The sequence below is a fragment of the Thiomicrorhabdus indica genome, from assembly GCF_004293625.1.
Classification (GTDB): Bacteria; Pseudomonadota; Gammaproteobacteria; order Thiomicrospirales; family Thiomicrospiraceae; genus Thiomicrorhabdus; species Thiomicrorhabdus indica.
Window position 1 is genome coordinate 1,384,118 of sequence record NZ_CP033040.1, and the last position, 795,883, is coordinate 2,180,000.

Below are 795,883 nucleotides of genomic sequence, written 5' to 3' on the forward strand. Positions count from 1 at the left end.
GACCGGCCGGTCTTTAAAGAGTATTTCCGAAAAAATCTCTGCATTGGATGACCTAGGGATCTTTTTGTGGGATGTGCTCCAAGCTTGTGAACGTAAAGGAAGTTTGGATAGCGCCATTCGAAATCCCGAAGCGAATGATTTTGAAGGGATTTTTACAGATTACCCCGAGATTCAGGCAGTTTGCTTTAATGGTCAAGCTGCAGAGAAATTGTTCCGGCAGCATGTTCTTAAACACCAATCCTTACCGGCCGGTCTCGTTTATCGATCACTTCCCTCAACCAGTCCTGCCAATGCAAAATTAAAAATCGAAGATAAATACTTGATTTGGGAAGAAAATTTGCGTCCTTTTTTGTAGAATACGCGTCCAAAGTGGCAATACACATGATTGCCCAAATATTTTACCCTTTCATATAGGAGATTTGCCTTGCAAGCAGAGACTCAAAACATGACTGATTCAGGTTCAGTCAAAGTGGTATCGGAACTTTTATCACCGGCCGGTACTTTAAAGAACATGGAATATGCGTTTGCTTATGGCGCGGATGCGGTTTATGCCGGTCAGCCTCGTTACAGTTTGCGAGTGCGTAATAATGAGTTTAATGAGGAAAACCTTGCTAAAGGGATTGCGCGGGCGCATGAGTTAGGCAAGAAGTTTTATGTGGTATCGAATATCGCCGCCCATAACTCCAAAGTAAACACCTATATGAAGGACATTAAGCCAATCATCGACATGAAGCCGGATGCATTGATTATGTCTGATCCAGGGTTGATTGCGATGGTTCACGAGCAATATCCTGAACAAGAAATTCATCTGTCGGTGCAATCCAATGCTGTGAACTGGGCAACGGTAAAGTTTTGGTATAACGCTGGAGTGCGTCGAGTGGTGCTTTCGCGTGAATTATCGATGGCAGAAATCCGAGAAATTCGTGAAAAAGTTCCCGAAATGGAGTTGGAAGTTTTTGTTCACGGTGCTTTGTGTATCGCCTATTCGGGGCGTTGTCTGCTTTCGGGTTATATCAACAAGCGTGATGCGAACCAAGGGACATGCACCAATGCGTGTCGTTGGAACTACAACACCTATGAAGCGAAAGAAGATGAAACCGGTGAATTAGTCGGCACGCCTAAAATTCAAGTGGAAAATATTACAGACTTGACTGGTACGACTGATCGTCCAGCCCCAGAAACCAGTGTTTATGAGCCGACATTGGGAGAAGGGGAAACAACCGATCAAGCGATGTTATTGGAAGAAGAAGGTCGTCCAGGTGAATTAATGCCGGCTTTTGAAGATGAGCATGGCACCTACATTATGAACTCCAAAGATTTGCGTGCTGTGGAACTGATTCCTGAATTGGTGGATATGGGCGTTCACTCTCTTAAAATTGAAGGCCGAACCAAGTCACATTACTATGTGGCAAGAACGGCGCAGGTTTACCGTAAAGCCATTGATGATGCACTTGAAGGTAAACCATTCGACCGTAGTTTGTTGGAAGATTTAGAATCCTTGGCAAGTCGCGGTTATACCGAAGGTTTTTTACGTCGTCATGTTCATTCGGAATACCAAAACTACGAATATGGCGTTTCAAAATCAGAGCGCCAACGTTTTGTGGGTGAAGTTGTCGATGTCGTGGAGCGCGATGGTCGTTCAATGTTGGAAATTGATGTTAAAAACAAATTCTGCGTTGGTGATTCGCTGGAAATCATGTCACCGGCCGGTAATGTTTCATTGGTGTTGGATCACATGCAAACCCACCATGACGAAGTGGTTGATTGTGCAAAAGGCTCTGGTTGGGTTGTCCGTATTGTCAATCCGTTCAAAGATTTGGACAAGGAAACATTGCTGTTCTGTTTGGTCATGCGCAATGAGTCGTGGGGTGGTGATGTCAAAAGAGATGCCGCTGCCAAAAAGGCGAAAGACGAACAAACGAAAATCGATGAAGCGAATCGCGCAGCGGCAGCCGCGAAAAAAGCATAATTTTCGGATAAACACCGTACAGTCAAGTAGCCATTTCAAAGTGCGCTGTGCACCCTCCATGGTTACTCATCGTAGCACTTCCATGTGCTACGGTGCTTTTCAATGACTTTTGGCTGCGGTTCAAATATAGGTTGTAAATTATGGCTTTAAAAATTTTAGAAGGCTGCATTAACTGCGATATGTGCGAGCCGGAATGTCCTAATAAAGCGATTTATATGGGAGAGAAAATCTACGAGATTAATCCGGATTTGTGCACAGAATGTGTTGGCTTTTATGATTCGCCAACCTGTATTAGTGTTTGTCCATTGGATGTGATTATCACTGATCCAGAACGAGTGGAAGACAAAGAAACACTCTATGAGAAATTTACTCAGCTTGTCAATGAAGACAAAATTTAGTCTAAATGCAGTTTGTTAATTAAATAATCAAGCCTCAAGTTATCTTGGGGCTTTTTTGTATGGAGATGGAATGAGGTCTTTTCTAATTTTAGCGCTATTTATCGGCAGTCTTAAAATCGCCAACGCAATGAATCTACCGGCCGGTGAATTAGTTCAAATAGGGCAGAAGATTTACCAAAATGAATGCGCTTCTAAGCCTGAAAACCTAATGCATTGGAATGCTAATGAGTCGTTCGCATCCATGGGAATCGGCCATTTTATTTGGTTTTCTGAAGTCACCAATCAAACAGACTTACGTTTTGAAGAGCAGTTTCCAGAGTTGGTTCGATTTATTTCTCAACATCAAACTTTACCGGCCGGTCTCAATTGGCTAACTGGTTCCGCGCCTTGGAACTCTAAACAAGCGTTTTTACAGTTTAAACACAATGCAGACTCCTCACAGCTAAAACAGTGGCTCATAAAAACTCAAAGCCTTCAGGCTCAGTTCATCTGGAGTCGTTTTCTAAAACGTCTAACACGCTTAAAGAGTCAAAATGCCTTAAAAAAACCTGAAGTGTCAGAAATTTTGCATCAAATGTTGCGAAATCCTAAAACGCGTTTTGCTTTAGTTGATTATGTCAATTTTAAAGGTTGGGGAGATAACCCAAAAGAGCGTTATCAAAATCAAGGATGGGGATTATTACAAGTTTTAGAAAAGGTGGCGTTGGTTCGAGGAAAACCTGACCGGCCGGTAAACTTTCAACAGCAGGTGTTGCTTGAGTTATTTGTTAACTCAGCCAAACAGGTTTTGGATAGTCGCATTAAAAATGCCCCTTCATCAAAAAATGAAGGGGCGTGGCGGAATGGTTGGTATGTACGATTGAATGGTTATCTTTAAGCAGGTTAAATTTAATCCTCTAAATAGGTTTGGTAATAATCGTCACAATACAGCTTTTTACGCGGTTATTTTCCAACATCTCAAGAGGTGAAACAGTGGCTCGAACTTCAAGTGAATCAGTATCGCTATTTTTTGGTTTCAATTTGAAACGTATGGTCATAGTTTGCGTAAGTTTCAACTTTTGAACTTTGGACAAATATGCGATAAAGCTATCACGACTCTCTTTAGAAATTTGATCAATGAATTCATCAGAGTTAAAACCTTGTTCAATTTGGCTCTCTGCGACATTAAATAACTGAATAAAACGATCATTCAAATGTGTAAATTTTTCACTGCTAAAGTCAAAAACCGATTGGGCAGCTGGAATATCAAAGACTTCTTCTATTAAGCTCTCTTTTTCCGAAAGTTGCTGTTGATGTGCCACGATTTGACTGACGTCTTTCAGGGTACCGATTAGCTTGTTTGCTTGTTTCAAATCATTGAAAGACACTACGGCATCAAACTCTATCCAAATAGTATTTTTTGATGAAGATTTCTGTACTCGATACACGAGTGGTTTCAGTGATTTTCCTTCAAGCAATTCGTGTATATATTTTTCTAATTTTGCGCGGTCTTCACTGTGAGCAAGTCCAATAAAGGCTTCATAGCTTGGAGAAAAATTTTCATCGTCTATTTCAAACAGATGAGACGCTCCGGTGGTCCAATTTAATTTTCGAGAATTAATGTCCCAATTAAAGGCACCGATTTTACCAAGGAATTCTGCTTCCCGAAGACGCTGATTAGATTGAGCTAAATCACAAGTGAGTTGTTCCAGTTTAGATTGCTGAGCTTCTTTGTCTTCATAGGCAACTCGAAGTTCTGCATAGGCTGTTTGTAATTCTTCGTTGGTTGACTGCAACTCCTCATTCGTAGTTTCGAGTTCTTCGTTTGAGCTTTGAAGTTCCTCGTTTGAGCTCTGCAATTCTTCGTTCATCGATTGCATTTCTTCGTTGGACGTTTCAAGCTCTTCAATGACGGATTGAAGTTGTTCTTTGGCTTTAATTAACTGGCGTTCTTGCTCTTTACTAAAACGCTCTTCTCCTGCATTGCTGTCCATTGATCGAGGGACATCCATCTCTTCATCAATTTGACAAAGCAGTAAAAAAAGAGCCCCTAAACGAGGGCGTTCTTCAATTCTTAGTAGGTTGATACGAGCATAAAAACTGTTATTACCAATTTCGAGACGTTGGTAGGGGGTTTTTATGGATTCAACATCTTGTAATTCCAATGAGTGCATTGCCGATCGAAGATCAATAGTCAATGTTGGGTGTAAATTTTTATATATGTTGTTGGAAGGTTGACCATCTGGACGAACCAACAATGGGTTTTGACCTTTATTGAAAATGATGTCGAGGTTTTCATTCAAAACGATGACATATTTAAAAAACTCTTGATTGAGTTTTTCAGTAATTAAGTCTTGAAGGGTGATTTCAAAAGACGGTTTGGTTGCACGCCCAACCTTCATGTCATCGTCTTTGGCCTGTACCGGATCAATATAATCTTCAATATCTTGGTATGAAACATTTCTTAGGGGTGCATGTTTTTTTCCTAAGAATACGGCTTCATAAACTTTTCCAGAACGCGATGCAGAACGGAACTGTTCGTGGAATACGCCAATGGATTCGGATTGTCCCAAGAAAAGTAAACCTTTAGGGTTTAAGGCATAATGGAAGATCGGAATAAGTTGACGTTGTAACTCTAAGTTGAAATAAATCAACAGGTTACGACAAGAAAGTAAATCAAGTCTTAAAAAAGGTGGATCATTGATTAAGTTGTGAACCGAGAAAATTAGATTTGCTTTAATCGGTTTGATGACCTCGTAGTGATCATTATGCAAGGTAAAGTATTTACGCTTATAAAGGTCTGGCATGTTTTGCAGAGCGCTTTCAGGGTAAACACCATTTCTGGCAAACTCGATAGCATTTTTGTCAATGTCGGTTGCAAAAATTTGAATTTTATATTCATCAATTGCAGGGCCAATGACCTCATTAAGAAGGATGGCTATTGAATAAGCTTCTTCCCCAGTGGAACAACCTGGAATCCATGCTCGAAATACTTTGCTCGATTTGTTAACAAAGTAATGCTGCAAATGAGTGTGCAGAGACTCAAACGCACGGTTGTCACGGAAAAAGGCGGTTACACCAATTAAGAAATCATTGAACAAGAGTTCGATTTCTTTGGCATTGTCCATTGAATAACTTAGGTAGTCTTCAATCTTGGGAATTTTTAATGTCGTCATTCGACGTTCAATACGACGAAGAATAGTTGTCTCTTTATAGAGAGTGAAATCAACATTAAAGTGCTTTTTAACCAAGCCCATAATGCGATTGTAATTGTCGCGCGAGATGGCTGTTTCTTCAAATGAGTAGTTGTGTGCTCTTGGAAATTTAAGAATATTTTTAAGTTCAAGACCTATCTCTTGAGCGTTTAGAATTAAATCAATATTTCCAGAATTAATGGCAGAATTTGGCATGCCGTTATATTTTGCAGCATTTGGATCCTGTGCTATACCAAAACCACCTTCGCCTTTAATTGCTCGAATTCCACGGGCTCCGTCTGAGCCAGTTCCTGACAAAACTATCCCTATTGCATTTTCTTTTTTTGCAACAGCAATAGATTCGAATAATAAATCCACAGATGGACGTGGACTTTGTCGTTCTTGTGACGCTGCAGTTAGGATAATTTGGTCATTGTGATTAATTTCAATATTGTAATTCGGAGGACAAACATAAATAGTATTAGGCTGTAATGATGCTTGGTGTTTGGCTGGCACGACAGGGATGGTCGAGTCTTTTTCCAGTAAGTCAACCATCATGCTTTTATAAGATGGAGAAAGGTGTTGCGCTATGACAAAACTCATACCGGTGTTGGTAGGCAGGTTCGCCACCATATGTTGTAAAGCTTCAAGACCACCTGCACTTGCACCAACACCAACGACGTAATGAATGTCTTCTGGGTTTAAGGTGTTTTTCTCAACACTCATTTTGTAATCTTCAGTCAAGTTTTCAAAATCGTTCGTTGCTATGGCCAAATCTTTATTTATGGCTTCGGTACTAACGTCTGTTTTCGATGAATTAGCGTTTTCAATTGGCTCGGCTGATTGAGGTTGATCTGTTTTCTTGGTCATAAGAATACAATTTCCCAGAGATTGATATGAGACTGTCATACATGGCTTAAATAAATACTTTATCAATAAGTAATAATTATTACTTAAACCGCGATATTAGAGAATGTTACCAAATTTAAAGCGCCTAAAGTAAGTGATTTTTTGCAAGTTAAGTTGTTTTATAAAAAATGTTTATCGAGTAAGATTCCTTAAGTTTTATTTCATTGTGGAGTTTGTCAAAACCAATGCAATCACAAGATATCTCGTCTTTATCCAAATGGGATAAATTTCGCAAACTATTGGTTGCGACACGTCCAAATTTTTTAGTGCTTCCAATTGCATTAGTCACTTTAGGTTTTTCAATCGCATTTGAAAATGGCTATTCATGGAATTGGCCAGCATTTGTTATGACTTTGGTAGGTGCTATTTTTGCTCATGCTTGGGTGAACTTGCACAATGAAATAACGGATTCAAAAAATAAATTAGATGCTCAAACCCCTAAAACCCCATTTAGCGGAGGAACTGGAACTTTTGTATTAATACCGAGCTTATTGCCCTTAGCAAATCAAGCCCTCTTAGTGTTGTTTGGAATATTAATGGTTATTTTGATGGCATTTACTTGGATTTATGGCATAGAGTTATTTTTCCTAGCATTTATTGGTGGTATTTTAATGTTGTCTTATAGTCGTTGGTTAGTACATAGACCTTGGCTATGTTGGGCTTCTGCTGGTTTAGCATTTGGCCCATTAATGGTTTTAAGTGCATTTTGGATTGCCAGTCAGACTTTCACCGTCGAGTCATTCGTTTTATCGTTCGTGGTTTTTTTCTGGGTGAATAATTTGTTGTTGTTGAATCAAGTTCCGGATTACTTTGCAGATCAAACGGTTGGTCGTAAAAATCTCGTGATTAAATATGGATTAAAAAACGCCTTATGGTTTTATTCTGCGGGTGCATTTCTCAGCCTGTGCTGCTTGTGGAGCATGGCGATTCAGGGCCAAACTTATGGATGGATTTTTATAAGTTTTATTTGGAGTGCGTTTATTATCTGGCAAATAAAACAGGTATTCAGTACTTATCATCAAATGTCTGATGAGTTTAAGATGGCATTTGAGAGAAAGGTTTCAGATTTAAACTCACTTCCAGAACATATTGCTACACATACATTTGAAGATTGGCACCGGGTACTTGGAATTAATGTCGCAATCAATATACTTATACCGTTAAGTCTCTCAGCTCTGCTAATATTGGGTTCATAAAACTATTTAGATAATACAATTTCTATTAAAACCCTGTCGATTAAGGAATGAATATGCACTACCAAACACTTAGTAACTGTGTTGGAAATACACCTTTAGTTCAATTGGTACGTTTGGTTAATACCGAGACAAATAGCATTGTTTTGGCAAAACTTGAAGGAAATAACCCGGCTGGCTCAGTAAAAGATAGGCCCGCATTGAATATGATTTTGCAAGCGGAGAAACGTGGAGAGATTAAACCCGGTGACACGCTGATCGAGGCTACTAGCGGCAACACAGGAATAGCTTTGGCTATGGCGGCTGCTATGCGTGGTTACCAAATGAAATTAATCATGCCTAATAACATGAGTATGGAGCGAAAGGCTTCGATGAGTGCGTATGGAGCACAGTTAATTGAAGTAACCAAAGAAGAAGGGATGGAAGGTGCAAGAGATTTAGCGCAACGTATGGTTAATGAAGGTCAAGGCATCATGTTAGATCAGTTTGCCAATCCGGATAATCCGTTAGCGCATTATCAAACCACAGGTCCTGAAATTTGGCATGCCACTCAAGGGCAAGTCACGCATTTTGTTTCAGCGATGGGAACCACTGGAACAATTATGGGGACATCTATGTATCTAAAAGAACAAAATGCTGATGTCGAGATTGTCGGTGTGCAACCTAAAGAAGGCGCAGCAATTCCTGGTATACGTCGTTGGCCAGAGGCGTATATGCCGAAAATTTATGAATCAACTAGAGTTGATCGTACGATTGATATGTCGCAAGATTTAGCAGAAGAAACTATGCGAAATTTGGCAAAACAAGAGGGGATTTTTGCTGGAGTTTCCTCGGGAGGAGCTGTCGCTGCCGCACTTCAAGTTGCGAATGAAACTGAAAATGCCGTTATCGTCTGTATTATTTGTGACCGAGGGGATCGCTATCTCTCGACCGGTGTTTATAATCCATAAAATAGATAAAAAAGAGACACGCTCGTATGGCTCGTGAAATAGAAAGAAAGTTTTTACTTAAAACTGACGATTGGAAATCTTTAGCTCATCAACACACTCCTTTTGCACAAGGTTATTTAACTCCTTTGAATTCAAAAGCGAAAAGCTCGGTTAGAATTCGCATTGAAGGAGATAAAGCCAACATCAATATCAAAAGTCTAGAAATTGGCTTAAGCCGAGATGAATACGAATATTCAATTGATTTTGATGATGCAAAGAAAATGTTGGCTACTTTAGCAGTAGGCCCTGTGATTGAAAAAGTTCGCTACTTAGTCAAGTTTGGTCAACATACCTGGGAGATTGATGAATTTAGCGGAGATAATGCCGGACTTGTCGTTGCCGAAGTTGAAATGGCTTCTGAAGATGAATTGATTGCTATGCCTGAATGGGTTGGCAGAGAAGTGACTCAAGAGAAACGCTTTTACAATATAAGTTTGTCTGACTATCCTTATTGTGCTTGGCGAGCAGATGAAAAATCTTAAATTCAAGAAGAATGTGCATATTTTGTCAAACAATTTGCACATTTAAAAGTGTAGTAGCTGTTACACTTTGCAAACTATTTAATAAATTTTACTCGTTTAAGTGTTTCTTCCCTTGGAAGGTTTTCAACCTTGTGGCGAGGGCAAAGCACCTAGTTTGTCACTTAAAAGGATTTAGTCATGTTGCCATTAAATAAAGTTTTGAAGAAAAAAATAACCAATTCGGTATTGGTGACCGCCATGAGCTTAGCATTACCGGCCGCTGCGTCTGCAAACGGATTGGTTGATATTTTTCAAATGGCGTTACAAAATGACCCTCTGTTGGCTCAGTCAAAGGCTCAACTTGAAGCCGATAAACAATCCATTCGTTCAATTAAAGGTGGACTTTACCCTCAAATTACTGCGAGTGGCCAATATAATGACATTGATTCACCAAGCGCTGATTACAATTCCTCTCAAATGGCCGTGACACTGAATCAATCGATTTATCAACATGAAGTGTGGTCTCGTTATGACCAAGCAAAAACTGCCATTCAAACGTCTGAACTATCAGTCGCAATTGCCGAACAAAATTTGATTTTATCGACAGCTCAGGCATATTTTGATGTGCTTTTAGCAAAGCAAAATCTACAACTCTTCAAAACTAAGGAAGCGTCAGATTTAACGCAACTTGAGAGTGCGCAAGCTTCAGCTGAAGTTGGTTTAGCCAGCAGAGTCGATGTATTACAAGCGCAATCAAGCTATGATTTATCGCGTTCAGAACGTATCAGTGCAGAAAACGCCTTGGATATTAGTCTTGAAGCTTTAGCAAAATTAACTGGCAAGCGTTTTGATGAAAACCAATTAAATGAATTGTTGATGTCGACATCTCTGCCTAGCATGCATTTTGACATTGACAAGCTACAAATGGATTCTAGCCAAAATAATTTGGCTGTTTTGCAGGCAAAAGCGCAATTAGAAGTAGCATTGCAAGAAATTGAAGTTCAAAAATCTGGATTTTGGCCAACGGTCAATTTTCAAGCTAGTTTAAGTGATACACAATATTCGAATGGGTCAGGGGCGCAAGCTGCAGACGGTACAACCTCCTCATTTGGAGTAAATGTCTCTATGCCTTTGTATTCAGGTGGTTCAACGACTGCAAATGTTAAGTCATCTGAAGCTTCAAAAGAAGCTAGTCAGCAGGGTTTAAGAGAAACCATAGATTCTGCAAAACTGGATGCACGTACCTTATCTAGAAATATTGAGCAGGGTGTAAATTTGATTCAAGCCTTGCGTGAAGCGGTAAAATCGAATGATGCATTTTTAGAAGCGGCCGAAGAGGGTTACAAAGTTGGTTTGAAGGATATGCTTGAAGTATTGAGTGCCCGAACCAATCAAGTGCAAGCTCGTAAAAACCTGATTGAAGCCTTACATAATCAGGTTTTGAATATGCTACAACTTGAAGCGGTTCTTGGGGATTTAACGGTTGAGGATTTGCAAAGATTTGATAAATTCCTGCAAATCCCAGTTACGTCATAATTTTTATTTTTGACACATCATCCGTTATGTTTTGATCCATTTTGGAGGTTTACACAAACAGATGATGTGGTTTATAAGTTTTACTTGAACATATCTCTTTTATGAAAACTCGCCGAGAAACCATCAAACAAAGCGTAAAAATTTTTTCCGGCCTAGGTGGGTTTTCTCTTCTTTCTGGATTGCAAGGCTGTTCAGATTCTCAGAAATCTCTGTCTGATAGAACGATTCGTATGGGAGTGTCTGGTGCACCTCAAATGCTAGATCCGCGAAAAGCAACGGATGCTCTCTCAACTCGAATTAATCGTTTAATCTATCGTCAGCTTATTGATTTTGATGCACAATTTTTGCCAAAACCCGACTTGGCGACTTGGCAACAATTGTCTCCAACACATTACCGTTTTACACTGGTTGAACAGACGCAGTTTCATCACAATCAAACAAGCTTAACTTCAAAGGATGTGATTGCGACTTATCAAAGTGTATTTGATAAAACACTGGGGTCAGCGCACAGGGGGTCGTTGTTAAACATTTCACAGATGGAAATCATTGACGATCAACAGTTTGATATCTATTTGCACAAGCCCGATGCTTTGTTTGTTGGTCGTTTGGTTATTGGTATCTTGCCCAAAGAACTGATTGATCAAAATCACCCTTTTCATAAACAGCCAATAGGGAGCGGCGCTTGTGTATTTGAGCAGCAAACCGCTCAAGCATTGAGAATTATTAGACGAACAGACCAAACACCGCTTGAATTTTTTACTGTGAAAGACGCTACGGTAAGAGTGTTAAAACTTCGTAAAGGTGAAATTGATTTACTTCAAAATGATTTGTCACCAGAGTTGGTGCAGTATTGCTCTCAACTTGATGGCTTTCAGGTTGATTGGCATAAAGGGACTAATTTCGGTTATTTAGGGTTTAACTTTGAAGATCCTCTTCTTGGTCAATTATCGCTTCGTCAAGCGATTGCCCAAGGAATTAACCGACAGCAAATCATTGATGCCATTTTCAATGGCCAAGGGCGACTTGCTCAAGGGTTATTAGTTCCCGAGCATTGGTGTGGTGTCGATCATTTGAATGCTTATGATTATGAACCTGAGATTGCGAGAAAAAAAGTTCAATCTATTATTCAAATATGTCTACAAGACAATAATTTAAAAGAATATATATCGGAACGAATGACACCGGCCGGTCAGAAACAGAGGTTTTTAAGTTTAAGTTTCAAAACATCAAATGATCCAACAAGGATTCGTTTGGCGACAATTTATCAATCCCAATTAAAAAAAATCGGGATTGATTTGAAAATTCAAAGTTATGACTGGGGAACCTTCTACAGTGATATTAAAAAAGGTCGTTTTCAGCTCTATAGTTTGGCGTGGGTCGGTGTAAAAAGTCCCGACATATTCCAATATGTGTTTGCTTCCACCGCTATTCCACCTAATGGTGCAAACCGAGGACGATTTATCGACCCTCAAACGGATACTTTGATCAAAGAAGGGGGAATGGCGCAAACTATTGAATCACAAGCGGCCATTTACCGGCAGTTACAAACACGATTGCACGACCAATTAGCTGCTATGCCTTTATGGTATGAGAATCAATACGTCGTTCGTTCCAAGAATCTACGAAACTATCCACTTTTTTCTGATGGACGCTATGACGGGCTGTTAAATGTCTATAAAAGTTAAACTCCGATGCCTCGAAACTCTGTCGATAGCTGTTAACCTAATGGAGCAAGGTGAGCTTTGTGAATGATGACCGGCCGGTAAACTTACCGTTGAACTTAGGTTGGCCTAATTATGTAACATGTCAGCAGCCTAATATTGCGGATCAAGAATTGTTTGTGGTGGTTTCGATTACCGAGCAAAAAGTTTATGTCTGTAAAAAGCAGGTGAACAATTCAATGGGGTTTAGTGTGCTATGGAAAGCATTGGTCAGTACTGGGAAAGCGGGCGTGGGGAATTTATCTGGGAGCGGCCAAACCCCATTAGGCTGGCATCGAATTAAAGCCAAAATTGGTGAAGGCTTGCCTGAAAATTCGGTTTTTGTTGGACGACGTGCAACGGGTGAAATTTTTACGGAAAAGTTGTCGCTTGAGAATCCTGATAGAGACTGGATTCTTACTCGAATTTTGTGGTTAACGGGTTGTCAAAAGGGCTTTAATCGCCGAATCGCTAGATTCGGGCAATGTGACACCTTGGCAAGGTATATCTATTTTCACGGTAGTGGGAATTGGAAGAATGAACCGGCCGGTAAACCTTATTCTCATGGATGTATTCGATTGCATAACAATGATTTACTTAAGCTTTTTAATATGACTTCTACGACAACTAATGTTTTGATTTTGGAGCCTGAATTGTCGCAGTTGAAAGCGCTGATTGAGCAGAATCAAATAAACGGGTGGAACCAATGCTAGGTTTTTCACTGCGTTTATTGGGATCGGTCGTCTTTGTCTCTTGGGTGGTTGGAACGCTTGTCTTTTTCTTACTTCACTTGGTTCCGGGTGACCCCGTAGCCGTCATGTTAGGGGAATGGGCAAGTCCAGCCGATGAAGAAACTCTCAGAGAACAGTTGGGGCTGCATCTGCCAATCTATCATCAATATTGGCTTTATCTAAGTGGTGTATTTCAAGGGGATTTAGGCACATCGCTATTTTCGCAAATGCCGGTGTCTGAATTAATTGCAGAGCGTTTTCCAATGACTGCGCAATTAGCGTTAATGTCGATGTTGATCGCCATTCTAATTGCATTTCCCCTTGGAATTTGGGCTTCGATTCGAGCAGGACAATGGCCAGATCATCTATCCATGAGTGTGTCTCTAGTCGGGGTCTCTATTCCGAATTTTTGGTTGGGACCAATGTTAATTTTGGTGTTTGCGCTATGGCTTGGTTGGTTTCCTGTCAGTGGAACTGAACAACCTTGGTCATGGGTTTTACCTGCCATTACTTTGGGAACCGCACTGGCTGCTATTTTAGCTCGAATGTTACGAGCTTCCATGTTGGAAGTATTGCATGAAGACTATATTCGTACAGCAAAGGCCAAAGGGTTAAATGGGTGGCAAGTAACAACCAATCATGCCATGAGAAATGCTTTGCTACCGGTTGTCACCCTATTGGGTTTACAGTTGGGGACACTTTTAGGAGGTGCTGTGATTACCGAAGTGGTCTTTGACTGGCCGGGACTTGGTCAATTATTGATTGAATCCATTCAAAAACGCGACTATCCAGTGGTTCAAGCCTGTATTTTAGTGATTAGTATTGCCTATATTGCAATCAATGGGCTCACTGAATTGGTTTATGCAACACTTGACCCTCGTATCCGAATTCAAAAGTAGCGAGCGTTGGTGATGTTACGATTTTTACAAATTTTCAGCTATGTCATTGTTTCGCTTTGGGTGTGTTTTGCCTTGCTTGGTTTTGTGATGGGAGAGCAGGCAAATCAAGTCAACCTGAATCTGATTTTACAGACACCAAATATGTCACAAACGGCAACACTCTTTGGCAGTGATGAGCTTGGACGTCCTATGTTAGAACGTTTGATTCTGGGTGCGCAAACTTCTTTTTTAGTGGCATTAGGTGTTGTGACTTTTTCAGCTATTATTGGTACGAGCATTGGCTTGTACAGCGGCTATATGGGCGGAATGACCGACCGAGTTGTGACCAAAATCATTGATGTGTTTCTCGCTTTTCCAGGGTTATTGTTAGCTATAGCATTAGCGGCGGTGTTGGGACCAGGGATTGAAAATGTGATTTTTGCATTGGTCGTTGTTGGCTGGGTTGGTTATGCACGCCTAGCCAGAGTCCAAACTTTAGCGCTTAAAAACCGTGAACACATTCATGCAGCGAAGGCCTTAGGTACTTCGCAGCCAGTAATCCTATGGCGCCACATGTTGCCATTGACTCTTGCTCCTCTAGGGGTTGAAGCGACCTTTGGAATCGCTGCAGCGGTGATTTCGGAAGCAGGCTTATCGTTCTTAGGGTTAGGCGTGCAACCCCCAGATGCCTCTTGGGGAAATATGATTAAGGAGGGGACTCGCTATTTGTTGGTTGCACCTCATATGGTATTAGTGCCTGGGATTGCATTAATGTTAGTGGTACTTGCGGTGAATCTAATTGGTGATCAATGGCGCGATCATTTAGACATCAAACAGCGGCATAATCATTAAGCAAGTGATTAACTTTAGAATTTAATCAAGCCAACGAACGGCATCTCCGACTTCAATCCATCCGCCTTGAAGCACTTCACATCGTGCTCCACCTCGCCAATTTGGTGTTAAGGCGTGTTTTAAGCCTTGATGGAGCTTATCCATCAGTTGGCAGGGATCGGTCTCTTGGTTGATTTGTAATATAACTTTGCCAATGGCAATTTTTCGACCAATATCCTCATCGGAGAATTCGATATCATCTATTAAGAGCTGAGCTCGTCTTTGTGTCCAATCAAGATTGGCTGCCGATTCTTTACATGCAATTTCCCAAGATTTCTTTGAAATTAATGTGATAGCTGTTTTTCGATTTTTGTTACCACGATAATCTCCCAACCCATTTTCAAGGGTAATAAGTGCGGTTTGATGAAGTGAAATGTCACCAAGGTGTGTTTGATGAGTGGCAATCGATAAAAGTTGGCTTTGTTTTGAATCAGTCATAGTAATCATCAATTTTTTGAGTTATAACAAACGGGTTTTTTACTAGCCGGTATTTAAAGTCTAAAAACGGCTATAAAAAACAGCGGCATTAGTGCGTTAAGATAGCACATTTTTATAGGTTTATAGATTTCGGTAGTTTCATGTCATTAAATGTTCATTTCAACCCTTTATCATCACGTAGATTATTAGGAAAAGCGATGTCGTTAGGTTCCGTGATGATTGACATTCAAGGAACACAATTAACCCCAGAGGATAAAGAACGTTTACTTGACCCACTGGTGGCTGGCGTAATTCTGTTTAGCCGTAATTATGAGTCTGTTGAACAATTAAAAATGCTCACCTCGCAGATTCATGCTTTACGCCATCCAAAGCTATTGATTGCGGTGGATCATGAAGGTGGCCGAGTGCAAAGATTTCGTGAAGGGTTTACGCGCATACCGCCTATGCGTGCGTTAGGAAAATATTTTGCCGAGCACCCTGAAAAAGCTCAGTCGGATGCGAAAAAAGTTGGGTGGCTATTAGCTTCGGAACTACTTGCCTGTGGGGTTGATTTTAGTTTTACACCTGTATTGGATATTGACTACGGTGAGTCAAGAGTTATTGGAGATCGTGCATTTTCATCGGATAAAGCAACGATTTCAAAATTGGCAGCGCATTTAATGAACGGAATGCATCAAGCAGGAATGGCCTGTGTGGGAAAACATTTTCCCGGTCATGGGTTTATTGAGGCGGATACCCATTCTGAGATTGCTGTGGACGATCGAAGTTTTTCTGAAATTCAACAGAAAGATTTACAACCATTTTTAGGTTTGATTGCAGAAGGTTTGGAAGCAGTTATGCCAGCACATGTCATTTATTCGCAAATTGATAACAAGCCGGCTGGTTTTTCAGCTTTTTGGTTGCAAGAAGTTTTGCGAAAAAAATGTCACTTTGAAGGTGCGATTATCTCCGATGATATGAGTATGCAAGCGGCAAAATCCTATGGAGATATTGTGACTGGTGTCGAAGCGGCGTTAAATGCGGGTTGCGACTTGGTTTTAGTCTGTAATGATCCCATTGCGGCAGATAAAGTTATTGCACAGGTAAACTGGCAAGGTTCACCTCTAAATCACGCGCGCTTGATTCGCCTTCAGGCGCATGGCAAATTTACAATGGAAAAACTTCATTTAGATCCGGTTTGGCAATCAGCGGTGCAAGCGGTGAATCGAGTGTTTAATTATCAAGAGATTCAAGAGGCATTACTTTAATGGAATGGTTAGTAGGGCTTTGGGCCGATTTAGTCACCTTATTCGGTGGGCAAGTATGGATTCTAATGATTTCTGCAATCCTGTTAGCGACATCCGTTATCGACCTAATTTCTAGACGCTTTTTAAAGACTTTACATTATCAACTTTTGAAGCGTCATAAAGTTTGGTTGGACAGTTTTGTTGATGCTTCTCGTGCACCCGTTTCTTTCTTTATTTGGGTGACAGGTACTGTTCTAGCATTAACAACCCTTATTTATAGACTCAATATCTATGTTGATTTAATTCCAATTATTCAATCGTTTAAATCCACAATCTTAACTTTGTCTGTCGGTTGGTTTGTGATTCGATTGGTGCAACGACTTGAATTGCATCTTAAAGCTTATGCTCGTGTGGATGATCGTTTTGATGAGGTGACCGTTGAGGCACTTGCAAAGATTATTAAATTGCTAGCGTTTGTTTTGACTGGGTTGTTCTTCCTTAATGCATTTGGTGTCAGTTTGACAGGGCTGTTAGCATTTGGTGGGATCGGTGGTATCGCGGTTGGTTTTGCGGCAAAAGACCTTCTTGGGAATATTCTTGGTGGTTTAATGATTTACTTGGACAAACCCTTTACAGTTGGTGAATGGATTCGTTCACCAGATAAACAGATTGAGGGAGTCGTTGAAAAGATTGGCTGGCGTATGACGACAGTTCGCACCTTCGATAAACGACCGCTGTACATCCCTAATGGAATTTTTGCAACCATCGCCATTGAAACCCCCACGAGAATGACAAATCGCCGAATTTATGAGCATATTGGCATTCGATACAGCGATATTCATGTAATGCCTCAAGTGGTGGCAGATGTTAAACAGATGCTACAAGAACATCCTGAAATTGATCAGGAGCAAACGTTGATTGTTAATTTTAATGCGTTTAATGCGTCTTCTATTGATTTTATGGTCTATACCTTTACCAAAACCACAAATTGGGTTGAGTATCATGAGATTAAGCAAGATGTATTTTTGAAAATTAGCGATGTAATCGCGAGTTATGGGGCAGAGATTGCCTTTCCGACACGCACGTTGCATATGTTTAATGAAAACTCTTCCACGAATTTAGAGGCATCGGACTCCATACCGAAATAGGAAAAAATAAACTTACCGGCCGGTAAGCTTTAACTGGCTGGTATTCAGTTTTACCAAATTAACACTTCAGGTTCTAGGTGAATCCCAAATTTATGGTTTACCTCTTCTTGGATGGCTTGCGAAAGGTTCTTTATATCACAACCGGTTGCACCGCCAAGATTCACCAATACTAAAGCGTGAATATCACAAACCCCAGCTTGTCGTATCGATTTCCCTTTCCAACCAGCCTCTTCAATAAGCCAAGCAGCTGGAATTTTGTAGCATCCGTTCACCATTCTATGATGAGGCATGTCAGGAAAATCTTCTGTGAGTTTTTCAAAGTATTCTTGATCGACAACAGGGTTTTTAAAGAAAGAACCGGCATTTCCATTTTTGTTTGGATCAGGCAGTCGATTCCGACGAATTCTCTCAACGGTGTCACAAATAATTTGCGGCGTAAGTTCTTCTTTTTCGTAACTAGCGACGGCATTTTTCAAAGGTTCATAGAATAGGTTTGCATGGCCTGCTGTAAGTTTTTTCAAACGGAAAGTAACACGGTGTACTAAGAGTCGATTACTAAATTCTTCTTTGAAAATACTGGTGCGATAATCGAAATTACATTCGCTGTTGCGAAATTCTCGGCGTTGACCATCGAATAAGTCTAATGTTTGTACTCGGGTAATCGTGTCTCGAGCTTCTGCACCATAAGCGCCAATGTTTTGAACCGGTGCAGCACCAACAGTTCCAGGGATGAGAGCGAGATTCTCAAGCCCCCACCAACCTTGAGCCACGGTGTAACGAACCAAGTCAATCCAAGCGACGCCTGCACCGACCGAAATCCATACATCATCGTTATCTTCCTGCATGATTTTGATTTTATTGAAGGTACAGCAAACGGTGACACCATTGAAGTTTTCAGTGAAGAGCAAGTTACTGCCGCCGCCAATTATCCTCCAAGGTAGTGATGCCAACTTAAGATCCGATCTCAATGTGAGAATGTCGCTTTGACGGCTGACTTCAGCATAATATTGAGTTTTCGACTGTATATGAAAAGTGTTATGTTTCAATAAAGAGTAGTTGGCCTGGATATGCATGGGCTTGTGTATAATAAATTTTTGATTGTTTCACCAATTATAAAGGAAACGCTTTGAGCCAGCTAAAACTTTCAAAAGAAACTTGGTCTTCCCAGTCAATTTTTATCCTTGCGGGGATTGGCTCCGCAGTAGGACTGGGAAATCTCTGGAAATTCCCTTATATCACTGGTGAATATGGGGGGTCAGCTTTTTTGTTGGTTTATCTTTTTTGTGTGCTGTTGGTTGGCTTGCCGCTTTTAATTGCTGAAATTACCTTAGGACGAGCAGGACAGGCGAATCCTGTACAAGGTATGGCGAATTTAGCTCGAGAAAATAAGGCTTCAAAGCTTTGGTCATTACTTGGGTTAAATGGGGTTTTAGCCGCTGGTTTTATCTTGTCTTTCTATTCCGTCATTGCAGGTTGGTCTGGTGCTTATTTTGTTTCAAGTCTTCAAGGAAATTTTATTTCTCAAGATGTGGCAACCATTCAGGGGGATTTTTCAGCCTTGCTGAGTTCACCATGGCAACTGTTATTTTGGCATACGGCTTTTAGTTTGCTGGCCGTTTGGATTGTCTCTAGAGGTGTTAAAAATGGTTTAGAGAAAGCCATCAATATTTTAATGCCAGCTTTATTTGCGATTTTGTTAATTTTATTGGGGTATGTGGTGGCTTCAAGAGGGTTTGAAGAAAGCGTTACCTTTTTGTTTCAGCCAGATTTTTCGAAATTAACCGCTGAAGCGGTTCTGGTTGCAATGGGACATGCGTTTTTTACTTTGAGTCTGGGATTGGGTGTCATGATGGTGTATGGCTCTTATTTAAACCAACAAAGCTCAATCGTTAAAGCATCAATTTGGATTGCTGTTGCTGATACAGCCATTGCCCTGTTAGCAGGGGTGATTATTTTCTCAATTGTCTTCGGTAATAATTTAGATGCAGCTTCGGGACCGGGCTTGTTATTCCAAACGTTACCAGTGGCCTTCAGTGAAATGTGGGGTGGTTGGTTTTTTGGCACACTTTTTTTTGGTTTGGTTGTTTTGGCGGCGCTGAGTTCAGCTATTTCTTTAATTGAACCTGCTGTCAGTTGGTTTGAACAAAACTGGGGAATTCAACGTAATAAAGCGGCCTGGGGATTTGGGTTTGTCACTTGGGTGTTAGGAATTGGGACCGTTTTGTCTTTTAATACTTGGTCTGATATTTATCTATTTTCAGACAAAACTTTCTTTGACAGTCTAGACTTTCTAACGGCAAATATAATGTTACCGGCCGGTGGATTCTTTATGGCAATTTTTGTTGGCTGGGTACTTTCGAAAGAGAAACTAAAAGGTGAGTTGGGTTTACAGGAACGTACTTTAAATCAGTATCGCGTCACCTTAAGATGGATCGTCCCTGTACTAGTAATGATTGTCTTTATTTACAATTTAATCTAATGGAATCGAAATCGTTGGAGAAGTGCTCAATGACTCTCTTTGTAGTCATTAGTCCAAGCTGGATCGAATTCAGTTTGATTTAGTTCTAACCCAAGTTCTGTCATTTGTTTTTCAAGTTGCTCTTTTTCCACTTTCATATCGATTAATGCAGAGCTGTTTTGCTCAAGTTTGTGCATCTGCGTCAACCCCAGATGATAAAAGCGTAAAATCTTCACTGCCTTTTGATCGCCAACCTTTGCTGCGGATTGAATATTCGCTAAACGATTTGTGACATACATTAAGTTTCGTTTGAGTTTCCAACCATACACAGCTTCTTGCATGAAAGGCTTATCTGCAAAGAACTTTTTCATAATCCACGCAGTAATCAACAGTCCGATAAATGCGCCTATAAAGTTCAAAACTAAATGATTATTTGAATAAGGCCCTAAATACTCAACCGTTAGAGTGGCTGTGATGAATCCTATAACAATAAAAATGGCCATCATTGAAAGCGTGACATTGCGAGTTTTTTTGCGATAGGTTGCAGGATCAATCTCTTGAATTTTAAACATTGTTCATCTCCATATAGGTAGTTTGGTGCAAGATTTTACTGAATTTTTAGTGGGCTTTTCGACAAACTACCTGATAAATAGACTTGCATCTGGTTAAATTCTTACTATACTTTCTATCATACTTAATTGTCGGAGTGCCAAACGGTTGAGATTTCTCACCGAGGCTGAGATCGCGAAAGCGGGATCCGTTGAACCTGATCTGGTTAAGGCCGGTGTAGGGAACAATAGCAACTCTGGCGTTTACTTGACTTAAGTACGCGTCGAAATTGTAGATTTCTATCTATCTTTTCCTTTTGTCTTATTTTCATGTAGCGCCTTGCTAATTCAACTATTTTTTCTCATGTCTCTTTGCTAATGTTTATTAGCATCTCGCGTTTGCCTTCCTTATCTATAACTAAGGATTTAGCAAAATGAGCCAAAACCACAAAGCGACAGATCGTCGTGAACGTCGAGCCGCAGCAGAAGCATTTATTAAAAATGTATCTGGGCAATCTTTCCCTAATTCTGAAAAGGTCTATGTTCCGGGAAAATTACACGACATAAAAGTCGGAATGCGTAAGATCACATTAAGTGATACCTATGTTTCAGGTCCAGAAGATAACCCTATTACGGAAAAAAACGAGCCTGTGCATGTTTACGATACCTCTGGGCCTTACACGGATCCAAATATTGAAGTAGATGTTTACAAAGGTCTTCCGAAATTACGTGAAGCGTGGATCGAATCGCGTGGAGATACAGAAGTATTAGACTCTGTGACTTCAAAATTTGCTCAAGAGCGTTTGGCTAATGAAGGTGTTGACGCTATACGGTTTGAAAAATTGCCAACGGTTCGTCGGGCTATCGCTGGTAAAAATGTTACGCAAATGCATTATGCTCGCCAAGGCATTATTACCCCTGAGATGGAATACATTGCGATTCGTGAGAACATGAAACGTGCTGAAATTCGTGATGAAATGATTACACAACAGCATGCTGGCGAGTCATTTGGAGCGTCTATTCCTCAAGATATTACTCCCGAATTTGTGCGTGAAGAAGTCGCGCGTGGCCGAGCAGTCATTCCATGCAATATCAATCATCCTGAATCCGAGCCTATGATAATTGGCCGTAATTTTTTAATCAAAGTAAATGCCAATATCGGTAATTCATCAGTTGGTTCTTCGATTCCTGAAGAAGTTGAAAAACTTGTTTGGGCGGCAAAATGGGGGGCAGATACGGTAATGGATTTGTCTACTGGCCGCAATATTCACGAAACTCGTGAGTGGATTATGCGTAATTCACCTGTACCAATTGGAACCGTTCCAATCTATCAAGCTCTTGAAAAAGTAAATGGAATCGCTGAAGACCTTACATGGGAAATTTTTCGTGACACATTGATTGAACAAGCTGAGCAGGGCGTGGATTACTTCACAATTCATGCGGGTGTCTTACTGCGTTATATTCCAATGACTGCAAAACGCGTCACGGGAATTGTATCGCGTGGTGGGTCAATTATGGCCAAATGGTGTTTGGCACACCACCAGGAAAGTTTTTTGTATACCCACTTTGAAGAAATTTGTGAAATTATGAAAACCTATGATGTTTCTTTTTCGCTAGGAGATGGTTTACGTCCAGGATCAATTGCCGATGCGAATGATGAAGCACAATTTGCTGAACTAGAAACTTTAGGTGAATTAACGCAAATTGCGTGGAAACATGATGTTCAGGTCATTATTGAGGGGCCGGGTCACGTTCCGCTTCACATGGTGAAAGAAAACATGGATAAACAGCTGCGTGAGTGTGGTGAGGCACCATTCTACACACTTGGACCCCTGACGACAGATATTGCCCCTGGTTATGACCATATTACTTCTGGGATCGGTGCTGCCAACATTGGTTGGTACGGTTGCGCAATGCTCTGTTATGTAACACCAAAAGAGCATTTGGGTTTACCAAACAAGGAAGATGTCAAAGAAGGTTTGATGACCTATAAAATTGCAGCACATGCAGGGGATTTGGCAAAAGGGCATCCTGGTGCGCAGATTCGTGATAATGCTTTATCAAAAGCCCGCTTTGAATTCCGTTGGGTTGATCAGTTTAATCTTGGTTTAGATCCTGAGCGTGCACGTGAATATCATGATGAAACAATTCCACAGGAATCTGGAAAAGTTGCGCATTTCTGTTCAATGTGCGGCCCTAAATTCTGTTCAATGAAAATTTCGCAAGAAGTCCGAGATTACGCAGCAGAACAAGAAGCAGCCGTTCAAAATGGTCAAATTACTGAAATCACTCTGGATGAAATTAAAGCTGGTATGAAAGAGAAATCTAAAGAGTTCATTGAGGCTGGTAGCGAAATTTATCAACCTGAAATGGTGAAAAAAGAAGCGTAAAGATGCACGCAATATCAGAAAACGTTGAGCCTAGAATAGCTATTCTAGGCGCAGGGCTTTTAGGTCGCTTGATGGCTTATCATCTAAAAGACCATGCAAAGGTGTTTTTATATGACAAAGATCAAGGTGATGCAAAACAAAGCGCGGCTTACCTAGCCGCAGCGATGTTGGCACCTTTGGCTGAATCGGCAGAAAGTAGCATTGGAGTCATGCGATTAGGTGAATATTGTCTGGAGCGTTGGAAAGAGATTTTGGCTGATTTACCTGAATCCGTCTTTTTTCAACAAAACGGCTCACTACTGCTTGCTTTTGAACAAGATCGATCCAGTTTGCAAAATCTGCAAAATAATCTCAAAGCTAGAAATTTTCAAAAGGTTGATTCTCAAGGCATTGCTAACTTAGAACCCGAGATAAACCAGAGATTTCAAGTTGGGTTGTTTTTGCCTGATGAAGGACAGCTGGATAATCGCCACTTACTTAAAGTCTTAGCAAAGGTTTTGCAAAATTCTAAATCAGTCAACTGGCAAACGGGTGTTGATGCACAAATTGATGGGAGTAACGTTTCTATCAACGGTTTAAAGAATTCATTTGATTGGATTTTAGATTGTCGCGGTCTTGGTTCCAAGCCTGATCAAGCTGATTTACGTGGTGTTCGAGGTGAAGTCATTCGCTTGAGAGCGCCAGATGTGAATTTACACCGGCCGGTAAGATTAATGCATCCACGTTATCCCATTTATATTGCACCTAAACCGAATCATGAATTTGTGGTTGGTGCGACGCAATTGGAAAGTGAGGATCAGCGCAAAGCAACCGTTCGTTCAACACTGGAGTTATTATCAGCGTGTTTTTCGGTTCACTCCGGTTTTGCTGAGGCAGAGATTTTATCTAATGAATCAGGACTCCGCCCAGCCTATTTGGATAATGAGCCTCAAATGCGCGTTTCCGGTAATGTCATCAGTTTAAATGGACTTTATCGCCACGGTTACTTACTGTCACCAGTTTTGGTGGACATGTGTGTGGCGCACATTTTGGATGAAATGATTAATCCATATTTTTGTGAACAGATGCCACATATTCTAAAAATTGATTCTGGGAATATGGAGGTGCCAGCGTGAAAGTCTTGGTGAATATGCAACAAATCGAGGTTTCAGAAGCAGGACTTTTGGCTCAAGCGTTGCATTTGTTTGGAGCAACACCTCCGTTTGCTGTCATGGTCAATGAGGAGTTCATCCCTAAATCTCAGCAAGAAGGTTTCGTGCTCAAAGAAGGTGATAAAGTCGAGGTGCTCGGTGCAATTCAAGGCGGTTAGAAATTCAATTCATAGAACTTTACCGGCCGGTAAACTTGAGATTTAAAAGGGCAATTATGCGTTCAAAACTTGATATTTATGGCACAAAACTCGATAGTCGAATGCTAATTGGTAGTGCGCTTTACCCATCACCAAAAGTGATGCAGGATAGCATAGTGGCATCTGGCGCTCAGGTTGTAACTCTATCCCTCAGTCGTCAAAATCCGACACAAGTAGGTGGTCAATCGGGTGGGGAAAACTTTTGGGAAATTATAAAATCACTCGGTTTGCATCTTTTGCCAAATACTGCCGGTTGTCACTCAGTCAAAGAAGCGGTAACAATGGCCAAAATGAGTCGAGAGATTTTTGGAACTGACTGGATCAAGTTAGAGTTGGTGGGTGATGATTTTAATTTGCAACCTGACCCTATTGACTTGGTTAAAGCAACTGAAATTTTGCTCAGTGATGGGTTTAAGGTTCTGCCTTATTGCACCGATGACTTAGTCATTGCACGTCATTTAGTCGAGTTGGGTTGCAAGGTCATTATGCCTTGGGGTTCACCAATTGGAACAGGCAAAGGGTTGCTGAATCCTTATGCTCTTCGGGCGATTCGTGAGCGTTTCCCTGAGGTGACTATGATTGTCGATTCAGGCATTGGCTTACCATCGCATGCTATGCAAGCGATGGAAATGGGGGTTGATGCCATATTGCTGAATACAGCTGTGGCGCATGCTCAGCACCCTGATATTATGGCTCAAGCTTTTAAAGGTTCGATTGAAGCTGGGCGTTTGGCCTATGAAGCCGGTGCTATGGTTGAAAGAGAGTCTGCAAGCGCCAGTACGCCAACTTTGGATTCTCCTTTTTGGCATCAAGCATAGTAAACAAGGTCTCTAAGATTACCCTGTTTGATTCATACTGTACTAAGTCGAAAGATTCATTATTGACCCGGTGTTAAATTCATCAATGTGTTGTTATAGGCAACCACTTGATTTCTTCCTTGATCCTTGGCTACATAAAGCGCCTTATCAGCTTGAGCCAGAATTTTTTCAAGATTAAAGTTTTGATCTGTTATTTCTGCAACACCGAAGCTGGCGGTAAACCGAATCGTTTGATTATTTTCGGTTAGCTGCGTGTTAGATACAGATTCTCGAATTTTTTCTGCGACATGGAAGCCGCCTTTAAGATCTGTTTGAGGCAGTAGTATCGCAAACTCTTCTCCTCCGAACCGCCCAATTAAATCAGAGGCCCGGCAGGAGTCTTTTAGAGTTTTAGCAAAACTTTGCAGTACTCGGTCGCCAGTTGCGTGACCATGAAGGTCATTAATTTTTTTGAAATGGTCAATATCGACCATGATAATGGTTGTTGTAAAGTGATGGCGACGTGCATTCTGGAGCTGTTGCTGACCTAATTCAAAAAATGCTCGTCTTGTTTTGACTTCGGTTAGCATATCGGTGTAAGCAAGTTTTTCAGCGGCTTCCTTTGCTTTAACTAACTCTTTTGTCCGCTCTTTTACCTTATTATCAAGTTCAGCATTTAAAACTTCCAGTGCTTTTTGGTGTTTTTGCAAGCTACAGATCATTTGGTTATAACTGTCTTTCAATAATAGAATTTCGTTATTCTCTGACCAAGAGATATCCAGACTAATTAGACTCGGCTGATTGATATCTTGTTGCTTTATCTTGCGTGTAAATTCATTAAGCGGTTTTCCGAGGTAGCGTTTGATGAAGTAGTAAATAATAAACCACAGCGCAAGTGTTTTGATGACCGAGTTGATAAGGATAAGAAAAAAGCCATATTTGACCCTTTCAAAGACCAATCGTTCATTGGAATAAATAGTTACTTCTCCAAGTGGTTGGGGGTCTTTAAATGCAGGGCCTTGATAGGTAATGGGAAATGTGTGACCGAATAATGCATCAGCGCCTATGCCTGTTTCTGGTGAAGAACTTGGATGGTTTTCTGTATCGTAATAATGCGTTTGGTTATTTTCATCCAAAATCGAACCAATCTTATAATCCATTTTATGATCAAATGATTCGACTTTAATTCCGACTACAATCGGACTGTTATAAACACCTTGTAGAATAGAATGTAGTAATTCTTGATTATAAGTCCAGACTGAGTCACTAATGCCTTGACCAAAAGTAGTGGGCAGCAGTTGGATTTCATGATAAAAACTTTTTTTTGTATTTTCGTACTCTTTATAGAGCTGAATTACTGTAACGATAATGGCCACTAAAAAATAAAAACTAAAAATAACCGTTAATAGGTGAAGGGCTATGGAGTGGCGAAATGACATATGCAAGAATATTTAAGGATTGGTTTTCCAATCCTGCATTCCATAAGTGGAAAGAATTTCTTTTAGCCTTCCTGATTTGCGCATATTTTCAATCTCCTCATCTAAAATTTGGGCATAGATTTTAGAGTTTTCGTTTGCTGGAGAAAAGCCAGTATAGACATCGATCACAACAGGTGTATTTCCAGAAATCTGAACAAATTCAGATTTACCCATTTGCTGGAGTTTATATTCAAAAACACTTTTATCTTCGATAATCGTTGTTAAACGACCAGCCAGTAACATTTCTAGCAGCCGCTCTAGTGGTTTCTCACCGGTGATTGCAAGAACATTATTTGGGTTTTGGTTGATATAGCCCATTACCTCGGGATCAACATAGTCATAACCTTTAATGACGCCAATCATTTTTGCCTGTTTCAGCGATTCGAGACCTTGATAACGCCATTCATTGGTTTTAAGACTAAAAAAAGTGCTGTTGCTAATACCTTGTGGGTTTGAGGGCATAATGAAATCAGGAGCTTCTTCTCTAAAACATGCTTGAGTTGCATCTAATTTGCCTTCTCTGACTAGAGTAAGGCCACGAGAGTAAGAGACCTCAACGAATTCAACGTCATGACCGTGTTTTTTTAGAGCTTCGACTAACATATCTCCTAGATAACCAACTTTTCCATTGTTTTGAGAGGCAATACAGTCGTAGGGACACCATTCATCCGTTGCAATTCTAAGCGTATCTGCAGAAGCATTCAGCGACACAAGAAGACTTAAAGTAATCGAGTAAAAAAAGCGAGAATGATGTTGCATATGTGTCTTCTTCCTAATTTTATGGCTACCGGTTTAAGACTTTATCTGCTTCAGTTAATCCAATTTACGAATTTGCAGTAAAACCCCAAATAGAGGATGGTCAATATAATGAAGTTCATCGGATTTCATTTTACGCTGGGCGCTTATATGAAATGGCCAATGAGTTGGTAGGTCATTCAGTGGTATTTTTTGCATTTGAGCAAATTCAGATCTTACTGCATTCGGTATCATCCGCTCATAGTTGAAATCAATTTCTATGTGGTTAAAACGAGATTGATACATTTTTACGGTTCCGTAAAAACTGGTTGAACCCTGGTTTGCTTCTAAAAAAAGTTTGGGAGACTCTTTTGCTCCTAATGCATTTTGAACCCAACTTTGATGCGTAATAATTCGGTAATTTTTTGCTACTCTTGAGGCTTCTGCATCTAACATTGGGTTTGCATTTTCGATAAACAAAGGAGACCGGCCGGTTGCTGTTAAATCCTGCACATTTTCAATCTGAGCTGAATCAACAATGCTTGGCCAATATTCTTCCGTCCAACCTTTTAATGCAAGATGTTCAAAGATAATCATATCAATATGATAACGTTGGATTTTTTCTTCTGCAGAAGCCTTTGTCGTGAATAATCCTGCTAAACAAGCGACAAGAACTAAAGCGACGGTTGTAGGAGAGGTTATTTTCGCTGTTGGTTTAGAGTGCGTCAAAATCACAAATTTATTCCTCTAAAGTAATTTGCTGTAGCAAGTGTTTAAACGCTTTCATGCGCTCGTCAATAGTTGGCATTGTATCGAAAAATTTCAACTCGGTTTGTCCTTTAAGATCAAATTGCTTTGGCTGGCTCTGAATAAGAGGGATAAGCTTTCCAGGATCAATCTTTGGTTGTGGTCCAAATTGAATGCGAATCATCTCGTCACTGATATCGACTTTTTTGAAGCCTAAATCGTTCACCCAAATTTTTACCTTGGATAGTTCCAACAGATTTTGAACATAGTCTGGGAAAAGGCCAAAGCGATCGATAATTTCAATACGTAGCTCTTGTAACTCAGCTTCAGATTCAGCGGCAGCAATACGTTTATAAAGTACTAAACGACTATGAACATCCGGCAAATAGGTTTCAGGTATGAGAGCAGGTTCTCCTATGTCTACTTCGCACCCAGTTTCGAGAGATAGTGATAATTCAGGCTGTTTACCAGATTTAAGTGCTTTTACAGCACGTTCTAAAATTTCACTGTATAGCGTAAAACCGATTTCAGTAATTTGCCCCGACTGTCCATCTCCTAAAAGTTCACCGGCCCCTCGAATTTCCAAATCGTGACTAGCCAGCATAAACCCAGCACCAAGCGTATCGTGTTTGGCAATCGCTGTTAAGCGCTTTTCCGCATCACTAGTCAGTTGAGATTTTCCTGCTGTAAATAAATAGGCATAAGCACGGTGATGAGAGCGTCCAACACGACCTCGTAGTTGGTGTAACTGCGCTAAACCAAATTTATCAGCCTGGTGGATTAAAATGGTGTTGGCTGTTGGAATATCAATCCCTGTTTCAATAATGGTGGTGCAAACTAAGATATTAAAACGTCGATGGTAGAAGTCTTCCATAACGCTTTCTAGTTGTCGTTCGTTCATCTGACCATGTGCATAACTTACCGCTGATTCAGGAATCAGTTCTTGAATGTCTTGAGCCATCTTTTCGATACGATCGACATGATTGTAGAGCAAATACACTTGTCCGCCACGTCGTATTTCACGCAAACAAGCCTCGCGTACGACTTCTGGGTTCCACTCTTGGACAAAGGTTTGCACCGCCAAACGTTTTGCCGGCGGTGTGGCAATAATGGAAAGATCACGCAAATCGTTCATTGCCATATTCAAGGTTCGTGGGATAGGGGTTGCTGTCATAGTTAAGACATCAACTTGGGCGCGCATCTTTTTGAGCTGTTCTTTTTGACGTACACCAAAGCGGTGTTCCTCATCAATAATGATCAAGCCGAGATTCTGGTAGTTGACGCCTTTTTGAATGAGCTTGTGTGTTCCAATGATAATATCGATTTTTCCAGCGGCTAAATCCTCTTGAATTTGCTTTTGTTCTTTGGCTGTTTGAAAACGAGATAAGACTTCAATTCTCATTGGCCAATCTGCAAAACGATTCCTGAAGTTTTCTAAATGCTGGTGCGCTAAAAGGGTTGTAGGGACAAGCATCGCAACTTGCTTTTCATCAAACGCAGCGATAAATGCAGCGCGCATGGCGACTTCTGTTTTACCAAAACCGACATCACCACAGACCAAGCGATCCATTGGTTTTTCGGAACGCATATCTTCAACCACTGAACGAATTGCAATGTATTGATCTGGGGTTTCTTCAAATGGGAAGCTTTTAGAAAATTGATTGTAGGCATCATCCGGTGTTTGGAAGGCCGTGCCTTTTTGAGCAGCTCGTTGTGCATAAATATCAAGAAGCTCTGCGGCAACATCACGGGCCTTTTCGGCGGCTTTTTGTTTAGCTTTATCCCACTTATCCGTACCGAGTTTGTGCAAAGGTGCTGTTTCAGGAGTTGCTCCCGTGTATCGACTAATAAGGTGCAGAGAGCTGACAGGCACATATAGGTTGGCTGAGTCGGCATATTCTATTTTCATGAACTCTTGAGGTTCACCGCTCAATTCCATGGTTTCAAGGCCCTTATATCGACCAACACCATGATCAAAATGAACAATTGGACTACCAATGTTTAGTTCTATCAAGTTCGCGACTGCACTGTCAAAGTCTGAATGCTTTTTGCGGCGTCGGCGTTTTTGCAAAACTGTTTGGCCAACAATATCGCTTTCACTAATGACCGCAAATGTTTGATTAACAAATGATTCTTGTAATGGAGTGATCGTTAAGATAATTTGAGTCGCAGGACTCTCTTTGATGAGAGTTAAAGTTGCAGACCAACTATCTGTGACTTCAAAGTTTCTTGCAGGCAGCTGTTCTTTTAAAAGTTGCGCCAAACTTTCTCTACGACCTTTGGTTTCGGTGGAAAGTATGATTTTATTAAGCTGCTTTGGATTATTCTCACTCAAAAATTGGTCAAAAAAACTGTTTAGTGCTGCGAGCGGATATTCACTTTTAGCATTCAATGCTAGGTTGGGAATGGGTACAGATTCAAATAAAGTCGTTACAGATTTTTGATGGGCTTCTGGGTGCAGACTAATTCGATGATAGTGCTTGAGACGGGTTAAGAAATCCGTTTTGTTTTGGATAAGGTTTTCAGGTGCCAGAATTGGATACTGTATGTTGTGGCGACCAATTTCAAAACGTTCTTCATAGTTTTGCCAGCCTAAATCAATTTGTTCATCTAGCTGATCAAAGTCAAAAAATAGCGTATCTTCGGGGAAGTAATCAAATAAAGTGGCAAGTTTTTCGTGAAATAAGGGTAAGTAGTATTCAATACCACCAATGGCTTGACCTTGGGTGATGGCTTGATAAACCTCGGATTGCAGACGGTCTTCACCAAACACTGTACGAAACTGATTTCGAAAAGTAGCTAAGCCATTTTCTGTCAGATCAATTTCTTTGGCCGGCAGCAGTTCAATTTGTTCGATTTTATCGATTGATCTTTGGCTTTCTGGGTCAAAGCTTCGAATGGATTCGACTTCATCATCAAATAAGTCAATTCTAAAAGGCAAAGTGCTACCCATTGGAAAGACATCAATGATCGAGCCTCGAATTGCAAATTCACCATGTTCCATGACTTGACTAACGCGACTGTAGCTATTTGCCTCTAATCGACTTGCAAACGAATTAGGTTCTAATATTTCACCCGCTTTTAACAAAAATGAATGTGCGATGACATAATCGGAGGGCACAACTTTTTGCATTAAGGTTGAAACGGGCAGAACTAAAATTCCCCGTTTCTGTTGCGGTAGTTTGTAAAGTGTTTTTAATCGTTCGGAAACTAGGTCTTGATGAGGTGAAAAACGGTCGTAAGGCAGTGTTTCCCATTCTGGAAAACTTAGCAGATCGTTTTTTTTCTCGCTACCCAAAAATGACTGAATGTAATCTTGCAGTTTATTCGCTATTTGTGAATTGCTTGTCATCACGACAAAAAAACCAGGTTTCTGCTGATAAAGCTGCGATATTAAAAGGGCGCTTTGAGGTGTCTGCATGGCACCAAAGTGACTGCGATGACCTTTGGGTTGCCAATGACTAAGCCAGGATTGGATTGCATTGAGTGGGTGTAATGATGCGTTAGATTCAGATTTTTTGGTAGCCATGTCGTTTTTATGGTGTTTTCATTGAGTTGTAGTAATTGTTTGTTTAAGTGAAATTACTGGATAAACGATTTAAACCATCTCATTTGTATGAAATTTAAACAGGTTTTATGTATCAGTTTCGAGTTCTAAGGGTTTGTTAAACTAGTGGCGATTTTAAATTTAGCGAGTTCAATCAAGCTTAGAATTTATCTCTAATTGTAAATAGTCGACTCTGAATAACTGGTTTAGATTTATGTGGGATGTTTAAGTAGATAGGCTCTAGGCGTGGATTGAAGATAATGGTTATTCCATTATTGAGATTCACAACAACGAGAATATCTGCTTAAACGCCCACCCAAACAAAGCACTCGGCTGCAGAGCAGAGAAAGGGGCTTTGCCATAAATTAAACGAGTTATTCAGAATCGACTAAATATGTAAACGTGTGATTGTATAAATTTTTAACACTAATGTGAGGTTTTTGGTTGCCATGAGCAATAATTGGATTTACCACTGGGTGCAAATAATGGCTCATCATAAAAAAATGCTCGGCCTGTTCTGGTTGATGCTGATTGTTGTCAGCAGTATAGGCGTGCTGACAACAGATAGCAGTCACCTATCAGTTCTCTGGACAGCCGAAGACACTTTTTTAAGACCTTTAGAGGTGTTATTTTTGAGCTCGGTTATTATCAGCCTATTTTTTGGCTGGCAGTCTGAGTCTGTAAAATCAGGATTGCTCAACCTTCTATTTTTGAATCTCGCTTATATCATAACGATTGGGTTGGCTAGTTGGTTTGATATTTATTGGGGCAGTCTGGAATTTTTAGCATTAATCATTGCGTCGACATTAGTTACCGCTAACTTTATTCATTTGTTAAGTACTTTACACAGGGAAATGGCGCGAGGGCTTTTTCAGTTTGACGCTGTTGCGGAGGCGGTAAAGCTCAATCATTCACCCATTTTTCTTTCTAATTTAACGACGGCACTGGGCGTTATTTGTATTGCTTGGTTTGAACCTGAGTTAGCCGAGATGGCTTGGGTCATTTCATTGGGGGTTTTGGTAAGTTATTTATTTAGTGTGACGCTGTTTCCTTGGTTACTACTTACTTTCTTTTTGGAGTTTCGTGTTGGTAATTCGCGTGATCGTCAAGGTTTTTACCAATGGATGAAAAAACTCGAAGCTCTGACACATTATCCAATTTTGCTACCTGCAATCAAAATTGCTTTAGCTTTGGGGTTTGCAGTCTTATTCATTTTATTTTTCAGCTGGATGGACAATCTTCATTTGTTACCGGCCGGTAGTTTAGCCGCATTAGGGACTTTTCTAGTCATAATGTGGGGAGGATTAGGAATGTGGTGGCAACAGTTTTCCTGGTCAACCGCCATTGTCTTAACAATCAGTTTGGTCGCTATTGTTACCAATATGATTATTGCAATAATGGTGATGAAATTCGATTTTCTACCGGCCGGTAATATTCCAGAATTTTTGCCAAATAAAGATTTATTTTGGTTATTAATGTGGATTGCGCCAATGGGCATCGTTGTAGATGATTTAATTCATTTTTTTTCCAGAATGAAGCGTGCAAAATCAACCGTTTTTGCTTCACCAAAAGAGTCTGTTCGCTTTGCGATGATTAGTGTTGGGCGGCCGATATTGGTTACCTCCATAACTTTAGTTATGGTTATGTTATTAATATTTTTTGTGAGTGAACCGATTTTAGGTTTTATTGCGCTAAATGTATTGGTTTCAGTTGTTTTAGTTTCTTTAATTGTGCTTTTTATCATGCCTTTTGTCATGATTGCTCAATACAAAAAATAGTAGTTGGGTTGCTAATCAATATGAATTTGGCTTAAATAAACAGTCACTTAAATGCCTTAAAAGCAGATTGTTTCATGGTATTCAAGTCAAAGAAAAGACAAACTATATAAAAAATTTAAATCATTATTGAGATTTAAGAGTTAAGTTATACCTGAAATGAAAATAGGAATACTTAGTCTCCAGAACATAATAGAGGTAGAAAATGGCAACAGTTGTTGTGGTAGGTTCTAGCACAGGTGGATTACCAATGTCTTATGACATTCGTAAGCATCTTGATAAAGGTCATACAGTTAAAGTCGTGAATGCGATTGATGAGTTTAACTTTGTTCCATCTAACCCTTGGGTTGCTGTCGGTTGGCGTAAACCGGAAGATATTTCCTTTAAACTGGAACCTCATTTAACCCGTAAAGGCATTGAATTCTATCATCAAACTTGTGTAGGTCTTGATCCTGAGCAAAACCAAATTACCTTAGATGATGGTCAAACAATGGATTATGACTATTTAATCTTGTCGACAGGCCCAGCTTTGGCATTTGATGAAGTTGAAGGTTTTGGCCCGAAAAGCCATGGTGGAAATACCGTTTCGGTTTGTACAACGCCTCACTCTGTAGAAGCTTATGAACAGTGGCAAGAGTTCTGTAATGAACCTGGTCCAATTATCGTTGGAGCAGTTCAGGGAGCCTCATGCTTTGGGCCTGCTTACGAATTTGCGATGATTATGGAAACTGATTTGCGCAAACGCAAAATCCGTAATCAAGTTCCGATGACTTTTGTGACTGCTGAGCCGTATATCGGGCATTTAGGTCTTGGTGGGGTAGGTGATTCCAAAGGTTTAATGGAATCTGAAATGCGTAATCGCCATATTAATTGGATTTGTAATGCCAAAACGACCAAAATTGAGGACGGTGTGATGTATGTTGATGAACATGACCTTCAAGGGAATGTTATTAAGCAGCATGAACTTCCATTTAAGTATTCAATGATGTTACCGGCTTTCCGTGGTTCAAAATTCCTAATGGAAATGGTCGATTCAAATCCTGAAGCTGCTGGGGGTCCTTTAGTCAACCCTCGCGGTTTTGTAAAGGTTGACCAATTTAGTCGTAACCCGACTTATAAAAACATTTATGCATTAGGTGTTGGGATTGCTATTCCTCCTGTCGATACCACTTGTCCTGTTCCTTGTGGCACCCCAAAAACAGGTTTGATGATTGAGTCAATGGTGACAGCAATTTGCCATAACATTGAGGCGAACATCAAAGGTGAAGATGCTCATGAGGAGCCAACGTGGAACACTGTATGTTTGGCTGACATGGGTGACTCGGGTGCTGCATTTGTTGCATTGCCACAGATTCCACCTCGGAATTTGACATGGGCAAAGAAAGGTAAATGGGTGCATTTAGCGAAAATTGCATTTGAAAAATATTTCATTCGAAATATGAAAGCTGGGAACTCTGAACCGATTTACCAGAAATATATTATGAAAATGTTAGGAATCAACCGTTTGAAGTCTCAAAAATAAGACATCAAGTGTTCAATGATCTTTAACAGATTACTTCAGAGAAAAACGCTCCAATTCAGGGGCGTTTTTTTTTAGTTTAAAGTTTTCGTCGTTTATAATTGCAGCCACTATGGCAATTTCAATTTTAATTCACTACCTAGATATTTTAGGAACCGTTGTTTTTACAATTACGGGGTTGCTTGCTGCGCGCTATAAACGCCTAGATTTATTTGGGGCGATCGTGATTGCAATGGTCACTGCAATTGGTGGTGGGACTGTTCGCGATTTGATTATTGATGAGCCTGTTTTCTGGACACAGAATGATTCTTATATTTATTTAGTTGTGATTACTGCACTCATCTTTTTTTTCCTTGCTCGCTTTAAACGACTTCCCATTAAAATGCTGGTGCTTCTTGATGCGTTAGGTCTCGCAGTGTTTACAGTAATCGGTACTCAAAAAGCCTTAGAGCTCGGCTTTTCTGATCCAATCGCTATTATGACCGGGGTGATGACAGGGGTTGTTGGAGGAATGATTCGTGACGTTCTAGTGGGTGAAATGCCACTGGTACTTAGAAAAGAGATCTATGCGACGGCCTCATTTTTTGGCGCCAGTGCATTATTACTGCTTGACCAGTGGGATGTTTCGTTGGATATTGCTATTTTGGTATCCATCGTAATTACGCTAAGTCTGCGGGTTTTAGCAATTATCTATACGATTGAGTTGCCTGTTTTTGTTTCCTATCAACCTAAAATCCCGAACTCTGAAGGTTCAAAGGAAGCAAAGAACGACGCTAATCAATCGGATTCAAAAAATGAATCTAATAACCTTTATTAATTTATTAACTACGGATAAGTCATTTATCCGACCAACCATACTGAGTGGATATGTTTAAACTCCCTTATGAATTTCTTTTGAGTTGGCGATACACTCGCGCAAAACGTCGTAATGGTTTTATCTCCTTTATTTCCCTTTCATCCATGATTGGTATCGCACTCGGTATCACCGCATTAATCACGGTGTTATCGATTATGAACGGGTTTCAACAAGAGTTACGTGAACGAATTCTTGGAATGACTGCGCACATGACCTTGACAGAAGCAGATAACAGACTAAGAGATTGGCAGAGTGTGTATTCTCAAGTGATTGATTATCCTAAGATATTAGGCGCTGCACCGAATATTTCAGAGCAGGCAATGTTAACCGGTTCAGGAGAAGTCAAAGGAACGATGATTCGAGGGGTATTACCTGAACAAGAAGGGCAAGTTTCAGATATTGAAAACCAGATGGTTTTAGGAAGTTTTGAACAATTGCAACCTAAAGCATACCAAATAATTTTAGGGTCGGAATTGGCTTCAACGCTTGGCGTTTCTTTAGGTGATAAGGTTACAGTTATTGCACCACAAGGCACGGTATCTCCTTTAGGTGTGGTGCCTAGAATCAAACGTTTTACTGTTATTGGAGTGTTTGAAGCGGGCATGCATGAATATGATAGCGGTATGGCATTTATTCATTTAAAAGATGCGCAAACGCTATTCAAATATGGCGAAGCGGTGGGCGGACTTCAACTAAAGATTGATGATTTGTTCAAAGTGTTCGAAGTTCGTGAAGATCTGGGAAAACATCTTACCGGCCGGTATTATGTGCGTGATTGGACACAACAACATGTAAACTTTTTTAAAGCGATTGAAATGGAAAAGCGCATGATGTTCATTGTTCTTGCATTAATAATTATGGTTGCCGCGTTTAATATCGTTTCTACCATGGTAATGGTTGTGACAGATAAGCAAAGTGATATTGCAGTTTTAAGAACGATTGGTGCCTCTCCTTTTAATATTCAAAGCATTTTTATTTTGCAAGGCTTGATTATCGGTTCCATAGGCGTGATTTTAGGATTAATTGGTGGAATAAGTCTGGCATCAAATATCGATGTAATCGTGCCACTTATTGAACAACTGCTTGGTTTCCAGTTCTTCCCTGCGGATGTGTATTACATCAGTAAGGTTCCTTCTTTAATTATTTGGAGCGATGTCTATTCTGTTGCGATTGTTGCTTTTGTTCTAACGTTAATTGCAACCCTTTATCCAGCATGGCGGGCGTCCAAAATTCAACCTGCTGAGGCGTTACGCTATGAATAAATCCATGCAGTCAAATATTGTCCTTCAGGCAAACTCCTTAGCGAAGTCTTACAAAGATGGAAGTTTAGAAACCAGTGTTTTCAATGAAATTAGTCTCAATCTAACAAGTGCTGAAAAAATGGCCATTGTTGGCGCGTCCGGTTCTGGAAAAAGTACACTGCTGCATTTGTTAGCGGGATTGGATACACCAACTTCAGGTGAAGTCTTATTAAAACAGAAAACGTTTTCAAAGTTGTCAGAAGCGAAACGTGGCAGGATGCGTAATGATTTAATGGGTTTTGTTTACCAATTTCATCATTTGTTACCCGAACTAAGTGCTATTGAAAATGCGATGTTACCACTATGGATTCGTCGTCAGAATCGTCGTGAAGCTGAAGAAAAAGCCAAAACGCTTTTGACTCGAGTCGGTCTTGGGCACCGTTTAAACCATAAGCCTGCTGAGCTGTCTGGTGGTGAGCGACAACGAGTTGCACTTGCTCGTGCTCTAATTACCGAACCTGCCTGTATACTCGCCGATGAGCCGACTGGGAATTTAGATGCAAGCTCCGCTTCACAAGTATTTGATTTGTTACTGGAGTTAAATGAGGAACATCAAACGGCTCTGCTTATAGTGACGCACGATTTGAGTCTGGCTTCAAAAATGGACACACAACTTTCATTGGTCGAAGGTAAGTTACAAAGAGTCTCTATCTAACATGATTTCAATTCAAAACCTGTCATTACGCGCTGGCACAAAACCTTTATTAGATTCAGCAAATCTAACGATTCATCCCGGACAAAAAATAGGCCTAGTTGGAAAAAATGGCGCCGGTAAAAGTACCTTTTTTAAAGCTGTTTTAGGTGAAACGACTATTGATTCAGGTGACATTAAAGTTCCAAATAACTGGCAAATCGGTTACGTGGAGCAAGAAACAAAAGACCTAAGTGTAGGAATGTTAGATTATGTATGCTTTGGGGATAGTCTATATTTTGAAGTCATGCAATCACTTGAGCAAGCAGAGAGTACTCAAAACAATCAAGCGTTGGTTAAGGTCTATGATCAAATTGAACACATTCAGGCTTATGAAGTGCCGTTAAAAGCTAAGCAAATGTTATTTGGGTTAGGGTTTAACCAACTGGATTTTGATAAGCAGTTGTCAGAATTTTCAGGTGGGTGGCAGGTGCGTTTGAAATTGGCGAGAGCCTTAATGCAGCGATCAGACTTACTTTTGCTTGATGAACCTACGAACCACTTGGATATTGAAGCGGTCACTTGGCTGGAACTTTGGCTCAAATCTTATCAAGGGGCGATTTTGGTCATTTCGCATGATCGAAACTTCTTGGATGAGGTCGTTCAAGGTATTGCAGAGATCGACCAGCAGAAGATTCAATACTATTCTGGAAATTTTGCGGCGTTTGAAAGACAACGTCACGAGCAGTTGATGCAACAACAAAGTCTGCATGACAAGCAAAAACAACAGATGCAGCACCTTAAAACATTCATTTCCCGTTTCAAAGCCAAGGCAAGTAAAGCCAAGCAAGCTCAGAGTCGTGTCAAAGCGTTGGAGCGCATGGAGCAGGTAGCTGCCGTCCAAGCCTGTACAGATTTTCATTTTGCATTTAGTGAGCCGAAACAGATGCCGGATCCAATGTTGGAGATTCAAGCGTTAGATTTTGCTTACAATGATAAAACCATTTTAGATAAGGTTAATCTTGTTGTGAGAAGTGGTGACAGGATTGGGCTTGTTGGAGTGAATGGATCAGGTAAAACCACTCTACTAAAATTATTAGTAGGTGATTTAAAACCTGTAGCAGGGAAAATACAGCTAAGCAAAGGTTTAAAAATTGGCTATTTTTCACAACACCAACTAGAAACGCTTCGCCCTGAATGGAGTCCTTTACAGCATCTTTTAGCAATGGAAGAGGCTCCGTCTGATCAAGAATCGCGAGACTTTTTAGGTCAATTTGGTTTTTCTAATCAGCAAGCACTGGAGACAATCGAAAATTTTTCAGGGGGAGAAAAAGCTCGTTTAGCACTGGCTTTGATCCGTTTCCAAGAACCCAATTTGATCATTCTCGATGAGCCTACCAACCATTTGGATATGGAAACTCGTGATGCCCTAGAAATGGCAATCAATGATTTTACCGGCGGCGTGATTATTGTTAGTCACGATAAGCAACTTTTAAATGCCTGTGTAGACCAGTTTTGGTGGGTACATCAAGGACAGGTTGAATTGTATTTTGGTTCATTGGATGAATACCTACAGGATCAAATGAAGCGTGTTCGTGATGAAAACCGTTTACTTTCCAACACGGGTAAAAACTCCGATAAAAATGAAGTCAATAAAAAAGCCATTCGACAGACAAATGCCCATATTCGTAAACAACTTGAACAGCAGCTTAAGCCGCTAAAGAAGCAGTTGAAAAAAATGGAAACTCAACTTGAGAAAAGCCAAAATAGATTAGAGGAAATCCATTTATTGATGGAAAACCCTGAATTGTACGATGCACAGAACAAAGAGAGGCTCGAACCCATCTTACTGGAAGAAGCACAATTGAAAAAAACAATTGAAGAGTGTGAAGAGCAGTGGTTAGAGCTTGAGGAAGAGATGGAAGAAATTCGTCAATCTCAATAAGAAAAAAGAGTAGTTTTAAATAAAAACTAGCAAAATATTAATCTTCTTAGGTGAAAAAAGACTTTACCGGCCGGTAAAGTCTTTAATAACGCATAATGATTCAATTACTTGAATGCACAGCCATGTTTTAAGCCAAACTTACGCAGTATTTTAACCATTGGACAAAAGCCAGTCATTCCTGCAAACAACAAGTTTGCGCCTACAAATCCAGTTAAATATAACCACAGAGGATCGTGGTAAACAGATAATAGGGTGCTAACAAGAACCATTGTTCCAGCCATAAGCATGACGATTTTTTCAATAACCATGATTTTTCCTTTAAATATAAGGGGTTAAAATAACGTTTCGCGCATTTTACCTGAAACCACTCAATTCAACAAAAAAACTAATACATTCTTAATGAATGTATAAAAATATCTAGTCAACTAAGAGATTTTTATCGTACTGGCGAAATAAAATTGGCTCAATTTAGTTTTTTTTGTGCGTAGAAGTCGGTAGGATTTGGCTGACTAATTTGAAAGCAAGGGTTTTTTCTTTAAATTCATGTGCTAAGCCAGTATAATTCTGCTCCAAAATTTTCTAAGGTTTCGTTTTGCCGAAGTGGATTCAATTAATTCATAAATGAGTAAACTGAAGCCTTTACTATATAACCCTTAAATTTCGAGATGAAACAATGCAAGTAACTGTTGAAAAGCCTGAACAAGGTCTAGCGCACAAAATGACCGTTTCTTTCCCAGCGGATGACTACAAAGTAAAAGTAGAAAAACGCTTAAACGAGCTTCGTCGTACTGCCAAAATGGATGGTTTCCGTCCCGGAAAAGTCCCTTTAAACATTGTGAAAAAACGTCACGGTGCACAAGTTCATCAAGAAATGATGGGTGAAGCTCTTCAGAACGCTTTCTATGAAGCTGTTGAAAAAGAGTCAATCCAAGTTGCTGGTTTCCCTCAGTTTGAAGACTTAAATGATCAGGATGGTGACAACATCACATTCACAGCTTCATTCGAAGTTTATCCAGAAATTACTGTTCCTGAGTTTTCTGGGATTGAAGTTGAAGTGATTGAGTCGGATGTGACTGATGAAGATGTTGAAGACATGATCAACCGTTTACGTGAACAGCGTATGGCTTGGAAGCCTGCAAACGGTAACAAGAAAGCTAAAGAAGGTGAGCAGGTCATTATTGATTTCCTAGGGAAAATCGATGGTGAGACGTTTGAAGGTGGTTCTGCTGAAAATGTGCCTTTAGAAATCGGTTCTGGTCGCATGATTCCAGGTTTCGAAGATGGCATTATTGGTATGAAAAAAGGTGAAGAGAAGCAAATTGAAGTCACTTTCCCTGAAGACTATCATGCAGATAGCCTAAAGGGTAAAACAGCAACTTTTGATATCACTGTTCATTCTGTATCGACTAAGCAATTACCTGAAATCGATGAAGAATTTGTAAAATCATTTGGCGTTGAAGAAGGTACTGAAGAAGCTCTTCGTAAAGAAATCAAAGACAATATGACGAAAGAGCTTGCGCGTGCAGTAGAAGCTCAAAACCGTAATGCGGTCATGCAATCTCTACAAGAAGTTGCAGATGTGGAAGTTCCAAAAGCATTGGTTCAACAAGAAGCGCAACAATTGATGCAACGTGCTCAACAACAACTTCAGCAGCAAGGTGTTGATTTGAAAGATGCACCAATTAATCCTGAAACGTTCAACGATGAAGCCGCTAACCGTGTAAAACTTGGTCTAATGTTAGGTGAAATCATTAAAGTAAATGATTTCCAAGCTGAAGACTCAGAAGTGGAAGCTTATATTGCTGAGCAAGCATCTTCTTACGAAGATCCGAGTGAAGTGATGGCTTGGTATGCTCAAAACCCTGGTGCTCGTAGCGAAATTCGTGCGGTACTTGTGGAAAACAAAGTTGCTGAGAAAATTTTAGCGGAAGCAAAAGTCTCTAAAGTAAGCAAAAACTTCAAAGAAGTGATTGCGCCAAATCAAGCAGCTTAAGCTCTAAGCTTTTATTTTTGTGGTGTCTTATTTTTTTTGTTAACCTCAAAGATAGCTAAAACTTAATTTCGATAATGAAACAAACGTTTTGTTGTTGGAGTTAAGTTTTTTTTTGCCTGTAAAAAAGCTAATATTAAGTATCTGAAAGATTTAAGGTCCGTGTTTACGTAAAATTAAAATCTTTTTTACCGAACAGCCTTGAATAAATAAACTTTATCTCTAAATACTTATAAAGCTGATTACTTTATGGATACAAGTAGTCAGTGATTATAAAAACTAGAAAACACAAGAATGGATAATATGATTGAAAACGCATTAGTGCCAATGGTAATTGAGCAAACCAGTCGTGGTGAGCGATCTTATGATATTTACTCACGTCTTCTAAAAGAACGCGTCATATTTTTGGTTGGGCAAGTCGAAGACCATATGGCGAATTTGATTGTGGCACAAATGCTTTTTTTAGAATCCGAAAACCCAGATAAAGATATCCATTTGTATATCAATTCCCCAGGAGGAAGTGTTACTGCAGGGATGGCCATCTACGACACTATGCGCTTTATCAAGCCGAATGTCAGCACGATGTGTATTGGTCAAGCAGCTAGTATGGGTGCTTTTTTATTATCAGCTGGTGAAAAAGGAAAACGTTTTGTCTTGCCTAACTCTCGTGTGATGATTCACCAGCCCTTAGGAGGTTTCCAAGGGCAAGCAAGTGATATTCAAATTCATGCTCAGGAAATTTTGCAAATTAAGCAGCGTTTAAACGAAGCATTGGCAGATCATACTGGGCAAGACTTGGAAACCATTGAGCGTGACACGGATCGCGATAATTTTTTAAGTGCTCAAGCCGCAGTCGACTACGGTCTAGTTGATAAAGTTGTTTCTAGCCGCTAAGGGGGAGTCTATGACTGAAAAACACCTATATTGTTCATTTTGTGGCAAGAGTCAGAATGAAGTTCGTAAATTAATCGCTGGGCCAGAAGTCTATATTTGTGATGAGTGTGTTGATCTCTGCAACGATATTCTTAAAGAGGAGTTTGGTAGTGATGAAGAGTTCAATAGCTTAGATTTAGAAAATCTACCGACACCAAAAGAGATTAGTCAAATTTTGGACGATTATGTCATTGGTCAAAATCAAGCAAAAAAAGTTCTATCAGTTGCGGTGTATAACCACTATAAGCGATTAAATTCAAAATCTCATACGGACGATGTTGAGCTAACCAAAAGCAATATTCTGTTGATTGGACCCACTGGTTCGGGGAAAACCTTGCTAGCACAAACGCTTGCCAGATTGTTGGATGTTCCGTTCGCTATCGCTGACGCAACAACCTTGACAGAAGCCGGTTATGTTGGTGAAGATGTTGAAAGCATTGTTCAAAAATTGCTTCAACGTTGTGAGAATGACTCTGATAAAGCGGAAATGGGAATAATTTATATTGATGAAATCGATAAGATTACCCGTAAATCTGAAAACCCGTCCATTACTCGAGATGTCTCCGGAGAAGGTGTTCAGCAAGCGTTACTAAAGTTGGTTGAAGGCACGATTGCGAACATTCCTCCACAAGGAGGTCGTAAACACCCAAATCAGCAAGATATGATTCAAGTTGATACGTCAAAAATTTTATTTATCGTGGGTGGGGCTTTTGAAGGTCTGGATAAAATCATTGAACAACGTACTTCTACAGATGTTGGAATTGGTTTTTCTGCGGAAATTCGTAGCAAAGACAACGAAGTGACAATCACTGAGAAATATAAACAAATTGAACCGGAAGATTTGGTGAAGTTTGGTTTGATTCCAGAATTTGTTGGGCGGTTGCCAATGGTTGCTTCACTTGAGGAATTGGATGAAGAGGCGCTAATTCGAATTTTAGTTGAACCTAAAAATGCTCTAGTGAAACAGTTCCAAAAAATGTTCGAAATGGAAAATGTGGAACTGCAATTTAGAAAAGATGCGCTGAATGAAATTGCAAAACTTGCGATAAAGAGAAAAACCGGTGCTCGTGGATTGCGCTCAATTATGGAAAATCTATTACTGGATACCATGTACGAACTGCCAGGCATTAAAAATGTTGAGAAAATTGTGATTAATAAATCGGTTGTACTAGGTGACAAGAACCCTATCTATGTTTATCAGGATGAACCTAAAGCAATGGCTTCAAGTGAATAGTTTATCTGTCTTATAAGCTTTCAATCAAAAGTCTTTCAATCAGATGCCCAGCGAAAGCTGGGTTTTTTGTAATAAAGCTCCAAAACTAATCTGTTTGGTAAAAACTTGAGACAAGACACAAAACTAGTGATACAACTAAAGCATTAATGAAGGGCTAGCGAAAGGCGATGAAATAAGATTTCGTCTTTCGAAAAAAAATAATAAAAAGGAAACAAAATGGATACTGATAGCATTGCAATGAAAATGAATGTTTTAGTGCTACCTCTACGAGATGTGGTACTTTTACCTGGAAATGTCATGCCATTGTTTGTTGGTCGTGAGAAGTCTATGAAAGCGCTTCAGATGGCAATGGATGGTGAAAAAGAAATCTTTTTGATAGCACAAAAGGAAGCAACACTGGACTCACCTTTGAAAGAAGATTTATATCCAGTCGGTACCATGGCCAATATTTTGCAACTTCTAAAGCTGCCAGACGGTACAGTCAAAGTTTTGGTAGAAGGTTCAAAGCGCTATCATTTGGATGCTCTGCATGAAGAAACAGATGTGTTACGCGGTGATATTTCTGAGTTTCAAAGTGTGGAAGATTCGCACGAAGAAGTAAAGTTACTGATTGCAACACTTAAGAGCCGTTTTGCCCATTTAGCAGGATTAAAAAAGAAAATTCCTAGTACGGTTCGTGAATCTATAAAAAATGAAGAACACGCAGATCGTATAGTTGACTTACTCACTTTGCATTTAGAAGTCTCTTTAGCGGATAAACAAAAAATTCTTGAAACGGCTTCACGAAGTGAACGATTAGAAAAAGTATTGGTTTTATTAGAGACTGAAGTTGATTTATTGCAGTCAGAGCAACGCATTGCAAAACGTGTTAAGCAACAAATGGATAAAACTCAGCGTGAGTATTATTTAAACGAAAAAATAAAAGCGATTAACACTGAACTTGCAGGAGGTGATGACACACCTAATGAAATGGATTTACTGGCTGAGAAAATTGAATCCATTGGAATGCCTGAACCTGCAGTCATAAAAGCAAAATCTGAATTAAAGAAATTAAAACAAATGCCTTCTCAGTCTTCAGAAGCAACAGTTATTCGAAACTACTTAGATTGGCTATTGGAAATGCCATGGAAAAAGCGTACTCGTGTTAATAAAGATTTAAAGAAGGCAGAAAAAATTCTTGACCAACAGCATTATGGTTTAGAAAAAGTTAAAGAAAGGATTGTTGAATACCTAGCGGTTCAAAAGCGCGTTCGAAAAAGTAAAGGCCCAATCCTGTGTTTAGTCGGACCACCAGGAGTAGGGAAAACCTCTTTAGCCAAGTCAATTGCCGAAGCAACCAATCGTAAATATGTCCGTATGGCGCTTGGTGGAGTTAGGGATGAAGCAGAAATCCGTGGACATAGAAAAACTTATGTCGGCGCATTACCGGGGAAAATAGCCCAAAAAATGCATTCTGCTGGGACAAAAAACCCTCTATTTTTGCTCGATGAAATTGACAAAATGACAAGTGACATGCGTGGCGATCCTGCTTCCGCGTTGTTAGAGGTTCTAGATCCTGAACAAAACCATAGCTTTAACGATCACTATCTTGAAGTGGATTATGATTTATCGGATGTTTTATTCATCGCAACGTCTAATTCCATGGATATTCCTGAGGCGCTTTTAGATCGAATGGAGGTCATTAACCTTGCTGGCTATACCGAGGATGAAAAAATGCACATTGCTAATGAGCATTTACTATCTCGTGCAAAAAAAGACCATGGTTTGAAAAAAGACGAATTAACTGTCACTGATGACGCGATTAAAACCATTATTCAAACCTATACTCGTGAAGCAGGTGTTCGTTTATTGGCTCGTGAATTGGCAAAAATTTGTCGCAAAGCTGTAAAAAGAATTGTTACAGATAATATTGATACGCCCTTAAGTGTTACCTCTGAACAGCTTGAAGACTATTTAGGAGTGGCAAGACATCGCATTGGATTAGCCGATAAAGAAAATCGAATTGGCCAAGTGGCAGGACTTGCATGGACTCGTGTTGGTGGTGATTTATTAAGAATTGAGGCAACAGCAATGCCGGGGAAAGGTAAGTTAGTTAGTACAGGACAATTAGGCTCCGTCATGCAAGAATCTGTTCAGGCAGCGATGAGCGTCATTCGTAGTCGTTCTGATTCATTAGGTCTCGAAAAAGATTTTTATGAAAAATTTGATTTACATATACATTTTCCAGAAGGTGCTATAAAAAAAGATGGTCCTAGTGCAGGGATTGCAATCTGTACAGCTATCAGTTCGGTATTTACGGGAATTCCCGTTCGTTCCGACGTTGCCATGACAGGAGAGATTACTTTACGAGGCGAAGTTTTACCTATCGGCGGACTTAAGGAAAAATTATTAGCAGCGATTCGAGGCGGTATTAAAAAAGTATTAATTCCTATTGATAATGTTCGTGACTTGAGTGAAATTTCAGATGAAGTTAAAAATTCATTAGAAATTTGCCCTGTACAGTGGGTTGATGAAGTCATCAAACACGCATTGGTTCTTGAACCAAAGCCTTTGGAACAAAATCGTGAAATTGTGAAAGATAAAACGGTCTTTAAGGAAAAAGACGCAGAAAATAGTGAGAAATTGGGTTCTGCTCATCATTAATAGTGATTTTAAGCGTTTTTCGCTTGAACTTCTCTAAAGCCCTTGCTATAAATGTTTCAGCCTCTGGCTTATTAAATATACAAACAATAAACCCATGGAGAATCACATGAATAAATCTGAACTAGTCGCTGCAATTGCTGAAGAAGCTGGATTAACAAAAGCGGATGCAGGCAAAGCATTAGATGCAACGGTTAAATCAATTACAAATGCAATGGCATCTGGTGACTCAATTGCTATTATCGGTTTTGGTACTTTTGCGGTAGGTGAGCGCGCTGCACGTACAGGACGTAACCCTCAAACAGGTAAAGAAATGCAAATTCCTGCGGCTAAAGTTCCTAAATTTAAGCCAGGTAAATCACTTAAAGATGCTGTTAACGGATAAACAGTAAAAAACACGAAAAAATGATTAAAAGTGTTTGACAACTTCTTTTAGCTCTCTATAATACGCCACATCAATTAAGCGCGGCTTTAAGAGAGCTGAAAGACAGAGCTAGAGCGGCTTTGAGAGCGTCTAGAATTTTTGTCTAACATGTTTAATTGGGTGATTAGCTCAGTTGGGAGAGCATCGCCCTTACAAGGCGAGGGTCACTGGTTCGAGCCCAGTATCACCCACCACGGAGCGGTAGTTCAGCTGGTTAGAATACCTGCCTGTCACGCAGGGGGTCGCGGGTTCGAATCCCGTCCGCTCCGCCATATTTTTGAAATGAGTCTTAGGACTCATTTTTTATGCAACAAAATAATTGCATGATTAGCGTGTGACTTAATAAAACACGGTTTATCTGGGTGATTAGCTCAGTTGGGAGAGCATCGCCCTTACAAGGCGAGGGTCACTGGTTCGAGCCCAGTATCACCCACCATACAATTTGGAGCGGTAGTTCAGCTGGTTAGAATACCTGCCTGTCACGCAGGGGGTCGCGGGTTCGAATCCCGTCCGCTCCGCCATTATTCAAGCAAGTTCAGGACTTGCCCAACAAACGCTGAGATTGAATTCTCATAAGACGTTAGTGTTGAAACCAATCCTGGGTGATTAGCTCAGTTGGGAGAGCATCGCCCTTACAAGGCGAGGGTCACTGGTTCGAGCCCAGTATCACCCACCATACAATTTGGAGCGGTAGTTCAGCTGGTTAGAATACCTGCCTGTCACGCAGGGGGTCGCGGGTTCGAATCCCGTCCGCTCCGCCATCATTCAAAGCCACTTAGGAATTTTCTTAAGTGGCTTTTTTATTGCCTAAAATCTTGCTATAAAATTACCGGCCGGTAGAGTTTAGGAACAAAAAAACCAGCACATGGCTGGTTTCATACAAACGTTAAAATGAAATACAGCCATAGGCTGATTTTATCTTAAAGCGAGGAGAAAGTTTTCTGTTCGAGGCGTAGAGAGCGTAGTTTAGTTTGTCCAAATGAGCGAGCTACAACAAAGAACAGGAGGCTTTTAACCGCTATTACTTAGTTGGAGGCTGTGATGTTGTATCCGCCATCCACATAAGTCACTTCACCAGTAATACCTGATGCTAAATCTGAGCACAAAAAGGCTGAAGTATTCCCAACTTCTTCAATCGTTACATTACGGCGTAGAGGCGTTGATTGGGCTGCTTTATCTAGCATTGAACGGAAGTCTTTAATACCAGCGGCAGCTAATGTGCGAATTGGACCAGCAGATACAGCGTTGACACGAATGTTATCTTGACCAAGATCTGCTGCTAAATAACGAACCGTAGCTTCTAATGACGCTTTTGCAATTCCCATGACATTATAGTTTGGAACAGCACGTTCAGCTCCTAAGTAAGAGACAGTTAAAACCGATCCATTGCTCTTTTTCAACAATTTATGGGCTGCTTTAGTGCAAGCGGTTAGAGAATAAGCAGAAATATCGTGGGCGATTTTAAAGCCTTCACGAGTTGATGCATCAATCATGCGACCTTCGAGTTCTTCACGTGGTGCAAATGCAACAGAATGAACAAGAATATCCAAACCATCCCATTTTTGTCCAATTTTAGCCATGACTTCATCAATTTGAGCATCATCAGCAACGTCAAGTGGTAATACTAACTCTGAACCGAGTTCTTCAGCGACCTTTTCAACGCGACCTTTTAATTTTTCAGTTTGATAAGTTAAGGCAATTTCAGCGCCTTGTTCGCGCATCTGCTTTGCAATACCATACGCAATCGATTTATTGTTAGCGACACCTATAATTAACGCTTTTTTACCACTTAGGAATCCCATTGTGTTTCTCCAGTGTTTTGTCTTTAGTTGGTTCTGATGTCTTGAAATTAACTGTAGCAAGATGTTAAACATCAGGTAGAATCGGAGCTCATTATAACGTTTATTTCAGTTAAAAAAGTTGGTTATAATGGCTGCTATTACAGATTGATGCGTCATCAGGCCCAAACAAATAGTCAAATGAATTGAAAGAAATTCGAGGAGATCAGGGATTTGAAAATTTCATCATTTCATGACGATAAGAAAATATTAGTTTTAATTTCTTTTTTGTTTTTGTGCGCTTTGTCTATGCTCATGCAATATACAAATGTGAACGCTAGTTGGAATTCACCCAACGTAACCTCAAGCGACTCTAATAAGAAAACACTTTATAGTAGTTTCAGTGCTTCACCAAAACACCTCGATCCAGTTCGATCCTATAGTTCAAATGAGTGGGCAATTATCAGTCAAATATATGAGCCACCACTTCAATATTATTATTTTAAACGACCTTATGAACTCCAGCCATTAACATTAAAATCCATGCCTAAGCTTGTATTTTTGGATAAAAACTTTCAGCGCGTTTCAGAATCTCAAAAAAACAATGGTCAATTTGACTATACAAGGTACGACTTTGAACTGAGGGAAGATGTGTTTTACCAACCTCATCCTGCGTTTGCTAAAAATAACAATGGTTATCTGTATCACCGTCTTGACAAGAAAATTGAAACGCTCAAAAAGCAAAATAATCCAGAGAAAGTATCCGAACTTGAAAGTATCAAAAAACTTTCCGAGTTTGCAAAAGTTGGTAGTCGCCAGCTTGTTGCAGATGACTATATTTATGCCATAAAACGTATGGCTGTCCGTCAGAATCATTCACCAATTTTAGATACAATGAAACAGTATATTGTTGGTTTAGATGCATTTAGTCAAAGCATATCTCAGCAGTTAAAGTCTGAATTGGAAACTTCTGGTAAGTCTTTGAAAGAGCACTATTTTGATCTTGGTCAACATGGCATAAAAGGCGTTAAAAAACACTCCGACTTTTCATTTTCGATCCTAATAAAAGGGCACTATCCTCAGTTTCTCTACTGGATGAGTATGAACTTTTTTGCTCCCATTCCTTGGGAAGCCATGAAGTTTTATCAACAACCTTTTATGAATGAAAGAAATCTTACATTGGATACTAGTCCGGTTGGAACGGGGCCTTTTTACTTGGCTGAAAACAACCCGAATCAACGGATGCGTTTGGTAAAGAACCCAAATTTTCATCCGGAGGCTTTTCCTGAGGTTCCTAATGATTTTCCCGAAAACCTAAAACAAAATTACCAAGAAGACACTGGTAAAACTTTACCTTTGATAGATGAGGTGATTTATTCTTTGGAGAAAGAATCAGTTCCGCTTTGGAATAAATTCTTGCAAGGTTACTATGATGCCTCTGGTGTCAGCTCTGACAGTTTTGATCAAGCCATTTCCGTTTCGAGTAATGGAAATTTAGGTCTGACATCAGCGATGAAAGAAAAGGGCATTCAGTTTCTCAATGCGATTCAGCCGACTATTTTCTATTTTGGGTTTAATATGGCCGACCCTACTGTTGGCGGTTACTCTGAAAAGCAGCAGAAATTGCGTCAAGCGATTAGCATCGCTATCAACTTTGAAGAGTATATTTCCATATTTTTAAACGGTCGAGGCGTAGCTGCACAAAGCCCGATTCCACCGGGTATTTTTGGACATCAGTCTTTACCGGCCGGTATAAATTCCCAGGTATATCATTTGGACGGTGAGCGAATTAAACGTAAATCCTTGCAAGAGGCTAAACAGCTTTTGGCTGATGCGGGTTATCCAAATGGTAAAAAATCTGATGGCACACCTTTACAGCTTTTTTATGACACTGCGGCTACTGGACCTGATAGTCAGTCGATGTTGAATTGGTACCGAAAGCAATTTGCAAAGTTAGGCATTGAGTTGGTTATTCGTGCGACAGATTACAACCGGTTCCAAGATAAAGTGCGAGGTGCAAAAGTCCAGATGTTTTCTTGGGGGTGGAATGCGGATTATCCAGACCCTGAAAACTTCTTATTTTTACTTTATGGCGGTAATGCGGCCATAAATACTAATGGTTCTGGCATTAATAGCGCCAACTATGATAATCCAGAATTTAATCGTCTTTTTAAACAGATAAAAACCATGGGAAATTCACCTGAACGTTTACGTCTAATCGAACAGATGATTCAAATAGCTCAAAAGGACGCGCCTTGGGCTTGGGGATTCTACCCAAAATCCTTAGCGCTTTATCACTCTTGGCTACGAAACCTTTGGCCAAATGCCATGGCGAACAATACGCTTAAATATCGTAATGTTGATGCCCAATTGCGCAGTCAACAACAAGAAAAATGGAATCAACCAATTGTATGGCCGCTATGGATTTTGTTTGCGATACTACTGATTAGTATTTGGCCTCTTTATAGCGCTTATCGTAAACGCCAAAATTACCGAGTGCAAAGTCACCAAGAAGAAAGCGTCATAACCCACTCCGATGAACTCAACCGAAAAATAAAGGAGTCATAACGAATGTTTGCTTATATTATTCGTCGACTTCTGTTTGCAATACCGATTCTAATAGGGGTCAATTTCATAACGTTTGCGCTCTTTTTTATGGTAAATACGCCGGACGATATGGCTCGTGCTCAATTGGGAGCAAAGCAGACATCGCCTGAAATGATTCAAGCTTGGAAAGAAGAAAGAGGGTACGATAAACCTTTATTTATCAATGACCAAGCACATGGTCTTTCTATTGTCTCTGAGACGTTATTTGTTCAAGAATCCTTAAAACTGTTCTCATTCGATTTTGGACAATCCGATGCCGGCCGGCAGATTTCTAGTGATATTCAAGAACGAATGATTCCCAGCTTGGCGATTGCTTTACCGACTTTCTTGATCGGTTTAATCACAACCATTGCGATTGCACTGTTAATTGTCCTGTTTCGAGGCACGGCTTTGGATACTGTGACCATGATGATTGCCGTCGCTATTATGTCCATATCTGGACTGTTTTACATCATTGCCGGTCAAGTATTATTTAGTAAAATGCTGCATTGGGTTCCGATTTCTGGCTATAGTGATGGGATAGATGCATGGCGTTTTTTGATTTTACCGGTTCTGATAGGTGTGTTTGCTGGGCTGGGTAGTGGTGTCCGATGGTATCGCAGTATATTTCTTGAAGAAATGAACAAAGATTACGTAAGAACAGCAAGAGCTAAAGGTGTAAGTGAAATAAAGGTTTTATTTACGCATGTGTTACGTAATGGATTTCTACCGATTTTGACGGGGGTGGTCGTTGTTATTCCGACATTGTTTATGGGGAGCTTGATTATGGAATCCTTTTTTGGCATTCCAGGACTGGGCAGTTACACCATTGATGCCATTAATGCTCAGGATTTTTCTATTGTGAAGGCTATGGTCTTTTTAGGTTCTGTGCTTTATATCATCGGCTTGATTCTCACCGACATTTCTTACACCTTGTTTGATCCTAGAGTAAAACTATCATGATCGGTTCTTTGATTGATTTTTTGGACTCCTCCTATTCACTTGAATGGGTCATGCTTTGGACCGATGTCATGGTTTGGGGGATTTTGATTGCTTTATTACTTGGGATTCGATCCATTCGCCGGTCGTTACAGTCTCGTCGTCAATGGCTACAGGTCTTTGAATCGCCGATTGCCATGGCATCCGGTCTCATTCTATGTGTCTATTTCGCAATCGCTTTGGTCGACTCGGTGCATTTCAAAATCGTGTCACCTCAAACAGAAACTCAAACCCTTGAGCAGTTCGAAGGCGACGACAGATTCAACTTATCGCCCGCTTTAGAAGGGCGGGTATTTAGTGTTCTAGATACGATTTTTGTCCATCTTTTGGAGCGCAATGAGCGAACCTATTCTGCCCCCTTTGCTTTGACAGAATATTCCTCGAGTGTTCAGTATTTGGCCAATGGTGACGTTGAACAAGTCTATCTGCCCCTAAAGTATGCAGGTCAGCATCTTTTGGATATCAATAGAAACCAACTAAACGTCAACACTGAATCTATCTCGATGGGTTGGGATATCACAGAAAAAACCAGTAGCGTTATGATTACCAGTGTTCTGGTTGTGGTTGTCATTCTCCTTTTTCAGCTCTATTGGCGCATGCATAGTCTAATCTTTCGTGCAAAGCCAGAAATGGTTGGGGAGCCGATTCATCTTCCTTGGAAAACCTTCTACATTACTTTATTCATCATTATATTTACGCTTATATGGCTTTATGAGATGAGTCAATACTATTATGTATTGGGAACAGATAAAGTTGGTCAAGATGTTTTGTATCAATCGATCAAGAGTATTCGAACAGGGGTGATGATTGGCCTATTAACGACATTGGTGATGTTACCTCTCGCGCTCTTTTTGGGAATAAGCGCAGGGTATTTCAAAGGGTGGATTGATGATGTCATCCAGTACCTTTATACCACCTTAAATTCCATTCCAGGCGTATTACTAATTGCTGCTGCGGTATTGGTGATGCAGTCCATCTTAGCGCAAAATCAGGATTGGTTCGGGTCGACAGAAGAACGAGCTGATTTAAGATTATTATTTTTGATTCTGATTTTAGGAATCACCTCATGGACAGGGTTGTGCCGTCTGCTTCGAGCTGAAACCTTGAAACTATCACAACTTGAATACGTGCAATCTGCAAGAGCCTTTGGCCTAAGCGGTTTTAAAATCATTACTAAACATATTATGCCTAACTTAATGCACCTCGTGTTAATCGCCCTAGTGCTTGATTTCAGTGGCTTAGTGCTAGCTGAAGCGGTTTTGTCCTACGTTGGAGTTGGGGTTGATCCCACGACACCAAGTTGGGGGAATATGATTAACCAAGCGCGTTTAGAGATGGCACGAGAGCCGATGGTTTGGTGGTCTTTACTATCGGCGTTCACCTTTATGTTTATTCTGGTGTTAGCCGCCAACCTTTTTTCAGACAGAGTTCAGCGCGTACTCGATCCGCGTGGAAAAAACTAATAGGAATCCGTTCAAATGCAGGAAGTTCTCCCAGAACCGGTATTAAAAGTTCAGAATCTATCTGTTCAAGTCGCCAATGATCTGCTGATTAATCGCATCAGTTTCTCCATTCAAAAAGGGGAAATCTTTGCATTGGTCGGCGAGTCTGGAAGCGGAAAATCCTTAACCTCTTTAGCGATTATGCGCTTACTACCTGAAGCGCTAGATATCGTCGATGGCGATATTTTTCTTCAAAAAGACTCTCTGTTTTCAATGACCGAGTCACAAATGCAAAAAGTCCGTGGCAGACGAATTGCCATGATTTTCCAAGAACCGATGACCTCGTTAAACCCTGTTATGAAAGTTGGCATTCAAGTGCAAGAAGTCATTAGCCGACATCTGAAGCTTTCAGGTAGAGCAGCTCGCCAAAAGGTGGTGGAACTTTTCGAGGAAGTCGGAATTCCGGATGCTGCCGAACGTTTTCATTGGTACCCTCATCAATTGTCAGGCGGGCAGAAACAGCGCGTTATGATCGCTATGGCACTGGCGTGTGAACCGGATGTTTTAATCGCCGATGAGCCGACTACCGCTCTGGATGTAACGATTCAGGCCCAAGTCTTAAAATTGTTAAGAAAAATTCGTGATGAGCGTCAGTTGTCCATTTTGTTTATTACACACGATATGGGCGTGGTCCATGAAATGGCCGATACAATTGCGGTCATGAAGAGCGGAAAGATTATTGAGCAAGCGTCTAAGGAAATGTTTTTTGCAAATCCACAGCAAGACTATACGCAACAATTACTGTCAGATGCGATTCCAAAACCTATTTCAATCGCACCCACGACTTCCAATCTGGAAAATAATGAAGAAGATTCCATCACTTTACACCGGCCGGTAACTTCTGAAAGTTCGGTTGTCACGCTATCCGATGACTTATTGCGTTTGGATGATATTAAAATTCATTTTCCCATTAAGAAAGGGGTTTTTCAGCGCACGGTCGGTCACGTCAAGGCGGTGGATGGCGTGAGTTTAAAAATTCCTAAAGGAAAAACCCTTGCTTTAGTCGGGGAGTCTGGAAGTGGAAAAAGTACACTTGGTATGGGAATTTTAAAACTGGTCAAAATGACCTCCGGAAAAGTCTTTTATCAAGCTCATAACAACTCTGAACAGGAGTTAACGCACCTAAGTGAAAGACAGATGCGGCCGCTACGCAGAAAAATCCAAGTTATCTTTCAAGACCCATTTTCCGCCTTAAATCCTAGAATGACGATTGGTGAAATCATCCGTGAGGGAATGGTCAGTTTAAAGGTCGGTTCTCAAGACAAAAACGAGCAACGCACTCGTGTTGAAGAGTTGCTTGTTCAAGTTGGGTTAGAAAAATCGCATATCCATCGTTATCCACATGAGTTTTCCGGTGGTCAACGTCAGCGGATCGGAATTGCGCGAGCTTTAGCAGTAGAGCCGGAGTTAATTATTTGTGATGAGCCGACCAGCGCCTTAGATGTATCGGTAAGAGCGCAAGTGCTTGGATTGTTGAAAGAGTTACAGGAAAAATATCACCTGTCCTATCTGTTTATTACGCACGATCTTTCCATTATTCCAAGCATCGCACATGAAGTGGCGGTTATGCAAAAAGGCAAGATTGTCGAGCAGGGTCCAGTTGAAGAGGTCATGCGTCACCCAGAGCACGCATACACTCAATCTTTGCTCGCCTCTGCACCAGAATTAGTTCGAAATGCGTTGAATATATCTGTCGCCTAAAACCAAGCCATTTCTAGGGGAGCCTAATTTCCCCAAATAATTTCGCCCTTGATTCATTATTAGCCTTATAGGGCGAATATTTATGGCGTGGAGATTATCTCAATGAAATCGGTTGAAGGCTTGTCCATGATTCCCATTTTTGTTAAAAGTTCCACCGCAATTTCTGAGGTTTGAGGTAGTTGCATTGGATTTTCACCCGGAAATAATCGTCCGCGAGCTTCGGTAGCAAAGGCTGGTGTGCGTGCGATGTAGCAGTGTAGGCACTTCTCACAATGTTCATTTGCAAGACTTTTTATCAGTTGTTCCAGTCCTGCTTTGGCAACACCGTAGGCTCCGTAAAAAGCGGGTTTATCAAAACAGTCTTTATCACTTATGGCGACTAAATCCCCCTTGGCTTTTAAGAGCAATGGCAAGGTTTGCTGGATCAGTTGAAAATTGGCATTCAGATTGGTGTGCATGACCTCATACCATTGCTTCGTATCAAAGTGCTCAATCGGTGTGAAGGCTGGCAAAATTGCGGCATTCAGAAACACCCCATCCAATTTGCCAAACTCTGTTTCAATGACTTGCCCAAACTCTTCCCAATTTTGTAAATCCGCTCCTAATAAGTCTAGAGGATACAAAGCTAACCGGCCGGTAAATTCTTGTTGTTGAAGCTGGTCAGACAAGGCATTTAAACGCTGTAAGTCTTTATCCAGCAGAATCATCTGATGGCCAAGTGCGTAGAGTTGTTCAGTAAGTGTGCGACCTAAACCTTGAGCGGCACCGGTAATAAGATAGGTTTTCATAAAGTGGTTCTTTTATTTTATCTTTGTATTAGGCTGTAAAAGTTTTGCAGGCTATCTCTGGATGAAATTAATTTAGCAAAGTATTTTTACATCCTCAATGCAAGTGAGTAGATACATTTTTAAAGTGTTTGAATAAATTCGCTGATTTCATAAGGAGTATGGAAGTCATAATCTGCATTCCAGTCACTGGCCGATGCGGTTTTGGGTAAATAGCCAAAAAATGCAGAACCCGTTTGCATATTTGCATTTTTGCCCGCTTCAATATCACGAGGGTGATCTCCCAGATACAGGCAATGTTCTGGATCGACACCACACTGTTTTGCAGCCAGCAACATAGGCTCAGGGTCTGGCTTTCGCACTTTTAAGGTGTCACCACAAATCACAGTATACGGCTCAGAAGGAAATACGAAAGACTCCAATAGTTTTTTCGTTAACCAAGTGGGTTTATTGGTCACAATACCCCATGGGATTTCATTTTCTGCCAAGTACTCAAGCCCGGAATGTAAGCCTGGGAATAAGTCAGTGTGAAGTGCAATATGATTAAAATATACCTCCAAAAAGAATTGTCGTTTTTCCTCCAGCGCATCGCCTGTTAAATCCGCAAATGCCAACTGAGTGACCGCCAAGCCACCTTGGGAAACTGTATTTCGGATGGTTGAATAATCGACCACTGGCCGGTTAAAAGCTTCACAGGTTTTTTTCAATGCATAGGCAAAATCATAGGACGTATCTAAAAGGGTTCCGTCTAAATCAAACAGAACACATTCAATCGGTTTTTGCATGATTAAGCCTCTGGTTTACGAAATGCCATAATGTAGTTAATCGATAAATCTTTATTTAAGGCGTAACGTTGTAATAATGGATTGAATTCAACCCCAACACTATCAATGAGTTCCAGTCCCGCTTGACGTGCCATCGCCGCCATCTCAGATGGTTTAATAAATTTATCCGGGTCATGAGTGCCTTTGGGAACCAAATTTAGAAGGTTCTCAGCGGCATAAACCGCTAGCAATTGAGATTTTAAATTTCGATTAAGTGTTGAGAAAAAAACTAAACCGCCTGGTTTGACAGCGTGGGCTGCGGCAGAAATAATCGCTTGCGGATTTGGAACATGTTCCAGCATTTCCATGCAGGTCACTATATCGTGTGTTTCTGGGTTTAGAGTTGCATACTCTTCAGCGGCGATAAGCTGATAATCGACCTTTATTTGTGCGTCTAGTGCATGCAATTTGGCGACTTGCAACACCTGTTCGGCCAAGTCGATTCCTGTTACATTTGCCTGTAGTTGCGCCATGGATTCTGACAAGATTCCACCGCCACAACCAATGTCCAAAATTGACCGGCCGGTTAAACATTGGTGTTGTTGCATATATTGCAAACGTAATGGATTGATTTTGTGTAAAGCACCAAATTCGCCATCTTCGTCCCACCATTTATGACTCAGGCGGTTGAAGTTATCTAACTCTTTGGTATCGGCATTATTGTGTTGTTGTGTACTCATTGATTAGGAGCCATAAGATTCATTTAAAAACGTGTCTGCGATTATACCCAAAACTGTTAAAAATTCCTTGCGTGAATCTCTACCGGCCGGTAGAAAACTAAAATAAAATTATCGTCTAGGTGGCGAGAAAAAAATAAAAGTGGCTAGAAGGGCTTTATTTTGGCTTTTAAGGCTATTTTTAGTCAATCGAAAGCATTTTGCGCATATAATATAACCCCTAAAAATAATATGAATCAGTAGTCAGGATACCCTATGTCTGAATTTGCCAAAGAAATTGTCCCCATTGCACTTGAAGATGAAATGGAGCAATCCTATCTGAGTTATGCGATGAGCGTTATTGTTGGACGCGCGCTACCAGATGTTCGTGATGGTCTCAAGCCGGTTCACCGTCGTGTGCTTTATGCCATGAACGAATTGCGTAATGATTTCAATAAGCCTTATAAAAAATCTGCCCGTATTGTCGGGGATGTCATCGGTAAATATCACCCGCATGGTGACATCGCTGTCTATGACACGATTGTTCGTATGGCCCAGCCGTTTTCATTGCGTTATATGCTCGTCGATGGTCAAGGAAACTTTGGTTCAGTTGATGGTGACTCTCCTGCAGCCATGCGTTATACCGAAATCCGCATGTCGAAAATTGCCCACCAACTGTTAGCAGATTTGGATAAAGAAACCGTCAATTTTCACGAAAACTACGATGGCTCTGAAACCGAGCCAACAGTATTACCAACACGTATCCCAAATTTATTGGTGAATGGATCCTCCGGGATTGCAGTCGGGATGGCGACCAATATCCCACCTCATAACTTGAATGAAACCATTAATGCGTGTTTGGCGTTTATTGATAATCCGCAAATTGATATTACAGGATTGATGGAACACCTTCATGGTCCAGATTTCCCGACGCACGGTATTATCAATGGAACTGCAGGGATTCGCCAAGCTTATGAAACCGGTCGTGGTCGAGTGCAAATGCGCGCTCGTACAGAAATCGAGACCGATAAGAACGGCAAAAACAAAATCGTTGTCAAAGAAATTCCTTATCAGGTTAATAAAGCCAAATTAATTGAGCGTATTGCCGAACTGGTGAAAGAGAAAAAGATTGAAGGTATTACTGCTCTGCGCGATGAGTCAGACAAGGATGGTATGCGCATTGTGATTGAACTTCGTAAAGAAGAAGTTCCTGAAGTCATTATTAATAATCTTTACAAGCAAACATCAATGCAGACGGTGTTTGGTGTCAATATGGTCGCGCTGATTGATGGCCAGCCAAAACTTCTCAACCTGAAGCAAGTCATCGAAGCCTTTGTGAAACACCGCAGAGAAGTGGTGACCCGCCGTACGATTTACGAGCTTCGTAAGGCTCGTGAAAAAGCTCACGTTTTGGAAGGTTTAGCAGTTGCCTTGACCAATATTGATGAGATGATCGAGTTGATTAAAGCGTCACCAAGCCCAGCAGTTGCGAAAGAGCGCATGCTGGAACGTGATTGGCCAATTGGTTCTGTTGTCGATTTATTAGATCGTGTCGAAATGGATGATGTTCGTCCAGAAGATTTACCGGCCGGTTTTGGTGCGGATGGCGCAATCTATAAACTGTCACCTGTTCAGGCGCAAGCCATTCTGGAAATGCGTTTACATCGTCTAACAGGGCTTGAGCAAGACAAAATCTTGGAAGAATATCGAGGTTTGATTGCAAGAATTGCTGAATTCCTTGAAATCCTACGTAACCCGGACCGTTTGACTGAAGTGGTGAAAGAGGAGTTACTAGAGGTTGTAGAGAACTTTGGTGACAAGCGTCGTACAGAAATCGATCACGCTTACCAAGATTTGGATGCCGAAGATTTAATCGCCGAAGAAGACCGAATTGTCACACTTTCGCGTGATGGTTATATCAAAACTCAGCCTTTAAGTGATTATCGTGCACAGCGCCGTGGTGGTCGAGGCAAATCCGCAACAGCGATGAAAGAAGAAGACGAGATTGGTCAACTATTTGTCGCCAGTACACATGATATGCTGTTGTGTTTCTCGAACCGTGGCAAGATGTACTGGCAAAAAACTTGGCAGCTTCCTTTAGCCAGTCGCGGTAGTCGTGGTAAACCAATTGTCAATATCTTACCTGTTGAAGAAGGGGAGTACATTACATCAGTGCTACCTGTGAATGAATTTGATGAGCGTGTTGTCTTTATGGCGACACGTAATTCTGTCGTGAAACGGGTCGCCCTTAAAGACTTCTCTCGTCCTCGTGCCAATGGCATTATTGCGGTGGATCTCTTGGAAGACGATGAATTGGTTGGTACGGCTTTAACCGATGGAGAGCAAGAAATTATGCTCTTTAGCGATATCGGAAAAGCGATACGTTTTAAAGAATCCGATGTCCGTGTGATGGGGCGCACTGCACGTGGTGTTCGCGGTATGAAGTTACCGGCCGGCGCTAAGGTAATCAGCATGCAGGTTGCCAAACCGGAGCAACTTATTTTGACGGCAACCGAAAACGGTTACGGGAAATGTACACCAGTAGACGATTACTCAACCATCAACCGTGGTGGTCAGGGTGTGATTTCCATCAAAACCACTGATCGTAATGGTTCAGTGGTCAGTGCAGTTTCAGTCAGTACTGATCAAGAGATGGTATTGATTACCAATAAAGGGACTTTGGTACGTACCCGTGTCTCGGAAGTCTCTGTAGTTGGCCGTAATACCCAAGGCGTTAAACTGATTAATGTCGGTAAAGGTGAGCAGGTCGTAGGTCTTGCGGTGGTTGATGTTGAGGTTGAGGTCGACGATGAGTTGGAAGAGGAGATTGTTGCAAATGATTCTTCAAATACTGACCAAGCAACAGAAGAATAATTATTTAGAAGGGCTAAGATGTTTTTGCTACAAACATCATTAACCCATTCTTGAATTAAATTTTTAAGGATTTATCCAAATGCGTTCATTTAATTTTAGTGCAGGTCCGGCGATGTTGCCGGAAGCGGTCATGAAAAGAGCACAAGACGAATTTCTTGATTGGAATAACACGACCATGTCAGTGATGGAAATGAGTCACCGTAGTGCAGAGTACCTATCGGTTGCACATCAAATGGAAGCTGACTTACGCGACGTTATGAATATTCCTGAGAACTACAAAGTTCTCTTCTTACATGGTGGTGCATCGCTTCAGTTTGCAGGGATTCCAATGAACCTTACACAAGCTGGCGATACGGTAGATTATTTTGATACCGGTGTATGGTCTGCGAAAGCAATCAAAGAAGCCAAGCGTTATGTCAATGTCAATATTGTCGCCGGTGGTGGTCAAAACCCTACCGAAATTCCCGACAGTTCTGAATGGAAGTTTTCAGAAGACGCCAAATATATACACATTTGTTCAAATGAAACCATTACGGGCGTTGAGTTTAAAGAAGCGCAACTAGAGCAAGTGTTTGCACAAGGCAAACCTGTGATTGCCGATATGTCATCAAACATATTATGTCGTGAAATTGATGTCTCGAAATACGGCATGATTTACGCTGGTGCTCAGAAAAATATCGGTCCAGCCGGTTTGGCGATTGTGATTGTCCGAGAAGATCTGATTGGCCACGCACGATCTGATTGTCCAAATTTAATGAACTGGAAGACTTATGCAGATAACGAATCAATGTTCAACACTCCAAATACTTGGGCATGGTATTTAGCGGGTCTTGTGTTTGATTGGATTAAAACTTCTGGCGGGGTTAAGGCCATTGCTGAAATCAATCAGCGTAAAGCGCAAAAATTGTATGACTACATAGACAATTCAGGCTATTACAGTAACTCAATAAAAGTTGAACAGCGCTCATGGATGAATGTTACCTTTAATTTGCCAAACGAAGATTTGAATGCGGATTTTCTGGCACAAACTAAAGCGGTAGGGCTTTTGAGTTTGAAAGGACACAAAGCCTTTGGTGGAATGCGTGCCAGCATCTATAATGCGATGCCTGAAGCGGGCGTGGACGCACTGATTGACTTTATGCAAAAATTTGCACAATCTAATCCTGTGTAACATACTTCGCAATCCTTAAAGGGCAACGATTTTTTTAGAATAATCGTTGCCCTTTAATAGTTTACCGGCCGGTATATTTGCGCCTTAAAAGACAAAACTAAGCAATTAACTAAGTATTAATTAAAAGATTATGAGCGAAACAGTTTCAGTACCTAATCCAGAAGAAGCGCAGCAGCTTTTAGAAATCCGTAATCAGATTGATAGCATTGATCGCCAAATTCAAGAACTTTTGGGTAAGCGAGCTCAGTGTGCGCAAAAGGTTGCGGATATTAAAACGCAAGGTGGTACGGTGGAGGCTGTGTTTTACCGTCCAGAACGCGAGGCGCAAGTTTTACGTGCGGTAAAAGAACGTAATCAAAGCTTACTGCCGGATGAAACAATGGCCAAGCTTTTTCGTGAGATTATGTCGGCATGTTTAGCACTTGAACAACCGGTTACAGTTGCGTATTTAGGTCCAGAAGGTAGTTATACCCATGCAAGTGTCATAAAACAATTTGGTTCCTATGCTCACCCTCATGCCGTTTCAACTATTGAAGAAGTGTTCGAATCAGTCGAAAGAGGTGAGACGCAATACGGAATAGTACCGCTAGAAAATTCGACTGAAGGTGCAGTTAAGCAAACACAAAACAAACTAATTGAAACCTCTCTCACCGTTTCTGGTGAAGTTGAGTTGGCGATAGATCACTGTCTGTTGTCAAAAGCGATCTCTACGGATCAAGTAAAAATAGTGCGAGCCCATCCTCAGGCGTTAGGGCAATGTGAAAACTGGTTAAGAAATAATTTGCCATGGGCACAATTGGAAGAAGTTGATTCTAATGCAGCAGCAGCGGTAATGGCACAAAATGATTCGACTGTTGCTGCAATCGCTTCAGAACAGGCTGCACGAATTTATGATTTGACGGTTTTGGAATCCCATATTTCAGATCAAAAAGGCAATAGCACTAAATTTTGGCTTTTAGGCAAAGAAAAGGTTGAGCCTAGCGGTGATGATAAGACAGCATTATTGGTATCAATTAAAAATGAATCGGGTGCTTTGTTGAATCTTTTGGAATCCTTTTATTCTAGAGCGATTAATATGACTCGGATCGTTTCACGTCCATCCAATAATAAACAGTGGGATTATATGTTTTTTATTGATGTTCAAGGACATCAGGACGAAGAGCCCTTAAAAACTGCTTTAGCTGAAGCAAAAAAACTATGTGACTTTTATAAAGTGCTCGGCTCTTTTCCCGTTTCTCCACTGTAATTTAAACGAGTTCTTTTCTATATGACCATCAATTTCAAATCTCTATGTAATGAGTATGTGCAAGGTGTCAATCCTTACATTCCAGGTAAACCTATTAGTGAGTTGCAGCGAGAACTTGGCTTAACACGTATTTCAAAACTAGCCTCAAACGAAAATCCTTTGGGTTGTTCGCCAATTGCGGTCGAGGCAATGCAAAAGGCAGCTTTAGATATTGCACGATATCCCGATGGTAACAGTTATCAATTGCGCGATGCATTGGCTGAGTTTTGGAAAGTTCGTTCAAATCAGATTTTGCTAGGGAATGGTTCCAACGAAGTCTTGGAGCTCATTGCGCGAACTTTTGCAGGATCGGGTGATGAAATTATCTTTTCGCAATATGCCTTTGCCGTGTATGAGATTTCCACACAACTGGTGGGTGCGACGCCGATTAAAGTCCCCGCCAAAGGCTTTGCTCACGACTTAGAGGCGATGGCATCCGCAATTACTGACAACACCAAGATTATCTATATTGCGAATCCAAATAACCCAACCGGAACAGTGTTTGATCAATCCGTCTGGAATGAGTTTATTGTCAAAGTGCCTAAAAATGTCTTGGTCGTGGTGGATGAAGCTTATATTGAATACGCCCAAGCGAAAATGGTCAATGACTATCCTGATGTCATGCAAGATTTGGAATCCTATCCGAATATATTGATAACTCGTACATTTTCTAAGGCATATGGCTTAGCCGGATTGAGAATTGGTGCGTTAATCGCTCAATCAGAAGTGATTGACCTGATTCAGCGTGTGCGAGAACCTTTTAATGTGAATGCAATGGCCCAAGCAGGGGCTCTGGCTGCTTTGCAAGATCAAGCATTTATTAAGCAATCCATTGTCTTGAACAATCAAGGAATGCAGCAAATTGAAGATTTCCTGAATGAAAAAGGCATTAACTTTATTGAATCCTATGGAAATTTCATTACCGCAAGGTTTAAAAATGCATCACAGTTAAACCAAGAGTTACTGAAAGAAGGGGTAATTGTCCGACCACAAGCCGGTTACGGCATGACGGACTATTTGCGTATCTCGATTGGTTCTGAAACGGAAAATCAGCACTTTATTGAAGCTTTAACTAAGCTTGCATAGACAAAAAAAATGATAAAAAAAACCTTACAAGATGTAGAGAAAATTGAGTGTCCTAAACTCAATAAAATTACCATTATTGGCGTTGGATTGATTGGTGGCTCTTTTGCGAAAGGCATCAAACAACTTGGACTTGCTAAAGAAGTCCATGGATTTGGTCATAATGAAATCAACTTGCAAACAGCCATAGAATTAAATGTACTTGACTCTTATAGCATAGATATTAAAACTGCCGTTCAAGATTGTGATTTACTCATGCTCGCTGTGCCTTTAGGAGCAATGTCATCGATTTTTAAGGAGGTGGCAAAATATCTACCGGCCGGTGCTATTATCACTGATGCAGGTTCTGCAAAACAGAGTGTAATTGATGCTGCTCAAACGGCCTTTGGTGAACTTCCTGAAGGTTTCGTTCCGGGACACCCCATTGCCGGAAAAGAAAAAAGCGGTGTAAGTGCATCGGATGAAAGTTTATATATAGACCATAGAGTAATCCTAACGCCGACAGATAGGAGTTCCTCGCAATCTATTGAAGTTGTTGAGAAAATTTGGAAATCATTAGGTGCAAATGTTGAAAAAATGTCGGCCAGTTTTCATGATGAAGTGTTTGCAGCAACTTCACATCTTCCTCATCTATTGGCGTTTGCGTTAGTTGAGATGTTGCATGAACATCCAGAACTTGGCAATGTGTTTAAATATACCGCTGGTGGTTTTCGTGACTTTACACGAATTGCTTCCAGTGATGCGACCATGTGGCGAGACATTTCAGTGACCAATCATAAAGCGATTGCCAAATGGTTGACTGAATACCGTGATTATTTAAGCGATATGATTCCGCTGGTCGAAAATCAAAATGCTGATGCCTTATATGAACTGTTCGAAACGGCAAAGCACGCTCGCGATCAACATATCGTGAATAGATAAGTGCATAAAAAAGAATTAAATTTTAAGAACTTAGAGAATAAACTTATGTCTAATATTCAATTCCATGTCCAGCCGGGTGGCAAAATTCAAGGCCGTGTGCGTGTTCCGGGTGATAAGTCAATTTCACACCGCAGTATTATGTTGGGTTCTATTGCTGAAGGTACCACTACGGTCACTGGTTTTCTTGAAGGAGCTGATGCCTTGGCAACTTTGAATGCATTCCGAGAGATGGGGGTTGAAATTGAAGGGCCGATCGATGGTAAAGTCATTGTTCATGGGGTGGGTCTTAAGGGGCTTAAAAAGCCTAGTAAACCACTGGATATGGGGAATTCAGGTACCTCAACACGTCTGCTAGCAGGGATTATTGCAGGGCAAGACTTTGATGTAACACTTGTCGGTGATGCTTCGCTCTCGAAACGACCAATGAAACGCGTAGTCAACCCATTAACTGAGATGGGGGCACAAATTGAAACGCAAGAGGGCGGAACTCTTCCGATGTTGATTAAAGGTAATGGTGAGCCTTTAAAAGCGATTGACTACACACTACCAATGGCGAGTGCTCAAGTTAAATCTTGCGTATTGTTGGCAGGACTTTACGCCGATGGAAAAACATGTGCGCTAGAACCTGCACCAACTCGAGACCATACTGAACGTATGTTGAATGGTTTTGGTTATGAAGTGAAATCCAAAAAAATCGATGCTCAGCAAACAAAAGCTTGCTTGCAAGGTGGCGGAAAATTAACCGGAATGCATATTGATGTACCATCCGATATTTCGTCAGCCGCTTTCTTTATGGTTGCAGCGGCGATTTCAGAAGGTTCAGATCTTGTTATTGAACATGTTGGCATGAACCCAACGCGTACCGGCATTATCGATATTCTAAAACTGATGGGAGCGGACTTAACGCTAGAGAACTTCCATGAAGTCGGTGGAGAGCCCGTTGCAGATGTGCATATAAAATATGCCCCATTAAAAGGAATTGAAATCCCTGAAGAATTAGTGGCACTTGCGATTGATGAATTCCCTGTATTATTTGTGGCAGCGTCTGTGGCAGATGGTAAGACGGTTCTTACCGGTGCGGAAGAATTACGTGTAAAAGAGTCTGATCGTATTCAAGTTATGGCAGATGCTTTACAAGCGGTAGGTATTGATGCCCAACCGACACCTGATGGCATGATTATTACCGGCGGTGTGCAATCTAAACAAACCGCTGAAATCCAGAGCCATCATGACCACCGAATCTCTATGGCGATGACTGTAGCAGGGCTTCGTGGCGCTGATACCATTGTGATTGATGATTGTGCCAATGTGAATACATCCTTCCCGATTTTTTTGGATTTAATTAATAAAGTCGGTATGAATGTCAAAGCGGTTAAGGCCTAAAGGATTCCAGTGATGACAGCACCAATTATTACCATTGATGGACCAAGTGGTGTCGGTAAAGGCACACTTGCACAGTGGCTTGCGTGTAAAACCGGTTTTCACTTTTTAGACAGTGGGGCGATTTATCGATCCCTTGCTTATGGTGTTATGCAGAAAAACCTATCAATAGATAATTTAGAGCCGATTATTGAGCTTGCCAAAATGCTCCCCGTCGAATTTAAAGCCACATCGATTTTGTATAATGGTCAAGACATTACCTCAAAAGTGCGTACAGAAGAGGTTGCTGCAATTGCTTCACAAGTCGCTCCGGTTCCCGAAGTTCGAGTGGCATTGTTGCAACGTCAAAAAGATTTTGCCCAGCTGCCAGGCTTAGTCGCGGATGGTCGCGATATGGGAACAGTGGTGTTTCCAGAAGCTCCGGTCAAACTCTATTTAACCGCTTCCGCAGAAATTCGAGCTGAACGACGTGTTAAACAGTTGAAAAACCAAGGAAATGATGCTAACATCGCGCAAATTATTCAGGACATCAAGGAACGTGACGAGCGAGACTCGAATCGTAAAACGGCTCCATTGAAGCCTGCCGACGATGCATTCCTGATTGATACTTCTAATCTCGATATTGATGAAGTTTGTCAAAAAGCGGAATCAATACTTTGGGATAAAGGTATTTTGAAATAGCAGTGAATATTAGCTTTATGAGCTAACTATTTGATCTGTAATGATTTTTAAAATCCCTAGGCTTTTCGGAGTCTGGGGTTTTGTTTTTTATTACCGGCCGGTTGGGAATGGCTGGTTACTTGAAACTGACCCGACTGATTTACCAATACTCCCATTGGCAGTAAAACAGACGGATAGGAAAATTTTGGTATATATATCCATGAGTGAATTATCTTTCGCTGAATTATTTGAAGAATCACTAAAGAGTGAAAAATTTAATGCAGGTTCTCTAATCATCGGTACCGTTGTTGGTATCGATAAGGAAGCTGTACTTGTCGACGCTGGTATGAAATCAGAGTCTGCAATTCCAAAAAACCAATTCATCGATGCTGAAGGCAATCTAGAAGTTGCTGTAGGTGACGAAGTAGAAGTTTATTTGGAAACTTTAGAAGATGGTATGGGTGAAACTCGTCTTTCTCGTGAGAAAGCAAAACGTGCGAAAACCTGGGATCGTCTTGAAACGGCTATGGAAGAAGAAGAAGTCGTTAAAGGTTTCGTTACTGGTAAGGTTAAAGGTGGTCTTACTGTTGACGTTGAAGGTGTACGTGGTTTCCTACCTGGTTCTCTTGTGGATATCCGTCCTATCCGTGACTTCGGCTTCTTGGAAGGTAAAGAAGTTGAGCTAAAGCTTGTTAAGTTAGATCGTAAGCGTAACAACGTGGTTGTTTCTCGTCGTGCAGTCATTGAACAAGAATCTTCTGCAGAGCGCGAAGCGATTCTTGCGAGCATGGAAGAAGGTTCAGTACTTAAAGGTATCGTTAAGAACCTTACTGACTATGGTGCGTTTATCGATCTTGGTGGTGTTGATGGTCTTCTTCACATCACTGATATGGCATGGCGTCGTGTTAACCACCCATCTGAAATCGTTCAAGTTGGTGATGATATCGAAGTTAAGGTTCTTAAGTTCGACAAAGAGCGTAACCGTGTATCTCTTGGTCTTAAGCAGCTTGAAGAAGATCCTTGGGCAGATATGGTGTCTCGTTACCCTATGGGTGCAGAAGTTGCTGGTAAAGTGGCTAACATCACTGATTACGGTGCTTTCATTGAAATCGAAGATGGCATTGAAGGTCTTGTTCACACTTCTGAATTGGATTGGACAAACCGTAACATCCACCCATCTAAAGTGGTTCACCTAGGTCAAGAAGTTCGCGTCAAGATTCTAGATGTTGATCAAGAACGTCGTCGTATTTCTCTATCGATTAAACAGTGTACTGTTAATCCTTGGGAAGGCTTCTCAGCGACTCACGCTAAGGGTGACAAAATCTCTGGTTCTATCAAGTCAATCACTGATTTCGGTATCTTTATCGGTCTAGATGGTGGTATCGATGGTCTTGTTCATTTGACAGATATCTCTTGGAACCAGCCAGGTGAAGAAGCCATTCGTGACTTCAAGAAAGGTGATGAGCTAGAAACGATCATCTTGTCTATCGACCCAGATCGTGAGCGTATCTCTCTAGGTCTTAAGCAGCTAGAACAAGATCCATTCGGTCAGTTCATGGCAGCGAACGGTAAAGGTTCTATCGTAACTGGTACTGTTAAGTCTGTTGACGAGCGTGGTGCAGTGATTGATTTAGCTCCTGAAGTTGAAGGTTACCTTCGCGTTCAAGAACTTGTAGAAGATACTCGTGATGCTTCTTCAGTTCTTAAAGAAGGTCAGGACGTTACGGCTAAGATCGTTAATGTAGATCGTAAAAACCGTTCAGTTTCTTTGTCTGTTAAAGCGAAAGAAGCTCATGACGAGCAAGAAGCGATCAAAGGTTACAATGAGCAACAACCTGTTACAGGTAACACTCTTGGTGATCTACTTAAAGACAAAATGTAATCTGACGGATTCATAGTCCAAACCGGCTGGTAACTTTACCGGCCGGTCAAATTTGGTCTTTTATTGTTTCCACAATAATCCAGAACACTCAGTTTAAACATTTTAAAGAGTAGACTCAGATGACCAAGTCAGAACTAATTGAACTCATTGCACGTCGTCAGACACAATTTTCACAAAAAGATGTGGAAATTGCAGTGAATCAAATTGTCGATTCTATGATAAATACCTTATCGCAAGGCGATCGAATTGAAATTCGTGGTTTTGGGAGTTTTAGTCTTCATCATAGAAAAGCGCGTGTTGGACGTAATCCAAAAACAGGTGAAACTGTTAAGTTGAATGATAAACGTGTTCCGCACTTTAAGCCTGGAAAGGCTTTACGCGAGGCAGTTGATCAATCTAAAGATTACACTGACATTATCGCTTAATCAAAAGGGAGCTTATTGCTCCCTTTTTTATTTTTTCCAAAAGTCATGTTCTCGTATTTTTTGTTAGTTAATTCTGAACTATCATTCAAATCTCTGTCTAACTCTTCTATAATTCAAGCATCATTCGCTTGGATTTAGAGTCAAATGTTAAAAATCATATCTTTAATTGCAACAGTTTTATTTTTAGCCGCCGGTATTCTTTTAGGCGTTTTAAATCCAACACCTATTAAGCTCGATTTATTCTGGTTAACACCAACATTACCGTTAAGCCTGATTATGGCATTTATGTTTATTTTTGGGTTGTTTCTTGGTTCATTGTTAATGGTTCCAAAGGTTCTACGTCTTCGTTGGCAGTTGAATAAGGAATCTAAGCGAAACCGTAAACAAGCAAATCAAATCATTGAACTGAAAGCAGAGCTTAGTAAAAAACAAGAGGCAGAACAGCCTTCAAATCTACCTGCATTAAACAATAAATAAAGAGAGTTTCATGTCTACAAACGATCCGAAAGTTGTCATAGCCTTAGACTTTGCAAACAGTGAATCGGCTAACCAATTTGTTTCCGAACTTAACCCTGAAGATTGCCGTTTAAAAGTTGGAAAAGAGTTATTTGCAGTGGCAGGGCCAGAATTTGTAAAAGGTTTGGTTGATAAGGGTTTTGATGTTTTTCTGGATTTGAAGTATCACGATATTCCAAATACTGTTGCTAAGGCGGTGCAAGCAGCGGCAAGAATGGGGGTTTGGATGGTGAATGTTCACGCATCGGGTGGATCGAAAATGATGAAGGCTGCAAAAGAGGCGCTAGCAGAATTTGAAAATCCTCCATTATTAATTGCCGTTACCGTTCTCACATCAATGCAACAAGAAGATTTAGCTGAACTTGGGCTTAATATTGAACCCAAAGAACAGGTAAAACGCTTAGCAAAATTAACGAAAGCGTCAGGATTAGATGGGGTTGTCTGTTCTGCGCAAGAAGTGGAAATGCTTCGTAAAGAAATTGGCAATGATTTTTGTTTGGTGACACCGGGTATTCGACCGGCCGGTAGCGATGTCAATGATCAAAAACGTATTATGACACCGAAAGATGCGTTAACTGCTGGTTCGAGCTATCTAGTGATTGGTCGTCCAATTACTCAAGCACAAAGTGCAGTTCAGGCTTTACAAGATATTAACCAATCAATTCAAAATTAATTAACAGCTAATAGGCCAGTTTATTGTATTGATTAGCGATTTTTCAAAATCGCAATAGGATCTTATGTTTGGCTTTACCAACAACAGAGTGTCTTGTGCAACTGTTTAAGGTCCTAATTGATACAATACTATAAAATTAAATTATTGTTATTTAAAGGCAAAGCCGTTATAATCCGCGACTTTCACGCATAAGTGTGATTTCCTTGTCTCACCACTATTTGGTTTTCATAAGTAATTACGATTTCTGAATTTTAGGGAGACTGACTTTTTATCCATAAGGAGATAGTTAAATGCGTCATTATGAAGTCGTATTTCTAGTGCACCCTGATCAGTCTGAACAGGTTCCTGCAATGGTTGAGCGTTACCGCGCAATGATCGAACAATCTGGTGGTGCTATTCACCGTCAAGAAGATTGGGGTCGTCGTCAATTAGCTTACCTAATCAATAAAGTCCACAAAGCACATTATATTCTAATGAACATCGAATGTGATTCAGATACGCTTGCTGAACTTGAAAACGCTTTCTACTATAACGATGCTGTTTTACGTAGCATGGTTGTTAAGCAAAAAGAAGCGATTACTGAACCTTCAGTAATGATGTCTAAGAAAGATGACAAAGGCGATAAGCGCCAAGCAAGAGGAGCGTAATCATGGCACGTGGATTTGGACGTAAAAAATTCTGTCGTTTTACTGCGGATGGCGTAAAACAAATTGATTACAAAGACATGGATACTTTGAAAGCCTACATTACGGAAACAGGTAAAATTGTTCCTAGCCGTATTACAGGAACAAGCGCTAAGTATCAGCGTCAATTAGCAACTGCGGTTAAACGTGCGCGTTACATCGCTTTGTTGCCATATACCGATCAACACAAGTAATTTTGTTTGACGGAAAAAATTAATAAACAAAATTTTAAATAGCAGAGTCAAAGGAACCTTATGCTGGGCATTGCTAACTACTCCATGAAAGGGCCAAAACAGGCAGCGATTGCAGTAGTGCTTTCTTCCGCATTAAGCGTAATACTTGCACCCATCGGTTTAATTACCGGCGGGTTAATCGCTTTGGTTACCTTGAGAATTTCAAGCATAGAAGGCTTTAAGTCTCTTGCTTTGGCGGTGGTGGCACAACTTGCTGTTACCATGATGATTACCGGTAATGCGTTGCCGGCTTTTATTGCCATAATGGAATTCCTTTTGCCGGTTTGGGTTCTCAGTGTTGTATTACGCGAGACTCAAAGTTTTGCAAAAACTCTGCAAGCTGCACTAATATTTATTGCCATAGGTTTGGCGCTATTCCATTTAAGTGTGTCGGATACCGCGGCTTACTGGTTAGCGCTCTACAATGAAACCATTGCACCAGTGCTTGCTGAAGCTAAGGTCGAATACGATTTAGAGCTCATTACACAGTTAGCTAATATGGTGACCATGCTAATCGCAGTTTTTGCTTTAGTCTTATGGTTTTCGATTGTTTTGATCGGCCGATGGTGGCAAAGCCAGTTATATGCGCCTGGACAGTTTCGCAAAGACTTTTATGAGTTACGTGTTTCTAGCCAGACGGCTTATGCAGGAATTGCAATTTCGATTGCATCACTTGCTCTAGGTCAAACAAATGGTTTGATTTATGATTTAACCGGGCTTTTTATTGCAGTATTTATGTTTCAGGGATTAGCGATTGCCCACGCAACCGTTGACCAAAAGCAAGCCAGTGTTGGTTGGCTTGTTGGAATATATATTTTGTTATTTATATTTCCACAAACGATGCTGATATTAGCAACCCTCGGCTTGATTGACACTTGGATGGATTTCCGACGCCGATGGGATTCTGAATAAATTGAGGTTTAAGCCATGAATGTTATTCTGCTTGAAAAAGTACAAAATCTAGGGACTTTGGGTGACCAAGTTTCTGTAAAATCAGGTTACGCACGTAACTTCTTGATTCCACAAGGTAAAGCAAAAGCTGCAACGAAAGAAAATATCGCTGAGTTTGAAGCACGTCGTGCGGAATTAGAAAAAGCTGCGGCAGCACAACTAGCTGTAGCACAAGGTGTTTACGAGAACCTAAACGGTCAAGTAATCACAATCGAATCTGTTGCTGGTGATGAAGGTAAACTATTCGGTTCTGTTGGTACTCAAGACATCGCAGATGCTCTTAAAGCTGCTGGCTTTGAAGTTGAGCGTCGTGACGTCCGTATGCCTGAAGGTTCTTTACGTTTTGTTGGGACTTTTGAAATCGATGTTCAGTTACACACTGACGTTGTTGCTTCAATTACGGTTGAAGTGAAAGCTGCTGAATAATTTTTAAAATTATTTTTTGCTTTAAAAACGGCCTTTCGAGTTTTCGGAAGGCCGTTTTTTATTTCTACAACCGCCTTTCTTACATAGTATTTAACCGGCCGGCTAAGTATAATGAGCAGTCATATTTACGCCCATAACTTAACGCTCTGCGACGTCTACTAACTATGTCTGAAAAACAACCTTCAAATTCTATTTTTCAAACGCATTCCAAAACGTCACAGCAAAGTGATAATCCTTTAAAAATTCCTCCACATTCGCTCGATGCTGAACAAGCTGTTCTAGCAGGTTTAATGTTAAGCGACGATGAAATTGATGATGTTGTCAGTATTGTCAATATTCATGATTTTTATACAAAACCTCATCAAATGATTTTTGACGCAGTTCTAGAACTAAATGCTGCTGGCAAGCCACTGGATTTATTATCAGTTATTGAACACTTAAACTCTAATGGACAGCTCGCTGCAGTTGGGGATAAAGCTTACTTAGCCGAAATGGTCAAAAGTATACCGAGTGCGTCAAATATTCTTTATTACGCTCAAATTGTTCGTGATAAAGCGATTCTCCGAAACCTAATTCAAGCAAGTAATGAGATTGCTGAGGCCTCTTATTTTCCTGAAGGAAAAGATATTCGAGAAATATTAGACATTGCAGAATCGCATATTATGCGGATCGCTGAACATGGCGAGGGGAAAGAGCGTAATTATAAAGATATGCCGCAACTGTTGAGCATGGCGGTAGATAAAATAACAGAATTGTTCAATACCGATGGCACCATTACCGGCGAAGCCACGCATCTGTCCGAATTTGATGATCTTACCGCAGGATTGCAAAAAGGGGATTTAATCATTGTTGCTGGCCGTCCTTCAATGGGAAAAACCACTTTCTCCATGAATATTGCTGAAAATATCGCAACAAAAAATAAAACACCCGTTGCGGTATTTTCAATGGAAATGCCTGGCGAGTCTCTAGCTATGCGTATGATTAGTTCCTTAGGAAGGGTTGATGCGGGGCGAATGCGAACCGGGAAACTTGAACAACAAGACTGGCCTAACTTTAACCGTGCCATAAGCATGCTCTCTGAAGCTAAAATATTTATTGACGACACGCCTGCTCTCATGATCAATGAGTTACGAGCAAGAGCTCGAAGAATCGATAAAGATATCCGCGCTCAACAGCTAAAAGAGGCAACAGAAGCTGGGCATCCTGATCCTGAATCACAAGTGACAGGCTTAGGTTTGGTACTCATCGATTATCTTCAGCTGATGCGTGGCTCGGCCAAAGCTGAAAACCGAGTGAATGAGATATCAGAAATTTCGCGAGGATTAAAGGCTCTGGCAAAAGAGCTTAATATTCCAGTGATTGCACTTTCGCAGTTGAATCGCAGTTTGGAACAACGCCCCAATAAACGCCCAGTCATGTCGGATTTGCGTGAATCAGGAGCGATTGAGCAGGATGCCGACTTAATCATCTTTATTTATCGGGATGAAGTCTATAACAAAGATTCCGAAGATAAAGGTACCGCAGAAATCATTCTCGGAAAACATCGTAATGGTGCTTTGGGTACTGTTCGCTTAACCTTCTTAGGACAATATACTCGCTTCGAAAACTTTGCGAGTTTTGATGACCACGGAGAGAGTTATTAAACTTTTGCTACTCACAGAATTGATGTATTCGAATGGAAACTTCCGACTCTGATGTTTTATCGACCTACTAAAGCTTATATAAACTTAAAAGCTTTGCGCCATAACCTACAACAAGTTAAAAAGCTTGCGACTGCCAGTAAAGTTTTAGCCGTCATCAAAGCTAATGGGTACGGTCATGGTATTGAACGTGTCGCCAAACAACTTACGTCTGCCGACGGCTTTGGTGTTGCTTCAATAGATGATGCGCTTCGTTTGCGGCAAAAAGGTTTTCTTCACCCAATTTTGCTGTTGGAGGGTGTCTTCTCAAAAGAAGAATTAAGTTTAGTGACACAAAATCGATTAGACATTGTCGTTCATTCTCAATATCAAGTGGAATGGCTTTTGAACCAGCGTTTTGAACAATCTCAAAATATCTGGATCAAAATCAATACGGGAATGCATCGGCTTGGCTTTGAGCCTGATTCTATTTCCTCAGTGATTGCACAGCTTCAAAGCAGTGAAAACCCGTTTAATTTTACCTTAATGAGCCATTTTTCTAGTGCCGATGTGGCTACTGAAGTCGGAGAGAAGACAACCTTAAAGCAGCTGTCTTGTTTTGAAAAATTTAAACCTGATCAATTCACGGCTAGCATTGCGAATAGTGCAGCGCTCGTCCGATATCCACAATCTCAATATGATTGGGTCCGTCCCGGTATTATGCTTTATGGTGCAGGGCTTGGAACGCAATTATTAAATCGTTACAACCTTCAACCTGTCATGCGTTTAGAATCAACCATTCAAGCTTTACATTGGGTGGCAAAAGGGGAATCCGTTGGCTATGGTCAAAAATGGACTGCATCTGAGGATTCATTGATTGCGGTAGTGGCAATTGGTTATGGTGATGGATATCCGAGACATGCGAAAAATGGAACACCTGTCGAAATACATAATCAGAAAGTGCCTTTAGCAGGAACGGTCTCTATGGATATGATTACCGTTGATGTGACTAAGATTGCTAATCAGGTTTCGATTCATGATAAAGTGATTTTATGGGGTAGCCAACAGTTATCTGTAGACGAAGTTGCCGAACACTCTGGAACGATTGGCTATGAGTTGCTATGTGGTGTGACTCAGAGGGTTCCACATATTGAAGAAAATGCGTAAGCCAGAGCTTGTAATGAAATCTTTAAAAATTTTTCAGATAAATAAACTTGTCACTCTTTATAGTGGGTTTTTCTCCTACCTAAAGTTGGATGTTAGTCATAGTCTGTATCATAAAGACCCAAGCAAGCCCCAAGAATTTTCAGAAGAACTCCACCGTGAAGTTATGAGTAGAGGCGATGCCATTGCAGTCTTACTATTTAATTTAGAGTGCAAAGAACTCCTATTGGTTGAACAGTTTAGAGCAGGTGCAATGGTGTCTATCCATCTTAATCAACAAACAACTTCGCAAAGTGATGCCTGGTTAGTTGAACCGGTTGCTGGGTGCATCGATCAAGGTGAATCTCCAATAGAGGCAGTAAAAAGAGAAGCATTGGAAGAAGCCGGAGTAAAAGTGACCAATATTCATAAACTCGCATGTTACTATCCGTCACCTGCAGCCTGTGATGAACGAATTTTTCTCTATGCTGCTGAGTATGATAGCTGTCATAATCAGCGTTATGGCGGGGTTGCAGCCGAGAATGAAGATATTGCAGTGGTAAAGTTATCGTTTAAAGAGGCAAAGATGATGCTTGAGCAACAAAGTTTCAATGTGAGTACGACAATTATGTCTTTACAGTGGTTTTTTAACCGTTATTCAAATTTTATTTAAGAGACCTGATTAATGCTCTGTTTATTTAGAAACTCCTTAATTCATCCCAGGCTTGACCCCGTCGCGGTTGCTCTCAGTTGGGCAGCCACGCTTTACTGGTTGTATTTCGCTTTTATTGAGAAAGCCTTGTGGTCAAAAATTCTTCAGGGTGAGGCCATTATCATCGATTTGGTTTTTGGATTGCCTTTAGTTCTGGCTTTTGCAATTATGACGTATGCCAGTGTTTATTGGAGCTTTAAGCTCATTTTGGTGCTTTTATACCCGGCCGGTTTAACTGATAAACCGAGTAATGAAATCGACGACTCATACGAAAATGAATCTAATCAGCTTATGGAAAAAAAATTAGGTGCGGATTATTGGCATCAGAAAGAAGACGTTCAACCAGTAAAACCTAACAATAATTCTCAAAAGAATGATTCAAATCACAGATAAATAAAGGATAACAGGGTAGTATTTTTTAAAACTTACTGCTCCCAATGAAAACCTGATTCAATGTTTAATTTTCACGAATACCGATGGCTTGATTTAAAGCTTGAAGCCAAAACACTCTTCAAATTGGCCTTACCCATTTTATTTGCTCAGTTAGCGCTAACAGGCCTCGGTGTTGTCGATACATTGATGTCAGGTGCCGTCGGAGTGGTTGACCTAGCCGCCATCGGTTTAGGTTCCAGTATTATGTTACCCATTTTTATCATGGGCACAGGTATACTTCTGGCAATTACACCAATTGTTGGAAAAGCAAGGGGCAAAGAGCAGAAGAATGCTTCGTTAATTCAACACCTTCTGCAAGGTCTCTGGATTTCATTGCCCATAGGTTTAATCAGTTTATTACTTATGAGTAACATGCAATGGCTTTTAAACTTGTTGGAATTGAGTCCTCAGCTTTACCAATTAACTGAAGATTATCTTTACTTTGTTGCCTTCGGAATGCCGGCCATTGCTCTTTATCAAGCCATGCGATTTTATTGGGAAGGTTTGGGCAAAACATTGCCCACTATGTGGATCAGCTTTTTTGCTTTAATTCTGAATATTCCTCTTAACGCAATATTCATCTATGGATTTGGTCCATTTGAGGCGATGGGGGCGGCTGGATGCGGAGTAGCAACCTCTCTTGTAATGTGGAGTATGCTGTTAATTGGATTCAGTTATATTTTAAAAACGCAAATCCTACCTGATGTCAAAAATACAAACCAGCAAAGACAGCACCACATTTGCTGGCGCCCAAAGTGGCAGGGTGGTTGCAGGGATATTTTGAAAATAGGGGTTCCAAATGCCTTCGCACTTCTATTTGAAGTCGGTTTATTCATGTTTATTGCTTTGTTTATTGCACCACTCGGTGCAACTGTCATCGCAGGGCATCAAATCGCTATCAGCGTCACTTCACTTTTGTTTATGATACCGCTAAGTTTAGGAATGGCAGTCACTGTTCGAGTGAGTCAAGCTCATGGTGAACACAGTCTTCAAAACCTAGTAACGGTACTTCGAACCGCACTTCTTTTTTCAATTCTTGCGGGGCTGATTTTAGCCATAGTCACGTTTGTGTTTAAAGATTACATCATTGGATTCTATACTGACAGCACTGAAGTTTACGCAGTAGCCATTAGCTTAATTATTTTGGCATCGGTTTATCAATTGTTCGACTCAATCCAAGTGACAGCAGCCGGGTGCTTACGAGGATTTCATGATACGCACTTTACAATGTGGGTCACTTTGGTGAGTTACTGGTTGGTCGGGTTAGGCGTCGGTTACCTGTTAACCTTTACAGACTGGATTGTCCCTGCAATGGGAGTTGATGGCTTTTGGATCGGTATTGTCCTTGGTCTGATCATTTCCGCTATTCTCTTAAGTTGGCGACTCCATCAAACTTTCCATCGGATTCAGCCAACGCTTTTGACATCGAATGGATGATGGTATTCATGAATCAACTCAATAATATCACTATAAAGCATTGTCCCTGCCATAGCGGTAAATCCTATGAACAATGTTGTCGACTGTTTCATTTGGATTTTTATCAGGCGCAAACCGCTGAAGATTTAATGCGATCAAGGTTTACGGCATTTGCAATAGGCTCCATGAACTCGGAAAACCAGAAATTCTTTGAACAATACTTACTACAGGACTTGGCATCCGAAAACGAGACCGGCAGAGATGCAACTGGATACTTCCATTGAATGGATTAATTTAAAAATCAAAGGCCGTAAAGATGGGAAAAAAAGACATCACAAAGGAATGGTTCATTTTTCAGCAGAATTTCAAGATAAGTTAAATCCAAAAAATACTGGAACTTTAGAAGAGATGAGTCAGTTCGAAAAAGACTCAAAGGGTGGCTGGTTATACGTTGAAGGAGAAGTGATCAACTAATAGTTCATACGCTTCAAAGTTTTGTAAACACAAGTCGCAAGCGATGATTACTGCTCATCCTTATTCTTAAAAACTCGATATAACCACCACATTAAAAATCCTACAATAAGGATTGAGACTCCCAAAAAGCTAAAAGTTATAAGAAGTGCGGAACCAACTTGCTCCATATCAGGCATAATAATCTTCCAATCTATTATTCATTTTCAGTCATAGCATTTGCTTGCAAAGCATTCTACAATAAATACCATTAATTTCTACCAAAACCAAAGAGAAGACTATGCCGACCATTTCTGAAATTGAAGCTGAAAGAGCAAAAATTCTTGCGGAAATTGAAGATCGTGCCAAGCAAAATGCAGCAAACCCAGAAGGGGCTAGTCTTAAGGATTGGCTGAATGCTGCTCAAGAGGTTGTCCCTCCAGGAGCACTTGGACAAGCAAATAACCTAGAAAATAATACTCAATCCAATATTTCTAATTATCAAGCAACAGCGGAACAGTCGACAGCCGACATCTACTCAGATGATGATGTCAAAACAAGTTTTTCTCAAGCGATGCAACAAAGTATGCAAACACCCTCTGCAACAGCTGAAGCATCGAGTTCTCAGACCACTACATCCTTGAATGCGAATAAAAACACAACTATGCAAAACCCTAAATCAAATGCAGCTGGCTTTTCAATTGCCGCGTTATTATTGCAAATTTCTATCCTGACCATTTTTTCATTGATTTTATATTTTGGTCATCGTGACCTTACCAAACAAATTAGTGACATTCGTAGCACCTCTTCGGAAGAACTTGCTGAAATCAAGCAAGCAATCGAGCAAGGTGGAATAAATGAAGAAGCTCAAAAACAAATGAGTGCAATGGATGAACGTATCCAATTTTTAGAATCACAGTTAAGTTTGTTGCAAGAGCAGATATCTGAAATGAGCAGTCAGTCGACACAACAGCTTGATCTGTCTAACTTGTCTGAACTCAGCCAAGAGCAGAAACAGACTATTGGAAAAACTTTGTCATTAAATACAGGACTGAGCGAGGAACTGCTCGACAAAAAGTTGAGTCAATATAATGAAAAATTAGCCAAACAACTTGATGCACGTTTAGATCAAAAATTAAGACCTATTTTGGCCAAATTAAATTTACAACCTCAAAAAACTCCGGTCACGGTTGCTGAACCAGAGGAAAACAATATAACCATTAAAGCTCCTGAATCTCCGGAACTTCCTGAAGTGAAAACACCTATTATGGAAACTCCTTTACTGACAATGGTCGCTCCAAAAGTAGATGAGAAAAAAAATGTGGGGTCTGTGAAATCTATCCAGCCTGTTAAACCGATAGAGTCTCCTAAAAAAGCTGCCGAGTCTAAAAAAATAGCAACTAATAATTCTCTTCCAAAATTTGTGGATATTAAGTCCGAAGATTTACAGTGGGTCAAGTCTCAAAAAGCCTCATCATTCACTTTACAATTAGCCAGCATGAAAACGGCCAAAGACTTACAGCGTTTAGTAGCAAACAAAGGCTTAAAGGATACAAAAATCCTACCGCAAGTACGCAATGGAAATGTGAACTATATTTTGTTGTATGAAACCATCGACAATCGAGAAATAGCCAAGAAACTAGCGGATGACATTAAAAAGCAAACAGGCATATCGCCTTGGATTCGTAAACTACAGGATATTCAAGGTAAAACAGGGCAGTAATAGCGTTTATTTACTCTGTCAACGACTCTTTACCGGCCGGTAAAGAGTTCTTTATATTCATTTTGATTATTTATTAGTAATCAAAGGTAATTCAATTTGGAATCGAACGCCTTTAATTGCTTGATTTTGCATACGATTAACGTTTTCTGCATTAATTGTTCCACCGTGGTAATCCGTAATCAACTTTGCAATATGCAAACCCAAACCTAAATGCGCTTGATCATCTTGATTCATTTTTCGAATCGAAGTCATACCATCAAAAATCTGTTCTTCATAACCTTCTGGCAACAAAGGCCCAGAGTTTTCAATGGTTATGAAAACACTGTTCTGACCATGAAAAGCGGCTGCACGAATCGGTAGTTGTTTATCCGAAAAGTCTTTCGCATTACTGATAATCTTATCCAGTAACTGCTCAATCATAAAACCATCGCCCATAACCATTTCAGACTCGCCAATTTGGCAATCAAACACTAGATCGTATTCTGGATGGAGCGCTTGTACATTTTCAAAATAATGGCTCAACATTAAACCTATAGGAAAAGCCTCAGGTTGTTGGATGTGGAGGCTATCTTCAATACTTGTCGCTTCAGAAAGGCTAGAAATAATTTGTTTAAGTTGTGCTAAAGCATGCTTTGCATAATCTAACTGTGAATGCTGACAGTTCTCTTCCAACAAACTTAAGCTCATTGACAAACGATTCAGAGGATTGTGAAGTTCATGTCGTAGGGTCTTCGGAAGTTGTTTTAAATAACGTTCATAACTTCCTAATTGTCTTAACATTTCATAAATATGATGTCGAAGATCTGATAGCTCATCACGATAATAGCGTTGACGACAATCAGGGAAATCTAGATTGGTTAAGCGTCCTTTTAGATGAAAGGTTTTCTTTACATCATCGTCCAATCGTAAAATTCGATTAGACAAACTGGCCGTATAAATCATCGCTCCCAATAAAACAAACAAGAAAATCAACGAACCAATTCCAATTAAACGATAAAAGTAATTTAAACTTTCACTGAATAAATTCTCCATTCGTTCTTCCAACACTAAGGTTCCAATAATTTGACCTTTCATTAAAAGTGGCGTGGCAGACATTAAGGAAATGGGTTGATAACTTGAATTCATCCGATATTGCTGAAAAGTTTGTCCAGTTAATGCTTTGGTAATTAAGAGCTTTTCAGGGTTTTCACTTTGAGGGTAGGGATAAGGTAAAGAATAGGGTAAAAAGGTGGCCAACGTTTTTATGAGTAATTTACCTGTTGCCGTAAAAACATCACCACTTTCCTGATCTGATTGTGACGGCAAAGCGCCTACGACATAGGTCGTTTGTCCAAATTCATTCACAACCCACAACACAGAATTTTTTAAATTCAGATGTGATAGGTGAGTCGGTTTTCCAGACTGGATTTGTAAAGCCCATAAATCTGTCCGATTAGCCAAAATCAAGGCAAGGTTTTCAACGGTCTGCTTTTGGACAATCGCTTGGTTGGTCAACATAATTCGATGCAGGTCGATTGCGAATCGGTAGGCCAAAAAAGGCAGAATGGTTAGTAACAGTGACAAAATAAAAAAACGAGACCGAATCGAAAGGCGAAGTCGAAGTTTATTGAGTGCCGATATCATTGAAAATTACCTTATAAATAACCGTTTTAAAGGTCTATTAGTATCAATTTGTCAAAATATTGATTTTAAAATGCAACCGGCCGGTAAAAATTAATTTCTACCGGCCGGTCGTAAATTATCAGTGGCTGAAAGGATTAATCTGCTTTACTTGAGAGAGGGAAGCATATTTGTTTAATCTTTTGATTGCCACGAATAGCCTCTTCCGTATTCGTTATGAATCAGATTAAAATCAGGGGTGACTTTTTTAAAGGCATTTCGGATTCGACAAATATGAGTATTAATCGTATTTCGTTCAACCACGCCTTGAGTGGAAGCTTGTAAAGAGTCGTAAGAAACAACCGTACCTTCGCCAGAGATTGCAAATTGTTTCAACATTTCAAATTCAGTCGCAGTAAGATCTAATTGTTTTTCATGCCAGTAAGCTTTAAATTTTTCCTGCGAAAGTTCTAAACCAGGAATTTTTGAAGCAAATTCACCTAATTGTTCTTTTTGACCTGTACTAGAAGTGATTCTCAGTAAGTTTTTAACCTTAACAATTAACACGTTTAAGCTTATTGGTTTAGGAAGATAATCAATTGCCCCTAATGCATGACCAGTGTAAATATCAAACTCCGATTGTCGTTCTGATAAGAAAATAATGGGTATCGGTTGATTATAGCTAAGAAGGTGTTTAGCTAAATCAAAACCTCCATCCATTTCTGACCCAAGAATAATGTCTGAAATCACCAAATCTGGGAGCTTTTCATTAAATGCATTCTGGGCATCTTCACGATTTGTATAAGATTCAACGGTGAAACCCTGTTGCTCTAAACCAGTGACTAGGCTTGCTAGTTGTAATTCATCATCTTCAATGACCGCAATGCGATGGCTTTGAATGGTGTTTGTCATAACTTTTCTCCTCGATTTGTCGAGTTTTTCAATAATTTTAAGTCATCTTAGTGCACAAAAACCACTCAAATGTGAATTAAAAGTGGTTTTTTATGAAGTGATGATTGTCTGAATGATTATTTCAAGTACTGGAAGTCAAGCACTTGCATATTCATAATCAGTCCAGCATCTTGAATCGGTAGAACAATCGCGTCTTGATCGGAATGGTTATGATGCGAGTGCCACCAGCCCGGCGGCGTAATAAATGCAGAGCCTGGGGTCCACATTGCTTTCACAGGGTCTTTGATAGAACCATCTTCATTCAGCTCTTTGCCAATCATGGTGTAAGTTTCAGGACCTGCTGCCACGCAATAATCTAAAGCAATTGAATTATGGCGATGTGGTTTTTGAACAACACCGGCCGGTAAAACATTGTATAGCGCCCAAAGTGTGTGTGTGAGCGTCATCGTCAGTGGAAAATTAGGGTTTGCTAACAAAATCCCTGTACGATTCCGGCCTTCCGCTTCTTTACGGACTTTTGTTAATTCAGCAGTCAAATGTTCCTTGGTGTAAAGCACCGGTTCAAAACGTTCTGAGTTTGGAATTACGCCTAAATAACTGAGCACCGGTGCATCCGTTACCCAATAAATTGCCGTATCTTCATCTGCACTATGTAATGCGTCAGGAACCGCCGGTAATGTAAACAAATCTCCCTCTTTCCACTCAATCGTACCATGACGCATTTGAGTACGACCTTTACCACGAATGACATAAAAAAGCTGCGAACTTGCATTAGCATCTGTTTTTAAGCAGTCATTGGTTTTAATTCGTAAAAAGGATGCCAATAAGTTTGGAGAAGTTGCAGGGTAAGTTGTTTCGAGTTGTTGAGACAAATCAAACGGAATAATTCGAGTATCGCCATCTTTATGAAGGGCGCTTTCGTAGGCAATGACATCAATTTTTGGCATCGGTGGGTTTACCGCAGACATGTATTCTTTGAATTCAGCCTGTTGTTGCCATTTCTGTTGCGCAGCTTCTTGAATTTGTTCGGTATTTTTCATTAAAGGTTTCCTGACACTAAAATTTATATTTGTTTAATTTTTTACGTTCACTGGAGGAAGGGATATTCAAGGCTTCACGATATTTTGCAATCGTTCGTCGAGCAACATTGATCTCTTTTTCCTCGAGTAATGCCATTAACTTATTGTCACTTAAAGGTTTTTTGGGGTCTTCATTATCAATAAGGTTCTTGATGTGTGCTTTAATTGCCGTTGATGATTGGTCTGCGCTTCCATATTGCCCAATACCGGTCGAGAAAAAATATTTCAACTCAAAAGTTCCACGCGGAGTTTGAATGTATTTTTGATTAGTTGCACGTGAAATCGTAGATTCATGCAAATCCAACTCATCAGCAACTTCTCGTAAAACCATCGGTTGCATAGCTTCTTCGCCTTTTTCAAAAAACTCTTTTTGGCGTTTGATAATAAATGCACCAACTCGTAATAAAGTCTCACCGCGTGAATGAACGCTTTTAATTAAGCCTTTTGCTTCCAACAGCTGCTCTTTCATTTTCTTTGAGTCTTCGCTTTTACTCATTTTATTGACTAAATCGACATAGGTTGAATTAACACTCAGCCTTGGAAATGCGTCCGCATTTAACTCAACCAACCAACCGTTTTTGACATCGCGTTTAAGGCGTAAATCGGGAATGACTACTTCAGCTTCTGTATCGGCGTATTCACGACCTGGTCGAGGATTTAAGGTTTGAATCAGTTTTAAAAGGGTGGTTAACTCCTGATCATTTAAACCGTAGAACTTTTTAATGCGTTTGTGATCGTGAAAACTTAACCATTCAAAATTTTCAGAAATAAGTTGTTTTGCAGTAACCACAAAGGGCGTTTGTTTCTGCGCATTCAACTGTAAAATCAGGGTTTCTTGCAAATTTCTTGCTGCAACGCCCGTTGGTTCAAACTGTTGAATAACAGTTAAAACAGCTTCAATATCTTCAAGAGTTAGTTCTGAAATCCCTGTTATTTCAGATTCATTATTTTGGATGTTTTCAAGAATCGAAGTTAAAGGTTCGATCAAAAACCCTTCGTCATTTATTTCATCGATAATGTATGAAGCAACCACACTTTCGTAGCCAGGATTAAAAGCAATTTCCGCTTGCCATTGTAAATGGTCATAAAGCGAAGTATGAGCTGCTGTGTAGTTTTCAGCACTGGTAAATTCATCACTAGATGCAGAGCCGGATGAAGAAGAGGTATGATCACTGAAAACCTCATTCCAACTCATATCTAACTCAATTTCTTCACTCAAGGATTGATCATTTTCAATATCAAGCTCATTGTTTAAATCAACGTTTTCATCAACATCATCTTTAAAATCCTCCTCAATTTCCTCATCAAATTCCATATCATCTGTTTCAAGCATATAGTTGCTTTCAAGCGTGGTTTTAATGACTTGCTGAACTTCCAATGCGGAATATTGCAGTATCTTGATGGATTGCTGTAACTGAGGCGTTAATTTTAGTTGTTGGCCAATGTTGAGCTGTAAGCCGGGCATGAGCGCCATAAACTTCTACCTTATCAATTCAATTTCTCTGAGTGTTGCGCTTTCAACGCAAAACCTAGGTGCAAAAACGTGATGAGTAGATATAATAATTCAAAATTTCGACAAATTGGAAGTAAAGATACCGTAGATTCAGGGCTAAAACCTGACAGCGACCAATGAATTGCACAATCAGAATGATTAAAATCGTTCTGCATGAATAAGGTTTGAAATTTAGAATTTCGTCAAAATCATAATAAAACAAAGAGTTAGAGGATTGATATGACTATTAAAGCTGAAACGCAAGCGATCTTAGACCAATTAGGTGACAATGCGACTTGGGATGATTTCATTAGAGAGCTGTATAAACAGAAAAAAATTACCCTTGGTTTGACCGATATTGAACTCGTTCAGGATCAATTAGATGATTCGGATGTAAGTACGATTTTGGCACGTTTAGAATCTTCTAGCTCGCAACCGTCTGATATGCGAAATACAAAATCATACAATCCGGGCAACGCGGTCACTTTGGGTATGATTTCCGGTGTCATCGCGATATTATTTGGTTTTGTATTTCCTCCGATAGCATGGGCGGCGGCGGTTGTCGCGCTGGTTGCAGGGGGATATGGAATTAGTCAAAAAGAGGAAAAAGCTTGGATTCCACTTTTATTGGCGGGCGTGTCGTTACTACCAATCTTAGCCATTATTTAGCCAAATAATCAAGCTATCCGAGGAGAGGAAATATAACTCTCCTCAAAGCCCAATCAAAATTTGGATTAATCATTTAAACCTTGTAAATGTGCAAAGCTATGACGATTCAGAAACTGGTCTTTCACATCTAACGGAATTTCTTGTTGCCACTCTAAACCGTCTGCCTCTGCAAGTTCTTGCCACTCTGTGGGCGTAATTTCATGAACACCGTTGTTTTCTGGATTGAAAATCGTTAGATACACTGGCTGATTATCTTCACCGTCAGAGATATCCATAATAAAAAGGGCCGCACCGGTAAAGTCTCCTCGAGTCGACTTGTAAATACCGGTTTTGAGATTAATTGATTCCATTACTTGCTCCACATACTTGATTAAACTTAGAGTGCACAAGATACCAAAATAATAGGATTAGTTAAGTTACTCTGTATCAAAATTAACAAAAAATAAATCTTTACCGGCCGGTAGCTTTTAAAACAGCGTAAAGATCTAGCTATAACCTAACTTCGTATAATGTATATTATGTTAAATTAAAATATATCTATTTTAAACTCATGGAGTTATTAGCCACTCCACTACCAACTAGATTTGTACTATTCAAATAAACCAGCTCTAGACCTTGGAAAGTTTCATTCTGTTTTGAATAACGCTTGTACGTTTTCTGGTGGCCGTCCTATTACAGCTTTGTTATTAAATTGAACAATCGGTCTTTCAATCAGTTTTGAATGTTTTTGTAGAACATTCAGCCAATGCTCTTCATCATAATGATTTAAGTCGGCTTTAGTATAGCCTAGCTCTTTAAACAGCTTTTCACCTGTACGGATAATTTCTTGCACGGGCACATTCAACAGCTGACATACTTCTTTCAGAATTTCACTACTGGGTGGATTTTCTAAATAACGAATTTCTTCAATTTGAATTTCTGGATGTTGTTCACAATATTCACTAACAATCTTTAAGGTTTCACGACTCTTTGAACATTTAGGATTGTGATAAATGGTAATGGTTTGCTGGCTCATAGTTTTTTAACTTTTTAGTACTTTAAAACGGAACTTGTGATGAATTATTGTCATCGCTATCTGGATTTATTACAGACTCGCCAGTTTCAGATTCTGTATCGTCTAGTCGCTCACTTAAAGCTTTTTCAACGGCTTCTAATCGTGATTTACAAATCTGATAAGCTTGACTGGCTTCATCAACCATTGGAATAAGTTCATCAATATCGACTTCTCCTGCAGAGGATAATTTCTGCGCAATCATTTGTAACTTTTGATAGTTCTCTGTAAATTTTTCTTCAGACATTTTGTTTACTCATCTGGATTTTAAAGGTAGTTGAATTATGACTGTTGCTTGAATTCTAATACTTGAACATTCAGATCGCCATCTTGATAAGAGATGGTCAATTGCTGTTCTTTTTGCCCTTGCTTTACTGATGTAATCAACTTTCCTTGACTATTTTTAGTAATCGCAAAACCACGTTGCATCTGTGTTTGGGGTCCGCTGTTTAAAATTATTTGCATAGAATATTTAATTGATTGTTGCTTATACTCAATGGCATTTTGACTATGTGCTACTACACCTTGAAAAGATTGATTAATGAGGTGTTTTTTTAATTGAACAGCTTGAGTTGCCAGGCTCGATATTTGCATTTGCTGTTTTTTTAGATAATGTTTTTGTGTCTCAATTGTCTGACGTGATTTACGTGCAATCTGATAAGACAACGGTGCCAATTTAGCTTGAGCCCCCTGCCAAACTTGCCATGAATTCTGTTTAACCTGATTAAGAAGTCGCTCAATTTCATGGATAGGTTTTTTAACTATAAATTGACTTCGTTGTTGAATTTGTAGCCAATTTTTTTGCGCTGTCTGGGCATTATTAATGATTTCTCCTCGAATAAAATGAACAACTTTACTTGGGGTATCACATCGCATTGCGGCCATTTCATCTAGAATACAATTATCCTTCTCGTGCCCAATTCCGGTAATTACGGGAAGTTGAAGCTCGCTTAAAGATTTTGCGATAGCATATTGGTTTAAATACTGTAAATCCAACTTCGCTCCACCACCACGGATAATAACAACCGCATCGTATTTGGAGGGATTGAGTAAAATTTGAGATTGAATAAGATTCAGTGCATTTGAAAGTTCTTTGAGGACTTTTTCACCTTGAAAACTCGCCGTGAAATAAACAAAAGTGCAAAGTCCAAGCGCTTCTAATCGGTCGGCATCTACTTTGAAATCACCAAGCCCAGCAGCTTTAGGTGGCGCTACGACTGCAATACGAAAGAAATCGTGAGGAATTCGATACACTTTATTGGATTCTAATCGTTTTTCTTGGCGAAGTTTCTCACGTAATTCTACCAGCGCTCGCTCCATTTCCCCCAAAGAAAAGCTGGCATCAATATCTTCAATTTGTAATGAAAATCCATATTGTTCATGAAAATTAACATTTACCAACATCAGGAGTTTCTGGCCTGTTTCAATTGATTTACCAGTATTTTTCTCAAATTCAGGCAATATAATCTGCGCAGTTCTCGACCAAATCATTGCACGTGTTTTAGCAAGTTGACGACCTTTTGAATCAGTTTGTGTCAGTTCCAGGTAATAATGACCGTTACGAAGTTGTACATTTGCAACTTCAGCGATTAGCCATTGAGCTTGTACAAAACTGGATTGCAGTGCACTTTTAACTTTATTGAGTAGTCCTGAGAGTGTTATAGCCTGATTTTCTCTTGCTGAGTTCTGGTGTTCAATATGACTTGTATAGTCTTGATTTGGTCGTTTTTTTTGTGGTTTATCAATGTCTTGTGAGTCATTTATAGGTAAATCTATGCCCACTTCAACTTGCTCATTAGGCTGACTCACTGGTTCTGATGATGGGCTGAGCTTATTTTGTGAGTCTGATAAGATAGATTCACTCTCTTCTAAAAACCATTTAGAGAACTTATCAGACTCGTTTAATAGTGCTTGAGGAATATACCAACGTCGAGCAATCGCATCCCAACGAGCACCTAATGCTTTGGCTTCATCTTTTTGAGAAAATGGAACGTTTAGATATCTCATTTAAGATTCATTACTTACTAATTTATCATTTTCAAATTGCCGTTTTTGTTCAGCCATGCGCTGAATTTCATTTTCTACCATGCATAAAGCATCTACAACCGTTTGAGTTGAAGCCTCAGGTTTAAAAGCATTTTGACTTAGATAACGACGCCACATTCTTCCGCCAGGCAATCCATGAAATAATCCAAGCATATGACGGGTAATTTGTATTAACTTACCACCGTTATCAAGGTGCTGCTCAATGTAAGGGAGCATTTCATTGACCACTTCCTTTCGAGTTTTGGTACTTTTATCGCAGCCGTAATAACGCTCATCAACCTCATTTAACAAAAAAGGTTGTTCATAGATGATACGACCAAGCATAACTCCATCTACCGGTGTATCAAAGTTACCGGCCGGTATGGATTCAAGGTGAGAAATGGCTTGCGTATGCGACTTGATACCTCCATTGATGGTAATCGGTAATGTTGCAAACTGGTGTTTAACCGCATGAACCAAATCATAGTTTAGAGGAGGTACGTCCCGATTATCTTTGGATGAAAGCCCCTGCAACCATGCTTTTCGTGCATGGATAACCAAACCGTCAACTCCAACTTGATTGAGTTTATCCACTAAAGTGAATAATTCTTCTTGCTCATTTTGATCATCCACCCCAATACGACATTTAACCGTGACAGGAATATCGACTGATTGCTTCATCGCATCGACCGCTTCCGCAAGAATTTGCGGGTGCTGCATTAAACATGCACCAATCATATTGTTTTGCACGCGATCACTTGGACAGCCAACATTCAAATTAATTTCTGAATAGCCCCACTCTTGTCCTAATTTGGCACAATGTGCAAGTTCTTGAGCATTGCTCCCACCTAGTTGCAATACAACAGGGTCTTCCGTCGGATTAAAGCCTAAAAAACGCGGTAAATTATCACCGTAAATAATCGCACCAGTGGTCACCATCTCTGAATAAAGCCACGAATTCTGCGTCATGGTTCGATAAAAGTAACGACAGTGTTTATCTGTCCAATCCAACATCGGCGCAACGCTGAAATGCATGGCGCTGTTTTCTAAACGGTCGGTAGAAATTTCGGCTAGAGGTTTAGAAGAGTTGCAAGATGTTAAAAGTGGCATATTTTTGTGGTTCTTAGCAGTGATTATATTGTCCACTATTGTAGCGAATCTAAACACCTTGTCTAAAATTTACAATGCAAATTGAGGCAAATAAATTCTAATATTAAAAGCGCAAAAAACATTTTAATCAAAAGAACTTTGATTGAGTAAACTTGATATTTATTACGTTATTCAGCATAAAATGGTAAGCTGAAATAATCAGGTATTTCTAGTTAACCCTTTTGAGAGTGAGTGTAATGCCTAGGTTGAAATGTCATAAAAAGTGTTTTTTGGGATCAAAAACGGATTTTTTTCAGTTTTTTGCATTTGCTGGAATAGCTACTTCTGCTTTGTTTCGTCCCCTATCTAATCCTCTCTCTCGAAACCTGTTTATCGCCTACATCTCTCTATTTCTATTGATATTTCTTGTACTTAACCCTCTCATAGTTTTTTCGAGTGTCAATATAGAACCGCCAAATAGTGCAACAGAGTCATCCAACGAAAAATCAGTTTTTCCCAGTCATTCACTTAAATCAAAGCAATTTAAAAACGATTTAAAACCTATTAAAGTAATGGTGAATTGGAATCATCAATTTCAATTTGCAGGGTTTTATGCGGCTATTGCAAAAGGATTCTATAAGCAAAAAGGTTTAGATGTTGAGGTGCTCGACTGGCGACCTGGTTATAAAGGTTTTCAGCATCTTTCATCTGGTGACATTGATTTTAGCGTAGCACAGAATGATAGCTTACTTGAATTGGCCAAGGGGGCGCCCTTTAAGTTAGTAATGGCTAACTTTCAATATTCTCCTTTAGTATTGTTATCACATAAACCTATAAGCAACTTATCTGAGCTTTCTGGAGCCAAAGTTATGCATAACGGGAGCTTACAGATTCGAACATTACTACAAAAAGCCTACTTAAAAACGGGAATTTTTTCTGATGTAGAACCTTCTTCAGGAAGTCTACAAGATTTCATTGAAAAAAAAGTCGACTTTTATGGTGCTTTTAACACAAACGAACCCTTTATTCTTCAGCGTAAAAAAATTCCCTATTCAGTGATTGATCCGAAAATTTATGGGGTACAAAGCTATGATGGTTTGGTAATAACTCGATCTGAATTAGTCGTTGAGCAACCACAACTTGTTTCGAATTTTAGAGATGCGACCATTCAAGGGTGGTCTTATGCCTTAGATCAACCAGAGGAAATTGTCGATTACATCATTGAACATTACAAAACCCATAAAACTAAAGAAGACATGCTAAATGAAGCGAGAGCGATTGCTCAGTATGTTCAACCATCGCCAGGAATGATTGGTCAAATTGACGTCAATAAACTAGAAACCATTTTATCGGATGCCAGAAAATATCTACAGTCGGATTACCAGCCTCTGTCAGAACAGGTTTTAAAAAATTTCATTTTTAGCAGCGAGACTGACTTTTTATCCATCAAAGAAAAAGCTTTTCTAAAAAATAATCCAGTGATTTATTTAGGGAACGCCAGTGACTGGCACCCTTTTGATTACATAGAAGATGGGAACTATAAAGGGCTTGCAGCTGACTACCTAAAGTTAATGGCATCAAAACTGGGTATTGAGTTTAAGCCCAGAAATAACCTTTGGTCTGAAGTTACCAATTTGATCCAACAAGACCAACCTATTGTTTTCCCTGCAATAGTAAAATCGACATTTAGAAGTCAACATCTCTATTTTACCGATCCTTATGTCCACCTCCCTTTTGTTTTAGCAAGTTATCATAAGGACGGATTTATTAAAAATTTTGGACGTCTAATGGGGCACACAGTATCCGTCATTAACAAATCATGGGCCCATGATTACTTCCGAGAGAACTATCCAAATATACAATTACTTTTAGTGGATACGGCAAAACAAGGATTACAAAGCGTTTTGGAACGCAAAAGTTTGGTGTATGCAGGTAATTTAGGTGCGATTAATTATGCTTTAAAACATGAAGGTCTCACCGATTTCAATATTGTTGGACGTGCAGAACAAAGCTATCAACTTTCAATGGCCGTGAGTAAAGAATATCCTGAACTTTTCTCGATTATTCAAAAAGCACTAAGTCAGATCACACCTCTGGAAAGAGAGCACCTTTATGAAAAATGGTTTCCTATTACCATGGTCAACAAATTTGACTCTCAGCAATTCTGGCAAGTAATTGCTCTCCTACTATCGGTTATCATCGGTATTTCTTTGTTTCTAGCCGTTGTGTTAAAAAGACAAAGTTATATCAACTCGATTTATGAACTTTCACTAGCGACAACCATTGACCTTAAAACATTGAAAATTTCGAGTGTGAGTGATTCTTTTTGTGAATTAAGTGGTTATAGTCGCAAGGAATTAATTAATAAAAATTATTTGGAGTTAAGTAAAAATAAAATTCCACAAGAACAGATTCAGCAGGTTAAAGAACTGCTAGCATCAGGTAAAACATGGAAAGGAGATTTTCCTGCGATTCGTAAAGATGGAGAAGAATACTGGGTCGCTTTAACCATGACACCACATAAAAACTTTTTTAATCAAGTAAATAAAGTCGTCATTACGCGATACGACATCACTGATCGAAAACGCGTTGAACAAGTTTCTATTACCGATGAACTGACAGGATTATTAAACCGTCGAAAATTCAATGAAACCCTTCCTATTGAGATCAATAGAGCACATCGAGAAAAAACCAATCTTGCTTTGATTATGCTAGATATCGATTTTTTCAAAAGTGTTAATGATGAATATGGGCATGATATTGGTGATGAAGTGTTAATTGAAATTGCAACATCACTTAATAGTTATTTCCATCGTGCCACAGATATGATTTTTAGAATTGGTGGTGAAGAATTTATGGTCATTACCCACTTTGACAACCTTCGATCTTTAGAAGTCCATATCAATAACCTTTTAATTTATGTCCGATCATTGGGGATTGAGAATCGTCAAGCCCCCCTCAAAGTGGTTACCCTTTCTGCTGGAGCTATTTTGTGTTATCCAGAACATAAGATGAGCGCAAAAGAATTAATGAAAAAAGCCGATCAACTTCTCTACAAATCAAAGAATGCTGGTCGAAATACTTTCCATTATTCAGTGATAAAACATAATGACTAATTTTATAAACTGAAAACTTGCTAGAATGATTTAAAATTCTACACGTACCTAACATACCTACGTAAAATAATAAAAATGATTAATGTCACTTTGACTAAAGAAGCCTATGTCAAGTTCATCACAAAATCAGTCTCAAAGTATTTCTGAAAGCGTAAAACAAGTTTTCTCTAAAACATTTCCAGAACGCTGCCTTACATCTGAAGACAGTTATCACCTACAAGCCTGTGTAAATGCTTGTGAAATGGCTCTTGAAGCACAATCACTTCCACAAAAAGGTATTGTTAGAAGTGTTGATGTCGCTGAAATACTTGCTCAATTAAAACTGGATGACGACACCATGATTGCAGCGCTCGTTAGTGATGCGAATCTTGATCCTGTCTACCCTCTTGAACTCATTCGAGAACGATTCGGAAAAACCGTTGCAAATTTAGTGGAAGGAATTCGTAAACTCAATCAGTTCCGTGAATTCCAGATTGCTGAAAATGATCAAATTCAACATGAACGCTTACGCCAAATGTTGCTGGCAATGACATCTGATATCCGAATCATGGTATTGAAACTTGGATACCGTGTTGCGCGTCTCCGAAATCTAAAATACGAAGATGAGCTTATTCAACGCGAAGTTGCCTATGAAACCCAACTGATCTTTGCTCCGCTTGCCAACCGTTTAGGGATCGCTCAGTTAAAGTGGGAGCTTGAGGATCTTTCATTCCGTTTTCTCAACCCTATTGAATACAAATCTATTGCAAAAGGCTTGCAATCAAAGCGTGCCGAGCGTGAAACCTATATTGAAAAAATGCTAGCAGATTTGGATACATTGCTTGCAACCGAAAACATTCATGCAAAGATTACCGGCCGGCCAAAACATATTTATAGTATTTGGAAAAAAATGACTAAGAAAAATGTGCCGATTGAAGAGTTGTATGATCTTCGTGCAGTGCGCATTTATGTTGATTCCATCCGTTTGTGTTATGAAGTTTTGGGGCTAATTCACAGTAAATGGAATTATATCAAGCAAGAATTTGATGATTATATCGCCACGCCTAAAGACAATGGCTATCAATCCATTCACACAGTAATTATTGGGCCGGAAGGACATACGGTTGAAATTCAAATTCGTACCTTTGACATGCATCACAATGCTGAATATGGTGTTGCAGCACATTGGCGCTACAAAGAAGGTGAAAACGGTGTTGATAAAAACCTAGAACGTTCGATTGCCAACGTTCGGCAAATGCTGGAAAACGCGGACAATCCGGATATTTTTCAAGAGATTAGTACTGAGCTACAAAGTCAGCACATTTATGTTATGACGCCAAATAATGAAATCATTACTTTACAGCAAGGCTCTACACCTCTTGACTTCGCTTATAACATCCATACTGAACTCGGACATCGTTGCCGTGGCGCTAAAATCAATGGCAGAATACGTCCCCTCAACACTCCCTTAGAAACAGGTGACAAAGTTGAAGTATTGACCATCAACCAAGGTCAACCTAGTCGTAATTGGTTAAATCCTAACCTTGGTTATTTAAAAAGCAATAGTGCCCGTCAAAAGGTCCGTACTTGGTTCAACAAACAAAATCGCTATGAAAACATTCAGGCTGGTGAATCTTTATTTCATAAAGAAATCAAACGATTGCATGCCGAGAATCTAAAGATTGATGACATTGTTGAACGTTTTCACCATACAGAACAAGAAAGCTTTTTTGAAGATCTGGGTAAAGGACGTATTAACGAGCGGCAACTTGCACATGCAATTCAAGCAGTACTTCATCCTAAAAAGAAAACAGTTCATGTTCATCAGCCAGCAGTTATTGCGACAGATGAAAATGCCCATGCCTATGTTATTGGTTCAACTAATATCCATACCTCGTTAGCCCCCTGTTGTGATCCAGCAGTTGGAGACTCCATTGTTGGTTATGTCACGCGTGGTCGCGGTGTAACAGTTCATAAATCAGATTGTAATAACATCCTAAATCTTAATGATGAGGAACGTCGTCGTTTAATTGATGTTACTTGGGATCGACAAATTGCTGAAAATCGTTGCTATGAAGCAGAGTTACATGTATTGGCGTTTGACCGTAAAGGCTTATTGAGAGATGTAATGGCAACATTATCTGAAATGAATATCAACTTGATTGAATCTGAAACTCAAACAGATAAAGAAGAAAGAACTGTGACAATGAAACTAACCTTAGAAGTTGAAACAGCCCTTTCGTTAGGACATCTTTTGGATAAAATTGAAATGATTCAAAATATTGAATCAGTATCGATTAAAACGCTTCCATAACAACAGCTAAATTTTCCTACCGGCCGGTTAAGTAGAAATAATCGGCTAGTCGTCCTCCATCTTTTTTTGGATCACTGAAAATAAAAAAGCCCGATAAGAAAGTTATTCTCATCGGGCTTTTGAATATGGCGTCCCGTAGGGGAGTCGAACCCCTGTTACAGCCGTGAAAGGGCCGTGTCCTAGGCCTCTAGACGAACGGGACTTTTTTAATCTTTCTGATATTATTTCCCCCCCCAATCTTTTTGTCGGTTTTTACTCGAGTACCCTTTTGTATACTCGAAAAAACCTCCTCAATCTTGGAAAAAATTCCTATCAGAAATCTTTAAAAAAGCATCTCAAAACAAACAAGTTTATTGAGACTACTTGTAAGACTTATTTCTAAGTCAAATTAGAAGATGTGAAATAATCTTTTCTTCTAATAAAATTTGGAGCGGGAAACGAGGTTCGAACTCGCGACCTCAACCTTGGCAAGGTTGCGCTCTACCAGCTGAGCTATTCCCGCAAATGGCGTCCCGTAGGGGAGTCGAACCCCTGTTACAGCCGTGAAAGGGCCGTGTCCTAGGCCTCTAGACGAACGGGACTTTTTTGATTTTTTAACTGTTATTTTTCTTATTTTCTTTGTCAGCCTGCTACCACCTACTCACTTGCAGGTACTTTCATGCTTTCTCGAAATAAAAAAGTCTCTAGCTAAAAATTCTAAAAAAGCTCTCAAATATGAGATCAATTTTTAAATGCTTATATTTCAATAAGCGCCCTACTGAAACTCTATTGGACTGAGTATCAATCTGACTAAATTTGGAGCGGGAAACGAGGTTCGAACTCGCGACCTCAACCTTGGCAAGGTTGCGCTCTACCAGCTGAGCTATTCCCGCAAATGGCGTCCCGTAGGGGAGTCGAACCCCTGTTACAGCCGTGAAAGGGCCGTGTCCTAGGCCTCTAGACGAACGGGACAAATTGTAATATCAGTAAATGGTGGAGCTAAGCGGGATCGAACCGCTGACCTCAACACTGCCAGTGTTGCGCTCTCCCAGCTGAGCTATAGCCCCGAACTGATGAGCGCGTATTATAATGACTTCTGTTTATCGGTCAAGCGCAAAACTTAAAAAAAATTAATTTAATTTTTGAGTTTTTTAAAACACCTAAATCAATCAATCTTAACTTATTGATTTTTCAAAATTGACTGGCATTTCGAATGAAATTTACTTAGTCCAAAGAACTTCAAGCGTTCTTCGCTCTCTCCTCAACAAAAGCAATCGCCATATCTAATCGAGTTAAACAACGCTCTTTTCCAATCAATTGAGCGGTTGCATCAATCGCAGGAGATTGACCACCTCCGGTGATGGCAACACGTAATGGCATACCAACTTTACCCATCCCTACTTCAAGCTCATCTGCAGTGCCTTGGATACAAGCATGTATAGGTTCAGCAGTCCAATCGTCCAATGCGGTTAATTTCGTTCTGAGTAATTGTAAAGCCTCCAAAGCAGCTGGTCGTAAATGCTTTTTCGCTGCGCCGGCTTCAAACTCTTCAAAATCGTTATAGAAATAAACTGCCCCATCAGCCATTTCAATTAAGGTTTTGGCTCGCTCACGTAAAAGATTAGCAACCTCCGAGAGTTTTGGACCTTGATCAAGGTCACATCCTTTGTCAGCCATAAATGGCGCAAGATGGGTTGCTAAATGATCAGCAGTTGCCACTTTGATATGTTGTTCGTTAATCCAAGTTAGCTTGACACTGTCGAATGTTGAAGGTGAACCATTAACATGCTCTAAATCGAACTTCTGAACCATTTCATCAATCGTAAAGACTTCTTGATCACCATGAGACCAACCCAAACGGACTAAATAGTTTAGTAAAGCCTCAGGCAGGAATCCTTGTTCTTTATATTGGAGGACACTGACAGCACCATGACGCTTCGACAAACGAGAGCCATCTTCACCCAATACCATTGGAATGTGCGCAAATTTAGGAAGCTCAGCGCCTAGCGCTTTGTAAAGGTTAATTTGTCGAGGCGTGTTATTTAAATGATCATCACCACGAATCACATGTGTGACACCCATATCCCAATCGTCAACCACCACAGTTAAATTGTAAGTTGGCGTACCATCTGAACGAGCAATAATCAAATCGTCTAACTCTCGGTTGTTGACGACAACCTTACCTTTCACCAAATCTTCGATTTCAACATCACCATCAATCGGATTTTTAAAGCGGATTACAGGATCGACACCGGCCGGTGGTTCTCCAGAAAAATCACGGTAACGCCCATCATAACGAGGTTTTTCACCGTTAGCTTTTTGCTTTTCTCGCATTTCATCCAATTCTTCAGGCGTTGCGTAGCAATAATAAGCCAACCCTTTATCAAACAACTGCTGAATGACCTCTTTGTATCGGTCAAAACGTTTAGTTTGGTAGAACGGACCTTCATTGTAGTCAAGACCTAACCAAGTCATGCCTTCCAAAATGGCATTGACTGACTCAACACTCGAACGTTCAAGATCTGTATCCTCAATACGAAGAATAAAATCACCGCCATGGCGTTTTGCATAAAGCCATGAATATAAAGCAGTTCTAACACCACCGATATGAAGGTAACCCGTCGGGCTTGGGGCAAATCGAGTACGAATCACAAAAGACTCCAAAGTTTTAGGAATAACAAGTAAATAAATAAGCGGCTAATTATAACGCAGTTCAACTTGTCTGTTCGTTTTCTCAACTGAAACAATACATAGAATTCATGGGCGTTGATGAATAACTTTTATAGTAAATTCATAAAAGTTTTCGCTAAGGTTTGCTATATTCAAATGCTATTTTTTGAGGAAAAATATAATGGCAGAACAATCAAATCAAAGGCTCGCACATTTCCCCATTAATTTATTCGGTGCTGTTATGGGGTTTAGTGGCTTAACACTTGGAACTAAAAAATTAGTGGAGTTGGGACACCTACCTTTCATACTATTCACCTCCCTAGCGTTATTGACAGTTATTATTTTCACTGTCATTACATTGACCTATTTACTCAAAGTCATCAAACACCCTGCTGAAGTCAAACACGATTTCCAACACCCTATTGCTGTGAATTTCTTTCCAGCATTTAGCATCAGCTTGATTTTGATAAGCTTATTTTTACAGAGTTTTTCAACCACAATCGCCAGCATAATGTGGCATTTGGGGGTTGTTTTACATTTCGTTTTAACGATTGTCATTTTAAATAGCTGGATGCATCATGAAAAATGGCAGATTACCCATATGAATCCTGCCTGGTTCATTCCAGTGGTTGGTAATATCTTAATTCCATTGGGTGCCGTACAGTTTGAAAACCTAGAATTAGGCTGGTTTTTCTTCAGCATCGGATTTATTTTCTGGCTATTGTTGTTCAGCATTGTAATGTACCGATTATTTTTCCACCCTCCTATGATGAAAATATTGGAGCCTACTCTTTTTATAATGATTGCGCCGCCCGCAGTTGGTTTTTTGGCTTACATGGCGCTTAACGGACACCAATTAGATGCTTTTGCCAAAGTGCTTTACTACTTCGCGCTGTTTTTAACCATTATGCTACTAAGCCGTCTTCCGCAGTTTATCAAAGTGCCCTTCGCATTATCATGGTGGGCTTACACTTTCCCATTAGCAGCAATGGCACTTGCAAGCTTTTCAATTTATGAACAAAGTCAGATAGGACTCCATTTAATCATTGGGATGGGTATTTTGATTGGGTTAGCACTTTTAGTTATACAGCTTTTCATTAAAACACTGGTAACCATTAAGAATAAACGATTGTGTAAGCCTCATCCTAAACCAAATCCTTAAATCGAAACTAAAACCTGTTTTTAGACAAACTGCATAGTCGATATTTTTAACGAACGCCGGTGTGACATCTGTTACCACCGGCGTTTTTATTGATAGAATGCAGGCAAGATTCATTCAATAAACGATCAACTATGTCTAATACCAATCACACCAGCCAATCCCCCGACACTCCAAACTCTTTTGACTTGCACTATCAAATAGAATGCTTTGACGCACATGCACATCTGTTTCGCGTCAAACTGGACATCCAACCAACTACTGGAGAAAAACAGACACTTTCTCTGCCGGCTTGGATTCCAGGCAGTTATTTGATTCGAGATTTTGCAAAGCATATTGTAGAAATAAACGCACGGGATTCGTCTGGCAACTTGATTGAGCTTATTCCAAATGGTTTATCTGCATGGGATTTTCAGTCCCAATTACCTATTAGTGTTGAATATATTGTCTATGCATGGGATTTATCAGTCCGTAAAGCGCACTTTGACCAAACTCATGCATTTTTCAACGGCACCTCGGTATTCCTAGCCTTGGAAGAACAGAGAGACACTCCAGTAAAAGTAACGATGATTACCAATGACTTTACCCATGATGCTCAATGGAAAGTGGCAACCGGCATGCCAGCTCTAAAGGTCAACGAGCAAGGGTTTGGAGACTACTGGGCATCCAATTATCGCGACTTAGTGGAATATCCATTTGAGCTGGGTAATTATCATGAAATACAATTTACAGCCTGCGGTATCCCTCACAAAATGGTATTTACCGGCCGGTTAAATGCCAATACAGATTTCGAAAGAATTCGCAGCGATGTTCAAAAAATATGTGAAACGGAAATCGAATTTTTTGGATTGGATGCACCTCAAAACCCTCCAATGTCAGAGTATTTATTTCAAGTGATGCTAACCACATCGGATTATGGTGGCTTAGAACATAGAAATTCTACAGCTTTAATCTGCGCCCGAGATGATTTGGCCTATATTGGTATGGAAAGTAACACCGATGGCTATATTCAATTTTTAGAGTTATGTTCCCATGAATATTTCCACACATGGAATGTGAAAAGAATTCAACCCAAAGCTTATCAAGATTCCAAACTTGACCGGCCGGTAATCTCCGAACAACTTTGGTGGTTTGAAGGTGTTACCTCTTATTATGACGCGCTATTTCTATTGAAAAGCCAGATAATTAGTGAGGTGGACTACTTGAATTTGCTTGGAAAACAGTTAACCCGGATTTATATGATGCCTGGGCGCCACAAGCAATCGGTAGCCGAGTCGAGTCATTACACTTGGAGTAAGTTCTATCAACAGGATGAAGACGCCCCTAACAGTATTATCAGTTATTACACCAAAGGCAGTCTCATTGCACTAGCACTTGACTTAACACTTCGTCAACAAACAGAAAACCGCTGTAGTTTAGACACTGTCGTGCGATATCTCTGGAATGAATTTGGTTCTAAAAACAATGGAGTAGGAATCGGATTAGAAGAAAAACAAATCGAAGAGATTTGTTCTAGTCTTTGTATTGAAAATGGCGGCCAATGCTTAAAAAGCTTCTTTGATCAAGTTCTGTATGGTAAAGACGATTTTGATTTGAAATCTTTATTCAAACCCTTTGGCTATGATTTCATTTTACGTCCAGCGAAAAACCCGAGTGATACAGGTGGAAATATTGAGGCAGGTGTATTGCAAAAACTGGTTGAGTCCACACCCAGCTCCATTGGAGCAAGACTCCAAGACTTACCGGCCGGTGGAATTGAGATCACTCATGTCTGGAATCAACAAGCTGCCTATTTATCTGGCCTGACAAAAGGCGATCAAATTATTGCCATTAACGGAATTAAAGTTCGTAATAAATCGTCATTTGAGCAACTTCTTGCAAGGCATCAGGAAGGACAAACCTGGGAATGCCATTATTTTCGTCGCGATGAGTTATACCAAACACAATTGACTCCACGCAAAGCACCACTTGATAGAGTAACCATTCAGCAAACAGAGTCTGATTCACGCCCTTCAAATAATTTGAAGTGGTTAAAGGAGTAAATAATTATGGAAGCAGATAAATTCGTTGAACAACTTCACAGTAAACTCCAAGAAATGGAAATTCAGCAAACCTATCAAGATGATGCTATTGAAACCATGGAACGCACGATTGCCGCTCAGCATCAGGAAATCCAGCTGTTAAATAAAAAATTAAGCTTATTGGCTGATTATATTAAAAGTCTTCCTAAAGACAGCAATATCAAAACGGTTGAAGAAGAAATTCCACCGCCCCACTATTAAGGCGGTTTTAACATTGTTCATTCAGCTTTATTTGCTTAAAAAACCTAAAATCGAAATAAAGTTGAATTAAGAAAAAACGGGAAAGCATGTTATTGCTCATCTCGTAAACCTATATCAAGGAGTTCTTATTCCCTTTATGTTCATGTAATATGAAAACAGATTTGACTTAAACCCAACGATAGGGTGCATTAAAGACAACCATGAAAAAATATATCTATCTTTTAATTTTAGTAGGACTATGGTTTCACTTTTACCATGTCGGTAAAATGAATCCAATTGGCGCTGGTGTCACCTCTGTTGGCGAACCCTATCAAGGTGAAAGCACAATGCAGCGAATTGACATTGATAGTTTTGAGATTATTCCAAGAAAAAGCTTTGACGTCGAAGCTAGAATCTTAGATGCTGAACGTTATTATTTTGATCGCAAAGCTTGGCTATCGCCGATGGATATTATTGTTGGCTGGAATAGTCTTTCAGATGAAAGCGTTTATCAATTAATCGATTTCAGTTTAAGTGACCGAACATACAGTTGGAAAAATAACTCTCCTACTGTTGATAATGACGAAATAAAACGTTCAACGGCAAATATCAGTATTATCCCAGCAGATAACACTATCGCTGATCAATTGGATATGCTTAAAATCGGCCAAGTAGTGAACCTTCAAGGCCATCTAGTAGACGTGGAACGTACCATGCACTGGAAATGGAAAACCTCCCTAAGCAGAGAGGATTCTGGGGCAAAAGCTGGAGAGATTCTGTTTCTGCAATCGCTAGAAATTGTCGAACCAACACTCAGTAATTAATCATCCATAAAGTGCTCAACTTATTGAACTAGAGGTAACAAGCCATTCTCAATCGAGAGTTTCTAGGATAGATCTCTATAAACTCTAAGGCTATGTAATCATTTATTTCGATTGCTTCTGTCCGCACTACCAATGCGTGTCTTTCTTTGTGGTTTGTTACGCCCGAACTTTCCTGCAAGTGTTCGATCAGATTTACTGGCATTACGTTTACTTAAACCCGTTTTATCAAAGCGTTTAGTTGGACGTTTATCTGGCTGGGATTCTTCCGGCAAATCAACGGAACGCAGTAATTGATTGACCTGCTTCCAAGTAAGCTCTTCAGTTTTGCCTGTACGTAAATTACGCGGCATACTCAATTCACCATAACGAATACGATGCAAGCGACTAACCTGAACCCCTTGCGATTCCCAAATCCGACGAACTTCACGTTTGCGCCCTTCTTTAATAATCACCTTAAACCAACGGTTCATCACGCCATCTTCAGTGGGTAATGGAATAATTCGATTAAACTTTGCCGGCCCATCTTCAAGTTGAACCCCTTTCTTCATAGCTTGCAGCATTTCGTCGGTCACTTCCCCAAATACACGCACCGTGTATTCTCGCTCCATTTCATAAGATGGATGCATCATACGGTTCGCCAAATCACCATTATTGGTTAAGACCAACAAACCACTGGTATTTAAATCCAAACGTCCAATACTGATCCAACGCCCTTGAAAAATTTTGGGTAACTGGGAATAAATGGTATCTCGGCCTTGTTCATCTTTGCGACTACACACAAGCCCTTCCGGTTTGTTGTACAAAATAACGCGGGTCGGTTGTTTCTGAACTCGACTGTCTTTTAATAATTGATCTTTATATTTAATTTTGTCCGCTTCAGTGACACGAACACCTAACTGAGCGATCTTTCCATTAACCTTAATCTGTCCATGTGCAATCAGTTCTTCACAGGCACGTCTTGAACCTAGACCTGCTCTTGATAGCACCTTTTGAAGTTTTTCACCGGCCGGTGAGGAATTTGAAGAGGAGTTCGATTGCATAATGGAGCACTCTAATTAGTTAAATGAAAATAAAAGAAAAATCGGAAATTCTAAATATGAAAAATACTGTAAATCCAGTGCTGGAAAAAACTAAATGGACCTAAAATAAAAGGGGTTAAAAAACCTAAGAACAACAAAGCAATTAGTACTATGAATCCATAGTTTTCGTAGCGAAGATAATAATACGCCCATTTTTTTGGCATTAACCAGCTTGCAACTCGACTTCCATCTAAAGGAGGAATAGGAAGCAGGTTCAGGACCATTAAAACTAAATTAATCGTTACACCAGCGACACCAGAATAAATAAGAAACTGTCCAATATCCGGCTGTGAAGTCTGTAAAACCAATCCTGTTTTCAGAATGGCTGCCCAAAACAACGCCATTAAAAAATTACTGGCCGGACCTGCAACTGCAACAATCGCCATACCCTGACGTGGTTTTTTAAAGTTATTTGGCGTGATAGGAACGGCTTTTGCCCAACCGAAAACAAAACCACCCAATGCCAAAAGTACTCCCGGAACAATAATTGTTCCAAGCGGATCAATATGTTTAATGGGATTTAATGTAATTCGGCCAAGCATTTTTGCAGTAGGGTCGCCTAATTTATTTGCAACCCACCCATGCGCAACCTCGTGCAAAGTAATCGCAAAAATAACCGGCAAAGCCCAAACCGCTAATTTCTGAATTAGGGTAAGCTCCTCCATCATTGCTCAAAAACTCCTTGACCTTGACGAATTAAAACAGGTTCATCATCGGAAAAATCAATAATGGTGGTTGGCTCAAAACCACAGTAACCACCATCTAAAATTGCATCCAATGCATGACCAATTGATTCCTGAACAGCCCAAGCATCCGTCAACGGAAAATCTTCTCCCGGTAAAATGCACGACGCAGTCAATAAAGGCTGATCAATTAAACTTAGTAATTCATTCGCAACTTTGTTAGGGGATACACGTAATCCGATATATTTCTTTTTTGGTGCTTGTAAACGTTTCGGAACTTCTCTACTCGCTGGCAGCAAAAACGTATATGCGCCTGGAAGATGATTCTTTAAAAAACGAAACTGAACATTACCAACTTTAGCATACTCGGAAAGTTTGCTTAAACTGTCACACATAATAGCCAGTGGATGCTGATCCGGTAATTGACGTATCGCCCGAATTCTTTCCGCCCCTTTTTTATTGTCAAATAAACATCCTAAAGCGTAGCCTGATTCTGTCGGATAGGCGATAACACCTTGGTTATTTAAAATTTCCACCACCTGATCCAATAATCGTTTTTGAGGATTTTCAGGGTGGACACCAATATATTGACAATTGTGGTTCAAAGTGACCTCGATTTAGCAAAAAATTAAAGGAATATTATAAACGCTATTACATTCAAAAGAGCTGTCAAAAAGATAAATCCTGAGATTTTATTGCGTTTAGTTTTCGGGGGGAATCAATGAATGTTTCATATAGTCAACGGCCTGTTGGCCGGCATCCTGCGTTTTTTCAAGAATTTTTGCATCTGGCATTAAAAATGCCGCAATTAACAGTATTGCCGCGACAATGAATAGTGCTTTCACAGCATTTAGAATAATTTTCAAAATAAAGAAAACGATAATAAACGCACTAATAACCATTAAAAGCGCAAAAACATCACCGGCAATTAAATTACTGTAAATTTGGTTTATAAATTCCAAATGAAAACTCCATTAGCATGAGTTCGAATGGCTAATCATTTCTGAAATGGACGGATGGAACAGCTCCCATACCGGCCGGCATTCCTTTGGCAAGGGAGCTAACCAACCAAGTCCACGCCAACGGTGTTCAGGCCGGTGAAAATCTGAACCAAGAGAAGCATACAACCCATGACGATGCGCTCTTTGCGCCATCCCAATGGAGTCAGCATTTGACCTAGACTGATTAACCACTTCAATTGCCTGGCCGCCGGCTCCCTTGAAGTCTTCAATGAGCAGGTTTAACTTGTTGGAACTAAGCTTGTAATTTTTTGGATGAGCAATTACAGCAATGCCTCCGGCTGCGGTAATCCATCTAACAACCTCTTCAAGTTCTGGCCATTCAGGTTTGACATAACCAATTCTGCCACGCTTTAAAAAGCGGTCAAATGCTTGTTGCGCCTTGTTCACTAAACCTAACTCAATCATTGCTTGTGCAAAATGCCCACGACCAATAATACCTTCACCCACTAATTCTAAGACTTTCTCTGGCAGTGCTTGTAGATGAGCATTAGGTTTTGAACTTAATTTTTGAAACATCTTCTCTGCCCGAGCTTTTCTGAGCTCACGAATTTGTTTCAGTCCATTTTGAAGTTGTGAATTGGCAACATCAAAATCTAATGCAACGATATGAATGGTAAGGCCTTGCCACAGACAAGAGATTTCAACACCGGAAATCAATTCAATTCCGTTTGCCTTCGCATACCCCAAAACTTTCTCATAACCTGCCGTCGTATCATGATCGGTAATCGCCAGACATTTCACTTCATGTTCCAAAGCGAGATCAATGATTTGCTCAGGAGATAAACTCCCATCGGAAGCATTCGTATGACAATGAAAATCAACTTTCATAAAGTTTTGGCTCGCAAGTTACAAGAAAACGGAATAAACATTTAAAAAATGTAAATCTAGTTGACACCAATCGTCTCCCAAATTTACTCATTTCGAATTTTGAACACATTCTAGCAGTAGTTTCTGACATAGTTTGCTTTTCAACAGACACAAAGGCCGCTAGAATCTCGTCTGACTTTAAAAATAAAATCTCCTCAGCGAGTGAATGCGAGCTATCTATGAAACTTCTTTTTGACCTTTTTCCCGTCATACTCTTTTTCATTGCTTACAAGATGTATGGCATTTATACCGCTACTGCGGTGATTATCGTTGCAACGATTCTGCAAGTCGGCTACATGTATGCGGTTCACAAACGCATTGAGAAGATCCATATTATTACGCTGGTTTTAGTAGTGCTACTGGGGGGCTTAACACTTATTCTCCAAGATGAAGCCTTCATCAAATGGAAACCAACCATTGTTAACTGGGGGTTTGCCATCGTTTTCTTGGGTAGCCATTACATTGGTAGTAAACCTATTGTTCAACGTATGATGGATCAGGCAATCAGTTTACCAAGTCAAATTTGGATTCGCGTCAGCTATCTCTGGATTGGCTTTTTTGTGGTGTCTGGCATTGCTAACCTTTATGTCGCCTATCAATACGACACGGACACTTGGGTCAACTTTAAATTGTTTGGCCTTATGGGAATGACCTTTGTATTTATTATTTTGCAAGGAATCTATATCAGCCGATATATGAATGAGTCAGACTCTGAAGCTGAAGAGCAAGCACGCTTGGATGGTCAAGATGTTCCTCATCAGGAGTTAGATGACGTAGAAAAAATTCACGATTCAAATACTACATCTGTTAACGAGGAAAAAAAACCGACCAAAAACGATAAATTTGAAGCGTAATTCATAAACCAGATAAAAGAGATAAATCATGCTTTACTCAATTTTTGCCTATGATGTTAAAAACAGCCTACCGCTTCGTATGAAAGCGCGTGAAGCTCATATTGCTCGCCTAAAAGGCTTGGAATCCGAAAATCGTCTAATCATCGCAGGCCCAAATCCTGCGATTGATAGTAATGAACCTGGTGATGCAGGTTTTACTGGTAGCTTGATTGTGGCTGAATTTGCTTCGCTTGAGGAAGCTCAAGCTTGGGCTTCTGCTGATCCATACATTGAAGCCGGTGTTTATCAGAAGGTCGATGTTAAACCCTTTAAAAAAGTGCTTCCAAGTACTTAAAGAGAACAAATAAAACACGCTAAACCTTTGACATAAAACACTTTCACGGTTAAATTAAATCTTGTTACAAAAATCATCTCACGGCAATAGACAGAACAATCGAGATGATTGATATAAAAAGATTTAAATGAGGAAGTTAAATGACCAACTCGAACGTCAGTTATCTCATTCCTAAAAGCCGTCTACATATCTCGGCGGCTGATCCCATTGAAGTACTTGACGAGGAACTTATCAATATTCCTCTGCTTGGCTGGACGGCTGCGGGGCAACCCATTGAGCTGCATAGTGATTATGATTCGGTTCAAGTGCCTGCCAATATGGTCAAAAAAGAAACCTTTGCTCTAAGAGTCAAAGGAAATTCAATGATTAATGAAAACATTGAAGATGGCGATATTGTCATTATTGAACGGAAAGCGTCTGCCGAAAATGGCGAATCGGTTGTGGTTCGAGTCAACGACAACCAAGTCACTATGAAACGCCTTTATATTGAAAAAGGCCAAATTCGTTTACAGCCCGCAAATGATGAAATGGAACCAATTATTATTACCGATGAACAGATCGAAATTATTGGTATCGTCAAAGGCGTTCTAAAAGTCCCAAAATAATGTCTAAACTTCTAGCTACACTTCAAACCCCAAGCCCTCTTTCAACATCCAAAACATTGGTACTCGTCACGGGCGGAACACTTGATAAAGACTACATTGAAACCTCAGGAGAATTGAGCTTTATTTCAACCCACTTACCTGAAATGCTCAAACAAGCAAACTTAACTTTAGACTTAGAAATACAAACGCTCATGTTGAAAGATAGCTTGGAAATGGATGAAGCGGATCGCAACCGAATTTCTAAAGCTGTGCTGCAAGCACCGTATTCCCAGATTCTAGTGACACACGGAACGGATACCATGGCGCAATCTGCGCAAACGATTATTGAACACTTAAAAGTGGAAAAACAGCCGCTAAAGAAAACCATTGTTTTCACAGGAGCGATGCGCCCTTTCAAACTTGGAAAATCGGACGCGTTATTTAACTTAGGCTCCGCATTAACGGCTGTGCAATTGCTACCGGCCGGTTGTTTTATTGCCATGAATGGGCGTATCCATTCAGCAGACAAGGTATACAAAAACCTTGAGAAGGGAATTTTTGAATCGATTTAAGAAATCAAATTCCTCACATCTGCTTAAAAATTAGTAGGCAACATTATTGATTTTGGGCAGGTTACGCTACCACTCCAAAGCCTTGAGATATTGAAAAATCTCACGTGCCGATTTTGGCGGTTTATTTTGTGACTGTTCTTTTTTCGCGTTTCGAATCCATTGACGCATTTGTTGGCGGTCAATTTGCGGATAAAGGTTCAACAGCTCACTTAAAGCGGCATCTCCCTCGTCTACCAAACGGTCACGCCATTTTTCCAATTGATGAAAATAGGCGTTTTGTTGCTTTTTCTTTGCTTCAACTTCAGCAAGTTTGGCTTTAATTTCAATAATTAAGGGTTCATTTTGACGAAGCAGTTTACCGACAAACATGCGTTGACGTTTGAGTGCTGGTCCTTTATCCATTGACTTTAACATCAACACCGCATCGACAAATTCTTGTGGTAATTGGAGTTTATGAATTTCAGTTTCAGTCATGTCGGCAATTTGCATACCTAAATCCGTTACAGCTTGTGCGGCTTTTTTAATATCGGTTCGACTCTCAAATTCTTCTTGCTCCCAATTAGGAATATCTTTTTCTTCCGTCACCCTACCAACATTACGTGGTCTAACCATCACTCTCTCCTAATGGGTTTATACTTTTTTATTACGATACCGGCCGGTATTAATTTAATGCTTCAATTTGTGATATGAACAACTGTTCACTTAACACCGTTACCCCTAGAGATTCAGCTTTAGATAATTTCGATCCAGCCTTCTCTCCGGCAAGTAGGTAATCGGTTTTTTTAGAAACACTGCCTGTTACTTTAGCGCCAAGCGCTTCAAAATGTGCTTTGGCATCACTTCTTCCCATGGTTTCTAAAGTACCAGTAATCACAACGGTTTTCCCGAAAAAGGGGTTCTCAGCCAAAGCAGCATTTGTCTCTGTTTTATCCGTAATCTCCGGCCAGTGAATCCCTGCATGAATTAAGCCTTGAATCACTTCCTGATTATGTGGTTGAGCAAAAAATGTCTCAATATGATGCGCAACAATGTCGCCCACATCATCCACTTCAATGAGAGCTTCAAGTGAAGCTTCCATCACTTTATCAAGCGACTTAAAGTGGTTCGCTAAATTCTTAGCCGTCACTTCACCGACTTCAGGAATTCCCAATGAAAATAAAAATCGCTGCAGTGTCGTCTCTTTTGAAGCTTCTATGGCTTGTATAACATTTGTTGCGGATTTCACTGCCATTCGATCCAGCTCTGCAAGTTGTTCAATCGTCAATGCATAGAAATCATTTGGATGCTTCAATAAACCACGATCGTTCAATTGGTTAATTAGCTTATTACCTAATCCCTGAATATCCATAGCTTTGCGAGATACGAAATGCTGCAAAGCCCTTTTCGCTTGAGCTGGACAAAACAGTCCGCCTGAGCAACGATATACCGCTTTATCCTCTTCTTTAATAACCTCAGAGTTGCAAACTGGACAAGCTTCTGGCATTTCAAATTGAGCGAGCTCCGATTTACGCTTCGCTAAAACAGGCCCCACTACTTCAGGAATAACATCTCCAGCACGACGAACAATTACCCAATCTCCAACTCGGGTATCCTTACGCTGTATTTCATCAAGGTTATGTAAAGTGGCATTGGAGACGACAACCCCTCCCACTTCAACTGGCTTAAGACGAGCAACTGGGGTTAAAGCACCCGTTCGTCCGACTTGGATATCTATACCCAGTAATTCAGTCCAAACCTCCTGAGCCGGGAATTTTCTAGCAATTGCCCATCTAGGTGCTTTTGAGGTAAACCCAAGGGTCTCTTGACCTTTAATTTTATTGAGCTTGTAAACAATACCATCAATTTCGTAAGGTAATGCATTACGCTGTGCTTGAAGACGGTCATAGTAATCCTCAATTGCATCCAGACCAATAAGCGTATCAGCAAGGGGGTGTGTCGGCAGCCCCCATTTTTTTAACTGTGTTAGGACTTCAGCATAAGTTTCCGGCCATTGATAATCATCAGAAATCTCACCCCAACCATATAAATACAAACTTAAATTTCGTTTTGCTGCAATCTTAGAATCTAGTTGACGAAGTGTTCCTGCTGCTGCATTTCTCGGGTTTGCAAAAGTCTTTTGGCCAAGTTCAGCTTGCTTCTTGTTAAGGTTTTCAAAAGACGTTTTCGACATAAAAATTTCACCACGAACTTCCAAAACCTGAGGAGGTTCAAGTTCACTTTCATGTCTAGAATTATTTTTGCTGGAATTTGCAGTAAATAACTTCAAAGGAATTGAACGAATGGTGCGAATATTATGAGTCACATCTTCACCTGTTACCCCATCACCTCGCGTTGCTGCTTGCACTAACACACCGTTTTCATAGCGAATAGAAATAGCTAAACCATCCATTTTAGGTTCAGCAACAAATTCTAAAGTATCACTGGAAACCTCTAATCGTTCTTGAATACGCTTTATGAACGCTTGCATATCTTCATTAGAAAACGCATTTTCTAATGAAAACATCTGCTTGGAATGAGTAACGCTTTCAAACTGCTCTAAAGGTTGACCGCCTATTCGCTGTGTTGGAGAATCGGCAGTTACCCATTCTGGAAACTGCTCCTCGATCGATTTTAATTTTTGATAAAGCTCATCATAATAGGCATCACTCTCAATGGGAGCATCGAGAACATAATAAGCGTAATTAAGTCGCGCTAATTCTGATTTAATAGAGTTAAGTTGTTCAAATTCGGCTGAGTTTTGATGGTTCATGAAGGTATTGAAAATCGCTCGATTACTGAAGGTTGGATCAAATATTTTAGATATCACAGGAGTATGAAATGTTTACAATTCATACTCACTGAAGAATTAGGTTTATTGTGCTTGAAAAGAAGAAAATACACATGTTTCTATGAAACTATTCGCTTTGAATCGTATTCCAAAGACTGTTCACGCATGGATTGTAAATCCGATTCTTTTATTTTTTCGAACTTATCATTAAGAATATGACCTTGAAAATGTCCGACTAATTTCCGAGCAAGCATAATCATGTCATGCATTGCAGAAGCGGCCGTCACAAAGGTTGGAAGTTCAAGAATAAGTACTACACCTGGTGTATTGATGTTTTCAATATTTTCAGTTGGAAAGATTCCAGGTTCAATTAGGTTTGCAATAGTCACATAACCATCTCCTTGAACCGCTTTCGTCGCATAGGTGTATAAGTTTTTGTCATTTAACTTAGCCCCTAGCGCACGCATAATCTGGTGAACACGCTCCATCGGATAAATATTTTGTGAGGATTTTATCACCAAGACAAACGCTTTGGGATCTGGCGCACTTTCAATAGGTTGTTTAATTTCTTCCTGATAGTTCGCCGAATTTTGTTTCGCAAATTCATCTGGACGACCGAATTTAGGCATTTCATACATCGGAGGAAATTTAGTCTCGTCCAACTCGCCTGTCATAGCTGGATCGTCTACTTCTAGTACAAAATGCTTGCCGCCATGTTCATTTGGGGCATCGCTAATTTTCAACTTAGCGCCTGTGTTTTCATCACTGGGAGTTTCTGATATTTCTGATGGGTGTTCCGGCGTTTTTTGTTTTGGCTCTGTTGAGCTTGCTTTCGATTTAATATCACTTTGCTGATTGAATTCAAATGCAAATGCTGTTTGATCAGGATGTTCATCTTCAACGGCATCCGTCGCAACCGACGTTTTAGGGCTTACAGCGAGAGAATTTTCTTGATTTAGTGATGAAGAAGCCTGAGGATTCTCTGATGAGCTGACGGGAGGACTAAAAAAACTTTTTAACCCACGGTTAAAAACGATAAAAATTAAGATCAGTGCAAAAAGAAGGACTAAAACAATGCCTAATTCGTTCATTGATGGATTCCTAAAGGTGTACCGAAACACACCAAAGTCAAAAGTTTGTCTATTCTTTCAAATCCAATAAATTGAAAGAATTAACGATAAGTCGTTGAAAAAACCGTTTACTATTCACAACCTAACAGAAAGTCGAAATTTAGAAATGATTGTACCCTTATATGGCAGTCTTTTTCCACTCAAATTGTACAATCTTACATCGGATTAGAAATTACTAATGAATACAAAAAAAGCTTTTAATGGAAAATCTCAACGCATCATTCTGGGAATTGACTTAGGTACGTCCGGAATAAGAGGATGTATTGTTAAAAGAAATATTCAGACTAATTCAGATAGAGCAACAGCATTTAGCAACCCTTCGCTCGACAAGCGTCTCTTTGAAATCCAAATACCATTTACAAGTTTGAAAGGCTCTCAACAATCAACGACTCGCTTTTCCCAAACTAGACCAACTCTACAGACATCCCAATCCCCTGAACTTTGGGAAAAAGCACTTCTGGAGCTATTAAATAAAATAAAAAATCTGCCTGTAACAAACCACATTGAACATATTGTCTGTGATGCCACTTCATCAACGCTACTCTTGACCGATGACGCAGGTAAAGCCATAACACCAGTATTAATGTATGATTCAAAAGTTGCCTCAGCGGAATCTGCTTGCATTGAAACTTACGCTAAAAACGACCCCGACACAGCAGCACGTGGGGTTAGCTCCAGTCTTGCAAAAGCACTTTTTCTTTATAAAAACTCAATTCCTGAGAATATTAAAAACATTCACATACAACATCAAATTGATTGGCTAAACCGTTATTTTTTAAATGAAATTTCAACTCATAAAACCATCTTTTGTGACGAAAACAATTTATTAAAGTTAGGTTATAACCCCGAGATCAAGGATTACCCTCACTGGGTAAAAAACGTGTTTTCTCAGGAGATGCCAATGGCACAGCTTCCAAAAGCTTTACCGGCCGGTAATATTCTTGGAAAAGTCAAAGATACAATAATCAGGGCAATTGGTTTTTCAAAAAACTGTGTGCTGCATGCTGGAACAACCGACAGCATTGCCGGTTTTTTGGCGACCGGTGCTAATCAGGTTGGGGATGCAACGTCATCTTTAGGTTCCACTCTTGCAATCAAACAACTGACAGAAAAGCCTTTTTTTTCTTTTGAGCATGGCATTTACAGCCATAAAATTCATTCCATCTGGTTATTGGGCGGAGCTTCCAATGGTGGCGGTCAAGTTTTACTCAACTACTACTCTTTGCAAGAAGTTCAATTTTTAGATCAGCTTTGTCAATTTATTGATAAGCATTTACAGGATGGTGAAGCTGATTTCATATTTAAGGAACGAGATCCCATTCTTCAACCAAGGATTCTTGAACTATTCGATGAATTCCAAACACTACATGACTATTACAGTTTGTTGCAAAACGGCGAACGCTTTCCCATTAATGACTCAACATTTACCGGCCGGTTAAAACCTTCGCCAATTACAGACTTAAAAACGATTTTTCCATCACGGCCAATTGACAAATTAACTCCTGTCGAGATGCATAAATGGTTAACTCAATTGAACGAAAGTCAATTTAATGTGTGTATTGATCATCTACTCTTTTTTAATTCAATGATCCAAGGCTTCGTGCAAATTGAAAAGAAAGCATATGAACTAATGGAAAAATCCGGCACAGAATTAGCCAACCTTTACAGCGTGGGGGGAGGCAATAAAAATGGTTATTGGCAAATTTTACGCAAACGCTATCTTACCGATTGTATAAAATCTCCATTCTCAGAAAATGCCGCTTATGGCGTGACACGTCTGGTTATTTAAAAATCTACTTTTAAAACGAATGAGGAAATCATGAACATTACCGACCTAATTCAAATGGCAAAAAACAAACCCGTTGCATTTCAATCAAGTATGCAAGTCATTGACGACAACTATGAATTTACAGAAACAGAATTCAAAAATGGTGAAACGTTAAATCAGTCTGGGACGAACAATGGTTCTTGTAAGCTATTTGCATTTGCACAGCTTCATGGTTTAGATGAACAATCTACGTTGAACTTATTTGGTGACTTTTATACAAAAGATGTATTGGAAAATCCGAACGGTGATGACCATCAGAATATTCGTAATTTCATGAAATTTGGTTGGGAAGGAATCGAGTTTTCAGGTGTAGCACTCGTGCAGAAATAATAAGTCTCTCGCTCAAAAAGGGAAAACGTCAAACGCTCTTCCCTTTTTTCATCAATGACTTACAAGTTAAGTACACATAAGAAAGAGATTCGTTTTATTGATGAAATCCTTTGTGGATTTTGGCTATCAACGCTAGGTCCAGATAATGGTGTCCGAATCCTTCTCCTTGTAAAACTTGAAACGCCTGTCCTGGTTCACCCATTTGATCCAAAACCAAATCTGCCTGACTAAAATCATCATCTTTGGTGTAACCGTTAATCGTGATAATGGTTTTTAAATTCGCAGCGATTGAAGATTGAATTCCGTTAGACGAATCTTCAAAAGCCATACATTCTTCTGGTTGCAGGTTCATCTGTTCCATTGCCCAAAAGTAAATATCAGGAGCTGGTTTTTTTGCAGGAACAATATCACCCGCGGCTACTACTTCAAACCAGCTTTCAGAGTCTGCACCCAAAGTGTTTGTTAACAATGCGGTCACGTTTGCCGGCGTGGTAGTGGTTACAATCGCCATTCGCATTTCTTTTTGACGTGCTTCATTGATTAATCGTTCAACACCCGGTCTAAGAGGAATTTTTCCTTCTGCCATAAGTTGTTTGTAAAATTCTGTTTTCGAAGCGTGCAGACCTTTAACAAACTCATCGAAATTATCTGGTTTTACGAATTGTGTATTAAACTTTTCCAAATAATATTTAATGCGTTCCTTTCCACCGGTCACAGCCAACAACTCGCCATACAGAGATTCATCCCAGTTCCAGTCAAGCCCAGCTGCTTCAAAGGCCATATTAAATGCCGGTCGATGACCGTCTTTTTCTGTATCAGCGAGCGTGCCATCTACATCAAATAGCAGAGCTTTTAGTTCCATTTGTATTCCTTAATCATTCAAAGTAGTTGTAAATTTGTTTCTTTAGACAATAGAAAGTGCCAGTTTTACCACGAAAGTTGCTAGTTATTCAGAGCCCACTAGGTAAAAAGTGACGCCATTTTGCGTTGTTGAGAACTTGATTTCAAGCAATAAATTTTAAATTCTCTACTAAGACCTATTCTAAAAAAAATTTATACAAAGCTTTGTAAGCAGTTTGTTTTAGTTAAGTTTTATAAAAACGTTCTCCTTGAAAACAGTTAATTTATTGTAAATACGTTAAAATAGAAAGGTTAAATAATGCTTGTCGAGTTTTAGCAAAGCTGATATAAAACTGCGTTATTGTAAACACGGCACAACAAATCAAAAAAAGTGCTTTAGGAGAGAAACCATGGAAAACAACAGCGATTTTATTGAAAACTATCCAGCTTACAGCCCTGAAAAAAATGAAGAGTATATGAGTGATCGCATGCTAGAACATTTTCGTCAAAAATTGGTAGCATGGAAAAGTCAGTTGATTGAAGAAGCGTCATCAACGATTTCTCATTTACAAAAAGATTCGAGTACTCCAGCTGATCCAAATGATCGCGCTTCAATGGAAGAAGATTTTGCACTAGAGTTACGTACTCGTGACCGTGAGCGTAAGTTAATTTCAAAAATTGATAAGTCTTTACGTGACATCGAAAATGGTGAATATGGTTATTGTAAAATGAGCGGTGAAGAAATTGGTTTAGCGCGAATGGAAGCTCGCCCTACAGCGACATTAACGGTTGCGATGAAACGCAAACAAGAACTTCGCGAAAAACAAGGTGTCGCATAAGTTTACAGAACATGTAAACTTTGACTCAATGAGCTCTCGCTCCAAATTTAGAACGTGTGGTTAAGTTCAAAGCAAGCTTTAAACCTAAACTTTCATTAATTTCCACGCGTTCTGGTTCACTTCTATCATTCTGATCCTTTTCAATAAGAGAGCTTTATGCCTAAAATCGAAAAGTCATCGCAATACTTTGATCAAATTGTTGATCAACTCTCAAACCCTGATTTCTACCCTCACCCTGTCAAACTTATCACCAAGATTGAAACTCATATTTCTATTGTTTTCTTGACAGGAGATTATGCTTACAAATTAAAAAAGCCCGTCAACTTTGGTTTTTTAGACTTTACCCAAATTCCCCAGCGGTTGAAATTCTGTGAGAAAGAGCTAAAACTCAACCAAAGAACCGCCAAAGAGTTGTATCTTGAGGTAATCCCTCTTTATCTGAATGAAGGACAAATTTCACTCAAACCGAACAGTAATAATTCTGTTATTGACTGCATACTAAAAATGCGCCAATTTGATCCTAATAATGTCTTAAGCCATTATCTTCAAAAGCATAATCTTCAGCGATCTCAAATCAGTGCCTTAGCGCATCAAATTGCAGACTTACATATGAATTCAACTGTGGTTGATATGACGAGTGAGTTTGGTGAGCCTGAAATTGCTCTAAAACCAATGATGGATAACTTTCCTTCTCTTAAACGTTTTATAAGCACCCTAACGAATTCAGAACAAGCTTTGCTTACTCTGGAAAAGCTCCATCACACGACATTAGAACAGTTTGATTCAGTCAAACCACTTCTGACAAATCGCAAGAAAAATGGATTTATCCGTAACTGCCATGGTGATTTGCACCTGGATAATATTACGTTGGTCAACGATTCTCCAGTTCTCTTTGATGCAATTGAATTTAACGACTATTTCAGTCATATCGATACTATCAGCGATATGGCATTTTTGCTGATTGATTTGGATTTTCGCCAGCGATCAGCGCTTTCTTACCTCATTCTTTCAGATTACTTACATTTCACTCAAGATTATTCATCACTCAAAGTTCTGAATTTTTATAAAGTTTACAGAGCGATGGTTCGTGCCAAAATTTCTGCTTTGCAAGCAGAACAAAATGAAATAGATTCCACAAAATACAATGAGCTGACAGTTAAAACATTACGCTATTTAGCTTTAGCAAACCAGCTGCAATCCAATCAAACACAGCCAAAAATAATCCTTATCCAAGGTATTTCTGGCGCTGGAAAAAGTGTATTAGCAGAAAAACTAATCCAATACATAGATGCGATTATCATTAGCTCAGATAGAACACGAAAAGCACTGTTTAAAATTGAGCCCACCACACGTGTAGATGAAGAACTTCGAAGTGAGTTATATTCTCAAAACATGAACCAGAAAACCTATAACGCCCTCTTGAACAATACTCATTTAGCGATTCAGTCTGGATTTAATGTAATTGTCGATGCGACTTTTTTGAGGAAGTCTCATCGTGAAAAATTCTATGAACTTGCGAAACAGATAAACGTAGAAAGTTATCTATTCTCAATTGAGGTAGATGAAAAACTTGCATCTGAATCAATTGAAAGTCGCCATAAAACAAATGACGACCCTTCTGATGCAGGCACAATGGTCATGCATCAACAAATGAAAGTTTTTGAAAAACCTATGCATACTGAAATACAGACTCAAAATGTTTTAGCTTTAGATGCAAAGAAGCTTCGGCACGAACTTCCTGTTTCGCGCATAAAGAAATTTTTGAAGTTGCCGATATAGTTAACATAACTTTTAATCGCTTACTTACGATAAATATCGGTGCCGAATCATGATTTTTACTAAATTTCACTACACCCAAAAATTACAACTCGTTTTATTATTTATCGCCGCAACCGTTCTGTTTTTCTCAAATCAAATCTTTGCTGTAGAAACTGAAAATTCAGCTGTAATCATCGCACCCAAAGATGTTGAGGTTTTTGACATACCTTTATTGAGTGCAACGCAAAAAACAATTAACAAACGCTTTGCCTCTATTGGCGGTTTTAAGCAATCTCGAGCCAGCTTTAAACAAAAGCATTTTGATAAGTTTTACAGCAACTCTCAACTCGCGGACAGCTATTATTTAGATTTTAGGTTTAACAATGCAGGACAAGTGACCAGCTTAACTCGCCTGTATCGCCCCTATAACTATTCTGTGACAGACTCCATTGATCAAAACAGTCAAGCATTGACAACCAAGCGTTTAGCACAGAAGTTTGTCAGTTTGCTGGGACAACCAACAGCAATGCAACGCAAAGGATGGGGAGGATTTCAATCTTATGTCGCTTATATTTGGGAAGATGATGCGATGCGCATCACAATTGATCGTCAGGGCAGTGAATCTTTAGGTAAAGTCTTTATGCGATATGAAATAAAAAATACTTCGCTTTACTTAGCAAAAAACTAGAGATTCTTTAAAATTCAGAGAATCTAGCACCTAAGCTCTTGAAATGTTAAACTTTCAATAACAAATTCATAAAGTCCTGAAAAGTCTTTTAATGGAGGTTTACATGGAAATTTCTGCCGGTTTAACCGCCTACAACGGTATTCAGAATAACTTTAACCGACTTGCTGAAAATACACAGCAAATCGCCAACCCTAATTCTGATAACCAAGACGTTGCCCAAAACTTAATAGACAACAAAATGACACAGACAGATATTGAGGCACTTGTAAAAGTTTTGAAAACAGAAGATACCTTAATTGGTCAGTTGCTTGATATTAAAGCTTAGGCATTTTGACAGCTATTTAACCAATCATTTATTAAGGAAAAAGACTCCTTCAAATGCTGGAAGTCGTGATTCCCACCTGAAAAAACTTTTACCTTTAAGCTCTCTGTTCTTTTTACCGGCCGGTAACATTGGATTGCATAATCCACATCAATGACTTCATCCTCCTGATCCATTAATAGAAGAATTGAAGAATTGTGTTTTAAATTTTCTGGCGTTAGTTTCAGTAACTCCTCGATATAAGAATCTGACACATTAATACTTTCACCAGTATGCGAATTCGTATAACTGCCGATATGTTCATAAAATAAATCAGGATTCAATGCTGGATTAATCATGCAGTATGGCAATTGGTACTGTTGACCAAAATATTGCGCATAAAATCCACCTAGAGAAGATCCTATTAAAACAACACTTCCTTTTTTTCTTGCATTACAAACCCAATTTTCAATAAACACCAAGGACTGATTTACCTCTCTTTGAGGGTAAGTATAAGCTGTGAAACAAACATCGTTACATTGCTGAAAATAATTAGCTAGCTCCATGGCTTTTACACTCTTTTCTGAACTTAAGAATCCATGGATATATAGAATTTGTGTAGGCTTGGTTATGCACTTTTCATGATTAATTTTCATAATTCTTTTTTCTCAAAAATAATGTTTCGTCCAGTTGAATGTATTAGAGTTTAGTAAAGGAAGGATCAAATAATAGAGGATTGCTGTTAAAATAATTGGATGAATAAAATACCAATGAAAACGCCTCCGCAGCCAAAAATCCTCCTTAGAAATACAAATTCATCCGTGTTTGAAAAAGCAAAAAGTTTAGGTTTAACCGATCTGCAAGCCAAGCTTGTCGCAAATCGAATAAACCAAACAGAAGATCTTGAATACATTGTTTTTCCAAAACTTAAAAACCTGCAAAACCCAAATCAACTTTACGGTGCAAAAAAAGCGGCCGGCATTATTGCAGACGCAATTCAATCAGATGGTTTAATCGTTTTAGCGACTGATTATGACACCGATGGCGTTACCTCTGCTTGGGTCGCTAGAACCGCTTTGATTGAACATTTTGATGTGCCTGAATCCAGGATTCAACAAATTATTGGCGAACGTAAATCTGGTTACGGAATTACCGAGGAAGTGGTAGAAAGAATTCTAGAACTTCAACAATCGGTCTCGCTTGTAATTTCAGCCGATCAAGGTTCAAGCGATGAAGCCAGAATTGCTCGTCTGAAATCTCATGGTATTCAGGTGTGTGTGACAGATCATCACCAAATTCCACTGGAAGGTGTTCCCGAAAGCGCAGTTTGTACAGTTAATCCTCAGCAACCTGAGTGTGATTATGACAAAACCGTTGCGGGCTGTTTTGTAATTTTTCTCGTCATGACTCAGGTTAGACAAGAATTAATTCAACGAAATGTGCTTTCTGCAAATTCTCCTACATTAAAAAACCTATTAATGAACGTTGCTTTGGGTACTGTCGCAGACAGCGTCAGTCTACAAAGTCCTAATAATCGAGCAGTTGTTTTAGCTGGGCTACAACAAATTAATCAACTTAACTCGCCAGCATGGCAAGCAATGCGACAGCTAAACAATAATAACCATCAAGATTTTGATGCTGAATTTCTAGGCTTTCAAGTCGCAACCCGTATTAATGCCGCTAGCCGAGTCAGTGATGTAACCACCGCTTATCGCTTTTTGACAGCAAAAAGCTTAGAAGAAGCGCAGTATTACCTGCAACAACTCGACACCGATAATTTAAACCGCCGTGAACAGCAAAACTCGATGCTTCTGCAAGCATCAGAAATTGCCGACAACCTATATCAACCCGGCCGGTATAGTTTGGCGATTAAAATGCAGGGCAACGCTGGTATTCAAGGGATTATTGCTTCACGTATAGGTGAAAAATATGGAATACCGACGGTGGCTATGACGGAATTAGAGGATGGGTATCTTGCAGGAAGTGGACGTGGAATTGTCCCAAATATCGATTTACGAGAAGCGTTTCAATCAATTGAAAATAACCGGCCGGGTATCTTTAAATCGATGGGCGGTCATGCTGGTGCAGCCGGTTGCATGATACAACAAATAGATTTTGAAATATTTCAAGAAGAGTTTGAAGCAGCCATTCAAAAGCAGATTGGTGAAGAACCGCCCTATCCTTTTGTTGAGACAGATGGGGAACTTCAACCTTGGCAATTAACCCCACAATTAATCGACGAGATTAATGCACTACAACCCTTTGGTCGTGCATGGCCTAGTCCCTGTTTTGCAGGTAAGTTTGCCATAGATGCTGTTAGAGTCATTGGCAAAACTAGAACCCATTTGTCATTTAAGCTGGTATCCGAACATCAACAACACATTAATGCTGTTTATTTCAATGCATTAAACGATGCATCTGAGGAAATACCCTTCGCCGTTGGCGATCAAATTAAAATTGCATTTCAACCCAGCTTGAATCATTTTATGAATCAAACAACATTACAACTGCGAATTTTGACTGCGCAGTTAATGTAAGATTCTTGAATAAAGCAAACTCCTGAAACGAAAAAAGCACGCCATTTATTTATTAATGACGTGCTTTTTACTTAAAAACTGAATGAGGCTTATTGGTTTAAAAACTCAAGAATAGCAGCTTCAATTTCTTGCTTATCAACCAAAGTTTTTTGTGAAATTGGCTTGTCGAATAATTCGGCAATCTGTTGTGGTACAACAACATTTGCTTGATCAGCAATCAGTTTGAGTGCGTCAATATCATGTTCAGGTTTTTCACCGGTGATTGCAAGTGCAATGTTTGGAGAAAATTTAGTCCATTCAGCCGTCGCATAAGCAATGGTTTTGATATTTTTGTCTTTTGCATGCGTCTCATAGGTTTTGAAACAGGTCGCGGTATGCGGACACATTAAATAATCCACTTCAAAGGCTTGTTTGATATATTCCAAACCTTCTTGATCATTACAATAGTCTGCTGCAAACACAGCTTGTACTTGTGTCAATTCCTCTTCTGTCAACGCGTAAAATTTCTCAGCATCTAATTGAAGCATTAATTCTTTGGTACGCTCTGCACCAAACATATCAAATAAGATACGTTCAACGTTCGAAGATTTCAAAATATCCATTGCAGGTGAAGTCGTTGGAATCACGGAAGCATCACGTAAGTCATATTCACCCGTCGTAATAAAACGTGTTAAAACATTGTTATTGTTCGATGAAATGTGTATTTGCTTAATCGGCAAGCCCATTTTCATTGCATAGTAACCACCTAATGCATTTCCAAAGTTTCCACTTGGAACATTTAGGAAGACCTCTTCACCCATCTTGATTGCACCTTGACGAACTAATTCAAGATAACTGTACACATGGTAAATTGTCTGGAAAATAATTCGTCCAAAGTTTACAGAGTTGGCTGCCGACAAAGAAGTATTGTGAACTTTTAGAGCTTCATTAAATTTTTCAGAGGTTAACAAAGTTTTTAATGCAGATTGTGCATCATCAAAATCGCCATGAATTCCTATGACTTTTAAGTTTTGCGCATCTTCTGTAACCATCTGTAGGCGTTGAACATCTGAAGTTCCACCATCTGGATACAAGCATGCGACTTGAATATTGTCGCGATTTTTAAAGGTCTCAAGAGCGGCAGGTCCAGTGTCACCCGAAGTCGCTGCTAATATCAGATATTTCTCACCTCGTGATTGCGCCACTGCAGACAATACCTTTCCAAAAGGTTGTAATGCCATATCTTTGAAGGCGCGGGTTGGACCATGAAATAATTCAGAAACATAAAGATCTTCATACACCTTTACAACAGGCACCGGATTTTTTGGATCATCAAACTTATCGTAAAGTGCAAGCGCCTCATCAATAACGCTGTCTTCAATGTCCACTTCAAATGCTTTCAATAAGTCTTTAGCCAGTACTTTGTATCCTGAATCTACATGATCATTCAAAAAGTCTTCACGTAATGTTGGTAAATACTCAGGTGAATAGATGCCACCAAATGAAGACATTGGACTTAGAATCGCTTGAGAAAAAGTAATCGAAGTTGGACGTTGACCATCATTGCCACGTGTTTCAATAAAGTTCATTTTATTAACCTAATGTAATTTTAATTTTGTTCGAAATTATACCGAAGTTGGCTTTCACTGGGGTCGAAGTTAATGATGTTTAGCTGATTAATTAGATATCGCTAACCAGGATTTTTTCCAACGCCAAAAACGCTTTAAAGTCTTGGAAGTAATTAGAAACTGTTTATTAGCACCTAGCTCTAATAACACTGAATCAAGCTCCTTGTTCTTTACGGACTCGAAAACCGGTTCAAACCAATTTTTCTCCAAAAAACACAGTAAATCAAGCCATTGCTCAAGTGTCATTTGTTCAAGAGATACGCCAGAAAAAGTCTGATCGTTAAATTCAATAAGAGTATGGTGTGATGATAAAATCTGGTTTCTACAAGCTTTGAAGGATTTTGGAGTCGCAGCAAACTCGGCACCAGAAAACTTAGCCAAGCCTTTTGAGTAGTCGGAATTAGACAATAAAACGGCATTATTTCTTTGGTTAATCTTATCTAGGTCAATTCCACCTTCCCCCCAAACCCAAACACTATTAATTTCGGGAAGATTCAAAAGACGACGCTGGTGATTCACTTCATGGTTATAAAACAACATTTGTGTTTCATTCATCAATTGTCGCCAATAATTACCGGCCGGTCCTTCTGGATAATGATTGTTCACACTCTGATAAGCAACTTGATAAAGCGGTGTTGTTTCAATCGCAACCGGTTGTTTTATCGATAAAAACCACTGGTGAGCATCCCCAAAAATTAATTTAAGTCCATCTTGTGAGAAGTGTTGATTAAAGTTTTCCAATAAAGCTTTGGACTCCTCTTCGGTAATGCCAATATCCGCGGAAGGAATTAAAATCAGCGTATCTCGATCAGGAATCATCTGAACAGGATCTATACTAATCCAATATTCGCTTAATTCATCGTCCGATAAATCACACAATCCATTTGCTCGAGTAATAGCACTAGATGGAGCTTTTTGTTGATGAAATAAATAGGCCGTTAAATCCTCGTGGCATCGTTTCTTAGGGAAGTGATAATCTGCTTTTGACAATAAGGTTTGCAGTTTCACAAGCTCAGTTTTTTTCAATTGAGCTAAGCCCTCCTGAACTCGCTGAGACGCTAAGAGTCCTGGAAAACATAATGTTAGATGATTTTCTGATTTCGCCATTAGATACTCAATAAGTTTAAAAGACAAAAAACCGGCATTAAGCCGGTTTAAACGGAATCAATTTTGAAATCAATCGAGTTCAGCAACACGAATACGCTGAATATCATTACCAATTTCAGGCATAGCCTGTAGTTCCGCTAAAGCTTGATTAAAACGGGATTCCTTTACCGCGTTAGTAACCATGACTAATGTTGCATCTTCAGGCTTCTCTTGCGAAGGTTCTTGATATAGTTGCTCAATATTAATTTCTAGTTCAGCAAATACCGCAGTAATTTTAGCCAACACACCTGAATGGTCTTGCGCAAAGCAACGAATATAAAAACTCGAAACACTGTTTTCAATTGGCTCTACCGGAGCGGATTCTAGCTGGTCTGCCTTAAAGCCCAGTCCAGGAACCCGATCTTCAACGTTTTGACTTTGAGCTCGAATCACATCAATAATGTCAGCAACCACAGCGCTGGCAGTTGGTCCCGCACCAGCACCCGGCCCGTAATACATGGTAGGCCCAACATGGTCACCTTTTGCCATAACCGCGTTCATCACGCCATTTACATTAGCAATTAAAACTTCATTGGCTACCAAAGTAGGATGTACACGGAGTGAATAGCCATTTTCAGTTCGGGTTGCCAATCCTAGATGTTTAATTTGATACCCTAATTGTTCTGCAAAATGAATATCTTCCGCAGTGATTTTGCTAATCCCTTCGGTATAGACCTTATTGAACTGTAATTCAATTCCAAAACCAATTGAAGCTAAGATAGTTAACTTATGAGCAGCATCAATCCCTTCAACATCAAAGGTTGGATCCGCTTCCGCGTAACCCAATTCTTGTGCAACCTTTAAAACTTCGGCAAAATCTGCGCCTGGTTTTTTCATTTCAGTCAAGATATAGTTGCCTGTCCCATTAATAATACCTGCGAGCCATTCAATTTTATTAGCCGCCAAGCCTTCTCGGACAGCCTTGATTATTGGAATGCCTCCAGCAACCGCTGCTTCATAATTCACCATGACATTGTTTTCATTGGCAAATGAAAACAACTCATTACCAAACTCGGCAATCAATGCTTTGTTCGCAGTGACAACATGCTTCTTATTTTGAATCGCATTTATCAGCAATTCTTTGGCAAGCCCTGTTCCCCCCATTAATTCAACAACAATATCAACCTCAGGATGATTCACTACATCATGTGGGTTATCCGTCATTTGTATTGATGACGTATCGATTGGACGACTACGATTCAAATCACGAACTGCAATAATTGAGACTTCAATATTGTGACCAATACGTCTCTGAATTTCAGAAAGAGTTTCTTGCAAAATGTTGACGGTACCGCCACCCACTGTGCCTAATCCTAGTAGGCCAATCTTAAAGGTTTTCATAATCGAGGAATAATCCTAAAGTTTAAGGGCTTTGTATATTTGATTAAGAGATTCGTTATCTCCGGCTTCCTCTAAAGGAACAAAGCGCTCGTTTTAATTAATCTAGTTTAATGAGTCCATCTTTGCGGAACATATCACGAATCCCACGAATTGCTTGACGCGTACGATGTTCATTCTCAATCAGTCCAAAACGGACATGATCATCACCGTAGTCGCCAAATCCAATTCCTGGGGCTACTGCAACTTTTGCATCTGTTAGCAACTTTTTAGAGAACTCCAATGACCCCATATCACGATAGGCCTCAGGAATTTGTGCCCAGACAAACATTGTTGCTTTTGGCGGTGTAACTTCCCAACCAATAGCATTTAAACCTTGGCACAATACATCTCGACGGGATTTATACATATCTGAAATTTCTTGAACGCAATTCTGCGGGCCTTCCAGTGCAGCAATCGCAGCAACCTGAATTGGTGTGAAAGTTCCATAATCCAAATACGACTTCATTCGCTTAAGTGCATGAACCAACTCTGGGTTACCAACCATAAAACCAACACGCCAACCCGGCATATTGTAGCTTTTTGACAGCGTATAAAATTCAACAGCAATATCCTTAGCCCCTTCAACCTGCATTATTGATGGAGCTTTATAACCATCGAATGCAATATCCGCGTAGGCTAAATCATGTATCACCCAAATCTTATGCTCTTTAGCAATCGCAACAACTTTCTCGAAAAATTCAAGATCAACACATTCAGTCGTTGGGTTACCTGGAAAATTAATCACCAGCATTTTCGGTTTCGGCCAAGATTCTTTAATCGCTCTTTCCAGTTCATCAAAGAAGCAAGTATCCGGCGTCATTTTGACATGGCGGATATCTGCACCTGCAATGACAAAACCGTAAGGATGTATAGGATAAGCAGGGTTTGGAACCAAAACCGTATCACCCTTATCAACTGTCGCCAAAGCTAGATGAGCCAAGCCTTCTTTAGAACCGATCGTGACAACCGCTTCTGTATCAGGATCCAGATCTACATCAAATTTATTTTTATACCAATTACAAATTGCTTTCCGAAGACGAGGAATCCCCTGCGATACCGAATAACGATGCGTTCCTTCACGTTGCACCACTTCGATTAATTTATCGACAATGTGTTTAGGCGTATCTTGGTCTGGGTTTCCCATACCGAAATCGATAATATCTTCGCCACGACGACGTGCCTCGGCCTTTAATTCACCGGTAATATTAAATACGTACGGAGGAAGTCTTTTAATTCTTTGAAAATCGTCTGCCACGATAGATGCCTTTTCACACAAGATTGAGTTTGATTGCAAAGTAGATAAATCATGGATTCAAAGCCTTAAAAGTCGACCTTGAAATCCAGTCTCATGTATAAACTACACGCTAAATTCTTGATTTCTACAAAAGTAGGTAATCATATACAACAGCCAGCCATCCAGTCAATTGAAAATGGACGTAATCTAGGGTTAAATAAGCCAAATTTTTATGAAACTCTACAAGCTTGAAGTCAAATTAATTTAAAGGTCAAACATATGAAGTTCACCGAACATAGAGACTCAAATATTAATACCGTTAAAAACTATGAAGCTGGTAAGGTTAGGATTAATGCCGATGAATACCATCAAAGCCTTTTTTTGACTCAAAAGGAGGTTTTTTCAGACTGGCATTGTTCGGATATCCGAAGTTTGACGACTAATTCTTTAGATGCTTTGCTAGATCAAAAACCGGAAGTCATTATTTTAGGAACCGGTGAATCTCAGATTTTTCCAGAACCGAAATTATTTGCCCATTGTACAAATCGAGGAGCCGCACTTGAAGTTATGGCTAATGATGCTGCATGCCGAACTTATAACATCCTAACAACAGAAGACAGAGAGGTTGTGCTTGCATTAATTTTCGATGAAAAATCGAAAACTCAGTAAAACTGATCATATTTCATCAATTCGACAGAAGAGGTTTAAGTTGAACTTTTTTGCCTAAAAAGCGTGCTTCCAAGTGTAATTTAGGCTTAACCGTCATTCCTGTTGCACCCATTTTCGCAATTTCTTGCCCTTGAGTAACCTTTTCATTTTGGGTTACCAAGAGTTCACTAGCATGAGCGTAGACTGAAAGTTTTCCAGAAGCATGACGAATCATAACCATTTTGCCAAATTCACGAATACCGTCATCTGCATAGACAACTACCCCTTCTGCCACTGCAAAAACACTATCGCCAATGTTTCCATCAATATCGAGCATGCTAATCCCATTAGCATCTTTCGACCAACGATACGGTAAGTTTGTTTTTGTTGGCCACTGCCAAGTGCTATCACTGGCTAATTCAACTTTTCTTGACGAAGATTCTTCTCGCGATTCCCTTCGTATTTGGTCAACTTGAGAAGCACTTTTAGAATATGGCTGACCTACCTTATTTGAAGGTACTTTTAGCCATTGACCAATATAAATTTTATCGGGTCGATCAATTCCGTTAAGTTGTGCCAGTAAAGTTTGTGACACTGCACATTTTTGTGCAATACCACTTAAGGTGTCTCCCGATTGAATTTGATACGCCGTTTTACAATCGGACTTTTTTACAAAGTCAGAAGTGTTTGTTTTTTCTGAAGCAATCGGCTTTTGAGCTCGTGGTTCATATTTCAGAGGAGAACTACAGCCTATTAATGTTACAAATGTAACAAACACACTAATCAGCTTAACTGGAGAATAAATAGATTTAACGTTTGTTAATTGTTTTATGTTCATTTGAAATCCAACGCAATTAACTTTGAGTTTTATAAATAATATAAAGAATAATCAAAGCAATGATTAGCCAGCCCAGCCAGTCCACCCATTTTCGAATAAAAGGTTCTAACTTGCTGCCTCCGTATTTCATTAATAGTGCGACCAGAAGGAATCTTGCCCCTCTGCCGAAAAACGATGCAATGATAAAAGGCAATAAAGCCATAGCACTGGCACCTGCAGTGATCGTAAATACCTTATAAGGAATAGGGCTAAAACCTGCAATAAACACAACCCATACACCATATTCATCAAAAAAATTTTGAGCCGATGTAAGTTTTGCTCCGTAGCCCATTTCAACCAACCAAGGGAAGATAAAATCCATTGCATAATAGCCGATGCCATAACCTAACAATCCACCTAACACTGAAAACACTGTTGCAATCCATGCAAAATAAATTGCTCTATCAGGACGAGCTAAAGACATAGGCATCAGCATTATGTCCGGTGGAATCGGAAAAAAAGATGATTCCGCAAAACTCATAGCACCAAGATATTTGGGAGCTTGCTTGTTTGCTGACCACAGCAGAGTTTTATCATAAAGGTTTGCAAATAATTTCATATAAGAACAGTTGTTGAGGAATTTTTTAGTTTAAATTTAAGAAAGGAATATGAAGAATTTAACCGGCCGGTTGGATTCCACTAAGCATCGGAACAAAGCTTGCAGTCCCCAAATCGACTTCTTCAATACGATCTTCATGTCGAATATAGCCAGTAAGACGCTGTGCTTGTTTACCAATGGGTAAAACTAAACGTCCACCAATTTTTAACTGCTGAATCAATTCTGTTGGTAACGTTTCAGGTGCCGCTGCAGAGATAATTGCATCATAGGGTGCATTTTCATTCCATCCCCAATGGCCATCCCCATTACCAAAAGTAATATTGCTTAATCCTAGGCTTATCAGCTTCTCTTGGGCTTCAACGGCTAGAGGTGCAATTCTTTCAAGTGTAAAAACTTGTTGAGTCAACATTGCCAAAATTGCGCTTTGATAACCGGATCCCGTTCCAATCTCTAAAACTTTTTTTACTGGGCTAATATCATTTTCCGCGAATAACCATTGCGTCATCTTAGCAACGGTCAACGGTTGAGAAAGTGTTTGGCGGTAACCAATCGGAAGCGCTTTACTTTCATCGTAAGCCAAGGGGAGAAACCCTTCATCAACAAAAAGATGCCTTGGAACCATTTGAAGCGCCTTGATTAAACGAGGATCAGACAAGCCCATAGCACATAAACGGTCAACCATTTTATGGCGAATTTTTGAAGAACTCATGCCTAGATTTTGGGATGAAACAAAATGGTTTTCAGTATATTGCAAAGATAAATCTGACATAACTGTTCTTTAAAAAATTTATTGCGTATTCCACTGATTTAAAGCATCAATTGCACCGTAGTCGGTTAAATCGATCATAAGTGGAGTAACCGAAACATATCCCGTTTCAACAGCTTCAAAATCTGTTCCTTCTGTAGCGTCCATTGCAGAACCTGCTGGGCCAATCCAATGTATAGGCAGCCCACGAGGATCAAGCTGCTGAACGACCGGCTCAGAAGCGTGTCTTTTCCCTAAACGGGTTACTTTTACACCTTTTAGCTCATTATAGGGAATATCTGGTACGTTGATATTAATAACGCAATTATTCGAAACTGGCAATGCATTGCGATTCTGACAAAGCTCCATTAATACCTTAGCTGCTGTTTCAAAATGTGTATCCCCACATAATGAAATAGCAATAGAAGGCTTACCTAAAAATCTCCCTTCCGTCGCCGCAGCAACTGTCCCAGAATAAATAACATCATCTCCCATATTTGCACCAGCGTTAATGCCTGAAATGACAATATCGGGTTGATAACCTAACACACCATTTACCCCTAAATGAACACAATCCGTTGGAGTACCATTTACACCAAAAATTTTCACTTTATCCAAATGAGCCGAAGCTTTTGCAAAATGCGAATGCTCTTGAAGCCTTAAAGGAGAGGAAAGTGTTAATGAATTACTCGCTGCGCTACGGTTTTGATCTGGAGCAATCACACAGATGCTTTCAATACTTTCACCTAGGAACTGGCCATTATGTTGTGAAATCTTATCCAGTAAAACTTGAATACCTGTGGCAAAATATCCGTCATCATTTGAAAGCAATACTTTCATGTCTTATCCAATCAGTGTCTACAAAAATTAGTCTGAATATAGCAGATTTAAACGCTTTACGTGTAACTTATGAATTCAATTAAAAAATCTTTAAAAAAAATACATTTGAAAACTAAGGCTTCGACAAACGCCTCTTCAGATAATCATAAAAGTGCAAGTGATAAAATCGATGATTCAGCACTCTTCCTTGAAGCCATGCAAGATGTCACTCCTATCAACAACCATAACCGAATCTCATTATTTGAGAACCGTTCAGAAAAACAGGCACAAAAACATTTAAAGAAAATTCGTAATAAACAACCACTAGCACCTAAAAACCTCGAATTCAAGGAGTTAGATAGCTCACACCCCATCAAGGCTTTTGACACAGTTACATATTATGAAAAAGGACTTCGTCTTCAAGATTTGAGTAGATTAAAACGAAGTGAATTTTATTTAGAGGCAAGTTTGGATTTACATGGCAAAACCTCTGAAGAGGCCGAAATAGCAATAGAAAACTTTATTTCGCAAGCAATCTCATGCGGGATGAAATACGTCAGAATTATTCATGGTAAAGGCTACAATTCAGACAATGATTTTCCTGTTCTTAAAAATCTTTGCTATCAAAAATTAAAGACATTAAAAAATATTGTCGGGTTTTGCAGTGCTCCTGAAAAAGACGGTGGAGTTGGAGCTGTTAATATACAGCTGAAAACCAAATAACCAATTTATTAGCTTAAACTTTGCCAAATTGAAAGTTAACCTTTTATTAAGGGAGCGTCTCATTGTTTGGAGTTTCATCTGCCATAGGTTGGTCTGATGTTTCAGGAGAAATATGACGATAATCAATCACTTCGACAAAAACTTCACCCGGCTTGACCAAACCAAGCTGACTTCGAGCAATAGTTTCAATCGCTTCTGGTTTATCTTGCAGAACAATAATGTTTTTTTCTAAAATCTGATTTTCGTGAATCTGCTGATTTAACACCTGTTTTTGTTTTTGAATCTCTTGTTCAAGATACATCAACTCGCTGACACCTCCATTTGAGGATAACAATGAAGAGATCAAGCCCAGCGCAACAACAGTAAATACTACGTAAATTTTTAGCATTAAATTTTCCAAAAAAAAAGACCTTTGACCACAAAGCTTAACCAAGTGATTCAAAGGCCTATTTAACTCAATTAACTTGTTTAAAACAAGACTATTTAAGTTTTATTATTTTAGGTTGTAAAACGCTGCTTTACCTGGATAAACGGCTGCATCTCCCAACTCTTCTTCAATACGAATCAACTGGTTATACTTAGCGATACGGTCAGTACGAGACATAGAACCTGTTTTAATTTGACCACAACCTGTTGCAACAGCAATATCAGCAATCGTTGTATCTTCGGTTTCTCCAGAACGGTGAGAAACTACTGCTGTGTAACCCGCTTTTTTCGCCATTGCAATCGCTTCAAACGTTTCAGTTAGCGTACCAATTTGGTTAATTTTAATTAAGATCGAGTTCGCGATACCTTTCTCAATCCCTTCAGCAAGGATTTTAGGGTTCGTTACAAACAAATCATCACCAACAATCTGTAAGCGCTTACCATCTTTTTCAGTTTGGTATTTGAAACCATCCCAATCAGATTCATCTAGACCATCTTCAATAGAGATGATTGGGTAGTTTGTTACCCACTCAGAAAGCAAATCAACCATGCCTTCAGAAGTCAGAGTACGACCTTCAGAAGCTAGAGTATAAACACCATCTTTATATAGCTCTGAAGAGGCAGCATCCATTGCAATCATAATGTCTTCACCAGCTTTGTAACCGGCCGCTTCAATTGCTTCTAGGATAACTTGCAACGCTTCTTCGTTAGATTTTAGGTCAGGAGCAAATCCACCTTCATCACCTACCGCGGTATTGTAACCTTTGTCACCAAGCACTTTTTTCAACGCATGGAAGACTTCTGCACCGTAACGAAGTGCTTCAGACATAGTTGGCGCACCAACAGGCATAATCATGAACTCTTGGAAATCAACGGAGTTATCCGCGTGCTCGCCACCATTGATGATGTTCATCATTGGTACCGGCATTTGATAGTTATCCGTTTTCAAGTAGGCATAAAGTGGTAAATTTTTAGATGCCGCTGCCGCTTGAGCCGTTGCGATTGATACAGCAAGGATTGCATTTGCACCCAAACGACCTTTGTTATCCGTTCCATCAAGCTCGATCATCGCAGTATCGATTGCTTTCTGGTCGTATGCATCCATGCCTACTAGCTTGGCTTTGATTTCTGTGTTGATGTTGCTAACTGCTGTTAACACACCTTTGCCACCAAATTTAGATTTGTCGCCGTCACGCAATTCGATTGCTTCGCGTGAACCAGTAGATGCACCAGATGGAGAAATACCACGGCCTTTTGAGCCGTCTTCCAAGATCACATCCGCTTCAACGGTTGGGTTACCGCGAGAGTCAATGACTTGGCGAGCTTTAATATCTTTAATTAATGACATTGCTTTTCCTATTTTATTAAATAAAAAACTAAAAATTCTTGATGCAAATTTAGCTTAGCTAAATGACAGCAAGATGAATTTACATAAAAAAGCCCCAGAACAAACGCTTGTTATGGAGCTTTTAAGGCTTTAGCCTAAATATTGGTTCTCAATAAAACCGTGCTGTTTTACCACTTGATCTAACTCTTTCATGGTTTCCAGTAATGGCTTTAAATTCCCCAGAGGCCACATATTCGGCCCATCACTCAGTGCATTTTCTGGTTCAGGATGGGTTTCCATAAACACCCCAGAAATACCGGCAGCAATCGCTGCTCTCGCCAAAACAGGCACCATTTCACGTTGTCCACCCGAAGTAGCTCCTTGCCCTCCAGGTTGTTGTACTGAGTGCGTTGCGTCAAACACCACTGGACACTCTGTTGAGCGCATTTGCGCTAAACCTCTCATATCGGAGACTAAGGTGTTATACCCAAATGATGTTCCACGATCACAAACCATGATATTGTCGTTACCCACTTCACGTGCTTTAGCAACCACCTGATTCATATCCCAAGGTGCTTGAAACTGACCTTTTTTGATGTTGACGGGTAAACCTTGTTTACATACATTTTGAATGAAATTAGTCTGACGCACTAAAAACGCCGGAGTTTGCATAACATCCACAACGGAGGCCACCTCATCTAAAGGAGTATCCTCATGAACATCCGTCAAAACTGGAACACCGATTTCCTCTTTAACCTTTTGCAAAATACGTAAACCTTCTTCAATTCCTAAGCCGCGAAAGCTCGAGGTAGAAGAACGATTCGCCTTATCATATGATGACTTGTAAATAAAAGGAATCTGTAGTTCATCGGTTAATTCTTTCAACGCAGCGGCAGTCGTCATAGCCATTTCTTCTGACTCAATAACACACGGCCCAGCAATTAAAAACAGTGGCTGATCAAGTCCAACTTCAAAGTTACAAAGTTTCATTTATTTCGATTCCTTGTAAGCGTTAGCCGCGTTCACAAAAGCGCTGAACAATTTATGGCCTTTACGCGGTGTGGATGTGAATTCTGGGTGAAATTGACACGCTACAAACCAAGGGTGATCAGCAATTTCAATGGTCTCAACCAACTCACCATCTTCAGACCGGCCGGCAAAAATCAAACCAGCCTCTTCAAGCCGAGAGATATAGCCATTATTGACTTCATATCGGTGGCGATGACGCTCACGAATATTGTTTGATTGATAAATTTCAGCAATTTTTGAGCCTTCAGCCAATTGACATTGCTGGCCGCCCAAACGCATAGTCCCACCTAAATCGGTTGCTTCATCACGCTCAACAACATTTCCTTCTTCATCGGTCCACTCAGTAATAAGTGCAACAACAGGATGTGGTGTTGCAGCATTCAGCTCAGTTGAATGTGCACCATCAAATCCAGCAACATGACGTGCATATTCAACAACTGCCATTTGCATCCCAAGACAAATTCCTAAATAAGGTACTTTGTTTTCGCGAGCGAACTGAATCGCTTTGATTTTTCCTTCAACACCGCGCTCACCAAATCCACCTGGAACCAGAATCGCATCCTTATCTTTAAGAGAAGATAAATCCGTTTTTTCCAATTCTTCAGAATCAATGTAATCAATATTAACTTTGGTACGACTATGAATTCCTGCATGAATTAACGACTCAATCAAGGATTTATAAGCCTCAGTTAAATCGGTGTATTTACCGACCATGGCAATTTCAACTGATTTTTCAGGATTTAACTGGTCATTAACCACTTCATCCCAATCTGATAAATCAATTTTACCGGCCGGTATATTTAAGCGTTCAACCACCAAGTCATCCAATCCCTGTTCATGCAGCATTCGTGGAACTTCATAAATTGTACGAGCGTCTAGAGAATTGATGACCGCACGCTCTTCAACATTCGTGAATAATGCAATTTTGCGTTTTTCACTCGCTTCTAATTCCATTTCCGAACGACAAACCAAAATATCCGGTTGAATTCCGATTGAGCGCAACTCTTTTACCGAATGCTGAGTCGGTTTTGTTTTTACTTCACCAGCTACAGCTATATATGGCAACAATGTCAGATGCATAAATAAGGAATTGGAGCGACCCACTTCAAGGCTCAACTGTCGAATCGCTTCTAAAAACGGTAAAGACTCAATATCACCAACCGTTCCACCGACTTCAACCAATGCAACATCGTAGCCTGCAGCTGCCGACTTAATGCGGTTTTTAATCTCATCTGTGACGTGCGGAATAACTTGAACCGTTCCACCCAAGTAATCACCACGGCGTTCATTACGAATCACTGTTTCATAGACCTGACCGGTAGAAAAGCTATTACGGCGAGTAAAGTGGCGTTGTACAAAACGCTCATAATGCCCCAAATCCAAATCGGTTTCGGCGCCATCATCCGTTACAAACACTTCACCATGTTGCAATGGGCTCATTGTTCCGGGGTCAACATTGATGTAGGGGTCCATTTTCAGCATTGAAACTTTTTGGCCGCGAGCTTCTAGCAAAGCACCAAGTGAAGCTGCCGCAATCCCTTTACCTAGAGAAGAAACAACACCACCTGTCACAAAAATATATTTCGTCATTGGGGTCACTTTTTAGAGAAAAAAAAAGAACGTATCGAGTGTGATAACGAGCTGTCAGAATGGAAGGGAATTATAGACCAACTCGCCCCATTCATCAATCTATCCACCTATCGATTAGCAACATTTTCATTTTTTAATGCAATTAAACATCACTTTGCAGAGATTTATTTAAGCTTCAGGAAAGCAGAATTGGGTCTGCCAATAATTTTCTAAAAACTTCGGAACTGAGCCATCAAGCCCCATGGCTTTAACTCCACTCTCAAATTTAATCAATTTTGGTGAACCAAATCCCCCCACCAGTTCATAGTCTTTCGGATTCTGACTGTTTGACGTTAGACTATTATTTTTCACCAAAAAAGGCCAGTGGCTTCTTTGCCAAACTGGAATCTTGTTGTCTTGGAAATAACGCTTCAAAGCTTTTCGGTTCAACAGAGTTTGCATATCTTCTGAAAGTTGTGACAGAGAAATCAACCAAATATTTTCCAACAGCTCAGCCCTTTTCATATCGACATAAATGTCTAGTTTTGTTTTGTGATTTTCTGCAGTTGAATCCATTTTTTGAGACAAAAAATCTTTTAAATTCAATGAAATTGAATTACCGGCCGGTAAATAAAATACAGATTTTTGATAAAGTTGCCAGCGCTCACCACTTGTTAACAGATAGTCACCTGCCAAAGGCGCTTTCAACTTAACAATTGAACCGTCCTCTTCAGTTTGATAAGCAGTATTAAATAGCCAGTAAAATATAGACTCGTTTAATCTTGGGAATTGCTGGCTTTTCACCCAAAAACGAAACATATTCTTATACTCCCCCCAACTAAAACAATGTCTCTCTTTAGAGTGTTCCTGAATTATTTCAGGCAGTGGAAATCCCCAGTGATTTATTTCATTTGGCGAGTTTTCGTAAAGCTGTTGACACTGAATAGATGCAAGTTTTTCTAATAGAATTTCTGACTCTTGCATCCAATGCGCTGTCTGATTAAGTGTTTTAACCATACTCGGATAAACCGTTTCCAAGTCTGGTAATACTTTGTTTCGAATCCAATTTCTTCGAAATTCACACTCTTTATTCGATGGATCCTCAACCCATTCGAGTTGGTGAAATTCAGCATAATTTTCAATTTGGTTTTTTTGAATTTCCAATAAAGGTCTAAAAACAAGCCCCTTGTTTGTTTCCAATACATTTTTCATACTTGCCAAACCGGATACTCCTGCACCTCTAAATAGATTGAGCAATAGGGTTTCCGCTTGATCGTTAGCATGATGAGCCGTTATTAGTACGCCATTTGTTCTTGGAAGCGCTTCAAATAAAGCTTTATATCTTGCTTTACGTGCTAACTGCTCAAAACCTTGACGAGCTTGACGAGCAATCGTGACCCTTTTTACTTGGAATGGAATCTTGTACGCATAACATCTTTGCTCGCAGAACTCTCCCCATTTGGAAGAATCAATCTGCAGTTGATGATCAATATAGATGGCGTTAACTTTTGAGGCGATGAAGTTTTGTTGAGTTGCTTTGGCAAACAAATCCAATAAAACAATAGAATCTACGCCACCACTCAAAGCAACTGTAAAACTATCGTTTTGAGGGAAACAATTTTGAAACTCTCTTAGAGCAAAAAGAAAAGCATCTAAAACAGCTTGTGCATTCGTTTGAAGAGAGTCGAGAGAAGCTGTCATAAAGGACTAGATTACAGAAAAAGCTTACCGGCCGGTAGAATTCGACCGCTAAACTTATAAGATTTATTCTTCAAAATTTCCATATTGCATGTAACGCTGATAACGATTGTCACGCATTTCTTCTACTGATAGCTGTTTTAATTCTTCCAAACGTTCAGTCAAAGCAGCTTTTAAAGCAGACGCTGCATCCGCTGGGTTGCGATGAGCTCCCCCTAATGGTTCTGGAATAATGTGATCAATAAGTCCGAGCTCTTTCAATCTTGGCGCCGTAATCCCTAGAGCTTCGGCTGCATCTGGCGCATTTGCCGCATTCTTCCAAAGAATAGAAGCGCAACCTTCGGGAGAAATCACTGAATAAGTCGTATATTGCATCATCATGGTGACATCACCCACACCAATCGCTAATGCACCACCAGAACCACCTTCGCCAATCACAGTACAAATCACCGGCACTTTCAATTCAGCCATTTCAATGAGGTTACGAGCAATGGCTTCACTTTGACCTCGCTCTTCAGCATCAATGCCCGGATAAGCCCCTGGGGTATCAATAAATGTCAAAATAGGTAACCCGAACCGTTCTGCCATCTTCATAAGCCGTAAAGCTTTACGGTAACCTTCTGGGCGAGGCATTCCAAAATTGCGTTTAATCTTCTCTTTGGTATCGCGCCCTTTTTCTTGAGCAATCACCATGACAGGCTGATTGTCTAAACGAGCCAGTCCAGCCACAATCGCTTTATCATCGGAAAAAGCACGATCCCCATGAAGCTCTTTGAAGTCTGTAAAGATTTTAGAAATATAATCTAACGCATAAGGTCTTTGCGGATGGCGAGACAGCTTAGAAATTTGAACATCAGACAATTTACTAAAAATTGTCTCCGTAAGATTTTTACTTTTTTCTTCTAACGCTGAAATTTCCTGAAGAAGGTTCATATCACCATTATCGAGATGGCGTAGCTCATCTATTTTGGCTTCGAGTTCAGCAATAGGTTGTTCAAAGTCTAAAAAATCCAGCTTCATATTAATTTCAGTCCTAATCTTGGCATCAATGCAGAGTCAAAATTTTTGTGCATTGAACCATAGTCAATAATTGTGATGCATTCTACCAAAATTCCAGGACACTGTAGAGTTTGAATTATGGTGATTTCCATTGCCTAAAATCAAATTCATAGAGTCTTAAATCTCGCCTTGCCGTCTCATGATTCAATGAACTCAAGCTAAGAAATACACTCGGTACTCTTTTAATCTTCAATGATAAGTACCTATAATAGGCGCCGTTAAATTTAACTACAGGATAGAAAAGTGAAAAAAATCTTTACATTAGCAGTTCTAGCCGCTGCAGCAACTAACGCTCAATCCGCTGAAAATAATGACTTAGGTTTTAAAGGAAATGGTGAATTTGGTTTTACTACAACCTCAGGAAATACAGAAAGTGAGTCATTGTTTACGGCACTCAATCTGAAATATGCCCGTGAAAAAGATGAAATTATCGGAAAAGTGGAAGCAAACTACCAGTCGGAAGATGATGTAACAACCCAAGAGCGCTATTTAATCGATACTCAATACAATCGCTTTTATTCTTCTTCGCGTGATTTCTACAGTTTCGCAAGTGCCCGTTTTGAACAAAATGAATTTGAAAATATCGATTTAGATAGCACCTATTCCATTGGTCTAGGTAAATTGCTTTTCAAATCTGACACTATGTCTTTAAAAGGTGAAGCAGGGGTTGGTTATCAAACCATCGATTTCACTGATGGTACAAATGATGATCAAGCCGTAGTCCGTGGAAAACTTGACTATGCATACAAAATTAATGAAAACGTCGACTTTGCTCAAGACCTAATGGTGACTAAAGGATCTGAGCAAATGAAAACGGAAGCAAATACAGCAATTAAAGTCAAGCTTGCTGAGCAAATGCGCTTAAAAGCTGGATTTAAATATCGCCACAATTCAGACCCCGCTGCAGGAGCAGAAAAAACAGACACGCAAACACTTCTAACACTGATTTACGACTTCTAAAGTAAAATTACTGTTGATCTTTTAAGTTGCAAATGCCCGACCAAAACATTGAAGCAAAATTGGTCGGGTTTGAAACCATCAATTTTTATTCTGAAAACTCTTCTATTTTTGCTTTACGTAGACTTTCGTAAATATCGACCAAACGATTATGCGGTTTAGAATTTAAAAACATCTTGCGCCCTAAATCCTGTCCAGCAAATAACGATTCACCTTTCACCACCGCCAGAACCGACTCATACGTTTTCGAGTCAAACATCGCTACAAAACTGGATAAATCACAGTCACCACCATTTTGTACGGTTTCAATTGAAGCCTGTTGAGTATCAAGCAATTCATAAAGATACATGTAAGCTTTCACCCACGTTGTCCATTCGCTTTCTTCACGCAAATAGAAAATCATATCTTGCGCTTGTTCAAAGGCTAGTGTCCAGGATTTTAAGCCGACATAACACCAAAACCTCAATTGTGCGACATTCATTTGTGCCCAAAAACTATTCGGTTCAGGCATTAAACCAATAAAATTCGCTACACCTTGATGGTCACTCGCACCAATTTGCTCAACAACATCCAGAATCTCTTCCAATTCGATTGAAAATTCACCGGCCGGTAAAGAATGATCGGGATACTGATCAAAGGCAAACAATGCCTCTCGAAGCGCTCGACCATTATTCTGATTATTCTCAACAATTTCGCTCAATGGATACACTTCAGACATTCCAGGAACAATTATTCTTATTGCTTGAAAACCAAACTGAGGATATTGGGCTAACCAAACATCCGTACCTTGTTCCCAGACCAACTTACAAAGTTGCTGCCACTGTTCCGCAATATCTTCAGCAAAAGACCATGGTTGAAATTCAAAATCCGATGATTGGCTCAAAAAGCGGCTATGAATTAATCCGCTGGAATCAATGAAGTGATTTTCTAAATTTTCAGCTTCCGACACCATTTCCTCATCATGAACAGGTGTCTGAAATCCATCTAAATTTTGCAGATGTCTACCCTGAAGCGACTCCGTAAGGGTTCGTTCAATTGCAACTTCAAAAATCGGGTGCGCACCAAAAGATGCAAAACAACGCCCTTTTTTGATATCAATCAAAGTGACATTGATAACCGGATATTTTCCCCCAAGAGAAGCATCACGAACCTGAACATCCAGCCCAGTCTGTTGAAGCGCCTTAATAGAAGCAGTAATCGATGGAAACTGTTCAAGCAGTGTCTGAGGAATATTGGGTAAACATAGGTTTTCTTGGAAGATTTTATTTTTTACCCAACGTTCAAATATTTCTGACAATCCTTGAATTTTCGCCTCTAGAGCGGTGTTTCCAGCAGATAATCCATTACTTGCATATAAGTTGCTCAACAAATTCATTGGAAAAAAGGCTTTATCACCGGTTTTTACCGAGTGCATTTCTAACGCTGTAACCCGATCAAAATGATCATTTAAGCTAAGAAAATCTGCGAATTCAAAACCGTCTTCATATTCCTCTAAAGCTTGCTCATAAAACTGCCAAAGCTCAGGGGTCAGTAATTGATCAAGTTTACCGGCCGGTATAGATTTCTCATTGGGGTAATACAGCCAATCTTCAGAATGCTGTTCATGCTTTGGAGTCAGGTAAAAATCCGAGAAAAAATAGTTTGTCGATAAACGCTCTAGAAACTCGCCCAAGGCACTCGCATAGCAGGCTTTATCACAAGCCCCCTTTCCATTGGTAAATAATCCACGGCATCGAGTATCATAAATGTGTTGAGAGTAAATGTTCTCAACAGGGTTCAATACATTTTGTGCGTTAATTTCAAACCCTAATTGACCTAAAAGCGTTTCCATTTTTGCAATTGAATCTTCGAGCGCAGCTTGCTTGCCTGGGATAAAGGTTTTCGTGGACACATTTCACCTGTTATTTATAAGTTTTTCTTAGTATTCAGAAAGTTTTTTAAATTATCTAACTAACTTTTGTTAGTAAAATCATTGAGCAATAGAGAATTTTCAATTGTCATTCAACCATCAACTAATGAGAGGGCTCATTATGAAAGTATTTACGCAACACTTAAAGCCAATTTCTTTTATAGCCTCACAAAGCTTAGCAGGAATGGCGTTACTTTTTAGCCAATCAGCCTATGCCGAACATCCTGGTAAAGTCTTACATACTGACGCTAACTGTATGAAATGCCACACAGCCCAACCTTATGACCCTGTTAAAACAGACTCTTGGGCGAAGTTAGTCAAAACTGTCCAATTCTGTAATGACAATTTAAATACGGGTATGTTCGAGGATGAAGTTGAACAACTTGCCGATTATTTAAATCAAACTTATTACAAACATTCAAAATAGATTAACCTAAGAAGCCATCAGCTGCTTTTTAAAACAGCTATAAAAAAAGCCATAGTGTCGTTTCAATTGAACTATGGCTTTTTAACGAAATCTTTTCATCTTAAATGATTGTTACGTCAAACCTCTTTAAGAAGTTCTCTTTAATTGTTTTACTAAATTTTTTAATTTTTCAACTTTATCCGTTCCAGCATTCTCAATTCCCTCTTCATAAAGCAGATCTTCAGCATCAAACAACACCTTGTCCACTGCCTCAATCATAAAATAATCGTAGCTACTTAGACTAATTTGCTTCCAATCCCTCTGCTTAGCTTTCCAGAGTTTGGTAAATTCCGGTTTTTCACGAAAGATAACCTGAACTTGCTCAAGCATCTCGATAGCCGGTTGAACACGTTCAAATGCATAAAGGGGGCGATTATTCGTATCGTAATATACTTTTCTATGATATTTCACTAGATCAAAAACAGGAATAAGCTCATCCAGATCAATCGCTTTAGATTCTCTTTGAGCTCGCGCAATTCGATCCAAAGTCATTACTGGTGCATCCGATTTCCAACGTCCAAACACAATGTATAAGTTATTTCTTTCTACAAAGTACTGTTTGCCATAACCAAGGGATAAAACATTTTCTTTTGGAACCACATAGTCTAAGTTTTGAGTATCAAGCTTTGTTGTATCTTGCCACATCTCCCAACCCTTCTCATACCCCAAAGCAGTGGCATTTGGATCTTCTTTTTTCACCATGGGAACACAGGAACTTCCGTAATCGTGACCTTCCACATAATCTAAGACCGAAAGAAGATAGTCGCCATTCTTAAGTTGTCGTTTAACTTTGCCGACAATAAACGCATCATTTTTGATGTTTCCAACAGGGAAAGCAGCAAATACAACTTCACCATTCTTGAAAGTTTTGGCTAACACATTTTGGGATGAAAAGACGCCAAACATTAAAAGCACTATCAAAAACTTGAATCTCATTAAATTTGGACTCACACATAACGTTATTTTATTTTTCATAAACTAAAAGTCCTTAGAGAACCTCTGATCGAATAAGAGGTTCATTAGTAAATGTCTGTTATTAAATCGGCATGGTGTTTGTATAAAGGTTGGATGCCTAAAGAACGAAGTTGAACTTAATTATTTGGTTCGTTCACCCATAACAAATCACACGAGCCTAAAATTTCTCTACCGGCCGGTAAACATAATTTTTCTAAAAACATTGTTTTTGGATTATGGTGCCCAAACCCATCGACACTTTTTTGATTAGAAATTATGACGAGGTCTGCACAATGTTGTTTTAAAAACCCACCTAATTCAGATTCAATTTCACCAGGCACGACTTGAACTAAAACCCGGTTCTGCTGTGTCTCACCAGCTGCTTTATGATCTGTTTCAGCTTCCAGCTTATTGTCTTCAAAAAAGTCAGAACGAGTATGACGATAAAAGTTAAGCCACTCATCCAACCAAACATCAAATATTTTTTTCTTCTTTTGAAACTCGTTGGTCGATTCGTCTGACCAAACTCCTGGCACATCCGAAACCAAGTTATCTTCAAGAATTGGAAATGACGGTAAGTGCATCCAATGCACAAATATTACCCTGAATGTCGAAGGCATCGCCTTCAACTCCTGAAGAAGTTTAAATTCGAGTGCCTGCTCAATCAATCGATTGGTCGCCGTGTTATGGACAGTATGTTGTAAATCATCAGAAAAACAAGCTACCACAATCGTTTTATAACGTAACATTTTGGCTCCTTGTTAAAAATTTGTAACGGAGAGATGACAGCTTATTCACAAATTTTGTGGATAACTTTGTGTGTAAACATTCTGGAGTGCCGATTATAGTTTTTAAATCATTAACTTAGTACAATCTGCCTGTTTTTTAAGCAATAATTGCTATTAAACCAAGTTTGTAATCAAAATCTTTCCCAGCCTATTGAAAGTTTAAGACAGATTCGATTTAGCCAGTTTTTTTGCCTCTCTTTCAGCAATTGTGTCTGCAACATGGTTACGAAGATAAAGAGGTGTAGGGAGTGCTTCACAAGTTGTTTGAACTTCTCCCTGTTTCAACCGAGCCAATTCAAGCATTGCTTGTGCACTCGGCAAGCTCGGAAACCAGGAAATATCTGAGTTTTGGCCAGTATAAGCCGCTAGCATTTCAATAGCTTGCGGGTACTCTTTTTCAATATCCCCACAGATCACTAAAGCTTTTTTATCGGTGGAAGTCGTCAGACTATTTTGATGAAACGCTTTAACCTTAGCTTCAAGACGTCTTAAAAATTCACCGGCCGGTAACATTTCAATCTCAGACTCCTGCCAGTCATTTTTTAAATGGATCCCTGCTTGCCAATAAACCTCTTTCATTCGTGCATCAACCAGTGAAATCCATTCCACTCTTTCATAGTTTTGAAACTTCTGGATGTTTAATTGAATAATTGATTTGGCAATCGAAGATAGGCTACTTAATCCGATGACAGGTTTATCCCAACCAAAGGCTAACCCTTGAATCACTCCAGCTGCAATACGAATACCAGTAAAAGCTCCCGGTCCCTGCCCATATGCAAGGATATCTAATTCGTTTGGCTTTACTTCAGCATCACTCATCAAAGTCTGAATCATATCTAGAATTTGGTTCGCATGACTTTGTGGCGTCATGACATCTTTATGAAATACTTTTCCTTGAGCATTATTAATAGCAACGGAGCACGCTTGAGTAGAGGTATCCAGCGCTAAGATAATTGGTTGGGGCATCGACCTGTCCTTTTCATCCATACTTTTTATTCTTTAGAAAAATTTGGGAGTTTAGTCAGCGCATGTTTTACATCATAAACCCAAGGGAAATTTGGCAAACTATTAATGATCTGTTTGCCATAATTTTTCGTTGAAAACCTTGGATCACACAGCATTAAAACGCCTTTATCATTGATATCTCGAATTAGCCGGCCGGCTCCTTGCTTCATCGCAATGGTTGCTTCTGGAAGTTGAAAGTGGACAAATGCATTCAAGCCTTTTTCTTTTAGGTAGGCTTCTCTTGCTTTCACGATTGGATCATCCGGTGGGATAAATGGAATGCGATCAATTACTACCAACTGAAGAGAATCCCCTTTCACATCGACCCCTTCCCAAAAACTACTGGTCCCTAACAAAATCGCTTGCTTAGAAGATTTAAACGCGTCCAGTAAGGCAGATTTTGGCTGCTCTCCCTGAACCAATAATTTTCCATGCCAGTGTTGCTCTAAAATCGTTTTCGCCTCTTGTAAAGCACGATGGCTCGTAAACAGCAAAAACGCCCTTCCATCTGCGGCTTTCAAAAGCGGCCAAGCAGCTCGTAAACAAATTTTTATATAATTTGGATCGTTTGGTTGCGGCAAACCAACTGGGTGATAAATCACCCCTTGGCTCACATAATCAAACGGGCTGCTCCAAACAGATTCTTTGGCATCCATTAACCCTAAACGCTTTGCAAAATAATCAAATTTTCCATTAATACTTAAGGTAGCCGAAGTGAATAACCAAGCACCGCCAATTTCATCTCTTTGACGGCTAAATGGATCCGCAACACTCAAAGGCGTTAGATTCAATTTAAAACGTCCTTGAGATGATTCCAACCATCGAATCTTATTCTCAGACTTTGAGGTCATCCAATCCTTTAATTGTCGCTCAAACTCTTTGCAACGCTTATGAACCGCGCCAAGTTGTTTTCCACGGTCAGACATCTCTTTTAGGTGATCCGCCAAATGCGTCAATGTTTGTAATAAGCGATCCATGGACTTTTGAAAAGCCGTTTCGATTTCAAGCTGTTCCCAAGTCCAGCGCTTCTCCCACTTACCAAGTGCATCACACACTGCTTTTAATTGCTCTTCAAGCTTGACTGATAAATCCGACAGATTACCAGACTCAGGCGCCTCTAATTTCTGTGCCTGCTTGATATCTCTTGCTAATTCATCTAACTGAGAACGGCTTACGGTGAAGCCTAAAAATTGTGCTGCAATATCAGGTAGTTGATGCGCTTCATCAAAAATATAAACATCAGCTTCAGGCAAAATTTCACCAAATCCTTGCTCCCTGAGGGCTAAGTCGGCACAAAACAGATGATGATTGACCACTAAGACCTGTGTGTCTTGGGCAATCTCTTTTTGTTGAGGATAAAAACAGCCACAATCGGTGCCGCATTCAGTCGATTGGCAGAATTCCATTCGAGCGGTCACTTTTCTCCAAATCATATCTTCTTCAGGAATTTGGCTGATCTCAGATCGATCACCCGAGCTAGTTTTTTCTTCTAGCCAATCACGAATAATCGCCAATTTTTTCCAATCTTCTCGACTATGCTGCTCAGCGGTTTCTGTTACATCCAATCGCTGAGTACAGACGTAATTATCACGCCCTTTTAAAATATGTGCTTGGCCTTTAATACCACATACCTTAAAAAGCAACGGCAGATCTTTTTGAACGAGCTGTTCCTGAAGCGTTTTCGTAGCAGTCGAAACAATAATCTTTTTGCCTGATAATAACGAAGGAATTAAATAGGCAAATGTCTTTCCTGTACCTGTGCCCGCTTCGGCTAAAAACGTTTCTCCTGATTGAATAACCTCAAATACTTCATGAGCCATATCTAACTGAGCTTGGCGCGGTGCATAACCGTCAACGGCTTTAGCAAGCATTCCATCTATGCCCATTACCTCATCAATTGTCAATTTAGATTGCTTGAAGCCCATTTGATTGCCTATCACTCATTTACCAAGCCGATATTATAGGCAATCGTTCGCACCCTTGGCAGGAAATCCATTGTTGTAAAATTCTAAAACATAAACAGTTGACATTAGCTATATGAAAGAAACACTTAATCGATTGAAATTATTCAATAATAAAAACTAGACATACCATTACGGCATCGTTATAATCCGCGGCTTCAAATATTTGAACTTAAGTCGAATTGGTTTAGAAATATTCGACACATAATTGGATATATCACAATGAAAATTCTATCTTCTCTAAAATCTGCTAAAAACCGCCACAAAGACTGTCAAGTCGTTAAGCGTCGCGGTAAAGTTTACGTGATCAACAAAACAAACCCTAAGTTTAAAGCTCGTCAGCGTTAATTCTGAACGAACGAAACTTAGCAGCGTAACGTTGCAGACAAAAAAGCGCCTCTGATCAAGGCGCTTTTTTTATGTCTGAAATTCATGAAATGACCTTACAAAGCATCAATAAATTGCCCATCTGTCATCTGTTTCTAGATGGGCAATTTTATTATTCAGAGTCGACTATTTAAGACGCTAAAAAGGTTTAACGACGACCAGAATCAAGATAACAATCGCAAGCAATAATGGGATTTCATTCGCCCAGCGATAATAAACACCACTATGATCTAGATGACCTTGCTGCATTTCTTTAGTACGTTTCTTTGTCCACATGTGATAAGCCAGCAGTAGACCGACAAATACGATTTTGGCATGTAACCATCCCATTCCTTCTGCTAAAGGAAAATACGCTAGCCACAACCAGATACCGGTACCAATGGCCAGCATCATCATAATGGTCATAAATTTATATAGTTTATCCGCCATAATGGCCAGACGCGCTACATCTTGCCCTGCTTCTTTTCCCTCTACATAATGCACAAAAATTCGAGGTAAATAGAATATCCCGGCCATCCAGGACATCATAAAAAGGATATGAAAGGTTTTTAACCAAAGCATTAATACACTCCAATCGATTTTTAAAGAAAAATTTTTCGGGAAACTTCCCTGCCCAAATACTGAATCTGTATGATAAAGCTTTCCACACCAAAATTGATAAATAAACTCAGGATGAATTATGGAAATTTCTGATAATAAAGTTGTTCTTTTTGAATATGTTCTCACCAATAAAGCCGGAGAAAAGTTAGATGCTTCTGACGGTCAACCTTTAGCCTATCTTCATGGGCATGCCAACATTATTTCAGGCTTAGAAAGTCAAATGGTAGGAAAAAAAGTTGGCGACAAATTTACGGCTGAAGTCGCAGCAAAAGACGGCTATGGTGAAGTTCAAGAAGAGTTGATTCAAACGGTCCCAAATTCAATGTTTCAAGGTGTTGAAACTTTAGAAGTAGGTATGCGTTTTGAAGCACAATCAGAATATGGAACACATTCTGTAGAAATTATTAAAATTGAAGGTGATGAAGTTACCGTTGACGGAAACCACCCTCTTGCCGGTGTCGATTTAAGTTTTGAAGTAGAAGTGACTGGCGTTCGTGAAGCGACGGATGAAGAAATTGAACATGGTCATGCACATGGTCCTGGTGGTCATCATCACTAGCTTTGGATTAACATGTATGTAGCTAGAGGTTAATTCAAAGGCCGATAAAAAACCGCACAAGATTAGAACAATCTATGCGGTTTTTTTATTTCTAGATGAACTATTTATCACTCCATGTATTCACATCATAGGTAATGTTTTTCATTGGAAAAATCCACATCTGATAGAGTGAAGAGAAAATCATAACAGTAGATGCAACTGAATAACCAAAACCACCAATAATCACAAAATATGCAAAATTCGGTTCAAGCTTAGTTAGCCACCACGAAGCGATATCAATAATTAAAAATGCAAATGGGGTAAAAATAAGCAGTGCTTTCACCCAAGGCTTAAACCCAACCGACATTGAAAAAATAAGGCCAATGAAGAAAAAGATAAACGCAATCCCAAACAAGTGAATGTGTGATACCCGAGTCAAAGCGCTAAAAGAAGCGCCCTCATCAACTTTTGCAATCTCATTCATCACTTCAAGCTTTGTGACATTTGGCAAGCCTGGAATATTCGCATGGCACATGGCACATTTATTCTGCACTATTGGTTGAATAGTATTTTGCCACTCATTCTCATCTGCCCCTTCTCGCGCCCACTTAATCAGTATTAAATTTTCTTCTGGTGTCGCTTTATCTTTCATTGACCCATTCAATTTTGATTCGAGTTTAGACCCCTCACGATTACCATAATAACTATAGACAATATCTTCGACAGATAACCCCAATTTTCCATCTGCCATACCGTGGGTCAGCATAATTTGCCCACCTGCCACCAAAAGCCCGAGCCCTACGACTAATAAATACCCCGTGAATAATGCTTTGACCGGTAAAGATAAAGAAGGCAAGTTTAACCACTTGGTTTGAATGTGAGATTGCATAAGATTTCCTTTACATCTTGTAATGACTCATGAAAAATTAGATGTGAATTTATAAGGATTCAATCAAATAATCTTCGTAATCCAATTTACCATTGTCAACGACTACAGGAATCGCTAAAAGACCTACCCCTGCCTCTGTAACACTTGATAACCTTCCCGTATTCAATGGATGCCAATCCGCGAGTGATTGACCACGATATAACATTCGATAAGCGCAAGTATCAGGAAGCCAATCAAACTCAGCGACTCTTTCGCGCGTCAATTGAACACAGGCTGGCACATTTGTGGAGCGGTTTTCATAATCCGTACAGCGAGCAGTCTTAGGGTCAGAATAAGGACAAACAACACGTGTATATACTAATTCATCGGTTTCATCATCAATCAATTTAGTCAGACAACACAAACCGCATCCGTCGCAAATCAATTCCCATTCTTGATTAGTCATTTGATCTAGTTTTTTCGTTTCCCAAAAACGAGAAGCGATTAGATCATTAACCTGCTCTCCGTTTTCAATCGAATTGAGTTGTTCAGAATTGTTAGAAATTTGATTAGAAGACATATTTGCTACCGGCCGGTAAAGGTTAATATTAAAGATATTCGTATCGACTGAAATATTCTACTCTATTTCTTCCACCATCTTTGGCCCGATAGAGTGCCCGATCGGCATGATCAATCACCATATTGGCATCTGTATCCAATGGATACTCTGAAACCCCAAAGCTACAACTTAATTGATCAACCGTTGAGAATTTCTGTTTAGAAATAACTTGTTTGTATTTTTCTGCCAAAACCACCGCGCCCCTTTCATTTGTATGTGGGCAAATAACCATAAACTCTTCACCACCCCAACGACCAAACACATCAATTTTGCGTGAATTAAGACTTATAATTTTTGTTAGTTCCGTTAACACTTGATCGCCAACTAAATGACCATAGCAATCGTTTACCTCTTTAAAGTTATCTATATCAAACATAATCACTGAAAATGTATCTCGAATTCGATTGGCACGGTCAATTTCCGATTGCAACGTTTGATTCAAAGTTAAGCGATTGGCAATTTTAGTTAAAGCATCTTTTTCCGCCAGAGACTTTAATTTGATGGTGTCATTGATATTTTGATAAAAGAGACTAAACCCCACCCAAATGTTAAAACCGTCATAACGCGGAACTAACGTTAAACGATACCAATTTTGATCACCTTCCGCATTTTGATCTCTGATAACCCAATGTTGTTCTTCCTTTGGAATTTCCATAAACTGCTCGTACCAAGATTTATCAAAAAACTCCTCAAAATCAACATTTGCAGAATGCCTTTGAGCGAATTGAATGAAGGATACACCTAAAATTGAATTTTTATTAACCGAGAGCGCTTGCGATAACGCATCACTAAAAAAGTTAATTTCACCCTTTAGATTAATAAACAGGAAAGGCAAATACCTATCCATAATGGACCAGTTATCTTGTCCAGTACGCTGTTGAACATTCAACATACTCTTCAGCCCATTCAACTGAAACTGACCATCAACTCTTCGCTTAATGTATTCATGCGTTGTTGGGAAAACAAGCACATCCTGAGCACCGAGTTCAAAAGCTTTTTGAATTAATAATGGAGAATGCTTTTCCAATATAAATAACACTGGAACTCGACCATTGCATTCGCTTTGAATCCAGTCTAAAGAATGATCATGCTTATATTGAGCTTGATAGAGATTCAACAGAATAAGACGTGGTTTATCCATCGCTTTATGAGCCAATTCAGATGAATCTTTGATATACACCAGAGAATAGTTCTCAGAAAGCGCTTCATGTATGAGTTTATGATGCAACTCATTTCTCTCAATGACCAAAATCATCGGATTATTCACTGTTTACCACTCCTTATTTATACCCTCCCTCAAAGGCATAATAAAAAATTCAGATCTAAAAACAATCTATTGATTTAAGAATTATTACTTATATCATACTTAATTATTCTTTATAAAAAAGATAAATCCCAATCACACCAATCATGCAAAAAGGAGTAAAAAGTTGATTACAATTTAATTTGTCTAACAATAAGTTCTCATAATTTATGAATTATTTGCTAACCTTTTAGAAATAAGTAAACGCATGATTGAAAGTTGCTTTTACTTGCCTTTGCATTGCCCCAAAAGGTATTCGGTTGATTAGGAGTGGCTCAAGTGTCGAAATTAACCCCAAAACAAAAAGCGATTAAATGTCTCGACTTTATCGATCAACGGCTTGAATACACAGCCAGCCAAACGATAGAAATCGCAGAGATGATGATTGATGACATTCAAAAACTCAATAAGGCACATATGCTGGCAGAGCAAGGTGAAAACTTGGAAGAATACCTTGACACTATGAATCATTTACAGATGAAATGGATGGGACACTTGAACGAAATCATCTTGGAACAAACCAACCGTGACTTAAATGGTCAAGTATTAATCTCATTGAATAAATTTGTCGGCATGCTCAGTGAAAATCAAACAAAGGGCATGGATTTCAGCTTACCAAGCATTGTTGCTCGACAAATTAATGACCATGAAGAGGAAGACAAATACCTCGATCAGGAAGAAATCGAGTTATTAATATCTCAACAAAACAAAAATGCCTAAATCAGAACCCTCTTTATGAGACAAGAATACAACCTATGAACCAATCAATTTTTCCTACAAAAGAATTCAGAGACCTCTCCGTTGATTTTGATAACAGTGATACCCTTTCATTAAAGATGGATGCTGCTGCAAATATTTTACACGTCAGCAAAAATTGGGAAATCCTTACAGGCTATCCTGAAAAAGACCTTATCAATTCTTCATTTAAAAACCTACTGCACACAAACTCCATACCGTTTTTCGATAGCTATTTGGAAACATTAAAATCCGAAAAATATATAGTAAATGCGACTCTTAAAATTCAGCAGAAGAATGGCTGTATTTTCGAAGTGCTAATGCTTGCGAGACAAATCGATGATGTTACCGATGAAAATAATACTCAAATATTTATTGCAGAGTTCCGCACACTTGAGTATTACATGCATTCTGTTAAAGCAATTGAAGAGCTCTTAACAAAAGAACGATTTTTATCCAAAAGTCATAAACTTAGAGCTGATATTGCAGAGCTGACTTTAAAAACTCCGAGTGCATCAGAGTTTTTGACTAGTATTAAAAAACTTCTCAGTAATCAACCTGAATTATCTGTTAATTTATCTGAATTAACTGTAAAAACATTAGATAACGATCTTAACCGGCCGGTAACTATTTCTCATCAACCTCCGACCGCAGTTTCATCTGATTCAAGCTATGATCAAGTGCAATTTTCAGATCCTTTACCTTTGGTTGAAACAAATATAAATATTCAGGTCCTCTGTCCAAATAACCACCAAAATTCTTATTATTTCAACCTAAAACTCCACTGCTTTGAAATTTTGGTAACACCTTGGCTTGAAATACTCGAAGAAAGCTTTGTCCAAATTTACACAAACCTAGAACACCTTCATAATCATTTCGTGTTGCAAAAGACACAACATCAGCTCCAAAGTCTTGTTGAAAATGTCCATGCGATTGGTTTTGAAGTTGATTTAGAAAAAAAAGTTTTTTGCTTCGTTTCGCCTAAAATCTTCGAAATCCTCGGCTACCAAATCAATGACTGGCACAATATAGAGCAATGGTTGGCACTGATTCACAATGAAGATCGCTTAATGGTCAGACGCTTATTCGATGCAAAAGATATTCATGCACAAGAAAATAAAAGTCAGAATTTATCATTTCGAATTCGTCATAAAAACGGACAGTTTATCTGGGTATTAGCGCATATAACTTATCAATTAACGGAAACTCATTCAGCCTGCATCTTAGGCGTACTTATTGACATTTCAGAACAAAAAAGCATTGAAGCCTCACTTGAACTTGCGGTTAAAGACGCAAACCAATTAACTCAAGAACAGCAAACTTTCTTATCGCTGTTTGATATGGGAGATATCGTTTTATTCAAATGGCGCAATAATAAAAACTGGAATGTTGATTATGTCTCATTAAGTGTCGAGTGTTTATTAGGCTATACCCCTGAAGACTTTACAGAAGCCGGAAAACTATACGCCAACTGTATTCACCCCCACGATCTAAGTCGTGTATTGAGCGAAGTTGAAAATGCGATTGCAACCAACCAAACCTTCTTTAGACATCAGCCTTACAGAATCGTTGATATTCACAATCAAGTAAAATGGGTCTCTGACATTACATACATTCTTCGAGATTCCAGCCATGAAATTATTAATTTCATCGGATATGTCTACGATGTCACTCTTGAGCACGACTCACATTCACAATTGCAAAGCATACTGGATATGCAAGAAAGCATCATCATTGTCACCAACGGAAGAAAAATTCAATTCGCGAACAAACGATTTTTGAATTTCTTTAATTCTCCGGACTTGAAGGCCTTCTTAACCCATTCTGATTGTATCTGTGACTATTTTGTCGCCTACAAAGACCACTATGTGAAACCATATGAACAGGCAGACTGGCTGCAAGACTTAATGAAGCTACCTGAAAGTAAACGCCTTGTTGCACTTGAACGAGGACGAGATACCATTGGCTCATTTAAAGTTCAAATTAGCCACTTAACGGATGTCTCTTCGGTTGTCAGCTTTACCGACATTACAGAAACACTTCGAGAAAAAGATTACTTTCAATATTTGTCACATCATGACCGTTTAACAGGTAGCTTCAATCGCGAGTATTTACACCACCGCTTTGAGAAGCTAATTGCTGCCACCAAGCGTAACAACCAACATTTAGGTTTAATTCTAATTGATATTGACCACTTTAAGAAAATCAATGATGAATACGGACACAACCTTGGAGATGATGTCCTTAAATCTTTAGCGGAACTCATCCAAGAAAATATCCGCATCCATGACAGATTAATCCGATGGGGAGGAGAAGAGTTCATTCTTGTCGCAGAAGTTGACGGTATTGAATCGACAGGTGTTCTTGCTGAACACTTGCGCTATCTAACCGAACAGAAACGTTTTCCTCGGAACCTGACAATCACAGCTAGTTTTGGAATTACCATTGTCGATGACAATGAAAGCCTTAAATCAGCCATTGAGCGTGCCGATATCGCGCTATACCGTGCAAAAAATGCAGGTAGAAATCAAGTAGAGGTTGAAGTTTAGTTATGGTTTACAAAAAAGCCTGTCTAACTGACAGGCTTTAAAGAATGTTCATGCTATAACGAGATGAACCAGTTTAAGCTAAATTTTTTCACGGTCACCATAAAGATCAACTTGAACTTTAGCAATCGTCTCTAAAATTAAATCCGTATCCACTTTACCAATAAAATAATTAGCGCCCATATCAATGACCTCTCTGCTGTTGTTATCACTGGTCATTGAGGTATGTACAATAATTGGCAAATTTTTCGTTTTTGAACTACTGCGCAATTCACGGATGACTGTATGACCAGAAGCAGCTGGCATTTCCAAATCCGTAAATACCATTGAAATATCATCCAGTGTTTCCAATGAACCGATATAGTCCAGCAATAATCTCCCATTATCGAAAGCCAAAAATTTTAACTTTAGTTGATCAAACACCATTGCCATGTATTTCTGAATTGATTTGGAGTCTTCAGCAAACAAAATGGTCTTTTCATAAATCTCAGGGTAAAGTTCTATACCTTTATCTCCGACACTTTCAGCTGAGGCAAAAATCTTCTGCGCCATCGTTGGCATGGCTTCAATCAACAACTTCTCAATATCTAAAATAAAGCAAAGTGTATCAGTATTGTTTAAATAGGTATGATTGACAATCTGATTGGTCTTAACATTCACATTGTAGTTGTCTGCAGGTCGGATATCAGACCACTCTTTTTCTTCGACCCCATAGATATGTGAAACACGAAGTCCGACAAAATTATGACTAAAATCAGCAACAATAATAATCGACTTTTCGCGTTCCTCTTCCGTCATTTCAAAGCCCATCCATTTCGGCAAATCGATAACAGGTAAATAAACGCCGCGGAGCTCAATCATGCCTTCAATTAAAGAATTACTGTCTGGCATCGAAGAAACTTCATAAGCTCTTCCTTCTAATACTTCTCGAACTTTAAAAACGTTAATTCCGTAATATGGAGGTTCATAGTTTTCCTTCTCAAACTGCACTTGGAAAATCATTAAACTCAACTGATTGTTCTGACTTAAACGAGCGGTTTTTTCGACTTGCTCTAGTGTTGTAGACATAAACCCTTCCTCTTGGAGACGGATGCATTCAATAATTTTGCAAACCTCATCCTACGAATATAAATTATTTTCTATGATTCTAACTAAGCTAAAAAAGATTGCGACTTTTTTCTTCCGGATATAATGGATAAAATCGATAAGAGTTGATTTCGCTTAGCGTTTTTAACGTTCATGATTACTGGAAGTATTTCCTTCAAGTAAAACTTTTATCGGCTTAAAAGACTTTCGGTAGCCATCAATCAGTCCAAACTTTTTAATCTTCTCAAGATGCTCTGCTGTGGGATATCCTTTGTGTTTTGCAAATCCATATTCAGGATACTTTTCATCTAACTCAATCATTTGTCGATCACGATACACTTTAGCAATAATGGAAGCCGCACTAATTTCTGCAACCTTAGCGTCACCTTTCACCACGGTTTCAGCCACATGGGACAGCTGCGGCGCGCGGTTACCATCGACATAGACCCGTTCAATTTCAATCTGTTTTTGCCGAGCAATTTCACCAACTTGATTCATAGCGCGCTGCATCGCAAGCATTGTTGCTTGCAAAATATTGATTTCATCAATCTCTGCTGGTGTTGCTACACCAATGGCAAACGCAAGTGCTTCCTCGCGAATTAGCTCGCTTAACACCTCTCGTTTGCCTTCAGTTAGTTTTTTTGAATCCTGCAGAGCCAAGCTACAACCGGCCGGTAAAATAACCGCAGCAGCAACGACTTCACCGATTAAAGGGCCTCGTCCAACCTCATCAATTCCAGCAATAGTTCCTGTTAAGCTTCGATAACCATATTCATTGAGATTGTTTTGAATTGAGGGAAATAGTTCAGATTGTTGCGCAATTTGTGACATATAAAATCAGCTGTATTCGTTTTATTGGTTTACTTTTAATGCCCATTGATCAATTGCATCTGCAGCCAATTTAGCCGAATCCACATTAAGCACTTGATACTGTTTTTTAAAGGCAGAAATTTGGGCGGCACGAACCGTTTGATTTTCAATGACTTCAGTCATGTGTTGGAATATTTCAATCGCATTCGCCCGATCTTGAATACACTCGGTAACCAAATTTTTTTGTTCGAGTACATTCGGTAATCCAACCCATTGCGTTGTTGCTAATCGTTTCATAATCCAGTAAGAGATTGGATGAACTTTTATTGCAATGACCATTGGAAGTTCGTAAAGCGCACACTCTAATGATGCTGTACCAGAGGTTACCAAAGCTTGATCCGCAAGCTGTAAACAATCCGACATATGACCAACAAAACAGTGGATTGACGAAGTGACATTATTTTTGTACGCCAATTCTTCAATTTTGATTTTTGCATGCTCATTAACGACAGGAAACACGAACTGCATTTCAGGATATTGATAATGCAATTTTTCTACAACTTCCAGATACACTGGCGCCATTTGCTCAATCTCACTGGAACGAGAACCAACTAGGACGGCAGTATAACTAAGACGATCATCTAGTTGTAGTTTTGCGCAGCTATCGACCTTAGATAAAGCCCCTATTCGCTTTGCCGCTAATGGATGCCCGACATATTGAACCGGGATTTGATAACGTTGATAAATCGGTGGTTCAAAAGGAAATAAGACCAAGACACCCGAAACCGATTCTCTGATCTTATTTAAACGCTTTTCTCGCCATGCCCAAACCGATGGCCCGACATAATGAACCGCTGGAATTCCAGCTTGCTTAAGATTTTTCTCTAAGGTGAAATTAAAATCCGGAGCATCAATTCCAATAAAAGCATCTGGTTCTAGAGAGATTAACCGGCCGGTTAATTCTTTTCGCAATTTCAAAAGTTTCCGTAAAGATTTCAGTACTTCAAAAAAGCCCATTATTGAAAGCCATTCCATCGGATACCAGCTTTCAAAACCCAAAGCCTGCATTTTAGGCCCGCCAATACCAACAAACTTTGCTTGAGGATAACGTTTTATTAGCTCTTGAATTAGGTTGGCACCTAAAGTATCACCAGAAGCCTCACCAGCAACCATTGCAAATACAACCGCTTTATTATGAGAGGAATTTGTATGAACAGATTGATTAATCGTATTAGAAACAATAAAAGCCTCTTTAGAGGCTTTTAGCAATGACTTTGAATTTTCAATAGACATAGGAATTATCGAATGATTCCTCTTTGAGATTTTCTTATAAAATTAATCATATCGGATAAAGTTTCGAGACTGTCATTCATCTCTTCTAGGGTTTCCAATGCAGACTGTAAACCTAAATTGGCTTTATAGAGTTTACGGTACGCTTTTCTAACCAATCGGATCTGATCATCAGAAAAATCTCGACGCTTAAGACCTTCGGTATTCACACCTCGTGCCGTTGCAATATTTCCTGAAACAATCACAAAATTAGGAACATCTTGATTGATAACCGACCCCATTCCACAAAATGAATGCTCACCAATAGCGCAAAACTGATGCACCAAAGTGTAACCTCCAAGAATTGCCCAGTCATTGACCGTAACATGACCAGCAAGTGCAACTGCATTAGCAAGAATGGTATGATTACCTACTCGGCAATCATGAGCAATATGCACATTTGCCATCACCCAATTATCATCCCCAATAATAGTTTTTCCAGTATCCTGAATCGTTCCACGATTTATCGTTATATTCTCTCGAAAAGTGTTCCCATTTCCGATAATTAACTCTGTTGGTTCGCCTGCATACTTTTTATCTTGTGGTTCAGCACCAATCGAAGAAAATGGAAAAAAACGATTATTTTCACCAATCGTTGTTGGACCACTCACATAAACATGTGAATCAAGCTTTGATCCTTTACTAATCTTGACCGGCCCCTCTATAACACAGTAGGGACCAATACTCACCTGCTCATCAATTTGAGCTTCAGAAGCTATAATCGCCGTTGGATGAATCACTACTTAAACCTTACGTTCTGCACACATTAAATCAGCAGAAGCGATGACTTTGCCATCCACCTTGGTAATACACTCAAATTTCCAAATACCACGCTTGTTTCCGAGTGCTTTTACTTCAAAATCCAAACGGTCACCAGGTACAGCTGGCTGTCGAAAACGTGCATTGTCAACAGCAGCAAGGTAGTACATGGAGCTGCCATCAGGCTTTTCATCTTGACTACGGAAGGCAAGGATTCCTGTGCATTGTGCCATTGCTTCAATAATCATGACACCAGGCATAATCGGATTATTCGGAAAATGTCCCGTAAACTGTGGTTCGTTAAAAGTAATGTTTTTATACCCTTTTAAACTTTCGTTGGGTGTGAACTCTGTCACTCGGTCAACCAATAAAAACGGATAACGATGCGGTAAATAGTCAAAAATTTCTTTTACTTCCATGCGACTTCTCTAATTATTTTATATTTTTATTTACAAAAAGCTTTTGAAAAAACTTTTAGATTTATGACGACTCTGCTTCGGACTCTCTTAACGCATCAATTGTTTGTTGCATCTGCTTAATTTGCTTTGCGAGCTCTTCGATTTTCTGAGATTTTACCGTATTTCGCTGCCACTTGCGCGCATCGTAGGCGGGAAAACCTGCATATACACCAGCATTTTTTATAGAGTGCGTCACCCCTGATTTGGCATGGAATTGACATTGATCGGCAGTTTCTATATGGCCTGCAAACCCTGCCTGGCCAGCTACCATGTTAAACTGTCCTAATTTAGTGGAACCCGCAAAACCAGCTTGCGCTGCAATAGCAGATCCTTTACCAATGACAACGTTATGCGCAACATGAACTAAATTATCGATGATGACATCTTCTTCAATAACCGTGTCATCAATCGCTCCACGATCAATACATACATTGTTACCGATAGACACTCTATCACCAATTCTAACTCGCCCAATTTGGGGGATTTTATGCCAGCGTTCATTTTCAAATGCCCAACCAAATCCATCACCACCGATTACCGCTCCGGTTTCAATGATAACCTCACTACCAACAATACAGTCTTTGTGAATGACCACTTGATTTCCAATAATACAATCATCTCCAATTTCAACACCTGAATGAAGAATGGTTCCAGATCGAATGATAGTATTTTTACCGACTTTAACACCAGAGTGAATCAACACATTATCCTCAACAATCGCACATTTAGAGATACTTGAATCATCAGAAATTCTTTCGATAGCAGAAATGCTTTGTTGCGAAGGCTCTTGCGTATAAAACAATTGCATAATTTTTGCAAAAACATAGTGGGGATTCTTCACCCAAAGAAGATTATCGATACGACTAGTGTTGCCATCACAAAATTTTTTATTCGATATAAGTAGACCCGCACGACTCTCTGCGAGTTGTTTGACAAGTTTTTTTTGAGCAAGATAGCAAAACTGTTCTTGTGTGGCTTTCTTGATACTTTGTACAGATAAGATTGAATGTGACTCATTACCTTCGAATGTATATTCAATAGATAAGGAGTCTAGGTAAGAAAGAATTTGAGAAATGTACACGTTGTTATTCTTTACTTATTGAAATTGTTTTTTTCTTTATCACCCACGGTGCCCAAGTACTTTAAAACATCTTGAGTAATATCAATACGGCTGTTTGTATAGGCAATACCTTCGTAAAGAATCAAATCAAAACCTTGTTTTTCACCAATTTCTTTAATTGCAGCATTGACTAGGTTTTGTAATTTGGCTAATTCTTCATTGCGTCGCAAATTAATAAGCTCTTGGACATCATTTCGACGTCGTTGAATTTCACGAGTCATCAGGGTCAATTGACGCTCTTTAGCTGTTTTTTGAGTATCACTCATGACCGATTTATTTTTTTCGTAGTTTTTTTGTTCAGACTCAAGTTCTTGTGCCAGACTTTGGAGCTCACCTTGTTCTTTAGCAAACTCTTTTTTAAGGGAAACCGTTGCGGCTTCCGCTTGTGGGGCTTTTTCAAGTAACAAAGCTACATTCACAACTCCAAGTTTAGTTTGAGCGTCATTAGCCTGAACAGAAGACATTTGCAAAGCAACCATTAGCCCTACAATAGTAAACAATGATTTCAACATAAGGTTTTAATTTCCTAGTTTTTCATGTTTTGTTATAAATTTTTAATAATCTTAACGTAATTTTTAACTGTTAATACCAATTTTATGCGCTTTTTAGAAAGCTGTTCCTAGCGTAAACTGGAAACTTTGTGTTTCATCCGTATCTTCAGACTTAACTGGAGTCGCAACACTAAAGGTTAAAGGACCGACAGGAGTAATCCAAGAAAAACCAACACCAGCAGCGCTTCGCAAGTCATTTAATTCAACATTATTAATACTGTCATATACATGCCCGGCATCAATAAAAAAACTAATACGCTGATTTGATGAATCTTCAATAAATGGAACTGGCATTACCAACGCAGCCGTTGATGTTATCCGAGCAGAACCACCTTTAGGGCGATCACTTCCATCTGTATATAAATCGTAACTTTCACCCAATGAATTAGGCTCAAAACCACGAACAGTCCCTATACCACCGGCATAAAATGCTTCATAAAATGGCAGCTGATCAGAGTCATGAGAACTACCAAAAGCTAGGCCGCCTTTTAACTGAAGGCTGATATTTTTAGTTACGGGTAAAAAGTAATTTTCATTCAAATAGACTTTGTAATATGGATCTTCAGATGTACCAGGAATAACAGTCTCAAGCGTCACAGAAGCTTTCTGTCCTTTTGAAGGAAAATAAAAACTATCTGTTGTGTTATAAGACCACCCAATCGACGCAATGACAGAATCGTTATTTGCACCATTTTCAGCAATATAGTCACTACAGAAATTAAAAGTATTACTACAAACCAATTCTTGAGAATCGAATTTCAAACCATAGTTGATTCGAGATTCTTCACTCAACGGATAACCAGCGTTCACACGTATACCAATATTGTTGGTAGTGTAGTCTGCCACCTCTAACTCTTCCGCATCAATTTCCGAATAGTAGAAACCTACGCCCAAGCTCACACCATCATCCGTAAAATATGGATTGGTAATACCAATATCAGCAGATTTCCGAGCTGAACTTGTATCAACTGAGAAGTCTAATTTGTTCCCGCTACCGATGAAATTACGTTCTGACAAACCAAGGTTAAAACTCACACCATCCAATTGAGAATAGCCAACACCAGCTGTAAATGAACCGGTTGGCTGCTCTTCAACCTTAATCACTAAATCAACTTGATCTGGTGAAACGCGCTTGGTTTCAATGTCTGATGCCTTGAAAAATCCTAGCCTTTGTAAACGTGATTTTGACTGTCTTACCTTTGATAATGAATAAGGTGCACTTTCATATTGGCGCATCTCACGACGAATGACGTGATCACGAGTCCGAGTATTTCCTTCAACCAGAATTCGTCGAATATAGACACGACTTTTGGGCTCAATCTGGATGTTTAAATCAATCGTATTATTGTCTCTATTTAAAAGAGTTTCTGGTTCAACCTCTGCAAAAGCATAACCTTCTTCACTTAGACGGTCGCGAATTGCATTGACAGTTTGCATCACTGCACTACGAGAGAAGGTATCACCTACTTCAAAAGGCGTTAAAGCTTTTAGCTCATCTTGAGAAATAATAGTTTCACCATTGAAATCAATGGTCGCAAAACTAAACTGCTCACCTTCTTCGACATTTATAGTTGAGTAAACTTTAGTTTTATCTTCAGATAAGGCAACTTGAGTTGAACGAATTTTGAAGTCCGCATAGCCAGTATCTAAATAATAAGTTCTAATTCTTTCAATATCTGCTTCTAATTCAGGTTTTGAGTAGTTGTCGCCTTCAAAATCAACTTTAGATGAACTTAATTCAATCTTTGAAAGTAAAATATCGTCGGAATAGACTTCATTTCCGATAAATGAAATTTGTCCTAATGTCGCAGGTGCGCCTTCCATAATCTCAATTAAGACATCCACACGGTTACGAGCGAGTTCTTCAGTCTTAATATCTACTTTTGCCGCATAATATCCTTGGTTTTGATAGCGTCGTTTCAAATCCACTGTAATACGATCAAGATCTAATCGATTGAATATACGACCTTGTTTAATACCCAAAGACTCTAAAGCGTTATTTAAAACTTCAGTTTCAATTAACTGGTTTCCTTTAATATCAACTTTAGCAATAGAAGGCCTTTCAGAGACTTTAATAACTAATACACCATCTTCTTTTTCATAAAGTGCAACATCATTAAAAAAACCAGTTTGGTAAAGGCGTTTAATTGCTTCTTGAGACGATTCTCTAGTCAGTTGATCACCAATAGCAAACGGTAAGTAGCTATTAATGGTTGCTAAGCCAATACGATTTGACCCTTCTAATTCAATTTCCTTTAACTCAAAAGCTTGCACTAGCGAGGGGACCACCATGGCCATTGAAATTGCAGTGCACAACACTGTCTTACGAAAAGTTTTTGAATTCATCTTAACCATTGGATAATCTTATAACATCGTTAAATAAAGCGAGCAACGTCAAACTCAATATCAGAAATAATCCAATATTTTGCCCCACCACTTGCACTTGATCACTCACAGGCGATCCCTTGATCATTTCGACAAGGTAATATAGCAAATGACCGCCATCTAAAACAGGGATTGGCAATAAATTTAAAAAACCAATACTTAAACTTAACAGAGCGAGAAGCCCTAAAAATGAAATTAAGCCGTTCTGCACGGCTTGCCCTGAAAACTGTGCAATCGAAATCGGTCCCGACAAATGAGAAACACTTACCTCCCCTAATATCATGCGCTTAACCATTTGTATACTCATGATAATTAGATCTACACTGCGATTAAAGCCATAATCTAGTGCCTCAGTAACCCCCATCTGGATTTTGTTCATATAGGGTTCCATTTGCGCTTCAGAAGCATCAACACCAAGACCTATCCGCCCGACTAACTCTCCAGTTTCAGGCTCTGATACACTTGAAAGTCTTACTGTTTTTCTCAGCTGAACATCATTTCTTTTAATTTCTAGTGATACGTTTTGATTAGGGTGTTGTTGAACCAAGTTGACAAAATCCTGCCAAGAATCAATTTCAATTTGATTAAAGCGAATAAGTTTATCTCCAGGTTGAATCCCAGCTAAATCTGCTGGCCCATCAGTAATTACCTGTCCCGCAATGGCATCAATTTTTAGGGCTGCTGGCTTAAGTCCCAGTTCAGACAACCAATGTTGATTGGTATTGTTAATATCAAGCTGAGATAATGAAACCTTAGTGGTAACAAAGTGTTCACTATGCATACGGTTTAATACAAGTTCAATTTCAGCCTTGTTAGCAATTAAAGCCAACAACACTTGCTGATGAGTATTTTGCCAACTAGCTACGGAATGGCCATTGACCTCAACCAACTCCCAAAATGCACGCTCCTCGTTCTGTTGAGTACGAATTTGACTTGGCTGATTAGAATTATCAGAAATTATTTCATTTAAGGTACTTTCATTGATCAGAGGTTTAACAGTATTCATACCAATCACTTGCATGCTTGCAAAAACCAACCATGCAAGAATCAGGTTAATCAATGGACCAGCAGCTACCACTGCAAAACGCTTGTAAACCGATTGACGATTAAACGCTCTAGTCAAATCTTCAGTTTCTACCGGCCCCTCTCTCTCATCAACAAACTTTACATAACCACCTAATGGAATCGCCCCGATTTTAAAGGCAACTTCACCAAACTGCTTTTGATATAGCGCTTTACCAAAACCTACTGAAAAGTCAGTCACTTTAATATTGAACCATCGAGCAACTTGAAAATGGCCATATTCATGAATTGTTACAATCAATCCCATTACCAAGATAAAGCCTACCAATGACCAGAAAAAATCCATTTTTATCTCTCTTATTGATATTGGCTAATGATTAATCACTGGAGCAAGACTAGGCCACGTTAACCAAACAAGCAGCATTAACGGTAACGCTAATATTAAGCTATCCACCCGATCTAGCACACCGCCATGGCCAGGCAACAAATTACCACTATCTTTTAAACCTGCCTGTCGCTTTAATACGCTTTCAAACAAATCTCCAAAAACCGAGATCATAGCAACAAAGGACAAAATAAAAGCCGTTTGAAGAATTAAGACTTGATCATTACCGTTAAAGAACGACATATAAATCAATAAGAACAAGAAAGTAAAAGCAGCTCCACCAAAGACGCCTTCCCATGTTTTACCAGGACTAACATGAACCGCTAGCTTATGTTTACCAAATCTTTTTCCCGAGAAATACGCACCTGAATCAATTGCCCAAATCGAAAGTAAAACAAGCAACAAGACAGACGGACCATAAAGATAACGAAGCGAAACCAACGCATAAGCAAATAAAACAATCGAAAGTGCGCCAATACTTAAATTAATCCATTTAGGCAAATCACGCAATTCACCAGACTTCAGTTGATAACTGACCACATAACCTATAAATACAAGCAGTTGCGCAATAGCGAGTATTTGAAACACTTCTAAAGTAAAGGTTTGAATACTAAATCCTGTTAAAGCAGTGACAAAGGCTGCATACAAAACACTTTTGGATTGCTCTTCTACTTTAGCCAAAGCAGACCATTCCCAAGCTGCGAGAACACTCAACATTAAAATCGTCATTTCCCAAACAATCGCTGATGCAAAGAAAATATCGACTAAAGCCAATACAACCAAAACCAAAGCTGTCATCAAGCGTTCTTTTAACATCTATTTTGTACCTGTTCACTGGTTTTTCCAAAACGTCTTTCCCGGTTCTGGAATGATTCAATCGCTTTTTGTAAGCTTGCTTTATCAAAATCAGGCCACAACTCATCGGTAAAATAAAATTCAGCATAAGCCATTTGCCATAGCAGGAAATTACTGATACGTTGTTCGCCACCTGTACGGATTAGCAAATCGGGTAAAGGCAAGTCTTCTAAGGCTACATTTTGAGAAATTGCGTCCTCGTTTAGGTCATCAATAGCAAGTTCAGGATTGGATTTTGCCCACGTTTTAACTGCATTCACTATGTCATGTCGACCACCATAGTTTGCAGCAATATTCAGAGCTAGGCCGGTATTTTCTTGCGTTAACTCTTCTGCTGACCGAATTTTTTGCTGAATTTCATAGCTGAAAGCACTCGTATCACCAACAATTCTCAAACGTACATTATTTTCATGCAGTTTTTTTACTTCCCTTTGCAAGGCAAGCATGAAAAGTGACATTAATTTATTCACTTCTTCTTGAGGTCGCTTCCAATTTTCAGTGCTAAAAGCAAATAAGGTCAAAGCATCAACCCCTAATTCCATAGCACCTTTAACAGTTTTTTTAACTGCATTTAATCCTCTTTCATGGCCGACAAAACGGGGCATGAGCCGATTCTTAGCCCATCGACCATTGCCATCCATAATGATGGCAATGTGTTTAGGAATACACCTTGCATTTTCTTCAGAAGAACTGTGATGAGAAACCAAAAAATGACCTTTATATTTTTCAATACCAAGACTTGATAAATGAAGAGGAAATTTAAAACTAATTAGTCAAAACCATATAAATACAAAAACGGCCTGATGAGTTTCGAAGCAGTAATTATCAAACGTAAAAACTATTTCTCAGTCAATCAGACCGTTTTGGCTTTGACTCAAGTACAAATTATCACCTATTACGTAATAAATTGCACCAGAGTTTAGAGAAAACTTGATTAAACTTCCATCAAACTTTCTTCTTTACCACTCAACAAATCATCCACTTGTTTCACAAATCCATCAGTCAACTTCTGAATTTGATCTTCAGCACCATGAGCTTCATCTTCCGTGATTTCTTTATCTTTCAACAAAGATTTAATGTCTCCATTTGCATCACGACGAACATTGCGAATCGCAACACGGGCTTGTTCAGCCTCTGCACGAGCAACTTTAGTCAAATCACGACGTCGCTCTTCGGTCAAAGGCGGCATTGGTATACGAATCAAATTCCCAGTCGTATTTGGATTAATCCCTAGATCCGATGTCATAATCGCCTTTTCTACCTTTGCAACCATTGGTTGCTCCCATGGCTGCACAGCAAGTGTACGTGAATCTTCAACATTCACATTAGCGACTTGACTTATTGGCACTTCAGAACCGTAGTATTCAACCATCACGGAATCAAGAATGGATGGATGAGCACGCCCTGTACGGATTTTTGCAAAATTTGATTCTAAATTTTCAAACGATTTTTGCATACGCTGTTTAGCGTCTTGTTGAATTTCATTTAACATCACTATTCTCCTGAGCTGACCAAGGTGCCTTCATCCTCACCTTTAACAATTCGAATCACTGCTTGGTCTTTAAACATATCAAATACTCGTATTGGCATATCATGGTCACGACACAATACAAACGCTGTCATATCCATAACTTGCAGATTCTTTTGAATCACTTCATCGTAACTTAGCTCACTGTAACGTTCCGCAGAAGGGTCTTTGTGTGGATCCGCCGTATAAATCCCATCAACCTTCGTTGCCTTAAGAACAATATCAGCACCAATTTCAACACCGCGAAGCGCGGCAGCCGTATCCGTCGTAAAAAATGGAGAACCTGTCCCTGCAGCAAAAATCACAACTTCACCTGCTGCAAGCTGCTTGCGCACCAAATTAGCATTGAAACCTGTTGAAATCCCTTCAATCGACATCGCAGATAAAACCTGAGCCTTCATTTCCAAACTTTCTACAACATCTCTTAACGCTAAAGCGTTGATGACCGTTGCCATCATCCCCATATGATCGCCCGTTGTTCGCTGAATCCCCGAACCTTGAATCTGCGCACCGCGAAAAATATTTCCGCCGCCGACAACTATTCCAACTTCGACACCTAAATCACGCAAATCTTTAACTTGTTTGACCACCTTGCGAAGCGTATCAGCACAAAGACCAAAGTCTCCATCCCCCATTAACGCTTCGCCACTAAACTTCAGCAATATGCGCTTATATTTAAGTGCCATAAACCATCCTAAAACTTAAATAGATATTGAAAAAACTTTTCTAAATCACTAATTTTTATAAGAATTTTAGAAAAATCATTTCTTTTAATTATAAAAAAACCACAGCAACCGAAATTGCTATGGTTTTCAAAGAGCGAATTAACCGCCTTGTGCAACACGTGCTGCTTCAGCAACTTCGTCTGCAAAGTTGGTTTCTTCTTTCTCAATCCCTTCACCTACTTCTAGGCGAATGAAAGAAGTCACAGAGGCAGAGTTTGACTTAAGAAGCTTCTCAACCGTCTGATCAGGATCTTTAACGAAAGACTGTCCAAGCAAAGTAATTTCACCAACAAACTTACGCATACGACCTTCAATCATTTTCTCAATGATTTCCATTGGCTTACCAGAAGACTGTGCTTGTTCAATTTGGAACGCACGTTCTTTCTCGATAACCGCTTGATCTAGATCATCTGAAGAAATAGCCTGTGGCTTAACCGCAGCTACATGCATTGCAACGTCACGGATTAGTGCTTCATCACCACCTTCCATTGCAACCACTACACCGATTTTTTCACCGTGCTGGTACTGACCAATTTCACCGTTTGTTTCGATGATTTCTAGACGACGCACACCCATGTTTTCACCGATTTTAGCGATTAACTCACGACGACGCTCATCAACAGTTTTACCATTTGACATTGACGCTGCCATAACCGCTTCGATATCCGTTGAGTTATTCGCTAGCGCAATTGCAGCGATCTCATCAGCGAAATCCTTGAATTCATCGCCTTTAGCAACAAAATCAGTTTCACAGTTAACTTCAGCGATAGCTGCTTTCTTCTTATCATCAGAGATAGCAACAGCAATACGACCTTCTGCAGCAACACGACCCGCTTTTTTATCAGCACCGGCCATACCTTTTTTGCGCAAAAATTCAATTGCAGCATCCATATCACCGTCTGTTTCAGACAGTGCTTTTTTACAATCCATCATTCCTGCGCTCGTAATTTCACGCAGTTCTTTTACCATTGAAGCAGTAATTGCCATGTTTAAATTCCTTAACTTAGGGTTTGAGATTAAAACAGGATACCGACCGATAAAACATTACCGGCCGGTAAAAATGATTATTCAGCAGCTTCTTCTACGAAATCATCACCTTCAACTGCAGTCGTGATGGTAGCTTTACCTTCATTGATTGCATCTGCAGCGGCAGATAGGTATAGAGAGATTGCACGGATTGCATCATCGTTACCAGGGATAACATAATCAACACCACGCGGATCGTTGTTTGTATCAACAACACCAACAACAGGAATACCTAAAGTTTTCGCTTCTTGTAGTGCGATTTTTTCGTTACCTGTGTCGATTACAAAAATCGCATCTGGCATAGCACGCATATCTTTGATACCACCCAAAGAAAGTTCAAGCTTTTGCTTTTGACGAGTCATCATCAGCGCTTCTTTCTTAGTGATTTTTTCAAAAGTTCCATCTTGCTCCATCGCTTCAAGTTCTTTTAGACGCTTGATTGATTGCTTGATGGTTTTGAAGTTTGTCAACATACCACCTAACCAGCGGTAATCAACATATGGCATACCACAACGTTGAGCTTCTTGTGCAACTAGTTCACGAGCTGCTTTCTTAGTACCAACAAAAAGTACGCGACCTTTGTTCGCAGCAACACCACCCATAAAATTCAAAGCATCATTGAACATTGGAAGCGTTTTTTCCAAGTTAACGATATGAATATTATTACGAGCACCAAAGATGAATTCTTTCATTTTTGGGTTCCAGTAACGAGTTTGGTGACCGAAGTGAACACCAGCTTCCAACATTTGACGCATGGTAACTTTTGCCATGATAGTTTCTCCTAATTGGGGTTAAGCCTCCGTTTACCCAGATAAAGCGAACTTTACCGGCCGGTATCTATTAATTCCAGCCTCAAAGCACCCCGCTCTATGTCACAGTAAACGTGCGGATTTTAAAGTTAATTTTCTGTTAAAATTGCCTGCAAATTTCAGGCGCGTGATTTATACCACACTCCGCAATAATTCACAATTTAAATCTAAGAAAAGCCAAACTATGAGTATAAAAATCAAGACTGCTGAAGAAATCGAGAAACTTCGCATTGCAGGACAACTTGCCGCAGAGGTTCTGGATATGATTGAACCTTTTGTTGTTCCAGGCGTTACAACCGGTGAGCTTAATGAAAGAATCCACAAGCATATTACTGAGGTTCAGGATGGCATTCCTGCCACATTAGGCTATCACGGCTTCCCCGCTTCAAGCTGCATTTCCATTAACCAAGTTGTTTGCCACGGTATCCCCGGCCCAAAAAAACTCAAAAAAGGAGATATCGTTAACATTGATGTCACAGTTATCAAAGATGGCTATCATGGCGACACAAGCCGAATGTTTGAAGTCGGTGATGTTAAACCCTATGCCGCTAGACTTAATAAAGTCGCCAGAGAATGTCTATGGTTAGGAATTGAACAAGTCAAGCCCGACGCGACGCTTTACGATGTTGCACTTGCGATTCAAAACCATGCTGAGGCCAATAATTACACGGTTGTAAAAGAGTATTGTGGTCATGGAATTGGCGCAGAATTTCATGAAGAACCGCAAGTACTGCATTACGCTGCAGAAGAGCTTAAGGATATTGTCCTAAAAGAAGGTATGGTATTTACCATCGAACCAATGATTAATATGGGTAAAGCAGACATTAAACTCTTGCCAGATAACTGGACAGTCGTAACAAAAGATCGCAAACTGACTGCTCAATGGGAACATACTTTAGTCGTGACTAAAGATGGCTATGAAATTTTTACTCTCCGAAAAGACGAAAAGCCTTTCTTGCCGTAAAATTCAATTAAACCACCAACCGCTTGAACTCAAAGGAAATCAAGCGGTTCAAGGCGCTCTCAAATCTCAAGACAACTCGAACTCAACGAACGGATGTATCATGACAAACACTATTTCAGTGAACGACCCTTCTTTGCCACATTTTATCAGTGCGCTTCAAGACTCAAACCTGAAAGTATTTGAAAAAACAAAATCCGGTCGTGAAGTCGTTCAGCACTTTACACACTACCAATTTTCTCAATTTGAAAATGGCTCACATGTAGCAGAGCTCATTAAAGAGCGTGCTAATTTTGTTGATCAAATCCTAAAAAAACTCTGGCAAACATTCATTGAGGACCCGAATACCAGCCTGATTGCTGTGGGAGGCTATGGACGTGGAGAACTCCATCCCTATTCGGATGTTGACCTTCTGATTATTGCCGATGACCCCATGCAACACCAAGAAGCCTTCTCAACCTTTATCACTTTTTTATGGGATATCGGCTTTGAAGTTGGCCACTCGATTCGAAGCCTAGAAGACTGTTTCCAAGAAGGCTTGGACGATGTCACTACAGCGACCAACTTGTTAGAAGCTCGTTGGATTACTGGAAGCTACGAACCTTTCGAACAGTTACAACAACTTTGGTCAAAACCAGATTTCTGGCCAACAAAAACCTTTTTCAAAGCCAAGAAAAACGAACAAGAACAACGACATAAAAGATTCAATGAAACCGTCTATCAATTAGAGCCAAACCTAAAAGAAAGCCCAGGTGGATTGCGCGATTTACACACCATTTACTGGATTGCAAAACGTTACTTTAGGGTGCAATCAATCCACGAACTCGTACAGAAAAAATTTCTAACACCTGAAGAATTCGTTCAAATCGAAGCCGCGAATAAGTATCTTAATCGAGTGCGTTTTGCTTTACATCACATGAAAAAACGACGCGAAGACCGACTGCTTTTTGACAACCAACGTTTGATTGCCGAAACCTTCGGTTATCACGATAACCCTGAAAAAATGGCCGTTGAGCAATTTATGTCAGGTTATTACCGCAATGTTCAGACCGTGGTCAAACTCAATGAAATCCTAATGCAGCATTTTCATGAGCGCCTATTCGAATCAGATAAAAAAAGCATCCAAAACATTAACCCACGATTTTGTTTAATCAATGGATACCTTGATATTCGACACCCAAATGTCTTTGCGCAAAACCCAACCGCGCTTTTAGAAGTCTTTATCGTACTGCAAGCATTAAAGGAAGCCAAAGGATTGCGTTCAAATGCCATTCGTTCCTTACGAAATCATTTGCATCTAATTAATGACAGTTTTCGAAATGATCCAATTAACAAAGCACTATTTTTAGAAATATTTCGCCAACCGGCCGGCATCAATGCCGCAGTAAAGAGAATGCATAGCTATGGAATTCTTGGCGCTTATTTGCCAGTTTTCCAAAAAATTTCAGGGTTAATGCAATTTAATATCTTTCATGCTTATACAGTCGATGATCACACGATTTTAGTCATTCGTAACTTAAGACGTTTTTTTGTAGACCACTTCGCTTATGAATTTCCGACTGCCCATCAAATTGCCCAAACAATTTGTAAACCAGAAATCTTATTCATAGCCGCCCTATTTCATGACATTGCAAAAGGTCGGAATGGCGCTCATGAAATCCTTGGCGCAGAAGACACTCGTCAATTTTGCGAACAACACAATTTGCCTCAAAAAGATGCCAATCTCATTGAATGGTTAGTTCGTCATCATTTGGATTTTTCGCATGTTGCACAGCGTAAAGATTTAAGCGACCCAAAAATCATTAAAGAATTTGCAGAACTAGTTGATACGCAAGCCCGTTTAGACCATTTGTATTTGCTTACAGTGGCCGATGTTTGCGCAACATCCGATGATGTTTGGAATGATTGGAAGAACTCCTTGTTCCTAGAGCTCTACAATGAAACGTCTAATATGTTGCAACTGAATGAAGATGCTCCAAAAAGTAAGGCTAAAAAAGCCTTAAAAACTCAAGAAGTTGCCAAGGCAACCTTAAGTAAAATGGAGCTCAAACCATCACAATACAAAACTTTTTGGGAAAGCCTGACGGAAAGTGAATTTTTTAGTCGTCAAACGCATGCTGATGTCGCTCGTTTAACAAAAATTTTATATCAACACCAAATGGGCTCAGACAACTGGGTACAAGTTTCTCCAAAATCTTCTCGCGGCGCATCTGAATTAGTCATCTATATGAATGACCGCGATTTTCTATTTGCCAATATTGCACACAGTCTTGATCGTCAGAAATTCGATATCATGGAGGCTCGAATTTTTAGTACCACGGACGATAAAACACTGGTGTTAATGTACTTTCTTGATCGAGACACCCATGAAATTATTAATCAAGACTCCTGTGATACCATTGAATCACGGATTCTCGAGGACTTAATCAAGCCTCTGCCTGAATCACCGGCTAACGCCTATCCAAGCTACTTAAGTCGGCGTATTCGCTGTTTTGAGACACCTACGCAAATTAGTTTTCACAAAATTAACAAACACAAAACAGAACTTTATATCTCTACCCAAGACCGGCCGGGATTATTAGCGCGCATAGGTTTAGCACTTAAACAGTGTAATATTCGCCTACATGATGCAAAAATTCATACGGTTGGTGAAAAAGCCGAAGATGTCTTCATTATCAGCGACACACAAGACTTGGCCATTGAAGATAAAGAAGTCCAAAGAATGCTTGAAAACGCCATTATTGATTTACTCGATTAAATTTTAGAAAAACAAAGGAAACTTTATGTCCTCTCAAGGTTTAGACGCGATGATTCCAGAGACCATCAAACTTAATAATGCGCAAAACTTTGCCAAGTTACACCAATCCACCTTATTTCAATTTGATGAAAGCGAACCAGAGGCTTGGCGTAAAAATTGGAACTACATTATTGACCGAATCGGTCTAGAGGAAACACCCCCTCGTTTAAAAATGGAAAAAGGTGAAACCAAATCTGGCGAAGAGGCCTTTTTTGAACTTGAGATGGGAGATGTTGATGCCAAGTGGTTTTTAGTCTGTCATCACTTTGGTATCCAGGAATGGAGTTTGCAAGGACTTGTACAAAAACTGGAAGAAGATTTTTACGGTGGCAACATTCCGTTAAAACACCCAGACTCACAAGAAACGAAAAGCCTTCATGAGCATATTCAAGATTTTCTGGACAAGTACCCAAATGGCGGCACTCAAGGAACAGAGTGCGACATGACTGAGCTATTCACTCTGGAAGAAGTAGAAGATAATTAATTTTTTGACTCACCAGAACTTACCGTCCGGAAACTCTTCACCGGCCGGTAAATTTCAATTTTATATCTCAAATAACTCGATTACATTGCTATCCAAATCTTTGAAAAACAAAGCTTTTCGACCTGAACGACTTTCGGTATAAACAATACCCTTGCAATCCAACCGCTGCTTGAAAACAGCAATACCCGATACACTTAAAGCAAAATGCTGATCGCGGCCACCATGCTCAGGACGCTTTATAGACCCATATGGATTTGGCAACTCAAGTAAATGCAACGTTTGATTTTCTCCCAAACTCAACCAAGCGCCTGGAAAACCTAAACTTGGACGCTCTAAGAGTTCCAACCCCAGAATTGACTGATAAAACTCTACAGATTGCTCGGTGCTTTTCACTAAGAGGCTGACATGATCCACCCCTTTTACAACGGCATCATTCATTACTTTCTCCAAAACTTATAAACACAAAAAAGCCCAGTTTAAACTGGGCTCTCAAACAAATTACAAAACGTTAAACCTTTTGCAACTAGTTTTTATGAAGTTCACTGTTTAATCCACCCCAAAGCGTCCCATCAGTCATAATAGCTTGTACCTTACCGGTTTGAGAATGGCGGCGGAATAGCAATTTTGACTGTCCCGATAAGTCACGTGCAGAAACCACTGAACCATCCGGCATTTCAACTTTAGTCCCAGCAGTAATGTATAGACCAGATTCAATAATACAGTCATCGCCCAAAGATATCCCAAGTCCTGCATTCGCACCAAGAAGGTTACGCTCACCCATTGAAATAACTGTTTTACCACCACCAGAAAGCGTGCCCATAATAGATGCACCACCACCAATATCAGAATGGTCTCCAACGACCACACCGGCAGAAATACGACCTTCAACCATTGAATTGCCTAAAGTTCCAGCGTTAAAGTTTACAAAGCCTTCATGCATCACTGTTGTTCCAGGCGCAAGGTGAGCCCCTAGACGAACACGATCCGCATCACCAATACGAACACCTTCTGGAATCACATAGTCGACCATTCGAGGGAATTTATCGATTGAAGTAATCGTTAAATTAATTTCTTCTTCCGCAATCGCTGCACGTAGGTTTTCAACTTCTGCTGGCAATACAGGACCAGCACTTGTCCATGCCACATTACTTAATAGACCAAACACACCATCTAAGTTAATACTATGGGGTTTATAAGCGCATTCAGACAAAAGGTGCAAACGTAAATATGCATCTTCCGCAGATTTGGGAGCATCATCTACAGATTCGATTTCAACCGTTACAAAATCACTTTTAATCAAACCTGCTTTTAACGCTAAGCAGTTTCGCGCAATTTCTTTATTTGAACGTGGAAACCAAACATCAAGGGTTGCTCCGGTTTTTGCATCTGTATAACGATGCCCAATTCGCTTAATTGTCATAACTTTTCTCTTAATTTTTTACCAATAAAAAATAACGTGCAAAGTATACCTTCTTGCTAGGAAATTGCCTAGGGAAGGACTGGTCTAATATGCTCAGAAAAACAACCAAGATCCATTACAGAGTTTCATGATTTTGATTTAAACTTGTTTAGGCGTTGCGTCTCATTTACCTAATTTAGGCGATTATTCGGATTAAGAACGCTATATCTTTTTATATTGATTTTATATCGTTTTATAATTCCAGCTCGTATAGCGAATGATTTCCAAAAGGAGCAACAATGAAAATGTACGGAATCTCCAATTGTGACACGATAAAAAAAGCCAAAAAGTATCTTGATGCCAATTCAATTGACTATGCATTTCATGACTACAAAAAAAGTGGTATCGATACGGTTACGTTGGAACAATGGTTAAAGTCCGTTTCATTGGAAACACTTATCAATAAGCGTAGCACCACATGGCGCCAACTCACGGATGAGCAAAAACACCAATTGATTGAAAATCAAAACTTAGCTATTTTGGTCGAAAATCCAACCTTAATAAAACGTCCGGTACTCATTCACCAACAACATATTCTTGTCGGGTTTAAAGAAGCTGACTATCAAGCACTGCTTGAAAAAGAATGAGCAGACAGATTAACACCCAACACATACTAGGAACGACATTATGAGTGAAACCATTGATTTAGCGCGAAAACTTTTGCAAATCGATTCTGTAACGCCTGAAGATAAAGGTTGCCAATCATTAATTACCGACTACTTGGAACCTCTCGGTTTCAAGAGCGAATCGATGCCATTTGAAGAAGTTACCAACCTATGGTCTCGAAAAGGAACTGAGTCTCCTGTTTTAGTTTTTGCAGGTCACACGGATGTTGTTCCTACGGGTCCTGTTGAGTCTTGGGAATATCCACCTTTTTCTGCCCATATTGATGGTGACATGCTCTACTCGCGTGGTGCAGCCGACATGAAAAGCTCAATTGCATGCTTTATGGTCGCTGCCAAACAGTTTGTAACCGATTATCCAAAGCACCAAGGCTCAATCGGCTTTCTAATTACCAGTGATGAAGAAGGTCCTGCAATCAATGGAACCGTGAAAGTCATTGAAACACTTGAATCTCGAAACGAAAAATTCGAATACTGCATTGTCGGTGAACCTTCGAGTTCAAACAAATTACTTGATTCCATTAAAAATGGGCGCCGAGGCTCACTTTCAGGAAAATTAACCATCAAAGGAATTCAAGGACATATTGCCTACCCTGATTTAGCAGAAAACCCCATACATTCTTTTGCACCTGCCTTGGAACAATTGACAAATGTCACTTGGGATCACGGTAATGAATATTTCCCACCGACTTCGTTTCAAATCTCAAATATCAATGGTGGCACAGGAGCAACTAATGTTATTCCAGGTGCGCTTGAAGTTTTATTTAATTTCCGCTTTTCCACTGAACACACACCAGAAAGTCTTCAAGAAAGTGTACATGCCATTCTTGACCATCATGAATTGGATTACGAACTTGAATGGAATTTATCCGGACTACCATTTATCACACCTGCAAACGGTGAGTTAATTGATGCCGTTGAGCAAGCCTCTGAAACCGTTTTAGGCTACAAACCTGAACTCTCCACAGGGGGCGGAACTTCTGATGGACGCTTTATTGCCACCACAGGGGCTCAAACGATCGAGGTTGGCCCTATTAATGCCACCATCCACAAGGTCAACGAATGTGTCAGCGTTTCTGATTTAGAAAAATTAACCCAGGTTTATTACCAAATTCTCGTTAATATTTTAACGAAGTAATTCAGCTTCTAGAGCTAACACAAGCTGATAGAACAGAACAATTGAAAGGAAATAATTTTGACAGAAGAAGCTTTACCGGCCGGTATTCAATACTTATTAATAGGCCTTCAAATATTCGCCTTAATCATATTTTTGTATTTTATTTGGCCGTTAGTGAAGAGTGAAAATTGGAAAGAAAAGTTTATTGAAAATAAAACTGCGAGATCGATTTTGATAGTGTTCGTTCTAATTTTTGTATTTGTTTTTGGGTTAGGACAGTTGTTTGATTTTCTATTTCCGCTGGAAACCTTAGAAGGGATACAAAGCAACAACCCTTAAACTTGTTTGAACCCTATTAGATCAACACGGCAGGATGTTTTAACACCTGCCCTGTTGTCTATCTAGAAATCTAATCGTTTTCCCTAACAACATCAATTGAAACAACTCCAGCTTCTGAAGTTACAACATGAAATTCAATCGGCTGACAACACACAAAACAATCTTCAGTGTAAGTTTGCTTATCAACAGATGGATCAATCACGACTTCAAACGTTTCCCAGCAATACGGACACTGAACTTCAACGGGCATTAATGACAAATCAAACGCAACCATTTCTTTAAACACCTATCAAAAACAATCGATAAATCAAATCTTATCGTTCTGCACACTGATAGAGCCAAAAACGCATTTCACCGTCTTTCAAATTACTTGCCGGAACAATGGTATCTCCTCCGAGCTTAACCGCTTCATTTTTAGCAAGCATCACCAAATTCTCTACCACGGTCTCTTTATCACGTTCAATAAACCCGACCTTATCCAAAACACTGGTTTTAATTTCACCAAGTTTTTCACACGACTGAATATCTCCAATCGTCATTAAGCGTACAGTATTAGACTCAGGAGCCGCTTTAATCCAAGTGCAACCACTTGAAATCATTCCAACTATAAACACGATTAAAAAAGGAAAACTCTTGCGCACACCTCTCTCCAAATTACTCTCTTTTACTTTTTACAACAAGATAATGATAAATCGATAAGGACACGATAATTAATGCCACACCAATAATCAAATACAGAGCATTTAAAAGTTGAGTCGTATCACTTAAAGCAATTTTAAACACGACCATTAATGCTTCAATCGATAAAGCAATAATAATCGCTGTTAAAAATTTACTAAGCAGTTTTGCGTCATCTTTTTTATCAGAATAGGCTTTAAAAAATACTTCTCTTTCCATGAGAGTTTTTGATAAATCAAAAATTGCCAACCCTAATGTTAAAGCGATAATAGGCTTAAAGACGCTATCAATCGAATAGCCCTGCTCTCCAAAAAAGTGAACCGTGTAATCATAGAACGCATAGCCAATCGACATCAAAGCAAAAAACATCAATGAAGCGCCTATAAGGAAATAAAAGCCTTTCGTGGTTTTATTAAATAACTCATGCCGCTCAATAAAGCCAAAACGTGACAATAGACGAATTAAATTAAAATCAAAAAATACAAAATGCCCTTCAACCTGAGCGATCAAGGTAATACAAGCCTCCCCTGTCGCAGAACTAATATATGGATCACTTATCGAAATATTGGAATCTTTCTCATGAACTTTTTCGACCAAATAACGACGATTTTTGCCAATCGCTTCTTTTAATGTTCGATCACGAAATTGATTCACGGAAACTTGTTGATAATTTTCATCCGTGACGTAGATTAGCTCTAAACTTGGAAGAATTTTGTAGAACGCTCGTAAATCTTCAATTTTAGGATGGAGGTATTGACCATTGATAAGAATGGTTTCAACCATAAACTTTTCAATGTCTTGATGATGCTGCTGATAAAGTTGAATATTTTCCTGCATAACTGCCTCCTAAATTTTCGAAGGATAAAGCAAGTTTTCAACCTTATTAAAATTTAACAACAAGTTCATTCAGTTAGTAATTTAAGAAAGTTTTCATGTCATTTTTAAAGCTCTAAAAACAATTACTTTGGTGCAAGCAAATGCTAGAGCTTAAGAAAGGAAAATTAAAGATAGCTGTCTAAAATTCTATGTAATTCCGATAGGTTTAACGGCTTATTCAAATAATCATCCATGCCAACAGCTAAAAACCTTTCTCTATCGTCTTTCATAGCATTTGCCGTTAATGCAACAATCGGTAAACGTCGTGATTTAGTTTGCGCCTCCATTTCTCGGATTTTTTGAGTCGCCTCGGAACCACTCATATTTGGCATATTCTCATCCATTAATACCAAATCATAGGTTTGTCTGTTGACAGCTTTAATCGCTTGCAAGCCATCTTCCGCTAAATCAAAGTCAATTCCCTGTTTTTTTAGAATGGCACTCATTAACAACTGATTAGTTTTATTATCTTCTACCAACAGTAATTTCCCATGTCTTTGTTGACTTTTTTGAACAGAATCAATGGATTTCTGCTTAGAAACAGTTTTACCAATACTTGCAGGAATTCGAAATTTAAATTGACTGCCGGCTCCTAGTTCACTCTCTACAGAAAGTTCTCCATCAAGCAATTCGACCAACATTCTGGAGATGGTTAGCCCCAGACCTGTCCCACCAAATTTCCGCGTTGTATCGTTTTCAGCTTGTGCAAACGGTTGAAATATCTTTTTTTTCTGTTCAGGAGTGATTCCAATCCCTTCATCTTTGACGGAAAAAACCAATTGTTTTTTTTCGTGCTCATAATCAATATCTAGATAAATAGAATGGTGTGATTGTGTAAATTTAACCGCATTTGATAATAGATTCGTTAATACTTGCTTGATTCTTAGAGGATCAGAATGCAAAGAGTCAGGAATGTCTTTTGCAATAGTCACATTGAGTTTAAGCTTCTTTTCAAGGCAACGTGCACGAAACAAATCTGCCACTGAGTTAAACGCAGTATGAGGATTAAAATCAATTTTATCGATTTCTAATTTATTACTTTCAATTTTACTGAAATCCAAAATATCGTTAATAATCCCTACAAGACTATGACTCGACTCTTCTATCGTTGTCAGATATTTAATTTTTTCTGGATTAGTCTCTTCTTGCTTCAGCAAGCCTAAGAACCCGGTAATAGCATTTAACGGCGTTCGGATTTCGTGAGACATATTGGCCAAAAATACACTTTTACTTTTTGTCGCCTCAAGTGCCTGATTTTTCTTATCATTTAAATCAACGGCCATTTCTGTGATATGGCGACTAATCACGCGCACCGCAAGTATTGTTAGAATAAACAAAAACAGGGTCGCCGAATAACTTCCCCATTCAAAATAACGTTTTTGCGTTAGGACTTGTTCGGTTAATGCTTGTTGATTTTGACGTTGCTCAAATTGAACACGATTCGTTTCTTCTAACAAGCGAATGAATAACGGTAAGGTATTTTTAATTATGGATTGAACCTTAGACATGTGATCAGCTAAGATCGGACTTTTTTGTTGGTACAAATCGTCTGCAACTGCCATCTGACGATCCAATTCACGGAATTTTTCCTCAACGGTTTTAAGCTTTGGTAAAAGTCCGATTTTCAGCACATCAAATGTCTGAGTTTGAATTGGTTCATAATGCCAAGTTTTGGTGACATTATCATGCTCTGGCAAATTTAGAATTAATGTTTGCTGAAAGTCGCCACCCTTTTCAAAGACATCTAATAGCTGATAAATTTTTGCGACGTGCTCAAATGCTTCATCTTGTGAAAGTTTTCTAGCCAAGGGATTAATTTGAGTGGTGATCCGATAATAAATACGTTCAAGCTGGCTAATATGATTGATGACTTCACTGCCTAAAACTCGCTTTGCTTGGACATTTTCAAGTTGTTTATCTAAATTTTCTTGGTAATACGAGTTCAAATAATTAATCAGTGCTAAAGAGCCAAACCCCATAGCAAAAACAATATAGACCAGTCGTAGTTGTTTTGAAATCGACGGATAATCCAATGTCTTGCGATGTTTTGTAAGAGAATGAGACATCTTTAACACCTTAAATTTTAAACCAAAGTTTAAACGTTACCGGCCGGTAAAATTATTGCTTTAACTTATCGTATTCTTCCTGAGTCAAAAAGCCATAACGCTTAAAAACATCTTGACCATGCGGGCTAGCCGCATACTCGATAAACTTTTTAGCCAGCTCTGGATTTGATGAATATTTAAGTAAACTAATTTCTAGCGCTCTTGGCTGAGAGATTGATTCAGGCAATAACAGAGTATCGATAAAATCTTGATTTTTATCCCATGTTCCAACGGCATACCAGTTTAGAGTTGCGTCCGCTTCTTTATTTTTCATAGCTTGAACAAGACGGCGCGAATCTGTCGTTAAATACACGGCATGAGCGTAAGCTTTTTCATAAAGGCCTGACATTTCAAGCACTTTTTGGCTCGCTTTGCCGATACTGCCTGTCTGAGGGTTGGCCAGCACCGTATTAACCCCCGGAGAGACAAATGCTTCTAAATCGGCCGTTAAGTTTTTGGGATTACCTTTTTGTACCATCATGGCAACACGATTGTATCCGACGAACTTATAATCAAGCAGAATACCATCCTTAAGATTATCCGAACGATATTGTGGCGAACCCGGTAAATACAAGTCTCCTTCGCCGCTCAACTTGATTGAGTCATAAAGATCTTGAGAACCACCTTGGGTTAAAGTGACATTGACAGGGTGGGCTAATTCAAACTCTCTGGCAAGTTCTTGCATAGGCGGAATCATGGTAATGCCGCAATAAATCAATAAATTTGACTTCACTTCCGGTTCTGGAGATTTCGAGCAACCGATGACAGATAAGAAGACGAGAGATAAAGCAAAGAGCCTCATAGTGACACACTCCAATAGTTTACTAACCATTAAATCATTATGCCTGAGTCAATCTTTGAATTTTTAAGAACTTGTCCAAGTTTGATAAAACTTCACGAAATAACTGGCGACTAAATGATTTCTATCAGCTTTACAAAAAACTCATTCAAACTTAATCAACCTGGAGCTGAAATCTTGGTATATGGGCCTCAATACTCACTGCTATTGCCAAAACCACTTCCTCTTCATTCTTGTCGAGTTGTTGATCACCTTCAACCATTGAAACAAGTGCAGAAATAAATTGATCTTTTAAACGATCATTGAGCCGACGAATTTTTTTTAATGCTGACTGAATCATCAAATCATTAACCGTTTCATCAAGCCTAAAGGTCTGCTGAGAAATGCCTAACTGTAGACAAACCTTATCGTAAAAATCTTGACGTTGTTCCGACCCGACAAACTGGGCAATCATAAACTCTAAAACTAAACGAAGCTCCAAATCTACAGGTTTAAAAGTATTAAAAATCGAGTCATCAGAACGTTTTTTTTCTACTAGATGGAATTCTAAAATTTCTATTAAAGCTGTTTCATAAACACTGACTTCTTTATCTAACCTAACGACCTGCTCCAAGACTTCTAAAAATAGGGCTTTTTGTTCAGCAGAGAGTTGTTTAAGGGTAGGCATTGTCACCTCAATCAAACTTAATGCATTGACTTTAGGTAATTTACTTAACAAAGTTTCAATGTTAATTAAGTTACTTTCAATGCCTGGAAACTGTGCTTCGTGCCAATCAATGGTTTGGAGCCTTGCAACAAACTCAGTTGACTGCTGCTGTTTTTGTAGAATTAAAACGACGACAAGTGCCACTGAATCTAACGGTTCTTGTAAAATTTGAATAAGTTTCCGGTAATTGGTTTCCGATACTGTATCTGTAGCAGAACGCTTTACTTGAAAGGACTGAAGCCACTGAGCGCCAAACGCTCCAGCAAGCAAACCCAATTGTCCCCATGCAAATTCTGGATTTGCTCCTAAAACGGGATTAAAAGATTCCTTACCGGCCGGCATAGTTTTACCTTCAACGGTCTTATCACTGACTCGGGGTTCTTTTAAATCAAAACCTTTTAATGTACTTCCATCCCATTTAGGGTCAATTTTTAAAATACGCTCCTTCAGAGAAGGATGAGTGGCAAACCAATCTAATTTAGACAAGACACCTTGAGCAAAAAACAGATGAGCGTAAATTTCAGAGTTTTGAGATTTGAGATGAGATCCTCTTTGCTCAGCAGATTGCCGATGAACCACAGGATGTGCGAGAACCTTTAAAGCACCGGCGATACCTTCTGGATTTCGGGTAAATTGCACAGCACTGGCATCAGCTAAAAATTCACGCTGCCGACTGATTGCCGCTTGCAAAATTTTGGCAAAAAATTCAGCAATCCAACCGATCATCCGCAACAAAATTCCAACCAATACAATCAGACCACCTCCTTTTTTGGAACCACGTCGAACTCTATTTGTTCTTCTTGTTGCGGTAAAAAAACGTCCTAAAACGCCTACAAATTCAATCCCTTGAAGCAACATTATCAAACGAAGATTTAAACGCATATCACCATTTAAAATATGGCTGAATTCATGAGCAATCACCCCTTGCAACTGATCTCGGTCTAGGCGTTCCAACGTTCCTCGAGTAATTGCGATAATTGCATCGGAAGAGTCAAATCCGGCTGCAAAGGCATTGATATTCGTTTCCTCTTTCAACAAATACAATGGAGGGGCCGGCAAATTTGCAGCTATCGCCATTTCTTGAACAATATTCAAGGCACGACGTTCGAATCGATTTTGTGTGTTACTTGAGACCAAGGTTCCGCCTAAAATTTCTGCGACGGCTGAACCACCACTGGAAAGTTCTCGACTTTTTAAATAAGAGCTAACGAAAGCGCCTATAAATACAAATCCCGAAACGGCAATGAAGACTGGCCAATTATCAAAATGATAAATGGAAACCATACCATTCGCCTGTTCATGTATAAACAGCGGCACAAGCAGCATTAAAACAAAAGTACTCAGCACAGAAACAACAGTGAGAATCACCAGGTACCAAAAAACTAACCATCGTGTTAATTTTTTTGCTTTTTCCTGCTCTTCGAAAAAATTCATTTAAACAAACCGAAAACAAATCAAGGAAAACTAAAAACTCACTTTAGGAGCTTGTTGAATCTTGGCTTTGTCTTCAAATTCAAGAAGTGCTGCATCCATTGGGTGACCAAAAGGCGCGGCAAACAAAATGGGAGGGAAGCTTTGACGGTAAGTATTGTAAAACATCACCGCATCGTTAAACGCTTGACGTGCAAAAGCAATGCGGTTTTCAGTAGAAGCCAATTCTTCGTTGAGCTGCATTAATGTTTGATTCGCTTTTAAATCCGGATAGGCCTCAACAACAACATTAAAGCCACTCATTGCATTTTGTAAACGAGCTTCAGCCTTTTGCAGCTGTTGCATAATTTTTGGTTCGCCGGGAGAACTTGCCGCTTCTTGCAGTGCAGAGTGCGCCATATTTCTTGCTTCAATGACTTCTTGCAAGGTTTCACGCTCATGACTCATAGCCTGTTTGGAGACATCAATTAGATTTGGAATCAGGTCATAGCGTCGTTTAAGTTGTACATCGATTTGCGCAAATGCATTTTGAAATCGATTTTTAAGTTTTACCAATTGGTTATAAATCGAGATGACATAAAGAATAATTATCACCACTGCAACTAAAAAAATAACGAAACCTGTCATGCCAATACTCACTCTCAACTTAGAATTAAAATAAGGTTTAACCTTCGTACAGCCTCAGAAAAATTGTTCAAAAATTTATGTTTTCTTCGCCCGTTTTACCAAACTCAATCACTCGATTGCGCCCATTTTGTTTCGCGTGATACAGTGCTTGATCGGCTTTATCTAGCAATTCAATTTCACTCTTCACAGTCACTTGAGGATAACAAATCAAACCTAAACTTACCGTCAGAGGGATTAATTGTTCGCCCTCTTTGAAGACAGTATCTTTAACTTGGTTGCGAATCCTATGAGCTATTCTGTTCGCATTATCACAATTCGCACCGTTTAAAATCATGAAAAACTCTTCACCACCGTAACGAACGACAGTGTCACCTTCTCGTAAGATATTCTTTAAGATACCTGCAATTAAGATAATGGCTCTATCACCAGTCAAATGACCGTAAGTATCATTAACACGTTTAAAATGATCGATATCCACCATAATGACACTAATAGGAGAACTTTCCCGTTCGGCTTTCGAAAACTCTTCTTTTAAACGCGCCATACCGAATCGACGGTTGTAAACATTAGTCAAACTGTCGTAGGCAGCAAGGCGCTGAAACTTTGAATGTGTTAAAGCGTTATTAAGTGCCAGTCCAACACTGCGACTGAAAATATCCAAAATCATTCGGCAATGCTCTTGCGAACTAAGACTACCACTAGCCGCAACAATCAACCCCAGATGTACGCTTTTAAATTCAATCGGAGCCACTAATACTTCTGATGGAGTAAATTGCGTTAAAACCCCATCTAACTGAATATGTTCAGGCAAGTGGATGTGTACAAACTCACCTTTTTCCAAGGCATCTTTTAATACCGCACGTTTGCCTAGTTTTTCAGGTTCAAGAATGCCTTTATTAGCCACCACTTCTAACTCACCACTTTTCGAAATCAAAATCGCAGCGGCACTAAAGTTTGTCGATTTAATTAACAGCTCAACCGTTTTTTCACTCAAAGCCTCCACTTCTAAATTCTCAGTCATCACTTGAGTAAACTGATTAAACACTTTTTCTGTTTCATGCGCTTCAATTAAAGCCGTCAACAGCTGATTATAAGAGCTTGCACTAATTCCTATTTCATCATTTGAGACAACATCTAAATGGCAAACATCTACCTGGCATTTTTCCTTGTAGTCCACAAAATGTTTACCTTCAAGACCACTGGTCATTTCCTGCATCTTTTTGGAAAGAAGTTTCAGATGTGGCCGCACAACCGTAGAAATCAATAAAAAACTGATTAAACCAACCAACTGGCCTGCAATTTGAGTCACGACAAAAAACTGCCAATTAAACACTTCGTGCTTAGGAAAACCATACCAAACCAAAAAGGGAGGAAAAGCTAAACCAATCAGAACGCCTGCCAACTGCATATAAATGAGTTGATCTAGAAAGATGCTCTGAGTTAAACGAGGAATTTTTATCATCATTACGTTTTTCCTTGCTGCCTTTATGGTTAACTTCTAATACAAAGGTTGCAGATTTAATCTAATTTATAAACCTATCTAATTATTCATGTTTTCCCTCCTTTAGGGAAAAAACGCGCTAAATTCAGATAAAAATTTTTTAATTTAAGAATCACTTAACTTAATGATTTGCAATGCAAGTCGTGAAAATCAAGGGCACCTCTGACGACCTGAAAGGTTTGTGTTACACTTCGCGCCAGTTTTCAACCACACAATAGGATTTTGATATGTCTCAAAACTACACAACGACTCCTGATATTGTTAGCTATGGTCTAGGCCGTCAGTTTGGTGATCAATTAGGCAGTGATCCGTTTGCAGGAATCAATGCGGATGCAATCGCGCAAGGCTTGCTTGATGCAATGCAAGGTAAAGCAAGCCCGATTGCAGATGAGCAGTTCCAAAAAGCATTCCAAGAAATTAATGAAATCATGCAAGCCCAAGAAGCAGAAAAAGCAAAAGCTGCCGCAGCAGACGGTGAAGCGTTTTTAGCTGAAAATGCAGATCGTGATGAAGTAGTGGTTTTGGACTCAGGTCTTCAATATGAAATTATCTCTGAAGGCAATGGCGAAAAACCTGCTGAAGACTCAACAGTTCAAGTTCACTATCATGGAACTTTAGTGGATGGTTCAGTATTTGATAGCTCTATTGAACGTGGACAACCGGCAGAATTCCCTGTGAATCGTGTGATTGCAGGTTGGACAGAAGCACTTCAATTAATGCCGGCAGGTTCAAAATGGCGTTTATACATCCCGCAGGAATTAGCCTACGGCGCTCAAGGTTCTGGACGAATCGCACCTTACTCTGCGTTGATTTTTGATGTGGAACTCTTGGCAGTGGTTCGCTAAACTCAACCAAGAGCTTTCAAGGAATTAGAGGTTAGATTTAAAAGCTTCGAGGTTCAGGGATGAACCGAGAGAGTTATCATGGATGAACTTGCAACCTCTTTTAAATCAAACACTCTAATTCCGAACTCACTCCCAACTAATTCTTTTCTTTTTCATGTGTTCTCAATGAATACTCAGCTTGAGTTAAGCGCAAAATTTTCCCGGAATCGGTGCCTACATAAACTCGTCCTTTGTCATCAATAGCTAGAGAACGAATCCGTTCATTTAGATCCGTTAAAGCACGGTATTCACCGGCCGGTAACATTTGTTGATTAAGGCTAACACGATTTAGATGCCGTAATACCAAAGCACCCGTTAATAAACTGCCTTGCCACATGGAAAACTCATCACCTGAATAAACCAGTAAATCACTCGGGGCAATTGAGGGAATATAAACATATTCAGGATTTACCATACCAGCCTTCTGCTTCACGCCAACGGCTTTATCAAATCCATACTCTTGGCCTTGCGAAACAACCGGCCAACCATAGTTTTTCCCTTTTTCAATCCGGTTAATCTCATCTCCACCTCTTGGTCCATGCTCTATTGCCCATAACACATTACGTTGCATATCAAATACCAACCCCTGTGGATTACGGTGCCCATAACTCCAGATTTCCGGTTTAAAGCGAGAATGCCCCACAAAAGGATTGTCATCGGGAACACTGCCATCAAGATTCAAACGAATAATGCTACCAATATGATTTTCATTATTCTGAGCTGGCGCACGTAAACCTCGATCTCCCACAGAAAAGAACAGGTGACCTTGATCATCAAATGCAATACGACTGCCGTAATGAATATTTCGGTGACTCGCTGAATCGGTGACCAGAATCTCTTGCCACTCTTTTAATTGATGATTGACTAGCTTGGCTCGTGCTAAAGTCGTTTTACTGGTATCAAAGTCTTCTTTACTGTAAGTAAAATACAGCCACCCAGTCTGATCATAATCCGGTGATTTGGCAACATCCAATAAACCACCTTGACTGTGAGCGTGAATTTCTGGCAAACCTTCAACCCATTGCACCAAATTCGACGACAAATCGTAGATCCCAAGCTTGCCAGAACGGATTGTAAATAGAATTTCAGTTGGACTCACAAACTCCATTGACCAAATTACACCAAGATTGTTCGTCAACTGTTCAACCTTTATTTGAACAGGCTCAACTTGAGGTTTTGCTTGTGAGTAAGTCGGCAGCAAAACAAGCATAACCAGCAATAAATATTTCTTAATTGAATTCGTGATTCTTAACATCGCTGTCTCCTTATTCATTCTTAACCCAAAGCATACCGGCCGGTAAACTATCGATTACGTGTGAAATAGTAAGCAAACAACGCGATCACAAAAACTGCTAGGATCAAAACTAACGAAAAATCCATATAAACTCCAAATCTATAAAACACAAAGACAAAAAAACCTGCACTAGGCAGGTTTTTGATATTTTACTAAATTCGTTAATTCCTAATTAGTCAGGCCAAACACGGCGTGAAACAAATGCTCTTGGAGCTTCTTCGTTTGTTTCATCTTTTTTAGCCGCAGGTTTTGTTGCTGTTGTTTTTGCAGGAGCTTTCTTTGCAGGTGCTTTACGAGCAGGTGCCTTGCGAGTGGTCGTTTTCTTAGCAGCCGGTTTTGCTGTCGTTTTTGTCGTAGCAGCCGCTTTTGGAGCTTGAGCCTGCGGAGCTTCAGTCGCCGCAGGCGCTTTTTCCGCTGTCGTTTCAGTTGTGTCGTTTCCGTCCTTTGCTCGACGAATACTATTGGCTAATTTAGATCCAGTTGTTGTGCTCATAGCACCTCCTCAATAATACAATTAATTTCATCCACAGCCGATTCGCCGCGTTTACCCATACAGTATACACTGGCACCTTCAACCGCAGCATTACGATAAATAGCACGTCGTCGAACACTGGTCGACAAGGTTGGGATATCAAATTCTTCAAGCGCTTCTTTCATCGCTTTCGACAGAGCGCTTCTTGGTTCTAACTGATTAATCACAATATATGGCTTAAGCTTGCGATTACGAATTTTGGCATGCTCGATCGAATCTGCCAATCGAATACTAGCCCATAAATCGACCGGCGAAGGTAAAACCGGAATAAGAATGACATCAGATACCTGCATAGCAAGTGACATAGTACTGGTTTCAAGCGTTGGAGGACAGTCAATGACAATATAATCATAGTCTTTAGCAAAACGCTCAGCCTCTCGAGCTAAATTGCCACCTACAGCAATGACCGAAACCGGAAACGGCTTGTCATCCGATGACAAACTAGACCACTGTGCAGCAGAACCCTGAGGGTCGGCATCTATAATCAAAACTCGACCTCTCTGGCTCAGACCAGCAGCGAAGTTCATACTTAAGGTTGTTTTTCCAGAGCCACCCTTTTGGTTGGCAATTGAAAATATCTTTGCAGGCATAGAATGACATCCAACGTTAGTGTTTTGTTCCAAACTCAATGGAATCTTGAAAAGTTGTTTTATATGAAATTTGAGTATTATAAACTCGCCAAATAGCTTATGCGAATAATTCCTTAGCCCAACAAAGTCTTGATTTATTGCAGGATTCTAATTTAAGGTTTGGGTTGATCTTCAGAGCCAATACGAGCGACTTCATGATTACCGTTTCGCACATCTAAAGTGTAAATATTAAAGTTAGTATCCATATCGAAGGTTTGAGCGCGCGTCGCATAATTGGTTGACACACTGCCATGAGGAGAATGCACGCGATGAAAAACATGAGGCATCCAGCCTAAAATTGCAGAACCTTCAAAGATTTTCTTATCATTATGAAAAATCGCATTAGGTGTCACTTTAAAATTTTCGACTTTACCATGCTTTTTCGAATACAACTGCACCAATCTCACACCTTCATGCACCACAAGCTTGTCCTCTTGATCGGTATGCATATACCAATACCAAGTATCATCTCCTTCTATCGTAGGGCTTCGTCCATCTTCTCCATGAATAACTAAATCAATTCCAGATAAATCATTCACCACACCATCTATCTGAAAAAACGACACATTAGGCGTTTCTCGTAACTTTTTCAGCGGCATAATAAAACATAAATTTTCAATATAAATCTGTTTCAGATTCTCAATGGACATAACTTTTCCTTTTTTATTTGTAAGAAAATAACTATCGTTATGCCATCGGTATTGCAAAACCAATGCCACAAAGCCTTTTTGGATTAAATATCCGTAAAAATCTCACCGGCCGGTAAACGTGACTTTGGTAGGTTTGCATTAAAGTCATCATCGCTACGATAACCTAATGCGACAACAACCGTAGCAGTTACCTTTTTCTCAGCCAAGCCAAACTCTTGATTCAAAACGTCAAAATCTACACCTTCAATCGGCACAGCATCTATACCAAGTGCGCCAGCCCCCAACAATAAATTGCCGACATTTAAATACACCTGTTTTTGTGTCCAATTAACCAGTTCCAGCTCATCATTTCGATGCAAATCTGCATAAAACCGGCGAACTTTCATCGCAACGTCCTTACCCTCTATTTTGGGAAAGCGTCCATCTTCAGCTTCTTGGTTTGTGATGTGCTGTAAATACTCATCTGAAATGTCCGTTTTTGCACAAAACACGACAACCATCGCAGCCTCTAATATTTTCGGCTCATTTGCGTTGTATGGCGCTTGGGCCGATTTTGCAATGCGTTGTTTGCCTTGCTGAGTAGTGGCAACAATAAAGTGCCAAGGCTGCGAGTTAATCGACGAAGGACTCAAACGCAGTAGGTCTTTCACTTGCTGAATTTGCTTATCGGAAAACGCTTTATTCACATCAAATTTTTTGGTCGCATAACGCTGTTTTGCCGCATCTAAAATATCCATACAACTTCCTTCTAGAATCTAAATTTTTTCATGCTTAAATTAAGAGAGACTATACTTTGGGACTATTTTTACCTAACCAGCGATCTAGTTCATTGGCAAAGGTTTGTCGGTCTTTTTGGTTAAGAGCATCTGGCCCACCGGTTTGCACACCACTTGAACGAAGCTTTTCCATAAAATCCCGCATATTTAGCCGCTGCTTGATATTACTTACGGTATACAGTTGACCGCGTGGGTTAAGCGCTAAAGCACCCTTTTCAATCACTTCAAACGCCAATGGAATGTCGGCAGTCACCACCAAATCCCCTAGTTGGCAATGTTGAACAATCCAGTTATCTGCAATATCAAACCCAGCTTCAACTTGACGAAACTGGATCTGCGCAACCGCAGGCACTCGCATAAAATGATTCGCAACCAACACCAACGGTATTTTGGTTCTTTGAGAAGCTTTAAACAAAATCTCTTTAATCACCACCGGACATGCATCGGCATCTACCCAAATCGTTCTTGCCGATACTTCCTCTCGCTCGGTTTTACTCATACCATAAACCTATAAACTGATTGTATGACTCGTCGTGTTTAGTCAGCCATTTTTTCTAAATATGACTCATAATCACCGCGATAGTCTTCAATACCATTTTCTGTCATCACCAATAGACGCGTTGCAATCGAGGAAACAAACTCACGGTCATGCGACACAAAAATAACTGTACCTGGAAAATTTTCAAGTGCGATATTCAAAGATTCAATGGATTCCATATCTAAGTGGTTGGTCGGCTCATCCATAATCAACACATTTGGCTTTTGTAGCATGAGCTTGCCAAATAACATGCGCCCTTGTTCACCACCAGAAAGTACCTTCACCGATTTATCGATTTCTTTTTGCGAGAACAGCATGCGACCTAAAACTCCGCGTATCACTTGCTCATCGTCGCCTTCTTGTTTCCATTGACTCATCCAATCCAACAAATTCAAATCTTCTTCGAAATCAGCAGCATGATCCTGAGCGTAATAGCCAATTTTAGTATTTTCAGACCACTTAACCACGCCTGAAGTTAGCTCCGTATCTCCGACCAAGCACTTCAAAAAAGTCGTTTTACCAACACCGTTTCCACCAATGACAGCTAGACGTTCTTCGGCCTCCAACATCATGCTGAAATCTTTAATGACTTCGTTTTCACCATCTTCGTCCGAATAAGTTTTGCCTAGGTTTTCGATTTCTAACGCCAAGCGGAACAGCTTTTTCTCTTGTTCAAAGCGAATAAACGGATTGACTCGGCTGGAAGGTTTCACTTCCTCCAATTCGATTTTATCGATCAGTTTTGCGCGAGACGTCGCCTGCTTAGCTTTAGAGGCGTTTGCCGAGAAACGACTAACAAACGTTTTCAATTCATTGATTTGAGCTTGTTTCTTAGCATTTTCAGACAAGAGGCGCTCGCGAACTTGCGTTGCAGCCACCATGTATTCATCATAGTTTCCTGGATAGACACGCAACTCACCATAATCCAAATCGGCCATATGTGTACAGACCGAGTTCAGAAAGTGACGATCGTGAGAAATAATAATCATCGTGCTTTTACGTTCATTCAATACCGTTTCCAACCAGCGAATCGTATCGATATCCAAGTTGTTCGTCGGCTCATCCAGCAACAAAATATCTGGATCGGCAAATAGCGCTTGCGCTAAAAGTACACGAAGCTTCCAACCTGGAGCCACTTCACTCATCGGTCCAAAGTGTTGCTCAACCGGAATTCCAACCCCCAACAACAATTCACCGGCACGTGATTCCGCAGTGTAACCATCCATTTCTGCAAATTGCACCTCTAGATCGGCCACCTTCATGCCATCCTCTTCAGACATTTCCGCTAGGCCATAAATACGATCACGCTCTTTTTTCACTTCCCACAATTCAGGATCACCCATAATCACAGTGTCTACCACCGTAAACGCTTCATAAGCAAACTGATCCTGTTTCAATTTACCTAACTTTTCATCGGGATCTAAACTGACTGTGCCGCTCGTCTGCTCAAGGTCTCCACCCAAAATTTTCATCAACGTGGATTTACCGCAGCCATTCGCACCAATTAAACCATAGCGATTTCCGTCACCAAATTTCACTGAGATATCTTCAAAAAGCGGCTTTTCGCCAAATTGCATCGTGATGTTTGCGGTCGATAACACGTCAAGTTCCTTATAAATTCTTCTTAAATGTTCATGTTTAGAATGGGCGCTATTGTGGCATATTTTGAGATTTAATTGATAAGAGTTCATTGATAGACAAGTTTCTGACGACATCCGAATAAAACTTCAAGGCCTCAAAATTCGTTAAACCTTCTAAAACACTGATAATTCAACAATATTGATGAATTCTAGTTTAAATTTTCTGGTTTCAAGAGTATGCTAGTCGGCTATTTGAAATTTATGCGCTGTATTGCGCTTAGCACTATGAAAGGCATTTAAAGCGCTTCTATGAAATTTACCGAACTTGGGCTAAACGCCCAAATCTTAAAAGCAGTCGAAAACACCGGCTATACCACTCCAACACCCATTCAAGCTCAGGCAATCCCAGCGATTTTAGAGGGTAGAGATGTCATGGCAGCGGCACAAACCGGAACAGGAAAAACCGCCGGATTTACGCTACCGATTTTAGAAAGACTTTCTCAAGGCACCAAAGCCAAAGGTAATCAAGCCAGAGCACTCATCCTGACACCAACCAGAGAACTTGCCTTGCAAGTCAGCGAAAGTGTTGAAACCTATGGAAAGGAATTACCCTTAACCTCAAGTGTGGTTTTTGGTGGCGTGAAAATCAATCCACAAATGCAGCGCTTACGTAAAGGGGTCGATATTTTAGTGGCCACGCCCGGCCGTTTACTGGATTTATATCAACAGAACGCAGTGAAATTTGATGACCTTGAAGTGTTAGTGTTGGATGAAGCAGATCGAATGTTGGACATGGGGTTTATTCGTGATATCAAAAAAATTCTTCAACTACTTCCCAAAAATCGTCAAAACCTATTATTTTCAGCCACTTTTTCACCAGAAATTCGTGAACTGGCAAAAGGTTTAGTCCACCGGCCGGTAGAGATTTCAGTCACCCCTGAAAACTCGACTGCCGAAACGGTTAAACAAAAAATTTATCCCGTAGATAAGGCCCAAAAAACCAAGCTACTGATTAAACTCATCCAAGACAATGCTTGGTTTCAGGTACTGGTTTTTACGCGTACCAAACATGGCGCAAACCGTTTAGCCACTCAAATGGAAAAACACAAAATTCGTGCTGCAGCGATTCATGGCAACAAAAGCCAGAACGCCCGAATTCGCGCGCTGAATGAATTCAAAGAAAACAAAATTCAGGTGTTAGTCGCTACCGACATTGCTGCTCGTGGGATTGATATTGATTTATTGCCGCACGTGGTGAATTTTGAACTTCCTCATGTTTCAGAAGATTATGTCCATCGAATTGGTCGTACCGGTCGAGCCGGTGCCAACGGAGAGGCGATTTCATTAGTATGTATTGAAGAGCAAAAAGAATTACAAGGTATTGAAAATCTGATTAACCAACATTTGCCTCGTGAAATTATTAAAGGCTTTGAACCAGCACAAGAAGTCCCTCAATCACGTATTGGACTTAAAAAGAAAAAACCTAAAAAACCCAAAAAGAACAAAGTCTGGGATGAACCCTCATCAGAGCGAAAAACGGATAAACCACAAAAACAGACCAGTGGTGCGAACCGAAGTAGGAAGCAATCTGAAAATAGCCGTGGAAAATCGACCAACCCTGGTGATCATCAATCTTCACCGGCCGGTAAAGTTTCTAATAAACCGAATAATCGTCCACAAAACAAAAACCGAAGAAAATTCCCAGCGGCTAAAAAAACGAACAATACATCTAATTAAGAGGAATTTAATTATGGCACTAGATCAATTACGCGAATTTATTAAAATCATGCAAGATGATCCTGAACTTAAAGCAAAAGTTTTAGCCTGTGCAACAGCGGATGATGTCGCACGTATTGGCTACAAGCTGGGTTATGAATTCTCTGGCGATGAGCTGTTACGCATGACAGGGCAAAAAGTCGGCAAAGTGACGGTTCAAAAAGTTGCAACACCTGGTGAATATAACTAACACTACTAGGGTCTGTTGACATTTCAGACTTGACTCTGTTGCTGCTTAAAAATGCAGCAATCGCGACGCTCAGAGCGTAGTTTGGTTATTCCAAATAAGCGATGGGCAACAAAGAGTGCGACATTTTTAAGCGCAACCCGAAGGGCTCAAGCCATTTTTGCCCCAGTCGTGTTAGAAATTCGCTCAAATAGAATGACTATTTCACGCTCTTTCTGCCTTACTGGAACGAAAAATGGTTTGAGCAGAGCTTAATTATGAATTGTCAACAGACCCTAAGACAGCAAATAAACTATTAAATGTAACCATATGAATAAATTTGAAAAATTCATTTATACAAGTTTAGCCATTCTAGTTGGTTTACTCATTTATACCGTAAGCGGAATCCCTAATACAGCTGAGAATCATACTTCAGTCAAAGCCTCTAGTTCAAAAACAGGCCAATCCAGTTTTTGGGCAGCAGAACACTCGCCAGTAATAGGGAACACCAATGCTCGTGTAACACTGGTTGAATTTATTGACCCAGCTTGTGAAGCGTGTCGAGCAATGTATCCCTATATCAAACAGATACTCAGCGAATACCCGAATGATGTCAAACTAGTCATTCGTTATGTGGATTTTCACAAAGAATCTGAACAAGCAATCCGCATTCTAGAGGCTGCGCGACAGCAAGGCTATTTTAACGAAGTTCTGGAAGTCTTAATGGCTTATCAACCGGCTTGGGCTCCGCATGGCAAACAAGGAATTGATCCTTGGACGTTATTTGAAGGCTCTAAATTGGCGATAGAAAAAGCCAAAACTGATGCGCAAAGTACGGAGATTTCTCAGATCATTCAACTCGACAAACAAGACTTTAAGGCATCTGGCAGTCAAAAAACTCCGAGCTTTTTTGTCAATGGAAAACCTTTAACACTGATGCACCCAGATCCGCTTCTAGAAATGATAAAAAAAGAACTGGCTCCTTCTCAAACCCAATAATCTTTACCGGCCGGTAACGTTTATTTTTATAAAAAATAGAGAAAAAAATCTATGGCAAACCAACCTGATTGGCTACAACAGCGCTCTGCCGCCATTCCACTGATTATCGATAATGATGGAATCAAAGTTGTTTTGATCACCACTAAACCCAAAAAGAACGATAATTGGATTTTTCCAAAAGGTCAGGTGGAATTAAATATGACCGCATTTGACTCTGCTGCCAAAGAAGCTTTCGAGGAAGCAGGTGTAATAGGACAAATTAATCCTGTGCAGTTCGATGAATACCAGCACAAAAAATGGGGTGGAAATATGTCAGTCAAAGTTTACACCCTAGAAGTGAGTCAAATTCTCGACCAGTGGCCTGAAATGCGTGATCGCCATCGCCAAATTGTCTCATTGGAAAACGCAATTGATTTAGTTCAATCCGTTCAGAAAAACACCCTGATTAAGTTGAAACAGAAACACTTCAACACAATCTAGACTTTAAATAGACGACAACCAATATCCTCAACTAAAAGTCGTGAATACTTTTTCTGTTTGCATAAGCTCGTTGCAAATTAATTAACGGTAAATGAGCTATTTGCTATATTCTTTACTGGTAGAAACCTATAAAAGTGAATAACAGGTAGCTTATTAGCATGCTCCAAACCTTTAAATTTAAACTAATTAAATTTTGGAATCGTGTTTTGCATCGCCTAATGATTAGCGATCAACGCGCTACAGCCAACTTAGCGATTGCACAGCCGTCCTATGATGAGCTATCTTCAACCTTAAGTGCTATTCCAGATTTGATGTTTGAGCTAGATGAAGAAGGACTTCACTGGGATGCAAGGGTTTTACGTCCAGAGCTACTTGTCGCACCCGAAGAGCAATTGTTAGGTCGAACCGTTACTGAGGTTTTACCTCCAGAAGCAGCTCAGATAGTCATGAGAGCACTCAAAGATGCTAAACAAAATGGTTATTCTCATGGTAAACATATTCTTTTACCAACCCCTCTTGGCAAACTCTGGTTTGAAATCTCTATTGCTCGCAAAGAAACCACAAATGATGAAACGGCTAAACCAAAAGGCACTCGGTTTATTGTTTTGTCGCGAGATATCAATGAACGTAAGCTTGCACTTTTAGAAGCAGAAAAACTTGCTTATCACGATCAACTGACTAATCTTCCAAACCGCTACGCTATCAAAAATAATTTAGTACAGAAAATCGCTGCACAACAAGCAGAAGCACATTACTTCGCCATTTTGTTTCTAGATTTGGATAAGTTCAAAGAAGTGAATGATCAAAAAGGCCACCACACCGGAGACCAATTATTAAAATCTGTCGCCCAACGCCTAAATACTGTAGTTCGTGAAGAGGATATGCTAATTCGCTGGGGTGGTGATGAATTTATTATTCTGATAAATGGATTATCAGCCAACCAATATGAAGCACACCAACAAACAAAAGCGACCTGTAAACAGATTGTTGATGAGGTAAATAAACCTTACAACATTGGAAAGGACGAATTTCTCTGCAGGTTAAGCATTGGTGTACAACTGTTTAATGACCCCGAAACAGATGTTGAAAAAATTATTCAACAAGCTGACGCGGCCATGTATTTAGCTAAAAAATCCAATAAACCCTTCGAGTTTTACCATATCTAACTGGGTGCACTCTGTCACTTATTTGCTGTCATAGCAATCCTACAAAACACGACTTTCCCCTGGGATAAATACAGCGACCTTAAAGGTTTTTAAGGAACAATGATTGCCTCTAAAAATCCATCTAGTTTTTTACGCACACACTAAAGTGGCATAAATCACACACAAAACACATTCAAAGAATGATTCAAAAAAATGATTCTATGAAAAAGAAATATAATTCTTGACTCACCATAGCTTTATGAGATTAATTAACTGTGTAATAAGATGGTCTCTTTTTAGATTCATGGTTGAAGTTTTTTGTGTTTGAGTGTGATTAGTCGTGGTAACAAGGAAGTAATATGGAATCCCAAAATGAGGTTTTAATCGAGGCATTACAACAAAAGATTTCTGATCTGCAACGTGAAAATTCTGAATTAAAACAACATCAAATCGATATCCAAAAAGCAAAAGAGCTTTATATTGGCATCCTTGAAGACTTTCCAGCTCTTATTTGGCGAGCGAACACTGACAAACTCTGTGACTACTTTAATTCAACGTGGCTAGCATTTACCGGAAGAACCATGGAGCAGGAATATGGTTTTGGTTGGTTAGAAGGTGTTCATCCCGACGATCTAGATCGATGCATTGAAATTTACACTACTCATTTTGATAAACGAAAGTCATTTTCGATGGAATACCGCCTGAAAAATCACTCAGGAGAATACCGATGGATATTGGATATCGGCCGACCTTATTACGATTTGGATGAAACCTTTCTCGGCTATATCGGCTCATGTTATGACGTCACAGACCAAAAACAGAATGAAAAACGACTTGAAATGCTTGCCACAACCGACACTTTGACACAACTCAATAACCGATTTCAATTAGATAACATTTTAGACGCGGAAATTGCAAGAGCCAACCGCTACCAGAACGAACTATCTATTATTCTGTGTGATATTGACAATTTTAAATCCGTAAATGATAGCTATGGGCACATCATAGGTGATGAAGTGATTGTTCATATTGCCACAATGCTTAAAAACAATACACGTTTATTCGACACAGTTGGGCGCTGGGGGGGAGAAGAATTCTTGATCATTTGCCCTGAAACAGACTCTGCATCTGCCGGCCAAATTGCAGAAAAGTTACGAAAACTTATTGAACAAAGTCCTCCGAAAAATACCGAGATAAAAACCTGTAGCTTTGGTGTTACATCACTTAATAAAAATGACACTCCCATTAAATTATTGCAAAGAGTCGATCAAGCTTTATATCTGGCAAAAAATAACGGTAAAAATCAAACAAATGTGATCTAACTCATTAATTGTTACCTTTCCACTAAACAAACACTATCTACTGAAGAACGCTTACAGAATTTATTGCTTGAAATCAGGCGCATGCCCATATATTCCCATAAATACTCCTCATTATTAAAACGAATAAATATCTGATAAAAGCAAGCTTGGAAGCCGAAAAGATAGAGAAAAGGTGTAAAAAAGAGAAATAATGAGAATGAGTGGTAAGTGATCAATAATGACTGCCAACCCAAAGAGAGTAGGCAGTCAAATTGTCCTATTATTGCTTATAGGCCTTATCTTCTTCAACAATAGCATTAGTTGAAGCAGCATCTGCATTCAACCCATTGATTTGTTGAACATTCAGGTAGTCCGGGTTGTAGGTGATTGATTCTGAATAATCGGTAACATCAGTGCGCCACTGATTATCAAATGCCAACATCTGATTACCGTTTTTATCGAGCGCATCAGCCATCTTGCCCCACTGAGTCCAGCTGCCGTCATAAACGGCGGTTGGGTAGCCCAGAATAGCCATTTGCACAAAAGCATTGGCTGAAGCACGAGTGGCTGTTCGACAGTAAGGGTACAAAGTATCCCCCTCTTGATAGCCGGCGTCTATATAGAGCTGCTCCAAATCTGCCAAGTTTTTATAAGTGTGAGAAGCATCTTTGCTATCGACAATACCATCTCCATTCACATCCACTGTCTGGTCATTTGTATTGAAAAGAGTTGTCCATTCAATACGAGCAGCCCCTTTAATATGTCCTTCAAAGGCCGTATAACACTGGCTTACTCCGTCTGCACCACAAGTCTTTTCTTCGGCTTTAGATTTTTTAAGTGCCACAATACCATTGTATTCATCTTCACTACGCGCATCCACAATAAACCCTGGCTGCTCTCCGCTAGCAACGGTCATGATATCTCCCATAGTGGCATTAATTACCGTGGCATCATATGGAATATCTTTGACCGAAGTCGTTCCATTACCCGGAGGAGTCGACGCATTAGCAACAAAAATGTCCGATAATGCATTGACGCTGGCATTATTATTTGGATGCAGCTGATGGGTCGCCGACCCATCCATAATAGCAATATGTTCAGGTGTCACCCCCCAGTAGGTCATCGTCAACCATAAACGAGTAGCACTTAAATTTGTTCCGCCACCATCACCAGAGACAATTAGAATCATATCCTCATTTGGATTAACCCCTAGAGTCGCCAGAATTCCATCCATAGTTTCACCGTCCGGCAAAGAGGAAGGCAAGTTAGACACGCCATCATTGCGAGTGTTAGAAAAAGTCGGAGTGCTACAGCAGTCCAAATAGTCGATCGTAAAAACATTTTCATCGTCATGCTTGATGAAGTTGAATTCATCCTCAGCTCCCGCTGAGTTCAACTGCAAAACAAACAGTCGGCCCTGTATGTTTTCCGGGCGACTTTGCTCCCAGTTATTGACCCAATCATATACGGTATTAGCACTGACCAAACCACTTTGGTTCTGGTTAATGTCGTTCGCACTTCGAGAAGTTAGACTGCTCAGAGTGCGTGTTTCAATAGTGGTTTCTACTGGGTTAAGATTAGAATCTGAATCACTATTACAGCCAGTTAAAAACAAACCAGTTGTAATCATAGATGCCATTAAGATCTTATTGGTTTTCATTTTCATTAAATGAGTACTCCTCTATCTATATTTTTACCGAGGGTTTAAGCGAGCTAATAGGGTTGATCAAAATGAAAACGACTCAAATCGTTAAACACTCAACAGCTCGGAGTCTTTCGACATTTAACTGTCGCTGTTTTTATTTTCGGGGTTTTCTTAGAAACCTCTTATTCTTACTCAAAGGACTTACCCTATACATGCCAAGAGCCTTTGAGATCAAGCCACTATCCTGACCCAATCAAATGGATACAACTTAACCCTCTGTAATTAACGAGAGCTGCATTAAGCAAACTATCATTAACCATAGTAATAACTATCTACATTAGTATCAATATCAACTATCACAAAAAAAATTACTGGGTTAATAAATTCAGAGTATCAAAACTATTTCACATCTATATTATTGATATAACTTCTCTTAGGAAAAAAGGCCAAGGTATTTATTAATCAGGAAATGAAGTCTAGCAAGCTGGCACCGAACTATATATTATAGGTCCAGATACTCTATGCACTAGATGATCAAGGCTATATAGACTCTCCGTCTACGGACCAATAAATAATGATTTAAATACACCATAATCAGAGTTAAATTTAATACGTAAAAGCATTGATATTTAGGTTAATTGTGAATAAATACTTCAATATAATGAGGTATTTTCTATAACTATAATCAATAAAAATCACGCTAAAATAAACAAGTAAAAAGCTGTTTCCAGCACCCTCACGAGCATTCATCTTTCAGGAGTTGATTATGAAATCTACCCAAAGCATTAAAACGTTATTCTTGGCATCACTGACCGCATTGTGGTCTGCAACCACTACCGCTAGTCCAGAAAGCACCAAAATCATGATCAGCGATGTCGGTTTTGCAACGCCAGAATCGGTCGAATATTATGCCGATCAGGATGTTTATTTAGTCACCAATATTAACGGCAGTCCATTCGATGCGGATGACAACGGTTTTATCTCCAAACTGAGCCCTGACGGTAAAGTAATTGACCTCAAATGGATTGATGGCGCAAATGAAAAAGTTGAATTACATGCTCCCAAAGGCATGACGATTATCGGTAATAAACTCTTTGTGGCCGACATCACGCAAATACAAGTATTTGAACTACCAAGCGGAAAACAGCTTTCTTCCATTGACGTAAAAGGCAGCAGTTTTCTAAATGGTATTACGGCCGGTGAGAATAATACCGTCTATGTAACCGATACCGGTATGAAACCGGGATTTGAAGCTTCCGGCACCGATGCCATCTATAAAGTGTCAACAAACGGCAAAGTGGCAACCATTCTAAAAGACCCTAACATGGGAAGACCAAACGGGATTCTGTATGACAATGGCGACATTTACGTGGTGTTTTTCACCAGCGCAAAAATGATCAAAATGAATGACAAAGGCGAAGTCACAGAAATGCCTGAACCCTACGGAGCACGATTAGATGGTTTAGTAAAGCTGAAAGATGGTAGCCTTGCGATGTCTAGCTGGGAGAGCTCATCAATTGATGTCTATAAAAATGGCGAATACGAAACTATTGCCGAATTCCTAAACTCCCCTGCTGACATGGATGTAGACACCAAACGTAACCGACTATTGATTCCGCTATTTAATGAAGATAAGGTATTGATTTTGCCATTGTAGTAAAGTGAAATCAAAGACCCCGTTTATGGAAGCCTTGCCTATAAAACAACCCGTATTTATCAATGCGGGTTCTCACATTTAAATGCTGTGAGAAATTCCAAGTCAGACTCCACATAACAATTTTTTTTATAGAAATTTTTTTTAAGAAACTTCAATTTACTTAAGATCGAATTTGAAACGCTTTTTGAATTTCAGACATCATTTGTTCAAGTTTAATAGGTTTTCGAATCAAGCCATCCATACCGGATGCCTCACAACGTTTCTTATCTTCATCCATGACATTGGCGGTTAGAGCAACGATCGGAATCTTGCGACTCTCTTCCCCTGCGTCCCCTTTACGAATCTTTTCCGTAGCTTCAAAACCATCCATTACTGGCATTTGGCAATCCATTAACACCAAATCAAATGATTGTTCCGCTACGATTTTAATTGCCTGTTCACCATTTTCAGCAACGGCACACTGCATGCCCAATTTGCGTAAAAAGGCCTCCGCGACTTTTTGGTTAACGATATTGTCTTCCACTAAAAGAGCTTTCTTGCCAACTAATTTGTTCTTAGGTGCAGCATCTTTTTTCTCTGATTCTTTATTAATCGAAGCAGTGCGTAATTCGCTGACCACCAAAGGAAGGTCTATCCAAAAAACAGAGCCTTCACCTACCGTTGACTCCACTCCAATATCACCATGCATAAGGCCGACCAACTTCTTACTAATCGATAGACCTAATCCCGTTCCTCCATAACGTCGTGTGGTTGAAGCATCCACCTGTTGAAAGTCCTGAAACAATTTTTGAATTTCATTTTCTTCGATACCACAGCCAGTATCTTCCACTGAAATTCGATAGCGTTGATCAAGTTGACTAACACGAATTTTAATCTCGCCGTTTTCAGTGAACTTGATCGCATTTCCAACTAAATTAGTCAATATTTGCTTAATTTTATGGGAATCACCAAGTATCCAATCAATCTTCGGGGATATCTGTGCGGATAACTCCAGTCCTTTTGCTTTAGCTGGTGCCAGCATTAAGCCCACAGTGTCTTCTACCGCTGCTTTCAAAGAAAAGCTGTGCTCATCTAGCTCAACTTTTCCTGCTTCAATTTTTGAGAAATCTAAAATATCATTCAGAATATTCAATAGAAGTTCGCCACTACTATGAACCATATCCAGTCGCTGACGCTGATCTGGACTAAGCTGCTCGTCTAGCAATTGCTCTACTAGTCCTAAAACTCCATTAAGAGGTGTACGAATTTCATGCGACATATTGGCCAGAAACTCACTCTTAGCATGACTGGCGGCTTCTGCTTGTTTTTTAGCAGCACGTAAGTTTTGTTCATCAATTTTTCGACGATTAATTTCCGTAAAAGACCCAACCATGCGCAAAGGGGTTCCGTCTTCTGCACGTTCTACAACTTTGCCTCGATCTTGAACCCAAGTAGAACTGCCATCCACCTTGAGCATTCGATGCTCTGAGTAATAATATTCTTGCTCACCATCCAAACAGGCTTTTACTCTTTGCATGACTAATTCGCGATCTTCTGGATGAAGTTTATTAATAAATCGTTCAACGGTTGATGGGGTTTCAAGCTCTTCTTGACCCAAGATTTCGTACCAACGATCATTGTGCCGAAGTGCGCCAGTAGTGACATCCCAATCCCAAATACCTTCCAATGTTGCATCCATGACATAGGAATAACGCTTTTCACTCTCCTCAATACTTTCCCGGGCACGAACAATATCGGTAATATCATGGGCAATAACCAATATCTGCTTTTCACCTTTATCATTTAACAGAGGCTTTTTTATCGACTGGAAATGACGAATTTCCCCTGTTTCAGCATTAGTGGAGTTCTCATAAACAATTTCTGTTTCCATCTTGCGCATGATTGCTTGTACATTTTCACGAAAGAAACGGTTCTGCTGCTCATTACCAGTGAAATATCCATCATCACGGCCAATCATCTCTTCTGGGGTTGTTTTATAAAGGTTCGCCACAGTGCGGTTACAAAGAACAAAGTTACCTTGCCAGTTTTTCATGATAATTACATCGGGACTTTCATCAATCACTGTACGCAACAATTTCTGCTGCTCTTTTAAAGCGTTTTCAAATAGCGTTTCTTCGCTTAAATCTCGAATGGTGTAGATGAGATAAAAAGATTTTTCAATCAGGACTTTTTTGAATTTCAGTTGTATGTTAATTGCATTATTCGTCAACAAACGAGTTTTGAATGTCGATTCCGTAGGTATCTGTTTGCTATCAAGCAATTTCAATGCATTGTTGATATCCATTTCTAAGAAGCTCTGCCAATCAGTTCTTTCTTGAGTTGTTTCAGATGAATTGGAACCAAAAAGAAGCTCTCTGGCTTCAAGGTTCATATGAACAATACTGTGATCCAAATATGTCACAAGACATGGCTCGGGAAAAATATCAACGTTTAGACAAGACATGCAAACACCCTTTAAGCTTGGTATCTTAGATATCTTAATGGATTTAAATAGTGCACTAAAAAGTTTTTAAAGAAATGAAACTTGATCTTTTTGAATTCTGGATAAATTAGAAATTTGTGGCGAAGGCCTTAATCCCTCGACCGACATGAATATAGACACTGCTCCAAACCGTTTACTGATTCCGCAATTTAATGGATGTAACCTCTTGATTATTTTGTGAAAATATAAGGATTGCTATTAAATCCTATATAAAGAACTTAAAGAAAACGCACAGAATCCCTTTCTTTTCATTAACTCTTATACAAGAAAGAACCTGTGCGTTGATATTGAGTATTGAAGTAGCAAAATAGATTGCAATACCTTACTAATACCGTGCACTTCTCTAGGCAAACATAACAAGTGAATGTGGCTTTTCGCCAAACTCCAAGCGGAGATTCTAGCCCACTAAGTGGACGAGCTTCGAGTGTTTTTTTTAAGCTTTATCATTACTGAACTAGTGCATCGTCAAAGTTGTAAAATTCTTCATGCTTCGATACGGAAATAAAGAGCTTCGAACCTCGAACAAATAACACCATTGGTTCATCATTACTTAACTCTTCCGCAACGACAATACCGACAGCTCGGTTTACTGATGACATTGAGGCCAACCAATGAACCAGAGGAAGAGTATCTTCCCAAACTCCTTCTAGCTTATTGCCTGGTAGACAAAGATTGACTCCAGCATTACAAAATCTTCCGCTTGAATCCTGCTCCAGCCAGAACTCTGATTTCCATGCACCTGAAACGAAGCTCTTATAAGAGTTATGAAAACGATATATTGGATTGAAGTTTTCAAAGAACGGATGATTAGGAAAATGTGTTGGCGGAACATCATGACCATTGAGAACAAATTCCAGTACAGCGGAATGCTCAACAGCTGAAGGTATATTAAGAGGAAGTGATAATAATAGATTATAATGCGTTGACATAATTCACCTTATAGCAATAGGATATGTTGATAAAAAAGTGCATTGTTAGCTGATTTTTTTATTCAAAAGTTCCCTTATAATTTCACACTTGCACTCCCCCTCAAGAGCCCATTCGCCAGGAGTTTGGCCGTCATTATCATCCTTTACACCTACATCTGCACCATTATTAATAAGCAGCTCAACAATATCTTTTTCACATTTATACGCAGCCATATGCAAAGCAGTAGAACCCCATGCCCCTTTGTTATTAAGGTCCACTCCTTCATTAATTAAATACTTTACAATATGGATATGTTTAATCGCGGAATGTAATACACCAGGTGAGTTAATGTCTGCACCATAATTTACTAACATCTTTACAAGCTCAAGATCACCTGAGCCAGCCGCCCAAAGCAATGCAGTCCCGTTTTTTGGATCGCTCGGGTTAAGTGTAGGATCAGCTCCTCGCCCTAACAGTTCTTTAGCCAACTCTAATTGACTCTTATAAATGGCTCGGAATAGAGGTGTTTCACCATCGTTACTAACAACATTAATTTCAGCCTTATTTTTAAGAAGAATATCAATTAAAGCTCCTTTCTTTTTATTCACTGCTATAGATAAGGAAGTTTCCCCCTTCATATTACGCGCGTTTATATCAGCGCCATAGTCAATGAGTAAATTTATCACCTCAGGAAGAGGTCTATATGCACAACAAGTTAGAAAAGGAGTGTCACCATCACAATTTTTAGTTTCAATATTTATACCGCTATTTAAAATGGCCCTGACGTGATCTATATCGCCTTCAAAAATAGCATCGTGAATAGCGTTACTCATACTTATGAATTCCTTTTTTAAAAATAATAACAATAACTAGCTAACGTCTAACAAACCTCGAGCGCTTTTGCGCGAGATCTTCTTCCCCGATAAATCGAACACTCTAGCTACTCAGGTCGTTATTGTTGTAATCAATACATTGATCAATGTCTTAAAGCTGAAAACCAAACTTTAGATAACAGAGCAAAACCTGCCTCGTTTCGATAAAAGCATAAATAATAGATAACGACCTCACGTGAAGCTCACAAATCTGGGGGTCTTATTTGATCTCGGAGAGAAACATTTCCAAAACCTCGGGACCGTCTTTTTCAACTATCAGTTCACGGACAGCTTGGCCTTTTATATTTTTTAGATTCAGGTCACCGCCATATTTTAGATAGAGACGAATGAGTGCATGCGCTTTATCGCGATTAAAAAACCGAGCGGCACGATGTAAAGGACTATCACCATGATTGTTCTGCAAGTTCGGATCTGCACCTTTATCAAGCATGTATGGTGCGAGCCGTTGTCCAAAAGAAGTCGCCTCATGCAAAGGTGTGTCGCCCTTTTTATCCTGAGCATTAACATTGGCTCCTTTTTCTATTAACAGCTCAAATAATTCATCGGTAAATCTGTCTGCATTGCGAGTAGCTTCGTGAAGCGGTGTTTTTCCAGCCTCGTCTCCTAGTTGAACACTGGCGCCTTTTTGAATCAGTTGAATGGCAGCCTGCTGATTAAAACTTCTTATCGCTGAATACAGAGCTGTGTACCCTTGACTATCCCTCCGTGCATCCAGAAGACTGCATCTCTCTAACAGAAACGCCATTAACTGTAAGCTGCTTTCTGTTTGATCCCATTCAGCGGCATAATGAAGAACCGTTTTCCCGTAGCAAATCAGAGTATCGCAATCACACTGATCAACCTCGATTAAGCGGCGAATCTCAGCTAGATCTTGGTTTAAAAGCGCATACTGTAGTGTCTTGCAGCGCTCCTCTCGGGAAAGCCTAAGCGGTACATCATTTCTTTCATCAGCAAGAAAGCGTTTAAAAAAACTTGCCATCTGTCGGGCTGTATCTTCTTTCCAAAGCGAGTCTTTAAGTGACATATTTTCAGATATTTCACCTTCTTTTGTGAAAGCAATAAAGGTAGGCGCGACTTTCGGATCAAGGCCTTGCTGATTTATATAATTAAGCCAATGTAAAGCGTCCACTCTGAAGATACTGGTATGTTTTAACGCTTCATTCAGAACAGGATGATCCAATAGCCGTTCAAACGCCTGACAGGGCTCGCAGTCTGTCATCGCGATATACATAATAGCCCGATATTCTTTTTTCTTAGCGCGCTCTGTCAATTGCTTGATGACGCTGTTTTTCATGGTGGCTGGCGAACGTTTTGTCCGGGTAAAAATAAAATCACCACTGAGCTTGGGTCTGGCGGGCATAGCTGCAAGAGTAATACCTGCATTTGCAGCTGATTCGATTATTCTTTTAGATTGGTTTTTTCGAGAGATAAAACCATAATAAGAATCGCTACAATCATTGTATTGTAGGAAGACAAATTGCTTCAGATATAACCAGTCGTTAAAAGCCTGCAACCCCTCCTCAACAGAATCTTCACCATCCAAGGTAAATTCTGGCGTCAACTCGTGAGTACGAGCCATAGCATTTGCTTGCCAAACCAGCTCATCCAACCCCTTAACGTCCAATTGCATCAACAACCAATGCTCTTCGGGATTCAGCGACACCAATGCGTAAAATAGAGCATTTATAAAAGTCTCACCCTCTTCATAATCATAGGTATCTATCAATTGTTTTAGTTGTTCAAGACTTTTTTCAGGCAACTTGCGGGTTATATTGGTGAAAAAAGACAGTTCATGTTCATTCATAATCATCCTAAAGTTTCTTGGATATCGAAATCATTTAATGCCCAGCACACTTTGATCGTTGCTCAATAAAAAGTAAAACTCAGTGCCGGATTGATTGGGGCTTTTTAAATTTATAGCGTATTTTCAGGCATTATTTACTTCATATTTGATTAAACCTTTCACATAGACAGGTTCCCTTACATTACGAGACAACATTGACCAAAACCAAATACATTCCTGCATGATATTAAAAATAAAAATCTTTTACCAGATGAAATTCGCATTATTTTGCGTAGATAAGGTTATGGTTATTCAACCGAGAATAGTTATTGTGACAGAGTTAAACGCTTTATACGTTTTCATGGTTACCCATCGAAAGCCACGACAACATCAAGCGGTTCCATTTTTATCGCAGTACAACAACCTTAACCACCTTAATTAGTATTCATTTAATTTTTTATGCATATAAAAAAGTTGAAAATTCAATTTTACTCTGACCCGAATATTCTTGAATACCAGGGAACGAGTCCACCTAATCCCAATTATTGACATTCACCATTAATTTCTCAGTTTTAAGAACTACCAACCTCTCTAAAAAACTCAATGTTGAAATCCAATATGGAATAATAGCGATTCAATTTTATTCAACCTCAAGCAGTGAGACACCTATGTCATTTGCCAAACTTGGATTATCCGCCCCTATTCTTCAAGCACTTTCAGAATCCGGCTATGAAAAGCCAACGGAAATCCAAGCCAAAGTGATTCCTCACATCTTAAAAGACGAAGACATCATTGCATCCGCTCAAACGGGTTCCGGTAAAACGGCAAGTTTTGTTTTGCCAATTCTGCATAAAATCGAACAAAAAATTGAAAAAGGGCAAACGCTTCGTGGTCGCTCGATTCGAGCCTTAATTCTCGTGCCAACTCGAGAATTGGCCATGCAAGTTCTGGCCAATGTGCAACAGTATGGACGTCATCTAACAATCAGTTCACTGGCAATTTATGGTGGAACCAATATTGAAGACAATAAAAGCGAACTGGCTAAAGGAATTGATCTTTTGGTTGCAACGCCCGGACGATTACTGGATATGGCTTATCAACGCGCTGTGTTCTTCAATGACCTTGAGTTTTTTGTTATCGATGAAGCAGATCGAATGCTTGATATGGGATTTATCGAGGATTTAAACAAAATCATTGAACGACTGCCGGCTTCACGTCAAAGCATGTTATTTTCCGCCACATTAGATTCGGATATTCGCTACCTAGCTGAGACCGTTTATAACGATGCCATCGAAATAGACTTAACACCCCAAAATAAAGCTGCCAGCAATATTTCACAATGGCTGGTCACGGTCGACAAAGACACAAAATCCTCACTTCTGAGCTTTTTAATTAAAGAACAAAACTGGAAACAAGCACTGATTTTCGTCGAGAAAAAACACTCCGCTGCCAAACTCGTCGAGCAGCTTGGAAAACGCGGAATAACGGCGGACTCAATTCATGCCGGCCGGTCACAAGCACAACGTGAAAAAGTTTGGAATGCCTTTAAAAAAGGGGAATTACAATTTCTGGTGGCAACCAGTGTTGCGGCTCGAGGTTTAGATATGACCAATCTCGAACGAGTGGTCAACTACGATTTGCCCTTCCCTCCGGAAGAATATATCCATCGCATTGGTCGTACCGGTCGAGCTGGAAAATCGGGAGAAGCGGTTTCACTGGTTTCCAAAGACGACTTTAAAAACCTCTGTATGATCGAAAGCCTTTTAGGTCACATTATCGAGCGCCAAGAATTTGAAGAGTTCCCGGTACGTAAAACTGTGCCAGTTTCCATTCTAAATTATCACCTGCGATAAACACTCAAACAGAAGTGACAATCGTTTCAGATTTGAAACCATTGCAAACTCTATTCATTTACTCAGATTTTGACCAAACCAAAATCCGATTATTGACTGGCATTTCAATATCATTTTCAAGTATCAGTCCAGCATCCATTGCTAATTGATGACACCACTCAAAATCTTTAATGCTACTTTGTGGATTGCGCTGCTTTAACCAAACATCAAAATTTGCATTACTCTCAGAGGTAAACGCATTGTTGTAGTTAAAGGGCCCATAAATCAAAACATGTGCGCCCTCTTGCAACACACCTGCAATATTGGCAAAAAAATCGACCACATTTTGCTGACTCATAATATGAAAGCTATTCGCACTGAATACCGCATCATATTTGCAATCAGGCCACACGGATTCAGAAACATTTAACTCTACCGGCCGGTGAATATTTGGCAAATCCGCCTCATCCAACCACTGACAAATGCCAGAATGTGACTCGATTAAATCGGAAGTTTGCCAAGTCAAATGCGGCAACTGACTAGAAAAATACACAGCATGCTGCCCTGTTCCACTCGCAATCTCTAACACCGAAGATTTATTCGCTAAATACGGATGAATCGACTCAAAAATAACAGTTTTATTCTCTTCACTCGATTGTGAAAAAGGTTTTGGTGTTGCAAATTTCATGAGATTTCCACTAATAAGCTTCAAATATTATTTAGATTTTAAAACTAAGACGTGACCTTCAAGATTCTTTTTTTCTCAAAGGCTCAAGCAAATACTTTAAACCATTGTGATCTAACTCATGCATCAATGCCAACAACTGCCCCAATTACCGTCTGGATCCCATTTAAAAACCCTAAATACAAAAAATCAATTTAGTTCAAGCTTATTGATTTTATTCATATTGATCACGAAAATACTACTTAACACATTAAATTAATGTAATTATTTCAGTAAACAATAATTACATTGCAGCATTACACAACTGAAAAGCTGGCCGTTTAAATCGTTCTATTAAGAGTAAATATTTTCCCTTTTTGGTAGTAATTTCCAAAAATCTTTGTTTTCTAGTTTTATTAAATAGTATTTCTAAAACACTTGGTTTTCTGATGTAAAGATGACCTGATAAGACGATCTTTTCATCAACACTCATTTCATCGTCAGCTATGGTAAGTCTGCCTGGGTAAATATATCCGTCAATATTCCTTTCAATTGCCATATTTGAATCATAAGAACTTAGATTACTTAGGGAACTATGGTAATAAAAAGAATCGGTTCCTGTTTTTATTTGTAAGTCTCTAGCTTGAATAGTTATTGGTTTCACACAATCATCTATTTTTTCTAAATGAGGCTCAAGGATACCTGTAAATAGAATTAAAACTAAAACAATCAATATAATAAAATTTATGGTGTGCTTATAGTGCAGCGCATCTATCTTAATACTCTTCAATTTTGTTATAGTCATAGTTGTTTCTAATATAGGTGTTAAAGAATCCACCTTGAGAAGATTGTAAACCTCCCACTTTTAGTGGCACTCTAATTTAGAGTTTTCAAGCGGGTTGTATTTGGCCAGATATTCCCAAGGCGTTAAATCACCAAGCGAATCATGAGGTCGTTCTTCGTTATATTCCCTTACCCAGTTATCAGTGATTTCCCGAACTTCATTCAGCGTCCTGAACAAGTACATATTGAGGATCTCATCCCGATACGTTCGATTGAATCGTTCAACATAAGAATTTTGAGTTGGCTTCCCTAGTTTAATGGATTCCAACTGAATGTAATTCACTTCAGTCCAATCTGCAAGAACCGTTGAGATAAGTTCAGGGCCGTTATCCATTCGAATTTTGTCCGGGTAACCGCGCCAAGCCGCAATACGCTCCAATACCCGAGTCACCCTTAACGCTGGCAAGCTGAGACCTACTTCGATAGCTAGAGCTTCACGGTTAAAATCATCCACTACGTTAAACGTTCGAAAGCGACGCCCGCATTGCAAGCTATCGCTCATAAAATCCATTGACCAACATTGATTGGCTGCCAATGGAACACTTAAAGGCTCTGGATTCGGCGTTGGTAATCGTTTTTTACCTCGTCTGCGTTTGTTCAGTGTGAGTTCGCAATACAGACGATAGACGCGTTTGTGATTCCATACATACCCTTGTCGTTTCATGACCTTAAACAGTTTGTCAAAACCGTAAGCCGGTTAACGTTCAACGGCTTCCTGTAATGCTTGAATAACGGGCTCGTCTTTACGTTTATCCGGCTTGTAACGGTAAACAGAGTCACTAATACCAACAATGCGACAGGCTCGCCGAATACTGGTGCCAAAGGCTTGTCTGGCATAATCAACCTGTTCACGTCGAATTGCTGGCTTTACAGCTTTTTTTCAACGATGTCCTTGAGTATCTTGTGGTCCAAACTAAGTTCAGCGAACATCTGCTTGAGGCGACGATTATCCTCTTCAAGTTCTTTCAGACGCTTCACATCCGATACTTCCATACCGCCGTATTTGGCTTTCCAGTTATAGTAAGTCGCATCGGATATGCCGTAATCTCGACACACTTCTTTAACTAGCCGTCCGGCTTCGACTTCTTTCAGGATTTTGAGAATTTGTGTTTCGCTAAAGCGTGACTTCTTCATAGTGCTCTCCATTTTGCTCAGTATAAGCCGGAGAACTCTAATTTAACATGCCCCTATTTTATGGGAGGGTTACAAAATAACCTACGGTAATAAATTGAACCTGGCTCCATTGATTTACAGAGACGATATCTACAAAGTGGTTTTCAGTAGCGCAAAAATAGACAAAATGAATGAAAAAGCAAGATCACCGAAATGTCGAAACCATAAAATGCAAGATTAGATAATTTGGTGAAATTAAAGGTGATAGCTTCGCTTTCTCCAACGGAGAAAGCTCGTCAATTGATGTTTATAGAAACCCTGAATAGGAAGCTGTTGCATAATTTATTAACTCCCCTACCGACATAGATACTCACACCAAATATAACCTGTTTACTGGTGTCGCTATTTAGTGAAAAGATTTTGATTTAACCGCTGTAAGAAAAGAAAACAATGACAATCAACAAACGCTAAATACAAAAAAACCTGCAACTGCAGGCTTAAAAAATTATTGAACGCTATTTAGTTGAATTTCAGTTATTCTTTCTCAAAGGTTCAAGCAAATACTTTAAACCATTGTGATCTAACTCATGCATCAAAGACAACAACTGGCCCAAACTCCCCTCAGGAAAGCCCTTAGCCGCAAACCAGTTGAGATAATTTCCCGGCAAATCAGCAATCACACGCCCCTTATATTTGCCAAAAGGCATCGTCACTTCAACAAGCTTTTTTAAGTTTTCTGGATTCATAATTCAAAATCTAATTGGGTTTCATATTTACAGATACATGCATTCTCTCTCAGGAGAGTGGGAGCGAGACAATAAATAAAACTTTAATTTTTAATCACTAAATTCATTCTCTTTATTATTACGTTGAAACTCAACTATTTTTATGTCGTAAATTCCATCTAATTTTTGCTTGTCATGCGGTTCATGCTCAAGGGAAGTCGAATTCAAAAGCACTATATTGTCATTGTCTATATTAATCACCTTATTAAAATTCAAATAATGAATCAAGAATATCCATAGCGAAGTTCCACCCGCTAAACTATAAATTTTTCCAAAAGGCTTGTCTTGAAATTTACCTAAGGAGCTATTGTATTCAATGAAAAGTGATTGAAGAAAAGCAGAATTATTCATTTCTTCACTTTGTGACTTCTTAATAAAATACAACAATGCTTTAATTAAGAAAAAGTCATATGGATTATTACCTTGATTTAATTCTCTAGATTCATATGCTTTTAAATTGTGCTTTCCTTTCATCTCCTGTAAGAGTTGATTAGTATTAATCGAGCTGTCTTTAAGATCGTCTATCTTGATAGTTAATTGTTCCAATTTTGCGACGTCGGAACCTAAAGAATTACCTGATTTTTTTAATGAATCAACCACTTCTTTAATCATTCCCATTTGTTCAGATATAGCTTCTGATTTACGGTCTTGGCTTCCACTTTGTACAAATCCATAAATAATTGCTAACACTGCTAAGATTATTGAAGTTATTGTTCCTGCAAAAGAAACATAACCTAATGCAGAACCACTATTTGAATTCTCAAACGAGACGTAAAAAACAAAACCTTCTACAGTCATTAAAATGACTATCAGCATCAGCCAATGAACAAAATCCATTTTAAAATTTTTCATAATCTAACCTTTCAATAATCAATTGCTCAAATAACAACACAAACATTATCTTATTCTATATTTTAATTTATGAATTAAAAAACCAGCACTGAGGCTGGTTTCTTCAAATATCAAATAGGGAGATAAAACAGTCAAATACGAGGTGGGGAAATGTTGAAGATGCTGTAGCAACATGCAATTATTTTCCCAACAAAGAAATTGGGTGTTTTAGACGCAACCCAAATTATTTCGCAAAATAAGAATTAAACCGTGATGAGAACCGCTTAGGCTAGGCAAAAATTCTTGAAAGAGCGGAGTTTACAAATAGTAAATGAGCATCTTGAGAGAATTTTTAACAACGCCTAAGCGGTTCGCAGTAGGTTTAAACTTATTTTTTCTTCTTGGGTGGCATTAGGTCTGTTATCGTCCCTTCCGCCATCTCCGCTGCGAAACAAAGTGTTTCACTTAGCGTTGGATGTGGGTGAATGGTCAGACCAATGTCTTGCATATCTGCACCCATTTCGATGGCTAGCATGGCTTCGGCAACCAGTTCACCGGCGTTTGGACCGACAATACCGCAACCCAATAGACGATGAGTTTTGGCACAGAACAAGGCTTTGGTTAGACCTTCGTCACGACCTAAACTTAAGCTACGGCCAGATGCTGCCCACGGGAATGCACCTTTTTCGTATTCAATGCCTTCAGCTTTTAGTTCGTCTTCGGTTTTACCTGCCCAAGCCACTTCTGGATCAGTATAGGCAACTGATGGAATGCCCATTGGTGTAAAGGCTGAGTTCATGCCAGAAATCACTTCTGCCGCAACTTTACCTTCATGTACCGCTTTGTGCGCAAGCATTGGCTGACCAACGATATCACCGATTGCATAGATGTGATCCACATTGGTTTTTTGACGTTCATCGACTTCGATAAAGCCCCAGTCGTTCACTGCAACACCGGCTTTTTCCGCATCGATCAATTTACCATTTGGCGAGCGACCAACCGCAACTAGAATACGATCAAAGGTATCTTTCTCTGGGCAATTTTTGCCTTCAAACGTTACTTCTAACCCTTCCTCTTTGGCTTCCACATTGGTCACTTTCGAGTTTAGGTAGATGTTTTCATATTTCTTTTTAATGCGTTTAAGCAATGGCTTGGAAATATCTTTGTCAGCACCCGGAATAATGGTATCGCCTAATTCGACCACTGTAATATTCGCACCCAGTGAATCGTAAACTTGCGCCATTTCCAAACCGATAATTCCGCCACCGATGACCAGCATACGGTTTGGAACTTCTTCCAATTCCAGCGCGTCGGTCGAGTCCATCACACGAGGGTCGTCATGAGGAATAAACGGCAATTTGATTACCCGAGAACCGGCGGCAATAATCGCTTTTTCAAACGCGATGGTTTTCTTAGAACCATCAGCCGCTTCAACTTCGACCGTGTTACTTGAACTGAATTTTCCGTAACCGTGAACCACTTCCACTTTACGCGCTTTGGCTAGCCCTGCTAACCCGCCGGTTAATTTTCCAATCACCGAATCTTTGTAGGCACGCATTTTATTGACGTCGATTTCTGGCTCGGCGAAAGTAATGCCGTGTGCGCCCATTTCACGGGTTTCGTTCAGTACCACTGACATGTGCAACAATGCTTTTGACGGGATACAACCGACGTTTAGACAAACACCACCGATGTTTTCGTAGCGCTCAATCATCACCACTTTTTTACCAAGGTCTGCCGCGCGGAATGCCGCCGTATAACCACCTGGACCGGAGCCCAATACTAAAACTTCACAGTTCATATCGGCTTCAATGCCATCACTTGAAACAGCCGTTGGTTGAGGTGTCTCTTCCGCAGGAGCTGCTGTTGCAGCCACACTGTGCTCAACGTTATCCGTAACCGTATCGATGTCGGCAATTTCCATGGTTCCGATAATAGAACCTTCAGAGACTTTATCGCCCACTTCTGCGGTAAAGGTTGCAATCTTACCGGCAAACGGTGCTGGGATTTCCATCGTGGCTTTATCCGATTCCAGCGTTAGCAGTGAATCATCCTGCATCACCTCTTCGCCAGCGCTAACAAGCGTTTCAATGACTTCAACTGCCGCGAAATCACCAATATCAGGAATAACAATATCTACAATCTTACTCATGATTCACCCTTATAGAATTAGCTGGCGTAGGTCAGAAAGATAGTTGGCAACCGTGGTCGTAAAGCGAACACCTTCCGCACCATCAATGGCACGATGGTCATAAGAGACGCTAAACGGCATCACCAAACGTGGCTCAAATTCTGAACCGTTCCAAACTGGCTGCATTTTCGCTTTTGACAATCCCATAATTGCCACTTCTGGAGCATTAACGATTGGCGTAAATTGCGTGCCACCGATTCCACCGAGTGAAGAAATCGTAAAGCAACCACCCTGCATATCTTTTGGCCCTAATTTACCGTCACGTGCTTTGGCTGAGATTTCCATCAAATCGCGAGAAAGATCGTAGATACCCTTCTTATCGACATCTTTGACGACGGGTACAACCAAACCATTTGGCGTATCAACGGCAATACCGATGTTGTAGTAGTGTTTTTTAATAATCGACTGGCCATCTTCAGAGAGTGACGCATTGAAGCTTGGGAAATCTTGCAAGGCTTTGACAACCGCTTTCATGACAAACACTAATGGCGTTAGCTTAATGCCTTGTTTTTCAGCCGCAGCTTTTTGGTCTTTACGGAATTGATCCATTTCCGTGATGTCGCACTCGTCAAACTGTGTGACATGCGGAACATTTAACCAACTCGCGTGCAGGAACTTACCAGAAATTTTCTTGATACGTCCAAGCTCTTCGGTAGTGGTGTCACCAAACTGAGAGAAATCGATACCCGGAATCGGCGGAATGCCTGAACCAGACATTGCACCTTGACCCGGTGCTGGCGCTTGACCAGACATCACTGCTTTAATTGCTGCTTCAACATCGGTTTGCTGGATACGACCTTTCGGCCCTTTCCCTTCAACGTGCGTTAGATCGACACCCAATTTACGTGCAAAAGCACGAACCGATGGAGAGGCGTGGAAAGCTGCACCCATTGCTTGTGGATTAACAGGTTTTGCATTAGAAACGGTTTGTGCAGCCGCTGGTGCTTGCGTTGGTGAAGAAGTCGGTGCTTCAGTTGGTGCTGGCATTGCCGTTGAGACGGTTTCTGCTTTTGGTGCTTCTTTCGGTGCTTCCGCAGCTTCGTCAGACGCTTCAATATCTAGAAGATAGTCGCCCTCTGAAACAGAATCACCCACTAAAATTGCAATTTTGGTAATTTTTCCTGAGAACGGTGAGGGGATTTCCATCGTCGCTTTATCGGATTCGAGTGTGATGAGTGAATCATCCACTTCAACTTGATCACCTTCGGCAACCAAAACTTCAATGACTTCAACCGAGTCGAAATCACCAATATCTGGGACATTAACTTGTGTAATCGCCATGGGAATTTTCCTTATCTGATTTACCGGCCGGTATTTGTCCGAGTGGGTGAATTTTTATTCACTTTCCACCCATTCGAACATAAATACCGGCCGGTAAATTTTTAAATACTATGTTTTGACTTAGCATGAAAAAAGCCGCTCACGAACATGCGAGCGACTTCGTTTTAAGCATAAATTGGATAAACCTTGTTGGTATCCAATTCGTATTTCTCAATCGCTTTGGTCACAATCGATGCTTCAATTGTGCCAGCATCCGCAAGTGCTTTAAGTGCTTGCACCACAACGTAGTAGCGATCCACTTCAAAGAACTTACGAAGCTGTTCACGAGTATCAGAACGACCAAAGCCGTCTGTACCCAATACATAGTATTCACCAGGAACATATTGACGAATACGCTCAGGATAATCACGGATATAGTCCGTTGCAGCAATAAATGGTCCTTCTGAACCACTTAGCATTTGCGTCGCATAAGGCACTTGTGCTTCCGCTTCTGGATTTAGCATATTTTGACGCTTGACTTCAATTCCATCACGACGCAATAGGTTAAAGCTTGGAACACCCCAAATATCAGCCGCCACATCCCAATCAGATTCAAGCATTTCAGCCGCAGCAATGACTTCACGGAAAATTGTTCCTGAACCCATTAGCTGAACTTTTGTTTTATGCTTCGCCGTTGAATCTTTAAATTTATAAAGACCTTTTAGGATGCCCTCTTCGGAACCTTCAGGCATTGCAGGGTGTGAGTAATTTTCGTTCATCGCTGTGATGTAGTAATAAACGTCTTCCTTATCGTGGAACATGCGCTTGATACCGTCACGAATAATTACCGCCAACTCATAAGCAAACGTTGGGTCATAAGACAGACAGTTAGGGACATGGTCAAACTGAATTAAGTTATGACCGTCTTGGTGTTGTAGACCTTCACCTTCAAGCGTCGTACGACCGGCAGTACCACCGATTAAGAAACCACGTGCACGTGAGTCACCGGCCGCCCAAGCCAAATCCCCAATACGTTGGAAACCGAACATCGAGTAGTAGATGTAGAACGGGATCATACTCACGCCATAGTTGGCATAAGCCGTTGCCGCAGCCACCCAGTTCGCCATCGAACCGGCTTCGTTAATCCCTTCTTCAAACACCTGACCGTTAGCTGATTCTTTGTACCACATCAACTGGTCACTATCCATTGGCTCATATAACTGACCAGCCGGATCGTAGATACCCACTTGTCGGAACAAGCCTTCCATTCCGAATGTACGCGCTTCATCTGGAATAATCGGTACAACACGCGGTCCAAGCGCTTTGTCACGTAGCAAGATAGAAATAATACGAACAAATGCCATAGTGGTCGACATTTCACGATCACCCGTACCATCTGTCAGCATCTTGAAAGTGGATAGCTCTGGTACTGGCAATGGCTCAGCATTGTCGTGACGGGATGGCATATCACCGCCCAACTCTTCACGACGCGCTTTCATATATTTCATCAGGTCAGAATTTTCATCTGGACGATAGAAAGGAATATCTTTTTCCAAAGCTTCATCTGAAACCGGTACCGAAAAACGGTCACGGAAATATTTCAGACCTTCTTTGTCTAATTTCTTTTGTTGGTGAGCCGTGTTAGCAGCTTCCCCGTATTTACCCATACCATAACCCTTAACCGTTTTCGCAAGGATAACGTTTGGTTGACCTTTGTGGTCTGTCGCACGTTTGTAGGCATTGTAAATCTTACGTGGCGAGTGACCACCACGTGTTAGACCGAAGATTTCATCATCAGTCATGTCTTTTACTAATTCTGCGGTTTCTGGATACTTACCAAAGAAGTGGTCACGAACAAACTTACCATCTTTCGCTTTATACGCTTGGTATTCACCGTCAGGCACTTCGCCCATACGCTCAACCAACTTACCAGTTTTATCTTTTTGTAACAGACGATCCCAACCAGAACCCCAGATAACTTTAATGACGTTCCAACCAGCACCACGGAACATACCTTCCAGTTCTTGGATGATGCTGTCGTTACCACGAACCGGACCGTCAAGACGCTGGAGGTTACAGTTGATAACAAAAATCAGGTTATCTAGCTTTTCACGTTTCGCTAACTGAATCGCACCACGAGATTCCGGTTCATCCATTTCACCGTCACCCAAGAATGCCCAGACTTTACGACCGTCTGTTTGTGCTAGACCACGCGCTTGCATATATTTCATGAAACGCGCTTGGTAAATAGCCATTAGAGGTCCAAGACCCATTGAAACGGTTGGGAACTGCCAGTAATCCGACATTAACCAAGGGTGTGGGTAGGATGAAAGTCCTTCACCATCCACCTCTTGGCGGAAATTCTTTAAGCGGTCTTCATTCAAACGGCCTTCTAAAAACGAACGTGAGTACATCCCCGGCGCTGTGTGGCCTTGGAAGAAAACCATATCCTGACCCAATTCATGTTTAGGTCCTTTGAAAAAGTGGTTCATCCCCACTTCATAGAGCGTACAGCTTGAAGCGTAAGAAGCAATGTGCCCTCCAACGCTTGTGCTTTTATTCGCACGCGCCACCATCGCCATCGCATTCCAACGTAGAAGTGCACGAAGTTTGTGCTCTAGCGTTAAATCACCAGGGTAGTTTTCTTGTTCTTCAACTGAAATGGTGTTGATATACGGTGTATTCGCAGAATATGGAATATCGATGCCGTGGACACGGGCTTTTTCGATAAGAGATGCAATGATGTGCTGAGCTTTATCACTTCCTTCAAATTCGACAACGGCTTCAAGCGCATCGATCCACTCTTGAGTTTCTTGTGGATCTTGATCTACAAACTGTTCGCTCATAATAATTTTTTCCTCAATGGGTTGGAATTTTGTCTTCAGGAGCTGGGTAAGCCTGAAGGGCCTTCAATCTTGATAGTTCATATCAAGATCGCCAACAACTTTTTTCGTTTCGGGTTCCAGCTACTTAGTATTTCCAAAACGCTGAATTCGCACACAGGTGTTTCATTTTGAGCTTTCAAACACCTGATTAAACGCATATTCATCAATTTTAATTCGTTAACCATGGCGGTTAAGTTATTGATTATGCAATTGTTATGGTTTTCAACGACCACTTGCGGATTCACAAAGTGCGTGCATCATACCATTTTTTATTCACATTTCACATTTCACCGGCCGGTAAAAAAACCTTCCATACACAGTAAAAACCCCACTTCAGTGGGGTTTATGAAATCATTTTGACAGATTTAAACGCTTCTTGGTTATGACTCTTCCGTCTGTACTCTTTGTTCATAAGGCTCAATTTGCGGTAGCCAAAATCGTTCAAGTACGGCTTCAAGTTCAGTTAAAGCTTGCTGATAAACCGCTTGCTTGAAATTAACCACTTCTTGAACCGGCCGCCAATACTCGACCCATTGCCAATCTTCAAATTCAGGCGTGTCGTGGCGAGTCAAATCAATTCGGTCATGATCAGACTCCAGCCCTAGCAAAAACCAAATCTGTTTTTGACCGATACAAACCGGCTGACTGTAGTGCCGAATCAAATGTTTCGGTAAGTCATAGTGCAGCCAATCTTTGGTGCAACCTAAAACTCGAACATCCGCCGGTTCTAGACCAACCTCTTCTTTTAATTCGCGAAATGCAGCCTGTTGTGGTGTCTCATGCTCTCGAATGCCACCTTGAGGAAACTGCCAAGCCTCTTGATTGACTCGTTTTCCCCAGAACAACCTACCTTGTTTGTTGACAATTATTATGCCGACGTTTGGACGATACCCGTTTTCATCTATCATTGAATTCTGTATTTAAAATTTTCTAATGGGCTAATAGTGCCGAAAAAACCATTTTTTTTCAATTTAAAAATCACCCCAGAACATTTCTCAAGATAATAAATCGTTTAAATTGACTTAAACCTCTCGCTATTTTCAATTCAATCTCTACCGGCCGGTAGCTTTTTATGCATGATCAAATTGACAAAAGCCCTGTTTTCGCTAGGATGACTGCAATTTTATTAGATGAGCGAGTTTCTCCATGGCCTTAGCAATTTTTGACTTAGACAACACACTGATTAGCAACGACAGTGATTATTTGTGGGGCGAGTTTTTAGTGCAAAAAGGCTATGTGGATGCCAAAGAGTTTGCAGCGACCAATGCCCAGTTTTATGAAGATTACAAAGCCGGCACCTTGGACATCTATGCGTATCAACGATTTGCCCTCAAGCCTCTGAGTGAACACACCTCAGACACACTGGAAAAATGGCATCAGGAATTTATGGCCGAATTTATCGAACCGATTGTACTTCCCAAAGCACTTGAATTAGTCCAAAAGCACAAGGATGCCGGTGATGAACTCATGATTATTACTGCCACTAATACCTTTATCACTCGCCCGATTGGACGACGCTATGGAATTGAAACTTTGTTGGGAACAGAAGGTGAAATCATCGATGGCCGATATACGGGTGAAGTGGCTGGTACACCAACCTTCCAGGAAGGCAAGGTCGTGCGTTTAAATGAATGGTTAAAAGAAAATAATAAAACACTTGAAGGTAGCTATTTTTACTCAGATTCTCACAATGACCTGCCACTGTTGAAAATCGTTGATCATCCGGTGGTGGTCGACGGAGATGAAAAACTGGTGACATACGGCCAACAACAAGGCTGGCCGTGTATTTCACTTAGAGATTAATTGATGACATCAGTATTGTTTCAGGCACCTATCCAAACTTGCTGGACATTGACAAACTCCAAAATACCGTGTGGCCCCAACTCGCGACCATACCCCGATCGCTTAATACCGCCACTGGGCAATCTTGGATCGGTTTTCACTATGCCATTGATTGCCACTTGTCCGGCTTCAATTTGATTCGCCATCTCGATTCCCTTTTGGGTATCCGATGTCCAGATGGAAGCGGCTAAACCATAAGGGGTATCATTGGCAATCTCTAACGCCTCTTGGGCAGAATCCGCTTTCATTACCACTGCAATAGGCCCAAAGGTCTCCTCGCAAGAAGCCTGCATTTTAGGTGTCACATCAACCAATAGAGTGACCGGATAAAAGAAACCCGACCCTTCTGGCATCTCTCCCCCCAGAAGACATCTTGCCCCCTGATTAATAGTGGTGGACACTTGACGGTGCAATGCATCCCTTAAGTCCTCTCGAGCAATTGGCCCGACTTGGGTTTCCGGTAGCGATGGATCGCCAACCTTCAGCTTCTCTAAATGCGATTTGAGTTTTGAAATAAACTCGTCATACACACTCGCTTCAACAATCAACCGTTTGGCCGCAATACAAGACTGCCCCGCATTAATAATACGAGAGATCGCCAAAGTCTCTGCAGCTTTGGAAATATCGGCATCCGCCAAAACAATACTTGGGTCAGAGCCACCTAGCTCCAATACTGCCGGTTTAATCTGGCTGGCGGCCAAGGAAGCCACGGCACTCCCGGCTGCACTAGAACCTGTCAAGGAAACTGCTTGCACGACCTCACTTTTAATGACTTGCGCCACTTGCTCTCGATGAATGGGGAGGTTTTGAACAATACCGGCCGGTAAATCTAAACGGTTACAAGCCTGATCAAATAACTCGGCAATCGCAATCGCACATTTTGGCACATGCTCATCATGCTTCATTAAACAGACGTTTCCAGCCATCAAAGCTGGCGCAGCAAAACGAAATGCCAACCAGAATGGGGCATTCCAAGGTAGCACTCCTAAAATTGACCCCAAAGGCAGGTGTTGGACGTAACTGTGAGCCGCATCCGAAGGCAAATCCACTGGAGATAGATATTGCTCTCCGAATTCTGCGTAATGTTCGGCACACCACGCTGACTTTTCCAGTTCACCATAGGACTCATTAATCGGCTTGCCCATTTCTATCGTCATCAATCTAGCCAAACGTTCACGATCAGCGCGCATCAACTCTGCGACTTTTTTCAACATTGCCGCACGCTGAGCAAAACCGGTAGTTTTCCAGGACTGAAACACCTCTTGTGAACGCTCAATAGCTTGGGATAACTCATTTTCATCCATGGGTGGATAGGCGTGAATCGACTCACCAGTCGTTGGATTGGTTGCAATTAGCATCTTAACCTCCTGACTTTGACTTGGTTTTGGCGGACGTCTGGATCGCTTTCGACTTCCGGTCATCTTCTGCACTCATGCCCTCAACCGTTTTAAGAGTTTTTTCATTGACCTGAGTTTGAGTAGGCTTAACCACAAAATCGCGATCAAAGTCATCAAAAAAAGATCCACAGCCATCTTCGGTAATGTAAAAGGTATCTGAAATACCACAGGTCTTGTCACCATCCACTCCCCAAAGCCAAGGAATAATATGGAATGTCATCCCGGGCTTCAAAATATCCGACTGACCTTGGGTCAAGCTCAAAATATATCCCTCGTCCCATGAAGGGGGGAAAGCAATGCCGATGGAATAGCCAGAACGCGTAATCAAACGCGCCCCCACTTTGTTTTCATGCAAAATGGAACGTACCATTCGGTCGACATCGGAAACCGTCACTCCAGGTCGCAGCTCGTTCTTCAGCCAACTCAAAGCTTTTTTCATAACCTCTTGCGCTTGATACATACTGTCGCTTAGTTCACCACAAACGGCCGTACGCATCATTGCTGTATGGTATTTACGGTATGAACCTGCCACCTCGATAAATACATGTTCACCTGGCTTAACCACTCTACCCTCAAAAGAAGCGTGCCCAATCATCGTTCTCGGCCCGGAGGTCACATAAGGCATGACCGAAGGAATTTCCCCGCCGGCGGAAAACATCGCCTGACTGATCGCACCACCGATTTCATTTTCCGTCACCCCTGCTTGCACCGCATCCAAACCGGCTTTCATCCCAGCTTTGGTGGCGATGGCCGCTTTTTTCATAACCTCAAGCTCATAGTCTGATTTGCAAATTCGACTCTGCTCGACAATCCCAAAACAGTCCATTAAACGACTTCTGACAAAAGAAGTGCGGAAGACATCTTGATGATAGGCATTGAAATAATAAGAATTACGCTCATAGCCAATGGTACCGCCAGCGAGACCAAATTCCACCAAGGAGCTAATTAACATCTGAATGGCATCACCGGTGTCCGGGTAGGGACGAGTCACTTCGACCCAAGTCCGATGAATCACGTTTGACTCTTCAAGCTTACGAGTCACCATGAATGGTTCACCCTCAAGCGGCACCACAAGGGCTTGAAAAAATGAATAACCGGTGGTCTGGTAATCGGTTAGGTACAGGATATTTTCAGCATCCGAAATGATAACCGCATCCAGCAGCCGCTCTTTCATTCGCTCACGCAACTCTCCCAAACGGCGCATATATTCCGAAAACGGAAAAGTCATATCGTCTCTTTCTCTCATAACACTTCTCCTATACTGCCGTGTTTAAGCGCAAATGCTCATCAATCGCTGCCTTAAAGATTTCCAAACCAGCATGTAAATCCTCATCAGGAATCGTCAGTGGCGGAATCAACTTCATAACCTCACCGCCAATACCACAAGGGCCAAACAGCATGCCATTTTCAAAACAGGTCTTAGCAATTGCTTTCGAAAGCACTCCATCTTTCACATCCAGTGCTTGCATCATGCCTTTGCCTCGAACTTCAAAACCTTTGTCACGGTATTGTTTGGCAATGTCTTGCAGGAAATGATGCATAATTTCCCCCTTACGGCGAACCTCGCTCATCAACTCATCATCTTCAAAATAACGAAGCGCTTCACGTCCAGCAACAAACGATAAGTTCTGCCCGCGGAAAGTACCGGTATGCTCACCTGGCTGCCAGTGCTTATCGAATTCCGGTTTCACCAGATTCATTGCCATTGGTGTCCCCATGCCACCGATTCCTTTTGCCAAGGTAATAATGTCAGGATTAATGCCTAAATCTTCAAAACTGAAATAATTTCCTGTTCGGCCACAGCCTGCTTGAATGTCATCAACGATCAATAACGCTCCCACCTCTTTCGCAAGACTTTGCAAGGCTTGCATCCACTCTTTTGAAGCAACATTGACCCCGCCTTCTGCCTGAACGGTCTCTACGATAAATGCGGCAGGTGCTTCTACACCACTAGACGTGTTGAGATACATCGCTTTAAGGGTTTCAATGGTCGAAAGCCCACCTCCAAAGTGAGTTTCAAAAGGACATCGAGAGACATTATTTAAGGTTACACCGGCAGCATTTCGGAAATATTCATTGGCGGTACAGGCAAGAGCACCCAGTGTCATACCGTGGAAGCCTTGCGTGAAAGCGACAATATTTGACCGGCCGGTCACTTTGCGAGCCAACTTCAAAGCGGCTTCAACCGCATTGGTCCCCGTCGGCCCCATGAATTGCAATTTATAATCTAAGTTTTTCGGTTGGAGAATGGTTTCAACAAAGGCTTGAATAAAGTCTCGTTTGGCTGGCGTCATCATATCCAGTGTATGAATAACCCCCCCTTGATTTAGGTAATCGACCATTGCCTTGGTCATCTTAGGATTGTTATGCCCAAAATTGAGCACTCCTGCACCAGCATAAAAGTCGATATAAACCTTTCCCTCCTCATCGACTTGCTTTGCATTATCACCCTTAACAAACACCGCTGGATAGGCTCGACTGTAGGCTCTAATCTCTGATTCATAGCTTGTAAACCAGTCCATAACTCCCTCCTTCATTCAAAAAATACCGTCCATTTTTGGGCAGTAATGACTTTAAAGCATAGATTAAGCCACCTTTTAATACTTGATCGCTAAATTAATAAACACACGCATAACTCTCTCAATAAGCTGATCATTAAATTGATAATGCGGACTATGACAAGCGTAGCTGAATGAAGCGTTCGTTTGATCACTCATACCTAACAAAGCAAAGGCTCCAGGAATCTGTTGTAAGTAATAGCTAAAATCCTCTGACGCCATAATCGGCAACATCAAGTCGACTTGGTCGCAGTTCTGACCAAACACTTCTGCAAGGACTTGACGATAATTTTGAGCAGCCTGCGGGTGATTAATCGTTGCTTCATATCGAGGACGAATCTCTACTTGAGCAGTCACACCATAAGCCGCTGCTGTCTGTTGGGCGATTTCGGTAATCAATTGATTGATTTGAGGACGATATTTAGGATCGGAAAGACGAATCCCACCACTGACTTCAGCAGTTTGAGGAATCACTGTGACGGAACTCTCTGCATTAAGATGGGTCACACTTAACACCACAGCTGCCTGTGGTGGCATTTTTCGACTAACGATTTGCTGTAGATTCAGTGTTATCGCTGCAGCAGCAAGTACCGGATCTTGACAGACTTCTGGCTGAGAGGCATGTCCTCCCAAACCACTGACTTGAATATGAAAACTGCCATTCCCCGACATCACGGCACCGTTTGGGCAGACAGCAGTTCCAAACGGCATTGCAGGCCAGTTGTGCCATCCATAGATAAAATCAATGCCATCCAAGGCACCTTCATCAATCATATGCTTTGCACCATGACCTCCCTCTTCAGCCGGTTGGAACAAAAAGGAAACCGGATGTTTCAACTGAACCTCATTGAGTTTCAACCACAGAATCGTTCCCAGTAAAGCCGCCATATGTCCATCATGACCGCATGCATGCATTTTACCGTCCACTTCCGATTGGAAGTCCAACGAGGTTTGCTCTTGAATTGGCAAAGCATCCATATCCGCCCGAAGTGCGATATGTTCACCCTGTTTTTCTTTACCCAACGTCGCAACCGTTCCATAGGTGGCACATGCCCGCCATTCCACCTGCCAGTCCGTTAGACACTGGCGAATCTTTGCCGCGGTATTCTTTTCTTGCCAAGTTAATTCTGGATGACGATGAAACCATTGCCGTAAATCAACCGCCTTATTAACAACCTCTTGCCATTGCATGTCAAACACCCCAGAAAATAAAATGGAAGGTTTTTTCACCTTATCAAACAAAGACTGCTTCAGCAAAAAATTTGGAGCATGTGCATCCCCCTAAAGAGTCGACTTTGAATCACCAACTAAAAACAAAAAAGCCAGAGCCGACAAACGTCGACTCTGGCTTATTGTCAATTCAGAGGGTTCTGAAATCGGTTACATTTCAAACTCTTCTTTGACCTGTGCAACCCAAGCAGCTACACGTTCATCAGTTAATTCTGGTTGCTGGTCTTCATCAATTCCTAACCCAACAAAAAACTCTTCATCTTCAGTAATCGCTTTAGATTCATCAAATTCAAAGCCATCAGTAGAGGTGTAACCGGCCGGCATCGCACCATTTTCAACCGCCACATCATGCATCAAACCCATTGCGTCTAAAAAATACTCCGAATAATCTGCCTGATCGCCTAAACCAAAACAAGCTACCGTCTTGCCAGTAAAGTCAATACCTTTGAAATCTTCCCAAAAGTCGTCCCAAGAACTCTGCAATTCGCCATAGTACCAAGTTGGCTGACCCAAAATAATTTTGTCATACTGTGCAAAGTCATCCGCTTTTGCGGTCGCAATATCATGTACATCCACGTTATCTGCACCAATTGCATCCTTAATCAAGTCTGCAACACGCTCAGTATTTCCTGTATCCGTTCCATAGAAAAGGCCAATTTTGCTCATGAGTCTATCCTTTATAAAGCAATCTTTAAGAGTCATTTAAAGCGAACCACGCCAGCCAAAACCGTTCACAGCCGCATATCATATGATGTTATTGAATCTTAAAGCCAAACGAAATTCAATTACTAAGAGTTGATTTAGATCGGTTTCGTAACTTTCCGTCAGATTTTTCCTAAATTTTTCGGTGTGAAACGCCATCAAAATTTTACAACCCTAAAATCAGAAGAGATAATAGCACTCACATTCTATTCCTTGAACAGACTCTTTTTATTATTTGAAATGAAAAAAACTGATTTTATTGATTGTTTTGCCTGCAAGCATTTTTACGTCACCTGGGATCAAAACAACCCAAAAGGTTGTCGCGCATTCGGCTTTAAAACAAAGAAAATGCCCAGTGTGGTTGTGTTTGAAAACTCTGGGGAAAAATGCCTGAAGTTTGAATTAAAAGACGAGCACAAAAAACAACAGGAAAAGAAAGCGCCAAAAAAAAGAGGTTGGACGGCTTAAATCAAAACTCAACCGGCCGGTAAACTTTTACAAAAATAGAGTAGAAGATAAAAAACCTTAAACAAACACCTTAATTCGTTAAGTTTATTAGTCGCCATAACGCTGGCCAGTTGAAATAACGACCTGGATCAGTTTTTCGGCCAGGTGCAATGTCACTGTGACCGACAACTGCAGCTTTTGGAATGTTTGGATAGCTTTTTTGCAAAGCTAAAATGATTTGCGCTAATTGCTGGTATTGAATCGCGGTGTAAGGCGTATCATCAGTTCCCTCAAGTTCAATTCCAATCGAGAAGTCGTTACAACGCTCCTGCCCTTGATATGAAGAAATCCCAGCATGCCAAGCTCTCTTTTTAGGGGAAACAAATTGCGTTACCTCACCACCACGTTGAACAAAAAAATGTGCCGATACCCTTAGCCCTTCAATTTTTTTAAAGTATGGGTCTTCATCTGGGTCTAATTGATTCAAAAACAGCTGATGTACATAGCCACCTCCAAATTGATTTGGCGGCAATGAAATACCATGCACCACGATCAGGTTTGGCTGAACACCGTCTGGACGGTCATCACAGTTTGAACTTAAACAAACTTCAACCCCTTGAAGATAGTCACCCGACTCATCAAACCACATTTTCGATTCCTTTAAATTAAACGACCTATATTGTACCGCTTCCCTTTATAATTAAAATTTATTCAGTAAGTTTCATACCTGTCACTTATTGGCAGTCAGTCGTAGGCTTGCACCATCGTAAACAATACTTAATTTAACTTTTAGAAGTTCATCCTATCCCTATGAAAAAAATCAACTATTTTGAGAATCTAAACCTAAACGTACGCCACGCACTTGAAGAAGATATTAAAACCGGTGACTTGACGGCAAGTTTAATCCCAAAGACAACCCAAGCAGAAGCAACGGTTATTAGCCGTGAAAAAGCCATTGTTTGTGGCCGTCCTTGGGTGGATGAAGTCTTCAAGCAAGTGGATTCATCGATTGAAATCAAATGGTTTAAGGCTGAGGGGGAACCTGTCGAAGCAGATGAAACTCTTTTCACTTTACAAGGCCCTGCACGCTCAATCTTGACTGCCGAACGGAGCGCTCTCAATTTTTTACAGACATTAATGGCTACCGCAACCGTTGCCAATGATTATGCAAAACATCTAGAGGGTACACACACCAAACTTCTGGATACTCGGAAAACACTGCCAGGTTTGCGCTTAGCTCAGAAATATGCCGTGGCATGTGGAGGCGCACAAAACCATCGCATTGGACTTTATGACGCGATTCTTATTAAAGAAAATCATATTTTTTCAGCTGGTTCGATTGCTAATGCTGTGTCTCAGGCAAAATCACTTTACCCTGAAATTACAGTCGAAGTTGAAACTGAAAACCTTGAGGAAGTTCAACTAGCATTAGACGCTGGAGCTGACATTATTATGTTGGATAATTTCACGCTTGAAATGATGGAAAAAGCCGTTAATCTAAGTCACGGCAAAGCCAAACTTGAAGTCTCTGGTAACGTCGAAATTCAGCATTTACCAGAGTTGGCAAAAACCGGTGTCGATTTTATTTCAACGGGTGCGATAACAAAACACTGCCGAGCCATTGATCTTTCGATGCGATTTAAAAGCAAGTAACCCTTTTAAATTCAATTGATTAAATACATATTTAAACTAAACCTTAAAAAATAAAGGACTTCCAGTGCCAGAGCATCAAGAACATTTATTAATGAATATCGTTCTGCTTCTCAGCGTTGCCGTTGCAACCGTTGCCCTTTTTCGCCGCATTCATTTCCCTCCTATTTTGGGTTATATCATTGTCGGAATTATTGTGGGGCCTAGTGGCATGGCCTTCATTGAAACGGAAGAAACCATATCTCTGTTGGCGGAATTCGGAATAGTCTTTTTATTGTTTGCCATCGGCTTAGAATTTTCTATCAAACAAATGATCTCCATGCGCCGTTTGGTGTTTGGAATGGGAAGTGTTCAGGTTCTTACCACTGGTGGTGTCGTTTATCTGATCGGGTATCTTGCAGGTCTCGACACCAACACTAATATTGTCATTGCTTGTGCTTTCGCCCTATCTTCAACCGCAATCGTCATTAAACAATTAACCGAACAGTCCGAAATTCAGTCACGCCATGGTCGCTCAACCGTTGGCATTCTGATTTTTCAAGACATTATGGCCATCCCATTCTTGATTTTAATCCCGACCTTAGCGATGACGAGCAGCGGCGGAGAAAGTAATTTAACACTTGCAATGGGCATCGCTTTCTTAAAAGGGATTGCTGTAGTCTTTGCAATCCATCTCATCGCTCGCTACTTATTACGCCCACTATTCCATGAAGTGGCTAGCGCTAAATCACAAGAACTGTTTACTTTGACTGTTCTCACGGTTGCCCTTGGTTCTGCTGCATTCACCGAGGAACTTGGATTATCAATGACACTCGGGGCTTTTCTAGCCGGAATGATGCTTTCTGAGACCGAATATCGTCATCAAATTGAGTCCGACATCCGCCCTTTCCAAGATGTTTTGCTTGGTCTTTTCTTTGTGACCGTCGGCATGTTGATTTCACTGGAAATCCTATTTGAAAACTTCTGGTTAGTGGTTGCATTGAGTATTGCGATTATTGCATTGAAAGGCTTCATTCTTTATTTCATTGCTCGAGTTTTTGGCAGTGAACCCGGAGTCGCGGCAAGAATTTCTCTCTCGCTAGCACAAGTCGGTGAGTTTGGTCTAGTGTTAATGACACTGGCTTTTACTTTCAATTTACTACCAGAATATGAAGGTAAAATTCTTCTGACAGCTGCCGTTGTCAGTATGCTCGCAGCCCCTTTTATGGTGAAATTCAATGGCCGTATTGCGATGAAGCTTCACAAATCAACTTACCAACAAGCCCAAGAACAACGTGAAGAGGATATTGCCGTTCATAACCCACATCTTGCAAATCATGTGGTACTTTGTGGGTTTGGTCGTGTGGGGCAAACCGTTGGCCGAATGTTGCATAATGCTAACGAAAACTTTATTGCACTCGACATGGATATTAAACGTGTCAATGAAGCCAGAAATGCCGGTGAAAACGTGTTTTATGGTGACGCAGCAAAACAAAGCATTCTGCATGCAGCAGCTATTGATAAAGCTAAGATTGTCATTATTACCTTCAGTGATTATCACGCTTCAATCAAAATTCTAAAAACCATTCGTCAAATCCATAGTGAAATACCGATTTTGGTAAGAACCATTGATGATACGCATATCACTGAATTACAAGAAGCTGGTGCAACGGAGATTGTCCCCGATACATTTGAATCCAGTATTATGCTGGCTTCTCACCTATTGTTAATGATTGGTCAGCCACCAAGTAAAGTGTTACGTGAGACACGTTTGGTACGAAAAGATCGTTATCGACTGTTAGAAAGTTTCTACCCAGGTGAAGAAGAGAATCCAGCCAACCCGCTGCAACCGCATCAGTTAATGAAGGGAATTATTCATACTGTCGCACTTGAAGAAAATGATTTTGCAATTGGAACCGAATTAAAAAACATTCCATTTGAACAACATCAAGTTGGCATTGAAGCTATCAAACGCGGTCATATTCGTGGTGACAATCCTTCACCTGATACTCGCTTGCGAGTGGAAGATAACGTGGTCATTAGTGGTTTACCAGAAGATGTACAAACCATTGAAAAATATCTAAAAACAGGTGGTCTTTAAACCCACCAAGCTGAATTTTCTATGATTCAATCCAAATCAAACTGGCCATACGGCCAGTTTTTCCATCACCTTGATGACAGGCTTTACGATATGAATAAAACCGTTCATCGTCGTAGCTACACAAACCCGACAAGTAAACAGACTGAACACCACAGGCCTCTAGTTGCATTTGAGCAATCATAGGTAAATCTGCTAAATACTTACCTTCTTCAGAAAGACTTGGCTTAAATAGCGATTCATAATCTCTACACTCAGGGGCATCAAAACCCTTTCGGGTACAAGCACCCTCCTGGGCATCAACCCCCTTTCGGGTACAAGCACCGGCCGGTAAATGTTGAAACCTATCAAATACCTCCTGCCCAACTTCAAAACGTTTTTGGCTGATAGCTGGTCCAATCCATGCCAAATAATCACCGGCCGGTAGGCTTTTAAGTGTTTTGGCTATAATTTGATTTTCCAGACCTTGCCAGCCTGCATGAATAGCACAGACTGTTTGCCCATGCGAATCACATAACAAGATTGGAATGCAATCCGCAGTCATCACCACACAAACAATACCTGATTTTTGTGTCCAACTGGCATCGGCAATCGGTGGTAAAACCGTATTTGTCGGCTGAGCGTCAATAGGCAAGCAAATGGATTTATCTGTGTGTTGTTGACTGAGCCAGAAAGGTTGAGAAGGCAACTGCAATACTTTTTGCAGCGCTTGTCTATTTTGTTCAACAGAATCAGAATGATCCCCAACATGAATCGCTAAATTAAAAAAATCATAATCTGAAGAAAATGAGTTTTGCGACTGGGAGTTTGGCGCAAAGCGTGTCGTCACACACGCTCTGATATTGGCAGGCATTGGCCAGTCTGGAAGGATTAAATTAGAAATATCTGAAATTTCCATAAGCAACTCTTAAACGCTACCGGCCGGTATCTTTGGTTGAGGTCTAATCAGGAATATCCTCATCCGTGACATACTCAACCTGAATATCATTAGCGTATTCATAGTCATAATCGCTGTAGCCATTGAAAGAGGATTGGTACATCTCGAGGTCTTCTCTAAGAATATCGACTAACTCCAACATATCGTCCGGCATTGGAGCGCGCCATTTCATGGTTTTTCCAGTTGATGGATGCGTAAAACTCAAAGCACCGGCATGCAATGCCTGACGATTAAATTGACGTAAAAAATCGACAAATTCAGGATCCATTTTTTCAGGAATACGAAATTTCTTGCCATACACCGGATCACCTACCAACGGAAACCCTTGGTAAGTCATATGTACACGAATCTGATGTGTTCGCCCTGTTTCCAATTTCACGCGAATGCGACTGTGAGTTCGGAAGTGCTCCAATACGCGAAAATGACTGACCGCAGGTTTGCCACCCATCGCACGCACTGCCATTTTCTTACGATCTTTCGGGTCACGTCCAATCGGTTTATCAACGGTTCCACCCTGTTTCACAATACCGACTACCACCGCATCATAAATTCGTTCTACGGCATGACGTTGAAGTTGTTCCACCAAATGGGTTTGCGCTGGAACGGTTTTCGCCACAACCATTAAGCCAGAGGTATCTTTATCCAAACGATGAACAATCCCGGCTCTTGGCACTGCTCGTAAATTAGGGTAGTGAAACAAAAGCCCGTTGAGTAGTGTGCCATCTGGATTGCCAGCCCCTGGATGCACAACTAAACCGGCCGGTTTATTAATGACTAAAATCGAATCATCTTCATAAACAATGTTTAAATCAATATCCTGCGCTTCAGCACGCTGGTCATCTTGCAACTCAATTTTTAACTCAACCGTTTCTCCACCTAAAACCGTATAGCGAGGTTTCTTCTGAATCTCTCCATCCAAAGTCAACATCCCGTCTTTTATTGCCTGCTGGATTCGATTACGCGAATAGTCTGGAAATGCATTCGACAGGACAACATCCAACCGTTGATTCATCGCACCGAGAGGAATAATGGCTTGCAGAGTTTCAATATGGCTTGACGACAAAATAGAGTCCTTATATTTATTAGTAGAGCTAATTTATTTGAACGTGAACGATACAAAACCAATGTTAAAAAAACCTGTTCGACAAACTGTCGAGCAACGCTATCCATTGACTTCTTTGTGATATACTCGTTGACAATTTTTAATTTGGCTATTGTACCGAAGAATGATGAAAAAAACGCTGTTATCCGCTTTACTGATTGGCTCAATAAGTTTGACTGGTTGCTCAACTCTATCCAACTTAATTGAAAAACCTGATGACCAAAAAACGGTTGAAGACTTTTATGGCTCAGCTATGGAAGCTTTTGAAGAGAAACAATGGGATGTTGCCATTGAGAACTATGAAAAGCTAAAAGCGTATTTCCCTTATGGCTCTTATGCAGAGCAAACATACCTTGAATTGGCATATGCTTACTACAAATACGATGAATCAGAGTCTGCGATTCGAGAATTGGATGAGTTTATTCGACTCTATCCTAACCATCCTGAAATCGCGTATGCCTATTACCTAAGAGCCGTCTCTGCAGACTCTATCACTCGAAGCTGGTTGGATAAATTCATCACAGACCCAGCTACCCGTGACATCAAGTCTGCCATTCGGGCCTATGATTACTATACACAGCTCATTCAGCGCTTCCCAAGCAGCAAATACGCCGTTGCTGCCGCAGAACGCCTGATTGTTTTGCGAAATCAACAAGCTCGTCATGAAATTCAAGTCGCTGAATTTTATATGAATAAAATGGCCTATTTAGCGGCTGCCAATCGAGCAAAAGTTGTTTTAACAGACTTTCCTCGTTCAGCCTCAACCGCTCAAGCATTGAAAATCTTAGTAACTGCCTATGACAAACTCGGGATGCAAGAAAACAAAACGAGTGTAGAAGAAGTTTACAAACTTAACCAAGATAAGATTGAATTTAGCGAAAAAACGCTCGAAGATATGAAAGAATTAGCTGATAAAGATGGTGGCTGGTGGAATGGTTTAATGGAAGGCTTACAAGGCATTTTCTAGAACCTTTACGACATTTTTCCATATCTTAATAAAAAAGGATTGTAACCGGCCGGTTACAATCCTTTTTTTGTTTTTATAACCTTACAAACAGATGAATTTAGTTATGATTCAGAATAGCCATTCGTCACTGGGTAACGCCGGTCGCGACCAAAGGCTCGATGTGAAATTTTCACCCCTAGTGCAGCTTGACGACGTTTATATTCACTTCGATCAATCAAACGAATCACTCGTTTGACTTCATCGATTTCATAGCCTAATTGAGCAATTTGACTCGGAGATAAATCTTCATTTACATAAGCATTAATAATCGCATCCAATTGATCATAGTCCGGTAACGAATCCTGATCTGTTTGATCAGGTCGCAATTCTGCGGATGGTGCACGCGTAATTACTCGCTCAGGAATAACCTCTGACAAGGTGTTACGGTAAATAGCCAATCGATAAACCCAAGTTTTTGGCACATCTTTAAGAGGCGAAAAACCGCCCACCATATCACCGTATAAAGTTGAATACCCAACAGCCACCTCAGATTTATTGCTGGTTGCCACAACCATATAACCCGTTTTATTGGAAATCGCCATTAGCAAGGTACCGCGAATTCTGGCTTGTAAATTTTCTTCCGTAATTCCCACTTCATCATCCAACGTCTGACTCAAAGCATTTTCAAATGCTTGATACATGGGTGCGATGGGAATGGATTCAAATTCAACCCCCAAGGCTTGAGCCTGAGCTTGAGCATCTTCTTTTGAAATTTCTGCAGTATATTCAAACGGCATCATCACTGCTTTTACTTTATCTGCGCCTAAAGCATCTACGGCAATGGCCAATGTCAACGCTGAATCAATACCGCCCGACAACCCTAGCACAACCCCTTGAAATCCATTTTTACGAACATAATCTCGTAAACCAAGCTTTAGCGCTTCATAAACCCTTGGTTCATCATCATGCAAAGGTGCCAACAAACTTGGCATGAGTACAATCGAGTCAGCCTGTTTAAAAATTTCAACGGGTGTTAAAGCAGGAACAAACTCTGGGCTTTGCGCACAAACTTCTCCGTCAGCACTCATCGCAAATGAACCACCGTCAAACACCAATTCATCTTGACCACCAACTTGGTTGACATAAATAATCGGCTTGTTGATTTCATCCACTCGTCTTTGTAGAGTTTGCAGCCGATCTTGATGTTTTTCAGCTGAAAATGGCGAAGCATTTAAATTCAGAATCACATCTGCACCTGCTTCGACCGATTGAATAGCTGGAGTGACTTTCCAAATATCTTCACAAATGAGCAACCCAAACTTAACGCCTTTATACTCAACAACACATGGTTGGTTACCGGCATTAAAATATCGTTGCTCATCAAATACACTGTAATTAGGTAAATTTTGTTTAATGTAACTCGCCTGATAAGCCCCATCAGCAATCCAAGCGGCCATATTAAAGCGCTCTCCTAACTCATCCATCATTGGATAACCGACCACACACGCAATGTTTTCACAAGCGTTAGAGATCTCCTCCAAAGCTGAATTCACTTGCAAATAGAGCTCATCACGAAGCAATAAATCTTCCGGTGGGTAACCAGTAATCGTCATTTCAGGAAAAACAACAATGTCGGCCTTATGTTCTGACTTGGCTGTCTGCAATGTTTGCAGAATCAACTTCACATTACCCGCAATATCCCCAACTTTTGGGTCTATTTGAGCCATTACAATACGGACGGTTTGGGACATACAGAACACCTTAAACAAGAGATTGAGAATGAATTATAAGCATAGGAATGCTTGATAATGATTTTAAAAGCTTTAAAGCCCAAGATTTCCTGAGCAAAGCAGCGCATGGATTTCATTTTGCGCCTTTTAAAAAAATTAACAAGCCATTAACTTTCTTGAAATTAAGAAAAATGTCCCATCATTGCTTCACCTAGTTTTGCAGGTGAATCAACAACCGTCACATTTGCGGCACGTAAAGCGGCAAATTTCGCTTCAGCAGTTCCTTTACCACCCGACACAATCGCACCAGCATGCCCCATACGTTTTCCAGGAGGCGCTGTCACACCAGCGATGTAAGCCACCACCGGTTTAGTGACATTGGCGGCAATAAATTCTGCGGCATCTTCTTCCGCTTGACCACCAATTTCACCGACCATAATAATTCCTTCAGTTTGAGGATCATCTTGGAATAACTTTAAACAATCGATAAAATTCATTCCTTGAATTGGGTCACCACCAATTCCCACACACGTCGATTGACCTAGACCATTCATCGTCGTTTGATGAACAGCTTCATAGGTTAAGGTCCCTGAACGAGACACAATACCGATTTTTCCAGACTGATGAATATGACCCGGCATAATCCCGATTTTACAACCATCTTGATTGTCTCCGGGAGTAATCAAACCTGGGCAGTTTGGACCAATAAGGCAGGCATCCGATTTTTCCAATACCGCACGGACTTTTAACATATCTGCGACAGGAATACCTTCAGTAATACAAGTAATCACTTTAATCCCTGCGGCAATTGCTTCAATAATAGAATCCGCTGCAAACGCTGGCGGCACATAAATCATTGAGGCCTCGGCTCCTGTTTGGGCAACCGCTTCTTTAACCGTATTGAAAACAGGCAAATCAAGATGTGTCTGTCCTCCTTTACCTGGTGTTACTCCACCAACCATTTTTGTTCCATAAGCTATGGCTTGCTCTGAGTGAAAAGTCCCTTGTTTACCAGTAAAGCCTTGGCAAATTACTTTCGTTTCTTTATTGATTAAAATACTCATCTTTTTTCACTCTCTTACTTGGCCACTTCGACAACTTTCTTGGCAGCATCTGCCAAACCATCCGCACTGATAATGCTCAAGCCACTTTGTGCCAGTTTTTCTTTTCCAAGATCGACATTCGTCCCTTCTAAACGCACAACAACAGGAATTTCTAAGCCGACTTCTTTCACTGCCTGAATAATGCCATCGGCAATTAAATCACAGCGAACAATTCCACCGAAAATATTTACTAAAATCGATTTTACTTCTTTTGATGACAAAATAAGTTTGAAGGCTTCAGCAACACGTTCAGGTGTTGCGCCGCCTCCAACATCTAAAAAGTTAGCCGGAGAACCTCCGTTTAATTTGATTAAATCCATGGTTGCCATCGCGAGACCCGCACCATTAACCATGCAACCGATATCACCATCTAAAGCAATGTAATTAAGCTGGTGTTCAGACGCTTTTGCTTCCCGAACATCTTCTTGACTCATATCACGCATTACAACCAGGTCTTTCTGGCGGTAAAGAGCATTTGAATCGATATTTACTTTCGCATCTAAAGCAAATAATTGATTTTCAGCCGTTCGAATTAAGGGATTAATTTCAATTTGGGAAACATCTTTATCTAATGCCAACTGATAAAACGCCTGCATCATCTGACCGAGTTCCTTAAAGGCTTCAGCTTTTAAACCCAAAGCAAACGCCACTTCTCGACACTGATAAGGCATCAAACCAACAGTTGGGTCAATATGTACGGAAAAAATCTTCTCCGGAGAAGTCTCTGCGACTTCTTCGATATCCATTCCTCCAGCGGCTGATACGACAAATGTATGCGTACGAGTCACTCGATCAACCAATAAACTTAGATACAGCTCGTCTTCAATATTCAGAGTTTCTTCAATCAACAGACTGTTGATAGGTAACGCCTTGCCTGCCGTTTGTATCGTTGCCAATTCTGAGCCCAATAAACTCGCCGCAACGGTATTGGCTTCGTCTAAGGTTTTCACCAATTTCACACCGCCGGCTTTACCTCGCGCGCCTGCATGAATCTGAGCCTTAACTACCCAACCATCAGAATCAATGGATTGCATAGCGGGCTCAAGCTGACTAAGTTCAGTAATTAATTGCCCTTTAGGCACTGCAATTCCATATTCAGTAAACAACTGCTTGGCTTGATATTCATGTAGATTCATTAAAACAAAATCTCCGCAGGTCAAAAGTTGGGATGCGATGACCTTCACACAAAGGACTTCTCGAATTCATGCAAATCCATCGCAAAAAAAATTGCCAAATATTGTATTATCTTTTCATACCTAATGCACGAAACATCGGGGGTATGGGTTCGTTCAGCAACAAGCAAACAAAAACCTAAACTATAAAACCCCAATTTCATGATTAAAAAATTATATAGAAGTTAATTATGCGTTCACTATTGTTCTTTTTTGCCGTTATTGCTGTCTTTATCGTCGTCATGATTGCAGCTACCCGGATACAAACTTTGCGTTCTTCGATGAAAAAAAAGAACCCAAAGAAACCGTCAAAGGAAAAACCAATGGTGAAATGTGCCCATTGCGGAGTCTATCTACCGAAAAATGAGGCAATTACTGATAAGAATCAAACAGACTCAGTAGAACCACTGCCAGAAGAGTATTTTTGTTGCCAAGAACACCATGAAGCTTTCATAAAAGATAAATCAAATCATTAGTATCGTTGAGATACTCAAGCCTAAGAAGAAGATTGAAACATACCTTTCAAAGCCAACTGGCGCTCTTCTTCAGGAAATTTTTCAATGGCATATCGAAGTGTTGTTCTGGACAGTTGTGAATAGTGCGCTTCTAGAAAACGTTTCAAGCGTTCCAGATTTTGTTTTCCCAGTTCTCGCAACATCCACCCAACCGCTTTTTGGATTAAATCCTCTTTATCGTCCAACAACCTTTCAGCAACATTCAAAGGTACGTCTAAACTATCTCGTCCAATAAAATACCAGCACGCTACCATTGCAATCCTTCTCTGCCAAAGCAGGTTTGAATTCGCCAACTCAAACAATATTTTTTCTGATCTTTTCTCGAAATGAAAAAGATACGCACCAACAATCTTATGGGCAGAAGCATCCACTAAATCCCAATTATTGACCTGTGAACTTTTTTCCAGATAAAGCATGTAAATACATTTTTGAGATTCGAAATCAAGCCGTGAAAACGCCTGTTCAAAATTAGAGACGAGTGCCAACAAAGCAAAATGCCTAACTTCATGAAAATTGGAATCGAGCAATTTTGAAAGAATAGGCAAAGGAATTGCAGAGTATTTTTTTAGTTGTGCGCGTATTTGAGGAAGAGTAACACCAAGAAATTGGTCAAATTCGGAATATTGACCCTGCCCAGTTTTAAAGAAACGCTTGGAAAGCTCAGCACGAACTGGGTCAGAAAGCTGAATGAGTGACGCTTCAATTTGATCAGCATAAACTTCTTCATCAACCGTCACATCACTACTTTGCATAAAATTATGATGCGTTCAATTAATCCAAAATATCTTCAATCTTGGCGGTAAACAACAAGGTAGCACCGGCCAAAGGGTGGTTAAAGTCCACCTCAACCTTATCATCATTTATAGTGAGAACCGTTCCAGGAATTTCATCGCCCGTTGGCGTCTGAAAACCAATGACCAACCCTTCTTGAAGCTCGATCGAACTTGGAAAATCCGACACATTCATGGTTTGCACATTTTCAGATTGCTTTAATCCAAAGGCTCTCTCTGGGCTTAGGGTAAATTTACCTTGAGTACCAAGCTCCAAACCAATTAATAGTTCTTCGATATTCGGTAATAAATTCCCATCACCAATGGTAAAAATCATTGGATCTTTCGAATCAGCCGTTTCAATGATTTCACCATCCATTAAAGCAAGCTCAAAACTTATGGCAATTCGGCTAGTTTCAGTCACACGAGGTAAAGGAGTTGTTTCAGAAGTCATAATTACACTGCATTTGTTATGAATTTTGTGTGTTTAGAAGCTTAAATAATTAAGTTTTACCAAAAAAGGTAAATGGTTGCTCAGGGATGTCTTGACAACGAATATGCCAGTTCAATTGATATTTGCAATTCCCCGAAACACAATCCAAAGAATTCTCTTTCAAAGTCCCTTGGGTAATTGCCTGTTCAGAAAGCTTGACATAACCTTGTTCACAAAGCGTGCGTGATTTGGCATGCAATGCGCGATTATCCAAATCTTGAATCGTATCGTTAATACTTCGGCTCAATCGGTATTCTTTTCCGTACTTCTTGTCGGCAATTGCTTCCAAAGAGCCTCCAAAACCACCTTTCTGAACTTCTTGGTCCGACAATTCCGTAACCTCAATCTCAACAAATGCTGACTGCAGCGACTCTTCAACCGAGTCAGAAAAATCCGCCATTTTTTCAATCCCAGAATCCAAGGTTGAGCAACCTTGCAATAACAAGCCTGAGGCAAAAATGGATGAAAGTAAGAGACTTTGTCGCTTTGGAATAGAGTTTGAAACCTTAAACATTGAAAATATATGCCTATGCGTAGGAGGCGCTTGAACTGGTTTCAAGCACCATGGATCACTAATGAATCACTAATCAATTATTAAATAATGAAATTTGGGAACTAGTCTAACAAAAAATTAACCGGCCGGTAAAAACTGCAACCGTTAAATTTCAGCTACTAACGCTTTGGAAACTCTTTAATGCCCTTTTCTTCGATAATATAACAAAGGTTAGTGTGTAACTTCTTACCATCCACTAAAAGAGAGGTTCCTTGAATATCCTCAGGATTTAATCGAACATCACCTTCGTAGACTTTGAGCAACTCTCCCGACATACAGCTATACAATTCAACGCGACGATCCAACCCCATCCAATCCGATTGAATGTTCTTGGCGCTGTTAGCGACCTTTTCACAGCCGGTTAACCCTATAACAGAACTGGCGAGCACAGTAGCAACGATTGAAACACTCCAAATAGATTTTTTCATTCTGGTTCTCCTGAAACCGTCTCTTCAACCGTTTGCTTAACTGACGAAGCCGCACGCTTGGTCGCATCCCATGCGTTTTCATAAGTCTGTTTGTCGCTCAAAGTATCGGCAACCTCTCCTGCACCTTCCTTAACAGAATGATACGTTTCAGACTCTTGAACGGTTGTGGCCACATCACTGACCGTTTCTTTCGTGCCTTCCCAAGCTTTTTGATACGTTTCTTTTTCAGTCAGGCTGTCAGCAACTTCACCGGCGCCCTGCTTAAGTTCTTGGTAGGTTTCAGATTCTTCGGTTTGTTGCGTCCAGCTTTTAACGGTTTCAGTCGTAGATTGCCAAATCGAAGAAGCTGTTTCTTTGGTATCTTCCCAAAGCCCAGCCTGAGCACCGCTTGAAAAGACAATCATTAAGCCAAACGTAGCTCGTTTAAGGTTGATGATTTTCCTTTTTTTTAACATGCAGTTCATTCCTCAATTGCTTATAACGATGCAGTATATTCCGCAACGGCTTGCATTTCTTCATCGGAAAGAGGTGCTGCCATTGGTGCCATCATGCCCGTAAGCGGACCAATTTGCTCACCGGCTTTATAACGTTTCAATTTATCGACAATATCAGCCACAGCCTGACCCGCTAGCTTAGGTCCAATTCCACCTTCTGCTTGAGCACCGTGGCAGCCTGCACAGGTTGCATAAACTTGTTGACCATTTACGGATGCCACAACTTCTTTGGCCGCTTCAACTTTTTCTACAACCTTTTCTTCAACTGCCTCTACCTTATCTTCCACAACAACTTCGCTTTCAGCTTCCTTTTTAACAACAGGTGTTTTTGGAGCGATTTCAGGCAAAGCTGATGCTTTTGCGGTTGATTCTTCAGCAACAGCTTCTGATTTTGGCAATGCTACTGGTTCAACCAGATTTTGCTTGGTTTGCTCAACTGGTTCAGGCTGCTTTACATCCATTGTGTTTTGTTGAGCGGTTTGATTCATTTCTGCCGAAGAACCAGCATTCGAGGTTTCATTGTCATTACTACAAGCTGACAGAGCAAATACTGAACTTAGGGCAACACTTAAAAGTAAGCCTTTTTTTGGAATATTCAGTTCAAAAGTTTTATTAAGGGGTTTCGTAAAAGTTGTCATTTTCCCTCCTCTGGAAATTATGACCAAGCATTAAAGGTTTGATATTTAATCGATTCTAAATAACTCGTTTAATTTATGGCAAAGCCAGTTATTCAGAGTCGACTATTTAGGACACCTGAACTTGATAGTGCTAATACTTTATATTAGTTCGAAGTTTATCCCAAAATTTTATGCAAATAATTTGCTTTCCAATAAAGTCATCCATTTTAGACTAGCGCTTTTTTGCAAGTTTATTCAGTCCTAACAGTCAACGGCAACTATAAGGTTTTAAGCCGTTTTTCCAAACGCTGAATTGAAACCGGTTGAATGGTTTTCATTGGCTGAGAAAACAGTGACACACGTAACTCTTCCAGTAACCAACGAATTTCTATGACCTCTTCGTTTTCTTGATAAACCGGATCTTCGGCTAACGACCTAAACTTATCCAAAATAGGCATGATTTGACGAATAGCCACCTGATCTTTATTTGGGTCTTGGTCAATTTTTTCAAGGCGTTTTTGTAATGCACTCAAATATCTAGGAATTTGTAAAAACCATTTTTCGGGCGTTTTTCGGACAAAATCCTTAGAAATTAAGCCATCTAACTGAGCGCGAATATCAGCAATTGAGGCTAAACACCTTGGATTTACCCGGCCGGTTATTTGTTTTGCGACCTGCTGATGTGCTGTAAACAACTCTTTGAGATGTTTTGCAATCTCTTGCGCTTTCTCAATCCATTGCAGGCGCAAATTTTCTAGTGCCGTTTCAAATTCACCCTGCTTGCGTATTAACTCAGGATGCTCGACAATTTTCAATAAAGCTCGATCAATCACCTGTTGAGTCAGTTCTTTACAAGTACCATAAGGTGCATAGCACAAACAGGCTTTTTGCATCGGAAGTTTCGCCTGTAGATATTTTTCCTTATCCTGCAACATTTGACGCAGCAATAAAATCACCGCTTCCCCATGCGCTTTGTTTGCTTGGCTTTCATCAGGAAAGACATCCAGCACAAATTTTAGATCTGAAATTTTAATATCTTTAACAGAATCTTTACCCTCAGGGGTACATGTACCGGCCGGTTGTTGAACGTTTAACGCTGGATAAACCACCATTTGGGCACCATTATGTTTAATGGTTTTTTCCCGAGGTAGCTCTCCAAAATCCCACGTTTGAATCACTTGCATGTTTTTGGAAGATTGCGACTGATGCTTTTGAATCTGCTTTTCAACTAAGTGCTGATAATCCACCTTCAGCTTCTCTAAATCAGTACTTTGTGCCAGTCGTTTTCCTTTGGCATCTTGTAATTCAAAAAATGGCTGTAAATACATTGGCAACTCGACTTGTGCAAAATCCTCCAAACGAACTCGAGTTGTCGCATTGGAAGGCGCACGTCGATTCAATGCCCAAACCAGTTGATTCAAAAAAGGTACCGGCCGGTTATTTTCAGATTTATCCGCTGACATTTCCTGCAATACCAAATTAGCATAATGCGGTGCAGGAACAAATTGTTTACGCACCGATTTAGGCAACGATTTAATCAAATGCGCAATTTTTTCCGGTAGCAGTCCTGGAGTCAGCCACTCGAAAGACTGCGCATCTAACTGGTTCAATTGCGCTAATGAAATTTTAAATACAACGCCATCATTAACCTTTCCGGGTTCAAAGTGGTACTCCACTGGAATCGGGATTTGATTTTTAATTTGAACAGCATCTGGAAATTGCGCCAAACTGCCCGAATCCACCTCTTGTTTGAGAAGCTTCGACTTATCTAAAAATAACGATTTCCAGAGCGTCTCATTTTGCTTGGCTTTCTTCGCCCATTTTTCAAACGCTGGCTTAGAATAAATATGCGAGGGTATGCGTTCAGCATAAAACTGATAAATTTCTTCATCCTCTACCAAAAAGTCAGGGCGACGGAATTTAGCCTCTAAAGCTTCAATTTCTTGTACTAACTTCTGGTTGTGAACGAAAAATTCAACCTTTGAGAACAACTCTCCTTCGACTAAAGCGTGGCGCAGAAAAATCTTATGCGAATCCACTGGATTGATTGGGCCATAGTTACAATGGCGCCGGTTGACAATGGGTAAACCATAAAGAGTAATTGATTCAAATGCTCCAACTTGTCCGGTTTTTTTCTGCCAATGCGGATCGGTATAACTGTGCTTAATCAAATGCTTTGCGATTTTTTCAACCCAGCGAACATCAATCACCGCATTGGTTCGTGCAAACAGCTTTGAGGTTTCAACCAATTCAGCAGACAACAGCCACTTCGGACGTTTTTTGAAAAGCACCGAACTCGGATGAATGAACAATTTTGTGTTCCGAGAACCCAAGTAGGATTTTTCATCCTCACGCATGGCAATATTTCCTAGAAGGCCACTCATTAAAGCGCGATGTAATGCCATGGAGTGCACATCGCTCAGACGTTCAGTGACTTCATTACCTTTTTTCACCTCTTCATATAAATGCAGTTCTCCAACCTTCATACCAATACGTTTTAAACTTTGGGTAAGCTGCATGGTCAAATCATGCCATTCGCGCATTCTTAAATAAGATAAAAAATTTGTCTTACATAATTTACGTAATTTGTTTTGTGAAAGATGACGTCGTTGATGCTCATAAAAACGCCACAAATTCAGATAAAAAATAAAATCCGAACGTTCATCTTCAAACTTTTTATGGGCTTGCCTTGCCGCTTGCATATTCGATTCATTCAAATCACGAGGGTCTTGAATACTGAGCACACTAGCGACAATAATAACTTCTGCCAAAACACCATTTTCTTCACCCGACAACACCATTTTGGCAACACTCGGATCAATTGGCAGCTTGGCAATTTTTCGTCCTTCCGGTGTTAAACGACGCTGTTCATCCAAAGCACCAATTTCTTGCAGTGTTCGATAACCATCGTTAACTGCTTTATCATTCGGCGGCTCGATAAATGGAAAACTTTTAACCTTACCTAATCGCAACTGCGCCATCGTTAACACGACATTCGCTAAAGAGGTTCGATGAATTTCCGGCGAGGTAAATTCTGGTCGGGATTTAAAGTCTTCTTCATCATAAAGTCGAATACAAATCCCTTCTGAAACACGACCACAGCGTCCTTTTCTCTGATTTGCCGAAGCTTGAGATATTTTTTCAATTGGCAGACGTTGAACTTTGGAGCGAACCGAATAGCGACTGATGCGAACCTGACCGGGATCGATGACATACTTTATTCCCGGAACGGTCAAAGAGGTTTCAGCCACGTTGGTACTTAAAATAATTCGACGTTTTTGTGAAAGCTCGAACACTTTATTTTGCTCGGCCATCGACAAACGCGCATAAAGCGGAACAATTTCAGTATTTTTCAGATTCCGTTTGCGAAGCGCTTCAGCGGTTTCTTTGATGTCGCGCTCACCTACTTGGAAAACCAAAATATCGCCAAATGAATCCTCTGAACCTAATTCATCGACTGCATCCACAATGGCGGTAGTCATATCCTGTTCAATTTGATTTCCGGCATCATCTTCATAGCTTGCCAAAGGTCGATAACGGACTTCAACAGGATAGGTTCTTCCAGATACTTCAACAACTGGTGGGCGCTTCCCATTAATCGTAAAATGCTCGGCAAAACGCTCAGTATCAATTGTTGCAGACGTCACAATGACTTTTAAATCCGGTCTTTTGGGCAAAAGTTGCTTTAAAATCCCCAACAGAAAATCGATATTAAGGCTGCGTTCATGCGCCTCATCGATAATAATTGTGTCGTATTGATTCAGGAATTTATCGTTTTGGATTTCAGCCAACAAAATCCCATCAGTCATCACTTTAATCAGAGAATGCTCTTTAGACTGCTCTATAAAACGCACTTGGTAACCGACTAGGTCACCGATTTTACTGCCGAGTTCTTCAGAAATTCGCTCCGCAACAGAACGTGCGGCTAATCTTCTTGGCTGTGTACAACCAATCCTTCCGAAGACACCTAAACCAGCCTCCAAACATATTTTTGGGATTTGCGTAGTTTTCCCAGAACCAGTTTCACCGGCAATCACAACCACTTGATTTTCTTGAATTAAGCGAAGTAAATCGTCTTTTTTGGCTGCTACCGGCAGTTTTTCATCGTATCCAATCACAGGAACACGATTTTTTCGCAATTGCGCAATTTCAATAGATTTCTTTAATCTTTGATTCCAGCTTACCCAATGCTCACTGGTCTGTTTTGCATTTTGCAATTTCTTATCTTTATAAAATTTTGATAGAAAAAATCTATCAGAAATCATTGCATCATTAATATTTTGCACTGAATTTACTGCAGATTGGGTGTTTTCATCGATTGACATAATTTGACTGGTCACTTTTATTAGGCATAATAATAAGCAAACTCTAATACAGGTATAAGTTTAACTTATCCTAGATAAAATTATTATGGTGGCTGAAAAATTTCGGCCAATTATAACAAACTAATACTCGAGGCTTTTGCTATGAAGATTCGTCAACTTTTTGATTACGACACTTGGACGTACACATACCTACTTTGGGATGAAGAAACCATGGAAGCAGCGGTCATTGATTCAGTGATTGAGCAAGTTGATCGTGACATGCAACACATTGAAGAGCTCGGTTTAAAAGTGAAATATCTCCTTGAAACACATATCCACGCTGACCACATCACAGGCGCTGGGCCTTTACGTAAGAAGACAGCAGCTGAAATCGTAGTTCACAAAAACTCTGGTTCGGAATGTGCCGATATTCTTGCGGAAGAAGGCGATACTTTCAAAATTGGCTCGCAAACCATTACGGTCATGCACACACCGGGACACACAAATAACGACATCACTTACCGTATTGACGGTGCAGTATTCACAGGCGATACACTTTTAGTTCGTGACTGTGGTCGAACAGACTTCCAATTAGGAAGCAACGAAGACATGTATCACTCATTGACTCAACGCCTGTTTACACTTCCAGAAGACACAATGGTCTTCCCAGCTCACGATTACAAAGGTTTCACGCAATCGACGATTGGCGAAGAGAAAAGTTTCAATGTCCGAGCAGGTTCTGGCAAATCATTTGAAGACTTTTCAACGATTATGGACAATCTAAACCTCCCAAATCCGAAGCGAATTGACATTTCAGTTCCTGGAAACCTGAAATGCGGAAATCTTGACGACTAACCGACGACCAACCTAAGGGTTTTCGTTTATTTTTAAAATTCTGTTTTTACAGAGCAAAAAGCCCAAGTTTACCGGCCGGTAAACCTGGGCTTTTTTATGGTTTTCTCTAACCTAGCAAAACTAGATGAATTTACTAAGATAAGAAATACTTCAATATATTTAGTGAACTTCTAACACTTCAACTTTATATTCCAAGTTTTGTCCAGCTAATGGGTGATTGCCATCCAAATAAACTTTGTCTTCTTTGATGTCTGTAATTCGGAACAAAACAGGATTGCCATCTGGATCTTCCGTTTCCACGGCTGATCCAATTTCAATTTCCACAGAATCATCAAAATTATCTGGCCCAGCATACACAAGCAAATCGTCCAATACATCGCCATAGGCTTTTTCCGCAGGGATGGTGACTTTTGCCTCAAACCCAGGTTCTTCACCTTCCAAAAATTCTTCAAGGCCTGGAATAATCTCACCTTCACCTTGAATGTATACCACTGGCTCCCCACCAAAAGTTGAATCAAAAATTTCACCGGATTCATTACGTAATTCATAATGAAAAGTCACGCGCGCGCCTTTTGTAATCTTCATACAGCTTATTCCTCAAATGCTTTAAAATAACGCGCAATATTTTAACCTGAAATGGAAAACCGCATGCGCCAAATATTTCTGGATACTGAGACAACCGGCTTCAACCCTCTTGAAGGGGATAGAATCATTGAAATTGGTGCAGTGGAGTTAATCAAACGTAAACTGACGCAAAAAAATTACCATCAATATATAAACCCAGAAAGACCCATTCCAGCAGAAGCGACCGAAGTTCATGGTATTACCGATGAACGTGTTGCCAATGAGCCCAAGTTTGCAGAAATTGTTGACGCCTTTATGGAATATGTAGCGGGAGCTGAACTAATCATTCACAACGCTCCTTTTGATGTTGGCTTTATCAACCATGAACTCTCTATGCTGCAACACAACCGGTGGGGGAAAATCGAAGATCACTGCACAATTACAGACTCGTTAAAACTGGCTCAAAAGCAGTACCCTGGGCAACGGAATTCTTTGGATGCTCTTTGTAAGCGTCTATACATCGACAACACCGCACGTGTTTTTCACGGAGCTTTGCTTGACTCGGAAATCTTAGCTGATGTTTATTTAGGAATGACAGGTGGTCAAGTTGATTTAGGCCTGAGTTTGGAATCCGGTCAATCCAATGAACCTAATATTGAATTGGGACAAATCCAAGCCCAGAGAAAACTCATTGTTCTGCCTGCCACAGATGATGAACTCGCATTACACCAGAAAAAACTTGAAGAGATTTCAAAGAAAAGTGGTAAAGAACTGCATTGGTAAAACGCGATGGCAATCTTAAATCGGCATTCTTCCATTCAATTCAATTTAATTGATCCATCGCTTGATTAGCGAGTTCATCAACACGTTCATTTTCTGGATGGCCGGAATGCCCTTTTACCCAACGCCACTCAACCTCATGCGGTGCAATCGCAGCATCCAACGCCTGCCATAGCTCTTTATTTTTCACAGGTTTATTCGCTGCCGTTTTCCAACCTTTTCGCTTCCAACCGTCAATCCAATGGGTAATCCCATTTTTCACATATTGCGAATCGGTAGTAATAATGACATAGCAGGGTTTTTTCAACGCTTCAAACGCCTTAATAGCCGCCGTCAATTCCATCTGGTTATTGGTGGTATCTTGCCTGCCACCATTCAATTCTTTGGTATGCTCACCAAAACGAAGCAACACACCCCAACCACCTGGCCCCGGATTCCCGCGACAGCCTCCATCAGTAAAAGCCTCTACTTGTGGTAATTCGGAGGAAACGGAATGTTGATTTGCAGATGCCATAGCTTACCTTTGACTTAAAATTTTAGTGGCGTGAATCCCGATTGGAGACGGATGAACGTGATGCCAGTTTGCCGGTTACCGCTTTCCAACGCGGCATTTGCCATTTCAGACCAACTAGCGTCGGGGAGTCTACGCGTTTTTTAGCGACCAAACAATAACTGTTGCCGATGGAAACCCCAAAAATCTTCAATAATTTTTGAAACAGTCTAAACCCCGTTGAAATCCACTTAGCGGAAAAGGAAAGTTGGGAGTAATTGGCTTGCTGTCGGCTCACACCAATACTGGTGAAATGCACAGATTGAATGTCATAACCCAAAACTTTCAGCCACTCTTTTATTTTCTTAGGGCTTTCCAAATTGACATGAACTCGTGAATCATTCTTGGAAATCCAAGGGGTTCGCCATCCTTGTGACCAACTTATATAACCGGCCGGTACAAAACCTGTAATCACTAAATGACCCTCTGGAATCAACATGGCATCTGCTTGTCGCAGCAGATAATGAGGATCTGCAGCAACTTCCAAAGTATGCGGTAAAACTAATACATCCACGCAGTCTTTTCCAATCGGCAGATAATCCAAGTCGGCTTGCACCTTTTGAACTTCCAGAAAACTCACATCGGCCGGTGGCAATTTATAATCAACCAAAACTTTGTGATTCACGCGACTCGCACTACAAATATTTTCGTTGGAAATTCGTCCTAATTGCACCAAAAAAAAACCAAAAAGATTTGGTAAACAACGATTTAAAAGTTGAACCTCTTCTTGATAAAAACAACGGTTTTTTTCTTTCTGGAACCACTCAATTAAATATTCTTGAAAGCCAGAGCTCATAGTTCTCCTCCGTCGCAAAAGGCATTTGCGTATTTAATCGATTATTTATAGGTTTTGCCTGTGAAGCGAACAGTGCAGTTTGATAGTATAACCAACCAAATTGATTCGTGTAGGTTCGTGTCTAAACGCGACAAACTCACAATAATTTCAAAGAAGGTAAACTCTATGGACACCATTCAAACATTTGGCATCCCAGCATTAATCAGCACCTATGAAAACTATATCTGGGCTCTCGTAAAACACGATAAATGTTGGATTATCGACCCAGGTGAAGCCGAGCCAGTTTTGAAATTTTTAACAGATCGTGGTCTCTCTCTGCAAGGCATTTTAATTACTCATCGTCATGGAGATCACATTAACGGTGTTGCTGAACTCAAGCAAGCGTTTACGAATATCATTATTTATGGACCTGAAAAAACGCCTTTTCCATTAATAGAAAATCGCCTAAAAGAAGGTGATAAGGTGACAATTTTTGAGAACTACCCGCTACATGTTCTTGAAACGCCTGGACATACCGAAGATCACATTAGCTTCTACAATAACCAACATCTGTTTTGTGGTGATACCTTATTCAATGCTGGTTGCGGAAGAATTTTAGGTGGCACACCCGAAGAATATGCCAACTCGATTATGAAAATTAACCATTTGCCAGACCAACTTGATTTTTTTTGCGCGCATGAATATACGTCGGATAATCTCAAATTCGCTCGTTTATTTGATCCAGAAAACAACGAGTTAAAAAAACGGGCTCAACAATTTAATACGGATTACCCAAACCGTATTATTGACGCTGCCCCTTCAACACTTCAAGAAGAAAAACAAACCAATCCTTTTATGCGTTTTCACCAAGGCGCAGTTCGTGCCAAACTCGAAGCTCATCTGAAAAAAACGGACACTGGCACGTCCTCTCTCGCGGAATTATTCAACACATTGAGAGGGTTAAAAGATGAATTTGACCAAACAGGTGAATTTACATTACTTTCTTAACCAAGCTAACAGATAGAATCAATAGATGGGTATTGCATGGAAAATCATTGCGTTTACCTATTTTACCGGCCGGTATCGTTCAAAATTTCCCACAAAGCCTGACAGAATCATTAGAATGGATGCTAATTTAAACTTCAACGCATCTGAAGTCATCAACGTCCCAGATGTTTTATGGATTAATTTGAGTTTATCAATCATTACGTCTCGATTTATAAACTCGACGGTCTTTTAAAATCTTATGCACAATTCATTTCCAGCTTTAACGATACCACGTCATTCAAATCCGCTGAAACGCGCCATTTTAATGACTGGATTATTCAGCTCTTTAATCTTGACGCAAGGGTGTAGTTCTCTAACCTCTACGGCACCGGAGACGGGCAAAGCCCAATACAGCACAGCAATCAATTCTGCTCAAACACAACTCATTGCTCAAAAGCCCCTTAATCCTCCTCGCGTGACTGAAACGACAATCAGCAAACAAGAAATTGTGCAGGAACATTACGATATCGTTTGGCCTGAAATCACACCTCACTTCAATCTTGCCAAACAACACATGGGAAAATATGATCGCTTAATTGAGTTTTATCAAAAACGTAAAAAACATTTAGAAGCAAGTTTTTCTCGCTCAGAACCGTATTTTTTCTACATCAAAAACCAAGTCGCCAGTCGAAATATGCCAATGGAAATTGCCTTGCTTCCAGTAGTGGAAAGTGGCTTTATCCCCCGAGCACGCTCGCATAAAAAAGCAGTAGGACTTTGGCAATTCATACCCAGTACTGGCAAAATGTATGGATTAGAACAGAACTGGTGGTTTGATGGCCGAAGTGATCTTGTCAAAAGCACCAAAGCTGCACTCGATTTCTTACAAGACCTTTACAAGCAAAATGATGGTGACTGGCTGTTAGCACTGGCATCTTATAATGCTGGTTACGGTGCCGTTTTAAGAGCTCAAAAACGCTATCGCAAAAAACATCCTCAAACGTCTAAAGATGCACACTTGGATTTCTGGCAACTACAGCCCTTTTTGCCGAAAGAAACTGCACGCTATGTTCCAAAACTTCTAGCCACTGCACATCTTCTAGAATACGCAGATACCTATGGCATCGAAGTCTATCCGGTCGACAATAATGCCCATTTTGAAATTGTCCATTTAAATAAACAAGTTTCACTGAATGCGATCGCTAGTGTTTTGGAAATTTCTAAAGACACCTTACTGGATTTAAACCCAGGATATAGACGAGCAGCTACGCCACCGTTGCAGAACCAAGACAAGCACCATCTGTTACTGCCTATTGATCAAGCGCAAACTTTCAAACAACTGTTTGCAGAAAACCCAGAAAAATTCACCGTTCAATGGCAACGTCACAAGGTTAAATCAGGGGATTACCTCGGAAAAATTGCCAATCAATACGGCACGCGAGTTGCGGCAATCAAACAATTAAATCATCTACGAAATTCCAATATTCGGGTGAATCAGACGTTGCTGATTCCCATTGCAAGTTCGACCTCAAATAAAAAAGATGACACGAAAACTCATAATAAAAACACCAAGCCGACAACAACCGTTGTAAAAGCCTCCGAAATCAACAGCAAGAAAACATCCCTAATGCTTGCCTCTGCGGATGCTTCAAGCCACGCTGGAGAATTTATCAATTACACTGTTAAAAACGGTGATTCACTCTGGAAAATTGCCAACAATTTTTCTGTTTCAGTCAAGGACTTAAAGACTTGGAATAACTTATCCAAAGAGACTCTTCGCCAAAATCAAACATTGAAAATTGCTCAAATAAAAACTTTACCGGCCGGTAAGTCTTCAAAAAAACAAAACACTTTCCGTGTAAAGAAGAGCTATAAAATTCAAAATGGCGACGTGTTATCGGTAATAGCTGAAGATTTTGGGGTGAGTGTTTCTCAAATTAAGAAATGGAATTCACTCACTTCAAACACGATTCGTCCCGGCCAAACGCTGAGCATTTGGCAAGGCCCAGATATGAGCAAGCATAAAGAGTATAAAGTGAAAAATGGCGACAACCTCTGGCTAATTGCCAAAAATCACAAGCTGAGCACCCGAATTCTAGCAAGGTATAATTCGATTTCAATAAACACCACTCTTCGTCCTGGACAAGTTTTAAAAATCCCTTTTAAAATCTAGCACTAGCGGATAACAGCCTCATTCAAATTATTGGGGCTTCCATACGAAGAGGCAAAGCAAAAGAATCTAGACTCTATGAATAGACACTCTATTACCTCTCCAATTCCAACTCGAACGCCTCACTTTCAGGTTACTTTTCTTGGATTGCTGCTTTCGCTATTCATTCTTATCAGCTTTATCCCAAGTCAAGCACATGCAAAGCTCACAAATCAGCAACAAGATTTCCTTGATGCTTGGGAAGCAATCAAAAAAAATGACCGCCCTGCAATCGCCAAATATAAAAAACGCTTAAAAGGTTATCCATTACTCAGTTACATTCAATATCACGACTATCGAAGAAACATAAATAAAACACCTGACACACTTATTCTAGAATTCTTAAACGAAAATCCGAATTATCTCGGCACTTACCTGCGAAATCGTTGGCTAAAAAAATTAGCAAGCCAAAAAAAGTGGAAAACTTTTTTAACCCACTACCAACCTGCAAAATCCATTGACCTTCAATGCCACCACACCAATGCACTTATCGAACGCAACCAAGGTTCAGATCGAAAAACTGCCTTGAGCCAAGCAAAAACGCTTTGGAAATCTCACGCAAAACTTCCAAAAGCGTGTTACCCGATTGATAATTGGTTGAGAAATAATAAATATCTAACCGCAGAAATTGTTTGGCAACGAATCGATTTAGCCATACAAAAACGTCAATTTTCACGGGCGAGAACCTTGATGAAAGACTTGTCTAAAAAAGACCAGTCCATGGTAAAACAATGGATTCGCATTGTCCGAAAACCTTCTCTGATTAAAAAACCATTAGACAAAAAATTAAGTCCTTATGTCGCAAGCCGTGCTTTTGTTCAAGCTGCTAAAAAGCTGGCATCCAAAGACCCTGTTTTAGCCAAAAAACTTTTAGATCAATACCAAAAAAATTACCATTTAAGTAAAACGCAAATTCTAGATTTAGAGCGTCGTATTGCGTTACGTGCTGCCTACAAATATAAACCGGCTTCCGAAGAGCTTTTAAATCTTGTTAATACCCAAGGCGATAAAACTGAAGAAACGCTACGCTGGCAAGCTCAAATTGCATTAAAAAAATCGAATTGGCTAGACTTAATGGACGCAATTAATCTTATGCCAAAAGAAATGCAGCAGAAAACGAAATGGCAATATTGGAAAGCGCGCGCATTTGAACAAACCAAACAAAACGATCAGGCACAGAAAATCTATCGTCAACTTGCCAAAAAACGAGACTACTATGGTTTCTTGTCCGCAGATAAAGCGAAATTACCTTACCGCTTCAACCCTAAACCCGTTAGTAAGCTAAACCATGCACAGCTAATAAAAAAATATCCTGCATTGCAGCGTATCAAGGAATTGCTAGCAGTGGACTGGCCTAAAAGCAGTCGTTCCGAGTGGCACCATCTTCTTAAAGAAGCGGATGAAAACGATTTAACAGCCATTGCAGTCATGGCAAGCGAATGGCGCCAACACCCTCAGGCCATTCGCTCACTTGCCGTTGCGAAACAGTGGGATCAATTGGACCTACGTTTTCCAACCCCTCATAAAGAGCCAGTAATGCTGAATGCGGAAAAGAATAAAATCGACCCAGCATGGATTTATGGAATTATTCGCCGTGAAAGTGCTTTTAACCCAGAAACACGCTCTTCTGCCGGTGCCGTCGGATTAATGCAACTTATGCCTAAAACAGCTAAATACATTGGCCAACAAATTGGCGTCAAACAAACAAGCTGGAAACACCTGACCTCAGCAAAAAACAATATCGAACTAGGTAGCGCCTATATGGCTTATCTATCAGAAAGGTATCAAGGAAATATAGTGTTAGCGACTGCGGCATATAATGCAGGTTCTCATCGAGTTAAACGATGGACAAAGGGACAGAAAAACTTTCCGGCAGACCAATGGGTCGATACCATTACATTTAGTGAAACACGTGCCTACGTTAAAGCCGTATTGGAATATACAACTATTTTCAAATCGCGTTTAAATGGCAACTACGACCGTTTGCGCGATATTATGCCAACAATTAGCGAATCAAAATAACCCACAAAAGAGCAAGCCTTTATTTGTAACGACCAATCACTCTCCTCTCCCGCCACTATAATTAAGTTAAAATACGTACTGAATACGTAATCCAAACTTTTAAGACAAAAAAAACCCCAGCACTTCGGCTAGGGTTCAAATCATTATCTCATTAGAAATAATCAGAGGAGGATACTCATGAAGAAACATGAATAAATTTATTTTATATAATCAAAAAACGGAATGCAAGTATAAAATTAAATTTTTATGACACTATAAGCTGAAAACCAAGTGCGCAATCCTTTTTAACTCCCCTCTAACCCTTTGAAATATCATTTAATTCACAGAATCTCAATACTTAAAGATAAAATATATTGCATAAACAGATGCATTTCCAGCGCTTAGATTCAGGAAAAACTATTGCCTTAATAGACTTTAACTATAAATTAATCTTATCAAAGAAGACCTGTAAAACTTTACCGGCCGGTAACATTCATTAAATTTGTCGCCAAGTCGTGCCGTCTGCCGAATCTAATAATTCAATACCTTGCTCTTTTAAATGATCACGAATTTCATCAGAACGAGCAAAATCTTTATTCGCACGCGCTTGTTTACGTTCTTCAATGAATGCTTCGATTTGAGCCTCGTCTAATTCTGAATTAGACGGTTGTGACTGAAAGAATGTTTCAATGTCTTGCTCCAACAGACCGATTTGATTCGACAGCTTGACCAACAATCCGGCAAGCCCTGTATCTCGGGTTTTATTCACCTCTTTGGCCAATTCAAATAATACGGCAAAGGCTTTGGGCGTATTGAAATCATCATTCATGACTTCAACAAATTCTTTTTCAAATTTTGTCCCAGTGGCTGCTTGACCAATCTCAACCCCCTGTAAAGCTGAATACAAGCGAGCGACACTTGCTTTGGCGACTTCCAAATTCTCTTCAGTGTAGTTCACAGGGCTTCGGTAGTGTGATGCAAGCAAGAAATAACGAATCACTTCTGGATGATAAATTTTTAACACTTCGCGGATCGTAAAGAAGTTATTTAAAGACTTCGACATCTTTTCATCATCAATTCGAACAAACCCACAATGCATCCATGTATTCACATAATGTTCACCAGTGGCACACTCTGATTGCGCAATTTCATTGTCATGATGCGGAAAGGTCAAATCCATACCACCGCCATGAATATCAAAATGATTCCCTAAACATTTAGTCGACATAGCAGAACATTCAATATGCCATCCAGGACGACCATTCCCCCAACTTGAATCCCATGCTGGCTCATCAGCTTTGGACGCTTTCCATAAAACAAAATCCATGGGATCTTGTTTAACAGTATTCACTTCAACACGTGAACCGGCCTCAAGTTCATCTAAATGTTTGCCAGAGAGGCGACCATAGTTTTCAAACGCTTTAACTTTGAAATACACATCTCCATTGCTCGCCGGATAAGCAAACCCCTTATCAATCAAACTACCAATCATGCCTTTGATTTCATCCATATGCTCGGTCGCTTTGGGTTCCATATCTGGACGCAACACATTCATTGCCGTTTCATCAGCATGCATCTCTTTAATCATTCGTTCTGTCAGAGACTGGATCGATTCATTATTTTCCAAGGCTCTTTTAATGATTTTGTCGTCAATATCAGTAATATTTCGAACATACTTAACTTCATAACCGAGCGCACGAAGATGCCTAACCACCGTGTCAAAAACTACCATGACACGTGCATGACCAATGTGGCATAAGTCATACACTGTGACCCCACAGACATAAATCCCCACTTGGTTTTCATGAATAGGTTTAAAGACTTCTTTTTGGCGACTTTCGGTATTAAAGATTTGTAAGCTCATTGCTTGCCCTACATTTAATGACGGTTAAAATTCAATGACTCAATGACAGCCAAAAGACTTTTCAAAAGAAAATTTTTGGTGTGAATTCGCTGAAACTATGGCTCATTAGAGTCTAGATGTTAGAATGCCCGATATTGTATAACAACTCCCATTTTAGTTCGGAGGGAATCATGAAAAGACGCCACTTTTTAAAACTGAAACTTGGACTCGCAGCAGGTCTATTATCTATTGCTACATTTGCCCAAGCTGCTGAAAACCCAAAAGTTCTAATAAACACCTCTGAAGGTGCAATTATGCTGGAACTTTACCCTGAAAAAGCGCCGAAAACGGTTGAAAACTTTCTTGGCTATGTCAATGATCGTTTTTACGACGGCACAATTTTTCACCGTGTGATTGGTAACTTTATGATTCAAGGCGGTGGCTTTGATGAAAAAATGAATAAAAAACTGACGAAGGCACCCATTTTAAATGAAGCTGACAATGGCCTTCGTAATCGCATTGGAACCATCGCAATGGCTCGTACTAATGATCCGCATTCAGCCACCGCACAATTTTTTATTAACGTGTCTCAAAATACTTTCCTTGACCATAAAGAAAAATCTTCATCACAAGCTTGGGGATATACCGTATTTGGAAAAGTCATTAAAGGCATGAGTGTGGTAAATAAAATTCGCCAGACCCGTACTGGATTCAAAAATGGTATGGCAGATGTACCGACCCAAACAATTAAAATTTTAAAAGTTCGTCAAGTTAATTAAGGAAAGCTCCATGACAAAAGTTGTTATTGGCACCACAATGGGTGACATCACTGTAGAACTCGATCAAGAAAAAGCACCAATTGGTGCAGAAAACTTTATTCATTATGTAATGGAAGGTTTTTACAACGGCACTCTGTTTCACCGCATTATCCCTAACTTTATGGTTCAAGGTGGCGGAATGCTTCCAGGTATGGAAGATAAAGACGCTGGTGACCCAATTGAAAACGAAGCGGATAATGGCTTGAAAAACGTCCGCGGATCACTTGCTTATGCTCGCACAATGGATCCACACTCTGCAACCACACAGTTCTTTATTAACTTAAAAGATAATTCATTCCTTGATCACACCGGAAAAAACTCTCAAGGTTGGGGATACGCAGTATTCGGTCAAGTCGTAGAAGGAATGGATATTGTTGATGCAATGGCAGGTGTTGACACCACTTCACGTCGCGGCCATCAAGACGTGCCGGTGGAAGACATTTTGATTACTAAAACAACGTTACTTGAAGATTAATTCAATCGTCATTACGTCAAAAAACAGAAAGTATTGTCAGATACTTTCTGTTTTTCGCATTTTCACTACCAAACAATGATTCATTGAGGTTCAAATCTTGACAGCCTCTCACTCTCAACCCAAAACCCTTGCCTTGGTGATTGCAGATATTCACCTGCAACCAAACAACCCAAAACATCCAATCAACCAACATTTTTTGTCTTTTATTCAAAAAGTTGCTCCGAGTAGCTCAAAACTTTATATCTTAGGTGACCTATTCGAAGTCTGGTTGGGCGACGACATTGGCCTGCAAGATTATGCAACGGAACTAAATGCACTCAAATATCTGATTGATTCAGGAACCCAAGTTTTCGTACAGTATGGCAATCGTGACTTTCTAATGAAACAGCGTTTTAGCCAAACAACCGGCATCCAACTATTACCCGATGAGTATCCGGCTGAAATCGGACCGCACAAGCTGTTAATGGTTCACGGTGACCAACTATGCACCTTGGATGAAAATTACCAGAAAATGCGACGCTGGTTTCGTAAGAATTGGGTTCAGTGGCTGTTTCTAAAACTCCCTCAAACACAACGTAAAAAAATTGGCAGTAAAATGCGACAGACTTCGAATTCTACCGGCCGGTCAAAAAGCTCGGAAATGATGGATGCACAAGAATCTGCAATTGTTGCGCTATTAAACCGTTATCCTGATTATCACACACTCATTCACGGTCACACTCATCAACCGAACCACTATGAATTTACGATGAACCAACACTCCTATCATCGCTATGTATTGAGTGATTGGCGACCGCAAACAAATTATCTATCGATTGATTCGCAAAAGATTCAAATCATAAATTTTGAATAACGCATGTATTTTCAATACCTAGAAGCAAAGAAGCCGGTTCAAAATAAACCGGCCGGTAATGTTTTAACAATTTTTAAGCTTTTATAAGTGATTCTTTTTGCCTTAAAAAGTTTTGGTTGTTAAAACATGTTTCTCCCCTTCTGAACGTGCAATCACTGCAGCACCGACTGAATCACTGAACACATTCACAGCCGTTCGCATCATATCCAAAATTCTATCAACGACAAGTAATAACCCAATGGCTTCTGCCGGCAATCCAACCGCCACCAAGATAATTGAAATAGCCACTAGACTTGCAGATGGAATGCCAGCAACCCCGATGGAAGTGGTTAAAGCAATTAACACAATGAGCAATTGTGTACCTAAATCTAAAGGCACACCGAATAATTGCGCAATAAAAATCGCCGCCACACATTCGTAAAGCGCAGTTCCATCCATATTGACTGTTGCACCCAACGGCAAAACAAAACTCGAAACCCGGTTGGAAACGCCTGCGCGATGCTCTAAAGCATTAATCGTAACCGGCAAAGTTGAGGATGAGGAACTGGTAGAAAACGCAGTGAGTAAAGCCGGAGTCATGGCTTGATAATGTAACCAAGGGTTTTTCACGCCTCCTAAAAAACGCAGAATTAGCGGCATGGCAACGGCAAAGTGAATCAACAACGCACCTGTCACTGTGATGAAGAAAAGCGCAAGATTATCAAATTGTTCAAATCCAGTTTTGGCGACCGAAGCCGCAACCAAACCAAACACTCCAATCGGGGCAAACTTCATAATCAAAGTCGTCATCAACATCATGACATCAAAGACACCCTGCCAGAAGTTTTTAAGCGTTTCCGCTCCCCCACCTTTAATTTGCGTCATAAAAAAACCAAACAGCAAACTAAAGAAAATCAGACCGAGCATTTGCCCCTCTGCGGCAGCGTCAACGATATTGGTTGGAATCATACGCAGAAAGACTTCAACCACATCACCGGCCGATTTACCTTCAACCGCAGACATCACGCTTTCTTCAGCAACTATTTCAGGAGGAGGCTCCTCACTTACTCCTGGCTGAATCATATTCACCATTGTTAAACCGATAATAATCGCAATAAAACTGGTAAACAGATAGTAGGATAAAGTTTTAAGCCCTAATCGACCAAAACCACCATTTTCGCCAATGTTTGAAATCCCGGTAATAATTGCAGAAACCACTAGAGGCACGACAATCATTTTCAGAGCATTCAAAAAAAGTGTCCCAATAAAGGTGTAGATGGCTAACCAGTGGATTCCACCAATAGTACCTTCAGTCCCAGTCCAAGTACCCATGATTACCGCCAGAAGTAGCGCAATCAGAATTTGCCAATGCAGAGCAAGTCTCATAGTATCTTCCTTACAAGCTAAATCTAAATTTTAGCTAAAAAAAAAGCGCTTGGAATAAGCGCTTTTTTAAATTCATGTCAATGATTAAACATCAGGACACTGTCCCCAGGCCATATATGAACCTAGGTTATGCACATCAGAAAAGCCTTGTGAAACTAAAATCTGTAGTGCCATTTGTGAACGCTGACCTGAACGGCAATAAACAACGATCGGCAGAGATTTATCTAAACTTGTGTTTGCAGTACGATCAATATCTTGAAGGGGAAGATTCTTCGCTCCAGGAATACCGCTTTCTGCAAACTCTTCTGGCGTACGAACATCAACCAGTTGAGCATTTTGCTCTTTAATTAACTTTTTTGCATCTTCGCAAGGAATAAACACTTGTTATGACTCCCTATACACTATTTTCAAACTGTGGCTAATATACAGCAATTTCACAAAAAGACAAATATTAGAAACTACTTAAGTGTTACGTGACTTACGCAAAAGCACTAAATAAGCAATGCATAAATCGTCCAAATCGAAAGCGCAGCAAATAAAGCGGCCACAACATCATCTGCCATAATGCCAAAACCACCTTCCAACTCTTCATCCAACCACTTGATTGGCCAAGGCTTTACGATATCAAAAACTCGAAATGCGATAAATGCCACTATCCACCATTGCCACGTCTGTTCGGGCAATAAAATCAGTACAATCCAAATACCAATAAATTCATCCCAAACAATTCCACCGTGATCATGAACCCCAATAGCATCCGCCGATTTTTGGCAAATCCAGCTTCCAACTAACAGCCCAAAAATCAAAAGAACCCAAGCTGCCCATTCGGATAGAAGTAATATAGGCAAAAATAAAATCAAACCTGCTAGCGTTCCCCACGTTCCAGGAGCAGGATTCAGTAAACCAGAGCCGAAACCATACCCTAAAAATTGCGCAGGGTCTTTTACAATTTGTGAAAACAACGGAGGGGGGACTTTTTCTTTATGACTCATCTTTTTACAGGAACCCATCAAATTAAAGGTGCACACTATACCAAAGATTCACCTATAGATTAGGTCACCCATTAAACAATAGGTTAAAGAAACTCTAGCAATGGTATTACATCCAGAATAAACACTTTGAATCTATTAATCCCAATGAAAAGTCCATTTAATCTATTTATTTATCGCGGACACAACACGGAGTTACCTTACCCAAAACAAATACAATCTCTACCTTGTGATTTAGCTTTATATAATTGAATATCGGCTCTATGGACCGCAGAAGAAAGTTCTTCATTTTGATTTAAGGCAACCAAGCCAGCGCTAAAGGTTAGTTTTTGAGATTGAGGATCAAAAAGATTTAAGTTTTGGCTAAAATTCTCCAACAGATTCAATGAATCGTTGACTGGTTTTTTTAACAAAAGCAAAAACTCTTCGCCACCATAACGAGCTGTCATCCCTTCACTAGCGTCACTTGTAGACTCCAACTCCTTTGCAAATTCCACTAGAATCTCATCGCCGACTTGATGCCCAAATCGATCATTAAGACGTTTAAAAAAGTCCAAATCTAGGATAGCTAAACTATAGTCAGTTTTTTTATCAATATTCTCATACAATCGAGTAAATGCATTGCGATTATAAAGTCGAGTTAGAGGATCCGTTTCTGCTAGGACTTTCAATTGCTGAGCTAACCGGTCTGATTTTTCTCGCTGAAGTCGATAGCGTTTTCCATAGGTTTTCATAATAAAAACCGACATAGCAACAGTAATCACATAACTAAACATTAAATCTAACTGTTTCGCTTGTTCGCTTGGATATCGATAGATTAAATGATCCAGTCTTGTTTCACTAAAGACTAAAAAAGCAGGGACAACTAAAACCAGAGACATAAAAAAGTAGCGAGATTTTGGGTAGTCAGTTAACAGGTAACTTAAATAAAATGCTGCAATTAAAAAAAGTAACAAAGTTGGACCTTCAGAACCCCCATTAAAAATCCAATTGGCTGGCAATAGGACAATAATCACAATCGCCAGAAATAACAGCGACATGGTCAGAAACTGGCCTCTAAAACGTGAGAAGTAAAAAAGAAGAATATGTGCAAAACCGACAGCAACCAAAGCGATATTAAATTCAAAGGGTGCGGTTAAAAAAACAGTATTGAAAACCGCGGCGCTTAGATACATGAGAATACCGGCTAAAAGCAATATGTGATGAGTATATTCTTGGGGACGTTCTGGATCACCCAATAACCACTTAAGTTTATTCAAAATAAAGCCTTCACGAAAACAAGGGTCACAACAGCGACTATTTACAAAGCCACATCCTATATTGGCACAATCGAAACAAACAGCCGAACGAAAACTTGATTTAGTACACATCTCTAAACTGGTAAATTCAAGCCAACGTATTCTGCTTCAACTTAAGATACATAACAAGGCATTGACCACAAAAAATAAAAGGAATTATTGGAATGTAAATTTAGTACGTTTGACTTAGCCACGTATCAAACTAAAATCCATACTGAGTAACAGTACATTTCTACATGGGAAGAACAGCTCTTCAGCTTGACTAAATTGCCTTTAATCTGACAAATAGTATTCGACAGTAGTGACCACACGAACTTTCTTAATATGCGGATTGTTTTTATCACGATCCGAGATACTAAATTGCCCTTGAGAAGCTCTTTTGATTTTTCCAAGCTTACTTTGAGAGTCTAGTGCAAACTTTTCTGCGACCTCTCTCGCTTTTCGAGTCGCCTCTTCAATCATCTCAGGCTTTACTTCGTTTAATCGAAGAAAGTTATAATCGGTTTTGGTTTGGTAGTTTCCACCTGTAAACACAATCCCTTGCTTTCCTAACTCGGAGAGTCTGCTCATGACATTCCGAACTGTCGTAATATTCTCAGAATAAACCGTTACGGTCTGAGAAGCGGTATAACGAAATTCTGCATTCGCATTATTGCCATATTGCTGGGCGGATTTGTCTGTAATTGAAGGAGACGAAAAGCTAACCTCATCGGATTTAATGCCATTTTCAACAAGAAACGACTGAATTTTTGACGTATTCCTATCCATTTCATCGTAAATCGATTCAATATCGTTACTTGCAACCGTATATTGGATTGGCCATATAACGATGTCGGCGCTAAACTCTCGCTCCGACAATCCTTTTACAACGACACTTCTCTCATACTGTTTAAACTCTATCGCCGCAAGGCCTAAAAGATAACCAAGTGTTGATAGCCCAAAGAATATAAATATTCCTAATATTAAAGCACCAGCATTCTTATTCACAACACTCTCCTTTTAGGTATTGTTCTTAACAAGAACCTTCATATTACCATGACCCAACGATTTTAATTTTTTGTGGATGCCTCTCAAGTTAATTGCAATGATTACACTGCATCAGGCAGCTAACAAACACCATATTCCACTCAAGGAATCTAGTGCGACAGGGAAGATACCCAAGTATATGGTCGCTGCAATAAGAAGACCAACATGCCTTAAATGCTTGTTTCCATAGGCTTCACGGAATAAATGAGCTTTGCTATATAGTTTTATGCTTGCGGCAAAGCCTTAATCATGGGAATTTTATGAAGGTCTTTATCCCAATTTGCTTTGCTCGAAATAAAAATGTGAGCGGTAGGTATGATGGGAATAGCACAATCAAGGCTTCCTGCAGGAACCACAAGAAGTTCATTTTCCAATTGAATATTTGGAAGTGCCGATCCACAAATTGAGCAAAATGATTTGCTGTGTTGAGTTGAAGGTAATGTAAAGTTTGTTACTTTATCGACTCCTGACAACCATTTCAATTTGGCAGAAGAAGAAAAAAGATTGGCTCCATGCGCTGAGCCTGTATCTTTTCGACACCGACTACAATGGCAAAGGTAAAAATTATCAAAATCACCTTCTATTTCGAAAGTGACCTCACCACAAAGACATGACCCTGACTTTTTACTCATAGATAAAACTCCCAATGATTGTGATTTATACCGGCCGGTATGCAAAGAATGCTTTATTCAGAGGCTTGTCCGCTGTAACGGTTTATTAACGGCCTTAGACTTAATCCATTATTTTACGGGGATACCCCACTCTTCCAATGGAGTAAAAATTCACCAGCCACGGAGTATTCGGTTAAAAGCAATAAAAAACAACAAGGTACTTATTCAAGTTCCTATCCTTATGAAGTTAGTCGCTGTGATAACAGCAGCGCATTCACACGCCCGACTGCATAAATTGTTAAGCATTTTTACCACTCAAAACTGACCATTGCTGCCAAGTGCCTACAGCAAAAAGGCCACTAATCAACAAACAGATAGCAGAACTAATTAACCAAAATGTCAGACTGTTTTCTGGAAAAATTGGCATTAACCCTACAAAGAAAACGCCACGAATTAGAAATATACCGGTAATAAGGATGAGCGCTAATTTTGTAAGAGGTAAACGTTTAATGACACCAGCACCTGACAAACCATAAATGGCCCAAACCAAAAGTATCAAGGCAATAAAAGAAGTAACCACTGTAGGAAACCAAAGCCCCTGCTCTGCCATCCGCGCCATTTGTTCACCTGCACCAAAGAAACGATACCAATCGCCTCCGAAAACAATACAGCCAAGATGAGCAAGTACAGCAGCAAAGCAACATATGGCCGCTGCTATTAGATATTTATTACTGGAAGTGTGCATTTTTCCTCTCCAAATGCCTAACGTGGTGGAAATAACCTCGCGTACGGAAAATTTTAATTTTTCGGGTGTGAAACTCGTCAGGTTGATTGCATTGTTATGAGGAGCGCAAGCGATTCATGGCATTGCAATCTATTAGCGCCACCCCGTTATGAGTGACCGCTTGCGGTCGCTCGTAACACCTGTATAAACGGCGTCCGGTGGAGGCCCATCGGGCCGGAACGAATTTGATGCACTTGTTAGGCTTTTATATCCCACTGTTCTCGTCGTAACCGGTAAAGTACATGAGGCCGCAAGTGGCTATTTTCAGGCAAGCTGGGATGCTCAAACTGGCCACTGTAATTCATGCCTATGCGCTCCATGACCCGACGCGATCGCTGATTGCCAACTGTGGTAAATGAGACAATCTCTGGAAGCTCTAACTGTTGAAACGCAACGTTTAGCGCACCACGAGCAGCCTCTGATGCATAGCCTTTCCCCCAGTGGACTGACGATAACCGCCAACCTATCTCGACACAAGGAGAAAAAGGCAACGTTGCAGTGGGTACGTGTAGTCCACAAAAGCCAATAAACGGCTCGGCACCCTTGACTTCGACTGCCCAAAACCCCCAACCTCGCTGCTTTATGAGTGAGCGAATTTTCTCCGCCATCTCAGTACTTGCTTGGCCGCTCAGCGGTTCGGGAAAGTACTCCATGACCTTTGGATCGGCGTTCAGCAAGGCGAACGGCTTGAAATCACTTTCTTGCCATTGCCGCAAACACAGCCGTTCGGTCTCAAATTCTATTAACTCTGCCATAACAGGGTGTGCCTTGTTTTTGAAGCCTAACGGGGTGGCGAAACACGCCAGGTTGATTGCTTTGTTAGACTGCCGCAGGCGGTCTGACAAGGGAATCGATTAGCGCCACCCCGTTATGAGTGACCGCTTGCGGTCGCTCATAACGCTTTATTTAGGGGCCGTAGCTGCGAAGTAGCGCTGGTCCCAGCCTTTTTGCAATCGACTACAATTATTTGTTATTTGTTAAAATGTAACTTGAATTGGCCACAATAAGTTAATGATGAATTGGAAACTGGTGTTTCTTTTAAAGGGAAGCCTCCTAAAGCCTGCCCATAAATCAGCACAAACACATTCGCCCCACCAACATTCTCTTTTATATGAGCTATATCGGAGGCCGCAACTCCTATATTGGAGAGATATTGAAAATCTAAATCAACCGTTTCGATGAAGTCTTCATCTAAATATGAGTCAATATTCTTTAGCAGTTCATGGGATGGATTCCGATCTTCCCAAGCTGCGTACTCTTCATCAGAAACTGATTCATCTGGTTCTGGCTCCCATTGAGGCTGAGAGTAGAGGCAGGCTGCTTCAATATTTTCAAATTCCCCAGAAAATACGTAAACAAACATTTCTTGCATAGCTTGACGCCTCCCATACTACATAACGGGGTGGTGATAAACTGCGTGGTTTCGCGCAAAGAAATTTTTAATTTTTCGGGTGTGGAACACGTCTGGTTGCCTGATAAATCATCTTAGATTAAATTGTCTGCAAGGCTTCTTTTTTACTTTGAAAAATCATCAAATGTCTTAACAGGGGTATCACTGACTTCTTCAAACGTATATATTGCTTTCGTAATGCCTTTAATCTTTGATAAATTAATTGGCTGAACTAGCTCAAGTTATCCAACCCAACTTACATCTTCAGCCAGTTACTTTTTTATCTATCTCATTTTAACTTTGCTGGATCATAGTCAAGAAAAAAGTCTTCCATAGAATAAAATTTGCGTTTTGGAAAAATCTCACCATCTTCCAGTTTAGTTTCAAAAAGGCTACTATCAATGCAACCATCTGTTGTTCCATCTATCATCATAAATAAACTCCCTAATATGTTTTTTTGGGATTCTCGTATAACTCTCAAGAGGTCATTTTCATTAATACCTTTATCATAAAGGTTTTTTAGTGATTTCAAGGTACCATCCAGATCAGACTCGTCATAAAAATCCAGAACTCCTTGATAACGTTCTTCCAAATCAAGATTTGGTTTTACAGTTCGCTCCAGCCAACCACTTTTCATAGTTGGGCTGATAACATCAGTCCAGCTAAATCTCATAAACTGCGACATTTCAAAAAACGGAACGTCAGACTGACTCTGACCAGTAATATCATTCTTTATCTCTTCGAGATTTCTTTTATCCAAATTTAATCTTTCCAGATATTGAATATGATCTATTACCCATTCAGGTAAATTATCCAGTTCAGGTAAATTATCCAGTTCAGGTAGATTATCCATTTAAACCTCCATGTTAAATTTAATTTTTTGAATCACAGGGTGGCCATAACTAGCTCGGTTACGGGCACGCAAATTTTAATTTTCCTAGGTGAAAATATGGCCAGAATTCACCATCATTATCGCAGTCAACAATTTTCTATACGTCTTAATTGTCATGCAGCCAAGGTGCGTAACTAAAACCGATCAATACGTTCTCTGGACTCATAAATCTAGCGACGGTTTGCCCCCAAGGTTCTTGTTTAACCTCATGAACAAATACCTGTCCTGCAGACTTTAATTCTTCCACCGCTTGTTTGACTTCTTCTGGGCTATCAAACTCAAATTCGATTGTTGATGTGGGTTCTGGGAAATTCTCCGGCCATTCATTACTGCCAAAACATGTTTGTGCAGCCATAGAAAGAGGCCAAACACCAAAATGATTGCTACCCGGGAATTTGTCCGTAAATAGATAATCATCTTGAGCCTGTAAGGGAAGCCCTAAAGTCTCTTTATAAAGAGAGCTGCTAGCTTGGGAGTCTTTCGTAATCACTGCATAACCGGCAATTGACTGTATTTTCATTCTTCATCTCTGCAATATTAGGGTTGTATCGTCTGCAAGGGAAATACCATATAAAACTGTAGTTTTGCAATATTAACGAATACTTTATAACAAATTTCCCTCTAATAATAAAATTAAAAAACAAAAAAAGGCGCTGGAGAAACTCTCTGCGCCTTTTGATTTATCCCAAATTTTTGGTTGATGCTGGCTTTCACCAGAATGACACAATCAATGGGTTATTTTCCGCGTTTTTTCGCTGCCGTGCGTAAACGTAGTGAGTTCAGTTTAATGAATCCTTCTGCGTCTTTATGATTGTATGCACCACCATCATCTTCAAAGGTTGCAGCCTAGAGTGAAGGCCTGTTTTTTAGGTCGTAGCTCGAGGCTGTCAATGTTGATTTTATTGTTAGGCATTTTCTAAAGCATTGATAATAGGTGACCAATTGTTTTTTCTTGAATGGTCATCGTCAGTGAATAGCTTTAAATCATGCCACCTAAAACCCACTTCTTTTTTTCTTGATCCGTCTCTTTTAGGAGTTTTCAATATAGCTTGTATAATTATTTTGTACTCTTTCAGCTAGAGTGTCGTATTCATATATGAATATTTCTGGCATTCCTTGTTCTTCTAAGTTTACTAAAGCAACAAACAGATCAGGATTGTTCTGTTTGATGGTTATGTCTTTCCCCAGCTTCCAACCCTGTGTGTTTCTTATTGAGCGGGTTTTTACTTGGATGACGATTGATTTGCTTCCATTTTGCTTCGATGCAACTACGTCAAACAACGGATTGTTTTTTGGTGTGAGTAATGCCAAATAACCTATGCGGCATAATTCAGCGCATACAAAATATTCGCCTGCGGTTCCTACTAAGTTGTTTGAGTTGAATTCCGTTGTCATTATTATTGCCTAACGACCAAGTTCACCGGCGGCAATGGAGCGTAGCGGTTGCCGTCCGGTGTAGTGCCTTGTTATGTTTTTAATTTGTATACTTTAAAGTCTGCGGAGAAGGTTCCAGCTGCTGTGATGACTACTTGATAACCCCCTATCTTAAAAGCACTTCCTGGATCTACATCCTCGATTTTAAAAGGATCACTTCCAGGAATAATGACACTAGCTGATACTTTGTGTCTAAGGGGGAATACCTGTGTAGTTTGTAGCAATAACCGTAACTTCTATTTCACCATTGAAAAAGCTGCCAGTATTCTGAGTTGATATAGATATTTCTTGGCTTTCATGGGCTCCAGATATCTGTGAATTAGTAGCATTGTCTAATTTTGATTGAATAGTTTCAGTAGTTGATGTTGGTGAGTCCGTATTAGCAGATATTGTAGGCTTTTCACGAGAGGAGAGCAGCTGAAATTTTAAAGACTCAGCCTCTTCTGATATTTTATTGACCTCAATTCTTAACGAGTCTCTCTCCTCTTTGATGACACCTGTAAGAGCTTCACTTTTCCCTTCCCCTACAGAATAATCCCACATCCAAATAGCCGCAGCTGTTGCAAATGTGACTAAGCCAGATAGGCCCGATTTAATTACTTGCTTCATACTTTCCTTAAAGCATAACGCCGTGCTAAGGGGCCGTAGCTGCGGAGGTCCCTGTGAGCGAAGCGAACGAACTTGAGCACCTTGTTATAGAAATCAAATTCCACACAAGGCCCGATAAATAGAGGAAAAATGCTGGAAACCATACCGCCTGCACTTTCCCTGTTTCAAACCGCCCCATACCAACCGGCACGCTACCGCCAGGCCCGGCGCGCCAACCGATGGCACCAGGATTGATGTGACCCAGCGGACGCAACCACTGGACCACAACCGAAGCACTCAAGACCGAAACCTCCCAAAGCCTCTGCCACTACCCAAGCCTTCAACCGCACCGAGAACACTGGCACTATTTCGCAGCTGCCACATCACCTCGCTATGGCAACCATAAAACCACAGGCTGCCCGATTTACATAACGCCTTAATTAACAGGCAAAATTTGGTTGGCTAAAATACGAGCGAAGCGAGATAGCCAGCCGTATTTTGTCCTTGTTGATTAACTTGTTATATGCCCCTACAACCCAGCTAGAATCATTTCTTTAATTTTATGAGCTTTTACGAAATGATCTAATTTATGAGTTTGAATCCACCAAATGGCGGCTTCCATGAGCAACTCAGGATTATCATTTTTATTTGCGAAAAATGCGTAAAATGACAAGCCAACATTATCACCTTTAGCGGATATTTTTTGATCACAAACCTCTATGATTTTAGCTCTTAACTCTTCTTTCATTATTTACTCGTTCTATTAATATTCACAAAACTCTAAAGGCATATAACGCCCGGCTAACCGAGCAAATTTTGTTGGCGGCTTTTTTTGGTACAAAAAAGGTGACAATAAAATTTGTCCGGTGGAGCCGCTTGTTAACAGTTTTTTGATGCACAAACATACCAATTTGTTGTATACCAGTCTGTTGTTTCTTCGCCATCGTAATCTCGGTTCATAAAATTAACCAGCTGTACATCAATGCTTTTTGGTACGTCGAATGGAATACCTTCTAGGCCTATAGTTTGAGGAATACGTTTTTGCCATTCATTATCTTTTTCGTAAAAACCTTCACGATAGGATTCATCGAAAAATATAATGATGCTTGAACCGTGAAGATCAGGCCAAGTAAGTATTAGGTCAATATTAACCGCTAAGAACTCCGAAGGTTTTGCGGAATGTAGATTTTCATACGCCTTAAACATTGCAGCAATAGCCCTGTTTTGCCACTCTTTCGTAGTTGTCGGTGGATCAACTAAACGGTCAAGAACAGGAATCTTATAATCAATATATCTTTCATCGCTGTATTCTAAAGGAAAGTACCCTTCAAACTGACCCGCCCATGCATCAAGTGCTTTTAAGCGCCTATGTGAACCTCGAACCTTTTGTTTTGGCCGGTTAAAACTAATTTGTCGCATAATTTTCTACTGTTAACGCCCGGCTCAGCGGGCAGTTTTTGCGCAGCAAAACTGATCCGCTGCAGCTGTTTGTTAAATTGCTAACTCAGTTCTTCAATATCACCAGATAAGAACTGATCAAACTGGATATCTTTTATGCTCTGTAGTTTTTCTTGATATTTCTTTGCGTCGAGAAACCAGAAGCTTCTTCCACAAGGAGTGCCTGAACGGCTTGGTTTTGTGTTGAACTTTGTCTCTAAGAAATATTTTTCACCGAGTCGATAGCCTGTAGCACTAACTACTCGCTTGTCATTTTCCTTAGCAATTTCGTCCAATGTTTCCTGAGTTGCTACCTTTTGTAGTCTTGAGCTTGTTTCCCAATTAACAGGCCAAGCCTTACCGGCCTGATCTACTACTTCAACTTTATATATCTCAGTGATGGCTATACCATTTGGAAGTGAAATACCAATTTCCGTTTTTTCACCTTCACCAAGTTTTATTTTTTGTTTCGGCTCTTGATGCCAAAGCCAGCGTCCTTTCTTGTGGTGCCAAGACTTGATAAGCCTTTGCTTCCAATCTCTTGGCGTAATGAAGTATTTAATATTATCAATTGAAACTGGTCTTCTACCGATGGAGCGTACAGTTAATTTGTGCAACGTCCGACTTGGCGAGTCAAAACCAAAAGATGACTCACACAGCAGTTTGGCCTTATCCAAACCGTGTTGCCTAAATCTCAGCCAAAGCCCTAATAGGCCAGCAACGGTGCCTATTGTCCCGGTCACCGCACCCCATATTGCGAGCACTTCGGTTTGACTCATAACTTTCCTTGCAATTTAACGGAGTGGCGATAACCTGCGTGGCTTCGCTGAAAAAAAATTGAAAATTTTTTGTAGGTGAAATACGTCAGGTTGATTGTTTTGTTATGTGCTTATGGCAGCAAATTTTCATATTTTTTTGGTAATAAAGCAAACTCACCCCAACCTAAGTCCTTAAAACACAAACCTGTGCCATTTTCACTGACTGTTCCGTATGCAACTAGGATACGCCCAACAGAGTTATCAGTAATGCCGTGACTTTTTTGATGCCTATCTTTTAATTTTAGACAAAAATCTTGGACGCCATTTTGGTTATTTTCTAAATACGTCATCCTGATGTTATCCGGCCTCTTATGCTCACCTAGATGCGTTGTAGTAACAATTTTTCCGTAATATAGTTTGGGGGAGTCATCTTCCTCACTGATGTCTTTAACATTGTGGAGTAAATCTAATAATCGAATTGCATGCTTTTGATTTGAGAAGAAGAAGTATTTATATAGATTTTCATCAAATTTTCGGCATATTCCAGCAACAGTGGTTATTTTACTTGGAAGCTTAAATGACTCACCATTATGGCAAGATATCGGGGTGTTTGAAATTGGGCCAGCGACATCTTCTACTGGAGTTTCATCATACTCTCCAGCCGGTTCTTCAGGAAGCTCCGGTTTCTCCGTGATAAAGCTGTTTACAATTACTAAATTTTCATCATCGATTGCTTTTTGGGCTTCTTCATATGAGTTGTATCGCTTTCCTTCTGGCTTCTCTGACCTCAAGTCACAATCAACTTCTTTATAAGCAGGGAGGTGGCCAAAATAAGCCTCTCTACCATTTGAAAAGTGGTCTTTGTCTTTTGGGACTCGATTTAGGTTCGTGAAGCAAACGGGGCAAAATATATTGCCCTCCATTTCTTTCTGATACTCGGAAGGTTCTTTTTTGAGAGCGTCAGCCTTTAATTTCTTTGGGTTGCCTTTTTCGAAGCTCCAGCCCTTAAGGTACAGAGCATACCTAATTCTTCTCTTTGATTCGTTCGCACTCACTTTGAATATGCCTCCATTTTTGGCACATAACGTTTGGGTTCAGCCGACGCTATTTAGCGTAGCCGAAGGCGGAGCGAAATAGCGGTCGGCTGGAACCCATTGTTATGCTGTAATTTGTTCAATGGTCACCTTGCCAGCATTTGAATAAACACCAAACTCTATAAAATAGGCGTACTGATATTCTAGTTCTCTCATGTAGCCTCGCAATTTTCTCCGATCGATGTTTCGATCTACACTGCTACTTTCTTTCTTGATTTCAATGACTAAGAAATTATTATTCGTCGATCTTTTGTGTGCAATGATGTCTGGAAAGACAGTTTTGGCATCTTCATCTTCTTGATCAGGATAGAGCTCCATGTGCGCCAATCTCTTGGGTTCTATTCCATCTCGATTGTATTCCACATCCACTTCATACTCTGGCAATTCCGCTTGAAGATGAAATGCGAGCTTTGCAGAGATAGATCTTTCGTTAGCATTAACCTCCATAAGATAGATGTCTTTCTCTATCAATGTAGCAATCGCGTTATCTAATGCTGTGATGGTACTCATAGTGCGGATTTTTCATTTTCAGGCATATTTGCCTGATTATTTAATATTACTATTGTTTTCAGGCAGATTTGCTCTGGTATTAATACAAACCTGTTAAATAGACGTTTATCTTGTATTATGAAGCTAATCATGCTCTAAAAACAAGTAGTTTTATGAATACTACCGCAAGTAAAAGTCTATTACTAGATGAAATGCGTATTACTTTACGTCGTGAGGCCATGTTGCAAGATTCGTCAGGAAAGGTAGAACAATTTTTAACTTATTTGGCGGTGGATCAGAATGTTGCTCCATCTACACAAAATCAAGCTTTAAATGCGTTGAGTTTTTGTTATACAAAGGTATTAAACGCACCTTTTATCAATGTGAAGGCCAGTCGTTCTCGCAAAGAACCTAGAATTCCTGTGGTGTTGACCAAAGAGGAAGTTGCTGAAATTTTAACTGTAATGGAAGGTTCGGCTGGATTGATTGCAAAGTTACTTTATGCAGGCGGTTTGCGAATTAGCGAAGCGATTCGCTTACGGGTGCAGGATATTGATTTTGGGTTTAAGCAAATCACCGTGCGTGATGGCAAAGGTAAAAAGGATCGTGTGACTCCCTTAGCCAACAACCTTATTCCACTTTTAGAAACTCAGTTACAAAAGGTGAAAACCCTTCATCAACAGGATTTAAACCAAGGGTATGGCTCCGTTTATTTGCCTTATGCATTGGCTAAAAAGTACCCGAATGCCGAGTTTGAATTGGGTTGGCAATATGTCTTTCCAAGTAATCGTTTAGCCGAAGATCCAAGATCTGGAAAAATCCGCCGACAGCACAGCGATCAATCCGTTATCAATAAAGCGATCAAAAAAGCCGTTAAACAATGCCGTATTAACAAAAAAGTAAGTGCACACACGTTTCGTCATTCTTTTATGAAATACATCCATGTATTTCACCCTTTGGGTCAGACTTTGTCTGTTCAAATTTGATCCAATCAAATTTGTGCCACCCACCTGCTACAAACAGGTACGGATATCCGCACGATTCAAGCACTACTCGGGCAAGGCGTTATCAGTCCGTTAGATCTTTTATAAAGACCGGCAATTTATTTCCAGAAACAAAAAAGGCGCTGAAGTTTTCTCTCCAGTGCCTTATTGATAACGATTCAGAGATTCCGGCTTTCGCCGGAATGACACAGTATTTCGATTATTTGCGGCATTTTTTGGGTGTTATGCGTCCTGATAAAGCCTTCGGCGTCTTTGTGGTCGTAAGCGCCGCTGTTGTCTCCAAAAATTTAGCGGTTTTATGCAGATTATTCGTCTATTCCTACTTCAAATCGCGATAAAAGTTTTCATGACTGCCCTGCGATAACATCAGTAAACATGGGATGTCATCCATTATTCGATAGGCTAACAGGGTTAATTGATTTTGCATTTTGAACTTATAAACACGAACACCCACCAAGTCTCCTTTCTTTAACTCACCCAATTCTGGCTGCTTAATCAGTGCTTTGATGGCCTTGTCTAACTCGCGTTTTTGGTTTGGGTGAAGCTTTTTGACAGCTTTTTCAAAACGCCTGGTTTGCTGTATTTTCATCGTTCGTGCACTTTACGAATCAAAGGTGTATTCGGTCAGTTGTTCAGGATCTTTACTTTCCTCTATTGCCAAGAGGGTTTCCTGAATAAAACTAAACGGCAAATCCGGGTTTTCTTCCACTAATTTTCCAATACGGCTCCAATACTCAATTTGCTTTGGAACAGAACGATGTGTCACCGCAGCATATAGCTTCGCTTCTTTGGCAAGGCTGTCGGATAATTTTATTGCAACAGACATATTTTCATACCTCGAAAAAATCTAAGATACCATTATCAAACCAAAAGAAACCTTTTGCAACCTTTGAAAAGTTATTGAATAAAATGACGCAAACAAAAAAAGCGCTGGAGATTTACATCTTCAGCGCTTTTTTATTTCCCAGGTTTGTGAGAGATTCCGGCTTGCGCCGGAATGACACAATCAATGGGTTATTTTCCGCGTTTTTTCGCTGCCGTGCGTAAACGTAGTGAGTTCAGTTTAATGAATCCTTCTGCGTCTTTATGATTGTATGCACCACCATCATCTTCAAAGGTTGCAATCGCTTCATCAAACAAGCTGTTTTCTGAAGTACGACCCACACAAACCACATTACCTTTATAAAGCTTAATGCGAACATTTCCTGAAACATTTTCTTGCGACTTGTCGATCATTGCTTGCAGCATTTCACGCTCAGGAGCGAACCAGAAACCGTTGTAAACCATTTCGGCATATTTTGGCATTAGCTCATCTTTCAAGTGCGCAGCATTACGGTCAAGCGTAATGGATTCAATCGCTCGGTGTGCTTTTAGCATAATGGTACCGGCCGGTGTTTCATAACAACCACGCGCTTTCATACCGACAAAACGGTTTTCAACCAAATCATCACGCCCGATTCCGTTTTCACCACCAACTTTGTTCAAATATTCCATTACAGTTGCTGGGCTCATTGCTTCGCCATTGATTGCAACAATGTCACCTTTTTCAAAACCAATATCCAGATAAGTTGGTTCATCTGGAGCGTTTTCTGGTGAAACCGTCCATAACCACATGTCTTCTTCCGGCTCATTTGCTGGATCCTCAATAATGCCGCCTTCATAAGAGATATGAAGCAGGTTGGCATCCATTGAGTAAGGTGACTTTTTACCTTTTTTCTTCTCAATCGAAATATTGTGCTCTTCCGCATACGCCATTAGTTTTTCACGAGACATTAAATCCCACTCACGCCATGGTGCAATAACCTTCACGTCCGGCATTAGCGCGTAAGCGTTCATTTCAAAACGCACTTGGTCATTCCCTTTACCAGTGGCACCGTGAGAAATTGCATCGGCGCCCGTTTCTTGCGCAATCTCAACCAAACGCTTTGAAATCAACGGACGAGCGATTGACGTTCCTAGACGATATTCACCTTCATAGATGGCATTGGCACGCATCATTGGGAAAACAAAATCACGAGCAAACTCTTCACGCAAATCTTCAATGTAAATTTCTTTAATGCCCATTGCTTTTGCTTTTGCACGCGCTGGTTCAATCTCTTCACCTTGACCGATATCGGCCGTAAAGGTTACGACTTCGCAGTTGTACTCTTCCTGCAACCACTTAGCGATAATTGAAGTATCTAAACCACCTGAATAGGCTAAAACGACTTTTTTCACATCTGACATTTGCGCTTCCTTATAAGTGAAAATCTGTTAAATCTTTAAAATTGCGCGGATTATACCGTAAAATCCATTTTCAATATAGTGATGCGCACGTCGAATCAACCGTGAATAAAGGATAGTCCATGACAAAATTTCTCGACTTTTTTAAGGTGACACCACAATACCTTATTCCAAAGCATTTTCTGTCAGAGTTGATGCATCGGTTTATGCAAATTCGTGTGAAATGGATTAAAAACGCTACCATAAAAGCCTTAACGAAAATTTATGGCATTAATATTTCCGAGGCGGCAGACGAGAATATTGAGAATTACGAGCACTTTAATGCATTTTTTACTCGTGCTCTGAAAGAAGATGCGCGTCCGATTGATGCAAACCCCAATGCATGGTGTTCGCCGGTAGATGGTTTAATCAGCCAATCCCACCACATTCATCAAAATACGCTAACACAGGCAAAAGGTCACGAGTACACACTTGAAGCGCTTGTGGGCGGTGATATTGAGTATGCAAAAACCTTTCAGAATGGTGATGCAATGGTTATTTATCTTTCTCCAAAAGATTATCACCGCATCCACATGCCAAGCGACGGAAAGTTGTTGTCCATGACCTATGTGCCGGGTGATTTGTTTGCAGTCAATCCAGCAACGGTTCGCAATGTGGAAGGATTGTTTGCACGTAACGAACGGTTGGTTTTACGCTTTGAAAACGAACATGGGCCATTTTGTTTGATTATGGTCGGTGCTATTTTCGTGGGTTCTATGGAAACAGTTTTCGCTGGAAAAATCACACCAGACTATCAACCGACTCTTTCTCATTGGGATTACTCAGAACAAAACTTGAACTTTGCCAAAGGCGATGAGATTGGTCGTTTTAACATGGGTTCAACCGTAGTTTTACTTACTCCGGAAAATCACTTACCAGAATTAGGTAAAATCACGCCAAATACCCCTATTCAAATGGGTCAACATCTGGCAGACTATCCAAATACGCAATCCAATGAGATGAATTGAGGAAACACAATGAAACTGATTACTGCCATTATTAAGCCTTTTAAACTAGATGATGTTCGTGATGCACTGCATGCCATCGACATTCATGGAATGACGGTCACCGAAGTAAAAGGTTACGGTCGTCAAAAAGGCCACACTGAAATGTACCGTGGCGCAGAATATGTCGTCGATTTTCTACCAAAGTTGAAATTAGAAATCGCTGTCAGTGAAAGCATTGTGGATTCTGCCGTTGAAGGAATTATTCAAGCCGCGCAAACCGGAAAAATCGGTGATGGTAAGATTTTTGTTACAAACATTGAACAAACAATCCGTATCCGTACCGGTGAATCCGGTGACGAAGCTTTGTAAGCTTCAGTTTATTTTGTCCTTTCTACCGGCCGGTATCTTTTCTTTTGTACCATTTGTTACCGGCCGGTAAACATCTTCTCTCTACATGATTATTGAATTCCTGACGCTCTTTGCATTGGCGTTCGCCTCTGCAACCTTGCTACCAGGCGGTTCTGAAATCTATCTCAGCCAGTTAGTTTTACAAACGCTTGATGAGAACTACTCTCCTACATCTCTACTGACAATCATTTGGTTGGTTGCAACAGTTGGCAACACTTTAGGGAGTGCTTTAAATTACGCCTTAGGGCGATACTTCCTGCACTTTCAAAAACGCAAATGGTTTCCCGTTTCAGACAAGCAGTTACTGAAATCACAACATTGGTTTCAAAAATATGGCCGCTGGAGCTTGTTAATGTCATGGGCACCGATTATTGGCGACGCACTTACACTCCTAGCAGGCATCATGAAAATTCCATTTTGGACATTTTTTAGCTTGGTGTTGATTGGTAAAGGATTTAGATATGCCTTTGTGATTGCATTGGTCGCAGGCTTTATTCAATAAAGTGAAAATAATGGAAACTTGTGAAAGCACATCATTTAAGAGTTATGAAAGAGTGATTAGGATTTGATCGGTGTTAAAAATTCAAGTACGAAACGCCAACATGATTGGTTTGCGAGAATTTTTGGCTAATCTCTCCTTTAGGAATTAAATTCCAGTCCCAACTTTTTTTGACCGGCGGGTAGGAAACTCCCCACCAAGGATCAATTTTCTCGATTTCTCCAGTCTGTATATTCATTTCTCGATTTTCTCGATCAGCAATCAAACAAGCAACTGCCGAAAATTGAGACAAATAATTCAAATGATTTTGGATAATTTCATGTCCAATTGCTTGCGCCTGCACATCATCAATTTTTTGGTGTTTTATTAACCAACGAACCGGAATCAGGGGCAATTGCGTAATGAGGTTTAAGGAGATAATTAAATCAACTTCAGAGTCATTTAGCCAAAAATTCGGCTCAGAGATACGAGTTTTTCCATGATAAACCTTAGATAAACTCTCGGTCACATCATGCTCAATCAATTGAATATTGGAATAGAGTTTTATCTTGTTTCGAGCGGCCGGTAAAAATACCAAATCAACCAGTAAAACTTCTTGAAAGGCCTGACTCAACGCTTGCAAAGGAATGTCATTTAAACTGCCGGCACCTAAAACAATCACTTTTTTTAATTTTGGTTTTTGCTCAGAATCATGCTCTAACCCGCCGAAAACTTTATGTTGAGCTTTGCCAATCGCTTCATGAATGGATTGCTGACAATTCGCGTAATGCGATTGCCAAGTCGCTTGACAACGATTTGCTCGGGCAATCATTGCAATCCCTTCTTTCAGGTACCCCATTGGTTTAATAAATTCATACTTCACCGGAGTACGATAATATTGGATGATTTCCCAAATCATAATTTTGTTCAACCAGCTCCATTCATTCTAAACAACGCTTAACATAGCTCGCTTGACAGTTTAATCGATACGAGTCTAATCGATACCTAGGGCTTGGGTTTTACGCGTCAAAGTGTTTCGCCCCCAGCCTAGCAATGCAGCAGCTTTTTGGCGATGATTGTGACTGGCATTCAGTGCAACTTCAATCAAAACCCGTTCAAACTCTTTTTCCGCTTCGGTATGCAAACCTTCTCGACCTGTTGAAACAAAATTTTCTGACCAGACTCGCAGTTTTTCTTGCCATGTCTCAGCCTCATCAGATTCCTCTGCAAGACTTGGTGGTTGTTGTAATTCCAGCGGTAAATCTTCTAAATAAACGGTCTTATCAGGTGCCATAATTGTTAACCAAGTACACAAACTTCTTAATTGTCGAACATTCCCCGGCCAAGGCAAGGTCGATAAAAATTGCAAAACTTCTTTACTAAAGGTTTTCTCTTCCAAGTTCAAGCCTTTGGCCTCAAGTTCCATATAAAAACGTAACAACAACGGAATGTCTTCACGTCGTTCTCGAAGCGCAGGAATTTTTATGCGAATGATGTTTAGACGATAAAGTAAATCCTCACGGAAATGCCCTTCTCGCACCAGTTTTTCCATATTTTGGTGCGTTGCAGCCACAATACGGACATTAGTCGTAATTGGATTTTTGCCACCCACGCGAAAAAAAGTTCCATCATTTAAAACTCGCAGTAAACGCGTTTGTAAATCCACCGGCATATCACCGATTTCATCTAAAAATAATGTTCCGCCATCAGCTTGCTCAAAACGTCCGATACGTTGGGTTTGCGCACCGGTGAACGCACCTTTTTCATGGCCGAATAATTCTGATTCCAGCAAATCTCTTGGAATCGCAGCGGTGTTCAAAGCAACAAACGGCCCTGAAGAGCGAGGGCTCAATTCATGTAAAGCTTGCGCAATCAGCTCTTTACCAGTTCCAGTTTCCCCATTAATTAATACCGTTACATCCAGCTGTGAAACACGCCCTAGAATACGGAAAACTTCCTGCATAGCAGGTGCTGCACCGATAATATTCAAGGGTTGTTTAGCAGATTTTTTAGGCTTTCTCGGACGAGAATTTCCACCAGAAAGATGGCGTTTAATCGCCCGTTCAATCAAAGCAATGGCTTCATCAATATCAAACGGTTTAGGCAGATACTCAAATGCTCGACTTTGATAGGATTTAACCGCTGTATCCAAATCAGCATGGGCGGTCATAATAATGACTGGAATTTGTTTATCTCGATCATGAATGGCTTCCATGAAGGTTAACCCATCCATTTCCGGCATACGAACATCCGAGACGATAACGGTCGGCGGATAATCTTCAAACGCTTTTAATGCGTCTAATGGAGACTCAAAAACCTTAACATCATAAGGTTTTTCTTCTAACGCTGTTTCCAAAACCCAGCGAATCGAAGCATCATCATCAACCAACCACACCGTCGGCGTGATGTCATATTCTTGTTCAGCCATATTTTTTTCCTTAGCTTTCTTTTGCTTAGCGATGAACTCTCAGAGAAATTATTGTCATCAGTTCCCTTGCTTTAAGGGTAAATAGACATTGAATACTGTGTTGCCGGGCTCACTCTCAGCAACGATTAATCCTTCATGCTGGCGCAACACATTTTGTGAAACCGGCAATCCTAATCCAGTCCCCTCTTTTTTGGAGGAAACCATTGGGAAGAAGATTGAATCGAAGACTTCTGGTGGGATACCTTTACCTTGGTCAATCACGCTGATGCAAGCAACTAATGGATAGGTCTGAGTGCCGAGAGTAAACTTGTGCTCAACTCGAGTTCGCAATGTCAAAACTCCACCGCGCTCTTCCATTGCTTGAATGGCATTAATCACCAGATTTAACAGCGCCTGAACCATGGCTTCAAAATCCATTTTGACTTCAGGAATACTTGGGTCATAGTCAAGTTTGACATACACATTAGGCGGTTTATCTCCCTCGATAATCTGCAAAACATAGCGAATTAATTCATGTACGTTATGCATGGACTTCTCGCTGCTGCCTTTAGGTCCCAACATACGATCGACTAGGTTTCGTAATCGCAAAGCTTCTTTTGAAATAATTTCCAAAAACTGCACAGACTTGTCTTCTTGTTGAGTTTCAAGACGCTTTTGCAAAAGTTGCGCCGCACCCATAATACCGGCCAGAGGATTTTTGACTTCATGTGCAAGCGTACTGACAAGAAGGTTTCCGGCCTCATATTGATGCCAACGCTCATCTTCCTCTACAATTCGATGATGCCGCTCTGTGTTATAAAGCTCAAACAACCAACCAGCTTGGCCATCTAATTCATAAGGTGAAATTGTGCAACTCACGCGGATTTTAAAAAGATCAACCGGTTCGATCACATATTCATGAATGGTGATTTTTTTCTCTGACGCGATCTGAATATCTTCTAGCAAATTGGGGAGTAATTTTTGCCAATGCTGACCAACAACACGATTGGGGCTTAATTGAAAAATTTCACTCGCCGAGACATTCATGAACTGAACGATCTGATTGGAGTCAATCCAAATAACTGCGGTGGTCAAACCTTCTAAAACTTCTTTAAAAAACAGTTCCGACTTAGCCATAAAGCCACCTCTACGAATTTTCAGTTGGGCTTGGCTGTGCCATCATTTCACGAATAACATCTGGATCAGGAAAAGACACGATATAAATCAGCATGAACAAAACAACAAACACCCATCGGGCTAAACCTTGAAATTGCAATTTTGGAAGGCTAATCACAGCAATCGCCAAACCAGATACGATGCCACCCACTGCGTTTAAAGTGGCTGCCAGCATCGCAAGTAAAGCGCCAAATGCCATCAAATAATAATGCCAAGTAAATTTAGGTCTTGGTTTTTCCATAACCACCTCGTGTAAAACGACTCTTGTTGAAATAAATTATCTGTTCAAAATATCTGATTATTGTACTTTAGAAATCGGCTAATTATGGCGGCTTTTACTCAGATTCTCCTCTCTTTTTCTTAATTATGGTTCATGTTGCACAAGTTAAGTGCAATACAAAAAGTTTCTACCGGCCGGTAATTTTTATACAATCGTCAAACTTTTCATTTAAAAGGGAAATACTATGAAAAACACCGTCGTTGTGATTGGAATGGGTGAGCTTGGCAGCGTGTTTGCACGTGGTTTTTTACGCTTGGGGCATCCAGTCCAAGCAATTACTCGAGCGATGGATATCAACTCCATGGCAAGTGAAATTCCAAACCCTGAAGCCATTCTTGTATCAGTAGGAGAAGCAGATATTGCACAAACTTTGCAATCCATTCCAGCTAATTGGCAAGACAACTTAATTCTCTTGCAGAATGAATTGTTACCTCGTGATTGGCAAGCAGCAAATTTGCCCACACCAACCGTTATTTCGGTCTGGTTTGAAAAGAAAAAAGGCATGGATTCAAAAGTGGTCATGCCATCACCAATTTTCGGTAAACATGCAAAACTGGTGTTTAATGCCCTAGCACAAGTCGATTTACCCAGCTTTATTGTTGACTCCGAAGAAGAGCTGCTTTTTGAATTGGTTAGAAAAAACTTATACATTCTGACAACGAATATCGCAGGACTTGAAACAGGTGGAACCGTTTCACAATTAGCCGAAAACCATGCAGATGTAATGAAAGCCGTTGCCGACGATGTGTTAGATATTCAAGACTTTTTAACCGGCCGGTCAAATAATCGTGAAGAGTTAATGCAAGGTTTGTTGGAAGCGTTTAATGGTGATCCAGAACATGGCTGTATGGGGCGCTCTGCTCCAGCTAGACTCAAGCGTGCGCTTGCTATTGCCGACAAAGCAAATCTTCAAGTGTCCAAGCTAAGACAAATTGCTCAAGACAAACTTTAAACTTATTACTCAAGCGTAATTCATGTAATGAATTACGCTCTATCAAACTTACCGGCCGGGTAACGTTATGGTAGTGGTTATTTTAGACAATAAAAAACCCCGTTAAGATTTCTCTTAACGGGGTTTAAATATATGGTGGGTCGTGAGCGATTCGAACGCTCGACCAATTGGTTAAAAGCCAACTGCTCTACCAGCTGAGCTAACGACCCATATTGTAATGAAAACGCATTTGCTCAAAATTTGTTTTCGCAAGCCTCAATGATTAGAAACTTGTTTATTCCAAATGGTGGGTCGTGAGCGATTCGAACGCTCGACCAATTGGTTAAAAGCCAACTGCTCTACCAGCTGAGCTAACGACCCGTTTGGAATGGGGCGTATTATACAAGTAACGCTTATGCCTGCAAGGTTTTTTTTACATTTTTTTGAAAAAAATAAGTGTTTAATTTACAGGCTTTTTAAAGCTTTTCAAAAATCAATAAGTTACAAAATATTACAAAGGTTTGCGCTATTCAGGAGAGAGCGCTGGAGTGTGATTCATAAGCTTTGCAAGCATCACTGAATCTAAAACAATACTTAGTTAGTTTGATAAATTGTTGGATCAGACACACCAGCGTCTGCAAATCCTTGCTTACGGAGACGACACGAATCACAAATACCGCACGCTCTGCCCTCTCCATCCGCCTGATAACAAGAAGTCGTCAGAGAATAATCCACGCCTAATGCATTCCCTTGTTGAATTATCTGCCCTTTTGTCAAATGCATTAGCGGTGCTTTAACAGAAAGTTTATGACCTTCAACCCCTGCTTTCGTTGCCAAATTCGCCATGGCTTCAAAAGATGATATAAATTCTGGTCGGCAATCTGGATAGCCAGAATAATCGACCGCATTCACACCTATAAAAATATCGTTGGCTTCAATCACCTCAGCAAGCGCAAGAGCATAAGATAAAAACACGGTGTTCCTAGCTGGCACATAAGTCACAGGAATAGCATTTTCTTCCACGCCACCAGTCGGGACATCAATAGAATCATCTGTCAAAGCAGAACCACCGATATTGCGCATATCAACCTGCATCACACGGTGCGTTTTTGCGCCAAATTGTTTAGCCACATTTTCAGCGGCCTTTAACTCTGAACGATGACGTTGACCATAATCAAAACTCATGGTGTGACATTCATACCCCTCTGATTGCGCTATTGCAAGCACGGTTGTTGAATCGAGCCCACCAGATAGAAGGACTACAGCTTTTGGAAGAGTTTGAGAGTTATCAGCCATCTTAATATCGGTTGTTTTATTTTGAGTAATTTATAAGAAACGTTTAATAATTATTGAAGCTTATCTAATCGTGATTGGGCATTTTCAGCTGCTCGGCTTCCCGCATAATTTTTAATAATATCGCGGTAGAGTTTTTTTGCCGCATCCATTTGATTCAAGTTTGTTAATGCATCAGCCAAGCGCAATTTAGCATCACTGCCCTTACTGGCATCTGGATAGAATTTAACCACTTGTTCAAAAGACTGTTTAGCCATTTCATTATCTTTAAGGATATATTGCCCCTCTCCAGCCCAATACCACGCATTCGGTGCAAGCGAACTTTCAGGATGTTTTTGCGCAAAATCGATAAAAGCTGCAATGGATTCTTTGTATTTTGATTTTCGCATTAATTCAAAGGCCGACTGATACGCAGCATCTTCAGATTCTGTTGCCAATCGAGTTTTTACCGGTCCAGTTAAAGACGCGACAGTTTTAGTTGATCCAGTTGGAGCACTCTGTGTTTTTGTACCAACGCTAGCATTCTGTCCCACTGGCACAGATGTTTTTTGTTGCGCAACCAGATTCTGATCGTTATTTAAGCCATTTGAAAGGTTACCGGCCGGTAAAGATGCATTAGAACTTTGAGCTTGTACCAACAATTTCAACATAGATTCCATCCGCTCAAGCTTTTCAGCTTGAGCACTTTGTTGTGCTTCAAGTTGATTCAAACGCTGTTCCAAATCGTTATTTGATACTGCACTACTTTGCTGAGGAAATTTGTGCTGAATTAAATCCAAGCGATTCTGAACCGATTGTAATTCCCGCTTTTGCTGATTTAACTGCTGGCTCAACTTGAGTGTAACCGGATTATTCGCCATGCGCTCCAAACGTTCGAGTCTCTGTTCTACCGTTAAAGCAAATGCTGAACTTGAGAAAACACTTGTGATGACCGCTATCGTCATCGACTGCTTTAGTGTTTTATTAAAGATTGAATTGTGATTACTGCTCATGAATCAATGCCTAACGTATTGTGATTTCAACTCGACGATTTAACTGCCAAGCCTCTTCGGTTTTTTCAAAAGCCACGGGATACTCTTCGCCATAACTATTCGCTTCAATTCGAGAAGCCTCAATACCAAGTGCCGTCATTGCATCTTGAACAGCCTTTGCACGTCTTTCACCAAGCGCAAGATTATATTCCGGTGAACCACGCTCATCGGTATGCCCTTCCAAAATCACACGCTTGTTTGGATTTTGAACCAAAATATCCGAGAAGAATTGTACCTTCTCAAGACCTTCTGGAGTTAAATCAAATTGGTCATAACCAAAATAGATAACGGGTTCAAAGCCGTCTTTTGCATCCAGTGATAGTTGATCAGAGTCCATTCCCCCTGAACCAATTTCCATAGAGGCAATCCCATCTTGATTGACACCACCGATTTGCACCTGTGCGTCACCATTACCTAATTCAGATCCATTCAGGCCAGGAGCTGTATCAATGTCAGACATTTGAGAACCATTTGCCCCAGTGGCGTTAGGATTTTGAGGCGGAGTACTACAAGCAGTAAGACCTGCAATAACAAATGCAATCGAACCTAATTTAAACAAAGACATAAATTTATCCTTAGTTAACACGTTAATATACATGTATTAAATAATTAAAAACCTGATGAAAGCAACCTGATAAATAGGGTGTCACTCATCTTGTTAATCTAAATAAGGCCCCCAAGCCGGCTCACGAACTTCTGCATTTTTAACTTGTAGTGTTTGCGAAGTTTTTCCCTCAACCGATACAACCGCTAACTGGCCTCTGCTTCCCTTATTCATTGCGTAAAGAATCATTTCACCATTTGGAGCAAAGCTAGGTGATTCATCTAAAAAGGTATCCGTCACAACACGTGTCAGACCTGTTTCATTATCTTTTAGGGCTATGTGGAAACCTCCGCCTCCACGAACAACAGCCATGTAACGTCCATCAGGAGAAATATCCGCATTGGAATTATAGCGGCCTTCAAAGGTCACACGCTTTTCCTGACCAGATGCTAAATCCACTTCAAATATTTGAGGTTGTCCACGACGATCTGAACTATAAAATAATGATTGTCCGTCTTTCGCCCAAACGGATTCTGTCTCAATTGCAGGGTTTCGTGTAATTTGGCGTAAAGACCCTGTTGTGAGGTCCTTAATATAAATGTCTGCATTACCTCCTTTGGAAAGCGTCATCGCTAATTTTTTTCCGTCAGGAGACCAAGCTGGTGCACTGTTGATTCCTTTAAACCCGGCAACTTTTTCACGGTAACGACCATCCAAGCTTTGCACAAAAATTTCCGAACGACCATTTTCAAAAGAGACATAGGCAATTTTCTTACCATCAGGAGACCAACTAGGTGACATAATCGGTTGTGGTGACTTCAGAATAGACTGGGGATTTATTCCATCTGAGTCGGCTATTTCCAAAGTAAAGAAACGTCCATTCGTTTTGCGTTGAACCGTCACATATGCAATACGAGTGTTGAAGGCGCCACGAATCCCCGTTAATTCCTCATAAACCAAATCACTGATCATATGCGCCACTTTGCGAAGATGTCTTTCTGGCACATTTGTCCAGCGATGACCAAATACTTGAACACGTCTTAATACATCCATAAAGCGCATATCAACCTGGTATTTACCATTTGGCAGCTTAGAAACATTACCAAGAATCAAATTATCAACACCTAAAGGACGCCATTCTTCATACACAACTTCTTTCGGTTCAGTTGGATTACTCGGTAAAGCATTTCGATCAGCCGGTTTAAATAGGCCACTTCGTCGTAAATTATCCGCAACAATTTGAGCTATATCTTGTGGAACCACCCCTCGAGCATCCGTACCGAAAGGAATTACAGCAATCGGAGTCGCATTATCAAAACCGTCGGAAATTTCAATCGTCAGAACGGCCTTTGCTTGAAACGATACCAGCAACAACCAAGCAAATACGCTTAACCCAAGAAATTTTCTCATAGCTTTTCCTTAAATTTAGTTGCGTTAATTTCTCGCTTAAAACCTGGTTAGATTAGGGCTTGAATTTAAACGCGATTTCTTTTTCAAAAATTTCATTCACTGGCGCCAACGGCAAAGGCGCAGCTCGCCATACGGCTTGTTCAGCAGCCACCTTAAATTGACGATTAGCATGTTCATTACAGTTTAGAACTTTCACCGACTGAATTTCTCCAGCCATATTCTGAACGATATACAAGTCGCACTCCGCTTTATCAGAAATATTGGCAGGCGTTTTCCAGTGATTTTTTACATCCGACGCAATCGCTGAAACATATTGTTGTTGCATACTTTTTAATTGTTTTTGCCGTTCGGCTTCTCGCTGGCGGGCTGCTTCTTGAGCGAGCTGCTGTTGTAACGCAGCTTCTGCCATATCACGCTCTTTTTGCGCTTTCGCACGGGCCGCTTCTTCGGCAAGTCGTTGACGCTCTTTTTCTTTTTCAGCAAGCTCTTTAGCTAACGCTTGTTTGCGTTTCTCTTCGGCTAAACGTGCCGCCTCTGCCTCTTTGGCTTTTTTCTCTGCCGCTATTCTCTCTTGCTCTGCTTTCTCAGCCGCTTTTTTGGCCGCCAACACCTTTGCCTCTTCTTCTTGGCGTTTCTTTTCTTCTGCGAGTCGTTTTTCTTTGGCTAAACGTTCTTCTTCTTGAGCTTTCTGACGCTGGGCTTCAGCTTTTTTCTTTGCTTCTTCTGCAATTTTGATTGCTTCCGCCGCTTTACGCTTTTCTTCCTCAGCTTGTTTTTTGGCCTCAGCAATGCGTTTCGCTTCTTGTTCAGCTTGACGTTTCTTTTCTTCTGCCAAACGTTTTTGTTTTTCCGCTTCCTTCTTTTCTAATGCTTGCTGTTTCTTAAGCTCTTCTAAACGCTTTTGTTCTTGTTGTTTTTGTGCTTCAAGTTCTTTTAATCGCTTTTGTTCAGCCAGTGATTTTTCTTCTAACTGCTTTGCTTGCACAATCTTTTGATTTTCTTGCGCTTTAATGTTCGCAAGTTGTTGTTCAATAATTTTTGAATCAACTGTATAAGTATTCATTGGTTGAATAACTTCAACGGGTAATTCTGCTGGAAGTTTATTGTTTTGGGCATCGACATTGTGAACCATAATTTCTGACGAATGTTCCCACTGATTGACCACAAGCCAGCCTAGAACAACATGAAGGATAAAGGCAAGCGTGACAGACAAAGGATGTCTTTTAATGAAATCAATCATTTTTAAGCTCCTGCCCCAATTAATGAATCCATAGATACGGGCTCTGTCATTAGTGACACATTTTCAACCCCATTGCTTTTTAAAACTGTAAAAAGCTGTAAAACTTTTCCATATTTGGCAGCTTGGTCTGCTTGAATATAAAATACTTGCTCGGCATTCAACTGAGAACGAGCAATCACCTCCGCAACCAACAATTCCAACTCTTGGTCACTAATGAAAGTATCAGGCGATTTTGAAGTTTTATAGAGGCCATCAGCCGTAATACTTATCACAAAAGGTTCCACTGTAGGCATTGAATCTGAAGCGTCATCAACAACTGGAGTCTGAGGAAGTTCGACGGTTACGGCCTGTTGAACAATGGGAGCGGTAACCATGAATATAATGAGCAATACTAACGTCACATCAATATAGGGAACGACATTGATTTCTGCCATTAATCGACGTTTGCGACGTTGACTACGAAAATTGTTGGCCATTTTTACAATCCTTATGATAATCCGTTTTCAAACTAGGCTTTTTTATCGTAAAGATGTGCTTGACGCTGCAAAATAGTTAAAAAATTATCTGCAAAATTTTCATACTCATTCATCAACAAATCCACGCGATTACTCAAACGGTTATAGGCAATCACCGCCGGAATTGCAGCAAAAAGACCGATTGCAGTAGCAATCAATGCCTCAGAAATCCCTGGAGCAACCGCGGCTAGAGTTGCGTGTTGTACGTTACCTAATGATTGAAAGGCATGCATTACTCCCCAAACTGTTCCAAACAAGCCAATGTAAGGTGCTGAAGAGCCAACTGTGGCCAAAAAATTCAAATGTTTTTCGAGACGATCATTTTCACGAGAAAAGGCGATTTTAATGGCGCGTTGTGAAGCAGAAACTAAATCAGTAGTATTGGTGACACCTTGATTTTGTAAACGTATAAATTCTCGAAAACCATCTGCAAAAATTAAGGAAAGACCTTTATGGGTGTCACGATTAGACTCCACTTCTTTAAAAAGATTTGTTAGCTCTTGAGAACTCCAAAAATTGGCTTCAAATTGCTCAGCCTGCAAACGTGATTTTCTTAATTCGTTACTTTTGGCAAAGGCAATTGCCCATACAGCTACAGACATCAGTGCCAAAATTAACATGACAGCTTGGACAACTGGACTTGCAGTTAAAACCAATGTCATTAAATCCATTTCTTGCATTGAGCATTCCTCTTTTCTATGACGACATTCTGCTGAACAAAATCCCTACATTTCTATACTGGTTTTCTTATTAGAAATCATTTATACAAAATTAATTGACAAGAACTTTACTCATTCACATCTGATTTTTCAACTTTCAAATGTGAATAAGCACTTGAGGTTGCGACTCGACCTCTTGGCGTTCGTATTAAAAACCCTTCTTGAACCAAAAATGGCTCAATTACATCTTCAATCGTACCGCGTTCTTCGCCTAAGGCTGTAGCTATACTATCAATTCCTACTGGCCGGCCTTCAAATTTATGAATTAAAGTTTCTAAGAACTTCACATCCATTTTATCCAACCCAAGATTATCGACCTCCAAAAGATTTAATGCCAAATTTGCCATTTCTTGGGTAATTATTCCTTCCCCTTTGACCTGGGCATAATCTCGTACTCTGCGCAATAACCGATTGGCAATACGGGGTGTTCCTCTTGAACGCCGGGCAATTTCAAGTGCTCCGGCCTCATCCGCTTCCAATCCTAAAATATTGGCTGAACGCTGGACGATTAAAGAAAGTTCGGTGTGCGAATAAAACTCCAACCGTTGGACGAGACCGAAGCGATCTCGAAGCGGCGAAGTCAAAAGTCCTGCCCGGGTCGTCGCACCAACTAGTGTAAACGGAGGGATATCAATTTTGACACTTTGAGCTGCTGGCCCTTCACCAATGACAATATCAATTTGATAATCTTCCATTGCAGGATAGAGAACTTCTTCAACAATTGGGCTAAGACGATGAATTTCATCAACAAACAGTACATCATGCGGTTCAAGACGAGTGAGAATTGCGGCTAAATCGCCCGGCTTTTCAATGACGGGTCCAGAAGTTTGGCGAAGAGTCACTCCCATCTCTTGCGCAATAATATTAGACAAAGTTGTTTTTCCAAGTCCAGGGGGGCCATAAAGCAAAACATGGTCTAAAGATTCGCCACGCATTTTCGCAGCTTGCATTGACAACATCAATTGATCCCGAACCGCTTCTTGACCGATATATTCATGGATTTGTTTTGGACGAACAGAGGGAGCTTGATAAATATCGTCCTCAACCTCTTGGCTACCAACAATGCGATCTGTTTCAATCATTCTTAATTCTCTCTACCCTGTAGATCTTTCCTTAAAGCTTAATGCTCTGCAAAGACTTTTTAATGAGCGTTTCAAGGTTATCATTCGGATCAAATACCGCCTCAACCATTTTCAGGGCTTGCGACTCTTTATAACCTAAGGAAACTAATGCGGATACTGCATTGTTTTTAATACCAATTTGCGGTGCAGGTTTTACAGACGAAGATTCACCGGCCGGTTGCGTTAAACTGAAATCATCGGTTTGGTAATCAATCTGCTGTGAGTCAATTAATGGCTTTAAGCGATCTCGCATTTCAATTTGCAAGCGCTCGGCTGTTTTTTTGCCGACACCTGGAATTTTGGTTAAAGCCACAATATCTGCCTGATCTACCTTCTGGCAAAATTCATGAACACTCATGGTCGATAAAATCGCCAGTGCCATTTTGGCACCAATTCCATTTACCTTAATCAAGGTTTTGAAAAGCGTTTTTTCGGATTCTGTTGCAAAACCAAACAATTGCATCGCATCTTCACGTACATGCATATGCGTTAAAATTACCACCTCATGCCCGAGTTCCAATGAATAGAACGTCGACATAGGTGCTTCCACTTCATAACCAACACCGGCCACATCAATAAACATCAATGGAGGGGTTTTCTTAACCAATTTACCGCGTAGAAATCCAATCATAATTTCAAGTTATACCTTAAAACGTCAAAAACGAATATTTTAAAACTTCGAGCCTTTTGATACCTTTTCAGCATCAATCCCCAATGACATATAACGATCATGGCACAAAGCGCAGGCCAAAGCATCAGCAGCATCTTCTTGCGGACTATCGGTAAGCTTTAAAAGATTTTGCACCATATACTGCACTTGGTCCTTTCCTGCGTGACCTTTGCCAACTATCGTACTTTTAATTTGGGTAGGCGTGTATTCCATAATCGGTACATCATGCATGGCCGCAGCACACAAGATAACGCCACGAGCCTGCCCAAGAGTGATAGCAGATTTGGGATTTTTATACACAAAGACTTTTTCTACAGCCATAACATCAGGTTGATATTGTTCAATCAACTGACAAATCGATAGATAAATATTTTTGAGGCGTTGCGCGCCAGACAACTTTTCGACACGGATTACACCACTTACAAGATATGAGGGGTTATAGCGTCCTGATTCGACAATACCAAAACCAGTTTTACGAGAACCGGGGTCAATCCCTAAGACACGACGCGGCTTTTTCAAATCAAAGCCTAGGACTGTTTCGGAGCAATTAGCCCCGCTTGACGTGAAAAATCTAACATTCGCTCAAGGGAAACTAAGGCTTTAGTTCGAATGGTATTATCCACTAAAACTTCCGGCGCTTGATTTTTTAGACAATCTCGGAGATTTTGAAGGCTATTCATCGCCATCCAAGGACAATGTGCACAACTTTTACATGTCGCTCCATGGCCCCCTGTTGGCGCAACAATCAATGTTTTATTCGGAGCCAACTGCTGCATTTTATAAAAAATATTGTAGTCAGTTGCCACAATAAATTTTTCATAAGGCATGGTTTGAACCGCATTCAGCAAAACCTTAGTCGAGCCTACAACATCAGCCTGAGATACAACAGAAGCCGGAGACTCCGGATGAATTAAAAGCTTGGCTTCAGGATGTTTTTGACGTAACTCTTCAAGCTCAAAACTTTTGAATTCATCATGCACAATACAATGCCCTTGCCAGCGAATCATTTCAATACCGGTTTCTTTTTCAATCCAATCACCTAAATGGCGATCTGGTGCCCAAATAATTTTTTCGCCCTGCTCTTTTAAGTAAGTGACTATTTGCAAAGCATTTCCGGAAGTCACAACCCAATCAGCTACCGCTTTAACCTCAGCACTGGTATTTGCATAAACCACCACCTTGTGTTCAGGGTATTGTGCACAGAACTCTGCAAACTCATCTGCGGGACAACCGATATCCAACGAACACGTTGCCTCAAGGTCGGGCATTAGAACCGTTTTCTCAGGAGAGAAGATCTTGGCAGTCTCTCCCATAAAACGAACACCACAGACGACCAGAACATCTGCATCCGATTGCGCACCGAAATTTGCCATTTCAAGTGAATCAGCGACCACACCACCGGTTTCTTCTGCCAAAGCTTGTAACTCGTCATCGACATAATAATGCGCTACTAACTGTGCATTACTCGCCTTAAGAAGCTGTTTAATCTCAGCTTTAAGTGCCTGTTTTTGCTGATCATTCAACCAAGGTTGAGTCGGCGCATCACTCGCAAGCTGCTGAATGCGTGACTCAAGTTGTACGGGAATGTTCTGTGCCTGTGAAACTGTCATAGTCAACCGAAATTATTTATCGCCACCGCGAGTTGGCTTTCGGAAGCGTAATAGCAACTCTTCAAGCTGGGCATTATCTACTAAACCAGGAGCCTCAGTTAATGGACAAGAAGCTGACTGAGTTTTTGGAAATGCGATAACGTCTCGAATCGATGGAATATCACCTAAAATCATGACCAGACGATCTAGGCCAAATGCCATACCCGCATGCGGTGGACAACCATATTTTAGAGCATCTAAAAGGAAACCAAATTTCTCTTGAGCTTCCTCATCAGAAATTCCAAGCAATTTAAATACTGCTGCTTGCATATTTGTATCATGAATACGCACTGAGCCACCGCCCACTTCAAGCCCATTAATAACAAGATCATAGGCGCGTGACAACATCTGCTCAGGCGCATCATGGTTTAGAATTTCTTCTGTCGTTGCTTTTGGCTGCGTAAATGGGTGGTGAATTGCTGTCATTCTAGCCGTTGCTTCATCTTCTTCAAACATTGGGAAGTCGACTACCCAAACAGGCTTAAAGCGGCCATTTAACATACCAAGATCTTCACCCAGCTTGACACGTAAAGCACCAATTGCATCATTCACAACTTTTGCAGAATCTGCGCCAAAGAAGACAATATCACCATCTTTTGCATCGACACGTTCCATGATTTGCATGACTTGATCTGGGAAGAATTTAATAATAGGTGATTGCAGACCGTCGATACCAGCTGACATATCATTGACTTTAATGTACGCCAAACCTTTTGCACCATAAATTCCAACAAACTTGGTGTATTCATCAATTTCTTTGCGCGACATTGAGCCTGCACCTGGGACACGTAATGCAACAACACGTCCCTTCGGATCTTTAGCCGGTCCAGCAAAAACTTTGAACTCAATATCTTGTAGAAGATCTGCAATATCAACCAGTTGCATATCAATACGCAAATCTGGACGATCAATTCCGTATTTCGAAATGGCATCCGCATAGGTCATTCGTGGAAAGTCATCCTCAAATTCATACCCAATCGCTTCTTTAAAGATCGTTTTGGTCAGACCTTCCATGGTATTCATGACTTGCTCTTCCGTCATGAATGAAGTCTCAATATCTAACTGTGTAAATTCAGGTTGACGATCCGCACGCAAGTCTTCATCACGGAAACAGCGAGTAATTTGGTAATAACGGTCAAAGCCAGACATCATTAGCAACTGTTTAAAGAGTTGAGGTGATTGTGGAAGCGCAAAGAACTTATTTGCATGGGTACGACTTGGAACCAAGTAATCACGTGCCCCTTCTGGCGTTGATTTCGTTAGGATTGGTGTTTCCATATCCATAAAGTTGTTGTCATCTAAATAGCGACGCATCGAGCGAGTAATCGCATATCGCAACTTCAGGTTGTTTTGCATTTCATCACGACGAAGATCAATATAACGATATTTCAGACGTGTCTCTTCGCCAACATTTTTCTCATCCAACTGGAATGGAATAGGTTCTGCCATTGACAGCACGTCCAATTTTTCCACTACAATCTCGATTTTCCCAGTTTTCATATTTGGGTTAATCGTCCCTTCCGAACGAGCAATGACTTTACCAGTAATGCTTAAAACGCATTCAGCGCGTAGCTTTTCCGCGACTGCAAACTCTGGACGCTCATCAGGATTCACTACCACCTGCACAATTCCCTCACGGTCGCGCAAATCGATAAAAATGACCCCACCGTGGTCACGGCGACGATGAACCCAACCGGCAACCTGTACCGTCTGGTCAATGAAAGTTTCTGTTACTTGTCCACAGTAATGCGTACGCATCATAACTAAAGCCTTTGTTAAATTATTTTTGTTAATTATTAAATACTTTTCTACCGGCCGGTTCCATCTTTACCTGAATCCAACCGATTAAATTTATGCTTCTTGCTCTCTAGCTTTTTTACCTGCTAGTTTTTCTGGCGAAACTACCCCACCTGAAATCACCATTTTTAAAGCATCATCCACTTCTAAATCAAGTTTTATGATATCCGAGCGGTCTGCCATAATAAAAAAACCAGAAGTTGGGTTTGGTGTGGTCGGCACAAACAAATTCACAACATCAGGCATTCCCGTTTTGCGTTGAGGTTCCGAAATGTTCTTTCCTGTCTGAAACGCCAACGTCCACAAACCTTTGCGCGGGTACTCTATCAAAAATACATTCTGAAATGTCTGTTCTCCAGAACCAAAAACGGCTTCTGCAATTTGTTTAACCGCTTTATAAATACTTCTAACAAGTGGAATTCGAGCTAAAAAGGACTCCCAGAAACCAACCAACTTACTGCCAATCAAATTTGCCACCAGCATACCGGTAAATAAGATCAACAAAAATGACAGTAAAACGCCTAACCCCGGAATATCCATACCCAAAAGGGTTTCAGGCCGATATTTCATTGGCAGCAAAAGTAGGCTTTGATCGAATAAATCCACCAAAAACTTGACCACTGCAATTGTCACACCCAATGGCAACCAAACCAGAAGGCCAGCAATCAAATAACGCTTGAGAAACGACATATCCATTCGCCCGTCGAAAATATTTGAGCATTATAGAGGAATTCGCTTTTTAAATAAAAACAAACCGACCTTTAAAAGCAAATTTATTAAGTGGAGAAAATCGAAAGAAAATACCGGCCGGTTATATTCTTATTGGCAGCCTTAAAAAAACAAAAGTCAAAAAGGAGAATTTAGACGTAAATTTCAACTGGTGGTTCTTTAGCCAAACGTTTGACTAAATCACCTTGTGTGACAATCCCAACCAAGCGCTCTTCATCCGTGACCACAATCGCCCCAACATCAAATTCACTGAACACTTGAGCGACTTGGCGAATCTCAGTGTCCATTGAAGTCGTAACAACTTGTCTCTGCATAATCTTGGCTAAAGACTGATTTGCACCTTGTTCAATGCTCCCTTGCTCATCAATAATTAAGCGCTTCAACAATTGGATGCGATTAACCATTCCAATCAAAACACCATCATCGACAACTGGAAGGTAATCAATCTGTAAACGCTCCATTCGATCGTATACTTGCATCAACAAACTATTTAACTCGATGGTAATCACCGGATGACTCATCACTTCGGCCACCTTTACTGCAATCCGACGTTTCGACTCGGCTTGGTTTTTTTGATAAGCAGTTAATTTTTTTTGTGTTTGGGCTTGATTAGGCAGGTGTGAATCGACATCCAATTCTTTTAATTGAGAATCCGTTACTTGGTTAATACGCGTAGCGGGGTCTACCCTGATAAGAGGTAATTGCTGAATATTTGCCGCAAATGATTGCCCTTCAGGGCTATAGACCACAAACACTTTTAGCTCCTCATCTCACCCTATTCGAATACGTAACTTTTAGAATTCTATAGTTATTCTAACGGCCGGCAATGGCATATTCTGAATTTTCGTCATTCTACAGCTATACTGTGCACCTTTTAATGACATTCTGAAACAGCATTCTATATGGAAGCCCTAAAACTCTACCAAGCTAAAATTGAACTCTTTCTTGATGATGCACTTCAAAACTTGCCAGCCAATCCTATAAACTTGCAAGAAGCCATTCGCTACTCAACGCTAAATCAAGGTAAGCGAATTCGCCCCGCAATGCTTTTAGCCATCGGTGAAATTTTTGAAATTGAAGAAAATAAACTTTCTGCACCGGCTTGTGCATTAGAACTGATTCACTGCTATTCATTAGTACATGACGATTTACCGGCAATGGACGATGATAACTTACGTCGAGGAAAACCGACTTGTCATATTGCGTTTAACGAAGCAACCGCTATTTTAGTCGGCGATGCCCAACAAACTCTAGCTTTTGAAATTCTGGCTACCGAGAACAAAATCTCAGCAGAACATCGAATTGAAATGATTCAAATTCTGTCAAAATCCGCCGGCGTGAATGGCATGGTGGCCGGACAACAAATTGACTTAAACTCTGAAAATACCGAAGCGCCTATTTCATTAGACGAACTGAAAACTCTACACCGACTCAAAACTGGGGCCTTAATTAAAGCAGCATTTTTACTGGGAGCTTGTCAAAGCACAAAATTTGAACAATACCGGCCGGTTCTGGAAAATTTAGGCGAAAGCATTGGATTGGCATTTCAAGTGCAAGACGACATTATCGATATTGAATCCGACACACAGACACTTGGAAAAACTCAAGGCAAAGATGAAGCGGCCAATAAATCCACTTTTCCAAAATTACTCGGTTTAGAAGCGGCTAAAGGTTATCGAGACTCACTTATTGAACAAGCAAAAAACGCCTTAAAAAGCCTGCCAAACAACTCTAAAACTGGAAAAAATACACACCGATTCTTGGAACAACTCATCGAATTTATTGCCCAAAGAAACCACTAAACTAATTGCTGTTTTCAAGGTTTTCACAACTCGAATTTTTTATAAAAAAAAGTTATAATAAACAACTTATTTTAGATAATTGAGAAAGCACTTCCATGGCGCAAACATTTGTTTTAAAAACACTTTTAGATTTTGCCTCTGCACACAGCTTACGCGCTTACCCAGGTGATTGTGCAAAATTACATGGTCATAATTGGAAGATTGAGGTTCAAGTGCGCGGACACAAACTCAACGACATCGGTATGGTCATTGACTTTAAAGAGATCAAACGTCATGCAAAAGAAGTCGTCAAAGAGTTAGACCACACGTTTTTAAATGATCACCCCTATTTTAAAGAAGATCACAACCCCACCGCCGAGAATATTGCGGTATACCTCTATCGTGAAATTCAAAGCCGCATCCAAACCGATTTAGTTCAAATGCATCAAATTACCGTTTGGGAAAATGATCGTAACTGTGTCATCTACTCAGAAGAGTAAAACAAAAAACAATGGGCTGTTTCATCCATAGAAGCGCCCATTGCCTAAGCATAAATCTTTTCCTCAGCTTCTTGTCCCTAGAAAATTGCGTTAATATATTCAGCTTGTTTTGCTCTGAAAGCTAGATTCTAAGGACTTCAATTTTGTTCACACACACCCAAATTCCTTTTTTCGAATTAAACTTACCTCAAATTATTGTATTTGGTAGTTTGTTTGGCTTAATTATTGGCAGCTTTATTTCAATGCTAAGCTGGCGATTACCTCGCTTATTAATGGCTCAATATACGCATGATATTGCACAAGAAACCGGAAATTCGGTCAGTGAAAATTCACCGGCCGGTAACGAATCCAACACTATTGACTACAACCCAGAACAATCAATTCTCAGCCAACTAAGTGTTGGTGGCTCGAAATGCCCCCACTGCAAAACACGTTTAAAGTGGTATCAACTGTTTCCATTATTTAGCTGGCTTTTCTCTCGCGGGAAATGCTTGCACTGTAAACACCCCATCTCCACCCGCTATCCTCTTATTGAATTATTTACAGCCGTTTCAACGGTTGTCATTTTGTGGCAATTTGAACTGTCTCCAATTGGAATTGCTGCATTAATTTTTAACTACACATTAATTACGATTAGTGTGATTGACTTTGAACACCACTTAATCTTGGATGTCATCAATTACCCTTTTTTGTGGTTAGGTCTGCTAATAAACACGCAAGGCTGGTTTGCCTCACTGGAAGAAGCTGTTTGGGGGGCTGCAATCGGTTATCTATTGCTTTGGCTGGTGTTCCACGGTTTTAAATTCATAACTGGAAAAGAAGGCATGGGGTTTGGCGATTTTAAAATGCTAGCAGCACTCGGCGCTTGGTTTGGTGCTTTAGCACTTGCACAAATTATACTGATTGCAGCCGTAGCAAGCATCCTAGCCGGAGTCATTGGAACCTTACTCAAACGACACTCATACGAGCAACCTCTTGCATTCGGCCCTTTTCTTGCCATTGGTGGTTGGTGTACGCTTTTCTTTGGAGCAAGTTTGTTTTAAATCATTTTGCCATACATCAAAATAAAACCTCAATGTCCCGTCCTGAAATAAGTTGACACTTTTTTCAGGTAAAAAACGCTCGATGAACTTCATCGGGCGTTTTGTATTTTAACGCCAAGTGTGGACGTTGAGTATTGTAGATTTCAATCGACTCTTTCACCATTTGTCGAGCCTGATCAACATCCTTTGGCTTGGTTAATAAAAACTCATTCTTCAGAATCCCGTTCACTCTCTCCGCCAAAGCGTTTTGATAGCAATCATAACCATCCGTCATCGAACAGATAATGCCATGTTTTTCATGGAACACTTGATAAGGTTTTGAACAGTACTGAATCCCTCTATCCGAGTGATGAATGAGTGCCCCTTTTCCTAATCTATTTTTCACTGCGTTCTTTAATGCCTGAAGGACTGGTTGAGCATGCAAAGTGTCGTGCACATGGTAGCCAACGATCTTACGAGAACAGGCATCGGTGACTAAGCTGAGATAGGCCTGGCCGTGTTGTACTGGTAAATAGGTAATGTCTGCAACCCAGAGTTTCTCTGGCGCTTTGGCTAAACGCCTTTGCCCCTGCTCTTTGATGAGATTGGGGTGCTTATAAAACCGATGATGACTGTGCGTGGTTTTATGATAGGCTCGCTTATTAGGCACTAATAAACGCTGCCAACGTAACAAGTCAAACAACTTGTCTCGTCCAATCTTCAATCCTTCTTGGGCTTTAGCTAATAGCAAGTTGTGTAGCTTTCGGGTACCAATCCGCGGCTGGCTGATACGTATCGCTTGTACAAAATCCAGAATCATCCGGTATTGCTTTTCTTTGAGCCGCTGCCTTTGTAATCCTTGGTAGTAAGCCTGACGGCTTATCTGTAAGAATCGACAAGCATTGCTTATGTTGAGCCCTTGGATCTGTTTTTGATCGATAACTCGGCTAACCGCTTTTTTGTCAAGCTAACTCCAAAGTCCTCTTTCATGACTTTGACGACGCCTTCAAAGAATTGGGCTTTGAGTTTTTCTTCGGCGAGTTCTTGTTCAAGCTCTTTAATGCGCTGCTCTGGCGTCTTTTCAGCTTTAGTCGTCGGCATAATGATTCCTCGAAGATGTCGGTTAATGGCGTTGGCGTCAGACCAATTTAACTTACCATGCTTTCTAAGCCAAACTAAAACGGTAGATCGTCCTTGGATACCATAATGTGCTTGCGCTTGTTTATAAGTCATTTCGCCTTTTTCGACTTGGTCTACAACGGACAATTTAAAAGCGAGGGAATAATCGCGCTGTGTGCGCTTAGTGTTTGAAGACATTACTTTTTCCTTTTCGGTTCAGAAAAAGTGTCAATCTTATTTAGGACGGGTCACAACAAACAAAAAAACCGGCAAGGTTTTCACCAGCCGGTTTTCTTTAATATTCAGTTAATCCCTGAATAGATGAATTAAGCAGAGTCTTCTTTTTCTGCTTCGCCTTCATCATCTACTTTTTGCCAACTGCCTTCAACTTCACAAACTTGATGCATTTGTAGCCCATTGCTTTTAACAAAGTTCATGACGTAGTTGAACATATTAGGGTTTTTGATTTCCAGTTCTGTATCAATCATCAAACACTTTTGACCTTCAAACAGTTCTGGATGCAACAAATCAGAATACACCAAACGATGCGCATCACCAAAACTCGCACACATTGATGAAATTCGATCAATCCAATCACTTGGTCGAAACTTGCGACCGTCCTCTGTAAAGCCCTTAATGATATATTTACAATGCACTTTTTTGTGTCCAAATACTCAATTTCAAAAACGGCTAAATGTTACCACAGTTAATTCGCTTTGTGACCCGTGAAGTAAATGATTTTTTCAATCGTTTTAATAGAGAGGTTTAAGCGTGCGGTACACAAACTCCTTGAAAAAAATGGCATAATAAGCGGCTTGATAATTTAACTGAAAGATTTAGGCCATGACAAAGTATCAAACCGACGATTTGCGAATCAAACACATTACCGAAGTTCAACCACCGGAAGTGTTGCATGAACAGTTTCCTATCACAGAATCTGCTGCGCAAACGGTTTACGATACTCGCCAGCAAATTCACAACATCCTTTCCGGCCGTGATGATCGTATTTTAGTGGTTATTGGCCCATGCTCCATTCACGACCCTGCAGCGGCACGCGACTATGCAACCCAATTAAAAAATGAAATCGAGAAATACAAAGACGATTTATTGATTGTGATGCGCGTTTATTTTGAGAAGCCCCGTACAACCGTTGGCTGGAAGGGATTAATCAATGACCCAGACTTGGACGAATCTTTTGAAATCAACAAAGGGCTTGGGCTTGCTCGCTCTTTGCTTCGTGATATCAATAACATTGGTGTCCCAGCCGCAACGGAATTCTTGGACTTAATTTCTCCACAATATATTTCCGACTTGGTTTCTTGGGGTGCCATTGGAGCTCGTACCACTGAAAGCCAAGGCCACCGTGAATTGGCTTCTGGTTTATCTTGTCCTGTTGGTTTCAAAAACGGAACAGATGGCGGCTTCCAAGTTGCAGTTGATGCGATCCGCGCCGCCAACAATCCACACATTTTCATGTCGCTGACAAAAGCAGGCCACTCTGCTATTTTTGAAACCACCGGCAATCCAGATTGCCATGTGATTCTGCGCGGTGGAAATGAAGGGCCAAACTACGAACCAAAGTTCGTGGCCGAAGCAGTTGATAAACTTCAATCTGCTAAGGTTAATAGCAAGCTTATGGTCGATTGCTCCCATGCCAATTCCATGAAACAACATGAACGTCAATTATTGGTGGCCAAATCGATTTCAGAACAACTCACTGACGGCAATGAAAACCTAATGGGTGCAATGATTGAAAGTCACCTAGTAGAAGGGCGTCAAGATGTTGCAAATGGCAAGAGTCTAAATTACGGTCAAAGCATCACCGATGCATGTCTAGGCTGGGACGATAGTATTCAAGCCTTAGAATTATTAGCGCAAGGCGTTCGTGCTCGTCGTGAAGCCAATAGCTAAATAACTAAGCCCAACACCCTACAAATAGTAAAATTTTAAAAATGCTGAAAACCAAAAGTGAGATTTTCAGCATTTTGCCAATCCAAACTCTCAGTTTTGTTCTGGCCTACCAACTCTATGACCGGCCGGTTAATAATTTTTCCAATCCTAGTTACCTTAACATTTAACGCTTTTGCAAGTTCTTGCAAGGCCTGCCAATTAGTTTCCGAAACAGTCAGACACAACTGATAATCATCTCCACCACTCAACGCTAAGCCCCAATCCTTTGTCTGCGAAAAATAAGCTTTCATACCTTCTGATACCGGCACCTCTTGCAGATTAATTTTAGCGCCCAATCCTTTTTGCATCTGATTTTCAGCGGATATTGCGACACTATGATTACCAAAACTGGATTGCCTTAAAATATGAGTCAAATCCTGTAAAAGACCATCTGAAATATCAATTGCACTGTTCACAATACCAGACAGCATTTGCCCAACAGCTGTTTGTGGAACAGGAGTATTCAAGGCCTTTAGTGCATGTAGTTTAAGTGCTTTGGGCATGCTACACACCTCTGGCTTATCAAGGTCTACCTGAAGACCTAAAGCCCCTTCACCTAAATTTCCAGTGACAACAATCCAATCATTTACACATGCACCTCGACGATAAACTGCTTTTCCTTGTTTCACTAAACCTTGCGCACTGATAGTAACACTCAAAGCCCCTTCTTTCGCTGAAGTGGTATCTCCTCCTACTAAAGGAATTTTTAAATTTAAATGCGCACATAAATCAGCTAACCCCTTGGAAAAATCAGCAAACCATTGCTGTTTCGCTAAGGATTTCGGAACACTTAAACTTAACGAATAGCACCATGGTTTCGCCCCCATTGCGGCTAAGTCACTTAAATTCACAGCCAAAGCTTTCCAAGCAACTTGCTGTGCAGGTGTTTTTTCTGGAAAGTGAATTCCCTGTACTAGAGTATCTGTTGCTACAACGACTTGATGTTCAACTGGAACACTCAATACAGCAGCATCATCACCAATCCCTAAATCACCGGCCGGTAACTCTCGGCAAAGACCTACAAAGCAATTTTGAATGATATTAAATTCGGAAGACATAGATTTTCTTTCTTTAAATTTGAGGCATAAAAAAAGGCCTTACGGCCTTTATTAAGCACTTAACTGAACATTACATCTCAGCTGTACGGAGTTGTTTAGCGACTTTATCCAAGACACCATTAATAAATTTATGACTTTCTTCCGCTCCAAAACGTTTTGCAAGCTCCACCGATTCGTTAATTACGGCTTTATAAGGAGTCGCTATCTGATGTTGCAACTCATAGGAACCTATTCGCAAAATCGCACGTTCAACAGGATCTAAGCGCTCAACCTTACGATCAAGAAATTCTGCATAATTCGCATCAACTTCTTCATGTAACTCAATAATATTTTCAAGCAATTCTTTGAAAAGATCAAAATCCAAATCGCCTAAAAACCCGTTTTCTTGAAAATAACGCATAATTTCAATTGGAGAATTATTCGTCATCTGCCACTGATACAAAGCCTGTAAAGCCACGCGACGCGATTGCGTACGGGCAGAAACCTTTGGCTCATCTTCAATAATTTCTTCGCCTTTTCCAGGCTGAACTAAATCATTCATCAATCAAATCTACACTCAACTTGCCATTAAATCTGTTTTAAAACATTAACCATTTCGATGGCAGCAAGCGTGGCTTCTTCACCCTTGTTCCCCATCTTGGTACCCGAACGTTCAATGGCCTGTTCAATTGAGTTTACCGTTAAAATTCCAAAGGCTACAGGAACACTGTGCTTCAGCATCACTTGGCTAATCCCTTTAACCGCTTCTCCCGCTACATAATCAAAGTGTGGAGTTCCGCCTTGAATGACGGCACCTAGTGCCACAATAGCGTCATATTTTCCCGAAGCCGCCATTTTTTCAACTGCCAAAGGGACTTCAAATGACCCAGGTACCATAACTTGAGTAATGTTATCTTCTGAACCACCGTGACGCACGATGGTTTCAATTGATCCTTTTACCAAGTGATCAACGACAAAGCTATTCCAACGTGTCACCACAAAACCAATTTTCATATCTTGAGCATTAAGATTACCCTCAACCATTTGCATCTTTTCTTCCTTTTGCGGTTACTTTTTTCATTCTGATATTAAAAACTACGAGCATTTTGCCATAAAGCTCACTCAAAGAGAATTTGATTATTTATTCTGACAGCACACAGCATGAATCAATGTTGATAAAAACACCCACTCACTTACTTAGCTCAATCTTGTTTTGCGACCGTCTCGACAATTTCAAGACCAAAGCCACCTAGCGCGTGCATAGGCCAAGCAGAACCAATAACCTTTAACTTCTTAAGTCCTAGATCACCAAGAATCTGAGCTCCCAAACCATAGGTCTTTGCATCATCTTCCTGTAAAATTTCCGGGGCATGAATTCCACGGTCTTTTAATTGAAAACGTTGGATTTTATCCAATAATTCAGTTGCTTCTTCATGTTTGCGAAGTACCACAATTGCCCCACTGCCTTCAGAGACAATTTGCTTCATAGCAGACTGTAAAGACCAACCACACTCCGTGCGTTTTGAACCGAAGACATCACATAGCGTGTCAAGCATATGGACACGAACAGCAGTAGGCTGGTCTTTTTCTAAAGTGCCATACACCAATGCAAAATGCGCTTTTTGATCCAGTATGCTTTGGTAACCAATTAATCTAAACTCACCGAACTCTGATGGCAATTTGCACTCTGAAACTCTCTCAATGGTTTTTTCGTTTTGTAAACGGTATTCGATTAAATCGGCAATGGTACCAATTTTAATATTGTGCTCTTTGGCATAATCTTCTAAGTCATCACGACGAGCCATAGAACCGTCTTCATTCATAATTTCAACAATAACTGATGAAGGTTCAAAACCAGCCAATCGAGCTAAGTCACAGCCAGCCTCAGTATGACCAGCTCGTGTTAAAACTCCACCCGGCTGCGCCATCAACGGAAAAATATGCCCTGGAGTGACAATATCTTGAGGTCCTGCATTCTTGGCCACAGCCGTTCTCACTGTCACTGCACGATCGGCCGCTGAGATACCTGTGGTGACACCTTCCGCTGCTTCAATCGAAACCGTGAAATTAGTACCATGTGGATCAGTATTGTCTTTGACCATTAAAGGTAAATGAAGCTGATTGCATCGGTCACGAGTCATCGTTAGACAAATTAAACCACGTCCAAAACGTGCCATAAAATTGATATCTTCAGCAGTCACTGTCTGAGCAGGCACTAGAAGATCACCCTCATTTTCGCGATCTTCATCATCCATTAGGATGACCATTTTACCTTGTCTATAATCTTCAATCAGTTCTTCAATGGTGTTTAATGGCATTGTCTTTTTTCCGTTTCGTAGTCCGTCAGTAATCTATGATTTATAACCGTTTTCAGCTAAAAATTGTTCGGTGATGCTTGAGTTTGTGTTTGCTTGTGGCGCAGTCATCATACGCTCTAAATAACGTGCTAACAAATCCACTTCTAAATTTACGTGGCTACCCACTTCAAAATGTTTAATCGTGGTTTCTTGGCGCGTATGAGGAACAATATTGACATCAAACACACAGCCATCGACCTTGTTAACCGTCAAACTAATGCCATTAATACAAATCGAACCTTTAGCCGCAATATATTTACAAATTTCAATTGGAGCTTCGACTTGATAGCGCCAAGAGCGTGCATCTTGTGAAATTTCTTTAACCTCGCCTACGCCATCAACATGCCCAGAGACTAGGTGACCACCTAAACGGTCTTGAAGACGCAACGCTTTTTCTAAGTTTACAGGCGTACCCACTTTCCACTCGCCAGCAGTGGTCACTGATAATGTCTCACCGGAAACATCGGCAACATAATAATCGTCACCAAATTCAATCGCCGTCAAACAAATTCCATTTGCGGCAATCGAATCCCCCAGTGCAACATCTAACATATCTAATTTTCCGGTTTGAATCGTCATTTTGACGTCGCCGTTTTGAGGCTCGATTTTGGCAATTTTGCCTTCGGCTTGGATAATTCCGGTAAACATACTTTTCCTTTAATTGTTCATCTGTTTTGGCATCAATATCCAACGAATATCATTACCAAACATTTCACACGATTCTGGAACCAGCTCAACTTTATCATTCATAGTCTGTAATTCCGGTAACTCAAACATAGCCCGCGATTTAGAACCGAGAAGACAAGGCGCCATGTATAGATGATATTCATTCACTAAATTCTGCGCAATTAACCGGCCGGTAAGTTTTGCACCTGCTTCAACCATAATGCTTTGAATCCCAAAATCAGAAAATAGCGTCTGCATCAGACATTTCAAATCAATACCTTCTTGATCTGCCGGTAAACCAAGCACCTGTATCTTCTGCGTACTGAGCAATTCGACTTTTTCAGGATTATTTTTTAATGACTCACCTGAACATATTAATAAATTTTTGCCAGGCATTTGCAATATTTTTGCTTGCGGTGAGATTTTTAGGTGCGTATCCAGAACGATCCGCAATGGATAACAATGACTTGTATCTTCTGGCAACCCAAGATGAGCGCTTTGAAGATCTTGTTCAGACAACCGTACGGTTAAACTAGGATCATCAGCCATAACTGTGCCAATCCCCGTCAAAATCGCCTGAGATTGCAAACGTAGCTTATGTACTTCTTTTCGCGCCTCTGAACCGGTAATCCATTGACTTTCACCATTTGGCATCGCTGTTCGACCATCAACGCTAGACGCCATTTTAAGACGAACATACGGCTTCTTGTGACGCATCGCAAATAAAAAGCTTGGGTTCAATTTTTCTGCCTGAGCTTTTAAAACACCGACCGTCACCTCAATGCCTGCGGCTTGCAATATTTTCACCCCTTTCCCTGCAACTAATGGGTTTGGGTCATGCATGCCAATCACGCAACGCTGAATCTTCGAATCGACTAAGCGATTAGCACAGGGAGGCGTTCGACCATAATGCGAACAAGGCTCAAGAGTTACATAGGCCGTGGCTCCTTCTACCTCATTTCCGCGCTGCTTTGCATCCGCTATAGCCAAAGGTTCTGCATGAGGTAGACCGGCTTTGTGGTGCCAACCTTCACCAATTACGGTGCCATTTTTGACTAAAACACAACCAACCATTGGATTTGGTTTAGTGGAATACAGGCCTTTTTTCGCCAATTCAATGGCCATCTGCATAAAGTATTCGTCACTGGCTATCTGCACTGAATTTAACCTTCAACTATTTTTTGCGGCAGTTGCTTGCACCAACTTCTCAACCTCTTCACGGAATGCATTCACATCCTGGAAAGATCGGTAAACCGAAGCAAAGCGAACATAAGCGACTTGATCCAACTCTCGCAGCGAATCCATTAACCATTCACCGATTTGAGAAGATTGAATTTCGCGAACACCTTCGGTCATAGCTTGTTTCATAATCCCATTAACAACTTGCTCAATCGCATCACTTTTAACCGGCCGCTTTTCCAGTGCTTTGACCAAGCCATTACGAATTTTATCTTCGTCAAAGCGCTCACGATTACCATCACTTTTAATAACTCGTGGCAAAGAGAGTTCGGCAGATTCATAGGTGGTATAGCGCTCACCACATTGCAAACACTCTCGACGACGGCGGACTTGAGCCCCTTCTGTCGCCAAACGTGAATCAACCACTTTGGTATCTGGGGCATTACAGAATGGACAATGCATGAAAAACTCCTTACACAACTAGTGCAATCACTTTTCCAAAGTTTACCGCTGTCGCTATTGTTACCGGCCGGTAAACTTTTGAAAAATGATTTGAAAAAACGAAAAAACCACTCAGAAACAAATCTGAGTGGTTTAGTTTAACGAACCATCAAAATGATAAATTCGAATTTTTTGTCTTATTTATAAACTGGCTTCGCTGCACACAGTGCAGAAACTTTCTCACGAACGTCTGTCACAACTGCTTCATCCCAAGTTTCAGAAGCTTGGTCGCAAGCATCAATCACATCACACATCCATGTTGCTAAGTTTGTGCAATCTTCTTTTGTGAAGCCACGAGTCGTTGCCGCAGCAGTACCTACACGAATACCGGATGTCACAAACGGTGACATTGGATCATTTGGCACTGAGTTTTTATTGATTGTAATGTGCGCAGAATCAAGCGCTGCATCGACCAATTTACCCGTCAAGCCTTTTTCAATCAAAGACACTAGGAACAAGTGGTTTTCTGTTCCACCTGAAACCACATCACATCCACTCGCTTTAAACACTTCTGCCATCGCTTTTGCGTTTTCAACCACATTTTTACAATAAGTTTTCCATGAAGGCTCTAGACACTCTTTGAAGGCAACCGCTTTTGCTGCCATCACATGAACTAGGGGGCCACCCTGACCACCTGGGAAAATTGCAGAGTTCAATTTTTTCTCAATTTCTGGGTTTGAACGCGCCAGAATCAAACCACCGCGTGGGCCACGCAATGTTTTATGAGTCGTGGTTGTCACGACATCTGCAAATGGTACAGGGTTTGGATATTCATCACCCGCAATTAAGCCTGCAACATGAGCCATATCGACAAACAGGTAAGCGCCGACAGAATCCGCAATTTCACGGAATTTTGACCAATCAATCACTTGGGAATAAGCAGAGAAACCAGCAATAATCATTTTTGGCTTGTGTTCATCGGCCAACTTTTGCACTTCGTCATAATCAATTTGACCACTCACCGGATCAATTCCGTATTGAACCGCGTTATACATTTTTCCAGAGAAACTCACATGAGAACCATGTGTTAAGTGGCCACCGTGAGCCAGGCTCATACCTAGAACCGTTTCGCCTGGTTGAAGCAATGCCATGTAAACTGCTGCGTTTGCTTGAGAACCTGAGTGTGGCTGAACGTTTGCATAATCTGCACCAAACAGTTCTTTCGCACGATCAATAGCTGCTTGCTCAACGATGTCAGCAAATTCACACCCACCATAGTAGCGCTTGCCAGGATAACCTTCAGCATATTTATTCGTAAAATACGAACCTTGAGCTTCCATTACACGTGGACTTGTGTAGTTTTCAGATGCAATCAACTCAATATGAGATTCTTGGCGATTTTCTTCATTTTTAATCGCATCTGCAATTAGGTCATCGTATCCAGCGATTGTCATGGATTTGGTAAACATCGTTAAACTCTCCGTTATCAAAGACAAGCCAATTGGCAATGGGAAAATTTGTCAATTTGAGCATTGTAAAGACAAGACACCAAATGATTTTTTGTACGCCCATTGAACGGCCAATTGAAGTTGTAAATTTCAAAGCGGAAATTTTACCCTTTTTCGATGATTTAACCAAATTCAAAATCAATTCCATTTTCAAGCGCAAGACTTTCGCCATTTTCTTAGAATTTAAAGACTAAAACGTATAACAATCCCTTAACACCTTTATCTCAACACTAAATATCGTTAAACTTTCTCAAAATTTATTTATTGCAATGCCCGACAGGGTGTTTTCTAGAATACAAAGGACCACGTAAAATGGCACAATTTGTTTACACCATGAACCGAGTAGGGAAAGTCGTCCCTCCAAATCGTCACATACTTAAAGATATTTCTTTGTCTTTTTTCCCTGGCGCTAAAATTGGTGTTTTAGGTTTAAATGGTGCAGGTAAATCCACTCTTCTTCGCATTATGGCCGGAATCGATACAGATATTGTCGGGGAAGCTCGCCCACAGCCAGGCATTAAAGTTGGCTACCTTCCACAGGAACCACAACTAGATGAAACTCTGGATGTCCGGGGTAATATCGAATTAGCTGTTAGCGAAGTAAAAAATGCAATGTCTGAATTGGATGCGGTCTATGCCGCTTATGCTGAGCCAGATGCAGACTTTGACGCACTCGCCAAAAAACAAGCTGAAATAGAAGATATTATTCAAGCAATGGACGGTCATAACTTAGACCGTAATTTAGAAATTGCGGCAGATGCATTACGCCTTCCAGCTTGGGAGGCAGATGTATCAAAACTTTCTGGGGGTGAAAAACGTCGTGTTGCCTTGTGCAAACTGCTTCTTGAAAAGCCAGATATGTTGTTGCTGGATGAACCAACAAACCACTTGGATGCCGAATCCATTGCTTGGCTAGAGCGCTTCTTACTTGAGTTTCCTGGAACCGTTGTCGCCATCACACACGACCGTTACTTCTTAGACAATGCAGCACAATGGATTTTGGAACTTGACCGAGGTGAAGGAATTCCTTTTGAAGGCAACTATTCCTCATGGTTAGAGCAAAAAGAAAAACGTCTAGAGCAAGAGGCCAAATCAGAAGCTGCCCGTATGAAAACCATCAAAAATGAGTTGGAATGGGTACGTCAAGGTGCTAAAGGTCGCCATGCTAAATCTAAAGCACGTCTGGCACGCTTTGATGAATTAAGTTCTCAGGAATCTCAAAAACGAAATGAAACCAGCGAAATCTTTATTCCAGTTGCCGAGCGCTTAGGTGAAAAAGTTATTGAAGTGAACAATGTATCCAAAGGTTTCGGTGATCGTTTACTGATTGACGACTTGAATTTCCGTCTTCCTCAAGGTGGAATTGTTGGGATTATTGGTGCAAACGGGGCCGGTAAATCGACCCTTTTCCGCATGCTAACCGGTCAAGAACAACCTGATACGGGTTCGATTGAATTCGGTGAAACCGTTCAATTGTCTTATGTTGATCAAAGCCGTGATGCATTGAATGACAGTAAAACCGTTTGGGAAGAAATTTCTGAAGGCGACGATATCTTTATGGTGGGGAATATTGAAGTGAACTCACGCGCCTATTGCTCGCGTTTCAATTTCCGAGGTGGCGACCAACAGAAAAAAATTGGCCAACTGTCAGGCGGTGAGCGTAACCGAGTGCATTTAGCAAAAACACTTCGTTCAGGTGGAAACGTGCTTTTGCTCGATGAACCAACCAACGATTTGGATGTGGAAACACTTCGTGCTTTGGAAGAAGCCCTGCTTGAATTTGCTGGCTGTGCAGTGGTTATTTCGCATGATCGCTGGTTCCTGGATCGTATCGCAACGCACATGCTTGCATTTGAAGGCGATTCTCACGTTGAATGGTTTGAAGGAAATTTCTCGGATTATGAAGAAGACCTCAAACGTCGTAAAGGTGCGGATGCAGCTCAGCCACACAGAATCAAATACAAACCAATTAGCAAATAAAACTCTACTATCCCTTGCTGCAAAAGGCTTTTTTCTGCAATGCGTTGCTCATTTACTCACGTGTAAACTGCGCTACGCGTTTCGAATAAAAGCCTTTTTCGCTGAGGCCTAGCGAGTTTCATACTTCTTTAAATAGCTAAAACTATAAACTCCGCTTTAAATCGCATTTTTTCCTCGACCTAACTCGCTTTCGGTAGTTTTAAAAACTATCATTCTAAAATTACAATGAATGTTGATATTTAACGTCATTACTACTCACTATTTTTAAACTTTACCGGCCGGTAAAGATTTCATCCCCACCCACAGGTCAAAGTTTTGTTTGCATCTGCAAAAACCTTTTCTATAATCGAAACATCGATTTTGGGAGAGATATTCATGAGCGAACAGCTACAACACACTTTTTCACACTTAGAAGCAATCGCCAATGCGATGCCTGATCCGATTTTTATTATGGGACAGGATGGCACCTATCTTGACATTGTTGGCGGTCAAGAACGCACACTCTATGCCGACGGCTCGAGTCTGATTGGTAAAAAATACCATGATGTCTTACCGGAAAAAATGGCTGAGCGTTTTTTGAAGGTGGTACAAAAATCAATTACCTCTGGACGATTAGTCGAAATTGAATATCAACTAGCAAATAGTGAAGTCGATGGTGTGGATGCAGGCCCATCAGGCGGTCAGTGGTATGAAGCACGTGTTTATCCAGTGGACAGTGACAGTTATGGTCAACCTGCTGTGATTTGGCTGGCGATTAACATCACCGCCCGTAAGTACATGGAAGAACAAATTGAACACTTGTCTTCAAATGATCCTCTCACCAATCTGTACAACCGAGATTTCTTTTTAGATGTGCTAAATGAGGAATTAAACCGTGCCAAGATGAATAACCAGCCATTGTCACTCATTAAAATCAATCTGGATTGTTTTAAAAACATTACCGATGGTTATGGGCATGAAATGGGTGATAAAGCGATTCTCGGTGCGGCTCACGCCATTGAGAAAGTCGCCAAAGAGATGGGGCCGATTGGTCGATTGAGTTGCGATCAGTTTATGATTGCGTTGCCAGAAGTCAAAGCGGTCGATGCCTACCGAATCGGGAAACTGATTCAAGAAAAAATTTCAGGTCATAAGTTTAAATTGGATGACGGACAAACCACCTGTCTGACCTCTCATGCCGGAGTCACAGAATTGCGTGATTCTGAAGAAGACAGCCAAATACTCTTTAAGCGTGTTAATGAAGCAATTCAGAATTTAGCTGGCTCAAGGGAAATCATTAAAATTCAGTAAGATTGAAAATTACATAACAACAATTAACCTAGCCTAACAAATCTCGTCATAACTTACATAACTTAAGTAAGCCTTAAACGCCTGAGTAAGAACTCTTTTCTTTCGCCAAGGGCTGTTAAATATTTTTATCTATCTAACAGCCCTCCTTTACATCTATTTTCCTTGTTCCCCAAGAGCTAGTAAAGCGCGGTTTCAGGTAATTCAGCAATAGACCGTAAATGATTCATTCCAAAGTAAACATTTTAGAAAACATATAAACTCAAAAACCAATAACGATACAAATATTGTACAAAAAGCCTTATCTAAAATTAATTACCCAATCTTTTTCTATTTCCTCAATACTGAATGCGTGCGGATAATACATTACATACTTATACAAAACCTATACATTTAGATTTAATTCATTTAAGATGGATATAACAAAAAATATTATGAACCCAATAAAATAAGTAAAAAAACTTAATTCATTTTACTTATAATTTAAAGAATTCATTCATATACAAAATTCAATAGAATCAATTCATCATTAAGTTAAATCAAGGATATAGCTATGCTTTGTTCACGCCACCTGAAAACGATTGAAAAGCTTGAAAAAGAAATCTACGATTTAAAAGCGACACAGAAAGCGATTAGCCAAGCGCAAGCCATCATTGAGTTTGACACCCAAGGCAGGGTTTTAATGGCCAATAAGAACTTTAGTCATGTAATGAGTTACCCTGATAATGAAATTGTAGGCAAACACCACAGCCTGTTTATTGAAAAAGAATATGCCAAAAGCCCACAATACCAAAAGTTTTGGCAAAACTTAGCAAGTGGAAAAAATATTTCAGGACGCTTCAAGCGCATTGATAAATTCGGGAAAGAAGTTTGGTTAGAAGCTTCCTATTCACCAGTCTTAAATGAAAATGGTCATCCATATAAAATCATTAAAATCGCAAGCGATATCACTGAACAAGTACAGAAAGAAATCGAAAATCAGGGACTTATTGATGCCATTAATCGAGTGATGGCAGTCATCTCATTTGACCTCAAAGGAAATATCCTAAATGCGAACCAAAACTTTTTATCTGCATCGGGTTACAGTCAAGAAGAACTAAAAGGGAAACATCATCGCACTTTTTTAGAAAGTGATTATGCCAACTCTCAAGAATATGCAAACTTTTGGACAGACCTTGCCAAAAAAGGTTTTTTAACCGGTACTTTCCATCGTAAAAACAAACAAGGTGAAGATTTATGGCTTGAGGCAAGCTATAACGCCATACTTGATAAAAACGGTATTCCATCTAAGTTTGTTAAATTTGCTGTGGATGTCAGCGAAAATGAAAATACTCGCTACCTACAAAACATTATTCACCAAGCTTCGGGTGTTTTGCAAAGAATGGCTGAGGGCGACCTTACAGCACAAATGCCAAACCAAGACCGTTCAGTCAATATGTTTACACCACAAATTAAACAATTGACCGATAATATCCAGAATATGGGCACCAAACTGTCAAACGTCATTCACCACACCATTCAATCATCCTCTATCGTTTCTACAGCTTCAAACGAAGTCAGTGCAGGCGCAACGGATATTAGTCACAAAATACAAGATCAAGCTGCAGCCATTGAGCAAACATCAGCTGCGATGGAACAAATGACATCCATTGTGCAAAACAACTCGGATAGCGCCATACAGGCAAGCAAACTTGCTGCAGCAGCAAGCAGCAGCACCAATCAATGTGTATTGGAAATGGCAAATACAATTCATGCAATGAATGATATCCAAGACTCCAGCCATAAGATTGCTCAAATTGTTAACCTAATTGAAAGCATCGCCTTCCAAACCAACTTACTGGCTTTGAATGCGGCTGTTGAAGCTGCTCGTGCAGGAGAACATGGTCGAGGCTTTGCAGTCGTTGCAGGAGAAGTACGCTCCTTGGCACAAAAATCCTCACAAGCTTCTAAAGAGATTAACGTTCTCATCGAAGAAACCGTGAAGAGGATAGATCATGGTACACATCAGGCAACAAAATCCAGCCAATTGATGGAAGAAATTAATGCATCAATGTCTGAAATGAACACAATTGTTTCCGAAATTTCAGAGGCCTCTTCCGAACAACGTCAAGGAATCTTTCAGGTGAATCAAGCCCTTACACAAATTGATGAAGTAATGCAGGAAAATGCGTCACTCATTGAACAAACAGCTCAGGCATCTGCAAGCATGAAAGATCAAGCCCATAACCTACAACAAAACACTGCATACTTTGTTATAAGCCGAGAGAATCAACAATCATTAGAACAACAGCTGACTCAATCGATTTAAGGTTTTTACTTTGATAAACGGTAACTTTTTTGCTTTTGAGGCGTCAATTAAAACCGCCAAAAATTATGATGATATCAGTACAGTACAGTCAAATCTTATTCGATTGACTGGCAGCTTTAACCTTATACATCTGCTGATCGGCAATCTGAATCAGTTGTTGGATTTCTTCTGCCTCTTGTGGATAGTGGCTTACCCCAATACTGGCAGAAACCGTCAAGGATAAATTATTCACCAGCATTTCCGATTCAATCGCTGTTGAAATTTTGCCGATAACTTTGTCTAAATTCCGTTTATTGTGTAAATCCTTAATAATCACTAAAAATTCATCGCCAGACAAACGGCCAACTAAATCATTTTCTCTTAAGGATCGTTTCAGTCTGGTCGCTAGTTGTCTTAAAACTTCATCACCAACCAAATGGCCATAACGATCATTAATGCTCTTGAAGTCGTTTAAGTCAATAAAAAGAATCGCCATATGTTGCTGATGTCTTTTTGCATCAGCAATGGCTTCTTTAAAGAGACTTAGAACCAATGTACGGTTGGCAAGACCTGTCAGCTCATCATAATGCGCAGCTTGGTACAACTTTGCTTCCATGGCCTTTTCAGAAGTAATGTCTCTTGCCATACAGATGACTCGACTAAGACTTCTATCCTCAGTTTCAAATGGCAGGTTCGCCCACTGACATAAAAGTTGCTCACCATCTTTACGGATATTGGAGTTTTCAGGAACAATCAGTTCAAAGACATTTTGTCCTAATGCCTCATTGGCATAATACTGAAAAGTTTTTTCAGCCTCTCGGTTCCAGTTATAGATCATTCCATTGGTATCAATTTCCATCAAAGAGACTGGTGCATTCAAAAACAATGTTTCAAATTGCTGCCTCCGGATGTTCGCCAATTGATACTGTCGATAAAAAATAATCGCAAATAATAAAATTACACTGGATATGCCGATAGCATAATAAAACTGTTTTTTTAAGGCTTCATAGGCAAAGTCGACGGATTCATACATCAGCCCTTGAACATTATAATCTTCAGGAAGCAAGCCCAACTGGGAATAAGTATAGGCAATATGCTGCCAGCGCCCAGGATTCATATAACCTATTTCGACTAAATCTGGACGCATTAAATTTAGCATTTTTTCAGCTTCGTAACGCAGATGCTCTCGGCTTTTTCGTTGAGAAAAGTCAGAAAGAATGAACTCTATAATTTCATCAGGATGCTGCACGGCATACTTCCAACCCTCAATAGATGCTTTACGAAAGTTTTCGACAACCTTTGGTTGACGGTCTATCACATCCTGAGTGGTAAAAAGGTTATCGCCATAGAAATCAATTCCACTCGTAATTGGGCGAAACAACTGGTAATTAAGACCCTCTTCATCAAATGCAAACGTCTCGTCTGTTATATAAATAGACATCGCGACTACTTTCTCTTTGATCAGTTGCTTTATGTCAAAACTATGTTCGAACAATTTCAAGTGATCTACATCAATTCCTTCACTTTTCAAATAAGCAAGCAGTTCTAAAGAGTTTGCCTCCATCATAATCGACTCAGCGGCAAGCTGATGGATATTAGTGATTCCAGATGACTTAAGGGTAGCCAAAGCAAGTGGTGAGTGCTGCATAATTGCCGCTAAAACCACCACAGGGTCTCCCTTATGATAGTTCAACAAGAGCTCACTTGTTCCCACACCAAATTCCGCTTCACCGGAAAGCACGGCTTGAACAGGGTTTTTATCAGCACTCGCTTCAACCAAAGCGACATCCAACCCAGCCTCTTGGTAAAACCCTTTTTTAAGAGCTGCATAATAACCAGCAAACTGGAATTGATGCTGCCATTTTAAATGCAATTTAACAGGTGTTAAATCATCAGAACCTGCCGCGATGGATAAAGAAAATAAACTGCAAAACACCCATAACACAGCCGACCTAATCAGAAGAGTCACAACTACACTCTCCTATATCTTCATTCCAGATTTCTGGGTTATTTTCAATAAATTTCGCCATCAACTCAATACACCTTGAATCGTTCAATTCCACAACCTTGACTCCAGCCTCTGTAAGCCAATCCAAATGGCCTGAGAAATTTACTGATTCGCCTATCACAACAGTACCTATATTGAACTGGCGAATCAGTCCTGAACAGTACCAACAAGGTGCAAGTGTGGTGACCAAGATTTTGTCTCGATACGTCGTTTGTCGTCCAGCCTTTCGAAAAGCATCAGTTTCACCGTGTATCGACGGATCATCCTCCTGAACCCGCCGGTTACGCCCACGACTCAGCAATTTTCCACTAGAATCGAACAGCGCTGCACCAACCGGAACCCCTCCTTCTTGAAAACCAATCTCAGCTTCTTGAAGAGCTGATTCGAGTAATGCCCTATAATCCACTTTAAAACCTTTGCTTCACATTCGCCAAATAAACCGTAAATTAAGCCATAAAAAAGCATGCAAAACAAATAAATACTGTCAATAATATCAAGTAGATACTTACGAATTTTTAGAAAAAACAAAGGCAATTAAAAATTTGCGAACCTTTATGAAATTATTAAGATTCAATAGTCGTGTAATCAGTTAATATTTGTTACCGGCCGGTAAAAAATGATAATGTTTGTGTGAATGACATTCTCAAACTTTAAAAATAAATTTATCTCAGAGGATATAAATTATGAAAAAACTTATCACGTCAATTATGACCGCCATCGTGTTCTCATTGGCATTTTTCGGCCTTGTTCAAACTGCCCAGGCGGCTGATGATGGAGCAAAAGTGGTTTACCATGTAGATTTTAAAGATCCAACCCGTTATTCAGCCACTTTAACTTCCATTAACAATATTATGAACTTTTATGAAAATGAACTCATGGAACCAGAGATTCATTTAGTATTTGTCGGTTTTGGACTTCGCTTTACCACGGATGATGCCTTGAAAGGTACGCCTTATGAACATGATGCAGCTCTACTAGAACGACGTGACGAGCTAAAAGGTCGCTTAGACGCTTTAATGAACGTTCGCGGTGTGAAGGTTCACCTGTGTGATAAAACCCGTGATGAAGTCGGTTTAGCCAAAGACAAAGTCTATGATGGAATTGAGCTAACAACATCAGGTGTTGCAAAAATTGCCATTCTTCAGAGTGAAGGCTTCAGTTACTTGAAAATTCAATAACCCTCTTATCGACTAAACCCGCTTCAAGCGGGTTTTTTTATTACCCGATATCCTTAAGGTCAATCACAAGGAATCCAAGCAATGCCTTTAATTACAGTACATCTCCCAGAAAATACCTTTACCGGCCGGCAGAAACAGGAATTCGCCCAAAATGCGACTGATATATTACTGACGTTAGAAGGAATGGTGGAAAATCCAAAAGCGCAAAACTTAAGCTGGGTACAATTTTTAGAATTTACGACTAGTGACTTTTTCCTTGCTGGACACCCTGTCGAAAAACCGCACTATCGAATTGAAGTCAAAGTCTTCCAAGGCACAATGAATGCAGACAAAAAGCAGAAACTGACTGAACAGCTTACTCACTTAATCCTTCAATTAGAACAAACCGATAACAACCTGCTTAATGCGGCAAGAATTTGGATCATGATTGAAGAAGTGCCCAATGGTAACTGGGGAGGGGCCGGTAAGATTTATCGTATTGAGGATTTAATGCACATGATGCAATAAACCCTATCCACACTTTAGGAACTTGAACTAATAGTCTGATGAGGCGTTAATCAATTCATTATTCACTAAGTTTTTAGCCACATCTTGGCTAAATTGACCGGCCGGTAAATCGTCAATCCAGTCAGGTTGCTTTTCATTGGCTTCAAAAAAGGCATAACCCACCTTTTGCTCTTCACCTAGTTTTGCCATCATAAAAACCAAACGGCGGCCGGTTGTTTTGTGTTCTAACATACATGAGCCGTTCTTAGCCAATTGAAACTCACAGACCTCGTCTAACTCCTCATGAATTAACTTTGCAACTTCTTGCAACATTAAATATAGCTCTTTGTAATTTTCTACCATTTTTATCTCAACAATTTTTTTGCGTCATTAAAAACAAAAAACCCAGCACAGTCAAACTGTACTGGGTTTTTATTGTGTTAAAACCTAATTGAGAATTAAGCCATTTCACCTGGGTAGTTTTCGATACCTGGGTTGTTTTTAACACCTTTAAGCTTAGGATGGTTAACTTTCTGAAGCTTCGTATCACCTTTGTGACGACGTAGGTAATCAGCCGTTACATCCCACATTAAGCGACCTTCACCCACAGCTTCAACTTGCGCCCAACCAGCAACAGAGTATGTTTTGTTGGCTTCAAGAGGAGTACCATCATCCAAACGCATGTCAGAGATGCGGTTACCGAATGAACCATTTGGCTCACACGTATAGTCCATACCACCCAAACGAACCATATCACCACCAGATTGTAGGTATGGGTCTTTTTGGAATAGGTTTTCACAGATACCTTCTAGGATATCTTTCATTTGAGCACCCGTTACTTCAGACTTATAAGTTTCACCATAAGTCATTGAAGTCTCGTCCATAACACGTTCCATAGTGATAGTTTCACCCGCTAGAACTGAAGTACCCCAACGAACACCAGCAGACATCGCGATTTGAGTATCATGCTCTTCACGTAGAGAGTTTACGATAATTTGGTCCCAAGTACCCATGAAGTTACCACGACGGTATAGAGTGTCTTCTGCTACTGCTAGTTCTTCACCTAGGATTTCACCATAAGTCTTACCTAGACGATCTTTATTCACATACGCATCCGGACGACGTGATTCGATGATGTTTTCATCGTACTTAGTCATGTATAGGTCATCAATGAACTTCTGAACACCCGCATCCGCTTCAACAACGTTCGAGAATACCGGTAGCAATGAATAGTTAACGCCTTTCAGTTTGCCGCCTTGGATATCCAAATCCATACAACCAACATACTTACCGTTTGAACCAGCGTTTGTTACGTAACAAACACCACCTTCTGGTGTTTTAACGTTGATTGTTTTTGGAATACCATCATGCGTGTGACCACCGAATACAGCATCGATACCGTTGATGCGAGAAGCCATCTTGATATCAACATCCATACCGTTGTGAGAAATCATCACAACTGCCGCAACTTTTTCAGTTGCACGAATTTTGTCAACTGTCTCTTGAAGCGCGTCCTCACGAAGACCGAAAGACCAATCTGGGAAGTTCGATTGAGGGTTAGCATTTGCAGTACGTGGGAATGCTTGACCAACAATCGCAACACGCTCACCGTTAATTTCTTTGACGACGTATGGTTTGAAGGCACGAGCTTCATCTTCAGAATACAAACCAGTACCGTTATTGCGCTCCACCATTTCTAGATAAGCATCACCGAAAAGTGAATCTTCTTTGATACGGATGTTTTGAGCTACAAACTCACCTTTGAAGTTATTCAAGTTTTTAAGAACTTCTTCAGCTTTGTAAGTAAATTCCCAGTGACCAGTCATAATGTCAACACCGATTTGGTTTGACGCTTCAACCATATCTGCACCACGAGTCCATAGTGCTGTACCAGAACCGTGCCACAAGTCACCACCATCCATAGTGATAGTGTTTTGTGAACCACCGGCTTGATCTCGCAACATATCTAGAACTGTTTTAAGGTGTGCAAAACCACCAACCTTACCGTAAGTTTCAGATGCATCTTGGAAGTTTAGGTAAGTAAATGCATGCGCTAACTCAGGATTCTTGCTCGCATCAATATTTAATTCTTTAAGTAGCTTATCGCCTACAACGTGTGGAAGCTTACCAAACGCAGGACCCACACCTAAGTTCACATTCGGCTCACGGAAGTAAATAGGCTTCAACTGAGCGTGTGTATCTGTAATGTGAAGTAGACGAACCTTACCTTTCATAGGACGGTTGTAAATCTCTGCTGAAGCTTTCGCAGCAGCTGCTTTATCCGCACCACCAGACATTGCTGACGCTGTACCAGGTAACATACCTGCCGCAGCAGCCAATGACATTACATGAAGAAATTCTCGGCGATTTAAAGACATCAGGTCTCTCCGTTGTTATTAATTTGATCGCTTAAAACGATTGTATTTTCTATCCAAACCTTAACGGTTCGAGGCATTATAGGGGCTGCGCCCTTTAAAATTGCGCTCAAATGTAAGGGTTGAGTTATTTAAAGTCAAATAAAGGAAAATTATTTTGGTAAAGAAAATATTTATTAGAAGATTCTAACAAAAGCATTTCTCTTTTAAATTCATTCAATTACTTAATTTTTCCAATAAAAATTCCAATAAGACTAGGCTTTAAAACTAATAAATTTAGCTTTTTTTGACTGCAATTTGTAAAAGTACTAAAAAGGGAGAGTGTGGTCAATAACAATACTATCCACACTCAGTTCAATTTAAAGTACATTATTTAAATTTAAAAAAGAACTAAATACTGTCAAACTAAGAAAAACTTCTTAGCGAACGCATAAGTATTCGCATAAAGATTAACTCTACCCTGTGATTCAAGTTTTTTGATTTTTAACCAACCCAACGTCTAGCATTACGGAACAAACGCATCCAAGGCGCATCCTCTTGCCACTCATCAGGATGCCAAGAGTTCTGCACCGTGCGGAAAACTCGCTCAGGGTGCGGCATCATAATGGTCACACGACCATCAGGAGTCGTCAGTCCGGTCATGCCATTAGCAGTACCATTTGGATTAAATGGATAAGTTTCGGTTGGATTACCTTGCGCATCGACATAACGAATACCAACAAGCCCTTCGACCTGAGACGCATCACCATGACCAAAATCCATACGCCCCTCGCCGTGTGCAACCGCAACTGGAATGCGCGTACCCTCCATCCCTTTTAATAGAATGGATGGAGATTCTTCAATTTGTACCTGAGAGAAACGAGCTTCAAACTGCTCTGACTCGTTTCGAACAAATGCCGGCCAGTTCTGTGCGCCTGGAATAATTTCTTTTAAGTTTGATAACATCTGGCAGCCGTTACAAACACCCAAAGTAAACGTATCTTCACGCTGGAAGAAATTCTCAAATGTTGAACGTGCATTGTCATTGAACAAAATTGAATTCGCCCAACCGCGTCCTGCTCCTAAAACATCTCCATAAGAAAAACCACCACAAGCGACCAATCCTCGGAAATCGTCAAATCTCACTTCACCAGAAAGCACATCACTCATATGCACATCAATCGCATCAAAACCGGCCTTAGTAAAGGCAGCAGCCATCTCTTGCTGACCATTTACACCCTGCTCTCGAAGGATTGCGACTTTTGGCCGCTGTGAATTCGCAAATTCAGCTGAAATATCCTCATTAATGTCGAATGTCACGAAAGGATTAATTTCGATATTTGTATCGTTTTCAATCGAATCAAACTCTTGTTGAGCACAGACTTCATTGTCACGAATCGCCTGCATACGGAATGAGGTTTCAGACCACCATTGTTGCAACTGCTTACGAGGCATACTGAAAATTTCAGATCCATTCGCAGAAATGGAAATTACATCATCACCCGATACTGAACCAATAAACTGCGTCATCTCAATAAGATTGTGTTCAGCAAGAACCGCCTTTACCGCAGCTTTTTCTGATGCTTTTATTTGCAACACCACGCCAACTTCTTCCGCACAAAGAGCTGCTACAGGTTCATTACCAAGCTCAGAAATATCAACCTTAATTCCAGTATGTCCTGCAAAAGCCATTTCTGCTAAGGTCACCAACAAACCACCATCCGCACGATCATGATAAGCAAGCAGCATATCTTTAGCCATTAAACTCTGAGTAGCATTAAACAGGTTCAACAAGTCCTCAGCAGAATCCAAATCCGCAGATACATCGCCAATTTGACCATACACTTGTGCCAAACAACTGGCACCAATACGGTTTTGTCCACGACCTAAATCAATGACAACCAATTCAGTTTCACCTAAATCAGTGCGTAGCTGCGGGGTAACCGTTTTACGAACATCCGTAACCGGTGCAAAAGTCGTGATATTCAAAGACATTGGCGAAATAACGGCTTTATCTTGCCCATCATCATTCCAGACAGTCTTCATAGACATTGAGTCTTTACCTACTGGAACAGCAATCCCTAATGCTGGACAGAGCTCCATACCAACCGCTTCAACCGCATCATACAACGCTGAATCTTCACCAGGGTGACCAGCAGCTGCCATCCAGTTTGCCGAGATTTTAATATCCGACATTTTGTTAATTTTTGCACAGGCAATATTGGTAATCGCTTCAGCAATCGACAAACGAGCCGAAGCTTTTGGATTGATTAACGCAACGGGCGGACGCTCACCAGATGCCATGGCTTCACCGGTATAACCATTGTAGTCAGATGCAGTAATACCAGCATTTGCTACTGGAACCTGCCAAGGACCTACCATCTGATCCCTCGTCACCATACCAGTAATCGATCGGTCTCCGATAGTGATTAGGAAATTTTTCGACGCAATAGTCGGCAATTTCATTAATCGCTCAGCGACCTCATTTAAATCCAAGTTTGCAGTTTCAAAGCCGGCTTGAGGAATTGAACGTGTCTCAGCTGTACGGTGCATTTTAGGCGGCTTACCTAGCAACACATTAAGAGGCATATCAACCGGATTATTTTCAAAAACCGTATCATTGACTACCAACTCTTGCTCTTTAGTCGCTTCACCGACAATGGCATAAATAGCTCGCTCACGCTCACATATTTCAACGAACTGATCAATTTTTTCTGGATAAACAGCAATCACATAACGTTCTTGGGATTCATTTGACCAAATCTCCATTGGCGACATACCTGGCTCATCATTTGGAACTGAACGCAGATCAATCTTACCGCCTCGACCGGCATCGTTAACCAGCTCAGGAAAGGCATTCGAAATACCTCCAGCACCCACATCGTGAATCGATGCAATAGGAGAATCCTCACCCAAATACGTACATCGATCAATCACCTCTTGTGCACGGCGCTCCATTTCAGGATTTTCACGCTGAACCGAAGCAAAATCTAAATTTTCAGCACCAGAACCGGTTTCAACCGAAGAGGCTGCACCACCACCTAGACCGATTAACATCGCAGGGCCACCAAGAATAACAAGTTTCGCACCAATCGGAATATCGCCTTTTTCGATATGCATTTCACGAATCGAGCCAAGACCTCCTGCCAGCATAATTGGCTTGTGGTAACCTCGAATCTCTTCACCTTCATGCGTAATCAAGGCATTTTCATAGGTACGGAAATACCCATTAATAGCTGGACGACCAAACTCATTGTTAAACCCCGCTGCACCCAAAGGCCCTTCTAGCATAATTTCCATTGGCGTAACAATACGACCCGGTTTGCCATATGGTTTTTCCCAAGGTTGCTCAAAACCGGGGATATTCAAGTTAGAAACCGTAAAACCAGTCAGACCAGATTTCGGTTTAGAGCCACGACCGGTTGCTCCTTCATCACGAATTTCTCCTCCCGAGCCTGTCGCAGCGCCAGGCCAAGGAGAAATTGCCGTTGGGTGGTTATGTGTTTCCACCTTAATTTGGAAATGAACTGGTTCCTCATTAAACTTGTATTGACGTGTTTTAGGGTCAGGAAAAAAGCGGGTGGCCATCGCCCCTTCAACTACCGCTGCATTATCGCTGTAAGCAGATAAAACACCGGCCGGTGAAGTTTGATAGGTATTACGGATCATTCCAAACAGTGATTTTTCTTTGTCTTTGCCATCAATTGTCCAATCCGCATTGAAGATTTTATGGCGACAATGCTCTGAGTTTGCCTGAGCAAACATCATTAATTCTGCATCCACTGGATTACGGTTAAGGCCTGTAAACGCCTCAATAAGATAATCAATTTCATCATCCGATAACGCTAAGCCCATTTCTCTATTAGCGTCAACCAAAGCGGAACGCCCACCGTTTAAAATATCGACAGTGGTCATTGGTTTAGGCGACTGGTGCGAGAAAAGATTTTCAAGCTGATCAAAGTTATGACTCACTGTTTCCATCATTCGGTCATGAATCAAAGTCTCTACTGCAGTTTTATCCTCAGCTTTTACACCCTTAAAGTGATACACAATTCCACGTTCAATACGTTTTACTTTCTCAATACCACAAGTATGAGTAATATCCGTTGCTTTTGAAGACCAAGGAGAAATCGTGCCGACACGTGGTGTCACAATACAACTATCCTCTGATAGCTCACCGGTTAGATCATCCGACGCTTGGTTTAACAAGATATTTAAATGCGACTTTTCCAGCGCATCTAATTGATCCGTAGTTTCAACAAAATAAACAAATTGAGAAGTAACTGCATTAATCGATACAGTTTTTTGTATTTTCTCAAGTAATTGTTGAGTACGGTAAGCGGAATGAGCAGGATTTCCCCAAATGATTTGCATAGTTGTTTATCCCTATAAAATGAGTGCTTAGTCCACAAGGGATAAACACGAGATAATAAAATTATTAAAACTGGCTAAAGTTTTCCTGAGCTTTGTTCATAAGTAAACTTATGCAAAGCACTCAGAAAAAACAAAACCCTCAGAATTGAGGGTTGTTGATGGTTTGGATTATTTTGTTAGCAATCCAAGGCTTTCAAATATGTATTTCTTTTGCTCAGCAGTCAATCCAGACTCATCTTGTGGAGCCTTAACCATAAGGCTTGTTTGAGCTTGATCTACGGATTTCACGTTAATCAAAACAGTTTCTGGAATTTCCGTTTTATCTTTTTCACGCCAAAAAGCTAAAGCACCTAACAAAGTCTCTTCGTTTCGTGCGGTTTCTGGAACTTTCACTTCAATCAAACCTGTCGCTTGATTGATTTTCCCGAGATCCCAACCCGCACGGAATACTGCTGACTGTAAATAGTTCCAAGTCTCTTCAAATCCAGCATTTACTGTCAGACCCACAAACTCTTCACCTTCAAACACTTCCATTGTCTTTTGAGTTGCGGCCAATTGCTGCAACGCATGCTCAGGCGAAGATCCGAAGAATACCATTGCTTGATAAAGCGCTTCGGCTTCCATAACTGGATTAGATGGTTTTAAAGAATAACCTTCAACCGTGTACTCTGCATTACGATCACCTGCAAACATTTCATGGTGAGCAAAAAACACTTTGATTTTTCCGGTTTGCGGATCACTCTCTAGTCGAGCAGTAAACTTATCATAAATGCCTTCGGCATATTGATCACGCCAGCTATTCAGTAACTTTGTAATAGGTCCTTGATCATCGGTCGGGACAATTTGTTGTCTCGCCAAAAAAGCTGTTTTCATAATGCCGATATCTTTTCGAGCTTCTTCCACTCGAAAACCTTGACTGACAAAGAAACGCTGCAACTGCTTCCAGACCATTTGAGAGTCATCTTCGGTAATTTCCAACCAACGCTCAGATAAATTGCTTTGAATACTTAAGCCATCAGATTTAAAAGTTGGAATATTACCTTTCTCAGCACTACGTTTAGCCGCCAACGCACGCCTTTCAGCATCAAGCATCGCCATTGCTGTCGCATTAGATGCTTTAGCAGGATTAAATAAATTTGGTGGAACTTCTAAATCCGAGACCATCAAACCTTCTTGAGTGCGGTAGTTTTCATCGGAACCAAATAGGCCTCCAATCGTTGAACATCCTGATAGCCCTACAGTGGCAATAATCACAGCACTCATCAGTGGTTTCTTTAGCAAAGACATAAAGTTTGGGCCTTTAAGTTTATTCAAGTAAGAAGAAAGATAGATGCGAATCCGTTTAACTCAATTTAATTCCAGCTTGCTCCATCGCTGCTACGACTTTTGGCTGCGCTGACTCGGATAAAACCGTTAAAGGTAAACGAATGGTTTTTGACATCATCCCCATGCGATAGAGAGCCCATTTAACAGGGATAGGATTCGCTTCTAGGAATAAATCTGAATGCAAAGCCTTTAATGAAGCATCCAACTCTTGTGCTTTTACTGCATCACCGTCAAGAGCTGCCATATAAATATCATGAACGGCTTCAGGTGCTACATTCGCAGTCACCGAAATACCTCCATGCCCGCCAGCCAAAATAAATTCAACAGCGGTAGCATCATCACCGGTGTACAAGTCAAACTCTTCACCCGCACCGGCTTTTATTTGTGCAACACGAGAAATGTCTCCAGTGGCTTCTTTAATACCAATAATGTTGGTAATTTTTGACAATCGGATGACAGTTTTAGGCGTCATATCAACTGCAGTCCGACCTGGCACATTATAGAGAATTTGAGGAATATCCACTGCTTCCGCAATGGTTTTGTGATGAAGAAACAAACCTTCTTGGGTTGGTTTGTTGTAATAAGGAGTCACCAACAAACAAGCGTCCACACCTGCATCTTTCGCACATTGCGTAAGTTCAATTGCTTCACGAGTTGAATTTGCCCCAGTTCCAGCTATGACGGGAATTCTGCCAGCAACTTTTGACACCACAAAACGAAGAACTTCACAATGCTCTTTATAGTCAAGGGTTGCCGATTCCCCCGTGGTTCCAACAGCAACAATTGCATCGGTTTTGGACTTGATGTGAAATTCAATTAACGCTTCTAAAGCCACATAATCAATTGATTCATCTTCTAACATAGGTGTGACTAACGCCACCATACTGCCTCTAAACACCGACAATCTCTCCAAAACCCGAACGTAACACAACAGAAATACTTCGTTGCAATTTTCAAAAAAGTAATATTAACCGTTCATTACTAGGACTTCAACCAAATTCCATCGCTAAAAGTTAACGACTTAACTTTCGTCAGAACGCAGTCCATTTGTACTTGCTACCCCTTCATTCAAGGTGCATACTTGAAGCTGCGTTTTTTGTCTTTTTTATCGGTGATAAAGAAAAAAATTAAAAAAGCAACAAACCAATCAATTTATTCCAAAAACATAAAGGCTTAGATTAAATGTCGAATCTTAAATTGAACGTAGGCGATTGCATTCCAAACTTTTCAATTGAAGCAACGGGTGAAAAGACAATCACTCAGGAAGATTTTTTAGGGAAATATACAGTTGTCTATTTTTATCCCAAAGACAGTACTCCTGGATGCACAACAGAAGGTTTAGATTTTACATCACTTCATTCGGAATTCTCTCAGCTAAACACCCAAATATTTGGTGTTTCAATGGACTCCATGAAACGTCACGACAATTTTAAAACTAAGCAAAATTTTTCATTTGAACTCTTATCTGATCCAGAAGGTGAATTTTGTAACCTATTCGGAACCTACCAGCTCAAGAAAAACTTCGGAAAAGAATATATGGGGATTGTTAGAACGACCTTTTTAATTTCGCCGGAAGGAAAAGTCATCCAAGTATGGCCAAACGTCAAAGTCAAAGATCACGCTAAAAACGTTTTAGAATTCCTAAAAACAAATGCTTAGACATAAACAAAAGATTACCGGCCGGTAACATTTAAGAAAAGGATACAACTCAATGACCGATGAACCAAGACGCTTATTTATCCTAGATACCAACGTGCTGATGCACGATCCAATGGCACTATTCAATTTCGAAGAACATGACATCTTTATCTCCATGACTGTCTTAGAAGAACTAGACGCTGGGAAAAAAGGCATGTCAGAAGTCGCACGAAATGTTCGTGAAACAAACCGATTAATTGATCAAATCATCAGCGATGCATCTTTTGAGGAAATCAAAAAAGGCCTAAGCCTTGAGCGTATTCACCCTAATGCTGATAATGAAAATATACATTTAGGGAAGCTATTCTTTGAGACAGAACCTCTTATTGCGGAGCTTCCTGCGTCACTTCCAAGTCATAAAGCGGATAACCATATCCTGCAAACCGGTCTAGCACTCAAAGAACATTATCCGAACCGCAATGTCACTCTAGTAACCAAAGACATCAACATGCGGATTAAATCTTCAGCTGTAGGCTTGCACTCTGAAGATTACTACAACGACCGCGTTTTAGAGGATACCGACCTCTTGTTCCGAGGTTGGGAGAGCCTACCAGAACACTTCTTAGAAACCCATGGCAACCAAATGAAATCTTGGCAGGAAGATAGTAGAACTTTCTATGAAATTGCCGTTGACAAGGATACTCATTGGTTCCCAAATCAAGCTTTAATCAGCCAAAACGATGCTGGATTTAATGCCATTGTACGCACAGTGGATAGCAAAACGGCAAAGCTTGAGTATATGCAGGATTACTTTCAGGAAGGACACAATGTCTGGGGAATTACTGCTCGCAATATGGAACAAAACATTGCTCTAAACTACTTAATGGATCCAGAAATAGATTTTGTTTCTTTATTAGGTGTTGCTGGAACAGGGAAAACATTATTGACCCTTGCTGCAGCCCTTGAGCAAACCCTGGAAGAAAACCTTTACAGCGAAATCATTATGACACGTGCCACCATTCCAATTGGTGAAGACATCGGCTTCCTGCCTGGAACCGAAGAAGAAAAAATGACGCCTTGGATGGGGGCTTTAATGGATAACCTTGAAGTTCTAACTGACTCAGACGGCTATACTGACTGGGAAAAAGAGAGTACTCAAGAACTGATGAATAAGCGCATCAAGATTAAATCCATGAATTTCATGCGAGGTCGCACTTTCCAGAAAAAATTCATCATTATCGATGAAGCGCAAAACTTAACCCCTAAACAGATGAAAGCTTTGATTACGCGTGCAGGTGAAGACACTAAGGTTGTGTGTCTTGGTAACATAGGTCAGATTGATTCACCATACCTGACCGAAACGACCACTGGATTAACCTACATTGTCGACAGGTTTAAATCATGGGAACACAGTGCTCATATCACTTTAGAGCAAGGAGAACGCTCTCGACTCTCTGAATACGCTTCAGATTGCCTATAAAATCAAATGAGATAAAGATTGCAACCGGCTGGTTAAAAACCTTATTTACACTGGTCGGTGTACTCCTAAACCATTAAAGAATCTTAAAACAAAAAAGCCGAATCATTATGATTCGGCTTTTTTGTGAAACAATATATGCGATTAACGCCCCATTGTTTTTTGCTCTTCTTCGGTTGGGATTCTAAAGCCCAATTCTTGCGCACGCGCTCGACAGTAATTAATTGCAAACTCAAGCAACTCTCCCACTGCACGATGACGGAATTTATGTTTTTGACGAACATGTGAGAAAGGACGAAGAATTGGAGGATCCAATGGAATCGCTTTCAAAGTTCCTAACTGCAATTCTTTGACCAATGTTGTACGTGATACAACAGCAACACCCACATCAGATTCAACCGCCATTTTAACAGCTTCAGGACTTCCCAATTCCATAACAACTTTCAAGTCACTGTAACTGAAGCCTTGCTCACGAATATAAGAATCAATAACTTGACGAGAGCCAGACCCTTCTTCACGAGAGATGTAACCAAATTTTCGGAAATCATCAACCGTAACGCTGTCTTTTGTTGCAAGCGGATGATTCTTCGGACAAATCAATTGCATCTCATCAATTCGACAAACATCGACTTCTAAGTTTTTGTTTTGAACAGGCGCTTCAACTAAACCGAGATCGATCATATTATTTTCAACCATCGAAACAATCGCATCGGTGTTCCCAACTTGCAAACGAATATTGACATCTTCAAATTGCTTTTTGAATGCCCCCAGAAGGCTAGGCAGCATATATTCAGCAATTGTCGTACTCGCTCCAATGACCAGAGATCCTGTGACTTCACCAGTCAACTCTCTAACATCACTATTCATCTTTTCATAAAGTTCAAGAATTTGATCCGCATAGTCGTAAACCACTTTACCGGCATCGGTCAGGGTGATTTTGTTATGAGTACGATCAAAAAGACGGGTATTAAAAAAGTCTTCGAGTTGTTTAACCTGGAATGTTACGGCAGGTTGAGTCATATGTAATGTTTCAGCAGCTTTAGTAAAGCTCATTACTTTTGCAACAGTGTGAAACACCTGAAGACGTCTATCAGCCATGCGGTTTCCTCTAATTTATGAGTTCATAATCAATGGTTGATGAATATAGGTGTTTAATGACAAAATGTCAATCTTCTTTATAACTGTATAAAATTAAGAATAAATACTTACTCTCGAACCCTACTGAATTACATTTCATAAACTTCACAACAGCAAGTCATCAGACTAACTCTCTGATTATTTTAATGTTTCAATCTTTCTTGGGTCTTTTATGCAAAAAGCCAAAGCGATGAAATCCTTTTTCTGTGGTTGGTTCATCAGTCTGGTCACCTTTTTCATCAGCTTGACCAGATTCTGAGTCTTGTTTAGCCTCAAACTCTGTTTCATTTTTCCGATGTTGTTCTTGAGATTTTAAGTTTTTTTGCGCATCTGACTCAAAGCCAGATTTCATTGAAGAAAATCCGTTTCCTGAAAAACTCGGAGCAGGAATCGGTTTATCTGTTGCTAATTCAGACTCGTTCTGTTCAGAACTTTTCTCAATCGTCGACTCTGAGAAATGGCTTGTTCGACTTTCAAGTTCTGCCCTCAAACGCTGAATCTCTTTCTGCCTCAAGTCATTCAATTCTTCTTTCAGTTGCACAAGTTCATTTGACATATGCAACATGATATATTCAACATGACGTTCATTTTCAGTGGAGAGTTTCGTTAAACGTTTTTCAGTGTTTTGGACATAACCTAAAATTTCTTTTTCCAACTTCCTCTGTTCAGAGCCAATCAAAAATGCGGAAAAATTTGCAGTGACTAAAGAGAAAAATAAAACGCCAAACACAATCAAAATTGTTCCAAAAATACGCCCATTTTCTGTTTGCGGAACCACATCGCCATAACCGACAGTTGTAATGGTCACAACTGCATACCAAATACCATCAATAAACGGTCGATCCTCGATATAGACAAACACTCCCCCTGCACCAACAACCAAAAATGCAAACCCGACCAAAATCTGCCCAAACCGGTTTTTCCGTAAAAGCTTTACAACGTCTTGAAAGAAATTGACGAAAAAGCGCATCAGCAGGAGTAAACGCAAGGTTCGAATAATAATTGCCCACTCACTACTCCACTCAATCCACGGGAATGCCAAGATGACAATGGCAAAATTCAACCAGTTTTGTTGAAAATACCGAACACGATTATTAACCATCGTTAAATTGACTATAAATTCTAGTGCGAATACTGCCCAGACAAGATGGTTTAACCACTCGGATTCATACGAAAATTCAGTATAGGAAAGAATCAGTTGAACAAAGACTGCCAACAAAGCCGCAAGCACAAGGTATTCAAAAAACTGGCCAATTTGCCTGGCTTGTTTATTTTCAAATGGACTAACTCCCGCAACCCCTAAAACGGCACGAATGTTCATAGTGCGACTCTTTTTATTGAATTATTTACATTGAGAAAAGTACGTGCATACTTCACAGGTTGCATGCATGCAAGCAATAGCTTATCAGCAGAAGATACCAAAGCTAAACGAATTTGCCTAGCCAGTAAAACCTAACTCTTGAGAAAAATTATGTTTACAAGAAGTTTGACCCAAAAAGTGAACGCTTATCGAAGTTTATCCTCATTAGAGAGGCTTTGATGACTTTGCCAAACTTGGGATCTCCTCTCGTCCATTCAATACCTGCGCCATTAACCAATGTTTCAAAGGCGCACTTAGTTTTGACTGGCCGGTCAAATCTATAACGGTATGACGAAAGTTTTCAAGAAGTTCCGCAGCGAAAAGCTTGTCAAAAAACTCCATCGAACGTTGCACAATGACATTGTCACCGCGTCTTTGGCGCTCATACTTGCGCAACATTGGCAAGGTTCCGATTTGTCTTCCTTGTCTGAGTGCTACGGAGACTTGATCAATCAAAGCCGCCGCATCCAAAAGACCTATATTCACACCTTGACCTGCTTGCGGATTAATCGTGTGTGCCGCATCGCCAACCAACGCGAAACAAGGCTTCACATAGCTTCGAGCATGTCTTCGCACTAGTGGAAATGCCGAACGCTCAGCCACATGGATAACCCGCCCTAATTCAAATCCTGACGCCTGCTCAATCTCTCGAGCAAAAGCTTTATCGTCTAACGACAATGCCCACTGCATTTTATCTAACGGCAAATACCAAGCAATAGAGCTCACTTCTTCTGCCATGCCTAAATAAGCAAAAGGTCCATCGGGAGTATATCGTTGCCAACACGCATTCTGATGCGACTTTTCGGTTTTCACACAACCAACCACTGCACACTGCTCATAATCAAGCTGTTCAAGGCCAATACTAGCCAATTGACGCAGCTTGGAAAATGCGCCATCCGCTCCGACAACCAGCTGTGTTGTGATCTTTCGCCCTGAATCGAGCATTAAAACGGCATCTGCCTGAAAATCTTTACCGGCCGGTAAAGTTAACGTATCAATTTTTTCAGTAAGATTAATTTTAATATTGGGCTGTTGTTCTAGCTGTTCCCACAAAGCCGCCTGCACGATAAAATTCTCTACTGTGTGGCCTAAATTCGGCTCCATAATTTCTTGAGCATGAAAAGCAAGCTTGTTTTCTGAGCCCGACTCCCATACATTCATCGCCACAAATGGCTGAAAACGACGGTTTTCAATTCCTGACCACGCGCCTAAATTTTTTAGGATATTCTCTGAACTACGAGTTAATGCACTCACTCGAACAGCAAATGGCGTCGCATCGTCCCACACAAGCTCAGGCGCTTTTTGTTCAAACAACAACACTTTCAAACCCAGCTTCGCCAAACCTAAAGCAGTTGCAGCGCCAACCATTCCGCCTCCAACCACAACAGAGTCATAAGAATTTTCCTGATTTGAATTGAATTGATTTAACGTCGTTTTCATTGAATCCATTTCTCTAAACTCTGTTGTTCAAATACATATTTAAATGGTTTGAGTCTAAGCTTTACCCATTGCAAAGCGGGCAAAACGTTTCTTTAAAGGCGGTAATAATTGCATTGCGGCTAAGCCTAAACCTCTCGCATGGCCAACTATAGGCGAAGGATGCTCAAAAATTTGAATCAAACCATCTGTCATACCCATCACTTTTTCGTGTTGTTTTTGCTGACGAGACGCATAATCCGAGATCAACTCGCTTAAGATTGTCGGATTGGACAAATCTACCGGCCGGTTAAATTGATTTTCAAACCGATCCAGAGCCGCAACAAACTCAAAAACGTCTTTAATCCCCAAATTCAAACCTTGAGCCGCCACCGGGTGCTGGGTATGCGCAGCATTCCCCATCAACACAACACACCCTTCAGAAATTTGATCCAGACTGGTTTCTTTTAGCGGATAAGCCAGACGTTTTGACACCGACACAAAGCCACCGAAACGCTCACCCATTCTTTCAGAAAATGCTTGCATAAAGGCTTGATCATCCATGTCCAAAATACGCGCCTTATCCTCGACAGAACAAACCCAAACCGCTTTATGAAAGCGCTCCGCCATCGGTAACAAGGCCATTGGGCCTTGAGGGGTAAAACGTTCAAAGGCTAATCCATGATGCACATCTCTGGTCTCAATACGGGCAAGCACTCCAAAAGCTTCATAAGACTTGGTATGTAATTCAAAACCCAGCCCTTTGCGAACTTGCGAATCGGTTCCATCTGCACCAATCAAGCAGTGAGAGCAAACTTCAATGGATAAATTAGATTCAGTCTCTTTTAAAACCGATAAAACTGCAAACTCATTGGCGGTTTCATTAGATACATTATCCAGCTCACAAAATTGGGAAAACTGCTTAAACTCAACCGGTGATAACAATTGGATATTTTCTTGCCTCTCAGCAACTTTCCATAATTGATTACCTAAATCCCAGCCTTGAACACTATATCCAAGCGCATCTATCCCTAACTCTTCGTTCGAAATAGTCGTCAGCCCCAAATAGCCTTTTTGAGAAACATGAACTTTTTTGATGGGCGTGCTTAATGGCAACAATGAAGGCCAAATACCAAATTCTCTGAGTACATCAGCAGAACCTTGAGAAAGTGCTAAAACTCGACCATCAAAAGCATTCTCTTGCTGCTCAATTTTATTCGGAAAATTCGGTGTAAATTGTTCAGCAACAATCACCTCGTAACCTTTACGAGATAAACCAATCGCAAGAATTAACCCGACTGGACCCGCACCAGAAATCAAAAAGTCACATGATAGGGTTTTCATAAGTTTACCTATAATTCAGTTTTAGTCAGTTTTCCGCTTTATACTGTATTTTCAAATACGTTTATTTTTCTACCGGCCGGTAGAAATCATCGTGAATACTGTTGCATCCAATTCTCAATTTCTTGAACGGTTCGCGGCAAACCTTTCGTCAAGACTTCACACCTAGACTCTGTGACCAGAACATCATCTTCAATACGAACCCCAATTGAGTGCCACTTTTTATCCAAACCTTGGATTGAAGACGAAAGATACAAACCAGGTTCAACCGTTAACACCATGCCGGCTTCTAACTTACACCAGCGGCCACCTTTTTTGTAGTCGCCTACATCATGAACATCCATCCCTAACCAATGCCCCGTACCATGCATGAAAAATGGTTGATAAGCATGTTGATCAATCAACTTTTGAAGCGATTCTCCGTCACTATTTATAATGCCAAGCTCAATCAGCCCTGCGGTTAAGACTTCTAAAGTTTTCTTGTGCATTGCATCGTAAGAAACGCCTGGTTGAATCATCTCAATCACTGCCTGTTGAGCCTTTAAAACAAGGTTATACACCTGCGCTTGCGCGTCAGAAAATTGACCCGAAACGGGAAAAGTGGTGGTGATATCGCCCGCATAAAATTCATATTCAGCCCCAGCATCAACCAACACTAAATCACCCGATTTGAGTAAATGGTTGTTTTCAGTGTAATGCAGAATACAGGCGTTTTCGCCTCCCGCGACAATTGAGTTGAATGCTTCACGCTGCGCACCATGCTGCCAAAAACCATTTTCCAAATCGCCCTGCAGTTGACGCTCAGATAGATTTGGCCGCACGTTTTGCATGGCTTGTAAATGACCGTTCACTGAAATTTGTGCGGCTTTTCGCATTTTTTCAATCTCAAACGGCTGCTTAATGACTCTTAATTCATGCAACGGCTTATCTAAATCGCTTAATTGCGTCGGTGTCGTCATACCTTGACGACTTTTAGACTTGGCAAATTCAATGACCGGATGCAATAAAGCGCTCCAAGACTCCAACTCTGCAAAACTGACAAACACCGTATCACAACCATCCAAAAGACTTGGAAGCTGTTCTTCCAACATGTCTATCGAAAATGCTTGACTTGTTCCAAGCTGATGAGCGGCTTCAACACCCAACCGACGCCCTTCCCAAACCTCTTTTTCGGGATCTTTCTCACGTAAGAAAAGTGTATACGTATTCGAGTCGGCGAGTTTTTTTAACACCATCACCGCTTCAGGTTCACTAAATGCAGTCAGATATTGAAAATCACTATTCACTCGAAAGGAGTATTCCACATCTCGGTTACGAATGGTTTCCTCTCCCGAACGAACCAGTACCGCCGAACCAACAGGCAATTGGTCGAGCAATCGACTGCGATTATTGTGAGCAAATTCTTGCCAAGCCTTTTGATCCAACATACTTAATACATACTCCTCAAACTTTTAAGTAAACAGTCTATCCATTATCATTTTCAAGATTCTTCAAAAAGCCTTAATGAACTGTTGCCACATGATCTTCTTCTGTTTCCATAATCGGTGGCGCCTGAGTTGGATTCAACTCCTCATTGAGCATTAAAACGCCTACCTTGATAAATTCCATCAACTGCGTAAGGTCGTTTTCAATTTGATCAGGATCCACCTCATCAGCCTTCAGATCGGTCACATCAATTCGAGCAATTTCGCCCAAATCATTCACGATTTCACGAACTTCTTCAGAAAGTTTACTTTCCATTTCACTGAGACCACCGGCCAAACCAATGCCATAAAGAACGCCCTCGCATAATTGACCAATCATGGATGCACGAAAGGCAATCGATTCTTTATCATCTGGCAAACAAAGCTCTAACTCAAATCCTGAGCCATTTAAACCTTTATCCGTTGCGAGATATAGTTCATGTAAGTTTTTTAGAAAAGCTTCTTTCACAGACTTAATCTGAGCCTCTTCAATAAGCTTTTTAATCCACACAGCTTCCTGAATGTCATTATCGACACAAATTAAGCCAATTAACATTCCGTGAATGAATGATGGTGATTCTAATTCTGCGTAGGGCTCAATTACCTCACGTATTTGGTCAAAATCCATAGAAACTTCTCTTGATTAACGAGTTTGGGTTGGGAATAATATCATATTACTTTGGCAGTTTATGAAACTGCCAATACACCTAGAAATTGTTATTAAACACTTGGAGCTCTTCATGGTTAGTCTAAATATAATGAATCACGCCTTCGATTTAGAATGTCCACAAGATGAAGAAGCCTCTCTAATCTCTGCTGCGAAGTTGCTAGAAAGTAAACTAAATGAAATGCCTGCCAGCATGCCGAATGAGCGAAAAGCGCTACTGGTTGCTCTAAATATTTGTTACGACTACCTTGTGTTAAAAGATGAAAGCTTGGCAAATAGCGAAAGCATTGAAAAGAAACTGCAACAACTACTGAAACTTTTGCAACAAAGCAATTTAGACAATCTAAATATCACGTCTCAAAATTAAACTCTAAGCGCTCAATCATTATCATAGAACTCTCGTTACGTTTTAAAAATCATTTAATCAGCGCAATTAATATTATCAATCACTTTTTTTTAATTCAGATTCTTATCAGGACGGCTGTTTTGGTATACTGGTGGCAAGCAAGGATGGTAGGGTTCAAAGCCCGTTCCGATAATTACTATCTTGGGGCCAGAGGCTTGAAATGGTGAGCATCTCGCTAAATATTTTTAGCCCGAGAAGCCTAAATTTCTTGAAGAGGCTGCCACCTGTTCCTTACGGTTCAGGGAATTTAGCCCTATTGTTCTTGCCTCCTTTCCTACAAAAGTTTCCCAATGACTGAAAAAACCGCTTTGATTCAACAATCAGACATTCGAAAAACCATTCGTGCAGCTCGTAATGCTTTACCTGAACAGACCCATATCCAGCATGGAGAATCTGCAGCTAATCTTTTTTTTGAGTGGATAGCACATAATCAAATTATCAATCATAAACAAGGCCCCCTTAAGGTTGGCGTCTTCCTTTCTCAAGATGGTGAATTATCGACGGCGCATTTAATTCAGCGACTTTGGCAGTCAAGAGCTTACGAAGTCTATCTTCCTATTATTTATGCTGATAACACTTGCCCTATGGATTTTGGTCACTATACCGAAAATACCCAGTTTGAACTCAACCACTTCAAAATGAAGCAACCTAAAAAAATCCACTCGCAGCCGAGAATTTCTGCCATTGAGTTGGATTTAGTCATTACCCCTCTAGTTGCGTTTGATCAACATGGATTTCGAATTGGAATGGGAGGCGGATACTATGATCGAAGCTTTGCAGGTAAAAAACCGCATGAATCACCGCTTCTTGTAGGGTGGGCACATAGCTGCCAAAAAGTTGACAACATTGAAAGAAACGTTTGGGATATTCCCCTCGATTGGGCGATTACTGATCAAGAATCGTTTGAGTTTTAATCAGGAATCATTATTCAACTTACCGCTAACTAACAATTAACCGGCCGGTAAATTAAGGAGCCTCCGATTAAATTCTGATTGAATCAGAGGTTCCTTAATCAACTACTCCGGCGCTTCAACAATTTCACGACAACTGTGCTAAACGACGCTCAGACACTGGGATTTTCATCACTTTCCCTTTATAGAGCTGATTCGCATTACGAATTCCGTTGATTTTTTTCAACTCCGCCACACTCACATTATGTGCTTCTGCAATTTCTGACAAAGTATCACCTGACTGGACTCTGTAACGCACATACAGTTTTTCCCCCCAACGTGGCTGATCAGAATAAGCAACAACAAATTCATTCAATCCTCCAACGATCGCTTTAGCGACCTTTTGCTGGAAACGAGGATCTTTCAATTTTCGTTCTTCTTCAGGATTCGATAGAAAAGCCGTTTCAATCAGTAACGCTGGCATATCTAAAGTTTTCAATACAGCAAAATTTGCACTTTGAACAGTCTCTTTGTGCATCTCAACTGAACCATTCATTGAACGCAAAACGTTCTTCGCCAACTTTCGACTAACCCGAACATTGGCTTCACGCGACATGTCACTCAAAGCATAGGCGACATCATTTTCAAAGCCAGACAAATCCACTGCTTGCAAAGATCGGTTTTCACGCTGAGCAATTAGTTGCGCCATTGCACTACTCGCTCCTCTTTGTGAAAGTACGTATACCGTTCCACCTTTCACTCGGCTGTCTCGAAATGCATCGGCATGAATCGACAAGAAAATATCTGCCCTATGTTGTTTGGCAATTCTGACACGCTCTTTTAAAGGAACAAAAATATCTCTATCACGAATCATGACCGCACGCATGTTAGGCGATTTTTCTATTAGCGCTTTCAATCGCTTCGCCACCTGCAAAGTCGCATCTTTTTCATAAAGACCGTTGTTACCAATCGCCCCAGGATCTTTTCCACCGTGACCGGCATCAATTGCGACCACAATTTTATGTTGACTCGGCACAGCCTGCTTAATCAGTTCTGTAACTTCAATGGTTTTTGATCGAGTATTAACTTTTTGCGATGCTGTTACAGATTTAACAGCTTCTTTCTGATTGATTTCTTTCGCTTTTTTGGTTACTGACTTTTTAGAAGACTGAGCAATCTTTTTAGCCGATGGCAACGTCTTTTTCAGCGGTTCCATTTCTGATAAATCGACCACCAAACGCTCATGTCCACGTTTATTTTTGCCTAAGATGAATTGGTTATAATCAAGGGATTTATGTAACGCCAGAACAATTCGAGTTTGATGAGCCGTATTTTTGACATCAATCGAAAACAGCCGTGGATCTTTGATAAATTTTTGACGAAAACTTAAACCATTTTGGGTTTTATCAAAATCAATAATCAATCGATTTGGGGAGGAAAGTGTTTGAATGGTGTAATCAGGTACATCATTGAAATCAAAAACAATGCGTGTTTTATTCGGTTGGTCACCAACTCGCAATTGTTCTAATTTTGATAACCCTGCAAAAGCGCTTGTTTGCAAGACAAACAGCAAGGTGACAGCAAACATTATAAAGAACAAGATCGAAGACAATGGCTTTGAACTCATAATATGATATTTATCCAACCTTTGCTCAAGGATTTCAATCGTTGCACTAGATGTCAGTTTTTCTGGTGTCAGCATGATAATCACCTTTCGAATGACCTATTTTAATAAATCTTGCTACGACTAAAACAAACTTCATGCCAATTTTAAAACTGGCCAATAATTCATGAGAAAGTAAGTACCCAATATCTCTACTAAGTTACTTTTATGACATTGAATCGATTATCACTTGCCCAACATCAGACTGAGCATATAGTTGTACATTTCTGCCAGCATCCAAATGCTGCAATTCAATCACTAAGTCTGCTTCCGGCATGACCCCTTTTCCTTTTGATGGCCACTCAACCAAGTTTAATGACTTATGTGCGAGTAAATCGCGAATGGCTAGATACTCAAGTTCTTCTGGATCACATAGTCGATACAGGTCAAAGTGATGAATCGCAAAAGGCGCAATTCCTTCAACGGAATAGGTCTCTACTAATGTATACGTCGGACTTTTAACTTTTTGCTCAGGCAAAAAATACTGGATCAATGCTCGGCTTAGAAAAGATTTACCGGCCCCTAAATCCCCCAACAAATATACAATCACGCCCTCATTGGAATTGTCTTTGGAGAACGAGTTTACTCCTCCAAATAAATTCTCTAGTGCTGCTGCAATGTTCGTAGCCAGTTCCGTCGTCGCCTTTTCATCTTCTAAAAAAAGAGTTTTATCCAAAAACTTTGTCATTCCATTGATTCCAAATTTATCTTAAACATCGCAATTTTATTGTAATTTTAGGCACTTAACTTACAAAGCTCTATAATGTGCAAACCTTAAAAAAAATGCAATCATAAATTCTATGACTATTGAGAACAAGCCATCACTGGTAGAACAAATCAAAGAATGGGGAAAAGCACTGGGTTTTGCGGATATAGGCATAACGAATTGTGACTTATCTGCATACGAAAACGATTTCTTTCAAAAAGTAGAGAACGGATTATTTGGAGAAATGGATTACATGCATACGCATGGAACCAAGCGCACTCGGCCGGTCGAACTTGTCCCAGGAACTCAGTCGTTGATTTCAGTACGCATGAATTACTTTGACTTACACGCTGAAAATGCACTCGGCCAACTTCATCGCTCACACTCTGCCTATATTTCTCGATACGCTCTTGGCAAGGATTATCACAAGTTACTTCGTAAGCGTTTACAACAACTCGCCAAAAAAATTCAAACAGAAGTCCCTAACCTTGAATACCGAGCTTTTACCGATAGCGCCCCTGTTTTGGAACAGTCCATCGCTCAAAAATCAGGACTTGGCTTTATTGGCAAAAATAGTTTATTGATTCATCCAAGAGCGGGTTCTTGGTTCTTTCTTGGTGAACTGTATCTCAATATTGAACTACCTTCCGATCCACCTTTTGAAAAACAAGGATGCGGACCTTGTACCGCATGTATTCAAGAATGCCCGACGCAAGCCATCTTGGAAAATAACCAAATTGATGCCAGACGCTGCATTTCTTATCTCACCATTGAATATTCTGGAGTCATTCCCAACGAGTTTCGCCGTGCAATGGGTAACCGCATTTATGGGTGTGATGATTGCCAACTGGTCTGCCCGTGGAATCGTTTTGCGAACCCAACCCAAGAATCTGGATTTGAATCGCAATATGCGTTGGACAATGCAAATTTAATTGACTTGTGGGCTTGGGATGAAAGCACATTTTTAAAACATTTTGAAGGCTCTGCCATTCGTCGAATTGGCTTCGAAAAATGGCGTAGAAACCTCGCCATAGCGCTTGGAAATATAGAGAATGCTGCATACCAAAAAGAGGCTCTGAAACTGCTTCAAAACGGCCAAGATGAAACCGAGTTGGTTCAAGTTCATATTGATTGGGCTATTGAAAGTTTACAAAAAAACATAAACAACAAAACAGACGAACTTTTGACAAAACTCTCACGAAAATCGTTACCGGCCGGTAAGGTTTTGAATGCCCATGCCACGCAAACCATTCGCCCTTTTGTTGCCAAAAAATATTACTATCCAGCAGACAAAATTAAAACTCGACATTAAAAAAGTCACAGAGTTCTATTCAGCAACGTGTAGCTATGCAATTGCATTACAGCAAATCGAAGATTGACCCCTGAGCTGGCGTAAACAATTTTGCATAAAGCCTCGAAGCATAGGTATTGGTCATACCAGCGATATAATCCGAAATCACTCTTTGACGCGCCTGCTCGCAATCAGCTGCCTGATATTTAGCATAACTCTTAGACGGCAATAGCGCACTCGGATTGGCTCTAAGCGCTTTAAAAAGCTCCAGCACCACTTGCTGTCCTTTGTATTCCATCTGCTTCACTTCGGGAATTGTAATGACATTCTTAAAAACAAAACGCTTCAAAAGCTCTAAAACCGCCATTGGTCCAGGCTTTAAGCTTGCTTGATAGTCCAAAAGTGGATGCTCAAAGCGTTCCTGACGCGATATTTGCACAGCCTCGACCATAATACCGACCATTTTACTGATGGCATGTTTTCGCCCTTTCGATGAATTGCTGAATAATCGCTCTGTCATTTCATCATCCCACAATGGGTCAGCTTGCAATTCAGGACTCTGCATCACTTCCGTTTGCCAAATCTCTCGACTCAGCATTTTCATTGCAATCGCATCCTCCAAATCATGGATACCATAAGCAATATCATCGGCTAATTCCATAATCGTTGTGTCGAGCGACTTAAAACAAGTACGTAAATGGACGTTGTGTGCTTGCGCGTCACCGGCGAGTAAAGTTTCCTGGCTAGCAGACTGTAAACAGATAAATTTTTGTCGGTCTTCTCTATTAAAGGGGGCAAGCACCCAATTAACATAGTCTCGCTCTTCCTCAAACAGACTTTTAGGAGGAAGCCATTTATCCATTTGCAAGGTGCGAAAATCATTATTTTCTGGCTGCTGCAACTGAGCTTGATAGGCTGTATTTTTAGCAATCACATCATTGTAAATCGCAGGATACTTCATCACTCCAAGCGCGGCACGGCGTGACAAATCCAAACCATTTTTCGGCGTATATTCTCCTAACTTTGCCAATACACGTAATGTTTGCGCATTCCCCTCAAACCCACCGTAATGACGCATCATGTAATTCAATGCAACCTCTCCCCCATGTCCATAAGGAGGATGACCTAAATCATGGGCCAAACAGATGGCTTCAATCAAATACATTGAAGGCAACCATTGTAAATACTCAGGTTCCGAATCTTGCCGTTCGGCGAGCGTAATCAAGTGTTCGACTAAACCAGAACCGATTTGTGCCACTTCCATTGAGTGTGTCAAACGGGTTCGATAAAAATCCGATTCACTTAAGCCAAATATCTGAGTTTTGGCTTGTAGACGTCTAAAAGACGCAGAATGAATAACACGAGCACGGTCACGCTGGTACACAATTCGCGCTTTACGCGCCTCTTTATTTTCAAGTGCATCAGTAAATCGCTGAGTCCAAACGCCTTTGTCTGGATGATGAACATCATTCTTTGAAAACGGCTTATCTTGCGAAGCAGTTTGCAACTGAGATGCACTCTTCATCGTGCCCTGGTTTGTCTCATTCATTGAATTTTTCATTTCAAAATCTGCACTAACTGATTGTGATTAATAAATTTTATTGTTCACAAAAGACATTCAAGGTCAATTGAAAATAACACTTCTGGCTAAATTAACCCTTTTACGGATAAGATAAGTCAACATAAAAGAATCAACAAAAAAGCAGAATGAGCTCAGTTGAATAAAGGTTGACTAAAATGCGTTAGAGGAGTGACAAAAATGTCAATAAAAACCATGATTTTGAAGGTCAGTGCAGCGATTACAGTAATATTAGCGCTATCGGCCTGTTCAAATGCCGAACAACAAGCTTGTTTAGATAAAGCCAGTAAGCTTTGGGACAACAAAACAAATGACAAAAATGCCAATCAAGCCTACTGGCAAGCCGTTGAAGCCTGCAAGGAAAAGTACCCATAAAGCTCACTATTTAGTCGACTCTGAATAACTGGTTTAGATTTATGTGGGATGTTTAAGTAGATAGGCTCTAGGCGTGGATTGAAGATAATGGTTATTCCATTATTGAGAATCGACTATTTACTCTTGTGATTCACTCACAAACTGTCACAATAAAAATTCAAAAATCACTAAAATTTTAATTGACCTTACATTCAGGAATTAGGTGTCTACATGCAAACGATTCGATTACTTTTGAAAGTACTTCTTGGCCTATTTACAGTCGTAGTGCTTGCGGTTGTTGCACTTGTGGTCTTTGTTGATCCAAATGACTTTAAAGACGATATTAAACAAGTCGTTGAAACACAAACCGGCCGGGAATTTGAAATGCAATCCATTGAGCTATCATTTTTCCCCAAAGTGGGTTTGCAACTCCAAAAAGTAAAACTTAGCAACGCTCAAGGTTTCAGTGAGCAACCGTTTGCTCAAATCGATTCTGTCAACATCGGCGCTGAAATCTTACCTCTCTTTTCCCAGCAACTGATTGTTGATACTCTTGGTTTAACAGGACTGAAATTAAGCCTTGAAAAAAATAAAGATGGCACGACAAATTGGCAAGATTTAGCCAAAAGCTCACCGGCCAGTGACGAAACCACCGAAGACGCGCAAGCTTCCTCAAACCCACTTGAAGTATTAAAATCTCTGCAATTTGGAGGCTTGAATATTGTTGACGGCCAAGTGGCTTGGCTAGACGACTCGACGGATCAAGCCATCACATTAAACGGCCTGAACATCACCAGTGGTCAAGTTCGATTTGGTGAATATTTCCCAATGGAAATTTCTGTGCAAACCGAATTAAAACAACCAAACCTTAGCAGTGATTTAACGATCACTCTAGAAGCACAAATTCAAGAAACCGGAACAGTTTCTGCAAAAAACATTCAATTGGTGAACTCTCTTAATTCAAAAGAGCTTCCAATGAAGACCGTTCAAAGCAACCTAAAACTTCCGCAACTAGTGTTTGACTTAACTGCACAGACCCTCACGGTTGATAGTATTTCAATTGAACAGCAAGCCACTGCCCAAGACGGTTTTATAATTGAAAAATTGGCAAGCAATTTATCGATTAAAGAAATTGCATTGGATTTAGTCAAACAAACTTATGAGGCAAATGACATTGCTTTAAACGCAAATGTTGAATCCGAACAGCTTGGCCTGACAGCAAACGATGCGATTCAATTAACGACCGCCCTCAATGCAAGTTTAGCGCCCAAAAGTGAGACAAACCCCAAAACACCTAACGCGAATCTAGAAAACCTAACCCTTAGTGCCCTTGGAACAGCGACAACCGGAAACCTTAAAGCATTAAACTTGTTAGAAAAACCTGTCATTTCCGGTTCTTTGGCAACTCAAGCATTTGATCTGAAGGCAATACTTAGCAAACTTAAAATTAGTTTGCCGGAAATGTCGAATGCAGAAGCCTTAAAGCAAGTAGCCCAATCATTTGACTTTACATTCGATGTGAATGCTCAGGCAATTAAGGTTTCAAATGTGAAGGTTCAACTAGACAAATCGACATTGATTGGAAAATCCGATATTCGTAATTTTTCTACCCCTGCTGTGAAGTTTGATTTTGCTTTAGACACCATTAAAATCGATGACTATCTACCGCCAAAAATTGCAAAACAATCAAATAAGGATGCACCCGTAGAACCAACGTCGCAACCTTCACAAGAAAGCACTGGGGATATTGAGATTCCACTTCCAACAGAATTGCTTCGTCAACTGAATCTAGATGGACAAGTTAAAATCGCAGACCTCACTTACGACAAATTGAACCCTAAAAATATTTTGGTTAAGCTTAAAGCCAAAAACGGTAAGATTGATATCACTCCAGCAAAAGCCGATATTTTCGACACTCAAGTCACGGTTAAAAGCAGCTTAGATGTTCAAACCGACACACCGAAATATTTTGTCGACCTATCTGCACCCAAAGTCCCTGTGGGCGATGTACTGTTGGCATTCATGGAAAAAGATCCTCTAACAGGACTGGGTTCAGTCAAAGCAACCCTCAACACGCAAGGAAACAAACTCTCATTAATGAAAGCTAACCTATCGGGTACTGCAGATGTCGATCTTAAGGATGGTGCGGTTAAAGGCTTCAATTTGGCACAAATGATTCGGGAAGCCAAGGCCAAAATCTCTGGCGCAACCGCTCAAGAAAGTACAGCACCTCAGCAAACAGATTTTAGCCAACTCATTGCCAATATCTCAATTAAAAATGGTTTGGTAACTGATCGCGAAATCTCAGCAATGTCTCCATTTATGCGTGTTCAAGCTCAAGGAAACGCACACCTTGCCAAAGAAACCATCGATTTCTTGGTCAAAACCAAAATTGTTGGCACTTCAAAAGGCCAAGGTGGTGATGGGCTTGAAGACCTTACTGGCTTGACCGTTCCGGTCAAAGTCCAAGGAACTTTTACAGATCCAAAATTCTCTCTGGACTTAAAGTCTTTACTTGATGCCAAGATGAAACAAAAATTGGACGAGAAAAAGGATGAGCTCAAGCAAAAAGCTCAAGAAAAAGTTCAGGATGAATTGAAAGGTAAACTGGATGATCAAGTTCAAGACAAATTAAAAGATGCTTTAAAAGGTTTTGGCTTTTAAAAAGCTGAACGGAGCATATTCAAACAACTCTTGATTATCAATCAATGACCATTCAGTTAGGTACTGAATATTTCACCGGCCGGTAAAGTTTTCTTTATCGGCCTTTTGTTTTTCGGATTACCCTCAAATTTCTTTAGCCAAACTGTCATGACTTTGCCAACCTTGCTGGTGCAATACTCGCTATAATATTTCTTTGAATTTTTCTCAGACAGAACTCGCTGGCTTTATGATTCGTTATCTGACACTGAAAATGCATCAAATTGGCCGAGCCACAAAACGCTCCGCTTTTTTGAACAAATACTTTCCAAGATTTAAAGACAGAATCTACTGGGCAGGTGACCGTCAGTCATTCGCCCGTGCCGGATTTATAGGATGTTTTTGCATGATGCTACCGGTTCCGTTTCAAATGGTGTTAGGTTCTATCCTCGCCTATTATCTCCGTGCCAACATCCCTCTTTCGACCGCACTCGCTTGGATTACAAATCCATTAACCATGTGGCCAATTTGGTATGGCGGTTACGTTTTTGGCACTTGGGTTTTGGGAACACCGGATTTATTTCATGCTAGCCAAGGTATTTCCGTCGGCTCGGAACTATGGTTTGCTGAAGTCTTCCCGCATATTTGGCAACCGTTTCTGTTCGGTAATATCCTACTAGGGGTCATTTTGGGAAGCTTCTTGTATTTCATTATTGGCCACTTTCATTTGGCGACAATCGCTGACTGGGCAAAACGCTTATTTCCAAAACGTACTAACTGATAATCTATCACTAAAGACACGTTTTCGTGCTTCCTTTTGACTTCGACCGGCCGGTGCCATTCAATTCGATTGAATTTCATTGACCGGTTGACACTTATTTCGCACCAAAGTACCCCTGTTTGCTAAAATACGCCAATTCCGTAAATTGATCTTCGTAATACTTCCTAATGGAGACCCAAAGCCAATATGAAAACCTCTAACCTTTTACTTTCAACAACGCGTGAAACCCCTTCTGACGCAGCGATTATCAGTCACCAGCTAATGATTCGTGCGGGGCTAATTCGCCCACTTGCCAACGGCCTTTACAACTGGCTTCCAATGGGATTGAAAGTACTGCGTAAAGTTGAAAATATTATTCGTGATGAAATGAATAAAGCAGGTGCTCAAGAGGTTTTGATGCCAGTCGTTCAACCACTGGAACTTTGGGAAGAGTCAGGACGTGACTCAACCATGGGTGGCGAGATGTTGCGTTTTAAAGATCGTCACGATCGAGATTTTGTTTTAGGCCCAACGCATGAAGAAGTGATTACCGATATTGTGCGCAAAGAAATTCGTAGCTATAAACAACTGCCAATTAATTTCTACCAGATTCAAACCAAATTCCGTGATGAACGTCGTCCTCGTTTTGGGGTAATGCGTTCGCGTGAATTCATAATGAAAGATGCCTATTCATTTCATTTGAGTGAAGCATGTTTACAGAAAACATACGATGTGATGTTTAACACCTACAGTAATATCTTTAGTCGCATTGGCCTGAACTTTCGCGCAGTTCAGGCAGATACTGGTGCGATTGGTGGCGATGGTTCCCACGAATTCCATGTCATTGCAGATTCAGGTGAAGACGCGATTGCCATCTCAAATGCATCGGGATACGCCGCTAATGTGGAATTAGCTCAAGCACTTCCACCTCGCGGGGAAAGACCTGCCGCGAATGAAGAATTATCAGAGGTGGCAACACCAAATGTTCATTCTATTGAAGAAGTCGCTAGCTTCTTACAAATTAAGAAAAAGAAAACTGTCAAAACCCTATTGGTAAAAGGGGCAACAGAAGCCAATCCTGTGGTTGCATTAGTGGTTCGCGGTGACTATGAAATCAATGAAGTAAAGGCAGAAAAACTGCCTTTAGTTGCCAGTCCATTTGAATTGGCATCCGATGACGAAATCAAAGCTGTTGCTAGCTGTGGTGCTGGCTCAATTGGTCCGATTGGGTTGGACATTCCTGTCATTGCCGATTTTACCGCGGCACATATGGCTGATTTTGTCTGTGGTGCGAATAAAGATGGTTTCCATTACACTGGAGCAAACTGGGATCGAGACGCAACGCCTGAACAAATTACCGATATTCGAAATGTCGTCAAAGGCGATCCTAGTCCAGATGGTCACGGGAAACTTGAAATTCACCGTGGTATTGAAGTCGGCCACATTTTCCAATTAGGTAACAAGTACTCAGAAGCTCTAAATGCCAACGTTCAAAATGAGTCTTCACGAGCACAAATTTTGGAAATGGGCTGCTACGGCATTGGCGTAACACGTGTTGTTGCTGCCGCTATTGAACAAAACTATGACGATCGTGGTATTATCTGGCCGGATGCAATTGCCCCCTTTCAAGTGTGTATTGTTCCAATGCAAATGCATAAATCACCTCGGGTTGAAAAAGCCGCCATGGAAATTTATGAAACGCTATTAGCTCACGATATTGATGTCATTTTAGATGACCGAGCAGAACGCCCAGGCGTCATGTTCTCTGATATGGATTTAATCGGAATCCCACACCGAATCGTTATTGGTGAACGTGGATTAGATAACGGCCAAATCGAATACAAAGCTCGCCGTGATGAAAAACCTCAAGACATTGCCGAAGCTGATTTTATCGCGTTCATTTTAGACAAACTAAACAAGTAAAGTAATCTTTAACCACAGTTTTTACTGTTTTTACTGTTTTTTAAACGTTACCGGCCGGTTTATTGATAACCAATAAGCCGGTTTTTTATTTCTAAAATATAATTACTCTTATAGCTTTTAAATTAGCTCGTTAAGAAAAATATAATATCGACTCTGTCTAACAGGGTTTGACGACCTTTGAGAACTATCCTAGATGAAAGAAGATAAACTTCGCCGAGCATTTGAATCCATAAAAGGAATCCGTATTCCGGAGTTACCGGGGGAAATTATCGAACTCGAGCATGAGCTCAGTCGAAAACTGTGTAATTCTTTTACTGTGGCTCAAATCATCGAACGCAATGCAACCTTATCGGGTGAAGTAATTCGCTTAGCGAACTCACCGATGATGCGGCTGCGAGAACCTGCTGGCACCATCCGAGACGCAATCAACGTCATTGGGTTAGATAATATCTATAACCTTGTTGTTTCAGCCGCATATCAACGAATTTTTGGCAGTGACCGGCTCTATAAAGATATCTTAACGCACAGTGTTGATGTCGGGTTTGTGATGGCATACTTATCTGAATGGGTTCAAGGCGTATCTCGTGACGAAGCTTATATGGTCGGACTATTCCATAATATTGGGAGTTTGATGTATGCGAATAAAAATCCAGAAGTCTACAGTAAACTGTTTATTAATAGCATGAGCTTTCCAGTCCGTATTATTGAAAAAGAAGAAGAGATAATGGGAGCAAATCACTGTATGGTGGGGATTCTCGTAGCTAAAAAATGGTCCTTACCCATGGACGTGCTGAACACCATTATGTTGCACCATACACCTAAGGTCTCAGTCATCCAAGACGATCGTGTAAGAGCTTTGGTCGCTATGATTAAGGTTGCAAACGCGGTCGTAGCCGAAGTTTCTCTAGGGGCTTATCGAGGCCAAGAAATGAAAGATTATGAAAAAGATGGCATGAATGAACTTATGATTGACTACGATGTCATTAAAGAACTTCGCAATCGGTTAATGACCGATCAAAAATAATTTCTGACCGGCCGGTCATATCAGGCAATGAAACTGACTATGCGGTCGTATTAATATTTTGCCCAAGATTTGCTGGCAAACCTTGAGTTGAAGGCGCTTGTGGCAAAGAGTTGATTAACTGCATTGCCCCTTGAGTCTCCGTATCAATCGCTTTTTTCAACATGGTCACTTGTGCATCACCTTGCGCATAAACTTCTTTCTGTGCAAGTGCTGCAGAAACTGCACCATTGGCGCTAACCCCTGAAATATCCATACTCAACTCCTGTTTGACAAGTGCTCGAAAATCGAACACCTAAATTTGTTATCGGCCACCCACCCACATACTTTAGGCCAAATACGGTAATCTATTATTTGATTTGACGCTTTTCTCCTATTTATCTATACTCCACGTTTTTAGGTGCTGCTCCAAGAGATTGGAGCTGTTAAACGGGAAGTTTGGTGAGAATTTCGAACTGTCTAGCTTGTTTCAAACAAGTTAGGTTAACAGTTAAATCAATTCCAACGCTGCCCCCGCAACGGTAATAGAGAAAACTGCGCAAGCCGAAAGGCTAACCACTGATTCATAAACTTAAACAATTGAATTGGGAAGGTGCGAAGAAATTGCTCTTAAGCCCGGATACCGGCCTGAAATCAAACATTTAAATGTTTTCAACCGATTGCGGTGGGCAATACGGAAGAATAGGCCAAATTGAGACACGCTTTCTTGTGAAAAGTACGTTTCATCAGTAATTTATTCTCGGGTTTCTTTTCTGAAACTGACCGTTTTGCCTTCGTTCATCATGTATGAATTGAAGGAATATCATGAAACTTAACAAGTTGACACTGGCAATAACGACTGCCCTGTTTACAACAACGTCTTTAGCCAATACCCAATTGAATGACATTGTTGTTTCAGCCAACAAAACAGAGCAATCCCTTAAACAAATTACATCAAATATAAATGTAATCACTGCTGAAGATATTGAAGCAAAGCACTATACAACACTGACTCAGGTTTTAAATACAGTACCTGGTATAAGCTTTACCTCTAATGGCGGCTTAGGAAAAAGCACCTCACTTTACCTTCGTGGTTTTGATTCAAAAAGAACGCTTGTTGTCATTGATGGCATTCGTTACAACGACCCAAGCTCGTCAAGCGGCGCCCCATTTGAACATATCATGCTTGCAGACATCGAACGTATCGAAGTCATTAAAGGGCCACAATCTGGTATCTGGGGAGCAGATGCCTCGGCCGGTGTCATTAATATCATCACTAAAACGGCTAAGAATGGCTTTGCAGGAAATGCGAATGTAGAATCCGGTAGTTACAATACGCAAAAAGCATCAGGAACCATCAAATATGGCTCGAAAGCCTTTGATGCTTCTTTATCCGTATCAAATATTGATAGCGATGGCTATACTGCATACTCACCGGCATTTGACGACATTGATCAGTATGAAGAAGATGGCTACCGCAACACGACGGTTAACGCAAAACTTGGTGTAAATTTAACCAACAAAGATCGTATCCAAATCATTCATAATGAAGTTAACTCATCTACGGACCTTGATAGCTACCAAGCTCCAGATAGTGATACCACCTATGGTGATAACGAATACAAACAATCAAAAATTGAATACACACACCAAGCTCCAACCTTCGACTTGAGCTTAAGTCACCAAAGAAGCCTTTCCAATTGGGAGTATGGCTCGCCAAGTTATAGCGATCCGTCTACCCTGAGTGTTTCTGAATATGATGGGCAAGTTAATGAGACCCAAGGGATAATTAACTGGCAATATTCACCACAACAAATGCTAAGTGCCGGTGCCTCAATAACCCAATTCGAACATAAAAACACCATTGACAAAGATTACTCTTCAAAAAGCGTTTTTATGAACCACTCTCATTCATTCGGGAAAACCGTGTTCAATGAAAGCATTCGTCACGATAATTATGATGAATTTAATAACAAAACCACCTATAAACTGGGTGTCAAACACCCTATTTCGGATGACTTAACCCTATCTGCAAACTACGGTACAGCCTATAACGTTCCAACCTTATCTCAACTCTATCATCCAAGCTGGGGAAATGCAGATATCCAAGCTGAAACGACCAAAGGTTGGGATATTTCTGCTCAATATCAATCAGTAAGTGTCACCTATTTCAATAATAAAATTACAGACATGATTGATTATGACTACTCAACGTACACCTATGGAAATCTAAAGGGAACCACTCGAATTAAGGGTGTTGAAACCGAATGGAAGCATTCCTTTAGCGACGTTGACTTAGCGTTAAACCACACCCGTCTCTGGACAGAAGACCCACAAGGTGAAGAACTGGCTCGTCGCCCGAAAGATCAAATCGGTTTCGATATGACATGGTTTGCCTCATCGCAATGGGGAATCAACCTAAATGGTCAATACATCGGTGAACGTTCAGAAAGCAATGCCACTGATTACTATGCATTGTTTAACAGTGCCATTAACTATCAAGCAAACCCTCAGACTCAAATCTACTTGAAAATCAATAACTTATTTGATAAATACTATCAAGTGGTCGATGGCTATGCAACGGCAGAGCGTAGTGCTTATCTTGGTCTGAACTACCAATTCTAAACAGGTATTTACCAACCTCTTAAAGGAACATTTGCTGAGACAATTTCTGTCTCAGTCAATGTATGTATCTCATGACCCATGGCTTAATGATTCAAGGCTGTACATCTGATGCGGGGAAAAGCACCGTAGTAGCAGGCTTGTGTCGTGTTTTGCAACGAAAAGGGATAATCAATGCCCCTTTCAAACCGCAAAACATGGCACTCAATTCTGCTGTCACACAAGACGGCGGTGAAATTGGACGCGCTCAAGCGCTACAAGCAATGGCTGCAAAAGTACCATTATCGGTTCACATGAACCCTGTGTTACTTAAACCTAATTCAGATACCGGTGCACAGGTCATTTTACAGGGACATTCCATTGGCAATCTTAATGCGATGGACTACCACTCTTACAAACCGAAAGCTGCGCAAGCAGTTTTCGATTCTTTTCAAATTCTCTCGGAGCAATACAACAATATTCTGGTTGAGGGAGCTGGTTCACCAGCAGAAATTAATCTTAGAAAAGGTGATATTGCGAACATGGGCTTTGCTGAAGCGGTTGATTGCCCAGTCATTCTAGTGGCGGATATTGACAAAGGTGGCGTATTTGCCCACCTCATCGGTACCTTAGAATGTTTGAGTGAATCTGAAAGGAATCGAATTCAAGGCTTTATCATCAACCGTTTTCGCGGTGACATTCAACTGCTACAAGATGGGCTGGATTGGCTACAAGAAAAAACCAAAAAACCTGTACTTGGCGTTTTACCTTACTTGCACGGTTTATATTTAGATGCCGAAGATGCGATTCATAGCGATGTCGTCGCCAAACGCAACGCCCCTTTAAATGTTATTGCTCCGCTTTATCCACATATATCCAATCACACAGATTTAGCACCTCTGATACAACATCCTCAAATAAACTTTCAATGGGTAAAACACAAGGCTTCGATTCCACCAGCTGACTTAGTGGTTTTACCGGGCTCTAAAAGTGTTATGACCGATTTAACTTGGTTGAAAGCGCAAGGTTGGCAAAATTATCTAAAAAAACATCTGCGTTATGGCGGAAAAATCATTGGTATTTGCGGTGGATTACAAATGCTTGGTCAACAGTTACTTGATCCAGATGGCTTAGAGTCAGATAAACTGCATACACAAGGGCTCGGTCTAATGCCTTTTTCCACAGAGTTTTTTCCGGCAAAACAGCTAACAAACCTTACCGGCCGGTTAAATCTGGTAACGGCTTTCCCCCCTCCGCAAGTTAAAGGCTACGAAATTCATCAAGGCCGGAGTAATTTCCATGAATTTCCAGAACTTAAGCCAGCAATCACCTTCAGCAACAACCAAACGGATGGCTTAATCAGCGCTGACAATCAAATCCTTACGACTTATTTGCATGGACTATTTGATGAAACAGAGGCTTTAACCAGTTTGTTGAATTGGGCAGGTTTGGAACAAGCCGACGCTTTTGATTTTAATTCTTTCCGTGAAGCCCAAATTAACCGTATAAGCGACTGCTTTGAAGAACATTTAGAGATTGAACAGATTGTAAATATTTTACAAAACAGCCACATCACCACTTCCCAGTCAGGCTCACATAAATGTTGAAAATTTCACACCAAACCAATCTCCAAAACACTAATCATCAATTTGCTAGCTCTTGGAGCGGCGGTAAAGACGCTTGCATGGCTTTGTACCTATTAATGCAAGCAGGCCATACTCCAAAAGTGCTTTACACCATGCTTCATGAAGACAGTAAAACTTCCCGTGCACACAACTTACCCGTTGCTGTTTTACGTGCTCAAGCTGAAGCGTTGGGCATTCCAAATCATTTTCAATCCTGTGCAAAAGCAAATTACAAAACTAATTACCAAGCGGTTTTAAAATCACTGAAAGATAAAAATATTGACAGTATTTGTTTAGGTGATATTGATTTACAAGCGCATCGTGACTGGCAAGAAGATGTCACACGAGAAAGCAGCATCACACCACTTTTTCCCTTGTGGTTACTTGACCACAAAAAATTAGTTGAAGAGTTGATTTGCGTTGGTTTTGAAGCCACCATCATGGCGGTACATCCCGAAAAAGCTCCTGAGTCATTACTCGGAAAACCGTTAAATACGGACACCATTGCCGAATTGGAAGAACTCAACATAGATGTTTGTGCAGAAGGCGGAGAATTCCACACAGTCATCACCAACGGCCCGATTTTCAACCATCCGGTCAAATTATCCAAACCGACTCTCAGACGCGGTGCAGAATTTGGTTACAGCTTTTTGGATTACTCAACACCATGAATCACTTAACCATAACGGCAACAAGTCACAATCCTCATGGCGGAGGCATTTTTGAGTTTGCAAAACGTTACGCCCTGTCTCCTTCAGAGGTCTGTGACTTTTCAGCCAGTATCAATCCGATCACACCCAAAGTTGACTGGATAAAACTCCAACGACAGTCGTCCGTTGAATTGCCGCATTATCCTCAAGAATACTCGACCTCCTCAGAATCCGCTTTAAAACCGATCTTAAGCCAAAAATTTTCAGTCGACTGTCGGTTTATATCTTTAACAAAGGGAATCAGCGAAAGCATTCATCATATATTTTCAGCTATCCAACCGCCAACTTGCTTACTATTTACTCCGATTTACAGTGAATATCAAAAAGCAGCTCAACAGTTCTCTCGAAAAACTCTACAAACATGCTTATCTCCAAGCCAATGGTTACAAAATTCTACTAAAGAAACTTTACCGGCCGGTAGCATTGTGGCGCTGGTAAACCCGTCGACACCTGAAGGAAAATGTTTAGAAATAACCGAAATAAAGCATTTAGTCGATTATTGCCAACAACATAAGCTCTGGTTGTTACTGGATGAATCTTTTTTACCCTTTATCAGCCTCAGCCCAGGGGTAAGCGGGCGACAATATTTACATCAATGCGCCAATCTCATTATTCTGCAATCTTTAACAAAATATTTTGCTTGTCCAGGTATTCGAATCGGTGCAATCTTTGCTCACCTTCACTCTAAAAATAGCTCAACACCAAGTTATCTGGCCGAGACTCTTAATGATTCTCCCCCCATAAACCAACTATTGCCTGCAGTTTGGAGCCTTTCAACACTTGATAAATTATGGCTGATGCAGGCACTGCAAGATTCAGAGCATGAATCACAGACAAAAAACTGGATTTTAAAGACAAAACCCGACTTCTTAAAACAATTGAAAGCATTAGAGTGCATCTTAAAAATCTATCCAAGTTCTACCAATTTTGTTTTACTGGAATTCGACCGGCCGGTAGAAATCATCCAAAACCATCTAGCCACATTTTCGATTCTGATTCGTAATGCGGCGAGTTTTGGTTTTAATGCCCGTACAGCAAGAATCGCTATAAAGTCCGACAGTGACAATCAAAAACTGATTCACGCCTTACAACGTTTAGACGCATTTTTAGGCGAATTAACATGACAACTCACCTATTTGACTACATAAATCACTGGGATTTTTGGCTCGCTTTCAATAGCCTTGTTGCCATAGGTGCATTAGCCATCGATAGAATATTCGGCGAATTTCTTAATAAACACCACCCCGTCTCTTGGATTGGACGATGGATTACGTGGTTTGAAAAACATTTCTACAAAAACACCGTCATTCGTGGAGTTCAACTTTGGCTAACCATCTCAGCCCTCACTCTAACTGCCAGCCTGATTATTTTATTGGTAGTCAATTATCTACCTCTTGTTTTTTCTTTAATATTTTTGACCGTAGTTACCTCAACCCTTCTTGCACACAAGATGCTTCATGACTCAGTTCAAGAAGTCGCCAATTCAGAACACCCACAAAAAATGGTAAAGATGCTCGTCAGCCGTGATTGCCAAAACATGAAAAAAAACGAGGCCTATAAGGCTGCAGTAGAAACTTATGCTGAGAACCTTTCAGATGGTGTTGTCGCACCATGGTTTTACCTCATCATTTTTGGCATTCCAGGAATTCTTCTTTACAAAGCTATCAATACAATGGATTCAATGGTCGGCTACCGGAACCAAAAATATGAAAACTTTGGCAAGTGTGCAGCAATTTGCGACGATATCGCCAACTATATTCCAGCTCGAATCACTGCAATATTCATTATGTTGGCATTTAAAAAGTACAAATTTTGGCAGTTTTATACAAATGGAAAACAACATCTCAGCCCAAATGCCGGTCACCCTATTACCGCAATCGCACTTGGATGCAACTGCCAACTTGGCGGCCCAACAGTCTATGATGGAAAATTGAAAGCGAAAGCGACTTTTGGCCCCCAAGACGCCACTAAAAATATTTCACCTAAACACATTCACTGTGCATTACAGATACGCAATTTTATTGATATGACACTTTTAAGCCTTTCTTTAGGCATTTTTATCACAACTTTCTTATGGATTTTATAATGAGAGCTTTGCACAAGACAATAAAACTATGGTTTGTATTTTTTACCTATTTCAGTGTCTTATCACTTTTCGTAAACACTGCAAAGGCTTCTCTCGAAGAACTCCCAATCCAAAATGCACAAAGAATCATTTCACTCGCGCCACACCTCACCGAAATGGTGTATTCAGCCGGTGCTGGAGACAAATTAATTGGCGTTGTCAATTACTCAGATTACCCCGAAAAAGCGCTATCAAAACCTATTATCGGCAGTTACAACAGCATTAACATTGAATCGATTATCCAACTAAAACCGGATTTAATTCTCACTTGGCGCTCTGGAAACCGCTCTCAGGATTCAACTCGACTTAAAGAGTTACAAACCAAACTAGGATTTGTTATTTGGGAATCGGACATTGAAACGCTAGAAGATATTCCGGTTCTCATTCAATCGATCGGAAAAATGGCTGGCACTCAAGTTCAGGCAAACTCGAATGCAGAAAGCCTTCAAACAAAACTCAAAAGTTTACGGATGAAATACTCAACCAAAAAGCCAATCAAGACTTTTTATCAAATATGGAATAATCCATTGATTACAATGGGAAAAAAACAGTTCATCAGCCAAGGAATTGAGGTGTGTGGAGGAAAAAATATTTTTGATGATTTAGGCGGTTTAACAGGCCCAGTCTCGATTGAAACCGTTATTTTAAGAAATCCTGACATTCTGCTTATGGGCGGTCGAAAATCTTTTCAACAAGAATGGCTAAAAACTTGGGAAAAATATCCTCAAATTAATGCCGTCAAACATAACCAGATTCATTTACTTAACAATAATCTTTATCAAAGGCCAACCGCTCGTTTTATCAATGCATTAGAGCCACTTTGCAAAGTGATTGACTCGGTTCGATAAACAATCCCGTTAGTCTAAAGTTCGCTTTAAATACGTTGAGGACGTATTCAAACGTATCGATACCAGCACGCTAATTTGCAAGCACCTTTTGAAAAGCATAATACGCAGCACCTAACAAAGGAGCTTCCGGATTATCAACGATTCTAACCGGAATGTTCTCAATCGCATGAGTCATTCGGCCTTTGTCTAGAAAACCTTGCATAAATTCACCATTTTGAAGTGCACTGCGGATTTTAGGGGCAATCCCACCGGCAATATAAATGCCACCGGCCGGTAAGGTTTTTAAGGCAAAGCTTCCAGCCTCCACACCATAAATTCGACAAAACAAACGCACCACCTCTTGACACAAAACATCCTGCCCCATCATCCCTGCTTCGGAAATCACAGCATTACGATCCTGCGATTGCATATCAAATTCGAGCTGTTCATTAAAAGGCGCAAAGTCGATACTTTTCAGAAAATCATACAGATGGCCAAAACCATCTCCAGATAAGATACGTTCTAAACTCACGTGCCCGTTAAATCGTTCACGTAAAAAAACTAACAAGCTATCTTCCAAGGCATTTTGTGGGGCAAACTCAGTATGCCCTCCTTCGGTAGGCATAGCATGATACTGCGCGCCATCAAAAAAAAGTATGGCTTCTCCTAACCCAGTTCCAGCCGCAATCACAGCTTTGTGTCCTTGTTTTGACGTTGAATTTGGGTTTAATTCAAAAAACGCATCCAATTGCAAAACACCATAAGCAGCGGATTCAAGATCATTAAGCAAATAAACATTTTCGATACCAAGTTGCTCACGCAGCGCGCTGGCATCAATCATCCAAGGTAGATTTGTCGTAATACATTTCTGGTCGTTAATCGGGCCTGCAATCCCGAAAACCGCTGTACTAACTCCCTCTTCACCTTGCAAAAACTCCTCAACTAAATCAACAAACTCAGTATGCTGGCCACTTGGGAAAGTTTGTTTGCGGTGCTCAATTAACTCACCCGAATCTTGGCTAAAAATTGCAAGGACGGTTTTCGTTCCACCCACATCACCGGCTAATATTTTTTGCATTAGGCTTCCCCTATTCCACTCGTCTTTTGCAAAAATCGGAAGGCACTCACAATCGCATTCGCAACTTCATGAAGCGGACAGTAATAAAACTCTTGCCAAGCCGTCTGACGACTTTCATCGTAATTTTGCATATGATTATTTTCTTGGGCAAGCCAGTGTAAACGAACCGCATGCCCCAAGAGAACATCCAACACCATTGTATCCTGTGAGTGCAAGTTCGGGTTGGCCTCCATAATCAACCCTAAGACTCTAAGCGCTTCGTAATATAAACGGCGAACTTCTGGAATTGGCGTTTTATTTAACAGATGATCAACTTTGTCTTGGAAAAGCATTTCACCACGCGTCATATTTGCACTCAAACCATGATCTAATCGACGCTTAGGATTCCACTGATCGCCAATAATTACCCCAGCTGTCTGATTGACAACATCCCATACACTCTCATAAAACTCTTGAGGATAACGCCCTATGCTGCCATTGATTTTTCGCCACTCATACCAATCCTGAATATCTCCCAATTCTGGATCCATTTCAGCACTGAATTGTGGCAGCGCTAAGTCAGATTCAGCATTTACAAAACGCATCATCTCTTGCTGATAAAGCTGCTCTTGGACATCAGAGTAGTTTTCCAGAACAAATAACAATCCAGTCGCAAACTCGTAGGGGGTTTGTTGCATTAGAATGTCTAAGGCATCATCTGCCGAACCAATTTGCTTTGCTTGACGGATATGCCCAGCAAGCAATTGTAAAAGCTGCCCAGTTCGAATCATTGTGACATGCGTGAATAAATCCGGACGCGAACGAATCATCAACCCTAAATTTAAAATCAGTTCCTGAGTTAAAATCATGGCACGCAAGTCATCGGAATTAAACTCATTGATGACTTTCAAAATCTCAACGGCACCGGCTGGTTGTCGAAACGTCGAGCGTTTCGAATATTGGCGAGAAACACTCAAGGCAATTTTACGCACTAGAATTTCCGTCATCGCCCCTTCTAAATTAATGTCATGTTTACCTAGCATCGCAGCGGTCAAGCGTGCAATTTCCCAATCACTATGCTCGCCTGCAAACAGGTAAACCTCTTCCAATAGTTTTGCAACTGAACTGGTTTGTCCCGAGCTATTTTTTAGACCTGTGTCAAAGTCCTTACCGTGGCGCTTATATAAAACCTGCAGAATGACTAATTCATCCCGCAGATTTGAGGAATGAATCAATTGCGCGATTAATGCCTCATCACTCCATTGTTCACATAACTGCTCGTGCAAAGTTGAGCCAGAAACCATCTCTACAGGGCGCAGAACCAAACTCTCTTTGGTTTGCACCGGTTGATCCAAGTCCGCTTTTGGCGCTTGAGCTAAATAATGCAAGCTCCGTTTCACCGAAGTGGGAAAAAAGTCTTTTAAAGTTCCTAGTTTGATAGGAATATTTCCAAACCCACCGTATCGACACTCTTCGATAAACTTGATTAATGCACGACTTCCCCCCTTGGATAGCATCGTACTATTCACCACCATCACAATTAACGGCCGGCCGGGTAAGTGCCATTCACGATAAATATAGCCCATTTCCATCTTTAAACGACGCACCAGCATTTGATTATCTTGCGTTAGATAAAAATCGTGTTTATTTAAAAACTGAGGTTGGAATAAAAAACGCTGGCCTTGATATTCATAGACACAGGAAGTCGTCAATCCTCTTGGATTTCTCTGTGGTCGCCCCGTCAAACCGAGCCTTTCAGAGCGACCCAGCCATTCAAATGCCTCTGCCAATGCACTGGCTTGCATCACTTGAATAGGCTGAATTTCATCCAATGTTTGCGTAACTACACCGTATTCATGCAGCTTTTCTTGCACACGGCTATTCTCAGAAATAAGGGTAAACTGTAATTGCTTGCCTAAGCTCTTACCAATGCATTTATGCCGATTAAGCGGATCAATATCTGTTATGTCGAGTAAGCCATCTTGCACCAATGCACCTAGCATAAATAAACTTTGCGCCCAAACTAAGGGGATATTTTCATTTGGCTGACGAGCTTGAGAACCGGGAGTCTCTTGTTCGGCTGGAATGTTTTCTAAAGGAACAAAATAGACTTCAGGCAATAATTTTTCACCATTTTGCTCGACCAAAAGACCTTCAAGTTTTTGTCGGTACTCCAGAGCTTTTTCAGGCTGGTTGGTAAACAAATAATGCAGCAGAAGATAAGTAAAAAACAGTGGCCATTCACACTCGATGTTTTCAAACTGTTTCATCTCTTCAGGTTCATAATGCAAACGATTCGGGTCTTCATTCGCCGCCTGGTGACCATCTCGTAAGAATCGTTTACATCCATACCGGCCGGCTAACTTTTCAACAACTTCCGTTAATGTTAAATCCACCAGCTCCGAATTTTCTACGGCAAAAGCCGGGTAACCAATCACACTTAATGTGGCAGCATCGATTTCTTTCGATAACGATTCTGATGGCAACGCGGTTTCAAGGGTAATTCGAGCGCGAGCAATCTCATCCGGAATCACATGAATCACGGTATCGACTCCGCCTTCTGAACCAAAGCAGTTGAATCCATCCATTGCCTCAAGTGCTGCTTTAGCCATTCCTACAGAGCTGCTATTCACTTCAGCAATCCCGTGGTTAATTTTATTACCTCTTTCCCAAATACCGTAATCGGGAGTTCGATAAGCACGGCCTATGTAATGCACTAGATTTTGAATGAAATGAACTTCATCCATCGTGAAGATAATTCGCAATCCTGAAGCTGTCATTTGGGCAAGCATGAGTAAATAAATACTTGTCGCATCCAACTGCAAATGCCCCCATTCATCATCACCAACTACTGGATCTCCACTATCCGTAGAATATTTTGCATGCAGAGCATCTAATGGGTTCTGGGAATATTTGAACGCTTCAACTTTTGAGGATTGTTTCATCATCGAAGTGAGTAGACCGCGCATTAACTTCACAACACTTTGCTCTAATAATGCTGCGTGCCCTTGCGTATCATCGACTTTACGGTAGGCCAGACCAAGCCCCCAAGCGGCAAGAATGCTGTAGACATTATCTCTTACCCACGCATCAGTGTAATCGCCATGTGCCGTTACAGCAGTACTCGCAGGCAACAAACCTGTGATTGGATTCTGGCGAGCCAAAATAATTCTTGAAACCTGTTCAAAATAGTCATCCAGAACCTGCAAATTATCGTTTTTCATTGATTGCCTTAAATTTAATGCTTAAAAAACACAAAACCATGCGTTGAGCGTATTAAGAAATGCCAAGCGATTAAGCATAATAAGTGCCGTAACAAAAACAACAGTCTAAACCGAGAATATTTGTTGTAACGAGCACAACAACTGCGCCAATTTGGTGCGATTGAACCTAATAATCCCAACTACTCTATCTTATACGCTAAAAGCAATTCTTCCGCAGTGATTATTCAGTGACAAATAAGACTCTATAAAGTTACATCACCGAGTAAAAAGCTTTTATTTCGTTTTAATCGTTAACTTTAATCTAACTAGTCGATTCTGAATAACTAATTAATCTCCTATAAAAATATCTTGTTTATAAAGTAATGAATTTTTCTTGACCCAGTTTCATGGGCCACTAAACTAACAACTGTTAGTTAATTAATCGGGACTAAAAATTATGTGGAAATTTAATGACAAGGTTTGGACTTACTGGCTTATAACAGATGCCTTATTAATTTTAGATGTATTCGGCTGGGCGTATGGTTTGATTGCTGCCTCTGTTTTAACCGCTATTCAAGTGATCCATTTTCGGGTCGATACAGGCCGTGCTTCCTCTTTTCCTGTCCAAGTTCGAATTGCCTACCTTCTGTTATTGATGGCTGCACTATGGCCACCATTGTATTGGCTAATTTACCCGGTCATCCTTGGCACGACTGCGATGGTACTAGTTGATTATTGTTTTCTAGCTCGTTTTATGTCGATAATGCCTTGGAACCTGAACCAACCTTATTCGTTCAATATGATCTACAAAACCTTTTTCAGCAAGCCCGTTTCAGGCTCAGTCCAAAAGACACATTAAAACCATTTAAATAAACGTGTTGTAAAAAAGTGAATTCACAATGAAATTACATAGAACGCTTTGGTTTGTTTTAGCAATATTCTGGCAATCGCAAAGCCTTGCTGCCATAGAAATGACAACAGCAACAAACCTGGAAGAAACCGCGAAAACTGCTCAAGTGAAGAATATTCCGATTGCTCTTTTGATTAGCTTTAAGGGCTTGAACTCAACGCGTGATTTAAAAGAGGAAGCCATTTTTCCGAACTTACTCAGTGGTCAATTTGATGACGCTGCAATTTTTCAAGAAATACAGGTCAATACCGAAGGAAAAACCATTGATTTTTATGGAGAGGCCTTACCAAATTCAGAATATCAAACGCTGTTTAATGTGAGTCACTTACCTGTTTTGATATTCGTGGATACCAGCGGTAATCACCTCACCTCTCCCTTGATTGCTGGGAATTATGAATTTTACGGTCATTATCTAAAACAAAAATTAAATCAAGCGCTGGATGCGCTTAACAACCCTATGCGCCTAGAGTAATAGCCAACTAAATCAAAAAATGGTCTTCACATGCAGAATTAGGCAAGAATTTGGCAGTAATAAGTGTTTATTTCACAAATTTTTGTCAGTATCATCTTGTTGTTTACATTATTCAAATATATGTAAACCTTAAATGATTAAATGAGATGAAAAATAATTTTGAAGAGCGGCTCGCTGGTACATGCACTTAAAGAGCCACTCTCAAACCTTCCGGCAAACTTTATCGTGTCTTGCCGGTTTGGCGACTAAAACTCAAAAAAATTTATTGCTCGACTTTATGGTCACCTTGCGGACGTCTTTCAAAGCGTTTTATTTTTTAAGGATGCACATTTTCTATGGTTACCCCAGAATTACTTCAAAAACTCTGCCGCCAACACGACCTGTGCCAACGTCAAGGTTATGCAGACACTGGCCTTGACGAGGTGAAACTCTTCCGCATATCAAAGCACGAAGAGGTCATGCCAATGCTATACAACCGTGGCATTATTTTTATTGGCACGGGTCGCAAAACGGGTACTATCGGAAGCAAGCAATTTAATAACGGTCCTGAACACTACTTGATCGTGACCTCGCCACAATTGATTCAATGCGAGTGTTTCGTATCTAATGGACAACTGGTGGGGATTTTTATCCAACTGAACATGAGTCGTTTACACCGGATGGTTAGCAAACTCCAACAGCTTGACATGACAACGACGCCTACAAAACCAATGCCTTTTAGTGTACTTGCTTCTGAAAAATCAACCGCCATTGAAGACGCACATCAACGATTGTTAAAAGCCCTACTGGATCCAGTTGAAATCGAAATGCTTGGGGATTCTCTCCTTGATGAACTCTATTTTCGAATTTTGCAAGATGAACACGGTTATGCATTACATCAGCTGTGTGAACAAGGTAGTGCTTTTTCACGTGTTTCCAAAGTTATCGAACTGATTCATAATCGACTTGATGAAAAAATCAGCGTAGAAGAAATGGCGCAAAAAGCCGGCATGAGCATAACGGCTTTTCACCGAGCATTTAAAGAAGCCTTTAACGATACACCGATTCAATACACCAAAAAAATTCGTCTGAATAAAGCGCGACAGTATATTGTTCACGAGAAAGTAAGAGCCGTCACCGCCGCTGAACGGGTAGGCTATGAGAGTCAAACGCAGTTTAGTCGTGAATTTAAACGCTATTTTGGTGTCTCCCCAAGTCAGGCGACAAAACTCGGCTATGCAGCTTTTTAATCCAACTGTAAAGATAATCCAATGCAATGGTTAAACACCCACACCCCCTTTCTTAGCCATCTTTTCTCTTTACTGCTGATCGCATTGTCACAACCAGCATTTTCTGGAAATACAGAGTCTACCGGCCGGTTGAGTTTTGTATTAGAAAACGATTTTTTTGTCGGTAACGATAGGAATTACACAAATGGTTTGAAATTCATCTGGATTCCAAATGAAGCAACAAAAACGCCTGAATGGGCAACCAAAGCAGCTAACGCCATCCCCTGGTTTCCAAAAGACGGTACAATTAAACATGGTTATGCCTTTGGCCAGAGCATTTTCACACCCGACGACATTACCCTAAAAAATCCTCCCAAAGAAAGCCACCCTTATGCAGGATGGCTTTACGCAACCATGGGAATTGCCTCTGAGAAAAATAACCAGCTGGATTTAATGACCTTCACGCTTGGTGTTGTTGGTCCTGCTGCAATGGCTGAAGACTCACAAAAATTTATTCATACGCTAATCAATTCGGATGACCCCAAAGGCTGGGATACTCAATTAAAAAATGAGTTGGGATTTATTCTGACGCACAAACACATTTGGCGAGGTGTGAAATCTTTTTCTGTAAATCAGTATGAACTGGACATTTCGCCTTATACAGGAGCATCTATTGGCAACATTCACACGAACGCCAGCCTAGGGGCGACGCTTAGATTTGGTAAAAACCTTCCGCAAGATTTTGGTCCGCCACGTGTTCAGCCAAGTATGCCAAGTGGTACTGATTTTAACCCATCTTCCCAACAAACCAATTGGTATGCGTTTTTAGGATTTGAAGGTCAAGCGGTTGCCAGAAACATTTTCTTAGATGGAAATACTTTTCGGAACAGTCGAAATGTCGACAAAAAACCATTGGTTGCCGATATCCAATTCGGAGTGGTGTTTGACTGGAAAGACCTTCGTCTCGGCTACACTCATGTATTTCGAACCAAACAATTCACCACGCAAAATTCCACCGATGGTTTTGGCTCGGTGACTTTAAATTTTGCTTTTTAAGGTTAAGAACAGAAACACTTTCAAAAAACTGCAGTCGTACTACAACCCTTTTATTTCGGTTGCCTTTCGATAAATACGAATAAAATTATGCAGTTGGTTTTTAATCTCTTTCACAGGAGCATGACGCATAATGCCTGAAAAACCGTAATCCACCAACTGGGCCAACTCATTGGAGTTTATTCTCTACGACTGTAAATCAATCCTTTGTTCATGGATTCCACGATCCAACTGCTGACGAATAAAATCAACCGTTACTTGAGCTTTTTCCTCAATAATATCATCAGCGATGTCATATACGGCATCATTCAAATCCCTAAGAACGCGATCATCACTTACCTGTTCGAATACTGTGCGCCCAATCGCCATCAAATACGCTTCGATAATTTGCCACGAGTCATTTGGATCAAGTTGTGCAATTTTTTGTTGAGCATCTTCCAAGGAGTTTTGCAAACCTTCCTGAACAACATTTCTAAACAAGAGAGATTTATTTTTAAAGTATTTATGAACCGTGACTCTCGAATAACCAGAATGCTCGCTGATCATAGTCATGCTGGTTTTGCTAAATCCGTGTTTTACAAAACATTCCAATGCAGTTTCGGTTATCTGTGTTCGAGTCTCTTTATTTGCCATAATTTTTTTAGCTTCGCACAAGGTGTGTGAGGAATTTATGTGGAAAGCAGCCTTACTGTTTGATTTGAAAAATACGACAGCATTATACGCCACTTCAAGGATTTCCAAAAATTCGCCTACTCACGATGAAACACTAAACGCTTTGCCATTGAAAATTTTATACGTAAAAATTCTACGCAAAAGTTTACATAAAAACATAAACTGTTAACATGATTCATATTGAAAATAATAGCTATGGGTGTCAACTATGACAGCATTTAATTCCATTCAAACTTCACTAAATATAAAGCAATCCATTGCAATAGCGATAATTGCACTTTACGTTGTAATGCTGTCAGCGTGCAATCAAACGGGTAATGAAACCAACAAATCCGAAACAACCTTAGCAAAGCCCGTCAAACTATTTGAAGTTTTACCGGCCGGTAATTCTCAAACTTATTATTTTCCTGCCAAAATCGAGGCCTATCGAAAAGTGAATTTAAGCTTTGAAGTAGACGGAAAAATTGAAACACTGCATTTACCGGAAGGCCAAAACTTTAAAAAGGGAGATTTGCTTGCCAGCCTTAAGCAAGAACCTTTTGAACGACGTCTGCAACAAAGCAAACTCAACCTTAAAGAAGCCAATCTTGAACTTAAACGAATTCAAGCCGTAGACAATAAAGGATATGCCTCAAAACAAGATGTCACTCGTGCCGAAACGGCTCGTGACCTTGCTCAAGTAGATTACGATGTCAGTCAGGACAATTTAGACAACAGTCACCTGTATGCACCATTTGATGGCAAAGTGGCTAAACGACTCTTAGAAGAAAACACCTATATTTCCAGAGGCACGGCCATTGCGGAAATTCTCGATACCTCAAAAGTCTACTTTGCCTTTGATGTGTCAGAGCGTTTAATCAATCAGCTTCGTAGTGAAGACATTATTAAAGCCATTGCTATTCTGAAAAATGAACAGCAAAGCCAATTTGAAGTGAGCTATGCAGAAAATGAAGCTCAGACTCACCCGATTACCCAGACCTATCGAATTTATTTCAGCATGCCCTATCCAAAAAACACAACCATTAACTTAGGTTCGCATGCATCAATTGCGATTACACTGTCAAATTCCAGTGACAATCAGCAATACAAGATTCCATTAAGTGCAATTGTCACCGATGCTCAAAACCAATCATTTGTTTGGGTTTATCAGGCCGATACTCACACCGCGGAACGCCGTTCTGTAGAATTAAGCTTCATTGAAAATAATCAAATTGCGGTCCTTTCAGGATTAAACAGTGGTGACCAAATCGTTTCGGCAGGCGCTTCAAACATCCGCTCCGGTCAAAAACTTAAACCATTCACTGGGGATTTGCAATGAACTTTGATATTGCAAAATCCTCAATTCAAAAACCAGTCAATACTTGGTTGATTGTTCTCCTGCTGGTCGTTGGTGGTATATTCGGCCTAAATTCAATTGGTCAGCTTGAAGACCCAGATTTTACGATTAAACAAGTCAAAGTATTCACCAACTACCCAGGCGCAAATGCCGTCCAAGTGGAACAAGAAGTCACCGAATACCTTGAAACGGTCATTCAACAGATGTCACAACTTAAACGCGTAACCTCTGTCTCGCGCCCCGGTCAGTCTGAAATTACCGTTGAAGTTCAAGACTCATTCAAGGGCGACCAACTCACCCAAATCTGGGACGAATTACGAAAAAAAATTCGTGATGCAGAACATGGATTGCCAAACGGCAGTCAGACTCCAGCAGTGATCGATGATTTTGGGGATGTTTACGGCCTCTACTTTGCCCTAACGGCTGACGGTTTTTCAACTGAAGAGCTGCGCGAATACGCAAAAAATATCCGCCGTGAGCTGTTAAGTGTCGAGGGTGTCGCTAAAGTAAAAGTCGAAGGAATTCTTGATCAAGAAGTCGTCGCAGAAATTGACCCGACCAAACTTTACACTCTTGGTCTGTCTTTTCCTGAAATTAAGCAAGCCATTAGCATCGCCACTCGCCCTTTTTCAGACTCTCGAATTACTATTGACGGTCAAAAAGTCCGAATTCCAGTTGAACCCAGCGACCACCCTATCGATTCCTTAAAAGATTTGACCTTACCCATTCCTGGGCAAACTGCACAACTAAAACTAGAAGATTTTGCCAGCATTCGTCTACAAGAAACCCAATACCCAAATTATCGCGTGCGTTTTAATGGTCAAGAAGCGGCAACTTTAGCAATCTCGGTAAACACTAATCAGAATGTGGTCAAGGTAGCCGCTCAAGTTCGATTCATGATTGATCGGATGCTAGAACAGTTACCGGCCGGTATTGAAATCACCCCGATTTACGACCAAGGGAAAATCGTCGATGATTCAATTAACGATTTTTTACTCAACCTAGCTCTCGCCGTCGGAACAGTCTCTATCACATTGTTTCTTTTTATGGGCATACGTCCAGGCATTGTCGTCTCCAGCATACTGATTATTACGGTCATTGGAGGCATCCTGTTTATGTATCTGCTAGGCATTAAGATGGAACGAGTCTCTCTCGGAGCGATGGTCATCGCTATGGGAATGTTGGTTGATAATGCAATTGTCATTGCCGAAGGTATGATGATTCGCATGCAGCAAGGACACAATGCAATTGAATCTGCCAGCTATATTGTCAAGCGCACAAAATGGCCACTATTAGGCGCAACAATCATTGGGATAGCAGCTTTTTCGGGGATTGGTTTATCTGAAAACTCCACTGGGGAATTCCTGTTTTCATTGTTTGCGGTTATTTTAATCACGCTTCTGCTCAGCTGGATTTTGGCGATTACACTCGGTCCTCTATTCGGCCATTACTTTCTAAAACAAGCCAGTAGCATGAATCAAGACAGCTACCAAGCAGGCACCTATCAAGCTTATAAAAAAGTTTTAATGTTCGCCATTCGTTTCAAATGGCTCACAGCCGCCGCGCTTTTGGGGATTACTGTTATCTCCTACATGAGTTTTGGAATGATTAAACAGAGCTTTTTCCCTCCTTCAAATACACCCATTTTTTATATTCATTACTGGGGGCCACAAGCCAGAGATATAAATACCACCACTGAATTTGTTAAGCAGGCTGAAAAAACGATTCTTGAACACAGTGAAGTTACTAAGCTGACAAGCTTTATCGGCCGAGGAGCTGAACGATATACCTTAACTTTTGCCAGTGAATCATCCAATGAAAGTTATGCATTTTTTATGGTGGAAACCGAAACAACAGATGTCATTAACGAATTGGCTGCGAAACTTAAAGCACAACTTTCCGAACAAGACCCTGCGGCAAACATCTATACCAATCGCATTGTGTTCGGGCCATCATCTGGAGCTAAAATTGAAGCTAGATTTTTAGGACCTGATACAAAGGTATTACGCGAATTGGCAAATCAAGCTGAAACCGTCTTCAATAACGACGGTAAAATTCTTGATGTTCGTCATAATTGGCGTGATCGTACAACCACTTTCACACCGGTATTTGACGAATACAATGCTGGGGTCGCAGGCATTACTCGCGCTGATTTTTCAGATGCAATCCAATATGCTACCGAAGGCTTACAAGTCGGGACTCTGCAAGTTCGCGAAAACCGTTATCCGATTCTTTTGAGAGCAGATTATTCTCAACCTTATAGTCAAATCGATAAGGTGACAAACGCTCAGGTTTGGAGTCAATACAACAATGCCTATGTACCATTGGCTCAGTTAATTAGTGATTCAGACATTGCTACAGAAGAATCTTTGATTCACCGACGAGACCGCGTACGAACCATTTCTGTTTTGGGAGAACCCGCCATTGGAGAAACCGCTGATGAAGCTCGCCAACGTATCAAAACAGGTGTTGAAGCGATAAAGTTACCGGCCGGTTACCATTTGGAATGGGGTGGAGAATATGAATCCACCACTGACGCCCAAGCAGCACTCGCAAAAGGGTTACCCCTAGGCTTCTTAGTTATGTTTATTATCAGTGTGCTACTGTTTGGTAGTGTGCGAGAACCATTAATTATTTGGCTAGTGGTACCGATGGCCATCACGGGTGTCGTCATTGGACTACTCGGTACCGGTACGCCATTTGGCTTTATGTCTCTATTAGGTTTCTTAAGCTTATTCGGTATGCTGATTAAAAATGCAATTGTTTTACTTGAAGAAATTGAACTACAGAATCACGAGCAGGGCGATCATTATCAAGCTCTCATAGATGCCAGTATTAGTCGTTTGCGCCCCGTTTCACTCGCCGCAATCACCACCATATTAGGAATGGCACCTTTGCTATTTGATGCTTTTTTCGCCGGCATGGCCGTCACCATTATGAGTGGACTTGCCTTTGCTACCGTCTTGACACTCATTGCTGTACCCGTTCTGTACGCACTGTTACACGGATTAAAAGGTCAAGCTTATCATGCATAAAAAATCTTTATTTTCATATAGTTGAGTTTCTCACAGGGTTTTAACTGCTCGCTCAATCTTAAGCGCTAGAACCCCTGCCAAGAAAATCATACTAGCCGATGCCATTAAACAGGCTTCAAGTCCTGCGGTTTGGTAGATATAGCCAGACAACACCGTTCCCGCCAAACGACCACCGGCATTGGCCATATAATAAAACCCAACTTGTTTGGAGGTTCCATCCGCATCGGCATAGGATACAATCAAGTATGAATGAACGGCCGAATTGAGTGCAAAAAGCACACCGAAAATCATTAAGCCGATGATAAGGATTGCCTGTGGATCCTGATTCAATGAGTAGGCCATTAACAATGGCACTCCCCCCAAGGTCAATGCCAACCAGAACGCGATTCGCGCGGTAGGGTTACGTTTTTGCCCAACAAACTTGGGGGAGGCAGCCTGCACAAAACCGTAACCGATAATCCACACCGCCATAAAAGTGCCGATTTGCAAATGTGACCAGCCAAGGACACTGGCAGCAAAAACAGGCAAAGCTACCACAAACCAAACATCTCGCGCCCCAAACAGAAAGAGACGTGCGGCAGAGAGCCAATTCACGGCTTGAGAATGCGAAAACATTTGAGCAAATTTCGGTTTGTTTTTGGCTTTGCCCAAAGAGCCGTCGAGCTTAAGCAGAGAAATGATCAACGCAACCGACAGCATGGCCGCCATAATCCACATGGCATTGGCAAATCCGGCGACCTCGAGTAATAAAGCCCCCATAAAGAACCCAACACCTTTAAGGGCGTTTTTTGATCCAGTTAGTGCAGCAATCCAACGATAGAGTTTGCCATCACCATCACTGGCCAGTGCTTTGACCGAACTTTTGGCACTCATCTTATTAAGGTCTTTGGCAATACCCGATAGTGCCTGCGCGATCATGACATAGACGACTCCAAGCCATTCGGTGGGCACCGTCAGCATCAACAGCGCCGCAATCTGAATACTCAAGCCAATATTCATGGTGACATTCAGACCTGCCCGTGCACCGAGCCAGCCACCGAAAAGATTGGTGACAATTCCAAAGAACTCATAAAAAACAAACAGTAACGCCAATTCAAGCGGGCTATACCCTAGCTGATAAAAATAAAGCAACACCAGCATTCTCAGCGCCCCATCTGTAAGGGTAAACGCCCAGTAGTTTCCTGTGACAATCGCGTATTGTTGAGTTGGGTTCATATTGGCACCTAAAAAGTTATCGCTTGTTTTTTACAAAATTAAGTCAGCATTTAAAACAGCTATACCGTAAAGCTCTCAAAAAGTGAGCTATTTATAGCCGAATGGGTGCAAGTTCATCGATAAAGGCTCTGCTCAGGCCGTCAGAGGCCTGAGAAGCTTTTTTAAGAGCTTCACGATGCTGTAAGTTGTCGATTTAACTAGCTATTTATTATCCTAACGCCTGATTCGCTTGCCCCACTTTCATAGTCAATTCCATCATGCGTTGCATATAGCCGATTTCATTGTCGTACCACGCCAGCACTTTGACGTGAGTGTCACTCACCACGCGAGTAGACAAAGCATCAATGACCGAAGAACAGGTTTCTCCTTCATAGTCCACTGAGACCAGAGGCAACTCCTCATAACCTAATATATTTTTTAGATAGGACTCTGACGCCTCTTTAAACAAACCATTCACCTCTTCAACCGAAGTTGGGCGTTGCATTTCCATGACCAAATCTGTCAGAGAGGCATTCATAAAAGGCACTCGTACGGCAATGCCATCTAAGCGACCATTGAGCTCGGGGAAAATGGTGCCGATTGCCGAAGCAGAACCGGTCGAAGTGGGAATTAATGATTCAAAACTGGAACGCGCTCGGCGGAGGTCTTTGTGACCGTGATCGACAACCTTCTGGGTATTTGTGCGGTCGTGCATAGTGGTAATCGAGCCATGAGAAATACCGATTTTCTCATGCAAAACCTTAATGACTGGCGCAATACAGTTTGTCGTGCAAGAAGCCGCAGTAATCAACTGGTCTTCACCCGCGACAAAAATATCATCATTGATCCCCATGACAATATTTTTAACTCCCTTTTTAAAAGGTGCGGCAACAATCACTTGTTTAACGCCTTGAGCAAAGTAAGGCTGTACATCGGCACGCGTTCGAAACGCGCCAGTACATTCCAAAACGATGTCGACATCCAAAGCACCCCAGTCAAAATCCTCAATCGCCTTGTGTGAACTGTAACCAATACATTGACCATTAATGACAATCTGATTATTTTCAGCGGTCGCTTTATTGTGCCAACGCCCGTGTGCAGAATCGAAATTCAATAGGTGAGCAGAGCCGACCGCATCCGTAGCAATTTCGTTAATGTGAACAAATTCAATACCTTCCCAATCAAATGCTTGACGTAATCCTAAACGCCCCATACGCCCGAAACCATTAATTGCAACACGAATCATTCTGACCCCTTATAATTTACTAAAGTAAGAAACTAAACCACTTAACCAATATATTCGTCTATACGGATAGATGTATTATACGAAAATTATTCAAAATTCAATCAAATTTTTATGACAAATAATAATGATTTAAAAGCTTTAGAAACCTATGCTCAATTTCACAAAGCCCTTGCAGAGCCCGTTAGATTAAGAGTATTAGCATTACTAGGAACTAGAGATTCACTATGCGTGTGTGACTTAGTGACCGTTCTGGAACTTTCTCAAAGTACGGTTTCTCGGCATCTTTCGTATCTAAAAAATCAGGGAATTGTGGACTCATGGCGTGAGGGAACGTGGATACACTACACTTTGAATAAAAAGCACCCTGCCTCAGAAGTGTTATTACCAAGTTTGGAGTTTTTAGCGACTTTAGAGCAAGTAAAAAACGACTGTTTAGCATTACAGAAATATGAAAGCTTGCCAAGACAATGTAATTTGTAAGACGTTACAAACTGCCAATTTAAAGAAATTGGCAGTTTTAAGCTGTTTTAATGAGTGATCGATTTACATCGAAGATTCCAGTTTTAAATAAGTTCGGTTTAGGTTTTGTTTATGCCATGAATCGTAGTGTTTAAGATGTTTAAACTCAGGCCAGTCAACGTTTTCTGAAACCGCAGAATCAACGCCAGCAAAATCTTCCGCTTGAACCGTCATCTTTTCAACTAACTTCTTCAAATAGTCGCCGGTTTCCGCATCCGCTTGTTTCCAATCAGAGACTCTTCCATGGCCCGGCACAATGTAACCGGCCGGTAATTGTCGCATTTTTTGATAAGCCTGATGCCAAGTGACTGGATTTGACCAAGGATGCACACCTAACATGCGATCTAGATAAACGATATCACCGGTAAATAGCACTTTTTGTTTTGGTAGCCAAAGCACGGAATCGCCAGGAAAATGCGCATCGCCATAATAGTTTAATTGCATTTCAACCCCGCCAATGGTGAGAGCATTTTCAGCGTTTTCAAATACCGAATCTGCCGTTTTCATTTGCACGCCTTTGGTACTAGGAATCGCTTTTGCCATGCGTTCAACTACTTGGTTAAACATGGATTTTTGCGTTTTTACCGTGCCTTGATAGGCATAAATTTTCGCCCCCTGCTTGGCAAAATAAGAATTTCCCAACCAACGGTGATCTTGGCTTCCCAAATTAATCACCGCCGCAATCGGCTGGTTTTTAATGCTTTTTGCCATGTCTTCGAGCTTTTTCGTCCCCAGATCACCCGACCCTGAATCCACTAATACCCAGCCTTCCGAGGTATCAATAAAGCCAATATTATTGTTAAGCCCTAAGTTTTCTGGCGTTCTATCGGTAATCGGCCCAATATAAGCATAAACGCCCTCAGTGACTTTTTGAGCGGTAAACTCGACCGCCTGAACGCTAAACGAAAACATCGACACAGAGGCTGCAGCCAGTGCTCCTAAAAATGTTCTTCTTCTCATTAGTTTTCCTCCAAAGGTCTTTTGACAATTCAGACCCTTACATTGAGTTTTATATTTGACCTTTTTACCGGCCGGTAAGAATTTCATTACGATTGTCAACAGACTTAAGCTGATAACCACTGAGCAATCATTTTTTTATTCGGCATACTGCCAGAGTGCACGACTTGATCATGAATGACAATTCCCGGTGTACTCATTACGCCATAAGTTGCAATGTCAGAAATATCTTCAACTTTGGTCACTATTACTGACACGCCCAATTCTTCGGCTGTGGTTTCGATTAACTTCACGGTATTAACACAAGTAGCACAACCGGTTCCTAACACTTTGATTTCAAACTGCTCACTTCTCTGTTCATTACAACAGGATGAAACCTGCGTTTCTTGCTCTCCACAACAAGGCGTTGACTTTTCAATTGTCGCACCTTCTTTTGCCTTAGATGACATTCCACAGCTTCCGTCAGGACAACACGCACCTGTTTTAGAAAACTTGCCTAGCATTTCGGCTGGACACCAGCCGGTAAAAGTCGCTTGTAATCCCATAAGCGCAGGCATAATGGCTAACCACAACCAGTTCAAACCCATTAAATCCGTCTGTTCTGAAAAATGTGCCAAACCAATCGCGATTAGAATTAACGTCGTCGTCAGCCGTACCATTAAATTTCCTTTCATGAGTTAAACTCCTTATGCATCAAGCATATAAAAAATTAAATAGATAACCTACTAGAATAAAAGCCACTACCAATACACCCACAAACACGGCTAACGCAGGCCAGCGAATGACTTTGCGTAAAATCAAAAGCTCTGGTAATGACAAAGCAGCGATACTCATCATTAAAGCGAGGCTGGTTCCTATCGGCACACCTTTTCCAAGCATCGCTTCTATAAATGGAATCACACCGGTCGCATTGGAATACAAAGGAACCCCAACCAAAACAGCTACCGGAACACTCCACCAACTTACCGCATCACTCAAATAGGTCGTTACCCACGCTTCTGGTACATAGCCATGAAAAGCCGCACCGAGTGCAATCCCAATGAAAACCCAATGCCAAATACGTTTCACAATGACTTTGACTTCGTTCCAAGCAAAATCATGGCGTTGCAGCATCCCACCGGAGTGTGCTTTTGTTTCTTGTTGTTGACGCATCTTAATATCCCAAACATAAGACTCTACCCAACGTTCAGGTTTAAACCGTTCAATCACCATCGAGCCAATATAGGCCACTGTAATACCGGCCAACACATAAAGCAGAGCCACCTCCCAACCTAAAATTGTAATCAGCAAAACCACTGCGACTTCATTAATCATTGGGCTGGCAATTAAAAACGCAAACGTAATTCCCAATGGAATTCGTGCCTCCACAAATCCAATAAACAGTGGTACTGAAGAGCAAGAACAAAACGGTGTCACACTGCCCAAAGTAATGGCCAAAGCGCGTGCCTGCCATTTTGGCCGTCCCGCAACCAATTGCCGGACGCGTTCAGTAGAAACAAACGCTCGTAACAGTCCCATCAAATAAATAATGACCACCAATAAGAAAAAAATCTTTAGCGTATCCATTACAAAAAATTGCACTGCCGCGCCTAATTGCGACTCGATACTTAAAGATAAAAGTTCAAATGCAACCCAGTTACCAATTTGTTCAAACATAGACACACCTAAAACTAACTTCTGGCTGAAAGCATAAAATCATTATATCCGCATAAGCAGATTAAAGGAAATACTTTTCACTGATGAGATTCAATCGAACAAAAAATTATGGGGTTGAGTGTCGTGACCAGTAAATCCCGAAAAATAGCAAGGGATTGCTAAAGGTGTAAAAACCAGACAGATTATTTAAAAATTAAGGTTATTCCCTTATACAGTGTTTATACCGCGAGATTTAAAGTTGTCTAAATCAGCTAAAAAAGATTCTATGAGTGAGAAATTCTGCTCTATTAAATCAATCGAGTCATGATCTGCATCTGCGATCTCGGCGCATTGAACATTGGAATTTTTCGATGATTTGCAAATTAAATGGAAATCTTCAATGGGGATAACACTATCTCGATTTCCATGCAAACAAAGAACAGGTTTACTGATTTGCTGAATGGTATTCACAGGAGCAATCTCATCAAAACGGTGTCCAATCACTTTTTGAACATAAGCACTTAACAACCAAGTTAATAAAGGGATTTTACTCAGCTTACCCAAGTGTCTTTTCATCATTAGTTTTGGATGAGCAAAACTGGAAATTGCAATGTATGCATCCGCATGAGAGGTTTTTGAAGCAGATAAAAGCGTTGCCGCCGCTCCGACAGAGTGCCCAACGGCTAAAACTTTTTGACTGTGTTCTGGACGATTAGACCGACACCAAGCAATGGCTGAATCCAAGTCTTCAGAAAACTTAGGCATAGTCGCCACCCCTCTGGATTGGCTATCACCATGGTTGTGTGCATCAATCATCAACACATGACAGTGGATGTTGTGAAATGCCTTCGCTAAAGTCAAAAGTAGGCTTTTGTTCGCACCCCATCCATGTAACAGCACCACAGTGGTTTCAAAATTGTCACCGGCCGGTAACCACCATCCATGCAGCAATGTTTTCTGCTTGCCTTCAAATTCAACGACGTCAAAAACGACGCCTTTGGAAGGTTCCTCGTTGGCTAATCTTGGGGCTCTAAATCCTATATGAATGGCCATAATTGCCATCAAAAAAACGCAGGTGACAATAGCGGATAGGAGCCCTATTGACATGAACCAATCCAAATCCACTCCGAGGTATCCACGCCAATCTCTTGAGCTTTTTGCGAGTAGGCTTCACACTGTCTTTTGCTTGGGTTTGGGTTTCTAGCAAGAATCCAAGCATAATTAGTCGTCGGACCAATCACTAAGCTCATCGTGTAATTGTCATCTAATTTAGCAACATTGTAACCACCATAAAAAGGTCCAAAAAACGAGACCTTTAAAGCCGCCACATTTTCATCTCCGGTAAAGTACGCCTTACCCTCGGCAATGCTTTCCTCACCCTGTTCATCAATCCCACGGTTAATAACGCGAACACCGCCATCTTCACGCATCGAATAGGTTGCGGTAACATCTCTTAAACCACGCTCAAAAGAGTGATCTAGGCGAGCAATTTCGTACCACTGCCCAAGATACTTTTCCAAAACAAAAGGCGACACGGGTTCAACTTTTTCTGGAATCGACGTGCAACCTGTTAATACAATGATTAAGCTTGCCAAAAGAAATCCATTTCGCCAATTTTTCATTTGTTTTCCTCTCTAGAAAATAAGGATGAGAGTTTACTGACTTAGCTAAAAGATAAGATGGCGAAACACTGAATCCACAGGCAGAGAGCTCTTTCCAAAGGTCAGAACTTTGATAAATCACCCGATTTCATTGGCATTCATCAGAATGCCAACTGAGTCCCAGCCTGAAAAACAAACGCCTGTTCGGGATAGCGGCTTAAAAATCGAGCTGTCACTTTTGGTCCAGTACAATGGGACAACCCAATCATTGGCACCGATTTCAATACCCTCTCCGTCGCCAATAATCGTTCTTCATCCGCTTTGGCTAGATGTGTCCCCCCCATTACGGCATAAATTTCTTCATCTGGGAATTGCTTCTGAACCAGATTGAGCGTATTGATTACCCCAGCGTGACAACATCCAAATAAAACCACTAGACCTTGAGTTGTCTTTAGTACTAAACTCATATCGTCCTTGATCGGGTCTTTTATGAGGTTTTGGCTATTTTCAGCATAAACTTTTAATCGCTCATCTCCTTGATTTTCAAGAGGTTCAAACTTGGGAACTTCACCTGTAGTAAAAATATTCGGTAATATTTCCACAGGTTCAGACGTTAACTGCCAAAAAGGTTCTTTCATAAACTTCAAAGGAGTGGAGACGATTTTTAACTTCCCATTCGGAGTTTCACTAAAACGTTCAGAAAACATTGCTGGGTGTCCATAGACGGGTCGTTCACTAATTTTTTCAAACAGTTTTTTCAACCCACCGGTGTGATCATAGTGACCATGACTGAGTACGACCTTGTCAATTTTGGAAGCATCAATATTTAAAACCTCTAAATTATGAAGCAAAACATCTCCCGACTGCCCTGTGTCAAATAACACAACGCCCTCAGAAGTTTCAATCAACATCGAAATGCCATGCTCCCCCCAAAGTTTAGAACTCAATTGCACAGAATTTTCAACGAGACAGGTCACCTTAATCATAAAAAACCTCCATCAAAAAACATCCCAAAATTAGATAAGAATTTAATTATAGGCTTCACGAAAAAATTTATGGCGAACTGTAAGATGGATTGATTTTGAATAACTAGAAACTGAAATTTATCCGTTGCAATGGATATAGAAGCGCTGATTTCAGCACTTCTCTAGGAATGGCTTAATGAATGGTTAGTGGCATGATCATTGGTCATTTTCTGAGGTTAAGAGCATGACAAACGAATCTTTTGAACCAAAGACATTAACACAAACTGTATTCTCCTTAGAATCAGCCGCTTGAAGAATGACATTTGTTTTTATATGGTGTTTTTTGTCTAGGTATTTTATCGCTTGGATTAAACTTTCCCGATTTTTAATGGTAACAATTTCTTTTAAACGGACACTTTGTAAAGGTTTAGAACCCAACCATTCAAATGCTAAAGGGTTATATTCAGAAACTTTTCCACCCTCAAATACCAACATAGCCTGGTTCCCTTCGTCCACAAAATAGTTCAAGGCTTCTTGACGACCAAATTCAGTGCTTTTATTTGTCTCTATCTCTTCTGATAAATCCGATGGCTGACTTTTTATAACTGATCTCTGTTTTTGGTGTGAAAGTCGAATAGCTAAAAAACCTATTAATAAGATCGCAACAACACTTGACACTGTAAGCCAAAACAAAAGCGCTTGACTGTGTTCATATACCCGAGAATTTTTTAGGTTATGACGACTAATTAAAATCCAACGGTAATCTTTGTGTGTCTGCATAGCCGTTTCTTCAAACTTACCAGTACTTCCAAGCTTAACTGTTCTAAGAGGATAGACTTTTTTGAAAACCCAGACATCATTAGCTGCTTCAATTGTACCGGCTTCTTGATTGTCCAATTGTTGCCAAATTTCAGGGTGCTTGTTCGAAAAACGGTTATGAAGAGCATCGAACATGAATCCCCAATTATTCTCTTCATTAGACGAATGAAGCCAGTAACCTTTGGAGTTTAACAATGCCATGTTGGTCGACGAAAACGACTTCAGCTTATCTATCAAATAATTAGCATCATAGTTCAGTACAATCATACCGATTAAATGCTGATTCTGGTCGTAGAGGCCTTTAACCATGCGAAGAGTTGGCTGCAAAGGTTGAATAATCTGATTACCTTGACGATTTAAGTCTAACGGCGATAAATAGATTTGCTCTTGTTGCAGCTGTTTTCCTTCAATGACATAGTATCGGTCTTTTTTACTTTGAAGTTCCGAGAGTGGAATTTGATTAACTTGGTTATCACGCCCCTTTTCTAAACGATAAAGCTCCAAGCCATTTTTATCTAGAATTTGAATTTGGAAGTATTTTTTTCGGGTTTTAGCCCATTGCAGCATATTTTCAGAGACTTGTTGTCTATAGGCTTTTGGGGTTTGAATAAACTCATTCAATACCGAGACCTTCGACAAACTCCGAATGTCTTCAGTAATATGTGTAATTTCTGAATCTATGGATTTTGCAACACTATTTATCGCTTCAGTCGCATGACGCGTTTTTTGAGCACAATGGGTTTCATTGAGCAATTGCAAAGATTGGAAATACCCTACTAAAAGAGTAAAAATGGCAAGAATCGCAATCAATATATTTTGGTTACGCTGCGAGTTAGTCATCATGTGTAGCATTTTTTATCTTCATTAATTTTTTTGTTTTATAGAGTTAATCAGCGAAGCCAATTTTTCAATATCAATTGGCTTGGTGTAATAGTCTTCAAAGCCGGCGGACATTGCTAATGAAACTTGTTCTTCTAGTACATTTGCTGAAATCGCAAAAAAACGAGTTTCTGCTTCAATTAGCTCCGGAAGCGCTTTATAAAAAGGTAAAGCTTCGTGACCATCCATTCCAGGCAAGTTAATATCCATCAAAATAATTTTAGGTCTGACTTTCTGGGCAAGTTTCAACCCTTCTTCTGCAGTCAATGCAAGTGTTAGCTGTACTCCACCGAAAGAGTCCATAATATCGCTCATAAGTAAGCGATTATCCTGATTATCTTCAACATAAAGCACTTTTAAGTCATTTGTATCCTGAGTTGGAATCGGTTGGATTTCGATACTTGACTGTTCATTCTCATCATCGGTATTTTGGATGCTTTTTGTTTCGGTCATCGGTAGAAAAACCTTAAAGGTGGAACCCATATTTTCGTTAGACTCAACTTCCATCCAACCATTCATTTTTTCTACCAAGGAACGAGTAATATTTAAGCCAATCCCTGTTCCTTCAATATTCGAATTTTCATGTCCTAAACGTTGGAAAGGTTCAAATAGGTATTTTAGGTTTTCCTCAGAAATCCCTACGCCATTATCTTTGACACATAATCTTAAATACGATTTATTTTGACGATTGATTTCATCGAAATGAATATTTACAAAACCACCCGGCCGGTTATATTTGATACCGTTGGTAACAAGGTTTAATAAAACTTGTTTGAGACGAACTAAATCACCAATCAATAAATAATCTATATCAGAGTGGCTTACTTCTACGCGCACTTGATAGTCTTTCGATTGAGGTTCAGTTATTTGAATCACCTCGTCTAAAACAGGCATTAATGCGATAGGCTCAAGTGATAACGATAATTTGCCTGCATCCAACTTCGCAAATTCAAGTATGTCATTGATTAATTGCAACAAGTGTTGACTACTAGACAAAATATTGCCCACTTGTTTAGACTGTTTTTCACCTAACTGCGAAATTTGTAGCAATTGACCAAAGCCAATAATTGCATTTAAAGGTGTTCGCAGTTCATGACTCATAGAGGATAAAAACTCGCTTTTCGCCAAGTTGGCTTTTTCTGCGGCCCGTTTCTCTTTTCGTTCGCTGTCTCTTGATTTCTTCAACGATTCTCGAAGATGAACCATCATTGTTATGTCTTCACGAATGGACATAAATTCAATTATTTCATTATTCTTATTGAGGATCGGAATAATATGAGAGTGAACAAAATAATCACTACCGTCTTTTTTACGATTTTGTATCTCTCCCGACCAAGTTTTTTTAGCTAGTATCGTTTGCCAAACTTCTCTAAAAGTAGAGGGCGGCATATTAGGGTGGCGAACAATATTATGCGGTTGGCCAACCAACTCGTCTTGAGTATAGCCACTAATATTACAAAACTGCTGGTTCACATAGATAATGGTGCCGTAAGGATCAGTTCTTGATACGATCAGCGTACTGTCAATGGCTTCCTGTTGATATTTCAACTTATAAAGCAAGCCTTCCGTATTATTAATTAAATGATTAAAGTAATCTGATAGACGGCCAAACTCATCATCCATCTGTAAATGCATTCGTTTTGAATAATCTTCAGTATGAATAATTTCATCAATGGTATCCGTCATAGTTTTCAAAGGAGATGAGACATTGCTTTGTAACCGCTTTAAATAAATAGCTCCTGTCAACATTACTGAAGCAAACGCCAAAAAAATAACAAATAAAAACTGTTTTTGCTGTTGCCAAAGACTTTCGTTAAAGTTCTCTTTAGTCACGCTGATCGCGTGAAACGCTAATGGAAGGCCGTCATCTCTCTTTACCGTATGCAGAAACACATAGTGACTATTCTCTTTAAGATAGTTTTTTTCAGCATCAGACGGGTATAGAACCAAATCTTTGAGCGGGTTGTTTCTGAAGTAATCCCGTTTATCCAATGAATAAACAGGATCTTTTTTTAAGTTTTTATCCAATGGGAAAAAACCATAATTAAAACCATGACTGCCCAGAGAAATAATTAATCGCCTAATTCCTTGCGAGACTGCTATAAAACCTATAAGTTCTTCCTCTTCCCATATAGGTTCAATGGTAATCAAGCGATAAAAGGTGCCAAAACCTCCGACATCCATTCCTTGCACGGAAGCACGGGTTTCCATCGCCTGTCTAACAAGGTGGTGCCCAGTTAAATCTTGCCCAAATACTTCCTTATCATAAGAGCGATATAAAGAACGGCCATCATGGGTAATAAAATGAAAAGAGTATCGTTTGTAAGGAGATAGCCTTGCAAAAGTTGCTTGCATGGGATCGATGATTTTTGCCAATGCTTGTCGGTCTTCATAAGCGACTGCTTGACGCACCTCTTCTGAATAAGCGTACGTAATAGAGACCGCATGAATGACATCATATTTTTTTTTAATTTCTTCTTTTAAGAGCGCTAGACTCTGCTCTTTGAAATTAAAGACGAGTTTTTCACGGTAGGATTCTGATAATGCCCAGAACACGAAACTGCCGACGATTACCATTAAAATTAAACTGTATTGATAGAATCTGAAGGTTTTTTTGAAAATTGTGTTCAAAGTAATATCCTAGGGAGGCTCAGCATTCAATCAGAATAGCGTTTAATTTTTTCTAGGATCACATCTTTAATTCGAACAAATCTATCGACAAGATCTGGATCAAAGTGTTGCCCTTTCTCACGAAGAATCAGTTCAATGGCTTTTTCAACAGACCAAGCTTCTTTATAAGGTCTACTGGAAGTCAGTGCATCAAACACGTCAGCAATTGCAACAATTCGACCACTCAAGGGAATATCATAACCAGATAAGCCATTTGGGTAGCCTTTTCCATTGAATTTTTCATGGTGAGTCATGGCAATTTCATAAGCCATTTCTAAAATTTCTGAATCAGAATTTGCTAGGATTTCACCACCTATCTGAACATGAGTTTTCATTACCTCAAACTCTTCATCCGATAATTTCCCTGGCTTGAGCATAATCGTGTCAGAGATGCCGATTTTCCCTACATCATGTAAAGGCGATGCAAGATATATCAAAGAGCAGTAATGATCACTACACTCTGCCTCTTTAGCAATCGCCTCAGAAATAATCGCTACTCGCTTTACATGATTACCTGTTTCATTATCTCGGTATTCAGCGGCTTGTCCTAAACGGTTAATTACTTCAAGTTGGGACTTACGAATTTGTTTTGTCCGTTCCTGAACTTTCTGCTCCAATGAAGCTCGTTCTTGCGATAATTGTTGTGTAAGTAACCAGTTCGTAAGATGAATATTGACGCGTTGTAACAACTCTTTACGGTTAAAAGGCTTGGTAATATAGTCACTTGCACCCGCATCGAACGCTTTGTTAATGCTTTCTTGGTCATTAAGTGCGGTCAACATGATTACAGGAGGACATTTCTCTTTTAGCTGCTGTTGTAAAAAAGACAACACTGCAAACCCATTTAATATTGGCATATTGATATCAAGCAGCACCAAATCGAAAGTATTCTCAACAAGAATTTTTGTCAACGAAAGCGGATCTTTTACCTTTTCAAAATTCAGATATCCTCCAGAGACTAGAGCTCCCTCAATGACTTCTAAATTCATTGGGTTATCATCAACAAGTAAAAAATTTACGTCGGTGACATTGTAGGGAACTAAATTTGAGAACGATTGATGTTGCATTTCGTCACTTTGAAGTATCTGTCATAAAATTAATGGTAAGTTTCAGAATAGACATTTGAGGTTCCATTTTAAACAAAAAGTAACGATTAGAGTTGACTATAAATAAGTACCTCTAAAACAGCTTGCCTATCACTAAATATATAGTATTGACCCCGAATTATTTCAGTCCTATCAATAGTTTTCAATTAGTAATGTTTACACAATAAAGAATTTATATGCTCTGAGCAGTCTTTTTATTACAGAACCAACTAAAATAGCTCAGGAAGATGCTCTTCAACCATCATTACACGGTTTCTACCTGCATCCTTCGCTCTATACAAAGCTTCATCTGCATATTTGTATATTTCTTCTTCAACATAATTATTCAAAGGATCCATCAACATAACACCAATTGATACGGTCAAACGCATCCAAGGTGCATTCCCCGAGTGCTCAATCGCTTGATCATAAATGGCTTTACAAACCTCTTCTGCCATAATTTCACCATCTTTTTGATGCTCCACTTCAAATAAAACAGCGAACTCTTCTCCCCCAAGCCTGAAACAGTAATCTCCTGCCCGCCTAAAGACTTTTTTTAAAACCATCGCCAACGTCTTAAGCACTTCGTCTCCAGCCTGATGGCCATATGTATCGTTGTATTTTTTGAAATTATCCGCATCAAGCATCATAAAACACAACCAAAGTCCCTGGCGCTTAGCTCGCCGAATTTCTTGATGAATATTTTGGTTATAGAATCGACGATTATAAAGTCCGGTCATTTCATCTCGAATAGCAATTTCTTCAAGAGATTTTTGAGCTGTAATATCGATACTAATTGACACATAGCCGATATGGTTGCCTAAATGGTCGTACTCAGGTGAAATTCTGGTTTCAATCCAATAGTAAGATCCATCTTTGCGCAAATTCTTAAGTTCACCTTCCCAAGTTTCTGTTCGTTTAATAATTGTCCATAAGTCAGAAAAAACTTCTGTTGTCATTTCCGGGTGGCGCACAATATTGTGACACTGTCCAATCAGCTCTTCCCGACGGTAACCTGAAATCTCACAAAAGAAGTCGCTTACTTCGACAATTTTTCCTGTTAAATCTGTACGAGACATAATCAACTGGCGGTTAATCAGTTCAACATAACTAGCAATCTGAAAATCTTTTTTATGCTGCTCCGTGACATCATTAATCGTTCCTACTGAACGTTTAATCTGCCCCTTCTCATCAAAATCGTGAAATCCTCTCTCCAACATAAATCGTGTCTCACCATTTTTCCTGAGAATACGATGCTTAAACGTATATTCACGCCTTTCCTGAATCGATTGAGAGAACTCGTCCATTAAAGCTTGACGTTCATCAAGAGGAACAAAGCTCAGAAAGGTTTTATAGGTTATTTGAAAACTTTGAGGCAATTCACCAAGGATCCGAAACACCTCATCCGACCAAATCAACTTCTTTGAAGGCCACTCCAAAATCCAATGCCCTACACTTGCAATCTTCTGAGCTTGCTCAAAACTCCTGGAAAGCGTGTTCAGCTTGTCAGATTTTTCCTGCAATAAACGGTTCGTTTTTTGAAGTTTATTTTCAGTATTCCTGAGACTTGTCACATCAGTGAACGTTGAAATCACTGCCGCAGACTGCAGCCCTTCATTTTTAAGTGGTAACGAATTAATTTGAATCCAACTAATTGAATTATCTGGTTTATAAACACCCATTTCTTGTTTGTAAACAGGCTGTCCCGTTTTTAAAACCTTGGTTGAAGGATGTTCTTCACTTGGATAATCCGAACCATCACGGTGAATTGTTTTCCAGCTTGGATCTAAGAGAGGTTTATCAACCAATTCAGACAGAGATAACCCAAGTATCTCCTGTGATGCAGGATTCGCCTCAAGAACTTCCCCCTTGGAATTTTTCACAAGAAGACCGTCGTTTATGGATGAACTAATGATTTCAAGCTCTTTCTTCTTGCTTTTCAGAGAATATTCCAGCTGTTCGAGCTGAGTTACATCTTGATGAAAACCAACATAAAGCCTCAAACGGTCTTTTTCATCAAACACGGGAGTCAGGCTGAGTTGAACTTTGTAAGCTTGCGAATTCTTGGTGTAATTAGTTAATGTAACTTGGCAAGACTGTTTGTTTTGAATGGCATTGCGCATCTTTTCAACAGCAGAAGACTCTGTATCCATTCCATGCAAAAAACGACAGTTTTTTCCTCTCACCTCGTCTAAAGCATAGCCGGTGATTTCACAAAAAACCTGATTGACATAAATAAGCGGCATATCGACTTGCGTCGCGTCAGCAATTGAAATCGCATAACCAGCTTCGGTCATCGCATCAATAAGATTTTCTGCCGTTAAAAGATCATTTAATAAAGGCATTTCGTCCTCAGCGTGCTAAAAGGCTTTATGGAATCACTTTTCATTAAAGAAATTTCGAAAACAAGAGTTCTACATCATTTATTCAGCAGAAGAAGTAACTGGGAGAAGACATAAAGAAAATGGTCGGAGTAGAGGGATTTGAACCCCCGACCACCTGTACCCAAAACAGGTGCGCTACCAGGCTGCGCTATACTCCGAAATAGATTTCAAACCACACGGTTCTAATAAAAAAGCCTTGAGAGAATCAAGGCCTTAGAATATGGGGCGATTGACGGGGATCGAACCCGCGACAACAGGAATCACAATCCTGGGCTCTACCAACTGAGCTACAACCGCCATAATAAAAATTTTGTGACACACCATTTAAATGGCACGCCCAGTAGGATTCGAACCCACAACCCTCGCCTTAGAAGGGCGATGCACTATCCAGTTGTGCTATGGGCGCATAATTGAACCACATACTATCTTGATCTTTTATTCGAATCTTAAAAAGACTTGAATGGTCGGAGTAGAGGGATTTGAACCCCCGACCACCTGTACCCAAAACAGGTGCGCTACCAGGCTGCGCTATACTCCGCTGCTCAAGATGGGGCGTATTTTATAGACGGCTCTATAAGCTGTCAACTGGGAATTTCAAAATTTGTCATTAATTTTGACCGGCCGGTCAAAATTAATATTTAAACCCTCTTCTAAAAACTAACGGCAAGTTTGATATTGCTTCATAAATTTGACGGCACGTTTCTGAACAACGCGAGCCGTTCGCATTAACCATGGCTTTTTGGTATAAGTTCTTCGATTATAGCCACCATGACCTTCATGATAAGCTAAATAAATTTGATAGGCATTTCGTTTCGATACATTACTACGAACTGCTGATTGATGGTTGTACCAGCCGATAAAATCCAAGGCATCATAAATATCATCTCTATCAGCCCAGGAATTTCCAGTTTTCCGCTTATATTCTTCCCAAGTTCCATCCACTGCTTGTGCATAGCCATATGCGGACGTTGGACGGCCTGTTGGAATAAATAAAAAATAGTCCATATCAGGACGCGCATTATGCTGAAAAGTCGATTCCTGATAAACAATAGCAAGTAGCGTCCACGGTGGCGTTCCCCATTTTCTGTAAGACTTTTCTGCGGCTTCTCGCCAATCGGAATCATGTGCGAAAATTTCACAGATATTGTCCATAGAGCTTTTCGGGACAGGGCTTGATGAACAACTGACAAGAAAAAGGCTCGCAATAAGTAACAGCATAAAATGCAGCATTCGTTTCCAATTTACTAGGATCTGTTGACACTTCATAATTCAATCCTAAAGACTTTGCAGAAATTCTCTCTGCAAATCACAAACAGGTACTTGATCGCTACGTTTTTCAGAAGCTAAATTGACTGCATCAGTTAACTTATAACCACTTTTAACCATCACGCTAATCGCCAGCGTACCAGCTCGGCCTCGACCACCATGACAATGAAAACTGTAATAAGCCCCATTAAGAATAATAGGGAGATGTTCATCCATAAAAGCTTCAAACGCTTTTCTGTCTGGAACATCCATGTCTTTAATTGGAAACGAGATGAATTCAATGCCTTCTTCAGCAGCAAAACTTGCTTCTTGTTGCAGCTGTAAAGCTTCAACTTCCTGAGCTCTTAAAAGACTGACAATATGTGAAATGCCCTCTTTTGAATAATCGTCCATTGCTTGAGCAAGATTATCAGAATCCGGTTTGGGCATAATCGCAATTTTGCCTTTACCAATAGAACAAATTGGATAAATTTGCGTGGTCACTTTTATTCCTTTGTAGTTTGCGCAGAGTTTTTCAGGATAAATAAACTTCAAAAACCATTATCGATTTAAGATATTTTTATCGATATAAGGTGTGATATGTTCCACCCTGCTCCATCAACTCTTCATGACTTCCCGATTCAATGATGTGCCCATCTTCAAACACCATAATTCGGTCAGCTTGACGTATCGAACTCAAGCGATGTGCAACAATCAAGGTCGTTCTACCCGCCAAAAATGGCGCTAAATCCTCGTATAACTGACGCTCTGTTTGCATATCTAACGCAGAAGTCGCTTCATCCATGATCACAACTTTTGGATCTTGCAAAATCATACGGGCAATGGCTAAGCGCTGACGCTGTCCCCCAGAAAGTTTAATACCATTTCGTCCGACTTCAGTCTCCAAACCTTGTTCTAAGTTTTCAATTGCTTCTTTCATTTGGGCCATTTCCAATGCCGACCAAAGCTGTTCGTCGGTTAAATCCCGTCCAAGTGTTAGGTTAAAACGAATCGACTGATTAAATAGCATCGGCGTTTGTAATACGGTTGCAACATGTTCTCGCACAGTTTCCTGACCAACCTTCTCAATCGGCTCTCCACCATAAAAAACCTGCCCCGATTTTGCCTCATAAAAACCTAATAGAATTTGCACTAAAGTCGTTTTACCACCACCGCTAGCTCCAACCAAAGCTAGTTTCTCACCCGGTTTAATTTCAAAATTCAAATGGTCAAGCACATTTACAGACTTTCCCGGATAGTTAAAACAGATATCTTTAACGCTCACCGAAGTCGCTTCAGAACGAGTAAAAGGATTCACACTTGATGGATTTGTTGGCTCCTGCTTTAAATCCAAAACTTCGTTAATTCTTTGCAGTGCACCACTTCCAGCACTGTAGCCATATTGAATTGCAAGAATTTCTTGCACAGGCCCCATCATGTACCAAAGATAGCCAAAGACAGCAATCATTTGCCCGATGGTCAAATCGGAAAACACCACCATTAACATGCCCATCGCACGGAAAATATCAAACCCTACAAGGAAAATCGTAAAAGAGAAACGGCTGGCGGCGTCGGACTTCCAAGTAAATGCCTCTGAGTGGCTTTTGATGTTATAGGCTGAACCGCGGACTCGTTCAAAGAAACTTCTGTCTTGATTCGCCGCACGGACTTGCTGCAGAGCATCAAGCGTTTCAGTCAACGATTGTTGAAACACATCAACCGCTGAGTTTTCGGCTTTTTTCAGAACTTTGACTTTTTTCCCCATCTTCATAGTGAAGAAAATTACCAATGGATTCAAAAAGATAATAAACAATGCTAACTGCCAATTGAGCCAAAACAGTACGGCACTCACACCAATCAACGAAAACACTGCAATAATGAGTTTACTGACAGTGGTTCCCAAAAAACTGTCAATGGTATTGACGTCATTCATCATAGTCGCAGTCACGCTACCGGAACCCAAGGTTTCGTACTGCGCCATAGAAACACCGCGAACTCGGTTTAACAAATCATTGCGGATTTTATAAGTCACATCTTTGGCAATAACCGTAAATTGCTGCATTTGCCACACACCTAACCCTAAACCGATGAGGCGTAAGAGAATAGTGACAATCGTAATGGCAACGATGTAGTAGAACGCGGCGTGCCATTCGGCCGGAAGTATTTGATTAAGACCACCTACAACCCAGCCAGGCTGGTTAAGCAATACCTCATCGACCAGAATCGGTAATAGTAATGGAAGGGGAACGGTCGCTAGCATCGCAAAAAACGCAATGATATGCGCTTTCACTAACTGCGGCTTATGTTGCAACGTCAATTCATAAATTCGCCGCCACGTGTATGAACGCTCGGACGTAGCAGTCACTTTAACCTTTTTCGGGGCTTCCATTCCCATTCCACGCATAATGTTTTACCTTTGTAGGGATTAAATGCTATTCAACTGAAATAAACGTTTGAAATTTTCAGTGGTAGCATCTGAAACTGCTTGCACCGAAGTATCGCGCAAACGTGCGATCTCCTCTACGACATATCGAGTATAGCCAGGTTGATTGGTTTTCCCTCGGTATGGCATAGGTGCAAGATAAGGAGAATCAGTTTCAACCAAAATCTTGTCTAGAGGAACTTGCTTGGCGACTTCCTTCAGCTCTTTTGCATTCTTAAACGTCACAATGCCAGAAAAAGAGATGTAGAAATTCAAATCCATTGCTTGTTGTGCCGTATCCATATCTTCAACAAAACAATGCATAATTCCCCCCACTTCTTCCGCGCCTTCTTCCGTTAAAATTTGCATACAATCAGGAGTGGAATTTCGAGTATGAATCACAATAGGTTTATTAAGTTGCTTGGCAATGCGGATCTGCTGGCGGAACCGCTCGTGCTGCCACTCCATACTTTCCTGTTCAGCATCAAAATGGAAGTAATCCAGACCAATTTCTCCAATCGCCAAAACTTTTGGATGCGATGCAGCGTTTAAAAGCGCTTCATCTGTTGTGGTCACCTCTTTCGGTTCACAAGGATGAATACCGATTGCCGCATAGACTTCTTCGTACTGATCAGCAATTGAGAGTACTTCTTGCCATTTGTCAGGACCAATGGCAATACACATCATGCGTTCCACACCCAGTTCACGAGCATTTGCAATTAGCTCTTCAATATTACTTAGCTCTTCGGGCATAATATTTAAATGACAATGTGAATCGATAATCATAGGTTTACCTTTTAAATAAATGTACACACCCTTGATGCATGTTTTAGCAACGACTAAAACCCGTCCATGATGAATTAGACCCAATAAGTTTTAAGCGTCTCGTCTCGTATCAAGGTTTCTCAGAAAATTCGATGTTTTAAAAAATCCCACGGTTTAAGTTTGACTGAAAGGCACTTTTAGAGGGAATTTGACCAAATGAGTTTGAACCTTCCTGCTGAATTAAATCAATCCATTCCATCAGCAAATTTTCAAACACCAATTCTTTGTTTGCATTGGACTGCCAATCGTTTTTAGCAAGACTAACGGATTGTTGAAAACCCAACCAAGCCTGCATTTGCCGTTGTGCATTTAAAACATCACCGGCCGGTATTGTTTGCAAACCATAACCCAGTTTTCGAATTTTAGCTAAAACCCAAGCGTAAAAATAATCAAAAACGACTTCTGGTTGAGACCATTTCATCCATTCACTGACCACTTTGGAGAGGTTTTTTTGGCCATTGGCCATGGCATTAATCGCTTGTTGCCATTCCCGTTCTTCCTTAAAACGCCCTTGAACAATCCAATCATACGCAGAAACCGGAGCACTCCATTTCAAGCGCAATGCCTTTTTTATCATGGCCTCGTCATGCTGAGGTAAAAGTGATTGTAACCATGCCACAGAATCATTCAGACTCGGTTGAGGAACCATGACTTTTTGGCAACGACTGCGAATCGTTGCTGGTAATGAGGCCGACTGAGCAGAAGTTAATAAAAACAGTGTGTTTGCCCCTGGTTCTTCAAGTGACTTTAGCAAAGCATTGAATGCAGAGATGCTTAAACGTTCAACCTCTTGAATCCAAATCACCTTATAACCGCCTTGGTGCGCAGTTTGATTTTGCTTCTCGATTAATTCACGGATTTGGGCAATTGAAATCTCTTTTTTATCTTCAAGACATTTGACATGATAAAAGTCAGGATGTTGATTTTGAGCAAACAGATGACACCCTGAACATTGACCGCAAGCAATTAATCCTTGCTCTGAAGTTATCGGTGATTGGCACAGTTGCAATTGAGCCGCTTGACGAACCAATACTTCCACCGCTAAACCTTTAACGGCTTTAATTAGATACGCATGCCCCAAGCGATTTTGAGCACGATGCTCACACCACTCGTGCCAAGCGGTTCTTAACCAAGGAACTTGCGAGCAGTCGAGTTTCTGAAGCAAGTTTTGTACATTATCCACATTCACTCCTAACTTCTCCGATAGGTGCTAGCAAAAATTCGCAAGCCACGAGTGGCTAACGCAAAACCTTCAAGTAAGGTCTCTACTGGGCTCAAAAAACATTGGTAATTGTCTTTTACCGACGACGTAAGTAAATCTATCAAAGCGCTGCCAAGGCTTTCACTAATTGCGCTTGCACATTATCCAAGGTCTGAGAGGCATCAATCACCGCATAGCGTTCCGGTGCAAGTTCTGCTCGATGCAAATAGGCATTGCGAACGGTTTCAAAAAAAGCTTTTTGTTCATCTTCGAAACGGTCACCGTCTCCACCTCGACTTTTCACACGTTGCATACCTATCTCAACGGGTAAATCCAGTACAAAGGTGCAATCTGGCTGAAAGCCTTGTTGCACCCAATTTTCAATTTCTGCAATGCGTTCAAAGCCCATACCGCGAGCAGCTCCCTGATACGCATAAGAAGCATCGGTGAATCTGTCAGAGATTACCCACTTACCTTGTTCAAGTGCCGGAAGAATTTTTTCTCGGATATGCTGAGCACGAGCGGCAAACATTAACAATAATTCTGTATCTTCGTGCATGGCCGTATTGGCCTTATTGAGCAAAATCTTACGAATTTGTTCACCAATTTCAGTTCCACCTGGCTCGCGAGTTACAAGCACATCAATGCCTTTGGATTGTAAATAGTCGGAAATAAACGCGATATTTGTCGATTTTCCAGCTCCCTCACTTCCTTCAAGGGTAATAAATTTGCCATTAGACATAGTGCTTTTCTCCATAATGGAAAACCATAGATGACACTAAAGAACGCAAAGATAGAATGAACAATTTAGCAATTCATTAGTGAAGTTAAGACTTACAAATCATTTCGTTAGCAAATACTTCCGAACTGCACGATTGTGCTCTTCCAGAGTTTTTGAAAAATAGTGCTGCCCCCCACCTTTTGCAACGAAAAACAGTGCGTCGGTTTTTTCAGGTTGCGCCACGGCCCAAATTGCTGCTTTGGATGGCAGTGCAATTGGCGTGGGCGGAAGTCCATCAATTTGATAGGTGTTATAGTCGGTTTTTTCTCGAATATCTTTTTTTCGTATATTTCCTTTATAACGCGCTTCCATGCCATAAATAATGGTGGGATCAGTTTGTAAACGCATTTTTTTCTTTAACCTGTTTTCAAAAACCCCAGCAATTTTAGCTCTCTCTGGTGCATGCCCCGTCTCTTTTTCTACAATAGACGCCAATATCAATACTTCATAAGGCGTGCTGAGAGGAAGGTCTTTACTCCGTTGCTTCCAGGCCGCGTCCAGTTCACTTTGCATCGCACGGTAAGCACGCAACAAAATCTGTTTGTCGCTGTCGCCTTGCTGATAGTGGTAAGTTTCGGGTAAAAGCAGACCTTCCAGATTGGCGTAAGGATACTTTTTCGAAATAGGTTTATCTACCCCAAATAACGCCTGAAGAGCTTCTACATCCGAAAAATCTAATTCACGCTGTATCTTCGGCAATGCCTCAAGAGTGGATAATGTTTGCTTAAATGTTTGACCCGCAATCAGAGTTACAGGATATTGAACCGTTTTGCCAGTTAATAACTCATCAACTAGTCGAGCCGGTTTCCAAGTAGGAGAAATTGAAAACTCACCGGCTTTGAGCAAATGATGCTTTTCAACATAACGCAGATACCAAACAAAATAATCCGGTTTATCCAAAACACCAGCCTGCTCAAGCCTCTGTGCCACTTTTGACGCATTATCCCCTTTCTGGATTACCACCACTTTTGGCTCTTCCCCTTGAGCAATAGGAGCTTCTACAAAATTGTGCCAAGTTCGAAACACGAAAATCAAGAAGAAAACCACGGCAAGAGCCAAGGTAGAAATTCCCCAAGTCCACTTAGAAAAATTCGCTGATATTTTTGATTCACTCATATTTGGGTTCAGTTTAGTTTCAAAGCGTTTTGATACTGATGATGCAAAAACGCTTGTTGCACTTTTTCAAGCAGAGGACTTTTCGTTTCAAACGTTTTCATAATTTCACTCTTTTCGTCACCAACAACCTTAGGAAAACAAATACCGGCCGGTAAATCTTGTAATTGCGATAGGCCAAATTGCAAAAATTTACGCTGAAGATTGCTCCAATTGTTTAAATTCAGGTTATTAATAACTTGAACACCTCGAACGGCATTGGTAAAAAACAGTGTATCGGCATTCAAAACATCATCCATCGTCAAAACCTGCTCTTTTGCCAAAGTAAGTAAACAGCTTCTAGCAGTGCCTTCAACACCGCTTAGATTCACCCTTGGCGTTATGATCTGATGGTCTTTGATAACAAAGATATTTGACTGAGTAGCACATTGAACCTGACCGAATGCATTAAGCATAACTGCCTCATCAAATCCTACATTCATGGTTTTCCGAGCCAACACATTACTCAGTCGATTCAAATGTTTGACGCCAGAAGTCTCTGGCGAAATTTCTAAAATAATCGGTGACACCTGCGCTACATTATCGGGTTGATGTTTAAAATCAGGTACTGGCATCAACATTGATAACACTTGTACATCTGGAGTCTCAGGTGGCAAGTATCCGCGCCCACCAACACCGCGTGTCACCATAATTTTGCACACGCAGTCAGTTTGACCATAAGTGATAAATTGATTTCGAAGGCTTTGTTCAAGTGTTTCAAAATCAAGTTCTGGAAACCTTAAGCGCTTGGCACTCATCTGCAAACGCGCTTTATGTGCAGACCAATTTAATAATTGACTCTGTTTAATCAGAGCAGTGGTGAAAAAGCCATCTCCGTACTGAAAACCACGCTCAAACACTGAAATGCAATATTCAGCATTCTCCACTGGGTGGAAATTTTTCCAAACCAGAACTTCACCAGACATTAAGCGTCACTGTCTCCTAATGCACGTAGCAATCCACGCGCTTTATGACGAGTTTCCACCAGTTCAAATTCAGGATCAGAATCGGCAACAATCCCAGCCCCTGCTCGAAACTGTAGTTGTGTATTTTGACCGGCCGGTTGATTGGCAATCATGGTACGAATCAAAATATTCAAATCCATAGTGCCATCTAAATTGATATAACCCAATGAACCTGTGTAGGCCTCGCGAGGCATCTGTTCAAGTTCCGCGACAATTTCCATACAACGAATTTTAGGGCAACCGGTGATGGTTCCACCTGGAAATAATGCATGCACCATATCTAAAGGACTAAAACCATCACGTAGTTTTCCGCGTACATTGGAAACAATATGATGAACATGCTCATAGGATTCAATCACCATCAATTCATTCACCTCGACCGTACCCGGCTGGCAAATTCGACCCAAGTCATTCCGTTCTAAATCAATCAACATTATGTGTTCAGCACGTTCTTTTGGATGGGCGATTAGCTCTGCCATTAAGGCTTGATCTGCTGCCTCATCCTTACTACGACGACGAGTACCGGCTATTGGTCGAGTATCTACCCAAGTTCCATCAAACTTTGCTAAACGCTCAGGCGATGAGCTCAAAATTTGCCAAGGCTCCCCCTGTTCGTCGTGTAAACAACATAAAGCGGCGAAAGGGGCAGGATTATGCTGACACAATGCTCGATAGGCTGAAAGATAATTTTCATGCTCTGCAATCGCCACTTTCCATAAGCGAGATAGATTGACCTGAAAAACATCGCCAGCCAAAATATATTCTTTAATCGCTTTTACACCATTCAAATACTTCTCTTCCGGCTCCTCTATTTGAGAAACAATTGGAACCGTCGCAGCTTTTTCTGGCTCAGTAACCAAGGAACGTTCTATATCAGCAAGGAGTTTAGGGAAAACGAGAGGATTATCTTTGGAAAACTGCGATTCTACTAATGCCCAAACCACTTGGTTTTGATGATCGACAACAATACCGGCCGGTGTACGTGTTAAATTCGCCAAAGGAAATTTCGATGTGGGTAATCTTAAAACAGGTTCAATAACTTGCGCATAGTCATAGCTAAAGTAAGCAAACCAACCACCTTTAAAGGGTATATGAGCCAAGCTTTTCATCACACGTGAAAGCTGACCGGCCGGTAAAGTTTCAAGCGCTTGCGGTTCAATCACTTGTTGTATTTTCTCGACGCCAAACGCTGCCTGAGCTTGTTCAACAAAATGTTGCGTATCCTCATTAGGATTGAGCTGAATCGATTCCTGAGGATACCCCAAAGCTATTGAAAACTGACCAAGCCCACCCTCTTCGGTTTTGGCAACGCTTTCTAAAATAAACGGGTAGTCTTTAGGGCTGAATTGATGAAGAGAAGTCAAATCAATATCTTGACCATCCAATAGTAAAACAGGCTGTGCAAGCACAGCCTGTACACATGACTTCTGAAAAGCTGAGTCTGTCATTTTTACATTAACTCACACTTTTCTCAGAACAATAGAAGCATTCGTGCCGCCAAACCCAAACGAATTCGATAAGGCATATTCAAAACTAGCATCTCGGGCTTCATTGGCCACATAATCTAAATCACAGCCTTCTTCAGCATTATCGTGATTAATCGTTGGCGGCAATTTCTGTTCATGCAATGCCAAAGCCGTAAACACCGCTTCCATAGCTCCTGCCGCACCTAACGCGTGACCGGTCATTGATTTCGTTGAACTCATTGCCAATTTATAAGCATGATCACCAAAAATCGTTTTGACCGCAGAAGTTTCACACACATCGCCAGCCGGTGTTGAAGTTCCATGCGCATTGATATAACCAATCTGTTCAGGGTTTACACCCGAGTTTTGCAAAGTCGTTGCCATACAACGTGCGGCTCCTTCTCCACCTGCAGCTGGCAATGTCATGTGATAAGCATCACCACTCATACCAAAGCCTAAAACTTCAGCATAAATCTTCGCACCTCGAGCCTTAGCATGTTCATACTCTTCAAGCATCACTGCTCCGGCACCATCAGCCAAAACAAAACCATCACGATCTTTGTCCCATGGTCGTGAGGCCGCTTGAGGGTCATCGTTCCGTGTGGAAAGTGCGCGAGCTGCCGCAAAACCTGCTAATCCTAATTCAGTCGTTGCATATTCTGCACCACCGGCTACCATCGCATCGACATCACCATATTGAATCATACGAGCCGCATCACCAATCGAATGAGTTCCTGTGGCACAAGCGGTACCAATCGCCATATTTGGACCTTTTAACCCAAACATAATCGACAGATTTCCAGAAATCATATTAATGATTGAACTTGGAACAAAAAAGGGAGATACACGACGCGGCCCAGACTTCAGATAGGTGCTGTGTTGAGTTTCAATAGAACCAATGCCACCAATACCTGAACCAATTGACACACCAATACGAGCTGCATTTGCATCTGTAATCTCTAGACCTGAATCTTTAATGGCTTGCGCCCCGGCCGCAATTCCATAATGAATAAACGGATCCATTTTCTTGGCTTCTTTTTTTGGAATGTAATCCTCAACATTGAACCCTTTGAGCTCCCCACCAAAGCTCACTGAAAATGGTGAAGTATCAAACTTGGTAATTGGCGCTATGCCACTTTTACCAGCCAACACTCCTTGCCAAGATGATTCAACATCTAAACCAACTGAAGATAAAACCCCTAGTCCTGTAATCACAACACGTCTTTTGGTCACGCCTTGTTCCTCTCATTCATTAAATTTCATGCATACCTGCTATGGGCTAGCGAGTTTTGCAAGAGCCTATTATTTATAACTGACCGCTCATTTTATGCAGAGCAAGACCCAGTGTCTAGACAAAAAAAAAGCCGTATAAAACGGCTTTTCAATCTCAAGAGATTTTCTTGAAATTATAGATTTTCGTTGATGTAAGCAGTTGCTTGCGCCAAAGTAGCAATCTTTTCTGCTTCTTCATCTGGAATTTCGCAATCGAATTCTTCTTCTAGCGCCATTACCAACTCAACTGTATCTAGAGAGTCTGCACCTAAATCGTCAACGAAAGATGCATCTGCAGTCACTTGAGACTCTTCAACACCTAATTGTTCAACTACGATTTTTTTAACGCGTTCTTGAATATCGCTCATGGAATTATCCACCCTTGTTTGTCATGATTAAAATTAAATTTGGGGTATTTTCCCTGCACCCAAGCTTTTTTTCAAGCATTGATTGCAAATTTTCGCACAAAAGCCTTTTATCCAATTGAACAAAAACCTTTTGCAAAAAGTGTTTTGGCTTTTAAACCATATACATACCACCATTTACATTCAGAGTTTGGCCAGTAATATAAGCACCACCATCTCCGGCTAAAAAGCTAACCGACTTAGCAATATCTTCAGGCTGTCCAAGACAATTAAGAGGTATTTGAGACTTCAATGTTTCTCGTTGCTCCTCCGGCAAGGCTTTGGTCATATCGGTATCAATAAAACCAGGAGCAATCGTATTCACGGTAATATTACGAGCACCCACTTCACGAGCTAGTGACTTCGAGAAGCCAATGATACCGGCTTTTGCAGCCGCGTAATTTGTCTGACCAGCATTCCCCATGACACCCACAACTGATGCGATATTAATAATTCGACCACCCTTAGCTTTCATCATGCCACGCAAACATGCTTTTGACATGCGATAGACAGAGCTTAGGTTAGTTTGAATAATGTCATCCCACTCTTCATCTTTCATTCGCATTAAAAGATTATCTCGGGTGATTCCCGCATTATTCACAAGGATAGTAGGAACACCAAAGTCTTTCGTGACAGACGCAAGTACTTCGGTAATCATTTCTGGCTCGGTCACATTTAGTGCAAAACCTTTCCCCGTTACGCCTGCTTCGGCTAAATAGTCAGAAATTGCTTGGGCGCCATTTTCTGAAGTTGCAGTACCAATCACTGTTGCGCCCTGTGAGGCCAACTCTAATGCAATCGCTTTACCAATCCCACGGCTAGCCCCCGTCACAAAAGCAATTTTTCCTTCTAACATTTTCTCTCACCTTTCATTGTCTATCTCTGAAATTGCGCAGCATCTAATGCTTTACAAAAATATGAATTTATTCTAAAGAGTCACCATCGCTTTTTCTAGCGTTGCCCCATCAAATACTGGCTGAACTTTCATTTTACGGTCTATTCGGCGATTCAAGCCCATTAAAACTTTTCCAGGTCCAAGCTCATACAAAGACTCAACACCCGCTTGCTGCATGGCACCAATAGTTTTCACCCACTGAACCGGTTGGTAAAGTTGCTGGACCAACAAGGCTTTTATCTCTTCTGAATCTTGGGCTGGAGCATAATGGACATTGTGTAAAACAGGCACTCTTGGCATAACCAAATCCATATTAGCCAGCTTTTCAGCTAATTGCTCTGCTGCCCCTTGCATCAAGGAACAGTGAGAAGGCACGCTCACCGGTAACGGTACGACCTTTGATGCTCCTGCATCCGATGCAGCCTCAACAGCTAAATCCACTGCTGACTTAGCTCCAGCAATAACCACTTGACCGGGGGAATTAAAGTTGACAGCTTCCACAATACCGTCAACAGACTCACAAACCTCAATCACTTTTTCGTCATCCAACCCCAAAACGGCTGCCATTGCACCTTCGCCAGCTGGTACCGACGATTGCATTAAACGACCACGCTCCGAGACCAACTCTATTCCTTGAGCTAATGTCATTGCACCAGCTGCAACTAAAGCCGTGTACTCGCCCAATGAATGACCCGCCATAAACTCTGGTGCTAGGTCTTTTTGAGATTCCAGCGCTCTATAGACAGCAATACCAGCAGCCAGCATTGCCGGCTGCGTAATATCAGTCTGATTGATTTTGCCTTCGGTATCGTTTTGCACCAAATTCCAAAGGTCATAACCTAAAACTTCAGAAGCCTCTGAAAAGACTTCATTTACCGCTGAACTTTGTTCTGCAAGATCTGCAAGCATGCCGACCGACTGAGAACCTTGTCCCGGGAAAACAAATGCATAAGACATGAAAAATTTCCTACTGATTATTTGCTCATGAGTTGTTAAATCGATGATTAACAACCTGAGCTTGTATTTAATGAGTGACTTACTTTAAGTAAGCTTTAGTACTCTGTTTTTATATTTTTATGATGATTTTTAGAACGTTGAAATATTTTTTTCAATCGCTCAAAACTTCATTAATGCAGACCCCCAAGTAAATCCGCCACCAAAAGCCTCCATTAAGACCAATTGGCCTCTCTGAATACGGCCGTCACGAACAGCCTCGTCAAATGCAAGCGGAATAGAGGCACTGGAAGTGTTTGCATGTTTATTAACTGTGACAACTGTTTGATCAGGCGTCAGCTTTAATTTTCGTGCTGTTGCATTAATGATTCTTAAATTTGCTTGGTGCGGAACTAACCAGTCAAGATCTTCTTTTTGTATTTGGTTAGCTTCAAGCGTTTCAGAGGCAATTTTTGATAGAGTGTTAACCGCTACCTTAAATACTTCATTGCCTTTCATCGACATCGTACGTTCAGCAATTTCATCAGTCTTCGGCAACTTTGAAGGCCCTGACGGTACATGTAAAAGTTCTTCATATTCACCATCTGCATGAATATGCGTCGACAAAATACCCGCCTTATTAGATGCTTCTAGAATGACCGCTCCTGCACCATCACCAAATAAAACACATGTATTGCGATCTTCCCAATTGGTAATGCGAGATAACGTTTCTGCCCCAACCACTAATGCACGCTTTGACATGCCCGTTTTAATAAACTGATCTGCCACACTCAATGCATAGACAAACCCTGAACAAACAGCCTGAACATCGAACGCAGGGCATCCTTTGATTCCGAGACGCTGCTGCAACAAACAGGCTGTACTTGGAAAAATCTTATCAGGCGTAGTCGTTGCAACAATAATCAAGTCAATGGATTTTGCATCAATTTGTGCCATTTCAAGTGCTTTTTTCGAAGCCTCAACACCTAAATCACAAGTCGTTTGTCCATCCTGCGCAATATGTCTCCGTTCAATTCCAGTGCGCTCACGAATCCATTCATCACTGGTATCTACTATTTTTTCCAGATCAATATTTGTCAAAATTTTCTCAGGCAGATAACCACCTGTGCCGATTACACGGCTATAAACGGTTTGTGTCATAGTTTTATCTTTTTTGGTTAAACCCGTATTTTTTCACTGAATCAGGCTGACATGGTAAAACTCGCGTTTTTTCATACCCTAAATACTCAAAAACACCCAAGCATTACACTTCCGGGTGTTTTTTCTACAAAAATCAACAAGTTAATTCAACGCTAACCTCTGTCAGTATTTTCAATAACCTTTGATTGTTGATCCATAATTTTTGAAACCTCAGCAGTGATACGCTCAGGAACGTTTTTCTGAACTTCAAGCCTAGCTTCTGCTATCGCATGCAAAAAAGAGAATTGATCCGCACCGCCATGACTTTTAATCACAATTTTACGCAATCCCAATAATGACGCTCCATTATAGCGCCTCGGATCCACTTTATTTTTGAACGATTTTAAGACTGGTAAACAGATTAAACCCGCTATTTTCGTTAAGATATTTCGATTAAAGGCTTCTTTCAAATAGAAAGAAATCATCTTTGCAACACCCTCGCTGGCCTTTAATGCAATATTGCCATCAAAACCATCACAGCTCACGACATCTGTATCACCTTTATAGATATCATCGCCTTCAACATAACCACAATAGTTAATTGACGAGTCAACCAACAGCTGATGAGCATCTTTAATGCGCTGGTGCCCTTTAATTTCCTCTTCACCAATATTTAACAAGCCAACTCTCGGACTGTGATTATCATCAACAGCTTTCGCCAAAACAGATCCCATAATGGCAAACTGTGCAAGGTTTTCTCCGCTACAACCAACATTCGCACCCAAATCCAAAACGTGAACATGACCTTTCATGGTAGGCATAGACGTACAGATTGCAGGACGATCAATTCCAGGAAGTGTTTTAAGCACAAATTTGGCAACAGCCATTAGGGCACCAGTATTTCCAGCACTCACGCAGGCTTGAGCCTCATCCTCTTTGACTAAATTCAAAGCGATGCGCATGGAAGATTGACGTTTATTGCGAAGAGCTTTAGAGGGAAGCTCATCCATATCCACAACTTGTTCAGCATGAACAACTGTCACTCTTTCTGCATTATAAGAATGATTTAGCAATTCATTTTCGATGGCATCTTTTTGACCCACCAACAGGATATGAATATCAGAGAATTTTTGAAGTGCTTCGAGAGCGGCTGGAACAGTGACCACTAGACCGTGATCACCGCCCATCGCATCAATTGCGATACGAATAGCCAAGGTAAATTACGCCTTGTCTTGAACGACTTTTTTACCTTTGTAGTAACCATCAGCGGTTACGTGGTGACGACGGTGAACTTCACCAGTTGTCGCATCAGTTGTTAATGAAGTCGCAGTTAGTGCATCATGAGAACGACGCATGCCACGCTTTGAAGGTGTTTTACGGTTTTGTTGTACTGCCATGTCAGTCTCCTAAAATCAAAATACTATTTTTTGAGTGCTTGCAAAGCGGCAAAGGGATTAGGCTTTGATTCCGCTTCGTTTAAATCTTCTTGAAGCTGTGGCTCCTCAAGAGCCTCACCTTCATCCATACCAAAAGCCAACTCAGCACTTTCATCTACCGGAATCATTGGAATTGCTAAAAGCAACTCTTCCTCGACCAGTTCAAACAATGAAATACGCTCATCATCAGGATCTAATTCAAACACTTCATAATCTTTAGGCAATTCCTCAACAAGAGACATTGACTCAGTAAAAACACCTTTCGTAGAAGTTTTAACCGGACATGAAAAAGTTTGCAATGAACGCTGACATTCAAGCTGAAGCTGTGCCTCGACTGCCATCTCAAACGCGGGAAATTTCACCGCCTTGTCATAATAAAACGTAATATCTACTAAAACGTCACCCGAAGCCTTAACAACCACCTCTTTAAGACGATGAAGTTTAGACTGGTTGACCCTTCCAGAGAAACGTTTATCATGATTGACCGCAGCGATTGGATCAATAAAATCAGGTAGCTTGTCAAACATAGGCGCGAATCATACCGGCAAGTGCCAAACAAGTCAAAATTTTCAGACGCTTATTTTAAAGATTGATGACAACTTTCGCTAAGCACGAAATTCTGATGAGATTTTATTGGATTTTTCTAAAAAAAACGCAAAACCTTAACAAGGGTGACAAACTATATTTTTACTTTTATACCGGCCAGTAAACAACTTAACCACATGATTTTTAATAAAATTCCGTAATAAAAACAAAAATAAAACTGTAACACGCTTCACTAAACCAGCTTGCACGGCTTCAAACTCACGATTAAGCCACCGCGAGAAAAAAACTTTCTTACAAACGCTTAAAACCTCGACAAAACCATGACAAACACTCACAACTTATCCACAAATGATTCACAGAGTTCTTCAAACCAACCATTCCCTAAAGTTTTACTCGGAAGTAGCTCACCATTTCGCGCAACACTGTTAAAGAAACTACACATAGATTTCGAACAAGACAGCCCTGATATTGATGAAACCCCTCTCCAAAATGAAAAGCCACAAGCCATGGTTGAGCGTTTAACGCGACTTAAGGCAGAAGCACTCAAAGCATCTTATCCCAATCACATTATTATCAGCTCAGATCAAACTGCTTGCCTTGACAACCAACCTCTCGGTAAACCGCACACATTTGAAAACGCTGTTAAACAATTACAAAGCTTTTCAGGCAAAACAGTTGTGTTCTATACAGGATTAGGCGTTATAGATACAATTGGTCGGTACCATCAAGCAATGGATATTACCAAAGTCAGATTTCGAGAACTTTCAAATGAAATGATTGAGAACTACATTGAAATTGAACAGCCGCTTAACTGTGCTGGGAGCTTTAAATCTGAGGGATTAGGGATCACATTATTTGAGAAAGTAGAAAGTTGCGATCCAAATGCACTGATTGGTTTACCTTTAATTGAACTCACTTCAATCTTTCACAAGCTAGGCTTGTACCTTCCTCAAAAACCATCAGCATTTTGAAAAAATCTAAGGAAGGAGCCGTATAAGATGCAAAATCAAGAATTAGACTCTCGGAGCATGAGTCATTAAAAATTGCATCAATTCACCGAGTGAGTCGACTTTTGCAACAGGATCAAACGCTTCCAATTGATGCATATGGTGCACTCCGTGACTGATGGCAATACGATCCATACCGCAATTTTGAGCCATTTCCATATCAAAAGTAGTATCGCCAATCATTACCGCTTCCTCAACTGGAACATCAAGCTGTTCCAAAATTTGATGCAACATCAACGGGTCAGGCTTTGAAGCCGACTCAACGGGTGTTCTTGTCATATCAAAATAAACACCAAACCCACATTCTTTCAATACTTGATTTAAACCTTTTCGGCTTTTCCCTGTTGCTATCGCTAACTTAAACCCTGATTGGCGCAAACCGTATAACAATGCCTCCGCACCGTCAAAAGGCACCATATGGACATCACTATCTTCTAAAAATGATCGGGTATATGCCTCTGCCATTTTGACCACCATCTCTTGAGACAAGTCTGGATATAAACCGAGAATCGCTTTATCCAAACTTAGACCAATAATTTGCTTATTGACCTCGTCTGGAAGAATGTTTAAACCGCACTCTCTCGCTGCCATTTTTATGGCATCAACAATTCGTGCTTCAGAGTTCATGATTGTGCCGTCCCAATCAAAAATCGCCAATCGATAACTCTTCACTTTATCACTCCATTCATTAAATCTATCCAGCTATTGTATCGACAATTCTTGAATAATTCTTTCAAAATCCGACCATAAAGGCGCTTCGAATAAAAGCCTCTCTTCCGTGGCCGGATGCACAAAACCTAAAAATTGAGCATGAAGCGCCAAACGTTTCATTCCTAACTTTCGATAGCGCTTGTTCAACTCCCGATCACCATACTTATCATCCCCAAGCAAAGCACAACCTTGCGACAGAGCATGAACACGAATTTGATGGGTACGCCCTGTTTTCAACTTCACCTCTACCAAACTCATGTCTTTTAATGACTGTTTAACACGAAAAAAACTCAGAGCCTCTTTTCCCTCATTCGACACTTTGACATGCCAGCCGCCATCTTGAAGATGAATCTTTTGCAATGGCACATCAACACGTTTGACACCTTCAGGCCATGGATGACTTGTTATCGCCAAATAACGCTTTTCAAACTTATCCTCACGCATCTGTTGATGAAGCGCTTTTAAAACAGATGCTTTTTTAGCGACCAATAAACAACCAGATGTATCACGATCAATACGGTGAACTAATTCCAAACGTTTTGCCAAAGGACGCAAAGCCCGCAATACTTCAATCAAGCCGTAGCGAACACCACTTCCGCCATGTACAGCAACACCACTTGGTTTATTAATCACCATTAAATCTTTATCTTCAAACAAAATACAGCGTTCAATCAGATTCAACTCTTCTTGCGGAATTCCAGTTTCATCTACCGTTGTACTTTCTGCCAATCTTACTGGCGGCACTCTAACCATATCTCCAACTTCCAAACGCTGATTCGCTTTGGCGCGCTTTTTATTCACCCGCACCTCTCCTTTTCGAACAATTCGATACACGAATGTTTTTGGAGCACGTCGCAAAAATCGCATTAAAAAGTTATCTAATCGTTGACCTTGATCTTCCTCCGTCACCTCAAAAAACTGTACTTTTTGGAAAGCGGCATCTAATACAACAGAATCACTTTTAGATTCAGTAAACTGTGCCTGCTTTGACAGGTTAATATTATTTTTATTTTTTACCGGCCGGTGAGCCTTTACTTTTGAGCCATCACTCATTCTTCCGCTCTTGCCGGAACGACCGCTCTGTTCCGAGCGGCGATTTACATTTTTTTTAGGAGCACGTCTACTCATAAATCACTCTAAAACTTAATCCTATTTATCAAAACCAACATGAACTTTTACCAAGACCTGAAACCTTCCAGAAAAACTTAAAAAAGCTCATTTTGAGCTGAATTCGCGCCAAGGCTACCACAGAAAACCTAACCATAAAAAAATACCGGCCGGTAATATTTAATTTTTGAGCAAATACAAAATCTATGCAAATGAAATCACAGATTACCTTACAGACGCCTCCAATGTGAATCTTATGGATAACTTTGTGGATAACCCTGTTTACAAACCCGGAATAAATCACATAGTAACAACCTAATATTATCACCCAGTACACATGACTAAAGTTTTAAACAATAGAAAAAATAAAGCTTTAAATACAATACATCACAGCAAACATAAAACCATTATTAACTTTAATTTCAACAATTTAAAAATTAAATTTAACAATTTAAATAAACTTCAACCTCATATAAACATACGGGTCTGAACAAAGTTTATTAGAAAAATAATTACGGTAATATTCGGACAGATTCAATTTTGTGGTATATTTCACCTCGTTTTGAAACTTCTTCAAACAAAAACGTTTTGACTGCTGAGAATTTTTCAGCAGAATCGACGAACAGAATTCAACAAAAGGTTTGTTTTAAATGCCCAGAATCCTACGTTTTTCTGCGCATACCGTTTAAAACAAGTTTTAGTAACCCTGAACGTCAAAGACTTAATTATCCAGCTTAAATTCCCGTTTGGAATTTGAAGCCGAAAAAAGTCATTTCGCTTTCCAAACTCATGCCTTATCCGCATTTGAGATTGGCAGCTAGAGCAAAGACCAATATAAGTATCAGAAAGTAGTCTTTGCTCGATACGAATGTTACGCAAACGCCATTGCACAAAAATGGCGACAACTTGGAAAATTGAATATTTGGTGTGCACAACTATTTACTCTTGTGCTCAAACAAAGCCAAGCTCAAAAAATGAGATAAGTGGTCGAAAGAATTCCCACGGCTTGCAACAAAATTACAAGTCGTGCTACGACTCATACATAGAAAGCCAATCAAGCGATTCCGAACTATCAAGCTGAATCTGCCTAAGCGAGACTGAAATTTCATTCTCTTCGCCAAAAAGATTGGTCAAAGCTTCCACTTTTCGATGTGTACGAAAACACCAATTCAATCACTCATGCAGCTCTTGCAAATGCCCTTAAGTTACTTAAAGGCGTTTGAAATTACTTTTTTGAGCTACAGACTCCAAGTCCTCCAAGACGTAACAATTGCTCGTGCGACCAGACCTTTCAAAGTCTTGATGTTCTTTTGAAAAAAAGAGACTAGCATGAAAAGAATGCTTATTAATGCCACACAGCCAGAAGAGGTACGTATTGCTCTGGTTGATGGCCAATCCCTGTACGACTTAGATGTCGAAACCCCGCATCACCAAAAGAAAAAAGCTAATATCTACAAAGGGCGCGTAACTCGTATTGAACCGAGTCTTGAAGCTGCCTTTGTCGATTATGGTTCAGAAAGACATGGCTTTTTACCTTTTAAAGAAATTGCACAAGAATACTACCCTGATGAAAAACCTGAATCCGGTCGTTTTTCAATCCGCGATGTACTCAAAGAAGGCCAAGAAATTATTGTCCAAGTTCAAAAAGAAGAACGTGGAAATAAAGGTGCCGCACTAAGTACGCAAATCACCCTTGCAGGACCTTATGTGGTCATGATGCCAAACAACCCAAAGGCGGGAGGCATTTCACGCCGTATTGAAGGTGACGAACGCAGCGATATTCGCGACACTCTTAGCAGCCTAGACATTCCAGAAGGCATGGGATTAATTATCCGTACCGCTGGTGTTGGTAAAAATACTGAAGAGTTGCAATGGGGTGTGAACTACCTTGTTCAACTTTGGGAAGCGATTCAAAAAGCGTCCAATGAGAAACAGGCACCTTTCCTAATTCATCAAGAATCCGACATTGTGATTCTTGCGATTCGCGACTATCTTCGCCAGGATATCGGTGAAATCATTATTGATGACATGCCAACCTTCCATAAAGCAAGAGACTTTATTCAGCATGTCATGCCACAGCAAGTCTATAAGGTTAAACCTTATCAAGACACTGTACCGCTATTTACACGTTTCCAAATTGAATCTCAAATAGAATCCGCTTACCTGCGCGAAGTCACTCTGCCATCAGGTGGCGCCATTGTAATTGATAGCACAGAAGCTTTAACAGCAATAGATATCAACTCAAGCCGCTCAACGAAAGGCGGAGACATTGAAGAGACCGCTTTCCATACAAATATGGAAGCTGCGGTTGAAATTGCACGTCAACTTCGCTTGCGTGACCTTGGAGGTTTAGTGGTTATCGATTTTATCGATATGCACTCCAATCGCCACCAGCGCGACGTAGAAAACAAACTTCGAGAAGCGGTGAAAACAGATCGTGCTCGCATCCAAGTCGGCAAAATTTCTCGATTCGGTTTATTGGAAATGTCACGCCAACGATTACGTCCTTCTATTGAAGAATCGACTCAGATTGTCTGCCCGCGCTGTAAAGGTGTCGGAGTTATTCGTGGCGTTGCCTCACTAGGACTCTCTCTACTCCGTCTTCTAGAAGAAGAGAGCATGAAGGAAAACACTCGTCGCGTAACGGTGCAGTTGCCAGTTGATGTTGCCACGTTCTTATTGAACGAAAAACGTGCGGAAATTACTCGCATTGAAGATCGTCACAACCTACACCTCATGATTGTGCCTAACGAATCTTTGCAAACACCACAATATATTATTGAACGTACACGTCACAACGACGAAGTTTCTCAGTCACCAAGCTATGAAGTCAAAGAAATGCTAGTTGCGGAGCCTGAACAAGAAACCTTGCCGACTCAAGTTCAAGTCAAAGAAGAACCAGCAGTTAAAGCGCTGCAACCAACACCTCCGCCAACGCCACAACAAGCACCAAAACCTGGCTTGTTCTCGCGGGTCTGGAAAGCTTTATTTGGTTCCGATGACGCAGCAAAGGAACAGGAAGAAGACAAACCTAAGTCCAACGACAAACGTTCAAATAATCAGCGTAGCAATAATCGACGCAATAACAAACGTCGTCGTCCGCGTGAAGAAGAATCAAATAACGAAAACACCAATAACAATGGTCGTCGTAACAACCGTCGACGCAATAATCGTCGTCGTCCTCCAGAAAATGCTGAAGATGTTTCAGTCAGTCAAAACAATGAGGAGACGTCACAAGAAGAGACCGCATCCCCTTCTAATGAAAAGCCGAACAATGACCGTAACAGTCGTCGTCGCGGCCGTAACCGTAATCGCCAAAACGAGAACTCACCGAGCGGTGAAACCTCAATGTCGATAGAGAGTGATTTAGGAGAAGACTCAACTGAAACACCAGAACCTGAGGCAACTCAAGCCAAAGAAGAGACTGCGCCAAAACAAGAACGCGACAACAACCGTCCTCGTAACAAACGTCGTCGTGGCCGTTACAGTACTCGGTTCAATAGCCGTCGTCGTGCCCCTGCTGATGCGCAAAGCCGCTCGATTCACTCACCTGCACCACATATTGGTCCAGTTTCTGAGGTTCAAGCGGAAACGAAACCTGATGCATCAGAATCACATGATTCAGTAGAAAAAACACAAAAGGTGAAAACGACTGATTCGACTGAGCGTTCTGAACCAACCCACTCAGACTCTATCGCTGAGAATTCTGAGAATGGCGTTCAATCAGAAACGAAGTCTGAAATGACAACAGAAACCGTTGAAAATATGGCATCAACAAATGCAAAAGAAAATGAACTAAAGGCTGCACCCACAAAAGCGGATTCAGATAACTCACAGGAAACGTCTATTTCTTCAGAAGTCCAAAACGCTAATACACCTTCCGACGTTCAAATTCAAATGGAATTGTCACCGGCCGGTAACGAGGCGGATGAAATGGAAAAAGTGGAGCACTCCTCAGACGTTGTTCAATCAGAAACAACTGAAAAGCCTGCTATGAGCGAAAAAAGCGCTTCAACTGAGAACGCTTCAGTAGAGGACGCGCAAACAACACTGTTAGAAACGACTGAAAAAAGCGACTCAACTCCTGAAAAACAGGATTCTTCAGAGCCCTTTCAACCGTCTAATAATGACAGTATGAATGACGATTCCAGCAAAAAAACTGAAGACGTCAAAAAAGATTAATATTATTAATCTTTAAAATATCATCAAATAAATAAAAAGCCGAAGTTATCTTCGGCTTTTTATTTTCAACAAACCCCAAATTTTGTTTAAAATTCTCATAATTATGAATACAACACTTAACAAACATCTATTTAAAACTTTGAGCGGTTTACTCATAGGAAGCTTAGCAATTTTTCTAAGCGGCTGTTCATGCACCCCAAAATCATCTTCTAATGAACTAGAGAAAAACCACGCCTCCATTGGTAAACTTCAAGGCACGCCTATGCGTGGGCAAATGCCAACCATTAAGGTGAACCAAGAATTAATTTTAAGTCGTTCACTGAATCTACCGGCCGGTAAGAATCATATTGAAGTGAAATATTACGTTGACTCGGCTAAACCTGTTGTCAAAACATTAAGCTTCCATGCAAAATCGGGCTACTGTTACGAACTTGAATATGCCAACAAAGATTATCGAATCAAATCATTAGGCAAATGCTCAAAATGTGAATAAACGCATTTCGCATACCAAAAACAAAAAAACGCCCACAACCATAATCGGTTGCAGGCGTTTTTTTCATCAAGTGTCACAAGACTGTTAAAGCTTTTGCTTAATCTCTTCTAATAACCCTCGAGAAGCCGAACCAACCATATCAAACACATAATCAAATCCTTCAGGCCCTCCATAATAAGGGTCTGGCACTTCGGTTTCTTGAAACTCATCACTAAAGCTCAAAAACATATGTAACTTTTCTCGATGTTCCGGCAAAGCCATTTCATACAAGTTGCTGTAGTTTGAGTGATCCATTGCCAGAATGTAATCATATTGGTAAAAATCACCAAAATCGACCTGTCGCGCACGTAAGTCTCGCATTTGAATACCTTTACCTTCAGCTACTTGAGTCGCACGTTTATCTGGAGGATTACCCACATGCCATGCACCGGTTCCAGCAGAATCAATCTCAATTTTGTCCTGCAAACCTTCAGCTTTTACCAACTGACGAAACACTGCGTGCGCTGTGGGCGAGCGACAAATATTACCTAAACAGACAAACAACACTGAAACTTTTTGACCCATCTCTGTAAACTCCCAATCACCATCGATTAAAATAAGTGCATAGTTTACCGCATCACTCTCGACAGTGATAATGAGCCACACCAAATCTACACAATTGATTATTATGCAGCCCATCTTAAAAAAACCCATCCTAACATCCAGAGTCCACAGCCCAGCTGGGATTATTCGTCAAACCCCTCCACCAGAACTAAAAACTTTCAAGTTTGATGAAAACTGGATTTTATTTGAAGATCGCTCAATGATCGTTGTCAATAAACCGAGTGGGCTCCTCTCTGTGCCAGGTCGTGGCGAAGACAAGCAGCACTCCATGCAAACTTTGCTACAACAAAACTGCGCTAATGAAGAAATTCATGTCATACATCGTTTGGATATGGACACCTCAGGTCTAATGGTCTTTGCAAAAAACAAAGAAGCTCATCGACATTTAAGCCGTCAGTTTCAGGAACGACAAACGCAAAAGCGCTATGAAGCAGTATGTACCGGCCGGTTAGAAATCCCTCAAGGTGAATGCAAACTGCCTATTCGTTGTGATTGGGAATTTCGCCCTTTACAAATGGTCGATTTTCTTTATGGCAAACCTTCCCATACTCAGTGGCAGCTTTTACAGCAAGCCCAAAACCACTTTGTCGTTGAACTAACCCCTATTACCGGCCGCTCCCATCAACTACGCTTGCATATGAAAATGCTTGGACATCCTATTTTAGGGGATAACCTTTACGCCGATAATGACACGCTTAATGCCAGCACAAGACTAATGCTCCACGCCAAGATGCTTGGGCTCACTCACCCTGAATCACTGAATTGGTTGAGCTTTAATTCTCCCAGCCATTTTTAACAACAATTCACCGAACATCTAACATTTTGAGTAATTTATTGATTTCAGTTCCAACAAATCGCTAACCATTCGGTACACTCGGATAAGATGATATTTTTTCTTGAAACACCACTTTTCAGACATTGATAAACCTTCCCTCATGACGAATGGATTATTAACCACGTAAAAAACCGTAAAAGATGACTAAAGCAAAAACAACCACTATCTAGATGGCATAAAGCCTGCTTAAGCGTTTGCAACTCATAGGATTCTTAGAAAAAATGACAAAAGAATTCTTCTAATATTGCAGACAAGGAGAAACCCATGTCAAACATTGACCTCGAAAAAGATGAACTCGCCACTCAAGAAATGTTGGCGATGCTTGATGACGGCGTTGAAAAATCAGATGACAATACCGCCTCCGACACAGATCAAACCTCTGAAGACGGAATCGATATGGATGACATACTCAACTCTATCGAAGCAGTTGAAAATGAATCGGAATCTGAAGAAATTGAAGACATACAAAGTGCTTCAGACGATGCATTAGATTTAGTAACTGAAGATGCAAACACTGACGACTTAGATGCTCTAGATGAATTGGCTGAAATTGATGCACTCGCTCAAGAATCCGTGGCAGAAACACCTGATGAAGCAGAGGATTTAATGGCTGCCATGCAACAAGCGGAGCCAACCACAATTGAATCACAGGAATTTGACAGCGAATTGGATGAAGAGCTTCACGACAATCTTCTAAGCGAAGAATCGACGGAATCGCCTGAAAATTTCGAAATGCAATCCAACAATTCGGAAGAAACAACCGAAAATCCTACGGCTGAAATGGATGACCTAAATCTGGAATTACCGGACGATTTAATCACAGAACAACAAACAGATGTGGAAGAAGCTGCTTTTCAGGAAGAGGAAGACATAGATTTCCCTGAGCAAGAAACTATGGAAACGAGTGAATCAGAACCATTCACCGAAGAGAACGAAACCATCGTTGAAGATATTCCAGAAGAAACGGATTTAACGGCTGAAATTCAGACAGAAGCAGAAACCGAAGCTGGAGATTCTGACATTATTGATGAGGCTTTATCAGTTGAAGAAAGCATTGATGCCATTGAGTCCCCTTCAGGCGAAACGGCGCATAATGAAATGCCTTCTACTGAAGAAATGCCTGCACCGGCCGGTAACAATTATGAGAATACCGCAGAGGCAAATACCCAACTGCAAAGCGCACTTGATCAGATGATGGAGGCGATTCAAATGAATGAAAAAATGCAACAATACGCCAAACAAGTTGAAGCGACCACCATCAAAGCGACGCAAATGGCCTTAGCCACTGCACAAAAGGCACAGTCTCAAGCCCTGCAAACACAAGAAACCATTGAGGCAAATTTTGCCGCTGCGGAAAATGCATTTGAAACCGCTCAAGACTCCGGCTACCAACTCGAGTCTCAAGAGCTAGAGAAATTTGCTGATACCACATCAACCGAGATGGAAGCATTCCTCTCTGAAATTCGCGAGAAGAACCGTAGTTTGAATGAAACGAACCAGCGCCTAGCGGAACGCTTAGCTTCCATTCAAACCCAATAAATTTCTCAAATGACGAAAAGGATAGAGTAATGACTGACGATTTTGATGACCTATTGGATGACGTTTCCGAATTTGAACCTGAAATTGAGACCAATACAGCTCCTAAAAAAACCGAATCGAAAACTCAAAAGCTTGATGACCAAGACGGTATGTCAGTTGTATTAGAAACGGCAAAAACTGCTCAAGAAGCGGCAACGAAAAGCCAAGAAGTTGCTGAAGCCAACTTGAAGTTAGCAGAAGACTTAAAAGCGCAAGAACGCGAACTGTCAGAGGCCAATTTTAACTGGCGCCAATCTTTTCGAAGTGCTGTCGCTACTCTAAACAAAACCAAAGGTCAATTTGTTGTCATGATGGCAATCACTCTCATCACATGCATGATTGCCATTGGGGTCATGAGCTTTTTGTTTTACTCTATCCAACAAAAAGAACAAACCATGAAAGGTGAAATTCTTGACCTTCTTCAAAATGAGCAAGCGCTCTTCAATAAAGACATGAATATTAAGGTCGACCAAATCACAGCCATGATGGAAATGGTTCAATATCAAGTTGAACAAGCCTTAATGAAAAATGCAGTAATTCATGAAAAGTTTAACGAAAACCAAGCACCGCAAGCAGAAAACACAGCCGATAATACAACGCTACCGGCCGGTGACAAAATTGACGATGCTCCGTTAATCAATCTAGCCTCAGAATCAACCAAGAAGGTCGAAACTTCTAACGAATCGGTGGCGGCAATACAGGCTGATGAAAAAGCAGTTCAAGCAACGTCAGTTAAGTTGAGCGAGGAAAATGTCCATTCAATTAAACAAGCGATTTCTCACGAAGTTCAAGCGCTGGATAAATCGTTACGCGAGACAATGACTCAACTGTCAAATCGCCAAAAAGAAATTCTTGAAAAACTTGCTAGTATTGAACAGCAACAAACAGTCGCGACTGTTTCTAAACCCTCAAAAACAGTTGTTACCTCAGCAGAGACGCAACTGAACAAGGAACAAACCAAACAGCTCAAAAATATCCATTGGTGGGTCAGTCAGCAAGATAAAGCCATCAAGCGCATTGAAAAATCGTTAAGCGGTTCTTCTAAAAAAGATAAATCGGGAGAAGTCAGCCAACGACTGAATACCATTGACACCCAAATGAAGCAGATGCGAACTCAACAAACATTGATTGAAGCACAACTTGAAAAACTGCAAGCAAGTGTTAAGCATCTCATTGACAAATCAAACGAGAGTTACAGCTATAAAGCTAAAGAATCCGTTATCAAGACTCCCTAAACTTTTAGCCTAATCAAAACTCTACCAAAACCTCTGTTGAATTATTCACAGAGGTTTTTTTTGCGCCAAGAAAAGCAGTGACAAAAAATACGTCCTCATCAAACGCATAAATCAAACGCATAAATCAAACGCATAAATCAAACGCATAATAAATCAACTCCTTTGGCTCCAGTCATTTCATTTTTATCATACTCAAGACATTACGCCACTTCCGATACTCTCAAAATACCAATTTGATACCAATACACAACTCATAACGAATAGAAAGCAGATGGAACTATAAAAGAGTCATTAAGAAAGAGTTTACAACCCCTATCTACAAGAATTTCAGACATAAAAAAAATCATATTAAATTTATACCTTTAACAAACCTTATTTCATGACTTCCTAAAATCAATTCAAAAATTCTTCTAACTTATCAAAAATTTCGCCTTCTTATTTTGTAGATATTGTGGAGCATAAAATTCAACATCCATACCGTGAAGGTATGGTTTCCTTTTATATAGGGTTTTTATGTAGGTTTATCGATATATACCCCTGAATTTACCCCTATTGGGCTGTGGTGTAGTTGATTAGTTTCCTTGCTTAACTGCACTAGCAAAAGCGGAGGATGAAGGTTTGGCCAGTAGTGATTTGTTAGGACTCTTCTGGTTCGGGTAAGTGTCGATACTCCGAAACATCGAAATCATCTAGCACCTCTAAAGCTCTTTCCACCACTAAACGATGATCTCCATCTCCTCGACCTCGCCAGTGTGTTTGGTTATTTTCTCCAATTCCATCTATCAACAACTGTATATCAGAAGCATCAAATACTGTTATATAAGGCTTGATAAACTGCGAAAACATTTGATCGGCTGCATCGAAATTGGTTGCATTTATATACATCACTATGAGCAATTTGTTGATATGGTTTTTTATCCCTGCAGATTCGGCATGCCTGATTAAATCTTTAATGTGGCTTATGTGAATTTTGTTTTTCCCTCCAAACGAATATTGATAATCGTCTTTGATTAACTGAACCAATAAATCAATATGCTCAGCAATGTTTTTGCTGAGAAAGTAAGACACCGCTAGCAAGTCGATATCGGATTTTGCTTTAGCGGAAATGACCTCTCTTGTTGCTTCACTTAATAATCCAAACAAATGGGGATAATCACCAAGAAAGAATACAGCATGTTTTAAAGGTGAACCATCAGATATCTCGCTGAAATATGGAGAATTATTCCTAATGTATTCTGTCAATGTTTCTCTATTCCGGTCAAATAATATACGGACGGCTCGCGAGTTAATAATGCGATTTTCATCGCATCTTTCATCTTCTATTTTGAAAGTAACTCGCCATAGTGATTTAAATATTTGTGAAGAAACTTCTTCATTCAAGTTCCTAAAATATTTTGATTCCAAATATCTTTTTAGCTGGTTATTATCTGCAAATAAGTCCTTAACTTTTTCGAGGTCTTCCGCGAGTTCTTTAAATACCTGTTTTGTTAAAATCGGTGGCTTGGTTAACACCGAATCCAATGCGATTCTTATGTCTGAAAGAACCATCTCTCTATTTGGCCGAAAGAGGATATCGGCTTTACTTATTACAGGGTGGGCAGACAAGTGTCGATGTCTATGCAAGCTTTGTAATGAGTCTAGTTCGTGAGCTTCTAACAGGCTTGTTCGAGAAAAAACCTCTTTCAGAAGGTTTTCCTCCCATTTCGGGTTTGCAGGGTTTTTCTCTTGAAACTCTGTCATTTCATCAAGAATTGACTCGGCTTTTTCATCTCCATGAATATCTTTCAAGTACTGTAACTTATAAACAAGATCACAAATAACTACAGTCCATAACATCACTAGTGCAGATCTGTGATTTCCATTGAAATAGTTATTCATAACCTCTCGGAAATATTCTTTTGTCCGATGGTCATGAATATTATTGGCAGCTTGTTCAACAGAAAACTCGTACATATTTTCCCTTAATAAATTCTTGTTTTATAGCCTGTCTAGGCTTTAACGTTTAAACAGTAGGTGAACGCAGCACCATGTTATAAGTTGGGCGCATATATGATGTCAGTGAAAGAATTTTGAACAATCCTCCAGTGACCACCGGGAATAGACCGGACAGAAGGATTATTTTCTAAGTCTTGGTATATTGTGCGCACAGAAACTTCTTTAATTTTTGCTTGATCATCAACTTCAAAACGCAGCTCTGCTATTACATGAGTAACGGCAGCAGCTTGGTCCTCTATACCCAATACTTTGAAAGAAACCGGTACGTGCTTGCCAAAATCTTGCCGTGCTATGCCTGCTTTTTTCCCTTTAGGCGTATCGGTAAAGTATAAAAGGGCATCAGCAATAGGGCCAAATCGCTTATTGCACCAATGATCTAAAAAGACAGCCACTGCATGTTCAGGTGTATTTTCAGGCAGATTGGAAACATCCCCTTCAAATGGAAGATATGGAATATCCTCAGATATTCTTGGCTTCCATTCTTCAATAGATTTTTTCATAAGGCTTGTTTCGGAGATTTGCTTAAATAGCTGTTTCCAGCTCACCTCTTCTTTTGGTTTTGGCTCCTTTTTTCCATCATCAAGTGCTCCGGCCCAGTCTCTCGCTGCAAAGAGAGCAGCCCAGCACTTTGCTGCCACTACTTTGTTATCAAAGGCTAACTCTCGACCATGAAGAATCCCGTTCCTGTATGGAATGGATATGGCATCTTCATTCGTCTTATTTCTGCCTTTAGTGAGAATTGAAGATAGTGTCTGAAGGCCTGACTCATGAGCTGCAATGCAATCCCAAGCTGTCAGATCGACGTTTTCAGCAAAAAAGCCTACATGCTTCGATACATCGTTTACGAGACCATCAAGCAAGCTTAGCAATAGCGGTGTACACGCATGATATCTACCCGCCAAGTAATCATCCTTGGCCAATTCCGTGAGCCTTATTCTTTTTCTAAAATCACGATTTCCATTAAATCGTAGTATGCCCCACTTCAATGTTTCTTCGTCATACGAATCAGCTAGAAATTTTTCCGCCTCTCCCTTATCTTCAGTGTCATGAATATTTATTGCTTTTTGTGCTACTTCCATATTCATTGATTCATATGCAATCCAACCTAGGTTCGCAAATCGTTCATTAAACTGATCAGGAATCTTTAAAATTTCTGCTTGTTTTTTGATTTTCTTGAATTCAATGATGGTATCTTCCATTTTAGGGAAGAGCCTGCGAGCAAATGGCAAAACCTGATATATAGTCTCCAAGCCTTCAAATGCTTCGATCTGCTTTAACAGCTCTGCACTTGATGGATTGTCAACGATCTTTTTCGACTTACTCACGGAGCTTCCTTGAGTTTATAATTGTTAATAGACATAACCATTCAAATGGATAAAGATACTTAACATTTCAGCACGGTATTTGTTTCAGCTTTATGTCTAGATTTAGTTAGTTAGAAATTGACCAACATGCACTAGCTCTCTTCGATTATTGCAATAGGTCACGAATAAATCTTCACCTGACACAAAATAAACAGCATCTTGTTTTGCTTGCTTCACTTCTTTATGGTGCTGAATTGGATTAATGCCACTAGCCAGAAGTTCTTTAGACTCCAGAACGGCTGATCTAGCATCTTTAAGACTTACGGCGGGATATGCACCGATCGATTGCCACGGTCTTTTCTTTTTACCACTCTCTTCCCATGTAAAACGAAACTGCCAACGCTTACTACCACTAGGGTCAACAAGTAGATACAGCCCACCACCATCAGCCTCGCGATAAGGATTTTCTTTTGGTTTCAGGTTCTTTATTTTGGTATCGGTAAGCATGACAGCACCCCCAAATGGTATACGTGAGAAATAAATTAAGTGGTATACACAGTCTCATATACCAATTTATATACCATTTGGAGGTGGATTGTAAAATTCTCAAAAGACGTTAAGGACAAAGAAATGCACGTAAGTTGTTGATTTTACGTTTTTACAGGCATAAAAAAAGCCCGTATAATACGAGCTTTTCAAGAATGGACTAGGGATTTAAACACCACTGGATTTATAAAGGGTAGTGTTTTTTGGTGTACTAACTGGTGTACAAAAAATCTAAAAAAATGCGGTTTGGCTTTTTGCCAAAATAAAAACCTCGCGCGATTTTTGGCAGAAATTAACTTCCACTCGAAGCCGCCTTGGTTTCTCTGGCCAACGGTAGAAATTTTCCAGTGCTTAATTTGTTCAAAAGCGATAAACGACCCATTAGTAAAAAATTCGTTTAGCGCTGCTGAAATTGTTCAAAATTCGTTCATCAACCTGACTTGATATGTTTTGACACCACCAAGGGGTGGGTGAAAAGTCTGAGCACCTCAAAACCTAGACCGTAGCCCTAGTCTTGTGTACTCACACGCCAAATTTTTAGGGGGGGGTATAAAGAAAAAGCCCATAGATAACAACATTTCAAAAATCCCAAATCAAAACGGCCTAAAGTGGCCGGTCAAAAAATACCACGACCAATATTTTTTAAGGGGGGCTTTGTTTGCTGGCAGATCGTCAGCTATTTGGCTGGTGGTGTTTGTAAAGTTGACCTCCATAAATAAAAGGTACTTTCTGGAGTTTTCATCGGTACGGGCAACAAGGGCGCGGTTTGTGTGTAGATATAACTTTTCTAGAGGGGGTTGTCTTTTTGTACTGTCATTGCGTTTTTGCACTGGTTTATTTTGACCATGCAAAGCCAATAAACCGATTAAATAAAACAGTCTTTTTTGCAAACAGTTATATTTTTTACTGTTACGACCGTTACGAAAACGGCTATTTTTCGCGTTTTGTACAGGGTTTTGTGACTTTCACTATTTTCAGTTCAGTTTCAGAGGTCGGGAATTTCGGCAAATTTCGCGCGGTGTTTTCCCTTTGGCAAAAGCCAAAAGCCGGAATTATGAGTATTTAAGTAGAGGGTTTTCGGTAGTCGCTGTGAATTGCGATTGCTTTGATGTTTTACCGGCCGGTAATGTCTTAGCTAGGTTTTGCGTTTAAACGGCTCTAGGGTGCTTAAAATTGCCTTGAAAGATAATTGAATGCGGATAAAAAAGCCCCGTTTGAATCGGGGCTTGAATGGTTAAATGAAAACAGTGGTTCTCAAAACGCGCCTAATTCAGAAGAATTATTCTTCATCTAGAACAGTTGAACGGATGGCGTAACAGCTTGCACGTTTGCCGGTTTCGGTCTCTCGTGGGGTAACGGTCGTATTTCGTCCGGGCTGGTGTTTTAGGTGGCCATGTTTTTTTAGAGCATGAATGGCCAGTTTAAAATTAATGCCTTTGCACACCTCTGTTTTAAACATCTCAGGCAATATGTAGTACACATATTCAAGTTCACCATTAACGGATTCCCCATACCGATAACCCACGCGGTCAATGGTTCGGGGCGCGTGGTCGTCATCGGCACGGCTCAATTCTGCAAACCGGCTTTCTCCATACCGCTCTACAAACCCTCTCACCTGCTCCAAGGCTTGCATTTCTTCGTGTGAATGTTTGGCACTCTTGAGATTGCCTAGCCACGATTCAAAACAGGCTTTGGCCGCCTTGAACGCTTCCCCTTTCTCCCAGCCGGTTATTCCGTAACTGGTGGCCAATTCACCCCCAGCCGCGACCATTGCAAAGCGGTTTAAAACGCGCCTTACTTGGGAGTTTGCGCCCTCAGGTGTGTGGTCTTGAATAAAGGCATCTTTGAACATTCTAAAAAAATCGAGTGCTTTGGGCAGGTCATCTGTTAAACGGTTCAAAAACTCAATGCCAGCTGTGCCGTAATATTTGCCGGTGTTGGCCTGCAGCGTTTCGGCTTGCAATCGACTCTCTTGAAACCCTTCAAGCAAGGTTTCAAAAACCCCGTATTCTCCAACGATGGCCTCAAGATCAACTAAACGCACCTCGTGCCCTGCTCGTGAAGTATTACCGGCTTCATTTAATGCGCTCTTAATGTCAATTTCACCTGTGGAGAGAAATAAAACGCGCCATGTTTTAGGTGGTTCATTGTCGTTGTGGCGTTGTTTGGCCTGCCCATTTGCCAGCATATAAACCGTATTACCGATTTCTTTAGGGTTCATTTCCCCCATTTCATCTAGCAATAAAAGCCCGTCATTGTGTTCATAGGCCGCCATTTCTAGCCCGTTACTGGTCGCCCTCCAAGTCTTTTTACGCTCATGACTTCCCCAAACACTGCCAGCCGCGTATAGGCTAATGGTTTTACCTTTGGAGGATTCCCCTCGATAATGAAAACCGCCTCCCTCAATGCCTAATTTTGAAAGTAAAGGAGCGGTAAAGGCCGTGCTAATAGCAAACGCTATCCGACTGTTACCCGTGGCGAACCGTGCCACATTTGCGCGCCATTGCTCAAGTTTTCCAGCCGTTGAAAAGCCTAGATTACTGGGGCGGTCGGTTTGATATAAAACCGTTTGGCCGTTTGTTTCGCCTATGGTGCTGGTTGGTAGAACGTAACAACTTTCAAACCAACCCAAACGATTCACACAGATACTAATTCCATCTCCCTCGCACGCTTGGATGTATTGCGCTAATAGGCTTTTTGCCCGTTGGCTATTGCTAATCGATAGCCCCATCGATAATAATGTACTGTGTAGAACGTCCCCACGTCCTGCCAGCAATTTCATAGGCATAACCCAGCGTTTAGCTCTGTTTTCTTTATCTCTGAACTCTAACACGCGCCCCCAGTTCTCCCCGTGGTGGTCGCGTGTCATTGCGCTAACGTCCAGTTTCGAGCAAATCCAGATAGGGCTAGCGTTTTCATTATTTGGGTCAGTATAAGTCAATCCACTTTCCCCAAACGTGAACCCCTCGGGCATGATCTGCGTTTTCTGGTTGGCGATTGCCTGCACTTTTGCGCTTTGTCGTTTATCGTTGCTCATACGCGCCCCCTAGATCGGTTTGATTGTCTGCCCAGTGTTGGGCTTTGTGGGGATAATCCAGCAAATAACGGTCGTTCCAGTCTGTGCCGCTTTCATGAGGTGAAAACTCCGGCCAAATTGCCAGCCCGTCCACGGCTTTAGCGGCCTCCGTTGCGGCCTTGATACCTTTATTCACTTTTGCCGGAGTACCATCTCGATTAAAACGGTCGTTATCACCTGCAATAATGATTCTTGCCATTGGATAACGGGCTTTAAAGGCTTTGGCCACCGGCTTTAAGTTACTGCTATCAAACGCGGCGATTATTTCGCTTTCTTGGTCATAGATTGCCCCATAGGTTATGGCGGTGCTAATACCCTCACAAATCGCAATTTGCACGATATGCCCACTAAATCTAAGCGGAAAAAACGAACCTTTTTTATTACTGCCTTTTAAAAAAAGTTTGTCCCTATTGGGGTTAATAAATTGGATCGTTTCCACCTCAAACATTTTTTCCCATTCGTATAGGTCAATATGCTGTTTCGGGGGCGTTTTGAATTGATAGGCCGGTACGATAATCGATTGTTTAAACTGTAACGGGGAGTGAAAGCCGCTCAATAAATCCGATATACCACGGTTCACAAAATACGGGTGATTCGGATTTGCTGGGAATGCCAGCCCATTGACAAACTTCAAAGCCTTTTCTTTCGCCATTCTATGGCCTTCTTTGAGGCGTTCGGCTTCGGCTTGCTCTAGGCGTTTGCGTTCGGCCTGTCGCTGTTTCTGCTCGGCTTTAAGGCGCGTTTTGTCCTCTTTGCTCATGGGGGCAAATTGAAAGCCGTTTTGCTTTGCTTCATGAATGAGCGTGGCAATGGTTACGCCTCCCGTTCCTCGAATACTTTTCCAAGTGCTGTTAAAGCCAGTTTTGTCGTAATTAGAAGCGGTTGCGCTCCATTCCTGCATGATTGCCCGTGCTGAATCGTCAAATTCGGATTTAGCCGCCATTAACAGGCGCGCCCAATCTTCACGGGGTAGATCGGCTGGGATATAGGCCATCATTTGAGAGAGTAACCCTAGGTCTATGGGTTCGTTATTCTGCCGACTGCTCATAACAAAGTCCCCTGTTCCTGGTCATGGATAGTCTGATATTTAAAACTGTGCACCACGTTATAGCGTCTGCGTTTAATCGTGCAAACTTGCTTAGCTGTGTCCATGTGATACATGAACGTTACTTTTTCCCCGTTTCGGTAAGCCGTGAAATTATGCCAACGGTCATCGTAAATAATCGGATGTGGCACGCGTTTTAATTGATAGCTAAAAAAATGGCTCTCAAACGCCTGTTTAAAGGCGGTTTTAATTTCTTCATTCATACTTTTGATTCTCCCAGCCTTAGTGAAGCGTGAACCCAGCACGTTCACCTTCAATGAAATTAAAGGCCATAAACATTCCTGCGGTTAAAAGCTCGTTAAACGCTTTTCTGGCTCGCACGGTGGATAGTTTGAATTTACCGCTGTCTTTCGCCATTGCTAGGCTTTTAAGTGCTTCCAGCAACCCCCAGCCATAACCATTTTCTTGGTGTTCTGCCACGGTTTTGACAAACTCATCTAATGGCATACACCCGTTCACTTCAAAATGGCAGGGGTATTCGCTCAATCGGTTTAAAGCATGTTTTAGAATATCGTTCGCTTCATCCATTCGATTCTCGAAACTCAAACGGTGATTAATAAAATTATCGAGTCCCATATAGGCACTAATCAGCGATTTAGACTCACCAATCTCTTTATCAAAATCAATTGAGTTATTCATGGTGGTCACCCTTAGCCTTTTTGGAATCGGTATGGTGAATGCCTTTATCACTCTCGAACGGCTGACCACCGGCTTTAAGATGCTCCGTCAAACAATAAACAGCATCCGCGTTTTGATATTGAATTTGGCCTAACAGGTTCATTTCATTTTCAAGCCAAAAGCCGAACTGCTCGACCTCTGCCATTTGCAAAGGGTTATCTTCATCCTTTGTAGCTGACCGTAATAAACGCGCCATGAGCCTTATATTTTCCGGCCGTGTTTCCATTTCGTTGCTGGTATAGCGCTCGACTTGATGCAAAGCTTCAAGCTGTTCAGGGTTGCGTTTTGGGTGATTGAAATCGAGTTTGATTTTTTCTGAGAATGCCGCGTTACTGAGTAGGCTCATAATGGTGCTTAGATCGTTCATTACTCAGCCCCTCCCATCGTTGAAACATTACCCGTTCGGGCACAAGTACCGGCCGGTAGGAATACGTTCATTTCGGGTACGCCTTGCGCACCTAACCAGTCTGCCAGATGGTCAAGGGTTGGGAATTTCATAGCGCGTTGGGTGTTTGGGTCTTTAAGGGTGGCAACCTGCCCACTTTCGGTATCGATAACGATTTGCCAGTTATCCAAAAAGCGAACGGCTGAAAAGCGTTTGATAAAGCTATTGGCTGGTAGATTGATGTTAAATGCGAATTGCCCGATTGTCGGGGCTTGAGAAGTGTTAGCCATTGGAAGGCCTCCTAGTGGTTTAGTTAGTGTTTGACCATCTGCAATTAATGCAGGTGGTCGGGCTTCAACTACCGCCACTAGACGGCTGGGAGTATTCCCCATAAAGGGTATTTTATTTCTCCCTATCGACCCGACCGTATTTAGAATACGGATACGGTTTTCTATGCCCTTTGCCACTGTGTTAGAGACAGCTAGCCATAGTTTTTGGGCATAAAAAAAGCACGGTTTAAAGGCTGTGCGGGTGGCCTCTAGTGGTTTAGTAGTGCTGAGAATGTTACTTGCTTTGCTGGGGGCTTGCAAGTGCATTGCATTGCATGGGGTTATATTCCTGCTTATAATTGCTAAATTCATTTAAAAAATTCCTTTGGGGTTGGTATGGCTACCGTTGAAACTATCCAAGATGCACGCCTTGAGGAAGTGGCTAAAAAGTCGGATATTGTCAGGCTCGAATCAAAGCAAGCGGCTGATTCAAAAATTACCCATTGGGGCATAGGTCTAGCGATTGCCGTTCTAGTTCTGCCTTATCTCAAACAGTTGTTTGCCTAGTTCCGTTCGCCTTGTCGGTCTAAGATTTCCAAATCTTCTTTAATCTCGTCTAGCGTGTTTTGAATGCCATAGAGAAGCGATTGCAAACAACCTAGCTCTAAATCCTCTTTTAGCGTTTCAAGGTCTTGAGTGGCGAAATTTAATTCTTTGCTCATCTCGGTTAAGGCTTTGGTGTTGTCTTGTAATTCAGATAGGTTAAGAGACTTCATCCCTGCCACCCTTCCACTTCTTCACGACTGTTTAGCCATGTTTGAACGTCTGAGTGTCTCCAGCCTACTGAGTTCGCGCCCAATCGAACGGGTTTAGGGAACTGTCCAAGGTTCACCAGTCTGCGTATTTGGGAATAAGACAGCGGCACAACTTCCAAGAGTTGCGGCTTGCGCAAAATCGGATCTAGGCCGGTTGTTGGTTGTGGCGTGGATGGTTTAGGCGTGTTGGCCTGTGATATTGGGATTGGTTGATTATTCATCAAAGCACCTCACTATTTTGGGTTAGTGGTTTACGCGATGGAACTGGGTTAGACTCGTCGCGCTTCGGTGCTTATGATGTTTTGAGTAGCTTTAAATTAGTCTCAAATGCGTTTTTAATTTCGCATTTGCGGATGAAATCACGGCTTTATAAGGGGTTGCCGTGGTTAATTTTCTTTTAGTTCCTTCAGTATTTTTAAAACGGTATTTTCAGAAATTGAGAACCCTTTACCTTCATCTGGATGGATTGCTAACTGTTTTCCCGTAAATTCTGCTAGGTCTATACCGTGGTAATCGCATAAGGATTTAATAAAACTTTGGTAGGAGTTTAAGCGTTTTCCAGTTGGTTCTTGCTCTTTTTGAGCTTCTTCTAATGTAATGATTTTTGAAGCACCATGTTTTTCTAAACTTTTTTCTAAATTACTTCTTAAGTCTAAACCGTGATCTATACCCAATCTTCTTTGCTCAAATTTCATCAATGAATAGGTAGAGATATATAATTCACCGTCTAAAATTGCGTTAGGCAAAATATCCCTGTCGCCTTCTAATGGACAAAACCTTAAGCCTGTATTTTTTACTGCTAGAAATTTCATTCCTAAATATTCGCACAAATAATATCCACCACCAAAGAGTGTGACTCCGTCTTTGGGCTTTAAGTTTTCCACTTTTAAAAATTCTAAATCGTATTTCGAATCAGAAAGCACATTGGTAAAGTCCATAGGCCTAACCAATATAGGATAATCAACCTCAAGAACCATTAAATCTTTAGTTTTGTTGATAATAGATTCCCAGTGTTCGTGATTCTTGATCTTATAACCATCATCAAAACCACGTCCAAATAAAGAAAGCTTTACATGGCTAACATTATTTATATGTGCAATTTCCATGTTTTCATTATCAATCCCTAACTTTGGAATAATCATATTTCTTGATTTTCTGAAATACCTTCTAAACTCCGAATACTGCTTTAAGTAATTCTTAACAGTGCCTCTAAATTGCTCAGAATCCTTACTGGCTAAATACTGCTTTAACTTTTCATAACGTTTTCGAATAATGGCTTTTAAGAATTTCTTATCTGATGTGCCAAAGCTGAAGTTTTTTTGATTTGGAATTAATTGGCATTCAGAAATTCTTACTTTTACTTCTAGTTCACCTTCTTCAATTAAATGCTTTACATCTTCAGGCGAACAAATTAAAGGGTCGTGGACAGAAAGGACTTTTACAACTTCATCAATATGCAAATATTTTTTTAAATATGCCAATTTCAAAGCCTCCCAGCTTTACTAATCCACTCAATAAAAAATAAGGGTGGCGCGGTCAGGGGGTGGATCGTCCCTTTTCGAATGGCCGTTCTAGGCCGCGCCAATTTTGTTTGGTGTTATTCGATATGATTAGGCCGTTGCTTGCTCGATTGTCTTAAGTGGCAAATATAGGCGGTTTTCGACTTTGCCAAATTCTAAAAAGCCATAGCGTTTATAAAAGGCATTGGCGTGGTCGTTGATTGCGTCCACTATGACAAAATGCACGGCATAAAGGTTAGCAACGGCTAAAACTGCTTGCAGTGCATCCATTAAAAGCCGTTCGCCTGCTCTCGTACCTCTTAGGTCGATATGGCGCGCCAAACGTCCAATTAATACCGCTGGGGCTTGCATGGTTGGCGGTATTTTGGCGAATCCTTTAGCGGTGGTCTGTTCTTGGTATTGCTCTAGGTCGTTGGCATCCAAGAAAACAGAAAACGCGGTTAAGGTATAAAACCCTAATACCGCGTTGGTTTCGTCTGCTTCATTTACCAATACATAGCCTTTAGCTAGATTGCGCTTTTCATCTTGTGTCAGTTGTTTTTTTAGATAATCCGTTAGGCTTTGCTCTTCACATTTAAAGCCGGTGCGTTTGTGTTTGGTCTTATCGAACCGCTCAATTTTAAAGCTCAAATTTTGCCCCTTGGTTTGGGTGTTGTTTTAGGGCATTGCTTAGGGCGGTATTTGATTGCGGTGGTTGCTCTAGGGCTTCCATCATCGCGTTAAAGTCTTCAAGGCTTACAGTTTGACTCGTGTTCTGTTTTAGGCACTCTTTGGCCTTTTCCAGTGTCACGCTCAAAATAAAATCGGTCATAGATTGCCCAGATAATAACGCGGCCTGTTTTATCAATTGTTTGGCTTGGTCGCTGGTTCTAAGGTCTATTCTTGCATCGATTGCGGTTTCCATTGGTTTTCCCCTTACTTGGTCTTTTTAAATATTATCCGTACTTTGTACGAACTATACAAGATAAACAAAAGAAAATTAGCAAAACAGGCTTTATAAAATTGCTTTCACGGAACGAACGGGAGGCGGCTAAGGCATTAAGTTAGATTTAAAACGGTTGGCGCGTATTGGGCGTTCTGTTTGAGTTTCTACCGGCCGGTGCAAAATAATGCCAATTATTAACGGCCTTGCTTTCTCTAGGATCGGTCAGAAATTAGCACCAACTATAAGCTTCGTTAGTTTCTGCTGGGTCAGGCTGTAATTAGTCCCAACTATAAAGCCGGTTGTTTTGTCTGGGATCGGGGAGAGATTAACGCCAACTATAAGCCGTGTTGTTTTCTCTGGTATCCGTCAGAAATTAACGCCAACTATAAGCCGCCTTATTTTCTCTGGCATCGGGCAGAAATTAGCGCCAACTCGAAGCCGTCTTGTTTTCTCTGGCATCGGGCAGAAATTAGCGCCAACTCGAAGCCGTCTTGTTTTCTCTGGCATCGGGCAGAAATTAGCGCCAACTCGAAGCCGTCTTGTTTTCTCTGGCATCGGGCAGAAATTAGCGCCAACTCGAAGCCGTCTTGTTTTCTCTGGCATCGGGCAGAAATTAGCGCCAACTATAAGCCGTCTTGTTTTCTCTGGTATCCGTCAGAAATTAACGCCAACTATAAGCCGTCTTGTTTTCTCTGGTATCCGTCAGAAATTAACGCCAACTATAAGCCGCCTTGTTTTCTCTGGCATCGGGCAGAAATTAGCGCCAACTCGAAGCCGCCTTATTTTCTGTGGTAAGAATTAAGGCGCGCCAATACTTTTAGCTGTGTGCGTGTTCTTTCATCCATTCATTAAGCGCGTCATTCATTCGGGTTTGCCAGCCTTTGCCGGTGCTTTTGAAGTACTCGATTATTTCAGCGTCATAACGAACCGTTACCGCTTGCTTTGGGTTTTGTGCTTTGGGTCTTCCCACAGGGCGCGTTTTTAGTTCGCCTTGTTGCTGTGCTTGCAACAGTTCCGGCAATACATCGCTTAGGCTTTGCATTTTCTGCAAACTTGAATCATCCATTAACGCACCGTCCTCTAGACCGTGCTGTGTGGCTTCTTGATCTTCTTGTGCGGTTGGTGCTGCTAATTTATTCGCCATACTTTTTAACCTCTCGTTTATTTGCCTTTCGCAAGCTAATGACTCGAAAACCGTCTTTAATTGGGGTAATGACTGCCACATAAAGCCGTTAGTAATTAATCAATCATTATAGACTTATTGTAGTTACATTAATTAAGGTTTCAAGTACCTGTGCAAACACACACTATAAGTTTTATTTATATGTAATTTGTGTCATTTTTCGGCCTATTGCTGTCTTGTTGTTTGACTCCAAACAGGCTCGAATTTTTCTTTTTTACCGGCCGGTAGATTGTTGCGTATTTTTGCGTAAAAAATGACAGTAGAATTATTAAGTATTCTTTTTCAGTGCGTGAATTGCAAATCTCGTAACACTCGTAACAGTTCGTAACAAAAACTGTAACGGCTGAAATGCCCATGAATAAAGGCTCGTAACGCTCGTAACAGTCGTAACACTAAAAAAAACGAATGTATCATAGGTCACGCGCCATTTTTGAACATAGGAATAATTTCCGCCCCCGTTTTTATGGCCTCTAAATGGTCAGAATAGGCCTGCATCATTTTGGCGCGTTCTTGGATATATTCAGCTTTGTTATAAGTTCCTCTTATCTTGTTACCCTGCTCGTGGGCTAACTGTTTTTCGATATGGTCAGAGTTAAAGCCCATTTCATTTAATAGCGTGCTAGCGGTATGCCTAAAGCCGTGGGCGGTCTGTTTGCCCTTAAAGCCCATTCGGTGCAATCCAGCGTTAAGACTTTGCCCATTGATTGGGCGTGCCGGTGTTCTGGGACTTGGGAATAGGTATTCGCTTTGCTGTTGGAAGATTTGCATAGACTCAATTAACGCCTTTGCTTGTTTGGATAACGGCACAACGTGGGCGCGTTTCATTTTCATTCGCTCGGCTGTTATGGTGATTCGGTTTTGTTCTAGGTCGATTTCATCCCAGCGTAAACCGGCTAACTCATTCGGGCGTAAAAATACTAACGGGGCTAACTTTAAAGCGGTGGCCGTGCTGATGTCACCTAAATAGGTATCAATAGCACGCAATAGTTGGGAAAGTTCGCCACGGTCGGTAATGTGGTTAAAGTTGTCTTTATCCTGTTTCTTGAATATATCGGTGGGCAAATCTCTAACGGGGTCGGTTTCACAATGCCCCATCCCTACCCCATAGCGAAAGATTCGGCTGGCATATTGGCGCGAACGTTTCATAGTTTCCATAATGCCCTTTGCCTCGATTTGTTTTAGGGCGTTAATAATGTCTTTGGGTTTGATCTCTTCTAGGGGTTGATTGCCTAGCACGGGGATTAGGTGGGCTTCTACCCGTTCGCGTATGTCTTTAGCGTAATCGTATGTCCAGTTCTCAGCATTATGAGCGTGCCATAAGTCAAACAGTTGTGTAAATGTCATGCGGTTGGCTTGCGCTTGCTGGTGTTCAAGTTCGGCCTGTTGCTGGGCTATCTTGGTTTTCTTGTATTCGGTGGGGTTAATGCCCTGCTGTACTTGGCCTTTGGCCTCGTCTCTTAGTTCTCGGGCTTTAGCTAATGGAATAGCTGGATAGTCGCCTATGGTAAATATTGCTGATTTACCGGCAAACTGATAGCGGTAACGCCAAATCTTTTTATTATTGGGAGTAACTTCGATTATTAAGCCGTCACTGTCCGTTTTGCGGTATCGCTTGGCCTCGGGTTTCATTTTGCGGATTGCGGTATCTGTTAAAGGCATGGTCTAAACTCCTAGCGGAATTTGTACACCGGATAGGCTCGATGTACACAAAACAAAGTCGGTGTACAAGCTAGTGTACACGAAAAACCGCGCTTTGATGCTATGCCATGAATACGCTTGAGACTAGGAAAAGCCCGAAAACCCCGTGAATACGTTGTTTACAGGCATAAAAAAACCCGCATGAATGCGGGTTAATATCGAATATGGCGGTGGACTAGGGATTCGAACCCCAGGTAGGCTACAAACCTACAACGGTTTTCAAGACCGCCGCCTTCAACCACTCAGCCAGTCCACCTTCGTTTTGTTGGTGCGTATTATAGGGGGATTGAGACTGATTGCAACTCTATTTACGCATTTTTTTAAATTAATTTGCGTTTATTTTTCAGCACTCATTTAAGTATTTGATTTTCCACAAAACCTTACGCTTTCTTACCGGCCGGTAGCTTACATCCAAATTTATTAATCAATAACCAGACACAAAATTCGTTGTTCACACTTTAAAGATTTTACTTAGGCCTTCTACAACAGTTTTTGCCAAAATACCGGCAACAATCCCCTGCTAATAAAGCATAGCATCTATGTAGCACCTCCCCTCCATCATGAGAAACTCATTACACAAACATACCTCAATATATTCCAAAACAGCCTTTTACCTTGAATTAATGAACCTTTACCAACATTTCATACGCTTTTTTAGCACTAAATAATTCAATCGCTAATAACCATTTTTTAAAAGATCATATATAAATCAAAAACTTATGAAGTGGCATCTTGATTGCTATTCAACTTGCAATCAACGCATACGCACTTTAACCAAGTCATTTTTACAGGTGTAATTTCAGAGTTCACACATTGCAAAAATTTCAAGGTGCATAACAAGTTGATTTCAGGGGAAAATCAAAAAAAGTACAAGACATTCAAACAAAAACTCATAAATAGATAGAGTTTTCTTGATAAGCTTACTTAATATAAATAATAGGCAAACTTTATGAGTATTCAAGGCACAGACGTTGTCCAATACATTGAAGAACATGGTTTAAGTTTAGTTCCCGAAGTCTTTTCAGTAATTTTTGACTTTTTATCTGGGACAAATCGTTTTCTACAAGAGCGAATTGAAACGGTAATGGAAACGGACCAGCTTACGGATGAAAACATCAAAGCTTTGTACAAGGACTATATTTTTCAAAAACAACTGCATGCAAGCATTATCACCGAAGAAGAAGTTGCCAAAACCTTAAACCTAATTGACCGTGTTCATAGCAAACTCGAAGAGACGACAAAAGCCTTGGATAATGTCCAAGATACACTTGAATTTCGAAGCAAAGTCGTCGCTGAAATTGATACTCATGCTGAAATAGAGATGCTAAAAGATACAATCTCTCATGACATCAATACTCTGTTATATGAAATAAATGACTCCAACCTATGGATCAAATATCGCCAAAAAGTAATTAAAGACCAACTAGGTGAACTCAAGTCTCAACAACGTGTTCACTACCAAGACACTCTGACAAACTTACCCAACAAATTCTTCCTTAAACAAAAGCTCTCAGCAATCTGTAGTGTGCAAAATGCCAATCACTCAGACGAGCGTATTTATATTGGAAAAATCACAATAGATAACCTTAGCACCTTAAATCAAATACACGGGCGAACCATTGGTGATGCTGTTTTAAGGAAACTTGGTAAAAATATTCAAGATGTCATCCCAGAAAACTGGGAACTTTACCGAGTGGATGGCAACGATTTTGCACTATCTGGTCCGAATGAAATCAGTATGAATGAAATGTCGATGAAACTGATTACCTTGAAAAAAACCTTTTCAGGAAAGCGGTTCAAAAGCAAAGTTTCTGATGAACCTGTCGTAACCTCGTTATCAGTTAAAGTCATCACTATGCTCCGAGCTACTGCGGCTGAAGATATATTCGATGAGTTTTGATTCAAAAAACACAATCACTTCTAAAGCCGAAACATTTAAACCTTTTACTAAATCAAAATAATAAAAGCGTTCGGGCTTAACACGTCATTACAACACCAAATAAGCACCACATAACGCTAATGTTGGTTATAACTGCATAACCCAATTAATTATTTACAGCTGGATTAACAAGCCTTGGAGCTTTGTATTGATGCTGATGTCTTTTTAACAAAATCAGAAATAATCCGCAAAACGCCAGAATCACCTCAATTAGAAACGCCAACATAATTTCAAACTGTGGAATACCATCCAGCAAAAAACCCAAGACTCTAAATACAACAAATGTTGCATAAAAGGTTGTAGATATTAATACAGCAGATTTCATTAAATCATTTCTGAAAGTTGCCATAAAAATAGAAAGACCTATAACAATCATCAGGCCACCCATTGCTCTCAAGTCACTGAGTAAACTAACGTATGATGAAAGGTTTCTATCAAGACTACTATTTTGCACATTCATACTTGCCAAATATTCATTAGGCGTTAAGGAAATAAATCCTCCCACCAAAATGATGATCATCCCAGCAATCAATAGATAAATTTTTGTCATCAAGTTATCCATTTCACATTCCCCTTAAAATAAATAGTTAATCGCCGTGAGCCTAATTAGATATTGACCAGACACCACTCTTATAAGTTCTTTCAACATACGCACCAAAGTTTTTCGCAGAGCGACCCAATACTTTTTCAACCGTATTGGTTGTCCACTCATTTCGACCATCCAATACATTGACGAAAAGTTCCTTAATTAACCACGCCATATCGTCAGGAATCCCCTGAGCTTTGGCTCCAGCCAAATAAGCGTCAACCGGAACCCCTTTATAAACAATGCTCTGATTAGTGACCTCTGCAATGGCTTTAACGCAATCATCAAATGTGAGCATTTCCGGTCCAGTAATTTCCAGTAACTGATTGTTTAAATCAATTCTTGTCAGTGCGGCCACAACAACATCGGCAATATCGTCCACATCAATAAAAGGTTCTAGAGCTTTGGCTTCAGGCAAAATCAACTCACCCGATTGAATGCCATCAAGCATAAAACTCTCGCTAAAATTCTGCATAAACCAACTGGCACGAATAATATTCCAAGTCAGTCCGCTTTCTTTAACCACCATCTCAGCTCGTTGTGCGCCTTCCTCACCTCGCCCAGATAATAAAACAACATGTTTTATCTGTTTCTCTTTTGCCAATCCGACAAAAGCTTTAATATCCTCCTCGGCTTGTAGGACAGCAAGATCCGGCACGTAAGTAACATAAACTGAGTGAACGCCTTCCAATGCTTCCCCCCAAGTTTCGCGTTTTGTCCAATCAAATGGAATTTCTGTGCTTCTCGAAAGCCCTCTTGTTACATAGCCAGAGTCTTCTAACTTGTTTAAAACTCTTACACCCGTTTTACCGTTAGATCCAATGACGGCAATAATTTCCTGTTCCATGTTTCACCTCATAGCGATTAATTTAGGTTTTTGAAATTTGTTTCAACTTCAGAAATAGTTTATAAAAGCAATGACTTATGTTTAATGCTCCTATGTCCATACTATTTTGCAGTTTGTCCAAACAAGAGGCTTTCCACATGAATGAGATTCATCAGCGAGAAATTCCAAAGCTATCCGACGCCTTAGGACAAACGCTATATTCGTTAAGACTCAATGGTTTGATGTATGCCAATTCAGAGCTCACCGCTCCATGGGGACTAGAGATGCCCCCAATGCCTGGAAAAATGATGTTTCATATCGTCACTAAAGGGAGCTGCTGGCTAGGTTTTAAAAATGATGAAACGGTGCTTTTACAACCCGGCGAATTGGTTCTAATACCTAAAGGAGAGGGACATTCAATTGCCTCGCAGAAAAATAGTGAATGCAAGGGCTTTTTTGAAATTCCAGTAACTAAACTGTCGGAACGTTTTGAATTTATGCAGTATGGCGGTGGCGGCGACGAGACCCATATAACTTGTGGCATCTTAAGCTTTGATCATATCGCAGGACAAAAACTGATTTCTCAATTACCCCCTGCCATCCATATAAAGTCTGAAAATAATGAGCTACCTGAACAACTCAATACGCTTATCAACATTATGGCAAACGAGGTTGCAAATTCCTCAACCGGTGGGGAGACCGTTGTGGCGAACTTAGCCGATATCATCGTAATTAAAGCAATACGTTACTGGCTAAAAAACTCGAAAGAAGCCAAAGAAGGATGGTTAGGTGCGCTAAAAGACCCCAAAATTGGTAAAGCCTTGGCGGCCATTCACAACCAGCCTGGTGCCACTTGGAACGTGGAACGCCTTGCAGAGCAAGCTGGCATGTCTAGATCTGGGTTTTCCGCTCGTTTTACTGAAATCATGGGCATGTCAGTCAAACAATATTTAACGGAATGGAGAATGCAGCTCGCCAGAATGAAAATTATGCAGTCCCCCGTTTCTTTGCCTGATCTGGCTGAAGAATTGGGCTACCAATCCGAAGCCGCTTTCTCGCGTGCTTATAAACGAGTATTTGGATTGCCGCCATTCCGTCAAAACCAAAAGAATACAGACTAACTAAGACTTTTCACTTCAAGCCACTGCAATTACCATCTTGAGCAATAAACGAGGTTCGGCTCGTTTAGTATTTAAGCCAATGTTTTAATATTTCAAGTCACAACAGCTGAGGTTGACGGACTTTTTGCCAAACCTTCTTTTGAACAGATTTTGAATACAAAAAAACCGGAAATCTCTTATGAGAATTTCCGGTTTTTAGAATGTGGTAGCGGGGGCTGGATTTGAACCAACGACCTTCGGGTTATGAGCCCGAATAGGAGCTATAGACAAGTTGTTTTCAACAGTAAATCTAAATAAAAGAGATTTATTGTATGAAGAAAACACCAAAAATTATTTCCGTCGCCTCAACAAAAGGCGGCGTGGGAAAAACAACAACAAGTGCAAATCTTGGAGCCTTTCTTTCCGATCAAGACCTAAAAGTCCTTCTAATTGATGCTGATGTTCAGCCTAGTCTATCTGAGTACTATGTCATCGATGAAATTGCCGATTTTGGTCTAACAAATCTAATCACCAATCCTCAAGTACAACCTGAATTGGTTGCCTCAAAAATTGAAGAAAATCTACACATCGTAATGTCTGATGATCCAGAAGGAGATTTACAAAACTGGGTCAGAAATACAGCTGACGGTCGTACACGTCTAAAAATGATTCTCAAAAAACGTTTTTGCGAATATGACGTGATAATTATCGACACCCAAGGTGCCGTGGGCGCATTACAAGAAGCAACGATTATTGCAGCCGATATGATTATCAGTCCTGTAATTCCGGATAAATTATGCGCTGGTGAATTTATTCACAATACGCTAGGAATGATTAACCGTCTTGCTGAATCCGCAGAATTCATGGGTTTCGAAATAGCCCCTTTGAAAGCATTTCTCAACTGCACAGCCAACACAAATGATAGCCAAGCTTATGCAGCAGATATTCGATCATTGGAGTACCAAGCTATCTGTAGGGTACCTGTCACCATTCTCAATTCAGAAATCCCTGATACGGTTGCATTTCGAGATGCAACCAGTTCACAAATGCCTGCCCACCGATATGAAAAAACATCCACACGAAAAACCGGATCAGCTTTTGGTCTTATGAGTGCCCTCGTCAAAGAGCTTGATGTAATCAATGAGGTGCAATAATGACTAAAAATATTCAAAGAGTCGCACTTTCAGCGGTTGGGAATCGATCCCTAAAAAGTAAAGTTTCAGAGCCATCAGACCCGATAAGTCGCACGCCCATGCGTGTAAAAATTGTTGATATTGAACCTTATGATAAAAACCCTCGAACAGTTAAAAATGATTCTTATGATGAAATCAAAGAATCAATCCGTGAAAAGGGTTTAGAGCAGCCATTTACGATTACACGTCGTCCAGGAGATCATACTTATACAACGAGAGCCGGTGGCAACACACGGCTTGCGATACTTAAAGAGCTGTACGCCGAAACAAAGTCTGATGAATTCTTGTTTGCAGATGTTTATTTTGAGCCATTTACTAAAGAACAAGACTTATTAATTAGTCACCTTACCGAAAACGATCTACGCGGTAATCTTACTCTGCTTGATCGAGCGAAAGGCGTTATTCAAGCACGAGATTTAATTGAAAAAGAACTAGATCGAAAGCTCTCTCTAAGAGAGTTATCAGAACAATTAAAACAAAATGGTTACTCTCTTAATCATGTTGCGATAAGCGCACTAATCTACGCTTTAGAAGAGCTTTATCCTGTCTTACCTGAACTATTAGAAGACGGTGCCGGAAAGCCTGTGGTTGAGCGTGTCCGTAAAGTTGAAGGTCAGTTAAAAGACGTTTGGAAGCAACTTGAGCAGCCTGAAGAAGACTTTAAAACCGTCTTTAATGAGGCGTTAAAAGAAGCTTACGCACATTCCGATCGAGGTATTGATACCGATGAAATCTTTAGAGCATTCGAAGCAGAAGCTGCGCTGTCAACAGGGATTGATATTAATTCTATTCGAGTAAAGATTGCGCAATTACTTGCAACAAAGCCCCCTGCTCCAAAAGAACCTGATATTGATATTACAGAAAAATCAAATCCGTCAGAACAAATAGTAACTGATTCAACAACAGAGTTAACAGAAGAAGAAATCAGCAATGATGAGCCAGAAATAACTGAAGAACTTGAAACACCCTATCAAGAAGGTGAGCCACAAAATGAAGAAAAAAATAAAGAGTTAGTTCAAAAACCAATAAAGCAAAAAAAAGAAGATGTTCTATCTGACGCAGCCGAAAAAATTCTTAATGAAAATCCAGATGAGTCTATTGAAGATGATGATTTATATCATCTACGCGAAATTGCGCTAAAACAAGCCGTTTTAGTCGCAGAAGAATGTGGTATTGAAGACTTGGTAATCAAATTGAATCGCGGCTTTGGTTGGGCATTAGCAGATATGCCGCAAGAGATTCATTTTACTAACTGTGGAATTGATGATTCAAAACCTGAATTTAAGCGCATTTGGGAGATCTGGTTTAGCTTGTATCAGCTTTGCGGTGCAACACTGAACAATAAGAAAACTCACTACACTAAATTAATTGTCCATGAAAATGATTTGAAAGCACTTGTCGAAGAACGATTCGATGAAATCAGTGATCTTGGTCAGTACAGTTCAACAATTAGTTTAAATTACTCGTTGCCAATAACAGCCAGTGATGTACTGCTTAATAAAGTAAATCAGCTCCAAGTTATTACAAGAAAGATTATGTCAAACGGTGATTCTCAGCAGATTAACATCTGGGAGGAATCACATGGCTAATTTCCAAAGAGATATGCTAAGTCTGGTTATTAAACAGATTTGCCAACAATCAGAAGACGGCCGTTTAAAAGAAGTAATGGCAGAATTTGATTTAACTGAAGAAGACATTAAAGCCTTTTCAGGATTACATCATAGCGCGGTGGAAAGACTTTCGAAATCCAGGGTGCAACCCTTCAAAATCACCCCTAATAAAGAAACTATTTCTTACATTAAATCAATCGCTGAAGAGTGTGCACTGCAAGAAAGAGCAATCAAGTTAGCCGCCCCTAATGATTTTCTCGCTCGATTTTTTGGAATTAGTTCACGAGAAGCATTTGCTAAACGGGTAATGAATGGAGTTGATGCCAAGCGTGTTAAACGCGTTGTGCAAATCAATCAAGAGAAAAAAATCATAGAAAAATATCTCCGTGTAAGTCAAGAATGCAAAATTGAACTTACCGCTAAAGATTATTGTGATATTTGCGAAGAACTTCTATCTGAAAGCATACATGTAAATTTAAAGGTTGTGTGGCTCACGATAGAAGAATATCGAACCGAATGCGCATTGCCGGTCGAGGAAAAAATTGGATTAGAGGTGTAGAAATGGGAATTCAAAATACTGCACTTCAAGAAAAAGTAAATGCACTGAGTAGCCAATTTCATCCGGATGGAACGATCAAAAGTAAAACACCGCAGAATAAACCCAAGCAGTTAAGTTTGCCTGGTTGGGAGGATAAGAGCTGGGGAGCACCCAATGCAGTCCTTAGAGGGGCTTTATTCGCCGCTACACAAGGTCGTAATCGCCGCTTATGTGAACGAGAGCTAATAGCGACTCTTGAAGGTTATGAAATACGCTACACAGGCATCCAGCTAACTCAATCCGATTTGAATCTTTGGGAAGCATTATTACATCTCTCCAGAGCAAACCCACTTGGTAGTGAAGCTCTATTTTCTGCCTATGAAATCCTAAAACAATTAGGTAAAGGCACATCTAAAACTGACTACGAAAGTCTTAAAAAAAGCTTGGCACGTTTAAGATCTGCCGATGTTGAAATCACAATTAAAAATGAAAAAACCTATTTTGGCCAACTCTGCGGTATTAGCGGTGAATTAGATGAAAAAACCGATGAATACCGTTTTAAATTCAGCGGTGGATTGATTAGCTTATTTGATAGCGGTTGGTCAAAGATTGATTTTGAACAACGCCAACAACTGAAAGACAAGCCGTTGGCTTTATGGCTTCACGGTCTATACAGTAGTCATGCACGCCCTTACCCAATGAAAATTGAGAGTATCCATAAGCTTTGTGGGAGTGATACAAAACAATTAAAACACTTTACGGCATCGGTTAAAAAAGCGCATCAAGATTTAATTGAGATAGGTCTACTGAAAAAATTTGAAGTATCAAATGGTATCGTGAGCGTTGAAAAAAAGGCAACAAAAAGTCAGCTAAAACACCTTAAAAATAAAGGTGAAAAAAAGTGAATCTGTGGCCATTAAAATATCGTGAATCGGCCGACCAAGGTATCGTGAATCGAGCGACCAACTATCGTGAATCGACCGACCAAACAACATCACCTATATATACTTTACGTAATGTAATTAGTGTATTTGTGTATCAAAAATTAAAATACTCTAGTATTAAAAATCTAGGTACACCATATCGTAAAATAACTCGAAACTTCCAAGATAGAATAGAGTTATTTAACACCTATTTTATATACTTTACGTGTCGTGAATCGGCCGACCAAGGTATCGTGAATCGAGCGACCAACTATCGTGAATCGGCCGACCAAGGTATCGTGAATCGAGCGACCAACTATCGTGAATCGACCGACCAAGGCTGTTTCAGCAAACCCCTACCGCAAGGCTTTTCAGTCACTTACCCACAGGCCGCTAATCTTTATTTAATCTATTTTAATCCCCGTGCGCTGCGCGCGCACGAACGCCTACCCTCCGTTCGCAAAGCTCACTTCGCCCCGAACAAAGTTCGGCCTTGCTCAGCCTTACGGCTTGCGCTAAGTGGTGCCGCTAATGCGGCAAAAAAAATCAACTCCTACCCTCCACTCCCTTTGGTCGTTTCGCCCCAGCCAAAGGCTGGCCTTACTCGGCCTAACGGCCTGCGTTGGAAAGGAGCGGCTAAGCCGCAACCTTGTTCGCTACGCTCAAGTCAACTACGGAATTACGCGGCTACCGCCGCTAATCAACTTTGTTTAAATTTTATTTTTCTAATTAGAGCGCGATTGGGCGAATTTTTGGCCTTATTCCTATGCAACGCGAAACGATACATGTGGCTTTTATCTTCAGTCTACGGCCTTCGGCCTATCTGGGCTAACGCCCAGCCCCATAACCTGTGTGATTTAGAACGAGGTGTGAAATGTTGAAAATTGTGACTAACGTAAAATCAGGTGAAGAGGATATTTTGACACCAGTAAAGAATGAAAACCTAAGAGTATTTGACCTAGATGGAAATTTGATTTGCGAGGTTAAAAATCCAATATTTGGATGGACAACAGAACTACTTTGGCAACAGTCAGAAAGACTTTATCGAAATGGTTTAACTAAAAATGGTGCTGATGCGTTCCTTGGTCGTTCCTGGATCGGAAGTACAGAAGTCTGATCAAAGGAAAATGGTATGAATTTAATTCAAGAAAATTTCGATTTTTCAAAGCAAGACAAAACTCCAAAAGCTACTAAAAATTCCAAGGCGAAAAAAATTAATTGGAAGCGAAAATTAAATGGTTTACATATCAAGGATAAAGATTTAAAGCATGCCAGTTTTATGGCCATCTACATGATCGTTGAACTGAAAACTACTTTGGCCAAAGCTAAGCGTTCTGCATCTAATCGTCATGGTGTTCCAATGAGTAAAATTGAATCAATCGCTAAAGAAGTTCTTGGCCAAAAGTTTTTTGATTCTCGCAGAAGGTTTTCTAAAAATTGAATGCCTATCTTGAGTAGTGCGTGGAATGACTAAAAATTGTGCTCAACCTTCTTCTTACTATATACTTAATGTATATAGTTTCTATAAAAGGTATTAACTATGATTAATGCGACCGTTTTCGAAAATAATAAAACACAAGCCATTCGTCTTCCTGTTCCTGTTCGCTTTCCTCGTTCAGTAAAAAAAGTGGTTGTCCGTGCAATTGGCCAAGAGCGGATTATTAGTCCAATAGAAAACACATGGGACAGTTTCTTTTTAAATCCAGAAAATACGGCTTCTGATGACTTTTTGGATGAACGTGCTGAGCAAACAGAAGCTTTAAGAGAGTCATTCGATGATTAAGTATTTACTGGACACCAATATTTGCATTTATGTCATCAAACGTAGACCTATAGAGGTTCTTCAGAAGTTTAATGATGCAGCTGGCCATATGGCAATTTCTTCTATTACTCTTGCTGAACTTTTGCATGGTGTTGAAAAAAGTCAACATGTAGCAAGAAATTTAAAAGCAGTTGAAGACTTTTGCAGTCGATTAGATGTCATAGACTATGACGATAAAGCAGCGGCGCATTACGGTGAAATTCGTGCAGATCTAGAAAACAAAGGTAAAACGATTGGTGTAAATGATTTGCATATAGCTGGCCATGCAAGGAGTCTTGGCGCTATCCTCGTTAGCAATAACTTAAAAGAATTTGAGCGTGTCGATGGTTTAAGGTTTCAAAACTGGATTTGTTGATTTCATAATTTACTCAAGGCACGGTAAATTTCTACTTACAATAAAATTTTTTATGGATTATTAATTAGTTGAGAAAGTAAGCGTTTTCTTAAAGGAATTTCTATAAATGGATGATGAAAAAGAAACCTATTTTAATAATGCAGTGATGCTTCTTATTGCAGAGCAAAAAGAAGATGCTACCATGCAATTAAGGCAACTTTTTACATGCTTGGCCAAAGAAGCAAAAATAAGAGATCAATGGAGCTACAAGTGGTCAGCTTTACCAGACGGCATATCATTATATGCTCTCTCTGAAAAACAACAGCACGAATATAGTATTGGGATCTTTCAAGGAAAGTTTTATATTGAGTCGAACATATATGATGCAAGTCTGCTAAAAACAATGAAGCCGAAATACTGGGCAATTCTGGCTGAATTAGATGATTCTATCGACAGTTTTAAATTTTCTGAAAATGCTGTGGTTAGTAACAAAGTTAATTTTGATTTAAAGTCGAGCAAGTCGAGCATATTTAATCTCATGCGAAATTATGTGTTATTAACTGAACATGAAATGGGCATCGTTGATATCGGACAATTGGGAGCTCTTTGGCCAATAAGCCAAAACAATGATTTTTTAGAAAATGAAGCCACTAAGGTTTTGACGGGACTTCATCAGCTAAATTATCTGATGTATCGCAACGAATACATTCGAGCAAAAAGTAGAGACAAATATAAGTGAGCATAAATCATCAAATTTGCTAAACAATTGAATGTAATTTTAATGATTTATCACAAATTACCCAACAAACCGCGCTTGTCGCGGTTTTTTTATGCCAGTTGTCAATAAATATACTACACGCTAAGATAAAGAGTGAAAACTGCGTCGTTCCAGTCTGAACGAAGCCTTTGCTGAGTGCTCTCAGTACCCTTAAACGTGGCCTGACGTTGTGAAATAAGCAGGTGCCTTTAGACAGGTCAACGACTTCGATTCCTGTCAACCGATCTTCGGTGAAGTCATTTTTATCAACCCTATGGGATATATCAATCCCATAGGGTAACGGTGTATCTCAAATTTAACTTTTGGAGGTACGCCATTGAATCAAGAGCAGAAAACATTTTTGGCTAGAACTGTAGAAATTACAGCCTTTGGTCAATTTGGCGCATTCGGTTATCCAGCCCTTTTGAAGAACGACTGGATCATCGTTGCAATTACTTGCTTAGCTGTCCTGGTACTATTAGCAACGACGTATGCTATACTTTCAATCAATACAGGAGATTAACATGACAGCGTATACACTCGTCCATGTAATTGGCTTTTCCACAGTGTTTATCATCGCTTTTGGTGCTCTGGCAATTGCTTTGCATCATAAGCATAAACACAACCAGAAACACCAATAATAACTTACTCTACGCCCAGCAATTTGCTGGGTTTTTTGTCACACCTACAATTAATTTAAGACAAAAGATTTAAAAAACCTCTTAAATGATCTACTCTAGAGTCGGCAAGGTTCCATATATCCTTATTAATTCCTGATTCATAATTGCACTTTCTGCCTGCCTGCTTTCTCTCTTCAGACGTACAAGTATCATATCGAAGATATTGACTTATCCAGAATTTATCAAATTCTTTTTGACTTATCTTAATGCCTTCATTATTTAAGCACTCTTTCCAAGCTTCTAAACAATCTGCATGAATTGAGTTTTCTGATTTTATCTCTTTCAGTAAAGTTTCAAGCTCGCCAACTCCATTTACATTTAACACGCAAATAGCAATTTCAACATTTTTCTCGGCACAAGCACTTAATTGATTAGCAGCCTCTGGTGGATTCTTTACACCACAGCGAACTAATGATTCTTGAACCAACTGTAAGCGTTGTTCGATACCCACACTATCTGCATCGACCATGATGCCAATTTTGTCGTATTCATCCCAGCGTATTTCATTTATTGCTTGATCCAGATTTCCAAGCCCAGATAAACATTTAAAATCGGTAGAATCGCAAATTGGAGGATTAATATCTGCTTCAATGCCTAATTCATTCATTAATCTAAGCAAAAAATATTTGTCATTATCACTTTCAACAATAATGAGACTACTCACCTCTTAGCCTCCCATTGTGATTTAATGCGTAATTTAGTTGCTCATAGCTCCTTTCTCGTGTCTCAATCAACTGAGTTTTTTTGTTCCTATAAAACTCAAGATAGACACCTTCATCTTCAACGTTAGCTTCATTAAACTTTTCTAAGCACTCCTTAGAGTGAGTGCTTATAAACAATTGACAGTTTGCCAGCTTTGAAGCTTCAAAGACAATCTTCCAAAGCTTAGGATAGTTAGTAAAGTGAATACCATTTTCGATTTCATCGATAAATAAATAACCATCACGACTAGCCCAAATGCCACAGAGAATAGCAATATATCGATTAACCCCTTCACCTAGCGATGAAAGCAAGATAGGTTTCTCTTGGCTTTTAACTTGAAGCTTTAAAACTACCGTATTTCTATCAGTAACCACTTGCTTCATGGCTAATATCTGTTCATCAAACAAGGACAATGACTGATTTAGATACATCTCTCTATTTAGATTAATTAAATGCCCATATAGAACGGCAATTTCTTGCTCATCTGTTGTAGCAGAAGATATGAAATTTATATTCCTGTTTTTAGATGATTCATACCGTCTTCTGAATGCCGTTCGTCGCATGACGGAATCTAATGGATAAATTCTATGGTCTGCATTGAGAGAAAACTTCATGCCTGGCTCATGAGAAATGTCATCCAAATCCTCATCAATACTGAACAATTCAAATTCTTTTGAATTAAGGAACCTGATTTCTCGGCTATTTTTATCTATGACACTTACGATATCATCCAAATCCTGAATTTCCAGATGATTATTATCAATAGCAATTTTTAAAGACTTCTTATCTTGGTGAAAAAGATCAATCTCATATTCAGAATTACTACCTCTATCACCAAACCTTTGCCTTGACCTTAAAAGTTGAACAAAACCATAGGCAACATCACCCGAATCGACACTGCTCAAGTTCCATCTTAAAGCTTCCATGAATGCAGTTTTACCGATATTGTTTTTACCGCCTATCAGGTTCACTCTCTTCAAATTCGATACTTTTAAAGACTCGAATCCTTTAAAGTTCTCAATAACGACATTTTTAACCAATGTGTTCATAATTTCCTCACGCTCCTTTCAAAGAGCACTTATAGATATCTAAATAGTGTTGTTCTGGATACACCAAACTGTTCAGCAACTTCTTCAGCTGTTTGCGTTCGCTCAGGGTTATTCATAATCGCTTTGGCCATTGCCACTTGCTTTTGTGTCAACTTTGGTTTGCGGCCACCTTTGCGGCCTCTGGATCTCGCAGCATCCAATCCTGCCTTGGTTCGCTCTGAAATAATGTTACGCTCAAATTCAGCCAGTGCACCAAAAACATGAAACACCAACTTACCAGTAGACGTTGTTGTATCGATACCATCAGTCAGCGATACAAACTGAACCCCTCGACCCTCCAAATCTGCCACAATTGATATGAGATCTTTAAGCGACCGGCTTAGCCGGTCAAGCTTCCATACGACCAATTGATCACCGGAACGCAGTGCTTTTAATACTGCCACAAGCTCCGGTCGATCTGATTTTGAACCTGAACCAGTTTCTTCATAAATCTGTTCACAGCCATGAACTTTCAGCGCATCGATCTGCAAACTTGTATCCTGGCTGGATGTACTAACCCTAGCGTAGCCGATTTTCATAAGTAAACCTATCACACTTTGAGTGTTGTAATTTTTTCAGACAAAATGCATTTAAATAAAATGTTTGTTCCAAAATAAAGATTTCAACCGTTTATGGTACTTTGATTATGACACTAATTTTGAAACAAAAAAAGCCTTGATTACTTAATGAAATCAAGGCTTAATAAAATGTTTCAAAAACATACGTTTTTGAGACTCAGGCCACAATAAAAAACCCGGCTAATTGCCGGGTGTGGATTTAATCTTAATATTGTTTTTATGCTGCTACACCTTTCTCAAGAACATTAAAAACAGCTTCATAGTCTTTACTGAGTCCGCACGTCCGGACTTCATTTAAAGAAACCAAATTATGGGCAATTTTATTAACGAATAAAATTTGCTCAATCGATTCAAAAAGTCGGCCGGTATCGATTGGAATCCAAAGATCCACCAACTCATTAGCATCAATTTCAGTACCAAACTGAATGTGCTTGCAAAAATGCACACAGGTAATCCCATTGACCGGCATAACAATTAGATTGATTTTATTGCGCATGGGAACCTCCTAGAATTGATGGTAGAGTTTCCTCACACCAACAACCTGAAATTAGCTCACCATTTAGCAACGAGATCCGATCACCGACACATTCCATTACAGACTGTGGATATTCGTACCAATCCAAATCAGGATCAAACGATTGCATCAAATCTTCTAAGGCTAAGTCTGGATCAAACACTTTGGAGATTTCATGCACCGCTGCAACCACTGACGAAGAATCAGCAACATCAATGCTCACAGAACCACCGACAACAAGACTGTAATCGGCTTTGACACGCTCGGCTACTTGCCAAATAATAGCGCGGCTCACCAAGTCATCTGCTCCAATATCCGATATATCGCCAGGTTTTTTCAAACCAAGGTACACCGCCTTTTTTTCAAGGTCATAATGAGAGTCGATTGAATTGATAAATACCGAAATCTCATCAAACGGATTAAGAGCAATGTGCAAATCAATCTCATCTGCTTTTTTAGCAAATCTTTCAGAGAGAGCAGAAAGAGAAGACATCATAAAAAAATGCAAAAACGCGTTGGTACTTAAATCTTCTGGGCGAATACCCATATTTTGCAAAACATCGCAAGGTAACTCATCTTCATGGGTTTCATCCCAATCCGAGTATGCTTTTTCAACCACCCATTCATCAAGGCTAGCAATACCAAAAACATCATTAAAAAAAGACATAACATATCTCCAAAAACTAGGGATACGCTGCACCCTTCGGGGCAACATGTACCCCGAAGGTTAAAAATAGATCGGCCGGTAAACCGGTTGTGGCCAAACGATCCGTGGCGGCCACTAAGGGCGCTAAGCGAACTTAGCAAGGGTTTGAAGATCTAAGCAGATCAAACAAATCGGTATATCTACTTTTTAAAGTTGTTATACCGATTTGTTTGGGATCCAACCAGCGCAAGCGCCGGTTGGGTAGATTAAAGATTGATAGCTTTATTATGTAAGCGTCTTAACTTGCTATTCATGGTATTTTTCACAGGGAAGTACCCCTGATCAGAAACATACCACGCAACCCAATCACCAAAAGGCTCAACAAGGTCATAAGCAAAAACGTAATCAACTTCATCAGCCACCGAATTATAGAAATCATCAACATGGCTTGCCAGATCAGAAACTACCGCAAGAAACTCAAGTTGCCCCTCTGCCGACAACTCAACTGCTCTCGCAAGACCTTCACTTTCAACAGCACCTTTAACCAGGTAACAAACTGTTACCGGATCAACAGACTTTACAGGCTTAACCAAATCCTGGGATTTGGTAATGACAGCCCACTCAGACCCATTTTCAACGGTGATATTCGATAAAGCAGATTTAGCTATATTCTCTAAAACTGAAGTTCGTTTTATCTCAGCCTCAGAAAAACCACAATCGGCCAAAACGCCGTTAATTTCTTCAAGAGTTGAATAAGCACCGTTGGAAGCTGCGCCATTTACATGATTAATATAAAGTAAGAACATGGTTGTATCTCCGAAAAACTGAGATAGCTACCACCCCTTCAGGACAATAAGTATCCCAAAGGGTTAAATTAGATCCGCCAACTAAGAGTTGGTCGCAGCCATTGGATCTGAAGCGCTGCTAAGGGCGCTAACCGAAGTTAGCAAAGGTTTCACTAAAAGAGTGATGAACGCCGAAATTCTATCAGAACTAGATGTTTAACAGTGATTTTTTGAAATTCATTGCTAGAATGTATTTTTTAAATAAATTCCACTTTTTTTAAATCTAACGTCAAATCTGGAGGGGCAATGAGTTTTTACAGAGATTTATTAACTGAACAATATGGAAGTGAAATTGGCTCAATCGTCGGCTGCGGCCTAGATCGATTGGAACGCAAAGTTTCATCAATTGAGATCCAGGAAGCCGTCCAATTTTATAAAGCAAACAAAATAACAATTAATAATGAAGCTATAAATCATCGACGAGAAGCAGTAACAGATTTTGTTCGAGAACAATTTTATTGATTTTGGCCAAAACAAAAAACCCGATCAAATGATCGGGACAAGAGGGTATTAGTTAGTTTCTATTGTTCATTTTATCTACTCTATCATTCCACCATACAGCGAAAAAATACAATCCGATAAAAAAGACACCAACACCAATAATTGCCCAAGATGCGATAGTCATTAGCTACCCTCCTTGTTATTCTTAGATATAAAACCAACCAGATAAACTACAACACCTATAGCAATTGCTATAAAAGCGTCTTGAGTTGTTGCAGTCGGCGTATCTAATACCAGTGAAGCAAGTCCACCACTAACAAGTATGACACCTAGCTTTCTAAGATCATCTTGCAGGGCTTCAGTATTAAATTTAATCACAGCGCTCTCCTTGAAATAAAAATCCAACGAGAACACAGAACCCAATGGGAAATGTATTCCCATTGGGTTAAGGACATCCTAGTTTTACAACGCGGATAAGCGTTTAAAGGTACTGAGCTAACTCAGCAAAGGCTTGATGATAAATCATCGAAACAACCTTTATGATAAACCATTTTTTTTGGCTGCACCAGAATCCGTAGAACTGACTATTTACTTGACTGAGACAGACTTTCTAGTCAAAAACTGGCTCAAAGCTAGAAAAATCAACACAGTGTATGTGACTAACTTTTCTATTCATTAGTCAAACTAGGCACTGCCAAGAAAATCTTGGTAATCGCCTGCGGCCTTGTGTTTTTCAAAAAAAGCCATTGCATCGTTAATTACCTGAATTGTTTCAGTGCCATACACTGACCACAAACCCAGTTTGCACCTGAGAGTAAACCCTTTTTCTTCGGCAATATAATCACTACACATTTCAAGCTCTCTCATATCCAGATCAAACTCTTCTAGTAACTCTTGCTCTTTACCCATTGCTGCACCATATTTTTTGACCAAGGGTAACTCTGCTTCATTGTTTAAAATCCCATTTCATCAATCCCATCTCTATAGAAAGGTGTTAAAAATTTCTTTAGTAGTTTGTCTTGTATTAGCTCCTGATTCTCAACTTTATTGATGTACCAACTTCCTGTTCGAGACTCGCGCTCTTCATACATATCAATGCATTCGTCGAATCCTTTAGAGTCATTAACAATCTTAAAATCAAAAAACTCAACCAAGGTTTTTGCAATTAGAGAATTTGACAAAATGACAGATGGTGAAAAGAATTCCTCAGCTTTAAATTGGATATAAACCGCTATTTCAACAGGATTTTCATTGCCCTCGACTATGACTGACAAATCTCCAATATCGTATTCATGAAAAATTTTACATTTCATTAGCTTTCTCTTTCTGTTGACTCGGTATGAAAGAGAATGTAACAAAGAATTGCGTTTATTGACTTGATTCCAAGTGCAAGATTTATGAACTTGGAATTACTGCACCAGTTAATTTGAGTTATAGATTGAACCACACTTATTGCACCGACACTGACGTTTCTTGAAGGGCTTTTTTTCTAATCTTTTTGCACTTAAAACTGCACCACATATCTGACATCTAAAACCACAACTGTCAATTCTCAAAATCCAGTAGTAAATAAAGAGTGGAGGAATCGCAATAACAATAGGTAATATCCAAATATTAGACAGCGAAAACTCAACACTACCCAATGCAAATAAAGTTGAATCAAGCATTTTTAGAACATCTTAAAAAGTAGAAGTACTAACTATCATTGTACCAGTAGCGACTACTGGGAGTCGGAAGAGAGGTACCGGCTATACAGTGTACTTACTCGCCACTTACATAAAGTGAATCGGCAGCCCAAGCCGGTCTAAAAACTCTGTCCCAACAATCATAGGGTAAAATTCCACCCCATTAACAAGATTACTTGGGTGTCTGGCAATGACACGACCTGCATAATCTGGATTGTCATAAAACTTGGAAAATGAAGTGAGTAAAGACACATCGATCACTTCCATAGTTGGTAATGTAATCCATGTGTGAAGATTAATTGAAAATTTCTCAGATCTTTTCCCACTAGCAAGATCGGCTTGCAGGTCTTCCTCGGTAAACCGGAAAAATTCTTGGTCAGGAGTTACAACATATCCAATAGTGTAAAAGCAATTTTGCCCAGCATCTTGCATAAAGCCTTCAAGCATAAGATGCAAATTAATGCATTGTGCCGCCAAATCGTCTACTGAATGTCGAGCAAATTCTTTACTAATCTTTTCTTTGACCTCATCAAGATGAAAATCATCATCTAACAAAAGCCCTTCTTCATATTCAATTTCGGGAGTGGTTAACCCAAGCCGCAGCGTTCTTTCTACAGCTTCCCTAAATTCTTTTTCATAGTCATACATATATTTAGAAGCCTTTATATCTAACTGCCGCAAGGCAGTGCCCTTAGCGACCGGAGGGAGCTGGGAGAGATGCACCGTCGATACGGTGTACCCTTACCGGATAAGGGCTTACCCATTAAGCCCGCCCTTCCTTTAGACCCTTTCCCTTTGCACCATTCTCTTAATCTTACCCCATTGCGCGGTCGCCCTCGACCGCCACCCTTATGCCCTTACAAAACCCTTACACAGAAAACTGACACAACAGCTCCTGTTTCTGGCCAAAAATCCAAACACTTTAAATAATAAACATCTGATAAGAAGTAAGCCGTATGGAATTTGACACCCCAAATAGTTGCACCAACCCAAAATTCTCAAGATTATTTTTCGGCCATATATAAACAAAAAACTCGGCATATGCCGAGTTAAATTTAAGATAGAACCCATTGATGATTTGATTCAGATTTGTAGCCTATTCTTTGTAGAACAGCAACTTTGAACTCTGAATCCGTCGTTGGTTTCCTAGCCTGATAAACCTTAACGGATCTTTTTAGTCTTGAGGATTTGACCCAAACTGTCTTCTCCTCTGTGATCGAGACAAGCCCCAAAAACTCCAGAAACTTAATCTGAGCTTGGGTAGGCTGGCTAAACAACTCAATGCATTCAACCGGATTTCTCTTTGTCTCACCGCTTTGATTTTGTTCATTTTGGTTTTGCTCTGAAGGCTCGCCTTTTAAAAGACTCGCCAGAAAAACCACTACCAATAAAAAAATCGGCAGAACAAATGAACCTGTCAGTTCTACAACTGCTACGACAGCAGCCGTGGTTAACATTACTTGAAACATAATACATCTCCAAATTTTAAAAAAGGGATGTATCACTCCCCACAGGGAATCTACATCCCCAGTGGGTTAATCAAAAAATGAAATTATTTAAAACAGCTAAACTGGTTAGCCGTGGTTTTCTGAGTTTGAAAAAGTTTTTTCAAATTCTTTCTCTTGGCGTTCTTTCTCGTCAGCGATTTTATGCAGATGCATACCAAACGCAAACAACCCCAAACCAACAAGCAAGGCAAAAGCCGTTGTGATTGCTAAACTCCATGTCATAAATCACTTCCTTTTTTTAAAATTAAAACGCATCCGACAACAATAAACATAACACTTAATAGTAGACGGACAGATATCTCTATTGGCAAAGAGGAATAGTTAATTCCCAACAAAGCACCAAGAGAGCCTGACGTAATTAAGCCTACTCCAATATCATATGCCAACTGCCTTATTGAACTTTTTGGAAAACCTACAATATTTCGATATAAGCTGGTTAAAAAGACATACAAATATGTCAAAATCGGCCAAACAACAATGCTGATTAGCCAGATCAGTAAAACCGTCTTCACGGTGTACCTCCATAATAAATATGGGATACACCGACCCTATGGGAATGGCATCCCATAGGGTTGATAAAAATGACTTCAACCGATAATCGGCTGACAGGAATTGAAGTCTTTGTCCTGTCTAAAGGCGCTAATCTTTTTACAAGTTTTAGCCTCTTTAAGGGTACTGAGCGAACTCAGCAAGGGCTTGATGTTAAACATCAAAATACCCCATCAGTTTAGCTCAAAATCCCAAACGATTAAAGTTGGACGATTTTCTACCTTCGCTAAGAAAACACTACTGATCTATTTTTAAACCAGTTAACTTTTAAAGCGTTGATCAAATCGCAAGTCGAATGCTTTGGCCGTTCCAACTACTTCAGAAAATAGAGAGTGGTTTGGATTCAATAAATAGTTTGTCTCAATGTTGTATGGACTGACTACGCTAGGAATCGCTAAAGCTAACGCTGAATTCGCATCTTTCAACCATTGATCCCCTATGTCTGCCAACTCAACAGGGGCTGGCGATTCCTCCCAGTTCTCAGGAAGTTGTTCGTAGCTCAATTTATCTATGCTGTCAGTCGGGATACCGATTTCAAATAAAGTGTAGGCAAGCATCAATGCTTCTTTATTGAGATTAACCAGCATCTCCAGTTGAGCCAATGAGGGAGAATTCGCCAAATAAACACAAGCTTGCCCTGGACTGTTCCAGCGTCCGCCATTCATCTTAGCACCTTGCCCATTAAAGGCGTTGTGAGAACGTTTTGTTTTGACGATTCGGTATGCCTTGACCAAACTCAAGAGAACACACCTTCTTCAAGCCGCTCTATGAGTTGCAACACCATCTCTGAACCCGATTGCGTTTTAATCATGTCAATCGGAGCACGTTCCCCCAACCCTTTTACTGGTGATTGCAGCCAATTCTTTGCTGCTACCTTATCGCCTTCAAATAACTCAATGGTGTTGGATAACACCTCAGTAAACCGATACAACTTATCACTTTCATCCTGATTGAGTCTGCCAGCTTTTGCACGTCTGCTATAGGTTGAACGATTCAATCCTAAACTCTCTATAAGCAATTGCTGAGAAACACCGGAATACTCTGCGACTCGCTTAACCGTCCCATGTTTAAAACCTCGTTCGACTTCATTTAACAAACTTACGCCACCACGAGGAATGCCTGCAACAGACCAAATAGAGCTGTCCCCAAAACCTTCCATGCAAACCTCCAAATAAAACATTTATATGTAACAAATGATACAATCTTCTTTTGATTGACTCAACTTATTCATTAGTCAAATAAGTCTGAACCAGTTAAGGGAAACTACAAGAACTGACTCAAACTAAAAGCACGAAGGGCTGAGAGAGAGAAACAACACAATTGACACAGTTTGAAAAAAAATTCTGCAAAATTTAAAAAAAAGGGATAGAGCGTCCGCTAGGATCGCTCTATCCCTTGGTCGGAAACAGTGAAAAAAGTGAAAAAAGACCCGTTGACAAGCACGCTACAAGCTCTCTAAACTAATCAACAAGCAATGCGAAAACGCAAGGAAAACCAATCATGACGACTCATAAATTACTCAACATTACCAAAGCCTTTGGACACCTTATTTGGGCTTTTGCCAAGTTTATTGGTATGGCACTTTGGATTATTGCTGAAGGGTTTATGAAAATGGCTTCTTATGCGCAAGAAATGGTACCGGAAGAACCTAAAAAGACTGAAGCTGAAAAGCTGTATAGCAGAGATATAGATGACATAATAAGTACTCCCGGTAATATCTATCGTGATGAATACGAGAAAGATGGATCGTATTAACTCTCAAATGAAAAATGGGACTTCAAAGACAAGTCCCATTTCTTACTCCTCATTGTTATTTCTTACCTAATTTTTTACCTTTATTAGCCGCACTTGCTCCCATGCCAGCACCTTTGCTACCTGCATCCTTAAAGTCTCCTGCAAAATCATTGAATTTTATACCTGCATCATAACCAGCTGCGGTCATCATCCTAGTAAACATGATGGGTAACAAAATATAAAGCCCCAATAAGAAAATCATAAAGATAAAGGACTCTCCGGAGACCTTCATATCGGCCAAAATACTCGCATTGGGATAGAACACTTTAACCAATCCTTCATTCATCACATCTGCTAAATGCCATAGCAATGGCAACATCAGGATGCCCAAAAGCATCATGCCATGTTTAATGACTGCCTCTAAGCTAAACAATGCAATTGGTAAACTAATTGACGAAAACAAAATCATGCCAAATAGCATACCGGCCTGTAACATTTCCAATCCTGGACGTAGCACTTCATGCATTGCGCCTAACACCATCGATTGGTATGCCGCTCCAAATCCTCCAAATAATTCTTGTGTCCAGTCATATGCTTTCTGTGCCCATCCTTTAATACCATCCGCAGCGACTGGCGTGTCATCATTCTGATTGATTAAATAGGACGGTGCATCTAGTTGCAACATACGTTTTACGAGATTATCTTTGGTTTCTTCATCGGTTAAACCCAGCTGATCTGAAGCCCAGCCTAAATAAGCCGCATAATCCTGTCCTTTAAACCAATCCATCTCATTCATAGCACTTGTTGAATGAAGCGACATGGATGAATACGCCGCTTGTTCATATAATTTCTGACGTAACCCATCAAAATCATTTGAAGGGACTGAACCTCCCATATAGTGATTATCATAGGATGCATTCCACCATTGCTTACAGCTCGGAGTAGAAAGCTTTCTAAGTGGTCGTCCATACCGATCGATGACCGGAGCACCATTTTCCATTATCGAAAACTCTGTTTGAATACCGGCCTGTTCCGCAAATTTCAATGGCATCGAGAGTACCGGACCGAAACAACTGCCATCATCCGTTTGAGCTTGCGTACAGGCTTGATAGAAACCTGGCGTATTCACAAAGACATCGTTGCCGATATAATTCAAATCCGCCGGATCAATGGGCGGTACCGGCCGGTTAGCATTCTGATAACGTTTGAGAGCCGGAATGTAACAACTGGAAAAAAACATATCAGACTCTGAACGAATCGCCGCATCTTTGATGTCGAGATTGTTATAAACATTAAGCATGGCCGTACCGTTCGGCAAATACCCCGTCCACTCTTTGAGTTGATTCATCACGCCCTTCATGCCATACAGCAATGCATACCAGCCAGGCGGTACCGCAACTGCGGCACTGGAGTCTACACCCATATTCTGTGCTGCCGATGTAAAAACATTCGCATTTTCCGGACTGCGACTTTGTTCCGAAATTTGTTGGATGTGCACCGCAGGATCAAACTTCGTATATTGGCTAGGCATCCAAAAAAGTAACACCACCAACATAGCGGATCCAAGATCAAAGAAGTTACGTCGTAACTCAACTTCTGAAGCGATGCCTGTTTCCATCGATGACTTTGTTTCATACCAGTTTTTCAGCATGATAATTGCCAAAGGTAACAGATGCAGATTCAATGAATAAATCATGTAGCTGATTTTTCCGTACCAACTCCAAGCAACGGCAGTTAAGATGACTTCAAAATAGTTATCTGAAAACATCAACGCCCCTCCGTGACGCTTTGAGTTTCTTCAATGGTAGATATAACCGGAGTCGTTTTGAAAGACTCATAAACGGTATTTACCAAATCACTTACCAGCTCTTTGCGCAAACGATACTCAAACATAGCTCGATCAATCTCTTTTTCAATTTTAGTGATATCACTTTCAATCGCTTTGCTTGCTACTTCAGATGAAGCGATGTTTTTATCACTTAATGCAGTGATTAAGGCACGTCTAGCCATTAAACCTTTATCAATTTCTTTATTCAAAGCAATCTCTGCGGCCAAAGCATCAACAATTAAAGGTTTTGCACCACTTTTATTAATACGGTTGGCCAAATCTTCAGTAATTAACATGCCTCTCGATGACAGTTTCTCCAGTTTCTTTGCCAAATCTGGGCTATCAATCGTATTCAAGGCTTCAGCTAAGTCCTCTCGCACGTTTTTTTGATTGAGTGATGCCAGAACAATTAGACCTTTACCTGCGGATGCGGCCGGTTCAGATTTTGGCTCATCAGTTGTGTAAATTTCTTTATAGCCAATCGTTCTTTTCACCCAATCTTCAAGAGCATCTGGTGATGAGAATGCTCCCACCAGCTCTGTTGACACCTGCTCCGGACTTGTTGGAGCCGTATCAGTCGTTGGAGATCGTTGTAACATTGAGTTATAGCCAGTCACCGAACCAATTTTTGTCATGTCAATCGGGTTTTGGTTCTTACCGCCAATTCGCACTAAACCTTCTCCTGGTTGAGGTAAATACACGCCTTTATCACCGCCCTGATGCTTAACATCTTTCATAACCTCAGTTGCAGATGTAGGCGTTTTACCACTTGTTTTCTCTTTTAAGTTGCCGCCCTGCGAAAACAATTCCCAGTCTTTGTACGGATTTTTACCATCTGCGATTTCAGCTTCAATTTGCTCACAAGACTTCAACTCTAATCCCAACTTTTCTTCAGCACGAAAAATATTAGTCTTCAGTAATTGATAAATGTCGGGATGATTTCGTTGAATGTAAAGTAGTGGCAGACTCGTAACCATTCCGGTGATGGTCGATTCTGCGTAATTCATGATGCTATCTGCATTAAGATTACTTAAAAACGAATCAATAGAAGCGAATGGATCAAAATTCCCACAACTGTAACCTGCACCAAACTTCAAGGTGCCGCTCATATTCATATTGGTGTAATTTGTCGCAGGATAATACAGTGGTTTAGCTCCGCCAATGTTGTAGTAAAACTTTGAATTTTTCTCAACATCCATCACTTCGCTTTCATAAAGTTCTGTTTTTTGAGAGTTCGTCAACGCCATTGCTTGGCCGCTGGCCAAAGATGACATAACAATCAACATGACTGATTTCTTCATAACAAACATTATTGGTTATCCTCTATTGACTGCATTAATACATTGAGATCTGTCATACCATAATGGATTTGCTCACCATTAATGACAGCTGCTGGAAGGCGTTTTAATTTAAAGTGTTTTGCACGAACCTTTGCTAAATGTGCTTTTTGCAAGCTTGTGACAAAATCCTGATTCGCAAAATAGGGTTGCATCAACTTCTGTGCATCGATCTCATTGTTAACATTTTTTAATTTCTGATTAAGTTGATATTCGATGACATCCAATCCATCAACCACATAGATAACCTGTTTAATTTTTGGATACTGATTTTGCTCCAGCTCTACAACTTTGGTCTTCGCACTCACAAACAATTCAATGGTATGCACGTTCTCCAAAACTGCCCCAGCAACTTGAGTACTAAAAGCTGCTCCAAACATTCCTAAGCACATACTCAACCCAAATACCCCAAGTACATTACGCTGCATGGTCTTTCGTCTCCTTTCTTGAAATGCGCATTTGATCTGCAATTCTGTAAGCCGCTTCAAGTTCTGAAATTCCATACTGATCCATAAGTTTTTTACGTTCCGCTTTTTCAGACCCCTCTGTCTGGGCTAATGCCATGACTAAAGCCGGTGGAACGTTACGAAACAGTGATAAAAGGTTGTCTGATAAAACGACTCCTTCGGTGTATTTACCAGGTTCTTTACGTGCGGCTAGCAACATTGAGATCTGGTCTTTATTCAGTTGCTTGAATCGTGATATCTGTTCAACCTCATCTTGTGTGGTTGACATCGTGACCCACCATTCCATGTTGGATAGCATTTTTCGGGAAGTGTCTTTAAAATCCGATAAATTCTGAGTGGCCAACCAGAACCACAGACCCAACTTACGAGCCATTTTGGTCATGTTGGTAACAATCGGGGCGATCAGCGGATTCGTCGTCGTGATATGCCCTTCATCGGCTAGTGCAATGATTGGACGATTGTCGTACTGAGTTGCTTCAGCGATTGAAATGACTTTATTGAGCATCGACACCATACTGACACCGAGCATGTCGTTGTATTCCTCATTGATCATCATTCCAATATCGAAAATTGTGACATCCGATTCTGGCCAAGACTCTCCTTTTTGATTGAAGAATTTGCCGCGAACACCCGTACAAAACATTTTTAAATTGTCGGAAAACTCACGCATCCTTGCCCGACGAGATTCAGAATAAGACTCTGTGTCCAGCGACATGGACTCTAATGCGTTGGCAACATCTTCAGTTAAGGTATAACCTCGATCGAGCGTTTTTCGTCCGGCAATCACAATCGCCGTCATAACATCAAAACGTTCATGACGGCGAATCATGTCTAGCTCTTTAGTCTCTCCTCCTGTAATCATCGTAATCGCTGCCAAAACCATTTCACCCAATTCATCTCGTTGGGAATCATCCTGACTCTCATCGATATCGTCTTCAGACGATTCTTCAGATTCAAATAGATCATGCGACATTTCAAGCTTAATCAATTCCTCCTCTGAAAGCTGACCAGCATGAGTAAAGGCCGAATCCTTGACTTCGTTCAAAAAACAGGCGTTATTAAATGGATTAAGTGATATCGGGCTACTGGGTGTTACAACAATTTGGTTCACTTTGACACCGAACTTCTGTAGATACTGCCCTAACAGATAAAATGATTTACCCTTTTCAATAATGAAAAACTGAGCGTTATAAAATGCAACGTATTGTGCAATAAGATAGTTCAGCAATGCCGATTTACCCGAACCAGTCGGTCCGAGAATCAGCGCAAATGCATTTTTAACTCGGTCTTTGATTGGGTCAAACGCGAACGGCTCTCCGCCCCGATTAAAGAACAAAAAGCCTGGGTTTCCAGTTCCCTTCGACCGGCCGTAAAACGGCACCAACTTAGCTAACTGAGAAACAAAATACTTTCTGGCTCTCTGCGTTGCTGGTTTTTTGTCATGATTGTAGGAGTAATTAAACGGTAGTGCACGAATGAACGTATCTTGAGCAATAATGTCATATTCGACCGGTACGGTCTTTAGACCTGCTGAATCAAGTAGTGTGGTCACTAAACGAGATTTATACTTCATATCTTTTGTATCATCAGCTGTTACATAAACCCCCATCAAAGACTTCACAATTGAGTCGCCTTCAGCAATTTTGCGTCTTGCATCTGAAATACGCTCTCGCATATAAGCGGTTTTCTCATCTTTACCTAGTACTGCTTTTTGAAATTTAGCGATCTCTAACTCAATTTCATCATTCGTTACAAACACAATCACTTGAGACCAGATTGAGCCAATGGGCATTGCATCCCAGAGTGCTGATCTTTTATCCCCGTTGAGCAGCTCAGCAGATATGTGTCCAATTTGCGGTAACTGAGACACTTCTTGCACGCTAATAAAACGTTTGGTTTTCCCTGTAAAATACCAATTCCCTTTTTCATCTGAAAACGGACGAGTACCATGAAGAGAAGCTTCAGCTAAATCAGACGTACTCTCACCAATCACTGAGAGGGAAAGTCGATCTGGCTTTTCCATATAGCCGTGATCATTCAAATAATCATTAAAATCTTTACCAAACAACTCGGATCCGGTCGGTACAAGAAAATGACTGAACCAATGGTAAAGCTGATCATCACTCAGTCGTTTAACACGAATGCCAGCGGCTTTAAATCGACTCAACATTGAATCCACTACTGACTGCAAAACCGGAGCATGGTCGTTTTTCACTTTTGGATCTTTTCGCCATAGGTACAGACGTACTTTCCGATATCGCACATACCAGCTCGATCCAGATACCATTTGGTCAATAAAAACCCCATTGGGATCCGATACATCCTGCATGTGTTCTTTTAACACTCGTACCCATTCTTTTCGGAACTCTTGATTACCGGCCTTCGGATCACCATAAACATCAAACTTGCTAGAAAAATCATTTACATTCGCATCATCTTGCATAGTAATCTGCACAACCCAAGGACTTAGATTGTCTTTTGGAATTGAGTCGGATAGTACAGACATAATTTTATGATGCAGGTTTTCCATAAACTCCGCTGTGCGACCATCTGATTCAACAGGGATTAACTCAAAAGCCGCTCCGACGGATAAACCATCTCTCAGTAAGACTTCTTTATCTAAAATTGTTTTTGGCTGGATGAGATCAATAAAAGATTCCCTGTTCTCCAGTGCTGCTTTTTGCTCATCTGATGATGTTATGAAGCTGTTCCACTGCTTATTTGTAAAAGGAATCTTGCCAATTCCTGACCAACGAACAACATCTGAGTCCGCAATCGGTGTCTTCTCACTCATCAGGTTTTTAGGGGCACCTAATCCAAATAATCGATCAATAAACTTCATCTATCGCTCTCCTGGTAATGCGTACTGCGGAGAATCGTATAATTTGAACGCCGTCGAGTAACCTGGGACGGGTACACCGCTGGCAGCCATATGAGGAAATACATACATTACTAGCGTCGGATTTGGAAGCTTAGGAAACAACATGTTCGTCTCAGTCATCACATCACGCGTATAAGCGTTGTAATTAAAATCTGCCATCTTTCTATTTGGAGTTTGCTTTGCATCCCAAGAAGACATAGGAACCCCTTGCTTCATTAATTCTGCTGTTGACTTTGAGTCTTGTGACATCTTTTTAAGCGGTGAAGATGTGCTACACCCACTAACGCTAATCCATGTAGCCAGAGTTATGATTATCAACCGTTTCATAAACCACTTTTCTCCCTACTGGATCGTAATCCAGTTTAATTTCATCGGTAATGTGGACATCCACAACCTGCCCACCTTTGACATAAATCACATCAAAAAACTGTCCCATTCTCTGTGAAAACCAAGAACGAACATCCTCAACACCTTGAGCAACACCTCTGTAGGTTGCATATTTCATTTCATCACCGACCACGCTCTTCACAACCGTTCCGTCAGACATTGTATTAGTTTGAGTTTCTGCTTCAGATATCGCTGAGGCCATGCCGGAACCGATTCCTAACAGTCCCATCTGTGTCATGGCTTGCGGAGCATTAGTAATCAAATCCCCCGATAAACACGGGTTAGCGTATCGGTCACTGATATAACCTAAATAATTATTTTTATTTCCTTTTGATTTATGAGTAACAATGCGTCCGTCATTAAAAATAAAGGTAATGGTGTCGATATTTCCGCTCACGCAGCGCAAATTGAGATCACCGATTGCATCGCCTTGTAATATTGTTTTCTCAAGACCTTCTAGCTCATGATCGTTTGGCATCAGAATGCTCCGGCCGGTACTGATTTTAAAACGCCACGGGTCTGTTACTTTGCCGCCAATCGGAATCCGGCCGACCAATGCGGTTACGGATAATGCGTTTGTTATGATTGATCCATCAGGGATTGTAAATCTAGGTTCTTTGGCGGCTTCTAAGCCTGCCTCTCCCATCGCTTTAGAAGTCACCTCATCCAAAAAACCAGGTACTTCTGGTGAAGCAACTTCAGATAAAAAAGAGGATGCTTTTTTTGAGGTTTCTGCTTGTCTTTTTGCAACAGGAAACGTTGAATCAATCGGTTCAATCCAAACAATTTCGTCTCCAGAAATTTCACCTTGCACGGATTGCGCAGAACCTTGTAATGAGGTACCTAAAGGTGAAACAGGGGGTTGTTTATCCCATTGCTTAGAAAGTTTCGATAATTCCGCTGCTGGAGTCATCAACTGATCGACTTCTGCTCCTAACGGCGAAGGTGTTGCGGTTACACTGGATTGGCTCGGTTGCAAATTTGGAAGAGGAAATAAATCTTCATCTGGTTTTTCCAACGCTTCTATCTCTTCCGTCCCTTCAATAACCACTTGATTCTGAAGTGGTTGAGTTGGATTTTTTAGCTTAGCAACTTGCTCATTCAACGTTGTAATCGTTGATTGCAAATCTTGCATATCGATAACGATTTTCTTAAACTCCTGCGGCAGCTTATCGTTATCTACCGGCTCAACTTTTGAAGTAACAGGGTTTTGCACTTTTATTTTCCCTTTACCGACTGTTTCTACTTGCTGCTCATCAGAAGAACTAAAAACAACAAAGACACCAATCAATACAAAGCCAATTACGAGAAAAATAATTAATGGGTTACGACCTTTCATTACTGAATACCTCCTTGGTATTCATAAAAAAATTCTCGTAAAGGTCTTTTATGAATTAACACCATTACAGTTTCAGCTTTGTCTTTCTGACTTACTGGTAATAAACGATGATGCATGAGGGTTGCCGCTAATAACTCTTTGGAATTTCTCTGAATCATTCTTGTATCAAGCTCAATCGGTTCCGAAGAGGTATTCCGCACTCGTATCGCACTGGCATAAAGCTTATCTGTACGAAATGACACCAGCGGCTTCGACTCAATCGACACACACGCTAAATTACCCTCATAACAGCCAAACAGATCTTTAACAGGATGTTCTTCTACGCCGACTCTTTGAATGTTTGGGTGAGTTTTGACCAGCCTTGTCGGACTGTAGACCTGTTGAAATACATATTTGGTTAAAAACGGATAGCTATTGACTTTTGAAGTGTTTGATTGTGTTTGTGCTTGAGAAATTGACTCCGCATTCTTTTTTGGCAGGTGAATGTTGACGACTTTATCTAATACCTGGTCTTCGTCGGCCTTCTGGAAATAGACGACAAAGTTTTGACCAGATAGCTTATCTTTGAATAACACTCTTAGGGATTCTGAAATACCCACATCTTCAGAGTTTTCACTATTAACAAGTTGGACAAACACCCGATTATCAACGCTACTCAATGTTTTAAAGGATCGCTTTTGAGATAACGTCACACCCGTTACGATGACGCTTCCTTTGGGAAAAACCAGCTGTCTTTCCGATGCATCACTGACGGAGACCGTGATAGGTTCTCCCTCAAAAACAACATGTTCATCCGCAGCAATTAGCTGTGAAACACACATCAATACCAGACCTAAAAGTATTTTCATATCAACCTACATATTCTTTTTAGCTTCTTTCTGCTCATACCATTTTTGTCTTTCGGCATCTAAATCAATCTGTTGAATTTCAGCGGTAAATTCTTGATCGATTTTCAACCCCCAAGGGTTGTACTGTGGATCATCATCTTCAGCTACTACCAAAACGGGTATACGCAACGCCATATTTTTAATCTCGTAAGGCTTGTTGGTTTTCTTACTAAACTGGTCTTCTTTTATCCGAACATCTAGCCAGACTTTCCATCGACCGCCTCCCAGATCTTGAACACATTTATCATCATAAGCTCCACAGTCACCATTGACTGAGTAACTACCTAGCGGCACTACAGATCTTGCTCTTCGATCTAGTTCTCGTCTCTCTAGTCGTTCCTGATAATCTTCAAGTTTGAAAGATAGGTAGCGTTTGGTCATCAGCGCTCGGTAAGACTTGATGTTATTCAGATAATCTTCCTTCGCATCGTCTCGCCATAGATTCAGTTGCTGAAAAAGAGATCCTGCAAAGTTATAAACTTCCCAGGAATAAATCTCTCCGGTGCTTACTTCTGCACCGTACTTTAATGACGGAGGCAAAGAGATTCTTTGCTTTTCAGGTTCAGATAGCGAAATCAACACAATAATGAACATCAAAGACAAGAAAAGCACCAAAACACCAATCACCACCCGGAGGCTGTTGATATGGGATCTATCGTTGTTTTGTTGATCAACATAACCACTCATTAGTACCAAAGCCCCTTGTGACGTATAAAAAGAGATTTTCGGATTCCCAAATTAGAAACCTGCAAATCTAACCATTGCAGAAAGTATCCGTTCGGCTTGCCACGTTTATGATTTCTTAACCACGATGCGGTCATCCAGACCGCGATGAAAGACACAACAACTGTAAAAAAGCCGATAATCAAGAAGGCAAAATGACCGACCAGAAGTGCGATAATCACGCCAATAGCAAAATCAATTAGCACGAAATATTTCAGCAACATAATCAATTCTGAAATGGAAGCACCGCCGATCATTGACGGCTCTTCATCGGTAAACGACACCAGCATTAATTGCCACCAGCCAGTGTGCTTCCGAAGTTATAGACGTAGTAAGCTAAGACTCCAGCAATTGCAACCGTCAAAAGCCCAACGATCAACGTCTGCAACCAATTGCCAATTGTGTAGTTCTTATAATTATCATCATCTTGTAACTTATTCAGACCACTGACTAACCCCCATCCCCAATATGCTGCTGCACCAAGACCAACACCAATTGCTGCAAATATCATCAGCCAGCCGATCACTTTTTTGACTAGATCATCAGCGTTGTCATCGGTACCAACAATGTCACCAATCGGAACATCCGGAGCGGCAGGTAAAGCCGCTAAAACTTCCGGTGTATAAAATCCCAGTAGAGCAACACCTGTCCCAATGATCGAACTGACTACATTTTTTGTTTTTTGATTCATTTGAATCCACCTCATTCAATAAAAAATAGACTAAAAAGATTTAATTAGAATAGCCAGCGGCTATTAAAAATGCCGCCACAAACGCAAACAGACCAAATAGCTTGATAAAAAATACAAACCATTCATCTATCTCGATGTCCCCATCATTCATACGCTTATAAGACTCATTCAGACTACTGGCGATTCTCCATAAAATAATGCCTACAAATAGCGCACCAAAAGCTGCATAGAAAACCGCCTGAGAACCGGAAACACTTTCAAAAACGCTAAAATCCATAGCATTCACCTCTAACGACGATAATCACCGGAAACCGGCTCAAACTCACGAGGCTGTCGCTCTGGTTGATTTAAGTGGTCTTGTATGGAATACACAATTTTTCGCAGATCCTGCTCTAGCCAGTCGTATCGAAACTTAATACGTTGCTCTTCTCGCTGGTGCGCTTGTGCTTTGTGGATAATCGTGTTGGCCTGCTGTAAGTAAGATGCTAAAGACCGTAATATTTCACGCTCTCTAGAATCCAAGCCACTTAACTCATAATTTTGATGCAGCCCGTTTTTGGAGGACTGAGACAAACGTTCTTCCATGACACCAGAGTTGGCCAACACACCATTTGATGCCACAAACAGCCCTGCAAACAAAACCCATCGTTTCACCATGATTTCCCTCAAATACGTTTTTACTAAAAATTTTTAAGCGCAAGTATTCCAGAAATCAAAATTCCACGACCCGATTACAAAAAACAAAAATTGACACTTGTAATTTTGTGGTGTGTTTTTAGAAATATAAAAAGAGTGAAAACGCCCAATGCATAAGAGTTTCAGGCGTTTTTTAAGAGAAGAACAATTAGAGATATTTTTTGAAATATTTTGCAACAACCCAAACCGTCATGCTGGCTGGCAAAACAAACAAAAGCATAAAAATGCTTGGATGAATGGAGATTGGTATCGAAAGATACAAAATAATTGGCAAAACCATAAAAGGAACAATGTAAGATTTTGCATGATGATACACAAAAGAAGTCTCACGGCCACCTGACCATGTTCGGATATCGCGCTCAGCTAAGCCGTCAATTAATGCAAACAGAACAAACAGCATCAAAGCAGGAATTGACATAATAATAACGCTCAGACGCAATAATGCGGTCTGTATTACGTAAATCATGGCATAAAGATAATCTAAGACGGAAGATTGCCCCAAGAATTCAACAAACCAGCTAAACCAAGTGGTTTTTACCACCCATGTATCCAGATACTGGATAAACAATAAAGATAAATCGCCAGGTGTCACCATAAACGACTGATAATCAGAATGTAGCCACCCAAATTCCACTTTGAGTACGTTATAAGCGTGTTGGGATCCGGAAAGACTCCACCATTGAAAATAAATCCCTACCCACTCAATCAAAATCGAGAAAAATAACGAAATAAAATACGAAACGATTGCCAACAAAATAAATCGTGTGACATTTACGACAACGCCTTTGTTACCTGAAGTCTCTGCCATTAAGCTGCCACCTTAGCAACACTCAGCCAATCATTATTACGACTCATCAGCCCTTCGCCGGTATTGTATTTTGCTACCATTTCACCATATACATCACTAAACTCAGTTTTAATTTTTGGATCGTCTTCTTTCTCAGGCAACGGCATCCGGATCTTATACAATTGCCCCCCCTCAATAAGAGCAAACGCTTGGCCTTTTGGCAGCGACATAACTGTCGAGACATCAATCATATCTACTTCACGTTTAGAAGTACGATCTTCGTTTTTCGATGTAAAATCCACACCAGAACCCACATCGGATGAGTCATTGGCACCGGTTACGGCCATAAGCTCATTCACCCGAACTTTCGGTAACTGGCTAGTTAGGATTTCCGCTGTCGTAGGCTCTTTAACACGCAGCATAATTAAGTTATTAAAGTTCCCTTTGATCTGACCTGCCTTAGACTTAGAACCGATTCGAGCCTCAATATCGCTCTCGGTCTGAGTATAGGCCGTGACTTGGTAGCCTGCACCACCAGCCTTATTGATCATCGGAATAAATTGATCTCCAACAAGCTCATTAAATTCATCCGCATGAATACTGACTTTTCTCTGGCCGGTTTGCATTTCCGGCAAACCGAGGGTAATGCCGTTTTTGTACAAGAAACCCGACACGCTAGTTAAATCAGCAAACATCGATGCGCCGACAGCGCTAGCTACGGTTGAATCAGACAGTGCATCCAGTCCAACATACACAACTGCTTTTTGCCGTATGGCACTCATCCAATCAAAAATTGGACGTTTATCGGTCACATCTTGATAGTCCGGCGCAATAAGTTCTGCCGCTCGACCGGTGGTGAGCTTTTCAAGCAAAGGTGCCAAGCTTGATACAATTTTGTCAAAGTAACTACGATCATATTTAAAAGCCCCTAGCAGTCCATCGAGGACGGCATCATAAAATTCTGTGGCTTCGCAATATTTCAATAGCGCAATGGCTTCTGGATTACGGTCTTTCAAACTAAATGGCAAGGTCTTTGGATCTAGGTTGTCCAGAATCTGATGATAGAGTTTTTCCCATCCTTCCGGAGCCAACTTACCTAAAATCATCTTGCCGTACTTCAACAATAAAGGTTCAATATTGTTGACGTATTTTCTGACGGAGTGATAAGAAGGTTTGTTACCCAGTGCGACATCCGCTTGCACAATGATATTTGCAAATCGCCAAGCAAATTCTTTAAACGCAGAGCTGTTTCCTTCAGATGGTAACGCATCAGACAATCGACCGGCCGGTTCCGTCACTTTGCTGAAATTACCGATCCCGTTGTAACGTGCAGAAACTTCCGGAAAGCCGAGATGAAACATATAAAATGGCCGACCGGCTCGTTTAGCCTCGATCTGACAACGCATCATCAAGTCGGCATCGCCCTTGGGATCAAAAACCACAACAACATCACCGCGACGAATATCTTGAGTAATCAAGATTTCTGCTAGCCTAGTCTTTCCAACCCTGGTTGTACCTAACACAAGTGTGTGCCCTACCCGTTCACCCAGCGGCATATCGACCGAATACTCACCTTCCAACATACCGACTGCATGAATGGCCGGATTACCACCAACCGGTGGTAAGGGTCTGACAGGATTAAAACGGCTGTTAGATGACAGCAATACAATTAAATACCCTGCAATTTTGAATCGCTCTAACCTCTTTTCAAGTAAACGTGCCCATTGATAGATTTTAGGCGGTGTGATGTATTTTTCGTTTTCAGGCTCCATCGCATCAAACAAACGTTGAGTATGCTTTTGAGTCCAACGAAACCCTAAACCTAAAAACAAAGTACGGTTGCTAACCGGTACTTGTCTAGGACGCATTCCATAATACGGCAGTCGAACCAGGTTTTTTTGGTAACGATAAATCTTATACCCCTGTCTAAACCTGGCTAGACCAATCAGCACAAAAATAGCTGAACCGACATAAGCCATATGCTGAGACATCAACAAAATTTGAGGCATTTTATACATGATCAGACTGATGATTAAAGCGGCTGTAGCAGAATGGAATTCAACGGGCGGCCGCAGTAAAGCCTCGATGGGATACTTGGGTCGAAAAATCATTATTGAGCTACCCAACCTTGATGGACAATAACGGGATACTGTTTAATATCCAAACTGTTTAAAAAGACATCTGCATTAACCAAATTTACATTTAATGGATGCGCTGCTTGACGAATTTTGTCAATTTCCGCCAATGTTTGAATGTTGGCCAAATAACAGATTGCATGATGTTTAACGAGCAATTCCTTTCTAAGACTTAACCAACGCAATGACAGAGGATCAGCACCCAGTACACAAAATGTTCGACCGGACAACATGGGCTTAAACTGATCATAACGATTAGATAAGGAGTAAGTTGCAAAGCGTCCAGGAGATGCCGACGTGGAAAAAGGTAAAGTCGCTTGTATCATTTTGGCCAAAGGGCTTTGATCAGGACTTTGAGCAGAACACACCGGCACAACTAGCACGAGACTAAGGCTTAAGACGGGCAATAACTTTTTGAGCATAACGGTAAGCTCTCTTACGACATTTCTTTGATGGACAGTGATACTTTGCGATTTGTAAAAACAAAGGATCACCATCAAATTGACTTAAAATTTCTGCTGCAACTCGGATATTGTTTTTTGGATCAAAGGCTTCATTCAAATTCTTAAACTTTTCTGAATGGTAGCGTAGCGATACTTGCATAATGCCGACATCGATGTTTCTCTGACCCCTCTTCAACGCCTTGTATACTTCCGCTATCGCTTGCTGTTTTGAGTTGTAATAAACCCCTTTCCCATCAAAGTTAGCCGTCCAAGGCCAGGGTTTGCCGGTCGAAGGGTTTGTAGATTCTTGCTGAGCAATACCATATAAAACCAACGGGTGATGGCCGTAGTGCTGGGCAATCTCTACAAAATGATTCGCAAACACAGGTAAAGAAGTCATCCAAATAACGCAGAACAATAAAAAACGCACAACAACTAATCCATTGTATGAACTTCTAAATTTGAACCATTTTTAGAAATAAAGGAGACTGGAACACTCAGCTTGTGCTTTGCTATAAATGTCTTATCACGATTCAATGTGATAAATCCGGTTTTAACTAAATCTTCCGGAACATGGAGCTCCGCATAACTTTGCAATGCTTGATCTGTCGAATCATCAACAATGAAGATATCCATTTTCACCTTATAAAAACGTACTTGATTAACCAACTGTGAAAGCCTTGCATGACACTCATCGCAATTAACCTTGGTAAAAAACTGAATACGATCATTGACACCAATTTCATCACCCCGAATTTGATTCAATCGTTCGTAATCAAACAGCATTCGCCCTTCATTTAGCTTTCGTAACTCAGCTTGAACCATTCGCATACTGACAATTGAGCTATCAACATACTGCACATACTTTTTAGCAAACAATTGGGCATACTTCTGCCGTTGTTCTGTTGTCTGTGCAAAAATTCCCAAAACCTCTGGAGGGGTCGATGGCGTCTCATTTTTAGAAAGTTGCTCAGCAATGGATTTGAGTGTCAAATACCGTTTCCATTCCTGGTCATTTAATCCCCAAAACTTCTGTTCAATACTTTCAATGGCCAGTGGTTCTTTAGATTTATTTTGTTGTGACAATTGCTCAACGGATGATTTTTTTACAGAAACATCATTGGTTTCAGAAGCTTGTACAACAGATACCAACAAAGGCAGTGCACTTAGCAATAAAATTTTTTTCACCTTTTAACCTCAATCATTATTTAAAAATATCCGTTAGACAGATCTCAGGCGTGTAAACGACCTTCAGTAGAGGCAAGTTATCTGTACAGCACTCATAACCTCTCCAATAATTCCATCCATACTGATTTTTTCCATCTGGATTTCTGCCCGTTGACCAGGTATCAATTCCAGTACTTTTACTTCCGAATGCTTTGCAAGTTCGATCTTTCTTAGGACTAATCATTTGCCAAAGATCTCTTTTCTCATTTGCTCTTGAACCCTTCGCTTGTACAGATATTCGCCAGTCATCGGCATTCGTTGCGATATCGACAGCTCTTTGTGCAATCACTGCTGCTGCTTTAGGATCTTCTTGCTGCATCACCGTACCGATTCTTGGCCATACCGAACCCCAGCTATTTCCGATAAGATTAAGACCACTTCTGGAACCAATTTCTCTTTGTCCAGGCAGGTGATAACCTTTTACGATTGACTGTATTCGATCAACAATCCCAAACCGCCATTCAAGCATATCGACCGTTGAATCATAGTAGGGAAAGAAAGGCGTGATTTTAGAAGGGCAAAACCCCATGAATTTCGAATCGCCCATTAATTTATTCAAACCACTGATTTGGATACTATTAACTGCTGCATTAATAGCAGCTGATTTTTGCTTGTCAGTCCAGCTTTCATCCTCATTTTTTGTATCAGGGTCATCCTGCACAAAATCAACATAAATGCTGCTACTGATTGAGCCTATTGACGAGGTGTAGTCTCCAGCAAATAACATGAAAGGATGTCCAACCACGGATGCATTTTTAAATATAAAATCACTTGCAAGGTATTCACCCATATCTAAATCCGCCCCCTTGTTACCGACAAATCCAACCAGTTGTGATTGGACTTGCCTGAACTCTTGCCAAGGCTGTTCTTCTACTTGATCGTAAACACTCACAATTAAATCCGGCAAATTGTGTCGAATTCGAGCTGATGTCGAAATCGAACAACCTGACAACGAGCAGACAAGATGTACACACACACCTATCAAACAGTAATCAATACACTGTGGATTGATTGATGTCTCAATCGCATCCAAAGAGGTAAATGTGGCGGCTTGAGAAGATTTAGCAGGCATCGTAAGCATGAGAAAACTCATGGTTAGATAAGAAAAAAATCTCAAGAGAACCTGTCTATGGCGCATACTGCACAACCACAACATCTTGCTGGTGACTTGCTACCTGATCTAGGTTTTGAGCATCCAAAGGGGTTTGGCTGACGTAAACCTTAAACTGATAAACGCCTGCTACATTAGGAAGCAATGCCGTTGTACTAGCGCTTTCAGCCATCGATATCGATGCATCTGGAGTCAAACTTTCCCAATAGTAATACAGCTTTTCACTCTCAATTTGAGCCAAAACATTAACGCTCAAATCCACAACTGATTGGTTGACGTTTAAAGACTGCCCAGCATCAACGTGATAAATCAAATCACTCGACTTCACGACAACTAATCGGTCTCGATTGAACTCAGGAACTGATTGCCGCTGATCCACTGTGTCTAACTGAGTTTTGCTGACCAATAACTCAAATTCATACATTCCATCATTCGAGAGTTCGACGGATGTACTTAAACTGTTTTGACTGACAATATTTGAATTCTCTTCAGAAACCGCTTGCCAGTAGTAAAAAATGGCTTCTTCAGACGCTGATCCAGACAGTTCTATAATATTTTCATGCGTATAAATCGACGATCCAGCTTCTACATTTAAGACTGTTGGGTTAGAAGACTGGTTGATATGAACTGAAATTGTATCGGTTGCTTCACGACCTAATTCATCGACAACCGTTAAACGATAAACGAGACTGCCGTTGGAAATGGTTCCAAGGTAATCAGGGACAGAAATTTCTAAAAATTCAGATTCTGAGGTGGTTGGAAAGTCATAATTGAAGTCATTGGATAATAATTGCCACTGATAACTAACCTCGTGATAACGTTGATCCAAATTGACGACTGGAGACAAATACACTTTTTCGCCGTTTTGAGCGAGTTGATCTTGTCCTAAAGTAACATTTAAAGGGCTTAATTCACCTGGCAGCATTTGAACGGAAATAAAGCTTTCAGAATAATTTCCGTAAATGTCGTAAGCTTGTGCTTGAAACTGGTAGTCCTGTGTAGAAGTGATATAAGGTTTTTCAAACCTTGCTGTACACGAGACTCGCTGTTTATCCTCTTCCCATACGACACCTGTATCTAGATTAGAATCATATTCACACACCGTTTGAATTGGTTCTAAAGACTCTCCGGAGACCTGAGTGACTTGGATAAAATCCGGTTGAAAATTGCCGACATAATTTGACTGTAAATAGAGGGTATCGCCTTGATAAGCCGTTTCAGTTATTGCGTTTTCAGTAAAAGATACTGATAGCTTCGCTTCATCCGGTGATACCTGGCTCTGGCAGCCTACTTGAACTCCTGCTAGAGAGAGTAATACAACCAATAATTTTCTATTTTTCATGTGTTTTCCTTTAATCTTAAAACTTAAGCCAAATGGCGTTTATAAGGCTTTGTATGAAGAGGTAACTGCCTGACATGCTCTAGTTCGAGAGGCTTACTGAAGTAGTAGCCTTGGTAATAGTCACAGTTCAAGCTACATAAGATGTCTAGTTGATGCTGGCATTCCACTTTCTCGGCCGTGACTGTTTTGCCAAGCTTGTGGCACAACGTAATTAAGCTGCAAGTGACTTCAAAATGCTTGCGATCGAAGTGGACGGATTCAATCAACTGTCCGTCGAGTTTTACGTTGTGATACAAATCAGTAATCTTGATCATCGAGTCAAAACCGTTGCCAAAATCATCAATAGACAAATCAATTGAAAGATTGGCCAACGTCTTAAGGTTTTCTCTTAGAGTCGCTTTATGAAATGGGTTAGGTTTAGTTTCTAATACTTCGATTTCTACCAGCACTTCAGGATGAAGGTGACGCATTCGCGTTACTTCATCAACATAACGTGTATCAATTCCGAGAGTCAAAGGGCTGACATTTAAAGCAAATGTGACGGATTGAAACTGACTATTTGCATAAAACAATTGCTGTACATCCAGATAAAACCGCTTTAGCACAGCCAAATCTAAGAAAACCATTTTTTCAACTTCCAGTTCTGCCCAATCAACCAAGCTTTGGGGAGAAATGGGAGGGTCTGTATCCAGCCTTAGTAAGACTTCGAATTTTTGTAAACTTTGTTCTTTATCAACGATGGGTTGATAAACCAATCGCATTAAGTGATTTATTTCGAACATATCAAATGAAATTAAGGTTTTACTCATCAATGACTTCCTTACCCTTCAACTTTCTTGATAACTTTTTGGTCATCTTTCTTGTAAACAATTTCATTCTTTGTCAGATCGATATGCACAACAGACCACCCCATCAATGAATCGCCAATAAACAACATTTTTAACTGCGATTTTGGATATTCGACAAACGCTGCATTTTTGCTTGACCAACGAGTAAAAGAAACAGGAGCCGGTAAACGAGAGACTTCACTTTTATTCACCCGTTTTTTTTCAGACTCTGTTTTTTTAGACGTTGTTTTTGAGTGAATTTTTTTCTGTAGGTCTACAACTTTCTCAACAAGCCCCTGAAGAGACTTTTGATTCTCAATGCTTAATTCTTTGTTTTTAACAACCGAGCTTTCTAGCTTGGAAATTTTGAACAGTAAATCCACACGATCTTTTTCAATCTGTCCTGCAAATTCTTCAAACTTTTCATGTAACGAATGGGATTCTTGCTTTGTATCCAAAGATTCAGTCTCCAGTTCTACTAATTCATTTGGGTACTTTTCAGATTCCAAAAGATCGTGTGGCGTTGACTGAGAAATGGTAGATAAATTATGAGCCGTGGTACTTACAGTATTACTTGGACTCAGTACTATTGGCTTTGAATTCACTAATTCAAGTGGTTTTATAGCTGCTGAAGGCTCAGAAAGCTTTTGGGGTATGGTAGAAGTATTGGTTTTTTGATTAAAATCGATAATATCTTCGACTTTAGCAGGCTCTGTTTCAATCACTTGTTCTTTTTCTAAGAAACCCAGCAAGCCTAAAAAGCCTACAGCAGCGACTACGAATAAGATCAGCACAACAAAGATTGTCTTAACAATTTTTATGAATTTGCGAATTTTAGAATTACCAGCAGACGTTTTATCGACCGACTGCTCTTCAGCGGAAGAGGCTGAGGAGTTTAGAGAGCTAGATGAATCATCATCCGACGGCAACGGTGGCAAATTTTCACTCATTTTTTTACATACCCATAGAAAAATAATTACGTAAGTAAGGTTAGTAAAAAAATGAAATCAAAGTACCGATTACAAGAAACAAAATCTCACACTTGTAATTTATCAATAAAAAAAGGTGCTTAACCCACTATCGAATTAAGCACCTTTTACGTTTTAAAACAATTACTTAAATTATGCTGATCGTGATATTTCATCCATACCGATGGTGTTGTCTTTTAACACTTCAGTCATCATTAATGAACCTAGCGCAAGCTCAACATCTCTCGGATCCAAAATCCCGTTCGCCATTTTTGTAGAGGCGTGTTGCAACATTGTCTGAAATCCAATTTTATTTCGCATATGATCCAGAGCGTTAAGACGTTCACTTTTTAGTAAATGATGACCAACATATTCATCCAGAGCTAACACTTCAGCAACAACGGTCGTTGAGGATATATTTCCAATTCGTAGGCGTATATTCTGGTCGATATCGATGGATCTCATAAAACGATTCCTGGCTTCAAAAGGTATGTGTTTTTCTGCGGATTGAGACAAGAATTCAACGGATTTCGTTTTTGAATCAATCATCGGAATTTCTTTCACGCAGCAAACACCCGTCAAAATCGTGGGTGAAAAGATCAGCTCATTCATGAGTAGAAAATGCAGCTTATCAATCACATTCAAAACACCGTGTGAACGAACACTTGCCCATACTTGAGCACCACTCATTGCCAACTCAACACAACGTCTAACAGCTTTACGCTCATTGATCTCGTCAACCACAAAAATATTGTACTCATCGAGCATTTCATCTGTAACGTCAGCTAACTTTCCACGGTACACGCTTTTTGATGGCCCTATCTGGCCATCAAAACTTTCAGCAATGAGTTTCATAACCTTATCAGCAGCTTTCAGATCAGCTGAAGCAATAATATTCAAGCCTGATGCCAGCCGCTGTAAAAACAAAAACGTATCGAGGTGGGCTTCAGAAAAGCCGCAGTCTTTTAAAACAGAATTATATTGATGCATGTTTCCACCTTTTATAGATTAAATTTGCTTTGACAATGGGAAAACATCCCTCTGTAAGCAGCAAGGGATTTATCGAAATTTTCTTTGTTTAAGTTTAATTTACTGTTGGCCAAGTTTCTTTCCACTCGACGATAGGTGTTTCTTCTTAAGTAGACTCGACCAGGTAATATGAAGTATCCCAATAAATCTATACCTTTTGATGTCTGGTTAAATATGGTTTTTTTTGGGTTAAAGTTCATGAGCAACCGTTTCGAAACAAAGTTTTCCATTAAAAGATGGCAACGCTTAATAAAGCGAATATCCTGGTGAATAATTAAAATATCATCCACATATCGAATGTAATGTTCTACACCTACTACATGCTTCATATACCAATCTAGTTCATTCATTACAACATTTGCTATCAATTGAGAATCTAGGTTTCCAATTGGTAGCCCTCTGTCTTGATGAGCTTTAAAAAGGCTTTTATGCTCTGGAACCTTACTGAAATTCAGGGCATTTCCTTTTTTAATCGCCTCTTCTCTTCGTTGATTAAAAAGGGTTTCATGTAGCAAAAACTGCAAAACATCATTTTCTAAAACACCATCTCGTTTAAAAATTTTCCAAACGGTTGGCAAGTGAATGCTTGCGAAAAAATTTGCTAAATCAAATTTTCCGAAATATGCAATGTCTTTGTAGTTTTTAGTTTCTTTTCGCGTTGCTTTAACCGCTCTAGTAACAGCGTTATGTATTCCTCTTCCTGGGATGCATGCATAAGAATCTTGGATAAATCTTTTGTGATACCAGGGTGAGATTCGGTTATAAATGATGTGGTGAACAACTCTATCTCTAAATTGAGCTGCCCAAACCTCCCTTGGTTTAGGCTTGGTTACAACGAACACTTCGCTCGGTAGTGGCTTATATCTTTGCGATTTGATCTCTTCAAAGAGGTTGATTAGATTTTTTTCAAGATCCATTTCAAACTGTATTTGATGATCTGAATTTCGCTTATTTTTACGACACGAGTAGTAGGCTTTGAATACCTCTTCAAGAGTGAATGGATAATCTGCGATCGGAACAATATCTTCTTGAAGTTTTTCTATAGCACCAATAGGTGGAACGGCTTGGTATTGACTGCGGACACAACGAACTCGGTTGAGATTGTTCTTGTTGTTGTTGCTCTGGCTGCCATCACTAAAGCTCTGGTACCATGCGTTATTGGCATTGTTCTCAGTGGAAGACCAGTAATTAGCTGTGGCAGCGCCATTGGTAAACACTCTTGCCGATGCACTCGGTTGCTTTTGAGCAGCGTCGGTTGCGCAGTCAAGCGGCAAGTTCAGTTGTAAATTCAACTTATTATTCACTTCGTCGCTCTGCCTTCTGCACTTTCTACCTGTCTTATGGATTCAGGTGGTTTACAACAAATACCAGTCAAATCTGCTCTCTCATATTTACCTTAATAAATATAAATCCGGCTTCAAGCCGTTCCACCTATTGGCGCTTGTTTTCTTTTTTCACTTTTTTTCCAACCTTCGGCTTGTTTGCAAATTTCAACGTTTAAATTAGATAGACGAGCAAACTGTCCAATTGAAATAAAGTGCATGTCTTTACATAAACGAAGGCTTAGCATAATTAGCTCCATGCGCTCTAAAATTTCTATTATTTTTGAAAGCCTATCTGTTGAAGAATTGTTGACACGATAGATCATGAGAACGATATCTCTAGATTGCTCAATCAAATCCTTGCCTAAAACTAATTTGTAGTCCCGTGGAAAATTTTTTACCACTTTCGTAATCATTAAAACTAGGTCATAAGTTTTCTTGTAAATGGGTAGATGGTCTGCTCTTGCCATATGGTCTCCAAAAAATTTCGCTGAGCCGTAAACGGCTCAGAAAGAATCAAATACTCAAATAATCAATAACTGCGGACACAACGAACTCGGTTGAGATTGTACTTGAGGTCGTTGCTCTGGCTGCCAACACTAAAGCTCTGGGACCATGCGTAAGTGGCATTGTCCTCAGTGGAAGACCAGTAATTAGCTGGGGAGAATCCTCCAATTAAGTCCTTTTGTGCAAAGAGGCTGTTCAACTGAGTCTTGGCTGGTAAATACCAGCCACTCCCTTTGTCAGAACAAAGTTTTGCTGCCACAGCATTTGATGAATTATTTGGTAAGCAGCTTTGTGTGATTGAGGTGTTATATTCTCCGTTTGTGGTTGAGGATGCCCCAGTAGATTGGTTGTAGCATCCATATTCAGCTGTACGATTTTCATCAAAAAGTGCAGCAGCCATACCTGGTTCAACCGTTATGCCTCCATTTGGACTTACAGTCTTGACATACAAAGAGCCACTGGCTTCTAAATAAAATCGACACTTTGTAACACCTGAATAAGACATACAGTTTGGATATAAATTATTATCAATATCTCGAAATTGCACGTTGGTCGATGTTTCTACATCAATCACTCCTGCTGGTGGGGCAGCGTTCATATAATCGCATCCTGCCCCACAGCTCTCCCCATTAATTGTAATTGTGTAGCTTAAATCAGCAGGGTCTTTTTCTACGGTCAGTTGAGCGGTTTGCATCGCTTCTGCCATTGCTTGAGCATCAAGAGATCCTGAAGATGCAGCCGTAGTAGATGGCTCAGGAAAATACAAATAAGATGCTGTGCTACCTGGTTGTACAATGACGGGGGCAGCAACTGCCTGTGCTCCAACCCCTAACCCAATCATAATGATCGATAATTTTAATGAACGCATATTCCACCTAATTTATAAACTCATTTAAATCTAACTTCCAACCTGATCCACATGCTTCTCCAGCATTGCAAGCCACGAGATCACTTCCAGGCACAATTCCAGCGGTAGCGCCTAAAAGCTTTCGTGTTTCAAGTGACTTCTCAAAATCAGCCTCAATCAGTGCTTGATCTCCGTCAAAGCTAGCCAATACCACCAACATATCAACTTCATTCGTTGGCTCATCATCGGCTGTACCTAAAATGCCATCGACCCCTTCTGTAAAGATTTGTCGAAAAATGGCCACATAATGATCACTGGTTATTGGCGGTAGTTCTAACGGCCATAGATTCCGCTGTTTTAACGCATAAGCATCAAACGCACAGGTATGTAACGTGGTATTAAATGTAGCCACACCACCACTTAATTCGTCAGTTGCACTATCGATTCCTGTTGCATGTATCTGGCAATACTTATTTGCATCCGTTCCATCGGTCATAGCTTGGGTTATGCCTGTTCGATGATTCAAAAAGTACTGAGCAGCACTATTTTGAAATGTGGCCAAGTTGTCGGATTCCAAAGCGGCAGATGACTTTATCGACATGGTTTCATTCATCTGTAAAACGGAAGTCATTAATAATGCAACAACACTGAGCGCTGCAACCATCTCAAGCATCGCCATACCTTTTTGCGTACCCAATTTTTTATTCGCAAAGCGTTTTATAAACATCGGCATCACTCCCTGTCTCTCCCAACACGATATAGTCTTGACTCCCTGACGATAAACGAGTTTTCGTCAAATAATTGGCTTCAAGACGTAAAATAGCAGGCTCACTTAACTGCCCACATACAGCCCAATTATTCGTATCTCTAGAAAGATAAAAATTTGAATAAGCAGCAGTTGACAAAGATTTCATACCACTTGGTAGCCGTGTATTGGATTGAATATCTACCCATTGATAAAAGGTTTTTGAGCTAGGTGCAGGATTCTTCTCCACAAAAAGCTTTGCAGCCCAAGTGAAGTTTTTATAAGCACTGACTTCTTCAGTAACCTCAATGATTTTAGTTCCGGATGAATTTTCCTGAATATGACCATTCAAGCCAGCTTGCAAAGCTACGCTGCCTACCAACAACACAATATAGAGAAATAACAAGACCTAACCCTCCAAACCTTAACTAAAGCCTTACTTAACTAGCTGCTCGTTTTTGAATTAATGCTTGCCGCATTTGATTTTTTTGAAAGAGCACTTCATCTTTAAGTTGAGGTAAATTACGAGAGCGTATAGTTGAAGCAACTTTTGAAGAGTCTCCCTCTGATTTTAATATCGTTGTATTTAAACGGCCGTCCTCAATCTTTTGATGCAGAATCACGCGTAATACTGAAGCAAGTGTATTAGATGAGTTCTCTCCAAGTAATTGATTAAAAGAATCAAGAGAAGAGACTAAATCTGTCCCAAACCCTGTGCAAATAACCAAGAAACCATTGGAGGCTGCACGCAAAAGCATTTGAGCGGCTTCAGAATCCCTGACCTCACCCACAAACAAAATTAAATTTTGATTAGCTGGCTGGGATCGAAGTACCCCTCTCATCGATTCAGTCCAATCTCGGTCGTTGGCAACGGTTGTCTGGGTGCAATAACCCTTACCATGTCTGCCATTAATCGGATGTTCCGGAGGATCCTCAACCGTGTAGGCCATACCTCCTAAAGCCTCCAGTCTAGATACCACCGTTGCAGAAGCGGTCGTCGTTTTTCCTGAACCAGGAGCGCCGCAAATAAAAATCAACCCTCCCTTCACAATGCTTGAATCAATCAATGCCTCTTGAACATACTCAGGGAGAGGACTGGGAAGTCTACTCAAATTCAGAGCTTCATTCGTTGCACGACGAACGCGATACCAAATTCCATCGATTGAGCGTGTATCTTTATAAACACGATAATGCTGTCCATTGTGTTCAATAGAGGCATCTTTTGATTGTGTTGCTTGACAGAGTTCGTAGAGGCTTTGAATTAATTCAGGATCAGAAAAATCCTTACCTGAAGTCAACCCTGGAAATACCAGAGTTGAGTCCAAATCGACTTCACTACCGGACTGGTTTTTTCCGGCAGGAAGCGTTTTTACTTTAATGTGAATATCTGTAAAAGACATAATCTAAAAAACTTTAATTACTTAATGGTAAAAACAATGACAGGAGATGTTTCAGAGCACCCCGTTGCAATAGCCACTGGATTAGGTGTATCGGTTGATACACTTTTTACCTGATTATCTGCCGTCACAGTCAAACCTGATGCTAATGACGCTGAATCACCGACTTGCAATTGATGCGAAAATTTTGAGATACCTTTAACCAGATCAACACAGGTTTCTTTGCCTAAGTTTGCACCGCCAATTTGCATACCAAACTCACTTGTGTTGGCTGCAACGACAACATCATGCCCCCAAGGATCTAAAATTTTTGTATTAGTCGCATCCCAAACAAACGGGCTTTTAACCAAGCCTGCATTATTCCAATTTTCAATTGTATTCAGCCCAGTAAAATCATTGGCAATACCAAATAAACTTCGAGCTTTAGTGGCAGTATTCACTACGGTTTGCACCGTATCGTTTACCATCTGAGCATCTGTCGCATTTTTTTGCCAAGATATAACCGCTGTTGCAGCGACCCCCATCAAGCCTAAAGCAATTGCCCATTCCATAAGAGCAACACCACGTTGCTTATGCTTATAGTTATACAGTCGTTTAGGCGGTTGTGATTCAAGCTTATTTAAATCACAGTTTTTTACAGATTTTTCCATGACAATCTCCTTTATGGAATTTACTGAGTGATAGATAAAAGGCTCATGTACACCCAACCAATTACTCCCCCTACCAGGGCAAGCAATAAACTGGACAAAACATTGCCAAATATAAATTGCAGTCTTGAAAAAACGGTTTTTTCGATTTTTTCAACAATGATTAAGAACGCTTTCGAATCAGATCCCATGCGGCTGTAGACATTAATAATCCAGTGATATTTTGGAGGGATCATTGATAAAGCAGTTAAAGCCTGCGCTGTTGTCTTACCTTGACGAATGCTACGCATCACCAATTCACATTGATATTGAATATAGTTTGAGCTACCTGAACGAATATGTTTGATTGCGTCAGATAGCGGAACTCCTGCTGAGATATACCCCTCAATGGAATTTAAAAAACGCGTGGATTCTATTTGAGACATCAATCCGAAAATGGGGATGTTACGATCAGCAAATTCTCTGCTTTCTCCAGTCCATCGAGGCAGCAAAAAACGGATACCAAAAAAAACAGCCGCAATAAATGCGACAATCCCAATTGAAATATAAACAGACATATCCGCTACTTGCGCAAACAGTTGTGCACTGTATGGCCACTCATACCTTGGTTTGACCTCTTCAAAGCCAGGTAGAACTTTTATTGAAAAAAAGAGCAGTAGAACAATCAAAGCTGCAATATACATCAAAGGTTTGATGAGTGATGCTGTGAGAGTTTTTGTCAATTTCTCTTTGTTCTCAATCGTCTTTTTTGCATTGGTAAATCCCGCTTCAAGATTCCCTGAAGATTCACCTGCATGGATAAGCATGTACTCACCTTGAGGAATTAATCCCTTGAGTGAAGCAGTGATTGACAATGCTTGACCGCTTCCACCACGTAATCTTCGATTCACCTCTTTGATCAAAGGCGACAATGGATGACGAACTTTCTTAAAGTCGCGTTCCATATCCTTCAATGCATCGGTTAAAGGAATCCCTTTATGAATGATTCCTGATATAGACTCATACCATTCAAGACGAACTTGATCTGTCACTAGAATTTGTTCAAAAAAATTCAAAGATTTTCACCCTTTATCAATCCAATCGAAATTTCTACGTCATGTGGATCTACGACCCCTTGCAAAACTTTTGTTAAAGCGTGTGAAACGGCTCTTACCCCAAATCGGTCATGTTGCAAATGAGAAAAGTTGTTCCAAATTTGAAATGCAGTTTCAAACTCCCCTTCTTTAATTGCACTTAACAGTGGCGTGGATGTCGGTAGAAATTCAGAGGCTACGGTTAAACCAACCGTGCCTTTACTATTGCATGTACTACATTCACAGCCATCACGATTGCGAAAGCGAATCAATTCAAATTCATCGATCTCAAGTACGCCAGCTAATCTTGATTGCAAGCCTTCTGTTATGTATTTTTTTTCGATTGCTTGTTCATAATTCAATGAACAGTCCGGACAAATTTTAGGAATCAATCTTTGATAAATGACACCTGAAAGAAACCCTTTCATAAACAGAATATTTTCAGGAACACCGATTTCTCGGAGTCGCATAAAAGCAGCCATTGCATCCGATGCATGTAAAGTGGATAAAATTTTCCGGCCGGCCAAAGACAAATCTTTCATGATGCGACCAGCTTCTTCATCGCGTACTTCACCCAGCATGACGACATCAGCATCTTGTCTGAGGGTTGCTTTCATCAGCTGGCCATATACAGAACCTTCCGTATTCTGAAGAGATTTACGTCCGGATGAGACACCCATCTGACAAGCGCCAGTAATGACGTATTCGACTGGATCTTCAACTGAAACTAATTTGATATTTTCACCGCGAACTTCTTGAATTCGGGTGGCAATACTATGTAATGAGGTGGTTTTTCCTGAGTTAGTCGGACCGACTAATAAAATTGCACCTTGCGCTCCCAACATCATCTCTTCAAGCTCTAAAACCTGACCGCTTGAATAGCCAATTTGAGCAATACTGGGTAAGTCATGATGTATCAACAAGCGAGTCACAATTTGAAAATTACCACTTGGATAGATCGGTGCAGAATTAAATCGAATCTGAACTTGCTTGTTGTCTTTTGTTACATAATTGATAGAAGCATCTTTAACGGAATCCGCAGACCAAGTAACGTCTTTTGAAGAGCTATCTGCATAGATTTGATACAAAATATTGCAAATTGATTCTGCCGTTTGTTTTGATATTGTTTTTTGTTTGACTCGTAGAGAATCGATTCGAAAAAACACATCGCAATAGCCGCCACGGGTTTCGATATGAATATCTGACGTTTTTTGTTTTACGGCATCTTCAATTAAATTCCAGACAACTTTCTCGGCTTGAGATACATCATTAATGGCATCATTGGCAACATCCATTGATCGCAAAGATCGAATGACTTCTGATGTTGCGCTATAACTCTGATACTCAATATTCCGATTTCTCAAACGAGTCTTTAGCTCAAGTAATTTTGAATCTCTCAGCATTAAGTTATCGACAAGCAATGAATTGTTGTGTTTATTGCCGATTAAAATTGCGATATTGTTGAATTCATCAGAATTCGCACTAATATCAGCGAAGCTTAAAATTTTACCGGCCGGTACTTTGTGAATATCATCAATTAGCACAGTCATTTACTGCCTCCTAGATACACAGAGAAATTCAACTCGCCACGACTCTGAGAATCTAAGTTGATACCAAACGATTGATGTAAAACGTAAAACGATTGTGACTTTGTAAAACTGTTTTTATTAAGTAAGTTCGTTAACAACTCAGCGTTACCAACCGCCTTAATTTCAGCTTTATAGAACAGTGTTTTATCTGAAATATTTAATTCTTGATTTCCTTTTTGAATGATTGGTTCAAATTTTGATACTTGAAATCTTGACAGCCCAAATTGTCCAAGAATTTTGATGATCTCACCTCTATGCTTGAACAGTTGTTTTTCTGTGATTACCTCTTCAAGAGGAATCAATTTAGAACCCGATTTTGATTCTTTTTGAAGTTCTTGGAGTTTGAAAACAGAGGTAGCAGCCTGATCGTCTTGCTGACTGGAGGCTTTAAAATCAACGCCAATTAAATCGATCTTCCCTAATGGGTTAACTTTAGCGGTTGCGGCTTGCCATTGGACAGTACAGGTGCTTTGATCGCACTTTAATGACTTTGGTTTATATCCACTTTGAATAACAGGTAACGATTGATAAACGTCATGCCAAATAACAGCTGTAAATTGGGCTTTTTGGTTAGTTTGATCCAATTTCATCGACAAAGATTTCTCGTACTCATGTTTCAAAACCAAAAGACGTTTTTCTCTTTCTTCTTTTTCATTGCTGACATTAGAAATGATGTGTTTCACAACGGGTTGAGAGAAAGATTCAGGTACAGTGACATCAAGTGCGGCAGGTTTATTTAACTGAGTGTAAGCATACACAGAGGCAGTCATTACAGTTGCAGTGATGAGTAGTGCATAATTTGGTTTGCGCTTATATGCTTGACGTAATGCTTTTTTAGAGACTTCTTTATCATCAATAGCAAACTCAAGATCAGACCAAAATTGATCCGAAGTTTTTTCCTCTTGCGTTTGAGATCCATACTTCAGAAGTGGTAAATCTGAAAATGTTTGCAGAACATCTTGGTAGATAGCATCTTCGGTCAGATTATTTGATTGCAGAATCAGATCATGGCCATTGACTGGGAGACCATTTTCAACCACTAATACCCAATATTGATCATTACCAAGATGTACGACAAAAATGCCATCAAAGTGCAAATCTGCTAGCAGTAATGACGCAACGTATCGTCCAGCCAAAGGCTCAGAACAAAAGCCAATCAAGATATCTTTAGCTTCAAGTTTGACTTCAACTCTATGCTTTATTCCTTCTTTTTTATAATCATCGATTAGAGTCTTAGCATCCTTTCTTGAATGCGCTAAACGCCAATCTAGACCGATTAAAAAGGGTTTTTCTCGTTGAATTAACAAGTGACTACCTCATTGTCATTGGATTAGCTGTATTAGCATTCATAGGAAGAAGGGTAACTTTGCCTCCGGCCGACACTTCAACTGAAGTTGGGGTGATATTGGAAATCTTGACACCAGGATTCACGACACCATTGAGTGAAACAATTCTTTGAGAACCATTTTGATAAGACAGCCTGGCTTGGAATTTTCCATCAACGCCTACAATGGAAAGAACTGTAGGTAAAACGCCAAATAATTTTTCCTCTAAACGTTTTTGTATATCGATCTTAGAAATTTTAGCGTTTAACTTTGAGTTTTCTTGATTCAACGTTTCCATATCAAGCTGATGCATTAATCGTTTCAGTTCGATGTCGGCAATACTGGGTTTACTGACATCCATTGACTCTTGAGCTTGGGATGCATTCGTTGCTAAAATTAAAGGAATCAAGAATAAAACGGATTTGTTAAACATAATTACACCACCCGATCGTTAGAGGTTTTTATCGTCAATAAGATAATGCTGATATCTCTAGATTCTTCGTAATTTCGAGAAATACCGAAGATGCCATTTTGAGAACTCTCTGATGCTCTTGACTGATCCAATCCCACCAACATAATGGTCTGACCATCTTTAAGCACCGCTTGTTGCTGCATACTTTGAGAGCTAATACGCGGTAATTGATAAGTTTCTGAGCCTACAGAAACATCCTCCATCGCTATCAGATTTGACATTTGTAGCTGGTACTGCAAAAGAATACGATTATCAATCAAGATCATCGGCAAGAAATTCGCAGTTAACCCAACGGTCTTAGAGTCAATATTGGGTGTTAAAATAACGCCTGAATCCTGAATGACATTAGAAGAGATTGATCTTAAGTAAGGAACTTCCTCAGCATTCTGATAGGGAGCAGGTTGTCCGTTCATTGCAACAACTTGACCTTGTATTCTCAAAGACACATCCCCAAGTGTTTTAATTGCTTTCAAAATTGCTTCAAAACCATAGGATTTATCCATTCCTGACAAAATCAATTGTCCAGAGCCAGACGAAGCAGTACTGCCCAGTGTTGATTGCAAGACTTGTAGATTTGCATTGTTAATTAATGATTCGAAGTTGATATTTAAAGCGGCACTACTTCCGTCTTTAAGTGACAAATTGATAACCTTAAGATCCACCAAAATGTTACGACTGAAACGACGATTTACCGAATCAATATAACGTTGAATGGCACTGTGAACATGAGGTTTAGCAGTGATGGTTATAGACCCTAGATCTGGATTCGCGACTGCAAATCCTTTGCGTCCTTCAACACTCATGGATGCATTTGATTCATTATTGTTCGACGGATCAGCACGACCGCCTAAAATGGCCAAAACCCCATTAAGTACGGAACGCCAAGGAGACACATTGATATCATTGGAAATCGTGACACTGGCTCCTGATGACACCGAATCTCCTGAAGGATTGAGTGACATTGAAGCCATGACTGGCTTTGATCCGGCCGGAATGCTTAATCCGTAAGTTTGCGTTTTATAACGATAAAAGTTTATGGAGTTATGGTTTTCACCGACCTCCCAGGAAAGATCAAATTCTTTAGCGACCTGATCTAAAAAACCTTCCAAAGTGCCCGAAAATAAAATGGTTGCTTTAGGCACTTCCTGAACGGCATCTTGAGTAGTTAATAATTTCGCATCATCAAGCGCTTGTTGCGCATTGAAATACAAACCGGTCTGTAGAGTTAGATCCGCTAAAATGCCTTTGAAATCACGATTTTGGGCGGAGTAACTGATTTTCTTAGAGAGTGCTTCTGGTTTTGATTTGTTCTGTAGTGATACTTCACTACCAGCAATTAAAGGTTTTTGAGACAGGTATTTTTGCCCCTCAAACATTTCATTACTTCTTGCAACAATGTCATTGACTTCAAGTTTTGTTTTTTCAATGGTGTCTTGTGCTTTTTTCTTGGTTGATTCGCAACCATTTAATGAAATGGCAGCAACTCCAAATAGGCAAGCGATCAATATACGTTTGTTAAATACCATTTCCTTAATCCTCATTTACACCGGCTTTCGTTGATACGACTTTAATAGCATTTTCATAGACCATAATGTCAATGGGCTTACCTTCATCTTTTAAGTGTTCGACAACTTTGGTTGCAGCTTCGACGGCACTTTTGGCATGAATCTCTGTATCGGCAACAGCTGGCCATGTAAAGTTTGGTTCCCAAATCAATGGAAAGTTTTCGGCTTCAGCCCAAGAACGAAGTACTTCATCAATTCTTTTGCCTTTGGATAAGGTATAAATCTGATGGCTCGTTTGAATTTCTCGGTCACTATCTAAAGTTTTTTTCTGTTGTGGGATAGTTTTAGGAGCCTGTGAAATGGATGCTGTCATTGATGTGTTGCAAGCTGGCTGTAAAAACAGTACATCAGTTCTTCTTTGCTCAGCACTGTTTAAGCTTTTATCTGGGTGTTCACCTAACACTTCATGTTCAACGATATCGTTACCCAATTCAAAATGCTTCAAAGTCTTCATGACATACAGCATTCGAGCTTGAGCTAAACCTTCGTTATAACGTCGATCACCGGCATGATCCGTATAGGAACGAATGGCTAGCTTTCGCCCTTTCACGCTATTCAATTTGACCGCATTCAAAAGTTGGTTTTTAGAGGATTCTGATAACTTAAAAACTTTTTTAGGGTAAAGAATTTTGAATTGATCAACGACATTGAATTCTTTGCACTGCCCTTGCAATGGTTTTTCAATAAAAACCGTGTTCTTGTACATAGGTTTTTCATCAAGCATTGCTTTTGCACCATCAGCCAACTTAAACGATACAGTGCGACGAACAGGATTTATGATTGGAGACCAGTAGCTACCTGCGATTACTTTTAATGCATCTTCCAAAGCGATAGGACCCAAACGTCTATAAACTCTTGGTAAGGGTTGGCTAAAAAGGTTTTCAATATGCTTGTCTTGATTAAATTCATCTAATCGGTAGCCTGAGCCAACCAGAATGATTTCGAACGCCTGTTTAATATTTTTCACTGAAGACGGAAAAATAAACTCGACCTCCATACTTAAAGGATTCTTTTGTGCCTCAGTAGGTTCAGTTGAACTCGTGGTATAGCGACCAATTTGAATATCACCAGCCAACGAAAGCATAGAATTTGAACTTGTCAGTACTGAAAGAACGGAGACAACCAAAAATTTACGTGTCATGCTAAAAAACCTTTTATTTGATTAATTAGCATTATCGGGTAAATAAAAAAACAACACCCCGATTACAAAATACAAAAACTTGCATTTGTAAATTCAGATATAAAAAAACCGCTCAGAAGGCGGTTTTATAAGGCTCACAGCCTAAAATAAGTAAATGCATTTTTTAAGAAAATAAATAATAAAAGAGTATTTAAAGTTCAGTTTAGTCAAGTTAAAGGTAAGAGAGATTGAACACCGATAGACTTTATTTAAAGCCCATTGGTGTTCAATCCATAGTAGGACTGAACATTAGAAATCAAGGTAACTCATTCATAATCTTCTCAACTTGAGCGTTTTCACCATAATTGGTAAAAGGCTCAAAATTGCCATCAGCTACAAACAAAGCGACCGTAAGCGCCACAATCAACGCCATGACTGGCGGTTTAGTAATAAGACTCAACATCATATCTCTCCAAATAAGAGATACAGCACTCCCCTTCAGGGTTGTGTGTACCCCGAAGGTTAAAAATAGATCGACCGGTAAACCGGTCGCCACTTACTCAGTTATCTCGCTTGCTTAGAAAGCAGCAGGCGAATACAATAAAAAAGCAAGGAAGATGAAAATTGCAGTAAGGGGCATTTTCATACTTACCTCCAAAATAGACGGCATCGAAAGGTGCCGTTTTCCTTTTCTGGCGATTGCCAGACCGGTTGAACGCCCTTACTCGCTCAAACCTAAACATCAAGCTACTTGATCATCAAACAAATCAGCTTGATAATCCGTCAGCTTATCGACAAAGCGAACCGCTTTCATTGCTTCTTGAGAAGCTTTGAAAATTGCCTTATGGTCATTTTTTAAAATTTTGATCCAACTTCTAATGTATTTGACATGGCTGTCATCGATTTCTCTTTCAAAACCAATATCTGCCGCTTTAAATACAGAGAACAATTCCGCAATTAATTCTTCAAAGGCATATCGATCTGATCCAAACGAATCAAAGTCAACAATCCCTTCTCTTGATAATCTATTTTCTGCGCCAGTCCAATGACCGGCCTCATGCAAAACAGTTGCGTAGTAAGCTTGCTCTGAGTGAAACTTGCCCTTTTCAGGAACTGTAACCGAATCGGTTAATGGTGAATAAAAAGCTTTATTTCCTTTATGCATTAACTTAAAAGGATCTTCTGAATCTTTTAACAATTGCACAAATGCCTCAGCCTGAGTAATTGGTGAAAATGTTTCACCAAGCCCTGATAGCCCTTCTTGAGACAATGGTTGGTAAAAGGTTTCATCCAGTCCCTCGATTTGCTCCACATTAAAATAAGGTGCAAATCGATATGACCAAATAATTTCTTCACCGTTTTCCATAGCTTGCTGGATACGCTCTTGGTTAGGCGAGAACAACTTACCATTTTCATCTTTCAAAAATGGACGCAGCCAAAATACCAAGGTTGATTTACTTCCCTTGATAACTTTGCCCCCTAGTTCAATTGCCTGCTTAAAGGTAAGCCAACGATTAACTTCAAAGCCATGTTGAACCATAGACATATAGCAAATGATTTGAGAAACCCCAATTAATCGTTTACCTGTTTTTGCATTAGTCGCAACAGAAGTCATACGATCCCAGGGACATTTCCAAGATTCATTGTTGAGTCCATTTTCAAGTGCTTCAACAATTTGGTTTGTGATTTTCTCGAATGCATCTTTATTATTCGATTTCTTTTTAAAAGTCATAATGTATCTCCTAAATTTATAGGCAAAAAAGGGATACACCGACCCAGCAGGGAGAAGTATCCCTGATGGGTAAAAAAACTAGATCGACTGCAATGAAATGCAGCTTTGGCCAAACGATCTGTGGCGGCCAATAAGGGCGCTTATTTTAAATAAGCAAAGGCTCGTTGAAGATGCAACGACACATTGAACACCGATAGACTTTATTTAAAGCCCATTGGTGTTCAATCCATAGTAGGACTGAACATTAGAAATCAAGGTAACTCATTCATAATCTTCTCAACTTGAGCGTTTTCACCATAATTGGTAAAAGGCTCAAAATTGCCATCGGTTATAAACAAAGCGACCGTAAGCGCCACAATTAATGCCATGACTGGCGGTTTAGTAATAAGACTCAACATGAACCCCTCCTTTATAATCATCTTCGAGACTTTTCTCAGGTTTCTATAAAGAACACTGAGAAAAGCCCCGAAGGGCAGAGAGGTTGTTAAAAGCAATAGGCATCAATTTTTATTGACCCACCCTTTTTCATCAAATCCGATCAGATTTAATGCCTCGGATTCTAGCCATGCTTTAAAAGATGTCTCATCACTTAATTGAATTTCACGCTGAAGAGGGATTACCCCTTCGACACCTTGACACTTAATCGTAACAAGTTCGGAAAAATCAAAAATTGCTTCAACTGCGCCAGCGAAGCCTTCAAAATTAGCAACAAAGCCATGATTAATTGCTTGTACAAACATAACGTATCTCCCAAAAATGAATTAGGGATACGTCGCAGCCCACACGGGATAACAAGTATCCCAATGGGTAAAAAATAATTTTCTAAATGAACGCAACTTAAGTCGAAAGTGACGGTGAATTAATGGACTTTTTGATTTCGGCAACCGTCTTTGGCTCCCAATGAAAATCCAATTCAATTAATGGATGTTCACGCAATGCTGAAATCGGGATATAACCAAATTCAGCGTTTTGCGGATCATTAAAGTTCACAAATCCAAAAGCTTGATGCTGTTCAGTAGCAACAACCAACTGACCATCATCTGGATTTACAACATCTTTCGCAGTTACGTACCAATCACACCCACCTGTAAAGTAATGTAAATGGATAATCGCATCGTCACCCAAGCCATCCTGAGCATAAACGTCAGGCATGGATTGAATTACTTCATCTAACTCGCGCATTTTTTCTTCAAAATACTCGTGCTCGGAACGCTCAATCGCCCCTAAAACGAAGGATGCTTGGGCTTTAGGCAAAAAAGACTTAAATAGTACAGTCTTGGTAAAAAAATCAGTAAATGACATGGAATCTCACCTTAAAAAAGAAAAGGGATATTCCTTCCCAGCAGGAAAAGAATATCCCACTGGAAAAAAAGTTAAGCACTGACTAATTGCTTGATGAAAATGAGAAAATTTCTCTCGTTAAAAGCCTTTCTGAAATCGAACACCAAGGTGTCTCAGTTGGGCTAATATAATATTGAGCACCAAATTCAGTCATTTCTCGGCCAACGATTTCTTTCAATCCCCATTGGACTCCAAACGCATTAGTGTAGTAAAGTCGATCTCCGACTTTATATTTAAACCCGTCCTCATCGACTGGTTCGCTATAAGAGGTCAGATAGGCTAACACTTGAGCCACATTCGCTTCATTAAACTGGGTAGAGCAGCCATCTAGCAAGCTAGCACCGGAATCAGTTATTTCGCCATGAGCACAGTAACAAATGCCTTCGCTAGCAAAAATTGTTAAGTCACCAGCGACTAACTCGCCTTGAGCTTTTTGAATAACCATCCAATCGTAAATCTCTGTAAATTGCATGACATACCTCCTTAATAAAAAAATAGAGAGATACATCCCCCATTGGGAGATCACTCCCTAATGGGTAAAAATACAGATATTTATTTACTCAACAGTTCGGCAAAGCCAACTTTGTTGCCATTAAAGTCTCTAAGGTTTATTTCTTCAAAACCTTGTTCAACTTTATCGGCTAACTCTCTCAAGATACGTGAGAGTTCGGCTTTTTCATCCAATTCAAAGGCTGCGTTACCAGTTTGAATTTCAACAATAAGTTTCTTGTTTGACATGATGTATCTCCTAAATTTATAGGCAAAAAAGGGATACACCGACCCAACAGGGAGAAGTATCCCTGATGGGTAAAAAATTAGATCGACTGCAATGAATGCAGTTTTGGCCAAATGATCTGTGGCGGCCAATAAGGGCGCTAAGCGAACTTAGCAAGGGTTTTGAGTTAAGGCACTCAAACAATCCTCTATACCGGCTCGTAAACCGTTATAAAGCATAGCTCGAAGAGACAAAAAACAAGAAATAAGAAACAAAGTGCTTTATTCATAACGTTAAACATCACGAATAAAGCACTTCATGTAAGTAAGCGTAATCCCAAAATTTACTGCTCACTATCGAAAGACAACATGGCACTCTTCAGCACTAAGGGGCGCTGTCTGCAACCGGCGACGCGCAAACCGGTGCTGATTGATGCCAATAAACCCGATTGGCAGGCTCATAAGCATCGACCAGCACCGGAAATCTGAAAGTGAATGTTGAAAAGCTAGCCCTTAAGGAATGCAAAAAGAGCTAGCGAAATGAAAGGATTCCGCCCTTTCGTGAAACCAAGAAGTCAGTTTGGTTGTGGTTTGAGAATCCAGCCGGTAAACCGGTTGTTTGCTGTCGGATTCGTAGCGCAAACTAAAGGTGCTGATCGAAATCAGCAAGGGCTCTTGTGAGACTGCACAAGCACAGGGAAACAAAACATAGGTGGATTTTACACAAAGTAAGATTTATTTGTATATTTTGCGGATACAAATAAAACCTAAGAACGTGATTTATGAAATGAAAGCGGCGGTAAAATACCGCCACAAATATTAAGCTACAAGCTTCCATTCAAAATCTGAAATCTGCTCATAACCTACGTTCGCAAGCCAAGTTTGACGTTCCTCTAGTTGAGGATCTTGAGGTTCAAGAATGACTGTAGGATTATTTTTTTTGTAATAGTCCGTTTTAGAAAGCTTCTCAGCTTCAAAAACAAGATCACCATCAACTTTCATCATATCAATGCTTAGAAGACGGCCTTTGATTGCTGCTTTAGTTGTGCCATTGCTGACATAAGTTTCAGGATAGACATCCCCTACTTTAGCAGTAACAAGCACCTTTTGTTTCTCATTATTAATGGATTCTTTCCATTGTTTAAGTAAGTCCAAAGCATCACTTCCTCGAATGATGCAATCAACATAGGTATATTCAACACTGTCAGAGCTACCACGTAAAAACGCGAGTGTTACAGAAGTGAATGGCTTACCCTTTTTTGGTGTTACATCACGCATACGATTGACATAAGCCAAACCGTTCATGTGAAGGTTGAAGAAGTTAGAATTAGCTTGGTTATTAGTAGCTGTATTAGACATGATATATCTCCTAAGATATTAAAAATAAAAAAGGGATATATCTCGCCCCTTGGGGATAAAAGATATATCCCAAGGGGCTAAAAAAATAAGATCCACCAACAGTTTGGTCGCAGCTATTGGATCTGAAGCGCTGCTAAGGGCGCTGATCGAAATCAGCAAGGGTTTCACTCAATGAGTGATAAAAAACAATTTTATTCTAAGCGGTTTTTTTTCTATTTTGAAGTGTTTTTTTTGATTTTTTCCCTTTTTTCTTCATATGTTTACTAATGAAATCACTGCAAATTGCCATGCTTTCCAAACAGCGCTCAGGCATTTGAACCCCATTTGTTTCCGCAAGCTTAATGGCTAATTTCTTTTGCTTTTCGGAAGGTTGGCGCAAGTTTAAAACTTCGGCTCGATGTTTATCAATAAACGCTGAAAGTTTTACCATGCTTTTTAGCAATTCTGGCGCAATTTCAATACCTAACTCACCTGCCAATTTCTCTGCATAATCAATTTGAGGTTGTGTAGGCGGAAAACTGTCCTTGTATGCATCCTTATTTGCACTCAAAAACTCTGATATCGCTCGACCACTGGACAAATCGACATTATCTAAGTCGATATTCAAAGCGGTGGCCATTTTCCGCACCGCATCGACTTGTTTTGGCGTGGGCGTATAATCTCGTTGTTCAGGAGGTAAAAAGAAGTCTTCAGGGCTACCTTCAAATTCTAGTTTATCGCGAACATCTGCAAACACTTGTTTAAACACACGATTAATACACTGCTGATAAGAGAGGTCACCATTAGATACTAAATCCATTTGATCTTCAGATTCCGCAGTAAATTCATACTCCATAAATCCAAAGCCAGATAAAGCATCTCGCAAAGTAATTCCAACTTGCGTTGGTTCAAGCGCTTTGGATTTAGTGACACCAATATAACCACGCGCACGTATGTTTGACATAATTGATGCCCACGTCGCCGGACGACCAATGCCCAATTTTTCAAGCTGTCCTAGTATAGATGCCTCAGTATAAAGAGAAGGCGCTTTAGTTTGCTTATCAAGCACCTTACTATCAACCACTTCAAGCGTTTCAATCTGCTCCAAATCTGGCAAGACCTTATCTTGTGTTTGCCCAGCAATCACCATAAAACCAGGTTCGACAACCACTGATCCAGAAGCTTCATATTCAAACCTTCCGCACATCGACTGCATACGCACCTTAGTATCAACCAACTTAGCCGGTGCCAACTGTGACGCTAACGCTTGCTTGTAAATCAGCTCATATAATTTTGTTGCATCTTCAGAAACCCCAGAAACGGAGTCAACCGTAAAATCAGTAGGCCGAATCGCCTCATGCGCCTCTTGTGCATTAGCAACTTTAGACTTAAATACATTTGGTTGCCCTGGTAATGGATAGCCTTTAGACGTTGCAAACGTTCTAACGGCCTCAATAGACTCAGGTGCCAACTCCACAGAATCGGTTCGATGATAGGTAATAAATGCTTTCTCATAAAGCTCCTGCGCTGCCTTCATAGCAGCAGCCATAGGAATTCCAATCTTTGTCGCCGCTTTCTGCATTGCAGACGTTGTGAATGGTGCTTCAGGTTTACGATTACGCGGCTTTCTATGCACTTCCAAAATCTGAACGTGATCACCGGCAGCTAATGCAGCCTGCTCCGCAAGAGGCCGGTCAAAATTATATTTTGCGCCATCTTTCAAATAGGATTTGTAATCCCACTCAGCTTTAAAACTACCGAAGTCCAATTCTGCGCCATAGTATGATTCTGGCTCAAAGTCCTGATTCTCTCGCCAACGATCTACAATCAAGCGAACCATTACAGACTGAACACGACCGGCTGACAACTTCAACTGCATACGTCGTGATAATACTGGTGACACCATGTAACCGACCAAACGATCTAATGCACGTCGAGACTCTTGAGCACGCACTAAATTTTGATCAATGCGAACTGGATTACTCACTGCTTTTTGAATCGCATCTTTGGTAATCGCATTAAATTTCACACGTAGCGCGTTCTGCACTGGTATTTTAAGCATAACGGCTAAGTGCCAAGCAATTGCCTCACCTTCGCGGTCTAAATCCGTTGCGAGATACACCTTGTCAGCCTTGGCCGCCAAAGATTTAAGATTAGAATAAGTCTTCTTTCCCTTGTCAGTTAAAACATACTTTAACCTCCAAGAATCATACTCAATCCCCATCGCATTCACTGGTAGATCACGTATATGCCCTAACGAGGCAGCTACCGTCCAACCAGAACCCAAGTAAGATTGAATTTTTTTAACCTTACCTGGTGACTCCACTATAAATAAATTCATCGATAGCCTCGCTTAACCAACCAATTTTCAACAAACTTTTCAGCATCTTCTACGGTAGGAGGTATAAATACTTCAAGGATTTGAAATTCAAGATTCTGAATGTCATTCAGATTCAGAGTTTCACGAAATTCAAATTCTCCAGATTCAAATAAAACAATCTCCACCGCATAAGCTTCCATAAAACTATCCTGGGAACGGATCTTCAGATGGCATCTGATTTTGATTGTTATGACCTTGCATCATGCCTTGTTGATAATTGGCATTCTGATTCATGTCGTTTTGATTAAAGCCAGTTGCTTGATTTTGCATCGCTGGAGACTCTTGATTACGTTCAGACTTGCGCATAACAATCTGTTCAATACGGTTCAGCTTCAGTAATACATCACTTGCCTGACAATTTACTGCCAATCCTAACCCTGTAGTGCGATCTTTTTTCTGAAAGAGTGTAGGCTTAAGCACACCTGTCACTTGAATTCGCATACCTTTTTGAAGAACTCTCAGGGGGGCTAAGGAGTTTTCATTACCCCATACGGTGACTTGATACCAATTCTGAGAACCTTCGCGAACTTCAACACCATTGTCGGTTTGTTTGTATTCTTCACAAACAACGTTAATTTCTGCTAAGTTGCGTTCACCTTGCTCCGTAAAGGAAATGTTTTGTCCAATATTGCCAACTAATGTAATTTCTTGATTTGCCATACTTAAATAAACCCTTGTTTAATTATCATTTCCTGTAGCTAGATACTCAATCGACACCTGAAAGTAATCAGCCAATTTAACCAGCAAGGTTAAAGTTGGATCTACCTCGCCTTTACTTATCTTCATAAGCAAGTGAAATGAAATTCCTGTTACTTCAGAAACATTTCTAAGCGATTCCTTAGCTGCAAGCTCACTAAAAGTTTCAGCGAATTTATCTATAACAACTTTATCCTGTTGATTTTGATTCATCTATTCACCTTTATCATTTGATTAAATTAATACTCGCTACTTTTTAATTAAACCAAAGCTCAGATGCAAAAAACCTCAAACCAAGTGCTAAAAAATCACACCACAACCACATTAAACAAGAACCGTTCTCAACAACTGTACACACTGTGTACAGTTATTAACAGTCTTTCTCAAATGGGAATTATTCTTGAAAACTGTAACCAGTGGTTACAGTTGTTGCGAGTCTTTCTCATTAACGAGTTTGGGCAATTTTCGCCAGCTTTCAAACTCTTCGATAAATAATTTTGTTCGATTCATTTCATGATAGGTGTAATTCAAAGCGTAATTTAAATAACAGCGTTTAAAGTCCAGTTCTACTATGTCAGCGATTAATGCCTCATCGACATTAGCTGAACGCAGTATTTCTAGGACATCACTTGTTAATAATGAAAAAGTCTTGGCAACATGATTAAAGTTAAAACACTTAGCAGATGATAGCTTCCATTTAAGTGCACGAGCGGCACTGTCACTCGAACGATGCAGATATACCGGTTTCAATTCACCTTGCATTCTTGCCTTAGAAGTCTCAAGTAGCTGATCGACTTCACGGCTTACTTTCTCATACCTTGCTACCATCATTGCATAATGCTTCTTTGCTTCACGAATGGAGCCAAAATTCAAATAAAGCTCATCACGCCAATGATTCAATATTTCACTATTCATAGTTAACCTTACAAACAAGAACCGTTCTTAATAACTGTCCACAGTGTGGACAGTTATTAACAGTATTTCTCAAATGGGAATAATTCTTGTAAACTGTTACCACTGGTAACAGTTATTGCGAATCTTTCTCATCAAAAAGAAGCTGACCCTACAGAAATGCCTGGAAACAAAAAAACCAAATTGGCTTCCCCAAAAAGCCGATTTGGTTTTCATTTTCATAATCCAATGGTAAGGGGTTCGGTTTACCGAGTCCCCCTTACCCTTAAGGGCTATATAGGAACCCCCACAAGTAAAACATCTGAGCCAAATTCAAAATCCCTAAAGTATGAAATCAAGCGACCCAAATTCAGTGAATATTGTGTCGCTAAAGACTGGCTCAAATTTAAGTGCTGGCAGTCCATGACTTGAAATTACCAAACTCTGGCACAAAGCCCTCACCATGTTCAGCGAGCAATTTTTGCAGTAATGGCTTAGTGACCGCTTCCTGAAACACGACCTTTTTATTTCGCAGTCTGAACCAAAGAAACCAATTGGGCACAGTAAAAACAAGTGCAGGCTCTTTATTTACAATGTCTAGTTTTACGTTCAAATAAGGTGACAATAGCTCTTGTTGACTTAGATATTCAGTCAGAATAAAAAAATACTTCGCATCTCCAAAAACAAGCTCCAATCCATATCCTTCTTCATAACTCCAACCTCCCATATTCACCCTAGCCTCTTTTCAAGATCAGCCACTTCCTCATTTCGTTCAGCTGCTTCCTGATGCAATTTCAACCGAGTTTCGACCTCTTTTACTTTCTCTAGATCGATAACTCTAGGCATTTCTCCGTTTAATGCCTTGTGAAAATCTTTTAGCTCAGGAATTTGATTTACTAGCTTTAAATAGTTCAGATATTCATTTGATTCCTTATTTAATTTCTTAGTCCTTCTTTCCCAAGAATCAAGTTGGCGTTGTAAAGAATCTCTTTCATCTTTTAAAAACCCTGATACAAATCCAAATAAAGCAAACATCACTATAGAAAATAAAGTAAGTTCATATAAATCAAAATCTGCTGCCTGCTTATAAAGATTAAATATCGCCCAAAATCCAAGAATAACCGTTCCCATTCTAGCAACCTTAAACCATCGATTTTTAGCTTTTAATTGCGTAGAGAGATTGTTTTGTCTCTCAATTACTTCCTCATCAGTAATTGGTTTAATTTCACTAATCTCCATAAATACCACCTTTTAAATTATGAGTACGTTTAAAGGCTTCAGCCTTAGTTGTTATTATTTTGGCAACTGCCTTGCATTCCTTGATATAAATTTCTAACTCTTCTTCGGTTTCAAGTCCGTAATCATCAGGGTCGCCACCCTCAGTGCCATGCTGACGAATCATTTCAGCGGCTGTCGTCATTGCTTGATAGCGCATTTCTTTTCTTTTATTGTTTAACACTGCTGTTCCGTTAATTCATCTATCGAGGTATATGCAAACAAGAACCGTTCTTAATAACTGTCCACAGTGTGGACAGTTATTAACAGTATTTCTCAAATGGGAATAATTCTTGTAAACTGTTACCACTGGTAACAGTTATTGCGAATCTTTCTCACTTAATCCCTCGGTGGTTTTAATCTTATCTAACTCAGACTGAACATGACCCAGTTCCAAGTGACAACTTTCTAACTTAGAAGTTAATGATTTGTTTTCTGCCTGGGCACCACCCAATTGCTGATTCAGCTCTTTAATCTCATTTAATAACTGAGCCACTTGAGTATCCAGCTCCGCTTTGCGCTCCGCAATTGAATCAGCTTTTGATTCCGCTTTGGTCAATGTTGCTACAGATTTTTTAACCTCAGACTGAAGTTCTGCTACAGCTTCTTTATATTCAGACTCAATAGATTTTAATTCTGCTCCATGTTCTTTAACCTGTTCTACTAATTGCTGCTTCAGTTCTTTAATTTCAGATTTTGCTTCAGCTTGATTCTCAGCGGCCTTCTCTGCTTCTGCCTTTGACTCGCTCTCAAGTTTTGCAATGGTTTTTTCTAAACGGCGACACTCACCCTGCCAATTCTCGGCCTCATGAGCGAATTCGGCACTTGTCTGTTCGAGAATCTTGCTAGATTCTTTAAATCCATCAATCTCGGTAAGGAGTTCATTGCGCTCACCTTCAAGGCGCTTACAGTTTTCAGATAGCGCATTGCGTTCAGCTTCCACTGACTCAAAGGCTCCAGAAATTTCAGCAATCATCTGTTCAAACTCAGATTTTTCAGACTCCCAAGCCTGAGTTGCATCACTCAAAGATTTATTTGCAAGATCTTGAGCCTGTTGCCAAACCCCAGAAATCAACTGCAAACCGATCTCTCGGATCTGCTCCGGCATATCGCTGGCAATCGCCACTGGCTTAGACGTTAAATTTTTGCGCCATTCTTTCATCACAATTGATGCGTCATTCATTCCGACCTTGGCCATGCGACGTACCGCATCCACCGCCGGTAGTTTGTCATAACCACTTTGTTCATAAAGCGCGTTTGCTGCTTCAACAATTCGATCTTTAATTTCGCTGCTTACCAGACTCATAAAATCACCCAACCCGTTAATATTAAGTAATAGTAATAATATTACTACTATTATTATTACAGTCAACAAAATTATAACGATTTGGCCAAAACAAATATGGCCATCGATAACGAAAGCCTAATTTCTACGACCACATTTTTTACAGGCAAAAAAAAGCCGCGACAAGCGCGGCAAAAGTCGAGATTTACGACTGTATGAAAAAAGTTATCTAAACATTCTTTATTTGTGAAGGACGATGCATTATCAGAGCGATGTGAGCAATCACAAAACCAATAAAGATCGAGCCATTAAACAACTGAGTAATTAAATTTCGGACTTCATCCTGATTCATCTCAGCCAAAGTGCTTAACAACTGGCTCCAGTTCTCCCAGGCCGCAAGCACGAACAAGACGAATGATATAAAGAGAAAACTTATAAAGCCGCATAGAGTGGTCAGAAAAAGTAACCTCAAAACCATTCCTGTAATATCGAAAGTAAATTTGGATGACTTTTTAAAGAAACTCAAGCTATTCATTTTCGCTGTTCCTCAATCTTTCTCGTTATTTCATTTTTATGCTCTTCACCTAGTGTGATAGGGTCATTCCACAAGGTCTTACGATGATCAGAATTTTCGTAACATAATGCTTGAATCGACAAAGCTGTTTCATTCTTAAAGCCATTTTTGTTTCGACATAGGCTTTCTATTGAAGAGCTAATTGCGCCTACTAACCTTGTTAGATAATCATCTATTGCTTCAAAGTGGCATGGATTGCTTGGCGGTTTATCAAAAGAATTTGTTAAATCGCGAAACTCCTGCAAACATTTCCATGCAGGATAATTTCCCTGGTACACAGCAATGCTCTCCAATAAGTCATTAAGTATTTTTTCTTTAATTTCTAGCTGCCCTACTTTCTCTTGAAGAAAAACAACTTTAGATTGAATATCTTTATGTAAAGGCATATACCCTGCTGATTTGAAAGAAATCCAGTTTTCGTAGTTACTACTTTTAGCTCTTTTAAGCTCGGTCATATCAACCACTCGACGCTTTGGGCTACCAAGCACCAATCCAAATACTTTGTTTTCATAGGACTCGATACAGATAAAATTATCTTCATCCACTCCTTGGGTAATGACATCTTTTAACACCCACGGGTCTTGGATAAAGATGGCCGCAACATTGCCATTAGAGCGATTATTATCAAACGCATCACTGCCAAGCCATTCAATAACAGAGCTAATTTGGCCATTAGATTGCGGTTCATCGATAAAGATGATTTGAGACGGTAATAGTTCCGTTGGCAAGCTGTCTTTAGACAAATCGACATACAGACTGCGCTGCAATCTAAAACTCAACTCTTTAGCCAGTACGGTTTTTCCTACACCAGGTTGACCGATCACAAACACTACATTTAAAGCGGCTTCATTTTCATTGACCAAGACCTTGCGCATTCTTCTTAGCACAAACTCATGCTGTTCACGGCTAAATAGTTCTGGCGTTGCCGGTTCTTTCATGCAAGATTCATTCATTCGCCACCTTCTTTTTGCCAAAACCGGCAATCTTTAAATTCTTCGTTGGGAAAAATTCCGGAGTGTACTGATTCTTAACAATCACTTCCGGAAGCCCTCCCATCACTTCGACTGCTTCAGCATAGGCTGCCGTGTTTTCACGGACATCATTTAAAGTTAAATCAAACGGTTTAAAGCCGCCTATCTCATTTAGAACTCGATTAATCGCACCACGGGATTCTTTGATCTTTCGATCAAATTCACCAGGGGAAATTAATGAAATATGACGTAGAGTGATTAATCGTGCAGTGATTTCATCTAGTTTTACCAAGCAATAAACAATCTTATAAGTGTAGGGGGTCGCAAAGTTTAACTCGACCTTGACAGGCTTAACCGATAATGACTTTGCAATATTTAAACGTCCAGCTACCACATCATGCTGCTTATTAATATCTTCAAGTAATGAACTTAGATCCGTTTCAGTTTCTTTTAAGCGCTCTTCGATCTTCATGATCCACCATTTCGCATAGGGGTTACCGGCAAGGCAAGCCCCCCAAATTACACGTAGCAATTTTGCATAAACCGATACACCAGGGATGTGATGAATGCCTGCTGTCGCATCCTCTTTTCTGCCCATAAAAATCTTCAGCGCCTCTTTGGTATGTAGCTCAATTGAGACATCACTTTTGATTACACCTGGTTCATTTATTTCTTCATCAGTCGAAGCAGCTTTTATATTTTCTTGATTCATCTTTACCATCCATTTCAATACTCTTTCAAGCTTAAATCATCAGCCAAGATTAGATTACCTTTTTGCTAAGCCGTATTCCATCAATCCAAGTGCATGATTTTTGCACTCGGATTGATGGAGACAAAATTTGCTTCTGTCATAATTCGCAAAATGGCAGTTTTTATAACTAAAGGAAGTGCAGTGTTAGAACGTCATGCAAAAGCAAAAATAGTTCAAGCAAACCAAAACCAAACAGAACAATTAAATTCCCATGTTTACCGTGTTTTTCAAATTTTTGACAACCTGTATCAGTTCGGAGCAACCGACTATTTTGCCCGATTTTTAGGTGTTGAAGAAGGATATCGGATTTTTTCAGAGGCATTAAAAGGTGTAAGTATCGCAAGCATCAATAAAGGGGTCGAGCGAGTAAAACTACTTGAAAATAGAAAGCCAGTCTTTCCAGATAGTAAAGCATTTTTTAAATTATGTGTAATGAGTGATCAAGAGTTTTCTGAAAACCGGTATTTATATGAAAATTGAAGAGATTGATGACGAATTACTGAATGAATTTCGTCAACAAGTTGCCACACAGATTATCGAGTCATTACGTCTAAACTTCCTAGGTATAGATCGAATAATTGGTCTTGAAATCAACTTTAAAAAGCTCCAGTCAAAAATTACAAAAAACATATCAATATTCCATCCCGACATGCAACTTAGTATTGCCAGCGAATTACTCGCTCATGAAATATTGGAAGTTAAAGCATTCTGCTATATCACGAAAGAGCGATGGAACCCTTTAAGAGAACCAATTATTTGCTTTGCACTCCGAGTTGAAAAGTTTGAGTGTTTTCAGAGCGAAAAGCCTGTGCTAACACTCGTTGAAGTAGCTGAATGGATAAATGAAAAACTATGCTCCAAACCTTAAAAAACATTAAAACAAAATTTCTTGGTAAATCTGGCAAAGCTATTGAATCAAAGTTTGTTGTACCAAAAAAAATCCGTTTGATGAAACGTTTAGCCGCTAACCAACTATTAACGCCTTATCAAGACGAATTGGAAGAAATCCGTGAGATTGTCGGACTGACACCTGAGCATTTTTCACATTACTATACAAAGCCGCTTGAGCGCTATGCTGAATTAATTCAGTTAGCACCGGCCAGTGAGTTGCATCATCACGCCCATGAAGGCGGTATGCTTGAGCATAACCTTCAGGTCATTGTAAATGCTCTACGCATAAGAAGAGGTCAGATCCTGCCGCCTGGTGTTGTGGCCGAAGACATTGAGCGTAAAAAAGATATTTGGACATATGCGGTTTTTGTTTCTGCTTTGTTACATGATATCGGTAAACCGGTAACGGATTTTTGTTATGCCGACCAATCAGGTCAGCAATGGGATTTACTCTCTACCCACCCAATGCCGGAAGTGTATGAGATACGCTATCGAAAAGGACGTGTACATAAGCTACACGAACGCTTGCCCATGCTAGTGATTCACAAAATTATTGATTCAAAGGCGGTTGAATGGCTAGCTTCAGATCCGCTGGTTTTTCAAAACTTGGCCAGCTTTCTGAGCGGAGATTACTCAAGCACCCCAATCCTTTCTGAGATCATACAAAAAGCCGATCAAATCAGTGTTGCAGAAAATATTGGCGGCGATGTAAAACAAGTTGTGGCAACAACTGCCGAACGACCGTTGCATGAGCGTTTCCTTCATACTATTCAGTTAATGCTCTCCGAAGAGGCTATACCGTTAAATCGAAAAGGTGCTGCGGCTTTTACGCAAGATAACCGCGTTTACTTTGTGTCCAAGCGCCTGCTCGACGAAGTAAAAGATCGTATGCGCAAGGAAGGCCAATCGGTGCCTGGGCGCAATGATCGAATGATGGACGAATTACAACAATTCAAAGTATTGATTCCAAATGAGGATAAAGCAATTTGGCGCTGTAAAGTGCAGATTGATGACTGGGAGATGAATCTATCAATGCTGTGCTTTGATGCAGCCAAAGTATGGCCAAGCCTTGAAGACCGCCCAGAGTTACCAACCAATCAAACAATTACCCCAATTGATGTTAATGGTGAACCTGTCAATGCGGCGGATAGCAAGTCAACTAAAACCGTCGAACTGCGTTCGGAACCTGAAAAAACTGAACCAGTTGCAAAAGCACAACCGAAAAAGAAAGACTCTAAAGCTGAACCAATCGTTACCGATGGAGCTTCCAAAACTGAACCAGAATCAAAAGAAGTTGTACCAGAGCGCAAAAAAGCGCAAGAATCGGCTATAGAGGAAAAGAGCGCAACACTTCCAGAAGAAAAAACATCTGGCATTGATGGAGGTGTATTCGATGAGATGGATGAACTGATTGCTATGCCAGTACCGGTTGAAGACTTAATTGGCGATTTCTCGGAATTTGCGGATGATGTCGATATGGAGGATTTCGATGAATACATCGATGCGCCGGTCGAAGACATAGAACTCCCTGAACCAGAGGTGAAACAACCAAAGCCGATAATGCCACCACCAAAAGTGGATAAGGTTGTTGTTACGAAAGAACCAGAAGCACTGATTGATCGAGAAGTCGTATTGACCGAAATCAAAGAGAAAGCTGCGCAAGGTCGATCCAACTCTGTTGCTTACCATAATCAAAAAGTGGCTGAGCAAGCAGATATCCAGATTGAATTTGATGATCCAGACTGCCCTGCTGCACAATTTATTAAATGGCTGCGTGATGGTGTCGCCAGTGCCAAAATTCCTGCCAATAATCCTGCAAACCAAGTGCACTTTGTCGAAGATGGTCTATTTTTAGTCAGTCCGGCCATCTTTAAAACCTTTGAACGTGATACTCGAATCAACTGGACAATCGCACAACGCGATTTAACCAAAAAAAAGATCAATTTAAAAACATCCAGAGGGGACAATATCTTCCAGTATGAGATTAGTTCAAAGTCTGGCCGCAATGCGTCAAGAGTAATAAAAGGAATTTTGATTCCAAATCCTGAAAAAATTGGCTTAAAATCCTCAGCTTTAAATGAGTATTTACGCTTAATTAATCAATGAAACAAAGAATAAAAATACAGTCCAAAAGAATTCGGTATTTAGAAGCCGTAAAACGATATCAGTACGAAACCCAAAATAAAGATTATGTAAATGAACTAAGCCAGTTTAAACGATTCTCTGAAGTGGTCGGAAATCCATTTATCGATCAGATCGACCGTAAAATGATTGGGAAATTTATCGAAAAACGAAAAGCCGATGGTGTAACTGGCACAACAATCAACCGAACCTTGCAGAAGCTGCGCGCACTTCTTAACAGAGCAAAGCGAGAATGGGAAATCTTAGATGATGACCCTCCCTACATTAAGTTATTTACCGAGTCAGGCAATACGCGTGTTCGCTGGTTAAGTCGAAATCAAATAAAGAAACTATCACAACGTCTACCTGTTCACCTAGCAGATATGACACTGTTTGCTGTTGCAACTGGATTGCGAGAATCGAATATCACCTTGCTTCGTTGGGATCAAATCTATTTTTCTGAAAAAGCCTTAGTAGTTGAAGGTGATGACATATTAAAATCGGATCGTCCCTTTATTGTGCCTTTGTCTGAAGGTGCGATGGAAATTTTGCATCGCAATAGAGGAAACCATCCTGAGCGCGTCTTCACTTATCGCGGCAAGCCCGTTCGAAAAGCAAGTACTAAAGCATTTCGAGACGCATTGCGCTCGTGTGGGATTGAGAATTTTCGATTCCATGATCTTCGTCATACCTGGGCGACTTGGCATGTTCAGCAAGGAACGCCTTTAGAGGTGTTACAACGCCTAGGGGGTTGGTCAAGTATGCAGTCCGTGCAGCGTTACGCACATTATGGGTATAAAGACTTAAGGCCGTATGTAGAGGACTTCTGAAGCAGAGACGCAAGTGATGCGTTTAGTTTACTTTTCATACATGATGGCATAAAATTGATGATAAGGTTTTTTTACTACTCAATCAATTAGACAGTAGTTTCAGGATTGTAGACATAAAAAAACCCAGAATTTTGCGGAAAATTCTGGGTTTTTTACATTCCTTAACCTTATTTTAACAAGCTATCAGAAGTGCTGTTGAATACAACTTAAACCAAACTTGAGATAAATTTATCACAGTTTAGTTGTTCTGTAAAAGGTTAAATGTAAGCCCATGACTCAGATAATTCTAAAATCACAAGCTTTTTGGAATTTGGTAGCGGGGGCTGGATTTGAACCAACGACCTTCGGGTTATGAGCCCGACGAGCTACCATGCTGCTCCACCCCGCGACAATTTGTAATCAATTCGTTTCGCTTTGTTTGTGTGCGTCCCGTCTTGATGGGGCGTATTATAGGCATCTCAATTAGGATTGCAAGCCACTTTTGAAATAAAAGTGAAATAATTTGAAATTGAATGAAAACAGGCGATTTTATAGGGTTTCAAGCAATCGAAAGGATAGATTCCCAACATTCAACAGAGATTTATTAAGACTCTACCGGCCGGTAAGAGTTTACCGGCCGGTAAAGAACTTGAAAGCGGAATACCCTTTCAAGAAATCAGATTTTATCTATTCCACCTAAATATGGTCGTAGTACTTCAGGAACGGTAATTGATCCATCTTCATTTTGATAGTTTTCTAATACTGCCACTAAGGTACGTCCGACCGCCAATCCAGAACCATTCAAGGTGTGAACTAGCTGAGGTTTTCCTTTACCTTCACCACGGTAACGCGCCATTAAACGACGTGCTTGAAAGTCTTCAAAGTTTGAACAGGAAGAAATCTCACGATACGCCTGCTGACCTGGCAACCACACTTCTAAATCATAGGTCTTCGCAGACGAGAATCCAATATCCCCTGTACACAAGCTAACGACTCGATAAGGCAGTTCCAGCTTCTGCAAGATCAATTCTGCATGCCCCAGAAGCTCTTCAAGTGCTTCATAGGATTTCTCGGGATGAACGATTTGCACCATTTCAACTTTTTCAAACTGGTGCTGACGAATTAACCCCTTAGTATCTTTTCCATAAGAACCTGCTTCAGATCGGAAACAAGGCGTATGACCCACCATTCGAATCGGCAATGAAGATTCTTCCAAGATTTCATCACGAACTAAGTTGGTGATTGGAACTTCTGCCGTTGGAATTAAATATAGATCACGGTCATTGGTGTCATGCTCTTCATTTTTGCTGATTTTGTAAAGATCTGCTTCAAATTTTGGTAACTGACCCGTCCCTCGTAAACTGTGCTGATTGACCATGTAAGGCACATACACTTCTTCATAACCGCTTTGTGCATGAGTATCCAGCATGAACTGAGTCAATGCACGTTGCAGACGCGCTAACTTTCCTTTTAAAACGGAAAAACGTGCCGAAGCAATTTTTACTGCGGCATCATTATCGTAAAGTCCAAGGTTTTCAGCTAAATCGACATGATCCTTTGGTTCAAATGATAATTCTTTGGGTGTCCCCCAACGGCGAAGCTCGACATTCTCGTCTTCACCATTACCGACCGGTGTGGATTCATGTGGAATATTTGGAATTCCAGCAAAAATATCCTCTAACTGAGTTTGCACCTCATTTGCCGCTGCTTCCGCTTCTTCCAATTGCTGTTTCAAGTTTTCAACTTCTGCCAACAGTGGCGCAATATCTTCGCCTTGAGCTTTCGCCTTACCAATGCCTTTTGAACGACTATTACGCTCTGCTTGCAGTTCCTGAGCTTTGGTCTGCAAGGTTTTTCGTTGCGCTTCAAGCGCTTCGATCTGCGCAACTTCTAACTCAAAACCTCGAGTTTTCAGTGCAGCAGCAATGTCTTCTAACTCTGTTCTAAGACGTTTCGGATCCAACATGAAACTTGTCCTTTTTCTATAAAATTAAAATCGTTTTTAAAATTTTTATTACTCATGCAAAGCAAAACACAAATGCTTGCTACGAAAACCACTGACGCCCAAGCATCATTCCCGCCCAGACCGCACCAATCGTTAGGAATAAACTTGCGCCCATATTGACAAATGCCTTTGACATTTCACCTAATTGCAAATATTGCATAGTCTCATAGGAGAACGTTGAGAACGTCGTAAATGCGCCTAAAAATCCAACCAAAAAAAACAATCGCCACTCTAAGCTAAGCATCCATTTTTCAACAATAAAAATCGTCAAAATGCCCATTAGGAAAGAACCCAGCACATTCACACCTAAAGTTCCCCAGGCAAACTCGCGCCCTAGCCAAAGATAGATTTGGTGAGAAAGCAGATATCGACTCACTGCACCCAGCGCGCCTCCAAAGGCAATTGCGGTTATTCCAAGTGCATTTATTTGCCACATGGCTGAATTCCTTATCCAGTCTATTTTAAAAAGACCGATTATTTTGTTTGGCGAATACCGAGGTTATTCATACCCTCGCGAATGTTTATTTTTCAAGGTTATTTGTGACCCAATCAGCAATCATGCGCCATGTTATTTTCGTCGTTTATAAATCGATTGCTGATTCAAGCTCTGAAGGTGTCTCATTTTAGCGGAAATTTTAATTTCCAACCCTCTTTCTACCGGTTGATAATAGGATTTTTCTGCCATTTCTTCAGGAAAATAACTTTCTCCTGCCGCAAAAGCTTCCGGCTCATCATGTGCATAACGGTAACCTTTGCCGTAATCCAATTGACTCATTAATTCCGTGGGAGCGTTACGAAGATGTAATGGCACTTCATGCGAACCGTTGTCTTTTATATCTGCCAAACATGCTTTATAGGCCATGTAAACGGCATTCGATTTAGGTGCTACCGCCAGATAAGTGGCTGCTTGAGCAAGTGCTAAGTCACCTTCTGGTGAACCTAATCGTTCATAAGATTCCGCCGCATTCAAAGCCAATTGCAATGCTTTAGGGTCAGCGTTAGCAATTTCTTCACTGGCCATACGAATTAATCGTCTTGCCAAATAACGCGGATCCACTCCGCCATCCAGCATTCTAATCAACCAATAAAGTGCTGCATCAGGATCTGAACCGCGAACCGATTTATGCAGTGCAGAAATTTGATCATAAAAAGCTTCGCCACCTTTATCAAAACGTCGTTGCCCTTCTTGAACGACTTCCATCACTGCGTCACGGTCAATTAACCATTTTCCAGCTTCGGCTTCATCGGCAAAATCAATCGCCTGTTCAACAAAATTCAGCACACGCCTTGCATCGCCATCCGCAGCTCGAATTAAAATTTGCTTAGCTTCTGGTGTTATTGCCAAACTTTCACCGGCCGGTAGAAACTCATGATCGCTCTGAGAAAGGTCATCCAAAGCATGTTCAATCACTTGTTCCAGTTCATCCTCTTCCAACGAGCGGAGAACTAAAACTTTCGCACGAGATAACAGCGCGTTATTCAGTTCAAATGAGGGGTTTTCAGTCGTCGCTCCAATAAACACAAAGGTTCCATCTTCCACAAACGGCAAAAAAGCATCCTGCTGCGCTTTATTAAAACGATGAACTTCATCCACAAACAACAAGGTGCCCTGCTGAAATTGTTCGCGATGCAGTTTTGCTTGCTCAACCGCTTCTCGAACAGCTTTTACTCCATCTAAAACGGCTGACAAACTAATAAACTGTAAATTGGATTGTCTAGCGATCAAACGAGCCAAAGTGGTTTTACCCACTCCAGGCGGCCCCCAAAAAATCAGTGAATACAAACGATTTGCCTCAAGCATTTTGGTCAGCACGCGCTTTGGGCCCAGTAAATGTTTTTGGCCAATAAATGCCTGTAAAGTTTGCGGACGTAAGCGGTCTGCCAACGGTTGATAAATACCCGTTTGAGAAGCGCTTTGATACGTGGATGAAGTCATACTGTTATTAAATACTTTGCGGCCATTCGCCTATAAAAATTACTGCGGTTGTCCGATTATATCGGTAGATTCAGGAACTTGCAGGCGAAACGCATCCGGCGTGAGTGTCTGATTGGAAGCGATATTGGAAAATGTCACTTTGGTGATGTCTTCTGGTCCGGCATACATCCAAACCTCAACCATTTGATGATTTTTTAAAGCGACTTCAATACTTTGAAAATAAGTCGCCTCTTTGGGTTGGAGATTATACCATTGAGCACCGTTTCGCGTCCCTGCAGACAAAATATCGAATCGCTCTTCGATTTTTTCATCGAATAGTAACCAACTGAGTGGAATATCCGCCTGAACATCCGAAAGAGGTCGAATGGTCAACTGCTCCAAATCTTGGTCATACACCCAAAGGTTTTCCCCATCAATCAGAATTTTTTGTCCCATCGGTTTTTGATATTCCCAAACCAACTGACCCGGCCGGTGCAACTCAAAGACTCCCGTTTTAACTGGAGACTGAAACAATTCACTCTCAGGAGTGACTTGCTTGAAATTGGCCGAAAACGTTTTTAACTGATTCACATAAGCTTGAAGCGGATGTTGAACGGTTTCTGTTTCGTTCAATGAATCAACGGCTAGTCGGTCATTTGAAACAGTTTGACTGGCCACCGCTGAATGTATAAAACTCACACCACTCAAAGCCAAAACGAGTGCGAAGGTTTTTATTGCGATTTTTTGTTGCATAAAAGTTTCTCTAAAATTGGGTGATTTATTCATACTCATCACGTTTTGGAACCAGCACTTCTCGAACATTATTCCCACCACGTCCGGCAGAAATTAAGCCCGCAGCTTCCAAACCTTCAACAATTCTCGCAGAACGGTTATAACCAATGCTGAAATGTCTTTGAAGAAGTGAAACAGATACCTTACGTTTTTCAGTAATAAAAGCGACAATTTCATCATAAAGTGGATCATCTTCGGCCGAGCCTGAACCGCCGCCCTTTCCATCTTCATCAGAAGGTGGTGCTTCGGTAATCGCTTTTAGATACTGTGGTTCGCCTTGTGATTTGACAAATTCTGCAACCTCATTCACCTCTTCATCGGTCATAAAGGCACCATGAACTCGAACAGGGTTCCCACTGCCAGGTGGCATGTAAAGCATATCCCCTTTTCCGAGCAATTGTTCTGCACCACCTTGTTCAAGAATAGTTCGGGAATCAATTTTAGTGTTCACCATAAACGCAATACGCGTTGGTATATTGGCTTTAATCAGACCAGTAATGACATTAACTGAAGGTCGCTGCGTCGCCAAAATCAGGTGAATCCCAGCAGCACGCGCTTTTTGAGCCAAACGAGCAATGAGCTGCTCAACCTCTTTTCCGACTGTCATAATCATATCGGCAAACTCGTCGATTACCACTACGATATACGGTAGCGGTTCCAATGTCGGAGGAGCTTCGCCCATTTCATAACCATAGGATTTGAGTTGTTCATGCAAAGGATCAATAATCGGCTGACCTTTTTCGATAGCCGCTTTAACCTTGGCATTAAAGCCAGCCACATTTCGAACTTTCAGTTTAGCCATCAATTCATAGCGCCGATCCATTTCAAACACGCACCAACGCAGCGCATTGGCAGCATCATTCATATCGGTAACCACCGGTGTCAACAGATGCGGGATGTCCTCATAAATAGAAAGTTCCAACATTTTTGGGTCAATCAAAATCATGCGGACTTCTTCTGCCGTGCTTTTATAGAGCATACTCAAAATCATGCTATTCACACCCACAGATTTACCGGCCCCTGTCGTACCTGCGACCAACAAGTGAGGCATTTTGGCAATGTCCGCGGTAATCGGTTCACCCGAAATATCCTTACCTAATGCAATGCTTAATGGTGATTTTGAGTCTTGGAAAGCATTAGAGGCCAGTACTTCCCTGAAGCTCACCACTTCTCGAATTTTATTTGGAATCTCAATACCAATTACTGACTTGCCAACAATGACATCAACCACCCGTACTGATTCGACCATCATGACTCGCGCCAAATCTTTCGAAAGATTATTAATTTTTGAAACCTTAATTCCCGGAGCGGGGAGAATCTCAAATCGAGTGACAACTGGCCCAGGCTGAACCGACTCGACCGTGACCTTAATGCCAAATTGTGCGAGCGACTGTTCCAATTTGTAAGATAAATCTGTCAACTCTTCTTCGGTATAACCTTCTTCATATTTAGGTGGTTCTGCGAGCAACTCAAGACTTGGTAGTTCAGCCTTTTGCTTGATTTCACCGGCCGGTATCGCCTGAGAACGTTGACCAATTTGCACAGAAAAATTCTCGGAATCCGATGTTTGAACTGATTGCTCAGTCGATGGTGAAGCTTGTGCGGAAACCGAAGTCTCTTCCCACGGAGGTATTTCTGACGGAGTGGGTGTCATTGAACTTGTCATTTCATTGAACTCAGAAGGCTTTGACATGGATAAATCAGAACGTTCATCGGTTCTAAATTCCAAACTCTCTGGGTCTCCTTGGGTTTGCTCGCCGGCTGGTACAAATTCCTTACGGCCCTGTAACGACGGTTCAGCACTTAGGCTGTTTGATCGTTCAGAAGTATTTGGGTTATTTCCAACTGCATGAGGGTGTGCGGCTTGATCCAATTCTTGAACCAATTCGCCTGCCTTTTTCGGGTCAATAACCTGTTTTGGGAAGGCGCTAGTTTCAATAGAGTTTTTCTTAGAGCCATCTTTTGGAATGGTTTCAACTCGCGGACCTTTAACCAGGTGATTCATAAAGTGTTGAGTTCGCGCCATAACACCTTGTTGAGTTTGCGTCGTTTGTTTGGAATTCTCAGCCTGAGAATCTCGGTTTGTGACACGCGAGTGCGCCAGTCTAGAGTCAAGTTTTTGTTTCGTCATTTGAAAAAAGTGCTGAGTTTTTTCACCTTTCCAAACTCGATGGTATAGCCAAAGTCCAAACTGCTCCGTCCACTCCCCAGTCGCTTCAAAAATATTCATCCAAGAACGGTTTAACAATAAACTCAGCGACCAAGCCCATATACCAAGCAGTAGCAAAGTCGTCCCAAGCAAATCAATAGAATCAACGAGCCAAGAACTCAGACCGTAACCCCAAACACCACCACTGGAAAAAGGCAATTCTGTTAACCAAATGTCAGGCGCCATAAACAGGTTACTCATTGCTGCACCGGCACTAATAAATAACAATACACCCAACAAACTAAATAAGAAGCGTGTGTAGTCTTGCTCAGCGATTTGAGTTTTCGGTTTTGCAGGATGCTTTAAAGTCATCCAGCCACCAATGGTGATTCCAATCGGCAGCAAATAACCAAAAATCCCAAAGATGTATAAAATAAAAGAGCTTAACCAAGCGCCAGTATGGCCGCCATAATTCTCAACCTCGGTTCGAGCATTGTCGACTAATACAAATCCAGGATCTTTCGGGTTATAGCCAGCTAGAATAATTACCAAATAAAATGACAACCCAACCGCAGCAATAAAAATTAAATCACTGAATACCCATTGATAGCTTTTTTGGGCAGAATTTGCCACACCAAAACCTTCATTTTGCGGTGCTTGCATAGAAGTTTCAGAAGCGGTATGAGCATCAGTACTCAACTCATTATTATCAGGCTCTTTCTTCACAGATGAGGCTTTAGGTTTAATCAGCACTTTTTTTCGCTTTGGCACAGAATCCTCAAACGTTTCTGAAATCGGTTCAGATTGGTTACTCGATGCATTTTCAAGTGATGAATTGGCGGATTGATTTGGCATAAATTTAGTAGTCGGTTTTACTTTTTAGTTCGATAAGTCAAATGCTTGGAATGGAGCCCGAGTGCCTAACATCGCAATCTTAAGCGACAGATTGCACTGAAACCGCCAATCCAAACCGTTATTTTAACCGGCCGGTAAAAATTCGGGCAAAGAATTCCATTAAACCAATTATGAAAGCAATATGACGATATTTAATTGCCATTTTCATGCTTATAGATACTTTTCCAACCACTTAAAGATTCAACAGGACACAATAGAGCCTTTAAAATATGGGGTTATTACATCTTTTTAAAGTACTTACCGGCAAGCTGAAGCGCCCTCTTCTCAAGAAAGATTTTATTTAGAAGCACTTTGCATCACTTTTAAAACTGCTAGAATCAGACATCGTGATCAATCGGTTAATTTTTTGGTTTGATTAAATCTAATGGTCGGTTGAAACCGAAAAAATAAAATCGCCATTAATAGTAGAAATTAATCTCAAAAAAAGTCATAAATGAGGATAAGAACCCATGAGTCAAAAACATTGCAAACTTTTAATTTTAGGATCAGGTCCCGCAGGTTACACTGCTGCAGTCTATGCAGCTCGTGCAAACCTTGATCCGGTTATTATTACCGGTATGCAACAAGGCGGTCAGTTAACGACGACGACAGAAGTTGATAACTGGCCAGGTGATCCAGAAGGACTGACTGGACCTGACCTAATGGTCCGTATGCAGAAGCACGCAGAACGTTTTGGTACAGAGATGATTTTTGATCACATTCACTCGGCTGACCTATCTGAAAAACCTTTCAAACTAACTGGTGATAGTGCGGAGTACACTTGTGATGCGTTAATTATCGCTACAGGCGCAACGGCAAAATATTTAGGCCTAGAGTCTGAAGAAGCTTTCAAAGGAAAAGGCGTTTCAGCCTGCGCAACTTGTGATGGCTTTTTCTACCGCAATCAAAAAGTCGCGGTTGTCGGCGGAGGAAATACGGCAGTAGAAGAAGCGCTTTATCTTTCGAACATTGCCTCAGAAGTCACCATTATCCACCGTCGTGACCATTTCACTTCCGAAAAGATTTTAGCGAAACATTTAATGGATAAAGCTGAAAACGGCAATATTAAAATTGAGTTCAATTCTGAACTTGAAGAAGTACTTGGCGATAACATGGGAGTCACAGGATTGCGACTAAAAAACCGTGAATCTGGCGAATCAAAAGATATTGATGTTGCAGGTGTATTTATCGCCATTGGACACTCTCCAAACACGGGAATCTTTGATGGTCAGCTTGAAATGGAAAATGGCTATCTTAAAGTGCAAAGCGGCTTAGAAGGAAATGCTACGCAGACATCGATTCCAGGCGTGTTTGCGGCTGGTGACGTGATGGATCAACATTACAAACAAGCCATTACTTCGGCTGGTGTTGGTTGTATGGCTGCATTGGATGCGGAAAAATATTTAGACAATTTGTAAGCCGCCCCAAACACTTGCCAATTTTGATTCAATTTTTATATCAAGGAAACCTATGAAACTTAAAACGATGAGCTTTGCAACACTCATGATGGTTGCATCAAGCACTGTATACGCGGCAGATGCCAACCTAAAAACCACAGAGCAGAAAGCCAGCTATACTTTAGCGGTAGATTTGGCCAAAAACTTTGAGAAACAAGGCTTGGCTATTGATGTTAAAGCGTTCCAGCTGGGTCTTGAAGATGCGCTAAGTGGCAAAGAGATGCGTCTAAGTGCGGAAGAAATGAATCAAGCAGTGAGCGAAGTCAAGCAGCAGATGATTCAGAAACAGCTCGCACAGCGAGAAGCTCAAGGGAAAGCGAATGCGGAAGCCGGAAAAAAATTCCTTGCTGAAAACAAAAAGAAATCGGGGGTAAAAACCTTAGACAATGGCATTCAATACAAGGTTCTTAAATCAGGTAAAGGTGAATCACCTAAGGCGGAAGATACTGTCTTTGCCCATTATGAAGGCCGCTTCATTGATGGAACCGTTTTTGATAGCTCTTATGAACGTGGCAACCCACTAAAATTCTCACTTAATGGTGTGATCAAAGGTTGGAGTTCAGTCATTCAGAAAATGAGTCCAGGAGATAAGTGGGAAGTCGCAATTCCAAGTGAAATGGCTTATGGCGAAAAAGGTGCTGGCGATGTCATTGGGCCAAATAAAACGCTGATTTTCACCATCGAATTAATCTCATTCGATCCAGCTAAGTCTTAATCGTTATGCGAAACTAAACTAATTATTTAGTTTTTAAGGCTTTTCTAAAAACCTGTTTCGACTTCGGAGCAGGTTTTTTTTATTTATTCAATACACAGTCAAATACTCTGATCTTACTGGCTTTATGCCCATAACATCAATAACTCTTAAATAAACAGTTTCAGCGAATTAGAAAGCTTTCAGAATTTACCGGCCGGTAAAAATAAAAAACCCCAGAAAAAACTAAACCCGAAGGCGGTGTTTTCTGGGGTGTTCCAAAATTAGGGGAACAATCTTAGCTCTTTTAGAGGAGTGTTGTAATGAAACAACGAGTGCAATCTTAATCTAAGAAGACGCTTATATCAACAAAATCTAATATGAAAAAGTATGACGATAGTGACAGACTTCTCAAGACTTTCATCTAAACTCTCATATCACTCCTTATCACAGCAAACTCTCCCTCCCCCATTTGAACAGTTTCAAACCGCAGCAGGTATCGCAAAAAAATTCACCATGTAAGTTCAAATACATCACTCGTATAAGTGGTTGGCTAGCTGCAAGACACCATAGGCAGGAGTCTCATAAGGATGCGCTTGCTTTAAAGCTTTTAACACCTGCTCAGCTGTACTGGGCTCAAAAACCATTTCCACTCGGAATTCTTTAACTTTCTCTAAAGTGCCCTGTTCCCCTATAAAAGGTTGACTTCCCTCAATAGGTCTAAACTGACCAGTACCAGCAACTTGCCAAGCACACCCCTCATAGTTTCCGATCTTACCTGCCCCAGCCATAAAAACCGCTTGTTTAACACTTTCCAAATGGGACTCCGGCACATAAAAAAACAATTGGAATAATTCTGAATGAGTAAAAGTACTTTGCGACATTTGAAATCCTCTGCGGTGGTTACGTTTTTTCAATACAATAGGCAACCATCATTTTGACAGAGAAACCCTTAACTTTAAAAGAGGCTCTTTATGAAATTGCTGTTACTCACTTACGGTGTGATTTTAGCGCTAGGTATTACATCTATGCTCTCAGGCGTGCACTATCTTGCGAATATTGCCGGTTTTATTTCCGCGATTGGCTTTTTATTGGTATTTTTCAAGGATCGACCAGAAGATGAACCAGATTCAGCGAAACGTCAACGACGTTATTGGTACATTGTTTTTGCAACAGGTATCTTCTTTAGTCTAATTTTTGGTAGTTTGTGGAATACTCATATGGGGAACATGATTTAGTTTTTACTTCTTTTCACCCCTGAAAACAGAAAACCCGAGCCAAACAGACGTTCAACTCGGGTTTGCTTATCGAAAATCTTTTTTAGAAAAGTTCGATTTCGCCCTCTTCCATACTTTCAGTACTCACCCTAGACATTCGATTCTGTTCTATCTCATTGCGTTTATTATGAATTTCTTGACGGAATTTTTCTAAACGCATCTGATGTTCCTCTTCACTTTGCGCAGGTGATTCTGAAGCCTGCTGCAAGAAAAGGTTAATCTCGGCGGAAAACTCATGCAAGTTAGCCAAATGATTCATCACCTGCTCAATTAACTGGCGAACAATATCTTCAAATTGTAATGAACGAACCGCATTCGACACACTCATTTCAATTTCGGAAATCATACCGGAAACATCTCCAAGCTTGGTTGAAATACCACTATTCATCTCTTCAAGATCGCCCAGCATGGTGCCGACTTTAGCTTGCGATGAGTGTGCATGTTCCATGTCCTTGCTAGCCGTTTCACTGACAATGCTTCGCACTTGATCAACGGTGGTTCTTGCTTGCTCCGCTCGGTTACGAATTTGCTCATTCAGGATATTTGAATTAAGTGATAACTTACGAACTTCATCTGCCACCACAGCAAATCCACGTCCAGCCTCTCCTGCTCGAGCAGCTTCAATCGCTGCATTCAATGCCAATAAGTTGGTCTGGTCGGCAATTCCTTTAACGTCCTCAAGTAAGTTGAAAATCGCTTCAATTTGGCTGACCATATCATCGATTTTATTAACCGTTTGATTACTGCGCTCACTCGCATTGGTAAGCAAATCAATCAAGTATTGCAAAACACCTTTAATTTCAGAGGAAAACTTTTGAATACTCATTGAATCACTATTCTCATCACCTCCCAAGTTATCCAAAAGCGAAACCACTAGCTGATATTCCGCTTGTGTTTGCTCATGTAAGCCTGAAAAACTGGTGTTAAGCGTATCAATTGCTTCAGCAACAAGCGTTTTAACCTGCCCAAGTTCATCATGAACAACATCAATTTCTTGCTTAATAACTTTATCAACATCATCCATAATCTGTTGCAAAGCTTGATCAGCAGTGGTCATTCGCAACATTGGTTCATCACCACGCGATACATTTTTGGGTCCGGCAATAATTTCAGCGGCAACTTCTGATGTTTTCTCACCTGAAGAACTTGGGTACTCGGCAAACTTTGCCACAGACCAAGTCCAAACTGCTGAGATAATCAGAAACATTACTGTATCTAAAAATGGAATCGCAAAAAAGCTCAGGACGACTCCAAGTATGGTGACACCCCAAGCCAGCCAATACACTCGCAAGTTTTCAAGCATTCGTTCAATCATGATGAATCCTTTCTAATCTCATATTTATTCTTCTTCGATATCGCTCTAGAAGCACTATGTGTGCCATAAGTACCTGCCGGTATATTTTTAATGAACGTTAAACGGTTTGTCGAAATACTTCTATTTATTTAGATGCCTTATGTTATCTAGATAGTATTTCTGCATTCTGCCTTGTTGAGTAAAAAACTGGCTTTGCCATAAATTAAACGAGTTATTCAGAGTCGACTATTTATTACCAAAATAAAAAAGGCTCTTTAATAAAGTAAGAGCCTTTTACAATAAGCCTGCCTATCGGCATGACAAGCATCAAGAAAATAAATATTTCACTTATTTTTCGACCAATTCACTGATTTTCCCCGCAACCTGATCTAAAGGCAAAACATATTCTGCTCCCCCCATCTTGACGGATTCCCCAGGCATTCCCCAAACCACACTGGTTTTTTCATCCTGAGCGATGGTTGGCACCCCAATATCTCTTAATGCTTTTAAACCTTTTGCACCGTCCGCACCCATTCCAGTCAAAATAACACCAACTGAATTTTTTCCAACGTTACGCACCACTGAATCAAACATCACATCAACAGAAGGCTTATGACGGTTCACAGGCTCTCCATTATTTAGTTTGCACACATAACGCCCCATTTGCTGAACCACTTCTAAATGGCGATCACCCGGCGCAATGTATACGTGGCCTGGCAAAATCTCTTGACCATCTTCCGCATGATGCACATACATAGGTGAAACACTGTCCATACGCTTGGCAAATGGCTCACTAAAAGCGGCAGGGATATGTTGAGTAATCACGATAGCTGGCGTTTGTGCCGGCAATCGTATCAAAACCTCTTTAATGGCCTCAGTCCCTCCTGTTGAAGCTCCTAGCGCAATGATTTTTTTACTGCCACGACCATGATAGGTTGCTTTGAGTACATCAGAGTGCCCACTATCAACGGTTTTCACGGCAGATTGCTGATTTACTTGTCGTTCTTTTGTTGCTAAATAACGAGCGTACTGAGACTCCAGCATGTTTTTAGGGACACGCGCTGCCATTTTAACTTTTCGGCGAATTTCAAATGCATAATCCTCAAATGTATGCTGCAAATCAATTTTAGGTTTTGTGACAAAATCAACTGCACCAAGATCCATCGCTTCAAACGTGACATCCGCCCCCTTTTCAGTCAAGGTTGAAATCATCACCACTGGCATAGGATGCAAACGCATTAAGTTTTTCAAAAAGGTGACGCCGTCCATTTTTGGCATTTCAATATCGAGTGTCAAAACATCTGGATGAAGCTCTTTGATTTTTGTGCGAGCGTCGTAAGGGTCATAAGCTTGACCAACGACTTCAATCATTGGATCATCATTGAGCATTTTGCTTAGCATTTCTCTTACTAAAGCAGAATCATCAACAATCAGGACTTTAATCTTTTGCATATTCACTCTTCATTTTTTATTAGTTTTGCTCAGGTAACAATGAGCATTATTTGAGCATCCAACTCAAATTAAGAAATTCTTTGGTAAATGGTTTTGCCTAATAATTCAAATCGGTCACAGACATTATAAAGTGACTCCGAATGTCCAACAAACAAATGTCCTCCCATTGGCAAACGTTCTGCATAACGGTCAAACAAGCGGCTCTGTGTTGGTTTGTCAAAATAAATGACAACGTTGCGGCAGAAAATAACATCAATAGAGTCTTTAATCGGCCAATCTTCCATTAAATTCAATTGGCCAAACTCAATTGACTGCTTAAGCTCATCTTTGACTTTTACCTTACCTTCTACCGACCCCTTTCCTTTTAAAAACCATCGTTTTTTGCGAGCATCCGTCACCCCCTTCAATCGGTCAATTGCGTAGACTCCATTGGTGGCTGTTTGCACAACATTACTATCTAAATCCGTGGCAATGACTTTGGCATCCCAACCTTGCGGAACCGTTTCTTTTAACACTATCGCAATAGAATAAGGTTCTTCACCGGTTGAGCAGCCAGCAGACCAAATTCGAATTTTTTTGGAACTCGAGTTTGTCTTTAACAATTCAGGGATAACAGTCTCTGCCAAATATTCAAAATGGTGATTTTCTCGGAAAAAAAACGTCAAATTCGTTGTAATGGCATTGATCAGATGGACAAACTCTTCTTTGCCCATTTTTTCGACAAAATCAAGGTATTCTTTAAAACTGTCTTGGTTTAAAAAACGAATCCGCTTTGCTAAGCGGTTGTAAACTAAGTTCTTTTTGGATTCATTTAAATCAATTCCAGCGTAGTCATAAACGATGCGTTTGATTCTCTGAAAATCTTGATCACTAAATGTAAACTCTCTGTCATGCATCGCTGGGATACCTTTGCCTAATTATTGTTATATTTTTATTGTTATGTTTTCGACAATAAAAACTCTTACGATTTGACGGATAAAAAGCAACTAAAACTAACTTTTAAGAGGGTTTATCGAAGCAAAATTTTGCAAATCCCAATGAGTTTTTATTAAGCTTTATAACTATAGTCTTATTCCAAATTTAGTGGAAGCAAAACCTGTTTGAAAGGCGGCCCAGAATGGTCACAATATTTAACAATCTTAATTTGAGTCAACTACAAAACTTAAACGAAAGAAACCTCAGTAGCGTTTTAAAAGTTGGCCAACAGTTGAATGTCAATATCGACAAAATCAGCGGCAATCAGGTTCTGATAAAACTGGGAAGTTTATCCTTAAACGCGACGACTCTTGACACTGCTTTAAAGACAGGGCCAGCAAAAGTTGAAGTCACTCAAACACAACCACAATTAATGGTTAGCCTAGTCAAAACGACAAACACGCCTTCAAATGCCTCTGCCAGTAATCAAAAAACCGTTGAAACTCTACTCTTGCAAACGGCACTCCGGCAACTTTTGCCCAACCAAGCGTCACTTAATCAAACTTTTCAGCAACTTTCTCTGTTGCCAAATTTACCACCCAACTTACAAGCCCCCCTTCAACAACTGCTTGATCAGATGAAAAAAACTAACTTGCCTAATGGCGGTAAGGCTTTAAAAGCCGAGGTGGAGAACAGCGGCTTATTTTTTGAATCCAAAGTGAAAAACATACCGGCCGGTAAAAATGCCCAAACTTTGCAACAAGATCTCAAAGCACAGATGCTGCAACTTTTAAAAACAGCCCAAAGCACTGAACCTCAAAATGCTAACATCAAACAACTCACGAAAGCTCTAATTCAAGCGATTAACCGCATCAGTTACCAACAACTGAGTTATTTTGAAACGCCAATGAATTTGCAGATGGAGTTTATTCGCGAACGCGGTCAAACAACCATAGAAGAGCAACTCCACTTCAAAAAAAACCAACGTGCCAACCAGTCATCCTGGCAGGTGTGGTTACAAATAGGCTTACCAGAAGGCATACTTCAAACTAAGATAAGCTTAAACGAACTCTCAGCGCCTATTGAAAATGATGGAATGAAATCAAAACCTAAACACCAACTATTTTGTTATTTTTGGTGCGAAAATTCAGAAATTCTAGACCAAATTAAACAATCCGAAGAAATACTCGTTGAAAAACTCTCCGAATTGGCGTTGGATACTATTTCCGTACAACTAAGCCAAGAACCGCTCGAATTCAATCCCGATAAGCATAAACAACCTATTTCGCTGATTGATGTGAAAATATAACCCTCTACGGTTTTTAAGGCCGTTTAATCACCAAGACAGGACACTGGTGCAAGACTTGCTTAAAAAGCATTTTGCAGAGGCATTCGATTTACACACAAGATTTGTGGTAAATCAAGTAAACAGAGTAATTTTAATAAATTTTGGCCTACTCTCTAGACGTTTACTAATGAATCAGTTAATTTAGCGCTAACGATAGATACATTGAGATTATTGGACAATGGATAAAGACATCGAAGATATTCAAGACAAAATTGAAAACACTCGTGAAGACGATGAACAAATTTTGTCATTTGTTCTGGGGAAGGAAGAATATGGTGTAGATATTCTTCGCGTTCAAGAAATCAAAGGCTGGGAAAAAACTACGTCAATCCCTAACACACCCGATTATGTAATGGGTGCTATCAATTTACGTGGTGCAGTTGTCCCTATTGTGGATTTACGAATTCGCTTCAATTTGGAAGAAGTAACTTATAACGAATCGACTGTTGTGATTATTGTGCGCTCTGAAAACGCAAATGGAACCAATAAAATTATCGGTCTTGTTGTCGATGGTGTTTCAGATGTTTATTCAGTCAACTTAAAAGAGCTGCAAAACGCCCCTTCCATGTCTGGCACGATTAATACAGAATATGTGAATGGTCTTGCAACATTTGAAGACAAGATGGTTGTAATTTTACATATCGACCAGCTAATAAACGATGGAATATTGAACTCGGTTCAAGAGTTTCTTCGCAAAAACCATTAAAATTTTTTAACGAAACCTTTAAAATAGCCTTTTAAAAAGTAAAGAGAGAATTAGAATGTCAAAAATTTTAGCTGTAGATGATTCTAAATCTATGCGCCAAATGGTCGCTATGTCATTAAAATCAGCTGGTCATGATGTGACAGAAGCAGAAGACGGTGTTCAAGCTTTGAGTGCGGCAAAAGCAGCTCAATTTGACATTGTAGTAACAGACATCAACATGCCTAACATGAATGGTATTGAGTTAATTCAAGCACTACGTGCTATGCCAAACTACAAATTCACACCTATTTTATGTTTGACAACAGAATCTTCTGGCGATATGAAAACGAAAGGGAAAGAAGCGGGTGCAACAGGCTGGATCGTCAAACCTTTTAGCCCAGAAAAACTCTTATCTGTTATCAATCGAGTCATGTAAGTTAGCACCCAGCCTATTCAAGCAATTAAGGAGTTTATGATGAGTATCCAAATCAACCTACCAGATAGTTTGACCATTCATCAAATTGATCAAAACTATTCTCAATTGCTTGAGCAATTAGACGTTACCGAAGAAACCATTGAAATCAATGGTTCAGCGGTTGAAAGCATCGATACTTCAGGCCTTCAAGCTTTGATCGTATTGATTCGTCATGCCCAAGAAACAAGCAATCAGGTTTCTTGGAACTCTCCTTCAGATGTCCTTAAACAATCTGCAGAAAAGATTGGCGTCCATAACGACCTACTCTTGAGCTAATTTCTTTCTGTGAGCCAAGCCTCAAAAAAACCTAAACAAGACAATACCAAAGCTCCAACAACCCCACCTGAGAATATATCTGACAAACAAGCTGTTGGCTTGAAATATACAGGTGGTGGCGCTCCAATCGTTACTGCGAAAGGTCAAGGTTATGTTGCTGAACAAATCATTGCCATCGCAAAAGAACATAACATTCCTATTTCTGAAGATACCGATCTGGTATCAATGCTATCTCAAGTTGAATTAGACCAGGAAATACCAGAGGTGCTTTACGAAGCAGTAGTGCAAGTACTAGTATTTGCCTACAACTTAAGCGGTAAAGAAATCCCCTCCTCGCCTGACTCAACTGATTAAAAAGCAACGGCACTGGAATTTTCCCGCAGCACAAAATAAAAAACTTTGTCCAATACAACTAGGTATTGAACAAAGTTTGCATAATATCTCTACTTTTTAAAGAAGCCTAAATATGCTGCTCTAGCATGGTATCTGCATCCACTAAAATAATGACCCTATCTTGGAAATGCGCAATACCTTGAATATGGCGAGAGGCATTGTCTTTGGCACTGGATAATGGCTCAAAACGGCTTTCAGGTATATCTTTAACTTCCTGAACCATATCTACCAACATTCCAACAGTCTGCTCATCATCTAACTCAACTATAATAATCCGAGATACATCAGTGATTTCTTTTTGTGGCAAATTAAACATAGTTCGCATATCCACCACTGTGACAATCACACCCCGAACATTAATAATACCTAAAACCTGATAATTTGAACCCGGAACACTACGGATATTCCCTACCCGTAAAACTTCTCGAATTTTTTTAACTTGAATTCCATAGGTTTCATTTTCAAGCGTAAACATCACACATCGAGTACTTGGGCCTGAATAATTATCTTCTTCTTCAGCATTCGGATTGATATAAGATTCTGCTGAATTTAAATTAATGTCTTGTTCCATAAACTTCTCCAAGATGAACGTTTTAGTGAAACGCTCATAGCGTTACATTTGGAAACGCTGCATGACTCCAGGTAAATCTAGAATTAATGCAATTTGACCATTACCAGTGATCGTTGCACCGGCATAGCCTTCTAATTTTTTAAGCATGACCCCTAAAGGCTTAATCACAACTTCTTCTTGACCATTCACTTGATCAACCACTAACCCGACACGTTGATTTCCAATCAGCACAATAACTACCTTATCATGGCTTCTGTCCGATTTATCAACGCCTGGAGATAACCAGTCCGATAAGAAAAACAATGGCACACTCTTATGCCGCAAACGAACCATCTGCTGCCCATCAATCACATTAGTATTTTCAGAATTGAAATCAAAAATTTCCTGAACACTTGTCAAAGGAATAGCGTAATTATCTTCCTGAAAAGCAACCATTAGAGTTGGCAAAATCGCAAGCGTTAGAGGTACTCTTATGCGAATTTGAGTGCCTTTTCCAAGCACTGAATTGATATCAATACTACCGTTGAGTTTGGTGATCATATTTTTGACCACATCCATACCAACACCACGGCCTGAGATATCACTAATTTGTTCTGCCGTAGAAAATCCAGCAGACAAAATTAATTCAAACGCGGATTTATCATCCAATTGATTTGCACTGACCTCATCCATCATGCCTTTTTCAACTGCTTTCTGGCGTAGCATATCAGGATCCATGCCTTTTCCATCATCAGTAATCGACAGCAGAATATGATCGCCTTCCTGTTCAGCAGCAAGAATAATTTGCCCAGTGGATGGCTTACCAGCTGCTTCGCGCACATCCGGCATTTCCACCCCATGATCAACGGAGTTTCGAACCAAGTGAACAAGTGGATCTGCCAGAGCTTCAACCAGGTTTTTATCTAAATCTGTCTCTTCTCCATGCAATTCAAGCTCGATTTGTTTACCCAACTTTCTCGCCAAATCACGAACAACTCTAGGAAAGCGACCAAAAACTTTTTTCACCGGTTGCATTCGCGTTTTCATTACTGATGTCTGTAAATCAGTTGTCACATGATCAAGGTTTGCCACAGCATTTGAAATCTGTTCATGAGAAGCTTCCGACCCTCTAAGCGTTAACAAACGATTGCGAACAAGTACTAATTCTCCGACCAAATTCATAATTTCGTCTAATCGACGAGTGTCCACTCGTACTGTTGATTCAGCCGCTTTACCGGCGGCTTTAGCCGCAGGTGCTTTTGAAGCTGTAGATGCTGCTTTCGGTTCAGGCTTGGGTTCCGCTTTCGGTGCCGAGGTTGGTTTAGGCGCAACCGGTTTTGGTTGAGGTTTTGGAGTAGCTGCAACTTTCGCCTCCTCAACCTCTGAAACCAACTGATCTCGCTGATTCAACAAAGCTTCAAATTCATCATCTGTAATATCACCATCTGGATCTGTACCGTCAGGTAAATGTAACTCTGCTGTTTTCTGCCCAGCAGGTTGATCATCAATGTCAATTAACTGATCGCGCTGATTTAACAGAGCTTCAAATTCATCATCTGTAATATCACCATCTGGGTCTGCACCCTCTGGAAGTTCTAAATGCATTTCTTGCGAAACATTACCGGCCGGTGAATCATTGCCTAAATGATCACGTTGGTTTAATAGCGCTTCAAATTCGTCATCAGTGATTTCTCCATCAGGATCAACACCTTCTGGTAATTCTAGATGGGCTTCACCCGGTTCTTGTGGAGCAGCTTCTTCAACAGGCTGTTCTGCCACCTGTCCTTTGAAAATTGCATCTAGCTCATCAAGCAAACCTGAGTCATTTTCTGGCAATTCTCGTTCTCCGGCATTCAGCTGCTCAATAAAGTCACTGATAACATCAAATGCTCTCAAAATCGCATCAGCAACCGTTGCATCATAAGCAACCTCACCATTGCGAATTTTATCGAAGACGTTTTCTGCTCGGTGACATACCTCAACTAAAGAGGTGACACCCAAAAACCCAGCACCACCTTTAATCGTGTGAAAACCACGAAAAATGGCATTTAGCAAATCTGCATCTTCAGGGCTCTGTTCTAAATCAACCAACTGCTCGTTGAGCTGATCAACTAATTCAGAGGCCTCAACCAAAAAGTCCTGTAAAATTTCTTCATCCACAATGACATCCTCATTTAATTCAGTTGTCAGTTAAGTTTGATGGCAATCATTGCCAACCAACAACCTTTTGGTTGGTACAAGCAAAGCATATGCCAAGCTTAATCCCGTCTAAAACTCAAACAAAAACGCCGGTCATAAATACCGGCGTTGAAACTGCGATAATAAAACTTACTTAAATCTTATATCGAAATGAAACCTAAGTTAAATACCCATTAAATACCTAAGGAATCTAATAAGTCATCCACATCATCTTGCGATGAAACGGCATCTTGTTTAGATGATTTAGTCACATTTGGGCCAATTCCATGCTCCAAATCTTCATTGGACTTTTTTCTTTGAGGGATAGCATCATAATCATGCCCAGATTGCTGAATTAAATCGATTAGGCTATTTTCCAGAGAGCCTAAAATCAACATTACTCGTTTAAGCACCTGTCCCGTTAAGTCTTGGAATGACTGAGCTAAGATAATTTGTGTTGCATTATCGTGCGCTAATTTCAAAGCCTCTTGCTGCTCTTGTGTCAAAGTTTCATCAGGTAAGTTATCTAAGAGATTTTGGATTTGTTCAGCGTTAGCGAGAGATTTCTCACTCGCTTCAAGCGTTGCATCCATAACGTACTGCAAGCGCTCAGATGCATCAGGCAAATCATATTTGGTCTGCATCATGAGTGAATCGTCTCCCAAATCATCAAGGGTTTGATGCAAATTATCAGTGATTTGACTTAATTTTTGATACAGCTCTTGTTCACGCAACTGCGTTAACTCATCCAGTAATTCTGAGCTTCTTGCCTGATCTCCAGAATCAATAGCCTGCAATAACTGCTCAACAGCCTCTCGATTGATATTTGCCGATAACCCCATACACAACTCCCCTATTTTTTGATCAAAAACCTAAACTAAATTAGTTGGCTTTTTGACGCTCAGCAACACGCTCGAAAATCTTTTGAATTTTTTCATTTAATGTCGCTGCTGTGAAAGGTTTCACAATATATCCATCTACACCTGCTTGAGCCGCTTCTAGAATTTGAGAACGTTTTGCTTCTGCCGTAATCAAAAGAAATGGCGTATCTTTAAGGTTTGGATCTTTACGGACATTGCGCAGCAAATCAATCCCTGTCATTTCTGGCATATTCCAATCGCTGACAATGAAATCATATTTTCCAGTCTGAACCATTGGCCAAGCTGTTGCACCGTCATCTGCTTCATCAAATTTACTAAACCCAAGCTCTTTGAGTAAGTTTTTAACAATTCGGCGCATAGTTGAGAAATCATCAACCACCAAAATATTCATATCACGATTAATCTGCATAGTGTTTTCCTTAAAATTTTTTGTGTATTAAAACAGTTAAGCGTTATTAAATCCACTCAGACATCCGCGAACGAATTCGCTTGACCGCTTGGGAATGAATTTGACTGACTCGAGATTCACTTACCTCTAACACCTGTCCAATTTCTTTTAAATTTAACTCTTCGTCATAGTAAAGCGCCATGACCAGTTTTTCTTTTTCGGGTAGATTGTCAATTTCATGCGCTAGTTGCGATTGAAAGTCCGTATCGGCTAACTGTTGAAGCGGCGTAGCTGAACCACTAACCATACGATCTTCTGACAATTCCTCATGGTCTGGCTGATCAATCGATAACAACTGAGCACCACTCGTGTCTTGAAGAATCTTATGGTATTCGCTCAATGAAATACCCATTTCCTTAGCCACTTCATCGTCACGAGCTTCTCGCCCCATACGAATTTCAACCTGATGAATCGCTTCACTTACTTCTCGAGATTTACGGTGAACCGAACGAGGTGTCCAATCACCTTTTCGAATTTCATCCAACATAGCACCACGAATACGAATTCCAGCATAGGTTTCAAAGCTCGCACCTTGATCTCCACTGAAGTTCGCCATCGCTTCCATTAAGCCGATAATGCCCGATTGAATTAAATCATCAACCATCACGCTATCCGGTAGACGGCCTTTTAGGTGATAAGCAATTCGTTTAACCAAAGGCAAATAATCTTCCACGTTTTTCAAAGCCGATTCATTGCTTTGTTTTTGAACTTGCGCGTATACATTTGCCCTAGTCATAATTCTTTATTGTCCTTGAAACAGATTTTCAACAAAAAATTGAATATAGCCAGTCATATTCTGCGGTATCGGCCAACGATTCACTTCTTGTGCCATCGCATAAAAGGATTCCGCAGCTTCACTATTAGGACTGGTAATTACTACTGGTTTTTGTCGCTGTACAGCTTGTTTTAGCGCTCTATCATAAGGCACAGCGCCCATATAATCTAAAGTAACATTCAAAAATTTTTCAGTGACACTTGCCATCTTTTCATACAGCATGCGCCCTTCTTTTTTTGAGCCAACCATATTTGCTAACAATCGAAAACGGCTTACACCGTAATCCCGACTCAAAACCTTAATCAAAGCATAGGCATCCGTTATAGATGCAGGCTCGTCAGTAACCACAACAATCACTTCTTGAGATGCGCGACAAAAACTCACCACACTATCTGCAATACCAGCTGCCGTGTCAATCATCAACACATCAATTTCATTCGACAATTCGCTGAAAGCGTTGATGATTCCAGCATTTTCCATAGCATTAAGCTGCGCCATTCGTTTGACACCTGAAGCTGCTGGGATAATTTTTAAACCGGCCGGTCCTTCGACAATCACCTCTTTCAAGGTCTTTTGCCCATCTAAAACATGCGACAAATTATACTGGGTCTGTAAACCCAACATAATATCAACATTTGCCAACCCCATATCTGCATCCATCAACATGACACGATTGCCAAGTTTACTGAGCGCCGTTCCAATATTCACCGAAACATTGGTTTTGCCCACACCACCTTTACCACTGGCGACCGAAATCACACGAATCGGTTTTCCAGAAGTAGGTTTTGCAGACTTTTGAGAGGTTTCACCGGCCGGTGGTTTTTCACCTGCTTGCTTTTGCATCGCTCGCAAGCTTGCCGCCTGATCATTGAGCATTCGAAATCTCCTTAGCAATCCCCATCTTAAAGGCTTGCTCATCGGTTACATTGCTATTTTGCTGACCAAGAACAATCGCTTGATCGATTAAATCACGGGCGCGAACCATTTCAATATCTTCCGGCACTCTTTGTCCATTACTGACATAAGAAATAGGCAACGACTGCTGAATCAAAATGGTCAAAATATTGCCAAGCGAGGCCGCTTCATCCACTTTTGTCAAAACACAGCCTGAAAGCACCACTTCATTGAATGCTTCAACAATCTGTTGCATCACCGTCAATGAAGAGGTTGCAGACATTACCAAATAATTCTTAATCGGTACATTCCCATGCGAACCTGACGTTAATTGTTGCGACAATTGTAAGGCCTTCTGGCTCATGCCCGCCGTATCAATTAACACCAGTTTTTTATTGGCAAAAGAGCTCAATAAGGCATACAACTCTTCTTGCGTTTTTGCTACATGTACCGGCACATTAATCAGGTCAGCAAATATCTTAAGCTGTGCCTGTGCTCCGACTTTATAAGAGTCGGTCGTTATCAATGCCAAATCGTTTGGATGATTTCGCATCACAAAGCGACTGGCGATTTTGGCAATGGTTGTCGTTTTTCCAACACCCGTAGGGCCAACTAAAGCATAAATCCCGCCAACTTCTAAAATATCTTTATTATCAATCTCTACCTGTTTTTCCATTGCAGCTAAAATGTGTGACCAAGCCCCACTGTCTTTTGCATCGACAGAATCGACTAATTTTTGACACAGCTCCCAACCAATACCAAGCGCCAGTAAACGTTTCAACAAATCAATCTGCTCAGGTTTTGAGTGTTCAAGCTGGCCCCAAGCCAACCCAGCCATCTGATTTTCAAGCAAAGAACGCATTGCTTGAATTTCTGATGCCATTTTGTGCATCTCTTCTTTTTGCGCAAAATTCACCGCATGGTCGGATGCAACATTCGGTTCAGGAATTTTATCTACCGGCCGGTGAAAATCATGTTGGCTTTGATTTGAATATGGGTGACTTGCAGGCCGATTATTTATCTCTCTCGATGAATGTTCCGGATTAGCTATGTCGCCAGATAAGCCCTGCATGGCCTGATACGCTTGTAAGTTTCTTGGCGTTGCGGCTAAACCTGCAGATTCATAACGATCTGATTTGGATGAAGCTTGTTCAACAGACTGACGGTACTCTTCTATTTCAGGGTCAAGTGCGGCCATAACCTCACATCCTGAACTCGTCTCTTTGGTTGATAAAATCACAGCATCATCACCATGATCACGCTTTACCAACTGCATCGCTTCTCGCATGGTCGCTGCTGTATAACGTTTGATTTTCATCTAGCCTCCTTGCCCTACATTGGCCACCACACTAATCTGTCGGTTTTCCGGCACTTCAGAATACGCCAAAATTGCCAAACTTGGCAAACTAAACCGAAAGAGTCGCGCTAATTGCGCTCGAATTTGCGGTGCGACCAGTAGTACTGGCACTTGACCTTCAATTTCTATTTTTTGGGACTCTTCTTTTAACGTATTGTGCAAGCGCTCTGCCAAACCAGGCTCAATTGCCAACTGACCTTCAGGCGCACCTTGAGTCGCTTGCAGCAAAAGTTGTTCCAGACTAGGTTCCAAAGTAATGACTTTCAATTGACCGTCATTCCCTACCAAATCTTGCACAATAAATCGCCCTAAAGCTGCCCGTACTTCAATGGTTAAATCGTTTGGGCTTTGCGAAACAGGCGCTTTTTCTGCCAAGGTTTCCAAAATAGTACGGATGTCACGAATAGAGACCTTCTCTTGCAATAAATTTTGAAGGACCTTGACCAACGTCGCAAGAGAAAGCTTATCTGGAATAAGCTCTTCAACCAACTTCGGAGAACTCTGCTTAAGCTTATCAATTAATTGTTGAGCTTCGTCATGCCCAAACAATTCATAGGCATAATCTTGGATAATCTGTGAAATGTGCGTCGCAACCACTGTACTCGCATCCACGACTGTGTATCCCAAAACCTGAGCCTGATCTTGATCCGAAGGATCAATCCAAACAGCCTCCAAGCCAAATGTAGGGTCTTTGGTCGCAATCCCTTTAATTTCACCAAATACCTGCCCTGGATTAATCGCTAAATCTTTATCGGGGAAAACTTCACCATCAGCAGCCATAACCCCCATTAACATAATCCGATAATGATTCGGCTTTAAATCCAAGTTGTCTCGAATATGAACAGGAGGAACTAGAAAGCCAAGTTCCTGAGAAACTTTTCGACGAACCCCTTTAATACGATCAAGCAATTGTCCATTTTGACTCTGATCAACCATTGGAATAAGGCGATAACCCACTTCTAGCCCCAAGGCATCTACAGATTGCACATCATCCCAACTCAAATCTTTATTTTCGGGCTCGGGCTGTTCTTCAATACTAGCTTCAGGTGCTGGCGCAGTTTCTTGCTCTTGCTGTCGTTTATGAATTAAATAGGCTCCCCCACCTGCAACCGCTGCAAAACTCAAAAACGCAAAATTTGGCATTCCTGGAATCAAGCCCATCACACCAATAATACCCGCAGTAGTTCCTAAGGCTTTTGGTGTCGAGAACATCTGCAACTGCATTTGTTGGCCAAGTTCTTTGGTCGTGTCTCCACCGGTGACACGAGTCACAATTACAGCGGTAGCCGTTGATAACAGTAATGCAGGTATCTGGGCGACTAACCCGTCACCCAAAGTTAAAATGGTATACACTTCTGCCGCTTGCAAAAAATCCAGGTCATGTTGTCCGACGCCTATTGCAAAACCACCTATGAGATTGATAAACAGAATAATTAACCCTGCAACAGCATCTCCTCGAACAAATTTACTGGCACCATCCATAGAACCATAAAATTCTGCCTCAGTTGCAATATCACGACGACGTGTCTGCGCTTCTTCTTGCGTGATTAGACCTGCATTTAAATCCGCATCAATCGCCATCTGTTTACCAGGCATGGAATCTAGAGTAAATCGTGCACTCACCTCGGCAACACGACCAGCGCCTTTGGTGATGACCACAAAATTGATGACCACTAAAATTGCAAAGATAACCAAACCCACCGCATAGTTCCCACCGATAACGAACTCACCAAAAGCCTCGATTACGCTACCTGCTGATGCACCTCCTTGATGGCCTTCTAGAAGAATGATACGTGTAGATGCAATATTTAAAGAGAGCCGAAATAGTGTCGCGACTAAGATAATGGTTGGGAAAATAGCAAAATCAAGTGGTCGCTTAGCATATAGCGTGACCACCAATACAACCATGGATAGGGCAATATTAAAGGTAAAAAAGACATCCAATAGAAATGGAGGCATCGGTATGGTAACCATAGCCAACAAGGCCAGCACAGCGATAGGAATCCCTACACCTTTAAGTGATTTACCTTGTAAAAATGCCTTGATTTTGGAAAAGTCCATTGCGGTTTAAGTCTTTATACCTTTAAACAAATGCTGTTTCTGTCGAGGAAATTGGAAACATTCAAAACAGATTTCACCGGCCGGTAAATATACCTCGGCCTTAAATACGAAAAACAGTTCATTATAGAACACTTAACCGCAATAAAATACGATTTGTCAGTGGGATTCTAGCTGAGTTTAGTCCGTTCGCAAATGATCTGGCACTGGCAAATTTTCAAAATCGACTGCTTGGGTTTTGCCAGACTGTTTCAGCGAGAAGACATACGCCAAAACGCTCGCTACTGCTTTAAATAGGTCATACGGAATCGGTTGATCAACCTCCGCATTAAAATACAAGGCACGTGCAAGTAATGGCGCTTCAATAACTGGAATATCATTTTCTTGTGCCAAAGTACGAATCTGAGCAGCCATAAAATCTGCACCAACAGCCAGAACAACCGGCTCTGGCATCATTTCAGGTTTATAACTTAAAGCGACAGCAAAGTGCGTTGGGTTCGTAATAATGACATCTGCTTCAGGCACTTTTTCCATCATTCGTCTTTGCGACATCTCGCGTTGCAACTGACGAATTCGCCCTTTCACTTCTGGATTCCCTTCTTGTTGCTTAAATTCTTCCTTAACCTCTTGTTTGGTCATTTTTAGTTGACGGGTGTGGTTCCAAACCTGAAAAGGCACATCAATCGCTGCCACCACTAGTAATGAAAGACTGACGAAAATAAAGGCTTCAACGATGATTTCCGCTGCATGTGCTAAAGCAAAATTTTTTGGCTCAATACCCAAACCTAAAACTTCAGAAAACACCATATATAAAAAATACGTGGCAACAGAAATAACCAGTAAAAACTTTGCGAATGCTTTAACTAATTCAAGCAAAGCATTCAAAGACACCATACGCTTTAAGCCACTGACTGGATTTAGTTTACTAATTGATGGTGCCAAAGCTTTGGCACTAAAATTCCAGCCACCTAAAAGCATTGGCGAGACGATAGCAATAAAGACCATTAAAGAAAAAAATGGGACAAGCATCCACAAGGACTCTATCAAAATTGCAATAATCCGATCCAACAACTTCTTCTCATCAAATGCAATATCCCGATCCAAGCTCAGACCTTGGGTAATCACTGTGGAAAAGGACTGCATCATTTCCTCGCCGAACAGATAAAAATAACCAGCGGCAGACAGAGTCATCAAGAGAGTCGTCAGCTCTTTTGATCGCGGGATCTGCCCCTTATCACGAGCATCTTGAAGTTTCTTGGCGGAGGGTTCTTCGGTTTTTTCTGTGCCGTCTTCGTTTTCAGCCATAAACTACATCACTCTCTAAGACGAAAACGTGCGATTGTATCGCCAGCAGCATGAATCAATTCCTGAAGATGGGGCAACAAAATTGGAGAGGTTAAAGACAGTAAAACCAATCCGGTCAATAATGTAACAGGAAAACCCACCGCGAAAATATTCAATGCAGGGGCTGCTTTTGTTACAACTCCGAAAGAAACATTAATCAATAAAAGTGCCGTAATCGCTGGAAGCGCAACCAAAACCCCTGAAGCAAACATGTAGCTGCCGAATTCAAACACACTTCGGATGGAGTCTTGATTTAAAAAACTCGTACCAATTGGCAAATATTCAAAACTATCAATGACAATTTGAATCACAACTAAATGACCGTTTAATGCGAGAAACAACAAACTAACAATAATCGTAAAATATTGAGAAACGATTGGAGCCGTCACCCCACTGGTAGGGTCCGCCATCTGAGCAAATGCCAACCCCATTCCCATTGCGATCAAATGCCCAGCAACAACGAACGCTTGAAAAACAACCAGAAAGATAATCCCCATTGCTAAGCCAATTAAAACTTGTTGTGTGATAAATAACACACCTTTCCATGTAAAAGGATCAACAGGTGGAGGGACAGCGATCGATGGCGCTGCTGCAATGGTAATAAAAATGGAAAGCAATACTTTTCCACGCATTGGAAAGGATTTAATCGCAAACAGAGGCACAATTGACAGCATCGCTGCAATGCGGACAAATGGATAAAAGTACCCTCCAATCCATTGTAAAAACTCTGTATAGCTAAAACTCATTGACTGCTTCCAAATTTAAAACTAGCCTATATAAGCAGGAATATTCATAATCAATTCTCTCGTAAAACTGACAATAATTCCAAGCATCCAAGGACCTAAAACGATTAACACAACGACCACAATCATTAGCTTTGGAATAAAACTCAACGTCATTTCATTGATTTGTGTGGCCGCCTGAAACATCCCTACGAGCAAACCAATAATGAGTGCTGGAATCAGTAAAGGCCCAGCTAGCATAACCACCAGCTCAAGCATTCTTTGACCAAGAGTTAAGACAAATTCTTGCTGCATTTATATCCCTCCTGGTACGACAAAACTATTCGCCATGGTTCCAACAACAAGCGCCCAGCCATCTACCAATACAAATAACATTAATTTGAAAGGCAGTGAAATAATCATAGGTGATAGCATCATCATCCCCATAGACATCAGTAGACTTGACACCACTAAATCGATAATCAAAAAAGGAATAAATAACATAAAGCCAATTTGAAAAGCCGTCTTAAGCTCTGAAGTCATGTAAGCAGGAATCAATACTTTAAAAGGCACAGACTGCGGATCTTCAAGTGTTACATCTGCCATTTCAGCAAACATACCTAAATCGTCTTCTCTGGTTTGTTGTAGCATAAATTGGTGCATCGGTTTCGCCCCAATTTCAACGGCTTCCTTAAACTGAATTTGTTCCTCAAGATAAGGTGCCACAGCAGTGTCATAGATCTTGTCAAAGACAGGAGCCATAATGAATAAAGTCAAAAATAATGCCAGTCCAATCAATACTTGATTCGATGGTGTCTGCATGGTGCCAAGAGCTTGTCTCAACAATGCAAAAACAATGATGATTCGTAAAAACGATGTGGTCGCAATTAAAGCTGCTGGCAATAGCGTCAACCCTGTCATTAACAACAGAATTTGCATTGTTAGCGTATAGTCTTGATTCCCTGCTGCATCGGTTTCAACTGTAAAAGCAGGAATTCCAGGCATGGCATAGACGCTTCCGGCAACCAACAGTAAAACAAGCAATAAACTGATTAAAAACGTTTTTGAAAAGAGTAATGATTTAAAAAACGTTGTTTTTTCAGTCACGGACGTCGTGTGTAAATGACTCACTTCCGCTCCTTTTTGTTAGTTTCGTTGCTTGAATCTTTTGCTACTCCAACCTCTTGAGAATCCAAATTCGATTTCTTACCGGCCGGTATATTCGTCAAAACTTCGTCAGAAGTTTCGGTATTTTGCGTTGTTTGAAGAGCCTCTTGCAATTTTTGTGCAAAACTTGAAGATTCTTCCGTTTTTTTTTGCTTTGCCCCAAAAGCCATTTTCCCCAGGCCCATTGAAGTGGGTTCAGGAATCTCAACAGGGATTTCAAGTTGATGTAACTTAGAAATTCGACTTGAAGTAACGCCAACTAGAATCTGCTGCTCTCCGACTTGCAATAGCATAATACGTTCTCTTTGCCCAACAGAAAGCGTCCCAAGAACTCGCAAATTACCATCTGCCACGCCTGGAAAACGCCCATAACGACGTAGCATCCAAGCTGAAAGAAAAATAATTCCGAGCACAAGAACCAGAGAAAAGAATATTTCGAGAAAATAGTCGCCCGTTTTAGGGACGGATTGACCAATTTCAACAGTATTGTCAACAACACTTTGGTCCTGAGCTTGCGTTTGGAGCTGAGCCCAACTAGTTGAACTGAAGATCAATAATGTGAAAGCGGCTATGAAGGGTAAAAAATGAGCCTTTAAACTGTGCAAAATCTTTATTCCTGTGAATTACGATAGATGAATTCAGCAAACTTCGGCATCAACTGCGAAATCCAATGTATTAAGCAGTGTTATAGCAGATTGCAAAAGATTTGGCATTAAAAACACCCAAAGAAAAACCACAGGTTGTGGTTTTAGAATATTCAAACATAAAAAAGCTAATCACAGATCATTTTGTAACAATTAGAGTATCTGCGATTGAGGAACGCAAAAGTCGAAAACACCAAAACAAATAATTTCGATACACTTTTGCGTTAGAGGAAAGAAAGAGGTTATTTTAGTTTTTTAATTCGCTCTTGAGGACTGACAACATCCGTTAAACGCACACCAAACTTATCATTGATGACAACCACCTCTCCATGTGCGATTAAAGTGCCATTAACCAACAAATCCAAAGGCTCACCGGCAAGACGATCCATTTCAACCACCGACCCTTGAGTATAGGAAAGCAGATTACGAATAGAAACTTTTGCTCGACCGATTTCCAACTGTAATGTGACCGGCACATCTAGAAGAACATCTAAATCGATTTTATCTTTGCTCCCTCCAACTGCTCCATCACTCAAAGTATCAAAGGATGCTGCTGACGCATTGGCCTCCGTATCAGCTTGTTCTGCAAGTGCATCACCCCATGCATCTGCAGCATCATCTGTAGAGCTCGAGCCTTCAGCATCTGCTTGCTCTGCAAGCGCATCACCCCATGCACTCAAATCATCTTCTTCACTCATTTAACCACTCCTTGATGTTTTTCACAGCCGGCTCTTGATAAGCAGGATGGTGAAGAATTTCCTCAATTTTTACTGCTTTCTTGTCTTGGCTTTGTCCAAGTTTTCCACGCATTATTGCAATGTCTTCTATTTTAAGCGAGACTTGTTTTGGCATCTCAATTGGCAAAATATCACCTTTCTTCATGGCCATTAAATCTTCAACACTGATATTCACTTCGGCTAGATTAACACTCACGTCAAGTTCAATATTCTTCGCCTCTTCCTTAAGAGTTCTTGACCAACGGTTATCACTTTCACCCTGAAGATTCGACATCCCCTCTTCAAGTTTATCTCGAACCGGTTCCAACATTGCGTATGGCATCACAATATCAACACGCCCTTCAACCCCTTCAAAACGAATATTAATCGGGCTGACAACAATCATGTCGGTCGCATCAACAATCGCTGCAAATTTAGGGTTCATTTCAGAATGCATGTACTCAATCTCAACATCCATTACAGGCCCCCATGCCTTCTTCAGGTTGGTTGCAACGATATCCAAAATACTACGCACCATACTCATTTCAACGGGTGTATATTCACGCCCTTCAATTTTAAACGGTAACAAGCCTGTTCCACCAAAATAGATATCTACAGCGGTAAAGACTAATTTTGAATCCAGTGTAAAGAGCGACACACCATTAAGAGGATTGAAACGATAAATATTCAAACTGGTCGGAACGAATAGGTTTCGCAGATAATCAATCATTTTGATAATCTTTACTTCACCTGCCGTAACTTCAACACTGGACATAATCATTTCATTAAAATGACGTTGAAATCCGCGTGCAAAGCGTTCATTAATGATATCAAGCGCAGGAAGGCGACCACGAACAATCCGTTCTTGGTTAGTAAAGTCATATGCTTTAGCTCCTGGAGCATTGGAACCGTCGTCGCTTTCAACGTCAACGTCTCCTCCCCCCATACCCTTGAGGAGTGCATCAACTTCATCTTGGCTTAAAATATCATCCATGAATCACTACTCTTCCTTATCTATCGACTTATTGCATGACAAATCGAGTCATGTATACATCTTCTAATAAATCTGGATAAATATTATGCTTTTCCAATACGTTACGAGCGACTTTTAAAATCTCTGCACGCAGCTTATCTGGCCCTTCAGGCAGAATCAAATCATTGTAGTGTTGATTTCTCAACAAACGTTGAATGTCATTTTTCAAAATAGGCCGGAGATTTGACATTTCACCAGTATCTCCCACAAGCTGTGAGTAATAGGACATAAATTGCAAATCAACAGCTAAAAATTTTGCCTTACCATCACCATTAAAGTTCACCACAAATTTATCCATAACAAAATAACTAGGAGGTGCCTCTGGTGCTGGCGGTTCAAATTGCTTATATTTTGGAGAGTAGGTTTTTGCATGGCCTGCAAACTCTTCGCCTTCACCATGCTCAGCAGACCCGTGAACTTCCTCAGCTTCTGCTTTTTCACCATCTGACTTATCTCCACTCATAAGCAAATAAGCCATAACACCCAACCCAATCATTAATAAAATGACGATGACCAGTAGTAAGATAATTAAACCTTTCCCCGACTTTTTCCCTTCTTTTTCTTCAACTACTTCTTCTGCCATCTTGGATTTCCCTTTGTTTTATCAATTTGGGTTAAAGACTATTGTATGGTCTGAGTGGTTAGATTTTCTAAATCTGGCGCATCGCTCAGACTTTTCAAACGTGCTTCTGCTTCTTTATTCAAAACAATAATACTAATGCGTCTGTTTCGTGGATTATACGGATTTTCCTTATCGAATGGCACCGTATCAGCAAGCCCAACCACTTGAGCGATCCTCTTATCATCCACTCCACCATTGAGCAGTAATCTTCTGGCAGCATTAGCTCGATCTGCCGATAATTCCCAGTTTGTATATTCTGAATTGGAATGGTATCCAGAAGAATCGGTATGACCTGCGATACTGATGCTTTTATCCGTGCTCGCCAAAACACTTCCTACTTCTTGTAAAATTTTGGCCGCATAAGCCTTAGGAATATCGACTCCTGTACCAAACATCGGTTTACGACGATCATCAAGAATTTGAACCTGAAGACCATTGGGTGTAATTTCGATTTTTAATTGCTCTTTGAACTCTTTTAGTGCTTCGCTCATCTCGATTTTTTCTTCAAGCTTTTGTTTCATCAGCTCCATCTGTTCTTTTTCTTCTGCCTTGCCTGAGCCGTCTTCATCGCCCTCTTTACCTTTTGGCGCATCCTTAAAGCCGCCCATGTCAATCATCGCGTCGGCTGTTCGACCCGCTTCTTTAGATTCCACAATACTCATTGGTGATGACTCAATCACTGTCGGATCCCGGAAAAACTCCGCCATCGCTTTCATCTCTTCATCATTGGTTCCACCCAAAACCCAAAGCATTAAAAAGAAGGCTGCCGTTGCTGTCATGAAATCCGCAAACGCAATTTTCCATGCCCCGCCATGTGCAGAATGGGGACACTTATTTAGGCGTTTTATGATTATGGATTCTTCATCACTCATGATCGTTACTCTTTACCGGCCGGTATTATTTCTGGCTTTGTAAAAATTCATCCAGCTCTTGAAAACTTGGTCGATCATGACTTGGAATCGCTTTTCGTCCAAACTCAACCGCCACTTGTGGAGCGTAACCATTCAGGTTAGCAATCAAACAAGTTTTCAATACATTAAAGAAAGCGCCTTCTAACTCAGCACGATTTGCTAACTCCGATGAAATCGGGGCAATAAAACCGTAGGCAACCAAAATCCCTAAGAAAGTCCCAACAAGTGCCACAGACATATGATGGGCGATTTCCATAGGCCCAGCATCGAGATAACTCATGGTGACAATAATCCCCAAGACAGCAGCAACAATACCAAAAGCCGGCAGTGCTTCAGAAACTTTCCCAACCGCAGCACTTGGCATCATCGCTTCATGATGGTGACCATCAAGTTCTAGAATCATTAAATCTTCAAGCTGGTAAGGATTACTCGCGCCACTAATCATAAGTCGAAGATAATCACAAATAAAATCGACTGCGTGATGATCTGCGGCTACTTTTGGAGCACCATTAAACAATTCGCTGGAGTGTGGGTCTTCTACATCAGCCTCAATGGACATTAAACCTTCACGACGAGCCTTATTGAAGAGTTTGAACATCAGGCCTAAAGCTTCCATAAACATTTCTTTATCATGAGGCGCTGGTTTAACCAAACCTAAGCCACCACTAAACCCTGCCTTAACGACCCAACCTGGATTCGCAATAATGTAAGCACCGAGTGCCCCACCACAGATAATCACTACTTCTAATGGCTGGATCAGTATTCCGAAACTCCCGTGAGGAAGATACCCTCCCAACAAGGTTCCGATAACAACTAATGTACCCACTATTGCTTTCATTGAATTCTCACCTTATGCTTTTTTCTTGTTCTTTCGGCCTAAAACACGAATTTGAACATAGTTTAAGCAATGACTAGACCTTTTTGATAGCTTCCCCTTGTTTTCTCGCGAATTTCTTGGGGGAGCTCAAATTTATGTACAATTTTCAGATTAATTATGACTTACCACATTACTCAAAGCTGTCTGTGCAGCCTTTAATTCCTCAAGACTACCCACAATACCATTTAAGATATCATTCACTCGACCAGCTTGCGCTTGAGTCGTTCCAACACGCTCTTGTCCATCTGCCATTACTTTGACCGCATTACGGGCACGTTGTTGAAGCTCTTCAATAATTTTCTGAATTTCAGTCGTTGCTTGCTGGGTTTTACCTGCCAAAACTCGGACCTCATCTGCCACCACAGCAAATCCTCGACCATGCTCTCCTGCTCGAGCCGCTTCAATCGCCGCATTAAGAGCTAATAGGTTTGTTTGTTCAGCAATATCACGAATCAATACCAAAACCGTTCCGATATTACTACTGTCAGCCTCAAGCTGCTTAATAACCCCAGATGCATGGGTTACTTCATCCGTTAAGCTTGAAACTTCACTAATAACTGTTGCCGCCGAGGAAATCCCTTCATTGGAGTCATTCGACAAACGCTGCACTGCAGACTTAAGCTGCTCAGACAAATCCAATAATTCAGTTTTATTTGGCATCTCCACAGGTGCTGCATCGAAATCATCGACACTTGGCATCATCTCTTGCTGCTGTGCATAACACGCATCCAATGTCGATTGTAGTTCGACTTTTTCCAGCTCCAAATCCTGAACTTTAGATTCAATAGAAGATTTCGCAATCATCTGTTGAGTGACCTGATTAGAAGCTGTCTCTAATAATAAATTCAGTGCATTCAACAAATATGGATCTGTTTGCGGATCCTTCAAAGTCGTTGCCATATCTTCGGTTCTGACCACCGAACGAATTTCATCCACTAATCCTGAATAATCGACCGACTTATTCCCCCAAACAAAATAAGCAATCACTCCAACAATGACGGCTGTAATCAAAGCAATCAGCACCGCGAATGCAGGTATTGGCATACCGGCAACATTATCCGCTGCAAGTACATAAGTAGGAGCCGCCATCAACGCAAGCCCCAAGGCATTAATATTCGCTAATTTCATCACTAGACTCCTAAGCATAATAATCGACTAACTGATCAGATTCGGTTTGCAAAATCTGCTCAGAGGTTGTTAAAAGTTCTTCTTCACCAGATCCGGCGGTTTGAACACCTGAATTCTGGTTTTCAGATGAATCATCACTCATCTGTTCTTCCGCAAATTGGGAAAAATCTCCAACATCTACAGAGCTTAAATTCACTCCATTTTGCTCAAGCATTTCTCTCAGTCTTGGAATTGCAGCTTCCAAAGCTTCTCTAGTGGTTCCATGTTGAGCACTAAAAGAAACCTGCATTTGTTGGTCACGATCCATATGAAGTTTTATTTGAATCGGGCCGAGTTTTTCTGGGTTTAGCGTAATTTGAGCTTGCTGTAACTGGCTGTTCGCCATATAAACCACTCTCTGTCCTAGTGCTTGCCCCCACTGTGGATGCTTAACAGGCAATGGAATTGATTGTAGCCCAGGTGGCAAGCTTGCTCGTCTCTCTCCCGAAGAACTTTCTGTTAAAGGCACTCCATCCGAATCCAGCATAGACGTTTGCGTTAAACTTGCCTCGACCGCACGTAAATTAGCTTGTTGTTCAAGCCCTTTTTGCTGTGACTGCATCATTTGCGAAACAGGAACTTTATCCTGCATTTCAGCTGACTTTCCTTGCGCCATTAACGATGACAATTGCTGAGCCATTTGCTGAGTGTTACTTGCAGTTTTGCTTATTGCCGTCTCGCTATTATTTGCATTTCCCTTACCGGCTTCACCGGCCGGTAAATCTTGCCGTGCATTTTGTCTGTTATCAGTTCCTGATTCCTGTCTTGAATCCTGACGGCTCTCCTGGCGTGATTCTCCAGCCATTTGCTGTCCAGACTGTCCCATTTGGTTCGCTACAGCAGATCGACCAGAGTCAATAGAACCAGAGGATGAGGAGGATGCATTTGAAGCTGACTGTTGATTGCTTGCATTAACAGAAGTTGGCGCTTGTGCCGCCAAATTCACCTCTGCTTGTTCGATCGATTCATTTATTTCAGTCACACCGGCTTGAACATCATCCATTTGCTCTGCTACCAACTTCTGGTCAACCTGATCACTCTCACCCATTCTGCTCGGTTTTGCTTCTACTTCTACTTTAGCTTCAACCTCCGCATCATCTATCATCGCTATCGTTGGATTTGTGCTACTGACGTCTAATTGCTCTTCATTCGCCAGCGTTTCTTGAACTACAGCAACCTCTCCTTCAACAGGTATGGACTTTTGCTCTTCAGTCACCGGAGAGTTAGAAATCGGTGTCGTATTTTTCACTTCAGGATCGACACTTTCTAAAGAATCCATTTTTGCTTTCTCGACTCCTTCTGACTGCTCTGAACGAATCGCTTCTAGACTTTGTTCAATCAACTTTTGCCATTCTCTTGGTGACTCAGGAGCCTCACCAAATTCAGACTCAACAAGTTGCTGAAATTCTTGGGCGAACTGTTGTTTAGTAGTTTGTGCTATTTCGACTGGAGTTTTAACATCTGCGCCAACACTTTCAAACTCACTTTCACTTAACACATTTTCGTTAGGCTCAACCTGCGGTTGTTTATCACGATTGGCAGCCATTGCACTCATCATAAAGCCCATAGCAGAATTCGAAATCTCACTTGTCGGTTTTTCTGCATTACCCTCAAAAGTACTTATTTCCTCGTGGGAACTTTCACCCTTACGCTGACCTTCAGATAAATAATGACTTAACAGGCTTTTTAGAGACTTCTTAAACTCATCAGATGTTTCAGAGAAATCTATCCGGTGTAAATCAAGTTCAGCTTTCGTATCTCTTACTCCACCTACCGTCTCCGATTGTTGTTGTAAAGAGGCTTGTACAAAAGCCATTGCTTGTCCACGTAGCTCTTGTTCTTCAAGTTCTGAATCAATCGCAAACTTTGTTTGGGCATAATTTGTCAATGCTTGCTCAGGCATTTCCGGGCCAAATTCACCTTTAACCCCAAGTCCTATTTGAGTAGAGGCTAATTGTTGAAAGTCAACCGCTTCCTGTTGCGCCTTCGCATTCAGACTAGGTGAATCTGGTAAAACACTTTTAATTAACTCACTAAAAGATAAAGTCTTCTGTTCCGTTGTCGTTGCATTGCGCTCATTCGGCAAAACTTGCCCTAAAGCATTGGAGAGCTTTTTGCCGCCTAAAAGCATGCCATTCGCTGCATCAGGTAAATTTTCTTCTACCTCTTTTACATTAACTTTTACACGTTCGAACGCTGCGGATAAAACTCCTGCTTGCGTTTTTTCGACTGTTGAGCTGATTTGTAACATAGTCAATCACTCTTATCTAAATACTCGTTGTTATCACAACAGCAAATAGTATGCCCAGAATCATTTTGTGTAGGTTAAATAAGCGAATTTATTGAGAAGATTGAACGGATTGCTGAGCAGCCAACTCATCTAACATTTTTTGTTCTTGTTTGTTCAAATGTCCGTCATAATCACTTTGCATCTTTATGAATAGTTTTTCTAATGCCTTAAAACGAGCCCTTTTTTCAAGCCAAGCTTCACGAGCTTTCTCGGCCATAGTTTCTGATTGGGTCACGACAGTTTCCTGAGATTCAATCGCCTGCATTAATTTGTCTGCAAAAAGACGATAAGTATTTAACTGGGATAAACTTTGAGCAGGATTGATACCTTGTTTATTATAATCCTGCGCATATTCACGCAAAGATTCCAGTTGTTCAATGTCTTGATTTTGTTTTTGCTGCATCATGGCTAAAGTCTTACCAGCCTTATCCATCTCCATCTCAGCCAACTCCACCAATTTTTGCCAAGTTTTCAACTGTTTATCCATGCGTTACAACCCCAAATCTAATTTAAAATTTAACGCAGCGACTTTTGCAACATCAATAAACTTTGACTTAACGATACTTGCTCACCAATTGATTGAGATAAAAACTCATTAAGATTAGCGTACTTACCTATCGCCTCATCAATCAAAGGATCAGACCCTTTTCGATAAGCTCCAACATTGATTAAATCACGATTTTGCTGAAAAGCAGAATACAAACTCTTAAAGCGTTTCGCTGTTTGAAAATGCCTATCATCGACGATTTCAACCATCACACGACTGACCGAAGACTCAATATCAATCGCCGGGTACCGCCCACTATCCGCAATTTCACGTGACAAAACAATATGCCCATCCAAAACACCACGAGCCGAATCCACAACAGGATCCGATTGATCATCCCCTTCAGCAAGCACAGTGTAAATAGCCGTTATAGACCCTCCACCTTGAGTACCATTGCCAGCTCTTTCCACCAGTTGAGGCAACTTTGCAAACACCGATGGTGGGTAACCTTTACTTGCCGGTGGTTCTCCTACAGCCAAAGCAATCTCTCGTTGCGCTTGAGCAAATCGGGTCAATGAGTCCATTAACAATAAAACTTTTAAGCCTTGATCGCGAAAAAATTCAGCGATAGCTGTCGCTAACATAGCACCGTGAAGCCGCATCAACGGTGGATCATCGGCAGGGGTTGCCACCACAACTGACCGCTTTAAACCTTCAGTACCAAGATTGTGTTGCACAAACTCGTTTACTTCTCGACCACGTTCACCAACTAAACCAACTACCACAACATCCGCATTGGTAAACTTGGTCATCATGCCTAAAAGCACACTTTTACCAACGCCCGTTCCAGCCATTAGCCCCACACGTTGCCCCTGTCCGATAGTCAATAAGCTATTGATGGCTTTAATACCGACATCAAGAGGTTCATCAATGGGATGTCGACTTAAAGGGTTGATACGCTGTCCGTTCAGGGGAACATAACGCTCTACAGGAATAGCCCCCTTATCATCAAGGGGTTGCCCTGAACCATCAATGACACGACCAAGCATTCCAAATCCAACCCCAACTTGAATCCCTCCATCCAAGGGTAAAACTTTCGCATTTGGAGCAACGCCATGTACAACACCCATTGGCATTAAAAACAGTTTATTCTCCTGAAACCCTACCACCTCAGCTTCAATCGGCTCATCATCCCCATTAAAAATCTGACATCGAGATCCCATCGGAGCATATGTACCAACCACTTCCAAGGTCATACCAACCATACGTACTAAGCGGCCTTCAAGTTTTAACGTGGATGGCAAAATTCGGTCATCAAACTGCTTTAGCTTCTCGCCTAAAGAATGATTCAATTGTTGAAATGCTGAACTCATAAAAATATAACCAAGATTTACAGAAAGAAAACGCCTATTAGAGAAAACAGGTTTCGATTTGGATTTTAAGAATCAGACAATTTAATCAATTAGCTTTGAAACAGATGGTTCCGCTTCATTTTTTATCTTGGCAGTTTCCTCTGACTCCATTGAAGTTGTCACTTCTTCGGCTTTATCATCAGAAACTTCTTCAATAACTGAAGTAGAAGATTGGGTGATAATTTCTTGTCTAATCTGTTCAAAACGTTCTTGCCAGTCATTGTGAATAGTCGAGAATCCTTGTTTTACACGACAACTACCGGCCGGCAATGTTTTATCAGCCAATAACTTCCAATGGCAATAAGGCTCTTTCGAGAAATCAGGTAAAGTGTGCAAAAATTCTAAATCATCAGGATTCAAAAACACTTCAACAAGATTCTCTTGAGCATTTTCAGGAAGACCATTAACCGTCTTTTCAATCGAAGTAAGCAACCATTCCGGTGACTCTTCAATTTTAAATAGAATAATTTTTTCTGCTAGATGCACGGCAAATTGTGCAAGCTCTTCCAAAAGGTGAGATTCAAGATTGGCATAGGGAGTGGATAGATCATCTAGCATGGTTTCAAGATTTTGCAGCTTCGGAAAAATAAAATCACGCGCTTCAGAATAAGCCTCAGATTTACCGACGAGAGCACCTTCCTCCTTACCTAAACTGAAGCCTTTTTCGTACCCTTCCTGATAAGCTTGCTCGAACTTTTCTTTTTTGAGCTCTTCTCGCTCTTTTGCTAATGTGGTTTCAACCGCTGCATCCACTTTTTTCTGATGGAGCAGATTCGCCTGTTGAGACTGTTGCTTTTCCTCTTCTTCAAAGTCTGACAGTGTCCACGCAACCACTTTTGGCGGTTTTTTCAATGAGTTAAGTTCTTGTTGTTTAACCAGCTGAGAGTATTGAACGTCATCATTTTCACCGGCCGGTGAATTTTGTTGATCACTCATTTGTCTTTCCATGTCTTAACTTCATAGAGTTTAGTCATTTTAAACAAACTCCTCACCACCACCTGGCATCATCAGCTTCTCTTCATCTGCTAAACGACGAACGGTTTGGATAATGGTTCTTTGAGCATCTTCGACAGCACTAAGTTTGACAGGGGCTCCAGTTTCCAAATCCTCGCGCATAATTTCGGCTTGACGTTTGGAAACATTGCTTAAGAACTTCTCTTTTAAATCGTTTGTGGCGCCCTTCAAGGCAACAATCAGTAAATCAGACGGAATTTCACCAACAAGCGTTTGAATACCTCGATCATCAATCCCAATAATATCATCAAAGACAAACATCTTATCTTGGATAGCTCGACTGATTTCTTCATGCTCGGAAGCAATATCATCCAAAATTCGTGAATCGACACCACCGCCAACTAAGTTCAAAATTTCCGCTGCCCGTTTCTCACCACCAATCGTCGCCAACTTGCCTCCATCTCCATCACCTGAAGCATGTTCCAAAACATCGTTCAAATCAACCAGTGCACGAGGTTGAATCGTCGAAAGGGTCGCGATACGGTAAATAACTTCAGCTTGAAAACGTTCTGGAATTCCTCGTAGAACTTCTGCAGCTTGATCCGAGTCAAAATAAGAAAGAATAATCGCAACGACCTGAGGGTGTTCATTACGCAACATGTTAGAAATAGTCGATGGATGCATCCATTTTAGCGCCTCAAGACCTTTAAATTGATCTCCGAGCATGGAAACATCCATCATACCTCCGGCCCCCTCACCAAGAGCATCAGCCATCAGTGATTGCGCATATTCACTTGGATCAACACCGAGTGCATCTTCACCCAGTTCATTCAGAAAAGCTTGCATCACTTGATGGATATGATCATGTGTCACACTCTCAACGGTTGTCATAGCAGAACCAAGGCGCTGAACTTCACGTGGATTCAAATGCTTTAAAACCGAAGACGCTCGTTCTTTTCCCAAGGAAAGCAACAAGATCGCAGCTTTATCAAGCGGTTCAATACCATCATTTTCATCATATTCTTCAAGCAATTCGGCCATTAGCTATTTCCTTCAGATGAAAGCCACTGTCTTATAACGTGCGCCGCAAGTTTTGGATCACGATCAACAATTTCTCTAACCTTTTCAATCAATTGTTGCTCTTCAGCAGATTCTGCTTCCGCTTCTTCCGCTGCGTGTTCAACCTCTTCGTTCATTTGTTCAAGAGCTTTTGAGATCTCATCGGTGTTTTCTAAATCATCCACCTCTTCAGCCACATCCTCAGGGTATTCCGTCACAATCTCATGACGTTTAGAGAGATCTCTCAACATTGGGCGTATGACAAATAGAATGATAATTAGTACCGCAAGACCTGCAAGCAACTGCTTAACCAAATCCCAAAACCACGGTTCTTGCCAAATTGGAGTTGACTCGATTTCTTCCTCTGGTGCAGATAGAAACGACGCGTTGACAACGCTCAAAGTATCGCCACGCATTGAGTCAAGAGCGACTGTGTCACGAACCAACTGCTGATAACGTTGTAACTCTTCATCGGTTAATGGCGTGCGAACAAACTCACCGGCTTCATTTTGAATCAACTTATCATCTAAAACCACCGCAACCGATAAACGAGAAATGTTTCCGACAGAGTTTTTTATATGACTTATCGTTCGGTCAAGCTCATAGTTTTTAGTCGTTTTTTCGGAAGAGCTTTTCACACCGCCTGCCGAACCATCTTTGGTATACCCTTCTTCGGGTGCAATTCCCGCTCTTGGCGGCTGATTCGTTAATGCTCCTGGAATGCCTGTTGGACCATTTTCACGATTAATTTCACGAATCTCTTGCTCAGAGCGAATAGCGTCTGGATCAGGCTGGAAGTTTTCTCGAGTCTGTTCTTGTTGGGTAAAGTCCAGTTCAGCGGTAACTTGCGCTCGGACTTTTTCAGGGCCTCCAACAATTGGGGCTAATAAATCAATAATTCGATTAGAAAGTGTCAACTCAACTTGGCGAGTATAGTCCAGTTGCTTCATACTCATGTTAAGCATCGAACCTGCATGATCATTGCCAGTCAAAAGATTACCATTTTGATCAACCACGGTAACATCTGAGGCCTCCATATTTGGGATACTCGAAGACACCAAATAAACGATTGCACTGACCTGTTGATCATTCATCGTTCGACCAGGATAAAGCTTGACTACAACTGATGCCGTTGGTTTTTGTTGTTTTCTAACAAAAACTGAACGCTTGGGGAGCCCCAACATCACTCGCGCAGATTTAACTGCATTAATACTGGAAACAGATTTGGCAAGTTCGCCTTCCAAGGCACGGTGGTATTGCGTAGTTTCTTTGAACTGTGAAATACCAAAGCCTTGTTCGGCATCAAGTATCTGATAGCCGGTAGCAGCTTGTTTTGGATATCCGGCTGCGGCCATTTTAAGCCGTAAAGAATGAACCTGCTCACTGGGAACTAAAATCCCACCAGACGTGTGGTCAATTTGATAATCGACCATTTCTTGGTCAAGGGTTTGAATAATTTCATTAATATCTTGAGGATCAACACTACCAAAAAGCAAAGTGTATGGCTTCGACTGAGACCACATTACCAGGCTAATGACTAATGCTAAAGTTACTCCCAGTGCAACAACCAATCCTACTTGCTTGGCGACCGGTAATGCCGTGACATTATCGACAAAAGTGGAGCCAACGCTTTGTTTAGCACCAGCTTTTATACTTGGGTCAATAGTTGGAGATTCAGCCATAGAGTGTCTTTGTAGTCATCATTCAGGGGTTACCTGAGAAAAAATTATAGAGGCATTTGAATGACTTCTTTATAAGCCTCAACTAACTTGTTGCGAACTTGAGTCATCGCTTGAAAAGATAAACTGGCTTTTTGCGCTTGAAGCATAACTTCTGATAAATCCACATCTGGATCACCTCGCTCAAAAGCGTTTTTCATCTCTTTAGATTTGTTTTGTTCAAAGGTCACTGCCTCCACAGACTGTTTAAGCAAGTCTCCAAAATCTTCAGGAGCTTCACCAACTTGCTCTCCAGCCATCGGAGCACTGTCTTTCACAGGCTCAATTTTCGTTTGAGCCGCCAAAGAGCGCATTTGCAACATTAAGCTTTGTGTATCAATTGAGTCCATTCGAACCTTTTCTCCAGGTGACCTGAAACGTAATCTTTAGTATTTTTATTAATTTTAGAGAATGACCAAATCTTGGCATCATTTCCCAAGCAAACCTTATACCAGTTGAGAAATGAGCTCAACTTCAAGACCAATGTGTAAAGTTTAGCATTGAAACCTTACCGGCCGGTAACATTCATTAAAGACTTTATACCCTGTTAAGGAACGTCAATGCCTTGTTCTTTTAATTTCGCTAATTTATAACGCAAAGTTCTTGGGCTAATATTTAAAGCGTCGGCAGTTTTTTGACGATGGCCATCATTTGAGCGTAAGGTTTGCAGAATTAACTGTGTTTCTCTTGCTTTTAAATCCATTGGCAAAGCCTCTTCGTAAAGATGAGTTTCGGTGAACTCTGCTTCTTTAACCTGGCTAGCCTTACTATTTTTTGTCGGCATTGACTCCGATTCACTAGGTTTTTGATGATTGCTGAAACCATTGTTCTCATGAAGACTCTCTTCAGGCGGAACGGAAAACTGGTTTTCCATTTGGTCATCAAAGAAAATATGCTCTAGCTTAATCGAATCACCTGTCATCATCAGCAAAGCACGCTGCAAAACATTATCCAACTCTCGAATATTCCCTGGCCAACGATATTCCAGCAATTTTTTTAATGCCGGAGCGCTAATAAAAGGTTCCACACGTATGTCGCTACAATGACGTTTAATCAATCGCTCGGCAATTGCTGCCACATCTCTTGGACGCTCTCTCAAAGGCGGCAAGCGCATCGGAAACACATTCAACCGATAGAACAAATCCTCTCGAAAGGCTCCTTCCTGAATGGATTTTTTCATATCAATATTTGAAGCACTCAAGACTCGAACGTCTAACTTAATAATTTTAGTGCTCCCAATCCTCTCAACTTCCTTCTCTTGAAGCACTCGCAGCAATTTTGTTTGCAAATCAACTTTCATCTCGCCGATTTCATCTAAGAAAATCGTCCCACCTTGCGCCTGTTCAAATTTACCCGGCATTGATTTTCCAGCACCTGTAAATGCACCTTTTTCATAACCAAACAGAGTTGCTTCTAACATCGTTTCAGGAATGGCTGCGCAGTTAATCGCGACAAACGGCTGTTTATCACGTGTCGACTGATTATGAATATATCTCGCAAGTACCTCTTTACCAGTACCACTTTCACCACTGATATAAACACTCGCATCACTGCGAGCCACTTTTTTAGCCATTGTTTTTAACTGTTGTGTGACTGAATCAGCAACCACAAAATCGTCTTCACTTGAAGCATCACGATTGAAATAAGCTTTTGCTTTTTCTAAAAGAACATTCGCTTCAAAAGGCTTAACAATATAATCGACCGCACCGGCTTTCATTGCATCGACCGCCTGCTCCACCGTTCCGTAAGCAGTCATTAAAACAATCGGAAGATAGGGCTTGAGCGCCCGAATCCGAGTCATTAAGGTATAACCATCCATTCCATCCATACGAATGTCAGAGAACACCATGCCAATTTCATCATCAAGTGCTTGCAAAGCTTGTTCCGCACTGCTCACACTTACCACTTCAAATGCATTGATGCTCAGAATATCAACTAAAGCCTCTTGTAATTCTGGATCGTCTTCTACGACCAGGATTTTTGCTATGCTCATGAAGTAACCTTTGTCTCAATCAAATGGCTTTGTAAAGAGGAACCTGTTTTGTCCGAATTCGTTTGAAGAGGCAATCTTATCCCAAATCTGGATCCATACCCAACGATCGATTTCACCCACACTTCACCCGAATGTGCTTCTGCAATTGCTCTAACGACCGCTAAACCAAGTCCTGTGCCTTTAGCTCGGCTCGTGTAAAACGGCTCAAAGATCTGTTCTAACTTCTCTGGCTCAATGCCGGGGCCATTATCCATGACAATTAAATCTAAAAAGTTATCATTAATCACTTTTGCACTCACTTGAATCTGAGCACCTATACCAATGACTTCCAAGGCATTGTGCACTAAATTTTGCAAAGCAGTTACCAAAGCATCCATATCACCAGATAAATGTAAACTTTCCTCACTTCGATCAATTCTTACTTGTGCGTCTTCAGGCAACAACTCAACTTCAACTTGGTGGGCCAATTTATCATATAAATCAGACAATAAAATATCTTGCTCACAGCTTTTTCCGCCTTTAGCGTACTGCAACATGTCTTTCACTAAGCCTTCAAGGTGTCGCAAACTGTTCAGGGTCTTATCTACAAACTTATAACGTTGATCTCTTTGTAAATCATCAACATTTAACTGAGAAACATAAAGTAAAGCGGAAGCTAAAGGTGTGCGAATCTGATGTGCAAGTGACGCAGCCATCTCTCCCATTGAATGCAAGCGTTGATGACGGCTTTGATGCTCCTGCAACTGCTTAGCTTCAGTGACATCTTGCATCAATAAAATTTTTCCTAGCGATTCATCCAAAAGCGTTTCCGAGACCTGAAAAATCTGATCATCATGCGTAATTAATTGACCTGCATCATTGTGGTTCAAAAATACATTCATCACAACAATTTCCCAGTTGCGGTGTAAAGCATCTTCACCCAACAATTCAATCGCGCTTTGATTCATTTCAACTATTTGATCTTTCTGATCCAGCACAACAACAGCGGCCGGTAGCATTTTCAACAATCGGCTTAATCGATCTGCCACCTGTTTTTTTTCTTTATCACTTTGCGCTAACTGCTCTTGCAGCTCTTCCATTTGAGATTGCAACGCATGGTAGGAATCCGATAAACGATCTGAGGTCTGATTAAACATTTCAAAAGCTTTTTCCAGCTCTTGAATTCGCTGTTCTCGGATAGCAGCACTGTTCTCATCAGTTTCAGCATTAGAAGATGAATTCGATTCCAACATAATCTCTTTTCTCAATACTAGACTTGAACTTAACTCAATTCGTATTTACGAATTTTTTCAACTAAAGTCGTTCGATTGGTCTTTAAAAGTTTTGCGGCTTGCGAAACATTCCCTTCTGTCTGAGACAAAGCTTTTTGAATCAGTTCTACTTCCATTCCAACAAGATAGGATTTCAAATCGATACCGTCATCAAAGTTGATGTCAGAGACATTAGAATTCGGTTCCAAACCATTATTATCATTTACACTGGAAACTGAAGTAGGTACTTCAATGGCTGAAGCTTCAGGCACTGATGGTTTTTCTTCACCGGCCGGTGAACTTTGTAAAGAATCTGCCGGGGTATTTTCGTCAAACATCGATAGCGACTGCAAAAGTTCTGAATCGAGCTCCACTTGATAACGCTCAGGAAGGTCTTCATAGTCAATTTTCTGATCTGTAAACAAAATCGATAATCTTTCTGCCAAATTACTCAGTTCCCGAACATTTCCTGGCCACTTATAACACTGTAATGCCTGCATCGCCTTTTCACTAAACGAAGGAACTAACGTACCCATTTCAGACATTTTTGCAAACATAAACTCAAACAACTCTGGAATATCTTCAGGGCGCTCTCTGAGTGCAGGCATTTCAATCGGGAATACATTTAAACGATAAAATAAATCTTCACGAAATTTACCATCGGTTATTTGATCTTCTAGATTACGATGAGTTGCAGCAATGACTCGAACATCACAGTCAAAGGTTTTGTTACCACCAACACGTTCGTAGTTGCGTTCTTGTAAAACTCGCAATAACTTCACCTGCATTGGCAAAGGCATATCACCAATTTCATCTAAAAAGATCGAGCCTTTTTCTGCCATCTCAAAGCGACCTTTTCGCGCAGTAATTGCGCCAGTAAAAGCCCCTTTTTCATGACCAAACAACTCGCTTTCAAGAAGTTCGCCTGGAATAGCACCACAGTTGATTGGTACAAAAGTTTTGTCTGAACGTGAGGAAGAATTATGAAGCGCTTGCGCAACGACTTCTTTACCCGTACCAGATTCTCCCAGAATAAGAACGGTTGCATCCGTTTTGGCAACCTGCTGAATCAATTTTTTGACGGTTTGCATTGCAGGACCAGAACCTACAAGATTTGAGAAAAGATCGTTTGACATCCATGGCCCCGAATTTCAATAAGACCTGTCATTTATAAAGGGTTTATCAACGGATGTCAAAATTTTGGCAAAAGATTTTAAAAATTATTGAATAACAATAAGAAAAGGTTAAAACTTGACGTATTTTTTAATAGATTGATTGGCTTTTACGGCATTTGAGAAATCAGATGCTAAATCTTTTTGAGAATGGCCAAGAAGATCGCTTAACTTTTCAGCATCGTCCAACAACATTGGTCGAATAATTTCGAGTTTCTCTCCATAGTCACTGATCATTTTGTCGAGCATTGATTGCCACTGATTCTGCAACACTTCCAGTTCATCCCACTTTTTGGATTCGGCTAATTGCAACAGGTTTTTAGAAAAACTAAGCAACTTCAGTTTATCTTTCTGAAACTGCTCTGGTGATTTTTTTGGAGTCGTCAACATTATTGAAGCTGCTCTTTCGTTGCACGTTTAATATTCTCAGGCATCTGCTGCCATGCAGACTGTAAACCCTCAATATGCTCAATAACCTCATCTATTTTTTGCAAATCATTTTTCGCAACAGCTTGAAATACTGAACGGTGACAATAGTCATATAACGCGAACATATTCTGAGCAATTTCTCCACCTTGCTCAAAATTAACACCTGCTTTCAACGCATTCAAAATAGACAAGGCTTTACTGGAAAACTCAGCTTTTTTTTCATACTGCTTTTGTTCTATGAAAACTTTGGTTAATTTCAAATTTTTCAAGGCACCCGTGTAAAGCATATCCACCAATTTATGTGGGGTCGCTTCAGAAACTGCAGTTTCAACAGCCGTGTTTGCATATTGTTGTGCCAGGCGATTTTGCATTGCATAGCTCATGACATGGCTCCCTTATGATTTATCTTAAGTATTTTTATTTATTAGTTATCACTGCCAAATGTTGCAGACAACATATTTCGTGTTTGTTCACTACTAGATAGTAACGACTGCAATGCAGAAAACTGAAGTTGATATTTCAATAAAAGCTTGTCATATCGTGTATCAAGTTTTTCTTCTTTTTCATCGTACTCAGCATTTTTATTATTTAAACTTTCCAAACGCTGAGTCACCAAGCCATCTTCATTTTCAAACAGATTACTAATCACTTCCTCCATACGGCTGGCAAAACCTTGTGAAAAAGTAATTTCTGAAGTTCTTGGCACTGTCCCACCCAAAATTTCAAACTCTAATCCTCGAACTTCAGCAGGATCTCCCCCACTCCCAACAGCAAAATCAGAAATTTTAATTTTTCGGCCATCTTCAGAGTCGGCGTAAGCTCCGATATTAATGGTTGAACCATCACTCATCGTAATCGTACCATCGGTATTTTGGCCGCTTGAAGCCCCAGTCGTTAAATTAAGTTCTGCAAGACCGGTAAACCCACTAATATCCACGCTGGAATTCCCACCAAAACGATTGGAACTAATACTTAAACTTGAACCATCGGTTGTCACCGCTAAAGATGCCCCAGCGGCTTTTACTTCAGCATTAGCATTCATACTAGTACGCAATGATTCAGCAATTTCAGAAAGTGTAAAATTTCCAGCAGCTACGTTGATAGAAGTTGCTGTGGAACCATCCACTGAAAAATCAATCGTACCTCCTGAAACATTCACTAAATTCTCTCCCGAATAATCCGTTTGGGTAAAACCTTGGCTACTCAAGCCTGTTACATTTGTTAGGTTCAAAGCTCCCTGATCTTGAGAGGTAATTTCAAAACGCGCCTGAGCAGCATCATATTCAATCGTAAACAAACTTGGATCTACTCCGGGATTAGCAACACCTGTTGCAGTGTCAATCTGAGTTTGCATGTAGCTCATTAGATCTTCTCTTGTTGAAAAAGATTGAGCTGTAAAACTAACATTTGTTCCATTTAGATCAAATGAACTGTTTTGTAAGGTTAATAGTGAATCTTGATCAAAAACTCGAGCACCAGCGACACGTTGGTCACCTTCAGCATCAAATGTAACAGCGCCGCCTGTAGAAGTGGCTCTAGTCGCATTTTGTGTTATGTCTATTGAATAATTTCCTGTTTGAGTGTTCTCATTCCCGCCTAAAATATTGATTAAAGGGTCATCTGAGCTCCCACCTTTAGATAGAAGAGTCTTTAAGTTATCCAGACCTAGTTCCGCTACATCTTCCAGTCTTCCTTTATCTAACTCCATTTCACCATCACGGTTAATGCTTAAGCCAATAACAGCCAAACTGTTATAGTCGGAGCTAATCTCACTAATTGCCCCTGATAAAGAACTTTCTAAATCTCTGCGCACTTGTTTTAACAATGAAGAACCAGCCAAATCTCCCCAAAAGGTGTATTCTTCAGATTCTTGTTGCTCTTCTGTTAAATCTTCATAAGAACCTAGCTCATCTAGAATCGTATCGAGTTGGTTAAAAACTTCGACGAAAGACTCTACTTTTTCAATGACACCAGCCGTATCTTGACTGACATTTAAACTGGTACTCACTCCTGGTTGAGTCGATTTTAAATCAATTTCTACCCCTGGAATGACCTCGTCAAATGTATTTGTCGAACTGGTCACCATGACTCCATTCACTGACATAATGGCATCCTGAGCGGTTGAAGTGGTTGTAAAACCTTGAGTATCAAAATCGCTAATCCCTGAAATCTGCATTTCACTCGCAGCCCCAGTCTCTTTGGATGTAAACATCAGCTGATAACCGCTGCCTGTGTTAATCACCGATGCATTAACACCATAATCACCATTGTTTATTGTTCTTTGAAGTCCTTCCAGAGTGTTGTTTGAAGCATCAATTGTAATTGGGTCATAACTGTTACCTCCAACGGAAATGTTTAAGGTACCATTTGAAAGAGTATCAGAAGCAGAAGCATAGATTTTGTTAACCACTTGAGTGTTGGCTTGCGCTAATTGACGAGATTCAATTTGATAAGAACCATTTACCGCAGTACCCGTAATATTCGCCGTAAATAAAGACTCATTCCCAGAAACCGCGGAAGCTTGGGTGTAGGTATCAGGATTCGATAAATCCTGTAGATAAGACTTAAAAGCGTTCATATTTGACTGCAAATACGTCAACGCATTTAGCTCAGTGTTGGTTTTTTCTTGGTTTCTCTCCAAGATTGACCGCGGACCCGCTACTTCTGCCTCTGCCAACACCTTTGACATATTACCTATGTCAAACGTACTATTTGTCAATGAATTTAAAAGCGTAGTGCCAACTTCATTTGCCATGACGGACTCCTTAATCTGATCTTAAGTCTATGCAGAATTTATGCCAAGTGCACAGATTATTATTCTTATACTTTTATTATCGGCCGTTTTTGTAAAAGCTTAAACAAAAAAAGCGGCCATAAAGACCGCTAAACACACAAGGGAACTGGTTAAACCTTATTGTTGGTAATAAGACCCAGCGGAAAACCACCATCTGGCAATTGTTTCCGAGCCTCTAAATAAGCCGAGATATTTTTTGACACAGCAAGAAACTCCTCTGAAGGAATTTGTCGAATAATCTCGTTAGTTTCCGAATCTTTGATCATCACCACCATTTTTTCGGTATCTTCATCTTTTTCGAAACGTAAATAGTTATTAAGCTTTTCAAGTTGAGCATTCAGAGTGTCCATCATCGAACTTAACTCTTCAGATCCAACTTGAGAAGCTGCCTTTTGAGAAGAATCAACATTCTCACCGGCCGGTAAACTCTCCTCTGTAGAGGTAAGTTTTTCAGCTTTAGAAGTTGACGCTTCTCGCAAAGCAACAGGAGTCTGTTCAGTTTTTGACAAACTGCTTGAAATTTGACTGGTTTGTAAGAGATTGATTTCTGCCATAACAGCCTCCCCTTCAATGTCCACATTTATATGATTTCATTGAATAAGTTCCCTGTCAAACTCTCTTTATTCAGACTCCCAGTAGGTTGGGCCCTATCAAGATATTCTTGAATCTGTTGCATCATTTTCAGACTATCTTCAGAGGGCAATTGTCGAATGAGTTCATTGGTTGAACGATCTTTCACCTGTATAACAGGTGATTGGGTCGTTTCATCCAAACCAAATGTAATCTGTTGATCGCTCGCCTTTAATGCTTGATTTAACTCATCAACCTTGGTTTTAAGCACCTCAAGACTTGGGCTCACGTTACTTTGATCACCTTGATTTGGTTTTAATGAACCGATAGAACTCTTAGGGTCTCCCCCTTCTACACGCTGAGTAACTTCCGTTACTTTTTGAGCAGAAGGGGAGAAAATATTGTTGGAAACATTTTGAATATCCATAATCTTTCACCCCTATGTGCTACTCATCAGCGCCCTCAACTATCTAAGTAGCGAGAGAACGTTTTGAGAGTTACTATTGGACTGCGACAACATACTCATACCAGCTTGTTGTAGAACCTGAGTTCGAGCAAGGTTGGCACTTTCTTTCGCAAAATCTGCATCCATCACTGATGAACGAGAGTCCATAATATTTTCATTCACGTTTTGTAGATTCGATACAGTGGATTCCATACGGTTTTGTACAGCACCCCAGTACGCTTGCATGTTTTTAATGACAGACAAGCTACCATCAATGGCTGTAAGCGCAGTTGAAGCAAGAGCAACACCTGAACCATAGGTTGAAATACCACTCTGCAACGTAACCGCCGCACCAATTGCACTTAAAGTCGAGAAGTTAAGCATTGCGACAGCAATTCGGTTATTTGAACCGGCTTCCCATCCAACATGTGCTTTAAACGCAGATGCATTATCTCCAGCTACCGATAAAGCACCAGCACTTGTATTGGCAAAAGTAGCCGCTACCGCAGCGGAACCAAATGATGATGCATTCATGATGTTCATGCCATTGAATTTGGTAGTATCAGCGACACGTTGGATTTCTTCCTGAAGCTGACTAAACTCTGCTTGCATCTGTTTACGGTTGTCGTTGTTGTAGGTACCGTTCATGGATTGAACACCCAACTCACGCATACGTTGCAACATATTGACAACTTCTTCAGTCGCACCATCAAGTGTCTGTAACATACCAATTGAGTCATTGGCGTTTCGGATCGCTTGATCAGTCCCTTTGATTTGTGTGGTCATACCGGTTGTTACCGCAAGACCCGCAGCATCATCTGCCGCTTTGTTGATTCTTAAACCTGAAGTCAAACGTTCCATTGATACGGATTGTTCACGAGAAGTTTGATCCAAGGTACGTTGGGCGTTGATGGCACCCATATTTGTGTTGATTACCATTGCCATGATATATCTCCTTTTTACAATCTCTCAAAATCTAAAGAAAGCTTTCGAGAATGTTTCTAGTATTGAGTCGTCTTGTGAACGCCATACTAGTAATATTTTTACCTTCGGAAAATTCTTTTAGACTTTTCCTATATCCCTTAACGGCAATAAATAGAGAACTTTAGAATTTTTTTAATTTTTTTTTAAAAGGAGATTTATTATGGGAATTTCGGAATAAAAAAAGCCGCATTTCATTCAATACGGCTAACACAAGGGAATTAAACAAATCGTATTTCAGGCTTGTTTCATCAAGACTCTAAGCGGTTAACCTAAAGCCTTGAAAAACACTCCTAACGGTACAGACTATCTAATTAAGCTCAATACATTTTGTGAGCTCTGATTAGACTGTGACAACATACTCATACCCGCTTGTTGTAGAACCTGAGTTCGAGCAAGGTTGGCACTTTCTTTTGCAAAGTCTGCATCCTGAATCGATGAACGAGAATCTTGAATGTTCTCATTAATATTTTGTAGATTCGAGACAGTAGATTCCAATCGGTTTTGCAAAGCCCCCCAATGTGCTTGCATGTTTTTGATGACCGACAAGCTACCATCAATGGCTGTAAGCGCAGTTGAAGCAAGAGCAACACCTGAACCATAGGTTGAAATACCACTCTGCAACGTAACCGCCGCACCAATTGCACTTAAAGTCGAGAAGTTAAGCATTGCGACAGCAATTCGGTTATTTGAACCGGCTTCCCATCCAACATGTGCTTTAAACGCAGATGCATTATCTCCAGCTACCGATAAAGCACCAGCACTTGTATTGGCAAAAGTAGCCGCTACCGCAGCGGAACCAAATGATGATGCATTCATGATGTTCATGCCATTGAATTTGGTAGTATCAGCGACACGTTGGATTTCTTCCTGAAGCTGACTAAACTCTGCTTGCATCTGTTTACGGTTGTCGTTGTTGTAGGTACCGTTCATGGATTGAACACCCAATTCACGCATACGTTGCAACATATTGACAACTTCTTCTGTCGCACCATCAAGCGTCTGAAGCATACCAATTGAGTCATTAGCGTTTCGGATTGCTTGATCAGTCCCTTTGATTTGAGTGGTCATTCCAGTTGCTACCGCAAGACCCGCAGCATCATCTGCCGCTTTGTTGATTCTTAAACCTGAAGTCAAACGTTCCATTGATACGGATTGTTCACGAGAAGTTTGATCCAAGGTACGTTGGGCGTTGATGGCACCCATATTTGTGTTGATTACCATTGCCATGATATATCTCCTTTTCCTTGTATGTATCAGGTGCCTTGAAGCTTAAGTCTCAACACCGTCAATATTATTCAGCTTATTGCAGTAGTGACATAACTTGCTGCGATTGCTGATTCGCTTGAGAAAGCATACTCATACCTGCCTGCTGAAGAACTTGAGTTCGAGCCAAGTTTGCACTTTCTTGAGCAAAGTCTGCATCCATGATGCGTGAGCGTGATGCATTGATGTTTTCATTTACATTCTGTAAATTCGACACCGTTGATTCCAAACGGTTTTGAAGAGCACCCCAGTTTGAACGCATGTTATTTAACACTGAGATTGCTGTATCAATCACCGCTACAGCTTGTGAGGCGATTGCTACACCCGAACCATAAGTTAGACCGCTTCCAGCAGCACCGGTTGAGTGCAAGCGAACAGTCGCTTGAATGGCTGATAGTGATGAGAAGTTAAGTAAAGGAACTGCAATTCGATTGTCTGAGCCAGCTTCCCAACCCACATGTGCTTTGAAAGCGGATGCGTTATCACCAGCAACCGATAGTGCCCCTGCACTGGTTGTAGCAAAGGTCGCAGCGACTGCGGCAGAACCGAACGAACTTGAATTCATGATATTCATACCATTGAATTTAGTGGTATCGGCAATTCGCTGAATTTCACTTTGTAGCTGTTTAACCTCAGCTTGCATTTGAAGACGGTTATCATCGTTGTAGGTACCGTTCATTGACTGAATACCTAGCTCACGCATACGTTGCAGCATGTCCATGACTTCTTCGGTAGCGCCATCAAGTGTTTGCAACATACCGATTGAGTCATTTGCATTACGAATTGCTTGGTCTGTACCCATGATTTGAGTTGTCATCCCAGTTGCAACCGCAAGACCCGCTGCATCATCTGCTGATTTATTAATACGAAGACCTGAAGTTAAACGCTCCATTGCATCCGACTGTTGACGAGACGTGCTGTCAAGTGTACGAACCGCGTTTAGTGAAGCCATATTTGTGTTGATTACCATTGCCATGATAGTTCTCCCTTGTGATGTTTGATCACTTAATTACTTGTGTAAAAAATCATTATTTTTTAAATTAAGGCAGTGTTTCCCGCCTTCAATTTAGTTAACGAACAACAAGGGATTTTCTTTAGATTTTTTTTGAAATTTTTTATTAAATTTCAATTAGTTAGACAGGTAAAAACAGAAGATAAATTGTGGGTTATTATTTATAACGGCGTAAAACCTAGAAACTTGAATAAAAAAACGACTTTCGGCCTACGAAAAACAAAAAAGCCGGTAAAAACTACTTTTTACCGGCCGGTAGTAAACTTTGATTGATTCCGAAAATCAGTGTGTTGTTTGAAGTAATTGTTCTTGCATCGTTAAAGCGGCAGTATTATTCGAATCATGCTCTAGCACTTCAGATATCAACATTTGTGCTTCAGTTTTTTGATTTGACTGAATATACAAGGCAGCGAGTTTATTCTTCACCGAAATCTTATCCGGATGTTTTTCCAAATACATCTGTAAAACCTCTATTGCTCCATTCTGATTTCCCAAGACTTTTAACATATCCGCATAGGGCAACATATAGTCTAAGTTAATCTTAACCAACCTCTCTAAAACTTCTAAAGCCACAGAGTAGTCTTCGAGATTGACAGCAATGGGTAACATTTTTTTCAACGCCAAGTGACGAAGTGCAGGAAGCTGAATAGGCTCATAGAGATTAAAAGCTTCAACAGAATTACCCTTTAACTCTTCGGCCATGCCCTTCAACAAAGACAAAAAATCTTGTTGCTGCGATCTATTATCTTCTTTAAATCCAGCTACGTGATCAATGATGGTCTCAATTTCAGTCAAATTATTCTTAGCAAACGCATTATTCGCACGGGCCAAGATCTTCGAAACGTTGTTTACGTTTTGATCAAGCATCTTTTGATACTGATGATCTGTTGCATCAAATTCACTTTTAAAAGCATCGACTGCTTTATTTAAGACTTGCAAATTCTTATCATCTAAAGTCTGTGTATCATGCCATTCTCGCCATTGAAGTGAACGTCCAAACTCACCCCATTTTTTCCATTGCTCAAAAAGCTCAACTGGCAGTATTTTGTTTTGCAATTCTCCCAACCGCAACTCAGTGCGCTGAATCGATTGTTCAATTAAATTGCTCAATGCTTGACTGATCGTTTTCATTCCTCCAAAAAATGCTTTTAACTGCCCAATCACCTCTTCATTCGTCATGGCACTCTCATCCTCAATCGGCCTGAATGATTCTGAAAAGATGGCGGCCTGATAACTGGTTATAAAATTCCCATCTTGACCCACATAGAAATTAACTTTCTTCTGCAGTTTTTTGATTTTCTTAACATTATTATTCTGAATCTGGCCTTTTTTATCGTAGACCTTTTCTGAAAGTCTCTCTCCCTCACGAGAAATCTCAAAAAGCTTTTTAAAACGTTTTTGCTGTTTTTTTATAATATCCAGTGTTTCTGTAACCAGGCTCACCCGCTCATCTTGAGACAAGGTGAGCTCAACTTTTATCTCATCCATTAACTCAGATTTGAGGGGTTTATCCAGTTTAATAGATTCAACCGGCCGGTAAGTAACATTTTCCATTTTGGCTGAATGTAAACCTAAACTGATAAATTCTAAATTTGGCTTGTGGAGCAGATAAAAACGAATCATGCTCTCCATGGCTATTTTTGCAGAATAAAAATCATCCCCTGTTTCGGTCATATTGCCAGCATTATCCTCAAGCATCGCTTTTCCGTGATGCGCGACAGTATCTTTATGTTGGGCTTCAACACTGGTTGATTCATGCGTTTGACCTTTTGCGTAGCAGAAATCTATTCCCGACAAAAATAAGCGTGTTGCCCCCATGGTTGCAGCAATATGCAAAGCCGTATTGGTGACCGTTGGACCCGGCCCGTCATAATTCAACTCATCACTTTCTTCTTTCCAACCAAATCTTTGCCCTAAATAACAAGACAAACCTTTCCATTGACTAATTAGCCGGCGTTGCGCATGAAAACTGTGCACTAAAATACTGTACTCAGAGTGTGACAAAACAGCTTTTGAGTTATCAAAACTCCAAGGAAACGGATCAACTGTTACAAAAAAGTCCACCAAGATCCCTTCCTTTTCCATTCGTTTGGCAATTCGAGCAGCAGCAAAAATAATGAGCTTATCTTGATTCTCTCTAACCCAAACAATGGCATCATCCAAAGTGGGCCCACCACCTAGAATAATTGCATCACGACCTTCTAACTTTTCTCCCATTTCTCTTGCCGGTATCAAGTTATCAGCCAAATTCAGTAACCGTTGTTCTTCAAATACTTTGGCACTTTGACTATTGAGTTCAGAGCGGATGTAGTGACTGTATGCGACCTCAAACTCTTCCCATAACTTTCCATAGGGTGAATCTATCTTAGAATCCATCACGGCTAGAGACTTGATTAAATGCACCCGCCGGCGAATGACATAAGATCCAAAGACTCGATTCAGCTGATAAAAATCAAAATCTTGATTAAATGTCCAAATGTGTTTGTCTTTATCCTCAATCGATTCATAGGTATCCACATCTTGATCAAGGGCCTTTAGCACTTCATCAAACTCTATAAATAAGAAATTTGAAAACGTATGTTGGCGTTTGGTTTCGAAATACTTTTTTAATAAGCCAGAATCCGTACCTATCACCACATACAGGGCTTCTTGATCCTCAAGATATTCATTAAACAAAGGATTAAATATATCTTCAGAGGCCTCATTGGCAAAAGCCAAATGATTGACTGCTTTATAGAACGTCTCGCCGTATGCATTTGACACTGTGTCTTTTAAATCTAAGTCTTCCACTTTTACAACCATTCATTTTTTTATTGACAGTGAGAGAAGGTCTCACATTGAAATTTTTTGGATGAGTCTTATTATTCGATGATTCTTTGCATCACTTTTTCTGTAAGTGCTTGCCCATAGTTATAATCTTCAGGCGCTTTTTTTCCTAAAATCTTTGAAAGGCATTTTGGTGATACACCGTATCCTGGCCTAACACTCTTAACATTTTTAACTGTAAGGATCTCTCCCTGTTTGACATCTTTTACAAAATACAACGATCTGCGAAATTTCACATTGCCTTGTTCGCTGGATTTTCGACCATAATCAACCTTACCAAGGGCTTGCCAGGCGGTTTTAGCGCCTCTGCACAGTTCCCCAAGTTCATTAGGTTCTAGAGAAAAACTATCATCAGGGCCGCCACCCTTTCGGTCAAGAGTAACATGTTTCTCAATAATACATGCCCCAAGCGCAACCGCTGAAATCGCAGTTGTATTATCCAAAGTATGATCTGACAACCCAACAGGCAAATTAAAACGTTGCTGCATATCCAACAATGTATTCAAGTGGTAATCCTCTGCGGGTGCCGGATAACCACTCACACAATGGAGAATAGCTAACTCTTTACAACCACCATCTCTCGCGGCTTCTATCGCCTCGGCAATTTCTTGTGCATCTGCCATACCGGTAGAAATAATCATTGGCTTTCCAGTTTGCGCAACATATTTGATTAACAGTAAATCCACCGCCTCAAAACTAGCGATTTTGTATGCAGGCGCATTCAAATCTTCAAGTAAGTCTACCGCCGTAGTGTCAAACGGAGAGCTAAAAATCGTGATCTCTTTTGCACGTGCATAATCAAATAATGGTTTATGCCAACCCCAAGGCATATAGGCATTTTCATAGAGTTCATATAAACTTTGACCATCCCAAAGGCCACCTTCAATCATAAACTCAGGAGTCTTCATATTTAATGTAATCGTATCTGGCTTATAGGTTTGCAATTTAACCGCATCCGCCCCTTGTGCTTTTGCCATATCAATAATTTTATAAGCATTGTTTATATCCCTGTTATGATTCGCGGACATTTCTGCTATGACATAGGGAGGATAATCAATGCCAATATTACGGCCATTAATTTTCATAGGGTATGCTCTCAGTTAACTGTTTTGTCATATGAATAAGAGTCTTTGATTCCTGCTGACTTTGATACGTTTCAATAAATCCGAATTTTTTATATAAACATATTGCAGCATAATTATCATCATAAACAACTAAGTCTAATTCGTTTAATTTCAAAATCTTTAGCGCATAATCTAGCGCTAAAATCATCAAAGCCGTACCTTGTCCTTTCTCTGCCAAAAAGGGGTTAGCAAAAATACCAAATTCAGCACGACGCTGTTCATTGTCAATATCAGTAAAGTTAAGGGTACCGATGATTTTTTCTGCCCGCTGCACCATAAAAAAACGTCGGTCAATTCGTGATTTCAAAGAGCCTACAAAAGCCAAATGTTCAGATTCTGTAATCATTTTCTGTTGATGCATCCATTTGCGAATGCTTTCATGATTACGCATTGCCAAAACAAATAACGATTGTTTAGGCGTTAAAGCAGTGTAAGGAAAGAATACATGTCCTTCTTGGTTTTGATAGCTCTGACTCAGCATATTTGTAACTCTACTCGCACCTTGACCATCAACTAATCGTGAACTGTTCTCAGTCAAATCTTTCAACTGATTTAACGCATCTCGAACAACTTTCGGCAAAAACGATACCTCATCTAAAATTTGCACTACATTAATTGAAGATAAGGCTTCGGCAATTTGACGCTGATTTTCGGCAATCACCAGCTGAATCGTCGGTAAACCTAAACAACAACGTTCCCAAGTCGTTGACCCTGCCGCGCCAATCGCTATATCGGCATTGGCCATAATTTCGGCCATATTCGCGACATTGGTTTTGATTTCAATATCAAAAGGCATGGCTGCGGCTTGGTATTGAACCGTTTGCAAGTGTGGTGCGTTCGCCCCCATTACAACAATAATTTTCTCTTGTCCTGATAAGGGAACATTGCTCATCTGAGCAAGAATTTTCCCAGTGTAATTATCTGGATCAACACCGCCCATCGTGATCAAGATATTCTCTACCGTGTTCTTATCTGTACGGCGATTCAAGCTGTAATCTCGCCACTCAGCAAACTCTGAGCGCAATAAGCTATAGTCTGCACCCGCTAAAATTTGACAATGGTCTGGGACTAAATGTTGATATTTTGCCGTCGTGGCGCCATAATTCTGATCGAGTAACCAATCACACAAATGTTCCCGATCACCTAAATCATCAATTACCATCAATTTTTCACAATACGGTTTAAGTTGTGTTTGCCAATTTTTATCTAATGCATAATGATCAACAATCAACCAATCAACGGGTTTATTATGCAAAAACTGGGCGCACTGCTCAGCGTCTTGCTGTTGCGTTACGCCCAACCAATCAGAATGAAATAGAGTCTCATCGGAATAACTATTCGGTTGAGCTAGCCTTGCAACCTCATACCCCTTTTGTTCTATTAATTGAATCAGGTGACCAGAATGTGGCCGGCATAAAAACAGCACATCAATTCCTTGATCACGCAGGACAGCCGCTAGAGTTAAACATCGCATGACATGCCCAGTGCCTATTTTTATAGAGGCATCGACTCTAAAAACGACTTTCACTCGGAAGTTTTTTCCATTAAAAACCAGTTAATATCATCTTGTGGCCAGTTTTGATCACGACGATATAGAAAACCATAATCCAGCAAACGGACATTTGGATGTCGGTCCATGAGCTCCCCAGAAAAATCTCGTTTAAACAACTTATCACTATGACCTCGATAAGGAATTGAGGTCGGAGACGGACTGTAATATTCAGCCACAAGAATATAGCGATTACTCAAAGCCACCATTTTGTCGTAAACATCATTCAAAACATCAGGGGATAAATGAATCATTACCCCTTTGGTAAATACCAAATCAAATTTTTGATTCACGGGATATTCTAAAATCGACCCTTCAAAAACATTCTCAATAAAACTTGATTTTCTCAATTGCTCTGCGGCTTTGGGGTTAATTTCAATCGCGTTTAGGCTTACATTTGGCATTAGAGCAGATAGACTACGTAAATTCATACCAACATTTGCACCCATTTCTAGTACCGAAGAAACATCTCGAGTGGCTGCGAATACTTTTGAAAAGAAGGCCAAATTTGCCGCGAGTAATTCCTTACTTTGATTTCGTTCTATATAATCATCACCGAAACTTCCTGCCCAAAAAGCTTCTTGTTCTGTCTTAAATGTCATAATTTCCCTCTTTGTACTAGAGCCTCGTAAATCAACTCAGCAAAAAACCAATCTTCTGGTGTATCAATATCAACAACTCGCCAATGTGGAATCACCATTCCTGCCCCTATTTCATGGGGACTCTTGCCAGAGAGCCATGCATCAACAGTACCTATATAAAATTGGCCGACATCGTAATAAACTTTCTCTAAGTCTTGGCTTCTTTTAAAAGTGTTTTCTTGAAATAGAGGACTCATTTTTCCTAAAGAGTCTCTTTGTAAAGCACGCTTAACATGAGATGGAAATTCGGTAACAGGAAAAACATAACTAGGCTCTAAACTTTCATCGATAATTCGATAAGCTTCTTGTAAGTCTTCAACACGAATAAAGGGAACACAAGGATAGATACAGGCAACTAAATCACAGGATTTTCCAATAGAACCAAGATACTCAATAGCATGAGCAATAACCGCATTGGTTGTTGTATGATCGTCTGCTAATTCTTCAGGGCGCTGAATCACAGAAATGCCAGCTTCCTCAGCAATATCTTGTATTTCTATAGATTCACTGCTCACGTATATTTCATCAAAAATATTTGCTTTTTTAGCCGCTTCAATCGCGTAGCAAATCATTCTCTTCCCAGCAAACTCTTTAATATTTTTTCTCGGGATTCTTTTGGAACCACCACGTGCAGGAATCACACAGATTTTCATTTAAATGACCTACTTCTTTTGGTTTGTATAAGAGGGATAACGGCTAGAAATACATTTGCTTGAGGCGCATTGTCTTCCTTTCCGAAACGAGAAGAGGAGTAATAACTAACGTATAATTTTTCATCTTTTTCAACCATTCCCGGATAGCTGCAATCACCATAACTTGGCAGAGTCCGCCAAAGCTTTAACCGGCCGGTATTTTTATTGAGTTTATAGAGATTCGTTTTGGCGGTCCAGCGCTTAAAATTAATATAGCGGCCTGCGACAACACACTCACCGTTGGAGAGTGTAACCAGCTTGGGGCCTCCAATATGTTTAGCAAGCACTTGCCAATTCCAATTTTTTAACCGGCCGGTAGAGTTTGCCAACACAGCCTTTCCACCATTCGGCGCATCCCTCCTGCTTAAGCACCACAAATTTTCACCGTCAGATAACAAGGAGCTTTCATTCGTGAAAACCTGTAAGTCTGGGAAAAAGTCTTCCACCCATTTTTGCCAATGCAATCCATCGTCTGAGCGATACAAACAGCCATTTAAATCATTGCCACCATAACCAACGCTATAGGCTTTGCCTTGATGCCAAGTCACTGCCCAGCGCCATGTACCTTCGCTGGTTACATCCAGAAGCGGCTGTGACCAAATGCTTTCCCCTAACTGTTGTTCCAATTTCCATGCCACAGAATACAGTCGACTTTTAGCCATCGAGTACACCGCCCATCGAATTCCCGCAGTTAGGATTAATTCATTATCTGGTCGAATACTTAATTTTGGATCTCTTAAATCTCCACCTTGCCAACTTAAACGACTATGTTCCTGCCAAGTTTTCGCATCATTAGATGACAAAACTACAATTTGACCATCCAGTGACATGTGGGTAGAACCTTCACGAAAAACACAAAACCACTGGCCATTGAAAAAGCTTAAATCGGTAAAAGCACTATGATTTTCAGACTGCCAAAGAGGGATGACTTGCATTACCCACCTTTCGCTAAAATTTGTAACACGGTTGTAATGACAAACGCCTGCTCTTGAGGCTCAAGCGTTTGGTGCAGAGGCAAACTAATCGCGTGCTGATAATAATTTTCCGCATTGGGGAAATCACCCAATTTAAAACCAAACTGCTGATAATACGGTTGAGTATGCACGGGGATATAATGCACATTCACACCGATACCTTGTGCTCGAAGCTGTTCAAACACTTCTCGACGGTTGAGTCTTTGAGGTAGTTGAATTGGAAACAGATGGAAAGAAGAATAAGAATCATCCGATTGAAACGGCAAAATCAAATCTGTGTTGGCAAAGGCTTCAAAATAGATTTTTGCCAGCTCATGACGTTTTGCAACAAATTGATCTAAATGCTGCATTTGACTTAAACCTAAAGCCGCTTGCAGCTCTGTCATTCGATAGTTAAAACCCAAATCTATTTGCTGATAATACCAAGCCCCTTCAGGCTCTTTACGCATCAAATGTTCGTCACGCGTAACACCATGACTGCGTAATTGCTGCATTTTCTCGACAAGTTTTGCATCATTTGTCGTCGCTAAACCACCCTCAGCAGTCGTAATAATTTTCACTGGATGGAAGCTAAACACCGTAATATCGGAAAACTGACAATTCCCTACCGGCCGGTCAAGATATTGACTACCGATCGCGTGCGAAGCATCTTCGATAACTTTAAAGCCGTATTCTTGAGATAGCTGCCGTATACGCTGCATATCGCACGACTGGCCAGCAAAGTGGACTGGAATAACAATTTTCGGCAGGCAGTTATTAGCTTTGGCTTTAATAAGTTTTTGCTCAAGCGCATCTGAACACAGATTGTAAGTTTGAGGGTCAATATCAACAAAATCGACCTTAGCGCCACAGTAAAGTCCACAATTTGCGGATGCTACAAAGGTATTGGGTGAAGTCCACAACCAATCACCTTTGCCTAAACCCAATGCCAAACAAGCAATATGCAGTGCGGAAGTCGCACTATTGACTGCCACTCCGAACTGAGTCCCACAATAATCAGCAACCGCTTGCTCAAATGCCGGGAGCTTGGGGCCTTGGGTAAGAAAGTCGGAATTTAAAACCTCAACGACTGCTTCAATGTCAGCAGCATCAATCGACTGGCGACCATAAGGAATCATTAGAACTCTTTAGCGAATTGCATTGTAGTGTTGGATTTGCTCAACACTCAAAAAATCAGGATTATCACCGGAACAGTAGGCAAAACTTTCTTCAACCAATTGCCCTTTTTCACCGAGCGCATTGCATGAATAGTCATTGCCGCGAGAGGTAAAGGTAATGGTCGGTGCAATCACAAAATGATCTGCAAATTCATACGTGTGATTTGCATCGTCTTCTGGACACATGATCTCATGCAATTTTTCGCCCGGACGAATACCCACAATTTCATGTTCTCCATTTGGCAACATTGCCTGCGCCAAATCCATAATTCGAATCGAAGGGATTTTAGGAACAAATACTTCACCCCCTTCCATGCGCTCGAAATTCTTCAGAACAAAGTCAACACCCTGTTGCAAGGTAATCCAAAATCTTGTCATACGAGTGTCGGTAATCGGTAAACGATTTGCTCCCTCATCGATCAATTTTTGAAAAAATGGTACGACCGAACCACGAGAGCCCACCACATTGCCATAACGAACCACGGAAAATTTGGTTGGGAGCTTGCCGGCAATATTATTTGCCGCCACAAATAACTTATCGGAAGCCAGTTTTGTTGCACCATACAAATTTACTGGGTTCGCCGCTTTGTCGGTCGACAAGGCAATCACTTTTTCGACTTTGTTTGCCAATGCGGCTTGAATGACATTTTCCGCACCCATAATGTTGGTCTTAATACATTCCATCGGGTTGTACTCTGCAACTGGAACGTGTTTGAGGGCCGCCGCATGAATCACAAAATCGATTCCAGCCATCGCTTGGTTTAGACGATCTGCATCACGTACATCACCAATAAAATAGCGCATTTGGGGTGAATTGAATTTCTGTTGCATCTCATACTGCTTCAGCTCATCTCGTGAGTAGATCACGATACGTTTCGGCTGATAACGCTCAAGCAGCGTTTGTACATAGCGATGCCCAAAAGAGCCCGTTCCGCCAGTAATAAGAATCGATTTATTGTCAAACATTTTATCTACATCACTTTATACTGATTTTTGTGAAAGAATATCATTACTAACGACATGTTTAATCATTTCTTTAAAGGTTTCAATGCAAATTATTTTATACGACACTGAGTTTACCGCTTGGGAAGGCTCCCAAGAACGTAATTGGAGTCTACATTGGGAATACAAAGAGATCATTCAATTCTCCGCCAAAAAACTTCATCTCACGGCCCAAAACTTTGATTTAATTGATGAATTTCATACATTTGTGAAGCCCATCAAGAATGTACAGCTTTCCAATTACATCATGGAATTAACCAAAATAAACCAAGATCAAATTGAACAAGGCCTGTCTGCGCAACAACTGTTTTCTGAAATTCATCAATTTTCCGAAAATTTTGAGGTGCCAATGTATAGTTGGGGAAATGATTTACATGTCCTTGAAGAAACCGCTCACATCCACAATATCTGCTTAAAGCACCTAAACAGTTGTGATTTAAGACCAATATTTGAACAATTTAGCATAAATACCAATGTTTCTAGTGGTCAGCTGTTTAAAAACTTTGACATTGACTTGTCTATTCAAGAGCATAATGCACTTGACGACACCCTCAGCCTTTATGAATCTCTGAAACAACTCCATAAACAAAATCCTAAAAAGCTAGTGACACTGTTTACAGATGAGAGCCCTTAGATTGAAACATCACTAAGAAAAAACTTTACGATAATTCTGTTTCGCTCTAGTCACTTTTTGAACATAGTTGCGAGTTTCTTCTGAAGGATGCTGATAAATCAACCTTTGCAAGACACTTTGCTTGCTTAAGGCGTTAATTCTTTCAATCGCCAACTCTGAGCTTTTTCCAAATAATTTGATTACGGTATTCAGTCCGCCATTGTAGGAGGCGATTGCCAGTAATTCTCTTTTATCCCTGTCTTCTACATCAGCAAAATAAAATTCATCCAACAGCTGCAAATAAGCCGTACCAATACGAATATTTTCCTTAGGGTTAAACAATGCCTCTTTCGATGGCGCAACATTTTTACCATCAACGTATTGGTAAACGTCCCTACCTGCCGAATTCGCTTTGATTTGCATCAATCCAAGTGCATTAGATTTACTCACCGCCTTGGGATTAAACGCACTCTCAACTTCCATAATCGCGTAAATAAGCTCTTTATCAACCGAAAACTCACGACTAAAATGCTCTACAAAGTTAGCAAACGGAAGTTTTTTACCGGCCGGTAAAGTTTTAGATTTCACCGCTTTCGATCCTGTTAAATCAAGCAAGCTATAAAGTGGAATCGAAACTTGAACATAGGTTTTATTTTGATCTTCAATAACATTCCGATGAGTTTTAAGTAAGTTTTCAGCGTATGCATAGGCTTGAGCAGGATATCGAATGGGCTGCTTTGATGGACTTAATATACGTTGGAAATAATGCGGTTGTTCACGCAACCTAAATGGCGATTTATTTAACGTTGACTGCAACAATGCATAATTATCCATTGGATCAGGACTGAGCATAAACCGAGCTAATAGCTGTTTCATGAGGTTTTCAGAAAATAGCGACTTTTCAAACTCAAGTACAATTTCATCTGGATACTCAACCACGACTAACGCTTGTAAAAGCTCGTCTAAACTGGGTTGAGCCGGTTTCACAATAGCTTTAGAAGCTTCTAAGTCCTGCACTTTACGGTATTCAGGTTTTGAGTCAATTGGCTTTGGTGCAATGATTTGTTCTGACTGCGCAACCCTTGATAGCGAAGTGCTTTTAAATGCAACAGGCGCATCATCTTTAAAATCTAAGGAAGCTATTTCTTGTGGAGACGAATCAGTATGAAGACTTTTTACAGACTGGTTTGGGTCAGTCGTCTTTTGAACACGATTATTTTCAGCAGATTCCTCAACGGTGGCTATGGTGTTTTCTGAATGGACACTAAAATAAGCCGGACGTGATACATCAACAGCTCCGATAGTCTGCGACGAAACGTTTTGTATGATTTGACTAGGATGAGGTTGAGAGTTATTCAGACTATTCCACTGGAAAAAATGAGAGCTATAGGCTGCCCCCACAAGCAAAACCGTTGTGAACGACAATATCCAAGGATTTAGTATGTAAGAATTTTGACTCATGCTCAGCCTCCATACTGAGCATTAGCAAATAAAAGGCCAAACAATTAACGTAAATAGTTAAATAGTGACATATCCTGAACGCGAGTGAAGACTTGTTGTGCCATCTGCAAAGCATTTTGCTGTTTAGTCAAATCAGTAATTCCTTGAACTATGTCCATATCTTCCAAGGTCATTCTGCGCTCTTCCAAAGACAGTTTAAAGATTTCACCGCCATCATATTGGGATTCGATGCGGTTTTGGCGGCCACCAATCTCAGCCCTTACTTGAGATAAATTCTCCAATGAAGCATCCATATCCAGAATAATTTCATCTGGTGGCGCATCACCCGATTCTAAATGTTTCTGGAATTGAACCATTACATTTAATATATTATGGTCAGGTTGATCAACTAGAGGAGTGCCCGTACCATCTACAAACTGTGTCTGGCCACCTGGAACCCCAAAAACACGTTCCCCATTATCCGTAATACGAACCCTTGAAGAATCCCCTAAATCATTTGGTGCCAAAAAGTTGTTATCATCGAAACCGATTTGTACAAAACGAGAACCATAATTGGCTTGGACATCGTAATTAGGCGAATTCTGACTCCCCACGTAAGCGTAAAAATCAGGATTATTTACATCCACAGTAAATGCTTCAGGTTCGTCAACATTACTTCCTGCAAACAATTTTTCGCCTTCTGAGTTGGTATAGTTCATCATATTACGCATCTGTTCAATAATTTGTCCGACCTCAGCAGCCGTTTGCTTTCGGTTAGCCTCATTATAAGTATCATTCGACATTTTTATCGCCAATTCACGTGCACGTTGAATGGAAGAAATACTGTCCGAAATCGCGGTTTCTTCTAACACTAATTGGCTTTTCGCATACTCACCATTCTTTGCATATTGATTAATCGTCGACATGGTTTGTTTCAATGCATTGATCTGCGTCATTGCTACAGGATCATCACTTGGCGTATTAACTCGCTTTTCCGTACTTAATTGCAGCGAAGTTTTAAGGATATCAGCCTGATGTTTTTGTATGGAGGTGACGCCTTGATTATGAAATTGATTAGTTGAAATTCTCATTTTACCCCCTTACAACACTTAGAAGTGTTTGGAACAGTGACTGCGATGTACTGATAATTTGAGCAGATGCATCATATGCTTGTTGGTATCTCAATAAATTCACCGCTTCCTCATCCAAACTGACGCCCGATAAAGAGTCTCGGCGATCAGTTAATTGCTGAAACACATTTTCTTGAGCCGTTAACTGGATTTCAGAACTCCTCACATACATTCCAACATTGGCAGACATAATTGAATACCCCCCTAATAAAGTAGAGGTTGCCTGATCATTTGCATCACTTAATAAAATTGATTTTGACTGCAAACCTGCCATATTAGCGATATTGGTATTATCACCATAGGCTGCTGCTTCAGGGGGACTAGAATTTGACAATGGAGTACCTGAAACACCTGGAGGAACAAGGCCAGTTTCAACTGGGGACTGCCCTCTCGCCGCAACCATATCAGGGTCATCAACCAACACAGCAAAATCTTCTAAAATGTCCTGATGTGGTTTCACAACAAATTTATCACCTTGACTATAAACCCCATTGTCTCCTTTAAATTCAAAGCCATCAATGAAGGTCTCTGTAGTACCGTCTCGATCAAAACTTCCCAACGCTTCATTCGTTTTTCTATCAAAGACATCAAATTGATCCGTTACAGAATTAAATCTTAACTCATACTCTCGCGGTTGCATTTGACCGATTTCTTTAATCGCTTGATCGAAATATGCTTGTTTTTCCCCATACGAATCTGGTTGAGGATTCACACTGTAAGGAGGCGTACCATTTAGCCCTGTCAGAGCAGTCGTGTCAGGGTTAAACATAATCGAAATCCCTGAACCATCGTCGCTTAAGTCGTCATTATTTGAATTGTCTAGAACCTTACCGACTAAAGGAGAGAATAAGCTCTCACCCGGGTCACCATTCAAATCCCAACCTTGGTAGTGTTGCCAGTTCATTGACGCAGTCATACCATTTAAAGTTAAACCCAAATCGTTTTGTGCTTTATCTAACATCTCGCTACGAAAATCCAGAACACCACCTAGCTGACCACCTTCAATTCGATCTGAAATCATAATTTTCTGACCAGAGATATTCATATACATTTCTGTACGGTTTTCATCTCTGTAAGGACCAAGCTCTGCCGACAAATAAGTTTTTTTATTGTCGGCTAAAAGAGGCAAATCACCGCCTGACAAGAAAATGTCAACCTGACCATCCTCTTGTGGATAGGTCTTAATGTCAATATATTGACTTAACTCCAAAATCGCTTGATCTCGCTGATCCAAAAGATCATTAGGGGCTTGAGTCCCTACCGCATAAGCTCGCTCAACTTGATCGTTAATTTTTTGAACCGCATCCAACCGATCATTAATTTCAATAGTCAATGAACCAATTTGATCATTTGTTTGTTTCTGCAAGTCACCTAAAACGCTAGTTAAATTGCTAATATGCGAATCAAGATTATCCAACTCATCTAAAAACATTTGACGAGTAGCGGTTGCGGTCGGATCTGAGGAAACCTCTTGAATACTATCAAAGGCTCGCTGCATAAATTCACGAACCCCTTCATCATTCCCCGCAATAATACCTTCCAGCTGAGTAGCCAAGCTTAGCGAAGAATCATATTTTTCAACAAGCGATTGTCCACTGTAAAGTTGGCGTTGAATGTAATCTGCTTGAATACGCTCAATAGTCGAAACTTTGGAACCACCACCAAGAAATTGCATACCAACGACACTAGGAGTGTTGCTTGAAATTTCTGCGCGCTGTCGTGAATAGCCGTCAGTATCCACATTTGCAATGTTATGGCTGGTCACATCCAAAGCACGCTTAAATGTATTTACCGCTTGAGTACCAATCTGTAACATGTCTGCCATCACATTCTCCTAAGTCGAGCTAACTCTCGGCTCTAAATTCTAAGTCTATTTTGAATTAACTACTTATTTTAACTTATTTCAAAAAAGGTCGAGCTTGCAGTGCATTCTGTGTCATTAACTCGGATGAAGCAGACTCTACAGAGTTAGACTCAGACTCTGCTTGCCGCTTCAATGCAATTAATTTCTCAGCTTCTTCAATTGAGTTCGCTTGAAGTCCAATCTGAGGTGCGAGCTGTTCAACAATTTTATCGGCCAATCCTAGTGAACCTTTAGAAGACAAATCTTGAGACAATTGTTTGTCATGCCAATCCTTGAAGAAATCCGCATCTTTGCCATCTAGCCAGCCATCATCAAAACTCACTTTTCTCGATTCTTTGAGAACCTGATTTAAAAACAAGGCTTCGAACTGCTCTGCAACAGGACGAAGTGCTGCACGCTCATCTTCACGTGCTTTTTGACGCAAGTCGTTCAACCCCTGAAGATTCATATAGTCTTTAGAAGTGTCCACTTTTGGCTGATTTGAATTTAAACTTTCCATAATTTTCTCCCGGCCGGTAATCTTTTCAAAGGCGATTAAATAATCATTAAATCTGCTTTTAACGCCCCTGCTTGCTTCAAAGCCTCTAAAATTGCCACTAAATCACCTGGTGCAGCGCCAACTTTATTCACGGCTTGAACAATGTCATTCAAAGAAACACCGCCACTGAACTTGAACATTCTAGCATCACCGGTCGCCTCCACATTCACAGTCGAATCAGGCGCAACCACGGTATCGCCATTTGCCAAGGCTCCAGGCTGACTCACACCCAAAGTTTCTGAAATCTTGACCGTCAATCCTCCGTGCGTCACTGCCGCAGAACTGACTCGGACATTCTGTCCAATCACAACAGTTCCTGTTCTGGAATTCACAATAATTTTTGCGGCCTCTTCACCCGGTTCAACTTCTATATTTTCTAAAATCGATAAAAATGCAACTCGCTGATTTGGATCACGAGGAGCCATCACTTCAACCGTTTCGGCATCCAAAGCACTTGCCGAACCTTGCCCAAGCTTTTCATTAATGGCATTCACTAAATTAGTTGCGGTTGTAAAATCCGCATTTTTTAAGTTTAACGCAATGGTATTACCCAGTTGAAATCCAGTATTCACGGTACGTTCAACGGTTGCACCATCTGGAATTCGTCCAACACTTGGCACATTAATCGTAATTCTAGAACCGTCAGAACCGCTCGCATCCAACCCGCCTACTACAAGATTACCTTGCGCCAAAGCATACACATTTCCATCCACCCCTTTTAATGGCGTTAATAGCAATGTTCCACCACGTAGACTTTTCGCATTCCCAAGAGAAGAAACTGTAATGTCAATTTTTTGACCTGGCTTTGAAAATGCAGGTAAATCGGCATGAACCGCAACAGCCGCAACATTCTTTGAATTGGTCGCAGTACCATCAGGAATTTTAATTCCGAATTTATTCAACATGCTCAATAAACTTTGTTCGGCAAAAGGCGTTTTATCACCAGAACCATTCAAGCCGACCACCAAGCCATAACCGACGAGTTGGTTAGAACGCACACCTGCAACATTCGCCAAGTCCTTAATGCGCTCAGCATAGGCCCAAGAACTGAATACAGTTAAAGCGATGAACACAACCCCAAATAGTCGAATTTTCATAGCATTTCTCCAGTCAAAAATTTTCATTATTATTGTAGATTAAGCATAGCACTGAACGTGCCAAACATTTCGCACTAAAATTTCAGAAAAGTGAAAAACAATACCGGCCGGTATAAATTTAAGAAAGAGTGAGGCGCTTGCTAGCTTTAGAAAAGAAAAAACCGACATGCAAAAAGGAGATAATAAAAACATGCCGGTGTGAAAATAGTCTGATCAAATTAGTGTTTTCAAAAAAACCACGATTGATTAAAACATCATTCGAAAAAAGTTAATTTTAAACAAACAAAAAGAGTGCCAAGTTATAGAACACAACTCTATAAAAACTTTCACCCTGCAAATATTAATGGCTATAATAGGCGCACTTTCCAATGACGTCTAGCAGACGTTATCACATTCGGGCCCTTAGCTCAGTTGGTTAGAGCATCCGACTCATAATCGGCAGGTCCACGGTTCAAGTCCGTGAGGGCCCACCATCAATTACTCAGTAAATTACAAAAAAATCTAAAACTTATATAATATTTCAATTATGTTTCGGTGAAATGCCCGTGTATCCGCCCGGAACGAAAATATAATCAAAATTATTTACTAACGCACAATAACTTCACACCTCTCTTTCATCTGTTGCGATATTAATTACTTGCCCAAATTTAATCCATCCAGTACTAAATCAATAAACTTTCCAATAAAAACATACTGACATAAAGTTGACGCTGCCTTTTAAAATTAAAAAGTAGGCTGTGTAATAAATTTAACTGTTACAAGCAACCCGACCCACATCATTTAACCTCATGGCTAACAGAATCACTATTCCGAACACTGCACAATTACTTGATTAAAACAGCCTTCTAAAAATCTTAATTAAAAAAGGGAGCAATTTGCTCCCTTATTGGAAAACGATGATGCTTTTTTAAATAAGCATAGTCATTACTAATTCGGGTTCGTTCCCGCCCAGTTAATCGTAAAGCTGTCACTGATTGTGTCACTGCCTGCATCGTCCAAGAAGTTGATTTGTACTTGGTAGTCTTCAGTGACCTGTGTCGACGCAACACTCTGGAACTGTAACGCTTTATCCATCAGTGCCATATCTCCGGTGTTCCACAGGATCTGATACTGTCCTTGATAAGGTTCATGGTCTTGATTGCCATTCACCAATCCTCGGAAGGCTTCGCTTTGTGAGGTGGTTAAGACAGCTTGTTGATTGCCTTGGGTCAGGACACTTTGCCCTGTCACGGATAATTGCCATTCATTGCCTTGGCGCTGATAGCTTTGAGTGTAGCCATCTTGTAGTGCATTCCCCGAGCTTTGATCGCCAGCGGTGGCCGTTTGCGTTAAGCCATTTTGTACGGTACTGGTTAAGACAAGGCCACCATTGGTATTGATCTCTAATAATCGATTCCCATCCAGTGCAAAGGTTGCGGCTTGGGTTTGTACCGTTAAATGGGTGTAGGTCAGCAGTGCTTGGTGTTCTGTGACGGTTTGAGTGGCTTGGTAAGCGTATTGCAGGGTTCCGTCTAAGAGCATAGTTCCACTGTCTGTGGTGATTTGACATTGGTTAAAGGTGTAGCTCATGGATTCACCTTCAAGGGTGACTTGTCCATCACTGTTGAGGTCGACCATTTGTGGCGTGGCCGAGCCGCTGTCACAGGCCGCATTGGGTTGAATCACATTGTCATACGCGAGTTTGGCGGCTTGTGGGTAGTAAAACAGTGCTTTAACCACTTCTTGTGGTTGATCCCCGTTGGCATAGGGTTGTAGGGTTTCTGTGAACACGTACATGGCTCGTTGGAAGGCGACACCGTAATCTAGCGCATCGCTGGCGGTGAGTTCCAGTGCTTCCGGCGTGGTTGGTTCTGGATCGGTGCCTGGATCGGTATCTGGGTCCGGTTGTTCAATTGGGGTGTCTGGGTTCGAGCTTCCGCCGCCTCCGCCACAGCCCACTAACGATGTGCTTAGCGCTAGTAACAGGGCTAGGTTGAGTTTATTTAGTCGGTTTAGGTTGTTTGAGTTATTTGAGGTTGTTTTCATAAAATTCTGTCTCATTCAAAGTTGACCGGCCGGTAAGGTTTCTACCGGCCGGTGTTTGTTATGCGTTGCTGGATGTTAGAAGAACAACAGACCAGAGGTGGCAAAATCATTGATCTGACTTTCGCCTGTTAAGGTAATGGTCACATCCGCGAATTCCAGATATTCAATATTCACCAGCGTATCCGTACCTTCTGTCGCATGACTGACTTGCCATTGTGGCGTGCCGTCTTCGGTATTTTCCAGTTGTGTAATGCTGTATTCGGCATAGTCATAGGCGAACACGGCAATGTCCGTTCCGACACCGCCGTCAATGAGGTCGTTTCCGGTACCGCCGAAGAGTATATCGTCACCTGCATCGCCATAGAGCTGGTCATCACCTCCGCGACTGCCAACAGTATCATTCCCATCACCCGCATGTAGCTCATCGTCTTCGGCACCTAGGACAATATTCTGACCACTGCCGCCGGCAAAGACGATGTTACTGCCTTCTCCTCCACGAACTTGGACATCTCCGACAATAATGGCAAATTCAATATTATCGAGATCAAGCACTGTGCCAGCCGGTAGTTGACTCGCATCAATCACCATGACTTCGGTTTTGTCATTCCCTTCGACACCACTGACTTGAATCGGTTGTGATGGCGCTTCATCGCTTGATGAACTAAACGTCACTTGATTCAACCAGCCGGCACCCTTACCATTCAACCATTGGTCGAGTCCATTAATCATTGAAAACCAATCAGATTCGGGCGCTGAATCTCTCAGTAAATACAATGCATCTCGGAAGCTGGTTTGATCAACCGCGGTCTCATTACTGCGTGCCGTCACACCAATTCCTTCTGGAAGCCTTAGGGTGGTGACTGGATTGTTATCGGCATCAAAGTGTAATGGGATGTCGGCCAGATCACTACTCTCGTCGGTGTTCTGTCGGCCGGCCGGTATAGGGTTAATAATGATTTTATTCACAGTCTGACCGTTTTCGGTGACTTCGTCTTGCTCGACCGTCACCCCATCAATTATATTTGTTGGGGCCTCTGTGGGAGCCTCAGTAGGTGCTTCGGTCGGAGGCTCCGTTGGTTCTGGTGTTGGAGGCGGTGGTGGTGACGTGACATTGATTGTCACGGTATCACTGGCTGTTCCTGCACCATCCTCTCCGCCATCGGCAAGTGTGATGTCAAAGGTGACTGCCCCCGTTGTTCCTGCCGCTTCAAAGGTTAATAAATCATTATCAATGTCGGCTTGGGTAAAGGTTTGCCCCTGTGTTAAAGCGACATTATTAAGCAGTAAGGTTCCACTGGTTGGGAGTGTATCCAATGTGTAGGTGAGCTCGGCACCATCATCGTCTGGGTCACCTTCGTTTAGGTGTGTATTATTAATGGTGACCGTGTTATTCGTTTGCACATTTGGACCACTGTTGGTGGCAATGGTCGGCGCATCGTTGACGGCCGTAATATCAATATTGACGGTCGGATTCGGCGAAAGCGCAGCACCGATTGCATCGACAGCACTTATGGTGAGAGTTGCTGAGTCATCACCCGACACATCTAAATCACCGGTATATTGAATATTGCTCGCGGTGTCTAAGTAGGTGTTAATATCCGCAGCCGTTCCTTCAAGGGTAATGGTTTGAGCATTGACCAACGTCTCTGTTACGCCTGAGCCAGTAGCTGCGCCATCCGCCGGAGTTGCGAAGCTACCGGCCGATGCGGTTAAGGTCACAGTGATGTTATTACTCTCTGGATCGGCAAACTCGACAGAGGATAAATCAACATTCGAAGCAGTGTCTTCTGTAACGGTCACATCGGTCACGCCATTCAGATTCACCGTAGGCGCATCATTGGTGGGGGTAATCGTGACCGTTGCTTGATTTGTTCCAGTGGAATCACTGGTGCCATCATTGAAGGTATAGTCCAGAGTGACGGTTGCAGGCGGTGTATCAGAGGTATTTGAGTAGGCAATGTTTTGCAAAACACTGTTCACAATGGCACTGGTTGCACTGCTGTTAAACGTTAAGACTAATGTTCCTGAAGCATTCGTTGTCACGGTTCCGACGGTGACACTGTTGTAAGTAAAGTCTTGTCCTTGGGTTAAAGTGCCAAGCTGTCCATTATGACTGAATACATCTTCTGCGTTGGCACCGCCATTACGTGCAATCGTAATCGATGCGCCATCAAAGTTACCATTCCCACCATTCAGTGCATCCTGCTCGGTATCGGAAACGGTTACGTCGCTGTCAATCACCACGGCTGAACCATCTTCAATAAAGGTGGCGCCGCCATTTAAATCCGCAAACACTGGTGCATCGTTGGGTGATTGGAAAGTAATCAGGGTATCCGGACCGCTGTCTTCAACCGTATAGGCTAGGTTAGCGCCAGCACCATTGGTTAAAGCCATTGACATTTCAGGGGTTGCAAATGTCGTGGCGTCGGCGTCGGTATCAATTTCTAAGACACTGGTTCCATTAAAGCGGACATTGGTGGTTGTGAGTCCAGTAATACCGGTAATGAGAAGCTTATCGCCTATCTCTAAGTCGGAAATGGTATCGCCATTTAAACTACTTACAGAACCTTTAAACGTATCGGCGCCATCGCCACCGGTTAAGGTATCTGCACTTGATCCAACGACCATTGTGTCATCGCCGGTGCTACCCGTGACAGAATGCCCACTGTCGCTGAGCGTAATGGTATTGGCCGCGTTTAAGACATAATTTTCCACATCACTGTGCGCATTGACCCCGCCGGTAGAATTACTAATAGTAATCTGATTGGTGCCGGTTGCTGTAATGGTGCCGTTAACGGAATTGTTTTGCGCTTCGGTCATGGTGACGCTGGCACCGGAGTCGAGAGTGAGGTTGGTGATTCCTGTTAACATTGCTGAGGCAATGGAGCTACCGTCGCCCATTTGTAAGGTATCATCACCATTATTACCCATTAAAGTGCCGGTGAAATTTAACGCACCAATATTAATTGTATCGGAATCACCATTACTGCCCACATTGACTATGGTAGTCGCTTCTGTCACGGTAATGGTACGACTATTCGTCGAATCATCACCTACCAGATAGTATTCAATATTTGCAAGCGTCGTAAAATCGCCATCGCCTGAAACGTGAATCAATTCATTACCTGCAGCCGAAACGCTACTAAATTGCGCTAGTTGTGTCGCTGCGAGTTCTACGTTTGCATCGTTGTCTAATGTCAGATTTTCAAAGTTCGATACGGTTGCACCTGAAATATCTGCCCCTGTTTTTAGCCACAATCTATCGGTTCCAGAACCTCCATTTAAGGTTCCTGTTGCGGTTAATGCGCCTACAATCACCGTATCACTACCAGAGCTCCCGGTAACATTTTGTCCAGCTGCACCAAGAGTGAAGGTCGTGTCTTGGTTTAAAACATAGGTTTCAATTGCAGCCTTTCCCGTCATGGTTGTGAGGGAGGAACTAATGGTAATTTGCTCATTACCTGCCGCAGTGATTGCTGAAAAATCATTATGTTGCGCAGCCGTCATAGTGACACTGGCACCCGTATCTAGCGTTAAGTTTTCAATATTTGCAAGTGTTGCACCCGAAATTGAGCTACCATCGCCCATTTTTAGGGTGTCATTGAAGGTACCTTCACCACTCAGTGTTCCGGAGTAATTAAGGTTGCCAATGTCAAACGTCACCGCATCCGTCGAACTTGTTGCGGTCACATTGGTATTCGATTGTGCGACCGTAATGGTTCGGCTATTGGTTGAATCATCGCCTGCGACAAAATTTTCAATATTAGCAAGCATGGTAAAGTCACCATCACCATTTACATTCATCGTCTCAGTACCGGCTGCAGTGATTGTTCCAGTGAATTGCGCTAGCTGACTCGCAGCAATGGTCACTGTTGCATCATTGGCTAATGTCAGATTTTCAAAGTTCTGTAGCGTGGTCATGTTGCTAAGATTAACGCCTGTGACCACACTTAGGGTATCCGTGCCACCTTGCCCATCGGCAATGGAGCCAACTTCATGACCTTGAGTGCTGATAATAATGGTCTCGTCACTTGAATCTGTCGTGATATAGGGCGTCAAATTCGTACTATTCGAGGTATTAAAGCCAGCGCCAGTTGAGGTGGCAGATGTGATATCGGTAATATCTAAATTAACCGTGGAAGTCGCAGAATCAATGGTTCCATCATTGGCTTTAATGGAAAGTGTAGCAGCATTATCTCCGCTGGCATTAGCTGAACCGGTATATTGAATATTAGAAACGGTGTCTAAATAGGTATTAATATTGGCAGCCGTACCTGATAGGGTCATCGTGCCTGTTCCTGAACCGCCGACGGTCACACTACCGCCGCTAGATGCTGCCAAGGTTCCTGATGAAGCGATCAGAGAGACCGTTAAACTATCGTCATTTTCATCGGCGAAGGTGACATCTTTTAAATCAATATTTGAAGCGATCTCTTCGGTGACGGTAATATCGGTCGGTTGCCCAGAAATAGTTGGAGCCAAATTGTTTGCAACCGTATAAGTAGCATTATTAGTACCTGTTGGTGTGGTATTGGTTAAAGCATTGCCATAACTATCAATAATATTTTGAGTGCCTGAGAATGATAAGGTAACTGTGCTATTTAAGTCTGCAAGATTTCCCCCTGATAGAGTTACATCATAGATGCTACCCCCTGGAAAAGAAGTAATATTTACTGATGCAGTTGTGCCCGATACGCTGAAGTCATTAGCATCGACATTACTTACCGCTTCATCAAAAGTTACCCTGTAGACTAATGTGTCCGCATCAGTGGTTTCAGTTGATGGAGATAGTCTTTCAATTGAAACAACCCTAGGGGCTGTTGTATCAGCTGGCGGATCAGTGTTGTAAATGAGATTATCAATACCGTCTGATGCGGTTCCACCGGAGCTAAACCACTTTAACCAAGTAATTCCGTTCCAATTCAGAGTAATGGTTCCAGTTCCTGAATATAATTTTGCATGCCCAAGATCTGATTTAACCTCGTAAGTTTCTTCCCCACCGAATTGATTAGCGTCAAAACTTATGACATTAAATGTTCCAGTGTTGACGGTAATTGTGCCAGGAGTTGAACCATTAAGATTTGTAAGCCAAATTTCTTGGTTGTCTGTTTCCCAGTTGGCAAACGTAAACCCTGGCTCACTTGCTCCGGCGCTAAAAGTCATTGTTTGATTTGCAAGGTTTTGTGCGTAATTTGTCAGAGCTAAACTCATAACCTCAATATTGTCAGAAGACTGTTCTAAAACCCAATTTCCCCCTTTATCAATAGCGCCTGTCAAATCATCGGAAGCAGCTATATCGGCATCCGTTGCCTGAGCAAGTTTGCCGATAAAATCCACACCGGTTTCAGTGGCGGCGACATTACAGCCGTACAGCAAAATATCGCCGTTTTCGCTCAGACTCTGTTGAATGACTGCCAGCTCGTCACTGTAGTTTGCAAGCGTGTCGGAATTTAAGACTTCACCCCCCAAAAAGACTTGACCGTCCGCGCCATGCGAAAGAATATGCAATGCTTCAATATCTGACCGGCCGGTAAGCTTTTCTGCCAGTTGCTCAAAACCATCGCCCTCAGCAGAAATTAAAATAACTTCCAAGCCTTGTGCTTTCGCACCTTCAACCAGTGTTTGATAGTCTTGGACGGTTTGGTCAATGACCGCGATTTGATTTTGACGAACTTCTGAAGACATAGAACACCTCTATATTTAGCAAGACTTTTTATAATTGAAATACAAGAATCATAACCAAAAAATAAATGCAGATTGATTAAAAACCCTAAAAAAAATTAAGGTTATTTAAAAATAGCTCATAAAATAACTGAAAAACAATTGGAATTGCAACAGTTTCTTCTTAACCTGAGTGCTGGAAAAACCTTTTGTGCGCGGTGCATAAATAACCACAATGCGCTGTTCTGCTAGAGCTGTTTGCAGTGCTTGCTTTTTGAGCACAATCGTCTTTATTTAAGTTTTCAATCAAGATCTACAGCGGCTTATGTGCCTGACATAGGGTTGCAAAATGAGCGCTTCGTCCATAGCATTGAGAACGATTGTCGTTGCCTCTTGAACATTTCCATGAAACTACTTAGCAACGGTTTGAACATGTCATAACTGATCACCTGATGAAAAGCTCATTGCAAAAAATAATGTCGCTCTAGGTAGGAATGTTCTATAAGTATGACGGCAGAGCTAAAAAAGCTTTTAAGTTCATAAACTAAAGTGAAATCTGTTTAATCTTAGTTTGAGTTTTTAAATGAAAAAATTGAGCTGTAAAGCCTTCAATCTTCTTGCTTCACACTAAACAAAAGCTAAACGCTATAAATTAGATCGAAAAATACACAAAAAATATTAGAAGATATGGCCTTCTATTCATAGAGAGTCCAGTCAATGCAAATTATTGAAGTCAAGACATTAGAGGAAGTTCAAATCCTATCAAACTTAGCCCAAGAGATATGGCATCAACATTTCACGTCAATAATCGGTCAGGATCAAGTCTCATATATGCTCAAACACTATCAAAGCACAGAAGCGATTTGGAAGCAGATTCAAACAGGTGCAGAGTATTATTTTTTAAAGATTTCACAAATACCCGTTGCTTACATTTGCTTGATTGCCGATTCAAATAAAAATCGCATGATGCTTAGCAAACTGTATGTCAAAGATTCTGAACGTGGTAAAGGTTTAGGAAAATCTCTACTCCAGTTTTCAGAAACGCGTGCGATCCAGAAGAACTGTAACGACTTATGGTTAACTGTAAACCGTTTTAACGCAGACTCCATTGAGTGGTACAGTCGCCAAGGGTTCGTGGTGATAGATGAGGTAAAAAAAGATATTGGTCAGGGATATTTTATGGATGACTATATGTCCCGTCCTGAAATAAGTTGACACTTTTTTCAGGTAAAAAACGCTCGATGAACTTCATCGGGCGTTTTGTATTTTAACGCCAAGTGTGGACGTTGAGTATTGTAGATTTCAATCGACTCTTTCACCATTTGTCGAGCCTGATCAACATCCTTTGGCTTGGTTAATAAAAACTCATTCTTCAGAATCCCGTTCACTCTCTCCGCCAAAGCGTTTTGATAGCAATCATAACCATCCGTCATCGAACAGATAATGCCATGTTTTTCATGGAACACTTGATAAGGTTTTGAACAGTACTGAATCCCTCTATCCGAGTGATGAATGAGTGCCCCTTTTCCTAATCTATTTTTCACTGCGTTCTTTAATGCCTGAAGGACTGGTTGAGCATGCAAAGTGTCGTGCACATGGTAGCCAACGATCTTACGAGAACAGGCATCGGTGACTAAGCTGAGATAGGCCTGGCCGTGTTGTACTGGTAAATAGGTAATGTCTGCAACCCAGAGTTTCTCTGGCGCTTTGGCTAAACGCCTTTGCCCCTGCTCTTTGATGAGATTGGGGTGCTTATAAAACCGATGATGACTGTGCGTGGTTTTATGATAGGCTCGCTTATTAGGCACTAATAAACGCTGCCAACGTAACAAGTCAAACAACTTGTCTCGTCCAATCTTCAATCCTTCTTGGGCTTTAGCTAATAGCAAGTTGTGTAGCTTTCGGGTACCAATCCGCGGCTGGCTGATACGTATCGCTTGTACAAAATCCAGAATCATCCGGTATTGCTTTTCTTTGAGCCGCTGCCTTTGTAATCCTTGGTAGTAAGCCTGACGGCTTATCTGTAAGAATCGACAAGCATTGCTTATGTTGAGCCCTTGGATCTGTTTTTGATCGATAACTCGGCTAACCGCTTTTTTGTCAAGCTAACTCCAAAGTCCTCTTTCATGACTTTGACGACGCCTTCAAAGAATTGGGCTTTGAGTTTTTCTTCGGCGAGTTCTTGTTCAAGCTCTTTAATGCGCTGCTCTGGCGTCTTTTCAGCTTTAGTCGTCGGCATAATGATTCCTCGAAGATGTCGGTTAATGGCGTTGGCGTCAGACCAATTTAACTTACCATGCTTTCTAAGCCAAACTAAAACGGTAGATCGTCCTTGGATACCATAATGTGCTTGCGCTTGTTTATAAGTCATTTCGCCTTTTTCGACTTGGTCTACAACGGACAATTTAAAAGCGAGGGAATAATCGCGCTGTGTGCGCTTAGTGTTTGAAGACATTACTTTTTCCTTTTCGGTTCAGAAAAAGTGTCAATCTTATTTAGGACGGGTCAATATTATGGAAAAAGCCCTGTAAATAACAGCTAATAATGCTTCTTTAAATTGTTTGCTAGAAAATTAAATGGGAGGATTCAAAAATCCCCCATCTACATACGTTAATGTTCAAAATCTCGCTAGAACGGCCAGTATTTATTAATCCATTGTGTTGCAACACCTTGACGGGCAGTGTCTCCAGCCGCTCCAACATCTTTGTAAACTAAGCGAACATCAGCCACTTTCGTCGATGAAATGGTATTATCAGGTTGAATATCTTCAGGGCGAATAATTCCAGCAAATTGAACAACTTCGTCGCCATCATGAAGCGTTATCCATTTTTCACCACGAATGACTAAATTACCATTTGAAATAACTTCAACGACCGTCACCGCAATTGAACCGCTCAAAGTTGAGTTTTGCTTAATATCAGATTTCCCTGAAAAGGATCCCTCAGAACCGTAACCGAGTTTCAACCCTCCTATCGCATCACCAACAACGCCTACTGCATTCCCGATAACACCACCGCCACCGCCAACAGTTAGAGGCGTACTTATCCCCCAATCTTGGGCATTCGACTTATCGTATTTCGCCTCGTCTTTTTTATTGGCAGACATATTTTCATCCAAAGCAATGGTAATAATATCCCCAATCCGATGCGCACGTGAGTCATCAAATAAAGTCATAGCGCCAGGCTGATAGAGCGAACCATTATTTGGTTGCGCTTGCTGTGGAATATTCAACGGATAAGCCGGTTCATAACTCATTTTTTCAAATCGTTCAGGTGTTGTACTGCTACACCCCGAAAGAATGGAAGCACTGACCAATGCCAGAGCCAAGCCAATCATCTTTTTGGATGCTTTTAATGTTTTCATCATTTTTCTCCTATTCTTTACCGGCCGGTGTCTTATGTATTATTGTTCAAGTACTGCATCATGCCGTCAGCCGCTGAGATGGCTTTCGAATTCATTTCGTAGGTTCGCTGCGCTTCAATCATGCCAATCAACTCTTCTACTGTATTGACGTTTGAGGCTTCCAAAGCACCTTGCAATAAAGAACCTGCCTCTGCCGTTTCAGGATTATTGATATTCGGCGCACCACTTGCGGTCGTTTCTGCAAAGAAGTTTTGCCCAATGGCTTCAAGACCTGCTGGGTTAATAAAGCTCGCTAGCTGAATTTGACCTACTTGGTTTTGCGCGACATTTCCTGGTTGGGAAACAAAGACTGCACCATCACGAGTGATTGAAATTTCAGTCGCGTCCTGAGGAATATTAATATTTGGTTCCAATAAATAGCCGGAAGATGTAACAAGGTCACCATTTTGGTTGACTTCAAAAGAACCATCGCGGGTATACCAAATTTCTCCATTGTTCCCTTGAACTTGAAAAAAACCTTTCCCTTCAATAAAGACATCCAATTGTTGATCAGTCACCATCACATTACCTTGGGTGTGCATCTTTTGAACACCAACCGCTTTCACCCCTGCTCCTAATTGCAATCCAGAGGGTAAAGTATTTGCTTCATCTTGCGTTGCTTGGGCACCAGGTTGTCGAACATTTTGATACAGTAAATCCTGAAACTCAGCTCGCCCTGCTTTAAAACCATAAGTATTGGCATTCGCGATGTTATTTGAAATAGCCGCCAAGCGGAACTGTTGCGCTTCAAGGCCAGTTTTTGCGACATATAGTGCTCTATTCATAACTCTTTCTCCTTAAGTCGAACTGTTCTTAACGGACATTCAATAACTGGTCAGATTTTTGACCGTGGTTTTTCGAAGTCGCCATCATTTTGACTTGCATCTCGTATTTTCGTGACAACTCAATCATATTTACCAGCGCTTCAGCCGTATTGACGTTACTGGTTTCAAGTGCACCACTAATGACTTTTACATTGGCTTGACCAAGTTCTTCACCCGTATTGCGAATAAAACCATCCAACCCCTTTTCCAACTGTTTGGGATCGGCCTGAACGAGACGAATTTGATCCAATACAACCAATTGGTTCGACGGTGCATCCGCTGGCACAATTGAAATAGTGCCATCATCCCCAATCGCCATACTTCTATAAGGAGGGACAATAATTGGTGCCCCACCTTCGTTTAAAATCGGATTGCCTTGAACATCCACCAATTCACCTGTTTGTAAGGTCTGCATACTCGCCGTGCGCACTAATGCTTCGTCGCCGGCCGGTGATTGAATCGCCATGAATCCATTTTCCTTGGTGACAATATCCATTTCTCGACCAGTCACTTTAATCGCTCCAGCCGTAAAATCGGTTGCAGGTCTTTCATCCAAAGAGTAAGCACGAGAATCCCACCCCGGACCTTCCATATGCTGTGCCCGAAATACATTGAAGTCTTTCTTAAAACCGTCTGTTGAAGCATTCGCCAGATTATTAGCGTTATTCGCTTGTGACAACATCACTTCCTTGGCGCCACTCATTGAGATATAGAGCATACGATCCATAGGGGTTCACCTCGTGTTAAATCTTGAAAACAAGACATGCCAAAAAGATGACATGGTATTTATTGAATTACTGAGGATTTAGCAGACAGCGTGCCAATTAAGAGAAAATTTAGAATTAAAGAATTGAGAAATCAGTCGCTAAGCTGATTAGGGTAGAGTGTTTTTTGAAAAAAGCCGGCGATCAACGCCGGCAAGACCAGAAAAAGTTTTACATTAAAGCTGTAGAATTGTTTGTGTTAACTGCTGAGATGTTGAAATTACCTGAGCAGAAGCCTGATAGGTACGCTGGGTTTGAATCATGTTCACTAACTCACCTGCAACATCCACGTTTGAATACTCCAAAGAACCGGCATTAATCGAGCCCATACCATTATTCTGTGGTGTTCCTAACTGAACCGCACCGGAACTGAAGGATTCTGCATAAGTTTGTCCACCCAGTTTTTCCATAGCGTTTTTATCCGAGAAGTTGGCAATGGCTAATTGTGCAACCGGAACAGAACGTCCATTTGAATAACGCGCTTCAATCACACCATCCAAACCAGTTGTCAGGCCAACCAAATCCCCAATAGAATAACCATTTTGTGTTGTACCACGTTGGTTATAAGAACCTGAAAATTGAGTCAATTCCGTCAAATCCAAACCAATCTCAAACTGAGCTGGATTCGTTCCAGAAATTGGCCCTCCAAGAGGATCAGTCGCACCGGTTAATGGGTTATCCACAATAAAGTTCAAACTAGGTTCACCGACTACTTTTGTCCAACCTGTTTCAGAAGGCTCTGTCACCACAGCACCCGTGGTCGGATCAATATAAGAATCTGGAGTACCAGTCGTCGCGGTTAAATTCGTGGTAGGGTTTCCGTAATCAATCGGCTCCCAGGCACCTAAGTAATTCCCGTTTGTATCAAAACGTAATTCATAAACCTGACCGGCCGCCTTACTACCCGCACCATCCGCATCTAACGCCTCGCCTGTTGTTGGGTCGGACACATGTCCGGTATAAATGGTATTCCCTTGTTCATCCGTATCAGTAATAGAGTATTGAACCAACCATGACGTATACTTAACAGGTGCACCGACTGCAGGAGAGTTACCGTTCGCATCCGTAGTAGAAACCGGATTCCCTGTACTATCGTTTACAGGCACAACATCACGTTTGTAAAAACTCGCATTTAACGTATGCTCCCCCCCTAAACTGTCATGAATGGTAATAGGATAGAAATAATCTATCGATCCCTGATAAGGGCCTGTTGCAGCCGGTGCAGCTCGCCCTTCTAAGTTTTCAGGATCAATTAAACTAACCAAATTATTGGTTGAACCGACCGAGTCATCATCAGCTGCTGCACCAGTATTCGTACCAGCAGGATCAACATTGTGTACCTCTTTACCATCCAAGTTAATGTCATAAGTCATTTCACTGGTGGCTTTAGGTCGTTTATTTAACTCATCCAAATCAATTGAACTTAGAGCGGTACTGAACACCGGATCAGTTTCAGTAGAAACGTTTTGATCCAATAAATACCCTTGGACGCGATTTCCTTCCTGAGAAGTTAAATAACCATCTTTATCCAATTTAAAGGAACCATTTCGGCTATAAACATTGTCATATTTACCGGTTTGATCTTCAAAAACAAAAAAACCTTCGCCATCTATCGCCATATCCAATTCACGACCGGTGCCGTTAATTGATCCTTGGGTAAAGTCTTGAGTGATTGCAGCAACTCGTACCCCGTTACCCGGTGAATTTTGTGCCCCAGAAAACATATCCGCAAATTCTGCACGCGAACTTTTAAATCCTACCGACTGTGAGTTAGCCAAGTTATTCGAAATCACCCCTAGGCCGTTTGAAGCGGCATTGATACCACTCAATGCATTTAAATCATAAGCTACACCCATGATATTTCTCCTTGTGTATGTTCTGCCCTTTTGGGCTTATATAAATTCTGAAATTTCTTCATTATTTGTATTAAGCAATCTATTAACCGCTAATTTCTCGAATCTGATCCATGGCAACTTTCTCACCTGTTGCTAATGTGACCGTGACAGAGCTGTCGTCTGCAACCGCAACCGAATTCACTCTTGATCCAACAATCGTATCAATCATTTCAATTTCACCAGCTTCGTCTAAGCCATAAGCCGTGACGCTATAAACATCTGACCCTTTGACATTTCCATGCTCATCAATACCATCCCAAGTCACGTATTCTTCACCGGCATTCAATTCATCTAAGAAAATTTCTTGAACCATCCCATTCTTATCAGAAATAACAACTTTCACATCTTCCAATGGCTGCTCCAAATTTAAAACGAACTGTGAATCATTGCCTTCGACATGTGAAAAATCTCCACCATTTACTTGAACATTTCTCCCAATCATTGAGGCTGCTTGCATGGTTTGCATACTCTGAAAACTGGTCGTCATAGCGTTGATTGATTCATTCATTTTCGTCGTTGCTTCCAACTGACTCATCTGAGTTAAATCTGTCACAAACTGCGTTGGGTCCATTGGATCCGATGGATCTTGGTTTTGAAGCTGTGTTGTTAACAATCGTAAGAAATCCGCCTGATCTAATTGGTTCTCAGGAGCAGACGCAGCAGGGTTTGTCGTTTGCTGCATCGCTTTCATATAGTCTGTACTGTTGGTTGCAGCAGTGGTGGGTGAATAATCAGCCATAATCGCTCTCCTCTATTTACCCTTTACCTAACTGAATCGTACGAATCAGCAGTTGTTTAGATGTGTTCATCACTTCAATATTGGTCTCATAAGAGCGAGAAGCCGACATCATATTTGCCATCTCTTCAACCACATTCACGTTGGGTCGATAGATATATCCTTCTTCATTCGCCATCGGATGATTCGGGTTGTATTCCATTTTTAAAGGTTCTTGGCTTTCAACAATTTCTTTAATACGAACACCACCGGCCGGTTCATTTGTCATATCATCCATAATGGTCTGAAACACCGGCTGTTTGGAACGGTAAGTGTCTTGATCGTTCGAACTCACACTATCAACGTTCGCCATATTCGAGGCAACCGTATTGAGTCGAACAGTTTGCGCATGCATGCCTGTTCCTGAAATATCGAGTACTTTAAATAATGACATTTTCTAAACTCCTATCACTCGTTACTCGCCTTTTAAGGCACCACGAATCCCTGAAATTTTGCTGTTAACAAATTCAAGAGTGGCTTGGTGTTGAATAGCATTTTCCATAAACTGCGCTTTTTCTATATGTGTCTCAACCGTATTACCATCCAAAGCCGGTTGCGTTGGCATCCGATACTTAAGGAATTCAGAGGTGGATGCAAATCCACCACCTTCAATGTGACGACTGTTGGTTTTTGCCAAATTTGGAACAGACATTTTTAAAAGGTCAGATTCATCATTTAAGGCTTTACGAAAATCGATATCTCGAGCCTTATAATTTGGTGTATCCGCGTTCGCTAAATTATTCGCTAACAATTCACCACGCTGAGTTCGAACGCGTAAAGCTGCTTCATGAATTCCAAAAATTGACTCTGCCATTTGCCAGACTCCTACTGTTTATTGACCGGCCGGTAAACCTGACTGTCAAAATAAATACTTCTTACTCGAGTTACAGCAAAGCAAATGCCAAGTTTGAGTTTTTTATAAAAATTGTGAAAAAAAGCGTTAAAGCTTTTAGAAAAGATGCCTATTCGGCAGAGAAAAGAAAAACTTTAGAAAAAAGTTAAAAAAAATAGGAAATTTTTGCCGGCCGGTTAATAAACCAACTTTTTGAAGATTTTAAAGCGGCAATTTGCCAAAAAACCGGCAACCAATACACAGGAACGTTTCGAAAGCTTGGTCATTAAACTTGCGTAAATTTCAACCTAAGAATAATCGTCAATTTTATGACAACTAGCACTACCAAGCTTTAACTCGATCACCTATCTGAACAACTTCCTGGCTCGCAGAAAGTTCTGCGATAACAAATTGATCCATGACGCGCTTCACAGTCAAAAATGCACCTGGCGTCAAATCATAACCAAGAGTACGCCCATTAAAACGTACTTGACGATCTTGGCGTTGATAAACAGCCAATACGTCACCCACTTCAACACCGGAACGCTGATCCATCAATACAAGGTATTGATCTCCACGCTTTTCAATCACTTCGCTTTCAAATGGTTGACAACGAACGGCTTCGTAAACTTTTCGAGTTTGCTCTTTGAGTAACGCATGAAACGCCTTGCCAACATCTGTTGCAAAAAACGCATTGGTTCCAAACGGACGGTCACGTCCAACCCGAACGTCTCCTTTAATATCAAATCCATCGCGAGCCTCTGAAACCGTTCTAAAGTTAATCAAATCTACCAAATACCAATCAACTTCAATATAACGACTATCTTTATCCACTTGCAGGTTGTAAGTACGTTTGACCCGATTCATAAAACCGTTATCTTCTTCATGTGCACTGGCAGACTTTAAAACAGACAATAATAAATACTGCGCACCGGTTTGATTTCGGACATCCGTCAACAAGCGTTCATCTAGGTTCGGGGTAATTTTTTGGTTAGGTTGAATTTCAACGGTGTAATCCAAGCCGATAAGGTTTAAATGGCCTTGTTGCAGAAGACGGCGCTCAACCTCTTTTTGGTAACCGATAACCAAATTTGAAATGTCACGGGCTTCATAAGCATTTTCCATTACAACAGGAGCGACCGCTAAACGTGTTTGATATTGATGCCCTTCAAGGTTTGGACAAACTTTTGGATCATCGGTTAAGCAGACTTCCAAAGTCACCTCATAACCCAAAGGTTCCTTTTTATCTTGACCATACAAATCCATAGGATCCTCAAGACCTTCTTCGAGAATTCGAAACGACTCCACCCTTGCTTGAGAGGTAAAGCGTGAACTGTCAAGGGTAATTTCGTAATTCTCCATTTTTTGATCTGTACGCACATTCAAGTTTCGACGCATAGTGGCATTTTTGATTGCCTCTCGAATCGCCATCTTTTGTGCAAAATCTTCATTGCCATTATCAATCGGAGCGATTCCTTTGACCGTCACACACTCAGAAGGTATTGATTGTTTGACAACATGGATTACGCAGCGGTTTTGCTGAGGGTTGTATAAAGAACCTTCTGGACAATTATTCTTACCGGCCGGTAAAGATTGTTTTGAATTTTCCAAAGCCGGCAAATCGAACACTTTATCCAAACCTAAATTCTGCCCAGTTTGCGGCTCGACATCCCCAAACAAAACGTCATCTTGAGCTTGAGTAATAAATGGCACCATCAAAACAAACAACCCCATTACAAAAATTAATTTTCGAATGGTGTTTTCTGAACTGAAGACAGCTTTTGAAGACAGTTTGGAGTTTGCCATAGGGTCTATTTACTCATCAAATTTCAAAAAAGCTCAGAGAAGAGCTGGAATTACAACAATTGAATTTAAGAAGCTTTCTGATGTTTTTCACGGCTTTCTTTAATTCGCTTCACAATCAATTCGGCCAACTCATCAGGATGCCACTTTGAAATAAAACTATCTGCGCCGACTTTTTCAGTCAACTTGTCATTAAATCCACCGCTCAGAGAAGAATTCAACACCACAAATAGATCTCGCAAACGCTCATCTTTTCGGATACTTGACGTTAAGGTGTAACCATCCATTTCCGGCATTTCAATATCTGAAATAACCATTAACAAACGGTTTGAAACTGGCTCCGAAATCCCAATATCCGCATCATCGGCAAGTTTTTCCAAAAACTCCAATGCCTTTTTGCCGTTATTCACAATTTTGTTACGAATTCCCATCTTATCCAAAATGTTCGCCAACTGATTTCGAGCAACGGCAGAGTCGTCCGCCCCCAAAACAAAATAACTTTCATCGCCTGTTATATTCTCATGCGTGGACATGAATTCATTCGACATTTCATTAGTTACCCCCGAAACTTCGACCAACACCTTTTCGACATCAACAATTTCGACAATCTGGTTCTGAGCTCGAGTAATACCTGTTAAATAATTGACGTTTTGTAAGGTCTCCGGAGGTGGAAGAATGTCTTCCCATCTCATATGGACAATACGGTCTACACCATGAACCAAAAAGCCTTGTACAGAACTGTTGAATTCAGTGACAATGGTTAAGGTTTTGGAGTACTCATCCTCAGGAATCGGTTCCATGTCCAAAGCGCTTGCTAAATCAATCATCGGCATGGTTTGACCTCGAATATCAGCCACCCCAACAATGCGATAATCAGATTTTGGCACAGCAGAAATTTCTGGTGTTCGAATGACTTCACGCACTTTAAAGACATTGATGCCAAACAATTGCTTGCCTCGAATGGTAAACAACAACAATTCCATTCGGTTCATCCCTGCAAGGGATGTTCTTTGATCAACGCCTTTTAAAAAACTCGACATACTGACCTTCCTTTGAATTCCTAGGATTTCTTTTTCATTGAATGATTCAATAACCTAAATCATTAAGCGTCATTCTTTCATGCTTGCATGGCACTTTTGCGCCAAGAGTACAATTTATGTTGAAGATGTTAGACTAACGCCAATCTCATTTAATGAATACTACTGTTTTTATGAAGGACTTTTTCAAATTCTGCATTAACACATGCACACGCTTACACAAATTCACATTGAATATAGCCGCATTTGTTGCCCTGATGAGCCATCTAACCATTGGCCATGCCAACACTCAAAACATCCAGGCATCATCAGAAGTCCAATCACTTGAATCTGTCCATCAATTGGTTCTTGAATACCTTAAGCAAAAAGCTGACCAATCCATTCTTGATCCTGAATTTAAGATCCGGGAACTCAGTGATAGACTTCAATTACAAGCCTGTCAAACACCTTTGCAAATTGAAGATCGCCAAAAATCAAAAACTATTGGCAGAATGACCATTGGCGTCTCATGCGGCCACCCCAAATGGCGTGTGTATGTGCCTGCAGAAATATTGGGGAAATTGCCGTTGATATACAGCAATCATGCCATTCTGAAAGGTGAACGTATTAGCCGAGAAGATTTTCGTGTCGAGTTAGTTCCACACAACAAAATTCCTCATGGAGCAGTTACTCAAGAGCGAAGCCTTATTGGAATGCGAAGCAAACGAGCCATTAGTGCGAATCAAATCATTAAAGTTCAATATTTAATCCCTCCTTATATGGTCTTTAAAAACCAATCGGTCAACATCATCACTAAAATCGGCTCTATTGAAGTGAAGTCTAGAGGAATAAGTTTGAAAAGTGCTGTCGAAGGTGAGCAAGTTGATGTACAAAACCAACAGTCCAAAAAAATCATTAAAGGCATAGTAATTGCTCCCAACACAGTTCTTATACCGTAGGATTTCAGCAACGCTTTAAAAACGTCAAAAATTCGTTAGGATTTTTCTAAAGTTTTTCTATTACAGCCGATATTTTGAGTACAAGGGTAAATCGACTGCGCAATAAAACGATAAAAACGGATAACCAGTTTCTTAGTCATAGAAAAAATATTAGAAAATTTAAATTTTCTGCTAAAGAAATTGAATTATTAGTCGATAATCATAATAAGATATAGAGATTCGTCTGTCAGCGTAATGACAAGTGAGGCAACAAAATGGATATTAAACAAGTAAATTCATCACTTTATAGTGGTCGAACAAACGAAAATACAAAAAATGCGAAAGATTCATCAACTGAAGTAGCCAATGCCCAAGTTGGCGGTGGTGCTACAACAGACAAAGTAACCTTAACGCAAAATCTTTCTCAAATTGCAGAACTAGAACAAAAAGCGCAAGGGATTACGAGCGATAATGCAGAACGTATCGCCGCATTGAAAGCCGCAATTGATCAAGGAGAATATAAAGTCGACAGCCAAAAAGTCGCCGAGAAATTCTTACAAAGCGAACAACTTCTCGCCCAGTTATAATTTCTCCACTCCTCAAATTTTGTTGCTTCTTGACTGCTCATGCTTTCGTTAATTCGAACTTGAGCAGTTTTTCTTTATGGTCTATTCTATTTCTCAATAAATTACTTCATTCAATCTTTGGCATCGAAAACTCATCGAGAGACTTTGTCTAACACGAAAACCATTAGAGCGTACCAGTGAGTCAAACTATGAACCAGCCCACCGTTTCTCAAAACTCTAAAGAAGTTTACACTTCGTTCGACAAGCTATTAAAAGCGCTCGACAATTTTTTGACAATCCTTAATGAAGAAAAAGCCGCCATTCGAAAATCGGAAATTAAATTGATTGAAGATGTCACTCAGAAAAAGTCTGAATCTGTGGATGAAATTGAATCAATTTCTATCGCAATTGAAAAAGATACCGGCCGGTCAATTCCTGAATGGTTTGCAGATAAAACCCTTGAAGGTAATTTACAGAACCTTATTCAAAAAGCTGAAAACATGACCACTGCCTGCCATGATTTAAACTTAGCAAATGGCTTATCAATTAATATTTTGAACAATATGAATAGTTACACACTTAATTTAGTGTCTGGCAAAGACCCCGACATGAAAACCTACGGTTCAAAAGGCCAAGAAAATGCTTCAAAAGACCAGAGACGAACTTTAGGCAAAGCGTAAATAAACAAACGGCTTATTTCTAGTAAAAATGGTATGAATGAAACTCCACCACAATATAACTTGCCACGTTTAATAACAAATAACCTATGCTCGCTCAAGATATCCGCAATGTTTGAACTCCAAACCGACAATTATTCTATAAACTAGGCGTACAAATTGCTTGTTTCAAGAACCATTGAAAATTAGAGAAAACTATGAAAAACCAAGAACAGCGTTTATATTTCCGTATTGATACCGTTCTCCCTTGTAGCTTCCGCATTATTAGTAGTGAAGACGCCAAGAGCCATGAGCTACCGAAATCAGCCGATAACAAATTCATTGAAGAATATTTCATGAAAAACTTGGCGGATCTTGATCAGCAAATTAACGAATCTATTGCTCAAATCAATGAAAAGAGCTCTGTACTTGCTACAGCTTTGAATGCCATTAACAGCAAACTAAACTTTATCATGCAAACTTTAGAGGAATCTCAGTTAAGTCGTGCAATTCCTCTTCGAGTGGTAAACATCAGCGGTAACGGCATTGCGCTGCATATGAACGAAGATGTGTCACTCACTGATAAAGTAGATATGCTCATCAAACCATTACACAATGAACCTCCAATTCTTGTTCGTTGTGATGTGGTGAATATAAAACGCAAAAACGATGATGGTGAAACCAAAGAAGTTTCTCTAAGCTTCCAAAGCATGGCTGTTGAAGACCGTCGAAAACTGATTTTCTTTATCCAATCAAAAGAAATCGAAGCCGCACAAAAAGAGCGCGAAAAAAAGTATCCATAACTCCCCTTCAGTTAGGCTGAACTAAAAAACTAGTTGCAAAAAACAATCGCTAAAACACATAAAGTTGATTAGGAACTAGTTTTAATTTAGTAGCACGTAATCGATATAACTTTTTGTTAAATTAGCGACTTTAGACTTTAAACTCTTTGGTGTTCAATGTTTCTTCGCGCTATTCTCAATGTTTTGGCTTTTGCCACCACTCTGACGTTTGCCACTCAGGCAACAGTGGCCTTTGCAAAAGAGAAAATCTATCTAGGCTTTTACGCACACCAATCGAAAGAAACGATTGAACAACAATATGAACCTTTTTTTAAGTACCTTTCTGATTCACTGCCTAATCATACGATTATTCCACGTATTTTAGATGCTGAACACCTAAAGCAAGCGGTTCGTAATAATCAAATCAATTTATTATTCATTAACCCAAACCTTTACCTAGAACTTCGACATGAGATGCCGTTAAATGGCGTGATTGCAACCGTTCAAAGAAAACACCTTGGCAAAGAATTATGTTGTCTTGGAGGGGTTATTTTCACTCGAACCAAGAATTCGAAGATAAATTCACTTAAAGACTTAGAAAAAAGTAAAGTTGCTGTTCCCTCATTTTCAAACACAGGTGCTTACCGCGTCCCTCTCTACGAACTCCACAAAAATAATATAAATTATGAAAATATCGACTTTATCAAAGTGGGAGATAACGATTCGGTAATAGAAGCCGTAATGTCTAATCAAGTCGATGCTGGGTTTATTAGAACCGGCATTCTTGAACAATGGTCTGCATCCAATCAGCTGGATATTGCCGATATCAAAGTCCTCAACTTACAAAAACAGTCAAAATTTCCACAAATTCTCTCAACCGGACTTTACCCAGAATGGCCGTTTATCATAATGCCTAACTTGGATGATGACCTAAAACGAGATATTGCCGTTGCTCTGTTTTCACTTCGTATAGATCACCCTGCTGCAATACAAGCAAACATCAGTGGATTTATTGCACCCCGAGACTATAAACCATTAGAGAACCTTCTCATTGAACTCAGGCTTCCCCCATATGATGTTCTGCCAAAACTATCATTGAATGAATTAATTGATCAAAATAAATACACGTTTATTGGTTTTAGCACATTATTTTTACTGGTTTTAGTAACACTCACTCTCTCCGAACGCTATCGAAGTCGTTTAAAGCTGCATGCTGCTCGATTAAAAAAACAATCAGAAGTGGATCAAATCCTTCTACAAATGCCATCAAGCCTTGACAGAATGAGTGAACAAGAATTTTTGGATGATTTATGCGAAAAAATCGAACACTTAACGAATAGCACAGCAAGTTTTTTGAACTTTGTCGATGAAGATAAAAATATTATTTACATAACCGGCTTGTCGAAAGGTGCACGTGAGCAAAATGCACATTTGCAAAACACTGAAAATGAATATTCTATTGATGAAGCAGGGGTTTGGGCAGAAGCAATTCGTCAGAAAAAAGTTGTTTGTATTAATGATTATCCAAACTACGAAAACAAAAAAGGGTTACCTGACGGTCATATGGAGCTGCACCGCTTAATTAATCTGGTGGTAACTGAAAAAAATAAAACCGTTCTATTGGCGGGTATTACCGGCAAGCCGACAGATTACACAAATGAAGACACCAATATCGTTCAAATCATTGCCAACCAAGCTTGGCAATTGATTAAAGATCGCAGAACGCAAAAAGAGATTGAATCTGAACAGAAAAAATTTAACAACCTCATTCATAACCTAGGGGATCGATATGTGGTTTTCTCACACAATGGTCAACAAGGCATCCTCAACTTTATTTCAAAAAATGTCTTTAATTTATTTGGCATCCACCAGCAGGAATTAATCAATACACCTTGGTTTCAAACAATCCAGTGGAAACAGGAATCCATTAATTTAGCCAATCAAGAGCTCAAACGGCTTGCAAACATGGAAACCACTCATTCAACATTCAACATGGAATTTCTTCACCCTAAAAAAGGCAATCGAATAATATTTATTGAACAACATGGTGTGTTTGATGATGGAAAACTAATATCCATTGATGGATTTGTCACCGACATTACTGAAGAGAATGAACAAAGAAAAAAACTCAATCAAGCAGCCTTGGTTTTTGAAAAATCTAATCAAGGAATCATTATTACAGACTCTAACAATCGTATTGTCCGCGTAAACGAACGCTTTCAAGAAATTACCGGCTACCATAGTTCGGAAATTATTGGCAAAAACCCAAGCTTCTTAGGCTCAGGTAAACAAAATGGGCAATTCTATAAAAAACTTTGGGAAGATTTACTCAAAGATGATTATTGGCAAGGCGAATTATGGAATCGAAGAAAAACTGGAGAATTCTATATAGAACGACTTACGATTTCTATTATTCGCAACGAAAATGGTGATATTCAACAATATCTTGGTTTAATGTCCGACATTACTCAAGAACGTACTCACCAAGAACTATTGGAAAAAAGAGCAAACTTCGATGATCTAACCGGCTTACCTAATCGAACACTCCTTACAGACCGTGTTAACCAGAGCTTGGCTTCAGCCCATCGCCATAACGAATATTTAGCTATTTTGTTTATTGATTTAGATGGTTTTAAAGAAATTAACGACCAGTTTGGGCACCCAGCAGGCGATTATCTCCTTCAAAGCCTTTCACAAAGATTTTTATCAGAAGTTCGTAATGAAGACACCGTTGCACGAATTGGCGGTGACGAATTTGTTATCGTGCTCAACCGAAATGCTAATGAACATGATTTTGGAATCATCGAAAAGCGATTACTTAGTTCAGCCTCTGCTGGTGTGCCCTATCAAAGTCATTCTCTTAAAGTATCTTGTAGTATTGGAAGTGTTCATTACCATCCTGACTATGATATTGACATCGGTTCAGAAAGACTCATTCGTCTTGCAGATCAGGCCATGTTCCAAGCCAAACAGAAAGGTAAAAATCAAATTTTTACCCATCAATGGGAAAATAATGAATTAAAAACAGCGTTAAAAAAGGCATTTAAGAAGAAAGAATTTCATTTGTACTACCAACCCAAAGTGGATTTTAATTCTGAAGAACATATCTGTTTTGAAGGTCTCATTCGCTGGATCGATCCAGATAAAGGCGTTATTTCTCCAGCTGAGTTTTTACCAGCAATAACTCAATCGGGGCTAGAAATTGAACTCGGAGATTATGTTCTACAAAAAGGTTTGGCATTTATAGAAATAATGGCGCTCCAAGGGATAAACATTCACCTCAGTTTAAATATCAGCGGTTTATATTTACAGCACCATCAATTTATTGAAAAACTAGTCGTTCTTCTGGCTGCACACCCAAATATTTCACCGTCACAAATCACTCTTGAACTTTTAGAATCCTCTGCATTAGAAGATTTATCAAGAATTTCGGAACAAATCATGTTGAGCCGAAATCTTGGAGTGAAGTTTGCCATTGACGATTTCGGAACAGGTCACGCATCATTGAATTACCTCAAACACCTGCCTGTCAATGAGTTGAAGATTGACCAAGAATTTACACGCGGACTATTTGAAGATCCAAACAACTTGAGTATCCTTGAAGCAACTAAATCTATGGCAGAAGCATTTAACTTATCAGTGATTGTTGAGGGCGTGGAAACTGAGGAACATATTGCACTGCTTATTAAATATGGCTTCAGCAAATTACAAGGCTACGGCATCGCTCGTCCTATGCCTGAAAATGAGGTGTTGGAATGGATTAAAAACTGGACGCCGTCCAACAAATTAAAAACGATTTCTGAAGTCTCTTCTCAAGAAAAAGAAACACTCAAAGCAGAAATGATGTTGTTGTCTCACCTCAACAAAATTATTCACTTTATAGAACTACCGGCAAGTGACATTGAAAACTCAAGCCAAGAAAGTGACTCATTATTTACAACCCTCATGCTAACCACTAATGAATGTCCTTTTGGACGATGGCTAGACATTCATGCTCATAACATATTAGATGATACTACCCTTGAAGAGGTTTATTCTATTCATGAAGAGCTTCATGCACTTTACCTCGATATAATCGAAAGCAAAACGGCAAATAACCCCCAGTCCATGCAAGAGAAAATTAACCGGATGCATCATTTGAAAGAAAGCTTAATTAACAAAATTAACCACCACTTCAAAAACGAATCCATCGTTATTCAATAATTTAGTTAAAGAAAATAAAAAACGCCATCACGCTTAAAGCAGGATGGCGTTCTATCGCTTCCAAAGAGTATCTTTCAATCCATCTATGGGAATGCATACCGCTTGTCAGTTTTCCCCTGCTTATTGCCTTTCTGCTGCTTCAACAACTGGTCTAGCTTAGCTTCCAAAGCGTGAACTTTGGACAATTCATTTTTAACAAGACTACTTTGAGCTTGATAATCCGACTTGAGGCTTTTCACAACCCTATCTTGTTTCGCGACTTTAGATTCAAGCACTCGCACCCGAGTACTAATACTGGCAGCAAGGACTTCATTCACGCCAAATAACGCAATAAAGCAAGCAACTATAATTTTTTTTCGAGTAAACATATTCCACTCCTAATCACGGTTTTCTACCGGCCGGTAAAGCTCACAAAATTGAACATTACCGTCGAAACCGAAGATCATTTATCGAAGCGTACGAAAACGGTACATAGATTCAGGGTCAACGGCAACTTCTTCTTCATCGCCCGAATAAACAAACGCTTTTTCAAAGAATTCTTTGTCGACATAAACTTCAAGTACGGTTTCGTAGTTATTATCTGCCATTGGAGTCACGCTGACTAAGCGCGCGCCACGAACCACTGCATTCACTCTAGCTCTGAAGCTATCATTTTTTGCAGTCAATGTAGCAACCGACGTATTAGAGTCAATTTTGATACCATAGATCTGTTCAGCCAATGAACGGTAAGCATCCAATTTCGAACTACGTATTGCCATTAGACGGCGTTGACCTGGCGTGTAGGCTTGATAAGTTGACTCTGCACCATAGCCAATACCGGTAATTTTTAGCAATTCCGATTTTTTAGGTTTTGGTTTTTCAACATAATGCACCTCCTTGACCACTTCTTGATCAGGCTTTTCAGCAATTGGAGTTGATTTTGGTACTGGTTCATTGCAGCAAGGCTCATGAACGGCAACTGGCTGAGGGGCAACCATTTGAACCGCTGGTGGTGGAGAATAACGATCCTCCACAACAACATATTTAGGCTCAGAGCCCCCCATTGACGAACAACCTGCAAGCGCCAAACTTGCCATGACAGTTGAAAGAATTAGATTTGACTTTTTCATGGTCTCTCTCCTCAATATAAATCGTTTAACGACAACCTGAAACACGTGCTTGACAAGTCGGCACTGCTTTAACTGGCTTCGCACATCTCATGTCAGTCAGGTAATAGTTATGACAAGTTTGAAAATGTGTTGGCATAATGCAAGTTGAGTAATAATCTGGCTTTCGAATATAAGTCCGATTAACCACTCCTGACATTTCCACCGCTTCATAAACCTTCGCTTTTGCCCAAGGAATTGGACGCTGTTCATAAGGCTTAGAACAGCCATTTAAGATGGCAACGCCTAACAAGACGCTTACCAAAGTAATCCGTTTTAATGTTGATTGGTTCATAAAATTCCCTATTCTCAATTCTTCACAGGCACTCAAGTTTTGTCATACATCATGTTGCCTTGAACTATGGATAACTTCCCTGTCCGCCTTGATCGTAGAACCCGTCATTTGGGCCATATTGATAAGCTCCATGGCCTTTATTTTTTTCCGCTTGTTTTTGTGCTTTTAATTTTTCTGATTTTTCAGCTAACATTTCTTTTTCAACCGTTTTGACACTTTTTAGCATTTGCTGTTGTTGAGTCTGTACGGCTTTAAGGCGTTTTGATAACTCATTAATTGTTTTCTGGGCCTTAATTAATTTGTAATTCACAGAACTGACCTTTTTAGTGATTTCTGAATTTATCTCAACATTCACTTTTTGCGGCTGAACGGGGGCTGCGACCGGTGCTGGAGTTTGTACTTCTGCAACTTGCTTAGGCGCTTCTTTGTTCAACCCAAGCGGATCAATAACACTTTGATTAGCGACTTCAACAGCAGGCGCATGCTTCGATAAACCGGCAATATCCACCGCCAACTGTTCAATCTGAAAATTAATAGCATCGACTTTTTTCTCTAATGAGTCTGCGGCTTCTGTATTGGCCTTGGCAATTTCTGCATTCAAATCACTACTAACCTTAATCGATTCAAACAAAGTTTGGTTTTCTTCTGAAATCCCCGCAGATGAAGCAGAAAGAGCTCCCCAAGTAGCAATTCCGATTGCGGTTAGCAGTAATACAATACTGATGGATCCAAAAATAATAATAAGTTTTTTGAGCGTATCCATTTCTTCCACCGTTAAGTCATTCGATTGTTTTGATTGCGCAGATTGTCTCTGCGCGAGTTTTCTTTCAAATTCATCGTCCGGTTCAACTTCCGGTTCTTGTTTTTTTTCTTGCAATTTATTTTCTGTCACTCCGGCAGAAGATAGCGAAGTTACGGATTCAGGGAGATCTTCCGCTGGTGCTTCTGCCATATCTTCTACTGGAGCTTGCGTCACTTCCTCAACAGGAGGTTCCGTCACTTCTTCAGTTACTTCTTCAGGCTCAACTTCTTGAGAATTTTCTAACTCCGAATCAATTGAATCCAAATCGAATTCGTCGACAGAGGGCTTTTCATCTGCTGGTGTTTCGTTAGAAGCCTCCTCAACTGCGTTGTCCGAATCTGAGTCTTCAATATCCGGCACAGCATCTTCTAGATCTTCATCCACATTCCACTCTGCCTCATCAAGCAACGCATCTATGCTGTCAAGATCATTCGGATCAATAGTGTCTTCTGGGTTTGCCACTGGCGACCTCACAAGAATGGGTTAGAAAAAAATCGGCTGCAAGTTAAGCCTTTCACAAAACACAGGAATTCTACTAAAAGCCTTATTGCCGCTTCGAGTATGGTTTGTGGGTATTTTGGCAAAATGCCATAAGCACTAACGGCAAGAGATGGGAATAGTTAAATTAAAACGATTATTTATCGCGATTCAACTGGCAATATTTCTTGTTTATCTAACCAATACATCGATGGTAATAAATAAAACCGACCATCTCTATTTGCTTCAACTTGTCCGTTTTCGGTCATTAACAACCAATCTTTCTGAGATAAGAACTCAGCTTGATTGACTATTTCTACCGCCACCTGACCTAAAGCATAAAAAATGCCAGTTTCAAAATTATCCTCAATCGCTTGATCTAAATACGATTGATACAGATACTGAGGAAGCAACCCCATTGTGGATTGCCAACTATGAAGATAAAGATTTAAATCTCGAACCTGAATCGTTCGCGAAGGAAGCCAAATGTGTTCCACTTGACCTAAACCATGAAATTTAAGCAAAGGCGCCACTTGAATCGACTTTGCAGGAGCTGCAAGACTAATGACAACCTGGATATCTTGGCGAGCCCGACGCTCAGCCTCAATCGGCTGGCGAACAATACGCTGTAAAACAGTAGCTCGATTTTCAGAGTTCGAAACACCACTGGCTTCTGAAAAACTTTGACTAAAGTTATTACCAATGGTGTAAGACATTAATTGGCTATTTGGCGAATAGTTTTGCCATTGAATCGCCAAATCATCAGCAAGTTCTTTGGCTTTTTTTGTATCGTCCATGAGCACAACAGCATGCTCATATTGGTGATCAGCTAAATACTTTGCCAACTTTCTGACACTACCTAAAGAACTTGGCGAAAGCGCTTTTTCATACGAAAAGAGTGTTTGCTCAACATCGTTAAAATACAACGTCGGAATTCCGGTATCGAGTCGATGCCAATCATCAATTATCTCTTTTTGCAAAGGCCCGAAAATAAACGAGGGATTTGAACTTCTTAAGGCTTCCCAGAGCCTAAAAACATTGGGATACGCCATGGTATCAAAGCGGACAATCCGACCTTGATAGCCATAAATTTGTAAAGCCTGATTTAGGCTTGAGAACAATTGTTGACTAACATTGGTATATTTCCCAGTGAACGGCAAAACGACGGCAACAACCGCATTTGGATCCGACATTGGAAACTCAAAGGCTTGTTGAAGCCCGAAAAACTGTAAGATTTGGTTTGGTTGAAATGCATTCAATTGTCCTTTCAATTCATTAAACCGCTCTTGAAATCCTGGAGGAAGCTGAAAACCCTCCAGTTCTTCAAGGTAGTTCTGCAAGCCTTTTAAATCGCTATTCTGAAGTGCTAGTTCCGCTTTCAACATCAAGATTTCAAGATCAATTTGATTGATTTGTTGCTGAAGTTCAGTTTTATTATTTTCAGAACGAGAATCTTCAGAATGTGCTGAATTTTTACGACTTGCGGACGAGTCTTCTTCCGTCGGCTCCCCAAAAATAAAAACGGGAGTTTCTTCCATCCATTCAAAGGCAAATGTTGCCGGTGATAAACAAAGGCTTGCCACACCTAGCCCTATTACATTCAAGGTTTTAACCCAGTTTTTCCATAGCCGCTTACTAGACATAATCTGACCTTTACCTAAAATCGATGAAATCGAAATAACTGAGCACTAAGATTTGATGGTTTTTGAGGCAATCTCAAACACATCTTTCGAAAGCCCTTCTTTTGCCAAAATCGACTCTACAGCTTGTTTCATCAAGTTTTGACGTTCCCCCGCATAACGTTTCCACTGAGTAAACGGCCCCATCAAGCGCGAAGCGATTTGAGGGTTTAACTCATCCAGCTTCTTAATTTGTTCAGCCATAAAGGCATAGCCAGCCCCATCAGCCTGATGAAAGCTCATCCAGTTATTGCGAGCAAACACGCCTAACAAGCTACGCACACGATTTGGGTTTTTAAAGCTGAAATCTGAATGTTCAAGCAGACCTTGGGCTCGCGAAAGCGCTTTTGAATCATGGATTGATGCTTGCAGACTAAACCATTTATCCAACACTAACGGATCACCTGACCAACGCTGATAGAAATCCTGCAAACGTTCATCCAAAAAAGCATTTTCTTGAAGACTCAAAGCTTGCAACGATGCTAAAACCTGATTCATATTTGCCTGACAATCATATTGTTTAGCTGCCAACTCAGCTTGATCTGGCAAATAAGCCAAATAACGTAAACAAACATTTTGCAGCGATCGTTTTGCCATATCACTTTTGTGATAACGATAACAGCCAATGGCATTTAATTCAGAATTCAATTGATCATAAATCTCTTTTAACCGGCCGGTAAAGTTTTGCGCTAAGGCCGTATGCACAAATTTATGAGCTTCCAGCACGGCATCCACATCAATTTGTTCGAATTGCTCACCAATATAGGTTAAATCAGGTTGAGTCAAAGTCATCGCAATCAGACTTTCAGAAGTCTCTTTTGTTTCCAATAAGACCTCAAAAGCTTTTGCATAAACAGGATTTAAACTCGGTGTTTTTCCACTTTGAATTGCTGCAACGACTTGCTTAATGTTTCGCAATGCCAAGGTTTGCATCGACTCCCAACGCACAAAAGAATCCGAATCAAAACTTGCCAACGCCGCTAAATTTTCGTCCGAGTAGTCGTAATCAAGAATCACCGGTGCTGAAAAACCTCGCAATAAAGAAGGTATTGGTTTTTCACTTACTCCTGTAAATTCAAAACTCTGTTCCAGCTCTGTCAACGAAATCACAACCTCATTTTTATTACCTGTAGGCCTAACTGCTTGATCATTACTTGCAAATGCTAAAGATTCACCGGCCAGTGTTTGCTCCCCTTGAGCAGAAATAAACCCGATTTTGAGAGGAATCAGTAAGGGCGCATGTTCCTTGCCTAACAGCTCCAAATTATGCAGAGTTTGTTTACAGTGCAAAGTGTAAGTTTGAGTTTGTGCATCATACTCATCACGAACTTCTAACGTTGGTGTTCCTGCTTGAACGTACCAATTATGCATTTGGCTTAAATCCACGCCATTCGCATCCGCCATGGCATTACGAAAATCTTCAACACGAACGGCTTGACCATCGTGACGTTCAAAGTAAAGTTTCATCCCCTTCTGAAACCCTTCTTCGCCCAAAATAGTATGGTAAAGTCGAACCACTTCAGCACCTTTTTCATAGACCGTCATGGTGTAGAAATTATTCATTTCAATGTAGGATTGCGGCTGAATTGGGTGTTGCATTGGTCCTGCATCTTCTGGAAACTGAAAACTACGTAGGCGCTTAACATCCTCAATGCGCTTCACCTCAGGACTCAGCATATCCGCAGTGAATTCTTGATCACGAAAGACCGTCAACCCTTCTTTAAGCGTCAATTGAAACCAATCACGACAGGTCACGCGATTACCTGTCCAGTTATGGAAATACTCATGCGCAATCACCGACTCAATCCCTTCATAATCAACATCGGTTGCGGATTCAGGCTTAGCCAAGACAAATTTCGAGTTAAAGACATTCAACCCTTTGTTTTCCATCGCCCCCATATTGAAATCATCGACTGCAACAATCATATATATATCTAAGTCATAAATCAGACCAAAACGGTCTTCATCCCACTTCATTGACTTTTTCAAAGATTCCATTGCATGATCGCATTTATCAATATTGCGAGGCTCAACAAAAATTTCCAAATCTATCTCTCGGCCATCGCCCGCAATAAACTTATCTGCAATTTTTTCGAGATTTCCAGCCACTAAAGCAAACAGATAACATGGCTTTTTAAATGGATCCTGCCAAACAGCATAATGTTTACCGGCCGGTAAATCGCCTGATTCAATTAAATTCCCATTCGACAATAAGACTTTGTTATCCGTTTTATCGGCAATAATTTTGGTGGTAAATGTGGTCAACACATCAGGACGGTCAAAATAGTAAGTAATATTACGAAACCCTTCTGCTTCACACTGCGTGCAATAGTTGCCACTTGTGCGGTACAACCCTTGTAAAGCCGTATTTCCCTGCGGATTAATCTGAGTGGTAATTTGCAATTTAAATGGTTCAATCGGCACTTGTAAACGCAGCCCTTCTGCATCCACTACACATTTTTCCAAAACGCCTTCACCGTTCAAAACAACCGAGATGAGCTCAAGCGATTCACCATTTAAAAACAATTCAATTTCAGAACCTTCCAATCCTTGTCCTGCTTGAGGTGAAATCTGCATTGTATTTGTCACTGTCGTCGCTTCTGGTTGCAGTTCAAATTGCAAATAAATCGAATCTACTGAAAAACTTGGGGCTTGATAATCTTTTAAAAAATTTTCGACCGGTGAGGTTGCGTTAGCTTGCATAAAGGTGCGCTCTTAGTTTCTTATGGTGATAGAGAGTTAAAGTTTTAGCTATTTTAGACAAATAAAAATCGACTAAAACGCAAAAAGCCCCACAATCGCTTGTGAGGCTTTTTTTATTAAAATTCAGCAATCAATTAGTAGTTGAATTCTGCACGACGATTTTTCGCCCAAGCAGCTTCGTTATGAGCTGAATCGACAGGTGAATCTTCACCATAACTGATGACTTCAATACGAGAAGCGGCAATACCTTCGGCAATTAATGCATCACGAACAGCATTCCCACGACGCTCACCCAGTGCTAAGTTGTATTCACGTGAACCACGTTCATCACAGTGGCCACCAATAGCAACCGTTGCATTGGTATCTTTTGTCATAATCAAAGCATTCGCACGAATCGTTTCAAAATCATCTTGAGTGATTTCAGAACGGTCGAATTCAAAGTTAACAACTTTTCCAGCCGCAAACGCTTTCAATTCTTCAAGCGTCATATTCTCAATGTTAGTTTCTACTGCAGCTTCCACTTGCGTTTTTGGAGTAATCTGTGGCAACTCTACCGCTTGCTCCGCTTTTGGTTCTTCAACTTCGGAAACGGTTGTACACCCTGTCATTGCCAACGCTGCACCAACAAATGCTACTGCAAATAAATTTTTAATACGATTAACTTTCATAAATTCCCCTAAAAAGATTCAAAATTTTCTCAGCTAATATACAACATTGAGCATAAAAATAAAGTTCAAACCGAAATTAGACCTATTTTTTGCATAAAAAAACCCGACCATAAAATTATTAGGGTCGGGCAAGCGGGCTACATTATGAAAAGCGTTGAGGAAACCTTTAAAAAACACTCAACGTTTCACAACTCAAATTAAATCACAGACAAGACTATTACGAAATGATTGACATCAAGTTTTAAACACTTGCGTATTTTTACTTAAAAACTAAATCAAGAGGGACTAGCATTCTAAATATAACGTTTTAAACAAGAACTGTGAATAAGACCTAAGCCGTCTCTTTTTTACATTCGCCACATGTGAATGAATTAACACCCGCTATTTGCATTAAAGTTTGCGCATCATGGATCATGACTTCTTTTTTCTTCCACGTTACGATTTCTTCGGTATTAAATCGCGCCAAAATACGGGAAACCGTTTCAGGCGTTAAGCCTAAATAAATCGCCACATCTCGGTGCAGAATACTTAATCTAAATTCGGATGATGAGTACCCCCTGTTTCGGAAGCGTTCTGCCATATTCCACACAAATTGCGCAACACGCTGATCCGCGTTGCGTTTAATCAATAACTCCGAATGCATACGACCATCATTCACTTCCTTACTCATAACAGTCAATACTTGCTGATTCAAAAATGGAATTTCACTTGATAGATTTGTCAACTCTTGATAAGGCAAGTTACAGATACTGGTAGTATCCAACGCAATTGCATTCATTTGATGTGTTTTGGTAGCCAGCGCATCGATGCCGAGAACATCTCCAGGTAAATAGAAACCATGGATAATTTCCTCACCAGTATCGGTAAATGAATAGAGTTTTATAACACCTGCCCGAATTGCATACAAAGAGCTAAACGGATCTCCTGATTCAAACAAGTGTTGGTTTTTCTTCAATGGTAACTTTCTCTCAACAATCGTGTCGAGCCGGTCCACTTCGTTACGCGTAAGTCCGGTTGGAAAACAAATTTTCTGTAGGCCGCAATTATTACAGTTCACATTAAATGCCGATTTCATCTCTGTCATGACCACCAACTTCAAATTCCTTTTTGATTGAAATCAATTATATCGGTTTTACTTTTCCGGTTCATTAGGCTTTATAGAATTTATGTACCGAATATTCTTATGAGTAGATTAACAACAAAACTACGGAAAATCACTTATTTTTTGATTTTGATTAATTTTTAGGCAATTTAACCAAGTGACTGTTATTACAGAGATTGCTAAATATTTCTGACAATTACTCACAGAGTTATCCACAGCTTTTGTGGAAAAAACGACAAACCCCTAGCGCGACCCAAGACATATAAAAAAACAATAAAAACACAGAAATATCAATAACTTATAAAGGTGTTTTTTGAAACTTTATTTCCATAAATATTTTTTTTAGGCAATTTTATATTTTTTCAAAAAAAATTATGCACCGATTGCTTGTCAAGACTTGAAAAATTATTTTTTGCTATTTTTGAGTAAAAAATCTTCGAAATAAATTTAGCTTTTGACACAAAAATCAACGAAGTTATTTATGCTAAAATTCTGCAGATTTTGGAAATTGTATTTTTACCGGCCGGTAAAGTCTCTAATTTTTCAACCACTGATACGTAATGTGAATGAGTCGAGGAAACTATGGCGAAAATCTTGGGAATCGGAAATGCAGTTTTAGATACCGTTTTAACAGTTGATCGATACCCGTCTGAAGACCAAGAGGTTCGAGCGCAAAAACGCCATTATCAAGTTGGTGGAAATGTAAATAACTCTTTATACGTTCTTCAACAGCTCGGCCATGAAACTGCAATTTGTTCAACCATTGCAACAGATCCTGAAGCAAAGCTTCTGCAAACTGGAATCCAAGAGCGTGGCATAAGCTGTGAGTATCTCCAAAAATTCATCCAAGGACGAACGCCCAATTCTTTTGTTGCATTAAACGCTCACACTGGCTCAAGAACCATCGTCCATTATCGAGATTTACCAGAAGTTAGTTTTGAGCATTTTGCCAAAATTGAAGTGGAAAATTATGACTGGCTTCACTTTGAAGGCCGTAACCTAGAAAACCTTCCTGGCATGATTAATATCGCCAAAACATTTTTGAGCCATCAACCCATTTCACTTGAAGTAGAAAAACCTAGAGAGGGTATTGAAGAGCTCTTTTCGCAGAGCAACCTCATTATCTTCTCTCATCATTATGCCAATGCTAAAGGCTTTGAAAGTGGCGAAACACTCTTAGTGGAAATACAAAAAAATTCGCCCAATACAAACTTAGTCTGCACATGGGGAGCTAAAGGTGTTTGGTTTTTACCGGCCGGTGGGAAAGTCAGCCATATCGCCGCGAAAAAAGTTCACCCGATTATCGATACTTTGGGTGCAGGTGATACCTTTAATGCCGCATTGATTCATAAATTACTCGAAAAATCTTCACTGGAAGCGGCTTGCGAATATGCCAATGAACTAGCCGCAAGTAAGATTCAAAAAGTGGGTCTGGATGATATTTTGAATACCCGTGTAGAGAACCGCCCTATTGCGAACATCAAAAATGTCACCAATGCTCGAACGACCAATATCCCTATGCAAGGCCGTCATGACATTGTCCTCATCAAGTTAAACAATGAAATTAAAGCCTATGAGAACAACTGCCCTCACCAAAATGTACCATTAAATGAAGCTTACAAAATAGATGTGAACCCATTTGAAAATACCATGAAGTGTTCCGTTCACGATGCATTTTTTAAAATTGAAGATGGCGAATGTATTGATGGCCCGTGCTTGGGTGAGCATTTGACACCAGTCAGTATACGCGTCGATGATGCGGGTGATATTTATCTAGCGGAATAACCTTTGTAATCAAGAGTCTCAACAAGGTATCTTGCTGTTCATCTCTTAGTTACAAAGATATCCAAAAAATACATCCATTTAGGCTTCGCCTTCGGCGACCCGTGCCTCAAACATTTTTAAACTAAGCTTTGAATGTTTTTTGCAAAATTAAAGATTGTTTCGTTGACGAAAAACCTCGTAAAGCGTTACGGCAGTGGCGACTGAGACATTCAAGCTCTCGACCACACCTGTCATTGGAATGGCGGCAATATGGTCACAAGCTTCACGCGTCAGTCGACGCAGTCCACTACCTTCTGCTCCCATAACAATTCCCACCGAACCTTTGAAGTCTTGAGTGTAGATGGTTTGATCCGTTTCGCCAGCAAGCCCGGTCAACCACATGCCTTGCTGCTGCATTTCTTTCATAGTCCGCACCAAATTCGAAACCACGATTAACTTTACGCTTTCAGCCGCGCCACACGCGACTTTACGTACTGTCGCATTCATCCCTACCGATTGGTGTTTAGGAATAATGACCGCATCCACTCCGACTGCATCTGCGGTTCGCAAAATTGCACCTAAATTATGTGGGTCTTGTACTTCATCCAAAAAGACAAACAGAGGCTGATCGGCTTTTTCTAAAATCGCGGGCAAATCTGATTCGGTTAAATCTTTCTGCTTAGCAACTTCCGCCATAACACCCTGATGAGTGCCATCCAATGCATTGAATGCGGATTTGGCAATCAACTGAGGCGACAATCCCAAGGACTTTGCCTGATCAAATAAAGACTGTTGGCGCTTGTTCAACTTACCTTTTTCAAAGCTCAAGCTATAAATCGCTTCTGGCGATTGTTTAATAAATTTCTCTACCGCATGGAGTCCAAAAATCACATCACGTTTCATAAATAAATCTCATATTGAATGTCACAGAAACTAAAAACTCGGCACAAGACCGAGTTTTGCGAGAGGCTATCTCAATGTCAAAAATTACACCCCACACCCATTAGGCATTAGATCGAGGTGCTCGCGGTTTACCACGTTTTTTTCCACGGTAATAACGTTTTTTACGCGGCTTGCGCTTTGTCTCTGACTCATCCGAATCTGCTTCAGAATTATCATCTAAGGCCTCTCCATTATCGGTTTCAACATGCGGAGTTAAGCTCTCAATAAAGCGTAAATCGACTTTTCGTTCATCCAGATTGACTTGTGCAATTTGAACTTTCAAACGATCACCCAAACGATAAACCTTACCTGTACGCTCACCTTTCAAGCAGTGACGAGCATTATCGTAATGGAAATAATCTTCACCTAGCTCAGTGATATGAACCAAACCTTCCACATACAACGGATCGATTTCAACAAACAAACCAAAGTTTGTCGCAGCACTAACAACCGCTTCATATTCTTCACCCAAGCGGTGCGATAAGAACTCACACTTCAAGAAAGTGACGGCATCACGGGTAGCCTCATCTGCTCGACGTTCCGTAGCAGAACAATGCTGCCCCATAACATCCATTTTGGCTTCATCGTACATAAACGGTTTGTCGTCAGATTTTTCCCAAACATAACGAATCGCGCGATGAACCAAAAGATCCGGATAACGACGAATTGGAGAGGTAAAGTGCGTGTAGTTTTCGTAGTTTAGACCAAAGTGCCCTTTGTTGTCAGACTGATAAACCGCTTGATTCATTGAGCGCAACAATACTGTTTGTACCAGATGCTCATAAGGCTGGCCGGCTACTTTCTCTGCAACCTCGGCAAAGTCATGCGCGGTTGGCTCATCACCACCATTTAAGGTCAATCCAAAGTCACCTAAGAAAGTACGCAAGTTTTTCAACTTCTCTTCCATTGGGGACTCATGGACACGATAAACAATCGGTACTTTATGCCATTTCAGGAAACGCGCAGTGGCAACGTTGGCCAACAACATGCACTCTTCAATTAATTTGTGCGCATCATTACGAACCACCGGAACAATCTCTTCGATTTTGCGCTCATTATCAAACACTATACGCGTCTCAGTGGTTTCAAATTCCAGTGCTCCACGCTCAGAACGAGCTTTTTTCAGAATCTGATACAACTCATTAAGCGCCTCAATATTTTCCAATTGCTCGGCAAATTGCTCACGATATTCACTCTCAGGGTTGTGAATTAAATCATTCACCTGTGAATAGGTCATGCGCGCTTTTGAATTCATGACCGCTTGGTAGAATTGAGTACGTTCAATTTTCCCTTCGGGATCAATGGCGATATCTGCAACCATACATAAACGGTCAACATGCGGATTTAACGAACACAAACCATCGGAGAGCTTTGATGGCAACATTGGAACCACACGTTGAGGGAAATAGACTGAATTCCCACGCTGGTAGGCTTCCTTATCAAGTTCTGTTCCAGGTTTGACATAATGAGATACATCGGCAATCGCAACCACCAACTTCCAACCTTTTTTACGACGTTTGGCAAACACCGCATCGTCAAAGTCTTTCGTGTCGGCACCATCAATCGTGACCAATTGCATCGCACGTAAATCTTTACGACCTTCCAAGTCAGCTTCAGTGACTTCATCACCAATCTTGGCCAATTCCGCCTCTAACTCCGGCGACCATTCATTTGGAATGCCATAGGCATGAATTGCTGAATCAATCTCCATTCCAGGGGCCATGTAATCCCCCATCACTTTGATGATTTTTCCAATAGGTCCGGAACGCTTGGTCGGCTGATGCAAAACTTCAACCAAAACAACCTGACCTTCGTTCGCATCCATCAAACCATCTTGAGGGATAAAAACATCTTGGCTGATTCGATTATTATCTGGACGTACCCAAGCCAAACCATCCTCATGGTTTAAACGTCCCAAAATCTCCTTGGTGCAATGCTCTGACACTTCAACAATTGCGCCTTCAAGGCGACCACGTCGATCTTCTCCGATAACCGATGCAATGACCTTGTCGCCATGCAAAATTTTATGCATCTCTTTTTCAGACAAGAATAAATCTTTGCCACCTTCATCTGGCACCAAAAAACCGAAACCATCAGGGTGCCCCATGACGGTTCCTTTAATCAAATCCATTTTCTTCAAAATGCCAAATGCTCCTCGACGATTACGAATCAATTGCCCATCACGAACCATTGCCTTTAAACGACGTGATAAAGCTTCAAAACGCTCTTCATCGTCTTCATCCACATTAACGACTTTGGCAACTTCAAAAAGACGAAGCGGTTTTGATTCTGCTTCAAGGGATTCCAAGATAAATTCTCGGCTAGGGATAGGATTATCGTATTTTTCCGCTTCGCGTTTTGCATGCGGATCATCTGCTAATTCTTGAGGATCTTGTTGATCCATTACTTTTTCTTCAGTCACTCGATACCATCTAATTTTTTACTAAAACTGAAATCGCTTTACATTTCTCACTCTAGATACCAATCCAAAATCGCTTTAAAATTTCCACCAAAGCATTTTCATTGGTATTTTTCAATTCCACAACGCGCGATTTCAGTGCGTGGGTTTGAAATCGCGAGCCATTATAGCAAAGACTTTCAAGACTTTAGGTTAATCGTGTCAACTCGGCTGTAATCCCCATTTCTTCATCACTATAAACCTCTTTGGCTAAGTTTCGAAGTGCAGACTGCAGCGCCTCTTCCATAACAGGGTGGTAGAAAGGCAAACGTAAAATCTCCATAACGGTCATTTTTTGCTGAATCACCCAAGCCAGCATATGCGCTAAGTGTTCCGCATCTGCCATAAACAGCTCAGCACCGAGCAACTGCTTAGTCTCTTTATTCGCGGCCAAAACCAATGTTCCACGATCGGTACCATTCACGATCGCACGGCCATTATTGCGCTCTAAATGAAAAACGGCTTTTGCTGTCGTTGCCTCATCACATTCGGACATTCGCGCACCCACCAGACCAATTTGCGGATCGGTAAACGCCACTCCGAGTGCCGTCTTACGTTCAAAACGTGAAATTTCTGGAAAGTTCATGGCATTGTATACCGCCATTCGCCCCTCATCTCCAGCTTCATGCAAAATTTGACGATAGCCATTCAAATCACCGGCAATAAAAATAGGCTTGTCTGAAATTTGTGCCGAATGCACATCAAATGTCGGCATCCCTCTTTCGTCAACCGAAATACCACCGGCCGGTAAATCTAGACTCGCTAAATTAGGACGGCGACCTAAAGAAGCCAAAACAGCATCGACGACAATCTCTTTGTCCCCTGCCTTAATTAAGACTTCGTTCTCATTCTCAGGATTCGGCATCACTTGCGCGGCAACACCCAAATGCAAATCCATTTCTGCGCCAAACAAAGCCTTGGCTTTTTCAATCGCTTCTGGAGAGCTCAAAGCACCGACCGTTTCAAGCATTTCGATGCCTGTCACTTCACAACCTAGTCGAGCCATTGACTGACCTAACTCTAAGCCAATAACCCCCAAACCAATCACTGCGATTCGCTTTGGCAGAGTTTCAAGCTCAAAAATCTCATCACTCGTCAGCAGTTTTTCACCAATGGATTTCCAAGGTGCAGGAATCACTGGCGAAGAACCGGTTGCCAAGATAATACGTTCCGCTTGAATTTGCTCACCATTGACTTCTAAAATCATTTCTCCGACAAATTTTGCATAGCCATCAATTCGCTTGTCACCTAAGTTTTCGGTAGTTGATCCAATAATACCTCCAGTAAAACGGTCACGGAAACCACGAACACGGGTCATTACACTTGAAACATCAACACTCAAACTTTGTGCACCATTAATACCAATATCTGCAAAATGTTTTGCTTCATGATAGTGATTTGCACTGTGAATCATCGCTTTAGAGGGCATACAGCCTACTCGCGCGCACGTTGTTCCGTAGTGCCCTCCATTGATAATCACAAAATCATCCGTGTGCTTTCGAATTTCACCTAACGCTGTTAGCCCTGAAGTACCCGCCCCTACAATGGCGTATTTCACTTTTCTCATAACCTGTTCCAACCTTTTTGAACTTTTTCCTAAGGAATATTACCCATAAACTCTATCCATTTTCAGTAAATAGACAGCATTTGCAAGCGCAATTGCTTCAACTTTTTGCTATAAATACTAAACCTTAGGCTTGGACGCTAAATGAATGTTAAAAATTTCCTTGAAAAACTTTCTGACTGCCGGTTTCTCGTTGTTGATTTTAATGGCGTTATTCAGCACAAATCTTTCTGCCCAAACCTCGCAAAGCCAGTCAATAGATAATCGTATCAACCAAACATTCATTGGTGACCTCCCCGAAATTCGAGAACGCAGAATCCTTCGTGTACTTGTCAGCTACAATCGAACCAATTTTTTCCACACAGATAAAGGTGAACGAGGTCTTGAACATGATTTAATGATTGAGTACGAACGTTACTTAAATCGAGGACCTAGAAAAGAGCGCTATAAAACCCATATCGTTTTTCTGACAAAACCGTTTAACCAATTGCTTGAATCGCTTGTCAATGGTGAAGGCGATATTATCGCCTCAGGCTTTAGCATTACACCTGAGCGCAAAGCCTTAGTCGACTTTACCGATCCATATATTAACAATGTCAATGAAATTCTGATTTCACATAAAAACGCACCTGCGATTGAACGTTTCGAACAATTAGCTGGTCGAAAAATAGTGGTTGTTGCCAACAGTAGCTATGTGATTAATTTGCAACGTATCAATCTTGCATTAGGTGGACTAGGTCTTGAACCCTTAGAAATTATTCATGCCGACGAACTCTTGGAAGCAGAAGATATTTTAGAAATGGTCAATGCCGGTTTATTTGACTTCACAGTGGTTGATAACCACATCGCCAAGATTTACCAAAAAGTATTCCACAATCTCTATTTACATGAAAACTTTATCCTAAACAACGGAGGAAAAATTGCTTGGGCAATCAATAAGAACCTCCCCAAACTCAAAGCTTCACTCAACCACTTCATTGAAAATTATGCACGTCCTGGGCGATTTCTAGGCAACAGCGTTTATCGTAAATACTTTGAGAACCCATTCTGGATCCAACATCCATTAGATTTTACAGCTTTAGACAAAACGCCCTGTTTGCATTATTACTTTGAAAAGTACGCTGAGTTCTATGATTTCGATTGGTATTTAATTGCCGCTCAAGCCTATAAAGAATCTAAATTCAATCAAAAACTCGTGAGCAAGCGTGGTGCTTATGGTGTGATGCAGATTAAACCGAGCACAGCCAAATCCAAACATGTCAAAATCAACAACATCAAAACCAACATGGAAAACAATATCCATGCAGGGGTTCGCTATCTCGCCTTTTTACACGACCATTATTTTGACAAACCGCAATACTCGGAAGAAGACAAAATCAACTTTTCTTTGGCCGCCTATAATGCCGGTCCGGGACGGATTCGACAACTCCAACGAATCGCTGAGCGCAAAGGGCTTGATCCCAACAAATGGTTTTACAATGTTGAAGTGATTGCTCGTAATCAAATTGGTCATGAAACCGTGAATTATGTCACCGTGATTCAAAAAACCATGGAAGCCTTAAAACTGGCTACTAAATTAGCGGAAGAAAAACGTTTGTTAAAAGAGAAACAATTCGACGAACTCAGTCGTGACTTAATCGATGAAGACTCAGTGATTGAACCAGAATTAATCGATACGCCAAAAGAAAGTTCACAAAAAACTCTTCAAGGATTTGAATTACTTGATTCAGACAAAACATCAAGCAACACTCAGCAAAACGCCATGCCTGAAACCAAGAAAAAAATAGTGACACCGAGAATGCCTAGCAGTCTTTAATTCAGCAGTTTTGCAGAATTAACAGTGTTTTTTAAACATTTACCGGCCGGTAAACTTTGATATTTTCATAGCCGGCATCAATTAAATATTGTGCGTGCAATTGACTCATCACCCCTTTATCACAATACAAAACATAATTACCGGCCGGTAAGGTTTTAAACTTTTGATTCAATTCAAAAAACGGAATGGTTAAAGTTGTTCGCGATTCCAAGTTTAGAGGATTAGAAGCCACCTCTTCTGGACGACGAATATCAATCACCGTTTCATTCTTTAATTCAGTGACCACATCCACGGCTTGCGACTCATTCACATCGGCAATAATCTGATCGACATTAATGGTTTTTGCACTGGCAACCGCAGCATCCAAAACATCCATATTAAAGCGCGATTCTTCTCGATGCATGCGATCAAACGAAGCGTTTGTTACAGGGTTCTTGGAAATCACCCCACAATATTCGGGCATATTCTCAGCATATTCACGCGTGCCAATTTGATCGGCAATCGCCATAATATCCGGCTTATCCATCACCGCTAACGGTCGAATTACTAGCTTTTGAGTACACTCATCAATAATAGCTAAATTACGTAATGTTTGGCTGCTGACTTGCGCCACACTTTCCCCTGTGACCAATGCATCAATTTCCATCTCGTCAGCAATTTTTTCAGAGGCCTTCAACATCAGTCGCTTCAACATCACCCCCATGTAACTCTCATGAGAGGCATTAAAAATCTCAGCAACGACCCCTTCAAACGGCACCGAAATAAACTTAAAGCGATGAGAAGCGCCAAAATTTGCCCAAAGATAGAGCGCCACTTGCTTCACACCAATCTCGTGTGCCGCGCCTCCCAAATTAAAAAACACAAAATGCGTTTTCACACCGCGTTTCATCGTTAAGTAACTGGCAACAGTGGAATCAAAGCCACCTGACATTAAACTCAGAACCTCACCTTGGGAGCCCATTGGAAAACCACCCAACCCTTTGACACGCTCACTCACCACGTTTAAGGTTTTATTGTGCAATTCCAATTCAACTTTAACTTCAGGATTTTTCAGACTGACACCAGCTGACTCTCCGTGCTCCCAAAGATGTCCGCCAACAAACTTTTCGATATCAAATGATGTAATGTTGTGGGTGCCACTTCTTTTGGCTCGCACCACAAAAGTTTTCCCCTTTATTGCTGGCAAATTATGCTCAGCAACCTTGTCAGCAATTAGTTGCAGATCTTCCCCAGTTTCATAAGCTACGACTTCCAAAAACTGCTGAATTCCAGGTGTATTTTGTAAGCGTTTTCTTACCGGCCGGTAGAATTTATCATCACAGTAAACTTCGATTTTATCGTGAAAACGCTTAATTTCGATGCTCTCATCAATACGTTTCAACAACCGAATAAGATTGTCCGATAACATCAGCATCATGCGTTTTTTTTCTTTACCGCCTTTGATCATGATTTCTGGAAAAAGTTTAATAATAAATTTCATAACGACTAAACCGACTTTAGAGATATTTTTACTAACCGGCTATTTTACATGGTCAAAGCCGACTTTAGGGACTATGATTGCCAACTATTCAAACAAGCTCGGGGAAACTTATGCTTAGCTATCAACACGGCTTTCATGCTGGAAATTTTGCCGATGTGCTGAAGCACCTCGTCAGCGCGCAAATACTGCTCTACTTAACACAAAAAGATAAACCGTTTTTTTATCTGGATACACACTCAGGCTCCGGTGGATATAAACTGAATACTGAGCAAGCCCAAAAAACGGTGGAATACACGAATGGCATAGGCAAACTTTGGGCGTTTCAAAATCAGAACGAATTACCTGATAGCCTCAAAACCTATTTACAGCTCATTCACAACTTTCAGAGTGCTTCTGGAGTTGGAGGTACTGAACTCAACGCCTATCCAGGCTCGCCATGGTTTGCACAGCACATTTTAAGACAACAAGACAGAGCCAGTCTGTTTGAATTACACCCCACTGAATTTAAAAACCTCATTGCCAACACTCGACATCATCGTGGAGAGTGCAAGCGTATCAAGCTTTTTCAAGAGGATGGTTTTCAAGCCTGCTTGAGCCAACTTCCACCCAAAGAACGTCGTGGCTTTATTTTGATGGACCCTCCTTACGAAGTAAAAACTGATTACGACAAAGCGGTCAAGACCTTAATCAATGCATACAAAAAGTTTGCAACAGGCACCTACGCACTTTGGTATCCCGTGGTTGATCGCAATCGAATTAACCGAATGGAAAAACAGTTTATTGAGAGTGGCATTCAAAACATTCAACTTTTTGAATTTGGAATTGATGCAGATTCCACCAAAGGCATGCAAAGCGCGGGCATGATTGTCATCAATCCGCCTTGGACATTAATGCAACAAATGAAATTGACTCTACCTTGGCTGAAACAGCATTTAGCGCCTGAAAACGGTCACTTTCGTCAATTACAGTTAGTGGATGAATAACCACGTGATTTTCGAGTAAATTGCACAGAGTCAACAAAACTGCTAATATTGCGCAAATTTTTTTAAACCTAAATCAAGAGAGATTTTCAATGAAAAGATTGGATCAAGTACTAAACGCTGAGAATATCCCAGCGGAACTGGAACTAGTTGTAAACGACGTTATCGTTGCTTGTAAAGATATCGCATTCAAACTACGTCAAGGTGACCTAGCTGGTATCTTAGGTGCAACTGAAGACGAAAACGTTCAAGGTGAAACACAAAAGAAACTTGACGTTATCTCTAACGACTTACTTAAAGACGTTCTAGTTTCTAACCCATTCGTTCGTGGTGTTGGTTCTGAAGAAGAAGACTACACTATCGCTGCAAACGCTGACGGTAAATACCTAGTAACTTTCGATCCTTTAGACGGTTCTTCAAACATTGACGTTAACCTTTCTGTTGGTACTATTTTCTCTATCTTAGAAGCACAAGATAATACTCCGGGAGACAATCAAGAAGTTTTCCTACAAAATGGTCGTAAGCAAGTTGCTGCGGGTTACGTTCTTTACGGACCATCTGCGCTATTAGTTATGACAACTGGTAATGGCGTTAACATCTTCACACTTGATACAACCGTTGGTGAATTCGTTCTAACGAAATCAGGTATCCAAATCCCTGAAGATACTGCAGAGTTCGCAATCAATATGTCTAACCAACGTTTCTGGGAACCAGAAATGAAGCAGTACATCGATGACTGTCTACAAGGTGAAGAAGGTCCTCTTGGTAAGCGTTACAACATGCGTTGGGTTGCATCAATGGTTGCTGAAGTACACCGCATCCTTATGCGTGGTGGTATCTTCATGTACCCTTACGACAACCGTGACCCTTCAAAGGCCGGTAAACTGCGCCTAATGTACGAAGGTAACCCAATGTCTATGATCGTTGAACAAGCAGGTGGTGCTTCTTCAACAGGTCGCATGGACATCATGGATGTTCAACCTGAAGGTATCCATGACCGTGTACCAGTCGTTCTTGGTTCTAAGAACGAAGTGGCTAAGGTTGTTGCTTACCACAACAAATAATTTTAGGTTTTAGTACCTGATATTAGCACCCGCTTCAACGCGGGTGTTTTACGTTAAAATATTTAAAAAATTTAAAAACAACCAATTATCATAACGGCTCTGACGGCTTCTCAAATAATCAAACTCAAAATGGAAATGCGATTTTAACAAGTGTAAATAACCATTTTCCAACATAGAAATTGATAATTTAAAGGTCAACCAAGGCGTTATAAAAATAAAAGGAAATTACTATGGGTTTTGCTGCTGTACCGGCCGGTAAAGATGTACCAAATGATGTAAATGTTATTATTGAAATTCCTGCATTTGCACCACCGATTAAATACGAAGTGGATAAAGACACTGACCTAGTTTGGGTTGATCGTCTACAAGGTTCAACACTTTCTTATCCTGCAAACTATGGTTACATCAACGACACACTTTCTGACGATGGTGATCCAGTGGACGTTTTAGTCGTCACTCCACACCCTCTAATGGTTGGCTCTGTCATTCGTTGTCGCCCAATCGGTATCTTCAAAATGACTGATGATGGTGGTCAAGACGCAAAAGTCATTGCAGTTCCTGTAGACAAACTGTCCCCCATTTACTCAAACATCGAAAAAGTTGAAGATATCCCGCTTCTAAAAGAACAAATCGAACACTTCTTTAGCCACTACAAAGACCTAGAACCTGGCAAATGGGTTAAAGTTGATGGCTGGGGCGATGTTGAAGAAGCTCGCAAAGAAATACTAACGGGTGTTGAAACTTACAATAAAAAGTAAATTTCAAATTCTTTTAGTTGAAACTTACCAAAACAGGTAAGTTTCACATACTACAAGTGAAAACTGACCAATAAATAAAGTCAGTTTTCATCGACTTTACGCTAAAACATCCATTTAGCTTACAAGATAGAAACCGTGGCATTAGGTTTGCAAACTATCCTCGATTTCTTTCGTTTCAACTCATAGAAAGCGCTAACTAGCTCCCTCCCCTCGCTTCAAACCCTTTAAATTCAAACTTTTGTTCAAAAAAATAGCGCCAAGCCCTCTCAATAATTCATTGAATTTTCTGATATAATCGCGACCAATTTGATTTTGAAAAACTGAGAGAGATTAATGGTCGCTGAAAATCGTGATAAGCAGCTAAGAGCTCGTGTCAAACTTCTAGGAAATATTCTGGGGCAAGTCATCGAACGCCAAGTAGGGCGTGAAACATTTGATGCCGTTGAAAAACTTCGCCAAGGCTACATCAAACTCCAAAAAGAAGATGACCCAGCTCTGCGCGCTGAGCTTGCTGAATTTATTCAACAGCAAGAACCAGAACAACTGAACATGATTATTCGCGCCTTCAACCTCTACTTTAGCCTAGTGAACTTAGCGGAAGAAGAACATCAATATTATGAGCGCCAATCTCAGTTGAAATCCGACGGCCCACTCTGGACAGGATCCGTTTTAAATACCATTGGTGAATTCAAAGAACAAGGTTTAAATGGCGAACAAGTTCAAACCTTACTTGGAAAACTAAACTACATTCCAGTCTTTACCGCTCACCCAACCGAATCAAAACGTCGTTCCGTCATGGACAACTTACGTCGTGTCTTCCTAGATATCGGCGCCCTGAATGAAGCGGAAGCATTAAACAATGATTATGCAAAAGACTCCATTTATCAACAGCTAGAATCTCAAGTGCAAGTCTTATGGCAAACGGATGAAGTCCGTCGCCAGAAGCCGACAGTCGAAGATGAAATTCGCAATGGAATCTACTATTTCCGTCAATCTCTCTTCAATGCAGTTCCGACTGTTTATCGCTACATGGACCGAGCCCTTGCAAAACACTACTCTGAGGATGATATTGAAGTACCAAACTTCCTAACATTTGGCTCTTGGATCGGGGGTGACCGAGATGGGAATCCATTCGTAACACATGAAACGACTGTTCGCGCATTGCTACTACAAACTCGCGCTGTTATCTATGAATATGAAAAACGCGTGTTTGATTTAAGCTCTAAACTCACTCATTCTCGCTATTTATGTAATATTTCGAAGAAAGTGGTTAATCGTGCAACCATCGTTGATGCAGACTTGATCAAAAAAGTATTCAAAAAGCGTCCTGAACGCTTTAAAGATGAACCTTACCGTCGTTTCCTATACCTTATTTTAGGTCGCCTACGTGAAACTCTTGCCTATATAGAAGACTTATTGGCTGATGAAAAGTCTGAAAAAAGCCAGTTTGCTTACAGCAACGAAGGTCAGTTCCTAGAAGATCTTGAAATGATTTATGACTCATTATGCAGTCACGGTGACAAAAACGTTGCAGATGAAGAGTTATTAGATTTAATCCGCCTTGTAAAAACCTTCGGTTTCTACTTAATGCGTTTGGATATTCGCCAAGAATCTACGGTTCACACCGATGCAGTGGCGGACTTATTACAACACCTTGGTATTGACTACAACGCTCTCTCTGAAGAGGAGCGCATGGAGCTACTGGCAAAACACGTTGCGTCACCAACAATTATTGACACGCAACATCTTGCTCTCGACAAGATGACAACCGAAGTGTTAGAAGTCTTTCACGTTATGCGCAAAATGCGTCAGGAAATCTCTCCGAAAGCCTTTAACAACTATGTCATCTCTATGACTCACTCAGCAAGTCACGTGATGGAAGTCCTGTTCCTAGCGCATCAAGCAGGCTTGGCAGGTTACAATGCTGGTAAACCCTATTGTCACATCAATATCAGTCCTTTATTTGAGACGATTGTTGATCTTGAACACATCGTACCGGTTACCAAAGCACTGTTTGATAATCAAACATACAAAGAACTACTAGAGTCAGCAGGCAACCAACAAGAAATCATGCTAGGTTACTCTGACTCTGCAAAAGATGGCGGTAACTTGTCATCATCTTGGTCCTTGTACCAAGCGCAACAACAGATTATGGAACTAGCTGACCAGTCCGGCGTTGACTGTCGTCTATTCCATGGTCGTGGCGGAACGCTTGCTCGTGGAGGCGGCCCTACCCACCATGCAATCCTATCCCAACCGACAGGTACGGTTCGAGGTTCAATCAAGTTCACTGAACAAGGTGAGGTTCTATCCTACAAATACAGCAACTCTGAAACCGCTATGTATGAAATCTCGCTCGGTGTCACTGGTCTGATGAAGGCTTCACTGGGTCTAGTCAAAGAATTGCCAAAAGACCAGCCAGAATACCTTTCTGCCATGCAGAAGTTAGCACAGGATGGTGAAGCTTGTTACCGCCAGTTAACCGATCACACTGACGGCTTCTTTGATTTCTTCTATGAAGCAACTCCAGTCACTGAAATTGGTTTACTGAATATTGGATCACGCCCTTCTCACCGCAAAAAAGGTAATCTTTCGAAAGAATCTATCAGAGCCATTCCTTGGATATTTGGTTGGGCACAAGCTCGCATGACCTTCCCAGCATGGCAAGGTACTGGATATGCGCTAGATAATTGGATTTCTGAACACGGTGATGCCCAGTTAAAAGAAATGTATACCAACTGGCCATTTTTCCGCGCAATGATTAGCAATATTCAAATGGCACTCTACAAAACTAACTTGAAAATTGGTGCTCAATACACCGAGTTAGGACAAAATCAAGATCAAGCGCAAGATGTTTATCATCAGATTGCTGACGAACATGTGCGAGCTGTACAACGTATTTTAGAAGTCAGTGGCAACGAATATCTAATGGCCGAAACGCCTTCTATTGCGTTATCTCTCAAACGACGCAACCCTTATCTAGTGCCATTAAACAACATTCAAATCGCACTGCTTCGTCGTTTTAAAGCGCCTGATGCAACAGAAGAGCAACAAGAAAAATGGCTTAGCCCTCTATTAAACAGCATCAATGCAATTGCAGCTGGAATGAGAAATACAGGATAAGTTCAACTTAGTATTTGCTTTCCACCCAAAAGCCTTACTGATTTACAGTGAGGCTTTTTTATTAGCATGAAATTTATTATGAAATTTTCGGCAGTATTAGAATTTTTTATAAAACTCAGTATAATACTGTTTTTTAATTTCGGGGCTATTACCAAAACAGCATCCGTAGATTTCGGTCTCAATTAAGTTTCTAGATTTATTTTTAAGTCTTAAAATTTAAACACAGCCAAAAGCGAAGAGAAATTATGCAAATCACTCTGTTAAAGTCTAAACTTCACCGCATTACAACCACTCATGCTGAACTGGATTATGAAGGTTCTTGTGCGATTGATGCCGACCTGTTGAAAATGGCTGGAATTCGTGAATACGAACAGATTCAAATCTACAACGTCAATAATGGTGAACGTTTCACTACCTATGCGATTCTAGCAGAAGCTGGTAGCAGGATAGTCTCAGTCAATGGGGCAGCGGCTCATAAAGCAAACCCTGGAGATTTACTAATTATCGCCACCTATGCAAGCATGAATGAAGCTGAAGCGGATAACTACAAACCCACCATGGTTTATTTTAATGACAAAAATGAGGTCATCAAAACCGCCAACGCCATCGCACCTCAATTAGCGACTGCAAGCTAAAAATATAAACACAGCCCATATAATCATAAAAAGCCAATCAAACGATTGGCTTTTTGCTTTTTAAAAAATGCATGACAAGAAAAGAAACTATTGCTCAACAGGTTTTTCTTCAATCATTACGGAAGAAGTCCTACCGGAATTCTCCACGCCACCTTGTTCAACCAATGTTTTGGGCTCGTAACTTGAAACATCGCCATTTCCCTGTGTATTTACCTTTGCACCCGGCCGGCTTTCTTCTCTTGTAATCAAAATTTCTACTCGGCGGTTTTTTGCATGAGCAGCTTCAGTATTCCCCTTAGCAATCGGCTGAGTATCTGCTAAACCTATCGCCTGAACTTGATTAGGTCGAACACTCCCATCCTCAATCAGTTGTGTAATAACACTCGCCGCACGAGCACTGGAAAGCTCCCAATTAGAGCGAAATCGACCGCCGGAAATTGGAATGCTATCAGTATGGCCAACAACTTGAATCGCTACAGCCTCTTTTCGAAATTGGTAAAACTTTCGTAAAATTACTCGGAATCTTGCTTTTAGATCCGCACTGCCTTGATCAAATGCAATTTGCTCAGGAAAAACTAACTGGATCTGGTTGGATTCTTCATTGTAAGCAATTTCAATATTCCCCTCTCCGGTAGAGTGGCTAAAACTCTGCTCAAGCTGTTCAAATAACAATCGCATTGCCTCTTTTTCTTCATCACTCAGGCCTGACTTTGTTGGAGGTTCAATCGATTCGGTCGGGATTTGATCTGGAACACTTCGAAAAAATTCTAGCTGTTCTGGCGTTAACTCAGAACCATTTCCCAAAGCTTCCGTTAAAGACTCTACTACAGCTTTATACTTTGCCGCTTCAGGACTAGACATAGCATACAAAAGGACAAACAATGCCATCAACAACGACATTAAATCGGCAAAGGTTGCCATCCATGCTGGACTTCCACTAGACTTCTTCGCCATCTTTCTTAACCTTAGTACCTTGCAGGTAAGGCGCTAGAATATCACGCATTACTGACGGGTTATGTCCTTGCGCGATACAGTCAACTGCTTCAATAATTAAATGCTGGCGATAGCCCTCACCATGTGCCCAAGACTCAATTTTATCAGCCATAGGTAAAGCAAAAAGGTTGGCTATCATGGCACCATAAAGCGTGGTCAACAAGGCCACAGCCATTGAAGGGCCAATCGCAGATGGGTCTGAAAGATTTGCCAGCATCTGTACCAACCCTACAAGGGTACCAATCATCCCAAAGGCCGGAGCAGTGTCCCCAACCGCGCGAAACACACCGGAACTCGTCTCGGCCTGTTCAGTCATCAACTTATTTTTTTCTAATAATGTACTTTTTACTAGCTCTGCTGAGTAACCGTCCACCAACATTCGAACGCCATCAGAATAAAAGCGATTATCAACCTCATAGTTTTCCATCGCCAAAACCCCTTTTGAACGCACCAAACGCAAAAGGTCTTCGGTCATATCCACTAATTCATTTAAGTCTTTAATTTCTTTTTCGACTTTTAAGACACTAAAAGACATTCCAACTGCTTTTATGCTGTCAGCCATGGAATAACGAATCATTGTTGCAGCTAATGTCCCACCAGCAACAATTAGCAAGCCTGGAATATTAACAAAGAGAAGTATGGAAGATCCTAGGGACATAGCAACCAATACAATGGTCACGCCCATAAAGAGACCGATAAGAGTTGAAAAACTCATTGAACAAAATCACCTATAAACCAAATTTGTTAATCATCAAACATTCTACAGGTTTACGTATAAATACCCGGAATATTTCACTATAAATTGATTAAAGCAATAAATTGTCCAATAGACGAGTTTTTCCAAGACGAGCAACCACTAAAATTACATAGTAATTACAAGATAGCTTTTCTGATTCGATTAAATCCACCGTTAACAAGGTTCCTACCTGACAAACCTGAATATAATCCACCTGACTAAAACCAGCATTTAATAGATTCTCAGAAGCTTTTTTACAGACCTCAGCGACTTTTTGATTTGCATTCAACAACTCTTTTGACATCCATTGTAGTTGTTGATACAAAACCGGTGCAATTTGTCGCTGAGATGCGTCTAAATATTGGTTCCGTGAACTCAATGCCAAACCATCCTCATCTCTGGCAATCGGGGCAATCCTGATATTGACAGGCACACACAAATCTTCAACCATCTTCTGGATGACTGCACATTGCTGAAAATCTTTTTGGCCAAAAACAGCCACATCAGGCTGAACCATGTTAAACAACTTCATCACAACAGTCGTCACACCATCAAAATGACCTGGACGTAAAGCCCCTTCTAACAACCCTGTCAACAAACTAGGAACCTGAACCAAAGTCTGCCCTTGCTGTCCATTCGGATACATTTCCTGAATCGAAGGGTAAAAAACACAATCCGCACTAATCTCTCGCAACCTTTCTTCATCTTGCTGATAAGTTCTGGGGTAGGAGTCAAAATCTTCACCTTCACCAAACTGCAAAGGATTCACGAAGATGCTGACAACCACTTTATCGCACTCAGCTTGAGCAGCTTCAACCAAACTCAAGTGTCCCTGATGGAGGTTTCCCATCGTTGGGACAAGCCCGATACTTAATCCCTGATTGCGCCATTCAGCGACAAGCTGCTGCAGGCTGGAAAGTGTCTGAATTACTTGTAATGACATAGGAAATCTTAAATCGTTTTACACGCTGGTTGATCAATAAAAAACACTAGAAACAGTGCTCTTGAGCAGGAAAGCTTTCTTCTTTAACGGCTTTAACATAGGATCGAATAGCAGACTCAATAGAATTCGTTGCCGCCAAAAAATTATGCGCAAACAAAGGCGTTTTTCCAACGGTGATTCCAAGTATATCTTGCAAGACTAAGACCTGACCATCACAGGCCGGCCCGCTGCCAATTCCAATCACGGGAATGTTTAAACGACTCGTAATTTCCTTAGCTAAGTCGGCTGGAACGCACTCTAACACCAACATATCAGCACCCGCTTGCTCAAGCCCTTGGGCTTGGGACATTAACTTTTCGGCACTTGATTCATCTCGGCCGGCAACTTTATACCCATGTTTTTCAACCGACTGCGGCAGAAGGCCTAAATGTCCACAAACCGGAATGCCTAAATCACTCATGGCTTTTACCATTGGCAATACGCGCTCTCCACCTTCCAGCTTCACCATATTCGCCTGCCCCTCTTTCATCAATCTCGAGGCTGCGGAGAGACAGGTTTCCACAGAGGCATCACTCATAAAAGGCAAATCAGCAATACACCACGACGACTGGTTACCACGTTGAACCATTTGAGTGTGATACACCATTTCATCAAGACTGACAGGTAACGTTGTTTTGTGCCCTTGAACGACCATTCCAAGAGAATCCCCTACCAAAATCACATCCACACCTGCTGTAGACACCCAGTGTGCAAAACTTGCATCATAAGCCGTCAAACAAGCGACTTTTTCGCCACTGCGAACAGATTTTCTTATTGCGGAGAGTGTTTTCACAAGGCAAACCCTTTAGTCATTTCAGTGGTCGTATTATAGAACATTCAAAGCTCTGAAACCTAAGCGAATTTACCGGCCGGTAAAATGAAATTTACAAATTCAAGAAGCGTCCAATGCGACCACAAACGTTTCATCCAAAGCACTAATCATCTGCTCGAGATTGGGTAAATTCGGAATGGATAAATTAGGCGAAATCTCTTGAATAGGCAATAAAACGAAATCACGATTTGGAATTTGCGGATGCGGAATTTGTAAATTATCTTCATCAATAACTTGGGAACCATACACCAAAATATCGACATCAATTAATCGCTCACCCCAGTGCCGCTTCTTGACTCGCCCAAGAGTTTCCTCTATGTTTTGAGTCACCTTCAAAAGTGCTTGAGGAGATAAAGAGGTTGACACTTGAAGCACTGCATTGACAAAATCAGGTTGATCTTGTGGACCTAATGGCTTTGAACCATAAAAGCTGGAACTCATCACTGCAGAAATTTCAGGGTGAGAGTGAAGTGCTTCGATTGCTCGTTCAAGTTGTCGTTTGGGATTATCAAGGTTACTCCCAAGTCCTAAAAAAACCTGTGATTCAACAACAGACATAAAATTCATACATCCAATTTAGGGTTTCAAAAAGACAAACAAACCATAAGATAATTTACCGGCCGGTAGAAAATATCAGCCGATTCGCAATCATTCATCATTCGATTTTTTGGAACTGGAATTCTGACTACGCTTTCGATAGAAATTACGATTTCGACGCGATGGATGGCGGCGTTTTTTCGGATGTTTTAATTTCGCTGTAATCGCAACTTGTTCAACCGGAGTTTTTTCTTGAAAATCCGTCCACCAATCAAACAACTCTCTAAACTCTTGTGAACCGGCGGCAACACGAACGCCTAAAAAATCATAAGCCGCACGAAACCTTGGATGCTCAAGTAGCTTTTGTGCACGATCACCATGACGCTTTGGCAAACGCCACTGTAAATTCCAAATATCACGCATTTGTGCAGTAAGACGTTTAGGAATAGACGTTCGACGAATCTGCTGTTCAATCACATCATTTGACGCGGCATGAAAGGCATCTTGAGGAACCAGACCTGCTTGTAAATGTTGCTGGCGACGTTGCAACATTGGTTCCCATAGCAGAGCAGCAAACAAAAAGGCCGGATTCACCGACTTACCAACCTGAATACGCGCATCGGTGCTTTTAAGCGCTTCAATCACCATCATTCTAGGGAAATTATTTTCCTCATGTGCCAGCAGCTCATCCGTAAGTGGGAACAAGTGGTGAAATAAATTATAGTGCCTCAGCTTTTCAAACACCTCAATTCCAACACCGCTATGAAAAAGCTTTAAAACCTCTTCGAACATTCTGGCGTGAGAGACATCTTTTAATAAAGGCCCTAAGTCGAAAATAGGTTTTTCTGTCGCATCATCTATTTTAAACCCAAGCTTTGCAGCGAAGCGTATCGCACGAATCATGCGAACCGGATCTTCTCTATAACGCGTTACCGGATCACCGATTAACCGAAGCGTTCCTTTTTCAATGTCTTTCAACCCACCCGTGTAATCGACAATCGAAAAATCTTTAATATTGTAATACAGTGCATTGACCGTAAAATCTCGACGCCAGACATCCTCATTAAGCGTTCCATACACATTATCCCGAACTAATCGACCAGTATCATCTACCGCACGGCCGCTAATTTTAACTTTTCGGCCAGGAACACGCTGCCCCAATTCTTTGGCATCAGCCTGCCCACGAAATGTTGCTACTTCAATCACCGTTCTGCCATACCGAACATGCGCTAAACGAAAACGACGACCAATCAAACGACAGCGCTGCTTAAAGACATCTTTTACCTGCTCTGGTTCAGCATTGGTTACGACATCAAAATCTTTCGGCTCAATACCTAACAGCAAATCACGAACACACCCACCCACTAAATAAGCATCAAACCCAGCACGCTTCAATCCGTAAAGGACATCCAAGGCTGATTTATCAATCATTTTTCGAGAAATCCGATGCTGGTCTCGCGTTAAGATAACAGGCTGATTCGATGAAGTGACATTCGATGAAGTGACTTGGGGTTCGGGTTGGCGGGAAAAAAACGCACTAATCTTTCGTATAATTTTTTGCATAAATTTGATAGCTATGGATGAATTACCGATTTTCGGGCAATTACGACAAGCCTCTGATTATATTTTGTATAAATGAATAATCATTTCATTTTAACGGCTTTTACCCAGACTGCAATCTATAGAGAGCTTTGTACGAGATAATAAATAACCAAAATTGGCTAAAATCCTACCGAGCTTTGTTAAAAACCTTGAGAATAGCTAGCTATTCGCTGCACTTTTTGCCTAGCTCAACAGGATTTTTTCTCAATTTATGCTTTATCTCATACTCGTGTTTATACCCTTTGGGTGCAAAGCTCTCCCGAAGACCAAATTAAGGAAATAAATATGACAAAGACTCCACTCAGTGATTCTAAAAAACTCTTACACCCCATTTGGTCTTATGGTTTAGTAATGTCACAGTTTTTCTGGATTGCGGTACTCACCATACTAATGGGATTACCGGAAAATTCACTTTCAATTTTCATTCATTTACTAGGTATCGCACTAGGTCTATGGGCAGTCAAAACCATGCATTTAGGGCATTTCAATATTGTGCCGGACCCATTACCACATTTAAATTTAGTCTCTACTGGACCTTATCGATATATTCGTCATCCAATGTATGCATCCATTTTAATTTTCTTTTTACCGGCCGTGATTTTTCACAATAACTGGATTGTCTGGGCAAGCTATGGCTGTTTATCCCTCACTCTACTACTGAAATTAATTTATGAAGAAAAATTAATTTCTGCGCAATGCCCTGACTATGATGAGTATAAACAACACACTGACCGCTTAATTCCAATGATTTTTTAATCTTACCGGCCGGTAAGAGCTGCATTACTGGGATTTATCCGCAGAAAATGCGAAAATAGCCCTCATTTTTCAATGCAAATAAGAACTTAACATGAATAACAAACCTACACTGTTTAGCGGCATCCAGCCATCTGGCGACTTAATGATTGGTAACTATATTGGTTCAATTAAGAATTGGGTCAATATGCAAGATGATTACAACTGTCTATTTTCTCTGGTCAATATGCACGCGATTACTGTTGAGCAAGACCCGAAAGACCTTATGAATCGCAGTTTGGATTTCGTGGCCTGGTACCTTGCTGCGGGCATTGATCCGAAAAAAAGCACCGTTTTTATCCAATCACATGTTCCAGAGCACACAGAATTAGCGTGGATTTTAAACTGCTACACCTATATGGGTGAACTCAACCGTATGACGCAATTTAAAGATAAATCCGCCAAGCATTCGGCTAACATCAATGTCGGCTTGTTCGACTACCCTGTACTCATGGCCGCCGATATTTTGCTATATCAAACACAAATGGTGCCCGTCGGAGCCGACCAAAAACAACACTTGGAACTCAGCCGAGACTTGGCAATACGCTTCAATAACAAATTCGACCAAGAAATTTTTAAGGTTCCAGAACCATTCATTCCTCCGGCTTCATCCGGTGGTCGAATTATGAGCTTGCAAGATCCACTTTCCAAAATGTCGAAATCGGACGAGAACAAAGACAATTTTATTGCGTTAGCGGATGATCCGAAAAAAATTCTTAAAAAATTCAAAAAGGCGGTAACAGACTCAGGTTCCGAAATTCATTATGACCTTGAAAACAAACCTGGGATTTCGAACTTGCTAACCATCTATTCCGTCATTAGTGGCAAAACCATTCCAGAAGTTGAAAAGCATTTTGAAGGTAAAATGTACGGACATTTAAAAGTAGAACTTGGCGAATTGGTTGGCGAATACTTAGCGCCGATTCAAGCAGAGTTTACGCGCATTCGTGAGAATGAGGATGAACTCAAAGCCATCCTAAAAAGTGGTGCTGAAACGGCTCGCGAGCAGGCACAAAAAACACTCAAACAGGTTCATGAAACCATTGGCTTTGTTCTACCTTAAGCCTTTCATAGCAACCGGCCGGTATATTCCACAATTCTTACCGGCCGGTAAACTCTTCAATGCATTCAGCTTAATCAATAATATTCAGACAATAAAAAACCCCGCTTAATACATGATTAAACGAGGTTCTTAAATAATGGCGCGCCCGAAGGGAGTCGAACCCCTAACCGCTCGGTTCGTAGCCGAGTACTCTATCCAGTTGAGCTACGGGCGCAGTTTTTTTTGTGCGAACAACTAATGTTCAAAATAACCCTGTTAACAATTAATTTTGAAAACAAGGTTTGAAATAATGGCGCGCCCGAAGGGAGTCGAACCCCTAACCGCTCGGTTCGTAGCCGAGTACTCTATCCAGTTGAGCTACGGGCGCTGAATTGATGGCGCGTATTATGCGGATTAAACGAAAACTTGTCAAACGTTTTTTGAAAAAACATTCCGCTTTTTTCAAAACCCTAAAGTCAATATTCCCACAACCCCTCTGCGTCCTTCATTTGTGATTAATTCTCATATTCAGGAAGCAATTTAGTCATTCGTTGCATGCTTATGCAAGCAACAGAATTGTTGCAAATCCAAATGACTTGCTGGCATAGGTTTGTGGTAAAGATACCCTTGAACTCGGTCACAGCCAACTTCCTTTGCAACCTTCTCATGAGCTTTCGTCTCAATTCCTTCAGCAATAACTTTTAACCCCAAACTATGACCCATAGCTACAATCGCCTGCATTAATGAATAGTCATTCTTGTCTTCAGGCGCATCTCTCACAAAAGACTGATCGATTTTCAATACACTCACTGGAAAGTTTTTCAAGTAACTTAATGAAGAATACCCCGTTCCAAAATCATCTAATGATAACTTAACACCTTTTTCACTCAGCATTTGCAATTGGTGAATTTGCACATCATTGGCTTGTATCAAAGTATTTTCTGTAATTTCGATACCGATTTTGCCATAAGGAATCTGATATTCTTGCATTTTCTCCAAGATGGTCTGCCGTGTTTCCATTTCATCCAAATAACGTCCAGAGAGATTCACATCAATACTGCAATCAAATCCTTCATAAGCCCAGGCCTGATATTGCCGACAAGCTTCATTAATAACCCAATCATCCAATTCAAAAATTAAACGGCTCTTTTCAGCAATTGGAATAAACTCGGCTGGAGAAATAACTGTTCCATCAGGCTTGATCCACCGAACCAAAGCCTCAAAGCCAATAAACTCTTTACTAAGCAGATCAAACTGTGCCTGATAATTTAATTGCAATTCATTATTAACAATCGCTTGTCTTAGCCCATTTTCAATAAAACTCCATCGGTGCAAGGCATCATTCATGGAAGACTCAAAAAATCGATAGCAGCTTTTCCCTTGATTTTTAGCATGGTACATCGCCATATCCGCATGCTGCAAAAGCTTCTCACTGGTTAAACCATCCTCGGGATAATGACTAATCCCAATGCTTGTAGAGAGATAGGTCTGCCGACTACCCACATCAATAACTGTTTCTGACAAAGTTAGAGAAGGCATCAACTGCCCGAGTAATTCCATATTACTTTGAGGAATTAACAGAACAAATTCATCCCCACCCATTCGACACAAAATATCGGTATTTCTGATTTGTTTTTGCAGATGGCTTGCAACCGTTTTTAACAACTGGTCGCCAAAAGAGTGGCCAAGGGTATCATTAATCTTCTTAAAATCATCAATATCGATAAAACACACCGCAAGCGAATGACCGAATGCTTCAGCCTCTTTAATATGTTGCTCCAGCTCAATAAAGAACAAATCGCGATTCGGCAAGCCTGTCAATTGATCATAAGAAGCAATAAAGCTCAGTTCTTGCAAAGTACTTTGGGCTTTTTCTTCCGCTTTTTGAATACGATGGCCATAATATCGGACACCTAAAACCAGAAAAATTGCAATAACGATAAAAAAGGCACTACTAACTAACAAGTCCCTCCAAAAGGACTTAATCCAATCACCAAGATCAAGAGAGAAATACAATTCTCCAACCGTTCGCCCCCCTATTTCCGTTAAAGGCAAAGATTGCCAAGGACTTATCTTCGACGTTTTAAATGCCTCCGGCTCTGTCGAAAAAAATTCTAAAAGGCTTTCCTGATTAATTGAATGATTTGAAGTCACCAATCGATTGTCAAAACTTGACCAAGGAAGTCGATGTTTAAACACACTATCACCGGTTGCCCAATTACCTTGCGAGATATACTTTTTATGTAAACCAATAAACATCGGACTCATATGATGTTCTGCTAAAGATTCAACAATATGATCCAAGTCAATTCCTAATTCCAAATAACCGATTTGCCTACCGCTTTGGTCATACCAAGGACTCACCGCTCGTAAAGTCAAAGTACCCATAACACCCAATTCTACGCCTGTCTCTACCTGCTTGGTCTGTTCGGCTTTCAACATAGTGATACGATTAATCTGATCGCCATAATGTTCTGGTGCATGCACTCTCAAGTAATTCACTCTGTCTAAATCAGTGAAATAAAAATGCGTAATTTGGTTAGGTAATAATGCTTGTTGGAAAACAGGATCACTGAGTGCAAAGAGCTTCTTTCGATCCTTATTAAGAAAGGCTTTCTGCAGGGAAGAATTTTCTTGCAATAAGAATAAGGCACCCTCCAAATATTGACTTTTTTGCCTCAAGGCAAACGAATAGTAATTCGTTACATCTTTAAGGTTTTTCTGAAAATTATGGTTCAAAGAACTATTAAATTGGTTATAGGCAGCTACCCAATAAATAATCAAGAGCAAACCAAGTGAAACGCTTATTAGAATAGAAATATGCTTATAGAGAAGTGCTGACGGCGTAAAACGATATTTCGACGATCTGCTAATCATAGACTATCAACTCGAGGTATTCACTAAGTTAGAAAAAATGACCAATTAAAAACCTGTACTTAAACAACCATAATACAGTGCTTACTTTATTATTTTTTTAAAATTATGGACATCATAGTCGCTACAAAAAACCGTGCCCTCTGATATGAATTCATTCTACACCTGAATTACAACTGAAAACTCATTTATAAAACCGCCTAAAAAGTTTAAAAAACAACGAGCTATAAAAACCCATAATTTCACTTGCTAGATACACAGAGCACTCTATCTGCTCTTTAGCCCTAACTTTTTTTCATGAAAAATTAAACTATTTGTAGCGCGTTTGTTTTCTAGCATGCTCATTATGAAGGTTTTCATTAATTCAAATGGACTTGTCATGACAATCTCTCGCCGTAAATTCATCCAACTACTTGGACTAGCTTCTGCCTCAATTGTGGTGTCTTCAGGCCTTAACGGATGCCAATCCAATGACTCTAATAACAATTCTTCATTCGATTACGGTGTCGCTAGCGGCGATCCTTTAAAAGATCGAGTGATTATATGGACACGAATCACGCCTGAAACGAACGACGCTGTAAAAGTCAGTTGGGAAGTTGCAGAAGATGAAAGCTTTACCAATCTAGTAAATTCAGATGAAACGCTCGTTACTTACGATACCGATTACACACTAAAAGTAGATGTTCAAGGCCTAGAAGCTGGCAAACAGTATTTTTATCGCTTTTACTGCAACGGAGTCTATTCCCCTACCGGAAAAACTAAAACATTAGTCGATGAAACTGCTGAAAGCGTCAAGTTTGCAGTCTTTTCCTGCGCAAATTTCCCGGCCGGTTTCTTTCACATTTATGATGCGGCCGCCAGCCGTTCCAACAATATCGATGCCGTACTCCATCTTGGAGATTATATCTATGAATATGACATTAATGGTTATCCTGATGCAGGCAATGGCGAGGAGATAAATCGAGTTCATCAACCGACAAATGAATGTATCACTCTTGACGATTACCGGACTCGTTACGCTCAGTATCGCTCAGATTCTTCATTACAAAATCTTCATGCAAGCTTGCCATTCATCTGTGTTTGGGATGATCATGAAATTGCAAATGACACCTATATTGATGGCGCTGAAAACCACGATACATCAGAAGGTAATTTTTTTGATCGTCGAGCTGCAGCCATTAAGGCTTGGTATGAATGGCTGCCCGTTCGTGCTCCAGAGATTGAAGCAAATCGTATTAAAACTTACCGCCGATTCGATTTCGGTAACATCTTGTCTTTATTGATGCTTGATACACGAGTTATCGGTCGTGATAAACAGCTAGACTATTTTGACTATTACAGCTCAGACGGTGTCTTTGATGCAGCCAGTTTTCAAGCAGACATGCAAGATTCAAACCGCAGTTTACTTGGAGCAGATCAATTAACGTGGCTACAAGGCCAATTGCAAGACTCTGTAGCGCAAGGCCAAAAATGGCAAGTACTCGGCCAACAAGTCCTAATGGCGAAAATGAACTTACCTAGCTCGATTATTCAATTAGACCCATCGACAGGAAAACCAGACCCATCAAACCTTGCAATTTATCAGCAAACTGCAAGTGCCTATCAAGCACTAATCACAAAAATCGTAACCGATTTAACGATTCAAGGAGATTTGCCAACTTATGCCGCTGGGATTCCAAATTTCAATAGCCTGAATACAACAGAACAGGGAATTGCATTGACACTTGCTATGCAATCAAATGAGCCAGCTCGATATGGAAGTATCTTTTCAACGTTAACACTTGAGGAACAAACAACTCTTCAAACTTACGGTGATTTACTAGATCCAAATTTAAACCCAGCCATTCCATACAACCTTGATGCGTGGGATGGGTATGCTGTCGAAAGAGAAATTATTTATGCAACTGCTCAAGCCCTATCAACCAATTTAGTGGTTCTCGCTGGTGATACTCATAATGCTTGGGCTGCAAACCTAACCGATTTAAATGGTACAAAAGTGGGCGTTGAATTTGCGACTGCCTCCGTATCCTCACCAGGAATGGAAAAATATTTATCCATTCCTGAAGGCGCTGAATCATCCATTGAAAGTGGCATTACCCAATTGGTTGAAGATCTCGTCTTTACAAATCTGACTCAACGCGGTTATTTAGAAATAACCTTCAATCAAGCAGAGGTATTAGGTGAATGGTTATTTATTGGCAGAGGTGCAGAAAAACTTTCAAATACCCCAGCCCTTCAGTCACTTAAAACCCTACGCTCATTAATAAATCAGCCTGATTTAATGACTTAATCTAACGAATCATTCTCAATTTAGAGGAGACAATATATATTGATCTCCTCTTATCAAGAAGCTTTCTACTAACTAGCCCCAAAATGCTTACAACTCAAATATTGAGCAACAACCATTTCATTCATCAAGCCTTTTGACTTTGAGATCCAGATCATAAAAGTATTTAATTCACTTTATTCATTCCATTTTCTCTCGTGCACTTATTTTTTTAGATGCATAGAGTATTTATGAAATTATATGAGATGACCAAGACATGCTGGTTAAAGATATGCCCACTTCACCGTTGAGCATCTGAATGAATATATGATTGGTACAAAACTGGTACATTCACAAATTCAGGACGAAAAAAAACCAGTACTCAAAGCCGTTTAAACTATTGAAAATACTGGTTTTCCATGTAATGGCGGAGACGGAGGGATTCGAACCCTCGATAGAGCTACAAACCCTATACTCCCTTAGCAGGGGAGCGCCTTCAGCCTCTCGGCCACGTCTCCAAGTTGGGCGTATGATACAAGCCCCTTGAGTTTTTGTAAACCTCTTAAAAAGGATTTTTTTATCTTTACTAAATGTCTTTCTAGATTAAGAAACGACAGAGGGTTTGAAACAAAAAAGCACAGTCAAGAAATAGTATGTAATATCAATGACCGAGTAAATTAAACCAATTAGCAACAAGACAGTCAGTCCAAATTCATATCTAATTTGTCGTCTGGAATAGAATCCTTATTAGCGGCTTCAGTATTATCAGAATTCAAAAGCTCTTGTCGGTGTATTGGCACCTCTTTTGGAGCATCAATGCCAATACGAACTTGATTCCCTTTAATCGACAATACAGTGACTTTGATATCTCCATCAATCACCAAGGTTTCACCTTCTCGTCGTGTTAAAACTAACATGGCACCCTCCAATAGCCCAAAACCACTTTTGGAGTATACGTAATCGAAATTCAGTTGAGAACTTTGAAGTTCAATTGAATAAATCTAATTCACTGTTTATTGATGACAATTAACTAATCAAATAAATTTTTATTATCTATGGATTAAATAAGATAAAACACTTTTTTACACATAAAAAAAACCGGCCGGTAAATTCTCATATCTACCGGCCGGTTAGTTTTACAGGGTGCAAAAACAGATTACTTGGATTTTGCCCAATCAGTTACAGAAGCCAAGGCTTCATCTAACTTACTTGGATCATTACCACCGGCTTGCGCCATATCTGGACGACCGCCGCCTTTTCCACCAACTTGTTGTGCAACATGATTGACCAACTCACCGGCTTTAAAGGTTTTCGTTGCTGATTTACTCACACCTGCAACCAAGCTAATTTTGTCATCACCTTCGACGGCTGCCAGCACAATAACCGCTGGCTCCAGTTTATCTTTTAACTTATCAATGGTGTCACGAAGTACATTACGATCTGCACCTTCCAGTTTCGCTGCAAGCACATTCACATCACCAACTTTCACAGCAGAGGAAGCTAAATCATCGCCTTGCGAAGCCGCCATTTTAGCCTTAATTTGTGCCAACTCTTTTTCAAGCGCTTTAAAGTCTGTAGACAACTGTGCCACTTTATTAACCGCCTGACTAGAGTCAGATTTCACAATGGCTGCAACTTCACTCAGGGCATCTTCTTGAGCGTACAACGCCTGCCAAGCAGCAGTACCTGTAATAGCCTCAATACGACGCACACCCGAAGCAATACCACTTTCAGAAAGAATTCGGAAAGGACCAATATCACCGATAGAATTGACGTGAGTTCCACCGCATAGCTCAACAGAGAAATCGCCCATGTCTACCACACGAACCGTATCGCCGTACTTCTCACCAAATAATGCCATAGCGCCTCGTGCCTTGGCATCTTCAATTGCCATTTCAGAAATGGTAACCGGTGTATTGTTCATTATCTCAAGGTTGACTAGGCGCTCAATTTCGCGCAACTGCTCTGCGGCAATCGGCTCAAAATGCGAAAAGTCAAAACGCAAACGGTCCGCTTTTACCAAAGACCCTTTTTGTCCAACGTGAGTTCCTAAGACAGCCCGCAGTGCAGAATGTAATAAATGCGTTGCCGAGTGATTACGCTCACAATCGCGACGGTTATCAATGTCAATTTTTGCATGTACCGATTGACCAACTTTTAAGTCACCCGCGCAGACTTTTCCGTAATGTAAAAACAGTGAACCTTGTTTTTGCGTATCGTCTACATGGAAACTGTGCATCCCCTCAGTCAGGCTACCGCAGTCACCCGACTGACCACCGGATTCTGCATAAAAAGGCGTTTGATCCAAGATTACAACCGCTTGAGTACCCTCTTTGGCTTCATCAACTGATTTACCATCCACAAAAATTGCTTGGATATTCGCGTCCGCTTCGTCACGGTCATAACCGATAAACTGAGTTTCGCCATCAAAATCGATACGCTCCTTGCCAGAGCCGAAGTTGCTGGCAGAACGTGCACGTTCACGCTGAGCTTCCATTGCTTTACCGAAACCAGCTTCATCCACTGTTAAGTTTTTCTCACGTGCAACATCTGCTGTCAAATCCAGAGGGAAACCATAGGTATCATAAAGCTTAAACGCCATGTCACCGTCAATCACCGACCCTTCCATGCCAGAAATATATTCTTCAAGAAGTTTCATTCCGTTTTCTAAGGTTTCGGCAAAACGTTCTTCTTCCAACTTCAAAGCACGCTCTACTTCAGCTTGTGCAGACTTTAGCTCTGGATAGGCTTCACCCATTTGCTCAACAAGCGTCCCAACCAATTGATGGAAGAAAGGTTGTGTTTGTCCAAGCTTGTAACCATGGCGAATTGCACGACGGATAATACGACGCAAAACATAGCCGCGACCTTCATTTGAAGGTAAAACCCCATCAACAACGGTAAAGGCGCATGAACGAATATGATCAGAAATCACTCGCAAAGAGTTATTAGTCAAGTCTTTTTCACCCGTCAACTCAGACGCTTTTTTCACCAGCGCTTGGAACAGATCAATGTCGTAATTGTTATGCACGCCCTGCAGTACCGCTGCTAAACGCTCAAGCCCCATGCCTGTATCAACCGAAGGCTTAGGTAATGGGTTTAAAGTGCCATCCGCAGAACGGTCGAATTGCATGAAAACCAAGTTCCAGATTTCGATATAACGGTCACCGTCTTCATCTGGCGATCCTGGAGGACCTCCGGCAACATCTCCACCGTGGTCATAGAAAATTTCCGAACAAGGCCCACAAGGCCCAGTGTCACCCATTTGCCAAAAGTTATCTTTCGCACCACAGCGGGAGAAACGTTCAGCCGACACACCCATTTCTTTTAACCAGATATCTTCGGCCTCTTGATCTTCTTCAAAGACTGTGACCCAAAGTTTTTCTTCTGGCAGCTTTAATTCTTTGGTTAAAAATTCCCAAGCAAAAGCAATCGCTTCACGTTTGAAATAATCCCCAAACGAAAAGTTGCCAAGCATTTCAAAGAACGTGTGGTGACGAGCGGTATAACCGACGTTTTCTAAATCATTATGTTTACCACCGGCACGAATACAACGCTGTACTGTCGTGGCACGGTTGTAATCACGTACTTCTTGACCCAGAAATGTCTCTTTAAACTGAACCATTCCTGCATTGGTAAATAACAATGTCGGATCATTGTGTGGAATTACAGGGCTAGAATGCACCGCGGTATGTTGCTTAGAGACAAAAAAATCAATAAACGCTTTTCTGAGTTCAGCACTCGTCATGTTCATAACCTTAAAATAATCAAAAATAAAAAACTTTACCGGCCGGTAAATAATTCAATTGACCGGCCGGTAGTAAACTTTTGTAAGAGATTTAATTAATCAAACGCTTTCCAGATAACATCGCTACCAAAACCTCTGCTTTGCAGAAACCTCATTCGTTTGGCTTGCTCGTTTCGACTTTCTGGCTTTTGTAAATTGCCGTATTTTTTCAGCAACGCTTCACGGGCAGTCTCAAGCCAATCCTCAAAATCCCAATCTAGGTAAGCCTCGATTAAATCACTTCGACTTGATGCCTGTTGGAGCTTTTGGCGAATTTTCATAGGCCCTTGGCCCTTATGGCTCAAATTTAAAACCGCTTGCTCAATAAAACGCTCATCATTTTGCCAATTTTGTGCTTTGCAGTGTTCTACCACCTCGATAATCATCTCTGATAAAGTGATTTCATCCAATTGGTATTTGACTTGCACAGCTTCCGAAAACGGAAACTTGGTTTTTAACTTTCGCTTAAGCTCTTTATCACCATGTTCACGTATTGCTAACAAAGAAACCGCCCGCGCTTCAATTTCTTGGCGCAAGGCGGTTTGTGCAGTAGCAGTTCCATCAAAAGGTTCAAGAAAACCCTCATTAGAATCAGGGTTCTCAACACCAAAATCTGGTATTTGACCGTTTTGTTTTAATTCATCTAAAAATGCTTGAGCATCTTTCATAAACGCTACCGGCCGGGTAATTATTCCGCATTCATATCCAAGCTAAATTCATCATCATTCGCTTCTTCGACTTTCACCTTTTTCGCTGGCATCAGTTTTTCTTTAATCTGCACCATCAGCTCTTCCGCAATTGCTGGATTGTCTTTCAAGTATTGGCGCACATTGTCCTTGCCTTGTCCGACCTTATTGCCGTTATAGCTATACCAAGAACCGGCTTTTTCCATGAGCTTTTCTTGTACCGCAAAATCGATAATTTCACCTTCGCGTGAAATGCCTTCGCCATACAAAATATCAAATTCAACTTGTTTAAAAGGCGGCGAAACTTTGTTTTTGACAACCTTAACGCGAGTTTGGTTACCTAGAATATCCTCACCCTTCTTAATCGCACCAATACGGCGAATGTCCATACGCACAGAAGAGTAAAATTTCAAAGCGTTACCACCCGTTGTCGTTTCAGGGTTTCCAAACATAACACCGATTTTCATACGAATCTGGTTAATGAAAATCACCAACGTATTCGTACGTTTAATGTTCGCCGTCAATTTACGCAATGCTTGTGACATTAAACGCGCCTGAAGACCCATGTGAGAATCGCCCATGTCCCCTTCAATTTCCGCTTTTGGCGTCAGAGCAGCAACCGAGTCAACAATTACAATATCCACCGCACCTGAACGCACTAAAGAATCCGTAATTTCTAAGGCTTGCTCACCCGTGTCAGGTTGAGAAACCAGTAGATTGTCAATATCGACACCCAGCTTCTCAGCATAACCTGGATCAAGAGCATGTTCCGCATCAATAAACGCTGCAGTACCACCCGCTTTTTGCATTTCAGCAATCACATGCAAGGTTAAAGTTGTTTTACCAGAAGATTCTGGTCCATAGATTTCAACAATTCGGCCACGCGGCAAACCACCAATTCCCAGAGCGATATCCAAGCCAAGAGAGCCTGTCGAGACTGATTCAATGTCACGAGGCACAGTATTATCACCCATGCGCATAATTGAACCTTTACCGAACTGCTTTTCAATTTGTCCTAAAGCAGCGGCCAGCGCTTTCTTTTTGTTGTCATCCATGTTTATTATCCTTCTAATGATTATGACCGAGCCAGATTACACGACTCAAATGATAGAGGTATTGAATCACAAAGCTCGCAACTTGAAAAGTGTTACAAGATTAATTTACTCACTTTTCCACCCCAGTTTGGCACAAAAATTCACACCCAAAACCAATGGGAATTCACTTATTTGTTAACCTTTTCCATTTCGTCATATCAATTGCTTGAAAAATCGGCGTGCGATTATCCCACACAATGCTTTGAAATCCTAGCCGCCGAAGAGGCGCTTTCAGTCTAAGCAAAACTGATTGTTTTTTGAGTTCATGGCATGCGACTGACAATTCACTTAGAGTTTTTCTAAAAGCTTCAACACACCAAGTAAAGCATACTCCGTAGCTTGACGGCGCACCTGCTCCCGATCACCTTCAAAATGCAAACATTGCGTCACAACGTCATCATAACCCTGCATCGCCCAAGCCAGCCAAACGGTGCCGACCGGCTTATCTTTGGAGCCTCCCCCCGGACCAGCAATTCCGCTACAACTGACACTAATACCTGCATGTGATTGCTGAAGCGCACCAATCGCCATCTCAATGACACACGCTTCACTGACCGCGCCTTTTTTGACAATGGTTTGCTTATTAACCCCAAGCATCTCTTCTTTGGACTCATAACTGTAGGTAACATAGGCTCGATCAAACCAAGCGGTACTTCCTGCCACTGACGTTAAATATTCAGCAATCATTCCTCCAGTGCAGGACTCAGCCGTCACAATCATGACTTCTTTTGATTTTAGAGCTTCACCGACTTTTTCTACCAATTCAAACACGTCTTACCTCCAACACACCTTTCAACCCCCCAATAGAACTTGATTCAGTGTGGTTCATATAATCTAAGCTGATAAGAATAACGCATTTCATAAAAACTCGACAGTATGCAAAAAACGAAATCCGACAAACTCCATTTTTTATTATTTGCAGATAAGTGCAAAACACCTGCAATACATTTAGAAAAACCAAATAAAACTAAATAAAAACTTTACCGGCCGGTAAAGTTTTAAAAGCGTCAATCTCTCAGCTATCTTAGTGTGGGTTTGATAAAATCTTGCCATTCAATCAATCTGCTCATTCCAAACTGACATTTACCTATGGCACAAGCGCAATCCAAAACCACCCACACTCCAATGATGCATTGGTAACAGACAGCTTTATTTACAAGGAATTTAGAATAATTTTAGGTTAAAGTTACGCTAACCGTTACGCCTATTCATACTGGATAGAATTTGCTAGATAACACACTCAAGCATCGGGCTAGCAAACACTTAGAGCTTGATTATGTAACCTATTTTTTCAAAGAATCTCACACCCTCTCAGACTCAAAAAATCACCCTACTTTCTTTTATAAAAAATCAGATCCGTGAGGGCTTTTATTCAGACAAATCCGCCAATTTCGGCAATTCTATCTGACCCTGTTTAAAAGCATCAATAGCATCTAAAAGTTCAACCACAACCTGTTCAGAGGTGAGTCTTTCTGGAACAGCATAATCACCATTACCTTCCATGTAGAGTCGCAAAATATCAGACTCACCTAATTCTTCAAAATCCTGCTTGATAAACTCATAGCGGTTATCGAGAATTAGCTGATCCATTTCCTTACGGTTTTGTTCAATATACTTGGTTAACTCTTCTCTGGTCATCACAGCTCCTTAAGGCAGTTTCGCAAAGTCAGATATCGCTTTGACTTGAGGTATAGAATGAGCACCGTATTCAATCAAGTTGTTCACGAGAACCTTAAAATCACCAGTGAAGCTCTGCTCGTTGGCATACATTTCCAAAGCCAAACGGTAAATATCTGAATCTTCACCAAAAGCAATATCCTTGGGAATCTTCTGCCCACTTTCGATAAAATCCTTTAACTCTGATAGTTGCACATCAGACTCTAAGGCTTTCATTAGAGCGACACGACTAAGTAAGTTCGGAGAGACTCCTGTTCGCTGTTTAATTACGGAAAATTTATTTGTAACACTTCTAGATAACGTGATTTCATTCGGAAGATTAATCATGCTGTCGCTCTCCAAAAATACCCTTCTGAGACAATGCTAGAACCATTTGTTGAATCATATTGAATCTCATAAGAATGAGAAATACTTGGCTCTAAATCGGCAAAGAAAGCTTCATCTACTTCGGTATCAGTAGACAAAATAATGACCTGCTCATTCACTTTAGGAAAGAATTCATTGACGATCTTTGCGCGATGCTTCGAATCCAAACGCCCTAAAGGCGTATCAATAATGAATGGCAGTTTTCGTCCCGAAGCTTTACCTAAAGATTCCAAAATAGCGAGCGCATAAATTTGTTTTTCACCTGCCGACAATCGATTTTTATCAATCTCAAAGCCTTTGCTTGATACTAACTTTGTACTGAAGTTTGTAGGATCAATCACTATGCCCATTTGCATATCTTCCTTGCGAGCCATGCGTCCGAAGCTCTGAGCAAAGTGTTTCTGTATTTCAAGCACCTTAACTCGTAACAGCTCTTGAGAAACTGACTTCAATGCATAAATGGCACTCTCCGTCGTCGCAACTAACTCTTCATCTTTTTGTGCGCCTTCTTTTTTCACCATGAGCGTTTCTAAAACACGAGTCAATGCAATCGCTTTACCAATAATGTCTTTCACATAAGTTTGTTTTTCAAAAAGCTGCTCTTGTAGGCTAGCAATCTGTACCTCTTGATTCGCGACTTTTGCAAAACGCTCCTTTAGGGTCTCTTTATCAGGAACTCGTGCCAAGTTTTTACCAAGTTCATCTAAGGCTGCTTCGGTTTTTTCCAATTGATTAAGTACATTATTCAGAGCATTCTTATCACGAGTCGAATTTTGTTTAAGGCTATCTACTCGATTTAAAACCGTTGGAGTAACAAACTTGATTAACCCCTTTTGCTCAGGTTCAGCCAACTTATCCATTAGTGTTTCAAGAAGCTCAGAATCAACTTCATCACCAATTAATTTGGCTAACAAAGCCTTTTTGCTTGCTAAAGTTTGATTAAAAACTGCTGCTTGTGAAGATTTATTCGCTTTTTCAATTTCAGCAAATAGTCTTTTCATAAATGTAGGTGCAACTGCAAAAGGAAAAGCACCACGAAAAACATCCTGAATTTCGGCAATAAATTGCTCTCTTTGCAATTTCAAGCGGGCTTCTTCTGCAATTAAATCATCACGAGATAGAGACCATTCACCCCCTTCCTGTTTCAAGACGTCATTAAGCCGATTCAACTCACTTTTTTCTATACGAAGCTGATCCCTCAAGCATTGTATTTGCTCACCAATACTACTAATTTCTTTTCTTAATTCGTTTAGCTTCTTTTCGGATGAGTTTGCGATTTGAAGCTTTTCATCATCCAGTGCTTCTTTGTTCTTTTCTCGCAAAATAATGGATAAATCAGCAATACCGCGTTCTATGAAGTCAATACCGACCATCTTTTTCAAAGCATCGGCGAGCACCAAATTATCTTCTTCTTCGGCGAGTTCTTTGATCTTCTCGCCATCAAAAAAGAACAGATCCGCTACACCAACAGGAATTAAGTCCAATAAGAAGCTTTGAGCTTGCTCATTAGAAAGTTCACTTAAAGCAAATCCATTTTCGTAAATGGTCAGATCTTCTTCTCCACTAGACTGCAACCATGAACGGCGAATTCGGTATTGAACTTTTTCACCTTGTTTAACGTACTGAAAATAAATTTCTACAAAGCAGTCATCAGCCGATAAGCCATCTTTAGATTGATGAGTAAGTTCCTTAAGCTGCAACTTATACTGCTGCTTAGTCAAAGATGCTCCAAATGAACGCGCACCAAAAATTCCTAAACGAACCGCTGTCAATATCGAGGTTTTACCCGCGCCATTTAAGCCGCCAAATAAGATTACGGGCTGTTTATTTTTACCGTTAGATTTAGGTCTCAAATCGATCTCGTGAAAGCCTTTAAATACACGAAAATTATTCAATACTAGCTTCTCGATAATCATCGTGTTAGCTCCTGCAAGGTCTTCTCCAACTCTGTTCTAACATCTTTGAATACTTCAACTTCACGCTTATACCCAATGGCCTTTTCCATCGTGCTATCTAACTCATCCCAATCTTGTCGAAGAATAGATTCAATTTTTTTACGAATCCCTCTACGATTTCCTAAGCCGCTTACTTCCACTTCTGCATCAATGATTTTCTTTAACAGAATTGGTGAGATTTTTTCTTCATCCGCCACCTGTTTTATAACATTAAGCTCTGTTTCACCAAAAGCACCGATATCACGACTTGGGAACAAGTTCATTTTTTCTGGGTAAAGTTCAGCGATAATTTTAGGTAAAGAATCAGACCAATCAGGCTCAATTGGATCCATTAACCATTCGCGGCGTATCTGCACCAATTCATCATCAGTAATGGCTAAATGATCATGCCCTTGCTCATCTACCTTTTTCTGAATTTCAAGTAATTCACGCAACCATTGTTGGCGATACTTCATCCAATACGGTCCTGGAACATAATTAGGATCGTACTCTTCATTAATACTGCCATCTTCATTCAAGGCTGTTATTAAGTGCCCTTTCTCATCTTTTTGCCGCATGAGATCAATTCGACCACTTCGGCGGCGGTAATTTCGGTATTCCTTCTTATTTTCAGGAAGCGTTGTTTGATAAAGCATATTTCGAAAATCCAAAAACGGGCGCATCCACTCCATGCCTGATTCAATGAGACCATGAAGCGCTTTATCTTCTGTCACCACTGTACAAGTCCAACAACCAAAACGAGAGTTTCCACAGGAGGGTGTATGCTTATCAATCACCAATGGGCACTCACCTTGATTAGAACCCTTATACATATCAAATAATTCTTGGTTAGACATCCACCAAGGCGCTGGGGCACTCAATAGATATTCCCACACCTCATCTGCTTCCCAATCTTCGATAGGCATATAGGTATAGGCATTAGGCAAGGAAGAATGGCGTGATAAAACACTGCCTTCAATACTGTGTTTTTCAATCGATTGCGCACGTGAAGCACTCTCTGCGCGACGAGAACCCAATACAACGATCACTTCACCAAATTTAGAGACTTTATCTTCAATAAACTCTGAAACAGGTTTTATCTTCATTCGCTCGGTACACCAGCGGAAAGAACGCGTTGGTGCTGGATAACCTTTACCAAGAAGGTTCACCCAAAAGGTCTCAGCTTGTTTGGGAACGACCATTTGAGTACTAATCGGCAAATTATTCTTCTTTGCACTTTTATCAACAGCATTAAGAACGTTTTTAATTAAGTTAACAACCACGGGAGTTTCTACCAAGGTATCGGAACACACCACATAGACAGGCTTTGAACGTTTTGACTCAGGAATACTCAAGATGGCTTGATAAACCAGTGACAAAATCACCGTAGAGTCTTTGCCACCACTAAAACCAATAATCCAAGAACGTTTATCGGCAAGATAAACCTCTTTGATATCCTCAATAGTTTGCTTAAGGGGTTTGCCTGCAAAAGTTAAGTTCTCATCCCAAACCATTGAGTCATGATTTTCATACACAAATTCGCTCATTGCTTCGCAAAGCCTTTCTCTAATTCTTGTTGTTTTTCGGTAAGTGCTAAGCCTAATTGTTGCTTGATTAAATTGGCAGTCAAACCAATATTCTTTGAAGACTTACTAACACGTCCATTGGATAAAGCACGATTATTCCATTGATGGTGGTGACGTGACCAATCAATGTCTGACAAGCCTTTCAACACAACCCAACTGGATTTATCGTTTATCAATTCTGCTCCGATGGAGCCAATTGCTTGTAAAGCCAAACCATGCGCATGAATATACTCAGAACGTAACTCAGCGGGTTGTAACTGTCTCTCGGCAGCAAGTCTCCAGTCTTCCATCTGGTCACAAACAAACTGCCAAAAATCAGCCGCTAACTGAGACTCTTCTTCAGAAATTTCTGCATTCTTTTTCTTAGACAACAGAGCTTGAGTGGCATTTTTGATGGCACTGAGAGTGAACAGTTTGGTACTTCGGTTAGAAATGCTCGCCTTTTCAACCTCTGTTAAACGGCTAAACACTTTTACTTGCGTCATAATATGGCGAGCTGTATTAGAAAGCGCCTCACGATGATCATAAAGGGTGGCAATTGATGTACTCGGTCGCACAGCGTGTTTATTTAAGTCTGCAAACATCTGCTGACTTCTGACCAACCCTTCATCAATAAAGAAAACCACTGAAATCTGGTCGTGTCCTAGGTCAGGGTTTTCTTTAATCGCCTCTTCTATGGCTGCACGGCGATGCTGACCGTCATTCAACAAAATCTGAGAATCCATTGAGATCTTCAACACCCCCATATTTTGAGAGAACCCTGACTCTGAAATTTGCTCAAATTCAACATCACCATTAATTGATGCTGTTAACGAAGAAAGCGTGTATTCAGCACGGTTTTCGACAAGGTAATTTGCTATTTCAGGTATGCGATTTTTGTTGAGAGTACGCTGTGCACGCAAATCCGCAGGCACATCAAACTCATTAAATACAAAAATCTTTGGGATAACTCGCAATGGACACATTGCAATAAAGCATGGGCGTCCAGCTTGAACGCCCCTGACAGCAGGGAACGAATGAAAAAAATCGGACATTAAAATACTTCCATAAAATTAATGGAAGTAATTATTACACACAAGGAAGTTAAATTAAACTTCCAATCTACCTTGAAATTACTTTACATACATCATTATCAAAAATTTTGTCTAAAGAGCTTCTAGGAAATTTAGAAACGAAAGATTCCTTACCGAAAACTAAACAATAGATTTTTTGATAAAAACGCGTTTGAAGGCTTGCACTTCCAGAACCAGCTAAAACTGGATCGTTAAAAAGTTTATCTTGGATTGACGGATCAGAAACGAAAAGATTAAACGCTTTATTTAGACGTTCATGCACCACATCTCGTTCTGCATTTTTTATTGTCAAATTACCATTTTCAAATAAGTCATTAAAAAGCATTAAAACACCAAACATACCTACAGCTTTAAACAAATACCCATCGTAGTCATATGAGCTGAATACTAATTCTCCAGGGTATTTTTCTTTCTCAACTCTCTGTGGGGAATAGTCTTTAAAATTGATTAAGTAAAACTCAAGGTAAGAAATAAGTATATCTGAAATATTTAGATAATCTGTTGATGCGTTGTCTTCCTCCTCATAACTCTTATATATTTGATAGAGAACTCCCTTGCGATCAAGAATTTTCATAAACGTTTCAACCAAAAAGGCCTGAGACAGAATCCCCTTTCCTGTCCCAAGCATTTTTACAATACCCCCTAACTCAACAGACTCATTGATTCGTTTAACAAGGAAATGAACAAAAGTAAACGTATTCCTTCCAGGGTACGATCCAAAAATATCGTAATACAGAGACTTGTTTACAGGTTTTTGTTTAAAGTTAATATTGGCAAAAACTAAAGACTGCTCGTAATAGTCATAATCTAATAAAAAAGTCACTAAGAACTCAAAATCCATCTCTAGATTCTTCTGGCCCTTTAAAAACTTTCTTACGCCTTCTATTCTGTGCTGACCATCTACAATGAAAATGAATTTTTTATGCTCTGGAATATACAAATCATATGACATGCTCTCTATGGAGAGATCATTATTTCCATTTTCGTTTATCAAGACAGCTTTAGCTTCATCAGACCGCAAGTATTTATCTACATTTTCAGTTACCAAATCTTGGTCATTTTCAAGCTCTAGGGCTAAAATTATAGGAGTTGCAAATGGGCATACATTGCCTGCGTGTTTGCCCAAGAAATCTGATATTGAATTAACTCGACTTATATCTGTTCTTCTTTGAAATTGCTCTCTATCTGACTCTTGTCTTTGTGTAAGCCTGACCTTATCCTTTATATCACTAAATTTCACCTTACCTAAGTAAACTGGCTTAGAACCCATTTGTGTTACTTGTAACACCTTGATACTACTCATTCTTTCCCTCCCCATGGGTCTAAGCCACCTGTCAAATTCTCATCATCTACTACAGTTTCATCATCTACTACAGTTTCATCATTTTGTTTAGCAGTCCCACCTATCTCTGCTAATTTTGTTTTATATTCAGTAAGCAGGTTATTCAATTTTTCTGCATCTTGGATTAAGTCTTTTTGCATATTTTGCCAATCTATATTGACATTATTTAAATATTCGTTAACCTGACCATCCACCTGATTAATATAGTTTTTAGTATCTCTTTTAAGGTTTTCATAACTATCCTGGCTTGTCGCTAAAGATATTTCCCACGAACGAATTCTGCTTTTTAAATTTTTTATATCCTCGATAGCATGGCTAAATTGTCTGTCATAATCTGTTCTCAACTGCGAATTCAATGTTTCAAGATGTTCAACACTTTTTTGCTTTTCAGTCTGAAAATGGTCAGAAGCATCCGCTTTGAGTCTATCTACATCATCCCTCCACTTTTTTATTTCCGACTTATTTTTGTAATTAAAATAAGCGAAGATTAACAAGATAATTGTAGCCCCAAACATTGTCCACAAATTAAAAACCAAAGATAATACATAATCATAAGAGTCAAATTTTTTATTAATCTCTTGAAAATCTTCTTTGATAAGAGCAAGTTCATACCCATTAATATGAAGTTTAGCTTGTTGCTCTTGACATCTCTGATTGCTTAATAACTTATTCAATTGTTCACTCAACGATTCAACTTGTTTAGTCAAATCATTTATTTTGGAAGAACTTCCGCTTTCAAGTTTTTCAATACCTTTATCTATTTTTGGACTCGACGAACTATCGTGCGCCAAAGCATTTTGATGGATAAATAAGTTCACACCAATGAATGCCGTCATTAATAAAGCTTTAATCATTTGTCTAATTCCCAAAACGCTAAATCACGCATTTTTGTCATTTTCTTATCACCATCAACATAGATACTGTAATGCTTCTCAAGCGTTCGAATTTGCTCCATGAGCGATTCCGCTTCTTGCTTGTTACTAATATTAAAAATTGAAGTAATATCACTTGACTTAATCGTTGAGACCTGATGCACAATCCATGACTGGATGTAGTTCGCATAGTTGTCTTCTGAGGTCTTGAAGTGCGTTAATTGCTGCGTTGATAAAATGGTACCCACCCCAAACTCACGCCCTTCTTTGAGAATCTTTTTCAAACTTTCAAAGTCTTGCGACATAAAGTTATCGGCTTCATCAACCAATACCATTTTGGTAATTTGGCGATAATCCCCATCCAGTTTAGAAGAGCCTTTTATGTGCATTTGGGTATAAAAAATATCTAAGGTGATTGCAACAATTAGATTCTGGAGATCAGGATCATAACCAGACAGATTCAATACAGTGATGCCATCAACAAAGTCATAGAGCGTTTTTGTGTTCTCAGAAAGTGGTTCAAAAACTTGGAAATCGATCAGCTTTTGTAAAGATGCATACAATGAATCTTGCTTGGTATCCTCCTCATTGATAAAAACCTCCCAAACATCTTGAATGGTTGGAGCAGGCTTTGACCATGTGGTTTTATTCGCTCGATTGATTCCTGCTCGATCATAAGCCTCTAAAACGATTCGGCTTAAAGTTGATTGCTGTACTGTTCCCAAACCAAACGCTTTAGCCAAAGTGGTTTTAAACAGATTGGTAGTATGGACTGGTAATAAAGGCTTTTCACCAAATAACGCTAACGGATTAAAAGGCAGATGATATGGATCTAAAACCTTCGCACTCGTCGGCTCAGTAAATTCCTCTTTAATGTAATCGCCTTTGTAATCAAAAATCAGAATTCCGATAGGTGTGCCATTTACGTTGTTATGCTGGTTACGTTGTAGTTGCGCAATCAGTGACTTGGTAAACTGTGTCTTACCCGTACCCATTGTGCCAATAATACCCGTATTGGTATTTAAGGTCTTAGTCGTATCTGTCGGATACCAAATAATATCTTTATCATCGATAACTCCAGAACCAAACTTAACCTCTAAAGGTCCTTGCTTCTCTTGATTTGAAACTTTTTCTAAACTGGTTTCAAACTTTGGCTCTTCTTCTATCTCACTACCTTCAGCAACTAACTCACTAACACTATTATCATCGAGTTCACCAGAAGGTTTATCGCAAGCATCCACAGTTGAAGAAAATTTCACTTGGATTTCATCTAGCTTATTACCAATACCAAATTCACCGTTCAAGATTCGTGAACGAACATCACCAAATGAACTTTCCAACATACTGTTAATAAAGTCATATGGCATTTTTACTTCGAGAACATTGTCGATAAACTGTAAATTTGTATCCAACAAACTAGTTAAGAAAGCAACGACAGCTCCGCCACTATGATTTTTAGCCTTTATTAGTTTATAGCTACCATCTAAAAGACGTTCTCGTTTTCCAATTAAGTCTTCAAAATAGTCTTCATCAAAGACGTTATACAGTTTATATTTTTCTATCTGCATAAAAACTTGTCGAATAAACAAGCTTTTTAGCAATTTACTTTTGAAGCTATCACCAGCGAATAAATGTTCATATAAATAGGTTTGTAGTGCTAAAGCCTGTTTTCTGGCTTTTTTAATATCGCCAGAACCTGATTTAACCTCTACAGGATATAAGATGACGCCTTCATCACTAAACCCAACCAATAAGATATCATCTGAAATTGGTCCTAACTTTAGATCTGAATCTGATTGACTCTCGTTGTAACGAGAAAAATCGCCCTTACTCATAGATAGACCAACGTTACCTGAAACTCTAATCATTTCAGCGACCGATATTGGCACCCAAGTAACATTACTTTTTGATAATGCCGCTGTTATGAACTTGTAGGCAGAAATAACGCCATTTTTTTCTTTTTTAATGGTCTCTGGGTCAGTAACCATTTTGATTAGCCATTCACCATTAAAGGCATTAAATTCACTAATTATCTTCTTTGAACCTACTACATCAGCATATAAGTCACTCTTAGCCGTTACCGTGATAGCGTCATAGTTCGCTGACGAGCTATATTGATCAGAGTAATGAATCAATATCAGCTCATTATTCGAGTCAAAAAAGTCTAAAGTCACTTTTGGATCGATAATGACTGTCCAATATGCGCTCGAATAAGATTTCTTTAATAGATTCTTAAAATTGTCGCTAATCATCAAAGCCATTACTCGATCTGGATCATAGGCCGTTCCAGGCTCATACACAGATCTTTGAATAGCGTTATATGCTTTTGCGACTTTGATAATTGGTAAATCAGTATTCGGTACATTCTTTAGGCCAAAGCCACTGAAATAGTTTTCACCGTTTTTTTCAGAACTTTCACCCGATATTAATCCATTAAACGCCAAGCCAGACAAACGATTATTGACGTTAGAATCTCTGACCTGAACTTTCTCATTATTCTTAAAGAAAGATAAATCACAATAATCCTGATCTTCAGATGAGTGCTTCTTGGAATAAGATATATTGGTTCGCAAAAGATCAATAAGCGCATTTACGTTATCCCCCCTTAACTTAAACCTTTCTTGAATTTCTGAAACACTATCCAAATCAGAAAAAACGTCAAACGCAGTTTCTTGAAGCTGGTCATCATAAAGATTAACAATCAATGGCGTTGGGGTCTCTATTGTTTTTTTAAAGAAACTGATAATACCTTCAAAGAGTTCCTCATTAGAACCATTATTTATACTGTTAATAATTAAAGGTCTATCTGGATGAATAGAGAACAACGAACTAAACGCCGCCTTGAACTCAAACATTTTTTCAGCAGTTAGTTTTGATATGTAGCTTAATTCACTTTCTTCATTTGGGATGAACTCGAGCCATAACTGATTCTCTTCAACTGCTTGAGTATAAGAATAATTTTGATGGTCAATGAACAGGTAAGGAAACAGCCCCTTTGCATTTAATCTCTTTAAACTGATGCTGTAGAGATCTTTAAAACTACCTGTTACATCTTCTACGACAGTTTCTGTTAAATGGACGATATAGGCCAAAATAAGAGGAGAAAACGGAGATAAAAACTGCCTTTGCTTTATATTCACCATCCCGACTTCAAAAACGATTCTATTCTGTAGATTAAAATCTGCGTCTTTTTGTAAATCACCCACATAACGTAAAAAGCTATTAACACAATCGATTGCTAAGCTTCGTACCTCATTATTCCACGCACACAAAGAAGGAACAGTCTTCTTGCTCTCAAAATACTGAAACAGTGCTTTGTAAGATGAGTGCACTTCTGGAGCGATGTCAGCAAGAACTTCAATTGAATTAATATCATCTGAAGCAATCGAATATAAACCTTCATCAATGAACCGATATTCATAATGAACAAGTGAGCTTCGTTCACCCCTTAAGTTATATTCACGATTATCTAAAATTGCCTTATTTTTAATTGAATTGAACTCAGCATCTACTCCTTGATCAAATAAGCAATCGAACCTTTTTGCATCTAAAATCAAAGGTAAAAGAAGACTATCCTCTGATAGCTCATTCTCAAGCAATAAATTAATACTCTGCATACCATTAGTAATGGCAATAGAGACTTCATCATGAGCTTGATACAAGTTGTAAAAATCTACGAATGGCGTTTGATCAATATTGATAGACGTCGCATTTGGTGCCAACTGAATAGGTTTTGAATCACCACCAGCTTCAGCAAAATTTAACTGAAAAGAATCCAGCTTTAGTAATAGGCTTTTTTCTTTTGGTTTGACTATGTAGTTATTTTTAATATCTTCTAAATTAAACATTCCAGAAGGAATAACCAACACTTTGAAAAAATGCGTGTCTGAAGAGTTATTAGTCTTAACTCTTAGCCTGAAAAATACTGGGGTATCATCTCTTTTAAAGTTAACCGTGGCACTTCGATTAGAGAACATCAAATTTTCAGCAGTTAAATTACAACTACTTTCCATAAAACTGAAATCGCTTGAACTTAGACCTGACACATTAAACTTGAACGACATTCGTACATCTTCATCATCAGAAAACACAATGATATTCTTTTGCCTTTGGCCAGCCTTATTTGTGCTATCGTCTCGAATATAAAAATCATCTGTTGTGATGAATTTATTATTATCAAAAGTGAGCGATGTATTTCTATTTTTCTGTATTTCGTTTTGAAGATCCGTAAACGTTACCGAATCCCATATATCAACAGTCAAATTTTCCGCCACAAATTCTGGTGAATACTTTGTCAGCTGATCTTCTAATTCATTAGGAAATTCGACTACAGCTTTCTCAACTTCTTCATACAACTTTTTATTTTCTTCAATTCTTTTTCTAATTTTCGGAACTGAATATAAATTCTGAAGGTCTTTATCCTCGAACAATCCCAAGCTTTTAAAATCAAGCTCATCAGAATTAATGGAGTTAAAAATGCTTTCATAGCCAAAAATGGATTGTTCTGTCGCCTCAATATACCTAGCTTGATTCTCAATTAAGACGTTAAAAAGCTTAGGATGGGAGGAGTTTTTTGATTTTTCTTCTAAAATGCGTTGAGCTACAACAGGATTTAAAGGTCCATCACCGATTGACAAATCAGTCGCACTATTTATTAATGTATCTAAAGAACTTTGGTGTAGAACAAGCAAAGCATGGTTATTAAGAACATCAGCGTCCGGTTTTGTTGAGTCCCTTAAATTTGAAATGAAGTTTTCATTCATTTCACCTTCAACATCATTAACAAAAATTAAATCTACTCCAGAGATATGAACAACAGGTAATTTTATTCCAGAAAACTCGACAGAAGATTGGCTCATTACTTTTAATGAGTCTAATAAACCGACAATTTGCTTTTTATTATCAGAAAAAAAACGATAGCGATAACCTGCTTGAATATATTTTTCCAGCCATGAAACCATATTATTAACTAAAAAATCATTAAATGGTTGATTTGACATATACAGCATCTCCACTATCACTTTTTCTATCAATATTCCCTACTTTCTCAAATAAATCTAATAATGCCATTTTGGATTTTTGATCAAAATAAACACCTCTTGCTTCAAACTTTGAAATTAACTCTTGAAAACGAATCTGTCCCTTATCAGCAATAGCAATATTGGTTAGCAACACAATATAATCTTGATCAAATACAAGAATTTTCCCGAAACCTTGTCTAGCTTGAGTAAATGGACTACATATCTGTCTGTCGAATGCACGACGATATTTTTCAAAGACATCACCACGAGTACTTTGATCTTTAAACTGCTCGTAACATGAGTTCATAAGTTCATTTAAAGATTGATTTAAACTCATTGAACTGAAATCTTTTTCTGGTAGTTTTCTAGCTAGCCTAAACTCTTTGTTGAATTGATCAACAGCATTAATAGCGGACTGAGAGTCTCCTACCTGCTCTGGAAGCTCGTACAACCTCAAATCCTCTTGCTCAGTTACTTTTTGTAATGTTTCTAGTAAAGACAAATAAGGGAAAATGTACTTGGCATGCTCATATAACGTCTTATAACCGTTATGAACGAGTTTTGACCTCTCCTTACTTGCCTTTTCATAGTTCAGCATAAAATACAGGGGTCTAGACACAGGTCTCTCAAATGTATGAGGATGTAGGTTTAAAGCCAGCTGAGACACATACAAGAACAGATATAACTGTAAAAACTTTTCTGCATTCTCTTTAAAGAAAGTCGGGGTTCTCGACAAAAACGCGATGTCTTGGGTAAATAAATCATCTAAAAACGGTAAGTACGAGACCGTTTGATCATTGTGATTATTAACTTCCAGAGTTTCTAAAAAATAGTCCTCAACTCTCTGTTCAAGAAAATTAAGTTTAGTACTTAACTTAATCTGATAATCGTCTTGTTTCATCAAAAGCTTGAAAACTTGAAAAAACTTTCGTGATTTTTCGCTCGCAGTGTGTGCCTGAAACAAAGCAATAGAAAATGTAGGTATTTTATTTTCTGGAAAGAAAACAGCTTCTATTACATCTATGGCAGTAGGATCACTTAAGTCTTTTTTCAAATCCGATAACAATGAAGCTTTAAACTCATCATAATCAAACTTGTAAGGCAATTTTTTTTCCGATACATAAGAGACTAAAAGTCCCATGATTTCTTTAAGGTCATAAACAGGGGTTTTACTTACATCTTTGGCAGTTAACGGATAATAACTTTCTGGAGGAACGTTTTTGATCCCTATTAACTCTACAGAAGCAGACTCTAATTTATGAAGCATGTTTACTCACCTTGATTTTATGTCCACTATTTTTAAACTCATATGCAGTTGAATCTTTTACAATGACAATTTTGTTAGAGCTTTTAGCTTTATCAATAATATGTTCAATTAATTCTTCGAAGATAATAACCGTATTCCTATCATGCTTATTTGGCCGATAGCCTTTATTGATTGAATTAATTAAATTGCAAACCTCCAAGGAAAAATCAAACTTTGAGAGAGGCTCATCATTTATTTTCAAGCAACATGGAAAGTTGTGAAGTGATTTTTGTTCGTGAGAAGCAATAGCATCCCAGTCCACATCAAATTCCACATTAGAGCACAGAGCATGATCGTTAATCTCTGTTAGAACAACTAAGTTTCTATCGGTAAGTGTTGGAAAGCTCTTATTTGCATAAGACATAACAGCACTTTCTAAAGCAGAGTAGAAGTCTTGAATAACTCTGTCATTTTCTTCCCTGTGCGCATCAATAATTTCCAAGAAGTCGATGACATCCCTTCTATCAAATATTTTTTTATATCTTTCTATATAACTTGATTCAAAAGAATATTCTTTGAACAAATACATTGTTCGTATAATAGTTGCAACATCCTCTCTAGCTAGAAACTCAGCCCCCAAAACATCATTTAACTCTCTTAAAAAAAATTCTAATTCAGGAAGTTTTTTATTACTTCTTGCTTCTAAAATGAGAGTGTCTATCTGCTCTTCACGAATTAAGCAAGGGTCCTCTTTACGGAGATTTTCAAATATCGCACTTTCAGAAGATTCAAATAATGTTGTTGAAGGTATACGAGGCGAAACTAAAAGACCATATAAAAAATCCAGCAAGCTTCTAGCTGTCAAGAACTGTTCGTATTTCAGGTGAATATCAATTAATAACTCAACAATTAATTTTTGAACACATTCAAACGAAAGCATCCTAAAATTTTTGTGAACTTGACTATCTTCACCATTATTCACATCATTCAAATATGCTGAATAGAAAGGGTTACTTTCATTCTTATCAAACACCTTTTGAAATAAATCTCGGATAAACTTAGATTGAACAGTCCCATTGGAAAAACTGAACTTGGAATAATCCTCAAAGTTTATAAAGCTAGCAATACCCTTTGCTACGCCTTTATCAACAAAGTCATTAATATCTTTTCTTATATCCAGGTGAGAATCAGCACCTTCTTTAGCATAGTTTAGAAGTATTCCGATATTAATACCTACCACCAAAGATCGATTATTCGCTTTAAATTCATCAAACCTTTGATCCAAGGCTTCAATTGCCGATTGAGTTGGGCTAAAACTATGCGTTGCATCAATGTGAAAATCACAAAATGACTCAAAATTATTGATATTTCTTCCAATAAGCGCAGACTTTCCATCTCCACTACTTCCACAAAGAAATATAACTTTCTTTTTGGCTCTTGAGCCTTCAAGCAACCTAATAAAATCTGATTCTATTTCTGTTTCGATATATAGATAATCGTGAATTGATCTTTCACTCAATGAATTTGAGTTGGCTGTAAAAACTGCATTGGGTGAAGACTTTGAGAGTTGATCAACTAGATTTTGTAATTTCATAATTTCCAACTAGTTTAATGAAACCGTGTCATAAAAAGCATCATGTTACTGCATTTTGCTTTAGGAAGGCGGTGATTTTCTGTTTCAGCACTTCAAAGATTTGCAGTGCTTGCTGCAATTTGGATAAGTCAACTTATGGCTGCTCTTCTCGAATTGTTCTCACTGCATAAGAAGAGGATTTTGAAAGAATGTTCAAAGCCTGTATCTCTAACCTTTCAATGAAACTGTAGTTTTATTGCGTAATAATTCTACACATTAAACAAAATGAACTGGTCTAATAGCAGTGGACACTTTTATAAGAGACAATAGATGTTGTCGAACTAGGAGTGATCATGAGTCAAAAGAGAACGTATAAAACTTACACCGATGAGTTTAAAAAAGAAGCGGTCGCGTTGGTAACGGATCAAGGTTACAGTGTGGCAGAAGCGGCTGAATCCTTAGGTGTCAGAACGAATTTGATTTACAAGTGGAAAGAGAAGTTTGAAGCCCAAGCCAATGGGTCAGCACTGAGTCAAGATGAACGTGCCGAGTTGAAACAGTTACGTGCTGAAAACAAACGCTTAAAGCTCGAAAAAGAGATCTTAAAAAAAGCTTCAGCCCTTCTGGCGCAAGACATCCGATAACGTTTTCCTTCATGGATGAATTGATTCAGGAGGGCTTACCCGTTAAGCCTGTGAGCCAGGTGTTAAAACTCAGTCGTTCAGGCTATTACGCATGGAAAAAGCGGCCTAAAAAAGTGCTCAAGGCAGAACAACTTGAACTCTATTGTGTCGCCAAACAGCTTTTCAAAGAGAGCCGTGACAGTTTGGGCTCTCGTGAACTCGCTAAAGCCTTACGTAAAGCGGGCTTCCCTGTCAGTCGAGAGAAAACACGTCAGCTCATGAAAACGCTGGGGTTAGTCGTCAAGCAGCGTCGAGCTTATAAAGTAACGACTAAGCATAACTTGACACATCGAGTGGCGGATAACTTGGTCAAGATGAAGTTCAATCCAAGCGCGATGAATCAAGTTTGGGCAGGCGATATCACCTACTTGAAAACACCAGAAGGCTGGCTGTATTTAAGTGTTGTGATGGACCTGTATTCCCGCCGTATTATCGGTTGGGCCGTGAGTGAAAGAATGACGGTCGAACTCGTCATGCAATCCTTACAGCAAGCGTATTGGCTACGAGGGCATCCCAAAGGCGTGATTTTTCACAGTGATCGTGGCTCTCAATACACCAGCAAACGGTTTGCCTCGCTACTCGCCAAGCAAAATATGACGGCTTCTATGGGTGATGTCGGAGCATGTTGGGATAATGCCGTTGTTGAACGATTCTTTGGCAGCTTAAAACACGATTGGCTGTTTAAAGCTTACCATCCAACACGCGAGAGCATGAAACAAGACGTAGCGGATTACATGCGCTACTACAACTTAAAAAGGCTTCATACTGCGAACGGTGATTTGACGCCAATAGAGTATGAAAATTGTAAAAACCAAGTGTCCCAAAAAGCTTGACCAGAACGTATTAAGATATGCATTTACACTGGATTTAACGTTACTAAAAGAGCACACAAAAAAGGCCAGCCATTTCTGGCCAGCCTTTAAGTTCACTACTATTTATTTTAATCAGCTAAGTTGATCGAGCATTGAATAGTCAAAACAATAGCATCTTGGTTTTTGATTACCGATCATAATCTGATGGGTATTCCTCCCTTCTGAATTTTTTACAATTGCATCAGACCAATCTGGTTGAGCCCATAGCTCTTTAAAATCCTTTGAAGTTGCAGCACCTTTAATCTCTTTGGATGGAATTGCTATGACCAGTTTACCCTTCACTTTTGTTTTAAATGCTTTTCCACTTTCAAAGTCTACAGCATCTGAACCGGAGGTAAGATCAATAACCAATTCATCGTCAAAATACATTTTGAAAGCCTTCTTGAGTGCTTTAACCTTTTTAGTTTCATAAACTTCAAACCTACTATTAACCGCATCATCGAAGCACTTTTTGATCCCCTCAAAAACCTCCTCTTCAGTCAGTTCTAGAATCCTAAACTTAATCGCCATCACACCAGCTACATAAGCCAAAGCAAATCGATCAGCAATTCGCTTTTGCTGTCCATTCACTTCAACGCCTTCCAAAACTCTGTCTAGGAATTTCTTCTGCGATCGGGCAATTCTCTTTTTTATAAAATCTTCCCCATGATCTTGCAAGAGCTCAACAAAACGTTTTCTAAACCGATTCTTAGCGTGACCATTATGTTTATTGATTAGCTCTTTAATCCCATCAATTGCCATAGCAGAACTGGTATAGCCATAAGGAATCGTCTCAAATATTCCAAGCTCTTCACCGGCATCAGCAGGAATATCAATAACCCTTACCTGTTCTCCTGCCATCTGATTCAGACCGCTTTGCTTTGCATGATTGTTAAGGCTTAACTCACCAGCACTAATCATCACTAAATGCCACTTTCTATTAAAGCTTTGATAGGCCTTGCTTCTGCACTTACCCCTTCCCTCTGAAAGGTTGTAAATAATTTGCGAAGCAATTTCAACTGCCTTAACAGGACTGGAATGTAATAATTTCAATTCATCTAAGACCAACAATGAGTCAGAAGCCCCTTCTGCCAACTCTTCAGCTCCAGTTTCAGTCATATTCCAATCTCGGACAAAATCCCTATTTCCATAGACTGATGCGGCCACAAGAAGCATAGTACTTTTACCAATTGAGCTATCACCATAAAAATGAAAGCCACCTGTCTGAACATTCGAATATCGAATCAACACACCTGATAATCCTGAGCAAACTGCAAGCATTAATCTTGAACTGCTTTGCATAAAACTAGATACATGAGCTTTCCATTCATTACCAGAACCATTTTTAGATTCTCTTGGCAACTGACAATCTAAATCTGGGGCAAGCATAGGCCCTAACTGGTTACTTAATGTCCCTATGACCTCATTGCTAGAAGATAAGTAAACGCCACCATGCCACCCTGGACGTCTTACCACCAATACACGGGCAATCGCATTCTCATTGATCAATTGCATAATCTGATCAAGTCTGCCTTTATCATGGATAGACGCAGAGGGAAAGCCGTTACTTAGTAAAAATTCCTTGCATCTGGTTGGCGAAGAATAGTCCACATGACTAATTAACTCTCCAACCATTTCGCCATCTCTGTTATGGAATTCAATCAGCTTATAGGTTTTATTACATTTATCTGACTCAGGTACATCTATACTTGATTCAGCGATTAGCTTTACAGAAGTGTATATTTCCATGAAAATTTCCTTATATTTGTTTAATTCACTAAATCACCAAATCACTTTTTAAATTGGTGTTTAGCGCTAGCTGACAAACTTGCAGTGGGGCTAAGTAGTGTTGTTTAACAAACTTACTCAAACCCCTCTCTATAAAGATCTACAAGTAATGTCCTCTATTGATTTACAGTCTTCTTTAATGATTCCTAATGACAAAACAGTTAGAGAAGGTTCTTTCGAACACCAAACTTGAGTGTCATTTCTGAGGGTTTAGTACGGTTCAATTTCACATATGCTAAGGCTGCTTCTGGATCTCTTAACCGATACTTTCCAGTCATTCTTTTACCATTGGAATTCACGTAATAGAGGACTCTCATAGGGGAGATTTTGAGACAATATGTAGATACCTTGATCGGTGAATTAATCACCTTAACAACCATTGGTCGGTCTACAACATCATCCCTAGTGTTGATATTTTTATCTTCTTTTAAACGACGGCGAAGCTCTTTAAAAGCATCTGGCTGATAGGTCATAATCAAGTGAATGTGCGGTAACCAAAGCTGCAATTGCTCGTGAAAATCAAACTCAATATTTCCAATAGCAATGCCAGTAAACCCTGAATCTTCTAGGTTTCTTATAACGGCACGTTTAAAGCTGCTAATCTTCCATTTGTAGAACGCTTTACTAGTCATCGCAAACTTGTAATAAATCAGAGTTACAAACCGGAATTCTTTTTGGCTACACCCTATAAGGTCGACTAAGTATTCAACCTCCTGTAATCTGCGATTTCGATTACAAATTGGGCAGGCTAGACTTCCACATGGCAGAGCTTCTAGAAAACACCTTTCAAGAGTGTCCGCTAGGATTTGGCTCTTCTTATGGTGATCACTTTTTAGTTGAGACTGGCGCTCGGCTGTCTCATTTTCACAATCTTGTTCAGACTCAATCATTGAACTTATCTTTATGCGGCTCATCATTTCATCTCCCATTGCTTAACTGATACTCGACTTTCAATCCATGCTTCGACTTCGCGGTAACGCCATGCAACAGATCGCTTACCACTCAACTGAACAGGGTTGGGAAACCCACCTTCATTAACCAAGCGGTATAGGGTGGTTTTTGAAATCGCACAAAGGTTTAAAACCTCAGGTAATTTAATTAACTTAAGATTTTTATTAATCATCGGATGTCTCCAAAATATATGACGAATCCAGCACCATTGCTTTCATCCGACGTTTCTTTACAAGACCTTAAAACCACCCTAAAACCAGCCATTCAGAGCTTAAATCCGTGACGGTCACAAATAACTAACTGTGACGGTCACACACCCATATTTGTGACGGTCACATTTCATCTTGATAAAATAGAGAATCACTATGACTACAGAAGAGCATCACAATCATGGCTACAAATAAAAAACTTACCCAAAAAGCAGGCAGCGCTAAAAGACAGGAAACTCGCCGTAAGAAATTCACAGATGCCGGCTTTAAACGCCTTGAAATGTTTATTAGCGATTCAACAGAAGAGTTGCTCTTTGAACTAATGAAAAATTGCGGTTATCAGGATTACGCTATAGAGGGCTCAAGTAAGGGAAAAACCTTGGATGTTTCAAACTTCCTTACATTCTTGATAAAAGATGCCGCAATCAATGAAAGTGAGTACAACTTGTTCAATAAAGAACTACACAATTTACTCATGATTTCAGATATACATAACCACCTGAAATCTCAAGAAGGCTATGAGGATGGAAAACTTCGACAGTTTTTGCATGACAATAACTTTGCCATTCCTGACTCAATGGAAGATAAAAAACTCAAAGGAAAATCAGCCGAAGGACGTATTAGAAGGGCTTTAAAAACACATGACGCTGAAGAGTTCTCAGAGCTGCTCTAATTCACCAAATACTAAAAATTCAAGCAGTTAGCGGCAACTGACTTCTGGCTGTGCATATCCCTATAATCATACTGGATGGTAGTTGATATATCGCTATGCCCGGCCATTTGGCGCACGGTATTCAAATCAACATTATGTTCCAACAACTGTGTAATAAATGTTCGTCTTAAGTCATGTGGACTAAAACTAGCGACTTCCGCGTTTCGCTGAAGCATCTTCAAAATACTAGCAACTCCGGCACTACTTAGCCCTGTACTTAAAACAGAGCCTGACTTACTGATTCTAGTAAAAATTATGTCATTCAGCGGCAGTAACTGAATCCATGAATTTAGGGCACGAATAGCTTTGGGCGGTAATAGTACCTCTCGATTCTTGCGCCCTTTACCCTGTCTTACCATTAGAGAACCTGTTTGTGCGTTAAAGTCAGATACAGACAATGCCGTGATTTCAGACACCCTCAAACCACCGCAAACAGCCACATAGACAAGGGCTTTATCACGGTATTGCTGGGTTTTAAACGATGCTTCTTGTGTTGCAGCAATCAGCTGTTGAATCTCATCTTTGGACAAACTCCGCTTTTCTCTGACAGCATCGCCACGGACTCGCTTAATCGCGCGAATACGCTCAAGATCTTCCGCATCCAACAAGTACATATTAAATGCCGTTCTAGCTAACCCCTTCATGGCAGACAGAGCTAAATTCACCGACGACACCGCATACCCTTGCTCCAACAGGGATGCTTTGAGCATTGATACTTCGGCAAAACGAATCTTTTGCCACTTATAAGCTTCAGCCGCCTTCTTACCTTCAGATAACAGCCCTGCACACTTGTTAAGTAGACTAACCACCCCTTTCCTGCCACTGGGCGCAAGGGTGTTGATGTATGTTGTAAATACTTTATTTTGTTTAGCTGTTTTTGCCATATCTATGAACTCCATATAATGCGTATTAAACCAAGTAATGTTTTCTCACCGCACAACCAACCCTCAGCCGCTTATCAGCTGATTACAGTAAACCTTGGGTGATTTGGTGAAATTGTGATTTGAGAGTGAATGCTTGAAGGCCTGCAAGAACACAGGCCATTGATTACTTGAACGGTGGTTTGTTTGTTTGGGTGAATTAGAGCCGCTGCGCCATGAAAGCAGGTGCCATTATCTCTTGCTCTTGGCGACTGATTTTGAGTTGATTAGCGACTTCGCGCCATTGATCAACGGCATCAATCACTTCGCGGTAGATTGTTTCAGCATCTTCTCTACTGAGCTGAAAGTAATCGATAACAGAGAAGGCTAATTCGAAGTCTAGGCGGTTATCCATTTCATCAATGTTTAGATGCAATCCCATGCCATCTGGTACTGGGTTAATGTCATAGGCAGGTGATAATATCCAACCCTTTTCGGTATGGATAAAACCGTGATTTCGGAGGTGGTCATCGGTGTTAGAAACCGAGATATAAAACACAATACGCCGCCATAGCTGGGCCAGATCCGCTTTAGTGTTAGCGCCATTTGCTATCAAGAATTCCGCCAATTCTAGGTAACTCGCTCCTTCCTCACCATCAAAGTACGCTAACTGCGTCATGGCCGAAGAAAAGTGCAATCGAGCGCCAGAATCACGGTCAAAACGCTTGGTTAGGAAGGTATGATGTTGGCTGTTTAACTGCTTAATCTCGCACTTAGCCATGTTGATACCGGCTTTTAGAGCTAGCTGATAAACGACCATTTCCCATGCAGCAATATCGTAATCATCGTAGCGACTGGGAAACTTGGCGATCCAAAGCTCACTCGCATCATCAATCACACTCGCCTTAGGTCTTGCGCCACCTAATGAAGACCCCGGAGAAATCAGCATATTAAGCCACTTTGTATACTCAGGGGTAGCATCCACACCGGACTTTTCAACTTCTACTGCCGCCTGTTCTAACTCGCGTAAAGACGACATTGGCGGTGCAGCGAGCTCACTATTATCATCTAAAAATGGACCGTCTTCAGATAACTTAAAGCGCAAAGCGCCCATCCGATGCATATCATGCACACCGAGTAGATAGTCTGTTTCGGTCAATTTCTTGGGCTTTCTCCCCTCTTGCCTCGCCCAAACCGCCTCTCTACGCTGCATAATCAACCGGCCCCATCGATCTGGGCAGGAGTCTAAAAACGCTCTAAAATTTCGGTCATTCTGGCTATGTTGCTCCCCTTGAAATAAGTGGAGATCAGGGTCGATTTGTTGTGCGAATTTGGAGGTTAACCAAGCTGTGTCGTAGGTAAAGCTAAAGTGCTCACCGCCACGCACATTATCCGCTCGCAAAACACCCACTTTAAGCGGTTCGGCGATTCCCTGCCAATGGGCATAAACGAATATTTCTCGACTCATGATGACTTACCTTTCAACAGTTCAATATCCTGCAATTTACGCCCTAAGACATCATCTGCCGCAACTTGAGCAACATCTTCGGCTAAACCCAATACTGACAAAACCAGCATATAATGACCAATTGAGACAGATCCCTCTCCTCTCTCAATCTTGCGTAAAGTAGGTTTAGACAACCCTGTTCTTTCTGCCAACTGGGTCTGCGTAAGCTTTCTACGCTTGGTTGCCAGACGAATATTTTCACCCAACTGCTCCAATAGCTTTACCTGCTTAGGAAAAAGAGTCGCTGTTCTCTTATCAGCCATAACCACCACCTAATTTAATACATAACAACACAATACACTAAAACCCATTAAAGTGAAACTATATTTACATTTTAAACAAAATATGAAAAACACAACTTCACTTTATAAGCTCTACATCAATCCTTTCTCCGCAAACGACGTGTATTCACCTCCACCAATAATCAAGTGATCGAGTAGACGGACATCCACCAGATCTAACGAGTCTTGTAGAGTTTTAGTTAAAGACTTATCTGACTCACTTGGCGTAGTATCGCCACTTGGATGATTGTGAACACAAATCATTGCCGCAGCATTTAATGAAAGTGCCATTTTGACAATCTCTCTAGGGTAGACGTTGGCGGCATTAATCGTACCCTTAAACATCTCCTCAAACTTGATCACCCTATGCTGATTATCAAGAAAAAGGCATGCAAATACTTCATGCTCATATCCAGCCAGTCTATGCATAAAATAATGATGCGTCATGGATGGCGAGGTTAATGCGTCACCACGCTTAAATTTCTCAGCAATCAAAGACTGTGCAAAACTTAAAATCTCAGCTTCTGACACTTCCCCTCTAACTCGATAAGCCCCATCTGTTTTAATAAAATTGGTCATTTCAACTTCTCCAAAAAATAAATCTCATCTTTTAACAACTCCAACCGCCCTTCTTCCTCGAAGCGAAAGGAACTTCTAAATGCAGTATTCAACGTGCTGCTATCAATAAAATAGACCCGCTTTTTGTCAATTTTTCTCACCAGTGTCCAGTGATATGGAGTACCGATAATCACTACTCTTTTAGCCCCCAGTTTTGATAAAAAACGTTGAATCTCATTGAGAATGGCATTCGCTGTTCGAAATCGTTTTTCCTTAAAAGGTTGGTTAAACTTGATAGGAAAGTGCTCTGCATACTTACCTCTCATTAACCCTTGCTGAATCATGTGCTCAAGTTGCTCAGTTTCTGTTCCAAAAAACATCAAGTCGCGCAGAGGCCATTTTTGGTCATAGAGCTTCAATAAATGCTGCTTTAATCTATAACGTTGCTTAAACTCCCCTTCAAACAGATAAGCCACCGCATTGACCAAGCAATAAACTCCACACAAATTATCCAAACTTCCTTGTTTTGATGGCACAAAGCCACCTGTATGACGCGCATACATAACCTGCCCCTTTAAACCTAAAAACTTTAAATACACCGACCCCTTGCAATGAAATATTGCTCAAAATAAACAATCAGGGGTGGTATTGAATAGTGATAACTATGCTGAATAGCCAGTCAAAGCCAATTAAATAATTGACTTAAATGCAGTATAAAACGCCACTACAAAAAGGTCAAACTATTGAATTGAAAGGAGTTTTTAAAATTATTTATTAGAACTGATCAAGAAGATTGATTACCGATCTTTGCTGCTCAATGGTCAAATCAGACCAAATCTGTTGCATACGGGTGAATAGATCGCTTTCACTCACACCAACGTAAATTTCAGGGGATTCTTGAATCAAGCCGCCGGTATCAAGAGGCTTGCAGTCAGTAAAAAACCAACCAATCGGAGTTTGGGTAAAAGCAGCGATACTAACGAGGTGAGTAATATTGATTTTATTTTCTCCCCGTTCATATCGGGAAAGCTGTTGCTGTGAAATGCCAATACTTTCAGACAGTTGAGCTGCGGTCAAATTCAATTCCTTCCGACGAATCTGAATCTTTCGACCCACACTTTTATCAACATCGGTTACCGAGAGCTTGGACATAACAACCACTTAGAATTATGAATAAGTGGAATTTTCAGGTCATTTCACTCTTGTATAAACATCACTAGCTAACTAGAATCATGGTTTTACTCTTTTATGGACAAATCACAATGGGCGATATTTTAATTAGCTGGGACGGTCCTTACGATCTTGACACCATTAAAGAAAAAAACAGTGATAATGATTACGGCGTTTATCAAATCTATGGACACCACCCTGTCTATGGTAATGACGTACTTTTATACATTGGAAAAGCCGAGCGCCAAACATTTGGTAAACGGATTTCTCAAGAAATAAGTTGGCTTTACAACTCTGATTCAAATAACGTAGAAATATACATTGGCAAGCTATTTGGAGAATCGCACCCAACGCCTGAAGAATGGAACTCTCAAATCGATATTGCGGAAAGAATACTTATTTACACACATTGGCCTGCAGGCAATTCAAGTAATATAAATTCCATTACTTCAAATACTGAATTCTTAAAAGAGATCAAACGATTTACGGTTGTTAATTACGACAATTATCGTTCGCTTAACTCAGTTATCTCCGCACAACATGAACTCAATGAGCTCGAATGGTTCGATGAAGAGCATTCATATTATTCGGTAAAAAACTAAATGCATAGAATAACAGCAAAATATATAGAGGATAACGACGATTTTATCGTATTGGACATATCCATTGATTCAGAACTTAAGCCCAAAAAAATGTTTTTATTTGGATATGCTAACGAAGGTATTAAAGGACAAAAATGGCCTCTTATTATTGAACAGCACGGATGTAGTTCAAATGCTCAAATCACTTGGGGTGCATATGAAGAAAACACCGTGAAATCTACTATAAATATTTTCGATAAAAAAATATCTATTAACGAAATGTTCACACGATTTGACCATGACACCGTAGATAATACCCAAACAGAGTATGTTTACCGCATAACTAAAATTGAAAAACTCGACTAATTCAGTGAGTACAAATTTCTACCGCAAACTGCAAACCCTCAGCTTACTTCCAAGTTATCCAAGCCGAGTAAGCACAGCGGCTCTATTGACTGCTTTAAAGGCACAAGGGTTTACGGTAGAAATTCGGCAGTTGCAGCGTGACTTGAACAGTCTTGCTCAATTGTTTGAAATCGAAACTGACGGGAATAAAGATATTCCCGGTTGGTATTGGAAATCGGATGCCAAAAAGCTTGAATTACCACAGATGGCGCTGCCAACGGCATTGAGTTTTGAGCTCTCCAAAAAATACTTAAGCCAATTATTTCCTGAAGGCGTGCTGCATCACCTTGCACCTTACTTTGCTCACGCACAAGAGTTACTGGAAAACAGCGGCTCCTCTCTTGCTAACTGGTCAAACAAAGTTGCCACCGTTTCACGCAACCAACCGCTGATTCCTCCAGAGGTTGATCAAAGCATCCTCAATGCAGCCTATCTGGCATTACTTTCTGAGACACGAATTGACGCTTTTTACCGGCCGGTATTAAAGAAAGAATCAGCTTATCAACTTGACCCTAAAGGCATCGTTATTGTTGACCAAATCATTTATTTGGTTGCTGAGAATATTGAATCGAAAACAGTGCAGCAGTTTGCTTTACATCGGTTCTCAGGTATCAAAAATACAGAACAAAACATCGACCAGAATGATGACTTTGATTTAACGGCCTACCTTGAACAAGGCAACTTGCTTTATCCTTATCACTCTCCAAAAGAGATCAAACTTAAACTGCAAGTCAGTGAGCGTGCCGCTTTCTATCTCAACGAAATGCGACTCTCTACAGACCAGATAATCACTCCGTCAGAAAACGATGACGAATACCTTGTCACCGCGACAGTTCAAAACACTGAACAGTTGAGATGGTGGCTGCAAAGTTATAGCTTTTATATAGAGGTCATAGAACCTGAAAGTTTGCGTGAAGAATTTGCCGAAGCGGTGGAGATTCTTCACGAAATGTATCAGGCTTGGGCTTAAATTAAAAATTAAAAGCACTAAATTTCTAACAACCACCATTCAAACGGTAGTAAGTTTCATTTTCAGAAGGTTCTGCAATCACCACACCCACTTCCTGCATCTGGTCAAGGATTCTATGAGTCTTGTTAAACCCTGTCCGCAATTCTCTTTGCAGCATGATAAAAGAAACCTGCTTGTGAGCAAATATAAACTCGACCACTGATTCAAAATAACTCGTCATTTCTTGATAATACGGTTGGGGTTCCGGCGGTGGCGCAATAACAGCCGGTACATAATCAGGTGATTTCCCCTCAATCTGTATCGAGTTTAAAACCTCAATCACTTCCGTCGACATTACACTTGTTGGCAATAGCTCCAAAGGTTTCATTTTTCCACTAGGCAAGAACAATAAATTTTCCCAACCAACCTTTTCGACATCATCAACGTCAAAAATAAACTTTGAAGCTTGAGGGCTGGCAGTTTGTAAAACGATTCTGGATGGCATATAAGCTTTAAGTTTTTCAGTGATCACCTCCTCAGATAGCCACTTGGTTGCGACAATTAAATGAATGCCTGTCGCTCTTGAAATTCTAGCGGTTTGCGAAATCATTAGATCTCGTAAATCTGGGGACAATTCAGCAAGCTCTCGAACGCCCATCACAATGTATGGCAATGGCTGAAGATCGGCATTTTCTGCAATCACCTTTCGATTATAAGCCTCAATATCTCTCACCTTGAGCGCATCCATAACTTGTCTACGTTTGAATGCCTCATTGAGACACCAATTCAATGCATTCATGGCATGATCAGGGCGGGTAATGACCGGTGTTAGTAAATGAGGAACCTGATCAAACTCTGTCAACGTTTTGCGCTTTGCATCAATTAAAACCATTCTCAGGTTTGACACCGAAGAGCCTTTTAAAAGACTCAGCAAAGCAAGCTTGAAAACATCATTCTCAGGCGCAGACTTACCCGCAATTAGCAAACTGTGTATTTGAACTAAATCATAAGAATAATTTTCACCAGTACGCTCTCTGCCAATAACAACAGGAAGTGAAAATTCAGACTGTTCTAGGTTACTCGATGAAAGCACCTCCTTTAATGGATTACCTAGTGTTGTAACCGGAGCATCAAATTCAAACATGCTTGGTCTTATTAGTAATTCGTTGTTTGAAGACCGACTCCACCAACTGAAAATTGACTTGAAATTAACCATGTAAAGACTCCTCTAATAAATAAAACATGCAAGCATCACATCATGAGTTTTATTTTGACAAAGAGTTCAAACACCCTAAAGTCCTCCTCAGCACAGTCACGTCATAAATTGACGCCACCAAGCCCCTGCCCTATTCGCAGAGAATCAAAGTGATCATAGAATTGACCTGCAAAAACTTTGAACTTAAATTAAGGATTAACAATGAAAGGACTTAAAGCTACTCTGGTTGCAGGGCTTATAGTAACAAGCTCTACTGCTAATGCCGGTAAATGGTTGAGTGTTGGAGAAATTATTAGCGTCAACTTAGATCATTACGGATTAATAACCCCAACCATAATTGTCGATTGGGTTACTCTTGATTGCCCAAACAATATCAGGATAAACCCTGCACTAAAGTTGGGAGTAGATAAGGTAATACTTGGAACTGGAACCTGCGCAAAATCTGAAAATGACGTTGACGCAAAAAACAGGCCATGAAATTGGCACTCGACTATTTTGAAGATATTACAGACTTTCTTGAAGATAGTGATCGCTTCTACCAACTTAAATAGCTCTTGAAACGCTCAGCCGAGGGCGTTCAAAATTCTGTGTCAGCCGAGGGTGCTAAATATCGAGCACCTTTTGTTGTCAGAGTGCATGTGGTTGTTAGGCATTTATATCCACCTTCAGCTTTCTTCCACCAGTTATTTCAAAACCATTGCCCTGATAAAAAGCCAATGTTCTATCAAATGCTGGTAGCGGTGGTGTTGTTACCTCAATTCTCTGCCAGCCTTTTTCTTTGGCGAATTTCATAACTTCATTCAATAGCATTTGACCTACGCACTTTGAACGCCAGGTTTTCGTTACATATAGTTCAGGCATTGTTCCATAAGCACCTTCTGAATACAGTGCATAGCTTTCATATAATGAGACAAACCCAATGACGTTATTTGTTGCTGCTTCTCTTGCAACAAATACCCAATATTTTCCATCAGATATTAGGCTTGCAGCTCTTGCCTCTGTTTCTTCACGATTATAATTGAAAACATTGATACCTATTTTTTCCATTATTTCATTAAGAAGCTCACCAACCAAAACGGATAGAAATTGGTATTCGGTTTCTTGGATTGGCCCAATTTGTATATTTAGTGACATGAATTTCAGACCTTTACCTCAATAAACCACTTTGGCTTTATTCGACCAAAATCTGTTCTTTTGTTTGTTTTTAACGATTTTTTTGAATCTAAGATGTATGACTCACTTTCTTCTCTAACAAAAACTACCCAATGCCAATAAGCCTTGCCTTTTTCCATGTGCCATTTAGTGGATAATAAGGCCACATCAGGAACTGATTCCCAAGTATCAAATGCCGATTCAATATTTGCGGCTTCTATGCCGAGCTTTGCCAGCAAATTACGGATGTAGATTGTTTCCGACCAAAGCTTACTATCATCAGCATAAATTCCGATGCTGTTTGCGATTTTCTTTGTTTCTGAATAAGTCATCCCAGCTATCGCTGCTGCACTTGCAATAGCGCAACCGGTTATTTCTTCTTGTATAACTGGTTTCATTTTCTCTATGCCTAACAATTATTATACATCCTAATATTACTTACATTTCATGTGTAAATCATTGTATTTGTCGCCGCTTTATATAACTATTTCGTATTTTAATATACAGTAAACTACTGATTTTTAAGTTATAAAAATATACCAGCACTTTTTTATGCTGCATAAACTATAGCTCCTAAATCTAGATTTTAAGGCTTAGTTAAAATAATAGCCTTAAAATCATCCAGTAAGAAAAATAAGAACGACTGATTAATTAGTTTTGGTAAATTGCAAGAACGGACTAGTCATTTGATTCATGTGATAATTTTCATTTCTTCTCAATGCTCAATTTATGAATCTATAAATATCAATCTTCAATCTCTTGACTGCCTTCATTCATTGACAAATAACAATTTCATCGAGACGATCACACCATTTTTGCAGCCATTCCTTGGCTTCTTCTTCATAGTGATGTAAATCGTAAGTACCTTCGATACCTTTTTTCGAGTGCCCTAAAATAGCTTCACTTACTTCTCTAGGACAGCGAAGCTTTGCCAGCTGAGTTCGAACTGTCCGTCGCAGGTCATGAGGCGTCCAAGAGTCAATATCTGGATGATCGTTATTTTTTCTGGAATAGTACAGTTGCTGAGTCAGCTGTTTTTGATCAAGCGGTCGGTCCGTTAAATTTCCACTTCTATTTTTTGCCCTGAATACATACTTTCCAGATACGTGAATATCTGCCAAGAATTTAATCGCCTGCACAGAGAGCTGAACATACCGGGAGGCACCGGTCTTTGTCTCTTTTAGAAAAATAGTTCCTTCTTTCAAATTTACATCCGACCACTGAACAACACATACCTCACCTGTACGCATCCCAGTTAGTAAGGTAAATTTCAGTACATCTTTAACCGTTGGGGATAAAAACTGAGTCGTTGGCAACCATTGCCATAGCTTTTGCAATTCGAGTTCAGTTAGCACCCTTTGACGCTTGCCATTTGAAATTTTGACACCAGAATCTTTGATTCTAGTTTTAATCTCCGGACAAGGGTTTTGAAAGTTAGGCGGTAATCGATCATTCGAAATCGCAAAACGATAAGCAAGATTCAATTCTCGTAAAACATTACCTGCCTGAACATTTGCTCCTCTGGCAATAATCTGATCAACCATAACCTTTACTTCAATTAATGGTGTTTCAGATACAGGCTTATCGCCCAACACTCGAACGACATCTCCATATAGCGTCCGTCTGACTTCTTTCTGGCCTTTCTCTTTACGGCTACCGAGAATAATTTTTCGATTTCCTTTTCGATCAGGCTCAGAGTAACGATCTTCAACTTTTTCAGTAAGGTACAAGTCAACCATCGCCTTAAAGGTAAAGCCCAGCTTCTCAGAGGCAAGCCTTGCTTCTAACTCCGCTGCTTTAAGTCTAGACTCTTGATCTATCAAATACTGCTGAGGGTCGTAACCACTTGCTCTAAGCGCTTTAAATTCTTGCAGCTTTGTACGAGCATCCGCGAGACCAATTTCGGGGTATACTCCCAACATAATCTGCTTCATTTTGCCTTCAAAGTTTTTATACCTATAAATAAATGAAGTCGCTCGAGATGTCTTTTTAACCCTTAAACCGGTGTTATCACCAATGTCGGTAAGGACATCACCGCTTTTCATTTTGGTAACAGCAATCGCAGTGATAGGTTTTTTGGTAGAATTAGCAGCCAATTTTGATGCCCTCTAGAATAAAAGCTTTCAAATAAATAAGTTCTGATAGCGTCAATGGATAACGTTTTTACATAAATCATTATACGATATTGTTACGCCAACTGTTACGCCAACTGTTACGCCAACAGTTACGCCAAATAGCTGAATTTTATGATTTTTGGTGGAACCTTATGAAACTAACTGGATGTTTATATATAAACAAATAATAACAAAATCAACAAGTTACATATGAAGAATACCGAAAAATCAAGCACTAAGAAAACACAGCATACTCCAATGATGCAACAGTATTTAAAGATTAAAGCAGACCACCCTAATCGCTTGCTGTTTTATCGGATGGGAGATTTCTATGAGTTGTTTTACGAAGATGCACAAAAAGCAGCTGAGCTTTTGGATATCACCTTAACCGCTCGTGGCAAATCAAATGGCGCGCCAATTCCGATGGCCGGCATCCCACATCATTCTGCTGAAGGTTATTTGGCAAAACTCGCCAAGATGGGCGAATCGGTTGCAATATGCGAGCAAGTTGGTGACCCTGCTAATTCCAAAGGGCCGGTAGAACGTAAAGTTGTGCGTGTCATTACACCCGGCACACTGGTAGAAGAGGCATTGCTTGAAGAAAAAAGCGACAGTTTATTGGTGGCAATCAGTCATGGAAAAACTGGGTTTGGCCTCGCCTTTTTGGATGTTGCCAGTGGCCGTTTTGAAACCACTCAACTGAAATCTGAAACGCAATTGGTTGCTGAAGTCGAAAGGTTGAAACCGGCAGAACTTTTAATACCGCAGCTCGACAACCTCACAGAAAGCTTTCCCGAAGTACTCTTGCTACACAAAAACGCCGTGCAATACCCTGCTTGGCATTTTGAACCTCAAGCCGCACGACAGCTTTTACTTCAACATTTTGGTACTCAAGATCTAATCGCTTATGGCTGTGAACAAACACCCCTAAGCACTTCTGCTTGTGGCGCAATTTTGCACTATGCCCAAGGCATGCTTCAAGACAACCTGAATCACATTCACAGCCTTCACAGCTACCAACTGGATGATAGCTTAGTCTTAGATGCCATTAGTCGTCGTAATTTAGAAATAGATACCAACCTAAGCGGCGGTACTCACGCCACTTTAGCTTGGATTCTCGATAAAACCTCAACCGCTATGGGTTCAAGATTGCTAAAACGCTGGCTGAACCAGCCTTTACGCAATCAAGACATTCTAAACTTGCGATTGAATGCAATTGAAAGCTTAATCCATCAACAAAGTTTTGATGAGTTCAAGATTCAATTAAAAAACATTGGTGACATGGAACGTATTTTGAGCCGCGTTGCCATGTACACCGCAAGACCTCGTGATTTACTTCAGCTTGGACGCGGTTTAAACAGTCTTCCTCAGATTCAAACACAACTCGGTGAGCACTCAGATCCTCGCCTGTTAGAAATTGCTAAAGCCATTCGTGAATTCCCGATACTTGCGAAACAACTGGAGCAAGCGATTGAGGAAAACCCACCAGTATTAATTCGTGACGGTGGCGTTCTAAAAGCCGGCTTTGACCCCGAACTGGATGAGTTACGTAACTTAAAACAACAAGCCGGCGACTTCCTGCTACAAATGGAAGCACGAGAAAAAGAACGAACCGGCATTTCGACGCTAAAAGTTGGCTTTAATAAAGTACACGGCTACTACATTGAAGTCAGTAAACTTCAATCCGACAAAGTTCCGGCAGATTACGTACGTCGCCAAACCCTAAAAGGCCAAGAGCGCTACATCACGCCCGAGTTAAAAGCTTTTGAAGACAAAATCCTAAGTGCAGGCGAAAAAGCCCTTGCGCGAGAAAAATGGTTATATCAACGATTGCTTGAGACACTCAATGAGTCATTGACTGAGCTGCAAATCAGCGCTCGTCATTTAGCAGAGCTAGACGTTCTTTTAAATCTGGCAAAACAATCGATTGAATTAAATCTATGCCGCCCTATTTTATCTCAAGAACCTAGCATTGATATTGAACAAGGTCGTCATTTAACCGTTGAAGCCCTTAGTGACCAAGCGTTTATCGCCAATGACAGCCAGTTTGATGACAAAAGTCGCTTACAAATCATCACAGGCCCTAATATGGGCGGTAAAAGCACCTATATGCGCCAAACAGCTTTGATTGTGTTACTGGCGCATATTGGCAGTTTTGTCCCAGCACAATCCGCAACCATTGGTCCAATTGATCGAATTTTTACTCGAATTGGCGCCTCGGATGACCTAACCTCCGGCCGGTCAACTTTTATGGTGGAAATGACAGAGACCGCAAACATCTTGCATCATGCTTCCGATCAGTCTTTGATTTTAATGGATGAAGTTGGCCGAGGCACTTCAACATTTGACGGTCTAGCTTTAGCTTGGGCAATTGCTGAACAGATGGCAACACAGATTAATGGGTTTTGTCTATTTGCCACGCACTATTTTGAATTAACAAGCCTGAGTGATCAATTTGACAATACAGTAAACAAACATCTTGATGCGATAGAACACCAAGACAAAATCGTATTTTTGCATCAAATCCAAGACGGCCCTGCCTCACAAAGTTATGGTCTACAAGTGGCATCGCTTGCCGGGGTTCCAAAAGATGTCATTCAGACGGCTAAGAAACGACTGCACGACCTAGAAGAGCAAAGCGTATCAAACCAAACAACTCAAGAAAAGGCGGTGCAACAATTTGATTTATTTCAAATGGCACCAGACCCTGAATGTGATAGTTTGAAACAATTGAAAACCGAACTACAAAGTATCACCCCCGATGAACTGACACCTAAACAAGCACTTGATTTGCTCTACGAATTAAAAAAAATCGTACAATAAATCCAACCATATTAGAATGAGATGTCACTATGCCGGCCGGTAAAAAACCACTTATTTTAACCATTCAAAATTCTCAAGAGTTTGAACAACTGGTTCAACTATCGAAAAAATCACCTGTATTTTTACTCGGTTGGCAAAACGACTGTCCAGAGTCCATCGAAGCCAAATATATTTGGGAAAACTTTGCTCAGGACGAAAAATATCACCATAAATTCGTGTTGGCAAAAGTCAATGTTTCACACTCTATCGAATTAGCAAAACGACTTGGTCTAACAAATACGCCAAAAATCAAAGTCATAGAAAACCAACATCAAATTGCCGAATTACAAGGCCACTACAGTCATGACGAATATCTGGAATTTTTAGAAAACCATATTCAGGGTGATGCAGAAAGACAACTACTCACTCAAGCTAAAGCCCTTAAGAAGAATGGTCAGCACGACAAAGCAATAGAAGTCTTAACGAAATTTATTGACGAACACAGCAAGCAAGAACTTGCATCATTAAAATTCGAGAGAATCGAGTGCCACCTGAACCTTGGTGAACTTGGTCAAGCCAACCATTTCTTCGAACAACTTTCTGTCATTTCGCGAACGCTTCCTAAAGCAAAATACCTTGAAGCCCTTCTCTACTTTTACAAACAACACTTTCTATCGGAAAGCTCTGAAGAATCAAAAGAAGCGTTTAGTTTTTTTGAGGCTGAAGAAATTCCTCATCCCCTTCAGCAAGCGATTCTAGAAATACCGATTCCTTTTCTCAATGGTCAAATAAACAAGGCAATGATCAATCTGCTCGACATCATTTCCCAGTGCCAAGCAAATCACCATTGGCACCAAACTCATGACTACTTAGAAACTGCCTCCAAACACGCTTTAAACCTAATTAGCCTACCCTCAGCCGAACTGGCAAAACAGTACCGGCGTAAAATAAAACAGCTCCTTCATTAACTTTCACGTCCAATCACGTAAAATACCCACAATTAATTTCTAAGCCGTGGACGATCGTTGTTAGCGAATTCACGGTCACACTAAAAACTCAAAAGGATTTTTATATGTCAGAAGCCATGATTGCAGATATTGATGATATCAACTTTCAAGCCCTTGTCGTTGAGGCCTCAATTCGAATTCCAGTTCTAGTGATTTTCTGGCACCCTAGCAACCCTGAATCTCAAGAAAATGTCGAGCTATGGATGTCACTGGCAGAAAAATATTCAGGCAAATTTATTGTTGGCAAACTCAATATCGAAGATCAAGTCATGTTGGCCTCGCAGTTTAGTGTCGATGACAACTCTCTGCCTTATGCAAAACTGATTCGTAACGGCGCTGCTCATGGCATTATCAACGAAACCATGACAGAGGAGTTGTGTGAAAAGTTTATCCAACCTCATATTGACAACGAAATTGATACCCTAAGAGACGTTGCTAAACAACTCATTCAACAAGGGGATTACGATAAAGCCTTTGACGCACTGAAAGAAGCGAATCGTCTTGAGCCTGAAAACTACAATATCTTGTTTGATATGATTGATTACTATCTCAAAATGGGCAAACCTGAAAACGCGCGAGAAATTTTTGATGGTTTAGGTGAACACATCCAACAATCGGTGCATGGGAAACAGATTGCTGCCGTGTTCTATTTTTCTGAACTGGCAAATCAAGGCCCAGACATCCAAACCGTTCAAAAAACACTGCAAGAAAAAGGTGTGCAATCCTCGGAAGGTTTAGAAGCCTTATTCCAACTCTCCTCAATCCTAATTTTGCATGGTCAAGAAGATGCCGGTGCGGAAGCACTCACAAAAATCTTACAAATTTCACAAACCGTTCCGAATGACATTAAACCTAAAGCGGCTGAATCTTTCCGAAAGCTCATTGCTATTTTTGAACTTAAAGCCCCTGAAAAAGCACCTGATTACCGTCGACAAATGCAAAATCTTCTATTCTAAAAAAACGTTATGATCAAAGCCCAAAATAATAACCAAGGAAGAAAAGCATGACCATTAATCACACTGAAGCTAGCGAACTGAACGCAGAGAACTTGCATCATGTCATGGGATTAGGCATTGCAGGTAACTTCGCTGGCCATTTAGAACAAGCAGGCGAAACACCTGATTTTGTCGAGGTCGAATGTGAATCTGACATCGCGCCCAAAGGATTGTTCCCGTATTTTATACCTGAACAACACGCCCAAATTGGTGTCTATCCATTTTCAGCTTCACAAATCAAATACCCTGAAAACTTGCAAAACGATGCACACTTACAAGCAGAACCCGAGGTCTGCGTTTTGTTTGATATGAAATACGAATTTGGAAAAGTTGCTCGAATGCAACCGATTGCGTTTGCCGCTTTTAATGACTGCTCCATTCGCAAACCTGGAGCAAAAAAAATCAGCGAAAAGAAAAACTGGGGGCCAGAAACCAAAGGGATTTCAAACCAGTTCTTACCTGTTAGCCATTTGGATCTGGGCAGTGAACTTGATGAATATCGGATTATTGCCTACTTCAAACGCGATGCAGATTGGCAGCTATATGGCAACGACAGTCCGATTAGTAGCTATTCTTATTTCCATCAAAAACTGATGGATTGGATGCAAGACAAACTTAATCATCAAGCAGACTTTGGCCCACTGGAAAACTTGAATCAATGGATTCACCAAGCAAACTTCCCAAAACAACTTTTAATTAGTTTGGGTGCAACCACTTACACAGAGCTGGGAGAGAACACTTTTCTGCAATCTGGTGATGAAATCGCTATTTTCGTTTATCATCAATCTATCACTAAAGCCACCATCGAAAACGGCATAGATACCCCTGAAAGTTTACCGGCCGGTAAAGTTTCAGTACTTAAGCAAAAGATTGTGTAACGAGAACTCAGCAAAGAAAACTAGATATGCAGCAAACTGACGAGAAAATCATTCAAACTGTCGACAAATGGCTTCAAGATGTCGTCATTGGATTAAACCTCTGTCCGTTTGCTCAGCACCCGTATCAACTTAAGCGTGTACATCTCACGGTAAGTCACGCCAACACGGAAAAAGCATTACTAGAAGATTTGGCCTCGCAAGCCTCTGAACTATTAACCATGCCGGTTTCAGAGCGTGAGACGACCGTTATTGTGGTCACAGACCTACTCGAAGAATTCTACGATTACAATCAATTTTTAGATCTAGCCGACTGGCTGTTGGAAGAAAATAATTGGCAAGAATCACTACAAATTGCCAGTTTTCATCCTGACTATCAATTTGCAGGTACAGCACCTCAAGATGCTCAAAACCTTACCAACCGCTCACCATTCCCATTGCTTCACTTAATTCGACAAGACAGCATCGAGACAGCGCTGCAACACTTCCCCACTTCTCCTGAGAGTATTTTTGAAACCAATATTGAAACGGTAGAAAACTTAACAGACCAAGAGAAACGACAATTGTTCCCATTTCTCAAAAACGATTATTAGTCACAGAAGATGAGTAGGCCTTTAGTTTAGAGATCTTCCAAAGCTGGAAATTTTGCTCGATAAGTGCTGACCTCACTCAGCATTTCCTGCAGATTAAGATCATATTCATAGACTGGCGATTGCTTAGCATCAAACACTAATTCACCTTTGGGACTAAAAAGCATCGACCCGCCCGAATAGAGAACACCGTTGCCATCCGATCCGATTCGATTAACTCCCAAAACCCACATTTGGTTTTCAATCGCCCTTGCTTGCAATAAAACCTGCCAATGAATTTGACGACTTTGCGGCCAATTGGCAATAATCACAGCTATTTGCGATTGTTTTGCGACTTTTCGAAACAATTCAGGAAATCGTAAGTCATAGCAAATAAACAGACTTGCCTGCAAATAATCAAACAGCGAAGCCAACACCGGCTTTTTTCCCGGCCGGTAAACTTTATGCTCATCCGCAAAACGAAACATTTTTTGTTTTTGGTAATTTGCCTTCAACTCACCATTGGCATCAAACCACAATGCACAATTTTTAAATTCTTGATTTTGCTTTTGCGCAACTCCGGCAATAATTTCCAGATGGTAATCCTTAGCCAATTGAGAAATATGGCAACTAATCTCACCATCAACCGCTTCTGCAAATTTCTCGGGTTGCATTGAAAAACCACTAGAAAAGAGTTCGGGCAAAACTACTAAACAAGAGCTCGACCTCACCTCTGTTAACCTCATTGCAAATCGCTTTGCAAATTGTTCAGTCAACCGCTGTAAACTGATCTGAGGCTCTTGCCAGCTAGGTTCAAATTGAAATATCACCAACTTCATAACGACTTATATCCTATGTTCTATTAGGGTCTGTTGACAATTCATAATTAGGCTCTGCTCAAACCATTTTTCGTTCCAGCAAGGCAGAAAGAGCGTGGAATAGTTATTCTATTTGAGCGAATTTCTAACACTGCTGGGGCAAAAATGGCTTGAGCCCTACGGGTTGCGCTTAAAAATGTCGCACTCTTTGTTGCTCATCGCTTATTTGGAATAACCAAACTGCGCTCTGAGCGTCGTGATTGCTGCATTTTTAAGCAGCAACAGAGTCAAGTCTGAATTGTCAACAGACCCTAGCACTTCCTCAAATAAAACATTAAAACACAACGTTATAAATTCAGTGACTAAAGAAAATTGATGAAGAAAATTGATGAAGAAAATTGACACTAGGCAAACTCACCAATTTTATATGCTCGTTGACTGAAAAATATGCTAGTCTTGAAAGCCTGTTAAATACCTATTTTTTATGAGGTAAAGCATGAAAGGCATTGTATTTTCAGAGTTTATTGAATTGGTTGAAGACAAATTCGGAATCGAAATTGCCGATACTATTATCGAAAAATCCAATTTACCCAATCAAGGCGCTTACACTCAAGTCGGCACCTATGATCACAAGGAAATGCTCACACTGGTGACGCATTTGAGCAAAGAAACAGGAATAGAAGTACCTGTTCTAGTACAGGCTTTTGGCGAACATTTACTCGATCGTTTCACACAGATGTATCCTCAATTCTTCACTGAAGTAAATAGTTGCTTTGCCTTCCTAGATACTATCGAAAACAAGGTCCATGTCGAAGTCAAAAAGCTCTACCCCGATGCGGAACTCCCTACATTTGATTCCAGTATTCATTCTGACTCACATATGGAATTACTGTACCAATCCAAGCGCCCTTTTTCGGCTTTAGCTTATGGTTTGATTTTAGGAAGTGCCAAATATTACGGTGAACAAATTTCGGTTGAAATGGAAGATATGTCAACCGACAATCAGACCAGAGTCTGTTTTCAACTCCGTAAAGAAGCCGTTAACACTTTGGAATAACCGCTGACTTATGAGCGAAAAAGACAACGTCACACTCATTTCAATTCATGAACATCAAGCCGAGATTGAAAAAATAAAAGGCTTGTATGAGCGTCGTTTTATGCGAGAAAAAAATGCTCGCAAAGAAGCAGAAAAACTCTTAGAAAATAAATCCCTTGAACTCCACCAACGAAATGTTGAACTAGAAAACCTTGCTACTGAATTAGAAGCTCGCGTACAAGCACGCACCGAAGAATTAGAAGCTGAAAAAAATCATGCACTCGAATTATCTCGTGCGAAAAGCGATTTTGTTGCTACGATGAGTCATGAAATCCGAACACCTATCAATGGCATTATCGGAATTCTTAAACTCCTTGAAGAAGACCTTTCACAAGAAAGTGAACAGCATAACCTTGTTAATATTGCTCAGTATTCTTCCCATACTTTATTGCATATCATCAATGATATTTTGGATTTTTCTAAAATTGAATCCGGTAAATTACGCCTTGAAAACATTCCTTTTAATCTTAGGGAAACGCTTACAAAACTGATATACCCCTTTGAAAAACTAGCTTACGAAAAAAAGATTGAACTGATTTTCAAATTAGACTCCCAAATAAAAACACAAGTCATCGGAGATCCATTCAGATTAACGCAAGTACTCAATAATTTTTTAAGTAATGCGTTCAAGTTCACCGAACAAGGCAAAATTGAACTCAACATTCAGCTACAACAGGACTGGTTAATTTTTTCGGTAGCAGACACTGGCATCGGAATCCCCGAAGAAAAACAATCAAAACTGTTTAAAGACTTCTCTCAGGTCGACACCTCAACTTCTCGTAAATATGGCGGAACAGGTCTGGGGCTAGTCATTACCCAGCGAATTATTGAACTCATGGGTGGAGAAGTTGAGTTTGAAAGTCAAGAAGGCATGGGATCACGCTTTTTTATGCAAATTCCTTACCGGCCGGTAGAAAATAAAAAACTTCAGAACTCTGAACACTCGCCTGAAAACAGTCATCATCAAACCAATAAACCGCTACGATTATTGCTAGTGGATGACAATCAAGTAAATCGTTTAGTCGGCCAAAAGCTTCTCTCTCGCCTTGGCCATCATGTAGATTGCGCAGAAGACGGTTTTTCGGCGATTGATATAATGAAAAGTCAAAATACATTTTATGATTTGATTTTTATGGATATCCAAATGCCTGACCTCAATGGCTATGAAACCACACAAATCCTTCGCAAAGAAAATATTCAAATTCCAATTATTGCACTGACTGCCAACACCTCAAATGAAGACAGACAGATGGCGAAAGAATCTGGAATGGATGATTTTCTGAGCAAACCTTTTCAACTGAAAGATATTGAAAACTTGCTGAATGAAAAGTACCCACGTAACTTAAACAGTTAACCTTCTATTTGCTGAACGCATCCTTTATTCAGGAACCACACTTCTTCGGAATACCTAAAAAGCATAAACAGATCCTACAGCATCAATAGTGAACAAGATGCTTACCACCGATGAATCTATCCACAGCCTTTGAAGATACTAATTATCACAAATACTGTAACAATGAATTTCAATCTACTCTGATTATCTGTGCGTTTCAAACGTTTAACATTTACTAATTCATTTGAAAATGATATTCAAGAATTACGCCTTCAACAACTAACCCCAAAAGAGTTAATTAAAAATGACAGAGAAAACTACCCGGCCGGTAAAACGCCAGCCCGTCTTATTTATTCCGCACGGTGCTGGTCCATGCTTTTTTATGGACTGGAATCCTCCTCACATTTGGTACGGCATGGCAGACTTTCTTCGAAATATCGCCAACACATTAACTGAAAAACCCAAGGCAATTTTAATCGTTTCTGGTCACTGGCAGAGTGCTGACTTCCGCATTACAGCCAGCTCAAATATGGAATTGATTTATGATTATTTTGGATTTCCTGCGCACACTTACGAGTTAACCTACCCTGCCTCGGGTGACCCCTTGTTAGCCAAAAAAGTCAAAAATTGTCTCAATCAAGCGGGTATAAAAAATGAATTGTATAATCAGAGAGGTTTTGATCATGGGGTATTTATTCCATTGAAACTGATGTTCCCAGACGCTGAAATACCAGTGGTGCAATTATCGCTAAAGAACGACCTAGACCCATCTGCTCACTTTGAAGCTGGTTCTGCTTTAAGCAAATTACGCGATGAAGGAGTATTAATTATCGGGAGTGGCATGAGCTTTCATAATATGGCTGGCTATGGAGACGATCGTTTCAGCAGACCTTCTGAATTATTTGATGATTGGCTGACGCAAACTCTAAATAGCCCAGAATTACAGCGTCAAGACGCGCTAAAAAATTGGACACAAGCACCGCATGCTCGTGATTGTCACCCCTTACATGCTGAAGAACATCTACTCCCTCTGATGGTCGTTGCAGGTGCTGCCGGACAAGACACTGGAAAAAAGATTTTCTCTGAACAAATACTGAAAACTCAACTCTCAGCCTTTCAGTTTGGTTAAAACCCATTAAGAGCTAGACTTGAGAATTAAAAAAACAACATGCCGTTAAGCTTTCTAATCACCAATCACTATTAAACTATCGCTTACATTGACTTCACAATCTCTGATGCAATTGTGATTCCAGTTATCCTAGAGCTTTAAAATTGTCCTGAATTTCTTAATCAACGTTGCGTTATTGACTGACAAATCATTAAAAACGACTCTAACTTTATTTGTTTAATTGAATCTCAACTTCCTTATCACCGTAGTAAATATAAGCACGGTTATAAGGTAGTGGAGATTTTTCATGGCAATTTAACACTACCCAAGAATGAAAATTAGGCCTAGCAAAGCCGCACCAGTGATGACGTTGTTCAAAATCATCAGCCGGGTCTGGATTAGGGATATACTTACAAGGATTTCGAATTGACTCTATGAGCAAAGTATTTAATTCTGAGTCTTGCTCAATTTCAGGGTGAACTTCTAAAGCAATGCACCTTTCATTATCACTGCATGGGTGAGCATTAAGAACATACTTATAACTTACCGGTCTACAAATGCTCGTAACCATCGTAGGTGTTAGCAATCGGGATTGTTTAGCGTCACACAACTCCCCTTTTTTCGGTACTTTTGCAGGACAGGAATGCCATTTTTGGTCAAAAATACCCGAGTTATTAACTTCAACATTGCGCTGAAACCTGTCAACGAGAGCATATTTGTATGCATCAGCAGTACAAGCTCTAACTTCGTTTGGCCATTGCAATAATGTCGGTGTATCAATAAATGCAGGAAAGTTAGCCGCATGAATTGCATGAGATAACAACATCATTCCTAAAACATTGAAGGTTTTCATTGATCGCTCACTCTCTATGACAGAGTTTAAGAATTATTTTGTTAGATCGTAACTTACTGATTTTCTGATGAGTCAATTTAACAAATGATTAAGCTAGTAAGTAGATTGCAGATGAACGAGATCCATTATTGAATGCACAAAAATTCAGTAAACTCAAAAATTAGAAAGGATGCTCTTCTTCACAGAAGAACGGATAATGATAAGTTTGCCCGTAAAATAGACAGAAATTGAAAGCTCAGAAACAAAAAAGCCGGACTTTAAGCGTTTGATTTTTGTATTGTTTAACATCGAAACACGATACTCATTGTGATATTCAAAGAATACTCATTAGGATACTCAAAAAATACTCACAATCAACATTATTAGCTGTTTGTGTCTCTTTGTTTAAATTGGCATAAAAGACAGGCAAAACCCAGTAAGCACGCGGATTTCAGGCATAAAAAAAGGGTTCCGATTTGGAACCCTTTGTAAATAGTGGCGGATAGCGAGGGATTCGAACCCTCGAAGGGCGATTAACCCTTACACACTTTCCAGGCGTGCGCCTTCAACCGCTCAGCCAGCTATCCTTTAATTGTGGCGGATTATAAAGGCTTAAAGCGCAGGTGTCTAGTTCAAAGATAAATTTCACGAACGATATTCATTTTAGCCTCTTGGAAAACCCTCAACTGCCCCTCTATAACCCTACCGGCCGGTAAATATCTTGGAGATAAAAAAACCGGCTTTAAAGCCGGTTTTAATAAAGCATGGCTAATAGAAATTCTTACATCATTTCTAAATCATCTTGAACCGATTCAATTCCTTTAATCGCACAAGCTTCATCATCCATACCATCGGGTGCTCCACTGACACCGACGGCACCATACAATTTACCGCCTGCTTGAATCGGAGCAGAACCTGCCATAAAGGCTAAACCTTCTCCCATTGTCTGCAATGGACTGTTTGCACGATCACCCAATTGTGAACCTTTTACGTTGAACATCACTGAGGTGTAAGCTTTTTTCGCACTGATTGAGTAGGAAACTGGAGGTGCAATGGTGTCACGCATTTGCACTTGAGGAATTCCGTTGCGATCCACGACTGTGACGCTGATTGGAATCCCTTTTTCACGGCACGCTTCAATGGTTGCTTTTGCAATGGTATTTGCAACATCCATACTGAGACGGGCAACATTAACCGCCATTGGTTCTTCCGCATAGACAGGCATAGCACTCGCTGCCATTAAAACTGAAGCCATCAAGGTTTTTTTCATTGCTTTCATCCTAATTCTCCTAGGAAAGTTTCATAGAGAGTTTTTACAGGTGCATAAACTTTGCACAGGTTCGAGTATAAGAAATTTACCGGCCGGTAGGGATTGGAGTATTTAATTTATTGATTAACTAAATTTATTGAAAGCCATAAATAATAGGTATAAAAAAACCGAGACAATGATTTGCCTCGGTTTCAACGTTCACCTCGCCAGTAAAAATTCGTTACCGGCCGGTGAAGTTTCAATGATTTATCTTAATCAATTTTCTCGATTAAAGACCGCTTGCTGCCGAGCACGCTCTTCTTCTTGTTTAACACCGCCATGCCACTGCCAGATGTAGTACATCAATGGAATGACTAACAAGGTTAGAACCGTTGAAGACAAAGTTCCAAAAATCAGTGCAACGGCCAGACCACCAAATACTGGGTCGGTAATCATAATCATTGACCCGAAAATAATCGCCAATGCCGTCAATAATATTGGACGGAAACGAACTTTTCCTGCCTCAATGACCGCATCTTTAAGTGAACGCCCTTCAGCGCGATACTCAAGAATAAAGTCAATCAATAGCAGTGAGTTCCGCACCACAATCCCAGCCAAGGCAATCACCCCTATCATCGAGGTGGCCGTAAAGGCTTGTTCAGTCACCCAGTGTCCAGGGAACACTCCTATCATTGTGAGAGGAATTGCCCCCATAACGATCACCGGCATCATGAAGGATTTATAGTATCCAACCAAAATCAGGTAGATGAAAATCAAAGCAACGATGAAAGCCGATCCCATATCGCGGAATACATCCAAAGTCAGGCGCATTTCACCGCCCCATAACAAGGTGTAATCCATCACGTCTTTTGGCTGCGCTTCAACAAAACCAAGGTTTGCGGTATGGAAGGTCACACCGGAGTTTTCCAGCTTAACACCATCCAACATTGAATCCAAAGTTAGAACAGAGTACACCGGACTTGATTGGAGCAATTCACCACCCACCATCACCATGCGGTGCTGGTCACGGGAAATGACAGGCTTGGATTGAGCCTTCTGTTCTATGGTCGCAATCGCAGATAGTGGAACAGGAGAACCTGAGCGCGATTTAACACGAAGCGACATGAGCTGCTCAGCTACTGTACGCTCACTTCTAGGGAGGCGTACAATAATGTCCACAGGTTCTTTCACATTATCTAAATGCATGTAACCTAGCTCAAAGCCATTAATGTAATCACGAAGCATTTTGCTGACATGCGCAGGAACCACACCCAACAAGTTCGCCTGTTCACGATCGATATTGATTTCATAAATCGTGGCATCTTCAGTCACAGAATCATCAACATTAATCAAGCCATAAACTTGGTCAAACTTGGTACGGACTTCTAAGGCAGCTTCACGTAACTTGTCATAGTCCGGACCATAAAGTTCCGCCATGATTTGCGTTGTTACTGGAGGTCCTGGAGGCGTTTCATACAATTTAATATTCGCATCCGGAAAAGACTTTCGGATCTTCATGAGTGCTTGGTTAAAATTCTGGACAATCTCATGTGAAGAAACCGAACGCTGAGCTTTATTGACCAAGTTCACGCGAATTTGCGCAAAGTTTGCCCCCTGTTTAATCAAATCACCACGAACTAAAGCGGCAAAATCAATTGGCGCATGATCACCCAAATAAACACTGTAATCAGTCACAAATTGCGTTTCAGACAACATGGCTCCCACATGACGCACTACGCGGTCCGTTGCTTCAAGTGCCGTGCCTTCAGGCATATCAACTTGAACCAAGAAGGTGGATGTATTGTCGTAAGGCAACATCTTAACTTCAACACCGGCTGGGTGAAGAGGATTGTTCATGCCGTCATCACGCATAAACTGCAATGCGGGTTGCATCATCGATGCAATCAAAGTTCCTAGAACCACTAACAGGAAAATATTACGTTTGGTCCGTGATTCAATTAATGGAACAATCGATTTCACATAAAGTTTTTGCATCCAATCTTCTTTATGAACATGAACAGATTCCATGCTCTGGCGCGCTTGCATTTCTTTAATGGCTTTTTTGCCCAAGAATCGATACGCAACATAAGGCACCAAAATATAGGCAATCACCAAAGAAGCAATCATTGCAACGGGCACGTTAAATGGAATCGGTGCCATGAACGGTCCCATCATTCCCGTTACGAACAGCATTGGAATAAATGCCAAAATAACCGCAATGGTCGCGACATTCGTTGGATTACCAATTTCGTTGGTTGCGTTTATCAACACTTCATCAAACTTTTCTGGGTCAAATCCATCATGAATATGTCGGTGAATGTTCTCAATAACAACAATCGCAGCATCCACCAAAAGTCCGAGCGATAAAATAAGAGCAAACAACGTGATTCGGTTAATGGTTTGTTCGGCAATTAAACCAATGAACAACACCACAAACAGAATCAAAGGAACCGTCAAGGTCACAATGCTTGCTTCGCGCCAACCAAGAAACAGTACCAAAATAATAATGACGGAACCCACAGCGATGCCTAAATGCTCAACCAACAGATTCACAGCAGCATTCGCTTTTTCACCATCATTACGGGTGACGACAACATCGACATTAGCAGGCAAAACAGAACGCTTAAGCTCTTCCATTTGCGAAAGAACTAAGTTGGCAACTTCAACCGCATTTGTTCCTGGTTTTTTTGCCAAGGTAATGGTGACAGCCGCTTGCTCGCCATGACTTCTTTCAGCTGCATTAGGTCCAAAACCGATTCGCGTAAAGCTTTCTGATTCTTTTGGCCCGTCTTCAATCGTTGCAATATCTTTTAGATAAAGCAAACGACCATTCTCAGAACCGATGACAATGTCACCGACTTCTTTGGCATTACCTAAAAAGCCATTGACGCGTACCAAACGGTTTTCGTTGTTATTGACCAAAGCACCGACTGGAACAGAAACGTTTGACCCTTCGAGCATATCGCTAATCTGATCTAGCGAAAGCCCAGTCAAAGCAATTTTCTGAGCATCCAGCCAAACATTAATCGCACGCTCTTTACCTCCGACTACCTCTGTAAAAGAAACACCAGGGATATTGCGCAAATTCTCAACTAAACGGAGAGAAATATCGCGTAAATCATAGCCTGAAATTTCACTTGAGGTCACCGACAAAGTCATGATCGGTACATCATCAACATTGATAGGTTTTACCAGAGGTTGTTGCGTTCCCGGCGGCATCTTATCCATGTTCTGCATCAGCTGGTTATAGACCTTCACCAAAGAATCCACTTGGTTTTGCCCTACATCAAACTGTACCGTCACCACCCCAAAATCATTCGCTGCATAACCAAAAGTATGTTTCACTCCCGGCAAGGCAGACATAATGGTTTCAAGTGGCTTAACCACCATGTTTTCCACTTCTTGAGGTGTTGCACCACCTTTTGGAACAATAATATTGGCCGCTGGCACAACAATTTGTGGGTTATATTCACGTGGGGTAATTAAATACGACAGAATCCCTGCAAGTGTTACCGCAATCATAATCATCATCGTGATTTTTGAATGGATAAACACTTTGGCAAGTTTTCCAGCAATATTCAGTTTCGCCTCTTTATTTTCAGGCATATCAGGAGATTGCTGCATAGACATCCGGCTTAAGCTCCCTGTTCAGTTGATGCATTTTCTGACGAGTTATTGGTCGTTTTGACTGTATCGCCATTTAAAAGACTTTGGTTGTTATCAATCACAATTTTGTCACCCAGAGCAAGACCGGATTGAACTTCAATATCGCCATTAATCTCAACACCGGTTCTCACCATATGGAAAAACGCTTTACCTTCATCCACTACAAACACACCATCGATACCTGCACGAGTGACGACTGCTGATTTAGGGATCATCAAAGTTTGACGCTCACCACGAGTAAAACTCACACGTGCAAAGGTACCTGAATTAATCGTACTCACCGCTGGCAAACTTAGTTTCACAGTATGCGTGCGTGAACGAGGATCCGCTGCACCTACCAAAGTATAAATTGTGCCAACCATTGCTTCTGGTTGCCCATCGACCAAGACTTTGGCTGTATCGCCATTGCGCAATTTCGCAAACAGTTCACCAGAAACTTCTGTCTGTACACTCAAGGAACTCAAGTTCTCAATTGAAAGAATTGGATTTCCGGGTGCAGCCAAATCCCCCGCAACCGCCATTTTTTCAACAACTACACCACTAAACGGAGCTGTAACATTGGCATATCTCAATTGGGAGCGTGCTTGATCCAAACCTGATTTAGCGGCTGCTAAGTTCTCTTGCGCAACCGAATATTGCAAACGAATTTTATCGAATTGCTGTTTTGAGACAGAATCATCCTTAAAGAGTTTTTCAAATCGATCGAAATCAAGCTTTGCATCCGTTAGCGCGGCCTGAGCTTGTTGATAACCAGCTTGTGCTTGAGTAATTTGACTGCGAATATCGGACGAATCAATTTTAAACAATACTTCGCCACGCTTAACACTTTGGCCAACTTCCACTCGTAAATCTTTTATGTACCCCATCAGACGAGACGCAATACGAGCTCTTTGATCCGGCACAACCGTTCCTGGTACGACAGCCGTTAAAGGAATGGTTCCTAACTGAACTTCATCCACTTGTGCTTGAATGACTTGTGCCTTTGGCTTTTCTGAAACTTGCGCTTCCTGTTGACATCCACTTATTCCTAAAGCAGCAGCCATAAAGGCAACAGCAAACAATGCTTTTAACTTTTTCATAAAACTTTTCCCTTAAAAACTTAAATCATCGCCATTTGAATAGCATTAAATCGCTTAAATTGTCTGAATATCAATCATGCCAGCCAGCATTCGTAATTGTGCTTGCTGAATCTTGACGTCATATTGCGCCTGAACCAAGTCAGCATTGGCTTTGTCTAATTGCGTTTGGCTTGCCAATACCTCAGTAATCGTCGCCACACCACCTTCAAATCGACGTTTAATCAGTTCTTGAGCTTTTGTCGCCTGCTCTACCGCCAACTGAGTTGAATTGACCTGTGTTTTCGCAATATTTAGAGAACGCCAAGCCTTGTATATGTTCATACGAACGTCATTTTCCTTAGCTTGAAGCTGAGCTTTTTTTTCATCTGTCGCAGCACGAGCCATTTCAACTGCGCTTTTTGTCACACCAAAATCAGTAAGCGTCCAAGCTGCAACCCCTGCAACAGTATAACTGGATGAACCCAGACCTATATTTTCGTCATTCCAATCTTGGCGAACCATTACATTAAAGCTTGGCAGGTTCTCCGATTGTGCCACTTTGATTGATTTCTTCTCCGCTTCAATCTGTTCACGCATGGCCAACAGTTCAGGATTTTGTGATAGAGCTTTTTGTACAATCTGTTCGATTGTCATTCCCGTTACATCAAAGTCGGTTGACTCACCAACATCCAAAGGTTCCGACAAATCCATATTCATAAGGATCTTTAAAGCATCCAAGGCCATTTGCTCTTGTTCTTGCGCTTTCATCAGTGCGACATTCGCATTGGCTTGATTCACTTGTGCAGACAAAAGCTCTGAACGTACAATGACACCTTGCTCAACCAAGTTGCTGGTCATTCGAACAAATTCATCAGCCGTTTTCTTGGCTTGCTTCGCTACCGCAATATAAGCTCTGGCAGCATGGACAGCTTCATAGGCTTGGTAATTGTTAAAGACCAAAAACTGTTTAGTGGCTTCTTCACCGCCTTGTGCCGCACGGATCATTGATCTGGCCTGCTCTTGATAAAGACCAATTCTGCCACCATTCCAAACAGGTACCATCACCTCAAGACGGGTATTTAAATCAGTGTGAGAACTTGGTTCGTTTAGATTATCAGGAGCTTCATGAACATTTTGGTTTTGCATGAATGAGCCTGCGCCAAAGTCATTGAAGGTAGCTTGACGCTGCTGTAGTTTCATACCAAATACATTAAGTGGGTTATTGGATAGAGAGCCTATGACACTCAATTTAACCTGCGGCATACGAGAATTTTCGGCTTTAGCAAGTGCTGCCTGAGCTCTTGAGATTTGAGCCTGGCTAACCGTCATATTCGGGTTTTGGCTCAAAGTCCTTTCAACAACTTGCTTAAAAGTCATTGTCTGCGAATGAGCCACGCCACCAAACGTAAAACTTGTCAAACTTGCCATGGCAAGTATCAGTATTTTATGTCGAGGATATCGACGAGAAGGCTTTTGCATAACTGCTCCCAAATTTAAAAAATTTTTTGATGTTATTTGACGCTACAACAAACTTGGCATACGAACACAAAAAAAGGATGTCAAACATCCTTTTTTTGAGCCCAAACTAAGCCCGACATGGAAGATAAATCAACCATACTCATGAATTATGTGGAACTCAAACACATTAACATATAAGAATTTGCTGATATTATAGGGATTTTCCTTACATTATAAAAGCTTACTTATTCAAACTTATGGGTGAACTCATCAATAAATCACTTGAATAACCTTTCTTAACCAAATTAATTCACCATGAAAGAAATGGCTAGCATTTTCTCGCCAGTAGACATCAGGCTTTTTGGCGACCTGCCTTGCCCAATCCAACACCTCTTGAGCGCAGATGACTTCATCTTGCCCACCCTGAATCATCGTCCAACAAAAACCTTCCGATTGAGCAAACTCAGGCCAGACAATCGTTGAAAAATCATATATTCCAACCGGTGGCGCCACCGTCAACAAAGAGTCAACTTGAAGATGCTCAAGTGCTTTCAATGAAACAAAGCTTCCAAAGGAGAAGCCTCCTAAATGAATTTTGTCAAAACCTTGGTCAAATTTTGCCCACTCAACCACCGCTAATAAATCTTCAACCTCACCGACACCTTGATCGTATTCCCCTTCACTTTTTCCAACACCGCGAAAGTTGTAGCAAATAGTAGAAAACCCTTGTTTTTGAAAGGCACGCTCCATTGTCGTAATAACTTTATTATTCATAGTGCCGCCATACAGTGGATGAGGATGACTTAAAACGATCAACTTCTTAACACTACCGGCCGGTGATTTTTCACTATCAACGGCATGAAATCGAATCTCTAAATCGCCAACGCTTCCCTGAATCATCAATGTTTCCGCATTCGCTTGTGTTTTAACTTTCATAAATATTTCCTAAATTTTAGTGCGAATTTTACCGAAAACCTTAGGTGAAACACATATTTCGGTAAAATCAAACAAGGTTCAATTTATTTAGGATTTATTGGATATTCATCATTCTGTTCTGGCCATGCAGATCTTATTTTTCAGCAAAAACAGAATCCAATCTTAATTTCCCAAAGATCCGACTCAACTTCTTACTAAAAGGCTTGTTATGTCCCAAACTGTTCTTAAAAAAATCGTCATCGATGACGCAGTTCCTTTTGCACAAGAAATTTTTGGTCATTTAGGTAAATTACACCTTCTTCCAGGAAAAGCGATTCAAGCAGATGATGTCAAAGATGCGCAAGCACTGATTATTCGCTCTAGAACGCAAATCAATAAAGCTCTTCTTGAAAATAGTGATGTGAAATTTGTCGGCAGCACGGTCGTCGGTCTGGATCATGTTGACCAAAACTACTTACAAACGGCCGGCATTAAGTTTTACTCCGCGCAAGGCTGTAATGCGAATTCAGTTGCTGAATTCGTTATCAATGCTTTATTCGAATTGGCTGAAGCGAAAGGGTTTGATTTAAGTCAAAAAACATTGGGCATTATCGGTGTCGGGAATGTCGGTAGTCGTCTATTCACAAAAGCGGAGCAGCTTAACATCAAGTGTCTAGTGAATGATCCACCAAAACAGCTCAATGAACCGGAGGCTTATGAGTATCGGACACTCGATGAGGTCTTAAAAGCTGACATTATCAGCGTCCATACACCACTCACAACAGAAGGCCTGTTTGCGACCCAAAATTTAATTAGCGCTCAAAAACTAAGTCAAATACAGCCACATCAAATTATAGTCAATGCAGCTCGAGGCGGAATTATTGATGAACACGCTTGGATAAACACCCAAACTCTTGCGAACATTATTGATTGTTGGGTAAATGAACCACATATCCATTCAGAGCTGTATAAAACAGCTTTTTTTGCGACACCACATATTGCTGGCCATAGCTTTGAAGCCAAACTTGCTGGAAGTGAAATGGTTTATCAAGCACTTTGTGATTTTCAAAAAACATCACCTAAAACAGATTGGAAGAAAATTTTACCGGCCCCTTCAACCCCAATCGAGCAGAAAAATTTATGTTTAGAAAACTCTCAATTAGCAAAATTTAAACAAACTTTACTGAGAGATATCTTTCGAAAATGCCATGATATTTTTTCAGATCACAATGGCATTTCTGCCAAAACACATCAGGAAATTGAAAAAAAATACGAATTTTTTCGAAGAAATTATCCAATTTATCATGAATGGCACCAACATAAAGTCGTTTCCCTTAAAAACAAAGAACTCGACAACCTATTGAAATCACTTGGTTTTCAAATAATTCAAAACAAAAAATAAACTTTATTAGCATTTCATAATAAAAGATTATTATTAACTGCTAAAAAAATTTAGATTTGATTTTGCTCCATGGTGCTTTAACCTAGTTTTTGAAAATTTGACTCATTCAAAATTTTTGCCAACTCATTGGAGATACTACATGAAAATAAAAAATCTATTCAAAGCCGCAATTTTAGCGGTATCTGTCACAGCTCTTTCTGGTTGTGGAACTATGAACGCAATCAGCAATCTAAATGATGGTGCCGGTGAAACCTTTATGCAAATCTGGGACAAGTGGGTCGAAGCAGAAGGTGATATCGCTGAAGCAACTATGTGGGAAGTGAAAGTTGAAGAAGGCGTTGAACTAGAAGATGTTATTGATGCAATCAACAATGTGGGAATCAACCGCAACATCAAAAACGTTGGCGAGCTTCCTCTTTCAGAAGAACTAAAAGCTCGTGGTGTTGAATCAGGCGTTGTTCACGTAATGTCATTCTGTAACCCAGATACTGCACGTAAGATGATCGACTTCTCACCAGCAATGGGTGGTTTCTTACCATGTCGTGTTAACATCATTGAAAAAGAAGATGGTCTTTACATCTACACAATGAACATGGATATGGCAATCAAAATGGGTCGTAAAATGCCTCCAGAACTTTACGAAGCAACGATGCAAGTTCGTAACACTATGTGGGAAATGTTGGACAAAGGCTCTAAAGGCGAATTCTAATCCCTCTCCTATAGAAATCACATAAAAATCAAGAATTGAAAATCCCCCTCCGACCGCGCTTAGCCCCCTTTTAAGCGCGGTTTTTTTATATAAGATTTACCGGCCGGTGTTTATACCCAAATGAGTTCTTGTGCCCGAATAGGTGCTTATACCTGTAAAGGTAAACTTTTCTAATTTAAGACAATAAAAAACCCGATTAAGATAAACCTAACCGGGCTTTAAACTTCAAGCTAATTTTGATTGGTCAAATTAGCTGTGCCAAATATCTTTGGTAATTGATTGATACCAAGAGAAAGCATAGTTGGCTTCTTGTTTACGCTCTTCAAGACTTGCCGCACCTTTGCTCACACCACCAGCACCCTCAACACCTTTCAACACACCGTCAACCGGTTCATAAACACCCACTACACTAATTCCGTATTCAGAACCTACTAAGCTGTAACAGGTGTTTACCGTGCGAATTGCTGGCATATCCAAACCATTAAGGTCAGTAACAACGGCTGCCGCACAATGTTTACCCTGAACAGATGCTGAATGACCCGATTTCGGCATCGCACCTGCAATACATGAATCTCCGACCACATAAATACCTTTATGCAGTTTGGATTCAAACGTGCCTTGATGCACCGGGCACCAACCTGAATCATCTGTCAAACCGATATCAAACGCAATCTTTCCGGCTTTTTGAGCAGGGATCACATTGATGACATCAGCAGTAATGGTATCGAATTCGCTGTAAACCGTTTTGTTTTCCACATCGATCTTGGTGACTGTAGCGCCATCAATCGCACCATACCACTCAATCATTTGGCCATAAAGCTCACGCCAACCGCCCATAAACAATGACTGTTTTGAGAACTTATTCTTGGGATCCAAACACATAATGGTGGCCGTTGGATTATGGCGTTTGAAATAATCCGCAACCATTGAAAGACGTTCATAAGGTCCTGGTCCACAACGGAATGGATTAGGAGGAGCAACCATTAAGAACCTTCCACCCTGTGGCATTTCTTTGATTTGCTTCGCCAACAACTCTGTTTGTGGTCCCGCTTTCCATGCGTGTGGAAGGATCTCAGAAGCTTCTTCTGAATAGCCTTCAATAGCATCCCAGCGGAAGTCAATCCCAGGTGAAACCACCAAACGATCATAAGCCAACACTTGACCATCATCCAAAGTGACTGTTTGCTTAGCCTTATCGACTGAAGTAGCCATTTGGTGAATCACATTAATATCATGCTCACTTTTCAATGACTCATAATCATGAGTTAAATATTCAACATCAACTAATCCAGCTAAATACCAGTTTGAACCTGGGCATGTCATATAAGTCTTCTTTGGCTCAATGATGGTGACATCAACACTTGAGTCATAACGCTTGATGTATTTTGCAACGGTTGAGCCACCGAAACCTCCACCAATAACCACGACTTTTTTGCCTGAAGTACTGCGCACATTATTGGAACATGCTTGCAAACCGAATGCAGAACCTGCCACACCAGCAGCTGCCATTGCCTTAATTAAACTTCTACGATTAAACATTTTCATTGATCTCCCCCTTAAGGCTTTAAGCTACCTAAATAATCCGCAATGGCTTTCAACTCATCATTTGAGTAACCTTTTACATGGCGTTGCATAATCGTATTAGGACGTTCGCCAGACTTGAAGCTCAACAATTGTTGATACATGACATCCGCCGGATAACCTGCCAAAGGTGGAATCGTATTACCATCAACATATTTCCCTTCAGGACCATGACACTGGAAACATGTTGTTGCATGCAATTCTCCAGTACTGATATTAACGGTTCTTTCAGCTTGAACAGTAGAAGGCAATGCTGCAACAAAACCTGCCATAGCGATACCCTTTACTAACAGAGGGAGTTTTTTAAACATAATAGATGCCCTTATTTAAATGACGCACTTACTTGAAAACAAATACCTTTTTCATTACCTAAATAAAATTCGCAAACGTAAGTCCTTAAAATCATTATGGAAATGAAATGGTATAAATTTTTCAATATGCTTTTATAAAATAAATCTGGGGTATTCTGCAAAGTTCCTAGGCAATTGGTAATTATTTATTTTTATAAATTAGACAAGATTTTATTTATACCTATAGAAAAACAATTATGTTTTATTTTCAAAGCCTATAAGAAGCATTTTCAATACGAAATAGTATTAAATAATTCACAATTCATAAATTTAATTTATGTATAAATAACTATTTAAAATAATTAAAACACTTTTAAGCAGCTTACCAAAGATGTTTTCCAAGACGATTTTACTCTAAACCCACTACTGAAAATCCGGAGAACCATAAGTCAAAGTTAGGGAAAGTTCTCCAGATCAGCAGATTTAGGAGCTTGCTGTTGATAAATCAAAAGCCGTATAGTTTTTTGGAATTTTGCATTAACCAAGCCAGAAACTTCTCGGCCGACTGGCACCGCTAAATCAACCTTTAAACCCTGCCACTGCAACACATTATCAATCACTAAAGCGTCACACACATTTGGACGAAAATCATCTGGTAAGTGAGAAGCAGATCTGACCTGAGCACATTCAAACTACTGGCTAGGATTAACCTGTCGAAGAAAAATTAAATGAATATAAAAATTTTAGGCAACAAAAAACCCCAGGCTTTGAAACCCGGGGTTTTCGCATCAAGCTAATTTAAACTGACTTGCGTCAGTAGTTAAATTAGAACTTGTGTAGGATACCAGCAATGTAGTTAGAGTTGCTGTCAGTACCTTTGATGTCTTCTTTGTCTACAGTGTAGATGTAAGCAGTCGTTTTCTTACCTAGAGAGTAGTTTAGACCGATAGACCATGCAGACTCATCACCACCGTTGTCGTAGTCATCCATTGAGTACTTAACTTTAGGCATGAACTTACCAATTTTGTATGCTGCTTGAGCTTGGAAGTTTTCACCGATGTCGTTCTCTTGGTACATACCGTTTACAGTTAGACCAGAAGCTTTGTATTGTGCAGAAAGACGAACTAGCTCTTCACCAGCATTATCTAACCAGTCACCACCGTCCATAGCAAGTGCTAGGTATAGACCTTCTTTAGTTGAACCGTACATTGCAGCAACAGAATAACCATCGTCTTTTTCAACGTTATCTTCAGCTTCACCCATTACAGCAGCCGCTACAATTTTGATACCACCGAAAGATGGAGAAACATATGCTAGAACGTCATCTGCACGGTTCTCACCACCGTTAGCACCGATCTCAGTCATTTTACCAAGGTCAGCTGCACCATCGTTGAAAAGGTCAGAAGGCTGAGACATTTTCAATGGAGTGTCGTGACGACCCATAAGAACTGTACCGAAACCACCAGCAAGACCAACATAAGCATTACGTTGTGAAAGTACATCGTTATTTTTAGAATCAGCAATAGAATCTAGACCGAATTCAACTTTATATACTGCTTTAAGACCGTTACCTAGATCTTCAGAACCTTTAACACCTAAGCGAGAAGCGGTAGAGTTTACAGAAGTATCTTTACCATCCGTGTCATTGATATTTAGGTTTAGTTGACCGTAAACAGTAGGAGCATCAGCCATTGCTACTGGAGCAGCGATTACAGAAGCGATTGCTAGAGCAATAATATTCTTTTTCATGTTTCATTCCTTAAGTTGTTTTTATACACCGAGTTTGTCGGCTTGCTGCGTACTTTAGCCAAGCACTTTTGACATTGCAAACCTTTTTTCAAAAAAAAACGACATCAATTTTAAATTGTTGCATTTTTACAACAATAAGCATACTCACCCAACAACAAAACAAGCAACAAACTTACCGGCCAGTATCTCTGAAGCCTTCTCCTATAAACGGCTCGACTGAGTGAAAAATTTTCAACCCATAAAAAACAAAAAACCCGCTTGAGAATTTCTCGAAGCGGGTTTTGCAGGCAACCATATAAATATGGTCGCATAAACGATAATCGAAAGATTAACGTTTTGAGAACTGTGGACGACGACGTGCTTTGCGAAGACCAACTTTCTTACGTTCAACTTGACGCGCATCACGAGTCAATAGACCACGTGTACGAAGTGCTGAACGGTTTTCTTCAGAGAAGTTAACCAATGCACGTGCCAGACCGTGACGTACTGCACCAGCTTGACCAGTAGTACCACCACCAACAACGGTGATGTTCGCGTCAAACTTTTCTAGGTTTTCAGTCGCTTCTAGCGGCTGATTGATTACCATAAGATCTGTTTCACGTGCAAAGTAGTCAGCGATATCACGACCGTTAACTGTCATTTTGCCAGAACCCGCTTTCAAGAAAACGCGAGCAACTGAGCTTTTACGACGACCTGTTCCGTAGTATTGTTCTGCCATTTTTCGAATCCTCTTAAATGTCTAGTGCTTGTGGTTGTTGAGCTGTGTGTGGGTGATCAGTTCCCGCATACACTTTTAGCTTTTTCATCATCGCACGACCCAAAGGACCTTTTGGCATCATCCCTTTTACTGCGTACTCAAGCGGACGGTTAGGCGCTTTCGCCATCAACTTTTCAAAGTTAGTTGACTTCAAGTTACCCACGTAACCGGTTACATGATGGTACATTTTGTCTTTACGCTTGTTACCTGTGACAGCAATTTTTTCAGCGTTAACAACAACAATGTAATCACCACAATCCGCATGCGGAGTGTATTCTGGTTTATGCTTACCACGTAGACGTGACGCAATTTCTGAAGCCAAACGACCTAGCGTTTTACCTTCAGCGTCAACAACATACCAGTCGCGCTTGATTTCTGCAGGTTTTGCAACAAATGTTTTCATAATTTGTTCCTAATAAACTAAATTTAATCCAAATCCAAAGGATAAAAACTCAAAAATTTTAAGATTTTCATCCACTTACTGTTTAACGGGCAATAAGGGGAAGGATTATTAAGCGCGCAATTATACAGATTCGCCGGCCGGTTGCAATTGCTAAATCCGTGAAATTGCAAACTTTTTTGCGATTTAAGAAGGTTGGCTTTTAACCATAAAAAAACCGGCCGGTAGAAACTCTACCGGCCGGTAAAAACCAACTCAAGGAATGTTGAGTTAACTCATCCTCCTCATGAGATAACTCGGGACCTAATTACATTAGGTCAAAAGATTTTGAAATGCTTAACACAACAAATTGATCTTCTTCAGGGTTACCATCTGTATCAGAGTAAATATAATTAACGCCGCCGTCTAAACCTTCAGCTAGCGAGAAAGAATAACCAAGATCTAAGTATTTAACATCTGTGTCATCAGTATCCACATCACCATCTAGAATACCGTAAGTTCCAGAGAAGTCGCCATAACCAAGAGACACATACATATGATCATAATCAATGTCACCATTACCGTAATTATCATAAGTACCACGATCATAACCAACTGTAATCATGTCATAACCTAATGAAAAATTTACTTCTTGGTAAGTATCATCAAATGCATCATCTGTGTAGTAATAACCAGTTACACCAACACCTGCAGAAATTGGACCTAGGTTACCAGACCAACCTGCGTATAGATCATACTCTAAACCTGCTTCAACATCCGCAGCCCAAGTACCGATATAAAAACCTGACTCATGCTCATAATCCAATCCTGCTGATGCAGATGCAGACTCAGTTTGTTCAACACCACGAAAAACATAGTTAGATACCATGCCTGCGTTTGCAGAAACACCTGCTTGCGCAGTAGCTGGTGCAATAGCCATCATAGAAGAACCTGCAACAACTGCAGAAAGGATTGCTGTTTTTAAAGCTGTCATTTTCATTTATCAAACTCTCCATTTGTTTGGGATAAATTAAGTCAAAACTCTTCTAGCCTTTATCAATCAAAATGCCACAAACCAAAAACACCTTTGAAAAACAACAACTTAAATAAATAAACCACCCTTCTCTTATAAACCAAAGCTCCTTACCTCACGACATTGCACCAATAAAACCACACCCTGCACCAATAAAATTGCTAAATTTGCAACAAATCGCTTTCCTGTTGTAAAAAAGCCTCAAAACGTTTTTCAAACAAACGAAAATTCTGAACGACTTGCTGACCTCGCATAGTTAACACACTTCCACCGCCCGATTTTCCACCTTGAACCTTTTCCACGAGTGGTTGCTGGTACATCTGATTCATCTCATCAACAAGCTTCCAAGCTTTTTTGTATGACATTCCCATCTCCTTTGCCGCTTTGTTCATAGAGCCTGATACTGCAATATGCTCCAACAGCTGAATTCTTCCCACCCCTAAATAACTCCCTTTTTCACCGGCCAGCCAGAAACGCGCATGAATCTTTTCTGAGTATGCTCCCCCCGGTATTTTCTCTTCAAAGCTCATTTCCACTTTTTTATGCTCAGTCACTCACAACCCCTTTTTATTGTTTTATCTCTTTCATACCAAAATCTTACAAACTAATCACAAAAATTAACACCTGCTCAAGGATCAATCCATCAACTTAGCGTCATCCTGAATTCAAAAATGGTTATTTATGAAAAATACCTTACTTTTCAAAATCCGCTAAAATCAATAATGAAAATTTCTTTCAATCCACCCTCAACTAAAATGAGCTTCAAGTCATTTTCAGGAGTTTTAGAATGAATGTCGGTCGTTTAGATCAAATTATTCGTATTGTAATTGGTGTTTTCTTTATTTTATTAGCCTATTTGGAACTCACTGGCTCATGGGGTTATATTGGAGTAGTCCCTCTTTTCACTGGCTTGGTGCGCTGGTGCCCGATTTACAGCATTTTGGGATTCCAAACCTGTCCAATCCACTCGCATATTGATTACCACAAATAAATTTTCCTTACCGGCCGGTATCCTTTATCGGTCAGGACTCAGACCATTTCACTCTTTTCCCATTCAACAAGGCAGATTTGCAATCGGAACACTTCCTGCTTCTTGGTTATTTTTAATGTTTGCAATTTAATGATTCTTTGATGAAGGATTTATAAATTTTGCACGCTTAGATATGCAAAATTGCGAATGAATCGTTAGAATGCATAAAACCATAGTCCACATACAATAAAACAGAGTGAAATATGAAAAAAGTTGTTATCCCTGTTGCAGGATTAGGAACACGATTCCTGCCTGCAACCAAAGCCATTCCAAAAGAGATGATTACGCTCGTCGACAAACCTCTTATTCAATATGTGGTTGCTGAGGCCATTCGCGCTGGATTTACGGACATTATTTTGGTCACCCATTCTTCAAAAGGCGCTATCGAAAACCATTTCGATCACAACTATGAGTTAAACAAAACGCTCGTCGAAAAAAACAAACTTGCTTTGTTAGACATTATTGACAACATTCTTCCCGGTGATGCCAATATTATCTCGGTTCGCCAACCCATTGCTCTTGGGCTTGGTCACGCAGTTTTATGCGCCGCACCAATTATTGGCGATGATGACTTTGCTGTCATGCTACCAGACGTGATTTTGAACGAAGAATCTTGTGATTTAGCCAAAATGGTTCAAGCTTTTCAATTAAACCGAAAAAGCCAAATTATGGTGGAACCTGTACCACAGGAAGAAACATACAAATACGGTATCGTCGATATTCAAGGCAGAGAGCTTGCACCTGCAGAATCCACCGAAATGGTAAACATGGTTGAAAAACCCTCTGTCGATAAAGCACCTTCAAACTTATCGGTTACCGGCCGGTATATTTTAGACAATGACATTTTAGGTATTCTTAGAACGACGCCAAAAGGCGCTGGCGGCGAAATTCAATTGACAGATGCAATTGATACCCTAATGAAAGCACAAGGCGCAGAAGCTTATCGTTTAGAAGGCAAAAGCTATGACTGTGGTGATAAACTAGGATATCTGCAAGCGACTTATGAATTCGCTTGCCAACATCCAGAACTAGGACCTTCATTTACTGAATGGCTAGCTACGATAGCTCAGGAGACTTAATGAAAAATACTCAGGCCTATTCCCAATTAAGCCAATTGGCTGAAAACCTTCAAACGACAGATTTGAAATCTTTATTTGATGACGAAAATCGATTTGAGCAATTTCATGTCACAATGCCTGGAGCAATGCTTGATTTCTCCAAACAAAAAATTACATCTGAAATCTTTAATCAATTAGTGTCACTGGCAAAAGAAGTCGACCTAAAAGGTTGGATTGACCGCTTAATTTCCGGTGAAAAACTGAATCACACAGAAGGCCGTGCCGCATGGCATACAGCGCTTCGAAATCTAAGCGAACCTTTGCCAGAGGTTGAGTTGCAATGGCATAAAATGGCCTACATTGTTCATGAACTCCACTCCAAGCAAATGCGAGGATACTCAGGAAAACCGATTTATGATGTGGTCAACATTGGGGTTGGAGGAAGTGATTTAGGTCCATTAATGGTCACGCACGCCTTGGAAATGCAGAAAAAACCGGATGCGCCTAACGTACATTTCGTTTCAACACTCGACGGTCGTCAGCTTCAGTCGATTCTGGCTAAACTTAATCCTGAAACCACTTTGTTTGTTGTGGCTTCAAAATCCTTCACTACAATTGACACCCTCTCTCTAGCAGAGACAGCCAAAGAATGGATGCTCGACCATTGCGGTTGCTCGACGACCGTTATGCGCCATTTTATTGGCGTCTCAACCAATGTCCCCAAAATGAGCGAATGGGGTATTCTCCCAGATTACCAATTAGAGTTTTGGGACTGGGTTGGTGGTCGTTTTTCGCTTTGGTCATCGATCGGTTTAACCATTGCTATCCAACAAGGAATGGAGGGATTCAAAACCCTTCTTCAAGGTGCTCATGATATGGACACCCATTTCCAAGAAGCACCGATTGAACAAAACCTTCCGGCTTTGGTCGGACTCATTGGTGTATGGAATACCAACTTCTTGAACTTAGCTGGTCAAGCCATCCTTCCTTATGATTCCCGACTTAAGCATTTTGCAGGCTATCTAGAACAGTTGGAAATGGAATCCAACGGCAAGCACACTCAACGAGACGGTGAATTTGTTGACTATCGAACTTGCCCGATTTTGTGGGGTGAAGTTGGCCCGAATGCACAACATGCTTTCTATCAGCTGTTACACCAAGGAACGGAACGTGTCATGTCTGACTTTATTTTATTTAAAGAAGGACAAGGAACTGACGAACGTGCGCAATTCCATCAGAACTTAAATATCGCCAACTGCCTTGCACAAAGTCGCGCCATGATGGTCGGTCAAGAAAGTGATGACCCACATAAACACTATCCTGGAAATCAAGTTTCGAATACGCTGCTTTTAGACCGAGTAGATGCCTATCACCTCGGCATGCTAGTCGCCCTATACGAACACAAAGTTTTCACACAATCAGTCGTTTGGAACATCAACCCCTTTGATCAATGGGGCGTGGAACTCGGTAAAAAAATCGCCTTGAACATTTTAGATTCGATTGAACAAAAACAAGCCGACCATTTAGACGGTTCAACTCAAGGCATTTTGAAACAAATCTGGGAGCACACCTATGCAAATTAATGTTTTTGGCTCAACCATTTCTGCACTGGTCACCGCAGGTTGCTTGGCGGAAACCGGTAACCAAGTGACTTTAATTGGAAACATTCCAGAATCTATTGCTGAACCGAACCTTTCAAAGCTGCTAAAGAAACAATTGAAAGCCGGTTTTTTGAAGGTTTCTGAGCAGTTTAACCAAGAAGCCAACTTCCACTTTATTTCACTGCCTTCTGGTGCCTGTCAAGATGCAGTAGTGATTGCCGAACAGTTAAGCGAAAAAGCCCAAAAAGATAGCTATTTAGTACTTCGATCCAACTTTGGCTTTCCATTGTCTCATCAAGTCATTGACACAGCTAAACTACCCTTTATTGTGAATCCTGATTTTGCAGCTGACGGGAATGCCATTAATGCCTTTACAAGACCTGATCGAATTATTATTGGCAGTGAAGATGAACATGCAACTGAAGACTTTAAACGCTTAATGTCACCCTTCAATCGTAACCGCGATGTTTCGATTGTCATGTCTCCAGATTCAGCAATCTTAACTAAATACGCCACAAACGTGTTAATTGCAACTCGCATTAGTCTTATGAATGAACTTGCTCTGGTTGCGGAAGAAATGGGAGCGGATATTGAACAAGTCCGTCAAGGTCTTGGTTCAGACCAACGCATTGGTTTTTCTTACCTTTATCCTGGGGTTGGCTTCGGTGGTGAGCACCTCGAAATGGACTTAGAACGTGTCCAAGCGTTAATTGACAAAACGGGATCACAAGAGAATTTGCTACGCTCTGTAGCAAATATCAACCATACCCAAAAAGAACTTCTTTTCCGCAAGCTCTGGAAACATTTCGATTGCCAACTCACCAATAAGCAAATTGCCCTTTGGGGGATTAGCTACAAACCAAACAGTAGCTCCATAAAAGGTGCACCGAGCTTAGTGATGATTGAAGCCTTATTGCACCAAGGGTGCCAAGTCAATATCTATGACCCAAAGTTAGGAAAGTCATTCGACCAGTGGTGTCAAACCTATCTATCAGAACAGCAACGTTCGCAGTTGCATATTTTTGATGATCCCTACAACGCACTGGACAACTCTGATGCTTTGTGTGTTTTGACAGAATGGAAACAATTCTGGTCTCCAGATTTTTCAGAGATGCAACAACGAATGAAGCACTCGGTGATAGCCGACGGCCGAAATCTATATGATCCTGAGCATTTAAAATCACTTGGTTTTACATACTTTGGTGTGGGTCGAAAATAACTGACAAACCACTCAACAGCCCATTTATTCTGCTGAAATAAATACCGGCCGGTATAAATCCGGCCAAAACCGCCCTTTTTTCATACATCCTCTGAATCTCACATCTGGATAATTCAATGACTTATAGTTTAGATTGCATTAAAGCCTATGATATTCGCGGTCGCGTACCAGACGTTCTCAATGCCGATTTTGCTTACGATCTTGCACGTGCCTACAGCACAGTTTTCCAACCCAAGACACTTGTTGTTGGCCATGATATTCGCCAAGAAGGGCCTGAACTGAATGAAGCACTCTGTCGTGGCTTTGCCGAAAGCGGCGTACAAGTACTTCATTTAGGACTTTGTGGCACGGAAGAAGTGTATTTTGCAACCTCTCACTATCAAGCCGATGGCGGAATCATGATCACCGCCAGCCACAACCCCAAAGGCTACAACGGCATGAAGTTGGTTAAAAATGGATCACAGCCCATTGGTCAAGACTCTGGCTTGAAAGACATTAAAACAACAATGGCTTCTCAAAGTTTCTGTGAAACAGTGCCAACACCGACACCACTCGTTGAAATACATGACAAATCCGCTTATATCCAGCATCTACTTGGCTTAATTGATTTAGACGAACTAAAACCCCTGAAAATCCTGGTAAATGCTGGGAATGGTGCAGCCGGCCCAACATTCGATCAACTAGCCAAACACCTGCCCTTCGAATTTATTCGAATGCAACACGAGCCTGACGGCAATTTCCCGAATGGCATTCCAAACCCGATGTTATTTGAAAACCGCGAAGTAACGGCAAATGCACTTAAAGAAAATCAAGCCGATTTTGCAGTTGCTTGGGATGGTGATTTTGACCGCTGTTTTTTATTTGATGAAACCGGCTATTTTATTGAAGGTTATTATTTAGTCGGTCTTCTGGCGAAAACCCTTCTAGAAAGAAATCCAGGCGAAAAAATTATTTACGACCCACGCATGACGTGGAACACCATCGAGCAAGTCACAGAATCTGGTGGAATCCCTTTACAATGCAGAACAGGTCATTCATTTATTAAAGACATGATGCGTACAGAAAATGCCATTTACGGCGGTGAAATGTCTGCTCATCACTACTTTCGGGATTTCTTTTACTGCGACAGTGGCATGATTCCTTGGCTGCTCATAGCAGAACTGATGAGCAAAACGGGGAAAACGTTATCCGATTTAATCGGAGATCGTGCCAAACGATTCCCATGCAGTGGCGAGCTGAACTACAAAGTCACTAATGCCAAAGCAATCATGCAGGCTGTTGAAGCGGCTTACCTGCCTCTCAACCCTGTAATTGATCCAACCGACGGCATTGGCTATGAATTCAAAGAATGGCGCATGAATATGCGAACATCAAATACGGAGCCTCTGCTACGCCTAAACGTTGAATCTCGCGGCAATCCTGAATTGGTTGCTGCAAAAGTCAAAGAGATTGAGGCGATTATCGAACGTATCGGTTAGTTATTTAATTCTTTGACAAGATTACCGGCCGGTGACTTTTGTTATTGACCGGCACAACAAAATAATTGCACTCAATCCACTATTTAGTCAATTCTGAATAACTCGTTTAATTTATGGCAAAGCCAGTTATTCAGAGTCGACTATTTATCTTTGCAGCCTCAACCAAAGTAACGCCACAATTAATAAGATACCGGCCGGTATAAATGCGGCCATTACAGCAGGCAATTGATACACCGCACTTAAATTTCCAATTAACTGATTACCAAGATGAAATAACAACCCGATCAAAACCCCAATAAATATTCGCTGTCCCATACTCACCTGTCGCTGAGAACCAAAAATTAATGGGAAAACAATCGCAATCATTGCAAGCACAACCAATGGTGATGCCAATTTATTCCAATAAGCCATTTTCAGCGTACTCGGGTCTCCACCATTGACCTGCAAAAAATCAATCTGTTCTTGAAGCTGAATCAGATTTAAGCTTGTACTTTTCACCGTCAACTTTTCCAAGTCTGCCGGCAGAAAAGGTAAAGACAATTGAACAGAGTTTAAGTTCTCGTACTGATAGTCGATCCACTTTAGCTCAGGAACTTCAGGTTTCACCATCCAATCCAATGTCTTTTTCACGCCATTTCGTCCTATCCATTGTCCACTCTCAAAACGGACTTGAGGATAGCTTGCCTGCTTCGTTAACTCTCCTTTCTGGAGGTGATAAATTACAACATCACGTAAATCTTGATTGGAAATCGCTTGACCAATTTCTATAAATCTTTGATTATTTTTTACCCAAAACCCATTGGACTGTCCAAGCGAAAACTGTTTATTTAATGACTCTGCACGAAGTTTATTGGCATAAGTTTCTGCATTAACACCGATCGTCTCACCCATTATGGTCACAAACACCCAAAGCAATAATGCCACTTTAATCACGGCTAAAAAAATTCGCCGAATAGACCAACCGGTAACCCTTAAAACCGTTAATTCGGAGTGGTTTGCCAGATTTCCCATCCCCATAAGCGTACCAATCAGCAAGGCAACCGGGAACAATTGCACAATATAATTTGGCAATTTCAAAAGCACATAAATCGCTGCTAATTCAACAGCATAGTCATCCGTTAAATCATCTAACTGATTCATAAACTCTGTAAAACCGATTAAGGCCAGTAACACCAACAAGACCAAAAGAAAATGGACAACTAAAACAGATGACAGATAACGTTCTACGCGATTCATAATGGATTACCGAATTGATCCTTTGGGCAAGATGAACCTCGTTGTTTTTTGGATTGAATGGAATTTCTTTTCCAAATTTTGGCAAACTTCTGATCCCAACCAAGCGCCCAAAGCATAAAAACCGAAGGAATCAGCCAGAACCAAACAGGTGAACCACCTTCTTTGGCAATATCATCTGCTGACAATACTAACTGGTTGTAAATAATGAATATCAAGAGTGCAATAAACAGTTTGGCAAAACGCCCCTGTCTAGGCCCTGTTTTTGATAATCGCAAACCAATAAGTCCCAAAACTAAAATTGATAACGGAATGCTCAAACGAGAGTGCAAAAGCGCTCTTTCTCTTGAAGTTTGATACAGCCAAAGCTCTTCAATCGGTTTCTCATCGATCTTGGCATACCGATAACTGGCGACCGTCTTGGGAAGAATACCCTCAAAATGTTCAAATTTCTGGACTTCCAATGGCTTGCGATTGGAGGCAAGCTCATCACTCGTCATTACTCGTAAATTAGAATAGCGCCACCCATTCTTTAATGACAAAATCACCTCATCTGCATTCCGAATAAACTGGCCTTCTCGTGCGGTCAGAATTAAATCATTTTCAGAAGTTTTCAGTGAAACCCAAACCTGTGACATTCGACCATCATTGGACACCTCTTGTGCATAAATAACCCCTTGGTTATTTACCAATTCATTAAAGGTTGCCGCTTCTATATTGACATAACTATTCTTGCTCAGGGCATCATTGATTAAAGTACGCTCATTTTGATAGCTCCAAGGAAACACGAAAAGCATCACCCAATAAAGTAAAAGCGTTAGCGGAATTAAAAAAAGAACCACTGTTTTACGGAAGAAACCCGGACCAATCCCTCCTGTCTGCATGACCACAATTTCTTGATCTTGATGCATTCTGCCAAACGTCAGCATGACCGCGATGAGTGCGACCAAAGGTAAAACGACGTCCTGAGCACGAACAAGTTTGAAGATCATTAAATCCATCACAAGGTCAACGGGGATATCTCCCCTTACCGCTTTTGCAAGAACACGAGTGACCTCTGAACCAAACGTGATCAATAACAAAACCACCAGCACAGCTAGAAAAGTTGCTAGTAATTCTTTTAACAGTGCCCTTTGCAGAATTCCAAAAAACAAAATTGAACCTTTTTTGATCGATACGAAACTTAAAGGCCTGTGAATAATCTTATGTTTACTAGATTACAGCTCTACTTGTTCACGACAGACCCGCGCAAAATTATAACGTCATTCTGCATCCCTCACTGAAACTTTACAAAGACGCTAGCAAACGTTTTATTTATGCCCTGTTGAAAATCAACCTTAAACTCTAGGGTCTGTTGAAAATTCAGACTTGACTCTGTTGCTACTTAAAAATGCAGCAATCGCGACGCTCAGAGCGTAGTTTGGTTATTCCAAATAAGCGATAAGCAACAAAGAGTGCTACATTTTTAAGTGCAACCCGAGGGCTCAAGCCATTTTTGCCCCAGCAGAGTTAGAAATTCGCTCAAATAGAATAACTATTCCGCGCTCTTTCAGCCTTGCTGGAACGAAAAATGGTTTGAGCAGAGCCTAATTATGAATTTTCAACAGACCCTAGTCCAAAATCTCACTTGCTTGATTCCCCTACTATCGCGTAAGATTTCGTGCAAACTATCAACATAATGACAGAACAAGAGAAAATCATGAAAAGAATACAATTCAGGCTAAACACTGCTCACCAAGACTGCGATACACTTCTTATTGGTGTCGACAATTCCGGTCAATTAATAGGTTCGGACTCAACGTTGAATAGCAATAGTGAACTGACCTCAGCGGTCTCTACAGCTATCGCTGATAAAGATCTATCGACCAAAGTCGGTAGTCAAATAATGCTGAAAAACCTTGCCGGCTTTACTCGAGTCTGGTTCGTTTCTTTGGGAGAAACTGAAAAACTGAGCCGAAAAGCCTTTATCGAAACCATGAAAAAAACAATTTCCAGCATTCTGGAAACAGGGACAAATTGGCTTTATCACACCTTAAGCATTGCCACACAAGACAGCGATGCTGCTTGGGCGCTATATCAAAACGCTCTTATGTTGCAGACTGCACAATATGATTATCAACATCCAAGTCGCGGCGATTTCACTGCCAACGAAAATAACTTGGACAAGGTGACGTTTGTAGGAGAAATTGAGAACGCTGAGCAAATTATTGGACAAGCTCAGTCTTCTGCAATTGGCATGAGCTTAACCCAAGACCTTGCAAATATGCCAGCCAACTTCTGCACACCGACTTATCTTGCTTCTACAGCGGAAGATTTAGGCCAGCAATATGGCTTCACTGTCAACATTCTTGAACGCGCTCAAATGGAAGAATTAGGCATGGGTTCATTTCTTTCCGTCGCCCAAGGCAGTGACCAACCCCCTAAATTAATCTGCTTAGAGTACAAAGGCGCAAACGCAAACGATGCACCGATTGCATTAGTTGGTAAAGGTGTAACATTTGATACCGGCGGTATTTCACTGAAACCGGGTGCTTCCATGGATGAAATGAAATACGATATGGGTGGTGCTGCAACGGTTCTTGGCGTATTTAAGGCGCTCGGAGAACTTAAGCCAGAGATTAATGTCGTTGGGATAATTCCATCGACTGAAAATATGCCGGCCGGTAACGCGGTAAAACCAGGAGATGTCGTTACATCTATGTCAGGCCAAACGATTGAAATCCTAAATACAGATGCAGAAGGCCGCCTGATTCTTTGCGATGCTTTAACCTATGCACAGAAAACCTATCAGCCAAAACAAGTCATCGATATTGCGACTTTGACAGGCGCTTGCATTATTGCCTTAGGGCATCATGTGTCAGGTATCATGGGGAACAACCAAACACTGGTTGACGATTTGTTAAGTTCCGGTAATGACACCTATGACCGGTTCTGGCAACTCCCTTTAGGCGAAGAATGGGATGAGCAACTAAAATCCAACTTTGCAGACATGGCAAATATCGGTGGACGTCCAGGTGGCACAATTACCGCTGCTCAATTCTTAGCACGTTTTACAAAAGAGGTTGAATGGGCACACTTAGACATTGCTGGTACAGCTTGGACATCCGGTACCAATAAAGGTGCGACAGGCCGTCCAGTTCCAGCGCTGGTCGACTTTTTAAAGCATAAGGCCGGATAATCATCTCCTAACGCTTGAGCTTCACAGTACCAATCGCAAGATTACTGGGAAGCTCAAGTACCTTCTCAATTTCAGTTAAACGTACCTATCTTTCATGACAGAAACCGCTTCACCTCAACCCCCTAAAGATGTTCTTTTTTATGTATTGAACAGTGACACAGCAGAAGCTAGAGAAGCTTTTGTCTGCAAACTAATCAACACCATTTATAAAAAGCAACGTAAATCTGTTGTCCGTTTTGGCAGCACTGATGAAGTCAATCGTTTTGATCGTCAACTATGGGCTTGGAAACCGACAGCCTTTCTTCCCCATGCCATTGAACAGCAATACCCTGCACCAATTCAGCTTTTTTCCGAGAAGCCCACCCCCAACAAACTTGATAAGGACGTGTTGATTAATCTTCACCCTGAATTCCCTGAGTTTTTTGGAGAATACCAAAGGACCATTGAAGTATTGGACCAGTCGGCTTATTTACTACAGATGGGACGAGAACGTTGGAAAGCCTATCGAAAAAGTGGTATTGAACCAACCATTCATAAAATTGGATTTGACTAGAAGCTTTTGACTTGGGCACTTATCACAACAAATAAGTCTTCATCCCTCACTATTCTTTACCGGCCGGTACTTGTTTATTAATCACCAGAGTCCGGGAAAGTTTGATTTCCCGCAAATTTAAACTGTTTTTTTTACATTCCCATAGTAAAACGACCGACTTTTCTGAAACTTCTTCTATAATCATTTGAATATAAATTTGTCGAAACCTGATTAATCGTAAAGGAAATCAGATGGATATTACTCAATTATTGGAGTTTGGCGTTCAACAAGGCGCCTCAGATTTGCACCTTTCCAGTGGGCAGCCCCCTATTTTAAGAATTAACGGTGATATCCAACGGATTGATGCACCTGCCATCGATGGCGAAGAGTTACAAAAAATGATCTACGATGTCATGAGTGATAATCAACGACGCGACTTTGAAACTAATTTAGAGGCTGACTTCTCATTCGAATTGCCAAATATTGCGCGTTTTCGTGTCAATGTCTTTATGCAGAACCGAGGAATTGGCGGAGTTTTTCGTACCATCCCAAGCACCGTTCTCACCTTAGAACAACTGAATGCCCCTGAAATATTTAAAGACATCTCTAGTCTGCCACGAGGTATTGTCCTAGTGACCGGCCCTACAGGTTCGGGTAAATCCACGACTCTGGCAGCAATGATTGACTACATCAATGATAATTTCTCCTCTCACATCTTAACCATTGAAGACCCGATTGAGTTCGTTCATACCCCCAAACGCGCCTTGATTAACCAACGTGAAGTTCACCGAGACACTAAAAGTTTTGAAAACTCGCTACGCTCGGCACTTCGTGAAGACCCAGATGTGATTCTTGTCGGGGAAATGCGAGACCTTGAAACGATTCGCCTAGCCTTAACTGCAGCCGAAACGGGGCATTTAGTCTTTGGAACCTTACACACCTCATCAGCAGCAAAAACCATTGACCGTGTTATCGATGTATTCCCTGCTGAAGAAAAAGAGATGGTTCGTTCAATGCTCTCTGAATCAATTAAGGCCGTTATTTCACAAACACTTCTAAAGAAGTCAACCGGAGGGCGTGTCGCTGCACATGAAATCATGCTGTCGAACAATGCGATCCGTAACTTAATTCGTGAAGCCAAAATAGCCCAAATGTATTCAGTCATACAAACCGCTAATGCTCAAGGAATGCAAACGCTTGACCAAAACCTTTTAGAATTGGTTCAAGATGGCACCATCACTGCCGAAGCAGCGAAACGAAAAGCCGTCAACAAAAACCTATTCAACTAAACCTTACAGTGAGTAAATTTTGATTGTTAAAACATTCGCCTTAGTGAGCGTCCATTATGCAAACCATTGATACAGAACAACTTTCAGAACTTCAACAAATCCTTGTCTATTTCTCTCAAAATGGCGGCTCAGACTTGTTTGTTACTGCAGGCTTGCCAATCACGATGAAGAAAGACGGTAATCTGGTTCAATTAACCGAACACAAGGTCACACCAAAACAAGCAAGTGATCTTTGTGCTGAGTTAATGAATGCGGAGCAACTTGACGATTTTATTGAACACTCAGAATCTAACTTTGCTTTCCAAATCCCAGGTCATGGGCGTTACCGTGTCAATGTTTACGTGCAACGTGGCACACCAGGGATGGTTATCCGTAACGTTAAAACAGAAATTCCAGATTTTAACGAACTTAATTTGCCAGAAGTTCTCAAGGAACAAATTCTAAAAAAACGTGGGCTAATTCTTTTTGTTGGGGGAACTGGTTCGGGTAAATCCACCAGTTTGGCGACACTCGTTGACATACGTAATACTGAAACCCACAACCACATTATTACCATTGAAGACCCAATCGAATTTATGCACCGTCATAAAAGCTCAATTGTGACTCAACGGGAAGTCGGTGTGGATACAGAATCCTATGAAGCAGCTTTGAAAAATACCTTGCGACAAGCGCCAGATGTTATCTTGATTGGTGAGATTCGTGCTCAAGAAACCATGGAACACGCTATTGCATTTGCAGAAACTGGGCATTTATGTCTATCGACATTGCACGCAAACAATACCAACCAAGCACTCGATCGAATCATTAACTTTTTCCCTCCAAATCAGAAAAACCACATTCTGTTGGATTTATCCTTGAACTTACGCATGATTGTCTCACAGCGGCTAGTTCCAAAAATTGGCGGCGGATTAATTGCAGCAGTTGAGGTCATGTTAAATACCCCTCGCATCTCTCAGTTAATTTTAAAAGGTGAGGTGACAGAAATCAAAGATCAGATTAAAAACTCAACCGCTCAGGGCATGCAAACATTTGACCAGTCGCTTTTCAATCTGTACGAATCCGGCCAGATCAGCTATGAAGATGCGTTAAAAAATGCCGATGCAATGAATGATTTGCGTCTAGAAATTAAACTAAAAAGCAAACGCCCACCGCCGAGAAATGAATTTGGCGCCTTTGACGACACCCCTCAATTCAGTATGCAAAAAACAGAGGAAGAGGAACAAGACTAGGGTCTGTTGACAATTCATAATTGCTCAAACCATTTTTCGTTCCAGCAAGGCAGAAAGAGCGTGGAATAGTTATTCTATTTGAGCGAATTTCTAACACTGCTGGGGCAAAAATGGCTTGAGCCCTCGGGTTGCGCTTAAAAATGTAGCACTCTTTGTTGCCTATCGCTTATTTGGAATAACCAAACTACGCTCTGAGCGTCGCGATTGCTGCATTTTTAAGCAGCAACAGAGTCAAGTCTGAATTGTCAACAGACCCTAGAGTAATCCTCAACAAAAACTATGTTCAGTACCTTACTGAACCTAATGCCGAGAACTTGAAAAATTCTCGGCACTCTTACTTAGTCGATTCTGAATAACTCGTTTAATTTATGGCAAAGCCAGTTATTCAGAGTCGACTACTTAAATTCATACCGAATCTCAATTGGCTCTTGCGCTTGAGCTTCTAACCGCCATTGATAATGATTGACAGAATTCGGACTTTGATGATAACGCCAATATTGATGTTCTAAAACATTTGTTTGTTTTGTCTTAAGGGTAACTAAATACAGTGATTTCTCATTGGGATATTTATAAATAGATACCGTTTTCCAATCCACTTCTGCCGACTCATCGGTGATTTTAGACTTGAGTGATGACAATACCGAGTCATTAGCAACAACTTGGATCCTTGGCTCTCCTCGCTTTTGACTGTCCCACAAAATAACAGGCGTTGATAAAGGTAAAGAATAGGTTTCCATTAGGGTGGTCATCGCATCATTGGTCAAAACCACACATCCTCGACTCGCATCTGGGTTTCTAGCATAGGTATCACTCGGAACACCGTGCAACCAAATTCCAGAACCCGTTCGATTCTGCGTCCGATCCCATAAATTTGGATAGTTTATTGGCAAGGCTCCACTGCCATAAAAGTCCGGCAACCGTGATGTTTCAATCACATCAGAAATCAGATAAACACCTAACGGCGTTCGTCGATCTCCTTCTTTTAGCTTTCCTGTTCCTTGTGCACCAATAGAAATATAAAAATCTTCCAGCTTAACCCAGTGTTTTTCTACCTGACGATATAAATGCAAGCGCCTATGAGCAATATCCACAAACACGACATAAGGTTGATCGGCACTCTTAAGCAGAAAATTCTCTAACGGCGGAATATAAACAGCGGAGTTCTCCGAAAACTGCCAACGTACACGCGCCTCATTTTTCAAAGCGGCAATTGTTTTCAGGTAATGCGCGCGAAAGCGTTGCTTGGATAATGACTGTCCAGCTTGAATTGACAACAGATCGGCTTTAAGCATTTTTGCCAATTTGTAGGAAGGAGCGGTTTCTGAAAGTTCAGAAAACTGTTCAATCGATTGCTCAATCTGTAAATTCTTCAGAGCATAAAAACCTGCAAGCAATTGGCGCTCTGTTTCTTGAACACTCGAATGCAAATGGTTTGGCTCACTTGACTCAGACTGAGCCCAAGCAACAGGCATAAAAAAGCTCAAAAACAAGACCGAAATATAGCCTAAAAATTTCTTACCGGCCGGTACTTGCGCCCACTTCTTGGATAGAGATTCCTGTTTGAAGCCTTGAAATGCTAACGTAAACAAAATAAAACCTATTTTCCTTCAACATTTATTTCAGGTGCAACTTGCTTATTGCTTGAAGACCTTTGATCAGCCTGTGAAGCTCTAGGAGGGGTTCTCAAAAACTCCCCTCTGGGAGTTTGGACCACTGACTTTTCAAACACCTCCTTGTAAGCTTGTTGCGCTTCGTAGGCATAAAGTTGATTTAAATTTTCCAATGTCGTCGCTACCCATTCCTCTTCATTCAAGCTCTTTAACAACCACTCGCGTGCTTCATCATATTGTTTTAAACGAACCAGTAATACGGCCAAATTGTTCATAGCTGCTTTTCTCAGAATTGGTTCATGCTCAGAGGATTGCTGAAGCGATTGTTTCAACTTTTCAATCGCCTGTTTGGCCAACTTAAGATTTGAGGGGTTCTTTTCGAAAGCTTGAATTAAGTCATGTGCTTGGAAAAATGCTTCATTTTGTATCGGTTGCGAGGCTTCTGTTTGAGCACTGTTTACGCCATTCAACGGAGCCGAAACAACTTTACCTGCAGTAGAAACCTGCCAAACAGACAAACATCCAAGCATCATAAAGAATTGTGCAAACTTCATACTTAACCTCCAATCCCTACGACTTGGCTTTTGTAGTGTTTTACCTCGTCACGAAGTTGTGCTGCGGTTTCGAAATCAAGATTTTTTGCAGCTTCATACATCTGTTTTTCCAGTTTTTTGATTTTGCGCGCCAATTCTGCAGGCGATAACTTTTCAGATTTTTGATATTGCGCTGTCTTTTCAGCTGCTTTACCGGCCGGTTGCTTTTTGGACGATTTCGCCACATAAGGTGAGTCTTCCAAAATGTCATTGACTTTTTTGTTCAGGGCTTGAGGAACAATGCCGCGTTCTTCGTTATACGCTATCTGCTTTTCACGACGACGCTCAGTCTCTCCAATTGCTTTCTCCATTGACTTGGTGATTTTATCCGCATACAGGATTGCTCTTCCTTCTGGGTTTCGCGCAGCTCGTCCAATGGTCTGGATTAACGAACGCTCCGAGCGCAAGAAACCTTCTTTATCCGCATCTAAAATCGCTACCAAAGAAACTTCAGGGATATCCAAGCCTTCTCGAAGCAGATTAATTCCGACCAACACATCAAACTCTCCCAGACGTAAATCACGAATGATTTCGATACGTTCCACTGTATCAATATCGGAATGCATGTAACGGACACGGACATTGTGATCTTCCAAATATTCCGTTAGGTTTTCAGCCATTCTTTTCGTTAAGGTGGTCACTAAAATTCGCTGTCCAACCTCGGCACGAATCCGAATTTCACCTAATAAATCATCAACCTGTGTTGACGCCGGGCGCACTTCAATTTCAGGATCTAGCAGCCCTGTTGGTCTCACTACCTGCTCAACAATTTTTGAACTATGATCTGCTTCATATTGTGCAGGTGTTGCCGAAACAAAAATTGTTTGTGGCATACGCGCTTCAAACTCTTCAAATTTCATTGGACGGTTATCCAAAGCCGATGGTAGACGAAAACCATAGTTCACTAAGTTTTCTTTACGAGACCTATCTCCTTTGTACATACCGCCAATTTGAGGAATTGTCACATGACTCTCGTCAATCACCAACAAAGCATCTTTTGGGAAATAATCCACAAGAGTCGGAGGAGCTTCCCCCGCTTCACGTCCCGACAAATAGCGAGAATAGTTTTCAATCCCCTGACAATAACCAAGCTCCATCATCATTTCTAAATCAAGCTTGGTGCGTTCATTTAGCCGCTGCTCTTCCACCAACTTATTCATCGAACGCAACTCTGCTAAACGGTCACGCAACTCATCTTTGACCTTTTCAATCATCTCTAAAATTCGCTCATGAGGTGTCACATAGTGACTTTTAGGATAAATGACAATCCGAGTCGGTTTACTCATTACAGAACCGGTTAAAGGGTCAAACCAAGCAATGGTTTCCACCTCATCATCAAAAAGCTCAATACGCACCGCATATTCTTCCGCCTCGGCGGGGAAAATATCAATCACATCACCACGAACACGAAAGGTACCACGCCAAAGCTCAACATCATTACGAGTGTATTGCATAGATGTTAGGCGCTTTAAAATATCCCTCTGTGAAATTTGATCTCCTAAGCGTAGCTGCAAAATCATTTTCAAGTACATTTCAGGATCACCTAAACCGTAAATCGCTGAAACCGTGGCAACCAAGACAACATCTTTACGCTCTAACAACGCCTTAGTCGCTGACAACCGTAATTGTTCAATCTGTTCATTGACTGAAGAATCTTTCGAAATGTAGGTATCTGAGGCAGGGACATAAGCCTCAGGTTGATAGTAGTCATAGTAAGAAACAAAATATTCAACGGCATTCTTTGGAAAGAAACCTTTCAGTTCTCCATACAATTGAGCCGCCAACGTTTTGTTGTGCGCCAAAACAATCGTAGGTCGCTGAACTTCAGCAATGACGTTGGCAACCGTAAACGTTTTCCCCGAACCAGTTACTCCAAGCAGAGTTTGGAAAGCTTCACCATCTTCCAAGCCTTCCACAAGCTGCTTAATAGCCTTCGGCTGGTCGCCATTGGGTGAGTAGTTTGAGACCAGTTCAAATATTTTCGCTTTCTCAGCCACAATCGTTCCCTTAAAACATAAAATCCAGTAAAATGCGAATTAATTATTTTTAAAACTTTTTTGATGCCAAGCGGCATTTAGTCTTGAATTCATTAATCCAAATTTTGTTTTCTTGTTGTATCGCTTGGCGATTTGAGCGCCTATGTTAATGCGCCCCATTATACAGCTCAAAAATTTCGTGGAGAATGACATTCAAATGGCCAGCCTATCCGAGCGTGTTCAACGAGTAAAACCATCCTTAACCCTAGTCATCACTGCCAAAGCCGGAGAGCTAAAACGCCAAGGTAAAGACATTATTAGCCTTGGTGCTGGTGAGCCTGACTTTGATACGCCAGATCACATTAAAGCAGCAGGTATCGCAGCGATTACTAACGGCCAAACGCGCTACACCGCTGTAGATGGTACTTTTGAGTTGAAACAAGCCATTATCGATAAATTCAAACGTGATAATAGTTTGAACTATGACCATTCCCAAATTTTAGTGTCTTCTGGTGGAAAACAGAGCTTTTACAATCTTTGCCAAGCAGTGTTAGATAAAGGCGATGAAGTCATTATCCCTGCCCCTTACTGGGTTTCTTATCCTGATATGGTTTTATTAGGTGACGGAACGCCTGTCATTGTTGAGGCAAGCATTGAACAAGGATTTAAAATCACGCCAGAACAACTCGAAGCCGCCATTACACCTAAAACAAAAATGTTGGTGTTAAACAGCCCTTCAAATCCAACTGGTGCAGTCTACACCGCAGATGAGCTAAAAGCTTTAGCAGAAATTTTAGCAAAACATCCGAATATTTTAATTGCCAGCGATGATATGTATGAACACATTCAACTTGGCAATGTACCTTTCACAAATATCCTCGAAGTCGCGCCTGAACTGTATGAACGCACAATTGTAATGAACGGAGTTTCTAAAGCTTACTCTATGACAGGGTGGCGTATTGGCTATGCGGCTGCACCAGCAGAGATTATTGCTGCAATGCGAAAAGTGCAGTCACAAAGCACATCAAACCCTTGCTCGATTTCACAGGCAGCAGCCACTGAAGCCTTGAATGGTTCTCAAGAATGCATTCAAACCATGCTTGTCGAATTTAAGAAACGCCATGAATACGTAGTTGAAACGGCTAATCATATCCCTGGCTTTAAATGCATTCGTGCAGATGGCGCTTTCTACGCTTTCTTTAATATTGAAGAAGCGATGAAAATCAAAGGATTTGCGACCGATGCAGAATTTGCCACAGCTTTATTGGAAGAAAAGTTGGTAGCGGCTGTTCCAGGTTCAGGTTTCGGTGCAGAAGGTCATATGCGAATTTCCTTTGCGACCAGTATGGAAGTATTACAAGAGTCATTTAAACGTATCCGAGCGTTTATGGACAATGAATAACACCTCTGAACTTGTCAAGTAATGGTATTGGAATTAGTTTTTCAGCTAATTCCATCAACCTCATTCCCTGAAACAATAGTTTCTATTTTTCTCACTAAAATTCCTTCCTCACCCATTTAAACCTCGCGAATCGTGGCAAGCCCTTTGCCGTTAAACCGTTATACTCAAATGTCACAATCTGACCAATTTTAGGTGGCGTTAACCTTTGTGCATTACTCAACCCTGAGCCTAATTTAATTTCAACCGGCCGGTTAATCTTGGCTAATTTTGGGAACAATCTTTGCACTTGATCTGGCAGTAACTCACAGTGTAGCGATCCCACCATTCCGCTAAATTTTCCCTTACCTTCTGTATAACCAACCACCTTACATTCTGCATCATTTACGGGTTTTAATTTGAGCGCAGTATTTAACCGGCCGGTCAGATACTCAGAATTCTCCTTTCGAACCACAATTCCTTCGCCACCTTTTGCAGTTATCACTTGAAAATACGCTTGTAAATGTTCATTTGACTGAACTGGAATCTGCTCAATTACCCGAACAAACTCAGCAGGCGACCTTTCAAGCCATCGCCTCAAAATATTTAATCTTTTAAACAAAGTCCCCTTTTGATTTGGCACTTCAAAAATCTGGTAAGAAATCGTTCGCCAGCGTTTATCGGGTTTGTCTCTCAGAACAATGGAGGCAATATTTTCGAAGTCTTGCCGCTTGGTCCAAAGCTCCCCATCCACTGCAAACGGGGGTAATTTTTCTGTAAACCATTCCGGAGCCGCTATTGGATTACCTCGTTTTGATAATAGCTGCTTACCATCCCAAATCGCACGTACACCATCCAATTTTTCGCTTATTAGCCAGCCAGCATAGTCTTGATTTTCAGACTGTTCAAAATTAGATAAATCAAAAACCTGCACAGCCAATACCGGCCGGTAACAAATCATCAAAGCTAAAAACACAAAACCCAGCAAAACTGCTGGGTTTATACAAAAACTGCGCCGCATCTCTACGCCTATTAATTTTGCTTTAAGATAATCTTGCATCACTGATTTACATACTTTCCGAAAATTTTAGATTGTCACGATTCTTTTCAATCGTTTTTACCCCTACCCCTTTCACATTCATTAAATCTTCAGGTTTTACACAACTATTTTCTTGGCAATATTCCACAATTCGCTGTGCCTTAACCATACCAATTCCGCTTAAATTATCAGAGATTTCCTCCGCACTGGCTTTATTCACATTGACTTGTGCAGCCGTCGCAAGTGAAGAAAAACCAAGCATTGAACTTAAAATAACTGAAACCAATAAATTTTTAACCATTTTCATATAACTATTCCATTTATTAAGTAAACACAAAGTACACATTTAAATGCACTCTGTAAATTTAAGAAAAATAACGTATAAAAACAATTAAAAGGGCTTATTAGTTATTTCAGAACAATAATTCAAATACTTTAGGCAATAAAAAACCCCACTTCTAAAAACTAGAAGTGCGGTTTAATGTTTAAAGCAAGCTTTTTAAGCGTTAAAAACCAACTGATTATCCTGGTAATCAACCTTAACAGCCGAACCTGGTGCAAACTCCCCTTTCAAAATCCGTTGCGCCAATGGGTTTTCCAAACGCTGTTGAATGACACGCTTCAATGGACGCGCACCATACACCGGGTCAAAACCAGCTTCACCCAACACATCCAATGCAGCATCGGAAATCTCAAAGCTAATCTCCGATTGTGCCAAGCGTTTTTCAAGGTATTGCAATTGAATTGCAGTGATCGAGCGAATTTGATCACGACCTAATGGATGGAATACCACCGTATCGTCAATTCGGTTAATAAACTCTGGACGGAAATAACCGCCAACAATCTCCATCACATCTTTTTTCATCTCGTCATAGCTGGCCGTACCTGCTTTTTCCTGAATCACTTGCGACCCAAGATTCGAGGTCATCACAATGACAGTGTTTTTAAAGTCCACCGTGCGACCTTGACCATCGGTCAAACGACCATCATCCAACACTTGCAACAAGATATTAAATACATCAGGATGCGCTTTTTCGACCTCATCGAGCAAAATCACCGAATACGGTTTACGTCGTACCGCTTCGGTCAGATAACCACCCTGTTCATAACCCACATAACCCGGAGGCGCACCGACCAAACGCGATACCGAATGTTTTTCCATAAACTCGGACATATCAATACGCACAATGGCATCGGTAGTATCGAACAAGAAATCCGCAAGCGCTTTGGTTAATTCCGTTTTCCCAACGCCTGTTGGCCCCAAAAATAAAAACGAACCATTCGGACGATTTGGATCAGATAATCCTGCACGCGAACGACGAATCGCATTTGAAACGGCAGTAACCGCTTCACTCTGGCCGACAACCTGTTTTTCAAGAACGGATTCCATTTTCAGTAATTTATCACGCTCGCCTTCCAACATTTTTGCCATTGGAATGCCTGTCCAACGTGCGACGACTTCAGCAATTTCTGCATCAGTAACTTTGTTTTTTAAAAGATGGTTACCACTCTCCTCTTGCTCAGCAGCTGCTTCCGCCTGTTCAACCTCTTGAATTTTTCGTTCAAGCTCAGGAATCTTGCCGTACTGGATTTCAGACATTTTCGCCAAATTGCCTTCGCGCTGTGCTTTTTCAAGTTCGGTTCGAGCCGCATCTAATTGCTCTTTATATTGTTGCGCGCCCTGCAAAGCTGCCTTATCACGCTTCCAAATTTCTTCTAAATCACCATACTCTTTTTCAAGCTTTTTAATTTCATCATTCAAGTCCGACAAACGTTGTTTTGACGCTTTATCTTTCTCTTTTTTCAAAGCCACTTGTTCAATTTTCAATTGAATCAGACGACGATCAAGCTTATCCATGACTTCCGGTTTCGAGTCAATTTCCATGCGAATTCGAGAGGCTGCTTCATCAATCAAATCAATCGCTTTATCCGGCAATTGACGGTCAGTAATGTAACGTTGCGACAATTTCGCGGCAGCAATAATCGCAGGGTCGGTAATATCGACTCCGTGATGCACTTCGTAACGCTCTTTAAGACCACGCAAAATAGCAATAGTATCTTCCTCTGTCGGCTCATCCACTAATACCTTTTGAAATCGTCGTTCCAGTGCGGCATCTTTTTCGATGTTTTCACGATATTCATTAAGAGTAGTCGCTCCGATACAATGCAATTCACCTCGTGCCAGTGCTGGTTTTAACATATTACCCGCATCCATCGAACCTTCAGTTTTACCGGCCCCGACCATCGTATGAATTTCGTCGATAAACAAAATCACTTGACCCGCTTGTTTTTCCAAGTCTTTTAAAAGTGCTTTTAAACGCTCTTCAAACTCACCACGGTATTTTGCACCAGCCAACAGCCCTGCCAAATCCAAGCTTAGTAATTTTTTATTTTTTAGCCCTTCTGGCACTTCGCCATTAACAATGCGTTGCGCCAAACCTTCGACAATAGCTGTTTTACCGACCCCCGGCTCACCGATTAATACCGGATTATTTTTCGTGCGACGTTGTAAAACTTGTACGGCACGACGAATTTCGTCATCACGGCCAATTACGGGATCGAGCTTACCGGAACGTGCTCGCTCAGTTAAATCCAGCGTATATTTCTCCAACGCTTGTCGGTTTTGTTCTGCATTTTGATCCTGCACGCGCTCACCCCCTCGTACCTGTTGTATCGCTTGCTCTAATTTGGTTTTATCAGCTCCCGCTTTGGTTAAACAGTCTTTTCCTGCATCAGAACTATCTAGTAAAGCAGTAAAAAACAATTCACTGGCAATATAAGCATCTTGGTTTTTCAGCGAAATTTTCTCCATCGCTTGCAAAATCCCAGAGGCATTGCGCGACAACTGCACATTACCTTGCATATTGCTGACTTGCGGCATGGCTTTGATTTTTTCCGTCACACATTGATTCAATTGTGCAATGTTCACTTGCGCTAACTGTAATAACGATTGCTGCTCTGGAATAATGCTCGAAAGAATATGAATCGGTTCAATATAGGCATGAGAACTACCAGCAGCCAAAGACTGTGCCGCACCTAAAACCGACTGAAATTGCGAAGTAAATTTATCAATCATATGCAAGACTCCAAAAAATTTTATCTACTTAATAAATAAGGAGTCTTTTTTAAATTTCAAGGGATTAGAAAAAAAAGTTAACAAAAAACCTAATTGAATTTTAAATAACGACATAGAGTGCTTGAATAATAAAAAAGGCTCGAAAATGATTTTTTCGAGCCTTTAACAATCGAGCTGATAAATCAGCTCTAGAAGTGAAATGTTTCTTAAAGCTGATTAAGCAACATTTGCTAGCAAGCTATTCATTCGTTTAATGAAAGCTGCCGGCTCTTCTAACTGATGACCTTCTGCAAGCTGTGCCTGCTCTAATAGGAACAGCGACCACTCCTTAACTGTATCATCGTTATCCATGGCTTCAAGCTTTTTGACTAAAGCATGGTCAGGGTTTAATTCCAAAACCGGCTTTTGCTTTGGAACCTCTTGACCCATTTGCTCCATCATGCGAATCATATGGGCAGACATTTCACCTTCTGCATTCACCACACAGGCAGGAGAATCAGTTAAACGGTGTGTAACTTTGACATCTTGAACAAGCTCTTCACCTAACGCCTTTTTTACTTTTTCTGTTAAAGCTTCACGTTGCTTTTTGTCTTCTTCAGAAAGCTCTTTTTCCGCTTCTTCATCAAACTCTTTCAAATCTGCTGAAGTAATCGATTTTAGCTGCTTACCCTCAAACTCGTTCAAATGAGATACCAACCATTCATCGATGCGGTCAGATAATAATAGAACTTCAATGCCTTTTTTACGGAACATTTCTAGATGCGGTGAACCTTTTGCAGCGGCATGCGTATCCGCAACAATGTAGTATATGGCTTCTTGATCTTCACTCATACGATCAACATAGTCTTGTAGAGCAATACGTTGCTCGACTTTGTCGTCATGTGTCGTAGAGAAACGCAACAATTTAGCGATTTTGTCTTTATTAGCAAAGTCTTCGACCAAACCTTCTTTTAGGACCTGACCAAACTCATCCCAAAAGTTGTGATACTCATCTGAATCATCTGCTTTTGCCATTTTTCCAAGATGATCCAATACACGCTTAACCGAAGCGGCACGGATTTTATCCACCACTTTATTACTCTGCAGGATTTCACGCGATACGTTTAGTGGTAAATCCGCTGAATCAATAACACCACGAACAAAACGTAGATAAGTTGGCATTAGATGTTCAGCATCATCCATGATAAATACACGCTTCACATAAAGCTTTAAACCATAGCGACGATCGCGGTCATATAAATCAAACGGGGCTTTCTTAGGAAGATACAACAATGACGTGTATTCCAATGTACCTTCCACTTTATTATGTATGTGGGCGGCTGGCTCTTGGAAATCATGTGAAATAGTTTGGTAGAAGTTTTTGTAATCTTCGTCAGATAATTCTGATTTAGGTTGAGTCCAGATTGCAGTGGCCTTATTGACTTGCTCCAATTCATCCAGCTCTTTATCTTCTTTGGCTTCCTCATCCCATTCAGTTTTTTTCATCTGGATAGGGAAGTTGATGTGATCCGAGTATGTCGTAATAATATTTTTCAGACGGAAACGGTCTAGGAACTCATCCATGTCTTCTTTCAGGTGAAGCGTGATACTCGTTCCCTTATCGTCTTTAGAAACCTCTTCAAGGGTATATTCTCCTTCACCCTTCGATGTCCAGCGAGTCCCTTCAGAAGTTCCTGCTTTACGAGTTTCCAAAGTAACTTCGTCAGCGACAATGAAAGAAGAATAGAATCCAACCCCAAATTGACCAATTAAGTTTGAGTCTTTCGCTTGGTCGCCAGTCATACTCTCTAAGAATTTCTTTGTCCCTGAATTGGCGATGGTTCCGATATTAGCAATCACTTCATCGCGTGTCATCCCGATTCCATTATCAGAGATAGTAACGGTACGAGCTTCTTTATCAAAACCAATAGTAATGGCTAATTTTTCATCGCCTTCATTCAAGCTGTCGTCCGATACCGCTGCAAAACGTAATTTATCTAACGCATCCGATGCATTGGAAATCAATTCGCGCAAAAAAATCTCTTTATTTGAGTAAAGCGCGTGAATCATTAATTTTAGAAGCTGATTGACTTCAGTTTGAAACTCATGGGTTTCGGTAGCACTCATTCTTTTTTCTCCAGTATTTTTCTGTGATGAAAAGTAAGGTTCTGTTTAATTCAAATAGACTTTGTAGTTACTCAACAAAGACTTGGCAAAACTGCCAATTAATGTGCTTGTTTGATAAGGTCAAAGCATTATTTTTCAAGACCGGCCGGTAAAATTTGTCCAAAATTAAGAAGATTCGTTAGAGATTCACCATCACTAAACGGAATCTAGGATGCGAATCACAGGCTAAAAAACAAAAAAGCGAGCATTAAGCTCGCTTTTAAAAGGTCATTTACCAAAAGATTTAAAAGAATTCAATTTCCTCTTCCTCTTCCTCTTCTTTATGCATACGTTCACGCATGCGCTCTTTCATAATATCTATTGCTTCTTCAGCAGGAATTTTCTGGTCGAAAATCAAATCAAATAACTCCTCCTCTTCTCGCATGGTCGTCCCTTTTCGAACACTCGCCTTGAAAGCTTCCCATTCTTCCGAGCTTTTCACTCGCATTTCATGAGAAACAATTTCTGCCAGACCTGAAAGTCCATGAGATACATGCGATAAACGCTGACTTAACTTGTCATAAAACTGGAAAGCAATAATCGCTTGTTGCATTTTGTTGGATAAGTCGCCTGTCTCAGTTAACAAGTTATTATGATGTTCTAAAGTCTTCGCATCAGAATCGACACCAGCAGCCTCAATCAAGTTTGAGCTCGTTGCCTGAATTTTTTCAATGTGCTGAGACATATAAGTAAAAGAATCAATCAGTGTATTCACTGAATTATCACCCTCAGTAATTGATAAATCAATCTGAGCCACCGATAAATTCAAAATCATAATAGTCTCTTGAATCTCTTTCGAGCCAAGAGAATATTGGTAATCATTTTCTGACATTATTTTTTCCAATCTGTATTAAGCAGCGCTGAGATGCGATCCACCGTTTTTATTCGAGCTAACCGTTTCAGTAATATCTAAAATTAGCGAAACCGTACCATCTCCTAGAATAGTTGCTCCTGCAATTCCACCAATTTTCATGAAATTACTTTCTAAACTTTTAATCACCACTTGTTGTTGGCCAAGCAAATCATCGACAAAGATGCCTGCTCTATGTCCTGCATCCTCCACAACGACCAATAAACCTTTTTCCAAATCCTCTTGCGCATCGTTAACACCCATTTTCTTATGGAGGCGAATAACTGGAATATACGAATCTCGCAGCTTATAAAGCTCTGTTTCACCAGCGATTCCTTTAATGAGCGCTTTATCAACCTGAATTGATTCAATAATGGAAACCAGAGGGAATACATAGGTTTGTGAACCAACAGAACAGAGCTGACCATCCAGAATAGCTAGAGTGAGTGGCAAGCGAATAGTGAAGACGCTCCCTTCACCCAAGGTTGTTTTCACGTCAACCGAACCACCAAGCGAGCGGATATTTCGGCGCACAACATCCATCCCGACACCTCGACCAGAAATATCACTAACAACTTCTGCTGTCGAGAATCCAGGATGGAAAATCAAATCAATAATATCTTGTTGAGATAAGTTGTGATCTTCTTCAATCACGCCCTTTTCAATCGCTTTACGTTCAATTACCTCATGATTGATACCCGCACCATCATCGGTAATCTGAATCAGAATATTGCCACCTTGGTGGAAAGCCGCCATTCTAACAGTTCCTGTTTCAGGTTTACCTTTGGAGGCACGAACATCCGGCATTTCCACCCCATGATCAATCGAGTTTCGAACAATGTGCACCAATGGATCCGTTAACTGCTCCAACATGGTTTTATCAAGTTCAGTTCCTTCACCTTCCATGACTAAGTCAATTTTTTTACCAAGTTTTTGGCTAACATCATGCACAATTCGAGGCATTCGATTAAAAGCAAAACTAACAGGTAGCATTCGAATATTCATGACACTTTCTTGAAGTTCACGAGTATGGCGTTCTAGGTGAGTTAAACCTTCTTTAAGTTTATCCACCCATTCCATTGACGAATTTTGACCTTCAGCTGCTTGCTCAGCCTGCTCACCGAACTGACTGAGCATTGATTGAGTAATAACCAATTCCCCAACTAAATTTACAAGCTGATCGATTTTGCTCAAGTCAACACGGATTGACCCTTCTTGTTTTGGCGCTTTATCCGCTGCTGCTTTCGCCTTCGAACCAGCTGCTGGTCTAGCCACTGGTTTAGTTGTAGCGGTTGGAGTTTCTGCTTTAGGAACCTCTGTTGGCTCAGGCACTTCTTCAACGGCGACAACTTCTTCGACAATAGTTGCTTCGGATGTCGATGCAGCCTCAATCACCGATGGCGGTGTAATAATAATTTCAGCACCATCACCATCAATCCATTCAAAAACTTCTCGGACATCCTCTTCTTTGATATCGGCCCCTTTGAGTTTTATTGTCCAGTTGATGTAAAGTTGTTCCGGATTAAACTCTGTTGCAGCAGGAATGGCAGATAAGTCTGGTTGAACGTCAATCTCTCCTAGGGATTCAAGCTCTCGCAAAATACGAAGCGGCTCATTACCTGTTTGCAAAAGCTCTTTTTCAGGTCGTAACTCAATTGTCCAAATAGAATCAGTGACAACCTCTGTTTCTTCATTTTTTTCTTCAACAGGGACTTCTTCAGCATTTTCATGAGACGGCACCTCACCACCAGACAAAATTTTCTCAAGCCAACTTTGTACTTCACTTGCCCGTTCATGATCTATTTCTTCATGATCTTGTAACTTTGTTAACATATCTCGAAGAACATCAACTGCTGCCAGCATTGCATCAACTGACTCCTGAGTCACTTCACGACTACCATCTCGCATTTCATCTAGAAGCGTTTCAAGAACGTGAGTAAACCCCGCTATTTCTGAAAAACCAAAGGTACCACTTCCTCCTTTAATAGAGTGAGCCGCACGGAAAATCTCATTGATTTTTTCATTATCAGGAATACCGGGCGGCAAATTTAGCAGGCCGCTCTCCATCGTATCTAGCCCTTCAAAACTCTCTTCGAGATAGGTTTGGCGAAATGTTTCCATCATGTCCATAAAAGTATTCCTCAGAATAATTCAACATCGCCCTCAACAGGCTTCGATTCAATATTGTGTATATAATTATTTTCTTCAGCCGCAAGTGCTTGGTTATGCATTGGGTTCAATCTACGAACCCGAGCCCGGCCGGTGGTTGGATAGTACAAAACTTTACGGGGATAAACATCCCCGATATCTTGTGAGACAACTTTAAACCCTTCGGTAAAAATGTAGTCAAATGCAAAGCCAATATTGTACCAACCAATATTTGTCATGGAGCTCATGATACGCCCTCCACCAAATAATTTGAATTCTAAGCGCTCACGTTTTGCACCTTTGGTTAACAAAGCATTCACTAAGTTTTCCATTGCGAAGTTGCCATACCGGTTAGCGTCTGAAAGTTCAGAATTTGCCGCTGATCCCTTGTTAATCGGTAACATAAAATGATTCATCCCACCAATTCCAGCTATTGGATCACGAATACAGGCGGCGATGCATGATCCTAAGACGGTTTCAATCCGTTCGTTTTCAGAAGTGACATAAAACTCGCCCGGCAAAATTTTGATCGTTTGTATACCTTCCGCAGGGTCGATACTAACTTGCATAGAGTTCTCAATTTTTTATTTCAAAGTATTCACTGGCAAAAACGCTTACTCGAAAATATTGAAATATATACCAATTTTGACAGTGAAGGTTTAAAAGCTATTTGTAACAGAGCCTTTAAATAATTTTTTCTAGTTGAAGTATATTCGCACTTAATGCAAGGTGTGACAAGTTCAGGGTTGGGATTTTTACGTCGAATTGATCTTAGTTTGTTTTTGCTCAAGTCTTCTCTGTTTAAAAAATCGTTTTAAAGTTAGAGAGCACTCTTCAAAAAGTACATTTGTTGACAACTCACATTGATGATTAAGTTCTTCAGCTTTTAATAACTGAAAAACTGAACCTCCAGCACCTGTTCGAAGATCGCTAGCACCATAAACAACTCTTTCGACTCTTGCATGTACCAAAGCTCCAGCACACATTGGGCAAGGTTCTAATGTTACATATAGAGTCGTATCAACTAGACGGTAATTATCCAAAACCTCTCCAGCCTTTCTTAAGGCCACCACTTCAGCATGTGCAGTTGGATCACTAGTACTTATTACTTGATTAAATCCCTCAGCAATTAATTCACCATTCAGAACAATCACTGCACCAACAGGTACTTCTCCTATCTGTTCAGCTTTATTCGCAAGAGATAAAGCATGTTTCATCCAAAACTCGTCTTGCTCCTGTTGAGACAAATCTTCAGGACATTTCATAATCTTTTTTTCCAGATAATAAAAAAGCTTTCTAAATCACTTCTAGAAAGCCTTCAAAAATTAAAATAAGTGGCAATTTTTACTAAACATATCTTCTTACGGCAAACAGAAAAAGATTTCAAATCTAAAATGAGTTGAGTTCAAGGCGAAGTAAGAGAGGTTTACACATTTTAAATGAGCGAACTGCAACAAAGAAACCACTCACATTCGATTGCGAATCAATGCTCAAAAAAACTTAAAACATTATTTATTTTTTACTATGTACCGTCTTTTTCCATACATCAGCAAAAAAACCGATAGCATTAATCTTAAATCACTTAATGCTGGCTTTCCAATTGATCTAGCTAGGTGCTCGACTTTTACTACCTCAAAGTTAAATCCCCCCCCAATAGCCGAAACATCGATGACAGTGAACCTACACCACCGAGCTCATCTAGATCCTTGCGGACTGGTTGTCTTGCAAAGGTAACAAGTTCTGCAAACGGCAGATCCATGCGATCCAGTAAATTACGGGTTGCTATATCTATTTCCAAAGGAGGATGTACCTAATTGGGTACATCCCCAAGAATTGCTTGTGTTAGGCAATACTGCCAGTAATGCCCTCACTTTCACAAGCTCGTTTCACTGCGTCACAATTTGTCGTCAGGTCAAGTAGGTTGGTGATATTTGGGAGAGGCCGAGGCGGCTTCGAGTATTGAGCCCTCCTTGTGGATATAGAGTTTGTCCGAACTTAGCAAGCCAGTCAAGATCTCTACATGCGCTAATGTCGAGCAGTACCTTTACCCACTCCTGCCAACAGGAAAAACACCAGAACGGCCAGCCCACCAATCAATGCAGCAGCCGTCAGAAGCAGCACTGAATGTGTAGTCGAAAAAGCAGCCTTACCCGCAGTAACCAATGCGGCAGCCTGATCACCGGAAAGCTGCCGCGCGACCAAATACGTATCGCCCATCGAAACGGTAGCCTGATCTGCAAGATTAGGAGGCAATCCAACAGGTGTCGTGAGGTTACGCCCAAAAATAACCGACATAAACACACCGAAGAGAGTAATGCCGAGACCTGTGCCCAATTCGTATCCTGTCGCTTCTAGCGACCCCGCAGCTCCACCCTTACTCGCATCGACCGAGCCCATAATAGCGATGGATGATGCAGTCAGACCAATGCTGAGAGCTAAACCAAGCAGTGCCAGCAATACCGGCACAATCAGCCCCGGAGAGTGGAAATCCTGCACGGCAAGCCACCCCAACGACAGCGCTGCGATTACCATCGACAGACTAGCCACTGGCCGCAGCCCATAATGAGCAGATAACCAACCCGCAACCGGACCACCCACTGCCGCCGCAGCCATGATAGGGATCAGGAATATCCCAGCCTGAAGCGGCGTTTTGTCTAGGACATATTGCAGTTCCTGCGCCAGAGTCAGCTCAACCCCAGCCAATGCGCCGCTAGTAACCACCGCCATGATGATACCGGCGACGATAGCAGGGTGTGCCAATAAGGACAGGTCCAACATGGGCGTAGCTGAGCGTAACTGCTTTCGAGCAAACAGCACCAACACTGACAATCCAAAGGCTAACGTCAGCAACACCAGTACAAGGGGTTGTTTTCCGGCAACCCCCGTCTTGAGTGCATATACCACCGCAATCATGCCCATTACTAGCAACAAGGCCTGACCAATCGGCCAATGACCTGGCGAGATCTGCTCCTGACGAGGTAACAGTATCCAGCAGGCCGGGGCTACGATGAGCATCAAAGGTACGTTGATTAGAAACACCGAGCCCCACCAGAATTTCTCCAACAGCGCACCACCTATCAGAGGGCCAACCGCCGCACCGGCAGCCCCCACAGTCCCCCACAACCCGAGCGCAAGCCCTCGCTCCTTATCGTCCTCGAAGGTACGGCGGATAATACCCAGCACACACGGCATAATCATTGCTCCCCCCAACGCCAGCATAATGCGCGCGCCAATCAGTATCTGAGCAGTAGGCGAAAAGGCCGTTGCAACTGAAGCAACCCCGAAGATCACCAAGCCGATCAGCAAGATGCGTCGATTGCCAACTTTATCGGCTAACGTACCCATAGGCACGAGTAAACCTGCCATCAACAGCGGATATATGTCGATGATCCATAACACTTCGTTGTTGGACGCGCTAAGCTCCTGGGTTAACTTCGGGACAGCGACATACAGGATGGTCATGTCAAGAACGACCGGCAGGAATGCCAACATCACTGCCAGCAGAATCAGCCAGCGCCTAGAATTCGGGAAGCTGTTAAGCACAAGTTCACCTATAATTTTGAGTGTTCTTTAAAATATAAATACAATCGTATTTAAATAAGATAATAGTGGTGTTAAAAGGAAAAGACAATGGGTAGAAAACCAACCATCTCTCGAGACGGACTGCTCGACGTGGCCGAAGAGTTGGTGCGTGAGCAAGGTGGGTCCGCACTGACTATTGGCGCTTTGGCAAAGGCGGCGGGAATTTCCAAGGGCGGCGTGCAGTATTCATTCGCCAGCAGGGACAATCTGGTGCGCAGCCTGATTGATCGCTGGACAAGCCAGTTCGACGCGATGCTGGACGACGCAGCGATACATGATCCGATCGACTTTATCCGAAGCTATATCGCGGCAACGAGAGCCTCACAACAAGCAATGGACGCGAAAATTGCAGGCCTAATGGTCAGCTATCTGGAAAATCCAGAACATTTACAAGAAACACGCGACTGGTATCGGGGGATTTTTGAACGTCTAGCTGGTGCATCGTCGAACGCTCAAACGGCACGAGTGGCCTTCTTGGCTGTCGAAGGACTGTTCCTTTTGCGCATTAATGGTATTGACGAAGATGGAGACTGGACTAGCTTTCTGGACGATGTTGAGGCAGTACTGACACGCTTGGCATGACCTGCCGTACTATGCGGGATGATTTGTCGATAAAAGATGCTCACCGAACGATGGTCAAGAATGGCTCATATCAGTCATCAGTCGAGTACTGGCAAACTGCTCTCTAAGGTTCGCAAGTCGCCTGGCCGTGACACGACCACTGATAATCTTATATCCAAGCCTACGACTCTGGAACCAGCATTGCCGGCATCAATCACCTTTTCATAGCATCGCTGCTTTTGTATTCCAGCATGAAAAACACCATGAAAAAGTCATTGATGACACAAACAACATTGTTGGACTTGGTATTTTATTGTTGTTTCTCAACCACTTAAAACAAAATCACTCCCATTCAATGGTTGCTGGTGGCTTAGACGAAATATCATAAGTAACACGCGTAATCCGAGGAATTTCGTTAATAATTCGTCCTGAAACATGCTCTAAGAACTCGTATGGTAGGTGCGCCCAGCGCGCAGTCATAAAGTCAATCGTTTCAACAGCACGTAATGCCACAACATAGTCATAACGACGCGCATCCCCTACGACACCGACAGACTTCACCGGCAAGAACACAGCAAATGCTTGCGAAGTTTTGTCATACAAATCCCATTTGTGTAGCTCTTCAATGAAGATATGATCTGCCAAACGCAAAATGTCTGCATATTCTTTTTTGACTTCTCCCAAAATACGCACACCAAGACCTGGCCCAGGGAAAGGATGACGATATACCATATTGTAAGGCAAGCCCAAAGCGACTCCTAACTTACGAACCTCATCCTTGAACAATTCTCGTAATGGTTCAATCAATGACATTTTCATATCTTCTGGTAAGCCCCCCACGTTGTGGTGAGATTTAATGACCTTTGCTTTACCGGTTTTTGAACCTGCTGATTCAATGACATCAGGGTAAATTGTGCCTTGTGCAAGCCAATTAATCCCCTCAAGTTTTGCAGACTCCTTATCAAAAACTTCGATAAACTCGCGACCGATGATTTTACGCTTTTCTTCAGGGTCTGTTTTGCCAGCTAAAGCTTCCATAAAACGGTCTTCAACATCTGCTCGAATCACTCGAATTCCCATGTTTTCTGCAAACATCGCCATCACTTGGTCGCCTTCTTGGTGGCGCAACAAGCCATGATCAACAAATACACAAGTCAATTGGTCACCAATTGCTTTATGCAGTAACGCTGCAACAACAGAGGAATCCACACCGCCTGAAAGCCCCAACATTACCTGATCAGAACCAACTTGCTCTCGAATACGAGCAATACTGTCATCAATAATGTTTTCAGTGGTCCACCGTTTTTCACAACCACACAACTCCACAACAAAACGTTCAATCATACGTTTACCTTGTTTGGTGTGAGTAACTTCTGGGTGGAACTGGATACCGTAGAAATTTTTCTCTTCGTTTGCCATCCCTGCAATTGGACAGTTACCGGTTGATGCCATTAACTTAAAACCTTCTGGCATAGTATCAACGCGATCACCATGCGACATCCACACATCTAGCATGCCATAGCCTTCTGGTGTGACTTCGTCTTCGATATCAACTAACAGCTTTGTATGTCCATGCGCTCGAACTTGCGCATACCCATACTCGTGTTCATCGGCATTAATAACCTGACCACCAAGTTGCTGTGCCATGGTTTGCATGCCATAACAAATCCCCAATACTGGCACGCCTAACTCAAACACACACTGTGGCGCAACGGGTGCATCATCACCAATCACAGTTTCTGGACCACCAGAAAGAATGATCCCCTTGGCACCAAACTTTTTCACATCGGCGGCATCGATATCCCAAGGTTCGACTTCGCAGTAAACGCCAATTTCACGAATACGACGCGCAATCAATTGCGTGTACTGCGAACCAAAATCCAAAATCAAAATACGGTGGTCATGAATATTATGTTGAGACATAGTAATTTCCAAAATTCTAAGACTAAAAACACACAAGGCTTTTGTGGAATTCCACAAAAGCCTTGTGTTTCATTAAAGGTTTACCGGCCGGTTAAACACGATAGTTTGGTGCTTCTTTCGTAATAGTCACATCATGAACATGTGATTCTGTCATACCTGCATTGGTAACACGGACAAAAGAAGGTTTATTGTTCATCGTAAGAATGTCTTTACAACCGGTATAACCCATTGCAGAACGCAAACCACCCGCTAACTGGTGAATAATTGGTGCTAAAGGACCTTTGTATGCGACACGCCCCTCAATCCCTTCTGGAACCAACTTATCTTCAGCGTTTGAAGACTGAAAGTAACGATCAGACGAACCCGTTGGCTGCGCCATTGCACCCAGAGACCCCATTCCACGGTAAGACTTATAAGCTCGGCCTTTGTAATATTCCACTTCACCAGGCGACTCCTCTGTCCCAGCGAACATTGAACCAAACATACAAGCTGACGCACCTGCAACAATTGCTTTTGCCACATCACCTGAGAAACGCATTCCACCATCAGCAATGACTGGAACACCAGTACCTTCCAATGCTTTGGCAACATTTGAGATGGCTGAAACTTGTGGAACACCGACACCTGCAACAATACGCGTGGTACAAATCGAGCCAGGGCCAATACCGACTTTAACACCATCGGCACCTGCTTTCACCAAGTCTAGTGCAGCTTCACCCGTGGCAATATTTCCACCGATTACTTCCACTTCTGGGTAATTTTGTTTAACCCATGCAACACGGTCAATAACCCCTTGAGAGTGACCGTGCGCAGTATCCACAATAATGACATCAACGCCAGCATCAATCAGTGCTTTGACACGATCATCTGTTTCTTTACCAGTTCCAACGGCAGCACCAACACGAAGGCGACCTTCTGAATCTTTACAAGCATAAGGGTGATCAGACTCTTTCATCATGTCAGACACGGTAATCATTCCACGCAGCTTGAAATCATCATTAACAATCAACACACGCTCAATACGATGCTCATGTAACAAATCCATTACTTCATCTCGCTGAGTACCTTCTTTCACTGTCACCAACTTCTCTTTTGGAGTCATAACTTCAGAAACTTTTTTACTCATATCAGTCACAAAACGAATATCTCGGCTTGTCACAATCCCAACTAAATCAGAACCATTCATTACGGGTGCAGAGGAAACTCGGTTTGACTGAGTTTTTTCGACTGCTTCAGCAACCGTCATGTCTTGCTGAACAGTCACAGGGTCAGCAATGACGCCATGTTCAAATTTTTTCACTTTACGAACAACGTGAGCCTGTTGGTCAATTGTCATGTTTTTGTGAACAATCCCGATACCACCCTCTTGCGCCATGGAAATTGCCAAACGCGCCTCAGTTACTGTATCCATTGCCGCAGAAACAAATGGAATATTTAACGCTATATTACGAGTGAGCTTGGTCTTTAAAGACACACTATTTGGCAACACTGTTGAATGCGCTGGAACGAGTAAGACGTCATCAAACGTCAGGGCTTCTTGCAAAATTCTCATTATTTCTACCTTATACAGTAACTTTCAGGCTAATTGGCTCATGCCCAATTTCATACAAAATTTATTATGCAGAAATTCTTAGAACCAAACGGCTAAATTTTCAATAACTGATTATTATAAAGATTGACAGCCACTGGGTAAACTGAATAACGTATTCATCTATGGAAAAAACACATTTTTTTTCATATCATTGAATTTCGGTTATGACCTTATTGATTTTTTCTAAGTGAAAACCCCTGTTATTCGGCGCAACCATTATTAGAATATGTATCGAAAACAAAAAAAGCTCTACAACTTTATTCTTTTGGAGGAATAAAACATGAAAAAGACATTTGCATCTTTAGCAATCGCAGCTTCAATCGCGTTCTCTGGCCAAGCAATGGCTGGTACGGATGTTGATTCAATGATGGATAAAGCAGCAAAACTTCACTCTGAAGCAAAAGATTTAGGTGTTGTTTGGAAGCAGAAAGCAATGAAAAAGCCTTACTACGACACTTACGTTGATCAAGTTGCTGCAGCAAAAGAAAAAGGTGATATGGCTAAAGCGAAGACAGCAGCTGAATTAGCTATGAAAACAGCTGAAGGCGAACTTAAGCAAGCTCAAACACCTATCAAAGCTGCATGGGAAAAATAAACGAGATTAATTTCTAACCGTTTAATGAACCCAAACAGTAAACCCTGCAAATGCAGGGTTTTTTATTATCTTAAAATCACAGACCTCAAATTTAACACCGGCCGGTAACCTTTTCGAAGCTCGAATATAAATAATCTTACACTAGCCCTATTTTCAGTCTATTTCCCAGATATATGCGTACGATCATGAAAACTGCTAATCCAATTCGGCTTTAAGACAATAAGTGCCGCCATCAACATTCCATTGACAAACCCTTCTGGTATGGCCATCAACGGAATAAATGGGAAAAAAACCTGTTTCAATACTGCCAGTGAATACACATCATTCACCCACATTAACAAACCACCAGTAGTCAATGCCAACACTGATGCCACACCAGCAGCTAAAAAACCATTAAAAAACACATAAACAAAAAAGTTTTGCTCTAAATAGCGCTCACTGATTTTCACAAAAACCTCAGTAACAAAAATCGGCAACAACGCCATAAACAAAGCATTAATGCCAATCGCTTCCCACCCCGTTGGCAGATAAAACGCTAAACCAATTAAAGCCAGCCATGCACCAAATAAAGCAAACTGCCAACCAAACATTAAGGTCATCATCGTCATCAACAAAAAATGAAAACTAATCCCTTCCGCAATTTGAGCACTGAATTGCCATACCAAAAACACAATCAATGTCATTCCCAACCAAACATTTTGTGCCGGCCGGTCATTTCTCACTTTGTGCCACGGCGCGCTTTTCATCGCCAATCCTAACGCAAATAACAAAACCAGCCAGCCACCGACTAATGTTGCAAATCCCAAAGATTCTGCGACTAAGTTCACACATATTCCTTTAAAAATTCAGATTACCCAGCCCAATAATAAAAAACACCGGCCAGTAAAATCGTTAAAATAAGCTCAATTTTACACAAATCAGAAACTAAGACGACATGGCTTGGAAAATTCTTTTCGCACTTTTATATGACTTCTTATTGTTACTCGCCGTATGGTTTTTCGCCGCGATTCCCGTTGTCATGTGGCAAGGAGGCAGCCTTGAAGACAAACCTTTCGCGACTCTAGCCTTACAAATTTATCTGCTCGGAATCACTTATCTGTATCTGAGTTACTTCTGGACACAATCAGGCCAAACGCCTGGGTTGCGAACCTGGAAACTTCAACTTCAACGTGAAGACGGTTATTTACTTACACGTCACAATGCCAATGTTCGATTTCTATGGGCTGTGCTGTTCTTTGGCATTACGCTGTTTGGTCTTATCACACGTAAGAAACAACTTTTGCACGACCAAATATCAAAGACTAGAATAGTCCCCATTGCAGATTAGATACAGATTCAAATCCATCATTGCATTCACAAATTGATGTTTAAACTTTAGGAAAGCTTATGCCAACGCTCATTATTCACACACCTACTTTAAATGACGCCCAACACACTTTATTCCAATCGGTTGGTGAACTTAAAGCCTGCAACAACCATTTTCGAATTGAATGTAACCATATAGATAACGAAAAGTTATTTGAACTGCGCCATGAATCTGAACTTGACCTGAATCTTTTACCGGACGGTTTTGATGGCAAAGACGTCAAACTTTTGATTAGCGATATGGATTCAACACTGATTGCAATTGAATGTATCGATGAAATCGCCGATTACATGAACATCAAACCACAAGTCTCAGAAATCACTGAAGCAGCCATGCGCGGCGAGTTGGACTTTGAAGGGTCATTGACCAAACGTGTAGGGCTATTAAAAGGACTCAACACCACAACCCTTCAACAAGTCTATGATGAACGCCTGCAATTAAACCCTGGAGCTAACACTCTAATTGACAGCTTAAAAGCCAAATCCATTAAATTCGCCCTCGTTTCAGGTGGCTTTACATTCTTCACCGACCGTTTAAAGGACAAGCTAGGTTTAGATTTCACACGCGCTAATGTACTTTCCGAAACCGATGGCAAGTTAAATGGATCAGTGGATGGCGCAATTATCGGAGCACAGGCAAAAGCAGACTTTCTGCATGAACTTTGTCAGAAATTAAACATCCAACCTCATCAAGTCATTGCTGCAGGAGATGGAGCAAATGATTTATTAATGATGAAGGAAGCGGGACTTTCAGTGGCTTATCACGCAAAACCAGCGGTTCAATCACAAGCCTCAACCGCTTTAAACCATCGAGGATTAGATGCAATCCTGGACTTTTTAGCGGAATAATTTCACTCGCATATTTAACGTAATTCTCTACCGGCCGGTAAGTTTTAATTATCGGCAATAAAAAAGCGCGCCAGGCAATCCAAGCGCGCTTTCAAGAACCGTGTTACAAGACAAAAATTATGCAAACATTGCTTGTTCAACTTCCTTAATCGCAACCACAATGAATTTACCTAGGGTATCTTCATAACCCGGCCATTGAGAGGCTACATCTTTCATAAATGGCTTTTCCATGATTTTAGGTTTCATTTCAAAATCAGAAAGCCCTTCATCATACAGCTCTTCAACGTTCGTATAGATCGTTTCCATAAACTCACGCCCTTCATTGATGAGTTTTACATCATCTGGTGTGCCATGCATTGGAATAAAGGTATCAATATCCATTTCTGCAACTTGGCTTAGTGCATCAATTGAGCCACGGAAAGAACCATCTTCCATATTAGCGATACGACGCATCACCATATCACCCATATACATAACTTTATCGGTGCTCACTTCAACCGAAATATCCGAATCGGTATGAACTTTGCCGAAATGATGAATTTTGAATTTCACACCACCGACTTCAAATGTTTCACCACCAGCAAATGTTTTGTTTGGCAGTGTAATCACCGTACCCGTAATTTTGTTATTGGTGTTTTGCTGCATAAAATCAAACCAGAATTTATCCTGACCCGACTTTAAGTTATCAATACACTTCTGATGGGAATAGATTTCAACATTAGGATAAGCATTAACAAACGCATGATTTCCCAACCAGTGATCACCATGGAAATGGGTATTAATGACTTTAACAACCGGTTGATCGGTGATTTTCTTAATCTGACGTAAAATCATCTCACCGATTTGAAGTGAAGAACCCGTGTCGACCACTACCACACCTTTCTCTGTCACCACAAAACCTGGATTTGAAAACATACCAAAGTTATCCGGTGTCGGATGCGGCCCCATTGCAGGAATCGAGTAACAGTGCTCAGCAACCTTTACCGGATCAACATCAGGAACTTCTGGACCTTTAAATTCCATCATGTCTGAAGCGTAAACCGGGCGTAGCGCAGAAGCACCCACTAAACCAACACCTGCAGCCAGTGCAGATTTAAAGAAATCACGTCTTTTCATGTAGCTCTCCTTATCAAGAGTATATTCAATTTTTCTTGAAACTATATTTCATCTGGATCTCATATCATGACGACCCATAATCAAAACACAAAGATTCTATCATTTTTTATGAAAAGAGAAGAAATTGAGGGCTCGATCGGCACTCAAGCATCCTCAAAACCTGTTGATACAGTGAACAGTGGATCAAAAAAAGACTCAATGATTAATTCTTTATTAAATGCATATAAGAATCATTCACGATTAACTATAAAATGATTTATACTTTGCAACATTCATCCAACAAGATAATTTAAAAACGTATTAGAAACTTATGGAATTACTCAAAGCATACTTAGATTACGCAGTTTTTGGCATTTTAGGCTTAATGGGGTTTATCGCCCTATGGATAACCATTGAGCGCCAACTTTTTTTCAAAAAAGTTCAATGGCAGGACTTCCCTCATCATGAACACCTCAATCTTGCATTAACGCATAACTTGACAACTCTTTCGACTGTCGGAGCAAATGCGCCTTACGTCGGACTCTTAGGAACCGTCCTTGGTATCTTGATAACTTTTTATGATCTTGGCCAAGGACAATCCCTCGACACCGCTGCCATTATGCTCGGCCTTGCGATCGCCCTAAAAGCGACTGCAGCAGGGATTGCCGTCGCCATTCCAAGCATTATGGCCTACAACGGCTTAATGAGAAATGTCGATGTGATTAACGCTAAATTTCGCGCACAAATTGAGCAAAAGTAACCGGCCGGTAAATGTATGAAACGATTTGACACCATTAATGTCATCCCTTTGATTGACGTCATTCTAGTTTTATTGGCGATTGTTTTAATGACTGCGAGCTTTATTGTGAAAGACAGTCTGGACATTCAACTACCTGAAACACAGAATTCGCAGAGCTACACGCCACCGACCGATTTACCAGTGATTCATCTAGCGATTAATGAGCAAAACCAGTACTTCTTGGATGAAAAGCCGCTGAACTTTGTAGAGATTGAGCAACAGTTAGTGCTTTTACCCAAAGAACAATCGATCACTCTGAGCGTGGATCAGAAAACGGATTTCGGTCGCTTCGTTAAAATCATTGATTTACTGAAAGGCTTAAATCTACAAAATTTAACGGTTTTGACCGAGTCTAAAACCTCCTAATACTCTCTTGCGGCTCCAGTAAACATATAAAATGTCAATACAAACACCTAAAACCACTCGAAGCGCATTCATCATTTCGGTTGCCATCTACAGCGCAGTGATCGGATTGTCCATTTTTTTAATGCGTCAAGACCCTAAGCCCTCTGAGCCCGAACTACGCAAGGTAGACGTAACACTTTCTATGTTTTCTGCCCCAGAAACACAGTCAGTACAAACATCAAAACCAGAACCTAAACTAGAGCCAAAACCGGAACCAGAACCAAAACCAGAACCAAAACCAGAACCGGAACCAAAACCGGAACCAAAACCGGAACCAAAACCGGAACCAAAACCGGAACCAAAACCGGAACCAAAACCGGAACCAAAACCGGAACCAAAACCGGAACCAAAACCGGAACCAAAACCGGAGCCAAAACCGGAACCAAAACCGGAACCAAAACCGGAACCAAAACCGGAACCAAAACCGGAACCAAAACCGGAACCAAAACCGGAACCAAAACCGGAGCCAAAACCGGAGCCAAAACCGGAACCAAAACCGGAACCAAAACCGGAGCCAAAACCGGAACCAAAACCGGAACCAATTGAGACCACGGCCGTTGAAAATTCAAAGCCTGAAGTTTCTGACCGGCCGGTAGAAACCGTGTCATCTCAAAAAATGGTGCAAAAAACGAAGCCTCTAAAACCTAAATACAGTGCCAAACAAGTCATGAGTGCTGAACAAGCCTATTTAAGTGAACTGCGCCGACAAATTATGCGTTATGCACAAGACACCTACCCTCGCCGCGCTAAACGTCGTCATTGGGAAGGAGAAGTCGTCGTATCTTTTGTACTGAATCGAGATGGAACGATTTCAAATGTTCAATTAGTCACTTCCTCTGAACGTAATATTTTGGATCAAGCGGCCCTGTCAATCTTTACAGAACAGATGAAAAAGCGTTTTAAAGCATTCCCTCCCGAAATTCAACGTCAAAACTGGAATATCAGCGTTCCAGTGAATTATCATCTACGATAAACTGAAACCGGCCGGTAAATTATCTCTATTCGGCTGGAATATTTAGTCACTCTTACTCATCAACTCTTGAAAACCTGCTTCAGCCGATAGTGGGGTTCAAGTCTGCTAAAATAAGCTTTTGATTTTTAGCTGAAGGAAACCGTAATGGATTACACCCTCCCAACCAAAACAATTGCTGAAGTTCAAGACGACTTAATTAAGCGCTTTACACATTTTGCCAATCCTAAAGACCGTTATCGCTACTTAATTGATATGGGAAAAAAATTACAAAACATGGGGGAAGAATTTCAAACGGATGAAAACCGAATCCACGGTTGCCAATCACAAGTTTGGATTCATATCGAAGAAAAAGATGGCAGACTTTTTATGCAGGCAAAAAGTGATGCCGCAATTGTTTCAGGCTTAATTGCTCTATTGCTTCAGTTCTACAATGGAAGAACACCAGAAGAAGTTGCATCTGCCCCACTGGAATTCCTAGGAAAAATTGGGTTACTGCAACAACTTTCTCCAAATCGGTCTACAGGGCTTTACCATATGATTAAGCGCATCCAAGCAGAAGGTCAAGCACGAGTTTAAACTTTTTCGCATGCAATTTTCCTTGGAAAAAACTGCATTCCCTTCCATTTTCCAAGGAAATGATTTGTTGCAAAAACAGGTACTTGCATTCTTTATATACCGTCATTCTCTTCCATAAAAAATATTTCATTAATATCGCATTAATAAATTTTTATTACCATTTCCTTCAAAAATCCTTCATTATTTGTTGTGCAAATCAGAAACCCCTAATTTTAGAAATACATGAAATTCTGAAATAAGGGTATAAATCTCATTAAGAGTTAAATAACAGAAGAGTGATGTAATGAAGAAAACCAAATTAGCAATCGCAATTGCTGCGGCCTCCCTTATTTCAGCCCCAGCCTATGCAACCAACGGCATGAATATGGCTGGTTATGGACCAATTTCAACCGGTATGGGGGGGACTGCTCAAGCCTTCAATAATGGTCTAGGCGGGATGATGAACAACCCTGCTACCATGGGTATGGGAGCCAAAGAAGGTAACAAATTCCAAATCGGCTTAGGTCAACTTGGCCCAGATGTTAATTCTAAAATGTCGGCAGCAATGATTGACCAAGATTCTGCAGGCGACTCTTATTTCATGCCTGGTTTTGGTTATGCTCGTAAAAAAGATGGCATTACTTGGGGGATTGGTATTCTAGGCCAAGGTGGAATGGGAACCGAATATGGGAAAGCCGACACTACCGGTATGTCAGGTGATCTTTTTGCACGTGGTTACAGCATGATGACCAACCCTCAAACCGATCCAATGAACACGGTTGCATTGAGTGGAGAGGAAAACCGTTCGGAATTATCTGTTGGACGTGTACTACTTCCAGTGAATGTGGAAGTAAATGACAAGTTAACCGTAGGTGGTTCGATTGATTTCGTTTGGGCCGGTATGGATATTATGATGGATGTGTCAGGTAACCAATTTGGAGCCCTTGCCGAAGGTGGTAATGTAAGCGGAACAATGTTTAGTGGTCTAAACCAAATGATGGCTAACCGTGTTGTTTCAGACGTTAACTGGGCTCGTTTTGATTTTTCTGACAATAGCGACTATACAGGTGAAGCCAAAGGAACAGGCCTTGGTGGTAAACTTGGTATGACATACAAATTCAACGACAAACTATCATTTGGTGCATCTTACCACTCAAAAACAAACCTTTCTGATATGAAAGGTGACGCTACGCTTAGCATGAATGTCAATGCAGATACCGGCGTTATGATGGGCGGCATGCCAAATGGTCAATATGCTGATATGACAATTCCTGTGTCAGGTGAAATCAAGCTTAAAGATTTTCAGTGGCCTGAAACATTTGGAATGGGATTCGCCTTCACACCGAATGAAAAATGGTTAGTGACAGCGGACTATAAACGCATCAATTGGTCTGATGTCATGGCTGATTTCAATATGGTTTTCACTGCTGACAACGTCGCAACTAATGGAAACTTTGCAGGTGCAAGCATTGATGTCACCCTTCCTCAGGATTGGGAAGATCAGAATGTATTCATGCTAGGTACGGCCTACCAAATGAATAAACAACTGACTCTTCGTGCCGGTATGAACCTTTCAAGTAACCCAATTCCTGACGATAAAGTTAACCCACTATTCCCAGCAATTACTGAAAAACACTATATGCTTGGATTTGGTTACAATTTCGACAAACAACACTCTATTGATGGCTCAATCACGCACGCACCAGAAGTTACTGTAACCGGTAGCGGTGCATTGAATAATGGGGTTGAAATCTCTCACGCTCAAACAAATTGGCAACTACTTTACACCTATAAATGGGGTATTAAAAAGTAATCAAAGAGACATTGTCTTACCCATAAAAAACGCCGCTATTGCGGCGTTTTTTATACGTTAAGAAACTTCACCGAACCTCATCTTAAATTCTTGTTAGCTCCTCTCCTAAAAGCAAATTATTTCGTCCATAAGCTAAAGACTTAACATCCATTTTGTAATGCTGGCCTTTAGCATATTCCTACATTCAATCCAATCAGTCCTTTTCGAATGGTGCAAATCTTAAAAAATCACCATCGCTAATAATTACTAATTGCTCGGTTACAAATCCTTCGCATTCAAGCAATTCAGGCTCATATGATAAATTACAGACATAAAAAAAACCGGCCGGTAAAATATTTACCGGCCGGTTAATTAATAGCAATTTTTTTACGACTAAAGATTAAGCCACTTTCAACTGCTCATTTGGTGTTTGTTCCAGCTTGGCGATACGATCAGCCAAATCAGGGTGTGATTTAAATAGATCACCGAATGATGAAGGGGCTGCGGAAATACCAAACGCTGCCATTTGGTCAGGCAAGTGACCCGGCTGCATCGTTTGCAGGCGACGCAAAGCAGCAATCATATTTTCTTTACCTGCCAAATAAGCACCACCATTGTCTGCATGAAACTCACGGTAACGAGAGAACCACATTGCAATAATGCTTGCTAAAATTCCGAAGATAATCTGTGCAACGATATCTACAATAATAAATGTCCAACTGTGACCTTCTTCTTCATTTTTAAGTACCACGCGATCGACCACATAAGCAACGATTTTCGCAAAGAAAATAACGAACGTGTTCAGAACCCCTTGAAGCAATGCCATGGTAACCATATCTCCATTTGCAACGTGAGCCACCTCATGACCTAAAACCGCTTCCACTTCATTTTGACGCATCGCACGCATCAAACCGGTCGATACTGCAACTAAAGAATTGTTTTTACTCATCCCTGTTGCAAATGCATTCGGTTCAGGTGAATCATAAATTGCAACTTCAGGCGTTTTGATGCCTGCCTTTTGCGCCTGCTTTTGAACAGTTTCAAGCAACCATTGCTCATCGGCATTTCGAGGTGTTTCAATGACTTGTGCACCCGTGGACATTTTTGCCATCCACTTAGACATCGCCAAAGAAACAAAAGAACCGGCAAAACCAAATACCAGAGCAAACATAAATAAGTTACCCAAGTTTAGGCTGTTGCCTTGCATATAGCTTCCAACCCCCAAAAGGTTCAAGGTAATCATCGCGACAGCAATCACCGCAATGTTAGTTAATAAAAATAAACCAATACGTTTCATGGATTTTTCTCCTTCATCAAACAGAAACAGGTTAACACAATTGGTAATATAAGGATTTTTTATGAGCTTTCAAGCTTTTTCTTAATCACTCAAAGCTTATGTCAGATTAGGTATCTTAGGCAGAAAATACTTGGTTAGATTGACTTATTTTTTGCTTCGTAAACTTTGCGCTTTTTTTAGCCACGTCTGCGCAATCAAATAATCGGCGGGTAAATCCTGCCAGTCAATTATCCCTTGATGCCCGCCGGCACGAAAACACTCCCTAAACAATCTCAATAGATAATCCAATTGCTCTAAACGATAATTTGCATTCAATTCCAAAGCGGTAATCTTACTAAAGACAATTTGCGGCAAAAGATAATCCCACTCTTTTTCTTGAATCGAAGGACACACTTTTTGAACCTCTTCAGGAACTCCTTTACGCATAAAACCCACTAAAGATTTCAATGGATAGTGATTAATTAACAAACAAACCGCATCAGCGAGCTTTTCCGAAATACCATCCAGATTCGCTACTTCAAAGGTTTCACTGGTACCGGGCATGGTCGTCTTCCTCCCACAATTCAATTGTGGCTTGAGCCTCCATCCGATGAAGATAAGCAAGAAGCTCACGCTGATCATTTGCATTTGGAAAGTAAAAATCTATCGCTGTCTCGTTCATATTGAATTGTCGTAAATAACGAGAGCGTACAATTTTTCCATCTAATTCAATCACTTCTGCATAGCTATTTTCCAAAACAAGTTTGACATCTGCCTTGGTCAAATTCGGATATTTTCGTGTATTCAAAAATGACAACCCACAGGCGGACAAATTCAAATCACGTAAAATCCAAGATTCATGCTTTTGATAAAGTAAATAATCGGTTGCCAAATTATTAAACGGCTCAAACCCCTTTTCAAACAGTCGCTCCAAAGAGAGGATCATCTGTAACAAATCACTTTTGTTTAAATCCATTTTACGGCTCATAAATCGCTCACGGATTTCGGCTGTAAAGCGAAATGCTTCTGGATAATCTGTAAAGTGTAGGTGGGAGCTTGTCGAGTTCTCAATGGTTTCTTGAATCATTTGCACATAACGAACAAACTTCTGTTCAATTTTAACCAACAACTCAAAAGTTTTTGGCGCTTCACGCTCCAACTCCTGAACACCATGAAAACCTTCCAATATTCTCTCTTGGTTTTGCCAATAAATTCGACGACTGGCAATTTCCTCACCACGATTCAGCATTCGAAGATAATGGACGACAATATCAAATTTTTCAAAGATATCCCCCACTATTTTAAGGAAAATATCCTGATGTGCGCTCAGACGATGCAGCTTTTGCATCACCTCAGTTTTTAATTGCAGAATATTATCTTCTGTTGCACGATTAAAATAATCTATACCATTGCTGTATAGATCAGTACTGGCTTCAAGAAGTTCAGGAGAAATAAAGTATTTACATGGAATGGGATAGCGAAAATAACGACGAGAATTATCTTTGGTAAAACGATTCAACTATTCACGCTCCAATAGACAGGTAAGAGCCTGCACAATAGATTACTTACCTATTGCGCAGAATTTTCATCAGATTAGGAAAGTTTATTTTTCAAAATCTTATTAACTTGTCCAGGGTTTGCCTGGCCACCTGAAGCTTTCATGACTTGCCCGACAAAGTAACCTAACATCTTCTCTTGACCTGCCTTGTAGGCTTCAACTTGAGAAGGATTGTTGGCAAGGACTTCCTCAACCATTGCTTCAATTGCACCAGTGTCTGTGATTTGCTTTAGGCCTTTAGCGGCAATAATGTCATCAGCCGAACCTTCACCTTTCCACATAGCATCAAAGACTTGCTTTGCAATTTTACCGGAAATCGTGTCATCCTGAATACGTGCAATCAAACCTGCCAACAGTTCAGCAGAAATTTGAGAGTCAGCGATATCCAAGTTGGCTTTATTCAATGCACCCGCTAAATCAGATGTAATCCAGTTTGCACAGAGTTTGGCGTCATTGCCTTGCGTGTGAGAAAGCACCGATTCAAAAAACTCAGCCATGGCACGCGAAGAGGTTAACACCCCTGCATCATATTCGTTCAAACCAAGATCCGACACATAACGCTTGCGTTTTGCATCAGGCAATTCTGGCATGGATGCTCGTACCGCTTCAATATCTTCTTCTGTCACCGTAATAGGCAATAAATCAGGGCATGGGAAGTAACGGTAGTCATTCGCTTCCTCTTTGGTACGCATGGAACGTGTGGTGTTAGTCTCTGAATCGTATAATCTTGTTTCCTGAACGACTTGACCGCCCGACTCAATCAGCTCAATTTGACGCTCAATTTCAAACTCAATCGCTTTTTCAATGAAACGGAATGAGTTGATATTTTTCAACTCGGCACGGGTTCCAAGCGGCTCCCCAGGACGACGAACCGAAACGTTCGAATCCACACGGAAAGAACCTTCCTGCATGTTACCGTCACAAATCCCTAAAAAAGTCACTAGCTCATGCATTTTACGTGCGTACGCTACCGCTTCTTGCGCAGAAGAAAGATCTGGTTCAGAAACAATTTCCAAAAGTGGGGTTCCTGCACGGTTCAAATCGATCCCCGTTTGTCCTGGAACAACACCATGATTTGATTTACCGGCATCTTCTTCCAAGTGCGCGCGCGTTACACCAATTCGCTTAATATCACCATCAACTTCAATATCCAAATACCCTTTACCAACAATTGGATAGTCCATTTGTGTGGTTTGATAACCTTTCGGCAAATCTGGATAAAAATAGTTTTTACGATCGAATACTTGTTTACGGCCAAGTTCAGCATTAAGTGCGAGACCCAGCGCTAAACCTTTACCAATTACGGCCTGATTAACCACCGGCAACATTCCTGGCATCCCCAAATCAACAGCACAAGCTTGACTGTTTGGTGCCGCACCATAAGCAATGGATGCGCCTGAAAAGATTTTGGTTTTGGTGGTCAACTGAGCATGAATCTCAAGACCAATCACAACTTCCCAACTCATTTATTCTTCTCCTAAGCGCTTACTGATAATGGGCTGGCGTTTGTTTATGCCAATCCGTAACTTGTTGATATTGATGTCCGATATTCAGAAGCTTTGCTTCACTGAAATATGGTCCAACCATATGAAGACCGACTGGTCGACCAGCTGCGAAACCGGCCGGTACAGACATACCTGGGAAACCTCCCAAATTTACCGGAATAGTATAAAGGTCTGCAAGATACATACTGGTTGGGTCATCAGTTTTTTCACCAATATTAAATGCAGGAGTCGGTGCAACAGGCCCCATAATCACATCGCATTGCTCAAAAGCTTTGGTGAAGTCATCACGAACCATTCGTCGCAAACGCTGTGCTTTAAGATAATAGGCATCGTAATAACCAGCAGATAAAGCGTAAGCCCCGACCATAATTCGACGTTTTACTTCAGCACCAAAACCTTCCGAACGGGAACGCTTATACAAATCTTGCAAGTTGCTTGGGTTTTCACAACGATAACCAAAACGCACACCATCGTAACGCGATAAATTTGAAGAAGCCTCAGCAGGTGCCAATACATAATATGACGGAACCGCTAAATCTTTGTTCGGCAAGCTGACTGAAACAATAGTTGCACCTAGCTTTTCAATCTGAGCAATCGCTTCTTTTACAATTTTTTCGACTTCTGGGTCTAGACCTTCACCAAAATATTCTTCTGGAACACCGACTTTCAACCCTTGTAGAGAACTTTCCAAATCAGCTGAAAAATCAGGACGTTCATGTTCTAGGCACGTTGAATCACGCTGATCAAATTCACTCATTGCATTGAGCATCCATGCCGACTCTTCAGCAGAACGAGTCATTGGGCCAGCTTGGTCAAAGCTCGATGCATAAGCAATAATTCCAAAACGCGATACAGTACCATAGGTTGGTTTAATACCTGTAATTCCACAAAAACTCGCTGGTTGTCGAATGGATCCTCCCGTATCGGTGCCCGTTGCCATTGGTGCTAAATTCGCAGCAATCACCGCGGCTGCTCCACCAGACGAACCACCTGGCACAGCATTTAAATCCCAAGGGTTTTTTGTTGGACCAAAATAAGAACTTTCAGAAGATGAACCCATAGCAAATTCATCCATATTCGTTTTACCTAGAATCGGCATACCCGCTTTTTTCAACAGAGAGACTACATGAGCATCATAAGGCGCAATAAAATTATCGAGCATTTTTGATGAACAGGTGGTTTTGACACCATCCGTACAAAAGATATCTTTATGTGCAACGGGAATGCCAGTCAATAAACCGGCAGTGCCAGCTTTCAACTGCTCATCCGCCTCTCTTGCCATTTCTAACGCAAGTTCAGGTGTAACTGTGACATAGGCATTCAGTTCGGGGTCGTATTTGGAAATTCTGTCTAGATAATGCTGAGTGAGTTCAACACTGGTAATTTCGCCTGCATGGAGCTGATCGCTCATCTGTTTTACGCTTAAAGTGTGTAACATTTTTTATCTCTTATCATTCAATAACTTGCGGAACAAGATACATGTCTTTTGCAGTAGAAGGTGCAACGGATTGCAGCTTCTCGTGTTGATCACCCTCTGTGATTTCATCCTTACGCAAACGCTGACTCACCTCATGAGGATGAGCCATTGGTTCAACACCGTCCGTGTTGACGGCTTGCATTTGTTCAAATAAATCCAAGACATTATTGAGTTTGGCAGATACCTGCTCAACTTCTGATTCAGCGACATCGATCATCGCCAAACGCGAAATATATTCAACTTCGCTTTTTCCTATAGACACAGTGAAACTCCCGATTGCATATCAATCACTAACCGGCCGGTAACGTTTTCAACTTACCGCCAACAGCCCAAAAATAACGCAATAAAATACCATATTTAGCGATTCGACTAAAGGAAAACTCCTACAACAGTACTGTGAATTCAATTTGCTATTCAATTTATAAGTGAAACAATTAAAAAACTGCATTCAACGAAGCTTCTACCCTGTCTGGAAATCCGTTAGAATAGCCAAATCTTTGATTTCAGTCGCTAAAGGACACTTCACAATGTTTCGTAAACTTATGGGGCTTTTCTCCAATGACCTTTCCATTGACTTGGGAACGGCAAATACACTTATTTATGTTCGAGGAAAAGGAATGGTTCTAAACGAGCCTTCTGTGGTGTCGATACGCAATTCTCACCGTGGTAATGGCGCTCGTTCTATTGTCGCAGTCGGTGAAAACGCCAAAATGATGTTGGGCAAAGAGAACAAAGACATCGAAACAGTTCGCCCGATGAAAGACGGAGTGATTGCAGATTTTGAAGTCACTGAAAAAATGCTGCAATCGTTTATTCGTAAAGTGCACGAAGCTAAATTCTTCCAACCTAGTCCTCGAGTTTTGGTCTGCGTGCCTTGTGGCTCAACTCAGGTTGAACGTCGTGCTATTCGCGAATCTGCCGCCGGTGCTGGTGCTCGCGAAGTTTATCTCATTGAAGAACCGATGGCAGCTGCTATTGGTGCAGGCATGCCAGTTTCAGAACCAACGGGTTCCATGGTTGTCGATATTGGAGGAGGAACGACCGAAGTCGCGACCTTATCACTGAATGGTATTGTCTGGTCTGACTCTGTCAAAGTCGGCGGCGATCGTTTTGATGATGCAATTATTAAATATGTTCGTCGTAACTATGGCATGGTTATTGGTGAATCGACTGCTGAGCGAATTAAAACAACTATTGGTACGGCGTACCATGAAAGTTCACCTGCCACCATGGAAGTTCACGGAACAAATTTGGCGGAAGCCATTCCGCGCCGTTTTACAATGAATTCAAATGAAGTGTTAGAAGCCCTCCAAGAACCATTGGCAGCCATCATTAGTGCCGTTCGAACCGCTTTGGAAAACACGCCACCAGAGCTTGGCGCTGACATTGCGGAACATGGTATCGTCTTGACTGGCGGCGGCGCTCTGCTCAAAAACATTCACACACTCCTTGCTGAAGAAACAGGTATTCCTGTGATCATAGCGGATGATCCCCTAACCTGTGTTGCACGTGGTGGTGGTCGTGCTTTAGAGTTGATGGATGAAAAAGGTTTAGACGTTTTTTCATTTGATTAAATGATTTATTGAATCTTACCGGCCGGTAAATGTTTTTCATTTATCGGCTCAAATCATCAACACAGCTAAACACTCAACGACAACGATTAGCCTTTTAACCTTTAGGAGCCAACTATTTCTCCGACTGCGACGACGCCTCAACAAGACGCGATTCATTTTATTGTGGCCTTTATTTTAGCCATCGTTTTGTTGGCGGCAGATCGTTATGGAGAAATGGTCTCTGAATTACGTGGCTTTTTATTGGCCGGATTAACGCCAATTGAACAAGTCGCTTCCATTCCCAAAACATTTTTTAAAGAATTTGATCGCGATATCGTTGATTATGACGAACTGAAACGTCAAAATCAGATTCTCAAAACAGAAGTCTTACTCCTAAAAGCTAAACAACAACAGCTTATTAATCTTAAGCAGGAAGTAGCTCGCTTGGAATCGCTTCTAGGTACGACAGGAAAAATTGCCGACCACACGGTGCAAATTGCGACAGTTACACAATTCAGTCAAAACCCGATTTCACAATTCATGACCTTGAATAAGGGGTCAAAAGATGGTGTTTCAACTCAAGATACCGTGATTGATGCGAATGGTGTTGTTGGACAAATTATCAATGTGGCACCCTATAGTGCGAGAGTGATGTTAATCACCGACCCTGATCATCATCTTCCCGTTCGAATCCAACGCACATCTCAACGCGGAATTTTAAAAGGCTCAGGCTACGACAGTAGTGAGTTAAACTTTATTCCAAGTAATAGCAACATTAAAGTCGGTGACATTATTGAAACTTCTGGACTCGGTGGCGTTTTCCCAAGTGGTTACCCTGTTGCAACCGTTACCGAAGTGGAAAAAACAGGCAGCGCCCCCTACTTAAAAATCTTTACTCAGCCAATTTCAGAGCTCAATAAAGCACATAAAGTCTTAATTCTAAAACCTGAGGCTATCTCACCTCAGACCTTGAAGACCGATTTAGATTACGATTTAAACAGTTCACTCAATCAAACAGAGACTGGAGACTAACCTCGTGGGCGAATCGTTTACTTATCATCGAAGCGCAAAAGTTCGCTGGTACTTTGTCGCTAGTTTATTACTTGCTTTAGTGAGTGATAGTTTAGTTATTTCAGTACATGCCTCACCTATATTTCCGCCTTTTTCACTGTTAGTTTTATTTTATTGGGCTGGCCATTTTCTTGACCGGAGCTACATTGTAACCGCGTTTATTTTAGGCTTGCTTAGCGATACATTAACGCAAACCCCATTAGGTGCGCATGCAATTATCTATGTTAGTTTGATTTATCTGCTAAGCCGCCATCGCCTTCACTTTCGAAGCTTTACACCTTGGCAACAAGCGATATTTATTACCGGTTATTTTTTCATTTACCAGTTCACCAACTGGATATTTTTTGACCCGTTATTAACAGACACTCATGCCATCTATTTTTGGTTAATGCCATTTTCTGCCGCGATATTTTGGATAATCATCGCACCATTATTTAATCGTTTCACACTGCAAGTCGAACAAAATTAAATGCAAGAAAATCTTCATTTTGACAGTTCACAAGCCGTGCATCAGAAAAAACGGCAGTTTCGTTTACGATTAATCATCGCATTTGTTTTTGTTTGTAGCTTGTTTCTGTTTTTGACCGGCCGGATGGCCTATCTGCAATGGATTAATTACGATCGATATCATAGTCTTGCAGAAGGCAACCGTGTCAGTTTAGAGGTCATTCCTCCCATTCGAGGAAAAATCTATGATCGCAACCATCGACTTCTGGCGGACAATCAACCTGTTTATAGCCTTCAACTGATCCGAGAAGACATGGATTCGATTGATGAATTTGAAGCCGAAATCCAGAAAATTCTCACCGACATGCCCAAAGAGCGTTTTGAAAAGTTCATGGAGCGTTTCCGTAAAGGGCGAAGAGCCATACGTTATCAACTCCCACATACTCTTTCCGAACAACAAGCTGCGCAATTTGCCGTCATTAGCCACAAGTTTCCAGGAGTGACGCTGAGTGCTCGATTGAAACGCACCTACCCATATAAAGCCATAGGCGTTCATGCGATTGGCTATGTCGGCCGGATCAATGAGCGCGAATTAGGTAGAGTGAATGCAAAGCGCTATAAAGGCACCCAAGTCATAGGCAAATCTGGGGTAGAACGTTATTACGAATCCACTCTACAAGGCTACCCGGGACTCCAATATATCGAAACTAATGTTCGCGGTAGCATTTTACGCAAACTGGAATCCGAACCAGCCATTCCTGGCCAAGACTTGCACATGACCATAGACATTCAACTGCAAGAATATGCTGAAAAACTCTTAGAAGGTAAACGCGGTAGCATTGTTGCGATTGAGCCGCAATCCGGGGAAATTTTAGCTTTTGTTAGCGTTCCAACCTACGATCCGAACTTGTTTGTTGATGGTATTGATAGCAAAACCTATAAGTCCTTAATGGATGACAAAAACCGCCCTTTTATTAACCGCGCAATTAATGGTCAATACCCTCCAGGATCGACGATTAAACCTTTTGTGGCATTAGGTGCCATTGAACGGAACATCATCTCGCCTTACAAAAAAATCTATGACCCCGGATACTTTGAATACAAAGGACACCGCTATCGAGATTGGAAACGTACTGGGCACGGACTCGTTGATATGAAAGCCGCTGTTGCTCAATCCTGTGACACTTATTTTTATGAACTAAGCTTGGATATGGGGGTTGACACAATTCATGACTCTCTTGCTCCTTTCAGCCTTGGGAAGCGCACCGGCATTGACCTATTTGGAGAGTCAAAAGGAATCCTCCCTTCTCAAGCATGGAAAATGGCGACCAAAGGTAAGCCTTGGTATCGTGGCGAGACTATTATCACCTCAATTGGTCAAGGTTATAACCTCACGACCCCACTACAATTGGCAACTGCAACCGCGATTTTAGCGAACCGAGGCAAACAAATTATTCCTCACTTGGTTTCTCATGAGCAAATCGAACCATTTGAGCAAATCCAAATTCAGGAAATTGATAACTGGGAAAAAGTCATTGATTCAATGGTAGAGGTAATGCATGGAAAACGTGGAACTGCAAGACGCCATGGACGAAACCTTCCTTTTAAAATGGCTGGAAAAACGGGAACCGCACAAGTATTCAGCTTGAATGAAGGAGACTATAATGCGGATGAACTCGACAACCGATTGCATGATCATTCATTATTTTTAGGTTTTGCGCCTGTAGAAAAACCTAAAATTGCAGTGGCGGTCATCGCCGAAAATTCCGGAAGTGGCTCAAAAACCGCTGCTCCAGTAGCAGTATCGCTTATAGAACGTTATTTAACCCCTGAAAAATACTCAGACCCGACGAATCCACTGAGTAAAACTCAAACTCAACCTTAGACTTTCTTCTGGAATTATATTCGAATGCAGAGCTTTCAAACATCGCAAACCCTCTATAAAACCAATAAAGGCTGGTTTTCGAGATTCCATATTGATGGCTGGCTATTAGCCGGAATTCTACTCTTGCTAAGTTTAAGTCTAGCGATTGTTTTCAGTGCTTCAGGCGGTGATTGGCAAGTGGCCGAAAGACATTTGGTGAGAATTACCATTGCTCTGGGACTCATGTTGCTCTTTGCTCAAATCCCGCCCAATTGGATTTACATTATCACGCCTTTTTTATTTGCCATTGCCTTATTAATGCTCATTGCTGTCCCTATTGTCGGAGATGTTGGAAAAGGTGCGCAACGGTGGCTTGATTTAGGGCCGGCAAGATTTCAACCATCTGAACTTATGAAGGTTGTTTTACCTTTGATGGTCGCTTGGATTTTTGCACACAGTAGCTACCCTCCAAACTGGCAACGAATCTTAGCCGCTCTTGTAGTGATTGGCCTGACAGCGGGTCTAATTGTCATTCAGCCAGATTTAGGAACCTCTTTGCTCATTGCAATGAGTGGCTTGTTTATTGTGTTTTTTGCTGGCCTTCCTTGGAAATTGATTTTTGGAGCACTGTTTGCCGCAGCGGCAAGTATTCCTATCGCTTGGGAATTTATGCATGATTACCAGAGACAACGGGTACTGACCTTCTTGGATCCCGAATCCGATCCTTTAGGTGCGGGTTACCACATCATTCAGTCTAAAATAGCCATTGGTTCAGGCGGTATTGAAGGCAAAGGTTTTTTAGGCAGTACTCAAGCGCATCTTGAATTTTTACCAGAAAGTACTACCGATTTTATTTTCTCCGTTCTCTCAGAAGAGTTTGGATTGATTGGGGTCATTATTTTACTACTGATGTACTTGTTCGTTATTGGTCGAGGTTTGTATATTTCAGCAAAGGCCGAAGATAACTTTACTCGCTATGTCGCAGCAAGCCTCATCATGACATTCTTTATTTATGTATTTGTCAACATCTCGATGGTGAGTGGTCTACTTCCCGTCGTCGGCCTTCCACTCCCTTTAGTCAGCTACGGTGGAAGTTCATTGGTCACCTTAATGATTAGTTTTGGAATATTAATGTCAATCCACACCCATAAAAAACTATTACGACAAGCAAAATACTAACGAAGCAAAGACCATTGAAAAGTTTTGCCAAGTCACTATTCAGGACTGAAAATCACAAACAATTTATGGTAGAGTAAGTGCAACTTTACCGGCCGGTATCAATATGCTTACATAACACCGGACAATAATAAAAACACAATTACCTTAACAAGGGATGCACTCTCCATGATGCGACTGTTACAACCCGTTCTGATTTTTCTTTTCTCATTTTTGTCACTTAACATTCAGGCTCAACCGACTACCAATATTGCAATGCCTGCCATTCCAGTCATTCCTTCTGCACCGGATATTGCTGGAGATGCTTATCTGCTTATCGATTTTCATAGTGGGCATATTCTGGCCAGTAATGACCCGGATAAACGCGTTGAGCCGGCCAGTTTGACTAAAATCATGACAGGCTTTGTGGTGATTAACGAAATCCGTAATGGTAATCTGAGTTTAAACGACATGGTAACCATTAGCCCAAAAGCTTGGAAAACACCGGGCTCAAAAATGTTTATTGAAGTGGGCAAACAAGTGTCGGTTCAAGATTTAATTAAAGGCATGGTCATTCAATCAGGTAATGACGCATCGGTTGCGTTGGCCGAACATATTGCAGGCAGTGAAGAAGTCTTTGCGCAATTGATGAATAAATATGCGCAATCACTGGGTATGACAAATACGAACTATATGAATGCAACAGGTTTGCCACACCCAGAACACTTCACAACTGCGCGAGATTTGTCTATCCTCACCAAGGCACTGATTGAAAAATTCCCAGACGAATACCAATGGTACTCGGAAAAGAAATTTACCTTCAACAACATTACGCAATACAACCGCAATAAACTTCTTTGGCAAGATCCAACCGTAGATGGCCTAAAAACTGGCCATACGGAAAGTGCTGGATATTGTTTAGTCTCCTCTGCCAAACGGGAAGAAATGCGCCTGATCAGCATTGTGCTCGGTACCAAAAGTGCCAAAAGCCGCATTCAAGAATCTCAAAAACTCCTAAACTACGGCTTCCGTTTTTTTGAAACACACAAAGTGTATAGCGCCAAGCAACGCTTGAATGATGTCAAAGTTTGGGAAGGCAATAAAGATTTAGTGGGTGTTGGATTAACCGATGATTTGTACATCACCATTCCTCGTGGTCAATACAAAAATCTGGAGATTGAATCAACGATTACACCAGAGCTAAAAGCTCCAATTACTGAAACTCAACCACTTGGCACGCTGCAAATCAATCTTTCAGGAAAACCTGTCATTGAACGCCCTCTCGTTGCCCTTTCAGGTGTTGAAGAAGGTTCTTTTTTGAAAAAAGTTATGGATCAAATCAAGCTGACGTTTAAATCTTTATTGGATTAACTTACGACCTTCAGTTAAAGAAATAAATGTTTTGCTTTGAATGATTCTAAAGCCGCATCCACAGTGATCGCGGCTTTTTTGTTGCATGAATGAAAAACCTTGAAGTATGTTTTTGATAAAATCCAACGCATTACAGCATTACAAATAGTATTCAAACAAACCTTACCTTTTAAATTCTTTGCCGGCCGGTAAAAACGACTGCTTAGTTAAAAGATGTAAAATTTGAAAACGATATGGAAAATAAGATGACAAAAGATTTACATACCCCTGACAGCGAGACATTAATTGAATTCCCATGTGATTATCGTTTAAAGGCCATGGGAGAAAATTCTGAGGAATTTGTCGAATTGGTTTATAAGGTCTGTTGCAAATACGCGCCTAATACTCCACGAGATAATATCAAAATCAACAATTCCAAAGGGAAACGTTTTATCTCTGTCAATGTGACATTCTATGCTACCTGCATCGAACAAATTCATGGTATTTATGGCGAGCTGAAACAACACCCAGAAGTCAAAATGACACTGTAAAGTCACAATAACTTCGCGACTTGTAATGACTGACTGCATCCCAATTCACATTCACTCCCTAGGACGTGTTGATTACCTTAACACTTGGCAAGCAATGCAATCCTTTACCGAGCAGCGCACGCCTGAAACACCTGACGAGCTCTGGATTGTTGAGCACCCACCTGTTTACACTCAAGGTTTGAATGGCAAAGCCGAACACCTGCTCAACCCAAACCCAAAGATTCCAATTGTCCAAACCGATCGTGGTGGTCAGATTACTTATCACGGCCCCGGACAGTTGGTCATTTATGTATTGATCGATTTAAAGCGTCGTAAGCTAGGTGTTCGCGCGCTTGTCAGTCTCATTGAAAATAGTCTAATTGAGTTGCTTGCTAATCTTAATATTGAATCAACTGCGCGCGCCGATGCCCCAGGCGTTTATGTAAAAGGCAAAAAAATTGCCTCTTTAGGTTTAAAAATTCGCAAACAAAAAAGCTATCACGGTCTGGCGTTAAATATCGATATGGACTTAACCCCTTTTCAGGCGATTAACCCATGCGGCCTTCAAGGTATGCAAATGACTCAACTGAAAGATGAGTTCACACAACTTTCCGACAACCCATTGCCAAGCTTTGACAAAATCGGGGCACAGCTTACCGAAATTATTTCAGCACAGTTAATTTCCAGCTGAATATCACAGTTAAAGATACCGGCCGGTAAACATTGTATGACGCACAATTTCGTGTGCAATTTTTGAAAACCTCCAACTTGGCTTATAATGACGCGCTTAATTGATAAATCGGAACTGTCCATGTCGAACGTGCCTGAACGCCAAGAAATCCCAATTGAACAAATTGGTTCAATCAAAGCTCGCAACGCAGCCATGTCGAAAGGCGAATACAAAACCAAATCGTTAAAACATCGTCCTGACCCGGAAGCAGAAAAGCTAAAAAAACCACGTTGGATTAAAGCTCAGCTTCCAAAAACGAAAGATATACCTCGGATTCGCGAATTGAAAAACATTATGCGTGAACAAGGTTTGCATAGTGTCTGCGAAGAAGCATCGTGCCCTAATCTCGGTGAATGTTTTGGACATGGCACAGCCACCTTTATGATCATGGGCGACATTTGCACCCGAAAATGCCCATTCTGTGATGTCACGCATGGCCGCCCGAAACCTTTAAATCAAGAAGAACCAGCGCACTTAGCGCGAACTGTAAAAGCCATGCAGCTTAAATATGTGGTAATTACATCGGTTGACCGCGATGATCTTCGTGATGGCGGTGCGACACATTTTAAAAATGTTGTGCAAGCTCTTCGGGATGAACTGCCGGATTTAAAAATTGAAACCCTCGTCCCTGATTTTCGTGGTCGATTAACTGTCGCACTTGAAACACTGGGACAAATGCCGCCGGATGTGTTGAATCACAACTTGGAAACGGTACCGCGCCTTTATGAAGAAGCACGACCAGGCGCAGATTATCAAGCTTCTCTGGATTTACTTAAACGTTTTAAAGCGTCTAACCCCGAAGTTAAAACGAAATCAGGCTTAATGGTGGGCTTAGGTGAAACCATGGATGAACTATTACAAGTCATGCGTGATTTACGCGCCCATAATGTTGAAATGCTGACCGTCGGTCAATACCTACAACCCAGTAGTTTCCATTTAGCTGTTAAAAAATATTGGACACCAGAAGAGTTTAAACAGATTGAAATCGCAGGCTATGAAATGGGTTTTGAAAATGTTGCTTCTGGGCCAATGGTACGCAGCTCTTATCACGCTGACTTACAGGCACAAGCTGACAATGGAAATGTGAGTTTCAACATTAATTTGGACTGAACAACATTATTTTGGATTCTACAAAATTAATTTGTACTGAGAATGGCCGAAATTTTCCTAAACACACCACCTATTAGAGAGTTTCCGAAAGGAGACTGGACAATCATTTGGCACGGACGGGTAACTAGAAACCCGAAAGTGCCGTCAGAATTACTTATCGAAGTTCTTATTCGCTCCAAAAATGGTGATCGAACAATAGAAATCGGAGTCGGCCAACTTCCACTTCTAAAAATCGGTTCTAATTGGAGAGATAAACGGCTTACAGATTGGAACTAAAGAACGCCCAAGATACCTAATACTTCAATTGCTAAAGTGTTCGCATCCATTCCCTTTTTCGCAGCTTCAAGTTGACCGAGATAATAACTCGACAAAGGCCGATTCCGAAACGGATATGGGGCCTGAAGAAAAGAAAGCCTACGACCGAAATACGACGAAAAGGAAATTGATGATCAAGAACTGAATAGTGAAACGGAAACGCACAAAAACCTGCCTATTCAAAACATCCTCAGCCAAACGTCTCAATTCGATTTTTTGGAAAATAAAGAAATTATCAACCCGGAAAGCAAAGAATACAACCGCTATAAACCCCCGACAAACAAACCTAAAGCGCCGGAATCCGACGGATTAGGAACCGGGCAAGGCGACTATAGCAAGGACTCTACAAACCAAATCGAAGCAAAAGCGTTGGTGCTGATTTAAAAATGCTTCAAGAAGCAGTAAAACAATTATCTGCGGAAGGCATAAACATCAAAATTAGAAGAATTGACGTTGTACCTCTGTCTGAAGCCAGCACAAGAAGGCAATGGCTTAATTGGAGTCTGCTAGCAGAACGCGAAGAAGCTATATTAGCGTCGATATTAAACACAATGGTAGTCACTACTAACGTAAGAAAGGCGAATGCACGGTTGGGTTACTTAAAAGCAATCACAGAATTGGCAACGAGATACCTTGATAGCATTATGAAAAATCTAGCTCGTTACAAGGGTGTTTGAGAAGGTGAAAAATGGCTCTGTCACAAATGCATTTTTAGTACAAACAGAAAGAGTTCTTCATACTTTGAATACTGCTAATAAACTATGTACAATAACTCGTTACAAAATATCCTAGTTAACACTAGAAAGATCTATACCATATAATTTTTCAAGATAAGCGTCTACCATATTTTGACTATTTTCACTCAATAAATACTCAATATCTTCATCAGAAAATGGATAAATACCAAAAGATTTAATGTAATTTTTACTTAATGAAAAATACCCTGAACCATATGGTTTACTTGTATTAGTAATATAAAACCAAAACAATCTGGACTGCATAATTTTTTTCGCTAGCCTCAAAGGATATTCTTCCTGAGAAATTAAAGCCATACCATTATGGAATAGCAAAGAATCATCATTACTTAAAATATAGTTTGGAATCTTAGGAGAGATATGAGGGAATAATAGCTTAAAAGAATGCTTATCCAACCCCTGATTTCTACCATATGAAAACCACTCCTGATATTTACCTTTTCCTTTATCGCGTCTCGATAACGGTTCTTTATGTGCTAAAAGATAACGATATGCTTCTGGGTAACAACTAGCCATTTTTTTTTCTTGTATTACTGATGCAGAGCCATTCTCATAAAAATAAGGAAATATTATCTTACGTTTAGCAATTGTTAGGTCGTTACAATCTATAAACTTATTGGAATTGACAATATCAACACAAATATTCTTTTCTATTTTAAATCCATCCTGAATGTGATAATAAACCTCATCTTCTTCAATAGGACTGAAAATAAAAATATTGTTTTTTAATGTTGCTATACCGTTACTTGTTCTAAAAACTTTTTGAAAAGGCTGCCCTGTAGCTTCAATTTTGGAAATTATTTCTGTCGCCTGCAAGTTCCAACCGTTGTGATTATCGAGAAGATTGTAATCAATTTTCTTCATCCCCGAGTCATCAATAGCATTAATTTTTGTTATCCTTTTATAGCGAATACAGCCATTTGATTTATTCGTTATAAAACAGATACAAGTGTAAGTTGATCTTGACTCAAAAACTTGCAAATCACCAAAGTCAATAATAGAAAACGGATATTCTGAACCACTTAAAAACTCTCTTAAGGCTCGACCATTCAAGCTTTTAAAAAAAGTGTTCATTGTTATATAACCCAAAACCCCAGATGATTTTAAATTACGCAAGCCTATTTCAAAAAAGGGGATATATAAATCTGGGTGGCCAGTCGAGGAAACATTCCAGTTTTTTAGTAACAACTTTGATTCATTATCAATATTTCGAGAACATACATATGGAGGGTTACCAACTACAAAATCAAATCCATTAAAACCATCAATCACCTTATGAAAATCAAAACCGAGGGTATTTCCAACAAACAAATTAAAATTAAACTCTTGCTTGTCCTCACCGTTTAATATCGCCAAGATAGACAAAATAATTTCAGTGCGCTCAATCGAATACTCCATCAAGTCCACGCCAAATAAGTGCTTAGCGAAAATATCTTCATAGCTAAAATTAAAGTCTTTATGAATAATCTCTGCCGCAGTCACTAAAAAACCACCACATCCACAAGCCAAATCACAAACACTCGAATTTTTATCAAAACTTTCTCGATGAATTAAACTATCAATAATGAATTTTCGGATTGATTTTGGGGTATAGATTGCACCGGTAACAATTTTATCCTCTGGTGAAATCACAAACTCAAATGAAGTAATCAGCGACTCAAGCGACACAACACTAAATTTCTTTTCAAATTCTTGAAATAATTCAAAGTCTTTATCATTTTCTTTAATGATTAAAGAATTTATCAGTTTATTTTTTACAAACGCGTAATTATTTGTTTTTAGAAAAGACGAAACTATTAATCTATTCGTTTCAATAACAGAGCAAGAGCATGAATTAAGGAACTTAAATATTTCTTTATTCATGAAACAGCCAATGGAAAAACATTTTCAAATGTAAAGTCTTGATGAGAGTTACCACTTTCATATGCTCGAAAATAAGGAGTGAACATTCTCTCTTTAGCCCTAAAAATAATTTCCTCATAGTCAAAGTCATTAAACAGCTTGTTTAAAAACACATAGTCTTTCATGCTACAAAAATTCTTCAAAATAAAATGTAATCCCAAAATGACATCCATAGGAGGGTGGGGCAGCCTTGGTGCGCCTAAAAAAACTGCACCCGATATTGCTCTTCCCTCTAATCTATTTCCACCAGACTGAAAGTGATAGAGAGGATGAGAAACTTTAGGAGGGTTAGCCCCAGGCTTCCTAATATCCTTATCTAAATGCCATGAATTAAAGTGCTCACCATCCTCATCAATACCTTTCAGTTCAATCTGAAAATCAAATGAATCCTGAATTCTGTCATTAACACTAATATCAACTGAAATATCAAACTCAACACAAGAATCAAAAGTAATTGTTAGAGTGTTAAGTTTTGGAGGAATACTACCCGACATCGCTTTCTTTAAAACAATTTCTATATTTTCAGCACAAACACAGATTAGATTGCCTGAATGGTGTTTAACCTTACCTGCAACTACATATAAAGTAGACTCTAGGTTTTGGAATATTTTATCACTATCATATGTTTGTACTTTTTGGGCAAGCGTTTCCAGATCTTTAGCATACTGCAGTCTATCCCACTCCACATTAATACCCTTTTGCTAAAGCTTTAAAACGCTCTTTATCTATTTCAGAAAGCTGTTGAAATAAATCGTTATCACACACGCTGTCATATGAATAGTATTCTGGTTCAACCCAAGGAACTTCTGACAATATGTTTTTTTTCTCAAAAGCTTCACTAGGATCGATTGGAATATAGCTGTGATGACAAATAGTCCAAAATTTTCTTGTTACAGAACTAGCGTCCCCTTCGACTCTTTCAAGTTCAATCTCTGGAAATTGTTCTTTTAAAATAATTAGTTTTTCCTCAGCTGATAGACGTCTCAGATGGAGACTTTGTTGCAATTCATGACGCCACCAATACTGAATACCCTCGGCCCACCAGCGTTTGTATGCCCCTGAATAAACCCCCTTATATCTATATTGCTCGAACTTTTGAAGTAAGTCATTCCAATCAACAGAGCCCTTACTTACACCAAGTCTTGCGGTTAATACATCTTCACCAATAAGCACGCCAATAGGTTTTACAATTTTATCTAAAATAAAACCTGATACTTGGTATGTGCTATCTGAATTAACTGATTTCAAAAAATCAACAATTCTTGGGTCAATGTTTTCGATTAAATTATCGGGGATTTCCAGTAGGTCAAGCACTGATTGTTTGTTAACAATTCTCTCTTTTATCTCTTTATACGATTCAATCAGTTCTTTCATTAGAGTTGTATATTTATCTAAATTCTGATGAAATTTTTCTTTATTTATTGAGAAATCAAATAAATCGTTGCTAGTGAAGTCCTTATAAAAATTTTGCATCTTTGAATTGTTCGATAACAAAACGATCGGAATACTTAAAGATGCGTCTTCGACCCCCTGACTTCTAAAAGACTGGGCTAATGCAGGCGCATCGGTTTCACCACCACCCTCAAGAAGCTTATAATCCATTAAAATCAAATCAGGATTGGAACCGTTAATACAGCTAACAGTTTCAGCAAACGTTATAGGTTTACAATGAATTGGTTCTAATCCAAATCGCTTCAAATCTTTTAAAACGGAACCTGCATCTTGATCTTCTACATATACGACTTTATAAACCATTCTCATCCAATTCCTTATCTGTAGCCTTGCTTATTTCAACTCTAACCGTGGTAGAAAAATCCATCTTAGGTGAAACTACATAAATATTTCCGCGGTAACCTTTAACAATATCTTTTGTTATTTTCAGACCCAATCCGGTACCCAAAATTTCAGAATTTTGGTCCAACAGTTCGAAACTTTCAACATTTGTTGTTGTATAAAACTCTTCAAATATTCTTTCTTCATTACCTGCTTCAATACCATCACCATTATCTGAGAACTCAACATAAATCATGTCGTCTTGCTCACCGCACTCAATAAAAATTTGACCTTGAGACTTTGCTCTTTGAATCGCCTTCTTCGAGTTTGTATAAAAATTGAATAAAATTGAGGACCATTCAGAAGGGTGCATAGATTTGGTATAAAGCCAATCTCTATTAAATTTTGGCTCTAGCATTTCTATATTTGACTTTTGCGCATCTAACTTCATTGTTTTAACAAACTTAGAAATGACACTACGCATGTTTTGAGGGCGAATATCCCTTATCAGATTTTGAGAGACTACATCATTAAAATACGATGTGTAGTTATGGAAAGAATCAAAATTTTCACTCAGTAAACATACCCTTTCAAAAACTTCAGTTTCACCTTCTAGCTTATCTAATAAAAATGAGACATCACTTCGAATATGATCCATATGATGTTTTATTTCGTGAATAAACTGAGAAACTGTTAACCCCACACTACTCAAAACTCTCAACATCGAACGCTCTTTTATCAAGCTAGTCAACTCAGATTTATGTAATACCTCAAGCTCCTCTACAGCTTCCTTTATTTTTTTAGCACGACGTTTTCTTTTAGTTTTTCCTTGAGGGCTTTCATCATCAAATTCTTTTTCTAGCTCTTCAATGGTTTTGGCTATATTTTGAATTCGAAGCTCTATTTTTTCCCAGTTCCCTCTATCATCTTTTTTCTGTCCCGATGTTGCCTTGACATTTCGATTCGCTGCAACCGCTAATACACCCGTAATAATAGTTCTATGTACAAAATTTCTTAGCTGTCTAAAGGCCTCATTCTCAATCAAACCTTCACGACTAGAAGTCTCGTTAAAGTTGTTTTCTTTATCTTTTAATTCCACGAAACCGAAAAAATTAATATTTGAGTGTTGAGGAAGAATGGTTCTTCTTCGAACAGACCTATCTAAATCTAACCAATCGTCACCAGGCTCCGCATATGGTAAAACTCTAAATCCATTCCTATACAGCCTGATTCCACCTTCTTTTCTAGCAAGTTTTCTTATACTACTTGCATGCATTTTTGGAATTAAATCACTATCGTAAATATAATAAAATGCTCTAAACCTTACATACCTTAATTCAGTAAAAGGCTTTGATTTATCATCAGGATCGTTGCCTATTTCACCAATTTCATTAATGCCTAATTTTTCACTATCGACTGTATATATTCCTATTCCTGTTTCATCAATATAACCTTCGATTTCAGCGATAGCATGCTCATAAACCATTACTTCTTTATCGGCTACAATTACTGGCTTCTCGAAATTATTTTGTTTAAAAAACTTGGCTTTAAATCCGGGATCAAGATCTGAATTTCCATCTAAATTAACAATATCCGATAAAGCAAAGGGTTGAATAATATTAGAAACATATCTATATACCCTTTTTATTGATGCGGTTGTCCACTTATCTCTTAGTTCCTCAATAACTAAGACAGTTCCTTTGTCTTTCACTTTATCAATAACATTTAATCTATTTGAAATACTATTCAGATCAATGTCGTTAGTGTATTCACTCCAATTAATTGTTAATGAAAGTGCAAAGTCATCTGCATCAGTTTGAGTAACGATTGTTAATTTTTTACCTAGTCTTTGAACTGAAAACCTTCCAATTCCTTTCTGACCGGCACGCTGTCTTTTATAATTTCTGGATAACGGATTATGCACTTTATCGGTAGATGAAATTCTCATAAAACCATTAACCAACTCTTCTCTGGTCATGCCATCGCCATCATCCTCAATAATAAGGGTTCCGCCAAGGTCATCCGAATTTTTAAAAGTTAAAACTACTTCAGTGGCATCCGCATCATAAGAGTTTTTCACAAGTTCAGATACAGCTGTCTCTTGGCGAGCAACCAATTCTTGTCCTAATCTGTCAATGATACCCGCATCAATAGAAAATCGAACTTTATCTTTTTCCTGGGCTACTATTCGATGAGTCAATTCAATCAACTCATCGCTACTATAGTCTTCACTAGCTAATAGGATTTTTAACTTCTCTTTTATCTCTTCAATTGTTTGCTCTTCATTACTCATGCAGCCATACTCAAATTCAATTTTTTCTGTTTTCAAAAGCTCAATTCTCTTAGTGTAATGAACTTTAAGAGGTTCAGTTACTGACGTAAACCAAAATGGAACCGAAGCTATATCTTTCACTAAGAGATTGTAACGAATCCCACCATTCTGCCAAGCAGAATACAAAATTTTTGGCTATTCATCTAGCAACCAGAAAGCACATTGGGCAATTTGAAAACGAGTCTCCACATCGTTTGCTTCAATGAGCTCCGTAATTCGGGCGCGCTACCGGTTGCCGGTCGACATTAATGCCATATTGGTTGCAAGCCCGCTGGATCATTTTCCCTCTAAATTCAGTCGCATTGTCCATATGCCAGCCATCAGGAATTCCCCAGCAAGGCCAATCACCGTTAATATTGTATTTAGCGAGCCAATTCTCTTTAGGTAAAATTGCATGAGAAATCGCCAAACTGGTAATCAGTCCGGACGTTGCATCAAAGCCAACTCGAAACCCCAGAACCATTCTGGAAAAGACATCAAAAACCACTGTAATCCATGGTCGACCAACCGGTTTACGCCAATGATCATCGCAAAGCTGAATATCTAATTAAGTATGATCCACTTGAACATAGGCTAAAGGCCAATCTGCTCCGGGAAATTTCCCTCTGATTGCAGAGTATTTTTCGGCCGCTTTTTTCTGCCCTTCGCGAGCCGCCATCATCTCTTTGGGGTTTTTCTTGGTTATCCAGTTTCTAATCGTATTGCAGTGCGGAGACTTGAGGTTTTTCAAGCGACATAATCTTTCTACTTAACGACAAACCTTAGCAACCGACTTTTTCTGTTGAGTTTTGTATTCATTTTGGATAGCCGTTTCGACAATTTCTTTAATCTCCGGCGCTAATCGAGGTTCGCCTTTGTCGGTTCGATCTTCTCTAAGTAAATCAGTCACTTTGCCGGTTTCTTGAAAACGCTTTATCCAGCCGTATAGAGTATTTGTCGATATCCCGAATTCTTTGGCTCTAGCTTCCACCATTTTACGAGTTCGTCCTGCAACCAGTAATGGTTGAACAATATCAAACCTTTCCATGGCTTGGTTCCAAGAATCATCGGAAATTCTTTGCAAATCATCTGTCTTTTTCGGTTCTTCAAATTTAGATACTGAAACCTCAGAGATGGAAACCTCTTTAATTGCGCCTGTTTCAGCATAAATGAGAACTACTGTATTTATACTATTCACTTGGCGGATAAAATAGCGTTCGTTTTGATAAACCACGCTTTCGCCGATTTCAAGTTGAAGCAAACCGTTATTACCCATATCCAAACCTTAAAATCGGCGTGTTCATATTCAACGGACTGCTCTCCAAATCGCATATCATTTGGCGAGTGCCAACCAAATACCACAGAGTCGGCAACAAGGCAGCCTTATCCCAATCACTTTGCACTAATTCACTCAATAATTGAGCCAGCGTTGAACTTTTCAGTTCGCGGAGTTTATTATCGAGCAGATTCATATCACCTTCTCTATCCGCACCTCGCCGAATAAATGGCTGAAGGAATTTTGCGTTTTTCTGCAATACTGTACGAACTTCCACTTCTGTCATAATCTTAAACTTCCAACCTTGCTGCTTGGTTTTACGCTTAAAAATGACATCCGGAAAATAGCGGCGGTGCTTACCGTTTTGATCCGTCCACTCTATCTTTACAGGCTGAACTTCAAACTCCAGCACATGGGAATCGAATTCAAGAAGTGTGATAAAATCGCGCTCCAGAGTGGATTCAAACATAGCCGAATCAATCGACTTGCTGGAAGCGTAAATTCCGGTGACATTACGATAGCTTTTCGGGATGCGTCTGACAGGCATATTATGCATCCAGTACAGTTTAATTTTGTATAGAAGTTACCTTGCTAATTCGATTGTAGTTCAGTACAAAATTATTTTGTAGAAAAAGATAAAAATGAGCACTTCCAGTACAAATTAATTATGGAAGTCATAAAAGCAAAAATTCAATTTAACCAACTTTAGAGAAGAGTTTGAACAAAATGGCAAATAACAGCATTCAACGTTTTTTATTTAAAGACCATGGCATTCGCGGCCAATTCGTTCAACTGACAGACAGTTGGCAATCCATGACTCATGAGCGCCATTACCCTGATGTCATTTCAAAGCTGTTAGGCGAATTGAGTTTAGTCGCCATTATTATGGCAAATGGGCTTAAACATAAAGGTCGCATTACTCTTCAAATCCAAGGCTCTGGCCCTGTGAACCTGCTTGTCGTTGAAGTGATGGACAACTTACTCATAAAAGGTGTTGCCAAAACCTCGCAAACGATTACCGATGAAACAACACTATCTGAATTACTCGGCAATGGGCAAATCCTTGCAACCCTAGAAAACTCTCAAACCAATCATCACTTCCAAAGCTATGTGAGTCGCGATGCTGAAACGGTCGCAGAATGTTTTGAAATTTTCTTCCAACAGTCAGAACAGCTTCAAACACGTGTTTTCCTTGCGGCAAATGAAAACTCTGCCGGCGGGTTAATTCTGCAAAAAATGCCTGAAACTGCCGAAACACAGGTAAGTTCAGATGACGATGCATGGAATCGTATTGAACATTTAACCTCAACAATCAGTGACGATGAGTTAACCTCCTTGGGTTGCGAAGAACTGCTACATCGACTTTACCACGAAGAAACTGTTGAGCTGTTTGAAGCTCGCGAGATTGAATATCATTGTCCTCAAGACTCATCAAAAATTGATGCCATGTTAAAAAGCTTGGGAGAGGAAGAAGTCCGAAAAATTCTTGAAGAGCAAGGAGAAATTGTCATTCACAATGAGATGTGCAATTTTCACGCACGCTACGACAAAGCTGCTGTGGATGAGCTTTTTGCTGGACAAGAATCCAAAAATACCAACGACTCTATTCAGTAGTCATAAGGGGAACCTCTGCTTGAATCCTATTGAAGTCACGCCCATAGGGGCTTAGCCAAATTTATCAGATTCAATCAGAGGTTTGATAGTGTAAAAGTTCTGAATTTAGCTAATGAATGGTAAAAAAATATTACCGGCCGGTAGCAAATGATTTGATTTCTAGAGAGTTTTGCACGTGTAAGAGATAAAGCATAAATTGAGAAAAAATTCGGTTGATCTAGGCAAAAAGTGCAGGGAATAGCTGGCTATTCGCAAGATGCCGCCCAACGGAAGTACCCTTGGGGTATAACAAAGCTCGGCAGGATTTTAGCCAATTTTGATTATTTATTATCTCGTGTTTATACCCGAAAGGGTGCAAAGCTCTCTTGTAATTAAATTTAAAAGCGCTTGGTTAATTCAAGCGTCTTTAATTCCAAATGCAATCCCTTCTGAAATATCCTCTAAGCCCTGCTGTAAGGCGAATAAACGGTCAACACCTAAAGCCACGCCTGAACAATCGGGCAACCCTTTTTGCTCCAAATCAGCGAGTAAATTTTCATCCAGAACAACTGGTGGCAACCCCTGTTCTTTGCGCATAGCAAGAGAGGCTTCAAAACGCTGGCGATACTCATTAGCATCAGCCAATTCATAATAACCATTGGCCAGTTCCATACCTTTGACGAAAACTTCAAATCGCTGAGCACACTGCGGGTTGTCAGTTGAAACTCGGGCTAAAGCTGCATCTCTGGCTGGAAAATCATTAATCACACAAATCCCTGATTTTCCTAGCTGTGGTTCTATGACTTCTGTCAGAACCAGCTGTTCCCACAAAACCTTATCATCTAACTCAACACCCACAATCTCTGGAACTTTATGAATTAAAAGTACTTCCCGACAATTCGCCGCAGTTGCACTAAAGATATCGTCAATTTGAGCGTATTTTGTGAACGTTTCACGATAAGTTAGTTGCTCAACATCATCACAAAGAGTCTCAGAACCAGAAAGTCTTGCTTGTATCAGAGCGACCACTTCATCAATCAGTTGTTGTAAATCAAAACCCAGTCGATACCACTCCAACATTGAAAATTCTATTTGATGACGAGGACTCAAATCCGAATCACGGAACACCTTTCCCAAGTAGAAACAATCTTCCACACCATCACATAGCAGCCGTTTCATTGGATATTCTGGTGATGTATGAAGGTAATAGTCTTTTAAGCCCTCACCAGGAATCTGAAGAGTCGTTCGTAAAGAACGCAAATGTAGATCAGGAGTAGCAGCTTGGGACAATATCGGAGTATCCACTTCAATCACCGCTCGTTCATAAAAAAACGCCCGCAGATCATGCAAGAACTGCGAGCGTTTTTTCAGTCTTTCAAACTTTGTCATCAACATTTGAACAACTTATTTAGCGCGAGAAACGTACTCACCTTTTTCAGTGTTGACGATGACCATCTCACCGATTTGAACAAATAGAGGAACTTGTACGACAGCACCTGTCGATAGCGTTGCTGGTTTACCGCCAGTTCCAGCCGTATCACCTTTCAAACCAGGATCCGTATCAACAACTTCCAGAGTCACTTGCTTTGGCGGCGTGACAGAAATCGGGTCACCATTCCAAAGAGTCACCACACACATATCTTGCTCAACTAGGAATTTACTAATATCCGCTACAGCAGCTTCAGAAGCTTGATACTGTTCAAAGGACTCTGCATCCATAAAATGCCAAAACTCGCCATCGTTATAAAGGTACTGTAGTTCAGTATCCATAACATCTGCTGCTTCAACTTTTTCACCCGATTTAAATGTTTTTTCTAACACTCGACCGGTAATCAAATTACGATATTTCACGCGGTTAAATGCTTGACCTTTACCAGGTTGAACAATCGTATTGTCAGTAATGGTACATGGCTGTCCGTCCATTAAGAATTTTAAGCCGTTTTTGAATTCGTTGGTGCTTACTGTTGCCATAACGCTTTCCAGATACTCTTAATTAAATTGCACGGCATTTTACCCTAAAACAGATTCGGTTTAAAATTCTTGGTTTGTAAAACTCAACCGGCCGGTAAATTATGCGTTCTAACGCCAAAGTCTCAAGCATCTCATTCGATCTCTTAAATTCCTCGCAAAAAAAGCAAGCAAAGCAATTACACCATTTACTGGCTGAAATTCAGTTACCCGAATTGGAAAACGATTGCCATTTGTCGGAATTCCCCCTGAAAGTCCCTAAACATTTTGCCAAACAAATTCAGCTTAAGAACCCTACTGACCCTTTGCTTCGACAAATTTTGCCCGTCAACCAAGAATTAGAAACAAACGAGCACTATAAAAAAGACCCAGTTGGCGATTTGGACAAAAACCCTTTACCTAGTCTTATCCACAAATACTATGGCCGAGTATTATTGATTGCGAGTCCAAAGTGTGACATTCATTGTCGCTACTGTTTCAGACGCCATTTTCCTTATGAAAATCAAAGTAACAATCGTGCTTGGCATCAAGCCATTGAATATATACAAGCAGACGACAGCATTCACGAAGTGATTTTGAGTGGTGGGGACCCGATGAGCCTATCAGAAAACGTTTTACTCAAGTTATCTCAAAAAATTGAGTCCATTCAACACGTCAAAACTTTACGAATTCACAGCCGAACGCCCGTGGTCTCGCCAACAGATGCCGCTCAGAAGGAATGGTTGGAATGGGCAAAAACGACCGCTCTCAATATTGTTCTGGTGGTGCACTGTAATCACTCCAATGAATTAAGCACACAAACTCATGAGCTTTTTAAGCGCTATCAACAGGCAGGACTTCATCTTTTAAATCAAACAGTTCTACTGCGATCAATCAATGATTCGGTCGACGTGCTTGAAAAACTCAGTCATGCCTTATTTGCTCAATCAGTCATGCCCTACTACCTGCATCAATTGGATAAAGTTCAAGGTGCTGCACATTTTCAAGTTGCGGATCAGGATGCATTGATTTTACACCAAGCGCTTCGTGAGCGCTTACCAGGTTATTTAGTGCCAAAACTCGTTCAAGAAGTCGCAGGAGAGCCCTTTAAGACTCCTCTTTACGAACTTGCTGATGAGAATGGGATTTAGCCCTTAAACTCAGTAAAAACTGCTGCATTTTGTCAAAGGCGGTGTGCAATCTCTCAGCATTGCTAGCTTCTGGCTCAAGCATTTGTATCAGCTCCGCAATCGCTTCAATGGTCGCTAAAGACTGATTGTTTTTCTGCTTTCGAATGTGATACGAAGAAGCTTTAGTTGGAAATATCGCTATTCTCGGCAAAACTTGAAGTATTGGGTTTAGCATAAGCATCTTATGTGTTTTTCGCCATGTACCATCGAGTACCAACACCTGAAAATCACCATTCAACTGGTTGATTTCTGAAACTTTACAAACTTTACCGGCCGGTAACTGTTTGTTTACGGGCATTCCTTGAAAAGAATTTTGCATGATTCCAGAATCGCTTAAATTAGAATCTAACACTGTCGTATCTAACACTTCATCCGTTTCTGGATAGAGTAATAAAGTCGTTTTTTGTGAAATCCATTGAGCCAAGCTATCTTTTGACATGACAGGCGTTTCCACAACTTGACCATGACTGACTGACAACACCGCATTAGTCACTAACTCGCCGACCCACAACTTGGCATTTTTTACTGATAAGGCGGCTAGCCTTGCTGTGCCTTTGCTCTGTTTTTGCTCACTTGGGTGCTGCAGAATGCCAATTTCCACCGCAGGTAAAATTGATACAATGCAGTCACAAATGCAAGCTTTCTGGGCTCGCATACACTTGGGACATTCTGTTCTTTTGCTAGAATTAATCATAGATATTTATTTGAATTAACGAATCAACCATTCGGTTAGTTTAAAAGCGATCGGAGCTCTTTTGAATACAGACTTACAAGTCAAACAACTGAATGAATTATCCCAAATGGAACAATTCCAGTTGAAACACTTTTGTAAACAACATAAACAGAGCCTGCCAAATCAACATGACCTTGGTGGCGTACTATTCCTAAACTCAAAACTGATTGGCTGGGTTCGCCTCATTATGATTCAACCAAATGAACACTATTGGCTTAGAGGCCTATTTATCGCACCTGATTACCGTCAACAAGGTTACGCTCATGGATTAATGCAGCAAATTCCAAATCTTTTGCAAACCGTATCAACCCAGAATATTTCAATTACTTTGTTTGCTCTGGCTCATTTAGAAGATTTTTATAAACGCTTAAATTACCGGCCGGTAGATTGTCAACAAATCCCTGAAACACTCAAAAAACATTGGGTTAAAGCGAAAAATGACGGTAAAAATTGGATTTTATTGCAAAAAAACCTAGTCTGAGAGCTTTGCTAATCAGGCTTTTTTACTTTCTTTTCTTAATGCACATCATCCTATTTCTGATGCGTCTTCCAGTGCGTTTTTGGATGATTTTTTATCCAATTCTTGTTCACTGACCAGATGTTCCGGTAACTCTTTTTTGGTTTTCCCCGCCAGCTCTTTGAGCATCTGAGCTTGTCGAACTAAATTACCCCGGCCGGTAGAGAGTTGTTTGAATGCATCGTTATATGCATTGTTCGCTTGAGTAATCTGCGTGCCAACCTTTTCAAAATTAGCCACAAACCCCACAAATTTGTCATGAACATCTGCAGCCCGTTGGATCAATTTTACGGTGTTTTCGCTCTGGCGCTCATATCGCCAAAGTTGTTCAATGGTTTTTAAAGTTGTAAACAACGTTGTTGGCGTCACCACTGCAACACGCTGATCAAAGGCATCTTCAAAAATATGGCTATTTTCTTCAATCGCCATTAAATAAGCAGCTTCAATTGGAACAAACATCAAAACAAAATCTGGAGCATTCAATTGATTCAGGTGTTCATAGCGCTTGGCCGCCAAAGTCGAAATATGGCTTTTTAGACTTTGTAAATGTGCTTTGGTGGCTTTCAAGCGTGCCTCATCCGAAGGTGCATTTAATGCACGTTCGTAATCGGTGAGTGAAACCTTCGAGTCAATAACGATATGCTTGTTATCAGGAAGATTCAAAATCACATCAGGACGCAGGCGCTTTCCTTCTTCAGAGGTAAAACTTTTCTCTCGATCAAACTCCTGCCCTTCACGTAAACCAGAGCGTTCAAGAAGCCTCTGTAAAATCAACTCCCCCCAATTACCTTGCATTTTGCTCTCACCTTTCAATGCCTGAGTCAGATTTTGAGTTTCAATCGACATTTGCGAATTCAATGTCTGCAACTGCTTGAGTTGTTCTTTCAGAGACGCGCGACCTTCTATATCCTCTTTATGAGTTGTTTCCAAGCGAGAACGAAACTGCTCAAGGGATTGGTTCATAGGTTTTAACAATGACTCAAGAGAATCTTTTGAATTCTGGGTAAATTGTTTTTGTTTTTCATCAAAAACTTGATTCGCAAGTAGCTTAAACTCTTGTGTTAACTGCTGTTTTGCATTTTCAAGCAAAGTGATTTTTTCCTGAGATTGCCTGCTTTCTTGCGTTAGGCGTTCTTGCAATTCTGCTGTTAACTGCTTTGTTTCAGTTAACTTTCTCTGAAGCTCATTTTTTTCTTGAGTAGATGCCAAAATGTCAGCTTCGTATTTCTTTAACTGAGCGTGAATTTCATCAAATTGGCCTTGCAATACATAAAATTCTTGAAGCTTTTCTGATTGTGAATTGACTAAAGTTTGAGTTTCATCAAAACGGGAAATTAAATGAGAATGCGTAATTTGCAAATTACTCAAACTGTCTAATTCTTGTTCAGCCTGAACCAGTTGTCTGCGACTTTGCTGTAATTTTTTCCATAAGTACAATACTGCGACCAAAAAAATACCAGCAAATGCTGGTATGAGTGTTTGAAAAATAATTTCCATAGATTAACTCTATTCTCCAGTAATAATTTGAACCTGTTTTAAGGTGTCTTCGGTAACCTTATCCTTGGTTTTCGGCAATGCTTTTTTCTTTTCTTGTTGTTCGATTTTGTAGTTCTCCACCATTTTCATCTGGCGAGGAAACAATGTTTGCCCAACAGGAACTGTTTGTGTTTTTCTTAAAATCTTTAGAACGGCTCCATTTGGCCCTGTTCTCGACTCATCAATAGAAATATATTTGGATTTAGTTTGATTGTATTGATCATTAATTCGAACTAAAGCGGAACCATCTGGCTTCTTAATCACCGCTGTGACCGATAACTTATAAGGCAATACAATCGGTTTTTTCTTAGCTTTTTTATCACCTGTTTTTTTCTTAATCGGTTCAATCGCTTCTTTTTGCTTTTCTGGTTTAGGGTTTAAATAATCAGCTCTCTGCGCATCAATTTTTTCACGCGTCGGCTTGTTCAGCAAAACCGTTTTGAGGTTTAATGGTGGTAAGGATTCATCATTTTTTTTCGCATCTTTTTTTGAATCTACTTTTTTCTGAGATTTCTCTTCAACAGCTGCTGAGTTATCTTGAGAAGAAGAGTCAGCCGCTAAACTCATAGCCGGCCAAACTCCAACTATCGACAAAATTAAGGCAAATTTTGTTATTCGTTTATTCATAACTTTCTCAAATACTTTATTTATGTTGCCGTCATATCGTAAGAATTCCAACAAGGTTATTTCTCAGATCCTTGACCAATAACAATATGCGTATGGAATGCAACAATCGTACAAACAGCACTGACATTGCCTTCGGTTAAATTAAAATTCGCTTGAACCTTGTGATCTTCATCCTTTAAGTTTAGCTCGCAGGATTCCAGCAAATAAATTGGCGACACTTTTGCATTCAACAACTCCATTAACCGCAATACATCTTCTTCATGTTGCATATTCATTGTGAACTTTATCCGGCTAAAATAGAAGAGTTTATTGGGCACTTTTAATTTTTGGAATAACCCGCTTGTCAAAGGTTTTTCCGGCATGAAGTTAAAGGTGAACTCCGGCATAACAAGTGTTTGTTTAAAACCAATTAGCTTGTCGGTCCAAAAAACACGATCTTGTTTTTTAACGAGACCTTTTGCAATTAATTCCTCATATTTCGCACCATACTGCTCATAAAGCTTGAGTTGTTTTTGTAGAAACTTAACCTGACTTTGTAATTCATTCAGCTTTTTAACTTTTGGAGCCTTTTGTATGGCAAGTTCTTTATTCATTTCTTCAAAACCATACCAAGCGCCACCAATGGCACCTCCAAGCAAAATAAAGAAGACAATCGACCAAAGAAAAAAACGTTTTAATAGAGGATCTTGAGTAATACTATTTAGATTCGCCATCTTTCATCCTCAAGGTAATGCTGAAAGCCAGTGCCGGTACTTTGCCTTCGTCCGTATTGATTGTCACCGCTTGATTTAGATTCCGGTTCAACGGTTCTTTTGTTAGCTGGACACTTTGAACACCTGAAACTTTTTCAAGATCGCTGACAAGGTTATCAACCCATTCAACGGGCTTTTTGTATGTACCATAGAAAGGAAATACCCATCCATTGAAACTGATTTCATGCGTTTTGCTATCAAAGCGCTCTTTATTGCTCCATTTAATGTCTGAAATTTGAATATTATTATGTTTGACTAACGTTTCACTTAACGACTGAATATCAAATCCAACCAAGCGACCCAGCTTTAGTTTCAAAATAGATTCGGAAAACTCAACTGATGATTTAATGGTTTGAGCATCATCTTTAAGTTGCACCAGAGATTCAAGGCGCTTTTTCTCAGTCTGATGGGCTGTGATTCTTTCATCAAGCATACCGAGCTCTTGCCACTTTAGATACGAATCAACACTATTAATTAACAGATAACCCACTAAACCCAATGCCAATAAGACATTGGTCGAAACAAAGAGCTTTCGCCCCAAAAAGATATTTTGAATTTTCTTGGTATAACCTGTTTGATAAAACCCTTTTGGGGTTTCACTAAAAACGTAGTCAACCATAGCTTGCTCGGAGTAGCAAGACTGGGTCTCTAGGTGCTTAGAACAATGTCCTTTTGATCGAATTAAATCACTAAACAACGCAGTTGCAAAAAAGTATTCATCATTTTGCCATTCCGATGATATGAGTTGTCGTCTTAAAGCGATATCTTGAAGCTCATTAATCACACCTGCATCTGAATCAAGAAACAACATTGCAAACGGTGCTTTGAAAGGCAAGATTTTTTGGTTATAAACATAGCTTACAGCCATTCGCGTCTCGTTTAAAAGCGCATCTTGGATTTCATCAAAACTATGCAAACTGCTATCAAGCTCTACTAGACGGCTTAATCGTAAATTACCCTCAAATACAAATGTTTGCCGATAATGATGTTCACTTTGTCGACTGGTAATTAACAAAGGAAATTTTGAAAACTTACCTGAGATATCAAGCTTCGAAGCATTTGTTTCAAAGAAATGTTTCATTAAGAAAGGTTTTGAGTAAATTGCTTGCAATAGCACATTTGCGGATTCAAGCTTTGCCAACCAGTTGGTAAGGTTAAATCCATCTGCCACCGTTGCAGTCAATAATAACTCTTCCTTACGCCCTTCTTTATTACTTCGACTCGCTTGGTTCGCCCGGATTTCAACTAATGCGTTATTGTCCGCATGGGCACGTTCCATGCGACGTTTTAAGAGAGGTGCCTTTTCCCAAGGCAAAACTTTAGGACTCCATTCAAAATTTAATTCTTCATCAATTAAATCTAGAATAATGAAAACTTCATCTTTTTCAGATAACTGGAAAATAAATTGATCAATTAGTGCTTTATCTGGCCTCCAACCAAAAATTTGCACAGGCATCTCGTCTGAAATTTTCTCAGGATAGATTTTTAGTTGAGTATCGGTAATATACAGAGCATAACGCATGATTTATGGTACCTGAGCAATGGTGTCGTATTTAAAGCATTGGAGTTGAATCATAACTGAACCTGAGCAATCGTATCGTAAATCGGTCCGAGAACTGCAATCATAATCCAACCCACAATAAAGCCCATGATGACTGTCAACAATGGCTCAATTGTCGGCTCTATTTTCTCAATGAGTTCTTTGGCCTCTCTATCATAAAAATAGCTGACATTTTTAAGCGCTGTATCCATCCCCCCACTTAACTCACCAACCTTAACCATTCGCACAGCCATTGAGGGGAAAACATCTGCTTCTTCAAACGATTCAAATATCGGCTTTCCTTGTTCAATCATATCAACAGAACGTAGTATGTTCCCTTCGAGGTATTTATTGCCAGCTGTTACACTCGCCATTCTTAAGGCTTCTGGAAAGCTTACACCTGAAGAGTACATAACAGCGAGAGAGTTTGCGACCCGCGCGAGTTTCAACTTGTATAGCACCTCACCGATAATTGGGATTTTTAATGCTTTTTCATCGGACTTAACTCGGAATTCCGGCGACTGTTTTCGCCACCATTTAAGGATAAATACAAAAATAAACGGAGTGATGATTAGCTCTAAAATATATGTCTGAATAAAATCCGAGGTCCAAATCAAAGAGGTCGTTGCAAACCCTAGCTCTCCGCCCATAGAGGTAATAAAACCTAATAACTCAGGGACCACAAACAACATCATCAAAATCACGACAGAAATAACCACAATTGCGACAATTGCAGGATAAATCATTACTTTTTTTGCTTTTGAAACCAGTTCATCTTCCCATTTGAGCATATTAGCCAAATCAAGAAGAATATCTTCTAAGTTACCGGTCTGCTCACCCACCGACACTAGAGAAATATACACTTCGCCAAAGTCCTTTTCATACTCTTTTAAAGAACTTGAAAAAGTGTTCCCTCCTTCCATAGATTCATATATCGACGCTAGCATCTGCTTAACGGCATCACTCTCGAATGAATCTTTTAAATCATCCAATATTTCCATAAGAGGAACGCCAGCTCTCATCAACTGTTCAATCTGAAAAGTCACTGAAATAATATCTTTACGACTAATTTTATTCGCCGAACTAAAGCTAAAGCCTTTTGTTTTTTGCTTAGCAGTTAACAGATCAACTCCATTATTACGGAGTTTTTGTTCAAGTTCCTGCTCATTGTTTGCAGGCATAACACCTGAAACACGTTTGCCGAGTTTGTTGATGCCTGTGTATTGAAAGTTTTCCATTAGACTTCCTTTAAATCAATTCAGTCAAGTCAACCACACGACTGATTTCATCAAGCGTTGTCTCACCAGCTTTCACCCAGTTAATACCTGCCTGAGACATATTGATAAAACCATTTTTATATGCCACTTCTAGCAAGGCTGTCTGACTAGCACCATCCAATAACAAGGCATCCATCTCACTATTAAATCGCAACGTTTCTAACAAACCAAGACGGCCTTTATAGCCCGTATCATTGCAATGTTCACATCCAACTGCAGTACAAAGCGTGAGGGGATCATTTGCAGGAACTCCCATCAACTTTTTTTCAATTTCTTCAGCTTCATAAGGCTGTTTACAATACTTGCAGAGTTTTCTGACCAAACGCTGGGCAACGATGCCAATAATATTTCCAGACAGGATTGAACGAGACACACCAATATCGAGCAAACGTGGTATGGCACCAATCGCAGAATTGGTATGCAAAGTAGCAAATACTTGGTGACCAGTCATTGCAGCTCGAATCGCCATCTCAGCTGTTTCACCGTCACGAATCTCACCAATCAAAATAATATCTGGATCTTGTCGCAACAAGGCTCGAATACCCGCTGCAAACCCCATACCGATCTCTTCATTGACAGGTGTTTGGCGAATCATTGACATTGGGTACTCAACAGGGTCTTCTAGCGTCATGATGTTTACACCAATATCATTCAATTCATTTAAGATTGAATAGAGAGTCGTTGTTTTACCGGAACCTGTTGGCCCCGTGACTAACAAAATCCCTGTTGGACGAGCAATCATTAATTTCAAGTCATCGTAAGCTTTTTTGGCCAGCCCCAAATCATCAAGAGGAACAATCCCTTTTTCACGGTCAAGAATACGGAGTACAAAATTTTCCCCATGCGTCCCAGGAAGCGATGACACACGAAAATCTATTCGACGACCTTGAACAATCAATGTCATTCGTCCATCTTGCGGAATTCGTTGTTCAGTTAAATCCAAATCAGACATAACTTTCAAACGAACCACTAAGCCCGACCAGAACATCTTATGCAATAACCGGATCTGCTGCAGAACCCCATCAATACGATATCGGATTCGAATATAGTCTTCTTCAGGTTCAAAGTGAATATCCGAAGCATTTCGCTTTACAGCATCTGTCAAAAGGTTATCCACTAATCGAACCATTGGCTGGGAATATTCATTCCCTGCAGAAATAGTGCTTAAGTCCGCTTGTCCCGTTTCAAGTTCTTTTAAGATTCCCTCAATCGAAAGCTCATAGCCATAATAATTATCAATCGCATTTTGAATTTCATTTTCTACGACCAATACCGGCTCAATTCGAATTTCAGCGCCCTGTAAGTGTCTTTTCAACTTATCTAGTAATAAGATATCACCTGGGTTTGACATACCCACTTTCAAAGTATTACCAGACAAACTGATTGGCATCACTAAATAATTGTGTGCAAAGGTTTCAGAGACCAGCGCTATCGCTCTAGGATCGGGAACAACATCTTTTAAGCTCATGGAGGTATAACCTACATAAGCTCCAACCACTTCACGGATAACTTCTACACTAACAAATCCCAGAGCAACAAGGGTTTCACCCAGCTTTTGTCCACTTCTCTTATGTTCTGTTAGTGCAATATTTAATTGGTCTTGATTGATATACCCTTGTCGAATCAGCCTCTCACCGAGTCTTTCAGGATAATCCACTAATAATCCCCTTTTTCCATAAAGAGTTTTAGAGCAGCTAATCGAGTTTTTATAACCACTTCATCAAAATTCGTCTGATTCGTTTTATACAATAAAGCTTTTGTGTAGTATTCAATGGCTGCGGCATATTGTTTTAAGTAATCTAAACTTATTGCCAAATTATAGTTATACATAGCATTAGTTGGCTCCAGAGCTAATGCGTCAAAATAATAATTTTGAGCTTCTTGCCAATTATTCTGCTGTGCAAAGATATTCCCCATCGCACTCTTTAGAAGAGCTGAATCAGGGTAGTCTTTCAGAACTTGACTAAGAGTATCTTGCCACCGAGTGTTCTGGCTTGGGAACTGCTGCATAATTGAAGCAATTCCTTCAATTGCATAAAGATTGTTGGGAGAAGAATCTAACACTTGGTAATAAACATCAAGAGATTCTTTAAACTTCTGCTGATTCAGCAAACTACCTGCCAAACCAAGCTGCGCATTGGTATGCTCTGAGTTTAGTGCAACGACTTCTCTAAAGAAAAGCTCAGACAAAGCCCACTTTTTCTGCTGGTAAGCTTTATAAGCTGCTTTAAGTTTTAGTTTTTCTGGTGAAAGCCCTTTAGTTTTCTGAATTATTGCCGGTTTTGCTGGCTCAGCCTTCAGCGCTTTTTCAGTTTTATTCAGACTTGATTTTTCAAGCATTTGAACATTATTTCTGGAAGAAACAGGCTTCTCATCATTTACAGCAAGAACTGAATCGGTTTTATTGGCCGAATCTACTGTCGCTTCCTCTTTAGAATCTAAATCATTTGTGGCATCCAAAGTATTAACTTTAGGCTTATCAGAGAGAGTAGCGTTTGCTGAATCAACAGAACTTTCCACAATCCGTTCGTTCTCAGAAATTGTTTTTACCTTATTACTAGCGGATATGTTTTGTTTTGGTTCGACACTTTGGTCACCGGCCGGTAAAGTCTTTTGGGTTTTAGCCAATAAAGCTGCACTAGGCTCAATACGCGTAATTTGATATTTTTTGAAAGAGTCTTCTAATGCTTGGCTCTGATCTTGATAATAGAGAATTGCATAAAAAAACAACCCAATAAAAAGCCCTAAAACACCTACATAAATTAGAAATTTTGGATTGAGTGTGGCTCTTTTCTTTGACACTAAATTAAGCCGTCGATTTTCACCTTTCGTTAAAACTGGATTTTTAGCTAAAGATTGTTCGTCAATTGCACTTTGATCCATAGTGCTTGAATCGATCTCAGGTTGAAGTACTTTCTGAGAACTCTCAATATCTTCATAACCAGGGAGGTCATTCATACTCCATTTGTAACTATCTTCAACATCTTCCTTTCGTTCTAAATTACTTTCTGGCAATTTCTCAACTGCATCTGAGAAAGGTTCTGTAGCTATCGTCGTGTCTAGAGATGCGGTATTTGGAGGACTCGGTTGCTCGACGGGTTCATCGATCTTAATTTCATTAGATGAAAGCTTTGAATCAGGAACTGAGAGAACTTCTTCATCAAAAGAAGCTGTCGCTTCTGCAAGTAAATCCTCATCATTTTCACTAATTTGCAATGCCGGTTTTTGTTTGGTTGGTTCTGGCGTGGGTGCTCTATCATCCTTTAAGAAACTAGGTGAAATAAATTCCTCAATTTCTTCAGGTGTACGCTTAGAATCAAAATCAGAATCTAGCTCAACTTCTGTTGCTTTTAATGTAACAGACGGAGGCGTTGGAAGAGTTGACTCTTCCTCATCAATGTCTAGCAAATCAGAATGTTCAACCTCAGATTCTTTAGGCTTCAGTTTTAATATTAGAGAATCGGTGTTATCGTCTTCCAGACGAGGCTTTTCCTCGTTTTCGGATTCTAACAATGAACCCTTTTCAGAAGATTCCGTTGAACTTTCCGAGCTTAAAGAAAACCCTAAAGAATTCTCTGAATTCTTATTTAATTCACTTTCAATGGATTCTTTGCCAACATTCATTGACGAATCACCATCACTGCCTTTTTTCTTTTTTTCCTCAGCAGCTTTTTTTAAAGCTTCTAACAGAACGCTCACTCTGGAAATTCCTCAAAAATATCGACTGATTCAACAGGAATAACTTCTTTCATGTTGATTTTCTTAGGTTCTTTTTTTGGAAGTGGTTGGGTTTTCAAAAACTTCGCGACACTTTTTAAATCACCGGCATCAATATCAGGGTTTTTCACAATAACAGGTCGAATAAAAATCACTAATTCACTTTTCTTAGCATTGTCACCACGCTTAGAAAAAATATCTCCGAAAAAAGGTATTTCACTAAACCCTGGTACACCTGAACGATTATTTGAGTTCTTATCTTCAATCAAGCCGCCAATAATGGCTGTTTGGCGATCTCTAAGCTTAAGAACCGAAGACATTTCTTTTTCCTGAATGACAGGTATTAAACTTTGAACACCCGCTGCCGCAAGTGCAGGATTAGGATCCTCCACCGAACTGACAAGCCGAGAAATAGTTGGTCGAATATTTAGTGTCACCTCACCATCATCACTCACAAAAGGCGTTACACTCATCGTAAAACCTACTGGTACAGTATTTACCTCTGTTTCATAAGTCGTCTGACTCGTTTGATCACCAGTCGTTGTGTTTACTTCAACGGTAAAATATTTTCAACAACCTTCAATAAAGCAGCCTGGTTATTCACTGCCATAATTTTTGGACTAGACAAAACTTTTGAATCCCCAAACTCTTGAAGGAACTCTAAATTAGCTAAAATATTTGCTGAACCTGTTCTAAAAGGTCCAACTGCACCAGTTGGATCTAGAGTAGTAATTGATAATCCACCATCAGAATTAACATTTTGAAATGGAAAATTTAACGCTAGACCACCATTTTGACCAAACAAATTCGCATTGGCAAATGACCAATCAATTCCAGCTTGATAATTATCATTCAATTCAACTTCAACCACCGTCGCTTCAATCATGACTTGGCGCTGAGCACGAGCAGTTATTGTTTCAATATAATCTTTAACGGCATCATGTTTTTTCTTGGAAGTGTAGACTGAAATTGAGCCTGTTTCAGGGTTAACGACTACATTTTGGCTTGATTCTATTCCTCTTCCCTCTTGTCCTTCTGTAACCATAGGACTTGTTGTATAAGGGTCAAGTTGTGCTAAACGGCTGACATTATCTTCTAGTCTTTGCCAAAAATTATGTTCAGATTTTACAACCACCTGAGATGAACTTCCTACAGTCCCACTTCTAGTTGTTGTTCCACCAGTGTTTGAAGAGACACTCATTTTCATATCAATCCGATCTTCACTGGTTTTATTTATATTGACATAATCAACCTCATAATTTCGCCATTCTGGAAAATCCGGACGAATGATAATTGTGTTCCTAGAAACCTCATAAATAAAGTTAAGTTGATTTGAAATCCGAGCCAAAATTTCGTCTAAGGGTTGATTGATTGCATTAATCGTCACATTACCTTCAACACCTGCATAAATATCAATCTCTTTATTGGCATCCTGAGCTAACTTAAACAGTAAATCATTTACAGGGACATTTATCGCAGTGATGGAATAAATTTCATTTTCATTAAAATTAATATTAGGGATTTTTGCTGGCTGGTAGGCAGTAATCTGCGGTATTTTGGACTCAATACCGGTAACTTCTTCGACGTTGGGTTTCAATAAAATATGACCGGCCGGCGTAAATTCATCAGCGACCGCTGGTGCAATCGGATCGCGTTTTACTACGGATGTTTCACATCCAACTAAACCAATCAAGCCAAAACAAGCTATGACGCTGAGAATGCCTTTTCTTAGATTACGACTTACATTCATTTTAAATACCTGACTCATTTTAAATCTTCTAGGCTAATTTCTTCAGCCCTAGCTCTCAAACCTTTAACTGACAAAATATAAGGGTTTGAACTCTTAACGCTTACTGACAACTGTTTCAACTCTTTAGATAACATACTATAATTTCCGAAAGATTTTAGAAAAAACTTAACGCGATATGCCTTCTTAGCGGGCAGAGTCTCTACAAGTAAAATGTACCGACCTGCAACTGTTGAATCTGAATCGAAAGCCTGAAGTTGATCTTGTACAGCATCAGAAGTAACCGTAGCTAGCTGAATTACATTATATTCATCAGGGATACTGTTAAAAATTTCTATTGCTTTTAAGTGACTCAAAACAAGATTTTTTTCAAACGAGCCTGTATCAATAATCTCGGTGACTAGCGGTTTAACTTCTTTTCTTTCATCAATACTATGTTCAATAATTGTAGGCTCTGCGATTTCTTTCAAACTTTCTTGCTTTAAAGTTCGAGTTAAAATAGGAGAAGCTTCACGTTCTTGCTGAAGTTTTGATGCACTAGGGTTGATCATTTCAACACCTAACTCGTCAGAGTATTTCAAATTCAAGCTATTAAAAACAAAAGCTGAAACTAAAATTAAAACAATAGATATAGAAATAAAATACGGCGCTTTTTTCCGAGAAAAAAACACCGGTCGTAGCTGCAACGCCTTTAAGTGTTTTCTAGTTGCTTTTGTATCACCTTGACTAAACATTGCCATTAATAACTTATCAGCAACTTCATTGATCCCTCTAGGCAAGCCATCCGTTACCTTATAAATCTCTTTTGCCATTTTTAGGTCAAAAATATCTAATCCTCTATACCCAACAGCTCTCAACCGATAATTCAAATAGGACATAACTTCTGTTGGTTTAAATTTCGGCAAATTAATACTGTATGTAATTCGGCTAGCAAGTTGACGAATTTCCGGTTTTTTTAATGCTGTATCTAGTTCGGGTTGACCAAATAAAACAATCTGTAGCAACTTATCTTCATTTGTTTCTAAATTACTGAGCAATCGCAACTCTTCCAAAGTATCTATAGGTATTGATTGT

At 40.5% G+C, this 795,883-nt stretch carries 736 protein-coding genes, 25 tRNA genes, 3 pseudogenes and 2 riboswitches (2 of these 766 cut by a window edge); of the genes and pseudogenes, 255 read left to right on the forward strand and 509 right to left on the reverse strand.

Annotation, left to right across the window (positions count from 1 at the left end; translation table 11 throughout):
• The 4 genes from D9T12_RS05825 to D9T12_RS05840 form a co-directional block, all read left to right on the forward strand.
• A protein-coding gene (locus D9T12_RS05825) for a DNA-deoxyinosine glycosylase (protein WP_130537295.1) crosses the window boundary here: on the forward strand, positions 1–355 show its 3' portion. Its footprint begins 161 nt before the window's first position; 355 of the gene's 516 nt are visible here — the last part of the coding sequence; the start codon falls outside the window, past its left edge; the stop codon is at positions 353–355.
• Positions 356–445: 90 nt separating this feature from the next.
• Positions 446–1,969: a prephenate-dependent tRNA uridine(34) hydroxylase TrhP gene (gene trhP, locus D9T12_RS05830; RefSeq protein ID WP_130538544.1), complete on the forward strand. Its 1,524-nt coding sequence runs from the start codon at positions 446–448 to the stop codon at positions 1,967–1,969.
• Positions 1,970–2,109: 140 nt separating this feature from the next.
• Positions 2,110–2,367 carry a YfhL family 4Fe-4S dicluster ferredoxin gene (locus D9T12_RS05835; RefSeq protein ID WP_130537296.1) on the forward strand — a complete coding sequence of 86 codons (258 nt, stop codon included), beginning with the start codon at positions 2,110–2,112 and terminating at the stop codon, positions 2,365–2,367.
• A 70-nt stretch (positions 2,368–2,437) separates the two neighbouring features.
• A complete protein-coding gene (locus D9T12_RS05840) occupies positions 2,438–3,244 on the forward strand; it encodes a hypothetical protein (protein ID WP_130537297.1) in 807 nt (268 codons plus the stop codon).
• Positions 3,245–3,263: 19 nt separating this feature from the next.
• On the opposite strand, the gene D9T12_RS05845 is transcribed toward D9T12_RS05840, so the two are convergent.
• Positions 3,264–6,410, reverse strand: coding sequence for a chemotaxis protein CheB (locus D9T12_RS05845; protein ID WP_165395044.1), 3,147 nt, complete (start codon positions 6,408–6,410; stop codon positions 3,264–3,266).
• A 224-nt stretch (positions 6,411–6,634) separates the two neighbouring features.
• On the opposite strand from D9T12_RS05845, the gene D9T12_RS05850 reads away from it, so the two are divergent.
• From D9T12_RS05850 to D9T12_RS05885, 8 genes are all read left to right on the forward strand, one after another.
• Positions 6,635–7,645: a prenyltransferase gene (locus D9T12_RS05850; protein WP_130537299.1), complete on the forward strand. Its 1,011-nt coding sequence runs from the start codon at positions 6,635–6,637 to the stop codon at positions 7,643–7,645.
• 53 nt (positions 7,646–7,698) lie between these two features.
• Positions 7,699–8,592, forward strand: coding sequence for a cysteine synthase CysM (cysM, locus tag D9T12_RS05855; protein WP_165395045.1), 894 nt, complete (start codon positions 7,699–7,701; stop codon positions 8,590–8,592).
• A gap of 26 nt (positions 8,593–8,618) precedes the next feature.
• Complete coding sequence (locus tag D9T12_RS05860) at positions 8,619–9,113, forward strand: CYTH domain-containing protein (protein ID WP_130537301.1); 495 nt, start codon at positions 8,619–8,621, stop codon at positions 9,111–9,113.
• Positions 9,114–9,290: 177 nt separating this feature from the next.
• Positions 9,291–10,628: a TolC family outer membrane protein gene (locus tag D9T12_RS05865; protein ID WP_130537302.1), complete on the forward strand. Its 1,338-nt coding sequence runs from the start codon at positions 9,291–9,293 to the stop codon at positions 10,626–10,628.
• A 101-nt stretch (positions 10,629–10,729) separates the two neighbouring features.
• Entirely contained in the window at positions 10,730–12,313 is a 1,584-nt protein-coding gene (locus D9T12_RS05870) for an ABC transporter substrate-binding protein (RefSeq protein ID WP_130537303.1), read from the forward strand.
• 50 nt (positions 12,314–12,363) lie between these two features.
• Positions 12,364–13,041: a L,D-transpeptidase gene (locus tag D9T12_RS05875; RefSeq protein ID WP_240693249.1), complete on the forward strand. Its 678-nt coding sequence runs from the start codon at positions 12,364–12,366 to the stop codon at positions 13,039–13,041.
• A complete protein-coding gene (nikB, locus tag D9T12_RS05880) occupies positions 13,035–13,958 on the forward strand; it encodes a nickel ABC transporter permease (protein WP_130537304.1) in 924 nt (307 codons plus the stop codon). The genes D9T12_RS05875 and nikB overlap by 7 nt, the downstream gene beginning before the upstream one ends.
• Positions 13,959–13,970: 12 nt before the next feature.
• Positions 13,971–14,789 carry an ABC transporter permease gene (locus tag D9T12_RS05885; RefSeq protein ID WP_130537305.1) on the forward strand — a complete coding sequence of 273 codons (819 nt, stop codon included), beginning with the start codon at positions 13,971–13,973 and terminating at the stop codon, positions 14,787–14,789.
• 21 nt (positions 14,790–14,810) lie between these two features.
• On the opposite strand, the gene D9T12_RS05890 is transcribed toward D9T12_RS05885, so the two are convergent.
• Positions 14,811–15,266 (reverse strand): MOSC domain-containing protein, encoded by a 456-nt coding sequence (locus D9T12_RS05890; protein ID WP_165395046.1) that lies wholly within the window; start codon positions 15,264–15,266, stop codon positions 14,811–14,813.
• Positions 15,267–15,463: 197 nt separating this feature from the next.
• On the opposite strand from D9T12_RS05890, the gene nagZ reads away from it, so the two are divergent.
• Together nagZ and D9T12_RS05900 are read left to right on the forward strand one after the other, a co-directional pair.
• On the forward strand, positions 15,464–16,513 hold the full coding sequence (gene nagZ / locus D9T12_RS05895) for a beta-N-acetylhexosaminidase (protein ID WP_130537307.1): 1,050 nt from the start codon (positions 15,464–15,466) through the stop codon (positions 16,511–16,513).
• Positions 16,513–17,640: a mechanosensitive ion channel family protein gene (locus D9T12_RS05900; protein ID WP_130537308.1), complete on the forward strand. Its 1,128-nt coding sequence runs from the start codon at positions 16,513–16,515 to the stop codon at positions 17,638–17,640. The genes nagZ and D9T12_RS05900 overlap by 1 nt, the downstream gene beginning before the upstream one ends.
• 50 nt (positions 17,641–17,690) lie before the next feature.
• Here the strand turns inward: D9T12_RS05900 and murB are convergent, their stop codons facing one another.
• Positions 17,691–18,713 (reverse strand): UDP-N-acetylmuramate dehydrogenase, encoded by a 1,023-nt coding sequence (murB, locus tag D9T12_RS05905; protein ID WP_130537309.1) that lies wholly within the window; start codon positions 18,711–18,713, stop codon positions 17,691–17,693.
• A gap of 53 nt (positions 18,714–18,766) precedes the next feature.
• On the opposite strand from murB, the gene D9T12_RS05910 reads away from it, so the two are divergent.
• A complete protein-coding gene (locus tag D9T12_RS05910) occupies positions 18,767–20,119 on the forward strand; it encodes a sodium-dependent transporter (RefSeq protein ID WP_130537310.1) in 1,353 nt (450 codons plus the stop codon).
• A gap of 26 nt (positions 20,120–20,145) precedes the next feature.
• On the opposite strand, the gene D9T12_RS05915 is transcribed toward D9T12_RS05910, so the two are convergent.
• Complete coding sequence (locus D9T12_RS05915) at positions 20,146–20,670, reverse strand: DUF3087 family protein (protein ID WP_130537311.1); 525 nt, start codon at positions 20,668–20,670, stop codon at positions 20,146–20,148.
• 120 nt (positions 20,671–20,790) lie between these two features.
• Positions 20,791–20,908, forward strand: a riboswitch (TPP riboswitch).
• 172 nt (positions 20,909–21,080) lie between these two features.
• Here D9T12_RS05915 and thiC point away from each other — a divergent pair.
• The 4 genes from thiC to D9T12_RS05935 are packed head-to-tail and all read left to right on the forward strand — an operon-like array spanning position 21,081 to position 25,202.
• Complete coding sequence (thiC, locus tag D9T12_RS05920) at positions 21,081–23,036, forward strand: phosphomethylpyrimidine synthase ThiC (RefSeq protein WP_130537312.1); 1,956 nt, start codon at positions 21,081–21,083, stop codon at positions 23,034–23,036.
• A gap of 2 nt (positions 23,037–23,038) precedes the next feature.
• Positions 23,039–24,151 carry an FAD-dependent oxidoreductase gene (locus D9T12_RS05925; protein WP_130537313.1) on the forward strand — a complete coding sequence of 371 codons (1,113 nt, stop codon included), beginning with the start codon at positions 23,039–23,041 and terminating at the stop codon, positions 24,149–24,151.
• Entirely contained in the window at positions 24,148–24,345 is a 198-nt protein-coding gene (gene thiS / locus D9T12_RS05930) for a sulfur carrier protein ThiS (RefSeq protein WP_130537314.1), read from the forward strand. Before D9T12_RS05925 ends, thiS begins: the two co-directional genes overlap by 4 nt.
• 56 nt (positions 24,346–24,401) lie before the next feature.
• Positions 24,402–25,202 (forward strand): thiazole synthase, encoded by an 801-nt coding sequence (locus D9T12_RS05935; protein WP_130537315.1) that lies wholly within the window; start codon positions 24,402–24,404, stop codon positions 25,200–25,202.
• Positions 25,203–25,261: 59 nt separating this feature from the next.
• Here the strand turns inward: D9T12_RS05935 and D9T12_RS05940 are convergent, their stop codons facing one another.
• The 4 genes from D9T12_RS05940 to mfd are packed head-to-tail and all read right to left on the reverse strand — an operon-like array spanning position 25,262 to position 31,670.
• On the reverse strand, positions 25,262–26,620 hold the full coding sequence (locus D9T12_RS05940; RefSeq protein ID WP_130537316.1) for a diguanylate cyclase: 1,359 nt from the start codon (positions 26,618–26,620) through the stop codon (positions 25,262–25,264).
• A gap of 12 nt (positions 26,621–26,632) precedes the next feature.
• Positions 26,633–27,418: a substrate-binding periplasmic protein gene (locus D9T12_RS05945; RefSeq protein ID WP_130537317.1), complete on the reverse strand. Its 786-nt coding sequence runs from the start codon at positions 27,416–27,418 to the stop codon at positions 26,633–26,635.
• 54 nt (positions 27,419–27,472) lie between these two features.
• Positions 27,473–28,129 carry a CsiV family protein gene (locus D9T12_RS05950; protein WP_130537318.1) on the reverse strand — a complete coding sequence of 219 codons (657 nt, stop codon included), beginning with the start codon at positions 28,127–28,129 and terminating at the stop codon, positions 27,473–27,475.
• Positions 28,130–28,133: 4 nt separating this feature from the next.
• Positions 28,134–31,670, reverse strand: a complete 3,537-nt coding sequence (gene mfd, locus D9T12_RS05955; protein ID WP_130537319.1) for a transcription-repair coupling factor — start codon at positions 31,668–31,670, stop codon at positions 28,134–28,136.
• Positions 31,671–32,173: 503 nt separating this feature from the next.
• On the opposite strand from mfd, the gene D9T12_RS05960 reads away from it, so the two are divergent.
• The 6 genes from D9T12_RS05960 to D9T12_RS05985 all read left to right on the forward strand — a co-directional run bounded on the left by D9T12_RS05960 (position 32,174) and on the right by D9T12_RS05985 (position 39,715).
• Positions 32,174–33,466: an MMPL family transporter gene (locus tag D9T12_RS05960; protein ID WP_165395047.1), complete on the forward strand. Its 1,293-nt coding sequence runs from the start codon at positions 32,174–32,176 to the stop codon at positions 33,464–33,466.
• A 202-nt stretch (positions 33,467–33,668) separates the two neighbouring features.
• A complete protein-coding gene (locus D9T12_RS05965) occupies positions 33,669–34,985 on the forward strand; it encodes an NAD(P)/FAD-dependent oxidoreductase (protein WP_130537321.1) in 1,317 nt (438 codons plus the stop codon).
• A 109-nt stretch (positions 34,986–35,094) separates the two neighbouring features.
• The gene (locus D9T12_RS05970) at positions 35,095–35,799 is read left to right on the forward strand and encodes a trimeric intracellular cation channel family protein (RefSeq protein WP_130537322.1); all 705 of its coding nucleotides are present in this window, start codon (positions 35,095–35,097) and stop codon (positions 35,797–35,799) included.
• Positions 35,800–35,849: 50 nt separating this feature from the next.
• On the forward strand, positions 35,850–37,100 hold the full coding sequence (locus D9T12_RS05975) for a lipoprotein-releasing ABC transporter permease subunit (RefSeq protein WP_130537323.1): 1,251 nt from the start codon (positions 35,850–35,852) through the stop codon (positions 37,098–37,100).
• Positions 37,093–37,794, forward strand: a complete 702-nt coding sequence (gene lolD, locus D9T12_RS05980; protein ID WP_130537324.1) for a lipoprotein-releasing ABC transporter ATP-binding protein LolD — start codon at positions 37,093–37,095, stop codon at positions 37,792–37,794. Before D9T12_RS05975 ends, lolD begins: the two co-directional genes overlap by 8 nt.
• Position 37,795: 1 nt before the next feature.
• Positions 37,796–39,715, forward strand: a complete 1,920-nt coding sequence (locus D9T12_RS05985) for an ABC-F family ATP-binding cassette domain-containing protein (protein ID WP_130537325.1) — start codon at positions 37,796–37,798, stop codon at positions 39,713–39,715.
• A 104-nt stretch (positions 39,716–39,819) separates the two neighbouring features.
• Here D9T12_RS05985 and D9T12_RS05990 read toward each other — a convergent pair whose 3' ends face one another.
• A complete protein-coding gene (locus D9T12_RS05990; RefSeq protein WP_130537326.1) occupies positions 39,820–40,023 on the reverse strand; it encodes a YgaP family membrane protein in 204 nt (67 codons plus the stop codon).
• 365 nt (positions 40,024–40,388) lie between these two features.
• Between D9T12_RS05990 and tig the strand changes: the two genes are divergently transcribed.
• From tig to D9T12_RS06045, 11 genes are all read left to right on the forward strand, one after another.
• Entirely contained in the window at positions 40,389–41,708 is a 1,320-nt protein-coding gene (gene tig / locus D9T12_RS05995; protein WP_130537327.1) for a trigger factor, read from the forward strand.
• A 291-nt stretch (positions 41,709–41,999) separates the two neighbouring features.
• On the forward strand, positions 42,000–42,599 hold the full coding sequence (clpP, locus tag D9T12_RS06000) for an ATP-dependent Clp endopeptidase proteolytic subunit ClpP (RefSeq protein ID WP_130537328.1): 600 nt from the start codon (positions 42,000–42,002) through the stop codon (positions 42,597–42,599).
• A 10-nt stretch (positions 42,600–42,609) separates the two neighbouring features.
• Positions 42,610–43,872 carry an ATP-dependent protease ATP-binding subunit ClpX gene (clpX, locus tag D9T12_RS06005; RefSeq protein WP_130537329.1) on the forward strand — a complete coding sequence of 421 codons (1,263 nt, stop codon included), beginning with the start codon at positions 42,610–42,612 and terminating at the stop codon, positions 43,870–43,872.
• 216 nt (positions 43,873–44,088) lie between these two features.
• Complete coding sequence (gene lon / locus D9T12_RS06010) at positions 44,089–46,515, forward strand: endopeptidase La (RefSeq protein ID WP_130537330.1); 2,427 nt, start codon at positions 44,089–44,091, stop codon at positions 46,513–46,515.
• 106 nt (positions 46,516–46,621) lie between these two features.
• On the forward strand, positions 46,622–46,897 hold the full coding sequence (locus D9T12_RS06015; RefSeq protein WP_130537331.1) for an HU family DNA-binding protein: 276 nt from the start codon (positions 46,622–46,624) through the stop codon (positions 46,895–46,897).
• Between the two features lie 157 nt (positions 46,898–47,054).
• Positions 47,055–47,130: transfer RNA gene (locus D9T12_RS06020), tRNA-Val, on the forward strand.
• A 1-nt stretch (position 47,131) separates the two neighbouring features.
• Positions 47,132–47,208: transfer RNA gene (locus D9T12_RS06025), tRNA-Asp, on the forward strand.
• 88 nt (positions 47,209–47,296) lie between these two features.
• Positions 47,297–47,372 (forward strand) — tRNA-Val (locus tag D9T12_RS06030).
• Between the two features lie 8 nt (positions 47,373–47,380).
• Positions 47,381–47,457: transfer RNA gene (locus D9T12_RS06035), tRNA-Asp, on the forward strand.
• A gap of 79 nt (positions 47,458–47,536) precedes the next feature.
• A tRNA-Val gene (locus D9T12_RS06040) sits at positions 47,537–47,612 on the forward strand.
• Between the two features lie 8 nt (positions 47,613–47,620).
• Positions 47,621–47,697: transfer RNA gene (locus D9T12_RS06045), tRNA-Asp, on the forward strand.
• A gap of 264 nt (positions 47,698–47,961) precedes the next feature.
• Here the strand turns inward: D9T12_RS06045 and D9T12_RS06050 are convergent.
• The gene (locus D9T12_RS06050) at positions 47,962–48,738 is read right to left on the reverse strand and encodes an enoyl-ACP reductase FabI (protein WP_130537332.1); all 777 of its coding nucleotides are present in this window, start codon (positions 48,736–48,738) and stop codon (positions 47,962–47,964) included.
• Positions 48,739–48,948: 210 nt separating this feature from the next.
• Here D9T12_RS06050 and D9T12_RS06055 point away from each other — a divergent pair, with 210 nt between their 5' ends.
• The 4 genes from D9T12_RS06055 to D9T12_RS06070 are packed head-to-tail and all read left to right on the forward strand — an operon-like array spanning position 48,949 to position 55,502.
• The gene (locus tag D9T12_RS06055) at positions 48,949–51,282 is read left to right on the forward strand and encodes an ABC transporter substrate-binding protein (RefSeq protein ID WP_240693134.1); all 2,334 of its coding nucleotides are present in this window, start codon (positions 48,949–48,951) and stop codon (positions 51,280–51,282) included.
• Positions 51,283–51,285: 3 nt separating this feature from the next.
• Entirely contained in the window at positions 51,286–52,263 is a 978-nt protein-coding gene (locus tag D9T12_RS06060; RefSeq protein WP_130537333.1) for an ABC transporter permease, read from the forward strand.
• Complete coding sequence (locus tag D9T12_RS06065; protein ID WP_240693135.1) at positions 52,260–53,762, forward strand: ABC transporter permease; 1,503 nt, start codon at positions 52,260–52,262, stop codon at positions 53,760–53,762. Before D9T12_RS06060 ends, D9T12_RS06065 begins: the two co-directional genes overlap by 4 nt.
• Positions 53,763–53,777: 15 nt before the next feature.
• Entirely contained in the window at positions 53,778–55,502 is a 1,725-nt protein-coding gene (locus D9T12_RS06070) for an ABC transporter ATP-binding protein (RefSeq protein ID WP_130537334.1), read from the forward strand.
• Between the two features lie 80 nt (positions 55,503–55,582).
• Here D9T12_RS06070 and D9T12_RS06075 read toward each other — a convergent pair whose 3' ends face one another.
• From D9T12_RS06075 to ubiG, 3 genes are all read right to left on the reverse strand, one after another.
• The gene (locus D9T12_RS06075; RefSeq protein WP_130537335.1) at positions 55,583–56,290 is read right to left on the reverse strand and encodes an SDR family NAD(P)-dependent oxidoreductase; all 708 of its coding nucleotides are present in this window, start codon (positions 56,288–56,290) and stop codon (positions 55,583–55,585) included.
• 119 nt (positions 56,291–56,409) lie between these two features.
• Positions 56,410–57,072, reverse strand: coding sequence for an HAD family hydrolase (locus tag D9T12_RS06080; RefSeq protein ID WP_130537336.1), 663 nt, complete (start codon positions 57,070–57,072; stop codon positions 56,410–56,412).
• Between the two features lie 2 nt (positions 57,073–57,074).
• On the reverse strand, positions 57,075–57,791 hold the full coding sequence (gene ubiG / locus D9T12_RS06085) for a bifunctional 2-polyprenyl-6-hydroxyphenol methylase/3-demethylubiquinol 3-O-methyltransferase UbiG (RefSeq protein WP_130537337.1): 717 nt from the start codon (positions 57,789–57,791) through the stop codon (positions 57,075–57,077).
• Between the two features lie 252 nt (positions 57,792–58,043).
• Here ubiG and gyrA point away from each other — a divergent pair, with 252 nt between their 5' ends.
• The 23 genes from gyrA to D9T12_RS06200 all read left to right on the forward strand — a co-directional run bounded on the left by gyrA (position 58,044) and on the right by D9T12_RS06200 (position 80,425).
• Entirely contained in the window at positions 58,044–60,641 is a 2,598-nt protein-coding gene (gene gyrA / locus D9T12_RS06090) for a DNA gyrase subunit A (protein ID WP_130537338.1), read from the forward strand.
• Between the two features lie 79 nt (positions 60,642–60,720).
• The gene (gene serC, locus D9T12_RS06095) at positions 60,721–61,812 is read left to right on the forward strand and encodes a 3-phosphoserine/phosphohydroxythreonine transaminase (RefSeq protein ID WP_130537339.1); all 1,092 of its coding nucleotides are present in this window, start codon (positions 60,721–60,723) and stop codon (positions 61,810–61,812) included.
• A gap of 130 nt (positions 61,813–61,942) precedes the next feature.
• A complete protein-coding gene (gene pheA / locus D9T12_RS06100; RefSeq protein ID WP_130537340.1) occupies positions 61,943–63,058 on the forward strand; it encodes a prephenate dehydratase in 1,116 nt (371 codons plus the stop codon).
• A gap of 21 nt (positions 63,059–63,079) precedes the next feature.
• Positions 63,080–64,183: a histidinol-phosphate transaminase gene (gene hisC / locus D9T12_RS06105; protein ID WP_130537341.1), complete on the forward strand. Its 1,104-nt coding sequence runs from the start codon at positions 63,080–63,082 to the stop codon at positions 64,181–64,183.
• A gap of 9 nt (positions 64,184–64,192) precedes the next feature.
• Positions 64,193–65,101 carry a prephenate dehydrogenase gene (locus D9T12_RS06110; RefSeq protein WP_130537342.1) on the forward strand — a complete coding sequence of 303 codons (909 nt, stop codon included), beginning with the start codon at positions 64,193–64,195 and terminating at the stop codon, positions 65,099–65,101.
• Positions 65,102–65,146: 45 nt separating this feature from the next.
• A complete protein-coding gene (aroA, locus tag D9T12_RS06115) occupies positions 65,147–66,484 on the forward strand; it encodes a 3-phosphoshikimate 1-carboxyvinyltransferase (RefSeq protein ID WP_130537343.1) in 1,338 nt (445 codons plus the stop codon).
• A 12-nt stretch (positions 66,485–66,496) separates the two neighbouring features.
• Positions 66,497–67,162, forward strand: a complete 666-nt coding sequence (gene cmk / locus D9T12_RS06120) for a (d)CMP kinase (RefSeq protein WP_130537344.1) — start codon at positions 66,497–66,499, stop codon at positions 67,160–67,162.
• Between the two features lie 199 nt (positions 67,163–67,361).
• Positions 67,362–69,023 carry a 30S ribosomal protein S1 gene (gene rpsA / locus D9T12_RS06125; RefSeq protein WP_130537345.1) on the forward strand — a complete coding sequence of 554 codons (1,662 nt, stop codon included), beginning with the start codon at positions 67,362–67,364 and terminating at the stop codon, positions 69,021–69,023.
• Positions 69,024–69,142: 119 nt separating this feature from the next.
• Positions 69,143–69,448 carry an integration host factor subunit beta gene (locus D9T12_RS06130; RefSeq protein ID WP_130537346.1) on the forward strand — a complete coding sequence of 102 codons (306 nt, stop codon included), beginning with the start codon at positions 69,143–69,145 and terminating at the stop codon, positions 69,446–69,448.
• 144 nt (positions 69,449–69,592) lie between these two features.
• A complete protein-coding gene (locus tag D9T12_RS06135; RefSeq protein ID WP_130537347.1) occupies positions 69,593–69,925 on the forward strand; it encodes a LapA family protein in 333 nt (110 codons plus the stop codon).
• 10 nt (positions 69,926–69,935) lie between these two features.
• Complete coding sequence (pyrF, locus tag D9T12_RS06140) at positions 69,936–70,637, forward strand: orotidine-5'-phosphate decarboxylase (RefSeq protein WP_130537348.1); 702 nt, start codon at positions 69,936–69,938, stop codon at positions 70,635–70,637.
• Between the two features lie 290 nt (positions 70,638–70,927).
• Complete coding sequence (rpsF, locus tag D9T12_RS06145) at positions 70,928–71,284, forward strand: 30S ribosomal protein S6 (protein WP_130537349.1); 357 nt, start codon at positions 70,928–70,930, stop codon at positions 71,282–71,284.
• Between the two features lie 2 nt (positions 71,285–71,286).
• Entirely contained in the window at positions 71,287–71,514 is a 228-nt protein-coding gene (gene rpsR, locus D9T12_RS06150; protein WP_130537350.1) for a 30S ribosomal protein S18, read from the forward strand.
• 60 nt (positions 71,515–71,574) lie between these two features.
• Positions 71,575–72,465, forward strand: a complete 891-nt coding sequence (locus tag D9T12_RS06155) for a DUF2232 domain-containing protein (protein ID WP_130537351.1) — start codon at positions 71,575–71,577, stop codon at positions 72,463–72,465.
• A gap of 15 nt (positions 72,466–72,480) precedes the next feature.
• Positions 72,481–72,930, forward strand: a complete 450-nt coding sequence (gene rplI / locus D9T12_RS06160) for a 50S ribosomal protein L9 (RefSeq protein WP_130537352.1) — start codon at positions 72,481–72,483, stop codon at positions 72,928–72,930.
• Between the two features lie 164 nt (positions 72,931–73,094).
• Positions 73,095–74,573: a replicative DNA helicase gene (gene dnaB / locus D9T12_RS06165; protein WP_130537353.1), complete on the forward strand. Its 1,479-nt coding sequence runs from the start codon at positions 73,095–73,097 to the stop codon at positions 74,571–74,573.
• Between the two features lie 51 nt (positions 74,574–74,624).
• The gene (gene alr / locus D9T12_RS06170; RefSeq protein WP_130537354.1) at positions 74,625–75,716 is read left to right on the forward strand and encodes an alanine racemase; all 1,092 of its coding nucleotides are present in this window, start codon (positions 74,625–74,627) and stop codon (positions 75,714–75,716) included.
• A 13-nt stretch (positions 75,717–75,729) separates the two neighbouring features.
• Entirely contained in the window at positions 75,730–76,365 is a 636-nt protein-coding gene (locus D9T12_RS06175; protein WP_165395048.1) for an NUDIX domain-containing protein, read from the forward strand.
• Between the two features lie 12 nt (positions 76,366–76,377).
• Positions 76,378–76,797: a hypothetical protein gene (locus D9T12_RS06180; protein ID WP_130537356.1), complete on the forward strand. Its 420-nt coding sequence runs from the start codon at positions 76,378–76,380 to the stop codon at positions 76,795–76,797.
• 60 nt (positions 76,798–76,857) lie between these two features.
• A complete protein-coding gene (locus D9T12_RS06185) occupies positions 76,858–78,273 on the forward strand; it encodes an MATE family efflux transporter (RefSeq protein WP_130537357.1) in 1,416 nt (471 codons plus the stop codon).
• An 8-nt stretch (positions 78,274–78,281) separates the two neighbouring features.
• Complete coding sequence (locus D9T12_RS06190; protein WP_130537358.1) at positions 78,282–78,536, forward strand: YchJ family protein; 255 nt, start codon at positions 78,282–78,284, stop codon at positions 78,534–78,536.
• Positions 78,514–78,726, forward strand: coding sequence for a YchJ family metal-binding protein (locus tag D9T12_RS06195; RefSeq protein ID WP_130537359.1), 213 nt, complete (start codon positions 78,514–78,516; stop codon positions 78,724–78,726). The genes D9T12_RS06190 and D9T12_RS06195 overlap by 23 nt, the downstream gene beginning before the upstream one ends.
• 277 nt (positions 78,727–79,003) lie before the next feature.
• Positions 79,004–80,425, forward strand: coding sequence for an SPOR domain-containing protein (locus tag D9T12_RS06200; RefSeq protein WP_130537360.1), 1,422 nt, complete (start codon positions 79,004–79,006; stop codon positions 80,423–80,425).
• A 66-nt stretch (positions 80,426–80,491) separates the two neighbouring features.
• Here D9T12_RS06200 and D9T12_RS06205 read toward each other — a convergent pair whose 3' ends face one another.
• From D9T12_RS06205 to D9T12_RS06220, 4 genes are all read right to left on the reverse strand, one after another.
• Positions 80,492–82,048 (reverse strand): ATP-binding protein, encoded by a 1,557-nt coding sequence (locus D9T12_RS06205; protein ID WP_165395049.1) that lies wholly within the window; start codon positions 82,046–82,048, stop codon positions 80,492–80,494.
• 171 nt (positions 82,049–82,219) lie between these two features.
• Positions 82,220–82,936: a response regulator transcription factor gene (locus D9T12_RS06210; RefSeq protein WP_130537361.1), complete on the reverse strand. Its 717-nt coding sequence runs from the start codon at positions 82,934–82,936 to the stop codon at positions 82,220–82,222.
• Positions 82,937–83,052: 116 nt separating this feature from the next.
• Positions 83,053–83,976 carry a cupin domain-containing protein gene (locus D9T12_RS06215; RefSeq protein WP_130537362.1) on the reverse strand — a complete coding sequence of 308 codons (924 nt, stop codon included), beginning with the start codon at positions 83,974–83,976 and terminating at the stop codon, positions 83,053–83,055.
• Between the two features lie 16 nt (positions 83,977–83,992).
• Positions 83,993–85,489 (reverse strand): RNA polymerase factor sigma-54, encoded by a 1,497-nt coding sequence (locus D9T12_RS06220; protein WP_130537363.1) that lies wholly within the window; start codon positions 85,487–85,489, stop codon positions 83,993–83,995.
• Between the two features lie 258 nt (positions 85,490–85,747).
• Here D9T12_RS06220 and D9T12_RS06225 point away from each other — a divergent pair, with 258 nt between their 5' ends.
• Positions 85,748–86,176, forward strand: coding sequence for a hypothetical protein (locus D9T12_RS06225; protein WP_130537364.1), 429 nt, complete (start codon positions 85,748–85,750; stop codon positions 86,174–86,176).
• A 65-nt stretch (positions 86,177–86,241) separates the two neighbouring features.
• Here the strand turns inward: D9T12_RS06225 and D9T12_RS06230 are convergent, their stop codons facing one another.
• The 5 genes from D9T12_RS06230 to dusA all read right to left on the reverse strand — a co-directional run bounded on the left by D9T12_RS06230 (position 86,242) and on the right by dusA (position 90,362).
• Positions 86,242–86,526: a hypothetical protein gene (locus tag D9T12_RS06230; RefSeq protein ID WP_130537365.1), complete on the reverse strand. Its 285-nt coding sequence runs from the start codon at positions 86,524–86,526 to the stop codon at positions 86,242–86,244.
• Between the two features lie 275 nt (positions 86,527–86,801).
• Positions 86,802–87,191 (reverse strand): arsenate reductase (glutaredoxin), encoded by a 390-nt coding sequence (gene arsC, locus D9T12_RS06235; RefSeq protein WP_130537366.1) that lies wholly within the window; start codon positions 87,189–87,191, stop codon positions 86,802–86,804.
• A gap of 22 nt (positions 87,192–87,213) precedes the next feature.
• Positions 87,214–87,474, reverse strand: a complete 261-nt coding sequence (gene xseB / locus D9T12_RS06240) for an exodeoxyribonuclease VII small subunit (protein WP_130537367.1) — start codon at positions 87,472–87,474, stop codon at positions 87,214–87,216.
• 35 nt (positions 87,475–87,509) lie between these two features.
• Entirely contained in the window at positions 87,510–89,234 is a 1,725-nt protein-coding gene (gene xseA, locus D9T12_RS06245; RefSeq protein WP_130537368.1) for an exodeoxyribonuclease VII large subunit, read from the reverse strand.
• Positions 89,235–90,362, reverse strand: coding sequence for a tRNA dihydrouridine(20/20a) synthase DusA (dusA, locus tag D9T12_RS06250; protein ID WP_130537369.1), 1,128 nt, complete (start codon positions 90,360–90,362; stop codon positions 89,235–89,237).
• A 269-nt stretch (positions 90,363–90,631) separates the two neighbouring features.
• Here dusA and D9T12_RS06255 point away from each other — a divergent pair, with 269 nt between their 5' ends.
• A complete protein-coding gene (locus D9T12_RS06255; protein ID WP_165395050.1) occupies positions 90,632–93,457 on the forward strand; it encodes a diguanylate cyclase in 2,826 nt (941 codons plus the stop codon).
• Between the two features lie 106 nt (positions 93,458–93,563).
• Positions 93,564–95,750, forward strand: a complete 2,187-nt coding sequence (locus D9T12_RS06260) for a RelA/SpoT family protein (RefSeq protein ID WP_130537371.1) — start codon at positions 93,564–93,566, stop codon at positions 95,748–95,750.
• A 126-nt stretch (positions 95,751–95,876) separates the two neighbouring features.
• Here D9T12_RS06260 and D9T12_RS06265 read toward each other — a convergent pair.
• The 7 genes from D9T12_RS06265 to gltX all read right to left on the reverse strand — a co-directional run bounded on the left by D9T12_RS06265 (position 95,877) and on the right by gltX (position 98,381).
• A tRNA-Glu gene (locus D9T12_RS06265) sits at positions 95,877–95,952 on the reverse strand.
• A 224-nt stretch (positions 95,953–96,176) separates the two neighbouring features.
• Positions 96,177–96,252, reverse strand: a tRNA-Gly gene (locus tag D9T12_RS06270).
• 3 nt (positions 96,253–96,255) lie between these two features.
• Positions 96,256–96,331 (reverse strand) — tRNA-Glu (locus tag D9T12_RS06275).
• 215 nt (positions 96,332–96,546) lie between these two features.
• Positions 96,547–96,622, reverse strand: a tRNA-Gly gene (locus D9T12_RS06280).
• A gap of 3 nt (positions 96,623–96,625) precedes the next feature.
• Positions 96,626–96,701, reverse strand: a tRNA-Glu gene (locus D9T12_RS06285).
• Positions 96,702–96,720: 19 nt separating this feature from the next.
• Positions 96,721–96,796, reverse strand: a tRNA-Ala gene (locus tag D9T12_RS06290).
• 172 nt (positions 96,797–96,968) lie between these two features.
• The gene (gene gltX / locus D9T12_RS06295; protein ID WP_130537372.1) at positions 96,969–98,381 is read right to left on the reverse strand and encodes a glutamate--tRNA ligase; all 1,413 of its coding nucleotides are present in this window, start codon (positions 98,379–98,381) and stop codon (positions 96,969–96,971) included.
• A 199-nt stretch (positions 98,382–98,580) separates the two neighbouring features.
• On the opposite strand from gltX, the gene D9T12_RS06300 reads away from it, so the two are divergent.
• From D9T12_RS06300 to D9T12_RS06315, 4 genes are all read left to right on the forward strand, one after another.
• Positions 98,581–99,561: an SLAC1 anion channel family protein gene (locus tag D9T12_RS06300; RefSeq protein ID WP_130537373.1), complete on the forward strand. Its 981-nt coding sequence runs from the start codon at positions 98,581–98,583 to the stop codon at positions 99,559–99,561.
• A gap of 131 nt (positions 99,562–99,692) precedes the next feature.
• A complete protein-coding gene (locus tag D9T12_RS06305) occupies positions 99,693–101,600 on the forward strand; it encodes a M61 family metallopeptidase (RefSeq protein ID WP_130537374.1) in 1,908 nt (635 codons plus the stop codon).
• A 6-nt stretch (positions 101,601–101,606) separates the two neighbouring features.
• Positions 101,607–101,840, forward strand: a complete 234-nt coding sequence (locus D9T12_RS06310; RefSeq protein WP_130537375.1) for a SlyX family protein — start codon at positions 101,607–101,609, stop codon at positions 101,838–101,840.
• A gap of 200 nt (positions 101,841–102,040) precedes the next feature.
• A complete protein-coding gene (locus D9T12_RS06315) occupies positions 102,041–102,643 on the forward strand; it encodes a hypothetical protein (RefSeq protein WP_130537376.1) in 603 nt (200 codons plus the stop codon).
• Between the two features lie 98 nt (positions 102,644–102,741).
• Here D9T12_RS06315 and rluB read toward each other — a convergent pair whose 3' ends face one another.
• From rluB to D9T12_RS06340, 5 genes are all read right to left on the reverse strand, one after another.
• Entirely contained in the window at positions 102,742–103,683 is a 942-nt protein-coding gene (rluB, locus tag D9T12_RS06320) for a 23S rRNA pseudouridine(2605) synthase RluB (RefSeq protein ID WP_130537377.1), read from the reverse strand.
• Positions 103,684–103,733: 50 nt separating this feature from the next.
• Complete coding sequence (locus tag D9T12_RS06325) at positions 103,734–104,390, reverse strand: site-2 protease family protein (protein WP_130537378.1); 657 nt, start codon at positions 104,388–104,390, stop codon at positions 103,734–103,736.
• Positions 104,387–105,010: an L-threonylcarbamoyladenylate synthase gene (locus tag D9T12_RS06330; protein ID WP_130537379.1), complete on the reverse strand. Its 624-nt coding sequence runs from the start codon at positions 105,008–105,010 to the stop codon at positions 104,387–104,389. The genes D9T12_RS06325 and D9T12_RS06330 overlap by 4 nt, the downstream gene beginning before the upstream one ends.
• Before the next feature lie 96 nt (positions 105,011–105,106).
• Positions 105,107–105,367: a hypothetical protein gene (locus tag D9T12_RS06335; RefSeq protein WP_130537380.1), complete on the reverse strand. Its 261-nt coding sequence runs from the start codon at positions 105,365–105,367 to the stop codon at positions 105,107–105,109.
• Positions 105,368–105,379: 12 nt separating this feature from the next.
• Entirely contained in the window at positions 105,380–106,255 is an 876-nt protein-coding gene (locus D9T12_RS06340; RefSeq protein ID WP_130537381.1) for a PHP domain-containing protein, read from the reverse strand.
• Between the two features lie 218 nt (positions 106,256–106,473).
• Between D9T12_RS06340 and D9T12_RS06345 the strand changes: the two genes are divergently transcribed.
• The 4 genes from D9T12_RS06345 to D9T12_RS06360 all read left to right on the forward strand — a co-directional run bounded on the left by D9T12_RS06345 (position 106,474) and on the right by D9T12_RS06360 (position 108,638).
• Complete coding sequence (locus D9T12_RS06345; RefSeq protein ID WP_130537382.1) at positions 106,474–107,148, forward strand: septation protein A; 675 nt, start codon at positions 106,474–106,476, stop codon at positions 107,146–107,148.
• Between the two features lie 28 nt (positions 107,149–107,176).
• On the forward strand, positions 107,177–107,482 hold the full coding sequence (locus D9T12_RS06350; RefSeq protein WP_130537383.1) for a YciI family protein: 306 nt from the start codon (positions 107,177–107,179) through the stop codon (positions 107,480–107,482).
• Between the two features lie 140 nt (positions 107,483–107,622).
• On the forward strand, positions 107,623–108,087 hold the full coding sequence (gene lexA, locus D9T12_RS06355; protein WP_130537384.1) for a transcriptional repressor LexA: 465 nt from the start codon (positions 107,623–107,625) through the stop codon (positions 108,085–108,087).
• On the forward strand, positions 108,087–108,638 hold the full coding sequence (locus D9T12_RS06360; RefSeq protein ID WP_130537385.1) for an asparaginase domain-containing protein: 552 nt from the start codon (positions 108,087–108,089) through the stop codon (positions 108,636–108,638). The genes lexA and D9T12_RS06360 overlap by 1 nt, the downstream gene beginning before the upstream one ends.
• 66 nt (positions 108,639–108,704) lie before the next feature.
• On the opposite strand, the gene yjgA is transcribed toward D9T12_RS06360, so the two are convergent.
• From yjgA to D9T12_RS06375, 3 genes are all read right to left on the reverse strand, one after another.
• Positions 108,705–109,250 carry a ribosome biogenesis factor YjgA gene (gene yjgA / locus D9T12_RS06365; RefSeq protein WP_130537386.1) on the reverse strand — a complete coding sequence of 182 codons (546 nt, stop codon included), beginning with the start codon at positions 109,248–109,250 and terminating at the stop codon, positions 108,705–108,707.
• 49 nt (positions 109,251–109,299) lie between these two features.
• Complete coding sequence (gene ligA / locus D9T12_RS06370; RefSeq protein WP_130537387.1) at positions 109,300–111,387, reverse strand: NAD-dependent DNA ligase LigA; 2,088 nt, start codon at positions 111,385–111,387, stop codon at positions 109,300–109,302.
• Positions 111,388–111,524: 137 nt separating this feature from the next.
• Positions 111,525–112,496 carry a cell division protein ZipA gene (locus D9T12_RS06375; protein WP_130537388.1) on the reverse strand — a complete coding sequence of 324 codons (972 nt, stop codon included), beginning with the start codon at positions 112,494–112,496 and terminating at the stop codon, positions 111,525–111,527.
• Positions 112,497–112,713: 217 nt separating this feature from the next.
• On the opposite strand from D9T12_RS06375, the gene D9T12_RS06380 reads away from it, so the two are divergent.
• Both D9T12_RS06380 and D9T12_RS06385 read left to right on the forward strand, forming a co-directional pair.
• Positions 112,714–114,324 (forward strand): hypothetical protein, encoded by a 1,611-nt coding sequence (locus D9T12_RS06380; RefSeq protein ID WP_130537389.1) that lies wholly within the window; start codon positions 112,714–112,716, stop codon positions 114,322–114,324.
• Between the two features lie 30 nt (positions 114,325–114,354).
• On the forward strand, positions 114,355–114,693 hold the full coding sequence (locus D9T12_RS06385; protein ID WP_130537390.1) for a HopJ type III effector protein: 339 nt from the start codon (positions 114,355–114,357) through the stop codon (positions 114,691–114,693).
• Positions 114,694–114,787: 94 nt separating this feature from the next.
• Here D9T12_RS06385 and D9T12_RS06390 read toward each other — a convergent pair whose 3' ends face one another.
• The gene (locus D9T12_RS06390; RefSeq protein WP_130537391.1) at positions 114,788–115,555 is read right to left on the reverse strand and encodes an HAD family hydrolase; all 768 of its coding nucleotides are present in this window, start codon (positions 115,553–115,555) and stop codon (positions 114,788–114,790) included.
• A gap of 388 nt (positions 115,556–115,943) precedes the next feature.
• Between D9T12_RS06390 and dksA the strand changes: the two genes are divergently transcribed.
• The 4 genes from dksA to D9T12_RS06410 all read left to right on the forward strand — a co-directional run bounded on the left by dksA (position 115,944) and on the right by D9T12_RS06410 (position 119,143).
• Complete coding sequence (gene dksA / locus D9T12_RS06395) at positions 115,944–116,372, forward strand: RNA polymerase-binding protein DksA (protein ID WP_130537392.1); 429 nt, start codon at positions 115,944–115,946, stop codon at positions 116,370–116,372.
• Between the two features lie 156 nt (positions 116,373–116,528).
• Positions 116,529–118,151 (forward strand): bifunctional aminoglycoside phosphotransferase/ATP-binding protein, encoded by a 1,623-nt coding sequence (locus D9T12_RS06400; RefSeq protein ID WP_130537393.1) that lies wholly within the window; start codon positions 116,529–116,531, stop codon positions 118,149–118,151.
• A 49-nt stretch (positions 118,152–118,200) separates the two neighbouring features.
• On the forward strand, positions 118,201–118,818 hold the full coding sequence (locus tag D9T12_RS06405; RefSeq protein WP_130537394.1) for a hypothetical protein: 618 nt from the start codon (positions 118,201–118,203) through the stop codon (positions 118,816–118,818).
• A gap of 103 nt (positions 118,819–118,921) precedes the next feature.
• Positions 118,922–119,143 carry a hypothetical protein gene (locus D9T12_RS06410; protein ID WP_130537395.1) on the forward strand — a complete coding sequence of 74 codons (222 nt, stop codon included), beginning with the start codon at positions 118,922–118,924 and terminating at the stop codon, positions 119,141–119,143.
• Here D9T12_RS06410 and D9T12_RS06415 read toward each other — a convergent pair.
• A complete protein-coding gene (locus D9T12_RS06415) occupies positions 119,140–119,775 on the reverse strand; it encodes a YqiA/YcfP family alpha/beta fold hydrolase (protein ID WP_130537396.1) in 636 nt (211 codons plus the stop codon). The genes D9T12_RS06410 and D9T12_RS06415 overlap by 4 nt on opposite strands.
• Before the next feature lie 114 nt (positions 119,776–119,889).
• On the opposite strand from D9T12_RS06415, the gene D9T12_RS06420 reads away from it, so the two are divergent.
• Positions 119,890–121,656, forward strand: coding sequence for a single-stranded-DNA-specific exonuclease RecJ (locus tag D9T12_RS06420; RefSeq protein ID WP_130538549.1), 1,767 nt, complete (start codon positions 119,890–119,892; stop codon positions 121,654–121,656).
• 89 nt (positions 121,657–121,745) lie between these two features.
• Here the strand turns inward: D9T12_RS06420 and thrC are convergent, their stop codons facing one another.
• The 4 genes from thrC to alaC all read right to left on the reverse strand — a co-directional run bounded on the left by thrC (position 121,746) and on the right by alaC (position 127,044).
• The gene (gene thrC, locus D9T12_RS06425) at positions 121,746–123,224 is read right to left on the reverse strand and encodes a threonine synthase (RefSeq protein WP_130537397.1); all 1,479 of its coding nucleotides are present in this window, start codon (positions 123,222–123,224) and stop codon (positions 121,746–121,748) included.
• Between the two features lie 87 nt (positions 123,225–123,311).
• Positions 123,312–124,370: a hypothetical protein gene (locus D9T12_RS06430; RefSeq protein WP_130537398.1), complete on the reverse strand. Its 1,059-nt coding sequence runs from the start codon at positions 124,368–124,370 to the stop codon at positions 123,312–123,314.
• A 69-nt stretch (positions 124,371–124,439) separates the two neighbouring features.
• Positions 124,440–125,750: a homoserine dehydrogenase gene (locus D9T12_RS06435; protein WP_130537399.1), complete on the reverse strand. Its 1,311-nt coding sequence runs from the start codon at positions 125,748–125,750 to the stop codon at positions 124,440–124,442.
• A 97-nt stretch (positions 125,751–125,847) separates the two neighbouring features.
• Positions 125,848–127,044 (reverse strand): alanine transaminase, encoded by a 1,197-nt coding sequence (gene alaC, locus D9T12_RS06440; protein ID WP_206199076.1) that lies wholly within the window; start codon positions 127,042–127,044, stop codon positions 125,848–125,850.
• A gap of 258 nt (positions 127,045–127,302) precedes the next feature.
• Here alaC and D9T12_RS06445 point away from each other — a divergent pair, with 258 nt between their 5' ends.
• Positions 127,303–127,692: an Mth938-like domain-containing protein gene (locus D9T12_RS06445; RefSeq protein ID WP_130537400.1), complete on the forward strand. Its 390-nt coding sequence runs from the start codon at positions 127,303–127,305 to the stop codon at positions 127,690–127,692.
• A gap of 16 nt (positions 127,693–127,708) precedes the next feature.
• On the opposite strand, the gene D9T12_RS06450 is transcribed toward D9T12_RS06445, so the two are convergent.
• Genes D9T12_RS06450 through surE form a run of 4 tightly spaced genes read right to left on the reverse strand, consistent with a single transcriptional unit; the run spans position 127,709 to position 130,692 of the window.
• The gene (locus tag D9T12_RS06450) at positions 127,709–128,509 is read right to left on the reverse strand and encodes a peptidoglycan DD-metalloendopeptidase family protein (protein ID WP_130537401.1); all 801 of its coding nucleotides are present in this window, start codon (positions 128,507–128,509) and stop codon (positions 127,709–127,711) included.
• Positions 128,510–128,525: 16 nt separating this feature from the next.
• Positions 128,526–129,107 carry a YqaA family protein gene (locus D9T12_RS06455; RefSeq protein ID WP_130537402.1) on the reverse strand — a complete coding sequence of 194 codons (582 nt, stop codon included), beginning with the start codon at positions 129,105–129,107 and terminating at the stop codon, positions 128,526–128,528.
• 58 nt (positions 129,108–129,165) lie between these two features.
• On the reverse strand, positions 129,166–129,876 hold the full coding sequence (locus tag D9T12_RS06460; protein WP_130537403.1) for a protein-L-isoaspartate(D-aspartate) O-methyltransferase: 711 nt from the start codon (positions 129,874–129,876) through the stop codon (positions 129,166–129,168).
• An 18-nt stretch (positions 129,877–129,894) separates the two neighbouring features.
• Positions 129,895–130,692 (reverse strand): 5'/3'-nucleotidase SurE, encoded by a 798-nt coding sequence (gene surE / locus D9T12_RS06465; RefSeq protein WP_130537404.1) that lies wholly within the window; start codon positions 130,690–130,692, stop codon positions 129,895–129,897.
• Positions 130,693–130,761: 69 nt separating this feature from the next.
• Between surE and D9T12_RS06470 the strand changes: the two genes are divergently transcribed.
• Entirely contained in the window at positions 130,762–131,394 is a 633-nt protein-coding gene (locus tag D9T12_RS06470; protein WP_130537405.1) for a Smr/MutS family protein, read from the forward strand.
• Positions 131,395–131,440: 46 nt separating this feature from the next.
• On the opposite strand, the gene D9T12_RS06475 is transcribed toward D9T12_RS06470, so the two are convergent.
• The 6 genes from D9T12_RS06475 to accA form a co-directional block, all read right to left on the reverse strand.
• On the reverse strand, positions 131,441–131,782 hold the full coding sequence (locus D9T12_RS06475) for an FtsB family cell division protein (protein WP_130537406.1): 342 nt from the start codon (positions 131,780–131,782) through the stop codon (positions 131,441–131,443).
• 105 nt (positions 131,783–131,887) lie between these two features.
• Positions 131,888–133,168: a phosphopyruvate hydratase gene (gene eno / locus D9T12_RS06480; RefSeq protein ID WP_130537407.1), complete on the reverse strand. Its 1,281-nt coding sequence runs from the start codon at positions 133,166–133,168 to the stop codon at positions 131,888–131,890.
• A 129-nt stretch (positions 133,169–133,297) separates the two neighbouring features.
• Positions 133,298–134,137, reverse strand: coding sequence for a 3-deoxy-8-phosphooctulonate synthase (kdsA, locus tag D9T12_RS06485; protein WP_130537408.1), 840 nt, complete (start codon positions 134,135–134,137; stop codon positions 133,298–133,300).
• A complete protein-coding gene (locus D9T12_RS06490; protein WP_130537409.1) occupies positions 134,138–135,766 on the reverse strand; it encodes a CTP synthase in 1,629 nt (542 codons plus the stop codon).
• Positions 135,767–135,934: 168 nt separating this feature from the next.
• A complete protein-coding gene (tilS, locus tag D9T12_RS06495) occupies positions 135,935–137,446 on the reverse strand; it encodes a tRNA lysidine(34) synthetase TilS (RefSeq protein ID WP_130537410.1) in 1,512 nt (503 codons plus the stop codon).
• Positions 137,447–137,509: 63 nt separating this feature from the next.
• A complete protein-coding gene (gene accA / locus D9T12_RS06500; RefSeq protein WP_130537411.1) occupies positions 137,510–138,463 on the reverse strand; it encodes an acetyl-CoA carboxylase carboxyl transferase subunit alpha in 954 nt (317 codons plus the stop codon).
• A gap of 282 nt (positions 138,464–138,745) precedes the next feature.
• Here accA and D9T12_RS06505 point away from each other — a divergent pair, with 282 nt between their 5' ends.
• Positions 138,746–139,462: a DUF481 domain-containing protein gene (locus tag D9T12_RS06505; protein ID WP_130537412.1), complete on the forward strand. Its 717-nt coding sequence runs from the start codon at positions 138,746–138,748 to the stop codon at positions 139,460–139,462.
• Between the two features lie 85 nt (positions 139,463–139,547).
• Here the strand turns inward: D9T12_RS06505 and D9T12_RS06510 are convergent, their stop codons facing one another.
• Positions 139,548–141,350 (reverse strand): YcaO-like family protein, encoded by a 1,803-nt coding sequence (locus D9T12_RS06510; RefSeq protein ID WP_130537413.1) that lies wholly within the window; start codon positions 141,348–141,350, stop codon positions 139,548–139,550.
• Between the two features lie 139 nt (positions 141,351–141,489).
• Here D9T12_RS06510 and D9T12_RS06515 point away from each other — a divergent pair, with 139 nt between their 5' ends.
• Positions 141,490–141,795: a hypothetical protein gene (locus tag D9T12_RS06515; protein WP_240693136.1), complete on the forward strand. Its 306-nt coding sequence runs from the start codon at positions 141,490–141,492 to the stop codon at positions 141,793–141,795.
• Between the two features lie 126 nt (positions 141,796–141,921).
• Here the strand turns inward: D9T12_RS06515 and D9T12_RS06520 are convergent, their stop codons facing one another.
• The 4 genes from D9T12_RS06520 to D9T12_RS06535 all read right to left on the reverse strand — a co-directional run bounded on the left by D9T12_RS06520 (position 141,922) and on the right by D9T12_RS06535 (position 146,506).
• The gene (locus D9T12_RS06520; RefSeq protein WP_165395051.1) at positions 141,922–142,809 is read right to left on the reverse strand and encodes a hypothetical protein; all 888 of its coding nucleotides are present in this window, start codon (positions 142,807–142,809) and stop codon (positions 141,922–141,924) included.
• Positions 142,810–142,925: 116 nt separating this feature from the next.
• A complete protein-coding gene (locus D9T12_RS06525) occupies positions 142,926–143,537 on the reverse strand; it encodes a hypothetical protein (RefSeq protein ID WP_130537415.1) in 612 nt (203 codons plus the stop codon).
• A gap of 198 nt (positions 143,538–143,735) precedes the next feature.
• Positions 143,736–144,542, reverse strand: a complete 807-nt coding sequence (gene tsaB, locus D9T12_RS06530) for a tRNA (adenosine(37)-N6)-threonylcarbamoyltransferase complex dimerization subunit type 1 TsaB (RefSeq protein WP_165395052.1) — start codon at positions 144,540–144,542, stop codon at positions 143,736–143,738.
• A gap of 26 nt (positions 144,543–144,568) precedes the next feature.
• Positions 144,569–146,506: a DNA repair helicase YoaA gene (locus D9T12_RS06535; RefSeq protein ID WP_130537417.1), complete on the reverse strand. Its 1,938-nt coding sequence runs from the start codon at positions 146,504–146,506 to the stop codon at positions 144,569–144,571.
• Between the two features lie 258 nt (positions 146,507–146,764).
• Between D9T12_RS06535 and ykgO the strand changes: the two genes are divergently transcribed.
• Complete coding sequence (ykgO, locus tag D9T12_RS06540) at positions 146,765–146,890, forward strand: type B 50S ribosomal protein L36 (RefSeq protein ID WP_130537418.1); 126 nt, start codon at positions 146,765–146,767, stop codon at positions 146,888–146,890.
• Positions 146,891–147,067: 177 nt separating this feature from the next.
• Here the strand turns inward: ykgO and D9T12_RS06545 are convergent, their stop codons facing one another.
• Entirely contained in the window at positions 147,068–147,490 is a 423-nt protein-coding gene (locus tag D9T12_RS06545) for a CopD family protein (RefSeq protein ID WP_130537419.1), read from the reverse strand.
• 118 nt (positions 147,491–147,608) lie between these two features.
• On the opposite strand from D9T12_RS06545, the gene D9T12_RS06550 reads away from it, so the two are divergent.
• Positions 147,609–148,088: an FKBP-type peptidyl-prolyl cis-trans isomerase gene (locus tag D9T12_RS06550; protein ID WP_130537420.1), complete on the forward strand. Its 480-nt coding sequence runs from the start codon at positions 147,609–147,611 to the stop codon at positions 148,086–148,088.
• Positions 148,089–148,188: 100 nt separating this feature from the next.
• On the opposite strand, the gene D9T12_RS06555 is transcribed toward D9T12_RS06550, so the two are convergent.
• Genes D9T12_RS06555 through D9T12_RS06565 form a run of 3 tightly spaced genes read right to left on the reverse strand, consistent with a single transcriptional unit; the run spans position 148,189 to position 150,821 of the window.
• Complete coding sequence (locus D9T12_RS06555) at positions 148,189–148,956, reverse strand: elongation factor-1 alpha (protein WP_130537421.1); 768 nt, start codon at positions 148,954–148,956, stop codon at positions 148,189–148,191.
• A gap of 49 nt (positions 148,957–149,005) precedes the next feature.
• Positions 149,006–149,515, reverse strand: a complete 510-nt coding sequence (locus D9T12_RS06560; RefSeq protein ID WP_206199077.1) for a YcgN family cysteine cluster protein — start codon at positions 149,513–149,515, stop codon at positions 149,006–149,008.
• A 28-nt stretch (positions 149,516–149,543) separates the two neighbouring features.
• Positions 149,544–150,821, reverse strand: a complete 1,278-nt coding sequence (locus D9T12_RS06565; protein WP_130537422.1) for a sensor domain-containing diguanylate cyclase — start codon at positions 150,819–150,821, stop codon at positions 149,544–149,546.
• Between the two features lie 315 nt (positions 150,822–151,136).
• Between D9T12_RS06565 and D9T12_RS06570 the strand changes: the two genes are divergently transcribed.
• Both D9T12_RS06570 and D9T12_RS06575 read left to right on the forward strand, forming a co-directional pair.
• Positions 151,137–151,577 (forward strand): hypothetical protein, encoded by a 441-nt coding sequence (locus D9T12_RS06570; protein ID WP_130537423.1) that lies wholly within the window; start codon positions 151,137–151,139, stop codon positions 151,575–151,577.
• A 35-nt stretch (positions 151,578–151,612) separates the two neighbouring features.
• The gene (locus tag D9T12_RS06575; protein ID WP_130537424.1) at positions 151,613–154,141 is read left to right on the forward strand and encodes a sensor domain-containing diguanylate cyclase; all 2,529 of its coding nucleotides are present in this window, start codon (positions 151,613–151,615) and stop codon (positions 154,139–154,141) included.
• A 78-nt stretch (positions 154,142–154,219) separates the two neighbouring features.
• On the opposite strand, the gene D9T12_RS06580 is transcribed toward D9T12_RS06575, so the two are convergent.
• The 15 genes from D9T12_RS06580 to rpsB form a co-directional block, all read right to left on the reverse strand.
• Positions 154,220–155,206: a chemotaxis protein CheV gene (locus D9T12_RS06580; RefSeq protein ID WP_130537425.1), complete on the reverse strand. Its 987-nt coding sequence runs from the start codon at positions 155,204–155,206 to the stop codon at positions 154,220–154,222.
• A gap of 162 nt (positions 155,207–155,368) precedes the next feature.
• Positions 155,369–156,055 (reverse strand): ribonuclease HII, encoded by a 687-nt coding sequence (gene rnhB, locus D9T12_RS06585; RefSeq protein WP_130537426.1) that lies wholly within the window; start codon positions 156,053–156,055, stop codon positions 155,369–155,371.
• Positions 156,056–156,076: 21 nt separating this feature from the next.
• Complete coding sequence (gene lpxB, locus D9T12_RS06590; protein ID WP_240693138.1) at positions 156,077–157,327, reverse strand: lipid-A-disaccharide synthase; 1,251 nt, start codon at positions 157,325–157,327, stop codon at positions 156,077–156,079.
• A 5-nt stretch (positions 157,328–157,332) separates the two neighbouring features.
• Positions 157,333–158,103 carry an acyl-ACP--UDP-N-acetylglucosamine O-acyltransferase gene (lpxA, locus tag D9T12_RS06595; RefSeq protein ID WP_130537427.1) on the reverse strand — a complete coding sequence of 257 codons (771 nt, stop codon included), beginning with the start codon at positions 158,101–158,103 and terminating at the stop codon, positions 157,333–157,335.
• 3 nt (positions 158,104–158,106) lie between these two features.
• Positions 158,107–158,541 carry a 3-hydroxyacyl-ACP dehydratase FabZ gene (gene fabZ, locus D9T12_RS06600; protein WP_130537428.1) on the reverse strand — a complete coding sequence of 145 codons (435 nt, stop codon included), beginning with the start codon at positions 158,539–158,541 and terminating at the stop codon, positions 158,107–158,109.
• A 61-nt stretch (positions 158,542–158,602) separates the two neighbouring features.
• On the reverse strand, positions 158,603–159,661 hold the full coding sequence (lpxD, locus tag D9T12_RS06605; protein ID WP_130537429.1) for a UDP-3-O-(3-hydroxymyristoyl)glucosamine N-acyltransferase: 1,059 nt from the start codon (positions 159,659–159,661) through the stop codon (positions 158,603–158,605).
• 11 nt (positions 159,662–159,672) lie between these two features.
• The gene (locus tag D9T12_RS06610) at positions 159,673–160,212 is read right to left on the reverse strand and encodes an OmpH/Skp family outer membrane protein (protein WP_130537430.1); all 540 of its coding nucleotides are present in this window, start codon (positions 160,210–160,212) and stop codon (positions 159,673–159,675) included.
• Positions 160,213–160,305: 93 nt separating this feature from the next.
• Positions 160,306–162,549: an outer membrane protein assembly factor BamA gene (gene bamA, locus D9T12_RS06615; RefSeq protein WP_240693139.1), complete on the reverse strand. Its 2,244-nt coding sequence runs from the start codon at positions 162,547–162,549 to the stop codon at positions 160,306–160,308.
• A gap of 49 nt (positions 162,550–162,598) precedes the next feature.
• The gene (rseP, locus tag D9T12_RS06620; RefSeq protein WP_130537432.1) at positions 162,599–164,005 is read right to left on the reverse strand and encodes an RIP metalloprotease RseP; all 1,407 of its coding nucleotides are present in this window, start codon (positions 164,003–164,005) and stop codon (positions 162,599–162,601) included.
• Between the two features lie 24 nt (positions 164,006–164,029).
• On the reverse strand, positions 164,030–164,860 hold the full coding sequence (locus D9T12_RS06625) for a phosphatidate cytidylyltransferase (RefSeq protein WP_130537433.1): 831 nt from the start codon (positions 164,858–164,860) through the stop codon (positions 164,030–164,032).
• Entirely contained in the window at positions 164,854–165,540 is a 687-nt protein-coding gene (gene uppS, locus D9T12_RS06630) for a polyprenyl diphosphate synthase (RefSeq protein WP_240693256.1), read from the reverse strand. Before uppS ends, D9T12_RS06625 begins: the two co-directional genes overlap by 7 nt.
• Before the next feature lie 293 nt (positions 165,541–165,833).
• On the reverse strand, positions 165,834–166,391 hold the full coding sequence (frr, locus tag D9T12_RS06635; RefSeq protein WP_130537435.1) for a ribosome recycling factor: 558 nt from the start codon (positions 166,389–166,391) through the stop codon (positions 165,834–165,836).
• A gap of 2 nt (positions 166,392–166,393) precedes the next feature.
• On the reverse strand, positions 166,394–167,113 hold the full coding sequence (pyrH, locus tag D9T12_RS06640) for a UMP kinase (protein WP_130537436.1): 720 nt from the start codon (positions 167,111–167,113) through the stop codon (positions 166,394–166,396).
• 138 nt (positions 167,114–167,251) lie between these two features.
• The gene (gene tsf / locus D9T12_RS06645) at positions 167,252–168,139 is read right to left on the reverse strand and encodes a translation elongation factor Ts (RefSeq protein WP_130537437.1); all 888 of its coding nucleotides are present in this window, start codon (positions 168,137–168,139) and stop codon (positions 167,252–167,254) included.
• A gap of 77 nt (positions 168,140–168,216) precedes the next feature.
• Positions 168,217–168,948 (reverse strand): 30S ribosomal protein S2, encoded by a 732-nt coding sequence (gene rpsB / locus D9T12_RS06650; protein WP_130537438.1) that lies wholly within the window; start codon positions 168,946–168,948, stop codon positions 168,217–168,219.
• Positions 168,949–169,171: 223 nt separating this feature from the next.
• On the opposite strand from rpsB, the gene map reads away from it, so the two are divergent.
• The 3 genes from map to D9T12_RS06665 are packed head-to-tail and all read left to right on the forward strand — an operon-like array spanning position 169,172 to position 173,229.
• Positions 169,172–169,951, forward strand: coding sequence for a type I methionyl aminopeptidase (map, locus tag D9T12_RS06655; RefSeq protein ID WP_130537439.1), 780 nt, complete (start codon positions 169,172–169,174; stop codon positions 169,949–169,951).
• On the forward strand, positions 169,905–172,706 hold the full coding sequence (glnD, locus tag D9T12_RS06660) for a [protein-PII] uridylyltransferase (protein WP_240693140.1): 2,802 nt from the start codon (positions 169,905–169,907) through the stop codon (positions 172,704–172,706). The genes map and glnD overlap by 47 nt, the downstream gene beginning before the upstream one ends.
• Positions 172,707–172,731: 25 nt before the next feature.
• On the forward strand, positions 172,732–173,229 hold the full coding sequence (locus tag D9T12_RS06665; RefSeq protein WP_130537440.1) for a hypothetical protein: 498 nt from the start codon (positions 172,732–172,734) through the stop codon (positions 173,227–173,229).
• A 60-nt stretch (positions 173,230–173,289) separates the two neighbouring features.
• Here the strand turns inward: D9T12_RS06665 and D9T12_RS06670 are convergent, their stop codons facing one another.
• Together D9T12_RS06670 and D9T12_RS06675 are read right to left on the reverse strand one after the other, a co-directional pair.
• On the reverse strand, positions 173,290–173,667 hold the full coding sequence (locus D9T12_RS06670; protein ID WP_130537441.1) for a VOC family protein: 378 nt from the start codon (positions 173,665–173,667) through the stop codon (positions 173,290–173,292).
• 85 nt (positions 173,668–173,752) lie between these two features.
• Positions 173,753–174,649: a DapH/DapD/GlmU-related protein gene (locus D9T12_RS06675; RefSeq protein WP_130537442.1), complete on the reverse strand. Its 897-nt coding sequence runs from the start codon at positions 174,647–174,649 to the stop codon at positions 173,753–173,755.
• A gap of 278 nt (positions 174,650–174,927) precedes the next feature.
• On the opposite strand from D9T12_RS06675, the gene D9T12_RS06680 reads away from it, so the two are divergent.
• Positions 174,928–175,275, forward strand: a complete 348-nt coding sequence (locus D9T12_RS06680; protein WP_130537443.1) for an ArsC family reductase — start codon at positions 174,928–174,930, stop codon at positions 175,273–175,275.
• Between the two features lie 40 nt (positions 175,276–175,315).
• Positions 175,316–176,449, forward strand: a complete 1,134-nt coding sequence (gene dapE / locus D9T12_RS06685; protein WP_130537444.1) for a succinyl-diaminopimelate desuccinylase — start codon at positions 175,316–175,318, stop codon at positions 176,447–176,449.
• A 388-nt stretch (positions 176,450–176,837) separates the two neighbouring features.
• Here dapE and D9T12_RS06695 read toward each other — a convergent pair whose 3' ends face one another.
• The 8 genes from D9T12_RS06695 to D9T12_RS06730 all read right to left on the reverse strand — a co-directional run bounded on the left by D9T12_RS06695 (position 176,838) and on the right by D9T12_RS06730 (position 185,454).
• Entirely contained in the window at positions 176,838–177,041 is a 204-nt protein-coding gene (locus tag D9T12_RS06695; RefSeq protein WP_130537445.1) for a CPXCG motif-containing cysteine-rich protein, read from the reverse strand.
• A gap of 40 nt (positions 177,042–177,081) precedes the next feature.
• Positions 177,082–177,408 carry a DUF4156 domain-containing protein gene (locus D9T12_RS06700; RefSeq protein ID WP_130537446.1) on the reverse strand — a complete coding sequence of 109 codons (327 nt, stop codon included), beginning with the start codon at positions 177,406–177,408 and terminating at the stop codon, positions 177,082–177,084.
• A gap of 13 nt (positions 177,409–177,421) precedes the next feature.
• Positions 177,422–178,282 carry a hypothetical protein gene (locus tag D9T12_RS06705; protein ID WP_130537447.1) on the reverse strand — a complete coding sequence of 287 codons (861 nt, stop codon included), beginning with the start codon at positions 178,280–178,282 and terminating at the stop codon, positions 177,422–177,424.
• A 164-nt stretch (positions 178,283–178,446) separates the two neighbouring features.
• Positions 178,447–180,387, reverse strand: a complete 1,941-nt coding sequence (locus D9T12_RS06710) for an ATP-binding protein (RefSeq protein ID WP_130537448.1) — start codon at positions 180,385–180,387, stop codon at positions 178,447–178,449.
• Positions 180,388–180,439: 52 nt separating this feature from the next.
• The gene (modA, locus tag D9T12_RS06715; RefSeq protein ID WP_165395053.1) at positions 180,440–181,228 is read right to left on the reverse strand and encodes a molybdate ABC transporter substrate-binding protein; all 789 of its coding nucleotides are present in this window, start codon (positions 181,226–181,228) and stop codon (positions 180,440–180,442) included.
• Between the two features lie 151 nt (positions 181,229–181,379).
• On the reverse strand, positions 181,380–183,365 hold the full coding sequence (locus D9T12_RS06720; RefSeq protein WP_130537450.1) for a M48 family metallopeptidase: 1,986 nt from the start codon (positions 183,363–183,365) through the stop codon (positions 181,380–181,382).
• Between the two features lie 30 nt (positions 183,366–183,395).
• Positions 183,396–183,989, reverse strand: coding sequence for a LemA family protein (locus D9T12_RS06725; protein WP_130537451.1), 594 nt, complete (start codon positions 183,987–183,989; stop codon positions 183,396–183,398).
• Between the two features lie 67 nt (positions 183,990–184,056).
• Positions 184,057–185,454, reverse strand: a complete 1,398-nt coding sequence (locus D9T12_RS06730; protein WP_240693141.1) for a sensor domain-containing diguanylate cyclase — start codon at positions 185,452–185,454, stop codon at positions 184,057–184,059.
• 263 nt (positions 185,455–185,717) lie between these two features.
• Between D9T12_RS06730 and D9T12_RS06735 the strand changes: the two genes are divergently transcribed.
• Positions 185,718–186,335, forward strand: coding sequence for a BamJ family beta-barrel-assembly machinery protein (locus tag D9T12_RS06735; protein WP_130537452.1), 618 nt, complete (start codon positions 185,718–185,720; stop codon positions 186,333–186,335).
• A 136-nt stretch (positions 186,336–186,471) separates the two neighbouring features.
• Here D9T12_RS06735 and D9T12_RS06740 read toward each other — a convergent pair whose 3' ends face one another.
• The 7 genes from D9T12_RS06740 to D9T12_RS06770 all read right to left on the reverse strand — a co-directional run bounded on the left by D9T12_RS06740 (position 186,472) and on the right by D9T12_RS06770 (position 192,394).
• Entirely contained in the window at positions 186,472–187,629 is a 1,158-nt protein-coding gene (locus tag D9T12_RS06740) for a PQQ-dependent sugar dehydrogenase (RefSeq protein ID WP_130537453.1), read from the reverse strand.
• A 211-nt stretch (positions 187,630–187,840) separates the two neighbouring features.
• On the reverse strand, positions 187,841–188,161 hold the full coding sequence (locus tag D9T12_RS06745) for a hypothetical protein (RefSeq protein WP_130537454.1): 321 nt from the start codon (positions 188,159–188,161) through the stop codon (positions 187,841–187,843).
• Entirely contained in the window at positions 188,158–188,790 is a 633-nt protein-coding gene (gene parA / locus D9T12_RS06750; RefSeq protein WP_130537455.1) for a ParA family partition ATPase, read from the reverse strand. The genes D9T12_RS06745 and parA overlap by 4 nt, the downstream gene beginning before the upstream one ends.
• A 152-nt stretch (positions 188,791–188,942) precedes the next feature.
• Positions 188,943–189,479 carry a hypothetical protein gene (locus D9T12_RS06755; protein ID WP_130537456.1) on the reverse strand — a complete coding sequence of 179 codons (537 nt, stop codon included), beginning with the start codon at positions 189,477–189,479 and terminating at the stop codon, positions 188,943–188,945.
• 83 nt (positions 189,480–189,562) lie between these two features.
• The gene (gene nfsB / locus D9T12_RS06760) at positions 189,563–190,216 is read right to left on the reverse strand and encodes an oxygen-insensitive NAD(P)H nitroreductase (RefSeq protein WP_130537457.1); all 654 of its coding nucleotides are present in this window, start codon (positions 190,214–190,216) and stop codon (positions 189,563–189,565) included.
• Between the two features lie 49 nt (positions 190,217–190,265).
• Positions 190,266–190,754, reverse strand: coding sequence for a YaiI/YqxD family protein (locus D9T12_RS06765; RefSeq protein ID WP_130537458.1), 489 nt, complete (start codon positions 190,752–190,754; stop codon positions 190,266–190,268).
• A gap of 38 nt (positions 190,755–190,792) precedes the next feature.
• Positions 190,793–192,394, reverse strand: a complete 1,602-nt coding sequence (locus D9T12_RS06770) for an ABC-F family ATPase (protein ID WP_130537459.1) — start codon at positions 192,392–192,394, stop codon at positions 190,793–190,795.
• Positions 192,395–192,682: 288 nt separating this feature from the next.
• Between D9T12_RS06770 and D9T12_RS06775 the strand changes: the two genes are divergently transcribed.
• From D9T12_RS06775 to D9T12_RS06800, 6 genes are all read left to right on the forward strand, one after another.
• The gene (locus D9T12_RS06775; RefSeq protein WP_130537460.1) at positions 192,683–194,110 is read left to right on the forward strand and encodes a DEAD/DEAH box helicase; all 1,428 of its coding nucleotides are present in this window, start codon (positions 192,683–192,685) and stop codon (positions 194,108–194,110) included.
• 13 nt (positions 194,111–194,123) lie between these two features.
• Positions 194,124–194,339 (forward strand): Nif11-like leader peptide family natural product precursor, encoded by a 216-nt coding sequence (locus D9T12_RS06780; RefSeq protein ID WP_130537461.1) that lies wholly within the window; start codon positions 194,124–194,126, stop codon positions 194,337–194,339.
• A 306-nt stretch (positions 194,340–194,645) separates the two neighbouring features.
• A complete protein-coding gene (locus D9T12_RS06785; RefSeq protein ID WP_130537462.1) occupies positions 194,646–195,314 on the forward strand; it encodes a DsbA family protein in 669 nt (222 codons plus the stop codon).
• A 51-nt stretch (positions 195,315–195,365) separates the two neighbouring features.
• Positions 195,366–195,794: an NUDIX hydrolase gene (locus tag D9T12_RS06790; RefSeq protein WP_130537463.1), complete on the forward strand. Its 429-nt coding sequence runs from the start codon at positions 195,366–195,368 to the stop codon at positions 195,792–195,794.
• 218 nt (positions 195,795–196,012) lie between these two features.
• Positions 196,013–196,960 carry a sensor domain-containing diguanylate cyclase gene (locus tag D9T12_RS06795; RefSeq protein ID WP_206199078.1) on the forward strand — a complete coding sequence of 316 codons (948 nt, stop codon included), beginning with the start codon at positions 196,013–196,015 and terminating at the stop codon, positions 196,958–196,960.
• Between the two features lie 338 nt (positions 196,961–197,298).
• Complete coding sequence (locus D9T12_RS06800; protein WP_130537465.1) at positions 197,299–198,261, forward strand: sensor domain-containing diguanylate cyclase; 963 nt, start codon at positions 197,299–197,301, stop codon at positions 198,259–198,261.
• Positions 198,262–198,520: 259 nt separating this feature from the next.
• Here D9T12_RS06800 and D9T12_RS06805 read toward each other — a convergent pair whose 3' ends face one another.
• Positions 198,521–199,906 (reverse strand): sulfurtransferase, encoded by a 1,386-nt coding sequence (locus tag D9T12_RS06805; RefSeq protein WP_130537466.1) that lies wholly within the window; start codon positions 199,904–199,906, stop codon positions 198,521–198,523.
• A gap of 745 nt (positions 199,907–200,651) precedes the next feature.
• Here D9T12_RS06805 and D9T12_RS06810 point away from each other — a divergent pair.
• Entirely contained in the window at positions 200,652–201,542 is an 891-nt protein-coding gene (locus tag D9T12_RS06810; RefSeq protein ID WP_130537467.1) for an NHL repeat-containing protein, read from the forward strand.
• 160 nt (positions 201,543–201,702) lie between these two features.
• On the opposite strand, the gene D9T12_RS06815 is transcribed toward D9T12_RS06810, so the two are convergent.
• The 4 genes from D9T12_RS06815 to D9T12_RS06830 all read right to left on the reverse strand — a co-directional run bounded on the left by D9T12_RS06815 (position 201,703) and on the right by D9T12_RS06830 (position 207,630).
• A complete protein-coding gene (locus tag D9T12_RS06815) occupies positions 201,703–203,985 on the reverse strand; it encodes a hybrid sensor histidine kinase/response regulator (RefSeq protein ID WP_130537468.1) in 2,283 nt (760 codons plus the stop codon).
• A gap of 485 nt (positions 203,986–204,470) precedes the next feature.
• On the reverse strand, positions 204,471–204,953 hold the full coding sequence (locus tag D9T12_RS06820) for a hypothetical protein (RefSeq protein ID WP_130537469.1): 483 nt from the start codon (positions 204,951–204,953) through the stop codon (positions 204,471–204,473).
• Positions 204,954–204,998: 45 nt separating this feature from the next.
• Complete coding sequence (locus tag D9T12_RS06825; RefSeq protein ID WP_130537470.1) at positions 204,999–205,766, reverse strand: ankyrin repeat domain-containing protein; 768 nt, start codon at positions 205,764–205,766, stop codon at positions 204,999–205,001.
• A gap of 259 nt (positions 205,767–206,025) precedes the next feature.
• Positions 206,026–207,630 carry an ankyrin repeat domain-containing protein gene (locus tag D9T12_RS06830; RefSeq protein WP_165395054.1) on the reverse strand — a complete coding sequence of 535 codons (1,605 nt, stop codon included), beginning with the start codon at positions 207,628–207,630 and terminating at the stop codon, positions 206,026–206,028.
• A gap of 647 nt (positions 207,631–208,277) precedes the next feature.
• Between D9T12_RS06830 and D9T12_RS06835 the strand changes: the two genes are divergently transcribed.
• Positions 208,278–209,462 carry a DEAD/DEAH box helicase gene (locus D9T12_RS06835; protein ID WP_130537472.1) on the forward strand — a complete coding sequence of 395 codons (1,185 nt, stop codon included), beginning with the start codon at positions 208,278–208,280 and terminating at the stop codon, positions 209,460–209,462.
• Between the two features lie 58 nt (positions 209,463–209,520).
• Here D9T12_RS06835 and D9T12_RS06840 read toward each other — a convergent pair whose 3' ends face one another.
• The 10 genes and pseudogenes from D9T12_RS06840 to D9T12_RS06885 form a co-directional block, all read right to left on the reverse strand.
• Complete coding sequence (locus tag D9T12_RS06840; RefSeq protein ID WP_130537473.1) at positions 209,521–210,129, reverse strand: DUF938 domain-containing protein; 609 nt, start codon at positions 210,127–210,129, stop codon at positions 209,521–209,523.
• 58 nt (positions 210,130–210,187) lie between these two features.
• On the reverse strand, positions 210,188–210,274 hold the full coding sequence (locus D9T12_RS12555; protein ID WP_420824246.1) for a putative quorum-sensing-regulated virulence factor: 87 nt from the start codon (positions 210,272–210,274) through the stop codon (positions 210,188–210,190).
• 135 nt (positions 210,275–210,409) lie between these two features.
• On the reverse strand, positions 210,410–210,910 hold the full coding sequence (locus D9T12_RS06850; protein ID WP_130537474.1) for a hypothetical protein: 501 nt from the start codon (positions 210,908–210,910) through the stop codon (positions 210,410–210,412).
• A gap of 60 nt (positions 210,911–210,970) precedes the next feature.
• Positions 210,971–212,082 (reverse strand): annotated as a pseudogene (locus tag D9T12_RS06855) (IS3 family transposase).
• A 509-nt stretch (positions 212,083–212,591) separates the two neighbouring features.
• Entirely contained in the window at positions 212,592–212,807 is a 216-nt protein-coding gene (locus D9T12_RS06860; RefSeq protein ID WP_130537475.1) for a DUF3820 family protein, read from the reverse strand.
• Positions 212,808–212,897: 90 nt separating this feature from the next.
• Positions 212,898–213,698, reverse strand: coding sequence for a hypothetical protein (locus tag D9T12_RS06865; protein ID WP_130537476.1), 801 nt, complete (start codon positions 213,696–213,698; stop codon positions 212,898–212,900).
• A gap of 367 nt (positions 213,699–214,065) precedes the next feature.
• Positions 214,066–215,829 (reverse strand): dihydrolipoyl dehydrogenase, encoded by a 1,764-nt coding sequence (gene lpdA, locus D9T12_RS06870; protein ID WP_130537477.1) that lies wholly within the window; start codon positions 215,827–215,829, stop codon positions 214,066–214,068.
• A 9-nt stretch (positions 215,830–215,838) separates the two neighbouring features.
• Positions 215,839–217,188: pseudogene (aceF, locus tag D9T12_RS06875) on the reverse strand (dihydrolipoyllysine-residue acetyltransferase); the annotation flags it as partial.
• A gap of 125 nt (positions 217,189–217,313) precedes the next feature.
• Positions 217,314–219,974, reverse strand: a complete 2,661-nt coding sequence (gene aceE, locus D9T12_RS06880; RefSeq protein ID WP_130537479.1) for a pyruvate dehydrogenase (acetyl-transferring), homodimeric type — start codon at positions 219,972–219,974, stop codon at positions 217,314–217,316.
• Between the two features lie 419 nt (positions 219,975–220,393).
• On the reverse strand, positions 220,394–220,921 hold the full coding sequence (locus D9T12_RS06885; RefSeq protein ID WP_130537480.1) for an RNA pyrophosphohydrolase: 528 nt from the start codon (positions 220,919–220,921) through the stop codon (positions 220,394–220,396).
• Positions 220,922–221,159: 238 nt separating this feature from the next.
• Here D9T12_RS06885 and D9T12_RS06890 point away from each other — a divergent pair, with 238 nt between their 5' ends.
• A complete protein-coding gene (locus tag D9T12_RS06890) occupies positions 221,160–221,816 on the forward strand; it encodes a histidinol-phosphatase (protein ID WP_130537481.1) in 657 nt (218 codons plus the stop codon).
• Between the two features lie 20 nt (positions 221,817–221,836).
• Here the strand turns inward: D9T12_RS06890 and D9T12_RS06895 are convergent, their stop codons facing one another.
• The 5 genes from D9T12_RS06895 to D9T12_RS06915 form a co-directional block, all read right to left on the reverse strand.
• Positions 221,837–223,213, reverse strand: coding sequence for an NAD-dependent succinate-semialdehyde dehydrogenase (locus D9T12_RS06895; RefSeq protein ID WP_130537482.1), 1,377 nt, complete (start codon positions 223,211–223,213; stop codon positions 221,837–221,839).
• Between the two features lies 1 nt (position 223,214).
• A complete protein-coding gene (gene doeA, locus D9T12_RS06900; RefSeq protein ID WP_130537483.1) occupies positions 223,215–224,498 on the reverse strand; it encodes an ectoine hydrolase in 1,284 nt (427 codons plus the stop codon).
• A gap of 10 nt (positions 224,499–224,508) precedes the next feature.
• Complete coding sequence (gene ectB / locus D9T12_RS06905; RefSeq protein WP_130537484.1) at positions 224,509–225,774, reverse strand: diaminobutyrate--2-oxoglutarate transaminase; 1,266 nt, start codon at positions 225,772–225,774, stop codon at positions 224,509–224,511.
• A gap of 75 nt (positions 225,775–225,849) precedes the next feature.
• A complete protein-coding gene (gene doeB2, locus D9T12_RS06910; protein WP_130537485.1) occupies positions 225,850–227,001 on the reverse strand; it encodes a N(2)-acetyl-L-2,4-diaminobutanoate deacetylase DoeB2 in 1,152 nt (383 codons plus the stop codon).
• A 189-nt stretch (positions 227,002–227,190) separates the two neighbouring features.
• Positions 227,191–227,706 carry a flavodoxin gene (locus D9T12_RS06915; RefSeq protein WP_130537486.1) on the reverse strand — a complete coding sequence of 172 codons (516 nt, stop codon included), beginning with the start codon at positions 227,704–227,706 and terminating at the stop codon, positions 227,191–227,193.
• A 183-nt stretch (positions 227,707–227,889) separates the two neighbouring features.
• Between D9T12_RS06915 and D9T12_RS06920 the strand changes: the two genes are divergently transcribed.
• The gene (locus tag D9T12_RS06920) at positions 227,890–228,210 is read left to right on the forward strand and encodes a hypothetical protein (RefSeq protein ID WP_240693142.1); all 321 of its coding nucleotides are present in this window, start codon (positions 227,890–227,892) and stop codon (positions 228,208–228,210) included.
• Between the two features lie 70 nt (positions 228,211–228,280).
• On the opposite strand, the gene ampD is transcribed toward D9T12_RS06920, so the two are convergent.
• Positions 228,281–228,838, reverse strand: coding sequence for a 1,6-anhydro-N-acetylmuramyl-L-alanine amidase AmpD (ampD, locus tag D9T12_RS06925; RefSeq protein ID WP_130537487.1), 558 nt, complete (start codon positions 228,836–228,838; stop codon positions 228,281–228,283).
• 161 nt (positions 228,839–228,999) lie between these two features.
• Here ampD and nadC point away from each other — a divergent pair, with 161 nt between their 5' ends.
• Together nadC and D9T12_RS06935 are read left to right on the forward strand one after the other, a co-directional pair.
• A complete protein-coding gene (nadC, locus tag D9T12_RS06930; protein WP_130537488.1) occupies positions 229,000–229,842 on the forward strand; it encodes a carboxylating nicotinate-nucleotide diphosphorylase in 843 nt (280 codons plus the stop codon).
• Positions 229,843–229,906: 64 nt separating this feature from the next.
• Entirely contained in the window at positions 229,907–231,919 is a 2,013-nt protein-coding gene (locus tag D9T12_RS06935; RefSeq protein ID WP_240693143.1) for a monovalent cation:proton antiporter family protein, read from the forward strand.
• A 19-nt stretch (positions 231,920–231,938) separates the two neighbouring features.
• On the opposite strand, the gene pgeF is transcribed toward D9T12_RS06935, so the two are convergent.
• Both pgeF and rluD read right to left on the reverse strand, forming a co-directional pair.
• Positions 231,939–232,814 (reverse strand): peptidoglycan editing factor PgeF, encoded by an 876-nt coding sequence (gene pgeF, locus D9T12_RS06940; protein ID WP_130537489.1) that lies wholly within the window; start codon positions 232,812–232,814, stop codon positions 231,939–231,941.
• A gap of 43 nt (positions 232,815–232,857) precedes the next feature.
• A complete protein-coding gene (rluD, locus tag D9T12_RS06945; protein WP_130537490.1) occupies positions 232,858–233,916 on the reverse strand; it encodes a 23S rRNA pseudouridine(1911/1915/1917) synthase RluD in 1,059 nt (352 codons plus the stop codon).
• Between the two features lie 163 nt (positions 233,917–234,079).
• Between rluD and D9T12_RS06950 the strand changes: the two genes are divergently transcribed.
• On the forward strand, positions 234,080–234,922 hold the full coding sequence (locus D9T12_RS06950) for an outer membrane protein assembly factor BamD (RefSeq protein ID WP_130537491.1): 843 nt from the start codon (positions 234,080–234,082) through the stop codon (positions 234,920–234,922).
• A gap of 101 nt (positions 234,923–235,023) precedes the next feature.
• On the opposite strand, the gene D9T12_RS06955 is transcribed toward D9T12_RS06950, so the two are convergent.
• The 3 genes from D9T12_RS06955 to sucC form a co-directional block, all read right to left on the reverse strand.
• Positions 235,024–236,652: an NAD+ synthase gene (locus tag D9T12_RS06955; RefSeq protein ID WP_130537492.1), complete on the reverse strand. Its 1,629-nt coding sequence runs from the start codon at positions 236,650–236,652 to the stop codon at positions 235,024–235,026.
• A gap of 161 nt (positions 236,653–236,813) precedes the next feature.
• Positions 236,814–237,695, reverse strand: coding sequence for a succinate--CoA ligase subunit alpha (gene sucD, locus D9T12_RS06960; protein WP_130537493.1), 882 nt, complete (start codon positions 237,693–237,695; stop codon positions 236,814–236,816).
• A gap of 14 nt (positions 237,696–237,709) precedes the next feature.
• On the reverse strand, positions 237,710–238,870 hold the full coding sequence (sucC, locus tag D9T12_RS06965) for an ADP-forming succinate--CoA ligase subunit beta (protein WP_130537494.1): 1,161 nt from the start codon (positions 238,868–238,870) through the stop codon (positions 237,710–237,712).
• 227 nt (positions 238,871–239,097) lie between these two features.
• On the opposite strand from sucC, the gene D9T12_RS06970 reads away from it, so the two are divergent.
• Positions 239,098–239,382: a PP0621 family protein gene (locus tag D9T12_RS06970; protein ID WP_130537495.1), complete on the forward strand. Its 285-nt coding sequence runs from the start codon at positions 239,098–239,100 to the stop codon at positions 239,380–239,382.
• Between the two features lie 20 nt (positions 239,383–239,402).
• On the opposite strand, the gene D9T12_RS06975 is transcribed toward D9T12_RS06970, so the two are convergent.
• From D9T12_RS06975 to hrpA, 7 genes are all read right to left on the reverse strand, one after another.
• Entirely contained in the window at positions 239,403–240,173 is a 771-nt protein-coding gene (locus D9T12_RS06975) for a DNA alkylation repair protein (RefSeq protein ID WP_130537496.1), read from the reverse strand.
• Positions 240,174–240,192: 19 nt separating this feature from the next.
• On the reverse strand, positions 240,193–240,645 hold the full coding sequence (locus tag D9T12_RS06980; RefSeq protein ID WP_130537497.1) for an FKBP-type peptidyl-prolyl cis-trans isomerase: 453 nt from the start codon (positions 240,643–240,645) through the stop codon (positions 240,193–240,195).
• A 49-nt stretch (positions 240,646–240,694) separates the two neighbouring features.
• Positions 240,695–241,198 (reverse strand): hypothetical protein, encoded by a 504-nt coding sequence (locus tag D9T12_RS06985; RefSeq protein ID WP_130537498.1) that lies wholly within the window; start codon positions 241,196–241,198, stop codon positions 240,695–240,697.
• 158 nt (positions 241,199–241,356) lie between these two features.
• Positions 241,357–241,665 carry a hypothetical protein gene (locus D9T12_RS06990; RefSeq protein WP_130537499.1) on the reverse strand — a complete coding sequence of 103 codons (309 nt, stop codon included), beginning with the start codon at positions 241,663–241,665 and terminating at the stop codon, positions 241,357–241,359.
• A complete protein-coding gene (locus D9T12_RS06995) occupies positions 241,662–242,120 on the reverse strand; it encodes a hypothetical protein (RefSeq protein ID WP_130537500.1) in 459 nt (152 codons plus the stop codon). Before D9T12_RS06995 ends, D9T12_RS06990 begins: the two co-directional genes overlap by 4 nt.
• Before the next feature lie 20 nt (positions 242,121–242,140).
• Positions 242,141–242,797, reverse strand: coding sequence for a c-type cytochrome (locus D9T12_RS07000; RefSeq protein WP_240693144.1), 657 nt, complete (start codon positions 242,795–242,797; stop codon positions 242,141–242,143).
• A gap of 257 nt (positions 242,798–243,054) precedes the next feature.
• Entirely contained in the window at positions 243,055–247,101 is a 4,047-nt protein-coding gene (gene hrpA, locus D9T12_RS07005; RefSeq protein WP_130537501.1) for an ATP-dependent RNA helicase HrpA, read from the reverse strand.
• Between the two features lie 141 nt (positions 247,102–247,242).
• Here hrpA and D9T12_RS07010 point away from each other — a divergent pair, with 141 nt between their 5' ends.
• Positions 247,243–247,935 (forward strand): MBL fold metallo-hydrolase, encoded by a 693-nt coding sequence (locus D9T12_RS07010; RefSeq protein ID WP_130537502.1) that lies wholly within the window; start codon positions 247,243–247,245, stop codon positions 247,933–247,935.
• 159 nt (positions 247,936–248,094) lie between these two features.
• Here the strand turns inward: D9T12_RS07010 and D9T12_RS07015 are convergent, their stop codons facing one another.
• The gene (locus D9T12_RS07015) at positions 248,095–248,520 is read right to left on the reverse strand and encodes an FKBP-type peptidyl-prolyl cis-trans isomerase (RefSeq protein WP_130537503.1); all 426 of its coding nucleotides are present in this window, start codon (positions 248,518–248,520) and stop codon (positions 248,095–248,097) included.
• Positions 248,521–248,583: 63 nt separating this feature from the next.
• Here D9T12_RS07015 and dnaQ point away from each other — a divergent pair, with 63 nt between their 5' ends.
• Positions 248,584–249,282 carry a DNA polymerase III subunit epsilon gene (dnaQ, locus tag D9T12_RS07020; RefSeq protein ID WP_130537504.1) on the forward strand — a complete coding sequence of 233 codons (699 nt, stop codon included), beginning with the start codon at positions 248,584–248,586 and terminating at the stop codon, positions 249,280–249,282.
• Positions 249,283–249,322: 40 nt separating this feature from the next.
• Here the strand turns inward: dnaQ and rnhA are convergent, their stop codons facing one another.
• Complete coding sequence (rnhA, locus tag D9T12_RS07025; RefSeq protein WP_130537505.1) at positions 249,323–249,793, reverse strand: ribonuclease HI; 471 nt, start codon at positions 249,791–249,793, stop codon at positions 249,323–249,325.
• Positions 249,794–249,815: 22 nt separating this feature from the next.
• On the reverse strand, positions 249,816–250,625 hold the full coding sequence (locus tag D9T12_RS07030) for a methyltransferase domain-containing protein (RefSeq protein ID WP_130537506.1): 810 nt from the start codon (positions 250,623–250,625) through the stop codon (positions 249,816–249,818).
• Between the two features lie 165 nt (positions 250,626–250,790).
• On the opposite strand from D9T12_RS07030, the gene gloB reads away from it, so the two are divergent.
• Positions 250,791–251,612: a hydroxyacylglutathione hydrolase gene (gene gloB / locus D9T12_RS07035; protein ID WP_130537507.1), complete on the forward strand. Its 822-nt coding sequence runs from the start codon at positions 250,791–250,793 to the stop codon at positions 251,610–251,612.
• A 57-nt stretch (positions 251,613–251,669) separates the two neighbouring features.
• Here the strand turns inward: gloB and D9T12_RS12410 are convergent, their stop codons facing one another.
• A complete protein-coding gene (locus D9T12_RS12410) occupies positions 251,670–251,810 on the reverse strand; it encodes a hypothetical protein (RefSeq protein WP_165395055.1) in 141 nt (46 codons plus the stop codon).
• A gap of 40 nt (positions 251,811–251,850) precedes the next feature.
• Here D9T12_RS12410 and D9T12_RS07040 point away from each other — a divergent pair, with 40 nt between their 5' ends.
• Both D9T12_RS07040 and D9T12_RS07045 read left to right on the forward strand, forming a co-directional pair.
• Complete coding sequence (locus D9T12_RS07040; RefSeq protein ID WP_130537508.1) at positions 251,851–253,764, forward strand: LysM peptidoglycan-binding domain-containing protein; 1,914 nt, start codon at positions 251,851–251,853, stop codon at positions 253,762–253,764.
• A gap of 75 nt (positions 253,765–253,839) precedes the next feature.
• Positions 253,840–255,822 (forward strand): lytic transglycosylase domain-containing protein, encoded by a 1,983-nt coding sequence (locus D9T12_RS07045; RefSeq protein ID WP_130537509.1) that lies wholly within the window; start codon positions 253,840–253,842, stop codon positions 255,820–255,822.
• Between the two features lie 475 nt (positions 255,823–256,297).
• On the opposite strand, the gene cysS is transcribed toward D9T12_RS07045, so the two are convergent.
• Positions 256,298–257,665: a cysteine--tRNA ligase gene (gene cysS, locus D9T12_RS07050; RefSeq protein WP_130537510.1), complete on the reverse strand. Its 1,368-nt coding sequence runs from the start codon at positions 257,663–257,665 to the stop codon at positions 256,298–256,300.
• 170 nt (positions 257,666–257,835) lie between these two features.
• On the opposite strand from cysS, the gene D9T12_RS07055 reads away from it, so the two are divergent.
• The 3 genes from D9T12_RS07055 to D9T12_RS07065 all read left to right on the forward strand — a co-directional run bounded on the left by D9T12_RS07055 (position 257,836) and on the right by D9T12_RS07065 (position 259,790).
• Complete coding sequence (locus D9T12_RS07055; protein ID WP_130537511.1) at positions 257,836–258,423, forward strand: peptidylprolyl isomerase; 588 nt, start codon at positions 257,836–257,838, stop codon at positions 258,421–258,423.
• Positions 258,424–258,433: 10 nt separating this feature from the next.
• The gene (locus D9T12_RS07060; RefSeq protein ID WP_130537512.1) at positions 258,434–258,937 is read left to right on the forward strand and encodes a peptidylprolyl isomerase; all 504 of its coding nucleotides are present in this window, start codon (positions 258,434–258,436) and stop codon (positions 258,935–258,937) included.
• Between the two features lie 97 nt (positions 258,938–259,034).
• The gene (locus D9T12_RS07065) at positions 259,035–259,790 is read left to right on the forward strand and encodes a UDP-2,3-diacylglucosamine diphosphatase (protein ID WP_165395056.1); all 756 of its coding nucleotides are present in this window, start codon (positions 259,035–259,037) and stop codon (positions 259,788–259,790) included.
• Positions 259,791–259,892: 102 nt separating this feature from the next.
• On the opposite strand, the gene D9T12_RS07070 is transcribed toward D9T12_RS07065, so the two are convergent.
• The 18 genes from D9T12_RS07070 to D9T12_RS07155 form a co-directional block, all read right to left on the reverse strand.
• Positions 259,893–261,155 carry a dicarboxylate/amino acid:cation symporter gene (locus D9T12_RS07070; protein ID WP_130537514.1) on the reverse strand — a complete coding sequence of 421 codons (1,263 nt, stop codon included), beginning with the start codon at positions 261,153–261,155 and terminating at the stop codon, positions 259,893–259,895.
• A gap of 84 nt (positions 261,156–261,239) precedes the next feature.
• A complete protein-coding gene (locus tag D9T12_RS07075) occupies positions 261,240–261,536 on the reverse strand; it encodes a rhodanese-like domain-containing protein (RefSeq protein WP_130537515.1) in 297 nt (98 codons plus the stop codon).
• Between the two features lie 110 nt (positions 261,537–261,646).
• Positions 261,647–262,147: a phosphatidylglycerophosphatase A family protein gene (locus tag D9T12_RS07080; protein WP_130537516.1), complete on the reverse strand. Its 501-nt coding sequence runs from the start codon at positions 262,145–262,147 to the stop codon at positions 261,647–261,649.
• 197 nt (positions 262,148–262,344) lie between these two features.
• Positions 262,345–263,403 carry a GGDEF domain-containing protein gene (locus tag D9T12_RS07085; RefSeq protein WP_165395057.1) on the reverse strand — a complete coding sequence of 353 codons (1,059 nt, stop codon included), beginning with the start codon at positions 263,401–263,403 and terminating at the stop codon, positions 262,345–262,347.
• A 312-nt stretch (positions 263,404–263,715) separates the two neighbouring features.
• Positions 263,716–264,429, reverse strand: coding sequence for an SIMPL domain-containing protein (locus D9T12_RS07090; protein ID WP_130537518.1), 714 nt, complete (start codon positions 264,427–264,429; stop codon positions 263,716–263,718).
• A 263-nt stretch (positions 264,430–264,692) separates the two neighbouring features.
• The gene (locus D9T12_RS07095) at positions 264,693–265,100 is read right to left on the reverse strand and encodes a GFA family protein (protein WP_130537519.1); all 408 of its coding nucleotides are present in this window, start codon (positions 265,098–265,100) and stop codon (positions 264,693–264,695) included.
• A gap of 277 nt (positions 265,101–265,377) precedes the next feature.
• The gene (locus D9T12_RS07100; RefSeq protein WP_130537520.1) at positions 265,378–265,824 is read right to left on the reverse strand and encodes a hypothetical protein; all 447 of its coding nucleotides are present in this window, start codon (positions 265,822–265,824) and stop codon (positions 265,378–265,380) included.
• Between the two features lie 236 nt (positions 265,825–266,060).
• Positions 266,061–266,618 (reverse strand): GNAT family N-acetyltransferase, encoded by a 558-nt coding sequence (locus D9T12_RS07105; protein WP_130537521.1) that lies wholly within the window; start codon positions 266,616–266,618, stop codon positions 266,061–266,063.
• A 215-nt stretch (positions 266,619–266,833) separates the two neighbouring features.
• Entirely contained in the window at positions 266,834–267,235 is a 402-nt protein-coding gene (locus D9T12_RS07110; protein WP_130537522.1) for a hypothetical protein, read from the reverse strand.
• Between the two features lie 307 nt (positions 267,236–267,542).
• Positions 267,543–268,106, reverse strand: a complete 564-nt coding sequence (locus tag D9T12_RS07115) for a hypothetical protein (protein ID WP_130537523.1) — start codon at positions 268,104–268,106, stop codon at positions 267,543–267,545.
• A gap of 145 nt (positions 268,107–268,251) precedes the next feature.
• Positions 268,252–268,665: a VOC family protein gene (locus D9T12_RS07120; protein WP_130537524.1), complete on the reverse strand. Its 414-nt coding sequence runs from the start codon at positions 268,663–268,665 to the stop codon at positions 268,252–268,254.
• A 509-nt stretch (positions 268,666–269,174) separates the two neighbouring features.
• Entirely contained in the window at positions 269,175–269,540 is a 366-nt protein-coding gene (locus D9T12_RS07125) for a hypothetical protein (RefSeq protein ID WP_206199079.1), read from the reverse strand.
• 231 nt (positions 269,541–269,771) lie between these two features.
• Positions 269,772–270,188 (reverse strand): hypothetical protein, encoded by a 417-nt coding sequence (locus D9T12_RS07130; protein ID WP_130537525.1) that lies wholly within the window; start codon positions 270,186–270,188, stop codon positions 269,772–269,774.
• 508 nt (positions 270,189–270,696) lie between these two features.
• On the reverse strand, positions 270,697–270,915 hold the full coding sequence (locus D9T12_RS07135) for a DUF6500 family protein (protein WP_130537526.1): 219 nt from the start codon (positions 270,913–270,915) through the stop codon (positions 270,697–270,699).
• A gap of 131 nt (positions 270,916–271,046) precedes the next feature.
• On the reverse strand, positions 271,047–271,586 hold the full coding sequence (locus D9T12_RS07140; protein WP_130537527.1) for a DUF3916 domain-containing protein: 540 nt from the start codon (positions 271,584–271,586) through the stop codon (positions 271,047–271,049).
• Between the two features lie 80 nt (positions 271,587–271,666).
• Positions 271,667–272,383, reverse strand: a complete 717-nt coding sequence (locus D9T12_RS07145; RefSeq protein ID WP_130537528.1) for a hypothetical protein — start codon at positions 272,381–272,383, stop codon at positions 271,667–271,669.
• 110 nt (positions 272,384–272,493) lie between these two features.
• Positions 272,494–273,417: a hypothetical protein gene (locus tag D9T12_RS07150; RefSeq protein WP_130537529.1), complete on the reverse strand. Its 924-nt coding sequence runs from the start codon at positions 273,415–273,417 to the stop codon at positions 272,494–272,496.
• A 102-nt stretch (positions 273,418–273,519) separates the two neighbouring features.
• Positions 273,520–273,966 (reverse strand): hypothetical protein, encoded by a 447-nt coding sequence (locus D9T12_RS07155; protein WP_130537530.1) that lies wholly within the window; start codon positions 273,964–273,966, stop codon positions 273,520–273,522.
• Positions 273,967–274,118: 152 nt separating this feature from the next.
• Here D9T12_RS07155 and D9T12_RS07160 point away from each other — a divergent pair, with 152 nt between their 5' ends.
• Positions 274,119–274,931: an integron integrase gene (locus D9T12_RS07160; RefSeq protein ID WP_165395058.1), complete on the forward strand. Its 813-nt coding sequence runs from the start codon at positions 274,119–274,121 to the stop codon at positions 274,929–274,931.
• Between the two features lie 337 nt (positions 274,932–275,268).
• Here the strand turns inward: D9T12_RS07160 and D9T12_RS07165 are convergent, their stop codons facing one another.
• The 3 genes from D9T12_RS07165 to D9T12_RS07175 all read right to left on the reverse strand — a co-directional run bounded on the left by D9T12_RS07165 (position 275,269) and on the right by D9T12_RS07175 (position 277,175).
• On the reverse strand, positions 275,269–275,538 hold the full coding sequence (locus D9T12_RS07165) for a type II toxin-antitoxin system RelE/ParE family toxin (protein ID WP_130537531.1): 270 nt from the start codon (positions 275,536–275,538) through the stop codon (positions 275,269–275,271).
• Positions 275,539–275,550: 12 nt separating this feature from the next.
• On the reverse strand, positions 275,551–275,775 hold the full coding sequence (locus D9T12_RS07170) for a TA system antitoxin ParD family protein (protein WP_130537532.1): 225 nt from the start codon (positions 275,773–275,775) through the stop codon (positions 275,551–275,553).
• 188 nt (positions 275,776–275,963) lie between these two features.
• Positions 275,964–277,175: an argininosuccinate synthase gene (locus D9T12_RS07175; RefSeq protein ID WP_130537533.1), complete on the reverse strand. Its 1,212-nt coding sequence runs from the start codon at positions 277,173–277,175 to the stop codon at positions 275,964–275,966.
• Between the two features lie 119 nt (positions 277,176–277,294).
• On the opposite strand from D9T12_RS07175, the gene asd reads away from it, so the two are divergent.
• The 3 genes from asd to D9T12_RS07190 all read left to right on the forward strand — a co-directional run bounded on the left by asd (position 277,295) and on the right by D9T12_RS07190 (position 279,068).
• A complete protein-coding gene (gene asd, locus D9T12_RS07180) occupies positions 277,295–278,179 on the forward strand; it encodes an archaetidylserine decarboxylase (protein ID WP_130537534.1) in 885 nt (294 codons plus the stop codon).
• 9 nt (positions 278,180–278,188) lie between these two features.
• Positions 278,189–278,527 (forward strand): P-II family nitrogen regulator, encoded by a 339-nt coding sequence (locus D9T12_RS07185; RefSeq protein WP_130537535.1) that lies wholly within the window; start codon positions 278,189–278,191, stop codon positions 278,525–278,527.
• An 85-nt stretch (positions 278,528–278,612) separates the two neighbouring features.
• Positions 278,613–279,068 (forward strand): YqaA family protein, encoded by a 456-nt coding sequence (locus D9T12_RS07190; RefSeq protein ID WP_130537536.1) that lies wholly within the window; start codon positions 278,613–278,615, stop codon positions 279,066–279,068.
• 73 nt (positions 279,069–279,141) lie between these two features.
• On the opposite strand, the gene D9T12_RS07195 is transcribed toward D9T12_RS07190, so the two are convergent.
• The 4 genes from D9T12_RS07195 to D9T12_RS07210 form a co-directional block, all read right to left on the reverse strand.
• A complete protein-coding gene (locus tag D9T12_RS07195; RefSeq protein WP_130537537.1) occupies positions 279,142–279,975 on the reverse strand; it encodes a hypothetical protein in 834 nt (277 codons plus the stop codon).
• Between the two features lie 63 nt (positions 279,976–280,038).
• Positions 280,039–281,472, reverse strand: coding sequence for a nitrogen regulation protein NR(I) (gene ntrC / locus D9T12_RS07200; protein ID WP_130537538.1), 1,434 nt, complete (start codon positions 281,470–281,472; stop codon positions 280,039–280,041).
• Between the two features lie 57 nt (positions 281,473–281,529).
• Entirely contained in the window at positions 281,530–282,588 is a 1,059-nt protein-coding gene (gene glnL, locus D9T12_RS07205) for a nitrogen regulation protein NR(II) (protein WP_130537539.1), read from the reverse strand.
• A gap of 10 nt (positions 282,589–282,598) precedes the next feature.
• Positions 282,599–282,868 (reverse strand): hypothetical protein, encoded by a 270-nt coding sequence (locus D9T12_RS07210; protein ID WP_130537540.1) that lies wholly within the window; start codon positions 282,866–282,868, stop codon positions 282,599–282,601.
• 223 nt (positions 282,869–283,091) lie between these two features.
• On the opposite strand from D9T12_RS07210, the gene D9T12_RS07215 reads away from it, so the two are divergent.
• Entirely contained in the window at positions 283,092–283,859 is a 768-nt protein-coding gene (locus tag D9T12_RS07215; protein ID WP_130537541.1) for a hypothetical protein, read from the forward strand.
• 133 nt (positions 283,860–283,992) lie between these two features.
• On the opposite strand, the gene D9T12_RS07220 is transcribed toward D9T12_RS07215, so the two are convergent.
• The 16 genes from D9T12_RS07220 to D9T12_RS07295 form a co-directional block, all read right to left on the reverse strand.
• Positions 283,993–284,068, reverse strand: a tRNA-Lys gene (locus D9T12_RS07220).
• Positions 284,069–284,143: 75 nt separating this feature from the next.
• Positions 284,144–284,219 (reverse strand) — tRNA-Lys (locus tag D9T12_RS07225).
• Between the two features lie 213 nt (positions 284,220–284,432).
• Positions 284,433–285,134 (reverse strand): 7-cyano-7-deazaguanine synthase QueC, encoded by a 702-nt coding sequence (gene queC, locus D9T12_RS07230; RefSeq protein WP_130537542.1) that lies wholly within the window; start codon positions 285,132–285,134, stop codon positions 284,433–284,435.
• Positions 285,135–285,184: 50 nt separating this feature from the next.
• Entirely contained in the window at positions 285,185–286,123 is a 939-nt protein-coding gene (ybgF, locus tag D9T12_RS07235) for a tol-pal system protein YbgF (RefSeq protein ID WP_130537543.1), read from the reverse strand.
• A 10-nt stretch (positions 286,124–286,133) separates the two neighbouring features.
• A complete protein-coding gene (locus D9T12_RS07240; protein WP_165395059.1) occupies positions 286,134–286,727 on the reverse strand; it encodes an OmpA family protein in 594 nt (197 codons plus the stop codon).
• Positions 286,728–286,820: 93 nt separating this feature from the next.
• Complete coding sequence (tolB, locus tag D9T12_RS07245) at positions 286,821–288,116, reverse strand: Tol-Pal system beta propeller repeat protein TolB (RefSeq protein ID WP_130537545.1); 1,296 nt, start codon at positions 288,114–288,116, stop codon at positions 286,821–286,823.
• A 52-nt stretch (positions 288,117–288,168) separates the two neighbouring features.
• Entirely contained in the window at positions 288,169–289,356 is a 1,188-nt protein-coding gene (tolA, locus tag D9T12_RS07250) for a cell envelope integrity protein TolA (protein WP_130537546.1), read from the reverse strand.
• Between the two features lie 2 nt (positions 289,357–289,358).
• Positions 289,359–289,832 (reverse strand): ExbD/TolR family protein, encoded by a 474-nt coding sequence (locus D9T12_RS07255; protein ID WP_130537547.1) that lies wholly within the window; start codon positions 289,830–289,832, stop codon positions 289,359–289,361.
• Between the two features lie 32 nt (positions 289,833–289,864).
• Positions 289,865–290,551 (reverse strand): protein TolQ, encoded by a 687-nt coding sequence (tolQ, locus tag D9T12_RS07260; RefSeq protein ID WP_130537548.1) that lies wholly within the window; start codon positions 290,549–290,551, stop codon positions 289,865–289,867.
• 107 nt (positions 290,552–290,658) lie between these two features.
• On the reverse strand, positions 290,659–291,672 hold the full coding sequence (gene ruvB / locus D9T12_RS07265) for a Holliday junction branch migration DNA helicase RuvB (protein WP_130537549.1): 1,014 nt from the start codon (positions 291,670–291,672) through the stop codon (positions 290,659–290,661).
• A gap of 31 nt (positions 291,673–291,703) precedes the next feature.
• Positions 291,704–292,342, reverse strand: coding sequence for a Holliday junction branch migration protein RuvA (gene ruvA, locus D9T12_RS07270; protein WP_130537550.1), 639 nt, complete (start codon positions 292,340–292,342; stop codon positions 291,704–291,706).
• Between the two features lie 39 nt (positions 292,343–292,381).
• Entirely contained in the window at positions 292,382–292,900 is a 519-nt protein-coding gene (ruvC, locus tag D9T12_RS07275; protein ID WP_130537551.1) for a crossover junction endodeoxyribonuclease RuvC, read from the reverse strand.
• A gap of 8 nt (positions 292,901–292,908) precedes the next feature.
• Complete coding sequence (nadA, locus tag D9T12_RS07280; RefSeq protein ID WP_130537552.1) at positions 292,909–293,991, reverse strand: quinolinate synthase NadA; 1,083 nt, start codon at positions 293,989–293,991, stop codon at positions 292,909–292,911.
• A 12-nt stretch (positions 293,992–294,003) separates the two neighbouring features.
• On the reverse strand, positions 294,004–295,788 hold the full coding sequence (gene aspS / locus D9T12_RS07285) for an aspartate--tRNA ligase (RefSeq protein WP_206199156.1): 1,785 nt from the start codon (positions 295,786–295,788) through the stop codon (positions 294,004–294,006).
• A 93-nt stretch (positions 295,789–295,881) separates the two neighbouring features.
• Positions 295,882–296,517, reverse strand: coding sequence for a DUF502 domain-containing protein (locus D9T12_RS07290; RefSeq protein ID WP_130537554.1), 636 nt, complete (start codon positions 296,515–296,517; stop codon positions 295,882–295,884).
• A 170-nt stretch (positions 296,518–296,687) separates the two neighbouring features.
• The gene (locus D9T12_RS07295; RefSeq protein ID WP_130537555.1) at positions 296,688–297,311 is read right to left on the reverse strand and encodes a CBS domain-containing protein; all 624 of its coding nucleotides are present in this window, start codon (positions 297,309–297,311) and stop codon (positions 296,688–296,690) included.
• Positions 297,312–297,458: 147 nt separating this feature from the next.
• On the opposite strand from D9T12_RS07295, the gene D9T12_RS07300 reads away from it, so the two are divergent.
• The 3 genes from D9T12_RS07300 to D9T12_RS07310 all read left to right on the forward strand — a co-directional run bounded on the left by D9T12_RS07300 (position 297,459) and on the right by D9T12_RS07310 (position 299,880).
• Complete coding sequence (locus tag D9T12_RS07300; RefSeq protein WP_130537556.1) at positions 297,459–298,358, forward strand: polyprenyl synthetase family protein; 900 nt, start codon at positions 297,459–297,461, stop codon at positions 298,356–298,358.
• A gap of 95 nt (positions 298,359–298,453) precedes the next feature.
• Entirely contained in the window at positions 298,454–298,837 is a 384-nt protein-coding gene (queD, locus tag D9T12_RS07305) for a 6-carboxytetrahydropterin synthase QueD (protein WP_130537557.1), read from the forward strand.
• A 143-nt stretch (positions 298,838–298,980) separates the two neighbouring features.
• On the forward strand, positions 298,981–299,880 hold the full coding sequence (locus D9T12_RS07310; RefSeq protein WP_130537558.1) for a prepilin peptidase: 900 nt from the start codon (positions 298,981–298,983) through the stop codon (positions 299,878–299,880).
• 64 nt (positions 299,881–299,944) lie between these two features.
• Here the strand turns inward: D9T12_RS07310 and D9T12_RS07315 are convergent.
• Both D9T12_RS07315 and D9T12_RS07320 read right to left on the reverse strand, forming a co-directional pair.
• Positions 299,945–301,176 (reverse strand): IS3 family transposase gene (locus D9T12_RS07315; protein ID WP_130536334.1). Its coding sequence is split into 2 segments (ribosomal slippage): positions 299,945–300,822 and positions 300,822–301,176, totalling 1,233 coding nucleotides; the frame shifts between segments, so codons are not numbered across the junction.
• 128 nt (positions 301,177–301,304) lie between these two features.
• Positions 301,305–301,634, reverse strand: coding sequence for a DUF3579 domain-containing protein (locus D9T12_RS07320; RefSeq protein WP_130537559.1), 330 nt, complete (start codon positions 301,632–301,634; stop codon positions 301,305–301,307).
• Between the two features lie 187 nt (positions 301,635–301,821).
• Here D9T12_RS07320 and D9T12_RS07325 point away from each other — a divergent pair, with 187 nt between their 5' ends.
• The gene (locus D9T12_RS07325; RefSeq protein ID WP_130537560.1) at positions 301,822–302,889 is read left to right on the forward strand and encodes a 3-deoxy-7-phosphoheptulonate synthase; all 1,068 of its coding nucleotides are present in this window, start codon (positions 301,822–301,824) and stop codon (positions 302,887–302,889) included.
• Positions 302,890–302,924: 35 nt separating this feature from the next.
• Here the strand turns inward: D9T12_RS07325 and thiL are convergent, their stop codons facing one another.
• The 8 genes from thiL to glyA form a co-directional block, all read right to left on the reverse strand.
• Positions 302,925–303,986: a thiamine-phosphate kinase gene (thiL, locus tag D9T12_RS07330; RefSeq protein ID WP_130537561.1), complete on the reverse strand. Its 1,062-nt coding sequence runs from the start codon at positions 303,984–303,986 to the stop codon at positions 302,925–302,927.
• A 70-nt stretch (positions 303,987–304,056) separates the two neighbouring features.
• Complete coding sequence (gene nusB, locus D9T12_RS07335; RefSeq protein ID WP_130537562.1) at positions 304,057–304,527, reverse strand: transcription antitermination factor NusB; 471 nt, start codon at positions 304,525–304,527, stop codon at positions 304,057–304,059.
• A gap of 26 nt (positions 304,528–304,553) precedes the next feature.
• Positions 304,554–305,015 carry a 6,7-dimethyl-8-ribityllumazine synthase gene (gene ribH, locus D9T12_RS07340; protein ID WP_130537563.1) on the reverse strand — a complete coding sequence of 154 codons (462 nt, stop codon included), beginning with the start codon at positions 305,013–305,015 and terminating at the stop codon, positions 304,554–304,556.
• Positions 305,016–305,167: 152 nt separating this feature from the next.
• Positions 305,168–306,283 carry a bifunctional 3,4-dihydroxy-2-butanone-4-phosphate synthase/GTP cyclohydrolase II gene (ribBA, locus tag D9T12_RS07345; RefSeq protein WP_130537564.1) on the reverse strand — a complete coding sequence of 372 codons (1,116 nt, stop codon included), beginning with the start codon at positions 306,281–306,283 and terminating at the stop codon, positions 305,168–305,170.
• Positions 306,284–306,316: 33 nt separating this feature from the next.
• On the reverse strand, positions 306,317–306,970 hold the full coding sequence (locus tag D9T12_RS07350; protein WP_130537565.1) for a riboflavin synthase: 654 nt from the start codon (positions 306,968–306,970) through the stop codon (positions 306,317–306,319).
• Positions 306,971–306,979: 9 nt separating this feature from the next.
• Positions 306,980–308,146 (reverse strand): bifunctional diaminohydroxyphosphoribosylaminopyrimidine deaminase/5-amino-6-(5-phosphoribosylamino)uracil reductase RibD, encoded by a 1,167-nt coding sequence (gene ribD / locus D9T12_RS07355; protein ID WP_240693145.1) that lies wholly within the window; start codon positions 308,144–308,146, stop codon positions 306,980–306,982.
• Between the two features lie 12 nt (positions 308,147–308,158).
• Positions 308,159–308,629: a transcriptional regulator NrdR gene (gene nrdR / locus D9T12_RS07360; RefSeq protein WP_130537566.1), complete on the reverse strand. Its 471-nt coding sequence runs from the start codon at positions 308,627–308,629 to the stop codon at positions 308,159–308,161.
• Positions 308,630–308,805: 176 nt separating this feature from the next.
• Positions 308,806–310,077 (reverse strand): serine hydroxymethyltransferase, encoded by a 1,272-nt coding sequence (glyA, locus tag D9T12_RS07365; protein WP_130537567.1) that lies wholly within the window; start codon positions 310,075–310,077, stop codon positions 308,806–308,808.
• A gap of 351 nt (positions 310,078–310,428) precedes the next feature.
• Here glyA and ettA point away from each other — a divergent pair, with 351 nt between their 5' ends.
• The 3 genes from ettA (at position 310,429) to D9T12_RS07380 (ending at position 315,691) form a co-directional block, all read left to right on the forward strand.
• Positions 310,429–312,096: an energy-dependent translational throttle protein EttA gene (gene ettA / locus D9T12_RS07370; protein ID WP_130537568.1), complete on the forward strand. Its 1,668-nt coding sequence runs from the start codon at positions 310,429–310,431 to the stop codon at positions 312,094–312,096.
• Positions 312,097–312,471: 375 nt separating this feature from the next.
• Positions 312,472–313,386 (forward strand): sensor domain-containing diguanylate cyclase, encoded by a 915-nt coding sequence (locus D9T12_RS07375; RefSeq protein WP_130537569.1) that lies wholly within the window; start codon positions 312,472–312,474, stop codon positions 313,384–313,386.
• Positions 313,387–313,936: 550 nt separating this feature from the next.
• On the forward strand, positions 313,937–315,691 hold the full coding sequence (locus tag D9T12_RS07380) for a methyl-accepting chemotaxis protein (protein ID WP_130537570.1): 1,755 nt from the start codon (positions 313,937–313,939) through the stop codon (positions 315,689–315,691).
• A gap of 88 nt (positions 315,692–315,779) precedes the next feature.
• Here D9T12_RS07380 and D9T12_RS07385 read toward each other — a convergent pair whose 3' ends face one another.
• Together D9T12_RS07385 and D9T12_RS07390 are read right to left on the reverse strand one after the other, a co-directional pair.
• Positions 315,780–317,639, reverse strand: a complete 1,860-nt coding sequence (locus D9T12_RS07385; protein ID WP_130537571.1) for a diguanylate cyclase domain-containing protein — start codon at positions 317,637–317,639, stop codon at positions 315,780–315,782.
• Positions 317,623–318,084: a nucleoside deaminase gene (locus D9T12_RS07390; protein ID WP_130537572.1), complete on the reverse strand. Its 462-nt coding sequence runs from the start codon at positions 318,082–318,084 to the stop codon at positions 317,623–317,625. Before D9T12_RS07390 ends, D9T12_RS07385 begins: the two co-directional genes overlap by 17 nt.
• A 277-nt stretch (positions 318,085–318,361) precedes the next feature.
• On the opposite strand from D9T12_RS07390, the gene D9T12_RS07395 reads away from it, so the two are divergent.
• Both D9T12_RS07395 and D9T12_RS07400 read left to right on the forward strand, forming a co-directional pair.
• Positions 318,362–318,856, forward strand: coding sequence for a DsrE family protein (locus tag D9T12_RS07395; RefSeq protein ID WP_206199080.1), 495 nt, complete (start codon positions 318,362–318,364; stop codon positions 318,854–318,856).
• An 81-nt stretch (positions 318,857–318,937) separates the two neighbouring features.
• Positions 318,938–319,363 (forward strand): tautomerase family protein, encoded by a 426-nt coding sequence (locus D9T12_RS07400; RefSeq protein ID WP_130537573.1) that lies wholly within the window; start codon positions 318,938–318,940, stop codon positions 319,361–319,363.
• A 27-nt stretch (positions 319,364–319,390) separates the two neighbouring features.
• On the opposite strand, the gene D9T12_RS07405 is transcribed toward D9T12_RS07400, so the two are convergent.
• The 5 genes from D9T12_RS07405 to dapA form a co-directional block, all read right to left on the reverse strand.
• Complete coding sequence (locus D9T12_RS07405) at positions 319,391–319,705, reverse strand: hypothetical protein (RefSeq protein ID WP_130537574.1); 315 nt, start codon at positions 319,703–319,705, stop codon at positions 319,391–319,393.
• A gap of 95 nt (positions 319,706–319,800) precedes the next feature.
• Positions 319,801–321,720, reverse strand: a complete 1,920-nt coding sequence (locus tag D9T12_RS07410) for a 5'-nucleotidase C-terminal domain-containing protein (RefSeq protein ID WP_130537575.1) — start codon at positions 321,718–321,720, stop codon at positions 319,801–319,803.
• 480 nt (positions 321,721–322,200) lie between these two features.
• Positions 322,201–326,070 carry a phosphoribosylformylglycinamidine synthase gene (gene purL / locus D9T12_RS07415; RefSeq protein WP_130537576.1) on the reverse strand — a complete coding sequence of 1,290 codons (3,870 nt, stop codon included), beginning with the start codon at positions 326,068–326,070 and terminating at the stop codon, positions 322,201–322,203.
• Positions 326,071–326,238: 168 nt separating this feature from the next.
• Positions 326,239–327,357 carry an outer membrane protein assembly factor BamC gene (gene bamC / locus D9T12_RS07420; protein ID WP_130537577.1) on the reverse strand — a complete coding sequence of 373 codons (1,119 nt, stop codon included), beginning with the start codon at positions 327,355–327,357 and terminating at the stop codon, positions 326,239–326,241.
• Positions 327,358–327,412: 55 nt separating this feature from the next.
• On the reverse strand, positions 327,413–328,294 hold the full coding sequence (dapA, locus tag D9T12_RS07425) for a 4-hydroxy-tetrahydrodipicolinate synthase (RefSeq protein ID WP_130537578.1): 882 nt from the start codon (positions 328,292–328,294) through the stop codon (positions 327,413–327,415).
• 284 nt (positions 328,295–328,578) lie between these two features.
• Here dapA and D9T12_RS07430 point away from each other — a divergent pair, with 284 nt between their 5' ends.
• Entirely contained in the window at positions 328,579–329,055 is a 477-nt protein-coding gene (locus tag D9T12_RS07430; RefSeq protein ID WP_130537579.1) for a peroxiredoxin, read from the forward strand.
• Positions 329,056–329,107: 52 nt separating this feature from the next.
• Positions 329,108–330,514: a PhoH family protein gene (locus D9T12_RS07435; protein ID WP_130537580.1), complete on the forward strand. Its 1,407-nt coding sequence runs from the start codon at positions 329,108–329,110 to the stop codon at positions 330,512–330,514.
• A 141-nt stretch (positions 330,515–330,655) separates the two neighbouring features.
• On the opposite strand, the gene D9T12_RS07440 is transcribed toward D9T12_RS07435, so the two are convergent.
• From D9T12_RS07440 to D9T12_RS07465, 6 genes are all read right to left on the reverse strand, one after another.
• A complete protein-coding gene (locus tag D9T12_RS07440; RefSeq protein ID WP_130537581.1) occupies positions 330,656–331,609 on the reverse strand; it encodes a LysR family transcriptional regulator in 954 nt (317 codons plus the stop codon).
• A 190-nt stretch (positions 331,610–331,799) separates the two neighbouring features.
• Positions 331,800–332,969, reverse strand: a complete 1,170-nt coding sequence (locus tag D9T12_RS07445) for a potassium channel family protein (protein ID WP_130537582.1) — start codon at positions 332,967–332,969, stop codon at positions 331,800–331,802.
• 204 nt (positions 332,970–333,173) lie between these two features.
• Positions 333,174–334,457: an FAD-dependent oxidoreductase gene (locus D9T12_RS07450; protein WP_240693147.1), complete on the reverse strand. Its 1,284-nt coding sequence runs from the start codon at positions 334,455–334,457 to the stop codon at positions 333,174–333,176.
• A 45-nt stretch (positions 334,458–334,502) separates the two neighbouring features.
• Positions 334,503–335,768, reverse strand: a complete 1,266-nt coding sequence (locus tag D9T12_RS07455) for an FAD-dependent monooxygenase (protein WP_130537583.1) — start codon at positions 335,766–335,768, stop codon at positions 334,503–334,505.
• Between the two features lie 86 nt (positions 335,769–335,854).
• On the reverse strand, positions 335,855–337,192 hold the full coding sequence (locus D9T12_RS07460; RefSeq protein WP_130537584.1) for an aminopeptidase P N-terminal domain-containing protein: 1,338 nt from the start codon (positions 337,190–337,192) through the stop codon (positions 335,855–335,857).
• 73 nt (positions 337,193–337,265) lie between these two features.
• On the reverse strand, positions 337,266–337,856 hold the full coding sequence (locus D9T12_RS07465) for a UPF0149 family protein (RefSeq protein WP_130537585.1): 591 nt from the start codon (positions 337,854–337,856) through the stop codon (positions 337,266–337,268).
• Between the two features lie 112 nt (positions 337,857–337,968).
• Between D9T12_RS07465 and D9T12_RS07470 the strand changes: the two genes are divergently transcribed.
• Positions 337,969–338,262 carry a cell division protein ZapA gene (locus D9T12_RS07470; protein ID WP_165395060.1) on the forward strand — a complete coding sequence of 98 codons (294 nt, stop codon included), beginning with the start codon at positions 337,969–337,971 and terminating at the stop codon, positions 338,260–338,262.
• A 329-nt stretch (positions 338,263–338,591) separates the two neighbouring features.
• Entirely contained in the window at positions 338,592–339,215 is a 624-nt protein-coding gene (locus D9T12_RS07475) for a 5-formyltetrahydrofolate cyclo-ligase (protein WP_130537587.1), read from the forward strand.
• A gap of 124 nt (positions 339,216–339,339) precedes the next feature.
• Here D9T12_RS07475 and D9T12_RS07480 read toward each other — a convergent pair whose 3' ends face one another.
• The gene (locus D9T12_RS07480; protein WP_240693148.1) at positions 339,340–340,893 is read right to left on the reverse strand and encodes an N-acetylmuramoyl-L-alanine amidase; all 1,554 of its coding nucleotides are present in this window, start codon (positions 340,891–340,893) and stop codon (positions 339,340–339,342) included.
• Positions 340,894–341,020: 127 nt separating this feature from the next.
• Positions 341,021–341,542: a tRNA (adenosine(37)-N6)-threonylcarbamoyltransferase complex ATPase subunit type 1 TsaE gene (tsaE, locus tag D9T12_RS07485; protein WP_130537588.1), complete on the reverse strand. Its 522-nt coding sequence runs from the start codon at positions 341,540–341,542 to the stop codon at positions 341,021–341,023.
• Positions 341,543–341,654: 112 nt separating this feature from the next.
• On the opposite strand from tsaE, the gene queG reads away from it, so the two are divergent.
• Positions 341,655–342,872: a tRNA epoxyqueuosine(34) reductase QueG gene (gene queG, locus D9T12_RS07490; protein ID WP_130537589.1), complete on the forward strand. Its 1,218-nt coding sequence runs from the start codon at positions 341,655–341,657 to the stop codon at positions 342,870–342,872.
• Positions 342,873–342,918: 46 nt separating this feature from the next.
• On the opposite strand, the gene D9T12_RS07495 is transcribed toward queG, so the two are convergent.
• Positions 342,919–344,400, reverse strand: coding sequence for an anti-phage deoxyguanosine triphosphatase (locus D9T12_RS07495; RefSeq protein WP_240693149.1), 1,482 nt, complete (start codon positions 344,398–344,400; stop codon positions 342,919–342,921).
• A 210-nt stretch (positions 344,401–344,610) separates the two neighbouring features.
• Between D9T12_RS07495 and D9T12_RS07500 the strand changes: the two genes are divergently transcribed.
• The 5 genes from D9T12_RS07500 (at position 344,611) to D9T12_RS07520 (ending at position 351,131) form a co-directional block, all read left to right on the forward strand.
• Positions 344,611–344,805, forward strand: coding sequence for a hypothetical protein (locus D9T12_RS07500; RefSeq protein ID WP_130537590.1), 195 nt, complete (start codon positions 344,611–344,613; stop codon positions 344,803–344,805).
• Between the two features lie 210 nt (positions 344,806–345,015).
• Positions 345,016–347,448, forward strand: coding sequence for an AsmA family protein (locus D9T12_RS07505; protein WP_130537591.1), 2,433 nt, complete (start codon positions 345,016–345,018; stop codon positions 347,446–347,448).
• A 226-nt stretch (positions 347,449–347,674) separates the two neighbouring features.
• Positions 347,675–348,205 carry a DUF2062 domain-containing protein gene (locus D9T12_RS07510; protein ID WP_130537592.1) on the forward strand — a complete coding sequence of 177 codons (531 nt, stop codon included), beginning with the start codon at positions 347,675–347,677 and terminating at the stop codon, positions 348,203–348,205.
• A 186-nt stretch (positions 348,206–348,391) separates the two neighbouring features.
• A complete protein-coding gene (locus D9T12_RS07515) occupies positions 348,392–350,107 on the forward strand; it encodes a proline--tRNA ligase (RefSeq protein ID WP_130537593.1) in 1,716 nt (571 codons plus the stop codon).
• 193 nt (positions 350,108–350,300) lie between these two features.
• Positions 350,301–351,131: an HDOD domain-containing protein gene (locus D9T12_RS07520; protein WP_130537594.1), complete on the forward strand. Its 831-nt coding sequence runs from the start codon at positions 350,301–350,303 to the stop codon at positions 351,129–351,131.
• A 37-nt stretch (positions 351,132–351,168) separates the two neighbouring features.
• Here D9T12_RS07520 and D9T12_RS07525 read toward each other — a convergent pair whose 3' ends face one another.
• Positions 351,169–351,384 carry a YjfB family protein gene (locus tag D9T12_RS07525; protein ID WP_130537595.1) on the reverse strand — a complete coding sequence of 72 codons (216 nt, stop codon included), beginning with the start codon at positions 351,382–351,384 and terminating at the stop codon, positions 351,169–351,171.
• Between the two features lie 125 nt (positions 351,385–351,509).
• Positions 351,510–351,773, forward strand: a riboswitch (cobalamin riboswitch).
• Positions 351,774–351,932: 159 nt separating this feature from the next.
• Here D9T12_RS07525 and D9T12_RS07530 point away from each other — a divergent pair.
• From D9T12_RS07530 to D9T12_RS07555, 6 genes are all read left to right on the forward strand, one after another.
• A complete protein-coding gene (locus D9T12_RS07530) occupies positions 351,933–353,732 on the forward strand; it encodes a TonB-dependent receptor plug domain-containing protein (protein WP_130537596.1) in 1,800 nt (599 codons plus the stop codon).
• Positions 353,733–353,794: 62 nt separating this feature from the next.
• Entirely contained in the window at positions 353,795–355,315 is a 1,521-nt protein-coding gene (locus tag D9T12_RS07535; RefSeq protein ID WP_206199081.1) for a cobyric acid synthase, read from the forward strand.
• Positions 355,309–356,004, forward strand: coding sequence for a Dph6-related ATP pyrophosphatase (locus D9T12_RS07540; protein ID WP_130537597.1), 696 nt, complete (start codon positions 355,309–355,311; stop codon positions 356,002–356,004). Before D9T12_RS07535 ends, D9T12_RS07540 begins: the two co-directional genes overlap by 7 nt.
• A complete protein-coding gene (locus D9T12_RS07545) occupies positions 356,001–357,167 on the forward strand; it encodes an aminotransferase class I/II-fold pyridoxal phosphate-dependent enzyme (protein WP_130537598.1) in 1,167 nt (388 codons plus the stop codon). Before D9T12_RS07540 ends, D9T12_RS07545 begins: the two co-directional genes overlap by 4 nt.
• The gene (gene cbiB / locus D9T12_RS07550) at positions 357,164–358,129 is read left to right on the forward strand and encodes an adenosylcobinamide-phosphate synthase CbiB (RefSeq protein WP_130537599.1); all 966 of its coding nucleotides are present in this window, start codon (positions 357,164–357,166) and stop codon (positions 358,127–358,129) included. The genes D9T12_RS07545 and cbiB overlap by 4 nt, the downstream gene beginning before the upstream one ends.
• Complete coding sequence (locus D9T12_RS07555; protein WP_165395061.1) at positions 358,129–359,016, forward strand: cobalamin-binding protein; 888 nt, start codon at positions 358,129–358,131, stop codon at positions 359,014–359,016. The genes cbiB and D9T12_RS07555 overlap by 1 nt, the downstream gene beginning before the upstream one ends.
• Positions 359,017–359,086: 70 nt before the next feature.
• Here D9T12_RS07555 and glk read toward each other — a convergent pair whose 3' ends face one another.
• Complete coding sequence (glk, locus tag D9T12_RS07560; protein WP_130537601.1) at positions 359,087–360,073, reverse strand: glucokinase; 987 nt, start codon at positions 360,071–360,073, stop codon at positions 359,087–359,089.
• The gene (locus D9T12_RS07565; RefSeq protein WP_130537602.1) at positions 360,073–363,276 is read right to left on the reverse strand and encodes a phosphorylase b kinase regulatory subunit alpha/beta; all 3,204 of its coding nucleotides are present in this window, start codon (positions 363,274–363,276) and stop codon (positions 360,073–360,075) included. Before D9T12_RS07565 ends, glk begins: the two co-directional genes overlap by 1 nt.
• A gap of 436 nt (positions 363,277–363,712) precedes the next feature.
• Here D9T12_RS07565 and D9T12_RS07570 point away from each other — a divergent pair, with 436 nt between their 5' ends.
• The 4 genes from D9T12_RS07570 (at position 363,713) to D9T12_RS07585 (ending at position 366,901) form a co-directional block, all read left to right on the forward strand.
• On the forward strand, positions 363,713–364,114 hold the full coding sequence (locus D9T12_RS07570) for a hypothetical protein (protein WP_130537603.1): 402 nt from the start codon (positions 363,713–363,715) through the stop codon (positions 364,112–364,114).
• 40 nt (positions 364,115–364,154) lie between these two features.
• On the forward strand, positions 364,155–364,637 hold the full coding sequence (locus D9T12_RS07575; protein WP_130537604.1) for a hypothetical protein: 483 nt from the start codon (positions 364,155–364,157) through the stop codon (positions 364,635–364,637).
• Between the two features lie 335 nt (positions 364,638–364,972).
• Positions 364,973–365,866, forward strand: a complete 894-nt coding sequence (locus D9T12_RS07580; RefSeq protein WP_130537605.1) for an AraC family transcriptional regulator — start codon at positions 364,973–364,975, stop codon at positions 365,864–365,866.
• A gap of 21 nt (positions 365,867–365,887) precedes the next feature.
• Complete coding sequence (locus D9T12_RS07585; protein WP_130537606.1) at positions 365,888–366,901, forward strand: lipid A deacylase LpxR family protein; 1,014 nt, start codon at positions 365,888–365,890, stop codon at positions 366,899–366,901.
• Positions 366,902–367,084: 183 nt separating this feature from the next.
• Here D9T12_RS07585 and D9T12_RS07590 read toward each other — a convergent pair whose 3' ends face one another.
• On the reverse strand, positions 367,085–367,531 hold the full coding sequence (locus D9T12_RS07590; protein ID WP_130537607.1) for a TetR/AcrR family transcriptional regulator: 447 nt from the start codon (positions 367,529–367,531) through the stop codon (positions 367,085–367,087).
• A gap of 247 nt (positions 367,532–367,778) precedes the next feature.
• Here D9T12_RS07590 and D9T12_RS07595 point away from each other — a divergent pair, with 247 nt between their 5' ends.
• Together D9T12_RS07595 and D9T12_RS07600 are read left to right on the forward strand one after the other, a co-directional pair.
• Positions 367,779–368,888 (forward strand): efflux RND transporter periplasmic adaptor subunit, encoded by a 1,110-nt coding sequence (locus tag D9T12_RS07595; RefSeq protein ID WP_130537608.1) that lies wholly within the window; start codon positions 367,779–367,781, stop codon positions 368,886–368,888.
• Positions 368,885–371,941 (forward strand): efflux RND transporter permease subunit, encoded by a 3,057-nt coding sequence (locus D9T12_RS07600; RefSeq protein WP_130537609.1) that lies wholly within the window; start codon positions 368,885–368,887, stop codon positions 371,939–371,941. Before D9T12_RS07595 ends, D9T12_RS07600 begins: the two co-directional genes overlap by 4 nt.
• A 30-nt stretch (positions 371,942–371,971) precedes the next feature.
• On the opposite strand, the gene arsJ is transcribed toward D9T12_RS07600, so the two are convergent.
• Together arsJ and D9T12_RS07610 are read right to left on the reverse strand one after the other, a co-directional pair.
• Positions 371,972–373,156, reverse strand: a complete 1,185-nt coding sequence (gene arsJ / locus D9T12_RS07605; RefSeq protein WP_130537610.1) for an organoarsenical effux MFS transporter ArsJ — start codon at positions 373,154–373,156, stop codon at positions 371,972–371,974.
• Positions 373,157–373,364: 208 nt separating this feature from the next.
• A complete protein-coding gene (locus D9T12_RS07610; RefSeq protein ID WP_130537611.1) occupies positions 373,365–374,381 on the reverse strand; it encodes an ArsJ-associated glyceraldehyde-3-phosphate dehydrogenase in 1,017 nt (338 codons plus the stop codon).
• A gap of 111 nt (positions 374,382–374,492) precedes the next feature.
• Between D9T12_RS07610 and D9T12_RS07615 the strand changes: the two genes are divergently transcribed.
• Positions 374,493–374,861 (forward strand): ArsR/SmtB family transcription factor, encoded by a 369-nt coding sequence (locus D9T12_RS07615; protein ID WP_130537612.1) that lies wholly within the window; start codon positions 374,493–374,495, stop codon positions 374,859–374,861.
• Between the two features lie 63 nt (positions 374,862–374,924).
• Here the strand turns inward: D9T12_RS07615 and D9T12_RS07620 are convergent, their stop codons facing one another.
• The 31 genes from D9T12_RS07620 to D9T12_RS07770 all read right to left on the reverse strand — a co-directional run bounded on the left by D9T12_RS07620 (position 374,925) and on the right by D9T12_RS07770 (position 404,559).
• A complete protein-coding gene (locus tag D9T12_RS07620; RefSeq protein ID WP_130537613.1) occupies positions 374,925–375,860 on the reverse strand; it encodes an MBL fold metallo-hydrolase in 936 nt (311 codons plus the stop codon).
• A gap of 104 nt (positions 375,861–375,964) precedes the next feature.
• A complete protein-coding gene (locus D9T12_RS07625; protein ID WP_130537614.1) occupies positions 375,965–376,531 on the reverse strand; it encodes an MTH895/ArsE family thioredoxin-like protein in 567 nt (188 codons plus the stop codon).
• Positions 376,532–376,550: 19 nt separating this feature from the next.
• On the reverse strand, positions 376,551–377,513 hold the full coding sequence (locus D9T12_RS07630) for a permease (protein ID WP_130537615.1): 963 nt from the start codon (positions 377,511–377,513) through the stop codon (positions 376,551–376,553).
• 207 nt (positions 377,514–377,720) lie between these two features.
• Positions 377,721–378,599, reverse strand: a complete 879-nt coding sequence (locus tag D9T12_RS07635) for an alpha/beta hydrolase (RefSeq protein WP_130537616.1) — start codon at positions 378,597–378,599, stop codon at positions 377,721–377,723.
• On the reverse strand, positions 378,590–379,114 hold the full coding sequence (locus D9T12_RS07640) for a lipocalin family protein (protein WP_130537617.1): 525 nt from the start codon (positions 379,112–379,114) through the stop codon (positions 378,590–378,592). The genes D9T12_RS07635 and D9T12_RS07640 overlap by 10 nt, the downstream gene beginning before the upstream one ends.
• Positions 379,115–379,254: 140 nt before the next feature.
• A complete protein-coding gene (locus D9T12_RS07645; RefSeq protein WP_130537618.1) occupies positions 379,255–380,079 on the reverse strand; it encodes an MBL fold metallo-hydrolase in 825 nt (274 codons plus the stop codon).
• A gap of 195 nt (positions 380,080–380,274) precedes the next feature.
• A complete protein-coding gene (locus tag D9T12_RS07650; protein WP_130537619.1) occupies positions 380,275–381,729 on the reverse strand; it encodes a cache domain-containing protein in 1,455 nt (484 codons plus the stop codon).
• 12 nt (positions 381,730–381,741) lie between these two features.
• The gene (locus D9T12_RS07655) at positions 381,742–384,312 is read right to left on the reverse strand and encodes an ATP-binding protein (protein WP_165395062.1); all 2,571 of its coding nucleotides are present in this window, start codon (positions 384,310–384,312) and stop codon (positions 381,742–381,744) included.
• A gap of 101 nt (positions 384,313–384,413) precedes the next feature.
• Complete coding sequence (locus D9T12_RS07660; protein ID WP_130537621.1) at positions 384,414–385,493, reverse strand: HD domain-containing phosphohydrolase; 1,080 nt, start codon at positions 385,491–385,493, stop codon at positions 384,414–384,416.
• Positions 385,494–385,741: 248 nt separating this feature from the next.
• The gene (locus D9T12_RS07665; RefSeq protein WP_130537622.1) at positions 385,742–387,856 is read right to left on the reverse strand and encodes a sensor domain-containing diguanylate cyclase; all 2,115 of its coding nucleotides are present in this window, start codon (positions 387,854–387,856) and stop codon (positions 385,742–385,744) included.
• A 120-nt stretch (positions 387,857–387,976) separates the two neighbouring features.
• Positions 387,977–388,053, reverse strand: a tRNA-Pro gene (locus D9T12_RS07670).
• Between the two features lie 63 nt (positions 388,054–388,116).
• Positions 388,117–388,192 (reverse strand) — tRNA-His (locus tag D9T12_RS07675).
• 32 nt (positions 388,193–388,224) lie between these two features.
• Positions 388,225–388,301 (reverse strand) — tRNA-Arg (locus D9T12_RS07680).
• Positions 388,302–388,356: 55 nt separating this feature from the next.
• A tRNA-Pro gene (locus D9T12_RS07685) sits at positions 388,357–388,433 on the reverse strand.
• A 119-nt stretch (positions 388,434–388,552) separates the two neighbouring features.
• The gene (locus D9T12_RS07690) at positions 388,553–389,161 is read right to left on the reverse strand and encodes a transglycosylase SLT domain-containing protein (RefSeq protein WP_130537623.1); all 609 of its coding nucleotides are present in this window, start codon (positions 389,159–389,161) and stop codon (positions 388,553–388,555) included.
• 9 nt (positions 389,162–389,170) lie between these two features.
• Positions 389,171–389,644, reverse strand: coding sequence for a protein-tyrosine phosphatase family protein (locus D9T12_RS07695; RefSeq protein WP_130537624.1), 474 nt, complete (start codon positions 389,642–389,644; stop codon positions 389,171–389,173).
• Between the two features lie 76 nt (positions 389,645–389,720).
• Complete coding sequence (locus D9T12_RS07700; protein ID WP_240693259.1) at positions 389,721–391,535, reverse strand: ABC transporter ATP-binding protein; 1,815 nt, start codon at positions 391,533–391,535, stop codon at positions 389,721–389,723.
• 30 nt (positions 391,536–391,565) lie between these two features.
• Positions 391,566–392,348, reverse strand: a complete 783-nt coding sequence (locus D9T12_RS07705; RefSeq protein ID WP_130537626.1) for a TatD family hydrolase — start codon at positions 392,346–392,348, stop codon at positions 391,566–391,568.
• A gap of 136 nt (positions 392,349–392,484) precedes the next feature.
• Entirely contained in the window at positions 392,485–393,570 is a 1,086-nt protein-coding gene (locus D9T12_RS07710) for an AAA family ATPase (RefSeq protein WP_165395063.1), read from the reverse strand.
• A gap of 139 nt (positions 393,571–393,709) precedes the next feature.
• Positions 393,710–394,330 carry a dTMP kinase gene (gene tmk / locus D9T12_RS07715; protein WP_130537628.1) on the reverse strand — a complete coding sequence of 207 codons (621 nt, stop codon included), beginning with the start codon at positions 394,328–394,330 and terminating at the stop codon, positions 393,710–393,712.
• 99 nt (positions 394,331–394,429) lie between these two features.
• Entirely contained in the window at positions 394,430–395,485 is a 1,056-nt protein-coding gene (gene mltG / locus D9T12_RS07720; protein WP_130537629.1) for an endolytic transglycosylase MltG, read from the reverse strand.
• Positions 395,486–395,493: 8 nt separating this feature from the next.
• The gene (pabC, locus tag D9T12_RS07725; RefSeq protein WP_130537630.1) at positions 395,494–396,447 is read right to left on the reverse strand and encodes an aminodeoxychorismate lyase; all 954 of its coding nucleotides are present in this window, start codon (positions 396,445–396,447) and stop codon (positions 395,494–395,496) included.
• Positions 396,447–397,934: an aminodeoxychorismate synthase component I gene (locus D9T12_RS07730; RefSeq protein WP_130537631.1), complete on the reverse strand. Its 1,488-nt coding sequence runs from the start codon at positions 397,932–397,934 to the stop codon at positions 396,447–396,449. The genes pabC and D9T12_RS07730 overlap by 1 nt, the downstream gene beginning before the upstream one ends.
• A gap of 12 nt (positions 397,935–397,946) precedes the next feature.
• The gene (gene fabF / locus D9T12_RS07735) at positions 397,947–399,185 is read right to left on the reverse strand and encodes a beta-ketoacyl-ACP synthase II (protein WP_130537632.1); all 1,239 of its coding nucleotides are present in this window, start codon (positions 399,183–399,185) and stop codon (positions 397,947–397,949) included.
• Positions 399,186–399,358: 173 nt separating this feature from the next.
• Entirely contained in the window at positions 399,359–399,592 is a 234-nt protein-coding gene (acpP, locus tag D9T12_RS07740) for an acyl carrier protein (protein ID WP_130537633.1), read from the reverse strand.
• A gap of 151 nt (positions 399,593–399,743) precedes the next feature.
• Complete coding sequence (gene fabG, locus D9T12_RS07745) at positions 399,744–400,484, reverse strand: 3-oxoacyl-ACP reductase FabG (RefSeq protein ID WP_130537634.1); 741 nt, start codon at positions 400,482–400,484, stop codon at positions 399,744–399,746.
• Between the two features lie 72 nt (positions 400,485–400,556).
• Positions 400,557–401,480 carry an ACP S-malonyltransferase gene (gene fabD / locus D9T12_RS07750; RefSeq protein ID WP_130537635.1) on the reverse strand — a complete coding sequence of 308 codons (924 nt, stop codon included), beginning with the start codon at positions 401,478–401,480 and terminating at the stop codon, positions 400,557–400,559.
• Between the two features lie 159 nt (positions 401,481–401,639).
• Positions 401,640–402,617 carry a beta-ketoacyl-ACP synthase III gene (locus D9T12_RS07755; protein ID WP_130537636.1) on the reverse strand — a complete coding sequence of 326 codons (978 nt, stop codon included), beginning with the start codon at positions 402,615–402,617 and terminating at the stop codon, positions 401,640–401,642.
• Between the two features lie 152 nt (positions 402,618–402,769).
• Positions 402,770–403,810, reverse strand: coding sequence for a phosphate acyltransferase PlsX (plsX, locus tag D9T12_RS07760; protein WP_130537637.1), 1,041 nt, complete (start codon positions 403,808–403,810; stop codon positions 402,770–402,772).
• Positions 403,811–403,816: 6 nt separating this feature from the next.
• Positions 403,817–403,993, reverse strand: coding sequence for a 50S ribosomal protein L32 (gene rpmF, locus D9T12_RS07765; RefSeq protein ID WP_130537638.1), 177 nt, complete (start codon positions 403,991–403,993; stop codon positions 403,817–403,819).
• Between the two features lie 23 nt (positions 403,994–404,016).
• Positions 404,017–404,559: a YceD family protein gene (locus D9T12_RS07770; protein ID WP_130537639.1), complete on the reverse strand. Its 543-nt coding sequence runs from the start codon at positions 404,557–404,559 to the stop codon at positions 404,017–404,019.
• A 339-nt stretch (positions 404,560–404,898) separates the two neighbouring features.
• Between D9T12_RS07770 and D9T12_RS07775 the strand changes: the two genes are divergently transcribed.
• The gene (locus tag D9T12_RS07775; protein WP_130537640.1) at positions 404,899–405,549 is read left to right on the forward strand and encodes a Maf family protein; all 651 of its coding nucleotides are present in this window, start codon (positions 404,899–404,901) and stop codon (positions 405,547–405,549) included.
• Between the two features lie 42 nt (positions 405,550–405,591).
• Here D9T12_RS07775 and D9T12_RS07780 read toward each other — a convergent pair whose 3' ends face one another.
• Together D9T12_RS07780 and D9T12_RS07785 are read right to left on the reverse strand one after the other, a co-directional pair.
• Positions 405,592–406,257: an HAD family hydrolase gene (locus tag D9T12_RS07780; RefSeq protein WP_130537641.1), complete on the reverse strand. Its 666-nt coding sequence runs from the start codon at positions 406,255–406,257 to the stop codon at positions 405,592–405,594.
• Positions 406,258–406,287: 30 nt separating this feature from the next.
• On the reverse strand, positions 406,288–407,424 hold the full coding sequence (locus tag D9T12_RS07785; RefSeq protein WP_240693151.1) for an RluA family pseudouridine synthase: 1,137 nt from the start codon (positions 407,422–407,424) through the stop codon (positions 406,288–406,290).
• 1,308 nt (positions 407,425–408,732) lie between these two features.
• On the opposite strand from D9T12_RS07785, the gene D9T12_RS07790 reads away from it, so the two are divergent.
• A complete protein-coding gene (locus D9T12_RS07790) occupies positions 408,733–411,585 on the forward strand; it encodes an Rne/Rng family ribonuclease (RefSeq protein WP_130537642.1) in 2,853 nt (950 codons plus the stop codon).
• A gap of 103 nt (positions 411,586–411,688) precedes the next feature.
• The gene (locus D9T12_RS07795) at positions 411,689–412,078 is read left to right on the forward strand and encodes a hypothetical protein (protein ID WP_130537643.1); all 390 of its coding nucleotides are present in this window, start codon (positions 411,689–411,691) and stop codon (positions 412,076–412,078) included.
• An 84-nt stretch (positions 412,079–412,162) separates the two neighbouring features.
• Here the strand turns inward: D9T12_RS07795 and D9T12_RS07800 are convergent, their stop codons facing one another.
• The gene (locus tag D9T12_RS07800; protein WP_321276251.1) at positions 412,163–412,723 is read right to left on the reverse strand and encodes a low molecular weight protein-tyrosine-phosphatase; all 561 of its coding nucleotides are present in this window, start codon (positions 412,721–412,723) and stop codon (positions 412,163–412,165) included.
• Between D9T12_RS07800 and D9T12_RS07805 the strand changes: the two genes are divergently transcribed.
• The 3 genes from D9T12_RS07805 (at position 412,713) to D9T12_RS07815 (ending at position 416,329) form a co-directional block, all read left to right on the forward strand.
• Positions 412,713–413,477 carry an RluA family pseudouridine synthase gene (locus D9T12_RS07805; protein ID WP_240693152.1) on the forward strand — a complete coding sequence of 255 codons (765 nt, stop codon included), beginning with the start codon at positions 412,713–412,715 and terminating at the stop codon, positions 413,475–413,477. The genes D9T12_RS07800 and D9T12_RS07805 overlap by 11 nt on opposite strands.
• Positions 413,478–413,780: 303 nt before the next feature.
• Positions 413,781–415,055 (forward strand): hypothetical protein, encoded by a 1,275-nt coding sequence (locus tag D9T12_RS07810; RefSeq protein WP_130537645.1) that lies wholly within the window; start codon positions 413,781–413,783, stop codon positions 415,053–415,055.
• 29 nt (positions 415,056–415,084) lie between these two features.
• Positions 415,085–416,329, forward strand: a complete 1,245-nt coding sequence (locus D9T12_RS07815; protein WP_130537646.1) for a hypothetical protein — start codon at positions 415,085–415,087, stop codon at positions 416,327–416,329.
• Between the two features lie 636 nt (positions 416,330–416,965).
• Here D9T12_RS07815 and D9T12_RS07820 read toward each other — a convergent pair.
• The 9 genes from D9T12_RS07820 to D9T12_RS07860 form a co-directional block, all read right to left on the reverse strand.
• Positions 416,966–418,282: a hypothetical protein gene (locus D9T12_RS07820; protein WP_130537647.1), complete on the reverse strand. Its 1,317-nt coding sequence runs from the start codon at positions 418,280–418,282 to the stop codon at positions 416,966–416,968.
• Positions 418,283–418,359: 77 nt separating this feature from the next.
• Positions 418,360–419,649 carry a hypothetical protein gene (locus D9T12_RS07825; RefSeq protein ID WP_130537648.1) on the reverse strand — a complete coding sequence of 430 codons (1,290 nt, stop codon included), beginning with the start codon at positions 419,647–419,649 and terminating at the stop codon, positions 418,360–418,362.
• Positions 419,650–419,751: 102 nt separating this feature from the next.
• Positions 419,752–420,135 (reverse strand): Arm DNA-binding domain-containing protein, encoded by a 384-nt coding sequence (locus D9T12_RS07830; RefSeq protein WP_130537649.1) that lies wholly within the window; start codon positions 420,133–420,135, stop codon positions 419,752–419,754.
• 1,318 nt (positions 420,136–421,453) lie between these two features.
• Positions 421,454–423,211: a DUF927 domain-containing protein gene (locus D9T12_RS07835; RefSeq protein ID WP_130537650.1), complete on the reverse strand. Its 1,758-nt coding sequence runs from the start codon at positions 423,209–423,211 to the stop codon at positions 421,454–421,456.
• Positions 423,198–424,298, reverse strand: a complete 1,101-nt coding sequence (locus D9T12_RS07840; protein ID WP_130537651.1) for a PriCT-2 domain-containing protein — start codon at positions 424,296–424,298, stop codon at positions 423,198–423,200. The genes D9T12_RS07835 and D9T12_RS07840 overlap by 14 nt, the downstream gene beginning before the upstream one ends.
• A complete protein-coding gene (locus D9T12_RS07845; RefSeq protein WP_130537652.1) occupies positions 424,295–424,558 on the reverse strand; it encodes a hypothetical protein in 264 nt (87 codons plus the stop codon). The genes D9T12_RS07840 and D9T12_RS07845 overlap by 4 nt, the downstream gene beginning before the upstream one ends.
• A 19-nt stretch (positions 424,559–424,577) precedes the next feature.
• Entirely contained in the window at positions 424,578–424,994 is a 417-nt protein-coding gene (locus tag D9T12_RS07850; protein ID WP_130537653.1) for a hypothetical protein, read from the reverse strand.
• Positions 424,987–425,400, reverse strand: a complete 414-nt coding sequence (locus D9T12_RS07855; protein WP_130537654.1) for a hypothetical protein — start codon at positions 425,398–425,400, stop codon at positions 424,987–424,989. Before D9T12_RS07855 ends, D9T12_RS07850 begins: the two co-directional genes overlap by 8 nt.
• Complete coding sequence (locus D9T12_RS07860) at positions 425,400–425,810, reverse strand: hypothetical protein (RefSeq protein ID WP_130537655.1); 411 nt, start codon at positions 425,808–425,810, stop codon at positions 425,400–425,402. Before D9T12_RS07860 ends, D9T12_RS07855 begins: the two co-directional genes overlap by 1 nt.
• A gap of 273 nt (positions 425,811–426,083) precedes the next feature.
• Between D9T12_RS07860 and D9T12_RS12415 the strand changes: the two genes are divergently transcribed.
• Positions 426,084–426,254: a hypothetical protein gene (locus D9T12_RS12415; RefSeq protein WP_165395064.1), complete on the forward strand. Its 171-nt coding sequence runs from the start codon at positions 426,084–426,086 to the stop codon at positions 426,252–426,254.
• On the opposite strand, the gene D9T12_RS07865 is transcribed toward D9T12_RS12415, so the two are convergent.
• The 5 genes from D9T12_RS07865 to D9T12_RS07885 all read right to left on the reverse strand — a co-directional run bounded on the left by D9T12_RS07865 (position 426,251) and on the right by D9T12_RS07885 (position 428,926).
• A complete protein-coding gene (locus D9T12_RS07865) occupies positions 426,251–426,463 on the reverse strand; it encodes a hypothetical protein (protein WP_130537656.1) in 213 nt (70 codons plus the stop codon). The two genes, D9T12_RS12415 and D9T12_RS07865, sit on opposite strands and share 4 nt — an antisense overlap.
• On the reverse strand, positions 426,460–426,723 hold the full coding sequence (locus tag D9T12_RS07870) for a helix-turn-helix transcriptional regulator (RefSeq protein WP_130537657.1): 264 nt from the start codon (positions 426,721–426,723) through the stop codon (positions 426,460–426,462). Before D9T12_RS07870 ends, D9T12_RS07865 begins: the two co-directional genes overlap by 4 nt.
• A 165-nt stretch (positions 426,724–426,888) precedes the next feature.
• Positions 426,889–427,983, reverse strand: coding sequence for a hypothetical protein (locus tag D9T12_RS07875; RefSeq protein ID WP_130537658.1), 1,095 nt, complete (start codon positions 427,981–427,983; stop codon positions 426,889–426,891).
• A gap of 129 nt (positions 427,984–428,112) precedes the next feature.
• Complete coding sequence (locus D9T12_RS07880) at positions 428,113–428,652, reverse strand: GNAT family N-acetyltransferase (RefSeq protein ID WP_130537659.1); 540 nt, start codon at positions 428,650–428,652, stop codon at positions 428,113–428,115.
• Complete coding sequence (locus tag D9T12_RS07885; RefSeq protein ID WP_130537660.1) at positions 428,642–428,926, reverse strand: type II toxin-antitoxin system TacA family antitoxin; 285 nt, start codon at positions 428,924–428,926, stop codon at positions 428,642–428,644. Before D9T12_RS07885 ends, D9T12_RS07880 begins: the two co-directional genes overlap by 11 nt.
• A gap of 325 nt (positions 428,927–429,251) precedes the next feature.
• Here D9T12_RS07885 and D9T12_RS07890 point away from each other — a divergent pair, with 325 nt between their 5' ends.
• Positions 429,252–429,749, forward strand: a complete 498-nt coding sequence (locus D9T12_RS07890) for a hypothetical protein (RefSeq protein ID WP_130537661.1) — start codon at positions 429,252–429,254, stop codon at positions 429,747–429,749.
• A 15-nt stretch (positions 429,750–429,764) separates the two neighbouring features.
• Here D9T12_RS07890 and D9T12_RS07895 read toward each other — a convergent pair whose 3' ends face one another.
• The 3 genes from D9T12_RS07895 to D9T12_RS07910 form a co-directional block, all read right to left on the reverse strand.
• A complete protein-coding gene (locus tag D9T12_RS07895; protein WP_206199082.1) occupies positions 429,765–430,091 on the reverse strand; it encodes a BrnA antitoxin family protein in 327 nt (108 codons plus the stop codon).
• Positions 430,092–430,547: 456 nt separating this feature from the next.
• Entirely contained in the window at positions 430,548–431,789 is a 1,242-nt protein-coding gene (locus D9T12_RS07905) for a tyrosine-type recombinase/integrase (protein ID WP_130537662.1), read from the reverse strand.
• 204 nt (positions 431,790–431,993) lie between these two features.
• Positions 431,994–432,084: transfer RNA gene (locus tag D9T12_RS07910), tRNA-Ser, on the reverse strand.
• A 693-nt stretch (positions 432,085–432,777) separates the two neighbouring features.
• Here D9T12_RS07910 and D9T12_RS07915 point away from each other — a divergent pair.
• On the forward strand, positions 432,778–433,728 hold the full coding sequence (locus tag D9T12_RS07915) for a diguanylate cyclase domain-containing protein (RefSeq protein ID WP_130537663.1): 951 nt from the start codon (positions 432,778–432,780) through the stop codon (positions 433,726–433,728).
• A gap of 145 nt (positions 433,729–433,873) precedes the next feature.
• Here the strand turns inward: D9T12_RS07915 and D9T12_RS07920 are convergent, their stop codons facing one another.
• Together D9T12_RS07920 and D9T12_RS07925 are read right to left on the reverse strand one after the other, a co-directional pair.
• Entirely contained in the window at positions 433,874–434,329 is a 456-nt protein-coding gene (locus D9T12_RS07920; protein WP_130537664.1) for a DUF4345 domain-containing protein, read from the reverse strand.
• Between the two features lie 40 nt (positions 434,330–434,369).
• Entirely contained in the window at positions 434,370–435,200 is an 831-nt protein-coding gene (locus D9T12_RS07925) for an NmrA family NAD(P)-binding protein (protein ID WP_130537665.1), read from the reverse strand.
• 77 nt (positions 435,201–435,277) lie between these two features.
• Here D9T12_RS07925 and D9T12_RS07930 point away from each other — a divergent pair, with 77 nt between their 5' ends.
• The 11 genes from D9T12_RS07930 (at position 435,278) to D9T12_RS07980 (ending at position 443,979) form a co-directional block, all read left to right on the forward strand.
• Positions 435,278–436,300 carry an AraC family transcriptional regulator gene (locus tag D9T12_RS07930; protein WP_206199083.1) on the forward strand — a complete coding sequence of 341 codons (1,023 nt, stop codon included), beginning with the start codon at positions 435,278–435,280 and terminating at the stop codon, positions 436,298–436,300.
• 311 nt (positions 436,301–436,611) lie between these two features.
• Positions 436,612–437,433: a ParA family protein gene (locus tag D9T12_RS07935; RefSeq protein WP_130537666.1), complete on the forward strand. Its 822-nt coding sequence runs from the start codon at positions 436,612–436,614 to the stop codon at positions 437,431–437,433.
• On the forward strand, positions 437,433–439,061 hold the full coding sequence (locus D9T12_RS07940; protein ID WP_130537667.1) for a ParB family protein: 1,629 nt from the start codon (positions 437,433–437,435) through the stop codon (positions 439,059–439,061). Before D9T12_RS07935 ends, D9T12_RS07940 begins: the two co-directional genes overlap by 1 nt.
• Entirely contained in the window at positions 439,054–439,641 is a 588-nt protein-coding gene (locus D9T12_RS07945; protein WP_130537668.1) for an STY4526/YPO1902 family pathogenicity island replication protein, read from the forward strand. Before D9T12_RS07940 ends, D9T12_RS07945 begins: the two co-directional genes overlap by 8 nt.
• 2 nt (positions 439,642–439,643) lie before the next feature.
• Complete coding sequence (gene trfA, locus D9T12_RS07950) at positions 439,644–440,525, forward strand: plasmid replication initiator TrfA (RefSeq protein WP_165395065.1); 882 nt, start codon at positions 439,644–439,646, stop codon at positions 440,523–440,525.
• An 892-nt stretch (positions 440,526–441,417) separates the two neighbouring features.
• A complete protein-coding gene (locus tag D9T12_RS07955) occupies positions 441,418–441,660 on the forward strand; it encodes a hypothetical protein (RefSeq protein WP_130537670.1) in 243 nt (80 codons plus the stop codon).
• Positions 441,661–441,675: 15 nt separating this feature from the next.
• Entirely contained in the window at positions 441,676–441,984 is a 309-nt protein-coding gene (locus D9T12_RS07960; RefSeq protein ID WP_130537671.1) for a hypothetical protein, read from the forward strand.
• A 99-nt stretch (positions 441,985–442,083) separates the two neighbouring features.
• Positions 442,084–442,326: a type II toxin-antitoxin system VapB family antitoxin gene (vapB, locus tag D9T12_RS07965; protein WP_130537672.1), complete on the forward strand. Its 243-nt coding sequence runs from the start codon at positions 442,084–442,086 to the stop codon at positions 442,324–442,326.
• On the forward strand, positions 442,319–442,720 hold the full coding sequence (gene vapC / locus D9T12_RS07970) for a type II toxin-antitoxin system tRNA(fMet)-specific endonuclease VapC (RefSeq protein WP_130537673.1): 402 nt from the start codon (positions 442,319–442,321) through the stop codon (positions 442,718–442,720). Before vapB ends, vapC begins: the two co-directional genes overlap by 8 nt.
• A gap of 106 nt (positions 442,721–442,826) precedes the next feature.
• Complete coding sequence (locus tag D9T12_RS07975) at positions 442,827–443,438, forward strand: hypothetical protein (RefSeq protein WP_130537674.1); 612 nt, start codon at positions 442,827–442,829, stop codon at positions 443,436–443,438.
• A 355-nt stretch (positions 443,439–443,793) separates the two neighbouring features.
• The gene (locus D9T12_RS07980) at positions 443,794–443,979 is read left to right on the forward strand and encodes a hypothetical protein (RefSeq protein ID WP_130537675.1); all 186 of its coding nucleotides are present in this window, start codon (positions 443,794–443,796) and stop codon (positions 443,977–443,979) included.
• 173 nt (positions 443,980–444,152) lie between these two features.
• On the opposite strand, the gene D9T12_RS07985 is transcribed toward D9T12_RS07980, so the two are convergent.
• The 6 genes from D9T12_RS07985 to D9T12_RS08010 form a co-directional block, all read right to left on the reverse strand.
• Complete coding sequence (locus D9T12_RS07985; RefSeq protein ID WP_130537676.1) at positions 444,153–444,800, reverse strand: DUF3226 domain-containing protein; 648 nt, start codon at positions 444,798–444,800, stop codon at positions 444,153–444,155.
• Complete coding sequence (locus D9T12_RS07990; protein ID WP_206199084.1) at positions 444,793–445,887, reverse strand: AAA family ATPase; 1,095 nt, start codon at positions 445,885–445,887, stop codon at positions 444,793–444,795. Before D9T12_RS07990 ends, D9T12_RS07985 begins: the two co-directional genes overlap by 8 nt.
• A gap of 29 nt (positions 445,888–445,916) precedes the next feature.
• On the reverse strand, positions 445,917–446,465 hold the full coding sequence (locus D9T12_RS07995; protein WP_130537678.1) for a recombinase family protein: 549 nt from the start codon (positions 446,463–446,465) through the stop codon (positions 445,917–445,919).
• 256 nt (positions 446,466–446,721) lie between these two features.
• Positions 446,722–447,000, reverse strand: coding sequence for a hypothetical protein (locus D9T12_RS08000; protein WP_130537679.1), 279 nt, complete (start codon positions 446,998–447,000; stop codon positions 446,722–446,724).
• Positions 446,990–447,685, reverse strand: a complete 696-nt coding sequence (locus D9T12_RS08005) for a hypothetical protein (protein WP_130537680.1) — start codon at positions 447,683–447,685, stop codon at positions 446,990–446,992. Before D9T12_RS08005 ends, D9T12_RS08000 begins: the two co-directional genes overlap by 11 nt.
• 245 nt (positions 447,686–447,930) lie before the next feature.
• The gene (locus D9T12_RS08010) at positions 447,931–448,470 is read right to left on the reverse strand and encodes a hypothetical protein (protein WP_130537681.1); all 540 of its coding nucleotides are present in this window, start codon (positions 448,468–448,470) and stop codon (positions 447,931–447,933) included.
• Positions 448,471–448,755: 285 nt separating this feature from the next.
• Between D9T12_RS08010 and D9T12_RS08015 the strand changes: the two genes are divergently transcribed.
• Positions 448,756–448,971, forward strand: coding sequence for a hypothetical protein (locus D9T12_RS08015; protein WP_130537682.1), 216 nt, complete (start codon positions 448,756–448,758; stop codon positions 448,969–448,971).
• A 162-nt stretch (positions 448,972–449,133) separates the two neighbouring features.
• Here the strand turns inward: D9T12_RS08015 and D9T12_RS08020 are convergent, their stop codons facing one another.
• The 6 genes from D9T12_RS08020 to D9T12_RS12420 form a co-directional block, all read right to left on the reverse strand.
• On the reverse strand, positions 449,134–449,328 hold the full coding sequence (locus tag D9T12_RS08020; RefSeq protein WP_130537683.1) for a hypothetical protein: 195 nt from the start codon (positions 449,326–449,328) through the stop codon (positions 449,134–449,136).
• Positions 449,329–449,634: 306 nt separating this feature from the next.
• Positions 449,635–449,859, reverse strand: a complete 225-nt coding sequence (locus tag D9T12_RS08025) for a hypothetical protein (protein WP_130537684.1) — start codon at positions 449,857–449,859, stop codon at positions 449,635–449,637.
• 44 nt (positions 449,860–449,903) lie between these two features.
• Complete coding sequence (locus tag D9T12_RS08030; protein ID WP_130537685.1) at positions 449,904–450,263, reverse strand: hypothetical protein; 360 nt, start codon at positions 450,261–450,263, stop codon at positions 449,904–449,906.
• Positions 450,264–450,722: 459 nt separating this feature from the next.
• Positions 450,723–451,283: a hypothetical protein gene (locus D9T12_RS08035; RefSeq protein ID WP_165395066.1), complete on the reverse strand. Its 561-nt coding sequence runs from the start codon at positions 451,281–451,283 to the stop codon at positions 450,723–450,725.
• A 407-nt stretch (positions 451,284–451,690) separates the two neighbouring features.
• Positions 451,691–452,104 (reverse strand): hypothetical protein, encoded by a 414-nt coding sequence (locus D9T12_RS08040; protein WP_130537687.1) that lies wholly within the window; start codon positions 452,102–452,104, stop codon positions 451,691–451,693.
• Between the two features lie 105 nt (positions 452,105–452,209).
• Positions 452,210–452,365 (reverse strand): hypothetical protein, encoded by a 156-nt coding sequence (locus D9T12_RS12420; RefSeq protein WP_165395067.1) that lies wholly within the window; start codon positions 452,363–452,365, stop codon positions 452,210–452,212.
• 359 nt (positions 452,366–452,724) lie between these two features.
• Between D9T12_RS12420 and D9T12_RS12425 the strand changes: the two genes are divergently transcribed.
• Positions 452,725–452,874, forward strand: a complete 150-nt coding sequence (locus D9T12_RS12425; RefSeq protein ID WP_165395068.1) for a hypothetical protein — start codon at positions 452,725–452,727, stop codon at positions 452,872–452,874.
• A 78-nt stretch (positions 452,875–452,952) separates the two neighbouring features.
• Here D9T12_RS12425 and D9T12_RS08045 read toward each other — a convergent pair whose 3' ends face one another.
• Together D9T12_RS08045 and parS are read right to left on the reverse strand one after the other, a co-directional pair.
• On the reverse strand, positions 452,953–453,432 hold the full coding sequence (locus tag D9T12_RS08045) for an RES family NAD+ phosphorylase (RefSeq protein WP_130537688.1): 480 nt from the start codon (positions 453,430–453,432) through the stop codon (positions 452,953–452,955).
• The gene (gene parS, locus D9T12_RS08050) at positions 453,429–453,851 is read right to left on the reverse strand and encodes a type II RES/Xre toxin-antitoxin system antitoxin (protein ID WP_165395069.1); all 423 of its coding nucleotides are present in this window, start codon (positions 453,849–453,851) and stop codon (positions 453,429–453,431) included. The genes D9T12_RS08045 and parS overlap by 4 nt, the downstream gene beginning before the upstream one ends.
• 341 nt (positions 453,852–454,192) lie before the next feature.
• Between parS and D9T12_RS08055 the strand changes: the two genes are divergently transcribed.
• Positions 454,193–454,447: a hypothetical protein gene (locus D9T12_RS08055; RefSeq protein ID WP_130537690.1), complete on the forward strand. Its 255-nt coding sequence runs from the start codon at positions 454,193–454,195 to the stop codon at positions 454,445–454,447.
• A 55-nt stretch (positions 454,448–454,502) separates the two neighbouring features.
• On the opposite strand, the gene D9T12_RS08060 is transcribed toward D9T12_RS08055, so the two are convergent.
• From D9T12_RS08060 to D9T12_RS08315, 54 genes are all read right to left on the reverse strand, one after another.
• On the reverse strand, positions 454,503–456,194 hold the full coding sequence (locus tag D9T12_RS08060) for a conjugal transfer protein TraG N-terminal domain-containing protein (protein ID WP_130537691.1): 1,692 nt from the start codon (positions 456,192–456,194) through the stop codon (positions 454,503–454,505).
• Entirely contained in the window at positions 456,194–457,564 is a 1,371-nt protein-coding gene (locus D9T12_RS08065; RefSeq protein WP_130537692.1) for a hypothetical protein, read from the reverse strand. The genes D9T12_RS08060 and D9T12_RS08065 overlap by 1 nt, the downstream gene beginning before the upstream one ends.
• Positions 457,564–458,019: a DUF1525 domain-containing protein gene (locus D9T12_RS08070; protein ID WP_165395070.1), complete on the reverse strand. Its 456-nt coding sequence runs from the start codon at positions 458,017–458,019 to the stop codon at positions 457,564–457,566. Before D9T12_RS08070 ends, D9T12_RS08065 begins: the two co-directional genes overlap by 1 nt.
• The gene (locus D9T12_RS08075) at positions 458,009–460,900 is read right to left on the reverse strand and encodes a conjugative transfer ATPase (protein WP_130537694.1); all 2,892 of its coding nucleotides are present in this window, start codon (positions 460,898–460,900) and stop codon (positions 458,009–458,011) included. The genes D9T12_RS08070 and D9T12_RS08075 overlap by 11 nt, the downstream gene beginning before the upstream one ends.
• Entirely contained in the window at positions 460,901–461,266 is a 366-nt protein-coding gene (locus D9T12_RS08080; RefSeq protein WP_130537695.1) for a TIGR03751 family conjugal transfer lipoprotein, read from the reverse strand.
• Positions 461,226–462,665: a TIGR03752 family integrating conjugative element protein gene (locus D9T12_RS08085; RefSeq protein WP_130537696.1), complete on the reverse strand. Its 1,440-nt coding sequence runs from the start codon at positions 462,663–462,665 to the stop codon at positions 461,226–461,228. Before D9T12_RS08085 ends, D9T12_RS08080 begins: the two co-directional genes overlap by 41 nt.
• Entirely contained in the window at positions 462,665–463,513 is an 849-nt protein-coding gene (locus D9T12_RS08090; RefSeq protein ID WP_130537697.1) for a DUF3438 family protein, read from the reverse strand. Before D9T12_RS08090 ends, D9T12_RS08085 begins: the two co-directional genes overlap by 1 nt.
• Positions 463,514–463,519: 6 nt before the next feature.
• Entirely contained in the window at positions 463,520–464,239 is a 720-nt protein-coding gene (locus tag D9T12_RS08095; RefSeq protein ID WP_130537698.1) for a DUF2895 family protein, read from the reverse strand.
• The gene (locus tag D9T12_RS08100; protein ID WP_130537699.1) at positions 464,239–464,565 is read right to left on the reverse strand and encodes a DUF3487 family protein; all 327 of its coding nucleotides are present in this window, start codon (positions 464,563–464,565) and stop codon (positions 464,239–464,241) included. The genes D9T12_RS08095 and D9T12_RS08100 overlap by 1 nt, the downstream gene beginning before the upstream one ends.
• Entirely contained in the window at positions 464,565–464,966 is a 402-nt protein-coding gene (locus tag D9T12_RS08105; RefSeq protein ID WP_130537700.1) for a hypothetical protein, read from the reverse strand. The genes D9T12_RS08100 and D9T12_RS08105 overlap by 1 nt, the downstream gene beginning before the upstream one ends.
• Before the next feature lie 40 nt (positions 464,967–465,006).
• Complete coding sequence (locus D9T12_RS08110; protein ID WP_130537701.1) at positions 465,007–465,243, reverse strand: hypothetical protein; 237 nt, start codon at positions 465,241–465,243, stop codon at positions 465,007–465,009.
• Between the two features lie 11 nt (positions 465,244–465,254).
• On the reverse strand, positions 465,255–465,623 hold the full coding sequence (locus D9T12_RS08115) for an integrative conjugative element protein, RAQPRD family (RefSeq protein WP_206199085.1): 369 nt from the start codon (positions 465,621–465,623) through the stop codon (positions 465,255–465,257).
• Positions 465,624–465,810: 187 nt separating this feature from the next.
• Positions 465,811–466,470 carry an IncC plasmid conjugative DNA transfer DtrJ family protein gene (locus D9T12_RS08120; protein WP_130537702.1) on the reverse strand — a complete coding sequence of 220 codons (660 nt, stop codon included), beginning with the start codon at positions 466,468–466,470 and terminating at the stop codon, positions 465,811–465,813.
• Positions 466,470–468,560, reverse strand: a complete 2,091-nt coding sequence (traD, locus tag D9T12_RS08125; RefSeq protein WP_130537703.1) for a type IV conjugative transfer system coupling protein TraD — start codon at positions 468,558–468,560, stop codon at positions 466,470–466,472. Before traD ends, D9T12_RS08120 begins: the two co-directional genes overlap by 1 nt.
• Entirely contained in the window at positions 468,560–469,006 is a 447-nt protein-coding gene (locus D9T12_RS08130) for a DUF2859 domain-containing protein (RefSeq protein ID WP_165395071.1), read from the reverse strand. Before D9T12_RS08130 ends, traD begins: the two co-directional genes overlap by 1 nt.
• Positions 468,972–469,427: a transglycosylase SLT domain-containing protein gene (locus D9T12_RS08135; RefSeq protein ID WP_130537705.1), complete on the reverse strand. Its 456-nt coding sequence runs from the start codon at positions 469,425–469,427 to the stop codon at positions 468,972–468,974. Before D9T12_RS08135 ends, D9T12_RS08130 begins: the two co-directional genes overlap by 35 nt.
• Positions 469,428–469,462: 35 nt before the next feature.
• Positions 469,463–470,215, reverse strand: coding sequence for a hypothetical protein (locus D9T12_RS08140; protein ID WP_130537706.1), 753 nt, complete (start codon positions 470,213–470,215; stop codon positions 469,463–469,465).
• Positions 470,216–470,231: 16 nt separating this feature from the next.
• On the reverse strand, positions 470,232–471,335 hold the full coding sequence (locus tag D9T12_RS08145) for a TraU family protein (protein WP_165395072.1): 1,104 nt from the start codon (positions 471,333–471,335) through the stop codon (positions 470,232–470,234).
• Between the two features lie 46 nt (positions 471,336–471,381).
• Positions 471,382–472,707, reverse strand: coding sequence for a PKD domain-containing protein (locus D9T12_RS08150; protein WP_130537708.1), 1,326 nt, complete (start codon positions 472,705–472,707; stop codon positions 471,382–471,384).
• 23 nt (positions 472,708–472,730) lie between these two features.
• On the reverse strand, positions 472,731–473,516 hold the full coding sequence (locus tag D9T12_RS08155; RefSeq protein WP_130537709.1) for an EAL domain-containing protein: 786 nt from the start codon (positions 473,514–473,516) through the stop codon (positions 472,731–472,733).
• An 11-nt stretch (positions 473,517–473,527) separates the two neighbouring features.
• Positions 473,528–474,484, reverse strand: coding sequence for a hypothetical protein (locus D9T12_RS08160; protein WP_130537710.1), 957 nt, complete (start codon positions 474,482–474,484; stop codon positions 473,528–473,530).
• Between the two features lie 171 nt (positions 474,485–474,655).
• Positions 474,656–475,492, reverse strand: coding sequence for a hypothetical protein (locus tag D9T12_RS08165; RefSeq protein ID WP_130537711.1), 837 nt, complete (start codon positions 475,490–475,492; stop codon positions 474,656–474,658).
• Between the two features lie 11 nt (positions 475,493–475,503).
• A complete protein-coding gene (locus D9T12_RS08170; RefSeq protein ID WP_130537712.1) occupies positions 475,504–476,835 on the reverse strand; it encodes a reverse transcriptase domain-containing protein in 1,332 nt (443 codons plus the stop codon).
• A gap of 113 nt (positions 476,836–476,948) precedes the next feature.
• The gene (locus D9T12_RS08175) at positions 476,949–477,323 is read right to left on the reverse strand and encodes a four helix bundle protein (RefSeq protein ID WP_130537713.1); all 375 of its coding nucleotides are present in this window, start codon (positions 477,321–477,323) and stop codon (positions 476,949–476,951) included.
• Between the two features lie 62 nt (positions 477,324–477,385).
• Complete coding sequence (locus D9T12_RS08180) at positions 477,386–478,228, reverse strand: Lcl C-terminal domain-containing protein (RefSeq protein ID WP_130537714.1); 843 nt, start codon at positions 478,226–478,228, stop codon at positions 477,386–477,388.
• A 7-nt stretch (positions 478,229–478,235) separates the two neighbouring features.
• Entirely contained in the window at positions 478,236–478,934 is a 699-nt protein-coding gene (locus D9T12_RS08185) for a type II secretion system protein (RefSeq protein WP_130537715.1), read from the reverse strand.
• Entirely contained in the window at positions 478,909–479,358 is a 450-nt protein-coding gene (locus tag D9T12_RS08190) for a hypothetical protein (protein ID WP_130537716.1), read from the reverse strand. Before D9T12_RS08190 ends, D9T12_RS08185 begins: the two co-directional genes overlap by 26 nt.
• Before the next feature lie 34 nt (positions 479,359–479,392).
• The gene (locus D9T12_RS08195; protein ID WP_130537717.1) at positions 479,393–480,352 is read right to left on the reverse strand and encodes an ATPase, T2SS/T4P/T4SS family; all 960 of its coding nucleotides are present in this window, start codon (positions 480,350–480,352) and stop codon (positions 479,393–479,395) included.
• Positions 480,353–480,369: 17 nt separating this feature from the next.
• Complete coding sequence (locus tag D9T12_RS08200) at positions 480,370–480,999, reverse strand: pilus assembly FimT family protein (protein ID WP_130537718.1); 630 nt, start codon at positions 480,997–480,999, stop codon at positions 480,370–480,372.
• A 20-nt stretch (positions 481,000–481,019) separates the two neighbouring features.
• A complete protein-coding gene (locus D9T12_RS08205; RefSeq protein WP_130537719.1) occupies positions 481,020–482,051 on the reverse strand; it encodes a type II secretion system F family protein in 1,032 nt (343 codons plus the stop codon).
• Positions 482,048–483,619 (reverse strand): GspE/PulE family protein, encoded by a 1,572-nt coding sequence (locus D9T12_RS08210; protein WP_130537720.1) that lies wholly within the window; start codon positions 483,617–483,619, stop codon positions 482,048–482,050. The genes D9T12_RS08205 and D9T12_RS08210 overlap by 4 nt, the downstream gene beginning before the upstream one ends.
• Positions 483,616–484,965: a type IV pilus inner membrane component PilO gene (locus D9T12_RS08215; RefSeq protein ID WP_130537721.1), complete on the reverse strand. Its 1,350-nt coding sequence runs from the start codon at positions 484,963–484,965 to the stop codon at positions 483,616–483,618. Before D9T12_RS08215 ends, D9T12_RS08210 begins: the two co-directional genes overlap by 4 nt.
• A gap of 4 nt (positions 484,966–484,969) precedes the next feature.
• On the reverse strand, positions 484,970–485,416 hold the full coding sequence (locus tag D9T12_RS08220; protein ID WP_130537722.1) for a hypothetical protein: 447 nt from the start codon (positions 485,414–485,416) through the stop codon (positions 484,970–484,972).
• Between the two features lie 2 nt (positions 485,417–485,418).
• Positions 485,419–486,981: a type II secretion system protein GspD gene (locus D9T12_RS08225; protein WP_165395073.1), complete on the reverse strand. Its 1,563-nt coding sequence runs from the start codon at positions 486,979–486,981 to the stop codon at positions 485,419–485,421.
• A 4-nt stretch (positions 486,982–486,985) separates the two neighbouring features.
• Positions 486,986–488,161, reverse strand: coding sequence for a PFGI-1 class ICE element type IV pilus protein PilL2 (gene pilL2 / locus D9T12_RS08230; protein ID WP_130537724.1), 1,176 nt, complete (start codon positions 488,159–488,161; stop codon positions 486,986–486,988).
• A gap of 295 nt (positions 488,162–488,456) precedes the next feature.
• Positions 488,457–488,603, reverse strand: coding sequence for a hypothetical protein (locus D9T12_RS12430; protein ID WP_165395074.1), 147 nt, complete (start codon positions 488,601–488,603; stop codon positions 488,457–488,459).
• Between the two features lie 279 nt (positions 488,604–488,882).
• On the reverse strand, positions 488,883–489,872 hold the full coding sequence (locus D9T12_RS08235; RefSeq protein ID WP_130537725.1) for an ArdC family protein: 990 nt from the start codon (positions 489,870–489,872) through the stop codon (positions 488,883–488,885).
• Positions 489,873–490,123: 251 nt separating this feature from the next.
• Positions 490,124–490,270 (reverse strand): hypothetical protein, encoded by a 147-nt coding sequence (locus D9T12_RS12435; RefSeq protein WP_165395075.1) that lies wholly within the window; start codon positions 490,268–490,270, stop codon positions 490,124–490,126.
• 102 nt (positions 490,271–490,372) lie between these two features.
• Positions 490,373–490,612 carry a hypothetical protein gene (locus D9T12_RS08240; RefSeq protein WP_130537726.1) on the reverse strand — a complete coding sequence of 80 codons (240 nt, stop codon included), beginning with the start codon at positions 490,610–490,612 and terminating at the stop codon, positions 490,373–490,375.
• Positions 490,613–490,709: 97 nt separating this feature from the next.
• Positions 490,710–491,174 (reverse strand): hypothetical protein, encoded by a 465-nt coding sequence (locus D9T12_RS08245; RefSeq protein ID WP_130537727.1) that lies wholly within the window; start codon positions 491,172–491,174, stop codon positions 490,710–490,712.
• Positions 491,175–491,256: 82 nt separating this feature from the next.
• The gene (locus D9T12_RS08250) at positions 491,257–491,685 is read right to left on the reverse strand and encodes a hypothetical protein (RefSeq protein WP_130537728.1); all 429 of its coding nucleotides are present in this window, start codon (positions 491,683–491,685) and stop codon (positions 491,257–491,259) included.
• Between the two features lie 80 nt (positions 491,686–491,765).
• Positions 491,766–491,951, reverse strand: coding sequence for a hypothetical protein (locus tag D9T12_RS08255; RefSeq protein WP_130537729.1), 186 nt, complete (start codon positions 491,949–491,951; stop codon positions 491,766–491,768).
• 795 nt (positions 491,952–492,746) lie between these two features.
• Positions 492,747–493,286: a DUF3577 domain-containing protein gene (locus tag D9T12_RS08260; protein ID WP_130537730.1), complete on the reverse strand. Its 540-nt coding sequence runs from the start codon at positions 493,284–493,286 to the stop codon at positions 492,747–492,749.
• 196 nt (positions 493,287–493,482) lie between these two features.
• Entirely contained in the window at positions 493,483–495,606 is a 2,124-nt protein-coding gene (gene topA, locus D9T12_RS08265; protein WP_130537731.1) for a type I DNA topoisomerase, read from the reverse strand.
• Positions 495,603–495,785 carry a hypothetical protein gene (locus tag D9T12_RS08270; RefSeq protein WP_130537732.1) on the reverse strand — a complete coding sequence of 61 codons (183 nt, stop codon included), beginning with the start codon at positions 495,783–495,785 and terminating at the stop codon, positions 495,603–495,605. Before D9T12_RS08270 ends, topA begins: the two co-directional genes overlap by 4 nt.
• Positions 495,786–495,789: 4 nt before the next feature.
• Positions 495,790–496,305 carry a single-stranded DNA-binding protein gene (locus tag D9T12_RS08275; protein WP_130537733.1) on the reverse strand — a complete coding sequence of 172 codons (516 nt, stop codon included), beginning with the start codon at positions 496,303–496,305 and terminating at the stop codon, positions 495,790–495,792.
• Between the two features lie 18 nt (positions 496,306–496,323).
• Positions 496,324–496,554, reverse strand: a complete 231-nt coding sequence (locus D9T12_RS08280; RefSeq protein ID WP_130537734.1) for a helix-turn-helix domain-containing protein — start codon at positions 496,552–496,554, stop codon at positions 496,324–496,326.
• 207 nt (positions 496,555–496,761) lie between these two features.
• Positions 496,762–497,256: a hypothetical protein gene (locus D9T12_RS08285; RefSeq protein WP_130537735.1), complete on the reverse strand. Its 495-nt coding sequence runs from the start codon at positions 497,254–497,256 to the stop codon at positions 496,762–496,764.
• A 382-nt stretch (positions 497,257–497,638) separates the two neighbouring features.
• On the reverse strand, positions 497,639–497,965 hold the full coding sequence (locus D9T12_RS08290; RefSeq protein ID WP_130537736.1) for a hypothetical protein: 327 nt from the start codon (positions 497,963–497,965) through the stop codon (positions 497,639–497,641).
• Positions 497,962–498,471 (reverse strand): hypothetical protein, encoded by a 510-nt coding sequence (locus tag D9T12_RS08295; RefSeq protein ID WP_130537737.1) that lies wholly within the window; start codon positions 498,469–498,471, stop codon positions 497,962–497,964. The genes D9T12_RS08290 and D9T12_RS08295 overlap by 4 nt, the downstream gene beginning before the upstream one ends.
• Positions 498,461–498,691, reverse strand: coding sequence for a hypothetical protein (locus tag D9T12_RS08300; RefSeq protein WP_130537738.1), 231 nt, complete (start codon positions 498,689–498,691; stop codon positions 498,461–498,463). Before D9T12_RS08300 ends, D9T12_RS08295 begins: the two co-directional genes overlap by 11 nt.
• A 135-nt stretch (positions 498,692–498,826) precedes the next feature.
• Entirely contained in the window at positions 498,827–499,813 is a 987-nt protein-coding gene (locus tag D9T12_RS08305) for a DNA-binding protein (RefSeq protein ID WP_130537739.1), read from the reverse strand.
• A 510-nt stretch (positions 499,814–500,323) separates the two neighbouring features.
• Complete coding sequence (locus D9T12_RS08310) at positions 500,324–501,319, reverse strand: AAA family ATPase (protein ID WP_130537740.1); 996 nt, start codon at positions 501,317–501,319, stop codon at positions 500,324–500,326.
• Positions 501,312–502,049 carry a PFL_4669 family integrating conjugative element protein gene (locus D9T12_RS08315; protein ID WP_165395076.1) on the reverse strand — a complete coding sequence of 246 codons (738 nt, stop codon included), beginning with the start codon at positions 502,047–502,049 and terminating at the stop codon, positions 501,312–501,314. Before D9T12_RS08315 ends, D9T12_RS08310 begins: the two co-directional genes overlap by 8 nt.
• 180 nt (positions 502,050–502,229) lie before the next feature.
• On the opposite strand from D9T12_RS08315, the gene D9T12_RS08320 reads away from it, so the two are divergent.
• From D9T12_RS08320 to D9T12_RS12585, 4 genes are read left to right on the forward strand one after another with little or no spacing between them, the layout of a single operon-like run.
• Positions 502,230–502,568: a hypothetical protein gene (locus D9T12_RS08320; RefSeq protein ID WP_130537742.1), complete on the forward strand. Its 339-nt coding sequence runs from the start codon at positions 502,230–502,232 to the stop codon at positions 502,566–502,568.
• Complete coding sequence (locus tag D9T12_RS08325; protein ID WP_130537743.1) at positions 502,558–502,956, forward strand: Rho GTPase-activating protein; 399 nt, start codon at positions 502,558–502,560, stop codon at positions 502,954–502,956. Before D9T12_RS08320 ends, D9T12_RS08325 begins: the two co-directional genes overlap by 11 nt.
• The gene (mobH, locus tag D9T12_RS08330) at positions 502,941–505,085 is read left to right on the forward strand and encodes a MobH family relaxase (RefSeq protein ID WP_130537744.1); all 2,145 of its coding nucleotides are present in this window, start codon (positions 502,941–502,943) and stop codon (positions 505,083–505,085) included. Before D9T12_RS08325 ends, mobH begins: the two co-directional genes overlap by 16 nt.
• Positions 505,082–505,930: a tyrosine-type recombinase/integrase gene (locus D9T12_RS12585; RefSeq protein ID WP_130537745.1), complete on the forward strand. Its 849-nt coding sequence runs from the start codon at positions 505,082–505,084 to the stop codon at positions 505,928–505,930. The genes mobH and D9T12_RS12585 overlap by 4 nt, the downstream gene beginning before the upstream one ends.
• Before the next feature lie 311 nt (positions 505,931–506,241).
• On the opposite strand, the gene D9T12_RS08340 is transcribed toward D9T12_RS12585, so the two are convergent.
• The 6 genes from D9T12_RS08340 to D9T12_RS08365 all read right to left on the reverse strand — a co-directional run bounded on the left by D9T12_RS08340 (position 506,242) and on the right by D9T12_RS08365 (position 513,625).
• Positions 506,242–506,318: transfer RNA gene (locus D9T12_RS08340), tRNA-Met, on the reverse strand.
• 267 nt (positions 506,319–506,585) lie between these two features.
• Positions 506,586–507,875: a serine--tRNA ligase gene (gene serS / locus D9T12_RS08345; RefSeq protein ID WP_130537746.1), complete on the reverse strand. Its 1,290-nt coding sequence runs from the start codon at positions 507,873–507,875 to the stop codon at positions 506,586–506,588.
• 79 nt (positions 507,876–507,954) lie between these two features.
• Complete coding sequence (gene crcB, locus D9T12_RS08350; protein WP_130537747.1) at positions 507,955–508,350, reverse strand: fluoride efflux transporter CrcB; 396 nt, start codon at positions 508,348–508,350, stop codon at positions 507,955–507,957.
• A 132-nt stretch (positions 508,351–508,482) separates the two neighbouring features.
• On the reverse strand, positions 508,483–509,850 hold the full coding sequence (locus D9T12_RS08355; RefSeq protein ID WP_130537748.1) for a replication-associated recombination protein A: 1,368 nt from the start codon (positions 509,848–509,850) through the stop codon (positions 508,483–508,485).
• Positions 509,851–509,889: 39 nt separating this feature from the next.
• Positions 509,890–510,582, reverse strand: coding sequence for an outer membrane lipoprotein periplasmic chaperone LolA (gene lolA, locus D9T12_RS08360; RefSeq protein ID WP_130537749.1), 693 nt, complete (start codon positions 510,580–510,582; stop codon positions 509,890–509,892).
• 25 nt (positions 510,583–510,607) lie between these two features.
• On the reverse strand, positions 510,608–513,625 hold the full coding sequence (locus D9T12_RS08365) for a DNA translocase FtsK (protein ID WP_130537750.1): 3,018 nt from the start codon (positions 513,623–513,625) through the stop codon (positions 510,608–510,610).
• A gap of 509 nt (positions 513,626–514,134) precedes the next feature.
• On the opposite strand from D9T12_RS08365, the gene trxB reads away from it, so the two are divergent.
• Positions 514,135–515,082 (forward strand): thioredoxin-disulfide reductase, encoded by a 948-nt coding sequence (gene trxB, locus D9T12_RS08370; protein ID WP_130537751.1) that lies wholly within the window; start codon positions 514,135–514,137, stop codon positions 515,080–515,082.
• A 52-nt stretch (positions 515,083–515,134) separates the two neighbouring features.
• Entirely contained in the window at positions 515,135–515,836 is a 702-nt protein-coding gene (locus tag D9T12_RS08375) for a BamJ family beta-barrel-assembly machinery protein (RefSeq protein ID WP_240693153.1), read from the forward strand.
• Between the two features lie 509 nt (positions 515,837–516,345).
• Here D9T12_RS08375 and D9T12_RS08380 read toward each other — a convergent pair.
• A complete protein-coding gene (locus D9T12_RS08380; protein WP_130537752.1) occupies positions 516,346–516,696 on the reverse strand; it encodes a YqfO family protein in 351 nt (116 codons plus the stop codon).
• A gap of 90 nt (positions 516,697–516,786) precedes the next feature.
• Here D9T12_RS08380 and D9T12_RS08385 point away from each other — a divergent pair, with 90 nt between their 5' ends.
• Positions 516,787–517,050, forward strand: a complete 264-nt coding sequence (locus D9T12_RS08385; RefSeq protein ID WP_130537753.1) for a hypothetical protein — start codon at positions 516,787–516,789, stop codon at positions 517,048–517,050.
• Positions 517,051–517,132: 82 nt separating this feature from the next.
• On the opposite strand, the gene D9T12_RS08390 is transcribed toward D9T12_RS08385, so the two are convergent.
• The 3 genes from D9T12_RS08390 to D9T12_RS08400 all read right to left on the reverse strand — a co-directional run bounded on the left by D9T12_RS08390 (position 517,133) and on the right by D9T12_RS08400 (position 520,731).
• Entirely contained in the window at positions 517,133–518,404 is a 1,272-nt protein-coding gene (locus D9T12_RS08390) for a methyl-accepting chemotaxis protein (protein ID WP_240693154.1), read from the reverse strand.
• Positions 518,405–518,731: 327 nt separating this feature from the next.
• Positions 518,732–519,835, reverse strand: coding sequence for a protein-glutamate methylesterase/protein-glutamine glutaminase (locus tag D9T12_RS08395; RefSeq protein ID WP_130537754.1), 1,104 nt, complete (start codon positions 519,833–519,835; stop codon positions 518,732–518,734).
• 68 nt (positions 519,836–519,903) lie between these two features.
• Entirely contained in the window at positions 519,904–520,731 is an 828-nt protein-coding gene (locus D9T12_RS08400) for a CheR family methyltransferase (RefSeq protein ID WP_130537755.1), read from the reverse strand.
• A 221-nt stretch (positions 520,732–520,952) separates the two neighbouring features.
• Between D9T12_RS08400 and D9T12_RS08405 the strand changes: the two genes are divergently transcribed.
• The 5 genes from D9T12_RS08405 (at position 520,953) to D9T12_RS08425 (ending at position 523,888) form a co-directional block, all read left to right on the forward strand.
• Positions 520,953–522,059, forward strand: coding sequence for a hypothetical protein (locus D9T12_RS08405; RefSeq protein ID WP_130537756.1), 1,107 nt, complete (start codon positions 520,953–520,955; stop codon positions 522,057–522,059).
• A gap of 217 nt (positions 522,060–522,276) precedes the next feature.
• The gene (locus tag D9T12_RS08410) at positions 522,277–522,804 is read left to right on the forward strand and encodes a chemotaxis protein CheW (RefSeq protein WP_130537757.1); all 528 of its coding nucleotides are present in this window, start codon (positions 522,277–522,279) and stop codon (positions 522,802–522,804) included.
• Positions 522,805–522,859: 55 nt separating this feature from the next.
• The gene (locus D9T12_RS08415) at positions 522,860–523,219 is read left to right on the forward strand and encodes a response regulator (protein WP_130537758.1); all 360 of its coding nucleotides are present in this window, start codon (positions 522,860–522,862) and stop codon (positions 523,217–523,219) included.
• 39 nt (positions 523,220–523,258) lie between these two features.
• Positions 523,259–523,534: an STAS domain-containing protein gene (locus D9T12_RS08420; protein ID WP_165395077.1), complete on the forward strand. Its 276-nt coding sequence runs from the start codon at positions 523,259–523,261 to the stop codon at positions 523,532–523,534.
• A gap of 9 nt (positions 523,535–523,543) precedes the next feature.
• Positions 523,544–523,888, forward strand: coding sequence for an EscU/YscU/HrcU family type III secretion system export apparatus switch protein (locus tag D9T12_RS08425; RefSeq protein WP_240693155.1), 345 nt, complete (start codon positions 523,544–523,546; stop codon positions 523,886–523,888).
• 106 nt (positions 523,889–523,994) lie between these two features.
• On the opposite strand, the gene D9T12_RS08430 is transcribed toward D9T12_RS08425, so the two are convergent.
• From D9T12_RS08430 to pseB, 45 genes are all read right to left on the reverse strand, one after another.
• Complete coding sequence (locus D9T12_RS08430; protein WP_130537760.1) at positions 523,995–524,498, reverse strand: chemotaxis protein CheW; 504 nt, start codon at positions 524,496–524,498, stop codon at positions 523,995–523,997.
• Between the two features lie 42 nt (positions 524,499–524,540).
• Positions 524,541–526,637 carry a chemotaxis protein CheA gene (locus tag D9T12_RS08435; RefSeq protein WP_130537761.1) on the reverse strand — a complete coding sequence of 699 codons (2,097 nt, stop codon included), beginning with the start codon at positions 526,635–526,637 and terminating at the stop codon, positions 524,541–524,543.
• Between the two features lie 212 nt (positions 526,638–526,849).
• Positions 526,850–527,497 carry a protein phosphatase CheZ gene (locus D9T12_RS08440; protein WP_130537762.1) on the reverse strand — a complete coding sequence of 216 codons (648 nt, stop codon included), beginning with the start codon at positions 527,495–527,497 and terminating at the stop codon, positions 526,850–526,852.
• Positions 527,498–527,537: 40 nt separating this feature from the next.
• Positions 527,538–527,945 carry a chemotaxis response regulator CheY gene (locus D9T12_RS08445; RefSeq protein ID WP_420824240.1) on the reverse strand — a complete coding sequence of 136 codons (408 nt, stop codon included), beginning with the start codon at positions 527,943–527,945 and terminating at the stop codon, positions 527,538–527,540.
• A gap of 46 nt (positions 527,946–527,991) precedes the next feature.
• Entirely contained in the window at positions 527,992–528,720 is a 729-nt protein-coding gene (locus D9T12_RS08450; RefSeq protein WP_130537763.1) for an RNA polymerase sigma factor FliA, read from the reverse strand.
• A 6-nt stretch (positions 528,721–528,726) separates the two neighbouring features.
• Positions 528,727–529,635 (reverse strand): MinD/ParA family protein, encoded by a 909-nt coding sequence (locus tag D9T12_RS08455; RefSeq protein ID WP_130537764.1) that lies wholly within the window; start codon positions 529,633–529,635, stop codon positions 528,727–528,729.
• Positions 529,625–530,971 (reverse strand): flagellar biosynthesis GTPase FlhF, encoded by a 1,347-nt coding sequence (gene flhF / locus D9T12_RS08460; RefSeq protein ID WP_130537765.1) that lies wholly within the window; start codon positions 530,969–530,971, stop codon positions 529,625–529,627. The genes D9T12_RS08455 and flhF overlap by 11 nt, the downstream gene beginning before the upstream one ends.
• Positions 530,972–533,071: a flagellar biosynthesis protein FlhA gene (gene flhA, locus D9T12_RS08465; protein ID WP_130537766.1), complete on the reverse strand. Its 2,100-nt coding sequence runs from the start codon at positions 533,069–533,071 to the stop codon at positions 530,972–530,974.
• A gap of 177 nt (positions 533,072–533,248) precedes the next feature.
• The gene (flhB, locus tag D9T12_RS08470) at positions 533,249–534,373 is read right to left on the reverse strand and encodes a flagellar biosynthesis protein FlhB (protein ID WP_130537767.1); all 1,125 of its coding nucleotides are present in this window, start codon (positions 534,371–534,373) and stop codon (positions 533,249–533,251) included.
• An 8-nt stretch (positions 534,374–534,381) separates the two neighbouring features.
• Positions 534,382–535,158: a flagellar biosynthetic protein FliR gene (gene fliR / locus D9T12_RS08475; protein ID WP_130537768.1), complete on the reverse strand. Its 777-nt coding sequence runs from the start codon at positions 535,156–535,158 to the stop codon at positions 534,382–534,384.
• Between the two features lie 21 nt (positions 535,159–535,179).
• Entirely contained in the window at positions 535,180–535,449 is a 270-nt protein-coding gene (gene fliQ, locus D9T12_RS08480; RefSeq protein WP_130537769.1) for a flagellar biosynthesis protein FliQ, read from the reverse strand.
• A complete protein-coding gene (gene fliP, locus D9T12_RS08485) occupies positions 535,450–536,139 on the reverse strand; it encodes a flagellar type III secretion system pore protein FliP (protein WP_130538576.1) in 690 nt (229 codons plus the stop codon).
• A 122-nt stretch (positions 536,140–536,261) separates the two neighbouring features.
• A complete protein-coding gene (gene fliO, locus D9T12_RS08490; protein ID WP_130537770.1) occupies positions 536,262–536,906 on the reverse strand; it encodes a flagellar biosynthetic protein FliO in 645 nt (214 codons plus the stop codon).
• A gap of 281 nt (positions 536,907–537,187) precedes the next feature.
• Positions 537,188–537,643, reverse strand: coding sequence for a flagellar motor switch protein FliN (gene fliN / locus D9T12_RS08495; protein WP_130537771.1), 456 nt, complete (start codon positions 537,641–537,643; stop codon positions 537,188–537,190).
• Complete coding sequence (gene fliM, locus D9T12_RS08500) at positions 537,636–538,655, reverse strand: flagellar motor switch protein FliM (protein ID WP_130537772.1); 1,020 nt, start codon at positions 538,653–538,655, stop codon at positions 537,636–537,638. Before fliM ends, fliN begins: the two co-directional genes overlap by 8 nt.
• 28 nt (positions 538,656–538,683) lie before the next feature.
• Complete coding sequence (locus D9T12_RS08505; protein WP_130537773.1) at positions 538,684–539,277, reverse strand: flagellar basal body-associated FliL family protein; 594 nt, start codon at positions 539,275–539,277, stop codon at positions 538,684–538,686.
• 38 nt (positions 539,278–539,315) lie between these two features.
• Positions 539,316–540,188 carry a flagellar motor protein MotB gene (motB, locus tag D9T12_RS08510; RefSeq protein WP_130537774.1) on the reverse strand — a complete coding sequence of 291 codons (873 nt, stop codon included), beginning with the start codon at positions 540,186–540,188 and terminating at the stop codon, positions 539,316–539,318.
• A 25-nt stretch (positions 540,189–540,213) separates the two neighbouring features.
• Complete coding sequence (gene motA / locus D9T12_RS08515; protein ID WP_130537775.1) at positions 540,214–541,065, reverse strand: flagellar motor stator protein MotA; 852 nt, start codon at positions 541,063–541,065, stop codon at positions 540,214–540,216.
• 150 nt (positions 541,066–541,215) lie between these two features.
• The gene (locus D9T12_RS12590; protein ID WP_130537776.1) at positions 541,216–542,232 is read right to left on the reverse strand and encodes a methyl-accepting chemotaxis protein; all 1,017 of its coding nucleotides are present in this window, start codon (positions 542,230–542,232) and stop codon (positions 541,216–541,218) included.
• Positions 542,233–542,242: 10 nt separating this feature from the next.
• Positions 542,243–544,522, reverse strand: coding sequence for a flagellar hook-length control protein FliK (locus tag D9T12_RS08525; protein ID WP_130537777.1), 2,280 nt, complete (start codon positions 544,520–544,522; stop codon positions 542,243–542,245).
• 88 nt (positions 544,523–544,610) lie between these two features.
• Positions 544,611–545,048: a flagellar export protein FliJ gene (gene fliJ, locus D9T12_RS08530; protein WP_130537778.1), complete on the reverse strand. Its 438-nt coding sequence runs from the start codon at positions 545,046–545,048 to the stop codon at positions 544,611–544,613.
• A gap of 29 nt (positions 545,049–545,077) precedes the next feature.
• The gene (fliI, locus tag D9T12_RS08535; RefSeq protein ID WP_130537779.1) at positions 545,078–546,421 is read right to left on the reverse strand and encodes a flagellar protein export ATPase FliI; all 1,344 of its coding nucleotides are present in this window, start codon (positions 546,419–546,421) and stop codon (positions 545,078–545,080) included.
• An 81-nt stretch (positions 546,422–546,502) separates the two neighbouring features.
• A complete protein-coding gene (locus D9T12_RS08540; protein WP_165395078.1) occupies positions 546,503–547,396 on the reverse strand; it encodes a FliH/SctL family protein in 894 nt (297 codons plus the stop codon).
• Positions 547,397–547,435: 39 nt separating this feature from the next.
• Entirely contained in the window at positions 547,436–548,455 is a 1,020-nt protein-coding gene (gene fliG, locus D9T12_RS08545) for a flagellar motor switch protein FliG (RefSeq protein WP_130537781.1), read from the reverse strand.
• A complete protein-coding gene (gene fliF, locus D9T12_RS08550) occupies positions 548,455–550,155 on the reverse strand; it encodes a flagellar basal-body MS-ring/collar protein FliF (protein WP_130537782.1) in 1,701 nt (566 codons plus the stop codon). Before fliF ends, fliG begins: the two co-directional genes overlap by 1 nt.
• A 44-nt stretch (positions 550,156–550,199) precedes the next feature.
• A complete protein-coding gene (gene fliE / locus D9T12_RS08555) occupies positions 550,200–550,541 on the reverse strand; it encodes a flagellar hook-basal body complex protein FliE (protein WP_130537783.1) in 342 nt (113 codons plus the stop codon).
• 197 nt (positions 550,542–550,738) lie between these two features.
• Positions 550,739–552,184 (reverse strand): sigma-54-dependent transcriptional regulator, encoded by a 1,446-nt coding sequence (locus tag D9T12_RS08560; protein WP_130537784.1) that lies wholly within the window; start codon positions 552,182–552,184, stop codon positions 550,739–550,741.
• The gene (locus tag D9T12_RS08565; RefSeq protein WP_130537785.1) at positions 552,181–553,416 is read right to left on the reverse strand and encodes a sensor histidine kinase; all 1,236 of its coding nucleotides are present in this window, start codon (positions 553,414–553,416) and stop codon (positions 552,181–552,183) included. Before D9T12_RS08565 ends, D9T12_RS08560 begins: the two co-directional genes overlap by 4 nt.
• Before the next feature lie 29 nt (positions 553,417–553,445).
• Positions 553,446–554,570, reverse strand: a complete 1,125-nt coding sequence (locus tag D9T12_RS08570) for a sigma-54 interaction domain-containing protein (protein WP_130537786.1) — start codon at positions 554,568–554,570, stop codon at positions 553,446–553,448.
• 108 nt (positions 554,571–554,678) lie between these two features.
• The gene (gene fliT, locus D9T12_RS08575) at positions 554,679–554,996 is read right to left on the reverse strand and encodes a flagellar protein FliT (RefSeq protein WP_130537787.1); all 318 of its coding nucleotides are present in this window, start codon (positions 554,994–554,996) and stop codon (positions 554,679–554,681) included.
• The gene (fliS, locus tag D9T12_RS08580; protein ID WP_130537788.1) at positions 554,996–555,418 is read right to left on the reverse strand and encodes a flagellar export chaperone FliS; all 423 of its coding nucleotides are present in this window, start codon (positions 555,416–555,418) and stop codon (positions 554,996–554,998) included. Before fliS ends, fliT begins: the two co-directional genes overlap by 1 nt.
• 41 nt (positions 555,419–555,459) lie before the next feature.
• Positions 555,460–557,790 (reverse strand): flagellar filament capping protein FliD, encoded by a 2,331-nt coding sequence (fliD, locus tag D9T12_RS08585; protein WP_130537789.1) that lies wholly within the window; start codon positions 557,788–557,790, stop codon positions 555,460–555,462.
• A 149-nt stretch (positions 557,791–557,939) separates the two neighbouring features.
• Entirely contained in the window at positions 557,940–558,383 is a 444-nt protein-coding gene (locus D9T12_RS08590; RefSeq protein ID WP_130537790.1) for a flagellar protein FlaG, read from the reverse strand.
• 26 nt (positions 558,384–558,409) lie between these two features.
• Positions 558,410–558,826 carry a flagellar protein FlaG gene (locus D9T12_RS08595; RefSeq protein ID WP_130537791.1) on the reverse strand — a complete coding sequence of 139 codons (417 nt, stop codon included), beginning with the start codon at positions 558,824–558,826 and terminating at the stop codon, positions 558,410–558,412.
• A gap of 39 nt (positions 558,827–558,865) precedes the next feature.
• A complete protein-coding gene (locus D9T12_RS08600; protein WP_130537792.1) occupies positions 558,866–559,789 on the reverse strand; it encodes a flagellin N-terminal helical domain-containing protein in 924 nt (307 codons plus the stop codon).
• A gap of 342 nt (positions 559,790–560,131) precedes the next feature.
• Entirely contained in the window at positions 560,132–561,055 is a 924-nt protein-coding gene (locus tag D9T12_RS08605; RefSeq protein ID WP_130537793.1) for a flagellin N-terminal helical domain-containing protein, read from the reverse strand.
• 73 nt (positions 561,056–561,128) lie between these two features.
• Complete coding sequence (locus D9T12_RS08610; protein WP_130537794.1) at positions 561,129–562,067, reverse strand: flagellin N-terminal helical domain-containing protein; 939 nt, start codon at positions 562,065–562,067, stop codon at positions 561,129–561,131.
• A gap of 318 nt (positions 562,068–562,385) precedes the next feature.
• A complete protein-coding gene (locus tag D9T12_RS08615; RefSeq protein WP_130537795.1) occupies positions 562,386–564,905 on the reverse strand; it encodes a 6-hydroxymethylpterin diphosphokinase MptE-like protein in 2,520 nt (839 codons plus the stop codon).
• Between the two features lie 59 nt (positions 564,906–564,964).
• Positions 564,965–566,014, reverse strand: coding sequence for a pseudaminic acid synthase (pseI, locus tag D9T12_RS08620; RefSeq protein WP_130537796.1), 1,050 nt, complete (start codon positions 566,012–566,014; stop codon positions 564,965–564,967).
• Positions 566,004–567,581, reverse strand: coding sequence for a UDP-2,4-diacetamido-2,4,6-trideoxy-beta-L-altropyranose hydrolase (pseG, locus tag D9T12_RS08625; protein WP_130537797.1), 1,578 nt, complete (start codon positions 567,579–567,581; stop codon positions 566,004–566,006). Before pseG ends, pseI begins: the two co-directional genes overlap by 11 nt.
• A complete protein-coding gene (locus tag D9T12_RS08630) occupies positions 567,578–568,204 on the reverse strand; it encodes a pseudaminic acid biosynthesis-associated methylase (protein WP_130537798.1) in 627 nt (208 codons plus the stop codon). The genes pseG and D9T12_RS08630 overlap by 4 nt, the downstream gene beginning before the upstream one ends.
• Complete coding sequence (pseF, locus tag D9T12_RS08635) at positions 568,201–568,896, reverse strand: pseudaminic acid cytidylyltransferase (RefSeq protein WP_130537799.1); 696 nt, start codon at positions 568,894–568,896, stop codon at positions 568,201–568,203. Before pseF ends, D9T12_RS08630 begins: the two co-directional genes overlap by 4 nt.
• Entirely contained in the window at positions 568,893–569,870 is a 978-nt protein-coding gene (locus D9T12_RS08640) for a sialidase family protein (protein WP_130537800.1), read from the reverse strand. Before D9T12_RS08640 ends, pseF begins: the two co-directional genes overlap by 4 nt.
• Positions 569,870–571,027, reverse strand: coding sequence for a UDP-4-amino-4,6-dideoxy-N-acetyl-beta-L-altrosamine transaminase (gene pseC, locus D9T12_RS08645; protein WP_130537801.1), 1,158 nt, complete (start codon positions 571,025–571,027; stop codon positions 569,870–569,872). Before pseC ends, D9T12_RS08640 begins: the two co-directional genes overlap by 1 nt.
• Positions 571,028–571,036: 9 nt before the next feature.
• A complete protein-coding gene (gene pseB, locus D9T12_RS08650; protein WP_130537802.1) occupies positions 571,037–572,032 on the reverse strand; it encodes a UDP-N-acetylglucosamine 4,6-dehydratase (inverting) in 996 nt (331 codons plus the stop codon).
• An 82-nt stretch (positions 572,033–572,114) separates the two neighbouring features.
• Here pseB and D9T12_RS08655 point away from each other — a divergent pair, with 82 nt between their 5' ends.
• Positions 572,115–572,702, forward strand: a complete 588-nt coding sequence (locus D9T12_RS08655) for a 3'-5' exonuclease (protein WP_130537803.1) — start codon at positions 572,115–572,117, stop codon at positions 572,700–572,702.
• 12 nt (positions 572,703–572,714) lie between these two features.
• On the opposite strand, the gene D9T12_RS08660 is transcribed toward D9T12_RS08655, so the two are convergent.
• The 5 genes from D9T12_RS08660 to D9T12_RS08680 all read right to left on the reverse strand — a co-directional run bounded on the left by D9T12_RS08660 (position 572,715) and on the right by D9T12_RS08680 (position 578,750).
• Positions 572,715–574,142 carry a transglycosylase SLT domain-containing protein gene (locus tag D9T12_RS08660; protein WP_130537804.1) on the reverse strand — a complete coding sequence of 476 codons (1,428 nt, stop codon included), beginning with the start codon at positions 574,140–574,142 and terminating at the stop codon, positions 572,715–572,717.
• Positions 574,143–574,186: 44 nt separating this feature from the next.
• Entirely contained in the window at positions 574,187–575,212 is a 1,026-nt protein-coding gene (gene flgL / locus D9T12_RS08665; RefSeq protein WP_130537805.1) for a flagellar hook-associated protein FlgL, read from the reverse strand.
• 1 nt (position 575,213) lies between these two features.
• Positions 575,214–577,076 (reverse strand): flagellar hook-associated protein FlgK, encoded by a 1,863-nt coding sequence (gene flgK / locus D9T12_RS08670; protein ID WP_130537806.1) that lies wholly within the window; start codon positions 577,074–577,076, stop codon positions 575,214–575,216.
• 73 nt (positions 577,077–577,149) lie between these two features.
• Entirely contained in the window at positions 577,150–577,614 is a 465-nt protein-coding gene (locus D9T12_RS08675) for a rod-binding protein (RefSeq protein WP_130537807.1), read from the reverse strand.
• Between the two features lie 35 nt (positions 577,615–577,649).
• Positions 577,650–578,750: a flagellar basal body P-ring protein FlgI gene (locus tag D9T12_RS08680; RefSeq protein WP_130537808.1), complete on the reverse strand. Its 1,101-nt coding sequence runs from the start codon at positions 578,748–578,750 to the stop codon at positions 577,650–577,652.
• A 396-nt stretch (positions 578,751–579,146) separates the two neighbouring features.
• Here D9T12_RS08680 and D9T12_RS08685 point away from each other — a divergent pair.
• A tRNA-Ile gene (locus D9T12_RS08685) sits at positions 579,147–579,223 on the forward strand.
• Between the two features lie 454 nt (positions 579,224–579,677).
• On the opposite strand, the gene D9T12_RS08690 is transcribed toward D9T12_RS08685, so the two are convergent.
• Positions 579,678–580,775: a hypothetical protein gene (locus D9T12_RS08690; RefSeq protein WP_130537809.1), complete on the reverse strand. Its 1,098-nt coding sequence runs from the start codon at positions 580,773–580,775 to the stop codon at positions 579,678–579,680.
• 75 nt (positions 580,776–580,850) lie between these two features.
• On the reverse strand, positions 580,851–586,460 hold the full coding sequence (locus D9T12_RS08695; protein WP_130537810.1) for a DUF4347 domain-containing protein: 5,610 nt from the start codon (positions 586,458–586,460) through the stop codon (positions 580,851–580,853).
• A gap of 693 nt (positions 586,461–587,153) precedes the next feature.
• Here D9T12_RS08695 and D9T12_RS08700 point away from each other — a divergent pair.
• Entirely contained in the window at positions 587,154–587,651 is a 498-nt protein-coding gene (locus D9T12_RS08700; RefSeq protein ID WP_130537811.1) for a GNAT family N-acetyltransferase, read from the forward strand.
• An 8-nt stretch (positions 587,652–587,659) separates the two neighbouring features.
• On the opposite strand, the gene D9T12_RS08705 is transcribed toward D9T12_RS08700, so the two are convergent.
• From D9T12_RS08705 to D9T12_RS08750, 10 genes are all read right to left on the reverse strand, one after another.
• Positions 587,660–588,891 (reverse strand): IS3 family transposase gene (locus D9T12_RS08705; RefSeq protein WP_130536334.1). Its coding sequence is split into 2 segments (ribosomal slippage): positions 587,660–588,537 and positions 588,537–588,891, totalling 1,233 coding nucleotides; the frame shifts between segments, so codons are not numbered across the junction.
• Positions 588,892–589,064: 173 nt separating this feature from the next.
• Positions 589,065–589,802 (reverse strand): flagellar basal body L-ring protein FlgH, encoded by a 738-nt coding sequence (locus tag D9T12_RS08710; protein ID WP_240693157.1) that lies wholly within the window; start codon positions 589,800–589,802, stop codon positions 589,065–589,067.
• 29 nt (positions 589,803–589,831) lie between these two features.
• A complete protein-coding gene (flgG, locus tag D9T12_RS08715) occupies positions 589,832–590,623 on the reverse strand; it encodes a flagellar basal-body rod protein FlgG (protein WP_130537812.1) in 792 nt (263 codons plus the stop codon).
• A 28-nt stretch (positions 590,624–590,651) separates the two neighbouring features.
• Positions 590,652–591,389, reverse strand: a complete 738-nt coding sequence (locus tag D9T12_RS08720; protein WP_130537813.1) for a flagellar basal body rod protein FlgF — start codon at positions 591,387–591,389, stop codon at positions 590,652–590,654.
• 213 nt (positions 591,390–591,602) lie between these two features.
• A complete protein-coding gene (locus tag D9T12_RS08725; RefSeq protein WP_130537814.1) occupies positions 591,603–593,282 on the reverse strand; it encodes a flagellar hook protein FlgE in 1,680 nt (559 codons plus the stop codon).
• A gap of 82 nt (positions 593,283–593,364) precedes the next feature.
• A complete protein-coding gene (locus tag D9T12_RS08730; protein WP_130537815.1) occupies positions 593,365–594,060 on the reverse strand; it encodes a flagellar hook assembly protein FlgD in 696 nt (231 codons plus the stop codon).
• A 16-nt stretch (positions 594,061–594,076) separates the two neighbouring features.
• Positions 594,077–594,490, reverse strand: coding sequence for a flagellar basal body rod protein FlgC (flgC, locus tag D9T12_RS08735; RefSeq protein WP_130537816.1), 414 nt, complete (start codon positions 594,488–594,490; stop codon positions 594,077–594,079).
• 21 nt (positions 594,491–594,511) lie between these two features.
• Complete coding sequence (flgB, locus tag D9T12_RS08740) at positions 594,512–594,910, reverse strand: flagellar basal body rod protein FlgB (protein ID WP_130537817.1); 399 nt, start codon at positions 594,908–594,910, stop codon at positions 594,512–594,514.
• Positions 594,911–595,270: 360 nt separating this feature from the next.
• Positions 595,271–596,734, reverse strand: a complete 1,464-nt coding sequence (locus D9T12_RS08745) for a flagellar assembly protein T N-terminal domain-containing protein (RefSeq protein WP_130537818.1) — start codon at positions 596,732–596,734, stop codon at positions 595,271–595,273.
• 65 nt (positions 596,735–596,799) lie between these two features.
• The gene (locus tag D9T12_RS08750) at positions 596,800–597,771 is read right to left on the reverse strand and encodes a chemotaxis protein (protein ID WP_130537819.1); all 972 of its coding nucleotides are present in this window, start codon (positions 597,769–597,771) and stop codon (positions 596,800–596,802) included.
• A gap of 254 nt (positions 597,772–598,025) precedes the next feature.
• On the opposite strand from D9T12_RS08750, the gene flgA reads away from it, so the two are divergent.
• The 5 genes from flgA to D9T12_RS08775 all read left to right on the forward strand — a co-directional run bounded on the left by flgA (position 598,026) and on the right by D9T12_RS08775 (position 604,892).
• The gene (gene flgA / locus D9T12_RS08755; protein WP_130537820.1) at positions 598,026–598,706 is read left to right on the forward strand and encodes a flagellar basal body P-ring formation chaperone FlgA; all 681 of its coding nucleotides are present in this window, start codon (positions 598,026–598,028) and stop codon (positions 598,704–598,706) included.
• A gap of 254 nt (positions 598,707–598,960) precedes the next feature.
• Positions 598,961–599,272 (forward strand): flagellar biosynthesis anti-sigma factor FlgM, encoded by a 312-nt coding sequence (gene flgM / locus D9T12_RS08760; RefSeq protein WP_130537821.1) that lies wholly within the window; start codon positions 598,961–598,963, stop codon positions 599,270–599,272.
• A 188-nt stretch (positions 599,273–599,460) separates the two neighbouring features.
• On the forward strand, positions 599,461–599,931 hold the full coding sequence (locus tag D9T12_RS08765; RefSeq protein WP_130537822.1) for a flagella synthesis protein FlgN: 471 nt from the start codon (positions 599,461–599,463) through the stop codon (positions 599,929–599,931).
• Positions 599,932–600,125: 194 nt separating this feature from the next.
• A complete protein-coding gene (locus D9T12_RS08770; protein ID WP_130537823.1) occupies positions 600,126–600,710 on the forward strand; it encodes a PilZ domain-containing protein in 585 nt (194 codons plus the stop codon).
• 156 nt (positions 600,711–600,866) lie between these two features.
• Entirely contained in the window at positions 600,867–604,892 is a 4,026-nt protein-coding gene (locus tag D9T12_RS08775) for an EAL domain-containing protein (RefSeq protein WP_130537824.1), read from the forward strand.
• An 83-nt stretch (positions 604,893–604,975) separates the two neighbouring features.
• Here the strand turns inward: D9T12_RS08775 and D9T12_RS08780 are convergent, their stop codons facing one another.
• The 8 genes from D9T12_RS08780 to fnr all read right to left on the reverse strand — a co-directional run bounded on the left by D9T12_RS08780 (position 604,976) and on the right by fnr (position 613,745).
• Complete coding sequence (locus D9T12_RS08780; protein WP_130537825.1) at positions 604,976–605,260, reverse strand: hypothetical protein; 285 nt, start codon at positions 605,258–605,260, stop codon at positions 604,976–604,978.
• A gap of 78 nt (positions 605,261–605,338) precedes the next feature.
• Complete coding sequence (locus D9T12_RS08785) at positions 605,339–606,001, reverse strand: LPP20 family lipoprotein (RefSeq protein WP_165395079.1); 663 nt, start codon at positions 605,999–606,001, stop codon at positions 605,339–605,341.
• 25 nt (positions 606,002–606,026) lie between these two features.
• Positions 606,027–606,332: a hypothetical protein gene (locus D9T12_RS08790; RefSeq protein ID WP_130537826.1), complete on the reverse strand. Its 306-nt coding sequence runs from the start codon at positions 606,330–606,332 to the stop codon at positions 606,027–606,029.
• Between the two features lie 64 nt (positions 606,333–606,396).
• Positions 606,397–607,596 carry a hypothetical protein gene (locus D9T12_RS08795; RefSeq protein ID WP_130537827.1) on the reverse strand — a complete coding sequence of 400 codons (1,200 nt, stop codon included), beginning with the start codon at positions 607,594–607,596 and terminating at the stop codon, positions 606,397–606,399.
• A 176-nt stretch (positions 607,597–607,772) separates the two neighbouring features.
• Positions 607,773–609,254, reverse strand: a complete 1,482-nt coding sequence (locus tag D9T12_RS08800) for a penicillin-binding protein activator (protein ID WP_130537828.1) — start codon at positions 609,252–609,254, stop codon at positions 607,773–607,775.
• Positions 609,255–609,299: 45 nt separating this feature from the next.
• On the reverse strand, positions 609,300–611,993 hold the full coding sequence (gene pepN / locus D9T12_RS08805) for an aminopeptidase N (RefSeq protein ID WP_130537829.1): 2,694 nt from the start codon (positions 611,991–611,993) through the stop codon (positions 609,300–609,302).
• Between the two features lie 134 nt (positions 611,994–612,127).
• The gene (gene pal, locus D9T12_RS08810; protein WP_130537830.1) at positions 612,128–612,661 is read right to left on the reverse strand and encodes a peptidoglycan-associated lipoprotein Pal; all 534 of its coding nucleotides are present in this window, start codon (positions 612,659–612,661) and stop codon (positions 612,128–612,130) included.
• 331 nt (positions 612,662–612,992) lie between these two features.
• The gene (gene fnr / locus D9T12_RS08815) at positions 612,993–613,745 is read right to left on the reverse strand and encodes a fumarate/nitrate reduction transcriptional regulator Fnr (protein ID WP_130537831.1); all 753 of its coding nucleotides are present in this window, start codon (positions 613,743–613,745) and stop codon (positions 612,993–612,995) included.
• Between the two features lie 600 nt (positions 613,746–614,345).
• On the opposite strand from fnr, the gene D9T12_RS08820 reads away from it, so the two are divergent.
• Positions 614,346–615,548: a PfkB family carbohydrate kinase gene (locus tag D9T12_RS08820; protein WP_130537832.1), complete on the forward strand. Its 1,203-nt coding sequence runs from the start codon at positions 614,346–614,348 to the stop codon at positions 615,546–615,548.
• Between the two features lie 147 nt (positions 615,549–615,695).
• On the opposite strand, the gene rlmB is transcribed toward D9T12_RS08820, so the two are convergent.
• From rlmB to D9T12_RS08835, 3 genes are all read right to left on the reverse strand, one after another.
• Entirely contained in the window at positions 615,696–616,430 is a 735-nt protein-coding gene (rlmB, locus tag D9T12_RS08825) for a 23S rRNA (guanosine(2251)-2'-O)-methyltransferase RlmB (protein ID WP_130537833.1), read from the reverse strand.
• Between the two features lie 100 nt (positions 616,431–616,530).
• Positions 616,531–618,873, reverse strand: a complete 2,343-nt coding sequence (rnr, locus tag D9T12_RS08830; protein ID WP_130537834.1) for a ribonuclease R — start codon at positions 618,871–618,873, stop codon at positions 616,531–616,533.
• A gap of 202 nt (positions 618,874–619,075) precedes the next feature.
• Positions 619,076–620,494 carry a dihydrolipoyl dehydrogenase gene (locus tag D9T12_RS08835; RefSeq protein WP_130537835.1) on the reverse strand — a complete coding sequence of 473 codons (1,419 nt, stop codon included), beginning with the start codon at positions 620,492–620,494 and terminating at the stop codon, positions 619,076–619,078.
• 145 nt (positions 620,495–620,639) lie between these two features.
• Here D9T12_RS08835 and D9T12_RS08840 point away from each other — a divergent pair, with 145 nt between their 5' ends.
• Positions 620,640–622,307, forward strand: coding sequence for an MltF family protein (locus tag D9T12_RS08840; protein WP_240693158.1), 1,668 nt, complete (start codon positions 620,640–620,642; stop codon positions 622,305–622,307).
• Between the two features lie 31 nt (positions 622,308–622,338).
• On the opposite strand, the gene thiI is transcribed toward D9T12_RS08840, so the two are convergent.
• Positions 622,339–623,787, reverse strand: coding sequence for a tRNA uracil 4-sulfurtransferase ThiI (thiI, locus tag D9T12_RS08845; RefSeq protein WP_130537836.1), 1,449 nt, complete (start codon positions 623,785–623,787; stop codon positions 622,339–622,341).
• Positions 623,788–623,897: 110 nt separating this feature from the next.
• Between thiI and D9T12_RS08850 the strand changes: the two genes are divergently transcribed.
• From D9T12_RS08850 to panD, 5 genes are all read left to right on the forward strand, one after another.
• A complete protein-coding gene (locus D9T12_RS08850) occupies positions 623,898–624,770 on the forward strand; it encodes a 23S rRNA (adenine(2030)-N(6))-methyltransferase RlmJ (protein WP_130537837.1) in 873 nt (290 codons plus the stop codon).
• Positions 624,771–624,859: 89 nt separating this feature from the next.
• Positions 624,860–625,831: a class 1 fructose-bisphosphatase gene (locus tag D9T12_RS08855; RefSeq protein ID WP_130537838.1), complete on the forward strand. Its 972-nt coding sequence runs from the start codon at positions 624,860–624,862 to the stop codon at positions 625,829–625,831.
• A gap of 230 nt (positions 625,832–626,061) precedes the next feature.
• Complete coding sequence (ppa, locus tag D9T12_RS08860; RefSeq protein WP_130537839.1) at positions 626,062–626,589, forward strand: inorganic diphosphatase; 528 nt, start codon at positions 626,062–626,064, stop codon at positions 626,587–626,589.
• Between the two features lie 333 nt (positions 626,590–626,922).
• Entirely contained in the window at positions 626,923–629,712 is a 2,790-nt protein-coding gene (gene ppc / locus D9T12_RS08865) for a phosphoenolpyruvate carboxylase (RefSeq protein ID WP_130537840.1), read from the forward strand.
• Between the two features lie 245 nt (positions 629,713–629,957).
• Positions 629,958–630,347 (forward strand): aspartate 1-decarboxylase, encoded by a 390-nt coding sequence (gene panD, locus D9T12_RS08870; protein ID WP_130537841.1) that lies wholly within the window; start codon positions 629,958–629,960, stop codon positions 630,345–630,347.
• Between the two features lie 87 nt (positions 630,348–630,434).
• Here the strand turns inward: panD and D9T12_RS08875 are convergent, their stop codons facing one another.
• The 6 genes from D9T12_RS08875 to pcnB all read right to left on the reverse strand — a co-directional run bounded on the left by D9T12_RS08875 (position 630,435) and on the right by pcnB (position 635,990).
• The gene (locus D9T12_RS08875) at positions 630,435–631,301 is read right to left on the reverse strand and encodes an OmpA/MotB family protein (RefSeq protein WP_130537842.1); all 867 of its coding nucleotides are present in this window, start codon (positions 631,299–631,301) and stop codon (positions 630,435–630,437) included.
• The gene (locus D9T12_RS08880) at positions 631,285–632,055 is read right to left on the reverse strand and encodes a motility protein A (RefSeq protein ID WP_130537843.1); all 771 of its coding nucleotides are present in this window, start codon (positions 632,053–632,055) and stop codon (positions 631,285–631,287) included. The genes D9T12_RS08875 and D9T12_RS08880 overlap by 17 nt, the downstream gene beginning before the upstream one ends.
• Before the next feature lie 91 nt (positions 632,056–632,146).
• On the reverse strand, positions 632,147–633,019 hold the full coding sequence (panC, locus tag D9T12_RS08885) for a pantoate--beta-alanine ligase (protein ID WP_130537844.1): 873 nt from the start codon (positions 633,017–633,019) through the stop codon (positions 632,147–632,149).
• A gap of 46 nt (positions 633,020–633,065) precedes the next feature.
• Positions 633,066–633,851 (reverse strand): 3-methyl-2-oxobutanoate hydroxymethyltransferase, encoded by a 786-nt coding sequence (gene panB / locus D9T12_RS08890; RefSeq protein WP_130537845.1) that lies wholly within the window; start codon positions 633,849–633,851, stop codon positions 633,066–633,068.
• Between the two features lie 99 nt (positions 633,852–633,950).
• The gene (folK, locus tag D9T12_RS08895) at positions 633,951–634,448 is read right to left on the reverse strand and encodes a 2-amino-4-hydroxy-6-hydroxymethyldihydropteridine diphosphokinase (protein WP_130537846.1); all 498 of its coding nucleotides are present in this window, start codon (positions 634,446–634,448) and stop codon (positions 633,951–633,953) included.
• Positions 634,449–634,538: 90 nt separating this feature from the next.
• Positions 634,539–635,990, reverse strand: coding sequence for a polynucleotide adenylyltransferase PcnB (pcnB, locus tag D9T12_RS08900; RefSeq protein ID WP_130537847.1), 1,452 nt, complete (start codon positions 635,988–635,990; stop codon positions 634,539–634,541).
• A gap of 324 nt (positions 635,991–636,314) precedes the next feature.
• Here pcnB and D9T12_RS08905 point away from each other — a divergent pair, with 324 nt between their 5' ends.
• A complete protein-coding gene (locus tag D9T12_RS08905) occupies positions 636,315–636,785 on the forward strand; it encodes a methyltransferase family protein (protein WP_130537848.1) in 471 nt (156 codons plus the stop codon).
• A 91-nt stretch (positions 636,786–636,876) separates the two neighbouring features.
• Positions 636,877–637,884: a tryptophan--tRNA ligase gene (gene trpS / locus D9T12_RS08910; RefSeq protein WP_130537849.1), complete on the forward strand. Its 1,008-nt coding sequence runs from the start codon at positions 636,877–636,879 to the stop codon at positions 637,882–637,884.
• 137 nt (positions 637,885–638,021) lie between these two features.
• Here the strand turns inward: trpS and D9T12_RS08915 are convergent.
• The 3 genes from D9T12_RS08915 to D9T12_RS08925 form a co-directional block, all read right to left on the reverse strand.
• Positions 638,022–638,098 (reverse strand) — tRNA-Arg (locus tag D9T12_RS08915).
• A 76-nt stretch (positions 638,099–638,174) separates the two neighbouring features.
• Positions 638,175–638,251 (reverse strand) — tRNA-Arg (locus D9T12_RS08920).
• 152 nt (positions 638,252–638,403) lie between these two features.
• Positions 638,404–640,740: a bifunctional diguanylate cyclase/phosphodiesterase gene (locus tag D9T12_RS08925; RefSeq protein ID WP_130537850.1), complete on the reverse strand. Its 2,337-nt coding sequence runs from the start codon at positions 640,738–640,740 to the stop codon at positions 638,404–638,406.
• A gap of 376 nt (positions 640,741–641,116) precedes the next feature.
• Here D9T12_RS08925 and D9T12_RS08930 point away from each other — a divergent pair, with 376 nt between their 5' ends.
• Positions 641,117–643,027 (forward strand): alkaline phosphatase D family protein, encoded by a 1,911-nt coding sequence (locus D9T12_RS08930; RefSeq protein ID WP_165395080.1) that lies wholly within the window; start codon positions 641,117–641,119, stop codon positions 643,025–643,027.
• A gap of 401 nt (positions 643,028–643,428) precedes the next feature.
• Here the strand turns inward: D9T12_RS08930 and D9T12_RS08935 are convergent.
• The 16 genes from D9T12_RS08935 to dptF all read right to left on the reverse strand — a co-directional run bounded on the left by D9T12_RS08935 (position 643,429) and on the right by dptF (position 665,281).
• A tRNA-Ser gene (locus D9T12_RS08935) sits at positions 643,429–643,521 on the reverse strand.
• Positions 643,522–643,704: 183 nt separating this feature from the next.
• Positions 643,705–643,920, reverse strand: coding sequence for a carbon storage regulator CsrA (gene csrA, locus D9T12_RS08940; RefSeq protein WP_130537852.1), 216 nt, complete (start codon positions 643,918–643,920; stop codon positions 643,705–643,707).
• Positions 643,921–644,159: 239 nt separating this feature from the next.
• Entirely contained in the window at positions 644,160–646,751 is a 2,592-nt protein-coding gene (alaS, locus tag D9T12_RS08945) for an alanine--tRNA ligase (RefSeq protein ID WP_130537853.1), read from the reverse strand.
• 95 nt (positions 646,752–646,846) lie between these two features.
• Positions 646,847–647,458 carry a regulatory protein RecX gene (locus D9T12_RS08950; RefSeq protein WP_130537854.1) on the reverse strand — a complete coding sequence of 204 codons (612 nt, stop codon included), beginning with the start codon at positions 647,456–647,458 and terminating at the stop codon, positions 646,847–646,849.
• A gap of 20 nt (positions 647,459–647,478) precedes the next feature.
• Entirely contained in the window at positions 647,479–648,531 is a 1,053-nt protein-coding gene (recA, locus tag D9T12_RS08955) for a recombinase RecA (protein ID WP_130537855.1), read from the reverse strand.
• A gap of 327 nt (positions 648,532–648,858) precedes the next feature.
• Complete coding sequence (locus D9T12_RS08960) at positions 648,859–649,341, reverse strand: CinA family protein (protein ID WP_240693160.1); 483 nt, start codon at positions 649,339–649,341, stop codon at positions 648,859–648,861.
• A 597-nt stretch (positions 649,342–649,938) separates the two neighbouring features.
• Positions 649,939–650,208 (reverse strand): hypothetical protein, encoded by a 270-nt coding sequence (locus D9T12_RS08965; protein ID WP_130537856.1) that lies wholly within the window; start codon positions 650,206–650,208, stop codon positions 649,939–649,941.
• Positions 650,209–650,217: 9 nt separating this feature from the next.
• Positions 650,218–650,574: a DndE family protein gene (locus D9T12_RS08970; RefSeq protein ID WP_130537857.1), complete on the reverse strand. Its 357-nt coding sequence runs from the start codon at positions 650,572–650,574 to the stop codon at positions 650,218–650,220.
• Positions 650,571–652,529, reverse strand: a complete 1,959-nt coding sequence (dndD, locus tag D9T12_RS08975) for a DNA sulfur modification protein DndD (protein ID WP_130537858.1) — start codon at positions 652,527–652,529, stop codon at positions 650,571–650,573. Before dndD ends, D9T12_RS08970 begins: the two co-directional genes overlap by 4 nt.
• Positions 652,526–654,094: a DNA phosphorothioation system sulfurtransferase DndC gene (gene dndC / locus D9T12_RS08980; protein WP_130537859.1), complete on the reverse strand. Its 1,569-nt coding sequence runs from the start codon at positions 654,092–654,094 to the stop codon at positions 652,526–652,528. Before dndC ends, dndD begins: the two co-directional genes overlap by 4 nt.
• Complete coding sequence (gene dndB, locus D9T12_RS08985; protein ID WP_130537860.1) at positions 654,091–655,167, reverse strand: DNA sulfur modification protein DndB; 1,077 nt, start codon at positions 655,165–655,167, stop codon at positions 654,091–654,093. The genes dndC and dndB overlap by 4 nt, the downstream gene beginning before the upstream one ends.
• 67 nt (positions 655,168–655,234) lie before the next feature.
• Positions 655,235–656,509: a DGQHR domain-containing protein gene (locus D9T12_RS08990; protein WP_165395081.1), complete on the reverse strand. Its 1,275-nt coding sequence runs from the start codon at positions 656,507–656,509 to the stop codon at positions 655,235–655,237.
• Positions 656,506–657,402, reverse strand: a complete 897-nt coding sequence (locus D9T12_RS08995) for an AI-2E family transporter (protein ID WP_130537862.1) — start codon at positions 657,400–657,402, stop codon at positions 656,506–656,508. The genes D9T12_RS08990 and D9T12_RS08995 overlap by 4 nt, the downstream gene beginning before the upstream one ends.
• Positions 657,399–662,420, reverse strand: a complete 5,022-nt coding sequence (gene dptH, locus D9T12_RS12470) for a DNA phosphorothioation-dependent restriction protein DptH (protein ID WP_206199086.1) — start codon at positions 662,418–662,420, stop codon at positions 657,399–657,401. Before dptH ends, D9T12_RS08995 begins: the two co-directional genes overlap by 4 nt.
• Positions 662,401–663,708 (reverse strand): DNA phosphorothioation-dependent restriction protein DptG, encoded by a 1,308-nt coding sequence (gene dptG / locus D9T12_RS09005; protein WP_130537863.1) that lies wholly within the window; start codon positions 663,706–663,708, stop codon positions 662,401–662,403. Before dptG ends, dptH begins: the two co-directional genes overlap by 20 nt.
• A complete protein-coding gene (gene dptF, locus D9T12_RS09010) occupies positions 663,698–665,281 on the reverse strand; it encodes a DNA phosphorothioation-dependent restriction protein DptF (protein ID WP_130537864.1) in 1,584 nt (527 codons plus the stop codon). Before dptF ends, dptG begins: the two co-directional genes overlap by 11 nt.
• Positions 665,282–665,613: 332 nt before the next feature.
• Here dptF and D9T12_RS09015 point away from each other — a divergent pair.
• Positions 665,614–666,776, forward strand: a protein-coding gene (locus D9T12_RS09015; RefSeq protein ID WP_130537865.1) for an IS3 family transposase whose coding sequence is annotated in 2 segments (ribosomal slippage) — positions 665,614–665,890 and positions 665,890–666,776 — 1,164 coding nt in all. Because the reading frame shifts where the segments join, the coding sequence is not laid out codon by codon here.
• A gap of 111 nt (positions 666,777–666,887) precedes the next feature.
• Here the strand turns inward: D9T12_RS09015 and D9T12_RS09020 are convergent.
• The 3 genes from D9T12_RS09020 to D9T12_RS09030 form a co-directional block, all read right to left on the reverse strand.
• On the reverse strand, positions 666,888–668,543 hold the full coding sequence (locus D9T12_RS09020; protein WP_130537866.1) for a DUF927 domain-containing protein: 1,656 nt from the start codon (positions 668,541–668,543) through the stop codon (positions 666,888–666,890).
• Positions 668,544–668,743: 200 nt separating this feature from the next.
• Positions 668,744–669,472 carry a hypothetical protein gene (locus tag D9T12_RS09025; protein WP_130537867.1) on the reverse strand — a complete coding sequence of 243 codons (729 nt, stop codon included), beginning with the start codon at positions 669,470–669,472 and terminating at the stop codon, positions 668,744–668,746.
• Positions 669,473–669,495: 23 nt separating this feature from the next.
• Positions 669,496–669,705, reverse strand: a complete 210-nt coding sequence (locus D9T12_RS09030; RefSeq protein ID WP_130537868.1) for a helix-turn-helix transcriptional regulator — start codon at positions 669,703–669,705, stop codon at positions 669,496–669,498.
• Positions 669,706–669,923: 218 nt separating this feature from the next.
• Here D9T12_RS09030 and D9T12_RS09035 point away from each other — a divergent pair, with 218 nt between their 5' ends.
• Positions 669,924–670,415, forward strand: a complete 492-nt coding sequence (locus D9T12_RS09035; RefSeq protein ID WP_130537869.1) for a hypothetical protein — start codon at positions 669,924–669,926, stop codon at positions 670,413–670,415.
• 11 nt (positions 670,416–670,426) lie between these two features.
• On the opposite strand, the gene D9T12_RS09040 is transcribed toward D9T12_RS09035, so the two are convergent.
• The 6 genes from D9T12_RS09040 to D9T12_RS09065 form a co-directional block, all read right to left on the reverse strand.
• Positions 670,427–671,263, reverse strand: a complete 837-nt coding sequence (locus D9T12_RS09040) for a tyrosine-type recombinase/integrase (protein WP_206199087.1) — start codon at positions 671,261–671,263, stop codon at positions 670,427–670,429.
• Between the two features lie 271 nt (positions 671,264–671,534).
• Positions 671,535–672,782 carry a type II toxin-antitoxin system HipA family toxin gene (locus tag D9T12_RS09045; protein WP_130537871.1) on the reverse strand — a complete coding sequence of 416 codons (1,248 nt, stop codon included), beginning with the start codon at positions 672,780–672,782 and terminating at the stop codon, positions 671,535–671,537.
• Positions 672,779–673,084 (reverse strand): helix-turn-helix domain-containing protein, encoded by a 306-nt coding sequence (locus tag D9T12_RS09050; protein WP_130537872.1) that lies wholly within the window; start codon positions 673,082–673,084, stop codon positions 672,779–672,781. The genes D9T12_RS09045 and D9T12_RS09050 overlap by 4 nt, the downstream gene beginning before the upstream one ends.
• Before the next feature lie 111 nt (positions 673,085–673,195).
• Positions 673,196–673,681 carry a RadC family protein gene (gene radC / locus D9T12_RS09055; RefSeq protein ID WP_130537873.1) on the reverse strand — a complete coding sequence of 162 codons (486 nt, stop codon included), beginning with the start codon at positions 673,679–673,681 and terminating at the stop codon, positions 673,196–673,198.
• The gene (locus tag D9T12_RS09060; RefSeq protein ID WP_130537874.1) at positions 673,678–674,223 is read right to left on the reverse strand and encodes a hypothetical protein; all 546 of its coding nucleotides are present in this window, start codon (positions 674,221–674,223) and stop codon (positions 673,678–673,680) included. The genes radC and D9T12_RS09060 overlap by 4 nt, the downstream gene beginning before the upstream one ends.
• A gap of 211 nt (positions 674,224–674,434) precedes the next feature.
• Positions 674,435–674,812 carry a helix-turn-helix domain-containing protein gene (locus tag D9T12_RS09065; protein ID WP_130537875.1) on the reverse strand — a complete coding sequence of 126 codons (378 nt, stop codon included), beginning with the start codon at positions 674,810–674,812 and terminating at the stop codon, positions 674,435–674,437.
• Positions 674,813–674,922: 110 nt separating this feature from the next.
• Here D9T12_RS09065 and D9T12_RS09070 point away from each other — a divergent pair, with 110 nt between their 5' ends.
• From D9T12_RS09070 to D9T12_RS09080, 3 genes are read left to right on the forward strand one after another with little or no spacing between them, the layout of a single operon-like run.
• Positions 674,923–675,432, forward strand: a complete 510-nt coding sequence (locus D9T12_RS09070; protein ID WP_130537876.1) for a hypothetical protein — start codon at positions 674,923–674,925, stop codon at positions 675,430–675,432.
• Positions 675,433–675,777, forward strand: a complete 345-nt coding sequence (locus D9T12_RS09075) for a hypothetical protein (protein ID WP_130537877.1) — start codon at positions 675,433–675,435, stop codon at positions 675,775–675,777.
• Positions 675,778–675,781: 4 nt separating this feature from the next.
• Positions 675,782–676,786 carry a helix-turn-helix transcriptional regulator gene (locus tag D9T12_RS09080; RefSeq protein WP_130537878.1) on the forward strand — a complete coding sequence of 335 codons (1,005 nt, stop codon included), beginning with the start codon at positions 675,782–675,784 and terminating at the stop codon, positions 676,784–676,786.
• Between the two features lie 25 nt (positions 676,787–676,811).
• Here D9T12_RS09080 and D9T12_RS09085 read toward each other — a convergent pair whose 3' ends face one another.
• A complete protein-coding gene (locus tag D9T12_RS09085; RefSeq protein ID WP_165395082.1) occupies positions 676,812–677,909 on the reverse strand; it encodes an FtsK/SpoIIIE domain-containing protein in 1,098 nt (365 codons plus the stop codon).
• Positions 677,910–678,182: 273 nt separating this feature from the next.
• Here D9T12_RS09085 and D9T12_RS09090 point away from each other — a divergent pair, with 273 nt between their 5' ends.
• Positions 678,183–678,458: a hypothetical protein gene (locus D9T12_RS09090; protein WP_130537880.1), complete on the forward strand. Its 276-nt coding sequence runs from the start codon at positions 678,183–678,185 to the stop codon at positions 678,456–678,458.
• Positions 678,459–678,626: 168 nt separating this feature from the next.
• On the opposite strand, the gene D9T12_RS09095 is transcribed toward D9T12_RS09090, so the two are convergent.
• The 3 genes from D9T12_RS09095 to D9T12_RS09105 form a co-directional block, all read right to left on the reverse strand.
• Positions 678,627–679,115 (reverse strand): GNAT family N-acetyltransferase, encoded by a 489-nt coding sequence (locus D9T12_RS09095; RefSeq protein WP_130537881.1) that lies wholly within the window; start codon positions 679,113–679,115, stop codon positions 678,627–678,629.
• Between the two features lie 5 nt (positions 679,116–679,120).
• On the reverse strand, positions 679,121–679,531 hold the full coding sequence (locus D9T12_RS09100; protein WP_130537882.1) for a hypothetical protein: 411 nt from the start codon (positions 679,529–679,531) through the stop codon (positions 679,121–679,123).
• Positions 679,532–679,906: 375 nt separating this feature from the next.
• Positions 679,907–681,229, reverse strand: a complete 1,323-nt coding sequence (locus tag D9T12_RS09105; RefSeq protein ID WP_206199088.1) for a tyrosine-type recombinase/integrase — start codon at positions 681,227–681,229, stop codon at positions 679,907–679,909.
• A 228-nt stretch (positions 681,230–681,457) separates the two neighbouring features.
• On the opposite strand from D9T12_RS09105, the gene mutS reads away from it, so the two are divergent.
• From mutS to D9T12_RS09130, 5 genes are all read left to right on the forward strand, one after another.
• The gene (gene mutS, locus D9T12_RS09110) at positions 681,458–684,070 is read left to right on the forward strand and encodes a DNA mismatch repair protein MutS (RefSeq protein WP_130537883.1); all 2,613 of its coding nucleotides are present in this window, start codon (positions 681,458–681,460) and stop codon (positions 684,068–684,070) included.
• A 29-nt stretch (positions 684,071–684,099) separates the two neighbouring features.
• Positions 684,100–685,017 (forward strand): thioredoxin domain-containing protein, encoded by a 918-nt coding sequence (locus tag D9T12_RS09115; protein ID WP_130537884.1) that lies wholly within the window; start codon positions 684,100–684,102, stop codon positions 685,015–685,017.
• Positions 685,018–685,121: 104 nt separating this feature from the next.
• Entirely contained in the window at positions 685,122–686,012 is an 891-nt protein-coding gene (locus tag D9T12_RS09120) for a tetratricopeptide repeat protein (protein ID WP_130537885.1), read from the forward strand.
• 47 nt (positions 686,013–686,059) lie between these two features.
• Entirely contained in the window at positions 686,060–686,929 is an 870-nt protein-coding gene (locus D9T12_RS09125) for a DUF5718 family protein (protein ID WP_130537886.1), read from the forward strand.
• Between the two features lie 26 nt (positions 686,930–686,955).
• Entirely contained in the window at positions 686,956–687,519 is a 564-nt protein-coding gene (locus D9T12_RS09130; protein ID WP_130537887.1) for a DUF1415 domain-containing protein, read from the forward strand.
• Positions 687,520–687,545: 26 nt separating this feature from the next.
• Here D9T12_RS09130 and D9T12_RS09135 read toward each other — a convergent pair whose 3' ends face one another.
• The gene (locus tag D9T12_RS09135; protein ID WP_130537888.1) at positions 687,546–688,334 is read right to left on the reverse strand and encodes a nitrilase-related carbon-nitrogen hydrolase; all 789 of its coding nucleotides are present in this window, start codon (positions 688,332–688,334) and stop codon (positions 687,546–687,548) included.
• Positions 688,335–688,809: 475 nt separating this feature from the next.
• Here D9T12_RS09135 and D9T12_RS09140 point away from each other — a divergent pair, with 475 nt between their 5' ends.
• The 3 genes from D9T12_RS09140 (at position 688,810) to D9T12_RS09150 (ending at position 691,871) form a co-directional block, all read left to right on the forward strand.
• Positions 688,810–689,370 carry a heme NO-binding domain-containing protein gene (locus D9T12_RS09140; protein WP_130537889.1) on the forward strand — a complete coding sequence of 187 codons (561 nt, stop codon included), beginning with the start codon at positions 688,810–688,812 and terminating at the stop codon, positions 689,368–689,370.
• Between the two features lie 10 nt (positions 689,371–689,380).
• The gene (locus tag D9T12_RS09145) at positions 689,381–690,763 is read left to right on the forward strand and encodes an ATP-binding protein (RefSeq protein ID WP_130537890.1); all 1,383 of its coding nucleotides are present in this window, start codon (positions 689,381–689,383) and stop codon (positions 690,761–690,763) included.
• A gap of 283 nt (positions 690,764–691,046) precedes the next feature.
• The gene (locus D9T12_RS09150) at positions 691,047–691,871 is read left to right on the forward strand and encodes a DODA-type extradiol aromatic ring-opening family dioxygenase (RefSeq protein ID WP_130537891.1); all 825 of its coding nucleotides are present in this window, start codon (positions 691,047–691,049) and stop codon (positions 691,869–691,871) included.
• A gap of 208 nt (positions 691,872–692,079) precedes the next feature.
• Here D9T12_RS09150 and D9T12_RS09155 read toward each other — a convergent pair whose 3' ends face one another.
• The 7 genes from D9T12_RS09155 to D9T12_RS09185 all read right to left on the reverse strand — a co-directional run bounded on the left by D9T12_RS09155 (position 692,080) and on the right by D9T12_RS09185 (position 701,049).
• Complete coding sequence (locus tag D9T12_RS09155) at positions 692,080–692,703, reverse strand: hypothetical protein (RefSeq protein WP_130537892.1); 624 nt, start codon at positions 692,701–692,703, stop codon at positions 692,080–692,082.
• A gap of 475 nt (positions 692,704–693,178) precedes the next feature.
• Positions 693,179–693,269 (reverse strand) — tRNA-Ser (locus D9T12_RS09160).
• A 194-nt stretch (positions 693,270–693,463) separates the two neighbouring features.
• Positions 693,464–693,961 carry a GlcG/HbpS family heme-binding protein gene (locus D9T12_RS09165; protein WP_206199089.1) on the reverse strand — a complete coding sequence of 166 codons (498 nt, stop codon included), beginning with the start codon at positions 693,959–693,961 and terminating at the stop codon, positions 693,464–693,466.
• 246 nt (positions 693,962–694,207) lie between these two features.
• Positions 694,208–697,561, reverse strand: coding sequence for an efflux RND transporter permease subunit (locus tag D9T12_RS09170; protein WP_240693162.1), 3,354 nt, complete (start codon positions 697,559–697,561; stop codon positions 694,208–694,210).
• A 5-nt stretch (positions 697,562–697,566) separates the two neighbouring features.
• A complete protein-coding gene (locus D9T12_RS09175; RefSeq protein ID WP_130537894.1) occupies positions 697,567–698,676 on the reverse strand; it encodes an efflux RND transporter periplasmic adaptor subunit in 1,110 nt (369 codons plus the stop codon).
• A 54-nt stretch (positions 698,677–698,730) separates the two neighbouring features.
• Positions 698,731–700,134: a TolC family protein gene (locus D9T12_RS09180; RefSeq protein WP_130537895.1), complete on the reverse strand. Its 1,404-nt coding sequence runs from the start codon at positions 700,132–700,134 to the stop codon at positions 698,731–698,733.
• A 249-nt stretch (positions 700,135–700,383) separates the two neighbouring features.
• A complete protein-coding gene (locus D9T12_RS09185; RefSeq protein WP_240693163.1) occupies positions 700,384–701,049 on the reverse strand; it encodes an alpha/beta hydrolase in 666 nt (221 codons plus the stop codon).
• Between the two features lie 208 nt (positions 701,050–701,257).
• On the opposite strand from D9T12_RS09185, the gene D9T12_RS09190 reads away from it, so the two are divergent.
• The gene (locus D9T12_RS09190; protein ID WP_130537896.1) at positions 701,258–702,430 is read left to right on the forward strand and encodes a 4-phosphoerythronate dehydrogenase; all 1,173 of its coding nucleotides are present in this window, start codon (positions 701,258–701,260) and stop codon (positions 702,428–702,430) included.
• Positions 702,431–702,569: 139 nt separating this feature from the next.
• Positions 702,570–703,139, forward strand: coding sequence for a DUF302 domain-containing protein (locus tag D9T12_RS09195; RefSeq protein ID WP_130537897.1), 570 nt, complete (start codon positions 702,570–702,572; stop codon positions 703,137–703,139).
• 249 nt (positions 703,140–703,388) lie between these two features.
• On the opposite strand, the gene D9T12_RS09200 is transcribed toward D9T12_RS09195, so the two are convergent.
• The 7 genes from D9T12_RS09200 to D9T12_RS09230 all read right to left on the reverse strand — a co-directional run bounded on the left by D9T12_RS09200 (position 703,389) and on the right by D9T12_RS09230 (position 709,482).
• On the reverse strand, positions 703,389–704,684 hold the full coding sequence (locus D9T12_RS09200; protein WP_130537898.1) for an NAD(P)/FAD-dependent oxidoreductase: 1,296 nt from the start codon (positions 704,682–704,684) through the stop codon (positions 703,389–703,391).
• An 11-nt stretch (positions 704,685–704,695) separates the two neighbouring features.
• On the reverse strand, positions 704,696–705,031 hold the full coding sequence (locus D9T12_RS09205) for a c-type cytochrome (protein WP_240693164.1): 336 nt from the start codon (positions 705,029–705,031) through the stop codon (positions 704,696–704,698).
• Positions 705,032–705,835: 804 nt separating this feature from the next.
• Complete coding sequence (locus tag D9T12_RS09210) at positions 705,836–706,759, reverse strand: porin (RefSeq protein ID WP_130537899.1); 924 nt, start codon at positions 706,757–706,759, stop codon at positions 705,836–705,838.
• A 328-nt stretch (positions 706,760–707,087) separates the two neighbouring features.
• Positions 707,088–707,477, reverse strand: a complete 390-nt coding sequence (gene rpsI, locus D9T12_RS09215) for a 30S ribosomal protein S9 (RefSeq protein WP_130537900.1) — start codon at positions 707,475–707,477, stop codon at positions 707,088–707,090.
• A 13-nt stretch (positions 707,478–707,490) separates the two neighbouring features.
• Complete coding sequence (rplM, locus tag D9T12_RS09220) at positions 707,491–707,919, reverse strand: 50S ribosomal protein L13 (RefSeq protein ID WP_130537901.1); 429 nt, start codon at positions 707,917–707,919, stop codon at positions 707,491–707,493.
• 304 nt (positions 707,920–708,223) lie between these two features.
• Complete coding sequence (locus D9T12_RS09225; RefSeq protein ID WP_130537902.1) at positions 708,224–708,895, reverse strand: TorF family putative porin; 672 nt, start codon at positions 708,893–708,895, stop codon at positions 708,224–708,226.
• Between the two features lie 194 nt (positions 708,896–709,089).
• On the reverse strand, positions 709,090–709,482 hold the full coding sequence (locus tag D9T12_RS09230; protein ID WP_240693165.1) for a winged helix-turn-helix domain-containing protein: 393 nt from the start codon (positions 709,480–709,482) through the stop codon (positions 709,090–709,092).
• Between the two features lie 233 nt (positions 709,483–709,715).
• On the opposite strand from D9T12_RS09230, the gene D9T12_RS09235 reads away from it, so the two are divergent.
• From D9T12_RS09235 to D9T12_RS09255, 5 genes are all read left to right on the forward strand, one after another.
• Entirely contained in the window at positions 709,716–709,919 is a 204-nt protein-coding gene (locus D9T12_RS09235) for a YgaP family membrane protein (RefSeq protein WP_130537903.1), read from the forward strand.
• 242 nt (positions 709,920–710,161) lie between these two features.
• Entirely contained in the window at positions 710,162–711,037 is an 876-nt protein-coding gene (gene galU / locus D9T12_RS09240) for a UTP--glucose-1-phosphate uridylyltransferase GalU (RefSeq protein ID WP_130537904.1), read from the forward strand.
• On the forward strand, positions 711,037–712,599 hold the full coding sequence (gene pgi / locus D9T12_RS09245) for a glucose-6-phosphate isomerase (RefSeq protein WP_130537905.1): 1,563 nt from the start codon (positions 711,037–711,039) through the stop codon (positions 712,597–712,599). Before galU ends, pgi begins: the two co-directional genes overlap by 1 nt.
• A complete protein-coding gene (locus D9T12_RS09250) occupies positions 712,589–713,836 on the forward strand; it encodes a nucleotide sugar dehydrogenase (protein WP_130537906.1) in 1,248 nt (415 codons plus the stop codon). The genes pgi and D9T12_RS09250 overlap by 11 nt, the downstream gene beginning before the upstream one ends.
• A gap of 116 nt (positions 713,837–713,952) precedes the next feature.
• Positions 713,953–715,314: a phosphohexomutase domain-containing protein gene (locus tag D9T12_RS09255; RefSeq protein ID WP_130537907.1), complete on the forward strand. Its 1,362-nt coding sequence runs from the start codon at positions 713,953–713,955 to the stop codon at positions 715,312–715,314.
• 144 nt (positions 715,315–715,458) lie between these two features.
• Here the strand turns inward: D9T12_RS09255 and lptG are convergent, their stop codons facing one another.
• The gene (gene lptG, locus D9T12_RS09260; protein WP_240693166.1) at positions 715,459–716,550 is read right to left on the reverse strand and encodes an LPS export ABC transporter permease LptG; all 1,092 of its coding nucleotides are present in this window, start codon (positions 716,548–716,550) and stop codon (positions 715,459–715,461) included.
• Positions 716,547–717,701, reverse strand: coding sequence for an LPS export ABC transporter permease LptF (gene lptF / locus D9T12_RS09265; RefSeq protein ID WP_165395083.1), 1,155 nt, complete (start codon positions 717,699–717,701; stop codon positions 716,547–716,549). Before lptF ends, lptG begins: the two co-directional genes overlap by 4 nt.
• Positions 717,702–718,246: 545 nt before the next feature.
• On the opposite strand from lptF, the gene D9T12_RS09270 reads away from it, so the two are divergent.
• The 4 genes from D9T12_RS09270 (at position 718,247) to D9T12_RS09285 (ending at position 722,775) form a co-directional block, all read left to right on the forward strand.
• Complete coding sequence (locus D9T12_RS09270) at positions 718,247–719,725, forward strand: leucyl aminopeptidase (protein WP_130537910.1); 1,479 nt, start codon at positions 718,247–718,249, stop codon at positions 719,723–719,725.
• A 94-nt stretch (positions 719,726–719,819) separates the two neighbouring features.
• Positions 719,820–720,278: a DNA polymerase III subunit chi gene (locus D9T12_RS09275; protein ID WP_130537911.1), complete on the forward strand. Its 459-nt coding sequence runs from the start codon at positions 719,820–719,822 to the stop codon at positions 720,276–720,278.
• Positions 720,279–720,508: 230 nt separating this feature from the next.
• On the forward strand, positions 720,509–721,546 hold the full coding sequence (locus tag D9T12_RS09280) for a type IV pilus twitching motility protein PilT (protein WP_130537912.1): 1,038 nt from the start codon (positions 720,509–720,511) through the stop codon (positions 721,544–721,546).
• A 56-nt stretch (positions 721,547–721,602) separates the two neighbouring features.
• Positions 721,603–722,775 (forward strand): PilT/PilU family type 4a pilus ATPase, encoded by a 1,173-nt coding sequence (locus tag D9T12_RS09285; protein ID WP_130537913.1) that lies wholly within the window; start codon positions 721,603–721,605, stop codon positions 722,773–722,775.
• Positions 722,776–723,170: 395 nt separating this feature from the next.
• Here D9T12_RS09285 and D9T12_RS09290 read toward each other — a convergent pair whose 3' ends face one another.
• The 3 genes from D9T12_RS09290 to uvrB are packed head-to-tail and all read right to left on the reverse strand — an operon-like array spanning position 723,171 to position 726,975.
• Positions 723,171–724,364: a L,D-transpeptidase family protein gene (locus D9T12_RS09290; protein WP_130537914.1), complete on the reverse strand. Its 1,194-nt coding sequence runs from the start codon at positions 724,362–724,364 to the stop codon at positions 723,171–723,173.
• 8 nt (positions 724,365–724,372) lie between these two features.
• A complete protein-coding gene (locus tag D9T12_RS09295) occupies positions 724,373–724,939 on the reverse strand; it encodes a YfgM family protein (RefSeq protein ID WP_130537915.1) in 567 nt (188 codons plus the stop codon).
• A gap of 2 nt (positions 724,940–724,941) precedes the next feature.
• Positions 724,942–726,975: an excinuclease ABC subunit UvrB gene (gene uvrB / locus D9T12_RS09300; protein WP_130537916.1), complete on the reverse strand. Its 2,034-nt coding sequence runs from the start codon at positions 726,973–726,975 to the stop codon at positions 724,942–724,944.
• A gap of 196 nt (positions 726,976–727,171) precedes the next feature.
• On the opposite strand from uvrB, the gene D9T12_RS09305 reads away from it, so the two are divergent.
• Positions 727,172–728,356, forward strand: coding sequence for a pyridoxal phosphate-dependent aminotransferase (locus D9T12_RS09305; RefSeq protein WP_130537917.1), 1,185 nt, complete (start codon positions 727,172–727,174; stop codon positions 728,354–728,356).
• Positions 728,357–728,450: 94 nt separating this feature from the next.
• On the opposite strand, the gene D9T12_RS09310 is transcribed toward D9T12_RS09305, so the two are convergent.
• The 9 genes from D9T12_RS09310 to D9T12_RS09350 form a co-directional block, all read right to left on the reverse strand.
• A complete protein-coding gene (locus D9T12_RS09310; protein WP_240693167.1) occupies positions 728,451–729,353 on the reverse strand; it encodes a DNA ligase in 903 nt (300 codons plus the stop codon).
• Positions 729,354–729,399: 46 nt separating this feature from the next.
• On the reverse strand, positions 729,400–729,678 hold the full coding sequence (locus tag D9T12_RS09315) for a ComEA family DNA-binding protein (RefSeq protein ID WP_240693168.1): 279 nt from the start codon (positions 729,676–729,678) through the stop codon (positions 729,400–729,402).
• A 192-nt stretch (positions 729,679–729,870) separates the two neighbouring features.
• The gene (gene clpB, locus D9T12_RS09320; protein WP_130537918.1) at positions 729,871–732,447 is read right to left on the reverse strand and encodes an ATP-dependent chaperone ClpB; all 2,577 of its coding nucleotides are present in this window, start codon (positions 732,445–732,447) and stop codon (positions 729,871–729,873) included.
• A gap of 216 nt (positions 732,448–732,663) precedes the next feature.
• On the reverse strand, positions 732,664–734,553 hold the full coding sequence (gene htpG, locus D9T12_RS09325) for a molecular chaperone HtpG (protein WP_130537919.1): 1,890 nt from the start codon (positions 734,551–734,553) through the stop codon (positions 732,664–732,666).
• A gap of 283 nt (positions 734,554–734,836) precedes the next feature.
• Positions 734,837–735,424, reverse strand: a complete 588-nt coding sequence (locus tag D9T12_RS09330) for a hypothetical protein (RefSeq protein WP_130537920.1) — start codon at positions 735,422–735,424, stop codon at positions 734,837–734,839.
• Positions 735,425–735,442: 18 nt separating this feature from the next.
• The gene (locus D9T12_RS09335) at positions 735,443–737,572 is read right to left on the reverse strand and encodes a chemotaxis protein CheA (protein ID WP_130537921.1); all 2,130 of its coding nucleotides are present in this window, start codon (positions 737,570–737,572) and stop codon (positions 735,443–735,445) included.
• An 11-nt stretch (positions 737,573–737,583) separates the two neighbouring features.
• A complete protein-coding gene (gene cheD, locus D9T12_RS09340) occupies positions 737,584–738,159 on the reverse strand; it encodes a chemoreceptor glutamine deamidase CheD (protein WP_130537922.1) in 576 nt (191 codons plus the stop codon).
• Positions 738,160–738,345: 186 nt separating this feature from the next.
• The gene (tadA, locus tag D9T12_RS09345; RefSeq protein ID WP_130537923.1) at positions 738,346–738,855 is read right to left on the reverse strand and encodes a tRNA adenosine(34) deaminase TadA; all 510 of its coding nucleotides are present in this window, start codon (positions 738,853–738,855) and stop codon (positions 738,346–738,348) included.
• Between the two features lie 760 nt (positions 738,856–739,615).
• Positions 739,616–741,133, reverse strand: a complete 1,518-nt coding sequence (locus D9T12_RS09350; RefSeq protein ID WP_165395084.1) for an MFS transporter — start codon at positions 741,131–741,133, stop codon at positions 739,616–739,618.
• 87 nt (positions 741,134–741,220) lie between these two features.
• Here D9T12_RS09350 and D9T12_RS09355 point away from each other — a divergent pair, with 87 nt between their 5' ends.
• A complete protein-coding gene (locus D9T12_RS09355; protein WP_130537924.1) occupies positions 741,221–741,754 on the forward strand; it encodes a TetR/AcrR family transcriptional regulator in 534 nt (177 codons plus the stop codon).
• 321 nt (positions 741,755–742,075) lie between these two features.
• Here D9T12_RS09355 and guaA read toward each other — a convergent pair whose 3' ends face one another.
• Together guaA and guaB are read right to left on the reverse strand one after the other, a co-directional pair.
• Positions 742,076–743,656, reverse strand: coding sequence for a glutamine-hydrolyzing GMP synthase (gene guaA / locus D9T12_RS09360; protein WP_130537925.1), 1,581 nt, complete (start codon positions 743,654–743,656; stop codon positions 742,076–742,078).
• A gap of 91 nt (positions 743,657–743,747) precedes the next feature.
• Complete coding sequence (gene guaB, locus D9T12_RS09365; RefSeq protein WP_130537926.1) at positions 743,748–745,208, reverse strand: IMP dehydrogenase; 1,461 nt, start codon at positions 745,206–745,208, stop codon at positions 743,748–743,750.
• 319 nt (positions 745,209–745,527) lie between these two features.
• Between guaB and D9T12_RS09370 the strand changes: the two genes are divergently transcribed.
• Complete coding sequence (locus tag D9T12_RS09370) at positions 745,528–745,842, forward strand: hypothetical protein (protein WP_240693169.1); 315 nt, start codon at positions 745,528–745,530, stop codon at positions 745,840–745,842.
• A gap of 158 nt (positions 745,843–746,000) precedes the next feature.
• Here D9T12_RS09370 and D9T12_RS09375 read toward each other — a convergent pair whose 3' ends face one another.
• Positions 746,001–746,669 (reverse strand): energy-coupling factor ABC transporter permease, encoded by a 669-nt coding sequence (locus D9T12_RS09375; protein ID WP_165395085.1) that lies wholly within the window; start codon positions 746,667–746,669, stop codon positions 746,001–746,003.
• 107 nt (positions 746,670–746,776) lie between these two features.
• Here D9T12_RS09375 and D9T12_RS09380 point away from each other — a divergent pair, with 107 nt between their 5' ends.
• Together D9T12_RS09380 and serB are read left to right on the forward strand one after the other, a co-directional pair.
• Complete coding sequence (locus D9T12_RS09380; RefSeq protein ID WP_130537928.1) at positions 746,777–747,169, forward strand: RDD family protein; 393 nt, start codon at positions 746,777–746,779, stop codon at positions 747,167–747,169.
• Positions 747,170–747,228: 59 nt separating this feature from the next.
• Positions 747,229–748,056: a phosphoserine phosphatase SerB gene (gene serB, locus D9T12_RS09385; RefSeq protein ID WP_130537929.1), complete on the forward strand. Its 828-nt coding sequence runs from the start codon at positions 747,229–747,231 to the stop codon at positions 748,054–748,056.
• 117 nt (positions 748,057–748,173) lie between these two features.
• On the opposite strand, the gene D9T12_RS09390 is transcribed toward serB, so the two are convergent.
• Entirely contained in the window at positions 748,174–749,172 is a 999-nt protein-coding gene (locus D9T12_RS09390; RefSeq protein WP_130537930.1) for an MBL fold metallo-hydrolase, read from the reverse strand.
• Between the two features lie 310 nt (positions 749,173–749,482).
• On the opposite strand from D9T12_RS09390, the gene exbB reads away from it, so the two are divergent.
• Both exbB and D9T12_RS09400 read left to right on the forward strand, forming a co-directional pair.
• On the forward strand, positions 749,483–749,911 hold the full coding sequence (gene exbB / locus D9T12_RS09395) for a TonB-system energizer ExbB (protein WP_130537931.1): 429 nt from the start codon (positions 749,483–749,485) through the stop codon (positions 749,909–749,911).
• A gap of 15 nt (positions 749,912–749,926) precedes the next feature.
• A complete protein-coding gene (locus tag D9T12_RS09400; protein WP_130537932.1) occupies positions 749,927–750,316 on the forward strand; it encodes an ExbD/TolR family protein in 390 nt (129 codons plus the stop codon).
• Positions 750,317–750,442: 126 nt separating this feature from the next.
• On the opposite strand, the gene D9T12_RS12475 is transcribed toward D9T12_RS09400, so the two are convergent.
• The gene (locus D9T12_RS12475; protein WP_206199090.1) at positions 750,443–750,907 is read right to left on the reverse strand and encodes a hypothetical protein; all 465 of its coding nucleotides are present in this window, start codon (positions 750,905–750,907) and stop codon (positions 750,443–750,445) included.
• Between the two features lie 49 nt (positions 750,908–750,956).
• Between D9T12_RS12475 and D9T12_RS12480 the strand changes: the two genes are divergently transcribed.
• From D9T12_RS12480 to D9T12_RS09415, 3 genes are all read left to right on the forward strand, one after another.
• Positions 750,957–751,328, forward strand: coding sequence for an energy transducer TonB (locus D9T12_RS12480; RefSeq protein ID WP_206199091.1), 372 nt, complete (start codon positions 750,957–750,959; stop codon positions 751,326–751,328).
• A gap of 144 nt (positions 751,329–751,472) precedes the next feature.
• On the forward strand, positions 751,473–751,904 hold the full coding sequence (locus D9T12_RS09410) for a SufE family protein (RefSeq protein ID WP_130537934.1): 432 nt from the start codon (positions 751,473–751,475) through the stop codon (positions 751,902–751,904).
• A gap of 283 nt (positions 751,905–752,187) precedes the next feature.
• Positions 752,188–753,696 carry an OmpP1/FadL family transporter gene (locus tag D9T12_RS09415; RefSeq protein ID WP_130537935.1) on the forward strand — a complete coding sequence of 503 codons (1,509 nt, stop codon included), beginning with the start codon at positions 752,188–752,190 and terminating at the stop codon, positions 753,694–753,696.
• A gap of 379 nt (positions 753,697–754,075) precedes the next feature.
• Here D9T12_RS09415 and htpX read toward each other — a convergent pair whose 3' ends face one another.
• The 6 genes from htpX to gatC form a co-directional block, all read right to left on the reverse strand.
• A complete protein-coding gene (htpX, locus tag D9T12_RS09420; RefSeq protein WP_130537936.1) occupies positions 754,076–754,972 on the reverse strand; it encodes a protease HtpX in 897 nt (298 codons plus the stop codon).
• A 144-nt stretch (positions 754,973–755,116) separates the two neighbouring features.
• Positions 755,117–755,515, reverse strand: a complete 399-nt coding sequence (locus D9T12_RS09425) for a hypothetical protein (protein ID WP_130537937.1) — start codon at positions 755,513–755,515, stop codon at positions 755,117–755,119.
• Positions 755,499–756,470 carry a hypothetical protein gene (locus tag D9T12_RS09430; RefSeq protein WP_130537938.1) on the reverse strand — a complete coding sequence of 324 codons (972 nt, stop codon included), beginning with the start codon at positions 756,468–756,470 and terminating at the stop codon, positions 755,499–755,501. The genes D9T12_RS09425 and D9T12_RS09430 overlap by 17 nt, the downstream gene beginning before the upstream one ends.
• 74 nt (positions 756,471–756,544) lie before the next feature.
• Entirely contained in the window at positions 756,545–757,975 is a 1,431-nt protein-coding gene (gatB, locus tag D9T12_RS09435; RefSeq protein ID WP_130537939.1) for an Asp-tRNA(Asn)/Glu-tRNA(Gln) amidotransferase subunit GatB, read from the reverse strand.
• A 19-nt stretch (positions 757,976–757,994) separates the two neighbouring features.
• Positions 757,995–759,452 carry an Asp-tRNA(Asn)/Glu-tRNA(Gln) amidotransferase subunit GatA gene (gene gatA, locus D9T12_RS09440; RefSeq protein WP_130537940.1) on the reverse strand — a complete coding sequence of 486 codons (1,458 nt, stop codon included), beginning with the start codon at positions 759,450–759,452 and terminating at the stop codon, positions 757,995–757,997.
• A gap of 13 nt (positions 759,453–759,465) precedes the next feature.
• A complete protein-coding gene (gene gatC, locus D9T12_RS09445) occupies positions 759,466–759,753 on the reverse strand; it encodes an Asp-tRNA(Asn)/Glu-tRNA(Gln) amidotransferase subunit GatC (protein ID WP_130537941.1) in 288 nt (95 codons plus the stop codon).
• A gap of 265 nt (positions 759,754–760,018) precedes the next feature.
• Between gatC and D9T12_RS09450 the strand changes: the two genes are divergently transcribed.
• From D9T12_RS09450 to D9T12_RS09495, 10 genes are all read left to right on the forward strand, one after another.
• A complete protein-coding gene (locus D9T12_RS09450) occupies positions 760,019–761,065 on the forward strand; it encodes a rod shape-determining protein (RefSeq protein WP_130537942.1) in 1,047 nt (348 codons plus the stop codon).
• A 150-nt stretch (positions 761,066–761,215) separates the two neighbouring features.
• Positions 761,216–762,076 (forward strand): rod shape-determining protein MreC, encoded by an 861-nt coding sequence (gene mreC / locus D9T12_RS09455; protein WP_130537943.1) that lies wholly within the window; start codon positions 761,216–761,218, stop codon positions 762,074–762,076.
• Positions 762,077–762,080: 4 nt separating this feature from the next.
• A complete protein-coding gene (gene mreD / locus D9T12_RS09460) occupies positions 762,081–762,584 on the forward strand; it encodes a rod shape-determining protein MreD (protein WP_165395086.1) in 504 nt (167 codons plus the stop codon).
• The gene (gene mrdA, locus D9T12_RS09465) at positions 762,585–764,447 is read left to right on the forward strand and encodes a penicillin-binding protein 2 (RefSeq protein ID WP_130537945.1); all 1,863 of its coding nucleotides are present in this window, start codon (positions 762,585–762,587) and stop codon (positions 764,445–764,447) included. It abuts the gene before it with no gap.
• A 24-nt stretch (positions 764,448–764,471) separates the two neighbouring features.
• Complete coding sequence (gene rodA / locus D9T12_RS09470; protein WP_130537946.1) at positions 764,472–765,605, forward strand: rod shape-determining protein RodA; 1,134 nt, start codon at positions 764,472–764,474, stop codon at positions 765,603–765,605.
• Between the two features lie 168 nt (positions 765,606–765,773).
• On the forward strand, positions 765,774–766,952 hold the full coding sequence (locus D9T12_RS09475; protein ID WP_130538591.1) for a D-alanyl-D-alanine carboxypeptidase family protein: 1,179 nt from the start codon (positions 765,774–765,776) through the stop codon (positions 766,950–766,952).
• A 245-nt stretch (positions 766,953–767,197) separates the two neighbouring features.
• Positions 767,198–767,482 carry a YbeD family protein gene (locus D9T12_RS09480; protein ID WP_130537947.1) on the forward strand — a complete coding sequence of 95 codons (285 nt, stop codon included), beginning with the start codon at positions 767,198–767,200 and terminating at the stop codon, positions 767,480–767,482.
• Positions 767,483–767,507: 25 nt separating this feature from the next.
• Positions 767,508–768,152, forward strand: a complete 645-nt coding sequence (lipB, locus tag D9T12_RS09485; RefSeq protein WP_130537948.1) for a lipoyl(octanoyl) transferase LipB — start codon at positions 767,508–767,510, stop codon at positions 768,150–768,152.
• Positions 768,153–768,272: 120 nt separating this feature from the next.
• Positions 768,273–769,301, forward strand: coding sequence for a lipoyl synthase (gene lipA, locus D9T12_RS09490; RefSeq protein WP_206199092.1), 1,029 nt, complete (start codon positions 768,273–768,275; stop codon positions 769,299–769,301).
• Positions 769,302–770,002: 701 nt separating this feature from the next.
• Positions 770,003–770,293 (forward strand): hypothetical protein, encoded by a 291-nt coding sequence (locus D9T12_RS09495; protein ID WP_130537949.1) that lies wholly within the window; start codon positions 770,003–770,005, stop codon positions 770,291–770,293.
• 111 nt (positions 770,294–770,404) lie between these two features.
• Here D9T12_RS09495 and D9T12_RS09500 read toward each other — a convergent pair whose 3' ends face one another.
• From D9T12_RS09500 to D9T12_RS09535, 8 genes are all read right to left on the reverse strand, one after another.
• Entirely contained in the window at positions 770,405–772,234 is a 1,830-nt protein-coding gene (locus tag D9T12_RS09500) for an HsdM family class I SAM-dependent methyltransferase (protein ID WP_130537950.1), read from the reverse strand.
• Positions 772,231–772,959 carry a hypothetical protein gene (locus D9T12_RS09505; RefSeq protein ID WP_130537951.1) on the reverse strand — a complete coding sequence of 243 codons (729 nt, stop codon included), beginning with the start codon at positions 772,957–772,959 and terminating at the stop codon, positions 772,231–772,233. The genes D9T12_RS09500 and D9T12_RS09505 overlap by 4 nt, the downstream gene beginning before the upstream one ends.
• A 1-nt stretch (position 772,960) precedes the next feature.
• Positions 772,961–774,034: a hypothetical protein gene (locus D9T12_RS09510; protein WP_130537952.1), complete on the reverse strand. Its 1,074-nt coding sequence runs from the start codon at positions 774,032–774,034 to the stop codon at positions 772,961–772,963.
• A complete protein-coding gene (locus tag D9T12_RS09515; RefSeq protein ID WP_130537953.1) occupies positions 774,018–776,504 on the reverse strand; it encodes an ATP-binding protein in 2,487 nt (828 codons plus the stop codon). The genes D9T12_RS09510 and D9T12_RS09515 overlap by 17 nt, the downstream gene beginning before the upstream one ends.
• A 73-nt stretch (positions 776,505–776,577) precedes the next feature.
• Positions 776,578–776,865: a DDE-type integrase/transposase/recombinase gene (locus D9T12_RS09520; protein WP_130537954.1), complete on the reverse strand. Its 288-nt coding sequence runs from the start codon at positions 776,863–776,865 to the stop codon at positions 776,578–776,580.
• A 60-nt stretch (positions 776,866–776,925) separates the two neighbouring features.
• Entirely contained in the window at positions 776,926–777,108 is a 183-nt protein-coding gene (locus D9T12_RS09525; RefSeq protein WP_130537955.1) for a hypothetical protein, read from the reverse strand.
• A gap of 18 nt (positions 777,109–777,126) precedes the next feature.
• A complete protein-coding gene (locus D9T12_RS09530; RefSeq protein ID WP_130537956.1) occupies positions 777,127–777,633 on the reverse strand; it encodes a COG3415 family protein in 507 nt (168 codons plus the stop codon).
• A complete protein-coding gene (locus D9T12_RS09535) occupies positions 777,626–778,180 on the reverse strand; it encodes a TnsA endonuclease C-terminal domain-containing protein (RefSeq protein WP_130537957.1) in 555 nt (184 codons plus the stop codon). Before D9T12_RS09535 ends, D9T12_RS09530 begins: the two co-directional genes overlap by 8 nt.
• 179 nt (positions 778,181–778,359) lie before the next feature.
• Between D9T12_RS09535 and hslO the strand changes: the two genes are divergently transcribed.
• Entirely contained in the window at positions 778,360–779,247 is an 888-nt protein-coding gene (gene hslO / locus D9T12_RS09540) for an Hsp33 family molecular chaperone HslO (RefSeq protein ID WP_130537958.1), read from the forward strand.
• A gap of 396 nt (positions 779,248–779,643) precedes the next feature.
• On the opposite strand, the gene epmA is transcribed toward hslO, so the two are convergent.
• On the reverse strand, positions 779,644–780,621 hold the full coding sequence (gene epmA, locus D9T12_RS09545) for an EF-P lysine aminoacylase EpmA (protein WP_130537959.1): 978 nt from the start codon (positions 780,619–780,621) through the stop codon (positions 779,644–779,646).
• Between the two features lie 9 nt (positions 780,622–780,630).
• Complete coding sequence (gene efp, locus D9T12_RS09550; RefSeq protein ID WP_130537960.1) at positions 780,631–781,197, reverse strand: elongation factor P; 567 nt, start codon at positions 781,195–781,197, stop codon at positions 780,631–780,633.
• A gap of 101 nt (positions 781,198–781,298) precedes the next feature.
• Between efp and epmB the strand changes: the two genes are divergently transcribed.
• Positions 781,299–782,324 (forward strand): EF-P beta-lysylation protein EpmB, encoded by a 1,026-nt coding sequence (gene epmB / locus D9T12_RS09555; protein ID WP_130537961.1) that lies wholly within the window; start codon positions 781,299–781,301, stop codon positions 782,322–782,324.
• On the opposite strand, the gene D9T12_RS09560 is transcribed toward epmB, so the two are convergent.
• Positions 782,281–783,057 (reverse strand): tRNA-uridine aminocarboxypropyltransferase, encoded by a 777-nt coding sequence (locus D9T12_RS09560; protein WP_130537962.1) that lies wholly within the window; start codon positions 783,055–783,057, stop codon positions 782,281–782,283. The genes epmB and D9T12_RS09560 overlap by 44 nt on opposite strands.
• Before the next feature lie 61 nt (positions 783,058–783,118).
• On the opposite strand from D9T12_RS09560, the gene D9T12_RS09565 reads away from it, so the two are divergent.
• Positions 783,119–783,577 (forward strand): GNAT family N-acetyltransferase, encoded by a 459-nt coding sequence (locus tag D9T12_RS09565; RefSeq protein ID WP_130537963.1) that lies wholly within the window; start codon positions 783,119–783,121, stop codon positions 783,575–783,577.
• A gap of 45 nt (positions 783,578–783,622) precedes the next feature.
• Here D9T12_RS09565 and D9T12_RS09570 read toward each other — a convergent pair whose 3' ends face one another.
• From D9T12_RS09570 to D9T12_RS09615, 10 genes and pseudogenes are all read right to left on the reverse strand, one after another.
• On the reverse strand, positions 783,623–785,110 hold the full coding sequence (locus D9T12_RS09570) for a DNA recombination protein RmuC (RefSeq protein ID WP_130537964.1): 1,488 nt from the start codon (positions 785,108–785,110) through the stop codon (positions 783,623–783,625).
• Between the two features lie 9 nt (positions 785,111–785,119).
• Positions 785,120–785,776: a hypothetical protein gene (locus D9T12_RS09575; RefSeq protein WP_130537965.1), complete on the reverse strand. Its 657-nt coding sequence runs from the start codon at positions 785,774–785,776 to the stop codon at positions 785,120–785,122.
• A 56-nt stretch (positions 785,777–785,832) separates the two neighbouring features.
• Complete coding sequence (locus tag D9T12_RS09580) at positions 785,833–786,489, reverse strand: hypothetical protein (RefSeq protein ID WP_130537966.1); 657 nt, start codon at positions 786,487–786,489, stop codon at positions 785,833–785,835.
• Positions 786,473–788,050: a hypothetical protein gene (locus D9T12_RS09585; protein WP_130537967.1), complete on the reverse strand. Its 1,578-nt coding sequence runs from the start codon at positions 788,048–788,050 to the stop codon at positions 786,473–786,475. Before D9T12_RS09585 ends, D9T12_RS09580 begins: the two co-directional genes overlap by 17 nt.
• A 50-nt stretch (positions 788,051–788,100) precedes the next feature.
• Complete coding sequence (locus D9T12_RS09590) at positions 788,101–789,306, reverse strand: type II secretion system F family protein (protein WP_130537968.1); 1,206 nt, start codon at positions 789,304–789,306, stop codon at positions 788,101–788,103.
• 10 nt (positions 789,307–789,316) lie between these two features.
• On the reverse strand, positions 789,317–791,002 hold the full coding sequence (locus D9T12_RS09595) for a GspE/PulE family protein (RefSeq protein ID WP_130537969.1): 1,686 nt from the start codon (positions 791,000–791,002) through the stop codon (positions 789,317–789,319).
• Positions 791,002–793,044, reverse strand: coding sequence for a tetratricopeptide repeat protein (locus D9T12_RS09600; protein WP_130537970.1), 2,043 nt, complete (start codon positions 793,042–793,044; stop codon positions 791,002–791,004). The genes D9T12_RS09595 and D9T12_RS09600 overlap by 1 nt, the downstream gene beginning before the upstream one ends.
• Positions 793,041–793,562, reverse strand: a pseudogene (locus D9T12_RS09605) (type II secretion system protein GspD); the annotation flags it as partial. The gene D9T12_RS09600 and the pseudogene D9T12_RS09605, both read right to left, overlap by 4 nt.
• A gap of 47 nt (positions 793,563–793,609) precedes the next feature.
• Positions 793,610–794,830, reverse strand: coding sequence for a hypothetical protein (locus D9T12_RS09610; protein ID WP_130537972.1), 1,221 nt, complete (start codon positions 794,828–794,830; stop codon positions 793,610–793,612).
• Positions 794,827–795,883, reverse strand: partial view of an ExeA family protein gene (locus D9T12_RS09615; RefSeq protein WP_130537973.1) — the 3' portion only. 395 nt of this gene lie beyond the right edge of the window; the window shows 1,057 of its 1,452 coding nt (coding positions 396–1,452); the start codon falls outside the window, past its right edge — the gene reads right to left on this strand; its stop codon occupies positions 794,827–794,829. The genes D9T12_RS09610 and D9T12_RS09615 overlap by 4 nt, the downstream gene beginning before the upstream one ends.

What these genes read in the sequence shown, in the direction of transcription:
- trhP (WP_130538544.1), top strand. Translation starts at nt 446, where the DNA reads ATGACTGATTCAGGTTCAGTCAAAGTGGTATCGGAACTTTTATCACCG.
- D9T12_RS05835 (WP_130537296.1), top strand. Translation starts at nt 2,110, where the DNA reads ATGGCTTTAAAAATTTTAGAAGGCTGCATTAACTGCGATATGTGCGAG.
- D9T12_RS05840 (WP_130537297.1), top strand. Translation starts at nt 2,438, where the DNA reads ATGAGGTCTTTTCTAATTTTAGCGCTATTTATCGGCAGTCTTAAAATC.
- D9T12_RS05845 (WP_165395044.1), bottom strand. Translation starts at nt 6,410, where the DNA reads ATGACCAAGAAAACAGATCAACCTCAATCAGCCGAGCCAATTGAAAAC.
- D9T12_RS05850 (WP_130537299.1), top strand. Translation starts at nt 6,635, where the DNA reads ATGCAATCACAAGATATCTCGTCTTTATCCAAATGGGATAAATTTCGC.
- cysM (WP_165395045.1), top strand. Translation starts at nt 7,699, where the DNA reads ATGCACTACCAAACACTTAGTAACTGTGTTGGAAATACACCTTTAGTT.
- D9T12_RS05860 (WP_130537301.1), top strand. Translation starts at nt 8,619, where the DNA reads ATGGCTCGTGAAATAGAAAGAAAGTTTTTACTTAAAACTGACGATTGG.
- D9T12_RS05865 (WP_130537302.1), top strand. Translation starts at nt 9,291, where the DNA reads ATGTTGCCATTAAATAAAGTTTTGAAGAAAAAAATAACCAATTCGGTA.
- D9T12_RS05870 (WP_130537303.1), top strand. Translation starts at nt 10,730, where the DNA reads ATGAAAACTCGCCGAGAAACCATCAAACAAAGCGTAAAAATTTTTTCC.
- nikB (WP_130537304.1), top strand. Translation starts at nt 13,035, where the DNA reads ATGCTAGGTTTTTCACTGCGTTTATTGGGATCGGTCGTCTTTGTCTCT.
- D9T12_RS05885 (WP_130537305.1), top strand. Translation starts at nt 13,971, where the DNA reads ATGTTACGATTTTTACAAATTTTCAGCTATGTCATTGTTTCGCTTTGG.
- D9T12_RS05890 (WP_165395046.1), bottom strand. Translation starts at nt 15,266, where the DNA reads ATGACTGATTCAAAACAAAGCCAACTTTTATCGATTGCCACTCATCAA.
- nagZ (WP_130537307.1), top strand. Translation starts at nt 15,464, where the DNA reads ATGTCGTTAGGTTCCGTGATGATTGACATTCAAGGAACACAATTAACC.
- D9T12_RS05900 (WP_130537308.1), top strand. Translation starts at nt 16,513, where the DNA reads ATGGAATGGTTAGTAGGGCTTTGGGCCGATTTAGTCACCTTATTCGGT.
- murB (WP_130537309.1), bottom strand. Translation starts at nt 18,713, where the DNA reads ATGCATATCCAGGCCAACTACTCTTTATTGAAACATAACACTTTTCAT.
- D9T12_RS05915 (WP_130537311.1), bottom strand. Translation starts at nt 20,670, where the DNA reads ATGTTTAAAATTCAAGAGATTGATCCTGCAACCTATCGCAAAAAAACT.
- thiC (WP_130537312.1), top strand. Translation starts at nt 21,081, where the DNA reads ATGAGCCAAAACCACAAAGCGACAGATCGTCGTGAACGTCGAGCCGCA.
- D9T12_RS05925 (WP_130537313.1), top strand. Translation starts at nt 23,039, where the DNA reads ATGCACGCAATATCAGAAAACGTTGAGCCTAGAATAGCTATTCTAGGC.
- D9T12_RS05935 (WP_130537315.1), top strand. Translation starts at nt 24,402, where the DNA reads ATGCGTTCAAAACTTGATATTTATGGCACAAAACTCGATAGTCGAATG.
- D9T12_RS05940 (WP_130537316.1), bottom strand. Translation starts at nt 26,620, where the DNA reads ATGTCATTTCGCCACTCCATAGCCCTTCACCTATTAACGGTTATTTTT.
- D9T12_RS05945 (WP_130537317.1), bottom strand. Translation starts at nt 27,418, where the DNA reads ATGCAACATCATTCTCGCTTTTTTTACTCGATTACTTTAAGTCTTCTT.
- mfd (WP_130537319.1), bottom strand. Translation starts at nt 31,670, where the DNA reads ATGGCTACCAAAAAATCTGAATCTAACGCATCATTACACCCACTCAAT.
- D9T12_RS05960 (WP_165395047.1), top strand. Translation starts at nt 32,174, where the DNA reads ATGGCTCATCATAAAAAAATGCTCGGCCTGTTCTGGTTGATGCTGATT.
- D9T12_RS05965 (WP_130537321.1), top strand. Translation starts at nt 33,669, where the DNA reads ATGGCAACAGTTGTTGTGGTAGGTTCTAGCACAGGTGGATTACCAATG.
- D9T12_RS05970 (WP_130537322.1), top strand. Translation starts at nt 35,095, where the DNA reads ATGGCAATTTCAATTTTAATTCACTACCTAGATATTTTAGGAACCGTT.
- D9T12_RS05975 (WP_130537323.1), top strand. Translation starts at nt 35,850, where the DNA reads ATGTTTAAACTCCCTTATGAATTTCTTTTGAGTTGGCGATACACTCGC.
- lolD (WP_130537324.1), top strand. Translation starts at nt 37,093, where the DNA reads ATGAATAAATCCATGCAGTCAAATATTGTCCTTCAGGCAAACTCCTTA.
- D9T12_RS05985 (WP_130537325.1), top strand. Translation starts at nt 37,796, where the DNA reads ATGATTTCAATTCAAAACCTGTCATTACGCGCTGGCACAAAACCTTTA.
- D9T12_RS05990 (WP_130537326.1), bottom strand. Translation starts at nt 40,023, where the DNA reads ATGGTTATTGAAAAAATCGTCATGCTTATGGCTGGAACAATGGTTCTT.
- tig (WP_130537327.1), top strand. Translation starts at nt 40,389, where the DNA reads ATGCAAGTAACTGTTGAAAAGCCTGAACAAGGTCTAGCGCACAAAATG.
- clpP (WP_130537328.1), top strand. Translation starts at nt 42,000, where the DNA reads ATGGATAATATGATTGAAAACGCATTAGTGCCAATGGTAATTGAGCAA.
- clpX (WP_130537329.1), top strand. Translation starts at nt 42,610, where the DNA reads ATGACTGAAAAACACCTATATTGTTCATTTTGTGGCAAGAGTCAGAAT.
- lon (WP_130537330.1), top strand. Translation starts at nt 44,089, where the DNA reads ATGGATACTGATAGCATTGCAATGAAAATGAATGTTTTAGTGCTACCT.
- D9T12_RS06015 (WP_130537331.1), top strand. Translation starts at nt 46,622, where the DNA reads ATGAATAAATCTGAACTAGTCGCTGCAATTGCTGAAGAAGCTGGATTA.
- D9T12_RS06050 (WP_130537332.1), bottom strand. Translation starts at nt 48,738, where the DNA reads ATGGGATTCCTAAGTGGTAAAAAAGCGTTAATTATAGGTGTCGCTAAC.
- D9T12_RS06060 (WP_130537333.1), top strand. Translation starts at nt 51,286, where the DNA reads ATGTTTGCTTATATTATTCGTCGACTTCTGTTTGCAATACCGATTCTA.
- D9T12_RS06065 (WP_240693135.1), top strand. Translation starts at nt 52,260, where the DNA reads ATGATCGGTTCTTTGATTGATTTTTTGGACTCCTCCTATTCACTTGAA.
- D9T12_RS06070 (WP_130537334.1), top strand. Translation starts at nt 53,778, where the DNA reads ATGCAGGAAGTTCTCCCAGAACCGGTATTAAAAGTTCAGAATCTATCT.
- D9T12_RS06075 (WP_130537335.1), bottom strand. Translation starts at nt 56,290, where the DNA reads ATGAAAACCTATCTTATTACCGGTGCCGCTCAAGGTTTAGGTCGCACA.
- D9T12_RS06080 (WP_130537336.1), bottom strand. Translation starts at nt 57,072, where the DNA reads ATGCAAAAACCGATTGAATGTGTTCTGTTTGATTTAGACGGAACCCTT.
- ubiG (WP_130537337.1), bottom strand. Translation starts at nt 57,791, where the DNA reads ATGAGTACACAACAACACAATAATGCCGATACCAAAGAGTTAGATAAC.
- gyrA (WP_130537338.1), top strand. Translation starts at nt 58,044, where the DNA reads ATGTCTGAATTTGCCAAAGAAATTGTCCCCATTGCACTTGAAGATGAA.
- serC (WP_130537339.1), top strand. Translation starts at nt 60,721, where the DNA reads ATGCGTTCATTTAATTTTAGTGCAGGTCCGGCGATGTTGCCGGAAGCG.
- pheA (WP_130537340.1), top strand. Translation starts at nt 61,943, where the DNA reads ATGAGCGAAACAGTTTCAGTACCTAATCCAGAAGAAGCGCAGCAGCTT.
- hisC (WP_130537341.1), top strand. Translation starts at nt 63,080, where the DNA reads ATGACCATCAATTTCAAATCTCTATGTAATGAGTATGTGCAAGGTGTC.
- D9T12_RS06110 (WP_130537342.1), top strand. Translation starts at nt 64,193, where the DNA reads ATGATAAAAAAAACCTTACAAGATGTAGAGAAAATTGAGTGTCCTAAA.
- aroA (WP_130537343.1), top strand. Translation starts at nt 65,147, where the DNA reads ATGTCTAATATTCAATTCCATGTCCAGCCGGGTGGCAAAATTCAAGGC.
- cmk (WP_130537344.1), top strand. Translation starts at nt 66,497, where the DNA reads ATGACAGCACCAATTATTACCATTGATGGACCAAGTGGTGTCGGTAAA.
- rpsA (WP_130537345.1), top strand. Translation starts at nt 67,362, where the DNA reads ATGAGTGAATTATCTTTCGCTGAATTATTTGAAGAATCACTAAAGAGT.
- D9T12_RS06130 (WP_130537346.1), top strand. Translation starts at nt 69,143, where the DNA reads ATGACCAAGTCAGAACTAATTGAACTCATTGCACGTCGTCAGACACAA.
- D9T12_RS06135 (WP_130537347.1), top strand. Translation starts at nt 69,593, where the DNA reads ATGTTAAAAATCATATCTTTAATTGCAACAGTTTTATTTTTAGCCGCC.
- pyrF (WP_130537348.1), top strand. Translation starts at nt 69,936, where the DNA reads ATGTCTACAAACGATCCGAAAGTTGTCATAGCCTTAGACTTTGCAAAC.
- rpsF (WP_130537349.1), top strand. Translation starts at nt 70,928, where the DNA reads ATGCGTCATTATGAAGTCGTATTTCTAGTGCACCCTGATCAGTCTGAA.
- rpsR (WP_130537350.1), top strand. Translation starts at nt 71,287, where the DNA reads ATGGCACGTGGATTTGGACGTAAAAAATTCTGTCGTTTTACTGCGGAT.
- D9T12_RS06155 (WP_130537351.1), top strand. Translation starts at nt 71,575, where the DNA reads ATGCTGGGCATTGCTAACTACTCCATGAAAGGGCCAAAACAGGCAGCG.
- rplI (WP_130537352.1), top strand. Translation starts at nt 72,481, where the DNA reads ATGAATGTTATTCTGCTTGAAAAAGTACAAAATCTAGGGACTTTGGGT.
- dnaB (WP_130537353.1), top strand. Translation starts at nt 73,095, where the DNA reads ATGTCTGAAAAACAACCTTCAAATTCTATTTTTCAAACGCATTCCAAA.
- alr (WP_130537354.1), top strand. Translation starts at nt 74,625, where the DNA reads ATGTTTTATCGACCTACTAAAGCTTATATAAACTTAAAAGCTTTGCGC.
- D9T12_RS06175 (WP_165395048.1), top strand. Translation starts at nt 75,730, where the DNA reads ATGAAATCTTTAAAAATTTTTCAGATAAATAAACTTGTCACTCTTTAT.
- D9T12_RS06180 (WP_130537356.1), top strand. Translation starts at nt 76,378, where the DNA reads ATGCTCTGTTTATTTAGAAACTCCTTAATTCATCCCAGGCTTGACCCC.
- D9T12_RS06185 (WP_130537357.1), top strand. Translation starts at nt 76,858, where the DNA reads ATGTTTAATTTTCACGAATACCGATGGCTTGATTTAAAGCTTGAAGCC.
- D9T12_RS06190 (WP_130537358.1), top strand. Translation starts at nt 78,282, where the DNA reads ATGAATCAACTCAATAATATCACTATAAAGCATTGTCCCTGCCATAGC.
- D9T12_RS06195 (WP_130537359.1), top strand. Translation starts at nt 78,514, where the DNA reads ATGCAACTGGATACTTCCATTGAATGGATTAATTTAAAAATCAAAGGC.
- D9T12_RS06200 (WP_130537360.1), top strand. Translation starts at nt 79,004, where the DNA reads ATGCCGACCATTTCTGAAATTGAAGCTGAAAGAGCAAAAATTCTTGCG.
- D9T12_RS06205 (WP_165395049.1), bottom strand. Translation starts at nt 82,048, where the DNA reads ATGATATCGGCACTCAATAAACTTCGACTTCGCCTTTCGATTCGGTCT.
- D9T12_RS06210 (WP_130537361.1), bottom strand. Translation starts at nt 82,936, where the DNA reads ATGACAAACACCATTCAAAGCCATCGCATTGCGGTCATTGAAGATGAT.
- D9T12_RS06215 (WP_130537362.1), bottom strand. Translation starts at nt 83,976, where the DNA reads ATGAAAAATACCGAACAAATTCAAGAAGCTGCGCAACAGAAATGGCAA.
- D9T12_RS06220 (WP_130537363.1), bottom strand. Translation starts at nt 85,489, where the DNA reads ATGGCGCTCATGCCCGGCTTACAGCTCAACATTGGCCAACAACTAAAA.
- D9T12_RS06225 (WP_130537364.1), top strand. Translation starts at nt 85,748, where the DNA reads ATGACTATTAAAGCTGAAACGCAAGCGATCTTAGACCAATTAGGTGAC.
- D9T12_RS06230 (WP_130537365.1), bottom strand. Translation starts at nt 86,526, where the DNA reads ATGGAATCAATTAATCTCAAAACCGGTATTTACAAGTCGACTCGAGGA.
- arsC (WP_130537366.1), bottom strand. Translation starts at nt 87,191, where the DNA reads ATGAGCCAGCAAACCATTACCATTTATCACAATCCTAAATGTTCAAAG.
- xseB (WP_130537367.1), bottom strand. Translation starts at nt 87,474, where the DNA reads ATGTCTGAAGAAAAATTTACAGAGAACTATCAAAAGTTACAAATGATT.
- xseA (WP_130537368.1), bottom strand. Translation starts at nt 89,234, where the DNA reads ATGAGATATCTAAACGTTCCATTTTCTCAAAAAGATGAAGCCAAAGCA.
- dusA (WP_130537369.1), bottom strand. Translation starts at nt 90,362, where the DNA reads ATGCCACTTTTAACATCTTGCAACTCTTCTAAACCTCTAGCCGAAATT.
- D9T12_RS06260 (WP_130537371.1), top strand. Translation starts at nt 93,564, where the DNA reads ATGTCAAGTTCATCACAAAATCAGTCTCAAAGTATTTCTGAAAGCGTA.
- D9T12_RS06300 (WP_130537373.1), top strand. Translation starts at nt 98,581, where the DNA reads ATGGCAGAACAATCAAATCAAAGGCTCGCACATTTCCCCATTAATTTA.
- D9T12_RS06305 (WP_130537374.1), top strand. Translation starts at nt 99,693, where the DNA reads ATGTCTAATACCAATCACACCAGCCAATCCCCCGACACTCCAAACTCT.
- D9T12_RS06310 (WP_130537375.1), top strand. Translation starts at nt 101,607, where the DNA reads ATGGAAGCAGATAAATTCGTTGAACAACTTCACAGTAAACTCCAAGAA.
- D9T12_RS06315 (WP_130537376.1), top strand. Translation starts at nt 102,041, where the DNA reads ATGAAAAAATATATCTATCTTTTAATTTTAGTAGGACTATGGTTTCAC.
- rluB (WP_130537377.1), bottom strand. Translation starts at nt 103,683, where the DNA reads ATGCAATCGAACTCCTCTTCAAATTCCTCACCGGCCGGTGAAAAACTT.
- D9T12_RS06325 (WP_130537378.1), bottom strand. Translation starts at nt 104,390, where the DNA reads ATGATGGAGGAGCTTACCCTAATTCAGAAATTAGCGGTTTGGGCTTTG.
- D9T12_RS06340 (WP_130537381.1), bottom strand. Translation starts at nt 106,255, where the DNA reads ATGAAAGTTGATTTTCATTGTCATACGAATGCTTCCGATGGGAGTTTA.
- D9T12_RS06345 (WP_130537382.1), top strand. Translation starts at nt 106,474, where the DNA reads ATGAAACTTCTTTTTGACCTTTTTCCCGTCATACTCTTTTTCATTGCT.
- D9T12_RS06350 (WP_130537383.1), top strand. Translation starts at nt 107,177, where the DNA reads ATGCTTTACTCAATTTTTGCCTATGATGTTAAAAACAGCCTACCGCTT.
- lexA (WP_130537384.1), top strand. Translation starts at nt 107,623, where the DNA reads ATGACCAACTCGAACGTCAGTTATCTCATTCCTAAAAGCCGTCTACAT.
- D9T12_RS06360 (WP_130537385.1), top strand. Translation starts at nt 108,087, where the DNA reads ATGTCTAAACTTCTAGCTACACTTCAAACCCCAAGCCCTCTTTCAACA.
- yjgA (WP_130537386.1), bottom strand. Translation starts at nt 109,250, where the DNA reads ATGGTTAGACCACGTAATGTTGGTAGGGTGACGGAAGAAAAAGATATT.
- ligA (WP_130537387.1), bottom strand. Translation starts at nt 111,387, where the DNA reads ATGAACCATCAAAACTCAGCCGAATTTGAACAACTTAACTCTATTAAA.
- D9T12_RS06375 (WP_130537388.1), bottom strand. Translation starts at nt 112,496, where the DNA reads ATGAACGAATTAGGCATTGTTTTAGTCCTTCTTTTTGCACTGATCTTA.
- D9T12_RS06380 (WP_130537389.1), top strand. Translation starts at nt 112,714, where the DNA reads ATGAATACAAAAAAAGCTTTTAATGGAAAATCTCAACGCATCATTCTG.
- D9T12_RS06385 (WP_130537390.1), top strand. Translation starts at nt 114,355, where the DNA reads ATGAACATTACCGACCTAATTCAAATGGCAAAAAACAAACCCGTTGCA.
- D9T12_RS06390 (WP_130537391.1), bottom strand. Translation starts at nt 115,555, where the DNA reads ATGGAACTAAAAGCTCTGCTATTTGATGTAGATGGCACGCTCGCTGAT.
- dksA (WP_130537392.1), top strand. Translation starts at nt 115,944, where the DNA reads ATGGAAAACAACAGCGATTTTATTGAAAACTATCCAGCTTACAGCCCT.
- D9T12_RS06400 (WP_130537393.1), top strand. Translation starts at nt 116,529, where the DNA reads ATGCCTAAAATCGAAAAGTCATCGCAATACTTTGATCAAATTGTTGAT.
- D9T12_RS06405 (WP_130537394.1), top strand. Translation starts at nt 118,201, where the DNA reads ATGATTTTTACTAAATTTCACTACACCCAAAAATTACAACTCGTTTTA.
- D9T12_RS06410 (WP_130537395.1), top strand. Translation starts at nt 118,922, where the DNA reads ATGGAAATTTCTGCCGGTTTAACCGCCTACAACGGTATTCAGAATAAC.
- D9T12_RS06415 (WP_130537396.1), bottom strand. Translation starts at nt 119,775, where the DNA reads ATGAAAATTAATCATGAAAAGTGCATAACCAAGCCTACACAAATTCTA.
- D9T12_RS06420 (WP_130538549.1), top strand. Translation starts at nt 119,890, where the DNA reads ATGAAAACGCCTCCGCAGCCAAAAATCCTCCTTAGAAATACAAATTCA.
- thrC (WP_130537397.1), bottom strand. Translation starts at nt 123,224, where the DNA reads ATGAACTTTATTGAAACACGTGGCAATGATGGTCAACGTCCAACTTCG.
- D9T12_RS06430 (WP_130537398.1), bottom strand. Translation starts at nt 124,370, where the DNA reads ATGGCGAAATCAGAAAATCATCTAACATTATGTTTTCCAGGACTCTTA.
- D9T12_RS06435 (WP_130537399.1), bottom strand. Translation starts at nt 125,750, where the DNA reads ATGAAAACCTTTAAGATTGGCCTACTAGGATTAGGCACAGTGGGTGGC.
- D9T12_RS06445 (WP_130537400.1), top strand. Translation starts at nt 127,303, where the DNA reads ATGAAGTTCACCGAACATAGAGACTCAAATATTAATACCGTTAAAAAC.
- D9T12_RS06450 (WP_130537401.1), bottom strand. Translation starts at nt 128,509, where the DNA reads ATGAACATAAAACAATTAACAAACGTTAAATCTATTTATTCTCCAGTT.
- D9T12_RS06455 (WP_130537402.1), bottom strand. Translation starts at nt 129,107, where the DNA reads ATGAAATTATTTGCAAACCTTTATGATAAAACTCTGCTGTGGTCAGCA.
- D9T12_RS06460 (WP_130537403.1), bottom strand. Translation starts at nt 129,876, where the DNA reads ATGTCAGATTTATCTTTGCAATATACTGAAAACCATTTTGTTTCATCC.
- surE (WP_130537404.1), bottom strand. Translation starts at nt 130,692, where the DNA reads ATGAAAGTATTGCTTTCAAATGATGACGGATATTTTGCCACAGGTATT.
- D9T12_RS06470 (WP_130537405.1), top strand. Translation starts at nt 130,762, where the DNA reads ATGAATTCAATTAAAAAATCTTTAAAAAAAATACATTTGAAAACTAAG.
- D9T12_RS06475 (WP_130537406.1), bottom strand. Translation starts at nt 131,782, where the DNA reads ATGCTAAAAATTTACGTAGTATTTACTGTTGTTGCGCTGGGCTTGATC.
- eno (WP_130537407.1), bottom strand. Translation starts at nt 133,168, where the DNA reads ATGTCATTAATTAAAGATATTAAAGCTCGCCAAGTCATTGACTCTCGC.
- kdsA (WP_130537408.1), bottom strand. Translation starts at nt 134,137, where the DNA reads ATGAAACTTTGTAACTTTGAAGTTGGACTTGATCAGCCACTGTTTTTA.
- D9T12_RS06490 (WP_130537409.1), bottom strand. Translation starts at nt 135,766, where the DNA reads ATGACGAAATATATTTTTGTGACAGGTGGTGTTGTTTCTTCTCTAGGT.
- tilS (WP_130537410.1), bottom strand. Translation starts at nt 137,446, where the DNA reads ATGACAGCTTCTCTCGACTCTCTTCAAACGAATGCACAAGCTGTTTTA.
- accA (WP_130537411.1), bottom strand. Translation starts at nt 138,463, where the DNA reads ATGAAGCTGGATTTTTTAGACTTTGAACAACCTATTGCTGAACTCGAA.
- D9T12_RS06515 (WP_240693136.1), top strand. Translation starts at nt 141,490, where the DNA reads ATGAAAGTATTTACGCAACACTTAAAGCCAATTTCTTTTATAGCCTCA.
- D9T12_RS06520 (WP_165395051.1), bottom strand. Translation starts at nt 142,809, where the DNA reads ATGAAAAATAAAATAACGTTATGTGTGAGTCCAAATTTAATGAGATTC.
- D9T12_RS06525 (WP_130537415.1), bottom strand. Translation starts at nt 143,537, where the DNA reads ATGTTACGTTATAAAACGATTGTGGTAGCTTGTTTTTCTGATGATTTA.
- tsaB (WP_165395052.1), bottom strand. Translation starts at nt 144,542, where the DNA reads ATGCCCCAACCAATTATCTTAGCGCTGGATACCTCTACTCAAGCGTGC.
- D9T12_RS06535 (WP_130537417.1), bottom strand. Translation starts at nt 146,506, where the DNA reads ATGGGCTTCAAGCAATCTAAATTGACAATTGATGAGGTAATGGGCATA.
- ykgO (WP_130537418.1), top strand. Translation starts at nt 146,765, where the DNA reads ATGAAAATTCTATCTTCTCTAAAATCTGCTAAAAACCGCCACAAAGAC.
- D9T12_RS06545 (WP_130537419.1), bottom strand. Translation starts at nt 147,490, where the DNA reads ATGCTTTGGTTAAAAACCTTTCATATCCTTTTTATGATGTCCTGGATG.
- D9T12_RS06550 (WP_130537420.1), top strand. Translation starts at nt 147,609, where the DNA reads ATGGAAATTTCTGATAATAAAGTTGTTCTTTTTGAATATGTTCTCACC.
- D9T12_RS06555 (WP_130537421.1), bottom strand. Translation starts at nt 148,956, where the DNA reads ATGCAATCTCACATTCAAACCAAGTGGTTAAACTTGCCTTCTTTATCT.
- D9T12_RS06560 (WP_206199077.1), bottom strand. Translation starts at nt 149,515, where the DNA reads ATGTCTTCTAATCAAATTTCTAACAATTCTGAACAACTCAATTCGATT.
- D9T12_RS06575 (WP_130537424.1), top strand. Translation starts at nt 151,613, where the DNA reads ATGAACCAATCAATTTTTCCTACAAAAGAATTCAGAGACCTCTCCGTT.
- D9T12_RS06580 (WP_130537425.1), bottom strand. Translation starts at nt 155,206, where the DNA reads ATGTCTACAACACTAGAGCAAGTCGAAAAAACCGCTCGTTTAAGTCAG.
- rnhB (WP_130537426.1), bottom strand. Translation starts at nt 156,055, where the DNA reads ATGTCACAAATTGCGCAACAATCTGAACTATTTCCCTCAATTCAAAAC.
- lpxB (WP_240693138.1), bottom strand. Translation starts at nt 157,327, where the DNA reads ATGTCTATTGAAAATTCAAAGTCATTGCTAAAAGCCTCTAAAGAGGCT.
- fabZ (WP_130537428.1), bottom strand. Translation starts at nt 158,541, where the DNA reads ATGGAAGTAAAAGAAATTTTTGACTATTTACCGCATCGTTATCCGTTT.
- D9T12_RS06610 (WP_130537430.1), bottom strand. Translation starts at nt 160,212, where the DNA reads ATGTTGAAATCATTGTTTACTATTGTAGGGCTAATGGTTGCTTTGCAA.
- bamA (WP_240693139.1), bottom strand. Translation starts at nt 162,549, where the DNA reads ATGGCCATGGTGGTCCCCTCGCTAGTGCAAGCTTTTGAGTTAAAGGAA.
- rseP (WP_130537432.1), bottom strand. Translation starts at nt 164,005, where the DNA reads ATGGATTTTTTCTGGTCATTGGTAGGCTTTATCTTGGTAATGGGATTG.
- D9T12_RS06625 (WP_130537433.1), bottom strand. Translation starts at nt 164,860, where the DNA reads ATGTTAAAAGAACGCTTGATGACAGCTTTGGTTTTGGTTGTATTGGCT.
- uppS (WP_240693256.1), bottom strand. Translation starts at nt 165,540, where the DNA reads ATGGATGGCAATGGTCGATGGGCTAAGAATCGGCTCATGCCCCGTTTT.
- frr (WP_130537435.1), bottom strand. Translation starts at nt 166,391, where the DNA reads ATGTTAAATGAAATTCAACAAGACGCTAAACAGCGTATGCAAAAATCG.
- pyrH (WP_130537436.1), bottom strand. Translation starts at nt 167,113, where the DNA reads ATGGCACTTAAATATAAGCGCATATTGCTGAAGTTTAGTGGCGAAGCG.
- tsf (WP_130537437.1), bottom strand. Translation starts at nt 168,139, where the DNA reads ATGGCAATTACTGCTTCAATGGTAAAAGAACTGCGTGAAATTACGAGC.
- rpsB (WP_130537438.1), bottom strand. Translation starts at nt 168,948, where the DNA reads ATGGCAAAAGTTACCATGCGTCAAATGTTGGAAGCTGGTGTTCACTTC.
- map (WP_130537439.1), top strand. Translation starts at nt 169,172, where the DNA reads ATGAGTATAAAAATCAAGACTGCTGAAGAAATCGAGAAACTTCGCATT.
- glnD (WP_240693140.1), top strand. Translation starts at nt 169,905, where the DNA reads ATGAAATTTTTACTCTCCGAAAAGACGAAAAGCCTTTCTTGCCGTAAA.
- D9T12_RS06665 (WP_130537440.1), top strand. Translation starts at nt 172,732, where the DNA reads ATGTCCTCTCAAGGTTTAGACGCGATGATTCCAGAGACCATCAAACTT.
- D9T12_RS06670 (WP_130537441.1), bottom strand. Translation starts at nt 173,667, where the DNA reads ATGAATGATGCCGTTGTAAAAGGGGTGGATCATGTCAGCCTCTTAGTG.
- D9T12_RS06675 (WP_130537442.1), bottom strand. Translation starts at nt 174,649, where the DNA reads ATGACAATTAAGCGAATTGGGCATCGTTATACAGATGCAAAAACCGGA.
- D9T12_RS06680 (WP_130537443.1), top strand. Translation starts at nt 174,928, where the DNA reads ATGAAAATGTACGGAATCTCCAATTGTGACACGATAAAAAAAGCCAAA.
- dapE (WP_130537444.1), top strand. Translation starts at nt 175,316, where the DNA reads ATGAGTGAAACCATTGATTTAGCGCGAAAACTTTTGCAAATCGATTCT.
- D9T12_RS06695 (WP_130537445.1), bottom strand. Translation starts at nt 177,041, where the DNA reads ATGGTTGCGTTTGATTTGTCATTAATGCCCGTTGAAGTTCAGTGTCCG.
- D9T12_RS06705 (WP_130537447.1), bottom strand. Translation starts at nt 178,282, where the DNA reads ATGCAGGAAAATATTCAACTTTATCAGCAGCATCATCAAGACATTGAA.
- D9T12_RS06710 (WP_130537448.1), bottom strand. Translation starts at nt 180,387, where the DNA reads ATGTCTCATTCTCTTACAAAACATCGCAAGACATTGGATTATCCGTCG.
- modA (WP_165395053.1), bottom strand. Translation starts at nt 181,228, where the DNA reads ATGAGGCTCTTTGCTTTATCTCTCGTCTTCTTATCTGTCATCGGTTGC.
- D9T12_RS06720 (WP_130537450.1), bottom strand. Translation starts at nt 183,365, where the DNA reads ATGAATTTTTTCGAAGAGCAGGAAAAAGCAAAAAAATTAACACGATGG.
- D9T12_RS06725 (WP_130537451.1), bottom strand. Translation starts at nt 183,989, where the DNA reads ATGACAGGTTTCGTTATTTTTTTAGTTGCAGTGGTGATAATTATTCTT.
- D9T12_RS06730 (WP_240693141.1), bottom strand. Translation starts at nt 185,454, where the DNA reads ATGATGATAAAAATTCCTCGTTTAACTCAGAGCATCTTTCTAGATCAA.
- D9T12_RS06735 (WP_130537452.1), top strand. Translation starts at nt 185,718, where the DNA reads ATGTCTCAAAACTACACAACGACTCCTGATATTGTTAGCTATGGTCTA.
- D9T12_RS06740 (WP_130537453.1), bottom strand. Translation starts at nt 187,629, where the DNA reads ATGTTAAGAATCACGAATTCAATTAAGAAATATTTATTGCTGGTTATG.
- D9T12_RS06745 (WP_130537454.1), bottom strand. Translation starts at nt 188,161, where the DNA reads ATGAGCACAACAACTGGATCTAAATTAGCCAATAGTATTCGTCGAGCA.
- parA (WP_130537455.1), bottom strand. Translation starts at nt 188,790, where the DNA reads ATGCCTGCAAAGATATTTTCAATTGCCAACCAAAAGGGTGGCTCTGGA.
- D9T12_RS06755 (WP_130537456.1), bottom strand. Translation starts at nt 189,479, where the DNA reads ATGTCCATTGAGAATCTGAAACAGATTTATATTGAAAATTTATGTTTT.
- nfsB (WP_130537457.1), bottom strand. Translation starts at nt 190,216, where the DNA reads ATGGATATTTTAGATGCGGCAAAACAGCGTTATGCGACCAAAAAATTT.
- D9T12_RS06765 (WP_130537458.1), bottom strand. Translation starts at nt 190,754, where the DNA reads ATGAGTAAAACCGAGCGAGAGGAAGTATCGGCAAGAACGATTTGGGTA.
- D9T12_RS06775 (WP_130537460.1), top strand. Translation starts at nt 192,683, where the DNA reads ATGAAATTTACCGAACTTGGGCTAAACGCCCAAATCTTAAAAGCAGTC.
- D9T12_RS06780 (WP_130537461.1), top strand. Translation starts at nt 194,124, where the DNA reads ATGGCACTAGATCAATTACGCGAATTTATTAAAATCATGCAAGATGAT.
- D9T12_RS06785 (WP_130537462.1), top strand. Translation starts at nt 194,646, where the DNA reads ATGAATAAATTTGAAAAATTCATTTATACAAGTTTAGCCATTCTAGTT.
- D9T12_RS06790 (WP_130537463.1), top strand. Translation starts at nt 195,366, where the DNA reads ATGGCAAACCAACCTGATTGGCTACAACAGCGCTCTGCCGCCATTCCA.
- D9T12_RS06795 (WP_206199078.1), top strand. Translation starts at nt 196,013, where the DNA reads ATGATTAGCGATCAACGCGCTACAGCCAACTTAGCGATTGCACAGCCG.
- D9T12_RS06800 (WP_130537465.1), top strand. Translation starts at nt 197,299, where the DNA reads ATGGAATCCCAAAATGAGGTTTTAATCGAGGCATTACAACAAAAGATT.
- D9T12_RS06805 (WP_130537466.1), bottom strand. Translation starts at nt 199,906, where the DNA reads ATGAAAATGAAAACCAATAAGATCTTAATGGCATCTATGATTACAACT.
- D9T12_RS06810 (WP_130537467.1), top strand. Translation starts at nt 200,652, where the DNA reads ATGAAATCTACCCAAAGCATTAAAACGTTATTCTTGGCATCACTGACC.
- D9T12_RS06815 (WP_130537468.1), bottom strand. Translation starts at nt 203,985, where the DNA reads ATGTCTTGTCTAAACGTTGATATTTTTCCCGAGCCATGTCTTGTGACA.
- D9T12_RS06820 (WP_130537469.1), bottom strand. Translation starts at nt 204,953, where the DNA reads ATGTCAACGCATTATAATCTATTATTATCACTTCCTCTTAATATACCT.
- D9T12_RS06825 (WP_130537470.1), bottom strand. Translation starts at nt 205,766, where the DNA reads ATGAGTAACGCTATTCACGATGCTATTTTTGAAGGCGATATAGATCAC.
- D9T12_RS06830 (WP_165395054.1), bottom strand. Translation starts at nt 207,630, where the DNA reads ATGAATGAACATGAACTGTCTTTTTTCACCAATATAACCCGCAAGTTG.
- D9T12_RS06835 (WP_130537472.1), top strand. Translation starts at nt 208,278, where the DNA reads ATGTCATTTGCCAAACTTGGATTATCCGCCCCTATTCTTCAAGCACTT.
- D9T12_RS06840 (WP_130537473.1), bottom strand. Translation starts at nt 210,129, where the DNA reads ATGAAATTTGCAACACCAAAACCTTTTTCACAATCGAGTGAAGAGAAT.
- D9T12_RS06850 (WP_130537474.1), bottom strand. Translation starts at nt 210,910, where the DNA reads ATGACTATAACAAAATTGAAGAGTATTAAGATAGATGCGCTGCACTAT.
- D9T12_RS06860 (WP_130537475.1), bottom strand. Translation starts at nt 212,807, where the DNA reads ATGAATCCAGAAAACTTAAAAAAGCTTGTTGAAGTGACGATGCCTTTT.
- D9T12_RS06865 (WP_130537476.1), bottom strand. Translation starts at nt 213,698, where the DNA reads ATGAAAAATTTTAAAATGGATTTTGTTCATTGGCTGATGCTGATAGTC.
- lpdA (WP_130537477.1), bottom strand. Translation starts at nt 215,829, where the DNA reads ATGAGTAAGATTGTAGATATTGTTATTCCTGATATTGGTGATTTCGCG.
- aceE (WP_130537479.1), bottom strand. Translation starts at nt 219,974, where the DNA reads ATGAGCGAACAGTTTGTAGATCAAGATCCACAAGAAACTCAAGAGTGG.
- D9T12_RS06885 (WP_130537480.1), bottom strand. Translation starts at nt 220,921, where the DNA reads ATGATAGATGAAAACGGGTATCGTCCAAACGTCGGCATAATAATTGTC.
- D9T12_RS06890 (WP_130537481.1), top strand. Translation starts at nt 221,160, where the DNA reads ATGGCCTTAGCAATTTTTGACTTAGACAACACACTGATTAGCAACGAC.
- D9T12_RS06895 (WP_130537482.1), bottom strand. Translation starts at nt 223,213, where the DNA reads ATGCTAATTGCAACCAATCCAACGACTGGTGAGTCGATTCACGCCTAT.
- doeA (WP_130537483.1), bottom strand. Translation starts at nt 224,498, where the DNA reads ATGAGAGAAAGAGACGATATGACTTTTCCGTTTTCGGAATATATGCGC.
- ectB (WP_130537484.1), bottom strand. Translation starts at nt 225,774, where the DNA reads ATGGACTGGTTTACAAGCTATGAATCAGAGATTAGAGCCTACAGTCGA.
- doeB2 (WP_130537485.1), bottom strand. Translation starts at nt 227,001, where the DNA reads ATGCAATGGCAAGAGGTTGTTAATAAGGCGGTTGATTTACGGCAATGG.
- D9T12_RS06915 (WP_130537486.1), bottom strand. Translation starts at nt 227,706, where the DNA reads ATGAGCAAAATTGGCCTTTTCTATGGAACGGATACAGGAAATACTGAG.
- ampD (WP_130537487.1), bottom strand. Translation starts at nt 228,838, where the DNA reads ATGTGGTTTGATGAGTCGGGTGACTATCTTCAAGGGGTTGAAGTTTGT.
- nadC (WP_130537488.1), top strand. Translation starts at nt 229,000, where the DNA reads ATGAAAAAAATCAACTATTTTGAGAATCTAAACCTAAACGTACGCCAC.
- pgeF (WP_130537489.1), bottom strand. Translation starts at nt 232,814, where the DNA reads ATGGAAATTTCAGATATTTCTAATTTAATCCTTCCAGACTGGCCAATG.
- D9T12_RS06950 (WP_130537491.1), top strand. Translation starts at nt 234,080, where the DNA reads ATGATGAAAAAAACGCTGTTATCCGCTTTACTGATTGGCTCAATAAGT.
- D9T12_RS06955 (WP_130537492.1), bottom strand. Translation starts at nt 236,652, where the DNA reads ATGTCCCAAACCGTCCGTATTGTAATGGCTCAAATAGACCCAAAAGTT.
- sucD (WP_130537493.1), bottom strand. Translation starts at nt 237,695, where the DNA reads ATGAGTATTTTAATCAATAAAGAAACGAAAGTAATTTGCCAAGGCTTT.
- sucC (WP_130537494.1), bottom strand. Translation starts at nt 238,870, where the DNA reads ATGAATCTACATGAATATCAAGCCAAGCAGTTGTTTACTGAATATGGA.
- D9T12_RS06970 (WP_130537495.1), top strand. Translation starts at nt 239,098, where the DNA reads ATGCGTTCACTATTGTTCTTTTTTGCCGTTATTGCTGTCTTTATCGTC.
- D9T12_RS06975 (WP_130537496.1), bottom strand. Translation starts at nt 240,173, where the DNA reads ATGCAAAGTAGTGATGTGACGGTTGATGAAGAAGTTTATGCTGATCAA.
- D9T12_RS06980 (WP_130537497.1), bottom strand. Translation starts at nt 240,645, where the DNA reads ATGACTTCTGAAACAACTCCTTTACCTCGTGTGACTGAAACTAGCCGA.
- D9T12_RS06985 (WP_130537498.1), bottom strand. Translation starts at nt 241,198, where the DNA reads ATGTTTAAGGTTTCAAACTCTATTCCAAAGCGACAAAGTCTCTTACTT.
- D9T12_RS06990 (WP_130537499.1), bottom strand. Translation starts at nt 241,665, where the DNA reads ATGAAAAAATCTATTTGGAGTGTTTCAATCGTTGCTACTGTGCTCGCC.
- D9T12_RS06995 (WP_130537500.1), bottom strand. Translation starts at nt 242,120, where the DNA reads ATGTTAAAAAAAAGGAAAATCATCAACCTTAAACGAGCTACGTTTGGC.
- D9T12_RS07000 (WP_240693144.1), bottom strand. Translation starts at nt 242,797, where the DNA reads ATGACAACTTTTACGAAACCCCTTAATAAAACTTTTGAACTGAATATT.
- hrpA (WP_130537501.1), bottom strand. Translation starts at nt 247,101, where the DNA reads ATGTCAATCGATGAAAACACCCAATCTGCAGTAAATTCAGTGCAAAAT.
- D9T12_RS07010 (WP_130537502.1), top strand. Translation starts at nt 247,243, where the DNA reads ATGAAGATTCGTCAACTTTTTGATTACGACACTTGGACGTACACATAC.
- D9T12_RS07015 (WP_130537503.1), bottom strand. Translation starts at nt 248,520, where the DNA reads ATGAAGATTACAAAAGGCGCGCGCGTGACTTTTCATTATGAATTACGT.
- dnaQ (WP_130537504.1), top strand. Translation starts at nt 248,584, where the DNA reads ATGCGCCAAATATTTCTGGATACTGAGACAACCGGCTTCAACCCTCTT.
- rnhA (WP_130537505.1), bottom strand. Translation starts at nt 249,793, where the DNA reads ATGGCATCTGCAAATCAACATTCCGTTTCCTCCGAATTACCACAAGTA.
- D9T12_RS07030 (WP_130537506.1), bottom strand. Translation starts at nt 250,625, where the DNA reads ATGAGCTCTGGCTTTCAAGAATATTTAATTGAGTGGTTCCAGAAAGAA.
- gloB (WP_130537507.1), top strand. Translation starts at nt 250,791, where the DNA reads ATGGACACCATTCAAACATTTGGCATCCCAGCATTAATCAGCACCTAT.
- D9T12_RS12410 (WP_165395055.1), bottom strand. Translation starts at nt 251,810, where the DNA reads ATGATTGATAAACTCAAATTAATCCATAAAACATCTGGGACGTTGATG.
- D9T12_RS07040 (WP_130537508.1), top strand. Translation starts at nt 251,851, where the DNA reads ATGCACAATTCATTTCCAGCTTTAACGATACCACGTCATTCAAATCCG.
- D9T12_RS07045 (WP_130537509.1), top strand. Translation starts at nt 253,840, where the DNA reads ATGAATAGACACTCTATTACCTCTCCAATTCCAACTCGAACGCCTCAC.
- cysS (WP_130537510.1), bottom strand. Translation starts at nt 257,665, where the DNA reads ATGAGCTTACAAATCTTTAATACCGAAAGTCGCCAAAAAGAAGTCTTT.
- D9T12_RS07055 (WP_130537511.1), top strand. Translation starts at nt 257,836, where the DNA reads ATGAAAAGACGCCACTTTTTAAAACTGAAACTTGGACTCGCAGCAGGT.
- D9T12_RS07060 (WP_130537512.1), top strand. Translation starts at nt 258,434, where the DNA reads ATGACAAAAGTTGTTATTGGCACCACAATGGGTGACATCACTGTAGAA.
- D9T12_RS07070 (WP_130537514.1), bottom strand. Translation starts at nt 261,155, where the DNA reads ATGAGACTTGCTCTGCATTGGCAAATTCTGATTGCGCTACTTCTGGCG.
- D9T12_RS07080 (WP_130537516.1), bottom strand. Translation starts at nt 262,147, where the DNA reads ATGAGTCATAAAGAAAAAGTCCCCCCTCCGTTGTTTTCACAAATTGTA.
- D9T12_RS07095 (WP_130537519.1), bottom strand. Translation starts at nt 265,100, where the DNA reads ATGAGTAAAAAGTCAGGGTCATGTCTTTGTGGTGAGGTCACTTTCGAA.
- D9T12_RS07100 (WP_130537520.1), bottom strand. Translation starts at nt 265,824, where the DNA reads ATGCACACTTCCAGTAATAAATATCTAATAGCAGCGGCCATATGTTGC.
- D9T12_RS07105 (WP_130537521.1), bottom strand. Translation starts at nt 266,618, where the DNA reads ATGGCAGAGTTAATAGAATTTGAGACCGAACGGCTGTGTTTGCGGCAA.
- D9T12_RS07110 (WP_130537522.1), bottom strand. Translation starts at nt 267,235, where the DNA reads ATGCAAGAAATGTTTGTTTACGTATTTTCTGGGGAATTTGAAAATATT.
- D9T12_RS07115 (WP_130537523.1), bottom strand. Translation starts at nt 268,106, where the DNA reads ATGGATAATCTACCTGAACTGGATAATTTACCTGAACTGGATAATTTA.
- D9T12_RS07120 (WP_130537524.1), bottom strand. Translation starts at nt 268,665, where the DNA reads ATGAAAATACAGTCAATTGCCGGTTATGCAGTGATTACGAAAGACTCC.
- D9T12_RS07125 (WP_206199079.1), bottom strand. Translation starts at nt 269,540, where the DNA reads ATGACAACGGAATTCAACTCAAACAACTTAGTAGGAACCGCAGGCGAA.
- D9T12_RS07130 (WP_130537525.1), bottom strand. Translation starts at nt 270,188, where the DNA reads ATGAAGCAAGTAATTAAATCGGGCCTATCTGGCTTAGTCACATTTGCA.
- D9T12_RS07135 (WP_130537526.1), bottom strand. Translation starts at nt 270,915, where the DNA reads ATGAAAGAAGAGTTAAGAGCTAAAATCATAGAGGTTTGTGATCAAAAA.
- D9T12_RS07140 (WP_130537527.1), bottom strand. Translation starts at nt 271,586, where the DNA reads ATGCGACAAATTAGTTTTAACCGGCCAAAACAAAAGGTTCGAGGTTCA.
- D9T12_RS07145 (WP_130537528.1), bottom strand. Translation starts at nt 272,383, where the DNA reads ATGAGTCAAACCGAAGTGCTCGCAATATGGGGTGCGGTGACCGGGACA.
- D9T12_RS07155 (WP_130537530.1), bottom strand. Translation starts at nt 273,966, where the DNA reads ATGAGTACCATCACAGCATTAGATAACGCGATTGCTACATTGATAGAG.
- D9T12_RS07160 (WP_165395058.1), top strand. Translation starts at nt 274,119, where the DNA reads ATGAATACTACCGCAAGTAAAAGTCTATTACTAGATGAAATGCGTATT.
- D9T12_RS07165 (WP_130537531.1), bottom strand. Translation starts at nt 275,538, where the DNA reads ATGAAAATACAGCAAACCAGGCGTTTTGAAAAAGCTGTCAAAAAGCTT.
- D9T12_RS07170 (WP_130537532.1), bottom strand. Translation starts at nt 275,775, where the DNA reads ATGTCTGTTGCAATAAAATTATCCGACAGCCTTGCCAAAGAAGCGAAG.
- D9T12_RS07175 (WP_130537533.1), bottom strand. Translation starts at nt 277,175, where the DNA reads ATGTCAGATGTGAAAAAAGTCGTTTTAGCCTATTCAGGTGGTTTAGAT.
- asd (WP_130537534.1), top strand. Translation starts at nt 277,295, where the DNA reads ATGACAAAATTTCTCGACTTTTTTAAGGTGACACCACAATACCTTATT.
- D9T12_RS07185 (WP_130537535.1), top strand. Translation starts at nt 278,189, where the DNA reads ATGAAACTGATTACTGCCATTATTAAGCCTTTTAAACTAGATGATGTT.
- D9T12_RS07190 (WP_130537536.1), top strand. Translation starts at nt 278,613, where the DNA reads ATGATTATTGAATTCCTGACGCTCTTTGCATTGGCGTTCGCCTCTGCA.
- ntrC (WP_130537538.1), bottom strand. Translation starts at nt 281,472, where the DNA reads ATGGCTGAACAAGAATATGACATCACGCCGACGGTGTGGTTGGTTGAT.
- glnL (WP_130537539.1), bottom strand. Translation starts at nt 282,588, where the DNA reads ATGGCTAAGTCGGAACTGTTTTTTAAAGAAGTTTTAGAAGGTTTGACC.
- D9T12_RS07210 (WP_130537540.1), bottom strand. Translation starts at nt 282,868, where the DNA reads ATGGAAAAACCAAGACCTAAATTTACTTGGCATTATTATTTGATGGCA.
- D9T12_RS07215 (WP_130537541.1), top strand. Translation starts at nt 283,092, where the DNA reads ATGAAAAACACCGTCGTTGTGATTGGAATGGGTGAGCTTGGCAGCGTG.
- queC (WP_130537542.1), bottom strand. Translation starts at nt 285,134, where the DNA reads ATGGCTGATAACTCTCAAACTCTTCCAAAAGCTGTAGTCCTTCTATCT.
- ybgF (WP_130537543.1), bottom strand. Translation starts at nt 286,123, where the DNA reads ATGAGCAGTAATCACAATTCAATCTTTAATAAAACACTAAAGCAGTCG.
- D9T12_RS07240 (WP_165395059.1), bottom strand. Translation starts at nt 286,727, where the DNA reads ATGTCTTTGTTTAAATTAGGTTCGATTGCATTTGTTATTGCAGGTCTT.
- tolB (WP_130537545.1), bottom strand. Translation starts at nt 288,116, where the DNA reads ATGAGAAAATTTCTTGGGTTAAGCGTATTTGCTTGGTTGTTGCTGGTA.
- tolA (WP_130537546.1), bottom strand. Translation starts at nt 289,356, where the DNA reads ATGATTGATTTCATTAAAAGACATCCTTTGTCTGTCACGCTTGCCTTT.
- D9T12_RS07255 (WP_130537547.1), bottom strand. Translation starts at nt 289,832, where the DNA reads ATGGCCAACAATTTTCGTAGTCAACGTCGCAAACGTCGATTAATGGCA.
- tolQ (WP_130537548.1), bottom strand. Translation starts at nt 290,551, where the DNA reads ATGCAAGAAATGGATTTAATGACATTGGTTTTAACTGCAAGTCCAGTT.
- ruvB (WP_130537549.1), bottom strand. Translation starts at nt 291,672, where the DNA reads ATGATTGAAACAGATCGCATTGTTGGTAGCCAAGAGGTTGAGGACGAT.
- ruvA (WP_130537550.1), bottom strand. Translation starts at nt 292,342, where the DNA reads ATGATTGGATTTCTACGCGGTAAATTGGTTAAGAAAACCCCTCCATTG.
- nadA (WP_130537552.1), bottom strand. Translation starts at nt 293,991, where the DNA reads ATGACAGTTTCACAGGCACAGAACATTCCCGTACAACTTGAGTCACGC.
- aspS (WP_206199156.1), bottom strand. Translation starts at nt 295,788, where the DNA reads ATGCGTACGCATTACTGTGGACAAGTAACAGAAACTTTCATTGACCAG.
- D9T12_RS07290 (WP_130537554.1), bottom strand. Translation starts at nt 296,517, where the DNA reads ATGTCGTTTCTCAAGCGTTATTTGATTGCTGGCCTTCTGGTTTGGTTG.
- D9T12_RS07300 (WP_130537556.1), top strand. Translation starts at nt 297,459, where the DNA reads ATGGAAGCCCTAAAACTCTACCAAGCTAAAATTGAACTCTTTCTTGAT.
- queD (WP_130537557.1), top strand. Translation starts at nt 298,454, where the DNA reads ATGGCGCAAACATTTGTTTTAAAAACACTTTTAGATTTTGCCTCTGCA.
- D9T12_RS07325 (WP_130537560.1), top strand. Translation starts at nt 301,822, where the DNA reads ATGACAAAGTATCAAACCGACGATTTGCGAATCAAACACATTACCGAA.
- thiL (WP_130537561.1), bottom strand. Translation starts at nt 303,986, where the DNA reads ATGTCTTCCGAATTTAATATCATTCAAAATTGCTTTGTAGGTCTTTGC.
- nusB (WP_130537562.1), bottom strand. Translation starts at nt 304,527, where the DNA reads ATGAATGATTTAGTTCAGCCTGGAAAAGGCGAAGAAATTATTGAAGAT.
- ribH (WP_130537563.1), bottom strand. Translation starts at nt 305,015, where the DNA reads ATGCAAATGGTTGAGGGTAATCTTAATGCTCAAGATATGAAAATTGGT.
- ribBA (WP_130537564.1), bottom strand. Translation starts at nt 306,283, where the DNA reads ATGCCATTAAACACCATTGAAGAACTGATTGAAGATTATAGACAAGGT.
- D9T12_RS07350 (WP_130537565.1), bottom strand. Translation starts at nt 306,970, where the DNA reads ATGTTTACCGGAATTATCCAAGCCGAAGGCAAAATTGCCAAAATCGAG.
- nrdR (WP_130537566.1), bottom strand. Translation starts at nt 308,629, where the DNA reads ATGCATTGTCCATTCTGTAATGCCCCAGATACCAAAGTGGTTGATTCA.
- glyA (WP_130537567.1), bottom strand. Translation starts at nt 310,077, where the DNA reads ATGTTTACCAAATCCATGACAATCGCTGGATACGATGACCTAATTGCA.
- ettA (WP_130537568.1), top strand. Translation starts at nt 310,429, where the DNA reads ATGGCACAATTTGTTTACACCATGAACCGAGTAGGGAAAGTCGTCCCT.
- D9T12_RS07375 (WP_130537569.1), top strand. Translation starts at nt 312,472, where the DNA reads ATGAGCGAACAGCTACAACACACTTTTTCACACTTAGAAGCAATCGCC.
- D9T12_RS07380 (WP_130537570.1), top strand. Translation starts at nt 313,937, where the DNA reads ATGCTTTGTTCACGCCACCTGAAAACGATTGAAAAGCTTGAAAAAGAA.
- D9T12_RS07395 (WP_206199080.1), top strand. Translation starts at nt 318,362, where the DNA reads ATGAAAAAACTTATCACGTCAATTATGACCGCCATCGTGTTCTCATTG.
- D9T12_RS07400 (WP_130537573.1), top strand. Translation starts at nt 318,938, where the DNA reads ATGCCTTTAATTACAGTACATCTCCCAGAAAATACCTTTACCGGCCGG.
- D9T12_RS07405 (WP_130537574.1), bottom strand. Translation starts at nt 319,705, where the DNA reads ATGGTAGAAAATTACAAAGAGCTATATTTAATGTTGCAAGAAGTTGCA.
- D9T12_RS07410 (WP_130537575.1), bottom strand. Translation starts at nt 321,720, where the DNA reads ATGTCTTTAAATCGCCGAGAATTTCTTCATGTAATGTCATTGGCTGCT.
- purL (WP_130537576.1), bottom strand. Translation starts at nt 326,070, where the DNA reads ATGCAAATCATTTGGGGAAATCCTGCTCATTCCGCTTACCGTACTCAA.
- bamC (WP_130537577.1), bottom strand. Translation starts at nt 327,357, where the DNA reads ATGTCTTTGCTAAAGAAACCACTGATGAGTGCTGTGATTATTGCCACT.
- D9T12_RS07430 (WP_130537579.1), top strand. Translation starts at nt 328,579, where the DNA reads ATGTCGAATCTTAAATTGAACGTAGGCGATTGCATTCCAAACTTTTCA.
- D9T12_RS07435 (WP_130537580.1), top strand. Translation starts at nt 329,108, where the DNA reads ATGACCGATGAACCAAGACGCTTATTTATCCTAGATACCAACGTGCTG.
- D9T12_RS07440 (WP_130537581.1), bottom strand. Translation starts at nt 331,609, where the DNA reads ATGGCTGATAGACGTCTTCAGGTGTTTCACACTGTTGCAAAAGTAATG.
- D9T12_RS07445 (WP_130537582.1), bottom strand. Translation starts at nt 332,969, where the DNA reads ATGAACATTCGTGCCGTTTTAGGGGTTGCGGGAGTTAGTCCATTTGAA.
- D9T12_RS07450 (WP_240693147.1), bottom strand. Translation starts at nt 334,457, where the DNA reads ATGGATTCAATGAAAACGACGTTAAATCAATTCAATTCAAATCAGGAA.
- D9T12_RS07455 (WP_130537583.1), bottom strand. Translation starts at nt 335,768, where the DNA reads ATGAAAACCCTATCATGTGACTTTTTGATTTCTGGTGCGGGTCCAGTC.
- D9T12_RS07460 (WP_130537584.1), bottom strand. Translation starts at nt 337,192, where the DNA reads ATGTTGGATCAAAAGGCTTGGCAAGAATTTGCTCACAATAATCGCAGT.
- D9T12_RS07465 (WP_130537585.1), bottom strand. Translation starts at nt 337,856, where the DNA reads ATGGATTTTGACCAAATACGTGAGGTAATTGAGCCCTACGCAGAATTA.
- D9T12_RS07470 (WP_165395060.1), top strand. Translation starts at nt 337,969, where the DNA reads ATGGTTAGTCTAAATATAATGAATCACGCCTTCGATTTAGAATGTCCA.
- D9T12_RS07475 (WP_130537587.1), top strand. Translation starts at nt 338,592, where the DNA reads ATGACTGAAAAAACCGCTTTGATTCAACAATCAGACATTCGAAAAACC.
- D9T12_RS07480 (WP_240693148.1), bottom strand. Translation starts at nt 340,893, where the DNA reads ATGCTGACACCAGAAAAACTGACATCTAGTGCAACGATTGAAATCCTT.
- tsaE (WP_130537588.1), bottom strand. Translation starts at nt 341,542, where the DNA reads ATGACAAAGTTTTTGGATAAAACTCTTTTTTTAGAAGATGAAAAGGCG.
- queG (WP_130537589.1), top strand. Translation starts at nt 341,655, where the DNA reads ATGACTATTGAGAACAAGCCATCACTGGTAGAACAAATCAAAGAATGG.
- D9T12_RS07495 (WP_240693149.1), bottom strand. Translation starts at nt 344,400, where the DNA reads ATGAATGAGACAAACCAGGGCACGATGAAGAGTGCATCTCAGTTGCAA.
- D9T12_RS07500 (WP_130537590.1), top strand. Translation starts at nt 344,611, where the DNA reads ATGTCAATAAAAACCATGATTTTGAAGGTCAGTGCAGCGATTACAGTA.
- D9T12_RS07505 (WP_130537591.1), top strand. Translation starts at nt 345,016, where the DNA reads ATGCAAACGATTCGATTACTTTTGAAAGTACTTCTTGGCCTATTTACA.
- D9T12_RS07510 (WP_130537592.1), top strand. Translation starts at nt 347,675, where the DNA reads ATGATTCGTTATCTGACACTGAAAATGCATCAAATTGGCCGAGCCACA.
- D9T12_RS07515 (WP_130537593.1), top strand. Translation starts at nt 348,392, where the DNA reads ATGAAAACCTCTAACCTTTTACTTTCAACAACGCGTGAAACCCCTTCT.
- D9T12_RS07520 (WP_130537594.1), top strand. Translation starts at nt 350,301, where the DNA reads ATGAAAGAAGATAAACTTCGCCGAGCATTTGAATCCATAAAAGGAATC.
- D9T12_RS07525 (WP_130537595.1), bottom strand. Translation starts at nt 351,384, where the DNA reads ATGGATATTTCAGGGGTTAGCGCCAATGGTGCAGTTTCTGCAGCACTT.
- D9T12_RS07530 (WP_130537596.1), top strand. Translation starts at nt 351,933, where the DNA reads ATGAAACTTAACAAGTTGACACTGGCAATAACGACTGCCCTGTTTACA.
- D9T12_RS07535 (WP_206199081.1), top strand. Translation starts at nt 353,795, where the DNA reads ATGTATCTCATGACCCATGGCTTAATGATTCAAGGCTGTACATCTGAT.
- D9T12_RS07540 (WP_130537597.1), top strand. Translation starts at nt 355,309, where the DNA reads ATGTTGAAAATTTCACACCAAACCAATCTCCAAAACACTAATCATCAA.
- D9T12_RS07545 (WP_130537598.1), top strand. Translation starts at nt 356,001, where the DNA reads ATGAATCACTTAACCATAACGGCAACAAGTCACAATCCTCATGGCGGA.
- cbiB (WP_130537599.1), top strand. Translation starts at nt 357,164, where the DNA reads ATGACAACTCACCTATTTGACTACATAAATCACTGGGATTTTTGGCTC.
- D9T12_RS07555 (WP_165395061.1), top strand. Translation starts at nt 358,129, where the DNA reads ATGAGAGCTTTGCACAAGACAATAAAACTATGGTTTGTATTTTTTACC.
- glk (WP_130537601.1), bottom strand. Translation starts at nt 360,073, where the DNA reads ATGCAAAAAATATTAGCCGGTGATGTGGGTGGAACGAAAACCGTCCTT.
- D9T12_RS07565 (WP_130537602.1), bottom strand. Translation starts at nt 363,276, where the DNA reads ATGAAAAACGATAATTTGCAGGTTCTGGATGACTATTTTGAACAGGTT.
- D9T12_RS07570 (WP_130537603.1), top strand. Translation starts at nt 363,713, where the DNA reads ATGTGGAAATTTAATGACAAGGTTTGGACTTACTGGCTTATAACAGAT.
- D9T12_RS07575 (WP_130537604.1), top strand. Translation starts at nt 364,155, where the DNA reads ATGAAATTACATAGAACGCTTTGGTTTGTTTTAGCAATATTCTGGCAA.
- D9T12_RS07580 (WP_130537605.1), top strand. Translation starts at nt 364,973, where the DNA reads ATGGTTACCCCAGAATTACTTCAAAAACTCTGCCGCCAACACGACCTG.
- D9T12_RS07585 (WP_130537606.1), top strand. Translation starts at nt 365,888, where the DNA reads ATGCAATGGTTAAACACCCACACCCCCTTTCTTAGCCATCTTTTCTCT.
- D9T12_RS07590 (WP_130537607.1), bottom strand. Translation starts at nt 367,531, where the DNA reads ATGGCAAATAAAGAGACTCGAACACAGATAACCGAAACTGCATTGGAA.
- D9T12_RS07595 (WP_130537608.1), top strand. Translation starts at nt 367,779, where the DNA reads ATGACAGCATTTAATTCCATTCAAACTTCACTAAATATAAAGCAATCC.
- D9T12_RS07600 (WP_130537609.1), top strand. Translation starts at nt 368,885, where the DNA reads ATGAACTTTGATATTGCAAAATCCTCAATTCAAAAACCAGTCAATACT.
- arsJ (WP_130537610.1), bottom strand. Translation starts at nt 373,156, where the DNA reads ATGAACCCAACTCAACAATACGCGATTGTCACAGGAAACTACTGGGCG.
- D9T12_RS07610 (WP_130537611.1), bottom strand. Translation starts at nt 374,381, where the DNA reads ATGATTCGTGTTGCAATTAATGGTTTCGGGCGTATGGGGCGTTTAGGA.
- D9T12_RS07615 (WP_130537612.1), top strand. Translation starts at nt 374,493, where the DNA reads ATGACAAATAATAATGATTTAAAAGCTTTAGAAACCTATGCTCAATTT.
- D9T12_RS07620 (WP_130537613.1), bottom strand. Translation starts at nt 375,860, where the DNA reads ATGAGAAGAAGAACATTTTTAGGAGCACTGGCTGCAGCCTCTGTGTCG.
- D9T12_RS07625 (WP_130537614.1), bottom strand. Translation starts at nt 376,531, where the DNA reads ATGAAAGGAAATTTAATGGTACGGCTGACGACGACGTTAATTCTAATC.
- D9T12_RS07630 (WP_130537615.1), bottom strand. Translation starts at nt 377,513, where the DNA reads ATGTTTGAACAAATTGGTAACTGGGTTGCATTTGAACTTTTATCTTTA.
- D9T12_RS07635 (WP_130537616.1), bottom strand. Translation starts at nt 378,599, where the DNA reads ATGTCAATAGGGCTCCTATCCGCTATTGTCACCTGCGTTTTTTTGATG.
- D9T12_RS07640 (WP_130537617.1), bottom strand. Translation starts at nt 379,114, where the DNA reads ATGAAAAATTGGCGAAATGGATTTCTTTTGGCAAGCTTAATCATTGTA.
- D9T12_RS07645 (WP_130537618.1), bottom strand. Translation starts at nt 380,079, where the DNA reads ATGATTAAGGTGACCTGTCTCGTTGAAAATTCTGTGCAATTGAGTTCT.
- D9T12_RS07650 (WP_130537619.1), bottom strand. Translation starts at nt 381,729, where the DNA reads ATGCTACACATGATGACTAACTCGCAGCGTAACCAAAATATATTGATT.
- D9T12_RS07660 (WP_130537621.1), bottom strand. Translation starts at nt 385,493, where the DNA reads ATGCAACATCAATCGTTCTCAAATTTAGTTCCCTACAATGTCACCGAC.
- D9T12_RS07665 (WP_130537622.1), bottom strand. Translation starts at nt 387,856, where the DNA reads ATGCCTTTATTAAATGATCTTTTAACGGCAGAAAATCTTATTGATGCG.
- D9T12_RS07690 (WP_130537623.1), bottom strand. Translation starts at nt 389,161, where the DNA reads ATGAAGTGTCAACAGATCCTAGTAAATTGGAAACGAATGCTGCATTTT.
- D9T12_RS07700 (WP_240693259.1), bottom strand. Translation starts at nt 391,535, where the DNA reads ATGGGAATGGAAGCCCCGAAAAAGGTTAAAGTGACTGCTACGTCCGAG.
- D9T12_RS07705 (WP_130537626.1), bottom strand. Translation starts at nt 392,348, where the DNA reads ATGATTATCGATTCACATTGTCATTTAAATATTATGCCCGAAGAGCTA.
- tmk (WP_130537628.1), bottom strand. Translation starts at nt 394,330, where the DNA reads ATGTCTAATGGCAAATTTATTACCCTTGAAGGAAGTGAGGGAGCTGGA.
- mltG (WP_130537629.1), bottom strand. Translation starts at nt 395,485, where the DNA reads ATGAGTGAATCAAAAATATCAGCGAATTTTTCTAAGTGGACTTGGGGA.
- pabC (WP_130537630.1), bottom strand. Translation starts at nt 396,447, where the DNA reads ATGTCTGGTGAAGTTCTGGTTTGGAAAAATTTCCACCCAGTGGAGAAT.
- D9T12_RS07730 (WP_130537631.1), bottom strand. Translation starts at nt 397,934, where the DNA reads ATGACAGACTCAGCTTTTCAGAAGTCATGTGTACAGGCTGTGCTTGCA.
- acpP (WP_130537633.1), bottom strand. Translation starts at nt 399,592, where the DNA reads ATGAGCGATATTCAAGAACGCGTTAAAAAAATCGTAGTTGAACAATTA.
- fabG (WP_130537634.1), bottom strand. Translation starts at nt 400,484, where the DNA reads ATGTTAGAAGGAAAAATTGCTTTTGTGACGGGGGCTAGCCGTGGGATT.
- fabD (WP_130537635.1), bottom strand. Translation starts at nt 401,480, where the DNA reads ATGTCTTATGCATTTGTTTTCCCGGGACAAGGTTCTCAGTCGGTCGGC.
- D9T12_RS07755 (WP_130537636.1), bottom strand. Translation starts at nt 402,617, where the DNA reads ATGACACAAACCGTTTATAGCCGTGTAATCGGCACAGGTGGTTATCTG.
- rpmF (WP_130537638.1), bottom strand. Translation starts at nt 403,993, where the DNA reads ATGGCAGTACAACAAAACCGTAAAACACCTTCAAAGCGTGGCATGCGT.
- D9T12_RS07770 (WP_130537639.1), bottom strand. Translation starts at nt 404,559, where the DNA reads ATGTTTGACAAGCTACCTGATTTTATTGATCCAATCGCTGCGGTCAAT.
- D9T12_RS07775 (WP_130537640.1), top strand. Translation starts at nt 404,899, where the DNA reads ATGACAAACACTCACAACTTATCCACAAATGATTCACAGAGTTCTTCA.
- D9T12_RS07785 (WP_240693151.1), bottom strand. Translation starts at nt 407,424, where the DNA reads ATGAGTAGACGTGCTCCTAAAAAAAATGTAAATCGCCGCTCGGAACAG.
- D9T12_RS07790 (WP_130537642.1), top strand. Translation starts at nt 408,733, where the DNA reads ATGAAAAGAATGCTTATTAATGCCACACAGCCAGAAGAGGTACGTATT.
- D9T12_RS07795 (WP_130537643.1), top strand. Translation starts at nt 411,689, where the DNA reads ATGAATACAACACTTAACAAACATCTATTTAAAACTTTGAGCGGTTTA.
- D9T12_RS07805 (WP_240693152.1), top strand. Translation starts at nt 412,713, where the DNA reads ATGAGCCACACCAAATCTACACAATTGATTATTATGCAGCCCATCTTA.
- D9T12_RS07810 (WP_130537645.1), top strand. Translation starts at nt 413,781, where the DNA reads ATGTCAAACATTGACCTCGAAAAAGATGAACTCGCCACTCAAGAAATG.
- D9T12_RS07815 (WP_130537646.1), top strand. Translation starts at nt 415,085, where the DNA reads ATGACTGACGATTTTGATGACCTATTGGATGACGTTTCCGAATTTGAA.
- D9T12_RS07820 (WP_130537647.1), bottom strand. Translation starts at nt 418,282, where the DNA reads ATGTACGAGTTTTCTGTTGAACAAGCTGCCAATAATATTCATGACCAT.
- D9T12_RS07830 (WP_130537649.1), bottom strand. Translation starts at nt 420,135, where the DNA reads ATGCTTACCGATACCAAAATAAAGAACCTGAAACCAAAAGAAAATCCT.
- D9T12_RS07835 (WP_130537650.1), bottom strand. Translation starts at nt 423,211, where the DNA reads ATGAGCAACGATAAACGACAAAGCGCAAAAGTGCAGGCAATCGCCAAC.
- D9T12_RS07840 (WP_130537651.1), bottom strand. Translation starts at nt 424,298, where the DNA reads ATGAGCAGTCGGCAGAATAACGAACCCATAGACCTAGGGTTACTCTCT.
- D9T12_RS07845 (WP_130537652.1), bottom strand. Translation starts at nt 424,558, where the DNA reads ATGAATGAAGAAATTAAAACCGCCTTTAAACAGGCGTTTGAGAGCCAT.
- D9T12_RS07850 (WP_130537653.1), bottom strand. Translation starts at nt 424,994, where the DNA reads ATGAATAACTCAATTGATTTTGATAAAGAGATTGGTGAGTCTAAATCG.
- D9T12_RS07855 (WP_130537654.1), bottom strand. Translation starts at nt 425,400, where the DNA reads ATGAACGATCTAAGCACCATTATGAGCCTACTCAGTAACGCGGCATTC.
- D9T12_RS07860 (WP_130537655.1), bottom strand. Translation starts at nt 425,810, where the DNA reads ATGGGGAATACTCCCAGCCGTCTAGTGGCGGTAGTTGAAGCCCGACCA.
- D9T12_RS12415 (WP_165395064.1), top strand. Translation starts at nt 426,084, where the DNA reads ATGGCTACCGTTGAAACTATCCAAGATGCACGCCTTGAGGAAGTGGCT.
- D9T12_RS07865 (WP_130537656.1), bottom strand. Translation starts at nt 426,463, where the DNA reads ATGAAGTCTCTTAACCTATCTGAATTACAAGACAACACCAAAGCCTTA.
- D9T12_RS07870 (WP_130537657.1), bottom strand. Translation starts at nt 426,723, where the DNA reads ATGAATAATCAACCAATCCCAATATCACAGGCCAACACGCCTAAACCA.
- D9T12_RS07885 (WP_130537660.1), bottom strand. Translation starts at nt 428,926, where the DNA reads ATGGAAACCGCAATCGATGCAAGAATAGACCTTAGAACCAGCGACCAA.
- D9T12_RS07895 (WP_206199082.1), bottom strand. Translation starts at nt 430,091, where the DNA reads ATGGCGAATAAATTAGCAGCACCAACCGCACAAGAAGATCAAGAAGCC.
- D9T12_RS07905 (WP_130537662.1), bottom strand. Translation starts at nt 431,789, where the DNA reads ATGCCTTTAACAGATACCGCAATCCGCAAAATGAAACCCGAGGCCAAG.
- D9T12_RS07915 (WP_130537663.1), top strand. Translation starts at nt 432,778, where the DNA reads ATGAGTATTCAAGGCACAGACGTTGTCCAATACATTGAAGAACATGGT.
- D9T12_RS07920 (WP_130537664.1), bottom strand. Translation starts at nt 434,329, where the DNA reads ATGGATAACTTGATGACAAAAATTTATCTATTGATTGCTGGGATGATC.
- D9T12_RS07925 (WP_130537665.1), bottom strand. Translation starts at nt 435,200, where the DNA reads ATGGAACAGGAAATTATTGCCGTCATTGGATCTAACGGTAAAACGGGT.
- D9T12_RS07930 (WP_206199083.1), top strand. Translation starts at nt 435,278, where the DNA reads ATGTTTAATGCTCCTATGTCCATACTATTTTGCAGTTTGTCCAAACAA.
- D9T12_RS07935 (WP_130537666.1), top strand. Translation starts at nt 436,612, where the DNA reads ATGAAGAAAACACCAAAAATTATTTCCGTCGCCTCAACAAAAGGCGGC.
- D9T12_RS07940 (WP_130537667.1), top strand. Translation starts at nt 437,433, where the DNA reads ATGACTAAAAATATTCAAAGAGTCGCACTTTCAGCGGTTGGGAATCGA.
- D9T12_RS07945 (WP_130537668.1), top strand. Translation starts at nt 439,054, where the DNA reads ATGGCTAATTTCCAAAGAGATATGCTAAGTCTGGTTATTAAACAGATT.
- trfA (WP_165395065.1), top strand. Translation starts at nt 439,644, where the DNA reads ATGGGAATTCAAAATACTGCACTTCAAGAAAAAGTAAATGCACTGAGT.
- D9T12_RS07955 (WP_130537670.1), top strand. Translation starts at nt 441,418, where the DNA reads ATGTTGAAAATTGTGACTAACGTAAAATCAGGTGAAGAGGATATTTTG.
- D9T12_RS07960 (WP_130537671.1), top strand. Translation starts at nt 441,676, where the DNA reads ATGAATTTAATTCAAGAAAATTTCGATTTTTCAAAGCAAGACAAAACT.
- vapB (WP_130537672.1), top strand. Translation starts at nt 442,084, where the DNA reads ATGATTAATGCGACCGTTTTCGAAAATAATAAAACACAAGCCATTCGT.
- vapC (WP_130537673.1), top strand. Translation starts at nt 442,319, where the DNA reads ATGATTAAGTATTTACTGGACACCAATATTTGCATTTATGTCATCAAA.
- D9T12_RS07975 (WP_130537674.1), top strand. Translation starts at nt 442,827, where the DNA reads ATGGATGATGAAAAAGAAACCTATTTTAATAATGCAGTGATGCTTCTT.
- D9T12_RS07990 (WP_206199084.1), bottom strand. Translation starts at nt 445,887, where the DNA reads ATGAACACATTGGTTAAAAATGTCGTTATTGAGAACTTTAAAGGATTC.
- D9T12_RS07995 (WP_130537678.1), bottom strand. Translation starts at nt 446,465, where the DNA reads ATGAAAATCGGCTACGCTAGGGTTAGTACATCCAGCCAGGATACAAGT.
- D9T12_RS08000 (WP_130537679.1), bottom strand. Translation starts at nt 447,000, where the DNA reads ATGCGCAATAAAATCAATCTAATTGTTATGCCGGTCAATGGGATTACC.
- D9T12_RS08005 (WP_130537680.1), bottom strand. Translation starts at nt 447,685, where the DNA reads ATGTCTTTTTTTAATGATGTTTTTGGTATTGCTAGCCTTGATGAATGG.
- D9T12_RS08010 (WP_130537681.1), bottom strand. Translation starts at nt 448,470, where the DNA reads ATGTTCTTACTTTATATTAATCATGTAAATGGCGCAGCTTCCAACGGT.
- D9T12_RS08015 (WP_130537682.1), top strand. Translation starts at nt 448,756, where the DNA reads ATGAGTTTTTACAGAGATTTATTAACTGAACAATATGGAAGTGAAATT.
- D9T12_RS08025 (WP_130537684.1), bottom strand. Translation starts at nt 449,859, where the DNA reads ATGGGTAAAGAGCAAGAGTTACTAGAAGAGTTTGATCTGGATATGAGA.
- D9T12_RS08030 (WP_130537685.1), bottom strand. Translation starts at nt 450,263, where the DNA reads ATGAAATGTAAAATTTTTCATGAATACGATATTGGAGATTTGTCAGTC.
- D9T12_RS08035 (WP_165395066.1), bottom strand. Translation starts at nt 451,283, where the DNA reads ATGTATGACTATGAAAAAGAATTTAGGGAAGCTGTAGAAAGAACGCTG.
- D9T12_RS08040 (WP_130537687.1), bottom strand. Translation starts at nt 452,104, where the DNA reads ATGTTTCAAGTAATGTTAACCACGGCTGCTGTCGTAGCAGTTGTAGAA.
- D9T12_RS12420 (WP_165395067.1), bottom strand. Translation starts at nt 452,365, where the DNA reads ATGACATGGAGTTTAGCAATCACAACGGCTTTTGCCTTGCTTGTTGGT.
- D9T12_RS12425 (WP_165395068.1), top strand. Translation starts at nt 452,725, where the DNA reads ATGACTTCAACCGATAATCGGCTGACAGGAATTGAAGTCTTTGTCCTG.
- parS (WP_165395069.1), bottom strand. Translation starts at nt 453,851, where the DNA reads ATGGAAGGTTTTGGGGACAGCTCTATTTGGTCTGTTGCAGGCATTCCT.
- D9T12_RS08055 (WP_130537690.1), top strand. Translation starts at nt 454,193, where the DNA reads ATGACGACTCATAAATTACTCAACATTACCAAAGCCTTTGGACACCTT.
- D9T12_RS08060 (WP_130537691.1), bottom strand. Translation starts at nt 456,194, where the DNA reads ATGTTTTCAGATAACTATTTTGAAGTCATCTTAACTGCCGTTGCTTGG.
- D9T12_RS08065 (WP_130537692.1), bottom strand. Translation starts at nt 457,564, where the DNA reads ATGTTTGTTATGAAGAAATCAGTCATGTTGATTGTTATGTCATCTTTG.
- D9T12_RS08070 (WP_165395070.1), bottom strand. Translation starts at nt 458,019, where the DNA reads ATGCAGCGTAATGTACTTGGGGTATTTGGGTTGAGTATGTGCTTAGGA.
- D9T12_RS08075 (WP_130537694.1), bottom strand. Translation starts at nt 460,900, where the DNA reads ATGAAGTTTATTGATCGATTATTTGGATTAGGTGCCCCTAAAAACCTG.
- D9T12_RS08080 (WP_130537695.1), bottom strand. Translation starts at nt 461,266, where the DNA reads ATGAAACGGTTGATAATCATAACTCTGGCTACATGGATTAGCGTTAGT.
- D9T12_RS08085 (WP_130537696.1), bottom strand. Translation starts at nt 462,665, where the DNA reads ATGAAAGGTCGTAACCCATTAATTATTTTTCTCGTAATTGGCTTTGTA.
- D9T12_RS08090 (WP_130537697.1), bottom strand. Translation starts at nt 463,513, where the DNA reads ATGAAAATACTTTTAGGTCTGGTATTGATGTGTGTTTCACAGCTAATT.
- D9T12_RS08095 (WP_130537698.1), bottom strand. Translation starts at nt 464,239, where the DNA reads ATGAGTGGTTATGTTGATCAACAAAACAACGATAGATCCCATATCAAC.
- D9T12_RS08100 (WP_130537699.1), bottom strand. Translation starts at nt 464,565, where the DNA reads ATGCTGGTGTCGTTTACCGATGAAGAGCCGTCAATGATCGGCGGTGCT.
- D9T12_RS08105 (WP_130537700.1), bottom strand. Translation starts at nt 464,966, where the DNA reads ATGAATCAAAAAACAAAAAATGTAGTCAGTTCGATCATTGGGACAGGT.
- D9T12_RS08110 (WP_130537701.1), bottom strand. Translation starts at nt 465,243, where the DNA reads ATGGATTTTAGCGTTTTTGAAAGTGTTTCCGGTTCTCAGGCGGTTTTC.
- D9T12_RS08115 (WP_206199085.1), bottom strand. Translation starts at nt 465,623, where the DNA reads ATGGTGAAACGATGGGTTTTGTTTGCAGGGCTGTTTGTGGCATCAAAT.
- D9T12_RS08120 (WP_130537702.1), bottom strand. Translation starts at nt 466,470, where the DNA reads ATGGCAGAGACTTCAGGTAACAAAGGCGTTGTCGTAAATGTCACACGA.
- traD (WP_130537703.1), bottom strand. Translation starts at nt 468,560, where the DNA reads ATGATTTTTCGACCCAAGTATCCCATCGAGGCTTTACTGCGGCCGCCC.
- D9T12_RS08130 (WP_165395071.1), bottom strand. Translation starts at nt 469,006, where the DNA reads ATGCTCAAAAAGTTATTGCCCGTCTTAAGCCTTAGTCTCGTGCTAGTT.
- D9T12_RS08135 (WP_130537705.1), bottom strand. Translation starts at nt 469,427, where the DNA reads ATGACTTCTTTACCTGTGTTTGCGAATCATTTTGTAGAGATTGCCCAG.
- D9T12_RS08145 (WP_165395072.1), bottom strand. Translation starts at nt 471,335, where the DNA reads ATGCTTACGATGCCTGCTAAATCTTCTCAAGCCGCCACATTTACCTCT.
- D9T12_RS08150 (WP_130537708.1), bottom strand. Translation starts at nt 472,707, where the DNA reads ATGAAAAATAGAAAATTATTGGTTGTATTACTCTCTCTAGCAGGAGTT.
- D9T12_RS08155 (WP_130537709.1), bottom strand. Translation starts at nt 473,516, where the DNA reads ATGAGTAAAACCTTAATTTCATTTGATATGTTCGAAATAAATCACTTA.
- D9T12_RS08160 (WP_130537710.1), bottom strand. Translation starts at nt 474,484, where the DNA reads ATGAGTGAAAATTTGCCACCGTTGCCGTCGGATGATGATTCATCTAGC.
- D9T12_RS08165 (WP_130537711.1), bottom strand. Translation starts at nt 475,492, where the DNA reads ATGCATCAATATAATTCTGTTTTAAAAGACTGCGGCTTTTCTGAAGCC.
- D9T12_RS08175 (WP_130537713.1), bottom strand. Translation starts at nt 477,323, where the DNA reads ATGGCAAGAGCAGACCATCTACCCATTTACAAGAAAACTTATGACCTA.
- D9T12_RS08180 (WP_130537714.1), bottom strand. Translation starts at nt 478,228, where the DNA reads ATGCGTTCATTAAAATTATCGATCATTATGATTGGGTTAGGGGTTGGA.
- D9T12_RS08185 (WP_130537715.1), bottom strand. Translation starts at nt 478,934, where the DNA reads ATGTTTATAAAACGCTTTGCGAATAAAAAATTGGGTACGCAAAAAGGT.
- D9T12_RS08195 (WP_130537717.1), bottom strand. Translation starts at nt 480,352, where the DNA reads ATGTCTTTTACAGATATTCACATTAAAGTAAAAACGCTTCCTGCCGGA.
- D9T12_RS08200 (WP_130537718.1), bottom strand. Translation starts at nt 480,999, where the DNA reads ATGGAAAAATCTGTAAAAAACTGTGATTTAAATAAGCTTGAATCACAA.
- D9T12_RS08210 (WP_130537720.1), bottom strand. Translation starts at nt 483,619, where the DNA reads ATGACTGTGCTAATTGATGATATTCACAAAGTACCGGCCGGTAAAATT.
- D9T12_RS08220 (WP_130537722.1), bottom strand. Translation starts at nt 485,416, where the DNA reads ATGTTTAACAAATCCGTTTTATTCTTGATTCCTTTAATTTTAGCAACG.
- D9T12_RS08225 (WP_165395073.1), bottom strand. Translation starts at nt 486,981, where the DNA reads ATGGTATTTAACAAACGTATATTGATCGCTTGCCTATTTGGAGTTGCT.
- pilL2 (WP_130537724.1), bottom strand. Translation starts at nt 488,161, where the DNA reads ATGACACGTAAATTTTTGGTTGTCTCCGTTCTTTCAGTACTGACAAGT.
- D9T12_RS12430 (WP_165395074.1), bottom strand. Translation starts at nt 488,603, where the DNA reads ATGTTGAGTCTTATTACTAAACCGCCAGTCATGGCGTTGATTGTGGCG.
- D9T12_RS08235 (WP_130537725.1), bottom strand. Translation starts at nt 489,872, where the DNA reads ATGACTTTTAAAAAGAAATCGAATAATAAAGATGCATTCGAGAAAATC.
- D9T12_RS12435 (WP_165395075.1), bottom strand. Translation starts at nt 490,270, where the DNA reads ATGTTGAGTCTTATTACTAAACCGCCAGTCATGGCATTAATTGTGGCG.
- D9T12_RS08240 (WP_130537726.1), bottom strand. Translation starts at nt 490,612, where the DNA reads ATGTTTGTACAAGCAATTAATCATGGCTTTGTTGCTAATTTTGAAGGC.
- D9T12_RS08245 (WP_130537727.1), bottom strand. Translation starts at nt 491,174, where the DNA reads ATGTCATTTACTGATTTTTTTACCAAGACTGTACTATTTAAGTCTTTT.
- D9T12_RS08250 (WP_130537728.1), bottom strand. Translation starts at nt 491,685, where the DNA reads ATGCAATTTACAGAGATTTACGATTGGATGGTTATTCAAAAAGCTCAA.
- D9T12_RS08255 (WP_130537729.1), bottom strand. Translation starts at nt 491,951, where the DNA reads ATGTCAAACAAGAAACTTATTGTTGAAATTCAAACTGGTAACGCAGCC.
- D9T12_RS08260 (WP_130537730.1), bottom strand. Translation starts at nt 493,286, where the DNA reads ATGTCTAATACAGCTACTAATAACCAAGCTAATTCTAACTTCTTCAAC.
- topA (WP_130537731.1), bottom strand. Translation starts at nt 495,606, where the DNA reads ATGAATTTATTTATAGTGGAGTCACCAGGTAAGGTTAAAAAAATTCAA.
- D9T12_RS08270 (WP_130537732.1), bottom strand. Translation starts at nt 495,785, where the DNA reads ATGGAAGCTTATGCGGTGGAGATTGTTTTATTTGAATCTGGAGAATTT.
- D9T12_RS08275 (WP_130537733.1), bottom strand. Translation starts at nt 496,305, where the DNA reads ATGGCAAATCAAGAAATTACATTAGTTGGCAATATTGGACAAAACATT.
- D9T12_RS08280 (WP_130537734.1), bottom strand. Translation starts at nt 496,554, where the DNA reads ATGAATCAAAATCAACAGGATAAAGTTGTTATAGATAAATTCGCTGAA.
- D9T12_RS08285 (WP_130537735.1), bottom strand. Translation starts at nt 497,256, where the DNA reads ATGAATAGTGAAATATTGAATCATTGGCGTGATGAGCTTTATTTGAAT.
- D9T12_RS08295 (WP_130537737.1), bottom strand. Translation starts at nt 498,471, where the DNA reads ATGGAGATTAGTGAAATTAAACCAATTACTGATGAGGAAGTAATTGAG.
- D9T12_RS08305 (WP_130537739.1), bottom strand. Translation starts at nt 499,813, where the DNA reads ATGAGTCTGGTAAGCAGCGAAATTAAAGATCGAATTGTTGAAGCAGCA.
- D9T12_RS08310 (WP_130537740.1), bottom strand. Translation starts at nt 501,319, where the DNA reads ATGAATGAATCTTGCATGAAAGAACCGGCAACGCCAGAACTATTTAGC.
- D9T12_RS08315 (WP_165395076.1), bottom strand. Translation starts at nt 502,049, where the DNA reads ATGAATCAAGAAAATATAAAAGCTGCTTCGACTGATGAAGAAATAAAT.
- D9T12_RS08325 (WP_130537743.1), top strand. Translation starts at nt 502,558, where the DNA reads ATGAAAATTGAAGAGATTGATGACGAATTACTGAATGAATTTCGTCAA.
- mobH (WP_130537744.1), top strand. Translation starts at nt 502,941, where the DNA reads ATGCTCCAAACCTTAAAAAACATTAAAACAAAATTTCTTGGTAAATCT.
- D9T12_RS12585 (WP_130537745.1), top strand. Translation starts at nt 505,082, where the DNA reads ATGAAACAAAGAATAAAAATACAGTCCAAAAGAATTCGGTATTTAGAA.
- serS (WP_130537746.1), bottom strand. Translation starts at nt 507,875, where the DNA reads ATGTTGGATCCGAAACGTCTTAGAACAGAGTTAGAAGACATTGCTGCT.
- crcB (WP_130537747.1), bottom strand. Translation starts at nt 508,350, where the DNA reads ATGTGGCAAATAAATGCACTTGGAATAACCGCAATTGCCTTTGGAGGC.
- D9T12_RS08355 (WP_130537748.1), bottom strand. Translation starts at nt 509,850, where the DNA reads ATGACTTCATCCACGTATCAAAGCGCTTCTCAAACGGGTATTTATCAA.
- lolA (WP_130537749.1), bottom strand. Translation starts at nt 510,582, where the DNA reads ATGCAACAAAAAATCGCAATAAAAACCTTCGCACTCGTTTTGGCTTTG.
- D9T12_RS08365 (WP_130537750.1), bottom strand. Translation starts at nt 513,625, where the DNA reads ATGCCAAATCAATCCGCCAATTCATCACTTGAAAATGCATCGAGTAAC.
- trxB (WP_130537751.1), top strand. Translation starts at nt 514,135, where the DNA reads ATGAGTCAAAAACATTGCAAACTTTTAATTTTAGGATCAGGTCCCGCA.
- D9T12_RS08375 (WP_240693153.1), top strand. Translation starts at nt 515,135, where the DNA reads ATGAAACTTAAAACGATGAGCTTTGCAACACTCATGATGGTTGCATCA.
- D9T12_RS08380 (WP_130537752.1), bottom strand. Translation starts at nt 516,696, where the DNA reads ATGTCGCAAAGTACTTTTACTCATTCAGAATTATTCCAATTGTTTTTT.
- D9T12_RS08385 (WP_130537753.1), top strand. Translation starts at nt 516,787, where the DNA reads ATGAAATTGCTGTTACTCACTTACGGTGTGATTTTAGCGCTAGGTATT.
- D9T12_RS08390 (WP_240693154.1), bottom strand. Translation starts at nt 518,404, where the DNA reads ATGATTGAACGAATGCTTGAAAACTTGCGAGTGTATTGGCTGGCTTGG.
- D9T12_RS08395 (WP_130537754.1), bottom strand. Translation starts at nt 519,835, where the DNA reads ATGCAAAAGATTAAAGTCCTGATTGTTGATGATTCTGCTTTAGTAAGA.
- D9T12_RS08400 (WP_130537755.1), bottom strand. Translation starts at nt 520,731, where the DNA reads ATGCATGACAGAGAGTTTACATTTAGTGATCAAGATTTTCAGAGAATC.
- D9T12_RS08405 (WP_130537756.1), top strand. Translation starts at nt 520,953, where the DNA reads ATGGTCACAATATTTAACAATCTTAATTTGAGTCAACTACAAAACTTA.
- D9T12_RS08410 (WP_130537757.1), top strand. Translation starts at nt 522,277, where the DNA reads ATGGATAAAGACATCGAAGATATTCAAGACAAAATTGAAAACACTCGT.
- D9T12_RS08415 (WP_130537758.1), top strand. Translation starts at nt 522,860, where the DNA reads ATGTCAAAAATTTTAGCTGTAGATGATTCTAAATCTATGCGCCAAATG.
- D9T12_RS08420 (WP_165395077.1), top strand. Translation starts at nt 523,259, where the DNA reads ATGAGTATCCAAATCAACCTACCAGATAGTTTGACCATTCATCAAATT.
- D9T12_RS08430 (WP_130537760.1), bottom strand. Translation starts at nt 524,498, where the DNA reads ATGGAACAAGACATTAATTTAAATTCAGCAGAATCTTATATCAATCCG.
- D9T12_RS08440 (WP_130537762.1), bottom strand. Translation starts at nt 527,497, where the DNA reads ATGGGGTTATCGGCAAATATCAATCGAGAGGCTGTTGAGCAGTTATTG.
- D9T12_RS08445 (WP_420824240.1), bottom strand. Translation starts at nt 527,945, where the DNA reads ATGCAGATTAATCGTGATATGAATATTTTGGTGGTTGATGATTTCTCA.
- D9T12_RS08450 (WP_130537763.1), bottom strand. Translation starts at nt 528,720, where the DNA reads ATGACTAGGGCAAATGTATACGCGCAAGTTCAAAAACAAAGCAATGAA.
- D9T12_RS08455 (WP_130537764.1), bottom strand. Translation starts at nt 529,635, where the DNA reads ATGCTCAATGATCAGGCGGCAAGCTTGCGAGCGATGCAAAAGCAAGCA.
- flhF (WP_130537765.1), bottom strand. Translation starts at nt 530,971, where the DNA reads ATGAAAATCAAACGTTATACAGCAGCGACCATGCGAGAAGCGATGCAG.
- flhA (WP_130537766.1), bottom strand. Translation starts at nt 533,071, where the DNA reads ATGGACTTTTCCAAAATCAAGGCATTTTTACAAGGTAAATCACTTAAA.
- flhB (WP_130537767.1), bottom strand. Translation starts at nt 534,373, where the DNA reads ATGGCTGAAAACGAAGACGGCACAGAAAAAACCGAAGAACCCTCCGCC.
- fliR (WP_130537768.1), bottom strand. Translation starts at nt 535,158, where the DNA reads ATGAGTTTTAGCTATACAGAGTTTTTACAATGGATTGGAGGGTACTTT.
- fliQ (WP_130537769.1), bottom strand. Translation starts at nt 535,449, where the DNA reads ATGCAGCAAGAATTTGTCTTAACTCTTGGTCAAAGAATGCTTGAGCTG.
- fliP (WP_130538576.1), bottom strand. Translation starts at nt 536,139, where the DNA reads ATGCCTGGAATTCCTGCTTTTACAGTTGAAACCGATGCAGCAGGGAAT.
- fliN (WP_130537771.1), bottom strand. Translation starts at nt 537,643, where the DNA reads ATGAGTGAAGAAGATGATTTGAGTGCATGGGGTGATGCGCTTGCAGAG.
- fliM (WP_130537772.1), bottom strand. Translation starts at nt 538,655, where the DNA reads ATGGATGATATTTTAAGCCAAGATGAAGTTGATGCACTCCTCAAGGGT.
- D9T12_RS08505 (WP_130537773.1), bottom strand. Translation starts at nt 539,277, where the DNA reads ATGGCAGAAGAAGTAGTTGAAGAAAAAGAAGGGAAAAAGTCGGGGAAA.
- motB (WP_130537774.1), bottom strand. Translation starts at nt 540,188, where the DNA reads ATGAGTGATGAAGAATCCATAATCATAAAACGCCTAAATAAGTGTCCC.
- motA (WP_130537775.1), bottom strand. Translation starts at nt 541,065, where the DNA reads ATGAAAGCAATAGTGGGTACATTAGTTGTTATCGGAACCTTGTTGGGA.
- D9T12_RS12590 (WP_130537776.1), bottom strand. Translation starts at nt 542,232, where the DNA reads ATGAAATTAGCGAATATTAATGCCTTGGGGCTTGCGTTGATGGCGGCT.
- D9T12_RS08525 (WP_130537777.1), bottom strand. Translation starts at nt 544,522, where the DNA reads ATGTTACAAATCAGCTCAACAGTCGAAAAAACGCAAGCAGGAGTTTTA.
- fliJ (WP_130537778.1), bottom strand. Translation starts at nt 545,048, where the DNA reads ATGGATAAACAGTTGAAAACTTGGCAAAAATTGGTGGAGTTGGCTGAG.
- fliI (WP_130537779.1), bottom strand. Translation starts at nt 546,421, where the DNA reads ATGAGTTCAGCATTTCAACAATTGAATCATTCTTTAGGCGAGAAGCTA.
- D9T12_RS08540 (WP_165395078.1), bottom strand. Translation starts at nt 547,396, where the DNA reads ATGAGTGATCAACAAAATTCACCGGCCGGTGAAAATGATGACGTTCAA.
- fliG (WP_130537781.1), bottom strand. Translation starts at nt 548,455, where the DNA reads ATGGCCGAATTGCTTGAAGAATATGATGAAAATGATGGTATTGAACCG.
- fliF (WP_130537782.1), bottom strand. Translation starts at nt 550,155, where the DNA reads ATGGCTGAATCTCCAACTATTGACCCAAGTATAAAAGCTGGTGCTAAA.
- fliE (WP_130537783.1), bottom strand. Translation starts at nt 550,541, where the DNA reads ATGGACTCAATTGATACACAAAGCTTAATGTTGCAAATGCGCTCTTTG.
- D9T12_RS08560 (WP_130537784.1), bottom strand. Translation starts at nt 552,184, where the DNA reads ATGAGCATAGCAAAAATCCTGGTCGTAGAAGACGATCCAGAATTACAA.
- D9T12_RS08565 (WP_130537785.1), bottom strand. Translation starts at nt 553,416, where the DNA reads ATGTTGGAATCGAATTCATCTTCTAATGCTGAAACTGATGAGAACAGT.
- D9T12_RS08570 (WP_130537786.1), bottom strand. Translation starts at nt 554,570, where the DNA reads ATGTCAAACGATCTTTTCTCAAATCTTGTAGGTTCTGGTCCTGCAATG.
- fliT (WP_130537787.1), bottom strand. Translation starts at nt 554,996, where the DNA reads ATGTTGACGACTCCAAAAAAATCACCAGAGCAGTTTCAGAAAGATAAA.
- fliS (WP_130537788.1), bottom strand. Translation starts at nt 555,418, where the DNA reads ATGAGCTATGCAATGCAAAATCGCCTGGCACAACAATATGCAAACACG.
- fliD (WP_130537789.1), bottom strand. Translation starts at nt 557,790, where the DNA reads ATGGCAAATGAAGTTGGCACTACGCTTTTAAATTCATTGACAAATAGT.
- D9T12_RS08590 (WP_130537790.1), bottom strand. Translation starts at nt 558,383, where the DNA reads ATGGCAGAAATCAATCTCTTACAAACCAGTCAAATTTCAAGCAGTTTG.
- D9T12_RS08595 (WP_130537791.1), bottom strand. Translation starts at nt 558,826, where the DNA reads ATGGATATTCAAAATGTTTCCAACAATATTTTCTCCCCTTCTGCTCAA.
- D9T12_RS08600 (WP_130537792.1), bottom strand. Translation starts at nt 559,789, where the DNA reads ATGGCAATGGTAATCAACACAAATATGGGTGCCATCAACGCCCAACGT.
- D9T12_RS08605 (WP_130537793.1), bottom strand. Translation starts at nt 561,055, where the DNA reads ATGGCAATGGTAATCAACACAAATATGGGTGCCATCAACGCCCAACGT.
- D9T12_RS08610 (WP_130537794.1), bottom strand. Translation starts at nt 562,067, where the DNA reads ATGGCAATGGTAATCAACACAAATATGGCTTCACTAAACGCGGTTCGT.
- D9T12_RS08615 (WP_130537795.1), bottom strand. Translation starts at nt 564,905, where the DNA reads ATGGTTGTAAAAGTGGAAGACTTAGATTTAAAAGACACAGTGTCAAAT.
- pseI (WP_130537796.1), bottom strand. Translation starts at nt 566,014, where the DNA reads ATGAAAATTAATGGCCGTAATATTGGCATTGATTATCCTCCCTATGTC.
- D9T12_RS08630 (WP_130537798.1), bottom strand. Translation starts at nt 568,204, where the DNA reads ATGACATTTAAGACAGAACAAGAAGCTTTTTGGGCAGGAAGTTTCGGT.
- pseF (WP_130537799.1), bottom strand. Translation starts at nt 568,896, where the DNA reads ATGAAAATCTGTGTGATTCCTGCACGTGGTGGTTCCAAAAGAATCCCG.
- D9T12_RS08640 (WP_130537800.1), bottom strand. Translation starts at nt 569,870, where the DNA reads ATGCAAGTCATCCCTCTTTGGCAGTCTGAAAATCATAGTGCTTTTACC.
- pseC (WP_130537801.1), bottom strand. Translation starts at nt 571,027, where the DNA reads ATGATTCCTTATGGTCGCCAGTCGATTGATGCTGCTGACATTGAAGCA.
- pseB (WP_130537802.1), bottom strand. Translation starts at nt 572,032, where the DNA reads ATGTTTGACAATAAATCGATTCTTATTACTGGCGGAACGGGCTCTTTT.
- D9T12_RS08655 (WP_130537803.1), top strand. Translation starts at nt 572,115, where the DNA reads ATGCAAATTATTTTATACGACACTGAGTTTACCGCTTGGGAAGGCTCC.
- D9T12_RS08660 (WP_130537804.1), bottom strand. Translation starts at nt 574,142, where the DNA reads ATGAGTCAAAATTCTTACATACTAAATCCTTGGATATTGTCGTTCACA.
- flgL (WP_130537805.1), bottom strand. Translation starts at nt 575,212, where the DNA reads ATGAGAATTTCAACTAATCAATTTCATAATCAAGGCGTCACCTCCATA.
- flgK (WP_130537806.1), bottom strand. Translation starts at nt 577,076, where the DNA reads ATGGCAGACATGTTACAGATTGGTACTCAAGCGGTAAATACATTTAAG.
- D9T12_RS08675 (WP_130537807.1), bottom strand. Translation starts at nt 577,614, where the DNA reads ATGGAAAGTTTAAATTCAAATCAGCCAAAAGTGGACACTTCTAAAGAC.
- D9T12_RS08680 (WP_130537808.1), bottom strand. Translation starts at nt 578,750, where the DNA reads ATGAAAATTCGACTATTTGGGGTTGTGTTCATCGCTTTAACTGTATTC.
- D9T12_RS08690 (WP_130537809.1), bottom strand. Translation starts at nt 580,775, where the DNA reads ATGAAAACAACCTCAAATAACTCAAACAACCTAAACCGACTAAATAAA.
- D9T12_RS08695 (WP_130537810.1), bottom strand. Translation starts at nt 586,460, where the DNA reads ATGTCTTCAGAAGTTCGTCAAAATCAAATCGCGGTCATTGACCAAACC.
- D9T12_RS08700 (WP_130537811.1), top strand. Translation starts at nt 587,154, where the DNA reads ATGCAAATTATTGAAGTCAAGACATTAGAGGAAGTTCAAATCCTATCA.
- D9T12_RS08710 (WP_240693157.1), bottom strand. Translation starts at nt 589,802, where the DNA reads ATGATGAAAACATTAAAAGCATCCAAAAAGATGATTGGCTTGGCTCTG.
- flgG (WP_130537812.1), bottom strand. Translation starts at nt 590,623, where the DNA reads ATGAATAGAGCACTATATGTCGCAAAAACTGGCCTTGAAGCGCAACAG.
- D9T12_RS08720 (WP_130537813.1), bottom strand. Translation starts at nt 591,389, where the DNA reads ATGGATCGTATGCTCTATATCTCAATGAGTGGCGCCAAGGAAGTGATG.
- D9T12_RS08725 (WP_130537814.1), bottom strand. Translation starts at nt 593,282, where the DNA reads ATGGGTGTAGCTTATGATTTAAATGCATTGAGTGGTATCAATGCCGCT.
- D9T12_RS08730 (WP_130537815.1), bottom strand. Translation starts at nt 594,060, where the DNA reads ATGGCTGATTATTCACCCACCACTGCTGCAACCAACAGTACAGACTAT.
- flgC (WP_130537816.1), bottom strand. Translation starts at nt 594,490, where the DNA reads ATGTCATTATTTAAAGTACTCGATATTTCAGGAACAGGCATGCATGCG.
- flgB (WP_130537817.1), bottom strand. Translation starts at nt 594,910, where the DNA reads ATGGCAGAGTCAATTTTTGGAATTCATGAAGCAGCTTTACGCGTTCGA.
- D9T12_RS08745 (WP_130537818.1), bottom strand. Translation starts at nt 596,734, where the DNA reads ATGGCAAACTCCAAACTGTCTTCAAAAGCTGTCTTCAGTTCAGAAAAC.
- D9T12_RS08750 (WP_130537819.1), bottom strand. Translation starts at nt 597,771, where the DNA reads ATGTCGAGTTTTTTAAAAGGCGTTGATCAAAGAACATCCCTTGCAGGG.
- flgA (WP_130537820.1), top strand. Translation starts at nt 598,026, where the DNA reads ATGAGCCATCTAACCATTGGCCATGCCAACACTCAAAACATCCAGGCA.
- flgM (WP_130537821.1), top strand. Translation starts at nt 598,961, where the DNA reads ATGGATATTAAACAAGTAAATTCATCACTTTATAGTGGTCGAACAAAC.
- D9T12_RS08765 (WP_130537822.1), top strand. Translation starts at nt 599,461, where the DNA reads ATGAACCAGCCCACCGTTTCTCAAAACTCTAAAGAAGTTTACACTTCG.
- D9T12_RS08770 (WP_130537823.1), top strand. Translation starts at nt 600,126, where the DNA reads ATGAAAAACCAAGAACAGCGTTTATATTTCCGTATTGATACCGTTCTC.
- D9T12_RS08775 (WP_130537824.1), top strand. Translation starts at nt 600,867, where the DNA reads ATGTTTCTTCGCGCTATTCTCAATGTTTTGGCTTTTGCCACCACTCTG.
- D9T12_RS08780 (WP_130537825.1), bottom strand. Translation starts at nt 605,260, where the DNA reads ATGTTTACTCGAAAAAAAATTATAGTTGCTTGCTTTATTGCGTTATTT.
- D9T12_RS08785 (WP_165395079.1), bottom strand. Translation starts at nt 606,001, where the DNA reads ATGAAAAAGTCAAATCTAATTCTTTCAACTGTCATGGCAAGTTTGGCG.
- D9T12_RS08790 (WP_130537826.1), bottom strand. Translation starts at nt 606,332, where the DNA reads ATGAACCAATCAACATTAAAACGGATTACTTTGGTAAGCGTCTTGTTA.
- D9T12_RS08800 (WP_130537828.1), bottom strand. Translation starts at nt 609,254, where the DNA reads ATGTCTAGTAAGCGGCTATGGAAAAACTGGGTTAAAACCTTGAATGTA.
- pepN (WP_130537829.1), bottom strand. Translation starts at nt 611,993, where the DNA reads ATGCAAGCTAACGCAACCTCACCGGTCGAAAATTTTTTAAAAGATTAT.
- pal (WP_130537830.1), bottom strand. Translation starts at nt 612,661, where the DNA reads ATGAAAGTTAATCGTATTAAAAATTTATTTGCAGTAGCATTTGTTGGT.
- fnr (WP_130537831.1), bottom strand. Translation starts at nt 613,745, where the DNA reads ATGACAGAGATGAAATCGGCATTTAATGTGAACTGTAATAATTGCGGC.
- D9T12_RS08820 (WP_130537832.1), top strand. Translation starts at nt 614,346, where the DNA reads ATGGCGAAAATCTTGGGAATCGGAAATGCAGTTTTAGATACCGTTTTA.
- rlmB (WP_130537833.1), bottom strand. Translation starts at nt 616,430, where the DNA reads ATGAAACGTGATGTGATTTTTGGACTCCATGCGGTAGAGAAATTTATT.
- rnr (WP_130537834.1), bottom strand. Translation starts at nt 618,873, where the DNA reads ATGGATCAACAAGATCCTCAAGAATTAGCAGATGATCCGCATGCAAAA.
- D9T12_RS08835 (WP_130537835.1), bottom strand. Translation starts at nt 620,494, where the DNA reads ATGAGAAAAGTGAAATACGCCATTGTAGGGGCGGGTACTTCAGGGCTA.
- D9T12_RS08840 (WP_240693158.1), top strand. Translation starts at nt 620,640, where the DNA reads ATGTTAAAAATTTCCTTGAAAAACTTTCTGACTGCCGGTTTCTCGTTG.
- thiI (WP_130537836.1), bottom strand. Translation starts at nt 623,787, where the DNA reads ATGAAATTTATTATTAAACTTTTTCCAGAAATCATGATCAAAGGCGGT.
- D9T12_RS08850 (WP_130537837.1), top strand. Translation starts at nt 623,898, where the DNA reads ATGCTTAGCTATCAACACGGCTTTCATGCTGGAAATTTTGCCGATGTG.
- D9T12_RS08855 (WP_130537838.1), top strand. Translation starts at nt 624,860, where the DNA reads ATGAAAAGATTGGATCAAGTACTAAACGCTGAGAATATCCCAGCGGAA.
- ppa (WP_130537839.1), top strand. Translation starts at nt 626,062, where the DNA reads ATGGGTTTTGCTGCTGTACCGGCCGGTAAAGATGTACCAAATGATGTA.
- ppc (WP_130537840.1), top strand. Translation starts at nt 626,923, where the DNA reads ATGGTCGCTGAAAATCGTGATAAGCAGCTAAGAGCTCGTGTCAAACTT.
- panD (WP_130537841.1), top strand. Translation starts at nt 629,958, where the DNA reads ATGCAAATCACTCTGTTAAAGTCTAAACTTCACCGCATTACAACCACT.
- D9T12_RS08875 (WP_130537842.1), bottom strand. Translation starts at nt 631,301, where the DNA reads ATGGCGAAGAAGTCTAGTGGAAGTCCAGCATGGATGGCAACCTTTGCC.
- D9T12_RS08880 (WP_130537843.1), bottom strand. Translation starts at nt 632,055, where the DNA reads ATGAGTTTTTCAACTCTTATCGGTCTCTTTATGGGCGTGACCATTGTA.
- panC (WP_130537844.1), bottom strand. Translation starts at nt 633,019, where the DNA reads ATGTCATTACAAGTAATTCAGACACTTTCCAGCCTGCAGCAGCTTGTC.
- folK (WP_130537846.1), bottom strand. Translation starts at nt 634,448, where the DNA reads ATGTCTGTTGTTGAATCACAGGTTTTTTTAGGACTTGGGAGTAACCTT.
- pcnB (WP_130537847.1), bottom strand. Translation starts at nt 635,990, where the DNA reads ATGCAAAAAATTATACGAAAGATTAGTGCGTTTTTTTCCCGCCAACCC.
- D9T12_RS08905 (WP_130537848.1), top strand. Translation starts at nt 636,315, where the DNA reads ATGACAAAGACTCCACTCAGTGATTCTAAAAAACTCTTACACCCCATT.
- trpS (WP_130537849.1), top strand. Translation starts at nt 636,877, where the DNA reads ATGAATAACAAACCTACACTGTTTAGCGGCATCCAGCCATCTGGCGAC.
- D9T12_RS08925 (WP_130537850.1), bottom strand. Translation starts at nt 640,740, where the DNA reads ATGATTAGCAGATCGTCGAAATATCGTTTTACGCCGTCAGCACTTCTC.
- D9T12_RS08930 (WP_165395080.1), top strand. Translation starts at nt 641,117, where the DNA reads ATGACAATCTCTCGCCGTAAATTCATCCAACTACTTGGACTAGCTTCT.
- csrA (WP_130537852.1), bottom strand. Translation starts at nt 643,920, where the DNA reads ATGTTAGTTTTAACACGACGAGAAGGTGAAACCTTGGTGATTGATGGA.
- alaS (WP_130537853.1), bottom strand. Translation starts at nt 646,751, where the DNA reads ATGACGAGTGCTGAACTCAGAAAAGCGTTTATTGATTTTTTTGTCTCT.
- D9T12_RS08950 (WP_130537854.1), bottom strand. Translation starts at nt 647,458, where the DNA reads ATGAAAGATGCTCAAGCATTTTTAGATGAATTAAAACAAAACGGTCAA.
- recA (WP_130537855.1), bottom strand. Translation starts at nt 648,531, where the DNA reads ATGGATGACAACAAAAAGAAAGCGCTGGCCGCTGCTTTAGGACAAATT.
- D9T12_RS08965 (WP_130537856.1), bottom strand. Translation starts at nt 650,208, where the DNA reads ATGACCAGAGAAGAGTTAACCAAGTATATTGAACAAAACCGTAAGGAA.
- D9T12_RS08970 (WP_130537857.1), bottom strand. Translation starts at nt 650,574, where the DNA reads ATGATTAATCTTCCGAATGAAATCACGTTATCTAGAAGTGTTACAAAT.
- dndD (WP_130537858.1), bottom strand. Translation starts at nt 652,529, where the DNA reads ATGATTATCGAGAAGCTAGTATTGAATAATTTTCGTGTATTTAAAGGC.
- dndC (WP_130537859.1), bottom strand. Translation starts at nt 654,094, where the DNA reads ATGAGCGAATTTGTGTATGAAAATCATGACTCAATGGTTTGGGATGAG.
- dndB (WP_130537860.1), bottom strand. Translation starts at nt 655,167, where the DNA reads ATGTCCGATTTTTTTCATTCGTTCCCTGCTGTCAGGGGCGTTCAAGCT.
- D9T12_RS08990 (WP_165395081.1), bottom strand. Translation starts at nt 656,509, where the DNA reads ATGAGTAGTATCAAGGTGTTACAAGTAACACAAATGGGTTCTAAGCCA.
- D9T12_RS08995 (WP_130537862.1), bottom strand. Translation starts at nt 657,402, where the DNA reads ATGATTAAAGCTTTATTAATGACGGCATTCATTGGTGTGAACTTATTT.
- dptH (WP_206199086.1), bottom strand. Translation starts at nt 662,420, where the DNA reads ATGTCAAATCAACCATTTAATGATTTTTTAGTTAATAATATGGTTTCA.
- dptG (WP_130537863.1), bottom strand. Translation starts at nt 663,708, where the DNA reads ATGCTTCATAAATTAGAGTCTGCTTCTGTAGAGTTAATAGGGATCAAA.
- dptF (WP_130537864.1), bottom strand. Translation starts at nt 665,281, where the DNA reads ATGAAATTACAAAATCTAGTTGATCAACTCTCAAAGTCTTCACCCAAT.
- D9T12_RS09020 (WP_130537866.1), bottom strand. Translation starts at nt 668,543, where the DNA reads ATGGAAATATACACTTCTGTAAAGCTAATCGCTGAATCAAGTATAGAT.
- D9T12_RS09025 (WP_130537867.1), bottom strand. Translation starts at nt 669,472, where the DNA reads ATGATTGAGTCTGAACAAGATTGTGAAAATGAGACAGCCGAGCGCCAG.
- D9T12_RS09030 (WP_130537868.1), bottom strand. Translation starts at nt 669,705, where the DNA reads ATGATTAATAAAAATCTTAAGTTAATTAAATTACCTGAGGTTTTAAAC.
- D9T12_RS09035 (WP_130537869.1), top strand. Translation starts at nt 669,924, where the DNA reads ATGGCTACAAATAAAAAACTTACCCAAAAAGCAGGCAGCGCTAAAAGA.
- D9T12_RS09045 (WP_130537871.1), bottom strand. Translation starts at nt 672,782, where the DNA reads ATGAGTCGAGAAATATTCGTTTATGCCCATTGGCAGGGAATCGCCGAA.
- D9T12_RS09050 (WP_130537872.1), bottom strand. Translation starts at nt 673,084, where the DNA reads ATGGCTGATAAGAGAACAGCGACTCTTTTTCCTAAGCAGGTAAAGCTA.
- radC (WP_130537873.1), bottom strand. Translation starts at nt 673,681, where the DNA reads ATGACCAATTTTATTAAAACAGATGGGGCTTATCGAGTTAGAGGGGAA.
- D9T12_RS09060 (WP_130537874.1), bottom strand. Translation starts at nt 674,223, where the DNA reads ATGTATGCGCGTCATACAGGTGGCTTTGTGCCATCAAAACAAGGAAGT.
- D9T12_RS09065 (WP_130537875.1), bottom strand. Translation starts at nt 674,812, where the DNA reads ATGTCCAAGCTCTCGGTAACCGATGTTGATAAAAGTGTGGGTCGAAAG.
- D9T12_RS09070 (WP_130537876.1), top strand. Translation starts at nt 674,923, where the DNA reads ATGGGCGATATTTTAATTAGCTGGGACGGTCCTTACGATCTTGACACC.
- D9T12_RS09075 (WP_130537877.1), top strand. Translation starts at nt 675,433, where the DNA reads ATGCATAGAATAACAGCAAAATATATAGAGGATAACGACGATTTTATC.
- D9T12_RS09085 (WP_165395082.1), bottom strand. Translation starts at nt 677,909, where the DNA reads ATGTTTGAATTTGATGCTCCGGTTACAACACTAGGTAATCCATTAAAG.
- D9T12_RS09090 (WP_130537880.1), top strand. Translation starts at nt 678,183, where the DNA reads ATGAAAGGACTTAAAGCTACTCTGGTTGCAGGGCTTATAGTAACAAGC.
- D9T12_RS09095 (WP_130537881.1), bottom strand. Translation starts at nt 679,115, where the DNA reads ATGTCACTAAATATACAAATTGGGCCAATCCAAGAAACCGAATACCAA.
- D9T12_RS09100 (WP_130537882.1), bottom strand. Translation starts at nt 679,531, where the DNA reads ATGAAACCAGTTATACAAGAAGAAATAACCGGTTGCGCTATTGCAAGT.
- mutS (WP_130537883.1), top strand. Translation starts at nt 681,458, where the DNA reads ATGAAGAATACCGAAAAATCAAGCACTAAGAAAACACAGCATACTCCA.
- D9T12_RS09115 (WP_130537884.1), top strand. Translation starts at nt 684,100, where the DNA reads ATGCCGGCCGGTAAAAAACCACTTATTTTAACCATTCAAAATTCTCAA.
- D9T12_RS09120 (WP_130537885.1), top strand. Translation starts at nt 685,122, where the DNA reads ATGTCAGAAGCCATGATTGCAGATATTGATGATATCAACTTTCAAGCC.
- D9T12_RS09125 (WP_130537886.1), top strand. Translation starts at nt 686,060, where the DNA reads ATGACCATTAATCACACTGAAGCTAGCGAACTGAACGCAGAGAACTTG.
- D9T12_RS09130 (WP_130537887.1), top strand. Translation starts at nt 686,956, where the DNA reads ATGCAGCAAACTGACGAGAAAATCATTCAAACTGTCGACAAATGGCTT.
- D9T12_RS09135 (WP_130537888.1), bottom strand. Translation starts at nt 688,334, where the DNA reads ATGAAGTTGGTGATATTTCAATTTGAACCTAGCTGGCAAGAGCCTCAG.
- D9T12_RS09140 (WP_130537889.1), top strand. Translation starts at nt 688,810, where the DNA reads ATGAAAGGCATTGTATTTTCAGAGTTTATTGAATTGGTTGAAGACAAA.
- D9T12_RS09145 (WP_130537890.1), top strand. Translation starts at nt 689,381, where the DNA reads ATGAGCGAAAAAGACAACGTCACACTCATTTCAATTCATGAACATCAA.
- D9T12_RS09150 (WP_130537891.1), top strand. Translation starts at nt 691,047, where the DNA reads ATGACAGAGAAAACTACCCGGCCGGTAAAACGCCAGCCCGTCTTATTT.
- D9T12_RS09155 (WP_130537892.1), bottom strand. Translation starts at nt 692,703, where the DNA reads ATGAAAACCTTCAATGTTTTAGGAATGATGTTGTTATCTCATGCAATT.
- D9T12_RS09165 (WP_206199089.1), bottom strand. Translation starts at nt 693,961, where the DNA reads ATGAAAGCAATGAAAAAAACCTTGATGGCTTCAGTTTTAATGGCAGCG.
- D9T12_RS09170 (WP_240693162.1), bottom strand. Translation starts at nt 697,561, where the DNA reads ATGTCTATGCAGCAATCTCCTGATATGCCTGAAAATAAAGAGGCGAAA.
- D9T12_RS09175 (WP_130537894.1), bottom strand. Translation starts at nt 698,676, where the DNA reads ATGAAAAAGTTAAAAGCATTGTTTGCTGTTGCCTTTATGGCTGCTGCT.
- D9T12_RS09180 (WP_130537895.1), bottom strand. Translation starts at nt 700,134, where the DNA reads ATGCAAAAGCCTTCTCGTCGATATCCTCGACATAAAATACTGATACTT.
- D9T12_RS09185 (WP_240693163.1), bottom strand. Translation starts at nt 701,049, where the DNA reads ATGAAAGTTAAAACACAAGCGAATGCGGAAACATTGATGATTCAGGGA.
- D9T12_RS09190 (WP_130537896.1), top strand. Translation starts at nt 701,258, where the DNA reads ATGTCCCAAACTGTTCTTAAAAAAATCGTCATCGATGACGCAGTTCCT.
- D9T12_RS09195 (WP_130537897.1), top strand. Translation starts at nt 702,570, where the DNA reads ATGAAAATAAAAAATCTATTCAAAGCCGCAATTTTAGCGGTATCTGTC.
- D9T12_RS09200 (WP_130537898.1), bottom strand. Translation starts at nt 704,684, where the DNA reads ATGAAAATGTTTAATCGTAGAAGTTTAATTAAGGCAATGGCAGCTGCT.
- D9T12_RS09205 (WP_240693164.1), bottom strand. Translation starts at nt 705,031, where the DNA reads ATGTTTAAAAAACTCCCTCTGTTAGTAAAGGGTATCGCTATGGCAGGT.
- D9T12_RS09210 (WP_130537899.1), bottom strand. Translation starts at nt 706,759, where the DNA reads ATGAAAAAGAATATTATTGCTCTAGCAATCGCTTCTGTAATCGCTGCT.
- rpsI (WP_130537900.1), bottom strand. Translation starts at nt 707,477, where the DNA reads ATGGCAGAACAATACTACGGAACAGGTCGTCGTAAAAGCTCAGTTGCT.
- rplM (WP_130537901.1), bottom strand. Translation starts at nt 707,919, where the DNA reads ATGAAAACATTTGTTGCAAAACCTGCAGAAATCAAGCGCGACTGGTAT.
- D9T12_RS09225 (WP_130537902.1), bottom strand. Translation starts at nt 708,895, where the DNA reads ATGAAAATGACAGCTTTAAAAACAGCAATCCTTTCTGCAGTTGTTGCA.
- D9T12_RS09235 (WP_130537903.1), top strand. Translation starts at nt 709,716, where the DNA reads ATGAATGTCGGTCGTTTAGATCAAATTATTCGTATTGTAATTGGTGTT.
- galU (WP_130537904.1), top strand. Translation starts at nt 710,162, where the DNA reads ATGAAAAAAGTTGTTATCCCTGTTGCAGGATTAGGAACACGATTCCTG.
- pgi (WP_130537905.1), top strand. Translation starts at nt 711,037, where the DNA reads ATGAAAAATACTCAGGCCTATTCCCAATTAAGCCAATTGGCTGAAAAC.
- D9T12_RS09250 (WP_130537906.1), top strand. Translation starts at nt 712,589, where the DNA reads ATGCAAATTAATGTTTTTGGCTCAACCATTTCTGCACTGGTCACCGCA.
- D9T12_RS09255 (WP_130537907.1), top strand. Translation starts at nt 713,953, where the DNA reads ATGACTTATAGTTTAGATTGCATTAAAGCCTATGATATTCGCGGTCGC.
- lptG (WP_240693166.1), bottom strand. Translation starts at nt 716,550, where the DNA reads ATGAATCGCGTAGAACGTTATCTGTCATCTGTTTTAGTTGTCCATTTT.
- D9T12_RS09270 (WP_130537910.1), top strand. Translation starts at nt 718,247, where the DNA reads ATGAAAAGAATACAATTCAGGCTAAACACTGCTCACCAAGACTGCGAT.
- D9T12_RS09275 (WP_130537911.1), top strand. Translation starts at nt 719,820, where the DNA reads ATGACAGAAACCGCTTCACCTCAACCCCCTAAAGATGTTCTTTTTTAT.
- D9T12_RS09280 (WP_130537912.1), top strand. Translation starts at nt 720,509, where the DNA reads ATGGATATTACTCAATTATTGGAGTTTGGCGTTCAACAAGGCGCCTCA.
- D9T12_RS09285 (WP_130537913.1), top strand. Translation starts at nt 721,603, where the DNA reads ATGCAAACCATTGATACAGAACAACTTTCAGAACTTCAACAAATCCTT.
- D9T12_RS09295 (WP_130537915.1), bottom strand. Translation starts at nt 724,939, where the DNA reads ATGAAGTTTGCACAATTCTTTATGATGCTTGGATGTTTGTCTGTTTGG.
- D9T12_RS09305 (WP_130537917.1), top strand. Translation starts at nt 727,172, where the DNA reads ATGGCCAGCCTATCCGAGCGTGTTCAACGAGTAAAACCATCCTTAACC.
- D9T12_RS09310 (WP_240693167.1), bottom strand. Translation starts at nt 729,353, where the DNA reads ATGCGGCGCAGTTTTTGTATAAACCCAGCAGTTTTGCTGGGTTTTGTG.
- D9T12_RS09315 (WP_240693168.1), bottom strand. Translation starts at nt 729,678, where the DNA reads ATGAAAATGGTTAAAAATTTATTGGTTTCAGTTATTTTAAGTTCAATG.
- clpB (WP_130537918.1), bottom strand. Translation starts at nt 732,447, where the DNA reads ATGATTGATAAATTTACTTCGCAATTTCAGTCGGTTTTAGGTGCGGCA.
- htpG (WP_130537919.1), bottom strand. Translation starts at nt 734,553, where the DNA reads ATGAGTGCTACCGAAACCCATGAGTTTCAAACTGAAGTCAATCAGCTT.
- D9T12_RS09330 (WP_130537920.1), bottom strand. Translation starts at nt 735,424, where the DNA reads ATGTCAGAAAATGATTACCAATATTCTCTTGGCTCGAAAGAGATTCAA.
- D9T12_RS09335 (WP_130537921.1), bottom strand. Translation starts at nt 737,572, where the DNA reads ATGGACATGATGGAAACATTTCGCCAAACCTATCTCGAAGAGAGTTTT.
- cheD (WP_130537922.1), bottom strand. Translation starts at nt 738,159, where the DNA reads ATGCAAGTTAGTATCGACCCTGCGGAAGGTATACAAACGATCAAAATT.
- tadA (WP_130537923.1), bottom strand. Translation starts at nt 738,855, where the DNA reads ATGAAATGTCCTGAAGATTTGTCTCAACAGGAGCAAGACGAGTTTTGG.
- D9T12_RS09355 (WP_130537924.1), top strand. Translation starts at nt 741,221, where the DNA reads ATGGGTAGAAAACCAACCATCTCTCGAGACGGACTGCTCGACGTGGCC.
- guaA (WP_130537925.1), bottom strand. Translation starts at nt 743,656, where the DNA reads ATGTCTCAACATAATATTCATGACCACCGTATTTTGATTTTGGATTTT.
- guaB (WP_130537926.1), bottom strand. Translation starts at nt 745,208, where the DNA reads ATGAGAATTTTGCAAGAAGCCCTGACGTTTGATGACGTCTTACTCGTT.
- D9T12_RS09370 (WP_240693169.1), top strand. Translation starts at nt 745,528, where the DNA reads ATGAAAAAGACATTTGCATCTTTAGCAATCGCAGCTTCAATCGCGTTC.
- D9T12_RS09380 (WP_130537928.1), top strand. Translation starts at nt 746,777, where the DNA reads ATGGCTTGGAAAATTCTTTTCGCACTTTTATATGACTTCTTATTGTTA.
- serB (WP_130537929.1), top strand. Translation starts at nt 747,229, where the DNA reads ATGCCAACGCTCATTATTCACACACCTACTTTAAATGACGCCCAACAC.
- D9T12_RS09390 (WP_130537930.1), bottom strand. Translation starts at nt 749,172, where the DNA reads ATGAAAAGACGTGATTTCTTTAAATCTGCACTGGCTGCAGGTGTTGGT.
- exbB (WP_130537931.1), top strand. Translation starts at nt 749,483, where the DNA reads ATGGAATTACTCAAAGCATACTTAGATTACGCAGTTTTTGGCATTTTA.
- D9T12_RS09400 (WP_130537932.1), top strand. Translation starts at nt 749,927, where the DNA reads ATGAAACGATTTGACACCATTAATGTCATCCCTTTGATTGACGTCATT.
- D9T12_RS09410 (WP_130537934.1), top strand. Translation starts at nt 751,473, where the DNA reads ATGGATTACACCCTCCCAACCAAAACAATTGCTGAAGTTCAAGACGAC.
- D9T12_RS09415 (WP_130537935.1), top strand. Translation starts at nt 752,188, where the DNA reads ATGAAGAAAACCAAATTAGCAATCGCAATTGCTGCGGCCTCCCTTATT.
- htpX (WP_130537936.1), bottom strand. Translation starts at nt 754,972, where the DNA reads ATGAAACGTATTGGTTTATTTTTATTAACTAACATTGCGGTGATTGCT.
- D9T12_RS09425 (WP_130537937.1), bottom strand. Translation starts at nt 755,515, where the DNA reads ATGCCCGGTACCAGTGAAACCTTTGAAGTAGCGAATCTGGATGGTATT.
- gatB (WP_130537939.1), bottom strand. Translation starts at nt 757,975, where the DNA reads ATGAGTTGGGAAGTTGTGATTGGTCTTGAGATTCATGCTCAGTTGACC.
- gatA (WP_130537940.1), bottom strand. Translation starts at nt 759,452, where the DNA reads ATGTTACACACTTTAAGCGTAAAACAGATGAGCGATCAGCTCCATGCA.
- D9T12_RS09450 (WP_130537942.1), top strand. Translation starts at nt 760,019, where the DNA reads ATGTTTCGTAAACTTATGGGGCTTTTCTCCAATGACCTTTCCATTGAC.
- mrdA (WP_130537945.1), top strand. Translation starts at nt 762,585, where the DNA reads ATGCAAGAAAATCTTCATTTTGACAGTTCACAAGCCGTGCATCAGAAA.
- rodA (WP_130537946.1), top strand. Translation starts at nt 764,472, where the DNA reads ATGCAGAGCTTTCAAACATCGCAAACCCTCTATAAAACCAATAAAGGC.
- D9T12_RS09475 (WP_130538591.1), top strand. Translation starts at nt 765,774, where the DNA reads ATGCGACTGTTACAACCCGTTCTGATTTTTCTTTTCTCATTTTTGTCA.
- D9T12_RS09480 (WP_130537947.1), top strand. Translation starts at nt 767,198, where the DNA reads ATGACAAAAGATTTACATACCCCTGACAGCGAGACATTAATTGAATTC.
- lipB (WP_130537948.1), top strand. Translation starts at nt 767,508, where the DNA reads ATGACTGACTGCATCCCAATTCACATTCACTCCCTAGGACGTGTTGAT.
- lipA (WP_206199092.1), top strand. Translation starts at nt 768,273, where the DNA reads ATGTCGAACGTGCCTGAACGCCAAGAAATCCCAATTGAACAAATTGGT.
- D9T12_RS09495 (WP_130537949.1), top strand. Translation starts at nt 770,003, where the DNA reads ATGCTTCAAGAAGCAGTAAAACAATTATCTGCGGAAGGCATAAACATC.
- D9T12_RS09500 (WP_130537950.1), bottom strand. Translation starts at nt 772,234, where the DNA reads ATGAATAAAGAAATATTTAAGTTCCTTAATTCATGCTCTTGCTCTGTT.
- D9T12_RS09510 (WP_130537952.1), bottom strand. Translation starts at nt 774,034, where the DNA reads ATGAGAATGGTTTATAAAGTCGTATATGTAGAAGATCAAGATGCAGGT.
- D9T12_RS09530 (WP_130537956.1), bottom strand. Translation starts at nt 777,633, where the DNA reads ATGGGTAATAACGGTTTGCTTCAACTTGAAATCGGCGAAAGCGTGGTT.
- D9T12_RS09535 (WP_130537957.1), bottom strand. Translation starts at nt 778,180, where the DNA reads ATGCCTGTCAGACGCATCCCGAAAAGCTATCGTAATGTCACCGGAATT.
- hslO (WP_130537958.1), top strand. Translation starts at nt 778,360, where the DNA reads ATGGCAAATAACAGCATTCAACGTTTTTTATTTAAAGACCATGGCATT.
- epmA (WP_130537959.1), bottom strand. Translation starts at nt 780,621, where the DNA reads ATGTTGATGACAAAGTTTGAAAGACTGAAAAAACGCTCGCAGTTCTTG.
- efp (WP_130537960.1), bottom strand. Translation starts at nt 781,197, where the DNA reads ATGGCAACAGTAAGCACCAACGAATTCAAAAACGGCTTAAAATTCTTA.
- epmB (WP_130537961.1), top strand. Translation starts at nt 781,299, where the DNA reads ATGCGTTCTAACGCCAAAGTCTCAAGCATCTCATTCGATCTCTTAAAT.
- D9T12_RS09560 (WP_130537962.1), bottom strand. Translation starts at nt 783,057, where the DNA reads ATGATTAATTCTAGCAAAAGAACAGAATGTCCCAAGTGTATGCGAGCC.
- D9T12_RS09570 (WP_130537964.1), bottom strand. Translation starts at nt 785,110, where the DNA reads ATGGAAATTATTTTTCAAACACTCATACCAGCATTTGCTGGTATTTTT.
- D9T12_RS09575 (WP_130537965.1), bottom strand. Translation starts at nt 785,776, where the DNA reads ATGAATAAACGAATAACAAAATTTGCCTTAATTTTGTCGATAGTTGGA.
- D9T12_RS09580 (WP_130537966.1), bottom strand. Translation starts at nt 786,489, where the DNA reads ATGGCGAATCTAAATAGTATTACTCAAGATCCTCTATTAAAACGTTTT.
- D9T12_RS09585 (WP_130537967.1), bottom strand. Translation starts at nt 788,050, where the DNA reads ATGCGTTATGCTCTGTATATTACCGATACTCAACTAAAAATCTATCCT.
- D9T12_RS09590 (WP_130537968.1), bottom strand. Translation starts at nt 789,306, where the DNA reads ATGGAAAACTTTCAATACACAGGCATCAACAAACTCGGCAAACGTGTT.
- D9T12_RS09610 (WP_130537972.1), bottom strand. Translation starts at nt 794,830, where the DNA reads ATGAGTCAGGTATTTAAAATGAATGTAAGTCGTAATCTAAGAAAAGGC.